767 protein-coding genes, 16 tRNA genes, 3 rRNA genes, 1 other RNA gene, 4 pseudogenes and 2 riboswitches (1 of these 793 running past the window's edge) are annotated in these 922,746 nt (G+C 71.3%); of the genes and pseudogenes, 456 read left to right on the forward strand and 335 right to left on the reverse strand.

Features of this window, described 5'->3' with window-relative positions:
• Window positions 1-12: 12 nt before the first annotated feature.
• Window positions 13-1,203 (reverse strand): thiolase C-terminal domain-containing protein, encoded by a 1,191-nt coding sequence (locus tag OHS81_RS20910; RefSeq protein ID WP_328386201.1) that lies wholly within the window; start codon window positions 1,201-1,203, stop codon window positions 13-15.
• A gap of 704 nt (window positions 1,204-1,907) precedes the next feature.
• Between OHS81_RS20910 and OHS81_RS20915 the strand changes: the two genes are divergently transcribed.
• The 3 genes from OHS81_RS20915 to OHS81_RS20925 all read left to right on the forward strand — a co-directional run bounded on the left by OHS81_RS20915 (window position 1,908) and on the right by OHS81_RS20925 (window position 4,794).
• Window positions 1,908-2,411: an allene oxide cyclase barrel-like domain-containing protein gene (locus tag OHS81_RS20915; protein WP_328386202.1), complete on the forward strand. Its 504-nt coding sequence runs from the start codon at window positions 1,908-1,910 to the stop codon at window positions 2,409-2,411.
• 335 nt (window positions 2,412-2,746) lie between these two features.
• The gene (locus tag OHS81_RS20920; RefSeq protein WP_328386203.1) at window positions 2,747-4,327 is read left to right on the forward strand and encodes an acyl-CoA dehydrogenase family protein; all 1,581 of its coding nucleotides are present in this window, start codon (window positions 2,747-2,749) and stop codon (window positions 4,325-4,327) included.
• The gene (locus tag OHS81_RS20925) at window positions 4,327-4,794 is read left to right on the forward strand and encodes a nitroreductase family deazaflavin-dependent oxidoreductase (RefSeq protein ID WP_328386204.1); all 468 of its coding nucleotides are present in this window, start codon (window positions 4,327-4,329) and stop codon (window positions 4,792-4,794) included. The genes OHS81_RS20920 and OHS81_RS20925 overlap by 1 nt, the downstream gene beginning before the upstream one ends.
• Window positions 4,795-5,187: 393 nt before the next feature.
• Here OHS81_RS20925 and OHS81_RS20930 read toward each other — a convergent pair whose 3' ends face one another.
• Window positions 5,188-5,835, reverse strand: a complete 648-nt coding sequence (locus OHS81_RS20930) for a TetR family transcriptional regulator (RefSeq protein WP_328386205.1) — start codon at window positions 5,833-5,835, stop codon at window positions 5,188-5,190.
• A gap of 969 nt (window positions 5,836-6,804) precedes the next feature.
• Here OHS81_RS20930 and OHS81_RS20935 point away from each other — a divergent pair.
• Window positions 6,805-9,465 carry a serine/threonine-protein kinase gene (locus OHS81_RS20935; RefSeq protein WP_328386206.1) on the forward strand — a complete coding sequence of 887 codons (2,661 nt, stop codon included), beginning with the start codon at window positions 6,805-6,807 and terminating at the stop codon, window positions 9,463-9,465.
• A gap of 19 nt (window positions 9,466-9,484) precedes the next feature.
• Here OHS81_RS20935 and OHS81_RS20940 read toward each other — a convergent pair whose 3' ends face one another.
• From OHS81_RS20940 to OHS81_RS20955, 4 genes are all read right to left on the reverse strand, one after another.
• Window positions 9,485-10,450 (reverse strand): hypothetical protein, encoded by a 966-nt coding sequence (locus OHS81_RS20940; RefSeq protein WP_328386207.1) that lies wholly within the window; start codon window positions 10,448-10,450, stop codon window positions 9,485-9,487.
• Window positions 10,451-10,609: 159 nt separating this feature from the next.
• The gene (locus OHS81_RS20945; protein WP_328386208.1) at window positions 10,610-11,431 is read right to left on the reverse strand and encodes an enoyl-CoA hydratase/isomerase family protein; all 822 of its coding nucleotides are present in this window, start codon (window positions 11,429-11,431) and stop codon (window positions 10,610-10,612) included.
• The gene (locus OHS81_RS20950; protein ID WP_328391304.1) at window positions 11,428-11,910 is read right to left on the reverse strand and encodes a Zn-ribbon domain-containing OB-fold protein; all 483 of its coding nucleotides are present in this window, start codon (window positions 11,908-11,910) and stop codon (window positions 11,428-11,430) included. Before OHS81_RS20950 ends, OHS81_RS20945 begins: the two co-directional genes overlap by 4 nt.
• 162 nt (window positions 11,911-12,072) lie before the next feature.
• On the reverse strand, window positions 12,073-13,224 hold the full coding sequence (locus OHS81_RS20955; RefSeq protein ID WP_328386209.1) for a lipid-transfer protein: 1,152 nt from the start codon (window positions 13,222-13,224) through the stop codon (window positions 12,073-12,075).
• Between the two features lie 105 nt (window positions 13,225-13,329).
• On the opposite strand from OHS81_RS20955, the gene OHS81_RS20960 reads away from it, so the two are divergent.
• Window positions 13,330-15,111, forward strand: coding sequence for a FadD3 family acyl-CoA ligase (locus OHS81_RS20960; protein WP_328386210.1), 1,782 nt, complete (start codon window positions 13,330-13,332; stop codon window positions 15,109-15,111).
• A gap of 138 nt (window positions 15,112-15,249) precedes the next feature.
• Here OHS81_RS20960 and OHS81_RS20965 read toward each other — a convergent pair whose 3' ends face one another.
• The 5 genes from OHS81_RS20965 to OHS81_RS20985 form a co-directional block, all read right to left on the reverse strand.
• A complete protein-coding gene (locus OHS81_RS20965; protein ID WP_328386211.1) occupies window positions 15,250-15,837 on the reverse strand; it encodes a TIGR03086 family metal-binding protein in 588 nt (195 codons plus the stop codon).
• Between the two features lie 174 nt (window positions 15,838-16,011).
• The gene (locus OHS81_RS20970; protein ID WP_328386212.1) at window positions 16,012-17,562 is read right to left on the reverse strand and encodes a class I adenylate-forming enzyme family protein; all 1,551 of its coding nucleotides are present in this window, start codon (window positions 17,560-17,562) and stop codon (window positions 16,012-16,014) included.
• A 243-nt stretch (window positions 17,563-17,805) separates the two neighbouring features.
• On the reverse strand, window positions 17,806-17,985 hold the full coding sequence (locus tag OHS81_RS20975; protein WP_328386213.1) for a hypothetical protein: 180 nt from the start codon (window positions 17,983-17,985) through the stop codon (window positions 17,806-17,808).
• Between the two features lie 262 nt (window positions 17,986-18,247).
• The gene (locus OHS81_RS20980) at window positions 18,248-18,415 is read right to left on the reverse strand and encodes a hypothetical protein (RefSeq protein ID WP_328386214.1); all 168 of its coding nucleotides are present in this window, start codon (window positions 18,413-18,415) and stop codon (window positions 18,248-18,250) included.
• A gap of 211 nt (window positions 18,416-18,626) precedes the next feature.
• On the reverse strand, window positions 18,627-21,563 hold the full coding sequence (locus tag OHS81_RS20985; RefSeq protein ID WP_328386215.1) for an AfsR/SARP family transcriptional regulator: 2,937 nt from the start codon (window positions 21,561-21,563) through the stop codon (window positions 18,627-18,629).
• Between the two features lie 257 nt (window positions 21,564-21,820).
• Here OHS81_RS20985 and OHS81_RS20990 point away from each other — a divergent pair, with 257 nt between their 5' ends.
• Both OHS81_RS20990 and OHS81_RS20995 read left to right on the forward strand, forming a co-directional pair.
• The gene (locus tag OHS81_RS20990) at window positions 21,821-23,053 is read left to right on the forward strand and encodes an amidohydrolase family protein (RefSeq protein WP_328386216.1); all 1,233 of its coding nucleotides are present in this window, start codon (window positions 21,821-21,823) and stop codon (window positions 23,051-23,053) included.
• 158 nt (window positions 23,054-23,211) lie between these two features.
• Window positions 23,212-24,480 (forward strand): helix-turn-helix domain-containing protein, encoded by a 1,269-nt coding sequence (locus OHS81_RS20995; RefSeq protein ID WP_328386217.1) that lies wholly within the window; start codon window positions 23,212-23,214, stop codon window positions 24,478-24,480.
• 178 nt (window positions 24,481-24,658) lie between these two features.
• On the opposite strand, the gene OHS81_RS21000 is transcribed toward OHS81_RS20995, so the two are convergent.
• Window positions 24,659-24,805: a hypothetical protein gene (locus OHS81_RS21000; protein ID WP_328386218.1), complete on the reverse strand. Its 147-nt coding sequence runs from the start codon at window positions 24,803-24,805 to the stop codon at window positions 24,659-24,661.
• A 216-nt stretch (window positions 24,806-25,021) separates the two neighbouring features.
• On the opposite strand from OHS81_RS21000, the gene OHS81_RS21005 reads away from it, so the two are divergent.
• The 5 genes from OHS81_RS21005 (at window position 25,022) to OHS81_RS21025 (ending at window position 31,500) form a co-directional block, all read left to right on the forward strand.
• Window positions 25,022-26,008: a TIGR03619 family F420-dependent LLM class oxidoreductase gene (locus tag OHS81_RS21005; RefSeq protein ID WP_328386219.1), complete on the forward strand. Its 987-nt coding sequence runs from the start codon at window positions 25,022-25,024 to the stop codon at window positions 26,006-26,008.
• A gap of 152 nt (window positions 26,009-26,160) precedes the next feature.
• A complete protein-coding gene (locus OHS81_RS21010) occupies window positions 26,161-26,946 on the forward strand; it encodes an SDR family NAD(P)-dependent oxidoreductase (RefSeq protein ID WP_328386220.1) in 786 nt (261 codons plus the stop codon).
• 119 nt (window positions 26,947-27,065) lie between these two features.
• Complete coding sequence (locus OHS81_RS21015) at window positions 27,066-28,190, forward strand: LLM class flavin-dependent oxidoreductase (RefSeq protein ID WP_328386221.1); 1,125 nt, start codon at window positions 27,066-27,068, stop codon at window positions 28,188-28,190.
• A 41-nt stretch (window positions 28,191-28,231) separates the two neighbouring features.
• Window positions 28,232-29,971: an N-acyl-D-amino-acid deacylase family protein gene (locus OHS81_RS21020; RefSeq protein WP_328386222.1), complete on the forward strand. Its 1,740-nt coding sequence runs from the start codon at window positions 28,232-28,234 to the stop codon at window positions 29,969-29,971.
• Between the two features lie 38 nt (window positions 29,972-30,009).
• Entirely contained in the window at window positions 30,010-31,500 is a 1,491-nt protein-coding gene (locus tag OHS81_RS21025) for an aldehyde dehydrogenase family protein (RefSeq protein ID WP_328386223.1), read from the forward strand.
• Window positions 31,501-31,563: 63 nt separating this feature from the next.
• Here OHS81_RS21025 and OHS81_RS21030 read toward each other — a convergent pair whose 3' ends face one another.
• The 3 genes from OHS81_RS21030 to OHS81_RS21040 form a co-directional block, all read right to left on the reverse strand.
• Window positions 31,564-31,773 carry a hypothetical protein gene (locus OHS81_RS21030; RefSeq protein WP_328386224.1) on the reverse strand — a complete coding sequence of 70 codons (210 nt, stop codon included), beginning with the start codon at window positions 31,771-31,773 and terminating at the stop codon, window positions 31,564-31,566.
• A gap of 413 nt (window positions 31,774-32,186) precedes the next feature.
• Window positions 32,187-32,435 carry a zinc-binding dehydrogenase gene (locus OHS81_RS21035; protein ID WP_328386225.1) on the reverse strand — a complete coding sequence of 83 codons (249 nt, stop codon included), beginning with the start codon at window positions 32,433-32,435 and terminating at the stop codon, window positions 32,187-32,189.
• 37 nt (window positions 32,436-32,472) lie between these two features.
• Complete coding sequence (locus tag OHS81_RS21040; RefSeq protein WP_328386226.1) at window positions 32,473-34,023, reverse strand: CehA/McbA family metallohydrolase; 1,551 nt, start codon at window positions 34,021-34,023, stop codon at window positions 32,473-32,475.
• Between the two features lie 232 nt (window positions 34,024-34,255).
• Here OHS81_RS21040 and OHS81_RS21045 point away from each other — a divergent pair, with 232 nt between their 5' ends.
• The 3 genes from OHS81_RS21045 (at window position 34,256) to OHS81_RS21055 (ending at window position 38,700) form a co-directional block, all read left to right on the forward strand.
• Entirely contained in the window at window positions 34,256-35,080 is an 825-nt protein-coding gene (locus OHS81_RS21045; RefSeq protein WP_328386227.1) for a TIGR03619 family F420-dependent LLM class oxidoreductase, read from the forward strand.
• Window positions 35,081-35,520: 440 nt separating this feature from the next.
• The gene (locus tag OHS81_RS21050; protein ID WP_328386228.1) at window positions 35,521-35,919 is read left to right on the forward strand and encodes a VOC family protein; all 399 of its coding nucleotides are present in this window, start codon (window positions 35,521-35,523) and stop codon (window positions 35,917-35,919) included.
• Between the two features lie 132 nt (window positions 35,920-36,051).
• The gene (locus OHS81_RS21055; protein ID WP_443058737.1) at window positions 36,052-38,700 is read left to right on the forward strand and encodes a bifunctional FO biosynthesis protein CofGH; all 2,649 of its coding nucleotides are present in this window, start codon (window positions 36,052-36,054) and stop codon (window positions 38,698-38,700) included.
• Window positions 38,701-38,719: 19 nt separating this feature from the next.
• Here the strand turns inward: OHS81_RS21055 and OHS81_RS21060 are convergent, their stop codons facing one another.
• Window positions 38,720-39,604 (reverse strand): IS982 family transposase, encoded by an 885-nt coding sequence (locus OHS81_RS21060; RefSeq protein ID WP_328381263.1) that lies wholly within the window; start codon window positions 39,602-39,604, stop codon window positions 38,720-38,722.
• A gap of 189 nt (window positions 39,605-39,793) precedes the next feature.
• Entirely contained in the window at window positions 39,794-40,054 is a 261-nt protein-coding gene (locus OHS81_RS21065; protein WP_328386229.1) for a hypothetical protein, read from the reverse strand.
• 313 nt (window positions 40,055-40,367) lie between these two features.
• Between OHS81_RS21065 and OHS81_RS21070 the strand changes: the two genes are divergently transcribed.
• The gene (locus OHS81_RS21070; RefSeq protein ID WP_328386230.1) at window positions 40,368-41,489 is read left to right on the forward strand and encodes an ADP-ribosylglycohydrolase family protein; all 1,122 of its coding nucleotides are present in this window, start codon (window positions 40,368-40,370) and stop codon (window positions 41,487-41,489) included.
• 141 nt (window positions 41,490-41,630) lie between these two features.
• On the opposite strand, the gene OHS81_RS21075 is transcribed toward OHS81_RS21070, so the two are convergent.
• Together OHS81_RS21075 and OHS81_RS21080 are read right to left on the reverse strand one after the other, a co-directional pair.
• Window positions 41,631-42,416, reverse strand: a complete 786-nt coding sequence (locus OHS81_RS21075) for an SDR family oxidoreductase (protein WP_328386231.1) — start codon at window positions 42,414-42,416, stop codon at window positions 41,631-41,633.
• An 86-nt stretch (window positions 42,417-42,502) separates the two neighbouring features.
• Window positions 42,503-43,732 (reverse strand): aminotransferase-like domain-containing protein, encoded by a 1,230-nt coding sequence (locus OHS81_RS21080; protein WP_328386232.1) that lies wholly within the window; start codon window positions 43,730-43,732, stop codon window positions 42,503-42,505.
• A 235-nt stretch (window positions 43,733-43,967) separates the two neighbouring features.
• Here OHS81_RS21080 and OHS81_RS21085 point away from each other — a divergent pair, with 235 nt between their 5' ends.
• The gene (locus tag OHS81_RS21085; protein ID WP_328386233.1) at window positions 43,968-44,882 is read left to right on the forward strand and encodes a hypothetical protein; all 915 of its coding nucleotides are present in this window, start codon (window positions 43,968-43,970) and stop codon (window positions 44,880-44,882) included.
• A 234-nt stretch (window positions 44,883-45,116) separates the two neighbouring features.
• Here the strand turns inward: OHS81_RS21085 and OHS81_RS21090 are convergent, their stop codons facing one another.
• The 3 genes from OHS81_RS21090 to OHS81_RS21100 all read right to left on the reverse strand — a co-directional run bounded on the left by OHS81_RS21090 (window position 45,117) and on the right by OHS81_RS21100 (window position 47,461).
• The gene (locus tag OHS81_RS21090) at window positions 45,117-45,326 is read right to left on the reverse strand and encodes a DUF397 domain-containing protein (protein WP_328386234.1); all 210 of its coding nucleotides are present in this window, start codon (window positions 45,324-45,326) and stop codon (window positions 45,117-45,119) included.
• 195 nt (window positions 45,327-45,521) lie between these two features.
• On the reverse strand, window positions 45,522-46,388 hold the full coding sequence (locus OHS81_RS21095) for a helix-turn-helix domain-containing protein (RefSeq protein ID WP_328386235.1): 867 nt from the start codon (window positions 46,386-46,388) through the stop codon (window positions 45,522-45,524).
• A 311-nt stretch (window positions 46,389-46,699) separates the two neighbouring features.
• Window positions 46,700-47,461: a GOLPH3/VPS74 family protein gene (locus tag OHS81_RS21100; RefSeq protein ID WP_328386236.1), complete on the reverse strand. Its 762-nt coding sequence runs from the start codon at window positions 47,459-47,461 to the stop codon at window positions 46,700-46,702.
• 669 nt (window positions 47,462-48,130) lie between these two features.
• On the opposite strand from OHS81_RS21100, the gene OHS81_RS21105 reads away from it, so the two are divergent.
• Window positions 48,131-50,719 carry a D-alanyl-D-alanine carboxypeptidase family protein gene (locus OHS81_RS21105; RefSeq protein ID WP_328386237.1) on the forward strand — a complete coding sequence of 863 codons (2,589 nt, stop codon included), beginning with the start codon at window positions 48,131-48,133 and terminating at the stop codon, window positions 50,717-50,719.
• 476 nt (window positions 50,720-51,195) lie between these two features.
• Window positions 51,196-52,617 carry a glycosyltransferase family 39 protein gene (locus tag OHS81_RS21110; RefSeq protein ID WP_328386238.1) on the forward strand — a complete coding sequence of 474 codons (1,422 nt, stop codon included), beginning with the start codon at window positions 51,196-51,198 and terminating at the stop codon, window positions 52,615-52,617.
• 79 nt (window positions 52,618-52,696) lie between these two features.
• Here the strand turns inward: OHS81_RS21110 and OHS81_RS21115 are convergent.
• From OHS81_RS21115 to OHS81_RS21125, 3 genes and pseudogenes are all read right to left on the reverse strand, one after another.
• Window positions 52,697-53,047 (reverse strand): annotated as a pseudogene (locus tag OHS81_RS21115) (ATP-grasp domain-containing protein); the annotation flags it as partial.
• A 168-nt stretch (window positions 53,048-53,215) separates the two neighbouring features.
• Window positions 53,216-53,605, reverse strand: coding sequence for an ADP-ribosylation/crystallin J1 (locus OHS81_RS21120; protein ID WP_328386239.1), 390 nt, complete (start codon window positions 53,603-53,605; stop codon window positions 53,216-53,218).
• A gap of 205 nt (window positions 53,606-53,810) precedes the next feature.
• Window positions 53,811-54,530 (reverse strand): ArsR/SmtB family transcription factor, encoded by a 720-nt coding sequence (locus OHS81_RS21125; protein ID WP_328386240.1) that lies wholly within the window; start codon window positions 54,528-54,530, stop codon window positions 53,811-53,813.
• A gap of 63 nt (window positions 54,531-54,593) precedes the next feature.
• Between OHS81_RS21125 and OHS81_RS21130 the strand changes: the two genes are divergently transcribed.
• Complete coding sequence (locus OHS81_RS21130; protein ID WP_328386241.1) at window positions 54,594-55,439, forward strand: isocitrate lyase/PEP mutase family protein; 846 nt, start codon at window positions 54,594-54,596, stop codon at window positions 55,437-55,439.
• Between the two features lie 26 nt (window positions 55,440-55,465).
• Here the strand turns inward: OHS81_RS21130 and OHS81_RS21135 are convergent, their stop codons facing one another.
• Window positions 55,466-55,753: a hypothetical protein gene (locus OHS81_RS21135; protein ID WP_328386242.1), complete on the reverse strand. Its 288-nt coding sequence runs from the start codon at window positions 55,751-55,753 to the stop codon at window positions 55,466-55,468.
• 365 nt (window positions 55,754-56,118) lie between these two features.
• On the opposite strand from OHS81_RS21135, the gene OHS81_RS21140 reads away from it, so the two are divergent.
• Together OHS81_RS21140 and OHS81_RS21145 are read left to right on the forward strand one after the other, a co-directional pair.
• A complete protein-coding gene (locus tag OHS81_RS21140) occupies window positions 56,119-56,871 on the forward strand; it encodes a hypothetical protein (RefSeq protein WP_328386243.1) in 753 nt (250 codons plus the stop codon).
• Window positions 56,868-58,142, forward strand: a complete 1,275-nt coding sequence (locus OHS81_RS21145; RefSeq protein ID WP_328386244.1) for a sensor histidine kinase — start codon at window positions 56,868-56,870, stop codon at window positions 58,140-58,142. The genes OHS81_RS21140 and OHS81_RS21145 overlap by 4 nt, the downstream gene beginning before the upstream one ends.
• A 158-nt stretch (window positions 58,143-58,300) precedes the next feature.
• Here the strand turns inward: OHS81_RS21145 and recQ are convergent, their stop codons facing one another.
• Entirely contained in the window at window positions 58,301-60,382 is a 2,082-nt protein-coding gene (recQ, locus tag OHS81_RS21150; protein WP_328386245.1) for a DNA helicase RecQ, read from the reverse strand.
• 216 nt (window positions 60,383-60,598) lie between these two features.
• On the opposite strand from recQ, the gene OHS81_RS21155 reads away from it, so the two are divergent.
• On the forward strand, window positions 60,599-62,698 hold the full coding sequence (locus OHS81_RS21155; RefSeq protein ID WP_328386246.1) for a SpoIIE family protein phosphatase: 2,100 nt from the start codon (window positions 60,599-60,601) through the stop codon (window positions 62,696-62,698).
• A 206-nt stretch (window positions 62,699-62,904) separates the two neighbouring features.
• Here the strand turns inward: OHS81_RS21155 and OHS81_RS21160 are convergent, their stop codons facing one another.
• From OHS81_RS21160 to OHS81_RS21170, 3 genes and pseudogenes are all read right to left on the reverse strand, one after another.
• Window positions 62,905-63,201: a hypothetical protein gene (locus tag OHS81_RS21160; RefSeq protein ID WP_328386247.1), complete on the reverse strand. Its 297-nt coding sequence runs from the start codon at window positions 63,199-63,201 to the stop codon at window positions 62,905-62,907.
• Window positions 63,202-63,700: 499 nt separating this feature from the next.
• Window positions 63,701-63,880 (reverse strand): annotated as a pseudogene (locus tag OHS81_RS21165) (aldo/keto reductase); the annotation flags it as partial.
• A gap of 13 nt (window positions 63,881-63,893) precedes the next feature.
• A complete protein-coding gene (locus OHS81_RS21170) occupies window positions 63,894-66,008 on the reverse strand; it encodes a toll/interleukin-1 receptor domain-containing protein (RefSeq protein ID WP_328386248.1) in 2,115 nt (704 codons plus the stop codon).
• 126 nt (window positions 66,009-66,134) lie between these two features.
• On the opposite strand from OHS81_RS21170, the gene OHS81_RS21175 reads away from it, so the two are divergent.
• Window positions 66,135-66,731 (forward strand): hypothetical protein, encoded by a 597-nt coding sequence (locus tag OHS81_RS21175; RefSeq protein WP_328386249.1) that lies wholly within the window; start codon window positions 66,135-66,137, stop codon window positions 66,729-66,731.
• A 180-nt stretch (window positions 66,732-66,911) separates the two neighbouring features.
• On the opposite strand, the gene OHS81_RS21180 is transcribed toward OHS81_RS21175, so the two are convergent.
• From OHS81_RS21180 to OHS81_RS21195, 4 genes are all read right to left on the reverse strand, one after another.
• The gene (locus OHS81_RS21180) at window positions 66,912-67,232 is read right to left on the reverse strand and encodes a GYD domain-containing protein (protein ID WP_328386250.1); all 321 of its coding nucleotides are present in this window, start codon (window positions 67,230-67,232) and stop codon (window positions 66,912-66,914) included.
• Between the two features lie 236 nt (window positions 67,233-67,468).
• A tRNA-Arg gene (locus tag OHS81_RS21185) sits at window positions 67,469-67,541 on the reverse strand.
• A 195-nt stretch (window positions 67,542-67,736) separates the two neighbouring features.
• A complete protein-coding gene (locus OHS81_RS21190) occupies window positions 67,737-68,078 on the reverse strand; it encodes a hypothetical protein (RefSeq protein WP_328386251.1) in 342 nt (113 codons plus the stop codon).
• Complete coding sequence (locus OHS81_RS21195) at window positions 68,075-68,239, reverse strand: hypothetical protein (RefSeq protein WP_328386252.1); 165 nt, start codon at window positions 68,237-68,239, stop codon at window positions 68,075-68,077. Before OHS81_RS21195 ends, OHS81_RS21190 begins: the two co-directional genes overlap by 4 nt.
• A gap of 103 nt (window positions 68,240-68,342) precedes the next feature.
• Here OHS81_RS21195 and OHS81_RS21200 point away from each other — a divergent pair, with 103 nt between their 5' ends.
• Window positions 68,343-68,987: a TetR family transcriptional regulator gene (locus OHS81_RS21200; protein WP_328386253.1), complete on the forward strand. Its 645-nt coding sequence runs from the start codon at window positions 68,343-68,345 to the stop codon at window positions 68,985-68,987.
• Between the two features lie 84 nt (window positions 68,988-69,071).
• Here OHS81_RS21200 and OHS81_RS21205 read toward each other — a convergent pair whose 3' ends face one another.
• Window positions 69,072-70,319 (reverse strand): M6 family metalloprotease domain-containing protein, encoded by a 1,248-nt coding sequence (locus OHS81_RS21205; protein WP_328386254.1) that lies wholly within the window; start codon window positions 70,317-70,319, stop codon window positions 69,072-69,074.
• 532 nt (window positions 70,320-70,851) lie between these two features.
• Between OHS81_RS21205 and OHS81_RS21210 the strand changes: the two genes are divergently transcribed.
• Together OHS81_RS21210 and OHS81_RS21215 are read left to right on the forward strand one after the other, a co-directional pair.
• Window positions 70,852-71,481 carry a TetR/AcrR family transcriptional regulator gene (locus OHS81_RS21210; RefSeq protein ID WP_328391308.1) on the forward strand — a complete coding sequence of 210 codons (630 nt, stop codon included), beginning with the start codon at window positions 70,852-70,854 and terminating at the stop codon, window positions 71,479-71,481.
• Window positions 71,482-71,656: 175 nt separating this feature from the next.
• A complete protein-coding gene (locus OHS81_RS21215) occupies window positions 71,657-73,192 on the forward strand; it encodes an MFS transporter (protein ID WP_328386255.1) in 1,536 nt (511 codons plus the stop codon).
• A gap of 278 nt (window positions 73,193-73,470) precedes the next feature.
• Here the strand turns inward: OHS81_RS21215 and OHS81_RS21220 are convergent, their stop codons facing one another.
• Window positions 73,471-73,968, reverse strand: coding sequence for a MarR family winged helix-turn-helix transcriptional regulator (locus OHS81_RS21220; RefSeq protein ID WP_088798290.1), 498 nt, complete (start codon window positions 73,966-73,968; stop codon window positions 73,471-73,473).
• 174 nt (window positions 73,969-74,142) lie between these two features.
• Between OHS81_RS21220 and OHS81_RS21225 the strand changes: the two genes are divergently transcribed.
• The gene (locus OHS81_RS21225) at window positions 74,143-74,910 is read left to right on the forward strand and encodes a DODA-type extradiol aromatic ring-opening family dioxygenase (RefSeq protein WP_443058862.1); all 768 of its coding nucleotides are present in this window, start codon (window positions 74,143-74,145) and stop codon (window positions 74,908-74,910) included.
• Window positions 74,911-74,940: 30 nt separating this feature from the next.
• Here the strand turns inward: OHS81_RS21225 and OHS81_RS21230 are convergent, their stop codons facing one another.
• Window positions 74,941-75,990 (reverse strand): questin oxidase family protein, encoded by a 1,050-nt coding sequence (locus tag OHS81_RS21230; RefSeq protein WP_328386257.1) that lies wholly within the window; start codon window positions 75,988-75,990, stop codon window positions 74,941-74,943.
• Between the two features lie 358 nt (window positions 75,991-76,348).
• On the opposite strand from OHS81_RS21230, the gene OHS81_RS21235 reads away from it, so the two are divergent.
• A complete protein-coding gene (locus tag OHS81_RS21235; protein WP_328391310.1) occupies window positions 76,349-76,828 on the forward strand; it encodes a pyridoxamine 5'-phosphate oxidase family protein in 480 nt (159 codons plus the stop codon).
• Window positions 76,829-76,872: 44 nt separating this feature from the next.
• Here OHS81_RS21235 and OHS81_RS21240 read toward each other — a convergent pair whose 3' ends face one another.
• Window positions 76,873-77,457, reverse strand: a complete 585-nt coding sequence (locus OHS81_RS21240) for a hypothetical protein (protein WP_328386258.1) — start codon at window positions 77,455-77,457, stop codon at window positions 76,873-76,875.
• A 144-nt stretch (window positions 77,458-77,601) separates the two neighbouring features.
• Window positions 77,602-78,228, reverse strand: coding sequence for a GNAT family N-acetyltransferase (locus OHS81_RS21245; protein ID WP_328386259.1), 627 nt, complete (start codon window positions 78,226-78,228; stop codon window positions 77,602-77,604).
• A gap of 185 nt (window positions 78,229-78,413) precedes the next feature.
• On the opposite strand from OHS81_RS21245, the gene OHS81_RS21250 reads away from it, so the two are divergent.
• The 5 genes from OHS81_RS21250 to OHS81_RS21270 all read left to right on the forward strand — a co-directional run bounded on the left by OHS81_RS21250 (window position 78,414) and on the right by OHS81_RS21270 (window position 84,762).
• Window positions 78,414-79,415, forward strand: a complete 1,002-nt coding sequence (locus tag OHS81_RS21250) for a sigma-70 family RNA polymerase sigma factor (protein ID WP_328386260.1) — start codon at window positions 78,414-78,416, stop codon at window positions 79,413-79,415.
• A 262-nt stretch (window positions 79,416-79,677) separates the two neighbouring features.
• On the forward strand, window positions 79,678-80,460 hold the full coding sequence (locus OHS81_RS21255; protein WP_328391312.1) for a DeoR/GlpR family DNA-binding transcription regulator: 783 nt from the start codon (window positions 79,678-79,680) through the stop codon (window positions 80,458-80,460).
• Window positions 80,457-81,404, forward strand: a complete 948-nt coding sequence (pfkB, locus tag OHS81_RS21260; protein ID WP_328386261.1) for a 1-phosphofructokinase — start codon at window positions 80,457-80,459, stop codon at window positions 81,402-81,404. Before OHS81_RS21255 ends, pfkB begins: the two co-directional genes overlap by 4 nt.
• A 303-nt stretch (window positions 81,405-81,707) precedes the next feature.
• Window positions 81,708-83,840, forward strand: coding sequence for a PTS fructose transporter subunit IIABC (locus OHS81_RS21265; RefSeq protein WP_328386262.1), 2,133 nt, complete (start codon window positions 81,708-81,710; stop codon window positions 83,838-83,840).
• Window positions 83,841-84,132: 292 nt separating this feature from the next.
• Window positions 84,133-84,762: a hypothetical protein gene (locus OHS81_RS21270; protein ID WP_328386263.1), complete on the forward strand. Its 630-nt coding sequence runs from the start codon at window positions 84,133-84,135 to the stop codon at window positions 84,760-84,762.
• Between the two features lie 11 nt (window positions 84,763-84,773).
• On the opposite strand, the gene OHS81_RS21275 is transcribed toward OHS81_RS21270, so the two are convergent.
• Window positions 84,774-85,553, reverse strand: a complete 780-nt coding sequence (locus OHS81_RS21275; protein ID WP_328386264.1) for a TetR/AcrR family transcriptional regulator C-terminal domain-containing protein — start codon at window positions 85,551-85,553, stop codon at window positions 84,774-84,776.
• A 108-nt stretch (window positions 85,554-85,661) separates the two neighbouring features.
• Between OHS81_RS21275 and OHS81_RS21280 the strand changes: the two genes are divergently transcribed.
• The gene (locus OHS81_RS21280) at window positions 85,662-87,353 is read left to right on the forward strand and encodes an MDR family MFS transporter (RefSeq protein ID WP_443058738.1); all 1,692 of its coding nucleotides are present in this window, start codon (window positions 85,662-85,664) and stop codon (window positions 87,351-87,353) included.
• Between the two features lie 89 nt (window positions 87,354-87,442).
• On the opposite strand, the gene OHS81_RS21285 is transcribed toward OHS81_RS21280, so the two are convergent.
• A complete protein-coding gene (locus OHS81_RS21285; protein WP_328386265.1) occupies window positions 87,443-88,774 on the reverse strand; it encodes a L,D-transpeptidase in 1,332 nt (443 codons plus the stop codon).
• An 81-nt stretch (window positions 88,775-88,855) separates the two neighbouring features.
• Window positions 88,856-90,013: a CaiB/BaiF CoA transferase family protein gene (locus OHS81_RS21290; protein WP_328391316.1), complete on the reverse strand. Its 1,158-nt coding sequence runs from the start codon at window positions 90,011-90,013 to the stop codon at window positions 88,856-88,858.
• A 450-nt stretch (window positions 90,014-90,463) separates the two neighbouring features.
• Between OHS81_RS21290 and OHS81_RS21295 the strand changes: the two genes are divergently transcribed.
• Window positions 90,464-90,796, forward strand: coding sequence for a hypothetical protein (locus OHS81_RS21295; RefSeq protein ID WP_328386266.1), 333 nt, complete (start codon window positions 90,464-90,466; stop codon window positions 90,794-90,796).
• Window positions 90,797-90,919: 123 nt separating this feature from the next.
• On the opposite strand, the gene OHS81_RS21300 is transcribed toward OHS81_RS21295, so the two are convergent.
• Complete coding sequence (locus OHS81_RS21300; protein WP_328386267.1) at window positions 90,920-91,543, reverse strand: hypothetical protein; 624 nt, start codon at window positions 91,541-91,543, stop codon at window positions 90,920-90,922.
• A gap of 83 nt (window positions 91,544-91,626) precedes the next feature.
• On the opposite strand from OHS81_RS21300, the gene OHS81_RS21305 reads away from it, so the two are divergent.
• Window positions 91,627-92,343, forward strand: coding sequence for a VIT1/CCC1 transporter family protein (locus tag OHS81_RS21305; protein WP_328386268.1), 717 nt, complete (start codon window positions 91,627-91,629; stop codon window positions 92,341-92,343).
• Between the two features lie 82 nt (window positions 92,344-92,425).
• On the opposite strand, the gene OHS81_RS21310 is transcribed toward OHS81_RS21305, so the two are convergent.
• From OHS81_RS21310 to OHS81_RS21325, 4 genes are all read right to left on the reverse strand, one after another.
• Window positions 92,426-93,538 carry a P1 family peptidase gene (locus OHS81_RS21310; protein WP_328386269.1) on the reverse strand — a complete coding sequence of 371 codons (1,113 nt, stop codon included), beginning with the start codon at window positions 93,536-93,538 and terminating at the stop codon, window positions 92,426-92,428.
• Entirely contained in the window at window positions 93,531-94,382 is an 852-nt protein-coding gene (locus OHS81_RS21315; RefSeq protein WP_328386270.1) for a L,D-transpeptidase family protein, read from the reverse strand. The genes OHS81_RS21310 and OHS81_RS21315 overlap by 8 nt, the downstream gene beginning before the upstream one ends.
• A gap of 440 nt (window positions 94,383-94,822) precedes the next feature.
• Window positions 94,823-95,980 carry a low temperature requirement protein A gene (locus OHS81_RS21320; protein WP_443058739.1) on the reverse strand — a complete coding sequence of 386 codons (1,158 nt, stop codon included), beginning with the start codon at window positions 95,978-95,980 and terminating at the stop codon, window positions 94,823-94,825.
• A 270-nt stretch (window positions 95,981-96,250) separates the two neighbouring features.
• Window positions 96,251-97,282: a methyltransferase gene (locus OHS81_RS21325; protein ID WP_328386271.1), complete on the reverse strand. Its 1,032-nt coding sequence runs from the start codon at window positions 97,280-97,282 to the stop codon at window positions 96,251-96,253.
• Between the two features lie 212 nt (window positions 97,283-97,494).
• Between OHS81_RS21325 and OHS81_RS21330 the strand changes: the two genes are divergently transcribed.
• Complete coding sequence (locus tag OHS81_RS21330; protein ID WP_328386272.1) at window positions 97,495-98,853, forward strand: amidohydrolase; 1,359 nt, start codon at window positions 97,495-97,497, stop codon at window positions 98,851-98,853.
• 136 nt (window positions 98,854-98,989) lie between these two features.
• Window positions 98,990-100,042, forward strand: coding sequence for a MerR family transcriptional regulator (locus OHS81_RS21335; RefSeq protein WP_328391318.1), 1,053 nt, complete (start codon window positions 98,990-98,992; stop codon window positions 100,040-100,042).
• Window positions 100,043-100,266: 224 nt separating this feature from the next.
• Here the strand turns inward: OHS81_RS21335 and OHS81_RS21340 are convergent, their stop codons facing one another.
• The 3 genes from OHS81_RS21340 to OHS81_RS21350 all read right to left on the reverse strand — a co-directional run bounded on the left by OHS81_RS21340 (window position 100,267) and on the right by OHS81_RS21350 (window position 103,447).
• A complete protein-coding gene (locus OHS81_RS21340; protein WP_328386273.1) occupies window positions 100,267-101,481 on the reverse strand; it encodes an NAD(P)/FAD-dependent oxidoreductase in 1,215 nt (404 codons plus the stop codon).
• 71 nt (window positions 101,482-101,552) lie between these two features.
• Window positions 101,553-102,662, reverse strand: a complete 1,110-nt coding sequence (locus tag OHS81_RS21345; protein WP_328386274.1) for a TSUP family transporter — start codon at window positions 102,660-102,662, stop codon at window positions 101,553-101,555.
• Window positions 102,647-103,447 (reverse strand): GntR family transcriptional regulator, encoded by an 801-nt coding sequence (locus tag OHS81_RS21350; RefSeq protein WP_328386275.1) that lies wholly within the window; start codon window positions 103,445-103,447, stop codon window positions 102,647-102,649. Before OHS81_RS21350 ends, OHS81_RS21345 begins: the two co-directional genes overlap by 16 nt.
• Window positions 103,448-103,806: 359 nt before the next feature.
• Here OHS81_RS21350 and OHS81_RS21355 point away from each other — a divergent pair, with 359 nt between their 5' ends.
• From OHS81_RS21355 to OHS81_RS21370, 4 genes are all read left to right on the forward strand, one after another.
• Window positions 103,807-105,210 (forward strand): MBL fold metallo-hydrolase, encoded by a 1,404-nt coding sequence (locus tag OHS81_RS21355; protein WP_328386276.1) that lies wholly within the window; start codon window positions 103,807-103,809, stop codon window positions 105,208-105,210.
• Between the two features lie 189 nt (window positions 105,211-105,399).
• The gene (locus OHS81_RS21360) at window positions 105,400-105,933 is read left to right on the forward strand and encodes an AMP-binding protein (RefSeq protein WP_328386277.1); all 534 of its coding nucleotides are present in this window, start codon (window positions 105,400-105,402) and stop codon (window positions 105,931-105,933) included.
• Between the two features lie 678 nt (window positions 105,934-106,611).
• Window positions 106,612-107,193 (forward strand): MepB family protein, encoded by a 582-nt coding sequence (locus OHS81_RS21365; RefSeq protein ID WP_328386278.1) that lies wholly within the window; start codon window positions 106,612-106,614, stop codon window positions 107,191-107,193.
• A gap of 91 nt (window positions 107,194-107,284) precedes the next feature.
• Window positions 107,285-107,569: a hypothetical protein gene (locus tag OHS81_RS21370; RefSeq protein ID WP_328386279.1), complete on the forward strand. Its 285-nt coding sequence runs from the start codon at window positions 107,285-107,287 to the stop codon at window positions 107,567-107,569.
• Window positions 107,570-107,612: 43 nt separating this feature from the next.
• Here the strand turns inward: OHS81_RS21370 and mscL are convergent, their stop codons facing one another.
• The 5 genes from mscL to OHS81_RS21395 all read right to left on the reverse strand — a co-directional run bounded on the left by mscL (window position 107,613) and on the right by OHS81_RS21395 (window position 113,654).
• Window positions 107,613-108,119, reverse strand: coding sequence for a large conductance mechanosensitive channel protein MscL (gene mscL, locus OHS81_RS21375; protein ID WP_328386280.1), 507 nt, complete (start codon window positions 108,117-108,119; stop codon window positions 107,613-107,615).
• A gap of 797 nt (window positions 108,120-108,916) precedes the next feature.
• Window positions 108,917-109,750, reverse strand: coding sequence for an S-methyl-5'-thioadenosine phosphorylase (locus tag OHS81_RS21380; RefSeq protein WP_328386281.1), 834 nt, complete (start codon window positions 109,748-109,750; stop codon window positions 108,917-108,919).
• 178 nt (window positions 109,751-109,928) lie between these two features.
• Entirely contained in the window at window positions 109,929-110,300 is a 372-nt protein-coding gene (locus OHS81_RS21385) for an FmdB family zinc ribbon protein (protein WP_328386282.1), read from the reverse strand.
• 133 nt (window positions 110,301-110,433) lie between these two features.
• Window positions 110,434-111,735: an MFS transporter gene (locus OHS81_RS21390; protein WP_328386283.1), complete on the reverse strand. Its 1,302-nt coding sequence runs from the start codon at window positions 111,733-111,735 to the stop codon at window positions 110,434-110,436.
• A 398-nt stretch (window positions 111,736-112,133) separates the two neighbouring features.
• Window positions 112,134-113,654, reverse strand: coding sequence for a potassium/proton antiporter (locus OHS81_RS21395; RefSeq protein WP_328391319.1), 1,521 nt, complete (start codon window positions 113,652-113,654; stop codon window positions 112,134-112,136).
• Window positions 113,655-113,836: 182 nt separating this feature from the next.
• On the opposite strand from OHS81_RS21395, the gene OHS81_RS21400 reads away from it, so the two are divergent.
• On the forward strand, window positions 113,837-116,560 hold the full coding sequence (locus OHS81_RS21400; protein ID WP_328386284.1) for a penicillin acylase family protein: 2,724 nt from the start codon (window positions 113,837-113,839) through the stop codon (window positions 116,558-116,560).
• A 146-nt stretch (window positions 116,561-116,706) separates the two neighbouring features.
• Here OHS81_RS21400 and OHS81_RS21405 read toward each other — a convergent pair whose 3' ends face one another.
• Entirely contained in the window at window positions 116,707-117,378 is a 672-nt protein-coding gene (locus OHS81_RS21405; protein ID WP_443058740.1) for a 5-formyltetrahydrofolate cyclo-ligase, read from the reverse strand.
• Between the two features lie 111 nt (window positions 117,379-117,489).
• Here OHS81_RS21405 and galU point away from each other — a divergent pair, with 111 nt between their 5' ends.
• The 7 genes from galU to OHS81_RS21440 all read left to right on the forward strand — a co-directional run bounded on the left by galU (window position 117,490) and on the right by OHS81_RS21440 (window position 122,759).
• Window positions 117,490-118,392 carry a UTP--glucose-1-phosphate uridylyltransferase GalU gene (galU, locus tag OHS81_RS21410; protein WP_088798216.1) on the forward strand — a complete coding sequence of 301 codons (903 nt, stop codon included), beginning with the start codon at window positions 117,490-117,492 and terminating at the stop codon, window positions 118,390-118,392.
• 4 nt (window positions 118,393-118,396) lie between these two features.
• Window positions 118,397-119,737 carry a molybdotransferase-like divisome protein Glp gene (glp, locus tag OHS81_RS21415; protein ID WP_328386285.1) on the forward strand — a complete coding sequence of 447 codons (1,341 nt, stop codon included), beginning with the start codon at window positions 118,397-118,399 and terminating at the stop codon, window positions 119,735-119,737.
• Window positions 119,738-119,798: 61 nt separating this feature from the next.
• Window positions 119,799-120,281 (forward strand): cyclic pyranopterin monophosphate synthase MoaC, encoded by a 483-nt coding sequence (moaC, locus tag OHS81_RS21420; RefSeq protein ID WP_129295901.1) that lies wholly within the window; start codon window positions 119,799-119,801, stop codon window positions 120,279-120,281.
• Complete coding sequence (locus OHS81_RS21425) at window positions 120,278-120,781, forward strand: MogA/MoaB family molybdenum cofactor biosynthesis protein (protein ID WP_328386286.1); 504 nt, start codon at window positions 120,278-120,280, stop codon at window positions 120,779-120,781. The genes moaC and OHS81_RS21425 overlap by 4 nt, the downstream gene beginning before the upstream one ends.
• A gap of 14 nt (window positions 120,782-120,795) precedes the next feature.
• Window positions 120,796-121,410, forward strand: coding sequence for a GNAT family N-acetyltransferase (locus OHS81_RS21430; protein ID WP_328386287.1), 615 nt, complete (start codon window positions 120,796-120,798; stop codon window positions 121,408-121,410).
• A gap of 151 nt (window positions 121,411-121,561) precedes the next feature.
• Window positions 121,562-122,611 carry a divisome protein SepX/GlpR gene (sepX, locus tag OHS81_RS21435; protein WP_328386288.1) on the forward strand — a complete coding sequence of 350 codons (1,050 nt, stop codon included), beginning with the start codon at window positions 121,562-121,564 and terminating at the stop codon, window positions 122,609-122,611.
• Window positions 122,612-122,686: 75 nt separating this feature from the next.
• Window positions 122,687-122,759, forward strand: a tRNA-Ala gene (locus OHS81_RS21440).
• A 73-nt stretch (window positions 122,760-122,832) separates the two neighbouring features.
• Here the strand turns inward: OHS81_RS21440 and OHS81_RS37475 are convergent.
• From OHS81_RS37475 to OHS81_RS21490, 11 genes are all read right to left on the reverse strand, one after another.
• Window positions 122,833-123,399, reverse strand: coding sequence for a transposase (locus OHS81_RS37475; protein WP_443058741.1), 567 nt, complete (start codon window positions 123,397-123,399; stop codon window positions 122,833-122,835).
• Entirely contained in the window at window positions 123,333-126,914 is a 3,582-nt protein-coding gene (locus OHS81_RS21445; RefSeq protein WP_328386289.1) for a HelD family protein, read from the reverse strand. Before OHS81_RS21445 ends, OHS81_RS37475 begins: the two co-directional genes overlap by 67 nt.
• Before the next feature lie 143 nt (window positions 126,915-127,057).
• Window positions 127,058-127,897: an alpha/beta fold hydrolase gene (locus OHS81_RS21450; protein ID WP_328386290.1), complete on the reverse strand. Its 840-nt coding sequence runs from the start codon at window positions 127,895-127,897 to the stop codon at window positions 127,058-127,060.
• Window positions 127,894-128,325 carry a helix-turn-helix domain-containing protein gene (locus tag OHS81_RS21455; RefSeq protein WP_328386291.1) on the reverse strand — a complete coding sequence of 144 codons (432 nt, stop codon included), beginning with the start codon at window positions 128,323-128,325 and terminating at the stop codon, window positions 127,894-127,896. Before OHS81_RS21455 ends, OHS81_RS21450 begins: the two co-directional genes overlap by 4 nt.
• A gap of 91 nt (window positions 128,326-128,416) precedes the next feature.
• Window positions 128,417-128,986 carry a M23 family metallopeptidase gene (locus tag OHS81_RS21460; RefSeq protein ID WP_328386292.1) on the reverse strand — a complete coding sequence of 190 codons (570 nt, stop codon included), beginning with the start codon at window positions 128,984-128,986 and terminating at the stop codon, window positions 128,417-128,419.
• A gap of 151 nt (window positions 128,987-129,137) precedes the next feature.
• Window positions 129,138-130,406 (reverse strand): glycosyltransferase, encoded by a 1,269-nt coding sequence (locus OHS81_RS21465; RefSeq protein WP_328386293.1) that lies wholly within the window; start codon window positions 130,404-130,406, stop codon window positions 129,138-129,140.
• Between the two features lie 192 nt (window positions 130,407-130,598).
• Window positions 130,599-131,378 carry a MerR family transcriptional regulator gene (locus tag OHS81_RS21470; RefSeq protein ID WP_328386294.1) on the reverse strand — a complete coding sequence of 260 codons (780 nt, stop codon included), beginning with the start codon at window positions 131,376-131,378 and terminating at the stop codon, window positions 130,599-130,601.
• Between the two features lie 144 nt (window positions 131,379-131,522).
• A complete protein-coding gene (locus tag OHS81_RS21475; RefSeq protein WP_088798196.1) occupies window positions 131,523-131,918 on the reverse strand; it encodes a GntR family transcriptional regulator in 396 nt (131 codons plus the stop codon).
• 211 nt (window positions 131,919-132,129) lie between these two features.
• The gene (locus tag OHS81_RS21480) at window positions 132,130-133,182 is read right to left on the reverse strand and encodes an ABC transporter permease subunit (RefSeq protein ID WP_328386295.1); all 1,053 of its coding nucleotides are present in this window, start codon (window positions 133,180-133,182) and stop codon (window positions 132,130-132,132) included.
• On the reverse strand, window positions 133,179-134,108 hold the full coding sequence (locus OHS81_RS21485) for an ABC transporter ATP-binding protein (protein WP_328386296.1): 930 nt from the start codon (window positions 134,106-134,108) through the stop codon (window positions 133,179-133,181). Before OHS81_RS21485 ends, OHS81_RS21480 begins: the two co-directional genes overlap by 4 nt.
• A 134-nt stretch (window positions 134,109-134,242) precedes the next feature.
• Window positions 134,243-134,731, reverse strand: coding sequence for a GNAT family N-acetyltransferase (locus OHS81_RS21490; RefSeq protein WP_328386297.1), 489 nt, complete (start codon window positions 134,729-134,731; stop codon window positions 134,243-134,245).
• Between the two features lie 134 nt (window positions 134,732-134,865).
• On the opposite strand from OHS81_RS21490, the gene OHS81_RS21495 reads away from it, so the two are divergent.
• From OHS81_RS21495 to OHS81_RS21505, 3 genes are all read left to right on the forward strand, one after another.
• Window positions 134,866-135,678, forward strand: a complete 813-nt coding sequence (locus OHS81_RS21495) for an exodeoxyribonuclease III (RefSeq protein ID WP_328386298.1) — start codon at window positions 134,866-134,868, stop codon at window positions 135,676-135,678.
• Between the two features lie 623 nt (window positions 135,679-136,301).
• Window positions 136,302-136,375, forward strand: a tRNA-Asp gene (locus tag OHS81_RS21500).
• A gap of 26 nt (window positions 136,376-136,401) precedes the next feature.
• On the forward strand, window positions 136,402-136,653 hold the full coding sequence (locus OHS81_RS21505; protein WP_328386299.1) for an Acb2/Tad1 domain-containing protein: 252 nt from the start codon (window positions 136,402-136,404) through the stop codon (window positions 136,651-136,653).
• Window positions 136,654-137,029: 376 nt separating this feature from the next.
• On the opposite strand, the gene OHS81_RS21510 is transcribed toward OHS81_RS21505, so the two are convergent.
• Window positions 137,030-137,197: a hypothetical protein gene (locus OHS81_RS21510; RefSeq protein ID WP_328386300.1), complete on the reverse strand. Its 168-nt coding sequence runs from the start codon at window positions 137,195-137,197 to the stop codon at window positions 137,030-137,032.
• Between the two features lie 701 nt (window positions 137,198-137,898).
• On the opposite strand from OHS81_RS21510, the gene OHS81_RS21515 reads away from it, so the two are divergent.
• From OHS81_RS21515 to OHS81_RS21655, 29 genes are all read left to right on the forward strand, one after another.
• Window positions 137,899-138,333 carry a phage terminase small subunit gene (locus OHS81_RS21515; RefSeq protein ID WP_328386301.1) on the forward strand — a complete coding sequence of 145 codons (435 nt, stop codon included), beginning with the start codon at window positions 137,899-137,901 and terminating at the stop codon, window positions 138,331-138,333.
• Between the two features lie 46 nt (window positions 138,334-138,379).
• On the forward strand, window positions 138,380-138,640 hold the full coding sequence (locus OHS81_RS21520) for a hypothetical protein (protein WP_328386302.1): 261 nt from the start codon (window positions 138,380-138,382) through the stop codon (window positions 138,638-138,640).
• A gap of 151 nt (window positions 138,641-138,791) precedes the next feature.
• The gene (locus tag OHS81_RS21525; protein ID WP_328386303.1) at window positions 138,792-140,018 is read left to right on the forward strand and encodes a terminase; all 1,227 of its coding nucleotides are present in this window, start codon (window positions 138,792-138,794) and stop codon (window positions 140,016-140,018) included.
• 17 nt (window positions 140,019-140,035) lie between these two features.
• Window positions 140,036-141,475 carry a phage portal protein gene (locus tag OHS81_RS21530; protein WP_328386304.1) on the forward strand — a complete coding sequence of 480 codons (1,440 nt, stop codon included), beginning with the start codon at window positions 140,036-140,038 and terminating at the stop codon, window positions 141,473-141,475.
• Window positions 141,459-142,445, forward strand: a complete 987-nt coding sequence (locus OHS81_RS21535) for a VG15 protein (RefSeq protein WP_328386305.1) — start codon at window positions 141,459-141,461, stop codon at window positions 142,443-142,445. The genes OHS81_RS21530 and OHS81_RS21535 overlap by 17 nt, the downstream gene beginning before the upstream one ends.
• A gap of 157 nt (window positions 142,446-142,602) precedes the next feature.
• Window positions 142,603-143,025, forward strand: a complete 423-nt coding sequence (locus OHS81_RS21540) for a hypothetical protein (protein WP_328386306.1) — start codon at window positions 142,603-142,605, stop codon at window positions 143,023-143,025.
• A 75-nt stretch (window positions 143,026-143,100) separates the two neighbouring features.
• On the forward strand, window positions 143,101-144,072 hold the full coding sequence (locus tag OHS81_RS21545; protein ID WP_328386307.1) for a P22 phage major capsid protein family protein: 972 nt from the start codon (window positions 143,101-143,103) through the stop codon (window positions 144,070-144,072).
• A 9-nt stretch (window positions 144,073-144,081) separates the two neighbouring features.
• Window positions 144,082-144,456 (forward strand): hypothetical protein, encoded by a 375-nt coding sequence (locus OHS81_RS21550; protein ID WP_328386308.1) that lies wholly within the window; start codon window positions 144,082-144,084, stop codon window positions 144,454-144,456.
• Window positions 144,457-144,780: 324 nt separating this feature from the next.
• The gene (locus OHS81_RS21555) at window positions 144,781-145,068 is read left to right on the forward strand and encodes a DUF5403 family protein (RefSeq protein ID WP_328386309.1); all 288 of its coding nucleotides are present in this window, start codon (window positions 144,781-144,783) and stop codon (window positions 145,066-145,068) included.
• The gene (locus OHS81_RS21560) at window positions 145,065-145,478 is read left to right on the forward strand and encodes a hypothetical protein (RefSeq protein ID WP_443058742.1); all 414 of its coding nucleotides are present in this window, start codon (window positions 145,065-145,067) and stop codon (window positions 145,476-145,478) included. The genes OHS81_RS21555 and OHS81_RS21560 overlap by 4 nt, the downstream gene beginning before the upstream one ends.
• Window positions 145,479-145,550: 72 nt before the next feature.
• Window positions 145,551-146,159 carry a phage tail tube protein gene (locus tag OHS81_RS21565; RefSeq protein ID WP_328391323.1) on the forward strand — a complete coding sequence of 203 codons (609 nt, stop codon included), beginning with the start codon at window positions 145,551-145,553 and terminating at the stop codon, window positions 146,157-146,159.
• A 43-nt stretch (window positions 146,160-146,202) separates the two neighbouring features.
• Entirely contained in the window at window positions 146,203-146,550 is a 348-nt protein-coding gene (locus tag OHS81_RS21570) for a phage tail assembly protein (RefSeq protein ID WP_328386311.1), read from the forward strand.
• Between the two features lie 59 nt (window positions 146,551-146,609).
• A complete protein-coding gene (locus tag OHS81_RS21575) occupies window positions 146,610-146,930 on the forward strand; it encodes a hypothetical protein (protein WP_328386312.1) in 321 nt (106 codons plus the stop codon).
• Window positions 146,931-146,933: 3 nt separating this feature from the next.
• Window positions 146,934-149,633: a phage tail protein gene (locus OHS81_RS21580; protein ID WP_328386313.1), complete on the forward strand. Its 2,700-nt coding sequence runs from the start codon at window positions 146,934-146,936 to the stop codon at window positions 149,631-149,633.
• Between the two features lie 52 nt (window positions 149,634-149,685).
• Window positions 149,686-150,507, forward strand: a complete 822-nt coding sequence (locus tag OHS81_RS21585) for a phage distal tail protein (protein ID WP_328386314.1) — start codon at window positions 149,686-149,688, stop codon at window positions 150,505-150,507.
• Window positions 150,508-150,518: 11 nt separating this feature from the next.
• A complete protein-coding gene (locus OHS81_RS21590) occupies window positions 150,519-151,526 on the forward strand; it encodes a hypothetical protein (RefSeq protein ID WP_328386315.1) in 1,008 nt (335 codons plus the stop codon).
• 12 nt (window positions 151,527-151,538) lie between these two features.
• Entirely contained in the window at window positions 151,539-152,705 is a 1,167-nt protein-coding gene (locus OHS81_RS21595; protein ID WP_328386316.1) for a hypothetical protein, read from the forward strand.
• Window positions 152,689-153,438, forward strand: a complete 750-nt coding sequence (locus tag OHS81_RS21600) for a hypothetical protein (RefSeq protein ID WP_328386317.1) — start codon at window positions 152,689-152,691, stop codon at window positions 153,436-153,438. The genes OHS81_RS21595 and OHS81_RS21600 overlap by 17 nt, the downstream gene beginning before the upstream one ends.
• Window positions 153,428-153,679 carry a hypothetical protein gene (locus OHS81_RS21605; protein ID WP_328386318.1) on the forward strand — a complete coding sequence of 84 codons (252 nt, stop codon included), beginning with the start codon at window positions 153,428-153,430 and terminating at the stop codon, window positions 153,677-153,679. The genes OHS81_RS21600 and OHS81_RS21605 overlap by 11 nt, the downstream gene beginning before the upstream one ends.
• Window positions 153,680-153,694: 15 nt before the next feature.
• Window positions 153,695-153,934 carry a hypothetical protein gene (locus OHS81_RS21610; RefSeq protein WP_328386319.1) on the forward strand — a complete coding sequence of 80 codons (240 nt, stop codon included), beginning with the start codon at window positions 153,695-153,697 and terminating at the stop codon, window positions 153,932-153,934.
• Between the two features lie 136 nt (window positions 153,935-154,070).
• Window positions 154,071-154,727 (forward strand): hypothetical protein, encoded by a 657-nt coding sequence (locus OHS81_RS21615; protein WP_328386320.1) that lies wholly within the window; start codon window positions 154,071-154,073, stop codon window positions 154,725-154,727.
• Between the two features lie 133 nt (window positions 154,728-154,860).
• On the forward strand, window positions 154,861-155,895 hold the full coding sequence (locus OHS81_RS21620; protein ID WP_328386321.1) for a hypothetical protein: 1,035 nt from the start codon (window positions 154,861-154,863) through the stop codon (window positions 155,893-155,895).
• 228 nt (window positions 155,896-156,123) lie between these two features.
• Entirely contained in the window at window positions 156,124-156,840 is a 717-nt protein-coding gene (locus tag OHS81_RS21625; protein WP_328386322.1) for a hypothetical protein, read from the forward strand.
• A 121-nt stretch (window positions 156,841-156,961) separates the two neighbouring features.
• Entirely contained in the window at window positions 156,962-157,687 is a 726-nt protein-coding gene (locus OHS81_RS21630) for a recombination directionality factor (RefSeq protein ID WP_328386323.1), read from the forward strand.
• Between the two features lie 72 nt (window positions 157,688-157,759).
• The gene (locus tag OHS81_RS21635; RefSeq protein WP_328386324.1) at window positions 157,760-158,032 is read left to right on the forward strand and encodes a hypothetical protein; all 273 of its coding nucleotides are present in this window, start codon (window positions 157,760-157,762) and stop codon (window positions 158,030-158,032) included.
• 89 nt (window positions 158,033-158,121) lie between these two features.
• Window positions 158,122-158,370, forward strand: a complete 249-nt coding sequence (locus tag OHS81_RS21640; RefSeq protein WP_328386325.1) for a hypothetical protein — start codon at window positions 158,122-158,124, stop codon at window positions 158,368-158,370.
• Entirely contained in the window at window positions 158,367-158,750 is a 384-nt protein-coding gene (locus OHS81_RS21645; protein ID WP_328386326.1) for a hypothetical protein, read from the forward strand. The genes OHS81_RS21640 and OHS81_RS21645 overlap by 4 nt, the downstream gene beginning before the upstream one ends.
• 79 nt (window positions 158,751-158,829) lie before the next feature.
• On the forward strand, window positions 158,830-161,277 hold the full coding sequence (locus OHS81_RS21650) for a phage/plasmid primase, P4 family (RefSeq protein ID WP_328386327.1): 2,448 nt from the start codon (window positions 158,830-158,832) through the stop codon (window positions 161,275-161,277).
• 116 nt (window positions 161,278-161,393) lie between these two features.
• A complete protein-coding gene (locus OHS81_RS21655; protein ID WP_328386328.1) occupies window positions 161,394-163,289 on the forward strand; it encodes a DNA polymerase in 1,896 nt (631 codons plus the stop codon).
• Window positions 163,290-163,335: 46 nt separating this feature from the next.
• Here OHS81_RS21655 and OHS81_RS21660 read toward each other — a convergent pair whose 3' ends face one another.
• Window positions 163,336-163,830 (reverse strand): hypothetical protein, encoded by a 495-nt coding sequence (locus OHS81_RS21660; RefSeq protein WP_328386329.1) that lies wholly within the window; start codon window positions 163,828-163,830, stop codon window positions 163,336-163,338.
• Window positions 163,831-163,958: 128 nt separating this feature from the next.
• Window positions 163,959-164,360, reverse strand: coding sequence for a helix-turn-helix domain-containing protein (locus tag OHS81_RS21665; protein ID WP_328386330.1), 402 nt, complete (start codon window positions 164,358-164,360; stop codon window positions 163,959-163,961).
• A gap of 227 nt (window positions 164,361-164,587) precedes the next feature.
• Here OHS81_RS21665 and OHS81_RS21670 point away from each other — a divergent pair, with 227 nt between their 5' ends.
• The 6 genes from OHS81_RS21670 to OHS81_RS21690 all read left to right on the forward strand — a co-directional run bounded on the left by OHS81_RS21670 (window position 164,588) and on the right by OHS81_RS21690 (window position 167,780).
• The gene (locus OHS81_RS21670) at window positions 164,588-164,890 is read left to right on the forward strand and encodes a hypothetical protein (protein WP_328386331.1); all 303 of its coding nucleotides are present in this window, start codon (window positions 164,588-164,590) and stop codon (window positions 164,888-164,890) included.
• Window positions 164,891-165,385: 495 nt separating this feature from the next.
• Window positions 165,386-166,114 carry a sigma factor gene (locus OHS81_RS21675; protein WP_328386332.1) on the forward strand — a complete coding sequence of 243 codons (729 nt, stop codon included), beginning with the start codon at window positions 165,386-165,388 and terminating at the stop codon, window positions 166,112-166,114.
• A 182-nt stretch (window positions 166,115-166,296) separates the two neighbouring features.
• Window positions 166,297-166,413: an HNH endonuclease gene (locus OHS81_RS37480; RefSeq protein ID WP_371127995.1), complete on the forward strand. Its 117-nt coding sequence runs from the start codon at window positions 166,297-166,299 to the stop codon at window positions 166,411-166,413.
• Window positions 166,414-166,426: 13 nt separating this feature from the next.
• Window positions 166,427-166,594, forward strand: coding sequence for a hypothetical protein (locus tag OHS81_RS21680; protein WP_328386333.1), 168 nt, complete (start codon window positions 166,427-166,429; stop codon window positions 166,592-166,594).
• 649 nt (window positions 166,595-167,243) lie between these two features.
• A complete protein-coding gene (locus OHS81_RS21685; RefSeq protein WP_328386334.1) occupies window positions 167,244-167,417 on the forward strand; it encodes a hypothetical protein in 174 nt (57 codons plus the stop codon).
• 6 nt (window positions 167,418-167,423) lie between these two features.
• Complete coding sequence (locus tag OHS81_RS21690; protein WP_328386335.1) at window positions 167,424-167,780, forward strand: hypothetical protein; 357 nt, start codon at window positions 167,424-167,426, stop codon at window positions 167,778-167,780.
• Window positions 167,781-168,060: 280 nt separating this feature from the next.
• Here OHS81_RS21690 and OHS81_RS21695 read toward each other — a convergent pair whose 3' ends face one another.
• A complete protein-coding gene (locus OHS81_RS21695; protein ID WP_328386336.1) occupies window positions 168,061-168,588 on the reverse strand; it encodes a hypothetical protein in 528 nt (175 codons plus the stop codon).
• A gap of 344 nt (window positions 168,589-168,932) precedes the next feature.
• Here OHS81_RS21695 and OHS81_RS21700 point away from each other — a divergent pair, with 344 nt between their 5' ends.
• Window positions 168,933-169,226 carry a hypothetical protein gene (locus OHS81_RS21700; RefSeq protein ID WP_328386337.1) on the forward strand — a complete coding sequence of 98 codons (294 nt, stop codon included), beginning with the start codon at window positions 168,933-168,935 and terminating at the stop codon, window positions 169,224-169,226.
• 89 nt (window positions 169,227-169,315) lie between these two features.
• Complete coding sequence (locus OHS81_RS21705) at window positions 169,316-169,504, forward strand: hypothetical protein (RefSeq protein WP_328386338.1); 189 nt, start codon at window positions 169,316-169,318, stop codon at window positions 169,502-169,504.
• 243 nt (window positions 169,505-169,747) lie between these two features.
• On the opposite strand, the gene OHS81_RS21710 is transcribed toward OHS81_RS21705, so the two are convergent.
• Together OHS81_RS21710 and OHS81_RS21715 are read right to left on the reverse strand one after the other, a co-directional pair.
• Complete coding sequence (locus OHS81_RS21710; RefSeq protein WP_328386339.1) at window positions 169,748-169,957, reverse strand: DUF397 domain-containing protein; 210 nt, start codon at window positions 169,955-169,957, stop codon at window positions 169,748-169,750.
• Window positions 169,954-170,793, reverse strand: coding sequence for a helix-turn-helix domain-containing protein (locus tag OHS81_RS21715; protein WP_328386340.1), 840 nt, complete (start codon window positions 170,791-170,793; stop codon window positions 169,954-169,956). Before OHS81_RS21715 ends, OHS81_RS21710 begins: the two co-directional genes overlap by 4 nt.
• A gap of 154 nt (window positions 170,794-170,947) precedes the next feature.
• Between OHS81_RS21715 and OHS81_RS21720 the strand changes: the two genes are divergently transcribed.
• The 4 genes from OHS81_RS21720 (at window position 170,948) to OHS81_RS21735 (ending at window position 174,596) form a co-directional block, all read left to right on the forward strand.
• Window positions 170,948-171,340 (forward strand): hypothetical protein, encoded by a 393-nt coding sequence (locus OHS81_RS21720; protein ID WP_328386341.1) that lies wholly within the window; start codon window positions 170,948-170,950, stop codon window positions 171,338-171,340.
• Window positions 171,341-172,107: 767 nt separating this feature from the next.
• A complete protein-coding gene (locus OHS81_RS21725) occupies window positions 172,108-172,347 on the forward strand; it encodes a hypothetical protein (protein ID WP_328386342.1) in 240 nt (79 codons plus the stop codon).
• Window positions 172,348-172,788: 441 nt separating this feature from the next.
• Window positions 172,789-172,947, forward strand: a complete 159-nt coding sequence (locus tag OHS81_RS21730) for a hypothetical protein (RefSeq protein ID WP_328386343.1) — start codon at window positions 172,789-172,791, stop codon at window positions 172,945-172,947.
• A 530-nt stretch (window positions 172,948-173,477) separates the two neighbouring features.
• Window positions 173,478-174,596, forward strand: a complete 1,119-nt coding sequence (locus OHS81_RS21735) for a protein-L-isoaspartate(D-aspartate) O-methyltransferase (protein ID WP_328386344.1) — start codon at window positions 173,478-173,480, stop codon at window positions 174,594-174,596.
• Window positions 174,597-174,660: 64 nt separating this feature from the next.
• Here OHS81_RS21735 and OHS81_RS21740 read toward each other — a convergent pair whose 3' ends face one another.
• On the reverse strand, window positions 174,661-174,912 hold the full coding sequence (locus OHS81_RS21740; protein WP_328386345.1) for a winged helix-turn-helix domain-containing protein: 252 nt from the start codon (window positions 174,910-174,912) through the stop codon (window positions 174,661-174,663).
• A 149-nt stretch (window positions 174,913-175,061) separates the two neighbouring features.
• On the opposite strand from OHS81_RS21740, the gene OHS81_RS21745 reads away from it, so the two are divergent.
• Window positions 175,062-175,496, forward strand: coding sequence for a hypothetical protein (locus tag OHS81_RS21745; RefSeq protein WP_328386346.1), 435 nt, complete (start codon window positions 175,062-175,064; stop codon window positions 175,494-175,496).
• Window positions 175,497-175,744: 248 nt separating this feature from the next.
• Here OHS81_RS21745 and OHS81_RS21750 read toward each other — a convergent pair whose 3' ends face one another.
• Window positions 175,745-177,400: a recombinase family protein gene (locus OHS81_RS21750; RefSeq protein ID WP_328386347.1), complete on the reverse strand. Its 1,656-nt coding sequence runs from the start codon at window positions 177,398-177,400 to the stop codon at window positions 175,745-175,747.
• Between the two features lie 48 nt (window positions 177,401-177,448).
• Between OHS81_RS21750 and OHS81_RS21755 the strand changes: the two are divergent.
• Window positions 177,449-177,583, forward strand: a pseudogene (locus tag OHS81_RS21755) (exodeoxyribonuclease III); the annotation flags it as partial.
• 117 nt (window positions 177,584-177,700) lie between these two features.
• Here the strand turns inward: OHS81_RS21755 and OHS81_RS21760 are convergent.
• Window positions 177,701-178,213 (reverse strand): stress protein, encoded by a 513-nt coding sequence (locus tag OHS81_RS21760; RefSeq protein WP_328386348.1) that lies wholly within the window; start codon window positions 178,211-178,213, stop codon window positions 177,701-177,703.
• A 417-nt stretch (window positions 178,214-178,630) separates the two neighbouring features.
• Here OHS81_RS21760 and OHS81_RS21765 point away from each other — a divergent pair, with 417 nt between their 5' ends.
• Window positions 178,631-180,505, forward strand: coding sequence for an AfsR/SARP family transcriptional regulator (locus tag OHS81_RS21765; protein ID WP_328386349.1), 1,875 nt, complete (start codon window positions 178,631-178,633; stop codon window positions 180,503-180,505).
• A gap of 95 nt (window positions 180,506-180,600) precedes the next feature.
• On the opposite strand, the gene OHS81_RS21770 is transcribed toward OHS81_RS21765, so the two are convergent.
• Entirely contained in the window at window positions 180,601-181,455 is an 855-nt protein-coding gene (locus tag OHS81_RS21770) for a MerR family transcriptional regulator (protein ID WP_443058743.1), read from the reverse strand.
• A 209-nt stretch (window positions 181,456-181,664) separates the two neighbouring features.
• Between OHS81_RS21770 and OHS81_RS21775 the strand changes: the two genes are divergently transcribed.
• The 3 genes from OHS81_RS21775 to OHS81_RS21785 are packed head-to-tail and all read left to right on the forward strand — an operon-like array spanning window position 181,665 to window position 185,103.
• Entirely contained in the window at window positions 181,665-183,197 is a 1,533-nt protein-coding gene (locus OHS81_RS21775; protein WP_328386350.1) for a flavin-containing monooxygenase, read from the forward strand.
• Window positions 183,194-184,189 carry an alpha/beta fold hydrolase gene (locus tag OHS81_RS21780; protein WP_328386351.1) on the forward strand — a complete coding sequence of 332 codons (996 nt, stop codon included), beginning with the start codon at window positions 183,194-183,196 and terminating at the stop codon, window positions 184,187-184,189. Before OHS81_RS21775 ends, OHS81_RS21780 begins: the two co-directional genes overlap by 4 nt.
• On the forward strand, window positions 184,186-185,103 hold the full coding sequence (locus OHS81_RS21785) for an SDR family oxidoreductase (RefSeq protein ID WP_328386352.1): 918 nt from the start codon (window positions 184,186-184,188) through the stop codon (window positions 185,101-185,103). The genes OHS81_RS21780 and OHS81_RS21785 overlap by 4 nt, the downstream gene beginning before the upstream one ends.
• A 199-nt stretch (window positions 185,104-185,302) precedes the next feature.
• Here OHS81_RS21785 and OHS81_RS21790 read toward each other — a convergent pair whose 3' ends face one another.
• From OHS81_RS21790 to OHS81_RS21810, 5 genes are all read right to left on the reverse strand, one after another.
• Window positions 185,303-185,587, reverse strand: a complete 285-nt coding sequence (locus OHS81_RS21790) for a hypothetical protein (RefSeq protein ID WP_328386353.1) — start codon at window positions 185,585-185,587, stop codon at window positions 185,303-185,305.
• A gap of 127 nt (window positions 185,588-185,714) precedes the next feature.
• Window positions 185,715-186,344, reverse strand: coding sequence for a hypothetical protein (locus tag OHS81_RS21795; RefSeq protein WP_328386354.1), 630 nt, complete (start codon window positions 186,342-186,344; stop codon window positions 185,715-185,717).
• Between the two features lie 288 nt (window positions 186,345-186,632).
• A complete protein-coding gene (locus tag OHS81_RS21800) occupies window positions 186,633-189,983 on the reverse strand; it encodes a S41 family peptidase (protein ID WP_328391327.1) in 3,351 nt (1,116 codons plus the stop codon).
• A 225-nt stretch (window positions 189,984-190,208) separates the two neighbouring features.
• Window positions 190,209-190,421: a DUF397 domain-containing protein gene (locus OHS81_RS21805; RefSeq protein WP_328386355.1), complete on the reverse strand. Its 213-nt coding sequence runs from the start codon at window positions 190,419-190,421 to the stop codon at window positions 190,209-190,211.
• The gene (locus OHS81_RS21810; protein ID WP_328386356.1) at window positions 190,414-191,289 is read right to left on the reverse strand and encodes a helix-turn-helix domain-containing protein; all 876 of its coding nucleotides are present in this window, start codon (window positions 191,287-191,289) and stop codon (window positions 190,414-190,416) included. The genes OHS81_RS21805 and OHS81_RS21810 overlap by 8 nt, the downstream gene beginning before the upstream one ends.
• 211 nt (window positions 191,290-191,500) lie before the next feature.
• Here OHS81_RS21810 and OHS81_RS21815 point away from each other — a divergent pair, with 211 nt between their 5' ends.
• The 10 genes and pseudogenes from OHS81_RS21815 to OHS81_RS21860 all read left to right on the forward strand — a co-directional run bounded on the left by OHS81_RS21815 (window position 191,501) and on the right by OHS81_RS21860 (window position 202,409).
• Window positions 191,501-191,809 (forward strand): hypothetical protein, encoded by a 309-nt coding sequence (locus tag OHS81_RS21815; RefSeq protein WP_328386357.1) that lies wholly within the window; start codon window positions 191,501-191,503, stop codon window positions 191,807-191,809.
• Window positions 191,806-192,462, forward strand: coding sequence for an ATP-binding protein (locus OHS81_RS21820; RefSeq protein ID WP_328386358.1), 657 nt, complete (start codon window positions 191,806-191,808; stop codon window positions 192,460-192,462). The genes OHS81_RS21815 and OHS81_RS21820 overlap by 4 nt, the downstream gene beginning before the upstream one ends.
• A 147-nt stretch (window positions 192,463-192,609) precedes the next feature.
• Window positions 192,610-193,185: a TetR/AcrR family transcriptional regulator gene (locus OHS81_RS21825; protein ID WP_328386359.1), complete on the forward strand. Its 576-nt coding sequence runs from the start codon at window positions 192,610-192,612 to the stop codon at window positions 193,183-193,185.
• A 126-nt stretch (window positions 193,186-193,311) separates the two neighbouring features.
• The gene (locus tag OHS81_RS21830) at window positions 193,312-195,660 is read left to right on the forward strand and encodes an MMPL family transporter (protein WP_328386360.1); all 2,349 of its coding nucleotides are present in this window, start codon (window positions 193,312-193,314) and stop codon (window positions 195,658-195,660) included.
• A gap of 210 nt (window positions 195,661-195,870) precedes the next feature.
• Entirely contained in the window at window positions 195,871-197,103 is a 1,233-nt protein-coding gene (locus OHS81_RS21835) for an energy-coupling factor ABC transporter permease (RefSeq protein WP_328386361.1), read from the forward strand.
• A 1-nt stretch (window position 197,104) separates the two neighbouring features.
• Entirely contained in the window at window positions 197,105-197,866 is a 762-nt protein-coding gene (gene cbiQ / locus OHS81_RS21840; protein WP_328386362.1) for a cobalt ECF transporter T component CbiQ, read from the forward strand.
• Window positions 197,854-198,627, forward strand: coding sequence for an energy-coupling factor ABC transporter ATP-binding protein (locus tag OHS81_RS21845; RefSeq protein WP_443058744.1), 774 nt, complete (start codon window positions 197,854-197,856; stop codon window positions 198,625-198,627). The genes cbiQ and OHS81_RS21845 overlap by 13 nt, the downstream gene beginning before the upstream one ends.
• 195 nt (window positions 198,628-198,822) lie before the next feature.
• The gene (locus tag OHS81_RS21850) at window positions 198,823-200,031 is read left to right on the forward strand and encodes a serine hydrolase domain-containing protein (protein ID WP_328386364.1); all 1,209 of its coding nucleotides are present in this window, start codon (window positions 198,823-198,825) and stop codon (window positions 200,029-200,031) included.
• A gap of 611 nt (window positions 200,032-200,642) precedes the next feature.
• Window positions 200,643-201,443: an SDR family NAD(P)-dependent oxidoreductase gene (locus OHS81_RS21855; protein WP_328386365.1), complete on the forward strand. Its 801-nt coding sequence runs from the start codon at window positions 200,643-200,645 to the stop codon at window positions 201,441-201,443.
• A gap of 13 nt (window positions 201,444-201,456) precedes the next feature.
• Window positions 201,457-202,409: pseudogene (locus tag OHS81_RS21860) on the forward strand (TIGR01777 family oxidoreductase).
• A 23-nt stretch (window positions 202,410-202,432) separates the two neighbouring features.
• On the opposite strand, the gene OHS81_RS21865 reads toward OHS81_RS21860, so the two are convergent.
• The 4 genes from OHS81_RS21865 to OHS81_RS21880 all read right to left on the reverse strand — a co-directional run bounded on the left by OHS81_RS21865 (window position 202,433) and on the right by OHS81_RS21880 (window position 207,074).
• Window positions 202,433-203,284 carry a DMT family transporter gene (locus OHS81_RS21865; protein WP_328386366.1) on the reverse strand — a complete coding sequence of 284 codons (852 nt, stop codon included), beginning with the start codon at window positions 203,282-203,284 and terminating at the stop codon, window positions 202,433-202,435.
• The gene (locus OHS81_RS21870) at window positions 203,281-203,409 is read right to left on the reverse strand and encodes a hypothetical protein (protein ID WP_328386367.1); all 129 of its coding nucleotides are present in this window, start codon (window positions 203,407-203,409) and stop codon (window positions 203,281-203,283) included. Before OHS81_RS21870 ends, OHS81_RS21865 begins: the two co-directional genes overlap by 4 nt.
• An 87-nt stretch (window positions 203,410-203,496) precedes the next feature.
• Window positions 203,497-205,146 (reverse strand): penicillin-binding transpeptidase domain-containing protein, encoded by a 1,650-nt coding sequence (locus OHS81_RS21875; protein ID WP_328386368.1) that lies wholly within the window; start codon window positions 205,144-205,146, stop codon window positions 203,497-203,499.
• Between the two features lie 188 nt (window positions 205,147-205,334).
• Window positions 205,335-207,074 carry a dolichyl-phosphate-mannose--protein mannosyltransferase gene (locus OHS81_RS21880; protein ID WP_328386369.1) on the reverse strand — a complete coding sequence of 580 codons (1,740 nt, stop codon included), beginning with the start codon at window positions 207,072-207,074 and terminating at the stop codon, window positions 205,335-205,337.
• A gap of 88 nt (window positions 207,075-207,162) precedes the next feature.
• On the opposite strand from OHS81_RS21880, the gene rsmI reads away from it, so the two are divergent.
• The 6 genes from rsmI (at window position 207,163) to OHS81_RS21910 (ending at window position 213,058) form a co-directional block, all read left to right on the forward strand.
• Entirely contained in the window at window positions 207,163-208,068 is a 906-nt protein-coding gene (rsmI, locus tag OHS81_RS21885) for a 16S rRNA (cytidine(1402)-2'-O)-methyltransferase (protein WP_328386370.1), read from the forward strand.
• A 234-nt stretch (window positions 208,069-208,302) separates the two neighbouring features.
• The gene (locus OHS81_RS21890; protein WP_328386371.1) at window positions 208,303-208,761 is read left to right on the forward strand and encodes a hypothetical protein; all 459 of its coding nucleotides are present in this window, start codon (window positions 208,303-208,305) and stop codon (window positions 208,759-208,761) included.
• 33 nt (window positions 208,762-208,794) lie between these two features.
• A complete protein-coding gene (locus tag OHS81_RS21895; protein WP_328386372.1) occupies window positions 208,795-209,727 on the forward strand; it encodes a TatD family hydrolase in 933 nt (310 codons plus the stop codon).
• A gap of 284 nt (window positions 209,728-210,011) precedes the next feature.
• Window positions 210,012-211,166, forward strand: coding sequence for a ubiquitin-like domain-containing protein (locus OHS81_RS21900; protein ID WP_328386373.1), 1,155 nt, complete (start codon window positions 210,012-210,014; stop codon window positions 211,164-211,166).
• A 22-nt stretch (window positions 211,167-211,188) separates the two neighbouring features.
• Window positions 211,189-212,103: a 16S rRNA (adenine(1518)-N(6)/adenine(1519)-N(6))-dimethyltransferase RsmA gene (gene rsmA / locus OHS81_RS21905; RefSeq protein ID WP_328386374.1), complete on the forward strand. Its 915-nt coding sequence runs from the start codon at window positions 211,189-211,191 to the stop codon at window positions 212,101-212,103.
• Window positions 212,104-212,128: 25 nt separating this feature from the next.
• A complete protein-coding gene (locus OHS81_RS21910) occupies window positions 212,129-213,058 on the forward strand; it encodes a 4-(cytidine 5'-diphospho)-2-C-methyl-D-erythritol kinase (RefSeq protein ID WP_328386375.1) in 930 nt (309 codons plus the stop codon).
• Between the two features lie 4 nt (window positions 213,059-213,062).
• Here the strand turns inward: OHS81_RS21910 and OHS81_RS21915 are convergent, their stop codons facing one another.
• Window positions 213,063-213,812, reverse strand: coding sequence for an SDR family NAD(P)-dependent oxidoreductase (locus OHS81_RS21915; protein WP_328386376.1), 750 nt, complete (start codon window positions 213,810-213,812; stop codon window positions 213,063-213,065).
• On the reverse strand, window positions 213,809-214,843 hold the full coding sequence (locus OHS81_RS21920; RefSeq protein WP_328386377.1) for an amidohydrolase family protein: 1,035 nt from the start codon (window positions 214,841-214,843) through the stop codon (window positions 213,809-213,811). Before OHS81_RS21920 ends, OHS81_RS21915 begins: the two co-directional genes overlap by 4 nt.
• Window positions 214,844-214,941: 98 nt before the next feature.
• Here OHS81_RS21920 and OHS81_RS21925 point away from each other — a divergent pair, with 98 nt between their 5' ends.
• On the forward strand, window positions 214,942-215,490 hold the full coding sequence (locus tag OHS81_RS21925) for a TetR/AcrR family transcriptional regulator (RefSeq protein ID WP_328386378.1): 549 nt from the start codon (window positions 214,942-214,944) through the stop codon (window positions 215,488-215,490).
• A gap of 271 nt (window positions 215,491-215,761) precedes the next feature.
• Here the strand turns inward: OHS81_RS21925 and OHS81_RS21930 are convergent, their stop codons facing one another.
• Both OHS81_RS21930 and OHS81_RS21935 read right to left on the reverse strand, forming a co-directional pair.
• Window positions 215,762-215,980, reverse strand: coding sequence for a DUF397 domain-containing protein (locus tag OHS81_RS21930; RefSeq protein ID WP_328386379.1), 219 nt, complete (start codon window positions 215,978-215,980; stop codon window positions 215,762-215,764).
• The gene (locus OHS81_RS21935) at window positions 215,961-216,818 is read right to left on the reverse strand and encodes a helix-turn-helix domain-containing protein (protein WP_328386380.1); all 858 of its coding nucleotides are present in this window, start codon (window positions 216,816-216,818) and stop codon (window positions 215,961-215,963) included. Before OHS81_RS21935 ends, OHS81_RS21930 begins: the two co-directional genes overlap by 20 nt.
• Before the next feature lie 187 nt (window positions 216,819-217,005).
• Here OHS81_RS21935 and OHS81_RS21940 point away from each other — a divergent pair, with 187 nt between their 5' ends.
• A complete protein-coding gene (locus OHS81_RS21940) occupies window positions 217,006-217,230 on the forward strand; it encodes a hypothetical protein (protein ID WP_328386381.1) in 225 nt (74 codons plus the stop codon).
• A 597-nt stretch (window positions 217,231-217,827) separates the two neighbouring features.
• A complete protein-coding gene (locus OHS81_RS21945; RefSeq protein ID WP_328386382.1) occupies window positions 217,828-218,217 on the forward strand; it encodes a hypothetical protein in 390 nt (129 codons plus the stop codon).
• 85 nt (window positions 218,218-218,302) lie between these two features.
• Here the strand turns inward: OHS81_RS21945 and OHS81_RS21950 are convergent, their stop codons facing one another.
• On the reverse strand, window positions 218,303-219,235 hold the full coding sequence (locus OHS81_RS21950; RefSeq protein WP_328386383.1) for an alpha/beta hydrolase: 933 nt from the start codon (window positions 219,233-219,235) through the stop codon (window positions 218,303-218,305).
• Between the two features lie 31 nt (window positions 219,236-219,266).
• Window positions 219,267-219,632, reverse strand: coding sequence for a hypothetical protein (locus OHS81_RS21955; RefSeq protein ID WP_328386384.1), 366 nt, complete (start codon window positions 219,630-219,632; stop codon window positions 219,267-219,269).
• Window positions 219,633-219,753: 121 nt separating this feature from the next.
• Here OHS81_RS21955 and OHS81_RS21960 point away from each other — a divergent pair, with 121 nt between their 5' ends.
• Entirely contained in the window at window positions 219,754-221,553 is a 1,800-nt protein-coding gene (locus OHS81_RS21960; RefSeq protein ID WP_328386385.1) for an ABC-F family ATP-binding cassette domain-containing protein, read from the forward strand.
• Window positions 221,554-221,936: 383 nt separating this feature from the next.
• Here the strand turns inward: OHS81_RS21960 and OHS81_RS21965 are convergent, their stop codons facing one another.
• Complete coding sequence (locus OHS81_RS21965; protein ID WP_328386386.1) at window positions 221,937-222,299, reverse strand: hypothetical protein; 363 nt, start codon at window positions 222,297-222,299, stop codon at window positions 221,937-221,939.
• Window positions 222,300-223,041: 742 nt separating this feature from the next.
• Between OHS81_RS21965 and OHS81_RS21970 the strand changes: the two genes are divergently transcribed.
• Complete coding sequence (locus OHS81_RS21970) at window positions 223,042-223,215, forward strand: hypothetical protein (RefSeq protein ID WP_328386387.1); 174 nt, start codon at window positions 223,042-223,044, stop codon at window positions 223,213-223,215.
• Window positions 223,216-223,363: 148 nt separating this feature from the next.
• On the opposite strand, the gene OHS81_RS21975 is transcribed toward OHS81_RS21970, so the two are convergent.
• The 3 genes from OHS81_RS21975 to OHS81_RS21985 form a co-directional block, all read right to left on the reverse strand.
• Window positions 223,364-228,199, reverse strand: coding sequence for a putative T7SS-secreted protein (locus OHS81_RS21975; protein ID WP_328386388.1), 4,836 nt, complete (start codon window positions 228,197-228,199; stop codon window positions 223,364-223,366).
• Window positions 228,200-228,305: 106 nt separating this feature from the next.
• Window positions 228,306-228,923, reverse strand: coding sequence for a hypothetical protein (locus OHS81_RS21980; protein ID WP_328386389.1), 618 nt, complete (start codon window positions 228,921-228,923; stop codon window positions 228,306-228,308).
• Window positions 228,920-229,351: an SseB family protein gene (locus OHS81_RS21985; RefSeq protein ID WP_328386390.1), complete on the reverse strand. Its 432-nt coding sequence runs from the start codon at window positions 229,349-229,351 to the stop codon at window positions 228,920-228,922. Before OHS81_RS21985 ends, OHS81_RS21980 begins: the two co-directional genes overlap by 4 nt.
• 355 nt (window positions 229,352-229,706) lie before the next feature.
• Between OHS81_RS21985 and OHS81_RS21990 the strand changes: the two genes are divergently transcribed.
• The gene (locus tag OHS81_RS21990; RefSeq protein WP_328386391.1) at window positions 229,707-230,483 is read left to right on the forward strand and encodes a response regulator transcription factor; all 777 of its coding nucleotides are present in this window, start codon (window positions 229,707-229,709) and stop codon (window positions 230,481-230,483) included.
• 11 nt (window positions 230,484-230,494) lie between these two features.
• On the opposite strand, the gene OHS81_RS21995 is transcribed toward OHS81_RS21990, so the two are convergent.
• Window positions 230,495-230,803, reverse strand: a complete 309-nt coding sequence (locus OHS81_RS21995) for a hypothetical protein (protein ID WP_328386392.1) — start codon at window positions 230,801-230,803, stop codon at window positions 230,495-230,497.
• Between the two features lie 30 nt (window positions 230,804-230,833).
• Window positions 230,834-232,504, reverse strand: coding sequence for a sodium:solute symporter family protein (locus OHS81_RS22000; protein ID WP_328386393.1), 1,671 nt, complete (start codon window positions 232,502-232,504; stop codon window positions 230,834-230,836).
• A 268-nt stretch (window positions 232,505-232,772) separates the two neighbouring features.
• On the opposite strand from OHS81_RS22000, the gene galT reads away from it, so the two are divergent.
• From galT to OHS81_RS22020, 4 genes are all read left to right on the forward strand, one after another.
• Window positions 232,773-233,846 (forward strand): galactose-1-phosphate uridylyltransferase, encoded by a 1,074-nt coding sequence (gene galT / locus OHS81_RS22005; RefSeq protein WP_328386394.1) that lies wholly within the window; start codon window positions 232,773-232,775, stop codon window positions 233,844-233,846.
• Window positions 233,843-234,835 (forward strand): UDP-glucose 4-epimerase GalE, encoded by a 993-nt coding sequence (gene galE, locus OHS81_RS22010; protein WP_328386395.1) that lies wholly within the window; start codon window positions 233,843-233,845, stop codon window positions 234,833-234,835. Before galT ends, galE (OHS81_RS22010) begins: the two co-directional genes overlap by 4 nt.
• Complete coding sequence (gene galK, locus OHS81_RS22015) at window positions 234,835-236,037, forward strand: galactokinase (protein WP_328386396.1); 1,203 nt, start codon at window positions 234,835-234,837, stop codon at window positions 236,035-236,037. The genes galE (OHS81_RS22010) and galK overlap by 1 nt, the downstream gene beginning before the upstream one ends.
• Window positions 236,038-236,307: 270 nt before the next feature.
• A complete protein-coding gene (locus OHS81_RS22020; protein ID WP_328386397.1) occupies window positions 236,308-237,078 on the forward strand; it encodes a response regulator transcription factor in 771 nt (256 codons plus the stop codon).
• A 139-nt stretch (window positions 237,079-237,217) separates the two neighbouring features.
• Here OHS81_RS22020 and OHS81_RS22025 read toward each other — a convergent pair whose 3' ends face one another.
• The 3 genes from OHS81_RS22025 to OHS81_RS22035 all read right to left on the reverse strand — a co-directional run bounded on the left by OHS81_RS22025 (window position 237,218) and on the right by OHS81_RS22035 (window position 240,826).
• A complete protein-coding gene (locus OHS81_RS22025; RefSeq protein ID WP_328386398.1) occupies window positions 237,218-239,287 on the reverse strand; it encodes a beta-galactosidase in 2,070 nt (689 codons plus the stop codon).
• Window positions 239,288-239,370: 83 nt separating this feature from the next.
• Window positions 239,371-240,165 carry an SDR family NAD(P)-dependent oxidoreductase gene (locus tag OHS81_RS22030; RefSeq protein ID WP_328386399.1) on the reverse strand — a complete coding sequence of 265 codons (795 nt, stop codon included), beginning with the start codon at window positions 240,163-240,165 and terminating at the stop codon, window positions 239,371-239,373.
• A gap of 163 nt (window positions 240,166-240,328) precedes the next feature.
• The gene (locus OHS81_RS22035; RefSeq protein WP_328386400.1) at window positions 240,329-240,826 is read right to left on the reverse strand and encodes a MarR family winged helix-turn-helix transcriptional regulator; all 498 of its coding nucleotides are present in this window, start codon (window positions 240,824-240,826) and stop codon (window positions 240,329-240,331) included.
• A gap of 165 nt (window positions 240,827-240,991) precedes the next feature.
• Here OHS81_RS22035 and OHS81_RS22040 point away from each other — a divergent pair, with 165 nt between their 5' ends.
• Both OHS81_RS22040 and OHS81_RS22045 read left to right on the forward strand, forming a co-directional pair.
• On the forward strand, window positions 240,992-241,816 hold the full coding sequence (locus tag OHS81_RS22040; RefSeq protein WP_328386401.1) for a trans-aconitate 2-methyltransferase: 825 nt from the start codon (window positions 240,992-240,994) through the stop codon (window positions 241,814-241,816).
• A gap of 66 nt (window positions 241,817-241,882) precedes the next feature.
• Window positions 241,883-242,272, forward strand: a complete 390-nt coding sequence (locus OHS81_RS22045; RefSeq protein WP_328386402.1) for a VOC family protein — start codon at window positions 241,883-241,885, stop codon at window positions 242,270-242,272.
• Here OHS81_RS22045 and OHS81_RS22050 read toward each other — a convergent pair.
• The 9 genes from OHS81_RS22050 to OHS81_RS22090 form a co-directional block, all read right to left on the reverse strand.
• Entirely contained in the window at window positions 242,247-242,858 is a 612-nt protein-coding gene (locus OHS81_RS22050; protein WP_328386403.1) for a hypothetical protein, read from the reverse strand. The two genes, OHS81_RS22045 and OHS81_RS22050, sit on opposite strands and share 26 nt — an antisense overlap.
• 111 nt (window positions 242,859-242,969) lie before the next feature.
• Window positions 242,970-243,602 (reverse strand): hypothetical protein, encoded by a 633-nt coding sequence (locus OHS81_RS22055; protein WP_328386404.1) that lies wholly within the window; start codon window positions 243,600-243,602, stop codon window positions 242,970-242,972.
• Between the two features lie 16 nt (window positions 243,603-243,618).
• Window positions 243,619-244,665: a hypothetical protein gene (locus OHS81_RS22060; protein ID WP_328386405.1), complete on the reverse strand. Its 1,047-nt coding sequence runs from the start codon at window positions 244,663-244,665 to the stop codon at window positions 243,619-243,621.
• Window positions 244,666-244,775: 110 nt separating this feature from the next.
• Window positions 244,776-246,026 carry a putative T7SS-secreted protein gene (locus tag OHS81_RS22065; RefSeq protein WP_328386406.1) on the reverse strand — a complete coding sequence of 417 codons (1,251 nt, stop codon included), beginning with the start codon at window positions 246,024-246,026 and terminating at the stop codon, window positions 244,776-244,778.
• A gap of 65 nt (window positions 246,027-246,091) precedes the next feature.
• Window positions 246,092-246,382 (reverse strand): WXG100 family type VII secretion target, encoded by a 291-nt coding sequence (locus OHS81_RS22070; RefSeq protein WP_238573352.1) that lies wholly within the window; start codon window positions 246,380-246,382, stop codon window positions 246,092-246,094.
• A 301-nt stretch (window positions 246,383-246,683) separates the two neighbouring features.
• The gene (locus OHS81_RS22075) at window positions 246,684-247,325 is read right to left on the reverse strand and encodes a hypothetical protein (RefSeq protein ID WP_328386407.1); all 642 of its coding nucleotides are present in this window, start codon (window positions 247,323-247,325) and stop codon (window positions 246,684-246,686) included.
• A 200-nt stretch (window positions 247,326-247,525) separates the two neighbouring features.
• Window positions 247,526-248,164, reverse strand: a complete 639-nt coding sequence (locus OHS81_RS22080; RefSeq protein WP_328386408.1) for a hypothetical protein — start codon at window positions 248,162-248,164, stop codon at window positions 247,526-247,528.
• A 236-nt stretch (window positions 248,165-248,400) separates the two neighbouring features.
• Complete coding sequence (locus OHS81_RS22085) at window positions 248,401-249,087, reverse strand: TetR/AcrR family transcriptional regulator (protein WP_328386409.1); 687 nt, start codon at window positions 249,085-249,087, stop codon at window positions 248,401-248,403.
• 22 nt (window positions 249,088-249,109) lie between these two features.
• Window positions 249,110-250,120, reverse strand: coding sequence for an acyl-CoA desaturase (locus OHS81_RS22090; protein ID WP_328386410.1), 1,011 nt, complete (start codon window positions 250,118-250,120; stop codon window positions 249,110-249,112).
• A 350-nt stretch (window positions 250,121-250,470) separates the two neighbouring features.
• On the opposite strand from OHS81_RS22090, the gene ppc reads away from it, so the two are divergent.
• Window positions 250,471-253,194, forward strand: coding sequence for a phosphoenolpyruvate carboxylase (ppc, locus tag OHS81_RS22095; RefSeq protein WP_328391328.1), 2,724 nt, complete (start codon window positions 250,471-250,473; stop codon window positions 253,192-253,194).
• Window positions 253,195-253,323: 129 nt separating this feature from the next.
• On the opposite strand, the gene OHS81_RS22100 is transcribed toward ppc, so the two are convergent.
• The 7 genes from OHS81_RS22100 to OHS81_RS22130 all read right to left on the reverse strand — a co-directional run bounded on the left by OHS81_RS22100 (window position 253,324) and on the right by OHS81_RS22130 (window position 259,054).
• A complete protein-coding gene (locus OHS81_RS22100) occupies window positions 253,324-253,848 on the reverse strand; it encodes a hypothetical protein (protein WP_328386411.1) in 525 nt (174 codons plus the stop codon).
• 79 nt (window positions 253,849-253,927) lie between these two features.
• The gene (gene pth / locus OHS81_RS22105; RefSeq protein WP_328386412.1) at window positions 253,928-254,515 is read right to left on the reverse strand and encodes an aminoacyl-tRNA hydrolase; all 588 of its coding nucleotides are present in this window, start codon (window positions 254,513-254,515) and stop codon (window positions 253,928-253,930) included.
• Between the two features lie 144 nt (window positions 254,516-254,659).
• A complete protein-coding gene (locus tag OHS81_RS22110) occupies window positions 254,660-255,253 on the reverse strand; it encodes a 50S ribosomal protein L25/general stress protein Ctc (protein WP_328386413.1) in 594 nt (197 codons plus the stop codon).
• 207 nt (window positions 255,254-255,460) lie between these two features.
• Window positions 255,461-256,435, reverse strand: coding sequence for a ribose-phosphate diphosphokinase (locus tag OHS81_RS22115; protein WP_328386414.1), 975 nt, complete (start codon window positions 256,433-256,435; stop codon window positions 255,461-255,463).
• Window positions 256,436-256,508: 73 nt separating this feature from the next.
• Window positions 256,509-257,966: a bifunctional UDP-N-acetylglucosamine diphosphorylase/glucosamine-1-phosphate N-acetyltransferase GlmU gene (glmU, locus tag OHS81_RS22120; protein WP_328386415.1), complete on the reverse strand. Its 1,458-nt coding sequence runs from the start codon at window positions 257,964-257,966 to the stop codon at window positions 256,509-256,511.
• A 132-nt stretch (window positions 257,967-258,098) separates the two neighbouring features.
• Window positions 258,099-258,170 (reverse strand) — tRNA-Gln (locus OHS81_RS22125).
• 29 nt (window positions 258,171-258,199) lie between these two features.
• Complete coding sequence (locus OHS81_RS22130) at window positions 258,200-259,054, reverse strand: hypothetical protein (RefSeq protein ID WP_328386416.1); 855 nt, start codon at window positions 259,052-259,054, stop codon at window positions 258,200-258,202.
• A 156-nt stretch (window positions 259,055-259,210) separates the two neighbouring features.
• Between OHS81_RS22130 and OHS81_RS22135 the strand changes: the two genes are divergently transcribed.
• Window positions 259,211-260,713 (forward strand): sensor histidine kinase, encoded by a 1,503-nt coding sequence (locus OHS81_RS22135; RefSeq protein WP_328386417.1) that lies wholly within the window; start codon window positions 259,211-259,213, stop codon window positions 260,711-260,713.
• Window positions 260,714-261,263: 550 nt separating this feature from the next.
• Here OHS81_RS22135 and OHS81_RS22140 read toward each other — a convergent pair.
• Together OHS81_RS22140 and OHS81_RS22145 are read right to left on the reverse strand one after the other, a co-directional pair.
• Window positions 261,264-261,818 (reverse strand): SUKH-3 domain-containing protein, encoded by a 555-nt coding sequence (locus OHS81_RS22140; protein WP_328386418.1) that lies wholly within the window; start codon window positions 261,816-261,818, stop codon window positions 261,264-261,266.
• A gap of 8 nt (window positions 261,819-261,826) precedes the next feature.
• A complete protein-coding gene (locus OHS81_RS22145) occupies window positions 261,827-262,366 on the reverse strand; it encodes a YwqJ-related putative deaminase (protein WP_328386419.1) in 540 nt (179 codons plus the stop codon).
• Window positions 262,367-262,687: 321 nt separating this feature from the next.
• Here OHS81_RS22145 and OHS81_RS22150 point away from each other — a divergent pair, with 321 nt between their 5' ends.
• The 4 genes from OHS81_RS22150 to OHS81_RS22165 all read left to right on the forward strand — a co-directional run bounded on the left by OHS81_RS22150 (window position 262,688) and on the right by OHS81_RS22165 (window position 269,166).
• Window positions 262,688-263,695, forward strand: coding sequence for an SMI1/KNR4 family protein (locus tag OHS81_RS22150; protein WP_328386420.1), 1,008 nt, complete (start codon window positions 262,688-262,690; stop codon window positions 263,693-263,695).
• 5 nt (window positions 263,696-263,700) lie between these two features.
• The gene (locus OHS81_RS22155) at window positions 263,701-266,745 is read left to right on the forward strand and encodes an SUKH-4 family immunity protein (RefSeq protein WP_328386421.1); all 3,045 of its coding nucleotides are present in this window, start codon (window positions 263,701-263,703) and stop codon (window positions 266,743-266,745) included.
• 205 nt (window positions 266,746-266,950) lie between these two features.
• On the forward strand, window positions 266,951-267,946 hold the full coding sequence (locus tag OHS81_RS22160) for an LCP family protein (RefSeq protein WP_328391330.1): 996 nt from the start codon (window positions 266,951-266,953) through the stop codon (window positions 267,944-267,946).
• Window positions 267,947-268,110: 164 nt separating this feature from the next.
• The gene (locus tag OHS81_RS22165) at window positions 268,111-269,166 is read left to right on the forward strand and encodes a cellulose-binding protein (protein WP_328386422.1); all 1,056 of its coding nucleotides are present in this window, start codon (window positions 268,111-268,113) and stop codon (window positions 269,164-269,166) included.
• 66 nt (window positions 269,167-269,232) lie between these two features.
• Here the strand turns inward: OHS81_RS22165 and OHS81_RS22170 are convergent, their stop codons facing one another.
• Window positions 269,233-270,735, reverse strand: coding sequence for an MFS transporter (locus OHS81_RS22170; protein WP_328391332.1), 1,503 nt, complete (start codon window positions 270,733-270,735; stop codon window positions 269,233-269,235).
• A gap of 512 nt (window positions 270,736-271,247) precedes the next feature.
• On the opposite strand from OHS81_RS22170, the gene OHS81_RS22175 reads away from it, so the two are divergent.
• On the forward strand, window positions 271,248-271,832 hold the full coding sequence (locus OHS81_RS22175) for a phospholipase A2 (RefSeq protein ID WP_328386423.1): 585 nt from the start codon (window positions 271,248-271,250) through the stop codon (window positions 271,830-271,832).
• Between the two features lie 191 nt (window positions 271,833-272,023).
• Window positions 272,024-275,569 carry a transcription-repair coupling factor gene (gene mfd / locus OHS81_RS22180; RefSeq protein WP_328386424.1) on the forward strand — a complete coding sequence of 1,182 codons (3,546 nt, stop codon included), beginning with the start codon at window positions 272,024-272,026 and terminating at the stop codon, window positions 275,567-275,569.
• A 501-nt stretch (window positions 275,570-276,070) separates the two neighbouring features.
• On the opposite strand, the gene cpt is transcribed toward mfd, so the two are convergent.
• The 3 genes from cpt to OHS81_RS22195 all read right to left on the reverse strand — a co-directional run bounded on the left by cpt (window position 276,071) and on the right by OHS81_RS22195 (window position 278,926).
• Window positions 276,071-276,607, reverse strand: a complete 537-nt coding sequence (gene cpt, locus OHS81_RS22185) for a chloramphenicol phosphotransferase CPT (RefSeq protein ID WP_328386425.1) — start codon at window positions 276,605-276,607, stop codon at window positions 276,071-276,073.
• 17 nt (window positions 276,608-276,624) lie between these two features.
• Window positions 276,625-278,205 carry a DUF2079 domain-containing protein gene (locus OHS81_RS22190; RefSeq protein WP_328386426.1) on the reverse strand — a complete coding sequence of 527 codons (1,581 nt, stop codon included), beginning with the start codon at window positions 278,203-278,205 and terminating at the stop codon, window positions 276,625-276,627.
• A 214-nt stretch (window positions 278,206-278,419) separates the two neighbouring features.
• Complete coding sequence (locus OHS81_RS22195; protein WP_328386427.1) at window positions 278,420-278,926, reverse strand: amidohydrolase family protein; 507 nt, start codon at window positions 278,924-278,926, stop codon at window positions 278,420-278,422.
• Here OHS81_RS22195 and OHS81_RS22200 point away from each other — a divergent pair.
• The 3 genes from OHS81_RS22200 (at window position 278,910) to OHS81_RS22210 (ending at window position 281,449) form a co-directional block, all read left to right on the forward strand.
• Window positions 278,910-279,290: a MerR family transcriptional regulator gene (locus OHS81_RS22200; protein ID WP_328386428.1), complete on the forward strand. Its 381-nt coding sequence runs from the start codon at window positions 278,910-278,912 to the stop codon at window positions 279,288-279,290. The genes OHS81_RS22195 and OHS81_RS22200 overlap by 17 nt on opposite strands.
• A gap of 356 nt (window positions 279,291-279,646) precedes the next feature.
• Window positions 279,647-280,285 carry a SurA N-terminal domain-containing protein gene (locus OHS81_RS22205; RefSeq protein ID WP_328386429.1) on the forward strand — a complete coding sequence of 213 codons (639 nt, stop codon included), beginning with the start codon at window positions 279,647-279,649 and terminating at the stop codon, window positions 280,283-280,285.
• Window positions 280,286-280,423: 138 nt separating this feature from the next.
• Entirely contained in the window at window positions 280,424-281,449 is a 1,026-nt protein-coding gene (locus OHS81_RS22210) for a nucleoside triphosphate pyrophosphohydrolase (protein ID WP_328386430.1), read from the forward strand.
• 46 nt (window positions 281,450-281,495) lie between these two features.
• On the opposite strand, the gene OHS81_RS22215 is transcribed toward OHS81_RS22210, so the two are convergent.
• Window positions 281,496-282,722 (reverse strand): MFS transporter, encoded by a 1,227-nt coding sequence (locus OHS81_RS22215; protein ID WP_328386431.1) that lies wholly within the window; start codon window positions 282,720-282,722, stop codon window positions 281,496-281,498.
• A gap of 264 nt (window positions 282,723-282,986) precedes the next feature.
• On the opposite strand from OHS81_RS22215, the gene OHS81_RS22220 reads away from it, so the two are divergent.
• The 10 genes from OHS81_RS22220 (at window position 282,987) to OHS81_RS22265 (ending at window position 294,969) form a co-directional block, all read left to right on the forward strand.
• Window positions 282,987-283,862, forward strand: a complete 876-nt coding sequence (locus OHS81_RS22220) for a LysR family transcriptional regulator (protein ID WP_328386432.1) — start codon at window positions 282,987-282,989, stop codon at window positions 283,860-283,862.
• A 228-nt stretch (window positions 283,863-284,090) separates the two neighbouring features.
• Entirely contained in the window at window positions 284,091-285,347 is a 1,257-nt protein-coding gene (locus OHS81_RS22225; protein ID WP_328391334.1) for a cytochrome P450 family protein, read from the forward strand.
• A 297-nt stretch (window positions 285,348-285,644) separates the two neighbouring features.
• On the forward strand, window positions 285,645-286,583 hold the full coding sequence (locus OHS81_RS22230) for a transglycosylase family protein (RefSeq protein WP_328386433.1): 939 nt from the start codon (window positions 285,645-285,647) through the stop codon (window positions 286,581-286,583).
• A 251-nt stretch (window positions 286,584-286,834) separates the two neighbouring features.
• Window positions 286,835-287,006: riboswitch (cyclic di-AMP (ydaO/yuaA leader) on the forward strand.
• Between the two features lie 7 nt (window positions 287,007-287,013).
• Complete coding sequence (locus tag OHS81_RS22235) at window positions 287,014-287,685, forward strand: transglycosylase family protein (protein WP_328386434.1); 672 nt, start codon at window positions 287,014-287,016, stop codon at window positions 287,683-287,685.
• A 331-nt stretch (window positions 287,686-288,016) separates the two neighbouring features.
• Window positions 288,017-289,339: a phosphopyruvate hydratase gene (eno, locus tag OHS81_RS22240; protein WP_328386435.1), complete on the forward strand. Its 1,323-nt coding sequence runs from the start codon at window positions 288,017-288,019 to the stop codon at window positions 289,337-289,339.
• Window positions 289,340-289,495: 156 nt separating this feature from the next.
• Entirely contained in the window at window positions 289,496-289,948 is a 453-nt protein-coding gene (locus tag OHS81_RS22245) for an FtsB family cell division protein (protein ID WP_328386436.1), read from the forward strand.
• A 101-nt stretch (window positions 289,949-290,049) separates the two neighbouring features.
• Window positions 290,050-290,628 carry a DUF501 domain-containing protein gene (locus OHS81_RS22250; RefSeq protein ID WP_328386437.1) on the forward strand — a complete coding sequence of 193 codons (579 nt, stop codon included), beginning with the start codon at window positions 290,050-290,052 and terminating at the stop codon, window positions 290,626-290,628.
• A complete protein-coding gene (locus OHS81_RS22255; RefSeq protein WP_328386438.1) occupies window positions 290,625-291,593 on the forward strand; it encodes a Ppx/GppA phosphatase family protein in 969 nt (322 codons plus the stop codon). The genes OHS81_RS22250 and OHS81_RS22255 overlap by 4 nt, the downstream gene beginning before the upstream one ends.
• A 453-nt stretch (window positions 291,594-292,046) precedes the next feature.
• On the forward strand, window positions 292,047-293,438 hold the full coding sequence (locus tag OHS81_RS22260; protein ID WP_328386439.1) for an NAD(P)/FAD-dependent oxidoreductase: 1,392 nt from the start codon (window positions 292,047-292,049) through the stop codon (window positions 293,436-293,438).
• A gap of 199 nt (window positions 293,439-293,637) precedes the next feature.
• On the forward strand, window positions 293,638-294,969 hold the full coding sequence (locus OHS81_RS22265; protein WP_328386440.1) for a cyclopropane-fatty-acyl-phospholipid synthase family protein: 1,332 nt from the start codon (window positions 293,638-293,640) through the stop codon (window positions 294,967-294,969).
• 61 nt (window positions 294,970-295,030) lie between these two features.
• On the opposite strand, the gene OHS81_RS22270 is transcribed toward OHS81_RS22265, so the two are convergent.
• The gene (locus OHS81_RS22270) at window positions 295,031-297,592 is read right to left on the reverse strand and encodes an ABC transporter permease (RefSeq protein ID WP_328386441.1); all 2,562 of its coding nucleotides are present in this window, start codon (window positions 297,590-297,592) and stop codon (window positions 295,031-295,033) included.
• A gap of 49 nt (window positions 297,593-297,641) precedes the next feature.
• Window positions 297,642-298,424 carry an ABC transporter ATP-binding protein gene (locus OHS81_RS22275; RefSeq protein ID WP_328386442.1) on the reverse strand — a complete coding sequence of 261 codons (783 nt, stop codon included), beginning with the start codon at window positions 298,422-298,424 and terminating at the stop codon, window positions 297,642-297,644.
• A gap of 473 nt (window positions 298,425-298,897) precedes the next feature.
• Between OHS81_RS22275 and OHS81_RS22280 the strand changes: the two genes are divergently transcribed.
• A tRNA-Leu gene (locus tag OHS81_RS22280) sits at window positions 298,898-298,979 on the forward strand.
• A gap of 1,062 nt (window positions 298,980-300,041) precedes the next feature.
• Entirely contained in the window at window positions 300,042-301,256 is a 1,215-nt protein-coding gene (locus tag OHS81_RS22285; protein WP_328386443.1) for a beta-ketoacyl-[acyl-carrier-protein] synthase family protein, read from the forward strand.
• A 170-nt stretch (window positions 301,257-301,426) separates the two neighbouring features.
• On the opposite strand, the gene OHS81_RS22290 is transcribed toward OHS81_RS22285, so the two are convergent.
• Both OHS81_RS22290 and OHS81_RS22295 read right to left on the reverse strand, forming a co-directional pair.
• On the reverse strand, window positions 301,427-302,596 hold the full coding sequence (locus OHS81_RS22290) for a glycosyltransferase (RefSeq protein ID WP_328386444.1): 1,170 nt from the start codon (window positions 302,594-302,596) through the stop codon (window positions 301,427-301,429).
• Entirely contained in the window at window positions 302,596-305,442 is a 2,847-nt protein-coding gene (locus OHS81_RS22295) for a bifunctional glycosyltransferase/CDP-glycerol:glycerophosphate glycerophosphotransferase (RefSeq protein ID WP_328391336.1), read from the reverse strand. Before OHS81_RS22295 ends, OHS81_RS22290 begins: the two co-directional genes overlap by 1 nt.
• Window positions 305,443-306,130: 688 nt before the next feature.
• On the opposite strand from OHS81_RS22295, the gene OHS81_RS22300 reads away from it, so the two are divergent.
• Window positions 306,131-306,991, forward strand: a complete 861-nt coding sequence (locus OHS81_RS22300) for a Bax inhibitor-1/YccA family protein (RefSeq protein ID WP_328386445.1) — start codon at window positions 306,131-306,133, stop codon at window positions 306,989-306,991.
• Window positions 306,992-307,135: 144 nt separating this feature from the next.
• On the opposite strand, the gene OHS81_RS22305 is transcribed toward OHS81_RS22300, so the two are convergent.
• A complete protein-coding gene (locus OHS81_RS22305) occupies window positions 307,136-307,363 on the reverse strand; it encodes a DUF4287 domain-containing protein (protein WP_030088455.1) in 228 nt (75 codons plus the stop codon).
• A 98-nt stretch (window positions 307,364-307,461) separates the two neighbouring features.
• On the opposite strand from OHS81_RS22305, the gene OHS81_RS22310 reads away from it, so the two are divergent.
• Window positions 307,462-307,821 (forward strand): hypothetical protein, encoded by a 360-nt coding sequence (locus tag OHS81_RS22310; RefSeq protein ID WP_328386446.1) that lies wholly within the window; start codon window positions 307,462-307,464, stop codon window positions 307,819-307,821.
• A 19-nt stretch (window positions 307,822-307,840) separates the two neighbouring features.
• Here the strand turns inward: OHS81_RS22310 and OHS81_RS22315 are convergent, their stop codons facing one another.
• From OHS81_RS22315 to OHS81_RS22325, 3 genes are all read right to left on the reverse strand, one after another.
• On the reverse strand, window positions 307,841-308,794 hold the full coding sequence (locus OHS81_RS22315; RefSeq protein WP_328386447.1) for a hypothetical protein: 954 nt from the start codon (window positions 308,792-308,794) through the stop codon (window positions 307,841-307,843).
• Between the two features lie 722 nt (window positions 308,795-309,516).
• Window positions 309,517-310,737 (reverse strand): acetyl-CoA C-acetyltransferase, encoded by a 1,221-nt coding sequence (locus tag OHS81_RS22320; RefSeq protein WP_328386448.1) that lies wholly within the window; start codon window positions 310,735-310,737, stop codon window positions 309,517-309,519.
• A gap of 229 nt (window positions 310,738-310,966) precedes the next feature.
• A complete protein-coding gene (locus tag OHS81_RS22325) occupies window positions 310,967-311,983 on the reverse strand; it encodes an SGNH/GDSL hydrolase family protein (protein ID WP_328386449.1) in 1,017 nt (338 codons plus the stop codon).
• Window positions 311,984-312,180: 197 nt separating this feature from the next.
• On the opposite strand from OHS81_RS22325, the gene OHS81_RS22330 reads away from it, so the two are divergent.
• Window positions 312,181-313,569, forward strand: a complete 1,389-nt coding sequence (locus tag OHS81_RS22330; protein WP_328386450.1) for a cystathionine beta-synthase — start codon at window positions 312,181-312,183, stop codon at window positions 313,567-313,569.
• Window positions 313,570-313,987: 418 nt separating this feature from the next.
• On the opposite strand, the gene OHS81_RS22335 is transcribed toward OHS81_RS22330, so the two are convergent.
• From OHS81_RS22335 to OHS81_RS22350, 4 genes are all read right to left on the reverse strand, one after another.
• Complete coding sequence (locus tag OHS81_RS22335) at window positions 313,988-314,401, reverse strand: hypothetical protein (RefSeq protein ID WP_328386451.1); 414 nt, start codon at window positions 314,399-314,401, stop codon at window positions 313,988-313,990.
• A gap of 40 nt (window positions 314,402-314,441) precedes the next feature.
• Window positions 314,442-315,863, reverse strand: a complete 1,422-nt coding sequence (locus tag OHS81_RS22340; protein WP_328386452.1) for a purine-cytosine permease family protein — start codon at window positions 315,861-315,863, stop codon at window positions 314,442-314,444.
• A gap of 221 nt (window positions 315,864-316,084) precedes the next feature.
• Window positions 316,085-316,642 (reverse strand): cysteine dioxygenase, encoded by a 558-nt coding sequence (locus OHS81_RS22345; protein WP_328386453.1) that lies wholly within the window; start codon window positions 316,640-316,642, stop codon window positions 316,085-316,087.
• Window positions 316,639-317,556, reverse strand: coding sequence for an amidohydrolase (locus tag OHS81_RS22350; RefSeq protein ID WP_328386454.1), 918 nt, complete (start codon window positions 317,554-317,556; stop codon window positions 316,639-316,641). The genes OHS81_RS22345 and OHS81_RS22350 overlap by 4 nt, the downstream gene beginning before the upstream one ends.
• A 262-nt stretch (window positions 317,557-317,818) precedes the next feature.
• On the opposite strand from OHS81_RS22350, the gene OHS81_RS22355 reads away from it, so the two are divergent.
• The 4 genes from OHS81_RS22355 to OHS81_RS22370 all read left to right on the forward strand — a co-directional run bounded on the left by OHS81_RS22355 (window position 317,819) and on the right by OHS81_RS22370 (window position 321,162).
• Window positions 317,819-318,856 (forward strand): LacI family DNA-binding transcriptional regulator, encoded by a 1,038-nt coding sequence (locus tag OHS81_RS22355; protein WP_328386455.1) that lies wholly within the window; start codon window positions 317,819-317,821, stop codon window positions 318,854-318,856.
• Between the two features lie 178 nt (window positions 318,857-319,034).
• On the forward strand, window positions 319,035-319,586 hold the full coding sequence (locus tag OHS81_RS22360; RefSeq protein ID WP_328386456.1) for a hypothetical protein: 552 nt from the start codon (window positions 319,035-319,037) through the stop codon (window positions 319,584-319,586).
• A gap of 13 nt (window positions 319,587-319,599) precedes the next feature.
• Window positions 319,600-319,761: a hypothetical protein gene (locus OHS81_RS22365; protein WP_328386457.1), complete on the forward strand. Its 162-nt coding sequence runs from the start codon at window positions 319,600-319,602 to the stop codon at window positions 319,759-319,761.
• Window positions 319,762-320,049: 288 nt separating this feature from the next.
• On the forward strand, window positions 320,050-321,162 hold the full coding sequence (locus OHS81_RS22370; RefSeq protein WP_328386458.1) for a sigma-70 family RNA polymerase sigma factor: 1,113 nt from the start codon (window positions 320,050-320,052) through the stop codon (window positions 321,160-321,162).
• 22 nt (window positions 321,163-321,184) lie between these two features.
• Here OHS81_RS22370 and OHS81_RS22375 read toward each other — a convergent pair whose 3' ends face one another.
• The 4 genes from OHS81_RS22375 to OHS81_RS22390 all read right to left on the reverse strand — a co-directional run bounded on the left by OHS81_RS22375 (window position 321,185) and on the right by OHS81_RS22390 (window position 324,778).
• On the reverse strand, window positions 321,185-322,111 hold the full coding sequence (locus OHS81_RS22375; protein WP_328386459.1) for an ABC transporter substrate-binding protein: 927 nt from the start codon (window positions 322,109-322,111) through the stop codon (window positions 321,185-321,187).
• A 75-nt stretch (window positions 322,112-322,186) separates the two neighbouring features.
• Window positions 322,187-322,858 (reverse strand): ABC transporter permease, encoded by a 672-nt coding sequence (locus OHS81_RS22380; RefSeq protein WP_328386460.1) that lies wholly within the window; start codon window positions 322,856-322,858, stop codon window positions 322,187-322,189.
• Window positions 322,859-322,865: 7 nt separating this feature from the next.
• Complete coding sequence (locus OHS81_RS22385; RefSeq protein WP_328386461.1) at window positions 322,866-323,540, reverse strand: ABC transporter permease; 675 nt, start codon at window positions 323,538-323,540, stop codon at window positions 322,866-322,868.
• On the reverse strand, window positions 323,537-324,778 hold the full coding sequence (locus tag OHS81_RS22390; protein WP_328386462.1) for an ABC transporter ATP-binding protein: 1,242 nt from the start codon (window positions 324,776-324,778) through the stop codon (window positions 323,537-323,539). Before OHS81_RS22390 ends, OHS81_RS22385 begins: the two co-directional genes overlap by 4 nt.
• A gap of 185 nt (window positions 324,779-324,963) precedes the next feature.
• Here OHS81_RS22390 and OHS81_RS22395 point away from each other — a divergent pair, with 185 nt between their 5' ends.
• Together OHS81_RS22395 and OHS81_RS22400 are read left to right on the forward strand one after the other, a co-directional pair.
• Window positions 324,964-326,448: an aromatic amino acid ammonia-lyase gene (locus OHS81_RS22395; protein WP_328391338.1), complete on the forward strand. Its 1,485-nt coding sequence runs from the start codon at window positions 324,964-324,966 to the stop codon at window positions 326,446-326,448.
• 158 nt (window positions 326,449-326,606) lie between these two features.
• Window positions 326,607-327,647, forward strand: a complete 1,041-nt coding sequence (locus OHS81_RS22400; protein ID WP_328386463.1) for a MurR/RpiR family transcriptional regulator — start codon at window positions 326,607-326,609, stop codon at window positions 327,645-327,647.
• A gap of 303 nt (window positions 327,648-327,950) precedes the next feature.
• Here OHS81_RS22400 and OHS81_RS22405 read toward each other — a convergent pair whose 3' ends face one another.
• The 5 genes from OHS81_RS22405 to OHS81_RS22425 form a co-directional block, all read right to left on the reverse strand.
• Window positions 327,951-329,285: a diaminopimelate decarboxylase gene (locus tag OHS81_RS22405; RefSeq protein ID WP_328386464.1), complete on the reverse strand. Its 1,335-nt coding sequence runs from the start codon at window positions 329,283-329,285 to the stop codon at window positions 327,951-327,953.
• A gap of 279 nt (window positions 329,286-329,564) precedes the next feature.
• On the reverse strand, window positions 329,565-330,389 hold the full coding sequence (locus OHS81_RS22410; protein WP_328391340.1) for an ABC transporter permease: 825 nt from the start codon (window positions 330,387-330,389) through the stop codon (window positions 329,565-329,567).
• A gap of 143 nt (window positions 330,390-330,532) precedes the next feature.
• Window positions 330,533-331,666: an ABC transporter ATP-binding protein gene (locus tag OHS81_RS22415; RefSeq protein WP_443058745.1), complete on the reverse strand. Its 1,134-nt coding sequence runs from the start codon at window positions 331,664-331,666 to the stop codon at window positions 330,533-330,535.
• On the reverse strand, window positions 331,663-332,064 hold the full coding sequence (locus OHS81_RS22420) for a transcriptional regulator (RefSeq protein WP_328386465.1): 402 nt from the start codon (window positions 332,062-332,064) through the stop codon (window positions 331,663-331,665). Before OHS81_RS22420 ends, OHS81_RS22415 begins: the two co-directional genes overlap by 4 nt.
• A complete protein-coding gene (locus tag OHS81_RS22425) occupies window positions 332,061-332,567 on the reverse strand; it encodes a hypothetical protein (protein WP_328386466.1) in 507 nt (168 codons plus the stop codon). The genes OHS81_RS22420 and OHS81_RS22425 overlap by 4 nt, the downstream gene beginning before the upstream one ends.
• Window positions 332,568-332,787: 220 nt before the next feature.
• On the opposite strand from OHS81_RS22425, the gene hutU reads away from it, so the two are divergent.
• Genes hutU through hutI form a run of 4 tightly spaced genes read left to right on the forward strand, consistent with a single transcriptional unit; the run spans window position 332,788 to window position 338,241 of the window.
• A complete protein-coding gene (hutU, locus tag OHS81_RS22430) occupies window positions 332,788-334,458 on the forward strand; it encodes a urocanate hydratase (RefSeq protein ID WP_328386467.1) in 1,671 nt (556 codons plus the stop codon).
• The gene (locus OHS81_RS22435) at window positions 334,455-335,693 is read left to right on the forward strand and encodes an allantoate amidohydrolase (RefSeq protein ID WP_443058746.1); all 1,239 of its coding nucleotides are present in this window, start codon (window positions 334,455-334,457) and stop codon (window positions 335,691-335,693) included. Before hutU ends, OHS81_RS22435 begins: the two co-directional genes overlap by 4 nt.
• A complete protein-coding gene (locus OHS81_RS22440) occupies window positions 335,684-337,039 on the forward strand; it encodes a formimidoylglutamate deiminase (protein ID WP_328386468.1) in 1,356 nt (451 codons plus the stop codon). The genes OHS81_RS22435 and OHS81_RS22440 overlap by 10 nt, the downstream gene beginning before the upstream one ends.
• Window positions 337,040-337,056: 17 nt before the next feature.
• Complete coding sequence (hutI, locus tag OHS81_RS22445; RefSeq protein ID WP_328386469.1) at window positions 337,057-338,241, forward strand: imidazolonepropionase; 1,185 nt, start codon at window positions 337,057-337,059, stop codon at window positions 338,239-338,241.
• Between the two features lie 185 nt (window positions 338,242-338,426).
• Here the strand turns inward: hutI and OHS81_RS22450 are convergent, their stop codons facing one another.
• Window positions 338,427-339,365 (reverse strand): RNA polymerase sigma factor SigF, encoded by a 939-nt coding sequence (locus tag OHS81_RS22450; protein WP_328391346.1) that lies wholly within the window; start codon window positions 339,363-339,365, stop codon window positions 338,427-338,429.
• Window positions 339,366-339,626: 261 nt separating this feature from the next.
• Between OHS81_RS22450 and OHS81_RS22455 the strand changes: the two genes are divergently transcribed.
• The 6 genes from OHS81_RS22455 (at window position 339,627) to OHS81_RS22480 (ending at window position 345,524) form a co-directional block, all read left to right on the forward strand.
• Complete coding sequence (locus OHS81_RS22455) at window positions 339,627-339,995, forward strand: STAS domain-containing protein (RefSeq protein WP_018093152.1); 369 nt, start codon at window positions 339,627-339,629, stop codon at window positions 339,993-339,995.
• 171 nt (window positions 339,996-340,166) lie between these two features.
• Window positions 340,167-340,664 (forward strand): ATP-binding protein, encoded by a 498-nt coding sequence (locus tag OHS81_RS22460; RefSeq protein WP_328386470.1) that lies wholly within the window; start codon window positions 340,167-340,169, stop codon window positions 340,662-340,664.
• A gap of 297 nt (window positions 340,665-340,961) precedes the next feature.
• Window positions 340,962-341,687 (forward strand): LPXTG cell wall anchor domain-containing protein, encoded by a 726-nt coding sequence (locus OHS81_RS22465; protein ID WP_328391348.1) that lies wholly within the window; start codon window positions 340,962-340,964, stop codon window positions 341,685-341,687.
• A gap of 101 nt (window positions 341,688-341,788) precedes the next feature.
• Complete coding sequence (locus tag OHS81_RS22470) at window positions 341,789-342,802, forward strand: COG1470 family protein (protein ID WP_328386471.1); 1,014 nt, start codon at window positions 341,789-341,791, stop codon at window positions 342,800-342,802.
• Window positions 342,799-344,052 carry a hypothetical protein gene (locus OHS81_RS22475; RefSeq protein WP_443058747.1) on the forward strand — a complete coding sequence of 418 codons (1,254 nt, stop codon included), beginning with the start codon at window positions 342,799-342,801 and terminating at the stop codon, window positions 344,050-344,052. Before OHS81_RS22470 ends, OHS81_RS22475 begins: the two co-directional genes overlap by 4 nt.
• Window positions 344,052-345,524 (forward strand): hypothetical protein, encoded by a 1,473-nt coding sequence (locus OHS81_RS22480; RefSeq protein ID WP_328386472.1) that lies wholly within the window; start codon window positions 344,052-344,054, stop codon window positions 345,522-345,524. Before OHS81_RS22475 ends, OHS81_RS22480 begins: the two co-directional genes overlap by 1 nt.
• 112 nt (window positions 345,525-345,636) lie before the next feature.
• On the opposite strand, the gene OHS81_RS22485 is transcribed toward OHS81_RS22480, so the two are convergent.
• A complete protein-coding gene (locus tag OHS81_RS22485; protein ID WP_328386473.1) occupies window positions 345,637-347,142 on the reverse strand; it encodes a peptide MFS transporter in 1,506 nt (501 codons plus the stop codon).
• A 504-nt stretch (window positions 347,143-347,646) separates the two neighbouring features.
• On the opposite strand from OHS81_RS22485, the gene OHS81_RS22490 reads away from it, so the two are divergent.
• Entirely contained in the window at window positions 347,647-348,327 is a 681-nt protein-coding gene (locus OHS81_RS22490; RefSeq protein WP_030086430.1) for a response regulator transcription factor, read from the forward strand.
• A gap of 6 nt (window positions 348,328-348,333) precedes the next feature.
• Window positions 348,334-349,581 (forward strand): ATP-binding protein, encoded by a 1,248-nt coding sequence (locus OHS81_RS22495; protein ID WP_328386474.1) that lies wholly within the window; start codon window positions 348,334-348,336, stop codon window positions 349,579-349,581.
• A gap of 40 nt (window positions 349,582-349,621) precedes the next feature.
• On the opposite strand, the gene OHS81_RS22500 is transcribed toward OHS81_RS22495, so the two are convergent.
• Both OHS81_RS22500 and OHS81_RS22505 read right to left on the reverse strand, forming a co-directional pair.
• Entirely contained in the window at window positions 349,622-350,131 is a 510-nt protein-coding gene (locus tag OHS81_RS22500; protein WP_328386475.1) for a GtrA family protein, read from the reverse strand.
• Between the two features lie 188 nt (window positions 350,132-350,319).
• Window positions 350,320-350,745, reverse strand: a complete 426-nt coding sequence (locus OHS81_RS22505) for a protease inhibitor I42 family protein (RefSeq protein ID WP_328386476.1) — start codon at window positions 350,743-350,745, stop codon at window positions 350,320-350,322.
• A 186-nt stretch (window positions 350,746-350,931) separates the two neighbouring features.
• Between OHS81_RS22505 and OHS81_RS22510 the strand changes: the two genes are divergently transcribed.
• Genes OHS81_RS22510 through OHS81_RS22520 form a run of 3 tightly spaced genes read left to right on the forward strand, consistent with a single transcriptional unit; the run spans window position 350,932 to window position 353,803 of the window.
• On the forward strand, window positions 350,932-352,050 hold the full coding sequence (locus OHS81_RS22510) for a 5-(carboxyamino)imidazole ribonucleotide synthase (RefSeq protein ID WP_443058863.1): 1,119 nt from the start codon (window positions 350,932-350,934) through the stop codon (window positions 352,048-352,050).
• On the forward strand, window positions 352,047-352,619 hold the full coding sequence (purE, locus tag OHS81_RS22515; RefSeq protein ID WP_328386478.1) for a 5-(carboxyamino)imidazole ribonucleotide mutase: 573 nt from the start codon (window positions 352,047-352,049) through the stop codon (window positions 352,617-352,619). Before OHS81_RS22510 ends, purE begins: the two co-directional genes overlap by 4 nt.
• Entirely contained in the window at window positions 352,616-353,803 is a 1,188-nt protein-coding gene (locus OHS81_RS22520; RefSeq protein ID WP_328386479.1) for a dipeptidase, read from the forward strand. The genes purE and OHS81_RS22520 overlap by 4 nt, the downstream gene beginning before the upstream one ends.
• 46 nt (window positions 353,804-353,849) lie before the next feature.
• Here the strand turns inward: OHS81_RS22520 and OHS81_RS22525 are convergent, their stop codons facing one another.
• Both OHS81_RS22525 and OHS81_RS22530 read right to left on the reverse strand, forming a co-directional pair.
• On the reverse strand, window positions 353,850-354,221 hold the full coding sequence (locus tag OHS81_RS22525; protein WP_328386480.1) for a VOC family protein: 372 nt from the start codon (window positions 354,219-354,221) through the stop codon (window positions 353,850-353,852).
• Window positions 354,222-354,688: 467 nt separating this feature from the next.
• Window positions 354,689-356,029: a UDP-glucose dehydrogenase family protein gene (locus OHS81_RS22530; RefSeq protein ID WP_328386481.1), complete on the reverse strand. Its 1,341-nt coding sequence runs from the start codon at window positions 356,027-356,029 to the stop codon at window positions 354,689-354,691.
• A 258-nt stretch (window positions 356,030-356,287) separates the two neighbouring features.
• Here OHS81_RS22530 and OHS81_RS22535 point away from each other — a divergent pair, with 258 nt between their 5' ends.
• Window positions 356,288-357,463 carry an acyl-CoA dehydrogenase family protein gene (locus OHS81_RS22535; RefSeq protein WP_088797970.1) on the forward strand — a complete coding sequence of 392 codons (1,176 nt, stop codon included), beginning with the start codon at window positions 356,288-356,290 and terminating at the stop codon, window positions 357,461-357,463.
• 85 nt (window positions 357,464-357,548) lie between these two features.
• Here OHS81_RS22535 and OHS81_RS22540 read toward each other — a convergent pair whose 3' ends face one another.
• The gene (locus OHS81_RS22540) at window positions 357,549-358,865 is read right to left on the reverse strand and encodes an LCP family protein (RefSeq protein WP_328386482.1); all 1,317 of its coding nucleotides are present in this window, start codon (window positions 358,863-358,865) and stop codon (window positions 357,549-357,551) included.
• Window positions 358,866-359,137: 272 nt separating this feature from the next.
• On the opposite strand from OHS81_RS22540, the gene OHS81_RS22545 reads away from it, so the two are divergent.
• Window positions 359,138-359,692, forward strand: coding sequence for an acyl-CoA thioesterase (locus OHS81_RS22545; RefSeq protein WP_129296038.1), 555 nt, complete (start codon window positions 359,138-359,140; stop codon window positions 359,690-359,692).
• Here the strand turns inward: OHS81_RS22545 and OHS81_RS22550 are convergent.
• From OHS81_RS22550 to OHS81_RS22560, 3 genes are all read right to left on the reverse strand, one after another.
• On the reverse strand, window positions 359,643-360,224 hold the full coding sequence (locus OHS81_RS22550) for a VanZ family protein (RefSeq protein ID WP_328386483.1): 582 nt from the start codon (window positions 360,222-360,224) through the stop codon (window positions 359,643-359,645). The two genes, OHS81_RS22545 and OHS81_RS22550, sit on opposite strands and share 50 nt — an antisense overlap.
• Window positions 360,225-360,253: 29 nt before the next feature.
• Complete coding sequence (locus tag OHS81_RS22555) at window positions 360,254-360,712, reverse strand: hypothetical protein (protein ID WP_328386484.1); 459 nt, start codon at window positions 360,710-360,712, stop codon at window positions 360,254-360,256.
• 73 nt (window positions 360,713-360,785) lie between these two features.
• On the reverse strand, window positions 360,786-362,249 hold the full coding sequence (locus OHS81_RS22560; protein WP_328386485.1) for an LCP family protein: 1,464 nt from the start codon (window positions 362,247-362,249) through the stop codon (window positions 360,786-360,788).
• A gap of 244 nt (window positions 362,250-362,493) precedes the next feature.
• Between OHS81_RS22560 and OHS81_RS22565 the strand changes: the two genes are divergently transcribed.
• Window positions 362,494-363,549 (forward strand): glycosyltransferase family 2 protein, encoded by a 1,056-nt coding sequence (locus OHS81_RS22565; protein ID WP_328386486.1) that lies wholly within the window; start codon window positions 362,494-362,496, stop codon window positions 363,547-363,549.
• A gap of 200 nt (window positions 363,550-363,749) precedes the next feature.
• Here the strand turns inward: OHS81_RS22565 and OHS81_RS22570 are convergent, their stop codons facing one another.
• The 4 genes from OHS81_RS22570 to OHS81_RS22585 all read right to left on the reverse strand — a co-directional run bounded on the left by OHS81_RS22570 (window position 363,750) and on the right by OHS81_RS22585 (window position 369,719).
• Window positions 363,750-365,459, reverse strand: a complete 1,710-nt coding sequence (locus OHS81_RS22570) for an LCP family protein (protein ID WP_328386487.1) — start codon at window positions 365,457-365,459, stop codon at window positions 363,750-363,752.
• A 71-nt stretch (window positions 365,460-365,530) separates the two neighbouring features.
• A complete protein-coding gene (locus OHS81_RS22575) occupies window positions 365,531-367,285 on the reverse strand; it encodes an LCP family protein (RefSeq protein ID WP_328386488.1) in 1,755 nt (584 codons plus the stop codon).
• A 227-nt stretch (window positions 367,286-367,512) separates the two neighbouring features.
• The gene (locus OHS81_RS22580; protein ID WP_443058748.1) at window positions 367,513-368,739 is read right to left on the reverse strand and encodes an LCP family protein; all 1,227 of its coding nucleotides are present in this window, start codon (window positions 368,737-368,739) and stop codon (window positions 367,513-367,515) included.
• Between the two features lie 218 nt (window positions 368,740-368,957).
• Window positions 368,958-369,719, reverse strand: a complete 762-nt coding sequence (locus tag OHS81_RS22585; RefSeq protein ID WP_328386490.1) for a TIGR03089 family protein — start codon at window positions 369,717-369,719, stop codon at window positions 368,958-368,960.
• 128 nt (window positions 369,720-369,847) lie between these two features.
• Between OHS81_RS22585 and OHS81_RS22590 the strand changes: the two genes are divergently transcribed.
• The 3 genes from OHS81_RS22590 to OHS81_RS22600 all read left to right on the forward strand — a co-directional run bounded on the left by OHS81_RS22590 (window position 369,848) and on the right by OHS81_RS22600 (window position 373,701).
• Window positions 369,848-371,212: a peptidoglycan recognition protein family protein gene (locus tag OHS81_RS22590; RefSeq protein WP_328386491.1), complete on the forward strand. Its 1,365-nt coding sequence runs from the start codon at window positions 369,848-369,850 to the stop codon at window positions 371,210-371,212.
• Window positions 371,213-371,559: 347 nt separating this feature from the next.
• Window positions 371,560-372,642 carry an NDP-sugar synthase gene (locus tag OHS81_RS22595; protein WP_328386492.1) on the forward strand — a complete coding sequence of 361 codons (1,083 nt, stop codon included), beginning with the start codon at window positions 371,560-371,562 and terminating at the stop codon, window positions 372,640-372,642.
• Window positions 372,643-372,795: 153 nt separating this feature from the next.
• Window positions 372,796-373,701 carry a DNA-3-methyladenine glycosylase family protein gene (locus tag OHS81_RS22600; protein ID WP_328386493.1) on the forward strand — a complete coding sequence of 302 codons (906 nt, stop codon included), beginning with the start codon at window positions 372,796-372,798 and terminating at the stop codon, window positions 373,699-373,701.
• Between the two features lie 19 nt (window positions 373,702-373,720).
• Here the strand turns inward: OHS81_RS22600 and OHS81_RS22605 are convergent, their stop codons facing one another.
• Genes OHS81_RS22605 through OHS81_RS22615 form a run of 3 tightly spaced genes read right to left on the reverse strand, consistent with a single transcriptional unit; the run spans window position 373,721 to window position 376,548 of the window.
• The gene (locus tag OHS81_RS22605) at window positions 373,721-375,052 is read right to left on the reverse strand and encodes a coenzyme F420-0:L-glutamate ligase (RefSeq protein WP_328386494.1); all 1,332 of its coding nucleotides are present in this window, start codon (window positions 375,050-375,052) and stop codon (window positions 373,721-373,723) included.
• On the reverse strand, window positions 375,049-376,005 hold the full coding sequence (gene cofD, locus OHS81_RS22610; protein WP_328386495.1) for a 2-phospho-L-lactate transferase: 957 nt from the start codon (window positions 376,003-376,005) through the stop codon (window positions 375,049-375,051). Before cofD ends, OHS81_RS22605 begins: the two co-directional genes overlap by 4 nt.
• A 33-nt stretch (window positions 376,006-376,038) precedes the next feature.
• Window positions 376,039-376,548, reverse strand: a complete 510-nt coding sequence (locus tag OHS81_RS22615; RefSeq protein WP_328386496.1) for a cysteine dioxygenase — start codon at window positions 376,546-376,548, stop codon at window positions 376,039-376,041.
• A 702-nt stretch (window positions 376,549-377,250) separates the two neighbouring features.
• Here OHS81_RS22615 and OHS81_RS22620 point away from each other — a divergent pair.
• The 3 genes from OHS81_RS22620 to OHS81_RS22630 all read left to right on the forward strand — a co-directional run bounded on the left by OHS81_RS22620 (window position 377,251) and on the right by OHS81_RS22630 (window position 383,291).
• Entirely contained in the window at window positions 377,251-377,514 is a 264-nt protein-coding gene (locus OHS81_RS22620) for a WhiB family transcriptional regulator (protein WP_003983763.1), read from the forward strand.
• A 327-nt stretch (window positions 377,515-377,841) separates the two neighbouring features.
• Window positions 377,842-381,699 carry a glycosyltransferase family 2 protein gene (locus OHS81_RS22625; protein WP_328386497.1) on the forward strand — a complete coding sequence of 1,286 codons (3,858 nt, stop codon included), beginning with the start codon at window positions 377,842-377,844 and terminating at the stop codon, window positions 381,697-381,699.
• Window positions 381,696-383,291, forward strand: coding sequence for a DUF5719 family protein (locus OHS81_RS22630; protein ID WP_328386498.1), 1,596 nt, complete (start codon window positions 381,696-381,698; stop codon window positions 383,289-383,291). Before OHS81_RS22625 ends, OHS81_RS22630 begins: the two co-directional genes overlap by 4 nt.
• 67 nt (window positions 383,292-383,358) lie before the next feature.
• Here OHS81_RS22630 and OHS81_RS22635 read toward each other — a convergent pair whose 3' ends face one another.
• Window positions 383,359-383,817: a metallopeptidase family protein gene (locus tag OHS81_RS22635; protein ID WP_328386499.1), complete on the reverse strand. Its 459-nt coding sequence runs from the start codon at window positions 383,815-383,817 to the stop codon at window positions 383,359-383,361.
• A gap of 259 nt (window positions 383,818-384,076) precedes the next feature.
• Between OHS81_RS22635 and OHS81_RS22640 the strand changes: the two genes are divergently transcribed.
• From OHS81_RS22640 to OHS81_RS22665, 6 genes are all read left to right on the forward strand, one after another.
• Window positions 384,077-384,523: a DUF3499 domain-containing protein gene (locus OHS81_RS22640; protein ID WP_328386500.1), complete on the forward strand. Its 447-nt coding sequence runs from the start codon at window positions 384,077-384,079 to the stop codon at window positions 384,521-384,523.
• A 142-nt stretch (window positions 384,524-384,665) separates the two neighbouring features.
• A complete protein-coding gene (locus tag OHS81_RS22645) occupies window positions 384,666-386,024 on the forward strand; it encodes a phosphomannomutase/phosphoglucomutase (protein ID WP_328386501.1) in 1,359 nt (452 codons plus the stop codon).
• A 184-nt stretch (window positions 386,025-386,208) separates the two neighbouring features.
• Entirely contained in the window at window positions 386,209-386,415 is a 207-nt protein-coding gene (locus tag OHS81_RS22650) for a Trm112 family protein (protein ID WP_129296057.1), read from the forward strand.
• 76 nt (window positions 386,416-386,491) lie between these two features.
• Entirely contained in the window at window positions 386,492-387,628 is a 1,137-nt protein-coding gene (locus tag OHS81_RS22655) for an SIS domain-containing protein (RefSeq protein WP_328386502.1), read from the forward strand.
• A gap of 79 nt (window positions 387,629-387,707) precedes the next feature.
• Window positions 387,708-388,937, forward strand: coding sequence for a mannose-6-phosphate isomerase, class I (gene manA / locus OHS81_RS22660; protein WP_328386503.1), 1,230 nt, complete (start codon window positions 387,708-387,710; stop codon window positions 388,935-388,937).
• A gap of 154 nt (window positions 388,938-389,091) precedes the next feature.
• Window positions 389,092-390,051 carry a cation diffusion facilitator family transporter gene (locus OHS81_RS22665; RefSeq protein WP_328386504.1) on the forward strand — a complete coding sequence of 320 codons (960 nt, stop codon included), beginning with the start codon at window positions 389,092-389,094 and terminating at the stop codon, window positions 390,049-390,051.
• Between the two features lie 730 nt (window positions 390,052-390,781).
• Here the strand turns inward: OHS81_RS22665 and OHS81_RS22670 are convergent.
• A complete protein-coding gene (locus OHS81_RS22670; protein ID WP_328386505.1) occupies window positions 390,782-393,226 on the reverse strand; it encodes a fructose-specific PTS transporter subunit EIIC in 2,445 nt (814 codons plus the stop codon).
• Window positions 393,227-393,714: 488 nt separating this feature from the next.
• Here OHS81_RS22670 and ahcY point away from each other — a divergent pair, with 488 nt between their 5' ends.
• Together ahcY and OHS81_RS22680 are read left to right on the forward strand one after the other, a co-directional pair.
• A complete protein-coding gene (gene ahcY, locus OHS81_RS22675) occupies window positions 393,715-395,172 on the forward strand; it encodes an adenosylhomocysteinase (protein WP_328386506.1) in 1,458 nt (485 codons plus the stop codon).
• 178 nt (window positions 395,173-395,350) lie between these two features.
• Window positions 395,351-395,965, forward strand: coding sequence for a hypothetical protein (locus OHS81_RS22680; RefSeq protein WP_328386507.1), 615 nt, complete (start codon window positions 395,351-395,353; stop codon window positions 395,963-395,965).
• 270 nt (window positions 395,966-396,235) lie between these two features.
• Here the strand turns inward: OHS81_RS22680 and OHS81_RS22685 are convergent, their stop codons facing one another.
• On the reverse strand, window positions 396,236-397,471 hold the full coding sequence (locus tag OHS81_RS22685; protein ID WP_328386508.1) for an RDD family protein: 1,236 nt from the start codon (window positions 397,469-397,471) through the stop codon (window positions 396,236-396,238).
• Window positions 397,472-397,583: 112 nt separating this feature from the next.
• Here OHS81_RS22685 and OHS81_RS22690 point away from each other — a divergent pair, with 112 nt between their 5' ends.
• The 4 genes from OHS81_RS22690 (at window position 397,584) to rrf (ending at window position 404,470) form a co-directional block, all read left to right on the forward strand.
• Window positions 397,584-398,591, forward strand: coding sequence for a stage II sporulation protein M (locus OHS81_RS22690; protein ID WP_328386509.1), 1,008 nt, complete (start codon window positions 397,584-397,586; stop codon window positions 398,589-398,591).
• 733 nt (window positions 398,592-399,324) lie between these two features.
• Window positions 399,325-400,853, forward strand: a 16S ribosomal RNA gene (locus OHS81_RS22695).
• Window positions 400,854-401,157: 304 nt separating this feature from the next.
• A 23S ribosomal RNA gene (locus OHS81_RS22700) occupies window positions 401,158-404,279 on the forward strand.
• A gap of 74 nt (window positions 404,280-404,353) precedes the next feature.
• A 5S ribosomal RNA gene (gene rrf / locus OHS81_RS22705) occupies window positions 404,354-404,470 on the forward strand.
• Together the 16S, 23S and 5S rRNA genes form the textbook arrangement of a ribosomal RNA operon.
• A gap of 416 nt (window positions 404,471-404,886) precedes the next feature.
• Here rrf and OHS81_RS22710 read toward each other — a convergent pair.
• The 5 genes from OHS81_RS22710 to OHS81_RS22730 are packed head-to-tail and all read right to left on the reverse strand — an operon-like array spanning window position 404,887 to window position 410,728.
• The gene (locus OHS81_RS22710) at window positions 404,887-406,197 is read right to left on the reverse strand and encodes a DUF58 domain-containing protein (RefSeq protein ID WP_328386510.1); all 1,311 of its coding nucleotides are present in this window, start codon (window positions 406,195-406,197) and stop codon (window positions 404,887-404,889) included.
• A gap of 9 nt (window positions 406,198-406,206) precedes the next feature.
• Window positions 406,207-407,172: an AAA family ATPase gene (locus OHS81_RS22715; RefSeq protein WP_328386511.1), complete on the reverse strand. Its 966-nt coding sequence runs from the start codon at window positions 407,170-407,172 to the stop codon at window positions 406,207-406,209.
• Window positions 407,153-408,382: a DUF4350 domain-containing protein gene (locus OHS81_RS22720; RefSeq protein ID WP_328386512.1), complete on the reverse strand. Its 1,230-nt coding sequence runs from the start codon at window positions 408,380-408,382 to the stop codon at window positions 407,153-407,155. The genes OHS81_RS22715 and OHS81_RS22720 overlap by 20 nt, the downstream gene beginning before the upstream one ends.
• Window positions 408,379-409,053, reverse strand: a complete 675-nt coding sequence (locus OHS81_RS22725) for a DUF4129 domain-containing protein (RefSeq protein WP_328386513.1) — start codon at window positions 409,051-409,053, stop codon at window positions 408,379-408,381. The genes OHS81_RS22720 and OHS81_RS22725 overlap by 4 nt, the downstream gene beginning before the upstream one ends.
• A 22-nt stretch (window positions 409,054-409,075) precedes the next feature.
• Window positions 409,076-410,728 carry a DUF7544 domain-containing protein gene (locus OHS81_RS22730; protein ID WP_328386514.1) on the reverse strand — a complete coding sequence of 551 codons (1,653 nt, stop codon included), beginning with the start codon at window positions 410,726-410,728 and terminating at the stop codon, window positions 409,076-409,078.
• 152 nt (window positions 410,729-410,880) lie between these two features.
• On the opposite strand from OHS81_RS22730, the gene mtnA reads away from it, so the two are divergent.
• The 7 genes from mtnA to OHS81_RS22765 all read left to right on the forward strand — a co-directional run bounded on the left by mtnA (window position 410,881) and on the right by OHS81_RS22765 (window position 419,781).
• A complete protein-coding gene (gene mtnA, locus OHS81_RS22735) occupies window positions 410,881-412,047 on the forward strand; it encodes an S-methyl-5-thioribose-1-phosphate isomerase (RefSeq protein ID WP_328386515.1) in 1,167 nt (388 codons plus the stop codon).
• The gene (gene mtrA / locus OHS81_RS22740) at window positions 412,044-412,721 is read left to right on the forward strand and encodes a two-component system response regulator MtrA (RefSeq protein ID WP_088797934.1); all 678 of its coding nucleotides are present in this window, start codon (window positions 412,044-412,046) and stop codon (window positions 412,719-412,721) included. Before mtnA ends, mtrA begins: the two co-directional genes overlap by 4 nt.
• Window positions 412,722-412,785: 64 nt before the next feature.
• A complete protein-coding gene (gene mtrB, locus OHS81_RS22745; protein ID WP_328386516.1) occupies window positions 412,786-414,837 on the forward strand; it encodes an MtrAB system histidine kinase MtrB in 2,052 nt (683 codons plus the stop codon).
• Window positions 414,827-416,710, forward strand: coding sequence for an LpqB family beta-propeller domain-containing protein (locus OHS81_RS22750; RefSeq protein WP_443058749.1), 1,884 nt, complete (start codon window positions 414,827-414,829; stop codon window positions 416,708-416,710). Before mtrB ends, OHS81_RS22750 begins: the two co-directional genes overlap by 11 nt.
• 367 nt (window positions 416,711-417,077) lie before the next feature.
• Window positions 417,078-417,806, forward strand: a complete 729-nt coding sequence (locus tag OHS81_RS22755) for a ComF family protein (protein WP_328386517.1) — start codon at window positions 417,078-417,080, stop codon at window positions 417,804-417,806.
• Window positions 417,807-418,099: 293 nt separating this feature from the next.
• Complete coding sequence (gene hpf / locus OHS81_RS22760) at window positions 418,100-418,789, forward strand: ribosome hibernation-promoting factor, HPF/YfiA family (RefSeq protein ID WP_129296074.1); 690 nt, start codon at window positions 418,100-418,102, stop codon at window positions 418,787-418,789.
• Window positions 418,790-419,019: 230 nt separating this feature from the next.
• Window positions 419,020-419,781 (forward strand): response regulator transcription factor, encoded by a 762-nt coding sequence (locus OHS81_RS22765; protein WP_328386518.1) that lies wholly within the window; start codon window positions 419,020-419,022, stop codon window positions 419,779-419,781.
• 116 nt (window positions 419,782-419,897) lie between these two features.
• On the opposite strand, the gene OHS81_RS22770 is transcribed toward OHS81_RS22765, so the two are convergent.
• Together OHS81_RS22770 and OHS81_RS22775 are read right to left on the reverse strand one after the other, a co-directional pair.
• Complete coding sequence (locus tag OHS81_RS22770; protein ID WP_328386519.1) at window positions 419,898-421,127, reverse strand: winged helix-turn-helix domain-containing protein; 1,230 nt, start codon at window positions 421,125-421,127, stop codon at window positions 419,898-419,900.
• 181 nt (window positions 421,128-421,308) lie between these two features.
• Window positions 421,309-421,950: a GNAT family N-acetyltransferase gene (locus tag OHS81_RS22775; RefSeq protein ID WP_328386520.1), complete on the reverse strand. Its 642-nt coding sequence runs from the start codon at window positions 421,948-421,950 to the stop codon at window positions 421,309-421,311.
• A 252-nt stretch (window positions 421,951-422,202) separates the two neighbouring features.
• Here OHS81_RS22775 and secA point away from each other — a divergent pair, with 252 nt between their 5' ends.
• Complete coding sequence (gene secA / locus OHS81_RS22780; protein WP_328386521.1) at window positions 422,203-425,028, forward strand: preprotein translocase subunit SecA; 2,826 nt, start codon at window positions 422,203-422,205, stop codon at window positions 425,026-425,028.
• Between the two features lie 183 nt (window positions 425,029-425,211).
• Here the strand turns inward: secA and OHS81_RS22785 are convergent, their stop codons facing one another.
• Window positions 425,212-426,105: an Rv3235 family protein gene (locus OHS81_RS22785; RefSeq protein ID WP_328386522.1), complete on the reverse strand. Its 894-nt coding sequence runs from the start codon at window positions 426,103-426,105 to the stop codon at window positions 425,212-425,214.
• A 297-nt stretch (window positions 426,106-426,402) separates the two neighbouring features.
• On the opposite strand from OHS81_RS22785, the gene OHS81_RS22790 reads away from it, so the two are divergent.
• From OHS81_RS22790 to OHS81_RS22800, 3 genes are all read left to right on the forward strand, one after another.
• The gene (locus OHS81_RS22790) at window positions 426,403-426,909 is read left to right on the forward strand and encodes a DUF6912 family protein (RefSeq protein WP_328386523.1); all 507 of its coding nucleotides are present in this window, start codon (window positions 426,403-426,405) and stop codon (window positions 426,907-426,909) included.
• Window positions 426,910-427,015: 106 nt separating this feature from the next.
• Window positions 427,016-427,678 carry an HAD family hydrolase gene (locus OHS81_RS22795; RefSeq protein ID WP_328386524.1) on the forward strand — a complete coding sequence of 221 codons (663 nt, stop codon included), beginning with the start codon at window positions 427,016-427,018 and terminating at the stop codon, window positions 427,676-427,678.
• Window positions 427,679-428,102: 424 nt separating this feature from the next.
• Window positions 428,103-433,058, forward strand: a complete 4,956-nt coding sequence (locus OHS81_RS22800; protein ID WP_328386525.1) for an NAD-glutamate dehydrogenase — start codon at window positions 428,103-428,105, stop codon at window positions 433,056-433,058.
• Between the two features lie 87 nt (window positions 433,059-433,145).
• Here the strand turns inward: OHS81_RS22800 and OHS81_RS22805 are convergent, their stop codons facing one another.
• Window positions 433,146-433,943 (reverse strand): ABC transporter ATP-binding protein, encoded by a 798-nt coding sequence (locus tag OHS81_RS22805; RefSeq protein WP_328386526.1) that lies wholly within the window; start codon window positions 433,941-433,943, stop codon window positions 433,146-433,148.
• Between the two features lie 31 nt (window positions 433,944-433,974).
• The gene (locus OHS81_RS22810; RefSeq protein WP_328386528.1) at window positions 433,975-434,910 is read right to left on the reverse strand and encodes an ABC transporter permease; all 936 of its coding nucleotides are present in this window, start codon (window positions 434,908-434,910) and stop codon (window positions 433,975-433,977) included.
• Between the two features lie 146 nt (window positions 434,911-435,056).
• Between OHS81_RS22810 and OHS81_RS22815 the strand changes: the two genes are divergently transcribed.
• Both OHS81_RS22815 and OHS81_RS22820 read left to right on the forward strand, forming a co-directional pair.
• A complete protein-coding gene (locus tag OHS81_RS22815) occupies window positions 435,057-435,680 on the forward strand; it encodes a TetR/AcrR family transcriptional regulator (RefSeq protein ID WP_328386529.1) in 624 nt (207 codons plus the stop codon).
• A gap of 123 nt (window positions 435,681-435,803) precedes the next feature.
• Window positions 435,804-438,014, forward strand: a complete 2,211-nt coding sequence (locus tag OHS81_RS22820) for a PIG-L family deacetylase (RefSeq protein WP_328386530.1) — start codon at window positions 435,804-435,806, stop codon at window positions 438,012-438,014.
• On the opposite strand, the gene OHS81_RS22825 is transcribed toward OHS81_RS22820, so the two are convergent.
• The 3 genes from OHS81_RS22825 to OHS81_RS22835 are packed head-to-tail and all read right to left on the reverse strand — an operon-like array spanning window position 437,972 to window position 442,277.
• Window positions 437,972-438,547 carry a GtrA family protein gene (locus tag OHS81_RS22825; protein ID WP_443058750.1) on the reverse strand — a complete coding sequence of 192 codons (576 nt, stop codon included), beginning with the start codon at window positions 438,545-438,547 and terminating at the stop codon, window positions 437,972-437,974. The two genes, OHS81_RS22820 and OHS81_RS22825, sit on opposite strands and share 43 nt — an antisense overlap.
• Window positions 438,547-439,569, reverse strand: a complete 1,023-nt coding sequence (locus OHS81_RS22830; protein WP_328386531.1) for a glycosyltransferase family 2 protein — start codon at window positions 439,567-439,569, stop codon at window positions 438,547-438,549. The genes OHS81_RS22825 and OHS81_RS22830 overlap by 1 nt, the downstream gene beginning before the upstream one ends.
• Before the next feature lie 59 nt (window positions 439,570-439,628).
• Window positions 439,629-442,277, reverse strand: a complete 2,649-nt coding sequence (locus tag OHS81_RS22835) for a YfhO family protein (protein ID WP_328386532.1) — start codon at window positions 442,275-442,277, stop codon at window positions 439,629-439,631.
• Between the two features lie 177 nt (window positions 442,278-442,454).
• Between OHS81_RS22835 and OHS81_RS22840 the strand changes: the two genes are divergently transcribed.
• The 3 genes from OHS81_RS22840 to OHS81_RS22850 all read left to right on the forward strand — a co-directional run bounded on the left by OHS81_RS22840 (window position 442,455) and on the right by OHS81_RS22850 (window position 445,372).
• The gene (locus tag OHS81_RS22840) at window positions 442,455-444,407 is read left to right on the forward strand and encodes a glycosyltransferase family 2 protein (protein ID WP_328386533.1); all 1,953 of its coding nucleotides are present in this window, start codon (window positions 442,455-442,457) and stop codon (window positions 444,405-444,407) included.
• A 146-nt stretch (window positions 444,408-444,553) separates the two neighbouring features.
• Window positions 444,554-444,937 carry a hypothetical protein gene (locus tag OHS81_RS22845; protein WP_328386534.1) on the forward strand — a complete coding sequence of 128 codons (384 nt, stop codon included), beginning with the start codon at window positions 444,554-444,556 and terminating at the stop codon, window positions 444,935-444,937.
• A 162-nt stretch (window positions 444,938-445,099) separates the two neighbouring features.
• Window positions 445,100-445,372 (forward strand): DUF1876 domain-containing protein, encoded by a 273-nt coding sequence (locus OHS81_RS22850; RefSeq protein WP_328386535.1) that lies wholly within the window; start codon window positions 445,100-445,102, stop codon window positions 445,370-445,372.
• Between the two features lie 110 nt (window positions 445,373-445,482).
• On the opposite strand, the gene galE (OHS81_RS22855) is transcribed toward OHS81_RS22850, so the two are convergent.
• From galE (OHS81_RS22855) to OHS81_RS22870, 4 genes are all read right to left on the reverse strand, one after another.
• On the reverse strand, window positions 445,483-446,460 hold the full coding sequence (gene galE / locus OHS81_RS22855; RefSeq protein WP_328386536.1) for a UDP-glucose 4-epimerase GalE: 978 nt from the start codon (window positions 446,458-446,460) through the stop codon (window positions 445,483-445,485).
• A 53-nt stretch (window positions 446,461-446,513) separates the two neighbouring features.
• Complete coding sequence (locus tag OHS81_RS22860) at window positions 446,514-448,166, reverse strand: glycosyltransferase family 2 protein (protein WP_328391354.1); 1,653 nt, start codon at window positions 448,164-448,166, stop codon at window positions 446,514-446,516.
• Window positions 448,167-448,430: 264 nt separating this feature from the next.
• Window positions 448,431-451,484 carry a CDP-glycerol glycerophosphotransferase family protein gene (locus OHS81_RS22865; protein ID WP_328386537.1) on the reverse strand — a complete coding sequence of 1,018 codons (3,054 nt, stop codon included), beginning with the start codon at window positions 451,482-451,484 and terminating at the stop codon, window positions 448,431-448,433.
• A gap of 7 nt (window positions 451,485-451,491) precedes the next feature.
• Window positions 451,492-452,097: a glycosyltransferase family 2 protein gene (locus tag OHS81_RS22870; protein WP_328386538.1), complete on the reverse strand. Its 606-nt coding sequence runs from the start codon at window positions 452,095-452,097 to the stop codon at window positions 451,492-451,494.
• A gap of 361 nt (window positions 452,098-452,458) precedes the next feature.
• On the opposite strand from OHS81_RS22870, the gene OHS81_RS22875 reads away from it, so the two are divergent.
• Complete coding sequence (locus OHS81_RS22875; RefSeq protein WP_328386539.1) at window positions 452,459-453,145, forward strand: class I SAM-dependent methyltransferase; 687 nt, start codon at window positions 452,459-452,461, stop codon at window positions 453,143-453,145.
• Window positions 453,146-453,211: 66 nt separating this feature from the next.
• Here OHS81_RS22875 and OHS81_RS22880 read toward each other — a convergent pair whose 3' ends face one another.
• From OHS81_RS22880 to OHS81_RS22900, 5 genes are all read right to left on the reverse strand, one after another.
• Complete coding sequence (locus OHS81_RS22880; RefSeq protein WP_328386540.1) at window positions 453,212-454,165, reverse strand: class I SAM-dependent methyltransferase; 954 nt, start codon at window positions 454,163-454,165, stop codon at window positions 453,212-453,214.
• Between the two features lie 434 nt (window positions 454,166-454,599).
• Window positions 454,600-455,604: a carbohydrate ABC transporter permease gene (locus tag OHS81_RS22885; protein WP_328386541.1), complete on the reverse strand. Its 1,005-nt coding sequence runs from the start codon at window positions 455,602-455,604 to the stop codon at window positions 454,600-454,602.
• Window positions 455,601-456,995, reverse strand: coding sequence for a carbohydrate ABC transporter permease (locus OHS81_RS22890; RefSeq protein WP_328386542.1), 1,395 nt, complete (start codon window positions 456,993-456,995; stop codon window positions 455,601-455,603). The genes OHS81_RS22885 and OHS81_RS22890 overlap by 4 nt, the downstream gene beginning before the upstream one ends.
• Before the next feature lie 153 nt (window positions 456,996-457,148).
• Window positions 457,149-458,528: an ABC transporter substrate-binding protein gene (locus OHS81_RS22895; protein ID WP_328386543.1), complete on the reverse strand. Its 1,380-nt coding sequence runs from the start codon at window positions 458,526-458,528 to the stop codon at window positions 457,149-457,151.
• 413 nt (window positions 458,529-458,941) lie between these two features.
• Window positions 458,942-462,400, reverse strand: coding sequence for an FHA domain-containing protein (locus OHS81_RS22900; protein ID WP_328391356.1), 3,459 nt, complete (start codon window positions 462,398-462,400; stop codon window positions 458,942-458,944).
• Window positions 462,401-462,925: 525 nt separating this feature from the next.
• Here OHS81_RS22900 and OHS81_RS22905 point away from each other — a divergent pair.
• From OHS81_RS22905 to OHS81_RS22920, 4 genes are all read left to right on the forward strand, one after another.
• A complete protein-coding gene (locus tag OHS81_RS22905) occupies window positions 462,926-464,566 on the forward strand; it encodes a serine/threonine-protein kinase (protein ID WP_328386544.1) in 1,641 nt (546 codons plus the stop codon).
• 292 nt (window positions 464,567-464,858) lie between these two features.
• Window positions 464,859-466,166: a serine/threonine-protein kinase gene (locus OHS81_RS22910; RefSeq protein ID WP_328386545.1), complete on the forward strand. Its 1,308-nt coding sequence runs from the start codon at window positions 464,859-464,861 to the stop codon at window positions 466,164-466,166.
• A 168-nt stretch (window positions 466,167-466,334) separates the two neighbouring features.
• Window positions 466,335-467,441, forward strand: a complete 1,107-nt coding sequence (prfB, locus tag OHS81_RS22915) for a peptide chain release factor 2 (protein WP_328386546.1) — start codon at window positions 466,335-466,337, stop codon at window positions 467,439-467,441.
• Between the two features lie 323 nt (window positions 467,442-467,764).
• The gene (locus tag OHS81_RS22920; RefSeq protein WP_328386547.1) at window positions 467,765-468,634 is read left to right on the forward strand and encodes a hypothetical protein; all 870 of its coding nucleotides are present in this window, start codon (window positions 467,765-467,767) and stop codon (window positions 468,632-468,634) included.
• 162 nt (window positions 468,635-468,796) lie between these two features.
• Here the strand turns inward: OHS81_RS22920 and OHS81_RS22925 are convergent, their stop codons facing one another.
• Window positions 468,797-468,991, reverse strand: a complete 195-nt coding sequence (locus tag OHS81_RS22925) for a hypothetical protein (protein ID WP_328386548.1) — start codon at window positions 468,989-468,991, stop codon at window positions 468,797-468,799.
• Window positions 468,992-469,240: 249 nt separating this feature from the next.
• On the opposite strand from OHS81_RS22925, the gene ftsE reads away from it, so the two are divergent.
• From ftsE to ssrA, 5 genes are all read left to right on the forward strand, one after another.
• Window positions 469,241-469,930 carry a cell division ATP-binding protein FtsE gene (gene ftsE, locus OHS81_RS22930; protein ID WP_328386549.1) on the forward strand — a complete coding sequence of 230 codons (690 nt, stop codon included), beginning with the start codon at window positions 469,241-469,243 and terminating at the stop codon, window positions 469,928-469,930.
• A 32-nt stretch (window positions 469,931-469,962) separates the two neighbouring features.
• Complete coding sequence (gene ftsX / locus OHS81_RS22935; RefSeq protein ID WP_088797900.1) at window positions 469,963-470,877, forward strand: permease-like cell division protein FtsX; 915 nt, start codon at window positions 469,963-469,965, stop codon at window positions 470,875-470,877.
• 68 nt (window positions 470,878-470,945) lie between these two features.
• Window positions 470,946-472,166, forward strand: a complete 1,221-nt coding sequence (locus OHS81_RS22940) for a S41 family peptidase (protein ID WP_328386550.1) — start codon at window positions 470,946-470,948, stop codon at window positions 472,164-472,166.
• A gap of 18 nt (window positions 472,167-472,184) precedes the next feature.
• Window positions 472,185-472,682: an SsrA-binding protein SmpB gene (gene smpB, locus OHS81_RS22945; protein WP_328386551.1), complete on the forward strand. Its 498-nt coding sequence runs from the start codon at window positions 472,185-472,187 to the stop codon at window positions 472,680-472,682.
• A gap of 123 nt (window positions 472,683-472,805) precedes the next feature.
• Window positions 472,806-473,175: a transfer-messenger RNA gene (ssrA, locus tag OHS81_RS22950) on the forward strand.
• A 98-nt stretch (window positions 473,176-473,273) separates the two neighbouring features.
• On the opposite strand, the gene OHS81_RS22955 is transcribed toward ssrA, so the two are convergent.
• Window positions 473,274-474,632 (reverse strand): MFS transporter, encoded by a 1,359-nt coding sequence (locus OHS81_RS22955; RefSeq protein ID WP_328386552.1) that lies wholly within the window; start codon window positions 474,630-474,632, stop codon window positions 473,274-473,276.
• A 147-nt stretch (window positions 474,633-474,779) separates the two neighbouring features.
• On the opposite strand from OHS81_RS22955, the gene OHS81_RS22960 reads away from it, so the two are divergent.
• Both OHS81_RS22960 and OHS81_RS22965 read left to right on the forward strand, forming a co-directional pair.
• Window positions 474,780-475,754, forward strand: a complete 975-nt coding sequence (locus OHS81_RS22960; protein ID WP_328386553.1) for a LysR family transcriptional regulator — start codon at window positions 474,780-474,782, stop codon at window positions 475,752-475,754.
• Between the two features lie 112 nt (window positions 475,755-475,866).
• Window positions 475,867-476,406: a DUF4232 domain-containing protein gene (locus OHS81_RS22965; RefSeq protein WP_328386554.1), complete on the forward strand. Its 540-nt coding sequence runs from the start codon at window positions 475,867-475,869 to the stop codon at window positions 476,404-476,406.
• Window positions 476,407-476,439: 33 nt separating this feature from the next.
• Here OHS81_RS22965 and OHS81_RS22970 read toward each other — a convergent pair whose 3' ends face one another.
• Window positions 476,440-476,760 carry a DUF397 domain-containing protein gene (locus OHS81_RS22970; RefSeq protein ID WP_328386555.1) on the reverse strand — a complete coding sequence of 107 codons (321 nt, stop codon included), beginning with the start codon at window positions 476,758-476,760 and terminating at the stop codon, window positions 476,440-476,442.
• A complete protein-coding gene (locus tag OHS81_RS22975; protein WP_328386556.1) occupies window positions 476,757-477,542 on the reverse strand; it encodes a helix-turn-helix domain-containing protein in 786 nt (261 codons plus the stop codon). Before OHS81_RS22975 ends, OHS81_RS22970 begins: the two co-directional genes overlap by 4 nt.
• Before the next feature lie 153 nt (window positions 477,543-477,695).
• Between OHS81_RS22975 and OHS81_RS22980 the strand changes: the two genes are divergently transcribed.
• The 3 genes from OHS81_RS22980 (at window position 477,696) to OHS81_RS22990 (ending at window position 481,229) form a co-directional block, all read left to right on the forward strand.
• Window positions 477,696-478,100, forward strand: a complete 405-nt coding sequence (locus OHS81_RS22980) for an ATP-binding protein (protein ID WP_328386557.1) — start codon at window positions 477,696-477,698, stop codon at window positions 478,098-478,100.
• A gap of 145 nt (window positions 478,101-478,245) precedes the next feature.
• A complete protein-coding gene (locus OHS81_RS22985) occupies window positions 478,246-479,736 on the forward strand; it encodes a nitrate/nitrite transporter (protein WP_328386558.1) in 1,491 nt (496 codons plus the stop codon).
• 248 nt (window positions 479,737-479,984) lie between these two features.
• A complete protein-coding gene (locus tag OHS81_RS22990) occupies window positions 479,985-481,229 on the forward strand; it encodes a uroporphyrinogen-III synthase (RefSeq protein WP_328386559.1) in 1,245 nt (414 codons plus the stop codon).
• A gap of 87 nt (window positions 481,230-481,316) precedes the next feature.
• On the opposite strand, the gene OHS81_RS22995 is transcribed toward OHS81_RS22990, so the two are convergent.
• Window positions 481,317-482,093, reverse strand: coding sequence for a class I SAM-dependent methyltransferase (locus OHS81_RS22995; RefSeq protein WP_328386560.1), 777 nt, complete (start codon window positions 482,091-482,093; stop codon window positions 481,317-481,319).
• 261 nt (window positions 482,094-482,354) lie between these two features.
• Between OHS81_RS22995 and OHS81_RS23000 the strand changes: the two genes are divergently transcribed.
• The 6 genes from OHS81_RS23000 (at window position 482,355) to OHS81_RS23025 (ending at window position 489,745) form a co-directional block, all read left to right on the forward strand.
• Window positions 482,355-483,026 (forward strand): CGNR zinc finger domain-containing protein, encoded by a 672-nt coding sequence (locus OHS81_RS23000; RefSeq protein WP_328386561.1) that lies wholly within the window; start codon window positions 482,355-482,357, stop codon window positions 483,024-483,026.
• 101 nt (window positions 483,027-483,127) lie between these two features.
• Window positions 483,128-483,667: a sigma-70 family RNA polymerase sigma factor gene (locus tag OHS81_RS23005; protein WP_088797889.1), complete on the forward strand. Its 540-nt coding sequence runs from the start codon at window positions 483,128-483,130 to the stop codon at window positions 483,665-483,667.
• Window positions 483,664-484,407, forward strand: a complete 744-nt coding sequence (locus tag OHS81_RS23010) for an anti-sigma factor family protein (protein ID WP_328386562.1) — start codon at window positions 483,664-483,666, stop codon at window positions 484,405-484,407. The genes OHS81_RS23005 and OHS81_RS23010 overlap by 4 nt, the downstream gene beginning before the upstream one ends.
• Window positions 484,408-484,627: 220 nt before the next feature.
• Window positions 484,628-487,213: a HelD family protein gene (locus tag OHS81_RS23015; RefSeq protein ID WP_328386563.1), complete on the forward strand. Its 2,586-nt coding sequence runs from the start codon at window positions 484,628-484,630 to the stop codon at window positions 487,211-487,213.
• A gap of 509 nt (window positions 487,214-487,722) precedes the next feature.
• A complete protein-coding gene (locus OHS81_RS23020; protein ID WP_328386564.1) occupies window positions 487,723-489,156 on the forward strand; it encodes an NAD-dependent malic enzyme in 1,434 nt (477 codons plus the stop codon).
• Window positions 489,157-489,463: 307 nt separating this feature from the next.
• On the forward strand, window positions 489,464-489,745 hold the full coding sequence (locus tag OHS81_RS23025) for an HU family DNA-binding protein (RefSeq protein WP_006605312.1): 282 nt from the start codon (window positions 489,464-489,466) through the stop codon (window positions 489,743-489,745).
• A gap of 126 nt (window positions 489,746-489,871) precedes the next feature.
• On the opposite strand, the gene OHS81_RS23030 is transcribed toward OHS81_RS23025, so the two are convergent.
• The gene (locus OHS81_RS23030) at window positions 489,872-490,549 is read right to left on the reverse strand and encodes an HAD family hydrolase (protein WP_328386565.1); all 678 of its coding nucleotides are present in this window, start codon (window positions 490,547-490,549) and stop codon (window positions 489,872-489,874) included.
• A gap of 101 nt (window positions 490,550-490,650) precedes the next feature.
• Window positions 490,651-491,391, reverse strand: a complete 741-nt coding sequence (locus OHS81_RS23035; protein ID WP_328386566.1) for a GntR family transcriptional regulator — start codon at window positions 491,389-491,391, stop codon at window positions 490,651-490,653.
• 314 nt (window positions 491,392-491,705) lie between these two features.
• Here OHS81_RS23035 and OHS81_RS23040 point away from each other — a divergent pair, with 314 nt between their 5' ends.
• The 4 genes from OHS81_RS23040 to OHS81_RS23055 are packed head-to-tail and all read left to right on the forward strand — an operon-like array spanning window position 491,706 to window position 495,715.
• Entirely contained in the window at window positions 491,706-492,830 is a 1,125-nt protein-coding gene (locus tag OHS81_RS23040; protein WP_443058864.1) for an extracellular solute-binding protein, read from the forward strand.
• A gap of 43 nt (window positions 492,831-492,873) precedes the next feature.
• The gene (locus OHS81_RS23045; RefSeq protein WP_328386567.1) at window positions 492,874-493,767 is read left to right on the forward strand and encodes an ABC transporter permease; all 894 of its coding nucleotides are present in this window, start codon (window positions 492,874-492,876) and stop codon (window positions 493,765-493,767) included.
• Window positions 493,755-494,663 carry an ABC transporter permease gene (locus OHS81_RS23050; RefSeq protein WP_328386568.1) on the forward strand — a complete coding sequence of 303 codons (909 nt, stop codon included), beginning with the start codon at window positions 493,755-493,757 and terminating at the stop codon, window positions 494,661-494,663. The genes OHS81_RS23045 and OHS81_RS23050 overlap by 13 nt, the downstream gene beginning before the upstream one ends.
• Window positions 494,660-495,715 carry an ABC transporter ATP-binding protein gene (locus tag OHS81_RS23055; protein WP_328386569.1) on the forward strand — a complete coding sequence of 352 codons (1,056 nt, stop codon included), beginning with the start codon at window positions 494,660-494,662 and terminating at the stop codon, window positions 495,713-495,715. The genes OHS81_RS23050 and OHS81_RS23055 overlap by 4 nt, the downstream gene beginning before the upstream one ends.
• Window positions 495,716-495,871: 156 nt before the next feature.
• On the opposite strand, the gene murA is transcribed toward OHS81_RS23055, so the two are convergent.
• Entirely contained in the window at window positions 495,872-497,218 is a 1,347-nt protein-coding gene (gene murA, locus OHS81_RS23060; RefSeq protein WP_328386570.1) for a UDP-N-acetylglucosamine 1-carboxyvinyltransferase, read from the reverse strand.
• Window positions 497,219-497,513: 295 nt separating this feature from the next.
• Here murA and OHS81_RS23065 point away from each other — a divergent pair, with 295 nt between their 5' ends.
• The 10 genes from OHS81_RS23065 (at window position 497,514) to OHS81_RS23110 (ending at window position 509,035) form a co-directional block, all read left to right on the forward strand.
• Window positions 497,514-498,185, forward strand: a complete 672-nt coding sequence (locus tag OHS81_RS23065; protein WP_328386571.1) for a YqgE/AlgH family protein — start codon at window positions 497,514-497,516, stop codon at window positions 498,183-498,185.
• A 222-nt stretch (window positions 498,186-498,407) separates the two neighbouring features.
• Window positions 498,408-499,088, forward strand: coding sequence for a hypothetical protein (locus OHS81_RS23070; RefSeq protein WP_328386572.1), 681 nt, complete (start codon window positions 498,408-498,410; stop codon window positions 499,086-499,088).
• A 90-nt stretch (window positions 499,089-499,178) separates the two neighbouring features.
• Window positions 499,179-499,472 (forward strand): DUF3039 domain-containing protein, encoded by a 294-nt coding sequence (locus OHS81_RS23075; RefSeq protein ID WP_078568732.1) that lies wholly within the window; start codon window positions 499,179-499,181, stop codon window positions 499,470-499,472.
• Between the two features lie 338 nt (window positions 499,473-499,810).
• Window positions 499,811-501,466 carry a beta-N-acetylhexosaminidase gene (locus tag OHS81_RS23080; RefSeq protein WP_328386573.1) on the forward strand — a complete coding sequence of 552 codons (1,656 nt, stop codon included), beginning with the start codon at window positions 499,811-499,813 and terminating at the stop codon, window positions 501,464-501,466.
• Between the two features lie 364 nt (window positions 501,467-501,830).
• Window positions 501,831-502,727, forward strand: a complete 897-nt coding sequence (locus OHS81_RS23085) for an FAD binding domain-containing protein (protein WP_328386574.1) — start codon at window positions 501,831-501,833, stop codon at window positions 502,725-502,727.
• Between the two features lie 100 nt (window positions 502,728-502,827).
• Window positions 502,828-505,140, forward strand: a complete 2,313-nt coding sequence (locus tag OHS81_RS23090) for a 2Fe-2S iron-sulfur cluster-binding protein (protein WP_328386575.1) — start codon at window positions 502,828-502,830, stop codon at window positions 505,138-505,140.
• Between the two features lie 100 nt (window positions 505,141-505,240).
• Window positions 505,241-507,583, forward strand: coding sequence for a xanthine dehydrogenase family protein molybdopterin-binding subunit (locus OHS81_RS23095; RefSeq protein ID WP_328386576.1), 2,343 nt, complete (start codon window positions 505,241-505,243; stop codon window positions 507,581-507,583).
• A 310-nt stretch (window positions 507,584-507,893) separates the two neighbouring features.
• Window positions 507,894-508,367 carry a hypothetical protein gene (locus tag OHS81_RS23100; RefSeq protein WP_328386577.1) on the forward strand — a complete coding sequence of 158 codons (474 nt, stop codon included), beginning with the start codon at window positions 507,894-507,896 and terminating at the stop codon, window positions 508,365-508,367.
• 32 nt (window positions 508,368-508,399) lie between these two features.
• The gene (locus tag OHS81_RS23105; RefSeq protein WP_328386578.1) at window positions 508,400-508,609 is read left to right on the forward strand and encodes a hypothetical protein; all 210 of its coding nucleotides are present in this window, start codon (window positions 508,400-508,402) and stop codon (window positions 508,607-508,609) included.
• Between the two features lie 201 nt (window positions 508,610-508,810).
• Window positions 508,811-509,035 (forward strand): hypothetical protein, encoded by a 225-nt coding sequence (locus tag OHS81_RS23110; RefSeq protein ID WP_328386579.1) that lies wholly within the window; start codon window positions 508,811-508,813, stop codon window positions 509,033-509,035.
• Window positions 509,036-509,173: 138 nt separating this feature from the next.
• Here the strand turns inward: OHS81_RS23110 and OHS81_RS23115 are convergent.
• Both OHS81_RS23115 and OHS81_RS23120 read right to left on the reverse strand, forming a co-directional pair.
• A tRNA-Cys gene (locus OHS81_RS23115) sits at window positions 509,174-509,245 on the reverse strand.
• A gap of 177 nt (window positions 509,246-509,422) precedes the next feature.
• Window positions 509,423-510,286, reverse strand: a complete 864-nt coding sequence (locus OHS81_RS23120; protein WP_328386580.1) for an alpha/beta fold hydrolase — start codon at window positions 510,284-510,286, stop codon at window positions 509,423-509,425.
• 177 nt (window positions 510,287-510,463) lie between these two features.
• Here OHS81_RS23120 and OHS81_RS23125 point away from each other — a divergent pair, with 177 nt between their 5' ends.
• The 4 genes from OHS81_RS23125 (at window position 510,464) to OHS81_RS23140 (ending at window position 515,953) form a co-directional block, all read left to right on the forward strand.
• Window positions 510,464-511,933 (forward strand): MFS transporter, encoded by a 1,470-nt coding sequence (locus OHS81_RS23125; protein ID WP_328386581.1) that lies wholly within the window; start codon window positions 510,464-510,466, stop codon window positions 511,931-511,933.
• A gap of 182 nt (window positions 511,934-512,115) precedes the next feature.
• Complete coding sequence (locus OHS81_RS23130; RefSeq protein WP_328386582.1) at window positions 512,116-513,912, forward strand: DEAD/DEAH box helicase; 1,797 nt, start codon at window positions 512,116-512,118, stop codon at window positions 513,910-513,912.
• Between the two features lie 451 nt (window positions 513,913-514,363).
• A complete protein-coding gene (locus OHS81_RS23135) occupies window positions 514,364-515,005 on the forward strand; it encodes an IclR family transcriptional regulator (protein WP_129296128.1) in 642 nt (213 codons plus the stop codon).
• A 168-nt stretch (window positions 515,006-515,173) separates the two neighbouring features.
• Window positions 515,174-515,953, forward strand: coding sequence for a S16 family serine protease (locus tag OHS81_RS23140; protein ID WP_328386583.1), 780 nt, complete (start codon window positions 515,174-515,176; stop codon window positions 515,951-515,953).
• Window positions 515,954-516,040: 87 nt separating this feature from the next.
• Here OHS81_RS23140 and OHS81_RS23145 read toward each other — a convergent pair whose 3' ends face one another.
• From OHS81_RS23145 to OHS81_RS23165, 5 genes are read right to left on the reverse strand one after another with little or no spacing between them, the layout of a single operon-like run.
• Window positions 516,041-517,054, reverse strand: coding sequence for a glycine betaine ABC transporter substrate-binding protein (locus tag OHS81_RS23145; RefSeq protein ID WP_443058751.1), 1,014 nt, complete (start codon window positions 517,052-517,054; stop codon window positions 516,041-516,043).
• On the reverse strand, window positions 517,051-517,935 hold the full coding sequence (locus OHS81_RS23150) for an ABC transporter permease (protein ID WP_328386584.1): 885 nt from the start codon (window positions 517,933-517,935) through the stop codon (window positions 517,051-517,053). The genes OHS81_RS23145 and OHS81_RS23150 overlap by 4 nt, the downstream gene beginning before the upstream one ends.
• Window positions 517,932-519,170 carry an ABC transporter ATP-binding protein gene (locus tag OHS81_RS23155; protein WP_328386585.1) on the reverse strand — a complete coding sequence of 413 codons (1,239 nt, stop codon included), beginning with the start codon at window positions 519,168-519,170 and terminating at the stop codon, window positions 517,932-517,934. Before OHS81_RS23155 ends, OHS81_RS23150 begins: the two co-directional genes overlap by 4 nt.
• Entirely contained in the window at window positions 519,163-519,810 is a 648-nt protein-coding gene (locus OHS81_RS23160; RefSeq protein ID WP_328386586.1) for an ABC transporter permease, read from the reverse strand. The genes OHS81_RS23155 and OHS81_RS23160 overlap by 8 nt, the downstream gene beginning before the upstream one ends.
• Window positions 519,811-519,823: 13 nt before the next feature.
• Window positions 519,824-520,291, reverse strand: a complete 468-nt coding sequence (locus OHS81_RS23165) for an Lrp/AsnC family transcriptional regulator (RefSeq protein WP_086715635.1) — start codon at window positions 520,289-520,291, stop codon at window positions 519,824-519,826.
• Window positions 520,292-520,420: 129 nt separating this feature from the next.
• On the opposite strand from OHS81_RS23165, the gene hppD reads away from it, so the two are divergent.
• The 5 genes from hppD (at window position 520,421) to OHS81_RS23190 (ending at window position 525,457) form a co-directional block, all read left to right on the forward strand.
• Window positions 520,421-521,575 (forward strand): 4-hydroxyphenylpyruvate dioxygenase, encoded by a 1,155-nt coding sequence (hppD, locus tag OHS81_RS23170; protein ID WP_328386587.1) that lies wholly within the window; start codon window positions 520,421-520,423, stop codon window positions 521,573-521,575.
• Between the two features lie 274 nt (window positions 521,576-521,849).
• Window positions 521,850-523,214: an FAD-binding oxidoreductase gene (locus OHS81_RS23175; protein WP_328386588.1), complete on the forward strand. Its 1,365-nt coding sequence runs from the start codon at window positions 521,850-521,852 to the stop codon at window positions 523,212-523,214.
• 72 nt (window positions 523,215-523,286) lie between these two features.
• Window positions 523,287-523,610, forward strand: a complete 324-nt coding sequence (locus OHS81_RS23180; RefSeq protein WP_129296135.1) for a hypothetical protein — start codon at window positions 523,287-523,289, stop codon at window positions 523,608-523,610.
• A 9-nt stretch (window positions 523,611-523,619) separates the two neighbouring features.
• Window positions 523,620-523,913 carry a ribosomal protein L7/L12 gene (locus OHS81_RS23185; protein WP_328386589.1) on the forward strand — a complete coding sequence of 98 codons (294 nt, stop codon included), beginning with the start codon at window positions 523,620-523,622 and terminating at the stop codon, window positions 523,911-523,913.
• 98 nt (window positions 523,914-524,011) lie between these two features.
• Window positions 524,012-525,457, forward strand: a complete 1,446-nt coding sequence (locus OHS81_RS23190) for a dihydrolipoyl dehydrogenase family protein (protein ID WP_328386590.1) — start codon at window positions 524,012-524,014, stop codon at window positions 525,455-525,457.
• 110 nt (window positions 525,458-525,567) lie between these two features.
• Here the strand turns inward: OHS81_RS23190 and OHS81_RS23195 are convergent, their stop codons facing one another.
• Window positions 525,568-526,053, reverse strand: a complete 486-nt coding sequence (locus OHS81_RS23195) for an SsgA family sporulation/cell division regulator (RefSeq protein WP_328386591.1) — start codon at window positions 526,051-526,053, stop codon at window positions 525,568-525,570.
• Window positions 526,054-526,290: 237 nt separating this feature from the next.
• Between OHS81_RS23195 and OHS81_RS23200 the strand changes: the two genes are divergently transcribed.
• The gene (locus OHS81_RS23200; RefSeq protein WP_328386592.1) at window positions 526,291-527,850 is read left to right on the forward strand and encodes an RDD family protein; all 1,560 of its coding nucleotides are present in this window, start codon (window positions 526,291-526,293) and stop codon (window positions 527,848-527,850) included.
• Between the two features lie 117 nt (window positions 527,851-527,967).
• Window positions 527,968-528,810, forward strand: a complete 843-nt coding sequence (locus OHS81_RS23205) for an RDD family protein (RefSeq protein WP_328386593.1) — start codon at window positions 527,968-527,970, stop codon at window positions 528,808-528,810.
• Window positions 528,811-528,890: 80 nt separating this feature from the next.
• Here the strand turns inward: OHS81_RS23205 and OHS81_RS23210 are convergent, their stop codons facing one another.
• Window positions 528,891-529,253, reverse strand: coding sequence for a hypothetical protein (locus OHS81_RS23210; RefSeq protein ID WP_328386594.1), 363 nt, complete (start codon window positions 529,251-529,253; stop codon window positions 528,891-528,893).
• A gap of 398 nt (window positions 529,254-529,651) precedes the next feature.
• Between OHS81_RS23210 and OHS81_RS23215 the strand changes: the two genes are divergently transcribed.
• Window positions 529,652-532,042, forward strand: a complete 2,391-nt coding sequence (locus OHS81_RS23215) for an immune inhibitor A domain-containing protein (protein ID WP_328386595.1) — start codon at window positions 529,652-529,654, stop codon at window positions 532,040-532,042.
• A gap of 123 nt (window positions 532,043-532,165) precedes the next feature.
• On the forward strand, window positions 532,166-532,552 hold the full coding sequence (locus OHS81_RS23220; protein WP_328391362.1) for a hypothetical protein: 387 nt from the start codon (window positions 532,166-532,168) through the stop codon (window positions 532,550-532,552).
• 106 nt (window positions 532,553-532,658) lie between these two features.
• On the opposite strand, the gene OHS81_RS23225 is transcribed toward OHS81_RS23220, so the two are convergent.
• Together OHS81_RS23225 and OHS81_RS23230 are read right to left on the reverse strand one after the other, a co-directional pair.
• Entirely contained in the window at window positions 532,659-533,255 is a 597-nt protein-coding gene (locus tag OHS81_RS23225) for an isochorismatase family protein (protein WP_328386596.1), read from the reverse strand.
• Window positions 533,256-533,490: 235 nt separating this feature from the next.
• Window positions 533,491-534,819: a nicotinate phosphoribosyltransferase gene (locus tag OHS81_RS23230; RefSeq protein ID WP_328386597.1), complete on the reverse strand. Its 1,329-nt coding sequence runs from the start codon at window positions 534,817-534,819 to the stop codon at window positions 533,491-533,493.
• Between the two features lie 152 nt (window positions 534,820-534,971).
• On the opposite strand from OHS81_RS23230, the gene clpS reads away from it, so the two are divergent.
• The 8 genes from clpS (at window position 534,972) to OHS81_RS23270 (ending at window position 541,163) form a co-directional block, all read left to right on the forward strand.
• Window positions 534,972-535,325 carry an ATP-dependent Clp protease adapter ClpS gene (clpS, locus tag OHS81_RS23235; protein WP_088797852.1) on the forward strand — a complete coding sequence of 118 codons (354 nt, stop codon included), beginning with the start codon at window positions 534,972-534,974 and terminating at the stop codon, window positions 535,323-535,325.
• Window positions 535,322-535,915 carry a DUF2017 domain-containing protein gene (locus tag OHS81_RS23240; protein WP_328386598.1) on the forward strand — a complete coding sequence of 198 codons (594 nt, stop codon included), beginning with the start codon at window positions 535,322-535,324 and terminating at the stop codon, window positions 535,913-535,915. The genes clpS and OHS81_RS23240 overlap by 4 nt, the downstream gene beginning before the upstream one ends.
• Window positions 535,916-536,237: 322 nt before the next feature.
• Window positions 536,238-537,704, forward strand: coding sequence for an amino acid permease (locus tag OHS81_RS23245; protein ID WP_328386599.1), 1,467 nt, complete (start codon window positions 536,238-536,240; stop codon window positions 537,702-537,704).
• 104 nt (window positions 537,705-537,808) lie between these two features.
• The gene (locus OHS81_RS23250; RefSeq protein ID WP_088802074.1) at window positions 537,809-538,234 is read left to right on the forward strand and encodes a Mov34/MPN/PAD-1 family protein; all 426 of its coding nucleotides are present in this window, start codon (window positions 537,809-537,811) and stop codon (window positions 538,232-538,234) included.
• Between the two features lie 84 nt (window positions 538,235-538,318).
• Window positions 538,319-538,492, forward strand: coding sequence for a putative leader peptide (locus tag OHS81_RS23255; RefSeq protein WP_328386600.1), 174 nt, complete (start codon window positions 538,319-538,321; stop codon window positions 538,490-538,492).
• 138 nt (window positions 538,493-538,630) lie between these two features.
• Window positions 538,631-538,909: a MoaD/ThiS family protein gene (locus OHS81_RS23260; protein ID WP_328386601.1), complete on the forward strand. Its 279-nt coding sequence runs from the start codon at window positions 538,631-538,633 to the stop codon at window positions 538,907-538,909.
• Window positions 538,909-539,859 (forward strand): PLP-dependent cysteine synthase family protein, encoded by a 951-nt coding sequence (locus OHS81_RS23265; RefSeq protein ID WP_328386602.1) that lies wholly within the window; start codon window positions 538,909-538,911, stop codon window positions 539,857-539,859. Before OHS81_RS23260 ends, OHS81_RS23265 begins: the two co-directional genes overlap by 1 nt.
• Before the next feature lie 551 nt (window positions 539,860-540,410).
• Complete coding sequence (locus OHS81_RS23270; protein WP_328386603.1) at window positions 540,411-541,163, forward strand: MBL fold metallo-hydrolase; 753 nt, start codon at window positions 540,411-540,413, stop codon at window positions 541,161-541,163.
• Window positions 541,164-541,261: 98 nt separating this feature from the next.
• Here OHS81_RS23270 and OHS81_RS23275 read toward each other — a convergent pair whose 3' ends face one another.
• Together OHS81_RS23275 and OHS81_RS23280 are read right to left on the reverse strand one after the other, a co-directional pair.
• Window positions 541,262-542,533, reverse strand: a complete 1,272-nt coding sequence (locus OHS81_RS23275) for a PTS transporter subunit EIIC (protein ID WP_328386604.1) — start codon at window positions 542,531-542,533, stop codon at window positions 541,262-541,264.
• A 227-nt stretch (window positions 542,534-542,760) separates the two neighbouring features.
• Window positions 542,761-544,074 carry a PTS transporter subunit EIIC gene (locus OHS81_RS23280; protein WP_328386605.1) on the reverse strand — a complete coding sequence of 438 codons (1,314 nt, stop codon included), beginning with the start codon at window positions 544,072-544,074 and terminating at the stop codon, window positions 542,761-542,763.
• 215 nt (window positions 544,075-544,289) lie between these two features.
• On the opposite strand from OHS81_RS23280, the gene OHS81_RS23285 reads away from it, so the two are divergent.
• The 5 genes from OHS81_RS23285 to rdgB all read left to right on the forward strand — a co-directional run bounded on the left by OHS81_RS23285 (window position 544,290) and on the right by rdgB (window position 546,986).
• Window positions 544,290-544,529 carry a glucose PTS transporter subunit EIIB gene (locus tag OHS81_RS23285; protein ID WP_208683897.1) on the forward strand — a complete coding sequence of 80 codons (240 nt, stop codon included), beginning with the start codon at window positions 544,290-544,292 and terminating at the stop codon, window positions 544,527-544,529.
• Window positions 544,530-544,627: 98 nt separating this feature from the next.
• Complete coding sequence (rph, locus tag OHS81_RS23290) at window positions 544,628-545,359, forward strand: ribonuclease PH (RefSeq protein ID WP_328386606.1); 732 nt, start codon at window positions 544,628-544,630, stop codon at window positions 545,357-545,359.
• Between the two features lie 239 nt (window positions 545,360-545,598).
• Window positions 545,599-545,742 carry an SCO1431 family membrane protein gene (locus OHS81_RS23295; RefSeq protein ID WP_328386607.1) on the forward strand — a complete coding sequence of 48 codons (144 nt, stop codon included), beginning with the start codon at window positions 545,599-545,601 and terminating at the stop codon, window positions 545,740-545,742.
• A 191-nt stretch (window positions 545,743-545,933) separates the two neighbouring features.
• Window positions 545,934-546,341 carry a hypothetical protein gene (locus OHS81_RS23300; RefSeq protein WP_328386608.1) on the forward strand — a complete coding sequence of 136 codons (408 nt, stop codon included), beginning with the start codon at window positions 545,934-545,936 and terminating at the stop codon, window positions 546,339-546,341.
• A gap of 9 nt (window positions 546,342-546,350) precedes the next feature.
• Window positions 546,351-546,986 (forward strand): RdgB/HAM1 family non-canonical purine NTP pyrophosphatase, encoded by a 636-nt coding sequence (gene rdgB / locus OHS81_RS23305; protein WP_328386609.1) that lies wholly within the window; start codon window positions 546,351-546,353, stop codon window positions 546,984-546,986.
• A gap of 68 nt (window positions 546,987-547,054) precedes the next feature.
• On the opposite strand, the gene OHS81_RS23310 is transcribed toward rdgB, so the two are convergent.
• The 4 genes from OHS81_RS23310 to OHS81_RS23325 all read right to left on the reverse strand — a co-directional run bounded on the left by OHS81_RS23310 (window position 547,055) and on the right by OHS81_RS23325 (window position 550,333).
• Window positions 547,055-547,129, reverse strand: a tRNA-Leu gene (locus OHS81_RS23310).
• An 11-nt stretch (window positions 547,130-547,140) separates the two neighbouring features.
• Window positions 547,141-548,007 (reverse strand): HNH endonuclease, encoded by an 867-nt coding sequence (locus OHS81_RS23315; RefSeq protein WP_328386610.1) that lies wholly within the window; start codon window positions 548,005-548,007, stop codon window positions 547,141-547,143.
• Window positions 548,008-548,017: 10 nt separating this feature from the next.
• Window positions 548,018-548,641, reverse strand: a complete 624-nt coding sequence (locus OHS81_RS23320) for an HNH endonuclease (protein ID WP_328386611.1) — start codon at window positions 548,639-548,641, stop codon at window positions 548,018-548,020.
• 153 nt (window positions 548,642-548,794) lie between these two features.
• Window positions 548,795-550,333, reverse strand: coding sequence for an MFS transporter (locus tag OHS81_RS23325; protein WP_328386612.1), 1,539 nt, complete (start codon window positions 550,331-550,333; stop codon window positions 548,795-548,797).
• A gap of 342 nt (window positions 550,334-550,675) precedes the next feature.
• Between OHS81_RS23325 and OHS81_RS23330 the strand changes: the two genes are divergently transcribed.
• Both OHS81_RS23330 and OHS81_RS23335 read left to right on the forward strand, forming a co-directional pair.
• Entirely contained in the window at window positions 550,676-551,179 is a 504-nt protein-coding gene (locus OHS81_RS23330; protein ID WP_328386613.1) for a hypothetical protein, read from the forward strand.
• On the forward strand, window positions 551,179-552,486 hold the full coding sequence (locus OHS81_RS23335; RefSeq protein ID WP_328386614.1) for a sensor histidine kinase: 1,308 nt from the start codon (window positions 551,179-551,181) through the stop codon (window positions 552,484-552,486). Before OHS81_RS23330 ends, OHS81_RS23335 begins: the two co-directional genes overlap by 1 nt.
• A gap of 31 nt (window positions 552,487-552,517) precedes the next feature.
• Here OHS81_RS23335 and bcp read toward each other — a convergent pair whose 3' ends face one another.
• Window positions 552,518-552,985 (reverse strand): thioredoxin-dependent thiol peroxidase, encoded by a 468-nt coding sequence (bcp, locus tag OHS81_RS23340; protein WP_328386615.1) that lies wholly within the window; start codon window positions 552,983-552,985, stop codon window positions 552,518-552,520.
• A 260-nt stretch (window positions 552,986-553,245) separates the two neighbouring features.
• Here bcp and OHS81_RS23345 point away from each other — a divergent pair, with 260 nt between their 5' ends.
• The 3 genes from OHS81_RS23345 (at window position 553,246) to OHS81_RS23355 (ending at window position 554,537) form a co-directional block, all read left to right on the forward strand.
• On the forward strand, window positions 553,246-553,563 hold the full coding sequence (locus OHS81_RS23345; protein ID WP_088797836.1) for a DUF3618 domain-containing protein: 318 nt from the start codon (window positions 553,246-553,248) through the stop codon (window positions 553,561-553,563).
• A 112-nt stretch (window positions 553,564-553,675) separates the two neighbouring features.
• Window positions 553,676-553,978, forward strand: a complete 303-nt coding sequence (locus tag OHS81_RS23350) for a GroES family chaperonin (protein WP_048828920.1) — start codon at window positions 553,676-553,678, stop codon at window positions 553,976-553,978.
• Window positions 553,979-554,121: 143 nt separating this feature from the next.
• Window positions 554,122-554,183: riboswitch (guanidine-III (ykkC-III) riboswitch) on the forward strand.
• Between the two features lie 33 nt (window positions 554,184-554,216).
• On the forward strand, window positions 554,217-554,537 hold the full coding sequence (locus OHS81_RS23355; RefSeq protein ID WP_328386616.1) for a DMT family transporter: 321 nt from the start codon (window positions 554,217-554,219) through the stop codon (window positions 554,535-554,537).
• A 96-nt stretch (window positions 554,538-554,633) separates the two neighbouring features.
• On the opposite strand, the gene OHS81_RS23360 is transcribed toward OHS81_RS23355, so the two are convergent.
• Window positions 554,634-556,838, reverse strand: coding sequence for a transglycosylase domain-containing protein (locus OHS81_RS23360; RefSeq protein WP_328386617.1), 2,205 nt, complete (start codon window positions 556,836-556,838; stop codon window positions 554,634-554,636).
• A 288-nt stretch (window positions 556,839-557,126) separates the two neighbouring features.
• On the opposite strand from OHS81_RS23360, the gene OHS81_RS23365 reads away from it, so the two are divergent.
• From OHS81_RS23365 to OHS81_RS23380, 4 genes are all read left to right on the forward strand, one after another.
• Window positions 557,127-557,924 carry an ABC transporter permease gene (locus tag OHS81_RS23365; protein WP_328386618.1) on the forward strand — a complete coding sequence of 266 codons (798 nt, stop codon included), beginning with the start codon at window positions 557,127-557,129 and terminating at the stop codon, window positions 557,922-557,924.
• Window positions 557,925-558,015: 91 nt separating this feature from the next.
• The gene (locus OHS81_RS23370) at window positions 558,016-558,780 is read left to right on the forward strand and encodes an ABC transporter permease (protein WP_328391367.1); all 765 of its coding nucleotides are present in this window, start codon (window positions 558,016-558,018) and stop codon (window positions 558,778-558,780) included.
• Between the two features lie 61 nt (window positions 558,781-558,841).
• A complete protein-coding gene (locus tag OHS81_RS23375; RefSeq protein ID WP_328386619.1) occupies window positions 558,842-559,900 on the forward strand; it encodes an ABC transporter ATP-binding protein in 1,059 nt (352 codons plus the stop codon).
• Window positions 559,901-559,909: 9 nt separating this feature from the next.
• Window positions 559,910-560,611, forward strand: coding sequence for a DUF1707 SHOCT-like domain-containing protein (locus tag OHS81_RS23380; protein WP_328386620.1), 702 nt, complete (start codon window positions 559,910-559,912; stop codon window positions 560,609-560,611).
• A gap of 25 nt (window positions 560,612-560,636) precedes the next feature.
• Here the strand turns inward: OHS81_RS23380 and OHS81_RS23385 are convergent, their stop codons facing one another.
• Window positions 560,637-561,947, reverse strand: coding sequence for an SGNH/GDSL hydrolase family protein (locus OHS81_RS23385; RefSeq protein WP_328386621.1), 1,311 nt, complete (start codon window positions 561,945-561,947; stop codon window positions 560,637-560,639).
• Between the two features lie 284 nt (window positions 561,948-562,231).
• Here OHS81_RS23385 and OHS81_RS23390 point away from each other — a divergent pair, with 284 nt between their 5' ends.
• The 4 genes from OHS81_RS23390 to OHS81_RS23405 all read left to right on the forward strand — a co-directional run bounded on the left by OHS81_RS23390 (window position 562,232) and on the right by OHS81_RS23405 (window position 566,271).
• Window positions 562,232-563,581: a DUF445 domain-containing protein gene (locus OHS81_RS23390; protein WP_443058752.1), complete on the forward strand. Its 1,350-nt coding sequence runs from the start codon at window positions 562,232-562,234 to the stop codon at window positions 563,579-563,581.
• Between the two features lie 67 nt (window positions 563,582-563,648).
• Complete coding sequence (locus OHS81_RS23395; protein ID WP_328386623.1) at window positions 563,649-564,434, forward strand: class E sortase; 786 nt, start codon at window positions 563,649-563,651, stop codon at window positions 564,432-564,434.
• 32 nt (window positions 564,435-564,466) lie between these two features.
• Window positions 564,467-564,700 (forward strand): DUF3311 domain-containing protein, encoded by a 234-nt coding sequence (locus tag OHS81_RS23400; RefSeq protein ID WP_328386624.1) that lies wholly within the window; start codon window positions 564,467-564,469, stop codon window positions 564,698-564,700.
• Window positions 564,697-566,271 (forward strand): sodium:solute symporter family protein, encoded by a 1,575-nt coding sequence (locus tag OHS81_RS23405; protein WP_328386625.1) that lies wholly within the window; start codon window positions 564,697-564,699, stop codon window positions 566,269-566,271. Before OHS81_RS23400 ends, OHS81_RS23405 begins: the two co-directional genes overlap by 4 nt.
• Here the strand turns inward: OHS81_RS23405 and OHS81_RS23410 are convergent.
• From OHS81_RS23410 to OHS81_RS23420, 3 genes are all read right to left on the reverse strand, one after another.
• Window positions 566,255-567,211, reverse strand: a complete 957-nt coding sequence (locus tag OHS81_RS23410) for an SCO0930 family lipoprotein (protein WP_328386626.1) — start codon at window positions 567,209-567,211, stop codon at window positions 566,255-566,257. The two genes, OHS81_RS23405 and OHS81_RS23410, sit on opposite strands and share 17 nt — an antisense overlap.
• Window positions 567,212-567,454: 243 nt before the next feature.
• Window positions 567,455-569,008 carry an NADH-ubiquinone oxidoreductase-F iron-sulfur binding region domain-containing protein gene (locus OHS81_RS23415; RefSeq protein ID WP_328386627.1) on the reverse strand — a complete coding sequence of 518 codons (1,554 nt, stop codon included), beginning with the start codon at window positions 569,006-569,008 and terminating at the stop codon, window positions 567,455-567,457.
• Window positions 569,005-569,754, reverse strand: a complete 750-nt coding sequence (locus OHS81_RS23420) for a hypothetical protein (RefSeq protein ID WP_328386628.1) — start codon at window positions 569,752-569,754, stop codon at window positions 569,005-569,007. Before OHS81_RS23420 ends, OHS81_RS23415 begins: the two co-directional genes overlap by 4 nt.
• 564 nt (window positions 569,755-570,318) lie before the next feature.
• On the opposite strand from OHS81_RS23420, the gene OHS81_RS23425 reads away from it, so the two are divergent.
• A complete protein-coding gene (locus OHS81_RS23425; protein ID WP_328386629.1) occupies window positions 570,319-571,131 on the forward strand; it encodes a PucR family transcriptional regulator in 813 nt (270 codons plus the stop codon).
• Between the two features lie 510 nt (window positions 571,132-571,641).
• Here OHS81_RS23425 and OHS81_RS23430 read toward each other — a convergent pair.
• The 3 genes from OHS81_RS23430 to OHS81_RS23440 form a co-directional block, all read right to left on the reverse strand.
• Entirely contained in the window at window positions 571,642-573,114 is a 1,473-nt protein-coding gene (locus OHS81_RS23430) for a DUF1996 domain-containing protein (protein ID WP_328391369.1), read from the reverse strand.
• A gap of 144 nt (window positions 573,115-573,258) precedes the next feature.
• On the reverse strand, window positions 573,259-573,906 hold the full coding sequence (locus OHS81_RS23435) for a DUF4142 domain-containing protein (protein ID WP_328386630.1): 648 nt from the start codon (window positions 573,904-573,906) through the stop codon (window positions 573,259-573,261).
• Between the two features lie 211 nt (window positions 573,907-574,117).
• Window positions 574,118-576,016 (reverse strand): AMP-dependent synthetase/ligase, encoded by a 1,899-nt coding sequence (locus OHS81_RS23440; RefSeq protein WP_328386631.1) that lies wholly within the window; start codon window positions 576,014-576,016, stop codon window positions 574,118-574,120.
• A 160-nt stretch (window positions 576,017-576,176) separates the two neighbouring features.
• Here OHS81_RS23440 and OHS81_RS23445 point away from each other — a divergent pair, with 160 nt between their 5' ends.
• From OHS81_RS23445 to OHS81_RS23455, 3 genes are all read left to right on the forward strand, one after another.
• Window positions 576,177-576,482 (forward strand): DUF6412 domain-containing protein, encoded by a 306-nt coding sequence (locus OHS81_RS23445; protein WP_328386632.1) that lies wholly within the window; start codon window positions 576,177-576,179, stop codon window positions 576,480-576,482.
• 168 nt (window positions 576,483-576,650) lie between these two features.
• Window positions 576,651-577,754, forward strand: coding sequence for a YidC/Oxa1 family membrane protein insertase (locus OHS81_RS23450; RefSeq protein WP_328386633.1), 1,104 nt, complete (start codon window positions 576,651-576,653; stop codon window positions 577,752-577,754).
• Window positions 577,755-577,892: 138 nt separating this feature from the next.
• Complete coding sequence (locus OHS81_RS23455) at window positions 577,893-578,750, forward strand: fumarylacetoacetate hydrolase family protein (protein WP_328386634.1); 858 nt, start codon at window positions 577,893-577,895, stop codon at window positions 578,748-578,750.
• A gap of 269 nt (window positions 578,751-579,019) precedes the next feature.
• Here OHS81_RS23455 and OHS81_RS23460 read toward each other — a convergent pair whose 3' ends face one another.
• The 3 genes from OHS81_RS23460 to OHS81_RS23470 form a co-directional block, all read right to left on the reverse strand.
• Window positions 579,020-579,385, reverse strand: coding sequence for a hypothetical protein (locus OHS81_RS23460; protein WP_328386635.1), 366 nt, complete (start codon window positions 579,383-579,385; stop codon window positions 579,020-579,022).
• 527 nt (window positions 579,386-579,912) lie between these two features.
• Window positions 579,913-580,404: a heme-degrading domain-containing protein gene (locus OHS81_RS23465; RefSeq protein ID WP_328391371.1), complete on the reverse strand. Its 492-nt coding sequence runs from the start codon at window positions 580,402-580,404 to the stop codon at window positions 579,913-579,915.
• Window positions 580,405-580,433: 29 nt separating this feature from the next.
• The gene (locus tag OHS81_RS23470) at window positions 580,434-581,555 is read right to left on the reverse strand and encodes a Gfo/Idh/MocA family oxidoreductase (protein WP_328386636.1); all 1,122 of its coding nucleotides are present in this window, start codon (window positions 581,553-581,555) and stop codon (window positions 580,434-580,436) included.
• A 56-nt stretch (window positions 581,556-581,611) separates the two neighbouring features.
• On the opposite strand from OHS81_RS23470, the gene OHS81_RS23475 reads away from it, so the two are divergent.
• The 8 genes from OHS81_RS23475 to OHS81_RS23510 all read left to right on the forward strand — a co-directional run bounded on the left by OHS81_RS23475 (window position 581,612) and on the right by OHS81_RS23510 (window position 590,019).
• Window positions 581,612-582,826, forward strand: a complete 1,215-nt coding sequence (locus OHS81_RS23475) for an ROK family transcriptional regulator (RefSeq protein ID WP_443058753.1) — start codon at window positions 581,612-581,614, stop codon at window positions 582,824-582,826.
• Between the two features lie 15 nt (window positions 582,827-582,841).
• Window positions 582,842-583,615 carry a GntR family transcriptional regulator gene (locus tag OHS81_RS23480; protein WP_328386637.1) on the forward strand — a complete coding sequence of 258 codons (774 nt, stop codon included), beginning with the start codon at window positions 582,842-582,844 and terminating at the stop codon, window positions 583,613-583,615.
• A gap of 237 nt (window positions 583,616-583,852) precedes the next feature.
• Window positions 583,853-584,974, forward strand: coding sequence for a TIGR03364 family FAD-dependent oxidoreductase (locus OHS81_RS23485; RefSeq protein WP_328386638.1), 1,122 nt, complete (start codon window positions 583,853-583,855; stop codon window positions 584,972-584,974).
• A gap of 173 nt (window positions 584,975-585,147) precedes the next feature.
• Window positions 585,148-585,801, forward strand: a complete 654-nt coding sequence (locus OHS81_RS23490) for an HAD family hydrolase (protein WP_328391375.1) — start codon at window positions 585,148-585,150, stop codon at window positions 585,799-585,801.
• A gap of 1 nt (window position 585,802) precedes the next feature.
• Window positions 585,803-586,963 carry an ABC transporter ATP-binding protein gene (locus tag OHS81_RS23495; RefSeq protein WP_328386639.1) on the forward strand — a complete coding sequence of 387 codons (1,161 nt, stop codon included), beginning with the start codon at window positions 585,803-585,805 and terminating at the stop codon, window positions 586,961-586,963.
• Window positions 586,956-588,026, forward strand: coding sequence for a 2-aminoethylphosphonate ABC transporter permease subunit (locus OHS81_RS23500; protein ID WP_328386640.1), 1,071 nt, complete (start codon window positions 586,956-586,958; stop codon window positions 588,024-588,026). The genes OHS81_RS23495 and OHS81_RS23500 overlap by 8 nt, the downstream gene beginning before the upstream one ends.
• Window positions 588,013-588,810, forward strand: a complete 798-nt coding sequence (locus OHS81_RS23505) for an ABC transporter permease (RefSeq protein ID WP_328386641.1) — start codon at window positions 588,013-588,015, stop codon at window positions 588,808-588,810. The genes OHS81_RS23500 and OHS81_RS23505 overlap by 14 nt, the downstream gene beginning before the upstream one ends.
• 129 nt (window positions 588,811-588,939) lie before the next feature.
• Window positions 588,940-590,019, forward strand: coding sequence for a 2-aminoethylphosphonate ABC transporter substrate-binding protein (locus OHS81_RS23510; protein WP_328386642.1), 1,080 nt, complete (start codon window positions 588,940-588,942; stop codon window positions 590,017-590,019).
• A gap of 12 nt (window positions 590,020-590,031) precedes the next feature.
• Here the strand turns inward: OHS81_RS23510 and OHS81_RS23515 are convergent, their stop codons facing one another.
• Window positions 590,032-590,574, reverse strand: a complete 543-nt coding sequence (locus tag OHS81_RS23515; protein WP_328386643.1) for a GntR family transcriptional regulator — start codon at window positions 590,572-590,574, stop codon at window positions 590,032-590,034.
• Window positions 590,575-590,959: 385 nt separating this feature from the next.
• Here OHS81_RS23515 and OHS81_RS23520 point away from each other — a divergent pair, with 385 nt between their 5' ends.
• The 4 genes from OHS81_RS23520 to OHS81_RS23535 all read left to right on the forward strand — a co-directional run bounded on the left by OHS81_RS23520 (window position 590,960) and on the right by OHS81_RS23535 (window position 594,747).
• A complete protein-coding gene (locus tag OHS81_RS23520; protein WP_328386644.1) occupies window positions 590,960-591,739 on the forward strand; it encodes an HAD-IIA family hydrolase in 780 nt (259 codons plus the stop codon).
• A gap of 393 nt (window positions 591,740-592,132) precedes the next feature.
• Window positions 592,133-592,438: a hypothetical protein gene (locus OHS81_RS23525; RefSeq protein WP_328386645.1), complete on the forward strand. Its 306-nt coding sequence runs from the start codon at window positions 592,133-592,135 to the stop codon at window positions 592,436-592,438.
• The gene (locus OHS81_RS23530) at window positions 592,428-593,528 is read left to right on the forward strand and encodes a sortase domain-containing protein (protein ID WP_328386646.1); all 1,101 of its coding nucleotides are present in this window, start codon (window positions 592,428-592,430) and stop codon (window positions 593,526-593,528) included. The genes OHS81_RS23525 and OHS81_RS23530 overlap by 11 nt, the downstream gene beginning before the upstream one ends.
• A 142-nt stretch (window positions 593,529-593,670) precedes the next feature.
• A complete protein-coding gene (locus OHS81_RS23535; RefSeq protein WP_328386647.1) occupies window positions 593,671-594,747 on the forward strand; it encodes a glycoside hydrolase family 6 protein in 1,077 nt (358 codons plus the stop codon).
• Window positions 594,748-594,813: 66 nt separating this feature from the next.
• On the opposite strand, the gene OHS81_RS23540 is transcribed toward OHS81_RS23535, so the two are convergent.
• From OHS81_RS23540 to OHS81_RS23550, 3 genes are all read right to left on the reverse strand, one after another.
• Window positions 594,814-596,769, reverse strand: coding sequence for a kelch motif-containing protein (locus OHS81_RS23540; RefSeq protein WP_328386648.1), 1,956 nt, complete (start codon window positions 596,767-596,769; stop codon window positions 594,814-594,816).
• On the reverse strand, window positions 596,766-598,871 hold the full coding sequence (locus tag OHS81_RS23545; RefSeq protein ID WP_328386649.1) for a glycosyltransferase family 2 protein: 2,106 nt from the start codon (window positions 598,869-598,871) through the stop codon (window positions 596,766-596,768). The genes OHS81_RS23540 and OHS81_RS23545 overlap by 4 nt, the downstream gene beginning before the upstream one ends.
• Before the next feature lie 1,175 nt (window positions 598,872-600,046).
• Window positions 600,047-600,120 (reverse strand) — tRNA-Lys (locus tag OHS81_RS23550).
• A gap of 457 nt (window positions 600,121-600,577) precedes the next feature.
• Between OHS81_RS23550 and OHS81_RS23555 the strand changes: the two genes are divergently transcribed.
• The 4 genes from OHS81_RS23555 to OHS81_RS23570 all read left to right on the forward strand — a co-directional run bounded on the left by OHS81_RS23555 (window position 600,578) and on the right by OHS81_RS23570 (window position 605,463).
• Complete coding sequence (locus OHS81_RS23555) at window positions 600,578-600,997, forward strand: SsgA family sporulation/cell division regulator (RefSeq protein WP_328386650.1); 420 nt, start codon at window positions 600,578-600,580, stop codon at window positions 600,995-600,997.
• 356 nt (window positions 600,998-601,353) lie between these two features.
• A complete protein-coding gene (locus OHS81_RS23560) occupies window positions 601,354-602,520 on the forward strand; it encodes a hypothetical protein (RefSeq protein WP_328386651.1) in 1,167 nt (388 codons plus the stop codon).
• Window positions 602,521-602,847: 327 nt separating this feature from the next.
• Entirely contained in the window at window positions 602,848-603,441 is a 594-nt protein-coding gene (locus OHS81_RS23565; protein WP_328386652.1) for a lytic polysaccharide monooxygenase auxiliary activity family 9 protein, read from the forward strand.
• A gap of 171 nt (window positions 603,442-603,612) precedes the next feature.
• Entirely contained in the window at window positions 603,613-605,463 is a 1,851-nt protein-coding gene (locus tag OHS81_RS23570; RefSeq protein ID WP_328386653.1) for an AMP-binding protein, read from the forward strand.
• Window positions 605,464-605,642: 179 nt separating this feature from the next.
• Here the strand turns inward: OHS81_RS23570 and OHS81_RS23575 are convergent.
• The 6 genes from OHS81_RS23575 to ehuB form a co-directional block, all read right to left on the reverse strand.
• Window positions 605,643-605,716, reverse strand: a tRNA-Lys gene (locus OHS81_RS23575).
• 73 nt (window positions 605,717-605,789) lie between these two features.
• Complete coding sequence (locus tag OHS81_RS23580; protein ID WP_328386654.1) at window positions 605,790-606,548, reverse strand: IclR family transcriptional regulator; 759 nt, start codon at window positions 606,546-606,548, stop codon at window positions 605,790-605,792.
• Between the two features lie 442 nt (window positions 606,549-606,990).
• On the reverse strand, window positions 606,991-607,842 hold the full coding sequence (gene ehuA / locus OHS81_RS23585) for an ectoine/hydroxyectoine ABC transporter ATP-binding protein EhuA (RefSeq protein WP_443058754.1): 852 nt from the start codon (window positions 607,840-607,842) through the stop codon (window positions 606,991-606,993).
• Window positions 607,832-608,449, reverse strand: coding sequence for an ectoine/hydroxyectoine ABC transporter permease subunit EhuD (ehuD, locus tag OHS81_RS23590; RefSeq protein ID WP_328391379.1), 618 nt, complete (start codon window positions 608,447-608,449; stop codon window positions 607,832-607,834). The genes ehuA and ehuD overlap by 11 nt, the downstream gene beginning before the upstream one ends.
• Before the next feature lie 32 nt (window positions 608,450-608,481).
• Window positions 608,482-609,213 (reverse strand): ectoine/hydroxyectoine ABC transporter permease subunit EhuC, encoded by a 732-nt coding sequence (gene ehuC / locus OHS81_RS23595; protein WP_328386655.1) that lies wholly within the window; start codon window positions 609,211-609,213, stop codon window positions 608,482-608,484.
• On the reverse strand, window positions 609,210-610,148 hold the full coding sequence (ehuB, locus tag OHS81_RS23600) for an ectoine/hydroxyectoine ABC transporter substrate-binding protein EhuB (protein ID WP_328386656.1): 939 nt from the start codon (window positions 610,146-610,148) through the stop codon (window positions 609,210-609,212). The genes ehuC and ehuB overlap by 4 nt, the downstream gene beginning before the upstream one ends.
• A gap of 110 nt (window positions 610,149-610,258) precedes the next feature.
• Here ehuB and OHS81_RS23605 point away from each other — a divergent pair, with 110 nt between their 5' ends.
• Window positions 610,259-610,759, forward strand: coding sequence for a DUF3830 family protein (locus OHS81_RS23605; RefSeq protein WP_328386657.1), 501 nt, complete (start codon window positions 610,259-610,261; stop codon window positions 610,757-610,759).
• 64 nt (window positions 610,760-610,823) lie between these two features.
• Here OHS81_RS23605 and OHS81_RS23610 read toward each other — a convergent pair whose 3' ends face one another.
• The gene (locus OHS81_RS23610) at window positions 610,824-612,245 is read right to left on the reverse strand and encodes an amidase (protein ID WP_328386658.1); all 1,422 of its coding nucleotides are present in this window, start codon (window positions 612,243-612,245) and stop codon (window positions 610,824-610,826) included.
• Between the two features lie 78 nt (window positions 612,246-612,323).
• Window positions 612,324-613,289 carry a D-2-hydroxyacid dehydrogenase gene (locus OHS81_RS23615; protein WP_328386659.1) on the reverse strand — a complete coding sequence of 322 codons (966 nt, stop codon included), beginning with the start codon at window positions 613,287-613,289 and terminating at the stop codon, window positions 612,324-612,326.
• Window positions 613,290-613,497: 208 nt separating this feature from the next.
• Here OHS81_RS23615 and OHS81_RS23620 point away from each other — a divergent pair, with 208 nt between their 5' ends.
• From OHS81_RS23620 to OHS81_RS23630, 3 genes are all read left to right on the forward strand, one after another.
• Window positions 613,498-614,412 carry a maleate cis-trans isomerase family protein gene (locus tag OHS81_RS23620; protein WP_328386660.1) on the forward strand — a complete coding sequence of 305 codons (915 nt, stop codon included), beginning with the start codon at window positions 613,498-613,500 and terminating at the stop codon, window positions 614,410-614,412.
• Window positions 614,413-614,687: 275 nt separating this feature from the next.
• Entirely contained in the window at window positions 614,688-615,413 is a 726-nt protein-coding gene (locus OHS81_RS23625) for a maleate cis-trans isomerase family protein (protein ID WP_328386661.1), read from the forward strand.
• 106 nt (window positions 615,414-615,519) lie between these two features.
• The gene (locus OHS81_RS23630; RefSeq protein WP_328386662.1) at window positions 615,520-616,653 is read left to right on the forward strand and encodes an LLM class flavin-dependent oxidoreductase; all 1,134 of its coding nucleotides are present in this window, start codon (window positions 615,520-615,522) and stop codon (window positions 616,651-616,653) included.
• A 51-nt stretch (window positions 616,654-616,704) separates the two neighbouring features.
• On the opposite strand, the gene OHS81_RS23635 is transcribed toward OHS81_RS23630, so the two are convergent.
• Entirely contained in the window at window positions 616,705-618,519 is a 1,815-nt protein-coding gene (locus OHS81_RS23635; RefSeq protein WP_328386663.1) for a putative bifunctional diguanylate cyclase/phosphodiesterase, read from the reverse strand.
• A gap of 360 nt (window positions 618,520-618,879) precedes the next feature.
• Between OHS81_RS23635 and OHS81_RS23640 the strand changes: the two genes are divergently transcribed.
• Complete coding sequence (locus OHS81_RS23640; RefSeq protein ID WP_328391381.1) at window positions 618,880-620,121, forward strand: M6 family metalloprotease domain-containing protein; 1,242 nt, start codon at window positions 618,880-618,882, stop codon at window positions 620,119-620,121.
• A 100-nt stretch (window positions 620,122-620,221) separates the two neighbouring features.
• Here OHS81_RS23640 and OHS81_RS23645 read toward each other — a convergent pair.
• From OHS81_RS23645 to OHS81_RS23670, 6 genes are all read right to left on the reverse strand, one after another.
• A tRNA-Lys gene (locus OHS81_RS23645) sits at window positions 620,222-620,295 on the reverse strand.
• 56 nt (window positions 620,296-620,351) lie between these two features.
• Window positions 620,352-620,990, reverse strand: coding sequence for a bifunctional DNA primase/polymerase (locus OHS81_RS23650; RefSeq protein ID WP_328386664.1), 639 nt, complete (start codon window positions 620,988-620,990; stop codon window positions 620,352-620,354).
• A gap of 186 nt (window positions 620,991-621,176) precedes the next feature.
• On the reverse strand, window positions 621,177-621,560 hold the full coding sequence (locus OHS81_RS23655) for a hypothetical protein (RefSeq protein WP_328386665.1): 384 nt from the start codon (window positions 621,558-621,560) through the stop codon (window positions 621,177-621,179).
• A gap of 151 nt (window positions 621,561-621,711) precedes the next feature.
• Entirely contained in the window at window positions 621,712-623,109 is a 1,398-nt protein-coding gene (locus OHS81_RS23660) for an AAA domain-containing protein (protein WP_328386666.1), read from the reverse strand.
• Between the two features lie 40 nt (window positions 623,110-623,149).
• The gene (locus OHS81_RS23665) at window positions 623,150-624,709 is read right to left on the reverse strand and encodes a hypothetical protein (RefSeq protein ID WP_328386667.1); all 1,560 of its coding nucleotides are present in this window, start codon (window positions 624,707-624,709) and stop codon (window positions 623,150-623,152) included.
• On the reverse strand, window positions 624,700-626,028 hold the full coding sequence (locus tag OHS81_RS23670) for a hypothetical protein (protein WP_443058755.1): 1,329 nt from the start codon (window positions 626,026-626,028) through the stop codon (window positions 624,700-624,702). Before OHS81_RS23670 ends, OHS81_RS23665 begins: the two co-directional genes overlap by 10 nt.
• Before the next feature lie 300 nt (window positions 626,029-626,328).
• Here OHS81_RS23670 and OHS81_RS23675 point away from each other — a divergent pair, with 300 nt between their 5' ends.
• Complete coding sequence (locus OHS81_RS23675; protein ID WP_328386668.1) at window positions 626,329-626,922, forward strand: histidine phosphatase family protein; 594 nt, start codon at window positions 626,329-626,331, stop codon at window positions 626,920-626,922.
• 107 nt (window positions 626,923-627,029) lie between these two features.
• On the opposite strand, the gene OHS81_RS23680 is transcribed toward OHS81_RS23675, so the two are convergent.
• A complete protein-coding gene (locus OHS81_RS23680; RefSeq protein WP_328386669.1) occupies window positions 627,030-628,481 on the reverse strand; it encodes a tetratricopeptide repeat protein in 1,452 nt (483 codons plus the stop codon).
• Window positions 628,482-628,726: 245 nt separating this feature from the next.
• Between OHS81_RS23680 and OHS81_RS23685 the strand changes: the two genes are divergently transcribed.
• Window positions 628,727-629,173 (forward strand): hypothetical protein, encoded by a 447-nt coding sequence (locus tag OHS81_RS23685; protein WP_311626541.1) that lies wholly within the window; start codon window positions 628,727-628,729, stop codon window positions 629,171-629,173.
• Window positions 629,174-629,197: 24 nt separating this feature from the next.
• On the opposite strand, the gene OHS81_RS23690 is transcribed toward OHS81_RS23685, so the two are convergent.
• The 5 genes from OHS81_RS23690 to OHS81_RS23710 all read right to left on the reverse strand — a co-directional run bounded on the left by OHS81_RS23690 (window position 629,198) and on the right by OHS81_RS23710 (window position 635,093).
• Window positions 629,198-630,454: an NAD(P)-binding domain-containing protein gene (locus tag OHS81_RS23690; protein ID WP_328386670.1), complete on the reverse strand. Its 1,257-nt coding sequence runs from the start codon at window positions 630,452-630,454 to the stop codon at window positions 629,198-629,200.
• A 101-nt stretch (window positions 630,455-630,555) separates the two neighbouring features.
• On the reverse strand, window positions 630,556-631,878 hold the full coding sequence (locus tag OHS81_RS23695) for a glycosyltransferase (RefSeq protein ID WP_328386671.1): 1,323 nt from the start codon (window positions 631,876-631,878) through the stop codon (window positions 630,556-630,558).
• 154 nt (window positions 631,879-632,032) lie between these two features.
• Window positions 632,033-633,529 (reverse strand): sugar transferase, encoded by a 1,497-nt coding sequence (locus tag OHS81_RS23700; RefSeq protein ID WP_328386672.1) that lies wholly within the window; start codon window positions 633,527-633,529, stop codon window positions 632,033-632,035.
• Window positions 633,526-634,713, reverse strand: coding sequence for a glycosyltransferase family 4 protein (locus OHS81_RS23705; protein ID WP_328386673.1), 1,188 nt, complete (start codon window positions 634,711-634,713; stop codon window positions 633,526-633,528). The genes OHS81_RS23700 and OHS81_RS23705 overlap by 4 nt, the downstream gene beginning before the upstream one ends.
• An 83-nt stretch (window positions 634,714-634,796) precedes the next feature.
• Window positions 634,797-635,093, reverse strand: a complete 297-nt coding sequence (locus OHS81_RS23710; protein WP_328386674.1) for a hypothetical protein — start codon at window positions 635,091-635,093, stop codon at window positions 634,797-634,799.
• 264 nt (window positions 635,094-635,357) lie between these two features.
• On the opposite strand from OHS81_RS23710, the gene OHS81_RS23715 reads away from it, so the two are divergent.
• Together OHS81_RS23715 and OHS81_RS23720 are read left to right on the forward strand one after the other, a co-directional pair.
• Window positions 635,358-635,675, forward strand: a complete 318-nt coding sequence (locus OHS81_RS23715) for a chaplin (protein ID WP_328386675.1) — start codon at window positions 635,358-635,360, stop codon at window positions 635,673-635,675.
• A gap of 188 nt (window positions 635,676-635,863) precedes the next feature.
• Complete coding sequence (locus OHS81_RS23720) at window positions 635,864-636,724, forward strand: spermidine synthase (RefSeq protein ID WP_328386676.1); 861 nt, start codon at window positions 635,864-635,866, stop codon at window positions 636,722-636,724.
• Window positions 636,725-636,787: 63 nt separating this feature from the next.
• On the opposite strand, the gene OHS81_RS23725 is transcribed toward OHS81_RS23720, so the two are convergent.
• A complete protein-coding gene (locus tag OHS81_RS23725; RefSeq protein WP_328386677.1) occupies window positions 636,788-637,354 on the reverse strand; it encodes a hypothetical protein in 567 nt (188 codons plus the stop codon).
• Between the two features lie 118 nt (window positions 637,355-637,472).
• On the opposite strand from OHS81_RS23725, the gene OHS81_RS23730 reads away from it, so the two are divergent.
• The 3 genes from OHS81_RS23730 (at window position 637,473) to OHS81_RS23740 (ending at window position 640,836) form a co-directional block, all read left to right on the forward strand.
• Complete coding sequence (locus tag OHS81_RS23730) at window positions 637,473-638,165, forward strand: response regulator transcription factor (RefSeq protein WP_328386678.1); 693 nt, start codon at window positions 637,473-637,475, stop codon at window positions 638,163-638,165.
• Window positions 638,162-639,595, forward strand: a complete 1,434-nt coding sequence (locus tag OHS81_RS23735) for a sensor histidine kinase (RefSeq protein WP_328386679.1) — start codon at window positions 638,162-638,164, stop codon at window positions 639,593-639,595. Before OHS81_RS23730 ends, OHS81_RS23735 begins: the two co-directional genes overlap by 4 nt.
• 182 nt (window positions 639,596-639,777) lie before the next feature.
• Window positions 639,778-640,836 (forward strand): chitinase, encoded by a 1,059-nt coding sequence (locus tag OHS81_RS23740; protein WP_328386680.1) that lies wholly within the window; start codon window positions 639,778-639,780, stop codon window positions 640,834-640,836.
• A gap of 185 nt (window positions 640,837-641,021) precedes the next feature.
• On the opposite strand, the gene OHS81_RS23745 is transcribed toward OHS81_RS23740, so the two are convergent.
• Complete coding sequence (locus tag OHS81_RS23745) at window positions 641,022-641,924, reverse strand: helix-turn-helix domain-containing protein (RefSeq protein WP_328386681.1); 903 nt, start codon at window positions 641,922-641,924, stop codon at window positions 641,022-641,024.
• A gap of 139 nt (window positions 641,925-642,063) precedes the next feature.
• On the opposite strand from OHS81_RS23745, the gene OHS81_RS23750 reads away from it, so the two are divergent.
• Window positions 642,064-642,714: an NAD(P)-dependent oxidoreductase gene (locus OHS81_RS23750; RefSeq protein ID WP_328386682.1), complete on the forward strand. Its 651-nt coding sequence runs from the start codon at window positions 642,064-642,066 to the stop codon at window positions 642,712-642,714.
• A gap of 111 nt (window positions 642,715-642,825) precedes the next feature.
• Here OHS81_RS23750 and OHS81_RS23755 read toward each other — a convergent pair.
• The 4 genes from OHS81_RS23755 to OHS81_RS23770 all read right to left on the reverse strand — a co-directional run bounded on the left by OHS81_RS23755 (window position 642,826) and on the right by OHS81_RS23770 (window position 645,631).
• A tRNA-His gene (locus OHS81_RS23755) sits at window positions 642,826-642,901 on the reverse strand.
• 165 nt (window positions 642,902-643,066) lie between these two features.
• The gene (orn, locus tag OHS81_RS23760; protein ID WP_328386683.1) at window positions 643,067-643,684 is read right to left on the reverse strand and encodes an oligoribonuclease; all 618 of its coding nucleotides are present in this window, start codon (window positions 643,682-643,684) and stop codon (window positions 643,067-643,069) included.
• A gap of 5 nt (window positions 643,685-643,689) precedes the next feature.
• Entirely contained in the window at window positions 643,690-644,976 is a 1,287-nt protein-coding gene (locus OHS81_RS23765) for a GlxA family transcriptional regulator (protein WP_328386684.1), read from the reverse strand.
• A 349-nt stretch (window positions 644,977-645,325) separates the two neighbouring features.
• A complete protein-coding gene (locus OHS81_RS23770; RefSeq protein ID WP_328386685.1) occupies window positions 645,326-645,631 on the reverse strand; it encodes a hypothetical protein in 306 nt (101 codons plus the stop codon).
• A 368-nt stretch (window positions 645,632-645,999) separates the two neighbouring features.
• Here OHS81_RS23770 and OHS81_RS23775 point away from each other — a divergent pair, with 368 nt between their 5' ends.
• Window positions 646,000-646,521 (forward strand): universal stress protein, encoded by a 522-nt coding sequence (locus OHS81_RS23775; RefSeq protein ID WP_018093093.1) that lies wholly within the window; start codon window positions 646,000-646,002, stop codon window positions 646,519-646,521.
• A gap of 515 nt (window positions 646,522-647,036) precedes the next feature.
• On the opposite strand, the gene glmS is transcribed toward OHS81_RS23775, so the two are convergent.
• Both glmS and OHS81_RS23785 read right to left on the reverse strand, forming a co-directional pair.
• Window positions 647,037-648,866, reverse strand: coding sequence for a glutamine--fructose-6-phosphate transaminase (isomerizing) (gene glmS, locus OHS81_RS23780; RefSeq protein WP_328386686.1), 1,830 nt, complete (start codon window positions 648,864-648,866; stop codon window positions 647,037-647,039).
• A gap of 67 nt (window positions 648,867-648,933) precedes the next feature.
• Entirely contained in the window at window positions 648,934-649,224 is a 291-nt protein-coding gene (locus tag OHS81_RS23785) for a hypothetical protein (protein ID WP_328386687.1), read from the reverse strand.
• Window positions 649,225-649,413: 189 nt separating this feature from the next.
• Here OHS81_RS23785 and OHS81_RS23790 point away from each other — a divergent pair, with 189 nt between their 5' ends.
• Window positions 649,414-651,018, forward strand: coding sequence for a beta-N-acetylhexosaminidase (locus tag OHS81_RS23790; protein ID WP_328386688.1), 1,605 nt, complete (start codon window positions 649,414-649,416; stop codon window positions 651,016-651,018).
• A 129-nt stretch (window positions 651,019-651,147) separates the two neighbouring features.
• Here OHS81_RS23790 and OHS81_RS23795 read toward each other — a convergent pair whose 3' ends face one another.
• From OHS81_RS23795 to OHS81_RS23810, 4 genes are read right to left on the reverse strand one after another with little or no spacing between them, the layout of a single operon-like run.
• The gene (locus OHS81_RS23795) at window positions 651,148-652,308 is read right to left on the reverse strand and encodes an acyl-CoA dehydrogenase family protein (protein ID WP_328386689.1); all 1,161 of its coding nucleotides are present in this window, start codon (window positions 652,306-652,308) and stop codon (window positions 651,148-651,150) included.
• A 5-nt stretch (window positions 652,309-652,313) separates the two neighbouring features.
• Complete coding sequence (locus OHS81_RS23800; protein ID WP_328386690.1) at window positions 652,314-653,255, reverse strand: hydroxymethylglutaryl-CoA lyase; 942 nt, start codon at window positions 653,253-653,255, stop codon at window positions 652,314-652,316.
• Entirely contained in the window at window positions 653,252-655,264 is a 2,013-nt protein-coding gene (locus OHS81_RS23805; RefSeq protein WP_328386691.1) for an acetyl-CoA carboxylase biotin carboxylase subunit, read from the reverse strand. The genes OHS81_RS23800 and OHS81_RS23805 overlap by 4 nt, the downstream gene beginning before the upstream one ends.
• A gap of 17 nt (window positions 655,265-655,281) precedes the next feature.
• Window positions 655,282-656,913 carry a carboxyl transferase domain-containing protein gene (locus OHS81_RS23810; protein WP_328386692.1) on the reverse strand — a complete coding sequence of 544 codons (1,632 nt, stop codon included), beginning with the start codon at window positions 656,911-656,913 and terminating at the stop codon, window positions 655,282-655,284.
• Window positions 656,914-657,048: 135 nt separating this feature from the next.
• Between OHS81_RS23810 and OHS81_RS23815 the strand changes: the two genes are divergently transcribed.
• From OHS81_RS23815 to OHS81_RS23825, 3 genes are all read left to right on the forward strand, one after another.
• Window positions 657,049-657,705, forward strand: a complete 657-nt coding sequence (locus tag OHS81_RS23815) for an SACE_7040 family transcriptional regulator (RefSeq protein ID WP_328386693.1) — start codon at window positions 657,049-657,051, stop codon at window positions 657,703-657,705.
• A gap of 205 nt (window positions 657,706-657,910) precedes the next feature.
• Window positions 657,911-659,068 carry an acyl-CoA dehydrogenase family protein gene (locus OHS81_RS23820; RefSeq protein ID WP_328386694.1) on the forward strand — a complete coding sequence of 386 codons (1,158 nt, stop codon included), beginning with the start codon at window positions 657,911-657,913 and terminating at the stop codon, window positions 659,066-659,068.
• Window positions 659,069-659,088: 20 nt separating this feature from the next.
• Window positions 659,089-660,015 (forward strand): acyl-CoA thioesterase, encoded by a 927-nt coding sequence (locus OHS81_RS23825; RefSeq protein WP_328386695.1) that lies wholly within the window; start codon window positions 659,089-659,091, stop codon window positions 660,013-660,015.
• Between the two features lie 121 nt (window positions 660,016-660,136).
• Here OHS81_RS23825 and OHS81_RS23830 read toward each other — a convergent pair whose 3' ends face one another.
• Window positions 660,137-660,685, reverse strand: a complete 549-nt coding sequence (locus tag OHS81_RS23830) for a flavoprotein (protein WP_328386696.1) — start codon at window positions 660,683-660,685, stop codon at window positions 660,137-660,139.
• Window positions 660,686-660,805: 120 nt separating this feature from the next.
• On the opposite strand from OHS81_RS23830, the gene OHS81_RS23835 reads away from it, so the two are divergent.
• The 4 genes from OHS81_RS23835 (at window position 660,806) to OHS81_RS23850 (ending at window position 664,259) form a co-directional block, all read left to right on the forward strand.
• Window positions 660,806-661,990 (forward strand): helix-turn-helix domain-containing protein, encoded by a 1,185-nt coding sequence (locus OHS81_RS23835; RefSeq protein ID WP_328386697.1) that lies wholly within the window; start codon window positions 660,806-660,808, stop codon window positions 661,988-661,990.
• Window positions 661,991-662,575: 585 nt separating this feature from the next.
• Window positions 662,576-662,740, forward strand: a complete 165-nt coding sequence (locus OHS81_RS23840; RefSeq protein ID WP_328386698.1) for a hypothetical protein — start codon at window positions 662,576-662,578, stop codon at window positions 662,738-662,740.
• A gap of 200 nt (window positions 662,741-662,940) precedes the next feature.
• Entirely contained in the window at window positions 662,941-663,090 is a 150-nt protein-coding gene (locus OHS81_RS23845) for a hypothetical protein (protein WP_328386699.1), read from the forward strand.
• Window positions 663,087-664,259 (forward strand): methyltransferase domain-containing protein, encoded by a 1,173-nt coding sequence (locus OHS81_RS23850; protein WP_328386700.1) that lies wholly within the window; start codon window positions 663,087-663,089, stop codon window positions 664,257-664,259. The genes OHS81_RS23845 and OHS81_RS23850 overlap by 4 nt, the downstream gene beginning before the upstream one ends.
• A gap of 85 nt (window positions 664,260-664,344) precedes the next feature.
• Here the strand turns inward: OHS81_RS23850 and OHS81_RS23855 are convergent, their stop codons facing one another.
• On the reverse strand, window positions 664,345-665,142 hold the full coding sequence (locus OHS81_RS23855) for a phosphatase (RefSeq protein ID WP_328386701.1): 798 nt from the start codon (window positions 665,140-665,142) through the stop codon (window positions 664,345-664,347).
• Between the two features lie 232 nt (window positions 665,143-665,374).
• Between OHS81_RS23855 and speB the strand changes: the two genes are divergently transcribed.
• Window positions 665,375-666,361 carry an agmatinase gene (speB, locus tag OHS81_RS23860; protein WP_328386702.1) on the forward strand — a complete coding sequence of 329 codons (987 nt, stop codon included), beginning with the start codon at window positions 665,375-665,377 and terminating at the stop codon, window positions 666,359-666,361.
• Window positions 666,362-666,463: 102 nt separating this feature from the next.
• On the opposite strand, the gene OHS81_RS23865 is transcribed toward speB, so the two are convergent.
• On the reverse strand, window positions 666,464-667,768 hold the full coding sequence (locus tag OHS81_RS23865; protein ID WP_328386703.1) for an MFS transporter: 1,305 nt from the start codon (window positions 667,766-667,768) through the stop codon (window positions 666,464-666,466).
• 117 nt (window positions 667,769-667,885) lie between these two features.
• Here OHS81_RS23865 and OHS81_RS23870 point away from each other — a divergent pair, with 117 nt between their 5' ends.
• Window positions 667,886-668,338 carry a winged helix-turn-helix transcriptional regulator gene (locus tag OHS81_RS23870; RefSeq protein WP_328386704.1) on the forward strand — a complete coding sequence of 151 codons (453 nt, stop codon included), beginning with the start codon at window positions 667,886-667,888 and terminating at the stop codon, window positions 668,336-668,338.
• 19 nt (window positions 668,339-668,357) lie between these two features.
• Here the strand turns inward: OHS81_RS23870 and OHS81_RS23875 are convergent, their stop codons facing one another.
• Complete coding sequence (locus OHS81_RS23875) at window positions 668,358-669,986, reverse strand: PucR family transcriptional regulator (RefSeq protein ID WP_328386705.1); 1,629 nt, start codon at window positions 669,984-669,986, stop codon at window positions 668,358-668,360.
• A 202-nt stretch (window positions 669,987-670,188) separates the two neighbouring features.
• Here OHS81_RS23875 and OHS81_RS23880 point away from each other — a divergent pair, with 202 nt between their 5' ends.
• The 3 genes from OHS81_RS23880 (at window position 670,189) to OHS81_RS23890 (ending at window position 675,519) form a co-directional block, all read left to right on the forward strand.
• Complete coding sequence (locus OHS81_RS23880; RefSeq protein WP_328386706.1) at window positions 670,189-671,817, forward strand: sodium:solute symporter; 1,629 nt, start codon at window positions 670,189-670,191, stop codon at window positions 671,815-671,817.
• Between the two features lie 103 nt (window positions 671,818-671,920).
• Complete coding sequence (locus OHS81_RS23885) at window positions 671,921-673,684, forward strand: thiamine pyrophosphate-binding protein (protein ID WP_328386708.1); 1,764 nt, start codon at window positions 671,921-671,923, stop codon at window positions 673,682-673,684.
• Window positions 673,685-673,950: 266 nt separating this feature from the next.
• Window positions 673,951-675,519 carry an IPT/TIG domain-containing protein gene (locus tag OHS81_RS23890; protein ID WP_328386709.1) on the forward strand — a complete coding sequence of 523 codons (1,569 nt, stop codon included), beginning with the start codon at window positions 673,951-673,953 and terminating at the stop codon, window positions 675,517-675,519.
• 133 nt (window positions 675,520-675,652) lie between these two features.
• Here OHS81_RS23890 and OHS81_RS23895 read toward each other — a convergent pair whose 3' ends face one another.
• From OHS81_RS23895 to OHS81_RS23905, 3 genes are read right to left on the reverse strand one after another with little or no spacing between them, the layout of a single operon-like run.
• On the reverse strand, window positions 675,653-676,312 hold the full coding sequence (locus OHS81_RS23895) for a TetR/AcrR family transcriptional regulator (protein ID WP_328386710.1): 660 nt from the start codon (window positions 676,310-676,312) through the stop codon (window positions 675,653-675,655).
• Between the two features lie 2 nt (window positions 676,313-676,314).
• Complete coding sequence (locus OHS81_RS23900) at window positions 676,315-678,435, reverse strand: YhgE/Pip domain-containing protein (RefSeq protein ID WP_328386711.1); 2,121 nt, start codon at window positions 678,433-678,435, stop codon at window positions 676,315-676,317.
• A complete protein-coding gene (locus OHS81_RS23905) occupies window positions 678,407-679,294 on the reverse strand; it encodes an ATP-binding cassette domain-containing protein (RefSeq protein WP_328386712.1) in 888 nt (295 codons plus the stop codon). The genes OHS81_RS23900 and OHS81_RS23905 overlap by 29 nt, the downstream gene beginning before the upstream one ends.
• 236 nt (window positions 679,295-679,530) lie before the next feature.
• On the opposite strand from OHS81_RS23905, the gene OHS81_RS23910 reads away from it, so the two are divergent.
• From OHS81_RS23910 to OHS81_RS23920, 3 genes are all read left to right on the forward strand, one after another.
• Window positions 679,531-682,452: a discoidin domain-containing protein gene (locus OHS81_RS23910; RefSeq protein WP_328386713.1), complete on the forward strand. Its 2,922-nt coding sequence runs from the start codon at window positions 679,531-679,533 to the stop codon at window positions 682,450-682,452.
• Between the two features lie 185 nt (window positions 682,453-682,637).
• Complete coding sequence (locus OHS81_RS23915) at window positions 682,638-686,696, forward strand: ABC transporter ATP-binding protein (protein ID WP_443058756.1); 4,059 nt, start codon at window positions 682,638-682,640, stop codon at window positions 686,694-686,696.
• A 214-nt stretch (window positions 686,697-686,910) separates the two neighbouring features.
• The gene (locus OHS81_RS23920; protein ID WP_328386715.1) at window positions 686,911-688,329 is read left to right on the forward strand and encodes a S28 family serine protease; all 1,419 of its coding nucleotides are present in this window, start codon (window positions 686,911-686,913) and stop codon (window positions 688,327-688,329) included.
• A 156-nt stretch (window positions 688,330-688,485) separates the two neighbouring features.
• On the opposite strand, the gene OHS81_RS23925 is transcribed toward OHS81_RS23920, so the two are convergent.
• The 6 genes from OHS81_RS23925 to OHS81_RS23950 form a co-directional block, all read right to left on the reverse strand.
• Window positions 688,486-690,330, reverse strand: a complete 1,845-nt coding sequence (locus tag OHS81_RS23925) for a glycoside hydrolase family 3 protein (protein WP_328386716.1) — start codon at window positions 690,328-690,330, stop codon at window positions 688,486-688,488.
• 343 nt (window positions 690,331-690,673) lie between these two features.
• Window positions 690,674-691,537: a sugar phosphate isomerase/epimerase family protein gene (locus OHS81_RS23930; protein WP_328391385.1), complete on the reverse strand. Its 864-nt coding sequence runs from the start codon at window positions 691,535-691,537 to the stop codon at window positions 690,674-690,676.
• Window positions 691,538-691,888: 351 nt separating this feature from the next.
• Window positions 691,889-693,004, reverse strand: coding sequence for a GNAT family N-acetyltransferase (locus tag OHS81_RS23935; protein WP_328386717.1), 1,116 nt, complete (start codon window positions 693,002-693,004; stop codon window positions 691,889-691,891).
• A gap of 142 nt (window positions 693,005-693,146) precedes the next feature.
• On the reverse strand, window positions 693,147-693,332 hold the full coding sequence (locus OHS81_RS23940; protein WP_328386718.1) for a hypothetical protein: 186 nt from the start codon (window positions 693,330-693,332) through the stop codon (window positions 693,147-693,149).
• Window positions 693,329-694,072, reverse strand: coding sequence for a recombinase family protein (locus tag OHS81_RS23945; RefSeq protein WP_328386719.1), 744 nt, complete (start codon window positions 694,070-694,072; stop codon window positions 693,329-693,331). Before OHS81_RS23945 ends, OHS81_RS23940 begins: the two co-directional genes overlap by 4 nt.
• A gap of 809 nt (window positions 694,073-694,881) precedes the next feature.
• On the reverse strand, window positions 694,882-695,466 hold the full coding sequence (locus tag OHS81_RS23950; RefSeq protein WP_328386720.1) for a CGNR zinc finger domain-containing protein: 585 nt from the start codon (window positions 695,464-695,466) through the stop codon (window positions 694,882-694,884).
• A 51-nt stretch (window positions 695,467-695,517) separates the two neighbouring features.
• Between OHS81_RS23950 and OHS81_RS23955 the strand changes: the two genes are divergently transcribed.
• Together OHS81_RS23955 and OHS81_RS23960 are read left to right on the forward strand one after the other, a co-directional pair.
• Window positions 695,518-696,963 carry an MFS transporter gene (locus tag OHS81_RS23955; RefSeq protein ID WP_328386721.1) on the forward strand — a complete coding sequence of 482 codons (1,446 nt, stop codon included), beginning with the start codon at window positions 695,518-695,520 and terminating at the stop codon, window positions 696,961-696,963.
• A gap of 52 nt (window positions 696,964-697,015) precedes the next feature.
• A complete protein-coding gene (locus tag OHS81_RS23960) occupies window positions 697,016-698,137 on the forward strand; it encodes an epoxide hydrolase family protein (RefSeq protein ID WP_328386722.1) in 1,122 nt (373 codons plus the stop codon).
• Window positions 698,138-698,489: 352 nt separating this feature from the next.
• On the opposite strand, the gene OHS81_RS23965 is transcribed toward OHS81_RS23960, so the two are convergent.
• Together OHS81_RS23965 and OHS81_RS23970 are read right to left on the reverse strand one after the other, a co-directional pair.
• Window positions 698,490-700,601: a transposase gene (locus OHS81_RS23965; protein WP_328386723.1), complete on the reverse strand. Its 2,112-nt coding sequence runs from the start codon at window positions 700,599-700,601 to the stop codon at window positions 698,490-698,492.
• 138 nt (window positions 700,602-700,739) lie between these two features.
• Window positions 700,740-701,699 carry a DUF4158 domain-containing protein gene (locus tag OHS81_RS23970; protein ID WP_328386724.1) on the reverse strand — a complete coding sequence of 320 codons (960 nt, stop codon included), beginning with the start codon at window positions 701,697-701,699 and terminating at the stop codon, window positions 700,740-700,742.
• A gap of 328 nt (window positions 701,700-702,027) precedes the next feature.
• On the opposite strand from OHS81_RS23970, the gene OHS81_RS23975 reads away from it, so the two are divergent.
• From OHS81_RS23975 to OHS81_RS23995, 5 genes are all read left to right on the forward strand, one after another.
• Window positions 702,028-703,179: a Gfo/Idh/MocA family protein gene (locus OHS81_RS23975; protein WP_328386725.1), complete on the forward strand. Its 1,152-nt coding sequence runs from the start codon at window positions 702,028-702,030 to the stop codon at window positions 703,177-703,179.
• Window positions 703,176-704,375 carry a dihydrodipicolinate synthase family protein gene (locus tag OHS81_RS23980; RefSeq protein WP_328386726.1) on the forward strand — a complete coding sequence of 400 codons (1,200 nt, stop codon included), beginning with the start codon at window positions 703,176-703,178 and terminating at the stop codon, window positions 704,373-704,375. The genes OHS81_RS23975 and OHS81_RS23980 overlap by 4 nt, the downstream gene beginning before the upstream one ends.
• Window positions 704,372-705,232: a sugar phosphate isomerase/epimerase family protein gene (locus tag OHS81_RS23985; RefSeq protein WP_328386727.1), complete on the forward strand. Its 861-nt coding sequence runs from the start codon at window positions 704,372-704,374 to the stop codon at window positions 705,230-705,232. The genes OHS81_RS23980 and OHS81_RS23985 overlap by 4 nt, the downstream gene beginning before the upstream one ends.
• A 363-nt stretch (window positions 705,233-705,595) precedes the next feature.
• Window positions 705,596-707,809, forward strand: a complete 2,214-nt coding sequence (gene recD2 / locus OHS81_RS23990; protein ID WP_328386728.1) for an SF1B family DNA helicase RecD2 — start codon at window positions 705,596-705,598, stop codon at window positions 707,807-707,809.
• Between the two features lie 178 nt (window positions 707,810-707,987).
• Complete coding sequence (locus OHS81_RS23995) at window positions 707,988-709,277, forward strand: citrate synthase (RefSeq protein ID WP_311628064.1); 1,290 nt, start codon at window positions 707,988-707,990, stop codon at window positions 709,275-709,277.
• Between the two features lie 485 nt (window positions 709,278-709,762).
• Here OHS81_RS23995 and OHS81_RS24000 read toward each other — a convergent pair whose 3' ends face one another.
• Complete coding sequence (locus tag OHS81_RS24000) at window positions 709,763-710,050, reverse strand: heavy-metal-associated domain-containing protein (RefSeq protein WP_328386729.1); 288 nt, start codon at window positions 710,048-710,050, stop codon at window positions 709,763-709,765.
• A gap of 295 nt (window positions 710,051-710,345) precedes the next feature.
• Here OHS81_RS24000 and OHS81_RS24005 point away from each other — a divergent pair, with 295 nt between their 5' ends.
• Window positions 710,346-711,041, forward strand: coding sequence for a DedA family protein (locus OHS81_RS24005; protein WP_328386730.1), 696 nt, complete (start codon window positions 710,346-710,348; stop codon window positions 711,039-711,041).
• Window positions 711,042-711,047: 6 nt separating this feature from the next.
• On the opposite strand, the gene OHS81_RS24010 is transcribed toward OHS81_RS24005, so the two are convergent.
• Window positions 711,048-712,091 carry a Gfo/Idh/MocA family protein gene (locus tag OHS81_RS24010; RefSeq protein ID WP_328386731.1) on the reverse strand — a complete coding sequence of 348 codons (1,044 nt, stop codon included), beginning with the start codon at window positions 712,089-712,091 and terminating at the stop codon, window positions 711,048-711,050.
• A 288-nt stretch (window positions 712,092-712,379) separates the two neighbouring features.
• Between OHS81_RS24010 and OHS81_RS24015 the strand changes: the two genes are divergently transcribed.
• Entirely contained in the window at window positions 712,380-713,633 is a 1,254-nt protein-coding gene (locus tag OHS81_RS24015) for a LacI family DNA-binding transcriptional regulator (protein WP_328386732.1), read from the forward strand.
• Window positions 713,634-713,731: 98 nt separating this feature from the next.
• Here the strand turns inward: OHS81_RS24015 and OHS81_RS24020 are convergent, their stop codons facing one another.
• The 6 genes from OHS81_RS24020 to OHS81_RS24045 all read right to left on the reverse strand — a co-directional run bounded on the left by OHS81_RS24020 (window position 713,732) and on the right by OHS81_RS24045 (window position 719,991).
• A complete protein-coding gene (locus OHS81_RS24020) occupies window positions 713,732-714,655 on the reverse strand; it encodes a 2-dehydropantoate 2-reductase (protein ID WP_328386733.1) in 924 nt (307 codons plus the stop codon).
• Between the two features lie 95 nt (window positions 714,656-714,750).
• Window positions 714,751-714,945: a helix-turn-helix transcriptional regulator gene (locus tag OHS81_RS24025; protein WP_086721239.1), complete on the reverse strand. Its 195-nt coding sequence runs from the start codon at window positions 714,943-714,945 to the stop codon at window positions 714,751-714,753.
• Between the two features lie 495 nt (window positions 714,946-715,440).
• Window positions 715,441-715,806 carry a peptidoglycan-binding domain-containing protein gene (locus OHS81_RS24030; protein WP_328386734.1) on the reverse strand — a complete coding sequence of 122 codons (366 nt, stop codon included), beginning with the start codon at window positions 715,804-715,806 and terminating at the stop codon, window positions 715,441-715,443.
• Window positions 715,807-715,907: 101 nt separating this feature from the next.
• The gene (locus tag OHS81_RS24035) at window positions 715,908-717,407 is read right to left on the reverse strand and encodes a sugar porter family MFS transporter (RefSeq protein ID WP_328386735.1); all 1,500 of its coding nucleotides are present in this window, start codon (window positions 717,405-717,407) and stop codon (window positions 715,908-715,910) included.
• A gap of 247 nt (window positions 717,408-717,654) precedes the next feature.
• Window positions 717,655-718,674 carry a Gfo/Idh/MocA family protein gene (locus OHS81_RS24040; protein ID WP_328386736.1) on the reverse strand — a complete coding sequence of 340 codons (1,020 nt, stop codon included), beginning with the start codon at window positions 718,672-718,674 and terminating at the stop codon, window positions 717,655-717,657.
• 396 nt (window positions 718,675-719,070) lie between these two features.
• On the reverse strand, window positions 719,071-719,991 hold the full coding sequence (locus tag OHS81_RS24045; protein ID WP_328386737.1) for a sugar phosphate isomerase/epimerase family protein: 921 nt from the start codon (window positions 719,989-719,991) through the stop codon (window positions 719,071-719,073).
• A gap of 420 nt (window positions 719,992-720,411) precedes the next feature.
• Between OHS81_RS24045 and iolC the strand changes: the two genes are divergently transcribed.
• From iolC to OHS81_RS24080, 7 genes are all read left to right on the forward strand, one after another.
• A complete protein-coding gene (iolC, locus tag OHS81_RS24050) occupies window positions 720,412-721,404 on the forward strand; it encodes a 5-dehydro-2-deoxygluconokinase (RefSeq protein WP_328386738.1) in 993 nt (330 codons plus the stop codon).
• Between the two features lie 116 nt (window positions 721,405-721,520).
• Window positions 721,521-722,408 (forward strand): Cgl0159 family (beta/alpha)8-fold protein, encoded by an 888-nt coding sequence (locus OHS81_RS24055; protein WP_328386739.1) that lies wholly within the window; start codon window positions 721,521-721,523, stop codon window positions 722,406-722,408.
• Window positions 722,409-722,516: 108 nt separating this feature from the next.
• A complete protein-coding gene (gene iolB, locus OHS81_RS24060; protein WP_328386740.1) occupies window positions 722,517-723,527 on the forward strand; it encodes a 5-deoxy-glucuronate isomerase in 1,011 nt (336 codons plus the stop codon).
• Window positions 723,524-725,407 (forward strand): 3D-(3,5/4)-trihydroxycyclohexane-1,2-dione acylhydrolase (decyclizing), encoded by a 1,884-nt coding sequence (gene iolD, locus OHS81_RS24065; protein ID WP_328386741.1) that lies wholly within the window; start codon window positions 723,524-723,526, stop codon window positions 725,405-725,407. Before iolB ends, iolD begins: the two co-directional genes overlap by 4 nt.
• 38 nt (window positions 725,408-725,445) lie before the next feature.
• Window positions 725,446-726,939 (forward strand): CoA-acylating methylmalonate-semialdehyde dehydrogenase, encoded by a 1,494-nt coding sequence (locus OHS81_RS24070; RefSeq protein ID WP_328386742.1) that lies wholly within the window; start codon window positions 725,446-725,448, stop codon window positions 726,937-726,939.
• Window positions 726,940-727,268: 329 nt separating this feature from the next.
• Window positions 727,269-729,968, forward strand: coding sequence for an alpha/beta fold hydrolase (locus OHS81_RS24075; protein WP_328386743.1), 2,700 nt, complete (start codon window positions 727,269-727,271; stop codon window positions 729,966-729,968).
• Window positions 729,965-730,825: an ABC transporter permease gene (locus OHS81_RS24080; RefSeq protein ID WP_328386744.1), complete on the forward strand. Its 861-nt coding sequence runs from the start codon at window positions 729,965-729,967 to the stop codon at window positions 730,823-730,825. The genes OHS81_RS24075 and OHS81_RS24080 overlap by 4 nt, the downstream gene beginning before the upstream one ends.
• Before the next feature lie 144 nt (window positions 730,826-730,969).
• Here OHS81_RS24080 and OHS81_RS24085 read toward each other — a convergent pair whose 3' ends face one another.
• The gene (locus OHS81_RS24085; RefSeq protein WP_328386745.1) at window positions 730,970-731,989 is read right to left on the reverse strand and encodes an alpha/beta hydrolase; all 1,020 of its coding nucleotides are present in this window, start codon (window positions 731,987-731,989) and stop codon (window positions 730,970-730,972) included.
• A 266-nt stretch (window positions 731,990-732,255) separates the two neighbouring features.
• On the opposite strand from OHS81_RS24085, the gene OHS81_RS24090 reads away from it, so the two are divergent.
• The 3 genes from OHS81_RS24090 to OHS81_RS24100 all read left to right on the forward strand — a co-directional run bounded on the left by OHS81_RS24090 (window position 732,256) and on the right by OHS81_RS24100 (window position 737,000).
• On the forward strand, window positions 732,256-734,382 hold the full coding sequence (locus tag OHS81_RS24090) for an FUSC family protein (RefSeq protein WP_328386746.1): 2,127 nt from the start codon (window positions 732,256-732,258) through the stop codon (window positions 734,380-734,382).
• Between the two features lie 214 nt (window positions 734,383-734,596).
• Window positions 734,597-735,676: a rod shape-determining protein gene (locus OHS81_RS24095; RefSeq protein ID WP_328386747.1), complete on the forward strand. Its 1,080-nt coding sequence runs from the start codon at window positions 734,597-734,599 to the stop codon at window positions 735,674-735,676.
• Window positions 735,677-735,917: 241 nt separating this feature from the next.
• Entirely contained in the window at window positions 735,918-737,000 is a 1,083-nt protein-coding gene (locus OHS81_RS24100) for an alpha/beta fold hydrolase (RefSeq protein WP_328386748.1), read from the forward strand.
• On the opposite strand, the gene OHS81_RS24105 is transcribed toward OHS81_RS24100, so the two are convergent.
• Window positions 736,997-737,782 carry a TetR/AcrR family transcriptional regulator gene (locus OHS81_RS24105; protein ID WP_328386749.1) on the reverse strand — a complete coding sequence of 262 codons (786 nt, stop codon included), beginning with the start codon at window positions 737,780-737,782 and terminating at the stop codon, window positions 736,997-736,999. The genes OHS81_RS24100 and OHS81_RS24105 overlap by 4 nt on opposite strands.
• Before the next feature lie 100 nt (window positions 737,783-737,882).
• Here OHS81_RS24105 and OHS81_RS24110 point away from each other — a divergent pair, with 100 nt between their 5' ends.
• Both OHS81_RS24110 and OHS81_RS24115 read left to right on the forward strand, forming a co-directional pair.
• Window positions 737,883-739,268: an FAD-dependent monooxygenase gene (locus OHS81_RS24110; protein WP_328386750.1), complete on the forward strand. Its 1,386-nt coding sequence runs from the start codon at window positions 737,883-737,885 to the stop codon at window positions 739,266-739,268.
• 336 nt (window positions 739,269-739,604) lie between these two features.
• A complete protein-coding gene (locus OHS81_RS24115) occupies window positions 739,605-740,417 on the forward strand; it encodes an IPT/TIG domain-containing protein (protein WP_328386751.1) in 813 nt (270 codons plus the stop codon).
• A 92-nt stretch (window positions 740,418-740,509) separates the two neighbouring features.
• Here OHS81_RS24115 and OHS81_RS24120 read toward each other — a convergent pair whose 3' ends face one another.
• Window positions 740,510-741,562 (reverse strand): tyrosine-type recombinase/integrase, encoded by a 1,053-nt coding sequence (locus OHS81_RS24120; protein WP_328386752.1) that lies wholly within the window; start codon window positions 741,560-741,562, stop codon window positions 740,510-740,512.
• Window positions 741,563-742,402: 840 nt separating this feature from the next.
• Here OHS81_RS24120 and OHS81_RS24125 point away from each other — a divergent pair.
• From OHS81_RS24125 to OHS81_RS24145, 5 genes are all read left to right on the forward strand, one after another.
• Entirely contained in the window at window positions 742,403-742,816 is a 414-nt protein-coding gene (locus OHS81_RS24125) for a hypothetical protein (protein ID WP_328386753.1), read from the forward strand.
• A 176-nt stretch (window positions 742,817-742,992) separates the two neighbouring features.
• Window positions 742,993-743,199: a DUF5988 family protein gene (locus OHS81_RS24130; RefSeq protein ID WP_371127135.1), complete on the forward strand. Its 207-nt coding sequence runs from the start codon at window positions 742,993-742,995 to the stop codon at window positions 743,197-743,199.
• Window positions 743,200-743,329: 130 nt separating this feature from the next.
• On the forward strand, window positions 743,330-744,613 hold the full coding sequence (locus OHS81_RS24135) for a beta-ketoacyl synthase N-terminal-like domain-containing protein (protein ID WP_328386754.1): 1,284 nt from the start codon (window positions 743,330-743,332) through the stop codon (window positions 744,611-744,613).
• Window positions 744,614-744,649: 36 nt separating this feature from the next.
• A complete protein-coding gene (locus OHS81_RS24140; protein WP_328386755.1) occupies window positions 744,650-751,000 on the forward strand; it encodes a type I polyketide synthase in 6,351 nt (2,116 codons plus the stop codon).
• 601 nt (window positions 751,001-751,601) lie between these two features.
• On the forward strand, window positions 751,602-752,126 hold the full coding sequence (locus OHS81_RS24145; RefSeq protein WP_328386756.1) for an ATP-binding protein: 525 nt from the start codon (window positions 751,602-751,604) through the stop codon (window positions 752,124-752,126).
• Between the two features lie 332 nt (window positions 752,127-752,458).
• On the opposite strand, the gene OHS81_RS24150 is transcribed toward OHS81_RS24145, so the two are convergent.
• The 5 genes from OHS81_RS24150 to OHS81_RS24170 all read right to left on the reverse strand — a co-directional run bounded on the left by OHS81_RS24150 (window position 752,459) and on the right by OHS81_RS24170 (window position 761,404).
• The gene (locus OHS81_RS24150) at window positions 752,459-753,853 is read right to left on the reverse strand and encodes a transcriptional regulator (protein ID WP_328386757.1); all 1,395 of its coding nucleotides are present in this window, start codon (window positions 753,851-753,853) and stop codon (window positions 752,459-752,461) included.
• A gap of 502 nt (window positions 753,854-754,355) precedes the next feature.
• Window positions 754,356-755,780 carry an NAD(P)-binding protein gene (locus OHS81_RS24155; RefSeq protein WP_328386758.1) on the reverse strand — a complete coding sequence of 475 codons (1,425 nt, stop codon included), beginning with the start codon at window positions 755,778-755,780 and terminating at the stop codon, window positions 754,356-754,358.
• Window positions 755,781-755,913: 133 nt separating this feature from the next.
• Window positions 755,914-757,053 carry an epoxide hydrolase family protein gene (locus OHS81_RS24160; RefSeq protein WP_328386759.1) on the reverse strand — a complete coding sequence of 380 codons (1,140 nt, stop codon included), beginning with the start codon at window positions 757,051-757,053 and terminating at the stop codon, window positions 755,914-755,916.
• A 214-nt stretch (window positions 757,054-757,267) separates the two neighbouring features.
• Entirely contained in the window at window positions 757,268-758,113 is an 846-nt protein-coding gene (locus tag OHS81_RS24165; protein WP_328386760.1) for a DUF3159 domain-containing protein, read from the reverse strand.
• A 63-nt stretch (window positions 758,114-758,176) separates the two neighbouring features.
• On the reverse strand, window positions 758,177-761,404 hold the full coding sequence (locus OHS81_RS24170) for a bifunctional cytochrome P450/NADPH--P450 reductase (protein WP_328386761.1): 3,228 nt from the start codon (window positions 761,402-761,404) through the stop codon (window positions 758,177-758,179).
• Between the two features lie 198 nt (window positions 761,405-761,602).
• Between OHS81_RS24170 and OHS81_RS24175 the strand changes: the two genes are divergently transcribed.
• The gene (locus tag OHS81_RS24175; RefSeq protein ID WP_328386762.1) at window positions 761,603-762,304 is read left to right on the forward strand and encodes a LuxR C-terminal-related transcriptional regulator; all 702 of its coding nucleotides are present in this window, start codon (window positions 761,603-761,605) and stop codon (window positions 762,302-762,304) included.
• Window positions 762,305-763,129: 825 nt separating this feature from the next.
• Window positions 763,130-764,038, forward strand: coding sequence for a DUF4231 domain-containing protein (locus OHS81_RS24180; RefSeq protein WP_328386763.1), 909 nt, complete (start codon window positions 763,130-763,132; stop codon window positions 764,036-764,038).
• 164 nt (window positions 764,039-764,202) lie between these two features.
• Here the strand turns inward: OHS81_RS24180 and OHS81_RS24185 are convergent, their stop codons facing one another.
• Window positions 764,203-764,580 carry a hypothetical protein gene (locus OHS81_RS24185; RefSeq protein ID WP_328386764.1) on the reverse strand — a complete coding sequence of 126 codons (378 nt, stop codon included), beginning with the start codon at window positions 764,578-764,580 and terminating at the stop codon, window positions 764,203-764,205.
• A 207-nt stretch (window positions 764,581-764,787) separates the two neighbouring features.
• Between OHS81_RS24185 and OHS81_RS24190 the strand changes: the two genes are divergently transcribed.
• From OHS81_RS24190 to OHS81_RS24210, 5 genes are all read left to right on the forward strand, one after another.
• On the forward strand, window positions 764,788-766,500 hold the full coding sequence (locus OHS81_RS24190) for a sensor histidine kinase (RefSeq protein WP_328386765.1): 1,713 nt from the start codon (window positions 764,788-764,790) through the stop codon (window positions 766,498-766,500).
• Window positions 766,493-767,191 carry a response regulator transcription factor gene (locus OHS81_RS24195; protein WP_328386766.1) on the forward strand — a complete coding sequence of 233 codons (699 nt, stop codon included), beginning with the start codon at window positions 766,493-766,495 and terminating at the stop codon, window positions 767,189-767,191. The genes OHS81_RS24190 and OHS81_RS24195 overlap by 8 nt, the downstream gene beginning before the upstream one ends.
• Window positions 767,192-767,367: 176 nt before the next feature.
• Window positions 767,368-768,150 (forward strand): ABC transporter ATP-binding protein, encoded by a 783-nt coding sequence (locus OHS81_RS24200; RefSeq protein ID WP_328386767.1) that lies wholly within the window; start codon window positions 767,368-767,370, stop codon window positions 768,148-768,150.
• Between the two features lie 142 nt (window positions 768,151-768,292).
• Entirely contained in the window at window positions 768,293-770,869 is a 2,577-nt protein-coding gene (locus OHS81_RS24205) for an ABC transporter permease (RefSeq protein ID WP_328386768.1), read from the forward strand.
• A 259-nt stretch (window positions 770,870-771,128) separates the two neighbouring features.
• The gene (locus OHS81_RS24210) at window positions 771,129-772,088 is read left to right on the forward strand and encodes a tellurite resistance/C4-dicarboxylate transporter family protein (RefSeq protein WP_328386769.1); all 960 of its coding nucleotides are present in this window, start codon (window positions 771,129-771,131) and stop codon (window positions 772,086-772,088) included.
• Between the two features lie 422 nt (window positions 772,089-772,510).
• On the opposite strand, the gene OHS81_RS24215 is transcribed toward OHS81_RS24210, so the two are convergent.
• The 3 genes from OHS81_RS24215 to OHS81_RS24225 form a co-directional block, all read right to left on the reverse strand.
• Complete coding sequence (locus OHS81_RS24215; protein ID WP_328386770.1) at window positions 772,511-773,665, reverse strand: catalase family protein; 1,155 nt, start codon at window positions 773,663-773,665, stop codon at window positions 772,511-772,513.
• Between the two features lie 54 nt (window positions 773,666-773,719).
• On the reverse strand, window positions 773,720-775,075 hold the full coding sequence (locus OHS81_RS24220; RefSeq protein ID WP_328386771.1) for a Dyp-type peroxidase: 1,356 nt from the start codon (window positions 775,073-775,075) through the stop codon (window positions 773,720-773,722).
• 116 nt (window positions 775,076-775,191) lie between these two features.
• Window positions 775,192-775,782 (reverse strand): hypothetical protein, encoded by a 591-nt coding sequence (locus OHS81_RS24225; protein WP_328386772.1) that lies wholly within the window; start codon window positions 775,780-775,782, stop codon window positions 775,192-775,194.
• 612 nt (window positions 775,783-776,394) lie between these two features.
• On the opposite strand from OHS81_RS24225, the gene OHS81_RS24230 reads away from it, so the two are divergent.
• Window positions 776,395-777,072 (forward strand): GAP family protein, encoded by a 678-nt coding sequence (locus OHS81_RS24230; protein ID WP_328386773.1) that lies wholly within the window; start codon window positions 776,395-776,397, stop codon window positions 777,070-777,072.
• A gap of 182 nt (window positions 777,073-777,254) precedes the next feature.
• Here the strand turns inward: OHS81_RS24230 and OHS81_RS24235 are convergent, their stop codons facing one another.
• Window positions 777,255-777,914: a GntR family transcriptional regulator gene (locus OHS81_RS24235; protein WP_328386774.1), complete on the reverse strand. Its 660-nt coding sequence runs from the start codon at window positions 777,912-777,914 to the stop codon at window positions 777,255-777,257.
• A gap of 241 nt (window positions 777,915-778,155) precedes the next feature.
• Between OHS81_RS24235 and OHS81_RS24240 the strand changes: the two genes are divergently transcribed.
• The 3 genes from OHS81_RS24240 (at window position 778,156) to OHS81_RS24250 (ending at window position 782,096) form a co-directional block, all read left to right on the forward strand.
• Window positions 778,156-779,097 (forward strand): ornithine cyclodeaminase family protein, encoded by a 942-nt coding sequence (locus OHS81_RS24240; protein ID WP_328386775.1) that lies wholly within the window; start codon window positions 778,156-778,158, stop codon window positions 779,095-779,097.
• Between the two features lie 244 nt (window positions 779,098-779,341).
• The gene (locus tag OHS81_RS24245; RefSeq protein WP_328386776.1) at window positions 779,342-780,733 is read left to right on the forward strand and encodes an MFS transporter; all 1,392 of its coding nucleotides are present in this window, start codon (window positions 779,342-779,344) and stop codon (window positions 780,731-780,733) included.
• A gap of 82 nt (window positions 780,734-780,815) precedes the next feature.
• A complete protein-coding gene (locus OHS81_RS24250) occupies window positions 780,816-782,096 on the forward strand; it encodes an NAD(P)/FAD-dependent oxidoreductase (RefSeq protein WP_328386777.1) in 1,281 nt (426 codons plus the stop codon).
• A 424-nt stretch (window positions 782,097-782,520) separates the two neighbouring features.
• On the opposite strand, the gene OHS81_RS24255 is transcribed toward OHS81_RS24250, so the two are convergent.
• Window positions 782,521-785,709: a cytochrome P450 gene (locus OHS81_RS24255; RefSeq protein WP_328386778.1), complete on the reverse strand. Its 3,189-nt coding sequence runs from the start codon at window positions 785,707-785,709 to the stop codon at window positions 782,521-782,523.
• 174 nt (window positions 785,710-785,883) lie between these two features.
• On the opposite strand from OHS81_RS24255, the gene OHS81_RS24260 reads away from it, so the two are divergent.
• On the forward strand, window positions 785,884-786,018 hold the full coding sequence (locus OHS81_RS24260) for a hypothetical protein (protein WP_328386779.1): 135 nt from the start codon (window positions 785,884-785,886) through the stop codon (window positions 786,016-786,018).
• Window positions 786,019-786,272: 254 nt separating this feature from the next.
• Window positions 786,273-786,437 carry a hypothetical protein gene (locus tag OHS81_RS24265; RefSeq protein ID WP_328386780.1) on the forward strand — a complete coding sequence of 55 codons (165 nt, stop codon included), beginning with the start codon at window positions 786,273-786,275 and terminating at the stop codon, window positions 786,435-786,437.
• Between the two features lie 649 nt (window positions 786,438-787,086).
• Here OHS81_RS24265 and OHS81_RS24270 read toward each other — a convergent pair.
• Window positions 787,087-788,409 (reverse strand): pentapeptide repeat-containing protein, encoded by a 1,323-nt coding sequence (locus OHS81_RS24270; RefSeq protein ID WP_328386781.1) that lies wholly within the window; start codon window positions 788,407-788,409, stop codon window positions 787,087-787,089.
• A gap of 239 nt (window positions 788,410-788,648) precedes the next feature.
• Here OHS81_RS24270 and OHS81_RS24275 point away from each other — a divergent pair, with 239 nt between their 5' ends.
• Entirely contained in the window at window positions 788,649-789,083 is a 435-nt protein-coding gene (locus tag OHS81_RS24275; protein ID WP_328386782.1) for a GntR family transcriptional regulator, read from the forward strand.
• A 23-nt stretch (window positions 789,084-789,106) separates the two neighbouring features.
• Complete coding sequence (locus OHS81_RS24280; protein ID WP_328386783.1) at window positions 789,107-789,667, forward strand: HD domain-containing protein; 561 nt, start codon at window positions 789,107-789,109, stop codon at window positions 789,665-789,667.
• Here the strand turns inward: OHS81_RS24280 and OHS81_RS24285 are convergent.
• Together OHS81_RS24285 and OHS81_RS24290 are read right to left on the reverse strand one after the other, a co-directional pair.
• A complete protein-coding gene (locus OHS81_RS24285) occupies window positions 789,664-790,137 on the reverse strand; it encodes an NUDIX hydrolase (RefSeq protein WP_328386784.1) in 474 nt (157 codons plus the stop codon). The two genes, OHS81_RS24280 and OHS81_RS24285, sit on opposite strands and share 4 nt — an antisense overlap.
• Entirely contained in the window at window positions 790,134-790,904 is a 771-nt protein-coding gene (locus OHS81_RS24290; protein ID WP_328386785.1) for a helix-turn-helix domain-containing protein, read from the reverse strand. Before OHS81_RS24290 ends, OHS81_RS24285 begins: the two co-directional genes overlap by 4 nt.
• Before the next feature lie 489 nt (window positions 790,905-791,393).
• Here OHS81_RS24290 and OHS81_RS24295 point away from each other — a divergent pair, with 489 nt between their 5' ends.
• The 15 genes from OHS81_RS24295 to OHS81_RS24365 all read left to right on the forward strand — a co-directional run bounded on the left by OHS81_RS24295 (window position 791,394) and on the right by OHS81_RS24365 (window position 802,726).
• Window positions 791,394-791,552 carry a hypothetical protein gene (locus OHS81_RS24295; protein WP_328386786.1) on the forward strand — a complete coding sequence of 53 codons (159 nt, stop codon included), beginning with the start codon at window positions 791,394-791,396 and terminating at the stop codon, window positions 791,550-791,552.
• Between the two features lie 162 nt (window positions 791,553-791,714).
• A complete protein-coding gene (locus OHS81_RS24300; protein ID WP_328386787.1) occupies window positions 791,715-791,897 on the forward strand; it encodes a hypothetical protein in 183 nt (60 codons plus the stop codon).
• A 92-nt stretch (window positions 791,898-791,989) separates the two neighbouring features.
• Entirely contained in the window at window positions 791,990-792,460 is a 471-nt protein-coding gene (locus tag OHS81_RS24305; protein WP_328386788.1) for a transcriptional regulator, read from the forward strand.
• Between the two features lie 92 nt (window positions 792,461-792,552).
• Window positions 792,553-792,867 carry a hypothetical protein gene (locus OHS81_RS24310; protein WP_328386789.1) on the forward strand — a complete coding sequence of 105 codons (315 nt, stop codon included), beginning with the start codon at window positions 792,553-792,555 and terminating at the stop codon, window positions 792,865-792,867.
• Window positions 792,864-793,529, forward strand: a complete 666-nt coding sequence (locus OHS81_RS24315) for a GGDEF domain-containing protein (RefSeq protein WP_328386790.1) — start codon at window positions 792,864-792,866, stop codon at window positions 793,527-793,529. The genes OHS81_RS24310 and OHS81_RS24315 overlap by 4 nt, the downstream gene beginning before the upstream one ends.
• A complete protein-coding gene (locus tag OHS81_RS24320) occupies window positions 793,526-794,842 on the forward strand; it encodes a hypothetical protein (RefSeq protein WP_328386791.1) in 1,317 nt (438 codons plus the stop codon). Before OHS81_RS24315 ends, OHS81_RS24320 begins: the two co-directional genes overlap by 4 nt.
• Before the next feature lie 50 nt (window positions 794,843-794,892).
• Window positions 794,893-795,126, forward strand: a complete 234-nt coding sequence (locus tag OHS81_RS24325) for a hypothetical protein (RefSeq protein ID WP_328386792.1) — start codon at window positions 794,893-794,895, stop codon at window positions 795,124-795,126.
• Window positions 795,127-795,219: 93 nt separating this feature from the next.
• The gene (locus tag OHS81_RS24330) at window positions 795,220-797,424 is read left to right on the forward strand and encodes a cell division protein FtsK (protein WP_328386793.1); all 2,205 of its coding nucleotides are present in this window, start codon (window positions 795,220-795,222) and stop codon (window positions 797,422-797,424) included.
• A 140-nt stretch (window positions 797,425-797,564) separates the two neighbouring features.
• The gene (locus OHS81_RS24335; protein ID WP_328386794.1) at window positions 797,565-797,816 is read left to right on the forward strand and encodes a hypothetical protein; all 252 of its coding nucleotides are present in this window, start codon (window positions 797,565-797,567) and stop codon (window positions 797,814-797,816) included.
• 29 nt (window positions 797,817-797,845) lie between these two features.
• Window positions 797,846-798,034 carry a hypothetical protein gene (locus OHS81_RS24340; protein WP_263270825.1) on the forward strand — a complete coding sequence of 63 codons (189 nt, stop codon included), beginning with the start codon at window positions 797,846-797,848 and terminating at the stop codon, window positions 798,032-798,034.
• 9 nt (window positions 798,035-798,043) lie between these two features.
• On the forward strand, window positions 798,044-798,514 hold the full coding sequence (locus tag OHS81_RS24345) for a hypothetical protein (protein WP_328386795.1): 471 nt from the start codon (window positions 798,044-798,046) through the stop codon (window positions 798,512-798,514).
• 14 nt (window positions 798,515-798,528) lie between these two features.
• Window positions 798,529-798,738 (forward strand): hypothetical protein, encoded by a 210-nt coding sequence (locus tag OHS81_RS24350; protein WP_328386796.1) that lies wholly within the window; start codon window positions 798,529-798,531, stop codon window positions 798,736-798,738.
• 85 nt (window positions 798,739-798,823) lie between these two features.
• Complete coding sequence (locus tag OHS81_RS24355) at window positions 798,824-800,806, forward strand: DUF3987 domain-containing protein (protein ID WP_328386797.1); 1,983 nt, start codon at window positions 798,824-798,826, stop codon at window positions 800,804-800,806.
• Between the two features lie 334 nt (window positions 800,807-801,140).
• Entirely contained in the window at window positions 801,141-801,338 is a 198-nt protein-coding gene (locus OHS81_RS24360; protein ID WP_328386798.1) for a helix-turn-helix transcriptional regulator, read from the forward strand.
• On the forward strand, window positions 801,338-802,726 hold the full coding sequence (locus tag OHS81_RS24365; protein WP_328386799.1) for a tyrosine-type recombinase/integrase: 1,389 nt from the start codon (window positions 801,338-801,340) through the stop codon (window positions 802,724-802,726). The genes OHS81_RS24360 and OHS81_RS24365 overlap by 1 nt, the downstream gene beginning before the upstream one ends.
• Before the next feature lie 175 nt (window positions 802,727-802,901).
• On the opposite strand, the gene OHS81_RS24370 is transcribed toward OHS81_RS24365, so the two are convergent.
• A tRNA-Arg gene (locus OHS81_RS24370) sits at window positions 802,902-802,974 on the reverse strand.
• A gap of 302 nt (window positions 802,975-803,276) precedes the next feature.
• Between OHS81_RS24370 and OHS81_RS24375 the strand changes: the two genes are divergently transcribed.
• The 7 genes from OHS81_RS24375 to OHS81_RS24405 all read left to right on the forward strand — a co-directional run bounded on the left by OHS81_RS24375 (window position 803,277) and on the right by OHS81_RS24405 (window position 814,070).
• Window positions 803,277-805,310, forward strand: a complete 2,034-nt coding sequence (locus tag OHS81_RS24375; protein ID WP_328386800.1) for a GTPase domain-containing protein — start codon at window positions 803,277-803,279, stop codon at window positions 805,308-805,310.
• A 518-nt stretch (window positions 805,311-805,828) separates the two neighbouring features.
• A complete protein-coding gene (locus OHS81_RS24380; protein WP_328386801.1) occupies window positions 805,829-807,727 on the forward strand; it encodes a YfjP family GTPase in 1,899 nt (632 codons plus the stop codon).
• Window positions 807,728-808,108: 381 nt separating this feature from the next.
• Window positions 808,109-809,011 (forward strand): single-stranded DNA-binding protein, encoded by a 903-nt coding sequence (locus tag OHS81_RS37485; RefSeq protein ID WP_443058865.1) that lies wholly within the window; start codon window positions 808,109-808,111, stop codon window positions 809,009-809,011.
• Between the two features lie 226 nt (window positions 809,012-809,237).
• On the forward strand, window positions 809,238-810,635 hold the full coding sequence (locus OHS81_RS24390; RefSeq protein ID WP_328386802.1) for an LAETG motif-containing sortase-dependent surface protein: 1,398 nt from the start codon (window positions 809,238-809,240) through the stop codon (window positions 810,633-810,635).
• 512 nt (window positions 810,636-811,147) lie between these two features.
• Complete coding sequence (ettA, locus tag OHS81_RS24395) at window positions 811,148-812,812, forward strand: energy-dependent translational throttle protein EttA (RefSeq protein WP_328386803.1); 1,665 nt, start codon at window positions 811,148-811,150, stop codon at window positions 812,810-812,812.
• A 5-nt stretch (window positions 812,813-812,817) separates the two neighbouring features.
• Window positions 812,818-813,264, forward strand: coding sequence for an acyl-CoA thioesterase (locus tag OHS81_RS24400; RefSeq protein ID WP_328386804.1), 447 nt, complete (start codon window positions 812,818-812,820; stop codon window positions 813,262-813,264).
• Window positions 813,261-814,070: a hypothetical protein gene (locus OHS81_RS24405; RefSeq protein ID WP_328386805.1), complete on the forward strand. Its 810-nt coding sequence runs from the start codon at window positions 813,261-813,263 to the stop codon at window positions 814,068-814,070. The genes OHS81_RS24400 and OHS81_RS24405 overlap by 4 nt, the downstream gene beginning before the upstream one ends.
• Before the next feature lie 102 nt (window positions 814,071-814,172).
• Here OHS81_RS24405 and OHS81_RS24410 read toward each other — a convergent pair whose 3' ends face one another.
• From OHS81_RS24410 to OHS81_RS24445, 8 genes are all read right to left on the reverse strand, one after another.
• The gene (locus OHS81_RS24410; protein WP_030082224.1) at window positions 814,173-814,577 is read right to left on the reverse strand and encodes a globin; all 405 of its coding nucleotides are present in this window, start codon (window positions 814,575-814,577) and stop codon (window positions 814,173-814,175) included.
• Window positions 814,578-814,752: 175 nt separating this feature from the next.
• Window positions 814,753-816,399, reverse strand: coding sequence for an FHA domain-containing protein (locus OHS81_RS24415; RefSeq protein WP_328386806.1), 1,647 nt, complete (start codon window positions 816,397-816,399; stop codon window positions 814,753-814,755).
• A gap of 60 nt (window positions 816,400-816,459) precedes the next feature.
• Entirely contained in the window at window positions 816,460-817,812 is a 1,353-nt protein-coding gene (locus OHS81_RS24420) for a vWA domain-containing protein (RefSeq protein WP_328386807.1), read from the reverse strand.
• Window positions 817,813-818,002: 190 nt separating this feature from the next.
• Window positions 818,003-819,619 (reverse strand): PP2C family protein-serine/threonine phosphatase, encoded by a 1,617-nt coding sequence (locus OHS81_RS24425; protein WP_328386808.1) that lies wholly within the window; start codon window positions 819,617-819,619, stop codon window positions 818,003-818,005.
• 1 nt (window position 819,620) lies between these two features.
• Window positions 819,621-822,218, reverse strand: coding sequence for a serine/threonine-protein kinase (locus tag OHS81_RS24430; protein WP_328386809.1), 2,598 nt, complete (start codon window positions 822,216-822,218; stop codon window positions 819,621-819,623).
• Window positions 822,215-823,540 (reverse strand): hypothetical protein, encoded by a 1,326-nt coding sequence (locus OHS81_RS24435; protein WP_328386810.1) that lies wholly within the window; start codon window positions 823,538-823,540, stop codon window positions 822,215-822,217. The genes OHS81_RS24430 and OHS81_RS24435 overlap by 4 nt, the downstream gene beginning before the upstream one ends.
• A gap of 147 nt (window positions 823,541-823,687) precedes the next feature.
• The gene (locus OHS81_RS24440; protein ID WP_328386811.1) at window positions 823,688-824,713 is read right to left on the reverse strand and encodes a glutamate ABC transporter substrate-binding protein; all 1,026 of its coding nucleotides are present in this window, start codon (window positions 824,711-824,713) and stop codon (window positions 823,688-823,690) included.
• 20 nt (window positions 824,714-824,733) lie between these two features.
• A complete protein-coding gene (locus tag OHS81_RS24445; protein ID WP_443058757.1) occupies window positions 824,734-826,137 on the reverse strand; it encodes a hypothetical protein in 1,404 nt (467 codons plus the stop codon).
• 283 nt (window positions 826,138-826,420) lie between these two features.
• Here OHS81_RS24445 and OHS81_RS24450 point away from each other — a divergent pair, with 283 nt between their 5' ends.
• A complete protein-coding gene (locus OHS81_RS24450; RefSeq protein WP_328386812.1) occupies window positions 826,421-827,113 on the forward strand; it encodes a FadR/GntR family transcriptional regulator in 693 nt (230 codons plus the stop codon).
• Here OHS81_RS24450 and OHS81_RS24455 read toward each other — a convergent pair.
• The 5 genes from OHS81_RS24455 to OHS81_RS24475 all read right to left on the reverse strand — a co-directional run bounded on the left by OHS81_RS24455 (window position 827,077) and on the right by OHS81_RS24475 (window position 832,357).
• Window positions 827,077-828,111, reverse strand: a complete 1,035-nt coding sequence (locus OHS81_RS24455; protein WP_328386813.1) for an N-acetylglucosamine kinase — start codon at window positions 828,109-828,111, stop codon at window positions 827,077-827,079. The genes OHS81_RS24450 and OHS81_RS24455 overlap by 37 nt on opposite strands.
• Window positions 828,102-829,385, reverse strand: a complete 1,284-nt coding sequence (locus OHS81_RS24460; protein WP_443058866.1) for a 6-phospho-beta-glucosidase — start codon at window positions 829,383-829,385, stop codon at window positions 828,102-828,104. Before OHS81_RS24460 ends, OHS81_RS24455 begins: the two co-directional genes overlap by 10 nt.
• 53 nt (window positions 829,386-829,438) lie before the next feature.
• Entirely contained in the window at window positions 829,439-829,588 is a 150-nt protein-coding gene (locus tag OHS81_RS24465; RefSeq protein WP_328386815.1) for a hypothetical protein, read from the reverse strand.
• Between the two features lie 21 nt (window positions 829,589-829,609).
• Window positions 829,610-830,758 carry an ROK family transcriptional regulator gene (locus OHS81_RS24470; protein WP_328386816.1) on the reverse strand — a complete coding sequence of 383 codons (1,149 nt, stop codon included), beginning with the start codon at window positions 830,756-830,758 and terminating at the stop codon, window positions 829,610-829,612.
• Window positions 830,759-831,268: 510 nt separating this feature from the next.
• Window positions 831,269-832,357, reverse strand: a complete 1,089-nt coding sequence (locus OHS81_RS24475) for a mechanosensitive ion channel family protein (protein ID WP_328386817.1) — start codon at window positions 832,355-832,357, stop codon at window positions 831,269-831,271.
• Between the two features lie 290 nt (window positions 832,358-832,647).
• Here OHS81_RS24475 and OHS81_RS24480 point away from each other — a divergent pair, with 290 nt between their 5' ends.
• On the forward strand, window positions 832,648-833,184 hold the full coding sequence (locus OHS81_RS24480; protein WP_006605595.1) for an HNH endonuclease: 537 nt from the start codon (window positions 832,648-832,650) through the stop codon (window positions 833,182-833,184).
• 243 nt (window positions 833,185-833,427) lie between these two features.
• Here the strand turns inward: OHS81_RS24480 and OHS81_RS24485 are convergent, their stop codons facing one another.
• A complete protein-coding gene (locus OHS81_RS24485; protein ID WP_328386818.1) occupies window positions 833,428-836,418 on the reverse strand; it encodes a beta-N-acetylglucosaminidase domain-containing protein in 2,991 nt (996 codons plus the stop codon).
• A gap of 470 nt (window positions 836,419-836,888) precedes the next feature.
• Between OHS81_RS24485 and OHS81_RS24490 the strand changes: the two genes are divergently transcribed.
• From OHS81_RS24490 to alc, 6 genes are all read left to right on the forward strand, one after another.
• The gene (locus OHS81_RS24490; protein WP_311623753.1) at window positions 836,889-837,158 is read left to right on the forward strand and encodes a hypothetical protein; all 270 of its coding nucleotides are present in this window, start codon (window positions 836,889-836,891) and stop codon (window positions 837,156-837,158) included.
• 6 nt (window positions 837,159-837,164) lie between these two features.
• Complete coding sequence (gene malQ, locus OHS81_RS24495; protein WP_328386819.1) at window positions 837,165-839,354, forward strand: 4-alpha-glucanotransferase; 2,190 nt, start codon at window positions 837,165-837,167, stop codon at window positions 839,352-839,354.
• 110 nt (window positions 839,355-839,464) lie between these two features.
• Window positions 839,465-839,713 (forward strand): hypothetical protein, encoded by a 249-nt coding sequence (locus OHS81_RS24500; protein WP_328386820.1) that lies wholly within the window; start codon window positions 839,465-839,467, stop codon window positions 839,711-839,713.
• A 322-nt stretch (window positions 839,714-840,035) separates the two neighbouring features.
• On the forward strand, window positions 840,036-841,016 hold the full coding sequence (locus OHS81_RS24505) for an acyl-ACP desaturase (RefSeq protein WP_328386821.1): 981 nt from the start codon (window positions 840,036-840,038) through the stop codon (window positions 841,014-841,016).
• A gap of 108 nt (window positions 841,017-841,124) precedes the next feature.
• The gene (locus OHS81_RS24510) at window positions 841,125-842,111 is read left to right on the forward strand and encodes a LysR family transcriptional regulator (protein WP_328386822.1); all 987 of its coding nucleotides are present in this window, start codon (window positions 841,125-841,127) and stop codon (window positions 842,109-842,111) included.
• Between the two features lie 91 nt (window positions 842,112-842,202).
• The gene (gene alc / locus OHS81_RS24515; protein ID WP_328386823.1) at window positions 842,203-843,348 is read left to right on the forward strand and encodes an allantoicase; all 1,146 of its coding nucleotides are present in this window, start codon (window positions 842,203-842,205) and stop codon (window positions 843,346-843,348) included.
• A gap of 160 nt (window positions 843,349-843,508) precedes the next feature.
• Here alc and pepN (OHS81_RS24520) read toward each other — a convergent pair whose 3' ends face one another.
• Window positions 843,509-846,133 carry an aminopeptidase N gene (gene pepN / locus OHS81_RS24520; RefSeq protein WP_328386824.1) on the reverse strand — a complete coding sequence of 875 codons (2,625 nt, stop codon included), beginning with the start codon at window positions 846,131-846,133 and terminating at the stop codon, window positions 843,509-843,511.
• Between the two features lie 504 nt (window positions 846,134-846,637).
• Complete coding sequence (locus OHS81_RS24525) at window positions 846,638-847,669, reverse strand: aspartate-semialdehyde dehydrogenase (RefSeq protein WP_328386825.1); 1,032 nt, start codon at window positions 847,667-847,669, stop codon at window positions 846,638-846,640.
• Between the two features lie 510 nt (window positions 847,670-848,179).
• Here OHS81_RS24525 and OHS81_RS24530 point away from each other — a divergent pair.
• Window positions 848,180-849,925, forward strand: a complete 1,746-nt coding sequence (locus OHS81_RS24530; protein ID WP_328386826.1) for a TIGR03767 family metallophosphoesterase — start codon at window positions 848,180-848,182, stop codon at window positions 849,923-849,925.
• 63 nt (window positions 849,926-849,988) lie between these two features.
• Here OHS81_RS24530 and OHS81_RS24535 read toward each other — a convergent pair whose 3' ends face one another.
• Together OHS81_RS24535 and pepN (OHS81_RS24540) are read right to left on the reverse strand one after the other, a co-directional pair.
• Window positions 849,989-851,011: a hypothetical protein gene (locus OHS81_RS24535; protein ID WP_328386827.1), complete on the reverse strand. Its 1,023-nt coding sequence runs from the start codon at window positions 851,009-851,011 to the stop codon at window positions 849,989-849,991.
• A 124-nt stretch (window positions 851,012-851,135) separates the two neighbouring features.
• The gene (pepN, locus tag OHS81_RS24540; protein WP_328386828.1) at window positions 851,136-853,724 is read right to left on the reverse strand and encodes an aminopeptidase N; all 2,589 of its coding nucleotides are present in this window, start codon (window positions 853,722-853,724) and stop codon (window positions 851,136-851,138) included.
• Between the two features lie 126 nt (window positions 853,725-853,850).
• Between pepN (OHS81_RS24540) and OHS81_RS24545 the strand changes: the two genes are divergently transcribed.
• Entirely contained in the window at window positions 853,851-854,495 is a 645-nt protein-coding gene (locus OHS81_RS24545; protein ID WP_328386829.1) for a mycothiol-dependent nitroreductase Rv2466c family protein, read from the forward strand.
• Window positions 854,496-854,620: 125 nt separating this feature from the next.
• On the opposite strand, the gene OHS81_RS24550 is transcribed toward OHS81_RS24545, so the two are convergent.
• The 3 genes from OHS81_RS24550 to OHS81_RS24560 all read right to left on the reverse strand — a co-directional run bounded on the left by OHS81_RS24550 (window position 854,621) and on the right by OHS81_RS24560 (window position 858,666).
• On the reverse strand, window positions 854,621-855,262 hold the full coding sequence (locus OHS81_RS24550) for a superoxide dismutase (RefSeq protein ID WP_328386830.1): 642 nt from the start codon (window positions 855,260-855,262) through the stop codon (window positions 854,621-854,623).
• A gap of 180 nt (window positions 855,263-855,442) precedes the next feature.
• Window positions 855,443-856,885, reverse strand: a complete 1,443-nt coding sequence (locus OHS81_RS24555; protein ID WP_328386831.1) for an amino acid permease — start codon at window positions 856,883-856,885, stop codon at window positions 855,443-855,445.
• Between the two features lie 296 nt (window positions 856,886-857,181).
• Entirely contained in the window at window positions 857,182-858,666 is a 1,485-nt protein-coding gene (locus tag OHS81_RS24560; protein WP_328386832.1) for an amino acid permease, read from the reverse strand.
• Window positions 858,667-859,004: 338 nt separating this feature from the next.
• On the opposite strand from OHS81_RS24560, the gene OHS81_RS24565 reads away from it, so the two are divergent.
• The gene (locus tag OHS81_RS24565) at window positions 859,005-859,628 is read left to right on the forward strand and encodes a biotin transporter BioY (protein ID WP_328386833.1); all 624 of its coding nucleotides are present in this window, start codon (window positions 859,005-859,007) and stop codon (window positions 859,626-859,628) included.
• 89 nt (window positions 859,629-859,717) lie between these two features.
• Here OHS81_RS24565 and OHS81_RS24570 read toward each other — a convergent pair whose 3' ends face one another.
• Window positions 859,718-861,232 (reverse strand): amino acid permease, encoded by a 1,515-nt coding sequence (locus OHS81_RS24570; protein ID WP_328386834.1) that lies wholly within the window; start codon window positions 861,230-861,232, stop codon window positions 859,718-859,720.
• Between the two features lie 210 nt (window positions 861,233-861,442).
• Between OHS81_RS24570 and OHS81_RS24575 the strand changes: the two genes are divergently transcribed.
• Together OHS81_RS24575 and OHS81_RS24580 are read left to right on the forward strand one after the other, a co-directional pair.
• Window positions 861,443-861,928, forward strand: a complete 486-nt coding sequence (locus OHS81_RS24575; RefSeq protein WP_328386835.1) for a ribose-5-phosphate isomerase — start codon at window positions 861,443-861,445, stop codon at window positions 861,926-861,928.
• A 70-nt stretch (window positions 861,929-861,998) separates the two neighbouring features.
• Window positions 861,999-862,820 (forward strand): Fpg/Nei family DNA glycosylase, encoded by an 822-nt coding sequence (locus tag OHS81_RS24580; protein ID WP_328386836.1) that lies wholly within the window; start codon window positions 861,999-862,001, stop codon window positions 862,818-862,820.
• A 25-nt stretch (window positions 862,821-862,845) separates the two neighbouring features.
• Here the strand turns inward: OHS81_RS24580 and OHS81_RS24585 are convergent, their stop codons facing one another.
• Window positions 862,846-864,075, reverse strand: coding sequence for a GNAT family N-acetyltransferase (locus OHS81_RS24585; RefSeq protein WP_328386837.1), 1,230 nt, complete (start codon window positions 864,073-864,075; stop codon window positions 862,846-862,848).
• A gap of 127 nt (window positions 864,076-864,202) precedes the next feature.
• Here OHS81_RS24585 and OHS81_RS24590 point away from each other — a divergent pair, with 127 nt between their 5' ends.
• Window positions 864,203-865,348, forward strand: a complete 1,146-nt coding sequence (locus OHS81_RS24590) for a PP2C family protein-serine/threonine phosphatase (RefSeq protein ID WP_328386838.1) — start codon at window positions 864,203-864,205, stop codon at window positions 865,346-865,348.
• Between the two features lie 110 nt (window positions 865,349-865,458).
• Here the strand turns inward: OHS81_RS24590 and OHS81_RS24595 are convergent, their stop codons facing one another.
• On the reverse strand, window positions 865,459-866,637 hold the full coding sequence (locus OHS81_RS24595) for an acyltransferase family protein (protein WP_328386839.1): 1,179 nt from the start codon (window positions 866,635-866,637) through the stop codon (window positions 865,459-865,461).
• A gap of 617 nt (window positions 866,638-867,254) precedes the next feature.
• On the opposite strand from OHS81_RS24595, the gene OHS81_RS24600 reads away from it, so the two are divergent.
• A complete protein-coding gene (locus OHS81_RS24600) occupies window positions 867,255-867,449 on the forward strand; it encodes a hypothetical protein (RefSeq protein WP_030082107.1) in 195 nt (64 codons plus the stop codon).
• A 52-nt stretch (window positions 867,450-867,501) separates the two neighbouring features.
• Here the strand turns inward: OHS81_RS24600 and OHS81_RS24605 are convergent, their stop codons facing one another.
• Together OHS81_RS24605 and OHS81_RS24610 are read right to left on the reverse strand one after the other, a co-directional pair.
• Window positions 867,502-867,888, reverse strand: coding sequence for an arsenate reductase family protein (locus OHS81_RS24605; protein ID WP_328386840.1), 387 nt, complete (start codon window positions 867,886-867,888; stop codon window positions 867,502-867,504).
• 114 nt (window positions 867,889-868,002) lie between these two features.
• Window positions 868,003-868,073, reverse strand: a tRNA-Gly gene (locus OHS81_RS24610).
• Window positions 868,074-868,255: 182 nt separating this feature from the next.
• On the opposite strand from OHS81_RS24610, the gene OHS81_RS24615 reads away from it, so the two are divergent.
• The 5 genes from OHS81_RS24615 to clpX all read left to right on the forward strand — a co-directional run bounded on the left by OHS81_RS24615 (window position 868,256) and on the right by clpX (window position 873,050).
• Window positions 868,256-868,332: transfer RNA gene (locus OHS81_RS24615), tRNA-Pro, on the forward strand.
• Window positions 868,333-868,565: 233 nt separating this feature from the next.
• On the forward strand, window positions 868,566-869,954 hold the full coding sequence (tig, locus tag OHS81_RS24620) for a trigger factor (protein WP_328386841.1): 1,389 nt from the start codon (window positions 868,566-868,568) through the stop codon (window positions 869,952-869,954).
• 297 nt (window positions 869,955-870,251) lie between these two features.
• Window positions 870,252-870,854, forward strand: coding sequence for an ATP-dependent Clp protease proteolytic subunit (locus OHS81_RS24625; protein WP_030283915.1), 603 nt, complete (start codon window positions 870,252-870,254; stop codon window positions 870,852-870,854).
• 65 nt (window positions 870,855-870,919) lie between these two features.
• Window positions 870,920-871,597 (forward strand): ATP-dependent Clp protease proteolytic subunit, encoded by a 678-nt coding sequence (locus OHS81_RS24630; RefSeq protein ID WP_328391389.1) that lies wholly within the window; start codon window positions 870,920-870,922, stop codon window positions 871,595-871,597.
• A 169-nt stretch (window positions 871,598-871,766) separates the two neighbouring features.
• Entirely contained in the window at window positions 871,767-873,050 is a 1,284-nt protein-coding gene (gene clpX / locus OHS81_RS24635; protein WP_328386842.1) for an ATP-dependent Clp protease ATP-binding subunit ClpX, read from the forward strand.
• A gap of 105 nt (window positions 873,051-873,155) precedes the next feature.
• Here the strand turns inward: clpX and OHS81_RS24640 are convergent, their stop codons facing one another.
• On the reverse strand, window positions 873,156-874,109 hold the full coding sequence (locus tag OHS81_RS24640) for a hypothetical protein (protein WP_328386843.1): 954 nt from the start codon (window positions 874,107-874,109) through the stop codon (window positions 873,156-873,158).
• Window positions 874,110-874,259: 150 nt separating this feature from the next.
• On the opposite strand from OHS81_RS24640, the gene OHS81_RS24645 reads away from it, so the two are divergent.
• On the forward strand, window positions 874,260-876,908 hold the full coding sequence (locus OHS81_RS24645) for a valine--tRNA ligase (RefSeq protein ID WP_328386844.1): 2,649 nt from the start codon (window positions 874,260-874,262) through the stop codon (window positions 876,906-876,908).
• Here OHS81_RS24645 and OHS81_RS24650 read toward each other — a convergent pair.
• Window positions 876,874-878,088, reverse strand: a complete 1,215-nt coding sequence (locus tag OHS81_RS24650; RefSeq protein WP_328391391.1) for a hypothetical protein — start codon at window positions 878,086-878,088, stop codon at window positions 876,874-876,876. The genes OHS81_RS24645 and OHS81_RS24650 overlap by 35 nt on opposite strands.
• Window positions 878,089-878,343: 255 nt before the next feature.
• On the opposite strand from OHS81_RS24650, the gene OHS81_RS24655 reads away from it, so the two are divergent.
• The 9 genes from OHS81_RS24655 to rodA all read left to right on the forward strand — a co-directional run bounded on the left by OHS81_RS24655 (window position 878,344) and on the right by rodA (window position 889,054).
• Window positions 878,344-879,798 carry a peptidoglycan D,D-transpeptidase FtsI family protein gene (locus OHS81_RS24655; RefSeq protein ID WP_328386845.1) on the forward strand — a complete coding sequence of 485 codons (1,455 nt, stop codon included), beginning with the start codon at window positions 878,344-878,346 and terminating at the stop codon, window positions 879,796-879,798.
• Between the two features lie 183 nt (window positions 879,799-879,981).
• Window positions 879,982-881,535: a bifunctional tetrahydrofolate synthase/dihydrofolate synthase gene (folC, locus tag OHS81_RS24660; RefSeq protein ID WP_328386846.1), complete on the forward strand. Its 1,554-nt coding sequence runs from the start codon at window positions 879,982-879,984 to the stop codon at window positions 881,533-881,535.
• 2 nt (window positions 881,536-881,537) lie between these two features.
• Window positions 881,538-881,891 (forward strand): DUF4233 domain-containing protein, encoded by a 354-nt coding sequence (locus tag OHS81_RS24665; protein ID WP_328386847.1) that lies wholly within the window; start codon window positions 881,538-881,540, stop codon window positions 881,889-881,891.
• 125 nt (window positions 881,892-882,016) lie between these two features.
• Window positions 882,017-882,430: a nucleoside-diphosphate kinase gene (ndk, locus tag OHS81_RS24670; protein ID WP_088797646.1), complete on the forward strand. Its 414-nt coding sequence runs from the start codon at window positions 882,017-882,019 to the stop codon at window positions 882,428-882,430.
• 294 nt (window positions 882,431-882,724) lie between these two features.
• Window positions 882,725-883,744, forward strand: a complete 1,020-nt coding sequence (locus OHS81_RS24675; protein WP_003985182.1) for a rod shape-determining protein — start codon at window positions 882,725-882,727, stop codon at window positions 883,742-883,744.
• A 244-nt stretch (window positions 883,745-883,988) separates the two neighbouring features.
• Window positions 883,989-884,921, forward strand: a complete 933-nt coding sequence (gene mreC, locus OHS81_RS24680) for a rod shape-determining protein MreC (RefSeq protein WP_328386848.1) — start codon at window positions 883,989-883,991, stop codon at window positions 884,919-884,921.
• A 3-nt stretch (window positions 884,922-884,924) separates the two neighbouring features.
• On the forward strand, window positions 884,925-885,644 hold the full coding sequence (gene mreD, locus OHS81_RS24685; RefSeq protein ID WP_328386849.1) for a rod shape-determining protein MreD: 720 nt from the start codon (window positions 884,925-884,927) through the stop codon (window positions 885,642-885,644).
• A gap of 48 nt (window positions 885,645-885,692) precedes the next feature.
• Window positions 885,693-887,843 (forward strand): penicillin-binding protein 2, encoded by a 2,151-nt coding sequence (mrdA, locus tag OHS81_RS24690; RefSeq protein WP_328386850.1) that lies wholly within the window; start codon window positions 885,693-885,695, stop codon window positions 887,841-887,843.
• Window positions 887,840-889,054 carry a rod shape-determining protein RodA gene (rodA, locus tag OHS81_RS24695; RefSeq protein ID WP_328386851.1) on the forward strand — a complete coding sequence of 405 codons (1,215 nt, stop codon included), beginning with the start codon at window positions 887,840-887,842 and terminating at the stop codon, window positions 889,052-889,054. The genes mrdA and rodA overlap by 4 nt, the downstream gene beginning before the upstream one ends.
• Window positions 889,055-889,132: 78 nt before the next feature.
• Here the strand turns inward: rodA and OHS81_RS24700 are convergent, their stop codons facing one another.
• Window positions 889,133-889,573, reverse strand: coding sequence for an ATP-binding protein (locus tag OHS81_RS24700; RefSeq protein WP_328386852.1), 441 nt, complete (start codon window positions 889,571-889,573; stop codon window positions 889,133-889,135).
• A gap of 212 nt (window positions 889,574-889,785) precedes the next feature.
• Between OHS81_RS24700 and OHS81_RS24705 the strand changes: the two genes are divergently transcribed.
• The 9 genes from OHS81_RS24705 (at window position 889,786) to obgE (ending at window position 902,796) form a co-directional block, all read left to right on the forward strand.
• Window positions 889,786-891,438, forward strand: a complete 1,653-nt coding sequence (locus OHS81_RS24705; protein ID WP_328386853.1) for a CYTH and CHAD domain-containing protein — start codon at window positions 889,786-889,788, stop codon at window positions 891,436-891,438.
• 180 nt (window positions 891,439-891,618) lie between these two features.
• Complete coding sequence (locus OHS81_RS24710; RefSeq protein ID WP_328386854.1) at window positions 891,619-893,544, forward strand: TIGR03960 family B12-binding radical SAM protein; 1,926 nt, start codon at window positions 891,619-891,621, stop codon at window positions 893,542-893,544.
• 77 nt (window positions 893,545-893,621) lie between these two features.
• A complete protein-coding gene (locus tag OHS81_RS24715; RefSeq protein ID WP_328386855.1) occupies window positions 893,622-894,194 on the forward strand; it encodes a GNAT family N-acetyltransferase in 573 nt (190 codons plus the stop codon).
• 52 nt (window positions 894,195-894,246) lie between these two features.
• Complete coding sequence (locus OHS81_RS24720) at window positions 894,247-895,395, forward strand: hypothetical protein (protein ID WP_328386856.1); 1,149 nt, start codon at window positions 894,247-894,249, stop codon at window positions 895,393-895,395.
• A 48-nt stretch (window positions 895,396-895,443) separates the two neighbouring features.
• Window positions 895,444-896,244, forward strand: coding sequence for a TIGR03936 family radical SAM-associated protein (locus OHS81_RS24725; RefSeq protein WP_328386857.1), 801 nt, complete (start codon window positions 895,444-895,446; stop codon window positions 896,242-896,244).
• A 220-nt stretch (window positions 896,245-896,464) separates the two neighbouring features.
• On the forward strand, window positions 896,465-900,355 hold the full coding sequence (locus tag OHS81_RS24730; protein WP_328386858.1) for an Rne/Rng family ribonuclease: 3,891 nt from the start codon (window positions 896,465-896,467) through the stop codon (window positions 900,353-900,355).
• Between the two features lie 234 nt (window positions 900,356-900,589).
• The gene (gene rplU, locus OHS81_RS24735) at window positions 900,590-900,910 is read left to right on the forward strand and encodes a 50S ribosomal protein L21 (RefSeq protein WP_006605648.1); all 321 of its coding nucleotides are present in this window, start codon (window positions 900,590-900,592) and stop codon (window positions 900,908-900,910) included.
• A 14-nt stretch (window positions 900,911-900,924) separates the two neighbouring features.
• Window positions 900,925-901,182, forward strand: a complete 258-nt coding sequence (rpmA, locus tag OHS81_RS24740; RefSeq protein ID WP_018088248.1) for a 50S ribosomal protein L27 — start codon at window positions 900,925-900,927, stop codon at window positions 901,180-901,182.
• 177 nt (window positions 901,183-901,359) lie between these two features.
• Window positions 901,360-902,796, forward strand: coding sequence for a GTPase ObgE (gene obgE, locus OHS81_RS24745; RefSeq protein WP_328386859.1), 1,437 nt, complete (start codon window positions 901,360-901,362; stop codon window positions 902,794-902,796).
• A gap of 171 nt (window positions 902,797-902,967) precedes the next feature.
• Here obgE and OHS81_RS24750 read toward each other — a convergent pair whose 3' ends face one another.
• A complete protein-coding gene (locus tag OHS81_RS24750) occupies window positions 902,968-905,055 on the reverse strand; it encodes a hypothetical protein (protein WP_328386860.1) in 2,088 nt (695 codons plus the stop codon).
• Between the two features lie 441 nt (window positions 905,056-905,496).
• On the opposite strand from OHS81_RS24750, the gene proB reads away from it, so the two are divergent.
• The 5 genes from proB (at window position 905,497) to OHS81_RS24775 (ending at window position 910,651) form a co-directional block, all read left to right on the forward strand.
• Window positions 905,497-906,621: a glutamate 5-kinase gene (proB, locus tag OHS81_RS24755; protein WP_328386861.1), complete on the forward strand. Its 1,125-nt coding sequence runs from the start codon at window positions 905,497-905,499 to the stop codon at window positions 906,619-906,621.
• Between the two features lie 246 nt (window positions 906,622-906,867).
• Window positions 906,868-907,362, forward strand: coding sequence for a hypothetical protein (locus tag OHS81_RS24760; protein WP_328386862.1), 495 nt, complete (start codon window positions 906,868-906,870; stop codon window positions 907,360-907,362).
• A gap of 72 nt (window positions 907,363-907,434) precedes the next feature.
• Window positions 907,435-908,703, forward strand: a complete 1,269-nt coding sequence (locus OHS81_RS24765; protein WP_328386863.1) for a glutamate-5-semialdehyde dehydrogenase — start codon at window positions 907,435-907,437, stop codon at window positions 908,701-908,703.
• A gap of 62 nt (window positions 908,704-908,765) precedes the next feature.
• On the forward strand, window positions 908,766-909,419 hold the full coding sequence (locus OHS81_RS24770; protein WP_328386864.1) for an SCO2584 family spore wall biosynthesis protein: 654 nt from the start codon (window positions 908,766-908,768) through the stop codon (window positions 909,417-909,419).
• 107 nt (window positions 909,420-909,526) lie between these two features.
• Window positions 909,527-910,651 (forward strand): SCO2583 family membrane protein, encoded by a 1,125-nt coding sequence (locus OHS81_RS24775; protein WP_328386865.1) that lies wholly within the window; start codon window positions 909,527-909,529, stop codon window positions 910,649-910,651.
• On the opposite strand, the gene OHS81_RS24780 is transcribed toward OHS81_RS24775, so the two are convergent.
• A complete protein-coding gene (locus OHS81_RS24780) occupies window positions 910,648-911,751 on the reverse strand; it encodes a M48 family metallopeptidase (RefSeq protein WP_328386866.1) in 1,104 nt (367 codons plus the stop codon). The genes OHS81_RS24775 and OHS81_RS24780 overlap by 4 nt on opposite strands.
• A gap of 153 nt (window positions 911,752-911,904) precedes the next feature.
• On the opposite strand from OHS81_RS24780, the gene OHS81_RS24785 reads away from it, so the two are divergent.
• The 7 genes from OHS81_RS24785 (at window position 911,905) to OHS81_RS24815 (ending at window position 916,429) form a co-directional block, all read left to right on the forward strand.
• Window positions 911,905-912,054: a hypothetical protein gene (locus tag OHS81_RS24785; RefSeq protein ID WP_164993054.1), complete on the forward strand. Its 150-nt coding sequence runs from the start codon at window positions 911,905-911,907 to the stop codon at window positions 912,052-912,054.
• 118 nt (window positions 912,055-912,172) lie between these two features.
• Window positions 912,173-912,322, forward strand: coding sequence for a hypothetical protein (locus OHS81_RS24790; RefSeq protein ID WP_328386867.1), 150 nt, complete (start codon window positions 912,173-912,175; stop codon window positions 912,320-912,322).
• 51 nt (window positions 912,323-912,373) lie between these two features.
• Window positions 912,374-912,985 (forward strand): nicotinate-nucleotide adenylyltransferase, encoded by a 612-nt coding sequence (gene nadD / locus OHS81_RS24795; protein ID WP_129296438.1) that lies wholly within the window; start codon window positions 912,374-912,376, stop codon window positions 912,983-912,985.
• A 24-nt stretch (window positions 912,986-913,009) separates the two neighbouring features.
• Window positions 913,010-914,854, forward strand: coding sequence for an LCP family protein (locus OHS81_RS24800; protein WP_328386868.1), 1,845 nt, complete (start codon window positions 913,010-913,012; stop codon window positions 914,852-914,854).
• A 305-nt stretch (window positions 914,855-915,159) separates the two neighbouring features.
• Window positions 915,160-915,594 (forward strand): ribosome silencing factor, encoded by a 435-nt coding sequence (rsfS, locus tag OHS81_RS24805; protein ID WP_088797625.1) that lies wholly within the window; start codon window positions 915,160-915,162, stop codon window positions 915,592-915,594.
• A complete protein-coding gene (locus OHS81_RS24810; protein WP_328391393.1) occupies window positions 915,591-916,244 on the forward strand; it encodes a histidine phosphatase family protein in 654 nt (217 codons plus the stop codon). The genes rsfS and OHS81_RS24810 overlap by 4 nt, the downstream gene beginning before the upstream one ends.
• Before the next feature lie 112 nt (window positions 916,245-916,356).
• A tRNA-Ala gene (locus OHS81_RS24815) sits at window positions 916,357-916,429 on the forward strand.
• 131 nt (window positions 916,430-916,560) lie between these two features.
• On the opposite strand, the gene OHS81_RS24820 is transcribed toward OHS81_RS24815, so the two are convergent.
• A complete protein-coding gene (locus OHS81_RS24820) occupies window positions 916,561-917,511 on the reverse strand; it encodes a helix-turn-helix transcriptional regulator (RefSeq protein WP_328391395.1) in 951 nt (316 codons plus the stop codon).
• Between the two features lie 111 nt (window positions 917,512-917,622).
• Between OHS81_RS24820 and OHS81_RS24825 the strand changes: the two genes are divergently transcribed.
• Genes OHS81_RS24825 through OHS81_RS24835 form a run of 3 tightly spaced genes read left to right on the forward strand, consistent with a single transcriptional unit; the run spans window position 917,623 to window position 919,668 of the window.
• A complete protein-coding gene (locus tag OHS81_RS24825) occupies window positions 917,623-919,125 on the forward strand; it encodes an MFS transporter (protein ID WP_328386869.1) in 1,503 nt (500 codons plus the stop codon).
• A 57-nt stretch (window positions 919,126-919,182) separates the two neighbouring features.
• Window positions 919,183-919,431 (forward strand): hypothetical protein, encoded by a 249-nt coding sequence (locus OHS81_RS24830; RefSeq protein ID WP_328386870.1) that lies wholly within the window; start codon window positions 919,183-919,185, stop codon window positions 919,429-919,431.
• A 3-nt stretch (window positions 919,432-919,434) separates the two neighbouring features.
• Complete coding sequence (locus OHS81_RS24835; RefSeq protein ID WP_004571982.1) at window positions 919,435-919,668, forward strand: hypothetical protein; 234 nt, start codon at window positions 919,435-919,437, stop codon at window positions 919,666-919,668.
• A gap of 121 nt (window positions 919,669-919,789) precedes the next feature.
• On the opposite strand, the gene OHS81_RS24840 is transcribed toward OHS81_RS24835, so the two are convergent.
• Window positions 919,790-921,133, reverse strand: a complete 1,344-nt coding sequence (locus OHS81_RS24840) for a glycosyltransferase 87 family protein (RefSeq protein ID WP_328386871.1) — start codon at window positions 921,131-921,133, stop codon at window positions 919,790-919,792.
• 199 nt (window positions 921,134-921,332) lie between these two features.
• Here OHS81_RS24840 and OHS81_RS24845 point away from each other — a divergent pair.
• Both OHS81_RS24845 and OHS81_RS24850 read left to right on the forward strand, forming a co-directional pair.
• Window positions 921,333-921,405, forward strand: a tRNA-Ala gene (locus tag OHS81_RS24845).
• A gap of 362 nt (window positions 921,406-921,767) precedes the next feature.
• Window positions 921,768-922,746, forward strand: the 5' portion of a protein-coding gene (locus OHS81_RS24850) for a S53 family peptidase (RefSeq protein WP_328386872.1). The gene runs 980 nt beyond the window's last position; only the first 979 of its 1,959 coding nucleotides appear in the window; it begins with the start codon at window positions 921,768-921,770; its stop codon lies beyond the right edge, outside the window.

The following is a 922,746-nucleotide window of genomic DNA, read 5'->3' on the forward strand; positions in this document are numbered from 1 at the left end:
ACCGCCCTTGCCCTAGCCCCGCCCCAGCACCACCGTTCCCGACGAACAGAACCAGCCGCCCGTGCCCGAGGCGACCGCAAGCTGGGGCAAGGCGCCGCCGGGTTTGCGTACCTGGCGGTCCGGGCCGGCCTCGCCGCGGAGCTGGCGTACCGCCTCGACCAGCAGGAACAGGCCGCGCATGCCGGGATGGCAGGCGGCCAGCCCACCCCCGTCGGTATTGACCGGCAATTCCCCGTCCCGCAGCAGCCGCCCCTTCCCGACGAAGGCGCCGCCCTCGCCCTTGGCGCAGAAGCCCAGGTCCTCCAGCGTCACCAGGGTCATATAGGTGAAGGCGTCGTAGAGCTCGGCGAGGTCGATCTCGGAGGGGCGGACACCGGCGCGTTCGAAGGCCAGCCGGCCGGAGACCGCCGCGGGCGAGACGGTGAAGTCGTCCCACTCCGACATGGTGGTGTGCGAGACCGAGGTGCCGGAACCGAGCACCCATACCGGGGGCTTGGCGAGGTCCTGGACGTAGTCCTCGGCGACGAGCAGAACCGCGCAGCCGCCATCGGAGCGGATACAGCAGTGCAGTTTGGTGAACGGGTCGGCGATCACCGGGCCGGAAAGGACCTCGTCGACGGTGATCGGGTCGCGGTACATGGCGTCCGGGTTGGCCGCCGCATTGGCGCGCGCCTGGACGGCTATCTGGGCCAACTGCTCCAGGGTGGTGCCGTATTGGTGCATATGGCGGCGTGCCGCCATGGCGTATTTGGCGATCAGGGTGTGCCCGTAGGGGACCTCGAACTGGAGCGGGCCGCGGGACCCGAAGGAGAGGTTCGCGGTACGGCGCCCGGCCCTGATGTCGGCGCGGGCGGTGGAACCGTAGACGAGGAGTACGGCGCCCGCGTGGCCGGCGGCGATCGCGTCGGCGGCATGTGCGGCCAGCACTTCCCAGGTGGATCCGCCCACCGAGGTCGAGTCGACCCAGGTGGGGCGCAGTCCGAGGTATTCGGCGACTTCGACGGGGGCGAGGGTGCCCAGACCGGCCGAGGCGAAGCCGTCGATCAGCGAACGGTCCAGGCCGCTGTCGGCGAGTGCCCGGCGGGCGGCCTGGGCGTGCAGGGCGTACGGGGTGGCCTCGTCCACGCGCCCGCAGTCGGACAGGGCCACTCCGGCGACGGCGACCTTGCGTTTTCCGTAACGGTAACGGGTCCCTGGAGTCATGAATCTGACGGTACATCAGGTTTGGGAGGGCGGGCAGGGTGCGGCGAAGGGCAAGGGTGAGGCGGAGGCGAGGGCGAGGGTGAGGCGCCGGACGTCCCGGTCGGGGCGGCCTGCGGGTCCATCCGGCGGGGTCGGCGGGGGCCGCCAGGGATCGTCAGGGGCCGGCAGCAAGCTGCCCCGGGAAGGTGGCGTGGAGTGATTATCGGAGAATCGGAGATAATCGCTCGGTCTATCCAGGCTTTCCCGGGGCGGGTATTCTCCATTCGCTGTGTGGATTTCACCGGTCCGATTGTGGCCGGCTGACTGCTCGCTGTTGCCCATGCGGTGGAGCAGACATTTCCGTATGCGGGATAAGAGAATCCTGCACGCCTCGGGGAGTGTCATGTTCGCCTTTATCTTCGCCCCCTCCTTCGTTGCCGCCTTTGTCTTCGGCCTCGCCTTTGCGCAGCGAGGGCTGACGCCTGTGCGGGCCTGCGGTGCCGGAATGCCGATCTCCCGGCGCGCACCTTCCTCCTGACCGGCCGGTTGGCGGGCCGCGCGGACGGGTCGGCGGGCCGGGCGGGCCGTCCGGGTCGGCGGAATTTCCTGGGGGTGGGGCGCCGTCGCGCCCTCCAGCCGTCCGCGTGATATCGGACCGGAAGAAGTTATTTCAACTCATGGCAAATGGTCAGTGAATTCCCCTTCCAGTCTCACAGGAGAAAACCGTGCGTCACTTCAAGCATGTCGCCCTGAGTGCGGTCACCGGATTTGCCGCCCTCCTTTTCTGTGCACCTTCGGCATCGGCATCCACCGGCAGTGGCCCCGGGCCCAATCCCCCGGGAGAGGAGGTCTTCCAGCTGGTCGCGAAGCAGACTCAGGGCGGCCTCGTCGATGTGGACGGGTCGGGCGGGCCGAGCCTGGGGGACGAATTCGTCGTCAGCGGCGATCTCCTCCGTGGCAGCAGCGCGGTCGGCACCTACAGCGAGATCTGCACGCTGACCCGATTCGATCCCGTTGATCAGTTCGACCTGCAGTGCGCGGCCGATCTGTCGCTCCCCCAGGGGCAGCTCACCGTGCAAGGACGGTTCAACGTCACCACCGCCGGTCCCGGCAACATCGATCTGGCGATCACCGGGGGTACGGGCCGCTACCGCACGGCTCACGGCTATATCCACGCCGTCAATGTCAGCAACACGGAAACGCACTTCACGGTCCACCTCATCCTCTGACGGGAGGGCGATACCTCGCCTTCGCCCTCGTCCTCGCCTTCGCCCTCGTCCTCGCCTTCGTCCTCGTCCTCGCCCTCGCCCGCGGCTTCGGCCGCACGGCGAGGGCGAGTGCCGTCAGGGGGCGCCGTCACCGGCTCTCGACATGGGCTCCCTGGGCTCTGGCCCTCGTGAGCCGTGAAGAGCGCGCGCACCAGGGGCCCGACGACTTGCGAACTCGCCCTAGGAAAGTGCACCCCCCGTCCCTACTATGACGGCCCGTCAGATCAATAGCGGGAGTGAGCCAGCCAGCCCGTCGGACCGGACGGGGGGTGCCGCACGGCCGGGAGGAGCCCGCGATGGATGCCGCGTTCACCGAGGAGCAGCACGAAATCCGCCGCACCCTGCGCGAACTGCTGCTCAAACACTGTGGTCCGGACCAGGTCAAGGCGGCGGTGCGCACCCCGCCCGGCTATGACGCACAGGTGTGGCACCGGCTCGCCGCCGAGCTCGGCCTGCCCGGTCTGGCGCTGCCCGCTGCCTACGGCGGGGTGGACTGCGGGCCCACCGAACTCGCCCTGGCCTGCGAGGAGACCGGTCGCGCCGTTCTTCCCTCGCCGCTGATCGCCACCGCCGCGCTGGCCGCGCCACTGATCCTCGCGCTGGGCAGCGAACGCCAGTGCAGCGCGCTGCTGCCGGGCCTCGCCACCGGGGAGCTGACCGGAACGCTCGCCGTACCGGCCGGGCAGCTGGCCACCGCACTGGGGCTGGCCGGGCCGAATGACGGCGACTGGGCGGGCGGCGGCCGGGCCGGCGGGGTCCAGGCGCGGAGGCAGGACGGGACGTGGCGGCTGTACGGGGAGGCCGGGCAGGTGCTGAACGGCCACAGCGCGGAAGTGCTGGTGGTGGCCGCACACGCCGGTGGGTTCGCGCGCAGCCGTACCCTGCTCTTTCTCGTGCGGGCGGCGGCACTCGGCCCGGCGGCCCGGCCGCACAGCCGGCCCGCGCCCGCCGAGGGGGCAGGCGCGCCCGGTACGACCGGTCTGCTGCGGATCCGGCAGACCGCGCTGGACGAGACCCGTCCGCTGGCACGCCTCGAACTGCGTGATGTGCCGGCCGAGTTGCTCGGGGACGTGGACGGGGAGGGCTACCCGTACGGGGAGGAGGGCGGCGACGGGACGGCGGTGGCCGCCGCGCTCGCCGCGACCGGGGTGACGGCGGCCGCGGTGCTGGCCGCCGAGGCGGTCGGGGCGGCCGACGTGGCGCTGGCCCGTACCGTCGCCTACGTCCGGGAGCGCGAGCAGTTCGGCCGGCCCATCGGCTCCTTCCAAGCGGTGCAGCACCGGCTCGCCGATCTGTATGTGACGCTGCAGGCGGCGCGCTCGGCGGCGTACTACGCGGCCTGGGCGGCGGGCGGCGGACGGGCCGGGGGCCGGGGCGCCCCGGGGCCGTACGGAGTGGCCGAGCCCGGTGCAGCCGAGCCCGGTGCGGCAGCGTCCGGTATGGCCCGGCCGGGTGGGGATCGGCCGGGTGTGGTCCGGCCCGGTGCGGCCGAGCCCGGTGTGGGGGCGCTGGCGTTGGCGCAGGCGCTGGAGGCGTTGCGTGCGGTGGCGGCCGAGGCCGTGCAACTGCACGGCGGCATCGGCTTCACCTGGGAGCACGAGGCGCATCTGTACTTCAAGCGTGCGGCCGGCGATGAACTGCTGCTGGGGCCCGTACACCGGCTCCGGGCACGGGCCGCCGAGGAGGCGGGGCTGTTCACGGGCGGGGTGGGGGAGGCCGGCGCAAGCGGAGGGGGCAGCGGTGACCGCGGGGCCGGGGGGAGCGGAGGGCAGCTCAGCGGTAGCCGTGGGACGGGTGGAAACGGGGGGACACCCGTGCGCCGGGGTGCCGGAGATGTGCCGGCGGGAGCTGGTACGACAGAGGCGGTGGAGGCCTGATGCCGCGGGGCGAGCGATGGCTCCAGAAAGTCTCCGCGACCCGCACGTTCGCCCGGATCGCGCCGCACGTCATCCCCGCTCTGGACCGTGCGGTGCACCGGCTGACCCGCGGAAAGGTGCTGCTCAGCGCCCGGATGCTGCCCGGTGTGGTGTTGACCGCGACCGGGGCCAGGAGCGGGCTGCCGCGGCGTACTCCGCTGGCGTGCCTGCCGGAGGAGGGCGGCTGGCTGCTGATCGGCAGCAATTTCGGGCGGCCGGGGCATCCGGCCTGGACCGGCAATCTGCTGAAGAACCCGGAGGCCGAGGTGAGTTGGCGCGGCCGGGACATCCCGGTGCGGGCCCGGCTCCTCACCGGTGAGGAACGGGCGCAGGCCTGGCGGGCGGCGCTGGCGTTCTGGCCGCCGTACGCCACGTACCAGGCGCGGGTGGCGCGGGAGATCCGGCTCTTCCGGCTGGAGCGGCGGTGAGCCGGCCGGTGCGCAGCGGGGCTTCCCTCTTGCCTATTTGCCCATCCGTCGGGCCCTTGCCCATCCGTCGGGCCCTTGCCCATCCGTCGGGCCCTTGCCCATCCGCTGAGCCTCGGTCGACCGCTTCGCCGTGCCCGGGCCTCTTCGCCTCGCCCGCCTGCTTCACCTCGCCCCTCCGTTTCCCCATGCACACAGCGGGCGTCGCGGCGGACCCCTGAGGGGCCGCGCGACGCCCGCTGTGTGTGCGGTACAGCTATGGCAGGACGGATACAGGACAGACGGCGAACCACCCGATATCTCCGGGACTTCGAGGCGCGGCAGTCGCGACAGCAGCTTCTGTGGCCGCTTCCTCTTCCTCGGTGCCTTCTCGGTGGCTTCGCTATGCGCTCTTCGCTATTTGGCCGGCTTCTTGCCGGTGACGCCGAGGTGCACCAGCAGCGCCAGATTGGGCTTGAGCTCGGCCTGCTTCACGCCCCAGCTCTGGAAACCCTTCTGGTGCCCGGCGACCGCCGCCAGCATCGCGACAAGTGAGCCGGCCATCGCGGGCGCACTCACGTCCTTGTCGACCTTGCCCTTGCTCTGCAGTTCCTTGATCGAATCCGTAAGGGAGTTGGTGACGGCATTGAGGATCTTCATGCGGATCTTGTAGAACCGCTTGTCGCCTTCGGCCGCGCCCAGGTCGATCACGCGCAAAATCGCGTCGTGCTTCCGCCAGAAGGAGAGGAAGCCCTCGACCAGATCCTCCGCCGCCTGCCATGCGGACTTGCCCACCCAGGAGCGTCCGGCGACAAGATCGGTCAGAGTGGCGCCTTCTTTGGCCATCTCCTCGGCGATTTCCAGGACGGCACCCTCGACGTCCGGGAAGTACTGGTAGAACGTTGCGGGTGAAGTCCCCGCTTTTCGGGCTACATCGATGACCTTGACGTCCCGGTAGGGGGACGAACTGAGCATTTCACTGAGGCAGTCCAGAAGCTTTTGCCGCGTCGCCTGTCCGCGGCGGCCGGCAACTCTGCCGTCGACGGTTCGAACTTGTCCTGTCATGCCGTCAGCTTACCGAGGGGTGATCGGAGCGCGATTTGGCTGCCTGCAAATGGGGATGGGGGAGTTCGGGGTGCGTAGCCCCCGTGAGTGTGCTGGTGGCGGGCCCGCCCGTGGCCGTGTCCCGTGCCGCCCCGCTTGGTCCGAACCGGTGAAGAGTGTTATCAACAGGCTGTGGACAACTTTGGTGGATAAGTGGTCACCGTCCGTGCGGCAAGTGTCCCGCGATGGCCGTCAGTTGAACATTGGCTCTGCCGCTCCCGCGTCCGCGGGCTCCGGCGAAATCGGTCGCGTGTGCGAATTCCCGGCGGGTGAATCGCACAAAACGGCGCTAGCTTGGACATCTGGCCGCCACGGCGGCCGGCTCTCCGGCCTGCCCGGATGCCTGATACGGCGCCACGCCAGGTGTCATGACACCGAAATGACCTTCGAACGCGCAGAATTGAGCCGTGGAGCCGGGAACGACGACGGGGGCGGGCATGACCGGGACGGGGGATGGTGTGACCGGTGGGGGCGGCGTGACTGGTCGGGGACGGGTGTGCGCAGTCAGAGGGGCCGCATGGTTACGGCCGCCGCGGCCACCGGGCGTCCGGGAGGGCGAACCGCTTCTCCGGTGGTCGCGTCAAACGGAGTGGTGAACGTCCGTACTTCGGGCGGTGTCGCGCACGGTGGATCGGTAACTTGCCGGTAACCCGCTCGGTAACCACTCGTCAAGGGACGTATCGCAGCACGTCAGGCGTGGTTGGGTTACATCGGGTAACGGGCACGGTGGGGGCCGCGGAGGGCATGCCGTGACACGGCGGACAGGCCCCGGGTTCGCAACCGTCGGCCCGGCCAGGAACAATCAGCACGCGTACGGCCGTTTCGACAGTCCTCGCCGCAGGCGGGGAGACGCTGCACGGGGCAGTGGCTCTCGGCGGCTCGTGGCTTTGGAGAGTCTCTTTTTACGCCCCACGGGGAGGTGGCAGGCAAGTGGTGGAGCAGCTGAAGCAGCTGACGCAGCACGATCCCCGGCGGATCGGCCCGTTCGAGGTGCTCGGCCGTCTCGGGGCCGGCGGCATGGGACTGGTCTATCTGGCGCGCTCGGCGTCCGGCCGGCGCGTGGCGATCAAGACGGTGCGTACCGAGCTCGCCGAGGACCAGCTGTTCCGGGTCCGCTTCACACGCGAGGTCGAGGCGGCCCGCGTGGTCAGCGGTTTCTACACGGCCGCGGTGGTGGACGCCGATCCGCGCGCGGCGGTGCCCTGGCTCGCGACGGCCTATGTCCCCGCGCCCTCCCTCGAGGAAATAGTCAATGAGTGCGGGCCGCTCCCGGCCCAGGCGGTGCGGTGGCTGGCGGCCGGGATCGCCGAGGCGCTGCAGTCCATCCACGGCGCGGGCCTGGTGCACCGTGACCTGAAACCGTCGAATGTGCTGGTCGTCGAGGACGGCCCCCGGGTGATCGACTTCGGGATCGCCTCCGGGGTGTCCAACACCCGGCTGACGATGACCAACGTCGCCGTGGGCACACCCGCCTATATGTCGCCCGAGCAGGCCCGTGACTCGCGCAGCGTGACGGGCGCGAGCGATGTCTTCTCTCTCGGCTCGACGCTGGTCTTCGCCGCCACCGGGCATGCGCCGTTCCATGGGGCCAACCCCGTCGAGACCGTCTTCATGCTGCTGCGTGAGGGGCCCGACCTGGCCGGGCTGCCGGACGAACTGCGTCCGCTGATGGAGTCCTGTATGCAGATGGAGGCCGGCCAGCGGCCGTCCCCCGCCGATCTGCAGTCCCAGCTCGCACCGCATCTCTTCGGCTCCGGCAGCGATGACAGCGGCACCGCCTCGGCCTGGCTGCCGCCCGGAGCGGTGGCGCTCATCGAAGGCCGCCGCGGCGGCCGCTCCACCGTGGCGAACGGCGGTCAGCGGGCCGGCTCCGGGCGCAGCACCGGCCGTGCGGCGCCGCCCGTACCGTCGTCCCCGCCCGCGGCGCCTCCGGTGCCCGCAGCGCAGCCGGCCCAGGTACCGCCGCGGCCGGAGAGCGCACCGGTCGGCGCGGAGTCCGGCTGGCCCGGCCATATCGGCGCGGGCCCCGGTGCGCACCGGGGCACCGACCCGCGCGGTGGCAACCCCGGCCCGATGCCGCAGCCCGCGGCGCTCGGCCCGGACGTCTCGACGGCCCGGGTGACCCCGGTCTCCGCGGCCCCGCCGTCGTCCGCCGCTTCGCCGTCCCCCGCCGCCGCCCTGTCCGCCCCGCCGCCGGCCGTCTCCGGGGACGGTGCGGCCGGTCCCGTACACCTGGGTGGCTCGCCCGCTCCGATAGGGCCGGGGCCGCGCGCCGACGCCCCGGGCCCGCAGCCGCGTGGGCAGGCCGGCGCCGCGACGAACTGGGTACGGCCGCCCGGTACCGGGCCCGTGACCGGTGTGCCGGCGCAGGGCCCGGCCGGCGGTGCCATGGCCGTGGAGAGCCCGGCCCGTGGCGAGGCCGCGCCGCCCCCGCCGCCCGAGGCGCCGCCCGCCGAGCCCGGCCGCTGGCGCCCCTGGCGGTTCCGGATGTCGAACGATGTGTGGGGCACCCCCGCCGTCGCCGACGACCTGCTGTACGTCACGTCCTTCGAGGTGCATGCGCTCGATGTGGCCAGCGGGCGCCGCAAGTTCAAGACCCGTGACGTCGCCTGGGCGATGGCGGTCGCGGACGGCCGGATCCATGCCTCGGACGGCCCGAGCCTGTACGCGCTGAACGCCGACGACGGCGCCGAGCGCTGGCGGCTGCACACCGAGGGCTGGGTCTACGCCCTCCAGGTCGACCGCGGGACCGTGGTCACCAGCACCCGGGGCGGCGGAGTCCAGGCCTGGGAGGCGGCCACCGGCGAACGGCTGTGGGAGATCGGTGGCGTCCAGACCGACTTCGAGACCGCCGAGGCCGCACCCGTGGTGCACGACGGCACGGTCTTCGTCTGGGCCGACGCACGGCTGAAGGCGCTGGAGGCGCGGACCGGCGCCGAGCGCTGGTCGTACCCGGTGGGCGACGCCGCGTCCTGCGGCGGGGTGCCGGTACGGCTGCTGCCCGCGTCGGACGGCGTGGTCTACGTCGTGGCCGGCACCCGGGTGCTGGCGATCGACATCGCCCGCGGCGATGTGCGCTGGCACTTCGAGGCGCCCGCGGTGTTCCTGAGCCCGCCCGCCTTCGCCCCCGGCCCGGCCGTCACCGGCGGCGGGGTCTACCTGGCGGACTACCTCGGCACGGTCTACGCGCTGGACCCGGCGGACGGCCGCGACCGCTGGCGGATCGCCACCGAGGCGCGGCAGTCCACCGAACCGGTGCTGGTCGCCCATGGCGCGGTCCACCTGGGCAGCGGTAAGGCGCTCTACACACTGGACGCGGTGACCGGCACCCCGCGCTGGCGGTTCCAGGCCGGCGCGGAGGTCGTCGGCGCACCGGTCGTCGCGGAGGGCCGGGTCCACTTCGGCTCGGCCGACCACTGCCTCTACACGCTCGACGCGATGGGCGGCCAGCTGCGCTGGAAGCTGGCGACCGGCGGCGAGATCACCGGCTCGCCGGTGGCGGTCGGCGGTGTGGTGTACGCCTGCAGCAAGGACCGCTGTGTGTACGCGCTGGACGCGGCCAAGGGGACGGGGCTGGCGCGGCGGGCGTGAGTTCGCCGTGTCCGGCCCTCTACTCCCGGTCCTCCGGGGGCTGTTCGGTCCCCTCGGAGGTCCCGGGCTGCCCGGGTTGCCCGGGCTTCCCGTGTTGGGAGGGGCCCGGTGGCTGCCGTTGCTCCTTGCCCCACTCCACGGGAGGCGTGGGGGGCTGCTGATGGGCCGGCATGGTCGGCGGTGGCGCCTGCGGGGGTGGCTGCTGTGGCTGTTGCTGTGATGGTGGCTGAGGCGGGGGCGGCTGCTGGTGCTGCGCGGGCGGTGGTGGCGGAGGTGTGACCGGCAGGGGAGAGGTGGGGGTGTCCTCGTACGGGCCGGGGGCGCCGTGGCCGGGTCGGCCGGGCGCCGCGGGGCCCGCCGGGTGGCCGGCAGGACCGGGGCCGGGGCCGGTCGGGTACGGCTCGGGGTTCCACTCCTCGGCCCCCGGGCGGCCCGCGTCCCATGGCTCGGGTGTCCCCGGGGGGTAGGGCGTGTACGGGTCGTAGGGCGCGCGCCGGCCGTAGGGGTCGTCGTGCGCGGAGGGGCCGTAGCGCCCGTCGTCGTACTGCCGGTCGTCATAGCCGCGGCCACGGACCCGTCGGCCGCGGCCGCGCATGACCAGGGCGCCGAGCAGCAGCAGTGCGCCGCCGCCCAGTGCGCTGGCCACGCCGATCCCGAGGCCACGGGCCCCGGCCGTCAGCTCGCTGGTGGCCTGCCCCTGGCGGACCATCCACAGGATCGTGAAACCGAGTACCACCAGGCCCGCGACGGTGATCAGCGCCCGCGAACACAGGGCAACTCCGATCAGGGTCAGCAGGGCGGCGAACGCCATGGGCAGGAGGACGGAGCCGAAGAGCGCGGCGCCGTTGCGGGTGATGCCGTTGAAGAGGTCTTCGATCCGCACGTCGCTGCCGTGACGGCCGTCGTACCAGGGACGGAAGGGGCTCCATACGGCGGCCGCCGCTCCGGCGAGGGCGATCAGCGACCCCAAAACGTTGCGCACCACGGGCGTCGCCTCGCTTCGAGTCGTCCGGTCATCCTCCGTGACCGACGCTACGCCGGACCCTCTGCGCTCGCGAGAGAAGTACGTCTGAGAGAAGTACGTCTGAGAGAAGTACGCCCGCGAGAAGTCTGTGGAGGGGAAATGCGCCCGTGGGCGTAAGGGTCATCTGACCAGTGGCCCGCTGTCCTGGCCGTCGTCCCGCTCGCCGTCCCTCCCGCCCTCCTGGCCGCCATGGCGCGTGCGGGCGGCGAACAGCGCGGCCTGGCGGTCCTGGGGCAGATTGCCCAGCGCGATCAGCTGGGGGGCGTGCGCCAGGGCCTGTGTCCTGGCCGCCTCCTTGGCCGCCCACAGGGCGCGTACGGTGCCCTGGACCGGCCCGGTCGGCTGGGCGGCGAGCACGGCCGCGCGGCGCAGCGCCACCTCGGCCGCGGCGCCGGGTGCGGTCAGCTCGGAGACCAGCCCGATCTCGTACGCGCGGGCCGCGCCCAGCCGCTCCGCGGTCCCCATCAGGGCCATCCGGGCGATCTCCCCCAGGGGCATCCGCTGCGCCATGAGGATGGCCTCGTACGCGCTGACCATCCCGTAGGTGGTGTGCGGGTCGAAGAAGGTGGAGTTCTCGGAGGCGATGAGGAAATCGGCCTCGCCCAGGAGGTAGAAGGCGCCGCCGCAGGCCATTCCGTCGACGGCGGCGATGACCGGCTTCCACAGGTCGTTGGCCTTCGGGCCGATGTGGAGCAGCGGGTCGTCGATGCAGTAGGGCGAGGGCGGCTGGGGGACGTCGGCGGCGGAGCGGTCGAGGCCGGTGGTGAACGCCCGGCCGCCGGCGCCGGTGACCACCGCGGCCCGTACGGCGTCGTCGAAGCGGAACGCCTGCCAGGTGGCGGCGAGTTCGGCGGCCATGCCGAGGTCGATGGCGTTGTGCCGCTCGGGCCGGTCGAGGGTGACCAGGGCGACCCCGTCCGTGGTCCGGGTGCGGATCGTCATGGGCGCTCCAGGAGCCAGCGGGGGACGGTCACGCCTCCCGGCATGGTGTGGAAGGCGGCCTTCACCGGGGCGCCGATGCGCAGCCGTGCCGGTTCGACGGAGTTGAGGGGGGCGTCGGCGTCGGCGACGAGGTTGCCGACCAGGCGGATGTGCGGGGCGTCGGCCAGCTCCACGACGATCGCGTTGTAGCCCGGCAGGGCGGCGTACGCCGGCAGCAGCGGCGGGTGCGGCAGCACATAGGACCAGATACGGCCGCGGCCGCTCATCCGCTGCCAGTGCGCGGCGAACGACTGGCAGTGCGGACAGCAGGGCCGGGGCGGGAAGCGCAGTTCGTCGCAGCCGGAGCAGGCCTGGATGCGCAGTTCACCCTTGGCGGCGTACTCCCAGAAGGGCGCCCCGTCGTCATCGGCGACGGGAAGCAGCAGGTCGGCGGCGCTGTCGGGCCGGTTGTCAGTGGCGGGTGTCACGATCGGGGACATGGCATCGCGAACGGCCTCGGCGGGCTCGGCGGACTCCGCTGAGGGGGCCGAGGGGGCCGACGCGACGGACTCAGCCGGATGGCCCGGCTCGGCGGAGGGGGCGGACACGGTGGACTCGACGGGCACAGCGGATTCGACGGCGTCACGGGCGCTCATGGCGTATCAACTCCTCAGCAGCAGGGCCGAGGTGGGGACGCCCTCGCCCGCGGTGACCAGGCAGGTGGCGGCGCCGGGGACCTGCGCGGTGCTGGTGCCGCGCAGTTGCCTGACGCCTTCGGTGATGAGGTTGAAACCGTGGACGTACGCCTCGGAGAGGCCGCCGCCGCCGGTGTTGAGGGGGAGCCGGCCGCCGATCTCCAGCGCGCCGCCCTCGGTGAAGGCCGCTCCCTCGCCGCGCCCGCAGAAGCCGTATCCCTCCAGGGAGAGGGGGATCAGGGGGGTGAAGGCGTCATAGATCTGTGCCACGTCGACGTCCTGCGGCCCGAGGTCGGCGCCCTTCCACAGCTGCCGGGCGGCGGTCCAGGCGGGGCCGGTGAGCGGGTCGTCGTTCCAGTAGTTGACCATGCCGTGGTGCTGGGCGGGCAGGCCCTGGGCGGCGGAGTGGACGTAGACGGGCCGCTGCCGGCAGTCGCGGGCCCGCTCGGCACCGACCACGACACAGGCCAGCGCGCCGTCCGTCTCCAGGCAGTTGTCGAAGAGGCAGAGCGGCTCGCTGATCCAGCGGGCGGTCATGTACATCTCGCGGGTCAGCGGGCGCTCGTACATCATCGCGGCCGGGTTCTGGTTGGCGCGGTTGCGGCAGGCGAGCGCGACGTTGAAGAGGTGGTCACGGGTGGCGCCGTATTCGTGCATATAGCGGCGGGCCAGCATGCCGATCTCGTCGGCGGGGCGCAGCAGCCCGAAGGGGCGGGTCCACTGTCCCGGGGTGGGCAGCTGGACCTGGGTGTTCTTCCAGGGGCGCGGTCCCGAACCGCGCTTGCGGGACCGCCAGGCCACGCCGACGCTCGCCTGTCCGGTGGCGATGGCGGCGGCCAGATGGGCCACCGTCGCGCAGGAACCGCCGCCGCCGTAACCGACCTTGGAGAAGTGGGTGACGTCCCCGGCGCCGATGGCCTTGGCTATCTCGACCTCGTCGGTCTCCTCCATGGTGTAGGAGGCGAAGGCGTCCACCTCCGAGGGGGCGATTCCGGCGTCGTCCAGCGCCGCGACGATCGCTTGGCAGGCCAAGGTCTTCTCGGAGGCAGGGAGTTGTTTGGCAAACGGTGTCTGGCCGATGCCGGCTATCGCCGTAGCGTCCTTGAGGGTCGCCCCCATCGCCACCTCCACGGTCGGTCGTCAGTACTGACAGCGGAGGAGGCTACCGCTAATCTGACGGGTAGTCAGCTAGTGGCGCAGGGCTCTTCGGCGGGAGGCGACGCGATGCGCGACGACCTGGAGGCGCGGGCGGGTCGGGAGGCGGGGACGGACCTGGAGACGGGGACGGATGTGAAGGCGCGGGGGGATCTGGAGACGCAGGCGGATCTGGAGCCTCAAGGGGGCCTGGAGGCTCAGGGGGGCCTGGAGACGCGGGCGGGTGGGGAGACGCGGGCGGATCCGGAGTGCGGCACCATCCCCCGGCTGATGCGGGCGGCCGCCCTGCGGTACGCCTCCCGGGAGGCCGTGGTCGAGGGCCGTACCCGGGTGTCGTACGCCGAGCTCGGCAGGCGGGTGGAGGAGGCCGCGGCCGCCTGTATCGCCTCCGGGGTCGCGCCCGGCGACCGCGTCGCCGTATGGGCGCCCAACACCCTCGACTGGATCGTCTCCGCCCTCGGTGCCGTCACCGCCGGAGCCGTCCTCGTCCCCGTCAACACCCGCTTCAAGGGCACCGAGGCCGCCTACCTCCTGCGCCGCACCCGCGCCAAGCTCCTCTTCGTCACCGGCACCTTCCTCGGCACGTCCTACGTCGCCTCGCTCCGCCGCGCCGCCCAGGAAGGCCCCGGCCGCGGCCCGCTGCCCGGACTGCCGCGGCTGGAAAAGGTCGTGGTGCTCTCCGGGGACGCCCCCGCCGACTTCGCCACCTGGCCGGACTTCCTCGCCGGCGGCGCGGCGGTGTCCGCGGAAACGGTCCGCGGCCGGGCCGATGCACTGCACCCCGACGCCCCCTCGGACATCATCTTCACCTCGGGCACCACCGGCCGTCCCAAGGGCGCGGTGATCACGCACGCCCAGACCCTGCGCGCCTACGCCGTGTGGAGCGAACTGGCCGGCCTCCGTGAGGGCGACCGCTATCTGATCGTCAACCCGTTCTTCCACACCTTCGGCTACAAGGCCGGGATCATCGCCTGTCTGCTGCGCGGCGCGACGATGGTGCCGCAGCCGGTCTTCGGCGTGGAGACCGCGCTCGCCAATATCGCCGCCGAGCGGATCTCCGTACTTCCCGGTCCGCCCACCCTCCACCAGCAGCTCCTCGACCACCCCGCCCGCACGCTGCACGACCTCTCCGCGCTGCGCGTGGTGGTCACCGGCGCCGCCGTGGTCCCCCTGGAGCTGGTCGAGCGGCTGCGCAGCGAGCTGAAGATCTCCACCGTTCTGACGGCGTACGGCCTGTCCGAGAGCTCCGGCGTCGTCACGATGTGCCGCCGCGGCGATCCGCCCGAGGTCATCGCCACCACCTCGGGCCGGGCCATACCCGGCACCGAGGTCCGGGTCGTCGACGCCGCGGGCGGCCCGGTGCCGCCCGGTGAACCCGGCGAGGTGCACGTCCGCGGCTACCACGTGATGTCCGGCTACTTCGAGGACCCGGCCGGCACGGCCCAGGTGATCACCCCCGACGGCTGGCTGCGCACCGGCGATGTGGGCGTCCTCGACGCGGCGGGCAACCTCCGGATCACCGACCGCATCAAGGACATGTTCATCGTCGGGGGCTTCAACGCCTATCCCGCCGAAATAGAGCAACTCCTCGGCCGCCACCCGGACATCGCCGAAGTCGCCGTCGTCGGCATACCCGACCCACGCCTCGGCGAGGTCGGCAAGGCCTATGCGGTCCGCCACGCCGGCTCCCTGCTCACCGCCGACGATCTGATCGCCTGGTCCCGCCGGGAGATGGCCAACTACAAGGTCCCGCGGGAGGTCGCCTTCGTCACCGCACTCCCGCGCAACGCCAGCGGCAAGATCCTCAAGACCCTCCTGCGGAATGGAGCCCCGGGGCCGGCTCCGGCGTGAGGAGGCCGCCCGCCGGGCAGGTCCCCTCGACCGTCCCCGTCACACCGTGTCCAGGATGCTCCCGCGCTCGACGCCGCACGTCCGGCGGGGCACACGGGAGGACCACGCACCGCCATGTCGAGCCGTCCGGGCCTGTCCCTATGCCGTCGAGGGTGTCCAGTCCGGCCGACGGCCGCTGAGCGCCACCGCCTGATCGAGGAGCGGTGCGTCCGCTGCCACCGCCACCGGTGGGCCGAACGGCCCGCGCTCCGAGCTCTCGGCGAACTGCGTGAGCAGCGCATACGAGACCCCGAGACTGGCGGTATCGGGCGCGTACTCCTGGCCGGTGGCGCGCGCCAGGTCCCAGCCGTGCAGTACCAGCTCATTGAGCGCGATCCGGCCCGCGACGGCCGCGGGAAGCGTCACGCCGCCCGCCTGGGTCTCGCCCTCCCAGGCCTCCGGGGCGTGCCAGGCCTCCGCCATGCCCTGCAGATTCCGGTCCAGTGCGGTGCGCCAGCCGGGCTCCACATCGGGCTCCGTCGCACCGGGGCTGACGCTCGTCATCGGCCCGAGGTTCTTGCGCGCCGCCTCCTGGAACGCCGCGGCCAGGCCGACGAGGTGGCCCAGCAGATGGCGCACCGCGTACGCCTCGCACGGGGTGGGGGCATCGAGCTGTTCATCGGCGGTCCGGGCCGCGAGCTGCGACACCACCCGGGCCTGCGCCGCGAAGTCGATCGTCTCGGTCATCGTCCGGGTCCTTCCGTCCTGCCGGGGGCGTCCTGCCGGGGCCGGCCCCGGACGCGTACCGCGCACACCTCCGGCGCCACTCCCAGTGAAGACTCCACGGGCCCGCGGAACTCATCGCCACACCGCCGCACGGCTTCGGCTACGCCGCATACCGCTCCCGCAGCACCGCCACGGCTACGCCGTATACCGCTCCCGCAGCACCGTCTTGAGCACCTTGTCCAGCGGCCCGCCGCGCGGCAGCTCACCGACGATCTCCAGCTGCTCCGGCAGCTTCTGCGTCATCAGCCCGGCCGACCGCAGATGCGCGGTCAGCCCGTCCAGGGTCAGTGGCGGCGCGGCCGGATCGGCGGGCGTGACCACCGCGCACACCCGCTCGCCGCGCTCCAGGTCCGGCAGCCCGATCACCGCGGCCTCCGCCACCGCCGGATGGGTGCGCACCAGCTCCTCGATCTCCTGCGCGGAGATGTTCTCGCCCTTGCGGATGATGATGTCCTTGAGCCGCCCGGTCAGTATCAGATGCCCATCGGGACGCAGGTACCCCAGGTCACCGGTGCGGAAGGAGCCGTCGGCGGTGAACGCCTCCGCGGTCAGCGCCGGGTCCGTGTACCCCCGGAAGAGCATCGGCCCCTTGAGCGTGACCTCGCCGGTCTCCCCGGTGCCGGCCGTGGACCCGTCCGGCCGGACGATCCGGACCTCCGCCCCCACCACCGGCTTGCCCACGGTCCGCGACAACTGCTCGTCGCTGTCGTACGGCGTGCCCATCGCGATCATCGGGCACTCGGTCATGCCGTACCCGTGCACGATCGCGCAGTCCAGCTCCCGCCCGGCGGCCGCATACAGCTCCGGGGGCATCGGGGCCCCGCCGCCGGACAGCAGCCGCAGTGACGGAATCAGCCGTCCCGCGTGCGGCAGCCCCCGCCGATAGCGGCGCGACTCGTCCAGGAACGCCTGGTAGAACGCGGTGCTGCCGCCGGCCATGGTGACCCCGCGACGCCGGTAGACGGCGGCCGCGCGCTCCGGCTCGAAGGTGTCCAGGATGACCGCGGGAAACCCGCTGACCAGCATCGCGATGACATAGTCCGGACCGGCGATATGCGCATACGGAAAGGCGATCGAGCCGATGTCGTCCGCGGACATACCGAGCGCGGTGGCCAGCCCGACGCCACCGGCGATGAGGCCGGCATCGGTGTGCTCCACCCCTTTGGGGTCGGAGGTGGTGCCGGAGGTGTAGTAGATCCAGGTGGTGGGCCCGTCGCCGACCGGCGTTGCAGCGGGCAGCCCGGCCGGGTCCGCCGTGGGCAGCCCGTCCCCGACCGGCAGCACCCGCACCCCGTCCCCGGCGAGCTTCCGCACCATCGCGGTGTGGTCGAACCCCCGCCACACGCCCGGTACGAGCACGAACTCCGCCGCCGACTCCGCCAGGATGAAACCGACTTCGCGCTCCCGGTGCAGCGGGATGACCGGCGTCTGTACGGCCCCGAGCCGGGCCAGCGCCAGCGACGCGACCACCGTCTCGACCCGCGTCGGCAACTGCCAGACCACCCGGGTCCCGGCCCCGATCCCCAGCTCCCGGAACCCGGCCGCCACCCGCAGCGCCTCGTCCCGCACCTCGTCGAAGGCGACGCTCCGACCGTCCCCGTCGTAGAACATCGGTGCCCCGCGCGAGACCCGTGCCCGGTACTCGACCAGTTCCCAGAGCGTGTGGATACGGGCGAGTTCGAACACGGCGCGCCTCCTGGCTGTGAGCAGGGCGGAACGTGGCCGGGCCCGGCGGGATCACCGGGGGCGGACGGCGCGACTGTAGCAGCGAAACTGACGGATCGTCAGGACTTGGTGGGGATGGAAGCGGTGTGTATGTACGGGAAGTCCACCGCGCGACCAGGGTGCGCCCGTGAAGTCGGCCCGGGGGCAGAGATGCGTCGGCAGCGGAGCCTCTGTGCGGGGCCCCGCCGCCGAATTGCCCCCGAATCAGGGACGGTGACGGTCCTTGGCGTCAACCGGACCGACGATCGGGACGTGGTGGTCCAGGGTGGTGTAGTGGGCGGCGGGGCGATGGGAATCGGCCACCGCTGGTGTGGCGGTGGCCATCCCGATGGTTATTGCAGCCGCAATGGTGCCAACGGCAAGGGCCTTCTTTGCATGGGTCATGAGTGCCGGGTGAGTCATTCCGGTTCCTTTACAGAGGAGGACATGGTGGTTGACGGAATTGCCTACAGAGCGAAGTTAGCGACCGCATAAGGGCGTCAAGAGCATGCATTCGACCGTGTGGCTGAAAAGCGCTGTAGGACGGCTGAATGGCGAAATGGCGAAATGGCTGCGGACATGCCGCAAGGGCCGGTTCCGATGGCTCCCCTCCTGCCATCAGAACCGGCCCCTGCGATCCCCCGTTGACTCCGGCCGAACTCGGCTATTACCTCGACTCGATGATGGGCGTGTGGTTGTCCGAGGGCAGCAAGTCCCCGGGCTTCCTGACGACCTTCTTCTTGGCGAGCCCAGGAGTGGCTACCGGCGTGTGGTTGTCCAAGGGCTTGATGACATCACGTTCGTTCGGCTCTGGAGCCTGGTTCTCGGTGGTCACACTCATCAACTCCTGTGTGTGGGCGCTTTGTGGTCCCCCGGCCGGCAACTCCCCCGTGGGCTGCCGGACGGGTGAACCTGGGCCGAACACCTTACGGTGGGGCCGCGTCACCGAGCCGCTTGCCCCCCGAGGCGGCGGTTCGATGGGTAAGAGCCTGACGTGCCGCGATGAACGATCGATAAACGTCTCTGATATCGCCTCTGACCAGGGACTATGCGACGGTGGCCAGGCTGATGAGGGTCTGTACCTCAGACGTGTCCGGCGCGCCCAGTCGTTCGTAGATGGAGAGAGCGTCCTGCCAGCAGGCGCGTGCCCGCCCCGTGTGCCCCAGTTCGTTGAGCGTACGGCCCAACAGCGTAAGGACGTTCGCCCGCCACCACTCCCCGCCCACACCGCGCAGCGCGGTAAGTGCCTGCTCGGCGCTGGTGGCCGCCTGGGTGGGACGGTGGTCGGCGAGGTGGATCTCCGCCAGCCTGAAGTGCGTCATGCCCGCCCAGAATCGCTGCCTGCTGTCCTGGAATATGGCCAGGGCCTGGGTGAGCTGGTCGGTTGCCTCGTCCAGTCGACTGGCACGGGTGTACGCAAGTCCCAGCGCGTACATACCGTTTGCCAGCCGCCGCTGCGCACCGAGCTGGCGGTATATCGCAATGCCTTCCTGGGCAAGCCGGATCGCGCTGTCCATACGTCCCGTGTTCAGGTGGACACGCGAGAGATTGCACAGGGCGCTCGCTTCGGACTGCTTGTTGCAGTCGTCGCGGAAAGCGGAGAGCGCCTGGGTGAGATAGGCCTCGGCGTCACCGTAACGCTGCTGGGTGGTGGCGATGATCCCGCGGTCGTTCGGTGCGTAGGACGAGGAGAAGGGGTCCTCGGCCGCCAGCCCGAGGAGCATCGCCGACTGGGCGTGTTCCTCGGCCTCGTCGAGGCGGCCGGCCAGGGTGTGGACGTTGGTGAGGGCGGTATGGATACGCGCCTCGGCGTGCTGGTCCTCGGCCTCCCGGGCGGATACGAGCAGGGCGGCGTTGGCCTGCTCGTACTGCAGCGCATCGGCCCCGGACTCGGCCAGGTCGCGGGTCAGCAGCAGCAGATCCACCGCGCGCCGCAGGGACCCGGCGCCCTTCGACTGCTGAGCGCACGCAAGGATGCAGCCCGCTTCACTGAACAGCCAGCTCAGCGCCGTCGCACGGTCGGTGAAGGTAAGTCCGGGGTGGCGGGTGGGCTCCATGTGGTCGACCAGCCGGTCCCCGGGCCGCTCCAGGGCGTACATCCGGGCGGCGGTGGCCAGGTAGAAGTCCAGCAGCCGCGACAGGGCCGCTGCCTGCTCCGTGGGCGGGTGCTCGTCACGCTCCGCGCAGGCGCGCGCGTACAGCCGGACCAGGTCGTGGAAGCGGTAGCGGCCCGGCGCGGCGGACTCCAGCAGGCTGGCGTCGACAAGGGATTCGACCTGGTCCTCTGCGGACTCGATGTCGAGGTCGAGGAGGGCTGCCGCCGCGGCGAGCGAGATGTCCGGCCCGTCGGCAAGGCCCAACAACCGGAAGGCACGCGCCTGGTGGGGCTCCAGCTGGCCGTATCCCAGTTCGAAGGTGGCCTTGACGGCCAGGTCACCTGCGCGCAGCTCGTCCAGCCTGCGGCGTTCATCCGCGAGCTTGCTGGCCAGAGTGGAGACCGTCCACGTACGGCGCGCGGCAAGCCGGGAGGCGGCGATACGAATGGCCAGCGGAAGGAAGCCGCAGGCGCCGACGACGGCCATGGCGGCCTGCCGTTCCGAGGTGACGCGCTCCACGCCGACGATGCGGGTGAAGAGGGTCAGCGCCTCCTCGGGGCTCATCACATCCAGGTCGATCAGATGGGCGCCGGCCAGGTCGATCAGGCGGGCGCGGCCGGTGATCAGTGCCGCACATCCCTCCGCTCCGGGCAGCAGCGGTCTGACCTGCGCCGCGTCCCGCGCGTTGTCCAGCAGAGCCAGCACCCGCCGGCCGGCCAGGGTCGACCGGTAGAGCGCGGACCGCTCCTCCAGACCGTCGGGGATGGCGGAATCGGGAGTGCCCAGGGCACGCAAGAAGGCCCCGAGCACCGCTTCCGGCTCGGAAGGTGTGTGACCGGCGCCCTGGAGGTCGACATAGAGCTGCCCGTCGGGGAAGTGTTCGCGGGCGGCGTGCGCGACATGCACGGCGAGGGTCGTCTTCCCGACGCCGCCGATGCCGGTGAGCGCGGAGACGGCCATCACGCTGCCCTCGGCGGTTGCCAGCTGTTGGCTGAGTTCGGTGACGAAGGCGTCGCGTCCGGTGAAGTCGGCGACCGTTGCGGGGAGTTGTTGTGGGCGTACTGCCACCTGATCGGGGGCGTCCGGACCGTCGATGACGACCGCCGGCGCGTCCAGATCCGTGTCGGCCTGCAGAATGCGCTGCTGGAGGTCGGAGAGGGAGGCGCAGGGGTCGACGCCCAGTTCGTCGGCGAGCAGCCGGCGGGTGTCCGCGTACACCGCGAGCGCTTCGGCCTGCCGCCCGCTGCGGTACAGCGCCAGCATGAGCAGTTCGCGAAGCCGCTCGCGCAGTGGGTGGGCGGCGGTGAGCGCGGTCAGGTCGGACACCGCATCGGCGTGGCAGCCGGCTTCCAGGACGAGTTCGAGACGGGTCTCCGTGAGGGAGAGCCGCCACTCCTCGAGCCGGGTGCGCTGGGTTTCCGCGTACGGTCCGGCCAGCCCGGCCAGTGGTTCGCCGTCCCACAGGGACAGGGCCCCGTCGAGGAGTTCCCGGGCGCGGATGCGGTCACCGGACGCCTTGGCCTTCTCCGCCTCGGCGGCGTACTGCTCGGCGTGGTCGTGGTCGAGGTCCAGCGGGCGGCCGTCCACCGGACGGATGGCGTAGCCGCCGGACTCGCTGACCAGGGCGTCGGCGTCCGTGCCCAGCGCTTTGCGGAGCCGGGAGGCGTAGGTGCGCAGCGCCGCGAGTGCGGCATGCGGCGGCTCGTCGCCCCACAGAGCGTCGACGAGTTCGGGCGCGGTGGCGGTACGTCCGCCGCGCAGCAGTAGTGCGGCGAGCAGTGCACGCTGCTGCGGGGAGCCCGCTGCCAGCGGCGTTGCGCCACGCCAGGCCCGTACCGGACCGAGCACGGAGAAGCGGAGCCGCTCCCGCCCCGGACCGTCGTCCATGGTGTCCCCCCTGCCGTATGCCGTCTGTTCGCGCTGTGCGCACTACCTCGCTGTGCGCAACGGTCAGTCTGCCTTGTCGCGCCCCCTTACGTCAGTAGGGGTCCGGACCGTGCACAAAGCCTCCTTGGCCGATCGGCGCCGGGGGAGGGATGGCGCAGGCCGGGGGCGCGGAGACGAAACTTCCGTGCGCCCCTCTTGCGGATCCGTTCACTGCGCCATTACTGACGGATCGTCAGATTGCCGCTACCGTATCCGCCATGGAGACCTTCCCCAAGATCATTTCGGTGGACGACCACACGGTGGAACCCCCTGGCGTCTGGCGGGACCGGCTCCCGTCGAAGTACCACGACATCGGCCCGCGCATCGTCCGGGCGCCCGTGAAGGAGATGACCTTCGTGGGCGGCAAGTTCGCCCCGACGATGGGCGCCGCGGGGGACGAAGGGCCGATAGCCGACTGGTGGGTCTACGAAGATCTGCACCGGCCGCTGACCCGCCTCGACACCGCCGTCGGCTGCTCCCGCGACGACATCAAGCTCGAAGGCATCACCTACGAACAGATGCGTCCCGGCTCGTTCAGCGTGCCCGAACGGCTGGCCGACATGGACGTCAACCACGTCCAGTCCGCGCTCTGCTTCCCCACCTTCCCCCGTTTCTGCGGTCAGACCTTCACCGAGGCCAAGGACCGCGAACTGGGGCTGCTGGGCGTGCGCGCGTACAACGACTGGATGGTCGAGGAGTGGTGCGGCCCGCAGGCGCAGGGACGGCTGATCCCGCTGACCCTCATCCCTCTGTGGGACGCGGAGCTGGCCGCGGCGGAGGTGCGGCGCAACGCGGCCCGTGGGGTACGGGCGGTCTGCTTCAGCGAGATCCCGCCGCATCTGGGGCTGCCCAGCATCCACACCGACTACTGGGACCCCTTCCTGCGCGCCTGCGACGAGACCGGCACGGTCGTCGCGATGCACATCGGCTCCTCGTCGAGGATGCCCTCGACGTCGGCCGACGCCCCGCCCGCCGTCGGCTCCACGATCACCTTCGCCAACTGCTGTTTCTCGATGGTGGACTGGCTGATGAGCGGCAAATTCGACCGCTTCCCCGGCCTGAAGGTGATGTACGCGGAGGGCCAGATCGGCTGGATTCCGTACATCCTCGAACGCGCGGACGTGGTCTGGGAGGAGAACCGCGGCTGGGGCGGCGTCGCCGACAAGGTCCTCCGCCCGCCGTCCGAACTCTTCACCGAGCACGTCTACGGCTGCTTCTTCGACGACGCCTTCGGGCTGCGGAATCTCGACGCGATCGGCGTCGGGAATGTGTTGTACGAGACCGACTACCCGCACTCGGATTCGACCTGGCCGAAGTCGCGGGAGGTCGGTGAGTCGCAGATGGGACACCTCGCGCCGGACGTCGTGGAACGGATCGTTCGGGGGAACGCGATTTCGCTGCTGGGGTTGACGGGGGAGGGGCTGTGGGGGCCGTCGGCGGGGGGAGCCTGAAGGCGGGGACGAGGCCCGGCCAGGGGCGGGTTCGGCTGCGGGCCCCTGTGCGCGGTCCGCCCCGCACCCGTCGCGGCAGCGTTTTCCACAGGGGACCAACAAGGTGAGCCCGGCGCCGTACTCTGACAGTGACGAGCTGCACAGAGAGGGGCAAGGCTGTGTCTTCCGATGCCACGCCGTCTTCAGATGCCACGCCGGGCCCGTTCGCCGAGCCGGTTGCCTTTGGTCAGCGCATGCAGATCCTGCGGACCCGTAGAGGGATGAGCCGCAATGTTCTGGCCGGGCTGCTGGGGAAGTCGCCGAGCTGGGTCAAGCAGATCGAGGGCGGGCGCCTGCAGATGCCCAAGCTGCCCATGGTCTTGCGTATCGCGGAAGTCCTCAGGGTCAGGGCTCTCTCCGAACTCACGGGTGACCAGTCGATGGCGATCGCCCTGTTTACCGGGCCCGGACACGTCCGGCTGCCCGCGGTGCGGGCGGCCCTCGATACGTTCCCCTTGACGACGCGACGGGAAGCTCCCCCGCCGGCGCACCTTCAAGAGCGTCTCGTCCGCGCATGGGCTGCCCGGCATTCCGCGCCGAACCATCGCGATGTCATCGGGGCTCTCCTGCCGGAGCTCATCCGGGACGCGCAGCTGGCGGTGGCGCAAGCCGATGCGGCGAGCGAGCGGCGAGTGGCGCAACGGCTGTTGTCCGAGGCGTACAGCCTGAGCCAGTTCTTTCTCGCGTACCAGCCGGACGCGTCGCTGCTGTGGCGGGTGGTGGAGCGCGGAATGATCTCCGCCCAGGAATCCGAGGACCCGCACACCATCGGCATCTCGGCGTGGCTCGCGACGCAGGCGCACCGTGACAGCGGGCACGCGCACTTCGACGCTGCTGACGCGGTGAATCTGGAGACGCTGCGCTACCTGGAGGCGTTCTTGCCCGATGCGAACGACGATGTGCTCGCCATCGCCGGAGCGCTGCAATTCGAGGCGGGATATACCGCGGCCCGTCGGGGGGACACCGGAACCGCCTGGCGCTATTGGGACTCGGCACGTGCCGTGGCGGAGCGGCTGCCCGCCGACTACTACCACCCCGTGACCTCGTTCTCCCGAGGCGTCATAGGGGCCCACGCGGTCACCGTCGCCGTCGAGTTGCACGCGGGCGCGGAGAGCGTGCGCCAGGCAGCCGCTGCGGACACGACGACGATCCCCTCCCGCCCCCGGCGTGCGCGACACCGGATCGAGGAAGCGCGCGGCTACCAACTCGACGGACAGGCGGAGGCCGCCTTGGCGGCCCTGGACAAGGCGTACGAGGCGGCACCGGAAACGGTCCGGTACAACGGCTACGCGCGACGCATCGTTCTGGAGGAAGCGGATTCCAAGAGCCCGGCCCAGCGGTGCCGGGCGACCGAACTCGCGGTCAGAATCGGCACCTTGGCCGCCTGAACATGGGGGGGGCACAAAGTGTGCCTCCTCTTACTCCTCAGGGCTCCTACGGTCAGTCCTCGTATGACTGCCGAGGCCCCCCGTGGCCGCGTCAATCGCGGCCCGGGCATGGCCAATCTGAGGAAAGCAGGTCACTATGCCGCGCTGCATCGCCCGTATCTTCGAGCCGCTGTTGCGGTTACTGCTGCCGCCGCCGGGCCGGCACCGGGTAGTCGGCACTCATCCCGATGAACCCCGCGCCGTCGCGACGGCCGGGCGCCTGGCGCGAGAGCCGGTCGTGCGGGGCGAGGACACTGTCATGGTCCGGCCGTATCTCGTGGTGCACGAGCGGAAGCAGCGGGTACGGCGCAGTTGGTTTCGTCCTTAAGGGACGGGTGCCGCGTGGCGGAAGTCAGAGGATCGCGCCTGGCCGCGCCGGGCTGCGGCTGCGGCTCTTCCAGTGGCTGACCCCGTCGTCCCATCCCTTGGTCCTCCACCCCTTGTCTGATGCCGCCCCAGGCGCGACGATGTCCCGCGCAAGCTATATGACGATCCGTCAGATATGGCTGGAGGGCTTGTGGTGGACGGTGTGCGCGGTGGGGTGTGGCGGCCGGAGGCGGGGCGGCTGGTGTACGGCATGCAGTTGCCGGTGCAGTCGCAGAGCACCCTTTTCGCGGAGAGCTGGGAGGCCGCGGCGGGACCCGTCGAACTGGTCGCGATCGCGCGGGCCGCCGACCGGTACGGGTTCGCGTATATCGCCTGCTGTGAGCACCTGGCGATCCCGCGGCGGCTGGCCGAGGCGATGAGCACCGTCTGGTACGACCCGGTCGCCACGCTTGCGCATCTGGCCGCCGTCACCGAGCGGGTGCGGCTGCTCAGCCATGTGGCGGTGGCCGGGCTGAAGCACCCGCTGGTCACGGCCAAGCAGTACGCGACGCTCGACCGGCTCTCGGATGGGCGGCTGATTCTCGGGGTGGGGGCCGGGCACGTAACGGAGGAGTTCGATGTGCTCGGAGTGGACTTCGAGCGGCGTGGGGCGGTGCTGGACGAGACGATTGACGCGCTGAAGGCGGCGCTGGGGCCGGAGGAGTTCCCCGCGTTCGCGGGGGAGCGGTTCGCGTTCGAGGGGCTGGGGCAGGCACCGCGGCCCGTGCAGACGCCTCGGCCGCCGCTCTGGGTGGGCGGATCCTCGCCCGCCGCCGTACGCCGGGCCGCGGTGCGCGGCGACGGCTGGCTGCCGCAGGGCGACCGGCGGGCGGAGCTGCCCGGGCAGATCGGGAAGCTGCGGAGGCTGCGGGCGGCGGCCGGTGTCGATACGCCGGTCGTGATCGGCGCCATCGCCGAGCCGCTGTACGTCGGCGAGCCGGGGTGGGAGGTCGGCCGGCGGACCCTGTCCGGGGCGCCGGAGCGGATCGCGGAGTCGCTGCGGGAGTACCGGGCGATGGGGGTGGACCAGATCCAGGTGCGGTTCCGCAGCCGGGGATGTGACGAACTGGGGGAGCAGATGGCGGCGTTCGGGACGGATGTCGCCCCGTTGCTGAACGGCTGACCGCCAACCGTTCGCCACGCACCACTCACCACTCACCACTCATTACTCACCACTCACCGTTCACCACTCGCGACTCACCGTTCACCACTCACCGCTCGCGGCCGACGGACCGGAATCGGTGGCGACGTACTCACCAGCAGAGGAGTGCAGGCATGGGCAAGCTCGACGGGCGGGTTGTCATCGTGACGGGTGCGGCGCGCGGGCAGGGTGAGCAGGAGGCGCGGCTGTTCGCGGCGGAGGGCGCGAAGGTGGTGCTCGGGGATGTGCTCGATGCGCAGGGCAAGGCGCTCGCCGAGGAGCTGGGGGAGGGCTGCGCCCGCTTCGTCCATCTGGATGTGACGCAGGAGGCGGACTGGCAGGCCGCGGCGGTCACCGCCAAGGAGGACTTCGGGAAGATCGACGGGCTGGTCAACAACGCGGGGATTCTTCGATTCAACGAGCTGGTGTCGACGCCGTTGGAGGAGTTCCAGCAGGTGGTGCAGGTCAACCAGGTCGGCTGCTTCCTCGGGATCCGTACGGTGGCGCCGGAGATCGAGGCGGCGGGCGGCGGGACGATCGTCAATACCGCCTCGTACACGGCCCTGACGGGTATGGCCTTCGTCGGCGCGTATGCCGCGACCAAGCATGCGGTGCTCGGGCTCACCCGGGTCGCCGCGGTGGAGCTGGCGGCCAGGAAGATCCGGGTCAATGCGGTGTGCCCGGGGGCCGTGGACACCCCGATGACCAACCCCGCGGCTCTCGATCCGGGCGTGGATCCCGCCGAGTCGAAGCGGGCCGTGGACGAGCTCTACCGGAAGCTGGTGCCGCTGGGCCGGATCGGCCGGCCGGAGGAGGTCGCCAAGCTGGCGCTCTTCCTGTCGTGCGAGGACTCGTCGTACATCACGGGGCAGCCGTTCGTCGTGGACGGGGGCTGGCTGGCGGGGGTCAGCATCATCTGACTGAGCGTCAGGTAGTGGGCCGGCGGCTCTTGACGGCCTTCGTGCGCGGTGGAACAGTCGGCACATCTGATCTGACGGTGCGTCAGAAATCGTGAATGGCTCAGGGACGGTGAACCTCCTTGGAATTCGGGCTCTTTGTACAGGGATACGTGGGCAAGCGGGCCGAGACCGACCCGCTCGCGGAGCACAAGGCGCTGATGGAGGAGACCGAGTACGTCATCCAGGCGGACAAGTCCGGCTTCAAATATGCCTGGGCGTCCGAGCACCACTTCCTGGAGGAGTACTCCCACCTCTCCGCCAATGACGTCTTCCTCGGCTATCTGGCCCATGCGACCGAGCGGATCCATCTGGGGTCCGGGATCTTCAACCCCCTCGCCCAGGTCAACCACCCGGTGAAGGTCGCCGAGAAGGTCGCCATGCTCGACCATCTCAGCGAGGGCCGCTTCGAGTTCGGCAGCGGCCGGGGCGCCGGCAGCCACGAGATCCTGGGATTCCTCCCGGGCATCACCGATATGAACCACACCAAGGAGATCTGGGAAGAGACCATCGCCGAGTTCCCGAAGATGTGGCTCCAGGAGGAGTACGTCGGGTTCCAGGGCAAACACTGGCAGCTGCCGCCGCGGAAGATCTTCCCGAAGCCGTACGGGGCCGCGCACCCGGCGATGTGGTACGCGGCCGGCTCCCCGTCCTCGTACGCCATGGCGGCGAAGAAGGGGCTGGGCGTCCTCGGCTTCAGCGTGCAGAAGGTCTCCGATATGGAGTGGGTGCTGGAGCAGTACAAGACGGCGATCCGGGAGGCCGAGCCGGTCGGCGGCTTCGTCAACGACAACGTGATGGTGACCTCGACCGCGATCTGTGCCGAGACGCACGACAAGGCGGTGGAGATCGCAGTGGGCGGAGGGCTCAACTACCTCCAGTCGCTGGTCTTCCGCTACCACGACACCTTCCCGCGGCCCGACGGCATCCCCGAGTGGCCCGAGCTGCTGCCCGACTACACCGCCGAGCTCATCGAGCTGCTGATCGCCGAGGAGCTGATGATCTGCGGCGACCCGGACGAGGTGCTCGGGCAGTGCAAGCGCTGGGAGCAGGCCGGGGCCGACCAGCTGAGCTTCGGGCTGCCGATCGGGATCTCGTACGAGGACACGATGAACACGGTCAAGCTCATCGGCGAGCACGTGATTCCGAAGATCGACACGGATCCGGTGCACCGGACGACCCGGTTCCGTCAGGCCGCAGGCAGCTGAACCCGCGCAATTTCCGCCCAGGGGAAGGGGACGCACCGCCCATGCTCGACCACCTGATCAAGGGCGCGACCGTTGTGGACGGCACGGGAACGCCCTCGTACACCGCCGATGTCGGCATCCGTGACGGCCGTATCGCCGTCGTCGCCCCGCCCGGCACCGTCACCGAGGAGGCGAGGACGCGCGAGGACGCGACCGGTCTCGTCCTCGCCCCCGGTTTCGTCGATCCGCACACCCACTACGACGCGCAGCTGTTCTGGGACCCGTACGCCACCCCCTCGCTCAACCACGGGGTGACGACCGTGGCGGGCGGCAACTGCGGTTTCACCCTGGCGCCGCTGCACCCCGGGCGGCCCGACGACGCCGACTACACCCGCCGGATGATGTCCAAGGTCGAGGGCATGTCCCTGGTGGCGCTCGAAGAGGGCGCCCCCTGGACGTGGAGTTCGTTCGGCGACTACCTGGACGCGCTGGAGGGGCGGATCGCCGTCAACGCGGGCTTCATGGTGGGCCATTGCGCGCTGCGGCGGTACGTCATGGGCGCGGATGCCATCGGCGGGCAGCCGGCCCCCGGGCAGCTGGACGAGATGCTGACGCTCTTCCACGAGGCGATGGAGGCCGGGGCCTGGGGCTTCTCCACCACCCAGTCCACCACCCACTCCGACGGCGACGGGAAGCCGGTCGCCTCCCGGCACGCCGGACCGGAGGAACTGCTTGCGCTGTCGCGGGCCGTCGCCGCGCACGAGGGCACCCAGATCGAGGCGATCGTGACCGGCTGCCTCGACCAGTTCGGCGACGACGAGATCGAGCTGCTGGTCGCGATGAGCGCGGCGGCCGGCCGGCCGCTGAACTGGAACGTGCTGACCATCGACGCGGCGGTGCCCGCACGGGTGCCGCGCCAGCTGATCGCGAGCGAGCGGGCCCGGGAGGCCGGCGGCCGGATCGTGGCCCTGACGATGCCGATCCTCACCCCCATGAACATGTCCCTGGGCACCTTCTGCGCACTGAACCTCATCCCCGGCTGGGGCGAGATCCTGGGCCTGCCGGTACCCGAACGCCTCGCCAAGCTCCGCGACCCCGGCGTACGGGCCGAGATGCTGCGGCGCGCGGAGAGCAAGGAGGCGGGCGTCTTCCGGCGGCTCACCGACTTCGGCCGGTATGTCATCGGGGACACCTACTCCCCGGAGAACGAGGGCCTGACCGGGCGCGTGGTGCGCGATATCGCGGCCGAACGCGGCCTGGAGCCCTTCGCCTGCATGGTCGAGATCTGCGCCAACGACCGGCTGCGGACGGTCCTGTGGCCGATGCCCACCGACAACGACCCGGCCTCATGGGCGCTGCGCGCGGAGACCTGGCAGCACGAGGACGTGCTGCTGGGCGGCTCGGACGCCGGCGCCCATCTGGACCGGATGTGCGGTGCGCCGTACACGACGCGCTTCCTCGGCGACTGCCTGCGCGGCAGGAAACTGGTGGGCCTGGAGCAGGCGGTGAAGATGCTCACCGATGACCCCGCACAGCTCTTCGGCCTGCGGGAGCGCGGACGCATCGAGGAGGGCTGGCACGCCGACCTCGTGCTCTTCGACCCGGAGCGGATCGACGCGGGCAAGGCCACGCTCGTGCACGACCTGCCCGGCGACAGCCCGCGGCTGGACTCCCGGGCGATCGGCATCAACGCGGTGTGGGTCAACGGCGTCGGGACGATCCGCGACGACGTGGTGACCGGCGCGGTGCCGGGGACCGTGCTGCGGTCGGGCCGGGACACGAGGACGGTGAGTACGAAGTGACGGGGGTGCGGCCGGGGCATGGGGGCGGTGAGTGCCATGTGACGGCTGCCTCGGAGCGGCTGTTCATCGGCGGCGAGTGGGTCGAGCCCCACGGCGGTCACTACGAGGTCATCGACCCGGCGACGGAGGCGGTCGTCGGGCTCGCGCCCGAGGCGAGCCGGGCGCAGGTGTACGAGGCGGCCGCCGCGGCGCGCGAGGCCTTCGGGCCCTGGTCGCGCACTTCACCGCAGGAGCGTGCCGCGATCCTCGACCGGGCCGCCGAGGTGATGCAGCGCGACTTCGCGGCGCACGCCGAGCTGGCGCAGGCGGAGAGCGGGGCCACGACCCGGACCGCGCGCGGAATGCAGGTCGCGGTGGGGGTGGCGCGCTTCCGGCGGTATGCGAAGGGGGCACTGGAACCGGTCGAGCAGGGGCTGCCTCCGCAGATCAACGAGGCGGGGCAGGGGGGCACCTCCCCTGCCCTCAAGGGGGAGGGGCGAGGGGCCGTGCTGGGCGCTCTCGCCGTACGCCGGCCCGTCGGCGTCGTCACCTGCATCACCTCGTACAACAACCCGTGGGCGAACCCGGCGGGCAAGATCGCCCCGGCGCTGGCGATGGGCAACACCGTGGTGGTGAAGCCCGCCCCGCAGGACCCGCTGTCGGTGTACCGGATGGCGGCGGCGCTGGCGGAGGCGGGGGCGCCGCCGGGAGTGGTGAATGTGGTGAGCGGCGCTTCCGCGGAGGCCGGCGAGGCGGCCGTGGACTCGCCGGACGTGGACATGGTGAGCTTCACCGGCTCCACGGCCGTCGGGCAGCGCATCGCCGAGGTGTGCGGACGAGGGATGAAACGCCAGCTCATGGAGCTGGGCGGCAAGGGTGCCGCGGTGGTCTTCGACGACGCGGACCTGGACTCGGCGGTGGCCGGTATCGGCACCACCTACGCGTTCTACAGCGGGCAGATCTGTACGGCGCCGACGCGGGTGATCGTGCAGAGAGGGGTGTACGAGGCGCTGGTCGAGCGGCTGACGCGCTACATCGGGCACCTCGAGGTCGGCGATCCCCGTGCGCCGGGGACGGTGGTCGGGCCGGTGATCTCGGCCGCGCACCGCGACCGGGTCGAGTCCTATGTGGAGCTGGGCAGGAAGGAAGGCGCACGGGTCGTGGCGGGTGGCGCACGGCCGTCCGTTCCGGAGCGCGGTTTCTATGTCGCGCCGGCGCTGCTGGCCGACTGCACCCCCGATATGCGGGTCGTGCGGGAGGAGATCTTCGGTCCGGTCGTCGTGGTGCTGCCCTTCGACGAGGAGGACGAGGGGGTGGCCCTCGCCAACGACAGCGACTACGGGCTCATCGACTACGTGTGGTCCGGCGATACCGCCCGCGCCTTCCGGGTGGCCGGGCAGCTGCGGGCCGGCGGGGTCGGTGTGAACACGGTCGGCCGGAACATGGAAGCGCCCTTCGGAGGCTTCAAGCGGAGCGGGGTCGGGCGGGACGTGGGCTCGTACGCGCTGCATGCCTACAGCGAGTGGCAGGCGATGGTCTGGCCGGGGTGAGGGCGGGGCGGTGGGCGGCGCCGGCCACTGTGCCGGCGCCGCCCTCCACCGGCGGGTACCGGGTCAGAGCTCTTTGATCAGCCGTGTGATCACAGGCACCGGGAGGTGCGGGTACAGGTTCCTCAAATGCCGCACGATCGCCGCATCACCCTTCTCGTACCGCACTTGGCGCACCTCCTCGATCACCTCTGCGCGGAAGTTCTCGTACGTGCGGAACGTCCGGTGGAACCAGTCGCGCTGTCGCCTGCGGTGGTTGTAGACCTGGCCCGTCATGAGCGGGACGAAGGAGAGACGAAGGAGATCAGAAAGAGGGCGTTCGGCGCACGGTACCCATGGACCGCGAGCGCATGCGTGAGGGGGGCCTCCGCCCACGCGTTGGCGTGGAGAACTCAATGTGCCGGCCGTCACAACGCCCACCATCAACGCCCACCATCAACGCCCACCATCAACGCCCACCATCAACGCCCACCATCAACGCGCAGCGTCAACCTGCCGCGTAGCCACAAGGTTTCGGCACCTCCCGGGGAAGCTCACGGCACGGTCACATGGCTCGCCGTGCCGGCTGCGTCGCGCCGTCGGCGAGTGAGAACCGGCCCGCCACAGGCTCGCCCGGCAATGTCGGCGATGTGCCGGGCCCACTCGGCGCAGGCGCAGGTCGTCCGGAGAAGGGCACGGAGGTTCAGCCGTCAAGGGCGGAGGACCAATGTGCCCTTCGTGCGGCGGCCGAGCAGATCCTCGTGCGCGTCGCGGGCACGTGCGAGGTCGTACTCCGCGCCGACCAGCGGCCGCAGTCGTCCCCGCGCCGTGAGGTCGAGCAATTCCTCAAGTGCCTCACCGCCGACCCCGTTTCGGGCAAGGAGCGGGATGAGCCAGAAGCCGGCGACGCCGATGTTCTCCACCGCGAGGCGGCTCGGCGCGAGGGGGTTACTGATCATGATTCCCCGTCCGCGGCTGAGCACATTCGCTGCCGCGTCAGCCCCGGCGGCCCAGGAAGACCGGGTTGGTCATGGCCGCCATGGGCCCCGGCAGGCCCGTTGTCGTCGAAGGGTGGCGGACTTCCGCGCGTAGGTAGGCGGCGTGGTCGGGGGTGGTCTGCCAGCTGACGGTGCCGCTGCCCGAGGCGGGCAGCGGGGCGGAGTACAGCTGCCCCTGGTCGGTGAGGAAGGAGACCGTGCAGCCCGGGGCGCCGGAGACCGTCAGCTGAGCCGTGGCCCTTGCCGTACGGGGGACCTCCAAGCGCTCGGCGATCCCGGCGTGTTCGCCGCGCTCACCGGTGACGGAGAAGGCCAGACCGACCTTCGACGACTCGGCGATCCAGACCCGGCCCGCCCGGATGCCGTCCAGCAGCGCACGGCGCGAGAGATCGTCGGCGAGCACCACGGTCTGCGGCAGGCCCACCACATCCGGGCCGCGGTGGGCGTCGCTGTGGCCGACGGCCGGCAGCCAGTCCGCGCGGCCCCGGGTGTGTGCGACGAGGGTGTTGTCCCATTCGGCGAGGGTGATCTCGTCATCGGGGGTGTACGGGCCGTTCCAGACCTCCACCGCATCGGCTTCGTTCAGCCCGAACTTCCAGTGGCAGCCGATGCAGGTGGCATGCGGATGTGCCGGGATGACCAGGCCGCCGGCCCGCCGGATGGCGCGCGCGTACTTCCCGAAGGCGTTGTCACGGGCCCGGTAGCGCCAGTCGATGAAGACTTCGGGGTCGGTGCCCATCGCCACCACGTGCCCATTGCGGGTGGTGACCTCCTCGCCGGTCAGGATCAGCAGGTCATCGCCCCACAGACCGTCCCAGGCGCGGTGTGCGGAGGTGGTGTTGTGCTCGGAGGTGTTGATGAAGTCCAGCCCGGCGGCGCGGGCCAGCGCGGCGATCTCGGCGGGAGTGCGTGTGCCGTCGGAGTGCACGGAGTGCAGATGGCTGTCGCCGCGGTACCAGGCACGGCCCCGGCCCCGGGCACGCTCGGGCGGGTGGACGGGCGCCGGGGTGTGCCCCGCGGGTCCGTACCGCAAGGTGACCGTGACGTCGTAGGACAGGCCTTGCGGCGCGATCGTGTACGGCCCGAGGGCGATATGCCAGGTGCCGGCGTTGACGGGGCCCGGCAGATATCCGGGGGTGGCCTCGTCGGCGCGCAGGAAGAACTCCGTACGCGCCCCGCCCGACCAGCCGCGGAAGCCGGCGCCGCCGAGGCCCGTACCCCGCTCGTCGAAGATGCCGATGTCGCAGGCGTTGCCGGGGGTGCCCTCGGGGACGGTGGGCTTGTCGTAGCGGTAGGCAACGGCGATCTCCCGGACGCCGTGCGGCACCTCGACCGGCAGATACACGAAGTCCGGCGCGCCCGCGGGCAGATGGCCGGCCACCCGGCGCGACTGCTCGCCCGGCCCGCCTCCGTGCTGCCCGCCTCCGTGCTGCCCGCCTCCGGGCTGCCCGGCAGCGGGCGTGGCATCGGCGAAGCTCACACGTCCGAGCGTAAGCGCGCCCGTCGCGCCCGCAACCGCCGAAAGTCTCAGAACGTCGCGTCGTTCCATCTCAGCCCCCCGTCCATCTCCGCCTCCCCGTGCCGCCTCAGGCCCGTCTCCTGCGCCTTTCGTGCCCGCCCGCCCCGCCCGCGGTCGTCTCGTTCCGCTGCGCGGCCGGGTCGTTGCACCGCGTGAAAACTGTTGTACGCGCGTGTGACGGCGAGCGAAAGGCCTGTGGATAACCGTCGGGCGGTGAGGCACCATGCGGTCACTCACCCGCCTGACACGGAGGTGTTCCCGCATGCGGATCGCGACCACGATCTTCCTGACCGACGAGACGATCCGGCCGGACCGGCTGGGCCGCGAGCTGGAGCAGCGCGGTTTCGCCGGCCTCTATCTCCCCGAGCACACCCACATCCCCGCCGGCCGTGAGACCCCCGCCCCCATGGGCGAGCCGCTGCCCCGCGAATACGGCCGTACCCTCGACCCGTTCATCGCGCTCGGCCAGGTCGCCGCGGTCACCGAACGGCTCGCCCTCGGCACCGGCATCACCCTCGTCGCCCAGCACGACCCGGTCGACCTCGCCAAGCAGATCGCGACCCTCGACTTCCTCTCCGGCGGCCGCTTCACCCTCGGCATCGGCTACGGCTGGAACGTCGAGGAGGCCGCCGACCACGGGGTCGAATGGTCGACCCGGCGCGCGCTGACCCGTGACCGGGTGGCGCTGATGCGCGCCCTGTGGGCCGAGGAACCGACCGCGTACCAGGGCGCATTCGGGTCCGTACGGGCCTCCCTCGCCCACCCCAAGCCGCTGCACGGCGCGCCGCGCACCCTCCTCGGCGGCGCGGCCGGCCCCAAGCTCTTCGGGCAGATCGCCGAGTACGCCGACGGGTGGCTGCCGATCGGCGGCCGCGGACTGACGGAGACCGTTCCGGTGCTGCGGCAGGCATGGTCGGACGCCGGGCGCACGGGCGAGCCGGTGGTGGTGCCCTACGCGGTCCAGCCCTCGGCCGGGAAGCTGGCGCGCTTCCGCGAGCTGGGCGTGCAGGAGGTGGTGCTGCAGCTGCCGCCGGCCGGGGAGGCCGAGGTACTGCGGACACTGGACGACTTCGCGCAGTACCTGTGAGGGGTGACGCAGGGGAGTACGGCGTGCGGGACGGGTGACGGGTGGCGGGTGACGGTGACAGGGCGGCGGAGCGGAGGGCGCACGGGCCCCGGGGGAGGTCCATCCGCCGGCCCGCTACCTGGCGGCCCCGGTTCGGCCTAGGACCAGCGGTGTACCGCCTCCTGCCAGGATCGGGACCGGAGAACGATCCGCGACGGCCTCCGCAGTCGTAGCGTCGAAGGTGCAGGGCCGCGGATCTCTCCGCAGACCGGCGGCCCGAGGAGAACGGTGAACGGCCAGGAAGATCAACGGTCCCGGAAGATCAGCGGCTCAACGAGATCAGCGGCCCGAGGCGATCAGCGGTCCATGAAGGCGGTGGGCCGAGAACGCCGACGATCCCCGCTGATTCAGCAGATCAGGGGACACGTGGACCGCTCGGCCAGAGAGATCAAGGAGATCCCATGCCTCGCCTCGACCACACGATCGTGCACAGCAAGGACCGTTTCGCCTCCGCCCGGTTCCTGGCCGGCCTGCTCGGCGCGCCCGAACCCAAGGCCTACGGTCCCTTCGCGGCCCTCAAGCTCGACAACGGAGTGACCCTCGACTACGCCGAGCACGTCGCGGGCGGCGAGTTCGTCCCCACGCACTACGCGTTCCTGGTGTCCGAGGGCGAGTTCGACGCGATCTTCGACCGCATACAGGAGCGGGAGCTCTCCTACTGGGCCGACCCCATGCACACCAGGCCGCAGGAGATCAACACCCGGGACGGCGGCCGCGGTCTCTACCTCGACGACCCCGACGGCCACAACATGGAGTTCCTGACCCGGACGTACTCCGACGAGCTGCTGGCCGGTATGTAGGCGTGGCGGGAGCCGCCGCCGGGCAGTGCCCTGACGCGCCCGGACGGAACCACCGGCCGTAGTGATCAGCGGCACATCAACCACCCGATCTCCGGCGGCGGCGCTGTCGGTGGACGCTCGTATCCTCGGAGGATGACTTCCAGCGTGCAGGGACCTGACCAGGCATCGGACCAAGGGACCGACCACGAAAAGGCCTCCGGGCCCGCCGCCCAGGGACGGCCGACGGCCAACGCGATGCGCCGTGCGCTCAAGCGGGCCCGCGACGGTGTGGCGCTGGACGCCGGCGAGGCCGCGGTGCTGCTGCAGGCGCGCGGCGCGGACCTCACGGACCTGTGCGCCTCCGCGGCCCGGGTGCGGGACGCCGGCCTGGAGGCCGCCGGCCGCCCCGGAGTCATCACGTACTCCCGCGGGGTCTTCATCCCCCTGACGCGCCTGTGCCGGGACAAGTGCCACTACTGCACCTTCGTCACCGTCCCCGGCAAGCTGCGCCGTGACGGCCACGGAATGTTCATGTCGCCCGACGAGGTGCTGGACATCGCCCGCCGCGGTGCCGAACTGGGCTGCAAGGAAGCCCTCTTCACCCTGGGGGACAAGCCGGAGGACCGCTGGCCCGAGGCCCGCGAGTGGCTGGAGGCGCATGGCTACGACGACACGCTCTCGTACGTCCGCGCCATGGCGATCCGCGTCCTGGAGGAGACCGGTCTGCTGCCGCACCTCAACCCCGGGGTGCTGTCCTGGACGGACTTCCAGCGGCTCAAGCCCGTCGCCCCCTCCCTGGGGATGATGCTGGAGACGACCGCCGAGCGGCTGTGGAGCGAGCCCGGCGGTCCCCACTACGGATCGCCCGACAAGGAACCCGCCGTCCGGCTGCGCGTCCTGGAGGACGCCGGACGCTCCAACGTCCCCTTCACCACCGGGCTGCTCATCGGCATCGGCGAGACGTACGAGGAGCGCGCCGAGTCCCTGTTCGCGCTGCGCCGTATCCAGCGCGCCTACCACGGCATCCAAGAGCTGATCATGCAGAACTTCCGCGCCAAGCCGGACACGGCGATGCGTGGCATGCCGGACGCCGAGCTGGAGGAGCTGGCCGCGACCATCGCGGTGGCCCGGCACATCATGGGCCCCCGGACGCGCATCCAGGCGCCGCCCAACCTCGTCGACGGCGAGTACGCGCTGCTCATCGACGCCGGGATCGACGACTGGGGCGGGGTCTCCCCGCTGACCCTCGACCATGTGAATCCCGAGCGCCCCTGGCCGCAGATCGACGAGCTGACCGAGCGCTGCGCCGCCGCGGGCTTCGAGCTGCGGGAACGGCTCCCCATCTACCCGGAGTTCCTGCAGCGCGGTGAGCCCTGGCTCGACCCCCGCCTGCTGCCCCATGTACGGGCGCTCGCCGACCCGGAGACGGGCCTGGCCGTGGAGGACGCCCCTGTGGTGGGCCGCCCCTGGCAGGAGCCCGACGAGGGCTTCACGATGATCTCCTCGGGCCGTACGGACCTGCACCACACCATCGACACCGAAGGCCGCACCGCCGACCGACGCGACGACTTCGACGAGGTCTACGGCGACTGGGAGGCACTGCGGGAGGCCGCCGCCCCCGGGATGGCACCGGAGCGCATCGAAGCCGACGTACGGCAGGCCCTGTCGCAGGCCGCCGACGACCCCACCAAGCTCACCGACGCACAGGCGCTGGCGCTGCTGCACGCCGACGGGCCCGCCCTGGACGCCCTCTGCACCCTCGCCGACCACCTACGGCGCGACACCGTGGGCGACGACGTCACCTACATCGTCACCCGGAACATCAACTTCACCAACGTCTGCTACACCGGCTGCCGCTTCTGCGCGTTCGCCCAGCGCCGCACCGACGCCGACGCCTACACCCTCTCCCTCTCCCAGGTGGCCGACCGCGCCCAACAGGCATGGGACGTAGGGGCGGTGGAGGTGTGCATGCAGGGCGGCATCCACCCCGACCTGCCCGGCACGGCGTACTTCGACATCGCGCGCGCCGTGAAGGAACGCGTCCCCGGTATGCATGTGCACGCCTTCTCGCCCATGGAGGTCGTCAACGGCGCGACGCGTACGGGCCTGTCCATCCGTGAATGGCTCACCGAGGCCAAGGCCGCCGGACTGGACAGCATCCCCGGCACCGCGGCCGAGATCCTGGACGACGAGGTCCGCTGGATCCTCACCAAGGGCAAGCTGCCCACCGCCACCTGGGTCGAGGTCATCAAGACCGCCCATGAGCTGGGCATCGGCTCGTCCTCGACGATGATGTACGGCCATGTCGACCAGCCGCGCCACTGGCTCGGCCATCTGCGCCTGCTGGCACAGATCCAGCAGGAGACGGGCGGCTTCACGGAGTTCGTCACCCTCCCCTTCATCCACACCAACGCCCCCGTCTACCTCGCCGGCATCGCCCGCCCCGGCCCCACCACGCGCGACAACCGCGCGGTGACCGCGATGGCCCGGGTGCTGCTGCACCCCCACATCACCAACATCCAGACCAGCTGGGTCAAGCTCGGAACGGAAGGCGCGGCCGAAATGCTCCGCTCCGGCGCCAACGACCTCGGCGGCACGCTGATGGAGGAGACCATCTCCCGGATGGCGGGCTCGAGTTACGGCTCCTACCGCTCCATCCAGGACCTCATCGCCATCGCCGACCGGGCCGGCCGTCCGGCCCGCCCCCGCACCACGACGTACGCCCCGGTCACCGAAGAGCGCCAGGCCGCCGCCCTCGCTTCGGACGGGCATCTCCCGGAGCTGCTGCCCCTGGCCGACTAGATGAATGAGTCCGATGTTCTCAGTGGTCGTAGGCGGTTAGGGATCGTTTGGCTCGGGCTCCGGTGGTCCAGTTGTGCCAGATGGCGGCTGCCAGGGCGAGAAGGCGTTGGCCGGTGCGGGCGAAGACCCCGGCCGGGGTTCTGGCTCCGTGCTGTTCCAGGCTGAGCTGGCCTTTGAGAGTGTCGAAGACGGCTTCGATCCACTGACGGCTGCGAGCGAGGCGGCCGTGCCGGACGGGTTCGCCCCTGCGGTCCGGCCGGACCAGATGGACGCCGAGCTGTTCGGTCAGGAAATTCTCGAAGTCCTTCCCGGCGAAGCCTTTGTCCGCGAGAACCACCTGCCCGGCGCGGAGGAGGTGGTGGTCGCGTTGGAGAAGCGCGGTCATCACCTCCCGTTCGCCGAGCTTGGGGTGGGCCAGACACCAGGTGACGGGCATGCCCTCGGCGGTGGTGACCAGGTAGAGCCGGAATCCCCAGAAGAAGCGGGAGTGGCTGCGGCAGAAGCCGTATCCGGCGTGGCCGGCCAGCTCGGAGCGTTTGACGGTCTCCCTTGATGCGGCGCAGGGCAGAGGTGTGGAGTCGATCAGCCTGAGGTCGTCGTGCCAGGTCGGCACCTGCCTGGCCAGGGCTTCGATCACCTGGGAGATCAGCGGACCGGCCGCGTTCAAGCGCTTGTTATAGGCGGATTGCTGGGGCAGGTAGCGGAACAGGTGAGGCAGCCGGGCGTGCGCGAAGCGGAGCCAGTGCCGGGCCGAGGGGAAGCCGAGCAGAACCTGCGCGACCGCCAGGCACAGCAGCTCGGCGTCCGTCAGTTTGGGAGGTCGCCCGATCCGGCGACAAGGCGCCACATGGTCGTCGATGAACACGTACAGTGCCGCCAGAAGGGCGTCCAGGTTTGTCGTCACACACGAACCAACGGGCGCCCTTCGCCATGGTCGCGGCCAGCACAAACATCGGACTCATTCATCTAGGACGCGCGGCCGTCCGCCGGAACGGGCTGTCGGGGCAACCCGCCGGAACACGGGCGGCCGCGGCAGTCCGCGGCAGTCCGCGGTGGTCCACACAGCCCGGTACCCGGCCGGTCGGCGGGGCCTTCACTCGCCCTCGCCCTCGTACTCGGCCTCGTGCTGCAGGATGCACTGCTGCCACTGCGACAGCGCCTCCTCGCGGTCGCCTCCGCTGTCCTGGGCGGCGACGATCAGCGCGTCGGCGGCCATGGCGGCGAGCCGTACCGCGATGTGGCAGACATCGCTCTGGGGAAGCGGCCGGAGGAGTTCCACCGCGCCGTCGCTGTCCCCGGAAAGCGCGGAGGCGACAACGGCCATGGTGGTGCGATCCCACTCGTACTCGGACATGGGGAGAGCATGCCCAGCGCGTGCCCCCGCCATCATCGAACGCCTTCTTCAGCCCGGTCGGCGGATCGGGCGGCCCGCCGGGAAGGTCGGGCGGCCCGCCGGGAAGGCAGCGCGCCCCCCGGAGGGGAACGTTTTCAGCCAAAGCCGTTTCGGTCGAGCCCGTGCCCATCGGGACCGTACCGGCCAAAAGCCGCCTTATGAGTGACTGGTCGCAATACGCACCTGGCCGGAAACTGATCAATCCTGGTCGATTACAGTGCTGCGCCAGGGGCCCCGCAAGGCCCCGGGACGCTGTCGGTATCGGGAGGGCGCAGTGAGCGCAACAGGAGGCGGCGGCGCCATCTGGGGCCGCGCGGAACAGCAGGACTTCCGTAGCCGGGTACGCGGCTGTCTGCTCGGCGGCGCCATCGGCGATGCGCTGGGCGCCGGTATCGAATTCGACTCGCTCGACGCGATCCGCACGGCGCACGGCCAGGAGGGCGTGGCTGATTTCGTACCCGCCTTCGGGCGGCGCGGCGCGGTCACCGACGACACCCAGATGACCCTGTTCACCGTGGACGGGCTGATCCGGGCCCAGGTGCGCCGCGACACCGGCGCCTGGCATCCGCCCACCGACGTCCACCGCGCCTATCTGCGCTGGGCCGCGACCCAGCGCGACTGGGGCCCGGACGAGCGCAGGAAGGACGACGGCTGGCTCGCCCGCGAGGAGTGGCTGTACTCCCGCCGGGCGCCCGGCCGGGCCTGCCTGAGCGGCCTCGGCGACGAGGTGATGGGCACGCTCGAAGCGCCCAAGAACCCGGACTCGAAGGGCTGCGGCGCAGTGATGCGCTCCGCGCCGTTCGGGCTGCTGGTCGGCTGGGAAGCACAACTGGTCTTCCAGCTCGCCGCCGAGTGCGGGGCGCAGACGCACGGCCACCCCACCGGCTATCTGGCGGCTGGCGCCTTCGCGGTCATCAGCCACTCGCTGGCCCGCGGCGAGGACCTCGACAGCGCCGTGCAGAAGGCGCTGGCGCACCTGGCCACCCGCCCGGGCCACGAGGAGACCAGCGACGCCCTCAAGCGCGCGCTCGGCGCCGTACGGCAGGGCATGCCGACGCCCGCCCGGGTGGAGTCACTGGGGGAGGGCTGGACAGCCGAGGAGGCGCTGGCGATCGGCGTGTACTGCGCTCTGGTCGCCGAGGACGTCCGGCACGGCCTGCTGCTCGCCGTCAACCACAGCGGGGACAGCGATTCCACCGGCGCCATCTGCGGCAACCTGCTGGGAACCCTGCACGGCGAGACCGCGCTGCCGCCGGTGTGGCTGGTCGAGCTGGAGGGCCGGGAGACCATCCTGCAGCTGGCCGACGACTTCGCGATGGAGATGACGCAGGGGCCCGCGCTGCACGGCCCGGCCGGCTCGTCGCCGGGGTGGCTCGCCCGGTACCCGCGGGCCTGACCGGCCGTACGGAGACGGACCGGCCGTACGGAGACGGACCGGCCGTACGGAGACGGACCGGCCGGGGCGCCGGCAACCGACACCGCCGCCCGGTGGTGCGGCCCACGGAGGGGGCGGCGGCGCCGGTGCGCCCAGGGCCCGCTACCGCATCAGCTCCCCCGCGTTGACCAGCAGCGACTGGCCGGTGATGGCACGCGCCCGGTCGGAGGCCAGGAAGACCGCGCACTCGGCCACGTCCGCGTCCGTCGCCAGCTCGGGCAGCGCCATCCGCTCCGTCAGCCGGCCCAGCACGTCCGCTTCCGGAACGCCCTCAGCGTGCGCCTGGAACGTGACGTACGCCTCCACCGGCGGGCCCCACATCCACCCGGGCTGCACGGTGTTGACCCGTATCCGGTCCGGTCCCAGCTCGCGCGCGAGCGAGTACATCGCCGAGACCAGCCCGCCCTTGGACGCCGCATACGCCGCCTGCTGCACCTGCGAGGGGGCGGCGACCGACGACTGGGTACCGATCATCACCACCGAGCCACCGCCGCGCGCCACCAGGGACGGCAGGCAGGCGCGGGTCATCCGCAGAGTGCCGAAGAGATTGACGTCCACGACGCTGCGCCAGGAGTCGAAGTCGGCGTCCCGCAGGCCCCCGAAGAGCGAGTCCAGCGCCGCGACATGGACCACCGCATCGATCCCGCCGAACCGCTCCACGGCCAGCGCGGCCAGCGCCTCGCACTGCGCCTCGTCGCCGATATCGGTCGCCCGCCAGGCCGTACGCTCGCCCGAAGGGTCGAGCTGCGCAGCCGACGTGGCGAGATTCGCCTCCGTCCGCGCGCCCAGCACCACCGAGGCGCCGTCCCGTACGCAGGCCGCCGCGACCTGACGGCCGAGTCCGGCCCCCACGCCCGAGACGATGACGGTCTTGTTCCGCAGCAGCATGTGTGCCTCCCGGCCGGGCCCTCGGCTCACTCCTGATGGTGCGTCAGGTTAGGGCCGGGGGCCGGGGAAAGCCAGAGCTGTCGCCGTCAGGGACGCCCGTCCCGGCGCGCCCCTTCCAGGGCCTTCTTCAGCCGCCCCAGCCCCTCGCGGATCTCCTCCGGGGAGTGGGTCACGAACGACAGCCGGACGGCGGTCGCATCCGGCGGCCCCGCGAAGAACGGCGCCCCGGGGACGTAGGCGACGTCATGCCGCACCACCTCGGGCAGCAGCGCCGTCGCGTCGTACCCCTCGGGCAGGGTCGCCCACACGAACATGCCGCCGGCCGGCCGGTTCCACCGCGAACCCGCGGGCAGCGCCGCGGACAGCCCGTCGACAAGGGCATCCCGCCGCGCCCGGTAGGCGTCGCGCACCCGCCGCAGATGGGCGTCGAGGTCGGCGACCGCCAGATACCGGGCCGCGGCTGCCTGGTCGACGGTCGAGGTGTGCAGATCGGCGGCCTGTTTGGCGATGACGCAGGCCCGCCGCAAGGCGCCCGGCGCCCGTACCGTCCCCAGCCGCAGACCGGGCGCCATCACCTTGGAGAACGAACCCAGCAGCGCCGTACGGTCCTCGGCCCCGGGGAACGAGGCGACCCACGGCACCGGCTCACTCTCGAACCGCAGCTCGCCGTACGGGTCGTCCTCGGCGATCCACAGCCCGCGCCGGGCGGCGACCCCGGCGACCGCGGCCCGGCGCTCGGCGGACAGGGTGCGGCCGGTGGGGTTCTGGAACGTCGGCACGAGGTAGAGCAGCTTGGGCCGCTCGCGCGCGGTGATCTCGTCCAGCGCGGCCGGGTCGATCCCCTCGTCGTCGGTCGGCACCGGCACCACCCGGGCGCCCGCGAAGGAGAACGTCTGCAGCGCCGCGAGGTAGCAGGGGTCCTCGACCAGCACCACATCGCCCGGCTCCAGCAGGGCCGTGGCCAGCAGCGTCAGGCCCTGCTGTGAGCCGGTGGTCACCAGCACGTCATCGGCCCCGGTGGGCAGTCCGCGCGCGGTCGTACGCGCCGCGACGGCCGCACGCAGCGCCGGATCGCCCTCACTGGTGGAGTACTGCAGGGCACGCATCGGCTCCTCGGCCAGCACGTGCTGGAAGGCCGCCGCTATGCCCGCCGCGTCGAACAGCTCGGGCGCGGGCAGCCCGCCGGCGAACGAGATGACCTCGGGCCGGGCGGTGAGCGCCAGGATCTCGCGTACGGGCGAACTGCCGGTCCGCGCCACACGTGCGGCGAGTCCCGGGACAGCAGTGGCCGCGGAGGCAAGGATCGAGTCCGACATGACGGCTCCCATCGCTCGTGTCTGCGATTAACCGGCGTTAGCTGCAGATGGCAGGCAGCTTAAGGGGGCCGCGGAGCGGTGTGCAGGGCGGACCGCATGGTGGGCGGGCGGAGGAGGCGGAGGGGCGCGCGCCCGCGTGACAGCCGGAGCCCGTGGACCCGGTGCCCGGTAGCTTCGGTACCGCGGATGCGCCGCCCCTCCCCATGTGACTCTTCGTCAGCTACACCTGTCTGCCATGACCGCAGACAGCAAAGGAACGCCGGCCGGTGCGGCCGCCGCCGGCACCGGGATCACCCACGGCAACGGGACCGTTGCCCACGGCACCGGGGCCGCCGCCTACGCCGAGCTGGCCGCCGTCGGCCCCTACGGTGTGCGCCCCGGGCATGCGCTGATCACCATGGTCGAACCGCATCCGGGACACGAACACGCCTACAACCGCTGGTACGAGGACGACCACTACATCGCGGGCGCGATGGCGATGCCGTGGATATTCGCCGGCCGCCGCTGGGTGGCCACCCGCGACCTGCAACTGCTGCGCCGTCCGGAGAAGTCCGCCGTCGCCCAGCCGGTCACGACCGGCTGCTACCTCTCCACCTACTGGCTCACCGAGGGCCGTTACGACGAGCACATGAAGTGGACCGTCGGCATCAACCAGCGCCTCAACCGGGACGGCCGGGTCTACCAGGACCGTACGCACGTCTTCACGGCCTTCCAGGACCATGTGGCGACGGTCTACCGGGACGGCGCCGCCGGCCCCCGTGACTTCCATGCGCTGGACCACCCCTACGCCGGGCTGGTGTTGGAGGTGATCGACGCGGAGGGGCCGGAACAGCGGGCCGGGCTCGTGGAGTGGCTGTGCGCCCGCCACCTTCCGCGGCGGCTGGCGGGTTCACCGGCGGCGATGGTGACGGTCTTCCGGCCGACGCCGCTGCCGGGGGACCGGATGTCCTATGTGAAGCAGGTCGTGGGGGTGGACACCCGGCTGACCCTCCTGTGGTTCCTCCAGCAGGACCCGCGAGACGGCTGGACGGCACACTTCGCGGGCCTGGAGGAGGAGGTCGCGGATTCGGCACTGGGGCGGGTGGAGTTGGTGGCGCCGTTCATCCCGACCGTGCCCGGGACGGACCGGTACGTATCCGAGCTGCGCTGAGCGCGCCAGGGCGGACCTGTACGTATCCGGGCTGCTGCGCTGAGCGGCGGCGGGCCGGTGGCCATCCGCGGCCGCCGGGCAACGGGTGTGGGCGCGGGCATGGGTGGGGCGTGGGTGTGGACATGGGGGTGGGCGTGGGCGTGGGCATGGCCGAGCCCCCTCGGCCGGGACGGCGATCCAGTCGAGAGGGCTCGTATCTGCGGACTGCGGACCCGCGGACGGTGACGGCTCAGGTCACGCCAGGTCGAACGCACCACCGGAGATGTCCGACACAAAGCGGGCCCAGGAGGAGTTGTCGAACGTGAGGCGCGGACCGTCGGGGTCCTTGGAGTCCCGCACGGCAATCGCGGTGACGGCGGGCACGGCGATTTCCACGCAGGCGCCGTTGCCACCGGAGTACGAGGACTTGGTCCAGGAGAATGCGGAATTGGGCTGCACGGCCATGTTCACTCCAGCTCACTCTGAGTTACCGCGGATTCGGTAGTGATGACGCTACGCGCCAACATCACGAGCCGCAGAGGCCGTTCACCCGTCCGAATGGCATATTTCTTGATCCCTATTCACGGGGGCGGGTGCAGGTGTACCGTGCCAGCCTCTCCGCAGGAATGCCGGTTCCGTACTATTTCTCCCCGACGGGCCTCACCCCGCGGCATCCGCATGGGATTTCGCCGCGGCAGCGATGAACTCCCGGCTCTGCTCGGCGCTCAATGCCTGTGCACGCAAATGCTCGTACATGATCGTGTACTTGTGCACATCGTTGGTCTTCTCCAGATAGAGGTCGCTGGTGACGCCCTCGATGTACACCACGCTGGAATCGGCGGCATCGTCGAATTCGAGGATGGAGAACGTTCCCGACATGCCGGCGTGCGCACCGGTGTCGTACGGCAGAATCTGGACCGTCACATGCGGCAATTGGCTCATCTCGACAAGATGGTCCAGTTGCTCGCGCATGATCAGGTGACTGCCGACCACCCTGCGCAGCGCGCTCTCGTCCAGCACCGCCCACAGCCGCAACGGGTGCTCGGAATCATTGATCCGGTCCTGGCGCCGCATCCGCACCTGAATGCGCTTCTCCAAATGGTCGGGTGCCAGCTCGGGGACGGTGCCGGGAATGACCGCCTGGGCATAGCCGGCCGTCTGCAGCAGACCTGGCACCAGCAGGGATTCGTACACCCGCAGCGAGGCGGCCTCGGTCTCCAGGCCGATGTAGACGCTGTACGGGATGTCGCCGAAGGCGTGCCACCACCCCTGTTGGCGTGAATCCTTGGCCATCTGCATCAGCGAATCCACGATGCGGTGGTCTTCGACCTCGTAGACCCCGCACAGATCGCGGACATCGCGCTGGCTGATGCTGCGACGCCCGTTCTCCAATCTGCTGATCTTCGACTGCGAGACGAGCAGCCGGTCCGCCACCTCTTCTGCCGTCATGCCTTTGGCCTCGCGAAGCCTGCGCAGCTCCTGGCCCAATCGGCGTCGCCTGACGGTGGGGTTGACGTTGGACGCCACGCTAAGTGCACCTCCGGCTCCGTACTGCTGTTTTCTGGTCAGCAGACTGCCACCAACGGTCCACGTCGCGCTGGCAAATGGCTGGACAAGGTGGTCACGTTGGAAATTTGGGGCCGGAATCGGGAAAATGCGCCCGCGCAGGTGCGCGGGGTGGCGGGCCGGCCGTCGTCCTGAACGGCCGGCCCGCCACCCCGCGCTTCTTGCTGCGGCTCCCGAACGGGATCGTGGGGACGGTGGTGCGTGATCGGGTGGTGCGGTGGTGCCGTGGGTGTGGCGGTGGCGCGTGAGGCGCCGCCGGGTGTCTTACGGCGTCAGCGGGCGCCCACCCGGGCCATCCGCCCGTGGCCGTGCCGCGACTGGCCCGGCGCACCGGCCGGTTCCGCCGAGGCCCGGGCCGCCGGTTGCCGTACGGCTCCCGCGGCGGCGGCCTGCGGCCGCCGTGGCTGTACCGCGACGCCGTTCTGCACATCCATGACGGCGTGTGCGACCAGGCCGCCCATCGGGTCGTGCCGGATCAGATCCCGGAGACGGGAGCGCGATGAACGCCCTTCGTTCCCTGGATACAGATGCTTGCCGAGACCGACCGCATGGGCCAGCGCGGCGAGCGCAGCGGTCCGCGGGTCCGGGGGTACGCCGGTGCGGATCGCGTTGTCCAGCCGGGCCCTGATTTCCCGGCTGATGGCTGTCTCCGTCGCCTGGTAGCGCGTCGTCGGCAGCACCCCGCACATCTGTCCCGCCACGGCATGCACCATGCCGCACCGTTCCAGGTGCGTGAGGTAGGTCTGGCGCAGCCCCAGCCGGGGCCCGCCGATCCAGTGGACCGCGCGCACCGGACTGCCGCGTCGGCGCAGCAGTTCGAGCGCGGAGTCCAGAGTTGGATCTCCTGTCGGCCGTGCCATCACCACGGCGATACGATCCCCGTCTGGGGCTATCCGTCCTGCCAGAGCCAGCTCTACTAGCTGGGCCCCGGCCAGGCCGAGGTCGAGCGACTGCGGCTGCGCTGTGGTACCCGTCGTCGGGTCCAAAGCGAGCAGCAGAAGCTCCTCCGGAATTGTTCTGCGGCTCCTGCCCATCCATGCCTCCCCGCGTGGATGAATGACAGGGTGACCCCTCTCACATTCATCTGTCGAGGGTGCGTGGGGGGTTCGGTAGGGAACCGGTAGGTATGTCGTTCTCGTCTTGCACGTAGGCGACATCTTTCTGTGGGGTGCGGCGCCTACCGGTACGCGTGGCGGCGAGATGGTGCCATGCGGACACAGGACACTTGGGAACACTGGGCCAAGGCAGCGTGGCGACGTATGAAGGAGACATCGGTGGCGGGCGAGTCCCCCGACAAGTCGGACAAGAAGCAGTCGTCGGGGGAGACGGCGCGGAGCAAACGTGATCCGCGCCTGTCCGCCTTCCGCGGGGAGCCGGCCGAGCCGGCGAAGGAATCGGGGGCCGGGACGGACTCGAATCCTGAGAAGGAGCCGGAGGCTGCGGCGGCGCCGAAGTCTGCGGCGAAGTCGGAATCTGGGGAATCTGGGGCGAAGTCGGGGTCTGGTGTGAAGTCGGAGTCTGCGGCCGAGTCGGAGGCTGCGGCCGGGGCCGAAGCGTCTGAGGGTGCCGAAGCATCTGAGGGGGCTGGCGTGTCCGAGGCGTCCGAGGCGTCTGAGCCGTCTCAGGAGGCCGCTGAGGTCGCTGAGGCCGCTGAGGGCGCCGGTGGCGGTAGCGGGGGTGGCGATGAGCGCCTTCGGGCCGCTGTGGCCGCCTGGGTCGCCGGGGAGGGCGATGAGGACGCCGAGGGCGGCACCGAGGGTGCCGAGGCGGGCGATGGTGGTGACGGCGGCGCTGACGGTGATGCTGAAGGTGCCGTCGCACAGTCGGAAGTGAAGCAGGGGGCGGAGCCGGGAACGGAGCCCGGAGGAGAGCCGGAAGCGGAGCCGGAAGCGGAGTCCGGGAAGGCGTCGTCCAAGGACGAGGCGTCGTCCGAGGCCGAGGCCGAGTCCGCGTCCGACGTCGAGTCCGCGGCCGAGGTTGTCGATCAGCCGACTGCCGTCTTCAAGACCGTCGGGCCGCAGAAGGGCAAGTCCGACGAGAAGGCCGACGAGAAGGCCGATGAGAAGGCCGACGGGAAGACCGGCGCTGAGTCTGAGGGCAAGGGCAAGGGCAAGACTGAGGCCAAGGGCAAGGCTGTCGGCAAGGACAAGGTTGTCGGCAAGGGCAAGGCTGTCGGCAAGGGCGGCGGTGAGGGTGACGCCGATGTCGACGCCGACGCCGACGGGACGGCGGTGGATGAAGCCACCCGAGTGTTTGCTGTCGCGAAGCTGAAGGGTAAGGGTGCGGCGGCCGGTGCCGTCGACCAGGCGACCACGGCGTTCAAGATCAACCCGCCCGCCAGGGGCGAGGACGCGGCCAAGGTCACGCCCCCGGCCAAGGGCAAGGACGCCGCCAAGGGCAAGGCCCAGAGCAACGGCACTACGGAGAGTAAGTCCGAGAGCAAGGGCAAGCCCGGCGCCAAGGACGAAGCGGGTGCCGCGGGCAAGGCAAAGGACAAGGTCAAGAGCGAGGCCAAGGACGGGGCCAAGACCGGCGCCAAGGACGAGGCCAAGGCGACGCGCAGTCCCGAGCGGGACTCCGAGCGGACCAGTCAGTTCGTGGCGCTGAAGTCGGCGGACGACGGTACCGCCGGCAAGTCGCTGGGCAAGACGGCGCCCAAGACGCCCGCCCGTACGTCCGACAAGGCCGTGGAGCAGCCCTCGGACAAGGCGGCGGGCAAGACGTCCGACAAGCCCGCCGATAAGGCTGCGGATAAGGCTGCGGATAAGGCGGCGGACGAGACGGAGGCGAAGCCGGAGGGCAAGGCCGCCGGCGCGCTCCCCGCCGCCAAGCCCGCCAAGCCCGCCGGCAAGGCCGCCGAAACGGCCGCGCCGTCCAAGCCCGCCGGCCGGCCGGGCGCCATGCCGCCCGCCGCCACGGGAGCCACGGCCGCCGCCGCTCCCGCCGCGCTGCCCGAGTCGGAGCGGACCAAGCAGGAGCCCCTGCCGCCACTCGATCTCCTGGCGCAGCTCACCAACACCCCGCCGCCGCCCGAGACCCCGCTGCGCACGGTCGTCCGCCGGTTCAAGATCTGGACCCCGCTGGCGGTGCTGCTGGTGATCGTCTTCGTGGTCGCCCAGGCGGTGCGCCCCCTGCCCGACCCGACGCTCACCGTCGGCGACGCCAAGTCCTCGTTCACCTTCGAGGGCGGCAAGCTCGCCGTCCCGTGGCCCGCGCAGGGGCAGGCAGCAGTCAAGGTGGTGGGCTCCGGGGACGTGGGGACGTTCGGCCCGCAGAAGCCGGTGCCGACCGCGAGCGTGGCCAAGATCATGACGGCCTATGTCGTCCTCCGGGACCACACGCTCAAGAAGGACGACAAGGGCCCGCAGATCGAGGTCGACGCCAAGGCGGTGACCGAGGGCGGCTCCAGGCACGAGTCCCGGATCGAGGGACTCAAGGCGGGGCAGAAGTTCAGCCAGCAGGACATGCTCAAGATGCTGATGATCCCGTCCGGCAACAACATCGCCCGGCTGCTGGCCCGTTGGGACACCAAGTCCGACAACGAGGCAGCGTTCGTCAAGAAGATGAACGCCGCCGCCAAGGACCTGGGCATGAAGAACACCACCTACACCGACCCCAGCGGCCTGGACCCCAAGACCGTCAGCACCGCGGTCGACCAGCTCAAGCTGGCCGAGGCCGTCATGAAGTTCGACGCCTTCCGGCCGATCGTCGCCATGACCAACGCCGACATCCCGGGCCTGCCGGGGCGGATCAACAGCAACATCGACAACCTGCTGCTGGCCGGGCTGAGCATCAAGGGCATCAAAACCGGCTCCAGCACGGCGGCCGGCGGCACGCTGTCCTGGGCGGCCTACAAGACCGTCGACGGCAAGGACCAGCTGATACTGGGCACGATGATGGACCAGCACTTCAAGGGCCTGGACCCCGACGGCGCCAACAGCCTCACCCTGGTCAAGAACAACAGCCAGAAGGTCATCGAGGCCGTACGCAACGCGCTGACCTCGGCCCCGGCGGTGAAGAAGGGCCAGGTCGTCGGCTATGTCGACGACGGCCTGAACGGCCGCACGCCGGTCGTCGCCACCAAGGACCTGAAGGCGGTCGGTGTCCCGGGCCAGAAGCTGAAGTTGAGCGTCGGTGACGGGGGCAAGACCGTCCCGCACACCGCGAAGGCCGGTACCGAGGTCGGTGTGCTGACCGTCGGCAACGGCGAGAGCATGCAGAAGGTGCCGGTCGCCCTGCAGAAGGACCTCGTCGAGCCGTCCTTCGGAGCGAAGCTGATCCGCATCACCTGAGCGGGCCGGGGGTCGCGGGCGTCCGGCCCGCGGCCCCCGGATCACTGCACGCGGCCCTTGGATCGCCGCCCGTGGCCCCTGGTTCACCGGCCCCGCCCGGTTCCGGGGGCCTGATCCATTCCTGCCCCGCGGCCCTCGCGTGCGTTCCTTCCCCGGCCGCCGCCCCTGGTCGGCGCCCGCAGCCGCCGCCCGTGGTCGCCGTCCCGCTCGCCCGTCTGGTCGCCCACCGGCGGCCCGCCTATCGTGAGCCTGCCTTTCTGATCTGACTGTCTGTCCGTCCGTCCCGCACGTGACCGGAGTCCGTCATCGACGTAGCGCAAGCGCAGAAGACGTACGCGTCCGCCGTCGCCGCCCGTGGTGCCTGGGCGGCGCAGAGCGCGGTGGTGCTGTTGCCCTCCGGGCTGATGTTGCTCCTGGGAGCGTGGGGGATCCGCCGGCAGGGCGCCATATGGCGGGACGAAGCGGTCACTTACGACATGGCGCACCGCAGCCTGGCCGACCTGTGGCCCACGCTGCAGCACGTCGATGTCGTGCATGGCCTCTACTACGCGCTGATGCACCTCTGGTTCCGCTTCTACGACGTCGCCCTCGGCGGCGCCTTCGGCGAGGCCGTCGGCCTGCGGCTGCCGTCCGTGGCCGCGATGGCCGCCGCCGCTGCGGGGGTCGCCCTGCTGGGCGAGCGCCTGGTCGGGCGGCGGGCGGGGCTGCTGGCGGGCTGCACCTTCGCACTGATCCCGGTCGTGCAGCAGTACGCGCAGGAGGGCCGCTCGTATGCGATGGTCTGTGCGCTGGTCGTCTGGGCGAGCTATCTGCTGGTGCCGGCCGCGGCCCGCCCGCGCCGAAAGCTGTGGCTCGGCTATGCGGCGCTGATGCTGGTCGCCTGCCTGCTGCACGAGTTCGCCTCGCTGGCACTGCCCGCGCACGGCGCCGCGATGATCCTCGCGCGGCTGCCCCGCCGGACACTGCGCGCCTGGCTGTGCGCCGCAGCCACGGTGCTCGCCGGCCTGGCCCCGCTCGCGGTGTTCAGCACCCGGCAGTCCGCGCAGATCAGCTGGCTCATGTGGCCGGACCCCGTCCAACTGCTGACCTTCGCGGTGCTCGCGGTCCTCGGTCTCGCGTGCGCCCGCGTCCGGGTCCGCTCCCGCGGCCCGATCGGACTGCGCGCCCTCGGCGTCCCCCTGCTCCTCCTGCCCACCCTCCTCCTGCTGCTCCTCTCCCATGTCGAACCGGCCTATGTGGACCGCTATGTCCTCTACTACGTCGTCGGGTTCGCGCTGCTCGCGGGCGCCGCGCTGGCGCGGCTGCTGCGGCCGGCCGGTGAGCTGGGCCAGACCCGTGGCCGGCGGCTGCGGCGGATGACGGCGGTGGCCCTGGTGCCGGCCGCGCTGTTGCCCGTCAACGTCCATCTGCGCAGCCCGGACAGCCGGGTCGACGATGTCACCGCGATTGCGCACGCCGTGCACGAGGTGGCCGAGCCCGGCGACGGCCTGTTGTTCATGCCGTCCCGCAGGCGGATCTGGCGGGCGACCCTGCCGGACGATTTCCGTGGGCTGCGCGATCTCGCACAGGCCGAGAGCCCGTTGGCCTCCCACACTCTCTACGGCACCGAGCGGTCCGGCGAGGCGATCCACGACCGGATGCTGGCCGCCCGCCGGATCATCGTCGCCGGCGACCCCGACGGGCAGCCGGCCGACGACAACGACCAGGAGATCGTCAAACGGTCCACACTGCACACCGCGTTCACGGTCTGCCGCACGCTGGAGGTCAGGGGCGCCCGGATCACGGTGTACGGGCGGGCGGGGGCTTGTGGGGGGCCGGGAGCGGGGCCGGGGCCGGGGCCGCGGGCGGCGGATGTCGGCCGCGAGGCCGTCAAGGCCGTCAAGGCCGTGAGGCCGTGAGGCCGTAGAGGGTCCCTGGGCCCCTGAGGCTCCTGGGTCCTCTCGGCCCCGGCGTCCCAGGTCATCCTGGTCCCCCAGGTCATCCTGGTCCCCCAGGAGCGCGCAGGAAACGACGGTCGCTGTCCTGGACGCGCGCGTACGGACCTGCCGCCCGCAGTACCACGTCCAGCACGGCCGCCGGGTCCGCGGCGTAACAGTGTGCGAAGTACGGCATATTGGCCTCCACCACGGCCCATCCGCCCCCGTCCAGCCGCCCTACATCGACCGCTGCCGCACTCGGCAGCGGAGCGAGCGCCGGCAGTCGGGCGGCGAAGGCGCGGACGTCCGGGGCGTACGGGTCGTCGTCCAGCGGTGCGGGGTCCAGGCGGCCGTGGACGGCGTAGCGGGTGGCCGTGACCAGGGCGTCGTCCAGGAGGAACAGCCGGTACTCGGCAGTGCACCGCCCGCCCGGCCGGCGCGCGCAGGGTGTCCGGCCCGGTCAAGGTCACCGTTTCGAGGCCGCGGCGGGCGGCCGCCCCGTTCAGCAGGCCGGCGGTGCTGGTGCGCTGTGCCGAGGTCAGCAGAACGGGAGCGGCGGGGTCGCAGCGCCGGGACGCGGTCATGATCCTTGCGGTGGGTGGAAGCTGCGGACGAGCTCGATGCGCCCGACGATATGCCGGTTGAACTCCTCCAGCTCCTCCGCGGGGACCCACAGTTCGAGGATCGTCTCGCCGCCCGCTTGCCGCACCGGGTAGCGCTCGGCGAAGTCCGCCTCGATCTCGAAGCGGGTGACATGGCCGACGCCGGAGGCCGGCACATTCCAGTCGCGGGCGATCCGTATTGCGTAGTCCTCGTTGAGTACGGGATAGAAGATCGGCTGGTCGGGCAGGCGCGGCGGCCAGGCGCGCCAGCCGGAGGCCTCGACCAGGGCGAGCTCCTCGGGGCCGGTGGGGCGCCAGAGGGTGCGGGTGGCGGGCGCGGTCTCGTCCGGGCGCGGCGTCTCGATCATGCTCGTACGGTACGGGGGAGGGGAGGGCGGAGCATCGGGATTTCGGGGCTCGGCGCTCGGGGGAGGAGCGGGCTCGGGTGCAGGTACGGGCGTGCGTGCGGGTGCGGGTGCGGGCGGGGGCCGGGGCGCGGGCGGTTCGGGCGGGGCGGCTCGCCCTGCGGGCAGCGAGGTGTATCGGCCCGTAGGGGGTGTTCGGACCGCCCCCTCACATCAGACCGGCCGCCGCCCCGTCGATCCCCAGCAGGTCCCGCAGCGCCGTCGCCCCGTCCGGGGTGAGGCGCACGGCCCGGCCGCTGCCGATCCGGCGGACCCAGCGCCGGTCCAGCAGCCGGTCGCAGAGCCGGGCACCGGCCGTGCCCGCGAGATGGGCCCGGCGCTCGGTCCAGTCCAGGCAGCCGCGGGCCTGGGGCCGTCGCCCCGTGCGCAGCGCGGCCGGCTCGATCCCCAGGCCGTCGGTGAGCCACTGCCGCCCGGCGTCGGTGAGCGCGAACCCGCCGTCCTGGTCGAGCAGCCCCCGCCCGGTCATGGCGTCGGTGATCGTCACGCCGAGCCGGCCCGCCAGGTGGTCGTAACAGGTGCGGCCCCGGGCGAGCGCGGCGGAAGCGCTCACGGCACGCAGCCCGCGGGGCCGCTCGGCCGGCGGGTCGAGCTGTGCGATCAGGGATTCCAGCAGCTCGGCGACGCGCGGACCGGCGAGCTGGACGTAACGGTGGCGGCCCTGGTGGCGCTCCACCAGCAGCCCGCCGTCGGTGAGCCGGGTCAGATGCTCGCTCGCCGTCGAGGGCGCGACCTGCGCATACGCGGCCAGCTCGCCGGCCGTCCAGGCCCGGCCGTCGAGCAGGGCCAGGCAGAAGGACGCCCGGGTGCGGTCCGCGAGCAGCGCGGCCAGCCGTGCGAGCTCGGAGCTGTACGCCGGAGTGGTCATGACTCCATTGTCCGCCGCGAGTCTTCGGCGCCTACCGAAGGGACTCCGTCCTACGGTGCCCATATGAGTACCTCCCCGGAGTACGCCACCTTCCACTTCCATGCGCTGCACCATGCCGACCAGCCGTTGCTGCTGCCCAATGCCTGGGATGTCATTTCGGCCGTCGCGCTCGCCGGGGCCGGATATGCGGCGGTCGGCACCACCAGCCTGGGTGTCGCCGCGGCCCATGGTTATCCGGACGGGCGCGGGCTCGCCGAGGCCCGGGACGCGACACTGGCCCTGGCGGTGCGGCTCAATGGCCGGCTGTCCTGCCCGTACACGGTCGACGTGGAGGGCGGATTCGGCGGCGATGCCGGTCAAGTGGGAGATCTGGCCGCCGAGTTGGCGGAGGCCGGGGCGGCCGGGCTGAACCTGGAGGACGGGCTGCCCGGCGGCGAGGGGCTGCAGGACCCGGTACGCCAGGCCGAATTGCTCAGTGCGGTGAAGGAGCGGGCGCCGGGCCTGTTCCTCAATGCCCGGATCGACACCCACTGGCTGACGGACAGCCCGCCGCCGCTGTCGGCGACGCTCGCACGCGCCGAGAGCTATCTGGCGGCGGGCGCGGACGGCATCTTCGTACCGGGCGTCATCGCCGACGAGGAAGTGTCGGCTCTGGTCGCCGGCATCCCCGCGCCGCTGAACATCCTCTTCGCCCCCGGACGGCACACCGTCAGCCGTCTGGCGGACCTCGGCGTGCGCCGCATCAGCACCGGTTCGCTGCTGTTCCGTACGGCGCTGCAGGCGACCCTCACGGCGGCGGACGCGATCCGTACGGGGCAACGGCCCACGGATGCGGCCGGGGCCGGGGCGGGCGGGGAGGTGCTGGGCTACGAGGAGGTGCAGCGGTTGGTGGTGGGGGAGGAGGAGTAGCCGAACGGGGGACTTCGAAGACAGGCCTAAGCCTCCTGGCGTCCCCGGCTGCCGTGGCGCCGACGGTGCACGGCGATGACCGCGCCGGCCACGCCCAGCGCACCCGCACCGCCTATCACCCCGGCCCTGGGCAGATGGCCGGCCTTCTCGGCCAGTCCGGCCAGCCCGTTGTCGGGCAGCATGATCGATGTCCGGCTCTCCGTGGGCGCGGTGGAGTCGGCGGCGAAGGCGGCGCCCGCGGGAAGCAGCAGGACGGCCAGCGCACCGGTCGCGACGGTGGCGGTACGGATCATGGAGCGGAGCTGGGCCCGCATGGGTACTCCTCGTCGTGGGCGGCTCGTGCCGCCGTAGGGGCGTGGTGACTAAGGAGCACGCTACGGAGCGTCCTTAACGGTAATCCGTACGTTGTGTAACAGTCGCTGTGATCTCTGGGAGCGGTCGTGTGAAGGAACGCCCGCCCGGTGGGGCAAAGGCGCTCAAAGCTGCCGGAATGGCCGATCCAAAGATTCTGTTCCTCATCGTCTTGGATAGCCTGGTGTCAGGTTACGTCCGTATATCTGGCGCTTTCCGTGCGAGTGGTCACATCGAATGATCACGCCGAGTGGCCGGCTCCGCGGGGCGTGAAGGTGCGGAGGCGCAGGGCGTGAAGGTGCGGAGGCGTGAAGGCGGTGGCGACGATATGCGACGGCTGCGACCCGGCACGGCGCGCACCCACCGTTTTGCCCGCTCCCCTTTCATCGCCCGCTCGGCTCACTCCGTCCTCTCCGCTCTCTCTGCCCTCTCCGGCCTCTCCGGCCTCTCCGGCCGCTCCCGCCTCTCCGTCCTCTCCGTCCTCGCCGCCCTCACCTCGCTCGCCCTCCTCGCGACGGGATGCGCGGGCGTGGAGGGGCTGCAGAGCGAGGGGCGAGCCCGGGATGTGGATGCGCCGTTGGTGCTGTGGCCGGACTATTCGCCGGCTCCGCCCAGCCGTGACGAGAATCCGGCGGCCCTGGTGCCCGTACCGCATGTCCCGCGGATCCCCGGCGGCAGCATGGCGGACGCGAACCCGCTCGCCGTCCTCAACGCCGACATCGCCGCGCAGGGCGGGAAGCCGCCCGCCCCGAAGGCGGTACGCCGTCCCGAGCTGCACGACCTCACCGGCGACGGCAAACCGGACCTGCTCATGGCCGTCAACCTCACCCCTCGCAACAGTGAGCTGCGGGTGTACAGCGTCCGGGGCGCGGTGGTGACCCGGGTGCTCGTGCTGCGCGGGGTGCTGGCCGGTGTCGAGCTGGCGGCCGGGCATCTCGCCATCCGCGAGCCCACCAAGGATCCCCGGTACGTCAGCGTCACCGACTATCTCTGGGACGGCGATTCGATGAGTCTGTGGAACCTCACCCTCGATGACGCCCGCACCTCCCAGACCCCACGGGCCGGCGGCGGCAGTCCATGAAACGCCCGGCGGTCTCCCTCCGCTGGAAGATCGCGCTGACCGTGATGGCGGTGAGCTGTGCGGTCGCCGCCGTCCTCGGGGTCCTCGTCCACAATGCGGTGGCCCGCCAGACCGTCGGCCAGGTCCGCAAGGAGACCAGCGAACACCTCAGTACCGCCCTGGACCTCTTCGAGTACGGCACCTCACGCGAAGGCCTCAACTCCCTCCTCGACCCGCCCCAACTACCCGCCGAGCTGCGCCGGCTGGCGCGCTCCGGTCAGCAGGGCACCATGGTGGGTACGTATCGGGGCCGCCTCGTCATGTGGGCGGCGGCGCCGGCCGACGGCCACGTCATGGCCGTCTGGTCGCCCTACGGCAACACGCATCGCTCCCTCGACAAGCTCGACACCGCCATCCTCGGCTCTGCCGTGCTCGCCGCCGCGGCCGTCGCCCTCGCCGGACTGTTCCTGGCCCAGCGCATCAGCCGGCGGCTGGCCACCACGGCGGCGGTCGCGCGCCGTATCACCGCCGGCGACCTGGACGCCCGGGTCGGCAGCGGCGCGGATCAGGCGCCGGGCGGCGGCTCTGCCGGGCAGGACGAGGTGGCGGCGGTGGCCGCGGCGCTGGACTCGGTGGCGGGCTCCCTGCAGAGCCGGCTCCAGGCGGAACAGCGCTTCACCGCTGATGTCGCCCATGAGCTCCGGACGCCGCTCACCGGCATCCTCGCCTCGGCCGAGCTGCTGCCGGAGGGCCGGCCCAAGGAGATGATCAACGACCGGCTGCGGGCGCTGCACCGCCTCACCGAGGACCTGCTGGAGATCTCCCGGCTGGACTCCGGCACCGAGCGCGCCGACATCGACGCCTACGACCTCGGGACGCTGGTCGAAGGCTCCGTACGCGCCACCGGCCTCGACACCGTCGTGCGGATCGCCGCCGACAGGGTGGTCGAGACCGACCGCCGCCGGCTCGACCGCATCCTCGCCAACCTCGTCATCAACGCGCACCGGCACGGCCGGCCCCCGGTCGTCGTCACCGTCGACGCCCCGCCCGGCGGCCCGGCCGCCATCGTGGTACGCGACCACGGTCCCGGCTACTCCGCCGACCTCCAGGATTACGGTCCGCAGCGCTTCCGCACCGACGCCCCGGGCCGCGGAAGGGGCCACGGCCTGGGCCTGACCATCGCCGTCGGCCAGTCCGCCGTCCTGGGCATCGACCTCCGCTTCACCAACGCGCCCGACGGAGGCGCCCGCACGATCCTCCGGCTTCCCGATGCCGCCCCCCGAGTTCCTTGACCCGCTGCCTGACCCGTTCCCCGTGCTCCCCGGCCCGCTCCACCGCACCGGTGCGGTGGAGCGGGCCCGTCAGCCACCCGGCCGTTCAGCCGTTCAGCCACCCGGCCGTCCCAGCGATACCGATCTCTGCCGTCCGGCTACCACTCACCGCCGTCCGGCTACCAGTCAATGTCATCCGGCGGCTCCGGAAACGCCTCCTCGTCGTCAGGCTCCGGCCCCAGGGGAGCACCCCCAGGCGCCCTGCTCGGCCGGGCCGCCCCGGCAGCCCCGGCCGCCGTTGCCGCGCCCGCCGTTGCCGCGCCCGCCGTTGCCGCGCCCGCCGCTGACGCGCCGGCGTCCTCTCCGCCGGCGCCCCCTCCGCCGGGGGTCTCCCGCCCCGCCAGCACATCCAAGATCTGCGCTCCGTACTTCGCGAGCTTGTTCTCGCCGACCCCGCTGACCGCGCCGAGCTCGGCCGTGCTCGTCGGCCGGACCGTGGCGATCTCCCGCAGCGTCGCATCGTGGAAGATCACATACGCGGGTACGCCCTGCTCCTTGGCCGTACGCCCCCGCCAGCCGCGCAGTGCCTCGAAGACCGGCAGGGCCTCTTCCGGCAGGTCCGCCGGTGCTGCCCGCTTGCTCTTCGTCTTCGCCTTGGCCGCCCGCGCCGCCTTCTCCGGCTCCCGCCGCATCGGCACCTCGCGCCGGCCGCCCAGCACCTCGCCGCTCGCCTCCGTGAGCACCAGCGTGCCGTAATCACCTTCGACGGCGAGCAGCCCCTGAGCCAGCAACTGCCGTACGACACCCCGCCATTCGGTGTCCCGGAGGTCGTCCCCCACTCCGAAGACGCTCAGCCCGTCGTGATCGAACTGAATGACCTTGGCGGTCTTCTTCCCCGTCAGGATGTCGATGATCTGGCCCGCGCCGAACTTCTGCCCGCGCTCGCGCTTCAGCCGGACGACCGTGGACAGCAGCTTCTGTGCGGCCACCGTGCCGTCCCAGGTCTCCGGCGGGGCCAGGCACGTATCGCAGTTGCCGCATGTGCTGCTCTCCTGTCCGAAGTAGGCCAGCAGCCGGACCCGCCGGCACTGCACCGTCTCGCACAGCGCCAGCATCGCGTCGAGATGGGCCGACAGCCGCCGCCGGTGCGCCTCGTCCCCCTCCGACCCGTCGATCATCTTCCGCTGCTGCACCACATCCTGCAGCCCGTAGGCCAGCCAGGCCGTCGACGGCTGCCCGTCACGCCCCGCGCGCCCCGTCTCCTGGTAGTAGCCCTCCACCGACTTCGGCAGGTCCAGATGTGCCACGAACCGCACATCCGGCTTGTCGATGCCCATCCCGAACGCGATCGTGGCGACCACCGTCAGCCCGTCCTCACGCAGAAAGCGGGACTGGTGCTCGGCACGCGTCCGCGGGTCGAGCCCCGCGTGATACGGCACCGCCGCAATGCCGTTCTCCACCAGGAACTGTGCGGTCTTCTCGACCGAGGCCCGCGACAGGCAGTAGACGATCCCCGCGTCCCCCGCATGCTCGTTCCGCAGCAGCTCCAGCAGCTGCTTCTTCGGCTCGCTCTTCGCCGCGATCCGGTACTGGATGTTCGGCCGGTCGAAGCTCGCGACGAAATGCCGGGCGTCCGCCATCCGCAGCCGGGAGGTGATCTCGGTATGCGTCGCCTCGGTCGCCGTGGCGGTCAGTGCGATCCGCGGCACCTCGGGCCAGCGCTCGTGCAGCATCGACAGCGCCAGGTAATCCGGCCGGAAGTCATGGCCCCACTGCGCGACACAGTGCGCCTCGTCGATCGCGAAGAGCGAGACCTTCCCCCGGTCCAGCAGGTTCAGCGTCTGCTCGACCCGCAGTCGCTCGGGCGCCAGATACAGCAGATCCAGCTCCCCGGCCAGGAACTCGGCCTCGACAAGCCGCCGCTCCTCCAGATCCTGTGTCGAATTGAGGAACCCGGCCCGCACCCCGAGCGCCCGCAGGGCATCGACCTGGTCCTGCATCAATGCGATCAGGGGTGAGACGACCACCCCCACACCGCCTCTGACCAGCGAGGGAATCTGATAGCACAGCGACTTGCCGCCACCGGTCGGCATCAGGACGACCGCGTCCCCGCCCCCTATGACGTGCTCAATGATCTCCTGCTGACTGCCGCGGAACGACTCGTACCCGAACACCCGGCGCAGTACCTGCACCGCCTCGCTTGCGTCCGAAGCGCCTTCCACATCCATGTCCACGACCATTTCCACGTCCGCCAGAGCCATTCCAGAAGCCTACGAGTTCCGCGGGGGTCGCCGTCGACCCTGTGGATAACTCCCCTCGCTCCGGACACCCGGTCCGTGGCCGCGTGCCGTGCCGGCCCGCCCGCACGCCCTGCGAGGTCGCCCGGGTCCGGGGCACCATGGAGGCACTGCGAGGTGCAGGGGACACAGGCCGCAGCCTGGCGCGTGCCGCGCTCACAGGCGGAGGGAGTGCCTGGGATGAGGACAGCCGGCCCCTTCGGATCCGTGGGCGATCAGCCGGACGCCGGACCGCCGCAGCGCAGCGGGCTGCTGGATCTGCTCGGCGTCGCGGCGGTGGTGCTGGACTCCGACGGGCACATCGTGTTGTGGAGCCCGCAGGCCGAGGAGCTGTTCGGCTACACCGCGAAGGAGGCCCTGGGCCAGTACGCGGGCCGGCTGCTGGTCCATGAACAGCATCTGGACCTGGTGATCAGACTCTTCGCCGAGGTGATGGGCACGGGCAGCAGCTGGGCCGGCGCGTTCCCCATCCGGCACAAGGACGGCAGCACCCGGCTCGTGGAGTTCCGCAACATGCGGCTGATGGACGTCCGGGGTGACCTCTATGCGCTGGGGATCGCCACCGACGAGGCCGTCCTGCGGCAGGTGGAACGGGATGTGGCCCTGTCCACGCGGCTGGTCTCGCAGTCCCCGATCGGCGTGGCCGTCTTCGACACCGACCTGCGCTACCTGGCCGTCAACCCGGCGCTGGAGCGGATGAACGGTGTTCCCGCCGGGGACCATTTCGGCCGGTCGGTCCGCGAGGTGCTGCCCTTGATGGACCTCGACGCGCTCGAGGCCGCGCTGCGGCAGGTGCTGGCGACCGGCAGCCCCCTGGTCGATGCGTACACCTTGGGGCGTACCCCCGCCGATCCCGAGAACGAGCACGCCTGGTCCGTCTCCTGCTACCGGCTCGAGGATCCCGGCGGGCGGATTCTCGGGGTGGCCGGCCTGATCGTGGATGTCACCGACCGGCACCGTGAGGCCACCGAGACGGCACGCGCCCGCCGGCATCTGGCCATCATCGCCGACGGCACCGCCCGTATCGGCACCACGCTGGAGGTGGAACGGACCGCCCGCGAACTGGCCGACGTCACCGTGCCCGAGCTCGCCGACGTGGCGGCGGTGGATGTCCTGGATTCCGTCCTGGACGACCGCCGCCCCACCACACCCGGCGACCACCATGCGCTGTTCCGTGCCCTCGCGGTGCGCGCCGCCCACCCGACCGAGGCGGTCCGCGCCGCCGATCCCCCCGGCCGGCTCGCCAGCTACGGGCCCGACCGGCTGGTCACCCAATGCGTGCGCACGGGCCGTCCCATCCTGGTTTCCCACGTCGACGAGCGGGACCTGACGCGTATCGCGCGGGACCCCGAGGCCGCCGCCCTGCTGGCCCGCGCCGGCATCCACAGCTACCTCACCACGCCACTGATCGCCCGCGGCGAGGTACTCGGCGCGCTGTGTCTCAGCCGCGCCCGCAACCCGCTGCCCTTCGACGAGGACGACCTGACCCTCGCCGCCGAACTGGCCGACCGGGCCGCGGTGTGCATCGACAACGCCCGCCTGTACCAGAGCCTGCGCAATACGGCGGTGACCCTGCAGCGCAGCCTGCTCCCGGGCCGCCCGCCGCACCGGACGGGCCTGGAGATCGCCACCCGCTACCAGCCCGCCGGCACCACCAGCGAAGTCGGCGGCGACTGGTTCGATGTCATCCCCCTGGCCGCGGACAAGACCGCCCTCGTCGTGGGCGATGTGATGGGCAGCGGCATCAACGCCGCCACCGCCATGGGGCGTCTGCGCACCGCCACCTCCACCCTGGCCGACCTCGACATCCCGCCGAGCGACGTACTGCGGCACATCGACAAGATCACCGTCGGGCTGGAGTACTACGCCACCTGTGCGTACGCCGTATACGACCCGCATCGCGCGGTATGCGACATCGCCATCGCCGGCCACCTGCCCCCGGTGCTGATCCGCACCGGCGAGCCCCCTGAACTCCTCAACCTGCCCACCGGCGTACCCCTCGGCGTCGGCGGTGTCCCCTTCGAGGCCACCAGCTTCCCCCTGCACCCCGGTGACCGGCTGGTCCTCTACACCGACGGTCTGGTCGAGACCCGCCACCAGCCCATCGACGCGCGCCTGGATCTCCTCCTCCGCCTCCTCGGTACCCCCGACCGCTCCTTGGAGGACACCTGCGACCGCCTCCTCGACGCCCTCCGCGACCCGGACGACCACGATGACGTCGCCGTCCTCATCGCCCGTCCCCTACGGCTCGAAGGGCCGGTTCCCCCCACCCCGGCCTGAGCGGCGTCACGGCAGGGTCACGCCCGACCAACACCGGAGCCATGGTCGGCCTTCCACGCTGAAGGAGATACCCACGCAGGCCGTCCGCCCTAAGGAGGCATCATGGTGAAGCGCATCCGGAAACACCTACCCAGTGTGATCGGCGCGTCCGTCCTGACAGTGGCGCTCGTTGGCACGGGTGGCGTGATGAGCGTGCAGGCGGCACCTCAGACAGCGAAGACCGCCTCGACATCGTCGAGCGCGGCGCCCAGCCTGCTCTGCAAGTTCCTCAGAGACCCCAATACCGGCAAGCTCATCGTGGTGAACGTACGGAACGGCAGGGTCGTCCAGAACCCGAGGCTCTGCGTCTTCGTCGGTGGCGGGGGCGGCGGCGGTGGCGGCGGCACAGGAGGCGTCACCACGGGTGCCACCACCACGGGTGCCACCACCACGACAACGGGCACCAGCGTGACGACCGGCGCCACCACTACGGGCGCCACCACCACGACGACCGGCGCCAGCACGACGGTAGGCGCTCAGACGACTCAGGGTCAGGCGACCCAGGGTCAGACGACTCAGGGTCAGACGACTCAGGGTCAGGCGACCCAGGGCCAGACCACTCAGGGTCAGGCGACCCAGGGTCAGGCGACCCAGGGTCAGGCGACCCAGGGCGGTGGCGCGGTGACCGGTGTCCCCACGGTTGGCGGTGTCACGGTGGGCGGCACGGTGACCGGTGCCACGCTGGGCGGCATGGTTGGCGGCCTCACGGTAGGCGGTGCCACCACGGCGCCGCCCACCACGGCGGCTCCTACCACAGCTGCTCCTACTACGGCTGCTCCTACTACGGCTGCTCCTACTACGGCAGCTCCCACTACGGCAGCTCCCACCACCGGCGCCATGCAGTAGGACAGGCAAGCAGCATGACGGGCGGCGGCGAACACCACCGTCAACGGGGGCCGTGCGCAGCAGGGGAGGCCTCGGTACCAGCGGGCGCGCACGGCCTCCGGTGGCGGTCGTCGGAGATCAGGCGTAGAAGTTGCGCTGCCACCGGTGCTTGGCCAGAACGGCCAGCTGCTCAGCGGTGAGCGGCCGCCCGTCGCTCACCGCCGTATTGCGCTCGACGTTACGTACGCTGCGCATTCCGGGGATGACGGTGGAAACCGCCGTCGAACTCAGCACGAACCGCAACGCGGTCTCGGCGAGCGGGAAGCCTCCTTCATTCAGCGACCGCGGTGAGCAGATCGGCTCCCGAGAGCTCCCCCAGGCTGACCGTGATGTCGGTAAGGGGCTCGCGCAAGGCGGCCAGGGCGCCGCGCATCTCTGCGGCTCGTTCCCAGTTGCGTTCGTGCTCGATGCTGCTCATGGTGACGGGCCGGGTGGCTTCATGGACTTCCAGCGCCGGGTGCCATGTGCTGAGGAAGGGGCGCAGCAGGTCATTGACGAGGCCGGCGACCAGTTGCGGCAGGCGGGAGGCAGAGGCCTGCGGGCCGAGGCGGTGGAGGCCGTCCCGTGCGGTGGTGAAAACGGAGTGGAGTGAGGTGAGGGCCTCTCGGAGAGAGCCCTGGCCGTCGGCCAGCGGCTGTACTCCGACGCGCAGCGCCAACTCGACCTGAAGGTCGAATGCGACGACCCGCTCCACGTCGTGGGAAGAGGGCGGCGGCTGGGAACGCACGGGAGACTCCTGCGAGGTAGTCGGAGCGCTTCGAGCCTCCAGCATAGGAGCCTTCCACGATTCCACGAGGACGCTGAGCAAAGCCTGACGCAGGTCTTCCTGCCGTGTGATGTCCTCGTCGTGACGCCGCACGGCCCGCGCGACGAGAGGGTGGATGCTCCATGCGTGGTCGCCGGGGCTGGGCGGCCGGACGGTGCCCTCACCGATCAGGTTGTCCGTCCCCTCGGCGACGCGGTGCGCCGCTTCGGCGGGGCGGAGCCCGTCGACGCGGGACAAGGTCTGCTCCATGGGGCCCTCGCCCAGCGCGGTGGGATGCACCACGGCCAGCATGCGCAGCACATCATTGGCCGGGGTGCGCGTCTTGATGCTGCGCGGCAGCAGAGCGGACGGCAGCGGGGGCCGGGTCACCGAGCGGCCGGAGGAGGTCGCACGTTCCCAGCGCAGCAGGGCATCGGTGCTGTTGCTGTGCAGCAGGCGCCGCAAGCGCGCCGCATTCTCATGAGCCATCCGCTCGGCGACCAGGTCCAGGGCGACGGGGTGCCCGCCCAGATCGTCGAGTATGTCCATGGCGACCTCTTGCTCCTTCCGGCTCGTGGGCCGACGGCGCGAGATGAGGAGGTCGTAGGCATCCGGACCGGGCAGCGGGCCCAGGTCCAGCGGCTCCGCGGACCTGCCGTAGTGGCGAGACCGGGTGGTGAGAAGCGTGGCCGCGAGCATGTGCGGTCCGTACAGGAGCGCGAGTTGTTCGTGGGAGAGCCCGTCAGGAATTCCGTCGAGCACCCACAGGAAAGGCAGGTTGCGTTCGCCCAGCACGAGGGCCAGGTGACTGAGCAGAGCCGGCAACGACTCGGTGTCGGTACGGATGCCGAAGGCTGACGCCACGGTGCGCACCTGGCGGAAGTAGCAGTCCAGCGTGTGATCGGCTGCGTCGGGAGCGGTCGTGTGCAGGTCGAACCAGTAGACCCCGCCGGGGAAGGACGAGGCGAATTGCAGGGCGTACTCCTGGGCCAGCAGCGACTTGCCGATACCGGGCATCCCCCGCACGACCGCAGCACGTCCCTGGCCGGCCTGGGAGACGAGCGGCGCACGGTGGCGGTGCAGGGCCGTGTGCAGGTGCCACTGCTCGGCCAGGCGCCCGGTGAACCATCGTGAGCCGGACGGCATGGGGGCGGGCAGCCACGTCGGCTGGGCCGGACCGGGAGCACAGCCCAACGGCCCCGTGAGCTCGTCGACATACGAAGAGACCCGGGCTGCCAGAAGGCCGGCGGCTCCTTCTCCCCGGATGCCGGGCCAGTGGCGGGCGTCGCGCAGTTCCAGTGGATGGACGTGGTCGGCGGTGCGTTCCGGATTGATGATCAGGATGCGCCGGCGGGGGTCCCCTTCGCGTTGCCCGGCCTGGAACGCGTAGGTCAGTTCCCACTGGCAGGCGCGTCGCCGCGGGTACTCCTCCGAATACAGCGCGAGCAGCGCCTTCGAGCGGGCGAGGGCATGGGAGATGGTGGTCGTGATGCCGGCGAAATCCTCGACCGCGGTGTCGTCCACGAAGACGCGCAGCCCCCGGTGGCGCAGGGCACGGGCCAGAGGGACCACGAGGTCCGCGTCGGACCGGCTGTAGCTGACGAAGACATCCCACTCCGCCTCGCGTTGCTGCCGATCCATGCCAGTCCTTTCCCGTTGCCGTGCCCGGACGTAGTGTGCCCGAACGGAGATTCCGTCCAGTATCGTGGCGGCCCGGTCGGTGGGTGCGACACGACGTGGGGGGATGGCGTGCCGAGGCGGAAGCGCATGGGGCGGCCGGCGGAGGTTGCCGTCAAGTTCTCCGTACCGTTCGTCGGGGAGATCAGCGGTACCTGGCGCCCGGACGACGCGGAGCGGAAAGCAGCCTGGGAGCTCTACGTCGAACTGATCACCCGGGTCAGCGTGGTCGAACTCGGCCCGTCCGAAGGCGTCCTGAGAGAGGCGCTGTCGTCGCAGTACACGCTGTTCCACACCACCCGTGACATTCTGCGCCGCTACGGTCCCGATGTCGCACCCCGGAGCAGGCAGGGCGAGATCACCTTCGGCTCGCTCGCGGTCACCGTCCTCAACGCCGTCGTGCGCCCCCTCCTGACCCGCTGGCACCCCGCCCTCGCCGAGCACGAAGCGGCGAGACTGCCCGGAGTCGCCCCGCAGCAGCACGAACAGGAGTGGGAGCAGGAAGCCGAGCTACGGCAACAACTGCGCCTGGCCCGGCACACCTTGACGGACTTGGCCCGCGTCCTCGCAGAAGTAGCGGGAGCCGCCGACCTTTTGGCCCCCGCACAACCCCGCATCCCGAATCAGCCGGGGGGGGGCTTAGAAAGCGGAGGTGCCGGCTCGCCCACGAGCGGCAATCCCACGTAGGCAGCGGTCGTCGCTCACCTGTCGTCGCCGGTAGCCGCCTTCGGCCGGGTCTACGGAGAACCGCTCGGACAACCCCTAGGACAAGCCCTCGGTCAAGGGCGGGAACCTGGAGTGCGGGCACCTGTAGTGGAAGCCTCGTGTGACGTCCTCGGCCTGGCGGGGACGACCCCCACCCTCCCCTTACACGCTGGGGGCGCGGAAGGGGACTTGCCGACGGGCGGCCTCGTCGATCTCCTCGACGGTGAGGAGGGGAGTGGCCCGGGTGTGCAGGGCCCCGCTCGCCTTGACGGTGAGGCTGATGGCGGCCATGGAGACCGGGTCGGGCAGGTCGATGATGAGCACGATGTCGTCCTCTCCGAAGGCGAAGTACACGGACTCGACCTTCCCGCCGAGGGCCGTGACGACCTGGTCGACGGCAGCGCGGCGCCCACTCGCGCCTTCCTTGAGCAGCCCCTTGGTGCCCTCGGACGTATAGGTGGCCTGGATCAGAAACTTCGGCATCGGGACGCTCCCTGCCCATCGCATGTCCGGTGTGCAGAGGGCCTTCCCGCTGTCGCACCGGCCGCCACGCACCGAATGGCCTGATTCACCCGTTAGACGCCAATGCGGTGGGGGCCTGCCGGCGGCAGCCGACTCCACGTCGACGTAGCGGACGCAGCGGCACACGTAGGGCAGACCCCTGACACGACTAAGGGCCGGCCCGGGAGGAAACCCTCCTGGACCGGCCCCTTCTGCTGTGCCCCCGGCAGGATTCGAACCTGCGACACCCGCTTTAGGAGAGCGGTGCTCTATCCCCTGAGCTACGGAGGCAAGGCCTGAGCCCCTGACAGGGTAGCTGATGCGTTCGCTGTAGTTCGCTTCTGTTGGGGATGAGGGGGCGGGCGTGGCCTGGTGGTGGGGTGGAGGGGGCGGGATGTGCTGATGGCGGTGGTCGAGGTGACCACCGCCATCGTGTGGTGCGCTGCTGCCGGGCCGGTTGGCGTAGCGGCGGCCCGGGGCGGGGTGTCAGCCGCCGATGTGCCAGCTGAGGGTGCCGTCCGCGCTGGTGAGGAGGGCCAGGAGGAGCAGGTCGACGGCGCCGAGGGTGATGCCCAGGAGGGCGCGGCCGCGGCGGGTGGTGCCGCGGGCCAGGGACAGGCCGCCGAGGACCAGGGCGCAGGGGCCGAGAAGGATGTTCAGGACCAGGGTGCCGAGCAGGCCGAGGATGAAGGAGGCCACGGCCATGCCGTCCGCTTGGGGGCGGAGGCGGGGACGGGCGGTGGACCGGCGCGGGTCCTTGGCTTCCGTGGCCGTCGCGGGCGAGGTCGTCGTCGGCGAGGTCGTGCCGGCTTCGCTGAGCGTGGTCATCGGGACGTCACCTCGGCGTGGTGGCGGCGTTCGCGGAGGAAGAAGACGAGCAGCCAGCCGGCGATGGCGGCGGCCGCGACGAGGGTGACGGGGACGGGGAGGTGTGCCGCGGTACCCAGCATGATCCCCATCAGGAGAAGGGCTGCGACGAGGAAGAGCATGATCTTCCTTTCCGATTCCAGAGGACAGTTGTTCACTCAGTTCCTCCAGTCTACGACTGCCCACGGGTGGAGTAGTTCGGAGAACGGTTGTTTACTGGATGACATGAGTCACAGTCTTGGAGTCCGGCAGGCCCAGAAACAGAAGACCCGTCAGGCGTTGCTCGATGCGGCGCTCGGCCTGCTGGAGGAGCAGAGCCTGAGCAGCCTGGGGCTGCGCGAGGTGACGCGGGTGGTGGGGATCGCCCCCACCGCGTTCTACCGGCACTTCCGGGATATGGGTGAACTGGGCGTCGCCCTGGTCGAGGAGGCGCTGGGGAGCCTGCACGCGATGGTGCGGGCGATCCTGGCCGAGCAGGACGGGGCCGAGGAGCGGATCGATCGTACGGTCGCGGTCGTGGAGCAGCACGTGCGCCGCTATCCGCTGCACATCAGGTTTGTGGCGCGCGAGCGGCACGGGGGCGTACGGGCCGTACGGCAGGCCATCGCGGATGAGATGGACCGGTTCGCGGAGGAGGTCGCGGCGGCGCTCAAGTCCCAGCCGGTGTCGGAAGGGTGGCGCGATGACGATGTGCGGATGCTGGCGGAGCTGTACGTGGACCGGCTGGTGACGACGGCCGCGGCGCTGCTCGACGCGGATGCGGACGGGGTCGAGGGGGCGGCCGGGCAGGTGGTGCAGGTGGCGCGCAGGCAGTTGCGGCTGATCAGTATCGGGCGGCGGCACTGGCGGGAGGAGGGGCGGGGGGAGTAGCGGGGAGAGGGGGGAGTGGGGCGGGGGCTGCTTGTGCGGTGCGCTTGACTTCGGCGGGCGGGTGGTGGGGTTCGTGGGTCTTCGTCAGGCGCGTGCCGGGGTCACCCGTACGCGATAGGTGCCGTCCGGGTTCTCCGTCAGGACGGTGACGGCGGCGCCGCTGTGACGGTCCGTATAGGTGTCGCCGGGGAGGAAGGTGGCGTCGGTCAGTTCCGGGTCGACGTATTTGTTGTCCTGGTAGCAGCCGTCGCTGTGCGGGGTGGCGTCCACGATGCGCATCGGGCCGCGGCCCGAGGGGACGTCGGTGGCGACGCGGTAGAGGAGGATCCCCGGACGGCAGACCGTGGGGTCGAGCGGGCTGCGGGTGCGGGCCTCGGCGACCAGGGCGGTGTGGGACGAGGTCGGGATGACGATGATCTTGGTGCCGCCGGGGGTGGAGACCGGGGTGAGGGTGTGTTCGCCGGGCGTTCCGCGGCGTGGGGCGCAGTGCACCTGATCGGCGGACAGCCAGCCGAGCTTCCATTTGTGCCAGCCGACGAAGTCGTTGCTCGGCCCCCAGTCCTCGTCCATCGGATCCCAGTGCCCTACCGGGGGCGGGGCGTCGCGGTCGTCGGTGAAGTAGAGGTCGGGCAGCCCGAAGCTGTGGGCGTTCTCGTGGTTGAGCACGCGGAAGGCGCTCACCCCGGTTTGCCGGCTCCAGATGAAGGACGCGTTCCGGAACGGCACCCCGTCGGCGGTCTTCAGCCCCATGTCGCCGCCGCTGAAGGTGACCGACAGGACCGTACGGGTCGCGGGCGGCCCCGCGTTGGGGGTGGCGATGACGTTGATGACGTCGTAGTCACGGAAATCGACGATCGGGTCGACGGCGCGGACGATCTCCCGGGAGAGGGCGTGATAGCCGTCGTCCGAGGCCGGGTCGAAGCTGGCGCCCCGTCCGATGTCGTACGCCGCGAGCGGGCGGGACATGCGGATCCACCGGAACAGCGGCAGGGGGTGGTAGGTCAGCCTGCCGTAGGAGCTGGTGCGGAAGTAGTCCGTCGCGGCCGGGAAGAATTCGGCGAAGCGGGCGCGGGGGGACAGCGTGGCGGGGGCGTCCGGGAAGTCGATGAAGAGGGTGAGCGCCCTGACGACGCCGGACGAGCGGGCGTAGCCGGCGGGGGTGTCCGCGGATTCGGCGACGTCGTCGCTGATGCCGCGCAGGGCGCACGGGCCGCTCGGCGAGGCGCCGGGCGCGGTAGGTATGGCGACGGCGCTGGGCGGTGAGCCCAGCGCTATGGCCGCGGCCGCCGTGGCGGCGCCGACGGCCAGAACCGCGGATACCTTGTGCTTCATATCGATCACCTTGTGTTGACGGGTGATCGCTCGCGCGCGGGGTTACGTCAACTGGAGTCATGGCGGGGCCGGATGGGTCGCGGCTGGACCGGTCGGGGCTGATCGACGGGCTGGGATGCGCTGGGCCGGTCAGGACTGCGCTGGGCCGGCCGGACTTCGCTGGGCCGGGCCGGTCGGGCCTGGCTGCTGACGGTCGGGCGTGTCGGGGGTGGGCGGGGTGAGTGTGCTTCAGGTCACACGGGGTCATGAAATATCCGGGGAGGGGGTCCCCGTTTAAACAGACGTCCGGAGGGACCGGGGAACAATTCCCCGGTTCGCGTGGGTCCCGGTCGGTTGCCCGGCCAGGTGACTGTGGGCCGGCCGGCTTCGTCGGCCGACCGGCCTCGTCGGTAGTCGGTCACCCGGCTGAGCGGGCTGGGCGGGCCGGGCGACGCGCGTCCGGGAATCCGGGCCTTCAGGAAGTGCCGAGAGTGGAGGGGAGTGAGCTGCCGTGACTGCCGTCGCCGCATGCGCGAAGACCGGGAAGGCCGGGATGGAGGGGCAGCAGCCCCGTCTGCGGGCCGATGCGCTGCGCAACCGGGAGCGGATCGTTACGGCCGCCCGCGAGACGATGGTCGAGTTCGGGCCCGAGGTCCCGCTCGACGAAATCGCTCGACGCGCGGGTGTCGGCAATGCGACGCTCTATCGTCACTTTGCGGATCGCCTGGAGTTGATCCACCACGTCACGCTCGCCGTCATGTCCCGTACCGCGGACCGCGCGGAGAGTGCCCTCGCCGAGGAGTCCGATGCTTTCCAAGCGCTGAGGCGCTTCGTCCACGCTGCGGTGGAGGAGCGGATCGGAGCCTTGTGCCCGCTGCTCTCCGACGGCGTCGACCGGGACCACCCCGATCTGCTCGCGGCGCGCGAACGCCTGGAAGCGGCCGTCGAGGCCGTCATGGGTGCCGCGCGCGACAGCGGCCAACTGCGTACCGACCTCGCCGTCGGTGATCTGATGGTCGCGCTCACCCAGCTCACCCGGCCGCTGCCGGGCAGCAAATGTGCGAACTTCGACCAGTTCGTACACCGTCATCTGCAGCTGTTCCTGGACGGTCTGCAGGCGCCCGCCCGTTCCGAACTTCCCGGCTCGGCCGCCACGTTGGACGACCTGAGGCGCCGCTCGTAGACCGGGCCGCGCGCCGTATCCGGCTGACGCGTCCCGCACACCCCGTATCTCCCGCACGTCCCGTACTTCGTCCCGCACGTCTTACCGCGTCCCGTACGTCTTACCGCACGTCTTCGTTCCGCACGTCCCGTACTTCGCTCCTGTTCGCTCACTGCACCACTAGGTGGATCCCGCCATGCCTGAAACCGCCCCGTACGTCGATACCCGGCGCTGGAAAGCGCTGATATTCATCGCTCTCGCCCAGCTGATGGTCGTTCTCGACGCGACCATCGTGAACATCGCGCTGCCCTCCGCACAGCAGGATCTCGGGATCACCGACGCCAACCGGCAGTGGGTGATCACCGCCTACGCGCTGGCCTTCGGCGGGCTGCTGCTCTTCGGCGGGCGCGTCGCCGACCTGTGGGGGCGGAAGCGGACCTTCATCATCGGGCTCGTCGGGTTCGCGGTCGCCTCCGCGCTCGGCGGGGCCGCGGCGGACCAGGAGATGCTGCTGGGCGCGCGTGCGCTGCAGGGTGTCTTCGGTGCGCTGCTGGCGCCGGCCGCGCTGTCGCTGCTGGCCGTGACCTTCACCGAGGCCAAGGAGCGCGCCAAGGCGTTCGGCATCTTCGGCGCGATCGCCGGTGGTGGCGGCGCCGTGGGCCTGATCCTCGGCGGGGTGCTGACCGAGTACATGAACTGGCGCTGGACCTTCTTCGTCAACATCCCGTTCGCCGCGGTGGCCGCGACCGGCGCCTTCCTGGTCATCCGCGAGCCCGCGGGGAGCCGCAACCCCTCCCGGCTGGACGTCCCCGGCGTCATCCTGGCCACGCTCGGCCTGGTCTCGCTGGTCTACGGGTTCACCCGGGCCGAGTCCGACGGCTGGCTGGCCGGCTGGACCCTCGGGCTGTTCGCCGCGGCCGCCGTCCTGCTGCTGGCGTTCGTGCTGGTCGAGTCCAAGGTGAAGGCTCCGCTGCTGCCGCTGCGGGTGGTCGCGGAGCGGAACCGCGCCGGTATCTACGCGTCGCTGGGCCTGGCCGTGATCGGCATGTTCGGTCTCTTCCTCTTCCTGACCTACTACCTGCAGATCGTGAAGGGCTACACGCCGGTCACGACCGGTCTGGCCTTCCTGCCGATGATCGTCGGCATGATCACCGGCTCGACGCAGATCGGCGCCCGGCTGATGACCCGGGTCCGCCCGCGGCTGCTGATGGCGCCGGGCTTCACGGTCGCCGCGCTCGGCATGCTGGTGCTCACCCAGATCGACCTGGACACCTCCTACCCGGCGCTGATCCTGCCCGGCTTCCTGCTGATGGGGCTCGGCATGGGTACGGCGTTCATGCCGGCCATGTCACTGGCCACGCACGGGGTCCAGCCGCGGGACGCCGGTGTCGCCTCCGCGATGGTCAACACCTCGCAGCAGGTGGGCGGCGCGATCGGCACGGCCCTGCTGAACACCATCGCGGCCAGCGCCACCACCGCGTACGCCACCTCGCACGCGGCCGGTGCCCGCTCGCTCGATCTCCTCAAGCTCCAGGCGATGGTGCACGGCTACACCACCGCCATCTGGTGGGCGGTCGGCATCCTGGCCCTGGCGGGCGTGATCGCCTTCACCTTCATCAACACCGGGCGGCCGGGGGGCGGCCGGCCGGTGGCCTCCTCGGCGGACGGCGAGGGCGCGGGCGCGGGTGCGGCTCATGAGGACGAGGTGCCCGTCCCGGTGATGGCGCACTGATCCCGCGGTGGCGGGGCGGCCGCGCGGGCTCGTGGGCCCCGGCTCATGGGCCGGTGGCCCGTGTGCCGGCGGGTCCGTGTGCCGGCGGGTCCGTGTGCCGGCGGGTCCGTGTGCCGGCGGGTCCGACGACACCTACCGCCGCCTCCGCCGCCCCCGCCGCGCGCTCTTACCGCATTCCTACCTGACTCATCGATGCGCCGGGCCTCACTGGCCCGGCGCATCCGCGCGCAGCCCCGGCCGCCCCACGGCGGCCGGCCTTCTCCGGCTCTGCCGGCCGGTCAGCGGAGCCAGGGGAGGTCGGCGCCCTTCGGCTGCAGCCCTTCGGTCATGACCTGGCAGATCTCGGCCAGTTGACCTATCTGCTCCGGGGAGAGCCGGTCGAAGATCGCGGCGCGTACGGCGGCGACATGCCCGGGGGCGGCCTTCTCCAGGACCCGCATGCCCTCGTCCGTGAGGTGGGCGTTCTGGCCCCGCTTGTCGGACGGGCAGTCCTCGCGCCGCACCCAGCCGTTCCGCTCCAGCCGCGCGATCGCATGCGAGAGCCGGGAACGGGTGATCTTGGCGTTCTGGGCCAGCTCGGTCATCCGCATCCGGCGCCGCGGTGCACGGGAGAGCTGGACGAGCAGGCCGTAGTAGACATGCGGCATCCCGGCGTCCCGCTGCAGCTGGCGGTCGAGGTGATCCTCCAGGAGCGTGGTGGCGTGGAGGTAGCACTGCCAGGCGAATTGCTCCTCGTCGCTGAGCCAACGTGGCTCAGTTGCGGGTTCGATGCTCATACCATCCACTCTCTCACCACTCGGAGAGTTATTTAAGATTTAACAACGCCGGGTTGTCGTGCCGGGTTACCCTGGAGCCGACGCTTGAACCTTCAAGCATCGGGGTGTGCCGGCCGAAGCGTCACGCGCACCGACTACTGACCAGTGTGACGCCGTGGGGGCGCGATGTCCGTAATGCCGGCTCTTTATCTCAGTCATGGTGCGCCGCCGCTCGCCGACGACCCGTGGTGGCCGGGCCAGCTCGCCGCCTGGTCCGCACAGCTGCCGCGCCCCCGGGCCGTGCTGATCGTCTCCGCGCACTGGGAGGAGGCGCCGCTCGCGCTCGGCGCCACCACGACCGTGCCGCTGGTCTACGACTTCTGGGGCTTCCCCGAGCACTACTACCAGGTGCGATACCCGGCCCCCGGGGCGCCGCAATTGGCCGAGCGGATACGCACAACACTGCGGACGGCGGGCATGCCCGTGGTGGACATCCCCGACCGGGGGCTCGACCACGGTGCGTATGTGCCGCTCGTGGAGATGTTCCCGGACGCCGACGTCCCCGTGCTCCAGATCTCCCTGCCCTCCCTCGATCCGCGCCGGCTCCACGCGATCGGGCGCAAGCTCGCACCGTTGCGCGAGGAGGGTGTACTGATCATCGGCAGCGGCTTCTTCACGCACAATCTGGCTGCGCTGCGGCACGACGGTGGCGGTCCGCCGGCGTGGTCGGCGGAGTTCGACGACTGGGGGCGCCAGGCCCTGGAGGCCCAGGACCTCGACGCGCTCTTCGACTTCGCGCACAAGGCGCCGGCCGGCCGGCTGGCCCATCCCCGCACCGAGCACTTCGCCCCGCTGTTCGTGACCCTGGGGGCCGCGGATGCCCATGCCCAGCTGGACCGTGGACGCAGTGTGATCGACGGGTTCTGGAAGGGGCTGGCGAAGCGGTCGGTGCAGTTCGGCTGAGGGGGGCGGGGGCGGGTCTCCCGTCGTCCGTCAGTCGTCCTGGTCGATCAGCGCGAGGGCGTTCAGGGCCGCCGACAGGGCGCGGGTGTCGCCCTCCTCGGAGGCCGCGGCCACGTCCAGGGCGGTGTCGGCGAACTTGATCGCATGCTCGTTGCCGTTGGCGACCGCCCGCTCGAAGACCTCTTCGGGCGTGACCGAGCCGGCGTGCGGTGCCGGGAGCGGGGTGTCGGCGGCGTAGATGGCGGTGACCGCCGACGTCGCCGCCCAGGCCACCGCGAACGAGCCGGCCCACAGCTCGCGGGGGAGCGCGGGCAGGGTGCGCAGCACCGCGTTCGGTGCAGTGGCGGCATGCACCAGCATGATGCCGTTCCCATGGCCGTAGTCCGCGTAGTTGAGGGTGGCGGCACGTACGAGTGCGGTCAGGCCCTCGCGTACGGCTTCGGGGTCATCGGGCACGTGCAAGGACTCGGTGGTGCTCAACCAGTCCGCAGTGTCCGGGAGTTGGGCGTAGCCCCGCACCGGCGTCACGTGCTGGTCGGCGACGCGGGGGAGGGCGGCCAGCGCCTCGGACGGAGTGGCGCCGCCCGTGGGGCGCACGGCGGCGGGCAGGGGGAGGTGCCGGGCGGCCCAGTAGCCGAGGGCGTGGGCGAACTCCGCGGTGCGTGCGGCGTCCTCGCCTTCCGTCAGAAGGCTGCGTACGGCGTGGCCCACACGGATCACCGGATGGGTGGCGGCGCCCGCGATGCCGGGCAGCAGGCGCGGCCACCACTCGGCGAGGAGCTCGCGCCAGGGCCGCTCGGCGACCTGGTGGGTGAAGTACGCGGTCCAGTCGGTGACCCGGCTCGAATCGCCCAGCGCCTCCCGCCAGTTGGCCTCGGTGATACGGGCACGGGCACTCGGGACGCTCTCCAGCTTGTCCGTGTAGCCGTCGAGCCAGCGGTGGACGGTGTGGGCCTGGCCGTTGTGGACCAGGGCTTCGACGGCCATCGGTCCGTGGTTGCTCAGATAGCCCCTGAACTCGGGGCCGGAAGTGTGCAGGCGCAGCAGGGCTTCGTCGAGTGTGCCGCTCGTCGTATCCATGGCTGGAGACTAGGTCGGCGCGGCGGCGGGCGTAACGGGCTTCCGGCCTACACCGGTGGTCGTAAGGCCGCAGGTGGGGTGGGTGAGGGCCGGTGCCGGTGGGGCCGGGTGTTCAGCGTTCACCCCAGGTCCGTATCCGTGTCCGTATCCATACCGGACAGAGGGTGTCGGGTATGGGAGGGAAGGTGCTGCCATGACGAGTGAGAGCGCGTGGGCCGGGGGCATTGAGGGCGGCGGAAGCGTCGAGGGCGGCGGAAGCGTCGGAGGTGGTGAGCACGTCGGCGGCGGCGAGAGGGCCGGCGGCGGCAAGAGCGTCGAGGGGTGTGGGGGAGTCGGTGGCGGTGCGGTCGGCTGGTCGGTGGTCGAGGCGGTGGTGCCGGAGTTCGCCGGGCGGGTGCGGAAGCGGTTCGGGGCGTACCGGCACCACGTTCTGGCGACCCTCCGCAAGGACGGCGGGCCGCGGCTGGCCGGCCTGGAGGCGGATTTCCGCTACGGGGAGCTGTGGCTGGGCATGATGGTGGGCTCGCGCAAGGCGCTTGACCTGCGGCGCGACCCCCGTTTCTCACTGCAGGCCAATCCGGGGCCGGGCACCGACCTGTCCGGAGGCGACGTACGGGTTTCCGGGCGGGCGGTGGAAGTGACGAACCCCGAGGTGGTCGCGCGCTATGCGGCGGTGGTGAAGCCGCCGGAGCCGTTTCATCTCTTCCGGGCGGAGCTGACGGAGGTGCTGCACACCTCCGTCGAGGACCCGTATGTGGTGCTGGAGAGCTGGGTACCGGGGCGGCCGCTGCGCACCATCCGGCGGACGTCCGGCGATGCGACGCTACGGATGGCGTGACGAGTGCCGTGACGGCCGGGTTGGCCCGCCGCCGGCAGGCAGCCTCAATGAGTGGCCACGGGGAGGCTGTGGTCCCTGTCGCCCTTGTGGGGCTGGTGGGCCTTGTGGGGCCGGTGTATGCCGTGCGGCTCGCGGACGCGGTGGGTGCGGAAGACGTAGAGGGAGACGACGAACATCACGGCGCCCATGGTGAAACCGAAGGCGGACGACTTGAGGATCGATTCCCCGCCGAGGCTGTAGACCCAGCCCATCGAGCAGCCGAAGAGCGCGCCGTAGGCGAGCGCCCGGGTCTCGGTGATCATGGACGACTCGAAGTGGGCCACCACCAGCCCGAGCGCCCCGGAGACCACGAACGCGGCCAGCCCGTACAGCATGGCCGGGCCGCCCTTGGTGCCGTCGGTGTGGGTGCGGAAGATGGTGAAGAGGCCGAAGGCGAGGGCTGTGATGACCGGTAGCGAGACGGTCGCCGGGAGGTGCTTGGCCCGCTCCGCCATGCCTGCCTTGCCGGCCGGCCGCGGCGCCCGTTGCGGGTCACGGGACCGGGTGTCCGCCGTCGCGCCGTGTTCCACGTCGACGGTGCCGTGTGAGCGGGCGGCCCTTGCGTCGTGCCGGTGAGCGTGCTGGTCCATGACGGGCTCCTCTCGCTGCGCCCTGCTGCCTCGCTGTCCCGCTGACCCTCCTCACCAGGCGACACCCGGGGGCGGTCCGCGTCAACCGGAACGCCGGGTTGCGGAGCCGGGGCGGAGCAGGCTCAGCCCCGGCTCAGTCCACGCTCAGCCCAGGTCCTTCTGGTACCAGGCCACGTCCCAGTAGCGGCCGAATTTGCGGCCCACCTCCGTGTACGTGCCGATGTGCCGGAAGCCGAAACGGGTGTGCAGGCGCGTGGACGCCTCGTTCGGCTGGGTGATCCCGGCGTAGGCGCGGTGGACGTCCTCGCCGGCCAGCGCCTCGAACAGGGAGGTGTAGAGCAGCGTGCCGATGCCGCGGCCGGCGGCGTGCGGGGCGCAGTAGACGGTGACCTCGACGGAGGGGGTGTAGGCCGCCTTCGGGCGGAATGCGCTGCTGGTCGCATAGCCGAGCAGCGCGCCTTCGGGGCTTTCGGGGCTTTCGGGGCCTTCGGGGTGGAAGGTCAGGGGTGCCGCAACCCCGGCCCCCGCCTCGCTCGCCGGTCCGTTATGCGGGTTTTTCGTCTGATCTATCGCTTCCTGGGCAACCAGAAGGCGATGGGGGCCGTCTTGGGGGTGGGAGAGCAGCCACGGGCGGCGCCGGCCGGGAGTGAAAGGCTCCAGGTCAAAGGTGATGCACGTCTCACGGATGTAGTGGTTGTAAAGATCCGTAAGGGCCGGAAGGTCGGCTTCCGTGCCCGCCCTGACCTGCACTTCTCCCTGCTCACGCGGCATGTGACCTCCGTAGTTGGGCGCGCAGGGTACTGCATGATCAGAAAAATAGCGGGGCGGCGTGGGAATTCTGTCCGGATTCCAGCCGTTGTTTCCTTCGGACGGGTCGCTACGTGAGCATCGGTTTCGATGCCCCTTCCGGCCCGCCCACCGTCCCGCGACCGACTCATCGCAAAGGGAGCACACGCATGGCAACCCGTGCCGTCGCCCGTCGTCAGGAAAGCAGCAGCGGTTCTGACGGGGCCCGCAGCGTTCGCGCCGTAGGCGGGGAGATCGCCGACCGCGACCTGGTCGGCATGTACCTCGACGAAATAGCGCGTACGCCACTGCTCGACGCCGCCAAGGAGGTGGAGCTGTCCCAGACCATCGAGGCGGGCGTTTACGCCCAGCAGATCCTGGACGGCGAGGTCACCGACGGCAATGCCGCAGCCGCCAGCCGCGAGGAGCTCGAGGCGCTGGTGGAGGAGAGCGCGAAGGCCAAGGACATCTTCATCCGTTCCAACCTCCGCCTGGTGGTCGCGGTCGCCCGTCGCTACCCCCGTGCCGGACTGCCCCTGCTGGACCTGATCCAGGAGGGCAACGCCGGTCTGGTGCGTGCCGTGGAGAAGTTCGACTACGCCAAGGGCTTCAAGTTCTCGACGTATGCGACGTGGTGGATCCGCCAGGCCATCACCCGCTCCATCGCCGACCAGTCGCGCACGATCCGGCTGCCCGTGCACCTCGTCGAGGAGCTGGGCCGGATCCGCCGGGTGCAGCGCGAGTTCAACCGCGAGAACGGCCGTGATCCGGAGCCGGCGGAGGTCGCCGGTGAGCTGGGCTCCACGCCCGCCCGCGTCACCGACGTACTCGACTGGGCGCGTGACCCGGTCAGCCTCAACATGTCGGTGGACGACGACGGCGACACCCAGTTCGGCGATCTGCTGGAGGACACCTCCGCGGCCTCGCCCGAGCAGTCCGTGCTCACGCTGCTGCGCAGCGAGGAGCTGGAGGATCTGATCGACCGCCTCGACCACCGCACCGCCTCGATCATCAAGGCGCGGTACGGCATAGAGGACGGCCGTGAGCGCACGCTGACCGAGGTCGGCAAGCAGCACGGTCTGACCCGTGAGCGGATCCGGCAGATCGAGAAGCATGCCCTGCTGGAGCTGAAGCGGATGGCGCGTGACACGGGATTCGACGCCGCTGCATAACGGGTGCGCGCTCTCGCGCGTACCGACATCCATGGCAAGGCCTGTGCCTGTAGGGGACGAGCCCCGGTGCCCTTCGTGGGCGTCGGGGCTCTGTTGTGTCCGCCGCAGGGTGGGAGACCCGCGGGCAGGGGGAGGTCTGCTCGGCCGGGTCCCGATGTCTGTTTGAGTCTGCATGAAGTCCATTTGTATTTACTTTGCGGATGCGGCGTCGTAACATCGCGCCGAAACCACAGGTTCGGGCATGGAACGGACAGACACGCTGATGTATGCACCGGAGCGCCAGCAGGAGATTCTGCGGCTCGCCCGTGAGAGCGGCCGGGTCGATGTGCTCTCCCTCGCGGAGGAGTTCCAGGTCACCGCCGAGACCGTGCGGCGTGATCTGAAGGCCCTGGACCGGGCAGGTCTGGTGCGCAGGGTGCACGGCGGGGCCATCCCGGCCGGCCGGCTGGACTTCGAGCCCGACCTCGCCGAGCGGGACGCCGTCGCCGCCGACGAGAAGCAGCGCATCGCGCGGGCCGCGCTCGCCGAGCTCCCCGGTGGCGAAGGCGGCCCGGGCGGTTCCGGGAGCGTCATTCTGGACGCCGGTACGACCGCCGCCCGGCTCGCCACCGAGATCCCGCTGGAGGCCGAGCTGACCGTCGTCACCCACGGCCTGCCGGTCGCCGCGCGGCTGGCCGACCACCCCGGGCTCACCCTCCACCTCGTGGGCGGCCGGATCCGGCGCCGTACGCGGGCCGCGGTCGACGACTGGGCGCTGCGCGCCTACCGCGAGATCAACGCCGATGTGCTGTTCCTCGCGACCAACGGCTTCTCGCTCGACGGCGGCCTGACCACCCCCGACCTCGCGGAGGCCGCCGTCAAGCGGACACTGATCGCCGCCGCCCGCCGCGTCGTCCTCCTCGCCGACTCCGCCAAGTTCGGGCAGCAGCACTTCGCCCGCTTCGGTGAGCTGTCGGACGTGGACCTGCTCATCACCGATACCGGCCTGAGCCCCGACGACGCCCTCGCCATCGAACGCGCGGGCACGGAAGTAGTACGCGCATGATCCTCACCGTCACCCCCAACCCCAGCCTGGACCGTACGTACGAGATCCCGGCGCTGGACCGCGGGGCCGTGCTCCGGGCCACCGCCGACCGGATCGACCCCGGTGGCAAGGGCGTCAATGTCTCGCGGGCGGTCGCCGCCGCCGGACACCGCACCCTGGCCGTGCTGCCCCTGGGCGGTCCGGCCGGGGCGGCGCTGGCCGCTCTGCTGGGCGCCGAGGGCATCGAGGTGGCGGGGGTGGAGGTGGCCGGTCAGACCCGCTCCAACATCTCGGTCGCCGAACCCGACGGCACCCTGACGAAGATCAACGCGACCGGGCCCGAGCTGACAGCGCAGGAGTCGGAGGCGCTGCTCAGCGCGGTCGGCGAGCGTTCGGCGGGGGCCGACTGGATCGCCTGCTGCGGCAGCCTGCCGCGCGGTCTGGCGCCCGAGTGGTACGCGGAGCTGGTGGCCCGCGCCCACCGCGCCGGCGCCCGGATCGCCCTGGACACCTCGGGCCCGTCGCTGACCGCGGCGCTGCGCGAGCGGCCGGACATCGTCAAGCCGAACGCCGAGGAGCTGTCGCAGGCCGTCGGCCGGCCGCTCGCGACCCTCGGCGATGCGGTCAAGGCCGCCGAGGAACTGCGCGCAGGGGGAGCCCGCGCCGTACTGGCCTCCCTGGGGGCGGACGGCCAGCTTCTGGTCGACGACGAGGGCGCCTGCTTCGGCAGCGCCCCGGTCGCCGCCGTCCGCAGCAATGTCGGCGCGGGCGATGCCTCACTGGCGGGCTTCCTCACCGCGGGCGGTACGGGACCGAGGGCACTGGCCGCCGCCCTGGCCCATGGCGCGGCCGCCGTCCAGCTGCCCGGCAGCCTGATGCCGACGCCGGCCGATCTGGAGACCTCGGCGGTCACGATCACCGATGCGGTGCCGCTCCAGCGGGTGCTGACGGAGCCGGTGTCATGACGGGCGCGGCCCTCGTCCCCATGCCTGCTGTCCCCGCGGCCTCCGTCCTCGTGGCTGTCCCCGTGGCTGCCGTCCCCGCGGCCGCCGTCGCCCCGCTCGCTGTCCCCGAGACCTCCTGGCCCCCTGTGGCCTCCTGGTCTCCCGCGGCCTCCGGATCCCCTGTCACCTCCCGGCCCCGTGCGGCCCCCTGGTCCTCCGCGGCCCCTCGTTCCCGCCCTCCGGCCCCTGCCGGGAGGCGTCCGAGCCACCCCCCGTTCCGTCCCCACCGCCCGCACGGCGGTACCGCGTGCAAGGGAGCCCGCGATGAGTGAGCTGATCACCGCGGAACTGGTCGACCTCGACCTGTCCGCAGAAACGAAGGACGCCGCCGCACGGTCCCTGGCCGAGCGGATGGCCGCCCACGGTCGCGTCACCGACCTGGAGGGCTTCCTCGCGGACGTGGCCGCACGGGAGGCCCAGATGCCGACCGGTCTGGACGGCGGGATCGGGATTCCGCACTGCCGCAGCGCGCATGTCACGGAGCCGACGGTGGCCTTCGGACGCAGCGCCTCCGGTATCGACTTCGGCGCGCCGGACGGACCGGCCGACCTGATCTTCCTGATCGCGGCCCCGGCGGGCGGCGACGCGGACCACCTGTCGATCCTCTCGACCCTCGCCCGGCATCTGATGGATGAGACCTTCACCGGCGCGCTGCGGTCCGCCACCGAAGCGGAGCGTACGGCGGCACTGATCCGCGGGGAGGCGCCGGCGGAGGAGCCGTCGGCCCCGGGGCCGGAAGAGGGCGCGCGCCCCGGGACTGCCCCTGGGGCCGCCCCTGAGGCTGTCCCGGGGACCGGCCCTGAGACTTCCTCCGAGGCTGAGGCTGCTCCTGAGGCCGCCCCCGAAGCTGCCCCTGAGAGCACCCCCGAGACCACCCCCGACGCCGCCCCCAAGAGGCCCGCCCCGCCGGCCGCCCCCTTCCGTATCGTCGCCATCACCTCCTGCCCCACCGGCATCGCGCACACCTACATGGCCGCCGAATCGCTGGAGAAGGCCGGGCAGGCCGCCGGCGTCGAGGTGTCTGTCGAGACCCAGGGCTCGGCGGGGTTCAAGCGGCTCGATCCGCAGCTCGTGGCCGACGCGGACGGTGTGATCTTCGCGCATGACGTCGAGGTGCGGGAGAAGGAGCGGTTCGCCGGGAAGCCGACCGTCGACGTCGGGGTGAAGGCAGGCATCAACCGCCCCGCCGAACTCATCGCCGAGGTACGGCAGAAGGCCGAACGCGGTGAGGTGTCCGCCCCCGCGCGGGCCGCCGCGCCCATGGACAAGGACGCCGCCACAGGCGACGGCTTCGCCACCCGCCTGCGCACATGGCTGATGACCGGCGTCAGTTATATGGTCCCGTTCGTCGCCGCGGGCGGTCTGCTCATCGCGCTCGCCTTCGCCATCGGCGGCTACACGATCAACAAGGCGCCGTCCGTCGCCCACCACTTCCTGTGGACCGAGTCCACGAGCTGGGCGGCCCTGTTCTTCCAGGTCGGAAGCGTCGCCTTCGGCTTCCTCGTCCCGGTCCTGGCCGGTTTCATCGCGTACGGCATGGCGGACCGGCCCGGCCTGGTGCCCGGCTTCGTCGGCGGCGCCATCGCGCTCACCATCAGCGCGGGCTTCCTCGGAGGGCTGATCGCCGGTCTGATCGCGGGTGCGGTGGTGATGGCGATTCAGCGGGTCGGCATCCCGCCGGTGCTGCGCGGCATCATGCCGGTCGTGGTCATCCCGCTGATCTCCTCGGCGGTCGTCGGCTTCCTGATGTTCCTCGTGATCGGCAAGCCGGTCGCCGCGCTGCAGAAGGGGCTGACCGACTGGCTGTCCGGCCTCACCGGTGCCAACGCGATCATCCTGGGCGTGATCCTCGGCCTGATGATGTGCTTCGACCTGGGCGGGCCGCTGAACAAGGTCGCTTACGCCTTCGCGGTCGGCGGCCTCGCCAACCCCAACGAGGGGAGCCTGAAGGTCATGGCCGCGGTGATGGCGGCCGGTATGGTGCCGCCGCTGGCGATGGCGCTGGCCACGACCGTCCGCGGGCGGCTCTTCACCAAGGCCGAGCGGGAGAACGGCAAGGCGGCCTGGGTGCTCGGCGCCTCCTTCATCACCGAGGGCGCGATCCCCTTCGCCGCTGCCGATCCGCTGCGCGTCATCCCCGCCGCGATGGCCGGCGGCGCGGTGACCGGTGGCCTGTCGATGGCCTTCGGCTGCACTCTCCGCGCCCCGCACGGCGGCATCTTCGTCGTCCCCCTGATCGGCCAGCCGTTCGTCTATCTGCTCGCCATTGCCGCGGGTACGGGCGTCAGCGCGGCCCTGGTGATCCTCCTCAAGGGCCTCCGCAAGCCCCCGCGGACCCGCGCGGCGGACTCGCCGGCCGACGGTGCGGCCGAGGCCGGGGTGACCGCCGCCGCCTGAGCGCCGACTCCGCCTGGAACCCCGCCCCCTCCAAAGCCCCGACTCCCCTGTACCCGCCCGAACCTCCCGAGGCCTCCGCCGGACACCCGGTGGAGGCCTCGGCGCGCCCGCCCCCTCCACTCGGCCCCGGGGCGGGTTCTGACGGGGCGTGGAGCGAAGTTACTCGTGCGTTAGCAGACCTTTAGCAGCCACGACGAGAGTCCTGGGTGTCACGCCGAAGGGCAGCAGGCACCCGACACCAGGCACCCGGCACCCGTTATCAGGCACCACTCACCACTCGGGGGAAATCTTCATGTCGCTTGCCACCGCCACCCCGCGCCGCGGTCGTCGTCTCGCCGCCGCTTCCCTCGTCGCCGCCGCGGCGCTCTCGCTGACCGCCTGCCAGAACGGGGACGACAAGGCGTCGGCCGAGCCCTCCGCCGCGAGCAGCCAGGCCGCGAACGGCGGCTCGACTGCGGGGGATGACGCGTCGGGTGGTTCGGGCTCCGGTGGTTCGGGCTCCGGCGGTTCCTCCTCCGGTGGTTCCGCCGCGGGGAAGGGCGCGTCGCACACGAGCACCACCGGAGGCCAGGGTTCCGCGACGGGCGGCTCCGGTGGACAGGGCGGTGCCTCCGCCGGCCGTAAGGGCGTCAGCGGCACCTGGGCCGGCAAGCTGAAGTGGCTCACCGAGGACAAGCTCACGGTGGCCCCGGACAGCGGTGCGGAGCAGGCGTTCCACCTCCTCGACGGCACCAAGGTGCTCGGCGCGGCAGTGCTCTGCGAGGCCCCCGACGGCCGCGTCCACACGGACGCCTCCGGCTACGGCAGCACCCACTGCACCCTCGACGACGCGCGCAAGGCGGCCAGGATGGGCAACGTCGACGTCCGGGTGACCGTGACGGACGGCGCCGCCACGAAGATCGCCGAGCTCTACCACCCGTAAGTCCCCGCCGCTCAGATCCCCAGCCGGGCCGCGATGCCGTCGAGGACGCTGTCCAGGCCGGTTTCGAAGCGCCACTGCGGGTCGTCCTTGTGCGTGGCCTCGAGGAGATAGCGGTGGTAGGTGGGGTAGCGCCCGGTGCCGATCAGGTAGCGCATCTGCGGGGCGAGGGCGAGGCGCAGGTCGTCGTTGCTGTCCCAGCCCTGCTCCCGCATCAGGGAATACTGGGCGCACTCCGCCGAAACCGCCCCGTGGACATAGGAGTTGACGGTCCCGAGCACGGCCATCATCGCGTCGACGCCGAGTCCGAGCCCGTCCAGGGAGGCGAGCGCGCGCTCGGCCGCGGCCATCCGGTGGGGGGTGAGCGCGCGCAACGACTGCGGTGAGGAGATCTGGATGAGCCAGGGGTGGCGCAGCACGATCTCCCGGGATCGCAGCGCGTTGGCTTGCATGACGTCGCGCCAGTTCTCGACGTCGTCAGGCAGCGTGAGGTCCGCGTAGACCGCGTCCGTCATCAGGTCCAGGACGTCGGCCTTGCCGGAGACATAGCGGTAGGCCGCCATGGGGGCGACGCTCAGCTCGGTGGCCAGACGCCGCATGGTGACGGCGTCGATGCCGTCGGTGTCGGCGATGCGCACGGCGGCCGCGGCGATCTTCTGCGGGGTCAGGGTGGCCCGCGGTGCGGGCGCCGGGCGGTCCAGACGCTCCCACAGGGAGACCGCCGCCGGGTCCGTGGGCGGCCCGGACGGCAACGACTGCCCGTCCTCGGCTGCGCCGGACTTCTTGCCGGTCATGGCGCTCACTTCCTTCCCGGATCCTGCCGAAGCGTCGCGTACAACGTATCAGTAGTAGACGCTGTACACACCGATGTGTACGTTGTATCTGATCGATACGCCGTACACGTGAGGGGTGCAGCAATGGCGGTCAACGGCACGACGGAAGCGTCCGGCCGGTCGGCAGGGGCGGACCGGCCGGCAGGGGCGGGCGGGGCCGCGGGAACGGGCGGGTCCGGAGCCGCGGCCGAGGAGACGCCCAGCGGGGGACGCCCGCCGAGGTCCTTGTACTTAGGGGTGTTCGGGCTGCTGCTCGGGATGTTCCTGGCGATGGTGGACGGTCTGATCGTGGGCACGGCACTGCCCACGATCGTGGGGGAGCTCGGCGGGCTGGACCAGCTGTCGTGGGTGGTGACGGCCTATCTGCTCACCACCGCCGTGGCGACACCGGTCTGGGGGAAGGCGGGCGATCTCTACGGCCGCAAGGGCACGTTCATGGCCGCGATCGGGCTCTTTCTGGCCGGGTCGATGCTGTCCGGGCTGGCACAGGACATGGGACAGCTCATCGCCTTCCGGGCCCTGCAGGGGCTGGGCGCGGGCGGGTTGATGGTCGGGGCGCTGTCGGTCATCGGAGTGCTGGTGCCGCCGCGGCAGAGCGGCCGGATGCAGTCGATGATCGGTGCCATGATGCCGGTCGCGTTCATCGGCGGGCCGCTGCTGGGCGGTTTTCTCACGGACCATCTGAGCTGGCGGTGGGCGTTCTACGTCAATGTGCCGATCGGGGTGGTGTCGCTGGTGATCGTCGGGGGCTGGATCCGGCTGGGCCGCACGGAGCGGAGCACGGCGCGGATCGACTACCCGGGTGTGGTGCTGCTGTCCGGCGCGATCCTTGCGCTGACCCTGCTGGCCAGTTGGGGTGGCGTCCGGTACGGGTGGGGGTCACCGCAGATCCTCGGGCTGGCGGCCGTGAGCGTCGTGGCGTCGGCCTGGTTCGTACGGGTCGAGCGGCGGGCCGTGGAGCCGGTCATCCCGCCCCGGCTGTTCCGCAGCCGCAACTTCACCCTGGCGCAGATTCTGAGCTTTCTCATCGGCGCGGTGATGCTCGGGGTGACCAGCTATCTGCCGCAGTACCTGCAGTTCGTGCAGGGCCTGTCGCCGACGGCCGGCGGTCTGCTGTTGCTGCCGCTGATGTTCGGAATGCTGGGCGTGCAGCTCGGCACCGGGGCGTTGATCAGCCGTAACGGCCGCTATCGGATCTATCCGATCCTGGGGGGCGGGGTGCTGACCGTGGGCGTACTGGTCCTGCTGCTGCTCGGTATGAAGACCGCGACGGCCCTGGCCTCCGGGCTCACGGTCGTCGCCGGGATGGGCATCGGGTTCGTCATGCAGAGCACCATGCTGATCACCATGAACAGCGCGGAGCCCCGTGACATGGGCGCCGCCAGTGGCACCGTGACGCTGCTGCGTACGGTCGGCGGCTCGCTCGGTGTCGCCCTGCTGGGCGCCGTCTTCACCGGCCGGCTGCACAGCGCGCTCGCCGGCCGGCTGGGGGAGGGCCCCGCGGGCCGGCTGACGGCAAGGGCCGGGCAGTTGACTCCGCAGGTGCTGGACGGGCTCGCCGCACCGGTGCGGGACGCCTACCGGGCGGCGGTCACCAGCGGGCTGCACGGCGTGCTGCTCGGTGCTGCGGTGCCGGCCGTGCTCGGCTTCGCGGCCGCCTGGTTCGTACGGGAGACTCCACTGCGGAGCACGGTGGATCCGGACAGCCCGGATCCGCACGGTCCGGCGCATCCGCGCAGTCCCGTGAAACAGCGCCCCTGAGGCTGCCCGCCCCCTGCGAACGAGGCGGTGGCCGGCCCCACCCGGGACCGGCCACCGCCTCTGTGCAGCTGCTCTGCGGGCGCCGTCCGTCAGGCCTCGCTGCCCGCCTTCCAGTCGGACCAGGACAGGTTCCAGCCGTTGAGGCCGTTGTCGGGCTTGACCGTCTGGTCGTGCGAGTTCTTCACGATGACGACGTCGCCGACCAGCGACTCGTTGAAGAACCACTTGGCCGGGGTGTCGCCACCGCCGCCCTTGTTGTCCCGCAGGCCGACGCAGCCGTGGCTGGTGCCGGAGTTGCCGAAGATCGACGGGCTACCCCAGTAGTTGCCGTGAAGGAAGGTGCCGGACGACGACAGACGCATGGCGTGCGGGACGTCCTTGATGTCGTACTCACCGCCGAAGCCGACCGTCGAGCCGTCCATCCGGGTCTGCTCGAACTTCTCCGAGATCACCATCTGGCCGTTGTAGGTGGGGTGGTCGGCGCTGCCGCCGGAGATCGGGATGGACCTGTAGGTCTTGCCGTCCCGCTTGACCGTCATGGTCTGGGTGTTCATGTCGACGGTGGAGACCTGCGAGCGCCCGATGGTGAAGGAGACCGTCTTGGACTGGACGCCGGTGATGCCCTGGCCGCCCTTGACCCCGTCCAGGTTGATCTTCATGGTGATCTTGGAGCCGGCCTTCCAGTAGTCCTCGGGCCGGAAGTCCAGGCGCTGGGCGCCGAACCAGTGGCCGACGACCTGCTGCCCGCTGCTGGAGCTCACCGTGATGTGGGACTGGACGTCCTTCTTGTTGGTGATCGCCTTGTCGAAGTTGAAGGAGACCGGCATGCCGACGCCGACGGTCTTGCCGTCGTCGGGGGTGTAGCTGCCGATGAAGCTGTTGGCCGAGGAGACCGTGGTGAAGGTGGCGTTCTCGGTGGCGGGCCGGCCCTTGCCGTCCTTCGCGTTCGCCACGATCTTGTACTTGGTGCCGCGCTCCAGCTGGGCGCCGGGCTTCCAGGACGAGCCGTCGGACGATATGGCGCCGGCCACGGCCGTGCCGGAGTCGGCGGCGGTGAGCTTCACATCGGTCAACTTGCCACCGGTGACCTTCACACCGGTGTCGTTGATGCTGGCGTTGGTCGCACCGTCCTTGGACGAGACCTTGATCTTGGCGTCCGAGGCGTCCTTCTTGGCCGCGGCATCCGCACCGGCCTGGCCGTTCTTGCCGTCGTCATTGCCGCCGGCCGAGGCGTCCCCGCCGCAGGCGGACAGGGCCAGCGCACCCGCCGCGAACAGGGCGGTAACGGCCAGGGTGCGGCGCATCCGGCGGTGCGGACGCGGCGCTCCGGACGCCTGCTGCTCGGCTGGCTGGAGCAGCTGGTGCGGGGTGCGGGACCGAGCGGGTGCGGGGTTGTCCGGCGATGTCACGAGCTGCTCCATACAAGGGTGTTGTGATTCCGTGCTGGTAAACAGCACCTACGGGCGGATTTGGTTGCGGGTGGGGCCCGGTTGTGACGAAGGTCACATATGCAAAGGGAGGGGTTGGTCGGCCGGTCCCGATAGCCAGGTTCGCAGTGGCGCGCCGTGTTCGTCCAGGCGGGGTGGAGCGGAGGGTTGGGTCACCGGCGTGGCCGAAAGGCGGAGTGGGCTGGTGACTTGGGGGATGCGGCCCTCGCCGACGGAGGCTACCGGATCGAGGCCCAGACGGTCCGCCAACTCCAGGGCCTCCGAGAGACTGTTGACCGGACCGCAGGGCACCGCGGCCGGGGTCAGCCGCTCGGTCCAGGCCTGCGGGGTGTCGGCGGCCAGGAGGTTTTCCAGTACTTTGATGAGTTCTGGCCGGTTTTGCACCCGGTCCTGATTGCGGGCGAACCGGACGTCCTCGGCGAGCTCCGGTGCACCCAGTACCTGCGCCAGCGACCGGAATTGACGGTCGTTTCCCACGGCCACCGCGAGCGGCTGCCCGTCCCGGCAGGCCAGCGTTTCGTACGGGGCGATGCTCGGATGGCGGTTGCCCATCGAGCCCGGGTCGTGGCCGGTGGCCAGGTAACCGGAGGCCTGGTTCACCAACGAGCCCAGCAGGGAAGAGAGCAGATTCACTTCCACCAGCTGCCCCTGGCCGGTGCGGTCGCGGTGGCGGAGCGCGGCGAGGATGCCGGTGACGGCGTCCTTTGCGGTCAGGACGTCCACCAGGGCGACGCCTGCCTTCAGGGGCGGCCCGCCGGGCTCGCCGGTGATGCTCATCAGCCCTCCGACGGCCTGCACCACGAAGTCGTAGCCGGGCAGCGCGGCACCGGCGCCGGACCCGAAGCCGGTGATGGTGCAGTGCACCAGGCCGGGGTGGGCGGCGCGGGTGGCGGCGTGGTCCAGGCCGTATGCGGCGAGCGAGCCGGGGCGGAAGTTCTCGATCAGCACATCGGCCCGGCGTGCCAGCTCACGGGCCGCGGCCGCGTCGTCCGGGTCGCCGAGGTCCAGGGCCAGGCCGCGCTTGGAGCGGTTCGCGGCGTCGAAGTACGCGGCCGTCCCTTCCGCCGCGAACGGCGGGCCCCAGGAGCGGGTGTCGTCGCCGGTGCCCGGCCGCTCCACCTTGATCACCTCGGCGCCGAGGTCGGCGAGCGTCGCGGCGGCCAGCGGGCCGGCCAGCACCCGGCTGAAGTCCGCGACGAGGATGCCCTCCAGGGCGCGGGCGGGCGGCTCGCCGGCTTTCGCTTCCCCGGATTCCGCGTATCCGGCTTCCGTGCCGGTGGCGTTCGTGGCGTTCGTGGCGTTCGTGGCGTTCAAGACGTTCTTGGTGTTCGTGTCGGCGTCGGTGGACGGCGGGGGCTGCGGCCGGTGCGGCTGCGGCACGTGCGTACTCCTCACGTCGCGGACGAAGTGCCGCCATCCTCCGCGACGGCCGTCGCCGAAGGGAAGCCTCCGAGGTGGCCAACCGGGCGGTGTGCACCCTGCCGTGACGGCCTCTTGGGGGCTTCTTGTGCGGGCGATGTGCCGCGCTGTGACGGGAATGTAGCGAAATGTCATAGGAGATGCGTCACTTCGGGACTTAAGTCCCTAGATCCCCTGTCGGACGGCCTGGCGTGTGGTGTCTACTGGCTCTGCCCCAGCGCCTCATCCGTCCGGGAGGACCGCATGCTCCCCTCCGCTTCGATTCTGCAGCAGATCGGCCTCGGCGTGTTGCTGGCTGTGGCCATCGTCTGGGTCGTCGGGCTGGCCAGACTGCTGCGCCGGGGGCGGTACGAGTCGGCCATGTGGCGTGATCAGCGGGAAATGCGGGCACGGTACGCGCCGCGCGGGCGCTTCGCCCCGCCCTCCCCGGAGGGACTGCCCGCGCAGCCGGGCCTGCTCGGTTCCGTGCCGCGGCAGACCGGGCCGGCCGGGCCGCCGTCGGAGTGCGTGGAGCTGAGCGCCGCCGAGCGTGCGGCGTTCGAGGGCCTCGTACGGCAGCTGACCAGCCGGAGTTGACCGGGTAACCGGCCCCGGCCCCGGGCCCGGCCCCGGTCTCGGTCTCGGCCCCGGTCTCGGTACGCATCGCGGTGCACGGCCTCAGTGCACCGCTCTCAGCGCTCCGCTCTCAGCGCTCCGGTCTCAGTGCACCGGCCCCAGCCGCAGCAGGGCCAGCGCGGCCAGCATCTGCACCGATACCGCCGCCGCCGACTTCCACGTCGACAGATGGTGCTGGCCGCGTATCAGCAGTACGGCAAGGACGTAGCCGAACCCCCAGGTCGTCCAGGTCGCGGCCTGGACGAAGGTGGCATCGGTCGGCAGCCAGGCCGCTATCGCCATCCGCGGCAGATCCGTCACCCAGAAGAGCACGATGAACAGGCTTGCCGTGGGCGCGAAGCGGCCTATGCCGCCGAGCGTCCGGGCGATGGCGTGGGCGACCGAGCCCAGCACGAGGCTGGCGGCCAGTACGCCCGCCTCGCCCAGCCCGAGGAGCTTCAGCGCCGCGGCGTGGTCGACGGCCCACTGGGTGTGGAACGCGTCCACCGACAGCACCCCGATGCCGCCGCTGATCAACGACAGCAGCACCGCGGCGCTCCAGGCACTGCGGTCCCGTGCCTCGTCCAGCACCTCCACCGGGCGGTACCAGAGCCCGAATATCAGCTGGTGCCACCACAGTCGGCGGCGCGGTGCCGGCCCCCGGGGGGCCGGCTGGACGAGCGTGGGCGGTGGCGGCTGGGGAGGCGGGGAGGGGGGTGGTGCGGACATAAGCCGTTTCTACCACCGGCCCGTTCGGGGCGGTGCGGTGGCGTCGGGGGAGGCACAGCCGGTACGGATGCCATGCTCTGCCGATGACTGCGCAGACACCGGAGCACGACGAGGCGCACGGCGGCGGGCTCGGCAGCCGGCTCAACTGGCTGCGGGCGGCGGTACTCGGCGCCAATGACGGCATCGTCTCCACCGCCGGACTCGTCGTCGGAGTGGCCGGAGCCACCGATTCCCGTGGCGCGCTGCTGACCGCGGGGCTGGCCGGGCTGCTGGCCGGGTCCATGTCGATGGCGGCCGGCGAATACGTATCGGTCTCCACCCAGCGGGATTCGGAGAAGGCCGCGCTCGCCCAGGAGAAGCGGGAACTGGCGACCGAGCCGCAGGCCGAACTCATCGAACTGACGGAGATGCTGGAAGGGAAGGGACTGGACGGGCAACTGGCCCGGGAGGTCGCCGAGCAGCTCACCGAGCATGACGCGCTGCGTGCCCATGCGGAGGTGGAGCTGGGGATCGATCCCGACGAGCTCACCAATCCCTGGCATGCGGCGGGGGCGAGTTTCCTCGCGTTCACCGCGGGGGCACTGCTGCCGTTGCTCGCGATCGTGCTGCCGCCGGCCGCTCACCGGTTGTGGATCACGGTGGTCGCGGTGCTGGCGGCGCTGGCGCTGTGCGGCTGGAGCAGCGCCCGGCTGGGGGCCGCGCCGGTGGGGCGGGCGGTCTTGCGGAATGTGGGCGGTGGCGCCGTGGCGATGGGGGTGACGTATGCCGCGGGGTCGGTGCTGGGGGCGGTGGGGGTGTGACCGGTGGGAATGCGACCGGTGGGGTGGGCTCGGTGCCGCCCCGTAGAGGCCCCGTAGAGGTCAGACCGTCCCCGTAGGGGAATCAGACCGTCCCGTAGAGGTCTCGGTATGACAGGAAGAGGCCGCCGGGGCCGTCCACCGTTTCCGCCTCCTGGGCGGCCCGGACCACGGCGCGGGTCAGGACGTCCGCACCCGCGGACAGGATCTGGTTGAGGGCCCCGGCCTCGGCGTGTACGTCGAATGCCGCCTCGGCGTCGGCCTCTTCGGGGGCGAGCGGGCGCGCCGCGGTGGACAGCGCGAAGACCGTGTCGCCGTCGGACAGCAGATGGACGGGGCGGATGGCGCGGGCCAGCCCGTCGTGGGCGGTGCCGGCGAGCTTGAGGGCCTGGGCGCGGGTGAGGGCGGCGTCCGTGGCGACCACGGCGAGGGTGGTGTTCAGCGGCGGGCGGACGGACGCGGCCGAGCGGGCCCGGGATATCTCCCCGGCCTCGGCCAGCCGGCGCGCGGCGGCGGCGTGCACGTCGGGGGAGGGCAGGGCCGCCGCGCCTTCGCCCAGCCGGCCGTAGAGGGCGCCGGTGCGCGGGTCGGCGAAGGAGCCCGCGGCATTGACGGCGGCCAGCGCGGCGACGGTGGCGCCCGAGGGGAGGACCATGCTCGCGGTGCCGATGCCGCCCTTGAGGCCGCCGGCCACCGCGCCCGTGCCGGCGCCCGTATTGCCCTGGGCGACCGGGGCGCCGGGCCCGGTGTCCGCCGCGGCCGCGGCCGCCGCCCGGCCCAGTGCGGCGTCCGGGCGGGCCCGCCAGTCGCCGCCGCGTCCCAGGTCGAAGAGGGCCGCGGCCGGCACGACCGGTACGACCTGCGCGGGGTCGGGGCCGACGCGGAAACCGCGCCCCTGCTCCTCCAGCCAGCCGGCGACACCGGACGCCGCGTCAAGACCGAAGGCACTGCCGCCGGTCAGCACGACCGCCTCGACGCGCTGGACGAGGTTGCGCGGGTCGAGCGCGTCGGTCTCCCGGGTGCCGGGGCCGCCGCCGCGTACGTCGACGGCCGCGACGGCGCCGCCCTCGGGGGCCAGGACGACGGTGGTGCCGGTGAGGTACCCGTCCCCGGTCCGCTGGGCGTGGCCGACCCGGAGGCCGAGGACATCGGTCAGTGCGTCCTGCGGCCCCGCGGGGTGCGGCGGGTGCTCAGTCATCGGCGGGCGGGCGGTAGCCGGCCGGTCCCATCACGATGACCGGGTGCAGGCCGGGGTCGAGGGTGCGCAGCAGTTCCTGCATCACCTTGGGCTTGAGGCTCACACAGCCCTGGGTGGGGCCGTCGTGGTCCACATGCAGCCAGACGCCGCCGCCCTTGGCATCACCCCACGGACGCTGCTGGTCCAGGGGGGAGGTGCCGGGCTCCCGGTTGTAGTTGATGGCGATGACGTAGTCGAAGGCGCCGGCCAGCGGCTCGCCCTCCACTCCGGTGCCGTCGGCGACAAAGCTGGTGTTGTGGTCGTAGGGGAGTTTGGTGTCCCCGGGGGCGTCCAGCAGACCGCCCGCGTCGGTGAGGGAGAAGACACCGATGGGGGAGCGCAGATCGCCGTAGTGGTGGTCGTCCGTCCAGCCGTGCGCAGCGTTGTGCGCGGACCAGGTGGGGCCCGGCTCCCAGTCGTCGGAGCCCTCCTCGCGGGTGTAGAGGACGACACGGGACTCGAAGGAGTCCATGCCCTTGCCCGTGACGACCAGGACCTGCCGGGAGTCGGCCGGTATGCGCTTCCGGGCGGCGTCACTGAGGCCCGGGACGGGCCGGCCCGCGGGAGGATTCGGTGCGGCGTTCGGGGCGGATTTCGCGGCGGACACGGGGACGCGTGGCGTGTCCGGGCCGGAAGCCGTCGAGGACGTGGTGCTCTTGGCGTCGGTCGCGCTGTTGTGGTCGTCGCCCGACGCGGGCCACGCCCACAGGGCGGTGCCGACCAGCGTGGAGAGGGCGAGACCGCCCACGGCCTTGCTGCGCCGGGACAGTCTCGTCCGCGCGCGGGACTGAGCGTGGCGGGCCATGGCTGGCGTCTCCTCAGGTACGGACGGCGGTCGGTCCCCGGGGCTTTTCTGCGGCTCTTTCCCAGGGGCGCCCCTGTCATAAAAAGGGCAATCTGCACCCTACCGCTTCAGAGTCGACGCGCCTCCGCTGACCCCGGTGAACGGTGGGGAACCAGGGCTCCAAGTGGCGGGAAGTGGGATCCATTGGTGGGTAATTGACGGGGTATGGGGCCGGGGGCGGCGCCGAGGGCTCCGCTGGTGAGGGGCCTCTCCGGTGAAGGGGGCGAAGATGGCCGAATCTGATGCGGGATCAGGGCGGTTGCGGAGGTTTGCACGGCCGTTCGGCACGCTTATGGGGGAGCGGAAGAGGGGGCTGCGGGGGCTCGGGAGGCCCGTGCGGGCCCGCACGCCGGAGATCCGTGCCGGGGCGCTCGCCGAGACGGGTGACGTGGCGGGCGCTTCTACTCCACCGGTGCTGCGCCCTGACGGGATGTGAGCAACACGCCGGCCGCCACCGTGCCGGAGGCCACCAGACCGGCCGCTAGCACCGCCCGGTGCCCGGCGAAGGTGCACACCAGGACGAGGAGCGAGGACAGCGGAAGCACCAGCTGCTGCGCCGCGCCGCGCTTGTGGTGGCGGGAGTGGATCAGCCACACCGTCATCATGAACAGGGCGGCCGGCACCGTGACACACGCGGCCGCCGCGAACGCCGACAGATGCGCCCTGCCGAACGCCTCCTCCACCGCGATCTCGATGCCCGCGCCCACCGCGGCCGCCGAACCGAACACCAGGTAGTGGCCGTAGCCCCACAGGAACGACTGCCGGTTCGAGTGCAGGTGACGGTGGATGGGGACCGCGAAGTAGATCCAGTACGCGGCGAAGACCAGCAGCAGTCCGCCGCCCGCGATCGGCAGCAGGACGCTGAGCTCGTCATGCGCGTCCAGCGCCGACTGCACGGCGACGGTGGCCGCCGCGACCGTCTCGCCCAGCACGATGAGGGTGAACAGGCCGTAGCGCTCGGCGATGTGACGGGGATGCCAGGTCGTCTGCCGCTCCCGCTCGGCCAGCGCGGGGACGGCCAGCTCCAGCAGTGCCACGACGGCGAACACCCGGGGGACGTCCTCCCTGGGCAGCGCGAGCAGGCCGAGCCAGCCGACCTGGCACACCGTCACCCCCAGGGCGTAGCGCAGTGCGGTGCGCCGCTCGGCGCCCCGGCAGGCGTGCGCGGCCCGCAGCCACTGGGTGACCATGGCCAGCCGCATCACCAGATACCCGCACCAGATGACCGTGAAGTCGCCGTGGACGAAGGCCCGCGGCACGCCGGCGGCCAGGACCAGCACCCCCGCCATCTGGACGAGGGTCACCACGCGGTAGAGCGGGTCGTCGGTGTCGTATGCCGAGGCGAACCAGCTGAAGTTCATCCAGGCCCACCAGATGGCGAAGAAGAGCATCAGGTAACCGGAGATGCCGTGTCCCGGGTGCCCCTCGGCGAGCGCATGGGCCAGCTGCTGCCCGGCCTGGGCGATCGCCACGACGAAACACAGGTCGAAGAAGAGCTCCAGCGGGGTGGCGGCGCGGTGCTGCTCGTCGCGGCGGCGCGCCCGCATGAGGACCGGCACGTCAGCTCCTCTCCTCGGCCGGTGCGGCCCGGCACGCCCGGCATCAGTACAGCGCGGGCGGGCGATGCCGCCCATGAGGGGAGCGGGGCGGCGTGTCGCGCTGTCCGTGAGGGAGCGGGGGGCGGCGTGTCGCGCTGTCCGTGAGGGAGCGGGGGCGGCGTGTCGTGCCGTCCGTGGCGGGTGCGGGTGCGGCGTGTCGGTCCGTCTCCGAGGAGTGGGGCGCGGCGCGGCGCGGCGTGTCGTGCCGCACCGTGCCGCGTGTGCCCATGGCTACTCGGCGACCGCCTCCACGATCGAAGGGAAGGCCGGCGTGGGCAGTACCCGCGTCAGCCGGAAGCCGCCGGCCGACAGCAGGGTGGCGAACTCCTCCGCGGTCCGCTCCCGCCCGTCGACCACCGCCATGATCGCGACGTCCAGGGTCTTGCCGAAGTGCGGGGCGTTGCCCGGCGGCAGTACGGCATCGATGACCAGCAGCCGGCGGCCCGCCGCCATCGCCCGGCGGCAGGAGCGCAGGATGCGCAGGCAGGCGTCGTCCGCCCAGTCGTGCAGGACGTGCTTGAGGACGTAGACATCGCCGTCCTCGGGCACGGACGCGAAGAAATCGCCCTCCTGGGTGCGCCAGCGGCCCTTCAACTCGTCGCCCTCCAGGAGGTGGTGGGCCAGCGGCGGTGCCTGGTCGAAGAGCACACCGGTCAGTTGCGGGTGGCGGCGCAGCGCGGCGCGCAGCAGCCCGCCGCGGCCACCGCCGACGTCCACGACCGTGCCCACGGCGGGGAACGGGTACACGTCGGCCACCGCCGCGTCGACCGGGGCGGACACGGAGGACATTCCGTCGTCGAAGACCCGCCGGGTGGCCGGATCCGTCGTCAGATGTTCGAAGAGGGGTGCCCCGAAGAGCCGTTCGAAGGACGCGCCCTCGTGCCCTACGGCCTCCGGGAGGGCGGCCGAGGTCCGCAGGAACAGCTCGTCGGTCGCCATCATGACGGCCGGGTGCATCGAGTCGGGGACGTCGGTGCGCAGGGGGACGGCGGCCGGAGTCAGGTGGTAGGCGCCCGCGGCGTCCTCCCGGAAGAAACCGCGGGTGGCGAGGTAGCGCAGGACGCGGTGCAGATGCGGGGCGTGGGTGCCGGTGGCGGCGGCCAGCTGCTCGGGGGTGCGCGGGCCCGCGGCGAGGTGGTCGGCGAGGCGGTGGTGCGCCGCGGTGCGCAGGGCGGCGGAGAAGACATGGCCCATGGCCTGTTCCATCAGATGCGCCGCGAGGTCGCGGGGCTCGCCGGTCGGTGGGGTGGGGGAGCTGGCCAACGTCGGCCTCCAGTCGTCGGCTTGGGCGTGCTGGTCCCGGCCACAGGCAGGGTGATCCACGGTTGCAGTCACGGGCTCCGGTGTCACGATCGGGCGCGGCGGCACCCGCGAAGTCCGGCCAGGGCAGGGCGGCGTGCCCCTACGGGACGGATCCGGGACGGGTGGGGGCCGACGCCCGGGTGCGCCGCGGCGATCCATGGTCGAATGCGTGTATGAGCGACAGCGACACGACAGGCATGACCGGCCCGACCGATGACGCCGAGCACACCGACGGCACCGCCGCCGTCCTGGCCCCGCTCGACGACCGCCTCGCGGACCTCGTGGCCCTTTACGAAGACCTGCACCGCCACCCCGAACTCGGCTTCCAGGAGACCCGTACGGCCGCCGAGGCCGCCCGCCGGCTGACCGGCTGCGGCTATGACGTCACCACCGGCATCGCCGAAACCGGCGTCGTCGGCGTGTTGCGCAACGGCCCGGGCCCCGTGGTCCTGCTGCGCGCCGACATGGACGCGCTGCCCGTCACCGAGAACTCCGGCCTGGACTACGCCTCCACGGTCCCCGGCCGGATGCACGCCTGCGGGCACGACGTCCATGTGACCTGTCTGCTGGGCGCCGCCGACCTGCTCGCGGCGGCCCGCGACCGCTGGTCCGGCACGCTGGTCGTGCTCTTCCAGCCCGCCGAGGAGGTCGGCAGCGGTGCCCGCGCCATGCTCGACGCCGGCCTCTACACCAAGAGCCTGGTCCCCACGCCCGATGTGGTGCTGGCCCAGCATGTCGCCCCCTTCGGCGCCGGGCTGATCGCGTACTGCCCCGGACCCTGTATGGCCGCCGCCGACAGCCTGGAGATCACCTTCCACGGCACCGGCGGCCACGGCTCCCGGCCCGAGACCACCGTCGACCCGATCCTGATGGCGGCGGCCTTTGTGCAGCGGGTGCAGTCCGTGGTGGCCCGCGAGGTCGCGCCGAAGGACCGGGCGGTGGTCAGCATCGGCTCCTTCCAGGCCGGGGACACCGCCAATGTCATTCCCGACCGGGCCGTCGTGCGGCTCAGCGTGCGTACCTTCGACGAGACGGTGCGCACGGCCGTGCTGGCCGCCATCGACCGCATCGCGCGCGCCGAGGCCACCGCCTCCGGCGCGGACCGGGCGCCCGAGACCGAGGTCCTGGACTCCTTCCCCGTCACCGTCAACGACGCCGCGACCCTGCATCAGGTCAATGAGCAGTTCACCGGACTCTTCGGCGAGCAGCGGCTGTTCGCCTACGAGCCGACGACCGGCAGTGAGGACGCCGGACTGCTGGCCACCGCCGCCGGGGCACCGCTCTACTACTGGTGGCTGGGCGGCTGGGACCCGGAGGAGTTCCAAACGGCCCTGGCCGCCGGGCGGCTGGCGCAGGACATCCCCTCCAACCATTCGCCGCACTTCGTCCCGGTGGTCCGGCCGACCCTCACCATGGGCGTCCAGGCGCTGACCGCCGCGGCGCTCAACCAGCTGTCCCGCGCGGGCGCGGGCGCGGACCCGGCGGAGGCGACGGACCGGGCCGGCCGGGGCGGGGCGGCGATACGCGTTTGACCTTGTCCTTGGGGGAAGCCCCAGCATCGGCCGTACCGGGCGAAGTGCCCGGTACGAGGAGGGCGGACGGGTGGACCGAGGGGCGGACCGGCAGGGGACCGGAGGCGCGGGCGACGCGCCTTACGGGGACGGGGCGCTGCTGACCATCGGGGCGTTCGCCCGGGCCTGCCGGCTCTCGCCGAAGGCGCTGCGGCTCTACGACGAGCTCGGCCTGCTGACCCCGGACCGCGTCGACCCGCGAAGCGGCTACCGCCATTACGCCCCGGCCCAGCTGGAGCGGGCCCGGCTGGTGGCCTGGCTGCGCCGGCTCGGTATGCCGCTGGCCCGCATCCGCGAGGTGTGCGAGCTGGCGCCGGACGATGCAGCCGGGGCGGTCGCCGCGTACTGGGCACAGGTCGAGGCCGACACCGCCGCCCGCCGGGACCTGGCCGCCTTCCTCGTCGACCAGCTGTCCAGGAAGGACACCGTCATGACCGAACCGCTCACCCCTGTGACGATGCGCTGCGCCGCCCTGACCGATCAGGGACCGGTGCGCCCGGCCCAGCAGGACGCCGCCTACGCGGGACCGCGGCTGCTGGCCGTGGCCGACGGCTACGGCCCCGGCGGCGGCACCGCCGCGACGGCCGCGATCGATGCGCTCAAGGACCTGGAGCACCGGGACCTGGCCTCGGCGGATCTGCCGGCCGTCCTGGAGGAGGCGGCCCGGCGCGCACACCGCGCCGCCCCACCGGCACACGAGGCCTCCGGCAGCACCCTCACCGCGCTGCTGCGCTCCGGCTCGCAGCTGGCGCTGCTGCACATCGGGGACTCGCGCGCCTATGTCCTGCGTGACTCCGGCCTCTTCCGCATCACCCACGACCACACCATGGTCCAGTCGCTGGTCGACGAGGGCCGGCTCACCCCCGAGGAAGCCTCGTCGCACCCTCAGCGAGCGCTGCTGCTCCGGTCGCTCGACGGATCGTCCGCCGAGTTCGCCCCTGACATGGATCTGCTGGAGGCCCGGCCCGGGGAACGCTATCTGCTGTGCACGGACGGCCTGACCTCGGTGGTGCCGGCCGAGACGATCCAGGCCGTGCTGACCACGGCCGATGCCCCCGACCAGGCCGTACGGGACCTGATCCGACTCGCCCGCGAGGCGGGGGCACCGGACAACGTGGGCTGTGTGGTGGGGGAGACGGCGGCGGCGTAGGGCCGAACGCGGCGCGGCGGCGGGCCTCCCCGGACGGCGCCGCGCTCTCCCTGCGGGCGGGGCCGGGCCCGACGCCGCCCCTGAGCCACCGCCCCTGAGCCACCGCCCCTGAGCCACCGCCCCTGAGCCACCGCCCCTGAGCCACCGCCCCTGAGCAACGGCCACGAAGCCACCGTCCCCTGAGCCCTCACCCGCTGATCCCTGCCCTTAGGGAATCTGTGCCCCTAGGCCAGACCCTTGAGCATCCCCTTGAAGTAGAGCTGCGGCAGCCCGTAGCGCTTGAGGAACCACATGTCGGTGCGCTCCCGGGTGGTGTCGATGAAGGGGATCGAGGGGGTGGGCTGCAGGTCGTAGTCGAACTCGGCGAGCAGCATCTTGTGCCGGGCGGTGACCAGGGGGCAGGAGGTGTAGCCGTCGTAGCGGGCGGTGGCGGGGCGTCCGCGCAGACCGGCGAGGAGGTTGGCGACGACGACCGGCGCCTGCTTGCGGATCGCGGCACCCGTTTTGGACGTCGGAAGGTTGGCGACGTCGCCGAGCACGAACACGTCCGGGAAGTCGGGGTGTTGGAGGGTTTCCCGGTCGGCCTTGACGTACCCGAACGGGGAGTCGGGGTCGGCCAGCGGGCCGTCAGCCAGCCACTCGGGGGCGCGCTGCGGCGGTACGGCATGCAGCAGGTCATAGCGGACGGTCTCGTCCTTGCCGGTGGTGTGGTCGGTGATCACTGCCTCGCGCGCCGCGCCGTCGAGCCGGGTCATCTCGGAGCTCAGCCGCACCTCGATGCCGTACCGCCGGGCCGTCTCCGTCAGTGCCCGGGAGAAGACCGGCACCTTGAACATCGCAGGCTCCGGGAGCACCAGGATGGTGCGGATCGCGCCCAGCACGCCGCGCTTGCGCCAGTGGTCGGCCGCCAGATACGCGATCTTCTGCGGGGCGCCGCCGCACTTCACCGGCCCGGACGGCATGGTGAACACGGCCGTCCCGCTGCGCATCCGGCGGATCAGATCCCAGGTGAGCGGGGCGAGGTCGGGCCGGTAGTTGCTGCTCACCCCGCCGTGTCCGAGGGCCGGGGCCAGGCCGGGCACGCCGTCCCAGTCGAGCTGCAGGCCGGGGGCGAGCACCAGCCGCCCGTAGGAGAGGACCCGGCCGGAGGCGGTGGTGACCGTACGGGCGGCCGGGTCGACGGCGGTGGCGCGCTCCCGCAGCCAGCGCACGCCGGGCGGGATGACCTCCGCCTCGGTGCGCAGCGCGGCGCGCAGCGGAGCCTGGCCGCCGCCGACCAGCGTCCACAGCGGCTGGTACCAGTGCGTTTCGGACGGCTCCAGCAGGGCGATGTCCCGGACACCGGCGCGGCGCAGCCGGGCGGCGACGGTGATGCCTGCGGTGCCGCCGCCGACGATGAGGACCTGGTGGTGGGACGGGGCGGCAGGTGCGGGGGCCATGTGCTTCCTCCTGTGAGTGGGAAGTGGTGAGTGGGTTGCGTGGCGAGTGGCCGGTCCTGGGGCCGAGGTCGTCAGGGAGACCAGAGACGGGGCAGGGCGGTGACCGCCATGGCGACGGCGAGGACGGTGACGAGGCAGGCGAAGGCCGTGGTCAGGGTGTGCGGGCGCAGACGGGTGGTGAGGCGGTTGCCGAGGTGGCTGCCGACCGCTGCGCAGGCCGCGAAGCCCGCCAGCACCGGCCAGTCCAGAGACCCCGTGCCGGCCCTGGTGCCCAGCGCCGTAAGGGAGTTGAGGAGTATGACGAGGAGAGAGGTGCCGATGGCGACCGGCATCTCCACGCCCAGGACCAGGGTGAGCGCCGGTACGACGACAAAGCCGCCGCCGACCCCGAAGAAACCGGTGAGCAGCCCGACGGCGGAGGCGGTCACGGCGAACCGGAGGGGACGGGCGGCGGGCCGGGAGCCTGCGGGGCGGGGGCCGGAGGAATGGGGGCCGACGGGAGGGGTGCCCGTGGGGCGGGCGCCCGTGGGGTGTGTGTCTGTGGGGCGGGTGCCCGCGGGGCCGGTTCCCGTGGGGTCCGCGGGGTGGGAGGGGCCGGCGGTCCGGCCTGCGGAGGGGGCCGGACCCGGGGTGCCCCGTAAGGGCGAGGGCTCCGGGGTGTCCCGTAAGGGCGCGGGGGCCGGAGAGTGGCGAAGGGGCGCGGGCGGCTCCGGAGTATCACGTAAGGGCACGGTCTCGTCCCCCGGATCTCCTGAGGAGGCCGCCTGCGGGGACTCCCGTAAGGGACGGGCACCGTCCGCCGCTCGCCACTCGCGCAGCCCCCGTGACACCAGCATCGCCGCCACCACGAGCAGCAGCCCCGCGAACGCCGCCATCAGCACCGCGGGGTCCAGCGCCGCGCTCCACCGGGAGCCGAGGTAGCTGCCGGCCGTACCCAGCGCCCCGAACGCCGTACCGGCCGCCCACCGGACCCGCCCGGCTCGGGCATGGCAGACCAGCCCGGTCACCGAGCCGACCGTGACGACGATCAGCGCACCCGCGGTCGCCTCGTGCGGCGACTGCCCCAGCAGATAGACCAGCGCGGGCACCGCCAGCACCGAACCCCCGCCGCCCAGCGAGCCCAGCAGCAGACCGATCAGCAGTCCGCACGGCAGCGCCGCGGCGGCTATGAGGACGGACACGAGGCACGCGGCGCAAGGGCGACGGCCGGGTTCCGGTCGGACCACTCCGCGACGAAGGAGTACCGGTCGCCGCGGACCACCGTCTCGCGCCACTCCACCGGCCGTTCCCCGGCCCGCCCCAGCCGCTCGATGGTGAACGCCGCCTCCCGGTCGGCCAGCCCCAGCAGCCACGCCTGCCGGACGTCCGGCAGGAACGGCTGGATCCGCTCCCGGCCGCCGGTGACCTTCACCCCGCAGCGCCGCGTCAGCTCTCCGTAGAGCGAGGTGTGCCCGAAGTCGGCGTCCAGCAGCGGCTCGGCGACCTCGGCGGGCAGATACGCGGTGTCGTGGGCGAGCGGTTCGCCGCCCGCGAGCCGCAGCCGTTCCAGTACGACCAGCGGCGCATCCGGTACCAGCCCCAGATGCCCGGCGACCGTCCCCTCCGCGGTCCGCTCCAGCCGCAGCACCTCGCTGCGCTGCTCCACACCCTGGCCCTCCAGCTCGCGGAAGAGGCTGTAGAGGGAGCCCAGCGGCTGCTGTATGCGACGGGTGTCCAGCCGGCTGGTGCGGCCGCGCTCGGCGATCACCAGACCGTCGGCGCGCAGCTTGCGCAGCGCCTCGCGGACCGTGTGCCGGCTGACCTCGTACTCGCCGGTCAGCCGGTGCTCGGCCGGGAACTCCGCACGGAATGCGCCGGCCTCCATCCGACGGCGCAGATCGGCGAAGAGCTGCGCCCACAGGGGCAGCGGCGAGCGCCGGTCCAGGGGGCGCGGGCCGTGCGCGCCGTCCGGCGGCTCGGTCGTCATGGTGGGTTCCTCCGCGGGCGTACGGGGTGATGTGGGTGGTGCGGGGGGTGTGAGTGGTGCGGTTGCTGATGCCGGGCGAGTCGGTACAGCCGTCCGGCGGACAGGGCGTCGTGCGTCGCGCAGGGAAGCTGATGTGGCGTCACACTCGTCCGCACGCGGTGACTTCGGGCGTGATACCTGCCACGTCGTCACGCAAGTCCGCCTGGTGCGCCGTCACATGGACTGCCGGGAAGGCGGTCGCGGCTTGTCGCCCGCCCTCCGGCTCCCTAATGTACGTACATCCGTGCATCCGCACAACGCACCCTGCCCGGGCGGGCCCAGCCGCCGCGCACGGGCCCCGCGCACCCTGGAGGCCGACCGTGCACTTCGCGCAGTACTACCTCGACTGCCTCTCCCAGGCGTCGTATCTGATCGGCGACGAGAGCACCGGCCGCGCCGTACTCGTCGACCCGCGCCGCGATATCGACGAGTACCTGCACGACGCGGAAGCCGCCGGTCTGCGCATCGAACTCGTCATCGAGACGCACATTCACGCCGACTTCCTCTCCGGCCACCTCGAACTCGCGCGGGCCACCGGTGCCGCCATCGCCTTCGGGGAAGCCGCCGAAACCGGCTTTCCCATACGGCGGTTACGGGACGGCGAGCGCATCTCGCTCGGAGCGGACGACGACGAGGGGGTGGCCCTCACCGTCCTCGCCACCCCCGGCCACACCCTTGAATCCATCTGTCTGGTCATCCGCGAACACCCGGACGACGAGGTGCCGTTCGGCGTGCTCACCGGCGACACCCTCTTCGTCGGCGACGTCGGCCGTCCCGACCTGCTCTCCGCCGCCGGTCACTCCCCGCAGGACATGGCCGCCCGTCTGCACCACTCCCTGCACACCAAACTCATGACCCTCCCGGACGCGACCCGGGTCTTTCCCGCACACGGCGCGGGCTCCGCCTGCGGCCGCAGCCTCTCGACCGAGACCAGCTCCACGATCGGCGACCAGCGCCGCCTCAACTACGCCCTGCAGCCCATGCCGGAGGCCGACTTCGTCCGGCTGGTCACCGCGGGACAGCCCGCCACCCCCGGGTACTTCGCGCACGACGCGGCCCTCAACCGCGACGGCCACGCCCTCCTGGAGCCCGGCCCGCCGCCCGCGCTCACCCTCGACGAGGCGCTTGCGGCCCGCGACCGGCAGGGTGCCGCCTTCCTCGACTGCCGCTCGCCGGCCGCCTACACCCGCGCGCACCTGGCCGGTTCGCTCCATACGAGCCTGGACACCCGGTTCGCGGAGTACGCCGGCAGCGTGGTCGCCCCGGGAACCCCCATCGTGCTGCTCGCCGATCCCGGTACGGAGCAGGAGGCCCGCCTGCGGCTCGCCCGCATCGGCTACGACCACGTCCTCGGTCATCTGCCCGACCCGGCCGCCGTACTGGAGCGCACGCCCGCCCTCGCCCGCCGCAGCCATCGCATCCACTACGACGAGCTGCCCTTGCCGGCAAGCGAGTTGCCCGAAGACCACGCGCCCGGCATCCAGTTGATCGATGTCCGTAATCCGGCCGAGTACGAGGCGGGTGCCCTCCCCGGTGCCCGCAACATCCCGCTGGCCGGCCTTGCCGCCCGCATCACCGAACTGGACCCGGCCCGCCCGGTGGTCCTGTACTGCCGCAGCGGCAACCGGTCGGTGATCGCGGCGGCACTGCTGGAGGCGCACGGGTTCGGGGACGTGTGCGATGTGGCGGGGGGATACGACGCGGTGGCCGCGGGCGTGGGGTGAGCGCGCGCCGGTGGGCCAGAGGAGGGACGGAGTGCGCCGGAAAGGGGCAGCAGTCCTGGGGCGGCGGCCGCGCATGTCCCCGTACGCGGCTGTGCGGGCCCCGTGCACCGGCCCTGCACCGGCCCCGTACAACGGACGTTCAGTGAACGTTGATCGATGATCTACATCCTGGTCCGCATGTTGCGCCGTATGACCTCAGAGCATGCAGATGACGCCCGGGATGTGCAGGAGCCGGAGGCGTCGCGAATCGCCCTCACCTGGAGCGGGGAGCCGGGACGCCATGAGGAGCTGACGCACGGCATGCTCCTCGACCAGGCCGAGCGGGCCGCGGCCGCGCTCACCCGGCTCGGCGTACGGGCCGGCGACCGGGTCGCGGTGCATCTGCCACTGGTGCCGGAGTCGGTGATCGCCACGCTCGCCTGCGGCCGGCTGGATGCGATACGCACCACGCTGCCGGTCTCGTTAACGGTGCCCGAACTGGTCGCACGGACTCGTGAGTCCTCGGCCAGGGTGCTGATCACGGCCGATGCGGCGTTCTGGGACGGGGCCGTACGACCGGTGAAGGCGGTGCTCGACCACGCGCTGGCCCGGGGCGCGGCCTCGGGGGGTGCGCCGGACCGCACCGTGCTGGTGGTGAACCGGTGCTCGCGGCCGGTCTCCTGGAAGCCGGGCCGCGACCTGTGGTGGCACGAGGCACTGGGCGCCGGCGCCGCCACCCGCTGACGGGACGGCCGCCCAGGGGAGAGGCGGCCCGCGCCGGTTCAGGGGCGGCCCGGGGAGGCCCGGACCATATCCATGCCGGTACAGGAGGGAAGGCGCGGCCCACGCCGGTACAGGGGAAGGCGCGGCTCACGCCGGTACAGGGGAAGGCATGGCCCACGTCGGTAAAGCGGCAGGCGCGGCCCACGCCGGCGACGTGGCGCAGCTTCACCCACTGAGCCCATAGAACGGGCCATGCGCCTGACGCGTGCCTAGCGTGGGTCCCGTGGACCAGCCCTCAGGCGCCCACATGCCCCACGCGCCCTACCTGTCCCGGCTGCGGCCCCGGAGGCATCACTCTTCTTCCGGCCGGGCCGTCGTACTCTCCCCCGACCGGAAAGACCCCTCCCCATGGCCCGCCACGAGTACGCTCACCCCCGCCATCCTCTGCCCGGCACCAACCGGAACCGGCTCCTCAGGCGCAGCCTCGCCTCGCAGGGCCCACCGACCCGCCCCCGCGACGGCCACCGCCCGCATCCCATACCGACCCACGACAAGGGCCGGTAAGACGCGAGGCGTTCACGGCCCCGCCTGACCGCCTGGCGCCTGCTGGCCCCGCCCAGACCGGACAGCAGCACCGGCCCACGTCGCCCCGGCCATCCCGCTGACCTGCGCGGCGGCCGGAAATGGCACGATGGCGCAATGGCGACAAATTCCGCGGAGTCCTCTGCGCAGTGCCCCGCAGGTTCCGAGCCCTGGGCGGGTGGGGAATCGCTGCATGAGGAGCTTCTTGCGGCGAAGGCGACGGTGTACGACCCGTGCGGGTTCGTCTGCTCGCGGCCGGTGCCCGAGGCGGAGAGCGCGGAGTACGCGGCCCATGAATTCACTCTCGACGGCTTGGCCGTCAGGTTCCGGGTGGCCAAGACGACCCCGACAAAGGCCGGCCAGTTCGTCACGGTGTGGAAGCGCAGCCCCGGCGGGCCGATTCAGCCGTTCGACTCCGCGGACGCGGTCGGCCTCTTCGTCATCAGCAGCCGCCAGGACGGGCACTTCGGGCACTTCGTCTTCCCGCGGGATGTGCTCGCTGAACGGGGCATCGTCTCCCGGAACGGCACGGGCGGAAAGCGCGCGTTCCGCATTTACCCGCCGTGGGTGGAGACGACCAGTCGCCAGGCCCGCAGCGCCCAGGCGTGGCAGGTGGACCACTTTCTGCCGATCGGCGCTGACGGTGCCCTTGACCAGACCCGTGCCCGAGCGCTCCACCACCCCGGCCACCGCCCCTGAGCGGCAGGGCTCCCGTAACCGGTGGGCGGGGACGTGGGCCCGGACGCCTGCTGAGCGGTGACCGCTCCCGGCGCGCCCGTACCCTGAAGGGGTGAGCACCAGCCCCGAACCCGAGTCGGCCCCCACGCCCCAGGACGCGTCCGAAGGCGTTCCCCAGGGCGCGTCCCAAGAGGCGTCCGAGGCCGCACAGGCCGCTGCGTCTTCGCCGGCGGTGCGCCCGGCCCCCGAGCCCGCCGCGAGGCTGATCTTCGACGACCCGCTGAACCAGCAGTCCTCGGACGACACCGACCGTGGCTGGGGCGAGCGCCCTGACCGCGGTGACAGCGCCGCCGACCTGGCCCGCTTCCTCGACGAAAAGCCGCCCCACCACCTCTGAGCGAGGCGAGGGGGCGGCGTGGGCCGGCCGCCGGTGGCGCCTGCTACTGCTGAGTCTTCTGTGTGCCGATGATCCCGGCGCCGGAGGAAGGCGCGGCCGGCGAGCCGGTGCGCTGCGCGATCAGCGCATCGCGGATCTCGATGAGCAGCTGGATCTCGGTCGGGTCCGCGGGGATGCCCTCGTCCGGCTTCCTGGCGGTCTGGCGCTCCTTCCACTTGTTGATCGGAAGGATCATGAGGAAGTAGACGACCGCGGCGGTGATCAGGAACGTCAGGGCGGCGCTGAGCACCGAGCCCCAGAGGATGTAAATACCGTCGGCGAACGCGCCCGTCTTGGGATCCTTGGCGCAGGTCTCGGTCAGGCAGGACTGGTAGTGATCGAGGTTCTGCGAACCGAGCGCGCCCACGATGGGGTTGATGATGCCCTTGACCACGGCGTTCACGATGTTCGTGAAGGCAGCACCGACGACCACCGCGACCGCGAGTTCGATGACGTTGCCGCGCATCAGGAATTCCTTGAATCCCTGCAGGACGCCCTTGCTCTCGCTCACCTGACAGCCTCTTTCCACGCTCACTACGGATGGTGCACCTACAGACAGCACCGCAACTTACGGCAGGGCAGGGCGGAGGTGTCCAGTCCGGCCCCGTGCACCGGCGATCGGCCGGAGCCCTGGTGTGCGTCCGGCGGAGGGCGTTGGCCCTGCGGATGCCGTGGACGGATACCGCGGTGGTGGTGCGGTGAGCGCGACCCCATCGGCGCGCGGCGGATGCCCCGCCATGCGCAGCAGTGTGGCGTGAGGGGAGTGCGGATGCCACTTGATCTTGGGACATGGTCACCGCCCTCCCGCCGCCGTTGCCGACGGACAGCCGGAGACGGGCGCGGCTCGTACGGCACCGTACGAGGCTCCGCAGGCCAGTGCTGCGGCGGTCAGTGCCAGGCCGGCGGCCAGCATCCGCTGCCGCGCGGTCCGGCTCCATAAGCGTCGGCCGCCGCCCGCCCGTACGGGAGCGAAGTGCGGCACGTCACACGGCGGGGGAGTGGGGAGCGGAGGGGAGAGAAGGGCGGGGTCGGCCCGGGGAGGGAAAGGCCGAGGGGAGCACGGAGGGAGAGGAGCGGAAGGGGCATGGGGCATGGTGGGCACCGCCTGAGGTGAGAGGGCCGGAGGGACCGGGCTCACCACCGTGCCGGAATCCGCTCCCGTCCGCTCCGGGCTGTGGACGACCCGGCGCCTGTGGACAACCCGGCCACCCGCAAGGGGGAGGCCGGGCAGTCCGCAGAAGCCGTAACGGCAGGTCCAAGGGCGCCACGGCAGGCAGGTCCGAGGAGGTTGCGGCGGTTCCGAGGCCGTTACGGCAGGTCGATGCCCAGGTCCCAGCCGGTGTGGACCTCGGTGCACAGGCAGGCGCGGGCGGAGGTGTCCGGGAGGGCGGCGACCGCGTCGAACAGGACCTCCCGCAGTCGGCCCACGTTCTCGGCGAACACCCGGAAGACTTCCTCGTGGGAGACGCCGTCGCCGGTCTCCGTGCCCGCGTCCAGGTCGGTGACCAGCGCCAAGGAGGTGTAGCACAGGCTCAGTTCGCGGGCCAGGACGGCTTCGGGGTGGCCGGTCATGCCGACCACCGACCAGCCCTGGGCGGCATGCCAGCGCGATTCGGCGCGGGTCGAGAAGCGGGGGCCTTCGATCACGACCAGGGTGCCGCCGTCGACCGGCTCCCAGTCCCGGCCGCGGGCCGCCTTGAGGGCGGCCTGCCGCCCCGTGGGGCAGTACGGGTCCGCGAAGGTCAGGTGGACGACATTGGGGATCTGCCCGTCGGGAAGCGGCTCGCCGTCGAAGTAGGTCTGGGGGCGGGCCTTGGTGCGGTCGACGAGCTGGTCGGGGAGCAGGAGTGTGCCGGGGCCGTATTCGGGGCGCAGACCGCCGACCGCGCACGGGGCGAGGACCTGGCGCACACCGAGCGAGCGCAGGGCCCAGAGGTTGGCGCGGTAGTTGATGCGGTGCGGCGGAAGGTGGTGGCCGCGGCCGTGCCGGGGGAGGAATGCGACCCGGCGGCCGGCGATCTCCCCCAGGAACAGCGAGTCGCTGGGCCGTCCGTAGGGGGTGTCCACCGTGACCTCGGTCACGTCGTCGAGGAAGGAGTAGAAACCCGATCCGCCGATTACGCCAATCTCCGCGTCAGCCATGCCGGTCACACTATCGGGGGTACGGCCGCCGGGGTGGGCGGGTGCCGGAGGCGAAAGGAAGCCGTAAGGCGGAGGACGGCATGAGGGGCATGGGGAGGCGGAGCGAGCCGTCAGGTGACGCGTGGCGTAAAGCGACGGGCCCCGCCGTCGGTGACGGCGGGGCCCGGAGAGCTGTGGGTCAGGCTGCGGAGCTGGCGCCCGAGGTGCTGCCGGACGACGACGCGGCAGCCGGGGCCTGGGACTTGCTGTCCGAGCCGCCGGACGAAGAGCTCGAAGAAGAGCTCGACGAGGAGTCGGAGGAGCCCGACGAGTCCGACGAGGACGTGCTGCCCGACGCGGAGGCGTTCTTCCCGGGGCTGCTGCTGGACGACGAGCCGCGGCTGTCGTTGCGGTAGAAGCCGGAGCCCTTGAAGACGATGCCGACCGCGGAGAACACCTTCTTGAGGCGTCCCTGGCAACCGGGGCACTCGGTGAGCGAGTCGTCGGTGAACTTCTGCACCGCCTCGAGGCCCTCGCCGCACTCGGTGCACTGGTACTGGTACGTCGGCACTTGTCTTCCTCCTGGCACTCTCACTCGATGAGTGCTAACGACGCTCCATATTGCAGTATTCCCGCCCGTCAGTCCACCGTGGCCGCCGTACGGTGACCGACTCCACGTTCCGTCAGGCTTCCGTCAGGGGCCGTCAGACGCGCGCCAGCTCTCGTTCCCGGTCGTCGGAAACGGCTGTGACCTGTGCGTTCGCACCGGATGCGGGGGTGCAGGCGGCCTCGGCCGACGAGCGGGGCAGCAGATGGGCGCGGAGCGTCAGCAGCACCGTGAGGGCCAGTGCCGTACCGGCCAGCGGCACCAGGAATCCGGTGCTCGGCCCGAAGCCGTCCGCGAGCTGTCCCGCGGAGGTGGCCGCAGCCGCCTGGCCCAGTGCGACCGCGCCGGTCAGCCAGGTGAAGGCCTCGGTCCGGGCGGCGGCCGGCACCAGCGACTCGACCAGCGTGTAGCCGGTGATCAGAGCCGGTGCGATGCACAGGCCGACGACCAGGCCGACCGCGCCGAGCAGCGGCAGTGCGGTCACCGCCCACAACGGGGTGGTGGCCAGCGCCAGCAGCCCGTAGGCGACCAGCAGCCGGCGCCGCGGGCCGACCTTCCAGGTGATGGCCCCACAGGCGATACCGGCGAGCATGTTGCCGCCCGCGAAGATCCCGTAGAGCACGCCGTTGATGCCGGGCTGGCCGATGTGCTGGGTGAACGCGGTCAGCGAGACCTGCATCCCGCCGAAGACGGCGCCGATGCCGAGGAACGCCACGATCAGGACGCGTACGCCGGGCACCGACAGCGCCGAGACGCGCGGCAGGTCGCCGGCCTGCGGGCGGTGCACCGGGGGCTGGCTGCGCCGCTGGGAGGCGAACAGCAGCCCGCCGGCCAGCGTCAGCGCGGCCTCGGCGACCAGACCGGCCGCCGGGTGGATACCGGTGCACAGCGCGGTCGCCAGCACCGGGCCGACGACGAAGGTGAACTCGTCGGTCACCGACTCGAAGGCGGCGGCGGTCGGCATCAGCGGGCTGCCGCCGAGCCGGGAGGCCCAGCGGGCCCGCACCATCGGGCCGACCTGCGGTGTCGAGGCGCCCGTGGGGACGGCCACCGCGATCAGCGCCCACAGGGGGGCGTGGGCGAGCGCGAGGGTGATCAGTGCGGCGACGCCGGCGACATGCACCAGTACGCCGGGGACCAGCACCGCGCGCTGGCCGAAGCGGTCGGCGAGCTTGCCGCTCTGCGGGGCGAACAGGGCCATGGACACACCGGTGGCGGCGGACACCGCGCCTGCGGTGCCGTACGAGCCGGTGGTCGATTCGACGAGCAGCACGATGCCGATCGTCAGCATGGCGAAGGGCTGCCGGGCCAGAAAGCCGGGCAGCAGGAATGTCCATGCACCAGGGGTGCGGAGCAGTGGTCCGTATCCGGAACGGGAATCCTTGACCGCGGATGCCACGGCCGGGCCTTTCTGCCGCCTGGTAGCGCGCCACCCGCGAGGTCGTCACGGGTACGCGCCGAGAGCTGTCCTCTCGCGCAGGACCGAGTGATACCGCGTGGTCCGCACCGAGAGGGTGGCTGCGTGTGGCAGGAGGACCGCGGCCGCCGAGCGGTCGCGCCAGCTCTGCATCAGGCAGAGTTGGTTCGTCGATGTTGCCTTTTCATACTACAGGCCGTCGCCCGTGAAGCCCTGGCATTGGCCTGGGCTTCAGGTGAATTTCCTTGGGATCCGTGGAGATCTGCAGCACATTTCCCGCACTCCGGGGGCCCGCACTCCGGCGCCCGCACTCCGGGAGCCCCCGGGGCTCGTATCCCAGAGGGCCACCCCCGGGCCCCCGCCCTGCGCCCGTCCGGACCTCAGCGGTGATGGTGCCCCCGCCGCTCCGTGGGCCCGCCCGTCCCCAGCCAGCCGGCCAGCTTGCCGCCCTGGGAGACCGCCTGCAGCCGCCGTTCGGCCGCGTCGCGCACCGGGTCGGTGGCGACCACCAGCAGCTCGTCGCCGCGCCGCAGCACCGTCGAGGGCGACGGCACGAAGCTGGAGCCGTCCCGGACGACGAGGGTGACCGCGGCGCCCGCGGGCATCCGCAGCTCACCGACCTCGACGCCGTGCATACGGGACGCCGGGCCGATGGAGGTGGACAGCAGATGGCCGCGCAGCCGTTCCAGGGGGGCGGACTCGATGCCCAGGTCGGCGGCCTCCTCGTCGTCGCCCAGCTGCAGCCGCTTGGCGAGCCAGGGCAGCGTCGGCCCCTGGATCAGGGTGTAGACGACGACCAGGACGAAGACGATGTTGAAGACCCGGTCGCTGCCGGGAACATCGCTCACCATCGGGATCGTGGCCAGCACGATCGGCACCGCGCCGCGCAGTCCGGCCCACGACAGCAGGGTCTTCTCCGGCCAGGGCACCCGGAACGGCAGCAGCGCCACAAAGACGGACATCGGCCTGGCCACGAGTGTGAGGATCATGCCGATCAGCAGCGCGGGCACGAAGTCGTCCAGCAGGTTGTGCGGGGTGACCAGCAGGCCGAGCAGCACGAACATCCCGATCTGGCCGATCCAGCCGAGGCCTTCGGCGAAGCCGCGGGTGGCCGGGGCGTGCGGCAGCTTGGCGTTGCCGAGGACCACCGCGGCCAGATAGACGGCGAGGAAGCCCGAGCCGTGCGCCAGCGCGCCGGCCGCGTAGGCGGAGACCGCGATGGCCATGACCGCGATCGGGTACAGGCCGGACGCGGGCAGTGCGACGTGCCGCAGGCCGTATGCGCCGAGCCAGCCGATGGCCAGTCCGAGCGCGGCGCCGATCGCCAGTTCCAGGGCGATCTCGCCGAGCAGGAGGTACCAGTGTTCGACCGGCCCCGCGGTGGAGAAGGCGACGACGAGGATGACCACGGGGGCGTCGTTGAGGCCGGATTCGGCTTCGAGCACCCCGGTCAGGCGGGCCGGCAGCGGCACGCTGCGCAGTACGGAGAAGACGGCCGCGGCATCCGTGGACGAGACCACGGCGCCGATCAGCAGCGCCTGCCGCCAGTCGAGCCCGGCCAGGTAGTGCGCTCCGGCGGCGGTGACCCCCACGCTCACCGCGACGCCGACCGTCGACAGCGACACCGCCCGGGGCAGCGCCGGCTTGATCTCTTTCCACTTGGTGCCCAGACCGCCCTCGGCGAGGATCACGACCAGCGCGGTATAGCCGAGGAGTTGGGTCAGCTCGGCATTGTCGAAGACGACACCGCCCAGGCCGTCCTGGCCTATGGCGATGCCTATCCCCAGATAGATGAGCAGGCTGGGGAGCCCGCTGCGCGAGGAGAGCCGTACCGCGGCAACCGCGATGAGCAGTACGAGCGAGCAGAACAGCAGGAGTTCGTTGAGGTGGTCGACAGACAGGAGCTGGTCCTTCCTCGCACGGGTTCCGGAGGGGTCTTTCCTTACCGTATCTAGTTACTGAGGCTAACAATTTACCATTACTTGAAGGTTGGGGGTGCTGGCGGTGACTCCGCGTAGGGGTAGCCGGACCCGTGCGCCTATGGTTGCTCCAGCACTCCCACCCTGCCCCTCGAAGGACCGAGATGCCCGCCAACAAGTCCGGCCCAGTCCCCAGGAAAAAGAAGGGGCGGCGCGGCCGCCTCGTCGCGATCACGGTCGTGCTGCTGCTCGTGGCGGGCATCGGCTTCGGCGCGTTCTGGGGGGTCAGTACCGTCCGTGCCTCCCTCCCGCAGACCACCGGCTCGCTCAAACTCCCGGGCCTGGCCAACCCGGTGGATGTCGTCCGCGACGGCAACGGCATTCCGCAGATCTACGCCGACACCGACGAAGACCTCTTCCGCGCCCAGGGGTACGTCCAGGCCCAGGACCGCTTCTGGGAGATGGACGTACGGCGCCACATGACCTCCGGCCGGCTCTCGGAGATGTTCGGCAAGAGCGAGGTCAAGACCGACTCGTTCCTGCGCACCCTCGGCTGGCACGACGTGGCGCAGAAGGAGTACGACACCAAGCTGTCGCCCAGCACCAAGAAGTACCTCCAGTCCTACTCCGCCGGCGTCAACGCCTACCTCAAGGACCACGAGGGTTCGGCGGTGTCCCTGGAGTACGCGGCGCTGGACTTCGAGAACGACTACAAGCCCCAGAAGTGGACGCCGGTCGACTCGGTGGCCTGGCTCAAGGCGATGGCCTGGGACCTCCGCGGCAATATGCAGGAGGAGATCGACCGCTCCCTGATGACCAGCCGCTTCACCCCGGAGCAGATCGCCCAGCTCTACCCGGCATACCCGTACAAGCGGAACAAGCCGATCGTCGAGGGCGGCGCGGTCGACCCCGCCACCAAGAAGTTCTCGCCCAAGGCTTCGGCGAACGCCACTCCTGCCACCCCCGCCGGCGCGACCGCGGGCCTGCAGTCGCAGCTGTCCTCGCTGTCCAAGACCCTCGACAAGGTCCCGGCGCTGCTCGGCCCCAACGGCAACGGCATCGGCTCCAACTCCTGGGTCGTCTCCGGTGCGCACACCACCACCGGCAAACCGCTGCTCGCCAACGACCCGCACCTGGCGCCGCAGATGCCCTCGCTCTGGTACCAGATGGGCCTGCACTGCCGTAATACCGGCCCCAAGTGCAACTACGACGTCTCCGGCTTCACCTTCTCCGGTATGCCCGGCGTCGTCATCGGCCACAACCAGGACATCTCCTGGGGCATGACCAACCTCGGTGCCGACGTCACCGACCTCTACCTGGAGAAGGTCAACTCCGACGGCTACCTCTACGACAACAAGCAGCAGCCCTTCATAACGCGCAAGGAGACCATCAAGGTCGCCGACGGCGAGAGCCGCGAGATCACCGTCCGGTCCACCAGGAACGGGCCGATCGTCTCCGACCGGGACGGTGAACTGGCCAATGTCGGCAAGGACGCCCCGGTCGGCAATGCCGCACCGGACCGCGGCGACGGCTACGCCGTATCGCTGCGCTGGACCGCGCTGAACCCCGGCAAGTCCATGGACGCCGTCTTCGCACTCGACCGCGCCAAGGACTGGAACGGCTTCCGCAAGGCCGCCGGCGACTTCGAGGTCCCCTCGCAGAACCTGATCTACGCCGACACCAAGGGCAACATCGGCTACCAGGCCCCGGGCCGGATCCCGGTCCGCGGCAAGGGCGACGGCCACTACGACGGCACCCTCCCGGCGCCCGGCTGGGACCCGAAGTACCAGTGGACCGGCTACATCCCGCAGAAGGCGCTGCCGTACGAGTACAACCCCCAGCGCGGCTACATCGTCACCGCCAACCAGGCCGTCACGGACGAGAAGTACCCCTACCTCCTCACCAAGGACTGGGGTTACGGCTCCCGCAGCCAGCGGATCAACGACCTGATCGAGTCGAAGACCAAGGACGGCGGCAAGGTCTCCACCGACGACATGCAGGCCTTCCAGCAGGACAACAGCAGCGAGATCGCCCGGCTGCTGACGCCCTACCTCACGAAGATCGACATCAAGGACAAGTACGTCCGCGACGCCCAGCAGCTGCTGGAGGGCTGGGACTTCACCCAGGAGCCCGATTCCGCCGCGGCCGCCTACTTCAACGCCGTCTGGCGCAACACCCTCAAGCTCGCCTTCGGCAACAAGATGCCCAAGGAGCTGCGCCCCGACGGGCAGTGCCTGACCGTCCGCCCGGCGGACGAGAACGGCCCCGCCGACGAGAACGACAAGTACGTCCGCGAATGCGGCGAGCGGGCCGGTGACACCGCCCAGCCCGACGGCGGCGACCGCTGGTACGAGGTCGTCCGGGGCATCCTCGACGACCCGAACAACGCCTGGTGGAAGACCGAGGACCGGCCCAATCGTCCCGGCGACAAGAACCGTGACCAGCTCCTGGCGCACGCCATGGCGGACGCGCGCTACGAACTGACCTCCAAGCTGGGCAAGAACATCGACAACTGGAGCTGGGGCCGGCTGCACCAGATGTTCCTGAAGAACCAGACCCTGGGCACCGACGGACCCGGCATGCTGCAGGGCCTGTTCAACCGCGGGCCCTGGAACGTCGGCGGCGGTGAGGCCGCGGTCGACGCCACCGGCTGGAACGCCGCGAGCGGCTACAAGGTCACCTGGGTCCCGTCGATGCGGATGGTGGTCAACCTCGCCGACCTCGACAAGTCCCGCTGGATCAACCTCACCGGCGCTTCGGGGCACGCGTACGACGCCCACTACTACGACCAGACCGACAAGTGGGCCAAGGGCGACCTGCTGCCCTGGGCGTACAGCCAGGACGCCGTCAAGAAGGCGGGCAAGGACACGCTGACGCTGTCGCCGTAGGGGCGCTGCCCCTGGGGGCGGGCGGCCTGTCCGCCGCCACCTGGTGATCGCTGCGCCGTCGGGCGGGCCGGAGATTTCCGGCCCGCCCGACGCGTTTGGGGCCCCGCGCCGTCCGCGGCTCCCGGCCCGCCCGTATACGGCCCGCCTCAGCCCTCCGTACGGCCCCCCGGCGCCGTGAACCGGTGCACCGCCGACGGGGTCACCGCAGCATGCACATGCCGGTCGTGCGGCTCGGCGGGCACCTCGGCCAGCACCTCCGCGTCATAGAGCAGCACCACCAGCGACGCCCGCGCACCGGCCCGCTCCAGCCGGGCCAGCACCCGGTCGTAGGAGCCGCCGCCGCGCCCCAGCCGCAGCCCGCCGTGGTCCACCGCGAGCCCCGGCAGCAGCACCACATCCGCCTGTGTGACGGCCTCGGGGCCCAGCCGGGCCCCGTCCGGTTCCCGCAGCCCACGGCCGGCCCGTACGAGCCGTTCGGTGCCCTCGTAGAGCGCCCAGTCCAGATCGTTGTCCGGCAGCAGGACGGGCAGCAGCACCCGCACCCCGGCCGCCCGCAGCCGGTCCAGCAGGGCGCGGGTGGAGGGCTCGCCGCCGATCGACACATAGGCGGCGACGGTGGGCGGGCCGCCGGGGCCGCCGGGGCTTTCGGGGCCGCCCGGGTTGCCAGGGCCGCCGTGGTTGCCGGGGCCGCCGGGGCGCGCGCTGACGGGCGCGGCCAACTCGTCCAGCTCCAGCGTCCTCCGGGCCAGCGCCTCGCCCGTCACGGCGACGACATCCGGCGGCAATGCTCTCCTCACTTCCAGGAGATGCCGCCGCAACCTGCGCTTTCTATCGTCGTCAACGCTCACTGTGTGCCCTTGCTCCCGCTCTCATGCTCTATTCACCAGACCCTCATCATCGTTCCGATAGGGCCGGTTATGGTGGCGCGCATGACCCCATCGCACACACGGATCAGCAAGGCTGTCATCCCCGCGGCCGGCCTCGGCACCCGGTTTCTCCCCGCCACCAAGGCCACACCCAAGGAGATGCTGCCGGTCGTCGACAAGCCCGCCATCCAGTACGTGGTGGAGGAGGCGGCCGCCGCCGGACTCTCCGACGTGCTGATGGTGACCGGACGCAACAAGCGCCCGCTCGAGGACCACTTCGACCGCAATTACGAGCTCGAAGAGGCCCTGCACCGCAAGGGCGACGAATCCCGGCTCGCCAAGGTGCAGGAGTCCAGCGACCTGGCGACCATGCACTACGTACGGCAGGGCGACCCCAGGGGCCTGGGCCACGCGGTGCTGTGTGCCGCACCGCACGTGGGCGACCAGCCCTTCGCGGTCCTCCTCGGCGACGACCTGATCGACCCCCGTGACCCGTTGCTGGCGCGCATGGTCGAGATACAGGAGCAGTACGGCGGCTCCGTGATCGCCCTCATGGAGGTCGACCCGGCGCAGATCCACCTCTACGGCTGCGCCGCCGCCGCGCCCACCGGCGACGACGATGTCGTGGTCGTCTCCGACCTGGTCGAGAAGCCCGACCCGGCCGAGGCGCCCAGCAACCTCGCCATCATCGGCCGTTACGTCCTCGACCCGGCCGTCTTCGAGGTGCTGCGCAAGACCGCCCCGGGCCGCGGTGGTGAGATCCAGCTCACCGACGCCCTCCAGGCGCTGGCCGCCGACCCCGCCCTGGGCGGCCCGGTGCACGGCGTGGTCTTCAAGGGCCGCCGCTATGACACCGGCGACCGCGGCGACTATCTGCGTGCCATTGTCCGACTGGCATGCGAACGTGAAGACCTGGGCCCGGACTTCCGGTCCTGGCTTCGCAGTTACGTCACCGAGGAGATGTGAGACGTTGAACCACGCCACCGGCCGGACCCGCCACCAGGACCGCGTCTGGTCGGTGGCCGAGCATCTCGACGACGTCCTGGCGAAGATCGCCCCGCTGGACCCGATCGAGCTGCAGCTCCTCGAAGCCCAGGGCTGCGTCCTGGTCGAGGACATCACGGTCCCCGTCGCCCTGCCGCCCTTCGACAACAGCTCCATGGACGGCTACGCGGTCCGCGCCGCCGATGTCGCGGCCGCCACGCAAGAGGCACCGGTCACCCTCACCGTCCTCGGCGATGTCGCGGCGGGCAGCGGCGCACTGCCGGAGATCGGCCCCGGCCAGGCCGCCCGCATCATGACCGGCGCCCCGCTGCCGCCCGGCGCCGAGGCCGTCGTCCCCGTCGAATGGACCGACGGCGGCACGGGCGAGGGGCCCGCCGCCACGATGCGCGCCCACAGCGCCGCCCCCCAGGACGCCGCCGGCGAGGTCCGCGTCCACCGCCCGGCCGCCGCCGGCGCCCATATCCGCACCCGCGGCAGCGATGCCGCCGAAGGCGAGCCGGCCCTGCGGGCGGGCACGGTCCTCGGCCCCTCCCAGATCGGCCTGCTCGCCGCCATCGGCCGCGGCACGGTCAAGGTCTGCCCCCGCCCCCGGGTCGTGGTGCTGTCGACCGGCAGCGAACTGGTCCAGCCCGGCGAGGCGTTGGGCCCCGGGCAGATCCACGACTCCAACAGCTTCCAGCTCACCGCCGCCGCCCGCGCCGCCGGTGCCATCCCCTACCGCGTCGGCGCCGTCGCCGACGACGCCGACACCCTCCGCTCCACCCTGGAGGACCAGCTCATCCGGGCCGACCTCGTGGTCACCAGCGGCGGCGTCAGCGTCGGTGCGTACGACGTGGTCAAGGAGACCCTGACCGCCCTGTCCGCCACGGAGTCCGACGGCTCGCCCCTCGCGGGGGGCACGGTCGAGTTCCGCACGCTCGCCATGCAGCCGGGCAAGCCCCAGGGCTTCGGCCTCATCGGCCCCGACCGCACCCCGCTCCTCGCGCTGCCCGGCAACCCCGTCAGCTCATACGTCTCCTTCGAGCTGTTCGTCCGGCCCGCCATCCGGGCCCTGATGGGGCTGCCCGAGGTGCACCGCCCGGTCACCCCCGCCCGGTGCACCGACGCCGTCGCCTCCTCCCCCAAGGGGAAGCGCCAGTTCCTGCGCGGTTCGTACGACGCCGACGCCGGCACGGTCACCCCCGTCGGCGGCGCCGGCTCCCACCTGATCAAGGCCATGGCGCACGCCAATGCGCTGATCATCGTCCCCGAGGACACCACCGAGGTCGCCGCGGGCTCGGACGTGGACGTCGTCCTGCTCGGATAGCCCGCTGCCGCCGGGGGTACGGTGTCGTCCCACAGGCGGCAGTTTGGGTACCGGGAGAACGATGAGCAGCGGCCAGCAACACCTCACCCATCTCGACGCGGCGGGCGCGGCGCGGATGGTCGACGTCTCCGCGAAGGACGTCACCGCCCGCACCGCCGCCGCCCGCGGCCGCGTCCTGGTCTCCTCGCAGGTCATCGAGCTGCTGCGGGGCGAGGGCATGCCCAAGGGCGACGCCCTGGCCACCGCCCGGATCGCCGGCATCATGGGCGCCAAGCGCACCCCCGAGCTGATCCCGCTGTGCCACCCGCTGGCCGTCTCCGGCGTCACGGTGGACCTCTCCCTCACCGACGACGCCGTCGAGATCACGGCCACCGTCAAGACCACCGACCGCACGGGCGTCGAGATGGAGGCCCTGACCGCCGTCTCGGTCGCCGCGCTCACCGTCGTCGACATGGTCAAGGCCGTCGACAAGGCAGCGGTGATCTCCGACATCCGCGTGGAGGAGAAGACCGGCGGCAAGTCCGGCGACTGGAGCCGGTCATGAGCCCCGCCCGTGCCCTGGTCGTCACCGCCTCCAACCGCGCCGCGGCCGGCATCTACCCCGACAAGGGCGGCCCGCTGCTCGCCGAGGGCCTGGCCGCCATGGGCTTCGAGGTCGACGGCCCGCAGGTGGTGCCCGACGGCGAACCGGTGGAAGCCGCCCTGCGCGGCGCCGTCGCCTCCGCCCGCTACGCCGTCGTCCTCACCACCGGCGGTACGGGCCTGTCGCCCACCGACCGCACCCCCGAGGCCACCCGCCAGGTCCTGGACTACGAGGTCCCCGGCATCCCCGAGGCGATCCGCGCCGCCGGCCGTGCGAAGGTCCCCACCGCCGCGCTCTCCCGGGGACTGGCGGGCGTCGCCGGTACGACCCTGATCGTCAATCTCCCCGGCTCGTCCGGCGGGGTCCGCGACGGCCTCGCCGTCCTCACCGGCCTCCTGCCGCACGCCGTCGACCAGATCCGCGGCGGCGACCACCCCAGACCTTCCGGGAGCCCGAGCTGAACGCGCCCTGGCCGGTGGTCCTCACGGACGGAGTGGTGACCCTCCGCCCGATAAAGATGCGCGACCAACGGGCCTGGCGTGAGGTCAACCGCCGGAACCGCGACTGGCTGCGCCCCTGGGAGGCGACCGTCCCGCCGCCCCCGCCCGGCCTCGTCCCGCCGCACCGCCCCACGTACCGTCAGATGGTCCGCCACCTCCGCGCCGAGGCGCACGCGGGCCGGATGCTGCCGTTCGTCGTCGAGTACCGCGGCCGGCTCGTCGGCCAGCTGACGGTCGCGGGCATCACCTGGGGTTCCATGTGCTCCGGCCATATCGGCTACTGGGTCGACCGGGAAGTCGCCGGCCGCGGTGTCATCCCGACCGCCGTGGCGCTCGCCGCCGACCACTGTTTCCGGTCCGTGGGACTGCACCGCATCGAGATCTGCATTCGCCCGGAGAACGTCCCCAGCCGCCGGGTGGTCGAAAAGCTCGGCTTTCGTGAAGAGGGCACCCGCCCGCGCTACCTCCACATCGACGGTGCCTGGCGCGACCACCTGGTCTTCGCGCTCACCGCGGAAGAAGTGCCCGAAGGCCTGCTCAGCCGCTGGCGCAGGGAGAAGCCCAGTACTCCCGGCACACCCCACAAATAAAATAAATGTTCGAATCTATTCCCTGATTGACCGGATCGGCGGAGACACTGATCTCTACCATCACAAAAAAGTTCGAGATATCAGCCAGATCGTGCGACACACCGGCCCAATTGGCGGATGGCCCCCTGCAAACCCCTCTACCGTGTGAGTTGTGAGAAGCAGCGGCCTCATCTACGCAGTCATCGTCGGGGCCTGGGCTGCCTATTTGGTGCCGATGTGGCTCCGTAGGCAGGACGAGCTCAACGAGGCCCGTCCGACCGAGCGCTTCAGCACCGCCATCCGGCTGCTGTCCGGACGGGCGGCGATGCAGCGCCGTTACGACAAGGCACACGGGGAGCACCCCGCCGACGATGCGGGCGACGACGTGGACCCGGACGCCCCGGCCGACGAGGCCGCCGCCCGGGCCTTCGGCGACCCCGCCGCGGCTGACCCGGCCGAGGCTCCCCACACCCGGGTGCAGGCCGCCCCGCCGCGCCCCTCCGCCGCCGAGCGGACCAAGCGCGCCAAGGTTCTCGCCCGCCGCCGGCGCACCACCACCATGCTCTTCCTCACCTTCACCGCGGGCGCCATCGTCGCCGCGGTCGGCGGCCTCCCCTTCCTCTGGGCCCCCGCCCTGCCCGCCCTCCTGCTGACCGCGTACATCATTTACCTGCGCGCCCAGGAGCGGCGGCGCTTCACCTTCACCATGGACCGGCGCAAGGCGGAGGCCGCGGCCCAGCGCCTGCGGGAAGGACGCCGGGCCCGCCCTCAGCAGGCGGCCGAGCAGCCGCCCGCCGCCGACCACCCGGCCGACGTCCGCGCTGAGACCCCGCCCGACGCGGCTTTGGAACCGCCCCGCCCCGCGACCCCCGCCCACACCGCGGGCCGCCGCGCCCTGGTCGAGGAGACCGACCACGCCGAGTGGGTCGACCAGCAGCGCGAACGCGAACGCCCCCGCCCCGCCGCCGGCAGCTGGGACCCGGTCCCGGTCCCCCTCCCCACCTACGTCACCGCGCCGGTCGCCCCCCGCGCCACCAGCCACGTCGACCTCGACGCCGAGGACGCCTGGAGCTCCGCCCGCTCCAGCTCCGCCCCCGACCACCCCCAGGCCGACACCCCCTCCCAGGACCGCCCCACCCACCCCGGCCGCCGCACCCGCGGCCGCACCCCCCTCTTCGACCAGTACGAGAACGAGGACCGCCCGCGCGCGGCGAACGAGTGACGGTCCTCCGCTGACCAGCACCGGAAGCGATTTCCGAGCACCGCGACCGAGATGCTAGAGTTTCACTCGTCGCAAGGGCCTGTGGCGCAGCTGGTAGCGCACCTCGTTCGCAACGAGGGGGTCAGGGGTTCGAATCCCCTCAGGTCCACAGCGCGTCAAAGCCCCCACCGGGATGATCCGGTGGGGGCTTTTTCCTGTCGTGCAGCAGTGAAGGACAGCAACTACGCGGGATCAGCTGAGGACCAAAGATGCTTGCCCGGCTTCCGCAGCGCCTTCCGCGTCGGCTTCGAGGGCATGTGTGTGTGGATCTCCATGGGTACCGCCCGGTGCGGCGGCCGCCACAGCCCCGCCTTCGTCCAGGCCGTGAACCGGCGGTGCGCGGTGGCCGGCGAGACACCGAACGTCGGGGGCACATGCCGCCACGCGCATCCATCGGCCAGGACGTATACCGCCGAGGTGAACAACGCCCGCTCGTCCAGCGGCGCAGTACCGCCGCGCCGCCAGGGCGGCGGTACTGCGCCGCTGGACGAGCGGGCGTTTAAGCGAGGAAGGCCGACCTCCCGGACCTGTCTGATCCTTACCAGCGGCAAGTCCCATTGGCTGCCCCGAGGAACCGCCGTGCCGGACGCGATCAGCAGGGAAATCAGGTCCCTCGCGGGCCGGCTGAGGGCAGGCCGATGCGCCCAACTGCACGGATTGGCTTGGGCGCAGGGCGGCTGTGTTACTTCCGGCCGGGGAGCAGGGCGGACTCCGGGCTGTCGCCGCCCCAGCCGTCCGGGGTGCGCCACAGGACGTGGGCGTGGAAGACGTCGTGGATGGTGTCGGCGGACCAGTCCTCTGTGGGGGGTTCGGAGAGGACCAGGTAGAGGCTGTCGGCCGGGGTGGGCAGGGTGTGGTTGATCTCCAGGAGACGGGTCGCTCCTGAGCGGAGGTCTTCGTAGGTGGAGCGGCCGGCGCCCAGGACCTCGTAGAGGAACAGGCCGTTGTCCGTGCGGCAGCTGACGTCGACGAGCGGGGAGTCGGCCGGCTGGAGGTCTGCCCAGAGCAGGGCGGACTTCAGGGCGTAGCGCACCGACTCGTGTTTCTTGCAGGTGCGGTCGGCGGCGGCCGAGGTCTCCAGGGCGCGCAGGAATCCTTCCTTCGTGGTCACGGCCGGTGCGGTGGGAACTTCTGCGACGGTGGGCACGGGTTCGGTTTCCTTCGGGTCGGGCTGGTGCGCGGGGGTGGCGGGGACGTTCTCGAAGTCTGTTCCGGCGTCGGCGGCGAGGCGGGTCCGGAGCGTCTTCCGGGCTTCGGCCAGGGCCGGGGTCCAGTCGGAGTGCGTGAGGTCGTGCTGCAGCCGGCCGGTGTCCAGGGTGTTGTCCTTGAGCGCGCGGTGGGCGCCCGCCATGAGGTCGCGCAGCACGCCCAGACGGTGTCTGTCCGGGGACCCGAGCACGCGCCGTACGTCCACCCAGTCCGCCTGCTCGCGGCGGAGGACGCGGTGGGCCATGCCCTGCAGATCGGACAGCCGGCTGCGGGCGTCCTGGGGGACGTTTCCGTCGCCGGTCAGCAGCTCGTCGAGCACGTCGAGTGCTGCCACGTAGCGTTCCGCCATCGTGGGGGAGAGGGGCTTGCGGCCGCGCTGGTCGGTGGTGAGCACGCTCTGGTTGGTCTCGTTGGCGAAGACCCAGCAGTCCAGCTTCTCGCCTCGACGCGGGGGAGCGGAGCCGTGCCGGACGGTCAGGACCAGGGGGCGGTCGGTCTCGGGGGCCAGTGCTTTGACCTTGTAGCGGCCGCCCGGGCCGGGGCCGATGACCCGTACGCGGATGTCGGTCCCGATCCGGGGGATGTCGTTTTGAGCTGTGCCGGATTCGGATTCGGATTCGGCTTCGGCTTCGGGGCCGGTGGTTCCGGTGGGTCCGGTGGTCGGTGATTCGGCTGGTTCGGTGGCTTCGGTGGCTTCGGTGGCTTCGGTGGCTTCGGTGGCTTCGGTGGTGCCGGCGGCTTCGGTGGCGGGTGGTTCGGTGGGTTCGGAGGGGACGTCGGTGTCCGCGTCGAGGGTGACGTCGGGGTGCGTCAGGACCGACGGGAGGGCGGAGGTGTGGAGCACCGTCAGGCTCTGGGTGCTGCGGGTGAGGGCGATGTAGAGCTGGCGGGGGCCGGCCGGGCCGCGGTCGGCGATGGTGGCGGGTTCGACGACCAGGACGTGGTCGTACTCCATGCCCTTGGTCTGCGCGGCGGCCAGGACGGAGACGGTCTCGCGGCTTTGTGCGGAGAGGTCGGCGCGCTCGTCCAGATGACGGCTGATCTCGTCGAGCCAGCCCGAGTCGTCGGGGACGATGACGGCCACGGAACGCGGGGTGTTCCCGTCGCTGGTGCCCACCAGGCGGGTGACCTGGGCGGCGGTGTCGTCGAGGAGCTTCCACGGCTCGGTCGCCAGGGTCCGTACGGCGCCGTCGCCCGCCTCGCGCACGGCCTGCGGGTAGGGCAGGGCGGGGGCGACCGCACGGGCGAGGGGCGCCACGAACTCCATGATCTCCGCGGGCACGCGGTAGCTGGTGGTCAGCTCGGCGACGCGCCAGTCCCCGTGGTCGGACAGCAGGGTGCCGAGGCGGTCCCAACTGGTGTGGGTGTGGGGGCCGGTGGCCTGGGCGAGGTCGCCGAGGACCGTCATGGAGCCGTTGACCGCGCAACGGCGGCGCAGTGCGCGGGCCTGCATGGGGGTGAGGTCCTGCGCCTCGTCGACGACGATGTGTCCGTAGCGCCTCGGGATCTCCCCGGAGATGAGGAAACGGAGTTCTTCGAGGCAGACATGGTCGTCGAGGGTCCATGGGTCGGCATCGGCGGTGGCGGCCCGGGGGCGGCGCAGGGCCGCCTGTTCGACGTCGTCGAGGAGGCCGGCGGCGCAGGTGGCGAGGAGGTCGGACGAGTCGTAGAGAGTGCGCAGCGCCTCCCTGGCGCCCGGCGAGGGCCAGAGGCGGTCCACGAGCCGTTCGACCCGGCGGTTGCGTTCCAGGTCGCGGCGGATCGTACCGCCCTGTCCGCGGCGCGGGGCGATGGCGGCGAGTTCCTGCAGCAGGCGGTCGACGAACAGGCTGCGGAAGCGTTCGCGGCGTTCCCGGTAGGCGCCGTCGCCGCCCCGCGCCTCGTCGAGGAGGGCGAGGACTTCGCTTCGCGGGACGCGCAGGGTCGTGCTGCCGGCGGTGACGACGACCGCGGGCTCGTCGCCCTCGAAGGAGGGGGCGGTGGTGAGGTCGTCGAGGACTTCGGGCCGGCAGTCGTTCTCGACCCGGCGCCGCAGGACGGCCGCCATGCGGTCGTCCGACTTCACCAGCCGCGCCCGCGGGGTGTCGGTGCCGCGGATCTCGCCGTCCCACAGGCGGGTCAGCTGGACGGCGTTGACGTCCCGCGTCCCGAGGGTGGGCAGGACCTGTCCGACGTAATCGAGGAACCGCTGGTGGGGGCCGATGACGAGGATGTCCTGGGCCTTGAAGTGCTCGTTGTTGACGAGCCAGGTGACGCGGTGCAGACCGACTGCGGACTTGCCGGTGCCCGGGCCGCCCTGCACCACGAGGATGTCGGAGGGGGAGCCCGTGACCAGGTCCATCTGGTCCCGGCGGATGGTTTCGACGATGTCCCGCATACGGCCGCTGCGTGACCGCTGGAGCTCCCGCAGCAGGAAGTCGTCCGGCTGGAGCGTCTTACGGCGCCGGCGGCGGGCGGCATCGCCGGGTGTACGGGACGGCGGGCGCTCCTTTCCCGGCGCCGCGACGGGAGCCTCGGGCGTGGCCGCCGGCCGGGAGTCGTCCGCGGCCGGTCGCGGCGCCGGGACGGGCGTGGGTGAGGTGGGTGATGCGGGTGAGGTGGGTAATACGGGAGCTGCCCGGGCGATCTCGTCGAAGTAGCCCTCGACCACACGCTGCACACAGCGCAACTGCCGTCGCAGGCTCACCTCTCCGGGTGCCTCGGGCCGCGCCTCCAGCCACTTCTTCGCCAGCGGGCTGGTCCACAGCAGGACCACCGGTTCGTTCACGGCGTCGCGCACGCCTCGTCGCCCGATGTACCAGGGGCGGTGTTCGCCGCCCGGCTCCTCCGGTGCGTCGACGCGCGAGAAGACCAGTGACTCGTCGCCGAGCCCGCCGTACTCCTCCGCCCGCGCCTCCGCCTCGATCCGGTTGGCGATGCTGTCCTTGCCGCTCGCCGATGCCGTGGCGGCCGACGCCCCGCTCATCTGGGCCAGCCGCGCGCGGTAGCAGTCGTAGGCGTGGTCCACCGCCTTCTGCTCGACGGCGATGACCTCGTCGCGTGTGGTGGCGCTCATGTGCATCCTCCCTGCGGCGTCCACGGATGCCGCTACGGGCCTGCGCCCGTACCCCGTTCACATAACTATCAGACAAGGGATGGTGACGCATGGTCATCGCGTCAGTTCCTCCGGCCGGCCCTGCCGGAGGGCCGGCCGGCGGGTCAGCCGCGGAGGAAGGCCAGGACGGAGGCGGTCTGGCCGAGGAGTGCGTGTCCGGCCTCGGGCAGGAGGTTCACGGTCGCGTGCGGGACGCAACGGTGCATGCGCCGGGCGGTCTGAGCGGAGTCGAACAGGGCGTCGCGGGTGCCGGCCGTCACCAGCACCGGCATGGTCAGGCGGCGCAACGCGCTGTCGGGGAACACGGGAAGCCGCTCCGTGCGCGGCTTGAAGTGCCGGAAGGTCAGCATCACGTGGTCGAGGAGGTGCCGGGTCTGGTGCGTGTCCAGGCCCGTTGCGGTGCGCGCCGACCGGAGCGCTCCCCAGCGTCCGAAGGGGCGCAGGAGCAGGAACGTGAACACCAAGCCCATCTTCTGCTTCCCCACGCCGCCGGGGCACAGCAGGCCCAGGCGCGTCACCCGTTGCGGCCGGCGGGTGGCGTAGTCCAGCGCCAGCCAGCCGCCGAGTGACATCCCGACGATCGAGGTGTCCGTGATGCCGAGCCCCTTCAGCACATCGTCCAGCCACAGCGCGGGGGCATCGGAGGCGAGGGGCGGGCGGGACGGTGCGCTCCTGCCGGGCTCGCCGATGACGTCGACGGCGTAGGTACGGAAATGCCGGGACCAGGAGGCGATGTCGTCCTGCCACACCGCCGTGTTCGCCCCGCTGCCGTGCAACAGCAGGAGGGGCGGGGCGTCCTCGGGGCCGGAGGCGATGACGAAGGTCTCGCCCTCGCGGGTCGGTATCCGGATGTGTTCGGCGGCGACCGGCCAGGCTTGCAGCGCCTCCTGATAGCGCCGCTGGATCTCGTTCGCGCCGGCCTCGGACTGGTAAATCGTGCTCATGACGAGAGCACCCCCTCCACGTAGTCGAGCAGCCGGGCGGTGGCTCCCAGGCCGCCCAGCACGATGATCTTCATCCGGGCCCGCTCCTGGTCGTAGGCCGTTTCGATCCGCAGCGGCTCGTCCCCCGGCCGGCCGTTGGTCGCCGAGCCCACCAGGAGGATGGTCAGGCGGTCGGCCGTCTCGGCGCTGACCCCGTCGATCTCCACGATGCTCGACACCTCGGAATGCCGCTGCCGCCCGTCCGTCTCGCCCGGGGGCGCCGGCACCGGACGGCCGGTGAACGCTTCCAGGTCCTCGTGCGCGATCCGGTACTGCTTGCCGATGCGGACCGCGGGGAGCCGTCCGTCCCGTACGTAGCTGCGGATGGTGCGTACGTGCAGGCCGAGGCGTTCGGCGACTTGCTCCACGGAGTAGAAGTGCTCGCTCACGAAAGTACCTTAACGTTCCCTACCGGGGAAGAGAATAGGGAAGGTTAGGGAAGTTTGAGGTCGGTAGGGGAGTGGGGCGGCGGGGAGGAGGTCAGCGGGTGAAGGACCGTGGGGTGAGGCGGATGCCGTGTCTGGCCAGGTAGGTGAGGGGGTTGATGTCCGAGCCGTAGCGGCGGTTCTTGCGGACCTCGAGGTGGAGGTGGGGGCCGGTGACGCGGCCGGTGGCGCCGCTGTAGCCGAGGCGGGTGCGGGCGCGGACTTTCTGGCCGGGGCGGACGGTGATGCGCGAGAGGTGGCCGAAGAGGATGTAGCGGCCGTCGTTCATCCGGATCGTCACGGCCTTGCCGTAGGCGCCCGACCTCCTGGCGAGGACGACGGTGCCCGAACCCACGGATCTGACCCGGGTCCCGGAACGGACGGCGAGGTCGATGCCGGTGTGGTGGCCGGCCTGCCAGTGGCCGCGGGCGCCGTAGGGCGAGCTGATGCGGTAGTGCGCGGTCGTGGGGTGGGTCCACTTGCCGGAGTGGGTGCCGGCGGCGGTGGGCGCGGCGGCGTGGGCCGCCTGGGAGGCCGTCAGCGTGAGGACGCAGCCCATGGCCGCCGTGGCTATGGCGTGCAGCAGCATTCTGCGGAGCGGGCGGCGGATGCGGAATGGGGTCATGTGGCGAGCCCACGCCTTGTGGCGGGTGGTCGCATCCCGGGGCGGGCCGCCGGGCCGCCGAACGGGTGGAGGTTGGCCGGGCGGGTGAGCCTCGTTGGGCCGGGCGGCCGGATGGGGATGCGGGGGGAGTGCGGGGGGCGGGCGGGGCGCCTCAGACGCCCAGGCGTTCGACCGCCTTGAGGACCTGGCCCGCGCCGTCCTCGGCGGCGAGGCGGTGAGCGGCCTCGGTGGCGTGGTTGCGGCGGTCGGGGGCGGCGGTGGCCTGGGTGAGGGCGTGGGCCAGGCGGGCGACGGCGTGGTCGGCGGACAGGCCGGCGAAGGGGATCGGGGCGGTGGCCACGCCCAGCGAGGCCAGGCGGGCGGCCCAGAAGGGCTGGTCGGCGGTGACCGGGACCGGGACGGTGGGGACGCCTGCGCGCAGTCCCGCGGCGGTGGTTCCGGCGCCGCAGTGGTGGACCACGGCGGCCGTCCGGGGGAAGAGAAGGGCGTGCGGGATGTCGCCGATGGTGAGCAGGTCGTCGTGCCCGGGGATGTGCCGGGTGGTCAGCCCGGCCCACCCGGACTGGAGGATGCCGCGGACCTTGGCGCGGCGCAGGGCGGCTGCCGCGAGGGCGCTCAGGCGCTCGCCGTCGCCGCCCGCCATGCTGCCGAAGCCGATGAAGACCGGGGGCGGGCCCGCGGCGAGGAAGTCCTCCACGGCGGGCGGGAGTCGGTCGTCCGGTGCATGCCAGGGCCACCAGTTGCCGACCACGTCCAGGCCGGCACGCCAGTCCGCGGGGCGGGGCACCAGCACCTCGCTGAAGCCGTGCAGGACCGGCCGGCCGGCGGCTTCGGCGCGGCGGCGGGCCGTGCGGGCGGTGGCGGGTGGCAGGCCGAGGCGGGCCCGGAGGTCGCGGGTCGCGTCCGCGTAGAGGCGGTCGATGACGCGGAGCGAAAGGCGGCCGGCGGCGCGGTTGCCCAGGCGGCCCAGTGAGCGGCCGCCGCTGACGACGGGGGCGAAGTCGCCGGTGGGCGTGCCGGGTACGAGGGGCAGGTCCAGGTACGGGATGTTCATCGCCTCGGCGAGATGGTGGCCGAGCGGCGCGGTGGTGGCGGAGAGCAGGAGGAGGCCGGTGTCCGGGTGGGCGGCTTCGGCGATTCCGCCGCCCAGTTCCTCGATGAAGGCGGCGGCCTGGCGCATGAGGGCGCGTTTGCTGACGGGGCCGGCGGGCTGCGCCGGTCCGGCGGTGCCGTGGCGGCGGGTGCGGGGGTCGGCCGGCAAGCGGCGGAACTCCAGGCCGGCGGCTCGTACGAGGCCGGCGTAGGTGTCGTGCGTGGCGAGGGCGACCTCGTGGCCGGCCTCGCGGAGCCGGGCGCCCACGCCGGTGTACGGGGCGACGTCGCCGTACGATCCGGCGGCGGTGATCAGGATGTTCGTCATGGGCGTCTCGGCCTTCTCGGGCAGGGAGGAGGTCAGGGAGGGCGGTCAGGAGAGTGGGGCCGCGGCACGGTGGGGCAGTGCGGCGGCGCAGGCAGGGCGGCGCGGCCCGGGGGCGCGGGGCAGGCGGGGAGTTTGGTGACAGGCCCTGGTGGAGCCCCCGGAGGGGAGCACTAAGGGGCTCCTGGCGAATCCCTAGGAGGCCGGTGACTGGCGTACGGCGTTGGCGTGCACGGCGGTGCGGACATACGCGGCGAGGCCGGGCCGCTGTTCGCTGGGCGGGATGACCAGGGCGAACGCGCGGGGGTCGGCGGCGAAGTCGTCGGCGATCCGGCCGTGCATATCGGTGGGGCAGGGGGTGAACCAGCGGGTGATGTGCCGGCGCTGTTCCTCCGCGAGGTCCATGGCGCGCTCGCCGTCCGCGGGCTCCCCGGCGTCGAAGGCGGCGGTCAGCCGCCGGCGCCAGTCGGCGTGCTCGGCCATGAGCGTCGCCCAGTCCTCCTTGGAGTGCGCGGCGGCCCGTGCCATCGAGCGCTGGTGGCCTTCGAGGTGCTGCCACTTCAGACGGGCCTCGGTGGCGTAGGTGAGGTCGAAGGTCAGCTCGCCGAAGACCTCGAAGCGCTCCTCGGGGGTCAGTTGCACGCCGGTCTCCTGGACCTTCATGGCGTTCTCGGCGACCTCGGCCAGCCGTTGCAGCTTGGCGATCTGGTCGTTGAGGCTGCGGTGCCGGGCGCGGAGGTGATCGAGGACGTTGGCCTGCGGGTCTTCGAGGATGGTGGCGATCTCGTCGAGCGGGAAGCCGAGTTCCCGGTAGAAAAGGATCTGCTGCAGCCGGGCGAGGTCGGCATCGCTGTAGAGGCGGTAGCCGGCGGGGCTGCGGTCGCTGGGGGAGAGCAGGCCGGCCTTGTCGTAGTGGTGCAGGGTCCGCACCGTGATGCCCGCGAATCCGGAGACCTGCCCGACCGAGTAGCTCATCGCAGCGCCTTTCATCCCGTCCGTCCGGCCGGCCCGTCCTTCCCGGTGGGGTGCCACCGGTGGCGGGCCGTGCCGTCCTTCAGGGTGGAACCTGACGTGGGGTGAGGGTCAAGCGGGGCGGGAAGCTCGCCGGGGCCGTCCGGCTCAGCCCTGCGGATACCGGTCCTGCAGCACCGAGTTCATCAGCGCCTGGACGTCCTCCCGGTCCAGCCCCTCCGCGCGGGCCCGGTCCACCCAGGAGCGGAGCTCTTCGCGCAGCAGGGCGTCCGCCGCGGACTCCGGGCGGGCGAGTGTACGGCTGACGAAGGTGCCGAGGCCGGGGCGCGGTTCGACCAGGCCCTCGCGTTCCAGTTCGCGGTAGGCCTTGAGGGTCGTGTTGGGGTTGACCTTGGTCGTGGCGGCGACCTGCGCGGCGGTCGGCAGCCGGTCGCCCTCCACCAGAATGCCCAACCGCAGTGCCTGCTGGACCTGTTGGACGATCTGGAGGTAGGTGGCGACGCCGCTGCGGCGGTCGATGCGGAATTCGACGACGCTCACCACCTCTCTGCTGCTCTCACCGGTGCCGCCCTGCGGGCCGCGGTTGCCACCCTCCGGGCCGCGGGTGCCGTCCTCCGGGCCGCCGGGACCGTGCGGCCCGACCGCTTGATGATCGGCCCGGCCGTGCCGGGTGTCAAAGCGCCGCCCGGGGTGTTCCCCGTACGCGGGGAAACCGCGTGCCGCCGCCCGTACCGTCCGCCGCGCGCCGCGCCGTTCAGAGCGGCCGCCGGTGTGCCCGCCACACGACGCACGCGAGGACCACGGCTGCCAGCGCCAGCAGAATCCCCGCGCCGAGCCACTGCATCCCCGCCATCTGCCCGTAGTCGAAGTACTGGGTCACCCGGCTCACGATGCCCAGCCTGGCCCGGCAGGCCCCGGCGTCGCCGGTGGTGCAGGTGCCGAAGCCGTAGAGCCTGCCGTCCGCGGTGGACACCCAGTCGTCGATCCGTACGGAGGCGGCCGGCAGCGACGGGCCGTCGCCGCCGTACGGGTAGCTGACGCTGCGCAGCGTGCCGAGGAGGGGGCGCACCTTTTCGTCCCAGATCACGGTGGCGATCGCGGAGAGGACGGCGGTGGCCGCCATCGCCGCCGTCACCCGCTTGATCAGCATGCCGAGGGCGATACCGCAGGACGTCAGGAACAGTGCCGTGGCCACCGGAACCGGCCCGGTGCTGTCGAAGGCGCCGCTCGCCAGCCAGTCGCCGTCGGCGACCAGGGCGTGGGCCGGGGACCACAGCCAGGTGAAGGCGGCCGACAGCAGGGTGGTGCACAGCGCGACGAGGGCCAGCGGCAGGCCGAGCGTGGCGGCGATCCAGCGGCCGCGGCTCGCGGACTGGGTGGTGACCAGCTTGAGGGTGCCGCGCTCCTGCTCGCCCGCGATCAGCGGGGCGCCGAGGAACATGCCGGCGAGTACGGGCAGGAGCTGCAGGAACTGGATATCGCGGCTGAACGTCGTGCCGAAGGCGTTCTGGAACTCCGTGGACACCTGGCCCCCGGGGCCCGCCGAGGCACCCTTGGTGTGCAGGAAGTCCATCAGGCCGATGCGCTGGTAGGCGAAGGCTGCACAGCCCACGACGGTGATCAGCAGACCGGTACCCAGCAGCGCGCGGTGCCGGCGCCAGACCAGCCAGGGCAGGCCGTGCAGCAGTCCGCGGCGGACCGCGGCCGCGGAGGCGGGACCGCTGCCCGTGTCCGCGTCCGCGGTCGTGCCCGGGTCGGCAGCCGCGTCCGTCCCGCCCGGTGTGACGGCGGCGCCGGGCCGGCTCACGCGGCGGCCTCGCGCGGCCCGTCGGTGCGGGCCTCGTCCGCGATCAGGGTGGGCGCGTCGGGCGAGCGCAGGTAGGCCAGCAGGACCTCCTCCAGGCTCGGGGCCAGCGAGTCCCAGCTGTCGGAGAGCGGGCCGTGCGGCCGGACCAGGGCGCTGAACTGCCGCCCGGTGACCCGGGATTCGACCACGGTGTGCTGCCGGTGCAGCTCCTCGGGCACCCCGCCGTCGTCACCGGCCACGCCCGTCACCAGCAGGTGCGCGGGCACCAGCTCCTCGGTCTGGCCGGCCATCCGCAGCCGGCCCTCGGCGAGCACCAGGAGGTAGTCACACATGACCTCCATCTCGGCGAGCATGTGGGACGACATCAGGACCGTGGTGCCGTGCTCGGCGGCCTCGGCCATCAGCAGCCCCGACAGTTCGTGCCGGGCGAGCGGGTCGAGGTCGGACATCGGCTCGTCGAGCAGCAGCAGCTCGGGCCGCTTGCCGAAGGCGAGCGCGAAGGCGACGCGGGTGCGCTGGCCGCCGGAGAGGGTGCCGATCCGGGCGCTGAACGGCACCTTCCCTGACCGTACGATCCGCTCGGCCAGCGCCTGGTCCCAGCGCGGGTTCAGCTCACGGCCCAGGCGCAGGGTCTCGGCCACGGTGAAGCGCGGGTAGAGCGGCTTGTCCTGCGCCAGGAAGGCGACCCGCTGCAGGACGGCGGGGTCGGAGACCGGGACACCGAACAGCTTCAGGGTGCCGGTGGTCGGCTGGATCAGCCGGGTCGCGGTGCCCAGGAACGTGCTCTTGCCCGCGCCGTTCGGTCCGACCAGCGCGCAGATGTGGCCGGCGGGAAGCCGGAAGGAGCAGTCCCGCAGCGCCCAGCCGCCACGGTACTTCTTCCCCAGTCCCTCGGCCTCGATGGCCCACGGGCTCGGGTCGCTCACCCGGATCCCCCCTTTAGCTAGTTGATTAGTGGAATGAGTATGGGGAGCGGCCCGGACGCCTGTCAACAAAAGTCAGGACGCCGCCCGTGCGAACGCGCGGGCGGGGAGGCCGGCGCGCGTCGGCCCGGTGTCCCTCAGACGCGCTCCACCAGCGATTTCGTCATGCACCGGCTGTCCTCGTAGGTCCGGTACAGCCCGAACTTCTTCTCGGCCATCACATAGCCGCTGGAGGCGTACAGCTCCAGCGCCTCGGGCTGCTTGGTGCCGGTCTCCAGCACCATCCGGGAGCGCCCCGCGGCCCGCGCGTCCGCTTCCAGGGCGGCCAGGATCCGCCGGGCCAGCCCCCGCCCGCGCGCCTCCTGGAGCACGAACATCCGCTTGATCTCGGCGTCGCCGGTCTCGTACCCCTCCGCCGCGTCCTCCTGCAGCCGCCATCCGCCGGTGGCCAGCGGGCGGGTGCCGTCGTACGCGATCAGATACGTGCCGCGCGGCGGGGTGAACATCTCCGGGGCGAGCGGGGTGATGTCGCCGTCGTCGCCGTAGCGCCGGGCGTACTCCTGCTGCACCAGCGCATCGAGGGTGACCGCGTCGGGGTGGTCATAGCGGACGGGGCGTATCTCCATTCCAGAAATCGTACGGGCGAGCGGGCGCCCGGCGCGATGAGGTCCGGGGATGGGTATCGTGCCGGGATGCTCACCGTGACCACCGTCAGTGTGTGGGGCAGCCTCCTCCCGCCTGCGAAACCAAGGAGCATGTTGTGCTCACCGTGACCACCGTGAATGTGAACGGGCTGCGCGCCGCGGCCAAGAAGGGCTTTGTCCCGTGGCTGGCGGAGACCGCGGCCGATGTGCTCTGCCTGCAGGAGGTGCGGGCCGAGACCGCTCAGCTCCCGGAGGAGGTGCGCGAGCCCGCCGGGTGGCACACCGTGCACGCCCCCGCGGCGGCCAAGGGCCGGGCCGGGGTCTCGCTCTACACCCGGCGGGAGCCGGAGCGGGTCCGGGTGGGGTTCGGATCGGCGGAATTCGACGGCAGCGGGCGGTACGTCGAGGCGGACCTGCCCGGTGTGACCGTCGCCAGCCTCTACCTGCCCTCCGGCGAGGTCGGCACCGAGCGGCAGGACGAGAAGGAGCGCTTCCTGGCGGAGTTCCTGCCCTACCTCGTCGGCCTGCGCAAGCGGGCCGCGGCGGACGGCCGTGAGGTGGTGGTGTGCGGGGACTGGAACATCGCCCACCAGGAGGCCGACCTGAAGAACTGGAAGGCCAACCGGAAGAAGTCCGGCTTCCTCCCGGAGGAGCGCGCCTGGCTGACCGATGTCCTCGACGAGACCCGCGGCGGCTATGTCGACGTCGTCCGCGGCCTGCACCCGGACACCGAGGGCCCGTACTCGTGGTGGTCCTACCGGGGCCGCGCCTTCGACAACGACGCGGGGTGGCGTATTGATCTTATCGTCAGTTCGCCTGGTCTCGCCGAACACTGCGTAAAGGCGTATGTGGAGCGGCCCGCCACCTACGATCAGCGCTGGTCAGACCATGCGCCTGTAACGGCTGTCTTTGATCGCCAGGGCCTCTAGCTACCCCATGTAACCGGAGTGACCTATTCCGCAGGTGGCCCTTTCATCTCCGCCAAATAGGCACTCTCGCCACTCTGGGTGACCGCTTGACGCTCTACGTGATGAGGTAGCGGTAGATGATGCAGAAAAACTGCATCTCCGTACTACTTCCTTGAGAGATCCATATAGGAAGTAGTACGGAGATGCAGTTTTTCTGCATCACCCCTCAGGAGCGAACCGTAGGCACCTCGTTGGGCTGTAACCGTCCCCAGACAACTAAGACGTGAGCGGGAGCCGTTCCACGCGCCAGCGCGTAGACGTGGACGTGAGAGTGAACCCGTTCCGTCCCGTCCGCGGTGGGCCCTCCCAGGACTCCCCTGGTTGAGTTGGCCCCCGGACGGGGCCCTTGTTCTCCTGTGTGCAGTGTGCGGAGTGCACCCGGCCCTAGTACCTGGCCCTGGCGAGGGTCAGGGAACACGGCGGGAGCGTGGGTTCGACCCCCACCACACAGGCCCCCTGACCGGCTTACGCGGCGGCGATGGGGGATTGACTTGCCCGTCCAAAGGCCGACCAATGGCCTGGCCGCAGACGGGCGGTGAGCGTCCCCGCCCTTGGCGACATCGTCCCAGGGGTGGGGATTGCAAGGCCCCGTAGCTCAGTTGGCGAGAGCGCCCGATTGTCGATCGGGAGGACGCCGGTTCAAGTCCGGTCGGGGCCGCTCTCTCCCGCCGGCGGGAGTGTGCGATGACATACGAAGAGATCTGCAAGCGGTTCGACCATCACTCTCCGCGGTGTGAGCAGACCGTGGAGCTTCACGCGCTGGTGCGCGCGGAGGTCAAGCGGCTGGCCGTGGCGCTGAATGAACAGCTCCCGGACGACCGGGAAAAGTCGGTGGTCTTCATGAAGCTGGAGGAGACCCTGATGTGGGCCAACGCCTCCATTGCCCGCGGGTGTTGCCTGTGCGTGCAGCCCACGCTGCCGCCGAACGCCTGCTAGTCGCGCCCGGGTAGCTCAGGACCGGAACATGTTCCGGTCTCACGGACGACATAGGGAGACAGCTTGTCTATGTGGTCTGTGGCCTGGCTGGGATGGCTTGCTGCCTTTGTGGCACTGGAGGCCCCGGCTCTCCTCAATAAGAGGGCGGGCGACACCTTCAGCGAGCACATGTGGAAGTGGGCTGGCATCAGAGGGCGGGGCCCGCTGGTGAAGGTGCGGCGTACTGCACTGTTGCTGGGGCTGGCCTGGCTGGTGACCCACTTCCTGACAGGGGGCTGGGTGTAGCCAGCGGGAGAGGGGAGGCGCTATGGCGTGGGGCACGAGCAACCGTCGGCAGCGTCTGCCCTCGAACTGGTCAGCCCTGCGAGCGCTGGTGCTACAGCGCGATGGCTACCAGTGCGTGGCTGTCTTGGTCGATGGGGTGCGGTGCACTGAGCTGGCCACTGATGTGGATCACATCAAGGCCGGTGATGATCACGACATCATCAACCTTCAGGCCCTGTGCTCTTGGCATCACGCACGCAAGAGCGCGCGTGAAGGTCATGAGGCGAACAGGGCGAAGGCGCGACCGACGCGCCGGCGGGCGGAGGCTTCACACCCTGCGGAGCTGTGACCTGGGGGTATGCCCCCTTGGCCTTGGCTTCCGGATCGCAAGCGTATAGCAGCTCAGATTCTGTACGGGTTCCAAGGTCTTCAGAGCTACACGTAGCGGCGAGCACGCACCTGAACCTCTGCCAGGTTGCCCGACAGCTGGAGGTTGAGGGCCGCCACCTGTTCTCGTTCGCTTTGCGGGACGGGGCAAGTGGCGTACTCGACAACGTGTATTTCCATGAGTGCTTGGAGTTTATGCGCCGCTACCGCCGCTAGTGTCGCGTGGAAAGCTAGAGCGTCCGGCCCTTCCAGGGTGACAGCGGCGGTCCGGCGTTCTAAAGACTGTTGCAAGTCTTGGATCTCGGCCAGGCGGACGCTGAAGTCGAACGCCTCCCTCTGTGTAGGTTCCAGATTCATGAGGGCCCGCGCTTGGCCTAGGCGACTTTCAAGCGAAGCAATGTCTTGAAGGAACCCCGCGTAAGCCTCTCTGCGCGCTTGTCTCTTGTGTAGGCGCTCCGATGACTTTGCAGTGAGGTACGTGCCGCCGCCTGCTGCGACAGCGCCAACTACCGCGCCCAGTACCGCAGCTATGCCCTGATCCATAGTTCCCCGCCCGCGTCTGTTCCGTATCTGCACTCTATGGGAGGTGACACCATGCCGGGCCCCGTCCCGAAGCGCAGTGATCAGCGTCGCCGGCGCAACAAGGGCGACGGCCCCGACGTGGTGAAGGCTCCTGGTGGAGTCGCCCCGGATGTACCGCCGGCGGACGAGGATTGGCACCCGATTGCCGGGCGCTGGTACGCGTCGCTGGTCCAGTCCGGACAGGCGCAGTTCTACGAGGCCAGCGACTGGGCCACTGCCCTGTATCTGGCGGAGGCCATGAGTAGGAATCTCAACTCCGGCAAGTTCTCCGCCCAGTTACTCCAGGCGGTGCTATCCGGCATGACGGATCTCCTGACAACGGAGGGCGCACGGCGACGGGCCCGCGTGGAGTTGGAGCGCGAAAGCGGCGCGGACGACCCGCGAGAGGCTGCCCGCGTGACGCTCATGGATTCCTACCGCAAGGCCGCCGGCTCTTCCGACGGCTGATGCCGGCCGCCCCTGCGAGCGGTGATGTTCGAGGGGAGGTGAGCCCATGACAGCCCTTTCACTGGAGCCAGTCCGCACGTGGCCGGACGCGGTGCCGCCGGAGAATCGCACGTTGGGGTGGGAGGTCCTTGAATGGACCTCCCGCTACCTGTTGCAGCCGGACGGCCCTGATGCCGGCCAGCCCTGGCGATTCACGGACGAACAAGTCCGGATCGTCCTGCGGTGGTTCGAGATCGACAGCGCAGGCGTTTTCGTGCGCCGGCAAGGAACGATCCGCCGATTGAAGGGCTGGGGCTTACCCCGGTAAGGACCCGTTCCTTGCAGCCCTGGCCCTGGTCGAGTTCTGCGGCCCCTCCCGCTTCGGCGGCTGGCGGGCGGACGGGACTCCGTACGCGGTGCCACATCAGGCTCCGTGGGTCCAGGTGGCGGCCGTCTCGCGAGACCAGACCCGCAACACCATGCGCCTCTTTGGGCCCATGTGCTCCCCGGAACTGATCGAGGAGCACGGCCTAGACCTGGGCAAGGAGATCATCTACTCCGCCCGGGGCGGAGTGATCGAGGCGGTTACCTCCTCTCCGCGAACGCTGGAGGGTGGCCGCGCCACCTTCGTGATCTTGAACGAGACGCACCACTGGATTAAGGCGAACTCCGGCCACGAGATGGCCCAGACGATCGCCGGCAACGTCGGCAAGTCCCGCGGTGGCGGCGCGCGAACCATGGAGATCACTAACGCCCCGCTGCCCGGTGAGGACAGCGTGGCGGAACAGACCTGGCACGCCTGGAGCAAAGTGGCCGAAGGCAAGGCCCGGGACTCCGGCGTCTACTACGACAGCGTGGAGGCCCCGCCGGTTGACCTAGCGGACCCGGACCAGCTCCGCGCTGGCATCATCGCGGCCCGCGGGGATGCCACATGGCTGGACGTGGATTGGATCGTCTCCACGATCTACAGCGGCGTAATGCCGCGCGCCCGGTCACAGCGCATGTTCCTCAACCAGCTGGTGACCGCGGAGGACCAGCTCATAGCCCCGGAGGACTGGGACGCCTGCGCGAGTGATGATGCGCTACAGCCCGGGGACGAGATCACGCTTGGATTTGACGGGGGCAAGAGCGACGACGCCACATGTCTCGTAGCTGTTCGCGTACGGGACCGGCTGGTCCAGCCCCTGGGGGTCTGGGAGCGCCCGGACGGCCCGGCTGGCGACGGCTGGGAGGTGGATCGCCACGAAGTGGACGGAGCGGTCCGCAGCGCCTTGGAGCGGTACGCCGTGTCTGCGTTCTTCGCGGACGTGGCCCTGTGGGAATCGACCATCGACGCATGGTCGGAGGACTACCGGGACCGCCTCCTGGTCCGTGCCTCCACGCTCTCCGCGGTGGGACGTGACATGCGCGGCGGCCTCCAGGAGCTGACGGTGGCCAATGAGCGCCTGGTCTCCGCGATTGAGAACGGCCAGGTACGACACGGCGGAGCTTCGTCTCCGCTTGGTCGCACTCTGCGTCGGCACGTTTTGAACGCCCGGCGCCGGCCCAACCGGTTCGGTCTCTCCTTTGGCAAGGAGAGCCGGGAGAGCGGCCGGAAGGTGGACGCCTATGCGGCCACCCTGTTGGCGGATCTTGCCCGCCATCGACTCCTTGAGTCCGGAAAGCAACGGCCCCGTGAACGTTCCGGGGCCGTGTTCTTCTTCTAGCGCCCAGGGGGGTGGCTGTGGCTGTATCGAACGTCACCCCCTTGGAGGCGGCAGAGAAGGGCCTCACCAAGCTGGGGTTTGACCGGGAGCGGCTGGACCGTATCCACCGGTACCTCAATGGCGACCATGACGGCCCGTACATGCCGCGCAACGCGTCGGAGGAGTACAAGCTCCTGGCTGGCCGTGCGGTGTCTAACTGGCTGCCCTTGCTGGTGAAGACGCCGGCCCAGGCCCTGGCTGTTGAGGGCTACCGCCGTGCCGGCCAGGCCGGCGATCCGGCGGCCACGTCGGTGGAGTGGGAGGCATGGCAGACCAACCGCATGGACGGCCGGCAGATGGCCGTACACCGGGCGGCGCTGGCCTACGGACAAGCCTTCGTCACGGTCCTGCCCGATCCGGCGGACCCTTCGCGGGCCATCATCCGCGGGGTATCACCCCGGCTGATGTACGCGGCGTACGAGGACCCTGCCGCTGATGAAACCCCCCTGTGGGCCCTCCAGTTGGAGGACCACCCCCAGGAGGGTGAGGAACAGCGGGCATGGCTGTACGACGCGGAGGGCGTCACAGAGCTGGTGATCGGCGGCAAGGACGGCCCCCAGGTGGCCGGCTTCCGCGCCCACAACCTGGGCGTGTGCCCCGTGATCCGCTTCGCTCCGGACATTGACCTGGAGGGCGTGGTCACGGGCGTGGTGGAGCCCATGATCCCGATCCAGGATCGGGTCAACCAGACCACTTTTGATCTTCTCGTGGCCCAGTCGTTCGGCTCGTTCAAGGTGCGAACCATCAGCGGCATGGCGCCGGAGTTCGAGCGCGACCCGGAAACCGGGGAAATCGTCTACGACCCCCGCACGGGCAAGCCGCGTGTGGTGCCCATTCAGGCGGACGCATCGCGCTTCCTGGTGGCTCCCGACCCGGACACGAAGTTTCAACAGCTAGATGAAACCCCGCTGTCGGGGTTCCTTGAGGCGATTGAGGCTGCCGTCCGCGCGCTGGCCGCCGTGAGCCAGACCCCACCCCACTATCTCCTTGGCTCCCTGATCAACCTGTCCGCGGAGGCACTGGCCGCCGCAGAGGCAGCACTGACCCGGGCCGTGGACGAGTACAAGCACGTGTTCGGCGAATCCTGGGAGTTGACCCTCCGCCTGTGTGGGCGAATTGCCGGCGTGGACGAGGACGACAAGGCACAAGTCCTGTGGAAGGACGCCGAATCCCGCTCGCTGTCTCAGACGGTGGATGCGCTGGGTAAGGCGGTGCAGATGCTGAACGTGCCGGCCCGCGCGCTGTGGTCCCGCATTCCCGGGGCGACTGCCACGGACGTGGAGCAATGGGCGCAGATGCAAGAAGACGATGATCCCGCCCTCCGGCTGGCTGACTCGCTGACCCGCGCCAGTGCCCCGGCCCCAGCGTCTACCCCGTCCGATGGGGAGGAGCCGACCGACGATGCCGCAGCAGCGTGAGCTATCGCGGCTCTACGTTGATCACCAGCGCGTACAGGCCCGCATCGGCGCGGGAGTCTCAGCACAGGCCCTGGCGGCTTGGCAGCGAGTCTCGCCCACGTCGCTGACCGCATCGGCTACCGCGTGGCTGGCCTCCATCCTGACCGTGATCCGCCGGGAGCGGACACGATCGAGGGAGGCCGCCGCATCGGTCTACCGACTGCACCGGGCCCTTGAGACCGGCTACACCCTGCCACCACTGGCCGGCGACGGTGCCAGCGACAGTGTGACGCTGGGAGAGCTGCGGGAGGACTGGGCGCAGTACACCGGTGCCCCTCATGTGGAGCTGCCGGACGATGGGGAGGCCGTCCAGGTCGAGGAGATCGAGTGGCCGGAGGAGGACATCACCGGCCAGGACGCGGCGGCCCAAACGTCGCTGGTCGTCACGGGCCCGATCCGTGCCCATCAGGGCATTGGGCGGGTATCTGGTGGTGATCAGCGCGGCCGGCTGGATGACGCGGATTTCCTGGAGGAGCTGGAGAGCGTCATGGGTGACGCCGGCACCAGTTCGGCGGGAGCCGCGGACCGCGAAGCTCTGCGGGGCGGGCGGGACTTGCTCCGCGACGCTTCCCGCGCGGACCCGCGGGTGATCGGCTGGGCACGCGTCACGGATGGTGACCCGTGCTCCTGGTGCGCGATGTTGGCCAGCCGCGGAGCGGTCTACCGCTCCCGCGAGATCGCCGGCATCCGTGGCCGAACGGGACGCGGAACAGCACCTGTTGAAGACCCGGAAGACCTCCAGAAGTACCACGATCAATGCCATTGCCAAACGGTCCCGGTCTACTCCCGGACCGCCTTCCTTCCGGACGCCTCCGCGCAGTACGCGCAGGACTGGCGCCGGGTGACGCAGGGGCTTGCAGGCGCTGAAGCCCGAGCCGCATGGCGCCGGCACATCGACAGCCAGCGGCGCGAGCGTCGCCGCGCTACCTGACCACTTTGTTCCAGCCCGTCCAGGCGACGGGCTGCCTGGCCCCGGGAGGCTTCCCTTGGATGAGCAGAACACACCCTCTGTCGAGACCGACGAGACGACGCCGGAACATGTTCCGGCCCCCACGCCGGAAGACGCCGGCCAGCCCCAGGAGCCGGCCGTGGAGAGCCCGGCAGGCGACTCCGAGCGGGACGAGACCGGGCTTCCTGATTGGGCACGCACTGAACTGGCCGGCGTCCGCAAGGAGGCCGCCAAGTACCGCGTGGCCGCCAAGGAGCTGCGGGAGTCGCTGGCGAAGGCCAAGAGCCCGGAGGACTTCGCGGCGGCCACAGCGCGGGTGGCGGAGCTGGAGACCGATCTCCACCGGGAGCGCCTGGCCCGTACGTACCGGCTCCCGGACGTGCTGGCGGCCCGCGTAACCGGCGAGACCGAAGAGGCCCGGGAGGCGGACGCCAAGGCGCTGGCAGAGGCATTCCACACGCGTGCCGTTGGGCTGGGCCGTGGCGGTCTGGACCCCAGCGAGAAGACCACACCGAAGGACCCGGCCGCTCTGGCGGGCCTGATCCCGCGCCGCCGGCGCTGAGCGACCCGCGCGCCGCGCTCATACCTGCACAGCCCCTTGACCGGGGCTTTTTCTATGCCCTAGGGGGACGCCGCAATGGCGAATCGTTTTCTTAAGCCTGAAGTCATCGCATCCGCGGCCCTGGGTCTGCTGGAGCGGGATCTTGTCCTGACCAACCTGGTGTGGACGGACGGTGATTTCAACTTTGTCGGTGCCAAGAACGACACCGTAACCATCCGCATCCCGGCCCGGCTGAAGGCTCGCGAATACGGCTGGCGCAATGATCGGTCTGAGGCCATCGTCATGGATGAGCTTCACGAGGACCGGATAGACGTCAGCCTCCACAAGGACATTTACAGCGCGGTCCCAGTGACGGACGAGGAACTGACGCTGGACATCGCGGACTTCGGGGAAAAGATCCTCGCGCCACAGACCCGCGCGATTGCGGAAGCCGTTGACGACAACGTGGCCGCCCTGATCGAGAACGCGCCCTACCGTACGACCCTGCCCCTGGACGGCCGCGATCCGTATGTGTCCGTGGTCGCCGCTCGCAAGGCCCTGAACCGCTCCTTCGTCCCGAAGGGCGGCCGGTACCTCCTGGTGGGTTCCGACGTGGAGGAGAAGATCCTTCTCTCCGAGCGGTTCAACCGGATGGATTCCACCGGTGAGGGCGCGGCGGTCTCCGCCCTCCAGGAGGCCACCGTGGGCCGGATCGCCGGCTTCACGGTCGTCACCAGTGAGGCCATCGACCCGGAGGCCGCTTACGCCTTCGTGCCGTCCGCCTTCGCTGTCGCCACCCGCGCGCCGGCGATCCCGGATGGTGCCGCCTTCGGCGCGTCTCAGGCGTACCAGGGTCTGGCCATGCGCTGGATCAGGGACTACGACTCTGCGCGCCTGCGTGACCGGTCCGTGGTCAACATCTTCGGCGGGTTCAACGTCATGCGCGATCCCGTGGGGGATGAGCGGCCGGACGGGACGCGGGAGAAGGCCCTTGTTCGTGCGGTGAAGCTGGACCTCAACGCCACCGCGCCGGCCCCCTCCCCGGCTCCGCGCCGGACCGCGAAGTAAGGCGGCGCCATGACACAGCCGCTGGCCAGCGTGGAGGAACTGACCGCCCGCTTGGGTTACCGGCTGGATGACGAAGAGCGCGTCATGGCGGAGGCCGCCCTTGCGGATGTCTCCGCCATGGTGCGGGCCTACGGCCTGCCGTGGCCCGACCCGGCCACAGCGCCGGCGGTGGTCGTGGCGGTGGTGTTGGCAGTCGCTGAGCGCCGTGTCCGGAACCCCGAGGGGTACCGGGCGGAGAGCCAGGGCGGCTACCAATACCAGTTGCCGGCCACCGCTCCCACGGGCGTGGAACTGACGCCTGTGGAGGTCCAGCTCATCCGTGCACAGGCCGGCATCGGCGGCCTGTACTCCGTCCAGGTGGAGCGTCATGGGGGTGTCCTGTGAGCCTCCTGGACCGGGGACCGGAGGTGGTCACGGTCTACCCGGCCGCAAGCATCGCTGACGGCTACGGAGGCACCCAGCCAGCCCCGGGGGAGCCCATCCTCCTTCGCGCCCGGGTGATGCCCGCAGGCAACGACGAGGCCACGGAGAACGGCTACCTGACCGACACGACCTACCGCGTCTACGCCCGCACGCTGCCCGCCGGCCCCTGGTCACGGGTGGAGTGGCGCGGTCAGACCTGGGCCGTGGTGGGGGACGTGCAGCGATTCGGTGGAACACGCCGGACCGCCTTTGACGTAGCGACGATCCGAAAGAGAGGGACAGCCCATGGCGAGCGTGGACCCGAATCTTGATCGCATCGTGGCTCACCTGCCCCAGGTCAAGACAGAGGTAAGCCGCGAACTCAGCAAGAGGGCCACACGGGTGCGTGCCGTGGTCAACGCTCACCGGGATACCGGCGAACTGGCCGGCTCCCTGGACGTGGAAACCAACACTGTGGACTCCACGGTGAGCATTGCTGACCCGGCCGTGGTCTCGATCAATTACGGGCATTGGACCCCCGGCGGTGGCACCTACGTGGAGGGCATCCACGCCATTGAGGCGGGCCTGACATGAACGGTGTTCCTGTCCTGCCGGACGTGGATGCCCTGGTGGTCGATGCCCTGCGCGCCGGACTCACGGGCGCCACAGTCCGAGTGCTGTGGCCGGACGACTGGGCGGGGGCTCTTCCCTTGGTGGTGGCCCGCCGGGTTGCCGGCGCGGCCGTCGATCCGGTGGGCCTGGACGCCGCCGTGATCGATGTGCAGTGCGCGGCCTCCGGCCGGCGTGAAGCGTCCGCCCTGGCTCGCACAGCGCGGGCCGTTCTCCTGAATGCCTGCCGTGCTCAATTCGCTGGCTGGGACGGCTACTTGAGCCACGGTGAAGACGTGGCAGGTCCCTTCGAGATCCGCACGGGCAACCCGACGCCGGGCCCGGACTTCTTCCGCTTCCAGGCGACTTACCGCGTGACGGCGCGGCCTCTCTGACACCCCAATTCCCTTGCTTTGGCGCCGCCTTGCGGCTGCCTTGCTGTGCCCTGATGGAGGCTCCTTGTGGCCATGATTGACGACGCCGCCATTGTGGCTGGCTCCGGCTACATCTTTTTCGCTGACCCTGATACGCCTAAGCCCACTCGAATTCTCGACCCGTTGAAGCCGGGCCCGGAGTGGACGAACATTGGCCACACCAGCCGGGAGGATCTCCCGGAATTCGGCCGTGACGGTGACGACCCGGAAGCGCTGGGGTCTTGGCAGAATGCCAAGTTGCGGATGACTACCCCTGACATCACGTACACCGTGACGTTTCAGGCCCTCCAGGCAACCGCGGATACGTACCGGTTCTATTTCGGTGCGGGGGAGGACGCCATCCAGCCGGATGGATCGATCCGTATCCCGGCCACACCGATTCCACAGATTCAGTCCCTGTTGGTCATCCTCGTGGACGGAAAGAAGTTCGTCCCCCTGTGGCACCCGCGGGTGAGCCTTCTGGGCTCCGACTCCATCGAAATGGCCACGGATGAGTTCGTGGTCTTCCCGATCACCGGCACGTTCCTGAGTTCTTCCCTCATCGACAACGCAATTGGCGAGTGGGCCCAGATCCTCCCGAAGCCGGGGACCAAGAGCCCGGCCTCCGCCGATTCCCGGCCGGCACCGTTCATCGCGGACTGAGCCGGCCCGTCTTCAAACCATCATCGACTAGGGGGAGTTCCCAATGAGTGCCATTCTGTCTTGCGCTGACCTCATGGTGGAGGCTCAGAGCGAATACGCCGCGCTTCCGATCCAGACCCGGGCCGGGAACACGGTCCAGCTCCGCAATCTTCTGATGCTGTCCCGAGAGGGCCTGAAGACGGCCCGCGTTCTCCTGGAGGCATTCGAGAAGAATGCCAACAACCTGGAGGAGCTGGAGCCACAGCTCCGGGACCTCTTCCTGGTGATCGCGGACGACCCCAAGGCCATGGCTGACGAAATGAAGGGCTGGCCGCTGGGGATGTACGTCCGCGTTGTGAACCTGTGGCAGGAGGCGACCCAGGCCCCGGAAGCGCCGGACTCGGACAGCTAATTCACGACGGCCACGGCGGGCCCCTGAGAGCTGACCTACAGCGCTATTACGGCCTGGACTTGGCCGATATCTGGCGCGGCACTCTCGCCCCGCGGCGTGTGTGGAATCTGTCCGAGCACCTACCCGAAGACGCCGCGCTTGCGGCCTCACTGGCGGGCGGTCCCGAACACCGGGGCTGGACCCTTCAGACCTATCTCCTGGCGCACTTGCTTAATTCCGTGCGCTTCGCGGATGCCAACAACGTGCGCGTGAACGGCGGAAAGCTGAAAAGCGATCCCAAGCCTGTTCAGACGCCGCAGCCCAAAACCGAGCGTCCGGCGCTGAATCTCTCGCGCCATCCGCTGGCCCAGCCATTGCCAGACAAGTACATACGGGGGTGACTCATGGCCGGACCCGGAGGGCGGGAAGTCGGCCGGCTCGCCATTCGCGTACTGCCGGCCACCGACGGTTTCGCAGCCCGTACACAAACCTTCCTGGATCGGATCGAGGCAAGGGCCCAGGTCAAGGTCAAGGTTCTGCCGGACGTTTCGCGCTTCGCGCCGGAGCTCCGGGCGGACCTGGACCGCACGAAGCGCAGCATCAAGACAGTGCGGATTCCGGTCCAGCCGGATTTGGCCCGCTTCGCTGCGGACCTTCGGCGCGGGCTGGCCATGGTCAAGGCCAAGGTCTTCGTCCGTCTGGCGATAGCCCCGGGCGAGATCGCCCGACTTCGCGCAGAGCTGGCCGGCATCACCCCGCCCCCGGTCGTACGGGTGCGGATCGAGGCGGACCGGTCGGGCATCGATGGCCTGCGTAACTCCCTGTCCGGCCTGAGCGGTTCAGGGGCCGGTCTGGGGTCACTGATGGGCAGCCTGGGCCGGCTCACCTCCGTGGCCTCCGCGGTCCCGGCCGTGGCCAGCCTGGCGTCCTCCCTGGCGCAGATGGCGCCGGCCGCTGCCCTCGCGGCCCCGGCCCTCCTGGCTGTGGGCGCCGCCGGCGCGGCAATCAAGATCGGCATGAGCGGCGTGGCAGAAGCGCTCGCCGGCGACGCGGACGCCATGGCGAAGTTGGCGCCCTCCGCCCGTGCGTTCGTCACAGAGGTGCAGGCCCTGAAGCCGGCTTGGCAGGGCCTCCAGACCTCCGTACAGGGCGCCCTCTTCAAGGGCCTGGGCGACTCCTTGGCCCGGACCGCTTCCTCCGTGCTGCCTGTCCTACGAACTGGCCTCACGGGAGCGGCTGGAGCCCTCAACCAGATGGCCACCGGCGCCATGAGCGCGGTCAAGACGCTGGCCAGTAACGGGACGTTGGGACAGGCCCTAAGCGGGGCCACGGCGGGCCTGCGCAATCTCTCCGGTCTCCCGGCAATCCTCATCAAGGGACTGACCCAGATTGGAGCCGCAGCCGCCCCCGCATTCCAGCGGCTGACAGCATCTGCCGGCACCGCCCTGCAATCGCTGTCCCAGAAAATGACCGGGGCGTTCAACTCCGGCGCCATGCAAGCGACCATCGAACACGCCCTAGCCATGGTGCGAACCCTGTTCGGCACCTTGGCGAATATCGGTACGACACTGGCCAACGTCTTTGGGCCGGCCGCCGCTGCCGGCGCGGGGTTTCTGGGGGTGCTCTCCCAGATAGCCGCAACCGCCGCACGAATAACCGCGACGCCGCAAGCACAGGCAACATTCACGGCCCTTTTCCAGACGCTTTCGGCGCTGGGCGGCGTCATCTCCGGAACGCTCGGGGCTGCCCTCCGGGCCGTCATGCCGCTACTGAATTCACTGGTAACAAACCTGGCCGGACCGATTCAGACTTTGGCCGCGACGGTCGGGCCAATTCTTGCCCGACTGGCCGCGCAATTGGGTAGCGCGCTGGGGCCCGTGGTCTCTTCGCTTTCCTCTGCGCTCGGTTCCATTCTGCCAATTATTGGCCAATTGGTCGGGCAATTGGCGGGAGCGCTGGGGCCCGTCCTTATTCGAGTAGGCGCCTTGATTGGCCAACTCGTGAATACCCTGATGGGTGCGCTAAAGCCAATTCTCGCCCAACTGCCGGCAATTCTCGGGCCAATTCTCACGATCGCCAGCCAACTTCTGGGAATCGTTTTCAAAATCGCCGGGCAGCTCATCGCGGCACTAGCGCCAGCGCTGGCCACCATCGGCGGCGCCCTGGGGCAATTGATGAAGGCCCTTGGCCCGCTGGTCACTGCGCTGGGAACAGCATTGATGGGCGCACTAAAGGCGCTCATGCCCGTGATCACTCCGATCATTGCCATCATCGGCAAACTCGCTGGAATTCTCGCGGGTCTCCTGGCGTCCCAGATCAAGAATATCGTGGTGCCAGCAATTCAGCTGATCACCAGCCTTCTCAAGGGTGACTTTTCCGGGGCGATCAATGCCGCAAAGCGGCTGCTCACTGGAATGATGACGCACTTCGGAACCATCTTCAAGGCGATCGGTCAAATCGTCCTCTTGGGCATCAGTAAAATTCTCCCTCTTTTCGCAAGGTTGGCGGTACAGGCGCCGGCCTACATTCTGAAAATGGCACCCAAGCTAGCCCAGTTTGCTGGAATGGCACTGATGCAGATGGGTGCAGCCCTTCGGGCTCACGCACCTCAAATCATGGCCTTCTTTCGGAGCATTCCGGGTAGGGCCCTGAGTGCCCTGGGGAACCTCGGGGGTTATCTGGTCAACGCTGGGCGGCAGCTCCTGGGCGGTTTCATCAGCGGTATTACCTCCCGAATTTCGGGAGTGAAGAACACCCTCCAGAACCTGACGCACAGCCTGACCTCCTGGAAGGGCCCGCCGGCTGTGGACCGTCGCATCCTGACGCCCAATGGTCGCCTGGTGATGCAGGGCTTCATGACCGGAATCTCCGATCAAGTACCGCTGCTTCGGCGCCAGTTGGGCGGGATTACCGACAACTTTTCCATGTGGGTCGGAGGGTCCGCAGCGATGAAGCCGGAACATGTTCCGGCCCCATCCGGCCTGGGCGTTCTGGGCCCGGCGGGCGGGGGTGCGTCGGTGCAGATCGAGAACTTCCATGCGGGCGGCATCTCGCCCCAGCAAGTGGCCCGCGAACTGGAATGGCGCATGAAGGCCAGGGGGTGACGTGGACGACCTGATAACCCGGGATGGTCAAATGCAGTGGGGTGGCCTCCTGTTGGGAGAGACCACCTCCTACGTGGGGGTGCAGCTCACCGGCTGGGACGACCTGCCGGACTTGGAGAACGGGACCGTGGCCATGCCCACCCAGCACGGGGCATGGCCCGGCCCGCTCCTGGCCGGCACCCGGAGTCTTACGTGGGACTTCCGCATCCTGCCGGCCCGCCACCAGGACTTCCCCCTCCTTCTGGACCAACTCCGCCGGGTCACCGGCATTCGCCAGGAGGAACAACCCCTTGTGATCCAACTCGCCGGCGCTCGCCGGCTGATGTGGGCCCGTGTCACCAAGCGCGCCCTCACTGCGGATCAGACCTACACCCGCGGGGAGCCCACCGGTTCCCTGGTGTGGGAGGCATCCGACCCCCGGCGCTACGAAGTGCCCCAGCGCGTGGCAACAACGAGACTCCCGCGGGCTGAACCTGGCCTTGCCTGGCCGCTGACCTGGCCCCTGGACTGGGACAGCACCAAGGCCCGGGACGGGTGGCTGGAGGCGGAGAACACCGGGGAAGCCCCTTCTCACCCGGTCGTGGTCTTCCACGGCCCCCTCAAGCTCCCCGCCCTCATCGATGAGGAGAGCGGCCGGTCCCTGGAGTACGCCGTGGCTCTGGCCCCGGACGACACGCTCACGGTCGATTGCGCGGCCGGGACGGCTGTCCTCAACGGGAGTGCTTCCCGTCTCGACACCGCTACGGCCCGCAGTGCACCGGAGCGGACATTCACCTTGGAGCCGGGCCTGACCCGGTTCCGGTTCAGCGCGGAGCGCGGTCACGACGACCCCCGCGCCTCAGTCTCGATCTTTTGGCGCTCTGCCTTTTGGTAAGGAGAAACACCTTGACGGTACGTAGTGGCTGGCTGGTCACCCGCTCCGAGTGCGGAGCCGGCCAGAGCCGGGAGGACACACGGCTGGTCCCCGTGGGCACCATGACGCCCACAGGCGAGATGACCACACGCGGCGGCGTGATCCCTGGGGGCGACCCCTTCGCCCTGGCCCGCGTCAGCGATATGCAGGCAGCCATCGGGACGGGTCGGGCGATCGTCCAGGGCCGGGCCGGTCAGGGAGCCTACCCCGTAGCCGTCACAGCCCCGGAGGTCCTGGCCTTTGCGGATGGCGACTACCAGCACCCGCGCATTGACGCCGTGGTGATCCGCGTCCTGGACGCGCAGTACGACGCCGCGGGGTACGACGTGGCCCGTCTGGAGGTCATCCAGGGCACCGCCTCCGCCCACCCCGTTGCGCCAGTCGTGGCCGGCACCGCGGAACTTCTGTATGAGGTGACCATCCCGGCCGGCGCGTCCCAGTGGACCGGCGGCCTGGACTGGGCCACCGCCGTTACCGACCGGCGCCGGACCACAGCCTCCGTTGGCGGCATCAACCCGCCCGGCTGGTCCGATAGCTGGTCCGGCGCCTACGTGGGCCAGTACCGCGACAGCGCCGGCGGCCTGGAGCGCTGGGACGGCTCCGCCTGGACGCCATACCCCTCCCCGGAGGCGGCCGTGGCCTGGGTGCCCGTCGCCCTGGCGGAGGGCTACAACAACGACGGCAACAACGCCGGCCCTCTGCGCTATCGACGCATCACGATCGCCGGCGTCCCTCACATGCAGTGGCGTGGCGGCATCAGCTGGACCAAGAAGGGCCAGCCGCCCAATGACGGCGTAGCCCTGGCAAAGGCCCTTCCGGACGGCTTCCATCCCAAGCGGTACAGCCCAGTTGCTGCGGCTGCCGGCGGCGTCCCGATGAAGATCGATTTCACCACGGCGGGACAGGTCCGGCTGATCGTCCCAGAGGGCGTGACCACCTGGGCGGCCTTCACCGGGATCACGTACCCGCTGGACAAGTAGAGGGGGTGGAGGGTGCCGGAACATGTTCCGGACCCGTTCCGGCTCCTGTTCACGGACCTGGAAACGGACCGGCTCCTGGACGCCTTGCCCGTCAAGGGCCTGAAGTTCGATGACTACATAGGCAAGGCGGGCTCGCTTGCCGGAACCATCCCGATCCCGGACCGCTCCATGTCCGCCCGCGTGCAACAGGCCGTGCGGCCGGGACGTACAGCGGTCTGGGTGGAGCGGGGCCGCGAACTGTGGTGGGGCGGCATCGTGTGGACGCTGACGCCCCAGGTGGACGAACACGGATTCGTGACCGCAGACCTTCAGGCGGCCACCTGGGACAGCTACCTGGACCACCGCATCATCTACGACCGGCAGACCGCCACCCACCTTGATCAACTGGCCATCGCGCGGCAGCTCGTGGAGTACATGCAGATGCAGCCCGGCGGAGACCTGGGGATTCTCATGGACCCGGCGCAGACCTCCGGCGTACTCCGGACCCGGAAGGTGGGCGGGGATGAAGTACCCAAGGTCCGCGAAGCCCTGGACGACCTGGCCAAGGTGGACAACGGCTTTGAATGGCGGATCAGGGTCTCCCGCTCGGAGACCGGCGCACGCACCAAGTCCTTGCAGCTCGGATTCCCGGTGATCCGTACCGGTCAACGTCCGTTGATGCTGACCTACCCGGGCAACGTCCTGGCCTACTCGTGGCCCCAGGACGCCACCCAGGTGGCGACCGTGTGGCAGTCCCGCGGGGCCACCACCAACCGCAACCAGGCCGCTGCCAGCACGCCGCTTCTCTCGGATCGGCTGGAGGCCGCGGAGGAACTGGCGGCCGGCTGGCCCCGGCTGGACGGCAGTAGTGACTACAACACCGTGCGCGACGCCAAGACGCTCAACGAACACGCCCGCGCGGACCTGGACGCCGCGCGGAAGCCGGTCACCATCCCCACCCTGCGTGTGCGGCTGGATTCCCAGATCACCCCCGACTTGATCGGGGCAACCGTGCGCCTGCGCATCGCGGACACCTGGCACTACGAGGGCCTGGACGCCTCGTACCGGGTCGTGGGTTGGCAGGCAACGCCAGCCGAACGCGGAGCCGGCGCCAGCTTGGAACTGTATTTGGAGGCGAACAATGGCCAACGTGCCGCAGGACATAACGGATCGACTCAAGCGGGTGGAGCGGCAGCTTAAAGACCTGACCAGCGCCGCGAACAAGTCGCCCGCCCTGGACGAGATCCAGCGCGGTGACGTGGTGATCGGAGAAGGCGGCCAGCTCCGCGCCGAAACCCCGGACGGCAAGCGCGTTTTCGCAGTTGGCCAGACTCCCCGGGAAGACTGGGGCACCATCCTTGGCCGGCAGGACGGCACACAGGCTCTCGCGGTTGGGGTGGATCGCACCGCACATGACGCCCAGATGATCCGGCTGTTCAGCCGGAGCGGTGAGGCCATCGTCATGGACGATCCGTGGGCGGACGGCTACCTGGGCCGGCCAGCCCTGCCCATCCCGTGGCAGCCGACCCCCGGGTGGACCACCGCGACCAAGGCCAAGGACGGCGCGGTCAGTTGGTACGCGGCCACCCGTGTCCAGTGCCCCGTCCTCCACCTCGTCACGGAGACGTACGCGCCGGCTGGAGCGACGGCAAGTGTGGTCCTGGAGTGCTCCACCGGCGACGGTTACGAGGAGTGGGAGAGCTGGACAGCCACGGGCGGCAGAGCCGGCGCGTGGACCACACACACCGTGACGCGGCCCATGCACGGGATCGGTCACTTCACTCATGGCACCTGGCGTATGCGCCAGCGCGTCAGCAAGGGAAGCGGCCGGATCACCACGCATGTCATCGGCTCCTACCAGCGCAACACCCTGGCCAAGGACGAGGTGCCGAAGGCGCCGGCGGAGAAGGGGGACGGGGGCAGTGACCAGTAGTGAGCGGGACCGTGACGGGGACCGCCTGGAGGTGACGATCTCCGCCCGCGAAATCTATGACCAGGTGATGGGCCTCCGGCACGACTTCCACGACGTGCGTCAGGACCTGGAGGCGGTGATCCGGGCCCAGGAGGACCAAGCCAACCGAGTGGGCCGCGTGGAGCGCTGGGTGGCGGCCTTTCCCCTTGCGGTCCTGGGAACGCTCGGAGCCCTGTACCTGGCAGCAACCAAGGGCGCTTAACAGAACGGAGTAGGAATGTTCGAGACCGTACGGGCCTGGGTGCAGGCCAACCCCGTCCGGGTGCGCGCGGCTATCGCGGCTCTGGTCGGTTGGCTTAGCCACCAGTACCCGCAGATAGAGACCGCGATTGGCAGTAAGAGCCTGGTGGCCGTCTTGATGGGACTGGTCACGCTCGCACTGGGTGAGGCCGCCTCCCGGAAGGTGGCAGCCTCCAAGGCACACGCGACGACCTATGACGGCAAGATCCTGGAATGATCAATGGCCCGGACCGATCGGATTCAACTCCGGTCAGTCCGGGCTATTTTCATGATCAAGCAAAAGCGGAATGCCCCCGTACGGGTCACGTCAGTGGTAATCTGCGTCGGTCTGTATTCAACGGAAGGCACCCCCCATGGGCGACAGCAATGCGGCGATCTTGGCTGCCCTGGAAACGGCATGGGAGGTCATCCAGAGCCGGCATCCTGACCTGCCAGACGTGACGGTCACCACTGGCATGGCTGTCCCACGAGATGGGTTGAATTGGAGCCTGCGCGACAGTGTGGCCGCTCAAGAGGCCACGGCCGTGGTCTCGACGGAGCGGCCGGAGCTTCGACTGTCCGGCGAGACCCTGCAAGCGGGGCCCAAGGCCGTTCTTACGTCCATGCTCCATCAGGCCACCCACGCCCAGTGTGCGCTACGCGGAATTCGGGACTGTACCAACCGGTACAAGTGGCATAACCGCAAGTTCCGCGAAGCGGCATCGGAATTCGGTCTTGCCTGGCCGGAGGGGACGGACCGGGACCTCAAGCGGGGGTTCGCGGACGTTCACCTGACCAAGGAGGCCCAAGGGGTGTACGCACCCCTACTCGATGCCCTGGACGGATCGCTCAAGACGTGGAAGCGCACGGCGAAGAAGGCGGCAGCCGCAGCCCCGAAGGCCGCGGGGCGTACGGACTCCCGGCTGGTCCTGACCTGCGGGTGTGGACGCAAGGCGTACATGGCCAAGACCAGCTATGCCCAGGGTGGCGTCACCTGCGACGTGTGCGGAGAGAAGTTCACGGTTCGCTGAAGTACCTACGCAACACAACCCCGTACGGGTTGTGTCGTGGTACGGTTTCCTTGCTTGGTCACCGGAGAAGGCAAGTCTCCGGTGGCGGCACTCCAGTACGGCACCGAAGACCAGAATCCAGGAGGGGGCCAACATGGCAGCCAAGGAGACAAACACCAGCAAGCAAGCGCCGGCCAAGGGCGCTAAGAAGACCTCGGAGGGTCGCGCGCCGGCCAAGCCCGCCCAACGCAAGGCCACGGCTCGCCCTTCGGTCGACGCGACGAAGAACGCAGAAATGCGTAAGTGGGCACTGGCGCAGGGATTCAAGAACGTAGGCACTGGCCGGGTTCGGGCGGAGATCCGAGAGGCGTTCGAGAAGTCCCACACGATGCCGCCGGCGACGGAACCGACGCTTTCGGCGGACGAGATCACCGCGCGCATGGCGAAGAAGGCAGCGGAGAAGAAGGAAGCTACGGAAAAGGCAGCGGCGCTGTCCCGCCGTGTCCTTGAAGGCAACATTGTTGGCGCTCCGAGCCCGACCGCTCTCGTGGCCTTGGAGGACCCGAAGGTTTCCGAGATCTACAACGCCGCCAAGCCGCTGGTGGCGGAGTACCACCAGGTGGAGGGTCGGGCTACGGAATTGCTCCGGGAGATCTCCCGCAAGCTCATGGACCTGCGGAGCCTCTTCAAGGACGACAACGGCCGCACCGACTGGAACGGCAACTCCGCGCAGTACAAGGCGCTGGCTGATGGGCTCATGCGGGAGGCCGGTATCCCCGCTGACAGTGAGGGCAGTACCCGGCGTGCCATCGGCCACCACATCGAGGACCGCAAGCGCGAGCGCATCCCGGCGAAGGAGCACGACTACTACGGGGTGCAGGCCCTCACGCGGGGACAGCGCCAGGGCCTGGCGCAGAAGCAGGCGAAGGCTCTGGTGGAGGTGGACAAGGTAGTCAAGGACACCAAGAAGGCCAAGGGGTCGGCTGACGGCGCCCAGATGGTGGTCCTTGCCCGCAAGATCGACGCCGGAATTTCGGCCTACCACGAGACACAGCTCGCGGCCCTGAGCCCGGCCCAGCGGAAGACCTTCCGCCAGACGCTGGAGGAGACCCGCGCGAAGACGGACGCTCTCCTGGCCAAGCTTCAGGAACTTGAAGCCCCTGGCCCCGCCGCCGGCGGAACGGCCTGACCGTTCTGCAGAACGCTCAACAAGCCCCCGCTCCGCACCCGGAGCGGGGGCTTTGCGCTGTTTGAAGCCGGTGCCGCGTAACCCCTCCCAGACAACTCCCCCGGAAGCCACAGGCGGCCTGAGAAGGCCCTGTAGTAGGGGAGTTGGGCATTGGGAGCCCTCAGCACCATCACGCGCGGCGGGAGCCGTTTCTATGTCGATAGCGACTCGGGAATTAAGGCCCCGGGCGTGACCTCCATTCTGTCGATGCAGCCGAAGCCTTTCCTCCAGTTCTGGGCGGCCAAGGAAGTGGCTACGGCGGCCGTGGCCAACATCGGCTCCCTGGTGGGTCTGGCCATGCAGGACCCGGCCGGCGCGGTCGATTACCTCAAGGGCGCCCCGCGGCGTATCACCAAGGAGGCCGCGGAAACCGGGACCGCCGCCCATGACCTCTTCGAGCGACTTGCGCGGGGCCAGAATCCGGGCCGTGTCCACCCCGAACTTGAGCCTTTCGTCCGGCACTTCCGGGAGTTCCTGGAGACCGTGAAACCCCGCTTTCTCTACATCGAAGACGCCGTATGGAGTGACACCCACAACTACGCAGGTTCCTTCGATGCAATCTGCGAAATCGCGGGGGAAGTCGTGATGCTGGACTTCAAAACGACCCGTTCCGGCGTGCATGAGGATGTGGCCCTCCAGCTAGCTGCGTACAGCAACGCAGACCGCATCATCCGCGCCGACACCGGCGCTTCTGAGCCCCTGCCAGATATCGACGCGGCGGCCGTCCTCCACGTCCGCCCAGAGGGCTGGAAGCTCGTTCCCGTCCGCCACGCCCCGGAGCTGTTTGACACGTTCTTGCACCTCCGGGCGGTCTTCGACTGGGACCGGGAGATCAAGCGCGGAGTGATCGGCCGTCCGGTCGCCTCCGGCGGTGAGGCAGAGACCGGCAGCCAGCGCCGCAAGTAGCCGGTGCGGGGCTGTAACGGCTCCCAGACAACGACACTGAGCCAAGGCCCCGGGCTGGCTGTTCATACGCCCCCGGGGCCTTGCGCTGCCCACACCGTCAAGCGAATTCAAGTGAGGCCGCGTGTCCCTGCGCATTTTCGAGACCGACCCCAACGCTCTACCGAAGACCTTCAGCTCCGATTTCGTGGGCCGCTTTCGAGCCGGTCAGCTCCTGAACAACCGGCCTGTGGCCCTGCCCGCTTGGCGGATCACTACCGGAGACCCGGAAGTGGCCGATGCCGTGGCCGGCCTGTATGGAGGTACCCCACAGGAGTGGGAGACGACCAAGGAAGACAACCGTGAAGTACTGACCAACGCGGACAGCGTGCGCGTCATCGTGGAGGGGGCGGAGGCAGTCTCCTCCCGCATGGCCCTGTACGGCATGCAGGGCGTCATCCATGCCTGCGATGGCGTCGCGTTCCTGGAGCCGGAGGAGGACCGCGGGAAGCCGTGCGGCTGCCCGAGCGACTTCAAGGAGCGCCGGGCCCTGGCGAAGAGTGGCCGGGGCCCGAAGCCGGATATCCGGATCAGCTACCGCCTGGCTGACGCTCCCTCCCTGGGAGTCTTCCGGCTGGTGACCTCCTCCTGGGACTTCACCCGGTCTCTGCCGGCCACCCTTACCGCGCTGGACAAGGTGCAGGGGCCGGCCCTGTGTGACCTGTACCTGGAGCTGGTGGAGTTCACGACATCCGCCGGCGTGGACGTGACCTATCGCCACCCTCTCCTCAAGGTCCGCGGGCCTGCCCCGGCCGACGTGGAGGCGGCGCTCCCTTCGCTGAAGAAGTCCCTTGAAGAGCCCCCGTTTTAGTCACGGGCCGTCACGTCCACAGCTGGACGACTGCAACACCCCGTAACCGCGCTCAGCATGAGGAGAGTTCGCTTGAGCAAGAGAGGTCATATCCACGACTTCACCGGGGCGCCCATCGTCACGGGGGACACCATCGTCTACGCGACGAGGCAGGCCAATCGAGTCCGCATGACGGAGGCCGTGGTCATCAAGCCCACGTCCGCGATCATCGGCGGGCGGGTCGTGCCCCTGCTCAAGGTGAAGCCCACCGGACAGGAATCTGGGTTCGTCCGCCGGCGGAGTTTCCGGGTAGAGACGATTGCGGCTGAACACGTCGCGGTCACGATCCCTGGTGACGACCTTTAAAACCCCGACCACATCGGCCCCCGTCATGACTGTGACGGGGGCCCTGTCGTGGCCGGAACATGTTCCGGCCTCAAGGAGTGACAGAGCTGATGGCACGCACCATCGCAGTAGACGCGGACCGGGTGTACCGCGCCGTGATCGTGAAGACCTACGCGGCCACCGCTGACCAGCCGGAGCGCACATGCCGGCACGCGGAAGGGCCGTACGACACAGCGGCCGTCGCACGCCGGCGGACCACGCTCTGGAAGAACTTGGCCCAGGAGCAACGAGGTTGGGGCCCTTCCCACGTTGACGCGCATGTGGAGAGCGCCGTTCTCGTCTGGGAGCGGATGGTGTGAGCAACCCGAACAAATCCCGCGGCACAGCCTGGGAGACGGCAATAGTCCGGTACCTCAACGAGGTCTTGGGTATCCCGCTGGCGGAGAGCGGGGCCCCAAAGTTCGGGGCGCGTCACCTGATGCCGATCAGTCGCAAGGTGCAGACCGGTCAGCACGACACAGGCGATATCGACGCGTACCCGTTCGTCCTGGAGGCCAAGGACGAGAAATCGCACCGCTTCTCGGCCTACGTGGAGCAAGCCAACCGAGAGGCCGCTAACGCTGAAGTTCCCTACGGGGCCGCCGTGGTCAAACGCCGCGGGAAGAACGTTCGTCATGGCTACGTCGTGATGGACCTGGAAACCTTCGGCCGGCTCCTCAAGGACGGCCGGCGCGGATAGATCCCCAAACGGGCGTGTAACCGGTCCCAGACAACGGTCTGGACCGGTGCACGCCCGTCTTTTTGCGTTGGAGGGGATCTTGAAAAGTCTCGCGGAGTTCCTGGGCCGCTTCCCACAGGTTGTGGAGGAGCGCGGGGAGTACGGCGTCCAGTGCCCCGCCCACGAGGACAGCCGCCCCTCCCTGTGGTTCCGGCTCAAGGAGGACGGGACCCTCCTGGTCAATTGCTGGGTGTGCCAGGACCGCGCCAAGGTGCTGGCGGCACTGGGCTGGAGCCCGGCAGACCTGTACGACTGGGCGCCGGGGGAGGGCATCACGGTCTCCTCCAAGCCCGTTCCGGGAGACCTCACTCCTGGGCACATTGCGAGCCTGGCCACCTACGTGGACACCACGAACCTGGCCTTCATGGGGGAGAGCGACGAGGCCGCGCAGGCGCGGGCGTATGTCTGGCAGCGATTCGGCCTCGACGCGGAAAAGGCCGCGGACCTGGGCCTGGGCTTGGACGCCCTGGGCGTTGACGAGGTATTCCCGTACCGGTCGCCGGCCTACCAGCGCTATCCCCGTCTCACGGTCCCGCTCGTGGACTTCCACGGCGTCCCCAAAGGACTCCAGGGCCGTGACCTGACGGGCGACTGTCCAGCACGGTGGGTCAGCCTGTCCAACCCGGACGGAGCCGAGTGGGGCAAGTACGGCGTCCTGCGTGCCAGCAACACCGGCCCCGTGTTCATCACGGAAGGCCCCGGCGACGGGCTGACGGCCGTTGCCGCGGACTATGACGCCGTGCCCATCCGGGGCGCCACCCTGGCCGGCAATGAGGCACTGGTGGAGGAGCTGGCGGCCGGCCTGGGGGACAGGGAGGTGATCCTTGCCGGCGACCATGACGCCGGCGGCGCCGGCTTTAACACAACACTCGCTGACGCCCTCACCCGCGCCGGCCTCGTGGTCCGCCTTCTGGAGATAGCCCACCAGGGGGACGACCTGACCGACTGGCGAGCCCGGGACACCGACGCTTTCCCAGTCGTGCTGCGGACGGCCGTCCGGCGCGCCGCTGTGCACGTCGTAGACGTGGCGACCGGGGAGCCGGAACATGTTCCGGACCTCACCACAGAGACAGCAAGCCCCCCGCTGCCCCTCACAGACCTGGGCAACGCAGAGCGCCTGTACCGCCAACTGGGCGGCCACATACGGATGGTGCCGGGAGTCGGGGTGTTGAAGTGGACCGGCCGGCACTGGCGAACTGTTCCGCAAGAGGCCCTGTACGCAGATGTGCGGGCCGTGATCCACGCCATGCCCCAGGAGAAGGGGCAAGACCCAGAGCGGCTGGCAAAGCACGTTCACCAGAGCCAGAACGCGAGCCGGGTCAAGGCCATGGTGGACATGCTGGCGTCCATCCCCGGCGTCTACGCCGACCTGGCCGAATTCGACGCCTTCCCCCACTTGCTGGCGTTCCGCAATGCGGTGGTTGACCTGCGCAACGGCGCAATGCGCGAGCACGCGCCGCAGGACATGAACACCTACTTCGTGAACCTGGACTACGACGCGAACGCCCAGGCGCCGCGCTGGGAGCGCTTCCTTGCGGAGTGCCACCCCACCAGCCCACAGGCACCGGACTTCCTTCGCATGCTGACCGGCTACGGCATCACGGGCCACGCCGTGGAGCGGATCTTTGTGATGCACGTCGGGGAGACCACGAACGGGAAGACGACGTTCACGGACAGCCTGGAGAACGTGTTCCGGGAGCTGATCAAGAGGGCGGACCCTTCGTTGTTCGAACGCCGGCGGGAGAGCGGCGGGCCCCGGGCCGACATTGTGGGCCTTCGCGGAAAGCGGCTGGTCCTCTCCAGTGAGTGGCCGGCCGGCATGAAACTGGACCAAGCCCTGATGAAGTCGCTGACCGGCGACCAGTCAATAACGGCCCGTGGCGTCTACGCCCGGTCGGAGATCACGTTCCGGCCCACGGCTCTGGTCCAGGTGGATACGAATTACCCGCCGGATGTGGATGCGACGGATGCCGCATTGTGGCAGCGCGTTCGCGTCGTGCCGTGGCTGGCCGACTTCCGCGGGCGGGAGGACCGGCACCTCAAGTCGGCACTCGCCCAGGAGAGCGCCGGGATAGCCGCATGGGCTGTGCGGGGGGCCATCGAGTGGTACGCCCAGTACAAGGCCGGCAAGGGCCTGACCTTCCCGAAAGCCGTGGACAAGGCCACTGCCAGATACCGCGACGCCTCCCACCCCCTGAGTGGGTTCATCGAGGCGGGCGGAGACGAATTCGAAGTGGTGGAAGGGGAGTTCACGCCCCGGACGGAGGTCTGGGAGCGCTACCGGATGTGGTGCGAAGACTCCGGCATCCGGCACAGCATGACCAAGCCGCGGGTATACGCGGCGGTGCGTTCCTTTCCCGGCGTGGCAGAAGGGGCCGGCAGCGGCGTGCATAGGGGCGTGAGGGGATTTCGCAACCTGCGCGACTGCCGGGCCGTGAAACCGGCCCCAGACAACACCGGTGCAGACATCTTCGGCCAGCCGAAGTAAGACGCGACACCACCGAAAGAGGGGGTCGGCCTGCGGGCCGGCCCCCTTTTCGCATGCCGCGACACAGGCCGGCGCCTCACGGCTGCCGACGGCTGGCCCCGTACCGGGGAGAGAACTTGCGCACCTACCGCCACCACATAGCCGGCACGGAGACCACCATCCACGCCGTGGAGACCCAGGAGGACGGGCAAGAGGCCGTCCAGTGGCTCAAGCGCCACAACCCGCGGTCCCTGGCGCTGGACACCGAGACCTCTGGGCTGAACATCTACAGCCCAGACCACCAGCTCCGGACAGTCCAGTTCGGCACCGGTGACACAGCCTGGGTCATCCCTGTGGAACGCGGCCCCTACTTCCAGGCCCTGGCGCGTGAAGTCGTCATCAAGGCCCCAGAGCTGTTGATCCACAACGCGGCCTATGACCTCCTGGTACTGGATCGCCACGGCATCGCGCCTCTGGAGGAACTAGCGCCGAAGGTCGTAGACACCAAGATCCTGGCTCACCTGTGTGACTCCCGGCAGGACTATGAGGGCGGCGTGGGAATCAGCCTCAAGCCCCTGGCCGCCCACTACGTGGACCAGACCGCCCCAGACACACAGGCCGGCCTGAAGCGCGCGTTCCGCGCCTACGGCCTCACAGAACACACGGGATGGTCTGGAATCCCGTATGAGGACGAGACCTACCAGCGATACGCGGGGCTGGACGTACTGATCACCTTCCGCCTTCATCCAAAGCTGAATGCGGAGATGCACCGGCTGACCATCCCGGATCGACTCGTGGAGTTCGAACACCGCTTGATGGCGATATGCGCGCGAATGCAGCGCACTGGAATGCGCCTGGACGTGGAGTACACCCGCGGCCTCGTGGACCGCCTGGAGCGGGACGCCGAACACCACGCCCGCCGTGCCGCCCGCTATGGGGTGCAGAACGTCAACAGCACCGCGCAAGTAGCCAGTGCTCTGGTGGGGATGGGGGAGACGCTAACGGAGGTCACGGCATCGGGTGCCCTTCGCGTGGACAAGGCCGTTCTCCTGGACCTGGCGGACCTGGACGACCAATGGAACCCACGCGCTAGCCGGCGGCCAAATCCGTTGGCTGACGCGGTTCTCCACGCCAAGCGGGCTTCGCGCTGGCGCACGTCGTACGCACTGGCCATGCTGGAAGGGCGCGACGCCAACGACCGAGTACACCCCAGTATCAACACGCTCGGAGCCCGCACCGCACGCGCCAGCGTCTCCGGCCCGCCGTTGCAGCAGCTCCCCTCTAGGGACTGGACGATCCGCCGCGCGATCATCGCTGGGTCAGGACATGCGTACTTCTCCGTGGATCAGTCCAGTGTGGAACTCGTGGTGCTGGCGGCCCTGTCTCAGGAGCCGCGTATGTGCGCCGCGATCAAGGAGGGCCGTAACCTCCACGACTTCACAGCGATGCTGATGTTTGGTGATCAATTCACCAAGGCTCAGCGCAATTTGGCCAAGGTGGCAGGTCTCGGCACGAGCTACCAGGGCGGGCCGGCCGCCCTGGCCCGGCAGACCGGCCTAGCGGTGGCCGTCATGCGGGACACACTGGACCGGTACGCGCGGGCCTACCCAGGTATCAAGCGATGGGCTCGCGCCATGCAGCGTCACGCGCTCGCCAATGGATGCGAGGTGCGCACCCCTTCGGGGCGCCGGCTCGTGCTGGACCGGGACAAGGTGTTCCGCGTCGTTGCGTATCTGTGTCAGTCCACCGCCCGGGACACCATGGGGCAGGCTCTTTTGGACCTGGACGACAAGGGGCTGACTGCTCATCTCAACCTCTGGGTGCACGATGAGGTGCTAGGTACAGCGCCGACGGCGGATGCTGCTGGTATCGCAAATGAAGTTGCGGAAACAGTGCGGATGTCGCTGTTCGGTGTCCCGATCGATGCGGGAGCAGACGTGTACGGGCCCACATGGGCGGGTGGGTACGGTCTGCCTGAGGAGTGGCGAGTTCCGGCAGGCAAGACCGATGCGGTCAGCGCCAAGCTCGTCTGAGCTGAGCCAGCGCCGCCAGGGCTCCACCCTTGAGGGTCCGGCCCTTTCAGGGGTCTTCCAGCTCGTCCGGGAAGAAAAAGCGCTCCGTCTCGCCTTCGCCCCGGTTCCATCGCTGCACCCACAGGCCGGCCCGGATGGATTTTTCAAGGTACGCGTTGCATTCGTCGCAAGCCTGTTGGGACATGTGCGGATCACGGATGAACCACACGAACTCCCCCGGCCGGTCCCGAGGGAGGCAGACAAGAACTTCAGGGAAGGCGTCGGCCGGAAGGATCTCAAACCGGACCTTGAGCAACGTATGCTCGCTGGGCTCCGTGCTCTCGTCTGCTCCCCACCGTGTCGCCCAGAGGCCGTTGCGGAAGATGTGCCGACTGACAACGTTCAATTGCTCACAGAGCTTTTCACTGGCGTCACCTGGGCGAAAGGTTGCCACTATGAGGCCGGGCTCTTCAGACACGAACAGCGCCCGACCAGCGGGCACTTTGCCATCCCGGTCGACCTCGTAGCGCACCTCTGCCGCGTATATCTCCGGCTCTGTCATCTCTCTATACCCCCGTACGGCGTGAGTGGGTCATGGATCATCGCATGTGTTTTTGATCTTCGCGACAGGTAACCGCGGCGTGTCGCCATGTGCCGATCCGCTGCTAGGTCGGGTGGGAGGCGAAACGCTCACGGAGCGTCGCGCCTCCCCAGGCTTCCCCACGCTTCGATCATCGCCTGGACTTTGGCTCTGTCCTCTTCGGACAGCTCCCAGTAGTGATGGACGAGGGTGCGCGTCTCGCCATCGTCGCTCCACGCGGTCTCGATGCCCATGTACTGAACGCCGGCAGCCTCCTGAACAAGCCTTAACGGGAGGTCAAGCCCCTTGGCCAGGGCGCGAAGCTTCGGCAGATCGGGCGCCTTGATCGTCTTGGTCTCAAGGTTGCCAAGGGTGGCGTGCGTCCACATCGATCCGGCGTCAGGGTCCTGGGGATCGACGCAGCGCGAGGCGAGTTCGCGCAGGGTCAGGCCCAGCTGTGCCCGCCGCGTACGCACGAGATCGGACAGATCCTTCCTTGATGCCTCAGTCATCGTTCCTCACTTCCGATCACTACGGACGCGAGACCACCTCGCACCCTGGTTTGCCTAACCTTAGTAACGCGTTCTAGACAGCTTGTCTAGGTTTTCTCCAAGCCGGCACCACTCCACCTTGGGTTACTGGCCAAATTTTGACCCACTGTATAAAAACATAGACACGGGTGACGTGACGTGCGACGCTCCAGTCTAAGTTCTTAGACAGATCGGCGAGGAGGTCTGACATGGTGCGTGACTTGGTGCGGTCTGCTGAGCGTGGGAGCCACTCACGCCTGTGGGCAGTCGTGCGGCACTACCGAAGCTCATCCCGTAAGGCCAAGCTCTCCGGCGTCGCTCGGGGGCAAGCGACGAAGGTGTTCGCCTATCTGGCGACGCTGCGCGGAGACTCCGCCACCAAGAAGGCTGCGGACCCCACGGCAGTCCGTAACGCGTCGCTGTGTGACCACGCCACCCTTGAGGGCCGTGACGCCCGGTGCGCGTTGTCGAACCTCTCCGCCAGCCTGGCGGAGTACACCGTCCAGGGTTGAGCCCCGGACGGAATCGTTAGCGTGCGCACGCTAACCAACTAGCCGCTTAGCGGCTTTGAAGCCCCGCCCGGTCTCCATTGACCGGGCGGGGCTTTTCCGTCTCTTGAGGCACCACGGCCCCGCGTTCGCGGCCCCGTGGCACGCGCTTCCTCTCTGACGCCAGTACGGCCCACCACCCCGGGGCCCCGCGTCGATCCCACGCAGTCATGTGCTGTCCGGAACATGTTCCGGACCCCTTAGAAGACGGGATCTTTGCGCCCTTCGATTCGAACGTTTCTTCGAATCACTCGGGATCGGGCTGGCCCGTAACCGCCCCCAGACAACGCCGGCAAGCGCCGCGCGGGGCGGCCCTTTCGCCCAGGAGATCCCACCTTGCTTTCCCACGCCTTGATTTGTGCTGCCCAAAACCAGGACGCGGACGCAGTAGCGGCCGTTCTGGAGGCCGCAGAGCCCTACGTCCGAGAGGCCGCCGCCCGCCATGTGGGGACGGCGGCCGTGTCGTCTGCCGGCCACGCTGACCTCTTCGAGGAGCTGTGCCAGGAGGGCCGGCTTGCAGCCCTGGAAGCGCTGGGCACCTACCGGCCCGACAAGGGCGCGCAGTACACCACGCACGCATACCGCCGCATCCACATGCGCATCTACGAAGCCGCCAACGGAGGCGCGGACAACGGCGCTACCGCCGATCAACGCGCCACTTTCCTGCGTTGCCTGGGTGTGGTCGGGGGCGACTGGGAGGCCGCCGAATACCTGTGCACGGTCCTGCCGGGGGACGGGCACCGCATGTCGGCGGAGACCGCCGGCCACGTTCGCCGTGTCATGCAAGGAACGGACTCGCTGGACGCACCGGCCGGGGTACGCGGAGCGGAAGGAGAAACGATTCCCCTCGTGGAGTCCCTGGCCGACCCCTACCGCCTGGGCCTGCCGGACGACCTGATAGAGGCCCGGGACCTGGACAGGCACCAGCGTGCCCAGCGAATTGCCCTGGCGCATGCCCTGTTGGCCACCGTGGACGACCGCAAGGCGCAAGTCCTCCGCCTCACCTACGGGATAGCCCCGGACCCGCACCTGGCGAACGAGGACGGCAGCCCGGACAACGCGGCGATAGCCGAAGTGATGGGCATCGACCGGGCCAACACGGTGGCCGTGATGCGCACCCGCACTCTTGCCAAGCTCCGGGCCGTGGCCGAACGCGTCTCGGAGGAGCTGGAGGACGAAGCGGCGTGACGCCGGCTGCCCGCCGCCGGCTCACGGCCCAGCGTCGGCCCGTGCGCAGCGTGCCTGACCTGTCCCCGCGAGCCGCGCGCAGGCGGCGCCGGCCCCGGCCTGATCCATACGACCGCGCGGAGATCCTGGCCCGCTGGGGCGGGTGCTGCTACTGCGACGGCCCCGCGGAGGAGCTGGACCACGTGGTCCCCCTTGCTCACGGCGGGCCAGACCTGGCGGCCAACCTCGTGGCCGCCTGCCGTGAATGCAATTCCACCAAACACGCCAAGTCGCTTGCCGAATGGGCGGCAGAGCGTTGAACGGAGTGCCCAAATGCAGCCCCGAAACCTGACCCCGGAAGACGCTGCCCTCATGGGCCTGCCGGTCCTGGACCACGGCGGTACCCGCCAGTGGGATTCCGCAGACCATGAATCGGTATCCCTGGGGGCCCTCTTTCTCACGACGGATGAGGAGGAGGAACACGACCTTGACGAATGGTGATCGGAATCCCGGTCACGCCATCCGCACGCCCACCAAGGAGAACGAACGTGCCTCTTCATGAGACCCGGGAACACCGCGCAGACCTCACCAGCCGCACCGGCCGGGTTCGCGCCTGGACCACTGAGAAGGAAGCCGGCTACATCTCGATAGCCGTTCCCAACGACCGATGCCAGATGACACCCGCCGACGCCCGAGCACTGGCCGCGTGGCTGAGCGCTCGGGCAGCCGAAGCGGAGACCCCGCGGCGGCGCAGCACGGGCCTGACGGAGCCAGCTACCGGCCGCCGGCCCGTGTGGTCGTGACGCTCACCAGGGCGCAGCACGGCGTAGCGAGGAACGTCAACTAGGTCCCCTTCGGGGCCATTTATGCCGGGGGCGTGGCCATGGTGCCAGACGTGCAGGCAGGCCGCCCCTACGGGCCCTAGCGGGCCCTCCGGGGTGAATTGGGGGGCGCCTTCGGCGCGTTCACCCCCAATTCAGTCTGCGCAAGCGCAGACCGCTTTTCCGGGCGCCTTCGGCGCGTTCACCGGAAAAGTCATTAGCCGGGCGCCTGCGGCGCGTTCACCGGCCAATGAGCCAGCCTTTACGCCCGGCCTCATGGACACGCCCCCGGCAACCGCGGGGGCTTAGCCCAGATGAAAGGCCGCACCATGGTCGATCTGACCAAGCACCCTCACGAGACGTGGCGCTTTAGCGATAAGCCGGAATTCCGGCCGCGTGATGGCGTCGTGTCCATCACCGTGTGGCCAAGTGCTGCCATGGCGGAACTGGACGCGGAAGAGGGACGGAAGCAGGGCTACCACACGCAGGTACGGAAGGTCTGAGGAATAATGCGCGTATTCGGAACCTGGCACGGCGGCAGCAACTACGGCTTGGGGGACGTGTTCCTGAACATGGAGTCCTGGCCGACCCTTGAGGCAGCCAAGGCTGCCCTCCAGATCCGCGCCAAGAGTGGTGGACTCCCCGTGGACGATGGCGCCCACGTTGTCGATTTCGACGAAGACGGACGCGCCACGGTCGGTCACGCACAGGGCAACGTGATTTACCCGTGCGTGGACGCGGAGGCGTCCTACCTGGACCTGTTCCCGGCCCGCCGGGACGGGGACGGCTGGACCATCGATGTGGATTACCCCATGGCCCGGATGAAGTTGGGCCCGCGAGGCGGCGTCCAGGTCGAGAACGTCTAGCGAGTGCACGCGAGGCGGGTGGCAAGGCAAGTGCCACCCGCCCCTTTTCGCGCGCCGAAATCGACAGCCCTACGGGCTGGGTCGCCCCTATGTGGCCTGCGGCCACGGCGACCAAAGCGGACGGGCCTTCGGCCCGGGGCGCCTTTCAAGCGGCCTTCGGCCGCGCGGCACCCAAAAGAACCCGCCCTCCGGGCGGGGCGCTTCGCGTCGGGCCCCTTCAAGGCGCTTCGCGCCGGGCCCGCCCCTGCGGGGCAATAGGAACCGGCCTTCGGCCGGGAACTCATTTACCTTCTTCGGGTGGCGGACCGTCTTCCTCAGGTGTCGGAGAAATTGAGAGACCAACTCGCTGTGTCAGGCTTTGTACTTCGCTCTCAGCGTCCTCAAGCTCTCGGCGGGCCCTAAGGTTTTCCGTCTTTGCCTTCCGGCGCGCGGTATCTGACTCCCAGTACTTGCGCTGGATGTTGGGCCAGAAGCCAACAATCCTATGTGGCAACGCTAGTGCCACATAGAAGGCGCCGAACGTCTGGGGGATGGGGTAATCATGGTAGAAGTTCACCAAGTCAACCCACAGGGAGCCAGATTTAACCCTTTCGATGCCAGGTCGTGGAATGTTTTCGAGGACGTTTCTTTCAACTGCGTCAAGGAGCGTGGCATCTGGTTTGTCTGGGTTTTCCACAGACTCTCTGAGTATGACTGCAACGGCGATGTGGAGATATATCGCATCCAAGTCCGCGAAGAATCGCGCCATTTCGCCGAGGTCCCGCGGCGCCGCCCGCGCGGCTACGTGAAAATACTGGATCTCGGTCATGACTTCCCCTAGCCGTGTCCCCTAAAGCGACCATAACAGCGGGCCTTGTTGCATGCTCGGTGACCACTGGCAGGGGGCTGCCTGCCGCTGGCCCCCGCCCTGCACCGGGAGCAACGCCGTCACTGGGCCGTCCTTCAAGGGGGTGACGTTCATGGATCACGCAAGCAACTAGCCCATGTGGCAACCGAGATCCCCGCCGGAGCCCCCGGTGGGGATCTCTTTGCGTCTAGGTCCGGAACATGTTCCGGCTCCACTTCACAACCCCGTACGGGGTGTGTATTGTTCTGGGTGTCGGGAGGGAACGCCTCCCGGCGACACATTGATAAATCAACAGGGGAAACGCCATGTCAGAGATCATTTCCGACCTGGAAGCACGCAAGATCTCAGCGGATTGGCACACCGGGCAGTGGAGCGCGATGTATGCGCTCACCTCCTCCGGCGCCATCACCGGTGAGATTGAGCTTGAGATTCAGGCGGAGGTCACGGAACTGACCACCGAGTCTGAGCGCACCAAGACGGGCCGCATCCGCTCCGCGGAGATCAGGCACGAGGTAGAGCGACTGCAAAACCTCCTGGCCTACCTGAGTCACCACGGAGAGCGCGGCCCGAAAGACGGGTGGTCGGGTCTGACCTGGTAACCGCGAGAGGTCCCGCCGAAGGCAAGCCGGCGGGGCCTCCCGTCCCCCTGTAGCCGGGCATCCCGGCTCTACCCAGGGAGAGGTACCGAATGGCGAAACGCTGCGACGGATTCAACGCGCTCATGCACCAGTGCCCGGAAGGCGCCACATGGATGGTCAAGCGTAGGGACATGGTCTTTGCCTGGTTCTACGCGTGCGCCGAGCACCTTGATCAGATCTGCGATGAGCAGGAGGGCATGACTGGCCAGCGGCTGGAAGTCGTCCGACAGGGCGGCTAACGGCTCCAAAGGGTTGGGCTCCCGCCACAGGCAAGGTGGCGGGAGCCCACGCTCCAGGATCGCACACAGCCAAGATCACTGGTTGACGACCTGAGGGTCAGCCCCACGTAGTCGAGAGCCCCCCGCCGTTGCTGGCGGGGGGCTCATCTGCGTTCTACGGGCCACCAAGATGGAGCTGGCGGCCCAACCCCTCCCGAACGTGCCACGAGGGCCGGGAGAGGCCGGACAGGGCCGCCAGAACGGTCAGGCAGCGCCGAACTCCCCGGCCTTGACGCCCGCCACGAAGGACGAGAACGCATCGGCGGTGAAGTCCAGAACCGGACCGGCCGGGTTCTTGGAGTCACGAACGGGGACCATGCCGCGCGAGGCGACGAGGTTTGCGGCAACCTCCACGCAGGTGCCGCCGTTGTCACTGTGGGAGGACTTGTACCAACGGGGGGATTCGGTCGTCACGGGGTGCCCTTTCGCAACTGCTCGATCATGGCCACTGACACCGCTTGGGAGAGCGCTTCGGCCTGTAATTGATGGTAAGCCGTCAGCATGGGCGTCACGGACGCGTTCTCTCGGTCTAGGTGTCCCTGGGCTTGGGACTCGGCGTAGGCGATCACGGACCGGTCTGACAGCGTCAAGACGTTGACAGGCAGGTTGAGCGTGCGGCGCTCGCCTATCTCGTACGGTGCCACCTGTAGCAGCGTGTTCGGCAGCTCGGCGAACTCAACCAGACGTGCCAACTGGGCATCCATGACGGAGCGTCCGCCAACGGGCCGACGGATGCAGCTCTCATCCATGGTCACAAACACCATGGGTGGCCGGGGCCGGACAAGTGCCGCTTGCCGTTCGGCCACGAGCGAGACGCGTTCATCGGCCTGTTCGGGCGTGATGGCACCCCGCCGCAAGGCGCTGTCCGCCAACACTCGTGCGTACTCCGGTGTCTGCAACAGGCCGGGGATGATCCCAATCTCAAACTGTCGAATCTCTACCGCCCGGCCCTCATACCCGACGTACTCCGGAAAGCCTTCCAGCAGGCTGCCGTGTTTCATCTCGCGGTACTGACGCTCGAACGTGTCCGCTGTCTCCGTGATGCCGAAGGCGCGGTCTGCGGTACGCGAGAAACGCAGGGTTGGCGGTTTCCGAGCAGTTTCAACAGCCGAAATATGCTGGCTGGAATATTCCATGATCCCGGCTAGATCTTCCTGGCCCCAACCGCGATCCTCCCTCAACCTGCGCAGACGAGCCCCGTAGGCCGCTTCCGGGCTACTTTCAGGGTCCAACTCCTTGCGGTTGACCATGACTTCCCCAACTCGTCCTTCGATTCTGATTACTTGAAGGGTTCCCGACTGTAGACCACGCTGAGCCCTCCCGGTAGTGGAAGCACTACGGAGAGGAACCGACGTGTCCCGGAACCACACTCCCAAGCCCCCTACCGCCCGGCACCGTAGTGACGTGGCCGAGCTGGACGTGCGCATGGCGGCAGGCGCAGTCTGGCGGCCCCGCCAGGAGTCGTGCGGCGAGACCTGGCTCAGTCGCTGGGCCCCGTACCCCGCCGGAATCCGACGAGGTCCGTACGCCTACCCCACGCGCACCAACCTGACGAAGGCACAGGCCGGCCTGGAGAAGGTGTTGGCAGTGATCCAACACGAGGACGCGACGAGCACACCGGCCGCCCAGGCGCCACCCGCTGAACCCGTGCCCGTGTCTGAGTGCTTGATCTGCAAGGCGGCGCGGAACCGGCGCACGTTGTGCCGGGCCCGGCAGGACGAGCAAGGCGTCCAGACGTACAACGAGGTGATTGCCAGCCACCCCCACCCCGCGACGGACCAGGGGGTGGGGTGGTGAACGCCAACGTTCCTCAAGACGCCTTTCACCCGCTCCGGTCGGCGCTGTCCGCGGGGCCGAAGTGCACATGCGGACAGCCCGAGTGCCCCGACAAGCAGACCCCCGTTGCCGATGACCCGCCGGAGCACGAGCGTGCTGCCGACGGGGACAGCGAGACCCTGACGCGCCTTCGTGAGCGGGTGCACCAGGACTACGCGCGACGGCAGCAGTACGGACCGCTGGGGAGGTCCCTGTGAGCTGTTCGAGGTGCGCGGAGCTACGCGCCGAACTGGCGGACGCAGCGCGGCGCGGCGACCAGACGAAGGCAACCGATTGTCGGGTGTTGCTTCGGCGGCATCCCAAGCACGACGGAGTTCCTGTTGAGGGGGAGGCGGAGCGATGGGGTCGGCCGTAGAGCCCGCAGACCCGTTCGCGGGCACTCCCTACGAGGGGAGCCCTGATGGGTGGTGGACGGAGTACGGGGGAGCGCTGGACGTGAAATCCGGCGTGGTCTACCTACCGCCCGGCTCGCCTCACGTGCCGTGCAAGTCACAGAAGTGCAAGCAAGGGTGCCGAGATCGAGATAGGGAGAGCACGCCGTGAAAGCCATCTACGACCGCGTTGCCGCCTGCACCGGGCCGCTTCTCATCACGATGATTAGCGGCTCATGCGGATTCGCCATCGGAGCAGCATTCCGCCTATAGACACCTGCCCCTGCCGGATGTGTCGAATGAGGTTCCCCCACCGCCTTTCGGAATCCAGGTAGGGGCGGGGCAGAAAGGAACAAGATGTCAGTTCAGGAACTCCTGAACCTGACCGCGCCTCGCGCTGGGAACGTCGATCCGGACAACTGTATTCAGTGCGCCAAGCTTCGCAAGAAGTCGGGCAAGGCGATCAAAGGTCAGGACTTGGAGGCTGTGTACGCAATCGCCGAAGCGATGACCGTGCACATGAAGTACGGGCACCCCGAGGACCATCGCAAGATCGGAAATGAACTCCCCGGGCCGAGCCCCAGGATTTCGTCTTAACACTTGAGTCAACCACAGGGAAACGCATGAGCGGGCAACAAGCGATCACGACAGCGGTCTATGTCGCGAAGGGTGGCAGCCGGTACCACGCGGTCCAAGGATGCGTGGTACTGGGTCGATGCAACGCCACACGGGTGGTTGTCGTGTCACTCAGGAAAGCCGAGAACGCGAACAGGACGCCGTGTCGCATGTGCTGCAACCGTTCTTGAAGTCTTACCTAGACCCCCGGTTGCCTGTGGCCGGGCGCGCTCCTCACGGAGGGCTACAACATCCCCCGTAATTGCCCCCGTCGCGTATCCACAGCGACGCAGAGGGGAGCGCGATGGCCACCCGAGGCTATGGGCGAACGCCTCGGGTGGCCCCAAAACTCCCGCCCCGCGACTCCTGAAGTTGCGGTCTACCGGGGCGGGTTACCAATTCCCACCGAATAGGACAGGCGCAATGGCTACGAACGAACCGTGCAACGCCAACGGTGAAGACGCCGGCGGACAGCCGCAATGCACGACGCATGATGCAACGCTGATTCGCGCATCCAGCGCCCCGGCCGGCGTCTACAAGTGCGGCACGGAATACGTCGTCAAGGAAGACGAAAGCAAGTAGCCCCAAGACTCCGCTCCTGCCCTTCCATTCCGAAATGTTCTCCCAACATTCCAGAGACGTGGCAGGAGCGGGTACAACCCCGCTCAGAGGCCAGACCGTGAGCCTCGTGACGGGAGCGGGTAGTCCGACGGCACAGGGAAGACTCTGCGCCGACAGCCTCAAGGGGAGGAAGCATGAACGCAGCACTCCAGAACAACGGTGGCGACACAACCCCGGGTGACCCCGGCCCGCAAGCCCCCCCGATCCCGGATGGCGGTCCCGGTATCCCCAACCCGCCCAAGGCCGCCTGACCCGGTGACCACCGACGCACACAAGCACGCCCCAGCCTTGGAAGCTCAAGAGGAGGAATCGTGAACGCAGTTCTTTGGAATGACGGTGGAGACAAGCTCCCCGGGGAGCCGTACCCCGGCCCGCACCCGGCACCGAGTCCCGACGGTGGCCCGGGTCAGCCGAACCCGCCCAAGGCCGTCTGAGTGACGGCCAACGCACACCAGGAGCGCCCCAGCCTTGACGGGCTGGGGCGCGTCCTCATGTCTTCCGGGGCCCTCTCCTCCGACTGGGCCCCCGCGTACGCGGCCGTTCCCCGCTCCACCGTGCTGCCAGACCTCATGTGGCCCTTTGACATGGAGGCCGGCCGGAGCGTGGCCGTGTCCAAGGCGGACGACCCAGCCAAGTGGCAGGAGTTCGCGGACTCTGACGTACCGATCGTCACCCAGTGGGACGACGGGAAGAACCCCGGCCCCGAACCCGGCCAGGTCCCGACGAGTTCCGCGTCCATGCCCTCCGTGGTGTTCCGGATGCTCCAGGACCTGGACCTCCAACCCGGCCACAAGGCCCTAGAAGTCGGCTCCGCCACAGCCTGGAATGCGTTGCTCATGGCTCACCGTGCGGGTCCGCGGTGCGTGACCACGGTCGAGGTGGACCGGACAGTGGCCACAGCCGCCATGGCGACGGTGGAGCGACTGGGAAGCTCCGTCCACGTCGTCCACGGCGACGGCTTCCAGGGCTACCCAGAGGGGGCGCCGTACGACCGCGTCATGGCTACATGCGGGCTCCGCTCCATCCCATTCGCGTGGGTGGAGCAGTGCCGGCCCGGCGGCGTCATCGTGGCCCCGTGGGGGACGAACTACAGCAACGGCGACGCGGTAGCGCGCTTGGTCGTAGCGCCGGATGGAGAGAGCGCATCCGGGAAGTTCACCGGGCCCGTGGAGTTCATGAAGCTGCGGGCGCAGCGGCTTTCGCCGGTGATCCATAAGGATTACGTCACGGGCAGCGTGGCCGACGGTGACGAGTCGTCCACGACCATCACGGAAGGGGAGTTCGTAGGGGGGCAATTCGGCCCGGAGCGGTTCGCCCTGGGCCTTCGCGTCCCGCAGTGCTGGCACTTCGTGGCGGAGAAGAGCGACGGCGCCCGGCCGGTCTGGTTCTACAGCCTCAGTGACCGGTCCTGGGCGTGTTGCATGTTCCGGGACGGGGAGACAGCGCGCGTCTGGCAATTCGGCCCCCGCCGGCTATGGGACAACGTGGAGGCCGCGTTCCGCTGGTGGGATGACCATGGCCGGCCGGACCAATCACGGTTCGGTCTGACCGTGAGCGCCGACGGTGAACGGGTGTGGCTGGACGATCCGGCTGACTCCTGGACCGTGTGACAACGCCCCGTCCGTCTGTCGCCTGTGGCAGAAGGGCGGGGCTCCCTCATGCCCCCTCGGTGGGCTATTCCTGCGGGTGCTCAGCAACGAAGGTGCCCCGACCATGCACAGTGACGATCAGGCCGCGTTCCCGCAACACACTGGTTGCCCGGCGCATCGTGACGTAGGAAGTGCCGTATTCAACGGCTAGGTCTCGTTCGGCCGGCAGGCGCACACCAGGCTTGAGGTCACCCGCAGCGATCCGCGCCGCCACGTGGTCAGCCACGGCGACGTAGAGCACCTGTGACGGCTGCGGGGCGAACTCCGGTACCTGCATAAGCCCAAGTTAGAACACGGCGGAACTCTCAAAAGCTCTGTAGAGCTATACATAGCTCTACAGAGCTATGTACGATCGTGGACACCAAAAACCCCCGCGACCTGGCCGGGTCCGGGGGCATGGCTGACAGCTATCAAGGAGCTGACAACATGCGTGACTTTACCGTGCGCCTAATCGGGCGTCTCGTCCTGGCACTCATCCCCGGACCGAACCCCCGCACAACCCTCAACAAGTGGGCGGAGCGACTGTTCCCCGCCAGGGGGAAACACCGCACCGCCCCCGCGCCGGCGCTGACACCCACTGAGACCCCGCAGCCCGTACGCCCACTGCCGGACCTCAAGAGGCCGCTCCTGGCCCGTGAGGAGGCGGAGACGCTGCCATTCCTCGATACCCTCGGCAAGGTGCGTCCCTACGTGCTCACACGCCTGCCAGCGCGTCAGGACACGGAGGATCGCGCGGCAAGGTCACACCAGTGCTGGGTCACCGCGATGGCGCTACGCGGCTTCGAGGTGGGCCCATCCACCATTCACGGCGTCCACGTCCAGCCCGGCACCCACACCGAGCGGGTAATGGTGGCGGCATGAGCGTGCGGCGCGGCTGACTCGCTGCACCCCGCCCCGTCCGGCGTCCGGACGGGGCTTCGTCGTCTCTCTGCCCTGCGTCCTCTTGCGGCCCCAGGAGATAGAGAACGCCCCCGTCGAGAGTCATCGTCGGGGGCGCGGCGCTGTGCCCATCTGCGGGTTAGCCCCCTGTACGCGCACTGCCGTGAGGGCGTGCCAGAGCCCCCAGACCTTGGAGGCCGAGGGGCTCTGGCACGCCCAGCAGGACGGACTCAGAGATCTTCCTCCCACGCGATACCGGCCAGGACTTCCATGTCCGGTTCCTGGTGCTTACCAATGTCAATACTCAGGCGCTTCAGTGCTCGGTCCTTCATGTCCTGCGGCCGGCCACCGCGCTGCCCCTTCACGCACTCCACCCGCGTCCCTGTTTGAAGGAGTAGCTTCCGACGCTCCCGAGACATACGGCGGACTGCTTTCGCGTACTCGGGGTCCTTCAAAGCCTCCTCTTCTGCCACCTCCTCAGACCTAGGGTCGGCAGGGTCCTTCTTAGGCTTGATCGGTTGAAGAGAGTGCCAGTACCCGGCGAATGTCTGGCCGGTCTCGATCACCTCGGTCCAGCTCTCCGTCTTCGGGGCGTGCTCCAGGGCCTCCGCGCGGCGTTCGAGCGCGTCCACCTGCTCTTGCCAGACCTTGCGCCCCGTGCGTGAGCGCCTGCCCTCTCCTGTGGTGTAGAGGGTCCGTAGTTCGTCCTCTACCTCCGCCAGCTCTGGCCCAGGGTCGTAGCCGGCATGTTCCACATACCTAACGAGCGGAGCTGATCCCATGAGGGAGAGGAACTCTTCCTCCACCCACCCCTCTACCCACTCCTGCTTGATGGCCGCCGCTGAGGCACAGACCAACCCCCGCGCCTGGGCTCGGCACACATACACGGCGTAGCTGTGGGCCGGGACGCGATACATACGCCCCCCACAGCCAGCACAGTGGAGAACGCCAAGGAGGACAGCGTTCGAGTCCTTACGGTCCCCCTTAGGGCCTTCTGGGCGTGCCTCAAGTAGCGCCTTGATCGCGTCGCGTTCCTCGCGCTTAAGGATGGGGTTGTCTGTGATCATCACAGGATTCCCCTTGCGATCACGGACGGTCACCCCATCGTGAACCTGGTGCCCAATCAACGTCTGAGACAAAACGACCCGGGTTACCGACTGACTAACCCACTTCCGCCCCTTGGCCTTTCGACCCATGCGGACATCGTTCCAGTCGCGCGGAGTCGGGACCCCTTCCGCGTTCAGATGGACGGCTATGGCGTTCGGAGAAGAGCCTTCCACGAGCATGCGAATTATGGTCTCGATCACCTCCACACGGTCCGGATCGGGCTCCAGCGTGTAGCCCTCACCTTCCTCACGCGGCACCGGCCTGTAGCCATACGGCGGCAGACCACCCGCATACCGACCGACCGACCGCAACGCGGCGTTTGCTCCCGTGACCCGTTCCCGAATGGCCTGCGCTTCCATCTGTGCAGCGAAGGCCAGGAGCATGACCATGATCTCCGTCATGGGGTCCAACGGGTTGGTGAAGTCCAGCTTCAGCATCCCGCCGGGGCCTTCGGCGAAGACCAGCATCTTGCGGTGCGTCCGTGCCCACGTCGCCAACGCGTGCATGTCGGCCATGGAGCGAACGGCCCGGTCCAGTCGCCACCAAATGACCATGTCGTAGTCATCTGGGCTCTCAAGCCACTTGCTCAGCTCCGGCCGCTCGAACGGTGAAGTCTTGGATGCCGACACGTCCAGATCTTCCGCCCAGCGGTCGCCGATCTCCGCCCCGAGTATTGCCGCCGCCGATTCGTCAGCCTCTCGCTGGCGGGCGGGTGAGGTGGTTTCGTCCGTAAGGACGCTCAGACGGATGGCCCCCACGGCGCGTATCTTCCTGGTCATGGGCATGATCCTCCCCTGGTAGCCGCTATTTGTGCCTCCCGATTAATGGGCTGGCGCATCGACTACGCCATGGCCACGCCCGGGCTGGCGCGGCGTGCGGTGAAGGCATACGTGGAGCGGGCGGCCGGCCATGACCAGCGGTGGTCCGATCATGCGCCGGTGACGGTCGTCTTCGATCGCTAGCGGGCCGGGCAGCCGGGCCGGGACGGCCGGGACGCTTTCGCGCAGCAGAAACGGCCCACCGGAATGCGGCGGGCCGTCATGCAGCGGGAAGGCGTGGTCAGTGCTCCGACCGGTGCCTCAGGCGATGCGGGAGAACTTCACGTAGCCACCGTTGTCGGGACGCTCCCAGATGCCGCGGAAGGCCCAGTTGATGTAGCCGCCGTCGCCCTGGTTCGTGAACTCGCCGTCCTCGAAGATCCAGATGCCGTAGGTGACGCCGTCGTAGGTGGCCGAGCCGTACTGCTTCACGCCGTTCAGCTTGTCCTCGTACGGCTGGCTGAGGTTGTGGACCATGACGTTGTAGTGCTGGCCGCTCTCGTAGAACGCGGTCTCCATCAGGTTTTTGACGAAGCCTTCGCGGTTCTGGGCGGTCTTCACCGCGGCTTCGATCTTGTTGGCGATGCCGAGAACGTCGACGTTGAAGTTCACGTTCGCGTTGGCGCCGACGCTGACCGGCGACTCGCCCGCCGCGGCGGCGGCAGCGGCCGGGGCGGCCGACGCCGTCGCCGGGAAGGCGACAGCCGTGCCGCTGAGTGCTGCGCACAGCGCCGCGGCCGCAAGGCCCTTCTTCACAACAGTCTTGGTAACCATGGTTCTCCTCCATGTGTACGGATGGCAGTCCTCTCCGGTCCCCGATATGGGTCTCGGGGACCGGAGCGGTGGCACGGGCAGCCGCTAGGGGGTGGCCGCTGCGACCGGCACAGGAAGGATGTTCCGCGGCCCCGCTCATGAACTGCTCACACTGTGATCACGCACTTCGCAGGTGGTCCGCACTTTTCACTGACTTTCCGTCAGTCCGCCTTCCGCGTCCACATAGTGAGAGCGATAAGGGAAACGGAACCTGGTCTTCCCGCCGGTGGTCTTTGCAGGCAAAAGGGCGGTTTGCTGTGCGCGCATCGACGGCATGAACTCGAGGGCACAATGGTTCAGTTGCGGCTACTGGGGCCGGTTGAAATCGAAGTGAACAATGGGCGGCTGCTGAGCCTGGGAGCGGGCCGATTGCGCACCGTGGCCGCGATTCTGATCAGCGAGGTCAATCGCGTGATCCCGGTGGGCAGACTGATCGACCTGGCGTGGGACGCGGACCCGCCGGCCAGGGCGAGAGGCGTGGTCCACAACCATGTGCACCGCTTGCGGCAGTTGCTCGCCGGGCAGGCCGAAATCGCCACCCGCGGCGGGGGGTACGTGCTGATCGCCGACCCGTGGGCGGTGGATGTCAACCGGTTCCGGGAGCTGGTGTCCGGCGCCCGTGAGGCCGAGCCGTGGACCGCCGTCGCGCAGCTGCGCCAGGCGCTCGGCCTGTGGCGTGGTGAGGCGCTGGCGGATGTGCCCGGCGACCGGGTCAGACGGACGCTGGGCGTCGGCCTGACCCAGGCCAGGGTGGCGGCACTGCAGGAACTCGGCGGCAAGCTGCTGCTGCTCGGCCGGTACGGGGAAATGGTCACGGAGTTGACCGCCCATCTCGCGGAGCACCCGCTGCACGAGGAGCTGACGGCGCTGCTGATGCGTGCGCTGCAGGCGAGCGGCAGACAGGCCGAAGCCCTCGGGCACTACCACCGGACCAGACGGCACCTGAAGAACCAGCTGGGCATCGATCCCGGCCCGGCCCTCAGCGAGACGTATCTGGCGGTGCTCGACGGGAAGCCGGCGGCCGTGCCGCACTTCGCCCATCGTCCCCTGGCGGCCGGCCCCCGTCCCGCCGTGCCGTACGCCGCCGTGCCGTACGCCGCCGACCGCCCGCCGCCCTCCGCCGGGCAACTCCCGCCCGCTGTACCTCTCTCCGCCCCGCGGCTCCCGCCCGCCGCGCCTCCTCCCATCGCCCAACTCCCGCCCGCCATAGCCGACTTCTGCGGACGCGCGCGGGAGATCGTTGCGCTGGACGAGACCCTGGACCGGGTCCCGGGCCCGGGCTGTGTGGTACTCGCGGGCGGGGGCGGGGCCGGCAAGACCACCCTGGCGGTGCACTGGGCGCACCGGGTCAGGGCCGAATTCCCCGACGGACAGCTCTTCGCCGACCTCCGGGGCTTCGAGCGTCCCCCGATGCGGCCGGGCACCGTTCTGGGGAGGTTCCTGCAGGCCTTGGGGGTGCCGGACGCGACGATCCCCGACTCCGAGACGGAGCGCTCGGCGCTCTACCGTTCGCTGCTCGCCGGGCGGCGGATGCTCGTGGTGCTGGACAACGCCGGGACGGCCGAACAGGTGCGCCCCCTCCTGCCCGCGACGCCGGGCACGCTGGCCGTGGTGACCAGCCGGAGGCGGCTGAGTGGGCTGATGATCCGCGACGGGGCGGCGCTGGTCACAGTGGGCCCGCTGTCCGCGGACGACGCCCTGGAGCTGCTGGGGAGCGCGCTGGGGCGGCAGCGCATCGCGGCGGAGGGAGCCGCGGCCAGGGAACTCGTCGAGCGGTGTGACCGGCTGCCGCTGGCGCTGCGGATCGCCGCCGCACGGCTGATGGCACACGTCGGCTGGTCGCTGGCGGACTGGACGGAGAAGCTGGCCGACGAGCGGCACCGGCTGTGCGAGCTGTCCGCGGCCGATCCGGACCTGTCCGTGGAGGCCGGTCTGTCGCTCAGCCACCGCGCGCTGTCGAGCGGTGCCGCCCGGCTGTTCCGGCTCCTCGGGCTCGTCCCCGGCCCGGACGTGGAGGTCCACGCCGCCGCCGCGCTGGCCGGACAGGATCTGCCGCGTACCCGCCGGCATCTCGCCGAGCTGTGCGAGGCGCACCTCCTAGAGGAGCAGGCCGAGGGCCACTTCGCGCGGACCGGGCTGGTGCGCATCTACGCCGGGAAGCTCGTCGCGTCCGAGGAGCCGCCGGCCGACCGGGACCTCGCCCTGCGGCGCCTGTCCGACCACGCGGCCGGGGTGCGGACGGGACCCGGCTGAGCCGCGGTGGCCGGAGTCCGCCGGCGGCCCGATGAGCCACGGCGGCAGGGGGCGGGCCGTGGTCCGGCGAGCCGCGACCACCCGGCCGGGCGCGCTCATTCCCCGTCCTGCCCCTGCCTGTTGCCCCGTTCCCCCTCCCCGGCCTGCCCCTGCTCCTGCCGGTGTTCCCGCAGCCATGTCGCCAGCTCCGCCCGGACGCGGCGGTCCACGGCCATGGCGAGTTCGGCCTCGACCACACCCTTGGTGAGCGGACGGAGCTTTTCGAAGGTCTCGGCGATCCGGTCGGCCTCATGGGGGCCGGGGGCCTCGCCCGCCGAGGCGCGGGCGAGGACGTCGGACAGGACGTGGGTGCGGATGAGGGCGGCGAAGACGTCGGCGAGGGCGTCGGCGTGGGCGCGCACCTGGCGGCCGGCTTCGAGGACGGCGGCCAACGGGATGCCGTGGCCGACGAGTTCGGTGGAGGCGTCCAGCAGGCGGCGGCTGATGTGGACGAACTCGTCGCCGTCGACGGCCAGGTAGCCGATGTCCAGGGACGTGGTGAGGTTCTCGGGGGTGATGTCCTCGCTGAAGTGGTCGGCGAGTTCTTCGGGGGTGAGGCGGACGGGTGTCTCCTCGGACCAGGGCGCCACCAGGGTGTTGTCCAGGCCCAGCAGTTCGCGCACCTCGCGGCCGGTGTCGAAGGCCGAGAGGAGTTCGGCGATGCCGCCGAGGGTGTGGCCGCGCTCCAGGAGGGCGCCGATGGTGCGCAGGCGGGCGAGGTGGTGCTCGCTGTACCAGGCGATCCGGCCCTCGCGGCGGGGCGGCGGGATGAGCTTGCGCTCGCGGTAGAAGCGCAGCGTACGGACCGTGATGCCGGCTTCCCTGGCCAGGTCGGCCATGCGCAGTTCGCGCGCCGGGGGGTGTGCTGCCGCTTCCGTGCGCGCGTCCTCGGGGTTCTCGTTCGCTGCCACGGGCTCAGCCTATGCCCGGGGGTACGGCGCGGGACCGGGGTGCAACCGGCGGTAACTTCCTGCCGCCCGCCCCCTACCGCTCGGTACGCGGCTGCCCTACGCTCCGACTGTGCCAGTGATTGCTGGCGCGATGGGGTGGGCGGCTGTGGCGTCGGACCTCACGGCACCGAAGATGGCAGTGGAGTACGTCGAACTCGGGAGGCGGCGCAATGGCCGAGCGTGAGCGCAGGCATGTGCGGGTTGCGGTGATCGGATCGGGGTTCGGTGGTCTCGGCGCGGCGGTCCGGCTGCGGCGCGAGGGGATCACCGACTTCGTCATCCTGGAGCGGGCCGGCGCGGTGGGCGGCACCTGGCGGGACAACAGCTATCCGGGATGCGCCTGCGATGTGCCCTCGCATCTGTACTCCTTCTCCTTCGCGCCCAATCCGGAGTGGCCGCGGAACTTCTCCGGGCAGCCGCACATCCGCGCGTACCTGGAGCACGTCACCGACACCTTCGGACTGCGTCCGCACCTCCGCCTCAACTCGGAGGTGCACAGCATGCGCTGGGACACCGAGGCGCTGCACTGGGAGCTGGAGACGGCCGGCGGACCGCTGTCCGCGGACGTGGTGGTCTCGGCGACCGGGCCGCTGTCGGACCCCAAGGTTCCCGACGTACCGGGGCTGGACACCTTCCCCGGCAAGGTCTCGCACTCCGCCCGCTGGGACCACGACTACGACCTGCGGGGCAAGCGCGTCGCCATGATCGGTACGGGGGCCTCGGCGATCCAGATCGTGCCGGCGATCCAGCCGGACGTGGAACGCCTCACGCTCTTCCAGCGCACCCCGCCCTGGGTACTGCCGCGCGCCGACCGCAAGATCAGCGCGGCCGAGAAATGGCTGCACACCAAGGTGCCCGCGACCCGGGCCGCCCGCCGCACTCTGCTCTGGGGCATCAGGGAACTGCAGGTCAGCGCCTTTACCAAGCGCCCCAACGAACTGGGGGTGGTCGAGTTCCTGGCCCGGAACCATATGAAGAAGGCCGTCAAGGACCCGGCGCTGCGGGCCGTACTGACCCCCGACTACCGCATCGGCTGCAAGCGGATCCTGCTCTCCAACACGTACTACCCGGCCCTGGCGCAGCCCAATGTGGACGTGGTCGCCGCGGGGCTGAAGGAGGTGCGCGGCAGCACCCTGGTGGGGGCCGACGGGAGCGAGGCGGAGGCCGACGCGATCGTCTTCGGCACCGGGTTCCATGTGACGGACCTGCCGATCGCCCAGCGGGTGACCGGCGCCCACGGGACGACGCTGGCCGAGGAGTGGAAGGACGGCATGGAGGCGCTGCGCGGCGCCAGCGCGGCCGGCTTCCCCAACCTCCTCACCCTCATCGGGCCCAACACCGGCCTCGGCAACAGCTCGATGATCCTGATGATCGAGGCGCAGCTGAACTACCTGGCCGACTTCATGCGCCAGCTGGACGTCCTCGGCGGAAAGATCGCCCTCGACGCCCGGCCCTCCGCCGTGAAGCAGTGGAACCGCACGATCCAGCAGCGGATGGCGCGCACGGTGTGGAACACCGGCGGCTGCGACAGCTGGTATCTGGACGCGAACGGCCGCAACACCACCGTCTGGCCGGGGACGACCGGGGAGTTCAAGAAGGTCACCCGGCAGGTCGACCTCGCGGAGTACGAGGTGCTGCGGCCACCGGCCGGGCGGCGCGGGGACCGGACCGCCGCCGGCCCGCGCACGGAGGTGGCCGCATGAGCCGCCGGCCCGGACACGTCACCACCGGCCCGTACGCGCCGCCGGTGCCCCGTACGACGCTGACCGTCACCTCGGCCGACGGCGCCCGGCTGTACGCCGAGGTCCACGGCCCCGAGGACGCGCCGGCCGTCGTCCTGGCGCACGGCTGGACCTGCTCGACCGCCTTCTGGGCACCGGTCGTCCGCGACCTGGCCGCCGAGCACAAGGTCGTCGTCTACGACCAGCGCGGTCACGGCCGCAGCTCCGCCGCCGGTCCGGCCGGCCACAGCACCCGTGCGCTCGCCGACGACCTGGTGGCCGTACTGGAAGCCACCCTGCGGCCGGACGAACGCGCCGTGCTGGGCGGCCACTCCATGGGCGGTATGACGATCATGGCCGCCGCCGGACGGCCGCAGCTGCGCGAGCGGGCCGCCGCCGCACTGCTGTGCAGCACCGGAATGGCCGATCTGCCCGCCGCATCACGGGTGTTCCCGCTGCGCAGCCCGCAGGGCCGGCGCCGTGCGCACCGGCTGATGCTGCACTCCCGGACGCCGCTCGGCCCCGTATCGCCGCTCGCCAAACGCGCTCTGAAGTACGCCACCATGGGCCCCGGCGCCACCGCCGAGCAGATCGAGGCCTGTGCGCGCATCGTGCACGCCTGCCCGCCCGGGGTGCGGGCCCGCTGGGGCAGGGTGCTGGCCGGACTCGAACTGACCGGAGACGTCGGCCGGCTGGAGCTGCCGACCGCGGTCATCGCGGGCACCGCCGACCGGCTCACCCCGCTCGTGCACGCCCGTCGGCTGGCCTCCGTCCTCCCCGACTGCCTCGGTCTGACCGAGCTGCCGGGCCGGGGACACATGACGCCGGTCGAGGACCCCGGCGCGGTCGCCGGCCGGCTGCGCGCGCTCGTCGGGGACCACCTGCGGCCGGCGGGCACCGGCACCGAGTCCGCGGAGGACGCGGCCGCCGAGGTCCCCCGCCCCGCACGGCAGAAGAAGGAGAAGACGGCATGAGCGCGAGCAGGACCGGGAGTGGGAGCAGGAGCAGGAGCGGGGCCGGGGACCTGGAGGGCCAGGTCGTCGTCGTCACCGGCGCGGCCCGTGGGGTCGGTGCGCTGCTGGCCCGCAAGCTGTCGGCGCGCGGGGCGACGCTGGCGCTGGTCGGTCTGGAGCCGGACGCACTGCGGGGTGTCGCCGCCTCGCTGCACGGTCCGGCGCACCACTGGCACGCCGATGTCACCGACCACGAGGCGATGGTCCGGGTGGCGGGCGAGGTCAAGGACCGCTTCGGGAAGGTCGATGTGGTCGTCGCCAACGCCGGGGTCGCGACCGGCGGCCCGTTCGCCGACTCCGACCCGGTCTCCTGGCGGCGGGTCATCGAGGTCAACCTCATCGGCGGCGCGGTCACCGGCCGGGCCTTCCTCCCCGCCCTCATGGCGTCCCGCGGTTACTTCCTGCAGATCGCCTCGCTGGCCGCGATCACCCCGGCGCCGATGATGACCGCCTACTGCGCCTCCAAATCGGGCGTCGAGGCCTTCGCGCACAGCCTGCGCGCCGAGGTCGGCCACAAGGGCGTACGGGTCGGGGTCGGCTATCTGAGCTGGACCGACACCGACATGGTGCGCGGCGCGGACCAGGACGACGTGATGCGCGAACTACGCTCCCGGCTGCCGTGGCCGTCGAACAAGACCTATCCGCTGGGCCCCGCCGTCGACCGGATCGTCGCGGGCATCGAGCGCCGTTCCGCGCACGTCTACGGCCAGTGGTGGCTGCGCGGGATGCAGTCGCTCCGCGGATATCTGCCCTCGCTCATCGGGTCGGTGGGCCAGCGGGAGGTGCGGCGGTTCGGTGACCGGCTGGACGGATTGCGGGTCGGCCTGATGGGTGCCGGCGGCGAGGCGGACGAGAAGGCGCGGGCGGACCGGTGAACCGGGCGGTGAACGGCCTGTGGGCCGGCCCTGAGCTGCACCGGAGCTGCCCTTGAGCGGCTGGTTGGTGCCTGCTGAGTGCCGGGTGAGCGGCTGACGAGCGACCCTCGCCCCTCACGGAGCGTAGTCAATCGTGATCGAAATGCGAGCAATGTCCGGGCGTGTCACGCTGAACGGGGCCCAACCCCCCTACACCTCACTAGGAGTGAACAGCATGGGCATCAAGGACCAGTTCCAGGACAAGGCCAACGAGCTCAAGAACCAGGCGCAGAACGCCCGGAGCGACGCTCGCGAGCAGGGTCACGAGCGCGGCGGTCAGCGCCAGGACCGTGAGCACGGCGGTCAGCGCCAGGACCAGGAGCGTGGCGGCCAGCGTCAGGGCGGCCAGGACCGTGGCCAGCAGCCGCGGGAGCGTGGCCAGCAGGGCAGCCGCCCCGCCCAGGACGCGATGGACGCCGCCGAGGGCCGCTTCCAGAGCTGACACGGCTCGTCCTGAACCTCACGCGCGGCGGCGTACGCGCCATGCGTGAAGGGGCGCACCCGGTCGACCGGGTGCGCCCCACCGCATTGTCAGCTGACGGTCAGGCGACCGGCGGTCAGGCGGCCGACGGTCAGGCGACGACCTTGAGCTCCGTCGGCCAGCCGTACTGCCCGGCCTTGTCGAAGAGGTTCCCGATGTCGGCCGGCTTCAGCTTGATGCAGCCCAGCGAGCGGTAGTCATCGGTGCCGTCCCAGCGGTAGGGGTTGTCCTGGCCGGGCTTGGCGGACGCCTGGCTGCCCTCGGGCCACATCTCGCTGTGCACGAACAGCTCGGCGCGCGTGGTCCGGCCGTTCTCGCACACCTTGTCCTGGACGTGTATCACCTTCCCGTTGATCCCTTCGTCCCCGCCGTTGTAATGCGCGTCGTGGGCCAGTACCTGGTAGCTGCCGTTCGGCAGCCAGCCCTGCGAGCTGGCGCATTCGTTCTTGCCGTTGGGGCCGCCGTCGCCGGAGCCCGCGCGGTACTTGGCGAGCACCGTGTCGCGGGCGCCGGGGACGCTCTTCATCAAGGAGAGCGCCGACTTGCTCGGGTCGCTCTGGTTCTTGTCGAAGGAGAGGTACGTACCGTCGGCCGCGGCCTTTCCGGCGGTCTGCTGGGACGCCGGCTGGGCGGCCAGCGCGGGGGCGGCTTGGGTGGCGACCAGGCCGCCGGTCAGGGCCAGCGCGGCGGCCAGCGGGGCGATCCGTCGACGGATTCCCATGGGTGTAACTCCGTTGAGATGGGGGGCGTTGGCGGGGCTCGTGCAGCTGCTGCAGGTGCCCCGGCCGGGAAGAATACGACCCCCATGTAATGGGAACGTGACAGCGATCCGATCCGCTGCGCCAGACCGGGATCCGGCTGTCCGGGCAGGTCGGAGGGGGTGCCGGCCTGGTCAGGGCAGGCGACGGTGAGGCCGTCCGGGAGAGGGGAAGGGGGGCGGTGAGGGCGTTGTGCCGTGCCGGGCTGACCAGCTGTCAGGTAGCCCGGTAGCCCGCGACGTGTGGGGAGTTCAGGCCCCCGCCGCCTCCGCCGCGCCCCCGCTCCGCGGCGGCAACGGCGGCCGCCGCCGGTCCGGCGCGTCCGACAGGTCCGGAGGGGCCGACGCCGGATGCCGCTCCAGCAGCTCCAGCACCGTGCGCACCGCGACGCCCAACTGCGGATGCCGGCCCTCCGCCCAGTGCAGCGGGGAGCGCAGCGCCTCGATGTCGACCTCGACGCCGTGGTTCTCCACGCCCCACCCGTAGAGCCGGAACCACGCGGCATTCATCGGGACGGTGATCGCGGTGCCGTCGGCGAGCCGGTGCCGGCCGGTCATCCCGACCACCCCGCCCCAGGTCCGCATGCCGACCACCGGACCGATGCCCAGGAGCTTGAAGGCCGCGGTGATCATGTCGCCGTCGGACGAGGTCATCTCGTCGGCGACCGCCACGACCGGCCCGCGCGGGGCGTTGCTGGTGTACGAGACGGGCTCGGCGTCGCGGGTCAGGTCCCAGCCCATGATGGTGCGGGTCAGCTTCTCGATCACCAGCTCGGAGATATTGCCGCCCGCGTTGCCCCGTACGTCCACGATCAGCGCGGGCCGGGAGACCTCCATCCGCAGATCGCGGTTGAACTGCGCCCAGCCGGAGCCGCCCATGTCGGGGATGTGCAGATAGCCGCACCGGCCACCGCTCAACTCCCGTACCACGGCGCGGCGTTTGGCCACCCAGTCCTGGTAGCGCAGCGGCCGCTCGTCGACCAGCGGGACCACCGCGACCCGGCGCGACGGGCCCTCGCCCTCCGGCGGGGAGAAGGTCAGCTCCACGGTGGTGCCGCCGGCCGCGGCCAGCAGCGGATACGGGCCGGTCACCGGGTCCACCGCGCGGCCGTCGACATGGGTGAGCGCCGCGCCCTCACGGATGCCCGTACCGGCCAGCGGAGAGCGGGCCTTGGAGTCCGAGGACTCGCCGGGCAGGATCCGGGTCACCACCCAATGGCCGTCGCGGCAGACGAGGTTGGCACCGAGCAGGCCCATGGCGCGCTGGTAGTGCGGCGGCCCCTCGTTGCGCCGGGCGCCCACGACATAGGCGTGCGACGTGCCCAGTTCGCCCATCACCTCGCGCAGCAGATCGGCGAACTCGTCCGGGGAGGCGACCCGTTCGAGCAGCGGCCGGTACTGCGCGAGCACCGCGCCCCAGTCCAGGCCGCACATCTGCGGGTCCCAGAAGTACGTCCGGGTGATCCGGCCCGCCTCGTCGAACGCCTGGCGCCACTCCGCCACCGGATCGACGTCGTGCAGGATGCGCCGCAGGTCCAGGAAGACCGTCGAGTCGCTGTCCGGCGGCTCGGTCGCGGGCACCGCGCGCAGGTCGCCCTCGTCGTTGACGACCAGCCGCGTGCCGTCGCCGCTGAGCGCGAACGCGTCCAGCGAGCTGCTGAGTTCGGTGCGCCGCGCCTTGGTCAGATCGAAGTGTTCGAGGGTGGGCCGGCCCGAGGTGTCGGCCGGGTTGGCGAAGGTCTCGCCCAGCGCGCCGGAGATCGGCCAGCGCAGCCAGACCAGCCCGCCGCCGCTGACCGGCTCCAGGGAGGAGTACTTGGACGCGGCCACCGGGAACGGGGTGACGCGGTTCTCCAGCCCCTCCACCTCGACGAGTACGGGCCCCTCGCCCGTCGGCGGCGGGATCTCGTCCGGGTCGAGTCCGCCCGCGGCGGGCCGTCCCTCCGGGGACAGCGCGAAGGGGGAGGGGGTCGCCGACGACAGCGGTACGAGGTAGGGGCGGCAGCCCAGCGGGAAGGACAGATCGCCGGTGTGCACGTCGTAGACCGGGTCGAAGCCGCGCCAGGACAGGAACGCCAGATAGCGGCCGTCGCGGGTGAACACCGGCTGCTCGTCCTCGAACCGGCCGTTGGTGACGTCCACGATGTGCCGGTCGGCGAGCCGGGCCATCTTGATCTGCCGCAGCGTCCGGCCGATGCCGGGGTGCGACCAGGTCAGCCAGCGTGAGTCGGGGGAGAACGCCAGATCGCGGACCGGGCCGTTGGCGGAACGGATCAACTCGGTGACGCCACCGGGCCCGGCGGTCTCCTCTTCCGCGGACCGGTCCTCCTCGGTCGACCCCTCCTCGGGCCGGGCCACGTCCACCAGCAGCAGCCTGCCGTCATGGGAGGCCACCGCCAGCCGCTCCCCGTCCGGTGCGGAGCTCATCTCGTGGACCCGGCCCAGCTCACCGGCGGCCAGCCGGCGCGGCTCGCCCGGCGCACCGGCCCGCGGCAGGTTGGTGATCTCGATCGCGTCCTCGCCCTCGGCATCGGTGACGTACGCGATCCGGCCGGTGGAGCCCAGCATCTCGGGGAGCCGGACCCGTACGCCCGGGGTGTCGTGAATCGTGCGCGCCGGGCCGTCGCGGTGGGTGAGCCAGTACAGGCTGCCGCGGACGCCGACCGCACTGGCCCGCCCGGTCGTGTCCACCGCGAGCCCGGTGACGTGCGAGGCGGCCGGGACCTGGTAGGTCCGCCGCCCGGCCCGCGGACCGCCCAGCCGCACGGCCAGCTTGCGCGGTACGGCGTCCGGTCCCAGGTCGTCGATCAGCCAGAGGTCACCGGCGCACTGGTAGACGATCCGTGAACCGTCGCTGGAGGCGTGCCGGGCGTAGAAGTCGGCGTGGTCGGTGTGCCGGCGCAGATCGGTGCTGTCGGGGAGGCAGGAGTAGACGTTGGCGATGCCCTCGTGGTCGGAGAGGAACGCGACCCGGCCGCCGACGAACATCACCGAGTCGAGGTGCCCGCACAGATCCGGCAGCAGCCGGGTGCCGTGCAGCCACATCCGGCCCATCGCACCGCCCCGGTAGCGCTTCCAGGAGGCGGGCTCGTGCGGCGGTTTGCCGCTCAGCAGCAGGGTGCGGTGCTCCCCCTCGAAGTCGGCGACCGCGATGTCGGAGACCGGCCCCCAGGGCAGCTTGCCGCCGGGGCTGCCGTCGGTGGGCAGGCTGTAGGCCCACGAGTAGTACGAGAACGGCTGGCCGTGCGAGGAGACCGCGAGGATGTGCGGCTGTCCCTCGTGGTCGGGCGGTGTCCACCCGCAGACCCGGGCATCGGTGCTGCCCCAGAAGGTCAGCCGCCGGGCCGGGCCGCCGTCGACCGGCGCGAGATGGACCTCCGGATCGAGGCTGCGCCAGGTGGTGAAGGCGATATGCGTGCCGTCGGGGGAGAAGCGGGGGTGGCCGACCCGGGTACGGTCCACGGTCAGCCGCCAGGCACGGCCGGGCTCCTCGCCGTCCGGGGCGATCGGGGCGATCCACAGGTCGTCCTCGGCGGCGAAGCAGAGCAGGTCGTCGTGCAGATGCGGATACCGCAGATACGCGCCGCCGGACTTCCCCGGCACACCCGTGGTGGGCGGCTCCCGGCGCAGCCGCCCACGGGCCTTGTCCCGACGCAGCCGCCCGCGGGCCTTGGCGGGTTCCGACTCCGGGCGCGGCCCGACGTCCTCGGGTGCATCGCTCACCTTCCCATGGTTCCGGGACGGGGGAGCGGGGGCAAGTCGGCCTGACGAATTCGCACCGGGGAGGGGCGGCGGAGGCAGGTGGGGGGGCACCTCATAGGGGCAGGGTCAGCCGTTGTGCCGCACCTCGTCGATGAATGCCGCGAACGCTGCCGCCGGGAATGCCAGTGCGGGTCCGTCCGGGGCCTTGGAGTCGCGGACGGCGACCCGCGTCCCGGCATGCGCGATCTCTAGGCATGCGTTGCCTTCGCCGCCGCTGTAGCTGCTCTTGAACCAAGTGGGAGCCGGTACTTCTATGCCGGACAGTGGGCGATCAGTCATGAGACAGCTCCTGTCGTACTTTGGCCAGCAGCCGCAACGACGCCGAGGTGTCGGCTGCTTGTGAGCGAAGGTAGTCGAAGGTGAGCTTATAGCCGGAGACATCTTCGGCTTCATCGAGATACAGCCCGCGTCGGCGCATCTCGATGTAGACCACGGCCATGGAGTTGAGCGGGTTTCGTTCGTCGTTCCTGCCGAGGATGACGAAGTCGCCGGCTCCTGCTGCATGGGCTCCGGCTTTGAACGGCAGGATCTGGATCTCGACTGTAGGGCTCTGCGCCATCTCGTAGAGGTGGTCCAACTGCTGGGCCATCACAGCTGAGTTACCGACCGTCCGGCGAATGACGGCTTCATCCAACACAGCGCACACGTGCAGCGGAGGCTCCCGCCGAAGGATGCCCTGACGCTGAATCCGGGCGTCCACCATCTGCTCGATCACATCGTTCGGGCTGCGAACCTCGCGTGCCTGATGGATGGCGAGGGCGTACTCCCGCGTCTGCAGCAGGCCGGGGATGACGGTGTTGGCGCAGAGGTGCTCGTACTCGGCTTCGTGCTCGAAGGACACCAGCGGGTCCATCCATTCCGGTACTGCGCTGTTTCCGACCCACCAGCCGTCGGTCTGGGTTCGCGCCACTCGCACCAGGGCGTCGCGTTCACTTGCAGAGGCGTCACAGGCGTCGGCGATCGCTTTCACCGTGGCCCACCGGATCCTGGCGCGGTCCTGCCACATCTCGTAACGGCTCACCGTCGCCTTGCTGACCCCAGCCCGCTCGGCGACCTGCGATTGAGTCAAGCCGCATCGCTCGCGCAAGGAGATCAAGCCACGGGCGATCTGCATGCGCCCCGCCGGTCCTGTGAGTGTCGCGGTCATCCCCGCCCCTTCCTTCTCGCCCGCCATTCGCTGTCACGTTCAGCGACGGCCCAACACGGCGAGCGTACGCAGCTATTGGTCGATACGGGCGCCTCCGGTTGCTCGTCACCCACACTGATGAACTCCATTCATGTGTCGGCCATTCATTGGAGTCCAATAGAAGTCTTCTGGTGATGTATCGATCCCGCCTCTGTAAAGGAGAGTTGAGGCTATGCGCCGCCAATACGTGCACGTCATCGAACGACTGCGGTCTCTGATCGCCCCACGTGGCCGACATCGCGCCGGAATGCTGAGCCGCCTTCCCCGTGCGGCCTGTGCTGCCCGGCCGGCGGCCATTGCACTGACGCCCCGCCGCCCCGGCCCGTACGCCACCGATATCCCCATCGACGGCCGGGCGACGGCCATGATCCGCCCCTATCTGCTCACCCGCGAGCAGCGGCAAGAGCGACGGCACCGGCGAAAGCTCCGCACGCTTCAGGTCACTGCATACGGCATGCGCGAGATGGAGGTGGCGCAGTGAACGCCGATGACACGTCGCTGCGGCGGCTGCCCTGGACCGGAGAGGACGGTCGGCCCTGCTATCTGTCCACGGATGGAACCGGCCCGGTATCCCGTCTCGCCAACCGGGTCGAGGTTATGCGGCTCGGCGCGGCAGGCGGGTCGCTCGACCAAGCGCAGGACGTATTCGCCGACTTCGGGCGGGACCCGGAGCCTGAACTCGGTTCTCCGGACGGTCAGTTAGCAGATGCCCTCTGGGGTGCATTGACGCAGTCGTCCACCCCACTACAGGCGTTAGGCCTGCAGTCACTCCCTGGTGGGGAACTTTCCTCCGCGTACGCCGCCCGCCATTACGTGCGGACCATGGCCTGCTGGTGGGGTGTGGTCCCGGAGCAGACGGAAGCGCTGGAACTGATCACCGGGGAGCTCGTCGGCAACGCGCTCAAATGCAGCAACAGTCGTCTCATCGCCGTCGTGATCTCGCGTACCGCCCGGACCGCGTGCATCGGCGTGACCGACGAGGGGAAGGGCTGCGCGCCCGTACCGGCCAGGCCGGGGCCTGAGCAGGAGGGCGGGCGCGGGCTGCTGATCGTGGAGGCGCTGGCCGATCGCTGGGGGCAGCGAAACCTGGAGGGTGGCTTCACCGTGTGGGCCGAGATGGTCCTCAAATGCTGAGGGGCGCCCCGGTGACGCAGGCCACTAGCGAAACGCTTCCGTTTCGATCGGGAGGGGCCTATCTTCGAGGTGTACGAAACCGTTTCGTTCGCAGTTGTCGTCGGTAAGGTGGCCGCGTGCGTACGGTCCGACCAGGAGGTAGGTGTCATGGGGCGCAGCCGGCTGACTCCCGAGCGGGAGGCCGAGCTCTTCAACGCCGTGCTCGATCTGCTCCGCGAGGTCGGCTATGACGCGTTGACCATGGACGCCGTTGCCGCCCGTACGCGCTCCAGCAAGGCCACCCTCTACCGCCAGTGGCAGGGCAAGCCGGAGCTCGTCGCCAGGGCGCTGCGGCACTGCAAGCCGGTCAGCACCGCGGACGTCGACACCGGCAGCCTGCGCGGCGACTTCGCCGAGCTGGTGCGCCGGGCCGACAACGCGGGGCAGGTCGAGAAGGACGCGGCCCTGATGCGGGGGCTGGGGATGGCCATCCACGGCAACCCCGAGCTCCACCGGGCCCTGCACGAAGTCCTCCTCGACCCCGAGGTGACCGGGCTGAACGCGATGCTGCAGCGCGCCATCGACCGCGGCGAGATCGCGGCCGACTGCCCCGCGCTCCAGTTCGCGCCGCACATGCTCGTCGGCGCCCTCATCGCCCAGCAGCTCATCGAGGACCGCAGCGCCGATGCCGCGTTCCTCTCCGCCTATCTCGACGCCGTGGTCTTCCCCGCCCTCGGCGTCTGATCCCGCCCGCTCCACTCCCCTTCATCCCAGCCCTCGTACCCGGCACGCCGCTCTCGTCGCCGGGGTGATGGCGCACGCCTCCGTACGCCCCTGCACGCCCTTCATCCGACGGGAGCACCCGGTCTCATGGCCACTTTCCTCTACAAGCTCGGCCGCTTCGCCTTCCGGCGGCGCCGCTTCGTCGCCCTGATATGGGTGGCCCTGCTGGCAGTTGCCGGCGTCGGGGCCGCCACCGCCGCAGCACCCGCTGCCGACTCCTTCTCGATCCCCGGCACGGAGGCCCAGCGCGCCTTCGACCTTCTCGACCAGCGCTTCCCCGGCACGAACGCCGACGGCGCCACGGCCCGGATGGTCTTCAAAGCCCCCGCGGGCGAGACGATGAAGGACCCGGCGAACAAGGCGGCCGTCGAACGGACCGTCCACGCCCTGCAGTCGGGCTCCTCGCAGGTCGACCGGGTCGCCGACCCGTACGCCGCCAAGGCCCTCAGCAAGGACGGCCGCACCGCCTACGCCCAGGTCTCCTACAAGGTCACCGGTTTTGAACTGAGTGACGCTTCGAAGGACGCCCTTGAGGACGCGGCCAAGGACGGACGGGACGCCGGGCTGACCGTCGAGACCGGCGGCAACGCGCTGCAGGCCATCCCCGAGACCGGCGCGACCGAGGTCATCGGCATCGCGATCTCCGCGGTGGTCCTCGTCATCACCTTCGGCGCGCTGATCGCGGCCGGACTGCCGCTGCTGACCGCGCTGATCGGCGTCGGCATCGGCGTCTCCACCATCACCGCGCTGAGCAGCACGCTCGACCTCTCCAGCACCACCTCGACGCTGGCCACGATGATCGGCCTCGCCGTCGGCATCGACTACGCCCTGTTCATCGTCTCCCGCTACCGCGCCGAGATCACCGAGGGCCGCGAGCGCGAGGAGGCCGCCGGACGCGCGGTGGGCACCGCGGGCTCCGCGGTCGTCTTCGCCGGGCTGACCGTGGTGATCGCCCTGGTCGGCCTCACCGTCGTCAACATCCCGATGCTGACGAAGATGGGCCTGGCCGCGGCCGGCACCGTCGTCATCGCCGTACTGATCGCGCTCACCCTCATCCCGGCGCTGCTGGGCTTCGCGGGGGCACGGGTGCTGCCCCGTAAGGCGCGTAAGGAACGCAAGGCGCGTATGGCGGGTGAGGCGCGTAAGGCGGATGAGGAAGAGGGGGAGGAGAAGGCGGCGGGTGAGGAGCACGGCCGGCCCGCCACCGCCACCGAGCGGCCCAACATGGGCACCCGCTGGGCGCGCTTCGTGCTGCGCCGTCCGGTCTCCGTACTGCTCGCGGGCGTGATCGGCCTCGGTGTTGTCGCGATCCCCGCGGCCTCGCTGGAGCTGGGACTGCCGGACGACGGTTCGCAGCCCACCCACACCACCCAGCGCAAGGCGTACGACCTGCTGTCGGACGGCTTCGGCCCGGGCGTCAACGGTCCGCTGATGCTGGTCGTCGACGGGCGGGACGCGCACGCCGGGCAGACCGCCAAGTCCGCTGCCGCGCGGGTCGCCAAGGAGGTCGGCACGCTGGACGACGTCGCCGTCGTCACCCCGCCCACCTTCAACAAGGCCGGCGACACCGCGATGCTGAACGTCGTCCCGAAGTCGAAGCCCAGCAGCGTCGGGACCGAGGACCTGGTGCACGACATCCGGTCCACGGCGCACGGCATCGCCACGGACACCGGGGCGAAGACCCTGGTCACCGGCACCACCGCGATGAATGTCGATGTCTCGCAGAAGCTGAACGACGCGCTGGTGCCCTATCTGGCGCTGGTCGTCGGCCTGGCCTTCCTGCTGCTGATGGTGGTCTTCCGCTCGGTGCTCGTCCCGCTCAAGGCGGCGCTCGGCTTCCTGCTCTCGGTGGTGGCGGCGCTCGGTGCGGTCGTCGCGGTCTTCCAATGGGGCTGGCTGGGCGACGTGTTCGGGGTCGAGCAGACCGGACCGATCATGAGCATGATGCCGATCTTCATGGTGGGCGTGGTCTTCGGGCTGGCGATGGACTACGAGGTCTTCCTCGTCACGCGGATGCGCGAGGCCTTCGTCCACGGTGAGCGTCCTGGCGAGGCCGTGGTCACCGGCTTCCGGCACGGCGCGCGCGTGGTCACCGCCGCCGCGGTCATCATGATCAGCGTCTTCGCCGGCTTCATCGGCTCCTCCGACTCGATGATCAAGATGATCGGCTTCGGCCTCGCCATCGCCGTCTTCTTCGACGCCTTCCTCGTCCGCATGGCCCTCGTGCCCGCGGTCCTGGCGCTGCTGGGCCGCTCCGCCTGGTGGCTCCCGCGGTGGCTCCAGAAGGTCCTGCCGAATGTGGATGTCGAGGGGGAGGGGCTGCGTACGCAGCTCGGCGGCAGCGACAGCGACAGCGGCGACAGCGGCGGCGGTTCCGGCACCGGCACCACCGAAGGGCCGGACGAGAACGCCGCACGCGAGTCGGTGCGCGTCTGACGGACCGCGCCGGGCCGGAGCGCATCGCGCGGCCCGGCGCGAGCTTCGTGCCCCTCATCCGTGTGCATGTTCCCCTGGGGGAGGGGCGTGCAGGTGGGACCCGCCTTTGCGCGCGCCGTGGCCGTTTCGCATCATGGGCGCTCTTGCAAGTTATTTGCAGGAGACACCACCATTGGTGGGTTGCAGAGCCTGAAGCGGAAGAAGCCTGAGATGCACGTACCCGATGGATTCATCAATGCGCCGGTGTCGGCCGCGACCGGTGTGGTCGCCGCCGCCGCCGTCGCGGTCAGCCTGCGCGGCGCCCGGCGCGAGCTGGCGGGTGCGGGCGCGGGCGGTATCGCGGGCGCGGAGCGTACGGCGCCGCTGGCCGGACTGGTCGCGGCGTTCATCTTTGCCGTGCAGATGCTGAACTTCCCCGTTGCCGCGGGCACCAGCGGGCATCTGCTGGGCGGTGCGCTGGCGGCGATTCTCGTCGGCCCGTACACCGGTGTGCTGTGTGTCTCCGTCGTGCTGCTGATGCAGGGCGTGCTGTTCGCCGACGGCGGGCTGACCGCGCTGGGCGTGAACATCACCGATATGGCGATCGTGACGACGGTGGTCGCCTACGCCCTGTTCCGCGGGCTGGTGAAGGTGCTGCCCCGGCGGCGCCGCTCGGTCACCGTGGCCTCGTTCGTCGCCGCGCTGGTGTCGGTGCCGGCCGCCGCGGTGGCCTTCACCGCCATCTATGCGCTCGGCGGGACCGCCGATGTGTCGATCGGCAAGGTGTTCACCGCCATGGTGGGCGTCCACGTCCTGATCGGGATCGGCGAGGCGGCGATCACCGCCCTGACGGTCGGCGCGGTGATAGCCGTACGCCCCGACCTGGTGTACGGCGCACGTGGCCTGGCCAAGCCGCTGGAGCTGCGGACCTCGCCGCTCGCCGCTCCTGCGAACGGGTCTGCTCCTGCGAACGGGTCTGCTCCTGCCGACGAGTCCGCGCCGGCCGACGAGCCCTCCCGGCCCGCCGCTTCCGCACCCGCCTCCGCCGCCCCCGCTCCCGCAGGCGCCTCCGCGGTCTCCGCAGCCCCGCGCCGCTCCGCCCGCCGGGTCTGGCTGGCCGGGCTCGCCGCCGCCCTGGTGTGCGCGGGCGGCATCAGCTACTACGCCTCCGCCAGCCCCGACGGCCTGGAGAAGGTCGCCCACGACCAGGGCATCGACGCCAAGGCCAGGGACCACGCCGCCAAGGACTCCCCGCTCGCCGACTACAGCGTCAAGGACATCACCGACCCGCGCCTGGCCGGCGGCCTCGCCGGTGTGATCGGGGTCGGCGCGACGCTCGCCGTCGGCACCGGCGTATTCGTCGTCCTGCGGCGCCGCAGGAACACCGGCAGCGGTGAGCAGCCGGGCGCGGGCAGCGGCGAGCAGCAGGCCGCGGGCACCGGGCGCCCCTCGGAGAGTGCCTGAGATGGGCGCCGGCCATGCGCACAAGCTGTACCGGCACGGACCTTCACCGGTCCACGCCCTGCCGGCGCACTGCAAGATCGCCGCGGTCTTCTGCTTCGTCCTCGTCGTCGTCTCCACCCCGCGGGAGGCCGTCTGGGCGTTCGGGCTCTATGCGCTGCTGATCGCGGCCGCCGCCGGGGCCGCCCGGATTCCGGCCGGGTTCCTGCTCAAGCGGCTGCTGATCGAGGTGCCGTTCGTCGCCTTCGCCCTGCTGATGCCGTTCGTCGCGGAGGGGCCGCGCGTCGCGGTCCTCGGGATGAGCCTGAGCGAGTCGGGGCTGTGGGGCGCCTGGAACATCCTCGCCAAGGGGACGCTGGGCGTCGCCGCCTCCGTGCTGCTCGCCGCCACCACCGAACTGCGCGCACTCCTGCTGGGCCTGCAGCGCCTGCGGATGCCGCCGCTGCTCGTCCAGATCGCCTCCTTCATGATCCGCTACGGCGATGTGATCACCGACGAGATGCGGCGGATGCGGATCGCCCGGCTCTCCCGCGGCTTCGAGGCACGCGGCGTGCGCCACTGGGGCGTGCTCGCCAAGTCGGCCGGCGCGCTGTTCATCCGCTCCTACGAGCGCGGGGAGCGGGTCCACCTCGCCATGGTCAGCCGCGGCTACACCGGCACCATGCCCCAGGTCGGCGAGGCCGCCGCCACCCGCGCACAATGGACGGGCGCGGCCGCCCTCCCCCTCGCCGCGCTCGCCGTCTGCCTCCTGGGATGGACCCTTTGAGCACCACCGCCCCCGCCGCCTCCCTCGCCGTCTCCCGGCTCGCCTACGCCTACCCCGACGGCCACCAGGCGCTCTTCGGCGTCGACCTGACCGTCGGCCGCGGTGAGCGGGTCGCGCTGCTCGGCCCCAACGGCGCCGGCAAGACCACCCTCGTCCTGCACCTCAACGGCATCCTCGAAGCGGGCGCCGGCACCGTCGAGGTCGCCGGCCTCCCGGTCGCCAGGGAAAACCTCGCGGAGATCCGCCGCCGGGTCGGCATCGTCTTCCAGGACCCCGACGACCAGCTGTTCATGCCCACCGTCCGCGAGGACGTCGCCTTCGGCCCGGCCTCCTCGGGGCTGCGCGGCGCCGAACTGGAGGAGCGGGTCACCGAAGCGCTCACCCGGGTCGGCATGGCGGACTTCGCCGACCGTCCGCCGCACCACCTCTCCTTCGGGCAGCGCCGCCGCGTCGCCGTCGCGACCGTGCTGGCGATGCGGCCGGAAATCCTGGTCCTCGACGAGCCGTCCTCCAACCTCGACCCGGCCTCCCGCCGTGAACTCGCCGACATCCTGCGGTCGTTGGACGTCACCGTCCTGATGGTCACGCACGACCTGCCCTACGCACTGGAGCTGTGCCCGCGGTCCGTCGTGCTCTCCGACGGGGTGCTCGTGGCCGACGGGACCACCCAGGAGCTGCTGTGCGACGAGGAACTGATGCGCACCCACCGGCTGGAGCTGCCTTTCGGCTTCGATCCGCGGTCGGTCGACGTTCCGCGGTGACCTGCCGCTGACCCGCCGCCGGCCCGCCACCGAGCCGACGGTGCCCCGCCGCTGGGCCGACGACGCCCCTTCGCTGAGCCGGCCCCGGTGAGATCCGGGCCCAGGCGCACCCGTGTGACGAACGCCACGGGGTGCGGTCCTGGTCATCAGCACTGATCCGCGCGTTGCACCATGGATGGGTCACGAAAGCGACGGATGAGTGGGAAGCAGGAATCAGTGGTGGACGTCCAGGGCACGGTCGAGGACGGCTTCGAGCCGGTCCGGGACGCCTTCATGGCCAACTTCGACCGGCGCGGCGAGCGGGGCGCGGCGGTCGCCGTGTACCGGCACGGGCGCAAGGTCGTCGACCTGTGGGGCGGCACCAAGGACGGGGACGCCGGCAAGCACGCGGCGGGCGCGGCCCCCTGGGAGGCCGGCACCGCCCAGGTGATCCGGTCCGCGTCCAAAGGCATCGCCGCCCTCGTCCCGCTGCTCCTGCACCAGCGCGGACAACTCGACCTCGACGCGCCCGTCGGCACCTACTGGCCGGAGTTCAAGGCCGCCGGCAAGGAACGCGTCCTCGTCCGCCACCTGCTCTCGCACCGCGCCGGCCTCCCGGCCCTGGACACCCCGCTCACTCCCGGCCAGGCCATCGACGGCGTCAGCGGCCCCGCCGCACTCGCCGCCCAGGCACCCCTCTGGGAGCCCGGCACCGACCACGGCTACCACGCGCAGACCTACAGCTGGCTGATCGGCGAGCTGGTGCTGCGGGTCACCGGTCGCAGCGTCGGCAGCTGGATCGCCGACGAGATAGCCGGGCCGCTCGGCCTCGACCTGTGGATCGGCCTGCCCGAGGCGGCACAGTCCCGCGTCGGACGACTGGCCGCCGTCGGGGCGCCGGCCCCGCCCGCCGCGACGGGCCTGCGGGTGCGCCCGAAGCCGTCCCTCGCCGACGCCTACGCCGATCCGGACTCGCTCACCAGTCGCGCCTTCGCCGCGATCACTCCGGCGCCCGACGAGAACGACCCCGCCTACCGGGCCGCCGAGCTGCCCGCCTCCGCCGGTATCGCCACCGCCCGTTCGCTGGCCCGCTGTTACGCCGCGCTCATCGGGGCCGTCGACGGCCGGCCCCGGCTCTTCGCGCCCGCGACGCTCACCCTCGCCCGGACCGAGGAGTCCGCGGGGCCCGACCGCACCCTCCTCGTCCCCACCCGCTTCGGGCTGGGCTTCATGCTCCACGGACCGGCCTCGCCGCTCCTGGCACCCGGCTCCTTCGGCCACCCCGGCCGCGGGGGCGCGCTCGCGTGCGCCGACCCGGAGACGGGGCTCGCGTTCGGCTATGTCACCAATGGGATGCAGCGGAATGTTACGGCGGATGCCCGTGCGCAGGCGCTGTTGCGCGCTGTTTCCCACGTTGCCGGGTGATCCGCCGTTTTTCTTTCTGTTGTTCTTTCCCGCCTTCGGCGGGAGCGGGGGTGGTTGTCGTGGGGGTGCCGCCTTCGGCGGGGGTGGTGTTTGGGGTGGGGTCCCGGCTGTTGTGGTGGGTGGCGGGTTCGGGGCCTCCGGGGTGGGTGTTCGGACTGCTTCGCTTTACGTCCGAACACCCACCCCTCCGGCCCCGCCCCCTCCCGACGGTTTGAGGGACCCCACCCCGGTGGGGGTGAAGGAACAGACAAAGACCAGTAGCTGGGCCCGCATCGTGGTGCGGGCTCAGCTACTGGTCTTTGAAACCTTTACCCCCACCGGGCGGGGGCGCCGTCCCGGGCGGGAGGTGGTGGGCCGGAGGGGCCTGTGTGGTGGACGTAAAGCGAAGCAGTCCACCACACAGGCCCCGGAGGCCCGCCACCGGCACCCACCACGAACAGCAAGCGGCCCCCGCCCAAACCACACCACCCCCGCCGGAGGCGAAACGCGGCCCCCGCCCAAACACCACCCCACCCCGCCGGAGGCGAACGGCGGCCCGCCCAAACCCGCCACCCCCGCCGGAGGCGCACGGCACACTGCAAGGTACGCCGACAACATGGGGTGAAAAGACTGTGCGACGGTTCGACGGATACAGCGTGCTGATCACCGGTGCGGGGCGGGGGATCGGGGAGGCGACCGCGCGGCGACTGGCCGGGGAGGGCGCCCGGGTGCTGGTGACGGATCTCGACGGGGCGCGGGCCGAGCGCGCCGCGGAGGGGATCCGCGAGGCCGGCGGGACGGCCGGGGCGATGGCGTGCGACGTGGGGGACCGGGCGGCCGTGGAGGCGGCGGTGGCCCGTGCGGTGGAGCGCTTCGGCGGGCTGGACGTGCTGGTCAACAACGCCTGCCGGTGCCATCCGGACACCCCGTTGTTCGAGGACGAGACGGACGAGGACTGGGCAGCGGATCTCGACATCACGCTCGGCGGCGCCTTCCGGTGTGCACGGGCCGCGCTGCCGCATCTGGCCGCGGCCGGCGGGCGGGGCGCGATCGTCAACATCGGGTCCGTCAACGGCATCCAGGATTTCGGCAATCACGCCTACAGCGCCGCCAAGGCCGGTCTGGCCGGCCTGACCCGTACGCTCTCCGGCCGGGCCGCCCCGCGTGGCGTACGGGTCAACCTCGTCGCCCCGGGGACCGTCGACACCCCCACCTGGGCCGGTCACGAGGACGGGCTGCGGCGCGCGGCCGCGGCGTACCCGCTGGGGCGGGTCGGGCAGCCGGAGGACATCGCGGCGGCGGTGGCCTATCTGGCGTCGTCGGATGCCGCGTGGGTCACCGGGATCACGCTGCCGGTGGACGGTGGGGTGCTGGTCGCCAACGGGGAGCTGGCCAGGGCCTTGCGGGGCGGCGCCGATGGGGATGAGGGATGAGGGGAGGGGCCCGGTGAAGATAGTGATACCCGGTGGGACCGGCCAGGTGGGGACGGTCCTGAAGCGTGCGCTGAGCGCCGCAGGGCACGAGGTCGTGGTGCTGACCAGGCGTCCGGTGCGTGCGGGGGAAGTGCAGTGGGACGGCGTGACGCAGGGCCCCTGGGCAGCGGCGGTCGACGGCAGCGACGTCGTGATCAATCTGGCCGGACGCAGCGTCAGTTGCCGCTACACCCAGGCCAACCTCCAGGCGATGATGGACTCGCGGGTGGACTCGGCCCGCGTCGTGGGGGAGGCGATCGCGGCCGCTTCCCGGCCGCCCCGCGTCTGGCTGCAGATGAGCACCGCCACCCTGTACGCCCACCGCTTCGACGCCCCGCACGACGAGGCGACCGGGGTGGTCGGCGGCTCGGAGCCCGGGGTGCCGGGCTACTGGGCGTACAGCGTCGAGATCGCCAAGGCCTGGGAGCGGGCGCAGGAAGAGGCCGAGACCCCGGGCACCCGTAAGGTCGCGCTGCGCTCCGCGATGGTGATGAGCCCCGATCGCGGCGGCGTGTTCGACGTGCTGCTGCGGCTGGCGCGGCTCGGGCTCGGTGGCCCGGTCGCGGGCGGGGCGCAGTACGTGTCGTGGATCCATGACCGTGACTTCGTCCGCGCGGTCGAGTTCCTGGTCGACCGGGACGAGCTCACCGGGCCGGTGAACCTCGCCGCGCCCGCCCCGCTGCCGCACCCGCGTTCATGCGCGCGCTGCGGGCCGCCTGGGGTGTCCCGGTGGGCTTGCCGGCCACGAAGTGGATGGCGGCTCTGGGGGCGTTCGCGATGCGCTCCGACACCGAACTCCTGCTGAAGAGCCGCCGTGTGGTGCCCGGCCGCCTGCTCGATGCGGGATTCGCCTTTGACCACGGGGAGTGGCGGCACGCCGCGGACGACCTCGTGCGGCGGGTACGCGGCGCACGCGCCGGTACCTGAGCCGTCCGCGGGGCGCCGCTCGCTCAGCCGGTGTGGAGCATCAGGCCGATGCCGAGGACCATCAGGCCGGCCGCGGCGATCCGGGGGGCGCCGAAGCGTTCCTTGAAGAAGAGGGCGCCGATGGCGGCGCCCACGATGATGGACGATTCGCGCAGGGCGGCGATGGGGGCGAGGGGCGCGCGGGTCTGCGCCCACAGCACCAGGCCGTAGGCGAAGACGGAGAGCACCCCGCCGGCCATGCCGCGCAGGGCGATGGGGCGCAGTTCGGTGAGGAGCCGGCGGCGGCGGGTGGCGAGCGCGTAGACGGGGATGACGATGCCTTCGAGGATCATCAGCCAGGCGATATAGCCCAGGGGGGTGCCGGAGGCGCGGACGCCCAGCCCGTCGACGGTGGTGTAGGAGGCGATGGCCAGGCCGGTGGCGAGGGCGGCGAGGAGGGCCGGCCAGTGCGGCTTGGTGCCCGAACCGCGGATGCCCCAGAGGGCGACGCCCACCAGCCCGGCGGAGGCCAGGGCGACACCGGCCAGCCCCCAGCCGTTGGGGACCTCATGGACGAAGACGGCGGCCAGGACCGTGACGACCAGGGGCGCGGTGCCGCGGGCGATGGGGTACATCTGGCCGAAGTCGCCCAGCCGGAACGACTGCATGAGCAGGGCCTGGTAGACGATGTGCAGCACGCTGGAGGCCAGGAGGTAGGGCCAGGCGCCGGCCGCGGGCAGCGGGGTGACGGCGGCCATGGCCAGGCCGCAGAGCGCACCGCCGCCGCCGACCAGGGTGAAGGCGAGGAGCTGGTCGCGTATGCCGTGGGCGATGGCGTTCCAGCTGGCGTGGGTGACGGCGGCCATCAGGACCGCGGCGACGACGAGCGGCGTCATGCGGTGCGCCCGCGGACGTCGGTGACCCGGCTGCCGGCGTACGCGATCAGGGTGGCAGGGGCGAGCGGGAAGACGGCCGTGGAGTGCGGGGTTTCCGGGGTGGTGCCGGACCGGGAATCGCTCATGGCCCGCACGCTAGCGAAGGCGGTGCGGGCCATGCGAACGGAATCCGGTCGATGAGATGCGGGGCCCCGGGCGGGTGCCCCGCCCCGTCAGCCGGCGGTGAGGATGGCGCGGACCAGCGGGCCCGCGTTGGAGCCGCCGTGGCCGCTCGCCGGGACGACCGCCGCCGCGGCGACATCGTCGCGGTAGGCGGAGAACCAGGCATTGGGCTTCTTCTGGTTGTCGACCTCGGCGGAGCCGGTCTTGGCGCCGATGTCACCGCTGACCCCGGCCATCGCCTCGGCGGCCGTACCGGAGGTCGCCGTCAGCTTCATCAGCGACTTCAGGCCGCTGAGGGTGGACGGCTTCATGGTGCGGGCGGCCTTGGCGAGCGTCCGGTGGTCCAGCGACGGCGAGACGATGTACGGCTGGTGGAAGGAGCCGGCCCGGACCGTCGCGGAGAGCGAGGCGACATTGAGCGGGTTCATCCGCACCCCGCCCTGGCCGATCAGCGAGGCCGCCATCTGCGCGTCGTGCTGTACGGGCACCGCACCGTCGAAGGTGGGGATGCCGGTCTGCCAGTTCAGGCCGATGCCGAAGACGTCCCGGGCCTCATTGGTCAGGTCGTCGTCGCCGAGGTCCTTGGCGTGCGCGATGAAGGCGTTGTTGCAGGACGCGGCGAAGCTCTGCGCGAAGGTGCCGTCCTTGATCTCGGACTTGTTGAGGTTCTGGAACTTCCAGCCGCCGACGGTCACGTACTTGGGGCACGGGTTCTTCTTGCCCGGCGAGGTCAGGCCCTTGTCCATCAGCATCGCCGACGTCACGATCTTCATGGTCGAGCCGGGGGCGAGCGACCCCTGGGTGGCCATGTTGAACCCCTTTTCGGGGGAGTTGGCGAGCGCCAGGATCTCGCCGGTGCTGGGCTTGACCGCGGCGGCGGAGGCGGACTTCTTGCCCTTGACCGCCCGCTCGGCCGCCGACTGCAGTTTGGCGTCCAGGGTGGTCTTGAGCGTGCCCGGGGTCCCCTTGGAGAGCACCTTCAGCGTCTTGTCGGGCAACTGGTCCGCGGGCTTGGCGCTCTTGGCGCGGTGGATGAACAGCTCCACCCCAGGCTTGCCGTCGGTCCTGTCGCCGTACTTGTCCCGCAGGCTGTCCAGCACCCCGGCCAGCGCCGGATGCGCCTCGGGCGTCAGCGCGGCGCCGTTGCGGTCCACGGCCTTGATCGGCGGCGCCTCGGCCTCGCCGGTCTGCAGCTGATCGCCCTTGGCCAGACCCGGGTGCAGCATCGCCGGCTGCCAGGCGATCTGCGGCTTCCCGGTGGTCTTGTCGCGCTGCACGGTCGTGGCGGTGCGGTACGAGTAGGCCGCCTTGGCGCCCTTGTAGTCGATCTGCGCGGCGACGGAGTACGGCACCTTGTCGCCCGACGGCGTGCCCGGCGTCAGCGCCACCTTCGAGAACCGGGCCTGCTTGGCCAGGGCCTCCAGGGCGGCCTTGCACTTCTCCGGGTCGTCCGTCATCCCGGCGGCCTTGGCCGCGTCCCCGGACTGCCAGGCGGTCAGGAAGCCCTGTGCCGTCGTGTGGACCTCCTTGGCCGACAGGGGACCGGTCGCCACCTTGGGCTTGTCGCCTGCCTTGGCGTCCGCCGACCTGACCTCCTGCGGAGACTCGTCCGAGCCGCCGAACAGCGCGAAGCCGCCCACGACTCCCGCCACCAGGGCCACCGATCCGCCGATCAGCCCGTACTTCACCTCTCGGCGCATGCCACCGAATCCCTCCCAGAGCCTCGGCCCTGAATACGCACACAAGAACGTGCACCGCACTCTAAGGGACACGGGGAGGCGCTGAGTCTCGATCAGGGCACGGTCCGGTGACGCGCTGTTGTACAGCTGTTACAGAGTTGTCGAACTCCCGCCGGTCCGCCTCCGGTCGGCCGCGGCCGACCGGCCGGCTACACCCAGGTGTCGAACCACATCCGGTGGTGCCAGGCCGACTTGGGAATGGGCATACCCGTATACAGGGGATAGAAGTAGATGAAATTCCACACGATCAGCAGAACCAGGACACCGGCACCGACCGCACCGATCGTGCGGCGCCGCTCGGTTGACCCCGGCTCTCCGATGAGCGCGCCGGTCATCATCGCCAGCGCCAGACACAGGAACGGGACGAACACCACCGCGTAGAAGAGGAAGATGGTCCGCTCCTGGTAGAGGAACCACGGCAGATAGCCGGCCGCGACCCCGCAGGCGATCGCCCCGGCCCGCCAGTCCCGCCGGAACAGCCAGCGGTAGAGGACGTAGAGCAGCGCGAAGCAGGCCGCCCACCACAGCAGCGGGGTGCCCAGCGCCAGCACCTCGCGGGCGCAGCCCTCGGCCGCCGTACAGCCGTCCTGTCCCGCCTTGGGGTCCTCGTAGAAGTACGAGACCGGGCGGCCCAGGACCAGCCAGCTCCACGGGTTGGACTGATAGGTGTGCGGGGTGGTCAGTCCGGTGTGGAAGGCGTAGACCTCGGTCTGGTAGTGCCACAGGCTGCGCAGCCAGTCCGGCAGCCAGGTCCAGCCGGCCGCCCGGCCGTCCGGCGTGGTCGCCCAGTCGCGGTAGTAGCCGCCCTTCGTGGCGATCCAGCCCGACCACGACGCGAGATAGGTGGCGAGGGCGATGACGACGGTGGACCCGAAAGCGGGCAGGACGTCGCGCCGCAGCGTCGAGCGGAACGGCCGCCGGGCGCCCGCCGTACGGCGCGCCGCGACATCCCACAGCACCGACATCAGGGCGAACGCCGCGAGGTAGTAGAGGCCGTTCCACTTCGTCGCGGCGGACAGGCCCAGACACAGCCCGGCCGCGATCCGCCACGGCCGCCACCCCAGCCGCAGCCGGTCGCCGGCCTCCCCGTCCGGGTGCGCCACGCCTTCGGAGTCGAGCGGCAGTGCCGCCGCCAGCCGGGCCCGGGTACGGTCCCGGTCCACCAGCAGACAGCCGAACGCGGCCACCACCCAGAACATCACGATCAGATCGAGCAGCGCGGTCCGGCTCATCACGAAGTGCAGACCGTCCACCGCCAGCAGGGCGCCCGCCAGAGCGCCCAGCGCCGTCGACCGCATCAGCCGGCGGCCGATACGGCACAGCAGCAGCACCGAGAGGGTGCCGAGCAGCGCCACCGTGAACCGCCAGCCGAAGGGGTCCATCCCGAACGCCCACTCGCCGAGCGCGATCAGCCACTTGCCCATCGGCGGGTGGACGACATACGAGTGCTCGGGCGAGAGCAGGATCTGCGGCGAATGCCCGACCAGCGCGTCATTGGCGTTCTTGGCCCAGGTGCCCTCGTAGCCGTACTGCAGCAGCGACCAGGCGTCCTTGGGGTAGTACGTCTCGTCGAATATCACCTTCCGCGGGCTGCCCAGGTTCCAGAACCGCAGCACCCCCGCGAACAGCGTCACCAGCAGCGGACCGGCCCAGCCCGACCACCGTGCCAGCCGGGCCGCGGCGGCCGGGCCCACGCCGAACACCGCCCACAGGCGGCCGCTCGGCTCGGGGAAGGCGGGCACCAGCCGTGCGCGGACATCGCCCTGCGTGCGGACCGGATACCCGAAGCGGCGCAGCCGCCGCTGCCACACGGGGGGCTCTTTGGCCGGCTCCGGGGCGTGCTGCGCGGCGGCGTCGGTCGCGGTGGTGTCACTCGTCACCCGGCCCATCGTAGGGAAGCGGCCTGTGGACCGGTGGGCACGCCACCGGGGGACACCGGCGGATCGGGGCGCGGCGGCCTCCTGGGAGGATGGGAAGGTGACTGGAACGCTGGTACTTGCAGGGACGCCCATCGGGGAGATCGCGGACGCGCCGCCGCGGCTCGCCACCGAGCTGGCCGCCGCCGATGTGATCGCCGCCGAGGACACCCGCCGGCTGCGCCGGCTGACCCAGGCACTGGAGGTCCAGCCCTCGGGGCGGATCGTGTCGTACTTCGAGGGCAACGAGGCGGCCAGGACGCCCGAGCTCGCCGACGCGCTGGCCGGCGGGGCACGGGTGCTGCTGGTCACCGACGCCGGCATGCCCTCCGTCTCCGACCCCGGCTACCGGCTGGTCGCCGCGGCGGTCGAACGGGACATCAAGGTCACCGCCGTACCGGGCCCCAGCGCGGTGCTCACCGCGCTCGCCGTCTCCGGCCTGCCGGTGGACCGCTTCTGCTTCGAGGGGTTCCTGCCCCGCAAGGGCGGCGAGCGGCGCTCCCGGCTGCGCGAGGTCGAAGGCGAGCGGCGCACCCTCGTCTACTTCGAGGCGCCGCACCGCCTGGACGACACCCTCGCCGCCATGTCCGAGATCTTCGGCGCCGACCGGCGCGCCGCGGTGTGCCGTGAGCTGACCAAGACGTACGAGGAGGTCAAGCGCGGGCCGCTGGGCGACCTCGTGCCCTGGGCGGCCGAGGGGGTGCGCGGCGAGATCACCATCGTCGTCGAGGGCGCCCCGGAGAGCGGACCGCAGGAGCTGGACGCCGACGAGCTGGTGCGCCGGGTGCGGGTTCGCGAGGAGGCCGGGGAGCGCCGCAAGGAGGCCATCGCCGCGGTCGCCGCGGACGCCGGGCTGCCCAAGCGGGAGGTCTTCGACGCGGTGGTCGCGGCGAAGAATGCGGAGAAGGGCGCGGCGAAGAACGCGGAGAAGGGCTCTGCCGGGAACGCCGCGAAGGACCCCGCGTAGGACCCCGCGAAGAATTGATGCGCGGCCCCGGGCGAAAAGCGACTCATCAGAAGGTAAACGGCTGACCGGAAAGGTAAAGCGCAGGTCGGCGCGTTGAGGTGATTTTCCTACCGTCGGCCAAATCTGGGCCAATAGCGTCGGCCATGGGCTGCATTGTGCGCGCCGAAGGCGTCCACTGGACGAGGGACGAACGGTTCCCGAAGACCTTGTCCAGCGGACAAGAGGAGCGCGCACATGAGCGAGATCGCGAAGACCACCGGCGTTTCGACCACCGGCCCAGACCACCCCGACGCCCGTCCGGACGCCGCCGCGCACGAGGCCTACTCCTTCGCCTGCATGAGGTGCGGGCACGGCTGGGAGCAGGCGTACGAGATAGTCCACCAGGTCGACGGCAAGGGCGAGACACATGTCGTCTACTACGCGGACGGCGAGCGGGTCCCGTCCCCGTTGACCTGTCCCACCTGCCTGAACTGCGGCAGCAACGTCGTACGCATCATGCGCTCCGGCCAGGTCTCGATGGTCTCCGACGCGATCGCGAGCATGCATCAGCGCCAGCACGGCAGCGAGCGGAAGAAGGCACCGGCGCCCTCCGGGAGCGGCCCGGACCACGCCGGCAGCACCGCCGAGGACTCCGGACGCCACCACTGGCACCTCTCCGACCTGCTGCATCCCTTCCAGCACCACCGCAAGTGAGGCCCGTGCCGCGGCCCTCGTAGGATCGCGGCCATGGCACCGCAGGACAAGAACACCCCGCCGCCGCTGCCCGAACCCCTTCGGGTGGCGGTCGCGGATTCGCACACCCACCTGGACATGCTCCCCCGGCTAACGCCGGGAGGTGCCCCCAAGAGCACCGTCGAGGACGCGCTCGCCAAGGCCGCCTCCGTCGGCGTGACCACCGTCGTCCAGGTGGGCTGCGACCTGGCCGGTTCGCGCTGGGCCGCCGACACCGCGGCCGCGCACGACAGCGTGCACGCCACCGTCGCGCTGCACCCCAATGAAGCGCCGCGGATCGTCTTGGGGGATCCTGGGGGCACCTCCCAGCCCCCCGGGGCTGGGGGAGGCTGGTCGCGGCAGGGGGCGCGGGAGGCCGGTGGCGACAGTGCCCTGGACGCCGCGCTCGCCGAGATCGACGAGCTGGCAGCCCTGCCGCAGGTCCGCGGCGTCGGCGAGACCGGCCTGGACTACTTCCGTACGGGGCCCGAGGGCATGGCCGCCCAGGAGCGGTCCTTCCGCGCGCACATCGAGATCGCCAAGCGCCACGACAAGGTCCTGGTCATCCACGACCGCGAGGCGCACGACGACGTGCTGCGCATCCTGCGCGAGGAGGGTGCCCCCGAACGGGTCGTCTTCCACTGCTACTCCGGTGACGCCGAGATGGCCGAGATCTGCGCCGCGGCCGGTTACTACATGTCCTTCGCCGGCAACGTCACCTTCAAGAACGCCCAGCCGCTGCGCGACGCCCTCGCCGTCGCCCCGTCCGAGCTGGTCCTCGTCGAGACCGACGCCCCCTTCCTGACCCCCGCCCCGTACCGCGGGCGGGCCAACGCCCCGTACCTCATTCCGGTCACGCTGCGGGCGATGGCAGAGGTCAGGGCCGTGACCGAGGACGCACTGGCCACCGCCATCGCGGCGAACACGGCCCGCGCCTTCGGGTACTGACACAAGTCCTCGGGCACGGGCCACACACATCCGGAAGCACCCCCGCGCCCCCCGCGTGCCTTCGGATACTGAACGGACGCCATCGCATTCCGCCGGCCGCCGACGGGCCTTTGCCCGCCCCCCGGCTGCCTCCCGCCCGCCCGCGGACGGCCCTCCGGCGCCACCGCACACCGTCACCGAAGCGCCACCGCGACCACACTCCGTAACGAACCGACTTTGGAGAGTCACCCGCACTCCGCTACATTCCGGCCGTCAACCGCATCCCGTGGCATGTGGAGCGCGCCGTGAGTCATTCGCAGAGCAGCCACCGCGCCGCGCGCGGCCGTCGTAGACGCCGCGCCGAGGGCCCCGAAGCGCTGCGCCGGCTGCTGCCGCAGGCCCTGGTCGTCGCCTTCCTCGCCGGCGGCACCACCGCCTTCGTCGCCCACGACAAGGCGGTCCGGCTCACCGTCGACGGCGCCCCGCGCACCCTGCACACCTTCGCCGGCGACGTCGACGGTCTGCTCGCCGCCGAGCATCTCGACATCGGCACACACGACCTCGTCGCGCCCGCCCCCGGCACCGGGCTCAGCAACGGCGACGAGATCGTCGTCCGGCACGGCCGCCCGGTCGTCCTGACCATCGACGGACAGCGCCGCCAGGTGTGGACCACGGCGGACACCGTCGCCGGCGCGCTCCACCAGCTCGGCGTACGGGCCGAGGGCGCCGTGCTGTCCGCCGACCGCTCCCGGCGCATCGAGCAGCACGGTATGGAGCTCGCGGTCCGCACCGAACGCTCGGTGGTGATCGTCGCCGACGGCCGGGAGCACCGGGTGCGCACCAACGCCGCGACCGTCCGCGAGGCGCTGGCCGAGGCCGGCCTCGTGCTGCGCGACCAGGACACCACCTCGGCCCCGCCGGAGAGTTTCCCGCGCGAGGGCCAGACCATCTCCGTGATGCGGATCACCGGATCCAAGGAGGTCCGCGAGGAGCGCCTGCCCTTCCGTACGATCCTGCGCGCCGACCCGCGGCTGGCCCGCGGCGTCCAGTCGGTCGTCCAGCAGGGGCGGCCCGGGGTGCGGCGCATCACCTACCGGGTGCGCACCGTCAACGGCGTCCGGCAGAAGCCGAAGCAGCTGCACAGCAAGGTCGTGCACGCGCCCCGTCCGCAGATCGTGCACCTCGGCACCATGGTGCTGCCGACCTCCGTGCGCGGCGCCGACCACCTCGCCTGGCATGCGCTGGCGCAGTGCGAGACGGGCGGGCGGCCGCACGCCGTCGACGCGTCGGGCACCTACGGCGGGCTCTACCAGTTCGACGTCCCCACCTGGCGGGCCCTCGGCGGCCGCGGCCGCCCGCAGGACGCCTCCCCCCGGGAACAGACCTTCCGGGCCAAGAAGCTCTACATCAGAAGGGGGGCGAGCCCGTGGCCGGTCTGCGGCCGTAAGCTTCACGGGTGAACGAGCGCAGCGAGGCTTTGGCATGACCAAGAGCACCACCGACGATTCCGGCCCCCTCCTGGGCGCCGCCGACATCCGCGAGCTGGCCGCCGCGCTGGGCGTCCGGCCCACCAAGCAGCGCGGCCAGAACTTCGTCATCGACGCCAACACCGTCCGCCGGATCGTGCGGACCGCCGAGGTCACGACCGACGATGTCGTCGTCGAGATCGGCCCCGGCCTCGGCTCGCTGACCCTGGGGCTGCTGGAGGCCGCAGGCCGGGTCACCGCCGTCGAGATCGACGAGGTGCTGGCGGCCGCGCTGCCGTCCACCGTCGCGGCCCGGATGCCCGAGCGCGCCGACCGCTTCGCGCTGGTGCACAGCGACGCCATGCACGTCACCGAGCTGCCCGGCCCCGCGCCCACCGCGCTGGTCGCCAACCTCCCGTACAACGTCGCCGTGCCGGTGCTGCTGCACATGCTCGCGGCCTTCCCCACCATCGACCGCACCCTGGTCATGGTGCAGTCCGAGGTCGCCGACCGGCTGGCCGCCCGCCCCGGCAACAAGGTCTACGGCGTGCCCTCGGTGAAGGCCAACTGGTACGCCGAGGTCAAGCGGGCCGGCGCCATCGGCCGCAATGTCTTCTGGCCCGCGCCCAACGTCGACTCCGGCCTGGTCTCCCTCGTACGCCGCGACAAGCCGATCGAGACCTCGGCGAGCCGCGACGAGGTCTTCGCCGTCGTCGACGCGGCCTTCGCCCAGCGCCGCAAGACGCTGCGGGCCGCGCTGTCGGGCTGGGCCGGATCGGCCGCCGCCGCGGAGGCCGCGCTGGTCGCCGCGGGCGTCTCCCCGCAGGCCCGGGGCGAGGCACTGACCGTCGAGGAGTTCGCGCGGATCGCCGAGCACAAGGGACCGGGCGGGGCGCCCGGCATCCGGCAGACAGGGGGAGCCACCGCATGACCGCACAGACCGGGGGAGCAGCCACATGACCGACACGACGCACACGACCGACCCGACCGCCGCCTCGGTCACCGTCCGGGTACCGGCCAAGGTCAACGTCCAGCTGGCCGTGGGCGCCGCCCGCGCGGACGGCTTCCACGACCTGGCGAACGTCTTCCTCGCCGTCGGCCTCTACGACGAGGTCACCGCCACCCCCGCCGACACCCTCCGGATCACCGCCGAGGGCCACGACGTCGACCGGATCCCGCTGGACCGCACCAACCTGGCGGCCCGCGCCGCCGAACTCCTCGCGGCCCGCCACGGCATCGAGCCGAACGTCCACCTCCACATCCGCAAGGACATCCCCGTCGCGGGCGGCATGGCGGGCGGCAGCGCGGACGCGGCCGGCGCCTTGCTGGCCTGCGACGCCCTGTGGTCGACGGGCGCCTCGCGCGATGAACTCCTTTCCCTCTGCGCCGAGTTGGGCAGTGATGTGCCGTTCAGCCTGGTGGGTGGCGCAGCGCTGGGCCGCGGCCGCGGCGAACTGCTGACCCCCCTCCCCGTCGGCGGCACCTTCCACTGGGTCTTCGCGGTCGCCGACGGCGGTCTGTCCACCCCGGCCGTCTACAGCGAGTTCGACCGGCTGACGGCGGGGACCGAGGTTCCCGAGCCCGAGGCGGACCCGGCCCTGCTGGCCGCCCTGGAGACAGGTGACGCCACCGCCCTCGCCGCGGCCCTGGCCAACGACCTCCAGCCCGCGGCGCTTTCCCTGTGCCCGCCCCTGACCGCCACCCTGGAGGCGGGCACCGCCGCCGGCGCCCTGGCCGCCCTGGTCTCCGGCTCGGGCCCGACCACCGCCTTCCTGGCCAAGGACGCGGAGGCAGCCGGGCGGGTGGCCCAGGACCTGCTCGCGTCGGGGACCTGCCGCCAGGTGCGGGTGGCGGAGGCTCCGGCGGTGGGGGCGACGGTGCTCTGATTCCTCACCAGGCGACGGTCTGGCCGAGATAGTCGAGAAAATGCAGGCCGGTGCGGCCGCGCTGGGCTTCGATGGCCCTGACGACGCCGGGGACGCTCTCGTCGACGGTGAGGCGGGCGTTGGGGCCGCCGAGTTCGGTCTTGACCCAGCCGGGCGCCATCAACAGCAGCGTGCGGCGGTCGTGGCGATGACGGGCCGCATAGCTGCGCATCAGCTGGTTGAGGGCGGACTTGCTGGCTCGGTAAATCTCGAAGCCGCCGCGTTCGTTGTGGGCGATGCTGCCCTGGCGGGAGGACATGATCGCCATGCTGCCCTCAGGGTGGACGAGGTCGCCGAGCGTTTCGATGGCGCGCATCGGGCTCAGCGCGTTGGTGATCATGAGGCGGGTGAACTCGTCCGTCGTGACGTCGGCGGTCGTCTCTTCCGGGCTGTTGGTGACGCCCGCATTGACGAAGAGCAGATCGAACCTGCGGGCGTCGAGCCGCTCGCGGAGGGCCTGGACCTGCTCCGGAGCGTTGATGTCGACGTGCTCGATCTCCAGCCGCCCGTCGGCGGTGGCCTGCAGCTCGTGCAGGGCGGTGCGGCGAGAGCCGCGGACGGTCGCCACCACGCGAGACCCCCGGTCAAGGTATTCCGCGGCGATCGCATAACCCAGGCCGCGGGAGGCACCGATGAGAAGGACCGTTGCGTTCCCCGAGGCCGCGTTCTGTGAGGCTGAGTTCTCCGAGGCTGCGTTCTCCGAGATCGAGCTCATGATTGCTCCTGGGGTTGCGTGGTCCGGTCGCCTGACGCAGCGGGGGCCTCGCCGAGGCCGTAAAGCGACTCGGCGTTGGCGTACGAGATCTTGTGTTGATCCGCGGGGTCGGGAAGCGTCTGCAGGAACTCGGTGACAGTCTCGGCGTCGAGACGGTGGAAGGGATAGTCCCCGGAGAGCAGGATCCGGTCGACGCTCGTGAAGTCCAGCGCGTGGCGGAGCAGGCGTGGGGTCAGCATGCCGCTCGTCGCTATGTGAATGTTGGTCCGGAAGTACTCGGCGACCCGGCGGTCGAGGTCGGTCGCGACGTGGGAAAGACTGTCGATCCGGTCGAGCGCGAACAACAGCATCTCGCCCCAGTGCCCCAAGACGATCTGCAGCTTCGGGTGACGGTCGAAGGTGCCGCGCAGGATGAGGCGAAGCGCCGCGAGTCCCGCCTCGATATGCCACCCCCAGCCGAAGGTGGCCAGCGCAAGGTCGACCGAGGGGTCGAACCCGCGATAGGACGCCTCGCGAACCGGGTTCGGAGGAATCTGGGGATGAAGGAACACCGGCCGTCCCAAGTCGGCGGCGGCCGCGAGCAGTTCGTCGTAGACGGGGTCATCCAGCGAGCGTTCGCCGCTGCGGCCGTAGGACATGATCCCGACATGACCGGGCGCGCTCGCGGTCCGGTCGAGTTCGGCCACGGCAGCGTCCGGGTCTGACATCGGCAACGTCGTCATGGCCCTCAGGCGAGTCGGATAGCGCTCAACGGCCTCGCTGGCCCGGTCATTCGCGTCGCGGCTCAGCGCAATGGCCTGGCGGGCCGGAAGCCCGTGGGTACCCGGCGGGGCGATCGAGAGGATCTGCAGATCGACACCCGCCGCGTCCATCGCCGCAATCCGTTGCTCGCCGATGTCGAGCAGGCGCTCGGGAATGTCCCCCCTGTCGTTCAAAGCCACGCTCTCGTCTCTGACCCCCGCCGGCTGCGCGCGCAGCGCTCGGTCGATTCCCGCGGTGGTCCAGTGCTCCTCGATGGCGATGACTCTCATCATCACGCTCCTTTGGCTCGCGCTCTGTTCACTCATGCTGTGTTGAGCGAACTTCGGCGAACGTAGCAGGTTCGCTCAACGCCTGTAGAGTGAATTACGTGGACGAACCGACGACACGCGCGGCCAAACGAGCCGCCACCGCGCAACGGATCCTCGAAGCCGCACAGGCCGAGTTCGGCGATCGTGGGCTCGAAGGCACGACCGTGCGCGCCATCGCGCAACGAGCCGGGGTCGACCCCTCCCTCGTCATCCAGCACTACGGCTCGAAGAACGACCTCTTCGCCCTTGCCGCCCGGCTTGACCGCCAAAGCACCGACGACGACGTCGCCGGACACCTCTCCGACGTCCTCGACGTCCGCCTGAACGAGCTCCCGCCCGAAACCCGCGCTCTCGTGCGGTCGATGCTGACCGCGCCGGAAGCGACGAAGGCGATGAAGGACTTCCTCGACGAGCGGGTTCTCAACCTCGCGCGCACCAGTGACGACGGCGACGCCGAGCTGCGCGCGGCCCTGACCGTCAGCAGCATTCTCGGCCTCACCATCGCGCGGCATTTCCTTCAACTCGACGCGCTCGCCGACATCTCCGAGCCACAGATCGAGACGGTCCTTCGGCCGTGGCTCACCAACGCCCTTGGCGGCGATCAGTAGGTAGTGGTGCCGCTTGGGCGGTGATCGAGGCGGTGCTGGCTGCCCGACCGGGTTCGTGACCGAGGGGGAGATCGCCGCCGGGCACGCCGGCCCGGCCAGGCAGGAAGGAACGTCGGGCGTGATGGTCCCTTGGGGGACAGGGGAACAGATCCCGTAGGGGATGGGAGTGCCCCCTACGGGGCCACAACGTGGCGGGGCCGGGCGGCATTCCCGCGGGCGCCCTCTGCCCCGGAGCGTTCAGGCGCGGGGGAGAGGCAAGCGCCCGCGAAGCTCAAGCGCCCTGCAGGCCGGTGGCCTTGACGGCGGTGACGAAGGCTGACCAGGCGGCGGCCGGGAAAGCGATTGCCGGGCCGTGTGGGTCCTTGGAGTCGCGGACGGGGACGATGCCGGGGAGGTCGTCGACCACCTCGACACAGTCCCCGCCGTCGCCGTTGCTGTAGCTACTCTTGCGCCAGACGGCATTGCTCAAGTCAACGTGGCTGTTTGCCATTTCGATAATCCTCAGCCGCTTCCTCGATCATGTCGAGGGACGCCTTCGGCGGCAGCGCGGCGGCCCTGAGCCAATCGTATGCCTTGCGGTACTTCTGCACGATGGCCGGATCATCGATCGTGTCACCGCTGTACTGCGATTCCAAGTAAGCCAGTGGCGGAGCAGCCGCGAAGGTCATGATCTTGGCCAAGCCCACCACCATGAGGGGATGCGGTCCGCAGTTCCACGGAAGGATCTGTGGAACGATCCGGCGGCTCCGTGCCAGCGCTGAGACGTGGTCTAGCTGGTCGGCCGCAGCTTCCGGCGGAAGGATCGGGTGGCGCAGCAACGACTCGTGCAGGATCACCCAATACTCTGGGGTCTTGTGGTCGCCCTCGAACAGGCAGGCGCGGGCCATGGAGGCGTTGACCTTCTCGTCCACCTCTGCGTCGGACGCCAGTGGACGCGCGGCCTGCGCCACTGCTCGTGTGTACGGCTCGGTCCGCAACAAACCAGGGATGACGGTGGGGGACCACTCCTCGATGCTTGCGGCGTACTTCTCCGCCTCCAATACGCGCTCGAAGTACTCGGCATGACCGGTCCGCCTCGCCTTCCGCACGTCCTCGCAGCGCCGCGTGAAGAAGCCGTCCGTCTTCAGCACCTTGTCCACGTGCTCGGCCAGCTCCATCGGCATCCGCCGTTCGCCGCGCTCGATCTCGCTGAGGTGGCTCGGGCCATAGAAGCTGCCCTCGACCAGTTGCGAGAGCGTGAGCCCGGCCAACTCCCTCTGGTAGCGCAGCTCCGCACCATAAAAGGTGGGGACTCCCGCCGAGCCGTCAATGTCCTTGCGTCGTGCCACGGTTCACCGCCGTACGTGTAGCTGATTCCCAGTCGTTGCGGACGGGCCCCAGCGGTTCCCACATTTCCACCACGTCACACCGCGCATTCCCCGGACCGCGACCGGGAGCCCAAACCCCTTTCACGCTACGCCGCGCCACATCACTCTGTAAGCGGTTCGTTGCTATGCGTACAGAAAGGCGGGCTCCATGCCCCTCGACCGCCCCCTCCCCGACCACCCCGACGACGTGCACGAAAGCGCAGAAGAGCTGCGCACCGCGTTGAAGGAGAACGGCATCACGCTGCCGTCGCTCGGCGTCGATCTGCCCGGCTTCGCGAGCGTCTACGGCGCTTCGCTGGTCGCCCTCGGTAACTGCAACGCGGCCACCGCCCGCCAGCTCGCCGAGGTTCTGCGCAAGGCGGCGGCCCGTTGAACGGGGCGCGGGGGCTCGCTCGAGCAGCCCTTGGAGCGCTGCTGAGCGGGTTACTTCCGGGGCGGGGCGGCCATCGAGCGAGGGCCGGTAGCGGTGTGGTCGCCGCCCCGGCCTGGTCACCGGCGGCTCCGGCGCGGCGGCGCCTCGTCCACGTCCGCCGGGTGCCGCCCGGTCTGCTGCCGCCGTGCGGTGACGGCGGTGGCCCCGTCCGGCCGTCTGCCGCCGCCGCCCCTGAGGCGCGGCAGAGTGCGGCGGATCAGAACGCCAGGCGCCGGGAGCTGCGGGAATCCGTGCGGCGGCTTAACACGTGGTCGTCCAGTGGGGGCGGGCGGCGCTGACCGATGTGCTCCGACGCCTAACCCAGACCGTTTGCCGGCGAAGTTGGACGCTGTCCGCCGGTCGAGAGTTGGTGGGCCCGTGACCGGTCCGGAAACGGCTTTGATGGGCACAGATGCATAGACGGCCCACTCGCACAAGAACGGGTCTAAAGCCCTTTCATCTGGGCGAATAGGCCATTCCGTGCCGCGCTCGTTGCCGGCACCAGGCATGGCTGAGTTGGCTGGCAGCCTTCGTTGCCATCCGGAAGGAGTCTTGTCAGTGACTCGCATACGCACCCGACTAGCGACCGTGGCCGCCACCCTTGCGCTCAGCGGCGGAGCAGTTGTCGCTGCTGCCCCGGCGGCGAGCGCGACGAGCGCCAAGTCCGCATGCTGGAGGGCGGTCGTCACCGCCGAGGACTACGCCGGCCAGGCAGCCAGCCACGCAACCGCAGGACACCTCGACGCCGCCCGGGACCTGGCGTACACAGCCATTAGCTACACCTTCGGCGGCGACTGCGAGAGCAACCCCGCCATCACTGACATCGAGGATGCCAGGCGACAGCTGAACAACGGGGTGTACGCACTGGACGGGGGAGACGGGGAAGGGGCCAGCGCCCGCTTCCACAGCGCTGTGTACGAATTGGAGCAGGCCAGCTACGTGGCATAACGGTCGGGTGTCCAGCGAATGGCCTGGTGCCCGACTGTGCTCCCCCTTCCAGGGGAGCGCAGAGTGCAAGAGCCCGGCCGACCGTCTATGGACAGGTCCCGCCCAACTGGGCTGCGCCACCGGCCGCCTCGGCCAGCATCCTGGCCACCAACTGGCCTGCGCGTACGGCGTGTTCGGCGGTCGTCGGGACGCAGCGGTCCGCCGCCGGGTCGTACGCGGTCATGATCACGCCTGCGTGGTCGGTCTCCGGCTCCTGGAGCGTCACCGCCTGGTCCACCCGGTCCGCTTGGCCCGTCCGGCCTGCCGCCCGCAGCGCCTCGGCGAGGTCGCGGGAGCGGTGGGCGTCCACGACGGCATCGCGGCTGCCGTGGACGAGGTGGACCGGGACGCCGCCCGGTTCCCGGCCCGCGGCGAGATCGTCCAGCGGCGCGGTCCCGGTGGTCCGCGCCGGCAGGTCGTAACGGCCTGCCACCCCCACCACCGCCCGCGGCCGCCACCCCTCCACGATCTCGGGCCGCAGCGCGACCCCCAGCGCGGTCCCGGCCCCCGCCGACCACCCGGCCAGCACGAACGACTCCCCGTCGCCGCCCAGCCCGCCCGCTTCCGTGCGCACGAAGGCCAGCGACTCCAGCAGGTGCGCCCGGCCGCCGTCCGCGGCGTCCGAGCGCCAGTCCGGTACGAGCACCAGCAGCCCGCGCGCCGCCGCGGTGCGCGCCAGCGGGTCGAGCACATCCCGCTCGTCCGGACCGATGCCGTGCCACAGCAGCACGGTGGGCGCGGGGGCGGACGGCCCGGCCTCCCCGGTCTTCCCGGAGGTCGAGGCGTCCCCGGACGGCCCGGCCACCCCCGCCGGACGGTAGACGTCCAGCCGCTTCCCGCTCGGGCCGTAGACCAACCCGCGTACCGTCTCCACTGCCGAGCCTGCCGCGCCCGCCCTGCCCACGGCGCCTGCCATGCCCGCCGTACTTGCCGCGCCCGCCATCCCTGCCGTACCCGCCATGCCCATGTCCGGTGCCATGACCGCACGTTACAACGGGGGCCGCGGCGCCTCAGGTGCTCGCAATGGCCATCGACACCACCCAGGCCACGACCAGCAGACACGGGGCCGCCAGAAGGCATCCCCGGCCGGCGCCACCCCTGCTGCCCATGCCCACCACGGCCAGCAGGGCGGCCACGAAGGCGGCGATGACCGGCAGATTGCCGACGACCTGCTGGGCGCCCACGGAGCAGATCGTGCGGACGTCATCCTCGGAGCAGCCGTCGCTCGCCATCACCAGAAACGGCGCGAACAGCCCGGTCACCGCGGCGAACGCCAGCACCAGCAGGCCGGCGACGACGCGGCCCGCGGCGGAGCCGGTCACCGGCGGTGCGGCGTCGGACACGGAAGGGGCGGCCGGAGCCCGGTCGTTGATCATGCTGCTGACGCTAGGGCCGCCGTCCGCGCCCGCCATCGGTACGGATACTCATCTCCCGGCGGTCCTCCTCCCCACGCCGACTAGGCTGGGTAGGTCGATCGATCTGAAGTGCAGGAGCGGAATGGCCACGAACCTCGTCAATCTGGAAGCCGTCGGCAAGGTGTACGGAACCCGTGCCCTGCTCGACGGTGTCTCGCTCGGCGTCAACGAGGGGGACCGGATCGGCGTCGTCGGGCGCAACGGGGACGGCAAGACCACCCTGATCCGGATCCTCGCCAAGCTGGAGAGCGCGGACGACGGCCGGGTCACCCACAACGGCGGGCTGCGCCTCGGTGTCCTCACCCAGCACGACTCGCTCGACCCGGCCGCCACCATCCGGCACGAGGTCATCGGCGACCTCGCCGACCACGAGTGGGCCGGCAACGCCAAGATCCGCGACGTGCTGACCGGCCTCTTCGGCGATCTGCACCTGCCGGGCTTCACCCAGGGCCTGGACACCGTCATCGGCCCGCTCTCCGGCGGTGAGCGCCGCCGCATCGCGCTCGCCAAGCTGCTGATCGCCGAACAGGACCTGATCGTCCTCGACGAGCCCACCAACCACCTCGACGTCGAGGGCATCTCCTGGCTGGCCGGCCACCTCCGCGCCCGCCGCTCCGCCCTCGTCGTCGTCACCCACGACCGGTGGTTCCTCGACCAGGTCTGTACGCGGATGTGGGACGTCCAGCGCGGCGATGTCCACGAGTACGAGGGCGGCTACAGCGACTACGTCTTCGCCCGCGCCGAGCGGGAGCGGATCGCCGCCACCGAAGAGGTCAAGCGGCAGAACCTGATGCGCAAGGAGCTGGCCTGGCTGCGGCGCGGCGCCCCCGCCCGTACGAGCAAGCCCCGCTTCCGCATCGAGGCCGCCAACGAACTGATCGCGGACGTCCCGCCGCCCCGCGACAACGCCGAGCTGATGAAGTTCGCCAGCTCCCGCCTCGGCAAGACCGTCTTCGAGCTGGAGGACGTCAGCATCCAGGCCGGGCCGAAGGTGCTCCTCAAGCACCTGACCTGGCAGCTGGGCCCCGGCGACCGGATCGGCCTGGTCGGCGTCAACGGCGCCGGCAAGACCTCGCTGCTGCGGGCGCTGGAACAGGCGGCCCGTACGCAGGGCGAGGCGCAGCCGGTCGCAGGCCGCGTCGTCGTCGGCAAGACCGTCAAGCTGGCGTACCTCTCCCAGGAGGTCGGCGAACTCCCGCCGACGCTGCGGGTGCTGGAGGCCGTCCAGCAGGTGCGCGAGCGGGTCGACCTGGGCAAGGGCCGCGAGATGACCGCCGGCCAGCTCTGCGAGAAGTTCGGCTTCACCAAGGAGAAGCAGTGGACGCCGGTCGGCGACCTCTCCGGCGGTGAGCGCCGCCGCCTGCAGATCCTGCGCCTCCTCATGGACGAGCCCAACGTCCTCTTCCTCGACGAGCCCACCAACGACCTCGACATCGAGACCCTGACCCAGCTGGAGGACCTCCTCGACGGCTGGCCCGGCTCCCTCATCGTCATCAGCCACGACCGCTACTTCATCGAGCGCACCACCGACCGCGTCCACGCCCTGCTCGGCGACGCCACCCTCCGGATGCTGCCGCGCGGCCTGGACGAGTACCTGGACCGCCGCCGCCAGGTCATCGAGGCCGCCACCCCGGCGCCCGCCCAGCAGACCGCAGCCCCCAAGAAGGCCGCCGCCGTCAACCGCGCCGCCCAGAAGGAACTCCAGAAGATCGAGCGCCAGTTGGACAAGCTCGGCGACAAGGAAACCAAGCTCCACGCCCAGATCGCCGAGAACGCGACGGACTTCGAAAAGGTCGCCGGCCTCGACGCCCAACTCCGCGAACTGAGCGCGGAGAAGGATGAGCTGGAGATGCGGTGGCTGGAGTTGGCTGAGGAGGCGTAAGAAGCGGGTGGCACGGGGGTGCACCCCCGGAGTGACGCCGCCGGTCACCGCGGGACGGAACTCGTGATCACGTGGTGACGGGCGGGGCTCCAGGGGCGGTCCCGGTCCCGTGTGCGGCGGCGGGAAAACACCGCGGGCGAGTGGCAGCCCGATCTCTGCGCCGCTGAAAGACTTCACTGCGAATCTTGTCCGCCTTGTCGGCGAGGTGGACAGCGGCTTCGAGATGGTGGCCGCGGTGGCGATACCACCAAGGCTGCCGCCGACTTCAGTTAGGCGGGCCACCACGCAGGCCCACCACCACGCAGATTTCCGCGTCGGCACCAGCCCTGACAGCGGCGGACTTTGTACTGGTCGAGGCAACAAGTTCAACAGGGCACACCGACTCAGTCGAGGTGCGTCCGACTTACTGAAAGTTGATACCTCTGCGCGATTTCGATGATCCCCTCTACTGCGCTCCTCAACGCGCGTTCCAATTCCTTCAGCTTGGGAAACGATTCTTCGAAGCCGGGTTCAGAATTAACCTCTTCCCACGCTTGAATATAGGCCTCCTCCATCGGCAACACGGCCTCAGCGATATCGGCCATCTGCTCCAGCGGCAGACCGCCGCTCTCCAGCGCGGCCATGCTGAGCTGTGCATCGACTGAGATCAGGTCCCCAACCAGCCGAACATGGCTCGTCCCAACCTTTTTACTCAGGATGATCTCGGCAAGGATTTCATTAGGATTCACTTCGTCCATGCGCACCATACCTCCTAGTCTTTTCAGCATTTTTTGAGAACGAGCATCCCTCTTGTGTCCGGCGGGATATCCACTCCGCCAGATCTCAACGTATCCACAGTAGGGTGACGCAATTGTTGCGCATGAGGCTATAATCGCCAAGTTTTGCGTTAATTGTCCGCAACTGGGCGTCGACCGCAGCGTTCACGTCAGGAACATGGAAGGTGCGCTCGAACACGTTCGGACCGAGACGTTGAGCGCCTGCCCCAGTTGCGGGCCCGGCCTCCTCGTCGACGCCACGCATGCTCCCGCGCGGCCTGGACAAGCACCTGGAACGCCGCCAGAAGGCCATCGAGGCCACCACGCCGGCCCCCGCGCAGCAGACCACGACGTCCCCCAAGAAGGCGGCCGCGGTCAACCGCGCCGCTCAAAAGGAAGCGAGCCGTGCCCGTTCCGCCAGCGATTCGCCGCACCCGGTTGATCCCGACAATCCGGCATGCACCCTGACTGCTGACGCCTGGCCCACGAGCTGGAAATATTCCTCCGCCTCATGGACCAGGGTCCTGTTCCCCCAGTCGTTTCCGGTCTTTACGGCTCTCGGTCCGCCGCACCGACTTCAAGCTGGAGGCGACGACCTAGAACGCAAGCCCCTCGATGGGGGCCTTCGCGTGTTCGCTTCGATCGGTCGTCGACGTGACCCTGAACGCTGCCGTATCAATGGCGCGCGGATGGGTCACGGAGTCCCACGCAGCGGGCCGAATCGCGATGGCGAGTGGTGATCGCCATCGTCTTCGTTCCAGACGCACTGGGCTGCGCATACGAACGCCTCTCCACGGTTCAGGAGATAGAGCTTTCCTCGGTACTCGTCACCGGACTCCGGCAGAAACTTCAGTCGATCGACATCATCCGCTTCGTGGATTTCAAGTGCATCAAAGCTGGGCTTTAGGTGCATCAGGGAAACCGACGGGAAAAGAATATCGACCCGCGAATTGTATCGCTCTGCATGCACGCTTCGAAGGAGTAGGGTCGAGTGGCTGACGGAGTACTGCCAAACCTGGAACCTTCTATTCCAAGTGTGAATCTCTCTCATCTCATTACCTTCCTGGCATGGGCCAATGTCCGGGTTCTGGGATCTGAATTTGTTTCCCGTTTTCGTAGAATTTGATGCTATCCCATGTTCGATCTCCGAGTCTCACGGATTTTCCGATATGGTACATTTCACGTTCCGTTGCCCACCAATTGTCGCCCATCCCTCGAGTGTAAGCCTTCATGAATTTATCCGCGGGATCCCCGAGTCTGCCGACTTTAATTGCCTCGTCGCTGTTTTTGAATCCATCAATTGAGACGTGTAGATTTATATCAGGATTATGGGCGGCGGATCGAACTTCCGACTCCCAGTCCCAATTGTCCAAATAGTGCGTATAATTATTCTTCTCTGCAAATTCCCTCAAGCCTTCATCTCTGATGCCTACAGCCACATTCTTCGGGCATGCCGAGAGGCCGTAGGGGTCAATTGCTGCATGTGGGTTAGCGACGTAGCAGGAAGGGTTGGGGCCTGGGCCTAGGCCGAGTGGATCCGGGGTGAGGTAGCGGGCTGTTGAGGGGTCGTAGTAGCGCTGGAGGTTGTAGTGAAGCTGTGTTTCTGTGTCGAAGTACTGCCCGGGGGAGCGTAGGGGGGTGTAGGCGTCAGCGCTGGCGTTCCAGGCGGTAGTGCCCCAGAGGCTATTTCGAGTGTGCCAGGCGATAGCGCCCGTTTCGTCGATGAGTTCAGTGGGGGCGCCGACCAGGTCGGAGATGATAGAGAAGAATCGTTCATCAATAGCGCGTTGACGGGTGCGAGAAGGATTTGGGTGAGAGATTTTGCGTTCAAGCTGAGTGAGTGATGTTAGGCCCTGGTAATCCCAGGTAAGGACTATTTGCTTCGATGTGCAGGTAGAGTGGGTGGCCTGTTCGGTGAGTGTAGGGCCATCCCATGTGAAGTCCGTTTGTTCAACGACTGTTGACAAGTCGGTAGCAAGCTGCTGCTTGGCTATGCGTCGCCCAGTAGGGTCGTAAAGGTAGCGCCATGTCGTGCCACCGGGGGTGATGGCAGAGGTGAGGCGGTCTTCCGCATTCCAGTGGTAATGCCAGATGTCTGGTTTGCGGGACAGCCGGGGTTTTTGGCGGAGAGTTACGCGGCCGAGGGAGTCGTGTTCGTAGCGGATGGAGCCCGCTTTGGTGATGCGGGTGCCGGCGTAGGTGCGGTCGCCTCGGGCTGAAGGGTTGGGGTGGCGGTCGGGCCAGGTGGCGTGGGTTTGGTTGCCGGCTGAGTCGTAGGCGTAGGTCTCGGTCCAGTCGGTGGCGTGGACGGCGGTGACGCGGCCGGCGCGGTCGAGGTCGAAGGTGCGGCGGCCGGTGTGGGAGTCGTCGATCGAGGTGAGGTTGCCGTCGGGCCGGTAGGTGTAGCCGCGGTGGAGGACCTGTTGGGCTTCGGCGGCGGCAGGGTTCTGTGCCCGGTGCGCCCCGGTGGGGGACGGCACAGTGCCGGTGGCTGCTGCGGTAAGGGACTGGGCGGTGAGGCGGCCGGTGGGGTCCCAGGTATGGGTGAGCTGGAGATGGTCGCCGATGTTGCGAGTGAGTTCCTGGCCGGCGTCGTCGTGGTCGAAGGTGAGGACGTGACCGGCGATGTCCATGGCGGTGCGGTTGCCGGCGGCGTCGTAGGTGTAGGTGGTGGTGTGGCCGGTGGGGGTGGTGCGGGAGGTGCGGCGGCCCAAGGCGTCGTAGGCGAACGCCATGGTGCGGCCGTTGACCGTCTCGGTGGTGACGCGGCCCAGGATGTCGCGGGTGTAGGTGACGGTGGCGTCCGGGTTCGCCGCTTGTTGCAAGTTGCCACTGGTGTCGTGAACGTAGGTGGTGACGAGGCCGGCGGCGTCCTTGTGCGTGATGCGGCCGAGGGTGTCTCGGGTGTAGGCCGTGACTTCGCCAAGAGCGTTGGTACGCATGGCCAGTTGGCCCGCCGCGTCATGGGTGTAGGCCAGGACACGGTCGTCGAAGTCCGTCTCGGATATGAGGCGGCCCGCGCCGTCGTAGGCGTAGTTCCAGGTCAGGCCTTGGGGGTTGGTGACCTGGGTGAGGCGGAGTTCGGTGTCGTGGGTGAACTCGTGGCGGACGCCGTCGGGGTCGGTGCGGGCCACCAAGAGGTCGAAGTGGCTGTATTCGTAGCGGGTGGTCTGGCCGATGGCATCGGTGTGGGCGAGGCGGTTGCCCTCGCCGTCGTAGGTCCACTCCTCGGTGGCGCCGGTGGCGTCTATGCGGGCCGCGAGCTTCCCTTCGACGGTCCACACCATGTGGGTGGTCTCGCCCAGGGGGTCGGTGACGGAGGTGGTGCGGCCGAACGCGTCGCGGCGGTAGCGGGTGGTGGCGCCCAGCGGGTCGGTGACGGTCAGGGGCAGACCGGCCTCGTTGCAGTAGAGGTGCGTGGTGTTGCCGAGGGCATCGGTGACCGAGGAGACGTGGCCGCGGGCGTCGTGGGTGTAGGTGGTGCTGGCGCCGGTGGGGTCGGTGGTGGAGGCCCGGTTGCCGTCGGCGTCGTAGGTGTGGGTCCAGGTGGTGCCGTCCGGACCGGTGCTGGTCAGGGGCAGGCCGAGGTCGTTGTAGCTGGTGGTGGCGGTGGAGCCGTCGGGGAGGGCGACGATGGTCGGGCGGCCCTCATCGTCGTAGGTGAAGCGGGTGGTACGGCCCAACGGGTCGGTGGTGGACAGGACTCGGTGCTTGGCGTCGCGGACCGTGCGGGTGGTGGAGCCGGTGGGGTCGGTCTCCGCGACGATCTGGTGGCGTTCGTTGACCTCGTAGCGGGTGACGCCGCCCTGGGAGTTGTGGAGCAGGTTGGTGCGCAGGCCCGTTACGGGATCCGGCTCGCCCCAGGTGAACTGGGCGCGGAGGTGGCCCGCTATGCCGCCCTGTGAGGTGCAGCGGTCATTGTCGTCGTAGACGTAGGTGTAGCTGCTGTTGTTGGTGTCCGTCCAGGACGTGATCCGGCCGGTGTCGTCATAGGTGAAGCGGAGCGGGAGGCCGGAGGAGTTGGTGGTGGTGATGAGGTTGCCGGCGTCGTCGTAGCCGTATGCCATCAGGAGCTGGTCGCCGCCGTCGGGGGCGGCGCCGGAGAGGTGGAGGGCGGTGATGCGGCCCTCGTCCGTGGTGAGCAGGAGGCGGTAGCCGGCGCTGTGGGTGATGGCGGTGGGGGTGCCGTCTTCGGTGTAGTCGAAGGTGTGGTGGTTCCCGTGGCGGTCGGATATCTCGTCGAGGAGGGCGAGGTCTTCGGTATAGGTGGTGAAGTAGCGGCGGGTGCCGGTGACCGGGTCGGTGAGGAGGTAGTCGCCGTCCGGGGTGCGCTCCAGGGGGTGGCCGTCGCCCTCGGCGGGAAGGGTGGGCACGCCTACGGCCGGGTGTGGGTAGAGGAGGAAGTTGCCCTCCTCGCCGATGAGGATGACGCCCTCGGCGTCGATCTCCAGCCGCTGGTCGACGGTGCTCATCCACGTCGGACCGAACCAGCGGCCGGTGCGGTAGGACGACTCGAAGGTACGGGTGAAGGTGAGGGGGAGGCTGCCGGGGAGGGCGATGTCGGTCTGCGGCAGGATCATCCGGCCGGTGGCCATGTCGATGGGGTCGTTGCCGAAGGTCTTGCACCAGGCGATACGGGCCCGGTCCATGATGGTGCGCTTGCCACCTTCCCTGGCGGCGGCTCGTGCCGAGTCCTTGGCAGCTATCTTGACCGCGTCCTTGGCCCCCGCCTTCACCATGCCCTTGCCGAGGGAGCCGACGCCCTTGCCTCCGACGAGGTTGGCGATGACTTTTCCGAGCGCCTCACCCGGGTCGCTGCCCCAGCCCTCGCCGGTGATCCCCTTGGCCAGCCGGCCGGGGTGGGCGGCGGAACTGGCCAGGCCGAGGCCGGTTTTGGCGACGTTGGCCAGGTACACGTGGGGGTGGGCGAGGTTGTACGGCTCCGCCGGGTTCAGCGTGCGGGCCAGATTGACTGTTTCGACGAAGCCCTTGCCGATGCCACCGACGACATGCATCAGGTTCATGCTGCCGGCCGCGAGGCCGTCCATGGTGTCGAAGGCCGCCTCAGTGGTGAACTTCGGCTCCTGCGGGGCGTGTTCCAGGGCTCCCTTGAGGGCGTGCTGCGCCTTCGCTGCCGCTTCGTTGCGCTGGCTGCGGGCGTTCTTGAGCATTTCCATGGCCGCCTCGCGGCCCTGGTCACCGGGGTCGACGAAGTCGCCGGGATCGTCGGGCTTGGGACCGGGGTCGGAGCCCTGGTCCACCGCGGCGTTGTAGGCCTTGGCCTTCGCCTTGTACGTATCGACCTTGTGGCGGTGGGCGTCGTACGCCTTCTTGCTCTTGGCCTCGGCCGCTTGCCATGCGTCGATGGCCGACTGCGCCTTCTTCTGCGCCCAGGAGACCGTCTCCGCGTAGGAGTCCAGGGCCTTCCACGCCGACTCACAGGCATCCGCAGTGCGCATCCATTGCTTGGGGTGCGCGTCGAACTTCTCGTGGAAGCTGTCGGCCGCCTTCCCCTTCCAGGACCCGGCGTCCAGCTTGCGGATCCCCTGGCCGACGCGTTCGAAGGCCGCGTAGAAGTCCTTCAGGTGCGCGGCGGATTCATTGATCTTCGCGACGTCGCCGTGGACCAGCTCCTTGGGATCGTCACTCTCGCCCAGCTGCCGCTCAGCGACCTGCGCGCCCAGCGCGTCCGCGACATCGTCACCGGCCGAGCGGACGGACTTGGCCGCGTCCTCCGCACCGAAGGAGTCGAGAACGTCGGCGGTCTTGTCCGTGGTGTAGTCGACGGCCTCGCCGGCCGCCTCCTTTGCGCCATCGACGGCGTTGCCGATCTTGTCGGCAGTGGAATTGATGCCGTCCTTGACGTCCCCGAGAATGTCGCCGAGGCCCATCGGTTCTTACCCCCAGTGGTGCTGTGCAGCAGCGGATGTGCAGCAGTCGACGTGCGATGACCGACATGCAGTGGTCGATGTGCAGTAGTGGTTGTGCGACGGAGGTTCAGGATCCGTCGTGGTCGTCGGCCTGCGCCTGGCTGTCGCGGGACCTTTTCAGTGGCCGCAAGGCCCAGTTGTGGTCCACGTCGCCGGCCCACTTGGACGTCCTGAAGTCCTCGCCCGTCTGGTTCGCTGCTTGCTCGACTTCCTGAAACGCCTTGAGGGACCTGGCCGAGGTGGGGTCATAGTCCGCGTCGTCGAACTGGGTGATCGCGTTGTCGTCGCGGACCTGCTTCCACGTCCGATGCTTCAGCTGTTCCTCCGTCATGGTCGGGTCCCCCATCAGCAAGGCATTCGCCCCGACCTTCAGCGTCGTCGAAACGTACTGCTCCTGCTCGTGATAAAGCCCGGCCGTCAGATCAAGACGGCGCGCGAATTCGTTGGCCTCATGGATGAGCAGGCGAACACCCCAGCCCCAGCGTTCACAGTACGAATCGAATACGGAACTCACACCGGCGTGTCCGCTCTCCATACCGGAGAGAGCCAGCTTGTCGAATCCCTGGCCGAGTTGGGCGCTGGTGTCGAAGCCCAGTTCCTTCAGTTCCGCGATCGCGTCATGGATGCCCTTGGTGACCTGCTTCAGGGCAGCCGGATCGAGCTCGTAGCCCTCGGCGGATGTCATGCCGCACCCCCGGCCAGGGGCGCACCGAGTCCGCTTCCGGCTTGGCCCGGCTCGGCGAGATCGACCGCTACGGAGTCCGGGACGATGCCGCTGACCGGCGGAAACACCATCACCTGCGCACTGCCCGCGTCCAGCACCACGCCCGCCGGGCCCTCGATGGCGGGGATGACGACATCCAGAAGACGCGCACCGACCGCGCGGACGTAGGGCAGCTCGGTCTCGGGGCCGGCGCCCCGCGACGCGGCGAAGTGGGCCAGTTCCTCCTCGTCGGAGAAGGCATACAACCAACGGATACCGGTCAACTCGGCCGACATGAGGGAGTCGTTGACAAGCGGCACCAATACCGACGTCCGGCGCAACTCACCCACCAGGGCGGCCGGATTCGGATGTCCTGCATGAGCTGCCGCTACTTCGTCGGCCAATGACATGACGGATTTCTCCCTCCCCCGATTTCCGCTCAACTGCCGAACCTACTTTCGCATACGGCAGTGACAGTGCCGGTGCCGGCAAAGGCACTTCGGTGGAAACCGGCCGCTGGTTCCTTTTGGCTTCAACAAGGTTGAGTGTCTTGCACCCGGTTCCTGTGCCCCGTCCAGCGCGGCGAGCCGACGGCTCGCCCGCCCCCCAACAGCAGCAACCAGCCCAGATTGGCCGGGATTCCAGCATTCCGGGGGCTTCTTCCCGGTAGGGGGCGCGTGATCGCAGCCGAGCGTGTAGCTTCCCGGGGACGAGCGGCCCGGCAGGGGTCGCGCCGGGGCCCGCCGGAGTGGAGGGGGTTGCTCGATGGGCGTGCGGCTCATGGTGGTGGACGATCACCGTCTGCTCGCGGAGGCGCTGGCGTCGGCGCTGAAGCTGCGCGGGCACCGCGTCCTGGCGGCGGCCGCGCCGAGCGCCGGGGCCGCGGAGCTGGTGGTGAGCCGGGCGCCCGAGGTGTGCCTGCTGGGGACCGCCGCCCCGGCCCGTCCCGGCGCCTTCGACCCGGTCGTACGGATCAAGAAGGAGCGGCCGCAGGTCGCGGTGGTGGTGCTGGGGCCGGTTCCCAGTCCGCGCGGGATCGCCGCCGCTTTTGCCGCCGGTGCCTCCGGTTACGTCCGTAACGACGAGCGGATCGAAGGTGTGGAGCGCGCCATGATGAAGGCGCGGGCGGGGGAGGCGGCGGTGGCGCCGCAGTTGCTGCAGCAGGCCTTCGAGGAGTTGCTGCATCCCGCGGCGCAGCCGGACGACGAGGGGGCGCGGCTGCTGGAGCTGCTCACCCCGCGCGAGGTCGAGGTCTTGATGCGGGTCGCGGACGGTGAGGACACCCGGCTGATCGCGGCGGGGATGGACATCGCGCCGAGTACGGCGCGGACGCATGTGCAGCGGGTGCTGATGAAGCTGGAGGTGGGGTCACGGCTGGAGGCCGCGGCCCTGGCGGCGCGCACCGGGCTGCTGGACCGGGCGGCGGGCGGGCGTGCCGCGCGCGCCGCGGCGGAGACGGAGAGCCCTGCGGGGACGGGTGCGGGGGCAGGTGCGGTTACTGCGACGGGCCCGGCTGATTCGCCCCCGGCCCCGCCGCACTAACCCCCGTCCCCTCACCCCTGGTCGTCCCCGTCCTCCCTCCCCGCCACCAGTTCCTCGGCCGTCGGCGGCACGGCCGGCCGCAGCTTCAGCCAGATGAGGAAGAAGAGGCCGAGGGCGAGCATGCCCGCGCCCGTCCACAGGTTGATGTTGATGTCCTGGGCCTTCTTGAGGTCCGCGTCCGAGGCCGTCAGGCCGGCGATGGTGACGATCACCCCGTAGACGACGAACAGGCCGCCGATGATGCGCCGTACGTCGAAGAGCCGCGCGGCGGTCGCCGACTCGCGCTCCAGCTCCTCGACCTCGTGCTGGTAGTCACTCATGGTGGGTCAACTCCGCTGGTTCAGGCAGGTTCAGAACGAGAACGGGATGTAGCAGACGGCGGCGAGGACGAGCGCGCCCCAGCCCAGCAGGGCCGGCTTGCGGTACCACGCGTCGTCGCCCTCGGCCGGCAGTTCCTCCATGCCGGGAGACCGGGAGCCGTAGACCAGGCCCGCCAGCGACTCGGCCGGCTTGGGCTTGGTGACCAGGGTGACGAGCACCATCACCAGCGCGCCGACGACGAACGCCACGATCGAGGAGACGAAGTTGGCGCCCTGCTCGGAGGGGATCGCGATGATGCCCTGCTTGTAGAGCCCGAAGTAGTTGACCATCGCGGCGACCGTGCCGGACAGCAGGCCCCAGAAGCCGGCCGCTGCGCTGGTCCGCTTCCAGAACATGCCGATGATGAAGACGACGAACAGGGGCACGTTGAAGAAGGAGAACAGCGTCTGCAGGTAGTTCATGATGTTGCTGAAGGACGAGGCGATGAAGGCCGTGCCCATGCCGATCAGCACGCCGACCGCGGTGACCACACGTCCGGTCTTCAGGTAGTAGCGGTCCTCGCGGCCCTTCTTGAGGTACGCCGCCCAGATGTCGTTGGTGAAGACCGTGTTGAAGGACGAGACGTTGGCGGCCATGCCCGCCATGAACGCCGCCAGCAGACCGGTCACCGCGATGCCCAGCACGCCGTTGGGCAGCAGGTCCCGCATCAGCACCGGGATCGCGTCGTTGTACTGCAGCCCGTCCTTGGACTTGCCCAGCGTCGGCTCCATGACCAGCGCGATCAGGCCGGGGACGACCACCACCAGCGGTATGAAGATCTTGGGGAAGGCGGCGATCAGCGGGGTGCGCTTGGCGGCGGAGAGGTTCTTCGCGGACAGCGCGCGCTGCACCTCGGCGAAGTTGGTCGTCCAGTAGCCGAAGCTCATGACGAAGCCGAGGCCGAGGACGATGGTGAGCCAGTTCGCGCCGAGCGGGTTGGCCTCGCCGATGCCGGTGCCCTTCCAGGCCGTCAGGAACGCGTCGCCGTGTGAGGAGTCGAGCGAGCTGGTCAGGCCGTCCCAGCCGCCGACCCGCTTGAGGCCGACGATGGTCAGCGGGATCAGCGCGGCGAGGATGACGAAGAACTGCAGCACCTCGTTGTAGATCGCCGAGGACAGGCCGCCGATGGTGATGTACGCCAGGACGAAGACACCGGCGACGACGATCGCGACCCACTGCGGCCAGCCCAGCAGCGCCTGCAGCACGATCGCCATGGCGTAGAGGTTCACGCCGGCGATCAGTACGGACGAGACGGCGAAGATGACCGAACTGAGCAGGTGCGAGGAGGGCCCGAAGCGGTGCAGCAGGAATTCGGGCACCGAGCGGACCTTGGAGCCGTAGTAGAACGGCATCATCACCAGGCCGAGGAAGACCATCGCCGGGATGGCGCCGATCCAGTACCAGTGCACGGTGTAGGCCCCGTACTGCGCACCGTTGGCGGCCATACCGAGGATCTCGGTGGCGCCGAGGTTGGCGGCGACGAAGGCGAGGCCGGTGACCCAGGCAGGCAGCGACCGCCCGGAGAGGAAGAAGTCCAGGCTCGTCTTCACGCTGCGTTTGGCCGCGAATCCGATGCCGAGGACGACGACGAAGTAGATGGCCAGGATCGTGTAATCGAGCCCGTTGGTGGGGAGCCGTAGCCCCTCGGCCAGGGTGATCATGGGCGACTCATTTCGCGGGTCGGGAGCGCGGCCCCCGGAGGACACATCGTTGTGTGAGCGGAACGCACAAAAAGCTACGCGCGGTCCTCGGGAAACTGAATACTTTTGTTTGGTTCAGTTGCGCTTTCGTGATCGGGGTGGCTGGTATGCCCGGAATGTTCGGCCGGGCTTCAGCCCGGATCCGCCCGCAGTCCCCACGTTGACGCAACTGTTTAGTTGTGCTTCATTGTGTTTGTTTGTGTTTGGTCAGAGGGTGAGGAGCGCCCCCGTGAAGAAGACGTCGACCCGGCTGGCGGACGGCAGGGAGCTCATCTACTACGACGCGCGTGACGACGTCGTACGCGATGCGGTCGACCGGCGTCCCCTCGACCCCGTGGCCACCGCCTCCCAGGTCCGTCACGACCGGCTCCTCGGCGACCACGTCGCCATCGCCTCGCACCGCCAGGCCCGCACCTACCACCCCCCGGCCGACGAGTGCCCGCTGTGCCCCTCCCGCGAAGGCCGCTTCTCCGAGATCCCCGCCGCCGACTACGACGTCGCCGTCTTCGAGAACCGCTTCCCGTCCCTCGCCGGCGACAGCGGCCGCTGCGAGGTCGTCTGCTTCACCTCCGACCACGACGCCTCCTTCGCCGACCTCACCGAGGAGCAGGCCGCCCTGGTCCTGGAGGCGTGGACCGACCGCACCGGGGAGCTCTCCCAGCTCCCCGGTGTGGAGCAGGTCTTCTGCTTCGAGAACCGCGGCGCCGAGATCGGCGTCACCCTCGGCCACCCGCACGGCCAGATCTACGCGTACCCCTTCGTCACCCCGCGCACCGAGCGGATGCTCACCTCGCTCGCCGCGCACCGCGCGGCCACCGCGGGCGGCAACCTCTTCGACGAGGTGGTCGCGGGCGAGCTCGCCGACGGCCGCCGGATCGTCCTCGACGGCGAGCACTGGGTGGCGTTCGTCCCGTACGCCGCCCACTGGCCCTACGAGGTGCACCTCTACCCCAAGCGCCGGGTCCCCGACCTGCTCGCCCTCGACGACGCCGCGCGCACCGAGTTCCCACAGGTCTACCTGGAAGTCTTGCGGCGCTTCGACCGGATCTTCGACACGGGGACGAGCCCGGGACCCCGGGCGCCCGGCGCCGCCCGCACGCCGTACATCGCCGCCTGGCACCAGGCGCCGCTGCGTGCCGAGAGCCGGGAGGAATTCGCACTCCACCTCGAGCTTTTCACCATCCGCCGCACTTCCGGCAAGCTGAAGTTTCTCGCGGGTTCCGAATCCGGCATGAATGTGTTCATCAATGATGTGCCGCCGGAGGCCGCGGCCGAGCGACTGCGAGAGGTAGCGAGCAAGTGAGCAAGAAGTACCTGGTCACAGGCGGTGCGGGATACGTCGGAAGCGTCGTTGCGACGCATCTGCTGCAGGCCGGTCACGAGGTGACCGTGCTGGACGACCTGTCCACCGGCCATCGCGAGGGCATCCCCGGCGGTGCCCGCTTCATCGAGGGCCGCATCCAGGACGCCGCCAAGTGGCTCGACCCCTCCTATGACGCGGTGCTGCACTTCGCCGCCTTCTCCCAGGTCGGCGAGTCCGTCGTGGACCCCGAGAAGTACTGGCGCAACAACGTCGGCGGCACCATGGACCTGCTCGCCGCGATGCGCGGCGCCGGTGTCCGTACCCTCGTCTTCTCCTCCACCGCCGCCACCTACGGCGAGCCCGCGTCCACCCCGATCACCGAGTCCGCCGAGACCGCGCCCACCAGCCCGTACGGCGCCAGCAAGCTCGCTGTCGACCACATGATCAGCGGGGAGGCGGCGGCCCACGGCCTGGCCGCGGTCTCGCTGCGCTACTTCAACGTCGCCGGCGCCTACGGCAGCTGCGGTGAGCGCCACGACCCCGAGTCGCACCTCATCCCGCTCGTCCTCCAGGTCGCCCAGGGCAAGCGCGAGGCGATCTCCGTCTTCGGCGACGACTACCCCACCCCCGACGGCACCTGCGTACGCGACTACATCCATGTCGCCGACCTCGCCGAGGCCCACCTCCTCGCCCTCGACGTGGCCGGCCCCGGCGAACACCTGATCTGCAACCTCGGCAACGGCAACGGCTTCTCCGTCCGCGAGGTCATCGAGACCGTCCGCAAGGTCACCGGGCACCCCATCCCCGAGATCGCCGCCCCGCGCCGCGGCGGCGACCCCGCCGTGCTGGTGGCCTCCGCCCACGCCGCCATCGACCGCCTCGGCTGGCGCCCCAGCCGCGCCGACCTCGCCGGAATCGTCACCGACGCCTGGCAGTTCGCCCAGCACCTCGACCGGGAAAACCACCACAACTCACCACAGGGGACCTGATGACCGCTCACGGAGCCGCCGACCCGGCCACCGAGCGCCCGCACGGCGCTCAGCACACCGCGGCGGAATTCGCCGCGGTGTACGGCGCCGCCCCCACGGGCACCTGGGCGGCGCCCGGCCGGGTCAACCTGATCGGTGAACACACCGATTACAACGACGGCTTCGTGATGCCGCTCGCCCTCCCGCACACCACCCTCGCCGCCGCCTCGGCCCGCACCGACGGGGTGCTGCGGCTGCACTCCGGCGGCGCCGACGGCGGCATCGTCGAACTGCGCATCGACGCACTGCGCCCCGAACCCGACCCCCAAGCAGGTTGGGCCGCGTACCCGGCCGGTGTCGTCTGGGCGATGCGGGAGGCCGGCCTGCCGGTCGGGGGCGCGGACCTGCACTACGACAGCACGGTGCCCACCGGCGCCGGGCTCTCCTCCTCCGCCGCCCTGGAGGTCGTCACCGCGCTCGCCCTCAATGGTCTCTACGCGCTCGGCCAGGAGCCGCAGCAACTGGCCCGGCTCGCCCAGCGGGCCGAGAACGCCTTCGTCGGCGTGCCCTGCGGGATCATGGACCAGACCGCCGCGGCCTGCTGCACCGCGGGCCATGCCCTCTTCCTCGACACCCGCGCACTCACCCGCCGCCAGATCCCGTTCGACCTGGCGGGGGAGGGGCTGCGGCTCCTCGTCGTGGACACCCGGGTGAAGCACGAGCTGGGGGACGGCGCATATGCCGAGCGGCGCGCCGGTTGTGAGCGTGGCGCGCGGGCGCTCGGCGTGCGAGCCCTGCGCGATGTGCCGTACGCGCATCTGCCCGAGGCCTTGGCCGGGCTGGCCGACGACCCCGTCACCCAGGCCCTCGTCCGGCACATCGTCACCGAGAACCACCGGGTCGAAGAGGTCGTCGCACTGCTCGATGCGGGCCGCACCCGTGCCATCGGCCCGCTGCTGACGACCGGCCACGCCTCGCTGCGCGACGACTTCAAGATCTCCTGCCGGGAACTCGACCTCGCCGTCGACACCGCCAACGCCGCGGGTGCCCTCGGGGCCCGGATGACCGGCGGCGGCTTCGGCGGCTCGGCGATCGTGCTCGTGGAGGAGGCCGACGCCCCCGCCGTCGGCGCGGCGGTCACCGAGGCCTTCGCGGCGGCCGGCCATGCCGCCCCGCGGATCTTCGAGGCCGTCCCGAGCGCGGGAGCACACCGCGTCGAGTAGGGCGTGCCGGGCGGCGCGCGGCCACCGGGCGGGCGCCGAACGGCCCGGGTGGAGGGGCAGTTTCGTCAATCACCTTCCCTTGCCGCAACCCGTCCGTACGCTGGGACCCTGCACCGGTGGGGGCCGGTGCCGATCAGGGGGCGAGACCGTTCGGGTACGGCGCCCGGGGTGGGGTAGTCCTGTCGGCACGGCGGCGGCCGTGCGGCTGAGGCGATCTTCAATCCGGGCGTCGTGCCCGCTATGGTCCGTTCACCGAGACAGGGGGTCTCTGTGCAACGCATCCGGGTTCTGGTGGTCGACGACCACCGCATCTTCGCCGAATCCCTGGCGGCCGCGCTCGCCGCGGAACAGGACGTGGACGTAGCGGCCGCGGGCAGCGCCCCCGCGGCGCTGCGCAATCTGGACCGGGCGGTCACCGACGGCCGCCGGTTCGACGTGCTGCTCGCCGACGCCGACCTCGCCGCGCCGCTGCTCGCGGTGCCCGCGCAGGGGGCGCCGCGCGACGCGGTGCCGCGCGCCGTGCCGCGGGACGGCATCGCGCTGGTCTCCGGCCTGCGCACCAGCCATCCGTATCTGCGCACCGTCGTCCTCGCCGACCGTGACGACCCGCGCCGCGCGGCCGCCGCGCTGCAGGCCGGCGCCGCCGGCTGGGTCGCCAAGGACTGCTCGCTCTCCCGGCTGCTCGCCGTCATCCGCGGCGTGCTCCGCGACGAGACGCATCTGCCGCCCGCGCTGCTGACCGGTGTGCTGCGGGAGCTGACGGCGGCCCGCAAGCACCGCTCCGAGAGCGAACGGCTGGTGGAGTCGCTGACCCCGCGCGAGCGCGAGGTGCTGCGCTGCATGGTGGCGGGCCTGGGCCGCAAGGCGGTCGCCGAGCGGCTGTTCCTCTCGCCGCACACGGTCCGTACCCATATGCAGAACGTGCTCGGCAAGCTCGGGGTGCACTCCACCCTCGCGGCGGTCGCGCTGGCCCGCCGGGCCGGGGTCGGCCCGGTCGAACTGGAGGCGGCGGCCGCGGCGGCGTCGGTGCCGGTGCCGTGAGGGGCTGAGGGCCCTGGAGCCTCGTGGGCGCAGGGGGCGGGCGGTCGATGGGGTGCGCCGGTCTTGAGGCCCCGCGAGCGCGCCGCGCGCGGGCGCGGGAGCGCCGCTCGCGCGCAGGACCGCCGCCCTGCGCGCCGCCCTACGCGCCGGGCTCGGTCAGCACGGCCACGCCCCGGGGCTCCAGCCTGACCCGGTCGACGGCCCCGGAACCGGCCCCGGCCCCGCCCGCGCCCTCGCCCGCCCCGTCCGCCGCCGCCAGCACCTCCCGCATCGGCCCCGGCAGCACGGCCTCCACGGCCTCGGCCCCGTGGTTGAGCAGGAAGAGATACCGCCCGCCGGCGCCCTCGCGGACGGTGGCCTGGACGCCCCCCGGCAGCCCCGGCAGTACGGGCGTGACCCCGGCCGCCGCCCGTACGCCGTCCAGCAGGGCCCGCATCGGCGCCGCGTCGAGCCGGGTGCCCACGTACCAGACCGTGCCCCGCCCGTAGGCGTGCCGGGTCACCGCGGGCCGCCCGGCGAGGTCCCCGTCCGTGAAGCGGGCGAGCGCCTCGGCCCCTTCGAGGCCGATGGCCTCCGACCACAGATCCGCCCGCCCCGTAAGGGCTCCCCCAAGCTCTCCACTCCGGTCGAGCAGGGAGGTACCCCCACCGCCGACCGCCACCGACCGGCCCTCGTCCAGCGGCCAGAACTCCTCCACCCGCAGCCCCAGCAGCTCCCGCAGCGCCCCCGGATATCCGCCGGGGTGCACCCGGTCGTGCGCGTCGACGATCCCGGAGAAGAACGACACCAGCAGGTGCCCGCCGTCCCGCACATAGGCGGTCAGCCGCGCGGCGTCGTCCGCGGTGAGCAGATACAGATTGGGCGCCACGACCAGCCGGTAGCCGGACAGGTCACGCTGCGGCGGGATCACATCGCAGGCCACGCCCGCCTCGAACAGCGGCCGGTAATGATCCAGCGCGATCCGGGAGTGGTCCAGCGCGGATGACGGCTTGGAGTCCAGCTCCAGCGCCCACCAGCTGTGCCAGTCCGCCAGCAGCGCCACCGAGGCCCGTGACCGGGTCCCCTCGATGCCGGGCAGCGACGCCAGCTCCCGCCCCAGATCCGCCACTTCGCGGAAGATACGGGTGCCGGTCCCGCCGTGCGGCAGCATCGCCGAGTGGAACTTCTCCGCGCCGCCCAGCGACTGCCGCCACTGGAAGTACAGCACCGCGTCCGCGCCCTGCGCGACGGCCTGCCAGCTCCACAGCCGCATCGCGCCGGGCGGCTTGGGGCCGTTGCGGGGCCGCCAGTTGACCGCGCCCGGTGCCTGCTCCAGCAGCATCCAGGGCTGCCCGGAGCGCGCCGAGCGCATCAGGTCGAAGACATAGCCGGCCCGGAGGTGGTCCTCGGGTGCGTACGGGTCCTGGTAGAAGTCCAGCGCCATCGCGTCCATATGGGCGGACCAGGCGAACGCGTCGACGGGCTTGTGCTGCGGCATCAGATTGGTGGTGACCGGAATTGCGGGGGTCAGGCGCTCCAGCACCGCCTTTTCGGCCAGATAGCAGGCGCGCAGGGCCGCGTCGCCGAAGCGCAGGTAGTCCAGCTGCTGGGCGGGGTTGGGGAAGGTGGGCGCGGTGCGGGGCGGCAGCACCTCGTCGAAGTCGCCGTAGGCCTGCGACCAGAAGGCCGTCGACCAGGCGGCGTTGAGCGCGTCGATGTCCCCGTAGCGTGCGCGCAGCCAGCGCCGGAAGTCGTCGGCCGACACCTCGCAGTAGCACTGGCGGGTGTGGCACCCGTATTCGTTGCCGACGTGCCACAGGGCCAGCGCCGGGTGGCCGGCGTAGCGGGCGGCGAGTTGTTCGACCAGGCGCAGGGCGTGTGCCCGGTAGACGGGGCTGGAGGGGCAGTAGTGCTGCCGCGCGCCGGGCCAGCGGCGCCGGCCGTCGGCGTCCTCGGGCAGGATCTCGGGGTGTGCGTGGGAGAGCCACGGCGGGGGCGAGGCGGTCATGGTGGCCAGGCAGACGGCGATCCCGGCGCCCGCCAGCCCGTCCATGACACGGTCGAACCAGCCGAAGTCCCAGGCCCCGGGCCGGGGTTCGACCCTGGCCCAGGAGAAGATCCCCGCGGTGACCATGGTGACACGGGCCGCCTTCATCAGCTTCAGATCCTCGGCCCACACCTCCTCGGGCCACTGCTCGGGGTTGTAGTCGCCGCCGAAATGGATGCCCATGGATCCCCCTACGGGTCGAACGGATCCCCCTACGGATCGACGCCCTGGCGGGGGCGCCGCGGCCCGCCGTCACCGGAACCGGCTCACGAAGAGTTCTTGTACACGCTCCAGCCCCCGTCGACGACGAGGCTCGCGCCCGTGACGAAGGACGCCTCGGGGGAGAGCAGGAAGGCGATGGCGGCGGCGACCTCCTCGGGCCGCCCCAGCCGCCGCGCCGCCGTCTGCGCGGCGCTGGCCCGCCGCTCCTCCTCGCTGACACCGTCCCAGGCCGCCGTCAGCACGGGGCCCGGCAGCACGCTGTTGACCCGGACCTCCGGCCCGTATTCGACGGCCAGTTGACGCCCCAGCCCGGTCAGCCCGGCCTTGGCCGCGGCGTACGCGGGCCGCCCCGGCAGCCCGATCAGCGCATGCACCGACGAGGTCAGCACCACCGCGCCACGGCGCGTCCGCAGATCGTCCAGGGCGGCGCGCACACCGAGGAAGGAGCCGGTGAGATTGACCGCGAGCTGCCGGTCCCAGTCCGTGAGCGGGGTCTGTCCCGCGGACGCCACATACGGCAGAAAGGCGTTGCTGACCAGCGCGTCCACCGGTCCGTAGCGCCGCCGGGCCGCCTCGACCGCCCGCCGCCAGCCGTCCTCGTCCGCCACATCGCAGTGCTCGTACGAGGCATGGCCGCCGGCCGCCCGGATCCGCCGCGCGGTGTGTTCGCCGCGCGCGTCGTCGATGTCCAGCAGCAGCACGCCGGCCCCCTCGGCCGCCAGCCGGTCGGCGGTGGCCGCCCCGATCCCGGCGGCGGCACCGGTCACCAGGACCGTACGGCCCTCGAACCGCTTGCCGTACGGGCCGTTCGCCGGGTGCGGTGCGCGCTGCTGGCTCATGGCGCGATCCAAGCCCACGGGACGAGCGGCGGGCAAGGGGACGGGGGAGGAGAGGGAGGAGCAGAGGGGCGCGTGCAGATTCAGGGGGCGCACGTGAGTCGCATGCGCGCCACCAAAAAATGCGGTGTGCGCCGGGCTCTGTGCACGCGGGTCCCGCCCTGGCCTACCCCGGGATGTTGTCGAACGGTCCGGTCAACCGCCGCAGCAGACCGGCCAGTTCGCCGCGCTGCTGGCGGGAGAGCTCGGCGAGGATCGCGCGCTCCTGTATCAGCAGCCCGGCCAGCGACTGGTCGGCCTTGTCGCGGCCCTCGGCCGTCAGCCTGACCAGCACTCCGCGCCGGTCGTTCGGGTCGGGCAGGCGCTCGACCAGGTTCTTCTTGGCGAGCCGGTCGATGCGGTTGGTCATCGTCCCCGAGGTGACCAGGGTCTGGGTCAGCAGCGCCCCGGGGGAGAGCTGATACGGCGCCCCGGCGCGCCGCAGCGCGGTGAGTACGTCGAATTCCCAGGGCTCCAGACCCACCTCGGAAAAGGCGATACGGCGGGCCCGGTCAAGGTGTCTGGCCAGCCTGGAGACACGGCTGAGGACCTCAAGTGGTTCCACGTCGAGGTCCGGGCGCTCGCGGCGCCAAGCTGCGACCAGTCGATCGACCTCGTCCTCCATGACGATCAGTGTAGAGGGTCTGTCGACATGAAGTCTCTTGACGTCGAGATATATTTCGCTGGACTATGGGGCATCGTCGGCGGGGGCTCGGTTTCCAGCCGAGACGGCCCGAATCCGACCGTGCCAGCCTTGTATCAGCCCTGCATCGGCAAAGGGGTTTCGCTCATGCACGACGCACCCATCTGGGATCCGCAGCAATACCTTCGCCACTCCGGGCACCGTACCCGCCCCTTCCACGACCTTCTCGCCCGGATACCCGGCCTGCCCCGGCAGGACCGCCCCGCCCGCATCGCCGACCTCGGCTGCGGTCCCGGAAACGTCACCGCCGTGCTTGCCGCACGCTGGCCCGACTCCCACATCACCGGATACGACAACTCCCCGGAGATGCTGAAGGAAGCCGAGGCCCACGCCGGCCCCACCGCGGGCGGCGGCCACCTCGACTTCGCCCCCGCCGACGCCGCGGACTGGGCCCCCGAGGAGACCTACGACCTGATCGTGTCCAACGCGGCGCTGCAGTGGGTCCCCAACCACCCGTATTCCTTCGCCCGTTGGATCGATGCCCTCGTCCCCGGCGGCACGTTCGCCTTCCAGGTCCCCGGCAACTTCACCTCGCCCAGCCACGCCCTCCTCGGCGAACTGTGCGACGCCCCCCAATGGCGCGAACGGCTCACCCCGCACGGCCGCCGCTTCGTCCACATCCTCGAACCGGCCGATTACCTGGAGCGCCTTACCGACCTGGGCTGTGCCACCGACGTATGGGAAACCACCTACGTCCAACTCCTGAAGGGCGACGACCCCGTCCTCGACTGGGTCAAGGGCACCGCCCTGCGCCCCGTCCTGACCGCCCTGGAGAACGACCCGCCCGCCCGCGAGGCCTTCCTCGCCGAATACCGCGACGCCCTCCGCAAGGCCTACCCCACCGGCCCGCACGGCACCGTCTTCCCTTTCCGCCGCATCTTCGCCGTCGCCCGGAAGCCGGCGGCCGGCTGATACCGGCGGATGCCCCTGATGTCTGTCTGTCACGCTCCGACTCATCCCCTCAGAGGCGCATACGTCGTGATCACCGGCCTCGACCACATCCAGCTCGCCGCACCCCCCGGTACCGAAGACGCCCTGCGCGCCTACTACGCGGACCTCCTCGGCATGACGGAGGCCCCCAAACCGCCGGCGCTCGCGGCCCGCGGAGGATGCTGGTTCGAGGCCGGTACGGCCCGGCTCCACCTGGGCATCGAGGCGGACTTCCGCCCCTCGAAGAAAGCCCACCCCGGCATCCGCGTCCACGGCATCGACGCCCTCGCCGCCCGCCTCTCCGCCGCCGGAGTCACCGTCACCTGGGACGACCACCTGCCGGGCCACCGGCGTTTCTACTCGGCCGACCCGGTGGGCAACCGGCTGGAATTCCTGGAGCCGGTGGGAGCGGTTACGGAATGGGATCCTTGTGGGTGAGCGTTCCGGGAAACAGCGCCAGGAATTCCTTGTCCTGGGGGACCATCAACGTCCCCCAGGAGCCGTCGGCGAAACCGAACTGGAACTCCTTCCGCCCGCCGGCGCGGTGACGCGTCCAGGCCAGGGCGGTAGGGGGAAAGCAGGCGCCCGACTCGACCGCGCGGCCGGTCTCTGACCGCCGGATGTTCTGCACGTACACAAAACGCAGCTGACGTTCGGTGAGCGCGACAAAGGTGATGACGCCGGTCTCCGCATGCGGCTGACCGGCCGCCAGCCACTGGCCCGCCAGGCTGTCCCAGGTGCCGAAGAAACGCCCGTTCTTCTTCTGCCGCTTCACCCGGGCCGCGGGGTCGCCGGTGGCCTTGACCGGCCCGGGTTTCGGGTCGGTGAGCGTCGCGGTGTCAAAAAGAAAGGAGAGGAAGCCGCGCCGCCGGTCTCCCGGCCTGCTGTGCCCGACCAGCACCTTCGGCTGCCGGTCGGGAGGCACATCGGCATCGTCCTCCCGGCGGTCGGACAGCGCGCGGCCGACCTCGAAGGCCCCCACCAACTGCTCATTCGCGGGCAGCACGGAGGTGATGCTTGCCATCAGGCCGGGCTCCATGACGTGGGCGCTTCCTTTCGGGGGTGGGGTGTGTTGTTTCGGGGCGGCGGGGCGCTGAACGCTGGGTGGCAGTCCCGCGGCTCCGCGATTGCAGGGCTACGGGATGGGATCCCGCTTGCCGAGGGTGTGCGGGAAGTACTTCGCGCATTCGTCTGTGCCGGGGCCGAACAGCGTCCCCCACGAGCCATCGGCGAAACCCAGCTGCACGTCGTGGTCGTGGGCGCCGGTCAGACGGGTCCAGGAAAGGCAGTACCGGCGGAAAACCGGACCCGGTTCGATCGCCTCGTCCAGTTTCCCGTTCCAGCGGTTGTACTGCGCGTACACGAAGTGGAAATTTCCTTCGGTGAGCGCGACCGCGGTAACGACACCCACCTTGGTCCGCGGCTGAGCTGCCGCCAGCCACTGGCCGGCCAAGCTGTCCCAGCCGCCGAAGAACGACTTTTTCCGCTTCTGCGCCTTCGCCCTCTTGGCAGGATCCGTCACCCTGTCGAACTGACCGGGCGACGAAAAATCGGCGGTCAGGAACCGGAAGACGAATTCGCCGAACTTACCCAGGAAATCGCCAGAACTGGACCGGCTGTCGGCCAGTACCCGGGGCCGTCGCTTGTCCGGCACATCGCAGCCGCCCGTACCGGTGGCGCATGGCGAGCGCGACGTGGTGAAACCGCCCAGGTACACCTCGCCCACGGGCAGTACGGCGGGGATTTTCTGCTCCAGATCGGCCCGCAAGTGTTCTCAGCTCCTCTTAGCCGAACAGGGAATCGGCAGGGGCCGAGGCACGGGTGCACGGTGAGGTCACCTCGGCGGTAAACCGGCCGGTGCCGGTGTCCACCGAGGCCGTGAGCGCATGACCCACCGACCGCTCGGGCGCCTCGTCCCCGGCCCGAAGGCTGGCCCGTTCTCCGGTGACCTCGCCGTCCTTCCGCCATCCTTGCGACGCGAAGCACTCGACCACCCGCGGCAGCGCGCGGCTGAGATCGCCGTTCGTCACCTCGCCGATGTACCAACTGTGCCGGGCTGAACAAGCGGACCGCAGACCCTTGTCCCAGCACTCGGGGCAGGTGAGGGAGGCGACGTCTCCGCCGCCCATGCTGCCCTGCAGTGCCACGGCATCCATCAGTCGGCTGGAGTGCCAATACAGCTCCTGCTTCACCCCGTCCGCCGGCTCGACCGTGGCCGGGGCGCTCTGCCGCATGGCCCGATAGTCCTCGACCTCTTGGTCGGTACCCCAGTCGATGGTCTTGAGGATCTCGGCGAAGAGCTCGGAGTGCAGGTCCCAGCCCTCCGGTGACGGGGAAGCGAGCTCAAAGATCAGCATCTCTGCGGTGTCCGGCAACGGTATGAACACCTGTATCTCGGATTGCGAGATCAGCTCTTCCCGGCCCGTGGGTGACGCCTCCGCTGCCATGACGAACCCTGAGCCACCGACTCGGGTGAGAGCGGGGCCGCACGGAAGCTCCACCGTCTGGAATTCGTCGTCGGGGTGCTTGCGCTCCAGCAATTCGCGGGTAGTGCGCAGCACGGACGCCTCGTCCTCGCTGTCGTGCTCGACCTGGCTGACGACGATCGTGGATGCCGTGGGTCGTCCTTCCACTTCCAGGAAGCACATACCCGCGTAGATGACGTTGGCTTCGGCCATCGCCTCCAACTGGGCGCCGATCCCGAGTGCGAAGCGAAACTGATCGTCCGCGGAGTGCTCGGGCATCAGGTCGGTGGCGAGCGCATGAAGGCTATCGGCCACCGCTTCCATATCGGGGGCGTCCACCGGAAGTTCCCGGATGAACTCCGGCATGATCCAGCCGATGCGCAACTGCCCCGCCCGACGGGCCGGTGGCGGTGCCGCTACGGCAGATTCACCGATGCTTGGTTCTGCTTGTGACATTCGTGCGCTTCTCCCGTCGCTCAGGCCGCGAGTGTCTGATGGAACTTGCTTCCCGAGGCGGCCTGGGACTCGCCACCGGGGTGCTGAGCGGTGCCGTGGAGGAACGAGCCTGCCTTCGTGGCGAGCTGAATGCCGTGAATGGTGCCGTCCGAGAGCTCCTTTCCGACCGCCCCCAGCCCCTTGTTCATCCACTTCATGCTGAGTGGCTTCGCAAGACCCTCGCGGATCGCGCCGGGTGTCTCACGTGCGATCGCCTTGACGTTGCCGAGGCCCTTGACGGCACCACCGATCTTTGTCGTCAGCTTTGCCGCGGCGCCGGCCTCCTTGAAGCCCGCTCCCGCCGCCTTGAACACGCCGCCGACTCCGGGGATGACCCCCAAGGCGTCCAGTCCGATCTTCCAGCCCGGCGTGCCGTTGCCGCGCGCCATGCCCATCCAGTGCCCCGCCATGGCACCGGCTGCGCAGACGGCGGAGGCGCCGCCCAGGAGAGCGGATGCCGCCTGGCCGACCACAGGAATCACATTGACCGCCAGGGCGGCGGCCGCGAGACCGGCGGAGATGGTGGAGAGCGTGTCCGCGTGCTCCACCAGCCAGTCCTTGAACCCCCGCCACGCGCCCTTCAGGCCGTCGATCGCCTTGTTCCACCAGTGGAGGTCCGGCGGGTGGTTCTCCGAGGCCTTGAGGATCGCGCGTTCGGCCTCGCCTGCGCGGTCCTTCCACTGGGCGTAGATGCGCTCGGCCTCGCGGACGAGGTCGTCCAGCTTGTCCTGGGAGTTGTCGATCTTGTGCGTGGCCGTGTCGATGTCGGCGATGAGCTGCTTGAACCCGGGGTCCTCCGCATCCACAGTCATCAGGTTGAGGTCGTCGTACCGCTTTTTCAGCCGGTCGTAGTGCTCTCGGTTGGCCGTCACGTCCTTGCGGGTCGCCGCGGCCTCCGTCTCGATCTTTTCGGCCTTGTGCTGGAATCCCTGCAGGTGGGTGTGCCAGCCCCGCAAAGCCTTTGCGCAGTCGTGCATGGATTCGCTGCCCTGGTGAAGGTACTTGGGCAGTTCGCCGAGCTTCTTCGCGAAGTTCTGCGCCGCTTCACCTTCCCATGCGCCGTCGCTCTTACCGATCGACTTGAGCATATGGTCGAGTTCGTCGAGCTGGTCGCCGACGGACTTCACATCCGAAGCGAGTGCCTGGATCTGGTCCAGATCTCCCTTGGCCGGATTGAACTTGACGCCGGGCCAGGCCGAGTCGTCTTCGATGAATATGCTGCGCCAGGACATGCGTCTCCCCGTGTGAACAAACTTTTCTTCGGTATCGCGTAGAGTTGATCAGGCAGCGCCGGTGGTTACTTCTTGCCCATCATCTTGGCGTTCTCTTCTTCGCCTGCCTTGTAGGCGTCCAGCGTCAGTTTGAGCTTCTCGTGGATCTCCTTCGCGGCACCCGAGATCCGCTTGATGCCGTCACCCCACTGATCCTGGAACTCGTCACAGGCATCGTCGAGACCATCGGTGCCCAGAGTCTTCGGGCCCACCTTGTTGAGCCGCTGCTGCGCATCCCGCATGCGGTCGTCCGCATCCGCGAGCTTCTTGAGCATCGCCTGGATGCGCTCGACATCGATTTTGAAGTCTGTCGCCACGGCGCGATTCCCCCATCGCTCGGCTAATTCTTGGGTGCGACGATCCCTGATCGGCACATTTGCTCACCGTACCGTGACCGCCCGACGGGGTGAAAGCGCAGGGCTAAAGGAGGGGTAATGTGCAGCGAGGTGGCATGGCAAAGATGCATGAAGAAATAAACTGTGGGTTATGCCGGATATGTCGCCAGATTTCGAATGCCCGCATGGGGGCGGGCTGCGTGGCGGCACTCCGTGAAAAGCTGCCCGTGGAAAGCCGCATGGCGGCGCTCCGTGAAAGGGAGAGCGGCGCCCGGCCCCGGTACTACGCGCCGTACAGCGCGGCCTGCGCATAGATGAGGTTCACATCCAGTAGTCCGGTATCTGCGCGGTATCGGCCGGACTTGAAGTCGAGGGCGGGCTTCCGCGGCCCGTCGCCGGCTCGCGTGCGCCAGTGGGCGCGGCGGGGCTTGCCCCAAAGCCACCAGCTCGAATGCGTATCGCCGTTGAGGAGATCCAGCAACGCAAGAATGACCCAGAAGGGCGAGAGTGCCCAGTAGGCGATCCAGCCGCGGATATTCCCCTTATAGGCGGTCACGCTGCACTGCCTGCCTGCGTCCTCTATGCGCCACGCCTGACGGATTCCTCGGGGGGAACGTTCGTGGGTCACCTGACCGATGAACCGGCCGTACCCGTCATGCACTGCATAGACGGTCTGCTGGGCAGCAGCGCCGGCCTGAGGGGCGATGGTGCACAGGGTATGTGCAGGCTCTGCCGCGGTCGTCAGCGTGAAGGCCGGCTGTTGCTCGGAACTGGTGAGGTGGTGATGAACCCGGGCCAGCGTCGGACCGGGGGCAATCTTCCCGGTCCGTCCCGGGTGCAGGATCCCCCATGCCGCACACCCCGGCAACGCGGAGAACTCCGTCGCAGCGTCGTTCCGTGTGATGCCGAACGTGACCTCGGACATTGCTCGCTCCGTAATTCCTGCTTCGATTCGCCTCGTCCCGCGGAAGTCTCACCCTCGGGTACCCGGGGGATGGCTGTCCCACGTTTCCTCGTGGGCGCGGCATCTGGCGGCGGCCCACCAGAGTGCCAGACGACGGTCAACGGAGGGAGTTTCGCTGGGCCCAGAGCCGTCGCAGCACGCCCTTCGGTGCTCTATCGGCGCTACGCGCCGTACAGCACGGCCTGCGCATAGAGGAGATGGACATTCAGCAGGCCGGGGTCTGCACGGTATCGGCCCGTGTTGAAGTCGAGAGCGGCCCTCTTCGCTCCGCCGCCGGTCTGCATGCGCCAGCGGGCACGGTGGGGCTTGCTCCACACTGAACGGCCCGGATGCAGGTCGCCGTTGAGAAGGTGGATCAGCGCCAGAACGAGCCAGAACGGCGAGACCGCCCAATAGGCGATCCAGCCGCGGACATTCCCCTTGTAGGCGACCGCGCCGCACTGCTTGACCGTGTCCTCGATGCGCCATGCCTGGCGAATGCCCAGCGGGGAACGCTCACGGACGATCCGGCCGATGAGGTGGCCGGTTCCGTCATGCACCGCATAAGCGGTCCCCGATCCGGCGGCGCCGGCCTCGGGGGCGACGGTGCACAGGGTGTGGGCGGGCTCCGCCGGCGAGGTGAGGGTGAAGGCCGCCTCACGGTCGTCACTGCCGCCCCGGCGGTGCACCCGGGCCAGCGGTGATTCGGCGGCAATCCGTCCATTCCCCGTTTGGAGAGCCCCCCATGCCTCGTGCACGGGTAGCGCGGTGAATTGCTGCGCGAACTCTGCCCGGGAAAGGCAGAAGGTTATTTCGGTCATTCGGCTTGCTGCTCCAGCTCCGGAGCGCCTCGTCCGCAAAGGTCCAACCCTCGCGTACCCGGATGACCGTCTGACGGTTCCTGGTGAGGCGCGGTACGTGACGACGGCCGCCCAGTGTGTCAGACGATGATCACCAGGGGACGCCGCGACCGGCGACTCCCGACCCGCGACTCCCCGCCGGGCGACTCCCGGCCCGAGGAGCCCTGCCCCCGAGCCCCGCCGTCCCCTCCCGCCCCTCAGTTCTTCCGGTGCCCTATCAACCGCGGCTTCGCCTCCAGGTTGCCCAGGCCGTGCCAGGCCAGGTTCACCAGATGGGCCGCCACCTCGGCCTTCTTCGGCTTGCGGGTGTCCACCCACCACTGGCCGGTCAGCGCGACCATGCCGACCAGGGCCTGGGCGTAGAGCGGGGCCAGCTTCGGGTCAAAGCCGCGGGCCTTGAATTCCAGGCCCAGGATGTCCTCGACCTGGGTGGCGATATCGCTGATGAGGGAGGCGAAGGTGCCCGTGGACTGGGCCACCGGGGAATCGCGGACCAGGATGCGGAAGCCGTCGGTGAAGGTCTCGATGTAATCGAGCAGCGCGAACGCCGCCTGTTCGAGGAGTTCGCGGGGGTGGCCGGCGGTCAGTGCGCCGGTCACCATGTCCAGCAGCTGCCGCATCTCGCGGTCCACGACCACCGCGTACAGGCCTTCCTTTCCCCCGAAGTGCTCGTAGACCACCGGCTTGGAGACCCCGGCCTTCGCCGCGATCTCCTCCACCGAGGTGCCCTCGTAGCCCCGCTCGGCAAAGAGCGTGCGACCGATGTCCAGCAGCTGCTCCCGGCGCTCGGCACCGGTCATCCGGACCCGGCGGGCCCGCCGCGTGCCCGCGGCCGGGGAGGGCTTGCCCTTGCTGTTGCTCGCGCTGCTGCTGTCGATCGCCACCCGTCAATCATGCCTTCCCCGCCTACCGCCGGGACGTACCCCCGGCGGCCGGCTCCGCGCGTCGGGCGTCGATACGGGACGCGTCCGGCCACCGGACGTCATACGCCCAGCCCGCCTTCTCGAACCAGCGGATCAGCCGGGCGCTGGAGTCCAGCTGCCCCTTCATCACCCCGTGCCGGGCACAGGTGGGGTCCGCGTGGTGCAGGTTGTGCCAGGACTCACCGCAGGACAGGACGGCCAGCCACCAGACGTTGCCCGACCGGTCGCGGGACTTGAAGGGGCGCTTGCCCACCGCGTGGCAGATGGAGTTGATCGACCAGGTGACGTGGTGCAGCAGCGCGACGCGGACCAGGGAACCCCAGAAGAACGCGGTCAGCGCGCCCTGCCAGGACCAGGTCGCCAGACCGCCCACCAGCGGCGGGACCATCAGCGACACCGTCGTCCACAGGACGAACTGGCGGGAGACCGTACGGATCGCCTCGTCCCTGATCAGGTCCGGTGCGTACTTCTGCTGCGGCGTCTGCTCCTCGTCGAACATCCAGCCGATGTGCGCCCACCACAGGCCCTTCATCAGGGCCGGCACCGTCTCGCCGAAGCGCCACGGGGAGTGCGGGTCGCCCTCGGCGTCGGAGAACTTGTGGTGCTTGCGGTGGTCCGCGACCCAGCGCACCAGCGGCCCCTCGACGGCCAGCGAGCCCATGATCGCGAGCGCGATCCGCAGGGGCCGCTTCGCCTTGAACGAACCGTGCGTGAAGTAGCGGTGGAAGCCGATCGTGATGCCGTGGCAGCCGATGTAGTACATCGCCACCATCAGCCCCAGATCCAGCCAGCTCACCCCCCAGCCCCAGGCCAGCGGGACCGCGGCGACCAGCGCCACGAACGGGACGGTGATGAAGAGCAGCAGCGTGATCTGCTCGATCGACCTGCGCTGCTCGCCACCCAGCGTCGCGGACGACGACGGAGCTGCGGCTGAACCGGCGGAGGAATCGGCAGGAATCGGGGGATCTTCTACGGCTTCAGGACCAGCGGTCATGGTGTCCCTCGTCGGGGGCTCGGGGGCTCGGGGGCACGGCTACGGCTACGGAACCGTAACCTACGGTCTCGTAAGTATGGCAGTGCCACCGTCACGGGCAAGGCCGTGACAGGCGCCACACCTACCCCCTGTGACGCATCTGCCCACCCAGCGGACGGTGTGATCTGCTGACGCTGGGCAGACCTATCCTGGGGACGTCGGACAGCGCGGTCCGCAACCCGCCCGCATCAGACCTGCACACCCGTCGCCCGCCGGCACCTCTCCCATGAGCCGCGGTACGACGCCCCTGATCGCTGCAAGGAGCCGCACCTGTGAGCAGTGCCGACAACACTCCAGCCGAGATCGCGCCCATCGAGAGCCTCGACCCCGGCCCGAGCGACAACATCGCCCTGCGCGCCGACATCCGCCGTCTCGGCGACCTCCTCGGCGAAACCCTTGTCCGCCAGGAAGGCCGGGAGCTCCTCGACCTCGTCGAGCAGGTCCGCGCCCTGACCCGCTCCGACGGCGAAGCCGCCGCCCGGCTCCTGGGCGACACCGACCTGGCCACCGCCGCCAAGCTGGTGCGTGCCTTCTCCACGTACTTCCACCTCGCCAACGTCACCGAGCAGGTGCACCGCGGGCGTGAGCTGGGCGCCAAGCGTGCCGCCGAGGGCAGCATCCTCGCCCGCACCGCCGACATGCTCAAGGACGCCGACCCCGAGCACCTGAAGGCGACCGCCCGCAACCTCGGAGTGCGCCCCGTCTTCACCGCGCACCCCACCGAGGCCGCCCGGCGCTCCGTCCTCACCAAGCTCCGCAAGGTCGCCGAGCTGCTGGACAGCACGGACTCCGAGCGCCGCCGCGCCGACCTCCGCCTCGCCGAGAACATCGACCTCATCTGGCAGACCGACGAGCTGCGCGTCGCCCGCCCGGAGCCCACCGACGAGGCCCGCAACGCCATCTACTACCTCGACGAGCTGGGCCGCGGCGCCGTCGGCGACGTCCTCGAAGACCTCGCCGCCGAGCTGGAGCGGGCCGGCACCGAGCTGCCCGCCGGCACCCGCCCGCTCACCTTCGGTACCTGGATCGGCGGCGACCGCGACGGCAACCCCAACGTCACCCCGCAGGTCACCTGGGACGTCCTGCTCCTCCAGCACGAGCACGGCATCACCGACGCCCTGGAGCACGTCGACGAACTGCGCGGCGCGCTGTCCAACTCCATCCGCAACTGCGGCGCCACCGACGAACTGCTGGAATCCCTCCGGCACGACCTCGACCTCCTCCCCGAGATCAGCCCCCGCTACAAGCGGCTGAACAGCGAGGAGCCCTACCGCCTCAAGGCGACCTGCATCCGCCAGAAGCTCGTCAACACCCGCGAACGTCTCGCCGGCGACACCCCCCACGTCCCCGGCCGCGACTACCTCGGCACCGCGGAACTCCTCGACGACCTGGCCCTCATCCAGACCTCGCTGCGCGAGCACCGCGGCGGCCTGGTCGCCGACGGCCGTCTGGAGCGCACCCTGCGCACCATCGCCGCCTTCGGCCTGCAGCTCGCCACCATGGACGTCCGCGAGCACGCCGACGCCCACCACCACGCCCTCGGCCAGCTCTTCGACCGCCTCGGCGAGGAATCCTGGCGCTACGCGGACATGCCGCGCGACTACCGCCGCAAGCTCCTCGCCAAGGAACTGCGCTCCCGCCGCCCGCTGGCCCCCACCCCGGCCCCGCTCGACGAGGCCGGCGCCAAGACCCTCGGCGTCTTCCGCACCATCGGCAAGGCCAAGGAGACCTTCGGCCCCGAGGTCGTCGAGTCCTACATCATCTCCATGTGCGCCGGCTCCGACGACGTCTTCGCCGCCGCCGTCCTCGCCCGCGAGGCCGGACTGATCGACCTGCACGCCGGCTGGGCCAAGATCGGCATCGTCCCGCTCCTGGAGACCACCGACGAGCTGAAGATCGCCGACCAGCTGCTCGACGAGATGCTCGCCGACCCCTCCTACCGGCGCCTGGTCGCCCTGCGCGGCGACGTCCAGGAGGTCATGCTCGGCTACTCCGACTCCTCCAAGTTCGGCGGCATCACCACCTCCCAGTGGGAGATCCACCGCGCCCAGCGCCTGCTGCGCGACGTCGCCCACCGCCACGGCGTACGGCTGCGCCTCTTCCACGGCCGCGGCGGCACCGTCGGCCGCGGCGGCGGCCCCTCCCACGACGCGATCCTCGCCCAGCCCTACGGCACCCTCGAAGGCGAGATCAAGGTCACCGAACAGGGCGAGGTCATCTCCGACAAGTACCTGGTGCCGTCGCTGGCACGGGAGAACCTGGAACTGACGGTCGCCGCCACCCTCCAGGCCTCCGCCCTGCACACCGCCCCCCGGCAGTCCGACGAGGCCCTGGCCCGCTGGGACGCCGCCATGGAAACCGTCTCCGAGGCGGCCCACGGCTCCTACCGGCGCCTGGTCGAGGACCCCGACCTGCCCGCGTACTTCTTCGCCTCCACCCCCGTCGACCAGCTCGCCGAGCTCCACCTCGGCTCGCGCCCCTCGCGCCGCCCCGACTCCGGCGCCGGCCTCGACGGACTGCGCGCCATCCCGTGGGTCTTCGGCTGGACCCAGTCCCGCCAGATCGTCCCCGGCTGGTACGGCGTCGGCACCGGCCTCAAGGCCGCCCGCGAAGCCGGACTCGACAGCGTCCTGGACGAGATGTCCGAGCACTGGCACTTCTTCCGCAACTTCCTGTCCAACGTCACCATGACGCTGGCCAAGACCGACCTGCGGATCGCCCAGCACTACGTCGACACCCTCGTGCCCGACGAGCTCAAGCACGTCTTCGACGTCATCAAGGCCGAACACGAACTCACCGTCGCCGAGGTCCTGCGGGTCACCGGGGAGAAGACGCTCCTCGACTCCAACCCGGTCCTCAAGCAGACCTTCCACATCCGCGACGCCTACCTGGACCCGATCTCCTACCTCCAGGTCTCGCTGCTGGACCGCCAGCGCAGCGCCGCCGAGCGCGGCGAGGAGCCGGACCCGGTCCTCGCCCGCGCCCTGCTGCTCACCGTCAACGGCGTCGCCGCCGGACTGCGCAACACCGGCTGACACCACCCGGCAAGGCACACGACGGCGGCCCGCCCTCTCCACCGAGAGGGCGGGCCGCCGTCGTACCGTCTGCCGTCGTACCGTCTGCCGTCGTACCGTCTGCCGTCGTACCGTCTGCAGCCGTACCGCCTACAGCGCAGCGAACGCCGCGCCCAGCAATACCGCTCCCAACAACCCCATCACCCACGCCGTCCGCCGCAGCCGCATCCCCCCGGCCACCACCAGCGCCGCCAGCAGCAACGACCCCGCGAACGGCACCCACGCATGCAGGATCCCGGCCGTCCCGGTCCGCACCGCACGCGCCGTCCCCGGCTCGACCGTCACCTCGACCCGCTCGCCCCGGCCCCCCGCCGCCGCCTCCGCGATCGTCACCCGCGACCGCGGCCGGCCGTCGCCCCCCGTCGGCACATACGACCCGGTGCACCGCTCCGCCGCACACGCCGACACCGTCATCATTCCGCGCTCCCGCGCCTTGACGAGCATCGCGTACTGCGCCGTGTGCCACGACGTCCACACCCCCGCCACCAGCAGGAGCAGCGCCAGCAGACCCATCACCCCGGTCCTGGCCAGCAGCAGCGCACCGTAAGCGCTCTCACCGACCCGCCGGGTACGACTCCGTCTGACCGCTTTGGTGCGCGTACTGCTTCTGGGCATGGCGGCGATCCTTGGCCATAACCCGCACCCGGTCAACCTCCGACCACGGTTCGTCAGAGCCTGCCCCCCGCTGTCCCATTCAGGAGTTGTACGTACTCTGCGCCCGTTCCAGACCGTCCACGATCAGCGTCTCCACCGCATCTGCGGCACGGTCCACGAAATAATCCAGCTCGCGCCGCTCCGCCGAGGAAAAATCCTTCAGCACGAAATCCGCGACCTGCATACGGCCCGGCGGACGCCCGATCCCGAACCGCACCCGGTGATACTCCGCACCCAGCGATTTCGTGATCGACTTCAGGCCGTTGTGACCGTTGTCACCACCACCCAGCTTCAGCCGCAACGCACCGTAATCGATATCCAACTCATCATGAATCGCAATGATGTTGCCGACCGGCACCTTGTAGAAATCCCGCAACGCCGTCGTCGGCCCACCCGACAGATTCATGAAAGACAACGGCTTCGCCACCACGACACGACGACTCGTCGGACCGGGCGCACCACAACGCCCCTCCACCACCTGCGCCCGCGCCTTGTGCGCCTTGAAACGGCCCCCCATCCGTTCCGCCAGCAATTCCGCCACCATGAAACCCACATTGTGGCGATTACGCGCATACTCCGGGCCCGGATTACCCAGCCCCACCACCAGCCACGGATCAGCGTCCGCCATCTCAGCCACTCCCACATCCGCCGGCAACCCCGCACCGGCCCCGACCGCAACTGCCCATGAAACAGGCCAACCGCCACCCCGCGCCCCAAGGCGCGCGGCAGCGGCTGGACCACTCGCCGGGGAAACCCCTCAGCGAAGAAAGCCTCAGGCCTCGGCGCCTTCGCCCTCACCCTCGGCGGACTCCTCGGCCGGAGCCTCGACCTGCGCCGCGACAACCTGCAGCACCACCGCGTCGTCCTCGACGGACAGCGCGGAACCCGACGGCAGGGCAATGTCCTTGGCCAGCACCGAAGCGCCCGCCTCCAGGCCCGCCACGGACACCGTGACCGACTCGGGGATGTGGGTGGCCTCGGCCTCGATCGGCAGCGCGTTCAGCACGTGCTCCAGAACGTGCTGGCCCGGCGCCAGGTCGCCCTCGACGTGGATCGGCACCTCGACGGAGACCTTCTCGCCCTTCTTCACGGCCAGGAAGTCCACGTGCACCAGGAACTGGCGGATCGCCTCACGCTGCACGGCCTTGGGGATGACCAGCTCGCTCTTGCCGTCGAAGTCCAGACGGATCAGGGCGTTCGGCGTCTTCAGCGCCATCATCAGCGCGTGGTTGTGGATCGCCACGTGCTGCGGCTCGGCACCGTGACCGTAAATCACCGCGGGAACCAGGTCGGCGCGGCGCGCACGACGCGCGGCACCCTTACCGAAGTCGGTACGAACCTGGGCGGTGAGCTTGACCTCAGCCATAACGGCACTCCTCGTATCGCAGAAAACATCTGGTGGGCGTTACCCGGCCCACGACAGACCTGCTACGAAGAGCGCGTCGATAACGGACAGCCACCACAAAAGGGCGGCCTCCCTCGCCGAGCAACTCGATGAGTCTACCCGGCCGGAAGGCCGCCCCAAAGTCGATCAGCCCCGGACTACCTCACAGGTCCGCCCGGGAGCCGGCGCTCACTGCTCCTCGAAGAGGCTCGTCACCGAGCCGTCCTCGAACACCTCACGGATCGCGCGGGCGATCGTCGGCGCCATCGACAGCACCGTGATCTTGTCCAGCTCCAGCTCCGAAGGCGTCGGCAGCGTATTCGTGAACACGAACTCGCTCACCTTCGAATTCTTCAGCCGGTCCGCCGCCGGACCCGACAGCACACCGTGCGTCGCCGTCACGATCACATCCGACGCACCATTCGCGAACAGCGCATCCGCCGCCGCACAGATCGTGCCACCGGTGTCGATCATGTCGTCGACCAGGACACACACCCGGTCCTTCACATCGCCGACGACCTCGTGCACGGTGACCTGGTTCGCCACGTCCTTGTCACGCCGCTTGTGGACGATCGCCAGCGGCGCACCGAGGCGGTCGCACCAGCGGTCCGCGACCCGCACCCGGCCGGCGTCCGGCGAGACCACCGTCAGCTTGTCGCGGTCGACCTTCGCGCCCACGTAGTCCGCAAGGACCGGCAGCGCAAAGAGATGATCCACCGGGCCGTCGAAGAAGCCCATGATCTGGTCCGTGTGCAGATCCACGGTCACCACACGGTGCGCACCCGCGGTCTTCATCAAATCCGCGATCAGCCGCGCCGAAATCGGCTCACGGCCACGGTGCTTCTTGTCCTGCCGCGCATAACCGTAGAACGGCACGACGACCGTGATGCTCCGCGCCGAAGCCCGCTTCAGCGCATCGATCATGATGAGCTGTTCCATGATCCACTTATTGATCGGAGCCGTGTGGCTCTGAATCAAAAAGCAGTCCGCGCCACGCGCCGACTCCTGATAGCGGACATAGATCTCACCATTGGCGAAGTCGAAAGCCTTGGTCGGGACCAGGCCCACACCCAGCTGGTGCGCGACCTCCTCGGCAAGCTCGGGGTGGGCGCGGCCGGAGAAGAGCATCAGCTTCTTCTCGCCGGTCGTCTTGATCCCGGTCACAGCAAATCTCCTCGAATCACAGTTTGCGTGCGCTCAACAAAGGTACGCCCCGCACGGCGCACCCCTTGCACGGTCACCGCTCGCCCTCGGCATCCTGGCGAGCAGCCGAAGCCGCCTGCGCGGCGGCGCTTCCGGGCCGCTTGCGCGCGACCCAACCCTCGATATTCCGCTGCTGGCCACGCGCGACCGCCAGCGAACCCGGGGGCACATCCTTGGTGATGACCGAGCCCGCCGCCGTATAAGCGCCGTCCCCGACCGTGACCGGAGCCACAAACATGTTGTCCGACCCCGTCTTGCAATGCGACCCGACCGTCGTGTGGTGTTTCGCCTCACCGTCGTAGTTCACAAAGACACTCGCCGCACCGATATTGGTGAACTCACCGATCGTCGCATCTCCCACATACGAAAGATGCGGCACCTTCGTGCCCTCGCCGATCGACGCGTTCTTCATCTCCACATACGTGCCGGCCTTCGCCTTCGGACCCAGATCCGTCCCCGGCCGCAGATAGGCGTAGGGACCGACGCTCGCACCCTCACCGATCCGCGCACCCTCGGCCACCGTGAACGACGCCACCGCGCCCGCACCCACCGACGTATCCGTCAGCCGGGACTGCGGACCCACCTCGGCGCCGGTGGCGATATGCGTGGCCCCCCGCAGCTCCGTACCCGGGTGCACCGTCGCGTCCGGCTCGAACGTCACCGACACATCCACCCACGTCGACGCCGGATCCACCACCGTCACACCGGCCAGCATCGCCCGCTCCAGCAGGCGGTCGTTCAGCAGCCGCCGCGCCTGCGCCAGCTGCACCCGGTTGTTGATCCCCAGGATCTCCCGGTGGTCGGCGGACACCGCCGCACCGACCCGGTGCCCGGCCTCCCGCACGATCCCCAGCACATCGGTGAGGTACTCCTCGCCCTGGCTGTTGTCCGTACGGACCTTGCCGAGCGCATCCACCAGGAGCTGCGCGTCGAAGGCGAAAACCCCCGAGTTGATCTCCCGGATCGCGCGCTGGCCCGCGGTGGCGTCCTTGTGCTCGACGATCGCGGTCACCGCGCCGGTACCCGCCTCGCGCACGATGCGCCCGTAGCCGGTGGAGTCCGGGACCTCGGCGGACAGGACGGTCACGGCATTGCCGTCCGCCGCATGCGTGTCGCCGAGCAGCCGCAGGGTCTCGCCGGTCAGCAGCGGGGTGTCGCCACAGACGACGATGACGGTGCCGTCGAGGGCGACACCGCTGTTGCTCAGCTCTTCCAGGGCGGTACGGACCGCGTGGCCGGTGCCCTTCTGCTCGTGCTGCACGGCGGTGCGGGCGGCGGGGTCGACCTCGGCCAGATGCGCCTGCACCTGCTCACGGGCATGGCCGACGACCACGACGAGATGCTCGGGATCCAGCTCTCGGGAGGCGGCGACGACATGTCCGACGAGGGAGCGGCCGCAGAGTGCGTGCAGGACCTTGGGGGTCGCCGACTTCATGCGGGTGCCCTCACCCGCTGCGAGAACGACGACGGCTGCCGGGCGGTTGGCGCTCACGGGGATGCCCTTCGGCTTCTTGGCTACTTCGGGTGGTGGTCACCCGAAGGATACCGGTGCGTATAGCAGCCGAAACGCGGGCGGGTCCTGACGTGGTGGTCAGGACCCGGAAAATGCCCATTCGATGGAGAGCTCCCCCGAGAGGACTCGAACCTCTAATGGTCGGACCAAAACCGACAGTGTTGCCCATTACACCACGGGGGATAATGAAGAGGGTCAAACCAGACATTCCGTCAGGCTGATCGCTCAGCACCCAACACTATGCCGTACCACCAGCCTTCGATGCGACGGTATAGCTCCGCGCTTTGCGAAACGTGGATCATCAGGCAGCCGTGGTAGTCCTCCCCGACGTTCTTGCGGACCGTCTTGGGGTTGTGTCTCTTGAGTGTGGTTTTGCCGAAGGCTGACGGCTCGGCGCCTGTGATGCCGGCCCAGAAGCGTTCCGCGGCCCCCGTGTCGGCCGACTCGTGGATGTGTACGTAGAACCGCAGCCGCTCATGGTTCACGCCCAGCAGGCGGAGCCATGCGAGGTAGACCCGGATCATGTCGGGGTCGCTGTTGATGAAGACGGCACGTTCGCTGAGGCGGTACGGCTTGCTCTTGCTGCCCTCGGACCAGTACAGGCCGACGCCGATCAGGAAGAGTTCCCGGTCGGTGAGCTCGCCGATCTCGCGCGTCGCGGCCTGTTTCGTCCGCTGCCGCTCCTCGTCGCGCCGCTTGAGTGTCGCCTCCCAGCCGCGGCGGGCGATGGCCGAGGCCTCTTCGGGGGTACGGGGTGGCGGCTTCGGCAGGTCCCGTACCCACAGCGAGATCGAACTCTTCGAGCAGCCGAGTTCGACCTGGATCTCGTCGTAGGTCCTGCCCTCCTTCCGCAGTTCGCGGGCCCGTTCGCGGAGGTCGTCCTTGGCGTTCGGGCGGCGGGTCCGGTCGGGGGCGGGGATGCCGTCGAGGAGGCGGTTGAGGATGTCGTTGTTGTGGACGTGGAGGCGGTCGCGGATCTGGCGGCGGCTGAGGCCGGCGCGGCGCAGGGCGACGGCCTCGGGGCGTAACGCCTCGTAGTCCGGCGGGTTGCGATGGGTGTTCGGCATGGGAACAGGATGCCGTGATCATGTGTGCGGAAGTGGCGAAAATGTGGGCGATTCAACAGTTCGGGCGATAACCGGCGGTAAGGGCTGGTAATGGGCCTGGTCTATGACCGGTAACGGGGCGGGGGATCGGGGACCGGCGCCCGTAGGCTGGGCGGTATGACCGCGACGGGGGCAAGTGAAGGTGTGGGCGCGCGGGGTGCGCCGGTGGAGGGGCCGTGGTGGTGGGCCCGGCGGCGGAGTGCGGCGCTGGACGTGTTTCTGGCGGTGGCTTCCGCGGCGGAGTGCGTGGGGGAGGGCATCAGTTCCGCGCACGAGGCACAGGTGCCCGCGCTGCTGGGGATCGTGCTCGGCCTGCTGGCGGGGCCGGTGCTGCTGGTGCGCCGGCGGTGGCCCGTGGTGGTGGTGCTGGTCTCGATCGCGGTGATGCCTGCGGAGATGGGCGGGCTGCTGAGCGTGGTGGGGCTGTACACGCTGGCCGCGTCGGATGTGCCGCGCCGGATCACGGCCTTGTTGGCGGGTATGACCGTGGCGGGGACGTTGGTGACGACCTTCCTCAGCCTGCGGGAGGACGTCGCGGCGCAGCAGGACTTCCATCCGCCGATGTGGTTCGTGCCGTTGATAGCGCTGGCGGTGGGGCTGGTGCTGACGGCGCCGCCGGTGCTGTGGGGGCTGTATATCGCCGCCCGGCGGCGGCTGGTGGAGAGCTTGCGGGAGCGGGCGGACGGCCTGGAGCGGGAACTGTCGCTGCTGGCGGACCGGGCCGAGGAGCGGGCCGAGTGGGCCCGCAACGAGGAGCGGACCCGGATCGCGCGGGAGATGCACGATGTGGTCGCGCACCGGGTGAGTCTGATGGTGGTGCATGCGGCCGCGCTCCAGGCGGTGGCGTTGAAGGACCCGGAGAAGGCGTCGAAGAACGCGGGGCTGGTCGGCGACATGGGGCGCCAGGCGCTGACGGAGCTGCGGGAGATGCTGGGGGTGTTGCGTACGGCCGAGGGGGCGGCGGGGCGTGGCGCTGCGGCCTCGGGCGCGCCGGAGCGGCTGGCGGCGGTGGCGTCGCAGGCGGGGGCGAAGGCGACGGGACAGGCGCGGGCGTCCGCCCCGTCCGCGGACGGGGCGTCGTCGTCTGCGGTGGCCGGTGGCTCCGGTCCGGGGGCGGCGGCGTCGCCGGTGTCCGGGGCGGGGGACGCGGATGCCGAGGGGCCGTGTCTGACGGAGCTGGCGGATCTGGTGGGCCAGTCCCGGGCGGCCGGGATGGCGGTCGAGCTGACGGTGGACGGGGCTGCGGAGGAGGCGGCCGCGGAGGACGGGTCTGCGGGGGCGGGGGCGCCTGCCGTGGCCGGGCGCCGGTATGCGGCGCGGGTGGAGCGGACCGTGTACCGCGTGGTGCAGGAAGCGCTCACGAATGTGCACAAGCATGCGCCGGGCGCGCGGGCGCGGGTGCGGCTGGCGCACCGGGACGGCGAGCTCGCCGTGCAGGTGGAGAACGGGCCCTGTGAGGGCGGCGCGGCCGATGCGGGGCTGCCGAGCGGCGGCAATGGCCTGGTGGGGATGCGGGAGCGGGTGACGGCGCTGGGCGGTGTGTTCGTCTCGGGTCCGACGGAGGCGGGGGGGTTCCGGGTGTCTGCGGTGCTCCCGGCCGCATGGCCGGCCATCGACTGAGGCCGCCTTCGGCGGGGGGTGGTGTTTGGGGTGGGGTCCCGGCTGTTGTGGTGGGTGCCGGGTTCGGGGCCTCCGGGGTGGGTGTTCGGACTGCTTCGCTTTACGTCCGACAACCCACCCCTCCGGCCCCGCCCCCTCCCGCCGGTTGTGGGGCTCCACCCCGGTGGGGGTGAAGGAAAAGACCAAAGACCCCAAGCATCGGCTACGCCACGACGCGGGCGAGTTTCTGGTTTTTGAAAACCTTCACCCCCACCGGGCGGGGGTCGCCGTCCCGGGCGGGAGGTGGTGGGCCGGAGGGGGTGGGTGTGCGGACGTAAAGCGAAGCAGTCCGCACACCCACCCCCGGAGGCCCGCCACCGGCACCCACCACGAACAGCAAGCGGCCCCCGCCCAAACCACACCACCCCCGCCGGAGGCGAAACGCGGCCCCCGCCCAAACCACACCACCCCCGCCGGAGGCGAAACGCGGCCCCCGCCCAAACCTCACCCCCCGCCGGAGGCGAAACGCGGCCCCCGCCCAAACCTCACCCCCCGCCGGAGGCGAGAGGCGTCAGCCGTACGACGCGACGGCGAGCCGGCTCGGCCTCGTTCCCAGTACCAGGGTTCCGAGGGCGCTGTCGAGGTCGGGGCCCAGGTACCAGTCGCCGGTGTGGTCGAGGCTGTAGACGCGGCCTTCGGCGTCGATGGCGAGGGTGGCCTGGCCGTAGGTGGTGCCGTCGGTGGTGAGTTCTTCGCGGCCGAGGGGGGCCACGTCGGTCTCCAGCGCGCGGCCGAGGTCGCCGAGGGTGCGGGCGAGGTGGAGTCCGTGCAGGGGGTTGATGGCGAACGGGGTGGGGGCGATGTGGCGCCCGGGACCGGGGCCGGCGATGCGCAGGTCGCCGAATTCGGCCCAGGCCTCGACGGCGGCGGGGAAGACGGTGTGGCGGTGGCCGGCGGGGGAGGTGTGGGCGCGGAGGGTGTCGGCCCAGTGTTCGGCCTGCTGTATGTCCCAGCGGCCGGGTTGCCAGCCGGCTTCCTGGAGGGCGACGTCGACGGCGGCGGGGAAGCGGGTCGAGTCGGCGCGGTCGTGGGCCGGGGTGCGGGGGCGGGGGGTGGTGGGCGGCATGGTGGCGGTCAGCTTCCTGTGGGCGTGGTGCCGCTGATGGGCATGACGCCGAAGTGGGCGAGGAGTGCGTCGCAGGAGCGACAGGGCGGGGCGTAGCTGCCGTGCTGGGGGTCGCCGTCCTCGCGGATGTGGCGTGCGGTGATCTTGGAGTGTTTCAGGGAGCGGCGGGCTTCGCCATTGGTGAGGGGTTTGCGGGAGGCGCGTTTGCCGCGGTTGCCCTCGACGGCGGTGAGGTGACGGGAGAGCAGGACGGCTTCGGGGCAGCGTCCGGTGAAACGTTCGCGCTGTGTGGTGGCGAGGGTGTCGAGGAAGTCCTGGACCAGCGGGTGGAGCGCGGGGGGCTGTTCGGCCTTGCTCGCGGTGCAGGTGAGGGTTTGTCCGCGTACGGACAGGGCGGCGCCGATAGTGGGGAGGATGCCGTCGCGGCGGTGGTGGAGGGTGGGCGCGCGATGGTCGTCGGTGGTGCCGCTCCAGCCGATGCGTGGGTCGCCGCCGGCGGTGCGGGGATCGCCTGCGGCTGAGTTGTGGTGGCGTGCGGTGGTGCTCATGGTGGTGCTTTCCCTCCCCGAATCCCCGTGGTGCTGGGGGTCTCCCCGCCAATGGTGGGGGAGGGTCAGCCTGCCAAATGTGCTGGGTGTTGCGGTAGTCGGGCGGCCTGTCGGCGATGTCACGGTGAGCTGACGGGGCGTCGGGCGCGGCGGAACGGGGCTGGTGGGCGGGGTGGTGCGCGGGGGGCTCGGGGGTGGTGTGCCGGTGGGTGACGCCGGTGTGTCGCGGGGCTGACGTGTGGGGGCAGGCGGGCGGGGGCGGGTGTTGCGGTACGGCATAGGCTGTGCCCCAAAGCCAGCTTCAGCCAGGGGGCAACCGCGATGACGACAGGTGGGCAAGGGCTGGGGGCACACCCCGGCCCCCAGGTGGCGGGAGGTACCGCCCCACCGAATGCGGCCTATGCCGGACAGGTCGTACATTTTCCGGACCCGGTCCGCGCCACGCGATACCCCGCCGGGGTGCGGATGGACGCCCGCGGTTTCCCGGAGTTCTCGCCGTATGCGCGCGCCGCGGCGGAGATCGCCGAGCCGCCGGAGGGTTTCGGCGTCGATGAGCTGCGGCTGACGGACTATGTGTCGGCGAATGCGGCCCTGCACGCGCAGGGGCACGAGCTGTGGATAGATGTGCCGGCCGTGGCGACGCCGCACGGCTGGACCTGGCATCACGTGGCCGGTACCCGGCGGATGGAGCTGATCCCGGTCGAGGTGAAGGCGCTGTTGCGTCATCACGGCGGGCTGGCGACGGCCGCGGTGGCACACGACCGGCGTGGCACCCGGCCGCTGCAGGAGACCCGGCCGGTGCATTTCGGGCTGCCGCACCGTGATCTGTCGGTGGGTGAGGAGCAGGTGGCGCAGGCCGAGGAGGCGCTGGGCTATCGGCTGCCGGGCGCCTACCGGTCGTTCCTGAAGGCCGCGGGCGGCTGCGCCCCGGTGGGCGCGGCGCTGGACGCGGAGTTGGGGCTGCTGGTCGACCAGCCGTTCTTCACGGTGCGCGACGACGCGGCGGTCAACGACCTGCTCTATGTGAACAAGTGCCTGCGGGACCACTTCACCAAGGACTACCTGGGCGTGGCGTTCGTCCAGGGCGGTGTGGTCGCGGTGAAGGTGCGCGGCGAGGCGCTCGGTTCGGTGTGGTTCTGCCCGTACGACGATGCGCGGGATCAGGACGGCTGGACGGTGCAGGAGCGGGTGGAGCGGCTGCTGTTGCCGTGCGGCGCGGATTTCGATGACTTTCTGCAGCGGCTGGTGGGCAATCCGCCGGAGCTGGACACCGTGGCGAACCTGATGGTCGACGGCGGTTTTGCGTACGCGGTTGCGGTGGGGGGCTGAGCACGGTGGTGACGTTCGCGCAGGCGCAGGAGCGCGCGGAGCTGTGGGTGAACGGTGACGTCCCGGCGCCCATGCATCGTGAGGTGCGGGTGCGGGAGTTCGATCTGGGCTTCGTGGCCTGGGCCGAGGACCGCGAGGGGGGTCCGTCGACGGATGGCGGACGGGCCCGGATGGTGATCGCACGGGACAGCGGGGAGACGACGCTGTGGCCGGGGCTGCCGGTGGGTGAGGTGATCCGGCGTTACGAGGAGGCGTACGGCGCCCCCGTGGACGGCGGGTACGGCGCGGCCGAGGCGCCGCCGCAGCGGATCGATCTGGAGGCCACGTCGTTTCTGCTGACGCCGCCGGAGTGGCTGCAGCAGGCGGCGGACACGATCGGCGGGCAGGGCCGGCGGGGGGCCGGGGGCACGGGTGCCGGGAGTACGGGCGAGGGGAGTACGGGTGCCGGGGGCGCGGGTGCCGCGGGAGCTGCGGGTGCGGCGCCGGCGGTTTCCCCGGCGGCTTTCCCCGAGGCTTCTCCGTCGGCTGCGCCCGCGCCCGCGCCCGCTGCCGCGCCGTCGGCTTCGGAAGCCTGGGCGGGGGTGAACGTCAACGGCACCGAGGGTGCGGCCGCTCCCGCGGGGGAGGAGGCAGCCGGGGCTTTCGGTGCTGCCGGGGCCCCCGGTGCGCCGACGCCGTGGGCCGGGGCGGACACGACCGACGGCGCGGGCGGCGAGGACCGCTCGGTGGGGCTGCCCGCGACGGTCTTCGCGCCGCCGCTGGCCGGTTTCGGCGAGGAGGACGACACCCCGCAGGTGCCCCGCGCCCGGCCGGAGGCGAAGACCGAACTGCTGCACGGCGGCAGTCAGTTGCCGCGTACGCAGGTGGCGCCCGCGCTGGATCTGCCGGACCGGGCCGGACCCGGGACGGGTCCCGGAGCCGGTCCCGAGGCCGGTCAGGCGCGCCCGGCCGGCGGGCCGGCCGGCGTCCCCTTGCCGCCGCCGATGCCTGCTGCGCCGCCCGCAGCTGCGGGGCTGCCGGACCTGCCGCCGCCGTCCGGCCCGCCGGTCGTCGACGTACCGCCGCCGCCGGGTGCCGCTGCGCCCGGCCCCGGGACGCCGCCCGCGCCGCCCGTGGGCGGTGGGGACGCCGGGGTGCATGCCGCGGCGACGATGCTGGCCGATGGTGCGTCACTGCCCGGTAACGCCGCCGCCGGTCCGCCGCCGCCTCCCGGCGTGCCCGGTCCCGCCGCTGCGGGCGACGCCGAGGCGCGCACGTCCGGCGGGCCCGCGGCGCCCGGCCCCGGCGCCTCTGGCGCATCCGGTGCGTCCGGAGCCCCGGCCGGTGGCTACGTACCGACGCAGATGGTCTCGCAGCTGGATGCGGCGGAGCTGGATCTCAGTGCGGTGGACGGGCCGGGCGGGGCGGGTGCGGCCGGCGGGTCCGGCGCTTCCGGTTCCGGTTCGGGTTCCGGTGGTACGGGGTCCCCCGCCGCGGGTGGTACCGGTGGTGGTGGGGTGCATGCCGCGGCGACGATGCTCGCCGACGGTGCGTCTCTGCAGGCCGGTCTCGCGGGTGCCGGCGGTCCGGGTGCTCACGGGCCCGGCGGCGGTACCGGCGGCGCAACCGGCGGCCCCGGTGTGCCGCCGCCCGCGCCTCCCGGCCCGCCCGGTGCGCCCAGGCCGCCCGGTCCCCCCGGTGCGCCCAAGCCCCCCGGCCCGCCCGGCAGGCCCAGCGCGTCCGCGGGCGGCCGGGGCGCGGGCAGCCCGGACGGTCCGCCTCCGCCGCCCTCCGCGCCACCCGCCCCGCCCGCCGCGGGTGGCGCCGGTGGTGGCGGGGTGCATGCCGCGGCGACGATGCTCGCCGACGGTGCGTCTCTGCAGGCCGGTCTCGCGGGTACCGGCGGTCCGGGTGCCCACGGGCCCGGCGGCGGTACCGGCGGCCCCGTCGCCCCGCCCCAGGCCCCGCCAGGTCAGCCCGCCCCGCCCGCGCCTGTGCAGGGACCGCCCGGAGCGCAGCAGGCCGCCGGTGCCCAGCCCCCGGGCGGCAGCGGCGCGTACGGCTATCCGCAGGCGCCCGGCGGTCAGCCGACCGTCGGCCCGGGCTATATGGCCGTACTGAGCTATCGCGCGCCGGACGGCTCCGAGCAGAAGATCGTGCGTCGTTCGGCGCCCGGTACGCCGCATCCGGAGTGGCAGCTGCTGCACGAGCTGCGCGGGATGAACGTTCCCCCGCAGCAGGTGCTGGAGCTGCACACGGAGCTGGAGTGCTGCGATCTGCCGGGCGGCTACTGCGCCCGGATGATCCGGGACACCTGGCCGCAGGTGCGGATCAGCCATACCGCCGCGTACGGCAGGGACCATGCCTCGCGTCAGCAGGGCGTACGGCATCTCGTCGAGCATCAGGGCGAGTTGCACCAGGTCGCGGACGGTCCGGCGCGGCCGGCGCCGGCGCGGGTGCCGTTGCCGCATCCGTCACAGGTGCAGCCGGTGCCCCCGGTGCCCCCGCAGGCGATCGGACAGGAGCTGGAGCAGGCGTTCGGACCGCAGGGGATCTTCCGTTTCGATCAGCGGGCGGTCTCCCGGCACGGCGTGCCCGAGGTGGTGGCGCAGACGCTGGTGTGGTCCGGGCTGCCGGTCGACTTCGGGCCGTTCTTCTGGGCGCAGGCGCAGCCGCACCGGCCGGTGCCGACGCTGGCGGAGCTGGCGGCGGAACGGATGGTGCAGCCCGCCTCGGATGCCGGGTCGTATCTGGTGATGGGCAATGACTTCGGCCGTCAGCTGTGTGTGCAGTACGGGACCGGGCACATCGTGGCGGTGCCGATGGAGGCCGGTCCTGGCGGTGCGCCCGCGACGCCGCAGTTCGTGAACTCCGGTCTGCCGGAGTTCGTGCGCTGCCTGGCGATGCTGGGGCGGATGTGGCGGCTGCGGTACGGGCTGACGCCCGAGCAGGCGGGCCGCTGGACCGTCGACTTCCAGGCGCAGCTGGTCGCGCTGGACCCGCCGGCGCTGGGTTCGCCGGAGACCTGGTGGTCGGTGCTGCTGGAGCAGATGTGGGACGGGCTGCTGTAGGGCGGTGACGGCGCTCCCCCGGGGGCGGCGGCGGGCTCCGCGGTAGCGGCATGGTCAGGGCGTTCGACGAGCGGGACGGGTCGGGTGCCCTGACCATGCGTATATGGGCCGTCCGATACCCCCGTTGTCGCAGCCGTCGTCGTCGACGCCGGCGACGCTGTACCGGGCGGGGCGCCCGCGCTGGTGGCACCGGCGGCGGACGGCCATGTCGCTGCGCGGTCCTGGCCCGCCCCGGCGCCGCTGGGCGTGGCTGGTCTGGCTCCTGGTGTCGCTGCTGGTGCTGGCCGTGGTGGTGGTCGCGATCGGGGCCTGGCTGTACGTCTCGGCGGGGCGGCAGCTGCGCCACAGGGACGCGCTGGCCGACTATCCGGGACGGCCGCCCGCGGGCAGGGGCACGAACTGGCTGCTGGTCGGCTCGGACAGCCGCAGCGCGCTGACCCCGCGGCAGCGCAAGGAACTGCACGTCGGCAACAACGAGGTGCGGAACACCGACACGATCATGGTGCTGCACTACGGCGATCACGGACCGTCGCTGGTCAGCCTGCCGCGCGACAGCTATGTGCCGATACCCGGCCACGGCAGCCGCAAGATCAACGAGGCCTATGCGGACGGCGGGCCCCAGCTGCTCACCCGAACGGTGGAGCAGGCCACCGGGCTGCGGATGGACCGCTATGCCGAGGTGAACTTCCTGGGGTTCGTGCAGGTCGTGGACGCCCTGGACGGTGTGCGGCTGTGTCTGGACAAGCCGCTGCGGGACGAGAAGTCGGGGGCCGACTTCGCGGCGGGCTGCCGGCGGATGAACGGCGCCCAGGCGCTGGCGTACGTACGGGCCCGGTATACCGACCCCGACGGTGACCTCGGACGGGTGAAGCGCCAGCGGCAATTGCTCGGTGCGGTTGCCGACGAGATGGCTTCCCCGGATGTCCTGCTCGATCCGTCCCGGCTGCAGCGGGTGCTGCACACCTCGCTGGCGGCGCTGACCGTGGACCAGGGGGCCGACATGGCGCGGGTGCTGGATATGGGCTGGTCGATGAAGCAGATCGCCGGGGGCGTCGGGACGGCGACGACGGTTCCGGTGGTACGGCCCGGGGTGATGGTGAGCGGTGTGGGGTCGGTGCTGCAGTGGGACGAAACCGGGGCGAGGCGGTTGTTCCAGGCGCTGCGCGCAGATGATCGGATTCCGACTTCTGGCGATAAATAACGCATCCTGGTGGGTGGGTGGGACGGAATGTCGCGAGGGTGCGGCGTTCGGTGCGATCCACCGGAAGTGCGGGTCACCGCACGGTGCTGCACGGAATCATGCGAGATGAAGCGGAACGCTGCGGGTCGCGCGACTGCTGTGCGCGGCGGAGAGGGGCTTGAGGGATGAGTGCATCGGTTTCGCCTCACGGGTTCGAGGCCGTACGAGGGCGTGGCTACCGGCCGGAGGATGTGGACCGCCGGGTCACGGGGCTCTCGGTGGACCGCGACTCCTGCTGGGAGCGCGCCGCACGGCTCACCGTCCTGTCCAACCAGATGGAGGCCGAACTCGCGGAGCTGCGCGTCTATCTGGCGCAGCAGCCGCCGCAGACGTATGAATCGCTCGGCAGCGAGGCCCGGCTGATCCTGACGACCGCGGAGTCCGAGGCGGCACGGCTGGGGGCCGAGGCGGAAAAGGCGGCCGAGCGGACGCGTGGCGAGGCCGCCGCCCACGCGGACGACGTCCGGGACGCGGCCGAGCGGGCGGCCTACGCGCTGCGGGCCGAGGCGGATACCCGGGCCCGGCGCACGGAGCGGGCGGCGCGCGGGGAGGCCACGGAGCTGGCGGCCGTGGCGGCCGAGGACGCCGAGCGGTTGCGGAGTGAGGCGGCCGAGGGGCTGGCGGAGGTGCGCCGGCGCACCGCGCAGTTGCTCAGCGACCAGGAGAAGCGGCAGACGGAGGAGTGGGAAGCGGCCGGGCGGGAACTCGTGGCGCTGGAGGCGGAGACGGACCGGTGCGTCGTGGAGCTGGACGCCCGCGGGAAGGCCCTCCGCGCCGACGCCCGGCGGCTGTACGCGGAGGCGGAGGAGACCGCCCGGCACCGTCAGGAGGACGGCGAGGACCGTGCCGCCGGACTCCTGGACCGGGCCCGGGCGGAGGAGGAACGCATCGCGCGGGCCACGGAGCGGATCCTGCGCGAACACGACGCGGAGCGCGAAGAGGTACGCGTCCACATGACCCATGTCCGCAACAGCCTGGCGGTGCTCACCGGGAAGGCGCCGGTGGCGGAGGGCGGCGACGAAGGCGCCGGGAGTGCGGAGGGCGGCGGACGGGACGGTGGCGCCGGCACCGCCGCCGGCGGCTTCGGCAACGGCTCCGGATCCGGCAACGGTTCCGGCGCCGACGAGGACGACACCCTGGAGACGCAGCTGCCCCGTCGGCGCGGCGGCCCGGGCGCCTGACCGCACCGCCCGCCCCGCCCGGCCGGCCCCCGCCCGGCTGTTTCCCACCGGCCACGTCCCGCCCGGCTACGTCGTGCCGCCTTCCTCCTCGCCCGTCCCGCGGGCGTCCGAGTGCACCGGGAAGCGCCGCGGTGCCAGCAGCAACAGCGCGGCCAGCGCGAGCCCGGCGGCCGTGGCGGCGCCGAGGTAGACGTGGTCGACCGTGGTGTCGACGGCGCGGCGGAGGTAGTCGGTGGCATGGGCGGTGAGGGCGCCGGGGTGCTGGAGGGCGTGGGAGACCGCGTCCAGGTCGCCGGGCAGGCCGGGGCGGATGTCCGAAGGGGCGTGCGCCAGGCGGTCGTTGAGGGTGGCGTTGGCGAGGGCGCCGAAGAGCGCGGCGCCGAGGGACTGGCCGACCTGACGGCAGAAGAGTATGGAGGCGGTGGCGGTGCCGCGCTCCGCGTAGCCGACCGAGGACTGGACGCCGATGATCAGCGGGAGCTGGAAGAGGCCGAGGGCGGCGCCGAGCGCCAGCATGATCAGGGCGGGCTGCCAGGCGGCGCCGGGGTAGGGCAGCAGGGGGAAGGCGAGCAGGACCAGGCCCGCCGCGCCGATGCCGAGCGCCGAGCAGGTGCGGATGCCGAGGCGGTTGTAGACGTGGCTGCTGAGGGCGGCCGAGACCGGCCAGCTCAGGGTCATGACGGACAGCACGAAGCCGGCGGCCGTCGGGCCCAGGCCCAGCACCGCCTGTGCGTAGGTCGGCAGGAACACGGTCGGCGCGACCATCAGCAGGCCCAGGGCGCCGAGGGCGAGGTTGACGGCCGAGATGGTGCGGCGGCGCCAGACCCAGCCGGGGATGATCGGTTCCGCGGCACGGCGTTCGATGAGGACGGTGACCGCGGCGCACAGCGCACTGCCGGCGAACAGCAGCAGCGACGGCGCGGAGTACCAGGACCAGGCCACCCCGCCCTGGACCAGGGCGGTCAGCAGCAGCCCGCCACAGGCGAAGATCGCCAGCGCACCGGGCCAGTCGACCCGGGGACGGCGGGCCCGCGCAGCGTGCCGGTCCCGCTCCGGCTCGGAGAAGTGCCGCACGATCAGCCAGAGGGCCACCGCACCCACCGGCACATTGACCAGGAAGATCCACCGCCAGTCGGCGTAGGCGGCGAGCAGGCCGCCCAGCGCGGGTCCGGCGACCGCCGAGGCGGCCCAGACGCTGGAGAGCCTGGCCTGGATCTTGGGGCGTTCCTTCATCGGGTAGAGGTCGGCGGCGATGGTCTGGACGGTGCCCTGGAGGGCGCCGCCGCCCAGGCCCTGGAGCACGCGGAAGGCGATCAGCGAGGCCATGTTCCAGGCACCCGCGCAGGCCAGCGAACCGGCGAGGAAGAACACGATGCCGGTGATCAGGATGGGCTTGCGGCCGAAGGTGTCGGAGAGCTTGCCGTAGACGGGCAGGGTGACGGTGACGGCCAGCAGATAGCCGGAGAAGAGCCAGGAGAAGACCGCGAAGCCGCCGAGGTCACCGACGATCTGGGGGATGGCGGTGGCGATGATCGTCGAGTCGAGTGCGGCCAGCGCCATGCCGAGCATGAGGGCGGCGACGACGGGGCGGCGCCGTGGGTCCGCGGGCGCCGGGCCCGCCGTCCGCAGGGCCTCGCGTGCGCTCTGGCCGGCCCCTCGCGCGCTGTTGCTCACCGTTCCCCCTCCGCGGGACCTTCCGCAGGTCCTTGTACGCTGCACCCTTCCATGCTGGGGCGGAGTGCGGAACCGCGCATCCGGGCCGGCGGCGGCTCGACGGGCTCCGGGGCGTGGCACGTTGGCGGTCTCGGCGCCAGGGGTGTTCCAGATCACAGCGGTGCGTGCGCGCGAGGGATTTGTGCGCATCGAATCTCTTTTGCGCATGAGCTTCATTCAGACATAGTGGCTGAAATATGCCTTCATCTCCCATGTCAGGGCTTGCGGAATGCGGGATTCCTTGAGGGGGTGCCCGGGCATTTCCTTTAATTCCCTCTGCGGGGCCGCACTGTCGCGCTATTTTCCTTCCCGAAGCCGATTTCGGATACGGCTTCGCATGCAGCATGAAATCGGGGAAGGGAAAACAAGTGAACACGATACGGACCTCTTTCGGAGGTGTCGTACTGGCCGGTGTCCTCGCTCTGGGGACGGCGGCACCCGCGCTCGCCGCGGCGCCGGCAAAGGAGGCGGTCACGACCGGACCGTCCGCCGTGGCGCAGCAGATCTCCACGGCGGACGTGGCCGGTCCCGCGGTCGGCGGGGCGTACCGGCTGGCGAAGCTCAAGTCGCTGACCAGCAAGGGGCAGGCGTCCCGGGACGCCTGGTTCAAGTACCTCGGGCTGTACCGCTCGGGCTCGAACTACTTCCGGTTCAACTGGAGCACCAACGGCTGCAACAGCTCGCCGGAGAAGCTGCCGGGCGGCTACGACTTCACCTACTCCTGCCACCGCCACGACTTCGGTTACCGCAATTACAAAACAATTGTGGGGAAGACGGCCTGGCGCCGGGACCACAAGAAGCGCATCGACGACGTATTCCTGCAGGACATGCGCCAGGCCTGCCAGTACAAGCCCTGGGCCGACCCGCTCACCCCGGCGATGCGGAAGAAGATGAAGGCCGCCTGCCTCAAGAGCGCGGACAAGTACTACGCCGCGGTCCGGGTCCTCGGCTGACCGGCGCCGCTCCCGGCCGGCGGCTCGCGCCGCGGCCAGGAGCACGGCCCCGGCGCGTGCTGTCCGGCGCGCCGGGGCCCTCCCGGGTTTGCGGCCCGCCCGGGTGGCGGGCGGGCGTACGCTTGGCAGCCCCGGCCCGTGAGACGTGTCGGGCTGCTGCGTTGTTCGCCTCGCTGGGACGGAATCTTCTGATGAGCCTGACTGGTCTGCTCGACGCCGTCGTACGGGACCCGGCGCTCGCCGAAGCGCTGCAGGCCGCGGCCGACGGGAACCGGCCGCATGTGGATCTGGTGGGGCCGCCCGCCGCCCGCCCGCTCGCGGTCGCCGCACTGGCCCGGCAGGCCGGCCGCCCGGTGCTCGCGGTGACCGCCACCGGCCGGGAGGCGGAGGATCTCGCCGCCACGCTGCGCAGCCTGATGCCGGCCGGCGAGGACAACTCCGTCGTGGAGTTCCCGTCCTGGGAGACGCTGCCGCACGAGCGGCTCTCGCCGCGCTCGGACACCGTCGGCCGGCGCCTGGCGGTACTGCGCCGGCTCGCCCACCCGCGCACGGACGACCCGACGGCCGGCCCCGTCTCCGTCGTCGTCGCGCCCATCCGCTCCGTGCTCCAGCCGCAGGTCAAGGGCCTGGGCGACCTGGAGCCGGTGAGCCTGCGCACCGGGCAGAGCGCCGACCTCGAAGAGATCGTCGACGGCCTGGCGGCGGCCGCGTACGCCCGCGTCGAGCTGGTCGAGAAGCGCGGTGAGTTCGCGGTCCGCGGCGGGATCCTGGACGTCTTCCCGCCGACCGAGGAGCACCCCTTGCGGGTGGAGTTCTGGGGCGACGACGTCGAGGAGATCCGCTACTTCAAGGTCGCCGACCAGCGGTCCCTGGAGGTTGCCGAGCACGGCCTGTGGGCGCCGCCGTGCCGTGAACTGCTGCTGACCGACACCGTCCGGGAGCGGGCGGCGGCGCTCGCCGAGAAGCATCCCGAACTGGGCGAACTGCTCGGCAAGATCGCCGAGGGGATCGCCGTCGACGGCATGGAGTCGCTGGCCCCGGTCCTGGTGGACGACATGGAGCTGCTGCTGGACGTGCTGCCGGCCGGGAGCATGACGCTGGTGTGCGACCCGGAGCGGGTGCGTACCCGGGCCGCCGACCTGGTGGCGACCAGCCAGGAGTTCCTGCAGGCGTCCTGGGCGGCCAGCGCCGGCGGGGGAGAGGCGCCGATCGACGTGGGCGCGGCCTCCCTGTGGGGCCTCGCGGACGTCCGGGACCGGGCGCGCGAGCTGGGCATGATGTGGTGGTCGGTCAGCCCCTTCGCGTCCGGCGAGGAGCTGGAGGGCGACGGCGACACCCTCAAGCTGGGCATGCACGCCCCCGACACCTACCGCGGTGACACCCAGCGGGCGCTGGCCGACACCAAGCAGTGGCTGGCGGACGGCTGGCGCACGCTGTTCCTCACCGAGGGACACGGCCCGGCGGCCCGTACGGTCGAGGTCCTCGGCGGCGAGGGCATCCCGGCCCGCCTGGACGCCGACCTCGCGGAGCTCTCCCCGTCCCTCGTCCATGTCTCCTGCAGCACCCTCGACAACGGCTTCATCGACCCGGACCTCCGGATCGCCGTCCTCACCGAGACCGACCTCTCCGGCCAGAAGGCGGCCGGCAAGGACGGCGCCCGGATGCCGGCCCGCCGCCGCAAGACCATCGACCCCCTCACCCTCGAAGCCGGCGACTTCATCGTCCACGAGCAGCACGGCGTCGGCCGCTACATCGAGATGGTGCAGCGCACGGTCCAGGGCGCCACCCGCGAATACCTCCTCGTCGAGTACGCGCCCGCCAAGCGCGGCCAGCCCGGCGACCGCCTCTACATCCCCACCGACCAGCTGGAGCAGGTCACCAAGTACGTGGGCGGCGAGGCCCCCACCCTGCACCGGCTCGGCGGCGCCGACTGGACCAAGACCAAGGCGCGCGCCAAGAAGGCCGTCAAGGAGATCGCCGCCGACCTCATCAAGCTGTACTCCGCGCGGATGGCGGCGCCCGGCCACACCTTCGGCCCGGACACCCCCTGGCAGCGCGAGCTGGAGGACGCCTTCCCGTACGCGGAGACGCCCGACCAGCTCTCCACCATCGCCGAGGTCAAGGAGGACATGGAGAAGTCCGTCCCCATGGACCGCCTGATCTGCGGCGATGTCGGCTACGGCAAGACGGAGATCGCGGTCCGCGCCGCCTTCAAGGCCGTCCAGGACGGCAAGCAGGTGGCGGTCCTGGTCCCGACCACGCTGCTCGTGCAGCAGCACCTCGGCACCTTCACCGAGCGTTACGGCCAGTTCCCGGTCAACGTCCGGGCGCTGTCCCGCTTCCAGAGCGACGGCGAGGCCAAGGCCGTCCTCGAAGGGCTGCGCGACGGCTCCGTCGACCTCGTCATCGGCACCCACCGGCTGTTCTCCTCCGAGACCAAGTTCAAGGACCTGGGCCTGGTCATCGTCGACGAGGAGCAGCGCTTCGGCGTCGAGCACAAGGAGCAGCTGAAGAAGCTCCGCGCCAACGTCGATGTCCTGACCATGTCCGCCACGCCCATCCCCCGCACCCTGGAGATGGCGGTGACGGGCATCCGCGAGATGTCCACGATCACCACCCCGCCCGAGGAGCGCCACCCGGTCCTCACCTTCGTCGGCCCCTACGAGCAGAAGCAGATCGGCGCCGCCATCCGCCGTGAACTCCTGCGCGAGGGCCAGGTCTTCTACATCCACAACCGCGTCGAATCGATCGACCGCGCCGCCGCCCGGCTCCGCGAGATCGTGCCCGAGGCCCGTATCCAGACCGCCCACGGGCAGATGGGCGAGTCCCAACTGGAGCAGGTCGTCGTCGACTTCTGGGAGAAGAAGTTCGACGTCCTGGTCTCCACCACGATCGTCGAATCGGGCATCGACATCTCCAACGCCAACACCCTGATCGTCGAGCGCGGCGACAACTTCGGCCTCTCCCAGCTCCACCAGCTGCGCGGCCGGGTGGGCCGCGGCCGCGAGCGCGGCTACTCCTACTTCCTCTACCCGCCGGAGAAGCCGCTGACCGAGACCGCCCACGAGCGGCTGGCGACCATCGCCCAGCACACCGAGATGGGCGCGGGCATGTACGTCGCCATGAAGGACCTGGAGATCCGCGGTGCGGGCAACCTCCTCGGCGGCGAGCAGTCCGGCCACATCGCCGGCGTCGGCTTCGACCTCTACGTACGGATGGTGGGCGAGGCGGTCGCCGACTACCGGGCCTCCCTGGAAGGCGGCGTGGAGGAGGAGCCCCCGCTCGAGGTCAAGATCGAGCTCCCGGTCGACGCTCATGTCCCGCACGACTACGCGCCCGGCGAGCGGCTGCGCCTGCAGGCCTACCGTGCCATCGCCTCCGCCTCCTCGGAGGAGGACATCGCGGCCGTCCGCGAGGAGCTGGTCGACCGCTACGGCAAGCTGCCCGAGCCCGTCGAGAATCTGCTGCTGGTGGCCGGTCTGCGGATGCTCGCCCGCTCCTGCGGGGTCTGCGACATCACGCTCCAGGGCTCCAACATCCGCTTCGGCCCGGTGGAGTTGCGCGAATCGCAGGAGCTGCGGCTCAAGCGGCTCCACCCCCGTACGGTCCTCAAGCCGGCCACCCGTCAGATCCTGGTGCCGCGCCCGGCCACCGGCAAGATCGGCGGCAAGCCGTTGGTCGGGCGCGCGCTGCTGGCGTGGGTGGGGGAGTTCCTCACCACCGTTTTGGGCTCTTAGCCGTTTTGGGCTCGTAGCCGTTTTGGGCTCGTAGCCCCGCTTCCCACGTTGTCGGGTGCGGCGCCGTGTGTCGTCTGTTTTCGCCTCCGGCGGGGTGGGTGGTGTTTGGGCGGGGGCCGCTTGCTGTTCGTGGTGGGTGCCGGTGGCGGGCCTCCGGGGCCTGTGTGGTGGACTGCTTCGCTTTACGTCCACCACACAGGCCCCTCCGGCCCGCCACCTCCCGCCCGGGACGGCGCCCCCCGCCCGGTGGGGGTGAAGGTTTCAAAGACCAGTAGCTGGGCCCGCACCACGATGCGGGCCCAGCTACTGGTCTTTGTCTGTTCCTTCACCCCCACCGGGGTGGGGCCCCACAACCCACCCCGGAGGCCCCGAACCCGGCACCCACCACAACAGCCGGGACCCCACCCCAAACACCACCCCCCGCCGAAGGCGGCAACCCCACGACAACCACCCCCGCTCCCGCCGAAGGCGGGAAAGAACAACAGAAAGAAAAACGGCGGATCACCCGGCAACGCGCGCGGCAATCCCCCGGGCGCAGACGCCCGGATCCGTGGAGGTCGTGTCGACCTCCAGGTCGTAGCGGACGCCCTCGTGGACCAGCGCGGCCTGGGTGGCGGCCATGCCCACCACCCGGTCCCCGCGGGCGAGTTCGCGGGCGGCGGCGGTGCCGGGGTCACAGTGGACGCCGACCCACAGCACCGTCAGGCCGTCCAGCGCCCGGCGCCAGCGGTCCTGGCCCGCGCCGCCGTCCAGGAAGACCTCGTCGAGGATGATGCCGGTGCCGGCCCGGGCCATCGCCGCGATGCCGTGCAGCCAGCCGGTCTGCAGTGCGCGGAACGCGGGCCCGACGGAGACCGTGCCGTCGGGGGCGAGTACCAGCCCGTCCGGGGAGGCCATCAGGGCGGGCGGCAGGGCAGCGATGAAGGTGTCGACGCCGAAGGTCAGCCAGGGGCGGGGCAGGGTCTCCTGCAGGGCGCGGGCGAGGGTGGAAGTGCCCGCGCTGGAGCCGCCGTTCAGGACGATCACATCGGTGGTCATCGCGGTACCGTACGCGTTCAGCGGGCGGATGTCCGGTGAAATACCAGCAGGTCCCCGGCGCCGCCCAGGACGACGTAGGTGGACTTGGGGTGGCGGGCGGCGGCATCCGCCAGCGCCTGGCGCGGAGTGCGGTTGTCGCGGAGCTGCACGGCGACGTACTCCGGCGACAGACCGCCGGTGTCGCCGATCCAGAAGACCCGGGTCCGGCCGGCCAGGCGGCTCAGCGGCCGGATGTCGGACTCCACGCTCGCGCCGTCGGGTATCCGCGCCAGCAGCTTCTCGGCGGCGGTGACGTCCGGCGGGGTGCGGTAGGTGGCGCCTTCGGTGAGGCGGGCCAGCGGAAGTGTGGTGGTCAGCGCGAGGGCCACGGACACCACGGCGGCCGGCAGATGGTGGGCGTACGAGCGCAGCCAGGGCCGGGCGGAGACCCGGGCCCCGGGCAGGGCGTCGATCAGGGCGAGGAAGACCACCGGCATCAGGACGGCGTTGTAGTGCCAGTCGGTGCCCCAGTAGTGCGGCTCGTGCGACAGGAAGCGCCAGCCCAGCGTGGGCAGCGCGACCAGCAGCAGCGGGGAGCGCAGTGCGAGCAGGCCGGTGGTGGGCAGCAGCACCCACAGCGTGGTGCGCACGGCCGTGACGAGCGGGATGGTGAGGCCGCCGCCGTCCGCGCCGAACTTGCTCCAGTAGTCGTACGAGCCGGAGCCGTTGAACCCCGGTATCAGCACGCCGAGGGTCACGGCGGTGGCGCTGAGGCCGAAGGCGACCAGGCCGATGGCCAGCGGGCTGGCCCGCCGGGTACGGATCAGGGCGAGCGCACCGATGACGGCCGCGGTCACCCCCAGGTCCTCCTTGACCAGCACCAGGGGCGCGGCCCAGCACACCACCGCGGTCCACCGTCCGCGCAGCACCGCTTCGAGCGCGAAGGCGATCAGCGGCAGCGCAAAGGCGATCTCGTGGAAGTCGAAGTCGACGGCCTTCTGCACGCCCCAGGACGTGCCGTAGGCGACGCCGACCGCCAGGCCCGGGACGCGGCCCAGAGCGCGGGTCGCGGCGCGGGTGACCGGTATCGCGGACAGCGCGACGAGCGCGGCCTGCGCGATCAGCAGGGTCAGGGGGGAGGGAAACAGCCGGTAGAACGGGGCGAGCACGACGAGTACGGGACTGAAGTGGTCACCGAGGATGTTGGTGCCGGGGCCCTTGAGGTCGACGATCGGGGCCCGGAAGTGGGCGTAGCCCCGTATGGCCTGCTCGAAGATGCCCAGGTCCCAGGAGGACGTGGACAGCGTGCGGAAACGGTAGAGGGCCAGCAGCGTAAACGCGACGAAGAAGAACCCCGCCGTCCAGTACGGGTCGAAGCGAGGGGCGCGCAGGGGGGCGGTCCGGGTGCGCAGACGGTGCGCGGTGCGCCGCAGCCGGCCGGGCCGGTCCGGTGGCGGTGCGCCGGTGGCCGTGGCCTCGTGGCCGGCCGGGGGCGGGGCGGACCGGGGCGCCGGTATGGACTCGGCCGGGGCAGCGGTCCGGGGCGGCGGCACGGCGCCGATGTCCTCCCCAAGAATCCGTCCGGGGGCGCCCCCAGCCGTTACTGCGGCCGTGTCCATGCGGATCCTCACTCTCAACTGTCGAAAAGATACTCGAAGCGGAGCCCCGGCCGGCCCGGCGACCGCTGCGACCGTGAGGGCGGGGGTGGCACGGGGACAGGCCGTGGCAAGGGAGTGGCAGTGGGTCAGACGCGGGCGCCGGCCGGTCCGTTCCGGGGCGGCCCGCCCCTCGGCTCCGACCGGCTACGGTCACGGACGCTTCGCCGGCCGGCGGTCAGCAGACTCCCAAAAGCTGCCCCACAGTCCCTCCCAGCACCCTGTCACGGACCTCACCGGGAGAGGTGACTCGTTCGACCGTGGTACGAGTGAGCACGGGATCGCCATAGGGGGCGTCCGAGCCGAAGAGGGTGCGCTCGGGGATCTCCTGGACTGCCATCCGCACCGCGAGGATGAGGCTGGCCGTGGAGAGTTCCAGGTACCTGCCCGGGGTGTCCCGCACCAGTTCGATGGCCTCCATCCAGTGCACTCCGTCGAGCTGACTGATCACCAGCGGAACCGCTCGGTACCGGGTGGCGAGCCGGGCGAGGGTACGCAGGTCCTCGGCGGTGGTAGGAGCGAAACCGTGCACCACAACCGGTAGTCCGCCGTGGTCGTGCGCGGCCCGCAGCACGGGTTCGATCCGTGCGGCCTGGCCTGCCGGAGGGGTGAGCTCCCCGATCCCGCGCAGTCCCCGCCCCACCACGTCGCGCTCGACCACGGCCGCGATGTGGACGGTGCTCATCGGACTACTGGCCAAACGGACCGGGACCAGCGAACGCCTCCTGCGCCATGACGAGCGGGCGGGCCTGCTGCGACCCGAGCGTCTGCCCAACGGATACCGCACGTACGACGAGGGAGCCGAGGAAGCGGTACAGCGGATCCGGGCCCTGCTCGCGGCGGGACTGCCGACCCGGGGCATCCGTCAGGTGCTCCCCTGCACCACAGCCGAGGCAACGGTGCTGCCGTGCCCCGGGATCCTGGACGCGCTACGCACCCGGCTGCGGACGCTGGACCGGCGGTCTGCCGAGATCGCTACGGCCCGGAAGATCCTGCAGCGGACCATCACCACCGCTGAGGCCGCGTCCGGCGTGCCCACACCGCCCTGACCGGAACAGGCGCCGGGTGAGCTGGAGGGGCCCGTCAACGGCCGTTCGGCGCGGCGGCGTTGGGGGGGGGACGGCGGCGAGCCGGTCCGGCCGGCGGCCCCGTATCGGTTGTTGCAGGTCAGAGGGCTGTCGTCATCCGACTCTGCCGCGGATTCCGCTGCTTCGATCATGTTGCCGACGCCATGGCCGTCGGTAGCCGTGCAGCACGCCGAGGGCGGTGGCGGCGAACCGGCGCCCGGGAGCAGAACCGTCCCCGTCCCAGATCGTTGGCCGAAGCAGTGGCCTGGGCCACGCCGACTCCATAGCATCGATCCACCAAGGTCGAGACTCCGTCGCACGATCTGCCGGGAGGCCATGTGTTCCGCCGTAGGACAGCGCTCTCCGTATCCGCCACCGCAGGCCTGCTGGCCGCGGCCCCGTTGCTCGCGGCCTGTGGCAGCGATGCCCATCCCGGGGCCGCGGCCCTCGTGGACGGGAAGCGGATCACCGTCGCGCAGCTGCAGGCGAAGGTGAAGGATGTCCGCGCCGCGCAGGCCAAGTCGCCGCAGGGTGATCAGCTCATCATGAACACCGGCCGGCTGAGCCTGGCCACTCTCAACGGCATGATCTTCGACGAGGTGCTGGCCCGCGGCGCGCACGATGCCGGGGTGACGGTCACCCGGCGCGACGTCCAGCGGTGGCGGGCCCAGGCGGAGAAGCAGGCCGGCGGCGCCGACCGGCTGAAGGAGATGTGGCTCCAGCAGGGCATCGCCCCCGACGAGATCGACGCCATGGTCCGCAATCAGCTGCTGCTCGACGGCGTCGCCCAGCGGCTCGGCGCGGACCGCGGCAAGCCGCAGGGCCAGCAGAAGCTCGCCCAGGCCCTGGCCAAGACCTCCCGGTCCATGGGGATCGACGTCAATCCGCGGTTCGGCAAGTGGGACGACCACCAGGTCATCCTCGGCGAGACCAAGGACCCGTGGATCACCAGGGAGCCGGCGAAGCAGCAGGCCTGAGGCCGGCTGTATCCGGGTGGTCGGCCGTATCCGCGGTGGTCGGTCCGTTCGGGGTGAGCGAAGGGGGGTGGGGCGGGGCCGCCCACCGCCCCCCCACCGCCGCCCGGCGCTGTCAGTGCGGTGCGTTACGTTCGAGGCGTGAACGCTGACGCCTCTGCCGCCGACACCGGCGCCGAAGCCCGCCCCGAGGGCACCGGCACCGGACGCCTGGTCCTGCTCACCACCAGCCACCGGGTCGCGCCCGGACTCCTGTCCTGGCCCGCCTGGCAGATCCTGCGCGGGGCGGACCGTGTGCTGTGTGCCGACCCGGACCATCCGCAGCTGCCCTATCTGCGGGAAGCCGGCATCGAGGTGGAGACGGCCGCCCCCGCCGCCCGCGAACTCGTCGACTACTGCGTGCCGGGCGACCGTACGGCCGTCGTCCTGACCTCGGCGGACGGCGAGAGCGCGCTGACCGACGGCCTGGCCCGGCTGGCCGGTTCCGGCCGCGAGACCATGCCGGACCTGGAGCTGCTGCCCGGCTCCTACGACCTGCCCGGTGCCCGGCTGCTCGATCTCGTCCAGGTCATGGACCAGATCCGCGCCGCCTGCCCCTGGAGCAGCATCCGTACCCACCGCGACCTCGCCAAGTACGGCATCGAGGAGGCGTACGAGCTGGTCGAGGCGATTGAGGAGGACGACCGCGAGGCGCTGCGCGAGGAGTTGGGCGATGTCCTCCTCCAGGTCGTCTTCCATGCCCGGATCGCCCAGGACGACCCCGACGAGCCGTTCTCCCTCGACGATGTCGCGGGCGGGATCGTCGAGAAGCTGATCCGCCGCCATCCCCATGTCTTCGGGGAGGCGGACGCGGCGACCCCGGAGGACGTCAGGGCGCAGTGGCTGCGGGTGAAGGCGGAGGAGAAGCAGCGCGATTCGGTGACCGAGGGCGTTCCGCTGGCCCAGCCCGGTCTGGCGCTGGCGGCGAAGCTCGCCTCGCGCGCCCGCACGGCAGGGCTCGATGTGGCGCCCCCGGCCGGACAGGGCGTCGGGTACGAACTGCTGGCGCTGGCGATGCGGGCCGAGGCGGAGGGCGTGGACCCGGAGGCGGCACTGCGGGCGGCGGCGCGTGCCTACCGGGATGCGGTGGTGGCTGCCGAGGCCGAGGCCGGGGCCGGGGCCGTCTGAGGCCGGAGCTGTCCGAGGCCCGGTCCTGAGGCCGGCGCCGCCCCCGTCACGACGTGACCGAAGCCGCCGTTTCGCCGGTGGCCGCCGGTCCCCGCTCCGCGTAGCGGTTCGCCGTCCTGCGACGGCGCCGCAGCCGCTCGGCGAGCCAGAGCCCCGCGGCCGTCACCGCCAGCGCGGCACCCAGCGCGCACACCCCGCTCCAGCCGCCGGCGCCCCACACCACCGACGTCAGCGCCGAACCGACCGCGCCGCCCACGAAATAGCTGGTCATATAGGCCGAGTTGAGGCGGTTGCGGGCCTCGGGGCGGACCGCGTAGACCAGGTTCTGGTTGCTGATGTGGACCGCCTGCGCGGACAGGTCCAGCACGATCACCCCCGCCAGCAGTGCCGCCGGCGACCAGGTGCCGCCCGCTCCACCGGCGGCGAGCAGGCCCCAGGACCCCAGGAGCAGGAAGGCCGCCGCGCCGGTGACATGGTGTGCCAGGCCGCGGTCCGCCAGCCGTCCGGCCACCGAGGCGGACAGCGAACCGGCTGCGCCCACCAGCCCCAGCAGACCGATGGCCGACTCCTGCCAGCCGTAGGCCGGGCCGGACAGCAAGAACGCCAGCGCCGTCCACAGCACGCTGAAGCCCGCAAAGGTCAGGGCGCCCAGCGCGCCGCGCCACCGCAGCACCGGCTCCTGGGCGAACAGCGCCAGCGTGGAGCGCAGCAGCGCCGGATAGCGCAGCCCGGCGGGGGTGCGCAGTGCGGGCAGCCGGAGCCGCAGCAGCACCGCCATCAGCAGCATCAGCGCCGCGTTGACCCAGTACACGGTGCGCCAGCCGCCCAGCTCGGCCAGGAGACCGGCGGCCGTACGGGCCAGCAGGATGCCCAGCAGCAGCCCGGTCATGACGGTGCCGACGGTCCGGCCGCGTTCGGCGGGCGCCGCGAGGGTCGCCGCGTACGGCACCACGACCTGGGCGGCGACCGAGGTCAGTCCGGTCAGTGCGGTGCCGGTCAGCAGGAGGGCGGCGTTCGGCGCGCTCGCGGTGACGGTGAGGAAGGCCGCGGTCGCCGCGGTCAGGGTGACGGCGAGCCGGCGTCGCTCCAGCAGGTCGCCGAGCGGGACGAGCAGCAGCAGGCCGAGGCCGTAGCCGACCTGGGCGACGGTGACGACCAGTGCGGCGGTGGACGAGGAGAGGTGGAGATCGCTGCCGATGACGTCCAGCAGCGGCTGGGCGAAGTAGTTGCCGGCGACGGACAGTCCGGCGGCGACCGACATCAGCAGCAGCATGCCGCGCCCCGGGCCCGGCCGCGGGCCCGCCGTGCCTCCCGTGACCGGCTCCGGTATGTGCCCGGCTTCCCTGTCATGACCTTCCCTGTGTCCTCGTGCCCCGGTACCTCTGCTCTGCTGCACCGCTTCACCCCTTTACTGCCCTGCTGCCGTACCGCGCACGGCCACGTCCCAGCCTGGGGCCCTCTCGATCGATGAGTCCAACACATCGTTGTCATCGCATCCATCGTTAATCGAGATCGCTGCTCCTTAGGATCGGTGGGTATGGAGCTCCAGCAGATGCGTTATGTGGTCGCGGTGGCCGAGACCGGTGGGTTCACCCGGGCCGCCGAGCGCTGCCATGTGGTGCAGTCCGCGCTCAGTCATCAGATCGCCCGGCTGGAGAAGGAGCTCGGGGCCCGGCTCTTCGACCGGACCAGCCGCAGTGTCCGGCTGACGGCCGCCGGTGAGGCCTTCGTTCCGGTCGCCCGGCAGGCGCTGGAGGCGGCCGAACGGGCCCGCGCCGAGGTGGCGGCGGCGACCGGGGAGGTGCGCGGTCGGCTGGCGGTCGGCGCGATCTCCACCGTCGCGGCCGTGGATCTGGCCCGTGAGCTGGGCGCTTTCCGGAGGCGCTGCCCCCGGGTGCGGATCAGCCTGCAGATGGAGATGAGCGACCGGCTCCTCGAGCAGGTGCGGCAGGGCGTCCTGGACGTCGCCTTCGTCGGGCTGGTGCCCGGCGCCCGCACCGTCGGCGTGCGGGAGAAGGAGCTGGCGCGCGGGGAACTGGTCGCGGTGGTGCCGCCGGGGCATCCGCTCGCGGAGCGGGAGTGGACCACGCTGTCGCGGGTGGCGCGGGAGACGTTCGTCGACTTCACGGCGGGGTCCGCGGCCCGCAGGCAGCGCGATGAGGCGTTCCGGGCGGCGGGGCTGACGTCGGAGGTGGCGTTCGAGGTGACCACCGTCGAGTTCCTGGCGAAGCTGGTGCGGGCGGGCCTGGGGGTCGGGATGGTGCCGGAGGCCATCGCCTCCGAGCTGACCGGGCTGCACCTCGTGCGGGTGCGGCCGGCGCCCGAGCGCACCGAGCGGGTGGTGTGGAGCGGTCTCGGCCCGTCGCCGGCGGCCGTGGAGTTCCTGACGGGGCTGGGGGTGGATCCGGCGTAGCGCCGGGGGGCCGGCGTAGCGCAGGGGGTGCGGCAACGGCCGGACGGCGCGCGGGCGCACCACGGTGTGCCCAAAGGTTACGGTCGGAAGGTGCACGACAAGCCCGACGCCCCCGATGCCGACGCCCCCGCCTCCGCGGGCCGCCCAGCCGCCGACGCCCCCGCGGGCCCGTCTCCCGCAGCCGACGCCCCCGCGGGCTGCCCCGTCTCCGACGCCCCCGCGCCCGAGCTGTTCACCTGGGAGTTCGCCGCCGACCCCTACCCCGCGTACGCCTGGCTGCGGGAGCATGCGCCGGTGCACCGGACCCAGCTGCCCAGCGGCGTCGAGGCCTGGCTGGTGACCCGCTACACCGAGGCGCGGCAGGCGCTCGCCGACGGCCGGCTGTCGAAGAACCCGGTGCACCACAGCGAGGCCGCGCACGGCAAGGGCAAGGTCGGCATCCCCGGCGAGCGCAGCGCCAACCTGATGACGCATCTGCTCAATATCGACCCCCCGGACCACACCCGGCTGCGCCGGCTGGTCTCGAAGGCATTCACCCCGCGCCGGGTGGCCGCCTTCGCCCCGCGGGTCCAGGAGCTGACCGACCAGCTCATCGACCGGTTCGCGGCGAAGGGCGAGGCCGACCTCATCCATGAGTTCGCCTTCCCGCTGCCCATCTACGCGATCTGCGACCTGCTGGGCGTGCCGCGCGAGGACCAGGACGACTTCCGCGACTGGGCGGGCATGATGATCCGGCACGGTGGGGGGCCGCGCGGCGGTGTCGCCCGGTCCGTGAAGAAGATGCGCGGCTATCTCGCCGAGCTGATCCACCGCAAGCGCGAAACCCTCGGCGACACCGCGGAGGCGGACGAGGATCTGATCTCCGGCCTGATCCGGGCCTCGGACCACGGCGAGCACCTCACCGAGAACGAGGTTGCCGCGATGGCCTTTATCTTGCTCTTCGCCGGTTTTGAGACGACGGTGAACTTGATCGGCAACGGCCTCTACGCCCTGCTGCGCCACCCGGCCCAGCGCGAGCTGCTGCAGAAGTCGATCACAGCGGGCGACACCGACCTGCTCACCACCGGCATCGAGGAACTGCTGCGTTACGACGGCCCCGTGGAGCTGGCGACCTGGCGGTTCGCAACGCAGGAGCTGACCCTGGGCGGGCAGCGGATCGCGAAGGGCGACCCGGTCCTGGTGGTGCTGGCCGCCGCCGACCGCGATCCGGCACGCTTCACCGAGCCGGATGTCCTGGATCTGACCCGTCGTGACAACCAGCACCTGGGGTACGGGCACGGCATCCACTACTGCCTGGGTGCACCGCTCGCCCGGCTCGAAGGGCAGGCTGCTCTGGCGACGCTGCTGACCCGGCTCCCGGACCTCCGGCTCGCGGCGGAACCGGACGCCTTGCGCTGGCGTGGCGGGCTCATCATGCGCGGACTGCGGTCGCTGCCGGTGGAGTTCTCGCCCGAACGCCCTGACCAGCAACAAGGGCAGAAGTGACAGAGAGTCAGGTGCGTGACCTTCGCGTGATCTGCACTACACCGACTTGTGACTACCCGTGACCCCGGCTACCTTTCCACCGACGATCGACGGGCTTCACCCGATCGGCCGAAGCGGTGATGTGGGGGACCGGTGTAACGGTGCGCCTCGTGCGCGTCGGCCGGGCGGGTGCCCGTCGAGCAGCTCGCAGAGCTCGTCGTACAACTCAACCGCCGCGCGAAAGGCATCCGCATGCGTTCCGGGAACGGCCGACATCGTCGACCCCGCCAGGCACCGGCCATCTTTGTCACGGCGGGAGTGACCGGCGCAGGTTTCGCCCTGCCGCTGCTCGCCGCGAGTGGCGCTCACGCCGCCGACACCGCGACCTGGGACAAGGTCGCCCAGTGTGAGACCGGCGGCGTCTGGAGCGCGGCTTCGGGCAACAGCTACTACGGCGGGCTGCAGCTCACCCAGGAGATGTGGGACAGCTACGGCGGCTCGGCCTACGCCTCGCGTCCCGACCTCGCCAGCCGCTCCCAGCAGATCGCGGTGGCCGAGTCGATCCTCGACCACCGCGGCCCGGACGTCTGGTCGGGCTGTGCGGTGAGCGCCGGTCTGGCCAAGGACGGCCAGGCGCCGGAGGTCGACCCGGGCAGCGTCGCCACCCCCTCGCCCGACCCGTCGGACGACGGCGGCTCCCCGGACCCCTGGGACTCGTCCGGCAGCCCTGACGCGTCCGGCTCCGCCGGGGCACACGACCGGCCCGGCGACGAGCCGTCCGATCCGACGCCGTCGCCCGACGCCTCGGACTCCGCCGGAACGCACGAGCCCGGCGACGAGGCCTCGGGACCGGCGACGCCGGGCGGCCGGGCCGATGACCCGTCCGATGACCCGTCGCGGCCGGCCGACCCGTCCGCCGATCCGTCCGAGGGCGGCAGCCGTACGGACACCTCCGGCACGCCGCGGGAGACGCCCGCGAAGGGCAAGCACCGCGGCGGTGCGGGCGGCGAGGGCGCCGACGACGGCGGCAGGTCCGGCGGCCGGCACGCCTCGCGGGGTGACGCCGAGCGCACCGGCCCGGCGGCCGACGGCGACTACACCGTGCGCCCGGGTGACACGCTGTCAGCCATCGCCTCGGCCCACCGGCTGTCCGGCGGCTGGGCCGCGCTCTACGACCGCAACGAGGGCGTCATCGGCTCCGACGCGGACCTGATCAAGCCGGGCCAACTGCTCGATCTCGGGCACTCCGCGGGGTAATTCGCCGCCGTTCGACCGCTTTTGGGAAAGTGAGACAAGGGTCTCGTTGACTCGGGTGAACCCCGGTATGTGCCGCCTCGGCAAACCGGGGTTCACCTGCGGGTATGTGACCTACTCGTGATCAAAAGCGGTCAACTTGGTCCAGATGATGGGGTTTGAACCCCAAGCCCATTACTGCTTAACGTCAGGACCGCTCGCCAAAGCGGGCCCTTTGATCACACGCCGAATCCTGCCGGTGATCGGAGGCACTTGACGCGCAAGCGCCGAAGGCAGGAGCGGGGGAACCAAGGTAAGTGCCGGCCCCGCCCGTGAAAGCGGGCCAACCGGCTTGGGGTGAAGCCACGTGCGTCACGCGCACGCGGCCGGGCGATTCTCACAGCCCGAACCCGACAGCTCACCTCGTAGGCGTCGGTGAGGAAACGAACCAACCATGCTGATCATCAAGGGCAAGCACCGTCGTCCGTCCAAGGCCGTCCGCGTCGCCACCCTCGCCGGCATCGCCGGTGCTGCCGTGGCCGTCCCGCTGATGGGCGCCACCTCCGCCTCCGCCGCCTCCGTCTCCACCTGGGACAAGGTCGCCCAGTGCGAGTCCGGCGGCAACTGGTCGATCAACACCGGTAACGGCTACTACGGTGGCCTGCAGTTCTCCAACTCCAGCTGGGCCGCCGCCGGTGGCACCCAGTACGCCGCGCGCGCCGACCTGGCCAGCAAGTCCCAGCAGATAGCCGCCGCCGAGAAGCTTCTCGCCATCCAGGGCCCGGGCGCCTGGTCCTGCGCCGGCGCCGGCAACCTGACCTCCGGCGGCCCCGCGGCCGACGTCGACACCTCCGGCTCCGCGCAGACCAAGTCCGCGCCCCAGCAGGACCAGGGCTCCGCCAAGGCCGAGACGAAGAAGGCCCCGGCCGCCCCCGAGCAGCACGCCTCGCGCTCGACCGAGCGCAAGTCCATGGGCCACGGCAACTACACCGTCAAGGCGGGCGACACCCTCGCCAAGATCGCCAAGGCGCACGGCACCGACTGGAAGTCCGTCTACAAGGCCAACAAGTCGGTCATCGGCGGCAACCCGAACCTGATCTTCCCGGGTCAGAAGCTCAACGTCTGAGTCTCCCCTCACCGGAATCAGGCGGGCCCGAGCGGCGAGCCCCCTTCCCGTGTGAGACCTCTGTGAGACCGCTTCCTGTGTGAGTCCGCCCCGCCCGGCGCGCCCTTCCCCCAGCGCGTCGCGGCGGGGCTTCTCTCGTCCGGCGCCGTGACCGGACCGCCGCAGCCGAGGCGGCTGCACGCCCGTGACCGGCGACGTTCCAGGTTTTTTCCCGTTCCGCGAACAATGCCGCTAAATGCCCCGCGAACTGGGCCTTTGGGAAGTTTTCCGGGCTGTTCCGTCCCACGGAGCGGGCCAAGGGCGGGTGGACGCACCCCGGGCCGTTAGGCTCATGCGCAGAACGCCAGACACCCACGAAGGAGACAACGTGCCGTCGATCGACGTCGTCGTAGCCCGCGAAATTCTCGACTCGCGAGGTAATCCCACGGTCGAGGTCGAGGTCGGCCTCGACGACGGCAGCACCGGCCGTGCCGCCGTGCCGTCCGGCGCCTCCACCGGCGCCTTCGAGGCCATCGAGCTTCGTGACGGCGACCCGAACCGCTACCTGGGCAAGGGCGTGGAGAAGGCCGTCCTGGCCGTCATCGAGCAGATCGGCCCGGAGCTCGTCGGCTACGACGCCACCGAGCAGCGGCTGATCGACCAGGCCATGTTCGACCTGGACGCCACCGACAACAAGGGCTCGCTCGGCGCCAACGCCATCCTCGGCGTCTCCCTCGCCGTCGCGCACGCCGCCTCCGAGGCCAGCGACCTCCCGCTGTTCCGCTACCTCGGCGGCCCGAACGCGCACGTCCTGCCCGTCCCGATGATGAACATCCTGAACGGCGGCTCGCACGCCGACTCCAACGTGGACATCCAGGAGTTCATGATTGCCCCGATCGGCGCGGAGTCCTTCTCCGAGGCGCTGCGCTGGGGCGCCGAGGTCTACCACACCCTCAAGAAGGTCCTGAAGGAGCGCGGGCTGTCCACCGGCCTCGGTGACGAGGGCGGCTTCGCCCCGAACCTGGGCTCCAACCGCGAGGCCCTGGACCTCATCCTGGAGGCCGTCAAGCAGGCCGGTTACGCCCCCGGCCAGGACATCGCGCTCGCGCTGGACGTCGCCGCCTCCGAGTTCTACAAGGACGGCAAGTACCAGTTCGAGGGCAAGGACCGCTCGGCCGCCGAGATGACCGAGTACTACGAGGAGCTGGTCGCGGCCTACCCGCTGGTCTCCATCGAGGACCCGCTGTTCGAGGACGACTGGGCCGGCTGGAAGGTCATCACCGACAAGCTCGGCGCCAAGGTCCAGCTCGTCGGCGACGACCTGTTCGTCACCAACCCCGAGCGCCTGGCCCGCGGCATCGAGGAGGGCTCCGCCAACGCGCTGCTGGTGAAGGTCAACCAGATCGGCTCGCTGACCGAGACCCTGGACGCCGTCGAGCTGGCCCAGCGCAACGGCTTCAAGTGCATGATGTCGCACCGCTCCGGTGAGACCGAGGACGTCACCATCGCCGACCTCGCCGTCGCCACCAACTGCGGCCAGATCAAGACCGGCGCCCCGGCCCGCTCCGAGCGCGTCGCCAAGTACAACCAGCTGCTGCGCATCGAGGAGATCCTCGACGACGCCGCGGTCTACGCCGGCCGCTCCGCCTTCCCGCGGTTCCGCCACGGCAGCTGACCGCAGACGGCCCGCTGCCCGCCCCACCGGGGCGGAGGGCCGATCGGGCGAGGCAACCGCCCGGCACCCCGTACGTCCCCGGCGACGGTCCCGTACCGTTGCCGGGGACGTGCCTGCTTGAAGCAGTCAGGCGTCCGTCAGTGAAGGGGAGGCGACGTGCCCGCGGACCGGTTCTCGACCGCGACCCGACTCAAGGCGCTCGGTGAGCAGGCCGCCGCCCGCGTCTACCGCGCCCGCCCGCCCCGCCGTAACCGCCTCACCGGCCGCGCCGCCCTGCTGGCGCTGGTGATGTGCTCCCTGGTGGTCGCCCTCGCGTACCCGATAAGGCAGTACGTCTCCCAGCGCTCCGACATCGCCGACCAGCGCCGCAAGGCCCAGGACGCGGGCGCCGCCCTCGACCGGCTGCGCGAGCAGAAGGCCCGCTGGCAGGACCCCGACTACGTACGCCAGCAGGCCCGTCGGCATCTGCACTACCTCATGCCGGGCGAGACCGGCTATATCGTCCAGGACGGCTCCGCCGCCGGCTTGGCACCGAAGGGGCCGCAAGCGGCGCAGCGCCCCTGGTACGAGAATCTGTGGGACACCGTCGACGCGGCCGACAAGCACTAGCCCCCCGGCTGCCCGTACCGCCGCCGGGCGGCAGCCCGTAGTGTCGGGGCCGGACGGCCCGCCCCGCCGCCACCTCACCACTCACCTCACCGAAAGCGCACATGGACACCCCCCCGCCCCAGACCGAGCCCACCGAGCCCACCGACGCGGACATCGCCGCCTTCCGGGAACAGCTCGGCCGCCCGCCGCGCGGCCTGCGCGCCATCGCGCACCGCTGCCCCTGCGGGCAGCCGGACGTCGTCGAGACGGCGCCGCGCCTGGAGGACGGCACGCCCTTCCCCACGCTCTACTACCTCACCTGCCCGCGCGCGGCCTCCGCGATCGGCACGCTGGAGGCCAACGGCGTGATGAAGGAGATGACCGAGCGGCTGGCAGCCGACCCCGAGCTCGCCGCCGCCTACCGGGCCGCCCACGAGGACTACATCCGCCGGCGGGACGCCATCGAGGTGCTGCAGGGCTTCCCGAGCGCGGGCGGTATGCCGGACCGGGTCAAGTGCCTGCATGTCCTCGTCGGCCATTCGCTGGCCGCCGGGCCGGGCGTCAACCCGCTCGGCGACGAGGCGCTGGCGATGCTGCCGGAGTGGTGGAAGAAGGGGCCGTGCGTGACCCCCTGCCAGGACACCTCCGGCGGCCCGGACGCCCCCGGAGCCCGGGACGCCGCCGAAGGAGACGCCAAGTGAAGCGGGTCGCCGCCATCGACTGCGGTACGAACTCCCTCCGGCTGCTGGTCGCGGACGTCTCCGTGCCCGAGGGCTCCTCCGGGCCCGGGGCGGCAGGAGAGCTCAAGGACCTCGAACGCCGGATGGAGATCGTCCGGCTGGGACAGGACGTGGACCGCACCGGGCGGCTGGCGCCCGAGGCGCTGGAGCGCACCTTCGCGGTCTGCCGCGAGTACGCCGCGGTGATCAAGGACCTGGGCGCCGAGCAGGTCCGCTTCGTGGCGACCTCCGCCTCCCGGGACGCGGAGAACCGCGAGGACTTCGTCCGCGGCGTGCGGGACATCCTGGGCGTGGTGCCCGAGGTGATCACCGGCGACCAGGAGGCGGAGTTCTCCTTCATCGGTGCCACCAAGGAGCTCACCGGCCGCGCGGATCTGGCGCGGCCCTTCCTGATGGTCGACATCGGCGGGGGCTCGACCGAGTTCGTGCTCGGTGCCGACTCCGTCCGCGCCGCCCGCTCGGTCGACGTCGGCTGTGTACGGATGACCGAACGGCATCTGGTGCACGGCGGTGAGATCAGCGACCCGCCGACCCCGGGGCAGATCAGTGCCATGAAGGCCGATATCGCCGCGGCGCTGGACCGGGCCGGGGAGACCGTCCCGCTGGGCGAGGCCGCCACCCTCGTGGGCCTGGCCGGCTCGGTGACCACGGTCGCCGCGATCGCGCGGGGCCTGGAGGGGTACGACTCCGGAGCCATCCACCACTCCGTGATCTCCCTGGCCGAGGTCCGCGAGATCACCGAGCGTCTGCTGACCTCCACCCATGCCGAGCGCGCGGCCATCCCCGTGGTCCACCCGGGCCGGGTCGATGTGATCGGCGCGGGTGCGCTGGTGCTGCTGTCGGTCATGGAGCGGACCGGCGCCGAGAAGGTCATCGCGAGCGAGCACGACATCCTCGACGGCATCGCCTGGAGCCTCGCCGGCTGAGGGGCGCCGACGAAGCGGCAGAGGCCGGCAACGGCCTCTGTCGAGGAGCCTTTTGAGCGGGTGTGATGCCCGTCTGAGCGCACTTCAGGGGGTCTGGGAAGGCTCCGCGGAGGGGCCCGCGAAGAAAGTTCGTGAAATCCTTCACATGAAAAAGCCTCCCGTTGGGCGAACAATCTGATCGTCCGACCCTCATTCGAAGGCTCCAGGGTCTTGCGACCCCGAAAATGCGCGGCGGCCGGTGCGCGGGCGGCGCGCTGACGGAGACGGTGGTTCACCCGCCCGACGGGCGACAATCCCTGATCAACAGGGGTCTCCAACGCCTCGCGTGACACGGTGGTTCCGGTTTGGACTATGGCGTCGGTCACGAAGCCGGCGGAGTGTAGCAGATGCCCCCCGGTTGCTTGTGAAGGGGCTCACGAGCGACCCCCCATGTGGGGGTGGATACTCGATTGCATGAGCACCACGGAGCGTCCCAGGATCCTCGTTGTAGGCGGTGGGTACGTAGGCCTGTACGCGGCACGTCGCATCCTCAAGCAGATGCGGTACGGCGAGGCGACCGTCACGGTCGTCGACCCGCGCTCGTACATGACGTACCAGCCCTTCCTCCCCGAAGCTGCAGCCGGCAGCATCTCCCCCCGCCATGTCGTGGTGCCGCTACGACGCGTGCTTCCCAAGGCGGAGGTTCTCACCGGCCGGGTCACCACCATCGACCAGGACCGCAAGGTCGCCACGATCGCCCCGCTGGTCGGCGAGGCGTACGAGCTGCCCTTCGACTACCTGGTCATCGCGATGGGCGCGGTCTCCCGTACCTTCCCGATCCCCGGCCTGGCCGAGAACGGCATCGGCATGAAGGGCGTGGAAGAGGCCATCGGCCTGCGCAACCACGTGCTGGAGCAGCTGGACAAGGCCGACTCCACGACCGACGAGGACGTCCGCCGCAAGGCGCTGACCTTCGTCTTCGTGGGCGGCGGCTTCGCGGGTGCGGAGACCGTCGGTGAGGTCGAGGACATGGCCCGCGACGCCGCGAAGTACTACAACAACGTGAAGCGCGAGGACATGCGCTTCCTGCTGGTCGACGTCGCCGACAAGATCCTCCCCGAGGTCGGCCCGAAGCTCGGTGCCTACGGCAAGGAGCACCTCGAGGGCCGCGGGGTCGAGGTCTACCTCAAGACCGGCATGGACTCCTGCGTCGACGGCCACGTGAAGCTCAACAACGGCCTCGAGGTCGACTCCAACACCATCGTGTGGACCGCGGGCGTCAAGCCGAACCCGGCGCTGGCCCGCTTCGGTCTGCCGCTCGGCCCGCGCGGCCACGTCGACACCGGCTCCACCCTCCAGGTGCAGGGCACCGACTACATCTGGGCCGCCGGCGACAATGCCCAGGTCCCGGACATGGTCGGCCGCAAGAACGGCAACGAGAACGCCTGGTGCCCGCCGAACGCGCAGCACGCGCTGCGGCAGGCCAAGGTCCTCGGCGACAACGTGCTCTCCGGTATGCGGGGCTTCCCGCAGAAGGAGTACAGCCACGCCAACAAGGGTGCGGTCGCCGGTCTGGGCCTGCACAAGGGCGTCGCGATGATCGTCATGGGCAAGATGAAGATCAAGCTCAAGGGCCGTCTCGCCTGGTACATGCACCGCGCGTACCACGGCATGGCGATGCCGACGTTCAACCGCAAGATCCGGGTCTTCGCGGACTGGACGCTGGCCATGTTCCTCAAGCGCGAGGTCGTCTCGCTCGGCGCCATGGAGAACCCCCGCGAGGAGTTCTACGAGGCCGCCAAGCCGGCGCCGGCCCCGCCGACCGCCGCCGAGGCCGGGGACAAGACGAAGGCCAAGGCTTCCTGAATTCCCGGTCGGGTACTCCGACCAGCCCGAAGGGCGTCCGCCATCCGTGGGGCGGGCGCCCTTTGGCGTGTCCGCTCTGGCGAAAACCGGGCGGTGTGCGGTTCTCTTGCGTGTGAACGGGACTATCCGGGCGCCCCATTGGCGTTTACGTGGTGGGTGAATCTTCTTTGCCCGACTCGTCAACACGGAGGTGTGCGACATGGCCGACGCCGCTGGACGGCTCACCAAGCTCGCCGAGGAGGTGCTGGGAGTCCCGCTCCCGGTGCGTATCCGCGCCTGGGACCGCAGCGAGTCGGGCCCGCCGGGGGCACCCACACTCGTCATCCGCCATCGCCGGGCGCTGCGCCGGCTGATGTTCAAACCGGGCGAGCTGGGCCTGGCCCGCGCCTGGGTGGCCGGCGACCTCGACATCGACGGCGATCTCTACGACGCGCTCGACCGGCTCGCCGGACTGATCTGGGAGCGCACCGACGCCCCCACGCCGCACCGCGCCCGCATGCTGCGCGCCCTGGCCCGTCCGGAGATCCGCGCCGCCGCCCGGGAGCTGCTGACCCTGGCCGGCGCCCCCGTCCCGCCGGCGCCGCCCGCGGAGGAGGTCAGACGCCGCCGCGGGCCGCTGCACACCCTGCGGCGCGACAAGGAAGCCATCAGCCACCACTACGACGTCGGCAACGACTTCTACGCCCTGGTGCTCGGCCCGTCCATGGTCTACTCCTGCGCCTACTGGGGGACCGCCGAGGACGGCGTCGCCACCCTGGAGGACGCCCAGCGCGGCAAGCTGGACCTGATCTGCCGCAAGCTCGGACTGCGGGAGGACCTGCGGCTGCTGGACGTCGGCTGCGGCTGGGGCTCGATGGTGCTGCACGCGGCCCGCGAGTACGGCGTACGGGCGGTCGGCATCACCCTCTCCGAGGAGCAGGCCACCTTCGCCCGTAAGCGCATCGCCGAAGCCGGGCTGGCCGACCGGGTCGAGATCCGGGTGCAGGACTACCGCGAGATCCACGACGAACCGTTCGACGCGATCTCCTCGGTCGGCATGGCCGAGCACGTCGGCCGCACCCAGTACGCGGAGTACGCCGACGCCCTGTACGCGCTGCTCAAGCCCGGCGGGCGGCTGCTCAACCACCAGATCGCCCGGCGGCCGGTCACGGACGAGGAGACGTACCACGTCGACGAGTTCATCGACCGCTATGTGTTCCCTGACGGTGAACTGGCGCCGCTCGGCCGGACCGTCGGCCAGCTGGAGGAGGCCGGATTCGAGGTGCGGGACGTGGAGGCGATCCGGGAGCACTACGCCCTGACGCTGCGGCACTGGGTCGCCAACCTGGAGGAGCACTGGGACGAGGCGGCGCGGCACACCTCGGTCGGCCGGGCCCGGGTGTGGCGGCTGTACATGGCCGCGTCCGCGCTGTCCTTCGAGCGCAACCGGATAGGAGTCAACCAGGTGCTGGCCGTCCGTACACCGGAGTCCGGGACCTCGGACCTGCCGTTGCGGGCGCGTGAGTGGCGCACCGGCACCCACCGCGGCTGAACGCCGCCCGCCCGCTGCCGTGAGGGAGCGGGCGGGCGGGCAACGGGACCGCGCCGGGGCGCTATTCGGCCTTGATGGCGGCCAGCATGTTCAGCCGCGCCGCCCGGAACGCCGGCCACAGGGCGGCCAGTATGCCGACGAGCGCGGCCAGGCCGAGGAAGATGCCCATCCGGGCCCACGGCAGCACCAGTTCGTAGGTGGGCAGGTGGGCACTGATCAGCCGGCCGACCGCCCAGCCCATGAACACGCCGAGCCCGATGCCGAGCACCCCGCCGAACAGCGAGATGACCAGCGACTCCAGCCGCACCATCCGCTTGATGCCGCGCCGGTCCAGGCCGATCGCCCGCAGCATGCCGATCTCCTGTGAGCGTTCGAAGACCGACATCGCCAGGGTGTTGACGACCCCGAGCACCGCGACGATCACGGCCATGGCCAGCAGGCCGTAGAGCATGTTCAGCAGCAGGGTGAACATCGAGGCGATGGCGTTCGAGACGTCCTTCTTGTCCGCGACGGTGACCGCCGGGTTCTTGCCGAGCGCCTTGACCAGGTCGTCCTTGTGCGCGTCGGTGGCGCCGCCGGCCATCTTGACCAGCAACTGCTTGTCGCTGATGTCCTTCTGGTGCGGAGCCAGGGTGCGGTTGTCCAGGTAGACGCCGCTCAGCATCTCGTTGCCCTTGTAGACGCCCGCGACCGTCAGCGTGGACTTCTTGCCGTCCTGGAACGTCACGGGGAGGTGCGAGCCGGCCCGCCAGCCGTTGCGGGCGGCGGTGTCCTCGTCCACCAGGACCCGGTCGCCGCGCAGGGTGCCGAGCGACCCCTCGCTGATGTCGGGCCGGACGAGCGAGCCGAACTGTGCGCCGTCCACACCGGTCAGCCGGGTCGGCTGCCGGGCGGCGGCGTTGGTGCCGATCGCCGCCATGCTCTCGCGCAGCGGGGTGACGGCGGTGACGCCGGGCGCCTCGCGGACCTGCTTCTCCGCGGTGGTGGGCAGCTGTGTGTGGCCCTCCATCGAGATGGTGTAGTCGGCCTTCAGCGCATCGACGGCCAGCTTGTTGATGCCCTGCTGCGTGCTGCCCGCGATCACCGTCATGCCGGTGATCAGGGTCAGCCCGATCATCAGCGCGGAGGCGGTGGTGGCGGTACGGCGCGGATTGCGCAGCGCGTTCTGCCGGGCGAGGAGGCCGGAGATACCGAAGGCACGCAGGACGGGGGCGGCCAGCGCGATCAGCGGACGGGACAGCAGCGGCGTCAGGATGAACACGCCGACCAGCAGCAGCATCCCGCCGCCGCCCAGCATGATCTTGCTGGTGTTGTCGCCGTCGTACACGGAGGTGGCGACGATGACCGAGGCCGTACCGGCGCCCGCGAAGAGCGCCCCGATGGTGTTGCGGACGACCAGGGACTTGGTGGTCGCGGTGGCGTGCACGCTGTTCATTGCGGCGACCGGCGGGACCTTGGCGCCGCGCCGGGCGGGCAGCCAGGCGGCGAGCACCGTGATGACGATGCCGATGCCCAGGGCGGCGACGGTCGCGGAGGGCGAGACCACCAGCGGCCCCTCGGGGAACTTCGTGACGAAGCCGTTCAGCACCTCCCGCAGCAGTGCGGCGAGGCCGATGCCGGCCACCAGGCCCGAGACACCGGCGATCGCACCGACGAAGAAGGCCTCGATCAGCACCGAGCGGGTGACCTGGCGCCGGCTCGCGCCGACCGCCCGCAGCAGCGCCAGCTCCTTGGTGCGCTGGGCGACGAGCATGGTGAAGGTGTTGGCGATGAGGAAGATGCCGACGAAGAGCGCGACGGCAGCGAAGGCCAGCAGCGCGGTCCGCATGCCCTCCATACTCTGGTCGATCGCCTTGGCCTCGGCATCGGCGAGTTCCTTGCCGGTGGCGGTGGTGGCACTGTGCCGGGGCAGCGCCTTGTCGATCGCCTGCTGCAGTGCGGCCTGGGACGTCCCGGCCGTGGCCCGGACGTCGATCTCGCTGTATCCGCCGGACAGTCCGAACAGCTTCTGCGCGGTCTTGGTGTCGAACAGGGCCAGCGAGCCGCCGGCCGCGACCCGGCCGTCGTCGGTGGTGAAGATGCCGGTCAGCTTCTGCTGCCGGACCGGTCCGTCGGCGGATATCCGGACGGTGTCGCCGACGTGGTAGCCGCCCTTCGCCGCGGTGCCCGCGTCCAGCGCGAACTGGTCCGCGCCGGTGGGGGCCGTGCCCTGCTTCAGCGGATAGCGGGCGTCCTTGCCGTCCTTGCCGGGGAAGTAGTTGCTGCCGCGGCTGTTCTCGCCGGACGCGATCAGCTTGCCGTCCTTGTCGCTGACCCCGGTGAAGCCGTTGGCGGTGCCGGTGACGGCGGCGGCGCCGGGGAGACGGGCCAGGGTGCCGAGCGCCTTGCCGTCGAGGCGGGGGTCCTTGGCCGTGGTGGCGCCGGGCTCGTCGGGGGACGCCGGCATCACGGCGACATCGACGTTGTCGAAGCTCTTCTGGGAGCTGGTGCGGAAGGCGTCGGAGAGGGTCGCGGTGAAGACCAGGGTGCCGGAGACGAAGGCCACGCCGAGCATCACGGCGAGGACGGTCATCAGCAGCCGGGCCTTGTGCGCAAGCACATTGCGCAAGGCGGTACGGAACATGAGGGGCAGTCCTGGAGGAGAGGTCCAAAGTTCTGGCGGCGGTTGCCGATCAGGTCGTACGACGCCGGTTGTCGAAGCCCTTCATGCGCTCCAGCACCGTGTCGGCGGTCGGGTCGGCGATGTCGTCGACGATCCGGCCGTCGGCGAGGAAGACCACCCGGTCCGCGTAGGAGGCGGCGACCGGGTCGTGGGTCACCATCACCACGGTCTGGCCCAGTTCGCGCACGGAGTTGCGCAGAAAGCCGAGGACCTCGGCGCCGGAGCGCGAGTCGAGGTTTCCGGTCGGCTCGTCGGCGAAGATGATCTCGGGCCGGGAGGCCAGCGCACGGGCGACCGCGACGCGCTGCTGCTGGCCGCCCGAGAGCTGGCTGGGGCGGTGCTTGAGGCGGCCGGCCAGGCCGACGGTCTCCACGACGCGGTCCAGCCAGGCGCGATCGGGCTTTCGGCCCGCGATGTCCATGGGCAGGGTGATGTTCTCCAGGGCGGTCAGGGTCGGCAGCAGGTTGAACGCCTGGAAGATGAAGCCGATCTTGTCGCGCCGGAGCTGGGTGAGCTTCTTGTCCTTGAGATCCGTGAGTTCGGTGTCGCCGATCCTGGCGGAGCCGCCGGAGATCGCGTCCAGTCCGGCCATGCAGTGCATCAGCGTCGACTTGCCGGACCCGGAGGGGCCCATGATCGCCGTGAACTGGGCCTGCCGGAACTCGACGGAGACCGCGTCCAGGGCGACCACCTGGGTCTCGCCCTGTCCGTAGACCTTGGTGAGGTCCGTGGCACGGGCGGCCGCCGCGGTGGCGCGGGGGGCGGTGGCGACGCCGGAGTGGTGGGTGGTCACGGGAAGGGGCTCCTGTCGGGACGAAGGACCTGGGATCCGCGACGGCCGTGAGAACAGCTGCCGCGGACGGAAGCGGACCTTTCCATCGTGGGACAGAGCGAGGGGCGCGGACGTCAACCCCTGTGCCCGTCCTGGGCCACACCTGGGAGGTAGCCGGGGAGTGCGTGTCATCCCTGGGGAGGAGCGGAACCCTGACGGGCGCTACTGCGCCCGGAGCGGCCGGACGGCCGGTGCCACGGCGGTGCCGGGGCTCGGAGAGGGCGTCGAGTTTCCGTCAATTCGGACAAGAAAATGCGTTGCGGGGTGTCCTGGCGAAGGTGGGCCTCAGGCATGTGCCCAAGGCCTGTACCCGGCACTGATGCTCCCTCAGTTGCCAATAAAATAAGACAACCTCGGGAAGAGCGGCCGATCCGTGTCGTGCGCTGCGGGCTACGCTCGTGCTGCCTCTTTGAGGTGGCATGGGGGGAGCCCAGGCCCGGATGGTGGAATGCAGACACGGCGAGCTTAAACCTCGCTGGCCTACGGGCCGTGCCGGTTCAAGTCCGGCTCCGGGCACCGCTCAACCGCAGCCTTGAGACCTTGAACAAACAACCATATAGATCCGAGGTCCCTGCCGCTCACCGGAACACGCCGGGAACGCAGGGACTTTGACGGTGTGGACGACGAGAGCCGCACGCGGAAAACCGCGCCGGAAATATCCCCGGTTGCCAAGTGAAGTGCCGCCATGGCGGTATCGGGCAAACGCCTCTGCCGCCTGCCTGTTCGTGCCCTGCTCGTACCGTGTTCGTACGGACCGCGCCGCCCGGGAACTGCTGAGAAGCCGTCAACTCGACTGACCGGCGGCGGTTTTCGGGAACGTGGGGCCGGCCGCGCCGGGCTGGGGGCGCCGCGCAGGGGCGGCCGACGGACGGGATGGCTTCCCCGCCTTCGTGGCACGGGCGTTCGTCTCGTACGGGCATCGGGGAACGAGCCCCGACGCATACCCAAGGTAACTTGAATATTGGATTTCCCTGCCGTCGGTGAGTGCGGATACCCGGCGCCGCGCACTTCCTCTCCGGTGTCATCCGACGGCCCGCCCGCTCCGATCCGAAAGTGTCATGCCACTTCTCTTGCCCGGGCCCGTTTTTGCTTCTTCGCGCCGGGGCGTGGACGACGAACGCGCCGTACGCCGGGGCGACCGCCGGGCTTTCGGAAATTTTGCGGCGTGAAAGAAAAAGCACCCCTTCGCCTTCGGATGCGAGGCGATGCGAGGCGAGGCGAGGCGATGCGGTGGCGGCTGCGCGCGAGGACGGGCGTCCCGCTCCGGCGTCCGAGGGCGGTCGGCGGATCCGAAAAGGGTGTGCGGACCGGATCCCCACCAGGCGTGCGTCCGCTTGCCGCGACCGGGCCGGAATGGGCGGGCGGAATGGATGCGGGGAATGGGCGGGCGGAGCGGGCGGGCCGGTCACGGCGGTTTTGCCCGGTGCTGAGAGCGTGCGCGTTGTTGTAGGAGAGTCACAACTTACCGTTGCTGAAATCGGTCCGCTCGGCCCCTGTTTGACCAGCGTATCGCTGAGATGATCTCTACGGGCCCGGCATGGGCTTTGTGCGGTTTCCATGAGGTCAGAGGAGGCGGAGATGACCGAGAACGGTCAGGTGCTGGTGACGGGTGTCGGAGCGATGACTCCGGTCGGCGCCGATGCGTCATCGTCCTGGTCGGGGCTGCTGGCGGGGAAGTCCGGGGTGCGCGCGCTGGAGGAGGAGTGGGCCACGGATCTCCCGGTGAGCGTCGCGGCCTCACTCACCGAGGATCCGGCCGCCGCGCTGCCGCGTACCCAGGCCCGGAAGCTGGACCGCAGCGAGCAGTTGGCGATACGCGCCTCGCGCGAGGCCTGGCAGGACGCCGGCGCGCCCGAGGTCGAGCCCGAACGGCTGGCCGTGGTCATCGGTACCGGCACCGGCGGTGTGCTGACCACCCTCGGCCAGGACGACCTCTTCGAGAAGTCCGGGGCGCGCCGGCTCTCGCCGTTCGCGGTTCCCATGCTCATGCCCAACGGACCGGCCGCCTGGGTGAGCATGGAGCTGGGCGCCAAGGGCGGGGCCAGGACGCCCGTCAGCGCCTGTGCGTCCGGTGCCGAGGCGCTGGCGATGGGTCTCGACCTGCTCCGCGCCGGGCGGGTGGACGTGGTGGTCGCGGGTGGCGTCGAGGCCTGTCTGCACCCGTTCACCCTCGCCGCCTTCGCCCAGATGAAGGCGCTCTCCACGCAGTCGGCGGACCCGGAGTCGGTCTCCCGTCCGTTCGATGCGGCCCGCAGCGGCTTCGTCATGGGCGAGGGCGCGGGAATCATGGTCCTGGAGCGCGCCGGGTTCGCCCGGGCCCGCGGCGCCACGGTGTACGGCACGCTGGCCGGCAGCGCCGTGAGCTCCAGCGCGAACCACATCACGGCCTCCGACGCGGCGGGCCAGGTCCACGCCATCGAACTGGCCCTGCGCGATGCGGACCTGGCCCCGCGGGACATCGGCCATGTGCACGCCCACGCCACCTCCACCGAGTCCGGCGACCTGGCCGAGGCCGAGGCGATCGGCCGCGCGGTGGGCACCCATGCCTCCGTCACCGCCACGAAGTCCATGACCGGCCACATGCTGGGTGCCTCCGGCGCGGTGGGCGCGCTGGCGGCCCTGCTGGCGCTCAGGGACGGCGTGGCCCCCGCCGTCCGCAACCTCGACACCCTCGACCCGAGGATCGACCTGGACGTGGTGCGGGGCGAGAACCGGACCGGCCGCTGGAACGCCGCGCTGGCCAACTCCTTCGGCTTCGGCGGCCACAACGTGAGCCTGGTCTTCACCACGTGACCACGGCAGGCTGCCGGCCGCGGCATGCACCGGCCCCCGAGGGCTGAGGAACAGGCACGCCCGCTACACGGGGAGGGGCCGCCACGGATCACGTGGCGGCCCCTCCCCGCGCGCAGTTGCCGGCTCCGCGCCCACGGGCGTCGGCGCCCTGCGGCGCGGGCGCCCGCGCCTCAGCGCTCCACGAGCGTGAACAGGTTCTCCCAGCGGCCGACGATCTCGTCCGTGGAGAAGCGCTGGATGTTCTCCCGGGCCGCTTCGCCCATGGTGTCGCGCAGGTCCCTGTCGGACATCAGGGTGTCGAGATGCCGGGCGAATTCGGTGATGTTGCCCGGGGGAGCGAGGAGGCCGTCCACGCCGTCCGAGATGATCTCGTGGACGCCCGGTGCCACGTCGAACGCCACACACGGCACGGCCGTCGCCATGGCCTCCATGGGGGCCAGCGGGAAGCCCTCGCCGCGCGAGCTGAGGGCGAAGACCGCGCTCTCCCGCAGCGCGCCCGGCACCTCGGACGTCCGGCCCATCCAGGCGACCGTGGCGGCGACTCCCAGGTCCGCGGCCTGCTTGCGCAGTGCTTCCTCTTCCTCGCCGGAGCCGTAGATCCGCAGCGTCCAGTCGGGGTGCTGCGGTGCGACCTTGGCCCAGGCCTCCAGCAGGAGGTCCACGCCCTTCTCCTCGTGGAGCCGGCCGATGCTGACCACACACTTGCGGGAGCGGTCCGAGGGGACCTCCGGGAAGAACGGCAGCGGGTTCGGCATGAAGCCGACATTGTCCATCCGCTGCCGGATCCAGCGGTCGGCGTCCTCCCGGGTGAGCGTCAACATCCGGTCGACGTTCGCGTAAAACCGCTTGACCCGGCCGAAGCGCGACGACTTACGGCAGGTTTCGAAGGATTCATGGCTCATACCGATCACGCTCAGACCCGCGGTGTCGGCCAGTGCCACCCACTCCATCGCCCACACCTGCGTGACGATCACCACGCCGCCCGGCTTCGCCGCCCGGAACAGCGCGCTCATCTTGTCCGCCTGCTCCTGCATACCGGCCTCGCGGGCGGCGCGGCGGCGCTGCTCGACGAGGTTGAGCCTGCCCTTGAGGCCCCGCGGGGGGCGGACGGAGGGCGGGTGCGCGGAGTAGAGCGTGGTGGTCTTGAACGGCAGGTCGGCCGCCAGCTCGTGGACCCGTCCCTCCGGGGGCGGCACCACGCCGACGAGGTGCACCCGGTGGCCCCGCTCGCTGAACAGGCGCGCCATCTGGTGCGACCAACTGGTGACGCCACCCACCTCGTTGACGCTGTTGGAGACGAAGAAGATGTCCCGCGGCTCGGCTGCGTACGACTCGGTCATCAACGGCTCCACTGCGCGAAAAACTGATCGACGATGCTCTGGGCGGCGTTGCCCTGGTCGTATTCCCCGAACTTGGCGACGAATTCCTTGCGGCTCTCCGCGTATTCCGCGGACTGCGACTCGAAGGCCTTGATCGCCTGGTGGAAATCGTCCTCGGTGCGGACCACCGGGCCCGGTGCGTGCTCCAGCAGATCGAAGTAGGTGCCACGGCCCTCGTGCACATACTCGTCGTAGTCGTAGGTGAAGAACACCAGCGGCCGGTCGAGCAGCGCATAGTCGAACATCACCGAGGAATAGTCGGTGATCAGCCCGTCGGCCAGCTCCAGCACCGGGGTCACATCGTGGTGCGCCGATACGTCGATGACCCGGCCCTGCACGGTCGGCGGCAGCACCACGTGATTGAGGTAGTGCGAACGCACCAGGAGGACATAGCGGTCGCCGAACCGATCGGCGAAACGCTCCACGTCGAAGGGCAATTCGAAGCGCCCGTGCCGGCCGCCGGCCTTACGGAACGTCGGCGCGTAAAGCAGCACGGTCTTGTCGTCGGGAATGCCCAACTTGGCGGCCAGCGGCCCGCGTTCACGCACGCCCCGGTCCGCCTCCCGCTGCCGGGCGCGCACCAGCGCATCATTGCGCGGGTACCCCACCCGCAGCAGGGTCTTCTCCTTGAGCCGGAAGGCCCTGGCGAGGGTGTGCACATCGTGCTCGGAGCGGATCAGGAACCGGTCGAAGCGGTCCAGCGAACGCTGCTGCTCCGCCTGCTGCTGCCGGGTCTGCGCCTTCAGCGCCGGCTGGTCGAAGCCCATGTTCTTCAGCGCCGAGCCGTGCCAGGTCTGGAGATAGGTCGTCTCCGGGCGCTTGGTGAGCTTGAGCGGGTAGCTCTGGTTGTCCACCCAGAACTCGGCCTGGGCCAGCGCCTTGAGGTAGGGCAGCGACCAGCGCTTGACGAGCGTGGCGTCCTTGGGGAAGCCCTTGGGGGACCCCGCGTACGACCAGATCGCCTCGAACTCCAGGCCCTGCCGGCGCATCTCCTCGTAGAGGGCGCGCGGACTGTCGCTGTACTGCTTGCCCAGGTGGCTTTCGAAGACCACCGTGCGCTTCTTGACCGGCAGCCTGCTGAACACCTCGTGATAGGCGCGGATCTTGTTGTCGCCCGAGAGGACCTTGCCGCGCAGCGCCTTCGCCTTGCGGTAGCCGGTCTTGGCCAGCGTCCCCGGCTTGCCGTGCACCCCGAGGCTGATCAGTTCCTGTACGCGCTCGGCCTTCTGGCCCTCGCTGACCAGCCGGAATGCCAGATGCCCCTTGGCCGAGACATGCGGTTCGAGGTGGTCGGCGACCATCCGTGTCAGCCGCGGCCGCACCGGCAGCGCCCCGGACAGCGCGGTGTCGGCGACGGTGAGCCGGCTCGTGGTGCGCACGCCGTCCACCTCCAGGTGCAGCCGTACGTCCCAGATGGTGTCGACGATGCCCAGCGGGCGCAGCTTCGCGGTGAGGTCGGCGACGGCCGCCCAGTGGATGGCGTCCCCCTCGTGGCGCAGCTCCTGCACCGGGAAGTGGAAGGACTGCAGGCTGCGCCGCCGGGCACTGAACTCCAGCTCGCCCTTGAGCCGCGCACCGGGCGGGATGACGCCGAGCGGGTTGGTGATCTCGCCGGTCAGCGAGACGGCCCGGCCGGACTCGCCGAAGCCGGTGAGCTGGTTGCGCAGGAACAGCTGGTTGACCGGCTTCTCGTGGTAGCCGATGTCGGTCACGTCCAGCACGCCGCGCCCGAACGCATCGTCGAAGTGGCCGCCGCACCAGTAGATCCGGCCGTCGTGCTCGGCGAGCGGCGAGGAGAGCTTGGTGCGGTTGATGAGCGTGTCGACCGCCGGGATCAGGCCGGCCCAGTCACCCTGCTGGAGCAGATACGCACAGATGGCCTGTATCGGCTGGACGTGCTCGTACGCCTCGGGAGCCACGCCGGCGAGGTATTCCCGGGAGAGCTCGGCGAACTCCCGGCGGTAGGCCTCGTCGCGGAACGGCAGATCCCGCAGATGCAGCACCAGGTCGTGCTTGAGGAATTTGATGTCCTTGGCGAGCTTCATCTCGGTGAGCCCGCGCTCCGCCAGCATGGCGTCGATCCGCTTGTGGACCTCCAGCCGGTGGACGTAATTCCGCATCTCGTGCCGTCGGTTTGTCACCGACTTCACGGCGCCCTGCGTGTAGACATTCCAGAAATAGACCTGATTGGGGATCAGGGTGATGCGTTCCGCGGCGAGGTAAGCATCGGCGATAAAGAGCAGGTCCTCGTAGAACAATCCCTTGGCGAAGCGGAGATTGTGTGCCATGAGGAATTCACGCCGGTAGCACTTGTTGGTGGAGAGGGTGTCCCACACGAACAGGTCCGGAAATTCCGTTACGGAATCGATGGTCCGGGTGGTGGAGTACAGCCAGGAATACCACTCGTCCCGCTTCTGATTGCGGGTGTCCACATGCAGTCGTACACACTGACCGGAAACGATATCGGAGCCGGTTTTCTCGGCGGCCTCCAGCATATTCCGGCACGCATTGGGTTCCAGGACGTCATCGCTGTCCAGGAACATGACGTAGCGGCCCCGGGTGTGCTGGATGCCGGCGTTGCGCGGCTCGCCGCACCCACCGCTGTTCTCCGGCAGCTGGAAGGCTCTGGCCCGCCCTGGATGATCAGCGGCGAGTCGCTGCGCCACTTCGAAAGAACGGTCGGTGCTGCAGTCGTCGACGATCACCACCTCGACGTCCCGGAGCGTTTGATCCAGCACGGACTGAACCGCGGTCGGCAACCGGTCGGCGTCGTTGTAGACGATGACGACTACTGAGACGTCAGGCACAGGCACCTCAACCCTCTTTCGCTACTGTTTCCCGCCAGAATAGCCCTGTCTGCACCCCCGGATTACAACCGATCGCGTCCATAGCGCTACGGACGGTGAGTCGTGGGAGAACGGTGAGGGGTACTCCGGCGTTCGGATCTTGACCATGCGTCAGCCCTGCAGATCCACCCGCCGGGGCAGGATCCGGCCGCCAGGGAAGACGGGTCCCCCTGTGAATCGGTTGCCTGCCGTGTCATGTGAGGTCCGTTGCGATCAGACATTTATCGGATTCCGCGCGAAGCGGCCCGAGGGGAGTCCCCGGGCCGCAGACGGAAATGGCAGTTCGGGCACGGGCGGTCTCCCGCGATGACAACGGACGGCAACAAGAAGGCAACAAGAGAGCGGCAAGAGCGCGGCAAGAGCGCGACGAGACACGGCAAGAGCACGGCAAGAACACAGCAAGAGATCGAATATCCGGAATGGCGGGGGCGGAGAGAGGCGGCGGTGTAGCGGCAGGGCCGCCCGGCCGGTCGGATGCCGCCTGTCCGGGCCCGCTGCGGGCACCTCTGCGTCCTCTCGAACGTCCTCCTCACGGAGGAGGTGTCCGGGCGGGTTCGGGGAAAGATCCTGCTCAAGAACTAGCGACGCCCCTTTGCCAAGCCATTACGCTTGCCGTCGAGGCCGCGCAGGGCGGCCATGGAGGAGTGAGATGAGGAGCAGCAACCCGGTCTTCTCGCGACGGGGGTTCAGCCGCGCCACCGGCTACGCGGGCTTCAACGCACCGCCGCAGGCCGGGGCCGCCGCGAACCCGTACGCCGGAGCCAACCCCTACGCGCAGGGCGGCAACCCCTACGCCCAGGACCAGCAGCAGGTAACCCAGGCACCGCCGCAGTACAGCCCGCAGACCCGTCCGATGACGATGGACGACGTCGTCATGCGCACGGGCATGACGCTCGGCACGCTCCTCGTGGGCGCCACCGCCGGCTGGCTCTTCCTGACCGGGAGCCTCGGCTTCGCGTTCGGCGCAGGCCTGGTCGCGATGGTGCTGGGCGTCATCCAGTCCTTCAAGCGCACGCCGTCGCCCGCACTGATCCTCGGGTACGCGGGGCTGGAGGGCCTTTTCCTCGGGGCGCTCAGCGGCTTCATCAACGACCTGCCGCAGCTGCACGGCGCCCCCATGCAGGCGGTGCTGGGCACCATGGCGGTGTTCGTCGCCATGCTGGTCGCCTACAAGACGCGGATCGTCCGGGTCACCGCCCGGTTCACCCGCTTCGTGATCATCGCGGGCCTCGGCTTCTTCCTGCTGTCGATGGTCAACGTCCTGTTCATGGTGTTCAGCGGGAACGAGGGTCTCGGCTTCCGCAGCGGCGGCCTGGGCATCGCCTTCGGCGTCGTGGGCGTGGTCCTCGGCGCGCTCTTCCTGGCGCTGGACTTCAAGCAGGTCGAGGACGGTGTCGCCTACGGCGCGCCGCGTGAGGAGTCCTGGCTGGCGGCGTTCGGCCTGACCACGACCCTGGTGTGGATCTACGTGGAGATGCTTCGGCTGATCTCCATCCTCCGGGGCGACTGACCCCGCACGACGCCGCCGCACAAGGCGCCGTACGCGGCCTGCGCGCCGCACGAAGGGCCCGTGGGCATGGTGCCCGCGGGCCCTTCGGCGTGGTGAGCGAGGAGTGTCCTGAGCCGGACCGGGGCCGGGCCCCGTCACCGCGGATCAGAACTTGCGCGCAGCGCGCCTGAGGTCGTGTTCATGGACAATTGCCTTGGCATGGCCGTAGGCGAGATTGTGCTCGCCACGGAGCCAGCTGACCTTTTCGTCGAAGCGGAAGAGAGCGGGGCCTTCCTCAACGGTGCGGAGCCAGTCGGAGATTTCCCGGCCGGTGCAGTGCGGGATACGGGAGAGCATGTTCCGGTGGGTCTCTTCTGAGAAGAGCTGAGACATCGGCGCCTCCGGACGCGGTCGATGCTGGTTCTTCAGCCCACCGTGCCTGAGCGTTCGGGCGTTGGCAACCACCCCGGGGTGGCGCATAGGCTCACGGCGTGCTTGACGTGACCCCCTTGCAGACCGCCGTGGACGCCCTCGCCGACCGGCTCCGATCGCTGCCGCAGAGCAGGCTCCACCAGGGCGCCGCGGCCGAAGGCCTGGCACTGGCGCGGCAGTTGGCGACCCGGGCGCAGCTGATCGAGCGGCCGGGGGAGCCCCCGCGGGAGCTGCCGGACGCCGGGGTGTTCGCGGCCGGCGACCAGCTGGCGGTGGCCGGCCACGATCTTGTCGAGGCGCTGCGCGCCGCCGCGGTGCGGATGGCCGGCGCAGCGGGGGATTCTGACGCGAAAAGGGCCCCCGCCGACGAACTGGCGGAGGCCGTGCGATGCGTCCGGGCGGCGGCGGAACGCTGCTGACGCGGACCGCCGCGCCGGGTCAGAGCGAGGCGATGACGCGGTCGGCGAGGATGTAGACGCTCTCCTCGCGGCTCTCGCCCCAGGAGAAGGTCAGCGCGTACGCGCCGGAGATGCCGGAGCCGCCCAGCAGCACGGGCGTGTGCCCCGCGTGCAGTGCGCCGGCCACGCGCTCCGCGGTCTCGCGCTGCCCGGGGGTCAGGCAGAGCGTGGTGCCGTCGGTGAAGACATAGACGTCCAGGGTGCCCAGCGGGCCGGGGCGGACATCCGCGAGCGGGGTCGCCAGCTGCGCCAGTTCCTCCAGGCGCGCGACGGTGCGCTCGTGATCACTGATCACCGGGGACGGCGAGAAGTCGGGGTGCGAGGGGTGGCGCCGGCGCGCGGCGGCCAGCTCGGCGGACTCGGTCTCCTCGACGGGCTCCAACTCCGGCGCGTCCAGGGCGTCCATGGACTCCAGCGCGTCCATCGCCTCCAGGGCGTCCGGGCCCAGCAGCGGCTCCAGTCCGGCCAGGTCCGCCTGGCGGGGGAGGAACGGCTGGGTGTCGAACCGGTCGGTGTCCTGGCGCTCGGGCAGCTCGCGCTGGTCGGTGCGGCCGTCGAGGAGTTCGTCGCCGAGGCCGGCGAGGCCGCCCAGCAGCGACGGGGCGTCGGCGGCGTCCCTGGCCTCCTGCGCGGCCCAGAAGGCGCGGGCCTCGGCCAGTTCGCGTTCCCGCTCCTCGGCCAGGGCATCGGCGACGGCGGCACGTATGTCGGCGAGCGGGGTCTCGGCGGCAGGGGTGGCGCGAGCGGCCGGGATGGCCGCCGCGGCCGGGTGCACCGCCGCGGTGCTCGCGACGGCGTCCTGCCGGGCCGCGCTGAGCTCGGTGTGCAGCTCGGCGAGCTGGCGGCGCAGGGCGCGGGCGGTGTGCAGGGCGGCGGCGCCCAGCGCCACGGCGACGACCGCGGCCAGCAGCAGGACGAGGGTGGTGACGCTCATGCCGAAACCTCTCTTCGTTCGGTCCCGCACGGGCGAGACGCGCACCCATGGGTGATGCGCCCCCGGCCGGTGGCCGAGGGGATCCCCGGGTGACGCTCGCTCATGCGTCCTCCCCACTTCGCTCGGCGGCCCTCACCTCTTCGCACGGGCCGCGCATCGGTACGTGGACTTCCCCCGGCCTTCGGTCGGGGTGACCCCCTTGATGCGCTCGCTCACGGGATCACTCCTGGTAGCGCCTCGCTCACCGGCGTACTCCCGTTAGCAGAATGTTCTCCGACTTCCTACATCAGGCTGCCGGTGGTCGGCGACCGCTCCGGATGCACTATGTCCCGAAAAGGAGGGGAGCCGGGGGCTCGTTCGCCCGGGCGAACCCCTGTTGACCTGCAAGAACGCCTCTCCCCCAGGGCGTTGGTCACAATCCTGGGGGAGATTGGGTCGCGATCTCGTTAACGAGTGGCGCAGGTCACGCCATGTCGCCGCCCGTGTCCGGACGACAGCGATGGGTGTGCGCCGGGCGGTAGTTGGTCCGTTTTGTCGCGCTCCCTTGTGAGCGGCGCGAGGGCGGGCGCATGCGCTCGCGCGCGGGCCCGGACGCCACCCTCTGTTACGACTCGGGTCAGCTCAGCCGCGCGTGTTCATGGTCGCGCTGAGCTTCGCTTCCGCTGCGGGCAGGTGCCGGGGTACTCGTTCCTCGCGCCCCGACCCCTACCCTCCGCTGCAGCTCAGCTCAGCCGCTCGATGACCATCGCCATGCCCTGGCCGCCGCCGACGCACATCGTCTCCAGGCCGAACTGCTTGTCGTGCCACTGGAGGGAGTTGATGAGGGTGGTGGTGATCCGGGCGCCGGTCATGCCGAAGGGGTGGCCGACGGCGATCGCGCCGCCGTTGACGTTCAGGCGGTCCAGGTCGATGCCCAAGTCGCGGTAGGACGGGATCACCTGGGCGGCGAACGCCTCGTTGATCTCGACCAGGTCGATGTCGGAGACCGAGAGGCCGGCCCGCCGCAGCGCCTGCTTGCTGGCCTCGACCGGGCCGTAACCCATGATCTCGGGGGAGAGGCCGGAGACGCCGGTGGAGACGATCCGGGCCAGCGGGGTCAGGCCCAGCTCGCGCGCCTTGGTGTCGGACATGATGACCAGCGCCGCGGCGCCGTCGTTCAGCGGGCAGCAGTTGCCGGCGGTCACCAGGCCGTCGGGGCGGAAGACCGGCTTGAGGCCGGCGACGCCCTCGACGGTGACGCCGGCGCGGGGGCCGTCGTCCTTGGCGACGACCGTGCCGTCGGGCAGCGTGACCGGGGTGATCTCCCGTTCCCAGAAACCGTCGTTGATCGCCTTCTCGGCGAGGTTCTGGGACCGGACGCCGAACTCGTCCATGTCCTGGCGGGTGACGCCCTTGAGGCGGGCGAGGTTCTCCGCGGTCTGGCCCATCGCGATGTACGCGTCCGGGATCAGGCCGTCCTCGCGCGGGTCGTGCCAGTCGGCGCCCTCCTGCTCGGCGCGCGCCGCGGTACGGGCCTCGGCGTCGGCGAAGAGCGGGTTGTGGGTGTCCGGCAGGCCGTCGGAGCTGCCCTTGACGCTGCGCGAGACGGTCTCGACGCCGGCCGAGAGGAAGACGTCGCCCTCGCCGGCCTTGATGGCGTGCAGCGCCATGCGGGTCGTCTGGAGCGAGGAGGAGCAGTAACGGGTGATGGTGCAGCCCGGGAGGTGGTCCATCCCCATCTGGACGGCCACGATGCGGCCGAGGTTGTGGCCCTGCTCGCCGCCGGGAAGGCCGCAGCCGAGCATCAGGTCGTCGATGTCCCTGGGGTCCAGCTCGGGGACCTTGGCGAGGGCGGTCTCGATGATCTTCGCGGTCAGGTCGTCCGGCCGCAGATCCTTCAGCGAACCCTTGAAGGCGCGGCCGATCGGGGAGCGGGCGGCTGAGACGATCACGGCTTCGGGCATCACACGGCTCCAAGTGCGCGGGAAATGGGCGGACTGTGAGGGAAGTTACCTGCACGTAGTGCTGAGGTCACGGGGTCCGCGCTGTGATGCGGGCCTCTTTTCTAAGCGGGCGCTTATAGGAACGGCCAGGGGCCGCGGGGTATTCCCCCGCGGCCCCTGGCCGGAGGGTGTCCCCCTCGCCGGCCGCTGGTTTCCGACCGCCGCCCGGGGTGTGCCGGACGGCCGCCCGTCACGGGGTGACCGAGGACGGGTCCGTCGGCTCCGGCGCCGGCAGCTGGCGGCGCCTGCGGTGCTTGAGCAGCGCCCAGGGCGCACGACGGGAGGCGGTGACCTCCGTGCCGCCCTCGGCGGCCGCCTCGGCGGCCGCCTGCGCGACCGGCAGCAGACCCTCGCCGCGTGCGGGCTCCGGCTGCTCCTTCTCCGGCCACAGGCCGAGCGAGGCACACAGCGTCGGCAGCAGGGCCATCGCGGCGGTGGCATAGCCCTCGGCCGAAGGGTGGTAGTTGTCCGGCCCGAACAGCTCCCGTGGGCGCGCCTCGAATTCGGGGCCGAGCAGATCGCCGAGCGAGACCGTACGGCCGCCGCTCTCGACCACCCCGATGGTCTGGGCGGCGGCGAGCTGCCGGGAGAGCCGCCGGGCCACCCAGCGCAGCGGCTGGTAGACCGGCTCGATGGTGCCCAGGTCCGGGCAGGTGCCGACGACCACCTCGCAGCCCGCCGCACGCAGTGCACGCACCGCCTCACAGAGATGGCGGACGGACTGTGCGGGCGGCATCCGGTGGGTGACATCGTTCGCGCCGATCATGATGACGCAGACGTCCGGGGTCTCGGTGCCGTCCGCCAGCATCAGCTCCACCTGGCGCGCCAGGTCGTCCGACTGCGCGCCGGGCAGCGCCACATTGCGGAAGTCGACGGGCAGCTCGGAGAGCGCGGCCAGGCCGGAGGCGAGCAGCGCGCCGGGAGTCTGGCGGGCGCGGTGGACGCCCTGGCCCGCGGCGGTGGAGTCGCCGAGGAAGCCGAGCCGCAGCGGCGGGCGGTCGGTGAGGTGGTCGAAGGCGGCGCCGTAACGGCCGTCGGCGCACGGCGGAATGTCGCTGGAGCCGCCGACCGTACGGCGCGCCAGCCGGACCTCGGTCAGCAGCACGCCGACGGTGGCCACCCCGAGCAGGCCGATCCCGCCGCCACCGAAAGCGGCAGCGGTCGCGATCCGCCGGGCCACTCTGGCCCTGGACATCGTCATCGGCATGGGCCGGGCACCTCCCCGCGCACTGCGGGCGCGCCCTGGCCACGGGGGCCGGACGCGCTCTTGAATCGGCAAGAACTCCTACAACAGGGTGTTGCCCGTTCCTGCACGGAACGCAACGCATCCCTCCTCTAACGGACCCGGGCAATAGGCTGGCCGCACGGGCGCAGGAGAGCGTGCCCCTGACCGCGGAGACCACCGTGCAGTTTTACGATTCGATGATTGAGCTGGTGGGCAACACCCCGCTCGTGCGGCTCAACAACGTCACTCGAGGGATCCAGGCCACCGTCCTGGCGAAGGTCGAGTACTTCAACCCCGGCGGGTCGGTCAAGGACCGGATCGCCGTGCGGATGATCGAGGCCGCCGAGCAGTCGGGTGAGCTGCAGCCCGGCGGCACCATCGTCGAGCCGACATCCGGCAACACCGGTGTGGGCCTGGCGATCGTCGCCCAGCAAAAGGGCTACAAGTGCATCTTCGTCTGCCCGGACAAGGTGTCCACGGACAAGATCAATGTGCTGCGTGCCTACGGTGCCGAGGTGGTGGTCTGCCCGACCGCCGTCGACCCCGAGCACCCGGACTCGTACTACAACGTCTCGGACCGGCTGGTGCGCGAGACGCCCGGCGCCTGGAAGCCGGACCAGTACAGCAACCCGAACAACCCGCGCTCCCACTACGAGAGCACCGGTCCCGAGCTGTGGGAGCAGACCGGGGGGCGGATCACCCACTTCGTGGCGGGTGTCGGCACCGGCGGCACGATCAGCGGCACCGGCCGCTATCTGAAGGACGCCAGTGACGGCAAGGTCAAGGTGATCGGCGCCGACCCGGAGGGCTCCGTCTACAGCGGCGGCTCCGGGCGCCCGTATCTGATCGAGGGCGTCGGCGAGGACTTCTGGCCGACCGCCTACGACCGCACCGTCGCGGACGAGATCGTGGCGGTCTCGGACAAGGACGCCTTCCAGATGACCCGGCGGCTCGCCAAGGAGGAGGGCCTGCTGGTCGGCGGCTCCTGCGGGATGGCCGTGGTGGGTGCGCTGGAGGTCGCCGCCAAGCTCGGCCCGGACGACGTGGTGGTCGTGCTGCTGCCGGACAGCGGCCGCGGCTACCTCTCCAAGATCTTCAACGACGAGTGGATGGCCGACTACGGCTTCCTGGAGGAGGGCGGCGCCGCCGCCCGGGTCGGCGAGGTGCTGGAGCACAAGGAGGGCGCGCTGCCCTCGCTGGTGCACATGCACCCGGAGGAGACCGTCGGCGAGGCGATCGAGGTGCTGCGCGAGTACGGCGTCTCGCAGATGCCGATCGTCAAGCCGGGCGCCGGGCACCCGGATGTGATGGCCGCCGAGGTCGTCGGCTCGGTCGTCGAGCGCGAACTGCTCGATGCGCTGTTCACGCAGCGTGCCTCGCTGACCGACCCGCTGGAGAAGCACATGTGCCGGCCGCTGCCGCAGGTCGGCTCCGGCGAGCCGGTCGCCGATCTGATGGCGGTCCTGGAGAACGCGGACGCGGCGATCGTCCTCGTCGAGGGCAAGCCGAAGGGCGTGGTGAGCCGGCAGGACCTGCTGGCCTATCTGGCGCGCGAGGCCGGCAAGTAGCAGCGGGACCCGGCGGCCGGGGCGTGGGGCGGTGACGTCCCGCGCCCCGGCCGCCGTCCCGTTCCGCACCTGTCACGGCGTCAAGCGGACGTCAGGAAACGGGGCGTCGCCGCAAGGTGTACGTATGCGTCATGTGCTCGCAGCACGGGCTTAACACGCGTCGGGCAGATTGATGTCACGGCGACAAGGACCTCCGGAGCGGCTCCCGGACCTCCACCGTCGCCACCGGATGCGACGACCGGCTTCACCCCGGAACGCGTCCCGTGCGGGGACCGCCGTCGTCCCGCCCCCGGCAGTGCCGGGGTGCGGCGGTCCCCGCGCCATCCGGCTCCCGCCGAAGCCTTCGGACCTGGACCTCTGCGGTCTTCGGACGCCTGCGGCTTCAGGCACGTGCGGCCTTCAGCCCCCCCCGCGGTCTTCAGTCCCTTGCGCCGTCGCGGCGGTCCGTGCGTGAGCGCACCAGCCTGTGCAGGCCGCCGCGCTGTACGGCGTTGACGCCGACGATCCCGGCCCAGCACATCAGCAGTCCCGGTTGCCCGGCCTGGCTCGCGGCGATCGCGGACAGCGGCACGGCCAGCACCAGCGAGAGCGCGGCGAGCCCGAACCGCTCCCAGGAGACCGGGCCGCCGCCCCCGGGGCGCGGCGGCCGGGCGCCGCGGGCCACCTGGACCTGCTGTTCGGCGAGTTGCCGCCGCACCCGCTGGTCGACGCTCCGCTCCAGCTTCTCCAGGAAGGACTCCAGGAGTTCGGACTCGTACTCCGGCCCCAGTTCCTTGCGCGTCTGGAGGGTCGCGTCGAGTTCCTTGCGCAGCTCGGGGTCGTGGGTCGCCATACCGCGAGAATACGGACGCCGGGCGGGCGGCGCGGTAGGGCTAGCCCCCCGATCCGGCCGGATTCCGGATGTCCTGGGGCGCTTCCGGCGCTTCCGGCGCTGCCGTGCGGGCGGTGTCGCGGCGGGCGGTCAGCCAGTACAGGACGGCCGGTACGGCGAGCCCGACGAGCCAGGAGATATCGGCGCCGCCGAGCGGTGCCACCAGCGGGCCGGTGTAGAAGTGCGTGGCCAGGAACGGGAGCTGGGCGAGCACCCCGAGGACGTAGACCGCCAGCGCCCGCACGTTCCAGGCGCCGTAGCGTCCTGCGGGGTCGCTGAGCGCCGGGATGTCGTAGCGCTCCTTGGAGATCAGGTAGTAGTCGACGAGATTGATCGCGGACCAGGGCGTGAAGAAGGTCAGCAGGAAGAGCAGGAAGTCCTTGAAGGACGTCAGGAAGGAGTCCTTGCCCAGGAGGGCGACGGCGGTGCCGGCCACCATGATTCCCGCGATGTAGGCGGAGCGGCCGCGCGGGGTGAGGGTGCGCTGCCCGCGGAAGCCGCTGACGCTGGTGACCAGCGACATGAACCCGCCATAGGTGTTGAGGATGTTGATGGTGAGTTTGCCGAGGGCGATGACGAAGTAGAGGAGCGAGGCGATCAGGCCCGCGCCGCCCAGGCCGACGATGTAGCTGACCTCGTGGCCCACGAAGGCCGCGGGCGCCGCGGCGGCGGCCAGCGCGCCGAAGGTCATCGACCACTGCGAGCCGAGCACCGAGCCGGACAGCGTCCACCAGAACGTGGCGCGCGCCGAGGTGTGCCGCGGCAGGTAGCGCGAGTAGTCCGCGACGTACGGGCCGAACGCCAGCTGCCAGGAGGCCGAGAGCGAGACGGCGAGCAGGAAGACCGGCAGCGCGAAGCGGTGGTCGGCGAGGAGCGTGCCGAGGTCGGTGCGCTGCAGCAGCCGGATGCCGAGGTAGACGAAGGCCAGGGCGCAGACCAGGCCGGCGACCTTGCCGAGGGTGTGGATCAGGCGGTAGCCGACGGCCGCGGCCACGGCGGTGACCGCGGCGAAGAGGACGATCCCGGGGGTCTCGCCGAGGTGTGTCAGCTCGCCGACCGCCTGCCCGGCCAGCACGCTGCCGCTGGCGAAGAACCCGATGTACATCACGATGACCAGCGCCAGCGGGACCACCGCGCCGCGCACCCCGAACTGGGCCCGCGAGGTGATCATCTGCGGCAGTCCGAGCCGCGGTCCCTGGGCGGAGTGCAGCGCCATCACCGCACCGCCCAGGAGGTTGCCGAGCAGCAGCCCGATCAGCGACCAGAAGGCGTTCGCCCCGAAGACGACGGCCAGCGCACCGGTGATGACGGCGGTGATCTGGAGGTTGGCGCCCAGCCAGAGCGTGAACTGGCTGACCGCGCTGCCGTGCCGTTCGTCATCGGGGACGACGTCGATGGAGCGCCGTTCGACCACACCTGCCATGAGTCCGCCTCGCGTTGCCGTCTGTATGGATTCATGCAGGATCGATGGCGGTGAATGGAAGGTCAATAGGTGGGAAGTAATTCGTGGTGACGGGCCGGTGCGGGCGGGGCCGGGCGGGTCCGGGCAGGTCCGGGTGGGTCCCGCCGGCGCCGGCCCGCACTCCGGCCGCCGGGCACCGGGCCCCCGGCCGCCGGAGCGCCCGGAGCGCCCGGTCCGGCCGTTCAGGCCGCGGTCGTCCCGTCCGTCGGCCGCAGCTCGTCCGCGTAGGAGACCGAGACCCGTCGCATCAGGCCGTCCTCGGTGATGTCGTACTGGCCCAGCCGCCACAGCGGCGGCGAGTAGGCGTGCACCGACACCGCATCGTCGCTCGCCCCGGTGAGCCGGTGGATGTGGTCCGGGCCGAAGGAGAAGGAGGAGCCCGCGCCGACCGCGGTGGCCAGGTGCTCGCCGCCGATCCGGGGGTTGGACTCGGTCAGTACGCCCTGGACGACACGGACCGCCCCGGAGGAGAGGTCGTGGTCGTGCCAGCCGGTGTCGTTCTGCCGGGTCCAGCACAGCAGCCAGACATCGACGAACTCGTCGCGGTGCAGGGAGGCGTAGTGGCGCTCGGTGTCCGAGAAGGCGACCTGTTCACGCCACAGGTCCGGGCGGGTGGCGAGCGCTTCGACCAGGTCCTGCAGCTCGCGCTTGTCGAGGTTGCGCTCGGGCAGTGCGGTGAACGGCTCCTCGCCGTCGGGGACCTCTCGGGCGGTGGCGGCCGGGGAGGTGCGGTACGTCATGGGCGGGCTCCTTTCGTCGGGCCCAGCAGGCGGGCCGGGTTGGCGGTGCGCAGGGCGTGGACGGCGGCCTCCGCGCCGAGGTCGGGGAGGACGGGGTCGGCATAGGGGCGGTCGCTGCCGCTGACGACGACGTCGATGCCCGCGGCCCGGACGACTGCGTCGACCGCACGGGTCCCGTACGAGGACGTCTCGTAGAACGCCCTGCAGTCCACCCGGCCGCGCTCCCGGCCGCCGCCGCGGGCGACCAGCCGTTCGCCGTGCAGCGGGGCCAGGCCGGCCAGGGCCGCGAAGCAGACCCGCAGGTCCGGGTGGCGCGGCCGGCCGAAGGCGCGGAAGGCGAACCACGAGGCGTGCAGTTGCTGGAGGTAGGGGACCAGGGCGGGCCACCAGGCGGGGGCGTCCTGGTCCGCGGACGGGGCCGGGCCGGGGTGGACGAACAGCGGTGCGTCCCGCTCGGCGGCGGCGTCCAGCAGGGGGGCGCAGCGGGCCCACCCGGCGGCGTCGAGCAGGGCGGTGGCGGGCAGTTGCAGCCCCACGCAGCCGCGGGCCAGCTCGCGCCGCAGTGCGCCGGGGTCCGGCTCGGGTGCGGACAGGCAGGCCGAGGCCCAGACGCCGAAGGGGGCGGGCAGGTCCAGCGCGCCGTCGTGGAAGGCGGCGAGCAGGGGTGCGGCCTCGGCGGGCGGCAGGTATTCGATGCCGAGCGGGCTGGAGAGCGACACCAGGGCCAGATCGAGGCCGTCGGCACGGGCGAGCCGGGCGCGGGCCGCGATGTCGTGGTCGGCGGGGTCGACGGCGTACGGGGGCTCGCCCGGCAGGTGCAGCGTCCAGCCGTCCAGTCGCGGCGGCGCACTGCGGGACCGCAGCAGTGCGAGGAAGCCGGGCGGCCAGAGGTGCTGGTGGACGTCGGTGGGCACGAGCCTCCCTCGGGGTGCGGGGCGGTGGCCGTGGGCGGTGGGGCGGTGGTGCGGGGCGGCGCGCGCGTCGTGACCCGCGCCCCGGACCGCTTGCCCAGCCGTGCACTTAACCGCTTCACTGATGCGTTTAAGTGAAGCGGTTAACCGAGAGTGCTGTCAAGGCCCTGCCGGATCCGGCAGGCCGTTGCCGCCCCCGGGATGCCGCCCGGCGGGCGCCGCATCGTGACCGGCTGCCGCGCCTTCCTTGGGTAGGCTTCCGGACATGGCCAGGCCCAATAAGCGCACCACCCTCCGCGAGGTGGCCGAGGCCACCGGCCTCTCCACCGCGGCCGTCTCCTACGCGTTGCGCGGCAAGCACGTCTCCAAGGAAACCGAGGAGCGGGTGCGCAAGGCCGCCGCCGACCTCGGCTACGAGGCCGATCCGATCGCCCGCGCCCTCGCCAGCGGCCGTACGAGCACGGTCGGTGTGCTCGCGGGCGATCTGCAGGACCTCTGGCAGCAGCAGCTGATGGCGGCGATAGGGCGTGAGCTGCTGGCCGGCGACCGCTATGCGCTGATCCTCGACGCGGGCGGCGACCCCGGACGGGAGCTGTCCCTCGCCAAGCAGCTGCGCGACCAGCGGGTGGACGGCCTGCTGGTCTCGCCCGTCGATCCGTCCGCCGAGGGCTGGTCGGCGATCGCCGACGCCGTGCCGGTGGTCTCCATCGGCGACGCCCTGAGCCGGGCCCGTACGGCGGGCGAGGTGCTTTTCGACAACCGGGCCGGCATCGATGCCGTCCTGGACTACCTCCGGGGGCTGGGGCACCGCAGGGTCACCGTGCTGACCCCCACCGGCCCGTCCACCCCGGACCGCCCCGCCGACGTCTATGTGCGCGAGGCCGCCGACCGGCTCGGCATCGAGGCCGAAGTCCTGCCCTGCCCGCAGGAGTTGGGCGAGGCGACCGCGATGGCCCGCCGGGTCCTGGCCAACAGCCCGGACGGCCGCCGGCCTGCCGGTCCCGTCCCGGTCACCGCCGTCTTCTGCTTCTCCGACTCCATCGCCTACGGCGTCTACGCGGCCGCCGCCGAGGCCTCCCTCACCGTCGGCCGCGACCTCTCGGTCGTCGGCTTCGACGACCACCCCGTCTCCCGGGTCCTCACCCCGCCCCTGACCACCGTCGACTGGGGCCTGAGCGAGATCGCCAAGGAAGCCGCCCGCCTCGCGGTCGCCGCCATCGAGGGCCGCCGGATCCGTCGCAAGCGCATCCTGTGCGCCCCGCGCCTCTCGGAACGGGGCTCGGCGGTGGCGGCGCGGCCGTAGCCGGACACCCGAAGGGCCGTCCTGTGCACCGCCGGTGGCGCCCCGTCAGCTCGCGCGAGGGCCGAACTGCCCCGTAAGCGGCCGGGTTTACCCCGAAATTACTCGCTATGGATCTTGCATTTGCGACGTCACCCGTAGACTGATCAAGGAATCGATCCACACGGGGAAACGGGGATATATGAGGTTCCGTAAGACCGCTGCGACCGCACTCACCGCACTGACCATTGCGGGGGTGGCCGGTCCCGCCTCCGCGCACAGTGCGCCGCATTCCGCGAAATCGGTGAGTTCCGTTAAGGGATTCAAGCTGAAGTCGCTCAGGTCGCCGGACGCCAAAACGCTGACGGCCACCCTCTCCATGCCCGCCGGGTACCACTTCACCGTGGCCGGCAAGAAGCTGGAGCTGGTCGGTCCCGGCCATCGGGCGGTGGGCTCGCTGGGCACCGCCATCAAACTGAAGAACGGCAAGACGGCGCACGTCAGCTACCGCGCCAAGGGCGCCACGGTGACCGTGCGGGCGACCCGCAGCTTCCGGGATCTCGGCGTCACCGCGCGGAGCGTGGCGGCCGAGAGCTACTCGCAGTGCGCCAACGACAAGATCAAGGATTATGTGGTGTCCGGTGGGATAGGCGGCTGTATAGCAGGCGCCGAGACCGGGTGTGCCGCGGGTGCCACGGCGGGGGCTTTCGGAGGCCTGGTCTCCGGCGCGGTGCTTTCGCTTTCCGATTGCTGATGATGGGCAAGAAATGAGAAAGGCGCTGATCGCCGGAGTTCTCGCGGTCGTGGTCGTTTTCGCGCTCACGCACACCGTGTTCTCCGGAATGACGGAACCTGCCCGGCTCGGGCTGAGCATCGTGGCCGGAGCGGTTGTCGGAGGGGTGCTGCGCGGCGTGCAGTTGCGCAGATGATCTGAGAAGCGGGGGCGGGCCGGGCCGTGGTGCCCGGCCCGCCTTTGCGTCGTTCTTCCGTGTCCGGTTCCCGGGGTCTCCCGCGTCCGGTCCCCGGGTCTCACGTGTCAGATCCCGGGGTCTCACGCGTCAGATCCCCGGGTTCTCCTGCGCCCGGTTCCCGGGTTCTCCTGCGCCCGGTTCCCGGCTGCGGAGCCCCGTGCCGGGGAGCAGACTGGTGCCGGATGCTCCGGTAGCGTCGGGCGCGTGTGCCGGCGGTCGGCTGACGGGCGGATGGGTGGGTCCTCGATGAAACGGTCCTCGACGAGCGAAACCACGGCGGACGGCGGGGCCGGGCCGGCGGACGGCGGCACAGGACGCGCGCCCCGGAAGGAGCCCGCGGACCGGAGCGAGCCCGTGGACCGGAGCGAGCCCGTGGACCGGAGCGAGCCCGTGGACCGGAACGAGCCCGTGGACCGGCTGGAGGCCCACCGCACCGAGCTGACCGGCTACTGCTACCGGATGCTGGGCTCGGCGTTCGAGGCCGAGGACGCAGTCCAGGAGACGATGGTGCGGGCCTGGCGGAGCTACGACCGGTTCGAGGGGCGGGCGTCCCTGCGGTCCTGGCTCTACCGGATCGCCACGAATGTGTGCCTCGACCTGCTCAAGGGCGGTCAGCGCCGGGCCCGGCCGATGGATCTCGCCTCCCCGTCGAGCGTGGACACCCCGGTCGGCGCCGGCCTGCCCGAGGCGACCTGGATCGGACCCGTACCGGACCAGCGGGTGCTGGCGTCCGCGGCGGACCCGGCGGAGACCGCCGTCGCCCGGGAGTCGGTCCGCCTGGCGTTCATCGCCGCGCTGCAGCGGCTGGCACCCCGGCAGCGGGCGGTGCTGATCCTCCGGGAAGTGCTCAGCTGGTCGGCGAGCGAGGTCGCCGAGCTGCTGGGAAGCTCGGTCGCCTCGGTCAACAGCGCCCTGCAGCGGGCCCGTGCCACGCTCGCCGCCTCCGGTGACACCGCCGCCGACGTGGCGCGGCAGCCGCTGGACGACGCCCAGCAGGCGCTGCTGCGGCGCTATGTCGACGCTTTCGAACGGTTCGACATGGACGCGCTCACGGCCGTGCTGCACGAGGACTCCACGCTCTCCATGCCGCCGTTCGAGCTGTGGCTGCGCGGCCGCGACGACATCGTGAAGTGGATGCTGGGGCCGGGCTGCGGCTGCGAGGGGTCGCATCTGGTGCCGGTCGCGGCGAACGGCCGGCCGGCGTTCGGGCAGTACCGCGCGGACGGCACGCCCTGGGCGATCCAGGTCATCGAGACGGCGGACGGTCGGATCACCGCACTGCAGTGCTTCCTGGACACCGAGCGGCTGTTCCCGCTGTTCGGCCTGCCGCTCCGCCACGGCGGCCCGCCGCCCGCGTGAGGCGTGCGGCCCCCGCCGGGTCTCAGCTCACCTTGTGCTTCTTCAGCCAGGCGTCGGCCACCCGGTCCGGGTCCTGCTTCTCCTTGTCGACGAGGCGGTTGAGCTCGGTGAGGTCGGCGGTGGTGAGGGTGTTGCCCAGACGGGCCAGGGCCTTGCGGACCTTGGAGTCGGCCTTGCGGGCGGCGATCAGCGGGACGATGTGCTGGGCGGGGATGAGGTGCTTGGGGTCCGCGAGCAGGACCCAGCCGTTCTCCGCGGTGTCGACGTCGGTGGTGAAGACATTGGCGATGTCGATGTCGCCCTTCTTCAGCGCGCCCTTGACCAGCGGCCCGGAGGAGTCCAGCGCCTTGAACTCCTTGAACTCCACCCCGTACTGGTCCTTGAGGCCGACGAGCCCGACGACCCGCTTCTTCATCTCGGCGGCCGCGCCGAACACCAGCTTGCCGTTGACCTTGCGCAGATCGGCGAGTGTCTTGAGGCCGTAGCGGTCGGCGGTCGCGCGGGTCACCGCGAAGCTGTCGCGGTCCTCGGCGGCCGCGTAGGGCAGGATTTCGAGGCCGTCGGGGAGCACCGTGGCCAGCGCGTTCTGCATCGCGCCCGCCTCGGTCTCGGTGGCCTTCTTGTCGAGGTAGAGCAGCAGGCTGCCCTGGTATTCGGGGAGCAGGTCGATATCGCCGGAGCGCAGCGCGGGGACCACGATCTCGCGGGAGCCGAGGTTGGGCTTGACGGTGGCCTTGACCCCGGCGGCGGTCAGCACGCCCGCGTAGAGGTAGCCGAGGATCTGGTTCTCGGTGAAGTTGGCGGTGCCGATGACCAGTCCGCCGGTGCTGCTGCCGCTGTCGCCGCCGGCGCCGTCCCCCTTGAGGGAGGTGATGCCGGAGGAACAGGCGGCCAGCAGCGGGGCCGAGGCGCCGGCGAGGAGAGCGGTCAAGGCGGTACGACGGTTCATGGGCGGGGCTCCTCGGTGCGTACGTAGGGGGCGGGGCGGCAGGTGCTCAGCGTGCGGTGGCCGGGCGGCAGGCGTTCAGCGTGCGGTGGCCGGGCGGCCGCGGAACAGCAGCCGGGTCAGCCCGCCCAGCGCCAGGTCGGCGACGACGGCGAGCACGGCGACCAGGGCCGCACCGCCGAGGACCTGCACCAGGTCGCGCTGCGCCAGCCCGTCGAAGACATAGCGGCCCAGCCCGCCGAAGCTGACGTAGGCGGCGATGGTGGCGGTGGCGACGACCTGCACGGTCGCCAGCCGTACGCCGGTCATGATCAGCGGGAGCGCGAGCGGGAGTTCGACCTGCCACAGGACCTGGCGGCCGCGCAGCCCCACGCCCTTGGCGGCGTCCTTGACCTCGGGGTCGACGGCGGCCATCCCCGCGTACGTATTGGTGATGATCACCGGAACGGCGAGCGCGACCAGCGACACGTACACCGGCCACACGCTCAGCCCGCCCGCGAGGAAGACCAGGGTGACCAGGCCGACGGTGGGCAGCGCCCGGCCGAAGGAGGAGAGGTTGACGGCGAGGAACGCGCCCCGGCCGGTGTGCCCGATGAGCAGGCCGACGGGCAGCGCGATCACGGCCGCGGCCAGGGTGGCGAGCACCGAGTACTCCAGGTGCTCCAGGATGCGCGTGGCGATGCCCTCGGGGCCCGACCACTGGGCCGGACTGGTCAGCCAGGAGGCGAGGTTCTTCAGGAGTTCGAGCATCGGCGCGTCACGCTGCCTTCCGCCACAGAGAGGTGCGCTGCCGGGAGGTGCCGCGCCGCCAGGGGGTGCACAGCCACTGGACGGTCACCAGCAGCGCGTCGGCGACCAGGGCGAGCAGCAGGGTCAGGGCCACGCCGGCGATGACCGGGGTGGGGAAGTTGCGCTGGAATCCGTCGGTGAAGAGCTGGCCGAGGCCGCCGTAGCCGATGTAGCTCGCCACGCTGACCAGGGAGATGGACATGACGGTGGCGACCCGTACACCCGCCATGATCACCGGGAGGGCGAGCGGCAGCTCGACGGTGAGCAGGGTGCGCAGCGGCCCGGTCCCCATCGCCGTCGACGCCTCACGGACCTTGACCGGGACCGCGTCCAGTCCCTCGACGGTGTTCCGTACGAGGACGACCAGGGTGTACGCGGTCAGACCGACGATCGCGGTGGTGCGGGTGAGGCCGGTGACCGGCAGGAGGAGGACGAAGAAGGCGAGGGAGGGGATGGTGTAGAGGATGTTGGACGCGCCCAGGATGACGCCGCGCAGCGGCCGGATCCGGTGGGCGAGGACCGCCAGCGGCAGCGCGATCAGCAGGCCGAGGAGGACGGCGGGCACGGCAGTGGCGAGGTGGTCGGCGGTCAGGCGGGCCATCTCGTCGGCGTGGTCGGGGAACCAGCCCCACTCGATGGTCATGCGGGGCGCTCCGTGGCGGAGGGGGTCTTGGGGGGCCCGGCGTTTGCGGGGGTGTCCTCGGGAGTGTCGTCCGAGTCGGGTGCCTCGGGGGCGGGCGTCCCGGTGGTGGCCTCGGGGGCGGTGGGCCCGGCGGCCGCCGCCCGGCCCGCGTCCGCGTGGCTGCGGCCCGCCCGGTCGTGGATGGCGTCGCGGGAGGTGAGGCCGGTCAGCACCCCGTCGTCGGAGACCCGGACGACGGCGGCGGCGGGGGAGGAGACCGCCTCGTTGAGCGCCGAGAGCAGCGAATCGCTGTCGTGCAGCGGCCGTACGGCCTCCAGCGGGGCCTCGCCGGCCGTCCCGCCGGCGGGCAGCGCGTCGGTGTCCAGCCATCCCAGCGGTTCCCCGCGCGGTGAGGTCACCACTCGCCAGCGGCCGCCGCCGCGGGGTATCCCGCCGACCGGATCGTCGGCGCGTATCGCCCGGCCGGGGGCGTACGGAACGTCCGCGAGGGTGGTGAGCGAGAGCAGCTTGAGCCCGCGCTCGGCGCCCAGGAAGTCGGCGACGAAGTCATCGGCGGGCCGGGCCAGCAGCTTGGCGGGCTCGGCACACTGGACGAGCCGGCCGCCGGTGCGGAAGACCGCGATCCGGTCGCCCAGCCGGACCGCCTCGTCGATGTCGTGGGTCACGAAGACGACGGTCTTGCGCAGCTCCTCCTGGAGCCGCAGCAGCTCGTTCTGCAGCTGGGTGCGCACGACCGGGTCGACGGCGCCGAAGGGCTCGTCCATCAGCAGCACCGGCGGGTCGGCGGCCAGCGCACGGGCGACGCCGACGCGCTGCTGCTGGCCGCCGGAGAGCTGGTGCGGATAGCGCTTGCCGGCGTCGGCGGGCAGGCCGACCAGCTCCAGCAGCTCGGCGGCGCGGGCGCGGGCCTTGCGCTTGCCCCAGCCCAGCAGCAGGGGGACCGTCGCGATGTTGTCCAGGATCGTACGGTGAGGGAAGAGACCGGACTGCTGGATGACATAGCCGATGCCGCGGCGCAGCTCGGCGGCGTCCGCCTCCTGGATGTCGCGGCCGCCGACGCTGATCCTGCCGGAGGTCGGCTCGATCATCCGGTTGACCATCCGCAGGGTGGTGGTCTTGCCGCAGCCCGACGAGCCGACGAGGACGGTGACCCCGCCTTCGGGCAGGTCCAGGGACAGCTCGTCCACGGCGGTGGTGCCATTCGGGTATCGCTTGCTGACTGCGTCGAACTTGATCATCCGCTGCCCCTTGCCCGGCCTGCATAGTGTCATGCAGAGTCATAGGCACGTGAATAGAAGTCAATAGGCGGGAGTGAATCGTCTGATCCCTCGCCTGCTGCTTCGGCTCACCGTACGGAGAGAGGTGTCGGACTTCCGTCCACAAAGCGCGTTATAAGAGGGAGTTGAACCCCTTGGTTTCTCACATGCTGGACACCGGCCGCCCGGCCGGCCGGCGCATCACGCTCGACGGCACCGGCCTGCACAGCGCCGACATCGCCGCCCTCGCGGAGCGCACCGCGCACCCCACGGCGCCCGACCCCAAGGCCTTCGCCCGCGCCGAGGAATCCTGGGAGACCGCACGCCGCCTCGCCGCCACCGGCCGGGTCTACGGGCGCAGCACCGGCGTCGGCGCCAACCGCACGGAGGACGTCGGGGCCGCGGACGCCGAGCACGGACTGCGGCTGCTGCGCAGCCATGCCGGCGCGGTCGGCGACCCGCTGCCCGGCCGCGAGGTCCGCGCCATGCTCGCCGTGCGCGCCAACCAGCTGCTGGCGGGCGGCGCCGGCCTGAACCCCGCCGTCATCACCTCCCTGCTCGCCGCCCTGGACGCCGGCGCGCACCCCGTCGTCAACGAACACGGCGGCGTCGGCACCGGCGACCTGGCCGCGCTCGCCCAGACCGGACTCGCGCTGGCCGGCGAACACCCCTGGCACTGCGCATCCGGCGGCCGGGCCCCCGCCCCCATCGCCCTCGACAACAACGACGCGCTCGCCCTGATCAGCAGCAACGCCCTCACCCTCGGCCAGTCCGCGCTCGCCCTCGACGAACTGCGCCGGCTCCTGGCGGCCTCCCTCCCCGTCGCCGCCCTCTCCCTGCTCGCGGTCGGCGGCTCGTACGAGCCCTTCGCCGAGCCGGTCATGCTCGCCCGCCCGCACCCCGGCTCCGCGGCCGCCGCCACCCGGCTGCGTACCCTCTCCGGCGTCCCGCCCCGCCCGGCCCCGCCCCTCGGCCGTATCCAGGACCCGTACGGCTTCCGCTGCATCCCGCAGATCCACGGCCCGGCGCTGGACGCCGCCGACACCCTGGACGAGGTGCTGACGGTCGAGGTGAACGCCGCCGCCGAGAACCCCCTGATCAGCATCGAGGACCAGGCCGCCTACCACCACGGCAACTTCTACGCCGCCCATACCGCGCTCGCCCTGGACGCCCTCCGGCTGGCCGTGCTGCAGACCGCCCAGCTGTCCACCGCCCGGCTCGCCGCGCTCTCCGAGCCCGACTTCACCCGGCTGCGGCCGTTCCTGGGGGATGCGGCACCGGCCAGCTCCGGCGTGATGATCCTCGAATACGCGGCCGGCGCCGCGCTCGGGGAGATGCGCGCGGTCTCCCAGCCGGCCTCGCTCGGCCATGCCGTCCTCTCCCGCGGCGTCGAGGAACAGGCCAGTTTCGCCTCCCTGGGCGCGCGCCAGAGCCTGCGCGCCGGTACGCACTACCGCCAGGTCCTCGCCTGCGAACTGGTCGCCACCGTACGGGCCCTGCGGATGCGCTCCCTGGAACCCGACCCGGACATCCCGCTCGCCGCCGCCTATGCCTTCGCCGCCGACGCCCTCGACCCGCGGATGGAGGACCGGCCGCTGACGGATGACGTGGCCGTCGCGGCGCGGCTGCTGGACGGGCTGGCGGAGCTGTAGCGGAGCGGGGCTTCGGGCGGGCAGTGACGGGCTCGGGGGCGTGGTGCGCTTACGGCCGGATCGCGGCGCGTAGCGCGGACCGGAGCGGGCCAGGAATTCCGTACAGTCGGTCGACACAGGACAGGACAGGCCCCCGACCGGGCCGGGAAGAAGAGGCGATGAGCGGGGACGGGGACAACGGCGGCGGCATCGGCGACGTGACCGGCGACGTGACCGGCGACGTGACAGGCGACGGGCCGCGGGACAGGAGCAGGGGCACCACCGGGAGGGACGCCACCGGCATCGAGGTCACCGGCATCGAGGCCACCGGCTTGGGGGCCACCGGCAGGGAGGTCACCGGCAGGGAGGCCGGTATCTCCGGTGCGGACACCGGTACGGCCGCCCGCCTCCAGAAGCTCTTCGAGGGCCACCGGCTGACCCCCACCCAGCGGCGGATCGCCCACTGCATGGTGCGCCGGGCCGCCGACGCACCCTTCCTCTCCAGCGTCGAACTGGCCGAACTGGCCGGGGTCAGCCAGCCGTCCGTCACCCGCTTCGCCGTAGCCCTCGGCTTCGACGGCTACCCGGCGCTGCGCCGCCATCTGCGCGAGGTCGCCCCCACGGACAAGCCCGGCGACACCGGCTCCTACAACGAGTACCAGCAGGCCGTCCAGGCGGAGATCGACAACCTCCGCCGGCTCGCCGGCGCCCTCGCCGACCCCGCACCGGTGGTCGAGGCCGGCCGCCTCTTCGCCGCCTCCCGGCCGCTTCCCGTCCTCGGCCTGCGCGCCGCCACCGCCCAGGCCGCCGGTTTCAGCTACTTCGCCCGTAAGGTCCACCCCGACGTCCGGCTGCTGGACGAGGGCGGCACCATGCTCACCGACCGCATCGATGCCGCGGTACGCGCCGGCGCGAGCGCCCTCCTCTGTTTCGCCCTGCCCCGCCACCCCCGCGAGGTCGTCGACGCACTGGAATACGCCCGCACCGCCGGCCTGACCGTCGTCACCGTCGCCGACAGCGCCTTCGCCCCCGTCGCCCACCACACCGACCTCCTGCTCCCGGCCCCCGTCGGCACCGGCCTGGCCTTCGACACGGCCTGCGCGCCCATGCTCCTGGGCCGCGTACTGCTGGAGGCGATGTGCGACGCGCTTCCGGACGCCCAGGCCCGGCTGGAGGAATTCGACGCGGCGGCGGCGGCGCGGGGGCTGTTCGTGGAGTGAGGCGAGGAGGGAGTGAGAGGGCCGCCGGGAGAGACCTGGTGCGGCCCGTGGGCCCCTCCCGCCGCCGGTACAGGTGTGCCGGACAGGCCGGTGCAGGTGTGCCGGACAGGTGGGAACGGAGCGGTCTCGGGGCGAGGAGGTCCCTGACCGGGACGGCCGCGGGCGATGCCCGGCCCGGCGGGGCACGGCGAGCGGGAGCGCGGACCGGCGCGCCCCGGGCCGGGGGAGTACGGGCCGGCCGCTGAGGGGCGCGCGGCGGCGGGCAACCCGGCGGACGGGCTTCCTCTGCCGGGTGCCCGCCGCCTACTGCTTCCCGAGCTCGCCCAGCGACTTCGCGTGCGCACCACCGCTCTCCGCGGTCAGTTCCTCCAGGGTCTGCGGGGTGCGGACGGTCGCGAAGCGGACGCCGCCGTCCGCGTCCGCCGCATAGCCGTAAATCCCGGGGCGGGGGAGGGAGTTGTAGGCGAAGTGGGTGGAGAAATAGTAGGCGCCGGTGTCCAGGAGGGCGGCGTGGTCGCCGGCCTCCAGGCGGGGGAGCGGACGGTTCTCCGCGACCAGGTCACCCGCGAAGCAGCACGGCCCCGCGATGTCCTGGGCGACCGGCGCGCCCGTCTTGGGGCGCCCCTCGGCGTCATAGGCCGCGACCCGGATCGGCCAGGCCTCGGGGACGAAGACCGTACGGGTGGCGACCTGGGCACCGGCGTGGGTGACGGCGATGGGGCGGCCGCCGGCCGACTTGGCGTACTCGACCCGGGCGAGGACCGTGCCGTGCTTGGCCAGCAGTGAGCGGCCGAACTCGGTGACGAGCCCGTAGCGCCCGGACAGCAGGCCGGGGACGGTCGCGTGCAGCAGCGCGGCGTACTCGCGGTAGGTCGGGGTGGTGGCGTCCGAGGAGAAGTTCACCGGCAGGCCGCCGCCGATGTCGAGGGTGTCGATCTGGCGCCGGCCGGCCTTCTCGTTGATCTCCTCGGCGAGGTGGTACAGGGCCGTGACGCCCGCGGCCATCAGCTCCAGGGGCATGCCCTGGGAGCCGACATGACCGTGCAGCCGGGTCAGCCACGGGCGGGCGAGGAAGGCCTGTACGACCCAGTCGCGGGCACCCTCGTCTCGCAGCCCGACGCCGAACTTCGAGGTGTCCGTGGCGGTGCTCATCGCCCCGATGCTGCCGCCGCCGATCTGGGGGTTGACCCGCAGGCCGATGGGCGCGCTGCTCGGCGCCGAGGTCATCAGCGCGTCGATCCGAGCCAGCTCCTCGGGGTTGTCGGCGTTGACGGCGATCCCGAGGGCCAGCGCCTCGCGCAGCTCGGCGAGGGTTTTGGCCGGCGAGTCCAGGACGGTCCGGGCGACCGGTACCCCGGCGGCACGGGCCAGCGCCAGCTCGCCGGGGCTGGCCACCTCGCAGCCGAGCCCTTCCTGCGCGAGCAGCCGCAGTACGGGGACGAGTGAGGCGGCCTTCACCGCGAAGGCGTGCAGGATCGGGGTGCCCGGCGCGGTGAACTCCTCGAAGGCGGCGCGGAGTTCGGCCGCCGACCGGCGGATCCCGGCGATGTCGAGCAGTCCGGCAACGGGCTCGCCGGGGCCTACCAGCCCGCGCGCGATGGCTGCCTGAATGGCACGGTCTCGCTCCGTGAAGTTCATGGCTCAACTCCATCATTGGGTGGGGGTGTGACGCCAACCGGGAGCCGGACCCTGGGCCAACCGGGAGCCGGACCCTGGGCCAACCGGGAGCCGGACCCTGGGCCAACCGGGAGCCGGGCCCTGGACCGTCCGTCTCCGCCCGGACCGTCCTTCTCCGTCTGGACCGTCCGTCTCTGTCTGGACGGTCCCCTCTCCCGCGCAGTCCGCCTCCGTCCGGACGGGCCGCCTCGCTCGGCCCGTCCGTCCCCGACCGGACGGGCCGGAGGGGGCGGCTCCGGCTCAGGCCGTCCGGCTGCCGCTCCACCCCGCCTTGCGGTGGCGTTCGGAGAGGCGGGAGCCGGACTCGCGGCGGGCGGCACGGCGCAGGAGCGGGACGGCGAGCAGGAAGCCGAGAACGGCCCAGGCGGTGAGTATCAGCGCCACGGTCGGCAGCTCCCAGGAGCCGGCCGGTTCCGCGGCGCGCGCGGCGTCCGGCAGGAGGGCCGAGCGCAGGCCCTGGGCCATCCACTTGAGCGGGAAGACCGAGGCGATCTTCTGGACCGGCACGGGCAGCGAGGTGAGCGGGAACATGGCGCCCGAGGTGATCAGCAGACCCATCGAGGGCAGCATGATCAACGCAAGCGCCTCACGGGGGTTCGGCAGCACGGCGCCGATGGCCGCCCCCAGCGGGACGACGGCGAGCAGCCCGAGCGCGCAGACCCACAGCAGCGTCAGCCACCCGCCGGGCCCGTGCGGCAGCGGGCCGTCCACCAGCACCGCGGCCGCTCCCAGCAGGACGACCAGGGTCCCGAACGCCATGGCGACCACCAGCAGGGACTTGGCGACGAGGTAGGCGGGTATGCCGCCGGGGGTGGCGCGCAGCCGCAGCAGAGCGCCTTCCTCGCGCTCGGTCACCAGGATCTGCGGGAGATTGACCAGCCCGATCTGGAACAGCAGGTAGGCGGCGAAGCCCGCGAGCGTCAGATGGGCCATCGGGACCCGGGTGCCGGGGACCTGGTCACTGATATAGCCGGCGAGCAGCAGCGCGACGACGACGTTGACCAGATGGCCGCTCAGCTCCTTGGGGCTGCGGACGAGGTGACGGAGTTCGATGCCGCCGCGCAGGAGGCCGGCGCGCCAGTAGCGACGGCGGCGCCATCCCGTCCCCGCGGTGGCGCCGGCCGTGGCCGCCCGTCCCGCCGTGTCCTCCCCCTGGGGCGTGCCCGTCACCACGGCCGCTTCTGTCGAAGTCGTCACTCCGGTCCCCCTCATGCTTGCTGCTCCCCCTTCTCCCCACCGGAGGTCTCTGCGTCCGAGGCCTCTGCGCCGGAAGCCCCCCTGCCCGGGGCCGGTGCCCCGCTCGGAGTCTTGGCCCCGCCCGAGGCCTCGGCCCCGCCCGCACCCCTGACCCCTGCCCCTGCCCGGGCTCCGTCCCCGCCCCCGGCTCCGTCCTCCCGGTGCACCATGTGCAGGTAGGTGTCCTCCAGCGTCGGGCGGCGGACCTCCAGGTCGGCCACCGGTCCCTGTGTGTCCCGGTGGAGCTCCCAGACCAGCCGGGAGGGGTCCTCGGTGCGTTCCCGGCGTGCCGTGCCGTCGGCCGCCGTCCAGCGGACCTCGGCCTGCGCGGCGGCTCGACGGGCCAGTTCCGCCGGGGTGCCGCCGGCCCGGATCCGGCCGCTGACCAGCACGGCTATCCGGTCGGCCAGCCGCTCGGCCTCCGCCAGATCGTGGGTGGTGAGCAGGACAGTGACGCCCTCGTCGCGGGCGAGCCGTTCGACCAGGTCGTGGAAGTCGCGCCGGGCCTCGGGGTCGAAGCCGGTGGTCGGCTCGTCCAGGAAGAGGAGTTCCGGGCGGCCGACGATCGCCAGTGCCACGTCGAGGCGCCGGCGCTGTCCGCCGGAGAGCCGGTCGACCTGCTGCCCGGCCTGCTCGGTGAGGCCCACCAGGGCCAGCAGCTCCACGGGATCGCGGGGAGCGGGGTAGTACAGGGCGAAGTGCCTCAGCAGCTCGGCCACCTGCCAGCGGCGGTGGTCGCGCCAGGACTGCAGGACCAGGCCGATCCGGGCACGCCAGGCGTCGTCGCCGCGCGTCGGGTCCGTCCCCAGGACGGTGACCTCCCCGGCGGAGCGCTGCCGGAAGCCCTCCAGGATCTCGACGGTGGTGGTCTTTCCCGCACCGTTGGGGCCGAGCAGCGCAAAGATCTCGCCGCGGTGGATGTCCAGATCGATGCCGTGCAGGACGTGCGTGCCGCCGTACGACATCCTCATGTCGCGTACCCGGATGACGGGCCGGCCGGCGGATCCGCCGGGCCCCGCGGCGGACGGAGCGGTCGCGGACCGAGGGACGGCCGGCTCCGGAACGGTCGTGGACGGGGCGACGGCCGGCTGCTCGGTTGTCGTCATCGACCCGCCTCCGCGTGCTGTTGCTGTTGCCCTGTCCCGGTGGCCGCCGCCGTGGTCTCCGCCGACGGCGCGGACTCCGTCGCCGGCGCGGTCGACGCCGCGGGCCCGGCGCCCTCGACGATGGCCCGCAGCGCGGCCACATGTCCCTCGAAGGCGGTCCGGCCGCGGTGCGTCAGCCGCACCTTGGTGCGCCGCTTGCGGCCGCCGCCCTCCTTGCGGATCTCCAGATACTCCGCCTCTTCCAGGGTGTGCAGCTGTTTGGAGAGTGCGGAGTCGCTGAGCGAGAGGCTGTCGCGGATGAAGGGGAAGCCGGCCCACTCCGTGGCGGCGAGCAGTGCCACCACGGACAGCCGGGTGGAGGGGTGGATCAGTTCGTCGAAGCCGCTCGGGGTGCTCATCGGCCTGCTTCCTTCCGGAGGGTTCTCGTACCGCGGTCGCGCAGTGAGCCGACCGCCCAGCGGTTCGCCGGTCCGACGAAGAGGACGAAGACGCCCGCCGAGACGGTGGCCTGGATCAGGCTGCCGAAGGGCAGTGCCAGCCAGTCGACGAGCCGGCCGGAGCCCAGGATGGTCACCAACGTCACCGCCATGCCCGCGAAGAAGATGGCGAACGACCGCCAGCTGTGACGCGAGCGGTGCAGGCGCATCCGGGTCCTGCGGTTGTAGATCACGGCCAGCGAGCCGAGCAGGGCGACATAGGCCGTGAGTACCAGCCAGAACGCCCACCCGGGCAGATCGAGGCCCGAGACGGCGACGAACACCCACATCACCGCAGCCGTGGCGTAGGCCGACCCCGCGTCGTTCCGGGCGGTTCGCTCGATCTCGTCGTACACCCGCTCCTGCGGCACCCGGATGCGCTGCAGATCCTTCCAGGCCTGTTCGGCATCGACTGATGTGCTCATGGCCATCGCCTCCCCAAGGCGGTCCAGGCATTCCCCGTTGACTTGCCTACTGGGAAAGTTAGCTCAGGCTTTCCCAGTAGGCAAGTCAAAAAATGTCCGGCGGGTTGGCCGGTTCGTGCGGCTCGCGGCGAGCGGCCCACCGCGCCCTGTTGACTAGAGCTATTCATCAACCTCAATATGTGAATAGCTCAATCCATTCGACGTCAGGGAGGCACGGCCCATGTCGGGACCGCGACCCGTGCGGGCACCGCGCGGTACGGAGCTGAGTGCTCGGGGATGGCAGCAGGAAGCCGCGCTGCGCATGCTGCAGAACAACCTCGATCCGGAGGTGGCCGAACACCCGGACCAGCTCGTCGTCTACGGCGGCACGGGCAAGGCCGCACGTGACTGGCGCTCCTTCGACGCCATGGTGCGCACGCTCACCACGCTGAAGCAGGACGAGACGATGCTCGTCCAGTCCGGCCGGCCGGTCGGCGTGATGCAGACGCACGAATGGGCGCCGCGGGTGCTCATCGCCAACTCCAACCTCGTCGGCGACTGGGCCAACTGGGAGGAGTTCCGCCGCCTGGAAGCCCTCGGGCTGACCATGTACGGCCAGATGACCGCCGGTTCGTGGATCTACATCGGCACCCAGGGCATCCTCCAGGGCACCTATGAGACCTTCGCGGCCGTCGCGGCGAAGAAGTTCGGCGGCACGCTGGCCGGGACGATCACGCTCACCGCCGGCCTCGGCGGTATGGGCGGCGCCCAGCCGCTCGCCGTCACCATGAACGACGGCGTCGCGATCTGCATCGACGTCGACCCGCGCGCCATCGAGCGCCGGATCGAGCACCGCTACCTGGACGTGAAGGCGGACAGCCTCCAGCACGCCCTCCAGCTCGCCGTCGAGGCCCGCGACCGGCGCAAGCCGCTCTCCATCGGCCTGCTCGGCAACGCCGCGGAGCTGCTGCCGCAGATGCTCGCCGAGGGTGCGCCGATCGACATCGTCACCGACCAGACCAGCGCCCACGACCCGCTGGCCTACCTTCCGGCCGGCATCGACTTCGACGACATGGCCGCCTACGCCGCCGAGAAGCCCGCCGACTTCACCCAGCGGGCCCGCGAGTCGATGGCCCGGCACGTCGAGGCCATGGTCGGCTTCATGGACGCCGGCGCCGAGGTCTTCGACTACGGCAACTCGATCCGCGGCGAGGCCCAGCTCGCCGGATACGAGCGGGCCTTCGCCTTCCCCGGCTTCGTCCCCGCCTATATCCGGCCACTGTTCGCCGAGGGCAAGGGGCCGTTCCGCTGGGCCGCGCTGTCCGGCGACGCCCGCGACATCGCCGCGACCGACAAGGCGATCCTGGACCTCTTCCCGGAGAACGAGTCGCTGGCCCGCTGGATCAAGCTGGCCGGCGAGCGGGTGCACTTCCAGGGGCTGCCCGCCCGGATCTGCTGGCTCGGCTACGGCGAGCGCGACAAGGCCGGCGAGCGGTTCAACGAGATGGTCGCCGACGGGACGCTCCAGGCCCCGCTGGCCATCGGCCGCGACCACCTCGACTGCGGCTCCGTCGCCTCGCCCTACCGCGAGACCGAGGCCATGAAGGACGGCTCGGACGCGATCGCCGACTGGCCGCTGCTCAACGCCATGGTCAATGTCGCCTCCGGTGCCTCCTGGGTCTCGCTGCACCACGGCGGCGGCGTCGGCATGGGCCGCTCGATCCACGCCGGCCAGGTCACCGTCGCCGACGGCACCGCGCTGGCCGGCGAGAAGATCCGCCGGGTGCTCACCAACGACCCCGGCATGGGCGTCATCCGGCATGTAGATGCGGGCTACGAGCGGGCCGACGAGGTGGCCGCCGAGCGCGGCGTCCGCATCCCGATGCGCGAGGGCGAAGGCGAGGGCGCGTGACCGCCTCGTTCCACGAGATGTGGGAGGAGTTGCGGCCGCTGGGCCGCGACTCCTCCTCCGGGGGCTACCGCCGCTACGCCTGGACCGGCGCCGACGCCGACTGCCGGGCGTGGTTCCGGGACCGGGCCGAGAGCCGTGGACTCGCCTACGAACTGGACCGCAACGGCAACCAGTGGGCCTGGCTCGGCGCCACCGGCTACCGGGACGTGGACCCGGGCGACGCCGTCGTCACCGGCTCGCACCTGGACTCCGTGCCCGACGGCGGCGCCTTCGACGGCCCGCTGGGCGTCGTCTCCTCTTTCGCCGCGCTCGATGAACTCCGCCGGAGGGGAGCGGAGTTCGACAAGCCCCTGGCGATCGTCAACTTCGGCGACGAGGAAGGCGCCCGCTTCGGCCTGGCCTGCGCCGGCTCCCGGCTCGCGACCGGAGCGCTGACCCCCGAGGCCGCGCACCGGCTGCGCGACGGCGAGGGCATCACCCTCCCGCAGGCCATGGAGCGCGCCGGATACGACCCGGAGGCCATCGGCCCGGACCCCGAACGGCTCGCCCGGATCGGCGCGTTCGTCGAACTCCACGTCGAGCAGGGCCGTGCCCTGGACCTGTCCGGTGATCCGGTCGGTATCGCCTCCGCCATCTGGCCGCACGGCCGCTGGCGTTACGACTTCCACGGCGAGGCCAACCACGCCGGCACCACCCGCCTGGAGGACCGCCGCGACCCCATGCTCAGCTACGCCGCGACCGTGCTCGCCGCCCGCGAGCAGGCCCGGCTGGCCGGTGCCGTGGCCACCTTCGGGAAGATCAGCGTGGAGCCCAACGGCGTCAACGCCATCCCCTCGCTGGTCCGCGGCTGGCTGGACTCCCGCGCCCCCGACCAGGACACCCTGGACACCGTGATCACCGGGATCGAGCAGGCCGCCGCCGAGCGCGCCGCCCGCGACGGGGTGGAGCTGGCCGTCGTCCGCGAATCCTTCACCCCCGTCGTGGAGTTCCAGCACGCCCTGCGGGACGAGCTGAGTGCGATCCTCGGCAAGTCGGGGGAGCGGACCGTGCCCGTCCTGGGCACCGGCGCCGGGCACGACGCGGGTATTTTGTCCGGAACGGTGCCCACGGCGATGCTGTTCGTCCGCAACCCCACCGGGGTGTCACACTCGCCCGCCGAGGCGGCGGACGAGGACGACTGCGCCGCCGGGGTCACCGCACTCGCCGACGTACTGGAGGGGCTGGCGTGCCGCTGACGACGCAGGCAACACCGACGACGTACTGGCTCGAACACGCCTGGCTCGGCACCCACGCCGAGCCGGGCGTGACGGTGGACACCGCCGACGGCCGGATCACCGCCGTCCGCACCGGTACGGACACTCCACCGCCCGGTGCCACCACGCTGCGCGGCCTGACCCTCCCCGGCCTCGCCAACGCCCACTCGCACGCCTTCCACCGCGCCCTGCGCGGCGTCGTCCAGGTCGGCACCGGCACCTTCTGGACCTGGCGCGAGGTGATGTACAGCGTCGCCGACCGGCTCACCCCCGACACCTACTACGCCCTCGCCCGCGCCGCCTACGCCGAGATGGCGCTGGCCGGCATCACCTGCGTCGGCGAGTTCCACTACCTCCACCACGCGCCGGGCGGTACCCGCTACGACGACCCCAACGCCATGGGCGAGGCGCTGATCACCGCCGCCGCCGACGCCGGTATCCGGATCACCCTCCTGGACACCGCCTATCTCTCGGCCGGTTTCGGTGCCCCGCCCGACCACCACCAGCTGCGCTTCAGCGACGGCACCGCCGAGCGCTGGGCCGAACGCGCCGACGCGCTCAAGGAGCGCGCCCACGCCCGCATCGGCGCCGCCATCCACTCCGTACGCGCCGTCCCCGCAGGCCGGCTCGGCACCGTCGCGGACTGGGCCCGCGAACGGCAGGCCCCGCTGCACGTCCACCTCTCGGAGCAGACCGCCGAGAACGACGCCTGCCGCGAGGCCCACGGCTGCACCCCCACCCGGCTGCTGGCCGACCACGGTGCGTTGGGCAGCCGTACCACCGCCGTGCACGCCACCCACCTCACCACCGAGGACATCGAGCTGCTCGGTGACTCCCACACGGGCGTGTGCATGTGTCCCACCACCGAACGCGATCTGGCCGACGGCATCGGCCCGGCCGCCCGGCTCCAGGGCCGCGGCAGCCCGCTGTCCCTCGGCAGCGACAGCCACGCCGTCATCGACCTGCTCGAAGAGGCCCGCGCCATGGAGCTGGACGAACGGCTGCGCACCCGCACCCGCGGGCACTGGACGGCCGCCGCCCTGCTGCGTGCCGCGACCGCCGACGGTCATGCCGCCCTGGGCTGGGACGACGCCGGCGCCCTGGAGACCGGCGCGCTCGCCGACTTCACCACGATCGCACTGGACTCCGTACGCACCGCCGGACCACCGCCCCGGCTGGCCGCCGAAACGGCTGTATTCGCCGCCTCCGCGGCGGACGTACGGCACACCATCGTCGGCGGCCGGCAGATCGTCCGGGACGGTGTGCACACCCTTGTCCCCGACGTACCCACCGCCCTCGCAGAGTCCATCGCCGCGGTACGCGGCTGAAGGAGAACACCCCCGCGATGACGACGACCTCCACGCCGACCACCACCGCCATCACCCACATCTCCCAGCTCGTCACCAACGACCCCTCCCTGGGTGAAGGCCCCCTCGGCCTGATCCAGGACGCCACGGTCGTCATCGACGGCGACCGCATCGCCTGGGTCGGTGCCTCCAGCAAAGCACCCGCCACTGACAACGCCGTCGACGCGGGCGGCCGGGCGGGTATCCCCGGCTTCGTCGACTCCCACTCCCACCTGGTCTTCGCGGGCGACCGCACCGCGGAGTTCAACGCCCGGATGTCCGGCCGCGCGTACTCCGCCGGCGGCATCCGCACCACCGTTGCCGCCACCCGCGCCGCCACCGACGAGGCCCTGCACGCCAACGTCGCCCGCTACCTCGCCGAGGCGCTGCGCCAGGGCACCACCACCCAGGAGACCAAGTCCGGCTACGGGCTCAGCGTCGAGGACGAGGCCCGCGCGCTGCGCATCGCCGCCGAACACACCGACGAGGTCACCTTCCTCGGGGCGCACATCGTCCCGCCCGACTACGCCGACGACCCGGCCGGCTACGTCGATCTGGTGACCGGTCCGATGCTGGAGGCCTGCGCCCCACACGCCCGTTGGGTGGACGTCTTCTGCGAGCGGGGCGCCTTCGACGGTGACCAGGCCCGTGCCGTGCTCACCGCGGGCAAGGCCAGGGGCCTGGTGCCGCGGGTGCACGCCAACCAGCTCGGCCACGGCCCCGGCGTCCAGCTCGCCGTCGAACTCGGTGCCGCCTCCGCCGACCACTGCACCCACCTCAGCCCGGCCGACATCGACGCCCTCGCGCAGTCCGACACCGTCGCCACCCTCCTGCCGGGCGCCGAGTTCTCCACCCGTGCCCGGTGGCCCGACGCCCGCCCGCTGCTCGACGCCGGCGCCACCGTCGCGCTGTCCACCGACTGCAACCCCGGCTCGTCCTTCACCAGTTCCATGCCGTTCTGCATCGCGCTGGCGGTCCGCGACATGGGGATGACGCCCGACGAGGCGGTGTGGTCGGCGACCGCGGGCGGCGCCCGTGCCCTGCGCCGTACGGACGTCGGACGGATCGCGCCCGGCGCCCGCGCCGACCTCGCCCTCCTGGACGCGCCCTCGCACGTCCACCTCGCCTACCGGCCGGGCGTCCCGCTCGTCTCGGCCGTGTGGCACAAGGGAGTGCGCGTCTGACGCCCGCCCGACCGCAGTGACCTCCGCGCCGGCTCACGCAGCCGGCGCGGACGGCCTTCGGCACCGGCAAGAGAAAGCTCTGCGCACCGGCAAGCAAGAGAGGGCCCGCCCCGAGCAACCCCGGGGCAGGCCCTCCTTTGCGCGGGCGGCTGCCGGCCGCGCGGACCGGCAGGGACCGCGGTCCCTCACTCCTCGACCATCAGCCCCTTGCGGAGCCGCACGAGGGTGCGGGAAAGCAGACGGGAGACGTGCATCTGGGAGATGCCCAGCTCTTCGCCGATCTCGGACTGCGTCATATTGGCGACGAAGCGCAGCGAGAGGATCTTCCGGTCGCGCGGCGGGAGTTCGGCGATCAGCGGCTTGAGGGATTCGACGTACTCGATGCCCTCGAGCCCGTGGTCCTCGTAGCCGATGCGGTCCGCCAGCGCGCCTTCGCTGTCGTCCTCCTCGGGCTGGGCGTCCAGCGAGCTCGCGGTGTACGCGTTGCTCGCGGCCATGCCCTCGACGACCTCGTCACGGCTGATGTCGAGGCGTGCGGCGAGTTCGTGCACCGTGGGGGCGCGGTCCAGCTTCTGCGCCAGTTCGTCGCCCGCCTTGGCGAGGTCCAGACGCAGCTCCTGCAGACGCCGCGGTACCCGCACCGACCAGCTGGTGTCACGGAAGAAGCGCTTGATCTCACCGACGATGGTCGGCATGGCGAACGTCGGGAACTCGACACCACGGCTGATCTCGAAGCGGTCGATCGCCTTGATCAGGCCGATGGTGCCCACCTGGACGATGTCCTCCATGGGCTCGCTGCGGGAGCGGAACCGGGAGGCCGCGAACTTCACCAGCGCGAGGTTGAGCTCGACCAGGGTGTTGCGGACGTACGCGAATTCGTGGGTGCCTTCCTCAAGCGTCTCGAGACGCTCGAAGAGGGTCTTGGACAGAGCCCTCGCGTCCACCGGGCCCACCTCGTCGAACGGCGGGATCTCGGGCAGCCCCTCGATCTCGGTCAATCCCGCCAGATCGGATTCGGCAGGGACCAACTGGGAAGGGATGTGCCCGGTCGGGTCGGACGGGGGTGTCGACGATGCGGGCTGCCGGGTGTCGTCGGTGCGCAATTCGTCGAGCCGGGGTGACATGGTCTCCTCCATCGTTCTCGGCATATGGCTGCCGATGCCTCTACGCGAAGCTGCGGTGTGCGGCGCCTCCAAAGCCGGCCGTTTCGAATGTGTGCTTCTACGCCTACCTGGCTTTGCCTGAAGATGGCAAGTACGCGTTGTCCATATATTGGGCAATACGCGGATTGTTCGGCTACCGAGAGGCGTCGGGAAGGCGTAGGGTTCGGACGAGCGCAGTAGGTAAGCAAACAGTCGTCTAGACAGCAGGAGAGGTGCGCGCGCATGGACCGCGGGACGGTCGGCAGTGCAAGCCGGGGGCGGCTTCATGTCGAGATCCGCCATCACGGCGCCAGCGCGGTCGTGACGGTTTCGGGTGAGCTCGATCACCACACCGCAGATCTGTTGCGTGAGTCACTTGAAGGCTGTGTGGACGACGGATATGCACGCCTGGTGGTGGACTGCTCACCCCTTGAGTTCATGGACTCCACCGGTCTCAATGTGTTGCTCGGCGCCCGCCTGAAGGCGGAAGCCGAGGGGGGCGGAGTCCACTTGGCCGGAATGCAGCCGGTAGTCGCCCGGGTCTTCGAGATCACCGGCGCCGAGGCGGTTTTCACGGTGCACGACTCCCTCGACGCGGCCCTGGCCGACTGACACGGCGACGGTGTCCGGAACGTTGCATTCCGGGCACGTAGTCCGTGTCACAACTTCCGTACCCAAGAAGTGGGTGTTCTCACGGTCCGGTCGGGCAGGAGACATCTGAATCCGTTGAATCAGTCAGTATCTGTTTTCCGTGAACAGGCGAATCGGTGAGGTGAAGCGCTGATGAGCACCACCCGGCCGTATCCGCCGGGCGATCTCGGCCCGGAGCCGGGCGGCGCGGGTGCTTCCGCCGCCCCGGCTGCCCCCCCGGTGGGTCAGATCCGCCGGCTGCGCCTGGCGGGCACCCGAGGGGCCGTGGCGCGCGGCCGTGACTTCGCCCGGCAGGCGCTGCACGACTGGGGCTGGCTGCCGGCCGCGAGCGCCGACCGGCGTGCCGCGGCCGAGGATGTGCTGCTCGTCGTCTCGGAACTGGTCACCAACGCCTGCCTGCACGCCGAAGGGCCCGAGGAGCTGCGGTTGCGCAGCACCGGCAAAGTGCTGCGCCTGGAGGTCAGCGACCTCGGCGCGGGCTCGCCGGCGCCGCGCAGCCCGCACCGCCCGGGCCGCCCCGGCGGTCACGGCATGTTCATCGTGCAGCGCCTGTGCCTGGACTGGGGCGTGGTGCGCAACGCCGACGGCACGGGCAAGACCGTCTGGGCGGAGCTCGCCGCGCCGTCCTGAAGGGCGGGCGGATACCGCCGGGGAAGACAAGAGCTGAGCGCGGGCCCGAGGGCCCGCGCTTTGTCGTGTGGGACGTTCCCCCTGCCCACGGCGCCCCGGATCCCTGCGCACCCCGGGCCCCTTCGTACCTCCGGACCGGTGTGCCGAGGCCGGATTTCCCCGCCGCGCGGCCCCCGGGCCGATCGGGGCTGTGCATTGCCTTCCCTCGGCAAGGTCCCCGGCGTACCTTGAGCGGCCAATCTGATGTGCCGTCAGTAACGTCCGGCGGTGCGCTCACCGGGAGAAGGGGAATCCGAGGTGGCCCGCTTCTACGAACAGCACGGCAGGCGCCCGGGCCGGGCGGCCGGTGTCGCCGCGGCCGTGGCGATGGCGGCGGGGTCCGCGGTGATGCTCACCGCGCCGGCTGCCCATGCCGAGGTCGTTGACGTCAACTACCAGTGCAAAACGCCGATCGGCAGCAAGGGTGCGGTCTCGCCCATCGACATCACGAGCACGCCCAGCGGTGGCGCGTACAAGCTCGTCATGTCCTTCCGCAAGGGGGTCTCCTCCAGTCCCGTCGAGCTGGGCAAGGGCGCCATGAAGCCGAGCGCGCTGATCACGCTGGGCGGCGCGGAGAGCGGTACGGTGCCGGTCGCCGGGCCGCCCAACGACCAGGCCATTCCGGCCAACACCCCGATCAAGATCAGTGACTTGAGCGGTACGTACACCCCCAAGGGCAGCGGCAAGGTGACCTTCACCGCCTCCACGCTCACCATCAAGGCGCTGGGCACCACCACCACGTGCACGCCCGCCAACCACCCCAAGCCCTCGCTGACCCTGGACGTGAAGGGGACCGGCGGCTCGGGCGGTGCCTCGGGAAGCACCGGTGCTGCGGCGGCCGGCGGCGGGGGCTCCTCGGGCGGGCAGCTGCCGCAGACCGGACCCGCGGACTCCGCCCTCGCGCTGGGCACCCTCGGCGGCACCGTGCTGCTGGCCGGCGCGGCCGGGGCGCTCTGGCTGACCCGCCGTCACCAGCGGGTGTGACCCGCCGCGTGGGGCGCCAGGACCCGCGTGGTGCACCGTCGTTCTCCGCCCGCCCCATGCCCGGCCGGCACGGGGCGGCCCCCTTGCACCAGGAGCCGCCGATGCCCTTCCGTCCCCGCACAGCGGTCAGCGGTGTGGTCCTCGCGACCGCCGCCGTGCTGCCGTGCTCCGCCGCTGCCGTGGCCCGGCCGGCCGCCGCCCCGGCGCCACCGGGCTGGTCCGCGGCGCCCGCGCCCGGTGACGGCGCCGCGCCCGGCACACCGGACCGCCCGTACTTCTACCTGGAGGGCGCGCCGGGCACCGTCATGAGCGACCGGCTGTCCCTGAGCAACCCCACCGGCCGCACCGTCACCGTACGGCTGCGCGGCTCCACACCCGGCTCGTGGCTCACGCTCGCCTCGGCGGAGGTGAAGGTTCCGCCGCACACCCGGGCGAGTGTGCCGTTCACGGTGACCGTGCCGCGGGATGCCGCCCCCGGTGAGCGCTCCGGCTCGCTGCTCGCCACCGGCGGCCGGGGGAGCGGCGCGGACGGGCGGGACGCCGTACCGGTCCATCTGCGGGTGACCGGGCGGCCGTTGTCCGCGCTGACCGTCGAGAAGGTGTCGGTGCGCGGCCGGGGCGGTGCGGCGCTCATCCGGTACACGCTGGTCAACCGCGGCAACACGGTGCTCGCGCCGCGCCTCGCGGTCCGCGCCGACGGGCTCTTCGGCCCCGTGTTGCGGCGGGCCCCCCGCGCCCTGCCGACCACGCTGCGGCCCGGCCAGGGTGTCGATCTGACGGAGAAGTGGGCCGATCCGCCCCGCCTGGACGCGGTGGACCTCCGGCTCACGGTGACAGCGGGCGGCGGCGCCCACGGGTCCGCCACCGCCACGTACACCACGGCCCCCTGGGGTGCGGTGGCCGGAGGGATGCTCCTCCTGGTGGCCGGCGTGGGCGGACCGGTTGTCGTACGCCGGCGGCGCCGGGCACGGGGCGCGAGCGAGGTGCCGGGCGCGCGCGGGGCAGAAGGCGCCGGGACCGCGGCGGGGACGGCCGGTGACGCGCCACCGCCCGGCGGCGACCGGGCGGACGCGGCGGGGCAGTTGGCCGGTACCGGACCAGGAGCGCGGTCGTGACCGGCGGCACCGGGCGGTTCCGCACCGGCCCGGCAACCCGCACCGTACGCGCCGCACGCCCCACACTCCCCGTACGGCAGCGGACGGTGGCCCTGCTCCTGCTCTGCCTGGCACTCGTGGCGGCTCCGCTCCCGGCAGCCGCCGCGCCCGCGGCCCCGTATGCCGCCGACGGCGCCCCCACCGTCCACCTCTCCCGGAAGGAAGCCGGCAAGGGCGGCTCGCTCACCGTGACCGGCCGTGGCTGGCGGCCCAGGGCGCTGCTCACGCTGCTGATCTGCGGGCAGAACATGATCGGCGGCACCAATTCCTGTGCCAACGGCGACGGACGGGCGGTCACCACCGACTCCCACGGCACGTTCCGCAGGCGCCTCCCGGTCGCCGAGCCGCCCAAGCCCTGCCCTTGTGTGGTGCATGCGGCAACCGTGACCGGTGAGGCGGCCGATGCGGATGCCGTCTTCACGGTGGCGGGCCACCCGGTGGCGCCGCTGCCCGTGGAGAGCGCCGGCGGCCGGCTGACCGTGCTCGCCCAGCCGCGACTGGCGGGCGGCAGCGGCCTGCTGACCTGGTTCGGCGCCCCCGCACAGCGCCAGTTGACCCTCACGGTCGGCAATCTCGGCTCGGCACCGGCCAAGGACCCCGTCTTCCGGGTCGGCACCGCGCACGGGGTCTTCGCGACGGAGTGGGAGGAGCAGCAGTGGCGGGGGACCGTACCCGCCGGGAAGAAGGCCGAGGTCACGCTGCCGGTCGAGCTGCCGGCCGGCGCGCACGGGGACTATCTGGTCTCGCTCGCATACGGCGGCAAGGTGCTGGCCGAGCAGCCCTGGGGCGTCGGCAGGCCCTGGGGCGTGACGCTCTTCTGGGCGCTGCTCTGCGTGGTGGTCCCGACGGCGGTGTTCCGCATCGGGATGGCACTCGTGGACCGGGTGCGCCCGCGCCGGACGGGCGGCACCCGCAGGCACGGCGCAGAACGTACGCCCACGACCGGGCGTACGCCCACGACCCGACGCACGTCCGAGACCGGACGTACGCCCACGGCCGAAGGCATGCCGGCGGCCGGACGCACCCGCGCGGCCGGCCTCGGACCACGCATCAGGAACCGGACCGCGAGCAAGGGCTCCACGGCCGGCCCCGGTACACCGGGTGGCCGTGCCGCACTGCCGTGGTTCACCCCGGACACCGCACCGTCCACCACCACATCAACCGAACGACCGACATCAACCGAACGACCGACGTCGAAAGGTTCAGCGTGATGAGGCAACGGAGGAGAGCCGCGGTGGCATCGGCGGCCGCGCTGGTGCTCGCGGGTGCGGGCATCATGGCAGCGGCCGGGACCGCCCAGGCCGCAGAGGTGTCGTACAAGACGGAGTGTCTGCCGCCGCCGATATCGGGGCTGCCGCCGGTCGAGGGCACCACGAAGGTGGCGGTCAGCGCGCCGGAGACGGCCAAGGTGGGCGACGAGATCGAGGTGGTCTGGAAGACCGTCGAGGGAGCGTCCAAGAACCCCGACATCCTCGATCTCGGGGAGAACACCGTCCAGCCGACCGGCACGATCAAGGTGGCCGGGGCGCAGACCGGCGATCTGGCCATGCAGGGGCCGCGGCAGAACCCGCCGATCCCCAAGGGCAGTCCGATGAAGCTGTCCGACATGAAGGGCAAGCTGAAACTGTCGAAGCCGGGTGAGGTCACCCTGACGCCCGGTTTCTACAACATCAACGTCAACAAGCCGATCTCGACGGACACCAAGTGCTCGCCCAAGGAGACGGTGAAGCCCGCGGTCACCATCAAGGTGACCGACGGCGGGGCCGGTTCCGGCGGCACCACGAGCGGCACGACCACCGGAACGACCAGCGGCACCACCAGCGGGACCACGAGCGGCACCACTACCGGGACCACCACCGGCACGACCGGCGGCACCACAACGGGCACGACCGGCGGGACCACCGGCGGTTCCACCAGTGGCACCACCACCGGCGGCACCGACGGCGGGGCGACCACCGGCTCGTCCGGCGGTACGACCACCGGAGGCTCCGGCGGCGACCCCGACGGCACCGCGTACAAGGGCAAGGAAGTACTGGTCCCGTACGCCTGCAAGACGCCCATCGGGGACAAGAAGGCGACCTCGCCGGTCCAGATCAACGCCGTGAAGAAGGCCGGCAGTTACGACCTGACGGTGAAGTTCAGCAAGTCCGTGATGGACAGTCCGGCGGACATCCCCAAGGGCTCGGTGAAGCCGTCGATGGACGTCAAGGCCGGTGGCGCGGACAAGGGATCGGTGAAGGTCGAGGGGCCGGCGAACGCCGATCCGATCAAGTCGGGGCAGCCGATAGCGATCCCCGATCTGAAGGGCACCTACAAGCCGGGTGCCACCGGCAAGGCCACGCTCACCCCGGGCGTGCTCACCGTCAACGCCCTCGGGACGACCACCACCTGCACCCCGGAGAAGGACCCGGGAGTCTCGCTCGCCCTGGACACCTCGGCCCAGCAGGGCGGCACGTCCGGCGGCACGTCCAGTGGTGCCACCGGCGGCGCCGCGGCCTCCGGTGGCGGCGCGGCGGGGCCGGCCAGTGTCTCGGGCGGCAGCGGCAGCAGCGGCGGCCTCGCCGAGACCGGAGCGGGCGACCACGGTGCGCTGACCGCGCTCGGCCTCCTCGCCGGGACGGTCATCCTGCTGGGCGGGGCGGTCTTCACCTTCCTGCCCCGGCACCGGGCACGGGTCCGCTGACGCGGCACGTCCCCGGCGCATAGGCGGGGTTCGTCCCCACGGACGCACGAAGGGGGCGTCGCACCGGCGGTGCGACGCCCCCTTCCGCTGTCCGGGGCCGGGCCGGCAGGCGTCAGTTGACGCTGCCCATCAGCTCCTTGATCCGCTTGCGGGACGTCCAGATGCCGAGGCCGGCGATGACGGCGAACACGGCCTCCACGGTGACCGAGGCGGCGGTGTTCAGATTGACGTTCAGCTGCGGCGACGTCAGCAGACCTGACACCGAGTCACCCGCGGTGACCGCGAGGAACCAGACACCCATCATCTGGGAGGTGTACTTGGCGGGCGCCATCTTGGTGGTGACCGACAGTCCGACCGGGGAGAGGCACAGCTCACTGACGGTCTGGATGAAGTAGATCGCCACCAGCCACATCGGGCTGACCTTGCCGCCGCCCGCGGCGGTGTCGATCAGCGGGATGAGGAAGACCGCGAACGAGATGCCGATCAGCGCGAGGCTGGAGGCGAACTTGACCGCGGTGCTGGGCTCCTTGTCGCGCCTGTTCAGCCACAGCCACGCCGACGCGACCACCGGGGCGAGCGCCATGATGAAGAGCGGGTTCAGCGACTGGTACCAGGACGTCGGGAAGTGGAATCCCAGCAGGTCGTTCGTCGTGGAGTTCGCGCCGAAGATCGACAGGGTGGAGCCGTTCTGGTCGTAGATCATCCAGAAGACGGCGGCGACCGCGAAGAACCAGATGTAGCCCGAGAGCTTGGACTGCTCCAGCTCCGTGAGCTCCTTGTCGCGCTTCATGCGGACCAGGACCGCGATCGGGATGACCAGGCCGGCGATGGTGATCGGCATCAGCGCCCAGTCGGCGAAGTTACCGGTCACGCCGAGCAGGGTGTAGAAGACGGCCGCGACGGTCAGCCAGATCAGGCCCTTGCGCAGCACGGACGCCTTCTCCCGGTCCGTCGCGGGCTGGGAGACGACGCTGCTCTCCGGGCTCAAGTGGCGGGTGCCGAGCAGGAACTGGGCGAGGCCGAGCGCCATGCCGACGGCGGCGAGCGTGAACCCGAGGTGCCAGTTGACGCTCTCGCCGACGGTGCCGATGGACAGCGGGGCCAGGAGGGCGCCGATGTTGATGCCGATGTAGAAGAGCGTGAAGCCACCGTCACGGCGCGGGTCTTGCGGGCCGTCGTAGAGGTGGCCGACCATCGTGGAGATGTTCGCCTTCAGCAGGCCGGAGCCGATCGCGACCAGCACGAGGCCCGCGAAGAAGGACGCCGCGGAGGGCAGGGCGAGCGTGATGTGGCCCGCGATGACGACGAGGGCACCGATGGCGACCGTCTTGCGCGGTCCCCAGAAGCGGTCGGCCACCCAGCCGCCCGGCATGGCGAGCAGGTAGACCATCGCCATGTACACCGAGTAGATCGCCGTGGCCGTGGTGGCCTGCATGTGCATGCCGCCGGGCGCGATCAGATACAGCGGGAGCAGAGCCTTCATGCCGTAGAAGCTGTAGCGCTCCCACATCTCGGTCATGAAGAGCGTGGCCAGTCCGCGGGGGTGGCCGAAGAAGGTCTTGCCGCCATCCACAGGGTTCCCCTGCTGGGCCGCGTCCTTCGTCAGGCTGGACGCCATGGATGTTTCCTTGCTGCTACGGGACGCGTTCGCTGGCCGATACGCGCCCGGGTGGGGGGGGTGACCGGCACCGGCGTAGCCCCGCCCGCCCCCACGTCCGGGGGGTTCGGCACCCCCGCGAGGGGCCGTCAGGACGGTCGTACTCCGGATTCCACGCCCCCCGTCTAGCAAGCGCGGCGGACCCGGTCGACAGGTCGATCACTGTCCATCAGGGCTGGCGATTCCAGCCCGGTACACAACGAGGGACCGTTGACGTCAGTGGAGAGTCAAAGGTCCCGGTGGTTGAGCGGTGGACGTCCTGCCACCATACGTCTGGTGGCAGGACTGTTGGGCTGCGTGAGACAACGCTCACACCGGCACGGGGAACTGTGAGCGCCCCTGCGGCTACCACGCGCCCTCGCATGCGCCCGGGGCGTCCCCGGCTCACGCTGCAGGAACGGTCCGTCGTCGGCCATCCGCGCTGGTCCGCCCCTCGGCCCACGGACATCGGACTACCATCGGGCCATGACCCGTGTACTGCTCGCCGAGGATGACGCGTCCATCTCGGAGCCGCTCGCCCGCGCACTGCGCCGCGAGGGTTACGAAGTCGAGGTGCGCGAGGACGGCCCGACCGCCCTCGACGCCGGTCTCCAGGGCAATATCGACCTCGTCGTCCTGGACCTGGGGCTGCCCGGCATGGACGGCCTGGAGGTTGCCCGCCGGCTGCGCAACGAAGGCCATTCCTTCCCCATCCTGGTGCTGACCGCCCGCGCCGATGAGGTGGACACCGTCGTCGGCCTGGACGCCGGCGCCGACGACTACGTCACCAAGCCCTTCCGGCTCGCCGAACTCCTCGCCCGGGTACGGGCCCTGCTGCGCCGCGGCTCCACCGCCGAGCCCCAGCAGCCGCCCGCCACGCATGGCGTACGGATCGACGTCGAGTCGCACCGTGCGTGGATGGGTGATGAGGAACTGCAGCTCACGGCGAAGGAGTTCGACCTGCTGCGGGTCCTGGTGCGGGACGCAGGACGGGTCGTCACCCGCGACCAGCTGATGCGCGAGGTCTGGGACACCACCTGGTGGTCCTCCACGAAGACGCTCGACATGCACATCTCCTGGCTGCGCAAGAAGCTCGGGGACGACGCCGCCAACCCCCGCTACATCGCCACCGTCCGCGGAGTCGGCTTCCGCTTCGAGAAGAGCTAGGGGCCCGTGCGCCGCCGCCTGATCAACTCCACGCTCGCCGTGGTGCTCGTCGTGATCGCCGTCTTCGGTGTCTCGCTCGTCATCGTCGAGACCCGCACCATCCAGGCCGGCGCCCAGGAGAGCGTGGCGTCCGAGGCGGTCCGGCTGGTCGGGATAGTGGAGAGCCGGCTGGGCAGCGGCGAGAAGATCACCCCGGACATCCTCTCCGAGCAGATCACGGCCAAGCGGTACGCGAAGATCAAGGTGCCGGGCAAGGCGCCGATCGAGATCGGGACGCGGCCCTCGGGCGAGGTCATCCAGTCGCAGGTGAGCGGGGACCGCGGTGAGTCGGTCACGGTCCAGGCCTCCCGCTCCATGGTCAGCGCGGAGATCGGGCGGACGCTGCTGGTCATCCTGGCCGTGGCGCTGCTGGCGATCATCGCGGCCGTCATCCTGGCCGTCCGCCAGGGCCGCCGGCTGACCGCGCCGCTCACCGACCTCGCGGAGACCGCCGAACGGCTCGGCTCCGGCGACCCCCGCCCGCGCCACCGCCGCTACGGCGTCCAGGAGCTGGACCGGGTCGCCGATGTGCTGGACGCCAGCGCCGAACGGATCGCACGGATGCTGACCGCCGAACGGCGGCTGGCCGCGGACGCCTCGCACCAGCTGCGGACGCCGCTGACCGCGCTGTCCATGCGGCTGGAGGAGATCACGGTCACCGACGATCCGGACACCGTGAAGGAAGAGGCCACCATCGCGCTGGCGCAGGTGGAGCGGCTGACGGACGTCGTCCAGCGGCTGCTGACCAATTCCCGGGACCCGCGCAGCGGCTCCGCGGTCGCCTTCGACCTGGACGAGGTGGTCAAGCAGCAGATCGAGGAGTGGCGGCCGGCCTACCGCAGTGCGGGGCGGGCCATCGTGCGCTCCGGCAAGAAGGGGCTGCGGGCCGTCGGCACACCGGGCGCGGTCGCCCAGGTGCTGGCCACCCTGATCGAGAACTCGCTGATGCACGGCGACGGGACGGTCGCGCTGCGTACCCGCGTCACCGGCAACCAGGCGGTCGTCGAGGTCACCGACGCCGGGCCCGGGGTGCCGCCGGACCTCGGCTCGCGGGTCTTCGAGCGTACGGTCTCCGGCCGGAACTCCACCGGGCTCGGGCTGGCCGTTGCACGGGACCTGGCGGAGGCGGACGGCGGGCGGCTGGAACTGCTCCAGCAGCATCCGCCGGTCTTCGCGCTGTTCCTGGCACGTGAGGCGGAGCCGGTCGAGGAGTGAGGCCGCGAGCGCCCTTGGGGGTCCCGGCCGGCCCCGGGGGTTACTTCCGGGCGGCGCTGCGCGGGCGCTCCGAGCCGTCGGCGAGGAAGGACTCGGCCCTCTCCACGGCCTCCCGCGCGGGCAGGGCACGGAAGACCCAGGTGCGGTAGGACCAGAAGCGGAAGAGCGTGGCGAAGCCGATGCCGAGGAACTTGAAGACATTGCTCTGCAGCGGGCTGTCCCAGTGGAACCCGTACGTCGCGACGTAGAGCAGACCGTTCTCGATCACCAGGCCGACCGCGCTGAACAGCAGGAAGAGCGTCAGCTCCTTCGTCCGGCCCTGTTTGTCGCGGTCACGGTAGGTGAAGTAGCGGTAGCCGAGGTAGTTGGTGCCGGTCGCCACGACGGTCGCGATGATGCTGGCCCGGACGACGGGGACCTCGGTCAGATGCCGCACGAGGTTGAACACCGCGAAATTGACGACGACCCCCGCGCCGCCGACCGCGCCGAACTTCGCCAGTTCCCGAACGAGCGCCTCCAGCCGCGACCGCAGTGCGCTCCGTTCACTCATGGTGATCGTTCAGCTCCTGTCGTGGGCGGTGTGCGCGGCCGTCGGCCTGTTCTCAAGCTGTTCCGCTTCCTCATGCTAACCAGGGGCCGCGAGCGCTGCCTGCCATCTGTCAGGTCCGTGCGCAACGCCTGGCGGTCCGAACGGGGCAGCACACAGTGACGGCGGACCGGCCCACGGTGACAACGGGATCAGCCGACCGTGACGCGGAAGTTGAGGCTGCGGGCGCCCTTCTCGTCGGCGGCGCCGGTGCCGCAGCGCCGGCAGCGCAGCAGCCGTAAGTCCGTACGTCCCGGACGGACGGCCTCGAAGGCGAGGTAGCGGGCGGTGCCGGCCGGGGGCGGGCCGCCGGTGCCCCCGTGCGCGCCCGCGGCCCTCAGGACGGCCGGGTCGGGGCGGGGCTCGGCGATGATCCAGCGGTAGCCGCCGGCGGGATCGTCGGGGACCTGCACGCTGAAGCGGTCGCCGGCGGAGACGGTGATCTCGGTGTCGTCCGCGTCGTAGACCGTGGGCGCGGATAACTGGCTGAAAACGGAGTGCAGGGCGACCAGCAGCGCGGCGATCGCGACCACGATCACCAGCTTCCTGGAGCCCCCTGATATGCCACTGTTCCCCATCCGGCCTCCCCTTTTGCCGGGCCCGGCCCGGGTGCCGGCCCCGCACCCCGGCCCGAGGGTAACCGCCTGTGCCGATCTTCCACCGGCGATCTTCGAACGTGCGAACTCAGAGGATCATCCAAGCCCGGGTCGGGGCCCGCGCCGCCTTACGGATACCCTGGGGGCGTGACGTTCCCGGTAGTCGGCATGGTCGGCGGCGGTCAGCTCGCCCGTATGACCCACGAGGCGGGTATCCCCCTCGGCATCAAATTCAAGCTCCTCAGCGACACTCCGCAGGATTCGGCGGCTCAGGTGGTCGGTGATGTCGTCATCGGCGACTACCGCGATCTGGACACCCTGCGCGCCTTCGCTCGTGGCTGCGACGTGATCACCTTCGATCACGAGCACGTTCCCACCGAGCATTTGCGGGCACTGGAGGCCGACGGCATCCCCGTACGGCCCGGTCCCGGTGCGCTGGTGCACGCCCAGGACAAGGGGGTGATGCGGGCGAAACTGGACGCCATCGGCGTGCCCTGTCCGCGCCACCGCATCGTCTCCGACCCGGCGGACGTGGAGCGGTTCGCGGCTGAGGGCGAAGGATTCCCCGTGATCCTCAAGACCGTCCGCGGCGGCTATGACGGCAAGGGCGTCTGGGTCGTACGATCCTCCAAGGAGGCCGCCGAGCCATTCCGCGCCGGGGTGCCCGTCCTTGCGGAGGAAAAGGTCGATTTCGCCCGCGAACTGGCCGCCAACATCGTCCGCTCCCCGCACGGCCAGGCCGTCGCCTACCCGGTTGTGGAGTCCCTCCAGGTCGACGGCGTCTGCGACACCGTGATCGCGCCGGCGCCCGGCCTCGATGCGGAGCTCGCGGGCCAGGCCCAGGAGCTGGCGCTGCGCATCGCCCAGGAGCTGGACGTCGTCGGGCATCTGGCCGTCGAGCTCTTCGAGACCGCCGACGGCCGCATCCTGGTCAACGAGCTCGCCATGCGCCCGCACAACTCCGGCCACTGGACCCAGGACGGCGCGATCACCTCGCAGTTCGCCAACCACGTCCGGGCCGTGCTCGACCTCCCGCTCGGCGATCCGCGCCCGCGCGCGCCCTGGACGGTCATGGCCAACGTCCTCGGCGGCGACTACCCCGACATGTATTACGCGTACCTCCATTGCATGGCGCGGGACCCGCAGTTGAAGATCCATATGTACGGGAAGGATGTGAAGCCCGGCCGTAAGGTCGGCCACGTCAACACCTACGGCGACGACCTGGCGGATGTGCGCGAGCGCGCCGCACACGCCGCCGGCTACCTGCGAGGAACGATCACCGAATGACGCCCATGCCGCCCGCACCGAACGCCGACGCCCCCGCCGACCCGTCCCCCGTGGTCGGCATCGTCATGGGCTCCGACTCCGACTGGCCCGTCATGGAGGCCGCCGCGCAGGCCCTCGACGAGTTCGAGATCCCCTACGAGGTCGACGTCGTCTCGGCGCACCGCATGCCCCGCGAGATGATCGCGTACGGCGAGGAGGCGGACGGGCGCGGCCTGAAGGCGATCATCGCCGGCGCCGGCGGCGCGGCCCACCTCCCCGGGATGCTCGCCTCGGTCACCCCGCTCCCGGTCATCGGCGTCCCCGTACCGCTCAAGTACCTGGACGGCATGGACTCCCTCCTCTCCATCGTGCAGATGCCCGCCGGGGTGCCGGTCGCCACCGTCTCGGTCGGCGGCGCCCGCAACGCCGGGCTGCTGGCCGCCCGGATCCTCGCCACCCAGGACCCCGAACTCCTCGCCCGGATGCGGGAGTTCCAGCAGGAGCTGAACGACCAGGCCACCGAGAAGGGCAAGCGGCTGCGCAACAAGGTCGCCTCCCCGGCCGGCTTCGGCTTCGGGGGCGGTAAGTGAGTCCTTCCCTGGACGCCGCCCGGGATCTGCTCGCCCGCTGGCCCGTCGTCGACGGCCACAACGACCTGCCCTGGGCGCTGCGCGAGCAGGTCCGCTACGACCTCGACCGGCGCGACATCGCCGCCGACCAGTCCGCGCACCTCCACACCGACCTGCCGCGGCTGCGGTCCGGCGGCGTCGGCGCACAGTTCTGGTCGGTGTACGTACGCGCCGACTACGCGGGCGACAAGGCCGTCAGCGCGACCCTCGAACAGATCGATGTGGTGCGGGAAATGGTCGCCCGTTACCCCGAGGGACTGCGCCTCGCGCACACCGCCGACGACATGGAGGCGGCCCGCGCCGAGGGCCGGATCGCGTCCCTCATGGGCGCCGAGGGCGGCCACTCCATCCACAATTCGCTGGCCACCCTGCGCGCGCTGCACCAGCTGGGCGTGCGCTATATGACGCTCACCCACAACGACACCATCGACTGGGCGGACTCCGCGACCGACGAGCCGCGCCACCACGGCCTGTCGGCCTTCGGCGAGGAAGTCGTCCGGGAGATGAACCGCTGCGGCATGCTGGTCGACCTCTCCCACGTCTCGGCCGACACCATGCGCGACGCGCTGCGCGTCAGCACCGCACCGGTGATCTTCTCGCACTCCTCCGCCCGCGCCGTCTGCGACCATCCGCGCAACATCCCCGACGACGTACTGGCACAGCTGTCCGCCAACGGCGGCGTCGCGATGGCCACGTTCGTGCCGAAGTTCGTGCTGCCGGCCGCCGTCGCCTGGACGCAGCGCGCCGACGAGAACATGCGGGCCCACGGTCTGCACCACCTCGACACCACCGAGGCGGGCATGAGGGTCCAGCGGGACTTCGAGGCCGCGCACCCCCGCCCGATGGCCACCGCGGCCACCGTCGCCGACCACCTCGACCACATGCGCGAGGTCGCCGGCGTCGACCACATCGGGATCGGCGGCGACTTCGACGGCACCGCCTTCACCCCGGCCGACCTGGCCGATGTCGCCGGCTACCCGAACCTGATCGCCGAACTGCAAGGCCGCAAGTGGTCCGAAGCGGACCTGGCCAAGCTCACCTGGCGAAACGCCGTGCGCACGCTGCGCGCCGCGGAGGACGTGGCGCGCGCCGAGCAGCAGCGGCGCGGCCCGTCCCACGCGACGATCGAGCAGCTGGACGGCTGACGTACCGGGCCGGGGTCCTCACCTCATGCGGTGAGGGCCGGGGCCCTCACTTCATGCAGAGGCAGAACGGGTGCCCGGCCGGGTCGAGATAGACCCGCCAGCTCTGCTTCCCGTCGTCGTGCTGGACGAGCTTGGCGCCCAGCGCGACGATCGTGCGCTCGGCCTCGTCGATCTTCGCGCGCGGGACGTCGAAATCGAGGTGCAGCTGCTGCGGCATGTCCTGGCCGGGCCACTGCGGCGGCCGGTAGCCCTCGGCCACCCGCTGGAAGGCGAGGGTCCGGCCGTCCGGTCCGGCGATCTCGACCCAGTCCTCGTCCTCTTCGGTCACCTGCCAGCCGAGCATGTCCGCGTAGAAATCCGCGAGGGCCCGGGGGTCGGGACAGTCCAGTGCGACAACGCCGAGTGTGATGTGGCTCATGCGGGCCACGATGCCATGCCCAGGGGCACGCCGTGGTGGGATTTCTTGGTCGCTCGCCCACGTTGCCGGCCGTCCCACCGTGGCGCCTGCGGCGGGCCGGTGCCGCCGGCGCGGGGCTGTTCGGCTGCGGGACCGCCCCTCCGGACTCCGTCCTGCGGTGCGGCCCCTCCCCGTTGGGGGTGGGAGAAGACCGGTGGGGGTGCAGGCGGACGGGCAGGCGCGCCCCGTGGACGCACCACAGGGACAGCGGACAGGAGACGCGCGCCCTCCACCTCACCACCCACCCACGGGAGGGGACGGACCGCAGGACGAAGTCCGGAGGGCCGTCACCGCACCCGGCGATCCACGCCCGCCGCAGGCGCAACGGCGGGTCGGCCCGTGGCGGGAAAGCCGGGTACGTGGGGGGCGCCGCAAAGCGCGCAACGGCGAGAAGCCGGCACGGCGGGAAGGCCGAAGACGTGGGGAAACTAGGCGCGGGGGCGCCCCAGCGCCCGGTACGTCCAGCCCGCCTTGCGCCACAGTTCGGGGTCGAGGGCATTGCGGCCGTCCAGGATGCGGCGTTCGGCGACGACGTCGCCCAACGCGGCCGGGTCCAGTTCGCGGAACTCCCGCCACTCCGTGAGGTGAAGCACGACGTCGGCGCCGCGTACGGCGTCCAGGGCGGTGTCGGCGTAGCTCAGCGTCGGGAAGACGCGCCTCGCGTTCTCCATGCCCTTGGGGTCGTACACCGTCACCTGGCCGCCCTGGAGGTGGATCTGGCCGGCGACATTGAGGGCGGGGGAGTCGCGGACGTCGTCCGAGTCCGGCTTGAAGGTCGCGCCCAGGACGGCGACCCGCTTGCCGAGGAAGCCGCCGCCGACCGCATCCCGGGTGAGCTCGACCATGTGGCCGCGGCGCCGCATGTTGATCGAGTCGATCTCGCGGAGGAAGGTCAGGGCCTGGTCGGCGCCCAGTTCGCCGGCGCGCGCCATGAAGGCCCGCAGGTCCTTGGGCAGGCAGCCGCCGCCGAAGCCGATGCCGGCCCGCAGGAACTTCTTGCCGATCCGGTCGTCGTGCCCGATGGCCTCGGCGAGCTTCACCACATCGCCGTCGGCCGCCTCGCAGACCTCCGCCATGGCGTTGATGAAGGAGATCTTCGTCGCCAGGAAGGAGTTGGCCGAGGCCTTCACCAGCTCGGACGTCGGGTAGTCCATGACGATGAACGGCGAGCCCTCGGCGATCGGGGCGGCGTACACCTCGCGCAGCAGCTCCTCGGCCCGTTCACCGGCCACGCCCACGACGATCCGGTCGGGGTGCAGGGTGTCCTTGACGGCGAACCCCTCGCGCAGGAACTCCGGGTTCCAGGCCAGCTCGACGGCGGCGCCCGCCGGGGCGGCCGCGGCCAGCCGCTCGGCGAGCCGGGCCGCGCTGCCCACCGGCACCGTCGACTTGCCGACCACCAGGGCGGACCGGGTCAGATGCGGCGCCAGCGCGTCGAAAGCGCTCTCCACGTACGACATGTCACAGGCGTACTCACCGTGCTTCTGCGGGGTGTTCACGCAGACGAAGTGGACGTCGCCAAAGGCTCCGGCCTCCTCGTAGGAGGTGGTGAAGCGCAGCCGGCCGGTCGAGCCCTCGATGCCGTCGGCATGGCGGCGCAGCAGCTCCTCCAGGCCGGGCTCGTACATCGGGACCTCGCCCCGCTGCAGCATCTCGATCTTCTCGGGCACCACATCGAGTCCCAGCACCTCGAAGCCCAGCTCCGCCATGGCCGCGGCGTGGGTCGCGCCGAGGTAGCCGGTGCCGATCACGGTGATCTTGAGGGCCATGGATGCTCCAAACAGGCAGTGCGGCGCGGGGCGCCTGGCGTCGAGGGGCGGGGTCGGGAGGCGGGGGCTGGGGAAAACGGCGCTGACCGAGCATAGTCGGGCCCGGAAGGGCCATCTCCAGTCGTTGCACGACCAGTCCTGTAACTGTCGGCAACCTCACGTATCCGCAGGCCCGGCCCGGCGCCTAGAATCCGGAGAGGTAAAGGGTTACTTAACGGTAGTTAGCACTGCCGACAGCTCACAGGGGAGTGAGAAAGCGTGGCGGGAACCGCTGATTTCGATCTGTACCGGCCGTCCGAGGAGCACGACATGCTCCGCGAGTCGGTGCGCTCGCTCGCCGAGGCGAAAATCGCGCCGTTCGCCGCCGCGGTGGACGAGGAGGCCCGCTTCCCGCAGGAGGCGCTCGACGCGCTGGTCGCCAACGACCTGCACGCCGTCCACGTACCGGAGGCCTACGGCGGTGCCGGCGCCGATGCGCTGGCGACCGTCATCGTCATCGAGGAGGTGGCCCGCGTCTGCGGTTCGTCCTCCCTCATACCGGCGGTCAACAAGCTCGGTTCGCTCCCGGTGATCCTCTCCGGCTCCGAGGAGCTGAAGGCGAAGTACCTGGGCCCGCTGGCCAAGGGCGACACGATGTTCTCGTACTGCCTGAGCGAGCCGGACGCCGGTTCCGACGCGGCCGGTATGAAGACCAAGGCCGTCCGCGACGGTGACCACTACATCCTCAACGGAGTCAAGCGCTGGATCACCAACGCCGGCGTCAGCGACTCCTACACGGTGATGGCCGTCACCGACCCGGAGAAGCGCTCCAAGGGCATCTCGGCCTTCGTCGTCGAGAAGGGCGACGAGGGGGTCTCGTTCGGCGCCCCGGAGAAGAAGCTCGGCATCAAGGGCTCCCCGACCCGCGAGGTCTACCTCGACAACGTCAGGATCCCCGCCGACCGCATGATCGGCGCCGAGGGCACCGGCTTCGCCACCGCCATGAAGACCCTGGACCACACCCGCATCACCATCGCGGCCCAGGCGCTCGGCATCGCCCAGGGCGCCCTGGACTACGCCAAGGGCTACGTCCAGGAGCGCAAGCAGTTCGGCAAGCCGATCGGCGACTTCCAGGGCGTCCAGTTCATGCTCGCCGACATGGCCATGAAGGTGGAGGCGGCCCGCCAGCTCACCTACGCCGCGGCGGCCCGCTCCGAGCGGATCTCCGCCGGCGGCAAGGGCGAGGACCTGACGTTCTTCGGTGCCGCCGCCAAGTGCTACGCCTCGGACGCCGCCATGGAGATCACCACGGACGCCGTCCAGCTGCTCGGCGGCTACGGCTACACCCGTGACTACCCCGTCGAGCGGATGATGCGGGACGCCAAGATCACGCAGATCTACGAGGGCACCAACCAGGTGCAGCGGATCGTGATGGCCAGGAACCTGCCGCAGTAGGCAGGCCACGGGCACAGGAGAGGGCCCCGGACCGCCGCTGCGGTCCGGGGCCCCTCTCTCTTGTCTTCCTGGTCCGGGCCGCCGGTCAGTTGCCGGAGACCGTGACCTTCTCGTCGTTGTTCAGCTGCTGGACCAGCTGGCGCAGCTTGGCCTTGTCCCAGACCAGGTTGCCGCCGGTGCTGCCGGAGATCGGCATGTTCATCGACTTGCCCTCGCCGCCGGTGACGCCCTTCATCGCGAAGAACATATTGCCCAGGGACCACAGGCTCATGTCCTTGTCGACGATGAGCGTGTCCAGGCCGGCGCTCATGGTCGGGTAGAGCTTGAAGGGGTTGAGGACCGTGCCGGGCGTGGCGGTCTGGCTCGCCAGGGTCGCCAGGAACTTCTGCTGGTTCTTCGTACGGTCCAGGTCCTGGCCGGCGAAGGCGTGCCGGGTGCGGACGAAGGCGAGCGCCTGCTGGCCGTTGAGCGTCTGCTTGCCGGCCGGGAAGTCGGCGCCGGAGTTCTTGTCCTTGAACGCCTTGGGGATGTCCATCTCGACGCCGCCGATGGCGTCCACGATGTTGGCGAAGCCGGCGAAGCCGATCTCGACGTAGTGGTCGATGTGCAGCTTGGTGTTGTACTCGACGGTGCGCACCAGCAGCTCCGGGCCGTCCTCGGCGTAGGCCGCGTTGAGCTTGGTGTGCCGTCCGGTGCCCGGGTACTTCTTGCCGGAGTCCGAGCCGACGTAGGTGGGTATCTCCACGTCCGAGTCGCGCGGCAGGGATATCAGCGTCGGGCCGTTGCTGCCGTCGTGCAGGATCATCATGGAGTCGGTGCGCTTGCCCTCGGCGGAGCCGGTGTGCAGCTTCTGCTTGTCCGCTGCGGACATACCCTCACGGCTGTCCGAGCCGACGATCAGGTAGTTCGTGCCGTCGCCCGTCGCCGGCCGGTCGATGACCTTGCTCAGGTCGACCTTGCGGCGGAGCTTGCCGTCGGCCCAGAAGTAGGTGGCCACCGAGGCGACCGCCAGCACCGCGACCAGGGCGATGACCGTCCACTTGATGCGCCGGCCCCACTGGGGACGCGGCCGGCCGGCGCGGCCCTCGTAGCCGTCACCGCCACCGTGGCCGCCGCCGTAGACCTGGCCGGTGTTGTATCCGTCGTAAGCGTCGTCGTAGCCCTGGGACTGCTGTGGCGGCACGGCCGCGCCCCGGCGCGGGGACATCGACGGCGGCAGCGGAGGCTCGTGCCGCTGATAGCCGGGGCCCGCGTCGCGACGCACCTGTGGCATCGCACGCGCACCCTCCGGCTCGGCACTGCCGCTGCCGTGTCCGTACCGGTTGCCGCTCTGGTCGCCGGACCACCCGCCCCCATTCTCGGCTCCGCTCGAACGGGAGGTGCCCCCTTGCCACTGATTCATAAGAGGAAGTGTGCATGCCCCACGGCGGTCCTCCATAGAGCGGGTGCCGGATCGGGTCAGTGCTGTTGCAGAGCTGATGCAAAGACACGGCGGCAGCCCACCGCATACCGCACGGGCCCATGACCATTCCGACCTGCACGAACGGAAGCAACCATTCCGGATGGTTTCCGGCGCGGGAGAGGAGACCCGTGTCACGGACCTGCGCAAAGGGCGAGACCAGTCTCACGATCCGCGTGGGGCGGGGCCGTACGGGCGCCGCTTAGGCTGGCTGTATGACCGAACTCGTCACCGACAGCGCCGAGGACGAGATCGTGGGCAAGCCCACATCCGTGTCCCGCATCACACTCAGCCACATCATGACGGCCGGCGACACCAACCTCCTCGGGACGGTGCACGGCGGCGTGATCATGAAACTCGTCGACGACGCGGCGGGCGCCGTGGCCGGGCGCCACTCCGGCGGGCCCGCCGTCACCGCCTCGATGGACGAGATGGCCTTCCTCGAACCGGTCAGGATCGGCGACCTCATCCACGTCCGCGCGCAGGTCAACTGGACCGGGCGCTCCTCGATGGAGGTCGGCGTACGGGTGCTGGCCGAGCGCTGGAACGAATCCAGCCCGCCCCAGCAGGTCGGCTCCGCCTACCTGGTCTTCGCCGCCGTCGACGAGCAGGGCAAGCCGCGCCGGGTGCCGCCGGTGCTCCCCGAGACCGAGCGCGACCAGCGCCGCTACCAGGAGGCACAGATCCGCCGGACGCACCGCCTCGCCCGGCGGCGCGCGATCATGGAACTGCGCGAACGGCGCGTCGCGGAAGGACTCGACGACGCATAGCGGCGACCGCCAGCTGCCCGAGCAGCGCCAGTCCCGCACCCGTGACGGTGCCTGCCGCCGCACAGAGCACATCGTCGATATCGGCGATCCGCCCGGCCCGCATCAGCAACTGCCCCGTCTCGATGACCAGGCACAGGCCCACGCCCAGCAGGAAAGCGGCGGCCGCCGAGGTGCGCGGCGCCGCAAAGCGCAGCAGCAGCGACGCGGGCACGAACAGCGCGGCAGTGGCGATCTGCCGCCGCACCAGCATCGCCAGCTCCCCGGGCTCCAGCTGCGCCCCCAGATCGAACAGCCCCTCACCGGGCCGCCACCACACCGTTGCGTCCCCGGAGCCGATCGGCTGGCTCGGCGCGAGCGTCGCCACCAGGAACAGCAGCAGCCAGCCGGCCAGCAGGGTCCGGGCCGTGGTGCGCGGCGCGGTGCTGCCGGGGGTGAGCGCCGTCCACAGGGCGAACGCCACGGCAAGTGCCAGCGCCAGGATCAGGAAGAGCGTCACCGTGGTGGGGGTGACGTCCAGCACAACCTGCCACACGATGCGCCCCTTTCAGGCCGTCCAGGACATCAGCTGCAGCTCCACTTCGTGACATAGACCGTCTCGGCACGCTCCATGACGCCCCGGATGCATTCGTCCGCGAGCATCTCCACCCGGCCGCTCAGCACGACCGCGCCGCCCTGCGTCCGCCGGGTGCCGAACCACCCGGGGAAGGCGGTGATCCGGTCGTTCTTGCGCTGGTAACCGAGCCGCACGATGATCTCGTCCCGGCCGCTCGCCGTCCCGAGCCGCCGGTAGGCCGCGGTGTACGTGCCGTCGGCCCCCACCGGGCCGCGCAGACACAGCTGGCCGCGCACCAGATCCCCGCAGCCGGTCGGTTCCGGCGGCGCCGGCGGCGCGGCGGCGGCGGTGGCCGCGACCAGGCACAGCGCCGCGACGGCCACCACGATCCGGCGCGCATCGCGGCGGGCGTCCGGGCGGCGCGCGGGCGGCCGGGACGCGGTGCGGCGGGGGGCGGGGACGCTCATGCCGAGGCCTCGCTTCGCCCGGTCCCGTCAGCGCGGAGCGGGCACCTTCCGATGCGGAGATCCCTGCGCTCGCTCATGTGCACACCGCCTCGTCACCGGTGATCGCTGCGATGCCGCCCGGCTTCTGCGGCGGCTCCTCGGCCCGTACCCGCTGCACCGCCTGGTGGCCTCGGCCGACCGTCACCTGCATCACCGGCCCCCGCCCGGCCACCGGGCGCAGCTCGGCGCCCGGCAGCGCGGCGGCCAGCGAGCGGGCCGAGCGGTCCCAGCGCGGGTCGTAGGCGATGACCGTGCGGGGCGCCCTGCCGAGGGGGGAGGTGCCGGGCACGCCGGTGGTGGCGAAGCCGGTGGCATGCAGTTCCCTGGCCACCGCGGCGTCCGGTCCTGGCCGGTCGCTGCCGTCGCCGACCTGCACCTGGACCTGCCCCGGCGGTACGTCCACGACCCTGGCCCGCGGCTCCTTGCGGTCCCGGTGCACAGCGAGCGGCCTGTCCTCGCGGATCGCCTGGAAGAGCTTCGGCGCCTGTACCGGATCCCACCGCACGGTCGAGCCGACGCCGGGCACCGGCTGGGCCACATTGCGCAGCGGCACGGACGTGAACTCCGACGACGAGGGGGTGAAGCCGCGCATCGCCTGCCCGAGATCGACCAGGTCGCCCGCCGCGAAGCCCGAGTCGGCACGTACCGATCCCAGCACCGTGTCGGCGACGTTCCGGAAGCGGATCGGGTTCAACAGCACTCCGGAGGAGGTGATCTTGTGGATGAGGGAGGCCAGGAAGCGCTGCTGGCGCTGCATCCGGCCGAGGTCGGCGGAGCCGTCGACATGCCGGGAGCGCACGTACTGCAGGGCCTGGCCACCGCTCAGCCGTGACGTGCCGACGGGGAGATCCAGGCCCGTATAGCTGTCGCGCAGCGGCCGTACGGTGCAGATCTCCACCCCGCCGACCGCGTCCACGCTGCGCATGAAGCTGGTGAAGTCGACCTCCAGATAGTGGTCGATGTGCACTCCCGTCATGTGCTCGACGGTCCGCACGGTGAGGCTGGGGCCGCCCTCGGCGTACGCCGCGTTCAGCTTGATGGCGTGCTGGGGGCGCTGCCGGCCGGTGACCGCGTCCGTGTGCGCGGGGACCTCGGCATAGGAGTCGCGGGGGAGGCTGACCACGCTGGCGCGGTCCCGGTCGGCGGAGAGGTGGACCAGCATCAGGGTGTCGGTGCAGTGGCAGGGCGCGCCGCCGAGGTGGTACTTCCGCTTCTCGCCGGGGGTGAGCTTGTCGCGCCCGTCCGTGCCGACGACCAGGAAGTTCAGCCCGTCGCCGCCCCCGGGCCGGTTGCTCATGCCGGTGAAGGCGTCCACCCGGCCGATGCCGTTCTCCACGCCGGTGACCACGGCGTGCCCGACGCCGCTCGCGGCCAGCAGCAGCACGGACGTGACCGCGCCGATCCGCAGCCCCCAGCGCGTGCCGGGCGGGCGCCGGCGCGGGCCCGGCCGGGCGGCCCGGCGCCTGGCCGGACGGGGGGAGCGGAACGGTGCGGTCACGGGGGACACCTCCGCGGCGGGACGGGCGGCTGGAGCAGAGGGAAAAAGGGGCAAATCCGTCTAGAGCACCGTAGGTCCATATGATCGGATGTACGGCGCCACACGCCGGGCATCCGCCGGCCGGCCACCCGGCTGCGTCCGACGCGGTCCCCCATTCGCGGTAACGTGAGGCGCGATACTGCAGTCTCCCGGCGGGCGCTGCCGTCGCTGGCGGCTCCGCCGCGGGCCGTACCCCTGAGGAACCATGCCGCAGCAGCAGCCCCCGGCCGTCTCCGTGATCATGCCGGTGCTCAATGAGGAACGTCACCTGCGCAATTCGGTCCGGCACATCCTGGAGCAGGAGTACGCCGGTGAGATGGAGGTGGTGATCGCCCTCGGCCCGTCCGCGGACCGTACGGACGAGATCGCCGCCGAGCTCGTCGCCGAGGACGCCCGGGTGCACACGGTGCCGAACCCCACCGGCCGTACCCCCGCCGCGCTGAACGCCGCGATCAAGGCGTCCCGGCACCCCATCGTGGTCCGCGTCGACGGCCACGGCATGCTCTCGCCGGACTACATCGCCACCGCCGTGCGCCTCCTGGAGGAGACCGGCGCCGCGAACGTCGGCGGCATCATGCACGCCGAGGGCGAGAACGCCTGGGAGGACGCCGTCGCCGCCGCGATGACCTCCAAGATCGGCGTGGGCAACGCCGCCTTCCACACGGGCGGGCAGGCCGGCCCCGCCGAGACCGTCTACCTCGGCGTCTTCCGGCGCGAGGCGCTGGAGCAGCAGGGCGGCTACAACGAGGAGTTCATCCGCGCCCAGGACTGGGAGCTGAACTTCCGTATCCGTGAGGCCGGCGGGCAGATCTGGTTCTCACCCGAGCTGCGGGTGCAGTACCGCCCGCGGCCGAGCGTCAAGGCGCTGGCCAAGCAGTACAAGGACTACGGCAAGTGGCGCCATGTCGTCGCCCGTTACCACGCCGGTTCGATCAACCTGCGCTATCTCGCCCCGCCGACCGCGGTGTGCGCCATCGCGGCGGGCCTGGTGGCCGGTGCGACGGTCACGCCCTGGGCGCTGATCGTCCCGGGCGGCTATCTCGCGGCGATCGCCGCGGGGTCGGTGCCCGCCGGCAAGGGGCTCTCGCTCAAGGCGCGTGCCCAGATCCCCCTCGCCCTGGCCACCATGCACATGGCCTGGGGCGTGGGCTTCCTGACCAGCCCCCGCTCCCTCGCCAGGAGGGTCATCGCCAGCCGCCGCCCGGCGGTCATGTCGCCGGCGGCCGGAGCTGCCGGGACGGCCGGGGCGGGGGCGGAGTAGGCCGGGCCCCGGGAAGCTCCACACCCCCGGGGAACTCCACACCCGCCCCCCGGGAAACCTCCCCTCCACACCCGCCCACCCCCCGAAGGGGGGTGGGCGGCGGGGAAAAACCTGGGCAAGGGGGAGGCCCCGGTAGGGAAAGCCCCAGGGCCCGCCGAAACCGGAAGGCCCCGGAAGCCCCGGAAGGCCCCGGAGGACGCCTAGAAGCTGTACTGCGGGTTCACCTTCATGCAGGCCTTGGAGTCCTCGCCGTTGAGCGCATCGGCGCTGTCCGGCGCCTTGTCGGCCCCCTTCTCGTCGCCCGACTGCTTCGGGTACGCCGAGCCGCTGCGCCAGTCGCTGCCGACCACCAGCCGCATCCCGGTGGCCGAACTCGACTCCCGGACCGCGCCCTTGGGCAGTCCCAGCGCCTTCGCCAGCGCCAGCGCGTCGCCCCGCTGCGCCTTGTCCCGGTAGGTGACGGTGGTGTCGGCCTGGGTGGTGAGCGCGGAGTCGGTGCCCGCCGCGGTGTAGCCGAGGCCGGACAGCCGCTGCTGGATGACCGCCGCGCGGCCGGAGACCGGGCCGTTCACCGTGCTGTTGGTGCCGTTCTGCACCACAACCTTCAGCTGCCCCTTGGGAGTTGACGGCTTCGGGTCCGGCGCCGCCTTTTTCTCCTTGTCCTTGCCGTCCAGCCCGGTGTCGTTGCGCAGCAGCGCGAAGGTCGCGTCCGCGTCGCCGGGCTTGGGCATGACATACGACTCGTCGGGGCTGTACTGCCAGGGCATGGTGACCATCGTGAGGCGCTTGGCCGGCACCCGGTTGAGGTCGCTGCCCAGGTCGTAGAGCTTCTTGACGGTGTCGAGGCCGTCGTCGACGGTCAGCGCCTTGGTCGCGGCCTCGGCCAGGTCACGCAGCTGCCCCGGGTCGGTGAGCTTGGTGCCCTTCTTCAGCTGGCGGACCATCGAGTTCATGTACATGTGCTGGGCCTTGGCCCGGCCGATGTCGGTGTTGTCCTCGAAGCCGTAGCGGGTGCGCAGCCACTGCAGGGCCTGGACGCCCTTGACGGAGTGGGTGCCCTTGGTGAGCTTCAGCCCGCTGCCGTGGCCCTTGCTGTCGTGCGAGTAGACGTTGTTGTCGACGCAGACCGGGACGCCGCCGATGGCGTCGGCCATGTCCACCACGCCGGAGAAGTCGACCATCATGAAGTGGTCGATGTAGATGCCGGTCAGCTCCTGCCAGGTGGCGAGGGTGCAGCCCGGACCGCCGTGCTGGAGCGACTGGTTGATGGCCGCGGAGGTCTGCGGATAGACCTTGTGGGTCTTCGGGTCGGTGCACTGCGGGATCGTCACCCGGGTGTCGCGCGGGATGGAGATCACCGACATGTTGCTGCGGTCCGCGGAGACGTGCAGCAGCATCTGCACATCGGCGAGCGGCTTGCGGTCCGCGTCCTGCCGGGCGCCGCCGAGCTCGATGTTCTTCTTGCTGTTCCGGCCGTCCGAGCCCAGCAGCAGGATGTTCAGCGGGCTCTGCCCGAAGGCGTTGGGATCCGGCTTCTTCAGACCGTCCCCGGCCAGGGACCGCGGGGCCTTGCGGAGGTTCGCGTTGAGGTGCTCGTAGTACCAGTACCCGGCGCCCGCGCCGCCCACTATGAGGACGGCGAGGGTCAGCGAGGTCCAGCGCAGCACCTTGCGGCCCTTGCCGCGGCGCGGCCGGCCCCCCTTGCGGTGGCCGTCGCCCTCCGCGGGCCCGTCGCCGTCCCCGTCGCCCAAGGGGGCGTCGCCGCCCGCGGAGGGCGTCCAGCCGGGAGCGTCCGGCGGCAGGCCCTTGTCCTCGTACAGCCCGTCGTCCCAGCCCAGCTCCTGTGCATCCGGTGCATCCGGCCGTCGTCGCCGACGTGATCGGTCACCGCGCACACTGCTCTGCCGCATTGGGCCCTCTCCCCGTTATGAGTCCGATGGTGCGTTCGGCGCCTCGGAGGGGCGGCCGGAGCCCGCTCAGGTCACTTCGCGCAGACGTTCTTGTCATCTGCATTGACGTTCTGCACCCCGTCCGGGGTTTCGGTCGGCGCGTCGATCGGTGTGCCCGGTGCCTTGAAGTCCTTGCCGAGGGTGAGCTTCATCGGCTCCCGGTCACCGGCGTTGTGCGACGACTTCTTCAGCGCGCTCTTGGGCAGCCCCATCCAGTCGGCCAGAGTGGCGGCCTGGTCGGCCTGGTTGGGCGCGTATTCGAGGCGGGTGGTGGCCAGCTTCGCCGGGGCGTTGCCGGCGTTGGTGGAGAGCTTGGCGGCCTTGGTGTTCTGCAGCCAGTCCACGGTCTCCTGCGCCGAACCGATCGGTCCGCCACCGTTGGTGACATCGACCCGCACCTGCCCGGGCGCGGCCTTCTTCACCGGAGCGGACTTCTTGCCCTTGCCCTTCTTGCCCTTGGCCAGGGCGTGGTCCGCCCGGACCATCGCGAACAGCGGGTCCGCGGCGGTCTTGTTGAGGATGACGGTGGCCGGGTCGTCGGGGTTGTCCAGCACCGGCACGGTGGCGAAGGTGACCTTGTCGATGTCGACCTTCTTGAGGTCGGTCCCGAAGTCCAGGAGCTTGTTCGCGGTACCGATACCGGTGTCGACGGTGAGCGCCTTGGTCGCCGCCTGGCTGACGTCGTAGAGCTTGCCGGGGCTGCTGAAGGCGCTGGACTTCAGCTTGCGGATCAGCGAGCTGAGGAACTGCTGCTGCATCTTGATCCGGTCCAGGTCGCTGCCGAACCCGATGGCGTGCCGGGTACGGACGAACGCCAGCGCCTGCTCGCCCTTGACGACGTGCCGGCCGGCCTTCAACTTCAGGTGCGACTTGGGGTCGTTGAGGTCCTTGCCCGCGCACACCTCGACGCCGTCGACCGCGGTGGACAGCTCCTTGACCGCGTTGAAGTCGGCCATCATGAAGTGATTTATCTTCAGCCCGGTCAGCTTCTCGACGGTGCGCCAGGTGCAGCCCGGGTCCCGGCCCTCCTGGCCCAGGCTGGTGTTGAAGCGCACCCCGTGCTCGCCGGGGATGTTCTTCGTCGAGCCGTCCTTCTGCTTCGTCGGGCAGGTCGGGATGTCGGTGATCATGTCGCGCGGAATGCTCAGCGCGGTGGCGTTCGTCCGGTCCTTGGAGATGTGCATCAGGATCGTGGTGTCCGCGTGCCCCACACTGCCGGCGTCGCCGTAGCCGGCGTTGCCCTTCCCGGAGCGGGCGTCCGTCCCGATGATGAGGACGTTGACCGGTCCTTCGGAGACCGCGTCGTTCTCCACGCCGACATCGACCTTGGAGATGTTGCCGTTCAGCTGCTGGTAGAGGTAGAACGCGCCACCGCAGCCGGCGACGAGGACGAAGCCCACCACACCGGCCGTCCAGTACAGCGCCTTCTTCTTCCCGGACGACTTCGGCTTGCGCTTGCGGCGGCTCGCCGGGCCCGCGGCCGCCGCGGACACCGTGCGGCTGCCGGCCGCCCGCCGGGCCGCCCGTCCGCCGCCGGCGCGCTCGTCGCCCTCGGCGTCCTCGTCCCGGCGGCCGCGCTGGGTCGGCAGCGGCCGGGTGTCGGTGTCGCCGCCCGACTTGCGCGCGGCACGTCTGGAGCCGGCCGGCTTGCGGTCGGCGGGCCGAGCGTCGGCTTGACCGGCATGGTCAAGCCGCAGCTCGTAGTTGCCGGTGTTCGGGTCGAACACCCACTGATCGGCGGGATCGACGTTGTTGTCGCCCGCCCGCCCACGGCCTTGCGCGTCCACGGTGCCTTGAGTCCTCCGTCGGTGCCACGCGGCGCCATCCCCTCAAGGCGCTCGGTCGGTCGATCGATCGTTTAGTGCATGGTCATCGGTCAGCTGGTCCTGCGACCGGATCGCTCACACTATCCGCCCAGTTCAGCGCCCCGCGACGCTCGTGACAAATTCCACTTGCCTACAACTGGGCAATCCGCCCAATCCATTCGAGTCACCAGGCGTACTTTGCGGCATCTTTATCCGCAGACCCCGTGTCCCGCTGTCGTCCCGGGAAAGGACGGGTCCGGACCCGCCGACGGCGAGGGAGCTCTGCCCGCCCGGCCTGCCGGCGCCCCGGTTCCCGTGCGCACCGGCTTCTCCCCGGTGTCGGGCGGGGGTTTCACCGTCACCGGACGATCGCTGTGCAGCTGCCCGAAGAGGCGGCCGGCGTCCGGCTGGACCAGTTCATCGCGATTGGGATCGTAGCGGTACTCCCGGCGCGGCACGGTCATGAACTGAACCCGGCCGGCGGGAATGCTGCGGGTACTGCGCACCAATTCGTACAGCCCCTTCAGGGAAGCCAGCGCGGCGTCCGTGGTCAGTGAACTCGTCGCGGCATCCAACACCGGATACAGCCGGGTCGGATTGAGCAGCACACCGTTGCTCTGCACTTTCTTCACGAGAGCGGCAAGAAAGTCTTGTTGTCGCTGCATCCGCTGGGTGTCGCTGCCGTTGCCCAGGCTCTTACGGGCCCGTACGAATCCGAGCGCGGCTTCACCGTGCAGGGTCTGCCGGCCCGCGGGCAGGGTGAGCTGCGCCGCGGGGTCGTGGACCGGCCGGGGCAGGCAGATCTCGACGCCGTCCACCGCATCCACCATCTTCTTGAAGCCCACGAAGTCGATGATCAAGTAGTGGTCGATGCGGATGCCGGTCAGCTTCTCGACCGTACGGATCATGCAGGCCGCGCCGCCGACCGCGAACGCCCCGTTGAACTGGGTCGTCAGCGGTGCGGTCTCCGTGCCGTCCGGGCGCTTGCAGTGCGGCACCTCCACCATCAGATCGCGCGGGATGCTCACCGCGGTGGCGCTCTTCCGGTCCGCCGCCAGGTGCAGCAGCATCGTGGTGTCCGAGCGCTGGCCGGCGTCGTGGCCGTACCGGCCGTTGTCGCCGCTGCGGGTGTCGGAGCCGATCAGCAGCACGTTCACGGCGTTCGGCGGGCCCGCGGGGGGCCGTTCGGACTCCCACTTCCGCAGCTCCTTCTCGGTGGCGCTGTCGGTGCGGATATTGCTGTTGAGCTTGGCGTAGACCGCCCAGCCGCTGCCGGCCCCGGCCAGCATGACACCGGTGACCCCCAGTGCGGCCCAGCCCCGCCAGCTCCGCGGGCGGCGCGGGGTGCGCGAGGGCCCCGGCCGGTGCGACCCCAGCCCCCCGGCCGGGCGTTCGTCCCAGCCGGTGAACCGGGGAGGCTCGGGGGTCTCGGTCACCTGTGCGTCCATCCCTCACGGAGTCGGCGTCGCGCGCGCACGAGGGCCCGGACGGAACAAGAGACGGACGAACCCCGCGCATGGTGCTGCGTACTCAAGATCCTGGACCGAAACGGGCGAACCGGCCCGCCACGGGCGCCACCGGTCCGCCGGACGGGGGAGGACCGCTCGGTGCGGCGACGGCGCCGCGGGTTCGGTGCGGTGACGGTGCCGTGGGCTCAGTGCGGTGACGGCGCCTTGTACGTGATCTTCTCGCTGGTCTCCCGGGCGTCCGCGGCGTCCGCGTCCAGCCGGTCCGGGTGGCGGCACAGCACCACGGAACCGCCGGCCGCCAGCGGGGCGTAGAGCCCGTACGACAGGCCCTGCCAGGTGTCGTACGGCAGCCCCGACAGCACCCGGGGGGCCTGGGGCATCCCGGCCGCCGCCGCGTCGGCCAGGGCGCGCGCCCCGATGCCCGCGCCGGTCAGCTCCTCGCCGCCCACCACCAGGGCCGCGTCCGCCGGGTCCACCGGCGCGAACGGCGCGAACCGGTCGCCCTGGCCCGGCGCCTCGACGGCGAAGTCCGCGAAGCCCGCCGGCGGCTGCGGGAACCGGCCGCCCAGCGGGCGCAGTGCCAGCGCCACCCGCTCCCCGGAGCAGGCCCGTGCCGCCTCCAGCCGGTCGGGCCCGGCGACGACGAGGTCGGCGGCGGCCGGATCGCCCTCCACCTCCGCGACCACGCCCACCGAGGAGCAGGCCAGCAGCCAGACGGCGGTCTGCCAGTGCGCGGGCAGCAGCAGCGCGAGCCGGTCGCCCGGCCCGGCGGCCAGCTCGCCCTGGAGGTAGTTGGCGGTCTTGGCCACCCAATTGGCGAAGGTCGCGACGGACAGTTCCACGCGCTCGCCGGTGGCGTCGTCGTAGAAGGTCACCAGAGGGCGGGCCGGATCCGCGGCGAGCGCGGAACTCAGCAGGTCGGCGGGGGTGCGATCGGTGGCGTTCATCGCGGCCAGGGTACGCGCGGCGGCGGCCGGCGACGGGGCGGGCGCAGCAGTACCGGCCACCGGATCGGCCGATGTCCCGTCAGGTCACCGTTGGCGCGTTCGGTCCGGACATGTCCAGGATTTTCTTCATGCGCCCTTTCCTCGTGACCTGCCTCGGCGCCGTGTGCACCGCCGCCCTCGCCCTGTCCCTCGCGCCGGCGGCCGGTGCGCATGCCGTCCCCGCCCCGGCCCCGGCCCCGGCGCCGCGCGCCACGAGCACCCCCGAGCTGCCCGGCAGCACCCAGTCCCTGCCGGTGCCGACGCCCGGCGCAGCCGCCCCCGACGCCACCGACCGTGACTCCGCCACCGTGCCCGCGCCCGGGACGCTCGGCCTGCCTGCCCGCACCGTGCGGCCGTTCTCCCTCCTCGGGGTGGTCTGGGACGACGACGCCGCCGAACTGCACGGCCGGGTCCAGGTCCGCACCCGCGCCACCGGCACCACCCGGTGGTCCGGCTGGCAGGACGTCCAGGTCCACAACGATGACGCCCCCGACCTCGGCTCCGCCGAACGGCACGGCAGCGACGTGCGGGGCAGCACCTCTCCGCTGTGGGTCGGCGACTCCGACGCCGTCCAACTGCGGATCACCCCCGAGAACAGCGACCGCGCGGCGGCCACCGTCCCGGCCGGGCTGCGGCTGGAACTCGTCGACCCCGGCAGGGCCCCGCGCGGCCTCCGCGGGACGCACGCCGACCCGCCGGCCCCGGTCAGCGCCGGGGCGGCCACGGCCGCGGCCTCCGCCGCCAACGCCCTGCTCACCCCGCTCGGCGCCACCGAGATCCCGGCCCTAGACCAGGTCGCCTCCCTGGCCGATATCGCCGCGGCGGGCCTGCTGTCGCCGCCCCGCGCCTTCCTCGGAGCGCGCCCCCGGATCGTCACCCGGGCAGGCTGGGGCGCCGACGAGGATCTGCGGGAGAAGGCCTTCATCTATACCCACACCGTCCGCGCCGCCTTCGTCCACCACAGCGGCTCCGGCAACGACTACAGCTGCGACGAGGCCCCCGCGATGATCCGCGCCATGTACCGCTTCCACGTCAAGAGCAACGGCTGGCGGGACATCGGCTACAACTTCCTCATCGACAAGTGCGGCACGGTCTACGAGGGCCGGGCGGGCGGCGTCGCCAAGCCCGTCATGGGCGCCCACACCCTCGGCTTCAACGCCGACAGCACCGGCATCGCCGTCCTCGGCACCTTCACCGACACCGAGCCGCCGCGGCCCGCCGTCGACGCCATCGCCCGTCTGACGGCCTGGAAGCTCGGCCTCTACGGCGTCGATCCGCGCAAAATGACGAAGCTGCTGTCCGCCGGCGGCAACCGCTTCCCCAAGGGCTCCAAGGTCCCGCTGCATGTCATTTCCGGCCACCGCGACGGCTTCACCACCGACTGCCCGGGCCTGTACCTCTACAACAAGCTCGGTGCCACGCGGGTCGCCGCGGCCGGGCTCCAGGGCCGCTGACCCGCCGCGGCGAATCGGGTGGTCATGCACAGTTTTGCGGGTATTCGGCACGGTGCGTGGGGGTGCACATGGTGCCGAAGCCACTGAACTGTTCCTGCCGTTGACGCGTCCTTTCGACCACGACGTCTTCGCCCCGGCCCCGTGCCGCCCCGTGGCCTGAACAGCACGGGGCCGGTCGCACCGCCGGGGGCATCCGGATGCCCTCTCTGCCTACACTGGTCCGCCGATCGGCCGACCCCAGCAGGAAGCAGAGAAGACACCGTGAGCGTCGCACGTGCAGCCGCCGGGCTGTGGTCGACGTCGACAGCCGCACCGCTGCGCGGGCGGAGAAGCGAACAGAGGACACAGTGACTGAAGCGATCCTCCTGGTCGGCGGCAAGGGCACGCGGCTGCGGCCGCTGACGGTGCATACGCCCAAGCCCATGGTCCCGGCGGCCGGCGTGCCGTTCCTCACCCACCAGCTGGCCCGCGCCCGGGCCGCCGGCGTCGAGCACATCGTCCTCGCCACCTCCTACCTCGCCGAGGTCTTCGAGCCGTACTTCGGCGACGGGTCGGCGCTGGGCCTGCACCTGGAGTACGTCACCGAGCACGAGCCGCTGGGCACCGGCGGGGCCATCCGCAATGTCGCCGAGCGGCTGCACTCCGCCCCCGACGAGCCGGTTCTGATCTTCAACGGCGACATCCTCACCGGCCTGGACATCCCGGCCCTGGTCGAGACCCACCGCACCGCCGGCGCCGATGTCTCGCTGCACCTCACCCGGGTCGAGGACCCGCGCGCCTTCGGCCTCGTGCCCACCGACGACACCGGTCGGGTCACCGCCTTCCTGGAGAAGCCGCAGACCCCCGAGGAGATCGTCACCGACCAGATCAACGCGGGCGCCTACGTCTTCAACCGGTCGGTCATCGACACCATCCCGGCCGGACGCCCGGTCTCCGTCGAACGCGAGACCTTCCCCGGCCTGCTCGCCGAGGGCGCCCACCTCCAGGGCATGGTCGACTCCACGTACTGGCTCGACCTCGGCACCCCGCAGGCCTTCGTCCGCGGCTCCGCCGACCTGGTCCTGGGCCGCGCCCCGTCCCCGGCGGTGCCCGGCCGCCGCGGGGACCGCCTGGTCCTGGAGACCGCCGAGGTCGCCCCGGACGCCAAACTCACCGGCGGCACCGTCGCCGGCGCCCGCACCGTCATCGGCTCCGGCGCCCGGATCGACGGCAGCGCCGTCCTCGACGGTGCGGTCATCGAGGAGGGCGCCCAGATCCGCGACTCGCTGATCGGCGCCGGCGCGCGCATCGGGGCCCGTACGGTCCTGGACGGTGCGGTCATCGGCGACGGCGCGCGGATCGGCGCCGACAACGAGCTGCGCGGCGGTATCCGCATCTGGTGCGACGCCGACATTCCGGCCGCATCGGTGCGCTTCTCCTCCGATCAGTAGCCGGAGAGCCAGGAGCCGGGGAGCCGGTAACCCGTCGGCCGGCAGGCCGGTGGACCGCTCACCGGGCCCGGCCCGTCGACCGCTCACCGGGCCCGGCCCGTCGTTGTCCACAGGCCCCCGCGCCGCCCCGGCCGTATCGCCTAGCCTGGCCGCATGCCCGCCCGTACCTGGCTTCCGCCCGGCCCGTTCGACCTGCACCGCACGCTGGGTGTGCTGCAGCGCGGCCCCGGTGACCCCGCGTTCGCGGTGCGCGGCGGCGAGCTGTGGCGCGCCTGCCGTACACCGCAGGGCCCCGGCACGCTGCGGCTCGCCGCCCGCCCGTCCGCCGGCGGCATCGAGGCCGAGGCCTGGGGCCCGGGCGCCGACTGGCTGCTGGACCGGCTGCCCGAGCTGCTGGGGGCGGCGGACGACCCGGCGGAACTCACCGCCCGGCACCGCATCGTCCATGAGGCCCGCCGCCGCCACCCCGGCCTCCGGCTCGCGAGGACCGGTCTGGTCCTGGAGTCGCTGATCCCCTCGATCCTGGAGCAGAAGGTCACCAGCGACGAGGCCTACCGCGCCTGGCGGCTCCTGCTGTCGCGGCACGGCGAGGCCGCCCCCGGGCCCTGGGACCGGATGCGGGTGATGCCGGACCCGCGCGGCTGGGCGCTGATCCCCTCCTGGGAGTGGCACCGCGCGGGCGTCGACGGCAAGCGCTCGGCCACGATCCTGCGCGCGGTGCGGGCCGCCCGCCGGATGGAGGAGGCTGCGGGGATGGACCTCGCGGACGCCACCCGGCGGCTGACGGCCCTACCGGGCATCGGCCCCTGGACCGTCGCCGAAACCCTCCAGCGCACCCTCGGCGCACCGGACGCGATCACAGTCGGCGACCTGCATCTGCCGAAGATCATCGGCTATGCCCTCACCGGCCGCCGCGGCACCACCGACGAGCAGATGCTCGAACTCCTCGCCCCCTACGAGGGCCAGCGGCACCGCGCGGCCCGGCTGATCCTGCTGTCCGGCCGCGTCCCGCCGCGCCGCGCCCCGCGCTTCCCCGTGGGGGACATCGCCCGGCTCTGACGCGGGGCGGGCGCGCAGGTCAGCGCACGACCACGAACTCGTCGGCGGTCCGCGCCGGACGGGGCGCCGGTGCCGCCGCCGGATGCCCGATGGCCACCGCCCCCATCGGCTCCCAGTTCCCGGGAAGTTCCAGCACCTCGCGGACCACGTCCCGGCAGAACATCGTCGACGAGATCCAGGCGGAGCCCAGGCGTTCGCCCGCCAGCGCGACCAGGAAGTTCTGGATGCCCGCGCCATGGGCCACCACGAACATCTCGCGCTCCGCGGCGCTCCGCCGCGCGTCGGGGTAGTCGTGCGCCCCGTCCGCCACCATGCACGGCACCGCCAGGTACGGCGCGCTGCGCAGCACCTCACCCCGCCGCACCCGCTTGGCGATGGACTCCTCCGTCTTGCCGTCCGCGCGCAGATCCGCGATCCAGGCGTCCCGCATCGCGTCCAGCAGCCGCACCCGTGCCTGCGGCGACTCCAGGAGGACGAACCGCCACGGCGTGGTGTGATGCGGCGCCGGGGCGGTGAGCGCCGCCGCCACCGCGCGCCGGACCGACCCCGGATCGACCGGCTCGTCGCGGAAGGCGCGGACCGTACGCCGCGCCGTCACCGCTTCGCGTACGGCCTCCGAGGTGCCCAGCCGGAACATGTCGTCCTCGGCGCCGCGCACCATGACGCCTGCCCCGGCGCCGTCGCCCGCCTCCTCGACGACATGGGGGAGTCCGCGCACCACCGCGACCGGCAGCCCGGCGGCCTTGCCCTTCACCAGGTCGCCCGCGGCGGCCAGTTCGTCGGCGGTGGCCACCACCGTCGCGCTGAGCGGATTGCCGTACGCGTCGGTGCCGCCCCGCAGATCGTCCAGCACCCGCACCCCGGCGGCCCCGATGGCGACATCGGTGAGGCCGGTGCGCCACGGCCGCCCGAAGGTGTCGCTGATGACGACGCCGACGTCGACGCCGAGCTCGGTGCGCAGGCCCGCCCGCAGGGCGCGTGCCGAGGCGTCCGGGTCCTGCGGCAGCAACAGCACCGTTCCCGCGGGGGTGTTGGAGGCGTCCACCCCGGCCGCTGCCATCACCAGGCCCTGCCGGTTCTGCACGATCCGCAGGGTGCCGCGCCGGGCCACCACCCGCACCGTCTCCCGGTCGATCGCCGCCTCGCGATCGGTGGCCTCGACCACCCGGCCCTCGGCCTTGCTGACGATCTTCGAGGTCACCAACAGCACGTCGCCGTCGGCGAGTTGCGGCAGGCCGTCGGCGGCAGCCGCCGCGGCGATCAGCTTGACGAGATCATCGCCGGGCTGCACCTCGGGCACTCCCGGCAGCGCCCACACCCGGTATCCGGGCACCCCCTCGGGGCCGTTCACGCCCGGACCTCCTCGGCCATGGCCAGCGCCTCGCGCACCATCGCCGCCGTGGCGTCCAGGTCGGTCATCATCAGCGGTACGGCCCGGCAGCGGATCCCGGCCGCCTCGACCCCGTCCACCGCGTCCGCGTCCACGGAGTCCACCAGCCAGCCGTCCAGCAGCCCGGAGCCGTAGTGGCGGGCGACGGCCGCGGCGGTCGACTCCACGCCCACCGCCGCCAGCACCTTGTCGGCCATCCCGCGCACGGGGGCGTCGCCGACGATCGGGGAGAGCCCGATCACCGGCACCCCGGCGTCCGCGATGGCCTCCCGGATGCCCGGCACCGCCAGGATCGTCCCGATGCTGACCACCGGGTTGGACGGCGGGAACAGCACCACATCCGCGTCGGCGATGGCCTCCAGCACGCCCGGTGCGGGCTTGGCCTGGTCCGCGCCGACCGGCACCACGGCGTGCGCCGGCACCGAGGCGCGCAGCCGCACCCAGTACTCCTGGAAGTGGATCGCCTTGCGCTCGCCGTCTTCGTCGATCGCGACATGGGTCTCGACCCGGTCGTCGGACATCGGCAGCAGCCGTACGCCGGGCTTCCAGCGCGCGCACAGCGCCTCGGTGACGGCGCTGAGCGGATATCCGGCGCCCAGCATCTGGGTCCGCACGATATGGGTGGCGAAGTCCCGGTCACCGAGCCCGAACCACTCCGGGCCGACGTCGTAGGCGGCCAACTCCTCCTTCACCCGGAAGGTTTCGTCGGTGCGGCCCCAGCCCTGCTCCTCGTTGATGCCGCCGCCGAGCGTGTACATCACGGTGTCGAGGTCGGGGCACACCTTGAGTCCGAACAGATGGATGTCGTCGCCGGTGTTGCCGATGACGGTGAGGTCCGCGTCCGGAGCCGCTGCCTTCAGTCCCCGCAGAAAGCGGGCGCCGCCGATACCGCCGGCCAGAACCACGATTCGCATGGCCCCAGCATGGCAGGGGCCGGCGAGTGGGTGTCAGGGGGCCAGTACCTCGGACGGGGCGGCCGCGCCACCGACGGCCGTGGTCTGGCCGGGGTGCATCGGCATATCGGTCAGGCCCGGGGAGTAGAGGTGCAGGCTGACCGCGGGGGTCAGGGCGTCGTTGACGACCTCGTGGACGTAGCCCGGGGCGAACACCCGCTGGGCGCCGGCGGTGAGCGTACGGGCCCCGGTCGCGGTGTGCTCGGTCAACTCGCCTTCCAGGACGGTCAGCACCCCGGAGGACGCCCCGTGGTCGTGCCGGCCGCTGCCCTGCCCCGGCACCCAGCTCAGCAGCCACACCTCGTAGCCAGGGGCCGTGCGCAGCCGGTGGTACCAGCGGGTGGTGGTGTCGTAGCGGACGAGCGGCGCCCAGGCGGCGCGGTCGGCGGCGATCGAGCGGGCCAGCCCCGCGAAGCCGGCGACGGTGGTGGGGTGCGCGGGAACGGGCGGCAGCAGGTGGGGGATGGCGAGCGGGTCGCCGGCGATCTGGACGTCGCTGTTCATGGGATTTCGGGTTCCTCGGCCAAGGTGCTGGGGTCCCAGCCGTAGCTGGGGGAGGGCTGCGGCACGGCGCGGGCTTTCCCTGTGGGGGGCGCGGCGCGGTGACGCGGAGCAGGGGCGCTGCGGGGTGGTGCGAGCGAAAAGCTGGAGCTCAGTGGCTTCGACAGCTGGAACAGCGACAGCGGGCCTGCGCAGCGCAGAGCGACCCGTAGGCACGGGTCAGTCGGAGCGCGGGGGTCGCTGGCATGCGGTCCAGGAGACCGGGTTCACGCGGCGATGTCAACTTGATGACTGGTTTGCCGTAAATCTTTCACCTCATCCGGTTACTCCGCCCGGAGAAAGGTTTGTGCAGTCGTTGGCACGGAGACATCGACCGGCAACCGCACCTTCAAACGCCGCTGCGGCCCCGTGATCCGTCTGTGATCTCCCCCGCTTCGGCGCGCGGGGTGCAACGTGAATGCCGCCTGAACGCGTCTTGGTGAGCGACTGAGGATGCGCCGGGTGGCACGCCCGGGGAAGTGTCCTGGTTTTTACTGATTTGAACACTTTCCGCATACGCTTGGTTCCGCCGAGTGAATAAGAGGCCCAATAGCAGATCTCGGCTTGACTGGCCCGGATCACCACACTTGTAATTTCACTCGTGTCGTTCAGCCGAAATCGATCACGGCTTGATCACGGGGACGTAAAGACAGACGAGGGGCGCACATGACCGAGCTGTTCCAGGAATTGCTGGTCGAGGAGGCGGACGAGGAGCTCGGCTGGCAGGAGCGCGCACTGTGCGCCCAGACCGACCCCGAGTCCTTCTTCCCGGAGAAGGGTGGCTCCACCCGCGAGGCCAAGAAGGTCTGTCTCGCCTGCGAAGTCCGGTCCGAATGCCTGGAGTACGCGCTCGCCAACGACGAGCGCTTCGGCATTTGGGGCGGCCTGTCCGAGCGCGAGCGGCGCCGGCTGAAGAAGGCCGCCGTCTGACGATGACAGCGCAGCCGGCCGGACCGAACGGGCGGGGCCGCACGGACCACGCCGCCGTGCCACCTCAACTCCCCATATCCCCCTATAGCGAACACTCCGCCTCCAGCGACTCGCGCGCCGGAGGCGGACTGCTGTGCGCTGCTTCGTACGGGCCCGGTCGGGGTACCGGCGCGAACCATTAGTGTGGGGCCCCGTCCGAGATGCGCCGCCGCCCTGCCGGGCGCGCGCGTCGCCTCGTAGTCCGTCGCAGTGTCTTCCGGGGGCGGGGCCTTAGCGCGACTTCGCCGCGGGCCTTCGAACTCCCGGGTCCGGAGGGCCCGTACCTCGATGTCCGTGCACAGCCAGCCGGCGGCCCAGGCCGCCTCATACGCAGCCGCCACCCCAGAGTTCCCGAGGCACGTCGTCACCGCCGTGATCGTCTCCCATGACGGTGCCCGCTGGCTGCCCGACGCGCTCACCGGCCTGCTCGGCCAGGAGCGCCCGGTGCAGAACGTCATCGGCGCCGACACCGGCAGCGCGGACCACTCCGCCCAGCTGCTCGCCGAGGCCATCGGGGACCAGCGGGTGCTGCACCTCGCCCGCCGCTCCGGATTCGGCACCGCCGTCGACGAAGCCGTCCGCACGGCCCCCGAACTCACCCCCGACGACCTGCCGTACCTGCGCCGCCCCAGCGGCTGGGACCCGGTCAGCCGCACCTGGCGCGACGAGGCCTACGACATGCCGGAGCTGCCGCACGGCGAACCGGTCCAGTGGCTGTGGCTGCTGCACGACGACTGCGCGCCCGAGCCGGACGCGCTCGCCGAGCTGCTGCGGGTCGCCGACGCCAGCCCCTCCACCGTGATCGTCGGTCCCAAGCTGCGCAGCTGGTACGACCGCCGGCAGCTGCTCGAAGTCGGGGTCAGTATCGCCCGCAGCGGTCGCCGTTGGACCGGCCTGGACCGCCGCGAACAGGACCAGGGCCAGCACGACCAGGTACGCCCCGTGCTGTCCGTCTCCACCGCCGGCATGCTCATCCGCCGTGACGTCTACGAGGAGTTGGGCGGCTTCGACCGCCGGCTGCCGCTGATGCGCGACGACGTCGACCTGTGCTGGCGCGCCCAGGCCGCGGGACACCAGGTCCTGGTCGCACCGGACGCGATCCTGCGGCACGCCGAGGCCGCCGCCCGCGAGCGCCGCCCCATCGACTGCGTCGGCCGGAGCGTCGCCAACCCGCACCGCGTCGACAAGGCCGGCGCCGTCTACACCCTGCTCACCAACACCCGCGGCGCGATCCTCCCGTACGTCCTGCTGCGGCTGCTGATCGGCACCTTCCTGCGGGTCATCGCCTACCTCGTCGGCAAGGTCCCGGGCCAGGCGCTCGACGAACTCGCCGGACTCTTCGGCACCCTGCTGCGGCCCGGCAAGATCCTCGCCGCACGGAAGAAGAGAGGCCGCCCCGCGGTCGACACCGGCGAACTGCGGCCGCTCTTCCCGCCCCCCGGCGCGACCGTGCGGGCCACCGTCGAACAGGTCGCCGGCAACCTCGCCGGACGGGCCGCACCGGATGTGGCCTCGGCCGGCCGGCACGGCGCGGTCGAGTCCGGGCCCGGCGGCGACGACGCCGACTTCCTGGAGGTCGAGCAGTTCGCCCGGCTCAAGCGGATCGCCCGCAAGCCCGCACCGGTGCTCTTCCTCGTCCTGCTGCTGGTCTCACTGACCGCCTGCCGCGGCCTGCTCGGCTCCGGTGCGCTGACCGGCGGAGCGATGCTGCCCGCGCCCGGCAGCGTGTCCGATCTGTGGTCGGCCTACCTCGACAGCTGGCATGCGGTCGGGGTAGGCGGCAGCGCCTCCGCGCCGCCCTACCTGGCCGTCGTCGCCCTGGTGTCGAGCGTCTTCCTCGGCAGCACCGGCTTCGCCGTCACCCTGCTGCTGGTCTGCTCCGTCCCGCTGGCCGGCCTCACCGCCTACTTCGCCTCCCGCCCGCTGGTCGCCTCCCGGCTGCTGCGGGCCTGGGCGAGCATCGCGTACGCCTTCCTGCCCGCGGCCGCCGGTGCGCTGGCCGGCGGCCGGCTGGGCACCGCGGTACTCGCCGTCCTGCTGCCGCTGATGGCGCGCGCCGCCGTCGCGGCGAGCGGACTGCGGCTGCCCGCGGGCACCCGGCCCAGCTGGCGCGCCACCTGGGCGTATGCGCTGCTGATCACCTTCACCATGGCCTTCACCCCGGTCGTCTGGCCGATTGCGGTGCTGCTCGGCACCGGGCTGCTGGTGCTGCGCGTCGCCGGTGGCCACCGCGACCAGCTGGGCGCCCACGGGCTGCGGTTCCTGGTCGTGCTCCTCGCGCCGCTCGTCGTGCTCGCCCCCTGGTCCCTGTCGCTGCTGACCCAGCCGTCCCGCTTCTTCCAGGAGGCCGGCCTCGGCTACGGCGCCGGCTCCGCCTCCGTGCTCGACCTCGTCGGGCTCAGCCCCGGAGGCCCCAAGGCCGTCGGCGGGGTGCTGCTCTTCGGCATCGTGGCGGCCGCGCTCGCCGCGACGCTGCGCGACGAGCGGCAGCGCGCGATCCGCATCGCCTGGGCGGTGGCCCTGGCCGGCCTGCTGTTCGCGGCGCTGGGCAACGGCTCCGGCTGGACCGGGCCCGCGATGCTCGTCTACGGGCTGGCGCTGCTGTGCGCCGCCGCGATCGGCGCCGAGGGCATCCGCACCCGGATGGCCAGCCTCGGCTTCGGCTGGAAGCAGCCGGTCGCCGTGCTGATCGCGCTGGCGTCGGTGCTCGCCCCGCTCTACGCCGCGGTCAGCTGGATGATCACCGGTGCCGCCGGTCCGCTGGAGCGGCGCAACCCGGAGCAGGTCCCGGCCTTCGTCGCCGAGGAGGCCGGCACCTCCGACCGGGCCCGCACCCTGGTCCTCGACGGCACCCCGGGCCATGTCGACTACACCCTCGTCCGCGGCTCCGGAGCCGCGCTCGGTGACGCCGACCTGGCCGCAGCGGCGGGCGAGGACAAGCGGCTCGGCGGCATCGTCTCCCATCTGGTGGCCGGCTCCGGCGCCGACCAGACCAACCAGCTCGGCGGCTACGCGGTCCGCTACGTCCTGGTCAGGGGCGGGGCACCGCGCGAGATGGGCCGGGTGCTGGACTCGACCCCGGGGCTGACCCGGCTCAGCCAGGACGACGGCAGCGCCCTGTGGCGCGTCGACCGCCGGGTCTCGCGGGTCTCGATCGTCGCGGGCGAGGCCAAGGACGGCACCAGCGCCGGCGAGGCCGCCGCGCCCGTCCCCGTACCGTCCGGCCCCGTCGAGGCGCACACCAAGGTGCCCGGCGGTGCCGACGGCCGGGTGCTGCGCCTCGCGGACGCCGCCGACGAGGGCTGGCAGGCCACGCTCAACGGCACCCCGCTCAAGCCGCGGACCGTCGACGGCTGGGCCCAGGGCTTCGCGCTCCCCGCGGGCGGCGGCACCCTCGACCTCACCCACGAGAACCCGGTCGGCCACACCCTCTGGCTGTGGGCGCAGGGCCTGCTCGCCGTCGTCCTGGTGGTCCTGGCGCTGCCGGGCCGCCGCCGGGAGATCGACGACGACCTGCCCGAGGACACGGTCGCCGCGCAGGCCGCCGCGGCGACCGGCGACGGCCGCCGGGCCCGGCGCCTGCGGGCCCAGGCCGAGGCCGCGGGCGCCCCCGAGGGGGCCGGCCCCGGCATCCCCGGGGCCCGGGCGGGGGAGCAGCCGCTCGACCCGGCCGCCGCCGACCCGATGGCCGCTGTTGATCCGATGGCTTCTGCCGACCCGATGGCCGCTGCCGACCCGATGGCCGCTGCCGACCCGATGGCCGCGGCGGCCCCCGCCCAGGACGCGGACGGCATGTACGGCGCCGTGCCGCAGCAGCCGGCGTACGACGCCTGGCAGGCGGCCCAGCAGGGCGAGCCCGGTGCGCCGGGCCACTCCGGCGAACAGCAGCCCTACGTCCCCGGCGACCCCTACCAGGCCGGGCCGTACGGCCAGCCGCCCTACCCGCCGGGCGACCCCTACCAGGCCGCGGGGCCGTACGCCGCGGACCCCTACCAGGCGGGCGCCTACGACCCGTACGGGTACGGGCAGCAGCAGTACGGCGACGGCGGGCCGCAGCACCAGCAGCCCTACGACGACGGCACCGAGTACCCGGGGTACTCCGGCTCCTACCCCGAGCCGCGCCGTGACGGGAGCGACCAGCAGTGAAGCGCACCATGATGTCCCTGATCGGCGTGACCGTGGCGCTGGCCGCGGTCACCGGCGTCGCCGCCGTGGCCGGACCGGGCGGCGGCGCCCCCGACGCACCCCGCGGCGGCAGCCGGCTGCCCGTCCAGCGCTCCGCGCTGCTGTGCCCGGCCCCGACCTCCTCCGAGGTCGGCGAGACCGCCTACACCGCCTTCGCGCCCCAGGGAGCCGCCGCCGGTGCGGACGGCAAGAAGGGCACCGCCCAGCTGCTGCCCGCCGGGACCGTCAAGGACGCCGGCGGCGCGGGCGACGGCAAGGACAAGGGCAAGGGCGGGAAGAACGCCAAGGGGGACAAGGGCGGCGCCGCGGACTCCGCCGCCGGGCAGGCCGTCCCGCCCCGTGACACCAAGCCCGTCGTGCCCCTCCGGCAGGCCGGCCAGCCGGTCACCACGACCACCGACCGCCCCGACGCCCCCGCCCTCGTGGGCACGGCGGACGGCACTCTCGCCCCCGGCTGGACCGTCCAGCAGACCACCTCGGTCGCCGCGGGCTCCGGCCGCGGCCTCCTGGGCCTGGGCTGCACCACCCCCGACACCACGTTCTGGTTCCCCGGCGTCAGCACCGCCACCGACCGCCAGGACTACGTCCACCTCACCAACCCCGACTCGACGCCGGCCGTCGTCGACCTCGAACTGCGCGGCAAGGACGGGGCGTTGGCGGGCTCCGCCGGCGAGGACATCTCCGTCCCGCCGCACACCACGGTCCCCGTCCTGCTCTCCACCCTCACCGACACCCCCACCACCAACGCGACCCTGCATGTCGTCGCCCGCGAGGGCCGGGTCGGCGCCGCCGTTCAGGCGAGCGACAGCAAGCTCGGCAGCGACTGGCTGCCGCCCGCCGCCGACCCGTCGCCGAGCGTGGTGTTGCCCGGTGTCCCCAAGGACGCCACCTCCGTCCGGCTGGTCGCCCTCGCCCCCGGTGAATCCGATGCCGACCTGAAGGTGCAACTGGCCACCCCGACCGGGATGATCACCCCCGCCGGAGTGGAGACCCTGCACCTCAAGAGCGGGATGACCACGGCGGTGGACCTCAAGGACCTGACCAAGGGCGAGGCCGGCTCGCTGGTGCTCACGCCCTCCGACAGCGGCTCCAAGGTCCCGGTCGCGGCCGCGCTGCGGGTGACCCGCGGCAAGGGCGCCAAGCAGGAGATGGCGTTCATCCCCGCGACCCGGCCCATCGAGAAGCGCGCCACCGCCGTCGACAACCGCGGCAAGGACGCCACCCTCTCGCTGGTCGCCCCCGAGAAGGGCAAGGACGCCAAGGTGAAGGTCACCGCGTCGGCCGGCAGCGGCGGCGGGACCCCGGTCACCAAGACGTACACGGTCAAGGGCGGCACCAGCCTCGATGCCGTCCCGCCCCGCCCGACGGGCCTGAAGGGGAGCTATGCCCTGACGGTGGAGCCGGAGCCCGGCAGCGGCCCCGTCTACGCGTCCCGCATGCTCGCCCGGCCCCAGGGCGGGGTGCCCGCCTTCACCGTCCAGCCGATGCCCGACGACCGGGGCTCGGTCCTCGTCCCGACCGCGGGCCAGGACCTGTCGGTCCTCGCCGACTGACGGTCCTCACGGGCTGACGGTCCTCACGAACTGACCGCACCCGCTCCGGCGGACCCGCGCGACGGCCTCAGTCCTGGCCGTAGCGCGGGTCCACCGACTCCGGGGCCAGCCCCAGCAGTTCGGCGACCTGCTCGACCACGACCTCGTGCACCAGCAGCGCCCGCTCGTCACGGCTCTTCGTCCGGATCTCCACCGGCCTGCGGTAGATCACGATCCGGTCGCGATATCCGCCCGCGGCCGGCGCCACCCGCCCCAGCGGCACGGTCTCCTCGTCGGCGGCCGCATCCGGCCCGTCGTCCGGCCCGAACCCGGGCACCTCCAGGACGAGGAAGTCGACCTGGGAGAGCTGCGGCCAGCGCCGCTCCAGCCGGTCCCGGGAGTCATAGACAAGATCCACGAACGCGTCGGCGCGGGTCACCGACAGCGGCACCTGGGGCGGCGCGATCGGGCCGCGCATGCCGCGGCCGTGGCGGTCGCGGCGGCGGATCCGCGGCTGTGCCGGTCGGGGAGGTACAGGACTGTCCATCAGCATCGAGCGTAGCCGTCCGGCACCGCCTCACACCGGGGAGCGCGGCAAGACGGGGCATGTCGTCGGCTGACCGGAGCTGTCCGCATCGCGTTCGTTTGCTTCCCCGCATGAGATCGCGGACCGACCCCGGAATGGCGGGAAATGTATCGAGTCGTCACGGGATTCCTCGCCGCGCGGCGTCCTCGCGGGCGCGCCCGGCCCAGGTCAGGTCGAGCGGGTGCAGGTCAGACGCATCGGACGAAGCGGGACGACACGGTTGGGTGAGCCGGGGGAGAGTCGTCGCGGCCCGCTCAAGAGTGCGGTACCGTCCAACGTCGTGAGCCCTGTACGTCGCTGTTCGCGCACTGCGTGCGGCCGCCCCGCCGTCGCAACGCTGACGTACGTCTATGCGGATTCGACCGCCGTGCTCGGACCGCTCGCCACCTACGCCGAACCGCACTGCTACGACCTGTGCGCCGAGCACTCCGAGCGCCTGACCGCGCCCCGCGGCTGGGAAGTTGTCCGCCTCGCCCTCGACTCCGGCCCGCCCCGCCCCAGCGGCGACGACCTCGAAGCCCTTGCGAACGCCGTACGCGAGGCGGCCCGCCCCCAGGAGCGCGCGGCCGGCGCCGGCGGCTCCCCGGACCCGGGTGCCCGCGACACCCATCCCATGGAAGTCGCCCGCCGGGGCCATCTCCGGGTGCTGCGCTCGCCGGATTCCTGACCCGGCGGCCTTGTTGCGCCTTCCCGCCGGGCCCGCAACGGCAGGACGTACAGCAGGATGTACAGCAGGACGTACCGGCCCGCGTGCCGTGCCGCCGCCCGGTAGGTTGGGAGTCCGTGATGACTCTCCAGGAGGGCTGGCTGTGACTGATCTGTCGCAGATCGTGAAGGCGTATGACGTACGCGGCGTCGTCCCCACCCAGTGGGACGAGACGCTGGCCGAGCTGTTCGGAGCCGCCTTCGCCGAGATCACCGGCGCGGACGCGATCGTGACCGGACACGACATGCGGCCCTCCTCGCCCGGTCTGTCCGGGGCCTTCGCCCGCGGCGCTGCGGCCCGCGGCGCGGACGTCACGGAGATCGGTCTCTGCTCGACCGACGAGCTGTACTTCGCCAGCGGCGCCCTGGGCCTGCCCGGCGCCATGTTCACCGCCTCGCACAACCCCGCCCAGTACAACGGCATCAAGATGTGCCGGGCGGGTGCGGCGCCGGTCGGCCAGGACACCGGCCTCGCCGAGATCCGCGCGCTGGTCGAGCGCTGGTCCGACGAGGGCGCCCCGGAGCCGGCCGCCGCGCCGGGCACCGTCACCCGGCGCGATGTCCTCGGCGACTACGCCGCCCACCTGCGCGGCCTGGTGGACCTCAGCGGCATCCGCCCGCTGAAGGTCGTGGTCGACGCGGGCAACGGCATGGGCGGGCACACCGTCCCCACCGTCTTCGAGGGCCTGCCGCTCGAACTGGACGCGATGTACTTCGAGTTGGACGGCTCGTTCCCCAACCACGAGGCCAATCCGCTGGATCCGAAGAACATCGTCGACCTCCAGGCGCGGGTGCGCGAGAGGGGCGCCGACCTCGGCCTCGCCTTCGACGGCGACGCCGACCGCTGCTTCGTCGTCGACGAGAACGGCGACCCGGTCTCCCCGTCCGCGATCACCGCCCTGGTCGCCGCCCGCGAGCTGGCCAAGCACCCCGGCGGCACGGTCATTCACAACCTGATCACCTCCTGGTCGGTGCCGGAGGTCGTCAAGGAGAACGGCGGCGCACCGGTCCGCACCCGCGTCGGACACTCCTTCATCAAGGAGGAGATGGCCAAGACCGGCGCGATCTTCGGCGGTGAGCACTCCGCGCACTACTACTTCCGCGACTTCTGGAACGCCGACACCGGCATGCTCGCCGCGATGCACGTCCTGGCGGCCCTCGGCGGCCAGCAGGGCCCGCTGTCACAGCTGGTCGCGCAGTACGACCGGTACGCGGCCTCCGGCGAGATCAACAGCACCGTCGACGACCAGACCGGCCGGCTCGCCGCGATCAAGGCGGCCTACGAGGGCCGGGCGGGCGTCACCCTCGACGAGCTGGACGGACTGACCATCACCGCCGACGACTGGTGGTTCAACGTGCGCGCCTCGAACACCGAGCCGCTGCTCCGGCTGAACGTCGAGGCGCGCGACGGGGCGACCGCCGACCGGGTCCGCGACGAGGCCCTGGGGATCATCCGCGCCTGAGACCCCGCGCCGCCGGGGCCGGGGCCGCCCGTGCCCCGGTGCCGGCCCCGGGCGGTGGCGGGCGCTGGCGGGCGGCGAGCGGCACCCTCGCCGCCCGCCACCCCAAAACCCCTCCGAGCACGCCCCCGCCCCCCGCCCGGCGGTAGGCTGGCCACGCCGCAACCGCCCCGAAGGAGCACCCTCCATGCCGGTCGACGCCAGCTTGATCCAGATCCTCGCCTGCCCGGCGTGCCACGCCCCGCTCGACGACCGGACGGCCGACGACCCCGCCGAGCTGCAGTGCACCTCCGGCGACTGCGGCCTCGCCTACCCCGTCCGGGACGGCATCCCCGTACTCCTCGTCGACGAGGCCCGCTCCCAGGGCGCGGGCGGCACCCCCAGCCCCGCCTGACCGGGCGCCGCCGGGCCCGCCCCGGCCCCGCCCCGTGTTCCCCCGCCCGTACCGGCGATCGGAGGCCGCGCCCACCATGCTCGACGAGTCACTCCTCGACACCCCTGACGCACTGGCGGGCGCCGACCGTTTCGGTCTGCTGCGCGGCGTCGCCGAATCCGGCGCCCGGGTCCGCACCGCCGCCCGCAGCGCCGCCGAAGCCGGCATCCTCGACCTCACCCCCGACGGGCGGCCGCGCGCCGTCCTCGTCGCCGGGCCGGGACCCGCCGCGGCCGGCGTCGCGGACCTCCTGCGGGCACTCGGCGGCGGCAGCTGCCCGGTCACCCTGATCCCGCCCACCGGAGTCGCCCCGCTGCCCGGCGCCCTGCGCTGGACGCTGCCCGGCTGGGCCGGGCCCCTGGACCTGCTGCTGCTCCCCGGCCCGGACGCCGCCGACCCCGGCCTCGCCGAGCTGGTCGAGCAGGCCTACCGCCGCGGCTGCGCCGTCGTCGCCGTCACCCCGGCCGGCGGTCCGCTCTCCGACGCCGTCGTCCAGGCCCGCGGCCTGGCCGTCCCGCTGGCGACCACCCCCTACGACGCCGAATTCGACGTCGAGGGCGCCCCGCCGGCCGCCCCCGGCACCCTCTGGTCGGTGCTCATCCCGCTGCTCGCACTCGCCGACCGGATCGGCCTGCTCAGCGCCCCGCCGGAGGACCTGGGCAAGCTCGCCGACCGCCTCGACCAGCTCGCCGAACGCTGCGGCCCGGCCATCCCGACGTACACCAACCCCGGCAAGACCCTCGCCGCCGACCTCGCCGACTCCTTCCCGCTGATCTGGACCGAAGGCACCATCGCCGGCGCCGTCGGCCGGCACTTCGCCACCGAGCTGGCCGGACTCGCCGGCCGCCCCGCGCTCGCCGCCGAGCTGCCCGAAGCGCTCGCCACCCACCGCACCCTGCTCGCCGGTGCGCTGGCCGCCGGCGCCGACCCCGACGACTTCTTCCGGGACCGGGTCGAGCAGCCCGCCGCGATGCACGCCAGAGTCGTGCTGCTGCGCGAACAGGAGCCCGGCCCGCTGTCCGCCACCCGCGCCGCCCAGGCGCTCGCCGAGGAGCGCGACACCGCCGTCAGCGAACTGGAACCGGACGCCGGCAGCGATCTGGAGAAGGCCGCGGAACTACTCGCCATCGTGGATTTCGGCGCCGTTTACCTGGCGCTCGCCGGCACCGAGTGATCTGTGACGGCCGGCCCGCACCCGCAGGCCGGCCGCCTGACTGCGCAGCCACGTACGTCCCTCAGGAAGCAGTAGTCCCATGGATCGCCTCGCCAATACCGTGCGCCCCTACGCCTGGGGTTCCACCACCGCCCTCCCGGAGCTCCTCGGCACCGCACCGACCGGCGAACCCCAGGCCGAGATGTGGATGGGCGCCCACCCCGGCGCCCCCTCCCGCATCGACCGCGGCGCGGGCCCCGTCTCCCTGGCCGAGGTGATCGACGCCGCCCCGGAAACCGAACTGGGCGCCGACACCGTCCGCGCCTTCGGCCCCCGGCTGCCCTTCCTGCTCAAACTGCTCGCGGCCGGCTCCCCGCTCTCCCTCCAGGTCCACCCCGATCTGGCACAGGCCGGGGAGGGCTTCGCCGACGAGGAGCGGCGCGGCGTCCCGGTCGACGCCGCCCACCGCAACTACAAGGACGCCAACCACAAACCCGAACTGATCGTCGCGCTCACCCCCTTCGACGGGCTGTGCGGCTTCCGGCACCCGGCGCAGGCCGCCGACCTCCTCGCGGGCCTGGACCTCGACGACCTCAAGCCGTACGTCGACATCCTGCGCGCCGACCCGGAGGAGGACGCGCTGCGCGAGGTGTTCACCGCCGTCCTGAGCGCCGAGCACCACGCGATCGCCGGCACCGTCGAGCGGGCGGCCCTCGCCGCCGACCGGCTGGCGGACAAGGGCGGCCCGTACGCCGGCGACTACGCCGCCTACGCCGGCATCGCCCACCACTACCCGGGCGACCCCGGCGTGCTGGCCGCCATGCTGCTCAACCACGTCCAACTCCAGCCCGGCGAGGCGCTGTTCCTCGGCGCCGGCATCCCGCACGCCTACCTCAGCGGCCTCGGCGTCGAGCTGATGGCCAACTCGGACAACGTGCTGCGCTGTGGTCTGACCCCCAAGCACGTCGACGTACCGGAACTGCTGCGGGTGGTCCGCTTCGAGGCCGGCGACGCGGGAGTGCTGCGCCCCGAAGCGGTGGACGGGGAGGAGATCTACGACACCCCCATCGACGAGTTCCGCCTCTCCCGCTTCGCCCTGGCCCCCGGCGCCGCCCCGCGCCCGCTCGTCTCCCGTACGCCGCAGATCCTGCTGTGCACGGCGGGGGTGGTCCGGGTGCGGGGTGGTGGTGACGGGGTCGGCGCCGGCGGTTCTGCCGAGGCGGGGGGCGAATGGACCTTGTCGCCCGGTGAATCCGCATTTGTCCCGGCCGGTGAGCACCTCACCATCGCCGGAGAGGGCACGCTCTTCCGCGCGACGGTGGTGGCCTAGACGCCTTCAGGGCGGCCGCTGGGCGAATGCCGGGCGCCGCAAACCGTCCGCCAGGTGGCCTCCTGGCGGACGCCCGCCGCGGGGCTGCAACAATGACCGCCGCAGCATTAAAGCGGCGGTAAAGGCCGGACGACGGAAGGGACATGCGGCACTTATGAGCGCATCAGGCGGGACAAAGGCGATCGTTGCGGCGCTGGGCGCCAACCTGGCGATCGCCGCAGCGAAGTTCGTGGCCTTCGCCTTCAGCGGCTCGTCCTCGATGCTGGCCGAAGGCGTGCACTCCGTCGCGGACTCCGGCAACCAGGGCCTGCTGCTGCTCGGCGGCAAGAAGGCCAAGCGCGCGGCCACCGCCGAGCACCCCTTCGGCTACGGCCGCGAGCGTTACATCTACGGCTTCCTCGTCTCCATCGTCCTGTTCACCATCGGCGGCGTCTTCGCGCTCTACGAGGGCTACGAGAAGATCCACGAGCCGCACGCGCTGGACAACTGGTACTGGCCGGTCGGCGTCCTGGTCTTCGCGGTCATCGCCGAGGGCTTCTCCTTCCGTACGGCGATCAAGGAATCCAACGAGCTGCGCGGCAAGCAGACCTGGGCCCAGTTCGTCCGCCGCGCCAAGGCCCCCGAGCTGCCGGTCGTGCTGCTGGAGGACTTCGGCGCACTGGTCGGTCTGGTCCTCGCGCTGGGCGGCGTCGGCCTCACCCTCGCCACCGGCGACGGCATCTGGGACGGCATCGGCACCATGTGCATCGGTGCGCTGCTGGTGGTGATCGCCCTGGTCCTGGCCGCCGAGACCAAGTCGCTGCTGCTGGGCGAGGCGGCCGGTCCCGAGCAGCTCGCCAAGATCCGCGAGGCGGTCGTCGACGGTGCGGTCGTCACCCGCGTCATCCACATGCGCACGCTCCACCTCGGCCCCGAGGAGCTGCTGGTCGCAGCCAAGATCGCGGTCCAGCACGACGACACCGCCACCCAGATCGCCCAGGCCATCAACGCCGCCGAGGCCCGCATCCGCGAGGCCGTACCGATCGCCCGGGTCATCTACCTGGAGCCGGACATCTACAACGAGGCCACCGCCGCCGCGGGCGCCGACCCGGCCAGGACACCGGGCGGAGCCTGAGCCCGACGGCAGCCACCGGCGGCGGGGCCTGAGCCCCGGGTAGGCACCGGCGCCGAGCCCGGCCCCTGTGAACGAGCGGCCCCCGCACTCCTGGCGAGTGCGGGGGCCTTCTCCGTACGACCCCCGGCCTATCGATCACGGTGATCGCTCACCCTCATCGCTTACGCCCGCCGACCATGGCCCGGAACGTGGCCTGCCGACCACGTCCGGCGACCGCGCCCCGGCGATCGCGGCCCGTCGACCACGGGCCTATTGATCACGCCCATCGGTCGCGCTCATTGCTTACGCATGTTGCCAACGCCCGTCGACCATGCCGTCGACCACGGACCGGCAATCGCGGGCTGTCGGCCGCAGGCCTGTCGACCACGGCCTGACGACCACGGCCCGTCGGTCGCGTCTATCGACCACGGGCCTATCGATCACGCCCGTCGTCCGTGGTCTGACGACTGCGGTCTAATGACCACGGCCTGACGACCAGGGCCCAAAACCAGGGCCTGACGTCCAGGGCCGTTGATCGCTGCCCTACGGCCACGACCCGTCGGCCATCGGGTGAGCCACGGAACCGAGCCACAGAATTGAGCCACGGAATACCGCCCCCGGACCGCCGCGTTCCAGGCCCCGAGGGGGCCCTCGCACCCCCTACGGGATCTGTTCGCCCACGCCCTAGTGGTGCCCCGAAGACGCACCAGGGTGCCCCCAGGGGCGCACAGCGGCGCCGCGCACTGGCGCCCTAATGGATCTCACCGAGGACACACAGAATCGCCGCCTCGTCCTCCGCCCCCTGCAGCCGGGCCCGGAATTCCGCGTCCATCAGCTTCCGTGACAGCAGCGCCAGGATGCGCAGATGCTCGTCGCCGGCCGCTGCCTCCGGCACCGAGATCATGAAGACCAGCCTGGCGGGCGTGCCGTCCGGCGAGCCCCAGTCGATACCGTCCGCCGACCGCGCGAAGGCGACGACCGGAGCGGTCACCGCATCCGTCTTGGCATGCGGAATGGCGATCTCCTCACCGAGCCCGGTGGTGCCCTGCGCCTCACGCGCCAGCGCCACCCGGACCAGCTCGTCGACGTCCGCCACCCTGCCGGTGCCGGCCGCCAGCTCGGCCATCTCCCGGATCGCCGCTTCCTTCCCGTCGGCATCGAGCTGCGTCTTGACGGTCTGCACGGTCAGATAGCCCGAGAGCACCTGGCCGGCGCCGTCGCTGCCGTCGCTGTCACCGTTGGCGCCGCCTTCGGCACCGTCCCCGCTGACACCGTCGTCACCACCGGCCTCGGAGGCATCGCCGTCCGCGGCATCGGCCCCGGCCACCTTCCCAGGGCCGGTGGCCGGCCCTGGGACAGCGGCAACCGCCGCGCCTGTACGGGACGCACCACCCGCCCCGGCAGCAGACCCGGCACCTCCTCCGCCGACAACGACCACGGGCTCCGCCGCCGACTCCACATCCGACACGGCCCTCGCCGACTCCGCCGACGCCACACCGGCAGCCGTCACACCAGCGGCCGTCGCGTCGGCAATCACCACACCGGCAGCCGCCGTGCCGACCGCATCAACGCCGACACGAGCGCCACCGGCCATCCCCCCACCGGCAGCGGTGACACCGGCACCACCCCCGGCTGCCCCCGCGCCCTCGGCTGCCCCCGCGCCCTCGGCCACCCGCGCCCGCACGCCCCCGTCCTTCCTCCGCTCCGAGACATCCACCAGCGTCACCGTCGTCAGCGCCGTGACCACCGTTCCGATCACCACGGCGACGAAGAACACCGGCACCCCGTCGACCGCACCCAGCACCGCGACGATCGGCCCGCCGTGCGGCACCGCGTCCGCCACCCCGGCCATCCCCGCCACGGCTCCGGCCACCGCGCCGCCGAGCATGTTCGCCGGAATGACCTGCGCGGGCCGGGCCGCGGCGAACGGGATCGCGCCCTCCGAGATCCCGAAGAGCCCCATGAACAGCGCCGCCATCCCCGTCTCCCGCTCCTGCTCGGAGTACAGGCGCCGGCGGATCAGCGTGGCCAGCCCCTGCCCGAGCGGCATCACCGGGATCGCGGCGGCGCACATGCCCATGACCGTCTGGTTACCGGAGGCGATCAGGCCGGAACCGAACAGGAACGCCGTCTTGTTGACCGGTCCGCCCATGTCGAAGGCGATCATCAGGCCGAGGACCGCCCCCAGCACGATCGCGCTGGTCCCGGTCATGCCGCTGAGCCACCCGGTGAGATGCGTGAACACCCACGAGATCGGCTTGCCGAGCACAGAGATGAAGAAGAGCCCGAGTGCGGTCGTGGCCACGATCGGGATCACGATGATCGGCATGATCGGCCGGGCGAACTTGGGAACCTCGACCTTCTTGATCCACACGACCAGATACCCGGCCAGGAAGCCCGTGACGATACCGCCGATGAAGCCGGCGCTCGCGTCCTTCATCCCGTACAACTCGCCGTGGGTGGCGATCCACCCGCCGATCATGCCCGGTACCAGCGCGGGCCGGTCACCGATCGCATAGGCGATATAGCCGGAGAGGACCGGCACCATCAGCTGGAAGCCGATGGTGCCGATGTGGTTGACGTCCCCCCAGAACGAACCGGGGGCGATCTTCAGCCCCTCGGGCGTCGGATGACCGCCCACCGCCAGCGAGATCGCGATCAGCAGACCGCCGACCACCACGAACGGAATCATGTAACTGACGCCGTTCATCAGCGCTTTGTACGCAACGCTGCGCTCCCGGCCGCCACCGGTGCCCCCGGAACCCGGCGCCGCACCGCCCTCGGCCCCGTCTCCTGCCCCGCCTCGGGCTCCGGCCCCGTCGCCCTCCGCGCCCCCGTACACCGGCGCGTTCCGCACTCGCTCGATCAGCCGCTCGGGATGGCGGATGCCCTCGGCCACCCCGACGACCAGGACCCTCTTGCCGGCGAACCGGCTGCGGTCCACCTCCTTGTCCGCGGCGATGATGACGCCGTCCGCCTCGCTGACATCGTTGTCAGACAGGACGTTCTCGGCCCCGATGGACCCCTGGGTCTCCACCTTGATCTCGTGCCCGAGGGCCCGGGCGGTCTGGGCCAGCTTCTCCGCGGCCATGTACGTGTGGGCGATCCCGGTCGGGCAGGCGGTCACTGCGAGCAGTTTCAGCACCTGCCCGCTCTTCCCCGCGCCCTCGGGGGGATCAGCTGGAGTGGTGGTCACGCGACTCTCCTTACGAACGTGCGCGCGGGGGTGCATCCGTTCCCGCGCTGCCAGGCATCCTGCATGACGTCGCAGCACGCGCCAACCCCTCCGGGACCGCGGCCCCAGCAGCCGGAACCCGGGTCGCCGGCGCCCCTAAGCCCGGGAGGCAACGTCCGCCCCGGCGCCCCGGAACCCGGGAGGCAACACTCGTCCCGCCGCCCTTCCCCGACCGGCACCGCACCCGCCCCGGCCCCTCCTGGCTGGGGTTCACCGGGCCGATCGGTGTAGATTCGTGACCAGTGCCAGACGTCGCTGCTGATGGCGGTCGGGCGGCCCGCACCGCGGACCGGCCGAGGGAGAGAGGGCCTCCGACGGACTGCGCTGCGGCCAACGGGAGAGGTGCGTCCGCTTCCGCGTACGCTCGTATATGCCCCGGTCACGCTGGGGCCCCGGCCCGCGCCGCAGACTGCCAGCCCATCCACCTCGACGCTCGAGGAGCAGCCCGCATGACGACAGCAGCCACCGGCCAGGACTTCAAGGTCGCCGACCTGTCCCTCGCCGCCTTCGGCCGCAAGGAGATCACCCTCGCCGAGCACGAGATGCCCGGCCTGATGGCGATCCGCAAGGAGTACGCCGCCGCCCAGCCGCTGGCCGGTGCCCGGGTCACCGGTTCCCTGCACATGACCGTGCAGACCGCCGTCCTGATCGAGACCCTGGCCGCCCTGGGCGCCGAGGTCCGCTGGGCGTCCTGCAACATCTTCTCCACCCAGGACCACGCCGCCGCCGCCATCGCGGTCGGCCCGAACGGCACCCCGGACGACCCCCAGGGCATCCCGGTCTTCGCCTGGAAGGGCGAGTCGCTGGAGGAGTACTGGTGGTGCACGGAGCAGGCACTGACCTGGCCGAACTCGCCCACCGGCGGCCCGAACATGATCCTCGACGACGGTGGTGACGCCACCCTCCTCGTCCACAAGGGCGTCGAGTACGAGAAGGCCGGCAAGGTCCCGGCGCTGGAGACCGCGGAGAGTGACGAGCACCGCGCGATCCTGGAGCTGCTGACCCGCACGCTGAACGAGGCCCCGCAGAAGTGGACGAACCTGGCCTCCGAGATCCGCGGGGTCACCGAGGAGACCACGACGGGCGTGCACCGTCTGTACGAGATGCACCGGGACGGCGAACTGCTCTTCCCGGCGATCAATGTGAACGACGCCGTGACGAAGTCGAAGTTCGACAACAAGTACGGCTGCCGCCACTCCCTCATCGACGGCATCAACCGCGCCACCGACGTCCTGATCGGCGGCAAGACGGCCGTGGTCTGCGGCTACGGCGACGTCGGCAAGGGCTGCGCGGAGTCCCTGCGCGGCCAGGGCGCCCGCGTCATCATCACCGAGGTCGACCCGATCTGTGCCCTGCAGGCCGCGATGGACGGATACCAGGTCACCACCCTCGAGGACGTCGTCGAGACCGCCGACATCTTCGTCACCACGACCGGCAACAAGGACATCATCATGGCGTCGCACATGGCGCAGATGAAGCACCAGGCGATCGTGGGCAACATCGGCCACTTCGACAACGAGATCGACATGGCCGGCCTGGCGAAGCTCGAGGGCATCGTCAAGGAAGAGGTCAAGCCCCAGGTCCACACCTGGACCCACCCGGACGGCAAGGTCCTGATCGTGCTGTCCGAGGGCCGCCTGCTCAACCTGGGCAACGCCACCGGTCACCCCTCGTTCGTCATGTCCAACTCGTTCGCGGACCAGACGCTGGCCCAGATCGAGCTGTTCACCAAGCCCGAGGAGTACCCCACCGACGTCTATGTGCTGCCCAAGCACCTGGACGAGAAGGTGGCCCGTCTCCACCTCGACGCGCTGGGCGTCAAGCTCACCGAGCTGCGTCCCGAGCAGGCCGCCTACATTGGCGTCCAGGTCGAGGGCCCGTACAAGCCCGACCACTACCGCTACTGAGCCGGCTCCAGCGGGCGATCACCAACCGGTCGGCCCCGCCGACCGCTGGTGCTCCCCACAGCAGCCGGTGATCCCAGGCCCTCGCCCCTCACGGCGGGGGCCTGGCCCATGAGGACCCCGGACAGACCCGCCGCCCCCGACTCACCGGCACGTCGCCGCCCGAAGGACTCGACCCCCTATGCCCCGCGGCCACTACTCCCTCCACGACCCGCACGATCACACCCCCCTCGGTGAAGAGCACTTCCACTGCGCCACCGGCCCCTCGGGCTGGCGCTATGTCTCCCAGATCGTCAACCCCTCCGGCGACCACACCGGCTCCGTCGACCTCACCCTCGACGAACTCGGCCGGCCCCTCCGCCTCGAACTCCACGCCTCCGCCTGGCAGGTCCGCGGCGCCGCCCTGGAGGGCGTCACCTGGGTACGCACCGACCCGACCGGTGAACACGCCACCGAAGGCAACGTCCCCGCCCACGCCTTCACCGGCGCGTCCCCCGCATTCCTCATCGCCACCGCGCGCCTCCTGCGCCCCGCCCTCGGTGCCGGCGCCGTCCGCACCCGCCTCGTCGCCTTCACACCCCCCGTCCTCGCCCCCCGCACGCTCGACCAGTCCTGGGCCCTGCTGAAAAGCACACCACACGCCACTGACAACGCCCTCCTGATCGCCGACGAATACCAGGTCAACGACCTGGAGACCGGCGAACAGCACACCGTCCACATCGCCGGCGACGTGGTCCTCTCCGCCCCCGGCATCGAACTCGAATCCCTCGAATCCCCACCGTCGACGTTCCCCTGACACGCCTGCTCCGCCGGTCGCCGCCCTTCACCGTCGCGGGCAGGCCCGTCGCGACGCGTCCGCCGCGGCAGCCCCCCGTGACAGCGGGCCTCCTCACGCATGCTCATGGCAGGCCCTGTGCACCACCTGCCACGGCTGGCAACGGCCCGACGCGGAGCGCGCCCCGCCGCGACCACCGAATACGCCAGGTCCGAACCGGCGCATCCACCGCCCGACACCCGCCGGACCTCCCCGCCGGCCGGCTCCCACACCTCACCTCTCACCGGCGCCTCACACCGGCGGCGCAAACCCCGTACGCGGCAGCCCGCCCGCTCCGCCACTCTCCGCATCACCCCGACGCTCCCGCTGCTCCGGCACCCCGAGCACCCCGGCACCGTCCTGGCACGCCGGCTCGTCCCGGGCCGCGGCACCACCCCCGCCCCCGGGAGCCTGGGCCCCGCCCCCGGGCGGCGCCCAGCCCCCAGCCGCAGCCGACGACACCGCTGCCGCGACCGACGACACCGCACTCCCTGCCGTCACCGGGCCCTCTGCTGCCCCCGGATCCCCTGCGCTACCCGACGACGCGGCGCCCTCCGCCACCCCCACAGCCCGGACCAACGCCTCCGGCTCCCCACGCCAAGAGTCCTCACGCCAAGACTCCCCACCATCCGCAGCGCCCGCCGCCCTGCCGACGGCCGTCGTCCCGCCCGCCGCCGTCGCCGTCCCGCCGCCCGCCGTCGTACCGCTGGCCGCTGCCGTCCCGCCCGCCGCCACCGACGCCCCGAACGCCCGCCGCGCTTCCCGCGCCTGCCGTTCCCCGACCACTGCCGCCAGATACGCCGCCGGATGCACCCCCGCCGGCCCCGGCACCCCGGTGAACTCCCGCAGATCCTCCGCCAGCCGCCCCGCCATCGCCCCGCCGACCTCCGGATCGAGCTGCCCCCTCCGCGCCAGGTACTGCCGCACCGCCAGCCACCACCCATCGGGCACCCGCGACAGGTCTAGCGCCCCGAGCTCCGCCACCAGCCACGGAGGCGGAGGCGGCAGCGCCGTCCCCACCTCCGCCACAGGCATCCGCTCCCGTATGACCAACGTCCCCGCGAACACATCCCCCACCCGGCGCCCCCGCGCCGACAACAGGGAGGCGATGGCCGCCACCACCCCCATCGTCATCACGATCTCGATGGCCCCCATCGCCCCGCGCACCAACGCGTGCCGGAACCGGATCGGCCCCCCGTCCTCCCGTACGACCCGGAGCCCGCAGACCAGCTTCCCCAGCGACCGCCCGTGGCTCAGCGTCTCGATGGCGATGGGTATCCCGACCTGGACCAACACGAACGTCGCCACCGACACGGCCGCCACCGCCGCACTGTCCATCGACGACGTGGCGCTCAACAGCAGCAGCGAGGCGCCGAGGTAGACCGCCCAGCCCACCGCCACATCGACGGCCACCGCCAGACCCCGGCTCGGGAGCCTGGCCGGCCGCAGCCCCAGCACCACCGCTTCACCCGTGACGAGTCCACTCACGCCGCGCTCACTCCCTCTCGCTCCCCGATGTCCCGCCCACCCCACGCCGGACACGGCCAGTCTGCCAAGCTGATCCGGCCCCCACCCACGGCGCTGCGAGGAGCGACACCACATGGACCTCGATGTCTTCGTCACGGCCCATGGCGCGGAATGGGACCGCCTCGACACCCTGCTCCACCGCAAACGCCGCCTCACCGGAGCCGAGGCCGACGAACTGGTCGCCCTCTACCAGCGCACCACCACCCACCTCTCCCTCCTCCTCTCCAGCGCCCCGGACCCGGTGCTGACCAGCCGACTCACCTCTCTTGTGGCCCGCGCCCGCAGCACGGTCACCGGCGCCCGCAAGGCCTCCTGGCGCGACACCGCCCACTTCTTCACCACGGCTTTCCCCGCGGCGGTCTACCGCCTGCGCCACTGGTGGATCCCGACCGCGATCCTCTCCACCGCGGTCGCCGCCCTCCTCGGCTGGTGGATCGCCGCCCACCCCGACGTTCAGGCGGCGATCGGCGCCCAGGAAGACCTACGCAATATGACCCGCCCCGGCGGCGAGTACGAGACCTACTACTCCAGTCATCCCGCCGCATCCTTCGCCGCCCAGGTATGGACGAACAATGCCCAGGCCGTCGCCCTGTGCCTCGTCCTCGGAGCCTTCGCCGGACTCCCCGTCCTGTGGATCCTCTTCCAGAACATGCTCAATCTGGGCGTCGGCATCGGCCTGATGTCCTCGGCCGGCCGACTCGACACCTTCCTCGGGCTGATCCTTCCGCATGGCCTCCTCGAACTGACCGCCGTCTTCATCGCGGCCGGCATCGGCCTTCGCCTGGGCTGGACCCTCATCGACCCGGGCCCCCGCACCCGCCGGACCGCCCTGGCCCAGGAAGGCCGCTCCGCCCTCGGCGTCGCCATTGGACTCGCCGGGGTCCTCTTCATATCCGGCGCCCTGGAAGGCTTCGTCACCCCTTCCGGCCTCCCCACCTGGGCCCGCATCGGCATCGGCATCGCCGCCGAACTCGCCTTCCTCCTCTACGTCTACGTCCTGGGCGGCCGCGCCGTACGTGCCGGAGCCACCGGCGACGTGGACCTCACCGACCGCGAAGCCACCGTCCCGACCGCCGCGTGATGTGCATCCAGCCCCGCTGGCCTGCTAATCTCCTCTTCGCCCCAGGAGCCCGTTGACACGAGCGCCAGGGGGAGGTAGATTCGAACGGTTGCAACGAACTGGACAAGTTCATCCGCGACGGTTAGTATCCTCTCCGCTTCGGCCGGAATTTCTCTTCGGCGAGGCGCAACCGACCACTTACCGGAAGACCCCGGTCGATCAATTCGACCGAATCTCTTCTGATAAAGTCGGAAAAGCCAAAAGGCACCCCCCTCCGACGGGGAATCGGAAGCGAATTCGGACCGGCAACGGAACGAAATCGGGTCTGCTAGAGTCGGAAAGGCCGGAAAGCGAAAGCGGAACGGCCGACCCGCTCCAACAGGGAGCCAGAGACGGAAACGGATCTGGTAAGGTTGGAAACGCGAAGAAGCCGAAAGGCGGAAACGCTCCGGCGAAGATCGGGCCCGCAAGGATCTGATAGAGTCGGAAACGCAAGACCGAAGGGAAGCGCCCGGAGAGCCTGGTGAAACAGGCACAAAGGAAGCGTCCGTTCCTTGAGAACTCAACAGCGTGCCAAAAGTCAACGCCAGATATGTTGATACCCCGTCCACTTCGGTGGATGAGGTTCCTTTGAAAGTCCACCACGGCCCAAGCGGTCGGGGTGGCACACACAGCGAGGACGCTGTGAACGACCGGACCTATTCCGTCTGGTTGTTCCGCTCTCGTGTGTGTTTCACCCGATTACGGGTAAACATTCACGGAGAGTTTGATCCTGGCTCAGGACGAACGCTGGCGGCGTGCTTAACACATGCAAGTCGAACGATGAACCTCCTTCGGGAGGGGATTAGTGGCGAACGGGTGAGTAACACGTGGGCAATCTGCCCTTCACTCTGGGACAAGCCCTGGAAACGGGGTCTAATACCGGATACGACTACCGACCGCATGGTCTGGTGGTGGAAAGCTCCGGCGGTGAAGGATGAGCCCGCGGCCTATCAGCTTGTTGGTGGGGTGATGGCCTACCAAGGCGACGACGGGTAGCCGGCCTGAGAGGGCGACCGGCCACACTGGGACTGAGACACGGCCCAGACTCCTACGGGAGGCAGCAGTGGGGAATATTGCACAATGGGCGAAAGCCTGATGCAGCGACGCCGCGTGAGGGATGACGGCCTTCGGGTTGTAAACCTCTTTCAGCAGGGAAGAAGCGAGAGTGACGGTACCTGCAGAAGAAGCGCCGGCTAACTACGTGCCAGCAGCCGCGGTAATACGTAGGGCGCAAGCGTTGTCCGGAATTATTGGGCGTAAAGAGCTCGTAGGCGGCTTGTCACGTCGGATGTGAAAGCCCGGGGCTTAACCCCGGGTCTGCATTCGATACGGGCAGGCTAGAGTTCGGTAGGGGAGATCGGAATTCCTGGTGTAGCGGTGAAATGCGCAGATATCAGGAGGAACACCGGTGGCGAAGGCGGATCTCTGGGCCGATACTGACGCTGAGGAGCGAAAGCGTGGGGAGCGAACAGGATTAGATACCCTGGTAGTCCACGCCGTAAACGTTGGGAACTAGGTGTGGGCGACATTCCACGTCGTCCGTGCCGCAGCTAACGCATTAAGTTCCCCGCCTGGGGAGTACGGCCGCAAGGCTAAAACTCAAAGGAATTGACGGGGGCCCGCACAAGCAGCGGAGCATGTGGCTTAATTCGACGCAACGCGAAGAACCTTACCAAGGCTTGACATACACCGGAAAACCCTGGAGACAGGGTCCCCCTTGTGGTCGGTGTACAGGTGGTGCATGGCTGTCGTCAGCTCGTGTCGTGAGATGTTGGGTTAAGTCCCGCAACGAGCGCAACCCTTGTTCTGTGTTGCCAGCATGCCCTTCGGGGTGATGGGGACTCACAGGAGACTGCCGGGGTCAACTCGGAGGAAGGTGGGGACGACGTCAAGTCATCATGCCCCTTATGTCTTGGGCTGCACACGTGCTACAATGGCCGGTACAATGAGCTGCGATACCGCGAGGTGGAGCGAATCTCAAAAAGCCGGTCTCAGTTCGGATTGGGGTCTGCAACTCGACCCCATGAAGTCGGAGTTGCTAGTAATCGCAGATCAGCATTGCTGCGGTGAATACGTTCCCGGGCCTTGTACACACCGCCCGTCACGTCACGAAAGTCGGTAACACCCGAAGCCGGTGGCCCAACCCCTTGTGGGAGGGAATCGTCGAAGGTGGGACTGGCGATTGGGACGAAGTCGTAACAAGGTAGCCGTACCGGAAGGTGCGGCTGGATCACCTCCTTTCTAAGGAGCACTTCTTACTCGGACTTGTCCGGGTCAGAGGCCAGTACATCAGCGAATGTCTGATGCTGGTTGCTCATGGGTGGAACGTTGACTATTCGGCACACTCGGTTGGTTGTCACTAGTACTGCTTCGGCGTGGAACGTGGGGATTGATGGAGTGGGCCGGGCACGTTGTTGGGTATCTGAGGGTACGGACTGTGAGTCTGGACCTTCGCGATGCCGGCCCCAGTGAACTCAGCCTTCGGGTTGGGGTGGTGGGTGGCTGGTCGTTGCTTGAGAACTGCACAGTGGACGCGAGCATCTGTGGCCAAGTTTTTAAGGGCGCACGGTGGATGCCTTGGCACCAGGAACCGATGAAGGACGTGGGAGGCCGCGATAGGCCCCGGGGAGCTGTCAACCGAGCTTTGATCCGGGGGTGTCCGAATGGGGAAACCCGGCAGTCGTCATGGGCTGTCACCCGCTGCTGAACACATAGGCAGTGTGGAGGGAACGCGGGGAAGTGAAACATCTCAGTACCCGCAGGAAGAGAAAACAACCGTGATTCCGGGAGTAGTGGCGAGCGAAACCGGATGAGGCCAAACCAGTCACGTGTGATACCCGGCAGGGGTTGCGTGGTTGGGGTTGTGGGAGTTCTCTTGATCGGTCTGCCGGCCGGTCGACGAGTCAGAAACCGTTGATGTAGGCGAAGGACATGCGAAAGGTCCGGCGTAGAGGGTAAGACCCCCGTAGCTGAAACATTAGCGGCTCGTTTGAGAACCACCCAAGTAGCACGGGGCCCGAGAAATCCCGTGTGAATCTGGCGGGACCACCCGTTAAGCCTAAATATTCCCTGGTGACCGATAGCGGATAGTACCGTGAGGGAATGGTGAAAAGTACCGCGGGAGCGGAGTGAAATAGTACCTGAAACCGTGTGCCTACAAGCCGTGGGAGCGTCGCGCATCGAGCTTGCTCGGTGCGTCGTGACTGCGTGCCTTTTGAAGAATGAGCCTGCGAGTTTGCGGTATGTTGCGAGGTTAACCCGTGTGGGGAAGCCGTAGCGAAAGCGAGTCCGAATAGGGCGTTGAGTAGCGTGCCCAAGACCCGAAGCGGAGTGATCTAGCCATGGGCAGGTTGAAGCGGAGGTAAGACTTCGTGGAGGACCGAACCCACCAGGGTTGAAAACCTGGGGGATGACCTGTGGTTAGGGGTGAAAGGCCAATCAAACTCCGTGATAGCTGGTTCTCCCCGAAATGCATTTAGGTGCAGCGTCGTGTGTTTCTTGCCGGAGGTAGAGCACTGGATAGGCGATGGGCCCTACCGGGTTACTGACCTTAGCCAAACTCCGAATGCCGGTAAGTGAGAGCGCGGCAGTGAGACTGTGGGGGATAAGCTCCATGGTCGAGAGGGAAACAGCCCAGAGCATCGACTAAGGCCCCTAAGCGTGTGCTAAGTGGGAAAGGATGTGGAGTCGCAGAGACAACCAGGAGGTTGGCTTAGAAGCAGCCACCCTTGAAAGAGTGCGTAATAGCTCACTGGTCAAGTGATTCCGCGCCGACAATGTAGCGGGGCTCAAGCACACCGCCGAAGTCGTGTCATTGCAGCATGAGGACCAACGTCCGTTGTGATGGGTAGGGGAGCGTCGTGTGCCGGGTGAAGCAGCCGTGGAAACGAGTTGTGGACGGTTCACGAGTGAGAATGCAGGCATGAGTAGCGATACACACGTGGGAAACGTGTGCGCCGATTGACTAAGGGTTCCTGGGTCAAGCTGATCTGCCCAGGGTAAGTCGGGACCTAAGGCGAGGCCGACAGGCGTAGTCGATGGACAACCGGTTGATATTCCGGTACCCGCTTTGAAGCGCCCAATATCGAATCCATTAATGCTAAGGCCGTGAAGCCGCCCTGGAGTCTTCGGACAAAGGGGAGTGGTGGAGCCGCTGATCCAAGGTGGTAGTAGGTAAGTGATGGGGTGACGCAGGAAGGTAGTCCAGCCCGGGCGGTGGTTGTCCCGGGGTAAGGGTGTAGCCCGTCATCCAGGCAAATCCGGATGACATGAGGGTGAGACCTGATGCCGAGCCGATTGTGGTGAAGTGGATGATCCTATGCTGTCGAGAAAAGCCTCTAGCGAGTTTCATGGCGGCCCGTACCCTAAACCGACTCAGGTGGTCAGGTAGAGAATACCGAGGCGTTCGGGTGAACTATGGTTAAGGAACTCGGCAAAATGCCCCCGTAACTTCGGGAGAAGGGGGGCCATTGCTGGTGATGGAATTTACTTCCTGAGCTGGTGGTGGCCGCAGAGACCAGCGAGAAGCGACTGTTTACTAAAAACACAGGTCCGTGCGAAGCCGTAAGGCGATGTATACGGACTGACGCCTGCCCGGTGCTGGAACGTTAAGGGGACCGGTTAGTCACATTTCGGTGTGGCGAAGCTGAGAACTTAAGCGCCAGTAAACGGCGGTGGTAACTATAACCATCCTAAGGTAGCGAAATTCCTTGTCGGGTAAGTTCCGACCTGCACGAATGGCGTAACGACTTCTCGACTGTCTCAACCATAGGCCCGGTGAAATTGCATTACGAGTAAAGATGCTCGTTTCGCGCAGCAGGACGGAAAGACCCCGGGACCTTTACTATAGCTTGATATTGGTGTTCGGTTCGGCTTGTGTAGGATAGGTGGGAGACTTTGAAGCCGTGACGCCAGTCATGGTGGAGTCATTGTTGAAATACCACTCTGGTCGTGCTGGATGTCTAACCTGGGTCCGTGATCCGGATCAGGGACAGTGTCTGGTGGGTAGTTTAACTGGGGCGGTTGCCTCCTAAAGAGTAACGGAGGCGCCCAAAGGTTCCCTCAGCCTGGTTGGCAATCAGGTGTTGAGTGTAAGTGCACAAGGGAGCTTGACTGTGAGACTGACGGGTCGAGCAGGTACGAAAGTAGGGACTAGTGATCCGGCGGTGGCTTGTGGAAGCGCCGTCGCTCAACGGATAAAAGGTACCCCGGGGATAACAGGCTGATCTTCCCCAAGAGTCCATATCGACGGGATGGTTTGGCACCTCGATGTCGGCTCGTCGCATCCTGGGGCTGGAGTCGGTCCCAAGGGTTGGGCTGTTCGCCCATTAAAGCGGTACGCGAGCTGGGTTTAGAACGTCGTGAGACAGTTCGGTCCCTATCCGCTGTGCGCGTAGGAGTATTGAGAAGGGCTGTCCCTAGTACGAGAGGACCGGGACGGACGAACCTCTGGTGTGCCAGTTGTCCTGCCAAGGGCATGGCTGGTTGGCTACGTTCGGAAAGGATAACCGCTGAAAGCATCTAAGCGGGAAGCCTGCTTCGAGATGAGTACTCCCACCCCCTTTGAGGGGTTAAGGCTCCCAGTAGACGACTGGGTTGATAGGCCAGATATGGAAGCCTGGTAACGGGTGGAGTTGACTGGTACTAATAGGCCGAGGGCTTGTCCTCAGTTGCTCGCGTCCACTGTGTAGGTTCTGAAGTAACGACCTGTGATTGTGCCGGGTTGGTTAACTTCATAGTGTTTCGGTGGTCATTGCGTTAGGGAAACGCCCGGTTACATTCCGAACCCGGAAGCTAAGCCTTTCAGCGCCGATGGTACTGCAGGGGGGACCCTGTGGGAGAGTAGGACGCCGCCGAACAATTTTTCAGCTCCGGTCCCTGAACCTTGATGGTTCAGGGACCGGAGCTTTTTTGCGTTGGTGACATGCCTCGTTTCCGGCTTCGACTCCGGGGGCGGGGCATTTTTGCGTGGCGAGGTGGAGTGTTGGGCTTATGGGGTGTGGTCAGGGGAGGGGGATGGCGGGGGTTGGGGAAAGAAAGCTGAAGCGGCTGGGTCTTGGCTCTCTGCCGGTGTCCTTCAGCTTGTTTGCCGGCGTTCTCGAGCGCCCTCTGGGCGGAGTGTGCTGCTGAGGTTGGGACGGGTCCACCTGGCGGTGGTGTCGTTCTCCCGTGGGGCTGTTGGGTAGCCCATGCTGCGTAGCCACGCCACATATTTCGTGGTGTGTATCCGCCGCTGTCCAGAGCTTGCATTCCGGAGAGGTGGGGCCAGACGGCTCTACAGGCGGCCGGTGGACTTCAGGGTGAGGTAGGCATCGGCCAGGTCGGGGGCCAGGCGGGCCGGGGTGGAGTCGATGACGGTGATGCCGTGGTGGCGGAGGCGGTCTGCGGTGCGGCGACGGGCGGCGTGGGTCTGTTCCGCTGCGGCGGCTGCGTAGACGGCCTGCGGGGTGTGACGGCCGGCGGCCATTTCCTCGATGCGGGGGTCGGCCACCGCCGCGACGATGAGTTCGTTGCGTTGGGCGAGGCCAGGGAGGACGGGCAGGAGAGCTTCTTCCACAGGGGCTGTGTCCAGGCCGGTGAAGAGCACGATGAGGGACCGTCGCGGGGTGCGGCGGTGGATGGTGGCGGCCAGGCCGCGGGCATCTGCCTCGACCAGTTCGGATTCGAGGGGCGCCAGGGCGTCGGTCAGGGCCGGGAGAAGGTCGCGTGCCGTGCGGCCTTGTACGGAGGCGCGTATGCGGCGGTCGTAGGCGAGCAGGTCCACGCGGTCGCCCGCGCGGGCGGCGAGGGCGCCGAGCAGCAGGGCGGCGTCCATGGAAGCGTCGAGGCGGGGAATGTCGCCGACTCGCCCCGCGGAGGTACGGCCGGTCTCCAGGACGAGCAGGATGCGCCGGTCGCGCTCGGGGCGCCAGGTGCGGACTGCGAGGGTGTGCCGGCGGGCGGTGGCGCGCCAGTCGATGGAGCGGGTGTCGTCGCCGGGGGTGTAGTCGCGGAGGCTGTCGAACTCGGTTCCTTCGCCACGGGTGAGGATGCTGGTGCGGCCGTCGAGTTCGCGGAGCCGGGCGAGCTTGGCGGGGAGATGCTTGCGGCTGGTGAAGGGGGGCAGGACGCGCAACGTCCAGGGGACGTGGCGGCTTCCTTGCCGGGCGGCCAGGCCGAGCGGGCCGTAGGAGCGGACCGTGACGCGGACCGCCTGATGGTCGCCGCGGCGGGTGGGGCGGAGCGTGGTGGTGAGGCGGCGGCGTTCGGCGGCGGGGATGCGGATGCTGTGGCGGGACTCGGAGGCGTCCGCGCCGGGGCGGAAGGAGCTCGGGGGCCAGGCGTCGCGGAGCGTGGCGCGCAGGGTGCGGCGGCTCGGGTTGGTGATGGTGAGGTGCGAGGAGGCTTCGCCCGTCAGTCGAACTGTTGTGTCACCGGTTCGGGTGATATGCAGCTTTCGCACTGGCGCGGCGAGCAGGAGATCGCACAAAATTGCTAGCAGCAAGGCGAGTTGGACGAGGACGACGCCAAGCCAGCTGGGCAGCACGAAGCCGACGAAGAGTGCTCCGAGTGCGGAGATGAGGGCGGTGCGTCCGGTAAGGGCCACGGTGTCGTCTCAGCGGGGGACGGGGAGATGAGCGAGAACGGCGTTGATCACGGAGTCTGCGGTGACTCCTTCCATCTCCGCTTCGGGGCGGAGGTGGACGCGGTGCCGGAGCGTGGGAAGAGCAAGGGCCTTGACGTCGTCAGGGGTGACATAGTCGCGGCCGGTGAGCCAGGCCCAGGCTCGTGACGTGGAGAGCAGGGCGGTGGCGCCTCGGGGGGAGACGCCGAGAGAGAGCGAGGGGGAGTCTCGGGTGGCACGGCAGATATCGACGATATAAGCGGTGACTTCGGGGGAGACGGCGGTCTTGGCGACCGCGGCCCGGGCAGCGTCGAGGTCAGCGGTGGAGGCGACGGGGCGCAGTCCGGCGGCGCCCAGGTCGCGAGGGCTGAAGCCGGCCGCGTGCCGGGTGAGGATGTCTATCTCGTCGTGACGGGCGGGGAGCGGCACCGTCAGTTTCAGCAGGAAACGGTCGAGCTGAGCCTCGGGGAGCGGGTAGGTGCCCTCGTACTCCACGGGGTTCTGTGTGGCCGCCACCAGGAACGGCTCGGGGAGGGGGCGGGCTGCGCCGTCGACGGTCACCTGCCGCTCTTCCATCGCTTCGAGCAAGGACGCCTGGGTCTTGGGAGGCGTGCGGTTGATCTCGTCGGCGAGCAGGAGATTGGTGAAGACGGGGCCTGGCTGGAAGGAGAACTCGGAGCTGCGGGCGTCGTAGACCAGTGAGCCGGTGACATCGCTCGGCATCAGGTCTGGGGTGAACTGGACGCGCTTGGTGTCGAGTTCGAGTGCGGCCGAGAGAGCGCGTACGAGCAGGGTCTTGGCGACGCCGGGGGCGCCTTCGAGGAGCACATGACCGCGGCAGAGCAGGGCGACGACCAGCCCGGTGACGGCGGGGTCCTGGCCTACGACGGCCTTGGCTATCTCGGAGCGCAGGTCCTCCAGGGAGGTTCGGGCGCTGTCAGCGGTCGGGGTGCTCACGGGGGGCGTGCCTCTCTTGGTAAACGATCGAGGATTCGAGTGCGTCGAGTTGGTCGGCCAGGTGCACCAAGGCTCTGTCGTCCGCGGGAGCCGGGCCGAAGAGCAGGGCATGGAGACCTGCTTCGGTGCCGGGGGCGGAGGTCGAGTGGGTGTGGAGAGCGGGCAGGAGGGCGTCGGCAGTGTGGGCGTGCGCCGAGGACACTCCGATAAGAGGGGCGAGCCGGGTGCGGGTTGCGGAGCGCAGCACGGCAGCGGCCCGGTCGCGGGCGTTGGCCTGCTCGTAGAGGCGGGCGTGGCCCTCGGTGGTTTCGGCGGCCGGGACGGTGACGGGGAGCCGTTCCGCAATCAGCGGGCCGAGTCGGCGGGCGCGCCACAGGGCCGCCAACACGGCGGCGAAGGCGAGTTGGAGCAGGGCCCAGCGCCAGCCGGAAGGGATGAGGTCGAGGAAACCGCGCTGATCGCCCTGAACGGATGACGGGTCGCTCACGGAGGGGAGGTACCAGACCAGATGCTTGTGCGTACCGAAGAGTTGAAGGGCAAGCGAGGCGTTGCCGTGCTCGGCGAGATGGTGGTTGTAGAGGAGATCGGCGGAGCCGAGGAGCACGGTGTCGCGGCCGTTGTCCGGGGCCGGAAGCCGCAGCAGGGTGGGGGCGCCGGCGCCGGGGTAGCAGCGATCGGCTCCGTCGGCGGCGGTGGCGTAGCGGAGGCCGCCGAGGAGGGCGCTGCCCGCACGGCGGGCATCCGGCAGGGAACAGGAAGGCCGGCGTACCGAGGTAGGGGCCGGGGGTTCCATTTGGACGCCGGGGGCGAAGGTTTCGAGGGCCGCCGTTCGCGGGGCGAGCAGGACGGTGCGACCGGGAGTGTGCGCAGTGGCGGTGTGCAGGCCCGTCAGCTGATCTTGTGTCAGCAGGTCAGGATTGGTGACGAGCAGCGTGGTGCCGGGGCCGGCCGCGGCAGCGGCCTCCTCGGAACTGGTCGCGACCTGGGTGGAGACGCCGTGGGAGGCCAGGAGTTGGGACAGGGCCCGGCTCCCGGTCCGGTCGGCGGAGCGCGGGTCGAGCCGTCCGTGCTGCTCGCCGGACTGCAGAGCCCCGAGGACCACACCGCTGACGACGAGCAGAAGGAGCGCCAGCAGCGGGCCGCGGAACCGGGTCCACAGACTACGAGCGGTGGGAGTTGGCGCGGGGGCGCCGGTGGCGGCCGTGGTCATCCGCTGCTCCTGGTCGGGGTGGTGGCCAGGGCGGGCTTGGCGTGCTGCAGATCGGTGTCGAGGCCGGCCAGGAGGGCGTACGCCGCCTCCGTGCCGGGACGGCCGCCGTATGTGACGTCGTCGAAGGTGCGGGCCGCGGTGCGGAGTTGGCCGGCGTACTCGGGAAATGCGCGGCCGGCTTCGGTGGCGGCCTCGTCAGCAGTGCGGCCAGGGCCGGGGGTGAGCAGGGTGCGCTCTTCCAGGGCGAGGACGAGGGCGCGCATCCGGTCCTGGACGGCCTGGTTCCAGCGGCTCTCGGCGGCGTGCCGGTCAGCTGCGGACCGGTGTTCGGCGGCAGTGCGAGGCGCTTCGGCGAAGAGTGCGCCGCTCGTGGCCGGAGTGCGGCGTACCGCACCAAGACGCAGCCGGAGGGCGATGAGCAGCAGAACGACGCAGGCGGCAATGGCGAGGAGCCCGATCCAGCCACCCGGTGTGGTGCCGGCGGCCGCGTTGGCGAGTTCGTTGATGCGTGCCCAGAGCCAGTCAAGAGCCTGCTGGATCGGGTTGGGGTCGTGCTGGTGGTACCGGGGGTCGGACAGTTCGCGTTCGGCCGCCTCGCGGGCGGGGACGCGTGGAGTCCGCACCGGTATGTCGTCGTCGGAGCGCGCCACGAGTCGTCCGAGCGCGGCCATGTTCCCCCCTCCGGTCACCGCATCAGCTTCCCGGCGCGGCGTCGTCGGGGCATGGGCCGGGACGGTCGGCGGGCGGAGTGGTGTCCGTGGCCGGGGCGGCCGGGGGCGTGGCGCCGCCGGTGGTCGCGGTGCCCGCCTCGGGGCTGTGCGCGTCGGTGCTTTCCTCTGCTGGGGCGCGTTCCGTGTGGGCGCCTTCCGCGTGGGGGCCGTCCGGCGTGGAGTTGTCCGTCTTCGCCTCGTCCGCAGGGGTGCCGGCGGAGGCCGGGGCGGCAGTTGCCGGTGCGTTGTCGGCGGTCGTGCTCGTGGCTGGGGGAGCGGGCGCGGCCGGGTGGGGGCGGGGAGCGTCGGTGCCGTAGCCGGGGAGGCCCGCGGCGCGGGCGAGTTCGAGGTCGAGTGCCTCGCGGCGGATGCGCTGGTCCATGTACAGGAGCGCGGTGACGCCGGCGGTGATCGGGAAGGTGATGGTGGAGCTGATGACGGCTCCGATGCCCAGCACGATCAGGAAAGGCCAGCTGGTGGTGTTGCTGGTGCCGTTCGCCCAGTCCACGAGGCTCTCGCCGCCGATGACGAAGGCGATGATGGTGGCCGGGATCTGGATGATGAACTCGACGATGCCCACCAGGAGGAAAGCGAGGAGCTGCACCCCCAGCACCCGCCACCAGGTGCCCCGTACGAGCTTCGCGGAGCGGCGCATGGCGCTGACGACGCCCTGCTTCTCCAGCATCAGGGCGGGGGAGGCGAGGCTGTAGCGGACCCCCAGCCAGATGCTCACGATGCCGGCGGCCAGCCCGCCGAACAGGGTGAGGAGCAGCCCGGCTTCCGGGGTGCCGGTGGCGGTGAGGATGAGGCCCGGAGCCACGCCGACTGCGCATATCGCCGTGATGAACAGGGGCAGCAGGACAAGCAGGCCGAGCAGGCGCGGGAGTTGGGTACGTGCATCGCGCCAGGCTTCCCCGGCGGTCGCCGAGCGGCCCAGGACGGCACGGCTCACGACCATGGTCAGGAGCCCCGTGACGACGAGGGTGGCGAGCAGCCCGATCGCCGTGGTGATGCCGCTGGCGGCGAGCGCGGTGCCCATCCGCTGCAGGGTTTCGCGGAGGGGCGGGACATTGTCGTCCGCCAGGGAAGGCGCGCGGCCGGAGCCCTGGAACCAGAGGCCGTTGACCACGGTGATGGCGGTCTGTGCGACGACCGCGACGATCAGCGAGATGCCGAGGACCGTGCGCCAGTGGGCGCGCATGGTGGCGACGGCACCGTCGAGGATCTCGCCGACGGCGAGCGGGCGCAGCGGAATGATGCCGGGCTTGGCGGCCTGCGGCCCGGATGCCCAGGCACCGCCCCAAGGGGGCTGACTGCCGGGGTGGTTGCCCCAGTGGCCGGGATTGCCGCCCCAAGCGGGGCCTCCCGGGCCGGGCGACGAGGCACGGGAGCGCTCGCCGCTCGCGAGGCTACCGCTCCCGTGGGGGCCGCTCTGGCCGGGGATGCCGGTGGGGGCCGACCAGCGGCCGGCGGGGGGCTGTTCCTTGGACCAGTTCGGCGGGGTCGGCTGCTCGCCGGAGCCGGACCGGTCTTTCTGCGGGGGCTGCTCTTCCTGTGGGGGCTGCTCCTGAGTGCCGCGGCCCGGCTCGTCGGAGGGAGTGGATCCGGGCGAGGCCCAGCCCGGAGAGTTGTTCATCGTCGCTCCTTCTTGCTGCCCGTCCGCCGGGGCGGCCGGGGTGCGGGGTCCGCGGTGGCAGTCATCGTGTCATGGCCGTCGGCGTTGTGTACCGGTGCCTGGAGGGAGAGGGGACCTTCTGTTCGAGGGGCGATCGGCGGCAGACTGAACGAATGGGCGATCAGTACGAGGTATCCGAGGCGGGCGCCGAGGCGCTCACCATTCCGTCGTTGCGTTGGGAGGAGCTGCCCGAGGGGCCCGTGGTGGTCCTCCTCGATCAGACCCGGCTGCCGGCGGAGGAGGTCGAGCGAGTCTGCACGGACGTTCCGGCGCTGGTGGAGGCGATCCGGACGCTGGCCGTGCGCGGGGCGCCGCTCCTGGGCATCGCGGGCGCCTATGGCGTCGCGCTGGCCGCAGCGCGGGGCTTTGACGTGGAGGAAGCGGTGGAGGCGCTGGCGCAGGCCCGGCCGACCGCGGTCAACCTGGGCTACGGCGTGCGGCGGGCGGCCGCTGCGTACCGCGCCGCGGCGGCCGGCGGGGCCGATGCGCAGGCGGCCGCGGCGCTGGCCGAGGCGCGGGCCGTGCATGCCGAGGACATCGAGGCCAGCGCCCGGATGGCGGAACACGGGCTGGCGCTGCTGGGCGAGCTGCTGCCGGGCGGCGGCCACCGGATTCTCACGCACTGCAATGCGGGTGCGCTGGTGTCCGGGGGCGAGGGCACCGCCCTCGCAGTGGCGCTGGCGGCGCACCGTGCCGGTGAGCTGCGCCGGCTGTGGGTGGACGAGACGCGGCCGCTGCTGCAGGGGGCGCGGCTGACCGCCTACGAGGCCGCGCGCACGGGTATGGCCTACACGGTGCTCCCGGACGGCGCGGCAGGGTCGCTGTTCGCCGGGGGTGAGGTGGATGCAGTGCTGATCGGCGCGGACCGGATCGCGGCGGACGGTTCGGTGGCCAACAAGATCGGCAGCTATCCACTGGCGGTGCTGGCGCGGTACCACCACGTTCCGTTCGTGGTGGTGGCCCCGACCAGCACGGTGGATCTGGAGACCGAGGAGGGGTCGGACATCGAGGTGGAGCAGCGGCCGGGCCAGGAAGTGACGGAGTTCTCGTTGCCGTACGCACAGGGGCCCGGGGTGGAGGCGGGCACGGGTATACAGGTGGCGCCGTTGGGCGCACAGGCCTACAACCCGGCCTTCGACGTCACTCCGGCGGACCTGGTGACGGCGATCGTCACGGAGGCCGGAGTGGTGTCGCCGGTGACCCGGGACGGGCTGGCAGAGGTGTGTTCCACGTCACGATGGAGTAAGTCACGATCAGGTAATGGGATGATGGCCGAATGAAGGGACGCGTCCTGGTCGTCGACGACGACACCGCACTGGCAGAGATGCTTGGCATCGTGCTGCGCGGCGAAGGTTTTGAACCGTCGTTTGTCTCGGACGGTGACAAGGCCCTTGCGGCCTTCCGCGAGACCAAGCCCGATCTTGTGCTGCTCGACCTGATGCTGCCGGGGCGGGACGGTATCGAGGTGTGCCGGCTGATCCGGGCCGAGTCCGGAGTGCCGATCGTCATGCTGACCGCCAAGAGCGACACGGTGGATGTGGTGGTCGGGCTCGAGTCGGGCGCGGACGACTACATCGTCAAGCCGTTCAAGCCCAAGGAGCTGGTGGCCCGTATCCGGGCGAGGCTGCGGCGTTCGGAGGAGCCGACGCCCGAGCAGCTGGCGATCGGTGACCTGGTTATCGATGTGGCGGGCCACTCGGTGAAGCGCGAGGGGCAGTCGATCGCGCTGACGCCGCTGGAGTTCGATCTGCTGGTGGCACTGGCGCGCAAGCCGTGGCAGGTGTTCACGCGTGAGGTGCTGCTGGAGCAGGTCTGGGGCTATCGGCACGCCGCCGACACCCGGCTGGTCAATGTCCATGTGCAGCGGCTGCGCTCCAAGGTCGAGAAGGATCCGGAGCGGCCGGAGATCGTGGTGACCGTGCGCGGGGTCGGCTACAAGGCCGGGCCCAGCTGAGATGACCCGGGACGGTTCGGCCCCGGAGGGAAAGCGGGGGCGCACCGTCGACCCGTCGGGCGATATGTCCTTTTCGGGGAAGGTGTCTGCCTGGCTGCTGCGCGGGGGGCAGCTGCTGCCCGACGGCGCGGTGAGCGGGCCGGTCCACCCTCTGCTCCGGCTCTTCAGCCGCTGGGTGCGGCGGCCGCTGCTGCCCGCCCTGCGGCTGTGGCGGCGCAATATCCAGCTGCGCGTGGTGGCGACCACGCTCCTGATGTCGCTGGCCGTGGTGCTGCTGCTCGGCGTCGTGGTCGTCGGCCAGGTCCGCAACGGCCTGCTCACGGCCAAGGCGCAGGCCGCGCAGAGTCAGGCCGTGGGCGGCTTCAGCGTCGCCCAGAAGATGGCCGACGGCGCCGACGACACCCGGCCCGACGACACCGCGCGCACCGGAAACCGCGGCACCCAGGACTCCGCGACCTGGCTGACCGGCCTGGTCGAACAGCTCGCCAGCGGCGGGCAGGGCGTCTTCTCCGTCGTGGCGCTCAGCTCGGACTCCGACGAACCGTTCGGTGACTCCAGCCCCGGCACCCGCGGTCCGCGCGCCTCCGGCGATGTCGATCCCGAGCGCAGCGTGCCCCCCGAGCTGCGGCGGAAGCTGGAGACCAAATCCGGGACGTTCCGCCAGTACACCGAGATCAAGCGCATCGGGTCGGACGACGGCGTACCGGCGTTGATCATCGGCAAGCGGCTCAACGATGTGAACAGCAACCAGTACCAGCTCTACTACCTCTTCCCGTTCAGCCAGGAGGAGGAGTCGCTCAAGCTGGTGACGGGGACGCTGGCGACGGCCGGGGTGTTCGTCGTGATCCTGCTCGGCGCGATCGCCTGGCTGGTGGTGCGGCAGGTCGTCACGCCCGTACGGATGGCCGCGGGGATCTCCGAGCGGCTGGCCGCCGGTCTCCTCCAGGAGCGGATGAAGGTCACCGGCGAGGACGACATCGCCCGGCTCGGCGAGTCCTTCAACAAGATGGCGCAGAACCTCCAGGTCAAGATCCAGCAGCTGGAGGAGCTCTCGCGGATGCAGCGCCGCTTCGTCTCCGACGTCTCGCACGAGCTGCGTACGCCGCTGACGACCGTACGGATGGCGGCCGATGTCATCCATGAGGTGCGGGACGAGTTCGACCCCGCCACCGCGCGCTCCGCCGAGCTGCTGCGCGGCCAGCTCGACCGCTTCGAATCCCTGCTCGCGGAGCTGCTGGAGATCAGCCGGTTCGACGCCGGGGCGGCCGCGCTGGAGGCCGAGCCGATCGATCTGCGCGATGTGGTGCACCGCGTCATCGAGGGGGCCGAACCGCTCGCCGAGCGCAAGGGCACCCGGATAGTGGTACGCGGCGCCGAGCAGCCGGTGATCGCCGAGGCGGACACCCGCCGGGTGGAGCGCATACTGCGCAATCTCGTCGTCAACGCCGTCGAGCACGGCGAGGGCCGCGAGGTGGTGGTGCGGCTGGCGTCCGCGGGCAGCCCGAGCGGCGGCGCGGTGGCCGTCGCGGTGCGTGACTACGGTGTCGGCCTCAAGCCCGGCGAGGCCAGCCGGGTCTTCAACCGTTTCTGGCGTGCGGACCCGGCCCGGGCCCGCACGACCGGCGGTACGGGGCTGGGCCTGTCCATCGCCGTCGAGGACGCCAGGCTGCACGGCGGCTGGCTGCAGGCCTGGGGCGAGCCGGGCGGCGGCTCGCAGTTCCGGCTGACGCTGCCCCGTACGGCCGGCGAGACGCTGCGCGGGTCCCCGATCCCCCTGGAGCCGGAGGACTCGCGGCGCAACCGCGGACTGGACGAGACGGGACAGCCGCGGGCCGGGGCGGCGCGCAAGACGTCCACGATCCCGGTGCAGACGCGTGCGGCACAAGCGGCTGACAGCGCAGTCCCCGCCCCGGAGCCGAAGGTGTCCTTGCCGGCGGCCGACCCGACGGCGCTGCCCGGCAACGGTGCCCGTGTGGTGCCGCACAACGGGGGTGCAGGGAGCGACGAGGCGGCGCACGGCGAGAGTGCGTGCGCTGACGAGCCGGTCGACGAGGGCCGGGGCGAGCAGGAAGCCGAACGGGGCGTGGATCGGGAAGGCGGGCTGCGTGGACACTGAGCGCCGAGACGGGCACCAGGCGGGGACCGGACCCCGTACGCGCGCCCGCAGGGGAGCCGGGCCGGCGCGGACATTCCTGCTGCTGGGCTGCGCGGCGGCGTTGCTGGCCGGGTGTGCGTCGATGCCCGACGGCGGGGACGTCACCTCGGTCGACCAGTCGCCGCGCTCCGAAGGCGAGTCGCAGGTGCGGGTCTACGGAGTCCCCCCGCAGGACGGTGCGCAGCCGACCAACATCGTCCGCAGCTTCCTCGATGCCACGACCAGTGACGAGGCGGATTTCCGTACGGCCACCCAGTATCTGGCCAAATCGGCGAAGCGGACCTGGCGGCCGTTCCAGGTCACCAATGTGCTCCAGGAGCGCCCGAAGCCCGAGCCGAAGGCGCTGCCCAACCGGGAGGACTCGAACGGCTACACCGTCACCCTGTCCGGCAGCCAGGTGGCGGCGGTGGACGACAGCCACGCCTACACCCCTGAGGAGAAGCCCTACCGTCAGACGATCCACCTCATCAAGGAGGACGGACAGTGGCGGATCGACCGGCTGCCCAACGGGCTGGTGCTCGGGTTGTCGGACTTCCAGCGCATCTATCGCTCCGTCAACAAGTACTACTTCGCGTCCTACAACTCCGAGTCGGGGGAGCCGAAGGCGAACCGGAACGTGCTGGTCGCGGACCCGGTCTATCTGCGGCAGCGAATAAAGCCGATCACGGCCAGCGTGGAGGCGCTGCTGTCCGGGCCCACCGACTGGCTGAACCACGTGACGACCTCGGCCTTCCCGACCGGCACCCGGCTGGCCGCGCATGACCTGGCGCTGGACGACTCCAACGCGCTGCGGGTCAAGCTCAGCAAGGACGCGGTGAACACCGACACCACCCAGTGCAAGCAGATGGCGGCTCAGCTCTTCTTCACCGTCCAGGACATGACACGGGCTTCGAAGATCAGCGAGGTCGAGCTCCAGGACAACAGCGGCAACTCGCTGTGCTCACTGTCCCAGGAGCAGGCCCAGCAGGACTTCGCCCCGTCCCCGGGCACCGGGCGCTCCGGCAAGGAGTACTTCATCGACGCCGACCACAAGGTCGTCGGAATGTCGGACTCCGCGACCGAACCGACGCCGGTGCGCGGGCCGTTCGGCACCGGCAAGACCCCGCTGCGCTCGGTTGCCATCTCGCGCGGCGAGGACACCGCGGCGGGTGTGTCGGGCGACGGCCGGTCGCTGTATGTGGCGCCGATGGAGGACGGCATCGAGCGCGGTGATCCGCTGCTGACCAGCACGGGTTCGGCCAAGAACCCCGATATGGGGCTGACGGCGCCGAGCTGGGACGGTCTGGGCGATCTGTGGATCGCGGACCGCGATGCGCACGGTTCACGGCTGCTGCGGCTGCGCGAGGGCAAGAGCGCCCCCGAAAAGGTCGCGGTGCCCGGTCTCGGCGACCGCCGGATCAAGGCGATCAAGGTGGCCGCTGACGGCATCCGGATCGCGGTCCTGGTGGAGGACAAGGGCCGTACGACACTCCAGTTGGGCCGGGTCGAGCGCGACGGAAGTTCGGCGCATCCGGAACTTTCGGTGCAGGAACTGCGGCCGATCGCACCCCAGTTGGAGGATGTGGTGGCCGCATCCTGGGCGGGCGGCAGCCGGTTGGTGGTCGTCGGGCGGGAGTCCGGCGGGGTCCAGCAGATGCAGTTCATGGAGACCGACGGCTCGGCGTCCAACGCGCAGACCCTGCCCGGCGTCAACGGCGTCATCGCGGTGGCGGCCTCGGAGGACGAGACCCGGCCGTTGATCGCCGATGCCACGGAGGGCATTGTGCGGCTGCCTCCGGACGCGAACTGGAAGACCGTGGCGAAGGACGGGACGGCGCCGGTCTATCCCGGGTGAGTGGGGGCGGCTGGTGGGCGGTCGCCGCCGGCTGGTGGGTGTGCCCCGTGGGCGGTGGCCGTGAGCGGTGGACGGTGACGGGCGGCCGGGCGATCCGGGTGAGCGGCATCTGCCTGCCCGGTGCCGATGGCGGCTCCGCCGTACCCCCGGGCCGGGACGTGCGGGGGGGGGGAGAGACGGGCTGCCGCGCCGGCCGGTGTCCTGCTGATCCCATCGGTCCCAGGCTGCAGGTCCCAGGCCGCCCGAGCCGCCCGGGCCCCGCGGACGGGCAGGCGGCAGATCCCGCAGATCCCGCGGAGCGGCAGGTCCGCGGCCATGGTTGTCCACAGGGGTGGTGACCGGGCCTGGACGGCGGGACAGTGGAGTCATGCAGGGGGTGTGGCGCGAACTGGCAGGCCTGGTGCTGCCGGTCGACTGCGCGGGATGTGGCCGGCCGCGTACGGAGCTGTGTGCGGAGTGTCGCCGGGGGCTTGCGCGGGACGGACGCGGAGCGCAGCGGGTGCGCCTGTGGCCGAGCCCGGCGGGGCTGCCCCGGGTGTGGGCGGGGGCGCCCTATGCCGACGAGGTGCGGGCGGTGCTGCTGGCCCACAAGGAGCGGGGTGCCCTGCGGCTGGCCGGGCCGCTGGGGGCGGTGCTGGCCGGGGCGGTGCGAGGGCTGGGAAGGGAGGCCGGCCCCCAGCTGCTGGTGCCCGTGCCCTCGGCCCGGAGAGCGGTGGCCGGGCGGGGCCATGATCCGGTGCGCAGGATGGCGCTGAGGGCGGCCGGGGAACTGCGGCGGGCGGGCGTGGGGGCCCGGGTGCTCGATGTGCTGCGGCAGCGTCGCGCGGTGTCCGACCAGGCGGGACTGAGCGCCCGCCAGCGGCTGGCGAATGTCGCCGGTGCACTGGAGGTGCCGGGCCCTGCCGCGAGGCTGCTGGCGGGGCGGCCAGTGGTGCTGGTGGACGATCTGGTGACGACGGGAGCCACCCTCGCCGAGGCGGCCCGGGCGGTCAGGGCGGCCACCGGCCGGGTGAGCGGAGCCGCGGTCGTGGCGGCACCCCGCAGTGCGTTCACCACCGGTTGTGAAGCGAGGGAGTCACTACCACGTGGCAGATAGGCGAGGAGGAAAAGTCACCCAAATGGAGCCGAGGGCTCCGAGGGGGTGCCGACATCCGTCCGGGAGAGCTATGTTCGGTTGTGAGGACTTGGCGAGTGTTTTGCCTCGAATGTCGTGATGAGTGCGTTCAGGGGCGTTTGCGACGACCCTGAAATCGGGGGAGTGGAGAGCCGGTCGCCGGGGGAGGAGGAGGTGAAAGTCGCCAAGTCCGAGGCTTCGGCAACCACCGGAGCCTGGTGCAAGAAGGAATTGCTCCGCCTGATGAGCGGAGCGATCCGGGAACGGAGTTCTGCGTGGACATCGTCGTCAAGGGCCGCAAGACAGAGGTGCCCGAGCGGTTCCGTAAGCACGTGGCCGAGAAGCTGAAGCTGGACAAAGTCCAGAAGCTCGACGCCAAGGTGATCAGCCTGGACGTCGAGGTGTCCAAGGAGCCCAACCCGCGGCAGGCCGACCGTTCCGACCGGGTGGAGATCACGCTCCACTCCCGTGGTCCGGTGGTCCGGGCCGAGGCCGCCGCGGCCGATGCGTACGCCGCACTGGATCTGGCCACCGCGAAGCTCGAGGCGCGTCTGCGGAAGCAGCACGACAAGCGCTACTCGCGTCGCGGCAACGGCCGCATCCCGGCGAGTGAGGTCGCCGTCAGCGTGCCGGACGCCGCGAGCCTGAACACCAACGGCGAACTGGCCGCCGCCGAGGCCGGCCAGACGGTGCCGACCACGAAGATGGGATGTATCGACGTCCAGGGCGAGGGACCCCTGGTCGTCCGCGAGAAGACTCATTCGGCCGCGCCGATGCTGCTCGACCAGGCACTCAACGAAATGGAGTTGGTCGGGCACGACTTCTACCTCTTCGTCGACGCCGACACCAAGCTGCCGAGTGTCGTCTACCGCCGGCACGCCTACGACTACGGAGTCATTCACCTGAACCCCGATTTGTTCGGGGAGGAGGAGCCCGGCGGCGCAGGCGGCGCGCTGGGTGGCTGAACCCCACTCGCTCGGTGCCCCCGGCGCACGCCGGGGGCACCATCGTGCCCGGAGGGGGCAGGAGTTGAAGCCGTATAGTGTTTGTGCCGACCAGGGAGTATGTGGACACGTGACGGCGACGTGCCGGGGAGGCGGTCGTATGGCATCGATCGGGCCGGCAGGGGGCTGTTGTCAACCAGCCTTATTTCCAAGCTCTGGCCTCGCGGCCGAGTAGTTGACGGGGAGGACCCATGGGGGACAGTTTCGGGCCCGTGCGCGACACCGCGGACGATGACCACAGCGGTGCCGGCGGTGACGACGAGGCCGGCCGGGCCGTGAGCATGCCGCGCAAGGAGCCGATCCGGGTCCTGGTCGTGGACGACCATGCGCTCTTCCGGCGGGGTCTGGAGATCGTGCTGGCCCAGGAAGAGGACATCCAGGTCGTCGGTGAGGCGGGGGACGGTGCGGAGGCGGTCGACAAGGCCGCGGACCTGCTGCCCGACATCGTGCTGATGGATGTCCGGATGCCCAGGCGCGGCGGTATCGAGGCGTGCACCTCCCTCAAGGAGGTGGCCCCCAGCGCGAAGATCATCATGCTGACGATCAGCGACGAAGAGGCCGATCTCTACGACGCGATCAAGGCCGGCGCCACCGGCTACCTCCTCAAGGAGATCTCCACCGACGAGGTGGCGACCGCGATCCGCGCCGTGGCGGACGGCCAGTCGCAGATCAGTCCGTCGATGGCGTCCAAGCTCCTGACGGAGTTCAAGTCGATGATCCAGCGTACGGACGAGCGCAGGCTGGTGCCCGCGCCCCGGCTCACCGACCGTGAGCTGGAGGTCCTCAAGCTGGTCGCCACGGGCATGAACAACCGCGATATCGCCAAGGAACTCTTCATCTCCGAGAACACGGTGAAGAACCACGTCCGCAACATCCTGGAGAAGCTGCAGTTGCACTCCCGGATGGAAGCGGTGGTGTACGCGATGCGGGAGAAGATCCTCGAGATCCGGTGAGCCCGTGAGCCCGTGAGCTGGCGGGGGCGGCCGGCCGTGACCGTCGGCCTGGTGAGTGCGGCCCGGCCGCGCCGGGTGAACGGGGGCGGGCGAGCCCCCGCACCCATTGGCCGGTGCTACTCGTCGCCCGTATGGGTGAGTTCCGCGCGCAGTGCGGTGGCAAGCTTCGGATCGTCGCAGCGCTCCACGCGTACCCCGTCGCAGCCGACCCAGGTCGCGGCTTCCCGAAGGGCCCGGGCCATCGGGGCGACGGCCTTGGAGTCCTGCACCGAGACCTGGCGGGCAACGAGGGTGGTGCCCTCACGCGCCGGGTCCACCCGGCCCACCAGCCGGCCGCCCGCCAGCAGGGGCATCGCGAAATAGCCGTGAATCCGACGGGGGCGCGGGACGTACGCCTCCAGCCGGTGCGTGAAGCCGAAGATCCGCTCCGTGCGCGGCCGGTCCCAGATCAGGGAGTCGAAGGGCGAGAGCAGGGTGGTGCGGTGCCGGCCGCGGGGCGGGGCGGCCAGCGCGGCGGGGTCGGCCCAGGCGGGCTTGCCCCAGCCCTCCACCTCCACCGGGACCAGACCGGAGTCGGCGACCACGGCATCGACCTGCTCGGCCTTCAGACGGTGGTAGTCCGCGAGATCGGCGCGCGTGGCCACCCCCATGGCGGCCCCGGCCTGGGCGACCAGGCGGCGCAGGCAGGCGGCGTCGTCCAGATCGTCGTGGAGCAGTGCGTCCGGGACGGCGCGCTCGGCGAGGTCGTAGACGCGCTTCCAGGCACGGCGCCGGGTACAGACCACCTCGCCGGTGTCCAGCAGCCACTCCACCGCGATCTTGGTCTCGGACCAGTCCCACCACTCCCCGCCGTTGCGGCCGCCGCCCAGTTCCGAGGTGGTCAGCGGGCCGTCGGTCTTGAGCCGGTCCAGGACGGCGGCGCAGGAGCGCTCGGAGTCCTCCATGACGTGCCAGCGGTGGCCCTTGGCGCGCCGGGCACGGCGGCGGAAGGCGAAGTGCGGCCACTCCTCGATGGGCAGGATGCAGGCGGCGTGCGACCAGTATTCGAAGCTGTGGGGTCGTGGCGCAGGCGCGCCGGAGGGAGCCGTGGTCCAGTAGGCGGCCTCGACGGCGGGGCGGCCGACGGCGCCGAGGCGGGCGTACGGCACCAGCTCATGGGAGCGGGCCAGCACCGAGATCGTGTCCAGCTGCACCGCGCCCAGATGCCGCAGTACCCCGCGCACCCCGGCCCGGCGGTCCGGGGCGCCCAGCAGCCCCTGGGCCCGCAGCGCCATGCGCCGGGCGTCGTCGCGGGACAGGGCGGTCACAGGCTGCGGCAGAGGCGGTGGCTGCGTCACGGCGGTCATGCGGCACAGCGTAGGGGCGGGCACTGACAACAGCCCCGGGGACGGGAATCGCCGCTGGTGGCGGCGTTGTCCATGCCCGGGCGGAGCGGGATCGTCGTGGCGCGGCGGGCCCCCGGGCCGGTGCGCCACGCCACTGCCCGGCCGGGGCAGGACAGTGGTCGCGCGCATCGTCAGCAGGTCGTCAGCCGGGGTAGGGCAGATACGGGGTCGCATCCGGGCGGCGGGTGCCGGCGCGGCCGGCCGGTGCGCGCTCCCCGGGCTCCCCGGTCTCCCCGGGCAGGTCGGACGGGAGCAGGGAGCCGATCCAGACGTCCCGGCGGGTGCCCCCGTGCACCTTCTTGGCGCGCAGCGTGCCCTCCATACGGAAGCCGAGCTTGCGGGCCACCGCCCGGGAGCCTTCGTTCCCGGCCTCCGCGTGCCACTCCATGCGCTCCACCCCCAGGTCGTCGAAGCCCCAGCGCACCACGGCGCGGGCCGCCTCGACGGTGCAGCCCCGGCCGCGGTGCTCCTTGGCGGTCCAGTAGCCCAGCTCGGCCTGCCGTTCGGGGGTGTGCAGCCGGGCGAGGCGTACCAGGCCCATCGCGCCCACCAGGGAGCCGTCCGCCCGGGAGACGACGGCGAAGTGGTAGGTGGTGTCGTCGCGCCAGCCCTCGGGGACGGCCGTACCGACGAAATGCTCCGCGTCCTCGATGCCGTACGGTGACGGGACACCCGTCCAGCGCGGAATATCGGGCTCCTGGCACGCGGCATGCACCGCGGGCGCGTCGGAGGGCTCGAAGGGACGCAGCACCAGGCGTTCGGTGGCGAGGGTGACGGGCTCCATGACGTGAGTCTGCAAGGTTGCGGAAGGCGTGGCGAAGGGTTTTCCGCGGGATTCCCGGCCCCTGCCCGGCACCTTCTCGCGGCCTCGTGCGTTCACGCTGGGGAGGGGGCAACGGGGTTCGCTGCGGCGTACCTCCCGGCCCGGCAGCGTCCTCCTTTACGATGGCCGTTGCGGCGGGGCCTGCCCCCTTGGAAAAATGCCGCGCCCGCGCACTCGACCGTGCAGGCCCGACCGGCAAGGAGACCAGCCCAAGTGTCCGTCTTGACGAAGATCATGCGTGCAGGCGAAGGAAAGATCCTGCGCAAGCTGCACCGCATCGCGGGCCAGGTCAACTCCATCGAGGAGGATTTCGCAGCGCTCTCCGACGCTGAGCTGCGGGCGCTCACGGATGAGTACAAAGAGCGCTACGCCGACGGCGAGAGCCTCGATGACCTGCTGCCCGAGGCGTTCGCCACGGTCCGTGAGGCCGCCCGGCGGGTGCTCGGCCAGCGCCCCTACGACGTCCAGCTGATGGGTGGCGCGGCCCTTCACATGGGGTACGTCGCCGAGATGAAGACCGGTGAGGGCAAGACCCTGGTCGGTACCCTCCCGACGTATCTCAACGCGCTGTCCGGCAAGGGCGTCCACCTGATCACGGTGAACGACTACCTGGCCGAGCGCGACTCCGAGATGATGGGCCGGGTCCACAAGTTCCTGGGCCTGACCGTCGGTTGCATCCTCGCCGACATGACCCCGGCCCAGCGCCGTGAGCAGTACAACTGCGACATCACCTACGGCACGAACAACGAGTTCGGCTTCGACTATCTGCGTGACAACATGGCCTGGTCGCAGGACGAACTCGTCCAGCGGGGCCATAACTTCGCGGTGGTCGACGAGGTCGACTCGATCCTCGTCGACGAGGCCCGTACGCCGCTGATCATCTCCGGCCCGGCGGACTCGGCCACCAAGTGGTACGGCGACTTCGCCAAGTTGGTGCGCCGCCTGAAGCGCGGCGAGGCCGCCAACCCGCAGCGCGGCGTCGAGGAGACCGGCGACTACGACGTCGACGAGAAGAAGCGCACCGTCGGCATCCACGAGTCCGGTGTCAGCAAGGTCGAGGACTGGCTGGGCATCGACAACCTGTACGAGTCGGTGAACACCCCGCTCGTCGGGTACCTCAACAACGCGATCAAGGCCAAGGAGCTCTTCAAGAACGACAAGGACTACGTCGTCATCGACGGCGAAGTCATGATCGTCGACGAGCACACCGGCCGTATCCTCGCCGGCCGCCGCTACAACGAGGGCATGCACCAGGCCATCGAGGCGAAGGAAGGGGTGGAGATCAAGGACGAGAACCAGACCCTCGCCACGATCACCCTGCAGAACTTCTTCCGCCTCTACGACAAGCTCTCCGGCATGACCGGTACGGCCATGACCGAGGCCGCCGAGTTCCACCAGATCTACAAGCTCGGTGTCGTCCCGATCCCGACGAACCGCCCGATGGTCCGTATGGACCAGGCGGACCTGATCTACCGCACGGAGACCGCGAAGTTCGACGCGGTCGTCGAGGACATCGTCGAGAAGCACGGGAAGGGCCAGCCGATCCTGGTCGGCACCACCTCGGTCGAGAAGTCCGAATACCTCTCCCAGCAGCTCAACAAGCGCGGTGTCGCCCACGAGGTGCTGAACGCCAAGCAGCACGACCGTGAGGCGCCGATCATCGCGCAGGCCGGCCGCAAGGGCGCCGTGACGGTCGCCACGAACATGGCCGGCCGTGGTACGGACATCAAGCTCGGCGGCAACCCCGACGACCTGGCCGAGGCGGAGCTGCGCCAGCGCGGCCTGGACCCGGTCGAGCACGTCGAGGAGTGGGCGTCCGCACTGCCCGCCGCCCTGGAGCGCGCCGAGGCCGCGGTCAAGGCGGAGTTCGAGGAGGTCAAGGAGCTCGGCGGGCTCTACGTCCTGGGCACCGAGCGGCACGAGTCGCGGCGCATCGACAACCAGCTGCGCGGTCGCTCCGGCCGTCAGGGCGACCCGGGCGAGTCGCGGTTCTACCTCTCGCTGGGCGACGACCTGATGCGGCTGTTCAAGGCGCAGATGGTCGAGCGGGTCATGGCGATGGCCAACGTCCCCGACGACGTACCGATCGAGAACAAGATGGTGACGCGGGCGATCGCCTCCGCCCAGTCGCAGGTCGAGCAGCAGAACTTCGAGACGCGGAAGAACGTCCTGAAGTACGACGAGGTGCTGAACCGCCAGCGTGAGGTCATCTACGGCGAGCGCCGCCGCGTCCTGGAGGGCGAGGACCTGCAGGATCAGGTCACGCACTTCATGGAGGACACCATCGACGCCTACATCCAGGCGGAGACGGTCGAGGGCTTCGCCGAGGAGTGGGACCTGGACCGCCTGTGGGGCGCGTTCAAGCAGCTCTACCCGGTCAAGGTGACGGTCGAGGAGCTGGAGGACGAGGCCGGCGACCGCGCGGGCCTCACCGCCGAGTTCATCGGCGACGCCGTCAAGGACGACATCCACGAGCAGTACGCCGCCCGCGAGGAGCAGTTGGGCTCGGACATCATGCGGGAGCTGGAGCGCCGGGTCGTGCTGTCCGTCCTGGACCGCAAGTGGCGTGAGCACCTTTACGAGATGGACTACCTCCAGGAGGGCATCGGCCTGCGGGCGATGGCCCAGAAGGACCCGCTGGTCGAGTACCAGCGCGAGGGCTTCGACATGTTCACCGCGATGATGGAGGGCATCAAGGAGGAGTCCGTCGGCTACCTGTTCAACCTGGAGGTCCAGGTCGAGCAGCAGGTCGAGGAGGTCCCGGTGGAGGAGGCGGCGGAGCCGCCCTCGCTGGACAAGCAGGAGGCGGTGCCCGCGGGTGCCGGGCGTCCGGAGATCCACGCCAAGGGCCTGGAGGCGCCGCAGCGGCCGGACCGGCTGCACTTCTCCGCTCCCAAGGTGGACGGCGACGGCAGTGTCATCGAGGGCGACTTCATCAGCGACGAGGAGGCGGTGCCGGCCCGTTCCGAGGCGGACGGTCTGACCCGTGCCGAGCGGCGCAAGGCCCAGAAGAGCGCCGGGCGTCGTCGCAAGAAGTAGGCGAGGAGGCGGCCCGGGCATCTGCTGCCCCGCGGCCGTGTAGAACGAGGGCGCCCCGGCCGGAGAACGGCCGGGGCGCCCTTGTGCTGCCGGGCGGGTCCGCTGCCGGGCGGGGCGTCATCTGTGTGCCGGGCAGGTCCGTGCCACGCAGCTCCGCTGCCGGGCAGGTGGACTGCGGGGCAGTCAGAAGGCCGGGCCGCTGACGGCCGGGGACGGGCCGATGTCGAGGGCGGCGCAGCGCCACCGGGAGTCGGCGCCCAGCTCCAGCCGGAAGGCCAGGGCCCGCAGCCGCCCGTCCGCCGCGATCCGGGCAAAGGCTTCGATGACGCCGCGGCGCGGCCGGCACAGTCCGCAGTCGCGCACGGTGGGAGCCTCTCCGCGCCGGCCGGACGCCGTGACCGGCCGCAGCGGCGCCTGCGGGGCAAGCTCCGCCAGCCGGTCGTACGCGGCGGGCAGCGCATGCCCCAGCAGGGCGTGGACGGGGCGCTGCCCGCTGAGCGCGAGCACCAGCTGATGCGCGAACCAGTGATGCGGCCGGCTCTCGTGCGCCCGGCGCTGCGCCCCGGCCGTGGGCAGGGGGACGCCGGCCGCGTTCACGGGCGTGGCCGGGGCCGGGGTGCCGGTCCGCCGGCTCGCGGCGGCGGCCAGGGCGGCGGGGCGGCCGGGGCGCGGGGTGCCGCGGGTGGGGCCGCGGCCTGCGGAACCGGGGCCGCGACGCCCCGGACCGGTGCCCCGGCCGGACACGCCGGGGCCGCTCCCGGCGGGGCCGAGGGGGCGGCGGTCGGCGGGAGAGCGGCGGGGCCGGGGGACCGTGGGGGCCGCTCCCGGTGCGCCGGTGGGGCGGGGCCGAGCGCCGCCGTCGTCGCCCGTGCTGCCGGTGGAGGGGGCGGGCGTGATGCCGGCAGAGGGAGCGGGCGTGCTGCCGGCGGACGGAGCAGGTGTGGCTCCTGCAGACGGAGCAGGTGTGGTGCCTGCGGACTGAGCGGACGGAGCGGGTGTCCGGGGCTGCTCCGTGTGCTCGTTGCCGGCGGCTGTGGTGGGTGTGGTGTGCGCCGTGGTGCCGTTCGTGCCGGTCATGCTGCTGATCGCCCCCGTGGTGCCGGGCCCGTGAATTACTGGGCGGTAGCTTTCTTGGTGGGGAACTTCGTATCGGCGCGATCGGGGCGGCAGCAAGGCGCGAAGGGACCGGGACGAAGGGGGCGAAGAGTTCACCCGTCCGTGGTCGGGGCTTGCGGCGAGGCCTCGGGAGCGGGGTGGAAGCCGGGCTCCGGGCGGGCGGTCCGGGGGGTGCCGGGGCGGCACGATGGGGGACTCGCGCCCGTATGCTGGCGGGACAATCTTCGGAGTCGAGCGAATCGAGCGGAAGCGGCTGCCATGCGCGTCTATGTCCCCCTGACCCTTTCCGGTCTCGCAGAGGCGCACAAGAACGGCGAACTGGGCCCCGGCCCCCTGGACGCGTATGCCGTCACGCCCGCGCTGCGCGAGTGGTACGTCTCGGACGACATCGAGGAGCTGGAGTACGCCGCGCTGAACCGCGCCGCGCAGGCCTCGCTGCGGCTGCTCGCCGGGCACCCGGACCTGGCGCGGCGGCGCGTGGTGGTGGCCGTGGACGTGGCGGACGGCGCCGCGGTGGCGGATCCGGACCGGGGGCTCGACCAGTCGGCGCTGGGCGAGGTGCGGGTCGCCGGGCCGGTGCCGTTGTCGAAGGCCGCCGCGGTGCATGTGGACGCCGCCGACGCGGAGGCCGACATCGCGGCGGCCGCCGCGGCGCTCGGCGCGGCCGACCAGGGCGACGACGATGCGCAGTTCACGGTGGACGGCGCGGAGGACCACGATCTGATGTGGTTCGGGGTGCAGGAGATCCCGCATCTGATCGGCTGAGGGCGCCGGTCCACGGCCCCGGCTCGGCGGATCCGGCGCCGTTGTCAGTGGCGGCGGGTACTTTTTCTTCAGGGGGAAACGCACGGAGAACGACGTGGGGGACCACATGGGGAAGCACGCGACACACATCGTCTGGGACTGGAACGGCACCCTGTTCCATGACATCGACGCCGTCATCGGGGCGACGAACTCCGCCTTCGCGGAGATCGGGCTGGAGCCGATCACCCTCGAGACGTACCGGGACCTGTACTGCGTGCCCGTGCCGCGGTTCTACGAGCGGCTGATGGGACGGCTGCCGACGGACACCGAGTGGCTGGTGATGGACGAGGCGTTCCATCGCCACTACAGCACGCATCGCCTGGGCTGTGAGCTCGCCGAGGGCGTGGAAATGCTCCTCGAGGGGTGGCAGACGGCCGGACGCAGCCAGTCGATTCTGAGCATGTACGGGCACGACGAGCTGCTGCCGATCGTGCGCGACTTCGGGATCGAGTCGCGGTTTGTGCTGGTGGAGGGCAGGACCGGGCCGTCCGGGGGTACCAAGAGCGCGCATATGGTGCGGCATCTGGCGGCGATGGAGAGCGTGGATCCGGCGCGTACGGTGGTGATCGGCGACGCCGTGGACGATGCCGTGGCCGCGCGGGACGCGGGGGCACGTGCGGTGCTCTACACGGGCGGATCGCACAGCCGGGGGAGCCTGGCGGCCGCCGGGGTGCCGGTGGTGGACACGCTCGCCGAGGCGGTCGAGCTGGCGGGCGAGATAGCGGTCTAGAGGTCGCCCAGGGGCCTGTTCCCGCGGTCCCGGGACGCGGGGCGGCGCGACACCACGCACATTCCGCCCCGCCGCGCCGTTGTCCAGAAGGTCTAAGTTCGGGCCGCGGATTTGTACGCACACGGCGCATGACGGCACCCGTGTGGGGAGCGATAGCCTTGCACCGTGATCAGCGCGATAACCCGCGGGGGCATCGAGGCCCCTGCCGTGCGCCCGGGGCACCACCGTGACCGGGCGGTCGCTGGTCTTTGCGGCCAACATTCGCCGTCGACTTCGTCAAAAACTGTCGATAACGGCACGGCCCTCTCTCATCGCGGCATAGCGTCGACAGCGACAGGACACCTCGCGTCGCGGCGGCGTTGTGCGGCTTCCATCACGTTCTTCCACAACGTCACGCAACGGCGCGCGACAGGAGCCAGAGGACATGCAGACCAAGCTGGACGAAGCCAAAACCGAGCTGCTCGCCAGGGCCGCCCGGGTCGTAGAGAGCAGCCCTGCCGGGGGTAAGCACCCGGTACGGGGGCTCGACCCGGACACCCTTGCGGGATACCTCCAGCGCTACTACCTGCACACCGCGCCCGAGGACCTGACCGGCCGCGACCCGGTCGACGTCTTCGGCGCCGCACTCTCCCACTACCGCCTCGCGGAGATGCGTCCTCAGGGCACCGCGAACGTCCGGGTGCACACCCCGACGGTCGAGGAGAACGGCTGGACCTGCAGCCACTCCGTCGTCGAGGTCGTCACCGACGACATGCCGTTCCTGGTCGACTCGGTCACCAACGAGCTCTCCCGGCAGGGCCGCGGCATCCATGTCGTGATCCACCCGCAGGTGATCGTCCGCCGCGATGTCACCGGCAAGCTCATCGAGGTCTTCGACTCCAGCTGCGACGCGCACAGCAAGAACGGCAAGGGCGCGAAGCTGCCGCACGACGCGGTCACCGAGTCCTGGATCCACGTCGAGATGGACCGCGAGACCGACCGCGAGGACCTGAAGCAGATCACCGCGGATCTGCTGCGGGTGCTGTCCGACGTCCGCGAGGCCGTCGAGGACTGGGAGAAGATGCGCGCCGCCGCCGGCCGTATCGCCGATGCGCTGCCCGCCGAGCCGATCGCCGACGATCTGCGCGGCGAGGACATCGAGGAGGCCCAGGAGCTGCTGCGGTGGCTGTCCGCCGACCACTTCACCTTCCTCGGCTACCGCGAGTACGAGCTGGCCTCGGTGCCCGGTGAGGGCGGCGTCGACGAGGACGTGCTGACCGCTGTGCCCGGCACGGGCCTGGGCATCCTGCGCGCCGACCCGACGCACCACGAGAGCGCCGACGGCCACCCCGTTTCGCCGTCCTTCAACCGGCTGCCCGCGGACGCCCGCGCCAAGGCCCGTGAGCACAAGCTGCTCATCCTGACCAAGGCCAACAGCCGCGCCACCGTCCACCGCCCCTCCTACCTCGACTACGTCGGCGTCAAGAAGTTCGACGCCGAGGGCAATGTCATCGGTGAGCGGCGCTTCCTGGGCCTGTTCTCCTCGGCCGCGTACACCGAGTCCGTGCGCCGCGTCCCGGTCATCCGCCGCAAGGTCGCCGAGGTGCTGGAGGGCGCCGGGTTCAGCCCCGACAGCCACGACGGCCGCGACCTGCTGCAGATCCTGGAGACCTACCCGCGCGACGAGCTGTTCCAGACGCCCGTCGACGAGCTGCGGTCCATCGCCACCAGCGTCCTCTACCTGCAAGAACGCCGCCGGCTGCGGCTCTACCTCCGCCAGGACGAGTACGGCCGCTACTACTCCGCGCTGGTCTACCTCCCGCGCGACCGCTACACCACCGCGGTGCGGCTGCGCCTGATCGACATCCTCAAGGAAGAGCTCGGCGGCACCAGCGTCGACTTCACCGCCTGGAACACCGAGTCGATCCTCTCCCGGCTGCACTTCGTCATCCGGGTCGAGCCCGGCTCCAGCCTTCCCGAGCTCACCGACGCCGCCGCTGACCGCCTCGAAAGCCGGCTGGTGGAGGCCGCCCGCTCGTGGGCCGACGGCTTCGGCGAGGCGCTGACCGCCGAGGTCGGTGAGGAGCGCGCCGCCGAGCTGCTGCGCCGCTACGGCCACGCCTTCCCCGAGGGCTACAAGGCCGACAACAGCCCGCGCAGCGCCGTCGCCGACCTCCAGCACCTGGAGAAGCTGACCGGTGAGCCCGGCCGTGACTTCTCCGTCAGCCTCTACGAGCCGGTCGGCGCGGGCCCCGGCGAGCGCCGCTTCAAGATCTACCGCAGGGGCGAGCCGGTCTCGCTGTCGCGGGTGCTGCCCGGCCTGAACCGCCTGGGCGTGGAGGTCGTCGACGAGCGCCCGCACGAGCTGCGCTGCGCCGACTCCACCATCGCCTGGGTCTACGACTTCGGGCTGCGGATGCCCGAGCACGTCAAGGGCGACGACGCCCGCGAGCGCTTCCAGGACGCCTTCACGGCGGTGTGGACCGGCGCGGCCGAGAGCGACAACTTCAACACGCTGGTGCTGCGGGCGGGCCTCAACTGGCGCCAGGCGATGGTCCTGCGGGCCTACGCCAAGTACCTGCGGCAGGCCGGTGCGACGTTCAGCCAGACGTACATGGAGGACACCCTCTCCAACAACGTCCACACCACCCGGCTGCTGGTCTCCCTCTTCGAGGCGCGGATGTCCCCCGGCCGGCAGCGGGCCGGCACCGAGCTGACCGACGCCCTGCTGGAGGAACTGGACGCCGCGCTCGACCAGGTCGCCTCCCTGGACGAGGACCGGATCCTGCGCTCCTTCCTCACCGTCATCAAGGCGACCCTGCGCACCAACCACTACCAGAAGGACAGCGAGGGCCGGCCGCACGCCTACCTGTCCATGAAGCTGGACCCGCAGGCCATCCCCGACCTGCCGGCGCCCCGCCCGGCGTACGAGATCTGGGTGTACTCCCCGAAGGTCGAGGGCGTCCACCTCCGGTTCGGCAAGGTCGCGCGCGGTGGTCTGCGCTGGTCGGACCGCCGGGAGGACTTCCGTACGGAGATCCTGGGCCTGGTCAAGGCGCAGATGGTCAAGAACACCGTCATCGTGCCGGTCGGCGCCAAGGGCGGCTTCGTCGGCAAGCAGCTCCCGGACCCCTCACAGGACCGGGACGCCTGGCTGGCCGAAGGCATCGCCAGCTACAAGACCTTCATCTCCGGTCTGCTGGACATCACCGACAACCTCGTCGGCGGCGAGGTCGTCCACCCGCAGAACGTCGTCCGGCACGACGAGGACGACACCTACCTGGTCGTCGCCGCCGACAAGGGCACCGCGACGTTCTCCGACATCGCCAACGAGGTCGCCGAGTCGTACGGCTTCTGGCTCGGTGACGCCTTCGCCTCCGGCGGCAGCGCCGGCTACGACCACAAGGGCATGGGCATCACCGCCCGCGGCGCCTGGGAGTCGGTCAAGCGCCACTTCCGCGAGCTGGACCACGACACCCAGACCGAGGACTTCACCGCGGTCGGCGTCGGCGACATGTCCGGTGACGTCTTCGGCAACGGCATGCTGCTCAGCGAGCACATCCGGCTGGTCGCCGCCTTCGACCACCGGCACATCTTCATCGACCCGAACCCGGACGCGGCGACCTCCTATGCCGAACGCCGCCGGCTCTTCGAGCTGCCCCGCTCCTCCTGGGCGGACTACAACACCGAGCTGCTTTCCCAGGGCGGCGGCATCCACCCGCGCTCGGCCAAGTCCATCCAGATCAACGCGCAGGTGCGGGCGGCTCTCGGCATCGATGCCGGGGTCAAGAAGATGACGCCCGCCGACCTGATGCAGGCGATCCTCAAGGCGCCGGTCGACCTGCTGTGGAACGGCGGCATCGGGACGTATGTGAAGTCCTCGGTGGAGACCGACGCCGATGTGGGCGACAAGTCCAACGACGCCATCCGGGTCAACGGCGAGGACCTGCGGGTCAAGGTCGTCGGCGAGGGCGGCAACCTGGGCCTGACCCAGCTGGGCCGGATCGAGTTCGCCACGGCCGGCGGCAGGATCAACACCGATGCGATCGACAACAGCGCCGGTGTGGACACCTCCGACCACGAGGTGAACATCAAGATCCTGCTCAACGCCGTGGTCGCCGACGGCGATATGACCGTCAAGCAGCGCAACAAGCTGCTGGCCGAGATGACCGACGAGGTCGGCGCGCTGGTGCTGCGCAACAACTACGCGCAGAACACCGCACTGGCCCTGGCCCTCGCCCAGTCGTCCAGCATGCTCAACGCCCAGCAGCGCTTCATGCGCCGCCTGGTGCGCGACGGCGACCTCGACCGGGCGCTGGAGTTCCTGCCCACCGACCGGCAGATCCGTGAGCGGCTGAACGCCGGGCGCGGGCTGACCCAGCCCGAGACCGCGGTGCTCCTGGCGTACACCAAGATCACGGTCGCCGAGGCGCTGATCCAGACCGGGCTGCCGGACGACCCGTACCTCCAGCGGCTGCTGCACGCCTACTTCCCCTCGGCGCTCCACGAACGCTTCGCCGAGCAGGTCGACGGGCATGCGCTGCGCCGCGAGATCGTCACGACGGTGCTGGTCAACGACACCGTCAACACCGGCGGTACGAGCTTCCTGCACCGGATGCAGGAGGAGACCGGGGCCTCCCTCGAGGAGGTCGTGCGGGCGCACACCGCGGCCCGTGCGATCTTCGGGCTGAACCAGGTCTGGGACGACGTCGAAGCGCTCGACAATGTCGTCGCGGCCGATGTCCAGACCCGGATCCGGCTGCACTCGCGGCGGCTGGTCGAGCGCGGCACCCGCTGGCTGCTCAACAACCGCCCGCAGCCGCTGGAGCTGTCGAAGACCATCGACTTCTTCGCCGAGCGGGTCGCCGGGCTCTGGAAGGAGCTGCCGAACCTGCTGCAGGGCAGCGACCTGGAGTGGTTCCAGACGATCCTGGAGGAGCTGACCGCCGCGGGCGTGCCCGAGGCGCTGGCCGTCCAGGTGTCCGGCTTCTCGTCGGTCTTCCCGGCGCTGGACATCGTCGCCGTCGCGGACCGGATGGGCAAGGAGCCGCTGGATGTCGCCGAGGTCTACTACGACCTGGGCGAGCGGCTGCGGATCAACCAGCTCCTCGACCGCATCCTGGAGCTGCCGCGCAACGACCGCTGGCAGTCGATGGCCCGTGCCTCGATCCGCGAGGACCTTTTCGCGGCTCATGCGGCGCTGACCGCGGATGTGCTGTCGGAGGGCAACGGCACCTCGACGCCGGAGCAGCGGTTCAAGGCCTGGGAGCAGGCCAATGCGGCGATCCTCGGCCGCGCGCGGGCGACGCTGGAGGAGATCTACGGCTCGGAGGGGTTCGACCTGGCGAACCTGTCCGTCGCCATGCGGACGATGCGCACGCTGCTGCGCACCCACAGCTGACGCCGCACCACGGCTGACGCCCGTACCACGGCGAACGGCCCCGGAAGCGCATGCTTCCGGGGCCGTTCCCGTTCACGCGGACACCGCCTAGCGGTGGGCCTCGTAAGCCTTGATGACCTCGTCCGTCGGGCCGTCCATCAGCAGCTCGCCGTGCTCCAGCCACAGGGTCCGGTCGCAGGTGTCGCGGATGGACTTGTTGTTGTGGCTGACGAGGAAGACCGTGCCGGCCTCCTTGCGCAGTTCGCGGATGCGGGCCTCGGAGCGCTTCTGGAAGCTGCGGTCGCCGGTGGCCAGCGCCTCGTCGATCATCAGCACATCGTGGTCCTTGGCGGCGGCGATGGAGAACCGCAGGCGGGCGGCCATGCCGGAGGAGTAGGTGCGCATCGGCAGCGAGATGAAGTCGCCCTTCTCGTTGATGCCGGAGAAGTCGACGATGCCGTCGTAGCGCTCGCGGACCTGTTCGCGGCTCATGCCCATGGCCAGGCCGCCCAGGAGGACGTTCTTCTCGCCGGTCAGGTCGTTCATCAGGGCCGCGTTCACGCCCAGCAGCGAGGGCTGGCCGTGGGTGTAGACCTTGCCGCGCTCGGCGGGCAGCAGACCGGCGACCGCCTTGAGCAGCGTCGACTTGCCCGAACCGTTGGAGCCGATCAGGCCGATCGACTCGCCGCGGTAGGCGGTGAACGAGACGCCCTTGACCGCGTGCACCTCGCGTACCCCCGTGGAGGGCTTGCGGCGCACGATCCGGTTCAGCGCCGCGGTGGCGCTGCCCTTGCCCGCGCCGGTGCCGTAGACGCGGTAGACGATGTGCAGATCGTCCGCGATCACCGTCGGGACGCGGGTCCCGTCGGCCTGTGCCGGGCGGGTGCCGTTCGTGCGCTCGGCCATGTCCGTACCGTTCCTCTGTTCCGTCCTGACCTCAGCCACGTCCGTACCGCTCCTCGGCCTTCCAGAAGTACACAAAGCCCGCGACGCCGGCCAGCAGGGCCCAGCCGGCCGCGAACGCCCAGACGTGCGGCGGCAGTTGGTTCGCCTTGAAGCTGTCGATCAGGGCGAAACGCATCAGGTCGATGTAGACCGCGGCGGGGTTGCCGTCCAGCAGCACCACCACGAACTGCGGGAGGTGCTTGCCCTGGAGGATCAGGTTGATGCTGAACATCACGCCGGAGGCGTACATCCAGGTCCGCATGATGAAGGGCATCAGCTGCGCCAGGTCCGGGGTCTTCGCCCCCATCCGTGCCATGACCATCGCCAGGCCGGTGTTGAAGACGAACTGCAGCGTCAGTGCCGGTACGACCAGCAGCCACGACCAGGTCGGGACCTGTCCGAAGCACAGCAGGATGACCCCGAGCACGCCCATGGAGTACAGCAGCTGCTGCAGCTGTGCCAGGCAGAACGAGATCGGCAGGCAGGCCCGCGGGAAGTGCAGCGCCCGCACCAGACCGAGGTTGCCGGAGATCGCCCGCGTACCGGCCATCACCGAGTTCTGCAGGAAGGTGAAGACGAAGACGCCGGTCACCAGGAACGGGACGTAGTCCGGGACGCCTCGCTTGGTGCCGATCAGCACGCCGAAGATCAAGTAGTAGACGGCCGCGTTGAGCAGGGGGGTCAGGACCTGCCAGAGCTGACCGAGCTTGGCGGTGGTGTACATCGCGGTGAGCTTGGCGCTGGCGAACGAGGTGATGAAGTGCCGCCGGTGCCACAGCTGGCGGGTGTACTCCGGCAGCGAGGGGCGGGCGCCGCTGACCGTGAGGCCGTGGCGTTCGGCCAGTGCGCGCAGCTCGGGATCGGGAGAGGTGCCGGGGGTGGGCGCCCGGGCGGGCGTCGGGGCCGGGGGCGCGAGGGTCTGGGGCATGGAGGAGGCCGCTTTCGCTTGCGTACGGGGGCGGGGGAACGAGAACGGGGCCATACGACGGAACGGGGCCGTATCGTCGCGACGTCGACACTAAAGGGTGCTCACGTCGAAACGCAACCGTAGCGTCGTGACGCTATGCTCAAGGCATGGCACAAGACGGCAGCGGGAACCAGTCCGCGGCGGTGCGCCGGACCCCGGCAGGCGCCGCCGTACTACGCGAGGACAAGACCGAGGCGATCCGTGCCGCGGTCTTCGAGGAGCTTGCGGCGGTGGGCTTCGCCCGGATGTCGATCGAGGGCATCGCACGGCGGGCGGGGGTGGGCAAGACCGCCGTCTACCGGCGGTGGCGCTCCAAGCTGCACCTCGTGCTCGATGTGGTCTCCGCGGTGGCCGCGGCGGGGATGCCGACGCCGGACACCGGCTCGCTGTCCGGCGACGTACGGATGCTGCTGGAGGTCGCGGCCCGGGCGCTGCGGCATCCGATGGCCTCGCAGATCGTCCCGGACCTGCTGGCGGAGGCGGCCCGCAGCCCCGAGCTGGCGGGTGCGCTCAAGGCCGCGCTGCACGACAGCCAGGAGGGCGTCGCGACGGCGATGGTGGCGCGCGCCGTCGAACGCGGGGAGATCCCGGCCGGAGCGGACGGCCGGCTGGCCCTGGATCTGCTGACCGGGCCGCTGTACTGGCGGCTGCTGGTCGTCCGCGACGCGGTGCCGCCCGGCTATCTCGACGAGCTGACGGCGGCGGTGGTCAGCGCGCTCGGCGGGCGCTGAGCCGCGGACCCGGCGGGCTGAGCGCCAGGGGGCCGGCCGCCGGGCCCTGCCCCGTTCACCCCTCGCGTCACGACATGCGTCGCAGGGTGCGCGGGATCGTGTGAGCGCCCGAATACTGAGGGTGTGTCAGCTGCGCGCCCGCCCCGCGAGTCCGTTTCCCGCCGATGGCTGCTCCAGGCCACCGGCGCCGGTGTGCTCGCCGCGACGGCGGGCGTGGGCGTCTGGGCCCGGCTGTCGGACGACGGCGCCCTTTCGGCCGGCCCTGCGGGCCCCGGACGGCCGCTGACGGACCCGGCGGAGCAGTCCTTCCTGCAGATCATCGCGCATGCCGATGACGGTCTGTACTTCATGAACCCCGATCTGGAGCAGTCCCTGCGCAGCGGGGCGCGTTCGGTCACCGTCTGCCTCACCGGCGGCGAGGCGGACGGCCGCAACGTCAGCCCGCGTGCCCACGACCCCGCCCGGGTCCCCCAGGACCGGGCCGCCTTCTCCCGGGCGCGGGCCAACGGGCTGCGCGCCGCCCATGCCGTGATGGTCACCGGCGACCCGGCCGCCCGCTGGGACGTCGCGGCGCTCTCCCTGCTCCCGGGCTTCGAGGTGGAGATCCAGACGCTGCGCGACGCCCCGCAGCACCAGCTGATCTTCCTGGGGCTGGTGGAGGCCAGGGCCGTCTGGCAGGCCCGGGCGAGGAGTCTGCGCGGGCTGTGGCTGGGCGCCACCGGCACCCTCCCCACGCTGCGCCCCGCCGGCACCCCCGTGAAACGGCGGTTCCACTACACCCGTGACCAGGTCATCCGGACGCTGGTGGCGGTGCTCGACCGGGCCGGGCCCACGCTCGTGCGCACCCTGGACCCGAACGCGGTGCACTCCCCGAAGCGGCCGCCGGCCGCCGCGGACCACGACCTCCGCCTGGCCGGGCTGCGCTACTACGACCACCAGGACCACACCGCCTCCGCCCACTTCGCCGAGGCCGCGCTGGCCGCGTACGGGGGCCGCGGCCGTCCGGCGATCGTGGAGAACTACCTCGGCTACGAGGACGGGGTGCTGCCCCACGACCTCGACCTCGCCGCCGCCCGCCGCAAGGCCCGGCTGCTGTCGGTCTACGGCTGGGCCGACCACCGCGCCTGCGGCGACCCGGCGGGCTGCGGGGACCGCAAGGTGGGCGGCTCGGCGCTCAACGGCGGCTCCCGCAACTGGACCCGCAGCACCCGGCTGCGCGCACCCGGCTCCAATGCCTGGGTGCGCCCGGCCGCGGACGGCCGGCTCACCGCCTTCGCGGTGCTGGGCGGAACGGCGTACTGCTGGGCGGAGACCCGGCCGGGCAGCGGGAGCTTCGGTACGCCGGTGGCGGTCGGCGGTGCGCTGCTGCAGGGGCAGATCCAGGTGGTGCGCCGCCCCGGCGGAGCGCTCCAGCTGTTCGCCTCCCGCACCGTGCTGCCGGGCCGCAACGCCGCCCACCGCCGCGACCTGCTGAGTGCGCCGCAGACCGGCACCACCGCGGACGGTGTGCCCGTCTTCGCGCGCTGGAAGTCGCTGGGTTCCCCGGACGCTGACCCGGTCCGGTCGCTGGAGACCGGCTTCCCGGCGGCGGTGGCCGGCCCGGACGGCACGGTGCATGTGTTCGTCCGCACCTGGGACGGCAATGTCGCCCACCGCAGCGGCCCCCACGGCGTGCACTGGTCGCCGTGGCAGCGGCTGGAGGGGCCGGTCAGCACGCTGACGGCCTCACCGCGGATCGTCGACGGGCTGGATGCCTGTGTGGACTCCGAGGGGCTGATCCATCTGGCCGCGCCGACCGTCGGGACCGTCCAGCACTGGGTGTCGAAGGAACCGGGGCAGATCCCGCGGCCGGCCGCGGCCACCGGGCTGCCGCAGCCGGGCGGCCCGGTCAGCCTCGTCCCGGTCGCCGACGGCGCGGTGCGGGCCGTCTTCCGGCGGTCGGTCACCGCCCAGGTCCTGATCGCCGAGCGGCAGCGGATGATCGGTGCCTGGCGGGTCTCGGCGCGCTGCGCGGCGGTCGGCGGCTACGGGCGGGTGGCGGCGGCGCAGGTCGGCAGCGGCGACCGGATGGTGCTCGCGGCGCGCGATGACGCGGGCGAGGTACGGATGGCGACGGCCCAGGACGGCGCCGGGCCCTGGCAGCGGGGCCGGGTGGCGCATTCGGCGGCGGCCGGGGTCGCCCAGGACGCCGTGGGGCGGGCGGTGGTGGTCGCGCTGGGCCTCGACGGCAGGCTGTACACGGCGCGTCAGACGTCGGTCGGGCAGTCGGTGCGGTTCGGGGGCTGGCGGGCTCAGGCGGGCCCGCCGGAGCGGGCGGGCGGCGGGCCGGCCTGAACGGAGCGGCCGGCCGGGGTGGTGCGACAGGCCGGAGCGGAGGGGCCGGCCCGATCGCCGGTACCGGCCCGATCGCCGGTACCGGCCCGATCGCCGGTACCGGCCGGGGCGGTGGGACCGGCCGGGGCCGAGCGTCCGGTCCGGGCGGGCGGGCGCAGGATGCGCCGGGAGAGAAGGTAGCTGAACGGGAGCGCGCACAGCGCCGCCACCAGCGGCGCCACCGTGGTGCTCATCCGGCACCAGCCCACCAGCGCCACCAGCCCCGCGCTCTGCACCCCGTAGTTGGTGACCTGGGTCAGCGGGAAGAGCAGGAACTTCGTCCAGGTCGGGCGGGTGCGGTAGGTGACGTAGGTGTGCAGGAAGAACGAGCCGGTCATGCTCACCGCAAAGGCGGCGGTGTAGGCCGCGAAGTACGGCAGCAGGTGGTGCAGTGCCAGATAACAGGCGGAGAACGTCAGGGTGTTGACCCCGCCGACGGCGGCGAAGCGCACGATCCGGCCCCCGGGGCGGCCGGATGCCGGCGAAGCGCGCATCAGCGGGCCCGTGCACCGGCGGTGGCGGCGCCCGCCGGACCGGGGGCGGGCGCCGTGGCGGGCACGGACGCCGTGACGGGGGCCGGTGCCATGGCGGGGACGGTGGCGCTGCTCTCCTTGACCAGGAAGTGCGGCCGCCCCTTGGCCTCGTAGTAGATCCGCCCGATGTACTCGCCGATCAGCCCGAGCATCACCATCTGCAGCCCGCCCAGGCCCACGACGATGGCCACCAGCGTCACATACCCCGGCGCGGTGACGCCGCCGACCAGGGCCGCGCCGACGATCCACAGGGTGTAGACGGCGGCGAGCGAGGCCAGGCCGAGCCCGGCGTAGAGGGCCCGCCGCAGGGGGCGGCAGTTGAAGGAGAGCATGCCGTCGATGCCGTAGTTGACCAGTGAGCCGAGGCGCCACTTCGTCTCGCCGGCCTCCCGGGCGGCATTGCGGTAGTCGAAGGTGACGGTGTCGAAGCCGATCCAGGAGAACAGGCCCTTGGAGAAGCGGTTGTACTCCGGCAGCGAGAGCAGCGCGTCCACGGCCTTGCGCGACAGCAGCCGGAAGTCGCCCACCCCGTCGGTGAGTTCGACATCGACCCACTTGTTGACGGCGCGGTAGTAGAGCCTGCTCAGCGCCGTCCGCAGCCGTTGGTCGCCGGTCCGGCTGCGCTTGGCGACGACCTGGTCGTGGCCGAGCTGGTAGAGGTCGAGCATCGTCTCGATGAGGCCGGGCGGGTGCTGCAGATCGGCGTCCATGAGGATCACCGCGTCGCCGGTCGCCGCCCGCAGGCCGGCCAGTATGGCGGGCTCCTTGCCGAAGTTACGGCTGAAGGAGAGGTAGCGGGTGGTGCCGCGGTGCTGCTGGGCCAGGCCCCGCAGCCGGGCCAGGGTGCCGTCGGCGCTGCCGTCGTCGACGTAACACAGCTCGTACTCGACGGCGAGTCCGGCGAGGACCGCGCGGACCGTCTCGTCGAAACGGCCGAGGACGGCTTCTTCGTTGTAGCAGGGGACGACGATGGAAAGCTTCATGAGCAGGCCTTTTCGCCGGGGTCAGGGGCGGCTCAGGCACCGTCCCCTGAAGGGTAATTCTACAAATCTGTTGGTTTGTCATGATGTGTCCGGCGTGGCGTGGTGAGGCGGAGGCGCCACCGGCCGCGCGTGGTGCCGGACACCGCCACCCCGGCAACCGCCAGCGCCGCCGCGCCGCTCGCCGCAAGCCCCGTGTGCAGGCCCGGCGGCCGGTAGGAGCACGACAGCCGGGTGGCGCCGGGGCCCAGCGGGACGGCCAGCAGACCGCCGAACGCGTGCGGCGCGTGCAACGGTCCGCCGTCCACCGAACACCCCCAGCCCGGGACGGCGGGGAGCGCCAGCACCGCGCTGCCCTTGCTGCCCGGACGCAGCCGGGCCGTCAGCCGGTGGCCGCCGGCGGTCAGTTCCACCGGGCCGCGGGCGCGCAGCGCGTGCACCGCCGCCGTCAGCCTGCGCCCGGACAGGCAGCCGATCGCCCGCCCCGGAAGGTGCTGCCGGCCCCGGCCGGTGAAGCGCACCGCCACCGTGCCGTCCGCGGGCACCCGGCCCAGGATCCGCAGCGGATTCGCGGTGACGTCGTGACTGCCGATCGCCGTGGTGCGCAGGCCCGGGCCGCTGACCTCCCCGGAGAACCAGGGGGCGTACCACAGGGCGGTGCTGCCCGGGGCGCACCGCACGGTGAAGGTGGTCCCGGTGCCGGCCGCGCCCGTGCCGTTCGCGCCCCCGCCGTCCGCGCCCCCGCCGTCCGCGCCCGTGCCCTTCGCGCCGCCGCCGTCCGCGCCCGTGCCCTCCCGCCGCGCGCCGGGCAGCAGCCAGCCGCCACGGTCACGCAGCGGGGCCTCGCCCGCGGTGGGCGTCAGGGCCGGCACCTCGTACACGGCGGCGCCCAGCACCCGCTCCTGGCGGGCGAAGACGGTCTCCTTGCCGGCGGGGCGCGGGAGGGTGTCCCGTACGGTCAGCAGCGGGGCCGGGCGGGCCGGATGCGGGGTGAACAGGGCGCGGTCCCCGGGCACCGGGGACAGATAGCTGCCGACGCCCATGAGCGCCCGGCCCACCGGGTCCTCGAAACTGAGGGTGTGACGGCCCCTCATGTACCAGCCGGCGCCCAGGCCCCGCAGGGTGCGGGCGGTGACCGCGGGCGCGAAGCTGCTGTAGTACGAGCCGCCCTCGCCGCCGATCAGCAGCGGGTCGTTGTTGGCGAACTCGTGCGGGCCCGGGTCGGTGCGGCTGCGCGGCCAGTCGGCGCGGGCCAGCAGCCCGTCCCGCGCGGTCAGCGACGGACCGGCGAACGTGATCTTGGGCTGGAACCAGGCGATCGCACCCCGTGCCGCGGTCACCGACAGCGCCGTGTACGCCGAGCCCAGCAGGACCGTGCCGGCCAGCGCGGCGAGGGCGGCGGCCCGGGTACGGGAGGTGCGCGACCTGCCGAGCGCGGCCAGCCCCAGGAGGGCCGGCACACCGCCGCCGGCCACCAGGATCCAGGTGTCGGTGCCGACCGCGCCCTGGTCGCGGCTGAGCCAGGCGAGCAGCGCGACCGCCGCCGTGCCCGCGGCCAGTTCGCGGGGGCGCGGGCGGTGCGCCAGCGCCAGCCAGGAGATCATCACGAGGATGCCGCTGAGCACGAAGGCGGCGCGGTACGGACTGCCGTTGGGCAGCGCGAAACCGTGCCACAGCAGGATCGTCGGCTCCTGGACGAAGGAGACGGCGACGCCCGCCGCCAGGACGCACCAGCCCGCGCGCACCCGGAGCGGCACGGCCCGCACGAACGGGAAGGCGGCCACCAGCAGCAGCCCGAGGACCCCGATGGAGATGTTGGGGACCGGCGCGCCCGGGTGGCCGCCCGGCAGTAACTGTGCCCACTGGCCGAGCGGCGACGGCCGGTCGTCGTAGGACACCGCGGGCGCGGGCTGGGCGGCCCGGCTGGCCGCCAGGGTGACGGTCAGCACGGGCGCGGCGAGCAGGATGCCGGTCAGCGCCATCGAGGCCGCGCGGACCAGCGCCCGCAGCCTCGCGCGCCACGGCATCGCGGCGGCCGTCAGCAGCCGCACCACCAGCACCAGCGCCATCGCCAGGGTCGCCATCGCGGCCGTGTAGAAGTTGCCCGCCCAGGCGAGGGCGACCAGCAGCGTGCCCGCCACCCAGCGGGTACGGCGCAGGCACCAGTCCGCGGCGATCCCGGTCAGGGGCAGCGCCACCAGGCCCCACATCCACATCGGGTCGGCGAAGCCGTCGTTCAGCACCCAGGCACACAGCCCGTACCCCACCGACAGCAGCGCCCGCAGCGGGCCGGAGCCCTGCCGCAGCCGCCCGAGGAAGACGGTCATCAAGGCGGCGCCCAGGCCGATGCTGAACAGGGTGACCAGGAAGACCGGCAGGTCGGCCAGCGCGCGGGGGAAGAGCCCGACGAGCCAGGAGAAGGGGTTCATCAGGTAGGTGAAGAAGTCGGCGAGGAACGGCACGCCGTAGCCGCTGCTCCAGTTGAAGAACAGATCGCCGCTGGTGGTGCCGTGCAGCAGGTCCCACAGCCGGGCGTGGAACGGGACGAACTGGTTGCCCAGGTCATTGATGGCGCGTGAGCGCGGACCGAAGGGGTAGCTGCCGTAAAGGGTGAGCGCGAGGCAGTACGCCCCCATGGACAGGGCCGCCGCGAGCCAGGGTGCCGTCCGCTGTCCGGGGGCGGTGTGCTCCGCGGCCGGGCGTTCACTCACGGGAAGAGGCCGGGCAACCTCCAGGGGCCGGACCGCCTCTTGTGGGGTGGCGGGCGTCGGAGCCACCGGCACTCCTCCACGATCGGCGAACGTTCACCCCACGTTATATGTCTTAATCACCCCCTTTGCCTGGCTAGGGCGCCGGGCATTTCGGGGATTGCGGAAAGAGTGGAGGGCATGGTGCCCGTTCCTGACGACCTTGTGGCCACGGCCGGCGACGGACCGGATGCCACGGCGACGCCGACCGTCTCCGTGATCGTGCCGGTGCACAACACCCGGCGCTACCTCGACCGCAGCCTCGGCTCGGTCTTCGCGCAGACCCTGGATCGGCACCGGATCGAGGTGATCGCGGTCGACGACGGCTCCACCGACGGCAGCGCCGAGTGGCTGGACGAACAGGCCCGCCGGCGCCCCCACCTGACCGTGCTGCGCCAGGAGGCCTCGGGCGGCCCGGGCAAGCCCCGCAACACCGGGCTGGACCGTGCCACCGGCGACTACGTCTTCTTCCTCGACTCCGACGACCGGCTCGCCCCCGAGGCGCTGGCCCGGCTCGTCCACATGGCCGAACGGTGCGGCTCGGACGTCGTCTACGGCCGGATCGCCGGCGCCGAGGGCCGCGCCGCCCCCGTCGACCTGCGCACCACCAGCGACAAGGTCTCCGTCTTCGACTCCCCGGTCTACTGGTCCCTGGCCGCCTTCAAGCTCTTCCGCCGCTCCTTCCTCGAAGAGCACCGGCTGCGTTTCGTCGAGGGCCGGCTGCTGGCCGAGGACCTGCCGTTCGGCATCGCCGCCCTGCTGCGCGCCAAGACCGTCTCCGTCCTCGCCGACCAGGACTGCTACTACCTGCACGGCCGCGACGACGACAGCAACGCCAGCCGCCAGGACATCGACTGGTGCGAATACCTCGACTACATCGGCACCGTCCTCGACGGCCTCGCGGCCGAGGTCCCGCCCGGCGAACAGCGCGACACACTGATGATCCGGCACTTCCACGGCGAGATACTCATGCCCTTCGGGGCCGCCTACCTCGCCCGCGACGCGGCGGACCGGCAAGCGATGGCCGCGGCCGCCCGCCCGCTCGTCGAGCGCTACCTCACCGACCGCATCCAGGCCGCCCTGCCGCCCCGGCTCCGGCTGCGCGCCCACTGCCTGCGCGCCGGGCTCGACGAGGCACTGACCGCCGTCGTCCGGGCCGACACCGAGCGGCAGCCCGACCCGCCGCGCCTCGCCGACGGCCGCGTCTACGCCGCATACCCCCACTTCCGCGACCCGCAGCACGCCCTCCCCGACGCCTGCTACGACCTCACCGACCGCGTGGTACTGCGCCAGCGCCTGATCCGCTGGGGCTGGGTCGGCGGCGTCCTGCACCTGCGGGGCACCGCCGAGCTGCCCCTGCTCGGCGGCGACACCGTCGAGGTCCAGCTGCAGCGCAGCGGCGCCGTCCACCGCGTCCCGGCGCGGTACGCGGACGGCACCTGGCAGGCCGCCGTCGACCCGGCGACCGCCGCGGACGGCGGGCCGCTGACCGACGGCATCTGGGGTCTCAAGATCGCGGTCACCGCGCACGGCGGCGCGGGCGCGGCGGGGCCCGCCTTCCGCCGCGAGGCCTGGCTGGCCCCGGAAGGCGGGGCGAACGGGCGGGAGTGCGCGCCGCGGATCGCCGGCCGGGGCCCGGCGGGCCCGGCCGTCGCCGCGCTCTTCCTCTCCCAACCGCACGGCCACCTCCACCTCGACCTGGACAGGGAGGGAGCCCGCCGGCCGCTCGGCGGCGACCTGCGCGGCACGGCGCACCGCACCCGCTCGGGGCGGGCCACCCTCGCCGCGCACCTCACCCTGCCCGGCTGCCCCGTGGACGCCGGGCTGCGGCTGGTCCTCCGCGACGCGACCCGCACCGTGGCGCTGCCCACCACGGTCGAACGGGGCGCCGACGACCACTACACCGTGCGCTCCGTGCTGCGCGGCGGCCCCCCGGGCACCTGGCGGGTGTCCCTGCGGGTGACCGCCGGCCCGCTCCGCCGCGACCTGCCGGTCGCGGCGGCCGGCGGCCGGTCCGGCGAGCGGCCGCCGCTGACTCTCACCGTGCCCGGCGCCACCTTCCCCAGGAAGCTGCTGCGCCGCCTGCGCGGCTGACACCAGGGCCGGGCCAATTCGGTCACCGCCGAAAATCCTTGTGCGTGCCGCCCCCGCGGGACGAGGCTGACCCACCATCAGGCACCTGCACAGGTGCACCCGCGACGACCATCTCGCGGGGCCATTTGACCAAGGGGGAACGTCACATGTCCGTATGGAAGCGAGCCGGAATGGCGGCCATGGCCGTCGCGGCGCTGGTCGTCCCGGCGGGCGCGGTCGTCGGCACGGCCGGAACAGCGGCGGCCGCGGCGGGCGGCACCGTCCAGGGCTGCCCCTACGGCGCGGTCTGCATCTATCCGCAGAACGCCGGATGGAACGGCGGCCACCCGTCGCTCTTCTACTACAGCTACGGGGCGCACAACCTCAGCAACCAGGTCGGGACGCACCGCATCTACAACAACCAGTCCGGGGGCGCGACCATGCGGACCTGCACGGGCTACAACGGCACGGGATGCCAGGGCTACCTCTCGCCCGGCTACTACATCGACAAGGACCTCACGCCGATCAACTCGATCACCCTCCAGCCGTAGACGGCCGTGGTCGGCCCACAGGGTGGCCGGGCGGCATGAGCGCGCCCGGGGCGGAGTCCGGTCACGGACCCGCCCCGGGCGCTGATGTGCCGCCACGGGCGCCGTGCGAGGGCCGCCCGCCGGGCGCACGCTGGAAGCAGGGGGGCTCCGGAGGTGATCGTGATGCTGCAGACCGTTGTCGGATGGCATGTCGACATGGAATTCGACGAGGACACCCACCGCACCCGCGCCGCGGCCCTGGTACGGCTTCCCGACGGAACCGAGGTACGGGCCCACGGCTACGCCAGCCGCCACCCCGTCGACTCCCACCAGCCGCGGGTCGGCGAGGAGGTCGCGGGAGCCCGAGCGCTCAACGAACTGGCGATGCAGTTGCTGACCAAGGCGCACGACGAGATCGACGAGGCCTCGGGCCGGACATCGCACCCGCTGACCTGACCCGGGCCCGCTGACCTGACCGGGGCCCGCCGACCCGGCCGGCGCCCGCCCTGGCCCCCTGATCCGCGCACCCCGGGCCCGGCCGGCAGGCCGGCGCCCGCGGTCCGCGCTCAGCCCTGCGGACGGTGGTGCTGCCAGCCGGCCCAGGCCGAGGTGATCATGTCGCGCACATCGTGGCGGGCCTTCCAGCCCAGCTCCGCGGCGATCCGGTCGGCGGCCGCGACCACCCGGGCCGGGTCGCCCGCACGGCGCGGGGTGACCTCGGCGGTGACGCCCCGGTGCCCGGTGATCTCGGTGATCAGATCCACCATCTCGCGCACCGAAACGCCCTCGCCGCGCCCGATGTTCAGCGTCAGATCGCGCACCGGGCCCGGCTCGGCGAGCTTGCGGGCGGCCGACACATGGGCCTCGGCGAGATCGGCGACATGGATGTAGTCGCGGATGCAGGTGCCGTCGGGGGTGTCGTAGTCATCGCCGAAGATGCGCGGCGCCGCGCCCTCGGTGAGCTTCTCGAAGACCATCGGGACGATGTTGAAGACCCCGGTGTCCGCCAGCTCGGGGGTGGCCGCCCCGGCGACGTTGAAGTAGCGCAGACAGGCCGTGCTGATGCCGTGCGCCTTGCCCGCCGCACGGGCCATCCACTCGCCGACGAGCTTGGTCTCGCCGTACGGGTTGATCGGGGTGCAGGGGGTCTCCTCGGTGACCAGATCGACATCCGGCATGCCGTAGACCGCCGCCGAGGACGAGAACACCAGCCGGCCGACACCGCCCGCGGCCATCGCCTCCAGCAGCGTCTGCAGACCGTGCACATTCTCGCGGTAGTAGTGCAGCGGCATCTCGACGGACTCGCCGACCTGCTTCTTGGCGGCCAGATGCACCACATCGGTGATGCCGTGCTCGGCGAGCGTGGCATCGAGCAGCGCGCGGTCGAGCGTGGAGCCGACGACCAGGGGGACGCCCTCCGGGATCCGGGCGGCCACACCCGTCGTCAGATCGTCGAACACGACGACGCTCTCGCCTGCCTCACGCAGGGCCCGTACGACATGGGCGCCGATGTAGCCGGCACCACCCGTGATCAAGTAAGACATAGTGCCCATCCTAGGTCGGGGTAGAGGAGTGCGGGGAAAGAGGCCGGGGCGGCTCAGCCGCGCAGCCGCCGGGCGGCGATCCGCCAGACGCTGCGCAGGCCGGAGGCGACCCGCAGGGACAGGGCCCCGCCGGTCGTCGCATACGGCTGCACCAGCAGCACGGCATGACGGCGGCTGGGCAGCACCTGGCGGCGCAGCCCCGGGCCCAGGGCCCGCAGCGCCGCGCGGAAACCCGCCCCGTCCGCGCAGCTGACCTGCGCCATCAGGTCCCACGGCTCGGGGTCGGCACTGTGCCCGCCGCCCCGTTCGGCCAGCGCCGCGAGATCCAGTACGACCTCGGCGGTCCAGCAGGCCTGGGACCCGCCGACGGCCGGGGCCGGGGTGAGAGCGGCGGTGTGGACCGGGCCGCGCCGGTCGTCCCGGCGCCGCCGCAGCTCGATGTCGATGCTCTCCGGCCCGGACGCGGCCAGCCGCCCGTACAGATCGTGCACCCGCAGCCGCAGCACACCGGGACCGTCGGGGGACGGTTCGGCATCTATGGTCACCGGCAGCCGGTGCATCGGCTTGGTGCCCATCGCGTCCAGCACGACCTCGGGCAGGTCGGCCGACCACACCGCGCGGCCGCCGGCCTCCGCGTACGGCGGCAGCAGCCGCCCGGGCCGGGCCGCCAGCTGCGTCAGCCGCTCCAGGTCCCTGGGGGCCGGCGAGGCCAGCACCACCCGGGCCAGCCAGCGGGCCGGGGCACGCGCCGCGCGCAGATCGGCCTCGTCGAACCCCGCCAGATAGCCGCGGGTCAGCCGCCACCACTCGGCGCGGTAGTCGGCGCCGCGGGTGTGCAGCTCGCGGACGTACATCCGCAGATCGTGGTCGAGGAACTTGGTGCCCGCGGCATGCGCCAGCGCCTTGTGCCCCGCGTCCAGGAAAATCTGCACGCTGGCGCGGTGCGCCGCGATCCGCGCCTGCCAGTTGGCGACGTCGTTGCGGTCCAGCGAGATCGACTGCCGGGCGGCCGAACGGCGCACATGCCAGATGTAGACCCGGTCGGGGATCGTCACCATGCGCGGGGCGGCGGCCAGCACCCGCGCCGTGAACACGAAGTCCTCATAGGTGAAGCGGCCCTCGGGGAACGTGATGGCGTGCTTGTCGAGGAACGCCCGCTCGTAGAGCTTGTTGACGCACAGCGTGTCCCGGACCAGATGCGGGGCCGCATCGGGGGAGCTGTGCACCGCCGTCTCGCGGTAGAGGCCCGGCTGCCAGGGGACATCGCGGTGCGCGGGCAGCTCACGGCGTACGCAGGCGCCGGCCACGACCGGGGCGTCATGCTCACCAGCGGCGGCCAGCAGCGCCCGGGCCGCGCCCGGGGGCAGCACATCGTCGCTGTCGAGGAACATCACGAAGCGCCCGGTGGCGGCCCGCAGACCGTCGTTGCGCGGAGTGCCGCAGCCGCCGCTGTTCGTGTCGCGGTGGATCACCCTCAGCCGCGGTTCGCCGTGGGCGAGGGCGTCCAGGGCGGCGCCGGTGCCATCGGTGGAGGCGTCGTTCACCGCGATCACTTCGGTGACCGTTTCGCCCGGGGGCCCCTGCGCGAGCGCGGAGCGCACCGCATCGCAGACATGACCGGCATCGTTGAAGGCGATGACGACGATGCTGACCTGAGCGGAAGGCGTGATGGTGGGCCCCGTCAGCGGATCGAGGGCTTCTTTCACAGTCACTGAATCTACATTTCGTGTCGACAGCATCTCTTGGCGCGAGCGGGGTCCGAACCTGTTTCCGATGGTTCAGAGGGCGAATCCCGTCGAGCGGTTGCACCCCCCGATCCGCTTTTCCCGTCCTCTTGCCGTCTTCTTAACTGGCGGGAGCCGGGGCCCGGGGGTGTGCAGACCCGTAAGGGCGCCTGCACATGCTGTAACGACGCGGGTGCCGCACGATGTTGATCCGCACGCCACCTCCTTGCGACGGACCGGCCCCGGTCACCGCTCCATCAGATCCGCGACCCGGCCGGCCGCACCCCCGTCGTCCCGGTGACAGAACGCTTCCCGGAAATCCGCGTACGCATCCGCCCCGGCGGCGGCGATCTCCTCCAAGTCGCCCAGTGCGTCGATCAGTTCACCGGTCGAGGTGAGCAGCGGACCCGGCACCCGGGCCTCGAAGTCGAGGGTGAAGCCGCGCAGGGTGTCGCGGTAGTGCGGCAGATCGGGTGTCAGGAAGAGCATCGGACGCCCGGTGTTGGCGAAGTCGGCGGCCAGCGACGAGTAGTCGGTGACCAGGACGTCCGCGGCCAGCAGCAGCTCGGTGGCGTCCGGGTGGGCGGACACGTCGAGGGCGAACGGCGCGTGGTGGGCGGGCAGCCGGTCGGCGACCAGCGGGTGGGAGCGCACCAGCAGCACATGGTCGTCCGCCAGCTCCCGCCGTGCCAGGTCCAGATCGAGCGGCAGATGCAGCCGGTGGTGGCCCGCGTCGTAGGCGAGATCGTCGCGCGGGGTCGGCGCGTACAGCACCACTTTCCTGCCCGGCTCGATGCCCAGGCGCTCGCGGACCGCGGCCGCCCTGAGGTCACGGTCGGCGGCGAAGAAGGCATCGGTGCGCGGCAGCCCGGTCTCCAGCAGCCGCCCGGAGTAGCCGAGCGCCGAGCGCAGCACCGGAGTGCTGTGCGCGTTCGGCGACAGCAGCACGCTCCACTGCCGGCTGACCCGCGGCCGCGGCGCCAGATGCGCCAGCCCCGCGCACAGCGTCCCGGCCAGGTCGGCGCCGATCCGCTTGAGCGGGGTGCCGTGCCAGGTCTGGATGATGCGCTGCCCGCCGCGCCGGGTGAACCACCGGGGCAGATGGGTGTTGGTGACCACCCAGCGGCTGTGCGCCAGCGCCCCGTGCCACTCGGCGCTGCCCACCAGCACCGCACGGGCCGTCTCCGGCACCGCGGTCTGCGCATCGCGCACCGCCCACAGATGCTCCACGTCCATGCCCCGGCGCACCAGCTCCTCGTGCACCGCCCGCGGGGAATCCCCGTACGCCCGGCCGCCGAAGCTGCTGTAGAGGACGGTGTCGCGCAGCGGACGGGAACGGTGCAGCGCATAGTGCTGCTCGCGCAGCATCCGGCGGCGGTAGGGGCCGCGGTCGGTGGCGGGCAGCGCCGGCCCCGCCACCACGAGCGCTTCGTCGTGCCGGTGCCGGTCGAGGGCGAGCGGCTTGCCGCGGACCGTACGGGTCGCCGGCAGCCCGCCCAGGAGGGACGGCAGAGCGCGGACCGGGGCGTCCAGCGCGGAGCCGGGCGCGCCCCGCTCGCGCAGATGCAGCGTCCAGCGGCCCTCGCGCAGCGGCAGCGGACCGGCCAGCGAGGGCAGCGCGCCGAGCGGCAGCGCGGCGTGGAACCGGCCCTCGTCGTGGGTGGTGGGGAACGCCAGCTCCGCGGCGTGCGCCCCGTGCTTGAGGACCAGCTCGGTGGCGAGCGGCGCGGCATCGGGCAGCGCGCCCGCCACCAGCAGGGTGCCGTCCGCCCGCCACAGCGCCCGGTCCAGATACGGCTGCGGGGTCCGGTCGTGCAGGACCAGGTTCCCGGCCGGCCCGGCCGCCACGACCAGCTCGCGGCCGTGCGGCAGCGGATGGGCGGCCGGCGCCAGACCGAGGTCACAGGCGATCGGGTCGGTGCCGCCGCCGGGCAGCACCACCTCGGCCGCCCAGCTCTCGGTGTGGGCCGGCGGGATCGCCCGCGGCGCACCGTCCCGCGGGGGCCGCGCGGCGGCCAGCGCGTCGAGACGGACACGGAAGGTGAGCGGCGGGGAGGCGGTGCGGGGCGCGGCCCCGGGGGCGGTGCGGGGCGCGGTGCAGGGCGCCTCGTCCGCTTGCCCCGGTCCCGGTCCCGGCCCCCTTCCCGTGGGAGGTTCCGCTTCCACCGGGAACGACACCACCGTGCCGGTGCCCTGGTGGGTCAGCCGCAGGGCGGTGGGGGGCGGGCCGGCTGTGGTGACCGTCAGGTCCAGGGCGCCGGCCGCCACCGCCCGGTGGCCGGTCAGCCGCCGGGCCGGACGGACCACCGACAGCCGCAGCCGCCCGTCCGGGTACCGGGGCGTGATCCGCACGGCGCCCGTGCCGTCCCCGGGCAGTTCACGGGCGCACGGGGCGGCGCCGGAGCCGGTCTCGGCGGCGTGCAGCGCCGCGGCCCGCACCACCCCCGCCGACGCCAGCAGCACCCCCACCGACCAGTCGCTCTCCTCCCAGCGCCCGCCCTTGCGCAGCCGGGCCGGATCGAGCCGCAGCTCGAAGCCCGACCAGTCGTAACAGTGCAGCTCCTGGCCGGACTCGGCGGTCGCCTCCGGCATCGCCACCGGCCGCAGCGGCAGCAGGATCCGGCGCCGCCCGCACGACAGCACGGCCGTCCTGAGATAGCTGTGCCGGGTCGCGGCATCCAGATTCCGGATATAGGCGTAGCCGCGCAGCACCAGCACACCGCCGCGCCACTCCGCCTCCCTGACCCGGGCCCGTACGGGGAAGTCGGCGCGGTCCAGCCGGGTCACCCCCGGAGGCAGCTCCAGCGGCGGGGTCAGCGGCAGCACCGCGCGCTTGCGCAGCGGCGGCCCCGCGACGGCGAACCCGGCCGGGTTACGGGCCTCATGGGTGAGCAGGGTGAGCAGATCGGCCAGCCGCCCGGCACGGATCAGATACCAGCGCATCCGCAGCTCGACGGGGAGCGTCGGGAACAGCCGCGGATCGACACCGGAGAGAAAGTCGCGGGCGCAGTCGAGGAACGCGGTCCGGCACTCCGGCGCGGCCGCCGGCAGCGCATCGACCAGATCGAGCAGCCCGTCGGTGAGCTGCGCACGGTCGTAGTCGCGCTGATAGGCACGCAGCCGGGCGTGGGCCGGGTCGGCGAGGAAGCGCCGGATGCCGGCCACCGCCGCGAACCGGTCCCGTACGCCCCGGGCATCGGGCCTGTGGTGGCGGTCGGGCCCTTCCGGCAGCCGCCAGTAACAGACGTGCTCCCGCAGGACGTCGACCGCGTCGGCCAGGAAGAGCGCGGGCAGCGTCACCGCCGCGTCATGGCACAACTCCCCCTCGGGGAAGGCGAATTGGTGCTTGTCCCAGAAGGTGCGGCGGAAGACCTTGTTTGCGCGCGAAGTCGTCGGACAGCAGGGTCAGGTCGTCGCGGAGGCGGGTGCGCAGCACGGTTTCGCGGGTGGCCGGATGACGTGCCGACTGGCTGCGGCCGGCCGCACCGAGCCGGTAGACATTGCCGGTCGCCAGGTCCGCACCGGACCGGTCCAGCAGGCCGACCAGATCCTCGTACGCGCGCGGCAGCAGCACATCGTCGGCGTCGAGGAAGGCCAGATAGCCGGTGTGCGGATAGGCGTGCCGGGCACCGGTGTTGCGGAGCGCGCCGCAGCCGGGGGCCGGCGGGCCCCCGGCGTGGTGGACGATCCGGAACCGTGGGTCCCGCCCGGCGAAACGGCGGGCGGCAGCGGCGGGCCCGCCCCGTGCGGCGGTGGCGTCCCCGCCCCCGCCCGCGGGCGGACCGCCGTCCACCATCACCACATCCAGATCGGTCAGCGTCTGGGCCGCGACGGACTCCAGGCACTCCTCCACATTCCGCTCGGACCCCTCGATGCGATGGACCGGGACGACGACGGTGAGCCGAGGCTTCATACGCGGACCAAGCCTTTCCGGACTGGCGAATGCACAAGACCGGTCCGTTCAACTCGCCCACGGCGGCACGGTCACCGGATCTGCGCTGAAAGGGTGAGAGGACCCGCCGGGCGACCGTGTGTGCGGGACCGGGCGTCCGCGTGTGCAGGGACCGCGCACCACGGCGTGCCGGGCCGCTCGTCCGTGGGCGCGGGCCCGCATCTCACCCTGTGCCGGGCCGCGCGTCCGTGTGCGCGGGATGACGCTCGGTGCGCGCATTCGGCGCGCCGTAGCGCCGGGCCGCGTCCGATGCCGTAGACCCGTTGCACAGCTTTACGGCGTTTTGCGCGCCGTGTTCCCCAGGGAAGGTGACCGCGTCCCGATGCCCGGCAGAACCGACAGCTCCGCCGCCACCGACAGCCCCGACGCCGGGCCGCCCGGCAGCGACATCCGGACCGCCCGGCCCACGCGTCCCACGGGCACCGCGCCGTCCGCCTCCACCGCGCGGCTGCCGGCCGACCGGGGACGCGGCGGCCCGGCACGGCTGCTGCCCGCCCGGTCCCCGTACCGCAGTCAGCTGCGGCGGATCGGCACCGGCCGGGTACTGGAGATCGGCTGCGGGACCGGCGACACGCTCGCCGACTGCGCGCCCGGAAGCGTCGGTGTGGACCACGATCCGCAGTCCGTGGCGCGCTGCCGCGAACGCGGGCTGACCGCCTATACGGCCGACACCTTCCTGGCGAGCCCGCACGCCCGGCCCGGCGCCTTCGACGCGCTGCTGACCGCGAACGTCCTGGAGCATCTGGACGACGAACAGGTCGAGGGGCTGCTGCGGGCCTACGTCCGGTACGTACGGCCGGGCGGCGGAGTACTGCTGATCACCGCGCAGGAGGCCGGGCACCGGGCCGGGCCCACCCCGGTGCGCTTCACCGACTTCGCCCTGCTGCGCGCCTTCGCCGAGTCCGCGGGCCTGACCGTACGGCGTACCTACTCCCATCCGCTGCCGCGCCCGGCCGGGATGCTGCTGCGGTCCAATGTGTTCGTGCTGGTGGGGCAGGTGGCCCGGTAGGGGGGGCACCCCCGAGGGCGTACGAACCCGCTGGTGCGTGTGTGCCGGCCGGCGCGTACGAGCCCGCTAGCGCGTACGAGCCCGCTTACGGGCCCTCACCAGGGCGCGGGTGACGATCGGCGGCAGCACGTCGCGGGCCACCCGGCGCACCGTGCTGCGCGCCGGGACCGGCCGGCGCGGGGCCGGGCGGGCCGCGGAGACCTCCGGCGACCGCGCCGCGGACCGCCGCACAGCGCGGGCGGCGGACGTGTGCCGGGAGGCCGGATGGCGGGGCTCCTCGGCGCCCTTGGCGCTCAGCCGGACCAGCGGGGCACCGTTGACGTACTGCACCTCGTGCCAGATGTCGCCACGGGACGCGATCCACTCCAGCAGCGCCTTCTGCAGCGGCTCGGGGTCGCCCCAGGTCCCGTAGAACTTGGTGCCGGTGAGGCAGACGGGGCGCAACCCCTCGTTCGTGACGGCCTGCCAGGTGGCGGCGGCCACCCCGGGGCAGTGTTCGGCGCGGTAGTCGTCCATCACCACGATGCCGTGGGCGGTGAGCAGCTTGCGCACCGCGAGGATGTCGCCGTGCACATGCTCGTACAGATGCGAGGCGTCGATATGCGCGAAGCGCACCGAACCCTCGTCGACGTGATCGCTGACGAGCGAACTGAGCCCCTGGACGATGGTGGGCAACTCGTCGTGGAAGGCGAGGTAGTTGGCCTCGAAGGCGCGGCGGGTCAGCGTCGCGTAGGACTTCCTCATCTCCTTGGAGTTGGAGGCGTCCTCGGCGGGGGAGTCGAAGAGGTCGCAGACCGTGAAGCGCTCGTCCGGGCGCAGCCGCGCACCGAGGAAGATGGCGCTCTTGCCCATATACGCGCCCAGTTCGAGCAGATCGCCCGGCTCGGAACGGTCCTGCTGGTGCGCCAGGAACCAGTCGAAGAGCAGCTGGTCGGCGGTGAAGAACCAGCCTTTGACCTCGGACAGCCGGGTGGGGCGCGGGAGTTGTTCGGCACTCTGGTCTGCGAGGGGGGCAGTCATGTGCGGTCCGTCTCCAGACGGTCGGGGACATAGGGCTGAGTACGACGCGTGCGTGAGGGAGTACGTGCGGTATGTACCGGCGCTGTCTGCCGTGGATGTGGTGGCGGTATGGCGTTGTGGCGGTATCGCCGCATCGCGTTGTGGAGGTGTGGCGGTATCGCGTTATGGAGGTGTGGCGTTATGGAGGTGTGCGGGGTTACGTCTGCAGTTGTCCTGACCTGTGCGGTCTATGCAGTTTTGGACGCGCCCGGCGTCATGGCCGCTGCGCACGGGCGCGGCCTCGCGGGGGCCGGGGCGCCCTCAGTCACCCCGTGTGCCGACCCGCCATGCGCACCGCCGCACCGTGCACGGCACGGCAGCGGCGTCATCGTAGGCGCAGGAAAATGAACGGGAGGTGGCGTGCGGCCGGGGAGCGGCGGGACGTCGTGCGGAGTTCACTTCACCGCGCCGGCCATCACACCGGAGACGAACTGACGCTGGAAGGCGAAGAAGACGATCAGCGGCACCACCATGGACAGGAACGCGCCGGGCGCCAGCACATCGATGTTGTTGCCGAACTGCCGCACCTCCTGCTGCAGCGCGACCGTGATCGGCGGATGGCCGCTGTCCGCGAAGATCAGCGCGATCAGCATGTCGTTCCACACCCACAGGAACTGGAAGATCCCCAGCGAGGCGATCGCCGGGCCGCCCAGCGGCAGCACGACACGGGTGAACAGCCGCAGCTCGCCCGCCCCGTCCAGGCGGGCCGCTTCCAGCAGCTCTCGCGGGATCTCGGCAAAGAAGTTCCGCAGCAGGAACACCGCGAACGGCAGCCCGAAGGCGGTATGGAAGAGGATCACCCCGGCCGTCGTCTCGAAGAGCCCGACCGCACCGAACAGCTTGGCCACCGGGATCAGCGCCACCTGCACGGGCACCACCAGCAGCCCGACGACGACCAGGAACCAGCCGTCCCGGCCGGGGAAGTCCATCCAGGCGAACGCATAACCGGCCAGCGACCCGATGACGACGACCAGCACCGTCGCCGGCACGGTGATCGCCGCCGTGGTCAGCAGCGAACCCATCACCTTGTCGTTGGCCAGCAACTGGCTGTAGTTGTCCCAGGTGATCTGAGCCGGTTTGCCGAAGACCTGCCACCAGCCGGACTCGGCGATCTGCTGCGGGCTGCGCAGCGAGGACAGCAGCAGTCCCACCGACGGCATCAGCCAGAACAGCGCCACCAGGACCAGGAAGATCCGCAGCGCGCCGCCGCCGGTCCGCGCCGCGATCCGCGCCGCGAGCGGCCGCCCGGCCCGTCCGCCCCGCCCCGCCCGTACGCCGCCGGCCGCCCCGGGACGCCCGTCCGGCAGGACACGCCCGGCCGCCCCCGCACCCCCGGCCGCCCCCGCACCCCCGGCAGCCCCGGCACGCCCGGCCGCCCCGGCACCGTCCACGCTCGTCATCGGCGACGCTCCTTCCGGATGCGCCGGAGATTGACGTACATCACCGGCAGCACGAGCAGCAGCAGGAAGACGGCGATCGCGCTGCCCAGGCCCTCGTCGACATCCGTGCCGAACGAGGACTGGAAGAGCTGGAGCGCCAGGACGTTGGCGGACCGGATGCTGGAGCCCGGGGCGATGATGTAGACCAGGTCGAAGATCTTCAGCACATTGATCATGAGGGTGACCAGTACGACCACCAGGACCGGCGCCAGCAGCGGCACCGTGATCCGGCGGAAGACCTGCCACTCGCCCGCGCCGTCCACCCGCGCCGCCTCCAGCAGCTCACGCGGGACACCCGCCAGCCCCGCCGCGATCAGCACCATCGCGAAACCGGCCCACATCCAGACGTACGAGCCGATGATGGCCGGGGTCACCAGCGCCGGGCCGAGCCAGTCGACACCGTGGTAGGCCTCGGCGAAATTGGCCGCGGGCAGCCGGAGCCGCGCCCCCTCGGCCCGGTCGGCGGGCAGCGCATAGGTGCCGTCGGCCGCCGTCGTCGCCGAGGCGACCACCCGCCCGCCCTTGACCGCCTCGACCGTCAGCCCGGCCAGCGCCTTCTCGTTGCCGTCGATGACACCGGGGCGGCCGCCGCCACCGCGGGTGAAGTCCAGCCACACGGTGCCGGTGACCTTGCCCGGGCGGGGCCCGGCGGCGGCCGCGGGACGGGCCCCGCGCAGATCGCCCGGCTGGACGGCGACCAGCGGAAGATTCACCGGTGACGTGGCCCGCACGGCCGAGCGCGTGGTGAACGCACCGCCGCCGGACGGCGCGAGACCGGACCGGGGCCGCGGTGTGGCGCCGGGGAACGGGGCCGGTTCGGAGAACGTGTCATGGATGCCGACCCACACCGCGTTGGCGACTCCGCGCTCCGGATCCTGGTCGTAGACCAGCCGGAAGATGATGCCCGCCGCCAGCATCGAGATCGCCATCGGCATGAACACGATCAGCTTGAAGGCGGTGCCCCAGCGGATCCGCTCGGTCAGCACCGCAAAGATCAGCCCCAGCACCGTCGACACCGTCGGCGCCACCACGACCCAGACGACGTTGTTCCTCAGCGCGGTACGGATGCCCTCGTCGGAGAACAACGCGCCGTAGTTGCCCAGCCCCACGAACCCCGTGCCGGACGCGTCGAACAGGCTGCGGTAGACGGAGAAGACGATCGGGTAGACGACCAGCGCACCGAGCAGCAGCAGCGCCGGCAACAGGAACACCGCGGCGGTCCAGGGGCGGGCGCCCAGGACGCCGCCGCCCGGACGCTTGCCGCTGTTGCGGAGCCGGCCGCCGTTGCCGCGCGGGCGGCGCCCGCCGCTGTCACTGACCTTGCCGGCCTTGCCGGCCTGTACGGCGCTCATCGTGACGGTCCCCCGGTCCCGGTCGAGGTGGTCGGTGGTCGGTGGTCGGTGGCCGACGACAGGCCCTCGGCGCCCGAACGACTCCGCGTACGGGCTCAGCGCCCGAAAGGCTCCGTGTACGGACTCAGCGCCCGAAAGGCTTCGTGTACGGACTCAGCGCCCGAAAGACTTCGCGGCGTCCTTCTCCAGCCGATCCTGGGTGCCCGCGATGTCCTTGGGGCTCTTCAGGAAGTCCTGCAGGTCCTTCCACTCGCCCTGGCCCGGCTTGCCGCCGAACGAGGCAGGCGCCTGGTCGGACATGTCGAAGCGGAAGTCGTCGCCCGCCGCGATCAGCGCCTTGGCGATCCGGCGCATCACCCCGTCGGCGTACGCCGCCTGGTCGAGCTCCTTGTTGGGCGAGATGAACCCGCCCGCCTGCGCCCAGATCTTGGCCGCATCCGTCGACGCCAGGAACGTCAGCAGGGCCTGTGCGGCCTTGGAGTCCTTGAGGGCCACCGCCACATCGCCGCCGGTCACCACCGGGGACCTGGCGCCCACCGCAGGGAACGGGAAGACCTTGGCGTCCGTGCCGACCTTGGCCTTCGTCTGGGTGATGCTGGCGGCGGCGAAGTCGGCCGAGGAGACCATCGCGGCCTTCGGGGTGCCGCCGCTGAAGGTCTGGGTCACCGACGTCGGGAAGTCCGTCTGCAGCGCACCGGAGTTGCCGCCCGCGAGCAGGTCCTTACGGCCGAAGAGCTGTCCGAGCGTGGTCAGCGCCTGCTTGACGGAGGCATCCGTCCACTTGATCTTGTGCTGCGCCAGCTGGTCGTACTTCTCGGGCCCCGCCTGGGACAGGTAGATGTTCTCGAACCAGTCGGTCAGCGTCCAGCCGTCCGCACCGCCCACCGAGACCGGCTCGATGCCCGATTCGGAGAGAGTCTGCGCCGTCTTGAGGAAGTCCTGCCAGGTCTTCGGCTCCTGGGCGCCCGCGTTGTCGAACGCCTTGGCGTTGTACCAGACCAGCGACTTGTTGCTGGCCTTGAAGTAGACGCCGTACGGCGTGCCCTTGTGCGCGCCGAGATCCTGCCAGCCCTTGCTGTAGTTCTTGGCGAGCTGCGCCTTGGCGGTCGCGCCGAGCGGCTTGAGCCAGCCCTTCCCGGCGAACTCGCCCAGCACGCCGACCTGCTGGAGCATCGCGATGTCCGGCGGCCCGCCACCGGCGATCTTGGAGCCGATGAAGCCGGCCATGTCGTCGCCGCTCGGCACGAAGTCGACCGTGGCGCCCGTGCGCTTTTCGAACTCGTCCAGCACCTTGACGAAATTCTCCCGCTCAGGCCCCGTCCAGACCGCGGTGACCTGCAGCTTCTGCCCCTTGAGCTGGGGGAGTTGCACGGTGGGGGCGGTGCTCCCGTCCTTGCTGCCACCGCTGCCGTTGTCCTTCGAGCCGCCGCTGCTGCCGCCGCTGCCGCACGCGGCCAGCGCCAGGGCGAGCGCCGTGCCCACCGCCACCGCGGTCGTGGCGCGTACAGCCGTGCGGTCGAGTCGTCTGCGCATCCCCGTAGCCCCTTGTCGCCGCGCCTGCCGTGCCGGGTGCAAGGGGAGCCGTGCCCTGCCGTGCCACGGCGCCCCCACCGTGCCGTTCGCTTCGTGCTCGTACGTGCCCGTACGTGCCCAGGTGCCGGTCGCGTCGTGCCGTACGTGACTGGGTGCCGATCGTGCCGTTCGCGTCGTGCCGTACGGGCCTGCGTACCGATCGTGCCGGTCGCGTCGTGCCGTGCCGTGCGATGGTGCGTGGTCGCGCTGCGCCTCGTCGTGCTCTGTTGGTCTGCGGTATGCGTCGCGCTCTGCGGTGTACGTCGTGCTGTGCGGTGTGCGACAGTCCTACGCCCTGGCCACCGGCTCCGCAATACCGCGTTCCCCGCCAACTGGCCTTTCGTGACGCGGCTGTTATGGGCGGCGCACCGGGTTCACAGCAGTGGCGGAGCCGATGCCGCCCCCGAGGACTGGGCGGCCCGCTGCAGTGCGCTGGCCAGCAGGGCCAGGTCCGTCGGGCCGTTGCCCAGCTCGCGCAGCGGGCGCCGGGCCGGCGGGTCGCCCATCCGCTGCCACTCCAGCGGTACGACCGTCGGCCGGAGGGTGGAGGTCCGGGGTATCCGGCCGGTGACCCGGCCTGCCTGGAACGGTGTCGAGGAGCCGTCCGCCGCGCGGTGCAGCCGTCCGCGGCCCGCGGGCACCGGCTCGGACGGATCGTCGAAGGCGCCCAACCGGACCCGCAGACCGGCCCGTTCGCTGGCCGCGGTCTCCGCCGTACGGTCCGGATGACCGGTGGCGGCTATCAGGTGGACCCCGAGCTCCGCCCCGTCCCGGGCCACCGCCTCCAGGGCGCGCACCACGGAGCCGGCGGCGGGCCGGCCGGTGCTGCCCAGCGCCGGGGCCACCAGGGCGTCGAAGTCGTCGACCAGCACGAAGAGCCGGGGCATCGGCGGGGCCGCGCCGGTGGCGCCTTCCGTGGCTGCCGGGCCGGCGGCGGGCGGTGTGCTGCGGGGGCGCAGGCGGAGGGTTCCGGTCGTGGACGGGTCCGCCGCTGTGCCGCCGTCCGTTCCCCTATCACGGCAACGATTACGGAGAGTAGTCAGTTCCTGCTCTCTGTAATCACGATGCTCGCGGCTGTTGCGCTCGCTGTCACCGCTCTCGGCCGACCGTCGCGGGGCGACGATCCGGGGAGCCGGCAGATGCTTGGCGCGCCACTCGGCGAACGGGGTGCCGGCCAGTATTTCCGCCCGCCGCTTCAGCTCGGAGGACAGCGCCTGGGCGAACTCCCGCATCCGGACCGGGTCCGAGGCGGCGAGGTAGGTCGTGACATGCGGCAGGTCCGTACAGACCCGCAGCCCCTCGCCGCGCTCGCTGCCGGCGCCGTCCACCAGCACCAGCGACAGCAGATCCGGGCGGTCGGCGGCCGCCAGCGAGGCGGCCATCGCCCGCAGCAGCTCGGTCTTGCCGGTGGCCGCCGCGCCCTCCAGGACGAGATGCGAGCCATCGGCGGCGAGATCGGCGCACAGCGGGCCGTGCGGTCCGGCGCCGAGCACTGCGGCGGCACCGGTCCGGTCGGCGTCCAGCGCGGCGGCCCAACGGGCCATCAGGGACGCCGGGGTGGCGCGGGCCAGCCCCAACTCGTCCAGCAGCCGCGCGGAGTCGGGCAGCGGGACGGCCGCACGAGGTGCCGTCCGGCCACCGGCCGCGGCCGCCGTATCGCTCTCGCGCAGCGGCGCCAGCGCCCGCGCGAACCGCTCGGCCCAGGCGCCGGAGACCGCGTCCACCGTCGCGACCGTGCCGTTGGGCCCGGAGCCCGGCTGGATGACGCGCAGCGCCGTGGCGACATCGCCGCTGAGCACCGCCACCGCCCCGCACTCGCCGAAGGCGGGCGAGGCCGCCCGGGCCGCTTCGTACGTCGCGGCCAGCGGGAAGGCGGGGGAGGCGGCCGGGGTCTCGGCCAGGCACAGGAGGTGGATACCGGCCGCCGGGCCGCCCGCGGCGAGCCGGGCGGTGGTCTCGCGCAGCGCGGAGGTGCCGGGGTCGCCGTCGACGACCACGAGGGTGTACGGGCCCTGGTGGCGGGCGGCGGCGGAGGCGGTCTCCGCCCGCTCGGCGTCCGCCCAGCCGGGGCCCAGCGGGCCGTCGTCGAGCCGGCGCACCAGCTCGGACGTACGGGCCGCGGCCTGTTCGCTGTCGTACGCCAGCAGCAGCCGGCAGTCCTGGCCACGGTCCGGGCGGACCTGCGGCAGCCAGCCGAGCCAGGACCAGTCCGCCACCCGCTCCTCGGCCGGGCGCGCCCGGTCCGCGCTGATCAGCACGAGCTCCAGGGCGCCGGGGGAGTGCAGGGCCGTGAGCTGGGCGAGGGCGCTGCGGGCCAGCCCGGTCAGCCGCACCCGCGGCCCGGCGAGACCGAGGGAGCCCGCCCGGCGCAGATCGACGGTGACGGGTACGGCGGCCCGGCCGCCGTTCCGGGCCGCGGTCCCCAGCCGGACGGTCAGGGCGTCGGGGTGGTCCGGGCCGCGCTCCCAGAGCCGGGGCCCCGGGCCCAGTGCGGTGAGCAGGACCGCTGCGGCGTCCGGCCAGCGCTCGTCGGCGGCCGGCCCGGAGAGCGCCTCCGGCGCCGGGGCGCCCTCGGCGGTGTCCGCGAAGGCCGCCCTGGAGGCGCCGGCCGGTTCGTACTCCGGTGCGAAGGCGCCGTCCGGCCGCTCCACGGCGGGCCGGCCGCCCGCCAGCCGCCGTGCCCAGGCGCCGATGCCACCCCGCCGCCCGCCTTTACGGGATCCCTCATCGGCCGGTGCCGAAGACTCCGGTGCCAATGACTGCTGGCCGCCGTGCGTCCGGTCCTGGGATCCGGCCGGAAAGGCGTCGCTGCGCTCCCGGACCCCGGGGCCGAAGCCGTCCGCCGGGCCCGCGCCGGTGGTGCGGTCGTAGACATGGCCCGTGGAGGCACCCGGGACGGGAGCCGCGGCGGCGCCGGACGGGGAGTCGTGGCCGGGGGCGGCGTACCGGGCCGGGGTACCGCGCAGGGGAGTGTCCCGCCGTCCTGCCGGATCCGGGGCGTGGGTGCCGGCTCCCCTGTACGCCCCCTCCGCCGCCGAAGTCGCTCCTCGCGGGCCCGGTGGCGTCCCGTACGCCCCTTGTTCCCCGTACTCCCCACGGCGCTCCATCCGGCCCGCCACCGCCGCGGCCTGCCCCGCCGCCGCGTCCGGGCGCGCACCGGCCGTGCCCGGGGCGATCCGCAGATGTCCCTCGCCGTCCGGGGCGGTCGGCAGGGCGGGGTCCGGGGCGCCGGGCGCGGACTGCAGGCGCAGGGCGGACTCCCCGATGCGCAGGAGGGCGCCGGGCCGCAGGGGCGCGGGCCGTTCGTCGAGGTCGGTGCCGTCCACGACCGTGCCGTTCGTGGAGCGCAGATCCGCCACGTACACCGCGCCGTCCGGCTCGACCGTCACGGCGCAGTGCAGCCGGGAGACATCGGGGTCGTCGAGGGGGACATCGGCGTCGGCCGAGCGGCCGATGCGGATCTGGCCGCCGTGCAGCAGATGCACCCCGCCGGCGTCGGGGCCGGAGACGATGCGCAGGCGGGCCGTGCCGTGCGGCAGGCCGTGTGCCGGGGCGGGGCCGGGGCCCTGGAGGGAGAGCACCGCGCCGTCGATCAAAGGCGGCTCGCCGAGCGCCGCGCGCTGCGGATCGAGCCGTTCGTGCCCGGCGTACAGCACGACGGGGCCGCTGCCGCCGCCCGGACCGCCGACATCCGCACCCGAGCCCGCCACGGAGGCCGCGAGCGCGCCCGCCACCGCCGCCAGCGCGGTCCCGGCGGGGGCCGTCACGAGCACGTCGCAGGTCCGTGTGGTGTGGCCGCTGCGCGGCCCGAGGACGGTCAGCCGGATCTGCATCGCCGTCAACGGTCCCTTCTGCCGGGATCCGCCGGGGGACCGCTCACTCCCCCCACCGCACCCGGGCACGTCGGCACGTACAAGTCCCAAGTGCACGTCGCGACAAAGACCGCGCGCCCCCACCGCATCGTGCTGGGTGCATCCTCGCACCTGCCACTGACAACACGCCCGCCGACCGCCATTCAGTGATCTTGATTGGTCTTCTAAGGGCGAAAAAGTGCCTGCTTGCGTGCCGCGCCCGGCCGGATTTCGACCGCCGTGGTCAGCTCGGGACGGTGCGGAACGGTGCGGAACGGTCCTGTGCGGAATGCCGCGGGCGGTGCCGGGTACCAGCCGCACGCGGCAGGCAACCATCCGTTCCCCCACTGCGTCTTTCCCACAAGCCCGTCCCGGGCCGCCGGACCGAAAAGTTTGTACGACGGCATTACAGTGGGCCGGACGGGCCGCGCGGAGTGGATCAGCGGAGTTGATCAACTGACCCGGCGGGCCGGGCAAGAGAACCACCACGACCAGGGAGCGCATGACGTGCGGCCGGTAGGCAGCAAGTACCTGCTCGAGGAGCCGCTGGGACGCGGCGCCACGGGCACCGTCTGGCGTGCCCGCCAGCGGGAGGCGGCGGGCGCCGAGGCCGCCGTGGCAGGAGAGCCCGGCGAGACGGTCGCGATCAAGGTCCTCAAGGAGGAGCTGGCGCACGACCCGGACGTGGTGATGCGCTTCCTGCGGGAGCGCTCCGTCCTGCTGCGCCTCGCCCACCCGAACATCGTCCGCACCCGCGACCTCGTCGTCGAGGGCGATCTGCTCGCCTTGGTCATGGACCTGGTCGACGGCCCCGACCTGCACCGCTATCTGCGCGACAGCGGCCCCTTCAGCCCGGTGGCCGCCGCGCTGCTCACCGCCCAGATCGCCGACGCGCTGGCCGCCAGCCACGCCGACGGCGTGGTGCACCGCGACCTCAAGCCCGCCAACGTCCTGCTCGCCGGGTCGGACGGCAGCGGCGAGATGCACCCGATGCTGACCGACTTCGGCATCGCGCGCCTCGCCGACTCCCCGGGCCTGACCCGCACCCACGAATTCGTCGGCACCCCGGCCTATGTGGCGCCGGAGTCCGCCGAGGGCCGTCCGCAGACCTCCGCCGTGGACATCTACGGCGCCGGCATCCTGCTGTACGAGCTGGTCACCGGCCGTCCGCCGTTCGCCGGGTCGACCGCACTGGAGGTGCTGCACCGCCACCTCAGCGAGGAGCCGCGCCGCCCCGGCACCCTCCCCGAGCCCCTGTGGACGGTCATCGAGCGCTGTCTGCGCAAGCGGCCCGAGGAGCGGCCCAGCGCCGAAAATCTCGCCCGGGGGCTGCGCACCGTGGCGGACGGCATCGGGGTGCACGCCACCCCGGCCGCGGCCGAGGCCGCGCTCGGCGTCGCCGCGCTGCTCGCCCCCGACCCCGCGCCCGCGACCGTCCCCGGAACGGGCGCCGACGGCAGCCAGGGCGCCGGAGGCGAGGCCGACCCCACCCAGGTGCTCCCCTCCGGTGCCGGTTCGTACGACCCGGCCGCGGCGACCAGCGTGCTCCCGTCCACGGGCGGTCCCGGCGGGCCGGGCGCCGACCCGACCCGCGCCATGCCGCCGATGCCCATGGGCGCACCGGCCGGCGGACCGCAGAACCCCGACAACCCCCATCCCTGGGAATCCCAGATGCGGGCCGCGCGCGACCGCAACGAACAGACCCAGGTGCAGTATCTGGACCCCGCCGAGGACCCGCTGCGCCGCCGCCCGCAGCGCCAGGCCGCTCCCCAGCAGCAGCCGCCGCAGCGCCCGCAGCAGCCCCAGTACCGCCAGCCCGCTCCGGCGCCGTACGCCCAGCAGCAGCCGCAGGCCCCCCAGCGACGCCAGGAGCCGCCGCCGCAGCGCTACGAGCCACAGCGGCGGCCCGAGCCGGAGCCCCGGCCCCGGCGCGAGCCCCGTCAGCGCAGCGCCAACCCGATGAAGATCCCGGGTCTGGGCTGCCTCAAGGGCTGCCTGTTCACGCTGATCCTGCTGTTCGTGGCGGCCTGGCTGGTCTGGGAGCTGACCCCGCTCCAGGAGTGGATCGGCACGACCCGGGGCTTCTTCTCGCAGGTCGGGCACGTCTTCCACAGCGTGCAGCAGTTCGTGCAGAAATTCGGCGGCTGACGCCGTCCGCCCGCGGGCTCACCGCCGCGGGCGCCCCGGACCTGTTCCGGACGGTCATCGACGGGCCCGGCCCCGCCTCTTTGCAGGCGGCGCCGGGCCCGCGCCGTTCCTCCGCCCCGTCAGCCTGTCCTGGAACCCACCCAGTGGATTTGTCGACTTCTGACGGTCAATTTCGCTCACAGAAGTGAAGGTTGCCACGTTCCGGGGCACGGAACCCCCTGGCACCCGCGTAGCTTTGACGCCAACCTCAGCCCCCGCAGGACGCTCGGGGGCCCGACACGTCGGAGCAGTCTTGGCACGGAAGATCGGCAGCCGGTACACCGCCCACCAGATCCTGGGGCGCGGCAGTGCCGGCACGGTATGGCTGGGCGAGGGTCCCGAAGGGGCCGTGGCCATCAAGCTGTTGCGTGAGGATCTCGCCTCCGACCAGGAACTCGTCGGCCGCTTCGTACAGGAGCGGGCGGCGCTGCTGAGCCTGGACCACCCGCATGTCGTCGGCGTCCGGGATCTCGTCGTCGACGGCAACGACCTGGCGCTGGTCATGGACCTCGTACGCGGCACCGACCTGCGCACCCGTCTGGAGCGCGAACGCCGGCTGGCCCCGGAGGCCGCCGTCGCGATCGCCGCCGATGTCGCCGACGGGCTCGCCGCGGCGCACGCCGCCCGGATCGTGCACCGCGACGTCAAGCCCGAAAACGTGCTGCTGGACATGCAGGGGCCGCTCGGCCCCGGCGGTGCGCACCCCGCCCTGCTCACCGACTTCGGCATCGCCCGGCTCGTCGACTCGCCGCGCCGCACCCTCCAGCCCCCGGCAGGGGGCAGCTCAGGCTCGCTCCGCTCGGCCAAGGTCATCGGCACCCCCGACTACCTCGCCCCGGAGATCATCGAAGGCCTCCCGCCGCGCGCCTCCGTGGACGTCTATGCGCTGGCGACCGTCCTGTACGAGCTGCTGGCCGGGTTCACGCCGTTCGGCGGCGGGCACCCCGGGGCGGTGCTGCGCCGTCATGTGACCGAGAGTGTGGCGCCGCTGCCCGGCATCCCCGACGAGCTGTGGCTGCTGCTGCTGCAGTGCCTGGCCAAGGCACCGGCCTCCCGGCTGCGCGCCCCCGAGCTCGCCGCCCGGCTGCGCGAGCTGTTGCCCGGCCTGGCCGGTATCCCGCCGCTCGACATCGACGAGCCGGAGGAGGAACAGCCGGAGGACGAGCAGGAGAGCGCCGCCGCCTCCCGCGAGGAGCCGTTCCACCCGTCCCCGCACCCGGGGGAGGCCACCCCGCCGCGCGGCGCCGTCCCGCTGGTCCAGGGCGCGGTCCCCGACTCCAGCCGGGAGACGCACACCAGCATGCGGGTCCCGGGCCCGGACGAGCTGGCGGGCGGCGCCCACGGCACCGCCCGTGCCCCGCGCGCCGCCGGGGAACGCCGGGCGGGCTCGGCCCGGCACCGCTCGTCGCCGGACGCGGTGCGCCGCCGCCGGATCAAGCTCGGCGCGGCCGCCGCCGCGGTGGTCATGGCGGCCGGTCTGGGCGGCTGGCTGGCCTCGGGCGACGACACGGCGGGGGACGCCACACCGGGCGTCCAGCAGCCGGACCCCGGCACCCCGTGAGGGCCCGCCGCGCCGCCGAGGGGCCCGGAAACGACAGCCCGGCCCCGGTACCGGCCGGTGCGCGGGGCGGCGCCCGGCCTGCCGGGCGACCCGCCGCCCGCGGTTTCCGGCAGGTACGACCTGCCGGGGCCGGGTCACGCTGACGGCGGCAGCCGTTAGGCTGGGTGCGTGGCAGTCGTCGATGTATCCGAAGAGCTGAAGTCCCTCTCCTCGACCATGGGGTCGATCGAGGCCGTCCTGGACCTCGACAAGATGAGGGCCGATGTCGCCGTGCTCGAGGAGCAGGCCGCGGCGCCGTCCCTGTGGGACGACCCGGAGAACGCACAGAAGATCACCAGTCGGCTGTCCTACCTCCAGGGCCAGCTGCGCAAGGCCGAGGACCTGCGCGGCCGGGTCGACGACGTCGAGGTGCTCTTCGAGCTCGCCGAGGCCGAGGGCGACGAGGACGCGCGGGCCGAGGCCGAGGCCGAGCTGACCGCCGTCCGCAAGGCGGTCGACGAGCTGGAGGTCCGTACCCTCCTGTCCGGCGAGTACGACTCCCGTGAAGCGGTCGTCAACATCCGTGCCGAGGCCGGTGGCGTGGACGCCGCCGACTTCGCCGAGAAGCTGCAGCGCATGTATCTGCGCTGGGCCGAGCGGCACGGCTACAAGACCGAGCTCTACGAGACCTCGTACGCGGAAGAGGCCGGCATCAAGTCGACCACCTTCGCCGTCCAGGTCCCGTACGCCTACGGCACGCTCTCCGTCGAGCAGGGCACGCACCGCCTGGTGCGCATCTCGCCGTTCGACAACCAGGGCCGGCGCCAGACGTCGTTCGCCGGCGTCGAGGTGCTGCCCGTCGTCGAGCAGACCGACCACATCGAGATCGACGAGTCCGAGCTGCGGGTGGACGTCTACCGTTCCTCCGGCCCCGGCGGCCAGGGCGTCAACACCACCGACTCCGCGGTCCGGCTGACGCACATCCCCACCGGCATCGTCGTCTCCTGCCAGAACGAGCGCTCGCAGATCCAGAACAAGGCGACCGCGATGAACGTCCTCCAGGCCAAGCTCCTCGAGCGCCGCCGCCAGGAGGAGCAGGCCAAGATGGACGCGCTCAAGGGCGACGGCGGCAACTCCTGGGGCAACCAGATGCGTTCCTACGTCCTGCACCCGTACCAGATGGTCAAGGACCTGCGGACCGATTTCGAGGTCGGCAACCCCACCGCGGTGCTGGACGGCGACATCGACGGCTTCCTGGAGGCCGGCATCCGCTGGCGCAAGCAGCAGGAGAAGTAACGGGCCAAGGCCCGTCCGAAAGCGAAACAACTGCTTCCCTCGGGGAGGCAGTTGTTTTTGCTGTGGCGGTTTGGTCACAGTCGTATGTCCATGTACCGCCCACTGCTTGCCAATTCGGGCATCGGGACTTTATTCGACCTTGACGAGGGTGGCCGAACTGGGAAGGCTGAGCGCGGCATGCGTATGTCTGGGGCGCGTGTAAGAACGGGGAATTGAGCGGCCTGCCCGCAGTGCGGGGCCGAAGCTCACGCACCCCGACATCGGCTCGTCGCCCCGTACAGCGGTGCACCCATGACGAGTTCAGCTACTGGGGGTAGCAGTACATGACGAAGAAGACGCGGCTGCGCGTAGCGCGCATTGCGGCCGGCGCAGTGATTGCGGCCGGTGCGTCGCTCACCGCGGCCGGAGCTGCATCCGCGGCCAGCCCGGGTGAGACCGGCGGCCAGAGCAGCGGCATCATCGGTGGGATTCTCGGTGGAGTCCTCGGCGGCGGCAGCGGTGGTGAAGAGACCTCCGGCGGTACGACCGGTGGCGACGAGACCACCGGTGGCACCACCGGCGGCGAGATCGGTGGCAGCACCGGCGGTGACGAGACCATCGGTGGCAGCACGACCGGTGGCGACGAGACCGTCGGTGGCAGCACCGGTGGCGACCAGACCACGGGTGGCACGACCGGTGGCGACCAGACCACCGGCGGCACCACTGGCGGTGACCAGACCACCGGCGGCACGACCGGTGGCGACCAGACCACGGGTGGCAGCACCGGTGGCGACCAGACCACCGGTGGCAGCACCGGCGGTGACCAGACCACCGGTGGCAGCACCGGCGGTGACCAGACCACCGGCGGCAGCACCGGCGGTCACGAGACCACCGGTGGCACCACCGGCGGTCACGAGACCACCGGCGGCAGCACCGGCGGTGACGAGACCACCGGTGGCAACTCCAGCACCGGCACCGGCACCGACAACGAGGGCACCAAGCCGATCGAGCAGCCCGGCCAGGGCAAGGAGCAGATCGCTGACACGCCCGGCCAGGCAAAGCAGCAGGCCAAGGGCGGTGAGCTGGCGGAGACCGGTTCCTCCGGCACCACCTTCCTGCTGATCGGCGCCGCGACGATGATCGCGGGCGGTGTGGGCTTCCGTATGCTGCCCCGTCTGATCAACAAGAACGGCGGCGGCGCCGCAGCGGCCTGACGCTGACGCGGTACAGCTGGAGGGGCCCGGGACGCATCATGCGTCCCGGGCCCCTCGGCGTTTGCGTGACGGCCGCCGGAAAGCCCCGTACGGGTGGTCGGCGGAAAGCCCCGTACGGGTGGTCGGCGGGAAAGCCTCGTACGGGTGTCGGACGGCTCGGTGTCAGACGGTCTGGTGGAGCAGCACACCCAGCGCTATCAGCACGATCATCAGCGCCACCAGCATCGCCGGGCTGAGCTGGGCGAAGAGACCGCCCGCTTGCTGCTGAAGACGTTCTCTGCTGGCCCGGCACACGGGGCAGCGGCCCTCGTTCACAGGGGCCGCGCAATTGGCGCACACCAGTCGGTCGTACGTCATGCGACCTCCTTCTCCACTGCACCAACGCACCGGGAGGCGCATTGGTTCCCTCTCCCACTGTGCCAGCTCATGGCCCAAACGGCGCGCCCCGCAGAATTGTGCGCCTTTTGTCCCGTAGGTGCCGTGAATAACCGCACCAACCGCCTACGCCGACTGGGCCGCCCTGCGAGGTTCGCGTATGGTCACGCACACCGACGGGAGCCGCAACTCGGCAACCGTGCCCCTATTCAGGTCGACCGTGGTGCATCAGTGATCCGATTCGACAACGTCTCCAAGACTTACCCGAAGCAGAACCGTCCTGCACTCAGGGACGTCTCGCTCGAGATCGAGCGCGGCGAGTTCGTCTTCCTGGTGGGCTCCTCGGGCTCCGGTAAGTCCACCTTCCTGAGGCTGCTGCTGCGCGAGGAGCGCGTCAGTCACGGCCATGTGCACGTCCTCGGCAAGGACCTCGGGAAGCTCTCCAACTGGAAGGTCCCGCAGATGCGGCGCCAGGTGGGCACGGTCTTCCAGGACTTCCGGCTGCTCCCCAACAAGACCGTGGGGGAGAATGTCGCCTTTGCCCTTGAGGTGATCGGCAAGCCGCGCGGCCAGATCCGCAAGACGGTTCCCGAGGTCCTCGAACTCGTCGGGCTCGGCGGCAAAGAGGACCGTATGCCGGGTGAGCTCTCCGGTGGTGAGCAGCAGCGCGTCGCCATCGCCCGGGCCTTCGTCAACCGCCCGATGCTGCTCATCGCGGACGAGCCCACCGGCAACCTCGACCCGCAGACCTCGGTCGGCATCATGAAGCTGCTGGACCGGATCAACCGGACCGGTACGACGGTGGTCATGGCCACCCACGACCAGCAGATCGTCGACCAGATGCGCAAGCGGGTCATGGAACTCGAGAAGGGCCGGCTCGTACGCGACCAGTCGCGCGGCGTGTACGGCTACCAGCACTAAGCGTGTACGGCCCCCAGTACTGAAAGGACGCCATGCGCGCCCAGTTCGTCCTGTCGGAGATCGGCGTCGGTCTCCGCCGAAACCTCACGATGACCTTCGCCGTCATCGTCTCCGTAGCCCTCTCGCTGGGCCTGTTCGGCGCCTCGCTGCTGATGCGCGACCAGGTCAGCACGATGAAGGGCTACTGGTACGACAAGGTCAACGTCTCCATCTTCTTCTGCAACAAGAACGATGCCGACACCGGCACCAACTGCGCCAAGGGTGCGGCCACCCAGCAGCAGAAGAACGACATCAAGGCCGAGCTCGACCGGCTGCCGATCGTGCAGAAGCCGGTGGTGTACGAGTCCAGCGACCAGGCGTACAAGCACTACAAGGAGCAGTTCGGCGATACGCCCGTTGCCGGAGTGGTGACGCCCGACCAGCTTCCGGAGTCCTTCCGCGTCAAGCTCAAGGACCCGACGAAGTACGCCGTCATCAAGTCGGCGTTCTCCGAGCGGCCCGGCGTCCAGGAAGTACAGGATCAACGGGACACCGTTGAGCCGCTGTTCAACCTCCTCAACGGCATGAACATCGCCGCGATAGTCGTGATGGCGCTGATGCTCGTCGTTGCGCTGATGCTGATCGTCAACACCGTCCGGGTGTCGGCGTTCAGCCGTCGGCGGGAGACCGGGATCATGCGGCTGGTGGGAGCGTCCAGCTTCTACATCCAGATGCCGTTCATCCTGGAGGCCGCCATTGCGGGGCTGCTGGGCGCGGCCTTCGCCTGTGTGCTGCTGGTCGGCGGCAAGTACGCCCTCATCAACAACTGGCTGGCGAAGAAGATCCAGGTGGTCAACTTCATCGGCTGGGACTCGGTGGCGGCGGTCCTCCCGCTGGTCCTCCTGATCGGGCTGCTGATGCCCGCGCTCGCCGCGTTCTTCGCGTTGCGCAAGTACCTCAAGGTGTGAGCTTTGCCAAGGGGCGCCGTACGGTCAACTTGCCGTACGGCGCCCTTTTGTCCCCTAGACTCACCGGCATGTCGGGCCCGTGTTCGTACGACCGGCCCCGCCGCATTCGCCGCGGGGCGGCCCTGACGTTGTTCCTCGCGGGCGTGCTCGCCACCGGCGCGGCGACCGGCACGTGGAGCGACCGTGACCGGGGTGCGGCCGAGCGGCCCGTACCGGCCCGCGCGGCGTCCGGCGCGCGGGCCGGCGAGGCCGCCACCGCGGACCGCGCGGCCGTCGAGCGCGCCGCTTCCGAGGCCGTCGAGGACGGCAAGTCCGGTGCGCAGGCCGCCGCGGACGTCGTCAGCCGCAGCGGCGACCGCTGGTCGACGATCTACAGCGCGGGCGAGTTCAAGGATTTCCAGGCGCAGTTGGACGGCGGTTATGTCGGCGTCGGGCTCTGGGTGCGCCAGGCGCCCCACGGCCGGATCGAGGTGTCCCGGGTCCAGCCCGGCGGCCCCGCCGCACATGCCGGTATCGCCGTGGGTGACCGGCTGCGCGCCGTCGACGGCCGCCCGTCCCGGGGCGCACCGGTCACCGAGGTCGTCGCCCGGCTGCGGGGCGTTGCCACCGGCGGCTCCCGTCACCCCGCCGCCGCTGCCGGCACCCCCGTGACGCTGGACCTGCAGCGCGGCACCCGCCGCTGGTCGGCCACCTTGCACCGCACCCGGCTCAGATCCCACAACGTCGTCATCGACCGTCCCGCCGGTGCGCACGGCCCGACCCGCGTCAAGATCGCCTCGTTCGGCAAGGGCACCGGTGCGGTGGTCCGCCGGGCGGTGCGCCGGGCCTCCCCGCACGGCGGCATGCTGCTCGATCTGCGCGGCAACACCGGCGGCCTGGTCACGGAGGCGGTGGCCACCGCCTCCGCCTTCCTCGACGGCGGTCTGGTCGCGACGTACGACGTGCGCGGCAGCCAGCGCGCGCTGTACGCCCGGCGCGGTGGCAACACCCGTATCCCCCTGGTCGTCCTCGTCGACGGCGGCACGATGAGCGCCGCCGAGCTGCTGTCCGGCGCGCTCCAGGACCGGGGGCGGGCGCTCGTGGTGGGTTCGAGGACCTTCGGCAAGGGGTCGGTGCAGATGCCCAGCACGCTGGCGGACGGTTCGGTCGCCGAGCTGACCGTCGGCCACTACCGCACGCCGTCCGGCCGCACTGTCGACGGCGACGGCCTCACCCCCGACGTCATGGTCGGATCCGGCGCGGAGAAACGGGCCCGCACAGTATTGAGTGGCCTCGGGGGCGGGGCGTAGTGCGAAAATGGCCGCACTATGGCTAAGGACAAGGGCAAGGACAAGACTCCCGGGCGCAAGCTCGTGGCGCAGCACAAGAAGGCGCGGCACGACTATCACATTCTGGACACCTATGAGTGTGGCCTGGTGCTGACCGGCACCGAGGTGAAGTCGCTGCGGCAGGGCCGGGCGTCGCTGGTGGACGGTTTCATCCAGATCGACCGGGGTGAGGCCTGGCTGCACAACGTACATATCCCCGAATACGCCCAGGGCACCTGGACGAACCACAGCGCCCGGCGCAAGCGGAAGCTGCTGATGCACCGCGTCGAGATCGACAAGCTGGAGTCCAAGAGCCAGGAGTCGGGGCACACGATCGTGCCGCTGGCCCTCTATTTCAAGGACGGCCGGGCCAAGGTCGAGATCGCCCTGGCCAAGGGCAAGAAGGAGTACGACAAGCGGCAGACGCTCCGCGAGCAGCAGGACCGCCGCGAGACGGACCGCGCCGTCTCGGCGGCCCGGCGGCGGCAGCGGGGCTGATCTGCCCGTACGGGCCGCTCCGCCCGGTCCGCCGGGGAATGCGCTGGCAACGGCACGCGTTGTTCCCGTACGATGGGAGCACACCCCACGAGGGGTGTGGGTACCACCTTGATAAATCAACATGGGGATGATCGGTTTCGACAGCGGATGTCGAAGCAGGGGAAGCGAGTCGAGGAAGCGGCAATGATCTCGTTAACCATATGTCGCAACCAATAATCGCCAATACCAAGCGCGATTCCTTCGCCCTCGCTGCCTAAGTAGCGACTTGCGAAGTGTCAGCCCGGGGCTGTTCCCGACCCGGATCCTGGCATCAGCTAGGGGACTAAACTTCTGGACCCGGTCACGGGGTTCAGGAGGAAATCAAACAGTGACTGAGCCCGTCGGAGACTTGTTCGCGTGATCTCCGGGGCCGAGAAAATCGCAGCGAACTGCACTCGGAGAAGCCCTGATTCCGCACCGTTGGACGCGGGTTCGATTCCCGCCATCTCCACTCATCCCATGTGAGGCCCAGGCCCCGCCGTCCCAGGACGGCGGGGCCTGAGTCGTGTGCGGTCCGGGGTCCTGGTCAGCTGACCAGGACCAGGGCCCCGGTCAGCTGACGGGCGCCGGCGGGCGGGCTGGGCGTCGGCGTGCCGTGAGCAGGGTGACGGCCGCCGCGAGGGCGGCCGCCGCCGCGGGCACCCCGTAGGCCGCGCCCGCCCCGGCCAGGTGGTCGACCGCCCAGCCGCCGCCCGCCGAGCCGGCCGCGATCCCGCCCAGCAGTGCGGTCACGGCGAGCGTCATGCCCTCGTTGAGCTGGGCGGGCGGCGTCAGCGACTGGACGAGTCCCATACCGGTGACCATGGCCGGCGCGGTCGCCGTGCCGGCCAGGAGGAGTGCGACGGCCAGCGTCGCCGGGCCCCCTGCCGTGGCCGCGAGCAGCGGGAGCGGCATCAGGGCCGCCATCGCCGCGGTGCAGCCGAGGAAGCGGTGGCCGGCCGTCCCCCGAGCTCGTGAGGAGCGGGGAGGGGCCCCCGTCGCTGTCCCCGTCGTCGGCCGCAGCAGGCCGTAGAGCAGCCCCGCCGCGCAGGAGCCCGCCGCCTGCAGGGCGAGCAGTGCGCCCGCCGCGGACCGCAGGCCGTGCTCGTCGGCGAAGGCGATCGTCACGACCTCCAGGGAGCCGAAGACCGCGCCGGTGGCGAGGAAGGTGACCAGGAGCGGCGGCAGCCCCGGCCGGCGCAGGGGGGAGCGGGGCCTGCCGGTGGCCGGTACCGGGGCCACGGGTGGTTCGGTGCGGCGCTGGGCCGCGAACAGCAGCACCCCGGTCAGCAGCAGTGCCGCGGCCACCGCCGTACCCGCCTCCGGGGCGAGGGTGGTGCACAGCAGCGTGGCGAGCACCGGTCCGAGCAGGAAGCACAGCTCGTCGGCGGCCTGTTCGAAGGAGTTGGCGGTGTGCCGGGCGGCCGGGTCGTCGCGGAAGAGGTGCGCCCAGCGGGCCCGGGACAGCCCGCCGGTGTTGGGGGTGGTGGCGGTGGCCGCGTAGCAGGCGAAGAGGGTCCAGTCGGGCGCGCCGTAGTGGACGCACAGGAGCAGGGAGAGCGAGCCGAGGACGGCGAGCGCGGTGGCCGGGACCGCGATCCGGGCCTGGCCGTGACGGTCGACCAGCCGGGCGGTCCACGGCCCGGCCAGCGCCGTCGCCGCCAGCCCGCTCGCGGTGACCGCTCCGGCGAGCGCGTAGGAGCCGCGCGAGCCGGCGATCATCAGCACCGCGCTGACGCTGAGCATCCCCATCGGCAGCCGGGCGAGCAGATTGGCGGCCGTGAAGGCGCGGGCGCCGGGGACGGCGAAGATCCGGCGGTAGGGGGCGAGGGGACGGAAGCGGGCGCGGCGGCGGAAGGGGGTACGGGCACGCCGCGGGGCCGGGCGAACGGGCGGGGGTGTGACCGGCCGGGCGGCGAGGAAGAGGATCATGCCGCTACGGTCGCTGCCGCCGATGCCGCCCGTCCAACACCTGGTCAGCGCCCATTCACGCACCTGTGTTGTCAGTGTGTACGGGCTCTGTGCAGGGGCGGGCCCTCGGCCTGCGCCGGCAGGGAACGCTGCTGCCAGGATGACCCGGTGCCGTACGACACCGATCCGCGTCTGCTCCGCGCCTTCCTCGCCGTCGCCGAGGAGCTGCACTTCACCCGCGCCGCCGCCCGGCTCTACGTCGCCCAGCAGGCGCTGAGCCGTGACATCCGGCGCCTGGAGCGGGAGTTGGGCGCCGCGCTGTTCGTACGGACCACCCGCCAGGTCTCCCTGACGGCGGACGGGGCGCGGCTGCTGCCGCTCGCCCGGCGGGTGCTGACCGCGCACGGCGAGCTGGCCGACGCGTTCCGGGGCGCCCCCGAGCGGCCGCTGCTGGTGGATGTGGGGGTGCCGATCGGTACCGCCCATGGGGTGCTGGAGGCGGCCAGGGACCGGGTGCCGGACCGCTGTGAGCTGGTCGCCCGCTTCCACAGCGGGCTGACGGGCGCGGCGGCCGAGGTGGCGGCCGGCCGCCTCGATGTCTCCTTCGGCCGGATCGCGGCGCTGCCGTCCGGGATACGGGCCGGTCTCGGCCATCAGCCGGTCCGGCTGGAGCCGATGGCGGTCCTGCTGCGCGAGGACCATCCCCTGGCCGCACGGCCCGCCGTCGCCCTCGCCGAGCTGGCCGGCGAGACGCTTTACGCGGCCGCCGGAAATCCGCAGACCGCGGAGTGGACGGACCTGGCCGAGCGGCTTTTCGCGGGCCGCGGCATTGCGGCCGCCGAGCCGTTCCCGGAGATCGAGGGCTCGCAGGAGTTCGTCCGGGTGGTGCGCAAGCGGGGGTGGTCGGTGCTGGCGAGTGTGGAGTTCATCGAGGTGCCGGGGATGGTGCTGCGGCCGCTCGTCGATCCCGTACCGCTCTCACCGGTCTCGATGGTGTGGCGGCGGGGCCTGCGGCATCCGGGGCTGGACGCGCTGCGCGCTGCTGCCCGCGAACTGGCCGACCGGAACGGCTGGTTGGCGCCGCCGGGGAGTGCGTGGTGGCTCCCGGAGGCGGATGCGCGGGTGATGGGCGTACGGGGGTGACCGCCCGGCGTATGCGGCGTTCGGAAGAAGAGACGGCCGCAGAGGCAACCCCGGGGGCGTGAAGTCTTTCCTTAATGGCGAGGAAATCTGTCCGGAACGAACAGGGGGAACCGTGCGACGGCCTTCACATCTCGCGGTGGTGGCGGCCGCGCTGACCTTGACCGCCGCGGCGGGCCTGGCCCTGACCGGCTGCGGTTCGGCGCGGATGACGCTGCTGCACGCCAACTGCACGACCAAAGGCCTGCGCTGGACGCTCACCGTCCTGAAGAAGAAGCCGCACACCGAACAGCGCGAGGCCCGGCTGTCCATCGCCAACAAGGGCGCGGGCCCCTGTGTGTTCCACGGCTTCCCGGCCTTCGAGGTCCATCTCGGCAAGGGGCCCGAAGCCGATGCCCGAGGGCACGGCAAGACCCTGCCGATAGACCTGGGGCGCGGCGGCACCATCACGGCCCCCCTGCGCTACAGGGACTGCCCCGCCGGAACCCCGCCGAACGCCGCCACGGTCACCAACGACCTCGCCGTGGTCTCCGCGCCGCGCGACTACCCCGGCCGGCAGGCGGTCGTGGCACGGGACGAGAAGGGCAAGCGCCTGTGGATGACCCTCTGCACGGACCGGATATGGATGGGCCCGCCGCGGGAGGCGGCCGAGTAGGCCGGTTACGTAGCCCCGGTTACGTAGCCCCGGTTACGGGGCTGTTGTGGCGGCAGCGGTACGTGCGGCGTACGAGGTGAACGAGGCCCAGGCACCCGGCGAGAAGTCGAGGTGCGGGCCCTGGGGGTCCTTGGAGTCGCGGACGTGGATGGTGGAGGGGTGGGCGGCGACCTCCACGCAGGCGCCGCCTTCGTCGCTGCTGTGGCTGGACTTGTGCCAGGTGTAGGCGACTTCCAGGCAGTTGCCGCCCTCGCTGCCGCTGTGGCTGGACTTGTGCCATTCGTAAGCCACTTCGAGGCAGTTGCCCCCCTCGTCACTGCTGTAGCTGGACTTGAACCACGTCAGATGGGTCATCGCTCTCCTAGCAGCCGGTCCAGCAGGCCCACGGTTTCCTCTGCGTTGAGGGCCTGCATTCGCAGCATTCCATACTTCTGAGCGAGGACGCTGACCTCATCGGCGTCGGAAGTCAGCACGCTGCTGCGTTGCGCCTCGGTATAGGCCAAGTGTTGGTGGTCGGGGGTTTCCAGCAGCACGAACGGTCCGTCGAGCCCGGCGTGAAGCTCGCGCTTCAGTGGCAGGACCTGAATGGATACGCCGGTGACTTCCGTGCAGTGACGCAGGTGGGAGATCTGGCCCCGCATGACCTCGCGGCCCCCGATATTGCTCAGTACGACGGCCTCGGAGATGACGAAGCTCGCGGTGACGGGGTCCTGCTGGTGCAGGATCTGCTGACGATCCAGCCGGTCCGTGACCTTCTGCTCGACCTGCTCCTCATTGAGATGCGGGATTTTGCTGCGGAACGTGGCGAATGCGTAGCCCTGGGTCTGCAGTAGGCCGGGGACGACACCGCTTTCGTAGCCGCAGAGCGAGATCGCCTCCCGCTCGTAGGCGATGAACTCCTCCGCCCAGATCGGATACTTGTCCTTCGGCGGCAGCTTCGCCACCCCCGCCGCCAGCGCTCCGCAGGTTTTGAGGAGCTGGTCGAACTCGGTTGCCAGGTGTGGCATCAGGACCCGCCTGCCCTGTTCGATGGAGGCGATGGTCTCCTCGGAGGCGCTGGACCGTTCGCTGAGGCCGCGCTGGGTGAGCCCGGCGTGGATGCGGAACAGCGCTAACTGGGCGCCGATGACCTCCATGGCTGCGGAGTGTCGCTTCTTGGGCTTGTTTCGCGGCTTCATGGCGTACCACTCCCCGTACTTCGGCGCCGGTGACCGTATGTGCGCCCGTACTCACCGCGAGTACGGGTTCGCGTACTGGGCAGCGTAGTGACGCACTGCGACCGTCATCGTATGAACGGAGAGAGGCAACTCCCCTGTCCACGCGAGCGGTTCTACCGGCGTGAGCGACGATCGGTGCCGAGGGCGCGGGAGTTTGTACGGGCGGCGCTGGCGGAGTGGGGCGTCGGGGAGCCGGCGGACGCGGTGTTGCTGTGTGTGAGCGAGCTGGCGACGAACGCGCTGCGCCACGGGGTGCCGCCGGGGCGCGGCTTCCAGCTGTACGTGTGGCCGCCCGGGGGCGGGGTGCTGCGGCTGGAGGTGCACGACAGTGGGGACGGATGGCCGCGGGTGCGGACGGGCGCCGGGCCGGTGGACGAGGGCGGGCGCGGGCTGCTGCTGGTGGAGGCGCTGGCGGACAAGTGGGGTGTGGGGGAGCGGATGCCCGGCAAGGTCGTCTGGTGTGAGTTCGTCCTGTGACGGCGGGCCGTGCGGGCCGCCCGCCCCTCACCGCCCCCTGCCGTCTTGCGTGAGTGCAAGGTTGCGTCCCCGTCACCGGGCGGCACGGTACGGAAATCCGTCGTCCCTAGCGTCAGGGAGCAGGACCTGACCCCTGGGAGGCGCGATGACGGCCGCGGCAGCAGACACCCGTAGCGAGAAGCCTGACGACACCCCTGCCGACACTCCTGCCGACGGCCGTACCGACGGCCGTACGAGGCGGGGCGGGCGCTGGATCGAGTACTGGGACCCCGAGGACGAGGGGTTCTGGCGGGAGACGGGGGAGCGGGTCGCGCGGCGGAACCTCGCCTTCTCGGTGCTCTGTGAGCACATCGGGTTCTCCGTCTGGAGCCTGTGGTCGGTGATGGTGCTGTTCATGGGGCCGGAGTACGGGATCGATCCGGCCGGGAAGTTCTTCCTGGTGGCGGTGCCGACGCTGGTGGGAGGGGTGCTGCGGGTGCCGTACACCTTCGCGGTGGCGCGGTTCGGCGGGCGCAACTGGACGGTGATGAGCGCCGCGATGCTGCTGGTGCCGACCGCCGTGGCGGCGGTGGTGATGGAGCCGGGCACGTCGTACGGCACGTTCCTGCTGGTCGCGGCGCTGGCCGGGGTCGGGGGCGGGAACTTCGCCTCCTCGATGACCAACATCAACTCCTTCTATCCGCTGCGGAAGAAGGGGTGGGCGCTGGGGCTGAACGCCGGTGGCGGCAACATCGGGGTGCCGGTGGTCCAGTTGCTGGGGCTGCTGGTGATCGGGACGGCGGGGGCCGCGCATCCGCGGATCGTGCCGGCCGTCTATGTGCCGCTGATCGTCCTCGCGGCGGTGCTCGCGGCGCTGTTCATGGACAACCTGGCCCCGGTGACGAACGACACCGGCGCGGCTCTCGACGCCGCCAGGGAGCCGCACACCTGGGTGATGTCGCTGCTGTACATCGGCACGTTCGGGTCGTTCATCGGCTACAGCTTCGCCTTCGGGCTGGTGCTGCAGAACCAGTTCGCACGGACGCCCCTGGAGGCCGCGTCGCTGACGTTCCTCGGGCCGCTGCTGGGCTCACTGATCCGGCCGGTCGGCGGGCGGCTGGCGGACCGGTTCGGCGGCGCCCGGATCACCCTGGGCAACTTTGCGGCGATGGGCCTGGCCACGGGCGTGGTGATCTATGCGTCGGTGGAGCGGTCGCTGCCGGTGTTCCTGGCCGGGTTCATCGCGCTGTTCGTGCTGTCGGGGCTCGGCAACGGCTCCACCTACAAGATGATCCCGGGGATCTTCCAGGCCCAGGCGCTGCGCCGCGGGCTGGCGGGGGAGGAGGCCGCGGTATACGGACGGCGGCTCTCGGGGGCGGCGATGGGGCTGATCGGGGCGGTGGGCGCGCTCGGCGGGCTGGCCATCAATCTGGCTTTCCGGCAGTCGTTCCTGGTGGCCGGCTCGGGTACTCCGGCGTTTGTGTCGTTCCTGGCCTGCTACGTGGTGTGCGGGGCGGTGACCTGGGGCGTCTACCTGCGTCCCGCGGCGCGTGGGCGGCGTACGGGGCAGGGGGCGCAGGCGGTGGGGGAGGCGGACGGGTCGGACGGGTCGGAGGCGGCGGACGGGGAGCGGGGGCCGGTGTACGCGGAGGTGTGAGCAGGGGCGGGAGCGGCGGGGCGGGCGCGGGGGCGGGGGGATCCGGCGCGGCGCCCCGCCTCACGCCGTGGGTGTACCGCCCGTACGGCGTGGGGCAGGGGCGCCCCGCCGTAACCGCGGGGAAATACTGGAGGACCGGGACCGTCACGTGCCGTTGGCACCTTGACACCCTGGCACTTCGTGCCGCCCGAGCCGCGGCGGTACGGCAGCACACAGCAGAACACCACTCTGGGCGGAGCGGGACGACCATGCACGATCAGCAGCAGGAGCACAACGAGCGGGAGCCGGCGGCGCCGGAAGCGGAATCGGGACCGGAATTGGAATCGGGACCGGAAACGGCAGCGGCAGCGGCACCGCCCTCGGCCGTCCGGCCGCTGGACGGGTTCACCGTCGGGGTGACCGCGGCCCGGCGGGCGGAGGAGCTGGGCGCCCTGCTGGAGCGGCGCGGCGCACAGGTCATGCATGCGCCCGCGCTGCGGATCGTCCCGCTGCCGGACGACACCGAACTGCTGGCGGTGACCCGGGACCTGATCGACCGGGCGCCCGATGTCGTCGTGGCCACCACCGCCATCGGCTTCCGCGGCTGGATCGAGGCCGCGGAGGGCTGGGGCCTCGGTGAGGCGCTGCTGGACCGGCTGACCGGGGTGGAGCTGCTGGCGCGCGGGCCCAAGGTGCGCGGTGCGATCCGGGCGGCCGGGCTGACCGAGAAGTGGTCGCCGGCCTCCGAGTCGATGGCCGAGGTGCTGGACCGGCTGCTGGAGGAGGGCGTCTCCGGGCGCCGGGTGGCCCTGCAGCTGCACGGGGAGCCGCTGCCGGGCTTCGTGGAGGCGCTGCGGGCCGGCGGTGCGGAGGTGGTCGGCGTCCCCGTGTACCGGTGGATGCCGCCGGAGGACATCGGGCCGGTCGACCGGCTGCTGGACGCGGTGCTCTCGCGGGCCCTGGACGCGGTGACCTTCACCAGCGCGCCGGCCGCCGCGTCGCTGCTGCGCCGGGCCGGGGAGCGGGGGATCCGCGAGGAGGTGCTGGCGGCACTGCGGCGGGAGGTGCTGCCGGTGTGCGTGGGGCCGGTGACCGCGCTGCCGCTCCAGGCGGAGGACGTCCCCACGCTCCAGCCGGAGCGCTTCCGGCTCGGGCCGCTGGTGCAGTTGCTGTGCCGTGAACTCCCGGGGCGGGTGAAGCCGTTGCCGGTGGCCGGGCGGCGGCTGGAGATCCGCGGGCATGCCGTCGTGGTGGACGGTGCGCTGCGGCCGGTGCCGCCGGCCGGGATGGCGCTGCTGCGTGCGCTGGCGCGTCGCCCTGGCTGGGTGGTCTCCCGTGCGGATCTGCTGCGCGCGCTGCCGGGGACGGGCCGGGACGAGCATGCCGTGGAGACGGCGATGGCCCGGCTGCGGGGGGCGCTGGGCGCGCCCAAGCTGATCCAGACGGTCGTCAAGCGCGGCTACCGGCTGTCGCTCGACCCGCATGCGGACACGGACAAGTACGGCGGGGAGTAGCACGGGCACGTACGGGGAGTGGCACGGACACGTACGGCGGCGGGGAGGTGTCCTCTGCTGTGGCGGGGAGCAGCGGCGGGACGCCCGCTACGCCGGGTTGTTCACCCGGATCTTGGACTGGCCGTGCGGCCGCTTCTCCCAGTCCTCCATGAAGCGCGCCTCCAGGCCGTGCTTGCGGGCCAGGCTCAGCAGGGTCTCGGTCCGGTAGTAGAAGTCCTCGCGCAGCACCTGGTGTTCGGCGCCCTCGGTGCGGTCGAAGGTGAAGTCGAAGAAGCCGCCGGGCGCCAGGATGCGGCCGACATGGGCGAGGCATTCGTCGATGACGCCGAGCGGTGAGTGCGAGAAGACGCTGTGCGCGTGGACGACGTCGAAGTGGGCGGACGGCAGGAAGTCCAGGGTCAGATTCTGGGTGATCGTCAGGTGCGGCAGCTTGGCCTGGAGCTCGTAGGTGGTCAGGGTCTGCTTCGCGGAGACCAGGATGTCCGGCGAGATGTCGATGCCGTAGTAGTTGCCGGCGTCCAGGTGGGCGATGAAGCGCCAGCCGGCGCGCAGATTGCCGCAGCCGATGTCCAGCATCCGGTGGCCGGGCTTCAGACCGTGTTCGGCCAGGTAGTCGAACTGCATCTCGCCCAGCGCCAGCCAGCGTTCATGGCTGCGGCTGCCGACCGCGGCCTCCGGGTTGCGGCCGGTGTCGGAGGCCATCACCGCCCGGTAGTACGCGACGTGGTCGGGGTGCTTGAGGCGGAGCCAGGTGTCGCGGGCGGTGCGCTTGACGTACGGGGTGATCTTGGCCGGGTGGCGGACCGCGTAACCGATCTTGTGGGTCAGGCTGGCGCGGTTCGTGAGCAGGGACGTGCGCGACATGGAGACCTTCCTCCTGGAGGGCAAGGAGCGCTAGGGGAAGCGCTGCGGCAAGCGCGACGGCATGCGGTGGCCGGGGCCCGGGGTCCGGGGCCCGCGAACCGCCGTGCCGCGAACTATACATAAGGCGTATACACCTAGCGTCTACTTGCTGTGTCTACGTGTCATGCCTGCGTGGAGTGGCCGCCTCCGGAGGGTTCCGGCGGGCCCGTGGGCCGGGCACTCTGGAAGCACACACGTTTGGCCCTAAGGAGTGACAGGAACATGGCGGCGCCTTGCGACCTGCGGTTCGACTGCGGGCGGATCTGCCTGGACCTGGCAGCCACGGCCGACCGTGCCCCCGCCGGACGGCTCACCGGCGAACGGCCCACCGCCGAACGGCTCACCGGCCCCGACCAGTTGCGGGCCTGGCTGGTCGGCGCGGGTCTGGTGCCGCGCGGCACCCCGCTGGACGGCGTCGACGGCAGCTGGGTCGGCCGCTTCCGCGTACTGCGCGAGCTGCTGCGCCGGGTGGTGCACGACGAGCTGCGGGGCCGGGCGACCGAGGCCGACCTGGCGCTGCTCAACTGCGCGGCCGCGTCCGGGCAGCCGCCCGCCGCGTCTGCGGTGCGCACCGTCGACGGCGCCCTGGCCCGTGCCCTGGCCGGCCCGCCCGACTGCGCCGGGCTGCTGGCCGCGGTCGCCCGGGACGCGATCGGCCTGCTGACCGACGCGGTGGCCCGGCAGCAACTGCGCCAGTGCGAGGGCGAGAGCTGCACCCTGGTGTATCTGGACACCTCGCGCGGCCGTCGCCGCCGCTGGTGTTCCAGCGAGGTGTGCGGCAACCGGGAGCGGGTGGCCCGGCACCGGCGGCGGACGACCGTGCGCAGGGAGCAGGCCGGAAGCGCTGGTCAGAGCGTCGTGACCGGCGCGGAAAAATTTTCCGCCGAACTCTGAGTAACCCGCCCGTCCCGTCCGTACTCCTCACCGCAAGTCCGATTCATGGCAGGGTCCCCCGGCGATCTTGGGCGATCTGGGCTATCGACCCGGGAGTTGGAGTGCGTAAGGATGCCGTCGTGGCAGACAGGACGACACCTGACGAGGAGCTCATGCGAGCCCTCTATGACGATCATGCGGGCCCGCTTCTCGCCTTCGTCCTGCGATTGGTGGCCGGCGACCGGCACCGCGCGGAGGACGTGGTGCAGGAGACGCTGGTGCGCGCCTGGCGCAACGCCGACCAGTTGCAACGGGCGACCGGCTCGATACGACCCTGGCTGGTGACCGTCGCACGGCGGATCGTGATCGACGGGCACCGCAGTCGCAAGGCGCGGCCCCAAGAGGTCGATCCGACTCCTCTGGAGACGATGCCGGCCGCGGATGTCATCGACCGCGCACTGCGCATGATGACGATCTCCGAGGCGCTGAGCGACCTGAGCCAGGCCCATCGAGAGGCCCTCGTCGAGACGTATTTCAAGGAACGTACCGTCAACGAGGCAGCGGAGGTGCTGCGCGTACCGGCCGGGACCGTGCGGTCCCGGGTGTTCTACGCGCTGCGCTCCCTGAGACTCTCGCTAGAGGAACGAGGAGTAACGGAGTGAACCCGCCCACGCAGCCGGACCGGCACACCGACGTCGGCGCCTATGCGCTGGGCGTCCTGGACGGTGCCGACGCCGACCGGTTCGAGGCGCATCTCGTCGGCTGTCACCGGTGCGCGGCCGAACTCGAAGAACTCATGGGCCTGTCGCCGGTGCTGGCCGAGTTCAAACAGTCCGCCCCGACGCCGCAGACGATCACGGCCGTCCCCGGTCCGGGGCTGCTGAACGGGCTGATGGACGAGGTCGCCGCCACCCGGCGCGGCCGCGCCCGGCGCCGGCTGTTCCTGGTCGCCGCCGCCGTCGTGCTGATCGTCGGCGGCCCGCTCGCCGCCCTGAAGCTGACGCCCCAGGACTCCGGCGAGAAACCGGCGCCGCCGCTGGCGAACGCCGTACGGGCCCAGTACGCGGCGGGCGAGAAGGTGAGCTCCACCGACCCGGACACCAAGGTCTCGGCGGGCGTCTCGATGGCCGCCCGGCCGTGGGGCACCCAGGTGGTCCTGGAACTCGCCAACGTCAAGGGGCCGCTCACCTGCGGCCTGGTGGCCGTCGGCAAGGACGGCAAGCGGCAGACGGTGACCACCTGGGCGGTGCCCAAGGGGGGCTACGGCATCCCGGGCGGCACCGCGAAGTGGAACCGCGAGCCCCTGTACGCGGCGGGCGGCGCGGGCTTCAACCGCGGCGACATCGACCACTTCGAGGTCACCACGACGGAGGGCAAGCGGCTGGCCAAGGTGAACGTCTGAGCGGCGCGGTCCGGCGCCCCGGGCCGGGTACGGCACGGGGCGCCCGTCAAGGACCGCCATGCCGTCGATCGGCAATCCCCTCGACCGGGTCCGCCCGACGTAGAGGCTTGATTCAACATCCGACCAAAATCGCCCGACTTTGTCCCTTTCCCCAGGTGCGCGCGGTGCCTGGTTCGCGTACGGTTGACGGCTGCCCTACGCACAGGAGAAGGGGGCCTGGGTGGCCGCGCACAACGCCACGCACGCACCGGATCACGCTTCGGATTCCGTTCGCGACCGCGAGATCGAAGCCGAGCAGACGCATCTGGACCGTGTCTACCGGCGCCTCGAGGAGAAGATCCACGAGGCAGAGTTCCTGATGGACGACGCCGCCAAGCGCGGCCAGGTCGGCACGCCCGGCGCGTTCGCCGAGCGCGACGCCCAGGTCTTCCAGGCCGGCGTCCATCTCCACCGCCTGAATTCCGAGTACGAGGACTTCCTCTTCGGCCGGATCGACCTGCTCCTCGGCAAGGACGGCAAGAAGGGCCCGGACGGCGCCTTCACCTCCGTCGAGCCCGCCGACGGCGCGATCGAGGACCACCGCGCCGCGATCGCCGAGACGCTGCACATCGGCCGCCTCGGCGTGCTCGACGCGGACTACTCCCCGCTGGTCATCGACTGGCGGGCGCCGGCCGCCGCGCCCTTCTACCGGGCCACCCCGGTCGCCCCTGGCCGGGTCGTCCGGCGGCGGGTGATCCGCTCCAAGGGGCGCCGGGTCCTCGGCGTCGAGGACGACCTGATGCGCCCCGAGGTCACCGCGACGCTGGACGGCGAGGAGCTGCCCGCGATCGGTGACGGTGCGCTGATGGCCGCGCTGGGCCGGGCCCGCAGCCACACCATGCGGGACATCGTGGCCTCCATCCAGGCCGAGCAGGACATGGTGATCCGGGCCCCCGCCGCCTCCGTCACCGAGGTCGAGGGCGGCCCCGGCACGGGCAAGACCGCGGTCGCGCTGCACCGCGCCGCCTACCTCCTCTACCAGGACCGGCGCCGCTATGCGGGCGGCATCCTGATCGTCTCGCCGACGCCGCTGCTGGTCGCGTACACCGAAGGCGTCCTGCCGTCGCTCGGCGAGGAGGGCCAGGTCGCCATCCGGTCGCTCGGCTCGCTCGTGGACGGCGTCGAGGCGACCGCATATGACCCGCCCGCGGTGGCGCGTATCAAGGGTTCGTCGCGGATGCTGAAGCTGCTGCGCAAGGCGGCCCGCGGGGCGCTGGAGCTGGCCGGCCCCGTGGCCGCGGCGCCCAGGCCCAAGGGCGGGGCCGTGGACGAGGACGCCCAGCTCTCCCTGGAGGATCTGTTCACCGCGTCCGCCGGGAACGGTGAACGCGACGGGGAGGGCACCGGCCGCCGCCGCTCCAGACCCTCCCGCCCCGCCCCGGCCGTACCCGCCCGGCTGCGGGTCGTCGCCTTCGGCGGCCGGATCGAGCTGGACGCCGACGAGCTGCACGCCATCCGGCAGTCCGCGCTCGGCGGCACCGCCCCGGTCAATCTGCTGCGCCCGCGCGCCCGCCGGCTGATCCTGGACGCCCTGTGGGCCAAGTCCGGCGCCGCCCGCCGCTACACCGATCCCGAACTGGCCGCCGAGGCCCGTGAGGGCTTCGACGAGGACATCACCACCGAGACCGCATTCCAGGAGTTCCTGGACGCCTGGTGGCCCGAGCTGACCCCGGGCGGGGTGCTCGCCGCGATGGCCGACGAGCGACTGCTGGGCCGCTGGGCGCGCCGGATCCTCAACCCGCGCGAGGTGCGCCAACTGGCCCGCTCCCTGCGGCGGTTGGACGGCGCCGGTGCGCCCCCGGCCGCCGCCGGGGACACCCCCGCCCGGGCCCCCGGGGCGGGGGAGGGGAAGGGCCCGCTGTCGGTGCACGATGTCGCCCTGCTGGACGAGCTGCAGATGATCCTCGGCGCCCCGATGCGCCCGCCCCGGCCGCGCGAGGCCGACCCGCTGGACCATCTGACCGGTCTGGAGGAGCTGTCGACCTACACGGAGCGCAACGGCGGCGGCCGCGGCCGGCGCGAACGGCTGGAGGAGGAGCGCACCGACTACGCCCATGTCATCGTCGACGAGGCGCAGGACCTGACGCCGATGCAGTGGCGGATGGTCGGCCGCCGCGGCCGGCACGCGACCTGGACCGTCGTCGGTGACCCCGCGCAGTCCTCGTGGTCCGACCCGGACGAGGCCGCCGTAGCCCGCGACGAGGCGCTGGGCACCCGCCCGCGCCGCCGCTTCACGCTCACCGTGAACTACCGCAACCCCGCGGAGATCGCCGGACTGGCCGCCAGGGTGCTGGCGCTGGCGATGCCCGGGATGCAGTCGCCGAAGGCGGTCCGCTCCACGGGCCTGGAGCCGCGCTTCGCGCTCGTCGCGGAAGCGGACGCGGACGGGGACAGGGACGGGGGCCGGCCGGACCGGGCCGCCGACGACGCGGCGCTGGCCGAGGCCACGGTCGCCGAGGCAGGGCGGCTGCTGGACGAGGTGGACGGCACGGTCGGCGTCGTGGTGGCCATGAACCGCCGCGCGCAGGCCCGCCGTTGGCTCGCCCCGCTCGGCGACCGGGTGGTGGCGCTGGGCTCCCTGGAGGCCAAGGGGCTGGAGTACGACGCCACCCTGGTGGTCTCGCCCGCCGAGATCGCCGACGAGTCCCCGGCCGGGCTGCGGGTGCTGTACGTGGCACTGACCCGGGCCACCCGGCAGCTGACCGTGCTGTCGGCCGCGCGGGACGAGCCGGACACGGCCGGGGTGCCGGACCTGCTGCGGGACTGAACCCGCTGCGGGACCGGCCCGGGCGGGCCTCGGCCCGGTACCCGCCGGCCCGGCGCGGCACCCCTCGGGCCCGGTCCTGCCCCCCGCCGGGCCTCGGCCCGGCACCCGTACGGCGGGCGCGGCCGGGCGCTGCGCCGCCGCCGTACGAGGGGTCTTGAAATCGGGCCCGCGGGACGGGATTCGCTTCCGGGGATGGTTTGTTAGCCTGGGTGACGGCACCGGCCCGATCCAAGCCCCCGGGCCCAACCATCGTCGCTACGAGCGACCACTTGCCGCGAGGCGAGCATGGCGGGTCGGTGTCATAGACCGGAGAAAGAGGCCCACGTCACCCGGTGACGTGGGCCTCTTTGCCGTGGACGGGTATTCTCGTATGGTGGAAGTTGTTTTCCGGAGTCGCCGGTGCCCGCGAACACAATGTTCGCAATGCGAGGCGGCTACCGCGTACTCCGCGGTAGGTGCGACGATCGGACGGCAATCCAGCAACACGGTGAAAGCAGAGGAAGTCGGCCATGGCAACGGCGCCCAGCGTCTCCTACTCGATGACGGTCCGGCTGGAGGTGCCCGCGAGCGGAACCGCGGTCTCCCAGCTCACCACGGCCGTAGAGTCCAACGGAGGCTCGGTGACCGGCCTCGACGTCACGGCATCCGGACACGAAAAGCTCCGGATCGACGTCACCATCGCGGCCACCTCCACCGCCCACGCCGACGAGATCGTCGAGCAGCTGCGCCACATCGAGGGCGTCTCGCTCGGCAAGGTCTCCGACCGTACGTTCCTGATGCACCTCGGCGGCAAGATCGAGATGTCGTCGAAGCACCCCATCCGTAACCGCGACGACCTGTCGATGATCTACACCCCCGGTGTCGCCCGCGTCTGCCAGGCCATCGCCGACAACCCCGAGGACGCCCGCCGGCTGACCATCAAGCGCAACAGCGTCGCGGTCGTCACGGACGGCTCCGCGGTGCTGGGCCTGGGCAACATCGGCCCCAAGGCCGCGCTGCCCGTCATGGAGGGCAAGGCGGCCCTCTTCAAGCGCTTCGCCGGCATCGACGCCTGGCCGCTGTGCCTGGACACCCAGGACACCGACGCGATCGTGGAGATCGTCAAGGCCATCGCCCCCGGCTTCGCGGGCATCAACCTGGAGGACATCTCCGCGCCCCGCTGCTTCGAGATCGAGGCGCGGCTGCGGGAGGCCCTGGACATCCCGGTCTTCCACGACGACCAGCACGGCACCGCCATCGTGGTGCTCGCCGCGCTCACCAACGCGCTGCGCGTCGTCGGCAAGAAGATCGAGGACGTCCGGGTCGTGATGTCCGGCGCCGGTGCGGCCGGCACCGCCATCCTCAAGCTGCTGCTCGCCGCCGGCGTCCACCACGCCGTCGTCGCCGACATCCACGGTGTGGTGCACGCCGGCCGCCCGGACCTGGTCGACGCCGACCCGGATTCGCCGCTGCGCTGGATCGCCGACAACACCAACCCGGAGGGCGTCACCGGCACCCTCAAGGAGGCCGTGGTCGGCGCGGACGTCTTCATCGGCGTCTCCGCGCCCAACGTCCTGGACGGCGACGACGTCTCGCAGATGGCCGAGGGCGCGATCGTGTTCGCACTCGCCAACCCCGACCCGGAGGTCGACCCGGCCGTCGCCCGGCAGACCGCCGCCGTCGTGGCCACCGGCCGCTCGGACTTCCCGAACCAGATCAACAACGTCCTGGTGTTCCCCGGTGTCTTCCGCGGCCTGCTGGACGCCCACTCCCGTACGGTGAACACCGAGATGATGCTGGCCGCGGCCGGTGCCCTCGCGGATGTCGTCCTGGAGGACGAGGTCAACCCGAACTACATCATCCCCAGCGTCTTCAACGAAAAGGTCGCGGGCGCGGTGGCCGGAGCGGTCCGGGACGCGGCGAAGAGCGGCGACCCGTCTGTGACGGCCACCACGACGGTCTGAGTACGGCGCGTCGCTGGACACGCCGTCGTTGGGGCCCCCATAGGGTGGCGGGCAGCAAGCGACCGCCGCCCTGTGGGGCCGGCCCGGAGCGGGAATGATACGGAGCGTGACCACTAACGAGGCAGTGGCGCTTTTCGTGTGACCCTCCTGGGTGCCGGATTGGCTTTACCGCCGCAGGTGGGGGCAGGATGCGTAATCGGGCGCGAGGGTCTGGCACCAGACCCGGGTCCGGGGACTGTCCGAGGACCCTGGCAGCATCGGCTTCGATCTCACGCCTCATTGGCAAGAAGAACACGGGAGTACAAACATGAACCGCAGTGAGCTGGTGGCCGCTCTGGCCGATCGCGCCGAGGTGACCCGCAAGGACGCCGACGCCGTTCTGGCCGCCCTCGCCGAGGTGACCGGCGAGGTCGTCGCCAAGGGCGACGAGAAGGTCACCATCCCCGGCTTCCTGACCTTCGAGCGCACCCACCGTGCCGCTCGCACCGCGCGCAACCCGCAGACCGGCGACCCGATCCAGATCCCGGCCGGCTACAGCGTGAAGGTCTCCGCGGGCTCCAAGCTCAAGGAAGCCGCCAAGGGTAAGTAACACCCCCTAGCACGGCACAAAGGCGGTCATCCCTCCCAGGGATGACCGCCTTTTCGTGTGTCCCGGGGGCGTTGCGGTCCGGAAAGGGGCGCTGCGCCCGCCCGGGGCGGCCTGTGCCCGCCGTAATCAGGCGGGACGGGCGAACGGGAAGTCCGCCAGGTCCACGTCCTCCAGAGAGGCCACCACGGCCGTACGGGGGCCGGGGACGATGCCCGGCACGCTCGGTACGGCCAGCAGCCGGCAGCCCGCCGCCAGCGCCGCCGCGGCGCCGGTAGGAGTGTCCTCGACGGCCAGGCAGTCGGCGGGGTCGACGCCGAGACCGGCCGCGGCGGCCAGATAGGGGTCCGGGTGCGGCTTGCCGCGCGGCGCCTCGCCCGAGGTGACCGACAGGGCGAAGCGGTGCGCGCCGAGGGTGCGCAGCACCAGATCGGCGACATGCCGTTCGGAGGCGGTGACCAGGGCGGCCGGGACGCCCAGCGCCCGCGCCCGGTCCAGCAGCCGCAGTGCACCCGGCTGGACGGTGACGCCGGCCGCGACCCGGGCGGTGAAGTCCCGGTCCAGCCGGGCGGCCGTCCGGGTGACGTCGCAGCGCACCCCGTACCCGCGCACCAGCCGCCGGGCGGCGTCGTCCACCGGGGCACCGGCGAAGTCCGCCAGCACCTCGTCGGTGGCCGCGAGGCCCTGCTCCCGCAGGAAGCAGGCCACCGCGTCCAGCCACTGGTGCTCGGTGTCGACGAGGGTGCCGTCCATGTCGCACAGCAGGGCCGCGGGGAGCGTGGGGGCGGGCGGGGGGATCACGGGCATGGGCGGGCTCGCAGTTCGGGGGAGAGGGCGTGCGGAGTCGGACGTGGGGGCGGGAGGCCGGCCGGCGCGGTGGCGCCCGGCGTCGTGCGGCGGCCCCGGTGTCAGTCGGCCGGGGTGCGGGCCAGCGGGTTGGCCTGGGTGGAGTTGCGGACGGTGAAGACCACCGCGCCCGGGCGGTAGCGGTCGTCGGAGGTCTCGACGGGGCGGCCCTCCGCGGTGGTCGTGGTGCGGCGGACGCGCAGCAGCGGGCTGCCCCGTCGCACCCCCAGCTCCCGGGCGTCCACGGTGCCGGCCGCCAGGGCGTCCAAGTGGTGCTCACCGTGGGCGAACACCAGCCCGCTGGAGTCCAGGAGCGCCTGGGTGACCGACTCGCAGTCGTCGGGCAGCTCCTCGACCGCACCGGCGATCCAGCCCGCGTAGACCGTGCGTTCCAGCAACACCGCCTCGCCGTCCAGGGTCCGCACCCGCAGCACCCGCAGCACCTCGTCGCCGGGGGCCAGTTGCAGCAGCGCGGCCTCTTCCGCGGTGGCCGTGCCGCGGACGCTCTCCCGTACCCGGCCGCCGGGGGTGTGGCCGCCCGCGTGCGCCCACTGGGCGAAGCTGCGCAGCTCGGTGAAGCTCTGGCTGGGCGCGGTGCTCAGGACGAGGTGCCGGGCGCCCTGGCGGGAGCCGATCATGCCTTCGGAGAGCAGCGCGGCGAGCGCCTGGCGGACCGTGCCGCGCGAGACGCCGTGGGTGGCGGCGAGTTCGGTCTCCGAGGGCAGTGCGCTGCCGACGGGGAGCTGCCCGTCGGTGATCGCCCGGCGCAGCGCCTCGGCGATCTGCTGGTGGCGTCGGGTCAACAGGACTCCTCGCGGCCTGGTGGGGAGGTGGCTGGCAGGACGGCTCCTGGCCCTGCGGACAGGGCCGGAACGATCGGGTCAGCTGTGCACAGATGTAGAGGTCCACGTAGCCACGGGGTATGCGTCTAACCACTGCGCCAAGCTCTAAACCTTTTCCATTATAACGCTTATGACCTGCGGTTTTTCTGCTCCAGGGGTTTGTCTGGGGTTCATCTTCCGGTTATTTTGACGGGGCTTACTGACGGCGGCTTGTCCATACAGGTGGAGGGCCAAAGATCCAGGAGTAACCAGTGAAGCCACCCCGACCGGCGGGTTTGCGCCGGGCGTTCGCCGGCGGCGTCGCGGTCCTCGTGACCGCCACGGCCGCCGGCGGCTGCGGCTACGCCCCGGCCGCCGTCACCAGCAAGGCGGCCACCGCCCGTTCGGCCGCGGACCTCGGCGGCATGCACGCCCTCGTCACGGCAGCCAAGAAGGAAGGCCGGCTCAACGTCTATGCGCTGGCCCCCGATTGGGCGAACTACGGCGAGATGATCAAGACCTTCGAGCGGAAGTACGGCATCGAGGTCAACAACGAGAACCCCGGCGGCACCAGCCAGCTCGCGCTCGGCGCCGCCGACAAGCGCCGGGGCCAGGACCGCGCCGTCGACGCCCTCGACCTGGGCACCGCCTTCATGCGCAACGCCCAGGGCAAGCGGCTGCTCGCGCCCTACAAGGTGACCGGCTGGCGGGACATCCCCCGCACGCAGAAACAGGCCGACGGCTCGTACCTCAACAACTACGGCGGCTATATCTCCATCGGCTGCGACGCCAAGGCCGTCAAGAGGTGCCCCACGACCTTCGCCGAGCTGCTGCAGCCGCAGTACCGGAGCAAGATCGCGCTCAACGGCAACCCGGCGGAGTCGTCCTCGGCGTTCTCCGCGATCTTCGCCGCCGCGCTTGCCAACGGCGGCTCCTTCGGCGACGTCCGGCCCGGCCTCGCCTTCTTCAAGAAGCTCAAGCAGCGCGGCAACTTCGTGCCCGTCGAGTCCTCACCGGCCACCATCCGCAAGGGCGAGACACCGATCTCCCTCGACTGGGACTACCTCAACCTCGGCTACCGCAAGGAACTCCTGGCCAAGGGCGTCGACTGGCGGGTCACCGTGCCGTCCGACGGCCCGTACTCCCAGTACTACAACCAGGGCGTCAACGCCTACGCCCCGCACCCCGCCGCCGCCCGGCTGTGGCTCGAATTCCTCTACAGCCCCCAGGGCCAGAACATCTGGCTGCGGGGCTACTCCCGTCCCGCCCTCCTCGACCGGATGGAGAAGGACGGCACCGCCGACAAGCAGGCCGCAGCGCGCCTCCCCGAGGTCCACGGCACCCCGAAGTTCCCCACACCGGAACAGGAGGACGCGGCCAAGGCGGCCATCAACGAGGGCTGGGGCAAGGCCGTCGGCTGACCACCGCTCACCCCCTCCCCGCCCCCTTGGAGATCTCCCGCGTATGAGTGACCGACCCGCGACGGACGCCGGCCCGCCCGGCCGCCCCCGCCGCAGCACCCGCCGCCTCCACTGGCCGGCCGTCCTGCCCTTCTTCGTCTTCCTCGCGCTCTGCTTCGGCCTGCCGGCCGGCGCCCTGGTGTACGGGGCCTTCACCGCCACCGACCCGGCCACCGGCCACACCCACGCCACCCTCGACAACGTCCGCCAGTCGCTCCAGGGCATCTACGCCACCGGCCTCGGCGGCAGCGTCCAGCTCTCCTTGATCTGCGCCCTGCTGGCGACGCTCTGCGGCACCCTCATCGCGCAGGCCGTCGTGGCCTCCCGGCGCCCCGCCCTGCGCCGCGCCGTGGTCGCCGCCTGCGGGGTGCTCGCCAACTTCTCCGGCGCCCCGCTCGCGTTCGCCTTCGTCGCGACCCTCGGCACCACCGGCACCCTCACCCGGCTGCTCTCCCTCGGCGCCACCGGGTTCAGCCTCTACACCACCGCCGGACTGGTGCTGGCCTACCTGTACTTCATGATCCCGCTGATGGTGGTGACCGTGCTGCCCGCGCTCGACGGGCTGCGCACCCAGTGGCGGGAGGCCGCCGCGTCCTGCGGCGCCACCCGCGGCCAGTTCTGGCGGCACATCGGCCTCCCCGTCCTGCTGCCCTCGCTGCTCGGCGGCGCGGTGCTGCTCTTCGGCACCGCCTTCGCCTCGCACGCCACCGCCGCCGTCATGGTCGGCAGCTCGGTGCCGCTGATCACCGTGCAGATCTCCAACGCACTGGCCGGAAACGTCCTGGCCGGCCAGGAGAACCTGGCCCTCGCCATGAGCCTCAACATGGTTGTCATCGCGCTGCTGGTGATGGCCGTGCAGATACCGCTGCAGCGCAGGAGCGCCCGATGGCTGGGATGACCACCGCCGCGCAGCCGCCCGTGGCGCCGCCCTCGGACCGCGCCCCCGAGCCGCGCCCCGCACCCCCCGCCCGCGGCCGCCGCCCCTACGGACGCCTCGCCGTCCTCCTCCTGGCGTTCCTCTACTTCGCCCTCCCCGTCGCCGCCTCCCTCTGGTTCACCGTCGACGACCCCCTCAAGGGCTTCTCCCTCGACGTCTACACCGGCCATCTGGTCTCCGCCGACATGCTGGGCAGCCTGCTGCTCTCCGTCGAACTGGGGCTGGCCACCGTCGTGCTGGGCCTGCTGCTGGCCGTCCCCGCCATGGTCGTCGTCCACCTCCGGCTGCCCCGGCTGCGCCCGCTCGTCGAGATCCTGTGCATGACGCCGCTGGTCGTCCCGCCGATCGCGCTGGTCGCCGGGGTCAACACGGTGCTGTCGTGGGCACCCGAGCTGGCGCGGACGCCCTTCTACCAGACCCTGATGGCCATCCAGAACGAGAACTTCCCGCTCGTCCTCGTCCTGCTCTACACCGTCATGTCGCTGCCGTTCCTCTACCGCTCGCTGGACGCCGGACTGCGCGCCGTCGACCTCAGGACGCTGGTCGAGGCCTCCCGGAGCCTGGGCGCCGGACGGCTGACCACGCTGGGGCGGGTGGTCGTGCCCAACCTGCGGCCCGCCGTCGTCAGCGGGGCGGTGCTCAGCCTGGCCATGGTGCTCGGCGAATACACCGTCGCCTCCGTGCTCGGCTACCGGCCGTTCGCCGTGTGGATGGTGGAGGTCGGAGGCGAGGAGGCCGAACTCGCCGGTGCCGCCGCCATGCTGAGCCTCTTCCTCACCTGGGGCCTGCTGCTTCTGCTCACCCTCTTGGCGGGCGGCCGGGCCCGCCGTACCCGCCGGCAAAGGACGACGTCATGACCGTACCCGTACACCTCAAGGGGCTGCGCCGGAGCTTCGGCGCGACCACCGCGCTGGACGGCCTCGACCTGGAGATCGCGCCCGGCGAGATGGTCGCCCTGCTCGGCCCGTCCGGCTGCGGCAAGACCACCGCGCTGCGGATCATCGCGGGCTTCGAGACCGCCGACGGCGGCGAGCTCACCATGGACGGCCAGGACGTCACCCACGTCCCCGCGCACCGCCGCGGCATCGGCATGGTCTTCCAGTCCTACAGCCTCTTCCCCAACATGACGGCCGCCCAGAACATCGGCTACGGCCTGCGGGTGCGGGGGTCCGCCGCCGCCGAACGCACCGCCCGCGCGGCGGAGTTGCTGGAGCTGGTCGGCCTGCCCGGCCGCGAGGACCACTATCCGCACCAGCTCTCCGGCGGCCAGCAGCAGCGCGTCGCGCTGGCCCGCGCGCTCGCCGTCCGCCCGCGCGTGCTGCTCCTGGACGAGCCGCTGTCCGCGCTCGACGCCAAGGTGCGGCTCAGCCTGCGCGAGGAGATCCGGCGGATCCAGCTCGAACTCGGCATCACCACCGTCTTCGTCACCCACGACCAGGAGGAGGCGCTGTCGATGGCCGACCGCGTCGCCGTGATGCAGGGCGGGCGGCTCGAACAGTGCGCCGCACCCGCCGAGTTGTACGAGCGCCCGGCGACCCCGTTCGTCGCGGAGTTCGTCGGCACCATGAACCGCCTGCCCGGCACCGTCAGGGACGGCGGGGTGGTGGAGCTGTTCGGCCGCCGCCTGCCGGTCCACGGGGCGGCACCGGGCGGCAGTGAGGGCCGTGCGGTCGAGGTACTGCTGCGGCCGGAAGGTCTCGCCATCCGTACGGCCGCGGGCGCGGAGGGGATGTCCGCGACCGTACGGGTGGCGACCTTCCTGGGCGCCACCACCCGTCTGCATCTGACCACCGAGACCGGCGTCCGGCTCAAGGCCGATGTGCCCAGCTGGGAGGCCGGCGAGCTGACACCGGGCGCACGGTGCACGGTCACACCGCACGAGAAGCCGGTGCTGGTGACGGACTGCTGAGCGGGGCTTCACCGGGGGGAGTCCCGCTCAGCTCCTGCGGGGGCCGGGGGAGCGGCAACAAGCCGCTCTCCCCGGTGCCCGCTCGGCAGGGCGGCGTTCGCCGGCCGGGCAGCGCACCCGCCGGGGGGAGTCCCGGCCGGGCAGGGCGCCGTCCGCTCAGTTGGGCAGGGCGCCGTTCGGCAGTTCGACGTCGGCACCCAGCTCCACGAGCTTCTCCATGAAGTTCTCGTAGCCGCGGTTGATCAGGTCGATGCCGTGCACCCGGGAGGTGCCCTGCGCCGCCAGCGCCGCGATCAGGTACGAGAAGCCGCCGCGCAGGTCGGGAATGACCAGGTCGGAGCCCTGCAGCTTGGTCGGTCCGGAGACGACCGCGGAGTGCAGGAAGTTGCGCTGCCCGAAGCGGCAGGCGCTGCCGCCCAGGCACTCCCGGTAGAGCTGGATGTGCGCGCCCATCTGGTTGAGCGCGGAGGTGAAGCCGAGCCGGGACTCGTAGACCGTCTCGTGCACGATCGACAGGCCCGACGCCTGGGTCAGCGCGACGACCAGCGGCTGCTGCCAGTCGGTCTGGAAACCGGGGTGGACGTCGGTCTCCAGCGCGATGGCGTTGAGCAGGCCGCCCGGGTGCCAGAAGCGGATGCCCTCGTCGCCGATCTCGAAGGCGCCACCGACCTTGCGGAAGGTGTTGAGGAAGGTCATCATCGACCGCTGCTGCGCGCCGCGCACGAAGATGTTGCCCTCGGTGGCCAGCGCCGCGGACGCCCAGGAGGCGGCCTCCAGGCGGTCCGGGAGGGCGCGGTGGGTGTAGCCGTCGAGCTTGTCGACACCGGTGATCCGGATCGTCCGGTCGGTGTCCATGGAGATGATCGCGCCCATCTTCTGCAGCACGCAGATGAGGTCCTCGATCTCCGGCTCCACGGCGGCGTTCGACAGCTCGGTGACGCCCTCGGCCAGGACGGCCGTCAGCAGCACCTGTTCGGTCGAGCCGACCGACGGGTACGGCAGCCGGATCTTGGTGCCGCGCAGCCGCTGCGGGGCCTCCAGATACTGCCCGTCGGCGCGCTTCTCGATCGTCGCGCCGAACTGGCGCAGCACGTCGAAGTGGAAGTCGACCGGCCGGCCGCCGATGTCGCAGCCGCCCAGGCCGGGGATGAAGGCGTGGCCCAGACGGTGCAGCAGCGGGCCGCAGAACAGGATCGGGATCCGTGAGGAGCCCGCGTGCGCATCGATGTCCGCGACGTTGGCGCTCTCCACGTGGGACGGATCGAGGATCAGCTCGCCCGGCTCGTCACCGGGGCGGACCGTGACGCCGTGCAGCTGCAGCAGCCCGCGCACCACACGTACGTCTCGAATATCGGGCACGTTGCGCAGCCGACTGGGGCCGCTGCCGAGGAGGGCGGCGACCATGGCCTTGGGCACAAGGTTCTTCGCGCCGCGAACCCGGATCTCGCCCTCGAGCGGGGTGCCGCCGTGGACAAGCAGTACGTCGTCAGTAGAGACGGTCATGGATCTCGCGTTCCTGGAGACGGGCAGGGGCCAAGCTGAAATGGTAAGGGCGGGCGGGGGTGAGTCCGTAGGCCCGTGCAGCCTTCGAGCATGTAATGGCTTTGTCACAACACGCTCCGCTACGGTCCGCCTTTGATCTGTAATCAACCTTTGACTGAAATTGCCGGGGATGTCGTGAATGGCCGATCCGGTGCCGGGGTGTGCGCCGGTGCTGCCGCCGTACGCCCTGCCCTGCTTTCGCCCGGGTCCGGGCGTTGACTCCCCGCTCCGGGCAGAAGTGCGGGATCATGTGGCCATGACCGAGGTGTCCTCGCTCACAGGGCGGCTTCTTGTCGCGACGCCCGCGCTCGCCGATCCGAACTTCGACCGCGCGGTGGTGCTCCTCCTCGACCACGACGAGGAGGGCTCCCTCGGCGTGGTCCTCAACCGCCCCACGCCGGTCGGTGTCGCGGACATCCTTGCGCCCTGGGCGGCGCTGGCCGGTGAGCCGGGGGTGGTCTTCCAGGGCGGTCCGGTGTCGCTGGACTCGGCGCTCGGGGTGGCCGTGGTGCCCGGCGGGCTGTCCGGCGAGGGCGGCATCCCGTCCGTGGACAGCGGCGCCCGGGCGGGCGGCGACGGCGCGGAGACGGCCGGGGTGCCGGCCGCGGACCGGACGGGCGTGCAGTCGGGTGACGAGCCGCTGGGCTGGCGCAGGGTGCACGGCGCGATCGGGCTGGTCGATCTGGAGGCCCCTCCGGAACTCCTCGCGGCGGTCCTCGGCAGCCTGCGGATCTTCGCCGGGTACGCGGGCTGGGGCCCGGGCCAGCTGGAGGGCGAACTGGTCGAGGGTGCCTGGTACGTCGTCGAGTCCGAGCCCGGCGATGTCTCCTCGCCCGACCCCGAGCAGCTGTGGCGCGCGGTGCTGCGCCGGCAGCGCAACGAGCTGGCGATGGTGGCCACGTATCCGGATGATCCGTCGCTGAACTGACCGTCGCTGAGCCGATCGTCACCGAACCGGCCGTCACCGAACCGGCCCTGGCCGGGCCGGCGGGCGGCGGGCGCGTCGCGGGCCAGATTTTGTTGACGACTTGATTATTGTGACGGCTTCGTCATGGGGAAGTGTCAGACCCCGTCGCTATGGTTCGAGGCGACAGGGGACGGTGCGCGGCCGCGTCGGCAGGGCCGCGCTGGACAAGCGGGGGAGAGCGCCATGCACAGGCCGAGCCTGCCCGAGGACCTGGACCATCCGGAGCACCTGTGGGCGCGGGCCGCGACGCTGGCGGTGGTGGCGGCCGCCATGGACGACTGGGACGAATTCTCCTGGAGCGACCAGGGATTGCAGTGCTGGAACGGCGGCGGAAGCTACTGGTGGCGGCTGAAGCTGTACGAGGACGGCCGGGCCCTGCTCTGCGGCCAGGACTCCGACGGCAGCCACACCCACAGCGGCGGCCGCCAGATCGACTTCCTGGCCGGCGGCCCCGTATGGCTGCCCTGGGAGCAGTTGCGCGAGGATGCCGAGGGCAATCTCTTCGGGTTCGTCTACTGGTGGCAGGACGGCGCCTGGGCGCGCGCACCGTACCCCGAGAAGATGCCGGACGACGGCCTGGAGACGGCCATGAGCTGGGTCGCGCCCGGTGACGGCGCGGTCAGGGAGATCGCCGAGGATCTGGTGGCCCGCACGGAGACCGAGGTCGACGCCGTGGCGGCGGTCCGCGCCTTCCTCGCCGCCGCCGAGGCCCGCAGGGTCGGCGCCCAGGACATCACCACACTCCTGGACGCGGTCTGCGGCCAGGACTGCTGGTACGAGGTCCGCCCGGACGCCGCACTGGCCTTCGCCACACAACTGGGCCTGACGGCCGGGTCCCGGGGCGGGGTGGCGGTGGCTTCGTAGGGGGTGTACACCCGGCGGCGGGTCTTGCGCTCCACCTGGCGGCGGGCCGACGCTCCCGGGCGGTGTCGGGCGTGAGTACCCTTGGCTGTTATGAGCACTGTTGAGCCCGAGCGCGGGGCAGGTACGGGAACCCTCGTAGAGCCGACACCGCAGGTGTCGCACGGCGACGGCGACCACGAGCGCTTCGCCCACTATGTCCAGAAGGACAAGATCATGGCGAGTGCGCTCGACGGCACCCCCGTCGTGGCGCTGTGCGGCAAGGTCTGGGTCCCGGGTCGCGACCCGAAGAAGTACCCGGTCTGCCCCATGTGCAAGGAGATCTTCGAGTCCATGGGCGCCGGCGGCGACAAGGACAAGGGCGGCAAGGACGGCGGCAAGAAGTAGCAGCCGCCGTCCGTGGGGCGCCTCACCGCCCGTGGGGCGCTTCGCCGTCGGTGGCGCGCCTCACCGTCCGTGGGGCGTCCCGCCGTCCGTGGCGCGCCCCGTCCCCGTGAGGCGCCGCGCCGCCGGCCCCCGCCCCGCCCGTCCCCATCCCGCCCCGGCACGGCCGGTCTTCGGCACGTTCACGCCGAACCGCCTCCCGGCCGGGGCGGGATGATGGCAGCATCGGCCGTGCGGGCCGCCCCGCGCCGGGCTTCCCCTCCTCTTCGTGCGCGTACGGGTTCGTACGCGTACAGGCCGGTTCGGTCCCGGGCCGGGCGGCACGGTGAAGGACGGACGGCATGCCCGACACGGACACCATCCCCACGGCACCGGGCGGCGGGCTGGTCCCGGCGCCGCTGAGCATCGACGGGCCCTACCGCTGCGCCGTGCACCTGGGCGAGGGCACCGCGCTGGCCGCAGGGCCCGGCACCGAGGACACCGCGCGCTGGCTGCGCGCCACCCTCGCAGCGGCCTTCGGCCTGCCGCTGCCGCCCGGTTCCGCCGACGCCGGCGACACCCTCGCGCTCGCCCTCGACCCGGCCCTGCCCGCGGAGGGCTATCGCCTGGAGGCCGCCCCGCGCCGGGGCGTACGGATCACCGGCGGCGGTCCGGCAGGCGTCTTCTGGGGCGCGCAGACGCTGCGTCAGCTCCTCGGTCCGCACGCCTTCCGCCGGGCGCCGCTCGCGCCCGGGCGCGCGGCCGTCCTGCCGCAGCAGACCGTCGAGGACGGTCCCCGCTTCGCCTGGCGCGGCATGCTGCTCGACGTCGCCCGGCACTTCCTGCCCAAGGACGGTGTGCTGCGCTACCTCGACCTGCTCGCCGCCCACAAGCTCAACGTCCTCCACCTCCACCTCACCGATGACCAGGGCTGGCGGATCGAGATCGCCCGCTATCCGGAACTGACCGGGACCGGCGGCTGGCGGGAGCGCACCAAAATCGGTCACCGGGCCTCCCCCCTCTGGGACGAGCGCCCGCACGGCGGCTACTACACCCAGGACGACATCCGCGAGATCGTCGCCTACGCCGCCCAGCGGCACATCACCGTCGTCCCCGAGATCGACATCCCCGGACACTCGCAGGCCGCCATCGCCGCGTACCCGGAACTCGGCAACACCGACGTCATCGACACCACCTCCCTGAAGGTCTGGGACACCTGGGGCGTCAACCCCAACGTACTGGCGCCCACCGACCACACCCTGCGGTTCTACGAGCAGGTGCTCGACGAGGTCCTGGCGCTCTTCCCCTCGCCGTTCGTGCACCTCGGGGGCGATGAATGCCCCAAGGACCAGTGGAAGGCGTCCGCCACCGCGCAGGCACGGATCGCCGAGCTGTCACTGGCCGGCGAGGACGAGTTGCAGAGCTGGTTCATCGGGCACTTCGGCCGCTGGCTCGCCGCCCGCGGCCGGCGGCTGATCGGCTGGGACGAAATCCTGGAGGGCGGCCTGGCCGACGGCGCCGCCGTCTCCTCCTGGCGCGGCTACGCGGGCGGTGTCGCCGCCGCGAAATCCGGCCATGACGTCGTGATGTGCCCCGAGCAGCAGGTGTACTTGGACCACCGTCAGCACCACTCCCCCAACGAGCCGGTGCCGATCGGCTTCGTACGGACCCTGGAGGACGTCTACCGCTTCGAGCCGGTGCCGCCGGAGCTGACCGCGGACCAGGCCGCGCACGTCCTGGGCACCCAGGCCAACGCCTGGACCGAGGTCATGGACAGTCAGCAGCGCCTCGACTACCAGGTCTTTCCCCGGCTCGCCGCCTTCGCCGAGGTCGCCTGGTCGCGGCTGCCCGCGCCGGCCGACCGCGACTACCAGGACTTCACCCGGCGGATGACTGTCCACTACGCCCGCCTCGACGCCCTCGGCGTCGGCTACCGCCCGCCGGGTGGCCCCCGCCCCTGGCAGGAACGGCCCGGCGTGCTCGGACGCCCGATCGACGGGGCGCCCCCAAACGTGTGAGCCCCCGTGCAAGGAGGGCGCCCGTACGGCCGGACCCTGGGACGGTGGTCCGGTACGGCGTCACCCCGCACCGCGGCACTTCCGTGGCCGGGTATCGCCGTACCGGGCACTGCTGTACCGGGCATCGCCGTAGCGGCGGTGTGCGCCCGGCCGGACGCCTCCGCCGATGCGCCACACCGCAGTTCCCGCACGGCCTGGCGGCGGACGAAACCGGACCAGCACCTTGTTCGGGGACGGATCGCCGGTTCGCGGACCCTCGCGCCGGGGGCCCGGGAAGATGTGCCAGAGTTGCCACGTCCGGGCCGTGAGCACGTACCGTACGGCGGAGCGGAACTGCCGGGACACCGGGGAAGGGGCAGCTGGCTTGACCACGCACGCACCGCACGCGTCGCACACGGTGACGTTGCCGGCCTCGCTCGACGAGGCGGTGGCGGCGCTGACGGCCATGCCTGCCGCCGTGCCCGTCGCGGGCGGCACGGACCTCATGGCGGCGGTCAACGCCGGACTCCTCAGACCCGCAGGCCTGGTGGGCCTCGGCCGGATCAGCGAGATGCGCGGCTGGCAGTACCTGGACGGCCATGCGCTGCTCGGCGCCGGCCTCACCCTCGCCCGTATGGGACGCCCCGACTTCGCCGCCCTGATCCCGGGGCTCGCCGCCGCCGCCCGCGCGGCCGGCCCGCCGCAGGTCCGCAACGCCGGCACCCTCGGCGGCAACATCGTGACCTCCGCGCCCACGGGCGACACCCTCCCGGTGCTCGCCGCCCTCGAAGCCACGGTGATCATCGCCGGCCCCGGGGGCAGCCGCCGCGAGATCCCGGTCAGCCACCTCCTGGCCGGCCGGGAGATGCTGGGCCCCGGCGAACTCGTCGGCTTCGTGCGGGTGCCGCTGCTGCACGCCCCGCAGACCTTCCTCAAGGCCACCGGCCGCACCGGCCCCGGCCGGGCCACCGCCTCCGTCTCGCTCGTCCTCGACCCGGCCCGGCGCGGGGTGCGCTGCGCGGTGGGCGCGGTCGCCGCCATGCCGCTGCGCCCCCTGGAGGCCGAGCAGTGGGTGGCCTCGCTCATCGACTGGGACGGCGAACGCGGCCTGGTGCCCGAGGCGCTGACGGCCTTCGGTGACTATGTCGCCGCCGCCTGTATCCCGGACCCGGCGCCGCCCGAGGACGGTTCGGAACCGGCCGGCCTGCCGCCGGCCGCACTCCATCTGCGCCGTACGGTGGCAGCCCTGGCCCGCCGCGCACTGGGGAGGGCGCTCTCATGAGCGAGCGCAGCGTGGAGGTCCCCCCGGCCGGAGACCGGGAGATCATCATCGAAAGGTGCGCGCCTCGCGAAGGCGGGGCCGAGCGAAGTGAGGGCTCGGCATGAGCGACGCCGACAACCGCCATCCGTACCAGCCGCACCCCGAACACGGCTGGCAGCCGCTGCCGCAGGGCGGCGAGTACGAGTCGGAGGCGACGGCCTTCGTACAGCTCCCGGAGGGCTTCACCACCGGGGTCTACGGCGGCGGATCGCCCCGGTACGGCACCCCGGGCACCGAACCGCTCGCCGCACCCGGTCACGGCTACACCCCGCCGGCCTCCTTCACCCCGCACGAGCCCACGCCGCCGGTCGCGGGCGCGGGCACCGATCCGTCGGCCACCGGCCAGTGGACGATGCCCTTCGCCGACCCCTCGGCCGGATACGCCGACCCGTCCGCCGGGTACCCGGCCCAGGCGGAGTACGCGGCCCACCACGGTGCCCCGGAGGGCTACCACGGTGACGCCCCCGAGGCGGCCCGGCCGTGGCACGGCGACCCGGTGGACTGGCCCGTCGCGGGCAGCCCGGAGGCGGGTAACCCCGGCGCCTGGTCGGTCCCCGCGGCCGCGGACGACGGCCCGGAGGAATCCGGCGAATACCTGCTCGGCGACGACGGACTGACGGGTCATACGGCACCTTCCGGCGGCCATCCGGGCCACCCCGGTCACCCCGCTCAGCCCGGTCATCCGGGCCACCCCGCCCATACGGGCCATCACGGACACCCCGGTCCTGCGGGGGCCGGTGGCGCCACCGGTTACCAGGGGGGCGGGTACCCGGGCGCCGGTGCGTACGACGGGGCCGGGAACCCGGCGGACACCGGCGAGGCCGCCGGTACCGGGCACTGGAACTTCACCACCGGGCTGACCGCCGCCGGCGGAGCCGAAACGCACCCCACGGCGCCGCACGACGCCTCGCACGGCGGCGCGGTGCCCGCTCACTTCCGCGGCGCCGCGGACGCCCCGTTCGCACACGGACACGGCCTCCCGGACCGCGGCGCCGCGCCCGACGCCGAACGGCCGGGCGGCACCGGCCCGTCGGGCGGCGACCCGTACGGGACGGGCGCGGGTGTCCCGCACGGCGCGGCAGGCGGGGCGGCAGACGGGGCGACCGGGCACTGGTCGCTGCCGGCCGACGCGCTGGCCCAGTGGCCGCCCGCCGGGGACACGGCGCAGCCGCCGCACGACGGGGCGCGGCGGCAGGAGCCGGCGGACCGGCCCGACGGGACGGCGGACGTGCCCGGCGGCGCGGCCGACTGGACGGTCCCGGGGGCGGCAGACGAACTGCCCGAGGATTCCGGCGAGTTCGTGAGCTCCGACGCGGCCGGGCACGTGACGCCCGCCGCCCCGGGCGCCGACGGCCATGCGGACGCCGTGCCGCAGCACGACGAGCACACCGGTCTCACGGACCTCGGCGGCCTCATGGACCTCGATGGTCTGGCGGACCCGCGAGGCGCCGGGCGCGCCGGCGAGAGCTCAGGGGCGGACGACCACCCCGGGGCGCGCGGGAATGCCGGGGCCGACGAGCACCTCGGAACGGGCGAGACCCTTGGGGCGGCCGAGACCCCCGGGGGCGCCGAGAACCCCGGCGAGGACGGCAGCGGCACCGCCGATGCCACCGACGCCGACGCCGACAGTGACAGCGGTAGCGGTAGCGAGAGCGGGATTCCGGCCGGTGACACCGAGGGCCCGTCCGGCGCCGAGGTGGCGGGCGAGGCCGACGTGGCGGGCGCCCCCGACGCCGAAGCCTTCGACGAACACCCCGCCGCCTCCTACGTCCTGCGGGTGAACGGCATCGACCGGCCGGTCACCGATGCCTGGATCGGCGAGTCGCTGCTCTACGTGCTGCGCGAGCGGCTGGGCCTGGCCGGCGCCAAGGACGGCTGCTCGCAGGGCGAGTGCGGGGCCTGCTCCGTCCAGGTGGACGGGCGGCTGGTGGCGTCCTGCCTGGTGCCCGCGGCCACCACGGCGGGCAGCGAGGTCCGTACGGTCGAAGGACTCGCGGAGAACGGTGAGCCCTCCGACGTGCAGCGCGCGCTGACCGCCTCCGGTGCGGTGCAGTGCGGCTTCTGCGTACCGGGGATGGCGATGACCGTCCACGACCTCCTGGAGGGCAATCACGCCCCCAGCGAGCTGGAGACCCGTAAGGCGCTGTGCGGCAACCTCTGCCGCTGCTCGGGCTACCGGGGGGTGCTGGACGCCGTCGACGAGGTCGTCAAGGCCCGTGCGGAGTCGGCGGAGGCCGCCTACGGCCCGGCGGACGACGAGGCCGACGGGACGGCGCCGGCGGACACCGCCCGCATCCCCCACCAGGCAGGCCCCGCAGACCCCATGGGCCACGCCCCGCACGACCAGGATCCGCACACGGGAGGCTCCGCATGAACGAGCGCGGCATGGGCGCCCCCCGGGCCCGCGGCCGGGGCAGAGACATCGATACCTGCGCGCCGATCGAGTGCGAGGCCGGGCGAAGCGAGGTTGCGGCATGAGTGGCACGTCCGACGGCGCGGGCACCGTCACCGCGACCACCCCCGCGGCGGGCGTCCCGGTACCCGCCGAGGAGCCGCTGCGCGGCCTGGGCGTGTCCCTGCCGCCCGCCGACGCACCGGCCAAGGCCGAGGGCACCTTCCCGTACGCCGCCGACCTGTGGGCCGAGGGGCTGCTGTGGGCCGCGGTGCTGCGCTCACCGCACCCGCGGGCACGCATCCTGTCGATCGACACCCGGCAGGCCGTGGAGATGCCCGGCGTGCGCGTCGTCGTCACGCACGAGGACGTCCCCGGCGACGCGGGGCACGGCCGGGGCACCGCCGACCGCCCGGTCTTCGCCAAGGACGAGGTCCGCCACCACGGCGAGCCGATCGCCGCGGTGGCCGCCGAGCACCCCGACACGGCGCGCCTGGCGGCTGCCGCCATCGCCGTCGAGTACGAGATCCAGGACGCGGTCACCGACCCCCAACTGGCCTTCGAGGCCGAGCCGTTGCACCCGGACGGCAACCTCATCCGGCACATCCCGCTCCGCTTCGGCGACCCCGATGTGGTGGGCGAGGTGATGGTCGAGGGGCTGTACCGGATCGGCCGCCAGGACCCGGCGCCCATCGGGGCCGAGGCCGGGCTCGCGGTGCCGCGCCCCGACGGCGGCGTGGAGATCTACACCGCCTCCACGGACCCGCACACCGACCGCGATCTCGCCGCTGCCTCCTTCGGGCTGGAACCGGACCAGGTCAAGGTCGTGGTGACGGGTGTGCCCGGTGCCACCGCCGACCGCGAGGACCCCGGCATCCAACTGCCGCTCGGCCTGCTGGCGCTGCGGACGGGCTGCCCCGTCAAGCTCGCCGCCACCCGCGAGGAGTCCTTCCTCTCGCACGCCCACCGCCACCCCACGCTGCTGCGCTACCGCCACCATGCGGACGCCGACGGCACGCTGGTCAAGGTGGAGGCCCAGATCCTGATGGACGCCGGTGCCTACGCGGACACCTCCGCCGACGCGCTGGCAGCGGCCGTCTCCTTCTCCTGCGGCCCGTACGTCGTCCCGCACGCCGTGGTCGACGGCTGGGCGGTACGCACCAACAACCCCCCGTCCGGCCATATGCGCGGCGAGGGCGCGTTGCAGGTCTGTGCCGCCTACGAGGGCCAGATGGACAAGCTGGCCGCCCGGCTGGGCCTGGAGCCCGACGAGATCCGGCTGCGCAACGCCATGGCCACCGGAGACCTGCTGCCCACGGGGCAGACGGTGACCTGCCCGGCCCCGGTCGCCGAACTCCTGCACGCCGTCAAGGAAGCGCCGCTTCCCGAGCTGCCCAAGGATGCGCCCGAAGCGGAGTGGCTGCTGCCGGGCGGTCCCGAGGGGGCGGGCGAACCGGGCGCGGTGCGCCGCGGTGTCGGCTACGCGCTGGGCATGGTGCACATGCTCGGCGCCGAGGGCACCGACGAGGTCTCCACCGCCACCGTCAAGGTCAGCGGCTCGGTGGCCCACGTCATCTGCGCCGCCGTCGAGACCGGATCGGGCTTCTCCACCCTGGCGCGGCAGATCGTGCAGGAAACGCTCGGCGTCGACGAGGTGCATGTCGCCGGCGTCGACACCGACCAGCCGCCGGCCGGCCCGGCCTGCCACGGGCGGCACACCTGGGTCTCCGGCGGCGCCGTCGAGCGCGCCGCCAAGATGGTCCGTACGCAGCTGCTGCAGCCGCTGGCCCACAAGTTCGGGATGTCCACCGAGCTGCTGCAGATCAACGACGGCAAGATCACCTCCTACGACGGGGTGCTCAGCACCACCGTCGCCGAGGCGCTGGACGGCAAGGAACTGTGGGCCACCGCCCAGTGCCGCCCGCACCCGACCGAGCCGCTGGACGAGAGCGGCCAGGGCGACGCGTTCGTCGGCCTCGCCTTCTGCGCGATCCGCTGCGTCGCCGATGTCGACATCGAGCTCGGCACCATCCGGGTCGTGGAGATGACCGTCGCCCAGGACGTGGGCCGGGTGCTCAACCCCCGCCAGCTGCGGTCCCGTATCGAGGCCGGGGTCACCCAGGGCCTCGGTGCCGCGCTGATGGAGAACCTGCGCACCACCCGCGGCCAGGTCCGCCACCCCGACCTGACCGGCTACGCGCTGCCGACCGCCCTGGACGCCCCGGACATCCGTATCGTCAAGCTCGTCGAGGAACGGGACGTGATCGCCCCCTTCGGCGCCAAGCCCGCCAGCGCGGTCCCGGTCGTCACCTCACCCGCCGCCGTGGCCTCCGCGGTCCGCGCCGCCACCGGCCGCCCCATCGGCCGCCTCCCGATCCGCCCACAGGCGGCGGTGGCGCAGGCGGTGCAGCAGCAGGGGGCTTGAGGCGGCGGGTACGCGGCCCGGCGGCGGCCGTGCGGCGTCGCGGGGCGGACGTACCGGCCGCCCGCCTGAGCGGACACCCGATACGGCAGCCGAGACGAACAGAGCGGGGCCGGGCTCCCTTCGGGGATCCCGGCCCCGCTCTCGCTCCTGGTCGGAGCCTGCGGAGGCCGCGGCGGGATGCGAACCCACGTCACTCGCTCTGCAGGTTTGCTCGGGCCGCCCAGATGACTGACCGTTGTCCGGTACATTTCCGCGTGGCTGTCGTAGTGCTCCATGGGGGAAGTGCTTGCGGACGGCCAGGGGAGCAAACATGAGCGATCCCGTCGATCCGAGGGCGGCGTACGCGATCACCGCGGAGCCCTCGCCGGGCCCCACTCCCGGCCCCACCCCGAGCCCATCGCCGTCCGGACCGGGGGCAGGCGGTGGGAGTCCCAGCCCGGAACCCTCGCCCTCGCCGAACCCGAGACCGATCCCGCCGGCGCCGTGGGGTTCCGATCCGGACCTCGGCGTCACCCCGTCGTTCCTGCGCGAGCGGGCCGACGACTGCGATACGGCGTCCGAGGCCATCCGCAAAACGCGAGACGTGGCGAAGGACGCGAGTACGGGCCTGGCCCGCGCGGCTGACGGCTGGAATTTCGTCGGCAGTCTCGACGAGCTCCAGGGCCGCTGGGAGGCGCTGAACAAGTTCGTCGTGCGGCGGCTCGACCAGGCAGCGACCAACTTTCGCCTCAGTGCGGACGCCTACGACGAGAACGAGACGCGCACCGCCTCGCTGTTCTCCTGATCACCGACCGCGACCGCATACGGAGACAGGACATGCCCGGCTTCAACGCACTGCTGCAGCTCGAGGCCGCGGGACTGGAGACCTTCGCCGATGAGTGGGCGAGAGTCCACCGGAAGCTGAAGGACACCCGGACGGGGTTCCACGCCGACGTGGTGAAACCACTCCATGAGGATCATTGGCAAGGCAAGGGCGGCCGCGCCGCGCCGAGAACCTCCAGCAGGAGGCACTGCAGGAAGGAATGACGATCACCGACTCCGGCACGGTCGAGTGGTCGGTGATTACCACGTCGAGGTCAAGAAGCGTTACGACTGGGGGATCCCCAGCGAGCACCGCGCCACGGTGTCCGGCGGGGGGCCGGGGCCGCTGGGAATGAACCTGGAACAGGCCGACATCGCTCATCTCCACAGCTCCGGAATGGCCCGGGACTTCGACGTGTCCGGCACGTGCGGAACGGAGACGGCCGGTGCGGGCCTGACGCCCCTGAGGACGATGCGGACCCCCGCACCCTTCTGAAGAAACTGGCCCTGTGGGCCGGACTCGCCCTGTGCGTCGCCTTCATCGCCTGGGTGGCCTGGGGATTCCTCCAATTCGACCACGACATCGACCACCCCCGCGAAGGCGGCTTTTCCGGCTGGCAGTGCGACGCCGGCCGCGACTGCGGTTCCTGACGAAGCGCCGCTCCCGGCCGTGCGGCCCTGGAACCGCAGCTGAAGCGCGAACACCGGATTCGCATCAAGCAACTGGACATGCAGGTCAAGAGGGCCGAACGACCCACGCGCGAGGCCCGCGAGATACGGCAGGCAGAGAGGCCGTGGCGGGATTCGAACCCACGTAACTCGCTTTGCAGGCGAGCCCCTGAACCACTCGGGCACACGGCCGGGTTGGTGTGCTGAACCTGACTGTATGCCGCGTGGTGGGGTGTTCGGCAAGAGTGCGGAGCGAAGTGGCGTGAAGCTGCAATACGGGGCAACGCGGGGCAACATGCCGTTCATGAAGTGGGGGCGGTGGCGCCGCAGTTCAAAGCCGCCGGGGCAGGGCTCCGGCGGGGTGGTCGCTCAGGCCGAGTGCAGGAACTCCTCCACCGCCGGCCCGAACAGTTCCGGGGCGTCCACCCATGGGTAGTGGCCCACCTCGTGCAGCGGCCGGACCCGTGCGTCGGGGAACGACTCGGCCACCAGCTCGCCCGCGCGCATGCCCGTGACCCCGTCGCGGTCACCGGTCACCACCAGCACTGGGCAGCTCACCTCACCCAGACCGGACGCCAGTGCCTCTCGCAGCTGTTCGTCCACGCCCTGCCAGAAGCCGGCCCGCGGTACCGGGCCCAACTGCTCGCCCTCCGTGGCGGCATGGGCCTGCTGCGGCTCCTCCCAGCGTCCGTAGGCGAGCGGCGCGGCGGCGAACAGGAGGGCTCGTACCTCGTCCATATCGGATGTCTCGGCCAGTTGCCGCACCGCCGCCGAGGCCTCCGGCCACCACTGCTCGTGCTCGCGTGCGGCGAAGATCTCCCGTGCGTCGTCGGGGAGTTCGCCCTGCAGCCGGGAGCCGGGGCAGACCAGGACCAGCCGGGTCAGCCGCTGCGGGTGCCTCGCCGCGTACGCCTGGGCGACCGCGGCCCCCGCGTCATGCGCGAGCAGGGCGAACCGCTCCAGGCCCAGGTGCGCGCGCAGGGCCTCGACATCCTCGGCGAGCTGCGGGAAGGCGTAACGGGAGGGGTCGGCGGCGGCCGGGGAGGCGCCGGTGCCGCGGCTGTCCGGAAGGATCAGCTGCCGGTGTGCGCTCATCCCGCCGAGGTCGCCCAGATACGCGGCATCCCGTCCGGGGCCGCCGGCCAGACACACCAGGGGCGGCAGGGGCGAGTCGGCCGGGCCGAGCACGCGGTAGTGGAGCTCGGCGTCGTCGTACGTGCGGAAGTGCGGCATAAGGACAGCCTGCCCGACGGCGGGCGATGTACGGCCGGTCCGTGTCGTGTGGTGCCGGATCGCCGGATCGCCGGATCGCCGGATCGCCCCCTGGCCCTGCGGCGTAGGTCCTTTGGACGACCCGGTTCCCGTCTCCGGACAGGGGCGCCACCGTCGTACGGCCCTTACGCTGGCTCGATGACCGCTGATCGAGCCACCGACCTCGCCCCGCCGGCCGACGAACGCGCCGACGCCCCTGCCAACGCCGGCGGCATCCTCGGCCGGGCCCACCGCGCGCTCACCTTCGGCATCATCTCGGTCGTCTCGGTCGTCGCGTTCGAGGCGATCGCCGTGAACACCGCGATGCCGGTCGCCGCCCGCGCCCTGGACGGGATCGGTCTGTACGCCTTCGCGTTCTCCGCCTACTTCACGGCGAGCCTGTTCGCGATGGCGCTCGCGGGGGAGTGGAGCGACCGGCACGGACCGCTCGCACCGCTGTTCGCCGGGATCGCCGCGTTCGGGGCGGGGCTGCTGGTCGCGGGCGGTGCGCAGAGCATGGGGATGTTCGTCGCGGGCCGCGGGGTGCAGGGCATCGGCGGCGGGATGGTGGTGGTCTCGCTGTACGTGGTCGTGGGCCGTGCCTACCCCGACCGGCTGCGCCCGTCGATCATGGCGGCGTTCTCGGCGGCCTGGGTGGTGCCGGTGATCGTGGGGCCGCTGGTCGCCGGGACCCTCACCGAACAGCTCGGCTGGCGCTGGGTCTTCCTCGCCATCCCGGTACTGATACTGCTGCCGCTCGCGGTGATGCTGCCGGCGCTGCGCAAGCTGCCCCGTACGCGGCCGGGCCCGGACGGCGGCGTACGCCAGGTGCTGGGCAGCCGGCGCTGTCTGCTCGCGCTGGCCGTCGCCGTGGGCGCCTGCCTGCTGCAGTACGCGGGCCAGCATCCGGCCTGGTTCGCGCTGCTGCCCGCGGCCGCCGGGCTGGCCCTGCTGGTACCGGGCATCGTCCGGCTGCTGCCGCGCGGCACGTTCCGCGCGGGGCGCGGTCTGCCGAGCGTGGTGCTCATGCGCGGTCTGGCCGCGGGGGCGCTGGTCGGCGCCGAGAGCTTCATCCCGCTGATGCTGGTCACCCAGCGCGGGCTGTCGCCCACCCTCGCCGGTCTCTCCCTCACCGGCGGCGGACTGACCTGGGCGCTGGGCTCGTACGTCCAGAGCCGGCCGCGTCTGGAGCCGTACCGGGAGCGGCTGATGGGCCTGGGCATGGTGCTGCTGGCGGCGGCCATCGTCATGGTGCCGCTGGCGCTGCTCGACACGGTGCCCGTCGCGATCGTCGCGGCGGCCTGGACGGTCGGCGGGTTCGGCATGGGCCTGAACATCTCCAGCGGCGGCGTACTGCTGCTGAAGCTCTCCCGTCCCGAGGAGGCGGGCAGCAACTCCGCGTCCCTGCAGATGTCGGACGCGCTGGGGAACGTCACCTTCGTGGGGGCCGGCGGGGTGCTGTTCGCGGCCTTCGGCGGTGGCTCGATCGCGGCGCACGGGCCCGCGGCCGCGGCCGGGGCCGCCTCGGCGAGCCATCCGGCGGCCTTCGCGGCGGTGTTCGCGGCGATGGCGGTGGTGGCGCTGGCCGGGGCGGGGGTCACAAGCCGGTTGCGACCCGAGCGGGTGTGAGGGCGCCGTGCCGGCACCCGCAACACCGCTCCCACCTGTGGATCCGCCGCCGTCCGGGGCCGGATGGCGAATGTGACCTCGGTCCCACCCCAGGGTGAGCCGGTGCCCTAACCCGGGGGCGTGAACCGCTGCACGGGTAGGCTGACGCGGTTGCCGATCGCCGAGTTCAGCCGACGGAGACCGTGACTACCACCACCAGCGCCACCAATAACCATCACCTGTCCCCGGCCTTCCCGGGACGGGCCCCTTGGGGTACCGCGAACAAGCTGCGTGCCTGGCAGCAGGCGGCCATGGACCGCTACATCCAGGCACAGCCGAGAGACTTCCTCGCCGTCGCCACGCCCGGAGCCGGCAAGACGACCTTCGCGCTCACGCTCGCCTCGTGGATGCTGCACCACCACGTCGTGCAGCAGGTGACGGTCGTGGCACCGACCGAGCATCTGAAGAAGCAGTGGGCCGAGGCGGCGGCACGGCTGGGGATCAAGCTCGACCCGGAGTACAGCGCGGGGCCGCTGGGCCGCGAGTACCACGGCGTCGCGATCACCTATGCCGGTGTGGGCGTACGGCCCATGCTGCACCGCAACCGGATCGAGCAGCGCAAGACGCTGGTGATCCTCGACGAGATCCACCACGCCGGTGACTCGAAGTCCTGGGGCGAGGCGTGCCTGGAGGCGTTCGAGCCCGCCACCCGGCGGCTCGCGCTGACCGGTACGCCCTTCCGGTCCGACACCAACCCGATCCCGTTCGTGACGTACGAGGAGGGCAACGACGGCATCCGGCGCTCCTCCGCCGACTACACCTACGGCTACGGGAACGCGCTCGGCGACGGCGTCGTCCGGCCGGTCATCTTCCTCTCGTACAGCGGCAATATGCGCTGGCGGACCAAGGCGGGCGACGAGATCGCGGCCCGGCTCGGCGAGCCGATGACCAAGGACGCGGTCTCGCAGGCCTGGCGTACCGCGCTGGATCCGCGCGGCGAGTGGATGCCGAATGTGCTGCGCGCCGCCGACCAGCGGCTGAGCGAGGTCCGCAAGTCCATCCCGGACGCCGGGGCACTGGTGATCGCCTCCGACCAGGAGCAGGCACGGGCGTACGCCAAGCTGATCCGGGAGATCACCGGCGAGGGTGCCACCCTCGTCCTGTCCGACGACACCGGGGCCTCGCAGCGCATCGACGACTTCGCGTACTCCCAGGACCGCTGGATGGTCGCGGTCCGGATGGTGTCCGAGGGGGTGGACGTGCCGCGGCTGGCGGTCGGGGTGTACGCCACCACGATCTCGACGCCGCTGTTCTTCGCGCAGGCCGTGGGCCGGTTCGTGCGGTCCCGTAAGCGCGGCGAGACCGCCTCGGTCTTCCTGCCCACCGTCCCGATGCTGCTCGGCTTCGCCAACGAGATGGAGGTCGAGCGCGACCACGTCCTGGACAAGCCGAAGAAGGACGGGGAGGAGGACCCGTACGCCGAATCCGAGAAGGAGATGGAGGAGGCGAACAAGGAGCAGGACGAGGACACCGGCGAGCAGGAGCAGTTCTCGTTCGAGGCGCTGGAGTCGGAGGCGGTCTTCGACCGGGTGCTCTATGACGGTGCCGAGTTCGGGATGCAGGCCCACGCGGGCAGCGAGGAGGAGCAGGACTACCTCGGCATCCCCGGGCTGCTGGAGCCCGACCAGGTGCAGATGCTGCTGCAGAAGCGGCAGGCCCGGCAGATCGCGCACAGCAAGAAGCGGCCGGACGCGGAGGCGGACCTGCTGGAGCTGCCCGCCGAGCGGCGGCCCGTGGTCACGCACAAGGAGCTGCTGGAGCTCAGGAAGCAGCTGAACACGCTGGTGGGGGCGTATGTCCACCAGAGCGGGAAGCCGCACGGCGTGATCCACACCGAGCTGCGGCGGGTGTGCGGCGGGCCGCCGAGCGCGGAGGCCACCGCCGGGCAGCTGGGTGAGCGGATCAAGAAGGTCCGGGAGTGGGCCACGCGGATGAAGTGAGTCCGCCTGGGGCCTGTGGGGCCTGTGGGGCCTGTGGGGCCTGTGGTCTGTGACCCGTGGCCCCGTGGCCCGTGAGCGGGGGCGGTGTGCCGGGTGTAGGCGGCGCGCCGCCCCGCCGTCGTTTCCGGCGCGGCGTGCCGGAGCCGGCGGCGGGGGCGACCGCGCCCGTCGCTTCCCCCCATACCGCCCGAACGGCCCTGTAGCCCTACCTGAAACACCACGGGACGTTCTGGACGGACCTACGGGGATATTCCGGGCGGGAAAGCCCGGATTCTGGACGGACTCTTCCGCTCACCGGACCGGCTCGCTACTGTCCCGGTCACGCACACGCCCCGTGGCAGCGCCGCCGCGGAGCGCAGCCGGTGCCATGCGGCCGGCGGCCTCTAGCGCGCGCTGCTCCGGGACTCGCAGCGCGTCGCGTCCGAGGGCCGCCACTCACCCAGGAGGCGTCGTGACCGCAGAGACCTCCCAGACTCTCGACCGAGGGCTGCGTGTCCTCAAACTGCTTGCCGACACCGACCACGGGCTGACCGTCACCGAGCTCTCCCACAAGCTCGGCGTCAACCGCACGGTGGTCTACCGTCTGCTGGCCACGCTGGAGCAGCACGCTCTGGTCCGCCGCGACCTCGGCGGCCGCGCCCGGGTCGGTCTGGGCGTGCTGCGCCTGGGCCGGCAGGTGCATCCGCTGGTCAGGGAGGCGGCGCTGCCCGCGCTGCGGTCGCTCGCCGAGGACGTGGGGGCCACCGCGCACCTCACCCTCGTCGACGGCACGGAAGCGCTGGCCGTCGCCGTGGTGGAGCCGACCTGGACCGATTACCACGTGGCCTACCGGGCGGGCTTCCGCCATCCGCTGGACCGGGGGGCCGCCGGGCGGGCGATCCTCAAGGCCCGGCAGGGCCGCCTCCAGGACGCCGGACTCGCCCTGACCCACGGGGAGTTGGAGGCCGGGGCGAGCGGCGCGGCGGCACCGCTGCTCGGGGTGAGCGGCATCGAGGGCAGCGTGGGCGTGGTGATGCTCGCGGACACCGTGTCCGAGCGGATCGGGCCGCGGGTGGTCGACGCGGCCCGGGAGGTGTCGGAGGCGCTGCGCTGAGGCCGGGGGCTGCCGCCGAAGCCCCGCCCGTCTCGCGGCGAACGAGGGGACGCCGACCACAGGCCCCCGGGGACGCCGGGGCCACGGGGTGTGAAGGGGCGGTGGCCGTGTGGTGAGGCCGCAGCGCCTTACGGCCCTGGTGGTGCGGGGGTCAATTAGGCTGGCGGGGTGTCCTCACGCACCCGTGCCCTGGCGCTCTGCTCCGTCCTTGTCCTGGCCCTCGTCCTCACGGTGGTCCTCGCCCCGCTGCCGTTCGCTGTCGCCTATCCCGGCATGACGGCGAACGTCCTCGGCAACGACAAGGGCAAACCGGTGATCACCATCACCGGCGCCGGGACCCGTAAGACGAGCGGACAGCTGCGGATGACCTCGATCGTCGCCACCGGGCCCGACGCCTCCGTCCACCTGCCGGACATCGTCGAGGGCTGGTTCCGTACGGACGAGGCCGTGATGCCGCGGGAGGCGGTCTACCCGGTGGGCAACAACACCGAGGAGATCGCCGAGCACAACGCGAAGCAGATGGAGCAGTCGCAGGACACCGCCACCAGCGCCGCACTCGGGCAGCTCGGCAAGTCCGCCAAGGACATCAAGGTCAAGCTGAGCCTCGCGGACGTCGGCGGTCCCAGCGCCGGGCTGATGTTCGCCCTCGGCATCGTCGACAAGCTGGACGGCGACGGCGCGGGCCACGACCTGACCGGCGGGCGCACCATCGCCGGTACGGGGACCATCACCGCCGGCGGGAAGGTCGGCGCGGTGGGCGGGGTCCCGCTGAAGACGCAGGCCGCACACCGGGACGGCGCCTCGGTCTTCCTGGTCCCGCGCAAGGAGTGCACCGACGCGCGGGCGGAGCTGCCGAAGGGGATGCGGCTGATCCCGGTCACGACGCTCGACGGTGCGGTGGACTCCCTGAAGGCCCTGCGGACCGGGGGCAAGCTGCCCAGCTGCTGAGCGGCCTGACCGCTGAGCGGCCTGACTGCTGAGCGGCCTGACCGCTCCCCGGCCGTCCCGCCGCCGCGCGGGCGCCGCCCGTGCCCCTCACCCCTGCTTGATGAACCCCTCCCGGATCAGCCAGTCCTTCGCGACCTCGTGCGGGTCCTCGCCGTTCACGTCGACCTTGCGGTTGAGCTCCTGGGCGACGGTGTTGTTGAGGGCCTTGGTGACCGGGGCCAGGACCTCGGCCATCGCCGGGTACTTCTTCAGGGCCTCGGCATTGATCTCGGGAGCGACGTTGTAGTTGGGGAAGAAGTGCTTGTCGTCGGCGAGGACGTGCAGATGCATCGCCTTGATCCGGCCGTCGGTGGTGAAGACCTCGCCGAACGCGCAGGTGCCCTTCTGCGTCTCGGTGTAGACGACGCCGCCGGTCATCTTGCGGATGTTGCCGGAGGGCACGTTCATGCCGTACGCCCGGGCCATGCCCGGCAGGCCGTCGTTGCGGGTGGCGAACTCGTTCTCCACGCACATCGTGACGGCGCCGGGGTTCTTGTGCGACAGCGCCGCGACCTGCGAGAGGGTGCGCACGCCCAGCTTCTTCTGGTTGGCGGTGTTCAGCGCCAGGGCGTAGGTGTTGTTGAGGGTCGAGGCCGGCAGCCACACGATGCCGTTCTTCCGGTCCTCGTCGCGGACCGCCTTCCACTGCTGCTGCGGGTTGACGATCGGCTTGGTGTGGCCGAGGTAGGTGATCCAGCCGGTGCCGGTGTACTCGTACGCGGCGTCCGCCGTGCCGGACTTGACGGCCTCCCGGGCGCCGATCGAGCCCTGGATGCTGGTCTTGTCGATGACCTTGGCACCGGCCGCCTCGAAGACGATGCCCATCATCTGGCCGAGGATGATCTGTTCGGTGAACTCCTTCGAGGTCACGGTCAGCTGTGCTCCGGTGAGCGGGCGGCCCGGGTAGCCGGCCTTCGGCCCCGGCAGCACGTTGTCGCTCATCGCACTGCCGCTGACCAGGCCGCATGCGCTGAGCACGGTGGCGAGCAGGATGACCAGGAACCGGGCGCCCCGGCGCCTTGGGGGACGGCGGCGGGGGGCCGGACGCGGGGGAATCCTCATGCCGTCGCCTCCAGTCCGCGCGGCCGCAGCAGCAGTTCGGCCAGCGACGCCAGCCATTCGACCAGCAGGGCCAGCGCCACGGTGAGCACCGAACCGAGGATCAGTACGGGCATGCGCTGGGTGACGATGCCCGCCGAGATCAGGTCACCGAGGCCGCCGCCCCCGCCGAAGGTGGCCAGCGTCGCGGTGCCGACGTTCAGCACCAGCGCGGTGCGGACGCCGGCCAGGATCAGCGGTACGGCCAGGGGGAGTTCGACCTTGGTCAGCACAAGGGTGGGGGACATGCCGATGCCGCGGGCGGCCTCGGTCAGCGTCGGCTCGATGCCGCGCAGCCCGGCGATGGTGTTGGCGAGGACCGGCAGCACGGCGTAGATGACCATGCCGACGATCGCCGAACGGGGCCCGATGCCCAGCCAGATGACCAGCAGGATCAGCAGACCCAGCGCCGGGACGGCCTGCCCGAGGTTGGCGAAGGCCATGGCGACCGGGGTGGCCCGGCGCAGCTTGGAGCGGGTCAGTGCGATCCCCAGCGGGATCGCGATGATCAGCACGAAGAAGGTGGAGACGGCGGTGAGATAGATGTGCTGCTGCAGGGCCAGCCACACCTTGCCGTTGTCGACCGCCTGGTGGGCGATGGAGTCCAGGCGGGCGCCGCGGAACCACAGCCAGGTGGCGAGCAGGGCGAGGACCAGGAAGGCCGGCATGAAGGTCCACTTCTGCCAGCTGATCCGGCGCCGGCCCTTGGCGACGGACGGGACCGGCGCCTCACCGGCCGCGTCCTCCCGCTCCTGCATCTCGACGTCGTCGCGGACGGCGAAGCCCTCGTGGTCGCCGGTCGGTCGCCCGCCGCGGTGCGGACTGCTCCCGTCGCGCGGGCTCATGCCTCCAGGCCTTCCTGTTCCAGCTGCGTCTGGCGGGCGCGCAGCTCCCGGAGCTGGTGCTGGTGCTCCAGGGCCTCCATCCGGTCCGCCTCCAGCAGTTCCTGGACGTTGTTCATCAGCGTCTCCATGTCGACCACGCCGATGTACTCGCCGCGCCGCCCGGTGACCGCGACCCGGCCCGCGCTGTCGGTGAGCACCGCCTCCAGCGCGTCGCGCAGCGTCGCGTCCCGGGTCACGGTGTGCTGTACCGGCGTCCCGGCCCGTGCCAGCGACTCCTTGGCCAGGGCCAGATCGCCGCGGCGCAGCCATTTGTACGGGCGGCGGTTGGGGTCCAGCAGCAGCAGTTCGTTGTGGGAGCCGGCGCGCACCCGGTCGAAGATGGACTCCAGCGGGTCATCGGTCGCGGCGGTGGGGAAGTCGACCACGCCCACGTCCCGTACCCGGGTCAGGTTCAGCCGCTTGAGCGCCGCCCCGGCGCCGACGAAGCCGGAGACGAAGTCGTCGGACGGGTTGGTGAGGATGGCCTCGGGGGTGTCGAACTGGGCGATGTGCGAGCGCTCGCGGAGCACCGCGATCCGGTCGCCGATCTTGATGGCCTCGTCGAAGTCGTGGGTGACGAAGCAGATGGTCTTGTGCAGCTCGTGCTGGAGCCGGATCAGCTCGTCCTGGAGGTGGTCGCGGGTGATCGGGTCGACGGCGCCGAACGGCTCGTCCATCAGCAGGACGGGCGGGTCGGCGGCGAGGGCACGGGCCACCCCGACGCGCTGCTGCTGGCCGCCGGAGAGCTGGCGCGGATAGCGGCCGTGGAATTCGCGCGGGTCCAGGCCGACCAGGTCGAGCATTTCCTCGACCCGGTTCCTGGTCTTCGACGGGGACCAGCCGATCATCTTCGGGACCAGGGCGATGTTCTGGGCGACGGTCATGTGCGGGAAGAGGCCGGACGCCTGGATGGCGTAGCCGATCTTGCGGCGCAGCTTGACCGGGTCCATGTCGGTGACGTCCTCGTCGCCGATCCGGATCCGCCCGGAGCTCGGCTCGATCAGCCGGTTGATCATCTTCAGGCAGGTGGACTTGCCGCAGCCCGAGGGCCCCACGAGGATCACGATCTCGCCGGCCTTGATCTCCATGTTGACGCTGTCCACCGCGGGGACGGAGTTCCCCTGATAGATCTTCGTCAGATTCTCCAGCTGGATGCTCGCGCCGGAGGCGGCAGCGGTCTCGGGCGTCTCAGGCACGGATCCCCCTGGAGATGGTCAGGCGTCCGATCAGGACGTAGGCGGCGTCGAAGAGAAGGGCGAGGATGGCGATCCCGAGGGTGCCGGAGAGCACCTGGTTGAGGGAGTTGGCGCTGCCCAGCGAGGCGATCCCGCGGAAGATCTCGTTGCCCAGGCCGGGGCCGGAGGCGAATGCGGCGATGGCGGCGATGCCCATCAGCATCTGGGTGGCGACCCGGATGCCGGTGAGGATGGGCGGCCAGGCCAGTGGCAGTTCGACGCGGAAGAGCCGGGCGGTGCGGGACATCCCGATGCCGTTGGCCGCGTCGACCAGGTCCGGGTCCACCCCGCGCAGTCCGACGATGGCGTTGCGGACCACCGGCAGCAGTCCGTACAGGGTCAGCGCGATCACCGTCGGGGGGACGCCCAGGCCGACGATCGGGATCAGCAGACCGATCATGGCCAGGGACGGGATGGTGAGGATGGTGGCGGTCGAGGTGGTGGCGAGGTTGCCCGCCCATTCGCTGCGGTAGGTCACCACCGCGATGAAGACGCCCAGCAGGGTGGCGAGCACCATGCACTGGAAGACGGCACTGGCGTGCTGATATGTGTCCGTCAGCAGCTGGGCGTGCCGGGTGCCGACGTACTCCCAGAAGCTCACTCGGTCTCCTCGGTCAGTCTGCCGATGCCTGTTTCACCAGCGGGACGATCCGCAACGGAACCGGATTTTCCATGACGATTGCCGTCGATGCCCGCACGATGCCATCAAAGCCCACAACCCGGTCGATCACCCGCTGTAGATCGGCGTTGGACCGGGCGACGAGCCTGCAGAGCATGTCCCCATGTCCGGTCGTTGTATGCAGCTCCAGCACCTCGGGAACGGTCGTCAAGTGGGCGCGTACGTCGTTTCCTTGCCCTTGTTTGATCTCCAGAGTGGCAAATGCGGTCACCGGATAACCGAGGGCCGCCGGGTCCACATCCGGTCCGAAGCCCCGGATCACTCCATTCGACTGAAGCCGGTCGAGCCTGGCCTGGACCGTCCCGCGGGCCACCCCCAGGCGCCGGGACGCCTCCAGCACGCCGATCCGCGGCTCCTCGGCGAGCAGTTCCAGCAGTGCCCCGTCCAAATGATCGATCGCCATTGTTCGCACCGCCCTTGGTGATGGTCATCATGTACAGATAGCCGGGCGACTTCGCCCTTTCGCTATGCATAATGCCCAGAAGATTCGCGAACTATTGCGCACCTTGTGGATCGGGGGGACTCTGCGGGCATGGCAGACACCACGATGCACACCCAGCCCATCGCCCCCGACACGGCCCGGCAGGCGGACCCCTTCCCGGTCAAGGGGATGGACGCGGTCGTCTTCGCCGTCGGGAACGCCAAGCAGGCCGCGCACTACTACTCGACCGCCTTCGGGATGCAGCGCGTCGCCTACTCCGGCCCGGAGAACGGCAGCCGCGAGACCGCGAGTTATGTGCTCGAATCCGGCGGCGCCCGGTTCGTGTTCACCTCCGTCATCAAGCCCACGACCGAGTGGGGCCGCTTCCTCGCCGACCATGTCGCGGCGCACGGCGACGGCGTCATCGACCTCGCCATCGAGGTCCCGGACGCCCGCGCCGCCTACGAGCACGCGGTCGCCCAGGGGGCCACCGGCCTGGAGAAGCCCCACGAGGTCCGTGACGAGCACGGCACCGTCGTCCTGGCGGCCATCGCCACCTACGGCAAGACCCGGCACACCCTCGTCGAGCGTTCCGGCTACGACGGCCCCTACCTGCCCGGCTTCGTCGCCGCCGAGCCGCTGGTGGCGGCCGGCCCGCGGCGCTTCCAGGCCATCGACCACTGCGTCGGCAACGTCGAACTCGGCAGGATGAACGAGTGGGTGGCCTTCTACAACCACGTCATGGGCTTCACCAACATGAAGGAATTCGTGGGCGACGACATCGCCACCGAATACAGCGCCCTGATGTCGAAGGTCGTCGCGGACGGCACGCTCAAGGTCAAGTTCCCGATCAACGAGCCCGCGATCGCGAAGAAGAAGTCGCAGATCGACGAGTACCTGGAGTTCTACGGCGGCCCCGGCGTGCAGCACATCGCGCTGGCCACCAATGACATCGTCGCCAGTGTCCGGGCGATGCGTGCCGCCGGCGTCGAATTCCTCAACACTCCCGACTCCTACTACGACACCCTGGGCGAGTGGGCCGGTGAGACCCGGGTGCCCGTGGAAACGCTCCGGGAGCTGAAGATCCTGGTCGACCGCGACGAGGACGGCTATCTGCTGCAGATCTTCACCAAGCCGGTCCAGGACCGGCCGACCGTGTTCTTCGAGATGATCGAGCGGCACGGCTCCATGGGCTTCGGCAAGGGCAACTTCAAGGCGCTCTTCGAGGCGATCGAGCGGGAGCAGGAGCGGCGCGGCAACCTCTGAGCCCGGCGGCGGGGGGAGGCGCCCTCTGCCGGTGGTGGCTGCCGGGTGCGGACCTCCGGGCCCGGGCGCGGGGACTGCTGCGCTTTACGTCCCCGCACCCGGGCCCTCCGGCCCGCACCCTTCGGTCGGTCGGCGGGTGTCCGCAGCGTCTGGGTGCCCGCTTCGGCGCCGGCGGCATTCCGTTGCGGCTCGGGCCTGCCGCTCGGCTCGATCGGGTGGCGCCCGGCCGTTCGGTGATCTTCCGTGTACGGCCCATGGATGCGAGGCTGAGGGTATGGACCTCATCGCACGTCTGCGCGCCGGGCTCCCGGGGGAAGCGATTCTCACCGACCCCGATGTGACCGGCTCCTACGCCAACGACATGGCGAGCTTCTGCGAGGCCGGGACGCCCGCCGTGGTCGTGCTGCCGCGCACCGTCGAGCAGGTCCAGCACATCATGCGCACGGCCTCCGAGCTGCGGGTCCCGGTCGTCCCGCAGGGCGCGCGCACGGGCCTGTCGGGCGCCGCCAACGCCTCCGACGGCTGCCTCGTGCTCTCGCTGGTCAAGATGGACCGGATCATCGAGATCAACCCCGTCGACCGGATCGCGGTGGTCGAACCCGGTGTCATCAACGCCGTGCTGTCCCGCGCGGTGAACGAGCACGGCCTCTACTACCCGCCCGATCCCTCCAGTTGGGAGCAGTGCTCGATCGGCGGCAACATCGGCACCGCCTCGGGTGGCCTGTGCTGCGTCAAATACGGGGTCACCGCCGAGTACGTCCTCGGCCTGGACGTCGTCCTCGCCGACGGGCGGCTGCTGACGACCGGCCGGCGCACCGCCAAGGGCGTCGCGGGCTACGACCTCACCCGGCTGTTCGTCGGCTCCGAGGGGAGCCTCGGCATCGTCGTACGCGCCGTTCTCGCGCTCAAGCCGGAGCCGCCCGGGCAACTGGCGCTGGCAGCCGAGTTCCCCTCCACCGCGGCCGCCTGCGAGGCGGTCTGCGAGATCATGGCCCGCGGCCACGCCCCGTCGCTGCTGGAGCTGATGGACCGGACGAGCATCCGCGCGGTCAACGACATGGCGCAGATGGGTCTCCCGGACAGCACCGAGGCGCTGCTGCTGGCCGCCTTCGACACCCCCGATCCGGCCGCCGACCTCGCCGCCGTCGGCGCGCTGTGCACCGCCGCGGGCGCCACCGAGGTGGTGCCCGCCGAGACCGCCGCCGAGTCCGACCTGCTGCTGCAGGCCCGCCGGCTGACCCTGACCGCACTGGAGCGGGTCAAGTCCGCCACGATGATCGACGATGTGTGCGTACCGCGCTCCCGGCTCGCCGAACTGCTCGACGGCACCGCCGCCATCGCCGAGAAGTACGACCTGACCATCGGTGTCTGCGCGCACGCGGGGGACGGCAACACCCACCCCACGGTCTGCTTCGACGCCGCGGACCCCGACGAGTCCCGCCGGGCCCGGGAATCCTTCGACGCCATCATGGCGCTCGGCCTGCAACTGGGCGGCACCATCACCGGTGAGCACGGCGTGGGCGTCCTGAAGAAGGAGTGGCTGGCGCGCGAACTGGGGCCGGTGGGCCTGGAGTTGCAGCGCGGCATCAAGGGTGTCTTCGACCCGCTGGGAATCCTCAACCCCGGAAAGCTCTTCTGACGCACCCGGGCCCCGGTGGCCGGCCCGCCACCCCGATGTACACGGCACGGGGAGGGACGGTTGACTGCCCCCATGACGATCAACGATCCGCACAGGTCAGGCGAGGGCATGGTCACCTTCCGGGTGACCGGGAAGGGCGTCGACGACCTCACCTACGCCGTCCAGGCGCTGGGTGACTCCGGGGGCGAACAGCAGGTGGTCCGGCCCGAGTTGCCGTGGTTCGTGGTGACCGACGCGCGGGGCGTGGGCGCGATGCCGATGCTCACCCTCACCCTCGAAGGGCCGGACGCCTACGCCGAATGCGAGATCCTCACGGACGGCGCACCGGCCGTCCGGGGCAGTGTGCACGGCCCCGCCGCGACTGCCGTGTTCATGGCGCGCGCCGCCGCCTCGTAGAGTTCCGTCATGGATTCCGCACCCCTCATAGCAGCAGTTTTCCTCCTCATCGGGGCCTCCGGCTTCGCCAGGGCGAGTGACCTCCGGGCCAAGCGGCAGGACCTGAGGCTCCAGCGGCTGGAACGCAAGGTCGACCTGCTGCTCGCGCAGGCCGGGATCGTCGAGCCGGAGGACCCCAGGATGGCCGAGCTGGACGCCCTGCTGGCGCAGGGGAAGAAGATCCAGGCGATCAAGGTGCACCGCGAGGTGACCGGTTCCGGACTCGCCGAGGCCAAGGAAGCGGTCGAACGCCGGATGCGCTGACGGCCCGTTGGGCAGAGGATGGCCGGAAGGACCCGCCGGGCCCACCGGGCCTCCATGTCCACCGGGCCCCCTCATGCCCACGCAGGAAGCGAGAGCCGATGGCAGCCACCGAAGCGACCAAAGCCGCTGATGAGGCGTATGACGTCATCGTGCTGGGGGCGGGGCCGACCGGGGAGAACGTCGCCGACCGGGCGCACGCCGCCGGGCTGAGCGCGGTGGTCGTGGAGAGCGAACTGGTCGGCGGCGAATGCTCCTACTGGGCGTGTATGCCCAGCAAGGCCCTGCTGCGCCCGGTCGCCTCCCGCGCCGAGGCACGAAGGGTCCCCGGCCTCAAGGAGGCCGCGGACGTGCCCCTGGACGTGCCGGTGGTGCTCGCCCACCGCGACGCGTTCGTCTCCTACTGGAAGGACGACGGACAGGTCCGCTGGCTGGACTCGCTCGGCATCGACCTGGTGCGCGGCCACGGCCGGCTGGCCGGACCCCGGCGGGTGGTCGTCGACGGCGGACCGGTGCTCACCGCGCGGCACGCGGTCGCGGTGTGCACCGGCAGCCGCGCGGTGCTGCCCCCCGTCCCCGGGCTCGCCGAGGCCAGGCCCTGGACCAGCCGCGAGGCCACCAGCGCCAAGGCCGTGCCGGGCCGTCTGGTGGTGGTCGGCGGCGGTGTGGTGGGCGTCGAGATGGCCACCGCCTGGCGGGCCCTGGGCTCCTCCGTGACGCTGCTGGTACGCGGCGACGGGCTGCTGCCCCGTATGGAGCCGTTTGCCGGCCACCTGGTCGCCGAATCGCTCGCCGAGGCCGGGGTCTTCCTGCGGACCGGCGTCGAGGTGCGCGAGGTACGCCGGGAAGCCCCGGGCGGCCCGGTCACCGTCCTGCTGGACTCCGGAGACGAGATCGTCGCCGACGAGCTGCTGGTCGCCACCGGCCGGGCCCCGCGCACCGAGGACATCGGCCTGGACACGGTCGGCCTGACCCCCGGCTCCTGGCTGGACGTCGACGACAGCCTCCGGGTGACGGGCGTGACCGGCGGCTGGCTCTACGGCGTCGGCGACGTCAACCACCGCGCCCTCCTGACCCACCAGGGCAAATACCAGGCCAGGATCGCCGGCGCCGCCATCTCCGCGCGCGCCCGGGGCGTCCCGATCCTGGAGTCCGACCGCTGGGGCGCGCACGCCGCCACCGCCGACCGTCTCGCCGTGCCGCAGGTCGTCTTCACCGACCCCGAAGCCGCCTCGGTGGGCCTGACCGCCGCCGCTGCCGAACGAGCCGGCTACCGCACCCGGGTGATCGACCAGGACCTGGCGGCCGTCGCCGGGGCGTCCCTGTACGCGGACGGCTACCGCGGCCGGGCCCGGATGGTCGTCGACCTGGACCGCGAGGTGCTGCTCGGCGCCACCTTCGTCGGCTCCGGGATCGCGGAGCTGCTGCACTCCGCGACGGTCGCGGTGGCCGGCGAGGTCCCCCTCGAACGGCTGTGGCATGCGGTGCCCTCCTACCCGACGATCAGCGAGGTGTGGCTGCGGCTGCTGGAGGCCTACCGCGGCTGAGCACGGCGCCGCACCCGCCCGGCCGCCGCGCCGGGGTGCGGCCGGGCGCCGCCCGCACCCCGGCCCCGGCGTTTCCCGGCCGGGCCACGCGGCAGCAGCTTCGCCACCCGTTACGCCCCGGGCCCGGGGGGCTCCTCCGAGGGGCGGGGACCGCCCGGCCGCTGGTCATCCGCCGCCTCCGTCGGTGCCATGGCGAGCAGATCGCTCAGTCCTTTGTCGAGGTCCAGGTGCCCCTGCTCGGACCCCGGCGGCACCACCCGCAACGTGCGCTCCAGCCATCCGGAGACCGCGGGGGCCGGAGTCTCCAACAGCGCCCGGCCGTCCGGCGAGTCCAGCTCGATACAGACCAGGCTGCGCCCGTCCAGCTTGGTCGGCCACACCCGTACGTCGCCGTCGCCGCACGGCCGGAACACGCCCTCGACGAGCAGTTCGCGGGCGAAGGTCCACCGGACCGGGGAGTGGGAACCGATATGAAACGCGATATGGACGGCGTACGGGTCGTCCGTCCGGTACGTCAGCCGGGCCGGCACCGGAACACTCCGCTCCGGTGACAACACCAGGCCCAGCTCCAGCTCTCGCTCCACCACGGTGTGCATGACGTCCGCCTCTCCTCGCGCCCCGCGGGCACCCGGTACCGGGCCCGCACAGAGGAGAGAGGCGCCGGGCGCCGGACCATTACACGACTTCGTACAACTTTTTTCCCGCGCCTCTTCCAGGTGGTCGTGGGCGGGCATGGGTATGAGGGCAACCGGGGTCTGATAGATGTGGACGCCGCGTTGCGGCAGACTGCACCCCACACCCACCAGGCCGAGTACAGATACGGGACTTCGGACATGAGCGCCCCTACCTCAGGATCCGCCGGCGGTAGCCCTACGCCAGGCTTCTACCCGGACCCGTCCATCCCCGGCTACATCCGGTACTGGAACGGTGCCGCATGGGTGCCGGGCACCAGCCGGCCCGCCCCCGCCGACGGCGAGGCGATGCCCGCACCGCCGCCCGGCGTGGCCCCGGCGTCAACCCCTGCAGTCGAGGAGACCGGACCGGTCTTCTTCGACGAGGAGGGGGCGGCCGGCGGCTCCGCGGTGCCGGCCGTACGCCAGAGCGGCGAGGTCGAGGCCCGGCCCGCCGCCGGCTGGGACGACCCGGCCCGGCTGCACGGCGCCGGCCCCGGACCGGCGGCCTCCTGGCAGGCCGATGCCTCCCGGCAGGGCGGCTACGGCGCCGAGACCGACCGCCGGATCTCCTGGGGCTCACCGGACCAGGCGCCCGCCGGTACTCCGTCGGGCGCCGCTCCCTGGGGCGGGGTGCCGCCGCAGCGCGAGCAGGGCGGCGACGGGGCCCCGGCCGGCGAGGCGCCCGGCGGGTCCTCGCCCGTGCGCCCCGAGGGCCCGTCCGACGGGACGGTCGCCATCCGGGCCGTGAACCCGGCCGCCCGCCGCGGCAGCAATTCCGCGGACCAGGGCACCACCGCGATCCGTGCGGTACGGCCCGGCGCTGCACAGCCCGCCAAGGGCGGCGAGACCATGGCGATCCGTGTCGCGGGCGGCGGCCGTACCCCGTCCCCGTCCGCCGCGCCCGGTGACGCCTCCCCGCAGTCGCTGCCGTCCGTCGGCGACCGGCAGCAGGGCCGCCCGGCGCCGCAGCAGACCCCGGGCCCCGCCCCGCAGAACCAGGCCGCCCCGCAGGCCCCGCAGAACCAGGCCGCCCCGCAGGCCCCGCAGAACCAGGCCGCCCCGCAGGCCCCGCAGCAGCAGGCGCCCCCGAGCCCCGCGCCGCGTCCCGCCCCGCAGAGCCCGGCGCAGCAGACCCCCGGCGACCCCGGCCCGCAGGGCGCCGACGCCGACGGCGTCGTCCCCTGGAAGCCGCCGGCCGCCGCCGATCCCTTCTCGGCTCTGGCCCAGGCCGCGCAGGGCCACCCGGCCGGACTCGGCCGCCGGCTGGCGGCCCGGCTGATCGACACGCTGGTGCTGGGGGCGCTCACCGCCGCGGTGGCCGTTCCCATGTGGAGCACCGTCACGGACCACATCGACGCCAAGGTCGAGGCGGCCAAGCAGTCCGGCCGCCAGATGACGGTCTATCTGATCGACGGCACCACCATCCCGGTCTTCGCCACGATCCTGGCCGTCCTGCTGCTCGGCGGTGCGCTGTACGAGGCGCTGCCGACCCTCAAATGGGGCCGCACCCTGGGCAAGAAGCTGTGCGGCGTACGGGTCCTCGACATCGAGAGCCATGACAGCCCGGCCCTCGGCGCGGCGCTGCGGCGCTGGTTCGTCTACAGCGTGCTCGGCGTGCTCGTCGTCGGCGTGCTGAACGTTCTCTGGTGCCTGTTCGACCGGCCGTGGCGCCAGTGCTGGCACGACAAGGTCGCGCGGACGTTCGTCGCCTCCGGCTGAGGCTCCCGGGGCCTGTCGTCAAAGTCCCGCCTGCCTCGCCGCCCGCCCGGCCGGTAGCCGTCCCCCGAACGGACTTCGCCGGATGCGGCGGGCCGCGACAAGCGGTCGACTCGGGCCATGAGTACCGACCAGCCCCGGCCCGGTTCCGGTGAGCCGCCGGAGGACGACCCGTTCCTGAAGAAGCCGCAGGAGCCCCCGGCGGGCGGCGCTCCCCGTAACAGCTCGCCCCGCGAGAACGGCGCCCCTCGCAACCACGCTCCGCGCGGCAACGGTACGGGCGGCAACGGTACCGGCGCCGGTGAAGGCGGCGCGCCGCCCCCGGGCGGGGCTCCTCCTCCGGGCGGGACTCCGCCGCCGGGAGGTACCCCGCCCCCGGGCGGCGCCCAGCCCCCCTACGCGGGCGCCCCGTACGGCAGCGGCCCGTATGCCGGTGACCCCTACGGCGGGCAGCCCGGTCCGGCCGACCCGCTGGCCGGTATGCCGCCGTTGGCGAACCGCGGGCGCCGGCTCGTGGCGCGCATCATCGACGCGATCATCATCGGGGTACCGGTATCCGTGATCATGGCGCTGATCGTCGGCGGGGTGGACTACTTCAGCACCGACAGCGTGGAGGCCGGCAGGCAGTCGACGGTAACGGGCGTCACCATGCTGGCGTATCTCATCTACGAAGGGCTGATGCTCTCCAGCCGCGGCCAGACCCTCGGCAAGATGGCGATGAAGATCCGGGTGGCGATGCTCTCGAACGGCTCGATCCCCACCGCGCAGGCGGGCTGGACCCGGGCCGCGGTCTATACGCTGCCGGAGATCGTGCCGTGCTGCGGCTTCATCTTCTGGCTGGTCAACGTCCTGTGGTGTACCTGGGACCAGCCGTATCACCAGTGTCTGCACGACAAGGCGGCAAAAACCGTGGTGGTGTCCACACAGGCACCGGCACAGACGGCTCAAGCCCCTTCGGCGTGAGCGCCCGCTGCGGCGTGAGTGCCCGCTGAGGTGTGAGTGCTCGTCTCAGCGGGAGTGCCCGCCCGGCGTGAGTGCCCGTCTCAGCGGGAGTGCTCGCCGATCCGGGTGTCCGTGGCGGCGGCAGCCGGTGCGGCGAAGCGGCCCCAGGGGGCGCGGGGGGACGATGCGGCCACGGGCCTCAGGTGCTCGGGCGGCGTCGGTACGGCCTGGGACGGGGCGGGCGCGGCGGGTGCCTCGTCCCGTACGAGATGCCGGCGGACCACCCGCGGCACCCCGGGCATCGGGACCGTCATGGCGACCAGCAGTCCGAGCCCGAGCCCGGCGATGGCGATGACCGCGACCCCGATCCCGGTCTGCGTCTGCGAGAGCAGCAGCATCGCGAGGGTGGAGAGAAAGACGGTGGCCGAACCGTAGGCGAGCTGTGCGGGGGTCGGACGAGGCATGACGGAATCCGTCCTCGGAGGGTCGGCAGGGGGTGTCGGTCAAGGGCGCGCCATCAAACGAGGCTACGGTCCTTACTGCCCGAACGGAACGCCAGGTAAGCGTGACCTAACCCACGGTCCCGGTGCACAGGGGGCGCACAACGCCGGCGCCCGTGCGTACGCCCCGCGCTGTCATGGCTGTTGAGGGCGGGGGCGCATGCCCGACGGGCATATACACCGGGTCTCTGCCCGGCGAGGGGGCACCCCGACGACGCTGCCGCACGGTGTCCGATAGCCGCAACTCGCGAGCCGAGTAACGTACTTCGCTGACGTGGCCAAGTCAAGATCTGTCTTTTTCCCCGTACTTCCGGTCGAATGCCGTCGAACAGTGACCGGTTCGAAGGGGAGGACAGCGCCAAGTGAGAGACAACAGAACGGTGTTCAGATCGGCCGCCCTGGCCACGGCAATCGCCGCGATCGGGGCGGCCGCTTTGTCTTCGGGGGTGGCCGCGGCCGACGCGCAGGGACCCTCGCCCGTGGCCAGGCGCCATGACCCGGCCCCCGAGCGGACCGTGGACCACGACCTCAAGGGCCCGTTCAGCGACCGGCAGGCGGCCGAGCGCAAGGAAGCCCTCCAGCAGGTCATCTCCGGCGACGCCAAGGCGACCCTGCGGGGCGGTTCCAAGGTCGTCAAGCTCGGCAAGAGCAAGTACGTCGAGCTCGCCCGGCAGAAGACCGACAAGATCTTCACCATCCTCGTGGACTTCGGCGACAAGGTCGACGACACCACGATGTACGACCCGGACGGCGACGGCCCCAAGCCGCCGGTGAAGAAGTACGGCGGCGACCCCGGCCCGGCGCACAACCGGATAGCCCAGCCGGACCGTGCCAAGGACAACAGCACGGCCTGGCAGAAGGACTTCAACCAGAAGCACTTCCAGGACCTCTACTTCTCGCACGACAAGAAGAAGCAGTCGCTGGCCAAGTACTACGAGAAGCAGTCCTCGGGCCGCTACTCGGTCAACGGCGAGGTCTCGGACTGGGTCAAGGTCGATTCGAACGAGGCCCGCTACGGCTCCAACTACTGCGGCCAGACCAACTGCGCCAGCGCCTGGGACCTGATCCGCGACGGCGTCAACCAGTGGGCCAAGGACCAGAAGGCCAAGGGCCGCACCGACGCCCAGATCAAGGCCGACCTGGCCAAGTACGACCAGTGGGACCGCTACGACCACGACGGCGACGGCAACTTCAACGAGCCCGACGGGTACATCGACCACTTCCAGATCGTGCACGCCGGCGAGGACGAGTCCGCGGGCGGCGGCGTCCAGAAGACCAACGCCATCTGGGCACACCGCTGGTACGCCTACGGCACCGACGCCGGCAAGACCGGTCCGGGCGCCAACAAGGCGGGCGGCACCCAGATCGGCGACACCGGGATCTGGGTCGGCGACTACACCATGCAGCCGGAGAACGGCGGACTCGGCGTCTTCGCCCACGAGTACGGCCATGACCTGGGCCTGCCGGACGAGTACGACACCACCGGCACCGGCGAATCCTCGGTGGACTTCTGGTCGTTGATGTCGGGCGGCTCCTGGCTGGGCACCGGCAAGGACAACATCGGCAACCTGCCCGGCGACATGAGCGCCTGGGACAAGCTGCAGCTGGGCTGGCTCAACTACGGCAAGGCGAAGGCCGCCACGAAGTCCACCCACAAGCTGGGCGTCGCCGAGTACAACACCAAGAACAAGCAGGCGGTGGTCGTCGAACTGCCCGCCAAGAAGGTCAAGACCGATATCGTCGCGCCCGCGGAGGGCTCCCACCAGTGGTGGAGCGACATGGGCAACGACCTCAAGAACACCCTGACCCGGCAGGTGGACCTCACCGGCAAGTCCAAGGCGTCCCTGGGCCTCAAGGGCTGGTGGGACATCGAGAAGGACTACGACTACCTCTACGCCGAGGTCTCCACCGACGGCGGCAGCAACTGGACGGCGCTGGACGGCACCGCGAACGGCAAGGCCATCCCGCGCGACGGCAGCGACAAGCCCGCCCTGACCGGCACCGTCGCCGTCTACCAGGACCTCGCCTACCCGCTGGACGCCTACGCGGGCAAGAAGATCGACCTGCGCTTCCGCTACCAGACCGACGGCGGCGCGGCGCAGAAGGGCTTCGCGGCCGACAGCATCGGCGTCACCGCCGACGGCAAGGCGCTCTTCAGCGACAACGCCGAGAGCGGCGACAACGGCTGGACCAGTAAGGGCTTCTCGCGCATCGGTGCGTCCTTCACCAAGGACTACGCGCAGTACTACCTCGCCGAGAACCGCCAGTACGTGTCGTACGACAAGACCCTCAAGGTCGGCCCGTACAACTTCGGCTGGACCACCGCCAAGCCGAGCTGGGTGGAGCACTTCCCGTACCAGAACGGCGTGCTGATCTGGCTGTGGGACACCTCGCAGCCGGACAACAACGTCGGCCGGCACCCCGGCTACGGGCAGATCCTGCCGGTCGACGCGCACCCCAAGGCCGAGCGCTGGGCCGACGGCAAGCTGATGCGCAACCGCTTCCAGTCCTACGACTCGACCTTCACGCGCTACCGGACCGACGCCCTGACCCTCCACAAGGACGGCAAGCAGGCCACGATCGCGTCCAAGCCGGGCATCGCGCTCTTCGACGACCGGCACGGCGTCTACTACGACAAGGCGAACCCGACCGGTGGTGTGATCGTCCCTGACACCAACACCCGGATCAAGATCGCCAAGGAGGCCCGGGACGGCTCCTCGGTGACGCTTCAGGTCGGCCCTGCCGGTAAGTAAAAGGTAAAACCGCAGCTCACGAGCCATGCGGCCGCCGCCCCCTAGCGGGCGGCGGCCGATTCGCGTTTAGATGCGTTCTACAGTTCCTTGTTGACGCGAAGTCTCACGGGGGGAGATATGACGATGTCCGGTGGCGGTTTCACCAGGCTTCCCGGCGGAAGCGTGGTGGTCGCCCTGTCGCTGCCCAGGCCGCCCCACGGGGCGCGGGGCAGCCTGTACGACTGCGGTTGCCGGGTGCGGGTCCTGGTCCATGCCGTGAACCGCCAGCGCGCCCTGACCAGGCTGCGCAACCTCGGCCTGCGGGCCGTCTACCTGCGCGGCAACACCAAGCCGCCCACACCCGACGAGGTCACGGCCGTCCTGCACCATCCGGACGGCCTGGTCTGGCGCGAGGCCCCGGAGGACGACACCGAGTCGTGGCACCCGATACGGGCGCTGCTGCGGAACCCGGCCCGTCCGCTGCGGGAGGAGGGACCGGACGACGGCGACCGCCCGGCATCGGCCGCCTGACGGGCCCCGCGGGCGGCTGACGGCCCCGCGGCCGCCTGACGGGCCCGGCGGGCGACTGAAGGGCGGGTCTTCCGGGATCCATCCCGGGCCGGTCCGGAAGACCGCCCTAGCCGCGGAGGACCACCGGCTTGCCGGTCAGCTCGGCGCCGGCCGCCCGCAGCTCCTCCAGCGCCCGCTCGGTGGTGTGCGCGGCCACCCCGGCGGTCAGATCCAGCAGGACATGGGTGCGCAGCCCGGCGCGGATCGCGTCCAGTGCGGTGGCCCGTACGCAGTGATCGGTGGCGATGCCGACCACATCGACCTCGCTGACCCGGTGCGCGCGCAGCCAGTCCGCGAGCGACGTGCCGTTCTCGTCCCCGCCCTCGAAACCGCTGTAGGCGCCGGTGTAGGAGCCCTTGTCGAAGACCGCGTCGATGGCGCCGGAGGCGAGCGCCGGGGCGAAATTGGGGTGGAAGCTGCTGCCTTCCGTGCCGGCCACGCAGTGCACCGGCCAGGAGCGCTCGTAGTCGGGAGTGTCGGAGAAGTGGTCGCCGGGATCGATGTGGTGGTCCCGGCTGGCCACGACGTGGCGGTAGCAGCCGCCGGCCGCCTGGCCGATCAGATCGGTGATCGCCGCCGCCACATCCGCACCTCCCGCCACCGCGAGGCTGCCGCCCTCGCAGAAGTCGTTCTGCACATCAACGACGATCAATGCCCGGTGCATGGTGCGTGCCTTCCGGCTGGAATCGGGGAGGGGCGAGGAGCGGTGGTGTGACCGAGGGTAGCCACTGGAGGGGGATTGCGGGAGTGGTGCGGCGCCCGGCAGTGCGGCGGATGCCGGGCGCGGCGCACCCGGGCCGCCGCGCCCGGCACCCCGCACACGAACGGCGGCGTCGGGCCGGACGTAGGCGGTGGACGGGCCGGCCGCAGCCGTCAGCCGCAGTCGTCCGGCGTCCTCGTCAGACGTACTCGGTCGCCAGCACGGGCTCGCCGCGGGAGAGCTGGGTCGCCGACAGCGGCAGCCCGTCGCGGGCGGCGAAATGCCGGGCGCGGGCGGCGTCCAGCGGCTCGCGGGCCACCACCCTGCCGGCGCTCACCAGCGGCACCAGCAGCTGCCGGTCGGCCAGCTCCGCCGGGACCGTGCCGGTGCCGATGACCTCGGCGGTGGCCACACCGTCCTCGTCCAGCCGGCGCGCGGCCCATTTGCGGCCGCCGAGCGAGCTCTTGGCGCCCATCGACTTCTTCGCGACCGGCCGCAGCGGGGCGCCCGGCTCCTCGCTGTCGGCGCGGGCGACCAGCTTGTAGACCATCGAGCAGGTCGGGTGCCCGCTGCCGGTCACCAGCTGGGTGCCGACGCCGTACGCGTCCACCGGCGCGGCGGCCAGCGAGGCGATGGCGTACTCGTCCAGGTCGCTGGTGACCACGATCTTGGTCTTGGTGGCGCCCAGCTCGTCGAGCTGCTGGCGCACCCGGTGGGCGATCAGCAGCAGATCGCCGGAGTCGATCCGGATGGCGCCGAGACCGGGCCCTGCCACCTCCACCGCGGTGCGCACCGCCTCGGCGACGTCGAAGGTGTCCACGAGCAGGGTCGTCCCGCTGCCCAGGCTGTCGACCTGCGCGGTGAAGGCGTCCCGCTCGGTGTCGTGCAGCAGGGTGAAGGCGTGCGCGCTGGTGCCCACGGTGGGGATGCCGTAGCGGAAGCCGGCCGCCAGGTCGGAGGTGGTGTGGAAGCCGCCGACGTAGGCGGCACGGGACGCGGCCACCGCGCCGAGCTCATGGGTGCGCCGGGCGCCCATCTCCATCAGCGGGCGCCTGCCTGCCGCCACCGACATCCGGGAGGCGGCCGCGGCGACCGCGGAGTCGTGGTTGAGGATCGAGAGGATCACCGTCTCCAGGAGGACCGCCTCGGCGAAGGTGCCCTCGACCCGCATGAGGGGGGAGCCGGGGAAGTAGACCTCGCCCTCCGGGTAGCCCCAGATGTCGCCGCGGAAGCGGTAGTCGGCCAGCCAGGCGAGCGTCGGCTCGTCGAGGATGGCGCGCTCGCGCAGGAAGCCGAGGATCGTCTCGTCGAAGCGGAAGTTCTCCACCGCGTCCAGCACCCGGCCGGTGCCGCCCACCACGCCGTAGCGGCGGCCCTCGGGAAGCCGGCGGGTGAAGACCTCGAAGACCGACCGCCGGTCCGCGGTGCCGGACCGCAACGCGGCCTGCAGCATGGTGAGTTCGTACTGGTCGGTGAAGAGCGCAGTCGACGGCACGGCCACCGGCAGCCCCAGGTCTGCTGTGTTCATGGGGACGATGCTACCCCCAATACTCGTCACTTTGACGATAGTGCTCCGGAGGCGACAAAAGACCGCCCGCGGGCGCCGGGTGCGGCCCGCCGACGCGGCCCGCGCGAGGGGCATTTGTGCGTCGCCCGCCCCCGGGTGGCAGCATGGGGCCTGTGAGCGCCCACCCGTCACCCACGATCACGCTCCGGCCGCATCGCTGCACCCTCAGTGTCCCGGTCGAGACCGAGCGCCCCCAGTCGAGCGAGGCTCCCTTCGAGGTCCCCGAACCCGACGTCCCGTGGGTCACGATCGTCCACAATGACCCCGTCAACCTCATGAGCTACGTCTCCTATGTCTTCCAGTCGTACTTCGGCTACTCCAAGGACAAGGCCCATCAGTTGATGCTCGACGTCCATCACAAGGGCCGCGCGGTGGTCTCCAGCGGCAGCCGCGAGGAAATGGAGCGCGACGTGCAGGCCATGCACGGCTACGGCCTGTGGGCGACCCTTCAGCAGGACCGCCGATGACCGGGCACTTCGAGCCGCAGCCCGGGGGCGGCGCCGCCGTCCCCCTCGACGAGGTCGAGATCTCCATCCTGCGCAGCCTCGCCGTCCAGCTGATGGAGCTGATCGGTCCGGGCGAGGAGGCCGGGGAGAGCGAGAGCGACGACCTGCTGGCGTCGATCTTCAACGACGGCCCCAGCGAGCCGCCCGCCGACCCGGTGCTGGCCCGCCTCTTCCCCGATGCCTACGGCGGACCCGACCTCGTCCCCGACGACGATGTGCGCGCCGCCTCCGCCGAATTCCGCCGCTACACCGAGAACGATCTGCGCGCGCGCAAGCGCGAGGACGCCCTGGCGCTGATCCGCGCGCTGGACGGCCTGGCACCCGCCGGTGACAGTGCGCTGCTCCGCCTCGATGCCGGTGAGTGCCGGCAGTGGCTGGGAGCCCTCAACGACCTCAGGCTGGCCATCGGAACCCGGCTTGAAGTCACCGATGAGGAAGATGGCGGAGAACTGCTGCGGCTCCCGGACAGCGATCCGCGCAAGCCGATGGTGATGGCCTACCTCTGGCTCGGCGGGCTCCAGGAGACTCTTGTCGAGTCTCTGATGGGCTGAAAACAGGGCGTTCCACCCCTGCTGTTACCGCTGAGTTCGCTCAGCGGATGCTCAAATCCGGATAACGATCGCATCACCTCAGCCATGTGAATTGCGGCACTTCAGGGTCCTTGTCCCCTTTATCTCGTGGTTTGATTCACGCCATCCCTAGGCGGTCCAAGAGACGCCGTGATACATGTTCACGACCTGCCGTGAGCGACGCCACCCCTGTCGCCGCGGGAGCGCTACTGCCGGCCGACCGTCGGCGTGCAGGAACTCCATCCGGGGGGATCGGGACCCGATCCGGACAGACCGGGTCGGTATGGAGAAAGGCGCACCACACATGACCTCTGTGCAGGTCGACAAGCAGCACGACGGCGATGAGGCAGCTGGGACGGCCCCCGAAGAGGGCTATCAGCGGGGTCTGGGAAACCGTCAGATCCAGATGATCGCCATTGGCGGCGCCATCGGTACCGGACTCTTCCTCGGAGCCGGCAAGGCGATCTCGATGGCAGGGCCGAGCATCATCCTCGCCTACGCCATCGTCGGTCTGGTCATCTTCTTCATCATGCGGGCCCTGGGCGAGCTGCTCATGTACCGCCCCGTCTCCGGTTCGTTCTCGGAGTACGGACGGGAATTCCTCGGCCCGTTCATCGGCTTCGTGACCGGCTGGACGTACTGGCTGTTCTGGGTCGTCACCGGCATCACGGAAGTGACCGCCGCGGCCACGTATGTGCAGTACTGGAACAAGGGCATACCGCAATGGGCTGCGGCGCTCGTCTTCACGTGCGCGCTCTTCGGCATCAACCTGATCTCCGTGAAGATCTTCGGTGAGCTGGAATTCTGGTTCTCGATGGTCAAGGTCACCGCGATCATCGGCATGATCCTGATCGGCCTCGGCGTGATCACCCTCGGCTTCTCCAACGCCGGTGACACCGCCTCCTTCACCAACCTGTGGTCCCACGGCGGCTTCTTCCCCAAGGGCATCGGCGGCACGCTGATGACGCTGCAGATCGTGATGTTCGCCTTCCTGGCCGTCGAGCTCGTCGGCGTCACCGCGGGCGAGGCGAACAACCCCAAGAAGGTCCTGCCCAAGGCGATCAACACCGTGCCGTGGCGGATCGGCCTCTTCTACATCGGTGCGCTGATCATCATCCTGTCCGTCGTCAGCTGGACGGTCTTCGAGCCGGGCGTCAGCCCGTTCGTCCGCGCCTTCCAGGAGATCGGCCTGCCGGCCGGCGCCGGCATCGTCAACTTCGTCGTGCTGACCGCCGCGCTCTCCTCGGCCAACTCCGGCATGTACTCCACCGGCCGGATGCTGCGCGACCTCGCGCTCAACGGCCAGGGCCCGAAGCTCTTCACCAAGCTCAGCAAGAACGGCCTGCCCACCTGGGGCACCGGCGTCTCGGTCGCGATGATGCTGTTCGGCGTCTACATCAACTACCAGTGGCCCGGTGAGGCGTTCAACTACGTCGTCTCCTTCGCCACCATCTCCGGTATGTGGGCGTGGATCGTCATCCTGGCCTCGCAGCTGCGCTACCGCGCCAAGGCGAACCGCGGCGAGCTGCCGCAGTCCGAGTTCAAGGCCCCCGGCAGCCCCTACACCTCGGTCTTCGCGCTGGCCTTCATCGCCATGGTGATCGTGATGATGGGCGTCGACAAGGACGCCCGGATCTCGCTCTACGCGGCTCCCGTGTGGGCGCTCATCCTGGGCGTGGGCTACCTCTGCATCAAGCGGCGGGACGCGGCGAACGGCCTGACGGCCGGCGCGGCGCCGCAGGACGCCTCCACCAAGGACACCAACGGCTGAGGCGCCACCCGGACGGAACGGGGCACATCCCCTCGGCGTCCAGCATGCGGGCCCGCTCGTACCACTCTTCGGTACGCGCGGGCCCGCTGTTTATTCTTGGCGCCATGCTGACCCTCACCAAGGCACTCTTCGACCAGATCGTCGAGCACTCCCGCCAGGACCACCCCGACGAGGCCTGCGGCGTGATCGCCGGCCCGGCGGGCAGCGGCCGCCCCGAGCGGTTCATCCCGATGCTGAACGCCGCCCGGTCGCCCACGTTCTATGAATTCGACTCCGCCGACCTGCTCAAGCTCTACCGCGAGATGGACGACCGGGACGAGGAGCCGGTGATCATCTACCACTCGCACACCGCCACCGAGGCCTACCCCTCGCGCACCGACATCTCCTACGCGAACGAGCCCGGCGCCCACTATGTCCTGGTCTCCACCGCCGACACCGACGACGCCGGACCCTTCCAGTTCCGCTCGTACCGGATCGTGGACGGCGCGGTCACCGAGGAAGAAGTCGAGGTCGTGGCGGCCTATTCCTGAGGCCGTCCCACCTGCTGTACACCAATCGTCCGCATGATGGGACGAGGTTCCAATACCCGGACCGGGAATCGATACGATGCCCACATGGTTGACCACGACATGAGCGAGAAGAGGCCGGGCATGCTGCTGCTCGCTCCGCTCGCCATGCGTCGCTCGGCATCCGCACTGCTGGGCGTGTTCGGCTGCGGAGCCGCACGGCTGCACGTCGATCTGTGCCGCCTTTCCAGCGCCATCTGTCCGCGCTGCGCCGCCGCCTGAGCCGGCCCGTCAGGGCGCGCGGCGCGCGCTGCCCACAGCCCCGCACTTCCGGCGTCACCCGACGCCCTCCCGGCACGCCGTAACGCCGTGCACCCGGGACGCACCGCCCCGCCACCGCATCTGGACAGGAGCACTCCCATGGCCATCGAGGTCCGAATCCCCACCATCCTGCGCACCTACACCGACGGCGAGAAGGCCGTCGAGGGCAGCGGAGAGACCCTTGCCGACCTCTTCGCCGACCTGGAGAGCCGGCACACCGGCATCCGCGAGCGCCTGGTCGACGGCGAGCAGCTGCGCCGCTTCGTGAACGTCTACCTCAACGACGAGGACGTCCGCTTCCTGGAAGGCATCTCCACCAAGCTCGCCGACGGCGACAGCGTGACGATCCTCCCGGCGGTGGCCGGCGGCATGCGCTGATGCGGTACGACTCCCCGCTGGCGGCGGTCGGGAACACCCCTCTCGTCCGCCTCCCGCGCCTGTCACCCTCCGACGACGTCCGCATCTGGGCGAAGCTGGAGGACCGCAACCCCACGGGCTCGGTCAAGGACCGGCCTGCGCTGCACATGATCGAACAGGCCGAGAAGGACGGCCGGCTCACGCCCGGCTGCACCATCCTCGAGCCCACCAGCGGCAACACCGGCATCTCGCTCGCCATGGCGGCCAAGCTCAAGGGCTACCGCATCGTGTGCGTCATGCCGGAGAACACCTCCTCCGAGCGGCGCGAGCTGCTTGCCATGTGGGGCGCCGAGATCATCTCCTCACCCGCGGCGGGCGGCTCCAACACGGCCGTCCGGGTGGCCAAGGAGCTGTCCGCCGAACACCCCGACTGGGTGATGCTCTACCAGTACGGGAACCCCGACAACGCCGGTGCGCACTACGCCACCACCGGCCCCGAGATCCTCGCCGACCTCCCCTCCGTGACCCATTTCGTGGCCGGTCTGGGCACCACCGGCACGCTCATGGGCGTCGGCCGCTTCCTGCGCGAGCACGTTCCCGGCGTCCGGATCGTCGCCGCCGAGCCGCGCTACGACGACGTCGTCTACGGTCTGCGCAACCTCGACGAGGGCTTCATCCCCGAGCTCTACGACGAGTCCGTGCTCACCACCCGCTTCTCGGTGGGCTCCCGGGACGCGGTCCGCCGCACCCGTGAACTCCTCGCCGAGGAGGGCATTTTCGCGGGCATCTCCACCGGCGCGGCGCTGCACGCGGCGATCGGCGTCGGCACGAAGGCCGTCAAGGCGGGGGAGAGCGCCGACATCGTCTTCGTCGTCGCCGACGGCGGCTGGAAGTACCTCTCCACCGGCGTCTACACCGCCGAGTCCACGGAAGCGGCGATCGAAACGCTGCACGGCCAGCTCTGGGCGTAGCCGCCCGCCGGCGGATCAGCCGGATCAGCCGGAGGAGCCGGTGGAGCCGGTGGAGCGGGCCGTGCGTGCGGTGCGCGCCGTGTCCGGTACGTATCCGCCGTCGTGGTTCCCTGCCGCGGCGGCGGAGCTTTCTCCCGGGGGCTCGGCGGCAGGGTTTTCCCGGCGCGCCGCACGATCTCCCGGGGGCGCGTAGGCGGGGGCCGGGCGCCCCTCGGTACGCATTCACCTCGTTGCGGCGCATCGGCCCCCCGCGACCGGGGGCCCGGCGGAACACCAGGCGGTACCGGCCGGGGTGTACGGGCGCAGGGGCGTACGGGCGTACGGGGCGACAGCCCAGACTGGTGATTCCGCCCACAGCTCGCCCCGCCGGAGGAGCCACAGGCCCCTTTGCGCCTTACGCTCGGGGGCACCGCACCGACCGCCGAGGACCCGGCATCACCCGGCAAGGACCCGCCGGGAATCCCGGCATGGACCCTTCCCCGAGCCCTTAGGTGTTCGAGCAGGGAAGACCGCTATACCGCCGCCCCCGCCCACGGAGGTTCACGCCCGCTATGAAGCTCACCGTCGTCGGATGCTCGGGGTCGTTCCCTTCCGTGGAATCGGCCTGTTCGAGCTACCTCCTGGAGGCCGACGGCTTCAGGCTGCTCCTCGACATGGGCAACGGCGCCCTGGGCGAGCTGCAGCGCCACATCGGCCTCTATGACCTGGATGCCGTACTCCTGTCGCATCTGCATGCCGATCACTGCATCGACCTGTGCGGCTACTTCGTGGTGCGCTACTACCGTCCGGACGGCGGACGTTGCGCGCCGATGCCGGTCTACGGGCCGGCCGGCACCGAGCGCCGGCTGACCGTCGCGCACGCCGATCTGCCGTACGACGGCGCCATGAGCGAGGTCTTCGACTTCCGCACCCTGACCCCGGGCACCTTCACCATCGGGCCGTTCACGATCCGCACGGAGCGGGTCAGCCACCCGGTGGAGTCCTTCGCCTTCCGTATCGAACACGGCGGCCGGTCCCTGACGTACTCCGGGGACACCGGCCCGTGCGACGCGCTGGAGAGCCTTGCCGAGGGCGCCGACTTCTTCCTGTGCGAGGCGTCCTTCACCTACGGCAAGGAAGACATCCCGGATCTGCATCTCAACGGCCGGGAAGCCGGCGAGGTCGCCCAGCGGGCCGGCGCGGGCCGGCTGGTGCTGACCCACATCCCGCCGTGGACCGACCCGGCCCTCAGCATCCGCGACGCCCAGAAGTCCTACGACGGACCGGTCGAGGTCGCCAAGGCGGGCGCGGCGTACGAGATCTGAGCCGCGGGTGCGCCCCGCCCGTACGGCGAAGGCCCCCGGAACCGTAGGGATTCCGGGGGCCTTCGCCGTGTTCTCGACCGCCGTCGCGCGGTGGCGGATCAGGCCTTGTACTGGGCCTTGTCCTCCGCGGCGATCTCCTCTTCGGGCTCGCGTCCCGGGGTCGGGAGGTTGAACTTGACGATCGCGAACCGGAATACGGTGTAGTACAGCGCCGCGAAGACCAGCCCGGTGAGGGCGAGCAGCCACGGCTTGGTGGCGATGCCGAGGTTCAGTCCGAAGTCGATCGCGCCGGCCGAGAAGCCGAAGCCGTCCTTCATTCCCAGCGCCCAGGTCAGCGCCATCGAGACACCGGTCAGTACCGCGTGGATGGCGTACAGCACCGGGGCGATGAACATGAAGGTGAACTCGATCGGCTCGGTGACGCCGGTGATGAAGGCGGTCAGCGCGATGGAGAACATCATGCCGCCGACGACCTTGCGGCGCTCGGGCCGCGCACAGTGCACGATCGCCAGGCAGGCGGCCGGGAGGGCGAACATCATGATCGGGAAGAAACCGGTCATGAACTGTCCGGCCGTGGGGTCGTGGGCCAGGAAGCGGGCGATGTCGCCGTGCTTGCCCTGGTAGTCACCGGCCTGGAACCACGGGAAGGAGTTCAGCAGGTGGTGCATGCCGACCGGGATCAGCGCACGGTTGACGACACCGAATATTCCGGCGCCCACCGCACCAGAGCCGACGAGCCAGGCGCCGAAGCTGTGCAGCCCGGCCCCGAGAACGGGCCAGATGTAGCCGAAGACGATGCCGATGACGAGGCCGGCGAAGGCGGAGAGGATCGGCACCAGACGGCGCCCGCCGAAGAAGCCGAGCCAGTCGGGCAGCTTCTTGCGGCTGTAGCGCTGGTAGAGCAGTGCGACCACGATGCCCATCACGACGCCGCCCAGCACGCCCGCGTCCACCGGCGGGGCGACGTTGGCCACCTTGCCGTCGACGACGTCCTGGATCTTGGGCAGGTTGGTGTCCTTGAAGGTGCCCAGTACCTGTTTGAACACCAGGTAGCCGACGACCGCGGCCAGACCGGTGGAGCCGTCGGACTTCTTGGCGAAGCCGATCGCGATGCCCACCGCGAAGAGCAGCGGCATGTTGTCGAGCAGCGCGCCGCCACCGGCCGCCATGAACTCGGCGATCTTGTTCAGGAAGGCGGGGAGTGAATCCCGGCCGAGCATGTCCGGCTGGCCGAGCCGCACCATCAGCGCGGCGGCGGGCAGCGTGGCGATCGGCAGCATGAGACTGCGGCCGATGCGCTGGGCCACGGCCATGGCGCCGGAGCCGCGGCCCTTCTTCTCGGGGGCCGCCGTGGCGGTGGCCGAACTCATCGGATTCCTCCTGGTGAGGCGGGCACTCAAAAGGGGGGACGGCCCGCGTTTGGTCTACACCTTGGTCTACACCACTAGTGGTTTAGACCATTCTTAGCACGTAGACCTGACATAAAGGAATCCATTCTTCCAAGTGGTGTGGACCACATGGCCACCGGCCCCCGGGCAGCGGAAAAGGCAGGCGCTTTCCGCGCCTGCCCTGCCTCGCTCCGCCCCTGCCCGTCCTCCTACTTCACGTTCTCCCGCTCCATGGCGTCCCCCACCTCATCCGGCTCCCGGCCGGGCGTCGACAGATGGAATTTCGTGATCACGAAACGGAAGAGGGCGTAGTAGACCACCGCGAAGCACAGTCCGATGGGAATGATCAGCCAGGGCTTGGTCGCCAGACCCCAGTTGATGACGTAGTCGATCAGGCCCGCCGAGAAGCTGAAGCTGTCGTGCACCCCCAGCGCCCAGCTCACCGCCATCGACACACCCGTCAGCACGGCATGGATCGCGTACAGCACCGGCGCCACGAAGAGGAAGGAGTACTCGATCGGCTCGGTCACGCCCGTGACGAACGACGTCAGGCCGACCGACAGCATCATGCCCGTGATCTCCTTGCGGCGATGGGGCTTGGCGCAGTGCGCGATCGCCAGCGCCGCGGCCGGCAGTGCGAACATCATGATCGGGAAGAACCCCGTGGTGAACTGCCCCGCCGTCGGATCGCCCGCCAGGAACCGGTTGATGTCACCGTGCACGACCGTGCCGTCCGGCTTGGTGAAACTGCCGAACTGGAACCAGACAAAGGTGTTCAGGAACTGGTGCAGGCCGATCACCAGCAGCGCACGGTTGGCGACACCGAAGATCCCCGCACCCCACGCCCCCAGCCCCGTCAGCCATTCGCTGAAGCTCGTCAGCGCATCACCGATGGGCTGCCAGACGAACAGGCACAGCACCGCGAACACCAGGCCCACGAAGGCCATGATGATCGGGACCAGCCGGCGGCCGTTGAAGAACCCCAGCCAGTCCACCAGCCTGACCCGGTGAAAGCGCTGCCACAGCCAGGCGGACAGAAACCCCATGACGATGCCGCCGAACACCCCCGGATTCTGGAAGGACGCCTGCGTCACCGTCAGCTTCCGGTCCACGCACACCCCGCTCCACAGGCCCGCCTGGGTGTACGTCTGGCCCGCGGCGCAGCCCGCCGGGAACGCATGCATGACCGAGAAGTAGACGAGGAACCCGGTCACCGCGGCCAGCGCCGTCGAACCGTCCGCCTTCTTGGCCATGCCGATCGCCACACCGATGCAGAACAGCAGCGGCAACCCGAGCCCCGAATCCAGCAGCGCACCGCCCGCGGCCGCGAACACCTTGCCGACGGCGTCCCAGCCCAGCCCGTCCGCGCCGAACACATCCGGCTGGCCGAGACGGTTGAGAATTCCCGCAGCGGGCAGGACGGCAATCGGCAACTGCAGACTGCGCCCCATCTTCTGCAGACCCTGGAAGAGATTCTGCGCCCAGTCCTTCCCCGGTGCCGCCGCCGCTGCGTCCGAACTCATCCGTGTCCTCCCGGCAGTCGGCCCGTCGGCAACCGGCCTCGTGCTTGCCGCATACTGGTGGTGTAGACCACTCGTGGTGCGGACCGTTCCGGTGCGCACTCCGATGATCGCCATCCTTCGCGAGACCGCGGACAAACGCCCATATTGTTGGGCTGAACGTGCGTTACGGTGTGAAAACCGCACGGCGGAACCGCCGGCGGCCGAGACAAGCAGGAGTGGACATGGCCAGCAAGGCTGAGAAGATCGTCGCCGGGCTCGGCGGACTCGACAACATCGAAGAGGTCGAGGGCTGCATCACCCGCCTCCGCACCGAGGTCGTCGACTCCTCCCTCGTCGACGAGGCCGCCCTCAAGGCCGCCGGCGCCCACGGCGTCGTCAAGATGGGCACCGCGATCCAGGTCGTCATCGGCACCGACGCCGACCCCATCGCCGCCGAGATCGAAGACATGATGTGAGTTGACGAGCCGGCCGCCAGGCCGCTCCCGACGGCCCCGCCCCGGACGATCCACCGCCCCGGAGTGGGGCCCTCGCCATTCCCGATAGGGTCTACGCCATGTCTCGCATCGACGGCCGCACTCCCGAACAGCTCCGCCCGGTCACCATCGAACGCGGCTGGAGCAAGCACGCCGAAGGCTCCGTCCTCATCTCCTTCGGCGACACCAAAGTCTTCTGCACCGCCTCCGTCACCGAGGGCGTACCGCGTTGGCGCAAGGGCACCGGCGAGGGCTGGGTCACCGCCGAGTACTCGATGCTGCCCCGCTCCACCAACACCCGCGGCGACCGCGAATCCGTACGCGGCAAGATCGGCGGCCGCACCCACGAAATCAGCCGCCTCATCGGCCGCTCACTGCGCGCCGTCATCGACTACAAGGCCCTCGGCGAGAACACCATCGTCCTGGACTGCGACGTCCTCCAGGCCGACGGCGGCACCCGCACCGCCGCCATCACCGGCGCCTATGTCGCCCTCGCCGACGCCGTCACCTGGGCCCAGGGCAAGAAGCTCATCAAGCACGGCCGCAAGCCGCTGACCGGCACCGTCTCCGCCGTCAGCGTCGGCATCGTCGGCGGCACCCCCCTCCTCGACCTCTGCTACGAGGAGGACGTCCGCGCCGACACCGACATGAACGTGGTCTGCACCGGCGACGGCCGCTTCGTCGAGGTCCAGGGCACCGCCGAAGCCGAGCCCTTCGCCCGCGAAGAACTCAACTCCCTCCTCGACCTCGCCGTCGCCGGCTGCGCCGAACTCGACGAGGTCCAGCGGGCGGCGCTGGCCCGCACGCTCTGAGGGGGAGCGGCCCACCGCGTAGGCGGCCCACCGCCTGAGCGGACCACCGCGTGAGCGGCCCGCCGTGTGAGCGGCCCGCCGTGTGAGCGGCCCGCCGTGTGAGCGGACCACCGCGTGAGCGGCCCGCCGTGTGAACCACCGCGCCACAGGGGGAGGCCCCGCACCCTCCCCCTGTGAGGCTTTTCTCATGGGACGTCCCTCTCTGGAAAAGGCCCCCGCGGCCGTCGCATGGTGGGTCCATGTCCACAACTGCCGCGACCGCGCCCCGCGTCCGCGCCCGCACCGGCGGGCCGCAGGACGACTCCCGGCTCCTGGAGCACATCCTCGGCTGGACCCTCGTCGTCGTCCTCGCCATGCTGCTCACCCAGACCGGCCTCGTCTGACGGCCGGGACGGCTCCCGGGTCCGGCCCTGCTTTCCGTCCCGCGTCCGGCCCCGCTTCCCGTCCCGTGCCCGGCCCCGCTTCCCGTCCCGGTGTCCGGTCCTGGCCCCGGCGCCGGTGTCCGGGCAACCAAACGGCCCCGCCCCGCGTTTCTTCCTTTGCCCGAGCATGACCCGAGGGAAGGAACCGCACCATGGCCCCGCGCACCCGCCGGCACCGTCGCCCCGCCACCACCGCATGCGCCGCGTTAGTCGCCGCGACCCTCGCGATACCGCTGCTCTCCGCCTGCGGGGCGGTCCAGAAGGCCATGGACTGCGCCAAGACCGCCACCTCCGTCGTCAATGCCGTCGACAAGCTCCAGCAGGCCGCGGACAACTCCCTCACCGACCCGCAGAAGGCTCAGCAGGCCCTCGACAACATCGACACCAACCTGCGGAAGCTGAGCAAGGAAGCGAACGACCCCGAGCTGTCCAAGGCCGTCGACAAGACGAACAACGGCATCAAGGCCGCCCGCAAGGACCTCGACCACAACAAGGCCCCGGACATACAGCCGATCGTCGACGGGGCCCATGACATGACGAGGATCTGCACACCGGGATAATCGCTGCCCATGCAGCCTCACACCGGTGGACACTCCGCAGCCCCCCGTCGCCTCATCCTCGCCACCCGCAACGCCGGCAAGGTCACCGAACTCCGGGCCATCCTGGAGACCGCCGACCTCGATGTGGACCTTGTCGGCGCCGACGCCTATCCCGAGATCCCCGACGTCAAGGAAACCGGCGTCACCTTCGCCGAGAACGCCCTCCTCAAGGCTCATGCCCTTGCCGAGGCCACCGGCCACCCCGCCGTCGCCGACGACTCCGGCCTCTGCGTCGACGTCCTCGGCGGCGCCCCGGGCATCTTCTCCGCGCGCTGGTCGGGCACCCACGGCGACGATCAGGCCAACCTCACCCTGCTCCTCGCCCAGCTGTCCGACATCGCCGACGAACACCGCGCCGCCCACTTCTTCTGCGCCGCGGCCCTCGCCCTCCCCGACGGCACCGAGCGCGTCGTCGAGGGCAGGCTCGAAGGCACCCTCCGCCACACCCCTTCCGGCACCGGCGGCTTCGGCTACGACCCCATCCTCCAGCCCCTCGGCCACACCCGTACCTGCGCCGAACTGCCCCCCGCCGAGAAGAACGCGATCAGCCACCGAGGCCAGGCGTTCCGCGCGCTGACACCGGTGGTGCGGGAGTTGCTGGGCTGAGGCGACAGCCGGCCCATAGGTACGAAAACAGCCTCCCCGTCTCACGACGGGGAGGCTGTACGCGTAAGTGGGCCCGGTGGGACTCGAACCCACGACACACCGGACCTAAACCGGCGCCCTCTGGCCAGCTGGGGTACGGGCCCGCGCGCCTACCTTACTGTGCCCGGGCGCGCGGCTGTACGGGGATGGCCGAGTGCGCCGACCGGGAGGAAAAGGTCCTGGTCTGGCTGTGGCACGAGGGACACAAATAGCGAAGGTTCTCCAGACGGTTGTCCAGCCGGTCACCGTTGATGTGGTCGACCTCCAGGACGAGCCGCTTGCCCTGCCAGGTGTCCCCGAGACCGCACTCCGCGCACTGCCGGGGAACGTTCTTCTCCTCGAGGGCGCGGCGTAAGAACGTCGTCTTCTCGCGTCGGGAACCAGGCTCGCTTCGCCGCAGGATGGTGTCGGCGGACTTGCGGGCCGGGGAAGGGAGCCCTCGTCGGTGGCCCTGACCGGTGAAGTGCTCGGTCGACAGACCGTATGCCTCGATGCTGCGTTTCAGTGCTCTTCGCGATGTGCCGTTGTCGGTCCGGGCGAGGCGGGCGAGGACTCCGGCGAGACTCTGTGAGGAGGCCACGGCGCTTTCCAGGTCTCCGCGTGGAAGCAGGGAGGAGCCAAGCCCGCGAGGGGTGAAGTGGGAGGTTTCGATGCCGAATCGATCCAGCTTCCTGCGGAGGTGGGTGTACGCGCTGTCGTACGGCGGCACCCCCATGTACTCCATCATTTCCCGGATGCTGTGGGATTGCGCGGCGGCTTCTTTGAGCAGCGCCTCGGTGTACGAACGGTGTCGACGGCGGGGGAGCGGCTCGTCGACGAAGTGCGCGGTGTCGATGCCATAGTGCTGCAGCCGGTCGCGTAGGTATCTGCGCGGACCGCTGCCCAAGGGCGCCCCGAGCCGACGCAGCATGTCAATCAGGCTGGTGGAGACGGCGGCCGTGCGGGTCAGCACGTCGCGGGTGTAGGCGATGCGCCGGGCCATGGGCGGGCCGTCACTTCCGCCGCGGCTTGCGGCCGCGATACGTGTCGGTCACCGTATGGCAGTTGGGGCACAGCAAGCGCAAGTTGGCCGGGCGGTTGTCCCACCAGTCACCGTTGAGGTGATCGACTTCCAGGCGCAACGGCTTGCCGTTCCACTGCGCATCCGTGCCGCACATGACACACCGCTCCGGAACCCCCTGGCACAGCAACTCCTTGCGGAGGCGTTCACCCGCGGTGCGGCCGTCGGCCGGCGAGCCCAGTACCAGACGATCGCGCTTGACGACCTTGGTGCGTTCGCGGGGCGGGGCGGTGAAATGCGAGGTGTCGATGCCCAGTTCAGCGATGCGCCGGCTGATGTGTGCCTGATTTCCGCCGACCGGGCTGATGCCGAGGCGGCGTACGACCTCGGCAATGCTGTGCGAGCAGGCCGTCAGCTCGCGAAGTCTGGCCTCGGTGTGCCGTACGCCGGGGGCTGCGAAGTGTGTGGTGTCGACGCCTGCTTCCCGCATCCTTGCGCGCAGGTAGCGTCTGCTGCCCGGCGTCGGTGTCCCGCCGAACCATCGCACGGCGTCGTCGAACGATGATGACGCGCGCGCGGCCTCCGCGAGCCCTTCGGGCGTGTACTTGACCGGCATGCTTTCCCCCCGTCCCGCGCCCAGGCCCCTCCCCGTGCGCCCTCTCGAACAGAACAACGATCGAACGCGGAGTCGGTTACGGCGGAGGGGGTGGAAAGGCGGACGGGCCCTCGGGGAGGTTCCCCGAGGGCCCGTCGGTGCTGTCGCGATGGCTCAGAAGCGCGGTTCCGGTGTCTGGGCCTCGATGAGTTCGACGGCTTCCTTCTTGGTGGCGACGGAGGGCGGGGAGCCGTCGAGGGGCTGCTGGGCGGTTTCCTTCATGCAGGCCACGGCGATGACGCCGACGAGGGCGGCGACCATCGTGTAGTAGGCGGGGACCATCACGTTGCCGTGGAAGGCGCCCATCAGGGCGGTGATCACCAGGGGGGTGGTGCCGCCGAAGAGGGAGACGGCCAGGTTGTAGCCGATGGAGAGGGAGCCGTAGCGGACGTTGGTGGGGAAGAGGGCGGGGAGGGCGGCGGACATGGTGCCCAGCAGGCAGACCAGGGAGATGCCGAGGAGGGCCATGCCGCCGATGACCGCGCCGAGGCTGCCCTGGTTGACCAGGAGGAAGGCGGGGATGGCGGTGATGAAGAAGCCGAGCATGCCGGTCATCAGGAGGGGCTTGCGGCCGTAGCGGTCGTTCAGTTTGCCGACGGTGCTGATGACGCACATCAGGGCGACCATGGTGCCGAGAAGGATCAGCAGGCCGTGGGACTCCTCGTAGTGGAGGGTGTCCGTCAGGTAGGTCGGCATGTACGACAGCAGCATGTAGTCGGTGATGTTGTACGCGCCGACCAGGGCGATGCACAGGATGAGGGTGGGCCACTGCTGGGCGAAAATCTCGCCGATCTTCTTCTTGGGGGCGTTCTCGGACAGGTGCGAGAACTCTGCCTCGGCCTCGACGGCGGAGCCGGTGGCGCTGTGGCTGTGGGCGGCCTCGAACTTCTGGAAGGCGGGGGTCTCGTCGAGCTTGACCCGGAGGTAGAGACCCACCAGGCCGAGGGGGCCGGCGATCAGGAACGGCAGGCGCCAGCCCCAGCTGTTCATCGCGTCGTCGCCCACGGTGGTGTTGAGCACCAGCACGATGCCGGCGGCGCCGGTGTACCCGATCAGGGTGCCCATCTCCAGGAAGCTGCCGTAGTAACCGCGCTTCTTGTCGGGGGCGTACTCGGCGATGAAGGTGGAGGCGCCGCCGTACTCGCCACCGGTGGAGAAGCCCTGGATGAGGCGGAAGAGGATGAGCAGGAACGGGGACCAGAAGCCGATGGTGGCGTAGGACGGGATCAGGCCGATGCAGAAGGTGCCCAGCGCCATCATGATCATGGTGAAGGCGAGGACCTTCTTGCGGCCGATACGGTCGCCGAGCGGGCCGAAGTAGGCGCCGCCCAGGGGACGTACGAGGAACGCCACCGCGAAGGTCGCGAACGACGACAGCAGCTTGGTGGTGTCGCTGCCGCCGGGGAAGAAGACGTTGCCGATGATGACCGCGAGGTAGCTGTAGATCCCGAAGTCGAACCATTCCATGGCGTTGCCGAGCGCGGCGGCCTTCACGGCACGCTTGACCACGCGCTCGTCGGTGACGGTGATGTCGGTGCGCCGCAGTCGGGGGTTCTTGCGCCGGGCGACGGCACGGAAGAGCACCCGGTGGCGCTTGCGCGCATCCCGGTCCTGGTCGGGCGCGGGGTCGGCTTCGGTGCTGCCGGTCGGCACGAGGCGGTCCTCTCGGTCGGTCAGCGCGTGGTGCGCGGGCGGGGATACGACAGGTGCGCCTGCGCAGCCGAGCGCCGATCCAAACCACTCCGGAGGGACGAAGCGAGATTCGTCACGCGGGGCCGGTCCGTCCGGTGCGTGGGGCGGCTTCCGGCAGGGGCGGGGCGGGGGCCGCGCCAGGGGTGCGACAGGGCTTGTTACAGGACTGGTACACAGCCGAGTGGTCACCGCAGCATCCGGGCAATCAGCCTGTGTCCGGGGGGCGGCAGAGTGGAGCGCCGGGCACGGCATTCTTGTGTGCCGGGTGGGGGTACGGGGCGTGGTCCCCGGGAGGAGAACGTGATGACCGACCGCGAGAGGTCTCGCCGGCTTCGGGTGCGTACCGCGCTGGCGGCCTTCGCCGCGGTGACGGTGCTGGCGGCCGGCGGGGTGTGGTTCGGCCAGGCGTCGGACCGTGCATCGGCGGTGGACGCCGCGCCGAAGACGGCGGCGGTGCAGGACGTGAAGGAGGACGGCAAGCCGCCCTCCGGCCTGCCGGGGGTGCGGGACTGCGGCTTCGGCACGCCGGTGTCCAAACCGCATGTCATCACGCTGGCCTGCCGGGACGCGGGGACGGTGGCGACCGGGATCACGTGGAAGTATTACGGTGCCCGGGAGGCGTTCGGCGCCGGCACGGTGCAGGTGGAGAAGACCACGGGGGGCGGTGCGGATTCCGGCTTCCCGGCGACCTTCCGGCTGTTCGCCCCGAAGGCGGTCGACGGGGGGCTGGTGTTCACCGGTCTCGAAGTGCGGTACGAGGGCTCGACGCCGCTCGGTGACACGACGGAGATGTACAACCTCGCGTGATGGGCATTCGAGGCCGGATCGCCCTGGCCATTTCAGGAATGACGGCGCTGGCCGTGGTGGTGCTCGGTTTTTCCGTCCACCACATAGCGGACGACGAGCGGGAGCGGGCGGCGCGGGCCTATCAGGACGACCGGCTGAGTTCGGCGCTGCAGATCTACGAGCGGGACGGCACGCGGGCGCTGGGGGCGCAGGTGGACGATGCGACCCTGCCGTCGCCGTTGCGGGACGCGGTCTTCAAGAACCGGTCGGGGACGTACATCAGCGGTGGTGAGGACCCCCGGGTGTGGGCGGCGACCGGGGTCGGGGGCTCCGGCGAGGGCGCTCCGACACGGACGCTGTCGGTGTCCGCGGCCTATCCGCACGACGATCCGTCGCAGCTGGCGCTGGACCGGGCGCTGCTGATCGCGGGGTGCGGCACGGTCGTGCTGATGGCGGTGGTGTCGTGGTTCGTGGCGCAGCGGCTGTCGCGGCGGCTGCGGCTGAGCGCCGCCGCGGCGCGGCGGATCGCGGCGGGGGAGGCGCCGGACGCGGACGCGCTGGCGAGCAACGGCCGCGACGAGGTGGCCGAGTTGGGCCGGAGCGTGCATCACATGGCGACGTCGCTGGCGGCCCAGGCGCAGGCGGAGCGCGAGTTCACCGCGGATGTGGCGCATGAGCTGCGGACGCCGGTGGCCGGTCTGGTCGCGGCCGCCGAGCTGTTGCCGCAGCCGCGGGCGGTGGAGCTGGTGCGGGACCGGGCGCAGGCGATGCGGCGGCTGGTGGAGGACCTGCTGGAGGTCTCGCGGCTGGACGCGGGGGTGGAGCGGGCGGACCTGGACGCCTGTGAGCTGCCGTCGCTGGTGCGCGGGATCGTGCGGCGGGCGGCGCGCCAGCGCGGGGTGGACGAGGTGTCGGTGTCCGTGGAGGGGGAGCCGCGGATCGTGGAGACGGACCGGCGGCGGGTGGAGCGGGTGCTGGTGAACCTGCTGGCGAACGCGGCCAAGCACGGCAAGCCGCCGATCGAGGTGGTGGTGGCGGGGTCGCGGATCGTGGTGCGCGATCACGGTCCGGGCTATCCGGCGGAGCTGTGTGCGGAGGGGCCGCGGCGGTTCCGTACGGCGGCGCCGGAGCGGGGGACCGGGCACGGTCTGGGGCTGACGATCGCGGCCGGGCAGGCGGAGGTGCTGGGGGCGCGGCTGGACTTCGGCGCCGCCGCGGACGGCGGCGCCGAGGCCGTGCTGGAACTGCCGGACCATGCGGCGCCGGCGCCGGGGACCGGTGTTCCCCTCGCCGGAACCGACAACGGCTCCTGCTCCGGGTCACCCTGACGCGGGGTCCCGGGGTTGCCCTCGCCTGCGGCTACAGCCCCAGATCCTTGATGATCTTGGCGACATGGCCGGTGGCCTTGACGTTGTAGAGGGCGCGCTCGACCGTGCCCTCCTCGTCGAGGATGACGGTGGAGCGGATGACGCCGGTGACGGTCTTGCCGTAGAGCTTCTTCTCGCCGAAGGCGCCGTACGCCTCCAGGACCGTCTTGTCGGGGTCGCCGAGGAGGGTGACCTTCAGGTCTTCCTTCTCCCGGAACTTGGCGAGCTTTTCGGGCTTGTCGGGGGAGATGCCGATGACGTCGTAGCCGTGGCCGGCGAGGAAGTCGAGGTTGTCGGTGAAGTCGCAGGCCTGCTTGGTGCAGCCGGGGGTCAGGGCGGCCGGGTAGAAGTAGACGATGACCTTGCGGCCCCGGTGGCCGGCGAGCGAGACCTGCTTGCCGTCCGCGTCGGGCAGGGTGAAGGCCGGGGCGGTGTCGCCCGGCTGCAGTCGCTCGCTCATGACTCTCCTTGGTGTGGGTCCGTAGCGGCCCCGAAGCGTGGGTCCGTACGCCCCCGACATTAGCCAGCCGGGGCGCAGAGGGGCGGCGGGGGCGTCCCGGGGCGCCTCAGGGGGGCGAAACGGGGGTGCTGTGGGGCGCAGGGGGGCGTGAGCTGACAGACTGTCCATCACGAATCGGCAGTCAGTTGTGTGGCCGGTTCCGTACGGGGCCTCGTGCCCGGTCCCCGTACGCATCGGCGCGAGACGACGGAGGCAGCGCGGTGGCGGAAGCCAGGACCCCGGCGCAGATCGAGGCGGACATCGTCCGCAGGCGGCAGGAGCTCGCCGTCACGCTCGACGAGATCGGTGTGCGGCTGCACCCGAAGACGATCATGGACGATGCCAAGGCGAGGGCGGCGGCTGCCGTGGACCGTACGGCGGGGCGGGCGTATGTGGCCGCCAATCGTGCGGTCTCGGATGTGCGGGCCCAGTTGGTGTCGGAGGACGGGGCGCCGCGGCTGGAGCGGATCGTTCCGGTGGCGATGGTCGGCGTGGCCCTGGTCGGTCTGCTGACGCTGCGCGCCCGGCGGCGCCGCTGAGGGGCTTGTTCCCGGGGGCGGCCGTGGTGCGTGCCGGGTGCCGCCGGGCAGGTACGGTCATGCCGTGAGCCCGAATAACACCAAGGACACCCACGACAAGCTGCCGATCCGGATGCTGCACGACCGTGTGCTGGTCCGGACGGACATCCCCGAGGGCGAGCGCCGCTCGTCCGGGGGCATCGTCATTCCCGCGACCGCGGCGGTCGGCCGCCGCCTGGCCTGGGCCGAGGTGGTGGCGGTCGGGCAGAACGTGCGGACCGTCGAGGTGGGGGACCGGGTGCTGTACGACCCGGAGGACCGGGCCGAGGTCGAGGTGCGCGGGGTGGCGTATGTGCTGATGCGCGAGCGCGATCTGCATGCGGTGGCCGCGGAGCGGCTGGAGGGCGCGGAGGACGCGACCGGGCTGTACCTGTAGGCCTGACCGCCGTTCTTGCCGTCGGTACCTGTCGTCCCGTCGGCGGCTGCCGCCCTGCCGGCACCTGTGGCCCCGGCGGCGCCTGTGGCCCCGTCCGCTCCCCACGGGCGGTGACCGTGGTCACCGCCCGTTTCGCTGCCCTTTGCTAGCCTCGGGACACACCCGACGAGACGCGCCGTACCGGGTCACGACAAGACGACGCACCCCTGGTGAAGCTCTTGTCGCGGAGGTGCCCGTCATGGCATGGATCCTGCTCCTGATCGCCGGACTGCTGGAGGTCGGCTGGTCGGTCGGGATGAAGTTCACGGACGGATTCACCCGGCTGTGGCCCAGTGTGTTCACCGGCGCGGGCATCGTCGCCAGCATGGTCCTGCTCTCGTACGCGGCCCGGAGCCTGCCGATCGGTACCGCCTACGGCGTGTGGGTCGGCATCGGGGCGGCCGGTGCGGCGGTGGTCGGCATGATGATGCTCGGCGAACCGGTCACGGCGGCCCGGATCTTCTTCATCTGCCTGCTGCTGGTGGCGGTGGTCGGGCTCAAGGCGACCTCGGGGCACTGAGGGGCGTACGCCTCCGCTCAGGGCCGCCCCTGCCCGCTGCGGCCCCTACCCGCCCTCGCGCGCCTGCCCCGCCCTCGCCCCTCCCCGCTGCCGCCGCTACCCGCCCTCGCCCCACCGCCACCGCAGCCGCTGCTCCAGGTCGTCGCTCTGGGGCTCGTACGTCGGGGTGTCGTGGGTGGGCTCCGCGGTCGGCGTGGGTTCGGCCGGCGGGCTGGGGGTGGGCGGTTCGCCGGCCGGCCGGGTGGGGGCGCCGGTGGGCGGGGTGGGGAGGGTGGACCCGGTCGGGCCGTCGGACGGCGAGCCCGAGACGTCGGGGGAGGCCGAGTCGCTGCCGGACGGCGAGGGCGACACCGGCTCCGCGCCCTCCTCCAGCTGCAGGTCGAAATCGCGGACCGGACGCCCGTTCAGCGCGGCCGCGGTGTAGTCGGCCCAGATCTGGGCGGGGTAGTCGCCGCCGTTGACCCGCGCCAGCCCTCCGGCGCCGTAGAGGGGTTCCTGGGCGGCGCTCTCCGGGTTCTGGCCGAGCACCGCGACGACGGTGGCGAGATCGGGGGTGTAGCCGGCGAACCACGCGGCCTTGTCGTCCTCCGCGGTGCCGGTCTTGCCCGCCGCGGGCCGCCCGGCGCCCTGGGCCGCGGTGCCGGTGCCGCCGTCGACGACGCTGCGCAGGATCGACGTGGTGGTGTCGGCCGCGGCGCGCGGGATGGCGGTGGTCTCCTCGCGCTCGGGCAGCTCGATCTCCTCCTGCTCGCTCTTGGTGATCTTGTCGACCAGGGTGTACGGCCGGTGGCTGCCGTGCTGGGCGAGGGTGGCGTAGACCTGGGTCATGTCCAGGACGCTGGGGGTGGCGGTGCCCAGCGAGATCGCGCCCTGGGACGAGGCGAGGCTGGGGGTGCCGGCGGGGATGCCCAGGTCGACGGCGGTGGCCTTGACCTTGGCGGGGCCGACGTCGATGCCCATCTGCGCGTAGACGGCGTTGACGGACTTGTCGGTGGCCTCGCTGACGGTGATCGGGCCGTAGGAGCGGTCGTCCTCGTTGGCGGGCGCGAAGCCGGTGCGGGTGCCGTGACTGACCGTCATCCGCTTGTTGGTGCCGTCGTAGACGGTGCGGGGGGTGATCCGCTCGCCGTCCTGGGTGGTGGAGTTGTTCTGTACGGCGGAGGCGAAGACGATCGGCTTGAAGGTGGAGCCGACCTGGTAGTCGCTGCGGGTGGCGCCATTGACGAACTGCTTGGCGTAGTCGATGCCGCCGTAGAGGGCGACGACCCGGCCGCTCGCGGGGTCGATGGAGGCGCCGCCGGCCCGGACGTAGCGGTCGGCCTTCCGGGAGTCGTCGAGGCGGTCCATCACCCGGGTGTTGACCGCCTTGACGAAGGCGTTCTGGCGTTTCTTGCTGATGGTGGTGGTGATGCGGTAGCCGCCGGTCCGCAGGGTGTCCTCGTCGAGGATCTTGTTGTCGGTGAGGTAGTTCTTGACCGCTTCGACGAGGTAGCCGCGCTGACCGGACAGCCCCGCGGAGGGCTTGGCGGGCTTGGGCAGGGGGAACTCCAGCGCGGCCCGGTCGGCCTGGGTGAGCCACTTCTGCTTGACCATGCCGTCCAGGACGTAGTTCCAGCGCGCCAGCACCCGGGCACGGTTGCCGGGGTGGGCGGTGACGTCGTAGGCGCTGGGGGCGTTGAGGAGGGTGGCGAGGTAGGCGCCCTGAGCGGTGGTCAGCTGCTCCGCGTTGCGGCCGTAGTAGGACTGGGCGGCGGCCTGGATGCCGTAGGCGTTGCGGCCGTAGTAGCTGGAGTTGAGGTAGCCCTCCAGGATCCTGTCCTTGCTCACCTCGCGGTCCAGCTTGATGGCGATGAAGAATTCCTTGGCCTTGCGGGTGACGGTCTGTTCCTGGCCGAGGTAGTAGTTCTTCACGTACTGCTGGGTGATGGTGGAGCCCGACTGCTTGCCCTTGCCGGTGACGGTGTTCCAGGCGGCGCGGAGCATCGCGGCGGGGTCGACCGCGGACTCGGCGTAGAAGTCGCGGTCCTCGGCGGCGAGCACGGCCTGCTGGACGGACTTCGGGACCTGGCCGAGGGTGACGTTCTGCCGGTTGATCTCGCCGTCGCGGGCCAGCTCGGAGCCGTCGGAGTAGAGGTAGACGGTGCTCTGGGCCTTCGCGGCGCTGTTGGCCGGCGGGATCCCGACGAGCAGATAGCCGGCGACCAGCCCGCCGACGATGAGCAGCAGGAACAGCAGCACGGTGCCCAGCACCGCGCGCCAGGTGGGGAGGACACGGCGCCAGCCTGTGCGTTGTCCGCTCATGTAGGTATGGACTCCTCGGCCGCCGCCGAAGGTTGTACCGCGGCGGTCGTGTCGTGTCGGGGGATGCGCGCGGGATGCCGCCGGAGCAACTGCCGCCCGTGGGGAAACTCTCGCATCATGTGCCCCGGCACGGCGGGGTGGCGCGCACCGAAGTCCGCCAGCTGACCGGCCGAACGGCGCCCACGGCTCACCCGAAGCGGTGATAATGCGATGGCGGGTTGCCGTGCCCTGGGCCTAGGCTCCGGTGCTTTGGCCGTCCGACGACTACAGGGCTGGGGGAAACGGGTCGTGTGGTACGTCGCGGTGGCGGCCGGCAGCTTCCGGCGGTACGCCACCTACCGCATCGCCACCGTGGCGGGCGTGTTCACCAATACCGTCTTCGGCTTCATCGTCGCCTTCACGTACATCGCGCTGTGGGACGAGCGGCCGCATCTGGGCGGCTACGACCAGGCGCAGGCGCTGGCCTTCGTATGGACCGGGCAGGCGCTGCTGGCCTGTACGGGGCTGATGGGCGGCGGCGGTCTGGAGGAGCTGCAGGAGCGGATCCGCACCGGCGATATCGCCGTGGACCTCTACCGGCCCGCGGATCTGCAGCTGTGGTGGCTCGCCGCGGATCTGGGGCGTGCCGGACTGCAGGTGATCGGCCGCGGGGTGGCGCCGATGGCGGTGGGTGCCCTGGCCTTTCCGCTCGCGCTGCCCGGCGATGCGCTGACCTGGGGCTGTTTCCTGCTGTCGGTGCTGCTCGGGGTGCTGGTCAGTTTCACGCTGCGCTATCTCGTCGCACTGGCCTCGTTCTGGCTCCTCGACGGTACGGGGCTGGCCCTGATCAGCGGTCTGGCCTGCATGTTCTTCTCGGGGATGGTGCTGCCGCTGCGGGTCTTCCCCGGCGCCCTGGGCGAGGTCGCCCAGCTGCTGCCCTGGGCGGCGGTCCTGCAGGTGCCGGCCGATGTGCTGGTGGGCGCGCGCAGCGGCGGTGCGCTGCTGCGGGGGCTGGTCTTCCAGGCCGGGTGGGCGGTGGCGCTGCTGGCGCTGGGACGGCTGGTGCAGTCGGCGGCGACCCGCAAGGTGGTGGTGCACGGTGGATAGGGAGACACCCCCTGGCGGCGGGCCGGGGGAGCGGGCCGGCGGCGGGGGCCGCGTCGCCCAGGGGATCTTCGCGTACGGGCTGATCGTGCGGATGTGGATGCGCTCCGCCCTCGCCTACCGGACCTCGTTCCTGATGATGGCGTTCGGCAACTTCGCAGCCAACGCCCTGGACTTCGTCGCGATCATGCTGATGTTCTCGCGGATCGACGCGCTCGGCGGGTTCTCGCTGCCCGAAGTGGCCTTCCTGTACGGGACGTCCGGAGTGTCGCTGGGCCTGGCGGACCTGCTGCTGGGCAGCATCGAAGGGCTGGGCCGGCGGGTGCGGGACGGCACCCTCGACGTCCTGCTGCTGCGCCCCGCGCCGGTCTTCGCGCAGGTCGCGGCGGACCGTTTCGCGCTGCGCAGGCTGGGCCGGCTCACCCAGGCGGTGCTGGTGCTCGGCTGGTCGCTGCCGCACCTCCCGGTGGAGTGGACGGTGGGCCGGGTGCTGATGGTGCCGCTGATGGCGGTGTGCGGAACGGCCATCTTCGCGGCGGTCTTCACGGCCGGCGCCGCCTTCCAGTTCTGGGCGCAGGACGCTGCCGAGGTGCAGAACTCCTTCACCTACGGCGGCAACGCGATGCTGCAGTACCCGCCGACGGTGTTCGCCAGGGAGCTGGTGCGCGGGGTCACCTTCCTCGTCCCGCTGGCCTTCGTGAACTGGCTGCCCGCGCTGCGGCTGCTGGGCCGCCCCGATCCGCTGGGGCTGCCGGGCTGGGTGGACTTCCTGGGGCCCGTGGTGGCGGCGCTGATGTGTACGGGGGCCGGGCTGGCGTGGCGGCTGGGGCTCCGGGCGTACCGGAGCACGGGCAGTTGACGGGGCATCACGTACAGGACGGGGCGGGGCGGGAACGGGACGAGGGAAGAGGAGGACGCGCGTGGTGAGCGAAACCGCCGGGGCGGCACCGCTGATCGAGGTGGACGGCCTGGAGAAGGTCTTCTCGGTGCGGCGCAAGGCGGGCCGGCTGCGGCGGGTGCGGCAGGAGGTCCGGGCCGTGGACGGCATCTCCTTCGGGGTGCCGCGCGGTGAGATGGTCGGCTTCATCGGCCCGAACGGCGCCGGGAAGTCCACCACGATCAAGATGCTGACCGGCATTCTGGTGCCCAGCGGCGGCCGGCTGCGGATCGCGGGCATCGACCCGTCCCCGGGGTCCGGTCTCCGCGCGGGCCACGACCGCGGGCGGACCCGGCTCGCCCGCCGGATCGGGGTGGTCTTCGGACAGCGCACCACCCTGTGGTGGGACCTGCCGCTCAAGGACTCCTACGAGCTGGTGCGGCGGATGTACCGGGTCCCGGAAGCCGTCTACCGCGCCAACCTCGCGCGCTGTGTCGAGCTGCTGGACCTGGGCCCGCTGCTGTCCGTACCGGTACGGCAGCTGTCGCTGGGGCAGCGGATGCGCGGCGATCTCGCGGCGGCGCTGCTGCACGACCCCGAGGTGCTGTATCTCGACGAGCCGACCATCGGCCTCGACGTGGTCAGCAAGGCGAAGGTGCGCGGGTTCCTGCGCGAGGTGAACGCCGAGCGGGGCACCACGGTCCTGCTGACCACCCATGACCTCACCGACATCGAGCAGTTGTGCCGCCGGGTGATGGTCATCGACCACGGCAGGCTGGTCTACGACGGCGGCCTCGACGGGCTGCGGGCTGCCGGTGACGGCGAGCGGACGCTGGTGGTGGACCTGGAGCGGCAACTGCCGCCGATCGAGGGCGTACCGGGCGCCCGTACGGTCAAGGTGGACGGCCCCCGGCAGTGGCTGGCGTTCCCGGCGTCGCAGAGCGCGGCCCCGCTGGTCGCCGCCGTCGCCGCGCGCTATCCGCTGGTGGATCTGTCGGTGCGGGAGCCGGACATCGAGACCTTGATCGCCGAGCTGTACGCGAGCGGGGGAAAACGACCGGAAACCGGGCGGAGCGGGGGCAACGGGGGCCCGGCGCTCTAATGTGTCCGTATGACTGAAGAACTCCCGGCGCTGCGTGCCTCCGACACCGACAGAGAGCGGGTCGCCGAGATCCTGCAGGACGCCGTCGCCGAAGGGCGGCTGGCGATGGAGGAGTTCGACGAGCGGCTGGACGCGGCGTACAAGGCGCGCACCTACCGGGAGTTGGAACTGCTCACCGCCGACCTGCCGATGGCCGCGACGGCCCCGGCGCCGCTGTCGCTGCGCAAGGAGAGCGCGTCCCCCACGCCGTGGGCGGAGCGGATCGTGGACGGCACGCAGGGCTCGTCGGCCGGCCTGGCCTTCCTGGGCGGTTTCCAGCGCAAGGGCCGGTGGACGGTCGGGCGCCGCTTCACGGCGGCCTGCCTCATGGGCGGCGGCGAGATCGATCTGCGCGAGGCGAACTTCGCCGGTCCCGAGGTCGTCATCACCTGCTGGGTGCTCATGGGCGGGGTGAACGTCGTGGTGCCGCCGGGCGTCGAGGTCGAGGTGCGCGGCGTGGGCATCATGGGCGGTTTCGACTCGCGCGAGGAGGGGGTGCCGGGCGAGCCCGGCGCGCCCCGCGTGATCGTCAAGGGGGTGGCGATGATGGGCGGCGTCGGCGTCGAGCGGAAGCTGCCGAGGGCCGAGCGGCGCCGCCTGAAGGAGGAGCAGCGCCGCCTGAAGGAGGAGCGGCGCCGCCTCGACGGCCACCCGCGCAAGGAGCTGGACTGAGGCGGCGGCCCCTGCTCCGTTCGCGTTACAGCGCGGCGGGCGCGGCCAGCTTGAGGTGGGCGAGGTTCACCGCGTTCGCCATCGCCCTAAAGCCCTCGTCGCTCGGGTGGAGATGGTCACCGGAGTCGTAGGAGGGCCGCAGCCGCCCCGGCGCCGACGGGTCGCGCAGCGCCTTGTCGAAGTCCACGACCTCGTCGTAGACGGTGCCGGAGCGGATGATGTGGTTGACCTGTTCGCGCACCGAATTCAGCAGGTTGGAGTAACCGCGGTGCCCCCCGAACGGGCTAAGGGTGCTGCCGGTGACGCGCAGACCGCGGGCGTGCGCCTGCCGGACGATCTCCCGCATCCCCGCCACGATCTTCTGCGGGTCGAGCTGGCGCGGGGTCTTGAACAGGTCGTTCAGCCCGATCTCGACGATCACTGCCTTCACGCCGGTCCGCGACAGCGCGTCGCGTTCCAGGCGGGACAGCACGCTGGGCCCGTTGTTCGGGGAGAACCTGGAGCCGTTGACCAGCAGGCGGTTGCCGCTGATGCCCTGGTTGAGGACGCCGTAGCGGGGCGCGCCGGGTTCCTTGCGCAGCCTCGCCGCGAGGAAGTCCGTCCAGCGGTGGTTGGCGCCGGCGGTGGAGGTGATGCCGTCGGTGATCGAGTCGCCGATCGCCACGACGGAGCCGCGGGCCTGGGTGCTCCACACGTCCACACCGGTCAGGTAGCGCCAGTACGGGCTCTGCTCGGTGTAGGCCGCGCCGGTGGCGTCCTCGGACCGGTCGCCGCGCGCCAGGTAGGAGGTCTGCCGGGCGTACGGGTGGTAGGTGGCGGGCCCCGAGGGGGACGGGGAGTACGTCGTGACCAGCAGGTCGGTGTCGCCGGGCACCTTCAGCCGGGTCGGGTCGCTGGTGACCGCGCCGCCCGCCGGGATGGTCACCGCGGGCTTGCCGTTGAAGGACAGCCGCCGCATGGTGCCGTCCGCGGCCGTGGGGTTGCTGGGGGCCGCGGCCAGCGCCAGGGTGGCATGGCTCACCACCAGCGGACGGGTGCCGTAGAGGTTGGAGAGCTGGATGCGCACGCCCGCCCCGCCGACGCTGGTGTGCACGACGTTGCGTATCGACATCCCCGCGTAGCCGTTGAGCGTGCCGGGCTCGGCCGCCGCCGCGGCCGCCGACCAGGTGCCGACCCACTGCCCGGAGACCGCCGGTGCGGCAGGGTCGCGCGGCTTGTGGGAGGAATCGTCCGGGCCGCCGTCGTCGCCGCCGAAGCCGACGAATATGGCGGTCGAGATCAGCACCACCACTGCCGCCAGACCGGCGAGCAGGGAGTAACCCACACTTTTCTTCATGCGGGAGGGGTCTCCTGGGTAAAGCGGAGCAGCACGCTCCGGGCGGGCAAGGGCAGCGGATGATCAGCGGCACCGTTGCGGTCCGATCGGTCCATCATGATCCCACGGACCTCCGGGGTGCCGCCCGGCGCCCCGCTCGATGCCTCCCTGGCATGGACGCGGGGAACTCGTGGTGCGTTCCGGGAGTAGGTCACAGTGGGATATATGGCTGGACCGGCGGCCGGGTGTGCGGAGCGGGGCGGTCCTGAGGGATGGCGGGGGGCACGGTGGGAGCGGTGGAGCGGATGGAACGCACAAATGCCGAGACGGCGCCGAGGGCGGAACGGGCGCCGGAGCCGGGAGCGGCGCCGGCGGGCCGGACCGCGCCGGGCGGCTTCGCGTACGGCGCCGCCGACGAGGAGCGCCGGCGCGCCGTACGCCGGATGAAGGCGACGGCCACCGGCCTGCTGCTGGCCGTCGCCCTGGTCTACGTCCTGGCGAAATGGGCCGGGGCCTGGGGTGCGGGCGGCTGGACCGGATTTGTCGCGGCGGCCGCCGAGGCCGGGATGGTCGGTGCGCTGGCCGACTGGTTCGCGGTCACCGCGCTGTTCAAGCGGCCGATGGGACTGCCGATCCCGCACACCGCCATCATCCCCACCAAAAAGGACCAACTGGGTCAGAGTCTGGGTGATTTCGTCGGCGAGAACTTCCTCTCCGGCGAGGTCGTCCGCCGCCGGCTGCGCTCCGTCGGCATCGGCCGCCGGGTCGGCGGCTGGCTCGCCGAGCCGCAGAACGCCGACCGGGTCACCGCCGAGCTGTCCACCGCGCTGCGCGGCGCGCTGACCGTGCTGCGCGACTCCGATGTGCAGGCGGTGGTCGGCGAGGCGATCACCCGCCGCGCCGACGCCTACGAGATCGCGCCCGGGATCGGCGCGATGCTGGAGAAGATCGTCGCCGAGGGCGGCCACCGGCGGGTGGTGGACCTGCTCGTCGCCCGCCTCCACGACTGGCTGGTCGAGCACGGCGACTCCGTGATGAGCGCGGTCTCCGGCGGCGCACCCGGATGGACCCCGCGGTTCGTCGACCGCAGGGTGGGCGACCGGGTCTACAAGGAGCTGATGCGCTTCGTCACCGAGATGCGCGACATGCCCGAGCATCCGGCGCGCGGGGCGATCGACCGCTTCCTGCGGGACTTCGCGGGCGACCTGCAGTCCGACCCGGACACCCGGGCCAAGGTCGAGCGGCTGAAGTCCGAAGTGCTGGGGCGCGGCGAGGTACAGGACCTGATCACCTCGGCCTGGGGCTCGGTGCGCGCCATGATCGTCGCCGCGGCCGAGGACGAGCGCAGCGAACTGCGGCTGCGGGTGCGGGCGGCGCTGCTGTCCCTGGGCCGGCGGCTGGCCGGCGAGAAGCGGCTGCAGGACAAGGTGGACGGCTGGCTGGAGAACGCGGCCGTCTATGTGGTGACGACGTATCAGCGCGAGATCACCTCCCTGATCACCGACACCGTCGCCGGCTGGGACGCCGAGCACACCTCGAAGAAGATCGAGGCGCACATCGGCCGTGACCTGCAGTTCATCCGGATCAACGGCACCGTCGTCGGCGCCCTGGCCGGCCTCGCCATCTACGCCGTCTCGCAGGCCTTCGGCGGCTGACCCCTGCCCGGGGACGGGCCGTGCGCCGTCTCTGGTGACTTCGGCCCGCAGGGCTTACGGTGCCCGCGTGCGGGAGCGGATACCGGTAGTCGTACAGGGGCGGCGCACCCGTCGCTCCCCTGCCGCGCGGGCGCTGTGGACGGGTGCCGAGCTGGCCGTGACGCTGGGCGCCGTACTGCTGCTGCTCGTGGTCCACCAGCTGTGGTGGACGAACCGTCAGGCGCAGGACGCGGCGCACGAGCAGGTGGGCCTGCTGGAGCGGGAGTGGGACGCCCGGCCGCCGTCATCCGCCGCGCCCCCGGCGCCCGGTGCGGGGGACGGGGCGGCGTCGCGGACCGCGCGCGGCGGCCCCTCGTCGCGCACACCCGCCCGCCGCACCGCCGGCCGGCCCCCGCCGCCGCGGAACGCCGCGTACGCCGTCCTGCGCATCCCGCGGATCGGCCTGACCGCCCCCGTCGCCCAGGGCGTCGGCAAGGCCGCGGTCCTCAACAAGGGCTACGTCGGCCACTATCCGCACAGCGCGCAGCCCGGTGAGGCCGGCAATGTCGCACTGGCCGGGCACCGCAACACCCACGGCGAGCCGTTCCGCCGTCTCGACCGGCTGCGGGCCGGCGACACCGTCCTCCTGGACACCGCCGAGGCCCGCTACACCTATGTGGTCCGGCGCACCCTGCCGCGGACCACCCCCGCCGACGGCACGGTCCTCGCCACCGTCCCGCACAGCAGCGTGCACCCCGCCTACCGCTTCACGGCGCCCGGCTCCTATCTGACCCTGACGACCTGTACGCCGGAGTACACCTCCACCTACCGGCTGGTGGTCTGGGGCGTGTTGCGGTCGACACAGTCCCGGTGAGGGCGGCCGCGGGTGGCCTAGGCTCTCGCCCCGTGCGAAACGAGACCTCCGGCGGGCGATCCCCGGGTTCGAGAAGGCGCCCCGCGCTGCTGTGGCTGCTGCTGCCGTATGTGCTGTTCCTGGCGGTGCTGCCGCTGGTGAACCGGGTGACACCGACGGTGCTCGGCCTGCCGTTCCTGTTCTTCTGGATGCTCGTGGCCACGCTGGCGACCCCGCTGTCGGTGGGGCTGGCGCGGCGCGGTGACCTCAAGCGGGGCCGGGGATGAACGCCACGGTGTCCACCGCGATATTCGGCGGTTTCATGGTGCTCACCGTCGCCCTCGGCCTGCTCGCGGTGCGCGGCCGCGGCTCCGAAGGAGGCCTGGCCGAGTGGTCGGTGGGCGGCCGGAGCCTGGGGACCGTCTTCATCTGGGTGCTGATGGCGGGCGAGAGCTATACGAGCTTCAGCTACCTCGGCGCGGCCGGCTGGGGCTACAACTTCGGCGCCCCGGTGCTCTACGTCCTGGCCTACATGTCCTGCGGCTATGCGCTCGGGTACGTCGTCGGGCCGATGCTGTGGGCCTACGCCCGCCGCCACCAGCTGGTCGGCATCACCGACATGGTCGCGCACCGCTACCGGGCGCCCTGGCTCGGCGGTGCCGTCGCCGTCCTGGCCACCGTCTGCCTGCTGCCGTACATCCAGCTGCAGATCACCGGCATGGGGGTGGTCGTCTCCACCATTTCCTACGGCGCCATCAGCCTCAACTGGGCCTATTTCCTGGCCTTCGCCGTCACCACCGGCTTCGTCGTGATCAGCGGGCTGCGTGGCAGCGCCTGGGTGTCGGTGCTCAAGGACATCCTCGTCATCGCCACCCTCGGCTTCCTCGCGGTGTATGTGCCGCTGCACTACTTCGGCGGTTACGGGCCCTTCCTGCACCGGATCGTCGCCGAGAAGCCGCAGTGGCTGACCTTCCCGGGCCATGCGTCGGGCGGACTGGGCCCGGTCTGGTTCGTCACCACCACCGTCGTCAACTCCCTCACGGTGGTGATCTTCCCGACGACCGTGGCGGGCTGTCTGGGGGCCCGCAACGCCGAGGTGCTGCGCCGTAACGCGCTCTATCTCCCCTTCTACAACGTGCTGTTGTTCGTGCCGATGCTGCTCGGTATGGCGGCGCTGTTCGTGGTGCCCGGGCTGGTGGGCGCGGACTCCAATCTCGCGCTGTTCAAGCTGGTGGTGGACTCCCTTCCGGCCTGGGCCGTGGGGCTGACCGGGGTGGCCGCCGCGCTCTCCTCCATCGTGCCGATGGCCGTGTTCATGCTGGTCATCGGCACGATGTGGGGGAGGAGCGTGCTGGGGGCGCGCTCGCATCCGGACGGCGGGGCCGGGGAGGCTTCCGGGGACGGCGGGCGGCGGGCGGACGGCGGGCGGCAGAAGCTGTGGTCGCAGGTGGTCGTGGTGGTGGCCGGGGCGCTGGCGCTGCTGCTGACCTACACCGCCCCCGACACCCTCGTGAGGCTGTCCTTGATTTCGTACGAGGGCATGGCACAGCTCGTGCCGATGCTGCTGCTGGGGCTGGTGTGGCGGCGGCTGACGCTTCGCGCCGCGGTGAGCGGCCTGGTGGCGGGCTTCGCTCTCGTCTGTGTCCTGGTCTTCGGGGGACACGACCCGGTCGGGGGGATGAACGCGGGGATCGTCGCGCTCGCCGTGAATGTGGCGGTGGCGCTCGGGGTCACCTGGCTGGGACCGCGCGATGCGGACGTCAGGCCGGACGCCGAGGTCCTGGCGCTGGACGACGAGTTCCCCCGGGACGGTGCCCGCTCGCGGGACGGGGCGGCCGGCCCTACGGCGTCGTCGTGATCTTCTTGCCCTCCTTGGAGACCGCGAACCACAGGCCCATCTTGCCCTGGCCGTTGATGTCACCGGGCTGCTTGTCGCCGGTGAACCAGTAGACCGGCCAGCAGTCGACGGCCAGCTGGCGGGTGCCGTCGGGGCGGGTGACGGTGGAGATGAGCTTGGGGGCGATGCCGTTGAGCTTGGAGCGGTCGGCCGGCTTGGCGGGCTTCCAGGTGTCCAGGCAGGCGTCGTTGCAGCCGAACTTCATCGGCCAGGCGCTGTCCTTGTTGAAGCGGTAGAGGGTGCGGCCCATGCCGTCGACGAGGATCGAGCCGAGCTGCGGGTGGTCGAACACCGAGACGTCGCCGGGCTTCTGTGCGCCGGCCTTCTTGCCGTCGGCGGCCAGCGCGTTCCAGGTGCCGCCCACGCCCTGGCCCTTGGTGTCGCCGGGCTTGGTGTCCTTGGCATAGCGGTAGGCGGGCCAGCCGCCGATGGTGAGCTGCTTGGTGCCGTCGGCGCGGGTGACCGAGCCCAGCTTGCTCTTGTCGATACCGGCGGGGGCGGTGGCGCCGTCGGCGGGGACCACCGGCCAGGTGGTGGCGCAGGAGCCGGAGCAGTTGGACTTGGACGGGTCCGGGGTGTCCTTGTCGAAGCGGTAGAGGGTCATGCCCTTGGCGTCGGTGACGACCGGGCCGAGCTCGGTGTCCTGGTGCAGGGCCAGCTTGCCGGCGCTGGGGGCGGCCTGCGGGGCCTTGCCGCCGGTGTCGCCGCCCGCCTGACCGCCGGCGCCGCCGGCGCCACCGGAGGAGCCGTAGCCGTAGTCGCTGGTGCCCTGCCCGGCGGGCTGGACGTTGTCGGTGGTGGCGGTGCCGGCGCTCTGGTTGGCGCTGCTGCCGCAGGCGGCGGTCAGGGCCAGGGTGGCGACCGCCGTGGCCGCGAGACCCGCACGACGTCGAGTGCTCATGATGTCTCCTTGGTCGGTTGGTGAGTGTGTCGCTTGCCGAGGTGAGGGCTGGGACGGTGGACCGGGCGCCGATGCGGCCCGGGGCCCCGGCGGGGTGCCGTCGCCGGGGGAATACGCGCTACGGGGTGCCGGGCGTTCAACGGAGCCGAAGAATTTTCTCCCTGGGCAAAAACCGTGCCCGGCACCGCGGTTGACGCCCGAAGGCCCTGCCCGGCACCCCGGTTGACGCCCCGCCCCCGCACCTCAGCTGCCGCCCTGCACCCGCAGTGCGAGCGCCGGGCAGCGGCGCACCGCGAGCTGCGCCCGGCGCCGCATCCGGGCCGGCAACGGCATGCTGGCCTTCTCCGGGTAGCCGTCCGGGCCCAGCTTGATGATGCCGGGCACCACATCCGCGCACAGGCCGTGGCCGCGGCACAGCGTCCAGTCGACCAGCAGCCGCTCCTGCGGCGGCGCGGCCGCCCGGGAGGGGGCGGGCGCCGGCTGGGGGACGGTGGACGGCAGCGGCCGGCTCCCGGTGACCGGCAGCGCACCGGTCACCGGGCGGCCGCATCCGAACCCCTGCGCATGCCGCTCGAACTCCTCGGGGAAGGCGGCCAGAGCCGAGGCGACAAAGCGCGCGGTGCCGTCCGGATGGCTGCAGGCGCCCCGCTTTTCGACCGCCCGCATCCGCGCCTGGACGGCTTCCAGCGCGGCGGCACCGCCGCCCCGTACGGCGCGGTCGAGCTGCTCGGCGAGTGCGGGCAGCCCCAGCACGCAGGGGCCGCACTGGCCGGCCGACTCGGCGCCCATCCACTGCGCGACGCGTACCGTCTCGCCGGCGGGGCAGGTGTCGTAGGGCAGCGGCAGTACCGCTCCCGCACCGAGCACCGCGTTGTACTCGGCCAGCGACTCCTTCGACAGCTTCGCGGTCAGCGCGTCGGTGGGCGAGACGAAGGTGCCGTGGTAGCCGCCGATCAGCACGCCCTGACCCTGGTCCATGCCGCACAGCGCCAGGACCCGGGCCAGCGAGACGCCGTAGGGCACCTCCACCACCCGGCTGCCGGCGACCGTCAGCAGCAGCGTGCCGGGCTCCGTGGGCAGGCCCGTGGTGCGGTAGCCGAGCGCACCGAGCCGGGCGGCCACGGCGAGCTGGGCGTAGGTCTCGGTGTTCGACAGCAGCGTCGGCACACCGTTCAGCCCGCGCTCGCTGGAGCGGATCTTGCGGCCCGAGGGCAGGCCGGCGCCGCCGCCCAGTCCGTTCGTCATCGCGGAGCCCTCGCCGGTGACGAACCGTTCGGTCAGCAGGGTGACCCGTAACGTCGGCCGCACCGGGCCGCGTTCGTCGATGGCGCTCTGCACGGACTTCAGCACGTCCATGCGGGTCACGCCGATCGCGACCTCCTGGGCGCCGAGCGCGTCGGCGGCCAGCAGGGCGCCGTCGAGCATCAGGTGCGGGGCGTGCAGCAGCAGCGCGGTGTCCTTGAGGCAACTGGGCTCGCCCTCACTGCCGTTGACGACCACCGCGCCCTTGCCGTCGGCCTTGCGCATCCCGTCCATGACGGCGGTGAGCTTGCGGGCGAAGGGGAAGCCCGCACCTCCCCGGCCGCGCAGGTCGATGTCCTCGGCGAGCGCCACCAGCTCCGTGGAGCTGAGCTGGGGCAGGCCGCCGTGACGGGCAAGATGCGCCACCCGGCCCATGCGCGGCATCTCGTCGAGCCCCGCCAGCAGGCGGGGCGGGCCGAAGGACGCCAGTGTCGGCACGGGCTCCGCGGGGCCGGGAACGGCCGGGAGCGGGCGGGTGGGGGCGGGGGCGGTCATGGGAGTTCTCCTGTGTTCCTGCGTGAGTCGCGCATCCGCAGCGCGAGCCGTACGGCCACCGCGACAAGGCAGATGGCATAGCCGACAAGGGCATAGCCGGCCGCGGGGCGGCCCGCCCTGAGGCCGTGCACCAGGGCCAGCCCCCAGGCGGCGTACGCGCTCATGTGCAGCCCCCGCCACCACCGGGAGGCCGTGATGCCGGTGAAGGCGCCGCGCACCGCGCCGGTCACCGCGACGGCGATGAACACGTAGGCGGCGAGGGTGCCGAGGCCGATGAGGCCCGGGCGGGCGCCATCGGTGAAGGGCACCGCGGCGGCCATCGCATCGGTGTGGCCCTCGGTGACTTTGACCCAGATGTGCAGGCCGAGGAAGCCGAGGCCGGCGACACCCGTGCCGCGGTGCACGGCCTGGGCGAGCAGCCGGTGGCCGGAGTTCAGCACCATCCGGTCGGTGGCGGCCAGGCCCCACAGCACGGTGACCGACAGGGACACCAGCGCGAGCACCCCGGCGCCGAAGTCGAGGAAGTTCAGCAGGCCGTCCACCGCGCCGGAGCGCAGCATGACGGCGAGGAAGAGCAGCAGTGCGGCCGGAAGCGCCGGGCGGAGCGCGGCGGTTCCGGCGAAGCCGCCGGCCGGTCGGCGGGCCGGCGGCCCGGGTTCGTTCGGGGGACGCCGGGGGCGAGGCACGAAGGGCGAAGGCCGGGCTCGGTGTGCGGCGCGGCGGCTCTGCATACGCGGTGCGGACATCGGACCTCCCGGTGTCAGGGCGCGGGTGCGGGATGCGAATTTCGATGAAATCTCCCGGGGGCGTAATTTGCCCGGGGCTTTTGTTCGGGTGACCCCCGGTAACACTAAACATTCTGTAACCGGTCGGATACACAGGGCCGTAATCCGGATGTGTAAAAGCATCTCCGAACGCGTTCAAGCTTTCGTAAGGTTTATCGCGCTGTGACAAATTCCTGCACTGGCATCGCGGTCCCGCGGGGTGACTCCGGATGATGCCGACTCAGGCGCACGGGGGCGCCAATTCCCAGTAACAGCCGCATCCCCGCCAGGATCGAGGTAGCGATGTGTGATCTCCTGAACCGCATCTGGTCGCGTCCACGAGGCGAGTGGAACCGGGTAGTCAGAAATGAACTTCCGGATCTCGCCGACAAGTTGGTCGCGGAGTTGCAACGCGGATTTCCCGCATTGTCCGCACTTCTCGGGGATACTCCCGTAGAAGAGGCACAATGGGCGCTTGAACAGGCCTTGCTGACAGTTCTTGGGTACCAAAAAGAGTCGGAGAGTAAACCTCGGGCAGTGCCGTCCGTGGTGACTCCGATGCCGGTGGCCCGGGCCCGCCAGGACCTGTTCGACGTACTCGCCGGACAACGGGAGTTGCCCGAGAAGGGGCTGACCGAGCTGTCCCGCGAGGCCGGCTGGCCCATCCCCGACACCCTCCAGGCCGTCGTCCTCGCCACACCCGCCGAGGCCGCCCAGCTCGCCGCGGCGCTCGGACACGCCCTCATCGGCTCCGTCGACGGGTACACCTGTCTGTTCGTCCCCGACCCGGCCACCCAGACCCGGGCCCGCCTGGAGGCGGCGCTCAAGGGGCGGCCGGCCGCGGTCGGGCACGTCGTACCGGCCACCGACACCGCGTCCTCGCTGCGTTGGGCCCGCTATCTGCTGACGCTGGCCCCGGGCCGGGTCGGCCCCGAGTCGCGGCCCGCGTTCGTCGACGACCATCTCTCCGCGCTGCTGCTGCTCCAGGACGAGTCGCTGGCCGACGCGCTGACCTCCCGCTGGCTGGGCCCGCTGGAGGAGCTGACGCCCCGGCAGAGCGAACGGCTCGAAGTCACGCTGCTGGCATGGCTGGAGGGCGGCGGTGCCCCCGAGGCGGCCAAACTGCTGCATGTGCACCCCCAGACGGTCCGATACCGTCTGCGTCAGATCGAAAAGCTCTTCGGCCCGGTGCTGCGTGACCCGCGCACCCGCTTCGAGCTGGAAATGGCGCTGCGCAGCCGCCGCCTGATGGCGCATGTCCGCAGCTACCGCGCACGCGCCGGCCGCCGCGCACGGACCGTCGCCTCGTCCATACGCCCGCTGGGCATGGCCCGTGAGGCCCGCGTCAACGGTCTTTGAGGACCGGCGGATGAACCACCGCGCCCCTTGAGCTGACGGCCGACCGGAACGGTGGGGGCCTTCCGGCACAGCGACAGCCACCCGGCGCCGAGCAGCGGCCCCGACCCCCGGACATCCGGGTCGGGGCCGCTGCTTTGCCGTGGGCCGTGGGTCGTGGGCCGTGGCTGCGGGCTGCGGGCTGCGGGCCAGGGACACGGCCTGGGGCGATGGCCACGGGGGGACGGTCACGGGGTCACGCCACGGGCGACGGCCACCGGGCCACGGGGCACGGCCACGGTCCACGACCAAGGGCCGCGACCGCCGACCACCGCCTCACCGACCACACACGGACCACCGCTCACGGACCACCGCTCACGGACCACCGCTCACCGACCACCGCTCACCGACCACCGCTCACCGACCACCGCTCACCGACCACCGCTCACCGACCACCGCGGCCACCCCGCCAACGGCCCGTGAGTGAGCCCCTTGGGGGATCCCCAAGGGGCTCAGGGCTCACCGGGACCGGTTTCAGGTGCAGTTACGGCCGCTGTTGATGCAGTCGACCGCCTTGCTCATCAGCTGGTCCGGCATCACGTTGATGAAGTCGCCGTGGTCGGTCACCGGTTTGTGCAGCTGCTCGGGGAAGCTGTCCACCGCGAAGCTCTGGCCCTGCGGGACGTCGTAGGTGATCCGCTGGGTGAGCTGCGGGATCGCCTTGAAGCCGTTGGGGCAGACGCCGTTCTGGTCCGAGAACGCCACATGGTCGCGGTGGTTGCCGCTGTCGATGTCCCGGCCGTTCCAGCAGTTCTGGAAGGCGAAGGTCCGTACGACCTGGGAACCCTGGGGGCACAGCGGGTACTTGTCCTTCAGCTGCCGGTCCTCGAAGCCGGTGCAGCTCCAGGAGGCGTTGGCGTTCTTGGTGCCGTTGGTGAACGCCTTGGCATCGCCGGTGATGATCTTCATGAAGCGCGGCATCGCCTCGACCTGGCCGACCTGGCTGCCACGGAACTTCAGGGTCACCGTGGCCGGGGTCAGGGTCGTGCCGACGTTGGCGTCCTGTGCGGCGCCCGGCTTCTGCTCCGCGGCGCCGTCCAGCTTGCGCAGCACGGGCCAGTAGTGGGTGGACTGGTCGCCGTTGTTGCAGGTGGTGTCGGAGGCGGCGAGCTTGTTGTCGTCGGCGAAGGCGTCGGTGGCCTTGTTGCCGACGTAGTCGTGGGTGTGGTGGGCGCCGTTGCTGACACCCGGGGTCACGATGACGTTGTCGGAGTTGAAGTGGCCGTCCTCGTTGCGCCCGCACTCGGTGGTGAAGGTGCCCGTCGAGGCGTTGCCTCCCTTGGGGGCGGCGAACGGCGGGGCGTCCGCGTTCGGCTGGACGGTGGTGATGTCCACGAAGTCGTCGGGGGAGGGCCCGCCGGCCTGGCCCTGCTGGCCGCCGTTCTGGCCCTGCTGGTTCGGGTCCTGGCCCTGCTGCTGGTTCGGGTCCTGGCTCTGCTGTCCTTGCTGCTGCCCCTGCTGGTCGCCCTGGGTCTGGTTCTGGGTCTGCCCCTGGTACCAGCCGTCCTGCACGGACTTCGTGGAGTCGTTGCCGCCCGCGCCGGCGCCCTCGTCCACGGGCTTGGTGGTGCAGCCGCTCATCTTGATCAGATAGCCCGGCCGCTTGGTGTTCTTGGCGATCGCGGTGACCATCATCTTGATGGTCTTCTCCCGCTGCGCCTTGAGCGGGGCCATGACGGCGGTACCGCTGCCGCCCATCATCTTGTGGTACGCGTCGTGCACCTGCTTGTCGAGGGCGGACAGCCCCTTGGAGACCGGGAGCTGGGCGCTGCGCGGAACGGTCCGCAGCCGTTCGCCCACATCGGGGCAGGAGATGGTGATGCCGGACGCGGTGTGCTGATGGCCGGACGCCGTGCCGGGGGTGGTCTGGTTGCCCGCCAGCGCCGTGGTGGCGTAGGCGGCCAGCCCGCCGCCGCCCAGCAGGAGGGCGGTCGCGCCGATGAGCATTCTGTTCGTCAAACGCGAGCGTTTATGGGCCTGTTGCCGTTGCCTCATGAGATCACTTCGCTTCGTCCGATGTGAGGGGTGTCGTCCTGTTTCGGTTCACAGAGGGTCGTGGTGGACGCACCGCGGAGGGGTGCCTGCGACCGGTCAGCTGGTGTGCAGGGTGTTGAAGTCGACGTCGCCGGTCTTCTCCAGGACCGTGATGTGGTCCAGCACGACGCTGTTGGCGCGGTCCGCCAGGGCGCGCACCATCGTGTTCTTGGTCTGGTCGCGGACCAAGGCGATCAGCCCGAAGACCTTGCCGTGGGCCCGGCGCAACAACTCGGCCAACGTCGCGTCGAACTCCTTGCCCTGGGCGGCCTTGAGCTGGCCGAGCCAGCCCTGCTGGGCGACGTTGGGCTCCGTGGGCAGGTCGACACCCAGCGCCCGGCCGGCCTCGTTCGACCGCCGGTCCAGCTCGGTGTGTCCCGCCACGAGGTGGTTGCCGGCCGTACGGACGGCGGCGGTCGTCCCGCGCTGCTGCGCCATCCGGCCCGAGGGCATCTCCCACAGCCCGGCCAGCTTGACCTTGCGTACGAAGTCCCGGTCCATCGCGGTGAGCGGACCGTAGCGGGTCTCGACCGTGCCGCCACCGTCGTCGTCGTACGAGAGGGTGGTGGTCGCCGCGGCCGCGGACTCGCCGAAGAGCTGGACGGGCAGCAGCAGCGCCGCGAGCGTGGCCACGAGCGCGGCAACCACCAGTCCGGTGGCGATGGCCCGCCCGGATGTTGCGGAATTGCTGAGGATGGACCGCACACGGCCTCCCGGTTCGTCACTACTGGAATCCCACCGGACGCTAAGTGCCGCACCGGGCCGGCGGGCCCGGGTCCTCACCCCTGGACAAATAACGGCCGGGTCCGCCGCGGCACTGCTACGGTGCCGCATGCGGGCCCGGCCGGGGGAACGGGTGACGTGCGTCGGATTTCGTATGCCCGGCCGGGCCCGTCCAGCGTGGTGTGTGCCGTGCTCAGCGCGCGTACAGCCCCGCCGCGGCCCAGCGGCGGCGGTCCCGCCGCGTGCCGGGGTCCTCGCGCTTGCCCTCCGCGTACAGGGCGTCGATCTCCGCCGCGTACGTTCTGACGATCGCCGCCCGGCGCAGCTTGAGCGACGGCGTCATCAGCCCGGACTCCTGGCTGAACTGGCCCGGCAGCACCCGGAAGGCGCGGATCGACTCGGCCCGCGACACCGACGCGTTGGCGCGCGCCACCGCCCGCCGCACCTCCGCCTGCAGCTGTTCCTCCGGCGTCGGCGCGCTGCTGTCGGCGCTGGGCTCGTCCCGCAGCTTGCGCCAGTGCTCCAGTGCCTCGGGGTCCAGCGTGAGCAGCGCGGTGACATAGGGCCGGTTGTCGCCGACCACCACGGCCTGCGAGATCAGCGGATGGGAGCACAGCCGCTGCTCCAGCCCCTGCGGGGCCACGCTCTTGCCGTTGCTGGTGATGAGCATGTCCTTCTTGCGGCCGGTGATGACGAGATAGCCGTCCTCGTCCAGATGTCCCAGGTCGCCGGTCGGCAGCCAGCCGTCGTAGAGCCCGCTGTCCGCGGTGCCGTCCTCGTCGAGATAGCCGGCGAACACCACCGGACCGCGCACCCACACCTCGCCGTCCAGCGCCAGATGCACCGCGCTGCCCGGCAGCGGGCGGCCCACCGTCCCGAACCGCACCTTGCCGGGCGGCTGTACGGTGATCGCGCCGCTGGTCTCCGTCAGGCCGTAGCCGTCATAGACGGTGATGCCCATCCCGGCGAAGAGCAGGCCCAGTTCGCGCAGGAGCGGCGAGCCGCCGGAGACCGCGGTGTGCACCCGGCCGCCCAGCGTCTGCCGGATGCGGGAGTACACCAGCCGGTCGTAGAGCGCGTGCCGGGCCCGCAGGAACGGGTCGGGCCCGCGCCCGGTGCCCCGCGCCTCCTCGGCCATCGCCTCCGCGTAGCGCACCGCCACCGTCATCGCCGCGTCGAACGTCCGCCGCCGGCCCGCCGCTTCCGCGGCCAGCCGGGCGCGGGTGCAGATCTTCTCGAAGACGTACGGCACCGCGAACAGGAAGGTCGGACGGAACGAGGCCAGGGCCGTCAGCAACTCCTCCGACGACACATCGGGCTGATGGGCGAGCTTCACCCCGCCGCGCAGACACGCCACCTGCACCATCAGCCCGTAGATCTGCGCGAACGGCAGAAAGGCCAGCAGCGACGGGCGTTCGCCGGGCGCGGCCAGCAGCCCGCCCCAGCCCGCGTAGAGGGTGTCGCACTCGGCGGCGAGATTGGCGTGGGTGATCACACAGCCGCGCGGGCGCCCGGTCGTTCCCGAGGTGTACACGATCGCCGCGATCCCCTCCGGGGAGACCATGTGGCGCAGCCGGTGCACATCCGCCTCGGGCAGCCGGGTGCCCTCCTCCGTCAGCCGCCGGACGCAGTCCAGGTCCAGCTGCCACAGCCGGCGCAGTCTGGCCTGCTCGTTGCAGGCCTCGGCCACGGTCATGGCCTGCGCCTCGTTCTCGACGACGATCGCGGTGACCTTCGCCCCGGCGAGGATGCAGCGCACCTGCTCGGCCGACGCGGTCGGATAGACCGGTACGAGCTGTCCGCCGATCGCCCACAGCGCATAGGTGAACAACGTCCACTCGTAGCGCGTACGGGACATCAGGGCGACCCGGGTGCCGGGCCGTATCCCGTCCGCCAGCAGCCCCCTGGCCAGGGCCATGACTTCGTCCCGGAATTCCGCCGCGGACACCTCCTGCCAGCCGCCGGGCGCTCTGGCGTCGCGGCGGGCGAGCTGAGCGAAATCCGGCTGGTGGGTCGCGGTGTCGAAGACGGAATCGGCAAGACCGCCGGTCCGCAGTCGAGCCGCCACGGCCGGAACGCTGATGTCGCGCACAGCACCTCCTAGGTGTTCCCCCTTGACCCCCTGGTCCTGCCGACGTCCCGACGGCAGGGGGGCAAGTTATCGGCCGGTGTCCCGGCTGCCCAGATCTGTGGCTACTCTTGAGCGGAAGCCGATAAGTCTTGACGACCTGACAACCCGGGGAGGGCGCCGGATGTACCGCATCCTCGACGCCTGGCGCCTGTACACCTCGGCACTCCTCTTCGTCCTGGCCGGCTTCCTGCTCACGCAGACCGGGCTCACCGCCGCCCTGACCGCCGCCGCGACCACCGGTGCGCTGCTGCTCCTGTGCCGCGCCTTCCTGATCGCGGCCTGCGCCCGGCCGCTGCCACCGGGCCGGATCCGTACGGCCCTGCGCGACCGCGAGCGGCGTACGGCCTTCCTGCCACAACGTGATCCCGACGCGGCCGGCCGCCCGCGCCCCCGAGCACCGGGCCGTCCCCTCCCGACGGCCGCGTAGGCGCCCGGTCGCGCTCACCGCACCGCATCCGGTCTGCAGCACTGCACCGCATCCGGTCCGCAGCACTGCACCGCATCCGGTCCGGTCACCGCACCGCATTCCGCGTCCGCGCGGCTCGTCACGCCGAATCCTCATCCCGGCACGACGAGACCCGTGGAGGGCTCACCCATGTCCATGTTCGGCTTTCTCGGCGACGCGCTGGCGCACGGCGCCGAGGCGATCGCCCCGCTCTTCGGCAGCGCGGCCATGGCCGCCACCATCGTGCTGTGCACCCTCGGCGTCCGCGCCGCACTGCACCCGCTCGCCCGCGCCGCGGCCCGCGGCGAGAAGGCCCGTACGGCGCTCGCCCCGCAGCTCGCCGCACTGCAGCGCAAGCACAAGGGCCACCCCGAGCGCCTGCAGAAGGCGACCTCCGAGCTGTACGCCGAGACCGGTTCCTCGCCCCTGGCCGGCTGTCTGCCGGCCCTGCTGCAGCTGCCCGTCTTCTTCGTGATGTACCACCTGTTCTCCACCGGGGGCGGCGGTCTCCTGCACCACACACTGCTGGGGGCGCCGCTCGGCGGCCACTGGAGCCAGGCGCTGGCGGACGGCGGGCCCTTCGGGCCGCAGGGACTGGTCTACCTCGCGCTGTTCGCGCTGATCGCGGCCGTCGCCACCTGGAACTTCCGGCGGGCCCGCACCACGATGGCCAAGGCCCCGCAGCCGGCCGCGGGCGCCGGCGCGGCACTGCCCGGGATGGCCTCCATGGCCAAGGTGATGCCGCTGCTGTCCTTCGGCATGCTGATCACGGTGGCCGTGGTGCCGCTGGCCGCCGGGCTCTACACGGTCACAACGACGATCTGGACGGCCTGCGAGCGGGCGCTGCTGCACCGGGACCGGAAGCGCGGCGAGGGGGACGCGGCCATCGCGGCGGCACCGGCCGAGGCGAAGCCGGCTGAAGGCAAGCCGGCCAAGGGGAATCCGGCCCGTACCGAGGCGAAGGACGTCGCCCCGTCCGGGGACCGGGCGCCCGCCCCGGCTGACGGTGCCTCGGGCACCCGGTCCCCGCAGAAGCGTCCGGCGTCGCCGCGTCCGGAGCCGCAGCGTACGGACCGCAAGGGCGCGCCGAAGACCCGCGCGGCCCGGCAGCGCGCGGCCCGTGCGAGGGCCAACTCCCAGGCCAGGACCGGCCCGGCCGACGGGCCGAAGCCGCAGACCGGCGGGGCTCCCGGGGAGGCCGCCAGGGAGGCCATCGGGAAGACCACCGGGGAAACCGCCACTACCACCCGGTAACGGTCCAGTCCGTGAACGGGGTCTTGCAGACCGGACCCCGTTCTTGGACGATCGGCCACATCGCTCGATGGCCGTCCCCCATCGGCCGGCCCGGAATTCCCTTTCCCGGGCCGACCTTCGACCACGGGAGTGGAACCGATGAAGCTGATGCGTGTCGGAACGGTGGGGGCGGAACGCCCGGCGCTGCTCGATGAGGCCGGGGTCCTGCGGGACCTGTCCGGCCTGGTGCCGGACATCGACGGAGCGCTGCTCGCCGACGACGGAACACTGGCGCGCCTCCGCGCCGCCGCCGCGTCCGGTGAGCTGCCACCGCTCGACGCGGCCGGGCTGCGCACCGGTCCGCCGCTGGCCCGGATCGGCAAGATCGTGTGCATCGGCCTGAACTACCACGACCACGCCCGGGAGACGGGGGCCACGCCCCCCGAGGAGCCGATCCTCTTCATGAAGGCGCCGGACACGGTCGTCGGCCCCGAGGACACCGTGCTGGTCCCGCGGGGCAGCGTGAAGACCGACTGGGAGGTGGAACTGGCGGTCGTCATCGGCCGCCGGGCCCGCTACCTGGAGAGCGACGCACAGGCACTGGCGGCGGTGGCCGGCTACGCCGTGGCACACGACGTCTCCGAGCGCACCTTCCAGATCGAGCGCGGCGGCCAATGGGACAAGGGCAAGAACTGCGAGACGTTCAACCCCCTGGGCCCGTGGCTGGTGACCGCCGACGAGGTCCCCGACCCGCAGGCCCTCGGCCTGCGGCTATGGGTCAACGGCGACCTCAAACAGGACGGCACCACCGCAGATCAGATCTTCCCGGTGGCCGAAGTCGTCCGCTACGTCAGCCAGTTCATGACCCTCCACCCCGGCGACATCATCAACACCGGCACCCCGGCCGGCGTCGCCATGGGCCACCCGGACCCCAAGCCCTATCTACGTGCCGGCGACATCGTGGAACTGGAAATCGACGGCCTGGGGCGGCAGCGACAGCAGCTCAAGGGGGCCTGAGGGGCCCCGGCCCAGCCGGGTCCTGACCACACGTCACGCTGCGGGCGGGTGGCGGCGAGTGGCGGTCGCCGGCGGCAGGTGACGCTGGGAGCGCCAGGTGGCGGCGGGAGCGGCGGAGAGTTCAACCGAGCCTGCTCCGTACAACTCCCCGCCGCGGCCCGGCACCTACACGACCCCCTACGCAACAACATGGCGGCAACACGACAACAACACCGAACGTATCCCGCCCGCCGAGTCCTCTCCCGCCTCCCGGGAACGTCTCCGGGAGATCAGCTCAGCGCCTTCTCGATGGCTTCGAAGATGTCGGCATCGGTCTCCCGCTGCCAGGACGGAAGGTCGGGCCAGTCGGCTACGTACGCGGGCTTCGGATCCTCGAAGTGCCGGAACATCTGGGCCGCCCAGCAGGTCGCGACGAAGCGCCCCTTCTGTTCGCGAGACAGCCTCGACGTGTGACCCCCGCTGACCTCGACGAACTGGCGCACCTGCGCGTAGACGGCCCCTGCGGCCGCGCGCTCCCACTGCGGGGTGTCGTCCCACGGGGTGACGTATCCGGCCTTGGGTACCCCGGGGAAGTGCTGGTGCACCCCTGCGATCCAGGTTTCCCGGAACAGTCGTGCGCCTTCGGTCTGCGACATGCCAACCCCTCTCGTCACGGCGTGCTCAGCGTGGCGATCTCCGCCCCCAGCTCCGCCACGCGGTGGTCGCGGCTCAAAGGACCGAACTCGTCGCACAGGGCTCGGAGTCTACGGGCGATGTAGCCGGACGATGGCGACATTCCGGGACGGGCCTGGATCTCAAGGACGCCTGAGCGGCAGGGTTCCGGCAGGCGGTGCATTCGGGCGGGCCGGCAGGCCCGGCGGCCCGCTCGGGGAACGGACGGCCGGGCCGGAAAGTCACTTTTCCGGGCTCGGCGTCAGTCGGGCGCTCACCTGAACGCCTCCGCAGGAAGCGTCGGCCCGTCATCGGTCGCAATTGAGCGGTCTCGGTGTCATCGGCGATGCGGGAGAGGTACCCGGTGCCGTCCCCGATGAGACAGCACGGTTTGTATCGGGCGATCCGTGCGCCGGCGGGCTCTTCGATGCTCGCCGGCACGATGGACTCCGTTCTGCGGTAGCACTCAGAAACGTACCCCCAAGCGGGAGTTCTGCGCCTCCGCTCCGTGTCAGTCCGCCGCCAGAAACCGCTCCAGTCCCTCCACCACCAGCGCGTGGTCGTCGGCCTGGGGCAGTCCCGACACCGCGACGACGCCGACCACACCCGTGCCGCGCAGCCGGACCGGGAAGGCCCCGCCGTGGGCGGCATAGCGGTCCGGGTCGAGGCGGGAGGAGTCCTCGAAGGTGCGGCCCTTGGCTCGGAATCGGTGGCCGACCAGGTAGGAGGACTCGCCGTAGCGTTCCACGACGGCGGATTTGCGGGCGATCCAGGCGTCGTTGTCGGCGGAGGTGCCCGCCAGAGCGCAGTGGAACAGGTGCTGGGTGCCGCGCCGGATTCCGACCGTCACCGCGGCGCCGCGCTCCCGCGCCAGCTCCACCAGCAGGGAGCCCAGGTGCCAGGCGTCGTCGTTGCTGAAGGCGTCGAGGACCAGGCGGTCTTCCTGCGCCGCCAGTTCGCGGATCTCGTCGTTCGCCGCCGCCGGTGTGCCGGCCGTGTTGATGGGCGTGCCTCGCTCCGGGCCGGCCGCGCTCACGCGGGCGTCCCGAGGTGGACCGTACGGCCTTCGGCGGCGGAGAGCTTCGCGGCCTCCAGGACGCGGAGGGCGGCCGCGGCCTCGGTGGCGGTCACCGGTGGGCGGCCGCCCTCGCGCAGCGCCCGTGCGATCGCGGCGTAGTAGGCGGGGTAGTCGCCCGGCAGCGTCGGGACCCGCTCGCCGCCACCGCTCTGCGGGGAGGACCCGGCACCGAGCCGGCCCCAGCGGGACTCCGGCTCCACGCCCCATTCGCCCTCCTCGTCACCGGGCCGGCGCCCCTCGCGCAGCGCGGCCTCCTGCGGGTCCAGGCCGTGCTTCACATAGCCCGCCCGGCTGCCCAGCACCCGGAAGCGCGGGCCCAGCATGGCCGCGGTGGCGCTCATCCACAGGTGGGAACGGACGCCGTTCGCGTGCGTGAGGGCGATGAAGGAGTCGTCGTCGGCCTCCGCGCCGGGGCGGCGGACCACGGACTCGGCGTAGACGGAGACGGCCGGGCCGAAGAGGACCAGCGCCTGGTCGACGAGGTGGCTGCCGAGGTCGTAGAGCAGTCCGCCGATCTCCGCCGGGTCGCCGGACTCGCGCCAGCCGCCCTTGGGCTGCGGCCGCCAGCGCTCGAAGCGGGACTCGAAGCGGTAGACGTCGCCGAGCTCGCCCTGCTCGATCAGCGTGCGGGCGGTGCGGAAGTCGTTGTCCCAGCGGCGGTTCTGGAAGACGGAGAGCAGCAGGCCGCGGTCCTCGGCGAGCGCCGCCAGCTTCTCGGCCTCGGCGCCGGTCGCGGCCAGCGGCTTGTCGACCACCACCGGCAGACCGGCCTCCAGGGCGGCGGTGGCGAGCGGCACATGCGTCTTGTTCGGTGTCGCCAGCACGATCAGATCGAGGTCCGCGGCGCGGGCGAGCACCGCCTCGGGGGTGTCGGCCGTACGGACCCCGGGATGCTCGGCGCGGGCCTGCGCCTGCCGCTCCGGGCTGGCGGTCGAGACGGTGTCGAGCTGCAGGCCCTCGGTGGCCGCGATCAGCGGGGCGTGGAAGACCGAGCCCGCCAGGCCGTAACCGATGAGGCCGACGCGGAGCGGGTCGTGGAGGGCGGCGGTGCCGGTGGAGTCGCGCTTCTCGCTCATGGCTCCCACTTAAGCAACGCTGTTGCCAAAGTGCAAGCGATGCGGACAATGGGTGGGTGAGCAGCAAGAGCGGCAACGGCAACAACGGCAACAACGGCAGCAATAGCAGCAACGGCAACGATCTCTCCCGCGACGGCTTCGCTGTCGGCCCGCCGGGCGTCAACCTCCCCGCCCTGCGCGGCCACAATGCCGCGCTGGTGCTCGGCCTGCTGCGCGCGGCCGGCGAGGAAGGTGTCAGCCGGCGGGAGCTCGCCGGCCGCACCGGGCTGACCCCGCAGGCCGTCAGCAAGATCACCGCCCGGCTGCGGGCCGACGGCCTGGTCACCGAGGCGGGCCGCCGCGCCTCCACGGGCGGTAAGCCCGCCACCGTCCTGCGGCTGGTCCCCGGCGCCCGGCACGCCGTCGGGCTGCATCTGGACCGCGATGAGCTCACCGCCGTCCTCGCCGACCTCGCGGGCGAAGCGGTCGGCGTACGCCGTGCCCCGCTCGCCTTCGAGGCGGGCGCCGGGCAGGTGCTCGCCACCGCCGAACGGGAGGTCGCCGCCCTGCGTGCCGAGGCCGGCGGGCCGCCGGTGCTGGGCGCCGGGGTGGCCTGCCCCGGCCCGCTGGACCACACCACCGGCGTCCTGCACCGGGTCACCGGCGCGCCCCGGTGGGACGGCTTCCCGCTGCGGGACGCGCTCGCCGAACGCCTCGGCCTGCCCGTCGTCCTGGACAAGGACACCAACGCGGCGGCACTGGGCCTGGCCCAGGGGATACCGTCGGGCGCCGGCTCCTTCGGATACCTCCATCTGGGCACCGGCCTCGGCGCCGGGCTCGTCCTGGGCGGCAGCCTCTACCGCGGTCCGCGCACCGGCGCCGGTGAATTCGGCCACCAGATCGTGCAGTGGGACGGTCCGCGCTGCAGCTGCGGACGGCGCGGCTGCATCGAGGCGCTGTGCCTGGCGGCGGTCGCCCGTGGCGATCTGCCGGGCGCGGCACGGGCGTTGGGTGTGGGCGCCGCCAACCTCGTCGAGCTGCTGGACATCGACCGGGTGCTGCTCGGCGGCCGCACCGTACTGGACCACCCCGACGCGTTCCTCGGGGGCGTGACCACGGCACTCGCCGAGCAGGCGCGCACCCGCGGCAGGGCCGGGGCCGGGGAGGCGGTGCCGGTGGCGCTCGCCCGCGGCGGTGCGCGGGTGGTCGCCGACGGCGCGGCGGAACTGGTGCTGGCGCCGCTGTTCGGGGGCCGTCAGCCCGGCCTGGGACGCACCGCCCCGCGCCCGTAGTGCGAGGATCACCGGGTGGAGTTCCCGTACGGCCAGGATCCTGGCGCACCCATCCGGTCCGGCGTCCCCGAGCACGGACGCATTCCCAAGTACTACGCGGCCAAGGTCGACATCGCCGCGCTGCTGGAGGAGTTGGGCGAGGGCGAGGTGCTGCCCACCGAGCGCGAGCTGGCGCTGCGCTTCGAGGTCTCCCGCGAGACCCTGCGCCAGGCCCTGCGTGAGCTGATCCTGGAGGGGCGGCTGCGGCGGCTGGGGCGGGGCACGGTCGTCGCGGGTCCCAAGATGGAGCAGTCGCTGTCGCTCGCGAGCTATACGGAGGGCGTACGCAGCCAGGGCCGCAAACCGGGCCGGCATCTCGTCAGCCTGGACCGGTTCCCGTGCCCGCCGCAGCTCGCCGGCGACCTGGGGCTCGACGTGGGCGACGCCGTATGGCACATGGAGCGGGTGCTGCTCGCCGACGACGAGCGGGTCGGACTGGAGAGCACCTATGTCGCGGTCGAGCGGGTGCCGGACCTCGCCACCGGCTTCGCACCGGACTCGTCCTTCTACGCCTATCTCCACCAGCAGCTGGGCATCGGCTTCGGCGATGCGGACGAGCGGCTGGAGACCGTCCTCGCCACCCCGCGCGAGGCGCTGCTGATCGGCACGCCGGGCGCACTGCCGATGCTGCTGATCCACCGGCTCTCGCGGGACACCCGGGGCCGCCCGCTGGAGCGGGTGCGCTCGCTCTACCGGGGGGACCGGTTCTCCTTCACCACCCATTTGGGGAAGCCGGCCGCGTCGGAGTGAAGGCGGGCGGCGGTCACCGGCCGAGGGATCGCTGCCCGCCGACGGAGGGGGCGAGGTCCGCCGGTCGAGGGGCGATGATTCCTCGGCCGGGCGAGGTGGCGACGCCCGTCGGCCTTGGCTCGCACCCCTTGAATGTCACGAGAAGATAACGGGTCTAGGCCAACTTTGGGACCCTGTTCACCGTCGCGTCGCCGGTGCGCCCCCGCCGGGTCACCCACCGCCGCGACCGTCTGGGGCATGCGAGTCATAGTTGTCGGAGCCGGCGTCCTGGGAACCCTGCACGCCTGGCACGCAGTCGAGCGGGGCCATGACGTCCTGCACATCGAGCGGGAGGCCGAGGCCCGCGGCGCCTCGGTCCGTAACTTCGGGCAGATCTGGATCAGCGGCCGGGCCGGTGGCGAGGAGCTGTCGACCGCCCTGCGCGCCCGCGAGCTGTGGGAGGGCATCGGCGCCCGCGTCCCCGAGCTCGGCTTCCGGGCCATCGGCTCGCTGACCGTCGTCAAGAACGCCGCCGAGCTGGCCGTCGCCGAGGCCGCCGCCCGCCGCCCCGACGCCGCCGCCCGCGGCTACCGGCTGCTGGACGCCGACGAGGCCCGTGCCCGCAACCCCGCCCTGCGCGGCGAGTTCGCCGGCGCCCTGTGGTGCGAGCGGGACGCCGCCGTCGAGCCCCGGATCGCCCAACGCGCCCTCAAGGCGGCGCTGCTGGAGTCCGGCCGGTACACCTACCTCGGCGGCCGTGAGGTCCGCGAGGTGACCGGCGAGCGCGCCGTACGCGACGACCACGGCGACCTCCACCGCGGCGACGCCGTCATCCTGTGCACCGGTGCCTGGCTCGGCGGCCTGGTGCGTGAGCTGGTCCCCGATCTGCCGGTGCGCCGGGTGCGGCTGCAGATGATGCAGACCGACCCGCTCGGTGAGCCGCTGACCACCTCCGTCGCCGACGCCGACAGCTTCCGCTACTACCCGGCGTACCGGAGCGCGGCCCTGGACGCGCTCAACGCGGGCCAGGCGCAGGCGCCGGCCGCCGCCGCGCACAAGATGCAGCTGCTGATGGTCCAGCGCGCCGACGGCGGACTGACCATCGGCGACACCCACGAATACGCGACGCCGTTCGCCTTTGACACCGTCGAGGAGCCCTACGAGCACCTGACCGGCGTCGTCGAGTCGATCCTGGGCCGCCCGCTGCCCCGTATCCGCCGCCGCTGGGCCGGCGTCTACGCACAGTGCACCGACACCGCTCGGGTGGTGCACCGGCAGCAGGTCCGCGACGGCGTCTGGCTGGTCACCGGGCCGGGCGGGCGCGGCATGACCTGTTCCCCGGCAATCGCCGAGACCACCGCGAACGAACTGGACTGGTGAGTGAGTTGACCGATATCAGCGAGATGACCGACAACGCCGATGACCGGGAGAAGGCCGACAACGCCGACAACGCCGATGACCGGGAGAAGACCGACAGCGCCGATCAGGTCGACCGGAACGCCATCGACCACACCGCCATCGTCCACACCGCCATCGACCTGATCGTCCTCGACATGGCCGGCACCACCGTCGCCGACGGCGGCCTGGTCGAGCAGGCCTTCGACGTCGCCGCCCGCCACCTGGGCGTCGAACCCGGCAGCCCCGGCCATGCCGAAAAGCTCGCCTACGTACGCGCCACCATGGGGGAGTCCAAGATCTCCGTCTTCCGCCATCTCTTCGGCGACGAGGCCGCAGCCCAGCGCGCCAACACCGCCTTCGAGACGGCCTACGGGGAACTGGTCGACGGCGGACGGATCGCGCCGGTCCCCGGCGCCCGCGAGGCCATCGAGGCGCTGCAGGCGGCGGGCCGCACCGTGGCGCTCTCCACCGGCTTCGCCCGGGTCACCCAGGACGCCATCCTCGGCGCCCTCGGCTGGCGGGACCTCGTCGGGCTCACCCTCTGCCCGGCCGACGCGGGCGGTCGCGGCCGCCCCTACCCCGACATGGTCCTCACCGCGCTGCTGCGCACCCACGCCACCGACTCCGTCCAGCGGATCGCGGTGGCCGGCGACACCTCGTACGACATGCTCTCGGGGCGGCGGGCCGGCGCCTCGGTCGTCGCCGGTGTGCTCACCGGTGCGCACGAGCGGGCACAGCTGGAGGCCGCCGGCGCCACCCACGTCCTCGGCTCGGTCGCCGAACTGCCCGCGCTGCTGGGAGTGGTGTGAGATGCCCGCCCCAGCTGCCACGGCGCCCGGCCGGAGCGCCGGCCCGTCCGCCGACCGGGCCGCGCCCCCCTCGGGCATCCGCTTCGACCACGTCTGTGTCGCCTACGGCAAGCACGGGGAGCACACCGTCCTGGACTCCTTCGACCTGACCGTCGAGCCGGGCGAGGTGATGGCCCTGCTCGGCCCGTCCGGCTCCGGGAAGACCACCGCGCTGCGGGCGGTCGCCGGATTCGTCCAGCCGGCCTCGGGACGGGTGCTGATCGGCGGCCGGGACGTGACCGGACTGCCGCCCCACCGGCGCGGCATCGGCATGGTCGTCCAGCAGTACGCGCTGTTCCCGCACATGAAGGTCGCCGAGAACGTCGCCTTCGGACTCAAGGCGCAGAAGACACCGCGCGCCGAGATCCCCGGCCGGGTCGCCGAGGCGCTGGAGATGACCGGGATGGCCGCCTACGCCGACCGGCACCCCAGGGAGCTGTCCGGCGGCCAGCAGCAGCGGGTCGCCATTGCACGGGCCCTGGCCATCCGCCCCGGCGTGCTGCTGCTGGACGAACCGCTCTCCGCGCTCGACGCCCAGCTGCGCTCCGGCATGCTCGCCGAACTCGCCCGGCTGCACCGCGAGTTGCCCGAGGTGTCGATCCTCTACGTCACCCACGACCAGGTCGAGGCGCTGACCCTGGCCGACCGGATCGCGGTGCTGGACAAGGCCCGGCTGCAGGACTGCGGCACCCCGCAGCAGCTCTACCGCCGCCCGCGCACCGAGTTCACCGCCTCCTTCGTCGGCACCGCCAATCTGCTGCCGGTGACGGTGCGCGGCGACGGGGTCGACTTCGCCGGCCGGACGCTGGCCGTGCCCGTCGGCGACGGCGTGGCCGAGGGGGCCACCGCCACCCTCTGTCTGCGCCCGCACCTCGTCGGCCTCGGCGAGAGCCCGCTCGGCGACGGCCGGGGCACCACCCTGCGCGGCACGATCACCGAGGTCCAGTGGCGCGGCTCGACGCACCGTCTGTATGCGGCGGTCGACGGCCACCGCGTCCTCGCCGACGTGCGCGAACTGCGCGAGACACCGGCGCTGGGCGACGAGGTCGCACTGCACTTCGCGCCCGAGGACGCGGTCCTCATCCCGGCGGGGCTCAGCGAGGGTGGTGAGGCGCGTGCCTAGGACGGATACGGCGGTGGTGGCCGGGGCGGACAGGACGGTCGGGACAGACGGGACGCACAGGACGCACAGGACGGGCGGGACGGGCGGGGCGGCAGCGCCGGGCCGGGCCACGGAGAGCGCCGGCCCTGCCGCCGGCGCTGCCGCTCGCCCCCGCCGCCCCGGCCCCGCCCTCTGGGCCCTGCCCCCCGTCGCCGCCCTCGCGCTGGTCTTCCTCTACCCCCTGGCCCTGGTGGTGTGGCAGTCCTTCAGCCCCGAGGACGGCGGCCACTCCACCGCCCCCTACGCCACGGTCCTCGCCGAGGCCTCCTTCCGCGAGGCGCTGACGAACACCGTGCTGATCGCCGTCGGCGCCACCGCCGGCGCCCTGCTCCTCGGGCTGGCGCTCTCCCTCGTGATCGCCTTCGTCCCGCTTCCCGGAGGCAAGGCACTCGGCCGCTTCATCGACATCTTCCTCGCCTTCCCCTCCTTCCTGATCACCCTCGCCCTGCTGTTCCTCTACGGCACCGTCGGCATGGCCAACGGCCTGTGGACGGATATGACCGGCGCCGCCCAGGGGCCGCTGGACTTCCTCCACACCCCCTGGGGCGTCCTGCTGGCCGAGGTCACCTACTTCACCCCGTTCGTGATGCGGCCGCTGCTCGCCGCCTTCTCGCAGGTCGAGACCGGGCAGCTGGAGGCCGCCGCCTCGCTCGGTGCCCGGCCGTGGCGGATCGTACGGAAGGTGATCCTGCCGGAGGCGCTGCCCTCGCTCGCGGCGGGCGGCGCACTCGTCCTCGTCCTCTGCCTCAACGAGTTCGGGATCGTGCTGTTCACCGGCGCCAAGGACGTCGTCACCCTGCCGATGCTCGTCTACACCAAGGCCATCCTCGACGGTGACTACACCGGAGCCTGCGTCGTCGCCGTCGTCAACATCGCGCTGTCCGCCGGGCTCTACGCCCTCTACCGGACCGTGCTCCACCAGGCCGTGCGGCGGCGGACCGTGCCCCCCAGGAGCGTGCGCTCGCGTAAGGGCGGCGGCGCCGGACCGCGTACCGGAGGTGCATCCCACCGTGCTGGTGCCTAGCAGGACCGCCCGCCGGGCCGTCCACATCCTCTTCTTCGCCCTCTTCCTGCCCGTCTTCGCCCTGCCGCTGGTGGTGATCGTCGCCGCGTCCTTCGCGAACAACTGGAGCGGCGCGCTGCCCTCCGGCGCGACGCTGACGCACTATCGGGACATCGCCCGCGGCGATGCGCTCGACGCCCTGCTCACCAGCGTCCTGACCGCACTGGCGGCGAGCGTCGGCGCCCTGACCGCCGGCACCTGGGCGGCCCTGGCCGCCGAACGGCTCGGCCGCCGCGCACGCCGCCTCCTCGACGGGCTGTTCCTGCTGCCCGTCGCCGTCCCCTCCGTGGTCGTGGGCCTCTCCCTCCTCGTGGCCTTCTCCCGTCCCCCCTTCCTCCTCAACGGCACCCCGCAGATCGTGATCATCGCCCACACCGTGCTGGTCACCGCCTTCGCCTACCAGTCCGTGACGGCCGCGCTGGCCCGCCTCGACCCGGCGTACGAACAGAGCGCGGCCGGCCTCGGCGCCCGACCCGCCTACGTCCTGTGGCGGGTCAAGCTCCCCTTGCTGCTGCCGTCCCTCACGGCCGCGGCGGGCCTGTGCTTCGCCCTGTCCATGGGCGAGCTGAGCGCCACGATGATGATCTATCCGCCGGACTGGCTGCCCCTGCCGGTCCAGATCTTCGCCGTCACCGACCGCGGCTCCCTCTTCGCCGGTGCCGCACTGGCGGTCGCCCTGATGGCCACCACCCTGCTCGTCCTCCTGGGCGTCTCCCGCATCCGCACCAAGGCCTCGTACCGCTGACCCTGCCGCCCCTACTGCCCCCCCCACTGACCCCGTATCGGCACGCACCAAGGTCTCTCTCCCACCGCTGATCCCCGCGGCCACACCGGCAACCGCAACATCCCCACCCACCCGAGGAGTTATCGCGTCATGTCCCGCCCCCGCCCCCGCCCCTTCCGCAAGCCGCTCGCCGCCTGCTGCGGCGCCCTCGCCCTCGGCGCCCCGCTCACCGCATGCGGTGGCGCCTCCACCGCCGACCCCCACGCCAAGGAGATCACCGTCTACAGCGCCGACGGCCTCAAGAGCGAGAAGGGCGACGGGTTCTACGACACGGTCTTCAAGGACTTCCGGAAGAAGACCGGCATCAAGGTCAACTACGTCGAGTCCGGCTCCGGCGCGGCCGTCCAGCGCCTCGCCCGCGAACGGGCCAACACCAAGGCGGACGTGATCGTCACCCTCCCGCCGTTCATCCAGCAGGCCGACGGCAAGGGCCTCCTGGACACCTACCGCCCCAAGGGCGCAGACCAGGTCGCCGCCGCGGACAAGGACCCGTCCGGCAAGTGGACCTCGATCGTGAACAACTACTTCTGCTTCATCTACAACAAGAAGGAGCTGAAGCAGCCCCCCGCCACCTGGCAGGACCTGCTGGACGCCAAGTTCAAGAACCACCTCCAGTACTCCACGCCCGGCGTCGCAGGCGACGGCACGGCCGTCCTCATCAAGGCCCTGCACGACTTCGGCGGCAAGGGCCCGGCCCTGTCCTTCCTCAAGAAGCTCCAGGCCAACAACGTCGGCCCGTCCTCCTCCACCGGCCAGCTCGCCCCCAAGACGGACAAGGGCGAACTCCTGGTCGCCAACGGCGACGTCCAGATGAACTACGCCAACATGACGTCGATGCCGCACCAGGGCATCTTCTTCCCCGCCGCCGAACCCGGAGCGAAGCCCACCACCTTCGCCCTGCCGTACGCGGCCGGCCTGGTCAAGAACGCCCCGCACCGCGCCAACGCCCAGAAGTTCCTGGACTACCTGCTCTCCGCCCCCGTCCAGCGCCAGGTCTCCTCGGCGGGCGGCGGCTTCACCTCCCGCAAGGACATCAAGGCCACCGACGCCCACGCCACCGAACTCGCCAAGATCATGAAGAACGTCCAGATCTTCCGGCCGGACTGGAACGACATCGACAAGAACCTGGACGCGTACGTGGAGGGGTGGCGGGAGGCGACGGGGAGCTGACGGGAGCCCCGCTCACCCGGTCTTCATGTCGTAGCGCAGTTGCTGGAGCTGTGCGGGCATGACCATCCGGTCCGCCTGGACCGGGCGGTCCTGGGCATCGAGCGACAGCCGGATCACCTGCAGCACGGGCTGCGTCACGTCCGACTCCAGTGCCTCGGCTTCCTCCTGGCGGGGGAGCCGCGCGCTGACGTCCTCGCGGGCCCGGACCCCGATGTATCCGAGTTCGGCGAGCAGCGTGATCGCCCCGCCCGGGATCTTCGCCGTCCCGGCGAGCCGGGTGCCGCGGGCGATCGGCAGCGGGTAGTAGGTGTCCGTCAGCTCGCACGGCCGGCCGTCGAGGTACATGATGCGCCGCCGTACGACCACCTCGGCACCCGGCTCCAGACCCAGCACCTCCGCGATCCCGGCGGGCGCGACGGTCTCTCCCGCCTGCACGATGCGCTGGCTGCCCCGGCGCCCTTTGGCTGCCGTCTCGGTGCTCCACGCATCACGCTGCCCCGGCTGACGTGCGGTCAGGTACGGCACTGACGTGGTGACCCACTCGATGCTGCTCACGGCATCCTCCGGATACGGATACGGGCGGCCTTGTCCGGCACTTCCCCGGCCAACTGTGCTGCCTTCCGGAACGGGAGACAATCCCCGCATGTCCGGCAGGCCTTGCCGTCCTGTGCGAAGGGCTCACCGAGTCGCCCCGTGACCTGCTGTGGATCGTCGCCGTGAGCGGCGGTGTGCGGGTGCGGGTGCGGCCGGCTGCCGGCCGCCGGAGATCAGGGGTGCGGGCCGGGTCGGGGCGGCGGCCCGCTGACTTAGGGTGGGTGTGTCGGCCGTATGTACGTTCCGTATGTACGTTCCGCGGATCATCCGCCGTGGTCCGCGGCGGGTGACCCACGGACGGAGACGGCCGGCGCCCCTGGTCAACACGCACGGCAGGAGTCCGGCAGTGGCAGAGCGCAAGCCGATCGAGTCATGGCTCACCGACATGGACGGCGTCCTGATGCACGAGGGCGTTCCGGTCCCCGGGGCGGAGGCCTTCATCAAGCGGCTGCGCGAGTCGGGCAAGCCCTTTCTCGTGCTGACCAACAATTCCATCTACACCCCGCGTGACCTGCACGCCCGCCTGAACCGCATCGGGCTGGAGGTGCCGTGGGAGTCCATCTGGACCTCCGCGCTGGCCACCGCCCAGTTCCTGGACGACCAGCGGCCCGGCGGCACCGCGTACGTCATCGGGGAGGCGGGCCTGACCACCGCCCTGCACGACATCGGCTATGTCCTGACCGACCACTCCCCGGACTATGTCGTCCTCGGCGAGACCCGCACCTACAGCTTCGAGGCGCTGACGAAGGCGATCCGGCTGATCAACGAGGGGGCGCGGTTCATCGCCACCAACCCCGACGAGACCGGCCCCTCCCCGCAGGGCGCGCTGCCCGCGACCGGCTCGGTGGCCGCGCTGATCACCAAGGCGACGGGCGTCGATCCGTACTTCGTCGGCAAGCCCAACCCGCTGATGATGCGGCACGGGCTCAACGTCATCGGCGCCCACTCCGAGACCTCCGCGATGATCGGCGACCGGATGGACACCGATGTGCTGGCCGGACTGGAGGCGGGCATGGAGACCTTCCTCGTACTGACCGGACTGACCCGTCCCGAGGAGGTCGACCGGCACCCGTTCCGGCCCTCCCGTGTGGTGGACTCGATCGCGGACCTGATCGACCTGGTGTGAGCGGCGCCGAGGGCGCGTGAGCCGGGGGGATCGGCGCCCGGCGGCCACGAGCGTCCGCGCCGTGGACGGCCGGACCACCCGCGCCCGTGGACGGCCGGACCACCGGCGCCGTGGACGGCCGGACCACCGGTGCCATGGACGTCCGGCGCCCCGTAGTGCCTGGCGCGCCGCGGACGGCCCGGACCTCCGGCGCCGCTGACCCCACCCGAACGGCGCAGCCCCGGACCGCTACCGGATGCGGCCGGGCTCGCACGGGCGGACCTTCGGAGGTATCGGAGGTTCACTATGCGCTCACGGCAACTTGCTCTCTGCGCCGCGGTCGCGGCCTGCGCGGTGATGACGCCGCCCGTGTACGGCGGGGACGCTTGCGCCGCCGGGACCGGAGCGGTCTCCGTGGCCCTTGCCCCGGCGACGCCTGCTTCGGCGGCCCTTGCCCTGGCGAGCCCCGCCTCGGTCGTCCCCGCGTCGGCGCCGGCACCCCATCCCGCGCCGGCCCTCCACCCCGCTCCCGCGGTCCGTCCCGCTCCGGCCCCCCGCACCGGCGTGCCCGCCGAGGCCTCGCCGAGTCGTGAGCTGAGCAGCACCTCGGCCGTCGGCCTGGTGCTGGCCGGCGGCGCCGTCCTGGTCATCGCGGGACAGCTGCTCCGGCTCCGGATGCGACTGCGCCGCGAGCGGCGGGGTGAGGCCGATGAGCACTGAGGAACAGGTGAGCAATGACGGACAGGTGAGCACTGACGGACAGGTGAGCACTGAGGAGCAGGAGAGGACCGAGGCAAGGGCCGGGGCGCCGGCCCTGTCGGGCACACGCGGCGCCTTCTCCTCTTCCGGCGCCCTCCGTGCCCGCGGCCCCCACGCTCCCCATACTCCCTACAGCCCCTACAGCCCCTACAGCCCTTTCGCCCCACCCGGCATCAACTTCGGCCCCACCCCTGGCCACAACCGCCACAGCCACCACCCCGGCCCCGGCCCCAGCCCCAGCCCCAGCCTCAACTCCGGCACCAGCTCCGCCTCCGCCCCCGCCCACAGCCCCGCCCACACCCCCTGCCACACCCGTCGCCCCACCCGCCACCCCGGCCGCCATCCGGCCACCACCCCCGGAAAGCTTCTCGCCGGTGTGGCCTGGGCCGTGCTGCTGCTGGGGCTGTGGCTGTGGGGCCGTGATCTGGCGGACGGGGTGGCCGCGCAGCTCGCCACGACCGGTGATGTCGCCGCCGTCGGGCGCCCGTTGGGCCGTCAGGCCCCTCCACATGCGCATGCGCCGCTGCCCGCCGCCGTGAAGGCAGAGCCCGTTGGCCTCACCATCGACGCCCTCGGTGTACGGGAGGGCGGCATCGTCGCACGGGGCCTCGACGCGCAGGGCATCCTCACCCCGCCCCCGGACACCTCCCCGGCCCTCGTCGGCTGGTACGCCGAAGGGCCGCGACCGGGCGAGGCGGGTGCGGCGCTGCTCGTGGGCCGGGGCGGCGCCGACCGCGACTCACCTGCCCGGCAGACCCTCGTGCACCGTCTGACCGCCCTCAGGCCGGGGGAGCGGGTGGACATCCAGCGCTCCGACGGCAGCACCGCACGCTTCACCGTCGAGGACGTCCAGCTCTACGACCGTGACCGCTTCGACGCACGCAGGGCCTACGCCGCCCGCGACCGGGCCCGTTCCGAACTCCGGCTGATCGTCGACGACGGCGGCAACGGCCACGCCGCCCCGCACGCCCGTGGCAGCGGGGCCTCGAACGTGGTCGTGGTGTCGGCCTACTTGACGTCCCTTCAGGCGGAGGGCACGCGGGGCGGCTGAACCATCACGAGCGCCATTCGTCAAGCGTCTTAGCAGCCTGTGGACAGCCCGTCCACAGGCCGACCCCGGCGGATGGCCGTGTGCCACGATGGTGAGGCCGGCGGTCCCCGCCGGCCCTGTTCGATGTTCCGAGGGGGAGTGGATGTACGGCGATCTGCGACGGACGGCCGGTGCCGGTCCGCCCGTCGGGCCCCGCGGCGGCCGGCGGCGGACCGCGCATGCCGGGGCGGCGTCGACGAGGACGGCGGTGGGGGCACTGGCCCTGCTGCTGCTCGCCGGCTGTTCCTCCGGCGACGGTGACGACAGCGTTCCGGCCAAACCGGGCCAACGCCCCAAGGCCGTCGCCCCGTTCTGGGTCAACCCCGACAGCAAGGCGGCCCGCCAGGTATCCGACTACGGCGACGAGGGCAAGACCGCGGACGCCCGCCTGGCCAACAAGATCGCGGCGCAGCCGGTCGCGGAGTGGATAGGTGTCGACGACCCCCAGGGGGAGGCGCGCGGCTTCACCCAGGCCGCCGCCAAGGCCGACCGCGAGGCGCTGCTCGTTCTCTACAACATCCCGCACCGCGACTGCGGCCGCTACTCCCAGGGCGGTGCCGCCGACGGCAATGCCTACCGGGCCTGGCTGGACGGCGTACTCAAAGGCATCGGTGACCGCGCCACCACCGTCATCCTGGAGCCCGACGCGCTGCCGCACATCGCGGACAAGTGCACCCCGCAGCAGTTCCACGAGGAGCGCTACGCCCTGCTGACGGAAGCGGTCGGCAAGCTCAAGGCGCTGCCCCGCACCAAGGTCTACCTGGACGCCGGCAATCCCCACTGGATCAAGGACCCGGGCCAGATGGTCGAACCCCTCAAGCGGGCCGGCATCGACCGCGCCGACGGCTTCGCGCTGAACATCTCCAACTACCAGACCACCGCGGAGAACACGAAGTACGGCAAGCGGCTGTCCGCCATGGTCGGCGGCAAGCCCTTCGTCATCGACACCAGCCGCAACGGCAACGGTCCGGCCCCCGGCGGGGACGACCCGGAAAACTGGTGCAACCCGCCCGGCCGCGCCCTGGGCACCGCACCGACCACCAAGACCGGCGACCCCCGAATAGCCGCCTACCTGTGGATCAAACGCCCGGGAGAGTCGGACGGCACCTGCAAGGGCGGTCCCAAGGCGGGCACCTGGTGGCCCAAGTACGCCCTGGGACTGGCCCGTAGCGCCGAATAGCGGGGCAGCGGGCGGCAGCGGCTGCCGCAGGCCCGGCCGGACCTGCGGCAGCCGCTGCCGTCACACTCACTGACCCCGTGTCGCGGGCACCTTCACCCACACCGCCTTCGACGGGGTGCCGTGCCCGTCGACCGCGTTCAGCATGTACCACCCGGGCGGCACCAGCGACGGGTCCTTGGGCAGGGTGACCGTCACTCCGTCCCCGCCCTTGGCCACCGTGAAGTCCAGTGCGATCGAGCGCTGTTCGACATTGGTGACATGGGTGAACGAGCCGGGGCGCATCAGCCGCATCTTCTTGATGCCGGCGGCGTGCGGGGAGCCGAAGGTCGCGCTGCCGCCGAGCGAGACCGTCTTCGGCCCCTCGTCGGTCAGCTCGGGACGCGACTTCCGGTAGAGGTACGGCGGGGTGTAGAGGTCGATCTGCTGCTGGAAGACGCCCGGCTTGGTGTTGTCCTTGTCGGCGTAGAGGGAGTCGGAGCCGAAGGTCATCACCCGGCCGTCGGGCAGCAGCAGCGCACCGGAGTGGTAGTTACGGCCCACCAGCGGGTCGGCCACCTGGCGGGCGGAGTTGGCCGCCGGGTCGTACAGCTCCGCCTTGAGGATGTTGGAGTCGCTGCGGCCGCGGTAGTCACCGGAGCCGTTCGTGGTCAGCACGGTGTCGTCCGGCATGATCACGCTGCTCGGGTAGCGGGCCTTCGCATACAGCGGAGGGCCGTCCTTGAAGCGCGGCGACGGGGCGTGCAGATCCACGATGCGGGTCTTGTCCGTGGACTTCGGGTCCTCGCCGACCCCGCCTCCGCCCAGCACCATGTACCGCTGCTCCTGGGCCGGCGGCAGCAGCACCGACATCGAGGTCTCCAGGATCTTCGGATCGCTCATCCCGGGCACGACCTGGAACTTGTTGGACTTCAGGTCCCAGATGCCGGGGGTGCGGCCGATGTTGTCCGGGCCGTAGCCGGCGTTGGAGCCGGTGTAGAAGATCCGGCCCTGGTCGGTGAGGAAGAGCGCCGGGTAGGTCGGGAAGAAGCGCCGCTTGGGCAGGTAGGTCCACTTCTTCGTCTTCGGGTCGTAGACCTCCTGCTTGCCGGGGACGACCTGCCCGATCTCGTCCAGCCCGGAGACGGAGAGGACCTTGCCGTCCTGCAGCGTGGTGAGCGTCGGGTACCAGCGGGCCTCGTTCATCGGGTCGACGGGTATGTAGCGCTCGGCCACCGGGTCGAACTCGAAGGAGTCCTTGATCCCCTGGAAGTCCTTCTTGTCGAAGGACAACTTCTGCGCGATGCCGTAGAAGTTGTGGGCAGCCGCACCGGTCAGGCCGTGGATACGGTAGTTGTCCTGGGCGCCGGTGGAGTAGCTGCGGCCGTCCTTCAGGGCCTCGACATAGACCCGCGCCTCGCTGTGCACCACCGTGACCTTGCCGGTCTTCGGGTCGGTCTTCTTCTTGGCCCGCGGCACCACGACCGGGTCCTTGGAGGCGAAGGTCTTGCCGTTCTTCTTGCCGGTGAAGAGCGTGCCGGCCGGGAAGGTCTTCGGGGCGTCCGGGTCCTCGTTGTAGACGATCATGAGGCCGCCGGCCTTCTTCACATCGCCGTTCAGCTTCTCGTAGCGCTGGGTCCCGCCGGCCACCAGCAGCTTGCCGTCGGGGAGCTGGGTGTGCCCGGAGCAGAAGAGGTCCTTGGGCGTGGGGATGTTCTTGAAGGTGTTCTTCTCCGGATCCCACAGGACCGTACGGAACGATTTGGCCTTGAAGTTGGCCGCGTTGTTGCCGGAGCCGGCGACCAGCAGCACCTTCCCGGTGTGCAGCAGGGCCGCGTGGATGGTGTTGATGCGGTACTTGTCGGGGACGTTGACGACATCCCAGTGGCCGTTCGCCGCCTTGTACTCGGGCTTGTTGATCTTGTACTGGTGGTACTGCTCCGAGGCGAAGCCGTAGAGGGCCGGCCCGTTCATCGCGGCGAGCGCGAGCACCACCGCCGCCGCTATCGCCACTCGGCGGGTGCGACGGTTCGGACGGTACTTCATGTGTGACGTCCCCCAAGGGCGATCTGCAGGGTCTGTTCGGAGCTGACGGCCGGGGCGTCGGCCTGATCAGCGGTCTGACCAGGGCCCTGGTCAGGGGCCTGGTCGGGGGCTTGGTCAGGGCCCACGCGCGGGCCGGCGGAGGGGCCGGCGGAAGGGGCGGCCGGCTGGCCGTCGGCCCGGGCGGCGGCCGGCAGCGCACCATCCGCGACACCGCCCGTGGCACCACCGGCACCACCGGCACTCTCGGCACCACCGGCGGCTCCGTCGGCACCCACACCCTCGGCACCCCCGGCAGCCGCCGCCTCCCTCCGCTTCCGCTCCTCACCCCGTACGGTCAGCCGCCAGGCGATGATCGGCGCGGCGGTGATCAGCATCGCGAGCGTGGCCCAGGTGACCATCGCCGGGTGGCTGTGCCCCAGCACGAACGAGGCGACCAGCGAGCCCCCGAAGACGAGCAGGAAGAACAGGTGCACCCGGAACGTCCCGAAGAGCGTGTCCGGGCTGGACGAGTCGCCCTTCGGCGTGACCACGAACTTGCTCTTGCGGCGCAGCACCGTATCGAACAGCGACCGGGCGTAGATCGGCGCGGAGAGCGCGGACATCACCATGCCGGCGACCCCGCCGGAGCCCTCCGGCTCGTGCGGCGAGACATTGTGCCGCCGGTTCCAGATGTACAGGCCGATCTGCAGCGCCGAGGCATTGCCGTAGAGCATCATCCACACCGCGGGATCGATCTGCACACCCGAGGCCCCCAGGCCCAGGAACAGCGCACAACTGAGCGCTGCCAGGATCCAGTTCAGCGCCGACATCGGGTAGAAGATCACCATCATGGTGTAGTTGAAGAGCCGGCCGGCGGGCAGCGTGAACGGCGCCTTCCAGAACTGCTTGAGGATCGTCTCGTACGTCCCGCGCGACCAGCGCAGCTGCTGGGTGAAGAAGTCGGTCCAGGCCGTGGGCCCCTCGCCGACCGCGAGCACGTCCGGGGTGTAGACCGAGCGCCACTTCTTCCCGGTCTGCGGGTTGCTGTGCCGGTGCATCTCGAAGCCGGTCGCCATGTCCTCGGTGATCGAGTCGTACAGCCCGCCGATCTGCTTCAGCGCGCTGATGCGTACGGCGTTGGACGTACCGACGAACATCGGGGCGCCATAGCGGTTGCCGGCCCGCTGGACCAGCGCATGGAAGAGGAACTGCTGCGACTCGGCGGCCTTGGTGACGAAGGTGTCGTAATTGCCGTACACCTGCGGGCCGATGACGAAGGCGACGTCCGGGTCGCGGAAGAAGCCCAGCATCCGCTCCAGGTAGTTGGGCAGCGGGACGTGGTCGGTGTCGACGGAGGCGAAGTAGTCATAGGCGTCGCCGTGCGCCTGCAGCCAGGCGTTGTAGTTGCCGTGCTTGGTCTTGGCACGGTGCGGGCCCTTGGCCTGGTTCCACTCCGGGACGCCCTTGCGGCTGAAGTGGTGGACGCCCAGGCGCCGGCAGACTTCCTTGACCTCGGGGTCGTCGCCCTCGTCCAGCAGCCAGACGTGCAGCAGACCGCGGTGGCGGATCTTGACCGCCGCCTCCAGCGTCTTCGTCACCATGGCGAGGGGTTCCTTGCCCGGTACGAACGAGGTGAGGAAGGCGACGCGGGTGCCGCTCTCGGGTATGACCGGGACGGGGTCGCGGGCGACCAGGGTGGCATGCGCGTTGGACAGCACATTCATGCACCGGAACAGCTCGATCAGCCCGATCGAGACCAGCATGACGACGTCCAGCGCCGGAAGGAAGTCATAGGCGGGGTAGTCGCGTTCGGTCCAGTGGGTCGGCTGCATCAGCCAGACCAGCAGCCCGAACGAGACCAGCGGCGCGGCGCCGAGCAGCAGGGCCGCCCGTATGCGGTGCGGTTCGTCCGCGAGCAGCGAGCGGTAGCGGACCTTGTAGGGCTTGTCCGGGTCGGGCCGGGTGAGCGGCCCGGCCAGCCGGCTGTAGTGCTCGTAGTCATAGCGCGGCAGCGGCTTGCGCTGGGTCCGCCGCTGCCGGTGCTGGCGTGGCACGCGCAGGCGCGCCGTGGCCGACGGGTCGTACGGGCGCTGCGGCCGGGAGCCGTCAGGCGGCGACGTCATGAGTCCATCCCCCCGCACGCAACCCTGGCTGCGTGCCGTCTGTGCTGATGGCCCGAGTCCGCGGTCCCCCGCGACCGACTCGGGCGCTTTGCTGTCGGCCGCCTGCACCGTCGGACGGTTGGCAGCCGTCCTCCGGTTGCGTATGCAACGCTGCCGCGATCCTGCCAAGCGGCGATTTCCCCGTGTTCACATCACGCCATCCGGCGTGCCCGACTGGTCCCACTCGGCTGGATGCGGCCCTCATTTCGCCGAGTTATCAGGTCAGGTTCCCTAACCGCCGTCGTGATGGCAAGAGTTGTCCAGGGAATTGTGTACAAGAGTGCGCAAGACGGGGCCGGGTGTGGCGCGGGGCACATCACTTTGATACGGAACTGGCGCCAATTCTCCCGCTGTCAACGGATATCGGGGCAATTGTCAAGGCTTCCTCGCTCTGGGTGTCCAGCAGGATCCCGTGCGTAAAGGGGGTGCCCCGCACCAGTAATTCCCCGGTCGATCCGCCGCCAACCGGTAAAGGTGGCCGGCGCGCCAGGGGATTCCCGGGCGGGGTGCGACGGAGGGCGCGGAGGTTGCCATCCCCCGAACAAACAGCCTGTTCAGGGGACTTGAGACGCCGGAGGTGCGGTATGGATCGGCGTCTGCGGGAATGTGTCGGCCGGGCAGCCGGGGAGTGGATCCATGACGCGTTCGACCTGCTTGCCGACCCCGGTGAAGTTACCACTGAGTATGCCGATTTGGCCGAAGGTGTGACCACTTCCCGGGAGGGAGGCAGAGGGAATCCCCGCTCGCCCGGCCTATGGGCGACCGTCGTCGGGGGAGTGCGGGAAGCGCCTTCCGTGGGGGATGGGCCCGCGATTTCCGGAGTCCTGTTGCTATGGCGTCGTCGCCGCTTCGGACGGCTCGGCCGCCTTGGTCGCCTGGATGCCGCCGCCGGTCGAGGGCGGATCCGGAGCGGGGGTGGAAACGCGTGGCGGCGGAGTGGCGTACTTGCGGAGAAAAGGGAGGGCGCCGGGGGTGGGTGAATCTGTGTGCGATCGGATCATTACCGTTTGTGATCGCAAGGGAATCGGCTGCCGCCATCCGGGGGGCAGGCCGAGGGGAGGGGTGCGGGGGTGGTCATCCGTCCGGTCGACCCCATGACTGAGGCCCCCCGCATGGCGAGGGGCCTCAGTCTTACGTGCGCCGCCAGGGACTCGAACCCCGGACCCGCTGATTAAGAGTCAGCTGCTCTAACCAACTGAGCTAGCGGCGCGCGCTGACCTGAAGAACTTTACACGAACGCGAGAGGTGCTCCGTACCCCCGACCGCTGCGCTCACGCGCTCGGCCCATGTGATCCCCGCCACTCGCCGTGGCGTCCGGTGGTTCCGCCCTACTTCACCAGGGAGTCACCTCATAGGGGGCAAAAGACTCTTGGTCCGGGGGCCTTCGTCCCGCGGTCCGCCCGCATTGCTCCACGAAGATCGATTTCATCGGCTCCATGGCGGTCGGACATCAGTTGCCCCGTCAACATGCGATATCTCCTGCCGGTTGAGAGGCTGAAGCGAACGTCGGGACGAAAGAACGGAGCGCGCCCGGAGGGTGTCGGCCATGGCGTCCGTCACTCCTCCTCTCCCCTTTGCAACCCCACCCTCCACAGCAACGTCTGCCAGGACGCGCGCCCCGGACCGGGTCCCCGGGACTCGCCCCTCCGTCGGAAAGGTTGATCGTCGTGGTGTCGACAGCCAAGCGCACCCTTGAGATGCAGCTCCTCCTCGGGCCGGACGAAGCGGTTCCGGTGGCCGGCCGGTTCAGCTATCGCAGCGACCGCCCTTACGAGGTCGAGGTCGCGTTCATCAGCCGTGGCCAGAAGGTGGCCACCTGGCTGTTCGCCCGTGATCTGCTGCTGGCTGGGCTGTACGGCGAAGCAGGCGAGGGGGACGTACGGGTGTGGCCCTTCCGCCGGCCGGGCGCATCACGGCGGGTGCACATCGAGCTGTCCACCGATGACAGCGTGTGTGAGCTGTCGGTGCGCGCGATCGAGCTGACCGCCTGGCTGGAGCAGACCGCGGCGATCGTTCCGCCCGGCCATGAGGACCGCTATCTCGACATGGACACTCACCTGGCCCGGCTGTTCGCCGGGAAGTGCTGAGGGGGGACAGGGCGATCATGATCACGACTACGACTACGACTACGACTACGACTACGACTACGGCCGCGACCACGGCCGGTACTGCGAGGGCCGCCGCGGGCACGGCTGCGGGTACGGCGACGGTGACGGCCGCGACCACGGCCGCGACCACAGCCGCGACTGCGCCGGGGGCCGTGAGCGCGACCGGGGCTGCGGGTGTGCCCGCGGCCCGGTCCGCGGGCACACCCGCAGCCCCGGGCAGGGGCAGGAAGCCGACCGGACCTGCGGACGTGGCGGCGGCCGCCCCCGGCGCCGGTATACCGGCCGCCGGTGTGTCCGGCCCGTCCGCCGCGACACCGGTGAGCTCCGAAACGCCGGTGAGCTCCGGAACGCCGGCCCCGACCCCGGACTCCGCCCCCGGCATACCGTCGGCCACCCAGGCCACCCAGGTGACCCCGGGCGCCTCCGCCTCCTCCGCCTCCTCCGCCGAACCTGCCTCCGCCTCCCCGCACGACCCCTGTGCCCACGGCTTTCTGCCCGAGCGGCCGCCCGTCCGTTCCATGATCGGAACCTGGACCCGGCTGGACGTCATGGCACGTGCGGTCGCGGTCGCGCCCGACCGTGAGGCCGCCATCGCGCTCGTCGAACGCGCGCATCGCGCGGAGGAGTTGTCCGCCCTGCGGCAGCGCGTCTCCCGCCTCTCCCTGCGCAATGCGGAGGCCGCCGCCCTGCGGATCGCGGTGATCGCGGTCTCCTGCGGCTGGGGTGGCCTCGACCCGCAGGCTCCGGCCGCTCGCGAGGTCGCCGACGAGGCGTTTCTCGATCTGTGGGCGGCGATCGCCCACCGTATCGACCACGATCAGTTCGTCGCCCTGCCCACCCTCGCGCTCCACAACTGGGTCCCCGAGCGCAAGCCCCGCCGCCATATCCCCATAGACCAACTGGCCCGCACCGAAGTGCTCGTGCCGATCGTCCGCTGGGCCCCGGAGGGCCAGCCGCTCAGTCGTCTGGACCGGTTGATGCTGGCCGCGACGCGCCTGGAGGCGCACGGGATCTGGCTCTTCCGGCTCGCCGAAACCCTTGCGGGCCGGTCACCCGACGACTCCTCCACCCCGACGGCGCTGCGCCGCCTGGTCCGTGTTCAGCATGCGCTGCGCGCCCAGCTCGTCGCCGAGGCGGCGGAACTGACGGCCGCGCCGGCCACACCGCAGCAGCGTGCGGTGCTCGGTGCGCTCGCCGAACAGGGCGCCCTGGAGCCGCCGGTCCTCCAGGCGGCCGAAGCGGTGCTGGGTATCGGCGGACGCCGTATGGGCGAGGGCAGGCGCCAGTTGCTGCGGCGCCATCTCCCGGCACAGCACCGTGCCTGGCTCAGCGCGATGGACCGCCACTGTGCACCCGTACGGACCCTCGCCCACCGCGGCGGCCCCGACGCCGCCGTCTACCGCGAGGCCCAGGAGTCCCTGATCGCCCTCCGCCGCACCTATACGGCCCTCGTCCAGGCCGCCGCCCGCCCCACCACGGCCCCCCTCACGGCGGCAGCCTGACCTGACCTGCTTCGGCTTGGTCTGGCTTCACCCCGACCCGACCCGACCCGACCCGACCTGACCCGACCTGACCCGACCTGACCTGACCCGACCTGGCTTGGCCTGGCCTGAATGTGGCCGGACCGGACGCGGCCGGGGTCGCTCCGCACCCACGCGAGCCGGCTCCGCACCGGCACGGAACTGCTCCGCACCGATTGCAGTGATTGGTCTGGACATGCCAATGCCGCAGTCCTACTCTGCTGTTTGGTCTAGACCGCAGAGTTCGGCACCGCAGTGCACTGCATTTCTCCCGGCATGGAACTCCCCCACGTTCTTCAGGAGCGAAGCATGCGCAAAAAGATCAGTGCGGCCGTGATCGGCCTCGGCGTCCTCGGTGTCTCCCTCCTCTCCACGGGCAGCGCCTCCAGTCACGGCTACAGCGACGCGCCGCCCAGCCGGCAGGCGCTCTGCGCCAAGGGCACCGTCAAGGATTGCGGCGCGATCCAGTACGAACCCCAGAGTGTCGAGGGCCCCAAGGGCTTCCCGGCCGCCGGCCCGGCGGACGGCAGGATCTGTTCCGGCGGGCAGCAGAACTTCGCCCAGCTGGACGACCCGCGCGGCGGAAAATGGCCCGGCACCAAGCTCTCATCGGGGCAGGGCTACACCTTCACCTGGCGGCTGACGGCGCGACATGCCACCACGGACTTCGAGTACTTCATCACCAAGGACGGCTACGACCCCGGCAAGCCGCTCACCCGCGCCGACCTGGAGCCCCAGCCGTTCATGACGGTCCCGATGGGCGGCGCCCGGCCGGGCGAAACCGTCCAGCACCAGGGCACCGTCCCCACCCAGAAATCCGGCCGCCACCTCATCCTCGGCGTCTGGAACATCGCCGACACAGGCAACGCCTTCTACGCCTGCTCGGACGTCGACCTCTCCTGACGCCCTGACGCCCTGACGCCCTGACGCCCCGACGACCCGGCGGGGGACACCGCGCCGCACCCCCGCCGGGCCTCCCCACTCCCCACTCCCCACTCCCCACTCCGTCTCCCCCCGGGGAAAACCCGGCCCCGCCCTCCCCACCTGACGCCACGTCAGCTACCCTCCGACGCCATGGCAGCCAACGGCACCAGCGGTCAGGAACGTTCCGGCGCCGCCACCGTCGCGGAGCTCGTCCAGGCGCAGTGGGGCGATCACCGGGTGGGAGCGAAGTACGAGGATCTGGTGCTCACCCATCACGAGCTGGCGGGCGGCGCCGCCGCGCGGGCGGCGCTGCTGGGGGAGCTGCTGCCGCGCGGTGCCGAGCCGCACCTCGGGGTGTTGCTGGGCAATGTGCCCGAGTACCCGCTGTGGCTGAGTGCGGCGGCGCTCGCCGGGGCCGCGGTCGCCGGGCTCAACCCCACCCGCCGCGGGCCGGAACTCGCCCGCGACATCAGCCATACCGACTGCGCGCTGCTGATCACCGAACGCGCCCAGCTGCCGCTGCTCGCCGGCCTGGACCTCCCCGTCCCGCCCGAGCGGATCCTCGTCGTGGACGACCCGGCCTACCGGGACCTGCTCGGGCCGTACGAGGGCACGACGCCCGGCGAGATCGCGGCAGGCGGACGCGGACGCGGACACGGCGCCACCGGCACCCCGGCCCCCGCCTCCCGGATGCTGCTCTCTTTCACCTCCGGCTCCACCGGCGCGCCCAAGGCCGCCCTGTGCACCCAGGGCCGGCTGGCCGCCGCCGGACACTCGCTGGCCAGGTACTTCGGGGTGCGCCGGGACGATGTCCACTACCTCTGCATGCCGATGTTCCACGGCAATGCCGTGATCGCCGGCTGGGCCCCGGCGCTGGCCGGAGGGGCCGCCGTGGCGCTGCGCCGCCGCTTCTCGGCCTCCGCCTTCCTCCCCGATGTGCGCCGCCACGGGGCCACCTACTTCACCTACGTCGGCCGGGCCGTGCAGTACCTGCTCGCCACCCCGCCCGCCCCCGACGACCGGGACCATACGCTGCGCAGCGGCTTCGGCACCGAGGCGGGCGCCGTCGACGCCGCCCGCTTCGCCGAACGGTTCGGCGTCCGCCTGACCGAGGGGTACGGCTCCTCCGAGGGCGGCGCGGCGATCCAGCGCACCCCGGACACCCCGCCCGGCGCCATCGGCCGGGCGGCCCCCGGCGACGATCTCGCCGTCGTCGATCCGGAGACCGGCGCCGAGCTGCCGCGCGCCCGCCTCGCCCCGGCGGGCCGGCTGCTGAACGGGGACGAGGCGACAGGGGAGCTGGTCAACCGCGGCCGCAGCTCCTTCGAGGGCTACTGGCGCAACCCCGAGGCGACCGCCGCCCGCACCCGCGGCCGGGGCGAAGGCCGGGTCGGCGCGGGCTGGTACTGGACCGGCGACCTCTTCTTCCGGGACACCGAGGGGTTCTTCCACTTCGCCGGGCGGACGGATGACCGGCTGCGGGTCGACAGCGAGAACCTGGCCGCCGCGATGATCGAGAACATCCTCGCCCGGTACGCCCCGGCCGCCGGTGTGGCCGTGTACGCGGTACCCGACCCGGTCGCGGGGGACCAGGCCATGGCGGCCCTGGCGCTGCGGGACGGCGCCGTGTTCGACCCGGACGGCTTCGTGGCCTTCCTCGCCGCCCAGCCCGATCTCGGGACGAAAATGGCTCCCCGGTTCGTACGGATCCTGGACGCGCTGCCGGTGACCGCCACCCACAAGGTGCACCGGGCCGCCCTGCGCCGGACCGGGTTCCGGTGCCCGGAGCCGGTCTGGTGGTCCCCGGTCTCGCCGGTCTCCCCGGCTGCCCCCGTCTCCCCGGTCTCCGCGGCGGGCCCTTCCGGCCCCGCCGCGCCGGTCGCCCCGGTCGCGCCCGTCGTCCCCGCCGGCAGCGCATACCGCCGCTTCACCGCCGCGGACCGGGCCGCCCTGCTGGCGCTGTACCGCGACCACGACCGGGCCCACCTCCTGGACCGGTGACCCACGACGGAGGGCCCGCCGGTGATCCGGTCCGGTGCTGCGCCTCAGCGATCCGGCCCGGAGTTGCGGGGCCCGGCGATCCGGGGGCCCGCCGTCCCGGGCAGCCCCGTCCCGGGCAGCCCCGTCCCGGCACAACAAAGTGGGCGTCCCCGGAGAACCGGAAACGCCCACTTGGTACGTGCGCCGCCAGGGACTCGAACCCCGGACCCGCTGATTAAGAGTCAGCTGCTCTAACCAACTGAGCTAGCGGCGCGCGCTGACGAAAGAAATACTACCTGGTCGAGAGGGGTGCTCATGACCACGCAAGCGGGTCAGGGCGCAGGGGCTCAGATCGCCAGCGACAGCAGTACCGGCGCGGCCTGGCGGTTCAGGGTGTCGGCAGCCTGGCGCAGGCGGTGGGCGTGCTCCAGCGGCATGGAGAGGGCGAGGCAGCCGACCGTCGCACCGGCGGTGATCGGTACGGCCGCGCAGACCGTGCCGACGGCGTACTCCTGGAGATCGAGGACCGGGACCGTGGGCGGCTGGCTGTCGAGCTTGTGGAACAGGACCTTCTCGTTCGTGATCGTCCGGGAGGTGAGCCGGGCGGTCTTGTGACGGGAGAGATGGTCCTTGCGGCCGTCGTGGTCGAGCTGTGCCAGCAGGCATTTGCCGACCGCGCTGGCGTGTGCCGTGCGGTGGAATTCGGCCCACTCGTTGACCTTGGGAGCCAGTGGTCCGTCGGCGTAGTGGAGGATCTTCACCTCGCCGTCGATGTACCGGCTGATGTAGACCGCCGCGCCGACCGAGTCGCGCAGGTGGTCGAGGGTGAGCTGGAGCTTGTCGCGCAGTGCCTGGTTGCGGTCGCCGCCCGCCCCCAGGAGCAGGAGCGATTCGCCTACGACGTATGCGCCGTCGGTGACCTGCTCGACATAACCCTCGCGCCGGAGCATCGACAGCATGTGGGCGAGCTGGCCCGGGGACAGTCCCGTTTCGCGGGCGATCTGTGCATCGGTCACACCGCTGGTGTGCCTGGAGATCGTTTCGAGCACGCGAAGGGCGTACTGCACCGAATGGAACGGCGCGGTCGGCTCGGGCTTCAGCGCCACGGTGTCCCCCTAGCAGGTTGTTACCGCTTGCGTCATGACGGTCGTTGGCGGTCTCGGCCGGCGCTTGTGCGGCCGGTCCCGGACAACGGCGTTGCCCTCACGATAGCGGTCAACGGCCCTCGAGGGAGGGGGTCTTGACTGAAAAGAAGCGTGCCCGCCGTTTCTGTACTGGGGCTTGAGACTTCGGCATATGCCAAGGTCAAGATGCCCCCGGTGTCCTGGTGCTTTGTGCCCCGCGGCACCCGTATACCCCGGGACGAGGGAGGGGGAAAGCCTCGGAAGGGTACGGAACCGGCCACATCTGTGGCCGGTTCCGCGAGTCGGTCCGAAAGCCGGACGCCCGGTCCCCCGAAACCCGGGGAGCCAAATCCGGCCGTACGACGCCGAGTCACCTCACGACACCGGACCCGGCGCCCAGCGGCTGCCCTTCTGCAGCGCCGCTCTACAGCACCGCGCTCAGGAATTCCCGCGTGCGCTCGTTCTCCGGCTCGCTGAAGATCTTCTCCGGAGACCCGGATTCGATGACCCGGCCGGAGTCGAACATCAGGACATCGTCGGAGATGTCCCGGGCGAAGTTCATCTCGTGGGTGACGCACAGCATGGTGATGTCCGTGGTGTGCGCGATGTCCCGCAGGACGTCCAGCACCCCGGCCACCAGCTCCGGGTCGAGCGCGGAGGTCACCTCGTCCAGCAGCAGCACCTGCGGGCGCATCGCCAGGGCCCGGGCGATGGCGACCCGCTGCTGCTGGCCGCCGGAGAGCTGGGTGGGGTACTTGTCGAGGTGCTCGGTCAGGCCCACCAGTTCGAGGAGGTCGCGGGCCCGCTCCTCGGCGGCGTCCTTGTCCAGCCCGAGGACGTGCACCGGCGCCTCGGTGATGTTCCGCAGCACCTTCATGTTCGGGAAGAGGTTGAACTGCTGGAACACCATGCCGATGTTCTTGCGGACCTCGCGGATGTGCTTCTCGCCGGCCGCGACGAGCTTGCCGCCCTTCTCCTCGTGCGTCAGGTACTTGCCGCCGACCTTGATCGTCCCCTCGTCGGGCTTCAGCAGCGTCATCAGCAGCCGCAGGATCGTGGTCTTGCCGGACCCGGAGGGGCCGATCAGGGTGACGTGCTTGCCCGAGGAGACGGTGAAGTCCAGCGAGTCCAGGACCGTGTGGGCCCCGAACCGCTTGGTGACCTTGTCGAAGCGGATCAGCTCGGTGCCTTCGCCTGACTCCGTCCGGGGGGAGGTCCCGTCCGCCGGGCCGGCCGTGTCTTTCGCGTCTTTCGAGGGGGTGTGGTCAGCGGACAAGGCGACGCTCCAGGGCTCGCAGGAGGAGGGAGGTGGGGTAGGAGATGACCACGAAGAGGATGCCGACGACGGTGATCGGCTCCAGGTAGTCGAAGGTGGTGGCGCTGATGCTGTTCGCCTGGAAGAGCATGTCGGCGACGGTGATACCGGCCAGCAGCGGTGTGTCCTTGAACATCGCGATGACGTAGTTGCCCAGGGCGGGCACCACCCGGCGGAACGCCTGCGGAAGGATCACCGCGGTCCAGGTGCGCCGGCGCGGCAGGCTGAGCGCCGTGGCGGCCTCCCACTGGCCGGGCGGCACCCCGTCGATACCGGCGCGGTAGACCTCGGAGGTGTACGTCGAGTAGTGCAGGCCCAGGCCGATGACACCGGTGGTCAGCGGCGCGAAGGTCAGACCCCAGCCCGGCAGGACGAAGAACAGGAAGAACAGCTGCACCAGCAGCGGGGTGTTGCGGATGAACTCGACGAAGATGCTGACCGGCCAGGTCACCCAGCGGCTCGGTGCGCGCAGGGCCAGCGCCCACACCAGCCCGAGCGCGAAGGACACCAGCGAGCCGTAGACCGTCGCCTGGACGGTGATCCACAGGCCCTTGAGGATGTCGGGCATGATCTCGCCGACGTAGCTCCATGACCAGTTGTTCACGGCTTTCCTCCGGTGGCCAGCGCCTCGGGGCCCTGCTTCTCGACGGGCAGTTTGCGGGAGAACCAGCCCTCGCCCTTGGGCACCGCCCGGCCGACCGAGGCCTTGGCGCGGCGCTCCAGCATCCGCATGATCCGGGTCATCACGAACGCGACCGCGAAGTACAGGACGAGGATGATGCCGTAGATCTGGGCGCTCTGGCCCGTCGACAGCCGGGCGAGCTTGGCCTGGAAGGTGAGTTCGCCGATGGACAGCAGCGAGGCCAGCGCGGTGCCCTTGAGCAGTTCGATCAGCAGGTTGTTGAAGGGCGGCATCATCTCGGGGACGGCCTGCGGCAGTATCACCTTCCGCAGCCGCTGCCAGGGCGTGAAGCTCAGCGCGATGGCCGCCTCGCGCTGGGCGGGGGCCACCGCCTGGACGGCGCCCCGGACGATCTCGGAGCCGTACGCGCCGTACGACAGGCCGAGCGCCAAAGTGCCCGCCCAGATGCCGACCAACTGCCAGCCCAGCAGCGGCAGCGCGAAGAACAGCCAGAACATCAGCACCAGGGCCGAGGTGCCGCGGAAGAACTCCACGTAGACCCCGGACAGGAAGCGGACGATCCAGAACCGTGAGGTGCGGGCCAGGCCGATGCCGAAGGCGACGACCGCGGCCAGGGCGGCGCTGTAGACCATCAGCTGGATGGTGATCCACAGTCCCTCGAAGAAGAGTTCCCACAGAGCGCCGGTCACTTTTTGCAGAGCTCCTTCGCCGTGAGGTCGGTCTGGAACTCCTTGGTGAAGCCGTACGGCCGGGCGATGCGCAGGAGTTCACCGCTCTTCTTCATCTTCTGCAGCTCGCGGTTGAAGGCGTCGCGCAGCTTGGTCTCGCCGATCCGGAAGCCGTAGCCGCCGCCGTCGCGCTGGGGCTTGCCGTCGACCTCCGGTGTGAACGGCGGGGTCATCTCGATCTTGGGGTGGGCGCCGGTCTTCAGCGCCTCGATCATGGTCAGCGCGGTGCCGGCGAAGACGTCGATCCGGCCGGCCTCCAGGGCCTCCATGCCGCCGATCTGGTCGCCGTAGGTCTGGATGGCGCTTTTCTTGACGCCGTTGCCGACCGCGTAGTCGATCTCGGCATAACCGATACCGGAGCCCATCCGGAGGTGCCCCTTGGCGATATCTGCATAGGTATGGATATTTTTCGGGTTGCCCTTGGGCACGAGGAAAGCGTCCTTGTTCTCGTAATCCGGATCGGAGAAGAGAACGGCCGCACAGCGGGCCTTGTTGATGAACATGCCCGCGACGATCACGTCGTACTGGAAGGAGTGCAGACCGGGCACCAATGCGCCGAATTCGACCGGTACCGGCTCGAAGTTCCTGATGCCCAGCCGGCGGAAGATGGTCTTGGCGACCGCGGGTGCCTCACCCGTCAGTTCGCCCTTGCTGTTGATCGACGCATAGGGCGGTTCGCCGGCGATGCCCATGCGGACCGTGCCCTTTTTCCGCAGGTCCTCCAGCTGGTGTCCGCCCCCGGTCGCCCCGGAGACATCCACCCGGGAGCAGCCCGTGCCCGCTCCCATCGCACCCGCCGTGCCGAGCGCCGCCACCCCCGCGAGCAGCGTTCGCCGCCGGATGCCTCCGGCCAATTTTCTCTTGATCATTTTGGTGTTCTCCTGTGGTGGAGCCATGGGCGCGCGGCTACCCGAACGCCTGGCATATATGCCGATCGTTTCCAGCCCTTGATAGAAGCGCCCCGGAGTTGTTCCGTACGCCGGTATTGCCCACCTACGATCGGGGCATGACCGATCGCTTCATCGAAGTCTCCCTGGACAAGCGCGGCGTGAGCTGCACGGCCAAGTTGCTCGACGACCGCGCGCCGATCACCTGCAATGCCGTATGGGACGCGCTCCCACTGGGCGGCGACGTCTATCACGCCAAATACGCCCGCAACGAGATCTACGCCCTGCTCGCGCCGTTCGCCCCGGAGGAGCCGCCGCTGGAGAATCCGACGATCACTCCGATCCCCGGCGATCTGTGCTACTTCACCTTCACCGACACCCAACTGGGGACGAAGTCCTACGGTTACGAGACCCAGGCCACGCACCAGGGCCGCGCCACCGTTGTGGACCTTGCGCTGTTCTACGAGCGCAACAATCTGCTGATCAACGGTGACGCGGGCTGGGTGCCGGGCATCGTGTGGGGCAGTGTCGTCGACGGCCTGGACCGGATGGCCGACGCCTGCCAGGACCTGTGGCGGGCCGGAGCCCTGGGGGAGACCCTCAACTTCCGGCGGGTCTAGAGCCTGTCGTGGTCACCTCCCGTCGCCGTCCCCCTCCCTTGGGGGCGGCGACGGGACCTCGCGGTCAGCCCCTGAGGGCAGGCGGCGCGGGGATCTCCGCGGTCCCCGCTTCGTAGAGGGCGTGTGCGGCGCGCAGGACCAGCGCGTCCGCGTGCCGCGCGCCGACCAGCTGGACGCCGATCGGCATCCCGTCGCCGTCCACCCCGCAGGGCAGCGTCGCAGCCGGCTGCTGGGTGAGGTTGAACGGGTAGGTGAACGGCGTCCAGCCCGTCCAGCGGGTGTGGCCGGATCCGGGCGGTACCTCGACGCCCGCCTCGAAGGCGGTGATCGGCTCGGTCGGGGTCACCAGCAGGTCGTAGGCGCTGTGGAAGCGTCCCATGGCCTGACCGAGCGCCATCCGCGTATCGACCGCGGCCAGGTAGTCCAGCGCGCTGTAGCGGGCGCCCTGCTCGCAGATCTCCTGCAGCCCCGGGTCCAGCAGCGCCCGCCGGTCGTCGTCCAGATGCTGCACCACCCGGGCCGCGCCGCTGAACCACAGCGTGTGGAAGGCCTCCACCGGGTCCGCGATGCCCGGGTCGATCTCCTCGACGGACGCGCCGAGCCCGGCCAGCGTGTCAACGGCCCCCCGGACCGCCGCGGCGACCTCCGGGGCCACCGGCACCTCCCAGCCGAGTGACGGGCTGTAGGCCACCCGCAGCCCGGAGACCGGACCCGCCAGCGCCTCCCGGAACGACCCGCCGGCCGGGCCGAGCTGGGACCAGTCCCGCCAGTCCGCGCCGCAGATCACCTCCATCATCAGCGCCGCGTCCGCCGCGTCCCGGGTCATCGGCCCGACGTGCGCCAGCGTCCCGAACGGGCTGGCCGGATACAGCGGCACCCGCCCGTAGGTCGCCTTGAGGGCGAAGATCCCGCAGAACGACGCCGGGATACGGACCGAACCGCCGCCGTCCGTACCCAGACTCAGCGGCCCGGCGCCCAGCGCCACCGCCGCCGCACTGCCGCCGCTGGAGCCGCCCGCGGTGCGCCCCGGGTCGTACGGATTGCCCGTCACCCCGTGCCGCGGACTGTCGGTGACGCCCTTCCAGCCGAACTCCGGGGTGGTCGTCTTGCCGAGGAACACCGCCCCGGACTCCCGCAGCCGGGCGACCGACGGGGCGTCCTCCTCCCACGGGCCCTCGGCCCGCACCGTCCGCGAACCGCGCAGCGTCGGCACGCCCCGGGTGAGGATCAGGTCCTTGACGGTGACGGGCACCCCGTCCACCGGCCCGGCAGGCGTACCGGCCCGCCAGCGTTCCTCCGCTTCCCCGGCGGCCGACAGCGCCTCGTCCGGGTCGATCCGGGTGAAGCAGTTCGTCGCGGCCTGTGCGGCCTCGGCGCGCTCCAGCGCCGCCCGGGCCGCCTCGACGGGAGAGAACTCGCCGGCCGCGTACCCGGCCGTGAGCCGGGTGGCGGTGAGGTCGGCGAGGTGGGTCGGTTCGGTGGTCATACGTCCTCCGAGCGTTGGCCGCCCCGGGCGGGACGGTGGCGGGGCGGGGTGGCGCGCCCGGTCCGGCAGCCGGCGCCGTCACCGCACCGGTACGTACCCGAGCCTCTTGTCGACGAGGTTGTGCAGCGGCTTGCCGGCCGACCACTGGTCGAAGTTGTCCTGGAACTGCTCGGCGAGGGCGTCCCGCCAGCCCAGGGTGTCGCCACTCATATGGGGCGAGACGATCAGATGCGGGACGTCCCACAGCGGGCTGTCCGACGGCAGCGGCTCCTGCTCGAAGACATCCAGCGCCGCCGCCGCGATCCGCCACTCGCGCAGCGCCGCGACCAGGGCGTCCTCGACGACCAGCGGGCCACGCCCGATGTTGATGAACCGGGCCCGCGGTGGCATCCGGGAGAACGCCGCCTTGTCGAACAGGCCGCGGGTGGCCTCGGTCAGGGGCGCCGCACAGACCACCCAATCCGCCTGGGGCAGGAGGCCGTTCAGCGCCTCACTCGCATGGACCAGGCCGAATTCCGGGTCGTCCCGGCGCTCCCGGCGGCCGACCAGGTCGACCTTGACACCCAGTGCCAGGAGGGTGGTGCCGATGGCCCGGCCGATCGGCCCGGAGCCCACCACCACCGCCCGGCTGCCGGCCAGCCGCAGGGTCTCGCGGTGCTGCCAGCGCCGCTGCCGCTGCAGCTCCCAACTTCCGTAGAAGTCCTTGGCCATGGCGATCACCAGCCCGGCCACATACTCGGCGATCGGCTGCTCGAAGACCCCCCGGGCGTTGGTCACCAGGGTGTCGTCGGCGATCAGCGCCGGGCACAGCAGCTGGTCCACACCCGCGCTCGCGGTGTGCACCCACCGGGGCCTGGGGCCCTTCTCCGGCCAGGCTCTGCGGATCGCATCGGAGGTGAAATCCCAGGCCAACAACACGTCGGCGGTGGGGAGTCGGTCGGCGAGCGAATCCTCATCGGTGAAGATCACCCGAGCCCGGCCGGTGAGCCGGTCGAGCTTCGGCGGCGGGTCGGAACCGAGGACGAGGACGGTGCTTTCGGACATAGCCAGAAACCGTTCTGAAACGTGAGTCCCCTTTCATGGAAAGGGGCGCCGACAGATGCCTGGGATGCGAGGATTGACCACGCTAAGAAGTCGTATCTACCGTGTCAACAACGGCTCTGTTCCGACGTCCCGGCTTGATCCGGCTGCACCTCATCCCCGGCCACTGGCCTGGCCATTCCAGCCCTTCGTTTTTGTTCTAGGGGCCTTCATGGACGTCTCTTTTCTGGGTGGCCCACAGCCGCAGCTCGGCGTGGGCGTCGTCGCTCCCTTCGACTTCGCTCTCGACAGAGAGCTGTGGCGCTGGGTCCCCGACGACGTGTCCCTCCACCTCACCCGCACCCCTTTTGTGCCCGTCGAGGTCAGCCTCGATCTGGCCCGTCTGGTCAGTGAGCACGAAACGCTGCACGCCGCCGTCCAGGCGCTGTGTGCGGTATCACCGCAGGTCATCTCCTATGCCTGCACGTCCGGCAGCTTTGTCGCCGGGGTGGCGGGCGAGCGGGCCATGTGCGCCGCCATGGCCCAGGCGGGGGAGGTTGTCTCCCTCACGACATCGGGCGCACTGATCGAAGCGCTGCGCGAGATCGGCGCACGGCGCATCGCCGTGGTCACGCCCTATACGAAATCGGTCACCGATTCCCTGGAGGACTACCTCGGTGAAGCAGGCATCACGGTCACCGGCCGCGCCTACCTCGGGCTGACCCGGCACATCTGGAAGGTGCCGTACCGCGACGTCGTCGACATGGCCCGCGCGGCCGTCGTCGGCTCCGCCGACGCCCTCTTCATCAGCTGTACGAATCTGCCGACGTACGACGTCATCCCGCAGCTGGAGGCCGAGCTGAGGATGCCGGTGCTGTCCGCCAATCAGGTCACGATGTGGGCGGCGCTGCGTGCCATCGGCGTCCAGGCGGTCGGCCCGTACCAGGCGCTGCTCGATCCGGTGGCGCGCCGCGGCCCGGCCGCGATGACCGGATCGGAGCAGCCAGGACCGGGCGAAGGGCTGACGGGGGCGACCCCCGAGGCCGCCTTCGCCGGATCCGCCGCGGCGCCGGACGGGGAGGCCCTTGACGGTCTGGAACCCCCGGCCTATCCGCCCGAGGACACAGGAGGTCTGCCCCCGGTGTGAGGCGGGTGGGCACCTGCCCGCACCACCACGGATGCTGCCGGTGTGGTCCCGCCCGCCGGCAGCGCCCCTCCGCACCTCGATGCACCATCCCGTGAAGACACCCGCGTCGACGAATGCACCCGCATGGACGAATGCGCCGGTCTCCACGAACCACCCGTCTCCACGAACCACCCGTCTCCACGAACCACCCGTCTCCACGAACCACCCGTCTCCACGAACCACCCGTCTCCACGAACGCCCCTGCACCCGCAGCCGTACACGCAAGGGAGAACTGCATGGCATCGGTCGGCTTCCTCTACCCCGGCTACTCCGCGGAGGATGACTACCCCCGGCTCGAATCGCTCCTGGGCGGCGTGGTCCGTCTGCCGCTCGTCCACACCGACATCGGCGAGGACGCCCACCGGGTCGACGCGCTGCTGGAGATGGGCTCCGCCGGGCGGCTGGCGGCCGGCGTCGACGAGCTCAAGGAGCGCGGCGCCGAGGCGGTCGTCTGGGCCTGTACGAGCGCGAGCTTCGTCTTCGGCTGGGAGGGCGCGCGCGTTCAGGTCCGGGAGCTGTCCGTCACCGCCGGCCTGCCCGCCTCCAGTACCTCCTTCGCCTTCGCCCATGCCGTCCAGGCGCTCGGGGCCCGGCGGGTGGCGATCGCCGCCACCTACCCCGACGACGTGGCCGAGCGCTTCCACGCGTTCTTGAAGTCCGCCGGTACGGAGGTCGTCTCGACCCGCGGGAGCGGCATCATCACCGCCGCCGAGGTCGGCACCTGGGGCAGCGAGGAGGTGCTGGCGCTCGCGCGGGCGGGCGACCATCCCGACGCCGAGGTGGTGCTGCTGCCGGACACGGCACTGCACACCGCCGAACATCTGCCGGCCCTCGAAGCGGAGCTGCGCAAGCCGGTGCTCACCGCCAATCAGGTGACGGTCTGGGAAGGGCTGCGGCTGCTCGACCGCACGGTGGCCTGCCCGGTGCTGGGCACCCTCTTCTCGCGGACGGCGCACGTCTGACCCGGGAACGGGAACCGCCCCAGGCCCGGGAACCGACCCGGGAATAAGTGGAGAACGACTCCGGTTGTCCTCCTCGCAGACCACCGACGCGAGGAGGACCCGCACCGTGAGCGGCGAGCGAGACAAGGCCCGGGGCAGCGACGAGGCGATCCGCGAAAGCGGCGACGGCATACGGGGCGCGGCACCGGGCACCGCACCGGTTCCCCTCTCGGTGCTCGACCTGGTGACGGTCGGCGCCGGGCACACCGCTGCCGACGCGGTCCGTACGGCCGTCGGCATCGCCCGTACGGCCGAACGCCGCGGCTTTCACCGCTACTGGGTCGCCGAGCACCACTCCATGCCCGGCGTCGCCTCGTCCTCACCCGCGGTGCTGCTCGCCCACCTCGCCGCCCACACCGAGCGCATCCGTCTCGGCTCGGGCGGCGTCATGCTCCCCAACCACGCCCCGCTGGTGATCGCCGAGCAGTTCGGCACCCTGGAGGCGATGGCCCCCGGCCGTATCGATCTGGGCCTGGGCCGCGCGCCAGGCACCGACGGAGCCACCGCCGCGGCGCTGCGGAGGACGGAGCGCCTGCATGAGGGGGCGGACGACTTCCCCCAGCAGCTGGCCGAGTTGACCCGCTTCCTCGACGACTCCTTCCCCGACGGCCACCCCTACGCCAGGATCCACGCGGTCCCAGGACCGGTGCAGGCCACCTCGCCCGGCGGCGTCCAGTCCCGGCACCGGCCGCCCCTGTGGCTGCTGGGCTCCTCCGGCTTCAGCGCGCGGCTCGCCGGCTCCCTGGGCCTGCCGTTCGCCTTCGCGCACCACTTCTCCGCGGCCAACACCCTTCCCGCGCTGGACCTCTACCGCGCCTCTTTCCGCCCCTCCGAGGTGCTGTCCGAGCCGTACACCCTGATCGGGGTCGCGGCGCTCGCCGCCGAGGAGGAGCGGGAGGCCCGCCGCCAGGTGCTGACCGGCGCACTGTCCATGGTCCGGCTGCGCACCGGCCGCCCCGGCCTGGTCCCCAGCCCCGAGGAGGCCGAGGCGTACGGCTTCAGCGCCACGGAGCGGGACTTCGTCGACACCTGGCTCGGCAATGTCATCCACGGCACTCCGGACGCCGTCCGCCAGGGCCTGGACGATCTCGCCGAGCGCACCGGCGCCGACGAACTGATGATCACCGCCAATGCCCACGGCGGCCCGGCCCGGCTGCGCTCGTACGAGCTGATCGCGGACGCGTACGGGCTCCCGGGGTAGGGCGCCGGTTCCGGCCGCGCCGGCGAGACCCGTCCGCCTCCGCGCGGGCCCTCAGATACCCGTGTGCCGGCCCGCGTCGAGCAGGGCCTCGACCTGGTCGGGGGCCACGGGGCGGGAGTAGAGCCAGCCCTGCCCGGTGTCGCAGCCGATCCGGCGGAGCCGATCGGCCTGCTCGGCGCTCTCCACGCACTCGGCGGTGACCGTGAGGCCGAGCCGGTGCGCCAGCGCCACCAGCGCCTCCACGATCATCTCGTCCGCCGGGTTGGGGTGCTCCTGCGAGCGGAAGCCGCGGACGAAGGAGCCGTCCAGCTTCAGTACGGACACCGGGAGGCGGCTGAGGTAGGCGAGGTTGGAGTAGCCGGTGCCGAAGTCGTCGATGGCGATCCGTACGCCCATGTCGCTGAGCGCCTGGAGGGCCTGCAGCGGCCGGCCGGCCGAGCCCATCACGGCCGACTCGGTCAGCTCCAGCTGCAGCAGCCGCGGCGGCAGCCCGGTCTCGGCGAGGATCCCGGCGACATCCGCGACCAGGTCGGAGTCCCACACCTGACGTACGGCCACATTGACGCTGACGAACAGCGGCTGGCCGGGGTGCGCCAGCTGCCAGGCCCGTGCCTGGTGGCAGGCCCGCTCCAGGACCCAGCGGCCCAGCTCGACGATCGCGCCGTTCTCCTCCGCCAGGGCGATGAACCGATTCGGCGACAGCGTCCCGAACTGCGGGTGCCGCCAGCGCACCAGCGCCTCCACCCCCTGTGCCCGGCCGTCGTCCAGCCCGACCAGCGGCTGGTACTCCAGGGTGAATTCGCCGCGGTCCACGGCAGGGCGGAGGGTGCTGGAGAGCGCCTGCCGGGTCATCCGGTGGGCATTGCGCTCCGGGTCGAAGAGCGTCCAGCGGGCCTTGCCGTCCTCCTTGGCCCAGTACAGCGTGGTGTCCGCGGCCTGCATCAGGCCGGTCGCGGTGGTGCCGCCTGCGGCCCGCTCCACGACGCCGATGCTCGCCGACACCGACAGCCGCTGCCCGGCCAGGTCGAAGGGGCGCTGCAGCGCGTCCAGGACGCACTGGGCCAGCTCGGCCAGCTGTTCGGTGCCGGTGGAGTCCTCCACCAAAAGAGCGAACTCGTCACCGCCCAGTCGCGCGACGAGGTGCCCCGTCCGGCCCGGCCCGCGGTCCGCCGCGCTCTCCGCGATGCGCGTCAGCCGCTGGGCCACCGCGCTCAGCAGCCGGTCGCCGACGCGGTGCCCGAGGGTGTCGTTGACGGCCTTGAAGCCGTCCAGGTCGAGGTAGCACAGCCCGATCCGTCCGGTGCCGGACGGGGCGAAGGAGGCGGTCTCCAGCGCGGCGGAAAGCCGCTCGAAGAACAGCGCCCGGTTGGGGAGCCGGGTCACCGGATCGTGCATCTGCAGATGCCGCAGCCGGGCCAGCAGATCGTGCCGGTCGCTGATGTCCGCCACCGACAGCAGCATCCGCTCCTCGCCGCTGAGCGGTTCCGGCGTCAGCGGCTCGACGATCACCTCCACCCAGACGGAGTGCCCCTCGGGGTGTTTGAGGCGGCGGGTGCAGCGCATCCGGTCGCTGCGGCCGCACAGCACCTCGCGGTAGGCGGTCCACACCAGCGGGTCGGCGCCGAGGTCGGTGAGGTCCGCCGCGGTGGCGGCGACCAGCTCGGCCGGGTCGGCGCCGACCAGTTCCCCGAAGGCGGCGTTGGCCGCGAGGACCAGGCCGTCGCGGTTGAGGACGGCCATCGCCAGCCGCGCGGCATGGAAGGTGGCGCGGTAGTCGCCGAGCGAGGCCGCGGTGTCGTCGCAGCGGCCGGCGGGGGTGCGCCGGGCACCGGCGGATGCATTGGTCGTACCATTACGCTCCGTCACTGAGGGGAGCGTCGCTCCGGGCGTGCGGCCCGGACTGTCGGGGTGTCCGCTCACTGCTCGCTCCCGCATGGCGCTGTCTCGTGATGGAGGGGGGATCTCGCGCTGGAAAGTGTGGCGATCATAGAGGCTGGCGCAACGGCCGATCCAGCGACGCAGCCGTGATCATCCGCTCGCATGACGGATCTTCGGCCATTTCTGCCCGGGTCTGTTCGTGCCGAATGCCCCATTGGCTGTTTGTGACTTTCCGTTACGAAGCGAGGGAGGCGCGCCGGTCACTCTTCCGGGTCCGCAAAACAGGACGAATAGCATTAAATCGCCACAGGGTAGATGAGGTCTCCGAATCCGTCCCTGGAGGTAGATGTGCCGCGCGCCCGGACACCCGACGGGGTGGATCGCCGCCGTCTGCGGCGCGTCGCGGCCGTCGTCACCTCGCTGAGCGCGCTCATCGCGACCTCCATCGTCGCCGGACCCGCCACCGCCTCCGAGGCCGCCCTCTCCTGTGCCCTGGGGCGCACCGACGCGCACCACTCCGAGGGCCTGGACACCTGGAACGGCGCCTACCCGCGCCCGGACCGTCCGCTCAACGCCGTCATGATCTTCCTTTCCTTCCCGGATGCCCGGCCGTCCGCCGCCCCGCAGGAGCTCTCCCGCGCCTACTTCCCCGCCACCTCCGGCTTCTTCGACCGCGCCTCGTACGGGAAGTTCCGGCTGCGTCCGCACATCCAGCGCCACTGGGTCCGGATGCCCCGCCCGTCCGTCTCCTACGGGATACGGCGCGACTGGGACGCCGGCCGGCGCTCCGACTATCTGCGCGACGCGGTCGCCGCCGCCGACCCTTCCGTGGACTTCGGCCGCTACGACGTGGTCTATTTCGTCGCCGACCCGGACGCCCCCGGCGTCGACTCGGACGCCACCAAGGTCGTCAACCTCGCACAGCCGATGCACGCCGACGACCGCGATCTGCGCCGGTTCGTCACCGTCTTCGAGCAGAGCCCGCCGGACCGCAATGTCCTCGCGCACGAAACCGGGCACGTCTTCGACCTGCCGGACCTCTATCACCGGCCGCAGAGCGGCAAGGGTGACTGGGACACCTACGTCGGTGACTGGGATCTCATGGGCAGCCAGTTCGGTCTGGCGCCCGACCCCTTCGCCTGGCACAAGTGGAAGCTGGGCTGGATCGCCGACAGCCAGGTCGACTGCGTCGACCTGACCAGCCCCGCCCCGCACTCGCTGCGTACGCTGTCCGCCCCCGAGGAGCCCAGGGCCCAGCGCCGGCCGCGGCTCCTGGTGGTCCGTACGGGGCCCGACAGCGCACTGGCCATCGAGGCACGCGGTGCCATGGGCAACGACCGCTCCCTGTGCACCGAAGGTGTCCTGGTCTACCGCGTGCGGAGCGAGACCCCTTCCGGATCGGGGCCCGTGCAGGTCCTCGACGGGCACCCGGGCACCTCGGCCTGCGGGGGCACCTCCGTCTATCCGCCGCTCGCGGACGCACCGCTGGGCGTGGGGGAGAGCATGGACGATGTCCGGGACGGCGTGCGCATCCAGGTCGCGGGGCGGACGACCGACGGGGACTGGGCGGTCAAGGTCGGGCGCGGCTGACGCCCGCCGGCGGACCGGGGTGAGGCATACGGCCGGCGGGGAGCGAGCCGGGCGGTATACGACGAAGGCCCCCACCGGAGTGGAGGCCTTCGACTGTCTGTGCGCCGCCAGGGACTCGAACCCCGGACCCGCTGATTAAGAGTCAGCTGCTCTAACCAACTGAGCTAGCGGCGCCTGCTGACGGGGAAAACATTAGCATCATGGTCGGGGAGGGCAAAAATCGGTTTGTCTCAGCCCGCGGTCAGCGCCGGAATGCGGTCCTGAGCTGTGGTTCCCCGCCCGGGGCCGGCCAGGGAACGGGCGGCGCGCACACAGGCCCACAGCAGCACGTCCGGACCGGGCAGCCAGGGATTGCGGACGTCCGGCGCCACCAGCCAGCGGGAGACGGACGGGCCGGCCACGTCCCCGGCGGCCGGGAAAGGGGTGGCGTCGGCGGGCACGGCCCCGGCGGCTGTCCGGCGGGGGTGCAGGGGCGGGACGGTCACCGCATCGCCGCTGCCGTGGCACAGCAGCGGGGGGACGGCGGCGGCCCACTCCTCCCAGACGAGCAGCGCCGGCAGCCGCTGGGCCGTCCCCGGGGCGGCGAACAGCAGGATGCGGCCGCGGTGTGCCGCCACCGGACCCGAGCCGGGGCCGTCGGACCACAACCGGTCGACCATGCGGCGCCCGAAGAGTGCCGGGGCGTTGATCACGTCGAAAGCGGTGCCGCACGGCAGTGCGCTGGGGGCGGCCGGGCGGGTGGCCCACAGGGTGTGCATCTCGTCCGGACGGGGGCTGGCGGAGGCGAGCCAGTCGGCGCCCGCGAGGGTGACGTACGCCGCGGTGGGAAAGGCCAGGGTGCGGGGGGTCTCAGGCAGCCAGTCGGTCATGGGGGACAGGTCTACCGATGCGGCGGGCGCCCACTGAGCTGATTGGTGGAAAACGGGACGGGGCGCCGCGGGAGCCGGTATCTTGCGCCTCTTGCATATGCCAGCGGCTCATGATCATGGACCATGAGCCGTAGTGAGGCGGGTGGTGCGGAAGTTGCTCCCGGGGCGGCCGACGGGCCGGGGTGCTCAGTCCGTCTCGCCCGGCAGGGTGCTGCTGCTGCGCATCAGGCTGCGGCCGAACTCGATCATTTTCTGTGCGTAGTCCTCGGTCCACTCCGCCTGCTCGGCGAGCGTGGCCAGCGGCATCCGGTCGAACCGGCTGGGGTCGGCGAGCTGGGCGGCGGCCAGCGCCTGGAACTCCGTGGCGCGGTCGGCCGCGGCGCGGAAGGCGAGAGCCAGCTCCGTGGCGCGGCCCAGCAGCTCGCGCGGGTCCTCCATCGACTCCAGGCCGAAGAAGTGCTCGGGGTCGGTGACGGCCTCGGGCGGCTCGAAGAGCAGCTGCGCGGGCTTCATCCGCCGTGGTCCCGGGGCCGTACCACGCGGGTCGGGAGCCGGTCGCGGCTCGGACATGTACCTACCTCCAGATCGTGTGCCGCATTCCATTGTCCCGCCCCGCGCAAGGGGGCAGGCGCGGGTGTCCGCCGCCGTCTCCGTTCCACGGCCGGCGAGGGGACGCCACGCCTCTCGGCACGCCACGCCCCCTGCGGACGTCACGGCCTCCTCAAGGACGCCACGCCACCCGGTGTTCCGCCAGGTGGGCGAGGACGGCGTGGTTGGCCTCCCAGCCGTCCGGGAACTTGACCGTGACGCCGAGGCGCACCGGCTCGGTCGAGGGGTGCTCGTCCAGCAGATCGGCGACGCCCGCCCGGCAGACCACGATGCAGGCGTGCCGGTGCCGGGAGGCCAGCACGCACAGCCGGCCGGTCTCCAGATGGAACGCGGTGGCGTCGGGGCGGCCGGAGAGCGGATGCAGGACGACCGTCACATCGAACTCGCGGCCCTGGAGACGGTTGGCGGTGTCCACCGCGACCCCCGAAACCCCCAGTTCGGCGAGCGCGGCGCGGACGGCCGCCGCCTGGTCGCGATGGGCCGTGCCGACCGCGATCCGGGCCGCCGTGAGCGGCACCGGGACGGCGGCCCCGCCGTCCGGGTCCCGCCGGGCCTCGCTGGTCGCGGCGCCGCCGCGGTCCAGGAGCCGGCGCACGACCTGGGCCACCGCGCGGACCGCCTCCGGGTCCGTACGCGGCGTACGGCGGGCGGGGAGTTCCAGCAGGCCCCAGCCCGACTCCGCGGCCTCGTCCAGGACCCGGTCCACCCCCGAGCCGTCGCCCGGCACCCCGAACGCCAGCCGGCGGTCGCCGTGGCCGGTGCCGCTGCGGAACGGGGTGTACGGGTAGAACGCGGCGGAGACCAGCGGCGCGGCCGAGGCGGGCAGCCGCCAGGAGACCGGCAGCCGGTGCTGCGGCAGATCGGGGTTGTGGGCCAGAAGGGTGGACACCGCGCTCGCGGACGGGTCGTACGCCAGCCCCGCCCACTGCTCCGCGCCGACCACGCTGAACGGGTCCAGCTGGCCGGGGTCGCCGACGAACAGCGCCCGTTCGAAGAGCCCGGCGACGCTCAGCAGCGCGTCGGAGCGCATCTGGTAGGCCTCGTCCACGATGGCGTGCCGCCAGGGTTCGTCGACCTTGGTGTAGGCCCATTTCGCGGCCGTCGACACGACGATGTCCATCCCGGCGAGATCGGCGGCCTTCGCGGACGTACGGACCGCGGGCAGTGCGGCCAGTGCCGGGTCGAACGCGCCGGGCTCGCTGCTGTGCAGCCGGCCGACCGGCAGGTCGGGGTCCTTCTCGGCGAGCCGCAGCACGAGGTCGTCGACCTGGGCGTTGGTCTGCGCGACCACCATCAGCGGGCGTCCGGCGGCGGCCAGTTCGCGGGCCGCCCGCACCACGAGGGTGGACTTGCCGGCGCCGGGCGGGGAGTCGACGACCACACCGCGCCGGGAGCCGTGCAGCGTGTCGTGCAGGATCGCTTCGGTGGCCGCGGCGGCCGCCGCGGCCGGATCGAAGCTCTTGGCGGCGGCGGCGGGCGCGGGCGCGGGGGAGTCCTGAGGGGCCGTCATACGGCAATGCTCTCCGGGGCGGCCGGGTGCCGGGGGCGGTTCACAGGAAGTCCTCCGTGGTCACGGGGTCGGGGGCGTCGTACGGCGCCTGCGCGGGGCCGGCGGGCCCGGGCGGAGGGCCGCCGTGGGTCCACGGCGTGTCCTCGGGGTCCGGGAGCTCCGGGCCGCCGCGCGGGGCGTGTTCGAACAGTGTCCAGCACACCGTGTCGTCCGGCTCCGGCACCGAACCGGGCTCGGGGGTCTTCCCGCGCCCCATCCCGCCCGTCAGCCGCACCACCAGGGCGCCCGGCTCCCCGGCCGCGGGCGCGACGCATTCCGCGGTCTGCGTCCTGCCGTCCGCCAGGGGGCGGTAGAGCTTGCCCCCCTCGGACAGCTGCGGGCGGTCGGCCGTCCACAGCGTCACCAGCGGGCGCGGCATCGGCCGCTTGCCCTCGGAGAAGGCCATTTCGACGGCGGTGACCGTGCCCTGGAACGCCTCGCCGGCCAGCCGCCGCCCCGCCATCACCAGCGGATCGTCCAGGGCCTCCTGGGCGTCCAGTTGCGCCTGGGCGGTCTCCCGCGCGGACAGTTTCTGTGCGGCGGTGACCGCGTCGTCCTGTCGGGGCTGCGGGGGCTCCCCGGCGCGCACCCGGTCGCGGTGCGCCGTGTACGACCAGCGGTCGCGCTTCCAGCGGTCGGCGACCCGGGCGCCCTCGGGGAGCGCCCGCAGCAGGTCGAGACCGTGCCAGACGGCGTCCCAGGCCGGCCGCAACTGCCCCTCGACCAGGGCGCGGAGGGCGTCCTCGGCGCCCGGCAGCCCGGCGTCGTAACGGGCCATCGCGGGAGCCAGCAGCCGGTTGTCGAACGCCGGGTCGGTGGCCGGGCCGGCCGGCGGGCACAGCAGCTGTCCCGCCGCGTCGCGCGCCGACTCCGCACGCTCGGCCGCCTCCCGGCCCGACATCCCCGGCGGCGGGTCGATCCAGGAGAGCAGCGCACCCAGGTGCTGGTCCTCCAGCACGCTCTGGCCGGTCGCCCAGTGGCGGGTCAGCAGGCCCGTCATGGACAGCAGCAGGCTCGCGCCCGGGACCCGCGCCCGCTCGCCGAAATGGGTCAGCCAGCGGCCCAGCAGCGGGACGTGCGGCGGCGCGGGGTACGGCGCCTCCGGCTCCTGCTCGGCCGTGCGCCGGAACCGCATCGAGCGTCCCAGCAGCCGGACGAATTCGATCCCCGCGGCGCTCGGCACGATCAACTGCGGTGCGTCCGCACACAGTTCGACCTGCACCGGGACCTTCTTGCCGGTCTCCGGATCGGTCTCCTTGCGCTCCTCCCACCCGATGGCGTCCGCGTAGCCGTCCACATACGGCAGCACCGTCTCCGCCAGCTCGGCGAGGAACGCGAACCGCAGATCGCGGTCGCGCGGCTGCGGAACGGCCAGCAGCACCGGCTTCTCGCGGTCCGTGCCGACCAGCGCGCCCAGCGGGGCGCCGGCCTCGCCCGCGGTCGTCAGCGGGACGAAGACCAAAGGGCGCCCGGACAGATGGCGGTGCAGGGCCGTGCAGCGCGGCTGCGCCCGGCCCGCGGCGACCGCCTCCATCCGGGCCAGCGTCTCGATCAGCGACATCCCGGTTCCTCCGTCCGCGGCGCCGGCACGACGGCGCCGGCCAGCGCCTCGGCGCGCAGCGCGGCGGCCCGGCGCAGCGCCACCACGGCCGGGTCCGCTTCGCCCGGTCCCTCCCCTTCGCCCGGGTCCGCGGGGTCCGTCCCGTCCGGGCCGGCCGCCGTCAGCACCTCCTCGATGGTGCGCAGGCCGCCCAACTCGCCCCGTACGCCGCGCCCCAGCGCCTCCACCGCGCCGTCCTGACGGGCACGCGTACGGCAGTGGAAGGCCAGCTCGCAGGCGGCCAGGCACTCGGGGGCGTAGGCCGCGCCGACCGCCTCGACGGCCTCGGCCAGCTCCTCGGGCGGGCGGGTCGCCGTCTTCCCGTCGTCCGCGAGCCGCAGGTCGAAGGTGGTCCGTGCGGGCAGATCGGCGGCGATCTCCTCGACCCGGGTCAGGCGGGCCAGCTGCCGCCGGGTGGTGGCCAGTTGCCTGCGGACGTCGACGGCGGCGGCCGTGGGGAGGTTGGAGAAGTCCTTCGGGCACACCAGCAGCACCCGGTCGCGGACCCGGACCGTGCGGCCGGTGCGGGCACCGGCGTGCCGGGCCACCGGCTCCAGGGCCAGGACGTACACCGCCGCCTGCCGTGCCGCGGCGCCCACCTTGGCGGCGTCCGCCGAACCGTCGATCATCGGGAAGGACTTGATCTCGACGACCGTCCAGCTGCCGTCCGGATGCACCACCACCGCGTCCGGCTCCACATAGGCGGGCGAGCCGGCCACCTCGACGGCCAGCATCGGGTGGTCGAGCAGCGCCCAGCCGCCGGCCGCGGTCGCGTCGCGCAGCGCGAGCGCCGTGCGCGCCGCCCGGCCCGCGGGCCCGGCCGCGGACAGCTCCGGGGCGGCGACCTCCTCGGGCACGGGCGCGGGGGTGCCGGGCGCCAGCCGCTCGTGGACCAGCCGCAGCAGTTCCGTGCCGCCGTCGGCCTTCACCCGGGCCTCGAAGGCAGTGCCGCGGACGAGGGCGAACTGGGACTGGCCGTACGCGGCGGGCGAGCCCAGGGCCCGGGCCAGCGCGCCCTTGTCGATGCCCGCGCCGTCCAGCAGCGCACGGCGGTGGCAGCCGGGGTTGGCGGCCAGCGCGGCCAGTGCGCGGGCGTCGAGGGGGCGGGGGTGCACGCCGGGGCCGCGCAGCTCGGTGAGCCTGGCCCGGCCCACGCGGGGAGCTGCCTCCGGCGGCCGGCTCGGTGCCGCCGTCGGCGGCTCGCCCGAGGGGGCGGCCGGCGCGGGGCGGCTGTCGCGGAAAACGTTCACCCGCGGAAGTCTCGCATCCGGCACTGACATGCGGGGGGACCGCCCACGGACCGGCCGTCGGCGGAGACCGCTCCCGGCAGCCGCCCGTACGCCGTACGGCCTCGCTGGCCGGCCGGCCCCGGGCACGTCCCGGGCAGACCCGTGGGCAGACCTCGGCCCCCCGCTCCCGGACCGCACTCCCGGCAGGGAGCGGGACCCCGCCGCCGGTCAGGGGCAGGGCGGCCGCCCCGGCCGGGGACAAATCGACCCGATGCGCGATGATGGAAAGCCCGCGGTCAACGCCGCCCGCACCGAGAACGACCAGCCGGGAACCCGGCGAGAGGTACGACCATGGCACCGCGCATTTTCCTGGCCAGGCACGGGCAGACCGAGTGGTCCCTGTCCGGCAGGCACACCGGCCGCACGGACGTCCCGCTGCTGGACGAGGGCCGGCGCGGCGCCAAGCTGCTGGGCGAGCGGCTGCACCGCGCCCCCTGGGAGGGCCTGCCGGGCGTCGAGGTCCGCACCAGCCCTCTGGTGCGCGCCGAGGAGACCTGCGAGCTGGCCGGTTTCGGCGACCGGGCGCAGCACTGGGACGCGCTGATGGAGTTCGACTACGGCGCGTACGAGGGCCTGACGCCGGCCGAGATCAAGTCGGGGCGGCCGGAGTGGCTGATCTGGCGCGACGGTGTGCCGGAGGGCGAGACGCTCGCCGAGGTCGCCGCGCGGGCGGACGAGGTCGTCGACTGGGCGCGGTCGGCCGGCCGCGATGTGCTGGTCTTCGCGCACGGCCACATCCTGCGTGCCCTCGGCGCCCGCTGGCTGGGCCTGGACATCTCCTTCGCCGCCCGGATCCGGCTGGAGCCGACCTCCCTGTCGGTGCTCGGCTGGGCCTACGGCGAACCGGCGATCGAGCGCTGGAACGACACCGGACACCTCGGCTGAGGGGCGCGGCGGAAGCCGCCGGGGGAGGGCGCGGGGGGAGCTGCATGGCCCGGCGCCCTCAGCCGCCAGCCGCCAGCCGTCAACGGTCAGCCCTCAGCCCGCAGCCCTCAGCCGTCCGAGGCCGGCCCCGGTGTCCCGTCCTCCTCCGATACGGCCGATGCCGCGTGCCGCTCCAGGAAGCCGGCGACCGCGCCGCAGTTGCGGTGCGCCCGCAGCGTCCGGGCCGTGCCGTCGAGCATCGCCCGGATACGGGCCGAGCGGACCTGCTCCAGCAGCGTCAGCACCCGGCCCCCGGCCGCGGCGGCCTCCTCGGGCTGCCCGCTGTCCGCGAGATTGCCCGCGAGCTCCGCGGTGAACAGGGCGATATTGCGGGTGAAGTGAGGGTTCTGCAGCGCCACCGCCCGGCGCGCATGCTCCACCGCACGCCCCGCCTCACCCAAGGCCGACCAGCACTGCGCCTCCAGTCCCGCCAGTTCGGCCTCGCCGTAGAACGACATCCACTCCGGGTCGCCGTCCCGCGGCCCGCCCGCGAAATGCCGCTCCGCCCGGGCCAGCGCCTGCTCGCAGCCGGAGCGGTCCGCCAGCACCGCCCAGCCGCCCGCCTCGCGCAGCGCCAGCAGCGACAGCAGCCGCGGCGAGGCCAGATGCCTGGCGGCCTGCTGGGCCGCCTGCGCGGCGCGCACCGCCTCGCGCGGACGCCCGGCATCGCGGGCGAGGAAGGCCGTATTGCAGAAGGCGTGGGCCTCCAGGGCCGCATCGCCGCAGACCCGGGCGGTGGCCAGCGCCTCCGCGTAGTGCGAGCGGGCGTCGCCGAAGCGGCCCGAGTCATGCGCCAGCCAGCCGACCGTGATGGCGAGTTCACCGGCGCCGGCGTGCAGCCGGTCGGACACCGAGCGGCGCTGTACGCCCGCGTCCAGCAACTCGTAGGCGGCGCGCAGCGGCTGGGTGGCGCGGCGGTAGATGCCCTCCGCGCCGTGCCGGTCGTCCAGCAGCCGGAGCTGCCGGACCGCCTCCTCGACGGCGGTGGCCTCGGCGGCACCGGCGCGGCCGCCGGCCGCGGCGCGCGGGCCCGGCACATGGGCGGATGCGGCGGCGGCAGCGGCCTCGATGGGGTGCAGTGCGGCAAAGCCCAGGGCTGCCGCCGGGCCGCCGGTGATGAACGCGCGACGCAGCACGTCGCTCTCCTCGTGGATCTGGATACAGGTATCGCGGTGGTCGGGGTCGGTTGCCAGGGGCGCGGCGCCGGCCGCCGCGGTACGCGCCCCCCGTCCGCGTACCGCCTCGCGCGGCGCGAAGCCCATGTCGGGCAGCGTGAGCCCGGGGAACATGTGCCGGAACACCCGCTCGTAGGCGTAGTTCGGACACCGGATCTCCCCGGACTCGACGCGGCCCACATAGCGGGCGTCGCACGAGACCTGTTCACCGATCTCACGGGCGGACCGTCGGACCGCCGCCGCGAACTCGCCCGGTGACAGCCGGCCGCGCAGCTGTCGGAAAGCGAGGTTCGGGCGGGCGGGTACGGTGCGGGACGACGCTGAACTTGCTCGTGGCGACGCCATGGCGGACCCTCTCCGTGCCCTCTCCGTGCCATCAGGTGACGATGCCGCCTCCTGGCGGTGCGGCGGGTTGACCGTACCGGCTGTGATGGCTCCGATACGCAGAGTTTGGCCACAAATCGGATATCTCGCGTGCGATCTGCCATGAACTGCCATCCTTTGCAGCGTTACGCCGCCGTAGCTGTTGACACGCCTGACCGTTGAAGTCGGTGTAAAGGGTCGGGTGTGTGCAGGAGGAGGGGTTCTCCGTGTGGGAGACCGGCGTGAGCAGGGGCGGCAACGGGTCCGCGGGCCAGGCCGTCGCAGACGGGGCACCGGCCGTACCGGCGCAGGCGTGCGACCTCGTGACGGTGCCCGCCCGGCAGGGACTGGAGGCCGTGGACATCCTCCGGCTGCGGGACGGTGTCGGCCCGGTCCTGCACGACGGGGTCTGCGACACCCTCGGCTTTCTGGTGCCCGCGGGTACCGCGGCGGGCTGGGACGTGCCGGGCAGCGCGTGTACCCAGACCTCCGGGAGGGGCATCGCGCTGGGTGCGCTGTGCGGGGAAGGGGCCGCGGCGCACCCGCCGGTCACCGGCAGCGGCTGGCTGGTGTCCCCGGAGGGTGCGGGCGCCGCGGCCACCGACCCGGCCGTACTGCGTGCGGCACTCGGCGAAGCGGCCCGCACCATCGAGGCCGTCGACCGCTGTCAGTGAGACCGGCCGCCGGGCGTGCGCGCCTTACGTCTCCTGCACGGCCGGTGCGCTGTCCCTCGCCGGGCGGGGGATGGTGGTCGCGCCGCGCCGGTCGCCGAGCCGGCGCTGTACGCCGCGCAGCAGCCGCGTCGCGGTGAAGGCCGCGCCGTGGACGAAGCGCATCGACGGGCCGAACGACGGGGCGGTCAGCAGCCCCGCGAAGAACAGCCCGGGCCAGGACGACTCGAAGCAGGAGCTCAGTTCGGGCGCCCGGCTGCCGCCCACCGTCCGCAGCGTGGTGCGCACGGAGGGGACGAGCAGCCGCAGCCGCCCGAGGTCGGGGAGGAACCCGGTGGCCGCCACCACGTGCTGGGTGTCCAGGGTCTCGGTACCGCCCTCCGCGTGGGTGAGGTGGAGCCGCACCCCGTCGTGGTGAGCGGCCGCCGCCCGGATCCGGTGGTTCAGCAAGGCCGGTACCGCCTGCTCGAAGCGCTCCCGCAGCCACCAGGCGCCGGCCGGGCCCGGCGCCGTCTCGGCGATCCGTACCCGGGTCGCGGCGGGCAGCCGGCGCACCGCCCAGGGGGCCTGCGACCACAGCCGGTTCGGCCAGCCGGTGCCCAGTGCGGAGTGCGGGGCGCGCAGCGCACGCAGCCGGCCGCGCGCCGGCGGCGGCGGGGAGTTCCAGCGCAGCCGGTCGGCGCGGGCCACGAGGCGGGGCAGGGCGCCCTGTTCGGCGAGCAGGGCCGCGGTCTCCAGCGCGGACTGGCCGGCGCCGAGCACGGTGACGTCCTGACCACAGAAGCGGCGCAGGTCGCGGTGGTCACTGCTGTGCGAGGCGAGGTGCGGGGGGAGTTCGAGCAGGGGCCAGGGGCGGTTGACGAACGGCATCACACCGACGGCGAGCGCAACGGTCCGGGCCGCGATCCGCTCGCCGGTGTCCGTGTCGACGTGGAAGCCGTCGCCGTCCGGGCGTACGGAGGTGACGGTGACCTCCTCGATCTGCGGTACCGCCTGTTCGCCGAACCATCTGCCGTATGCGGTGAAGGTGTCGAGCGGCAGCGGGACGCCGTGCTCGGCGGCCAGGTCGTGGGCGGCGCCGTACGCGGCCGGGGTGTGGCTGCCGTCCGGGTCGGAGAGCGGGGAGGCCCAGGGCTCGGAGGTGAGGAACATGCCGTCGGGCATGTGGTCGCGCCACGTGGCCATCGGCCGGCCCAGGACCCGCAGCCGCAGCCCGGCCGCCGCCGCATGTGCGGCGATCGAGAGTCCGTAGGGGCCGGCGCCCACCACCACGAGGTCGTACATGGAAGCTCCCTGCTCTTTCTCTTGGTGCGGTACGGACGGAAGCGACCGCGGGGGCGGGGCCGGCACACCACCGGGCGGAGGGGGGACCGGTCCGGACGTGCCTATCTGTTCGAGAGCGGGGACGGGTCGGGCGACCGGGACGGATCCGGCAGTGAGACGGCCGCCGCGGACAGCGCCGCCGAGCGGCCCTGCGGCAAAGGCACCGCAGCGGGGCGCCGGCGCCGGGCCGGGGCGGCGGCCACCGCCTGCTCGTACACGGACATCAGCGCCTCGGCGCTGCGGGTGATGTCGTAGCGCCGCACCACCGGCGGAACCGGCAGCCGGCCCGGTCCGTGGCGTCTCAACTCCCTCAGCGCGGTGCCGAGTTCGTGGACGCCGAGGCTGAAGCGGCGGGCGCCGGGGGCCTGGTCGGCGGGCAGTTCGTCGACCGCCGGGCAGCTGCCGTAGAGCACCTGCAGCCCGGACCCGAGCGCTTCCAGGACGGCCAGCCCGAATGCCTCGTCCGGGGAGGGCGAGACGAAGACGTCGATGGCCGAGAGCAGACCGGGGATGTCGGGGCCTTCGGTTCCCTGGCCGTGGGCTGACTGGCCGTGGGGTCTTCCCTGGCCGTGGGCTCCCCACGTGGCGGTGCCCCGCCCGTCGAACGCGGTGTCGAGCGCCCCGTCGCGCTCGCCCAGCAGATGGATCCGGTCGCCCGAGCCGAACTGCTCCGCCATCCGGCGCAGCGTCTCCCGCTCCGGCCCCGCACCCGCCAACAGCAGGTGTACGCCCGGCAGCTGGGTCACCGCCCGGACCAGCACATCGAACCGCTTGCCGGGCACCAGCCGGCCGGCGCCGCCGACCACGAACGCGTCCAGCGGCAGCCCCAGCCGGGTGCGGACCAGGGCCCGGGCCGCCGGATCGAAGGCGAAACGGTGCGCCTCGATGCCGCCCGGCACCACATGGATGCGCTGCTCCGGTACGCCCCAGCGGCGCAGCCGGGCGGCGACGGTGTCCGAGACGGCAACCGTCGCCGTTCCCAGCCGTTCGGTGGCCCGGTAGAGCGTACGGACGCCCCGGGTCAGCCGGCGGCCCTCGATGACCGCGTCGCCCAGCGAGTGCTCGGTGGCGACCACGGCCCGCACGCCGGCCATCCGGGCGGCGATCCGGCCGTAGACGCAGGCCCGGTAGAGGTGGGTGTGCACCAGGTCGTAGCCGCCCTCGCGGATCAGTCCGGCGAGGCGGGGGAGGGCGGTCAGATCCCGGTTGCCGGTCATTCCGAGGTGGGTGACGGGGGTGCCGTCGGCCTCGATGCCCTCGGCGACCGGGCCCGGACGGGTCAGGGTGACGACCTCGCAGTGCGCGGGCAGCCGGCGCAGCAGCAACCGCAGCTGCTGCTCGGCGCCGCCCACGTCGAGGCCCGTAATGACGTGCAGAACCTTCACCGGATGCCTCCTGGGGTAGCGGCCGGGGTGGTGGTCTCGTAGGGGGCAGCACACCGGGGTGCGGCGGGTGCGGCGCGTGTTTGTGGTGTGGCGCCTTTTTGCGGTGCGGCCGCGATCGCCAGGGCACCGGCGGCGCCGGCCGGCGCGCCCGCCCTCATCCGCGCTCCCGACGCACCGCCGAGGCCGCGGTGCGCAGCAGGATCCGGATGTCCTGCCAGGGCGACCAGCTGTCGGTGTAGAGGTTGTCGAAGCGGGCCCGGTCCTCGGCGCAGGCGCCACCGCGCAGCCCGTGCACCTGCGCGAGTCCCGTCAGGCCCGGCCGCATCCGGTGCCGGGCGCCGTACTCCGGGCAGGCCTGGGTGCACTGCTGGACGACGAGGGGGTGCTCCGGTCGGGGGCCCACCAGGCTCATATCGCCGCGCAGCACGTTCCACAGCTGCGGCAGCCCCTCCAGCTTGCTGCGCCGCAGCAGCCGCCCGACCCGGCTCATCCGGCCGTCGCCCGCCCCGCCCGGCCGGCTCGTCTTCTCGTGCGCCGCCGACCCGCGCAGGGTGCGGAACGTCAGCAGGGTGAAACCGCGCCCGTCCCGGCCGGTCCGTTCCTGCCGGCACAGCACGCCGGGTCCGTCGGCCAGCCGTACCGCGAGCGCACAGCCCAGCAGTACCGGGGCCGCGGCCACCAGTGCCGGAGTGGCCAGCGCGAGATCCAGGGCCCGCTTGCGCCGGCCGCCGTGCCGTGGCGGGGAGGTGTCCAGCCGGCGGCAGGCGAAGCCCCACAGCTGGTCGGTGCCCGGATGCGGCGGGCGGCCCTCGCGGGCGGCCGCCGGACCGGCCAGCCAGATCACCGAGCCCTGGTCGATGAAGCGGTGCAGCAGCGCGGCGGTGTGCGGATCGCCGTACGGCGGCAGCGTGAACACCACGTCCCGCACGGTGTGCTGGATGACGGCCCGGGCGAGTTCCGGCACGGAGGTGAGCCGCGGCAGCCCCCCGCGGGCCGGGGGAGCGGCGGGCCCGCCGGGCAGCAGCGGGGCCGGCGGGACCAGGCCCACCGGGCGCATGCCGTACTCGGGGTGGGCGTCCAGCGCGGCGGCCAGCTGCCGGGCGGCCGGGTCGATGCCCACGATCAGGGTCGCGCGCGGCCGGCGGCGGGCGGCGTTGCGGCGCGCCCGGTGGACCGCGGCCCGGCCGCCGCAGGCCAGCAGGGTGTGTGCCGCCACCGCGCCCGACAGCACGAGCGGTGGCAGCGCCCGCCCGGGGTGGACGGCGGCGAGCACCGCGGCCGCCGCGCACCAGAGGACGGCGGCCCGGCCCAGCAGCCTCGGCAGGTCGTTCAGCGCGCTCGGGGCGGGGCCGGGACGGTAGAGACCGGCCCGGCAGTGGAGCAGCAGCGCGGCCGGCACCAGGGCGGTGAGCGCCGCCGGCGCCGCGGCGGTGCCCAGGGCGGGCAGCGCGGCGCCCGCGGTGGCCAGGCAGTCGGCGGCCAGCAGCAAGGCGACGGTCCGCCGCCGCAGGCCGCGGCCGGGCCGGGGCGGTGGCAGGGTCTTCGGGACCGGCCCGCGGGGCGGACGGCCCGCGGCGGCCGCCGGCCGGGGCACCGCCGACGGGGGCAGGACCCGGGCGGAACGGGGGGCGTCCGCGCGATCCGTCGTCATCGGCTGATCCGCTCCCTGCTCTCCGGGCACGCCGCGCCGAGCAGTTCGCGGTACAGCCCGAGGACGGCCGCCGCGGTGTGCCGCACGTCGTACGCCGCCCGCATGTGCTCCAGGGCCCGGAGGCCCAGCGCGGCGCGCAGCTGAGGGCGGGTCAGCAGCCCGCATACGGCCTGTGCCAGGGCGGCCGGGTCCGCGGCCGGCACCAGACAGTGCGGTGCGGACCCGGGCGGCAGGCTCTCGCGGGCCGCGCCGACATCGGTGACCACCACGGGGCGGCCGCAGGCCATCGCCTCCAGAGGGGCCAGCGCCATCCCTTCCCGGTGGGAGGGGAGGACGACCAGATCCGCCGCCCGGTACCAGGGGACGGCGTCCCGTGCCGTGCCCGCGAACCGGACACCGGGGGGTGCGGCGGCATGCAGCAGCTCCCGGTCCGGGCCGTCGCCGACCAGCACCAGCCGGGCGTCCGGGACGACGGCGCGGACCGCGGGCCAGGCCCGCAACAGCGACAGCTGGCCCTTTCGCGGACACAGCCGCCCCACGCACACCACCAGCGGTGCGTCCGGCGGCAGATCGCCGAGTGCGGGCAGGTCCCGGCGCAGCGCACGCCGCACCGCGTCCTCACGGTATGCGGGCGCACAACGGTCCAGGTCCACCCCGTTGCGGATCACCGCCCACCGGGCCGGCACCCCCGCTTCGGCGCCCCGCAGCCGCTCCGCCTCGCTCGCACACAGCACCCGGTCCGCCCAGCGCGCGGTGTACCGCTCACAGCCGAGCGCCGGCCGCGACGCCGTCCCGTCGGACGACTCGAAGGACCAGGTGTGCGGCTGATGGACCGTCGGGATCCGGCCCCGGACGGCCAGGCGGGCGGCGAGCCCGGCCTTGGCGCCGTGCGTATGGACGAGGTCCGGGCCGAGCCGCCGGATCAGCCGGGCCAGCCGTCCCCTCTCCCCGGCGAGTGCCGGGCCCGGGGCGCGGCGGGCCGGCCACGACACCACCTCGGCGCCCGCCGCGGCGGCGTCCCGGTGCAGCACCCCACCGGGCGGTGCGGCGACCACGGCCCGCAGCCCCGCCGCCACCTGGGACCGCACCAGGTCGGTGACGACCCGGGCGACCCCGCCGTCGACGGGACGGGAGACATGGAGAACCGTTGGCCGCTCTTGGCACTGCAGGTCTTGCGGCAGCACGCACTGCTCCCCTGATGACCGAGCTGACAGAACTCTCTACGGGAATTTCCGGACGCTCTACGGGAATTGCCGGGGCACGCCGCTCAGCGCCTGGTATCGGTCCGGAGGAAGCGCGCGCCGGACAGATATCCCCGATTGCGGGTGGTGAAGCGGAGAGTGCGCCGATAGCCGCCGGACCGCAGCACCGGCCTGCTGCCGAATTCGCCGGAATCACATCCGGGAGTGCTGCGGCAGGCGGGCAGCCGCCGCGCCTGCCGGCCGAATCCGGCGACCGCCGGGTTCATGGTGACCGCCGGATTCATGGTGACCGCCGGGTTTCTCAGGTCGGAGGCCGGTGCGCATACGACGCCGCGCGTGGTGCGGTCCATCGATTTCCGCATGTCTTCCTCTCCGACTTCAATCAGTCAAACTGCAGAGCACTCTGACAGAAATCATGCTGGAATCCGAGGCAGGCACGCCGGACCCCCTCGGGGAATCCGATGAACGGAATACCGGACTTCGCCGGGGGGCGCCTTACCTCCGGACGGGCTAATAGGTACTGCCATAAGAGCTAATATCGTCCCGGACGGGGGAACGCCCGTACCCTTGACTCATTTCGTTCGTTGTGACCGGTTGCCCCATTCGCGAACTGAAAGGAGAATGGGATGAAGCGCTTTATCCAGGCCGCCGCGGTGAGTGCGGCCAGCTGCGCCGTAGTGCTGAGTGGCGCAGGCATTGCCTCAGCCAGCGGGGACGGTCACCACGGCGGTCGTGGTCACAACCACTTCCGCAGCGACCACCGTGCCCTCTACAACCACCGCTCCGGTGCCAACGCGGCGGGCTTTGCCGCAGGCTCCCCGGGCATCCTCAGTGGCAACAATGTCCAGGTTCCGATCAACATGCCGATCAACATCTGCGGCAACAGCCTCAGCCACTTCTCGCTGCTGAACCCGGCGTTCGGGAACATCTGCATCAACCGGTGACCCCACGCCGGTCCGCCAGGCATGTCGGGCCGGCACGGGTCGTGATGTGCAGTTGGCGGATCACCCCGGCCTCGGTCGCGGGTGGTCCGCCACTCTGCCCGATGCGGCCGGGCGCCCCGCCGTACCGCTCGGCAGCACCTCGCTGACCAGCGGATACGGCCTCCGGGGCAGGGCCCATACTGGAGGGCATGGCGAAGAGCAGACGCGGGCGCGGCGGACCGGAGTCCGTCACCGAAACGGTGGACGGCGGGCTTGCCGAGCTGCGGCCCGACCGGGACCGGACGCGCGGCTGGACGCTGCTGATCGACGGTGCCCCGCAGTCGCATGTGGACCTCGACGACCCGGCATACCTGGACTTCTCCTATCAGCGGCGGCTCGGGCACGTCGCCGACCTGGCCGGACCCGCGGGCAAACCGCTGCGCGCCGTCCATCTCGGCGGCGGCGCACTGACCCTGGCCCGCTATGTCGCGGCCACCCGCCCGCGGTCCACCCAGCAGGTGGTGGAGATCGACGCACCGCTCGTCGGCCTCGTGCGCCGGCAGCTGCCGTGGGACAGCGGCTGGCGGATACGGGTGCGCGGCGGTGACGCCCGGGCCGGCCTGGCGAAGATCCCGGACGGCTGGGCGGACCTGATCATCGCCGATGTGTTCGGCGGTGCGCGCACGCCCGCGCACCTGACCAGCACCGAATTCCTGACGGAGATCCGCCGGGCGCTGCGGCCGGGCGGGTTCTACGCGGCGAACCTCGCGGACGGGCCGCCGCTGCGGTTTCTGCGCGGCCAGATCGCCACGGCCCATACGGTCTTCCCCGAGCTGTGCCTGACCGCCGACCCGGCCGTACTGCGCGGCAAACGCTTCGGCAACGCGGTCCTGCTGGCCGCCGACGGGCCGCTGCCGGTCGCCGAGCTGACCCGGCGGGCGGCCACCGATCCGCAGGCCGGCCGGGTCGAACACGGCCGGGCGCTGCTGGACTTCACCGGTGGCGCGGCACCGGTCACCGACGGCACGGCCCTCGCCTCGCCCGCCCCGCCGGCCGCGGCCTTCGACTGAGGCCGGCCGCGGCGTCCGGCCGGCACCCGGCAGCGCCGCGCGGTGGTGCCGGGCCGTGGACCGCTAAGCCGTGGGCCCGGTGGTCTGCACGGTCGGCGGATGGCCGTTCCAGGTGCAGAACACGGACGTATGGCCACTGCCGCCGGAGAAGTCGACCCGGATCCACCCGTCCTGCTTCCACACCTGCATCTCCCAGCCCGGGTTCGGCGTCGCCGACACCAACTCGGCCGCCCGGCTGCCCATGTCGAAGACCACCCGCCCGCCCGCCGTGGAATAACTCCGCACCCGGCCGTCGGTGTCCGGTACGGAGCCGCCCGGTGAGGCGGCGTCCGGGTAGCCCGACCGGGGGGTGGCGCCGTGGGACGGGGCGGACGGGCGGGACGGTGTGCCGTCGGCGGGCGCCGGGGTGGGGGCGGGCGAACGGGACGGCTTGGGGCGGTGGGTGGAGGAGACGCGCGGTGCGACGTCGTCCTTCCCCGTCTGCGAGGGCACCTGGTCGGAGATCGTCAGTGCACGCGGTGCGTCATACGCCGTGGCGGACAGCACGGTGTGCACGCCGAACCACGACAGGGTGACCGCGGCGCCGGTCGCCAGCGTCCAGGCCGCCGCATGAACCAGTCCTCGTTGCATCCGGTTCATACTGCCCCACCCGACCGCCCGGTTGCAGCCCGTCCCGCACGCCTCAGTGCGCCGCCCCGTCGTCAACCTCGGGCAAAGGACCCCGCCCGAATGGCGTACGGTGCCGCCCATGGCACGTGTGCTCGTCGTCGAGGACGACCAGTTCGTACGCTCGGCTCTGATCCGGCATCTGACCGAGGCCGCCCACACGGTACGCAGCGTCGGTACCGCCCTGGAGGCGCTTCGTGAGGTGGCGCACGTCGGCTTCGACGTCGTCATCCTCGACCTCGGCCTGCCCGATCTGGACGGGGGCGAGGCGCTGAAGATGCTCCGCGGCATCACCGATGTCCCGGTGATCATCGCCACCGCCCGTGACGACGAGGCCGACATCGTCCGGCTGCTGAACGACGGTGCGGACGACTACCTCACCAAGCCGTTCTCCGTCGAGCACCTGTCGGCCCGGATGACGGCCGTACTGCGCCGCTCCCGGGCCGCCGTGGCCGGTGCGGATGCGCCCTCACGAGCGATCCGGGTCGGCGGCCTGTCCATCGACCCGCTGCGCCGGCAGGCCGAACTGGACGGCGTCACCCTCGATCTGACCCGCAGGGAGTTCGACCTGCTGGCCTTCCTCGCCGGACGTCCCGGCGTCGTCGTCCCCCGCAAGGAACTCCTCGCCGAGGTCTGGCAGCAGTCCTACGGCGACGACCAGACCATCGACGTCCATCTGTCCTGGCTGCGCCGCAAGCTGGGCGAAACCGCGGCGCGGCCCCGGTATCTGCACACCCTGCGGGGCGTCGGCGTGAAGCTGGAGCCGCCGCAGTGAGATGGGCCCTGGTCAAGGTGGCGCTGGCGGTCACCACCATGGTCGTGGTCGCGTTCGCCGTCCCCCTCGGACTGGTCGTCAAGGAGCTGGCCCGCGACCGCGCCTACTCCAATGCCGAACGGCAGGCCGCCACCATCGGCCCGGTCCTCGCCATCACCACCGACCGCACCCAGCTCGAACGCGCCGTCGCCAGCGCCGAGACCGGCCCCGGCGGCCGGATCGGCGTCCATGTCCCGGCGAGCGGCCGGAACGGCAGGCCCGCCGAGATCGGCGCCCGGCGCGCGGCGGAAGCGGATGTGGCGGCCGCCGTCAAGCTCGGGCGGGCGTCCATCTCCCCGGTCCCGGGCGGCTCTTCGCTGCTCCAGCCGACCGCCGTCGCCTCCGGTATCGCCGTCGTCGAGGTCTTCGTCCCCGACGCGGCGCTCACCAAGGGCGTCGCCACCGCCTGGGTGGTGCTCGCCGGGGTCGGCCTCGCGCTGATCATCGGCTCGGTCGCCGTCGCCGACCGGCTCGGCACCCGCATGGTGCGGCCCGCGAAGCGGCTGGCCGGCGCCGCTCACGACCTCGGCACGGGCAAGCTCGGTGTCCGCGTTCCGGAGGACGGCCCCAAGGAACTGCGGTCCGCGGCCAGCGCCTTCAACGCCATGGCCGACCAGGTCGTCCAACTGCTCGCCAACGAGCGCGAACTGGCCGCCGACCTCTCGCACCGGCTGCGTACCCCGCTGACCGTCCTGCGGCTCAACGCCGCCTCGCTCGGCGACACCTCGGCCGCCGAACAGACCCGGGCCGCCGTCGAACAGCTGGAGCACGAGGTCGACCAGATCATCCGCACCGCCCGTGAACAGAAGGCCCAGACCCGGCAGGCCGCCGCCGCGGCCGGCTGCGACGCCGCCGAGGTGATCCGCGAGCGGATGGACTTCTGGTCGGCGCTCGCCGAGGACGAGGGCCGCACCGTCCGCGTCGCCGGCGCGGACCGCCCGGTACGCGTCCCCGTCGCCCGCCCCGAACTCGCCGCCGCCCTGGACGCGATGCTCGGCAACGTCTTCCGCCACACCCCCGAGGGCACCGCCTTCGCGGTCGATGTCCACAACGCCGAGGACGCGGTGATCGTGCTGGTCTCGGATGCCGGCGGCGGCATCGACGACCCGGACGCGGCGCTGCGCCGCGGCTGGTCGGGCGGTGGCGCCCGGGGGAACCGCCCAGCGGTGGCCGAGGGCGGCTCCACGGGCCTGGGCCTGGACATCGTGCGGCGGCTGGCCGAGTCCACCGGCGGCGATGTGCGCATCGGCCGCTCCGTCCTCGGCGGCACCGAGGTCCGGGTCTGGCTGGCGCTGGACGACCGCCGCGCCCGCACCGGCGCCCGCCGCGGCCACCGGCTGCGCCGCACCCTCGGCGTCCGGCGCCGGCGGACCGCGCGCACCGGCTCCTGAACGTCCGCCCGCGGGAGCATCCGCCCCTGCTTCTTAACCACCCCCTTCCGCTTCCTTAAGGCGCTCCTAAGTCCCTCAACCTCCGTACCATTACCGCCATTTGTCCGTTTCCCTGCCGCTAGCGTGCGGGACGCACCACGGTGCACCCCTCCCCCCTCCATGTGACGACAGGCAGGCACGAGATGAGTTCTTCGGCACACCGCCGGCGCAAGAGCCGCACCACCCAGCTGATCGTGAGCGGCGCGGCCGTCCTGGTCGCGGCCGGCGGCGCCTTCGCCGTCGCGGGATCCGCCTTGGCCGCCAAGGCACCGCGGACCGCCGGCACCGGGCAGGCCGCCCCCAAGGCCGTGGCCGGCTTCGCCCCGTACGTCGACACCTCGCTCGCCCCCGCCCACGACCTGGCCGGCACCGCCCGGAAGACCGGGGTCAAGAACGTCAACCTCGCCTTCGTCACCTCCGGCGGCGGCTGCACCCCCAAGTGGGGCGGCTCCGGCGAGCTCGGCAACGACCAGGTGGCCCGGCAGATACCCGCCCTGCGCAAGGCCGGCGGCGATGTCCGGGTCTCCTTCGGCGGCGCCACCGGCACCGAGCTCGGGGCGGCCTGCGGCTCCGCGGACGAACTGGCCGCCGCCTACGGCAAGGTCATCGACCGTTTCAAGCTCACCAAGGCCGACTTCGACATCGAGGGCGGCGCCCTGCCCGACACCGCCGCCAACACCCGCCGCGCCCGGGCCCTCACCCAGCTCCAGAAGAAGCACCCCGGTCTGGACGTCTCCTTCACGCTGCCGGTGATGCCCGAGGGCCTGACCCAGGACGGGGTGAACCTGGTCGCCGACGCCAAGAAGAACGGCGTCAAGATCTCCGCCGTCAACATCATGGCGATGGACTACGGCTCCTCCTACAGCGGCGACATGGGCACCTACGCGACCCAGGCCGCCACCGCCACCCAGGGCCAGCTCAAGAAGGCGCTCGGCCTGAGCGAGGCGGCCGCCTGGAAGACCGTGGCCGTGACCCCGATGATCGGCGTCAACGATGTCCAGAACGAGGTCTTCAAGGCCGACGACGCCACCCAACTGGTGAAGTTCGCCAAGAAGAAGCACCTGGCCTGGCTGTCGATGTGGTCCGCCACCCGCGACCGGGCCTGCCCGGGCGGCGCCGGCACCTCGGCGCAGCCCACCTGCAGCTCCGTCCAGCAGAAGCCGCTGGACTTCACCAAGGCCTTCGCCGCGTACACCGGCTGACCCCCACCGGACCGCTCGCCCGAGAGGCGGGGCGCAGCGGGAATCCCCCCACCGCTGCGCCCCGCCGCCCGCGTGCCCCGGCACGCGCCACCCGCCGCCCGTGCGCCCGCCGTCCGCCGCCGGCTGCCCGTGGGCTCCGCTCCCCGCTGCCCGCCCGCCCCAACTCCCGTACGCCGCCCGCGTCCTCAGACCGCACCGCTGCGTACCGCCGTGCGGAACGCGATCGGGGTGGTGCCCGTCTGCCGCTGGAAGAACTTGCTGAAGTTGGGGGCGTCGGCGAAGCCCAGCCGGTCCGCGATCCGGGCCGCGGAACGGTCGCCGTGCGCCAGCAGCCGCTTGGCCTCCAGCACCACCCGCCGGTCGATGAACTCCTTGGCCCCCACCCCGGCAACGGCCTCGGTGGCCCGGGAGAGGGTGCGCGGCGCGTAGCCCAGCGCGCGGGCGTAGTCGGCGACCCGCCGGCTGCGGGTGAAGTCCCGCTCCACCGCGTCCCGGAAGCGCAGATAGGTGGCGCTCGCCGCACAGGACCCGTCACCGGCCCCGTCCGCCTCCCCGCCCGGATGCGCGGCCCGCAGCACCAGGACGGCCAGCAGATGCCGCAGCACATCGAGATGGATCTCCAGCGGCAGCCCGCCCAGCGATCCGAACTCCCCGTGCAACTGCCGCATCGCCTCGTCCACCCCCCGGGCCGCGGCGCCCTCCGGATGCCGTACGGGCGGCCCGTACCAGTCCTCGACCCGGGCCGCGGCCGCGGTCGCCGGATCCAGGAAGCCGGCCTCGAAGAGCACCAGCCGCCCCTCCGCGCCCGTCAGATCACCGAAGTGCTGGACCTGCCCGGGGCGCGACCACAGCAGATCGCCCGGTGCGAGGACGTGTTCGCGGAAGTCGACGCTGTGCACCAGCCGGCCGCCGTCCAGGACCAGCAGATGGTGGAAGCCGGGGCGGTGCGGGGCGGACAGCTGACAGGCGTCCGCGCGCGCCCGCAGCTCCGCGAGCGTCAGCACCTCCACCCCCGTCGGCCGCCCGGCCGGCGCGGAGAACGCCACCTCCGGGATCTCCGGCGACGGCTCCCGGCGCTCCTGTCGCATTTTCACCCTCACCGGTCCCCTCGCCACCCAGAAATGCACTGCCGGCCCCTCTAGCGTAGAAGACGTCAGTGCAACCGCTGACGGAAAACGGAAGTCCTCACCCGGACGTCCGGACGTACGGAACAGCTGGGAGACCACCATGTCCACGATCGCGCTCTTCGGGGCCAACGGCACCATCGGAAGCCGCATCCTCCACGAGGCCCTGCGGCGCGGCCACCAAGTCACCGCGGTCGTCCGCGACCCCGCGAAGATCACCACCACCCACCCGGACCTGACCGTGACCACCGGCGACGCCCTCGACCCGGCGTCCGTCGCCGCCGCGGCCCGGGGCCGGGACGTCCTGGTCAGCGCGGTCGGCGGCGGCGACGGACCGGGCCACACCGCCACGATCAGGCCCGCCGCCGAGTCCCTTGTCGCCGGGCTGCGCACCCTCGGCGACACGGCACCCCGGCTGATCTCCGTCGGCGGCGCCGGCTCGCTGCGCACGCCGGACGGCGCACGGGTCTGGGACGCGGAGGGCCTTCCCGCCTTCCTGCTGCAGATCATGCATGCCCACGGCGATGCGCTGGACTTCTACCGCTCGGTCTCCGACGTGCGCTGGACCAGCCTCAGCCCGGCCGCCACCATCGAGCCCGGCGAGCGCACCGGGAGCTACCGCACCGCCCTCGACGACCTGATCACCGGTGCCGGGGGCACCAGCCGGATCACCGCCGAGGACTACGCCGTCGCCGTGGTCGACGAAATAGAGCAGCCCCGCCACGTCGGCGAGCGCTTCACCGTCGGCTACTGAGCCGCGGCCCCTCCACCGCGGCACCCGGCCCCTCGACCCGCCGCACCGGCGCCCGCGCACCACACCCGCAGAAACGCCAAGGCCCCCGACCTGAGGTCGGGGGCCTTGATGTGGGGTGAGTAACGGGACTTGAACCCGCGACATCCTGGACCACAACCAGGTGCTCTACCAGCTGAGCTATACCCACCATGACCGGTGCTGTGTGGTTCTTTTTCCCCACCGGCTGAGAAAAAGTGTACAGGGTCCGAAGGGGTGCTCGCGCCCAGGTTTCGTGTCCCGGGGCCGAGGGCGTGTCGTGCGGGTCACGGCGGACCCGCCGGGGCCCGCACCACACGCGCCCTGCCGCGCCGCGCTACGGCGTGGACTGCGGCTCAGCAGGAAGGACGTGCTTGGCGGCAATGGCCTTCGCGGTGTCCGAGTCGGGGCCGGGCTGCGGTACGAAGACCGCCTCCCGGTAGTAGCGCAGTTCCGCGATGGATTCACGGATGTCCGCCAGTGCCCGGTGGTTGCCGCTCTTGTCCGGGCTGTTGAAGTAGGCCCGCGGGTACCAGCGCCGGGCCAGCTCCTTCACGGACGAGACATCGACGATCCGGTAGTGGAGGTACTCCTCCAGCGTCGGCATGTCCCGCAGCAGGAAGCCGCGGTCGGTGCCGACGGAGTTGCCGCACAGCGGCGCCTTCCGCGGCTCCGGCACATGCTGCTTGATGTACGCAAGCACCTGTGCCTCGGCCGCCTCCAGCGTCGTGCCGCCGTCCAGTTCCTCCAGCAGCCCGGAGGAGGTGTGCATCTGGCGCACCACCTCCGGCATGGTGCCGAGTGCTTCGGCCGGGGGGCGGATCACCACATCCACCCCGTCGCCCAGCACATTCAGCTCCGAGTCGGTGACCAGAGCGGCCACCTCGATGAGCGCGTCATTCGCCAGCGAGAGGCCAGTCATCTCGCAGTCGATCCACACCATGCGATCGTTCATACATCTCACCCTACGGGGCGCTCGCGCTGTCCGGGCAGCACGGGGCGGACGGTTCCCCTCCCCACCGCGGTCTCCGGCAGCCGGGAGGCGTACACGTCCGACTGCGGTTTGCCCGCTTCGCCCGCTTCGGCGGAGGCCAGGCCGTGGCCGGCCAGCGCGGCGGCGGAGAACCGCTCCGCGCCCGCCCCCAGGGCCGCCCGCTCACGCTCCGGCCGCTCGGCGCGCTCGGCCCGCTCCGGTCTGAGCGCGGGCTCGGGTGGCCCGTTCTGCGGCCGCCGTGCGCGGTAGGCCGCCCGGTAGGCGGCGGGCGAGGCGCCCAGCTGCCTGCGGAAGTGGCCGCGCAGGGCGACCGGCGAGCGGAAGCCGCAGCGCCCCGCGACCTCGTCCACCGAATAGTCGGAGGTCTCCAGCAGCCGCTGGGCCTGCAGCACCCGCTGAGTGATCAGCCACTGCAGCGGAGCGCTCCCCGTCAGGGACCTGAAGCGCCGGTCGAAGGTGCGGCGGCTCATGTACGCGCGCGCGGCCAGCGTCTCCACGTCGAACTGCTCGTGGAGGTGTTCCAGCGCCCAGGCGACGACCTCGGCGAGCGGGTCGGCGCCGATCTCTTCAGGTAATGACCTGTCGAGGTAGCGCTGGTGCCCCATATCGGAGGCGGTGCGGCGGGGCGGCACGACGAGCCGGCGGGCCAGCGCGTTCGCGGCGTCCGCGCCGTGGTCGGTGCGCACGATGTGCAGACACAGATCGATGCCGGCCGCCGTTCCCGCGGACGTGAGCACATCGCCGTCGTCGACGAAGAGCTCGCGGGGATCCACATGGACGGACGGATAACGCTTGGCGAGCGTCGGCGCGTACATCCAATGGGTCGTGGCCGGACGGCCGTCCAGCAGTCCGGCCGCGGCGAGGACGAACGCCCCCGTGCACAACCCGACGATTCTGGCGCCTTCTTCATGCGCGCGGCGCAGCGCGTCGAGCGCCGCGGGCGGCGGCGCCTGGGTGATGGAGCGCCAGGCCGGTACGACGACCGTCCCGGCACGGGAGATCGCCTCCAGCCCGTAGGGGGCTGACAGTTCGAGCCCCCCGGTCGTGCGCAAAGGCGCATCTTCGCCCGCGCACACAAGTAGCCGGTACCGCGGAACGCCTGCGTCCTGTCGGTCGATGCCGAAGACCGAGAGCGGAATGGAGCTCTCGAAAATGGGGCCGCCGCTGAAGAGGAGCACCGCGACTATTTCGCGGCGTCGTCGGGCGGCGAGCTTGCGTGCGGCATCTGGTACGGCAGCGGAGTCCTGGCTCATGGCACTTAAGCCCCCCTCGGTCGTCTCGCCCTCTCGGTCCTGCACAGTTCCCCCGCCGTTACTACCAAGATCGAATCTACTGTGTTCCGTGAGGATGGAGTGCCAAGTTCACCACCCGCTGGTATGTCGATATGGCAACTTGGCGCGAAGCATTCGATCACGAAGCGTTCCACTCGTCGGGCCTACATGGGAAGTACGCGTCTCGGCTCTGCCCGTTCGCAGTAGGGCACAACCATGCCCAGCGGTCCTTTCCTCCCTGCTCACACCAGGGTTGAGGGGGGTTCGGGGCAAGGTGTGGACCTCGGCCGGAAGTTGGCTGAAAACGGTCGCGCGCAGACTTGCAAGCGCCTCAGTCGACCGGCGTACGCCCTTCGGAGTGCCGACCGCCTCCCTGCGCCGTCGTCCCCATATATGCCCTTTGGTCCCGGTGCCTTCCGGTCTCGCGCACGCGGATCCGCGCCGCGGTCCGTTCGGATTGCCGCAGCAGGGCGCGGCAGGCGCAGGTCACCGCGGCCAGACCGGCGGCGGTGCCGGCCGCGCCGGTCCAGGAAACGCCGCTGATGATCAGTACGAAGGGCACCAGGGCGCAACTGAAGGCGCCCCAGCGCATGACATCGCTCACCGGGTCGGGTGATCTGTCGGACGGCAACGGCACCGTGTGCTCCCCTCGGATCGGGCTGCTACTACAACGCCGGCGGCGATCATGGGTCACCGTGAGGGGTACGTACGGGGGCAGGCCGGGGCATTGCCATCCGGGCCACGCTCCGGCATGCTCCGGGGAACGTTCGAGGCCCCACCCGGCCTCGCGCGGGCGCTCCGCGTCCGCAGCGGGCTCTGGGCAGCGGGGGAGTGGCGCCGTACTCTTGGGGTATCGGGTTGGGAAGATGATTCCCAGTCGTATCGTTCCTCTTTGAACTATGGCTCCCGCACCCTCGGGCGAGCCAGCTCAGTCAACTGCCGGATCAAGTCAATCGCCGTTCCCCGTTCGCCCCTCCGCAAGAGGACGTCCTCGCCGAGACACCAATGGCCGGTCACGAAATCCCCGAACCCGCGGACCGCAAGCAGGTCGCCGATCCGATGGCGGACCTCGAAGCGGCGGAAAAGACGCGCCATTCCTGCGACCCCGCGTTCCGGCACGGCGTCGTGGTCGGCTTCGACGGCTCCATGTCGAGCGAGCGGGCATTGGCGTATGCAATCGGTATGGCCCGGCGCCTCGGCTCCGGGTTGATCATCGTCCATGTGGCCAACCGGCTGCCGACGACCGTCTGGGCGGGCTGTGAGCCCCCGGTCTTCGTGGACGTGCCGGATCACCGCACCGAAGTGCTCGGTCTGGAGCTGGCCTGCGCCGATCACCTCACCGAGGTCCCCTGGATCCTGGTCGAGCGCGGCGGCGACATCTGCCACGAGCTGGAGGAGGTCGGCCGGGAGTACGAGGCCGACGCGATCGTGGTCGGCTCCACTCACGGCATCGTCGGCCGGATCTTCGGTTCGGTGGCCGGCCGGCTCGCCCGCCGGGCGCAGCGCCCGGTGATCGTGATCCCCTGACGCGAGCCGTCTCCTCACCCCGTCGTGCGCCGCCCTGGTGCGGCGCCGCGTTCCGCGCCCCGAGGTGATCAATTCTCCGCGGCTTGCGCACACTTGAGGGGGCATCATGAGGAGGGTGTGCAGCCGCATTTCTTCCGGCCCGCGCAGGTGAATTGTGCGTCGCGGAAGGGTAGAAAACGGTCACGTGGGCGCGCCGCGTCACGGGCCCGGCGGCCGCGCGCACGGCAACTTCGTGCTGCCGGCCGGGAGGTGACGGTTTCCCGGGGCGGCGGCATCCTGTCGGCGTATGGGCGACGCCGGCAAAAGGGGAGGCGGCGGCTCCGCGCGCTGGTGGCACGCGCGGAGCCGCTGCTCCCCCCCTTGCGCCTAAGCCGGCGCCGCCCCTTTTTGCGCCTGAGCCGGCGCCGCTTTCGCGGAGGTGGTGGGGCGCCGTGGGGGTTGCTCAATTGTCGCTTCGGTGGGGTGGGGAGGCTTCACCGTGGCACGGGAGATTCCCCCACCGTCGGCGCGGGGTTCTACTCCACCGTGACGGACTTGGCGAGGTTGCGGGGCTTGTCGATGTCCCGGCCCAGGGCCAACGCCGTGTGGTAGGCGAGCAGTTGCAGCGGGATGCCCATCAGGATCGGGTCCAGCTCGGGCTCGTTCTTCGGCACGATGATGGTGTGGTCGGCCTTCTCCTGCTCCTGGTGCGCGACGGCCAGGATCCGGCCGCTGCGGGCCTTGATCTCCTCCAGCGCGGCGCGGTTCTTCTCCAGCAGGTCGTCGTCGGGGACGATCGCCACGGTCGGCATCGCGGGCTCGATGAGGGCGAGCGGGCCGTGCTTGAGCTCGGAGGCCGGGTAGGCCTCGGCGTGGATGTAGGAGACCTCCTTGAGCTTCAGGGAGGCCTCGCGGGCCACCGGGTAGCCGCGCACCCGGCCGATGAACATCATCGACTTGGCGTCCGCGTAGGCGGCCGACAGCTGCTTGATGTCCTCCTCGCTCTTGAGGATCTCGTCGATCTGCGCGGGCAGCTTGCGCAGGCCCTCGATGATCCGCTTGCCGTCCGCGACGGACAGGTCACGGATCCGGCCGAGGTGCAGGGCGAGCAGGGCGAAGGAGACCACCATGTTGGTGAAGCACTTGGTGGAGACCACGCAGACCTCGGGGCCCGCGTGCACGTAGATGCCGCCGTCGGTCTCCCGGGCGATCGCCGAGCCGACCACGTTGACCAGGCCCAGCACCCGGGCGCCCTTGCGCTTGAGCTCCTGGACGGCCGCCAGCACGTCGTAGGTCTCACCGGACTGGGAGACCGCCACGTACAGCGTGTCGGGGTCCACGACCGGGTCGCGGTAGCGGAACTCGGAGGCCGGCTCGGCGTCCGAGGGGATACGGGCCAGCTCCTCGATCATCTGCGCGCCGATCTGGCCCGCGTGGTACGAGGTGCCGCAGCCCAGGATCTTCACCCGGCGTACCCCGCGCGCCTCACGGGGGTCCAGGTTCAGGCCGCCGAGGCGCACGGTGGAGAAGCGGTCGTCGATCCGCCCGCGCAGCGCGCGGTCCACCGCGTCCGCCTGCTCGGAGATCTCCTTGTGCATGTAGGTGTCGTGGCCGCCCAGGTCGTACGACTCGGCCGCGTACTCGACGGTCTCCGGAGCGGACGTGGTCCGCGAGCCCTCGGTGGTGTACGTGCGGTAGTCGTCGGCCTTGAGGGTGGCCATCTCGCCGTCGTCGAGGGTGACGACCTGGCGGGTGTGCGAGACCAGCGCGGCGACGTCCGAGGAGACGAACATCTCGTGCTCGCCGATGCCGAGCACGACCGGGGAGCCGTTGCGGGCGACGACGATGCGGTCGGGGAAGTCGGCGTGCAGCACGGCGATGCCGTAGGTGCCCTCGATGTGCCGCAGCGCCTCGCGGACCCGCTCCTCCAGCTTCTCGGCCTGCGAGCGGCCGATCAGGTGGGCCAGCACCTCGGTGTCGGTCTCGGAGGCGAATTCGACGCCCTCGGCGGTCAGCCGGGCGCGCAGGTCGGCGGCGTTGTCGATGATGCCGTTGTGGACGACGGCGACCTTGCCCTCGGTGTCGAGGTGCGGGTGGGCGTTCTCGTCGGTGGGCGCGCCGTGGGTGGCCCAGCGGGTGTGCGCGATGCCCGTGGTACCGGCGAACCGCTTCGGCACCCGTGACTCCAGCTCCCGGACCCGGCCCTTGGCCTTGGCGGTCTTCAGGCCGCCCGCGGCCTTGCCGGTGCCCTTGGCGTGGATGGCGATGCCCGCCGAGTCGTAGCCGCGGTACTCCAGGCGCTGCAGGCCCTCCAGGAGCAGCGGAGCAACATCACGTTTGCCGATATAGCCGACGATCCCGCACATACAGTGACCCTCCGAGAAGAACGTTGTGGCAATTGGTTCGTGCCGCCCGGCGCCCCGGGCGTGGCCGTCAGCCGTAGACGAGGCGGCGCAGCTGGCGGGTCGAGAGATCGGGCGGGGCCACGGCGCGGTGCGGCATCTCGTGGCGGATCCGGTCGAAGATCTCCTCGTTGCGCAGCCCGTGGGACTGCAGCTCCCGATGGCGCCGCCGGACGAATTCCTCCGTCGTCTCGTCGAAGTACGCCAGCACATCGAGCACCACCCGGGCGGCCTCACCGCGCTGCAGCGGCGTGCTGCGCACCAGGTGGTCCACCAGGTCATCGTGCGGCGCCTCAGCGCTGCGGTTACGGCGTTCGAGCACCCGTCGATATTGCGGGGCGCCGCGCGGATACGCAAGAAATCTGCCCGATATCGGGCACGTCACTGAATCGGCGGCCGGAAAGTGGTCTACACCTTGACCGGAATCGAGGCTCACGGTACGCATGGTCACCGTTCGGTCGCTCCATGCCATGCACGACGTCATGCACAAGGTTCGCCGAAGGGACCGTCGATGAGACGACGCAGACTGCTGTTCTCGCTGCTGCTGGTCGCGGCGGCGGGGCTGGGAACCGCCGCCGTACCGCCACCGGGCGCCGCGCACGCCGCCGCCCCGGCCGCCACACCGCTGGACCAGGTGATCCCCGCGCCCGCGTCCGTGCACAGCACCGGGGACGCGTACACCCTCGGTGACCGCACCCGGATCCGTGTGCCCGGCGGCTCCGGCGAGGCCAGGAGGGTGGCCGGCTATCTGGCGGGGCTGCTGCGGCCCGCCACCGGCTTCGGCCTGCCGGTGACCACCAAGGACGGCCGGGACGGCATCGTCCTCCGGCTCGGCGGCAGCGGCACCAAGGGGCTGGGGGCCGAGGGCTACCGGCTCACCTCGGGCGCCCGTGCGGTCACGATCAGCGCCGCCCGCCCGGCCGGCCTCTTCCACGGCGTGCAGACGCTCCGGCAGCTGCTGCCGGCCGACGTGGAGCGGGAAGGTGCCCGGCGCGGGACCTGGCGGATCGCCGGGGGCACCATCGCCGACTCCCCGCGCTACGCCTACCGCGGTGCGATGCTCGACGTCTCCCGGCACTTCTTCACGGTCGCGCAGGTCAAGCGGTATATCGACCAGCTCGCCATGTACAAGATCAACAAGCTGCATCTGCACCTCTCCGACGACCAGGGCTGGCGGATCGCCCTCACGTCCTGGCCGCGGCTGGCGACCTACGGCGGCTCCACCCAGGTCGGCGGCGGCCCCGGCGGCTACTACACCAAGGACGACTACCGCGAGATCATCCGCTATGCCGCGGCCCGCTATCTGACCGTCGTCCCCGAGATCGACATGCCGGGCCACACCAACGCCGCGCTGGCCTCCTACGCCCCGCTCAACTGCAACGGCCAGGCGCCGCCGCTCTACACCGGCACCCAGGTCGGCTTCAGCTCGCTGTGCGTCCCCAAGAAGGAGACGTACGACTTCGTGGACGATGTCCTGCGCGAGCTCGCCGCCATGACTCCCGGCCGCTACCTCCACATCGGCGGCGACGAGGCGCACTCCACCAGCCATGCGGACTACGTGACCTTCATGGACAAGGTGCAGCCGGTGGTCGCCAAGTACGGCAAGACCGCGATCGGCTGGCACCAGCTGACCGGAGCGCACCCGGCGAAGGGCGCCGTCGCCCAGTACTGGGGCTACGACAAGACGGGCGCGGCCGAGCGCCAGCAGGTCGCCGACGCCGCCAGGAACGGCACCCGGCTGATCCTCTCGCCCGCCGACCGCGCCTACCTCGACATGAAGTACGACAAGAACACGCCGCTGGGCCTGGCCTGGGCCGGTTACGTCGACACCAGACGCTCCTACGACTGGGACCCCGGCAGCTACCTCAAGGACGCTCCCGCGCAGTCCGTCCTCGGCGTCGAGGCGCCCCTGTGGACCGAGACCCTGTCCACCTCCGCGCACCTCGATTACATGGCCTTCCCCCGGCTGCCGGGCATCGCCGAGCTGGGCTGGTCGCCGGCGTCCACGCATGACTGGGACGACTACAAGGTGCGGCTGGCCGCCCAGGGGCCGCGCTGGGACGCGCTGGGCATCGGTTATTACCGTGCGCCGGAGGTGCCGTGGCCCGCGAAGTGAGCGGGTGAGCGGGGGAGGAACGGCACCCTTCTCGCACGCCTACGGCCGGCCCCGCCGCGCAGGGCCGGCCGTAGGGCCGCGGCTGCAGGACCGGCCGCAGGACCGGCTGCAGGGCCGTAGGGCGCCCGATCAGGCGCTCAGGCCGAGCTCCCGGGCGATCAGCATCCGCTGGACCTCGCTGGTGCCCTCGCCGATCTCCAGGATCTTGGCGTCGCGCCACATCCGGGCGACCGGGTACTCGTTCATGAAGCCGTACCCGCCGTGGATCTGGGTGGCCTCACGGGCGTTGTCGACCGCGATCTCGGAGGAGTAGAGCTTGGCGAGTGCGGCCTCCTTCTTGAAGGGCTCGCCGTGCACCAGCCGGGACGCGGCATCGCGCCAGGCCAGCCGGGAGGTGTGGGCGCGCATCTCCATGTCGGCGAGCTTGAACTGGATGGCCTGGTTGGTGCCGATCGCGCGGCCGAAGGCCTGCCGCTCCTTGGCGTAGCGCACCGACTCGTCCACACAGCCCTGGGCGAGGCCGGTGGCGAGCGCCGCGATGGCGATCCGGCCCTCGTCGAGGATCCGCAGGAACTGGGCGTAGCCCCGGCCCTCCTCACCCAGCAGGTTGGCGGCCGGGACGCGGACGTCGGAGAAGGACAGCTCGCGGGTGTCCGAAGCGCTCCAGCCGACCTTGGAGTACGGGGCGCCGACCGTGAAGCCGGGGGTGCCGGACGGGACGATGATCGAGGAGATCAGCGGGGCGCCATTGTCCTTGCGGCCGGTGACCGCGGTGACCGTGACCAGGCCGGTGATGTCCGTACCGGAGTTGGTGATGAAGCACTTGCTGCCGTTGATCACCCAGCTGTCGCCGTCGCGTACGGCGGTGGTGCGGGTCGCGCCGGCGTCCGAGCCGCCGTCCGGCTCGGTGAGGCCGAAGGCGCCCAGCACCTCACCGCTGCACAGCTTGGGCAGCCACTCGCGCTTCTGCTCCTCCGTGCCGAAGCGGTAGAGGGGCATGGCGCCCAGCGAGACGCCGGCCTCCAGGGTGATGGCCACCGAGGAGTCGACCCGGGCCAGCTCCTCCAGGGCGATGCCGAGCGCGAGGTAGTCGCCGCCCATCCCGCCGTACTCCTCGGGGAACGGCAGGCCGAACAGGCCCATCCGGCCCATCTCCCGCACGATCTCGTACGGGAACGCATGCTGCTCGTAGTACTCGCCGATCTTCGGGGCGACGACGTCGTGCGCGAACGCCTCGACGGTGCGCCGGAGTTCTTCCAGCTCGGCGGACAGACGGTGGTCCAGGGACATGAGGGTCACTCCTTGTGGGAGAGGGCGCGAAGGGTGCGGGAGGGGCTCGGCCGTCCCAGGACGTCCGCCATCCACACGCTGGTGGCGGCCAGTCGGTCCAGGTCGACCCCGGTCTCGATGCCGAGGCCGTGCAGCATCCACACCAGGTCTTCGGTGGCGAGGTTGCCGGTGGCGCTCTTGGCGTAGGGGCAGCCGCCGAGGCCGCCCGCCGAGGCGTCGACGGTGGTGACGCCGTGCTGCAGCGCGGCGAAGGTGTTGGCGAGGGCCTGCCCGTAGGTGTCGTGGAAGTGCACGCCGATACGGGAGGTGGCCACGCCGGCCTCGTTGAGGGAGGCCAGCAGGGTCTGCACATGACCCGGGGTGGCCACGCCGATGGTGTCGCCCAGGCTCAGCTCGTCGCAGCCCAGGTCGAGCAGCGCCCGGCAGACCCGGACGGTCTGCGCGACGGGCACCGGGCCCTCCCAGGGGTCGCCGAAGCACATCGAGAGGTAGCCGCGGACCTGCACCTTGGCGTCCTTGGCACGAGCGACGACCGGTGCGAACATCGCCAGCGCCTCGTCGACCGTGCGGTTGAGGTTGGCCTTGGCGAAGGACTCGGTGGCGCTGCCGAACACCGCGATCCGGCGGGCGCCCAGGGCCAGCGCACGGTCCAGACCGCGTTCGTTGGGCACCAGTACGGGCAGCCGGTGCGGATCGATGCCGTCCAGCTGCGGGAACAGCTGCTCGGCGTCGGCGAGCTGGGGCACCCACTTGGGGTGGACGAAGCTGGTGGCCTCGACGGTGGGCAGGCCCGCGTCGGCGAGCCGGCGGATGAACTCCGCCTTGATCTCCGTGGGCACCACGGTCCGCTCGTTCTGCAGGCCGTCGCGCGCGCCGACCTCATGGATCCGTACGCGGGTGGGCAGCCCCTCCGCGGTGACCTCCATCGGCAGTCCGGGTGCGGTCATCGGGTGCTCCCCTGCTCGTCCCCGGGCGCCGCCGCGGGTGCGTCGGCCCGGCCGGGGTCCTCGTACGGGGTGATCACGGCCAGGATCTGGTCCATGGCGACGGTGCTGCCCGCGGTGACGTCCAGTTCGGTGACGGTGCCGGCGTGCGGCGCGGAGATGACGTGCTCCATCTTCATCGCCTCGACCACCAGCAGGCCCTGGCCCGCGGCCACCTCATCGCCGACGGCCACCTTGACGACGGTGACGGTGCCCGGCATCGGGGCGGCCAGGGTGTCCGCGCCGTGGGCCCCGGCGGCGCCGCGCAGCGCCGCGGCCACCGGGTCGTACGAGGTCACCTGCCAGGAGTCGCCGTCCCGGCCGAGCCAGTCGCCGCTGCGGTGGAAGGTGTGCAGCACCCCGTCGACGGTGACCCGGACGCGGTCCGGTGTGACCTGCCCGGACGGGCCGCCGGGCCGTACGTCGTGGGCGACCGGGTCGTGGCCGGGGACGCGCAGCCAGTGGCGGACCGGGGCGGGCTCACCGCCGAGGCGGAAGCCGTTGGGGGCGGCGAACGGGTCGCGCCAGCCGCCCCCGTCCACCGCAGGCTCCAGGGCGGCCTGCCGCACCGCCGCGGCCGCCGCGTACACCTCGTCCGGCACCGCGCCGTCGACCAGCCCGGCCGCCTCGCGCTCCACCAGCCCGGTGTCCAGCTCGCCGGAGACCACGTCCGGATGGGCCAGCAGCCGCCGCAGGAAACCGGCGTTGGTGGTGACCCCGAGGGTGACGGTCTCCGCCAGCGCGGCCCGCAGCCGGCGCAGCGCACTCGCCCGGTCCGGGCCGTGGGCGATGACCTTGGACAGCATCGGGTCGTAGCGGCTGCCGACCTCCACGCCCTGGGACAGGCCGGAGTCCGTGCGCAGCCCGTCGCCCTGCACCTCGTGCAGCGCCAGCACCGTGCCGCCGGTCGGCAGGAAGTCGCGGGCCGGGTCCTCGGCGCAGATCCGGGCCTCGATGGCGTGCCCGGTGAGGGTGATGTCCTCCTGGGCGTGGCGCAGGTGCTCGCCGGCCGCGACCCGCAGCTGCCACTCGACCAGGTCGAGGCCGGTGACCAGCTCGGTGACCGGGTGCTCGACCTGGAGGCGGGTGTTCATCTCCATGAAGTAGTAGGAGGCCGGGTCCTTGCCCGGGACGATGAACTCGACGGTGCCGGCGCCGCGGTAGCCGCAGGAGCGGGCCGCCTGGACGGCCGCCTCGCCCATCGCGGCGCGGGTCGCCTCGTCCAGCAGGACCGAGGGGGCCTCCTCGACGACCTTCTGGTGGCGGCGCTGGAGGGAGCACTCGCGCTCGCCGAGGTGGATGACGTTGCCGTGGCCGTCCGCCAGCACCTGGATCTCGATGTGCCGGGGCCGGTCGATCCAGCGCTCGACGAGAAGGGTGTCGTCGCCGAAGGAGGAGCGGGCCTCGCGGCGCGCGGACGCGATCTCGTCGGCCAGCAGCGCCTCCTCGCGGACCAGCCGCATGCCCTTGCCGCCGCCGCCCGCGGACGGCTTGAGCAGCACCGGCATGCCGATCTCCCGGGCCGCCGCGGCCAGTTGGCCGTCGTCCAGCCCGCTGCCCGAGGAGCCGGGCACGACCGGGACGCCGGCCTCCCGCACCGTCTCCTTGGCCCGGATCTTGTCGCCCATCAGCTCGATGGCGTCGGCGGACGGGCCGATGAAGACCAGCCCGGCGTCCGCGCAGGCGCGGGCGAAGGCGGCGTTCTCGGCGAGGAAGCCGTAGCCCGGGTGGACGGCCTGCGCGCCCGTCCGGGCGGCCGCGTCCAGCAGCCGTTCCACGGACAGATAGCTCTCGGCGGCCGGGGCCGGGCCGATGCGTACGGCGGTGTCGGCCTCGCGGACATGGCGGGCGTCGGCGTCCGCGTCGCTGAAGACCGCGACCGAGCGGATGCCGAGGGCGCGCAGCGTACGGATGACACGGACCGCGATCTCGCCGCGGTTGGCGATCAGCACGGTGTCGAAATTGGTGGCCATTGCTGGGGACATCCCTCTCACATCCGGAAGACGCCGTAGCCGGGCGCGGTGCGGTCCTTCTCGGGCAGTGGGGCGTTGGCGCAGGCGGTCAGCGCCAGCCCCAGCACCTGCCGGGTCTCCAGCGGGTCGATCACGCCGTCGTCCCACAGCCGCGCGGTCGCGTAAAAGGCGTTGCCCTGGGTCTCGTACTGCTCGCGGACCGGCGCCTTGAAGGCGGCCTCCTCCTCGGCGCTCCACTGTTCGCCGTGCGCCTCCAGCTGGTCGCGCTTGACGGTGGCGAGGACGGAGGCGGCCTGCTCGCCGCCCATCACCGAGATCTTGGCGTTCGGCCACATCCACAGGAAGCGCGGGGAGTAGGCCCGGCCGCACATGGAGTAGTTGCCCGCCCCGTAGGAGCCGCCGATGACGACCGTCAGCTTCGGCACGCGGGTGCAGGCCACCGCCGTCACCATCTTCGCGCCGTGCTTGGCGATGCCGCCGGCCTCGTACGAACGCCCCACCATGAAGCCGGAGATGTTCTGCAGGAACAGCAGCGGGATGCCGCGCTGGTCGCACAGCTCGATGAAGTGGGCGCCCTTCTGGGCGGATTCGGAGAACAGGATGCCGTTGTTGGCGACGATGCCGACCGGGTGGCCGTGGAGATGGGCGAAGCCGGTGACCAGCGTCGTGCCGTACTCCGCCTTGAACTCGGCGAAGCGCGAGCCGTCCACCAGCCGGGCGATCACCTCCCGGACGTCATAGGGCGTACGGGAGTCCGCGGGCACCGCGCCGTACAGCCCGGCCGGATCGGCCTTGGGCTCCTCGACCGTCCGCACGGACCACGGGAGCGGTGCGCGCTCGCCGAGGGTGCCGACGATGCTGCGCACCAGGCGCAGCGCATGGGCGTCGTCCTCGGCGAGATGGTCGGTGACCCCGGAGGTCTTGGCGTGCACCTCGCCGCCGCCCAGCTCCTCGGCGGTGACCACCTCGCCGGTGGCGGCCTTCACCAGCGGCGGACCGCCCAGGAAGATCGTGCCCTGGTTGCGGACGATCACGGCCTCGTCGCTCATCGCGGGGACGTAGGCGCCGCCCGCCGTGCAGGACCCCAGGACCGCGGCGATCTGCGGAATCCCCGCACCCGACATCCGCGCCTGGTTGTAGAAGATCCGCCCGAAGTGCTCCCGGTCGGGGAAGACCTCGTCCTGCATCGGCAGGAAGGCACCGCCGGAGTCCACGAGGTAGAGACAGGGCAGACGGTTCTCCAGGGCGATCTCCTGCGCCCGCAGATGCTTCTTGACCGTCATCGGGTAGTACGTGCCGCCCTTGACCGTGGCGTCATTGGCGACGATCACCGTCTCGCGGCCGGAGACCCGGCCGATGCCGGCGATCACACCCGCGGCCGGCGCGGCCCCGCCGTACATCCCCTCCGCGGCCAGCGGTGCCAGCTCCAGGAACGGCGAGCCGGGGTCCAGCAGGGCGTCCACCCGGTCGCGGGGCAGCAGCTTGCCGCGCGCGGTGTGCCGCGCCCTGGCCTTCTCGCCGCCGCCCAGCCGGGCCGACGCGAGCTTTTCGCGCAGCTCGGCGGCCAGCTCGCGGTGCGCGGCCTCGTTGGCACGCCAGGAGTCGGACGCCGGATCGGCGGTACTCCCCAGCACCGGTGCCTGCTCCATCAGTATGAGCCCCCTTGCTCGGTCGACGCTCCCGGTGCCGCGGTCCGCGGCTGCCGGGCCATCCGGGTTAATGGGCGTTAACCACATCTCTCTTCAGGTTAACGACCACTAACCCGGCTGTCTACAATCGACGGCATGAGTAATGCGCAGTCCTCCGCCCCGACCAGCCGCCGCGAGCAGATCCTCAAGGAGGCGGCCCGGCTCTTCGCGGAGCGCGGCTTCCACGGCGTCGGCGTGGACGAGATAGGGGCGGCCGTGGGCATCTCGGGACCCGGCCTCTACCGGCACTTCGCCGGCAAGGACGCGATGCTCGCCGAGCTGCTGGTCGGCATCAGCGAGCGGCTGCTGGAGGGCGGCCGGATGCGGGTGGCCGAGGGCGGCGAGAGCCCGGAAGCGGTGCTGGACGCGCTGATCGAGGGCCATATCGACTTCGCGCTGGACGACCGGCCGCTGATCACCCTGCACGACCGTGAGCTGGACCGGCTGCGGGAGGCCGACCGCAAGCGGGTCCGCCGGCTCCAGCGGGAGTACGTGGAGCTGTGGGTGGAGGTCGTCCGCCGGGTTCACGCCCTCCCCTCCGAGTCCCGGGCCCGCGCCGCGGTGCACGCCGTCTTCGGCCTGCTCAACTCCACCCCGCACCTCGGCCGGCCGGGCGCCCTCCCGGGCCGTACGGAGATGGCGGAGCTGCTGCACCGGCTGGCGCTGGGGGCGTTCGGTGCGGCGGCCGGGGAGCCGGAGGGCGGGGAGCCGGCGCCGGGGGAGTCGGTCGCGGTGGGTGTGCCGGGGGCGTAGTGCGTACGGGGCGGGGGTGTGGCGCGTGCAGCGCCGGGGCGTGGCGCGTACGGGGGCGGGGTCGTGGCGTGTACGGGGCCGGAGTGTGGCGTCGCCCACCGGTTCCGTTCACCCCTGGACAGCCTTAGTGACTGGCCGGTAGCTTTCGCTGCAGAGAAGCTGAGCAAGCGCTTAGCCAGACGCGGCGGTCTAAGGAGGCCATGGCATGCGCCGTACGGTGTTCAACGAGGATCACGAGGCGTTCCGGGAGACCCTGCGGGCCTTCATCGAGGCCGAGGTCGTGCCGGTGTACGACGAGTGGTTCGCCGCGGGCCAGGCGCCGCGCGACTTCTACTACAAGCTCGCCGAGCTGGGCATATTCGGCATCCGCGTGGACGAGGAGTTCGGCGGCGCGGGCATCGACTCGTACAAGTTCGAGGCCGTGATGTACGAGGAGACCGCCCGCGCGGGTGTCTCCTTCGGCGGCTCCGGCGTGCATGTGCTGCTCGGCCTGCCGTACCTCAAGATGCTCGCCACCGACGAGCAGAAGAAGCGCTTCCTGCCGAAGTTCGTCTCCGGTGAGGAGATGTGGGCCCTCGCGATGACCGAGCCGGGCACCGGCTCCGACCTCGCGGGCATGAAGACCACCGCGAAGCTCTCCGAGGACGGCACGCACTACGTGCTCAACGGCGCCAAGACCTTCATCACCGGCGGCGTGCACGCCGACCGCGTGATCGTCTGCGCCCGTACCGCCGCGCCCAAGGAGGACGACCGCCGCTTCGGCATCTCGCTCTTCGCCGTCGACACCAAGAGCGAGGGCTACTCCGTCGGCCGCAAGCTGGACAAGCTCGGCCTGAAGGTCTCCGACACCGCGGAGCTCGCCTTCGTCGACGTCAAGGTCCCGGTCGAGGACCTGCTCGGCGAGGAGAACAAGGGCTTCTCCTACCTGGGCCTGAACCTCGCCTCCGAGCGCTGGGGCATCGCCTTCGGCGCGTACGCACAGGCCGCGGCGGCCGTCCGGTTCGCCAAGGAGTACGTGCAGGAGCGCACGATCTTCGGCAAGACCGTCGCCTCCTTCCAGAACACCAAGTTCGAGCTGGCCGCCTGCCAGGCCGAGGTGGACGCCGCGCAGGCCGTCGCCGACCGCACCCTGGAGGCCCTGGACGCGGGCGAGCTGTCCCCGGCCGAGGCCGCGAGCGCCAAGCTGTTCTGCACCGAGGTCGCACACCGCGTGATCGACAAGTGCCTCCAGCTGCACGGCGGGTACGGCTACATGAACGAGTACCCGATCGCCCGCCTCTACGCCGACAACCGCGTCAACCGGATCTACGGCGGCACCAGCGAGGTCATGAAGACCATCATCGCCAAGTCCATGGGCCTCTAGGCCGTCAGGGCACCGTGCACGTGAACGACGCACTGAGGTCCCTGCTCGATCTGCTCGCCCTGGAGCGGATCGAGCAGGACATCTTCCGCGGCGAGAGCCGCGCCTCGGTCGTGCCCCGGGTCTTCGGCGGCCAGGTCGCCGCCCAGGCCCTGGTCGCGGCCGGCCGCACGGTCCCCGAGGACCGGCCGCCGCACTCCCTGCACGCGTACTTCCTGCGCCCCGGCGACCCCGGCGCGCCCATCGTCTACACCGTCGACCGGATCCGCGACGGCCGGTCCTTCACCACCCGGCGGGTCGTCGCCGTCCAGTACGGCCAGCCGATCTTCCACCTCTCGGCCTCCTTCCAGGTCCACGAGGAGGGTCTGGAACACCAGGAGCCGATGCCGCCGGCACCGGACCCGCTGACCCTGCCGAGCCCGGCCGAGATCCTGCCGCAGCACGCCGGACGGTTCCTCGCCCCGGCCGTCGCCGACCGCCTGCTGGAGGCCCGGGCAGCGATCGACCTGCGCTACGTCGACGAGCCGCCCTACGCCACCGTCGGCGAGGTGCGCGAGCCCCGCTCCCAGGTCTGGTTCCGCACCAACGGCGACCTGGACAAGGCCCTCGCCGACGGCGCCGACTGCAGCGACACCGTCACCCGCCCCCTGCTGGACATCTGCCTGGTCACCTACGTCTCCGACATGACCCTGCTGGACTCGGTCCTGCTCGCGCACGGCCGCGGCGGCTGGGCGGTCGGCGACGTGGTCGGCGCCAGCCTGGACCACGCGATGTGGTTCCACCGCCCGCTCCGCGCCGACGACTGGCTCCTCTACGACCAGGAGTCCCCGACGGCCCAGGGCGGCCGCGGCCTGGGCAAGGGCCGGATCTTCACGGCGGACGGGCAGCTGGCGGTGTCGGTGATCCAGGAGGGGGTTATCCGGGTGCCGCGGGGGTCGGCGGAGGGGTGATGCTCCGGGGGCATGTCCTCGGGGCCGCCACCCGGGGACGCGGCACGTTCATGGGGCGCAGGGCAGCGGGAGACTGACGACCCCACAGTCGTCGCGACCTGTTCCCTTGAGCGTTGAGACGTTACGGGGTGATGCGGACGACTCGTGTCGCTTCAGTCAGCGCCAGTTGCCACGGATAACCTTCTGGTCGCCCTTTGCCCGGCTCGTTGGGTTCGAAGCCGCCGGGCCCGTACAACACCGACACACCCGCGCCGCGCAGTGTCGCCACTGACCGGTCGAACTGGGGATGGTGCACATATGCGGTGTTCACGCAGGGCATCGCCACCGTGGGAATGCCCTTGCCGATGCCCTCGGCAACCACCCCGACCACGAAGTGGTGCGTCAATCCAAGCGCCCAGGCGTTGAGGGAATTGAAGGTGACCGGTGCGAACACGATGACGTTGGCCGGTGGCCACACATCAGGGTCGGCCGGTTGTTTGTACTCGGACCGGACCGGGTGCCCCGTCAGCTCTTCCAGTAGCGGTATCTCCCCGCCGAGCCACCGGGCCGCTGTGGGTGTCAAACCGATGCACACATCGAATCCAGCTGTGCGGGCGCTGCGTGCCACTTCGGCAAACTGCTGGACGGGCGGGGCTGCGGAACCGAACAGGTAAAGCACGGGACGATTCATCACGCCATCCCACCACAGCCTTCTGCCATGAAGCCGGTGGATCGGGAGCGGAGAGCGCTCACCTGTCCGCCCGCGCCGGTACCGTTCCACATGGCTGCGAGGACAGGACGGGAGAGCGGTATGCCTTCGCTGTACGACGACCACACGGGCGCACGCATCGCGCACACACGCAAGGTCCGACGCCTGACCCAACGCGAGCTGGCCGACCTTGCACACGTCTCGTACAGCACGTTGACCAAAGTAGAGCAGGGAGTCCTGCCCGCAAGCCCTTCGGTGCTCGGGGCGTTGGCCCGTTCCCTCTCGGTGCCGGTGACGGAACTGACGGGCCAGCCCTACCTTGAAGAACTCCGCCAGGACCAGCTGGACGGCCTGATCAACCCCATTCGCGAGGCGCTCAACATCTACGACCTCGGCCCCGACCCGGAGGTATCCCCGCGCACGGTGGAGGAGTTGGCGGCACATGACGATCGGCTGTGCGCCATGGTGCGAGCGACGAACATCAAACAGGTTGCTGCCGAGCTTCCCGGATTGATCCACGAGGCCACCACGACGACGCACCTGAATCCCACGGACAGCAACTGGCGGCTGCTGGCGAGCACGTACCGCACCGCGTATGACGTGACAGCGAAACTGGGTTTCGTCGACCTGGGCATGGTGGCACTTGACCGGATGGGCTGGGCGGCCGAGCGTGCCTCGGATGCGGTGCTCAGCGGAGTGCGTCAGTACATGCGGGGTGTGTCCTATCTGCGGGCGGGCGACTATCGCACCGGGAAGCGGTTGGTCCGGCTCGGCATGACGGAGTTGGAGCAGGCTGTTCCCGGGCGGGTGCTTGACGCGGTAACGGGACAGCTGCACCTGGGAGCCGCCGTTCTGGCGGGTCGCGACAAGGACGGGGACACTGCAGAGGGGCACCTCGGTGAAGCTCAGCGGATCGCGGAGCGGACCGGTCCTGCGGAGGAGGTCCACTGGCTGTCGTTCGGGCCTGCCAACGTCGGTGTGCACCGGGTCAGCGTGCTCGCAGAGCTGGACCTCTACCCCGAGGCCGTGCGGTCCGCACAAGAGGTCACGATTCCGGACGGGTGGCCGCCGTCCCGGCTGGCACACCACCATGCCGAGGTAGCGCGGGCTCTGATGTGGGCGGGACGCACGGATGCGGCATTCAAGAGCCTGCTGAAGGCCCGCAAGGTCGCCCCGCAACAGACGCGATACCACCCCACCGTGCGGGAGACGTACGCCGGTCTGGACTCGGCCAGGCGCAGGATGCCCGACACCTTCAGCAACTATGGCTCATGGCTCCGTATGTGACGTTCTGAGAGCCCTTGGCCGGAGCTATCAGCGATGACTGATAGTTCCGGCCTTCCGCGGTCGGCAGGCTGAGAGGGTCAGAAGACCCCCGCGACCGTGTTGGGACGGCCCGGGGGCATGGCCAACCTGAGGAAAGCAGGTCGACATGCCAAACGGTATCGCCAGGATCTTCGAGTTGCTGCTGCGGCTGTTAGTGCCGGCGCCGGGGCGTCATCGGTCGGAAGGCGCGTACCCGCACCGATCCACGCCGCAGCGTAGGGACCGGCCGCCCGTACGGTCGCGTCTGGTGCGAGTGCCGATGGTGCGGGGTGAGGACACCGTCATGGTGCGCCCGTACCTGGTGGCGTACGAACGACGGCATGCGAACCGGTATCAACTCCACGTACAACATGGACTGTTGTCAGAAGCTCCGGCTCCGGGTACCGGTCCTCGTCCTGCGGGCAGGGCGGAGGCGGCGGCCCGATGAACGAGTCACGGACCACGCGCCTGCTGCCGTGGACGAGTCCTGACGGGAAGACATGCGTGCTCCTGAGTGACGGCAGGGGTGAGAGCGGCTTCTCCCGTGTCGCGGACCGTATGGAGGACATGCAGCTACAGATGGCGGACGCGCTGCTCGATCACGCAGCCGACATGCTCGGGGACGACAAGGCGACGAATCCGCAACTCCGTTTTCTTGGGTCACAGTTGAGTGCGGCCCTACGCGACGTGCATCGCGTCGCGGAGAGCAGAGGTGCACGGCTGAGCCGCTGAGGAGCGGCAACCGACTGCTTCTCGTCGGCGGCACGACGCTCGCCACAGACGGAGGCTGACAGCCCAAACTCCCGCCTCTGGACTGGGTGGACCCGGCCGGGGCGGGGCGCAGCCCCGGACACAAGCTCTGGAGAGCCTGAGCGGTCCAGGTGGGTAGCAAGTACAGGAACCACCAACTGGATGAAGGAGAGGAGCACGGGATGCGCATGCAGATCATCACCGCTGCCGATGGCGGGCAGCAAGGCGGCGGAGACGGCGGGGACGGGCACCCTGGCCAGCCCTGGACGCCTCCTCCACCGCCTCCCCCCGACGGTGACATGCCGCCCGGCGACGGGACGCACCGCAAGTGAGCCTCAACTCTCGGCAGGGGCGCCGCGCCAGTGACGAGCTGGCGCGGTCCCTCCTCGAAACGGGGGCCCTGACCCCGGATTGGGCGGAGACGTTCAGAGCCGTTCCACGAGCGCTGTTCCTGCCGGATCTCGTCTGGGCGCACGACATGGCGACCGGCCGAAGTGTGTCCGTCTCCCGGAGCAACGACCCTGCAGGGTGGGAGCGCGCCGCGTACGCGAACGTCCCGCTCGTCACCCAGTGGGACGATGGACGGCACACGGGCAGCGAGCCCGGGTCCGTGCCGACCAGTTCGGCGAGCATGCCGTCAGTTGTGGCTGCGATGCTGCGCGACCTGGACGTGAGCGAGGGTATGCGGGTGCTCGAAGTCGGCACCGGCACGGGGTGGAACGCCGGACTCCTCGCTCACCGGCTGGGCAGCGGGAACGTGGTCAGCGTCGAGATCGACGAGGCGGTCGCCGATCAAGCCCGGGGAGCGCTGCTGCGCGCCGGGCTCCACCCCGAGACAGTCCACGGGGACGGTGGGGGCGGGTGGCCGGACGGGGCGCCCTATGACCGGGTGATCGTCACGGCAGGGGTACGAGCCGTTCCGCCGCGCTGGTTGGAGCAGTCACGGCCGGGCGGGGTCATCCTTGCCCCCTGGGGCACCCACTACAGCGACCAGGACGCACTTGTCCGGTTGACCGTGCGGGAGGACGGCTCCGCGTCAGGCCCGTTCCTGCGCATGGTCGAGTTCATGAAGCTGCGGGATCAGCGCTTGGACTGGAACCGGTTCAGTGAGCACGTTCCGGAATTCCCGGGCGACGCCGACGTCTCCGGTACGGCGGTCACTTTGACGGACCTGGGGGACCGCTACGAGCCCGCACGGTTCGTCATGGGGCTGTGTGTGCCCGACTGCGCCCATGTCATCAACAGGTCGGACGAGGGGACCGCGAAGGCGTGGTTCTTCGATCTGACGAGCCGGTCTTGGGCCGCCGTCGTGTTCCGCAGTGGCGAACCGGACGCCATGGTCTACCAGTCGGGCCCGCGTCGCCTGTGGGACGAAGTGGAGGCGGCCCACCGTTGGTGGGTCGGCCGGGGGCAGCCGGACCACACCCGGTTCGGTCTCACCATCACCGCGGAGGGGCAGTGGGCGTGGCTGGACGACCCGGCCGACTCCTGGGCCGTGTGACGAACGGAACCGGCCCCGTCCGTGTACGGCGGTCCTCCGGGGCGGGTGGCACGTCCACCTGTGCCGCCCGCCGGCCGGGAGGCTTTCAGCCCAGCCCCGCCGCATCCAGCAGATAAGCCGTCAGCGGGTCGTAGTGGCGGGGGCTCAGGACGTGGTCGTCCAGGGGGATTGTCACCTGGACGGTGCCCTCGGACTCGGCGAGGAACAGGGCCGGGTCGTTGGAGTCCGCGAAGCCCACCGCGTCGATGCCGCGCTGGCCGGCGCAGCCCGCCCAGCCGTGGTCGGCCATCACCAGGTCCGGCAGCGGCCGTCCGTCGCGCTCCAGGCCGTCGAGGATCGCGGCCATCGGCTCGGGGGAGTGGGTGTGCCACAGCGTCGCGCCGCGCTCCAGCATCGCCACGTCGCCGAACTGGAAGACCATGCCGTCATCCGCCCGCAGCCCGTCCGGGATGACGACGATCTCGCAGCCCGCCGCGCGCAGCGCCTCGGCCGTCGCGCGGTGCACATCGAGCAGCCCGCCCGGGTGGCCGGTCGCGAACAGCACCCGCTGCCCGCCGGCCGCCGCCTTGCGCAGCACCGCGGCCGCCCGGTCCAGCGCGTCCACGGTCAGCTCGGGGTCGATGGTGTCCTGCCCCTGCCGGTGGTGCGGGTCGTCGACCACGCCGCAGCGCTCCGCCATCACGGCCAGCACATCCTGCTCGTCCGTCCAGCGGTCGCCGAACTCCAGGCCGAACCAGTAGTGGCGCTCGCCGTTGGCGAGTCTGCGGTAGTGGGAGAGGTTGTTCTCGCGGGGAGTGGCGACGTCACCGGCGATCCGGGTCCGTACGAGATGGTCGACGAGTTCGGCGCGGGCGGGGGCGGCGGCTGCGGAGGCTATCGGCATAGCGCCCATTGTGCCCGTACCCCTGTTCAGGGGCGGCGGAGTTCCGCAGCCCGGACACCGGAGGGCGGATGCCGGAGCGGTGGCACCGGGGTGCGGACAGTGGTGCGGATCCCGGGGAACGCCCTGGCCACCGCCCGCCCCGAGGGCTCCCTGGCCAAAACGTCCAACGCCCCCGGCCCTGTCTCCGCAAATGTCCATGGGCCTTGCGCCCGGTCCTCCCTACTCTCGGCTCATGACCACCGCAGCCAGCGCATCCAACGGGCCCGTGGGCCCCGTCGACTCCTCCCGTATTCCGCGTTACGCCGGGCCCGCGACCTTCGCCCGGCTGCCCCGCCTCGACGAGGTCGGCGGCCGGGCCGATGTGGCCGTCGTCGGTGTCCCCTTCGACACCGGTGTCTCCTACCGCCCCGGGGCCCGCTTCGGCGGCAACGCCATCCGCGAGGCGTCCCGCCTCCTGCGCCCCTACAACCCGGCCCAGGACGCGTCCCCCTTCGCGCTGGCGCAGGTCGCCGACGCCGGTGACATCGCCGCCAACCCCTTCAACATCAACGAGGCGGTGGAGACGGTCGAGGCCGCGGCCGACGACCTGCTGGCCTCCGGCGCCCGCATGATGACCCTCGGCGGCGACCACACCATCGCCCTCCCGCTCCTCCGCTCGGTCGCCAAGAAGCACGGCCCGGTCGCGCTGCTGCACTTCGACGCCCACCTGGACACCTGGGACACCTACTTCGGCGCCGAGTACACCCACGGCACCCCGTTCCGCCGCGCCGTCGAGGAGGGCATCCTCGACACCTCCGCGCTCTCCCACGTCGGCACCCGCGGTCCGCTCTACGGCAAGAAGGACCTCGACGAGGACGAGAAGATGGGCTTCGGCATCGTCACGTCGGCGGATGTCATGCGGCGCGGGGTGGACGAGGTCGCCGACCAGCTGCGCCAGCGCATCGGTGACCGTCCGCTGTACATCTCCATCGACATCGACGTGCTGGACCCGGCGCACGCGCCCGGCACCGGCACCCCCGAGGCCGGCGGGCTCACCTCCCGCGAGCTGCTGGAGATCGTGCGCGGGCTGTCCTCCTGCAACCTGGTCTCGGCGGACGTCGTCGAGGTCGCCCCGGCGTACGACCACGCGGAGATCACCTGCGTGGCCGCCTCCCACACGGCGTACGAGCTGACGACGATCATGTCGCGGCAGATCGCGGCGGGGCGGCAGGGGCAGTAGAGGCACCAGGGGCAGGAGGCGGTGCCGCGGCCCCGCCGTCCCCGGCATCGGCCGATGCCGCCCGGCCCGCCACGGACACCGTGGCGGGCCGGGCGGCGCTGCTCACGTGCGTGAGTGCGGCGCCGCCGTGCACGCCCACAGCACGAGCCCGAGGCAGCTGAAAGCGGCCCCCAGTGCGCAGACGGCGCCCCAGCCGGCCACCGTGTAGAGGGAGGTCGCGGCGAGGGCGCCGGTGGCGCTGCCGGCCGAGTAGAAGACCATGTACCCGCCGATCAGCCGGCTGCCCGCTTCCGGGTGCAGCGCGTAGATCAGGGTCTGGTTGGTGACATGGACCGCCTGCACGGCGAGGTCGAGCAGGATCACCCCGGCCACCAGGGCCCAGAGCGAGCTGCGGGTGAAGGCCAGCGGCAGCCACGAGGCGGCGAGCAGGGCCAGGGCGATGCCGGTGGTCCGCCGGGAGAGTCCGCGGTCGTTCAGGCGGCCCGCCGCGGTCGCGGCCAGGGCGCCGGCGACACCGATCAGCCCCAGCGCCCCGATCGCGCTGTGGGGCAGGAAGTACGGGGCCTCGCTGAGCGGCAGCGCGACGCTGCTCCACAGCGTGCTGAAGGCGGCGAAGACCAGCAGGCCGAACAGTGCCCGGAGCCGCAGCAGCCGTTCCCGTGCGAACAGGGTGAGCGTGGAGCGCAGGAGCTGTCCGTAGCGCAGGGTTGCCGGCGGAGCGGCGCGGTGGCGCGGCAGCACCCGGTACAGGACCAGGGCGAGCAGAGCGGTGAGCGACGCCGAGGCGAGGTAGACGGAGCGCCAGCCCGCGAGATCGGCCAGGAGGCCGGACGCGGTGCGGGCGAGCAGAATTCCGGTGACCACGCCGCTGGTGACCAGTCCGACGACCCGTCCGCGCCCGGCGGGAGGGGCCAGTGAGGCCGCGAAGGCCACCAGCGTCTGGGTGACGACCGCGAGAAGCCCGGTCGCCGCCATGCCCGCCAGCAGGACCGCCGCCGTGCGGGCGGCGGCCACCACGGCCAGCGCCGCCACCAGGAGCAGTAACTGGGCCACGATCAGCCGCCTGCGGTCGGTCACGTCGCCCAGCGGCACGAGGAAGAACAGCCCGAGCCCGTATCCGATGTGCGTGAGGGTGACCACGCTGCCGACGAGTGCCGGGCTCATGGCGAGGTCATGGCCCATGGTCACCAGGAGCGGCTGGGAGAAGTACACGTTGGCCACCGCGGCCCCGCAGGCGACGGCGAACAGGGTGACGACGCCACGGGAGAGGACGGACGGACCCGACTCGGAGCCCTCCCCGGTCCGGGGCCCGGGGCGGGGAAGGCGGCGTCGGTGCCGGCGCCGTGTCACCGCCTCGCCGTTGCCAGGACCATGGCCGGTTCGGTTGCCGGTTCGGTTGCCGGGCATCGGCACCCCTCCGTAAATCTGGTTTCATCTTGCCACCAATGACGACGGGGAGACGGTAGGCCCTTTTGGTAGCATGTTGCAACCGTTGTGCGGGGGGAGGAGAGGGTGAGGGGCGCCATGGTGACCAGGACGCGTTTCGACGACAGTGAATGCCCCGTCGCCCGGTCGGTGGACGCGATCGGCGACTGGTGGTCCCTGCTGATCGTGCGGGACGCCTTCGACGGAAGCCGGCGCTTCGGGGAGTTCCAGCGCAGCCTCGGCGTGGCGAAGAACATCCTCACCGCGCGCCTGCGCACCCTGGTCGCCGGTGGTGTCCTCGCATCCGTCCCCGCCTCGGACGGCAGCGCCTACCGCGAGTACGTACTGACGCCGAAGGGCAAGGCGCTCTTCCCCGTCATCGTGGCGCTGCGGCAGTGGGGCGAAGAGAACTTCTTCGCCCCCGGCGAGGCGCACTCCCGGTTGGTCGACCGCCGGGAGGGGCATCAACTCCGCGCGCTGGAAGTGCTGTCCGCGGACGGGCGGCGGCTGGACCCGGACGACACCACCGTCCACAAGGTCTCCGCCCGGTGAGGTGAGGTGAGGCCGGCCGTCAGGCCGGTGCCGCGCCCCGGTCGAGCGAACGCAGGGCGAACCACAGCTCCATACGGACGTCGGGGTCGTCCAGATCGGTGTCGAGGAGGCCGGCGATACGGGTGATGCGCTGGCGGACGGTGTTGCGGTGGATGCCGAGGGCGGTCGCGGTGCGGTCCCAACTTCCGTGCAGGGAGAGCCAGTTGTGGAGGGTGGAGAGGAGGGCGGGGGAGCCGGCCAGCGGGGCGAGCAGGGCTTGGGCGTGCTGCTGGGCCTCCGTGGGGGCCACGAGCGAGGTGATGCTGTGGGGGCCAGGGGCGCGATGACGCACCAGAGCGGCGCGGCCCGCGCGGGCGCGGCGCAGGGCGGAGGCGGCATGCCGGTCGGCGGCCGGCAGCTCCGCGACCGGGACGGGTTCGCTGACGCCGAGCGTCCAGCCGGGGTGCGCGGTGATCTCCTGGTCGGCGGGGACCAGGGCGCGCAGGGCGGGGGCGGTGACGGCCGCGGCCTTCGCCTCGGGGCCGGTGCCGGGCGCGGCCGCCGCCGTGGGGCCGGTGCCGGGGTGTGCTTCCGGGGCCGTGGCCGGCCCGCTTCCGGAGCCCGGGGCGACGAGCGGGGTGCCCAGAGCGGCGGCCAGCGAGGCCGCCGACTCCCTGGTGTCACGGCGGCGTTCGGCGTGGACGACGGTCCAGAGGGGAGAGCCGAGGAGCGGGGCGACCTCGGCCGGACGGGCGCCGAGGAGCAGTCGGACCAGGGCCGCCGCGTGCCCCGCGGCGGCCGGAGCGTGATCGGTGGGCGGGCCGGTGATCAGTGAGAGGAGCACGGCGGCGACGCCCGCGATGGTGTGCGCGGGCGGGTCGTGCGGATCCGCGGCGACCACCAGCGCGAGCGCCCGGCTGCCCCGGGCGCGTCCCGTCAGGGCGTAGGCGGACAGTGAGCTGCCGGGGACGGTGTCGGTCGCCGAGGACGGACCGCCCGCGCCGACGACCTGCGCGAGACGGCCGGCCGCGGCGCGGACCGAGGCGGTGGGGCGGGGGCCGGCGGAGCCGCCTTCCGTGCCGTCCGGGGCGAACAGCGCGGTCCAGCCGTGCACATGGCGGGCCAGTGCGCGCAGCACGGCGCTTGCCGGATCGGGGCGGGCGGCGGCCGCGGCCAGCGCGCGCTGTGCCTCGCTGAGCCGGGTCAGCTCGCGGTGCCGGGCCTGTGTCACCGCCTGCCACACGGCGCTCTCGACGGCGGTGAACGGGGTGCCCGCCGGGACCTCGACGAGCGGCAGGCCGTGCCGGTCGCAGGCCGCCACCAGGGTGCGGGGGACGGTGTCGTGCACCGGCGCGATCCCGAAGCCGAGGGCGGCGGCACCGGCCGCGACGGTCCGGGCGGCATAACCGTCGAGGTACGCGTCGAGGGCGGCGGCGGACTCCTCGCCCGTGCCCCTCGTCACCTCGGCCAGATGCATGCCCGCCGTCAGCAGCATCTCGCCGCCCAGGAGGTACGGCACCGGGTCGGCCATCTCGGAGGTGTGCACCCAGTGGATCGCGACGCCCTCGCGCGGGCCGGCGATCTGGCGCAGGCCCAGATCCGTACGGGCAAGGAGATCCGCCAGCGGCACCGGTGGGGTGGACGGCGGCGGGAGGCGGTGCGGCGGCATGTGCGAACCATCCACATCGGAGGGTGGTGAATGGAGGAAAACTACACTTCAGCGTTGCCTTCGCGCCTCCTAGGGTCAACCCCCGAGGCGAGGCGCTTGGACGAGACCCCCGCTCGCCGAGCGCCCGCCGCCTCGACGCCACCCCCCGCATCCTCACCTCCCCACACCCCTCTCCCCCCGGCGCAGTTGGAAGGGATGGCCCATGGCTGTCGACTATGCGGTGATCGTGCTCTATTTGGCCGGAATGCTCGCCATGGGCTGGTGGGGCATGCGGCGCGCCACATCCAAGAGCGACTTCCTGGTCGCGGGCCGCCGCCTCGGCCCCGTGATGTATTCGGGAACCATGGCGGCGATCGTCCTCGGCGGCGCCTCCACCATCGGCGGCGTGGGGCTCGGCTACCGGTACGGCCTGTCCGGCGCCTGGATGGTCTTCACCATCGGCCTGGGGCTGCTCGCGCTGAGCGTCTTCTTCTCGGCCCGGATCGCCCGGCTGAAGGTCTACACGGTCTCCGAGATGCTGGATCTGCGCTACGGCGGCTCCGCCGGGATCATCTCCGGCGTCGTGATGTGGGCCTACACGCTGATGCTGGCGGTGACCTCGACCATCGCCTACGCGACCATCTTCGACGTGCTCTTCGGCATGGACCGCACGCTGTCGATCATCCTCGGCGGGGCCATCGTCGTCGCCTACTCGACGCTCGGCGGCATGTGGTCGATCACCCTCACCGACATGGTCCAGTTCGTCGTCAAGACGATCGGTGTGCTGCTGCTCCTGCTGCCCATCGCCGTCATCAAGGCGGGCGGCTTCGCGGCGATGAAGGCGCAGCTGCCGGACGACTACTTCGCCCCGCTCGGCATCGGCGGCCAGACGGTCTTCACCTACGTCCTGATCTACTCCTTCGGCATGCTGATCGGCCAGGACATCTGGCAGCGGGTGTTCACCGCGCGCGGCGACAAGGTGGCGCGCCTCGGCGGCACCGCGGCCGGTACGTACTGTCTGGCCTACGCGCTGGCCGGCGCGGTCATCGGCACCGCGGCCAAGGTGCTCTACCCCCATCTGGGCAGCCCGGATGACGCTTTCGCGACGATCGTCAAGGACGCGCTGCCGGTGGGGGTGCGCGGGCTGGTGCTGGCGGCAGCGCTGTCCGCGGTGATGTCCACGTCCTCGGGCGCGCTGATCGCCTGCGCCACGGTCGCCAACAACGACATCTGGGCGCGGGTGAAGCGCGTTGCCGCGGTGCGGAGCCGGCCGGCCCCGGGGGAGTCCGCCGACGCCGGCCGGGCGCCCGGAGCGGAGCACACCGGGGACGGGAGCGGGACCGAGGCGCACGACGGGGCGCACGACGAGGTGCGGGGCAACCGCGTCTTCATCCTCCTCATGGGCCTCGCGGTCATCGTCATCGCGATCGCGCTGAACAACGTCGTCGAAGCGCTCACCCTCGCCTACAACGTCCTCGTCGGCGGCCTGCTGGTGCCCATCCTCGGCGGACTGCTGTGGAAGCGGGGCAATGCCGCCGGCGCGCTCGCCTCGGTCGCGGTCGGCGGACTGACCGTCATCGGCCTGATGGTCTCGCTCGGCGTCCTCGCCAACGAGCCGATCTACTACGGGCTGATCGCCTCGCTCGTGGCGTATGTGGCGGTCAGCCTGGCCACCGAGCCGACGGACCCACAGGTGCTGACGGCCTGGCGGGCGCGGCTGGCCGGCCGGCCGGACGGTGCCGTGGACGGGGACGATCCGGAGGGCGACGATCCGGAGGAGGACGCGGCCGGCGACACGTCCGTGGCGGTGGCCCGGGTACTGGCCCCCTTCCCTGCCACCCGGCGAGCCTGACCCGCACACCGGCCCGCCCGCACGCCCCCTCGCAGCTCCCGCAGCTCCCGCAGCTCCCGCAGCTCCCGCAGCTCCCCCGCCAAGGAAGGCAGCACGCATCCCCATGAGCACCCCCACCCCCATGCCCCCGCCCGCGCAGCACCGGCGCAACGGCGGTGACCTGGTCGTCGAGTCGCTGGCCGCACTCGGCGCCGACACCGTCTTCGGGCTGCCGGGGCAGCATGCGCTCGGGGTGTTCGACGCGCTGCGCCGCTCCGCGCTGCGCTACGTGGGGCTGCGGGTGGAGAACAACGCGGGCTTCGCCGCCGATGCGTACGCCAGGACCACGCACGGGGTCGCTCCGCTGCTGGTCTCCACCGGCCCGGGCGCGCTGATGACGCTGGCCGCGCTGCAGGAGGCGGCGGCCGGTTCCGCCGCCGTACTGGCCATCGGCAGTCAGGTGCCGCTGGCCGGGATCGGCGGCGGACGCCATGGCTACCTCCATGAACTCACCGATCAGAGCGCTTCGTTCCGCGGCGTGGTCAAGTCCGTCCACACGGCGCGTACGGCCTCGCAGATCCCCTCGGCGGTGGCCGCCGCCTGGGAGTCGGCGCTGAGCACCCCGCACGGACCGGTGTGGCTGGAGATCCCGCAGGATGTGCTGCTGGCGGAGGCCGATGTGCCGCCGGTGGCCGGACTCCGCGCCAGGCCGAAGGAGTTGCTGCCGCGGACCGAGCTGATCACAGAGGCGGCGACCCGGCTGACCCGGGCCCGGCGGCCGGTGATCCTGGCCGGCGGCGGAGTCGTACGGGCCGGGGCCGAGGCGGAACTGCTGGCGCTCGCCGAGCAGTTGCGGGCACCGGTGGCCACCACCTTCGGCGGCAAGGGCGCCTTCCCCTGGGAGCACCCCCTCTCCCTCCAGTCCTGGCTGGAGGACCGCTACACCACGGCCTTCCTGGAGGACGCGGACACCCTCCTGGTCGTCGGCTCGGGGCTGGGCGAACTCTCCTCGAACTACCACACGTTCCGGCCGCTCGGCCGGGTCGTCCAGATCGAGGCGGACCTCGGCAAGCTGGAGTCGAACCACGCCGCGCTGGGCATCCACGCGGACGCGCGGGCGGCGCTGGCCGCGCTGGTCAAGGAGGTGGGGGAGCGGGAGACCGGGGAGGCCGGCCGCACCGAGGACGACGAAGCGTCCACCGCCGGGGAAGCCGGGGCAGCCCCCGGGGCCGGCCGTCCGCCCTCTCCCGGTCCCGGGTCCGGCCATGCGCCCTCCCCCGAGGCCGCCGTGTCCGCCCTCCTGGCCCGCGTCCGCGACCGGATCGCCGGTCAGCATCTCGACCTGGAGCAGCAGGTACTGGCCTCGGTGCGGGCCGCGCTTCCCGACGGCGCGGTCAGCTGCTGGGACATGACGATCCTCGCCTACTGGGCCTGGTCCGCCTTCGACCCCCGGCACACCAACGCGCTGCATTCCGCCCAGGGCGCGGGCGGACTGGGCTACGGCTTCCCGGCGGCGCTGGGCGCGGCCGTCGCCGACCCGGCGCGGCCGGTCCTGGCGGTGTCCGGCGACGGCGGCGCGATGTACTCGATCGCCGAGCTGGCGACCGCCCGGCAGTACGACCTGCCGGTGACCTGGCTCATCGTGGACGACGGCGGATACGGCATCCTGCGCGAATACATGACCGACGCCTTCGGCGCGCCCACCGCCACCGAACTCACCCGGCCGGACTTCGTGGCGCTGGCCGAGTCATTCGGCGTCCCCGCGGTCCGTACGGCCCCGGACCGGCTCCGTACGGACCTGGCGGCGGCGCTCGCCGCCCCCGGCCCCTCGGTCGTCGTCCTCCCGGCCCACCTGCGGATGTTCGCGCCGACGCACCTGGACTCCTGAAGTCTCCGCCGGACTCTGAAGTCTCCACCGGGCCCTGACATCTCCACTGAGCCCCTGGAGGTTTCGCCGCCTTGCCGGGTGGGCATGGAGCCCCTACCGAACCAAACGGGCTGCCCATCCCTCCTCGGGGTGCGCAGCCCGCCGTGTTGTGGTGAACCTGCGGTCTGTCGTGGTGGTTGTGGTGCCCCGGACAGGGACCGACGGACGTGTGCTGCTCCCCGCCCGGGGGTGCCAGGTCCGGGGTGGCCCCCATCGAAGGGGTCCACATGAGTAGTAGCGTTCAGTCACCGCTGCAGGAACTGCTGGCGACAGCTCTCCTCCCCGGCCAGGTGCCGTCGGCCGCCGGGGCGGGAGAGATGAGCCGGGCGGCAGCCCCGGCGCACCTCTTCCTTGCCGTCACGTCGATCCCCGTCGGCAACAACCCGGTCGGGCTGGCGATCGCCCCCAGCAGCGACCTCTACGTCGCCAACTCCGGGTCGGCCAACGTGTCGGCGATCAACACCACCACGGACACCGTCATCGGCGGCCCCATCGGCGTCGGCGGTACGCCGGTCTGGCTGACGGTCGCCCCCAACGGCAACGCCTACGTCCCCAACAGCGGGTCGAACACGGTGTCCGTGATCGACACCACCACCAACACCGTCGTCGGCGCCCCGATCGCCGTCGGCAACCAGCCGGCCGTGGTGGCGGCCGTCCCCGGCGGACGCGTCTACGTCACCAACTTCGCCGCGAACACCGTGACGGTGATCGACACCACCACCAACACCGTCGTCGGCGCCCCGATCGCCGTCGGCGCCCAGCCGGTCGGGATCGCGGTCGCCCCCAACGGCAACGCCTACGTCACCAACCGGGGATCGAACACCGTGACGGTGATCAACACCGCCACCAACACCGTCATCGGCGCCCCGATCCCCGTCGGCGCCCAGCCGAACTTCGTGGCGATCGCCCCCAACGGCAACGCCTACGTCGCCAACATCGGGTCGAACACCGTGACGGTGATCAACACCATCAGCAACACCGTCGTCGGCGCCCCGATCGCCGTCGGCAACCAGCCGTGGGGAATCGCGGTCGGCGCCGACGGGATGGCCTACACCTCCAACCGGGCGGCGAACAACGTGACGGTGTTCGACACCGCCACCAACACCGTCGTCGGCGCCCCGATCCCCGTCGGCGCCGGACCGATCGCCGTGACGGTCGCCCCCAACAACAAGGTCTACGTCAGCAACATCAACGGGAACAACGTCAGCGTCATCCAATTCGACCCGACACTGACCAGCATCGTCCCCAACCAAGGGCCCATCGCGGGCGGCACGATGGTGACGATCACCGGCACCAACCTGACCGGGGCGAGTGTCGACGTCGGCGGCAACCCCGCCACCGGGGTGACCGTCAACGCAACCGGCACCCAGCTCACCTTCGTCACCCCGCCCGGCGCGGCCGGTCCCGCGGACGTCACCGTCACCACGCCCGGTGGCAGCGCCACGCTGGTGGGTGGCTTCACCTACCTGCTCCCCGTCCACGCCACCACGCTGACCGCGACCCCGGCGCTGTCGAAGCTGTTCCCGCCGCACGTGTACTTCCCGTTCCTGACCGCCACGCTGACCGACCAGGCCACCGGTCTGCCCGTGCCCGGCCAGACCATCGTGTTCAGCGTCGGCGGCAACCTCATGGGCACCGCGGTCACCGACGCCCAGGGCGTCGCCCGGTTCAACGAGACGGTCATCCTGGTGTACATCCTCGCCAACGGTGGCTACGACGCCTCCTTCGCCGGAGCGACCACCCCGACAGCCATCCTGTCGCCGTCCAGCGCGCACGCGGGAGTCGTCGAACCCTGACCCCCCGCCCGGTCACCGGCCGGCTGAGCCGCTATGTGTGAGAGCGGTATGCGTGAGGCCGGCCCGGTCGTGGACACCTGTCCACGACCGGGCCGGCCTTCGTGCGGCAGCCGTGCCGCGGGGCGGGAGCGCCCTACCGCGCGCCGGCCCCCACCCGCCCCTGCAGCAGCCGCGACAGCGCCGCATGCACGTCCTCTACGGAGCGGTCCGGCTGGAAGGACTGCCAGTCCAGGGCGGCCACCAGGACCATGCCCAGGAGCGCGGAGGCGGTGAGGGGGATGTCGAGCTCGTCGGAGAGTTCGCCGGTCTCCACGGCGTCGCGCAGGACGGACTCGACGACGGACTGGGCGCGGCCGCGTACCGAGGTGAGGGTGTCGCGCCAGGTGCGGTTGGTGCGCCACAGTTCGGCGACGTAGAGCTGGATGAGGGCGGGGGAGCAGGCGATGAAGTCCAGGCCCGCGCGGATCATGGCGTCCAGGGCGTCGACCCGGGTGCCGCCGCGGGCGGCCGTGGTGTCGGCGGCCCGGCGCAGCGAGTCGGCGAGCAGGTCGATGCCGTCCCGCAGCAGCTCCTCGTAGAGGACGTTCTTGCTGGCGAAGTTGTAGTAGACGGTGCCCTTGGCGACGCCGGCCCGGTCGGCGATCTCGTCGACGGTGGTGGCGGAGAAGCCCTGTTCCGCGATGAGGGTCACGGCGGCGTCGAAGAGCCGGCGGCGCGTCGAGGTGCGGCGGGTGACGGGGGAAGCCCCCGGGGCGGTGCCGTCGACGGCACCGCCCCGGGGCCCCGGGAGCACGCTCACAGGCTGAGCTCCGGGTGCAGGTCCTTCATCCGTACGACCTGCCGGCTGCGCGCCGCGAGGGCGGTGAGCGCCAGCGCGCCGAGGGTGAAGGCCACGAGGACCACACAGCCCTGCTGCACGATGGCGAGGTCACCACCGGTGATCAGCCGGCGCAGGCCGTCGACCACGTAACTCATCGGCAGGAACGGGTGGATGGCGGCGAAGAACCCGGGGCTGGTCTGCACCGGGTAGGTGCCGCCCGCCGAGGTCAGCTGGAGCATCAGCACGACCAGGGTCAGCACCCGGCCGGCCGGACCGAAGAACGCGCCCAGCAGCTGGATGATGGCGGTGAAGCAGGCGGTGGCCAGCAGCAGGAAGCCGACGGTGCCGGCCGAGCGGACCATCTCCAGGCCGAGGCCCCAGTGCAGGACGGCCATCAGGGCCAGTACCTGCACCACGCCGATGGCGTAGGCCGGCAGCCAGGAGCCGAGGGCGATCCGCCAGCCCGGGGCGCCCGCGGCCAGGGCCCGCTTGCCCAGCGCCGGGAGCAGCATGAACGCGACCATCGCGCCGACCCACAGGGAGAGCGGGATGAAGTACGGCGCCAGGCCGGTGCCGTAGTTGGGCGCCTTGTGCATCGACTTGGCGGCCAGCTCGACCGGGTCGGCCATCACCTCGGTGCGGGCGTCGCGGTCCTTCTTGTTGTAGTCCGGGATCTTGGCGACGCCGTCGTGCAGGCCGTCGGCCAGCTGGTTGGTGCCGTCCTTGAGCTTGAAGAGGCCGCCGGTGAGCTTGACGGCGCCGTCCTTGGCGACGCCGACGCCGTTGTGGACCTTGCCTGCGCCGTCGGCGACCTTGCCCGCGCCGTCGGCGAGGGTGCCGATGCCGTTCGCGAACAGGCCCGCGCCCTCGGAGACCTTGTGGGCCCCGGCGTTGAGCGCGTTGATCTGGCGGATCGCGGTGTCCGCGCGCTGCCCGATGCCCGGTGCCTGCTCGGCGACCATCTCCGCGCCCTGGTGGATCTCGCGCAGCTTGCCGCGCATCTGTCCGAAGTCCGCCCCGGCGACGGCGTCGTTGACCTTCTCCGCCGCGTCGGCGGCCACCTTGCTGCCGTCCGCGAGCGCCTTCAGCTTGGTGCAGTCGGCGTCGGTGTCCAGCAGCCCGCCGCAGCGGTCCTGGTAGATCTCCGCGGCGTTGTCGGCGTTCTTGCGGGCCTGCGTGGCGGCCTTGGCGGAGTCGTTCGGCAGGGTGTCGAGGACGTCGCCGATGGTCTCGGTGGCGTCGGCGACGAACTGAGCGCCCCGGCCGATCTCCTTGCCGTGCTCGCGCAGGAAGGGCAGGTCCTTCTTGGCGAGGCCGTGGACCTTCTCGGCGAGCTGCTGGGTGCCGTCGGCGACCTTGCCCGCGCCGGCGCTGAGCTCCCGGGCCTTGGCGACGGCCGCCCCGGCGCCCTTGCTCAGGTCACCAGCGCCCTGACTGACCTTGCCGGCGCCGTCGTTGAGCTTGCCGAGGCCGTTCGCGAGGTCACCGGAGCCCTTCTTGGCCGAGCCGACCCCCTTGTCCACCTTCCCGGCCCCGTCCGCCGCCTCGGCGGTCTTGTCGTGCAGATCGGAGAACGAGATGAAGATCTTGTCGAGCATGGCCCGCGCCGAGGTGGCCGAGGTCTTCGCCCGGACCTCGGAGAAGACCGTCTTGGAGATCGAGCCGACGACGTAGTTGTTGGCGTCGTTCGTACGGACCTTGAGCGCGCCCGTCTGCGGGGTGTCCCCGGAGCTGGAGGCGATCCGCTTGCTGAAGTCCTTCGGGACGGTCAGCGAGAGGTAGTACGTGCCGTTCTCGACGCCCTTGGCGGCGTCCGCGGAGCTGACGTCCTCCCAGTGGAACTTCTTGCTGTCCTTGAGGTTCTCGGACAGGTCGTCGCCCGCGGTGATCTTCTTGCCGCCGGTGGTGGCGCCCTGGTCCTCGTTGACGAGGGCCACCGGGATCTTGTCCAGGCGGCTGTAGGGGTCCCAGAAGGAGCACAGGTACAGGGCCCCGTAGAGCAGCGGGATCAGCATCAGGGCGACCAGGCCCAGGCGGGGAAGCTTTCCCCTGCCGAACCGCTTGAGCTCAAGCGCGGCCAGTCTCGGCGAACGCATGCGCTGCTTCCTCCTCGGTGGTGTGGGGCGCGTCCTGGACGGGAGCCCGGTGCTCGTCCTGCTCGGCGGTGCGGGGTGCGTCCTTGACGGGGGCGGAGGGTTCGTCCTCGACGGGGCTGGAGGGCTCGTCCTTGACGGGGGCGGGGGTGGCGGCTGCGGGCTTGGCCCGCGTGGTGCGGACGGTCAGGGCGTCCGCCGGTGCGTCGCTGCCGGCCGCCACGACGGTGGTGCCCTCCAGCGCGAGGTCCCGCAACATCTGCCAGGCCTGGGCGCGTTCGGCCTCGGAGAGCTTGAGGTCCACATCGTCGACGGCCAGCAACTGCGGGCCGTGCATGATCCCGAGCGCGACGGAGAGCCGCAGCGCCTCGATCCGCTCCAGATCGCGTACGGCCGTCCGCAGCCCCTTGGGCAGGGTGGCGGGGTCGAGCCGGACGGCAGCGAGGGCGGCGTCGACCCGGGCCCGGGTGGCCTCCTTGTGGCGCTTGCCCCAAGGGAGCGAGGCACCGAGGCCCTGGAAGCGGTGGCCCAGCAGGGCCTGCTCCCTGAGGTGTTCGCCGACCGTGAGGGCCGGTTCGAGGTCGACGACGCCCGGTACGTGGGCGATGGCGGTACGGCTGCGCACCGTACCCATCCGCTGGGGCAGCGGGAGCCCGGCGACCGTCGCCGTGCCCTCGGTGATCCGCATCCGGCCGGTGAGGGCCAGCAGCAGACAGGTGCGGCCGGAGCCCGACGAGCCCTCGACCGCGATCAGGGTGCCCGGTTGTGCGGAGATGTCGATGCCCTGGAAGGCCCACCCTCTCGGGCCCTCCACTCCGATCCCCCTGGCGTCGACCGCCGCCCCCTGGCGGGTGGTGTTCACAAACACCCCTCCCCTTTTGATCTGACTGGTCAGTCTAAAAGTGTAGCCGCAGTCAGGGTCCGCGTGATCCATGGGGGTGGTGCTACGGGGGCGTCCGGACAATTTCGTGGCCGGAAGGCCGTGACCCGAACGGGGGAACCGGCCTAGGGTGCCGTGCAGGCGGGGGCCTGATGATGTTCAAGGTGATGTCCGTGCCGCGGTAATGCGGCACGGGCGCGCACATACGACGGAGAACCATGGAACATTCGGCACAGCACCCCGTGGACCCGCCCCCGCAGCCCCCGGCGGAGCACTCTCCCGCGGCCGGGCAACCATCCCGGCCGGTGGCGCCCCGCTCCCGCAGGCTGGTCGCCCCACTGCTCGCCACGGCCCTGGTCGCGATCCTCGCGCCCGTCTCGGCCTCCGCCTCCGCACCCGCACCGGCGCCCGCACCACAGCGGGCCGGCGGCGCCCAGGGCCCCTGCATGAAGGGCGACGGCAGCGACGGCTGGACCGCCACCAGCAGCAAGATCGACCCCAAGGACAGCCATCACGCCTTCGTCGGCAACGGCTACCTCGGACAGCGGGTGCCGCCCAACGGCACCGGCTACGCCGCGCCCGGCGGCACGACCGGCTGGCCGCTGAAGACGCCGGAGTACGACGGTTCCTTCGTCTCCGGCCTGTACGCCGAGGGACCCAAGAGCGTGAAGGGCCGGCAGGCCATCGCCGCCCTCCCCACCTGGACCACCCTCGATGTCAGCGCCGGCGGCGCGCACCCCGACACCTTCTCCTCCGCCACCGCACCCGGCCGGATCTCGCACTACCGCCAGACGCTCTCGCTGCGCTGCGGATTCGTCCGCACCTCGCTGACCTGGACGGCCGCCGACGGCCGTGTCACCGACCTGGTCTACGACGTGCTCACCGACCGCAACGACGCCCACACCGGCGCCGTACGCCTGCGGATGACGCCCCACTGGAGCGGCGACGCCGCCGTCACCGACCGCCTCGACGGCCGTGGCGCCCGCCGGATGACGGCGTCCGGCACCGGGTCCGGCGGCGGCCAGGGCACTGCCGGCAAGGACACCGGTGGCAAGGAATCCGGCGGCCAGGGCACTGTCGGTAAGGAATCCGGCGGCGGCCAGGAGTCCGGCCGCACCATGGACGTCGGGTTCCGCACGGACGGGACGAAGACCGAGGGCGCAGTGGCCTCGACCCTGCGCACCGGCCCCGGGGTGCGCGCGGGCCGCCCCGGACCGGCGCCGCGGGCGGACAAGCTCAGCAACCGGCAGCGGGTCTCCTTCCCGGTCCGCAGCGGCCGCTCGTACGAGCTGACCAAGTACGTCGGCGTGGACACCGCACTCACCTCCCGCTCCCCGCGCGCCGCTGCCGACGCGGCCTCGCGCCGGGCCGCCGGCCGCGGCTGGGACGCCCTCTTCGCCCGGCACACCGCCGCCTGGAAGCGGCTGTGGCGCAGCGACATCGAGGTGAAGGGCAAGCGCGATCTGCAGTCCTGGGTGCGCTCGGCGCAGTACGGACTGCTGTCCTCCACCCGCGCCGGCAGTGACAACAGCATCGGTCCCACCGGCCTGACCAGCGACAACTACGCCGGTGAGGTCTTCTGGGACGCCGAGACCTGGATGTACCCGGGCCTGCTCGCCGCCCACCCCGAACTCGCCAAGTCGATCGTCGACTACCGCTACAAGACCCGGGCCGGGGCCCGCGCCAACGCCGAGAAGCTGGGCTACAAGGGGCTGTTCTACCCCTGGACCAGCGGCAGCAAGGGCGACCTGTGGAACGAGTGCCACAGCTGGGACCCGCCGCACTGCAAGACCCAGAACCACCTCATGGGCGACATCTCCCTCGCCACCTGGCAGTACTACCTCGCCACCAAGGACACCGCCTGGCTGAAGTCCCGTGGCTGGCCGGTCCTCAAGGGCATCGCCGAATTCTGGGCCTCGCGCGCCACCCACAACGCCGACGGCAGCTACTCCGTCAAGAACGTCGCCGGACCGGACGAGTACAGCAACGGCGTCAACGACGGGGTGTTCACCAACGCCGGCGCCGCCACCGCACTGCGCCACGCCACCCGCGTCGCCGCCCTCCTCGGCGAAAAGGCGCCGGCCTCCTGGAAGACCATCGCCGACAAGCTGCGCATCCCCTACGACAGCAAGAAGAAGATCTTCGAGCAGTACGCCGGGTACAAGGGCACGACCATCAAGCAGGCCGACACCGTGCTGCTGATGTACCCGCTGGAATGGCCCATGTCGCAGACCCAGGCGGCCCGCACGCTGGACTTCTACGCCGGGCACACCGACCCGGACGGCCCGGCCATGACGGACTCGGTGCACGCCATCGACGCCGCCGGTATCGGCGAGCCCGGCTGCTCGACCTACACCTACCTGAGGCGGTCCATCCAGCCGTTCGTCCGCGGGCCGTTCGACCAGTTCTCCGAGGCGCGCGGCGACAAGGCCGGAGCCTCGGACCCGCACGCCGGCAAGCCCGCACAGGACTTCCTCACCGGCAAGGGCGGCTTCCTGCAGACCTTCACCCACGGGCTGACGGGGCTGCGGCTGCGCGAGAACGCGGTACACCTCGACCCGATGCTGCCGCCGCAGCTCTCCCAGGGCGTCACCCTGCGCGGCCTGCACTGGCAGGGGCGGACCTACGACATCGCGATCGGCGCCCACCAGACCACCGTGCGGCTGACCGCCGGTGCGCCGATGCGGATCGAGACCCCGGAGGGCGACAAGATCGTCAGCCGCGGGGCGCCGGCCGTCCTGAAGACCCGCCGCCCGGACCTGGCGGCCACCTCGAACGCGGCCCGCTGCACGTCGGCCAAGGCGACCTCCGAGGAGCCCGGCCTGTACGCGGCCGCCGCGGTGGACGGCAACGGCACCACCGCCTGGGTGCCCAACTCCGCGGACGGCACCCTCACCGTCGACCTCGGCCGCACCACCCGCGTCGGGCAGATCACCCCGCACTGGAACACCACCCGGCCCACGTCCTACAACGTCCAGGTCTCCCGGGACGGGAAGCACTGGTCAGGGACCGGATACGCGGGAAAGACGCCGGCCCGGTACGTACGGGTCGTGGTGCACGGTGACCAGGCCAAGGGGAAGGACGGCAAGCCGAAGCCGCATCCGGGGATCTCGGAGCTCACGGTGCAGCGGGTGAAGTAGCCCGCTCGGCGGTTGCCGGGCCTGCTGGAGACGTCTCCGCTGGAGACGGCCCCGCGCTGGAGACGGCCCCCTCCCGGACCACCCGGACGCTGTGGGAACAGTGTCCGGCCCCCCCGGGAGGGGGCCGTCCCGCGTGCGCAGGCGTACGGGATGCCCCGCCCGGCCCGGAGAATTGTTGCGGCGGGATGAAATCCGCCCCCCGCATTGTTGGTGTCAGGCGTCAGGAGTCGAGGCGCGGGAGGCATCGGGTGGCGGGGACGGATTCTCAACGAGCGAGCTGGGCGCGGCGGCTGATCCGCGACTGCTGGCAGTACAAAAAGGACGTGCTGCTCGCCCTCGGCTCCTCGCTCGCGGGGATGGCCGTGCTGGCCCTGGTCCCGCTCGTCCCGAAGCTGATCATCGACGATGTCATCGTCAAGCACGACCGCGCCCTCGGGCCCTGGGCCGCTCTGCTGGTCGTCGCCGCGGTCGCGGTCTACGTCCTCACCTACATCCGCCGCTTCTACGGCGGACGGCTCGCCCTGGACGCCCAGCACGACCTGCGGACCCGGATGTTCGGCGCGATCTCCCGGCTCGACGGCCGGCGGCAGGACGAGCTGAGCACCGGCCAGGTGGTCGGCCGCGCCACCAGCGACCTCCAGCTGATCCAAGGCCTGCTGTTCATGCTCCCGATGATGATCGGGAACGTCCTGCTCTTCCTGATCTCGCTGGTCGTGATGGCGGTGCTCTCGCCGCTGCTCACCGTGATCGCGCTGGCCGTCGCCCCCGCCCTGTGGTTCATCGCCCAGCGCAGCCGCGCCCGCCTCTTCCCCGCCACCTGGTACGCCCAGGGGCAGGCCGCCGCCGTCGCCGGGGTCGTGGACGGCGCGGTCTCCGGCGTGCGGGTCGTCAAGGGCTTCGGGCAGGAGGAGCAGGAGACCGGCAAGCTGCGCGAGGTCAGCCGCCGGCTGTTCGCCGGACGCCTGCGCACGGTCCGGCTCAACGCCCGCTACACCCCCGCCCTGCAGGCCGTACCGGCGCTCGGCCAGGTCGCGATGCTGGCCCTCGGCGGCTGGATGGCCACCCAGGGACAGGTCACCCTCGGCACTTTCGTCGCCTTCTCCACCTACCTCGCCCAGCTGGTCGGACCGGTCCGGATGCTGGCGATGATGCTGACCGTCGGCCAACAGGCGCGGGCCGGTGTGGAGCGGGTCTACGAGCTGATCGACACCGAGCCGTCGATCGAGGAGCGGGCCGATGCACACGAACTGCCCGCCGACGCCCCGGCCACGGTCGTCTTCGACCGGGTGACCTTCGGCTACGCGCGACCGCACGAGGGCGAGGGCGAAGGCGTGAGCGAGGCCGGGCCCCTCCGCCCCGTCCTCGACGACCTCTCGCTGCGCATCGAGGCCGGGGAGACCGTCGCCGTGGTCGGCACGTCCGGCAGCGGCAAATCCACCGTCTCGCTGCTGCTGCCCCGCTTCTACGACGTCTCGGCGGGCCGGGTCCTGGTCGCCGGCCACGATGTGCGCGACCTGACCCTGCCGTCCCTGCGGGCCGCCATCGGCCTGGTGCCCGAGACCAGCTTCCTGTTCTCCGACTCCGTACGCGACAACATCGCCTACGGGCACCCGGACGCCACCGACGAGCAGGTGCGCGCCGCGGCCCGCGCCGCCCAGGCCGACGGCTTCATATCGGAGCTTCCCCAGGGCTATGACACCAAGGTCGGCGAGCAGGGGCTGACCCTGTCCGGCGGCCAGCGGCAGCGCGTCGCCCTGGCCCGCGCCATCCTCACCGACCCCCGGCTGCTGGTGCTGGACGATGCGACCTCGGCGGTCGACGCCCGGGTCGAGCACGAGATCCATGAGGCGCTGCGCGGCGTCATGGCGGGCCGCACCACGCTGCTCATCGCCCACCGCGCCTCCACGCTGGCGCTCGCCGACCGGGTCGCCGTCCTGGACGACGGACGGCTGGTCGACATCGGCACCACCGCGGAGCTGGAAGACCGCTGCCCGCTCTACCGCAGGCTGCTGGCCGACCCGGAGGAGCTGGGCGGCACCGGGTGGGACCCGGAGGGCGAGCCGTCCGGGATTTTCGACGGTGAGTTCGCCGACGGCCGGCTGCCGGCACAGGACCGGGCGGCGGACGCCACCGAGTCCGAGGCAGTGGTCGAAGCCGAGATCGAGGCCGGGATCGAGGCCGGGATCGAGGCCGGGCGGGAGACGGAGACGGAGGCCGAGGGCGACGGTGCGGCAGGCCGGCCCGGGGCGGCCGGCACCATCACCCCCGAGCTGTGGGTGCGCCGTGAGCAGGAGGCCGAGGCGGGCGGCGCCGGGATGGCGGCCCGCGCGGCCGTCGCCGCCGGGCCCGGCATCGGCGCCGCGATGGCCGGACTCCCTGCCACCCCCGACCTCCTCGCCCAGGTGGCGGCGCTGCCGCCCGCCACGGACACCCCGGACGTCGACGAGGACCGGGCCGTGCGCCCCGAGCGCTCCTACGGCCTGCGCCGGCTGCTGCACGGCTTCGGCGGGCCGCTGGCCTTCGCGCTGGGGCTGGTCGCCCTGGACGCACTGGCCGGGCTGCTGCTGCCGGTCCTGATCCGGCAGGGCATCGACGAGGGCGTCCGGCTCGGCGCGCTGGCCGGCGTCTGGACCGCCGCCGGGATCGCCCTGCTCGTCGTCCTGGCGCAGTGGGCCGCGCAGATCGGCGGCAACCGCATGACCGGACGGATCGGCGAGCGGGTCCTCTACTCCCTCCGTCTCAAGATCTTCGCGCAGCTCCAGCGCCTCGGGCTGGACTACTACGAGCGCGAGCTGTCCGGCAAGATCATGACCAGGATGACCACGGACGTGGACGCGTTGTCGACGTTCCTGCAGACCGGCCTGGTCACCGCCCTGGTCTCGATGCTCACCTTCTTCGGCATACTCGTCGCACTGCTGGCCATCGACCTCCAGCTGGCCCTGGTCGTCTTCGCCACCCTGCCACCGCTGATCATCGGCACGTACTTCTTCCGCAAGCAGAGCGTGAAGGCCTACGAGCTGGCCCGTGAGCGGATCAGCGTCGTCAACGGCGACCTCCAGGAGAGCGTGGCCGGGCTGCGGATCGTCCAGGCGTTCCGGCGCGAGGGGCGCGGCGCGGAGCGGTTCGCCGCCCGCAGCGACGCCTACCGCCAGGCGCGGGTCCGCGGCCAGTTCCTGATATCCGTCTACTTCCCGTTCGTCCAGCTGCTGTCGTCCGTGGCGGCGGCGCTGGTGCTGATCGTCGGAGCCGACCGGGTCGGCTCCCACACCCTCAGCGCCGGCGCGCTGGTCGCCTACCTGCTCTACATCGACCTGTTCTTCGCCCCCGTCCAGCAGCTCTCCCAGGTCTTCGACGGCTACCAGCAGGCATCCGTCTCCCTGGGCCGGATACAGGAGCTGCTGCGCGAGCCGACCACCACTCCGGCCCCCGAACGGCCCCGCGAGGTGCCCGCGCTGCGGGGCGACATCGCCTTCGACGCGGTGCACTTCCACTACGGCAAGGGCGACGAGCCGGCGCTGGCCGGCATCGATCTGACCATCCCGGCCGGCCAGACCGTGGCCTTCGTCGGTGAGACCGGCGCCGGCAAGTCCACCCTGGTCAAGCTGGTCGCACGGTTCTACGACCCGTCAGCGGGCGCCGTCCGGATCGACGGCACCGACCTGCGCGAGCTGGACCTGACCGGCTACCGCCGCCGCCTCGGCGTGGTCCCCCAGGAGTCCTACCTCTTCGCCGGCACCGTCCGCGACGCCATCGCCTACGGCCGTCCGGATGCCACCGATGCCGAGGTGGAGGCCGCCGCGCGGGCCGTCGGCGCCCATGCGATGATCGCGACCCTCGACGGCGGCTACCTCCACGAGATCGCCGAGCGCGGCCGTAACCTCTCGGCCGGCCAGCGCCAGCTGCTGGCGCTGGCCCGCGCCGAACTCGTCGACCCGGACGTGCTGTTGCTGGACGAGGCCACGGCCGCCCTGGACCTGGCCACCGAAGCCGTCGTCAACCAGGCCACCGGCCGCCCCCGGGATCTCGGCTCCGCCCGGGCGGACCAGACCCCGTCCGCCCGCCGCCGTACCACCCTCATCGTCGCCCACCGCCTGACCACCGCGGCCCGAGCGGACCGCGTGGTGGTGCTCGACCGCGGACGGATCGCCGAGGACGGCAGCCATGCCCAACTGCTGGCCCGCGACGGCCGCTACGCGGAGCTGTGGCGCACGTTCACGGGCGAGGAGGAGGAACTGGCGGCGTGAGGCCTGGGGGCCCCGGGCGCGGGGCCGCGCCCGGGCCTGAGGCCCTACAGGTGCCGTCCGGAGGCAGGGGAGGTGCCGTCCGGAGGTACCGGCGGCTTCGGCAACACCGGCGGTTCGGCGTTCGGCTGATCCACCGAACGGCGCCAGGGGCTGGTGGCACCCCCGTCGCGCCGATAGGTTCAGCCCGACCTTTGCTATCCCAAGGGGAGGGTGCATGCGCAAGGCCACCAGATGGCTGCTGTCGCTCGCGGTGCTCATAGGCACGGCGGGAGCCGGCAGTGCGACGGCAGGAGCGGCCACCGCCGCCGAGCCGAAGACCGGGGACATCAAGGACCGGATCCTCGCGATCCCGGGAATGAGCCTCATCGAGGAGAAGCCGGTAGACGGCTACCGCTACTTCGTACTGAACTACACCCAGCCGGTTGACCACCGGCACCCCTCCAAGGGGACCTTCCAGCAGCGGCTGACGCTGCTGCACAAGTCGGTGGACCGGCCGACGGTGTTCTTCACCTCCGGGTACAACGTCAGCACCACGCCGTCCCGCAGCGAGCCCACCAAGATCATCGACGGTAATCAGGTCTCCCTGGAGTACCGCTACTTCACCCCGTCGCGGCCCACGCCCACCGACTGGAAGAAGCTGGACATCCGGCAGGCCGCCGATGACCAGCACCGCATCTTCCAGGCGCTGCACCGGATCTACGGCAAGAACTGGATCGACACCGGCGGCAGCAAGGGCGGTATGACGGCGACGTACTACCGCCGCTTCTTCCCGCACGACATGAACGGCACCGTCGCCTACGTCGCGCCCAACGACGTACGCAACGACGAGGACTCGGCGTACGACCGGTTCTTCCAGACCGTCGGCACCGCGCAGTGCCGCAGCGACCTCGCCGCCATCGAGCGCGAGGCCCTGGTGCGCCGCAAGGAGATGGTCGCCCGGTTCCAGGCCTGGGCCGACAAGGAGAAGCAGACCTTCAAGACCGTCGGCGGCGCCGACCGGGCCTATGAAGTCATGGTCACGGACCTGGTGTTCGGGTTCTGGCAGTACCAGCCGGCCGAGACCGCCTGTGCCGAGGTGCCCGAGCCGACCGTCTCCACGGACGGCCTGTGGAAGTGGATGGACACGGTCGGCGGCTTCGGCAGCTACACCGACCAGGGCATGGAGCCGTACACGCCGTACTACTACCAGGCGGGCACCCAGCTCGGTGAGCCCGGCTACCGCTACCCGCAGCTGGCCGGCCTGCTGAAGTACCCCGGGATCAACAACTCCCGGTCGTTCGTGCCGAAGGACATCCCGATGCGCTTCGACAAGCGCGCGATGCCCGACGTCGATCACTGGGTGCGGCACCACGCCAACCGGATGATGTTCGTCAACGGCCAGTACGACCCGTGGAGTTCGGAGCACTTCGAGGTCGGCAAGGGGGCCCGGGACTCGTACGTCTTCACCGTGCCCGGCGGCAACCACGGCTCGAACATCGCGAAGCTGGCGGAGGCCGACCGCACCAAGGCCACCGCCGAGCTGCTCGACTGGGCCGGTGTCCAGGCCCCGGCCGGCGAGGCCGCACCGCTGGCGCCGTACAACAAGCAGCTGGACAAGCAGGAGGTCCGGCGGATGCCGATGCTGAGGCCGTGAGGTTTGGGGCTGTGAGGCCTTGGGGCCGTAAGGCCTGCGGGCCGTGAGGCTCTGAGGCCGCACGCCGTCGCGCCACAGCGGCCGGCGGCCGCGGTGCGATGACCGGAACGGCGCGTTCCCCGGGGACAGGGGGAGCGCGCCGAGTCCGTCTCCCGGTCAGTACGTCAGGCCGTGGCCGATCCGGTAGAGCTCCTGGGCCGGGGCGTCGGCGCGCATTATCGCGACGGGCAGCCGGCCGGCCGGGTCCCGCCGGCCGGCGATCACCCGGGCTGCCGCCCGTAGTTCCACATCCGTCCAGGAGTAGCTCGCCAGGGCCGCCCGGACGCCGTCCAACTGGGCGATGTCATAAGGGTTGCGGACCGCCAGCTGCACCACCGGCTTGCCCGTGGCCAGCAGCGCGGCCACCAGCCTCCGCTGGCGGGAGTCCGCGGTCACGTTGTACGTCGCCACCACCACCGCGTCCCGCTCCCCGAGCGCCGCCACCGCCTCGTCGATCTGCCGCTGGGCCGGTGCCATGCCCGTGGAGAGCGCGGTGGCGGTGAAGCCCAGCTCGGTGAGGGTCCTCGCCAGGACCGTGGTGGGCGGCCCGCCGGTGCCGGACGGCGCGGCCGCGTCGACACCCGCCACCAGCACCCGCCGCTCCCGTCGCCGGGAGAGCGGCAGGATCCCGCCGTCGTTGCGCAGCAGCGTGGTGGTGCGGTCCGCGATCCGGTCCGCGGCGTCGAGATGACTGCGGATGCCGACCACCCGGTCCACCGCGCGGTGGGTGGTGTACGGATCCTTGAACAGCCCGCGTCTCTCCTTGAGCAGCAGGATGCGCATCAGCTTGGCGTCGAGCTCCCGCTCGGTCAGCTCGCCCTCCTGGAGCGCCGTGAGGACGGCGGCATGCGCCACGGCCAGGTCCGGAGGGTTCAGCAGCTGGTCGACACCGGCCTTGAGGGCGAGCACCGGCACCCGGGCGTCGCCGTACTTCTTCCGTACGCCCTCCATGCCGAGCGAGTCCGTCACCACCACACCGTCGTAGCCGAGGCGTTCGCGCAGGATGCCGGTGAGGATCGGACGGGAGAGGGTGGCCGGGTCCTCGCTCGGGTCGAAGGCGGGCACGACGATGTGCGCCGTCATGATCGAATCGATCCCGGCGGCGATCGCGGCCTTGAAGGGCGGCGCGTCCAGCCGCTCCCACTCCTTGGCGGTGTGGTGGATGTAGGGCAGCCCGATATGACTGTCGGTGTCGGTGTCGCCGTGCCCGGGGAAGTGCTTGGCGCAGGAGGCGATCCCGGCGCCCTGGTAGCCCTTCACCTCGGCGGCGACCATACGGGCCACGGCCTGCGGGTCCGCGCCGAAGGACCGTACGCCGATGACCGGGTTGGCGGGGTTGATGTTGACATCGGCGTCCGGTGCGTAGTCCTGCCGGATGCCCATGGCGTACAGCTCCTCGCCGGCGATCCTGGCTGCCGTGTGCGCATCGTCGCGGGAGCCGCCCGCGCCGAGCGCCATCGCCCCGGGGAAGAGCGTCGCGGGTGCGCCGACACGGGCCACTATGCCGTGTTCCTGGTCCGTGGAGATCAGCAGCGGGACGGGGACGCGCTGGGCGGCGGCGGCCTTCTGGATGCCGTTGGACAGGTCGGCGATCTGGTGCGGCTCACGGGTGTTGTGCGCCCAGCCGAAGTAGATGATGCCGCCGACGTGGTACTTGGCGATCAGCTCGGCGGCGTTGGCGACCCCGATCTCCTGCTGGTTCGCGGCGGCATCGGCCGGGTCGGGGTCGGTGGCGGAGTGCCCGTAGACCCGCATGACGAAGAGCTGGCCGGCCTTCTCCTGCGGTGTCATACGGGAGATGAGGCGGCGCAGCCGGGCCCGGGTGGCGGCGGAGGGGACGGGGGCGGATACGGGAGCGGCTGCGGGGGAGGGGGGCTGGTGTCCGATGGAGGGCTTCGCGCCGCCCGCGGCCGCGGCGGCCGCGGCTGCCGCGGTGGTCAGGACGGTACGTCTGGAGTGCATGTGCGCTCCTTCCGGAGGGCTTCCTCGGATCATTGAAGGAAACTTCCAAAAGGCCACGGATAGCCGGAAAACTATTGTCGGTCAATGACTCGATTCGTGATGGCGCCCAGGTATTGCGGGGCGGGCGCGGATATGTGATGGGGCGTCGTCGGGGGAGGAGGAGAGACGAGGACGGGTAGCGGGCAGGCGGGGCCGGCGGACGGGCTGACAGGGCAGGCGGTCAGGCGGGCGGGGCCGGTGGGCGGGTGGAACGGCGGGCAGGAACGAAGGGCAGGACCGGCGGACGGACGGGCTGACCGGGCAGGCGACGGGCAGGACCGGCGGGCAGGCGGACACTCCGGGGTCAGGAGGGGGTGCCTTCGCCGAGGAGCCGCTGGAGGTACGCGCGGCCCGGCGCCAGCAGGGCGGGGAGGTCGGCCGCCTCCGGATACCAGCGCTTCTCGTACTCCCAGCAGAGCCAGCCGCCCGATCCCTGGTCGTAGGTGCCCTCGGGGGCCGGTACGGGACCGTGGGCACCTACGGGCTCCTGGGCGAGGGTGCCGAGGGCGGCCGCCAGCGGGAGGGTGCCGGCGCCGAGCGGGAGGGGGGTGCGTTCCTCGGCCGAGGCGACGTCCTTGACCTGCACATAGCCCAGATGCGGGGCGAGCGCGGCATGGGTGTCGACAGGCTCCTCGCCGCCGAGCCAGCTGTGCTGCACATCCCACAGCGCTCCGATCCGGCGATGCCCCACCAGGCCCAGCACCCGGGCGGCGGCCGCGCCGGTCCGGTGCGAGTCATGGGTCTCCAGCAGGACCCGGACGCCCCGCCCGGCCGCGAGCGGCGCCACCGCGGCGAGCCGGCGGGCGGCATCCGCGTCCGCCTCGGCCGCCGGGCGGCCGCCACCGCCGGGGAAGACCCGGACGTACGGTGCCCCCAGATCGGCGGCGAGGTGAACCAGCCCGGCCAGCTCGTGTGCCAGCTCCTCCTCTCCCGCCGCATCGCGGGCGGCGGCGACCTGGGCGTATCCGGCAACGGCAAGGACCTCCACGCCGGCGTCCGCGAACTGGCCCCGCACCGCGGCCCGTTCCCGTGCCCCGATCAGCGGATGCACCGGCTCCTCCGGATGGGCCCGCAGTTCGACCCCCTGATACCCGGCACCGGTGGCCAGCCGCAGCACCTCGGCCACCGGCATCCCGGGCACACCGAGGGTCGAAAACGCGTAGCGCATCGCAGGGATCCTGCCGCCCGTACGCCCGCCGCCCTCCGTACGCCCGCCGCCCTCCGTGGGCCTGTCGCCCGCGCGCCCGCCATCCGCGCGCCCGCCATCCGTATACCCGCCATCCGTGCGCTTGCCGTCCGTGCGATCCGTGGGGGCCATGTCTGCGCTCCTTCGCGTCGCTTATGCCGCCGTCGCTGTCCTTCCCGTCTTTCCCACCCTCCCCGCTTCCCTCGCCCGCCTGCCCGCTCCGTCACCCGTGGACGCACGGCGTCACTCGTGGACTCATGGCGTCACCGTGGGCTCGCGGCGCCACCTGTGGTCTCACGGCGTCCCCCGTGGACTCGCGGCTTCACCGTGGATTCACAGCATCAGCCGCCAGTCCTGGCCGACCAGGTCCTGCCCGAAGCTGTGGTGCGGCGACTCGGCGACCAGCTCGAATCCGGCCCGCTGGTAGAGGGTGCGGGCCGAGGCGAGGACGGAGTTGGTCCACAGCACCATCTCGCCGTACCCGGCCTCCCGCGCGAACTCGATGCAGGAGTCGACGAGTTGCCGCCCCGTCCCGTGCCCCCGGGCGCCCGGCTCCACGAGCAGCAGCCGCAGCCGGGCGACCCCCGGTCTGCCGTCCCGTACACACATCACCGCGCCCACACGCTCCCCGCCCAGCTCCGCTATCCAGGTGCGGTCCCACCGCGGGTCGAAGTCCTCGGCGTACTCCGCGACGATCCGGGCCACCAGCGCCTCATAGCTCAGATCGAAGCCGTACTCGGCGGCGTAGAGGGCGGCGTTGCGCTCCACCATCCAGCCGAGGTCACCGGGGCGGGAGGTGCGCAGCGCGACCCCGGGCGCGCGGTCCCCACGCGGCTGCCGCGCCCCTTCGCCGGGCTGCTCCGCCCCCTTACCGGGTCGTTCCGTGCCCTCGCCGGGCTGCTCCGGCCCCTCGCCGGACCGTTTCGCGCCCTCGTCGAGCAGGGCGCGGACGGTGCGCATCGCCTCCACCAGGCGGGCGCGGTCCGCGGCCGGCAGCCGCCGCAGCAGCGTCCCCGCGGCATCCTGGGAGCGCTCCTCCAGCAGGCCGGCCGCCTCCCGGCCGTCCTCGGTCAGCGTGATGCGCTGCCGCCGGGAATCCTGCTCGGACCTGCCGCGGGTGATCAGCTCGCGGTCCTCGAACTTGCCGAGCAGCCGGCTGAGATAGCCGGCGTCCAGCGACAGCGAGGCGCGCAGATCCGCGGCGTCCACCCGCGGATGGTTGGCGACCTCGTAGAGCACCCGCGCCTCGGTGAGGGTGAACGGGGTGTACAGATGCCGCCCGTAGTCGAGCGCGCCGATCAGATTCGTATAGAAGCGGTTGAATCTGCGCAGCTCACGGACGTCGGCCGCGGCGCCGGGCCGTGCCCCGCAGAGTGCGTCGGGCGGTGTGTCGGAGGGTGTGTCGGTGGGCGTGTCGGTGGGTGCATCGGATGGCGTCCTGACGGTCATGATCAGCCCCTCACCTTTGACTGAGTCAAGTTTGACTGAGTCAAGAGTAAGCCGCCGGGGCCGCTCCGCACATCCCTCTTTGGGGTGTGACCCAGATACGCCAGAAACCCGCCACGAGATGATCTTGGCCCCGGAAGGCTGGCTATGGTGTGCCACTCGCCAGGGCGCTGACCCGGTTCTCGTACTCACGGCGGGCCTTGCGCTGGGCCGGGACCGCCGGAACGCCCTGGGCGCCGTCGAGCGGCTGGCGGCGGTCGAGGAGCTGGCGGTGCACGGCGGGGACGGCGCTGATGCGCAGGGTGTAGCCCTGGCCGCGCCGTGCGGTCATCCCCTGGTCGAGCGCGGCCCGCTCGGCGGGGTCCAGTTCGGTAGTGCGGAGGAAGTCCGCGACCTTGCCGGGCATGTCGAGGGTGACCGGCAGCTCTGGGGGGGGGGAACCTCCTCAATGGCGGTGTGGTCGGGCAGGAGGCCGGCGACGGCCGTGCGGATCGCGCCGCGGCTGACGCCGTGATCGCGCGCAAGGGCGGCGATCGAACGGCCCTCCAGGTAGGAGGTGCGGACGGTGTCGGTCTTCGCGGCCGGGACGGCCGGGCGGCGACCGCCCTTGTTGCCCTTGGCCTCGGCGGCGCGCAGTCCGTCGTAGGTCAGCTCGCGCTGGAGGTCGTGCTGGAGTTCGCCGGCGGCGGCGAGGGTCTGCACCATGAACTTCACGGTGGACAGCAGCTCTCCGGTGCGCGGGTGGCGGGCGGTGAGGTCCATCGCCGAGAACGCGCCGTCGTGGATGCGCAGCGCCACCTGCTCGCGATGCAGGACGTCGAGCACGTCGAGGATGTGCCCGGTCCCGCGCACCAGGCGGAACATCTCGGAGATGTGCACGGTGTCGCCCGGCCGCGCGTACGTCAGCAGCTCTCGGAACTTCGGGCGCTGAAGAGGGTGGAGGCGGCTGGAGGTGCCCGGGTCCTCCTCGAAGACGACCGGGTCCTCGATCCCAGCCTCGTCCAGGACGAGGTTCTGCCGGGCGGTCGACTGCTGGTCGGTCGACACCCGCTTGTAGACCAGGTTCACCACCGAGGGACCCCTTCCGTATGGAGGATCGGACCCCATCTGTCGTCAAACCCTGTCAGCAATCACCATCGGATCTGATTGGATTCGCGCCGCCGTGAACCCCCGAATTGCACGGGTTCATTGGACGCGCCGGCCACCTGTCGTCAAACGATCGTTTGCCGACAGGGTGAGGAGTGGCAGCCGGGACGGTGAAGAGGCGTTGGCCACCGGTACCGGGCCCGGAGGGCGGCTTCCCGAGCGGCCACTATCCCGGTCGAGGCCCGCCTGGAGCTCCCCTAGAAGGCCCATGCCGTTGCGTAGGGGCTGCGGCCGTGCGGGCATCCGCTGCCCGCACGGCCCACGGTGTGCACGTCATCCCGGCCCCGAGGCTTGGGTCACCCGGATTCCGTGTCAAGTCCTGCTGTGTTGCATGGGTGTCCAGGGCTCGCTTCCGGCACCAGCCCCCATGGCTCGGCTCAACCTTGCTTGAGATCCGCCGTTGCTTGGACGTCGAGGTCGAGAATTGCCCGTCGAATCGCGCGAAGGTCTTGGGCCGAAACGCCGAGCCCGATGTGTTGCTCCTCGCCGTCGTCGCTTTTGTCGGTCCGGCTCGAGATATGCGCGGAGAGCACGCGCCTTGTCGGACTGATACCAGGCTCGCGCTGCGTCCTGGACGATCGGAACGGAGATCTTGCGGTCTCGGGCCTGCATTGCGGCTTTCGCTGCGATGCAGATCGCATCGCGAGGAACGCCCTCGGAGGCCCGAACGAGTTCGTCGAAGGCGGGCTCGGACGAAACCCCGGCGCCGGCCTGGCAGGGTCAGGTGCCAGCGCTCAACGCGGGCTGCGCCGACTCCGGTAGGCCGCGACGCTGGCCCGGTGTGAGCAGGTTCGGGTGCAGTACTGCTTCGAGCCGTTGCGCGAGAGGTCCACGAAAGTGGCCCGGCAGGTCGGCCCGGCACATACGCCGAGACGAGCGGGACCGAGCGTGGCGATCACGGATGCCAGTGCGCTGAGCGTAGTCGCGGCAAGGTGCGCCGAGCAGCGGTCGGTGTCGGAGGTCACCTCGGTCCACCAGCGGTCGTCCTCGTGGCGCAGTACCGGGGTGGCGCGGCTGCGACGCAGACCGTCGTTGATCAGAGCCGCAGCTTCGACCGCGTCCGCGTTCGCCCGTTCGAGCACCTCACGCACCGTCTCGCGCAACGCGCGGACTTCCGCCAGGTCGGCGCGGGTGAGATGCCGCGGACCGGCCCCTTGGTTCGCGGCCGAACTCGGAGGCTCAGCCGCGGGATGGTCGTCAAGGAAGTCCCGGAGCTGCTCCACGGTCTCGAGCGTGTCCTCTCCCTTGATCGGCCTCAAGGTGTTGGCCAGGTCGACGGCCGTCTGGACCACCCATGGGCTGTAACACGCATCCCGCATTTGACGCATCTCCTCATCGCTCCATAATGTTACACGCAAAGGAGCTTTAGCATGTCACAACATACCCGGCAGGGGACGACGCCACAGACGATCCCGTCTGGAGGGGCCCCGGCACCGGAGCGAACGGACGCCCCGGACGGGCGTCGGCTGGGGCTGACTTTGGGGATGCTGGTGCTGCCGATGTACGTGGCACTGGGAGCGCCGTCGGTGGCCCTGCCGGCCATCGGCCGCGCACTCGCGGTGCCGTTCGGGGCCACCGCATGGATTCTCGCCGCGTGGTCGCTGACCTCCGCGCTCGCGATGCCGGTCGCGGGTCGGCTGCTGGTCCGCTGGAGCCCCTTCCAGGTCCTCGTCGCCGGGGTCGTGGCGCTCGCCGCGGGCTCCGCGCTCGCCGGAGCCGGGCCGACACTGTCCGTCGTGATCGTCGGCCGACTGATCGGCGGCGCCGGGGCGGGCGCGACCGTGATCGCCGTCTTTGCCGCGGCCACCGCCCTTCCCAGGCGGCAACGGATCCGCGCCCTGGGAATCATCGCGGCCGCCAGCGCGACGGCGTCGGGGTGCGGGACACTGTTGGGCGGGGCGGTGACCGCATGGCTCGGATGGCGTGCCGTGCTCGCGATCCCGGCCCTCGCGCTGCCCCTCCTGCTGGCCGCATTGCCGAGTAGGCGCGCGCTGACGCGGAGCGGAAGCGGCAAGCGAAACGGCTCGACCGGGCGACTCGATATCGTCGGCGCGGCCGTGCTGTCGGTACTCGCCGGCTCCTTGATCACGTTGCTGCAGGCACACTCGGTCGGCCTGCCCGCTCCGGTCACGCTCGTCGTGGCTGCCGCCGGGGCGCTCGCCGCCGTGGGACTGTGGTGGCGCGTGCGAAGCACGCCCGACGGGTTCGTGCCTCGGCGGGTGATCGCATCCCGCGGCTTCCTGGCGGCCGGGCTCATCGGCGGGACCGTCTTCGCCGGCTACTACGGGGTGCTGTTCCGCGCCCCGTCCCTGATCGAGCAGGCCACGGGCGGTGGCCCCCTGGAAGCCGGCGTGCTCTTGGTCCCGGCCGCCGCCTGCTCGGTGCTGGCCGGGCGGCTGGTCGGCACCTTGACCGACCGATTCACCGGCTGGCAGGTGTCGGCCGGGCTTGCGGCACTCACCGTCGTCGGCGTGCTCGTGGTCGCGATCTTCACCGGGCCGATCCCGATTGTCGTCGGCACGGCGTTGACCGTGTGCGGGTTCGCCGGCGCCCAAGCCGTACTGGTGAGCCTCGCGCCGGACCTGGTCGCCGCGGACGACCGCGACACCGCACAGGGCCTGCTCACCTTCATGAACGCCCTGGGTGGCGGGATCGGTCCGGCCGCTGTCGCGGGTCTGTCCGGCATCGTGCCGGTGCCGGTGGCCCTCGCCGTGCTCGCGGCACTCCCCCTGGCCGGACTCGTCCTCAGCCTGACCCGGCGCCCTACCGCCGACCGCCGCCCCGAACCCGACGCCACCCGTGGGAGCCCGCGATGACGGTCCACCTGCCTCTGATCCGATAACGCCTTGACCAGTAAGGAGCCTTGCCATGTCCGCCGAGCCATTCGAGGTCAGCATCACCGAAGCCGAGATCGCGGACCTGCGTGAACGATTGCGACGGACACGGTGGCCCGAGCGCGAGCCGGTGGACGACTGGTCACAGGGTTTGCCGCTGGCGTATGCGCAGGAGCTGTGCCGCAGCTGGGCCGAGGACTACGACTTCGGGTTCGCCGAGCGGCTGAACGTGTTCCCGCAGTACCGCGACACGATCGACGGGCTGGGCATCCACTTCCTGCACGTCCGCTCGCCGGAGCCGGACGCGTTCCCGCTCGTGCTCACGCACGGGTGGCCGGGTTCGGTGCTCGAGTTCCTGGAGGTCCTCGGCCCGCTGACCGACCCGCGCGCGCACGGTGGTGACCCGGCGGACGCGTTCCACGTGGTCGCGCCGTCGTTGCCCGGGTACGGCTGGAGTGACAAGCCGTCGACGACCGGGTGGAGCATCACTCGCACCGCGCGCGCCTGGGACACGTTGATGGTCTCGCTGGGTTACGAACGGTACGGCGCGCAGGGCGGTGACTGGGGTTCGGCGGTGTCCGCGGTGCTGGGCGAGGTGGCGCCCGAGCGGGTCGCCGGCGTGCACCTGAACCTGGGATCCGTGGCGGCGGGCACGTTCGACGACCCGACGCCCGCGGAGCTGGCGAATCTCGAGGCCGAGAAGGAGATGCAGCGCACCGGCCGGGGGTACTCGGCGATCCAGGCGACCCGGCCGCAGACGCTCGGCTACGGCCTCACCGACTCCCCGGCGGGGCAGGCCGCCTGGATCGCCGAGAAGTTCTGGGCGTGGACGGACAACGACGGCCATCCCGAGGACGCGTTGTCGCGGCAGACGATCCTCGACGAGATCTCGGTCTACTGGTTCACCGCGTCGGCCACGTCGTCGGCGCGCCTGTACTGGGAGAGCTTCGCCAACTTCCGGGACAAGGTGACCTCGCCATCCGGGCTGTCGGTCTACCCGCGCGACATAACCCGCCCGTCGAGGCGGGAGGCCGAGCTGCGGTTCACCGACCTGCGCTGGTTCGAGGAGCTGCCGCATGGTGGCCACTTCGCCGCGCTAGAGCAGCCGGAGTCGCTGGTCAAGCAGGTGCGCGGGTTCTTCCGCCTGTTCCGCTGACTGTCCGTGCCACCCCCTGGGAAGCCCGCGCCCGGGGGACGGTCTTGTCCGTCCCCCGGTTACCAGCAAAACGACGGCCGCGCTCGGCGAGCGGACGCTGGTGATCATCACCCTCGAACGAGGAGTCGGCCTTCGAATAGCGGAATAGCACTACGGTGCGAGACATGTCGGTACTCATAGCGGCCCGTCATGGCGTCAGTGGCGGCGCCAACCAGGGCAAACAGCCACTGGTTCAGCCAGATGGAGTAGAGCCAACGGCCCGGCACTCACGGCGCTGACGGAGGTCAAAGGACAAGCTGAGAAGCTGTCCTACGTTTTAGGGGCGGGCTGTGGGCCCCCGGCAGGGGCGGAGTCAGGCCGCTTGGCCGTATCCGTCCGTGCCGGGGTCGTCGCCGCGCAGCGGGCTGAAGTCGACGTCCAGGTGCGGGTCGTACGCCTCGGGCTGGATGCCGAGTTCGTGGGTGGAGTATTCGCCGAAGCGGCGGATGCGCTCGGTCAGGTACGGCGAGATGTGGGCCAGGTCCTCGGGGTCGATCTCCCAGCCCTCCTCTTGGAGCTGGCGCACGATCTCGGCGATGTCCAGGGCGTTGTGAAAGATCACCGCGTTGGTGAGCAGCGCGTTGAATTTCGCGGTCTTCTCCTGCTCGACGGGATTGTTGTCGGTGATGACGCCGCCGTTGCCGAAGCCGATCCACTGGGAGAAGCCGTTGAATGCCTCGACCTTGTTCGTCGCGGCGGTCACCCGCCGGCGCAGCGGGGCGTCCGAGAGGTAGCGCAGCAGCTGGACGGTGCGGATGACGCGGCCGACCTCGCGGAAGGCGGTGTAGGTCGCGTTCTTGCGTGACCCGGCCCGCAGGCGCCGCAGCAGCAGGGTGGAGGAGATGACGCCCTCGCGCACCGAGATCGCCACCCGCATCAGGTGCCGGAACTGGGACTCGATCAGGTCGAAGTCGATGACGTTGCGGCCGCTCTCCCCGAACGGGGCGTCGATGTGCACGTACTCGGCTCTCTTCGTGGGCCGGTAGAAGGTCAGGTCCTTCCAGTTCCTGATCCTGGGCATCAGGTCGAAGCCCAGCAGGTGCGCGAGCGCGAAGACCGGAAAGGACTGGCCCTGAGTATCGGCGTGCACGGTGGCCGGCTTGACCTCGGAGGTGTTCTTGAGCAGGCCCTCGATGATGTAGACCGCCTCCCACACCCCGCACGGGATGAAGTGCGTGAACAGCGCGATGTAGGTGTCGGAGATGTGGTGGTAGGCGATACCGCCCGGCTTGCCATAGCGCACGGACGTCTCGGAGAGCAGGTTGTTGAGGTAGGTGTCCATGTGGGTGCCGTCCGCGGCGGCCGTGGAGCCGTCGCCCCATGCCTGGGAGATGTCCAGGCGGGCATGCGCGTTGACCAGGTCGGCGATGGCCTCGTTCAGCGTCGGGATGGAGAAGTGCCGGTTTGCGGCCAGCGACAGCTCGTGCCCGCTCACGCCGGGGATGTGGCGAGCGGCCTCGTAGGGGCCCAGGTTGGTGCCCTTCACGAAGGTGGTGATCACGTACCGGCCGAAGGGGTCTTTCAGCTTCGGCTCGTTGCCGGACGCGGGGCCGAAGCGGCGCCACCACTCCACCCAGTACGCGGTGCGGGAGACGACCCCGAGCAGGGAGCGCTCCGGCATCCGGGCTTTGATCTCCTGCTCCGGGGCCTTCGCCGAGGCCCGCTGGCCCTCGGCGCGGTGGGCCTTGAGGGAGGGGATGCCGGTCTCCGAGTCGATGACCAGACCCTCGTTGTCCGGGTACCCGGCATCCGCCGCCGCGGCGGCCGCGGTGAGCTTGTCCTCCAGCTGCCGACGGAACGACACCGCGTCGTACGGCGTATCGTCGCCGGGCTCGGCGAGGCCGACCTCCACCAGGTAGCCGCCCAGCTTCTCCTCGACCGCGTCCCAGGGCAGCAGCTGCTGACTCCAGTCGGCGTACTCCTCGGACCCGGCCACCGCGACATCCCCGGTGCGCAGTTCCTCGGCGAGCGCGGCGAAGACCATCGCCTCGAAGTGCTTGCGGACGAAGGCGCCGGGCCGGTTCTTGTCGCGGACGGCCTTCTGCCAGTTCAGCGTGGCGAACGAGATGTCGACCGGGCGGCCGTCCTCATACCGTCCCGGGATGTAGTCGCGCAGGTGCTTGTGGCGGCGGGCGTGCGCGAGCGCGTCCAGGACCCGGTTGTCCTCCGAGGTGGCGGTCAGTTCCAGACGGCTGGTCAGGTCGTACATCGTGGAGCGGTCCTTGAGCAGGTGCCCGTACAGCAGCACCTCCCAGTAGTTGCCGTGATGGGCGGCGACCTTCTCGATCTGCTCGTACTGCTGCTCGAACCCGCCGAAACCGTCCACCGCCACCGCCGCGGCCCCCAGGGCGCCGGCCTGCACCCGCAGGGCCTTCGCCATCGTGTGCAGGGCGGGCGCGAGCTGGTCGCCGAGCCGCGTGGCCACAGCGCCGGCCTGGCGCGTCCTGGTCGAGCTCGGTGACCACCCCCAGGATCTCCGCCGTCAACGCGGCCGCCTTCTCCCGCGCGGCCTGGACGGGGCCGTCGGCGTCGATGTGCTGGAGCACTGTGCGGTAGTTCCCGATCAACGCCTCAACGATGGCCTGCTGCCGCTCGCGGATGCTCTCCAGCTCCGCCTTGGCCCGCTTGACCTGCAATGCGACCCGCTTGCAGAACATCGTCGCCAGCTCGTCCCGGGCCCGCATCCGCGCCTTGTGCACGAGACACACCAGCAGCGCGAGCCGCTTGACCAGGCCGTAGTCCCGCAGCCCCGGCGCGTCCGCGGCGTCCGCCTCCCCGGCGAAGTCCGTGATCTTCCCCGAGGCCACGCCGGACAGCCACGCCCCGGTCTCGCCCAGCCCGTCCACCCACCCAGGTGCTCGGCCTGGGCACGGAAGTGCGACCACGTCGGGGCCTTCGCCGACTGCTTCAGCCGGTTGTACTTCGTGGTACCCGAGGTGTCCTTCTCCGACAGCAACGCCAGCAGCCGCTCCCGGTGGGCCTCACTGAGCTGCTCGCAAATGCTCGCGCAGATCGAGGCGTTCACCTCGGCGCGGACCTTCGCCGCGAGCGCGTCCAGCGTGGTGAAGCCCGGCAGCTCCAGCCTGGCCTCCACGACCTTCTCCAGCGCGATGTTGATCAGGTCCGCCGGACGGTTCTTCGACACCGCCTCGCTCCGTATCACCGCCTCGGCGATCTTCCGGGCCTTCGCCTTGTCGTACGACAGGCCCGTCCGCTGCCGTACGGCGGTGCGTTGCCGCTCCGCCGTACGGTTCGCGGCCCTCGGCACCGTGCCCTCCGGCAGGTCCGCCGCGCGACGCACGAAATCGACGACCGTGTCCGGGACCTCGTCCAGCTTCGGGAAACACCCCATGCGCTGGTACGACTTCAGCACGAGCAACTGGGCCAGCAGGTGTTCGTCGCAGTCGGTACGGGCGGTGGCCCACTCGACTTCCTCACGGCTAGGCGCGAAGAACAAGTGCAGCTCGTGCGCGGTGATCAGCCGCTTGAACCGCGGATACGCGGTCCTCTCGATCGAGGTCACAGCTCACCCCGCCCCGGACGACATCCAACGTCACCACCAACGACGCTGAGCCGAACAGGTGACGGGCCCGATGCGCTCAACCCTTCAAGATCATCCCGTGGCGGGTTTCTGGCGCATCTGGGTCACGCCCCTCTTTCGTGTCATCCGTTCCTTCGTTCATTCAGCCGTTCGTCCGTGCCTTCTGTGCCGGCACCCGCCCCTTCGTTCGTGCGGCCCTTCGTCCGTGCGGCCCTTCGTCCGTGTCCCGCCAGGCGGTCTGGCGCCCGCCGCCCGGAAGGCGCTTACTGGAGCGGGACTGCCACCTGCTGTGCGCGAGAGGGGCCGGGCCGTGACACGCACGACCGTACGCATCGCCATGAACGGCGTGACCGGACGCATGGGGCAGCGCCAGCACCTGGTGCGCTCCCTCCTCGCCCTGCGGCAACAGGGCGGCCTCGAACTGGCCGACGGCACGGTGATCTGGCCCGAACCGGTGCTCGTCGGCCGCAGTGCGCCCAAGCTGCGGGCTCTGGCCGAGCGGCACGGCCTGGAGCACTGGAGCTGCGACCTCGACGCCGTACTGGACGACGACTCCATCGGCATCTACTTCGACGCCCAGATCACCGCCGCCCGCGAGGAGGCAGTGAAGAAGGCGATCGCCGCCGGAAAACACCTCTACGTCGAAAAGCCCACCGCGAGCAGTCACGCGGGCGCGCTGGAACTCGCCCGGCTGGCGCAGGAGGCGGGCGTCAAGAACGGCGTCGTCCAGGACAAGCTCTTCCTGCCCGGCCTGCGCAAGCTCCGCCGCCTCGTCGAGGGCGGCTTCTTCGGCCGCATCCTGTCCGTACGGGGCGAGTTCGGCTACTGGGTCTTCGAAGGCGACTGGCAGCAGGCGCAGCGCCCCTCCTGGAACTACCGCGCCGAGGACGGCGGCGGTATCGCGGCCGATATGTTCCCGCACTGGGAGTACGTCCTGCACGAGCTGTTCGGGCCGGTCACCACCGTCCAGGCGCAGCTGGCCACCCACCTCCCATGCCGCTGGGACGAGTCGGGCACCCCGTACGAGGCCACCGCAGACGACGCCGCATACGGCATCTTCGGGCTGTCCGGCGGCATCGTCGCCCAGATCAACTCTTCCTGGGCGGTCCGGGTGCACCGCGATGAACTGGTCGAGTTCCAGGTCGACGGCACCGAAGGGTCGGCCGTCGCGGGGCTCCGCCACTGCCGCGTCCAGCACCGCGCCCACACCCCCAAACCGGTCTGGGACCCCGACCTTCCGGCAACCGAGCCGTTCCGCGCGCAGTGGCACGAGGTCCCCGACAACGCCGTCTTCGACAACGCGTTCAAGGCGCAGTGGGAGCTGTTCCTGCGGCATGTCGTCCGCGACGAGCCCTGGCGCTGGGACCTGGCTGCGGGCGCCCGCGGCGTTCAGCTCGCCGAACTGGCGCTGCGGTCCTCGGCGGAGGGCCGCCGCTTGGACGTCCCGGCGCCGGGCCGGTGAACGCGCCCGCGGGGCCGCCCCCGCCCGGGAAGGACTCCGCCACCCGCCCACCGGGGCCGGACTCCGCCGCCCGCCCGTCTTCCGTACGGCCCCCACTCCGCTCCCGTACGGTCTTCGCCGCCGCCCATGTGGTCGCCGATCCCCGCGCCGACACCACCCCGGACGGCCCGGCCGCCGTCGACTGGGACGCCACCCTCGCCTTCCGGCACCACCTGTGGGCGCACGGCCTGGGCGTGGCCGAGGCGATGGACACCGCACAGCGCGGTGCGGGCCTGGACTGGAGCGCCGCCGCCGAGCTGATCCGGCGCACCGCCGCCGAGGCCGCGGCCGTCGGCGGCCTCCTCGCCTGTGGTGTCGGCACCGACCAACTGCCGCCGGAACCCGCCTCCTTGGCCGGCATCCGGTGCGCCTACGAGGAACAGCTCGGCCTCGTCGAGGCCGTCGGCGCCCGCCCGGTCCTGATGGCCTCCCGTCAGCTGGCCGGGGCCGCCACCGGCCCGGACGACTACCGCGAGCTCTACGGCCACCTCCTGCGCCAGGCCACCCGCCCGGTGATCCTGCACTGGCTCGGCCCGATGTTCGACCCGGCGCTGGCGGGCTACTGGGGCAGCGCGGAACTCGACGCGGCCACCGAGACGTTCCTTGCGATCATCACCGACCACCCCGCCGCGGTGGACGGCGTCAAGGTCTCCCTGCTGGACGCCGCCCGGGAGGTGGCGCTGCGCCGCCGGCTGCCGCCGGGGGTGCGCTGCTATACCGGCGACGACTTCCACTACCCGGAGCTGATCGCGGGCGACGACCACGGCGCCAGCGACGCGCTGCTGGGCATCTTCGACCCGCTCGCCGCGCCCGCCGCCGCAGCCGTACGCCTCCTGGACAACGGGGACACCGCGGGGTTCCGGGCCGCCCTGGACCCCACCGTCGCGCTCGCCCGGCACCTTTTCCAGGCACCCACCCGCCACTACAAGACCGGCATCGTCCTGCTGGCCTGGCTGGCGGGCCACCAGTCGCACTTCACCATGCTCGGCGGTCTGCAGTCGGCCCGCTCCCTGCCCCACCTGCGGCGCGCCCACCAACTGGCCGGCGGACTCGGCCTGTTCCCCGACCCGGAGCTCGCCGCCCACCGCATGCGGCAGCTCCTCGCGCTATACGGGACGGAGCTCGCGGTATACGGGACGGAGACGGAGGACGCATGAGCGACAGCCCCCGCTGCCTCCTCGACCGCCTCAGCCTCAACCAGGAGACCGTCCGGCAGTGGTCCCTGCCCGAACTGGCCGACGGCTGTGCGCGGGCCGGTGTACGGGGCGTGGGGCTGTGGCGTGCCCCGGTGCGGGAGTACGGGGTGGCCGCGGCCGCCCGGCTCGTCCGGGACGCCGGACTGCGGGTCACCAGCCTGTGCCGGGGCGGTTTCCTCACCGCGCCGGACCCGGGCGGGCGCGCGGCCGCCCTGGACGACAACCGGGCGGCCGTCGACGAGGCGGCCGCCCTCGGGACGGACACCCTGGTCCTCGTCTCCGGCGGGCTGCCGCCCGGCAGCCGGGACCTGTCCGGCGCCCGGGAGCGGGTCGCCGACGCACTGGGCGAGTTGGGCCCGTACGCCGCACAGCGGGGTGTCCGGCTGGCCCTCGAACCCCTGCACCCGATGTACGCGGCGGACCGCTGCGTGGTCTCCACGCTCGCCCAGGCGCTGGACCTCGCCGAGCGGTTCCCCGCCGGGCAGGTGGGCATCGTCGTGGACACCTACCACCTGTGGTGGGACGACACCGTCGGCACACAGATCGCCCGCGCGGGCGGCACCGGCGAGGAGGCCGCCTCCCGGATCGCCGCCTTCCAGCTCGCCGACTGGGTCACCCCGCTGCCCGAGGGCGCCCTGCTGGGGCGCGGGCAGCTCGGGGACGGAGCGGTGGATCTGCGGTGGTTCCGGGAGCGGGTCGACGCGGCCGGCTACCGCGGGCCGATCGAGGTGGAGATCTTCAACCCGGTGCTGTGGGCTCGCGACGGCGCGGATGTGCTGGCCGAGATCGTGGACCGCTTCCGCACCCACGTCGGATGACGCGCGCTGGCCGGGCGGCGCACCCACGTCGGATGAGACGCGCAGGCCGGGCGGCGCACGCACATCGGATGACGCCCACGTCGGATGACCGGGGAAAGCACACAGCGGGTGCCGGAGAAATAACTCAGCGGATGCGCGCAACCGTTGGCCGTCCACAAAGGTCATAGCTGACGCTGGTCCCGAAAGGGGAGGGGCCCGGGGGGGATCCGGGGACCGGCGTGGAGGGGGAATCGAGGGGCCCGACCATCGGACGGGCCCCTCGATGGTGCACCGGCGGTCCGGAGAGCGGTCCGGAGGGGACCCGGCCCGGTCCGGACCCCCGCCTCCCGGCGCGATGTCAGACCCCGGCGGTACGGTCGGTCCATGGTCAACGCAGCCGTGATCGAAGGGGTCCTGGAGCGGATCACCTACGCCAACGAGGAGAACGGCTATACCGTCGCGCGGGTCGACACCGGCCGTGGCGCGGGCGATCTGCTGACCGTCGTCGGCGCGCTGCTCGGGGCGCAGCCGGGCGAATCGCTGCGCATGGAGGGCCGCTGGGGCTCCCACCCCCAATACGGCAAACAGTTCACCGTCGAGAACTACACCACCGTCCTGCCCGCCACCATCCAGGGCATCCGCCGCTACCTGGGCTCCGGCCTGATCAAGGGCATCGGCCCGCGGATCGCCGACCGCATCGTCGAGCACTTCGGCACGGACACCCTCGACGTCATCGAGACCACCCCCGCACGCCTGGTGGAGGTGCCGGGCCTGGGCCCCAAGCGCACGAAGATGATCGGCGCCGCCTGGGAGGAGCAGAAGGCCATCAAGGAGGTCATGGTCTTCCTCCAGGGCGTCGGCGTGTCCACCTCCATCGCGGTGCGGATCTACAAGAAGTACGGCGACGCCTCCATCTCCGTCGTCCGCAACCAGCCCTACCGCCTGGCCGCCGACGTCTGGGGCATCGGCTTCCTGACCGCCGACCGCATCGCGCAGTCCGTCGGCATTCCGCACGACAGCCCCGACCGCGTCAAGGCGGGCCTGCAGTACGCGCTGTCGCAGTCCACGGACCAGGGCCACTGCTTCCTGCCCGAGGAACAACTGATCGCCGACGCGGTGAAGTTGCTCCAGGTGGACACGGGCCTGGTCATCGACTGCCTGGGCGAGCTGGCCGCGGACCCGGAGGGCGTGGTCCGCGAACAGGTGCCGGGCGACGGGGAGGGCGCGCCGCCGGTCACCGCCGTCTACCTGGTGCCCTTCCACCGCGCCGAGATCTCCCTGGCCGGCCGGCTGGCCCGGCTGCTGCGCACGGACGAGGACCGGATGCCGGCGTTCCGGGACGTCGACTGGGACAAGGCGCTGGCCTGGCTGGCGCGGCGGACGGGCGCCGAGCTGGCCCCCGAGCAGCAGCAGGCGGTGCAGCTGGCGCTGACCCGTAGGGTCGCGGTGCTCACGGGCGGGCCGGGCTGCGGCAAGTCCTTCACGGTCCGGTCCGTCGTGGAGCTGGCCCGCGCCAAGAAAGCCAAGGTGCTGCTGGCGGCGCCCACGGGCCGGGCGGCCAAGCGGCTCTCGGAGCTGACCGGCGCCGAGGCCTCCACGGTCCACCGGCTCCTGGAGCTCAAGCCCGGCGGGGACGCCGCCTATGACGCGGACCGGCCGCTGGACGCCGATCTGGTGGTGGTCGACGAGGCCTCGATGCTGGACTTGCTGCTCGCGAACAAGCTGGTCAAGGCGGTGCCGCCGGGCGCCCATCTGCTGCTGGTCGGGGATGTCGACCAGCTGCCGTCGGTGGGGGCGGGCGAGGTGCTGCGCGATCTCCTCGACGGGGCCGGCCCGGTGCCGGCCGTCCGGCTGACCCGGATCTTCCGGCAGGCCCAGCAGTCCGGGGTGGTCACCAACGCCCACCGCATCAACTCCGGCGTCCCGCCTCTGACCACCGGACTGACGGACTTCTTCCTGTTCGCCGAGGAGGACGCCGAGGAGGCCGGACGGCTGGCGGTGGACGTCGCGGCCCGCCGGATCCCGGCAAAGTTCGGCCTCGACCCGCGCCGGGACGTCCAGGTGCTCACCCCGATGCACCGCGGCCCGGCCGGTGCGGGCGCGCTGAACGGCCTGCTCCAGCAGGCCGTCACCCCCGCCCGCCCCGACCTGCCCGAGCGCCGCTTCGGCGGCCGGGTCTTCCGCGTCGGCGACAAGGTCACCCAGATCAGGAACAACTACGAAAAAGGCCTCAACGGCGTCTTCAACGGCACGGTCGGCGTGGTCACCGCCCTGGACTCCGACGAGCAGCGGCTGACCGTGCGCACCGACGAGGACGAGGAGATTCCCTACGACTTCGACGAACTCGACGAACTCGCCCACGCCTATGCCGTGACGATCCACCGCTCGCAGGGTAGTGAGTATCCAGCGGTGGTGATTCCGGTCACCACCAGTGCCTGGATGATGCTGCAGCGCAATTTGCTGTATACCGCCGTGACCCGGGCAAAGCGCTTGGTGGTGCTCGTCGGCTCCCGCAAGGCCCTGGGGCAGGCCGTCCGCACGGTATCCGCCGGTCGGCGGTGTACGGCGCTCGATCACCGGCTCGCCGGTGCGATATGAGAGGTCCCCCCTCTTTCCCATTCGGGGCGAAGGGGGGCAGGATGGGCACTCGGACGGCACTGAGTGCCGCAGACAGGCCCTATGGCCGACCCCGAGTGCACAACCAAGGCCCAAATGGGGGAAGGTATAGGCAGTCAGGGCACCTCGAAGAAGAGGCACAACGTCGGTGAGGGATGACGTGAGCGACAACTCTGTAGTACTGCGTTACGGGGACGGCGAATACAGCTACCCGGTCGTCGACAGCACCGTTGGCGACAAGGGCTTCGATATCTCGAAGCTTCGCGCCCAGACCGGTCTGGTGACCCTGGATTCCGGTTACGGCAACACCGCGGCGTATAAATCCGCGATCACCTATCTCGACGGTGAGAACGGGATTCTTCGTTACCGCGGCTACCCGATCGAGCAGCTCGCAGAGCGCAGCACGTTCGTCGAGACCGCGTACCTCCTCATCCACGGTGAGCTGCCCACCGTCGATGAGCTGGCGAACTTCAAGCAGGACATCACCTACCACACCCTGCTCCACGAGGACGTCAAGCGCTTCTACGACGGCTTCCCCCGGGACGCCCACCCGATGGCGATGCTGTCCTCGGTCGTCAGCGCGCTGTCGACCTTCTACCAGGACAGCCACAACCCGTTCGACGAGCAGCAGCGCCACATCTCCACGATCCGGCTGCTGGCCAAGCTCCCGACGATCGCGGCCTACGCGTTCAAGAAGTCGGTCGGCCACCCGGTCGTCTACCCGAGCAACGACCTCGGGTACGTCGAGAACTTCCTGCGCATGACCTTCTCGGTGCCCGCCGCGGACTACGACCTCGACCCGGTGGTGGTCAGCGCCCTCGACAAGCTGCTGATCCTGCACGCCGACCACGAGCAGAACTGCTCCACCTCCACGGTCCGCCTGGTCGGCTCCTCGCAGGCGAACCTCTTCGCCTCGATCTCGGCCGGCATCAACGCCCTGTGGGGCCCCCTGCACGGTGGCGCCAACCAGTCCGTGCTGGAGATGCTGGAAGGCATCCAGGCCAGCGGCGGCGACGTCGACTCCTTCATCCGCAAGGTGAAGAACAAGGAAGACGGCGTGAAGCTCATGGGCTTCGGGCACCGCGTCTACAAGAACTTCGACCCCCGCGCGAAGATCATCAAGGCGGCGGCGCACGACGTCCTCTCCGCTCTCGGCAAGTCCGACGAGCTGCTGGACATCGCCCTCAAGCTGGAGGAGCACGCGCTGTCCGACGACTACTTCGTCGAGCGCAAGCTCTACCCGAACGTCGACTTCTACACCGGCCTGATCTACCGGGCCATGGGCTTCCCGACCGAGATGTTCACCGTGCTCTTCGCGCTCGGCCGGCTGCCCGGCTGGATCGCCCAGTGGCACGAGATGATCAAGGAGCCCGGCTCCCGTATCGGCCGCCCGCGGCAGATCTACACCGGTGTCGTCGAGCGCGACTTCGTGCCGGTCCAGGAGCGCTGACCCCTCCGAGGCCGGCTCCCCGCACGCAAAAAAAGAAGCGCCCCGCCTCCGGATCCCCCCACGGGTCCAGAGCGCGGGGCGCTTCCCTTGTCCCGGTTGGATTCCCCCCACGGGATCCGTCCGGGCGTTCCGGGTTGCACCGCGATCTGCCGGGACGCGCACATTCGGGAGGGCCGCTCAAAGCTCCCCGGGCACGTCGCCCCGGCCACGCGTAGCCGGGCACGATCCCCCAAGATCAGCCCGGCTGTTGCAGTGCAAGCCCCGCCGGGGTGCCTGCACTTGCCCGGTTAGACTCGCGACCCCCCTCAATGGTTACGTTCGGATGAGTGTGATCTGGGTCTCTTGCCATATGGGGGCGAATGCGGTCAAGGGCCTCCATCTGGAGATCGAGGCCCTTGGGTATGGGTGTTGTGCCGGTTGTAAGGGCCGTGTGAAATTTCCTGGACGCGGGGCCGTCGGCACCCGCGGAGGCCGGGGGTGGAGCGTCAGGCCGCCTGCTCCACGAGCTCGTAGCCGGCCTCGTCGACGGCCGCCCGCACGGCGTCCTCGTTCAGTGGCGCCTTGGAGGTGACGGTCACCAGGCCGGTGGCCGCGACCGCCTGCACCGAACTCACCCCGGCGAGCTCGCCGATCTCGGACGACACCGCCCCCTCGCAGTGGCCGCAGGTCATGCCGGTGACCCGGTACGTGGTGGTCACCTCGCCGACCTGGACGTCGGTGCCGCCGGAGTGGCAGGAGTCTTCGGGGGTGCAGCAGGAGCTGTTCTCGGCCATGGGGGATTCTCCTTGTGGTGCCGATGTGTTCCGTGTGGCGCTTGGTGCGTTCGGTGTGGTGCTGTGCGTTCCGTGTGGTGCCGCACGCCGGGGAGGTGCGGCGCACCGTGAGTGGCTGACTCCGGCGACTGCCGGCGCCTTCCACCCCTCCGCACTTTATACCCCTAGGGGGTATCAATCCAGCTTCCGGGGGCGCTCGCCGCGTTGCCTCCGCGCCCCACCGCGTTGCCGCACGCCCCGCCACGCGTCAGCCTTGGGATATACGGGCTCGGGGCGGATCCGAGGAGGCGGCCGTATGGACGTACTCGCCCTCTACGGCCTGCTGGTGCTCACCACGCTGCCACCACTGATCCCCAACTCGGCGCTCCTTGTCACGACCGGAGTACTCGCCTCCCGGGGCGAGGTCTTCCTCCCCCTCGTCCTGCTGACCGTCGGGGGCAGCGCACTGCTCGGGGACCTCCTCATGTACGCCGCCGCACGGCGCTTCGGCGAGCCCGTACGGACCTGGATGCGCCGCAACCCTCGCCGCCGGGCACTGCTGGAATGGACCTCCGTCCGCATCCAGCGCTACGGCCTGCCCTTCGTGATCGCCGTACGGTTCCTGCCCAGCGGCCGGATCGTCGGCGCCCTGGCCTCCGGGGTGCTGCGCTACCCGCTGCGCAAATACGCGCTCGGCGCCGCCGTCGCCGAGGCGACCTGGGCGACGTACTCGGTGGGCCTCGGCTACGTGGGCACCGCCACCACCGGCCGCCCGCTCTACGCCGCCGGCGTCGGCTTCGGGGTCTCCTGTGCGGTCGCCGCGGCCGGTGCCGCGATCCAGTGGGCGGCCCGCCGCCGTACCCTGCGCGACCCGCCGGAGGAGAGCGGCGAGGGCGAGGGCGGCGGGGCCTCCGAAGGGGGTGACGGCGGCCGGGGCGAGGGGCGGGGCGGCCGGGCCTCGTCCATGGCGCCGGCGCGATTGTCGGTGGGTGCCCCTACAGTGCAGACATGAGGTTGATTACACAGAGTGACCTTTCGGGCGGGCTGTGCCACCTGCGGCGGCCCGGACATCCGCCACGGCGACCGGCTCACCGGTGCGCCGCGAACGCTCACACGCCTCGGCGATGTACAGCGCCTCCAAGGCCTCCGCGGGCGAGCACGGGCTCGGCGCACGCCCCGCCACGACCTCGGCGAAGACCCCCAGCTCGGTGACGTAGGCGTCGTGGAAGCGCTCCATGAACGTGGCGTACGGGTCGGCCGCCCGCTGCCACGACAGCTTCGGCTCGGCGGACGGCAGTGGCGCACGGTCGTCGAGGCCGACGAAGCGGGCGCCCTCGGAGCCGCAGACCTCCAGCCGGACATCGTGGCCCGCGCCGTTGTAACGGGTCGCCGTGACGGTGGCCAGAGTGTCGTCGTCGAAGCGCAGCAGCGCCGCGCAGGTGTCCACGTCATCGCCGTCGGCAAAGAAGGGTGCGCCGCGGTTGGCACCCTGGGCGTAGACCGAGACCACCTCACGGCCGGTGAGCCAGCGCAGGATGTCGAAGTCATGGATGCTGCAGTCCCGGAACAGCCCGCCGGAGGTGGGGATATAGCCGGCGGGCGGCGGCGTCCGGTCGCTGGTGCAGGCCCGCAGGGTGTGCAGCCAGCCCAGCTCACCGGAGTGCAGTGCCTCGCGGGCGGCGCGGTACCCCGCGTCGAAGCGGCGCTGGAAACCGATCTGTACCGGCACGGAGCCGGCCTGCGCCCGCTCCACCACGCCGACGGTGCCCGGCACGTCCGGCGCGACCGGCTTCTCGCAGAACACCGGCACCCCGGCGTCCAGGGCCTGGTGGATCAGCGTGGCGTGTGCGCTGGTCGCGGCGGTGATCACTACGCCGTCGAGGCCGTCCGCGTACATCTCCTCGATGCTCGCGGCGGACCGTACGCCCAGGGTCTCGGCCAGCGACGCGGCGCGTGCGGTGTCCACATCCGCGACGGCGATGCCGGTGACGCCCGGGACGCTCAGCAGGGTGCGGGCATGGAACGCGCCGATGCGCCCGGTGCCGATCAGACCGATCTTCATGCCTCGGTTCCTTTCCGGGGAGGGGGTGCGGATGAGGGAGAGGGTGAGGGAGAGAGGTGAGGGGGAGCTGAGGGGTGAGGGGTGAGGGGGAGCTGAGGGGGCGGGATAGGTGGGGGCGAGCGGGAGGGAGGAGGGGGCCATGCGCGTCGCGCCGGCGCGTTCCTTGGAACGGTCCAACCGTTGCCGTCACGGGCACCCTGCATGTCCTGATGTCCGCATGTCAACCATTCTGCAGGGGCACTTGGCTGCGCATTGACGCCGATCCGGCCCGATGGGAGGCTTCGTCCTATGGAACGGTCCAACCAGCGCGCCGACGGACGATCCGAAGGGCGGCCCGGCGAGCGGGACGGCGAACGTTCCGGCGTGCGGCCGGGAGCGGACCGGCATCCGACGATCCGCGGTGTCGCCGAGCGTGCGGGCGTCTCCAAGTCGCTGGTTTCGCTCGTGCTGCAGGGCTCACCGCGGGTCAGTGCGGCCAGGCGGCAGGCCGTGCTGGCGGCGATCGAGGAGCTGGGCTACCGGCCGAACGCCGCGGCCCGCAGCCTGGCGGCACGCCGTACCCACACGGTCGGCGTGCTGCTGCACGACATGCGCAACCCCTGGTTCGTCGAGGTGCTGGACGGCCTGAACTCTCTGTTGCAGGCGCACGGTCTGCGGATGCTGATGATCGATGCCCGGCTGGACCGGCGGGCCGGTCAGGACTTCGCCCGTACCTTCCAGGAACTGCGGGTCGACGGCATCGTCATCGTCGGCACGCTCCCGGACACCGACGGCCTCGCCGAGGTCGCGGAGCGGCTGCCGACCGTCATCGCGGGCAACCACGAACCGCGGCTGCCGCGCGTCGACCTCGTCGCCAACGACGATGAGCGCGGCGCCCGGCTCGCCACCGAACACCTCATCGCCCTCGGCCACCGGCGCATCGCCCATATCGCCGGACAGGGACAGGTCGGCGAACTGCGCCGCCGCGGCTTCGAGGCCGCCATACGCTCCCACGGCCTGTCGGCGAGCGCCGTCGTGGAGAGCGGCGACGGAACCGAGGAGGGCGGCTACCGTGCGGCCGTCCGGCTGTTCCACCCCTCGCGTGCCTCCGGACGCCCCGCCCCCGGAGATCCCCCTGCCGGACACTCCATTGACGGGCACCCCGCCGTCGGGCACCCCGCCGTCGGACACCCCGCCGTCGGAGATCCCGCTGCCGAACGTCTCACCGCCGTAGATCCCGCTGCCGAACGTCCCGCCGCCGAACGTCCCACCGCCGTCTTCGCGTTCAATGACATCTCCGGTGTCGGCGCGCTGTCCGCCGCCCAGGAGCTGGGGCTGGACGTCCCCGCCGATCTCTCCCTCGTCGGCTACGACAACACCTACCTCGCCCGCATCCGCCACCTCTGGCTCAACTCGGTGAACAACGCCAGCCACGAGGTCGGCCGACGGGCGGCGCGCTGCCTCCTGGACCGCATGGAGCGCCCGGACGCCCCGGCCGGGCAGCAGCTCGTGCCCCCGGAACTGGAGATCAGGGGCTCAACGGCACCACCCCGGACCGTCTGACCCACGCCCGGGCGGCCTTGGCCGGGCCGTCCGCCCGGAGCCCGCCTGTCACCTTCCCGGCCCGGACCGGCCTGTCCGGCTAGCCCCGCCCCGGCCCCCTACGCCTTCCCGCCCCGCAGTTCGCGGTCCACCGCCCGCAGCAGGGTCAGCAGCATCCTGTTCAGCGGAGTCGCGATGCCGTGCCGTTCGCCGGCTCTGACCACCGCGCCGGTCAGGAACTCATGCTCCAGCGGGCGGCCCGCCAGGCGGTCGTAGAGCATTGAGGAGCCGCCGTCCCGAGGGGCGGTGGCGTACAGCTCAAGCGTCCGGGAGATGTCCGCCTCGCCGATGTCCGCCCCCTCGGCACGCGCGACGACGGCCGCCTCGCGCAGCAGATCACGGGTGAGCGCGGCCATCTCCGGGTCGGCGAAGATCCCTGTCCGCTGCTGGAGAAGAGCGGTGATCGGATTGGCCGCGAGGTTGGTGAACAACTTGCGCCAGGCGGCCGTGGTGAAGTCCGGCACGCGGTGCACCCGCAGTTCGCTGCCGTCCAGCAGGGCGGCGAACCGGTCCGCCAACGGACCCTCGGGCACGTGCAGTTCACTGGCGACGTGATGCAGGACCCGGCCGGGCGCGGTGCGCTCCGCCGAGATGTAGACCACGGTGGGGAGGATGCGGGTGCCCCGGGGCACGAGCGGAGCGACGCGCTCCTTCAGGCCGATGCCGTTCTGCAGCACCGCGACCGCGGTGTCGCGGCCGCACAGCCGCCGCAGCCAGCCCTCGGCGCCCGCGGTGTCCTGTGCCTTGGTGGTCAGCAGCACCCAGTCGACCGGCCCCACCTGCGCCGGATCGGTGACGATACGCACCGCCGCGGGCCGGACCGTGCCGCCGCTCTCGATGCTCAGACCGTCCAGCGGGCTGCGTACGCACAGCGTGACGTCCAGCCCGGCCCACCGTGCAAGGGCCGCGGTGTAGCCACCGATCGCGCCGCCGCCGATCACCGCGATCCGGGCGGGTACCGCTGCTGGGGAGCTCCGGGGCATACCTCGATCGTAGAGCCGGGGAAGCCTGGCGGGTGGGTGCCGCCCGGGCCCCGGCATCGCCCGGGAGCGGGGGCCCGGGGCCGTACCGGTGGCTCTCAGCGCCGGCCGCGCTGGCCCGGCCGCTGCGCCACCCATGCTCTGACCGTGTCGGCGAACCAGTACGGTTTCCCGCCCTCCACCAGATCCGGTTCGGGCAGCAGCCCGTGCTTGCGGTAGGAGCGCACGGTGTCCGGCTGCACCTGGATGTGCGCGGCGATCTCCTTGTACGACCAGAGCTTGCGGTCGGTCATCTCTGCCACCTCCTGAGCGCCGTACGCAGGGTCGGCCCGGAGGAGCCGGCAGGGGGCTGCGTACGGCCTGGTGATCACTCACCCTGTGCCTGGACAACGACACCGAGTAACCATGGGGGAGGGGCTGTTGATCGGCTGTGACGGAAGCCCCGCGTAACGGTGACAGCCGTGACGCGAGCCGGATGGCTGTGACGGGGGCGGGACGGTCCGGAACGGGGGCGGGGGATGGGACGGGTCGGCTCAAAACGGCGGCGGCACGGGGTGGGTCGGTCCGGTACGGGGCGATACGGGGCGGTACGGGAGGCGGGGTTTGATACGGAGACGGGGCGGCTCGGAACGGCGGCGGACGCGTGACCGGCGCCGCGGCCGGACCCGGGGCGGAACAGCATGTGGCGGGCCGGTCCCCCGGCTGGGGAACCGGCCCGCCACACGTACACCAGCGGTCCTGCCGGACGGACAGCCCGCTGTCAGGCCGTCCGGCCCGAGCACAGCGGATCAGGCGTAGAGCGCCCGCCAGGTCTTCTTGTCGACCTTGCCGTTGGCGGTCAGATGATGCCGGGACTGGAACTTCTTCACCGCGGCCAGGGTCTTGGGACCGAAGTACCCGGTCACATCTCCCCACGGGAGATAGCGGCGGTTCGCCAGCAGGCACTGCACCTGCGAGACGCGGTCGCCGCGCTGACCGTAGACGGTGAGAGCGGTTCCGTTGTAGTACGCGCAGGCGGCCAGCGTGCCGGGCCGGCCGGCTGCCGGACTGTCGGCGGACGCCGGACCGGTGAGCAGTCCGGCGGTCAGCAGCCCCGCGGTCGCGGTCAGGACGGCCGTGCGCTTGACGGCTTGGCTGAGAGTGTGGGCATTCACGAATTCCCCGTTTCCCCCGTTGGACGTGATTCCACCCGTTCTGACGCCGGGGGAGCGGGGCGCGGTTCCGGCAATGCCTCAGCACTTGGCGCGCGCCGCCGTCAGCTCCGGCCCGGGTTCCCGCCGGGGCTTCCGTTGGGGCTCCCGCTCGGGCACTCGCTGGGGCTCCCGCTCGGGCTCCCCTTGCTCGGTGCCGCCTTCGTGGCCGCCCTGCGCAGCTCGTGCTCCAGATCCTCCAGGGCCAGCCCCTTCGTCTCCGGCGCGTACCGCTTGCAGAAGAACAGGGACAGCACACACATCACGCCGAAGAACCAGAACGTGGTGCCCGCGCCGACCGCGTCGAGCAGCAGCGGGAAGGCCAGCGCGACCCCGAAGTTGACCATCCACATCATGAACACCGCGGCGCCCATGGCCAGTCCGCGCACCTTGAGCGGGAACATCTCGGCGAGCAGCAGCCAGACACCGGTATTGAGAGTGGCCTGCATGAACGCCATGTAGAGAACCATCAGGCCGAGCACGAGGGCGCTGACGGCGGTGGAGTGCGGCAGGCGGAAGGCGGCACCGAGCAGGGCGAGCGAGACGGCCATACCGGACAGACCCGCAAGCAGCATGGGCCGCCGGCCGACCCGGTCGATCAGGGACATCCCGATCGCCGTGGCCAGGACGGAGATCGCGCCGACGGCGATGGTGGCGGTGATCGAGGCGCCGGTGCCCAGACCGGTCGACGCCAGGATCTTGGGCGCGAAGTAGACCACGGCGTTGACACCGGTGATCTGCTGGACGGCCGCCAGCCCGATCCCGACCAGCAGCAGCCGCCGCACCCACGGTGTACGCAGCTGCTGCCAGGCGCCGCGCCGGGCGTCGGCCTCCAGGGCGCGGGCCTGATCGATACGGGCCAGCTCGGCGGCTACGTCCTCGGCGGGCAGCGTACGGTGCAGCACCCGGCCCGCCTCGTCCGGTCGGCCCTTGCTGATGTACCAGCGTGGAGTGTCGGGCAGGAAGAACAGCCCGACGAACAGGGCCACGGCGGGCAGCGCCGCGAGGCCCAGCATCCAGCGCCAGGCCGCCCAGTGCGCCAGAACGGCATTGATGAGGTAGGCGAGCAGCTGACCGCTGACGATCATCAGCGAATTGAAGGAGACCAGCCGGCCGCGGATGTGCGGGGGCGCGATCTCGGACAGGTACAGCGGGGTGATGACGGAGGCGCTGCCGACGGCGAGCCCGAGGACGAAGCGCGCCACGGTCATGAAGGGGACGCTCGGCGAGAGCGCGACGGCCAGCGCACCGCCGATGAACACGGAGCCCGCCCACAGCAGGGAGTTGCGCCGGCCCAGCGCATCGGCCATCCGTCCGCCGATCAGCGAACCGAAGGCCGCGCCGATCAGCAGCGCGCTGGTGATGATGCCCTCGCCCAGAGAGGTGAGGCCGAAATGGCTCTCCAAGAAGGGGAGGGCGCCGGAGATCACTCCGGTGTCGTAGCCGAACAGGGCGCCGCCGAGGGCGGCAATGGCAGCGATGCCGACGATGAAGCGCTTGGCGCTGCGGGCCCGCACGTTCTCGCGCGGGCCGGCGGGCGCCATCTGGCTGGTCGGAGCGGCCATCCTCAGCTCCGGTACGCCGTGCCGGCCCACCCGGCGGCCGGGGCCGGGGGCGCGGTCGGGGCCAGGGCCGGTGTCGGGGGCAGGGCCGGTGTCGTTGTCAGCGTCGGCCGGCCCGGCGAGGGGCGGGCCGGGGAGGGGCGCAGGGGTATGAGGCCGGTGCGGAGCGGGTCGGCGTCAGGGGCGACGTACATGGTGCGGGGCCTTTCGGTGGTGCGGGGCCTTTCGGTGGGGGCGGGCTTATCGGCCGCTAGCGGTACAGCGACGGCCGCTCGATCAGTTCGACGGTCACCCGCTCGCCGGTGGTCTGGGCCCGTACGCCCGCCTCGCACACGGCGGCCGCGGCGTAGCCGTCCCAGCAGCTGGGGCCCTCGACCTCGCCGCGCCGGGTGGCGTTCACCCAGCGCTGCACCTGCCGGTCGTAGGCCTCCTCGAAGCGCTCCACGAAACCAGGGGGGATGGCGCCACCCCAGTGGCCCGAGGTGTTGCTGAACACTCCGTGGTCGTCGCCGATCCTGGCGGTGCCGCCCTCGCAGACCGCCTCGCAGCTGACCTGGTAGCCGAAACCGCAGTTGACGAAGATTTCGGTGTCCACGACCTGGCCGCCCGCGGTCTCGAAGAGGACCAGCTGCGGGTCACTGAGGCCTTCCGGCGCGTTGCCGGTGGGGGCCGGGCGCAGCACCCGGACCGCGGTGATCTCCTCCCCCAGGAGCCAGCGGGTCACATCGATCTCATGCACCACCGAGTCGTTGATCATCATCGCGTTGGTGAAGCCGGGCGGGGTGTCGGCGTTGCGGTGCTTGTTGTGGAGCATCAGGGGGCGACCGTAAGTGCCCTGCTCCAGAAGGGACTTGAGGGTGCGGTAGCCGGCGTCGTAACGGCGCATGAAGCCGACCTGGACCCGGCGGTGCCCCAGCGCCTGCTCGGCCTCCAGGACGCGCAGCGCGGAGGCGGCGTCCGGCGTCAGCGGCTTCTCGCACAGCACGGGCAGATCCCGCGCGAAGGCATCCAGCAGCGTTGCCTCGTGGGCGGGTCCCGGCGAGGCGATCAGCACGGCGTCCACCGCGGGGTCGTCCATGGCGGCGGCGGGGTCGGTGTAGGGGGTGCACCCGTCGATGCCGTCGGCGAGGTGCTTGACGCGGTCCGCGTCGATGTCGACCACGGCCGCCACCCGGGCACCGCTGATCACCTCATTGATGCGGCGTACGTGGTCGGCGCCCATCCGGCCGGTGCCGATGACCGCCACGCCGAGCGTTTCGTGCGAAGTCATGTCGTCCTCAAGTCCTTACGTTTCCTTACGTGCTACAGAGTGTGATGTACGCTGGGAACTGATTACTCTCCGTAATCGTTGCCGGGGTGTGAGGAGGCGTCGTGAGGCATACGCATGCGAGACGTACCCGTATGAGGCATACCTGCCTGCATGGGGCATACCTGCACAGGGTGCATGCCTCAAGCCGCCTGACCTGGAGGCGCGCGCTGCCTTGAGGCGGTGCCCGACCTGGAGGCAGCGCCCGACCTTGCGCCGGCGTGCGGCCTTGAGGTGGCGCGCGGCCTTGAGGTGCATGGCCTTGAGGTGCATGGCCCTGAGGCGCACGGTCCCCGTGGCCACGGCCTCATGCGCGCGGCCGCACCGCAGCGGACGGCTCAGGCGCCGCAAGCGGACGGCTCAGGCGCCGCAGGAGCGCAGAAAGCGGCGGGTGCGCTCGGCGATGGGGAACGGCTGGTCGGGCGGGCAGGGGTACATGTCCTGCTCGACGATGGCGAAGAGGTCGACATCCAGCTCCTGGGCGGCCTGCAGGACGGGCGGCAGGGCGGGCACGCCGAGCGGCGGCTCGCACATCACGCCCTGCTTGACGGCCGGGCCGAACGGGGTGCCCTTGGCGACGACCTCGCCGAGGATGTCCGGGTCGACCTGCTTGAGGTGGAGGTAGCCGATCCGCTCGCCGTAGGTGCGGATCAGCTTGACGCTGTCGCCGCCGCAGTAGGCGTAATGGCCGGTGTCCAGGCAGAGGCTGACCAGGTCTGAGTCGGTGGCGTGCAGGAATCGCTCGACGTGTTCCTCGGTGTCGATATGGGTGTCGGCGTGCGGGTGGACGACGATGTCCAGCCCGAACTCGTCCCGTACGCGCTTGCCCAGCCGCTCCATGCCGGTGGTCAGGTGCTTCCACTGCTCCACGGTCAGCTCGCGCGGCTCGATCTCCTCGGCGGTCTTGTCGTCCCGCCAGAAGGACGGGATGACGACGAGGTGTCCCGCGCCCATCGCCTGGGTGAGGGTGGCGACCTCGGAGACGTGCGCCCAGGTCTTGTCCCATACGGACGGGCCGTGGTGCAGCGAGGTGAAGATCGTGCCGGCCGAGACCTGCAGGCTGCGGCGGGTGATTTCGTCGCGCAGGACGGCGGGGTCGGTGGGCAGGTAGCCGTACGGGCCGAGCTCGATCCACTCGTAGCCGGCTTCGGCGACCTCGTCCAGGAAGCGCTGCCAGGGCACCTGCTGGTCGTCGTCGGGGAACCAGACTCCCCAGGAGTCGGGTGCGGAACCGACGCGAAGGCGGTCCAGGACGGGCGGGGCGGCATGGGGAACGGACATGCTGCGGCTCTCCTCTCGCCGGTCGGCGGTGACCGGGAGGCGCTGGGGTGGGTCGTGGGGCACAGCCTCTCTGCCGCCCCGGGGAGTGTCAAGACTTCGTCCTGACATTAGGACTTAAGGACTTTGGCGCTCCGCGGCGCCCCGATTGATGCTCCGCGGCGCCCCGATTGGCGCTCCGTGGCGTCCCGGATTGCCTCGGGAGAGTGTTCGGGGTGCGTCGCGCCGCGCCTGCACCCTTCCGGTCCGGCGTCCCCTTCGGCGCCCACGCCCCGGCTCCCCCTCGACGCCCCGGCTCCAGCGCATCCCTCAACGTCAGTATGTAAGGACAAAGTGTTGACAGGGTCTGACTCTCCCCGTTAGACCTTTCCTCAGAGCCGAACCCGCCGAACCCGCCGCGCCGGCCGACCCGAAGGGGCGCACATGACCGAGCCGTACGACCTGATCACCATGGGCCGCATCGGAGTTGACCTCTACCCGCTGCAGACCGGTGTGCCGCTGGCGCAGGTGGAGACGTTCGGGAAGTTCCTCGGCGGCTCGGCCACCAATGTGGCGGTCGCCGCGGCCCGGCTCGGCCGGCGGAGTGCGGTCATCAGCCGTACCGGAAGTGACCCGTTCGGCGACTACGTCCACCAGGCGCTGCGCGACTTCGGTGTGGACGACCGCTGGGTGACCCCTGTCGACGCCCATCCGACGCCGGTCACCTTCTGTGAGATCTTCCCGCCGGACGACTTCCCGCTCTACTTCTACCGCCGCCCCAAGGCCCCCGACCTGGTCATCCACCCCGAGGAACTGGACCGGGACGCGATCGCGGCCGCCCGGATCTTCTGGATCACCGGCACGGGGCTGTGCGAGGAGCCCAGCCGCAGTGCCACTCTTGCCGCGCTGGAGGCCCGCGCCAGGACGGGCACGACCGTCTTCGACCTCGACTGGCGGCCGATGTTCTGGGGCGGCGAGGGCGGCGCCTCCGGGGACGGCGGCGCGAGCGGTGCCGCGGCGATGGCCACCGCCCGCCCGTATTACGAAGCCGCCCTGCGGTACGCCACCGTGGCCGTCGGCAATGTCGACGAGGCCGAGGTCGCCACCGGGCTGCGCGATCCCGAGGCCTGCGCCCGGGCGCTGCTGGACATGGGTGCCGAACTCGCCGTCATCAAGCAGGGCCCCAAGGGCGTGCTCGCCGTGCACCGCGACGGCCGTACCGCCGAGGTCCCGCCGACCCCCGTCGAGGTCGTCAACGGCCTGGGCGCGGGCGACTCCTTCGGCGGCTCGCTCTGCCACGGCCTCCTGGCCGGGTGGGACCTGGAGCCGATGATGCGCTACGCCAACGCCGCCGGCGCGATCGTCGCCTCCCGTCTCGCCTGCTCGTCCGCGATGCCCACGGCCGACGAGGTCGACGCGTTCCTCGCGGGGCGGTGACCCCGTGGCCGCACTCGTCCCTGTCACCCCTGCGGCCGCACCCACCCCCGTCACCCCGGGGCCGTCCCCGCAGCCGTCCCCGCCCCACCTGTGCACTCAAGAAGGTGAGTTGAGCCTTGAACCCTCGGATCAGTGACCTCGCGACGCTGCGGGCCCGGCACCCCGAAGCCGTCGCGGAGGCCGCCGCCCGCCGCACCCGTCGCCCGCTCATCGGCGACAGCGGCCGGCTGATGATCGTCGCGGCCGATCACCCGGCCCGCGGCGCGCTCGCCGTCGGAGACCGGCAGCTCGCCATGGCCAACCGCCTCGATCTGCTGGAACGCCTGGTCCTTGCGCTGTCCCGGCCCGGTGTGGACGGGGTGCTCGCCACTGCCGACATCCTGGAGGACCTGCTGCTGATCGGGGCCCTCGAGGGGAAGGTCGTGATGGGCTCCATGAACCGCGGCGGTATCGCCGGTGCCGCCTTCGAGATGGACGACCGGTTCACCGGGCACCGCCCCCAGGACCTCGCCCGGCTCCGCTTCGACGCCGGCAAACTGCTGCTGCGCATCGACTACAGCGACCCCGGCTCGCTGACCACCCTGGAGAACACCGCCCGTGCCATCGACGCGATGGCCGAGCGGCAACTGCCCGTCTTCGTGGAGCCGTTCCTCTCCTCCCGGAGAGAAGGCGCGGTCCGCAACGACCTCAGCGCCGAGGCCGTCACCCGCTCGGTGGCCATCGCCTCCGGCCTCGGCGGCACCTCCGCCTACACCTGGCTGAAGCTGCCGGTCACCGACGACCCCGACGCCATGGCCCGGGTCTGCGAGACCACCACGCTGCCGACCGTGCTGCTCGGCGGCGACATCGGCAGCACCGTTCAGGACCAGGAAGCCGCCTACGAGAAGTGGCGCAAGGCGCTGCGGCTGCCGACGGTGCAGGGCCTGGTCGTCGGCCGCTCGCTGCTCTACCCGGCCGACGGCGATGTCGCGGCGGCCGTGGACACCGCCGTGGGCTTGCTGTGAACACCCTCGTGGGCCGGATGCGGCCACCGCCGTAGGCCGACGGTGAATACCGTGAACCCCACCGAAGGCCTGCTGTGAACACCGCGATTTCCGCAGGAGACTCGATATATGAGCACTGAATTCCACCTGAAGGCCACAGCGGCGGCCGACGGCCCGTATGCGCTGGACATCGATCCGAAGCGGGCGGGCTGGGGCTACTCCTCGCTGCGCGTCCTCGATCTGCCGCCCGGTGGCCACCACTCCTTCGCCACCGGCGACAGCGAATGGATCGTGCTGCCGCTGTCCGGCGGCTGCACGGTGCTGACCGACAGCGGTGAAACCGGTGAGGCCAGCGGGACCGGTGAGGCCGGCGAGGCCGGTAGGGCTGGTGAGGCCGGTAGGGCTAGTGAGACCAGTGAGACCGATGAGACCAGTGGGACTGGTGGGACCGGTGAGATGTTCGAACTGACCGGCCGGGAGAGCGTGTTCAGCGGGGTCACCGATTTCGCGTACGTACCGCGTGACGCCCATGTGCAGATCGCGAGCGGCGCCGGCGGCCGTTTCGCGCTCACCGGTGCCCGCTGCGAGCGCCGGCTCCCCGCCCGCTACGGTGCCGCCTGCGACGTTCCCGTGGAGCTGCGCGGCACCGGCAACTGCTCCCGCCAGGTCAACAACTTCGGCGCCGCGGGCACCTTCGAGTGCGACAAGCTCATCGCGGTGGAAGTGCTCACCCCCGGCGGCAACTGGTCCTCCTACCCGCCGCACAAGCACGACGAGTGCCGCCCCGGCGAGGAGTCCGAGCTGGAGGAGATCTACTACTTCGAGGTCGAGTCCGCGCACGGCACGGAAGGTGTCGGCTACCAGCGCGTCACTCCCTCGGGGCGCGGCCGCGGCACCGAGGTGCTGGCCGAGGTCCGCAGCGGTGACGCGGTGCTGATCCCGGACGGCTGGCACGGTCCGTCGATCGCGGCGCCCGGCCACGCCCTGTACTACCTCAATGTGATGGCCGGTCCCGGCGAGACCCGTGAGTGGCTGATCTGCGATCACCCCGACCACGGCTGGATCCGCTCCACCTGGCCCTCTCAGCCCGTCGACCCCCGCCTCCCCCTCTACGAAGCGCCCGCAGGAGACGCCCGATGAATGCTCCGACGACCCGCCGGCTGACGGTCGCGCAGGCCCTGGTCGAGTTCCTGGCCCACCAGTACACCGAGCGGGACGGCCGCCGGCACCGCCTGATCAACGCCTGCTGGGGCATCTTCGGCCACGGCAATGTCGCCGGCCTCGGCCAGGCGCTGCTGGAATCCGGGGACGCGATGCCGTACCTCCAGGGCCGTAACGAGCAGGCCATGGTGCATGCCGCGGTCGGCTACGCCCGGCAGCGCGACCGGCTCGGCGCGCAGGCCGTCACCACCTCCATCGGTCCCGGCGCCACCAACCTCGTCACCGGCGCCGCGCTCGCCACCGTCAACCGCCTCCCGGTCCTGCTGCTGCCCGGCGACATCTTCGCCACCCGGCCCGCCGACCCCGTCCTCCAGCAGCTCGAAGTGCCCTTCGCCGGTGATGTCTCGGTCAATGACGCGCTGCGCCCGGTCTCCCGCTACTTCGACCGGGTCACCCGGCCCGAGGCGCTGATCCCCGCGGCCCTGCAGGCCATGCGGGTGCTCGCCGACCCCGTCGACACCGGCGCCGTCACCCTCGCGCTGCCGCAGGACGTGCAGGCCGAGGCGTACGACTGGCCGGAGGAGTTCTTCGCCGACCGCATCTGGCGCGTCCCCCGGCCCGCCCCCGACGCCGACGCCCTCGCCGAGGCCGTACGGGCCCTGCGCGGCGCCCGCCGGCCGCTGGTCGTCGCGGGCGGCGGGGTCCACCACAGCGAGGCCGAGGAGGCGCTGCGCGCGTTCGCCGACGCCACCGGTATCCCGGTCGCGTCCACCCAGGCCGGCAAGGGTTCGCTGCGTCACGACCACCCCGCCGACGTGGGCGGCATCGGCCACACCGGCACCGCCACCGCCGACGCCCTCGCCCGCGAGGCCGACGTGGTCCTCGGCGTCGGCACCCGCTACACCGACTTCACCACCGCCTCGTCGACCCTGTTCGCCGCGCCCGGTGTCCGCTTCGTCAACCTCAACATCGCGTCCTTCGACGCCCACAAGCTCGGCGGGCTCTCCCTGGTCGCCGACGCCCGCGCCGGCCTGGAGGCGCTTGCCGAGGAGCTGTCCGGCGAGCGGGTCGACGCGGAGTACGAGGCCGCCTACCGGGAGGCGAAGGCCGGCTGGGAGCGGCGGGTGGACGCCGCGTACGGGGCCGCCGACCCGTCGGTGCGGCCCTCGCAGACCCAGGTCCTGGGCGCGCTGGACGCCGTGGTCGACGACACCGACGTGATCATCAACGCGGCCGGTTCGCTCCCCGGTGACCTGCACAAACTCTGGCGCGCCCGGTCCCGGAGGCAGTACCACCTCGAATACGGCTACTCCTGCATGGGCTATGAGATCCCGGCCGCGATCGGTGTCCGGCTCGCCGCCCCCGACCGGCCGGTGTGGGCGCTGGTCGGCGACGGTACGTATCTGATGAACCCCACCGAACTGGTCACCGCGGTCCAGGAGGGCATCCACATCAACGTCGTCCTCGTCCAGAACCACGGCTATGCCTCCATCGGCGGGCTGTCCCAGGCCACCGGCGGTGAGCGCTTCGGCACCGACTACCGCTTCCGCGCCGCGGACGGCACGTACACCGGAGCCCCGCTGCCGGTCGATCTCGCGGCCAACGCCGCGTCGCTGGGCATGCACGTGCTGCGGGCGGCCACCGTCGGCGAGCTGCGTGCCGCGCTCGCCGAGGCGCGTGGCGCGAACCGGCCCACATGTGTCTATGTCGAGACCGAAACGGCTGACACTGTGCCGGGCGCGCCCGAGGCTCAGGCCTGGTGGGATGTGCCTGTTGCCGAGACCGCGACACGTCCGGCGGCGGTGGCTGCCAGGGAGGCGTACGACCGGCACACCGCCGGGCGCCGCCGCCACCTCTGACTCCCGCTCGAAGTCGTCACCCCAGAAAGGCCCTCCGCATGAAGACCCTCAGCCACTGGATCGGCGGTAAGCCCGTCGAGGGCGTCTCCGGCAACTTCGGCCCGGTCTACAACCCGGCCACCGGCGCCCAGGAGAAGCAGGTCGCCTTCGCCTCCGCCGACGAGGTCGACGCCGCCGTCGGCGCGGCCAGGGAAGCCTTCCGGACCTGGGGCACCAGCTCCCTGGCCAAGCGCACCTCGGTGCTGTTCAAGTACCGCGAGCTGGTCGACGCGCACCGCGAGGAGCTCGCCCGGCTGATCACCGCCGAGCACGGCAAGGTGCACTCCGACGCGCTCGGCGAGGTCGCCCGCGGTCTGGAGATCATCGAGCTGGCCTGCGGCATCCCCGAGAAGCTCAAGGGCGAGCTGTCCACCCAGGTCTCCACCCGGGTGGATGTGGCGGCGATCCGCCAGTCCCTCGGTGTGGTCGCCGGCATCACGCCGTTCAACTTCCCGGCGATGGTGCCGATGTGGATGTTCCCGCTGGCCATCGCCTGCGGTAACACCTTCGTCCTCAAGCCGAGCGAGAAGGTGCCCAGTGCCGCGTTCAAGCTCGCCGAGCTGGCCGCCGAGGCGGGGCTGCCCGACGGGGTGCTGAATGTCGTCAACGGCGACAAGGTGGCCGTCGACGCCATCCTGGAGCACCCGGACATCGCCGCGGTCTCCTTCGTCGGCTCCACCCCCATCGCCCGCTACATCCACACCACCGGCACCGCCAACGGCAAGCGCGTCCAGGCGCTGGGCGGCGCCAAGAACCACATGCTGGTCCTGCCGGACGCCGACCTCGACCTGGCCGCCGACTCCGCGATCAACGCGGCGTACGGCTCGGCCGGTGAGCGCTGCATGGCGATCTCCGTCGTGGTGGCCGTCGGCGAGACCGCCGACCCGCTGATCGGCAAGATCAAGGAGCGCGCGGACAAGCTGCGGATCGGCCCCGGCGACGACCCGGCCTCCGAGATGGGCCCGCTGATCACCAAGGTCCACCGCGACAAGGTCGCCTCGTATGTCTCCGGCGCCGCGGCCCAGGGCGCGGATGTCGTCATCGACGGCACCGGCTACACCGTCGAGGGCTACGAGGACGGCCACTGGATGGGGGTGTCCCTCCTGGACCACGTCACGCCCGAGATGGACGCCTACCGTGACGAGATCTTCGGCCCGGTGCTGTCCGTGGTCCGCGTCGACACCTACGACGAGGCCATCGCGCTGATGAACAACTCGCCGTGGGGCAACGGCACCGCGATCTTCACCCGGGACGGCGGCGCGGCCCGCCGCTTCCAGATGGAGGTCGAGGCCGGCATGGTCGGCGTGAACGTGCCGATCCCGGTGCCGGTGGGCTACCACTCCTTCGGCGGCTGGAAGGACTCGCTCTTCGGCGACCACCACATCTACGGCAACGACGGGGTGCACTTCTACACCCGCGGCAAGGTCGTCACCACCCGCTGGCCCGACCCGTCGGACGGCGGTATCAACCTGGGCTTCCCCAGCAACCACTGACGGAGTCTTCGACGGACCCCCTGCCGGCGCCCGCCGGCGGGGGGTCCGGCACGTCCGGGAAACGGCGGCCGCCCGGGGCGGGGGAGGGCGGCCGGCCCGGTCCGGCGGCCCGCGGGCGGGCCTTCGGGCCGGCGATCGCGGCGCTGCCCCCGCAGGGCGGGTACCGACCGCCGCAGTACTGACCGGCGGGCGGCGCTCCTGGTCCACGGGGCCGCAGGCCTCCTACGGCCTCCGTGGTGCAAAAGCGCGAACCCTACTCCCCGGGGAGGCCGCGGGGGCCGGCCCGGGGTACCGGCCGCCCGCCGCGGCCCGTACCTAGGATTCACGGTATGGATCTCCGAGGCCTCAGACTGCGCGGCCGGCGTCTGTACGCCGCCGCGGGTGCGCTGGCCGTCCTCATAGGAGGCGGCACCTGGGCGGCCGCCTCCTCGGACGCCGCGCCCGCCGTCCACCGCGCGGACCGGGTGATGACGATGCCCGACCGGCCGGGCAGCACGAAGGAGGTGCGGATCGACACCTCCTTCTTCACGGCGGGGAGCGCCGCGCGGCGGCGGCCCGCCGTCCTGCTCGCCCACGGCTTCGGGGCCACCAAGGACACCCTCCGTCCGCAGGCCGAGAAGCTGGCCCGGGACGGGTACGCCGTCCTGACCTGGTCGGCGCGTGGCTTCGGCAGGTCCACCGGCAAGATCGGGCTCAATGACCCGCACGGCGAGGTCGCCGACGTCCGCCGGCTGATCGACTGGCTGGCCAAGCGCCCCGAAGTCCGGCTCGACAAGGCCGGCGACCCCCGGGTGGGCGTCGCCGGCGGCTCCTACGGAGGCGCGATCTCGCTGCTGGCGGCCGGCTACGACCGGCGCGTCGACGCCATCGCCCCGCAGATCACCTACTGGAACCTCGCCGACGCCCTCTTCCCTCACGGGGTCTTCAAGAAGCTGTGGGCGGGGATCTTCTTCACCACCGGCCCCGCGGGCACCACCGGCTCGCCGGCCGCCGCGCCCTCGGCCCCCGGCGGCTGCGTCCGGTTCGAGCCGGAGCTGTGCCGGACATACGAGCGGGTCGCCGAAAAGGGCAGACCGGACGAGGCGGCCCGCCGGCTCCTGGAGTCCCGCAGCCCGTCCGCCGTCGGCGACCGCATCAAGGTGCCGACGCTGATCATGCAGGGCCAGACCGATTCGCTGTTCCCGCTCGGCCAGGCCGACGCCATGCAGCGGGCGGTCCGCAAGAACGGCGCCCCGGTCGACGTCGACTGGATCGCCGGCGGGCACGACGGCGGCGACCGGGAGCTCGGCCGCCTGGAGGCCCGGACCAAGGACTGGTTCGACCGCTATCTGAAGGGCGACAGGCACGCCGCCACCGGGCCCGCGTTCCGGATCAGCCGCACCGGGGGAGTGGACTCCACCGACGGCGCGGTGCGGCTGCGCGGCGCGAGCGGGGGCAGCTACCCCGGCCTGGACAACGATCCCCGGCGGGTCCGCCTCGCGGGCCGCCCCCAGGTCTTCAGCAACCCGGCCGGTGCCGGACCGCCCGCGATCTCCGCGGTGCCCGGTGTCGGCGCGCTCGGCAACCTCTCCTCGCTGGGCGCCGGCGGCCTGTCCGTGGACTTCCCCGGCCAGTACGCCGCCTTCGCCTCGGCGCCGCTGCGCACCCCCCTCCACCTCACCGGCAGCCCCACCGCCACCGTGCACGTGCGGTCCAGCTCCCGGGACGCGGTGTTCTTCGCCAAGGTCTACGACGTCGCCCCGGACGGCCGCCGCCAGGTCCTGCCGTCCCAGCTCGTCACGCCCTACCGCGTCAAGGACGCCCGTGACGGCAGGACCGTGCGGCTGCACCTGCCCGCCGTCGACCACGAGCTCGCGGCCGGCCACCGGCTGCGGCTGGTGCTCTCCGCCACCGACCTCGGCTATGCCTCGCCGGCCGGACCCGCCACCTACCACGTCTCGCTGCAGGGCGGCGCCCTGAGCGTGCCCACCGCGCCTCAGGTGCGCAGTGCGGCCGCCCCGCTGCCCGCCTGGACCTGGCAGCTGCCCGCCGCGGCCGCCGCGGTGGCCGCGCTGCTGCTGCTCACCGCCCGCCGCAGGGCCGCGGCGCCCGCCCCCGATCCGGCGCTCGCCGAGGTCCCGCTGCAGATCAGCGGCCTGAGCAAGCGCTACGCCAAGTCCGCGCAGGGGTATGCCGTCCAGGACCTCACCTTCCGCGTCGAGAAGGGGCAGGTGCTCGGGCTGCTGGGGCCCAACGGTGCCGGCAAGACCACCACGCTGCGCATGCTGATGGGGCTGATCAGCCCCGACGAGGGGGAGATCAGGGTCTTCGGGCAGGCCGTCCGGCCGGGCGCCGAGGTGCTGTCCCGGGTCGGGGCGTTCGTCGAGGGCGCGGGCTTCCTGCCGCATCTGTCCGGCCGCGCCAACCTGGAGCTGTACTGGCAGGCCACCGGCCGGCCCGCCGCCGATGCGCACCTCGACGAGGCGCTGGAGATCGCCGGCCTCGGCGACGCCCTGCAGCGCGCCGTACGTACCTACTCCCAGGGCATGCGGCAGCGGCTCGCGATCGCCCAGGCCATGCTCGGGCTGCCGGATCTGCTGATCCTCGACGAGCCGACCAACGGGCTCGACCCGCCGCAGATCCGTGCGATGCGCGAGGTGCTGATCCGCTACGCCGCCGCCGGACGCACCGTGATCGTCTCCAGCCATCTGCTGTCCGAGGTCGAACAGAGCTGTACGCACCTGGTCGTGATGGACCGCGGGCGGCTGGTGCGGTCCGGCCCGGTCGCCGAGATCACCGGCTCCGGTGACACCGTGCTGGTCGGTGCCGCGGAAGCGGTCGGCGACGCCGTGGTGGAGAAGGTGGCCGCACTGCCGGGGGTGGTCTCGGCCGTGCGCGCCGAGGGGGGCCTGCTCGTGCAGCTGGGCGGCGGCCTCACCACCACCCAGCTGCTCACCGAACTGCTCCGGCTGGAGGTCGCGGTGGACCGCATCGGCCCGCACCGCCGCCTGGAGGACGCCTTCCTCACCCTGATCGGAGGTGACCGATGACCGCACACGCCACGGCGCGGGCGCCGGGTTACCGTCCGCGCCGCACCCTCCCGCTACGCGTCGAGGCCCGCCGCCAGCTGCGGCGGCGCCGCACCCTGGTGATCGCCGCCGTCCTGACGCTGCTGCCGTTCGTGCTGGTGGCGGCGTTCGCGATCGGCGGCGACCCGCACGGCCGCGGCAATGGCCGGATCGCTCTGATGGACACCGCCACCGCCTCCGGCGCCAACTTCGCCGCCACCGCCCTGTTCGTCTCCGCGGGCTTCGTGCTGGTGGTCCCGGTGGCCCTGTTCTGCGGGGACACGGTCGCCTCCGAGGCGAGCTGGTCCTCGCTGCGCTATCTGCTGGCCGCGCCGGTCCCACGGGCCCGGCTGCTGCTGAGCAAGCTCACCGTCGGGCTGCTGTTCAGCGCCGCCGCGATGCTGCTGCTGCCGCTGGTGGCGCTGGGCGTGGGCACCGCGGCGTACGGCTGGGGCCCGCTGCAACTGCCCGCCGGCGGCACGCTGTCCGCGCCGGAGGCGTTGCCGCATCTGGCGGTCGTGGTCGGCTACCTCTTCGTCAGCCAGCTGGTCACCGCGGCCCTGGCGTTCTGGCTGTCGACGGTGACCGACGCGCCGCTGGGCGCGGTCGGCGGCGCCGTCGGGCTGACCATCGTCGGCAATGTCCTCGACCAGGTCACCGCCCTGGGCACCTGGCGTGAGGTGCTGCCCGCCCACTGGCAGTACTCCTGGGCCAACGCGCTGCAGCCCGGGTGGGAGTGGTCCGGGATGATCCAGGGCTCGGCGGTCTCGGTGGCGTATGCGCTGGTGCTGTGCGCGCTGGCGTTCCGGGGGTTCGCACGCAAGGACGTGGTGTCGTGACGACCGTGTGAGTCGTGACGACGGTGTGTGTCGTGACGACGGTGTGAGGGGGGGACGACGGTGTGAGTCGTGACGGCGTGGCGGGGCGTGACGACGGGCCGGGCGGCGGGGGACGCAGCTCCCTCACCGCCCGTGGCGGCCGCGTCAGGCGGTCGGCCCCTGCATGCGGGCACTGACCCAGCGCATCGTGCCCTCGCCCAGCCCCTGCACATACGTCTCTGCGCTGTGCGTGCCGCCCGGCACGATCTGCAGCCGGGTGTGCACCGGCCCGTGCCCGTAGCGCGCGATGAACTTCCGCACCTTCGGCAGCACCGTGTGCTCCTGGGAGCCGTCCTGGAAGGCGAGGTAGACCGGCGGTCCGCCGCGCGCCATCAGCCGGCGGGCCAGCACCTCCGGGTTGTTCTCCCGCTCCGCCCCGGCGTGGCCGTTCCACAGCGGCGAGTCGGGCACGATGTCCGGCCCGTTGGGTATCGCCACCTTGAAGGTGTCCGGGTGCTGCAGCACGTTCTTCAGGGCCGCGAACCCGCCGGAGGAGGAGCCCATGATGGCCCAGGCGTCGCGGGTCTTGAGGGTGCGGAAGTTCTGCCGTACGAGATCGGGCACGTCCTGGCTGAGCCAGGTGCCGATCTTCGGCTGGCCCGGTATGTCGCTGCCGTCGTAGTACTGCTTGTCATTGGGGTTGAGCACCGGCATGACGACGATGAAGGGCAGGCTGGTGCCGTTCTTGGACCACCGGGCCAGGTTCTCCTCCAGTTTGAGGTCGGAGCCGATCCAGTAGTTGACGGGGAAGCCGTACGCGCCGGGCAGCGCCTCCATCACCGGGAAACCCTTGTGCGCGTTCCGCTTCTCGTAGTACTCCGGCGGCGCCCACACCCATACCTTCCCGGTGAAGCCCGACTTGGGGCCGTGCAGGGTGGTGACGCCGATCGGGGTGTTCTCGCCGGCCCCGCCGACCCGGCTCTCCTCCTCGAAGCTGACCGGACGCGTGGGCCACTGCACCAGCGACCGCTTTCCCGGAGGTGTGGCATGCAGCGCGGCGCCCGACTTGGGGCCGCCGAACCGTAGGGGAGAGGCCTGGGTGGCGCCGCTGCCGCAGCCGGACGTACCGACGAGGACGGTCAGAGTGATCAGTGTGATCACCGCGGGGAACAGGGCTTTGCGCACGGGGCCTTCTCCTTGCCGACATCCGGGAGCTGTCCCCGGCTGGCCAGCAAGAGGGGGCGGCGCGGGCCCGGGTTTCCCTTCGGGGGTGTCGGTTTGCTCGCACCGTCCCGCGGAATCCGGGCATCCCCTTCGTGACCTGGGATGCTTTACGCAGGCAGGGAGGCGGGTTTACCGGGATTTTCCCGGTCGGCGGGCGGCGGGACGCACGGAACCGCACCTGCTCCCCGTGGCCCGGAACGTCCGTCTTCGGCCCGTATCCTCTCGCTATGACCTGGTCGCGTGCGCTCAAGGAAGCGGCTCGTTCGGGGCTGACCATCGAGCGGACCAAGCTCACCCCGCTGATCGCCCTCCGCGGCGCGGCCGGCGTCGCCCTCGTCATCGGCCTGTGCCTGTGGCGCGGCGATGCGACCCTCGCGGTCTCCTCCGCCTTCGGCGCGTACGCCTCCGGGATCGTCACCTTCCAGCGCAGCATGCGGCCGCGCCCGGTGCTCGCGCTCGCCGTCGCCGGCGCGCTGGCCCTCTCCACCTTCCTCGGCTATCTGGCCGCCGCCCGTCTCGTCTCCTTCGTCCTGCTCCTGGCCGGCTGGACCCTGCTGGCCGGGATGGCCTGGGCGATCGGGCCGGTCGCCGGGCTGATCGGCACCCAGACCGTGGCGATCATGCTGGTCACCGTCACCCTGCCGACGTCCGTCCTCGGCGCACTGGAACACGCCGCCCTGATGTTCTTCGGCGGTCTCGTCCAGGCCACTCTCATCGTGGTCCTCCCGGTCCGGCCCTGGGGCGTCCAACGCGATGCGCTCGCCGACGCGCTGGCCGACGAGGCGGACTACGCCCGGCGGCTGCGGCACGACCCGGTCGCCCCGTTCGACCCGTCGCCCCTGATGGACGCCCGGCTCGCCTCCGCCCTCACCCCCCGTCAGGCCCGGCGCCGCCCCGTACAGCTGCACGGTCCCCGGGGGCTTGCCGAACGCGTCCGGCCGGTCCTCGCCTCCCTCGCCGACCCGGTCGTCGGCGCCCCTCTGGAGGGGCCCGAACGCGACCGGGCCCGGGACCTGCTGGGCGCCGCGGCCACCGTCCTGGACGCCGTCGCCCACGCGGTACGGCACGCCCGGCCGGTCCGGCTGCCCCCGGAGGCGATGGCCGTCCTCGAAGTGCCCGCCACCGGCCCGATGCTCCACGGGGCCGCCCGGCGCTCCGCCTACCGCCTGATCTCGTTGCTCGCCGACGCCGTCGAGCTCACCGACGAACCGGTCCGCTCCACCCGCCCCACCACCGAGGCCGAACGCGGCCATCTGCTGCGCCCCAGCGTGCCCCGGCTGGTGCCCGGCGCGCTGCGCTCCCTGCACCGCGAGGCCCGCTGGTCCTCGCACATCCTCCGGCACGCCCTGCGGGTCTGTGCGGTCGCCGCCGCCGGCTATCTGCTGGGCACCGTGCTCCCGTTCGGCCACGGCTACTGGGCGCCGCTGGCCTCCGTCATGGTGATGCGCCCGGACTTCGCCCAGACCTACTCCCGCGGCATCGCCCGCTTCATCGGCACCCTCGTCGGGGTCACCGTCGCGGGCGCGCTGATGGCCGTGGCGCATCCGGGCAGCTATGTCAGCGCCGGGCTCGCCGTGGTGAGCGTGGGGCTGATGTACCTGCTGATGCGCACCGGCGTCTCGGTGACCTCGGCGTGCGGGGCCGCGTATGTCGTCTTCCTGCTCGGCCTCGCCGGGGCGGGCTGGGAGCAGACCGTCCAGGAACGCGTGGTGCTCACCCTCCTGGGCGGACTGCTCGCGATGCTGTCGTACGCGCTGTTCCCCGCCTGGGAGACCCCCAAGCTCCGCGACCGGCTCGCCGCGTGGCTGGAGGCCAACGGGCGCTACGCGCTGGCCGTGTTCGACCTCTACGCCACGCCCGCCGAACGCCGCCCCCGGCAGATCCGCGACGCCCTGCTGGACTCCCGTGCGGCCCGCGCGGCCTGGGAGGAGAGCGAGGCCCGCGCGGAGAAGGAACCCGTGCGCCACCGCGGACTGTCCCAAGCCTCGGTGAAGGCGGCCGGCGCCGCGCTCGCCACGATGGGCCGGGTCACCATGATCCTGGAGGTCCACCTCCCCGAACGCGATGCCGCGGCCTCACCCGGTGCCACCGCCTTCGCCTTCGAACTGCGCGCCTGCCTGGAGGAGGCCACGCGCGCGGTGCGGGAGCGGGGCGAATTGAACTGGAGCGACCTGCGGGCCGTATGGGAGAGGTGGGACGCGGAGGACGAGAGCCGTGGTGTCGCCCTGCGCGTCGCGGACCTGCAGCTCGACGCGCTCGACGACCTGGCGGAGGCGCTGTCGCGGGAGCCGCGCGCGGACGACGGCGCGGACGACGGGACGGACCAGGACGCGCGGGGCAGCGGCAGCCGGTGAGGGCGGGGTGGGAGAAGGGGAAGGGGCAAGCGGTGAGGGCGAGGTGAGGACGGGCGCCGGCGGGGCGGCGCGGAGCCGGTGTGAGGGAACCATTCCGGGCCCCCGGTAGTCTTATTGATTGCCCGCAATGAACGCCATTGCTCGCCCATGGGGTTGTCTGCGGCGCAATGCCCCAGGATCCCCACTCCGTCGCGAGAGAGCACACGAACCCCCCATGGCGTCCAGCACTTCGTCCGGAACGTACGACATAGGCATCGACCTCGGCACGGCCAACACCCTGGTGTACGCCCGCGGCAAGGGCGTGGTGCTGAACGAGCCGTCCGTCGTCGCGGTCAATGCCGCCGGCGAGGTGATCGCCGTGGGTGCGGACGCCAAGCGGACCATCGGCCGTACGCCCTCCGGGATCACCGCGATGCGCCCCCTGCGGGACGGTGTCATCGCCGACTTCGACGCCGCCGAGCGGATGCTGCGCGCCCTGATGAAGAAGGCCCTGCCCAGCCGCCGGTTCTCCCGGCCGCGGGTGGTCATCTGCGTCCCCTCCGGCGTCACGGGCGTCGAACGGCGCGCGGTCATCGACTCCGCCCGGGGTGCCGGCGCCCGCGAAGTGCACCTCATCGAGGAGCCCATGGCCGCCGCGATCGGCGCCGGCCTTCCCGTGGACGAGCCGGTCGGCTGCATGGTGGTGGACATCGGCGGCGGGACGACCGAGGTCGCCGTCATCTCCATGGGCGGCCTGGTCACCGCCCAGTCCGTACGGGTCGCCGGCGATGCCCTGGATGCCGCCGTCGCCGCCCACATCAAGAAGCAGCACTCCCTGGCCATCGGCGAGCGCACCGCCGAGGACATCAAGATCGCGATCGGCTCGGCGGTCTGGACCCCGGTCGACATCGACGAGGACGGCGCACCCGACCGCCCCTTCTCCTACACGGTGCGCGGCCGCGACCACATCAGCGGCCTGCCCCGGGTCCAGGAGATCAGCGAGGAGGAGATCCGCGACGCGCTGGCCGAACCGGTCGAGGCGATCGTCCGGGCCGTCCACCGCACCCTCGACGAATGCCCCCCGGAGCTCTCCGGCGACATCGTCGAGCGCGGGATCGCCCTGACCGGCGGCGGCGCCCTGCTCCGCGGCCTGGACCAGCGGCTGCGCGAGGAGATGGGCGTTCCCGTGACGGTCGCCGACCAGCCCCTGGACTGCGTGGTCAACGGCACCGCTAAGTGCGTCGACGAATTCGCCAACCTGCACGGCCTGTTGACGGGGGCCAAGGAACAACCGCGGCGGACGGTGCGGTTGTAGGGAGTGGCCGAGGGTCTGTCCTCGAAGTCCCGGGACTTCGAGGACAGGCCCGGGGGCGCGGGGCCCGCGTCCGGCCGGTTTGCCGTCCCGGCAAGATTCCTTGCGCGCGGTGGAGCACGGCGATGATCGTGGGGGTGCGGTCGCGGGGACCGCGGGCCGCGCCGGACCGGGCCCGCGCGCCCGTGGCCGCCGCCCGCAGGTGCCGCCACCACCGGCGCCGCCGCACTCCCCGAGGAGGTGCATGCCGCAGTCCGCCAAGACCCCGTCCACGCCGCCCCCTTCCCCGGCCGCCCCGGTACCGCAGCCGCCGGCCGGCCCGCTGCCGGAGGCGACCCACCGTACGGTCGAGGTTCCCGGCGGCCGCATCCACCTCGTGGAACAGGGCAGTGGACCGCTCGTCCTGATGGTCCACGGCTTCCCCGAGTCCTGGTACTCCTGGCGCCACCAGCTCCCCGCGCTCGCCGCGGCGGGCTACCGGGCGGTCGCCATCGACGTGCGGGGCTACGGGCGTTCCTCGAAACCCCGTGACGTGGCCGCCTACCGGATGCTGGCCCATGTCGCCGACAACGTCGCGGTGGTGCGCGCCCTCGGTGAGGAGAGCGCGACCATCGTGGGCCACGACTGGGGCTCACCCATCGCCGCCAACACGGCGCTGCTGCGGCCCGACCTCTTCACCGCCGTGGCGCTGCTGAGCGTGCCGTACGCGCCCCGCGGCGGGATCCGGCCCACCGAGGGCTTCGCGCGGCTCGGCGGCCCCGGGGAGTTCTACGTCAACTACTTCCAGGAGCCGGGCCGGGCCGAGTCGGAGATCGACCCCGATGTCCGCGGCTGGCTCGCCGGGTTCTACGCGGTGGCCTCGGGCGATGCCGAGCCCCCGTCCGGCGGGGACCACGTCGGAGGGTTCTCGGTCCGGCCGGGCGGCAAACTGTCCGACCGCTTCCCCGCCGACAACCTCCTGCCCCTGCCCTGGCTCACCGACGCCGATCTCGACTGCTACGCGGGCGAATTCGAGCGGACCGGCCTGACCGGCGGGCTCAACCGCTACCGCAACGTCGACCGGGACTGGGAGGACCTTGCCGCCTGGGACGGGGCGCCGCTGCGGCAGCCGTCCCTCTTCATCGGCGGGGAGCGCGACGCCTCCACCAACTGGATGGCCGACGCCATCAAGGCCTTCCCGCAGACCCTTCCCGGCCTGTCCGCCTCCCACATCCTGGAAGGCTGCGGTCACTGGGTCCAGCAGGAACGCGCCGAGGAGGTCAACCGACTCCTCCTCGACTGGCTGGGGTCCCTGCCCGCGAAGCCCGCCGCGCGGACGGCTCCCTAAGCGCCGCCCCGCGCCCTGCTCATATAGGCCTCCAGGCCGTCCAGGATCCGCTCCAGGCCGAACTGCCAGGCCTGGTCGCGGGACGTGGTGTCGGTTCCGGTGTCGGCGACGGCCGCGGCGACCGCGGGAAAGCGGTCGGCGCGGCCGGCGAGGAGTTCGTTCAGCGCGGCGCTCATGACTTCTTCCGGTCCCTTGGCCCGCGCGCTGCCCAGCCCCATCGAGGCCGACACCTGGGCGAGGGTCCGGATGTGGCCGTGCACCACGACCACGGCGTCGAGCTGTTCGCCGCCGGTCAGGCCGGTGTCCGCGAGCGCGGCGAGGGCGCGTTCGGTCCAGCCGAGCTCGTGGGGGCCCATGACGCGGGGGCCGACGCCCGCGTCCAGCAGCCAGGGGTGCCGGTGGTAGACCGCCGCAAGCGCCTTTGCCCATGCGCGCAGTGCCACCCGCCACCCCTCGCGGTCGTCCTGGCCGGGGCCTGCGGGCGCACCCGCGCCCGGCGGCTCCCCCATCGCCGTATCGATCATCAGCGCGACCAGCTCGCTCTTCCCCGGCACATAGCGGTACAAGGACATCTTGGTGAAGTCCAGTTCGGCCGCGACCCGTTGCATGGAGACCGCCCCGAGCCCGCCGGCGTCGGCGAGGGCCATCGCCGTATGCGTGATCCGCTCCAGGCTCAGCGCCGGCTTGGGGCCCCGGCTGGGCCGCTCCCGCCCGCCCCACAGCAGCTCGACGCTGCCCGCCTGATCTCCGAACACACTGCGCTTGCCGTCGTCTCCCGCCATGCCCGCATCCTAAAACTGTGTCCGAGGTATACAGAACAGTGTCCGTCGGATACAGTTTCTTTTATCGGTACGACGGATCGGATCGACGGGGGAGTGTGCGATGGCGCACGAGGTGACGTACGCAACGACAACGGGGCGCGAGGATGCGGCCCGGCCGGACCGGGAGTGGGAGCGGCGAACGGCGCCACCGGGGCGCTCCGTTCTGATCTCCGGCGCCAGCGTGGCCGGCCCGGCCCTGGCCTACTGGCTCGGCCGCTACGGCTTCCGTCCCACCGTGGTCGAGCTGGCTCCCGCCCTGCGCGGCGGCGGCTTCGCGGTCGACTTCCGCGGGGCGGCGCAGCTGACGGTCCTGGAACGCATGGGCGTCCTGGACGACATCAGGGCCCACAGCACGGGCGGCGGCGCCCCCCTCACCTTCATCGACGGGCAGGGGCGTCCGCTGGCCGCGATGCCTCCCGAATTCAGCGGCGGCGAGGTCGAGATACTCCGCTCGGAGCTGTCCCGGATCCTTCACCGGCACAGCCTCACCCCTCCCGGCGCCCACCGGGCCTCCGGCAGCCACCCCACCCGCCACACTCCCGGCAGCCCGCCCGGGGGCCCGGCCACGCCCGAGTACCTTTTCGGCGACTCCCTCTCCTCCCTCACCCAGACCGCCGACGGCGTCCATGTCACCTTCGAACGGGGCGCACCGCGCACCTTCGACCTGGTGATCGGCGCCGACGGTCTGCACTCCACCGTGCGCCGGCTCGCCTTCGGCCCCGAACAGGACTTCGTCCGGCACCTCGGCTACTACGTCGCCGCCTGGGACCTGCCCGAAGGCGCCGGAGACCTGGGCGCCCGCCCGGTCGGCTACGGCGAACCCGGCCGCCTCGCAACCGTCGGCCGCATCCCCCGCCGCAGCGGGGAACGGGGCTACGCGGGCGAAGTCTTCTGTGTCTTCGCCTCCGAGGAGGAGCTGATAACCGACCGGCGCGACCCCCGCGCCCGGAAGCAGGCGATCGCCCGGGCCTACGAAGGCGCCGGCTGGCGGACGCCGGAGCTCATCGGCACACTCGGGCAGGCCGGTGACGTCTACTTCGACTCCATCAGCCGTGCCGATGTGCCGAGTTGGTCCACGGGTCGCATCGCGCTCCTCGGAGACGCCGCCCACGGCGCCACGGTCGGTGGCATGGGCACCGGTTCCGCGCTCATCGGCGCCTACGTCCTCGCCGGAGAACTCGCCCTCGCCGAGGGGAACCACGACGCGGCCTTCGCCCGCTATGAACGCACACTGCGCCCCTATGTGACCCGGTGCCAGCAAGGCGGCCGCGGCGCCGGGGAGTTCCTGGCCCCGGCCACCCAGGAAGCCATCGACGCCCGTAACGCCGCGCTGAACTCCCCGGCCGCCGTCGCCGCCATGCTGCAACAGGGCCACGACATCTCTGCAGCCCTCACCCTGGACGACTACCCCGCACTGGTCGCCGCCGCGGTCCGCGCCCGGTGGTGAACTTCCCGGCTTCACGCTGAGCCGAATGGGTGCTCCGGCGTCAACGTGATTGTCCGGCGCCCCCTCTTCTGGGTTACTGGTGGTGCCTGGTCGGTGGGCCGTCCATCCCCCTCGGGCTTCCGCGGCCGGCCCACCCTCCAGCCCTCTTCGCTGTGGGGCCCGAAGGACGGCCGGCAGTACGGCGGCCCCGCCGCGCCGCACGGTGCGACCGGCCGCTGTGCGCCGTGTGCGCCGTCCTCCTTCACGGCCGGCCGCTGCCAGTGCTCGGGTCCCCGCTCGTGAGCCATGTCTGTCACGAACGGGCCCGGCAGCGAGCCCACTCAGCAGGAGGACTCCATGTCCACACCCACCCTCCAGCCGGCCCTGCCGGCGTTGCCTCCCGGACCCGTGCTGCTCGGTGTAGTGCCCAGCTCGGGGCCGACCGCGGGCGGCAACACCGTGCAGCTCGCCGGGCTCGGCCTCGGCGGCGCCACCAGTGTCCTCTTCGGGACGTCGACGGCGACGGTCGTCGGGCAGGACCCGCTGGGGCTGACCGTGACGGTCGTGGCCCCGGCGCACGCCGCGGGTGCCGTGCAGGTCACCGTCACCACCAGTGGCGGTACCAGCAACCCGGCGTCGTACGTGTACCTGGCGCCCGTCCCGCCGACGGCCGCGGTCATCACCCCCAACTCGGGGCCGGTCGCGGGCGGCACCGCATTCGTCATCGCCGGAACCGGCCTGCAGGGCGCCACCGTCACCCTCGGGGGCAATGCCGCAACCGTCGTGGGCACGGACCCCACCGGCAGCGTCCTGTTCGGTGTCACCCCCGCGGGACCCCCCGCAGGAGGCAACGTCCCGGTCGTGGTGACGACCCCGGGCGGCACCACGACCGTCCCCGGCGGCTACACCTACCTGGCGGCGCCTCCCACGGTCACCGGAACGGTGTCGCCGTCCTCGGCGGCGGCGGGCGCCAGCTTCACCATCGTCGGGACCGGCCTCCTCGGAGCGACCGTGCTCTTCGGGGCCGCCCCGGCCACCGGCGTGGCGGTCAACGCGGGCGGCACGTCCCTGACCGGGACCGTCCCGCCGGGCACGGTCGGATCGACCGTGCAGGTGACCGTCCAGACGGCGGCCGGCAGCGCCAACGCCGGTTCGTTCACCTACCTGTGACGGCCCGTCCCACCGGATGACGGTCCGGTACCCGGCCGGGGCCGGCGGGCCGCACCCGGCCCGCCCGGACCCGTCCGGGCGACCCGGCGCCGTCACCCCGCGGGGGGACGCCGGAAAGCGGTTCGGCCCCCGCCCGTCGTACGGGCGGGGGCCGAACTCGCCGGTTGCTCCCCCTGGCTCTCCCCGGACCGCACCGGCCCGTCGGGGGGCAGATAGCGCCGGGCGTCCTGCGGAGGGCGCCCGGCGGCGCCGCACAGCAAGGGCAACGGAAGCCCCGCGTCCGCCATCCATGTCAGCCCGGTGTGGCGCAGATCCTGCCGTCGGAGGTATTCGTGACCGAGTTCGGCCACCACATCGTCCCAGCGGGTGGTGTCCCGCAGCACCGCGGCGGTGAACCGGCGCCGGTGCGGACCGGTGAACAGCCGGGCCGCCGGCGTGTGCCGCGCCGCCTCCAGCCGGCCGGCGGCCAGTTCCCGCGCGGCGGGGCGCAGCGGCACCACCCGGTGGTGCCTGCCCCGGCAGGCGCGGTCGTCCAGGCCCTCCGGCTCGGACACGGTGAAGCGCTGGACCTGCCAGGTCCAGGTGCCCATATCGATGTCCTGGGCCTGCAGGGCGGACACCTCGCTGAAGCGGGTACCGGTCCAGGCGGCGAACCTGACGATGTCGCCCCACCCCTCGTAGCCGTCCGAGGACCGCTGGGCGAGGGTGGCCGCCAGCCGCTCCAGTGCCTGCACATCCGGCAGGGCCAGCGCCCTGGGAGTGGTGCGTTCGCTCTGCGCACGCTGGTACTCCTGCTGCCAGCCGGCCACCCGGGCCGGATTGGCGTCGAGCACCCCGTCCCGCACGGCCTGTTCCAGGACCCGCACGAGCACGGCAAGGCTGTTCTTCACCGTCGACAGGCCGCATTCGTCGGCGATCCAGCAGTGCAGGGCGCGGTTGACGACGCGGCGGGTGACCTTCCGGATCAGGACGTGCCCGATGCTGGGAACGACACGCAACCGCCATCCGGCCTGGTAGGGGGACATGGTCAGGGGCTCCAGGCCGTGCATCGCGGCCGGCCACCGCCGTTCCCCGTAGTCGGCGAGCGACATCGTGTGGGTGTCGGACTCCCAGGGAAACCGGTCCCCGGCGTTATTGTTCATCATCGAATCACCCTTGTCTGCTGGGGAGTTATTCGGCCGCCCGGTACTGATGGCGTGCTGCGCTCTTGAGCGGGAAAGCGGCTCCCGGGGAATCGTGCTGACTCATGCCGGTGGGCGGTGGTGAACTGCGGTCCCCGGCGCGAAGCGCATTGGCGTGCGGTCCGCCGAGGGCGAGGGAACAACAGCCGGCCACGGTCGGAAAAGGGGGCCGGACCCGCCGGTGTGAACGGCCCGTACGGCGGTCTCCCGTGACTCTGCCGCCGCTACGGGAGAATGGTGAACTCCTCTCCAACAGGGCTATGAAGGAGGGGAGTTGTGTGTGCGGGGTGGACGTTTGCCGGGGTCGCGGCGACTTCCGGTGCCTCCCGTCGTCGTCGGCCGGTTTCCTGCTGCCTATGGGCGGCACTTCAGTTGCCGTTGCGCTCCCCATACAAGAATGACAAGCGACGAGCTTGCTGCTGCGCACGGTGTTACTGCGCGACCGGGCAGGAGCAGTGAGCAATCAAACGCTTCATCAGTCATGAGTGGAATAAAGGCACCTCCGCGTGCCATTGCGCAAGTTGGTACGGCTTTGTTCTTTTCGCGCTGCTCCGAACGGGTGGCCTTATCGGTTGACTGTTGTAGCCCGGCGAGCCGCATGGATAACTAGTCGCATCCAACCGGTGGGCCGCCCATCCTCTCCGGGGAGCGGCACCTGGCCTATCCGTTGGCCCGGCCCAGCGCCTGGTTGCGGTCAGACCGAGATGCCGTATGGGCGTCCCCGGTAGAGGGTTTTGGATCCGTCAGCCGGTGCCGATTCGTCGGCACCGGCTGATCGGCCCCCACATTCGGACAGGGGGCTTCATGCGAACCATTTCCCTCCTTCGCTGGGTCAACGGTCTACGCGCCTTGACCCCGGGCCTCGCCGTGACAGCACCGGTATCCGCCCGGTCCGGTACGGCCCTCGCGACCCCCGCTCCCGGCAGGGCGCACGCCGCCCCCGCCCCTCACGGCCGTGCGAGGTCCCTCGGCGTCCCCGTCGGCAAGGGGTCTTCTCCGGTCCGCGGCACGGCCCCCACCACCGGAAACGGCACCGTACCGACGTCCGCGAGCGGCGTCACCGGCCACGCCGCCGGCCCCGTGGGAGACCTCCGCACCGGCACCCGTCCGGCCGTCCCCGTGGACGCAGTGGTCCGGTGCGGCGCCCCGTACCCCGCCGCCGGCCCGGCCGGCGCCCCCCTTCCCGGCTTCCTCCACGAGGCGCAGCCGGCCCTCTGAGGCCGGCCGGCCACCCTTCGGCCGCGCCCCCGGGGCAAAGACCCGGCCCCCTTCCCGTAGCCGTCCGGCCCCGGCCGCCTCGGCCGCACCCCGCAGTGAGCTGCGTCCGGCTCCCCCGACCGCCCATCTGAAGCCTGCCCCCACACACCCACTCCGACAGCACACCGGAGGACAGCATGGCGCAAAGAAGAATGGTGATCCTGGTCGACGGGCCCGAGGGAAATGGCCTGCCGCAGTATGCGCGCGACAATGCGGGCGATCCGATAAGGATCCTGCGCGGCAACGGGTACGAGCGCTTCGAATTCTACGGCGAATACGCGGACTTGGGCGGAGAACCGGTCCCCGTGTACCGCTGGTGTTACCGCACAAGAATCGCCGAATAGGTGCTGTGCGTCCCCGGGAAGCAAGCGATGTGCAGAGGAGAAAGATCATGTTGAACCTCGTGAGGGACGGAGTACTGTCGTGAACCGAGAATCCGGTAAAGACGCAAGCGCAGGTGAAGGACGCAATGTCGTGGTGACCGGTGTCGGGTTCTGTCTGCCCGGTCGTACGGAGCCGGTTTTCACCGCCGACGACATGTGGGACGTCGTCTCCAACGGCCAGTCCTGCCTCAAGCGTGACGAGGTGTATTACGGCTCGGTCGAGCTCACCCAGGCGATGTTCGACGAACGCCTCCCGGACGTTCCGCCGTTCTTCTCCCAGCATTACACCCCGGCGCACCGGTTCGGGCTGGTGTCGATGGCGGAAGCCACCACCGATGCCGGGCTGGCTTTCTGTGGCGGCGCACTGAGCGAAGCCGCCATTCTGGTCGGTCGCGGAGGCGTGGACTCGAACGTCGAAAGCTATCTTTCGGTGCTGAGTGCCGATCCCGGGAAAACCTCCGCACCGGACGCCATGGAATTGTTCGTCGCGGCCCAGCAAGCCGTGACCCCCTCCGATGTCGCCCTCGTGCAAGCGGCGCTGACCCAGTCCAACGGCCCCTGCTACACCGTCTCGTGCGGCTGCGCCTCGTCCGCCGTGCAGATCGGCAACGCCCGGCGGATGATCGCCCAAGGCGAGGTCGATGTCGCGGTGGTGACCGGGGTCGACGTCTTCAACGTCCACCTCATCCAGAACATCCAGCGGCTGCTGAGCGGGGCCCAGCAGACCTACGACGCCCTCCGCACGACCGACATGCCCGAACTGCTGCCGTCCTTCACCTCCCTCATGCGGCCCTACGACCGCCGGGCGGACTGCATCAACCACGGCGAGGGCGCGGCCACCGTGATCATGGAAAGCCGGGAACACGCCGCCCGGCGCGGGGCGCACATCTACGGCCAGGTGCTGGCCACCGCCATGACCCGCGACGGGCTGGCCAACCCCCTGGCGTGCGACGAGACCGGCGCGGAACTCGTCACCGCGGTCCGCCGCTGCCTCGGCGACCGGTGGCAGCTGCGCGATGTGCCGTACGTCCACGGCGGCAGTGACGGCAACGTCGTCGTCACCGCCTTCGAGGCGAACGCCATCAAGGAGCTGTACGGAGCCGACAACGACGTCCTGATGACGTCCCAGGAAGGCTGCTTCGGCCACAACGGCGCACCGGCCGGCTGCCTGGGCGTCGCCATGACGCTGATGATGATGGAGCGAGGGCAGGTCTGCCCCACCGCCAACTGCGAGCAGCCGGCCGACGGACTGCCCTTCGACCCGGTCCCCGGAGTGCGGCCGCGGCCGCTCGACTTCGACTACGCGCTGAGCTTCAACTACCAGGTCGGCGGTGTGAAGAACGCCATTCTCCTCGGCAGTCCGGAAGCCGTGTGACCACGGGCAGATCACCTCCCACGTACGGAGACCCCGATGAGCAATGACATGCACGGCCCGGGCGCCGAGACGCGCCCCACCCCTGAGACAGACCGGATCGCCGTGATCGGCATGGGCTGCCGGCTCCCCGGCGACACCGACTCGCCCGCTGCCCTGTGGCGGCTGCTGGTCGAGGAGCGGGACGCGGTGGGCGAACTGCCCGCGGAGCGCCGGCGCCTCGTCCCGGAGGACTCCCCGGGCCCGGAAGCGGCACCGACACCCCGTCAGGGCGGCTTCCTGCGCGAGGTGGCGGGCTTCGACGCCGCCTTCTTCGGCGTCGCGGGCCGGGAGGCCGACGTCCTGGACCCCCAGCACCGCCTGCTGCTGGAAGTCACCTGGGAGGCCCTGGAACACGCCGGCCTGCCACCGGACCGGATGAACGGCACCCCCACGGCCGTCTTCGCCGGCATCAGCTACAGCGACTACATGGACCGGCTGGCCGGGCAGCCCCAGGAGCTGGAGGGGTCGATCCTGACCAACGGCCATTGCGTGGCCGCCGGCCGGATCTCCTACCTGCTCGGTCTGCAGGGGCCGTGCGTGGCACTGGACACCGCCTGTTCCTCCTCGCTGGTGGCCGTGCACATGGCACGCCGGGCGCTGATGGCCGGCGAGTGCGACCTCGCGCTCGCCGGCGGCGTCACCCTGAGCTTCCAGCCGCGCATCACCCGGTCCTTCGCCAGGATGGGCATGCTGTCGGCCGGCGGTCGCTGCCGGACGTTCGACGCCGGCGCCGACGGGTTCGTACGCGGCGAGGGCTGCGGCGTCGTGGTGCTGAAACGTCTCGCCGACGCTGTACGGGACGGGGACCGGGTCCTGGCGGTGCTGCGCGGCTCGGCCACCAACCAGGACGGCTCCTCCGAAGGACTGGCCGCCCCGTCGGTGACCGCCCAGACGGCCCTCTACCAGGAGGCCCTGGAACAGGCCGGCGTCGACCCGCGGGACGTGGGCATGGTCGAGGCGCACGGCACGGGCACCCCCGTGGGGGACCCGATCGAGTTCGCGAGCCTCGCCGAGGTCTACGGCAACGGGCCCGGCCGCTGCGCCCTGACGTCGGTGAAGACCAACGTGGGGCATCTGGAACCGGCCGCCGGCATCACCGGACTGATCAAAAGCGTGCTGTGCCTGCAACGCGGCACCATCCCCGCGAACCTGCACTTCCGGCGCTGGAACCCGGCCATCTCCGCGGCGGGCACCCGCTTCTTCGTCCCCACCGAGCTGTCCGCCTGGCCCCTGCGGACCCCCACCCGGCTGGCCGCCGTGTCCTCCTTCGGCTTCTCGGGCACCAACGCCCACGTCCTGCTGGAACAGGCTCCCGAACGCCCCTCCGCCCGGCAGCAGGACTCCGGGCGCCCGTCCCGGGGCGCCTGTGATGTCTTCCTGGTGCCGGCCGGCTCTCCCGACGTCCTGCCGGCCGCGGCCACCCGGCTCGCGGACTGGATGGAGGGCGACGGCGCGAACGTCCCGCTGCGCGACCTCGCGCACACCCTGGCCCTGCGGCGCTGCGCGGGCCACGGCCGGCTGGGCGTGGTGGCCTCCGGACGCCAGGAACTCCTCACCGCCCTGCGGTCCTTCGCGGCCGGGCAGCGGCATCCGGCGGTCGTGACCGGCGCCGTGGGCGCCGCCGTGGCGCGGCAGCCGGTGTGGGTGTTCTCCGGCCAGGGCTCCCAGTGGCCCGGCATGGGCCGCCGGCTGCTGAAGACCGAACCGGCCTTCCTCGACGCGCTGACCGAGGTCGACGAGCTCATCAGGGCGCAGAGCGAGGTCGCCGTCCTCGACGTGGTGCAGGGCGGCCGGCCCGTCCACGGATGCGGCACGGTGCAGCCGGTCCTCTTCGCCCTGCAGATCGCCCTCGCCGCGACCTGGCGCTCGTACGGCGTCGAACCCGCCGCGGTGATCGGGCACTCCATGGGCGAGGTCGCGGCGGCGGTGGTGGCCGGCGCGCTGACCCTGGCCGACGGGGTCCGGGTGATCTGCCGGCGCTCCGGCCTGCTGAGCGATATCGCGGGCTCCGGCAGCATGCTGAGCGTCGGCCTGGACGCCGACACGGTGCGGGCCGAACTCGCCGACAGCGCGGCCGGCACCGTGTCGGTCGCCGTCCTGTCCGCACCCGACTCCACCGTCGTGGCCGGAAGAACCACGGAGGTGAGCCGGCTGGCCGCCGCCTGGGAGGCCCGGAAGATCCCGGTGTTCCCGATCGCCGTGGACGTCGCCTCGCACTGCCCGCTGGTGGATCCGGTGCTGCCGGCCCTGCGGTCGGCCCTGGCCGGTCTCGACCCCCGCTCGCCCAAGGTGCCGTTCTACTCGACGGTCGTCGACGCCGGCCGGACGCCGGCCTTCGACGCGGACTACTGGTGCGACAACCTGCGCCGCCCGGTGCGCTTCGCCGAGGCGGTGGCGGCCGCGGCGGCCGACCGGCACCTGGTCTACACCGAGATCTCCCCGCACCCCGTGGTCACCCACTCCATCGAGCGCAGCCTGGCCGGTCTCGTCACCGACCCCGTCGTGCTGCCCACCCTGCGCCGGGAGGAGGACGAGCAGGCCACCTTCCGCACCCAGCTCGCCGCGCTGCACTGCGCCGCGGTGCCGGTGGACTGGCGGCGCCTCTACGACGACGGCAGCCTCGTCGACGCCCCCACCGTCACCTTCGACCGCCGCCACCACTGGGCCGGCACCGCTGCCTTTGCCGCCCCGCCCGCGGAGACCGCCGAAGCGCCGCGGGCCCAACTCCCCGGCCACCACACCGAATTCCCCGGCGACCCCGTACGGCACAGCTGGCGCGCCGACGCCGGCACCGGGGCGCTGCCCTGGCTCGGGGACCACCGGGTGCACGGCAACGCGGTCCTCCCCGGGGCGGCGCACTGCGGGCTGGCGCTCGCGGCCGCCTGCGAGGTCTTCGGCGCGGCACCGCACGAAGTGGAGGTCACCGACGTCCACTTCACCCAGCTGCTGCGGCTGGGCGAGGCCACCGAGGTCTCCACCGCCGTCACCCTGACCGCACCGGACCGGGCCCACTGCGAGATCCTCGCCCGGAACGAGAACGGCGACTGGGAGGTGCAGGCCGACGCGGTGCTGCACCGGCTGACCGTACGGCCCGAGCTGCGGCCGAGATCCGTCGACGCGATGGGCCTGCGCCACCCGGTGCCCCTGGAACCGGCCGCCCTCTACGACAGCCTGCGGCGGCGCGGCCTGGAGCACGGCCCGGCGTTCACCGGTGTCCTCGCACTGCACACCGGCCGCCACAACGACAGCTTCTGGGCCAAGGTCGGGGTGCCGCCCGAGGCCTGCGCCCCCGCGCCCGGCCTGCCGGTGCACCCCGTCCTCCTCGACGTCTGCGCCCAGCTCGCCGTGGCGCCCCTGATCAACGAGGACGACCGGTCGCTGGTGCTGCCGGTGAGCATGCAGGCGGTACGCATCCTCGGCGACCCCGCACAGGCCGTCTACTGCCACGCCCACGTCAGCGAGATCACCGCACAGGCCATCGTGGCCAACGTCCGGCTCCTGGACGACAGCGGCGCCGTGGTCCTCGTCGTCAACGGCCTGCGCTTCGCCCGGCGGGCGGTCCGCGACACCCCGGAGGTCGACGACTGGCTGCTCGGCATCGGCTGGCGGTCGGCACCCCGGGCGGCACCGGACGGCGGCCACGCCCCGGGGAGCTGGGTCGTCGTGGGCGAAGCGGACGGCTCGGCCCAGGCGCTGGCCGCCGCGCTGCGCTCCCGCTGTGCCCGCACGGTGGTCTGGGACCGTCCGCTGGACGACACCTCGCTCGCCGCGTTCCGCGATGCCCTCACCGGCCGCCTGTCCGCCACCCTCGAAACCCCGCGCGGGGTGGTGCTGGTGTGCGGACGCGCCGAGGGCGGGGAGCCGACCGTGCAGTCCCTGTGGCGCACCCGCCGGCTGCTCGGCGCCCTGCAGGCGATCACCGCCACCTCCTCGGCGCCGCGCCTGTACGTCGTCACACGGGGCGCCCGCAGCGTACTGCCCGACGACGAGGTCGACCTCGGACAGAGCGCGCTGCGCGGACTGCTGCGGGTCGGCGCGCTGGAACACCCCGAGATCCGGCCGGTGCTGGTGGACGCCGATCCGCACGAGGCCGATCCCGAGGACGTGGCCCTGGAACTGCTGGCGGACGCGGACGACGACGAGGTCGCGCTGCGTGCGGGCCGCCGGCACGTCGCCCGCCTGGAACACGCCGCGCCGAGCGGCGGGCAGGACCAGGCCGCCACCCCGTGCACCGTGCGGTACGGGGAGGACGGCTTCCGGCTGCGCGCGAGCCGGCTGGGCGATCTGTCGAGTCTGGAGTACGCCGCCACCGGCCGGCGCGCACCGGCACCCGGCGAGGTCGAGGTGCACGTCACCGCCGCCGGCCTGAACTTCCGCGATGTGCTCACGGCCATGGGCCTGCTCCCCGGCGACCTGGACGTCCGCTACCGGATCGGATTCGAATGCTCCGGTGTGGTGAGCGCGGTCGGCGCCGGGGTGGAACGCCCCCAGGTCGGGGACGAGGTGATCGCCGTCGATCTGCGCGGCGGCGCCTTCGGCTCCTTCCTCACCCTCCCCGCCGACGCGGTCGCCCCCATCCCCTTCGGCATCGAACCGGTGGCCGCGGCCGGGCTGCCGATCGCCTTCCTGACCGCCTGGTACGCGCTGCGCAACGTCGGCCGGCTCGCCGCCGGGGAGCGGGTGCTGATCCACTCCGCGACCGGCGGCACCGGCCTGGCGGCGATCGCGGTGGCCCGGCTGCTGGGCGCGGAGGTGCTGGCCACGGCCGGCAGCGAGGACAAGCGCCGCTATCTGCGGAGCATGGGCATCCGCCACGTCATGGACTCCCGCACGCTGGAGTTCGGCGAACGCACCCGCGAGGCGACGGGCGGGGAAGGCGTCGACGTCGTCCTCAACTCACTGTCCGGAGCGGCCATCCGCACCGGCCTGGAGACGCTGCGCCCCTTCGGCCGGTTCGTGGAGCTGGGGGTGCGCGACATCATGGCGGACGCCCCGCTGGGGATGCTGCCGCTGCGGCACAACGTCACCCTGAGCACCGTCGACCTGATCGAGCTGCACCGCAACCGACCCGACACCTTCGCCACGGTGTGGAAGGAGGTGCTCGGCGCGTTCGAGGAGGGCCGGCTCAAGCCCCTGCACTGCACGGAGTATCCGCTCGCGGAGGCCACCACGGCCTTCCGCACCATGGCGGCCGCCGACCACATCGGCAAGCTGGTGCTGACCGTGCCCGGCGAGGGCGACGCCCCCGCGGTGCTGCCCGAAAGGGACCTGCCCGTGGAGGAGGGCGGCGCCTACATCGTCACCGGCGGACTGCGCGGCCTGGGCCTGGCCACGGCCACCTGGCTGGCCGCACACGGCGCAGGGCATGTGGTGCTCAACGGCCGCAGCGCCCCGGAGCCCGAGGTCGTGCGGACGCTCGCCACGGTGATCGGCAGGACCGCCAAGGTTTCGGTGGTCCTGGGCGACATCGCCGATCCGGATGTCGCCCGGCGGCTGGTCTCCACGGCGGTGACCGGGGGATTCCGGCTGCGCGGGGTGGTGCACTGCGCCATGGTGCTGGACGACGCCGTGATCACCAACGTGGCCGACGACCAGCTGGAACGGGTCTGGATGCCGAAGGTCGTCGGCGCCTGGCACCTCCACCACGCCACCCGGGACCACCCGTTGGACTGGTTCGCGGCGTTCTCCTCGATGGTCTCCCTGCTGGGCAACCCCGGCCAGGGCTCCTACGCGGCGGCCAACTCCTGGCTCGACGGGTTCGCGGCCTGGCGCTCCGCCCAGGGACTGCCCACCGTGGCGGTCAACTGGGGCCCGTGGGGCGAGATCGGTGTCGCCACCGACTTCAGCCGCCGCGGCTACCGCACCATTCCCACGGACCACGGCCTGGAGGCCCTGCGGACGCTGCTGGCCCGCCGGTGGGTGCAGACCGGGGTGATCCCCGGCCCGCCGGACACCTGGGTTCCGCCTGCCGGCCGTCATCTCCCGTTCTTCAGCGGGGTGTCCGGCGAGGCACCGGCGGACCGGACCCCGCCGCCGCCCGAGGAGACCGAGGACATGCGGGCCCGGCTCGCCGCCCTGCCGCCCGGCCTGGCCAGGAGAGCCGCACTGGAAGAGCATCTGGCGGGCCACGTCCGTGACGTGCTGCGGCTGGGGGAGAGCTCCCTCGACCCGCAGACCCCGCTGAAGTCGCTGGGATTCGACTCCCTCCTGGCCATGGAGCTGCGCGTCCGCATCGACCGCTCCTTCGCCCTCTCCCTGCCGAGAAACTTCGTCTGGGAACACCCGACCCTCGCCGCCCTCGCCGCCGGTATCGCCGAGCACCTGGGCCTGGAACTGACGGCGAACTAGCCCCCGATGGCCCCGCAGGCCATCGGGGACCGCAGACGCCCGGCGGACCGCACAACGGCCCGCCGGGCGTCGGCGGGCCGGGGCCGGGGGCCGAGCCGGCCGGGGCCGGGGGCACGAAGCCACGAAATCACTCACCTCAACCACCCCTCTCCACCCCTCACCGGCCGCCCTTTCCACCCCTCCGTCCTTCCCCGCCTCACCTCTCTCCTCTCTCTCCTCATTTCACGCAAACGGATGCCGCAATTCCGAACCGCCGCGATTTCTGGTAGATTCTTGCCGCCCGAACTCTGGCATCTCTCCGCGCATTACCGGTAATTCCATTACCGGTAATGCGCAACCGTTTTTTTATGGTGATAGTATTTCGCGTCCCCATATCCCCGCCCCGCTCCCGGCGCTGCACTGCGCGCCTTCCCGGGCGGACTCCCCGAATGCTTGAATTATCGGGAAAGAGCGAGGACGGAAAGCGGCCCGGTACGCACCGGAGGCGACGCGGCGCACTGCGAAGGCCGCCCGCCAGGGCAGATCGAGCGATGGCGCTGGCCGTGTTTCATGAGGCGAAAGCGGCATCGAGGTCCATGAGGCACATACGAAAGGGGTAGTCATGTTACCCACCACAACGCATGCGGCCGAAGTCATGGTGACCGCCCGGCATATCGCGAGCTGGCCCCAGGAAAGGGGAGCTTTGATTCCCTCCGACTGCTGGAGTTCCGTGCGGTGCGTGGTATTTCGTCTGCCGGCGGTGAAGCGGGCGGTGCCGATCTGCCGGAACCTGGTCCGCGCCTGGCTCGACGGGCAGAGCATCCATGACGACGACACACGCTATCCGGTGTTGCTCGTCCTGTCGGAACTCTTCTCCAATGCCATTCAGTATTCCGCCAGCAGGCACGTCACCTGCCGGATATGGAGGTCGGAAAGCCTGCTGCACATCGAGGTGCACGACCGCGGTGGGACCCCGTCGGTCCCCCGGATGCGACGCCCGGGCCAGGCCCAGGAGCACGGCCGCGGCCTGGAACTGGTCGCCAAGTCCTCCTCGCGATGGGGCCGCAGAACCGAGGCCGACAACGGCTGCACCGTATGGGCCGCGATACCGCTGACCACGAGTGTGCGAAGCGGCCTGGCGCCGTAACGCACACGCCCCGAATCCGGCCCGACGGCCGCCCGGGGCCCCCACCCGGCGACGCACCCTTCCGCGGCCGGGCCGGGCCGGGCCGGGCCGGACCGTCACCGGCACCCGGTACGCAACCGCCGCCGCGCCACCCCCTCCGGGGTGGCTCCCTACCGCCGACGGCCAGGCAGGCACCGGCTCCGCACCACCTCCCCGCGGGACGGAACCAGCCGGCCGGCCGTCGGCACCGTACGACGGGCGCCCCGCCTGTCCTGCCCGCCCCTCCGCCCCCTCCCCTCACCGGACGCCTCGCCCCACCACCGGACGCGTGTCACCGCGGCGCCGGACGCGTGTCACCGCGGCACCCGCACACCGCTCTCCTGGACCAGGGCGTCCAATTCGCGCACCGGCTGCGCGTCACCGTACGGCCGCAGCTCGTCCCTGAAGTTCTGCAAGTACCGCTCACCGAGCGCCGACTTCAGCCGGCTGAGCAACGCCACCGCCTGCACGGCTGCCCGGCATGCCTCCTCGACGTCACCGGCCTGTACTAATGCCGAAGCGAGCAGCAGCAGATCGATGGCCCGGCGGCGCACCCGGGTCCGCGGGTGCCGGGCCAGCGCCTCCTCGGCCCGGCGGGCGGCCGGACGCGGCTGCTTCAGATCCCGGTAGCAGTGGGCCAGTTCATCCGCCAGATAGGCCCGGTCGAAGTGCGCGATCCACTCGGGACTGTCCCCCGGAACGACATGCGCCATGGCGTCCGTGGCTTTGTCCACCAGTATTTTGCACATCCGCGCGTCCCCGAGCATGGCGTAGCCGCGGGCCTCGGTCGCGTAGAACATGGCCTGGGCGGCCAGCGGAGCGCGCCCCCGGGTGCCTTCCTGCGCGGCCCGGGCGAGCTGCACCGCTTCCCTGGAGCAGCCGGCGCCGACGGCGAGGTGGCTCAGACCGGCCGCCAGCACATAACCGCCGTAGCAACGGTCATCCGCGGCCTGCGCGAGCCGCAGCGCCTGGATGTAATACCGCTGCGCCAGGCCCGGTTGCCCGGTGTCCAGCGCCGTGTACCCGGCGAACTCCGTCAGCCGGGCCGCCGCGGCGAACAGCTGCCGCCCCGTGGTCTCGCCGTAACTCCCCTCCATCAGCCCGGACAGCACACTGCTGAGGCACGAGACCACCACCGGCCGCACATAGCCGCTGCCGACCCGGTGGTCGAGTTCGGCCAGCGCCTGGGTGGTCGCCCGCACCAGCTCCACATCGGTCATCCCCACCCGCGGCCCCAGCCGCGGGCTACGCGCCACCTGCGGGTCGGGGGAGCTGATCAGCCAGTCCCTGCTGGGTTCCACCAACGCCGAGGCGGTCATGGCGGAACGGGACAAAAGCCCCCGTGATTCGGCGTCCATGTGCCATAGTTCACGGACCTGCTCCAGCGCGTCCTCCACGGTCGCCGCGAAGTGCAGTCCGACCCCACACGTCACGCTGTTGCCGTTGGCCATACCGATCTCTTCCGTCGAGACCGTACGGCCCAGCCGCCCGCTCAGCGCCTCGGCGATGATGGCGGGAACCCGGCCGCGGGGCCGCTGACCGCCCAGCCACCGGCTCACGGAAGTCTTGTCGTACCGCAGATCCAGGCCCTGTGCCTCCCCCAGGACGTTCACCTGGCGGGCCAGAGCGGAGTTGGACAGCGAGGCTTCCTGGATGAGGGACCGCAGTCGCTGGTTGGTCTGACGCGCGACGAGTGGTCGGGCGGCCATGGTTCGCCTCCAAGCACATGCCGCCAACGCTTCACGTTGGCATATCCAGAGAGAACGGGATGGAACAGTCATTACCCAACAAGCGGGACTGAATCGCGATGACCAAAGTCAAGTAGCCACCTGGGCGTTGCGCCCAGTAGCGCAGGCGCACCCGGAGGCTCCAGCCACCCCCCACTCACGCCGGACTGTCCCCCGCGCCCGCACCACCCCCTCCAGCGCCCACCCCTCCACCCGGCGCACAACCCACTCCACCGAGCGCCGGCCGGGTGACCTGCGGCCGGGGCCGACGAGCCTCAACTCCGCCGGTGTCCGAGGGCCGGCCACGGATCGCGAACCACGGATCAGCTGGGTCCCCGCGTCGCGGGACTGCTCGCCGAACCGGGGTCCGGCCCCGACCAGAGATCACACCTGGTCGGGGCCGGACGGCAGCGGACGGTACGGGGCGTCCCTCGCCTGCGTCAGAACGTCCATTTCGGCGCGCAGGCCCGCCCGGTGACGGTTGTCAGTTCGCTGCCACTGCCACGGCCTGGTCCTCCTGTGCCAGCAGTTGCTGCAGCTGCGCCCTCTCGGCCTGCAGGCCCTCGAAGAGCATGGTCCGCAGTTCGTCGGGCAGCGAGCCGATCGAGTATTTCGTCAGACGCGATGCGTCGCACCATTCGAGGAGCCCGCGCTCCGCAGACCACCGCAGGAGCAGGTCATCGAGGTGCGCACTGCTGCGAAGCCAGTCCAGGGCGGTGTGGGGGTGCGGTGCGGCGACGCATATCCGGTTCTTCTCCTCGTCGCCCTCATATGTTGCCTCGACGTGGGCGACGAAGGCGGCGCTGAACACCTGCTGGCAGGGTACGAGTGCCTGCAACGTGATGCGGGAGCCACTGAACATCGGCATCACCGGCCGCGCCTCCAGGCCGTCCGCGGTGCAGTCGATGTAGAGGGTTCCGGGGCGGGCGGGGACGGTCGCCCCGTCGAGTTCCACCGTGTCGGCGCCGACGCGCCGGACCCTGCCGTGGCGGACGATGTCGGTGATCCGCCGGAGCTGTTCGAGTTCGGTCCGGCTGACGGTCGCGCAGCGATACGCCGTCGGCGTGACGTCGGACGACAGCCTCAGCAGGAGGCCGCCGGCTTCCAGCCGCTGAAAAAGCTCCTCGACCGTGCGGGATTCCAGCACCGCGCGGATGCGAGCGGTGAACGACTCGGCGTCGCTCGCGGCGTTCTCCGGTCCGGGCTGGATCTGAGCACGGTCGAGCAGCCACGAGTCGCGCGGCATGATCCAGGTGATGCCGGACGGGTCGACGCCATGCTGCAGAAGCCACAGGCACGCGTCGATGCCCGTCTTTCCCGCTCCCACCACGGTGTAGTGCGGCGCCTGCTGATCCAGGGCCGGCAGCTGGTTGGGGGTGATCAGCCGGACCCCGGAAGCCACCTCGTACTTCGGCGGGCACATCGCAGGAACCGTGACGTTCATATAGGTGGCGTCCACGGTCCGCCGACGCACGCGGATGCCGAACTCGTCACCGGTGACGAGGGAGTGACACCGCTGGACATCCGGTCGCGCCGGATCCGCGCCATCGTAATGGGACATGGGGAAGTACGAGATGCGACCGCTGGGCAGGAGGGTTTTGCGCATCACCTGGTCGAAATAGGTGAGGATCTCATCGGACGACGCCAGCTCGTGAAGTCCTGCATTCCAGCCGTCCTGGTCCACTTCGTCTGTTCCCAGTTCACGGGAATTGACGCCGTAGAACGACGACGGCTGGTGCAGCCGCACGAACGGGTAGGCGACCGTCCAGTGGCCACCGGGCCGACCGTAGCGATCGACGATGGCCACGGTCGCGTCCGTCTCGGTCAACAGTGTGTCGGCGAAGGCCATGCCCATGGCTCCGGCCCCGACGATCAGGTAGTCAACCTCTATTGTTTCCCGCTCTGACATCGTGTTTCCTCTTTCTTGTGTGGGTGTGGAACTCGCCATCGCGCTGGCACAACGAAGATTTCGTCGCCGCTCACCAGTGCGTTTTTCTCCGCTGAATTCCCGTGCCTGTACGGCAGGACAGTGGCCCGTTTCGTCAGGACTCGCGTCCGAAGGCGGCTCGCAGTTCGGAGACGAAGAGGTGCGGAACCTCAAGGGAGGGGAAGTGCCCGCCACGCTCCAGGACATTCCAGTACCGCAGGTCCTCAAAGCGCGCCTCGACCCAGGCGCGGGGCGCTCGGAAAGGCTCCTTCGGGAACCTCGACACCGCCGACGGAACTGTCACCGGACTCCAGTCCCGGGGCGGGAGGCTCTCCCAGTACAACCGCGCCGACGACGTGCCAGACGCGCCGAACCAATAGATCGCGGCATTGTCCAGCAGCCGCTGACGGGACACCGCGTTCTCGGGGTGCCCGTCGCAGTCGGTCCAGCCCTGGAACTTCTCCACGATCCAGGCGAGTTGCCCGGCCGGGGAATCCGCCAGGCCGTACCCGAGTGTCTGGGGGCGCGTCGACTGCACAGCCATATAGCCGCGCTCGGCCGCCAGCACTTCCCTGGCCGCAGCCAGGTCCGCGCGCTCGGCGTCGCCGAGATCGTCCTCGGTGCACCCCGAGGGGGGCTGGACCGGCGGCATCGTCGTGTGCAGCGCCTCGACACGCTCAGGGTGACGGACCCCCAGGGCTGTCGTCACGAATGCACCCCAGTCGCCGCCCTGGGCAAGGAAACGCTCATAGCCGAGCCGGGTCATCAGCTCGGCCCAGGCATCGGCAATATGCTCGATCCCCCAGCCCGTCCCGGCCGGTTTGTCGGAGAAACCGAAACCCGGCAGCGAAGGCGCCACCACGTGAAATGCGGGCTCACCGGCCGGCGGATCGGCCAGCTCGTCGAGAATATCCAGGAACTCCACCACCGATCCGGGCCACCCATGAGTCATCAGCAGGGGCCGCGCATCCGCACGGGAGGAACGGACGTGAAGGAAATGAATCCCCAGCCCGTCGATCACCGTGCGCCACTGGCCGCGATCATTGAGCTCGGCTTCGAGGCGGCGCCAGTCGTACTCTTCGAGCCAGTAACGGCACAACTCCTGGACGTAGGAACGCGGAATCCCCTGTGACCAGTCATCGACCGTCTCCGCCTCGGGCAGCCGGACACGACGCAAACGGTCGCGCACATCCTCCAGTGCTTCGTCGGAAACGCCGAGCACAAAGGGCACGACGGTATCGGAATCAACCACCATTACTCTCTCCCCCGCATCGCAGACACAGCGGCGATGCGGTCGTTGCGTTCTTGCATGATCAGAAGCCGCTTTTGCGTCGATGCGGCACAAAGGAGACCGGAGCGGGTCCGCTCGCGCATAGCTGTAGGCCCGAGCGGGTTCGCTCGCACATACCTGTAGGCCCCGTCCCGACGTCAGGAAGCCGGCGACGTCAGGCCGACCGCTCGGCGACGAGCTACTCCACCGCGGGAGTTGGCGCATCCGGCGCACGGTGAACGAGCCGGTGAGCAGCCGCCGGAACCAGGTGCTCACCGGTGGGACCCGCAAGATGAACTTCCCCGGCGCGGGCGGTGGCGTCGGCGAACCGTGCGCCGCCTCCCCGGCGATCCCCACCGGGCGCCGGTTCGCGCCGAACTGCGGGGTCGGCCACAACCGTCAAGCGGTGGTCGTGCCTGCCGCAGCGGTGCCCGCCAAGGACACGCCGGTAGACGCGCCACCCCAGCAGTGCACTGAGCGCGATGACAATCGGCCCGAGGACATCGACCGCGCCGAGGGCGACGGTCCGGCCGGACAGGAACAGCGGGATCTGGATCGCCAGCATCTTGAGATTCCCGGCGAAGACCACCAAGTTGCCTCTGGTGAAGGCCCGACGGCGCACCCTGCACCGGCGCCAGCCGTTCCCCTCCTTCGTGATCAGCCCCACCACCACGCCCATCGGCGGCCATCCGAGCAACAGCATCACGGCCGACACCACGGCCATCACGGCGTGCAGCAGCAGACTCGGCAGGAAGAAGCTGGTGGCCTGCCCGGTCCCTGCGGCCAGAGCACCCGCGACACACACCAGGCCGAGGGCCCCGAGGGCGCCCCGCACAGGCTCTCTGCGCACCGCCCGGTAGACGCAGACCACGGCCCCGGCCGCGAGGGCGAGCGCCAGCGCGACGGCAAGCCGGTGGGTGAGCGCGAAGCTCAGGGTGAATCCGACAACGGGCACAACATTGATCACTGCATTGCGCAGCCGATGGCGCATGGCCGACCGGATGGCGTCCTCACCACCGGCTTCGCCGTGTACTGCAGGGTCCACAACTGCTCCTGGCTCCTCGACAGTTCGCTGTTCGCTTCTTGGTGGTCCGCGGGCGCGGTGGGGTCAGCCGCTGTAGACGTCCTCGATGTACCGCCCCTGATCCATCAGGGTCCGGAGCCAGTCCTGGGCGTCCGCGCGGTCGGCGCCTTCGGTACGCCGCAGGTACATGGCCTGGAAGGCGTCGCGGACGCCGGGGGCCATGCGGGCGCCGTCGCCGCAGACGTGGACCCGGGCTCCGGTGCTCAGCAGCTCCCACACCTCGTCGGACTCGGCGGTGAGGCGGTCCTGCACGAAGCGCCGGCCGTCGACGGGGGCCTCGCTGAAGGCAGGGCGCAGCGCGACCGCCCCGGCCCGTTCGGCGGCGTGCAGCTCGTCGGCGTGGAGGTAGTCGGCGTCGGGGGCGTCGCAGCCGAAGTAGCACAGCGCCGGGGCGAGGGGGGTGCCGTTGGCCAGGAGTGCGCGGCGGTCGGCGATGACGCCGCGGAAGGGGGCGAGCCCGGTCCCGGCGGCGATCATGATGACGGGGGTACCGGCGTCGTGACCGATGCGGAAGGCCTCGCGGCACGGCTGGAGCCGGGCCAGCACGGTGTCGCCGGGGCGCACGGCGCCGAGGTAGCCGGAGCCGGTGCCGCGGAAGGTGCCGCGGCCGGAGCGCGCGGGGGCTTGCAACACGGAGACCATGAGGTCGGCATGGTGCGGGTCCGCCGCCGGTGAGGAGGAGACGGAGTAGTGGCGGGGCCTGATCGGGGGCAGCAGTTCCAGCAGCGTGGGCCAGGTCAGGGTCTCGCGCAGGGCGGGGTGGTCCTCGATGAGGTCCAGCAGGGTGCGCTGGTCGGCGGCGCGCGCGTCGGGGTTCTCGGCGAGGGCACGGAGCGTGGCCTGTTCGGGCGGGCAGGGGTTGAGGGCGGCCAGGGTGGCGAGGTGTCCGGCGGTCGGGCGGTCCTGCAGCTCGACGTGGTGGGTGAGCAACTGGCGGATGGTCAGTGGCCGGTCGACGGGGATGCCGTCGCGGCGGGGACGGTGGGGGACGATGCTCAGGACGGTGTCGAGGTCGGCCTGGAGCAGCCGGGCGGCGCGCTCGACGAGGTCGGGGGCGTTGGCGGGCAGCACGGTGAGGTGGTCGGCCGTGCGGTAGTCCGTTCCCTCGGGCAGGGCCAGGCGGACCAGGCGTTTGACGCGCGGGTAGTCGGGGTGGGTGAGGCTGCCGGTGTCGGTGACGGTCATCGCCGTCATGCCGTGGCGGGTGGCCAGGGCGTCGAGCGCACCGCCGGTGACCTCGGTGACGGTGTAGGCGGGGCCGTCCTGCTCGCGCCGGGGCGGGTCGCCCGCGGTGGCGGGGTCGCCGTGGTGCTCCAGCAGCGCTGCGCGCAGTGCGGCCGTGAATGCCGTGACGCTGCCGGACAGGTCGCCGGAGGCGTCGGCTTCGGCACGGCCGAGGAGGCGGGTGGCGCCGAGGGCGGCGAGCCGGTCGTCGATGAGGGTGGGGATGCGCTGGTAGGTGGCGGACCAGTTGCGGTCACCGACACCGAGGACGGCGTAGTCGACGCCCTCGGCCGCGCCGGGTTCGGCCTCCTGGAGCCAGCGGACGAATTCTGCCGCGTCGTCGGTGGGCCGGCCGTTGTACGAGGCGGCGGTGATCACGACGGGCCGGTCGGTGGGCAGTGCGCCACGGTGGGCGTCGAGCGGGGCGACGGTGGTGTCGCACCCCAGCTCTCCTGCGGTGTCAGCGAGTTGGGCGGCGAACTCGCGGCAGGTTCCGTAGGCGGAGCCGTGGAGCAGCAGCAGCCCGGTGCCCTGGCGGACCCGGGTGGGCAGGTCGCCGGCCTCGGACGGGGCGTCGCCGGACGGTGCGGCACCGGCGGTCGGCAAAGCGGTGCGGTTGGCGGCCCGGTCGGCGGGGGTACGCGGAACGAGGGTGAGGGTGAACCCGTCGGGCTTGAGGGTGAGCGACTGCTTCACCTTCAGCTGGTAGCGGGCGTGGTCGATCAGCCGGTAGCGGTGGAGGAGCATGGCGAGCACCATGGTCGCCTCGTGCAGCGCGAACTGCCGCCCGATGCAGGCGCGTTCACCGGCTCCGAACGGCTTGTACGCGTGCGGGGAGCGCGCGGCCACCGCTCCGGGTGCGAAGCGGGAGGGGTCGAACTGCTCGGGGTTGTCGCCCCACACCGGGTCGCGGTGGAGCGTCGGGATCACGACGCGGACGCCCTGCCCGGCCCGCAGCGGAATGCGGCCGCCCAGGACGGTGTCGTGGCGCGCCTCGCGCGCGAACGCGGGCGCGGTGGGCCACAGTCGCAGGGCCTCGTTCAGCACCTGGCGGGTGTAGTGCAGGCGGCCGACGTCCTCGAACGTGGGCTCCGGGGTGGGGGCGTCGCCCCACACCTCGTCCACCTCCCGCTGCGCGAGGCGCAGCACGGCCGGGTTCTTGACCAGGTAATACAGGGCGAAGGCCAGCGCTCCTGAGGTGGTCTCGTGCCCGGCGATCAGGAAGGTGATGACCTGCTTGCGGACGTTCTCCAGGTCCAAGGTGGTGCCGTCGGAAGGATGCGTCGCGGTGAGCATCAGCCCCAGCAGGTCCTGCGGCCGGCCGGTGGCGGTGGCCGGCGCGGCCGTGCGGGCGGCGATGACCTCGTCGACCACACCCGCCAGGTAGGCGGCGTCGGCGCGCATCGCCGCGTCGCGCTCGCTGTGGTCGACACCGGGGGTGCGGCCGACACTGGTCATCGCCCACTCCAGGCAGCTCACCATCGAGCTGACGAACGGGTGCGGCTCGTCGCGGTCGAAGGAGCCGAAGTCGAAGCCGAATCCGGCGAGCCCGATGGTGTCCAGCGTCATCCGTGTCATGTCGTCGGCCACCTCCACCGGATGTCCGGTGGCGGCCTGGCGGTCCCAGGATTCGACGAGCCGGTGAGCGACCTTCAGCATCACCGGCTGGTAGGTGCGCATCGACCCCAGGCCGAAGGCGGGCATGAGAATGTCGTGCGCCTTGGCCCAGTTGGGCTCGTGGGTGTACGCGGTGAACAGCCCGTCGCCCAGGAGCCGGCGCAGGTGCTCCACCCCGAGCCCGACGTTCTTGGTGAACCGCTGATCGTCGGCGAGCTCGGTGACGAGGTCCAGCCCGGAGACGAAGAGGTTGTCCTGGCCGTTCGCACGCATGGCGAAGACCGGGCCCAGGTGCCGGGCCGCCTTCATCAGCCCCAGGATGGGCGCGCCGGTCGGACCGTAGGCGGAGAGGTCGATGACGGGCACGTCTGCGCCGCTGATCGTCTGCGGCGGAAGCAAGGTATCGGCCATGGCGGCTGCCCTTCGAAATCGGGGATTACCGGGCTGACGCCGCCAAGGTGCCGGCGCCTGTCTCCACCGTCGCGCCCCCGCAACGCCATGCCCGCCCCTCCTCCTACATAATTTTGTAGTGGCCCCGGGGTGTCCCGGACTTGCGTGCGGCAACTCCGGGGCGTAACGGCACTACGGCGCGAGGGGCGAGAACGCGCGATGGATCCCCAGGAACAGCAGACAGGCTGGCTGCCACCGGACGCCGCGATGTCCGATCGCGAGCGAGCGATCTTCTGGCGCAACCGCGTCCTGACCCTGTTCGACCACGTACCGCTGCCGTCCGCCTTCTGCGAGGCGGACGGCACCATCCGGGTGGTGAACCCCGCGATGGCCACGGAATGGGGCACCCTCCCCGGGCGCCTGACCGGGCGCAACGCCTTGGAGCTCTTCCGCCCGCGGACCAGTACCCCCTTCGATCCGGTCGCCGAAGCGGTACGGCTGCGCCGCAGGTCGCGGATGGTGATCGAGGTGTCCTGGACCAGCGGGAGCGGTGCCGAACGGCAGGGCGAGCTGATCGTCGACGTGGTCAGCGACCTGCCGGACGCACCCCCGAACCTGCTGCTGATGCTGCGCGTACTGGACCGACCCGCCGCTCCGCCGGCCCCCGCCCCGGACGAACGTCCCCAGGTGAGCGCCATGGAAGCGCGGATTCTCGCCCTCACGGCGGACGGCTCCACAACCGCCCGGATCGCCACGGCGCTGGGCCTGACCCCCGACGGGGTCAACTACCACTTCCGAACCCTGTCCCAACGCTGGGGAACGACGAACCGGGCAGCACTGGTGGCCCGCGCCTACACCACAGGAATCCTCGCCCCGCGAACCTGGCCGCCCGCCGCCGACCACCGTGGCGCACAGACCTGACCGTCCGGGCGGGTCGGGAGGAATGGTCGCGCCGACGTCGAAGAGTCGGCCGTCCGGGCCGTCCCCGCGCATCCCGCCCTCGTCGCGACCTTGCGCGATCTGACCGAGGGGGACGGCCTCAAGCCCGGCGATCCGCTCTTCCCCGGGGAGAAGGGCGGGCTGCTCGCCGGATCGGTGTTCCGCCGGGCGGGAAGTTTGCGGGAAAACCAGCTTCCGAGGGGCATTCAAAACCGGCGTCAGCCGGACTGGCGCCCTCGCCGCCGGGAGCCGTTCCGGCCCTGCCGAAGCCGCCGCGCCGCGTCCGCTAAACCACCTCTGACCTGCAAAAAGCCCTCCGCGAGGGAGGGCTGGGTACCGTACGGGCGATGGTGCCCCCGGCAGGACTCGAACCTGCGGCCAAGTGCTGAGAAGAGACTTGTGCAGTTCACCGTTCGCATCCCTCTGACCTGGACCTTTCCTCCGATGGGCGCTGCACGCCGGAGCAACTTCGACACGTATTCGACAGGGAGCGTCCTCACGGCGGCAGTTCGCGACCGTGAGCAGATGGGAAGTCGCCTTCGGCGCCTACGACCTGTCAGGGTCGGCTTCGCCGACGGGCTGCAACATCCAGTGATGTTGCAGCCGCCTGTAACCGGACAGCCCGGACAGCTGCGCGTGGAACTGTCCGGTCAATTTACGCAGGTCACAGGCTCAACCGGACAGCCGGACACGTGGGACACTCCCGCTTGGCCGACCAGCGAGGGGGAAGAGCAAGTTTCCACTGTGGCGGCATCAACTGCTCGGCTAAAGTGGTGCGTTGACCTCCTTCCTACTCAAGGCAGCCCGATGACCGGTCCTGGCACTGACAGCTTCACCTGGCATCAGCTCCCGCCCTTTTTCCAAGATGCCGATTCGGGAGCTATTCGCTCGAAACGCCGCTATTTCGGTCAACTTCGTCTGACTCTCCTTTTATTGTTCTTGGCGGCAGCCGCTGGCGCCACGACGCTCAAGTTCAGCAGTATCGGGATCGACTGGGCGGGTTTTGTTGCCGCTCTGGCATTCATCTCTTCCATCTTGGTTCGGCTCTACATCGTGGAGCAACGAGATGAGCGGCGCTGGTACGAGTGCCGGGCTGCGGCCGAATCGTGTAAGACGCTCGCTTGGCGCTATGCGGTGTGTGGAGATCCGTTCCCTGAATCCATGCCCGCTTCCGAGGCTCGGCGTCTCTTCATCCAAAGGCTTCGAGAGATCAGTCTAGGTCTCGATATCGTTGATGTATCGGCAGGGCTCGACGTCAACGAAACCATGGAACGCTGCCGTGCCACCAGTAGGGGGGAGAGGACCGAGACCTACAAGAACAATCGTCTGATGGAACAGGTCGAGTGGTATGCGCGAATGGCCAAGCTTCGGGATAGGCAGTCCCGTACTTGGCGGAGCGTCGCTCTCGTGGGGGAGATGCTGGGCGTCGTTGCTGGAGCCGTGAAGGCATACGGCGTGGTTTCCATCGACTTACTCGGTGTTGTAAGTGCGGGAGTGGCAGGAATCACCGCATGGTTCCAGGCGCAGCGACTCGAAACAGAAGCATCTGCGTACAGTCTGACGGCCCGGGAGATCAGGCATATTCGTTCTCTCACGGATGAATCTGCGGATGCGGAGTCCTGGGGGAAGTTCGTCGACCAGGCAGAAGCCGCAATTTCACGGGAGCACACCATGTGGGCGTCAGGTCGCACCGGAAATGTGGGGCTGACGGGCTGAACGAGTCTGGTGGGTACGCCCGGACTCGGTCGGGCCTGCGCGCCGGCGTTGGTTGCGCCGCCTGATGCCTTGGATAGAATCTTCAAGTCGTCTGGGTCGCTGCGCCGCAGCACGAAGATTTTCACTAGGGCATAAACGCTGGGCCAGCAAAGAAATGCAGAGAGTCACCGGGTGTCCTTGGTCGCATAGACTCCACCGGCGAGCACGGAAATAGCGATAACGGCACCACCAACGAAACCACTCATGTGCTGAATGTGCTTACGTCGATGCTGTTTATCCTGGGCCTCGCGTGTGGCAACTTCCGCAGCGGCTGCATCGGCACGCTCGGCCGCGGAACGCTGCATCTCTATGCGTGCCATTAATGCCTGGTGATCGCGTTTGAGCTGTGGTTCCAAATCCTTGAAAGCAATCTCTAGCTTTTCTGGCCCCAAGGTGGCGCCCCATTGCATGGCAGTGCTCATACCTGCAGATAGCGCGGGTTCGATGGTTGATTCAGCCGATGGTTGCGGGACGGGCAGTGGCCCGTTGTCTTCTTGATTCATGGTGCGGCGCCCTCATCGCCACTCGTTGTAGGTGCATAGTCGGACCCCGCGAGCCCCAGGGCCGCCCCGCCGGCCGAGCCGCGTCCGGGCCTCACCTCGGGCGTACCCGTTCCCGCCGCCTCCGGCAGGTCCTCTGCCTTTTGGCAGAGGCAGGGTCGCCCTCAAGGACCAGGGAACCCCTGCTGCGGGGCCGTGATAATCGGCGTTATGTCGTTCAGCGCTTCGCCTGTCACCGAGAACCGTTCTGCCCGAAGCCTCTTTGCGGGGTCCGGGGAGCAAGGGCGGTGGGTGCTGTGGCGGGCGGCGGGTGAGGTGGTCCTGGCGGGGGCGCTGGTGCTGCTGATGTGCCGGAGCGACGGGTTGGTGAGCTACCTCGGGCCGGCGGGCGGGGCGGCGGCCCTGGGGCCCATCGGCGTCGCAGTGGTGCTGGTGTTGGTGCGGCGCCGGTTCCCGGTGGCCGGTCTGGTCGGGCTGGCGGCGCTGATGGGGGCGGTGCCCGCCGTGGCGCCGTTGACCGCGGTGGCCGCCTACACCGCGGCCCGGCAGATCAAGACGCCGCGGCGGCGTGCCGGGCTGCTGCTCGCGGCGGCCGCCTCGGCGCTGGTGACCTGCGTGGCGTTCGCGCCGTGGGTGGGCCTGTCCAGATGGGAGATCGGCCCTGCCCTCGCTGCGGTGCTCGCCACCACCACGGTCGTCGTGCCAGGGCTGGTCGGCATCTCCATGGGGCAGCAGGACCGGCTGCTGCGGGCGTTGCGGGAGCGGGCTGCCGCGGCCGAGGAGGCGCGGCGGCTGGCGGACAGCGAGTCGCGTATGCGGGAGCGGTCGCGTATCGCTGCGGAGATGCACGATCTGGTGGGGCACCGGCTGAGCCTGGTCTCCCTGCATGCGGGCGGGCTGGAGATGGCGCTGCTCAAGGAGGCGCCCGCGCTGCAGAACGAGGCCGCGCTGGTGCGGAGTGCCACGCGCGATGCGATGCAGGAGCTGCGGGAGGCGCTGGGGGTCCTCGGCCCGGTGGAGAGGGACACCGGTACGGATGTGCTGACCGATGCGACGGGCACTCGCGCGGATGTCGAGGCGTTGGTCGAGGAGTCGCAGGGCGGTGGTATTCCCGTCGCGTTTTCCTGGGAGGGGCCCGATCTCGACGGTCGGCCGGCGCGGGTGCGGCGGGCGGTCCACCGGGTGGTGCGCGAGTCGCTGACCAACGTTCACCGGTATGCGGCCGGGGCCCATGTGAGCGTCGCCGTCCGCCATACCGAGGAGCGGGTGGTGGTCGAGGTGCGCAACGGCGTGCCGCCCGTCGCGCCCGCCGCCGCGACCGGGCTCGGCTCCGGGCAGGGGCTGATCGGGCTGCGGGAGCGGGTGGCGCTGCTCGGTGGCGCCCTGGAAGCGCACGGGACGCCCGGTGGCGGCTTCGCCGTGGCGGCCGACATCCCCGCCGACCCCGGGCCCGGGGCGGAGACGGCGGACGCGGAGGCGTACGACAACGTGCCGGTGGCCGTCGATGGCCCCGGCAGCGGGCTCTCCGCCCTCCAGCGGCGCCTCGGTGTCGCCGTCTCCGGGCTGCTCGGCCTGGTGGGGGTGGGCGTGCTGATGATGTTCGGGCTCGTGCTGGTGGACCAGGCACAGCACAGTCCCGAACCCCCGAGCGGCGAGGAGCCCCGGTTGGGGATGAGCAGGGAGCAGGTGGAGGGCGCCGTGGGATCGGACAGCGACACGTCGCGTGCGGTTGCCGCCGGGCGCGAGCCGCCGCGGCCGGGTTCCGCCACGGACTGCATGTATACGAACAAGGCAGAGAAGCTGAAGAGTGGTCGGCTGGAAGCCGTCCGTTATTGCTTCCGGTCCGACTCTTTGATCGCGATCGACCGTTTTACCGTTCCGATGGTGACCGAACCGCCCGGTGGGAGCACGCCACATGACTGACCAGGCCAACTCCGTGAACTCCCGGGCGGATTCCGTGATCCGGGTGCTGCTCGCCGACGACGAGCAGATGATCCGGCACGGTGTCCGGGTGATCCTCCAGCACGCCGAGGGCATCGAGGTGGTGGGTGAGGCGGCCAACGGAGCCGAGGCCGTGCGGCTCGCCGCCGAGCACCGGCCCGATGTGGTGCTCCTCGACGTCCGTATGCCGGTTCTCGACGGGCTCGCGGCCGTTGGACCGCTGGTCGCCCTCGACCCCGGGCCGCAGGTGGTCATGCTCACCACCTTCGGTGACGAGGACAACGTCATCCGGGCGCTGCGGGCGGGGGCCACGGGCTTCCTGCTCAAGGACGACGGGCCGCAGGAGCTGATCAGCGCGGTGCGGGCCGCGGCCGTGGGGGACGCGGTGCTCTCGCCCGGCGTCACCGGGTCGGTCATCCGCCGGATGCTGAGCGGCGGCTCGGCGGGTGCCGGGGCCGCCGCTCCGGACAGCAGGGTGGTGGGTCTGACGGGCCGGGAGCGGGAGGTGCTGGTCATGCTGGGGGCGGGGCTGGCGAACCTGGAGATCGGCTCGCGGCTCGGTATCGGGGTGGGGACGGTCAAGTCCCATGTCGGGGCGATCCTGGGGAAGACGGGGTGCGAAAGCCGGGTGCAGGCGGCGTTGCTGGCGCACCAGGCCGGGCTCATGAGCTGAGCCCCGGACGGCCGTCGACTCTGACTTTGGGCAGAGAGGCCGTGCTCCTTGAGGGTGACATGGCCGGGGCAGTCTGACCTTCGGCAGGCGGCACATCCCCGCCCTGAGAGCGACGAGTTGGGGGGTGCGCCGCGGCCACGATGGTCGGGAGTCCCGCACCCCTTCCAGGAGCAGCCATGTCGCAGTCCACCACCCGTACCACCCGCCTGAGGGCCCCCTCCGGTGCCGCCGCCCGCGCCACGGGACTGACCAAGGTCTACGGCGAGGGCGATACCCGCGTCGTCGCCCTCGACTCGGTCTGCGTGGAGTTCGGGCGCGGCCGGTTCACCGCGATCATGGGGCCGTCCGGCTCCGGCAAGTCGACGCTGATGCACTGCATGGCGGGGCTCGACGCGCTCTCCGGGGGCTCTGCCCACGTCGGTGACACCGAGCTGTCCGGCCTGGACGACCGACGGCTCACCAAGCTGCGCCGGGAGAAGATCGGCTTCGTCTTCCAGGCGTTCAACCTGCTGCCCACGCTGAACGCGATGGAGAACATCACGCTGCCGATGGATGTCGCCGGCCGCAAGCCCGACCGGCAGTGGCTGGATCTGATCGTGCGGACCGTCGGCCTCTCCGGGCGGTTGCAGCACCGTCCCTCGCAGCTCTCCGGCGGCCAGCAGCAGCGTGTCGCGGTGGCCCGCGCGCTGGCCGGCCGACCGGAGATCATCTTCGCCGACGAGCCGACCGGCAACCTCGACTCCCGTTCCGGCGCGGAGGTGCTGGGCTTTCTGCAGGAGTCCGTACGCGGGCTGGGGCAGACGGTCGTGATGGTCACCCATGACCCGGTGGCCGCCTCCTACGCGGACCGCGTGGTCTTCCTCGCCGACGGGCAGATCACCGACGAACTGGCCGCCCCCACCGCCGAGTCCGTGCTCGACCGTATGCGGCTCCTCGACACCGGCGGACCGGCGAGCTGACGCACCGTCCCGCACGGCCCGTCCTCCCGCACGGCCCGCTCCGACGCGCCGTCCCGCACGGCCCGTCCTGACGCGCCGACGCACGGCCCGTCCTCCCGCACGGCTCCCTGCCCCCCCGCACCACTCCAGGACTGAAACCGACATGCTGCGAATAGCTCTGCGCAACGTTTTTGCGCACAAAGCCCGATTGGTCATGACCGCGCTCGCGGTCCTCCTGGGCGTCGCCTTCGTCTCCGGCACCCTCATCTTCGGCGACACCACCGCGAACGCCTACCGCACGGCCGCCGGCGCAAGCCTCAAGGGCGTGGCCGTCTCCGTACAGTCCCAGGTACGGCCAAGCGTCGCGGGAGCGGGCGGCCCGGACGGCACGCCGTCCAGCACGCTCGACACCGCGCTGGCAGACAAGATCCGCGCGCTGCCCGGCGTCGCCGCGGTGCGCCCCACCGTCAACGGCATGGTCACCGTGGCCGGCAAGGACGGCCTGCCGGTCAACACCGACAAGGCCCGGCTGAACCTGGCCACCAACTACCTGCCCGGCAAGGACAGCCGCATCTCGCTGAAGGAAGGCCGCGGACCCGCCGCCGAGGGCGAACTGGCGCTGGACGCCAAGACCGCCGAGAAGGCCGGCTACCGGATCGGTGACACCGTCCGTTTCGCCATCGACGGGCCCGGCCTGGCCAAGAAGCTCGTCGGCACCGTCGCCACCGACGATCCGCGGGTCAACGCCGGGGGCACGCTCACGCTCTTCGACACCAGGACCGCACAGAAGCTCTTCCTCCACCCCGGCCAGTTCCACGAGATCGCGGTCGCGGCCAAGCCCGGTACCGATTCCAGCGAGCTGACCGACCGGGTGCGGGCACTGCTCCCCGACAAGGGCGCCAGGGCCACCAGCCGCGAAGACCTGGCCGCCGAGCAGGCCGAGCAGATCGGCGAGCACACCGGGTTTCTCACCAAGACGCTGCTCGGCTTCGCCGGCATCGCGCTGTTCATCGGCGCGTTCATCATCGCCAACACCTTCACCATGCTCATCGCCCAGCGCAGCCGGGAAATCGCGCTGATGCGGGCCGTGGGCGCCTCGCGACGCCAGGTCGTACGCGCCGTTCTCATCGAGGCCGCCCTCCTCGGGCTCGGTGCCTCCGCCGTCGGATTCGTCCTCGGCATCGGCATCGCCACCGTCATGCGCCCGCTCCTCAACGCAAGCGGCGCCGGGCTGCCCGCCGGACCGCTGGTCATCTCCCAAGGGACGGTCATCTGGTCGCTCGTGGTCGGCGTCCTCATCACCGTCCTGGCCGCCTGGCTGCCCTCCCGCAAGGCCGCGAAGATCGCCCCCGTGGCGGCGCTCAGCAGCATCGACCAGGCCCCGCCCGCCCGCGCCCTGGTGGTCCGCAATGTGCTCGGCACCCTGCTCACCGGGTCCGGGGCGCTGCTGATGCTGTACATCTACACGGTCGATTCCACCGACCAGACCTACCTGATGATCGCGATGCTCGGCTCCGCGCTGACCCTCGTCGGCATCATCGTGCAGGCACCGCTGCTCTCCCGCCCGCTGATCACTCTGGCCGGCAAGGCCACCACCCGCCTCTTCGGCGTCACCGGCAAGCTGGCCAAGGAGAACGCGCTGCGCAACCCGCGCCGCACCGCCGCCACCGCATCCGCCCTGATGGTCGGACTCGCCCTGGTCAGCGGCCTGACCGTGGTCGGGCACTCCACCGAGCGCGCCCTGATCGCGGATGCCACCCAGGGCCTGTCCGCCGACTACACGGTCGCCAACACCATCACCACCGGGCTCGAAGTGGACGCGGCCGCCAAGATCGCGCAGGTGCCCGGCGTCGCCGCGGCTGTCCCCACCACCACGGCGGCGGTCAGCACCGGGGGGCTCAACTTCATCGGGATCACCGGCACGGACCCCAAGACCTACGGCAAGGCCGCGCATCTCGACTTCCGCGCCGGCTCGCTGGGCGACATCGGCCCCGGGAAGGTCGCGGTCTCCGACGAGTTCGCCACCAAGGCCGGGCTCAAGGTCGGCAGCACCCTCGACGTCGGATCATCCACCGGCAAGTCCGAGAAGCAACGGAAGATGAAGCTGAAGGTCGTCGGCGTCTACGCCGCGACCCCCACGACGAAGGAGGCACTGGGCACGCTCGCCGACACCCTCCCGTACACCGACACCAAGAAGCTCGAAAAAGTGCTGGTCAAGGCCGAACCCGGCCAGACTGCGGGCCTTGAGCGGAAGATCCGTGCCGCACTCGGCGACAGCCCGCTGTTGGAGGTCCAAAGCCACGAGCAGGCCATCAAGGACGGCGGCGCGGACATCGGCACGGTCCTCAAGATGATGTACGGGCTGCTCGGCATGGCGCTCCTCATCTCGGTCGTCGGCGTCGTCAACACCCTGGCCATGTCGGTCTTCGAGCGCACCCGCGAGATCGGAATGCTGCGGGCCATCGGCCTCGACCGCACCGGGATCAAGCAGATGGTCCGGCTGGAGTCGGTGGTCATCTCGCTGTTCGGCGCGGCGCTCGGCATCGGCACCGGCATCTTCCTGGCCTGGGCCGGCGGCGGCCTGGTGAGTTCGTCGATGGACGCGTACGAGACCGTCCTGCCATGGGGCGAGCTGGGGATATTCCTGGCGCTGGCGCTGGTGATCGGTGTCCTGGCAGCGATCTGGCCGGCCCGCCGGGCGGCCCGCCTGAACATGCTGGAGTCGATTCAGTCGAGCTGAGCCGGGCGGCCCGAGCGGCCCACGACCGGGCCACGGCGCACCACACCGGCTGCACCGTGGCCCGGGACATTGACACCGGCCCCACCTCCCCGGCCCAGCACCTGTGGTCACTCGGCCCGGAAGCCCGTGCCCTGGGGGAAGGGGGCTGACGAGTCCACAAGGGGGCCGTCGCGGTGACGTCCGCTGGAGTCACGCCCGTTCGCCCGTCGGACACCGCGTTGCAGTTGCGGCTCCCCCCACCGCCGCACACTGTCGGGGGATGGGTGATCGTGCGCCGGCCGAGAGCGGGCTGGCCGGCTGGTGGGTGGAGCTGCCCCCGGGAGCAGGAACAGCGGTGATGGCGACCGGGATCGTCTCCATCGGGCTGCACCTGGTCGGACGGGAAGCGCTCTCATGGATCCTGTTCGTCCTCGCCGCCGTCGTGTGGCTCGTGCTCACGGTCGACTTCGCGCGGCGGCTGCTGCGCGATCGGGACCGGTGGGAGGCCGAGGCGGGCACGCCGCCCGCACTGACCGCAGTGGCCGCGACGACCCTCCTCGGGACCTGGGTCGCACTACGGGGGTGGTCGGGTATCGCCGTCGCCGCACTGGTCGTCGCGGTACTGATCTGGCCGGTGCTGCTGACGGCGGTGGTGCGGCACTGGCGGCGGCGCTTGCCGGGGACGGTGTTCCTGGTGTGTGTCGCGACGCAGGGCCTGGCCGTGCTGGCCGGAACGCTGGCCGTCGCGCTGCCGTCCGGGTGGCTCGCCTGGCCGGCACTGGGCTGCTTCCTGCTCGGCCTGGCGCTCTATGCATTCGCCTTCCGGCGCTTCGACCTCGGCCAGCTGCGGACCGGCGCGGGCGACCAGTGGGTGGCGGGCGGGACGCTGGCGATCTGTGCGCTCGCCGGGTCGAAGCTGCTGGCCGTGCCCGCCTGGCGCGGCACCGCTCTGCACGACGCGCTGCGTACGCTCACGCTGGTCACGCTCACCCTGTCCGTGTGTGGGTACGCCGTCCTCGTCTTCGCCGAGGTGCGTTGGCCGCGTCCGCGCTACGACATGGCGCGCTGGGCGACAGTCTTCCCGGCCGGCATGACGGCCGTCGCCACCCTGTCCATCGCCGACGCCGCAGCCGTGGGCTGGCTGTGGACGCTGGGCCAGGTACTGCTCTGGGCCGCTGTCGCCGCCTGGGCGCTCACACTGGTCGGGCTGGTCAGGCACGTGGCCGCGTACTCCCGGTGACCTGCGCCGGGACGGTGGCAGGGGTCTTTCCGGGCACCCCTGGCGCGGCGGTACGCACCAGGTCGGCGGGGAAGACGAGCTGGACTTCGAGTTGTCCGGTGGGGCTGTCAACTCGCCTGTGGCAGACCGGTCCGGTGCCAGCGAGGGGTGCGATTTCGGGTGGGGGCCGCGTTGGGGGGCCAGGAATGGGCTCGGGACCGTCAGACGCTTGGGGGATGGGCATGATGGCACCGGACGGCATCGGCGCCATGCTGAGAGGGAGTCGGGAATCGGCCGGGCTCACGCGCGATGAGCGGGCTCCGGCATGACAAGAAGCCCAGGGTGGAAGGTGGTTCGACCCGGGCACCTGAGGCCACGGGCCGCGTCTGCGTCTGCCAGGAGCTTGAGTCGCGGGGCGGCGCAGGCGCGAGGAGCGCCTTCCCCTACTCGCCCCCGGCGTGGTCGCCATGGCGGGCCGGGCCAAGTACCTCGTCGGCGCTGCGCGGCTCTGTGCGCGGCTGTTGGTTGAGCTGGTGGCGCGCGATGGAGGAGTGCCGGTAGACCTCCTTGCGGACCCGCATGATGTTGCCCAGGGGCGCGTGCTCGGCGGTGACCCGCCAGGGGGTGAAGGACAATGAGTCCATCTGCTCCAGGTTGTCCGGGCCGGAGATGTCCTGCTGCGGCAGCCGCAGCTTGGCCACGGTGACGGACGGCGAGAGCTGCTCGGGCCACTCCACGGTGGTGTCCTCCACCGGCATGCGTGCCAGGTCGGTGCAGAGTTGGACCTGGATGTCGAACGTGTACGGCCGCTCCTGCAGCTCGGCTTGCAGGGCCGGCCGGAAGACCTCCGGCGCGGAGGCCGGGTCGATGGCGCGCCGGACCACCGCGGCGGCGAAGTCCGGATCGGGGGTGATGCGCACCTTGGCGATGTAGTCCCCGTGCCGTACCGCGCCCATCGTCCAGTAGCTCGACAGCAGCACGTTGACCGGGGGGATCTTGGACAGGCGGAGGAAGGCCAGGAACTCGTCCCACGCCCAGTTGTCCTGGTCGAGGGTCCCCTTTCCGGTCACGAACTCGGTGAAGAAGCGATGCGCGCCGGGTCGGCCGTGGGAGAAGTAGGACGGGGCGTCCAGGAACAGTTCCTGGATGAACAGGTAGTGCTCGACCGTGTTGCAGAAGAAGACCGGTGCGTTGATGTTGGCGTAGTCGAAGGTGCCGGTGTCCGGTTCGTCTTCCAGCAGGGTCGGGCCGGCGATGCCGAAGATCTTCAGTGCCAGTCCGGTGGCGGCGCCCAGTCGCGCGTCGGCTCCGGCGTGCGGTGAGCCGTTGGAGAAGCGGATGAGGGCATCGTGGGTTCCCGGAGTCGCGTAGATGCCCTGGGCGTACTCGGGGGGCAGCCCGTCCAGGATCTCCACTTCCCCTCGGACCAGCCCGTAGCCCTTGGCGTGGGCGTCGCGGAGGGCCCGGCCGGTGCCACCGGCCGTCACCGACTCGGTGATGTAGCTCTCGGTCTTTGCGATCACCGTCTGGAGGTGCTGTGCGAAGTGCGGGTCATCGTCTTCGACGTCCGGCGTGTAGCGGACGAACTGTGCTGCCATGACTTCGACCTCTCTTCGAGGACCGTGGTGGGGCCTCAGGTGCAGGAATTGCCGTCAGCCCTCCAGTTCGGCGAGCCAGCGCAGGGCGCGCAGCCCCGGCACGAAGCAGTACTCACCGCCCCGGGTGACCACGAAGCTGGGCAGGTTCTGGAGGCGCCGCCGGATCGGCCTTTCCGGGATGGTGGCGCTGCCGGTTCCGTCGTGATGCCCGGCTACCGGGTCCTTCTCGCCGGGGTGGCCGATGAAGTTGCCGTCGTTGACCCACTCGGCCTTGATGAATTCGAATTGCCGTTCCAGATGGGCTCCGATGAAGACACCGACCAGGCCCCGGTCGGCACCGTCGTCCTCCAGCACCCCCTCCGGCAGCGGTGGGCCGTAGGTGGTGCCGCGGCGGATCAGGCGGTGCATCCGTGCGTCGCCGATGATCGTGGCATCGCGGGGGTTGACGCGCCGGACGTGCGCACCGGCAGGACACCGGAAGCCGCGATCGTCGTTCTCCCGGTACAGGAAGTTGTTGACGCGGTGCGGATCGGCCGCCAGCTCCGGGTCATCGCGCTCCGGCGCCAGCGCCAGCGGCGCCCCGCTGGGCCAGCGCCCGACCATCTTCGCCGCCAGCAGCGCCTCCTCCTCGGCGCTGGAGGTGTTCGCCCGCAGGTAGCGGCGCCAGGCCGCCACATTGGTGTGGATCTTGCGCACGGCCGCGTAGGTCCCGTTGCGCCCCAGCACATCGGGGCTGGGCATGGGCGGCAGACTGCCGGTCTCGTCGGGGTAGCCGAGGAGGAACTCGCCGGCCTTGACGGGGGCTTCCTGCGGGTTGGAGCCGGGCAGGCCGACGCCCTCGATGTTCGGATGGCTGATGCCGTCGCGGAAACCGAAGGTGGTGCGCCCCGTCGGGAGCTGGTGGACCTCCTGCTGCCAGATCACCTGGACACCGGGCGTGTCCTCGTAGGCGACACGGGCCTGTTCCAGCGCTTTGTCCAGCTGCGCAGCCTCGGAGGCGAGGGCGCTCAACGCGATATGGACCTCGCCGGTTCCGAACGGTGCCTCCCAGTGGGCCGGGGCACTCCCGCCCACGTCACCGATCAGCTCCGCCCGGGCGGCCATGCCCTCACGAAACGCCCGCGGAAAGCTGTCCAGCGACTCCTGGGGCACCCCCAGTGCCCTCAGCCCCTGGTAGGTGAACGCCACCGCCACCCAGGCATCCTGGCTCCGGTCCACGCTGGGCAGACCACCCGGGGTCAACGGGAGCAGCCGCCGCAGCAGGGCGCGCCCGGCGTGACGGTCGTCGACGCGCAGGAAGACGAAGCTTCCCTCGTACGGCACCGGCCGTGGACGCAGTGCCCCGCTCTGGACGTCGTCGATCTCCACGTGCACGCCCGCTGCGCTACTGCTGCTGTCCGCCGTGCTCATGATCGCTTGTGCCTCCACATCGGTCTCTGCCCGGCAGCCCGGCAGCGACTGGTCCGCGTTCGCCGACGCGGCCCACAGACGTGGGGTCGGCTCTGAGGGGTGGTTGTGTCCGGGTTCTAGGCCGCGGCTTCCTCCAGCAGCTTCTGGAAGGCAGGCGTGGCCAGCAACTCGGCGTTGGCCGGGTTGTCCAGCGCCGCCCGGAATTCAGGGGTGTCCAGCACCTCCTCGAACGCCTCGTCCACTCGGTGGTCCTTCCAGATCTGCTGAACGGTCAGATCGGGATAGGAGCTGACGAAGCTCTTCGCGGGCGCCTGGTGGGCGACGAACCAGTCCTTCACCCCGGGATCGCTGATGCCGGGGAACCCTTCGCTGTGCGAGAAGATTGTGTCGAAGTGGGACCCGATGACCGTCTTGGCGAAGTCGTCGATGTAGGTGTCCCAGGAGCCGTCGAAGACGCTGGCGAACATGAAGTGGGTGTCGTTGTCGAAGATCACGTGCCGGGCGTCGTGCAGGGTGCCGATCTGGCGTAGCGCCGCACGGGCCGCTACGTCATCCGACCCGCTGGCGAGCGCGGCGAGATCCGCACGCAGCGCATCGGCCTCGCCCGGCTTGATCTTGGTAAAGACGGTGAACTCGCTACAGACCCCATCCGACCTGCCCGGGCGTTCGGGCTGAGCCGACGGGGTGGCACCTGTCGTCGCAGTCATCGTGAGACTCTCCTGCCACGGATCGGTGCGAGGGTCGCCAAGCACCCGAATATGGGGCGCCATCGCCCTCACTTCTTCATCCTGACCGCCCCTGCACGGCCTCGCATCTTCGGCCCTGGGGGACGGAAAGCAGCCTCGGGTGCCGGCCGGCTTCTCCCGTTCCGGGAACGCAGCAATGCGGGTGGCCGGCACGCAACAGAACGGCGCCTCGCGTTCTGAGGAGCTCCCGAGGACAGATCCGCAACGACGCAGGAAGATGAGACGGGATGTCCCGAGTACGGCGTCGTCGCGCTTCCGGGCAGCCGCTTCCGCGTGGCCGAGAGGCCAGCCGCGTAACAGTGCGCCGCTGCGCCCCGGCGCCGTCCCGGCCACACCGTGAGCGGGTTCGGGTCATGCAAGCGCTCAGCAGCCAGGAACGTCCGGACGGCCGCAAGGCGGGTGCTGATCACCGGGGAGTTCGCCGCTCAGATGGGGCGCTTCCGGGGCTGTGGCGAAGGCCCGGGGCACGCACACGACAGACCCGCGGGCGCCCGCCCAGGCGAGCGGAGCACCCACACCCGCCATTTCTGGCCCGACCTGATCACCGCCCGGGCCCACCCCCTGGAGGTAACCATGGGCAAAGTTCTCGGTGACGTGCTGGGGCTTGCGGCCGGCGTGGCGATCAGCCCGCTGCCGATCATCGCCATCATCCTCATTCTCGCCACGCCTCGGGGACGTCTCAACGGACAGCTGTTCGCCGTCGGCTGGATTCTGGGACTCTCGGCACTGGGCGCGGTGATGCTGGCGATCGCTTCCCCCGCAGGTGCCTCCGCCCACCATCACCCGGCCACCTGGGTGGGAGCCCTCAAACTCGCTCTGGGCGTGTTCCTCGTCCTCTTCGGCGCCCGGCAGTGGCACCGGCGCCCGAAGGATCCCTCGCAGGCCCAGCTGCCGAAGTGGATGGGCGCGATCGACCGCCTCACGCCGGTCAAGGTCTTCGGGCTCGGACTGGCCCTGGCCGCGCTCAACGCCAAGAACGCCCCGCTGACCATCGCCGCGGGCGCCTCGATCGGCTCGGCCGGACTGCCGGTCGGGCAGCAGATCGCCTCACTGGCAATCTTCGTGCTGATCGCCACCCTCGGCCTGCTGGCCCCACTGGGCGTCTTCCTGCTGGGAGGAGAGCGAGCCGAAACCACGCTCGGCAGGTGGAAAGACTGGGCAGCCCAGCACAATGTCGCCGTGATGGCGGTCCTGTTCTTCGTCCTCGGGTTGAAACTGCTCGGAGACGGCATCTCCGTCCTCACCTCCTGACAGGCTTGCTCGCGTCGCCGTGCGGCCCGAGCGCACGACCGCGCACTGTGGTCATTCCACGCGGGGGCGCCTGACCGTTTCCACCCGAACGGTCCGGATAACGACGAGGGCCCAGGTCTCCGACCTGGGCCCTCGTCGTGGAGCGGGTGACGGGGATCCGAACCCGCGTTCTGAGCTTGGGACTAGTCCCCGTCCGCCCAGTCGGATCGGACGTGGTGCAGGTGCGCCCGGATGATGCTCTCCAGGCGGGGCATGTCGCCGTCTGCGATCGCCGTCAGGATGTCTCGGTGTTCGTGGACGATGTCGGTGAGTATGCCGTGCTGGGCCAGATACTCCAGCCCGTAGAGCCGGGTTTGGTCGCGCAGAGTCTCCACCGTGTTGACGAGGCGTTTGTTGCCGCAGTGGGCGAGGAGGCCGAGATGGAACTGCCGGTCGGCTTCGAGGACTTGCACCACGTCACCTTTGCCGGCCGCGGCTTCCATGTCGGCCACGGTTGATTCGAGTCGGGCAAGATCGCCTTTGCTCATGTTGCCCGCGGCCTGAAGCGTGCCGTGCACCTCGAGGAGCAGGCGCATCTCGTAGACCTCGTCGAGGTCGTGTTCGCTCATCGGCACGACGCGGTATCCGCGGTTGCGGACGGGTTCCATCAGGCCCTGGTTGACCAGAGTGAGCATGGCCTCGCGTACGGGGCTTCCGGACACTCCGAGCCGCGTGGCCAGTGCCGCCGCGGAGTAGATCTCGCCGGGCTTGATCTCGCCGGATACGAGTGCCTGCCGGATCACCTCCAGTGCCTGGTCACGCAGATTCGTGTGCCGCAAGGGCTGGGATGCCGGCTCGGACACGTCACCTCCTGGTCTCAGACTCTTGACTTTGGATTTCGCCGTAGGCATGGTACTCGCCAACCGGTGACAGGTAACCGGTAACCGATTACCCATGAGTAGTAGGTGGGGAAGAGGCCCGGTATGCCTGCTCCGGCGGTACCCCACGCCGGAGCCCCACCACGCGACGACCCACACGCGCCCGGCAACCCCGGGCCCTGTTGGTCCGGGACTGCCCCTCGACGCCCCTCCCGGAGGCAAGCCAATGCTCACCGTCTCAGCCGAAGACACCGTCCGGGCACTGCCCTTCGATGCACTCATCGACGCGCTGCGCACCGGATTCCGAAACGGCGCCCACACTCCCCAGCGGCACCACCACGTCGTCGACGCCGGGTCCGATGCGAGCGTGCTGCTCATGCCGTCCTGGACCGACGGCGAGTACCTCGGTGTGAAGCTGGTCAACGTCTTCCCCGGCAACAGCTCGCTGGGACGTCCGGCACTGTCCTCCGCCTTCGTCCTGGCCAGTGCCACCACCGGCGAGCATCTCGCCGTGGTGGACGGAAACACGCTCACCCAGCGCAGGACCGTGGCGACCTCGGCGCTCGCGGCCACCTACCTGGCACGCAAGGACAGCAAGGTCCACGTCGTGGTCGGCGCGGGGCACGTCGGCAGCCTGGCTGCCGACGCGTACCGCAGTGCCTTCGACATCCGCAAAGTGATCGTGCACGACCACGTGCCCGCGCACGCGCAACGCCTGGTGGACAGCTTGCGTGAGCAGGGTGTCGACGCCTGCGTCGCCACCGACCTGCGGGATGCGGTGGCCGCCGCCGACATCGTCACCTGCGCCACCCTCGCCACCGAGCCGCTCATCCGCGGGGACTGGCTGCGCAAGGGAACCCACCTCGACCTCATCGGAAGCTTCCGCCCCACCATGCGGGAAGCCGACGACGCGTGCCTACGCCGCGGCACGGTCTACATCGACACCTGGGCCGCGTTGGAGGAGTCCGGCGACCTCATCCAGCCGATCGACGCCGGCGTCCTCGACCGGAACGCGATCGCCGGGACCCTGCCCGGACTGTGCCGCGGTGATATTGCCGCCCGGCGCGACCGCGACCAGATCACCGTCTTCAAGTCCGTCGGCAGCGGTCTCGCCGACCTGGCCGCGGCCGCGCTGGTCTACCGCTCCACCCGAAACCCCGCTCCGTGAACCCGCCCGCACACCAGTCAAGGAGGCCCGCGCCGGAGTGAGTTCCGGGAATTACCAGGCCGCCGGGGTTTCATCGCCGCAGCCCACCGCCCTCACCGCAGTCCTCAGCCCTCCCGCAGTCCTCAGCTGACGTCGCAGGGCCACTTCGAATCCGTAGAGGTATGGGAAGCCCACTTCACCAGGTCGTCCGCTGATCCGAGAAGTCAGGATCGTCGCTGCCGACGACCGGCACCAAGGAGAACACGTGAGTACCTCGCTCATCGATGACGCTCGTTTCAGTCCATTCCACAAGAAGATGTTCGTGCTCACCGCCGGAGGACAGTTCCTCGACGGCTATCTGCTCAGCATCGTCGGCGTAGTCGTACTCGGAATATCCGAAGACCTCGGGATGTCAGCGAGTGCGGCGGGCCTGATCGGCGCGTCGGCACTCATCGGCCTGTTCCTCGGCGGCCTGGTCTTCGGACGCCTCACCGACCGCATCGGCCGTCAACTGCTGTTCACACTCCACTTCATCGTGATCGCGGCGGCCTCCATCGGGTCGATGTTCGTGACCGACCCGGTGCAGTTGATCGCCCTGAGGTTCGTCATCGGAATCGCGCTGGGCGCGGACTACGCCATCGGCAGCGCCTTGCTGTCCGAGTGGCTGCCGACGGCTCAGCGCGGACGTGTCATGGGAATGCTCATCATGATGTGGTTCGTGGGGGCCACGACTGCGTACCTGGTCGGCTACGGCCTGATCAATCTCGCGGGCTCCGGCGCGTGGCGCTGGGCGCTGGGCAGCGCGGCGATCCCGGCCGTCGCGTTCATCATCGCGCGCATCGGGACACCTGAGTCGCCTCGCTGGCTCGTCAGCCGCGGACGCCTGGAGCAGGCGCGTGCCGTACTCACCCGCGTCTACGGTGAGCAGGCCACCCCGGAGGCGGTCGAATCGCTGAGAGCCGACGAGTCCGCGCACGGTCTGGGATTCGCCGAAGTCTTCCGCGGTATCTACCTCAAGCGCACTGTTTTCGTCGGTCTGTTCTGGCTTCTGCAAATCGTTCCGCTGTTCGCGATCTACACTTTCGGCCCGACGATCCTCGGCGCTTTCGGCATGGCCGACAGCAATACCTCGGTAATCGGTTCGGCGCTCATCAGCGTGCTGTTCCTCGTCGGCTGCCTTCCTGCGCTGCGCATCATCGATACCCGGGGCCGACGTCCACTCATCGTCTGGTCGTTCGCACTCATGGTCGTCCCGCTCGCGATGTTGGGACTGGCTCCCGGCGCGCCCATCGCCGTGGTTCTCGCGTGCTTCTGCGCTTACGCGTTCTTCTCCGGCGGTCCGAGCATCCTCGAATTCATCTATCCCACAGAGCTGTTCCCCACGGAGATACGCGCGACGGCGGTCGGCATCGGCACCGCGGTCAGCCGCATCGGTGCGGCCATCGGGACCTACTTGCTGCCGATCGGCCTGGAAAGCATGGGGGTGGGGCCCATCATGCTGATCATGGCCGGCGTCACCGTTCTCGGATTCGTGGTCTGTTTCGCGCTGGCACCGGAGACCCGCGGCCGCCGACTGGCAGACGCCAGTGGCAGTACACCGGCCCAGGCACCGGCTTCGCACCCTGCGCCCTTCACCGGCCACCCCACCCAACCCTGAGTTCACAGCGCCGGGCGCCGGGCGCCGTGCTCGCCCGAGCGTTCACCACACCGGCGAAGACGTCGACCCGAGGAAGTGCAGGATGACAGAGAAAGCAGTGATCGTCGGAGCGGGCATGGTCGGACTCGCCACCGCCTACCGACTGGCCCGGGACGGACTGGATGTCACGGTCGTGGATACGGGCCGGAGCGGGGCCGGCGCCTCAACTCGCAATGCCGGGTGGATCGTTCCGGTCATGTCGACTCCCGTCCCCGCACCCGGGATGCTGGGTAAGGCACTGCGGTGGATGGCCCGAAAGGACAGTCCCCTCCATATCCGACCGTCCTTGCGCCCTGACCATGTGCGCTTCATGGCAAGCATGCTGCGTCACTGCAATAGCAGGGATTACCAGCACGGCATTGAAGCTCTCGTGGCGCTGAATGAACGAACCGTCTCCCTGTTTGACGGGTACCAGCAGGACGGAGTGCACTTCGCATACCACCGCACGGGTCATCTCCTGGTCTTCCGCACTCGCGATGCCATGCACGCGCACCGGGCCGATTTCGCCCCGATGGAGCGGATCGGCCACACCGCCGTCCCGCTCTCCGGAGACGAGGCCCGGGATCTGGAGCCCGCGCTCGGCCCCTACGTGCAGGCAGGTCTCCAGTGCACCCAGGAACGGCATGTGGACCCCGCCACGCTGATCGAGGGCCTTGAGCAGCGCTGTCGGGACCTCGGGGTGCGCTTCCTCCACGGCAGGCACGTCACCGGCATCCGTTCCGAGGGCGCCCTGACGACCTCCGTACTGGCGGGGGACGAGGAGATCAGCGGGGACCTGTTCGTCCTCGCAGCAGGCGTGCACTCCGGCGCGCTGTCGCGGCTGGCCGGATTCCCCCTGCCCATCCAGCCGGGCAAGGGCTACGGGTTCGACGACACCAGTGGCTCGGTGCAGCTGCGGCACTCGGTGTACCTGGGCGAAGCGAAGGTGGCCATCACGCCGCTGTCAGGCCGGCTCCGGTTCGCCGGGACGATGGAGTTCGGCAGCTCCGACTCCACGGTCGCACCACATCGTGTGCGCGGAATCATCCGGTCCGCCGGCGAATACCTGCCGGACTTCCCGCCCGCACCGCAGCAGCACGCCTGGACGGGACTGCGTCCGATGACGCCTGACGGGCTGCCCGTCATCGGGCCGCTGCCAGGCAAGGAGAACGTATTCGTCGCCAGTGGACACGGGATGCTCGGGGTCACCCTGGCGCCGATGACGGCGGAGATCATCGCCGCACAGGTAAAGGGAGAGGAGCGTGATTCGGACATCGCCAACACGGCACGTCCCTTCTCTCCCCAGCGCTTCGCCCGACGAGGCCACGGGAAAACGGTCCGCTGACCGCTGACCTCTGACATGCCGGACCGTCGCCCAGCGTCTCGGCGAGGTCCCGGCAGTCGGCCGGCCGGGTCCTCGCGGCGACGGTGTCGCCGCGTATAGGAGCCGGCCACCCACCGATCCACAGCGCCTTGGCGCGCACGGGGCTGGGCTCCAGGGCTTGTACCAGGGACCGGCCCAGCCAGTGGCGTACCTCCTCCAGTCCGCCCGCGCCGAGCCGGTGGCTCCACAGCGTCGCGGGTGTAGTGGAGTTTGTTGGTGAGCAGGATCGCCCACGGCTCTTCGCCGGCGACATCCACATGCCGGTTCCGGTGAATCCGTAGTGCACACTCCTCCTCATGCGGCTCCAGAGGCCAAAGGACCTTCAGGGCACTGTGTACGGTGTGCCCCCGGCAGGCCGGGAGATGAGCCCGCCGGGGGTTAGGGCTCAGCCCGCCGCGTAGACGTCCTCGATGTAGCGTCCTGAGGCGGTCAGTTCGCGCAGCCAGGCCTCGGACTCCTGGGGCGAGGCGCCGGTGCTCGCGCCGTGCAGGTCGCGGAAGGCGGCCCGTACCCCGGGTGCCATCCGGCTGCCGTCCCCGCAGACGTACACCCGCGCGCCGGCCTGCAGCAGCTCCCACACCTCTGCCCCTTCGGCGGCGATCCGGTGCTGGACGAAGCGGTGGCCGTTCTCGGGGCGTTCGCTGAAGACGGGGCGTACGGAGATGACGCCGGCGGCTTCGGCGGCGGCGAACTCCGCGGCGTGCAGGAAGTCGGCCTCCGGGTCGTCGCAGCCGAAGTAGAGCCGGGCGGGGGCCTGCTGGCCCGCGGCGAGGCGGTCGGCGACGGCGCCGCGGAACGGCGCGAGGCCGGTACCCGCGGCGATGAGGATGACGGGGGTGTCATCGGCCGCGTCGAGGCGGAAGGCCTCGCGGCAGGGCTGGACGCGGGCCAGGACGGTGTCGCCGGGCCGCACACCGTGCAGGTAGGACGAGCCGGTGCCGCCGGGCAGCAGCGAGACCATCAGATCGGCGTGCCGGGCGTCGGCGGCGGGTGAGGACGACAGGGAGTAGTGCCGGGTGCGCAGCGGCGGCAGCAGCTCCAGCAGCACCGGCCAGGGCAGGGCCCCGCGCAGCGCCGGGTGGGCCTCGATCAGGTCGATCAGGGTGCGCGGGTCGTCCTCGGCGAGGTTCTCCAGGGCGTGGCGCTCGGGCGGGCAGGGGTTGTGCGCGGCGAGCACGGCGACCTGGTCAGGCGTCGGCCGTTGCCCCAGTTCAAGGTGGTGGGTGAGCAGTTGCCGCACCGTCAGGGGCCGGTCGACGGGCAGGGTGTCGCGCCCGGCGCGGCGGCCGGAGTGCAGGGCGAGGACGGTGTCCGGGTCGGCGCCCAGGGCGCGGGCGGCCCGCTCGACGGCGGCCGGGGCGTTGGCCGGCAGCACCGCGAGGTGGTCGGCGGTGCGGTAGCCGGCGCCGTCCGGGAGGGCGATGCGCAGGAAGCGCTTGGGCCGCGGCCAGCCCTCGGCGGTGAGGTCGTGGGCCTCGGTGACGGTCATCGGGACGAGGTCGTGGCGGGCGGCGAGCGCGTCCAGCGGGCCGCCGGTGATCTCGGTGACGGTGTAGCCGGTGGCCTCGGCATCCGGTTCGGCGGCGCCGATGCTCGCCGGGTCGCCGTAGCGCGTCAGCAATTGAGTGCGCAGCGCCGCGGTGAACTCCTTGACGGTGCCGCTGAGGTCGCCGGAGGCGTCGGCCTCGGCGCGCGGCAGCAGCCGGTCGCCGCCGAGTGCGTCGAGCCGGTCGTCGATGAGGGTCGGTATGTGCTGGTAGGTGGCGGCCCAGTTGCGGTCGCCGACGCCGAGGACGGCGAACGGGAGACCCGTGGCGGCGCCGTCCTGCGCGGTGTTCAGCCATTCGACGAAGGCGGCCGCGTCGTCGGTGGGCCGGCCGTTGTAGGAGGCGGCGACGATGACGACGGGCCGGTCGGCGGGCAGCGCACCGGCGTGGGCGTCCAGCGGCGCCACATCTGCGGCGAAGCCGAGTCCGGTGGTCTCGTCGGCGAGCCGCTCGGCGAACTCGCGGCAGGTGCCGTAGTTGCTGCCGTGCAAGAGCAGCAAACCGGTGCCCTGGGGGACGCGGGTCGGCAGGCCCTGGTCGGCGGCCGCGTCGTCCCCGGTGGTTTCGGCGCTGCCGGGAAGCACGGCCAGCGCGGCGCGGACCGCGGCCCGGTCAGCGGGCGTACGGGCGGCCAGGGTGAGGGTGAACCCGTCGGGCTTGAGGGTCAGCGTCTCCTTGATGCGCAACTGGTAGTCGTGGTGGTCGATCAGGCGGTAGCGGTGGGCGAGGAGAGCGAGCAGCATGGTCGCCTCGTGGAGCGCGAACTGCCGCCCGATGCAGGCGCGTTCACCGGTTCCGAAGGGCTTGTAGGCATGCGGGGAGCGGGCCGCCTCGGCCTCCGGGCTGAAGCGGGAGGGGTCGAACAGCTCGGGGTTGTCGCCCCAGACGGGGTCGCGGTGCAGCATCGGGGTCAGCACCATGACCGGTTCCCCGGCCTTCAGCGGATAGCGGCCGCCGAGCAGCGTGTCCTCGCGGGCCTGACGGAAGAAGGCGCCGGCGGTGGGCCACAGCCGCAGCGTCTCGTTGAGGACCTGGCGGGTGAACGGCAGCCGGCCGATGTCCTCGAACGAGGGGTCGGGGTCGGCCTGGTCGCCCCACAGCTCGTCGGCCTCGCGCTGGATCATGCGCAGCGCGAGCGGGTCCTTGAGCAGGTAGTAGAGGGCGAAGGAGAGCGCGCCCGAGGTGGTCTCGTGACCGGCGATCAGGAAGGTGATGACCTGGTTGCGGATGTTGGCGAGGTCCAGGGCGGGTCCGTCACCCGCCGCACCGTCCTCCTGCCCCCGGGCGCCGAGCATCAGGCCCAGCAGATCGTCGTCGCCGCTCTCACCGCTCGCCGTGCGGGCGGCGATGACCTCGTCGACGACCGAGGCGAGGTAGTCGGCGTCGGTCCGGAAGGCCGCGTCCGCCGCGGAGTGGTCGGCGTCGGGGTCGCGGGAGATCTTCGTCAGGCTCCATTCGAGGCAGCGCACCATCGCCTCGACGAACGGATGCTCGGTGTCGCCGCGGGAGAAGGACTCGAAGTCGAAGCCGAATCCGGCCAGTCCGATGGTGTCCAGGGTCATCCGGGTCATGTCCTCGGCGACCTGGACGGGCGTGCCGTCGGCCACCCGCCGGTCCCAGGAGGCCGTGACCCGGCGCACGGCCTTGAGCATCGCCGGGTGGTAGGTGCGCATCGAGCCGAGCGCGAAGGCCGGCATCAGGACCTCGTGTGCCTTGGCCCAGTTCGGCTCGTCGTTGTAGGCGGTGAACAGACCGTCACCGGTGAACTCTCTGACGTTCTCCAGGACGACCGACTTGGCCTTGCTGAAGCGGGACTCGTCGGCGAGCTCGGTGACCAGGTCGAGCGAGGCGAGGAACAGCGTCTCGTGGTCGCCGAACTTGCGCTTGAAGACCGGGCCGTGGATCCGGGCCAGGTCCATGAACTGCTGGATGGGCGTGTGGATGGGCCCGGCGTCCGTGAGGTCGGCCACCGGAATGCCGTCATCGGCGGCGCGTTCGTCGCTGTGGAGCGCGATGGTGTCGGTCATGTTTCCAGCGTGAGGGCCCCCACGTGCAGGTCACGCCCGGACAACTGCATGATTGTGCAGTGGTTTTTCGCCGCTCACGGTTGCACGCAAGCCCATGATGGGGCATATGCACAGCGCCTAGCCGACACCTCACCCGCTTTGACACAGTGATTACCCTCTCGATGGCCTTGCGGGGTGCCTGACAACGAGAAGATGCCCCGCCCCAAGCGCCTGACCAGGGCAGAGGCCAAGGCCAGGACCCGTGAACTGCTGCTCGATGCCGCAGCCGAAACGTTCGCGAGGAAGGGCTACAGACGGGGCTTCCGTTGAGGAGATCGCGGATAACGCGGATAACGCGGGATACTCGATCGGCGCGCTCTAATCCAACTTCGCGGCAAAGAGCAACTTGTTCCTGGAGCTCCTGGGCACACGTGCCACCAGTCCCGTCGCCGAGGCAGCGCGCGTAAAACTCCGTTTCACTTGGTGAGTCGGCGGTAGCCGATGTGGGTGGCTGCTATGCCGTTTCACTTGGTGAGTCGGCGGTAGCCGATGTGGGTGGCTGCTATGCCGACGAAGGCGAGGATGTGTTCGGGCGGAAGGGCGGGCTGCTCGCCGGATCGGTCTTCCGCCGCATCTGGCGCAAGGCCCGAAAGGCCGTCCTCGACGAGCACGAGTACAGCTCGCCCGTCGGCAAGCGCGTGTACGACCTGCGCCACACCTGCCTGATGACCTGCGCCACACCTGCCTGACGACCTGGCTCAACAACGGCATCCCGCCGGCCCAGGTCGCCGCCTGGGCGGGCAACAGCGTCCCCGTCCTCTGGCCACCTACACACGCTGCATCACCGGACAGCTGACCGAACTCCAGGGGCGGCTCGAAGGGCCCCAGCGGCTGCCTGCCGTGCCCGCAGCCGTGAAGGGTCCGTCGGAAAACTTCGGGAAGTTTTCGGGAAAACCAGCCGCCGAGAGGCGATCAAAACCGGCGTCAGCCGGACTGGCAGCCTCGCCGCCGGGAGTCGTTCCTGCTCTGCCGAAGCAGTCACGACGCGTCCGTTAAACCGCTTCTGACCTGCAAAAAAGCCCTCCACGAGGGAGGGCTGGGCACCGTACGGGCGATGGCGCCCCCGGCAGGACTCGAACCTGCGGCCAAGTGCTTAGAAGAGAGTTATCCACTCCGGCCTGCTTGGCGTCCTGACCTGCTCCTTAACGATCGGCGAGCGGCACTTCGATGGCGACATCACCGCGCATTTGCCGGAACAGGACGTTCCGGCAGCGCGCAACGAGGGGCGCCGCGACTCGGGCAGCGCCCGTCTGCCGTAAGACCGCAGGGCGTGAGGCAGGTCGAGTCACGCTCGACGCAGCCATCTGTCATGACTGCGGCGCGCTTGCCATCGCCTCGTCACTCTGCCGCGTCGGCCCGTTGCGAACCTTTTGGTGTTTCCGGTGTTGATGCGCGGCGAGCTTCGGTTTTCTCGATGTTGGCTTGTATCGCGGGCTCGTTAGCGAGGCCATGGGGCAGCTTCGTGGTGCCATAGATGAACGCATGCTCCAAATGTTTCACTGTTATACCTTCCGCCTGAGCTAGGGCGGCATCCTCGATGCGCTCATCCGATGGGTCTGACCACCTGGTCTCCTTTTTCGCGAAATTTGTCTCTTCGAGATCCGCGAAAAAGAATTCTGCACCCGCGAGCTTGGCACCCAATAGGTCAGCCCCAGCGAGATCGGCTCCGCTGAGGTCTGCCCCTGTGAGATCCGCTCCTCTAAGGTTCGCCCCTTTGAGATCTGCACCGCTAAGGTTGGCCTTCCTGAGATCCGCCATCCTGAGACGCGCGCGGCGCATTTTTGCACCACTGAGGTTCGCCTCTTTGAATTTTGCTCTCGTGAGGTCTGCTGACTCCAGATTGGCGTACTTCAAATGCGCTCCATTGAACCTCCCGTCCCTGAGGGTCGCCCTGGCTAGTTTTGCACCGCGCACGAATCCTTCGATGTTTTCATCGACATGCAGGTTGATGCTTGGTTCCTCCATGCGTGCTGGACGGCGTCCAAGGACGGTAATGGCTGCTTGGATGTCCTCGGCAAGGGGTGCCGGAAAGTCGACCACGGTCACCCCTTTATTATTCGATTCCTTGGATTCTCTGGGGAGGGGCCGGGCGGCGGGAAGTTGAAAGGCGGGTCGGGCGGGTTTCAACGGCGACGCCGCACTTCGGGTGAATGCCGCAAGAACTTCGACGGTAGTGGCGTGATCTTTCTCGCTGTCCCGCATGATGCGTTCGAGCGAGTAGATTCCTCCGAGGCGTTCAGTGGCATTTTCTGATCCGAGTAGTTTGATCGCTTCGACGTAGCGTTCAGTTACCTGCCCTTCGCGAGACAACTGAGCCTCTTCACGGTCTTTGGCCTGCGTGTGCTGAAACTGATCTTGAGTGTGTTCGAACTGCCGCTGTGCGAGCGTGAACTGTTCTTTCGTCTGCTCGAACTGGCTTTGCGACAATTCATGGTTACGGTGTGTGTACCAAAGGCCGAGCGCGGCTACGGCGCCGGCGCCTAGGGCGACGAGGGTGGTGCGGAATCCGGTGATGACGACGCCATCGGCAGGCTGGAGGTTCTGTTCGCGGAGATGACTGCCGTCGATCCACCAGGGGCCGCGCCAGAGCAGGAGGGCGTAGCCGATGACCAGCAGGGCTAAGGCGGCGGTGACCACGATGCGTTTGGTGCGTGCACTCATGTGCTCAGCCTGACAGTCGCAGGCGAGGCCGGGCGGCGAACGGTTCGGCTAAGAGCCAGATTTGAGGTTGCTGGGCAACTGGCACTGTCAGCGCAGAAGGTGCTCACCCGGGGCCGACCTTGGAACCGAACGGCGTAGCACGGCGAGGCAGGGAAATCGGAGAGGTTTCGTGGCGTGCGAAGCTGGACCTGGCGCACGACGACAGCAGCCAGCGCCGAGGTGGATGGAGGGGAGATCCAGTGCCGCAGGCCAGTCCGCGAGGTACCTACTTGCAGATTTCGGAGTCTCTGCGACAGAAGATCGAGAAAGGCAAGATCAGCGAGGCGCTGCCTTCTGAGGCTGATCTGATGCGCACTTACGGCGTGGGTCGCAGCACCATCGGGCGGGCACTCAAGGCCCTGAAGGCTGACGGTGTGATCGAGTCCGTCCAGGGCGCCGGTTGGTACGTGGCTGGGACGGGCGACCGCCGGCCACTCGTGGACAAGGTTGTCGACCTCCTCCGGGCGGACGGGGTAGAGGTGGGCGACGCCTTCCCCTCAGAGAAGGAGCTGTGTGAGCGGTTCGGGGTGTCTCGTACGGCAGTGCGCTCCGCGATCGCGCAACTGGAGGGACGGGGGCTGGTCGCGATGGGCGCCAACCGCCGACGGCAGGTGCGCGCCCTCCCGTCCGGGTGAGGTGGACCGTAGCCTTGAGCACCATGGATCTCACTGAGCGGGCTTACAGCCTCGCTGAATCGCTGCTGTCCGGTCCGCTGCCGCGCCGCTGGGCGCACTCGCTCGGAGTTGCTGAGCGGGCCCGCTCGCTTGCGCCGATCCTCGACGGGGATGCTGCCCTGATGGAGGCTGCGGCTGTCCTCCATGACATCGGCTACTCGCCGAGCATCGCTTCCACGGGCTTCCATCCGCTGGACGGGGCCCGCTTCCTACGTGATCAGGAGGCCATGGACGACCGAGTCGTCCGTCTCGTGGCGCACCACTCGTGTGCCCTGCTTGAGGCTGAGGAGCGGGGGCTTCGAGAAGAGCTGGAGACGGAGTTCGAGTTGGAGCGGCCGGCACTCGTCGACGCGCTCTTGTTCTGTGACATGACGACGACCCCCGATGGTGGGTGCACATCCTCCAGGGACCGGGTCGCGGAGATCGTTGGGCGGTACGGACCGGACACGATCGTGGGCCGCTTCATCCAGCGAGCTGCCCCCGAGATCCACGCGGCCGTGCAGCGGGTCGAGGGGCGGCTCCGCGGAGCGGGTGCAGTCGGCTAACCGATGTAGGGGGCGGTGCGCGAGTCGTCCAAGCCGTGGTCGATCCGTAGCCGCATCGACGGATGGATGTCTAGCTTGTCGAGGTCCGTTGGGGAGACCCAGCGGACCTCTTTCGATTCGGAGCTGGTGCGCAGCGTGCCACCAATTGGCCGGGCGTGGAAGCAGATAGAGAACTGCTGACGGACCTCGCCGTCGTCGTACGCCATGACGTGCTGCGGATCGGTGTAGAGGCCGATGATGTCTTCCACGGCCACGGAGATGCCGGTTTCCTCTTTCACCTCCCGTATGACCGTCTGCGCGACGCTCTCACCTACGTCGTGGCCGCCGCCAGGCAGCGCCCACAGGTCATTGTCGGTCTTGTGGATGAGCAGGATGTCCCCGCTGTCGTCGCGGACGACGGCAGTAACGGATGGCACAACTGAGTTCGCCTTGGGGGCATTCGGGTCGCGGAAGTAGTCAATGCGGCTCATGTTGCTCCGCCTTCGAAGTCGGTTGGTGATGTGATCGGCCGGGCGCTCTCCCAGACGCGCTCAACGCTCTCTGCATAGGTGTCGAACAACTCGCCACCTGGGATGCGTTGGAGGTGGAGGACCGGCGCCATGTAGGCGCCGACGCCGTAGACATGGCCGTTCGCTAACAGCTCGTTGTCAGCGCGGTAGATCGAGTTGTAGAGCGTCGTGGCATGGAGCCTGAATTCCACGCCCGGCAGCCGGAAGAGCGGCGCGTAGTTGAGTAGCGCATTTCGGATCTTGGCAGCCATGGCCGACCCGATTCCTTCGTCGTTGCCTCGGACGGCTACGGCTGGACTGTTCGGGTCGCCCATCATGAAGCGCACCGGGACGCCGGCGGCCGACTTCTCTCGGACGAGCCGATGGAACCGTGGGTCCTCGGTCAGCCAGAACCCTGAGTACACCAGCACGTCGAAGTGCGTGGTGGCATCGGCGTACAGCTTGGTCCATGTGTCCTGCGGGACGACGGATCGGTGGGGGTAGAGCTTCAGTACCTCCGAGTCGCTGGACGCGGTTACTTCGTCAGAGGTCCGTTCGTCCGGCCAGAGGTACGAGACCTCACGGCGCAGCATCGACGCGACCGCGTACTGAAATCGCCGGTAGGGCTTGCGGTTTGGCTCAGAGGTCCAGCGTTCGACGGTCTTGGGCGACACCCCGAGACGCGCTGCGACCTGCTCAAGCGTGAGGCCGCTCTCCACGATCGCCCCGCGAAGCCTCTCGTTCGCCATACGGCCTCCCCCGTCTAGGACGTCCTGGGACGACTTCGACTCTAGCGAGTCGGGGGGAAGTCGTACATGCACGGAGTCCAACGTCCCGTGCTCAGTTGCCAAGCTGGTCATGTCGCTGATCGAGGGCGGCAGTTCCGGCACCGAGAACCCGAGGGTTGACGACCCGGATCCGATCTGCCACGGTGAGAGACATGTAATACATGCATCGCTTCGGGGCTGCAGGTGTTGCTGTTCCACGCCGCCCGGAGGACCCCGTGAAACGGGCCCGAAGGAAGCGGTCGTTCCTTGACAACTGAATGGGGATCACGCCGCCTCTCCTCGGCCAAGTAGGCGGTCACGCGGTCTCCGCGTGATGAACAGCGCCATCTCATCCTTCGCAGCGCACACGTGTGCTGCGGCCGGTTGCCTCCCTCGCCCGTCCGGCCCTGTGCGGTACGGGCGGGGCTGAGGGGAGCCGGATAGTCCGGCCCTTCCGATGAAGGAGCACACATGTCCCGTCTGGTCATTGGCTTCGGCGATGACGGCGAGTTCCGCAACGACATTCAGGACCAGGCCAGCGAGAGCTACACGGTGACCGCCGGCCCGAACGAGACCGTCACCGTCATCGACGGTCAGATCCAGGTCGCCACGGACGACGACACCAACTGAGCGTCCCCCACCACCGCCGCTGATGCGTTGCCCGATCCGCCCGTCCCGCACGGGCGGTGAGGGGAGCCGAACAGTTCGGTTCCAAAGCCAGGACACGAAGCAGGGCACGCCCTCCGCCTGGCAGCTGTCGGGCGCGCCCTGTGATCCCAGAAAGGATCGAAGGTGAGCATATTCCGCTCCCGCAGCAACGCACAGTCCAGCGAGGTCGAGCAGCTGCACGCTCAGGCCCGCGAGGACTACCGCACCCACAACAGCCCGGAGAACCAGGCAGTCGCCCGCGAGCAGGCCGGGCACGCCCGTTCGCAGGGCAACGCCGCCGCCGGCGCCTGGCGCGGACACAAGTAGCCGTACCCACGCACTTGCCGGGGCGGTCGCCTCTCACCACATCACCGCGACCGCCCCGGCTTCTTAGTCCCTTCGACAACAAGGAGCCACACATGGAATCCGCTACCTTCGCTGCTGTCTTCATCGCCCTGTACGTCGCCCACAGCGTGGGTGACCACTGGGTTCAGACTTCGCACCAGTCGGCCACCAAGGGCCGCCCCGGCTGGGTCGGTCGTCTCGCTGACGCGCGCCACGTAGCCACTCTCACGGCCACAAAGCTGGCCTTACTCCTGCCGGTCGCCGCGCTGCTGGGGCTGCGTCTGTCGGTACTTGGCCTGGTGATCGGCCTGGGCGTGGATGCGGTGACGCACTGGTGGGCCGATCGCCGCAGCACGCTGGCGTGGCTGGCCAAGGTCACCGGCAAGGCCGAGTTCTACGGACTCGGCACCGCCGCCCACCCCGCGCACCCGACCACTGCCGAAGGCAAGCCCGCCGCTCACCTCGGCACGGGTGCCTACGCGCTGGATCAGTCCTTCCACCACCTGTGGCTGCTCATCGCAGCCGTCCTGATCGCCACCGTCTGACCCCGCTACAGCTGCACCCGCTGGGGCGGTCGCCTCTCACCACAAGACCGCGACCGCCCCGGCTCTCCGTCCCTTCGACACAGGAGCAAGCCATGCGTACGTACATCGGCAACCAACAGATCTTGTCCACCGGCGAGTTCGAGGAACTGGCCTTCGGGTTCGAGGAGCGGCCGCTGGGCATCGACCGTGACCTGTTCCTCAGCCCGTTCGAGCCGGAGACCGCTGACGAGCGCGCGGCCCGCCTGGACGCGGCCGCCGACATCCTGGCGGACTTGCGGGAGCAGGGCGAGCACGGCGACGAGATCGCCGCGTGGGACGCCCTCTACGCCGACGCCCTGACCGCCGTTGCGCCGCTGCGGTGCGTGCGCCGCGTCCGTCGATCGGACGGAACGGGGGAGGCGGCATGAGCCAGACTCTGACGATGCTGGCGGCTGTGGCGCCTCTGGCGGCCGGATGGTCCCTGCACTCCCGGCGGCTGCACCGCCGCATCGAGGCAGCCCGCAGGGACCCGTTGACCGGTCTGCTGACCCGGGACCCGTTCCAGGCCCGCGCTCGGAAGATCGCGGCGGCTGGGGCGTTCGCGTTTGTGGTCATCGACCTGGACGGCTTCAAGCAGATCAACGACACCTACGGCCACGCTGCCGGGGATGTTGTGATCGCTGCAAGCGGCCAGCGCCTGGGCGAGTGGAGCCGCAGCCACAGCGGGGCGGCCGGCCGCCTCGGGGGCGATGAATTCGCCGCCGTCATCCGCGTCTCCGAAGCCCGGGAGCTGCGCGCAGCCATGAACGCGCTGACCGCGTCGCTCGCCGCGCCGGTGGAGTTCGAAGAACACCTGATGTGGGTGGGGGCATCGGCCGGAGTCGTCCAGCAGCACACCGGCAACCGCGTCGCGGACCTGTCGCAGTTGATGCGGCGCGCGGACGAGGTCATGTACGGCGCCAAGCAGACCGGTGGCGGCTGGATGGTCGGAGCCGACAATGCGGCTCCCGCCTACCGGACGGTCAATGGCCGCCGGGATGGCCGCCGCGGCACCAGCGCGGACCACAGCCTCGAAGGAGGGTCGCTGTGAGCCAGATCTACAGTGCGCGGGGCGCGCGGCAGATGGACGCGGCTACCGTCGCCAAGGCCAACGCCGAAGCCGACCTGCTGCGGGCCCAGGCCGCCGCCGCGGCCGGCAAGGCCAACATCGACGTCGAACGCGTCCGGCGGGAAACCGCGGCCCAGGCCCGCCGCGAGCGGCGCCAGGAGCGCGAAGAGAACGCGGCGGCCCGCCGGGAGCGGCGCCGTGCCGCATTTGCTCGGCTCGGCGGCCAGATGGGCGCGCACCGCGTGACGCTGGTGACCGTCGTGGTCATCGCGCTTTTCGTGTCGGTGGCGCTGCCCGCGCAGATCGACTTCCTGGGCAGCCGCTGGGCATGGCCGATGGCCGTGGCCGGCGGGGTGTCGCTGGAGTCCCTGACGTGGATGTTCGCCATCCAGGGCCAGCGCCGCGAACAGCGCGGCCTGTCCGCCGGCGTCCACCGCGCCGGAACCTGGTCGGCCGCACTGGTGGCCGCCGGCATCAACCTGGCGCACGGCGCGCAGATGTGGGGTTTCGGCTTCGGCGTGGTCGCCGCGGTCGGCTCGCTGGCCGCGCCGGTGGCGTATGAGACCTACCGCCTGTCGGTCTCCGAGGACGACACCGGCGCCAGCCCGGAGGAGATCCGGCACAACCGGCGCCGGCGGCGCCACCACCGCAAGGTGCACCGCGCGGCAACCCGGCTGCGGTGGGCCACCGTCCCGCCGATGGATGAGGCCCGTGCGTGGGAGACCGCCTGGCGGATGGTCCACGCCGCCGAACCCGGCGTCACCCGCCGGGATCTCAAGCGGCACACCAAGCGAGCCGGGAAGATCGCTCAGCTCGTCGCCGAGCACGCGGATTCTGGGCCGCTGCCCTCGCTGGAGCTGTTCACCGGCCCCCGTACAGACGCTCCCACGCCCGTGCCGGAGCAGGAGCGTACGGACTCTGAAGAGGGGGCCGGGGAGCGTACGCAAGACCGTACGGACGAGACCGCGAACGGCCCGTACGAGCAGGTCAAGCCCCGTACGCCCCAGCCCCCGAAGCCGACACGTACGGCACCCGTACGGCCTGCCCGTACGGGTGGACGGGCCGCCTCGGACAAGGCGTACGAGGAAGCGGAGCTGGAGCGTACGCGCCAGCGCGCCGAAGAGGCGTACGCGCAGTCCCTGGACGCCGGAACGCCGATCGGCCCGGCCGCGCTGGGCCGGGAGTTCGGCTTCTCCGAAGGCTGGGCCCGCAAGCGCATCAAGGCCGTGGACGAACGCCGCGCCACCGCCGCCCGCCAGGGCCTGCACCTGGTGCCCGCAGCTGCGGCCCGCTGAATAGCCGCCCAACAGCCCAACCATCCATCGAACACCTGAGGAGCACCGTTGTGACCAGCCAGACCACCGCCCCCTCCGCCCAGCAGCAGGGTTCGCACCACTGGGTCATGACCCTGGAGCTTCCCGGCCGTGCCATGAACACGCTCTACGGCACCTGGACCCCGCCCGAGGGCGCGACCCGCCATGACGTCTTCATGGCCATCAAGACCGACATCGGCCGGGAGGCCCCGGAGATGACGCGTGCCAACGTCGTCTTCTTCTCGCTGGAGCCCAACCAGCTATGACCCGCTCCCACTTCGCTCAACGGGGCCCGGACGTCTGCCGGCCAAAGCGCCGTCCGGGCCCCTTCCACCTCCCGTTTCCGGAAGGAAGCAGCAGTGAATCACGACGACGACCGCGAACTGTTCAACCGGCTTGAAGCCGACATGGCCGCCGACGCCGCCCGCCAGGAGGGCGCGGAGGTGGTGGACCTGGGCAAGGCCCGCTCCGCCCGCGATGCGGCCGAGGAATCGCCCGCCCCGGAGCCAACCACCGACCGCCCGGCGGAGCCGGATCCGTCCGCTCGCGTGCTGGTGGACGGTCCCGACGTCAAGGGCCCCGGCTACCTGGGCAGGCTGATGGGCGCCAAGCGCCGGGCGATCGTCCCGGAGTGGCTGAAGTCCACCAACGAACTGAAGACCGCCGCCACCTGGGTCGCTGGCCACTACGGCCACATGACCGGCTACCACGCCCTGCGCACACCGGTCTACGCCGCCCGCCTGGCCTTCCAAGCCCCGCGCGGGGCCGCGAAGTTCCTCGGTGGCACGATGCGTTGGGCCTCCGACGCGGAAGGCGACCCGGTGCGCCGCGCCATGGTGACCAAGGAGGACGCGGCCACCTACCTCAAGCTCTCCCGCCAGCGCGACGGCCGCGTCCGGCTGCGCACACTCGTGGTCACTCTCGCCACGTTCATGGGCCTCGGGGCCGCGCTCGCGCTGTATGTGCTGGCCCCGGCCTGGCTCATGGCGGTGTCGGTGAGCGCGGTGGTGCTGGCCCTGGGCTGGGCCGGGGACGCGGCCGATGACCCGGTCATCAACCGGGCCGTGGAGCTGCCCAAGGCCCAGAAGCTCACCTCCGACATCGTCCTTCGGGCGCTGGGCGCGCTCGGTATCCCGGCGATCAACCAGGCCCAGTCCAAGGGCCGCGAAGGGTTCACCTTCACCGCACCCATCACCCGCGACGGCCCCGGATGGCGCGCCGAAGGCGACCTCCCGTACGGCGTGACCGTCACCGACGTCATCGAGCGCCGAGACAAGCTGGCCTCGGGTCTGCGCCGGCCGCTGGGCTGCGTGTGGCCCGAGGCGGTCCCCGACGAGCACACCGGCCGCCTGGTGCTGTGGGTCGGCGATCAGGACATGTCCAAGGCCAAGAAGCCCGCCTGGCCGCTGGCCAAGTCCGGCACGGTGGACCTGTTCAAGCCCGTCCCGTTCGGCACCGACCAGCGCGGACGCTGGATCAACGTCACCCTGATGTACATCGCGGGCATCATCGGCGCCATCCCCCGCATGGGCAAGACCTTCCTGCTGCGGCTGCTGCTGCTCATCGCCGCCCTCGACCCCCGGGCCGAGCTGCACACCTACGACATGAAGGGCACCGGCGACCTCGACCCCGTCGGCAACGCCGTCGCCCACCGCCACGCAGCCGGGGACGATGACGAGGCGATCGAGTACGCCATCCGCGACTTCCGGGAGCTGCGCAACGAGCTGCGGCGCCGCACCAAGATGATCCGCTCCCTGCCGCGCGACATCTGCCCGGAGTCGAAGGTGACGTCCGAGCTGGCCAGCAAGAAGGAACTGGGCCTGCACCCCATCGTGGTCGGGGTGGACGAGTGCCAGGTGCTGTTCGAGCACCCCAAGTACAAGGACGAGTTCGAGGAGATCGCCACCGACCTGGTCAAGCGCGGCCCCGCCACCGGCATCGTGCTGCTGCTGGCCACCCAGCGCCCCGACGCCAAGGCACTGCCCACCGGCATCTCCGCGAACGCCTCGGCCCGCTGGTGCCTGAAGGTCATGGGCCAGCTGGAGAACGACATGGTCTTGGGCACCTCCGCCTACAAGCGGGGCGTCCGGGCCACGATGTTCTCGTGGGGCGACAAGGGCATTCACTACTTCGTCGGCGAAGGAGCCGATGCCCGGATCGTCGGCTCCGTCTACGTCGATGGCGTCGGCGCCGACGCCATCGCGCTGCGCGCCCGCAAGGCCCGCGAGGACGTCGGCCTGCTCTCCGGTCACGCGCTGGGCGAGGAGCCCGAGGCGAACGCCTCCGCCGTCTATGACCTGCTGCGGGACCTGCTCGGCGTGATCCCGGCCGAAGAGGCCAAGGTCTGGAACGAAACCGTCGTGGCCCGCCTGGCCGAGCTGCGGCCCGACGTCTACGGCGAGTGGGCCGCCGAACAGCTCACCGCGGCGCTGAAGCCGCATGGCATCGAGACCGTCCAGATCGGCCGGCGCATCAACGGCAAGGTCGTCAACCGCCGCGGCATCGAACGCGCCCACATCACGGTCGCAGTAGCGGAGCGTGACGGAAAGCGGGACGCCGGATGAGCCTGCGGGGCCGCTATCGCTAGCAGTGACCCTCGCTAACGTTAGCGGCCCCGCTAGCGCCCCACATCACTTCTGATCAGGCTGCTAGCGGATAGCGGCCCACCTGCGGAAACCCTCGAAAACCGCCCTGGAGGCCGTTCATGACCCCCATCAGCTTCGCTATCGCCTGCCTGGCGATAGTCACGCTCTGTTATTTCGCTCTGTGTGCTGTCTCGCCGTTCGGTGACTGCCGCAGGTGCAAGGGCTTCGGCTACGCGCTCAAGAAAGACCGCCGCGGACGGCTCCGCCCCGGCAAGACCTGCCGCCGCTGCCGAGGCGACCGCAAGCGCATCCGCGTCGGCCGCCACCTGTTCAACGTCGCAGCCCGCCTCCACCGCGACGGCACCCGCTGACCCCACCACCTCACGCCAAGGAGGCCCCTGTGGCCATCACCGTCTCGCTTGTCGCCCTGTTCGGCCTGGTCCTGTTCTTCCTGCTCCGCTCCAAGACCCTCGGCTGGGGCTCCGCCTTCATCGCCATGATGTTCGGCTTCTTCCTCGCTTCCACCGGCGCCTCCGGCCCCATCAACCAGCTCACCCACGCCGTCATCGACGCCATCGGCAACCTGTAGGAGCCCGCCATGAACGAGCCCACCGCGCCCCGCCGCCCACCTGGGCATCATCAGGCGGCCGTCACGGTCCACCACCCCACACCGATCACACCCGCACCCACCGCACCGCTCGTCCCCGTCCAGCCGGACAACGTCCCCACGGTGGCGAGCGTGGTTCTACCGGACGGCCGGGTCGTGACCGGCTACGCCATCGAGGCCGCCAAGCCCGAACCGGTCGCGGCCAAGCCGGCCGTCTCCCGGGCAGCAGTGAACATCGCCCTCGGGGGCATCGGATTCGGTGCGGTCTGCGGCGGGCTGTTCCTGCTGACCACGTTCATCGCCGCGCTCGCCGCGCTCATCCACCAGCTCATCGTGCTCGCCGCCGTCATCTTCGGCGGCTGGGTCGCCGTTCAGGTCTTCAGCGCCACCGGCGACCGTGCCGGGGTGACCACGGTCCACATCCGCAAGGCCGTCATCAAGCGCAACCACTTCCACCACTGAGCAGGGGAAACCAGATGGATATCGATCCCGACGAGATCGTGACTGTGGAACTCGACACCTACGACTGGGAGCGCAGTTACTCCCGTCTGCTCACCCTTCGCCAACTCGGCGAACTCCTCCTCCATTTCGACGCCATGGCCGACGAGACCGAGGCCGCCTACGAGCGCAACCGCGCCCAGCCTGTGGCGTCGTCCCTGGGCCACGGTGGAGCCGTCGAGGAGTGAATACGCCCGGGGCGGTCGCCTCTCACCACAAGACCGCGACCGCCCCGGCTCTCCGTCCCTTCGAAGAAACAGGAGAACCCCCAGCATGACACCTGAGCCCGCGCACGCACACCACGCCACCGTGCTGCCGATGCGCGACCGCACCGGCGACGACTTCACCCGCATCCCGCCCAACGACGTGGATGCCGAACAGGCCGTCGTCGGCGCCCTCATGCTCGCCCCCGACGTCATCGCCGAGGTCAGCGCGGTCATGGACCCCGCCGACCACTACCGCCCGGCCCACGAGACCATCCACCGCGCCACTCTCCACCTGCACAGCCAGGGCCAGCGCGCCGACCCGATCACCCTCGGGCACCACCTCGAACAGGTCGGAGACCTCCACCGCGTCGGCGGCCGGTCCTACCTCCACACCCTCATCGACGCAGTCCCCACTGCCGCCAACGCCGTGTACTACGCCGAGATCGTTCACGAGCTGGCACGGCGCCGCCGCAGCATCGAAGCAGGCACCCGCATCGTCCAGGCCGGCATGTCCCCGGACGCCACCCCCGAGGACCTGCGCGAAGCCCTGGCACTTGGCGCCGAGACGCTGCCCGGCGTGTGGGCGGAGCCGATCCCGCTCAACCACCAGCCCAAGCTCCCCACCTTCCCCACCCACACCCTGCCCACCTGGCTGCGGGAATTCGTGGACGCCGTGGCGGAGGAGACCCAGACCCCGCCCGATCTGGCCGGAGCGCTCGCCCTGGCCGTCCTCGCCACGGCCGCCGGCGGCCGGGTCATCGTCCAGCTCCGTGGGCGCTGGCGCGAGCCCACCAACCTGTTCGTCGTTGTCGCCCTGCCGCCCGGCAACCGCAAGTCGGCCGTCTTCTCGGCCATGACCGCGCCGCTGCGCGCCGCTGAGAAGCTGCTCGTCTCCCAGGCCGCAGGGAGCATCGCTGAGGCCGAGGTGACCACCAAGATGGCCCGCGAAGCGGCCGACAAGGCCGCCGCCCAGGCCGCCAAGGCCGAAGGCATGGAGCGCGACGGGCTGACCGCCGAGGCCATCGCGCTCGCCCAGGCCGCTGACAGCCTCGAAGTCCCCGTCTCCCCACGCCTGCTGGCCGACGACTCCACCCCCGAAACCGTCACCACTCTCATGAGCGAACAGGGCGGACGGCTGTCGGTGATGTCCGCTGAAGGCGGCATCTTCGACATCATCGCCGGCCGCTACTCCGGCACCCCCAACATGGAGGTCTTCCTCAAGGGCCACGCCGGAGACTGGCTCCGCGTGGACCGCCGCACCCGTGCCGAGAACATCGAGGCCCCGGCCCTGACCATGGGCCTGGCCGTCCAGCCCGACGTCCTGGAAGACATCGGCAAGAACCGCGGCTTCGACGGCCGCGGACTGCTCGCCCGCTTCCTGTACGCACTGCCCGAATCCCTCGTCGGCTACCGCAAGGCCAACCCCGACCCCGTCCCCGAGCAGGTCGCCGAACGCTATGAGCGCACCATCACCGCGCTCACCCTGTCTCTGGCGGAGTGGACCGACCCCGCCGTACTCCGCCTCACCCCCGAAGCGGACAAGGCCCTCAGCGCCTACGACCAGCGCATCGAACCCCAGCTCCGAGCCCGGGGCGGGCGCCTGGGGCACATCACCAAGTGGGCCAGCAAGCTGGTTGGCGCTACCGCCCGCATCGCCGGGCTCCTGCACCTGGGCCAGCACCTCGAAGACGGCTACACCCGGCCCATCAGCGGCGCCACCATGAACGCCGCCATCGAAGTGGGCGACTACTTCGCGCAGCACGCGCTGACCGTCTTCGACCTGATGGGCGCTGACGCCACCCTCGCCCGTGCCCGCAGCCTCCTGGCGGTCCTGGAGGACAACGGATGGGAGAGCGTCAGCCGCCGCGACCTGTTCGCCAAGCTCTCCCGCTCCGAGTTCCCCACCGTCGCCGACCTGGAGCCGGTTGCCGCGCTCCTGGAAGAGCACGGCTACCTCCGCAGCGAGACCCCGCCCCGCACTGGCAAGCGCGGCCGGCCACCAGCCCCCCGCTACCTCATCCACCCCCAGGTGAGGCAGCCCAAGGCATGAGCCCGCGACCACGCTCCCGCGCACGAGCCCTTACGCAGAAACCGCAGAATCCGCAGAAACCAATGGCCACCTCCGCTGACCAGCGGCAACGCCCAACCGGCTACGCATCCGCAGAAATCCAAGAAATCGCCGCAGAAATCAGCCCGGCCACGCCGCCGCGCCAGAGGCCGATCCCGGCCGGCACTCCTGCCGCTTATTTCTGCGGAGATTCGCGCGATTTTTGCGGCAACTGCCCCCACACCCCCATCGCCGCAGGTCACACCGCACGCCCGCAGGCTTCTGCGGATTCTGCGGTTTCTGCGGCGGCAGTCCTTGGCGACGAGAGGCATGAGGCATGACGACTCCGCTCAGAAGTCGTGGGCTGCTCACGATCCGTGAGGTTTGCGCAGAACTGATGATCTCCCGATCCACCTTCTACGACTGGCGCGCGAAGAGGCGTGCCCCGCGCTGCATCAAGCTGCCCAACGGAGACCTGCGGATTCGCCGTAGCGACTACGAACACTGGCTGGACGGACGGGAGGACTGCGCCTGATGGACACCACGTACAACGTCAAGATCTGGAGCATCAGGGTCTATCGAGGCAAGCGCAAGACCTCGTACAGCGTGCGTTGGGAGCTGGACGGCAGGGAATGGCGCGCGCCGTTCGACACGCGTCCACTCGCGGACGCCTTCCGCTCCGAGCTGGTGAGTGCCACGCGCCGTGGTGAAGCGTTCAGCCTCTCCACGGGACGCCCGGCCTCGTACCGATCGGGGGCGAGCGCGGTGAGTTGGTACGACTTCGCCGTCCAGTTCACGGATGCTCAGTGGGAGCGCACGGCGGGCAACAGCCGCAAGAGCACGGCCAGGGTCCTGATGTCGACGACCATGGCTCTGTTGCGGACGCCGCCGACGGGCTTCAAGCCGGTCGATGTGCGCACGGCGCTGCGGCAGTTCGCGTTCAACACGCGGCGGAGGGAGGAAGCCCGGCCGGAAGTGGTCACGATCCTTAAGTGGGCGGAACGCAACTCCCCGACGATGTCGTTGTGGGAAGACCCGGTCAAGGTCGAGGAAGTCCTGCGGGCGCTGGACAAGAAGTTGGACGGCACACGGGCCGCGGCAAGCTCAGTCAAGCGGACCCGACGTGTGCTGAACGTCGCGATGGAATACGCCGTCAAGCACAAGGTCCTCCGTGCGAACCCGTTGCCGAAGGGAAGGGGGACGGCCCCTAAGACGTCATCTGCGGTAGACAGACGGTCTCTGATCAGTCCGGACCGGATGGCGCGCATGCTGCGCCGGATCCGGTCCCGGACCCGTGGCGGCCGGCGGCTACATGCGTACTTCTCCACGCTGTACTACACCGGACCGCGCCCTGAGGAAGCCGTGGCGATGTGCGTGGAAGACGTGCTGCTCCCCCCTGAGGACGCCGAAGACCAGTGGTGCGACCTGCTCTTCCACACGGCCCAGCCGGAAGTCGGTAAGCACTGGACGGACGACGGGGAGATCCACGAGGAGCGCGGCTTGAAGGGGCGCGCGGAGGACGACACCCGGGTTGTGCCTGGCCCTCCCGCGCTCACAAGGCTGCTTCGTGAGCACATCAGGGCGGAGAACCTGAAGCCCGGCGACCGGCTCTTTCAGGGCGAGAACGGCGGGATACTCGCTGGCTCGGTCGCTCGCAGGGCGTGGGGGAACGCTCGGAAGCTGGAGTTCACCGAGCAGGAGTACGCCTCCCCGATGGGGAAGCGGATCTACGACATTCGACACAGCCGCCTGACCAAGTGGCTCAACGACGGCATCCCGCCCGCCCAGGTCGCCTACTGGGCGGGTAACAGTGTCGCGGTCCTGCTTGCCTTCTACGCAGGGTGCATCTCGGGGCAGCTTCCAGACCTCAAGCGGCGGATGGAGGCTCAGGGAGACCTTCCCGAGCTGCCGGAAGCCGACTGAGCGGCTCGGAAAACTTCGCCGCGTATTTGCCGCAGCCACCCGCAGAAACCCGGTGACAGCCGGACAGCGCCGGACTCTCCCCATGACCGTCGGGGAGGGGCCGGCGCTTTCGCATGTGTGCCCACACCGGCCCTGACCAGCAAAAAGACCCTCCCGAAGGAAGGGTCTTGGAGAGCGCCCCCGGCAGGACTCGAACCTGCGGCCAAGTGCTTAGAAGGCACCTGCTCTATCCACTGAGCTACGGGGGCCGGGTGTGGGCGTGGATCACGGACCGCGGACAAGGATAGAGGTCCGGGTGCCTCGTCCCGGTTGCTTCACCTGCGTGGCACGTTGTGGAGGTTCGGTGAAGCGGTCCCGATAATCGCAGGCAGGTACGAATCCTGCATCGCTTTTGGCGTCCCGTGCGGCGGGTGTTGTGCACTCGTTATGCCTGTGCCTCGCTTGTCGCGAACGTCCCATGCGTCACTCATCCCGTTCTGTGGGGGTTCTGGCGGCGCGCACAAGGGGTTATACGCTTCAAAAACCCAACGAAATTGGGCATTCTGCACATGTGGCGACCTTGGACGTACGACCCCGGCTGATCGACGCACTGTCCGTTCTGCGCAACCGCGTCGACGCCGCACGCTTTCCACTGCCACTTCGGGGTGCTGCCCGGGCCCGGCGCAACCGGGCCGAGCTGCTGGCCCAGCTCGATGACTATGTGATTCCCCGCCTGCGTTCTCCTCAGGCCCCGCTGCTCGCGGTGATCGGCGGGTCGACCGGGGCGGGCAAGTCCACGCTGGTGAATTCGCTGGTGGGGCGGCGGGTCTCGGAGGCGGGGGTGCTGCGGCCGACGACGCGTACGCCGGTGCTGGTCTGTCATCCGGATGATCTCCATTGGTTCGCCGGGCCGCGTGTGCTGCCGCAGCTCGCCCGGGTGTGGGTTCCCGAGCAGGACGACGGCGGTGAGGACGAGTACGCGACGGGTGGTGATGGTCTGGGGCGGGGCGACTACGGGGTGCGTGGTGCGGGCGGGGCCATCGGAGCGGTCGGAGCGACCGGAGTGGCCGGAGTGGCCGGAGTAGCCGGAGGCTATGGCTACGCGGGTGAGGGGCGGGGGGCCGGGGGCGGCGCGGCCGGGGGCGGCGCCGGTGGCCGCTATGGGAGCGGAGGTGGTGGGGCGTACGGGGGCGCGGGGTACGGCGGCGGGGCGTTTGAGGGTGTGGGGAGTGGCAGGGGCGCAGGGCCGGGCGGGGAACCGGGTGCGGGTGCGACAGGGGGCGGGGGTGAGGCGGGGCTGCTCACGGTGCGGATCGAGACGGATCGGGCGCTGCCCAGCGGGCTGGCGTTGCTGGACGCCCCGGACATCGATTCGCTGGTCGCGCGCAACCGGGAGCTGGCCGCGGAGCTGATCTGTGCGGCGGACGTGTGGGTGCTGGTCACCACGGCCGCCCGGTACGCGGATGCGGTGCCCTGGCATCTGTTGCGTACGGCCAAGGAGTACGACGTCACGCTGGTGACCGTGCTGGACCGGGTGCCGCATCAGATCGCCACGGACATCTCCGGGCGGTACGCGGAACTTCTCCAGCGGGCCGGTCTCGGCCATGTCCCGCGGTTCACCATTCCCGAGCTGCCCGAGTCGGCCGGCGGCGGGAGCGGTCTGCTGCCCGCCACGGCCGTGGCGGCGCTGCGGGGCTGGCTGGAGCGGCACGCCCAGGACCCCGTGGCCCGCACCGCCGCGGCGGACCGTACGGCCGCCGGGGTGATCGCGTCGCTGCGCAGCCGGCTGCCCGCGCTGGCCGGGGCCGCCGCCGCTCAGCACGCCGCGGCGCTGCGGCTGGCCGGCCGGGTCGAGGAGGCGTACGAGCGGGCCGCGGAGCGGGTACGGCAGGAGGTCGCGGCCGGTGAGGTGCTGTCCGGGGACGCCCGGGCCCACTGGCGTGATCAGGGGCCGGGCGGCCGGTCGGACGAACTGCTCGACGCGTTGACCGACGGGCTGACCTCGCTGCTGACCTGTGCCGTGGAGGAGGCCGACGAGCGGGCCGCGAGCGCCTGGCGGCAGGATCCCGCGGCCACCGAGGTCTCGATGTCGGCCGTCGCCGGCGCGACGGGCGCGGGCGGACGGCTCGGCGTGATCGTCCGGCGCTGGCGGCGCTGTCTGGAGGAGCTGGCCGAGGAGGAGACCCGTGAGGCGCGTGCCGGGCAGGCCGGTGAACGGGCGGGGTCGGTGGAGCCGGAGGAATCGGCGGCGCTGTTGGCCACCGCCTTGCTCGGCGGCCGGCGGGCCCGTACGGCGGGCGAGAACCTTGCCGACCTCTTGGGAGCCCAGACCGCACTGCGGCTCTGCGAGCGCGGTGCCCGGCTCCTGGCCACGTATGTGGAGCGCGCCCTGGACGGCGAGCGCGAGCGGCGGCTGGCACCACTGGACCAGCTGACCGTGCCGCTGGACCAGCAGGCGGAGCTGATTGCCGCGCTGTCCGTGGTGCAGAGGGAGCGGCAGGAGGAGTCGGAGAGGCGGAGGCGGGCGCGGGACGAGGACGAGCGGGAGAGGGCGAGGGAGAAGGGGATGGAGAGGGAGATGGAGAAGGAGGAGGTGTCGGGGTGAGTGATTCCGAGGCGGCGGTCGGTTCCGGGGAGAGGCCCGGGAAGAGGCGGGAGGCGGGGGAGGGGGAGGCCGAGGAGAGGGCGGGGCAGGGTGTGGCTTCGGGGGAGTGGGTGATGTCGGTGGAGTCGGGGGCTGGAGGGGCTGAAGCGGCTGGAGGGGCTGGAGAGGGCGGTGTGCTCATGGAACCTGTGGAACCTGTGCGAGACCGGGACCGGGACCGGGAGCGGGAGACGGGCGTGGGGGCGGAGCCGGTGGTGCGGGCGGCGGTGGTGGGTGGGGCGTGGGATGACGGGTTGATTGCGCGGCGGGCGCGGGATGTGGGGCTGCCCCGGCTGCTGGGGCGGCAGGTGGGGAATGAGGAGCGGGTGGAGACGCCTGTGGTGGCAGGTGTGGCGTCGTCGGGCGGGAGCCGTGTTGCGTCAGGCATGCGGGCGTATGGCGCGTCGCATGCCGAGTCACGGGCCGCGTACCGTGCCGAGGCCCGTGGTGACCGCTGTGGTGACGACCGTGGTGGCGCGATGGTTCAGCCGCGTTCGCCGGCGGGTGTGGAGGGTGGGGGCGGAGGCGCGTACCGGTGGGTGGCGGGCGGTGGGCGGCGGGCCGTCGGGGGCGGGCTGCGCGGGCGGCTGGATGCCTTGCGGGAGTTGATCGCGCTGTCCCGGTCCCGGCTGGACGGGCGGGCGCTGGAGGGCGCGGGGCGGGTGCTGGAGACGGCGGACGAGCGCTACCGGCTGTCCGGTGAGCACACCGTCGTCGCCATCGCGGGGGCGACCGGCAGCGGTAAGTCGTCGCTGTTCAATGCGCTGGCCGGGGCGAACCGTTCCCAGGCCGGGCCGCGGCGGCCGACGACTGCGGAGCCGGTGGCCTGTGTCTGGCCGGGCAGCCGGTCGGGCGCGGAAGGGCTGCTGCACCGGCTGGGCGTGCCCGTGCACCGGCGGCACGCTCCGGCGGACGGCAGCTCCGAGCTGCACGGACTCATCCTGATCGACCTGCCCGACCACGACTCCTCGGCCACCGAGCACCGCGCTCAGGTGGACCGGATGCTGGAGCTGGTGGACGCGGTGATCTGGGTGGTGGATCCGGAGAAGTACGCGGATGCGGTGCTGCACGAGCGCTATCTGCGGCCGTTGGCGGGCTACGCCGAGGTCATGTTCGTCGTCCTCAACCAGGTGGACCGGCTGCCCGGGGACGCCGCCGACCAGGTGGTGGACGATCTGCGCAGGCTGCTGGACGAGGACGGGCTGGCCCTCGGCGAACACGGGGAGCCCGGGGCGGCGGTGCTCGCACTGTCCGCCGCGACCGGCCGGGGCGTGGGCGAACTGCGGGAGGCGCTGGGCCAGTTCGTCGCGGAGCGGGGAGCGGCGGACCGGCGGCTGGCGGCGGATGTGGATGCGGCCACCGAGCGGTTGCGGTCCGTATATGCGGCACAGAGCCGGGTCGGGCTGACCGAGCAGGCCCGGGCGGAGTTCGACGACCGGCTGGCGGAGGCGGTCGGGGCGGTGGCCACGGGGCGCGCGGCGGAACGGGATTGGCTGCGGTACGCGGAGCGCGCGTGCGGGTCACCGTGGGCGCGGATGCGGGGATGGCGGGGGAGCCGGTGGGGGATCCGGGGCTCCGGGGCCGGGGCAACGGGCGCCGGGGGTATCGGGGGAGGGCTGACGGGCGCCGGGCGGGTGGAGTCGGGGCGCACGCATACGGGGCGGGCCGAGGTAGGCCGGGCCGGTGTCGGTCAGACCGGTGTCGGTCGGGCCGGTGCCCGTCGGGCCGCTGCGTGGCGTACCGGCATGCGGCGGGCCCTGGCGGGGCGGCAGGGGGCGGCCGGTGATCTGCCGGCGGCCGGTGGTGCGGCCGGTGAGGGAGTGGAGTCGGCGGTGGACGGCCGGGCAGCGGCACGGCCCGTGGTGGAGCAGGCCGTCCGCACGGTGGCTGCCGAGGCGGCGTACGGATTGCCGGCGCCCTGGGCCCAGGCGGTGCGGGAGGCGGCGGACCGGGGAGCGTACGGGCTGCCGGAGGCGTTGGACAAGGTGGCGGCGGATGCCGAGGAGTCGCTGCGGGGCGGGCCGGGAGGGAAACCGCGATGGTGGAAGGTTGCCGCCTCGTTGCAGGGGATGCTGTCCGTACTCCAAGCCGTCGGTGTGCTGTGGTTGCTGGGCGCGGTCACGGGGGCGGGTGGGGCGACGGCCTGGGTCTCCGGGCTGCTGCCCGCGCTTCTCGGCTCGGTGGGCGGTCCGGCGCTGGCGTGGCTGTGCCGGGTGGTGGCACGCGGACCGGCCAGGCGTTACGGGCAGGACGCCGAGCGGCGGCTGCGGAGTGCGGCGGCCGGGTGCGGACGGGCGCGCGTCCTGGAGCCGGTCGCCGCCGAGCTGTTGCGCTATCGCGAGGTACGGGAGCAGTACGCGGTGGCGTCGGGCGCCTGATGGTGGGTGTGTGACGGGCGGGTGTCTGCTGGTGGTGCGTGACGGCGGTGCCTGATGCCGGGTGCGTGAGGGGTGTTGCGTTGCCCGGCGACGGTGTCTGGAGGCTGTGGCTGACCGCTGTGCCTGGCGGCTGTTGCCTGGTGGCGGTGCTCGGCGGTGGCGCCTGACGGTTGGCATCGGCACGTGACGGTGGGCGCGGGGCTGTGGGCCGGGGCGGCGGGTTCCCTCTCCCGGGTGGCCGAGTTGTCCACAGCCTGTCGACCGTCCACAGGCCGCCGCGGCGCCCGCCGAATCCGTGCAGCATGAGGTCAACGCAGCGCGAGCGGCACATGACGGGAGCGAGCGCATGACGCGGGGGAGGCGTGTTCCGTGAACGACACGATGGTGACGCTGGTGGGGAATGCCGCAACAGCGGTGGAGCACCGGCAGACGACGGCGGGTGTGACGGTGGCGAGGTTCCGGCTGGCGGCGACATCCCGTCGGTGGGACAGGGCGCAGGAGCGCTGGACCGACGGGGGGACGAGTTTCTACACGGTCCGGTCGTGGCGCGCGCTCGCCGACAATGTCGCGGCGTCGGTGGCGGTGGGGGAACCACTCGTCGTCCAGGGGCGCTTGCGGCTGCGGGAAGGGGAGCAGCCGCCGGAACGGGGCGGGCAGCGCTGGTTCTCGGCGGAGGTCGACGCCGTGGCGATCGGCCACGATCTCGCGCGCGGCACCGCCGCCTTCCGGAGAGTCGTCCGGCCGCCGCGTACGGACGCCGGCCACGGACCGTCCCTGTCATCGCCCCCGCATCTCTCGCCCTCGTTGCGGCAAGAGGCTCCCGGACAACAAGAGCCCGGGGAAGGGATGTTGCCCGCTGACCGGACACCGCCGGGCGCCGCCGGGTCACCGACGGAACCGACCGAACCGACCGAACCGACGGAACCGACGGAACCGACGGAACCGACGGAACCGACGGAATCGGCAGAGGGGGAACCTCCGGCGCCGGGGGAACCTCCGGCGGTCGGAGAGGCGCCGGCGCAGGCCGACGCACAGACGCCCGCCGGGAAACCGGCACTTGCAAAGGAACCCGTCACGAGACCGGCGCTCGCCAGGAGGCCTGCACTCGCAAAGCAACCCGCCAAGAGACCGGCGCCCGCCAAGCGGCAGTCACCTGCCGAGCGGCAGTCACCCGCCAAGAGACGGGCGACCGACGCGATTTCGCCACCGTCCGAACCTCCGGAAGGGGCCGTTCCATCGGCCTCGGACGCAACCCTTTCACCCGAGAAGGTCGGTGTGTCCTGAAAAGTTCTGGGGATTTGTCGATAATGGCAGGTCAGGGTGCCCGTTGTCGGTAACGATTGCGATTCGGATCGCTTATGGGATGCCATTACTGGGGACCCTGATGCACCTGCTCCATAAGATCCGACAAGTACTCACGGGGGCTGACGTGTTCGGCTGTTGAGTTCTTTGGGATCTTTCCGGCGAGGCATCCTCTCCCACTCGACCGCCTCGCCCAGAGGGGAAATTCATGCTTTCGATGAAGAGGCGGGGCGCAGCTCGCCTTGCCGCCGCGGTCGTGGCCTCGGGCCTGGTCGCGGCGGGTGCGATAGCCACCGCGGGCACTGCCGCGGCGGATGACACGACGCCCACGCACGGGGGTGCCACCGCCACGCTCGGCGGTCTGAAGACCTTCGACCAGGCGGTCGTGCACAACGACGGAGGGGACCAGCGCGTAGGCGCGGGCCTCTTCGAGATGGCGGTCGACAACGGCGGCACGCTCCAGACGTACTGCATCGACATCCACAACCCGACGCAGCAGCAGGCGAAGTACCAGGAAGTGCCCTGGAGCGCCTCGTCGCTGCACAACAACGGGGACGCGGGCAAGATCCGCTGGATTCTGCAGAACTCGTACCCGCAGGTGAACGACCTGGCCACGCTCGCCTCCAAGGCCGGCGCCGGGAACCTCACCGAGAAGACCGCCGCGGCCGGCACCCAGGTCGCGATCTGGCGCTTCTCCGACCACGTCAAGGTGGACGCGGTCGACCCGGCGGCCGAGAAGCTCGCCGACTACCTCGAGAAGAACGCACAGAACGTCGGCGAGCCCAAGGCGTCGCTGACCCTGGACCCGCCCGCCGTCTCCGGCAAGTCCGGCAGCAAGCTCGGCCCGGTCACCGTGCACACCAACGCCGACAGCGTCACGATCTCCCCCGCCGCCGGTGTGCCGGCCGGTGTGAAGGTCGTCGGCAAGGACGGCAAGCCGGTCACCAGCGCCGCCGATGGCACCCAGCTGTTCTTCGACGTGCCCAAGGGCGCCGCCGACGGCAGCACCTCGCTGACCGCGCAGGCCGCCACCAAGGTCCCGGTCGGCCGTGCCTTCACCGGCATCGGTGAGCACGCCAAGAGCCAGACCCAGATCCTGGCCGGTTCCAGCGAGTCCACGGTCTCCGCGGCCGCCACGGTCTCCTGGAAGAAGCAGGGCGCCATCCCGGCGATCACCGCCGAGAAGAACTGCGCCAAGGGCGGCGTGGACGTCACGGCGGCCAACAAGGGCGATGAGGCCTTCCGCTTCCAGCTCTCCGGCAAGAACTACGAGATCGCCCCGGGCAAGTCGCAGACCGTGACCGTCCCGGTGTCCGAGGACCAGCCGTACAACATCACGATCAAGGGTGAGGGCGGCTTCAAGAAGTCCTTCTCCGGGGTCCTGGACTGCAAGACCGCCGGCAGCGGCGGCGGCAAGCCCTCCACCCAGCCCAGCCCGGCCTCGGTCGGCGGCAGCACGGGCGGCGACAAGGGCGGCGACCTCGCCGAGACCGGTTCCAGCAACGCCACCCCGATGATCGCGGGCATCGCGGCCGTCCTCGTCGTGGTCGGCGGCGCCGCGGTGTTCTTCCTCCGCAAGAAGAAGACCGGCACCCCGGCTCAGTGACACCCGGCTCGGTGCCCCGGCTCGGTGACCCCCGGGCACTCGGTGGCCCCGGCGTCCGGTGATTCCTGACCGGAACCGGTGAGCGCCGGCGAGCAGTGACCACCGGCGGCCGCTCGGTTACCTCAGGGTGAGCGAGCGGCCGCCGGCCGGTGGGCAAGAAGGCCCCGGAGCGCAACGGCGCTCCGGGGCCCTCCGCGTCCGGCGCCACCGGGCCGCTTCCTCCTGCAGGGAAGCACGGCCCGGGGCGCCGGACGCCGGGCGCAGAAGAAAGCCCGCTGCACAGCGGTCAAAAGCGAGCAACGCCGGCAGAACGCTGACGGAGGGCAACCGGGCGGGCACCGCGTCGTAGCGGGTCGGCGCTGAGCAGGGGCGCTCTGACCTACTCGTTTCCGCCAGAGCACAGGCGTACGGCAAGATGGGTGTATCTGCCCTTCCCATGGTCACGGCGCATGACGGCCCTGGGGCGGTGCCGCACAGACCCTGATCCATCCAAATCTGCCGGACGGTTTCTCTTGGCTGAGTACATCTACACGATGCGCAAGGCGCGCAAGGCGCACGGCGACAAGGTCATCCTCGATGACGTGACGCAGAGCTTCCTGCCGGGCGCAAAGATCGGTGTCGTGGGCCCCAACGGCGCCGGTAAGTCCACGGTACTGAAGATCATGGCCGGTCTTGAGCAGCCGTCGAACGGTGACGCGTTCCTCTCCCCGGGCTACACCGTCGGCATGCTCCTCCAGGAGCCGCCGCTGGACGAGTCCAAGACGGTGCTGCAGAACGTGCAGGACGGCGCCGCCGAGATCATGGGCAAGCTGCACCGCTTCAACGAGGTCGCCGAGCTGATGGCGACCGACTACTCCGACGCGCTGATGGAGGAGATGGGCAAGCTCCAGGAGGACCTCGACCACGCCAACGCGTGGGACCTGGACACCCAGCTGGAGCAGGCCATGGACGCCCTGGGCTGCCCGCCCGGCGACTGGCCGGTCACCAACCTCTCCGGTGGTGAGCGCCGCCGCGTCGCGCTGTGCAAGCTGCTGCTGGAGTCCCCCGACCTGCTGCTGCTCGACGAGCCCACCAACCACCTGGACGCCGAGTCCGTGCAGTGGCTGGAGCAGCACCTCGCGAAGTACCCCGGCACCGTCGTCGCCGTCACCCACGACCGGTACTTCCTCGACCACGTCGCCCAGTGGATCTGCGAGGTCGACCGCGGCCGCCTGCACGGCTACGAGGGCAACTACTCCAAGTACCTGGAGACCAAGCAGACCCGTCTCAAGGTCGAGGGCCAGAAGGACGCCAAGCGCGCCAAGCGTATGAAGGAAGAGTTGGAGTGGGTCCGCTCCAACGCCAAGGGGCGGCAGGCCAAGTCCAAGTCGCGACTGGCCCGTTACGAGGAAATGGCCGCCGAGGCCGACAAGATGCGGAAGCTGGACTTCGAGGAGATCCAGATCCCGCCGGGCCCGCGCCTGGGCAATGTCGTCGTCGAGGTCGACAAGCTCAACAAGGCCTTCGGCGAGAAGGTCCTGATCGACGACCTGAGCTTCACCCTGCCCCGTAACGGCATCGTCGGCGTCATCGGCCCGAACGGCGCCGGCAAGACCACGCTGTTCAAGATGCTCCAGGGCCTGGAGACCCCGGACTCCGGCGACATCAAGGTCGGCGAGACCGTCAAGATCTCCTACGTCGACCAGAGCCGCGAGAACATCGACCCCAAGAAGACCCTGTGGGCCGTGGTCTCCGACGAACTCGACTACATCAACGTCGGCCAGGTCGAGATGCCTTCGCGGGCGTATGTCTCCGCGTTCGGCTTCAAGGGCCCGGACCAGCAGAAGCCGGCCGGGGTGCTCTCCGGCGGTGAGCGCAACCGCCTCAACCTGGCGCTCACCCTCAAGCAGGGCGGCAACCTGCTGCTCCTCGACGAGCCGACCAACGACCTCGACGTCGAGACCCTGTCCTCGCTGGAGAACGCGCTCCTGGAGTTCCCGGGCTGCGCCGTGGTCGTCTCCCACGACCGCTGGTTCCTCGACCGCGTCGCCACGCACATCCTGGCGTACGAGGGCGAGTCCAAGTGGTTCTGGTTCGAGGGCAACTTCGAGTCCTACGAGAAGAACAAGGTCGAGCGCCTCGGTGCGGACGCGGCCCGTCCGCACCGCGCCACGTACAAGAAGCTGACCCGGGGCTGACCGCCGTGCGTCACCTCTACTCCTGCCCTCTGCGCTGGTCGGACATGGACGCGTTCGGCCATGTCAACAACGCGGTGTTCGTCCGCTACCTCGAAGAGGCGCGGATCGACTTCATGCGCCGGCTGGCGCCCGGGGGCGGCAGTCCGTCGTTCACGGGCGGCTCGGTCGTCGCCCGGCACGAGATCGACTATGTGCGGCCGCTGGTGCACCGGCCCGCCCCGGTGACCGTCGAACTGTGGGTGACGAAGATCAGTGCGGCGTCGATGACGGTCGGCTACGAGGTCAAGGACGAGGACGCGCTCTACCTGCGCGCCTCGACCGTCGTCGTCCCGTACAACTTCACCGAGGAGCGCCCGCGCCGCCTCACCGCGGAGGAGAAGGCGATCCTCAAGGAGTATCTGGACGACGCGTCGCACCAGACGTCACAACCGAAGGGGACCGTCGCGGTATGACGGTGCTGCACCTGGCCGACGCGGGGGAGGCGGCGGATCTCGCCGCCTTCCTCGCCCGGCTGATCCACTACGACAAGGCCGCCGCGGTACGCCTCCAGGCCGGCGGCGGGGTGCTTGCCGTCTTCGGCCGCCCGCCGTCCTTCGAGGTGCTGGCGATCCGCACCGCCCGGCTCGCCGGGAAGAGCTCCCGGGAGGCCGGCAGCAGCACTCCGGACGCCGGGAGCAGTACTCCGGGCGACGCTGGGCACACCGCTGTGGACGCCACCGTCTCGGCCGGTGAACTCCTCGAAGGCATCGAGGAGTCGGCGGGCGTGGTGACCGTGCCCGCCGCGGTCACCGGCCCGCCCTGGACCGGGCTGCTGCCGCCGCGCGGCGGCTGGCAGCGGGTGCCGGGGCTGCCCGCGCCCGAGGCGCTGGTGCGTGCGGTGTCCGGTGCGGTCGCCGAATTCCGGGCCCGTGACGAGGCGTTGCCGCCGCAGCACCGTACCCGCAGCGAACGGGACCGTATCGGCCGGGAGATCTGGTCGCGGACCCTCGGCGACACCCACCTTCCGCTGCGTGCCGCCCATGCCGCGCAGTCGCTGGGCTTTCTGCGACCGGTGCGGGCGGGCGCGCTCGTGGGAGGCGGTACGTCTCCCGGAGCCGCTGCCCCCGCCCCCGCCCCCGCACCGCAGCCCCAGCCGCTGAGCCTGCTGTCCGCGGGCGGCTGGCTGCGGCTGAGCACCCCGTACGGGTCGATCGCCGTACGGACCGGGGGCCCGGAAGGGCTGACCGGGCTCTCGGGTCTCACGGTGACGCCTGCCTGACGAGGCGGGGCGGCGGTGCGGACTGACTCGCGCCGACGCCGACTGGCCCGCGCCGGCACGCGTACGGCCGTGTCAGCCCGCGCCGGCGCACGTACGGCCGGGTCAGTCCGCGGCGTTGATCATTGAGGCGGCCGCGTACGTCAGGTAGTTCCACAGTTGCGTGGCGTGGGCCTCGGACAGGTCGAGGGAGTCCACCGCGTCCCGCATGTGGCGCAGCCAGGCGTCGTGGGCGGCCCGGTCGACGGTGAAGGGGGCGTGCCGCATCCGCAGCCGCGGGTGTCCGCGTCCGTCGCTGTACGTCCGGGGGCCGCCCCAGTACTGCATGAGGAAGAGCGCCAGCCGCTCCTCGGCCGGGCCCAGATCCTCCTCCGGGTACATCGGCCGCAGTAGCGGGTCCTCGGCGACTCCCTGGTAGAAGCGGTGTACCAGGCGCCGGAAGGTCTCCTCGCCACCGACCTGTTCGTAGAAGGTCTGCTCCTCGAGCGTGCCGCGTGGAATCTTGTTCACCCGTCCATGGTGGCAGACGCCCCGGCCGAGGACTTCGGTCGTAGGACGGAGAGACCGGTCACGGCCGGAACGGCAACCGGGAGTGCGGCAGGAACTGCGGCCGGAATACGGCCGAATGCGGCCGGGGCGTGATCGGTCGATCACGCCCCGGGGTCGCTCGGTGGTCCGCTGCGGGTCAGCCGCGGCGGACGGTCAGCGTCGTCCAGGCACCGACGTGCACCCGGTCGCCCTCATGGAGCGGCACCGGTACATAGGGCTGGATCGGGTCCTCGGCGAGGTTGATCGTCGTGCCGTTGGTGGAGTTCTGGTCCACCACCGCCCAGCTGCCGTCCTGCTGCTGTACCAGCAGCGCGTGCTGGTGCGAGACGCCCGGGTCCTCCGGTGCGCTGCCCAGATCGATGTCCGGGGCCTCGCCGGTGCTGTTCCGGCGGCGGCCGACCGCGATCTGTCCGTTGGCGAGCGGGAGCACCTGCTCGGGGGAGTACGAGGGCAGATTGAGCCCTGCCGCCTCCGGGCCGCTGCGGCCCATCATCGCCATGAAGTACTCGCGGTCCGGCGCGATCGCCACCACCCAGCCGTTACCGACGACCGGCTGCGGACCCTGCGGCGGTGCCGCGGGCCCCTGGCCGGGGCCGCCGTTCCACTGCTGGTCGGGTCCGGGCTGCTGCGGCGGCATCTGCTGCTGCTCGAACGGCGCGGGCTGCTGCTGCTCGTACGGGCCGGGCTGCTGCTGCTCGTACGGAGCCTGCGGCGGCTGCTGCTGCTCGTACGGGGGCTGCGGCTGCGGCGGGAACGGCGGCGGCTGCTGCTGCTCGAACGGGGCCTGCGGGCCCGGTCCGGGCGGTGCGGGTGCCATCGGCGGGGGTCCGGCCTGCGCGCTCGGTGGATTCAGCGTCCAGTCGTCGCCGCCCTGCTGCTGCGGCGGCGGGCCGGGCTGACCGGCCGGGCCGGGGCCGGGCATGCCGGGGAAGCCGCCGGGGCCGGGCTGGTCGGGGAAGCCGCCGGGGCCGGGCTGGTCAGGAAAACCGCCGGGGGGCATGCCGTGCGGGGGCTGGGGCTGGGGCTGCTGTGGCGGCGGGAAGCCGTAGCCGTCCTGGCCGCCCTGCGGTCCGGGGGCGGGCGGCGGGAAGCCGTAGCCGCCCTGGCCGCCCTGCGGGCCCGGCTGCTGGGCGGGCGGCGCGTAGGACATCGGGGAGTTGGTGAGGAAGTTGTAGCGGCAGCCCTCACAGAACGGCGCCATCGCCTCACGCGGGGTGCCGCACTGCGGGCACGTCTCGGACTGGCCGGGCTGCCCGGGCTGACCGGGGCCGCCCTGGGGGACCGGCGCGGGGGGCGGGAAGCCGTAGCCGCCCTGACCGCCCGGGTTTCCCTGACCGCCCTGGGTGCCGGGGCCGGGAGCCGCGGGGCCGGGCGCCGGCGGCGGGAAGCCGTAGCCGTCCTGGCCGCCCTGGGGGCCGGGGCCGCCGGGACCGGGTGCGGGGGGCGGGAAGCCGTAGCCGCCCTGACCGCCCTGGCCGTCCGGAGCGCCGGGGCCACCGAAGCCGGGGCCACCGAAGCCGGGGCCGGGGCCGGGGCCGCCGGGCGGCGGACCGGGCTGTCCGGGCGGGGGGCCGGGCTGTCCGGGCGGGGGGCCGGGCTGTCCGGGGGGCGGACCGGGCTGTCCGGGCGGGGGACCGGGCTGTCCGGGCGGCGGGCCGGGCGGCGTGTTCAGGAAACCTGCAGGCAAGGAGGGCGGCGGGGGCACAGCGCCCGCCATCCGCTGGCCGCACACCTCGCACCAGTCTTCGGCCACCGACTGGTGGCCGCTCGGGCAGGTCGGCATGTCGGTTCTTCCCCCTCCGTACCGATGTGCTGCGGTGGAACTGCTCGGTACTGATCGTGGCTAATTCTTCATGCGAACGGTTCTCGTCGAGCGCGTCTCGAGAGTCATCTCGTCCGCTTCGGCGACCTTCGCCTTCAGTCGCACAGTACCGGTCGCCGCATCGACGACGTCCACCACCTTCGCAAGGAGTTTCGCAGTCTCCTCGTTCCCCGAGGCGCCTGCCACCTGCACCGCACGGCCCAATTTCGCCGTGGCGCCCTCGGTATCACCCGACTTGCGGGCATCCAGTCCCTGTTGGATGAGATATGCCAGTTCCGCCTGTCCTGTGTAGTGCGCGACCTGTGGATTGATCGATGTGGAAGCGGTCACATCGTCCGTCCACACGGCGCGTACGAGTCCCTGCGCCAGGGGCCGCGGCGGGGGCGCGGACGGGGCAGGGCCGTCCGGGGCGGAGATGATCAACGAGACGCGGCCGGCCAGCATTTCCTGGCCGACGGCGGCTGCGGGGACCCGCAGGCAGAGGTGGTAGTCACGGGACTCGTCGCCCCAGGAGCCGGTCGGATAGTCCCCCGACCGCGGGCCGGAATCCCGGCGCCGGCCGGTCAAGTCCGCCACGGCGGGCGCCACTTGCCGGACGAAGACGGTCTCGGCGCCCAGCGGCGTCCACAGCCGCAGGGCGACCCCGGAGACCTCCTTGCCCATCGCCTTCTCCATCAGCTGGGTGAAGTCGGCGGCGAGGTGCGCCGGATCGGCGACGATATCGGCGGTGCCGAGCAGCGCCGAGGCGATCTGGGTGACCTCCTTGACCTCCCAGTCCGTACCGACACCGCGGGCGTCGCAGGTGAACGAGCCGGCGCAGGCGTCCAGGGCGGCGCGCAGCTCCTGCGGTGACTCGTGTTCGTTGCGGCCGTCGGTGAGCAGAACGGCGTGCCGGACACCCGCCTCGGCACTGGACAGCAGCCGGCCGGTCAGCCGCAGCCAGGTCCCGATCGCCGTACCGCCGCCCGCGCTCAGCTTCCGCAGCGCCTCCTTCGCCCGCGCGCGGGTTGCCGCACCGGCCACGGCCAGCCGGCCGCCGCCGGGGAAGACCTCGGCGGCCCGGTGTGTTCCGGCCACCACGGCGAAGCCGGCACCGTCGCGCACGGTGTCGATGGCGGCGGCCGTCGCCTCACGGGCGCCGCGCATCTTCTCCGGCGGATGGTCCATCGACCCGGAGCAGTCCACCATGATCACCACTCCGGCGTCCGGCCCGCCGGTGCCCGCCGGACGGACCGGCCGGCCCCCGGTCGTGCCGCCCCCGGTCGCGGTGACCGTCACGATGGCGTGCACCTCGCGCCCGCCGTCGGGCAGGTAGGGGTTCTGGTACACCTCGGCACGGAAGCGCGGCACACGGGACTTGGTGAAGTTGGCCATCCGTGCCGCTCCTTGAGACGCCGTAACCGGTCGAACGGGGCTGTCGGGGCCGTGCTGCGTCATGCGTGGTGCGGGGTGCGGGGGCGCACGGTGTTGGACACCGGGCGCGCCGTACCGCGTACGTGGCGCCCTGTGCCGTGCGCCCCACCGGCATCCGAGCCGGCAGCCGACCGGAGCGGGGGTGAGCCGGTCAGGCCGATCCTGCCCGCCCCGCGGGGGCCGGGAACGGCACCAGCGCCACCGTTACGTTGTCGTGCCCGCCGCCGTCGAGGGCGTGGGTGACCAGCGTGCGGGCGCTCTCCAGCGGCCTGCTGGGCGCGTCGTACGGCAGCACCGCGGCCATCTGCTCCGCGGACTCGGCGTAGTTCCACAGCCCGTCGGTGCACACCACCACCACACCGGGCCCGTCCGGCTGGAACGTGGCGGTGTGCGGCTCGACCTCGTATGCGTCCGCACCGAGCCAGCCGGTGATGGCGTGCGCCCGCTCGTCGGCGTTCGCCTCGGCCTCGGACATCAGGTTGTTGGCGACCATCTGGGCGGCCCAGGAGTCGTCCTCGGTGAGCCGGGCGGGCGGCGCCGTACGGTCATCGGGGATCCAGTAGGCGCGGCTGTCGCCGACCCAGCCGACGGTCAGCAGCCCGCCGCCGACCACCGCACCGACGAAGGTGCAGGCCGGGGCGTTCTGCTGGCGGTGTTCGTCATGCGCCGAGGAGGGGTCGGGGGCCAGCGCGTCGACGGCCGAGGAAGCCGCCAGGATGGCCTCGTGCATGGCCTGTTGGGGATGGGTGCCGCGCGGCAGCGACGTCCGCAGCGCCTCGCCGGCGGCCTCGGACGCCGCCGTGGACGCCTCGTCCGGGCGGGTCGCCGAGGAGACGCCGTCACAGACCACCGCGACCACGGCGGGGGTGCCGTCGGGGAGCGCGGCGGCGCGGAGCGCGAAGAAGTCCTCGTTGCGGTGGTGGCGGTGGCCCCGGTCGCTGACCGCCGCGATGCCCGCCAACTCGCGCTCCATGTGGTCGCGTTCACGGGGCTGGGCGTGCCCGCAGTGCTCGCAGTAGCCGTCCGGCCCCACGGCGCCGGAACGGCAGGCGGCGCAGCGGGTGGTGCCGTGGGCGGGGGTGCCGTGGGCGGGGGTGCCGGACGGGGTACCGGCCGCTGCGGGGCCACCCGCGGGGCCACCGGCAGGCGCGGCGGCGGGCGCGACGGGCGGACCGGGTGCGGTGTCCGGCGTACGGGCGGCCGGGCCGGGCGCGCCCCGCTCCGCGGCCGGCGCACCGGGCTCCGCTCCCGCCGCGTCGGCGACCGCCTCGTATCCGGCGACGCGCGGGTCGACGGGCGGGTCGACGGGCGGGGCGGCGTGCGGGTCCACCGGCGGGCCCACGGGCGGCGGCGTGTCGGCCACCGGGGCGGAGCCGGCCGCCGGCCCGGGACCGGCCACCGAGGGCGCATGGCCGGGCAGTGGCGGGGCGTTGCCCGGCACCGGCACCGGCGCGGGCGCCGGTGCCGTGCCCGCGTCCCCGTACGGCAGACGGGCCTGCGGGGCCGGCGGAGGCGGCGGCCCGGCAGCACCCGCACCGTGGGCGGCCGGCGGCCTGGGCACCCCGGGCATCCCGGGCGGCACCCCGGGCGGCGCCGGCGGCAGGGGCGGCACGGGAGGTACGGCGGGGACGCCGTGCGCGGGCCGGGCGCCGTACGCCGGCGCCGCGGCGGGCGCCGGGAGGGCGGCGCCGCACCGCCCGCAGAAGTTGTCTCCCGCAGCGAACGGCTCGTCGCAGCCCGGGCACCGGGACGGCTCAGTCACACCCATGTCACACCCACGTCCTGGGGCGGAAGCGGTTGGCCCGCTCCACCAGTTCGATCCTTTTCTCACCACGCTGCGCCAGCCGCGCGAGCAGGCGGTACGACCGCTCCAGGCCGAACCGCAGACCGCGCTCGTCCAGCGGGCAGCCGAGCAGCGACGGCCGCTCGGCCACGCCCGCCGGACCGTCCGGCCCGGCACCGTGGCTACCGGAGAGTACCCAGTCCAGGGCGCTGCCCAGTACCTCGGTGGTGAGTTGTTCCCTTCGTTCGGCGTCCAGACCGAAGTCCGCCAGCGCCTCGACCTGTTCGGCGGCCGCCCGCAGATCCGCCGTCAGCGGATCGCGCGGCGGGCGCCCCCGCAGCCGGGCGCGGACCGCCGCGATCCGCGCCGCTATGTAGTGGATGGACGACTCCGGGACGGACTCCAGCGCCCCGACCGCGCCCGTGCGGTCGCCCGCCGCCAGGTGCACCCGTGCCAGTCCGAACGCCGCGCCGACATAGCTGCGGTCGGTCGCCCAGACCAGGCGGTAGTACTCCACGGCGTTGTCCAGCTGGCCCAGCAGCTCCGCGCAGATCCCCAGCGCCAGCTTCGGCGCCGGCTCGCCGGGGAAGGCGTCGTAGACCGCGTCGAAGGCCAGTGCGGCGCTCTCGCGGTCACCGGTCGTCAGCGACACCAGGCCGCGATGCCACACCACCCGCCAGTCCGCGCCTCCGGTGCCGGGCTCGGTGCCGGCCCGCCGCGCGGCGGCCCACTGCCCGGCGGGCTCCGCCGCCGCGATCTCCTCCAGCGCCCGCTGTGCCCCGGCGCTGTCCCCTGTCTCCAGACGGGCGCGCAGCGCACGCAGCCGGACCTCCAGGGAGTCGGCGGGCGCCGAGCGCAGGGCGCCCAGCAGTTCGGCGGGCGCGGCGGCCAGCAGCCCGGCCAGCAGCCCGGCGTGCGGATCGTCCGGATCCACCCGCGGCACCGGCAGGGCCAGGGCGGCACCGGCGACGTCCAGGGGGCGCAGCGCCGGGCCGCCGGAGGCCGGCTGTGCGGGGCGCGCCGCCCCCCGCGCGCCCAGCAGCGAACTGTCGCCCTCCGCCGCGGCCATCAGCTCCGTGTCGACCACCCGGAGTTCGGGCCCGAAAAGCGGGGACAGCGCGGGCCGCGGCTCGCCGGACTGGAGCGCCACCACCTCCCGCAGCACGCCCGTCAGCTGCTCGGCCATCTCCTCCGCCGAGGCGAATCTGCGCGCCCGGTCCGGGTCCGTGGCGCGCACCAGCAGCCGGTAGAACGACTCGTAGTTGCGGAACACCTCGATGTGGTCCGGATCGGGCAGGGAGTCCGCGAAGACGTTCGTATAGCCCTGGAAGTCGAAGGTGAGGACGGCGAGGGTGCGGGCGACGGTGTAGAGGTCGGAGGAGACCGACGGGCCCAGCGCGGCGATCTCCGGTGCCTGATAGCCGATCGTGCCGTAGACCGGGCTGTGGTGGTCGTCCATCCTGCGCACCGCGCCCATGTCGATCAGCTTGAGCCGGTCGTGCTGCTGGATGGCGTTGTCGACCTTGAAGTCGCAGTAGAGGTAGCCGCGGCGGTGCAGGTGGCCGAGGGCTTCCAGCGCCTCGATGCCGTACGCACAGGCCTGTCCGACCGGCAGCGGATCGCGCCTGCCCTGGGGCGTGCGCCGGTCGTTGGCGAGCTCCTTGAGCGATTTGCCGCCGACGTACTCCATGACGATGTAGCCGTCGAGGCTGCCGGTCGCCCGGTCGAGGTGTTCCACGAAGTTGTAGATCCGCACGATGTTGGCGTGCTCGATCTCGGCGAGGAAGCGCCGCTCGGACATCGCCACCGCCAGCGCCTCCTCGTCGCCGGTGTCCAGCAGCCCCTTGAGCACCACCCACCGGTCGGAGACCGCATGGTCCGTCGCCAGATAGATCCAGCCGAGCCCGCCGTGCGCCAGGCAGCCCGCGACCTCGTACTGGCCGTGCACCATGTCGCCGGGCCGCAGCTTGGGCACAAAGCTGTACGGGTGGCCGCACTTGATGCAGAAGCCTTCCGTGGTGCCCGGCTGCTCACCGTGCGCCCGGCCCACCGGCGCGCCGCAGTCCGTACGGCTGCAGAACCGCTTCCGCTCCGGGACCTCCGGATGCTCCAGCACCGCCGTACGCGGATCGGGCCGCGGCACCTCCGGCACCGTCACCAGCCCCGCGCCCAGCCGCCCCCGCGCCGCCCCGGACGACGCGCCGCTGCCCGCGCCGCGCACCGACACCGCCGCCATACCGCGCTCCGGCCCCTTGCCGGACACCGACCGCGAGTGCCGCCCGGGCACCGAGCGCCGCGAGGGCGCGGAACGGGCGGTGCGGGTGCCGGCGCCGGAATCCGTGCCGGGGCCGGAACCGGGGGCGGGGGAGGGGACCGTCAGCAACGCCCCCGCCGCCTCGCGGCCCGCCGTGCCGCCCGTGAGCGCCCGGCCCGTCAGGCCCGTGGGCGGCGAGGACAGCAGACCGTCCGGCGAGACCACCGGCGCCAGCCCGCACAGGTCGCAGTACAGCTCACCGCCGCCGACATCCTCGTAACTGCCCGCGCACTCCCGCCGCTGGCAGCGCTCGTCGGCCCGCTCCGTCACGAATCCCCCTTGCCCTCCCGCTGCTGCACAGCCAATGCCTCCGCCGCTGCCTGCTGATAGCGCCACACCGCCTGCTCGGCCGCCCGCAGATCACACGGCGCACTCCACAGCATCCGCCGCGCCAGGTCGTACCGCTCGGTCAGCAGCGGATCCTCCGCCAAACCGTGACGTGCGAGCTTCGCCCGGTAGGCATCCAGCCGGCCGCGCAGCTCGGCCCGCACCGCCAGCGGCGCGGTCACCGCCGTCAACGACTCGCGGGCCCGCAGGAGTTCGTCCTCCGCCCGCTCCTCCAGGCTGTCCAGCAGCGGCGAGAGGCGGTGCCACTGCGCCCGTCTTCGGTAGCCGGCGGCCGTGGCCAGCTGTTCGTGCAGCGCCGTCGAGGGGCCGCTGACCGCCGGTACCTCCGACGCGGCGATCTTCGCCAGCACCTCGCCCCGGGCCTGCCGCGCCTCGGTCAGCGTGCGGTCCGCCCGCGACAGCACGTCCCGCAGCTGCATCAGCCGCCGCTCCGCGTCCTGCCGCACATCCAGCACCGCCGCCACCTCACGCCGGATGTCCTCCAGCGCACGGGCCGCACGGTCGTAGCGCACGGTGTCCGGACGCCCGCCGCCCGGCGCCGAACTCCCCGTCGACGCCGACACCCAGAACGCCAGCGGATCCTCGATCACCCGCTCCCGCAGCCGCAGCAGTTCGTCCGTGATCCGCTCCAGGTCGTCGCCCGCCGGATGCTCGCCGGGGCGTACTCCCACCGAATGCGCCAGGGAACGCGTCCGCTGCAACTCGGCCGACAGCAGGTCTATCCGGGCCGGCAGCGCCGACCAGACCGCATCGGCGGCGACGATGACGTCCAGCGACTGGGCGTACAGCCCGTTCATCCGCTCGACGAGCCGCTCCAGACTGAACCGTTCGCACCGCAGGGCCGGGCCGCCCGGCGTACCGTCACCGGCCGCGGCCGCACCCGGCACCGTCACCCCGTCGCCGTACAGCAGCCCGGTCAGCTGCGCCAGGTCCTCCGGGGACGGCAGGCGGCGCCGCTCCCGCAGCTCACGCGCCTGCTCCAGCGCCGCCGTATACGCATCGAACAGCGTCCACAGGACCGTGATGGACCGCTCCGCCGCGGCCCAGCGCTCCTTGGTGGTGCCGGTCAGACCGGCGCCCTCCAGCAGCCGGCGCCCCGCGTGATCCTGCAACGCGAGCAGCGACGTCTCGATCGCCTCGTACTCGGCACCGAGCCGCGCCAGGGCGCGGTCCACCTCCTCCCGGTCCAGCACCGGGGCATCGGGCTCCCCCGGAGAGCCGGGGAAGGGCCTGGGGACCCCCATCGATCACCTCTCCAATACGCGTACGGTGCACGGCGTTTGCCGCGGCCGGGCGGCCGCTGCGGTCTGCTCCTCCCACGACCTCTTCCATAGTGACGGCATCCGGCCCTCCCGGGGCGGTCAGTGGCACTACTCCGCTCCTTGGAGCGATCAGTCGCGGTACTCCGGCGCGGGCGGCCCCGATATGCCCGGCAGATCGGCCTTCAGCCACTTGCGGTACGCCCGCATCCAGGCGCTGTGTTCGCCGCCGCCCCGGTAGTCGTCCAGGACCTTGTTCACCCGCCGCACCAGGTCCGTGTCGTCCTTGTTCATCGCCACGCCGTACGACTCGTCCGTGAACGGCTTGCCCTTCAGCTCCACCCTCGGGTCCTGCGCCGCCTGCGCCGCCGCCAGCGCACTGTCCGTGACCACCGCATCCGCCCGGCCCAGCTGCAGCCGCACCAGACAGTCGAGCTGGCTGGGCACCGTCAGCACCTGTGCGCCGTGCGGCTGCGCCCGCAGCGCCGTCTCACCCGTCGAACCCGCCGCCGTGCACACCCGCCGGCCCCGCAGCGAAGCGTCGAACGCCTTGATCGTCGAGTCGATCGGGGCCAGCACCTGCTGTCCCGCCTGGAAGTACGAGGTCGAGAACGCCACCTGCTGCTTGCGGGCGCAGTTGATCGTCATCGTCCGCACCACCATGTCCACCGCACGCTTCTGCAGCGCCGGGATCCGCTGGTTGGTCGGCACCGTTTTGAAGACCACAGGGGGATGGGGCCCCAGGATGTCCTCGGCGATCGCCTGTGCCAGATCGATGTCGAAACCCTCCAGCGTGCCGGTGGACGGGTTGCGGTACCCCCACCGGTAGGTGTTCTGGTCCACCCCGACGACCAGCTGGCCCCGCTCCTTGATGCGCTGCACCGCCGCACCGTCGTCCGCCGAAGGGCGCAGGCTCGCCGCGGCGTGGTGCGCCGTGCACGGCGCGGCGGCAGGTGCGGCCGGCGCCGCCCCCGGTCCGTACGCCCGGTGTGCCGCCGCGGACGAGGAGACCCGGCCGCCGCCGTGGACGGCCCGTTCGGCGTCGCCGCCCAGCACCGGCACCAGCACGGCGGCGACCGCGGCCATCACGCCCATCCCGGACGCGACCGGCGCAAGGACGGCACGCAGATTCACCAGCTCTCTCGCGCGCACCCTCATGCCCCTCTCACCAGGCCTCCTCACCGGTACTCCGCCAGCCTGCGGCCGATCCCCAGCACCGCGCCCACCGCCGCCGACGCCGCCAGCACCCCGGCTCCCACCACAAGCCCGTCCAGCGCCCTGCGCCCGGCGTCCGCCGCCGACCGGAACTCCGCCTGCTCGTGCACCAGCGCCTGCTGCAGCCCGGCGGCCACCCGGTCGAAGGACTGGCCGGTGGAACCGTCCGTGCCGATCACCTTGGCCAGCGCCTGCGGGTAATCGCCCTTCTCGTCCGCCGTCCGTGCCTCGCCGTGCCGCGCCTGCCACTGCCGCACGCCGGTCAGCGCCGCGTGCACCGGACGCCGCCCCGCCTCGTCGTCGGCCAGTGCCAGCGCCGCCCCCAGCCTGCTCCTCGCCGAGGCGGCCCCCGGCCCGCCCCCGCCCGCCAGATCCGCCATCCGGGAACGGAACCCGGCCTCGTAGAAATCCTCCTGGCCGTGCGTCAGCACCGCACCGCGTGCCACCAGCGTCAGATTCTCGTCCCCGCGCGCCTGCAGCGCGTCGATCCGCGCCTCGTTGAGCACCCGCAGCGACCGGGCGCCGTGCTCGTACGAACCGGTCAGCCCCGTACGTGCCACGGTATGCGCCGCCACCAGCCACCCCAGCACCACCACGGACGCCGCCGTCGCCGCCAGCAGGCCCCTGTTGAACACCCGGTTGGTGCGCCGGTAGTGCCGCCGCTGCGCCCACCCCAGCGCACCGAGGGCCACCAGCCCCGCCGCCACCGCGTACCACGGCCGCGCCCCGGCCGCGCGGTAGTCCGCCGCCAGCCGGTCCGTCTCCGCGTCGTACAACGCCCGTGCGGCCGGGAGGAGTTCGGTGCGCATCTGCTCATTGGCGTACCGCAGATAGGCGCCGCCCAGCGGCAGCCCCTGCCGGTTGTTCGCCCGCGCCGTCTCCACCAGCCCCGTATAGCGCGGCAGCCCGCTGTTGAGCTTGGCGATCTGCGCGCCGGCGCCGGCCGGACCGCTGCTGTGGGCGGCCGCCTTGACCAGCAGCGCGGACGCGGTGGAGATGTCGGCGGCATACCGGTCGCGGGTCGCCCGGCTCTCCTTGGCACCGGCCAGAAAACCGGCCGCTGCCGTCGTATCGGCATCCGCCAGCGAGCGGTAGATGCTCGCCGCGTCCGCGGTCAGCGGCTGGCTGCGCTCCACCACGTCGTCCGCGGCCGCCGCCCGGTCCGCGACCTGCCAGGCCGTGACCGCGCCGAACAGCACCACCAGCAGGGCCAGTACGGCACCGATCACCCGCAGCCGGCCCGGCTCCGTCGTCGCCGCGGCACGCAGTTCGTCCAGCCCCTCGGCCCAGGCCGTCCGGCGCCCGGCGGCGGGCGGTGACGCGCCGCCGGCCGACCCACTGGTGGCCGGCACGCTGGTGCTCGACACGGAACCTCCCCCCGGTCGCTGACGTCGGGACCGGCCCCCGCGCACGGCGCCCGGGAGCGCTCACGAGAAGAACCGGTGCATGGGCAGCAGTATGTCCGCAGCCACTGACACACACACCGCGATTGCCCCGATCTTGTTCGGAGATCTTGTCCGAGGGGGGTGTTCGGGCCGTGCTCCGGCGGGGCCCGCCGCGCCGCGGGGACCGGCACTACAGTGGGCGGGGAATCGTCAGACATCAGGTGATGCCGGGGCCCGGACACCGCGCCGAAGGGGGAGTGATCCCGTGCAGTCGGTCCGCAAGGGCAGGGTGTCGCTGGTGGAGACCGCGACCGACGAGATCCGCGCCCAGATCGTGAGCGGCACCTGGCCGGTGGGCAGCCGCATCCCGCCCGAGAGCGCTCTGTCCGAAACCCTCGGGGTCAGCCGCGCCTCGGTCCGCGAAGCCGTACGGTCCCTGGTGCACGCCGGCCTCCTGGAGCCCCGGCAGGGCGACGGCACCTTCGTGCTCTCCGATGACGACAGCGCCCTCGCCCTCCGCCGCCGCCTCGAACGCGCCGAGCTCAGCCATGTCACCCAGGTCCGCCAGGGCCTCGACGTGGTCGCCGCCCGCCAGGCGGCCAAGCACCGTACGGACCGCCAGCTCGCCGGCATCGAAGCCGCGCTGGCCCGTCGCAGGGCCGCCCTGGCCGCGCAGGACGGCGAGGCCTTCACCGCCGCCGACGCCGAGTTCCACGTCCTGGTCGCCGAGGCGAGCGACAACCCCGTCCTCGCCGACATCTACCGCTCCCTGAGCGCCGCCCTGCGCGAGGAACTGCGCCGCGCCGCCTGCCTGGACACCGCCACCGCGGCTCCCGACGACCCGCACTCCCGCCTCGCCGACGCCATCCGCGACCGGGACCCCCGGGCCGCCGTGGACGCCGCGGTCCTGCTCCTCGCCGGTCACGTACGGGACCTGGCGCTTCCGGTGGGGGACTGAGGGACGGGCGGCGCCTCCGCCTCCCAAGCCGCCCTCAGCCGTCCGTGGGCGCCCGCCCCCGCGCCCGCCCGGTCCAGCGTGTCCAGGGCCGCCCCCACCACCGGCGGGGCGGTCACCACATGGGGCACCGCCCCGGGAGCACGCTCCGCGAGGAGCCGGGTGACCCGGTCGTGGAGGAGCGGGTGACGGGCGGCCAGGACGCCGCCGCCCAGCACCACGGGGACCGCTTCCCCGAGGAGACCGAGACGCTTCAGGGCGACGGTGGCCAGGAGCACGATCTCCTCCGCCTGGCGGGCCACGAGGGCGCGGGCGACCGGGTCACCGGCCCCCGCCGCGGAGAAGAGCAGCGGCACCAGTTCATGGCGGCGGTGGCCGGGGAGGGCCCGCAGATGGAAAGCCTCGATCAAGTCCGGCATGCCGCGCAGGCCGAAGTGCGCGGGCAGGACGTCGGCCAGCCGGGTCGGGGCGCCGCGGCCGTCCTCGGCCCGGGCCGCGCACCACATGGCCTCCTCGGCGAGGAACGCCCCGCCGCCCCAGTCGCCGGAGAGCCGGCCGAGGGCCGGGAAGCGCGCGGTGGCACCGTCCCGGCCGACCCCCGCGCAGTTGATGCCCGCCCCGCACACCACGGCGACGCCCACCCGCTCCCCGTCGTCCGGCAGCCCGGCCCGCAGCAGCGCGAAGGTGTCGTTGCGGACGCTCACCGTGCGCGCCCATCCCCGGCCCGCGATCTCGGCGGTGAGCGCGGCCTCCTCCACGGGGAGATCGGCGTTGGCGAGGAAGGCCGAGAGGTGGTCGACGGGGCCCGGGTGCCCGGCCCCGGCCAGGACCGAGCGCACCAGCGGCGCCAGGACGTCGACCGCCCGGCCGGCGCCCACCACCGGCGGCTGGAAGCCACCGCCGCGTGCCGTGCCCAGGAGCCTGCCGTCCGCGGCCACCAGTGCCACGTCGGTCTTGCTGTTGCCCGCGTCGACGGCGAGCGCCGTGCCCCTCAGGCCCACGTGAGGTGCTCCCGGTTGTGCGCGAGCAGCTGGTCGGTGAGCCGGTCCGCGGCGTCGGTCTGGCCGATGAGGGGGTGGGCGAGGAGGGCGGAGAAGACGGCATCGCGCCCGCCGGCCCGGTCGGCCCGCCGGCCGTCCCTGCCCCACAGCGCGGCCTGAAGGGCGAGGTGTTCGTAGGCGGTGACGTGTGCGACCAGCCCGGCGTACAGCGGTTCCAGGGGGCGCACGGGAAGGGGCGTGGCGCCCGTCGCGTCCACGGTCGCGGGCACCTCGATCACCGCGTCGTCGGGCAGGAACGGCAGGGTGCCGCGGTTGAGGGTGTTGACGACCTGGGTGTCCCCGGTGTCCCGCAGGAGGGCGGAGGTGAGCGCCACCGCGGCCTCCGAGTAGAAGGCCCCGCCGCGCCGGGACAGCAGCTCGGGTTTCTCGTCGAGCGCCGGATCGCCGTACATGTCCAGGAGCTGCTGCTCGATGGCGGCGACCTCCGCCGCGCGGGAGGGTTTGCTGCGCAACTCCCGTACGACCGCGTCGTGCTGGTAGTAGTAGCGCAGATAGTAGGAGGGGACGACGCCGAGGCGGTCGAGGAGCGGGCGGGGCAGGCGCAGCTGCTCGGCGAGGGTGCCGCCGTGGTCCGCCAGCAGCCGGGGGAGCACGTCCTCGCCCCCGACGCGTACCGCCCGCTCCCAGGTGAGGTGGTTGAGGCCGATGTGCTCCAGCTCGACCTCGTCGGGGGAGACGCCCAGCAGCGCGGCGAATCTGCGCTGGAAGCCGATGGCGACGTTGCACAGGCCGACGGCCCGGTGGCCGTGGGCGAGCAGCGCCCGGGTGACGATGCCGACGGGGTTGGTGAAGTCGACGATCCAGGCCCCGGGGTTGCGGCGGCGCACCCGCTCGGCGAGGTCCAGGACGACGGGGACCGTGCGCAGCGCCTTGGCGAGGCCGCCGGCGCCGGTGGTCTCCTGGCCGACGCAGCCGCACTCCAGCGGCCAGGTCTCGTCCTGGTGGCGGGCGGCCTGGCCGCCCACCCGCAGTTGCAGCAGCACCGCGTCCGCGCCGTCGGCACCGGCGTCCAGGTCGGTGGTCCAGGAGATCCGGCCCGGGTGGCCCTGCCTGGCGAAGATCCGCCGGGCCAGGCCGCCCACCAGCTCCAGCCGGTCCGCGGCCGGGTCGATGAGGACCAGTTCCTCCAGCGGCAGCACCTCGCGCAGGCGCGCGAAACCGTCGATGAGTTCGGGGGTGTAGGTGGAGCCGCCGCCGACCACGGCGAGCTTGATGCGGGGGTGCTCGGTGCGGCGCGGGGTGCGTCCCTGGGGAGACGGCATACGGATCAGCCCTTCACTCCGGTGAGCGTGACGCCTTCGACGAAGGCCTTCTGTGCGAAGCGTGCGAAGAACAGGAAACGTGCGAAGAACAGGAAGCAAGCGAAGAACAGGAAGCAAGCGGAGAACAGGACGGGGACGCCCTGCGCGGCGTGCATCCGCGGGCCGGAGCCCGGCACTCAGCCGGTGTGGAACACCGCATCGCGTGCCGCCGCGAGCGCCGTCCGCAGTGCGCCGATGAGAATCGCCGGGCCGTCGACACGGCTCAGGCGCAAGGCGGGGCGGGGCAGCGGGAGCCCGGTGAACTCCTCCTCGACCAGGGCGCGCAGCGCCTCCCCGCCGGCCCGGGCGACCTCGCCGGAGAGCACCACCAGCCGCGGGTCGACGACCGCGACCACGGCCGCGATCCCGGTCGCCAGCCGCCGCGCGATCTCGGCGCGGACCCCGTCGTGCGCCATCGCCCCTTCGACGGTACGGACGTCCGGGGCCCCGTACTCCCGGGCCAGTGCGAGCACGCTCGGCGAGCCGACCAGCCGCTGGAAGCCGCCGCCGGCGCCCGCCTGCGCGGCGCCGTGGTCACCGCCGTGCTCACCGCCCCGGGACAACGGGGCGCCGGGCAGCGGCAGGTAGCCGATCTCGCCCGCGCCGCCGGTGGCCCCGCGCAGCAGCCGGCCGCCCAGCACGAGGGCGGCGCCGACCCCCTTGTCCGCCCACACCAGCACGAAGTCGTCGACGTCCTGTGCGGCCCCGTCGTACTGCTCGGCGACCGCCGCCAGGTTCACATCGTTCTCAAGGGTGACCGGCGTGCCCAGCACCCCGGCCAGCTCTTCCTTCAGCGCCCGCGCGTGCCACCCCGGCAGATGCGGCGCATAGCGCAGCCGCCCGGTCCCCGGGTCCAGCGCACCGGGTGTGCCGATCACCGCCCCGTGCAGCTGCCCGCGTTCCCGCCCGGCCCTGGCCAGTGCCCCGTCGACGGCCCGCGCGACCAGCTGCGCGGTCCGGTGCGGCGCCTCCTCGGCAACGGCGTCGGTGCCGACCCGTTCCTCCCCGAGCACCTGCCCGGTGATGTCGGCGACCGTGGCGGTGATCCCCAGCGGATCGACGGCCAGCGCGGCAACATGCGCCGCCACCGGGTCGATCTCGTACAGCTGCGCACTGGGCCCCGGCCGCCCGGTCACATTCCCGGTCGTCCGTACCAGCCCCGCGGCCTCCAGCCGCGCCAGCAACTGCGAGGCGGTGGGTTTCGACAGCCCGGTCAGCTCCCCGATCCGCGTACGGGTCAACGGGCCCTGCGACACCAGCAGATCGAGCGCGGCCCGGTCGTTCATGGCCCGCAACACCCGCGGCGTCCCCGGCGTGCCCCGCCTCCCGGGCGTGCCCGGCATCCCCTGCGTGCCCGGCATCCCCTGCGCGCTGTGCCCACCGGCCATGACACCGCCCCTCCCCGTTTTCCCGGCGGCCGGAGCGCCGACGGCCGAGTATCTGTTAAGAAACCTTCCCATCGTTCCCGCAGGAAGCTAAGCGGCGGGCCGTGGCGGCGTCAACGGTGCGGACGGGGCGGGTGCGCCGCCCGCCGTGCCCTCTGCCCGCCCTCTGCTCCCGGATACCGGGCTGCGGGTCCTGTGCTCCCGGATACCGGGCCGCGGGTCTGTGCTGCCGTGCTTTCTGCGGCCTGTCTGAGCGGCGCAGCCGTGGATCCGGTGCCTCAAGGCCGGGCGCAGGATCGGCGCCACGCAGAAGGGGCGCACCCGCGCGGTACGCCCCTTCTGCCGGCAGTCAGGGCCGTCAGGTCCGGACGGCCGGTTCACTTGCCTCTGTTTCCCCCGGCTTCCCCTGCTTCACTTCCCCATCTTCGACGGCGAAGCGATCGGGCTCGTCGCCAGGGACTGCGGGGACGTCGGGTTGTTGAGGGCCGAGGGGGCGGCCATGCCGGCCGAGGGGTCGGCGGCCTCCTCGTTCTCGTCCTCGGGGGCCGGGCGCGGGGCCAGGTGGACGCCGGCGGCGTCCAGGGCGCGCTTGATGCGCCAGCGCAGTTCGCGCTCCACGCCGGGGGCCTTGCCGGGCATCGTCTTGGCCGAAACGCTGATGGTGACGGTGTCCAGGTGGACCTCGCTCAGACCGAGGACCTCCACCGGCTCCCACAGCTGCTCGTTCCAGGGCTCGGCCTTGGACATCTCCTCGCCGGCGCCGGTGATGGTCTCGCGGGCGCGCTCCAGGTCCTGGTCGGCGGCGATCACCACATCGACGGCGGCGGTGGACCAGCCCTGGCTGAGGTTGCCGATCCGCTTGACCTCGCCGTTGCGGATGTACCAGATCGCGCCGTTGGGGCCGCGCAGCTTGGTGACCCGCAGGCCGACCTCGATGACCGTACCGGTGGCCACCCCCGCGTCGATCTCGTCGCCGACGCCGTACTGGTCCTCAAGGATCATGAAGACGCCGGAGAGGAAGTCGGTGACGAGGTTGCGGGCGCCGAAACCGATGGCGACACCGGCCACACCGGCGCTGGCCAGCAGCGGCGCCAGGTTGATCTTCAGGACGGAGAGCACGGTCAGGGCGGCGGTGCCCATGATCACGAAGGAGGCGACGCTGCGCAGCACCGAGCCGATGGCCTCGGAGCGCTGTCTGCGTCTCTCGGCGTTGACGAGCAGACCGCCCAGCGCGGTGCCCTGGGCGGCGGCCACGGTGCGGTTCATCCGCTCGATGAGCTTGGTGATCGTGCGGCGGATCACATGCCGCAGCACCACCGCGATCACGATGATCAGCAAGATCTGCAGGCCGGACGTGAGCCACGTCCCCCAGTTCTCCTGCACCCAGCCGGCGGCGTTGGTGGCCTTGTCCGTGGCGTCGTCGAGCGACGTCGGGCCGGATGAGCCGGGCGTGGCGGCGCGCAGGTGCGCGGCAGCGGCCGGCGAAGCGGACCAGAACACAGTCGAACCTTCCGTGTGGGACAGCAGACCCGGGCCCCGGTGGGACACCGTGAACCGGGCAGACCAACCACACTAACGGGGCAACAGGAGCGGTCCGCGCCCTTGTTCGAGTCGGATAGTTGTGCGCAGGGCCGGAATGAGCCGTATCCGGCCGGACGTGCCGGTGTGTGGTGGAAAACACCTCCGACCCGTTACTCGGTCATGGTGGCGCTCTCACCAGGCACCGGGGGACACTGTGGGGAGATCGTCCCGGCGCGAGCCACGCGCCGCCGGCGTACAAGGAGGCACCCGTGCCGCATGTTCTGGTCCTCAATGCGTCGTACGAGCCGCTCGGCGTCGTACCGCTCCGCCGCGCGCTCATCCTCGTCCTCAACGAGAAGGCTGTCAGCCTCGAGGAATCCGGCGCCCTGATGCACAGTGCGACCCATGTCATACCCGCTCCGAGCGTGGTCCGCTTGAAGCGGTTTGTGCGGGTGCCCTTTCGAGGCCCCGTTCCCCTGACCCGCCGGGCGCTGTTCGCCCGTGACGGCGGGCGCTGTATGTACTGCGGTGGCGTCGCAACCAGCGTCGACCACGTCATCCCGCGCAGCCGCGGAGGTCAGCACACCTGGGAAAACGTCGTCGCCGCGTGCCGGCGCTGCAACCACGTCAAGGCCGACCGCCATGTCGCCGAGATCGGCTGGCGGCTGCGGCATCAGCCCGCCCCGCCGTCAGGACTGGCGTGGCGGATCATCGGCACGGGCCATCGCGACCCGCGCTGGCTGCCGTATTTGCAGCCGTACGGCGCGGATGACGCCCTGGCCCGGATCGACGCCGTATCGGCTTAGGTCCGGGTTTCTGCGTCCTGACGGTGGTGTGGTGCGTCTCGCACGTCCCGCACCTCTCGTGCGGCTCGCACAGGTCGTGCGTCCCGCTCCGGCCGGGGCGGACGCCGCCGGATTCCCGCCCCGTGGCCGCCCGCCGCGGCGACGAGGATCCCGCGGCGTCCACGACGGCCGCCGGCGCACCCGCCCGCACCGCACCCGGTCACCGGGCGCACCGTTCCCCGGGCACCGCTCGCCGGGCGCCGTTCACCGCTTGTCGTTGCCCGGGTGGCGTGCCTCCGCCACCCGATACGCCTCCACCGACCACAGCGAGTAGCCGAAGTGGGTGGCCCGCTTGTCGCCCTGGATGCGGACGAACCGGGCGTTCTCGGCGTCCATCCGGACGGATTCGCGGCCGCCCTTGCCGTCCCGGACCGTGGCCGCCGTGCGCCAGCTGCGGCCGTCCGGCGAGACCTGGATGCGGTAGCGGGCGGCGTAGGCGTCCTGCCAGTTCAGGACGAGCCGGCCGAGGCGGGTCGGATGGGCCAGCGCGAACTGCAGCCAGGCGCCGTCCTCCGGGGCGGAGGACCAGCGGGTTCCGGGGTTGCCGTCGGTGGCCGCAGACGCCGGGAAAGCCGCCGTCTCGTCCCCGGAGGAGGTGGCGACGGTGCCGCGCGCCAGGTCCTTGCCGCCGGTGCGCGGATACGAGCGCACCGTCAGCGTCCGCTGCGCGCCGCCGAACTCCACCGGGATCTCGTACGTCCCCGAGGGGGCGTTCTCGGGGATGCCGACGGTGATGCGGATCGTGGCCGTGCCGCCACGCGGTGCGGTGACCTCCTCGGGGGCGTGCACCGTGAAGCCCCTGGGCGCCTTGACCGCCAGCTTCCCGCGGACGTCGCCGGGGCGGCGGGAGTAGATCAGGGCGTCCACCGTCGCACTGCCGCCGGTCTGGGCGTCCGACTCCTTGCGGGACAGTTCGAGGCCGGCTGCCGGGGTGTCGTCGAACCAGGGCGTGAAGGTGTGCACGGACGGGGCGTGCGCACTCTTCGCCCAGGTCAGCCGTACCGCGTCGGCACGCAGCCGGGGCGTTTTCGCCTCGGTCCAGCCGCTGGCGGAGAGCCGGGCGAGGCGGCGCCAGCCCTCGCCGGGGACATGCGCCTCCATGGAGACGGCGGCCGCGGACGGGCCCGGGTCGGTCAGCGCGGTCACCGCGGCGAGCGGGCGGATCCGCTCGAAGGGCACGGTCAGGGACGTCCGGCCGTCGCGTTCGCCGGCGCCGTCGTCGGGCTCGGGGGTGGTGCGGCGGGCGCCGGTCCAGGCGTCGGCCTCGGTCATCGCCCGCTCCAGGAACGGGGCCAACACCCCCTTGCCGACCGTCGCCGGGCTGTGCGCGCACTCCTTGCGCAGCTGCTGCGCCGTGCGCTGGGCCGACCATGCGGCGTCGCCGTCGTCATGGGCCTGCGCCATGAGCGTGTCGACGGCCTGGGCGCCGGCCTTGCCGTAGCGGGCCAGCTGCTCGGCCCACGGACGGACCTCGGCGGCCAGGTCCGGGCGCAGGTCCCGGGGCGCGGTGCTCATGGTGCCGAACGCGGCCCGCAGCGCCTTGGCGGCCTTGGCGAGATCCACGTCCCGGCCCGGCCGGCCGTGGTTGACCGCGGCCTCGCGGGCCTTCCAGAAGCGGTCGATCAGGGGCTGCAGATAGCCGGACTCGGTCCGCTCCAGCAGCGAGGAGGAGGCGTTGCCGGCCAGCGCACGCAGCGCGGCACGGGACCGTGGATCGCCGCCCGCCAGATCGTCGACGGCCGCGTCCCAGGACCGGTCCGGGTGGTAGTCACGCGGATTCCACGCGTAGTCGGCGGCCGTGAACAGTGGGATGCGCGAGGCGAGCGGCTGCTGCATGGCGTTGGCCAGCAGCGCCGTGGAGCCGGTGGCGACGGCCGGCTCCCGGCCCCGGTAGGGCCCGAGGAAGATCCGGTCCTGGGCATAGTCGTTGACCGGGTAGTTGTCCATGGTCACCAGCGGGTGGCCGAACGCCTGGCGGGCGGTGGACAGCTCGCCGCCGGTGATGGTCCGCGGGACCACACCCACGCCGGTCCAGGCCACCTCGACCCGGTCGCCGAGCGCGTCGGACAGCGCCCGGCGGTACGCCGTCGAGCCGTCCTGGTAGTACTCGGTCGGCATCAGGGAGAGCGCCCCGGCCTGCGGGTGCCGCTGCGCCAGATGCGCGGCGAGCGCATTGGCGACCTTGGCCTGTGCCTGCGCCGCGGCCCGGGGGCCGGTGCCGAAGGCGTCCGCGTCGGCGTCGCAGTGCCATTCGCTGTAGCTGACGTCCTGGAACTGCAGCTGGAAGGAGCGCACGCCCAGCGCCCACATGGCGTCCACCTTGCGCCGCAGCGCCCGCATGTCCTCCTCGGACGACAGGCACATCCCCTGGCCCGGGGCGACGGCCCAGCCCAGCGTGACGTGGTTGGCCCGGGCCCGCTCGGCCAGCGCCCGGAAGCCGGCACGCTGCTCCGCCGGGTAGGGGTCGCGCCACCGGGTCTGGCGGTACGGATCGTCGCCCGGCGCGTACAGGTAGTGGTTCTGCTTGGTGCGGCCCATGAAGTCCAGCTGGGCGAGCCGCTGGGCCTGGCTCCAGGGCTGCCCGAAGAACCCCTCGGTGGTGCCGCGCACCGCCGTGCCGGGCCAGTCGCGTACGGCCACCGAGGCCAGCTGTTTCCGGCCGGCTCCGTGGGTGACCAGCTGCCGCAGGGTCTGCGCGGCGTGGAAGAGGCCGTCGGAGCCGACGCCGTCCAGGGCGACGGTGTCCCGGCCCGCGACCTGGCCCACGGCCAGGCGGTAGCCGCCGGCCGGCAGATCCCCGCGGGCCGGTGCCCGCAGCGCCCGCAGCGCGTCCGCGGCCTGCTTGCCGCCGGCCCGGATCACCGGCCCGGCCGCGGGCAGCCGGTCGCCGGGCGCCTGCTGCCGGACGGTGTGCACCCCGGCGTCCCGCAGCAGGCTGCGCAGCGCGTCCAGGGCGTGGGGGTCGGTGTCCGGGGCGGCCACCAGCACCGCCTCGCGGCCGAGCGGCACAGCGGCGCCCAGCTCCTGCATCGACTGCGGGCGCGGCCAGACGGTGGGTGTGTGCCCGGCACCGGCCGGACGGTCCGGCCGGTCGGGGGCGCCGACGGCGGGGTCCGCGGGCGCCGCCTGGGCGCTGGGCACCCCGCCGAGCAGACCTCCGATGACCGCGGCGGCCAGTGCGGTGGTTCCGGCCACCCGCGCACGGGCGCCCGCGCCGTTCCCCCTGCCGCTCCTACCGATACTTCCGACGCTCCATACGCCCCGGCCTCGCACGGCTGCTCCTCGTCCCCGTCCATCACTCGCCGGTCTGCACCGGCGCCCCGTTTATCCCCGCCGATGCCCGTTCGGGCAGACCTCCGGCCGTGAGCCCACCATTGTGGCGGTTCGGGTGTCAACCAGGCGTGGCCGGGGGGTCCCGGAGGGGCGGCGGGGGACGGGTTCCGGCCGGTGCCGCGGGCGGGATCCGGGGGGCTCGCCGGCCCGCAGAACTTCCGTTCCGGAGCCCGGTTCCTCCGCGTTCTGTGCGCCCTCCGGGGCCCGGTGCAGTGAAATCGCCTGCGTGAGGCATAATGTGACGTGGGTCACGTTTCGTGAGCAGATACGTCTGCGAACGTGTCGAGTGGGTAGGGCCCACGTGTCCCATTACCGATGAACGGGAGGCCCTCGTGGCCGCATCCGCTCAGCTGCTCCTCGACGCTCTGTCCTCCAAACCGGGAGGTGCGACGATGGAGTCCGACATCTTCGACGGGGTGTCCGACCCCGATTCCGGCCTGGACGGCTCCGGCTCCTTCAGCTTCGTCGAGCCGCCCCTGACCAGCGAGCCCCCGCTCGCCGACGCCGCCCCGCTGACCAGCGAGGTCCCGATCTCCGCCGAGCTGCCGCTGACCAGCGAGCCGACGGCCGCCGGCCACGGCACGGAGTCCATGGAGGTCTGAGGACCCATGGGCCGCGCGCGGCTCGCCCGGCTGCACGGCATCGCCACGTCCTACGAGCCCTCGCCGGGCCGGAGCGTCCAGATCACCGGCGACACCGTCGTCGCCGTGCTCGCCGCACTGGGGGTCGATGCCTCGACCCCGCAAGCCGTCCGCAGCGCCCTGGCCGCGTACGAGGACCGCGCGGCCCGCGCCCTGCTCCCTGGCACCGTCGTCGCCCGCCCCGGCCGGCCGCCCGACCTCGCGCATCTCCCCGAAGGCACCGTCCTGCGGGTCGAGACCGAGAGCGGGGCGGCCGCACAGGGCCTGGCGGCGTCCGGTCCGGCGGCCCTCGCCCGGCTGCCCCTGGGTATCCATGTGCTGCACGCCCGGGCCCCCGACGGCCGCGCCGCCGACGCCCGGCTGATCGTGGCGCCCGACCGGGTGCCCGCACCGCCCGGCCGCAGCCACGGCTTCCTGGTGCAGCTCTACTCCCTCCTGTCCCGGCAGTCCTGGGGCATGGGCGACCTGGGGGACCTGGCCGACCTCGCCGCCTGGTCGGGGCGCGCCCTGGGCACGGGCTTCCTCCAGCTCAACCCGCTGCATGCGGCCGTCCCCGGCCCGCCCACCGACCCGTCGCCCTACCGGCCCTCCTCGCGCCGCTTCCCCGACCCGGTCCATCTGCGGATCGAGGACGTCCCGGAGTACGCCCGGCTCACCGGTGCCGCCCGCTTACGGGCCGACGAGCTCGCCGCGCAGGCCCGTGCGCTGCGCGACGGGGTGCTCGACGGGGACGCACTGATCGACCGGGACGCGGTCTGGGCGCTCAAGCGCGAGGCCCTGGAGCTGATGTGTGCGGTCCCGCTCACCCCGGGCCGGCGGGCCGCGTACTGCGACTTCCTCGCCGAGCAGGGCGAGGCGCTGGAGGACCACGCCACCTGGTGCGCGATCGCCGAGCGGCACGGCCCCCACTGGCGCGGCTGGCCCGACGGGCTGAACGATCCGCGCTCCCCGGGCACGGCCCGGCTGCGGCCGCGGTTACTCGACCGGATCGACTTCCACAGCCGGCTCGTCTGGCTCACCGACCAGCAACTGGCCGCCGCGCAGCGGAGCGCGCGCGAGGCCGGGATGGGCATCGGGCTGGTGCACGACCTCGCCGTCGGCGTCCACCCCTCGGGTGCCGACACCTGGGCGCAGCAGGACTCCTTCGCCGCCGGGATGTCCGTCGGGGCGCCGCCGGACGCCTTCAACTCCCGCGGCCAGGACTGGGGGCTGCCGCCCTGGCGCCCGGACGCGCTGGCCGCCGCGGGCTTCGCCTCCTACCGGGAGCTGCTGCGCGGCATGCTGCGGCACGCCGGGGCGCTGCGCATCGACCATGTGATGGGGCTGTTCCGGCTGTGGTGGGTCCCCGAGGGCCGGCCGCCGACGGAGGGCGCCTATGTCCGCTACGACGGTGAGGCGATGCTCTCGGTGCTGGCCCTGGAGGCGCACCGGGCCGGCGCCGCGGTGATCGGCGAGGACCTGGGCACCGTCGGGCCGGGGGTCCGTGCGGCGCTCGCCGAACGGGGCGTCCTGGGGACGTCGGTGCTGTGGTTCGAGCGGGATTACGACGGGGGTGGGGAGGCCGGCGGCCGGGACGGGGAGGCCGGCCCGGAGCCCGCTGCGGAGCCCGCCTCGGAACCTGCTTCGGAACCCACCGCGCAACCCATCCCGGCGGAGCCCGCCCCGCACCCCGCCCCCCTGGCCCGCATCCTGGCGCCCGAGGAGTGGCGCAGCGCCTGTCTGGCCACCGTCACCACCCACGATCTGCCGCCCACCGCGGCCCGGCTGACCGGTGAGGACGTCGCCCTGCGCGAACGGCTCGGGCTGCTCGCCGGGCCGCCGGAGCGGGAGCGCTCCCGCGCCCGCTGTGAACGCACCGAGTGGCTGCGGGAGTTGGTGCGGCGCGGCCTGCTGCCCGAAGGGGCGGGCGACGAGGAGGCGGCCGTCCGGGCCGTCCACCGCTTTCTGCTGCGGACCCCGGCGCGGATGGTGGGCGTCTGGCTGCCCGACGCGGTGGGGGACCGCCGCCCGCAGAACCTCCCCGGGACATGGCAGGAGTACCCGAACTGGCGCCTTCCGATCGCCGGCCCCGACGGCCGTCCGCGCACCCTGGAGGAGCTGGCCGCCTCCCCCCGCCTGCACGCGCTGATGCGTGACGTGTCCGGCGTCCGGCGGTAGTCCCGCCCGCGCTCCGGGCCGCACGCCCCGGAGCCCGCTCCCGCGCACCCGGCCGCCGGTTGTGCCACCCCGCGCGCGCGGGGCGCCGGGGCGTCCGATACGTTGACTTCGTGAGCAACAAGGTCAAGAAGAATGTCCTGCGCGCCGGAACCATCACCGCCGGCACCGCGCTGATGCTGCTGATGTCGTCCCCCGCGTTTGCGCTCACCCGCGACGACGGTGACGACCCGGGTCCGGGCCTGAGCGTGATCGCCACGCTCGGCCTCTATGTCGCTGCACCCATCGTGCTCTTCCTGATCATCGCCGGGCTGGTCGTCGCCGGCGACAAGTCCCGCAAGCAGGCCCAGCCCAAGGGCTGACGCCGGGCACCAGTGACGCCTTGAGGGCGCCCCGCGGTCACAGGACCGCGGGGCGCCCTTCGTCATGCCCGGACCATGCCCGGACCAGGTCCGGACAGGGGCCGGAACCGGGCGCCCAGCGGTGACAGAACCGCGGGGCGCCCTTTGTCGTACCCGGCTATTTCCGCAGGTGGAAAAGGGGTTGCGGGGCGGCTATCGCGCGCTTTTCGGCCGGTTTGAACGGGGGGAGGTGTTTAACCGGCCCTAACCTACGATGACGTAACCTACGGGTCCGTAGGTCAAACCTACGGACCCGTAGGTCATCGTCCCCAGGAGTTCCCCCGTGACCATCGCCCCCGCCCGCCATAACGGAGAGCTCGGCCAGGCCGCCTGGAGCGACGCCCAGTTGCTCTACGCGCTCGAAGAGGTCGTCGAGAAGGAACTCAACCGCCATCTGAAGATCGCCAAGGACTGGATGCCCCACGAGTACGTACCGTGGAGCGACGGGCGCAACTTCCCCGGGCCGCTGGACGGTGACGCCTGGGAGCCCGAGCAGTCCAAGGTCAGCGACATCGGCCGGATCGCCCTCGTGGTCAACCTCCTCACCGAGGACAACCTCCCCAGCTACCACCACGAGATCGCCACCCTCTTCGGCCGCGACGGCGCCTGGGGCACCTGGGTGCACCGCTGGACCGCCGAAGAGGGCCGGCACGGCATCGTGATGCGGGACTACCTGCTCACCAGCCGGGCGGTCGACCCGGACGAGCTGGAGCGGTTCCGCATGGCCCACATGTCGGAGGGCTTCGAGTCCGACAACGCGCACAGCATGCTGCACTCGGTGGCGTACGTCGCCTTCCAGGAGCTGGCCACCCGGATCTCGCACCGCAACACCGGCCACCACTCCGGCGACCCGGTCTGCGACCGGATGCTGGCCCGGATCGCCACCGACGAGAACCTGCACATGGTCTTCTACCGCAACCTCCTCGGCGCGGCCTTCGAGATGGCCCCCGACCAGACCATGTGCGCGGTGCGCGATGTCGTCACCGGCTTCCGGATGCCCGGCCACGGCATGCCCGGCTTCGAGCGGTCGGCCGCCCGGATGGCCATCGGCGGGATCTACAACATGCGGATCCACCACGACGACGTGCTGCAGCCGGTGCTGCGCTACCTGAAGGTGCTGGAGATCGGCGGGCTGGGCCCGGCCGGGCTGGCCGCGCAGGAGGAGCTGGGCCTGTTCATGGACGGCCTGGACGGCCAGGCGCGGAAGTTCGAAGAGCGCCAGGCCGCCATCCTCGCCCGCCGTGAGGCCAACCGCCGCGGCTGACCCGGGCGGCCCGGCACGCCCACGGCCACCGGCCCGCACGCCACCACCGACCGCCCCGGTCACCGTCCGCTCACGGTGACCGGGGCGGTCGGTGCGTACGCTGCCCGCATGGCCGACTGGGACCTCAAGAAGCTGCGTATCCTGCGCACCCTCCACGAGCTGGGCACGGTCACCGCGACCGCCGAGGCGCTGCACATGACGCCCTCGGCGGTCTCCCAGCAGCTGACCGGGCTGGCCAGGGCGCTCGGGGTCACGCTGCTGGAGGCGCACGGCCGGCGGGTCCGGCTGACCGACGCCGCGCAGCTGGTGCTGCGGCACGCCGAGGCGGTCTTCGCCCAGCTGGAGCGCGCGGACGCGGACCTGCTCGGCTACCTCCAGGGGGAGGCGGGCCAGGTGCGGGTCGGCGCGTTCTCCACCGCCATCCCCGCCCTGGTGGTCCCGGCCGTCCAGGAGCTGCGCCGCAGCCACCCGGGCCTGTCGGTGGTCGTACGCGAGGCGGAGGCGGAGGCCGCCTACGAGCTGCTGGCCGAGGGCAGCGTCGATCTGGCGCTGTCCCTGGCCGCGCACGCCCCCACCCCGCGCGACCACAGGTTCAGCCGGGTCTCGCTGCTCGCCGACCCGCTGGACGTGGCGCTGCCGGCCGGCCATCCGCTGGCCGGTGAACCGGGGCTGCGGCTGGCCGACCTGGCGGACGAGCCCTGGATCTTCGGCAGCAGCGGGCCCTGGTCGCAGATCACCACGACCGCCTGCGAGAGCGCCGGCTTCGTGCCCGAGCAGGCGCACGCCGCCGCCGACTGGAACGCGATCTGGGCGATGGTGGCGGCGGGGATGGGGGTGGCGCTGGTGCCCCGGATGGCCATGGCGGGCGGCCTGGGCGCCGCCGGGCGCGGGGCGGAGGATCCCGGCATGCGGGGCGGACGCGGTGGCGGGGGAGTGGCGGTGCGGGTCCTGCACGCCGACCAGCCGCGCCGCCATGTGATCGCCGCCGCCCGCCGCGGCTCCGAGGGGGCGCCGGGCCTCGCCCGGGTGCTGGCCGCGCTCCGGCAGGCGGCCGCCGGCCAGACGCCGGAGGACCCGACCATTCAGTTCAGCTGAACGTATTCCTCAAAAACTTTCGATGGACCTGAGCGGTGGCGCGCTGCGACCGTGGAGTGGTCCGCACCTCTCACCCCGTCGAAAGGCAGCGATGACCGCCCACCCGGCCGCCGACCCCACTGATCCGCACGCCAACGACGCGAACCCGTACGGTGGCGGAGACCCCTACGCCGACTACCGCGGCGGGGACTTCCCCTTCACCTCCCTCGTCGACCTCGCCGACCGCCGCCTCGGCGCCGGGGTGATCGCCGCGAACGACGAGTTCTTCGCCGAGCGCGAGAACCTGCTGAAGCCCACCCCGGCGGTCTTCGACCCCGAGCACTTCGGCCACAAGGGCAAGATCATGGACGGCTGGGAGACCCGCCGCCGCCGCGGCACCGACGGCGACCACCCCTTCCCGGCCGACGACGCGCACGACTGGGCGCTGATCCGCCTCGCCGCCCCCGGTGTGATCCGCGGCATCGTCGTCGACACCGCCCACTTCCGCGGCAACTACCCGCAGCAGGTCAGCGTCGAGGCCACCGCGCTCCCCGGCAGCCCCGGCCCCGGGGAACTGCTCGCCGGCGGGGTGAAGTGGGAGGAGCTGGTCCCGCGCACCCCCGTCCGCGGCCACGCCGCCAACGGCTTCGAGGTCACCGTGGAGCGCCGCTTCACCCACCTCCGCCTCAAGCAGCACCCCGACGGCGGGATAGCGCGCCTGCGGGTCCACGGCGAGGTCGTGCCGGACCCGGAATGGCTCGATGTGCTCGGCACCCTCGACCTGGCCTCGGTGCTGCACGGCGGCACCGTCGAGGACGCGTCCGACCGCTTCTACTCCTCGCCCGCCCAGATCATCCGGCCCGATCTGTCCCGCAAGATGGACGACGGCTGGGAGAACCGCCGCCGCCGGGTCAAGGGCACGAACGACTGGGTCCGCTTCCGGCTCGCCGCACAGGGCGAGATCCGTGCGGTGGAGATCGACACCGCCTACCTCAAGGGCAACTCGGCCGGCTGGGCCGCCCTGTCCGGGTGCGACGGCGACCCGGCCGACGAGGCCTCCTGGTTCGAGATCCTGCCGAAGACCAGGCTCCAGCCCGACACCCCGCACCGCTTCCGGCTGCCGCGGGCCGTGACGGCCACCCACGTACGGCTGGACGTCTTCCCCGACGGCGGTCTGGCACGGCTGCGCCTGCACGGCGGCCTCACCGAGGGCGGCCGCGCCGCCCTCGGCAGCCGCTTCGACGCCCTGGGCGGCTGAGCCGCACCCCGCGTACACCCGGGCCCCGCGGGAGGGGGCGGGGCCCGGCGGGCGCTGTACCCGCCGTGGCGGCGAGGAGAATCCCGCCGCCACGGCGAGCAGCCCCCAGGACGAGGGTCCGGCGGAATCCGCGACGGGCGGACCCCACCGCGTGGGACCGTCAGGCCGCCGCCGCGTCCGCCGCCTGCGCCTTCAGCGCCCGCTCGATCCCCGCCCGCGACTCGGTCATCAGCCGGCGCAGCGCCGCGCTCGGCTCGGCCGACGCCAGCCAGGCGTCCGTGGCGTCCAGCGTCTCCTGCGAGACGTGCAGCGCCGGGTAGAGGCCCACCGCGATCTGCTGCGCCATCTCATGGCTGCGGGAGTTCCAGATGTCCTTCACCGCGGCGAAGTACTTCTCGGTGTAGGACGCCAGCAGCTCCCGCTGGTCGGTCTGGACGAAGCCGCCGATGACGGACTCCTGCGTGGAGTTGGGCAGCCGGTCCGACTCCACCACCGAGGCCCAGGCCTCGGCCTTCGCCTCCGCCGTGGGACGCGCCGCGCGGGCCGAAGCGGCATACCGCTCGCCCGCCGAGGTCTTGTCCCGGTCCAGCTCCGCCGCGATGGCCTTCTCGTCCGCCCGGCCGGTGGCGGCCAGCCGGTGCAGCAGCGACCAGCGCAGTTCGGTGTCCACGGTGAGCCCGGCGACCTCCTGCGTGCCGTCCAGCAGGCCCTGCAGCAGGTCCAGTTGCTCGTCCGTACGGGCCGAGGCGGCGAACGCACGGGCCCAGGCCAGCTGGTGGTCGCTGCCCGGCTCGGCCGCCCGCAGCTGCTCCAGGGCCGCCGCCGTCCAGGTCGCGAGCCCCGTCTCGCGCCACTCCGGAGCCGCGTACAGGTCCAGCGCCAGCTTCACCTGGCGGTGCAGCGACTGGACGACGCCGATGTCCGACTCCTTGCCGATGCCGGACAGCACCAGCGAGAGGTAGTCGCGGGTGGCCAGTTCGCCGTCCCGCGTCATGTCCCAGGCCGACGCCCACGACAGGGCGCGCGGCAGCGACTCGGTGAAGTCGCCGAGGTGCTCGGTGACGGTCTTCAGCGACTCCTCGTCCATCCGGACCTTGGCGTACGACAGATCGTCCTCGTTGAGGAGGATGACGGCCGGCCGGGCGGTGCCCACCAGCTGGGGCACGGGGGTCAGTTCGCCGTCCACGTCCAGCTCGATCCGCTCGGTGCGGACCAGCTTGCCGCCCTGGAGCTCATAGGCGCCGATCGCGATCCGGTGCGGCCGCAGGACGCCACGCGGCGGAGCCGCATCATCGGACACAGTGCCCTTGGCGCCGGCCGGCAGCGCCGGGGCCTCCTGCCGGACCGCGAAGGAGGTGATGACGCCCGCGGCGTCCACCTCGATCTCCGGCCGCAGGATGTTGATCCCCGCGGTCTCCAGCCACTTCTTCGACCAGGTCTTCAGATCCCGCCCGCTGGTCTCCTCCAGCGCGCCGAGCAGGTCCGACAGCCGGGTGTTCCCGTACGCATGGGCCTTGAAGTAGGCCTGGACGCCCTGGAAGAACTCGTCCATGCCGACATAGGCGACCAGCTGCTTGAGGACGCTGGCGCCCTTGGCGTAGGTGATGCCGTCGAAGTTGACCAGGACGTCGTCGAGGTCGTTGATCTCGGCCATGATCGGGTGGGTGGACGGCAGCTGGTCCTGCCGGTAGGCCCAGGTCTTCATGGAGTTGGCGAACGTCGTCCACGAGTGAGGCCACTTCGAGCCCGGGGCGTAGGCCTGGCAGGCGATCGAGGTGTAGGTGGCGAACGACTCGTTCAGCCACAGGTCGTTCCACCACTCCATGGTGACCAGGTCGCCGAACCACATGTGCGCCAGTTCGTGCAGGATCGTCTCCGCGCGCACCTCGTACGCCGCGTCCGTCACCTTCGACCGGAAGACGTACTGGTCGCGGATGGTCACCGCGCCCGCGTTCTCCATCGCGCCGGCGTTGAACTCCGGCACGAAGAGCTGGTCGTACTTCGCGAACGGGTAGGCGTAGTCGAACTTCTCCTGGAACCACTCGAAACCCTGCCGGGTGACCGCGAAGATCTCCTCCGCGTCCAGGTGCTCGGCCAGCGACGGCCGGCAGTAGATGCCCAGCGGCACCGTCCGCCCGTCCTTCTCGTACGAGCTGTGCACGCTGTGGTAAGGACCGACGATCAGCGCCGTGATGTAGGTCGAGATCCGCGGCGTCGGCTCGAAGCGCCAGATGGTGCCGCTCGGCTCGGGCGTCGGCGAATTGGAGATCACCGTCCAGCCCTCCGGGGCCTTCACGGTGAATTGGAAGGTCGCCTTCAGGTCCGGCTGCTCGAAGGAGGCGAACACCCGCCGCGCGTCCGGCACCTCGAACTGCGTGTAGAGGTAGGCCTGTTGGTCCACCGGGTCGACAAAGCGGTGCAGTCCCTCACCGGTGTTGGTGTAGGCGCAGTCCGCCACCACCTTCAGCTCGTTGCGGCCGGCCCGCAGTCCCGGCAGGGCGATCCGCGAGTCCTTGAACACCGCGTCCGGGTCCAGCGCCTCGCCGTTGAGCACGACCTCGTGCACGGCCGGGGCCACCAGGTCGATGAAGGAGTCGGCGCCCGCCTCGGCCACATCGAAGTGCACCGTCGTCTCCGACCGGTACGTGCCACCCCCGTTCCCGTCGTCGCCCGGGGTACCCCCCTCCTGCGCGCCGGAGAGGTCGAGATCGATCTCATACGCGTCCACGGTCAGCAGGCGCGCCCGCTGCTGCGCCTCGTCGCGGGTCAGATTCGTGCCAGGCACCAGGTCATCTCCTCGTAAGCGGCCTCGTAAGCGGCGTTTCCGTCATCCTTCCACGGCAAGGGCCCCTTGATCGTGGGCAGCTCGGGATCGGTCGCTGCCGGGTCCGCGCCCGCCGCACCGCGGCCGGAACCGAAGCCGGAACCGCGGGCGGAACCGCGGGCGGAACCGCGGGCGGAACCGCGGCGTCCGATTCCCGCCGGCACGGCGCGCCCGCGACGCCGACGCTTGAAGCATGACAAACCGCACCGCGCACCGGACCGACCCGCACACCACCGACTGCACCGCTCTCGCCATCCCGGAGACCGCGCTCAGGGAGCTCCGGGTCACCGACGACGCCGGGCGGCCCGCCGAGCCGTTCTGGTGCACGTACGGGCCGTGGAGTACGGCTGCTTCCACTTCGAGGTCCGGCCGGTCCGCTGAGCACCTGTGGTCCTGGAAGCCGGAACGGCGGGTGCCCGTACGGAGACTCCGTACGGGCACCCGCCGTGTTGCGAGCAGCAGACGTCAGCCGCGCAGCTCCGCGGCGACCAGCTCCGCGATCTGGACGGCGTTCAGCGCCGCGCCCTTGCGGAGGTTGTCGTTGGAGACGAACAGCGCCAGGCCGTTCTCGGCGGTCTCGTCCGTACGGATCCGGCCCACGAAGGACGCGTCCTGGCCGGCGGCCTGGAGCGGGGTGGGGACGTCCGAGAGGGTGACGCCGGGGGCGCCGGCCAGCAGCTCCTGGGCGCGCGCCGGGCTGATCGGACGCGCGAAACGGGCGTTGACCTGCAGCGAATGGCCGGTGAAGACCGGGACGCGGACGCAGGTGCCGGACACCTTCAGGTCCGGGATCTCCAGGATCTTGCGGCTCTCGTTGCGGAGCTTCTGCTCCTCGTCGGTCTCGTTCAGACCGTCGTCGACGATCGCGCCGGCCATCGGCAGCACATTGAAGGCGATCGGGCGGACGTACGTGTCCGGCTCGGGGAACTCCACGGACGCGCCGTCGTGCGTCAGCTTGGTGGCGTCCTGCTCGACGGCCTTGCGGACCTGGCCGTCCAGCTCCTCCACACCGGCCAGACCGCTGCCGGAGACCGCCTGGTAGGTGGCGACGACCAGGGAGACCAGACCGGCCTCCTCGTGCAGCGGGCGCAGCACCGGCATCGCGGCCATGGTGGTGCAGTTCGGGTTGGCGATGATGCCCTTGGGCCGGTCGGTGATCGCCGACGGGTTGACCTCGGAGACGACCAGCGGGACCTCGGGGTCACGGCGCCAGGCCGAGGAGTTGTCGATCACGACCGGGCCGGCGTCGGCGACCTTCTCGGCCAGCGCCTTGGACGTGGCACCGCCCGCCGAGAAGATCACGATGTCCAGCGCCGAGTAGTCGGCGGTGGCCGCGTCCTCGACGGTGATCTCGGTGTCCTGCCAGGGCAGCGTCCGTCCGGCGGACCGGGCCGAAGCGAACAGCCGCAGCTGCTCGACCGGGAAGTTCCGCTCGGCGAGGATGCCTCGCACCACGCCGCCGACCTGTCCGGTGGCTCCGACGATTCCGATCCTCATGGGACTCCTTCTTTCTGGCCTGACATGGGTGTCTGCTCGGAACACCTGCTCAGTAGTGCCTCCATCATGTGTGTGATACCCGTCGCGTTGTCCAATCCGTTCCGTTCCGTGGCGGGTCGGGCGGCCGTACCGGCGCGTAGTGCACCGGTGTGCTCACGGTGCGTACGGGGCGGTCCCCTGGTGGGTCGCCGGCGCGGTCCCTGGTGGGGTCCCCGGCGCGGTCCCTGGTGGGGTCCCCGGGGCGAGCGGTCCGGGAGGGAGCCGGGAGGGGCCGGGCGTGGTCCGTGGCGGGTCCGGTTACCCCGGGGAGTGAACAACCGGTGACCGCCGGCCGCACCGCCGGGCAGGGCTCCATGGCCGGAAGGTGACCGGCAGATCCCTGTGCGGTGATGGGTTCTCCGCGTTGCCACGGCGTTCACGCGCAGGTCATCCCCGATGCCAACCATCCCAGGTGACAGGGCAGTTGTGCTGCCCGGCCGCCTTCGCGTTCGCACCCGGGGAGCCTTGCGTATGTCCCGTACACGGTCCGCCGCCACCTTCGACCGCCGCACGTTCCTCACCGCCACCGGAGCGGTCGGCGCCGCCACCGGGCTCGGACTCGCCTTCGGCGTCGGCCCGGGCCGGCAGGCCGAGGCCGCCACCGTCGCCTCCGGCCCGGCCCCGGCCGCGCCGGTCCCGGTCGATGCCCCCGCCGTCCCCCGTACGCCGTACACCCGGGGCACCACCCTCGCCGGGGTCTCCGCCCCGCGCGGCAGCGGAGGCTACCGCCGGCTCGGCGACGGCCCCGCCTGGGACCGGGTCGTCCGCGCCGACCTCGCCACGGCGCACGGCGGGCGCGACAAGCGGCGTACCGCGCTGGCGTCGTTCGTGCAGTTCACCGATCTGCATCTGGTCGATGTGCAGAGCCCGCTGCGCTACGAGTACCTGCGCGCCGAGACCGCCAGCGCCTGGCGGCCCCAGGAGGCGCTGTCGGTCGCCGGGGCCGTCTCGCTGGTCGAGCGGGTCAACGCGCTGCCCGGCGGGCCCGCCACCGGCGCCCCGCTGTCCTTCGTGATGACCACCGGCGACAACACCGACAACAACTCCAAGCTGGAGCTGGAGTGGTTCCTGACCGCGATGAGCGGCGGCAGGATCACCCCGAATTCCGGCGACCCGCGCCGCTACGAGGGCGTCCAGGACAGCGGGCTGCCGCTGTACTGGCAGCCGGACCGCGCCCTGCGCGACGCCGACAAGAAGCGGGGCTTCCCGCAGCTGGACGGGTTCCTGGCGGCCGCGATCCGCACCGTCCACAGCCCGGGTCTGCACCTGCCCTGGTACTCGACGGTCGGTAACCACGACTCGCTGCCCGGCGGGTGCTACGCCCCCGGCGACCCCTTCTGGACCGAGATCGCCACCGGCGGCCGCAAGCTGGAGACGCTGCCCGCCGCCGAGGCCGCGAAGGTCTGGAAGGCGGTCAAGGACGGCCTCGACCCCGAGGGGGCGGACTTCAAGCGGCTGCTGACGGCGCACGCCAAGCAGGCCAGGAGGGTCACCCCCGACGAGCGGCGCGCCCCCTTCACCCGGGCCGAGTATCTGCGCGCCCACCTCGACCCGGCGCACACCGGCCCCGGTCCGCACGGCCACGGCTACACCTCCGCGCATCTCGACGGGAACCGTCTCTACTACACCTTCCGGGTCTCCGACGACGTCCTCGGGATCAGCCTGGACACCACCGACCCCGGCGGCCACTACACCGGCTCGGTCGGTGACGCCCAGCTGCGCTGGCTGGAGCGGACGCTGAAGGAGAACGAGAAGGGGGAGAAGGCCCATGTGCTGGTCTTCAGCCACCACACCAGCAAGACGATGAACAACACCCGGCCCGACCCGGCCCGCCCGCACGAGAAGCGGCACAACGGTGCCGAGCTGGTGGAGCTGCTGGCCGCCCACCCCCGTGTCGTCGGCTGGATCAACGGCCACAGCCACAAGAACGACATCATCGCGCACGGCAGCTTCTGGGAGATCTCCACCGCCTCGCACATCGACTTCCCGCAGCTGGCCCGGGTCATCGAGCTGGTGGACAACCACGACGGCACCCTGTCGCTGTTCACCACCCTGATCGAGTCGGCCGCCCCGCACCGCACGGACTTCGACGACCTCTCGCAGACCGGGCTGGCGGCCCTCTACCGCGAGCTGTCCTTCAACGCCCCCGAGGCCCGCAGCGACCTGGCGGGCACGGCCCGGGACCGCAACGTCGAGCTGCTGCTCAAGCGGAGCTGACGGCGCCGGCGCGCCCCCTGAAAGGGACACCCCTGAAGGGGACACCCCCTGAGGGGGCACCCCCTAACGCGGCAGCACCACCACATACGCGCTCGGCTCCCGGTCGCCCGCCGCCATCAGCGCCGTACGGATCACCGCGGCCTGCTGCTCGGGGGCCGTGCGCAGGGTGCGCGGCAGGCAGCGGACGACGGTGATGCCCAGCCGCTCCAGATGCTCGCGCTTGTGGAAGAACGGCGACTGCAGCGGGTCCTCCTCGGGGCGCGGCGCCCGGGTGTCGATCTCCAGGGCCACCGCGTGCTCCGGCCAGAAGGCGTCCACGCCGCCCAGCTGCGGCCCGCCCGGCAGCCGCAGTTCGACATTCCACAGCGGGTCGGGCAGACCGTGGGCGCGCACCATCGCATAGAGCCGCTGCTCGGCCAGCGCCCGGCCCTCGGCCAGCAGGGTGTCCACCGCGTCCACCACGTGCGGCCGGGTCAGCAGCCGGGCCCGGCTCAGCTCCCGCACCACCGAGGTCGCCTCGCAGTGGCCGCCGCGCACCGCCTCGGTCAGCAGTCGGCGCACCGTCGTGGCGTCGGTGAGCGAGCCGACCGCGTCCGCGACCGCGCGCGGCACCGGCGCGGCCGGCACCCCGGTGATCTCCTGCGCGACGGGCAGCTCCACCGTCCGTACGATCCGGGCGAAACCGGTCGAGCGCAGCCGCCGGGTGCGGGCCACCAGTACCTCGATGCGGTCCAGGGCGAGCAGCGGGGGCGCCTCGGTGAAGCCGTGCAGGGCGAGCGCCGCCAGGCCCGTGATCATGGCTTCGGGGGCGTCCTGGGACTCGGCGCCCTGCCGGGGCACCGCCGGCCCCCGGTGGCTGGCGTACAGCAGGGCCGCATGCAGCCGTTCCTCGCTGGTGGGCGGCCCCGCATGCAGCAGATAGACGCCGGGGAGCAGTTGTTGCCAGGGGCCGCCGGCGCGGCAGCGTTCGGTGGTCTCCGCGGCCGGGACGCCGTGCTCACGCAGCTGACGGGTGGTCATCACCCGGCACTGCGCCTCGGAGAGGTGGCGGAGGGGGAGGGGGGAGAGCGGGGTGTCGTGGTTCATGTCACCTCGATTCCCGCGCCCGCTCCGCCCCCTAACCGCTGTTACACGCCCGTACCACAAACCGGACAACCCTGTACTAAAGTACGGGCGTTCGACTGCCGAAAGGGGCTGGTCGCCCCGGGGGTTACGGCCTCGGCCCGGCCGCCTCGTCACAAGCCTGTGCCCGCAGTGCCCGGGCCAGATCGTCCCGCTTCTCCAGGACCAGCCGGCGCAGCGCGGGCGCCGCCTGCGGATGCCCGTCCAGCCAGCCGTCCGCGGCGTCCAGGGTGTCCTGCTCCACCAGCCAGGCCGGGAACAGCGCGCGCACCACCGTCATCGCGATCTCGATGGAGCGCTCCCGCCACACCCGCTCGATCGCCGCGAAGTAGCGCGGCCGGTACGGGGCCAGCAGCTCCCGCTGCCCGAACTGCGCGAACCCGGCGTTCGTCGCCTCCACCAGGGCGTTGGAGAGCGCATCGGACTCCACGGCCTGGTCCCAGGCCCGGGCCTTGACCTCGGCCGAGGGACGGGCGGCCAGGCAGCGCACCTGGTGGCGCTCGCCGGAGGCGGTGTTGTCGCGGGCCAGTTCGGCGTCGATCACGCTCTCGTCCGCGACGCCGTGGGCGGCCAGCGGCTCCAGGATCGTCCAGCGCAGCTCCTGGTCCACGTCCAGGCCGTCGATCTTCGCGGTGCCGTCCAGCAGGCCCTGGAGCAGTTGGAGATCGGCGGGGGCGGCGGCGAGGGCGATGAAGTGCCGGGCCCAGGCGAGCTGATGGCCGCTGCCGGGCTCGGCCAGCCGCAGCTCGTGCAGCGCGGCCTCGGCAAGCTCCCGCGCGGCCTGCTCCCGGCGGTCCGGCGCGGAGTACAGCTCCAGCGCCGTCTGCGCCTGCCCGTGCAGCGACTGGAGCACGCCGATGCCGGTCTCCCGGCCGGCGAACCGCCGCACCAGATCGAGGTAGTCGCGGGCCGGCACCAGCCCGTCGCGGGTCAGGCCCCACAGCGCGGCCCAGCACACCGCCCGCGCCATCGGGTCGGCCAGATCGCCGAGCCGGGCCCGCAGGGTGGCCAGCGACCCCTCGTCGAAGCGGACCTTGGCGTACGTCAGGTCCTCGTCGTTGACCAGCACCAGTTCGGGGCGTTCGAGGCCGGCCAGCTCGGGGACGGCGGTCCGCGGCCCGTCCACGTCCACCTCGGCACGGGCGTAGCGCACCAGCGACGGGTCCGCGCCCTGGCGCCGGTAGAGGCCGACCGCGACCCGGTGCACCCGCAGCTGCGGGTGCGAGGGCGCCGCCTCCTGGAGGATGCTCAGCTCGGTGATCCGGCCCTGTGCGTCATAGGTGACCTGCGGGGTGAGGGAGTTGACGCCCGCGGTCTCCAGCCAGGCCCGCGACCAGGAGGCCAGGTCCCGGCCCGAGGTCTCCTCCAGCGCCGCCAGCAGGTCCGCGAGCCGGGTGTTGCCGTAGGCGTGCCGCTTGAAGTAGCGCCGCGCGCCCTCCAGGAAGGCGTCCTGCCCCACATACGCCACCAGCTGCTTGAGGACGGCCGCGCCCTTGGCGTAGGTGATGCCGTCGAAGTTGAGCTTGGCGTCCTCCAGGTCACGGATGTCGGCGGTGACCGGGTGGGTGGAGGGCAGCTGGTCGGCGTGGTAGGCCCAGGACTTGCGGCGGTTGGCGAAGGTGATCCAGCCGTCGGCGAAGCGCGTCGACCCCACCAGCGCGAAGGCGCCCATGAAGTCCGCGTAGGACTCCTTGAGCCACAGGTCGTCCCACCACTGCATGGTGACCAGATCGCCGAACCACATGTGCGCCATCTCGTGCAGGATGACGTTGGCCCGGTGCTCGTAGGACGCCTCGGTGACCTTCCCGCGGAAGATGAACTCCTCGCGGAAGGTGACACAGCCCGGGTTCTCCATGGCCCCGAGGTTGTACTCCGGGACGAAGGCGCTGTCGTACTTCCCGAAGGGGTACGGGAAGTCGAAGTGGTCGTGGAAGAAGTCCAGGCCCTGCTTGGTGACGAGGAAGATGTCGTCCGCGTCGAAGTGCTTCGCCAGGCCCTTGCGGCACAGCGCGCCCAGCGGCACCTCCAGCTCCGTGCCGTCCTCGAACGTACGCCGGTAGACATCGGAGACGTAGTGGTACGGGCCGGCGACCACGGCCGTGATGTACGTCGAGATCGGCTCGGTCGTCGCGAAGCGGTGCCGCCCGCCCTCGGCCTCGCCCTCCTGAACACCGTTGCTGAGCACTCGCCAGCCCTCGGGGGCGGTGACCTCGAAGGTGAACGGGGCCTTCAGATCGGGCTGTTCGAAATTGGCGAAAACCCGGCGGGCATCGGCCGGCTCGTACTGGGTGTAGAGGTAGACCTCGCCGTCCTCGGGGTCCACGAAGCGGTGCAGGCCCTGCCCGGTCCGGCTGTAGGCGCACCGGGCGTCGACGACCAGGGTGTTCTCGGCGGCCAGTGCGTCCAGCGTGATCCGGGTGCCGTCGAAGACCGCCGCGGGATCCAGCTCCCGGCCGTTGAGGGTGACGGAGGTGACCGACGGCGCCAGCAGGTCGGCGAAGGCCGGGGCGCCGGGCTCGGCACAGCGGAAGCGCAGCGTCGTCAGGGAGCGGAAGGTCTCCGCTTCCGGACCGGACGCGACCGCTGAGCGGACGTCCAGCGCCACGTGATAGGCGTCGACGCTCAGCAGCCGGCCCCGCTCCTGCGCCTCGTCCCGGGACAGATTCTCACCTGGCACGGCGTGACTCCCTCGTCCTCGTCTCGAATATCGAACAACGGGAATCATGGCACGCCCGCCGTCGGTTGAACCTTCCACGGAACAGCACCGTGAACCGACCCCGCACAGCTTTCATGAGGAGACCCCGTGACCGACGCCGCGAAGACCCCCGCCGACTTCTGGTTCGACCCGCTGTGCCCCTGGGCCTGGATGACCTCCCGCTGGATGCTGGAGGTGGAGAAGGTCCGCCCGGTCGAGGTGCGCTGGCATGTGATGAGCCTGGCGGTGCTCAACGAGAACAGGCTCGACGAGCTCCCCGCGGAGTACGCCGAGAACATGCGGCCCGGCGGCAAGGCCTGGGGCCCGGTCCGGGTGGTGGTCGCCGCCCAGCAGCTGCACGGCGACGAGGTCGTGGGCCCGCTCTACACCGCGCTCGGCACCCGCATCCACAACGAAGGCCTCGGGGTGACCCCCGAGAGCATCGCCGCCGCCCTGGACGACGCGGGCCTGCCCGCCGACCTGATCGCGTACGCCGACAAGGACACCTACGACGCTCAGCTGCGCGCCTCCCACAAGGAGGGCATCGACCTGGTCGGCCAGGAGGTCGGCACTCCCGTCATCGCCGTTCCCGGCCACGACGGTGAGCAGATTGCGTTCTTCGGGCCGGTCGTCACCCCTGCCCCCAAGGGCGAGGAGGCCGCCAAGCTGTGGGACGGGACGCTGATGGTCGCGTCCATCCCCGGCTTCTACGAGATCAAGCGGACCCGGACCCAGGGCCCGGTCTTCGACTGATACCCGGCCCGTGGCCGCACACGGGCGGGGCCCCACGAGTCACGTCCTCGTGGGGCCCCGCCGTTCTTCCGCCCGCCAGGTGAAGGGTGAGAAGACGATCACGAGGCGGGACGTCTCACGCCGTGTTACGGCGCCAGCAGCAGGCTGTGTGCGCGCTCCTTGGCGGTGGCGTACCGCTTGGCGACGTCCTGCCAGTTCACGACCTGCCACATGGCCTCGATGAAGTCCACCTTCTGGTTCTTGTACTGCAGGTAGAAGGCGTGCTCCCAGGCGTCGAAGACCAGGATCGGGACCGAGCCCTGCCCGACGTTGCCCTGGTGGTCGTAGATCTGCTCGACGATCAGCCGCCCGGAGACCGGCTCGTAGGCGAGCACGCCCCAGCCGGAGCCCTGGGTGGTGGCCGAGGCCTTGGTCAGCTGGGCCTTGAACTGCGCGAACGAGCCGAAGGACTCGGCGATCGCGTCGGCCAGCTCGCCCACGCCGTCCTTCTCCAGCGGCTCGCCGCCGCCGTCGCCGGTCATGTTGTGCCAGTAGATGCTGTGCAGGATGTGGCCGGAGAGGTGGAACGCGAGGTTCTTCTCCAGACCGTTGATGGCGCCCCACGCGTCCTTGTCGCGCGCCTCGGCCAGCTGCTCCAGGGTGTCGTTCGCACCCTTCACATAGGCCGCGTGGTGCTTGTCGTGGTGCAGCTCGATGATCTCGGGACTGATGACCGGGGCCAGCGCCGAGTAGTCGTACGGAAGTTCAGGAAGTGTGTAGGTGGCCATGCCGAGCCTCTCCAACTGCTTACGACTTCTTATTGCAATTGATGTGCAAGAGCACGCTACCAGCAGAAGTGATCACCGGCCGGTTACGGAGACCGGCCTGGTCCAAAAGACGCAGGCGGGGCGGGACCTCGGAAGGAGGTCCCGCCCCGCCTGCGGGGAGTGGGGGAGCGCTGGGGAGTGCTACTCCTCGGCCAGGCCGGCGCCCCTGCCCAGCGACCGCTGCCGGATGAGCCCGATCACGGCCAGCACCACCCCGAAGCCACCGGTGAACAGCAGCTGGATCCGCTGGTTCTCGTCGCGCACCATCAGCAGCAGCACGACGACGATGCCCGCCAGCGCCACCCAGGTCAGGACCGGGAAGGCCCACATCTTCACCACGAGCTTCTCGGGTGCCTCGCGCTCCAGCCGGCGCCGCATCCGCAGCTGGGCGGCGGCGATGAAGCCCCACACCACCAGGACGGCCGCGCCGACCATGTTCAGCAGCCACTGGAAGACCGTGGTGGGCCACAGGAAGCTGAAGAGGACCGCGAGGAAGCCGAAGGCGGAGCACAGCAGGACGGCGCGGCGCGGGACGCCGCCGCTCACCTTGCCGAGGAAGGCCGGGCCCTGGCCGCGGGAGATGAGGGAGTAGGCCATCCGCGAGGCGCCGTAGAGGTTGGCGTTCACCGCGGAGAGCAGCGCGACCAGGATGACGACGTTCATGATCTGGCCGGCCGCCGGGATCTTGAGGTAGTCCAGGACCGCCACGTACGGGCCGCTCTTGGCGATGGAGGGGGCGCTCCAGGGGATGACCGTGACGATGATGGCCATCGAGCCGACGTAGAAGAGGGCTATCCGCCACATCGCGGTGCGCACGGCGCGGGCCACACCGCGTACCGGGTCCTTGGACTCGGCGGCCGCGATGGTCACCGTCTCCAGCCCGCCGTAGGCGAACACCGAGGCCAGCAGACCGACCATCAGGCCGTCGACGCCCTTGGGGAGGAAGCCGCCGTCACCGGTGAGGTGTGAGGCGCCCGGGGCCTGGGTGCCGGGGAGCACACCGAAGATGGCCAGCAGGCCCAGGATCAGGAAGAGGGCGATCGCGCCGACCTTCAGGGCGGCGAACCAGAACTCGAACTCACCGAAATTGGAGACCGCGGTCAGGTTCGTTCCCGTGAAGAGCAGCATGAACAGCAGGACCCACACCCAGGGCTGGGTGCCCGGGAACCACTGGTGCATCACGTCCGCGGCGCCCAGCGCCTCGGCGGCCACCGCCACACACAGCAGCGCGGTGAACATCCAGCCCACCGTGAACCCGGCCCAGGAGCCTATGGAGCGCTCGGCGTGCACCGAGAAGGAGCCGGAGGCCGGATTCGCCGCGGCCATCTCGCCGAGCATCCGCATGATCAGCATGACCAGCGCGCCGGAGACGGCATAGGCGACCACGATCGACGGACCGGCCGCCGCGATGCCGGCACGGGAGCCGACGAACAGGCCCGCGCCGATCACCCCGCCGAGGGCGATCATCGAGAGGTGGCGCTGCTTGAGGCCGTTGGACAGCGTGGCGGAGCTGTCGGGGCCGGCGCCCTGGACCGCGTCGCCGTGCTCGCGCGCGGATGCGGCGGACGAGGGTGTCCGATTCATGTCGTACCTGTCCCAGTAGGTGAGAGCGGAGCAAGGCGATACTGCGTTCCCCCGGGCCGCGACCGGTGCGACGGTGCTGCCGGGCCCCCTGGACCCCGCCGGTGCGGGCGGATCGCGCAGGGCCTGCCGACGGCTGTACTCCGGGGTCCTCGGCAAAGCGGGCTCAGTTTGAGCGCCGGTGTCCGCTCAGGGCAACAGTCGTGCAGCGAATGTTCGGTATTCAGACGTGTTCGGCACCGTGTGTGTTCAACGTGTGGTCGATTGTCACGTGGGGTGACCTCCCCGCCTGGCGGGAATCAGCCGCGCCCGCGACGCTCCCGGAGCGCGCGTGCGCCCGCGACGAGCAGCACCAGGCCGGTCGCCCCGGCCGACCACAGAAGCTGCGGCCGGGCCGTGTCATCGGTCAGCATCAGGATCAGCACCCCGCCCATCGCCACCAGCGCCGCCCAGGTCAGATACGGGAAGCCCCACATCCGCAGGGTCAGCTTCCCGGGCGCCTCACGCGCGATCTGCGGACGCAGCCGCAGCTGGGAGACGGCGATCAGGCCCCAGACGAAGAGCAGCACCGCGCCGACCGCATTGAGCATGTAGAGGAAGACCGAATCCGGCCACTTCAGATTCAGCAGCACGGAGACGAACCCGAACGCCACCGAGGCGAGCACCGCGCGGCGCGGCACCCCTCCTCCACTCTCCACTTCTCCCCCACTCTCCACTCCGTTCGAGCGGGGGGACCCCCATGAGCGGCGGGACCCCCCTCCCGACACCTTCAGCAGCGCCCGCGGCGCCTCGCCCCGCTCGGCCAGCGAGAAGATCATCCGTGACGAGCCGTAGAGATTGGCGTTCAGCGCGGAGAGCAGCGCCACGAACACCACGATGTTCATGATCTGGCCGGCGCCCGGCACCCCGATGCTGTCCAGCACCGCGACGTAGGGGCTCTTGCCCGGCTGCATCGACGACCAGGGCAGCAGGGTCACGATGACCAGCATCGAGCCGACGTAGAAGAACAGGATGCGCCAGACCGCGCTGCGCACCGCCCGGCCCACCGCACGCGCCGGATCGTCCGACTCGGCCGCGGCGATGGTGACGACCTCCAGGCCGCCGAAGGCGAACACCACGGCCAGGACCCCGGAGACCACCCCGGACCAGCCGTGCGGCAGGAAGCCGCCGTGCCCGGTGAGGTTCGCCAGCCCGACGGGCTCGGTGTCCGGCAGCACCCCGAAGACCGCCAGCAGGCTCAGCGCGAGGAACAGCACGATCGCGGTGACCTTCAGCGTCGCGAACCAGAACTCGAACTCGCCGAAGTTCTTCACCGCGGCCAGGTTGGCGACGGTGAAGACGATCATGAAGAGCAGCACCCATCCCCACTGCGGCACCGCCGGCACCCAGCCGTTCGCGATCTGCGCCGCACCGGTGGCCTCCACGGCCAGCACCACGACCAGCAGGAACCAGTACAGCCAGCCGACGCTGAAGCCGGCCCAGCGCCCCAGTGCCCGCTCCGCATGCACCGAGAACGCACCGGACGCGGGCATCGCCGCCGACATCTCGCCGAGCATCCGCATGACCAGCATGGCCAGCGCGCCCGCGATCAGATACGACAGCACGATCCCGGGACCGGCCACCGCGATACCCGCGCCGGAGCCCACGAACAGCCCGGCGCCGATCACTCCGCCCAGGCCCAGCATCGTCAGATGGCGCTGCTTGAGGCCCCCGGCCAGCGGTTCTTTCCCGTCGGCGGCCGTCCCCGGGGAGGACTCGACGGCGTGGGTCGGTGCGTCGTGCATGGGCTCGTACTCTCGCAAGGGCCGGGGCGGCGGGGGCCGCCGGCGGGTGGGGGAACTCCACAGGTCACCGCGGGGCGCGCCCAGTGTCGCCGCATGTCGCGCGCTACCACAAAACCGGCGTCCGGAGGGGGCCCGGGCCGTGATGAGCATCACGTGACCTGCAATGACGCCTCACGGCCCGCCGGAGCCCGGCATTCTGGCGGTGGTTCGGAACTCCTGTTCGGAACTCTCCAAGCGGGCCGCTGCGGCTTTGTCGTCGCCACACGATGATCTCCGGCGGTCCGCTGGACTAACGTCAGCGCGTCCCGTCCTGTCCCTCTCACACCCGCGGAGCCCCGATGAGCACTGCCGCTCTCTCCCTCCCCCATGCTGCGCACGGGGGCACCCCCACCGGCGCTGTCCTGGCCGATCTGCTGCCGGCCGCCACCGCCTCCCGCGCCCGCGTCCGTGACGCCGCGCTGGTGCTCGGCGGCGCCGCGCTCACCGGTATCGCGGCCCAGATCGCCGTCCCGGTCCCCGGCTCCCCGGTCCCGGTGACCGGCCAGACCTTCGCCGCCCTCCTGGTCGGCGCCTCGCTGGGCGCGAGCCGCGGTGCGCTGTCGCTGGCGCTGTACGCCCTGGCGGGGCTGGCGGGCCTGCCGTGGTTCGCCGGCGGCACCTCGGGAGCGGGCGGGGCCACCCTCGGCTACATCGTGGGCATGCTGCTCGCCGCCACCGTCGTGGGCGCGCTGGCCCGCCGCGGCGGCGACCGCGGGGTGCTGCGCACCGCCGCCACCATGGCCGCCGGCACGGCCGTGATCTACGCCGTCGGCGTCCCCTACCTGGCGCTGAGCACCGGTATGTCCCTCGGCCAGGCCGTCGCCGCCGGCCTCGTCCCGTTCCTGATCGGCGACGCCCTCAAGGCCGCGCTGGCCATGGGCGCGCTGCCCACGGCCTGGAAGCTGGCCGGGCGCCGCGGCTGAGCGGGCCGCATACCGCACACGAAGAGGCCGGGCCCCGTACGCACCCCTGCGGTGCGTACGGGGCCCGGCCCCTTTGTGCGCTGCCTGCGCTACGCCCGGTCCGTCACCCCGGCGCCGACGCCCGGCGCGCCCGCCCCGTCCGCCACGGCCGTCCGCGGCCGCCGCCGGTCCAGGATCAGTCCGACCGCCAGCACCACCACGGCCGCGACCACCGACAGCACCATCTGCTGGCGCCCGTCCGGGTTGTAGAACATGTAGCCGATGACGAAGACGATCATCCCGATCGTCGCGTAGGTCAGCCCCGGGTACAGCCACATCCGCACCGTCAGCCGCTCCGGCGTCTCCCGCTCGATGACCCGGCGCATCCGCAGCTGCGAGAAGCAGATGACCAGCCACACGAACAGCGCCACCGCGCCCGACGAATTCAGCAGGAACTGGAAGATGGTGTCCTTCGAGGTGTAGCTGAAGATCGTCGCCACGAAGCCGAAGGCGACCGACGCCCAGATCGCGACCGCCGGCACCCCGCCCTTGTTGACGGTGGCGAACGACTTCGGCGCATCGCCGCGCTGACCGAGCGAGAACGCCATCCGGGAGGCGGTGTAGAGCCCGGAGTTCAGACAGGACAGCACCGCGGTCAGCACCACGACGTCCATCACGGTGCCCGCGTACGGGATGTCCAGCGACTCCAGTACGGCCACGTACGGGCTCTTCTCCACCGCCTTGTCGTTCCACGGCAGCAGTGTCACGATCACCGCGATCGAGCCGATGTAGAAGAGCGCGATCCGCCAGATGACGCTGTTGACGGCCTTGCGGACGGCCTGCACCGGGTTCGGCGACTCGCTCGCCGCCAGCGTCACGATCTCGCTGCCCATGAAGGAGAAGACCACCAGCAGCATGCCGGAGAGGATCGCGCCGGGACCGTGCGGCAGGAACCCGCCGTGCCCGGTCAGATTCTCCGTGCCGACCGGGGCACCGCCCGGCGGCAGCCCGCATATCGCCAGCGCGCCCACCACGATGAAGACGACGATCGCGACGACCTTGATCCCGGCGAACCAGAACTCGAACTCGCCGAACGATCCGACCGAGATCAGGTTGGTGCCGGTCAGCACGATCATCACCAGCAGCGCCCAGGCCCACTGCGGGACGGCCGGGACCCAGCCGGTGAGGATCGAGGCGGCCGCGGTCGCCTCGACGGCCAGCACGACCGACCAGAAGAACCAGTACAGCCAGCCGATCGTGAACCCGGCCCAGCGGCCCAGCGCCCGGTCCGCGTACGCGGAGAACGATCCCGAGGTGGGCGAGGCCGCGGCCATCTCACCCAGCATCCGCATGACCAGCACGACCAGCAGGCCGGTCAGCGCGTAGGAGAGCAGGATGCCCGGCCCGGCGGCCGCGATACCGGCGCCGGAGCCGACGAACAGGCCGGCGCCGATGACACCGCCGATGGCGATCATCGACAGATGGCGGTTCTTGAGCCCTGCCTGCAGTCCGTCCTGCGACTGCCCCCCGGTGGGTCCGCCGCCGGGAGTGCCGGGGCCGGGGACCGATGTGGAGGTGGGGGTGCCCCCTGCTCCTGGAGAGCTCGGGGAAGGGTGCGCGCCCATGTGACCGTCCTTCGTGCGTTCGCGGATGGATCCCTCGCATTAGATCTTCGTTAACCGTTGATTGGAAGGTCTGACGACGGATTGTTGTGTGAATCCCTGGATAGTTTCGCGCTGTGCTTGCGTGCGGAAGGCGGAGAGTCGCTTTCTGTGCACACAGCCCGGCAAGACCCAGCGCCGCCTACCCGCCGCCGCTCGTGTCACACTCATCGCATGCGCGTGTACCTCGGCTCCGACCATGCAGGTTTCGAACTCAAGAACCACCTCGTCGAGTGGCTCACGGCCCACGGCCACGAGCCCGTCGACTGCGGTCCCCACCTCTACGACGCCCAGGACGACTACCCGCCGTTCTGCCTGCGCGCCGCGGAGAAGACCGCCGCCGACCCGGACAGCCTCGGCATCGTGATCGGCGGCTCCGGCAACGGCGAGCAGATCGCCGCCAACAAGGTCAAGGGCGTACGGGCCGCGCTGGCCTGGAGCGAGGAGACCGCCAAGCTCGGCCGCGAGCACAACAACGCCAACGTCATCTCCGTGGGCGGCCGGATGCACACCCGGGAAGAGGCGACCCGGTTCATCGAGGTCTTCCTCGGCACGCCCTACTCGGGTGAGGAGCGGCACACCCGCCGGATCGAGATGCTCTCGGCCTACGAGACCACCGGCGAGCTGCCCGCCATCCCTGCCCACCACCCGCAGGGCTGACCCCCGTTCGTCCCGTCGCCCGCCCGCCCCGGCCGCCGGGGCGGGCGGGCGCGCCCACTGGAGGACCCCCGTGCCCGAGGGGCATACGATTCACCGCCTCGCCCTGGACCACCGCGCACGCTTCGAGGGCGCACCGGTACGGGCGAGCAGCCCCCAGGGCAAGTTCGCCGCAGCCGCCGCCCTCGTGGACGGCCAGGTCATGACCACCGCCGAGGCGCACGGCAAACACCTCTTCCTCGGCTTCGGCCTGGACCGCTGGGTCCATGTCCACCTCGGCCTGTTCGGCAAGCTCGGCTTCGGCCCGGCCCCCGCCCCGCCGCCCACCGACACGGTGCGCCTCCGGCTCGCGAACCCGGCCGCCTACGCGGACCTCCGCGGCCCCACCACCTGCGCACTGATCACCGAGGACGAGAAGCGCGCGATACACGACCGGCTGGGCCCCGACCCGCTGCGCCCCGGCGACGACGGCGCCCGCGCCTGGCAGCGGATCTCCCGCAGCCGTACGACGATCGCGGCGCTGCTGCTCGACCAGAAGATCATCGCCGGGGTCGGCAACGTCTACCGCGCCGAGGTCCTTTTCCGCCACCACATCGACCCCTACCGCCCCGGCCGCGACCTCACCCGACCCGAATGGGACGAGATCTGGGCCGACCTGGTGTTCCTGATGGCCGAGGGCGTCCGGGACAACCGGATCGACACCGTCCGCCCGGAACATCTGCCGGAGGCCATGGGCCGCCCGCCGCGGGTCGACGACCACGGCGGCGAGGTCTACGTCTACCGCCGGGCCCACCAGGACTGCCACCTCTGCGGCAGCGAGATCCGCACCGCCGGTCTCGCCGCCCGCAACCTCTTCTGGTGCCCGGGCTGCCAGCCGTCCACCGGCGGCGGCTGACCGCAGGGACGGGCCGGACCGGCCCTCAGAACCCGTGCGGCAGCCAGGGCGCCACCTCCGACCCGAACGCCCGCGAGGCGGCCGCCAGCGCACCGGGCCGCAGCTCGTGCACCCGCCCCGCCGCCGCCAGCGCGAGCAGCGAGAACCCGCCCAGATAGGCCGAGCCCAGCTCCCGTACCGACAGCGCCAGACCGGCCGGGGCCGCGGTCCGCTCGCAGACCGCGCCCTCCGCGTCGCCGGACAGCCGCCAACGCCCCTCGTTCCAGGGGCAGAACGGGTCCGAGACCTCCAGCACCACCTCCACCGGCGTGAGGTACGTCCGCGCCGCCAGCGCCGCGCCCACCTCCACCGGGCGGACGAACAACGACTCCTCCAGGCGGATGCCGCACCGCCGCATGTCCGGTACGAGGTGCAGCAGCGCGTCGTCCACCGGCCGGCCGGGAACCGACACCGACGTCGTCAGGTCGATCCCGAACAGAAAGCGCCACAGCGCCGCGTACCCCACGGGGTCCAGCGCCTCGACGTCCCGGACCAGTACCGTCCCCGTCGGCCCGGCGTGGTCGTGCCCCGGCTTCACCGCGAAACGCGCGTACCCCACCACCTCGCCGGCCGCCTCGGCCACCACGCACTGCAGCACCCCCGCCCCGTCCCGCCTGCCCGGCTCGTCCAGCACGGGCAGCCGTTCCCAGCCGGGCCGCCGGGCCAGCATCCCGGGCCGGCCGGGCACCAGGTGGGCGTAGACCCGCTCGCAGTCGGCCACCGCGGCCGCCGGATCGACCAGCCGCAGTCGTACGTCCTCCACGCCGGGCAGGTCGGGGGCGGGCAGCCGTACGGTGTCCACGGCCAGTTCCATGTCCTGGGTCGCAGGCCCGTAGCCGAACCGGCCGTAGATCGCCGGTTCGGAGGCGGTCAGCACCGCCAGCGGCTCACCGCGCTCGCGGACGTCCTCCAGCTGGTGCCGCATCATCGACCGCAGCAGGCCGCGGCGGCGGTGCGTCGCGCGCACGCTCACCGCCGTGACACCGGCCACCGGCACCTCGGCCCCGCCCGGCACCGTCAGCCCGAAGGAGAAGGCCCCGGCCGTGCCGGCACAGTCGCCGTCGTCCCAGATGGCCACGGCCCGTTCGACCTCGGTGAGGGCACGCCGGAGCGCACGGACCTCCTCGGACGGCGGCACCCCGCCGAACGCCCGCTCCAGCGCGTGTGACCAGTCGTCCCACTCGGCGTCCCGCAATGTCCGCAATTCGCTTGCCATGGCCCATGCCTAGCAGGGCGCCCTCCGGCCGCGCGACCGCATTTCGAACGGCGTTTCCCGGCTATTCTCCGGGGCGACGTGCGGCGAATCGACGCGCCGCCGAACGGGTGGATAAGGTCCCAGAACAATGACAACCGGCCAGGGAACGGAAGCCCTGACGGCCCGGGTGCACAAAGGCCTGCACCGGGCCCGCATCGGCGTGCGCAAGGCGGGGGTCGACTACTTCCGCGGCGACGGCTCCGACCGGTTCGCGCTGGCGGTCCTCCTCCTCGCCATACCCGCCCTCGCCGCGGGCACTCTCGGGTGGCCCGAATGGATCGCCCCGACGGCGCTGGTCCTCCCGGTCATCGCCGGCGGACTGCTGCTGCGGCCGGCCAACCTCCTGATCCTGTACGCCGCTTCCGCGGCCGCGCTGGTGGTCGAGGCCGCGCTGTTCGGCCCGTACGACGAAGGGCCGGAACGGATCACTCCGGGCACGGTCCTGGTCGTCGCCGCGGTCGGGTTCTCCGGCCTGCTGATCGCCCAGTTCCGCAGCCGGGTCGGGGTGCCCTGGCGGCGCGGCGGCACCATGCTCTTTGACCTGCGCGAACGGATCCGGGTCCAGAGCACGCTGCCCGCGCTCCCCGAGGGCTGGCACCACGAGATGGCGCTGCGCCCGGCCGGCGGCCAGTTCTTCTCCGGCGACTTCGTGGTGGCCTCCCGCACCCACGGCGGTCAGATCCTCGAAGTGGTGCTGACCGATGTCTCCGGCAAGGGCATGGACGCGGCCTCCCGCGCGCTGCTGCTGTCCGGTGCCTTCGGCGGCCTGCTCGGCTCGCTGCCGCCGCACGGCTTCCTGGCCGCCGCCAACGGCTATCTGCTGCGCCAGGACTGGGACGAGGGATTCGCCACCTCGATCCATCTCGTCCTCGACCTGGAGTCCGGCGACTACGAACTCCTCTCCGCGGGACATCTGCCGGCCCTCCAGCTCAGCGCCGGCAGTGGCCGCTGGGAGGAGAAGCCGGGGGAGGGGCCGCTGCTCGGCGTCTTCGACGGCGCCCAGTTCGACCCGGTCAAGGGGACGCTGCGGCCGGGCGATGTCCTGATGCTGTTCACCGACGGCCTGGTCGAGGCCGCCGACCGCGATATCGCCGAGGGCATCGACCGGCTGACCGGCGAGGCAGACCGCTATGTCGCCGGCGGTTTCGCCGGGGCCGCCTGGCATCTGATCGAGGCCGTCGCCAAGGATGTCAACGACGACCGCGCGCTGCTGCTGATCTGCCGGGACGCGTAACACGAGGCGGCCTGACACGAGGACGCGTCACACGAGGGAGCCGGCGCCCGGGGCGGACGTCCTGCCGGCCCGGGAAGGACGCCCGGGCCGGCGGCCGGGACGACGCGCGCTCAGGCGCTGACGCGGGCCCGCGCCGTGTCGGCCGGGTCCTTCCGGAACGCCCAGGCCATCGTCGGCTCCATCGCGAAGCGGAACACCCTGCGGACCGGCGGGGTGCACAGGGCCGTCACGATGCCTCCCGCGAGCAGGGTGACCGCGATCTCGCCGAGCGGGGAGTGCAGCCAGGCGTAGTCGTCGAACCAGCCCCAGAACCGCGAGCCCTTGGCCAGGAAACCGTGCAGCAGATAGCCGTACAGCGTCCCGGCGCCCAGCACCGTGAACCACGTCCGCCGGGTCGGCACCCAGGAGAAGAAACACGCCGTCATCACGATCGAGCAGCCGAAGAGCGCCAGCGTCATCACCGCGCCGATCCACCAGGTGGTGCCCAGTTCCTGGGCGCTGTCGCGGTGGTAGAACCACGCCGAGCTCATCCGGGGCGCCGCCCAGTAGGCCATCACCAGCGCACAGGCGAAGACCGGCAGCGAGGCGATCCGCACGGCCCGCCGCTGCACCAGCTTGAAGTGCTCGGGCCGCAGCGCCAGTCCCAGGACGAAGAACGGGAGGAACTGCAGTACCCGCTGGAGGTCCAGATCATCGCCGATGTCCGGGGACACGGACGCGAGGACGGCGATGGCCACCGCGAGCGGAATCGGCCAGCGGACGACCTTCCACAGCGGGGTGGTCAGCCGCCAGATGAACAGGGCCACCAGGAACCACGTCAGGAACCACGGGTCGAGAAGGCTGATGGGGTGCCCGGGATCGTCGTCCGCCCAGCGCTTGAAGAACGCATAGGCGGTCTCGAAGAGGACATAGGGGACCGCGACCCCGGTGACCAGCCGCTGCAGCCGGTCCTTGCGCATGTCGAAGCTGCGCGAGAAGTAGCCGGAAATGATGATGAAGGCCGGCATGTGGAAGGTGTAGACGGTCATGTAAAGCGCCTCGGCGGCGCGGCTGCCGTCGGTCAGCGGCTCCCATGCGTGTCCCATCGCCACGAGCACGATGGCCAGGTACTTCGCGTTGTCGAAGAACGCGTTGCGGCCATCGCTCTTCGGTGCGGGGGGCGCCGCGCCCTCGGCACCCTCGGCGCCGTCCGCGCCGGACGACCGGTCCGTGGGCTCCGGCCGGCCGGAGCCCTCCGCCGCCCGGGCAGGGGGAAGTTCGGTGCGCGGTGTCGGGGCAGCGGGAAACATTGGAGGCACGATAGCGGCGGTCGGCGAATGCGTAAAACCGCCTCGAAGTCATTCCTCTTTTTCCTCGGGTTCCGCCGCGGACGGGGCGCGGATAAAATCCGCTAGCGCCGCGGAGAGCCCACACCGGAGCTGTCCGATTCGTTCCCTATCATCCCCCCAAATCGCCCTGTATCCCCTGCAAACGACTCAAGGGGAATGTCCGATTCCTTGGTCTTATGTCCGAACGCTAATAAGCCTTGATGGCGCCCTTCGCGGCAGTGACGGATACCACGGACGGGAAATTCCCCGGGCCGGAAAATGATCAGAATGCCCCGGGCGGAATAGCCGTGGTGAGCTGTGGCGAATTGCCGACGCCGCGGCAGGCGGAGAAATTTCCGGCGTCGGCCCGGCGCGGCGGGCCTGTTCGCCCGCGGCCGCCGCGCGGGTGCCGCCGCGCCGCCCGCGCGTCACCCTGCCGCAGCGCCGTGGCCACCATCGGCTGGAATCGGGCAAAGCGTTGGCCGATGATTCGTCACCGGCCTGCAGTGGGCATGGAGTTGGTGGCACGATGGGTGCAGGGGGGTGTGCGCGGCATGCCCCCGGGCCGGTGAGGCGTTCCGACCGAGGGTGTGATCAGTGTGGCTCTTTCGCTGTCAGTGGTGCTGCTGTTGGGGATCATTCTGATCGTCCTGATCAGAGGGAAGTCGATCAAGGCGGGTCCGGCGTTCGTCGCCATACTGTTCGGCTTCTTCCTTGCCTCCACGGGCATGGCCCCGTCGATCAACCGGTTCCTCAACTCGATTGCGGACACCATCAACCACATCACCTTCTAGGCGGTCCGCCTCCGGATGTCCGCCGGCCCCGTGCCGGGCGCCGCACGGGGTTTCAGCCCACCGAAGCCTCTCCGCTCCCGGTCCGTGCCACTGCCTCGCGTACGGCTTCCTCGCTCCGCCCCACCAGTGCCGAACCGTCGTCCGCCGTGATGATCGGCCGCTGGATCAGCCGGGGGTGTGCCGCCAGCGCCGCGATCCACCGCTCGCGCGTGGTGTCGGTGCGCTCCCACTGGGCGAGGCCCAGCTCCTTCGCCTCGTCCTCCTGGGTCCGGGTGATGTCCCAGGGCTCCAGGTTCAGCCGCGTCAGCACACCGCGCAGATCACCGGCGTCCGGCGGGTCCTCGAGGTATCTGCGCACGGTGTAGCGGGCGCCCTCTTCGTCCAGGATCTCCACGGCCGAACGGCACTTGGAGCACGCGGGGTTGAGCCAGATCTCCATGCGGGCCACCTTATGGCGGCCGCGGGGGTGGCGCGAAGGGGTGTGCAGGCACCCGGCGGCGCGTTCCGGAAAGCGGAAAACCCCAGGCCGTCCGGCCCGGGGTTTCCTGGTGAGAGCGGGCGACGGGAATCGAACCCGCGTAGCTAGTTTGGAAGACTAGGGCTCTACCATTGAGCTACGCCCGCGAGCGCCGCAGGTCGCAGGACCTCGGCACGCAGTGCATCCTAGCGGGTCGCGGCGGTGCGCCGCACATCCCCTCGCGCGGACGAGGCACACGGCCCGCCCCCGCCCGCACATCGCCCCACGAGGCATCCCGGTAACTGGCAGCCGTACCGCCTGCGGCCATGTACCCTACGTGTCGCACCGACGGGGTGTGGCGCAGCTTGGTAGCGCGTCCGCTTTGGGAGCGGAAGGTCGTCGGTTCGAATCCGGCCACCCCGACCAGCAGCAGGTCAGCCCGACAGCACGGAGTCGGGCGGAGCCTTTGCCCGCCGTGGCGGCGCCGCATCCGAGCGGCCGTTCAAGATCGCGTTGTGGGCGTCATCCTCCTTGCGGTTACTATGCAAGCTGCGTGCCCGTGTGTCTGTGTACCGGGCGCGATCGGCCCGACCCGGATCAGCCGGGCACAGGCAGATCTCACGCAGAACCCCAGAAGTCAGCCCCAAGGAGACCGAACCGTGAAGAGCGCCGTGGAGACCCTGAACCCGACTCGGGTTCGGCTCACTGTCGAGGTGCCCTTCGAGGAGCTCAAGCCCAGCCTCGACGCGGCGTACAAAAAGATCAACCAGCAGGTCACGGTGAAGGGCTTCCGCCAGGGCAAGATCCCGGCCCGGGTCATCGACCAGCGGTTCGGCCGTGGCGCCGTGCTGGAGGAGGCCGTCAACGACGCGCTCCCGAAGTTCTACACCGAAGCGGTCAACGAGGGTGAGCTCAACGTCCTCGGCCAGCCCGAGGTCGACATCACCGAGCTGAAGGACGGCGAGCTGCTGGCCTTCACCGCCGAGGTCGACATCCGCCCCGCCCTCGAGATCCCGGACTACTCCGGCATCGAGGTCGAGGTCGACGCCGTGGAGGTGTCGGACGAGGACATCGACAAGTCCGTCGAGCAGCTGCGTGAGCGCTTCGCGACGACCAGCCCGGTCGAGCGCGCGGCCCAGGACGGCGACGTCCTGACGCTGAACCTCGAGGCCAAGGTGGACGGCGAGGTGCTGGAGGACGGCGTCGCCGAGGGTGTCTCGTACACCGTCGGTTCCGGCGAGCTCCTCGACGGCATCGACGAGGCCGTCACCGGTGTGCAGGCCGGCAACAGCGCCACCTTCACCTCCGAGCTCAAGGGCGGTTCCGCCGAGGGCAAGGAGGCCGAGGTCACGGTCGAGGTCACTGAGGTCAAGTTCCGCGAACTGCCCGAGCTGGACGACGACTTCGCCCAGCTGGCGAGCGAGTTCGACACCCTCGAGGACCTGCGCGCCGACAGCCGCAAGCGCCTGGAGCAGATGAAGAAGTACGACCAGGCCACCCAGGCGCAGGAGAAGGTCCTGGACGAGCTGCTGAAGCTCGTCGAGGTGCCGATGCCGGAGAAGCTGCTCGCGGACGAGATCGAGACCCGCAAGCACAACCTGGTCAACCACCAGCTCGGCCAGATGGGCCTCGACCTCGCGAAGTACCTGGAGATCCAGGGCAAGAGCGAGGAAGAGTTCGACGCCGAGACCAAGGAGCAGGCCGAGAAGGGCATCAAGACCCAGTTCATCCTGGACGAGCTGGTCAACAAGGAGAAGCTGAACGTCAGCCAGGAGGAGCTCACCGAGCACCTCATGCGCCGCGCGCAGTCCTCCGGCATGTCCCCCGACCAGTTCGCCCAGGCCGTCGTCGAGGGCGGCCAGGTGCCGATGCTCGTCGGTGAGGTCGCCCGCGGCAAGGCCCTCGCGGTCGTCGTCGAGGCCGCCACGGTCAAGGACAGCAACGGCGAGGTCATCGAGCTCGACGACGAGGACGAGACCGCCGAGACGGTCGAGGTCACCGAGGCCGACGAGGCCGAGGCGGGCGCGGAGGAGAAGCCCGAGGCCTGAGCCCCGGACACCGCCCTGCGCCTGCGCGCAGTTCTCTGACCACGGGCCCGAACACGCACGTCCGCGTGTTCGGGCCCGTGGTCGTACCGCCCCGTGAGCCTGCGCTCACAGCGAACAGTTATCGATGCGGGATGGCGTTGTCCGACCTGCGCGTTAGGGTCCGTAGATACGAGGGCAGGGGAGTCCCTGAAACCGCGCCGGGGCCACACACGGCGCCGCCTCCCCACGCCCCAGCAGACGACGCTGAGACGGCCTGGAGCCGTCCGACAACGAGCAGGTGGACACGTGACGATCCCGATGCCTTCCGCCGCCGCTGAGCCGACCTTCGGTGGCCTCGGCGACCAGGTCTACAACCGGCTGCTCGGCGAGCGGATCATCTTCCTCGGCCAGCCGGTCGACGACGACATCGCCAACAAGATCACCGCGCAGCTGCTTCTCCTCGCCGCGGACCCGGACAAGGACATCTTCCTCTACATCAACTCCCCGGGCGGCTCGATCTCGGCCGGGTTGGCGATCTACGACACCATGCAGTACATCAAGAACGACGTGGTGACGATCGCGATGGGCCTCGCCGCCTCCATGGGACAGTTCTTGCTGAGCGCCGGCACCCCGGGCAAGCGCTTCGCGCTGCCGAACGCCGAGATCCTCATCCACCAGCCCTCCGCGGGCCTGGCGGGCTCCGCGTCGGACATCAAGATCCACGCCGAGCGGCTGCTGCACACCAAGAAGCGGATGGCGGAGCTGACGGCCTTCCACACCGGTCAGACCGTCGAGCGGATCACCCAGGACTCGGACCGCGACCGTTGGTTCTCCGCCGATGAGGCCAAGGAGTACGGCCTGATCGACGATGTGATGACCTCCGCCGCCGGCGTTCCGGGCGGGGGCGGCACCGGGGCCTGAGCCCCGTACCACTCGCCCTACAGCCCCCAGCCCACTTGATCGCCACCAGGACGGTGAACACCACGATGAACAACTACCCCGGCAGCGGCCTCTCCCAGGGCGCGGAGTCCGAGTTTTCCGGCCCGCGCGCCGAATCCCGCTACATCGTCCCGCGCTTCGTCGAGCGCACCTCGCAGGGCGTGCGCGAGTACGACCCGTACGCGAAGCTGTTCGAGGAGCGCGTGATCTTCCTCGGCGTGCAGATCGACGACGCCTCGGCCAATGACGTCATGGCGCAGCTGCTGTGCCTGGAGTCGATGGACCCGGACCGGGACATCTCGATCTACATCAACAGCCCGGGCGGTTCCTTCACGGCGCTCACGGCCATCTACGACACGATGCAGTTCGTGAAGCCGGACATCCAGACGGTCTGCATGGGCCAGGCGGCCTCCGCCGCGGCCGTGCTGCTCGCCGCCGGTACCCCCGGCAAGCGGATGGCGCTGCCGAACGCCCGGGTGCTGATCCACCAGCCCTACAGCGAGACCGGCCGCGGCCAGGTCTCCGACCTGGAGATCGCCGCCAACGAAATCCTGCGGATGCGTTCGCAGCTGGAGGAGCTGCTGGCCAAGCACTCCACCACCCCGATCGAGAAGATCCGGGACGATATCGAGCGTGACAAGATCCTGACCGCCGAGGAGTCCCTGGCGTACGGTCTGGTCGACCAGATCGTCTCGACGCGGAAGTCGTCCGTCTCCATCGGGTGACGATCTTCGCGAAGTGAGCCGGAACGTTGCCCCCTTGGACCGGAATCGGATCGAGTGAACCGAGTCGGTCCAAGGGGGGCCCGAACGGGGGGCCCGGCAAGGTACCGTCGATAGGCAAGCACCCGGGTCCGTGGAGCAATGCGGATCCCAGGCGAAGGGGAAGCACCTCGTGGCACGCATCGGTGACGGCGGCGACCTGCTCAAGTGCTCATTCTGCGGAAAGAGCCAGAAGCAGGTGAAGAAGCTCATCGCGGGACCTGGTGTGTACATCTGCGACGAGTGCATCGACCTCTGCAACGAAATCATCGAGGAGGAGCTCGCCGAGACCTCCGAGGTGCGGTGGGAGGAACTCCCCAAGCCGCGGGAGATCTACGAGTTCCTGAACGGCTATGTCGTCGGCCAGGAGCCCGCGAAGAAGGCGCTGTCGGTCGCCGTCTACAACCACTACAAGCGGGTGCAGGCGGGCGAGAACGGCCCCGGCCGCGGCGAGGAGGGCATCGAGCTCGCCAAGTCCAACATCCTGCTGCTCGGCCCGACCGGCTCCGGCAAGACCCTGCTCGCGCAGACCCTCGCCCGGATGCTGAACGTCCCCTTCGCGTTCGCCGACGCCACGGCGCTCACGGAGGCCGGCTACGTCGGCGAGGACGTCGAGAACATCCTCCTCAAGCTGATCCAGGCCGCGGACTTCGACATCAAGAAGGCCGAGACCGGCATCATCTACATCGACGAGATCGACAAGGTCGCCCGGAAGAGCGAAAACCCGTCGATCACCCGCGATGTCTCCGGCGAGGGCGTCCAGCAGGCGCTGCTGAAGATCCTGGAGGGCACCACCGCCTCGGTCCCGCCGCAGGGCGGCCGCAAGCACCCGCACCAGGAATTCATCCAGATCGACACCACCAACGTGCTCTTCATCGTCGGCGGTGCCTTCGCCGGCCTGGAGAAGATCATCGAGGCCCGGTCCGGCGCCAAGGGCATCGGCTTCGGCGCCACGATCCGCTCCAAGCGCGAGATCGAGTCCAAGGACCAGCTCCAGGACGTCATGCCGGAGGACATGGTGAAGTTCGGGATGATCCCGGAGTTCATCGGCCGCCTCCCCGTCCTCACCTCGGTCCACAACCTCGACCGCGAGGCCCTGCTGCAGATCCTGGTCGAGCCGCGCAACGCGCTCGTCAAGCAGTACAAGCGCCTCTTCGAACTCGACGGTGTCGAGCTGGACTTCGACCGCCCGGCCCTGGAGGCCATCGCCGACCAGGCCATCCTGCGCGGCACCGGCGCCCGCGGTCTGCGCGCCATCATGGAGGAAGTCCTCCAGGCGGTGATGTACGAAATCCCGTCCCGCAAGGACGTCGCCCGGGTCGTCATCACCGAGGACGTCGTGCACTCGAATGTGAACCCGACCCTGGTGCCGCGCAACCGCGGCGAGTCGGGGGAGCCGCAGGAGAAGAGCGCGTAGGCGTTCCCGCACGCACCACAAGAGCCGCCCGGCAGCGATCGCGCTGCCGGGCGGCTCCGTGCCGTCGCCGGTCGGTGGCGGTGACCGACGACTCGTGGTGAACCGCTACTTCTCCTTGCGGACCTCGGTGCGGATCTTGGCGGTCTTCTCGGAAAGCTCCTCCGCGCCGGGCGTCGTGGCGGTGGTGCCACCGGTGGGGGACGGTGCGGACGCGGCCTGGACGACGCCGATGGCGCTGCTGTCGCCCCAGACACAGGTGGAGACGGTGACGGGCACGGACACCCCGCCCTGCGAGAGCGTGACCTTCTGGGTCCGGCACTTCATCACCGAGCCGTCGAAGTCGCTCGGCGAGTACGTGGTCGTCGGGGTGACGTCCTCGATCTTGGCGCCCTTGCTCTCGAAGGTCTTCTTCTGCCCCTCGTCCACCTTGGCGAACACCTGACCCACGGTTCCGTCAGGGTCGGCGACATTGCCGTACACGCCGCTGACCGTCAGCTGCAGCCCGGCGCTGCTCTTGTAGCCGGCGTTGACGCCCTTGGCGTTGGTGATGCCCATCGCCTTGGCTTCCTTGTCGTTGGTGAAGTCCTCGGCGCCCCCCGAGCTGCCGGGGCTCTGTGCCTTCTCGAACTGCCCGCTCAGCAGCGTGTTCGGCAACGAGATCGTGTACGGCTTCACATCCCCGCCCGACCCGAACGCGAAGTACGCCCCCACGCCGATCGCCGCGACGACCGCGACCGCGCCGACGATCAGGCCGATCTTCTTGCCGTTGCCACCGCTCTCCGGAGCGCCCTGCGGGATCGCGCCGTAGGGGGTCTGCTGGCCGCCGTACGGAGCCTGCTGGCCGTAGCCGGGCTGGCCGCCCTGCTGGGGGTAGCCGTAGCCCTGCTGCGGGGCCTGCTGCGGGTAGCCGTAGCCCTGTTGCTGCCCCGGGACCTGGCCGCCCTGCTGCGGGTAGCCGTAGCCCTGCTGCGGGGCCTGCGGCTGCTGCGGCTGGCCGTACGGGCCGGGCTGCTGGGGCTGCTGGCCGTACGGGCCGGGAGGCGGCTGGTTGAAGCTCATGGAGCGGTTCCCCTCGTGACAACTGAAGCCAGTTGAGTGCTGCGTGATGTTTATACGCTTCCGACATCCTGTATGACGCCGCTGACAGCCGGTGCCCCGGGGGCGAAACCGATTCGAAGCTGCGACATCCGCGCCCGTACACTGTGCGTCGTGACCGAGAACACTCAGCAGAGCAACCACAGCGCCCCCGAACTGCCGACTCAGTACACGCCGGCCGATGTAGAGGGGCCGCTGTACGAGCGCTGGGTAGAGCGGGGTTACTTCGAGGCGGACGAGAAGAGCGACAAGCCGCCGTACACCATCGTCATCCCGCCGCCGAACGTCACCGGCTCCCTGCACCTGGGGCACGCCTTCGAGCACACGCTGATCGACGCCCTCACCCGCCGCAAGCGCATGCAGGGCTACGAGACCCTGTGGCAGCCGGGCATGGACCACGCCGGTATCGCCACCCAGAACGTCGTCGAGCGCGAGCTCGCCAAGGAGGGCGTCTCCCGGCACGACCTGGGCCGTGAGGCGTTCGTCGAGCGGGTCTGGCAGTGGAAGAACGAGTCCGGCGGCCAGATCTCCGGCCAGATGCGCCGGCTCGGCGACGGCGTCGCCTGGTCGCGGGAGCGCTTCACCATGGACGAGGGCCTGTCCAAGGCCGTCCAGACGATCTTCAAGCGGCTCTACGACGACGAGTTGATCTACCGCGCCGAGCGCATCATCAACTGGTGCCCGCGCTGTCTGACCGCCATCTCGGACATCGAGGTGGAGTACCAGGACGACGACGGCGAGCTGGTCTCCATCCGGTACGGCGAGGGCGACGCCTCCATCGTCGTGGCGACGACGCGGGCCGAGACGATGCTCGGGGACACCGCGGTCGCCGTCCACCCGGACGACGAGCGCTACGCCCATCTCGTCGGCACCGAGATCGAGTTGCCGCTGACCGGCCGCCGGATCCCGGTCGTCGCCGACGAGCACGTCGACCCGGAGTTCGGCACCGGCGCGGTCAAGGTCACCCCGGCGCACGACCCCAACGACTTCGAGATCGGGCGCCGGCACGGCCTGACCAACCTCGCCGTCCTCGACGAGCGCGGCGTCATCACGGCGCACGGCCCGTTCCAGGGCCTGGACCGCTTCGAGGCCCGGTCCGCGATCGTCGGTGCGCTGCGCGCCGAGGGCCGGATCGTCTCCGAGAAGCGCCCGTACCCCCACTCCGTCGGCCACTGCTCGCGCTGCAAGACCACCATCGAGCCGCGGCTGTCGATGCAGTGGTGGGTCAAGGTCGGCCCGCTGGCGAAGGCCGCGGGTGACGCGGTCCGTGACGGCAAGGTCGCGATCCACCCCAAGGAGATGGAGTCCCGCTACTTCGGCTGGGTCGACAACCTCCACGACTGGTGCATCTCGCGGCAGCTGTGGTGGGGCCACCGCATCCCCGTCTGGTACGGGCCGAACGGCGAGGTCGTCTGCGTCGGACCGGACGACGAGGCGCCCAGCGGCGAGGGCTGGACGCAGGACACCGACGTCCTGGACACCTGGTTCTCCTCCGGGCTGTGGCCGTTCTCCACGCTCGGCTGGCCCGAGCAGACCCCGGGCGTCGGGAAGTTCTACCCGAACGCCGTCCTGGTCACCGGCTACGACATCCTCTTCTTCTGGGTCGCCCGGATGATGATGTTCGGGCTGTACGCGATGGACGGCACCCCGCCGTTCCACACCATCGCGCTGCACGGCATGGTCCGCGACCAGTTCGGCAAGAAGATGTCCAAGTCCTTCGGGAACGCGGTCAATCCGCTGGACTGGATGGACGCCTACGGTTCCGACGCCGTCCGCTTCACCCTCGCCCGTGGCGCCAACCCCGGTGTCGACGTCCCGATCGGCGAGGACTGGGTCCAGGGCTCCCGGAACTTCGCCAACAAGATCTGGAACGCCACGCGCTTCGCGCTGATGAACGGTGCGACGGTGGAGGGCGAACTCCCGCCCGCCGAGCAGTTGTCGGCGACCGACCGGTGGATCCTCTCGCGGCTGAACTCGGTCGTCGCCGAGGTCGATGCCTACTACGACGACTACCAGTTCGCGAAGCTGTCGGACACCCTCTTCCACTTCGCCTGGGACGAGGTCTTCGACTGGTACGTCGAGCTGTCCAAGACCACGTTCATGGCGGGCGGCCCGGCCGCCGACGCCTCGCGCCGGGTGCTGGGCGAGGTCCTGGACGTCACGCTGCGGCTGCTGCACCCGATCGTCCCGTTCGTCACCGAGACCCTGTGGACGACGCTGACCGGCGGTGAGTCGGTCGTGATCGCCGACTGGCCGAAGGCTGTGCTCGTCGCAGGGGCCGACGCCCCGGGCGGCTTCCGGGACGCGGCGGCGGAGCGGGAGATCGAGACCGTCCAGCAGGTGGTGACCGAGGTCCGCCGCTTCCGCTCGGACCAGGGGCTGCAGCCCGGCCAGAAGGTCCCGGCGCAGCTGGAGCTGTCCGGTACGGCGCTGGCGCCCCACGAGGCCGCGATGCGCTCGCTGCTGCGGCTGCAGCCGGCCGGTGAGGGATTCAGTGCCACCGCCTCGCTGCCGGTCGCGGGCGCGACGGTCACGCTGGACCTGTCCGGCGCGATCGATGTCGAGGCCGAGCGCAAGCGGCTGACGAAGGACCTGGGCGCCGCCGAGAAGGAGAAGGCGCAGGCCACCGCCAAGCTCGGCAACGAGGCGTTCCTCGCCAAGGCGCCGGAGAAGGTCGTGGAGAAGATCCGCGGCCGGCTGGAGGCCGCGGAGGCGGACATCGTCCGGATCACCGCGCAGCTGGCGGCCCTGCCCCAGGCGTAGGCGCGGGCCCCGGCCACGGTCCGGCATCCGGGCCGTGTGGGGGACCGTGATGTGCAGGCCCCTCGTCCGTACGGGCGGGGGGCCTGCGCCGTCCCGGCTCCCGCCGTCCCCGTTCGCGTACCGGCCAGAGCAGGACATACGCCGTCGAGACGGCCACGAACGCCAGACGGATCAGGCCCCGGGCGGCATCGTCGGGGACGGCGAAGACGCTGCCGTAGAGGATCAGCAGGGCCAGCCAGCTCCACCAGGGGACCAGCCGGCGCTGGCCGATCACGTCCCACAGCAGGGTGCCGAGCAGCACCGACGCGGTGTAGTACGTGTAGACGCTGGGGTCGAGCACGATGCGGGCGTTGGCGCCGAGCAGCACCACCGCCGCCCAGCGCCCCCGCCACACGGCGATCGAGCCCAGTGCCAGGCCTAGCGCGGCCTGGGCGGGGCGGTCCCAGCCCGGGGTCTCGGGGTCGCCGACGCCCAGCCAGCGCAGCGCGGACGCCGGATGGTTGGGGATGGCGAACTTCGCCGCGGCGAAGGACTGCGGGTCGCCGACGAAGAACGGCAGCCACGCGAGGGCCACCAGGCCCGCGCACCACACCCCGGTGCGCAGCCACTTCTCCCTCGGCAGGGCGAGCAGCAGCGGGAGAAAGGCCAGCGCGGTGGGCTTGGAATCCATCGCCAGGGCCAGGCAGGCGCCGGTGAGCGCGGCGTTGCCGCGGGTGAGGGCCCGTACCGCGAGGGCGGTGAAGAACAGCGCGAGGACGTCGTCGAGATGCCCGAAGCGGACCGCGACCTCGATCCACATGGGGATGAAGGCCAGCCCGGCGATCAGGACGCGCTGCCGCAGCCGCTGGTGGTTGGTGCCGGTGCCCAGGAAGTGGAAGGCGGCGCTGCGGCCCGCCAGCACCACGATGACCAGGCCGAGCAGCGACATCAGCGCCGCGGCCAGGAACTGCCCGGTGGCCTCGGGGAAGGGGTTGAACAGGCCGGCCGTCAGGAAGCTGAGCGGGCCCATCTGGAGCTCGGGGTGGTGCGCGTAGAGGTTCAGGCCGCCGGAGCCGTCGCCCGCGTCGCCCTGGTAGATCAGTTCGCCGCCGGTGCGCAGATAGTGCCAGGAGAAGCCGCCGTGCGGTTCGACGAGGACGAACCACAGCACCGTCCAGGCGGTGAGCAGTACCAAATGCATCCGCTGACTGATTGCCGGCACCCGTCCTCAGCTCCAGCCTTCCCGTGCGCTGCGTTGTGATGATCTTGATCCCGGGGCGTGGACAGCCCGCCGTGGAAGAGGGCGAAAGGCGGCGGAAAGTTGTCCCTCGGGGGCCGGTCCGGCGGTTCTCATCGCGCTCTCATAAAGCCGGGGCACGGTGGAGCGGAATGCCGGAACGCCGGAATGCCGGAATGCCCGCACCACCGCCCGTCCCCCACCGAGGAGCCGCGCTCCATGAACAAGCCCCTGCGCCGGGCCTCGATCTTCTGCCTGGCCCTCATCGTCGCGCTGATGGGCTGGGCCACCTGGATCCAGGGCGCAAAGGCCGGCGAGTACAAGGAGGACCCGCACAATCCGCGGGTGGCGATCGGCAAGTACGCGGCGCCGCTGGGCAACATCCTCGTCGGCGGGGAGCCCGTGACCGGCTCCGCCGCCACCTCCTCCACGCTCAAGTACAAGCGGACCTACCGGGACGGCCCGCTCTACGCCCCGGTCACCGGCTTCACCTCGCAGATCTTCGGCCACAACCAGCTGGAGAGCCTCTACGGCGACCTCCTCGACGGCTCCGACAGCCGGCTGCAGAGCCCCGCCGACGCGCTGACCCGCACCCGGGCCAAGGGCGGCGACGTGGCCACCACCATCGACCCCGCGGTGCAGAAGGCCGGCTACCGGGCGCTGGACGGCAAGAAGGGCGCCGCCGTCGCCATGGACCCGGCCACGGGGCGGATCCTGGGCATGGTCAGCACCCCCTCGTACGACCCGGGGACGTTCGCGGGGTCCGACGGGTCCGACCAGAAGGCCTGGAAGAAGATGTCCGCCGACCCGGACCACCCCGAGGTCAACCGGGCGCTGCGGCAGCCGCTGCCGCCCGGCTCCACCTTCAAGCTGGTGGTCGCCGCGGCCGCGCTGGAGAACGGTCTGTACTCCTCGGTGGACGAGCCCACCCACAGCCCCGATCCGTACACCCTCCCGCACACCCGCACCAAGCTCACCAACGAGAACGCCTCCGCGCCCTGCAAGAACGCGGACATCCGCACCGCGCTCCAGTACTCCTGCAACACCGTCTTCGCGAAGATGGCCGTCGACCTGGGCAAGGACAAGGTGAAGGCGCAGGCCGAGAAGTTCGGCTTCAACGACGGGAAGGTGGACACCCCGGTGCGGGCCGGCAAGAGCGTCTACCCCTCCGGCATGGACGAGGCACAGACCGCGTTGTCCGGGATCGGACAGTTCGACGACCAGGCGACCCCGCTGCAGATGGCGATGGTCTCCTCGGCCCTCGCGAACGGCGGCGAGCTCAAGAAGCCGCAGATGGCCGACAAGCTGACCGACGGCGGCGGCAACACCGTCCAGGACTTCGGGCCGGCGGCGTACGGCGACGGGAAGGCCGTGTCGGCGCACACGGCCGGGCAGCTGAAGTCGGCGATGCAGACGGTCGTGGACAAGGGCACCGGGTCCGGCGCGAAGATCGGCGGACTGACCGTCGGCGGCAAGACGGGCACCGCCCAGCACGGCGTCGACAACAGCGGTACGCCCTACGCCTGGTTCGTCTCCTACGCCGAGGACGGCAAGGGGCACCGGGTGGCGGTGGCCGTGATGGTCGAGGACGGGCATGCCGCCCGCAACGAGGTCTCCGGCAACGGGCTGGCGGCGCCGACCGCGCGGGCGATGATGAAGGCGGCGCTGAGGTAGGCGGCACGGGCGTAGGCGGGGGCGGCTCCGGCGTACGGAGCCGGGTCCGGGTTCGGGGCCGGGTCCTGGAGCACGGCGGGGCCGGGGCCGGTCGCGCCGGCCGCCCCCCCCGCAGGCGGCGCGGTACCCGGGAGGGGGCAGCGCAGCGCACCGCTGTCACACGTGCCTCGTAGACTGGTCGGCGTGAGCGAGCGCCCCCAGAACGACGACCCCGACCCGAACGAAGCCTTCGACGAACTGGTCGAGGCGGAGACCGACCGTCCCCAAGCTCTCGACTCCGCTCAAGCAGGGGAGACCCCATCCCCGGATCTTGCGGTGATCGAGGCCGGCAGCCGGACCCTGCGCGCCCAGGCCGGGCCGCCGCAGGGGGACGGAATCCCTGCCCGCCCGGCCGACCCCGAGGTCGACCGTGCGCTGCGCGCCGTCGAGGACGAGCTGGCCGGCCGCTGGGGCGAGACCAAGCTCGACCCGTCGGTGCAGCGCATCGCGGCGCTGCTGGACATCCTGGGCGAACCCCAGCGTGCCTACCCGTCCATCCACATCACCGGCACCAACGGCAAGACCAGCACCGCCCGGATGATCGAGGCCCTGCTGTCCGCCTTCGACCTGCGCACCGGCCGCTACACCAGCCCGCACGTCCAGTCGATCACCGAGCGGATCAGCCTGGACGCCGCTCCGATCTCCGCCGAGCAGTTCATCGAGACCTACCGGGACATCGCCCCGTACGTGGAGATGGTCGACTCCCAGCAGGAGTACCGCCTGTCGTTCTTCGAGGTGCTCACGGCCATGGCGTACGCCGCCTTCGCCGACAGCCCCGTGGACGTCGCGGTCGTCGAGGTCGGCATGGGCGGCACCTGGGACGCGACGAACGTCATCGACGGCGATGTCGCCGTGGTCACCCCGATCTCCCTGGACCACACCGACCGGCTGGGGGAGACGCCCGAGCAGATCGCCGGCGAGAAGTCCGGGATCATCAAGAAGGACGCCACGGTCGTGCTGGCGCAGCAGCCGGTGGACGCGGCGTCGGTGATGCTCAAGCGCGCGGTCGAGGTGGACGCCACCGTCGCCCGTGAGGGCATGGAGTTCGGCGTGCTCAGCCGCGAGGTCGCGGTCGGCGGCCAGATGCTGACCCTGCGCGGACTGGGCGGCGAGTACCCCGAGATCTTCCTGCCGCTGTACGGCGCCCACCAGGCCCACAACGCCGCGGTGGCGCTCGCCGCGGTCGAGGCGTTCTTCGGTGTCGGCTCGGACCACGCCCGCACCCTGGACATCGACACCCTCCGCTCCGCGTTCGCCGCGGTCAGCTCGCCCGGCCGGATGGAGGTCGTACGGCGCAGCCCCACGGTCGTGCTGGACGCGGCACACAACCCCGCGGGTGCGCGGGCGGCGGCCGAGGCGGTCACCGAGGCGTTCGGCTTCAGCCGGCTGGTGGGTGTCGTCGGGGCCAGCGGGGACAAGGACGTACGCGGCTTCCTGGAGGCCTTCGAGCCGATCTTCGCCGAGGTCGTGGTGACACGTAATTCCAGCCATCGTGCGATGGATCCCGATGAGCTGGCGGCCGTCGCCGTCGAGGTCTTCGGCGCCGAGCGGGTGCAGGTCGAGCCGCGGCTCGACGACGCCCTGGAGGCGGCGATCACCCTCGCCGAGGAAGAGGGCGAGTTCTCCGGAGCGGGTGTGCTGGTGACCGGCTCGGTGATCACGGTCGGCGAAGCCCGGCTGCTGATGGGAAGGGGCTGATCATGCGCACCCTGTGTGCGAGCACCCTGATAGGTGAATTCTTCGTGATCGGCTTCGCGGGCCTGGTCGCGATGCAGATGACCGACCTGCCGGCGGCCACGGTCTGGACGGTCAGCGGCATCGGGATGCTGCTGAGCCTCCTGCTGTGCGGGATGCTCGGCCGCCCGGGGGGCGTCCAGCTCGGCTGGGTACTGCAGCTCGCCCTGATCGCCGCCGGTTTCGTGGTCCCGACGATGTTCTTCCTGGGCGCGGTCTTCGCGGCCCTGTGGTGGGCGTCGGTCCACTTCGGACGCAAGATCGATGAGGCGAAGGCCCGTTGGGCCGCGCAGGCCGAGGCGTCGGGCGAGCCGGCCTGAGAGAGGGCGCCGGCGCCGCCCCGGGCCCCGGGGAAGGTGGCCGGGGGCGGGGCCGCCCGGGGCCGGGTCACCCATGTAGCCTCAGTTCACCCGCTGACCATTGTTCATATCCAGGGAGTTCCTCCGTGAGCCAGCGCACCCTCGTCCTCCTCAAGCCCGACGCCGTCCAGCGCGGTCTGATCGGCGAGATTCTCGGCCGTATCGAGAAAAAGGCCGGCTGGACGATCAGCGCGCTGGAGCTGCGCAGCCTGGACCGTGCGCTTCTCGAGCAGCACTACGCCGAGCACGTCGGCAAGCCGTTCTATGAGCCCCTGGTCGCCTTTATGTCCTCCGGACCGGTGGTCTCGATGGTCGTCGAGGGTGAGCGGGTGATCGAAGGCGTGCGGACGCTCGCCGGTCCGACTGACCCGATTGCCGCGCCGGGTGGGTCCATTCGTGGGGACTTCGGAACGATCACCCGAGAGAATCTGATCCATGCGTCGGATTCCGAAGAGTCCGCAGAGCGTGAAATCAAGATTTTCTTCCCCGGCATCTCCTGACGAGTCGTCAGCTGTGCACCCCGCGTGACCAGGGGCGACCGAAGAAATCATCGGTCGCCCTTTGGTGTATACGACACGATCGGGGGAACGCATCATCGCGACACGACGTCACCATTAAGGGGGGCGGGTGCCTGTACGGCTGACAATGGCGGAACAGCCTCCCGACGTGTTCGAGTGGGCGCACTACGAACTACGATGGGGGCTTCCGCGCCGCACAGCGCATCACCTCCTGCCGACCTCCAGTAAGCATTCGCTCCAGTTGGGAAGGCCAGACGTATCCTCATGGGGAACAACATGTCGTTCATCGGCCGTGACATGGCTGTCGACCTCGGGACCGCCAACACGCTGGTGTACGTCAGGGGCCGCGGCATCGTCCTCAACGAGCCGTCGGTCGTGGCCATCAACACCAACACCGGCGGGATTCTCGCGGTAGGTGCTGAGGCGAAGAAGATGATCGGGCGCACGCCCGGCAACATCGTCGCCGTAAGGCCCCTGAAAGACGGCGTGATCGCCGATTTCGAGATCACCGAGCGGATGCTCCGCTACTTCATCCTGAAGATCCACAAGCGGCGCTATCTGGCCCGCCCGCGGGTCGTCGTGTGTGTCCCCTCCGGCATCACCGGAGTGGAGCGCCGCGCGGTCATCGAGGCCTCGACCCAGGCCGGCGCGCGCCAGGTCCACATCATCGAGGAGCCGATGGCCGCCGCGATCGGGTCCGGCCTGCCGGTCCACGAGGCCACCGGCAACATGGTCGTGGACATCGGCGGCGGTACGACCGAGGTCGCGGTCATCTCGCTCGGCGGCATCGTCACCGCGCAGTCCATCCGGGTGGCCGGCGACGAACTCGACAACGCGATCATCCAGCACATCAAGAAGGAGTACAGCCTTCTGCTGGGCGAGCGCACCGCCGAGAGCATCAAGATCACCATCGGTTCGGCGTACGACCTCGAACAGGACGAGCACACCGAGATCCGCGGCCGTGACCTGGTCTCCGGCCTGCCGAAGACCGTCGTCATCTCGGCCGCCGAGGTCCGCAAGGCCATCGAGGAGCCGGTCAACTCCATCGTCGACGCGGTCAAGACGACGCTCGACAAGTGCCCGCCGGAGCTGTCCGGTGACGTCATGGACCGCGGCATCGTGCTCACCGGAGGCGGCGCCCTGCTCCGCGGCCTCGACGAGCGGCTGCGCCGTGAGACCGGTATGCCCATCCACATCGCCGAGGACCCGCTCGACTCCGTCGCGCTCGGTTCCGGCAAGTGCGTCGAGGAGTTCGAGGCGCTCCAGCAGGTCCTCGACTCCCAGCCGCGCAGGTAGCACGGCCCGGGTCCCGCTCCGCGCAGCGGCCGTCGAACGGCGTCCGCGGCGGTCGGGACCCCTGGCGACCGCGGCCGGTCAGCCCGGCGGATCGCTGATATACAGGCACAACATCCCGACAGACACGGTGCACTGACGCTTCACCATCCGGCACCGTCATATCAGGCACAACGCTCAACTCCCGAACGAGACCGGCGGGGCCCGCAGCCGGCCGGTCCTACGAGGAAGGACACGGCCGCCGCACGTGAGGGACACACGAGAGAGCCGGCTGCTGCTGGTGCTGCTGGTCGCGATCGCGTTCGCGCTGATCACGGTCGATATCCGCGGCGGCGAACAGTCCCCGCTCGATGGTGCCCGGCAAGCCGCCGCCTCTGCCTTCGGCCCGGTCGAAAGCGGCGTGGCCCGCGTCGTCAATCCGGTCGGCAACGCCGTCGGTGCCGTGCGGGACTCCGGCCGCCGGCACAACCGGATCAGCACGCTGGAGCACGAGAACGAGGCGCTGAAGGCCAGGCTCGGCTCCTCCGACCGGAACCGCAGCCGTGCCGCCGAGCTCGACAAGATCCTCAAGACCGCGGGCACCGGCCAGTACGGCATCAAGGGCGCCCAGGTCATCGCCATCGGCTCGGCCCAGGGCTTCTCCTGGACCGTCACCATCGACGCCGGCCGCCGGGACGGCATCGCCCGCGATATGACCGTCCTCAACGGCGACGGCCTGGTCGGCCGGGTCACCACCGTCGGCGCCGACACCTCCACCGTCCTGCTGGCCGCCGACCCCGACTTCACCGTCGGCACCCGGATGGAGAAGACCAACGAGATCGGCTTCGCCAACGGACAGGGCGTCCGCTCGCTGCGCGTTCAGCTTCTCAATGGCAAGGCCAACATCAAGCGGGGCGACCGCCTGGTCACCTTCGGCTCCAGCAGGGACAAGCCGTTCGTGCCCGGGGTGCCCGTCGGCAGGGTCATGAAGGTCGAGCCGTCCAACGGCGATCTGACCCGCAACCTCCAGGTCCGGCCCTTCGTCTCGTTCTCCCAGCTCGACATCGTCGGCGTGGTCGTCGCACCGCCCCGCCAGGACCCCCGCGACACCGTCCTGCCGCCTGCGCCCGCGAAGCCCAAGCCGACGCCGACGGTCACCGTCACGGCCACCCCCTCCGCGAGCGCTTCTCCCAGGAGCTGACCGATGCGCATCAACCGGATCCTGCTCTCGGCCCCGCTGGTGGTCGTCGCCCTCGTCATCCAGGTCACCATCCTCGCCAGACTCCAACTTCCCGGTGCGGTACCGGATCTGCTGCTGCTCGTCGTGGTCGGCCTCGCGCTGGTCTACGGCCATGTCGGCGGCGCGCTGATCGGCTTCTTCGCCGGGCTGCTGGCCGATCTCGCCCCGCCGTCCGACCACGCCATCGGCCGCTATGCACTGGTGCTCTGCGTCATCGGCTACGCCGCGGGCCTGACCAAGCCGGACTCGGGCCGGCACCGTTCGGCGACGCTCCCGCTGCTCGTCGTCCTCGGTGCCGCCGTCGGCTCGACGCTGATGTACGCCGGCGTCGGCTCGCTGGTCGGTGACACCGCCGCCCGCCATGTCGGCATCGTCGGACTGCTGCTCAGCGCCACCCTCTACGACCTGCTGCTGGCCCCCTTCACGGTGCCTGTGGTGATGGCGCTGGCGCGGAGAACCGAGGGCGATCTGCTGGCCGGCGACAGTTCCGGCAGCCAGAGCGGCGGGGCCGGCAGCCGCGATGCGGGATACGGCTGGCTCACCACCGGTACGGGGCTCAAGGCCAGCCGCGGCGCCATGAAGTCCCTGCGCACGGGCACGGGCATCGGCAGCCAGCGCGGCAGTCTGCTCGGCAAGTCGGCCCGCGACAAGGCGGGCCGCATCAAGGGGGTCAAGCGACTGTGACGCCCGCTCTCCTTCCGATCACCACCCCTCGTGGAGGCGCTGCGCGCCATGAGTAATCTCCCGGAAACCCGGACCTCCCGGGTCAGCGTCCGGCTCATCGCGATCCAGATCCTGGTCTTCTCCCTGCTGCTCACCCTCGGCGGCCGGCTCTGGTATCTGCAGATCCGCAACGGCCAGGAGTACGCCACCGAGGCGAAGAACAACCACGTCCAGCAGGTCATCGAGCCCGCCACCCGCGGCTCGATCCTCGATGCGCGCGGGGTGCCGCTGGCCGACAACCAGACCCGCCTGGTCGTCTCCGCGAGCCGTACCGAGCTGCTGAAGATGAAGGACGACGGCAAGGCCGTGCTCGGCCGGCTGGCCAAGGTGCTCGGGATGTCCGAGAAGGAGATCCGCAACAAGGTCCGGCTGTGCGACGCCAAGACCCCGCAGCCCTGCTGGAACGGTTCGCCCTACCAGCCGATCCCGATCACCGACGAGGCCACCACCCAGCAGGCCCTCCAGATCCGCGAACGCTCCGAGGCGTTCCCCGGCATCAGCGCCGAACCCACCGCCGTGCGCCGCTACGCCGAGCCCGGCAACGCCAACACCGCCCAGGTGCTCGGTTACCTCTCGCCGGTGACCGACGAGGAGATCAACAAGGCCAAGAACACCCGCTCGCCGTTCCTGCGCTCCGACCAGATCGGCCGGTCCGGTCTGGAGCGTACGTACGACCGCTATCTGCGCGGCAAGGCCGCCGTCACCCGCTATGAGGTCGACAACCTCGGCCGGGTCATCGGCCAGGCCAAGAGCGAGAAGGGCCAGGGCGGCGCGAGCGTCGTCACCAGCATCGACGCCCGCGTGCAGGCCATAGCGGAGAAGCAGCTCGAGCAGGCCATGAAGGACGCCCGCAAGGTGCACGACAAGAACACCGGCACCAACTACAAGGCCGATTCGGGTGCCGTGGTCGTGATGGAGGCCAAGACCGGCCGGGTGGTGGCGATGGCCTCCAACCCCAGCTACGACCCCAACGCCTGGGTCGGCGGCATCTCCGGCAAGGACTACGCCCACCTCACCGGCAAGGACTCCAACTACCCGCTGCTGAACCGCGCCATCCAGGGACAGGCCGCCCCCGGCTCGATCTTCAAGGTCATCTCGACCTCGGCCGCGATCAACGCGGGGTATGACTTCAACGGCCACTACCCCTGCACCAGCTCGTACAGCATCGGCGGCCAGACCTTCAAGAACTTCGAGGGCGAGGGCCACGGCGACATCAGCCTGGGCCGGGCGCTGGAGGTCTCCTGCGACACCGTCTTCTACCGGCTCTCGCACGAGGAGTGGAAGAAGGACGGCGGGGACAAGCCCAAGAAGGACCCCAACGACTGGTTCTACAAGACCGCCCACCAGTTCGGTCTCGGCAAGGAGACCGGCATCGACCTCCCCAACGAGGTCACCGGCCGGGTCCCCGACCGCAAGTGGAAGACCGACTTCTGGAAGGCCAACAAGGCCGGCTGGTGCAAGCAGGCCAAGGCCTGGCCCAAGAAGAAGGACTTCGGTACCAAGCTCGCCCGTGAGGGCTGCCTCGAAGGCATGAAGCTGCACGCCTACGACTCCATCAACTACGCCATCGGGCAGGGCGACACCCTGGTCACACCGATCCAGATGGCGACCATCTACGGCGCGATCGCCAACGGCGGCACGCTCTACAACCCGACCGTCGGCAAGGCCGTCGTCAGCCCCGACGGCAAGAAGGTGCAGCAGATCAAGCCCACGTCGCACGGCAAGCTGCCGGACAGCCCCAAGACGCTCCGGCAGATCGATTCCGCGCTGGCGGGTGTGGCCACCCGCGGTACCGCCGCCTGGCGCTTCCAGGGCTGGCCGCAGGACAAGATTCCGATGCACGCCAAGACCGGTACCGCCGAGGTCTACGGGAAGCAGACCACCTCGTGGTTCGCGACGTACACCAAGGACTACACGATCGTCATGACGATCGCCCAGGGTGGTACCGGCTCCGGCGCCTCCGGTCCGGCCGTACGCAACATCTACAACGCCCTGTACGGAGTCGACGAGAAGGGGGGCATCAACCCGAAGGCCGCCCTGCTGCCGAAGCCCCAGGGCTCGCTCCCCAAGATCGAGGGTGACGGGACCATCGAGGCTCAGCCCATCAAGCCGTATGTCCTGCCGTCGCCGTCGCCGTCCGCATCGGAGAGCCCACAGTGACGACCAGCCCTCCCTCCCGGGCGTTCTCGATCCGGCGCTACACCCCCGAGCTCGGCACCTGGGGCAAGCTGACGGCGCGCGATTCGGTGCTGCGCAAACTGGACTGGACGCTGCTGCTGTCCTGCCTGGTGCTGTCGCTGATGGGGGCGCTGCTGGTCTTCTCCGCCACCCGCAACCGCACCGAGCTCAACCACGGCGACGAGTACTACTACTTCCTGCACCATCTGCTGAATCTCGGTATCGGCCTGACGCTGGCCGCCGGCACGATCTGGCTCGGGCACCGCACCCTCCGCGGCGCGGTCCCGATCCTCTACGCCCTGTCGGTCGTGCTGGCGCTGCTGGTCCTGACGCCGCTGGGCGCCACCATCAACGGTTCGCGTTCCTGGCTGGCGATCCCCGGCGGCTTCTCGCTCCAGCCCGCGGAGTTCGCGAAGATCACCATCACGCTCGGCATGGCGATGATCCTGGCGTCCCGGGTCGACGCGGGGGACCGCCCGCACCCCGGCCACCGCACCGTCGTCACGGCCCTCGGCCTGGCGGCCGTCCCGGTCGCCGTGATCATGCTGATGCCCGACCTCGGCTCGGTCATGGTGCTCGGCGCCGTCATCCTGGGCGTCCTGCTCTCCTCCGGCGCCTCCAACCGCTGGATCCTCGGGCTGGTCGGCACCGGCGTCGTGGGCTGTGTCGCCATCTGGCAGCTCGGTCTGCTGGACGCCTATCAGATCGCCCGCTTCGCCGCGTTCGCCAACCCGAGCCTCGATCCGGCCGGCGTCGGCTACAACACCAACCAGGCCCGGATCGCGATCGGCGGCGGCGGACTGACCGGCTCCGGGCTCTTCCACGGCAGCCAGACCACCGGCCAGTTCGTCCCCGAACAGCAGACGGACTTCATCTTCACCGTCGCCGGTGAGGAGCTCGGCTTTCTGGGCGCGGGCCTGATCATCGTGCTGCTCGGTGTCGTCCTGTGGCGCGCCTGCCGGATCGCGCGCGAGTCCACCGAGCTCTACGGCACCATCGTCGCCGCCGGGATCATCGCGTGGTTCGCCTTCCAGTCCTTCGAGAACATCGGGATGACCCTCGGCATCATGCCCGTCACCGGCCTCCCCCTGCCGTTCGTCTCCTACGGCGGCACCTCCATGTTCGCGGTCTGGATCGCGATCGGGCTGCTCCAGTCGATCCGGGTACAGCGCCCCCTGTCGGCCTCGCGCTGACGCCGGCTCACGGCGTGAGGCACGGCTCTGCCCGAGGCGCACCTCACTGCTCGGGGCGCAGCTCTGCCGGGGCGCACCTCACTGCCCCAGGTGCAGCTCGAACCACAGCGAGGTGGGCCGCGGCAGGTCCTCGGGCGGTGTCGTGCCCCAGTCGTCGGCAAGGCGGCCGGTCAGCAGGAGCCCGTAATCGTCCGGCTGCTCGCCGGGCGCCGGCCGGGGAATCCGGACCGGTGACCGGCCGTGCACGCTGACCCGCAGGCCGTGCCCGGCGGTCAGCATCCGCAGCAGGATGTCCGCCGTCCGCGGTGTGTGCAGATGAGCGCGGGTCACCGCCTCCGAGGTGAGCAGCACGGCGGTGTCGAGGAGCGGGGAGAGCGGGGTGCGGCGCAGTACGGCGTGGACGAAATCGCGGGCGGCCTTCGGGGCGGTGGGTGTGCTGGGTGCGGTGAGAACGTACGGGCGGGCGCCTGCCGGGACGCGGAGGCGTGTCCGGGTGACGGGCGCGGTTGAGGGGTGCACGGGTGTCTCCCTCCCCTGGGGGGCGAGTGAGCGTCGATCGGTGGGCACACATGATTCGCACTCTGCGTACTCGAATCGTCACACAGAGTAACGCAGGTGGTGTGGTCGGCGCTACCCGCTGCCGCAGATTCCCCTGCCGCGGATCGTGCGGCGGGGCGGCTCCCCCTGCCGGGTGGGTGGCCCCGGCCGGGGCGGGTGGCTAGCCTCGATGCATGGCGGACACCGTGCGGGAAATCGAACGGAAGTACGAGGTCGACGGCGGTGTGCGGCTGCCCGACCTGGCCGGCGTCGGCCGGGTCGCCACCGTGGCGCAAGCGGGTGTCGAGCATCTTGACGCCTGCTACTACGACACTCCCGACCAGCGCCTCGCCGCCGACGCCATCACGCTGCGCAGACGCACCGGCGGCAGGGACGCGGGCTGGCACCTGAAGCTGCCGGTCGCACCGGGCATCCGGGACGAAGTGCGGGCGCCGCTGTCCGATACGCCGCCCCCGGAGCTGACCGCGCTCCTCCGGTCACGGGTGCTGGAGGGGGAACTGGCACCCCTCGTCCGGCTGCGGACGCGGCGCACGGTCCGGGTGCTGCGGGATGCCGCGGGCGCACCGCTCGCGGAGCTGGCGGTGGACGAGGTGCACGCACAGCGGGCGGGGAAGTCCGCCAAGGGTGGAGCGGGCACGGCCGGGGTCCGGTGGCGCGAGATCGAGGTGGAGCTGGTCGGAGGCGGCGACAGCGGGTTGCTGGACGAGGTCGGCCGGGCGCTGGTCGCGGCCGGGGCCCGCCCCGCCTCATCGGAGTCGAAGCTGGCGCGGGCGCTCACCGAGACGGGCCTGGCGCGCGAGCGCCCCGCGCGCCCCGGCGCGCGACCGGAAACGTCCCGCCCCGAAGACTCCGGCAAGCGCGGAGGCAAGGCCATGACGGCGAAGAGCAAAACCAAAACCATGACCGGGAAGAACAAGGCCACGGCCGGCAGGAAGAAGGAACCCACCGCCGGAGACGTGGTGCTCCGGTACGTCCGCGAGCAGGTACGGGTGATCATCGAGCTGGACCCGGCGGTACGGCGCGATCTGCCCGACTCCGTACACCGGATGAGAGTCGCCACCCGCCGGCTGCGCAGCGCCTTCCGCTCGTACACGAAGGTGCTCGACCGCGCCGCCACCCGGCCCGTCGGCCTGGAGCTCCAGTGGCTGGCGGCGGAGCTGGGGGTGGACCGGGACCGGGAGGTGCTGACCGCGCGGCTGCAGCAGGCGCTGGCCGAGGTGCCCCGCACGCTGCGGCTCGGCCCGGTGGACGCCCGGCTGCGCATCTGGTCCGAGCGGCGCCGGACGGGCGCGCGCAGGGAAGTGCTCTCCGTATTGGACGGGCCGCGCTATATGGCGCTGCTGACGACCCTGCACGCCCTCCTGGAGGAGCCGCCGCTGCGCCCGGCCGCGGGCCGGCCGGCGTCCGAAGTGGTGGCCGGGGCCGTCCTGAAGGACTACCGGCGGCTGGCCCGCCGGGTGGAAGCCGCGCTGGCGGCCCCGGCCGGGCAGGCGCGGGACGAGGCGCTGCACGGCGCCCGCAAGGCCGCCAAGCGGACGCGGTACGCGGCGGAGGCCGCCCGTCCGGCGCTCGGTCGGCCGGCGAAGAAGTTCGCCGGGCGGATCAAGCGGGTGCAGCAGCTGCTGGGCGATCACCAGGACAGCGTGGTGGCGCGCGGCGCGCTGCGCGAGCTGGCCACCCAGGCACAGCAGGCCGGTGAGGGCGGCTTCACCTTCGGTCTGCTCTACGGGCGGGAGGAGGCCCGTGCGGCGGACCGGGAGCGGGAGCTGCCGCGCCGGTGGAAGAAGGCCGCACGGCGCAAGCACCGGGCCGCGCTCCGGCCGTGAGCGCACGGCGGCGGGCCGCCTCACCGGACGACGGCCGGCCGCCCCGCCACGCGCCCCTCGGGCCGGGCCGCTGCCTGCCTGCTCCGCGGGGTGCCGCGGGCTGCCGGATCGCCGTGCGAGGGGGTGGCTTCGAGCAGTTACGCTTGAGAGTCGCCCCCTGCCAGCTCACAAAGGTTCGAGATGTCTGCCGAGTCGGTCTTCCCGCAGCTCGAGGCCCTGCTCCCGCATGTGCAGAAGCCCATTCAGTACGTCGGCGGTGAGCTGAACTCCACCGTCAAGGACTGGGACTCCTGTGATGTGCGGTGGTCGCTCATGTACCCGGACGCCTACGAGGTCGGTCTGCCCAACCAGGGCGTCATGATCCTCTACGAGGTCCTCAACGAACGCGAGGGCGTGCTGGCCGAGCGCACGTACAGCGTGTGGCCGGACCTCGAAGCGCTGATGCGTGAGCACCACGTCCCGCAGTTCACGGTCGACGCGCACCGCCCCGTCGGCGCCTTCGACGTGCTCGGTGTCTCCTTCTCGACCGAACTGGGCTACACCAACCTCCTCACCGCCCTGGACCTCGCCGGTATCCCGATGGAGTCCAAGGACCGCACGGAGGACCACCCGATCGTCCTGGCGGGCGGCCATGCGGCCTTCAACCCCGAGCCGATCGCGGACTTCCTGGACTGCGCGGTCGTGGGCGACGGCGAGCAGGCGGTGCTGGAGATCACCGAGATCATCCGCGCCTGGAAGGCCGAGGACCGGCCCGGCGGCCGCGACGAGCTGCTGTTCCGCCTGGCGAAGACCGGCAGTGTCTACGTCCCCAAGTTCTACGACGTCGAATACCTGGCCGACGGGCGGATCTCCCGCGTCGTGCCGAACCGCTCCGGCGTCCCGTGGCGGGTGTCCAAGCACACCGTCATGGATCTGGACGAGTGGCCCTACCCCAAGCAGCCGCTCGTCCCCCTGGCCGAGACCGTCCACGAGCGGATGTCGGTCGAGATCTTCCGTGGCTGCACCCGCGGCTGCCGTTTCTGCCAGGCCGGCATGATCACGCGTCCCGTACGGGAGCGAAGCATCACCGGCATCGGTGACATGGTGGACAAGGGCCTGAAGGCCACGGGATTCGAGGAGGTCGGCCTGCTGTCGCTGTCCTCCGCGGACCACACCGAGATCGGCGACATCGCCAAGGGGCTCGCCGACCGGTACGAGGAAGACAAGATCGGTCTGTCGCTGCCCTCGACCCGGGTGGACGCCTTCAACGTCGATCTTGCCAACGAGCTGACGCGCAACGGCCGTCGCTCCGGTCTGACCTTTGCGCCCGAGGGCGGCTCCGAGCGGATGCGCAAGGTCATCAACAAGATGGTCTCCGAAGAGGACCTGATCAGGACCGTCTCCACGGCCTACGGCAACGGCTGGCGGCAGGTGAAGCTGTACTTCATGTGCGGTCTGCCGACCGAGACCGATGAGGACGTGCTCCAGATCGGCGACATGGCGGTCAAGGTCATCGCCGAGGGCCGCAAGGTCTCCGGACAGAACGACATCCGCTGCACGGTCTCCATCGGCGGCTTCGTCCCCAAGCCGCACACCCCCTTCCAGTGGGCGCCGCAGCTCTCGGCGGAGGAGACCGACGCCCGTCTCGAAAAGCTCCGGGACAAGATCCGCGGCGACAAGAAGTACGGCCGCTCCATCGGCTTCCGCTACCACGACGGCAAGCCCGGCATCGTCGAGGGCCTGCTCTCGCGCGGCGACCGCCGCGTCGGCTCGGTCATCCGCGCCGTCTACGAGGGCGGCGGCCGCTTCGACGGCTGGCGCGAGCACTTCTCCTACGACCGCTGGATGAAGGCCGCCGAGGAGACGCTGCCCGACTTCGGCGTGGACGTCGCCTGGTACACCACCCGCGAGCGGGAGTACGAAGAGGTCCTGCCCTGGGACCACCTCGACTCCGGTCTGGACAAGGACTGGCTCTGGGAGGACTGGCAGGACGCGCTCGACGAGACCGAGGTCGAGGACTGCCGCTGGACCCCGTGCTTCGACTGCGGCGTCTGCCCGCAGCTCGACCTCGACATCCAGATCGGCCCCACCGGCAAGAAGCTGCTGCCCCTGACCGTCGTCAAGTAGCGCCTCCCGCACGCCTCTTCGGCCCGGCCCCCGCACCCCGGGGGCCGGGCCGCGGTGTGCCTGCGCACAATGAGGTGATGTCACCGCAGCTCATCGTGCCCACCACCCGTGTCCATGCCTCGTTCCTCGCGGCGATGGACGAGTTCCGCGCCGACGGCACCGAGCAGGTACCGCACTCCAGCCTCGCCCGTGAGCTGCGGACTTGGGCCACCCGCTGGCCGAGTGCGGAGGGGTTCGCCGAGTACGTCGACGCGATCGGCGGCGCACCGGACGAGGAACGCGCCGACGGTGTGGTTCCCAAGACCACCCGGTGGTGGGTGGCGGACGACAGCTACCTGGGACGGGTCACCTTCCGCCACCGCCTCACCGACGAACTCCTCCACTACGGCGGCCACCTCGGCTATGCCGTACGCCCCGGCGCCCGCCGCCGCGGCCACGCCACCGCGATGCTGCGCGCCGCACTGCCCCTCGCCCATCACGAGCTGGGCATCGACCCGGTGCTGGTCACCTGCGACCACACCAATACCGGCTCGCGTAAGGTCATCGAGGCCTGCGGCGGGATCTTCGAGGACCAGCGGCGGGAGAAGCTGCGCTACTGGATCCACGCGGCCGCACCCGCCGCCGGACAGCAGCCGCACCGGCACCCCTGAGGGGCCGCGGGACACGCGGTGCGGGGACGGAAGAACAAGGGGGAGGGGCCGGATGGAGCCCACTGACAACGACCGGCGGGTGCCCGCCCGTTACGAGCCGGGCGAGGGCTGTGTGACCCAAGTGGTCCGTATTCCGGTACGGATCGTGGTGCTGGTGCTCGTGGTGCCGGTGCGTCTGGTGTGGGACGCGCTGACGGCCGCCGGCCGGGCCGTCGACCGGAGCGTGCTGCGCCCCCTCGGCCGGGGCCTCGCCCGGCTGTGGCGCACCCTCGTGGTCGTCCCGGTGGTCTGGGCGTGGCGCACCCTCGTCGTGCTCCCGCTCGGGTGGGCCCGGCGCACGCTGGTCGTCGCCCCGCTGGGGTGGCTGTGGCGCGCCGTCCTCGCCCCGGCCGGCCGGGGGGCCGGCAGGGCGGTGGCGTGGCTGGTGCGGCATCTGCTCGTGCTCCCCGTGCAGTGGCTGTACACCCATGTACTGACCCCGGTGGGGCACGGCCTCGCCTGGCTGCTGCGCGGACTGGGCGCGGCCCTGCGGTGGGTGGGACGCGCGTTGTTCGTGTGGCCGTGGGTGATCCTGTGGCGGTATGTGCTGGCGCCCGTCGGCCGGGGGACCGGTGCGGTCCTGGCATGGCTGGTCCGCCGGCTCGTCATCGTCCCCGCCCAGTGGCTGTACGCCCATGTACTGACACCGGCCGGACGGGGCCTCGCCTGGCTGGTACGCGGCCTCGGCACCGTTCTCGCCACCCTCGTGCGAGGGCTCGTGGTCGTGCCGCTGGTCACCCTGTGGCGGTATGTGCTGGTGCCCGCCGGGCGGCTGCTGGCCGCCGTGGTGACGGTGGTGGTGCGCGAGACCGGAGCGGCGCTCGGGCACTGCTGGCGGGCCGCCGGGATCGTCTCCAGGGCCATCGGCCGGTTCCTCGCCGCGGTGCTGCGGCGGCTGCTCGTCGAACCGCTGAGGTGGGTGTACCGCACCGTGCTCACCCCTCTCGGGCACGGCATCCGGGACGGCATCTGGCGACCGGTCCGGCAGGCCCTGCGCACCGCCCGTGCGACCGTGCGGCAGACCCGCAGGGAGATCCGGCGGGCGCTGTTCGGCGCCCCTGCGGAGTCCCGGCAGACCGTCGCTGCCGAGCCCCGGCGGGAACCGGGAGCCCCCGGCACACGTACTCTAGGTAGCAGTACGACCGCACTCACGAAGGACTGAACGACACTGGGCAAGCGACAGCCCGAAGGCCCGCCGCCCGCACCGGCGGTGCAGCGCATCCGACTGCGCTACACCAAGCGCGGCCGCCTCCGGTTCACCAGCCACCGCGACTTCCAGCGCGCTTTCGAGCGGGCGCTGCGCCGCGCCGAGGTCCCCATGGCCTATTCGGCGGGCTTCACCCCGCACCCCAAGGTGTCGTACGCCAACGCCGCCCCCACCGGTACGGGCAGCGAGGCCGAGTATCTGGAGATCCAGCTCACCGAGCACCGCGATCCGGACACGCTGCGCACCCTGCTCGACGGGTCGCTGCCGGACGGCCTCGATGTGACCGATGCGGTCGAGGCCCGCACCAGCGGTCTGGCCGACCGGCTCCAGGCCTCGGTGTGGGAGCTCCGGCTCGACGGGGTCGAGGCAGAGGAGGCCGGGCGCGCGGTCGAGGCGTTCCTCGCCGCGGACGAGGTGCTGGTCGAGCGGCGGACGAAAAACGGCATCCGGACCTTTGACGCGCGGGCCGCGGTGACGCGTCTGGAGGCCACCGGTCACGCCGGCGATAGGCCCGACGGCAAAGCCTGTGCGATACTGCGGCTGGTTGTTCGGCATCTGACACCTGCCGTTCGACCCGACGACGTCCTGTCCGGCCTCCGAGCTACGGCCGACCTGGCGCCGCCGGTCCCCGCAGCGGTGACCAGGCTGGCGCAGGGGCTGCTCGATGAGGAGACCGGCGCGGTGACCGACCCGCTTGCGCCCGACCGCGACGCTGCCACGGCCGCCCCACCCACGGCCGCCGGGCTGAGTGCCGCGAAGGTGACGAGCGGGGCCTCCCCGGCAGCCGGGGACGGTACTGCGTAGGACCGCCGTCGTCGCGTCGCCGATCAGCCAGGGAGCCACCCCGGTCCGGCAGGCGCACTGACCAGGAGACTTTCGCCGGTCCCTGCCCTACGGGGACCGGCGAGCGAGACGACAGCTCCCGTGCGGCGCCCACGCCCCGGACAGCGGGACCGCGCTCATCACGCGGACCGCAGCCGGAATCAGGCGCGGCGCCCGGGAGCGTGACGGGAGAACCGCCCGCATGCTCGAGCCCATTGAGCCCACCCGCGCCACGCAGTCCCAGGACCGTGGTGCCGACGACAACCACTCACCCAGCGACACGCTGCCGCCGCGCCGCCGGCGCCGTGCGGCCTCCCGGCCGGCCGGTCCTCCGGTGGCCGATGGCGCCGCCGGAGCCGAGGTGGTGAGCACCGAAGCCACCGCCGCTCCCGCGGCCGGTCCGGCCCTCGACGAGGAGGCCGCCGCCTCCGCGGTGACCACCGGGGACGAGGCCAAGCCGGCCCGTTCCCGCCGCCGCGCGACCCGTAAGGTCACCTCCCCTGCCGGAGCCCCGCAGCCGGCCGGTGGCGAGCCGGCCGAGGCCCCCGCCGAACCCGCCGCCGAGACGCCCGCGGCCGCCGAGGTGTCCGCCGAGGCGCCGCAGGCCGAGGACGCCGCACCGCGCCGGGGCCGCCGCAGGGCGACCCGCAAGGTGACCGCCCCGGCCGGTTCCCCGCAGCACGAGGCCGGTCAGGAGCCGGCCGCCCAAGAGCCCGCGCCCGCCGCCCCGGCCGCCGTCGAGGAGCCCGCGCCCGCCGCGCAGCCCGCCCCGGCCGCCGCCGAGGAGGCCGAGGACGCCGCGCCGCGCCGTACCCGCCGCCGGGCGACCCGCAAGGTCACCGCTCCGGCCGGAGCTCCGCAGGCGAGCGACGCCGGCGAGGCGGTCGTGGAGACCGCCGCGCCCGCCGCCGAGGCCGAGACCGCAGCACCGGCCGCCCCGGCCGAGAGCGCCGAGGAGGCCCCGGCCGCCGCCGAGGACGCCAAGCCCGCCCGCTCCCGCCGCCGTGCCACCCGTAAGGCCACCGCCCCCGCGGGTGCGCCGCAGGTCGCCGGACAGGCCGCGGAAGCGGAAGCCGAGCAGGCTCCGGCCGCCCAGGCCGAAACCGCCCAGGCCGAAACCGCCCAGGCCGAGAACGCCGAGGCCGAGACCGCCCGGACCGAGGCCGCCGAGGCCCCCCGCCGCCGCGCACGCCGCCGTGGTGAGCGTGCCGCCGAGCCCGCCGCCGAGGCGCCCCGCGCCGAGGAGGAGCCCGCGCAGGAGGCGCCGCAGCGCGGCCGCCGCCGGGCGCAGCGGCCGCCGACGGCCGTCTTCCAGGCACCGGTCTTCACCGAGCCGATGTTCCAGACGCCGGAGACCGCGGCCGCCGCCGCTGCCGCGGCGCGCCAGGAGGAGACCGTGGCCGAGCAGGTGGAGGAGGAGCAGCCCGCCGCCGGTGCGCGCCGCCGTCGCCGCCGTGGCGCCCCGGCCGAGCCCGAGCAGGTCTCTGCCGCCCCCGCCGAGGAGCCGGCGGCCGAAGAAGCCGAAGCAGCGGCCGAACCGGAGACCGAGCAGGCCGTGAGCGGCCAGGGCGAGGACGAGTCCGACGGCCGCCCCTCGCGCCGCCGCCGCCGTGGTGGCCGTCGCCGCCGTCGCGGTGAGTCCGCCGAGGGCGCCGAGGAGCAGCCCGAGGACCGCGGCGCCGAGGAGCGCGAGAGCGACCGGGCCGAGCCCGAGGAGGCCGACGAGCAGCCCGAGGCGGAGGAGGAAGGCGAGGAGCAGCCGGGCGGCGGCTCCAGCAGCAGCCGCCGTCGCCGTCGCCGCCGCCGTCGTACCGGTGACGCCGGCGAGGACGGGGCCACCGGCACCGACGACCCGGAGCGCACGGTCGTCAAGGTCCGCGAGCCCCGCAAGAAGGACGAGAGCACCAGCGCCGACGAGGTGCAGTCGATCAAGGGATCGACGCGCCTGGAGGCCAAGAAGCAGCGCCGCCGGGAGGGCCGCGAGCAGGGCCGCCGCCGGGTGCCGATCATCACCGAGGCGGAGTTCCTGGCCCGCCGCGAGGCCGTCGAGCGGGTGATGGTCGTCCGCCAGAGCGGCGAGCGCACGCAGATCGGCGTCCTCGAGGACAACGTGCTCGTCGAGCACTTCGTCAACAAGGAGCAGGCGACCTCGTACGTCGGCAATGTCTACCTCGGCAAGGTGCAGAACGTCCTGCCGTCGATGGAGGCCGCCTTCGTCGACATCGGCAAGGGCCGCAACGCCGTGCTGTACGCCGGTGAGGTCAACTTCGAGGCGCTGGGCATGGCCAACGGCCCGCGCCGCATCGAGACCGCGCTGAAGTCCGGCCAGTCCGTGCTGGTGCAGGTCACCAAGGACCCGATCGGCCACAAGGGCGCCCGGCTCACCAGCCAGGTCTCGCTCCCCGGCCGCTACCTGGTCTACGTGCCCGAGGGCTCGATGACCGGTATCAGCCGCAAGCTCCCCGACACCGAGCGGGCGCGGCTGAAGCAGATCCTCAAGAAGATCGTCCCCGAGGACGCGGGCGTCATCGTGCGCACCGCCGCCGAGGGGGCGAGCGAGGACGAGCTGGCGCGCGACGTCCAGCGGCTGCAGGCGCAGTGGGAAGAGATCCAGAAGAAGGCGAAGGCCGCTTCCACCAGCTCCCCCTCGCTCCTCTACGGCGAGCCGGACATGACCGTCCGGGTGGTCCGCGACATCTTCAACGAGGACTTCTCCAAGGTCATCGTCAGCGGTGACGACGCGTGGCAGACCATCCACGGCTATGTCGCGCACGTCGCCCCGGACCTCACCGACCGGCTGCAGAAGTGGACTTCGGACGTCGACGTCTTCGCGACGTACCGCATCGACGAGCAGCTGATGAAGGCGCTGGACCGCAAGGTCTGGCTGCCCAGCGGTGGTTCGCTGGTGATCGACAAGACCGAAGCGATGATCGTGATCGACGTCAACACCGGGAAGTTCACCGGTCAGGGCGGCAATCTCGAGGAGACCGTCACCAGGAACAACCTGGAGGCGGCCGAGGAGATCGTGCGCCAGCTGCGGCTGCGCGACCTCGGCGGCATCGTCGTCATCGACTTCATCGACATGGTGCTGGAGTCCAACCGGGACCTGGTGCTGCGGCGGATGCTGGAGTGCCTGGGCCGGGACCGTACGAAGCACCAGGTCGCCGAGGTCACCTCGCTCGGCCTGGTCCAGATGACCCGTAAGCGGGTCGGCCAGGGCCTGCTGGAGTCCTTCTCCGAGTCGTGTGTGCACTGCAACGGCCGTGGCGTCATCGTCCACATGGACCAGCCGACGGCGGCCGGCGGCGGTGGCAAGCGCAAGAAGAAGGGCAAGGGCACCCAGCCCGAGCTGCATGTTCACGAGGCCGAGGCCGTCGAGCCCGCCCCGGAGGGCGCTGCCCCCGAGCTGGAGCCCGCCCCCGTGACGGAGGCCGAGCTGCAGCCCGCGGTGGAGGGCACCGACGAATGGTTCGGCAGCCCGGCCGAGGCCGAGGCGGCCGCCGGACGCGGCCGTGGCCGCCGCCGGGCGAGCCGGAAGGTGTCCGCTCCGGCGGGTGCCCCCAAGGCCGCCGGGGAGGCCGCCGCGATCGTGGTGCCGGCCGAGCCGGCCCCGGCAGCCGAGCCGGAGCAGGCCCCCGAGCCGGTCGCCGAGGCGCCGGCCGCGGAGCCCGCACCCGCCCGTCCGCGACGTCGGGCGACCCGGAAGGTGTCCGCTCCGGCGGGTGCCCCCAAGGCCGCCGGGGAGGCCGCCGCGATCGTGGTGCCGGCCGAGCCGGCCCCGTCGGCCGGGCCGGTCACCGAGCCGGAGCCGGACGGGGCCGCGGAGCCCGCCGAGGGCACCGGGGCTGAGGAGGCGGAGCCCGCGGCCAAGAAGACCGCGAAGAAGACGGCGGCCAAGAAGGCCACCGCCAAGAAGACCGCGGCGAAGAAGACCACGGCCAAGAAGACGGCGGCGAAGAAGACCACCGCCACCGCCAAGAAGGCCACGACGAAGAAGACCACCGCCAAGAAGGCCACGGCCAAGAAGGCGGCGGCCAAGAAGACCGCTGCCGCCGAGGAGTCGTCGGTGGCGCCGGCGGAGGGCGTGGCGTAAGCCGCGGCGCAGCACGGCCGTGCCCCGGACCGTCAGCGGTCCGGGGCCGGTTTGACCCCCTGGTCAAGGCCCCGTAATCTTGACCGTCGGTGTCTGTGACACCGAACCCCTGAGCACACACCTCTCGGTCCGCCGAGGGAGGCCGCTCGTCCACTCGGATTCCACGGGCCCCATCCCGAGCCCGTGTGAGCGGCTGGCATCAGAGGATCCGTTCCTAGCGAAAGAGAGTTCCGCGTGTACGCGATCGTGCGCACCGGCGGACGCCAGCAGAAGGTTGCTGTTGGCGACGTCATCGAGGTTGACCGCATTTCCACCAGCAAGGTCGGCGACACCGTCGAGCTCTCCACGCTGCTGGTTGTCGACGGCGACTCGGTCACCAGCGACCCGTGGGTCCTGGCCGGCGTGAAGGTCCAGGGCGAGGTCGTCGACCACCACAAGGGCGACAAGATCCGGATCCAGAAGTACAAGAACAAGACCGGTTACAAGAAGCGGATCGGCCACCGCCAGCTCCACACGGCGCTGAAGATCACCGGCATCGACGCTCCGGCGAAGTAAGGGACTGAGGAGACATGGCACATAAGAAGGGCGCATCGTCCACTCGGAACGGTCGCGATTCCAATGCTCAGCGGCTCGGCGTGAAGCGCTTCGGCGGTCAGGCCGTCCTCGCCGGTGAGATCCTGGTCCGCCAGCGTGGCACCCACTTCCACCCGGGCACGGGCGTCGGCCGCGGCGGCGACGACACCCTGTTCGCGCTGGCTGCCGGTGCGGTGCAGTTCGGCACCCACCGTGGCCGCAAGGTCGTGAACATCGTTCCGGTCGCCGAGTAATTCCGGCCTGACCGAGCGATAGCTCAGCATCAGCATCACTCAGGGGCGGACCGCCTTCTCCCGCGCGAGCGGGAAGGCCGGTCCGCCCCTGCGTGTTAGTACAGAGACATGCGCGCTGCACCTCGACATGCGCGCAGTACAGCGACATACCCGTAGTTATCTGGAGGCACCCCCACCATGACCACCTTCGTGGACCGCGTCGAGCTGCACGTCGCCGCGGGTAACGGAGGCCACGGCGTGGCCTCCGTGATGCGGGAGAAGTTCAAGCCGCTGGGCGGCCCGGACGGCGGCAACGGCGGCCGTGGCGGTGACGTGATCCTGGTCGTCGACCAGGACGTCACCACCCTTCTCGACTACCACCACCACCCGCACCGCAAGGCCACCAACGGCCAGCCGGGCGCGGGCGACAACCGCTCCGGCAAGAACGGCCAGGACCTGGTCCTGCCGGTCCCCGACGGCACCGTCGTCCTGGACCGCGCGGGCAATGTGCTCGCCGACCTCGTCGGCCAGGGCACCACCTTCGTCGCCGGCCAGGGCGGCCGCGGCGGCCTCGGCAACGCCGCGCTGGCCTCCGCCCGCCGCAAGGCCCCCGGTTTCGCGCTGCTCGGCGAGCCCGGTGAGGCCCGCGACATCGTGCTGGAGCTCAAGACCGTCGCGGACGTCGCGCTGGTGGGCTACCCGAGCGCCGGCAAGTCCTCGCTGATCTCGGTGCTCTCCGCCGCCAAGCCCAAGATCGCCGACTACCCCTTCACCACCCTGGTGCCCAACCTCGGTGTGGTGACGGCCGGTTCGACCGTCTACACCATCGCCGACGTCCCCGGCCTGATCCCCGGCGCGAGCCAGGGCAAGGGCCTGGGCCTGGAGTTCCTGCGGCACGTCGAGCGCTGCGAGGTGCTGGTGCACGTCCTGGACACCGCGACCCTGGAGTCCGACCGCGACCCGGTCTCCGACCTCGACATCATCGAGGAGGAGCTGACGCAGTACGGCGGCCTGGACAACCGGCCCCGGATGGTCGTCCTCAACAAGATCGACGTCCCGGACGGCAAGGACCTCGCCGACCTGGTCCGCCCCGACCTGGAGGAGCGCGGCTACCGCGTGTTCGAGGTCTCCGCGGCCGCCCACACGGGCCTGAAGGAGCTGTCGTTCGCACTCGCCGACGTCGTCTCCAAGGCCCGCGCCGCCAAGCCCGTGCAGGAGGCCACCCGTATCGTCATCCGGCCCCAGGCCGTCGACGACGCCGGCTTCACGGTCACCGAAGAGGGCGAGAACTTCTTCCGCGTGCGCGGTGAGAAGCCCGAACGCTGGGTCCGCCAGACCGACTTCAACAACGACGAGGCCGTCGGCTACCTCGCCGACCGTCTCAACCGTCTCGGTGTCGAGGACGCCCTGCGCAAGGCGGGCGCGCACGCGGGCGACGGCATCGCCATCGGCCCCGAGGACAATGCGGTCGTCTTCGACTGGGAGCCGATGATGGCGGCCGGCGCGGAGATGCTGGGACGGCGCGGCGAGGACCACCGTATGGAAGCGCCCCGGCCCGCTGCACAGCGCCGCAGGGACCGGGACGTGGCACGGGACGAGGCCGACCAGGAGTACGACGGCTTCCGGCCCTTCTGAGGCCGCCGGGCGGACCGCCCTGGCACCACCGCCGGGCGGACCGCCCTGGCGCCGCGGCCACGGCAACGGCCACAGCAACGGGGAAGGCCCCCGGGAGTTCTCCTCCCGGGGGCCTTCCCCGTTGTCCGTGGTCCCGCGCCGCGGCCGAAGCCGTGAGCGGCCCGCTGCGGCCTAGACGGCGGCCGTGGTGTCCGAGGCGCCGCTGGCCTCGTGCCCGGCCGTCTCGGAGGCGTCCACGTCCTCCTGCGAGCGCTGGCCGGGGATACCGGACAGCCGGTTCTCCATCCGGATGCGCCGCTCGTCGGCCTTCGCGGCCAGGTCCAGCGCGGCCTGGTTGAAGCGGACCGACGACGGCGGGTCCGACGGGCCCAGCAGGTGCTCCTTGAGCTCGGCCCGCTCCGCGGCCAGGGTGTCCTGCTCCGGGTCGCGGACCGCGTCGAGGAGGCCGGCCACCTCGTGCGCGCCGGGGGTGAGGATCGTCGCGGCCCGCACCGTCGGGAAGTTCGCCCGGAAGTCGTCCTCGCTCATCCCCGAGGTGTTGGCGACCGCGTACGGCTTCTCGCTGCTCAGGTAGTCGGAGACCACGCTGGAGACATCGCTGATCAGCACATCGGCCTGGTTGAAGCAGCTGAAGATGCCGGGGCGGGCGGTGGTGATGACGCGGTGCTCCCACCGGGGGAAGGAGTTCCAGTACGCCGCCTCCCAGGCGGTGACGGCCGCTTCGACGGCGGCGGCGCGGCCCTCCTCGGGGGTGCCCTGCAGCCCCATCCGCTCCAGCTCGTCCGCGCTCTTGCGGAACGCGGAGGTGGTCAGCGCATTGAGCTCTTCGGCGCGGCGGGCCAGCTCGGCGGCGGCCTCCGGGCCGGGCCGCTCCCCGCTGCGCCGGGTGTTCGCCTCCGTGATCATCGCCTGGATGCGGGTGTTGGCGGCGCCCGCACGCGGGTCCACGGAACCGGTCATCGGGTGCGGCTTGTACAGCAGCTGCACGTTCTCGTCGGCGAGCAGTTCGCGGACGATGTTCTCGCCCGCCAGGATCACCGAGGTGTTGCCCGGGTTGCCGTCCCAGCCCTCCCAGGTCGGGGCGTACAGCACGGTCGTCATCCGGCCGGCCGGGGCGCCCGTGTACGGCTGGATCGGGGCCAGCTGGGGGCGGCCGACCTCGATGACGTCCTTGTCCTCGACGCCGATGTCGGCGAGCTGGTAGCGGTCACGGGCCGCCGGGCCCGCCACCCACACCTCGTCGTACGCCTTGGCGTACGGGTTGCAGGAGGACAGCTTGTCGCTCTCGCCGTGGTTGGTGAAGGCGTGCTTGATGGAGGGGATGCGCAGGATCTGCGAGGTCTTGCCGGAGTTCGCCGGGTGCAGCAGGACCTTGAGCGTGGAGTGCTCCAGACGCATCAGGTTGGCGACCTTGGGGATGCAGACGATCGGTACGTCCGTGGCCTCGATCTTCTGCACCATGAAGCGCTCACGGAGCACGATGATCGGGTTGCCGTCCAGGGAGGCCAGGGTGCTCAGCCACATGTTGGCCTGGTAGGCGGAGGAGGAACCGCCGGAGAAGTACATGCCGACCGTCGGCCGGTACGCGGCCAGCCAGTCGTCCAGCCACGCCAGGGCCTGCTTCTCGCTCGCCACCCGCTTCTTGGGCAGCAGCCAGGTGCCCAGGTAGAGGGTGCCGCCGGCGGACAGGGCCAGGGAGACGGCGAGGCCGATGCCGCCCCAGTACGCGTCGGTGGTGATCGAGGTGAGCATCATGCCGACCGTGGTGGGCACGGAGAAGCGCAGCAGCCGCCGGCCCGTCTGGCGGGAGAGGATGCGCGGCGGGGCGTCGCACAGCCGCAGCGCGCTCGCATCGATGTTGCGGGTCACGAACGGCAGGCTGCGGGTCCTGCGGACCAGCACCGCGACCGCCTGGCACACGAAGTGGGTGCCGTAGAAGAGGAGCAGCGTGATGGTGAGCGGCGCCTGCTCCTCGAGCGGGTTGATGCCGTCGATGTGCAGCAGGCCGACCAGTATCAGCATGTCGCGCAGCAACTGGCGCACCGTGACATCGAACCGGATCCGGCCGAGCACCGCGAGCAGGCCGGGCTGCTTGTGCTGGAGGACCAGGTCGAGACCCAGGTTGACCACGGATGCGGCGATGAACAGCGGGATGACGGGCAGCAGCGCACCGACCAACTGGGCGGTGAACGCGACCATCATCGCGAAGAGTGCCGCGAGCTGGACGGCTCGGCGGGGGGCGATTCCGGCGGAAGGCACGGGGGAGGGCTCCTGGCAGCACGAAAGGTCAAAGGGGAGGCCGAGGGGGGCGGCCGGGTCCCGCGCTGCGACACCGCCGGAGCGGCGAAACGGGACCGATGGACACCCGACCGTATGACCTTGTTGGCCTTGGTGACAATCTGCTGTGGCTCTCATCACCGCGAAAGCGGACCAATCGAACGCAACCTCCTGGCCTCGGCTTCCCTCTTAAGGAAAACCGCGCGGGCGGGGAAAGGCACGGAAGCAAGGCCCGGCATTTCGGCCCCTATTCTGCGCCCTTTGCCGGGCGCCGGGTCCGGCCCCTCCCCGTCCGCAGGGCGTCCGCCAGGCAATATCACGAAGCGCCCGGGGTCCGCTCTGCCGTAGATTGCGCCCGTAGGGCCGTGGTGCGGGTCGGGCAGCAATCCCCCGTACGGCGGTGGGATCGGCGAGCACAGGGGTATGCAGGTGGCAGGCGCAAGGCAGGACGTGAAGGACGCTCGCCGGATTGTGGTGAAGGTCGGCTCGTCCTCGCTGACCACGGCCGCCGGGGGACTGGACGCGGACCGCGTGGACGCGCTGGTGGATGTGCTGGCCAAGCACCAGGACAAGGAGATCGTGCTGGTCTCCTCCGGAGCCATCGCGGCCGGGCTGGCGCCCCTGGGGCTGGAGCGGCGGCCCCGCGACCTGGCCCGGCAGCAGGCCGCCGCCAGCGTCGGCCAGGGCCTGCTGGTCGCCCGCTACACCGCGTCCTTCGCCCGTTACGGCCGCCGGGTCGGCCAGGTCCTGCTGACCTCCGACGACACCAGCCGCCGGGCCCACTACCGCAACGCCTACCGGACCCTCGACCAGTTGCTGGCCATGGGCGCCGTACCGATCGTCAACGAGAACGACACCGTCGCCACCGACGAGATCCGGTTCGGCGACAACGACCGGCTGGCGGCCCTGGTCGCCCATCTCGTCCGCGCCGACCTGCTCATCCTGCTCTCGGACGTGGACGGCCTCTACGACGGCGACCCGTCCGCTCCGGGTACCTCCCGGATAGCGGAGGTCACCGGCCCCGCGGACCTGGAGGGCGTCTCCATCGGCAGCGCGGGCAAGGCCGGGGTCGGCACCGGCGGCATGGTCACCAAGGTCGAGGCGGCCCGGATCGCGGCCGCGGCCGGCATCCCCGTCGTCCTGACCTCCGCCGTGCACGCCGCGGACGCCCTGTCCGGCGGCTCGACCGGCACCCACTTCCTGCGCACCGGCCGCCGCTCCGCCGACCGGCTGCTGTGGCTCGCGCACGCCTCCACACCGCGCGGCGCCCTCGTCCTCGACGACGGCGCCGTACGGGCCGTCGTCGAACGGCGCTCCTCGCTGCTGCCGGCCGGCATCGCCTCCGTGGACGGCGAGTTCTCCGCCGGTGACCCGGTCGAGCTGCGGGACGCCGGGGGCCGCGCGGTCGCCCGCGGGCTCGTCAATTTCGATGCCCGGGAAATCCCCCGTTTGATGGGGCGTTCGACCCGCGATCTCGCCCGCGAGCTGGGCCCCGCCTATGAGCGGGAGGTCGTGCACCGCGACGATCTGGTGCTGCTGCACCCCTGAGGCCGCGCTCCGGCGCCCTCGGCCGAGGGTCGTCACGCTCCGTGAACCCCTCCCACCACGCGGTGCGGAGACCGGCCTTTCCGTGGAGACCTTGGGGAAAACGCCCCCGCGACGGGCCGCGGGCTGGTCAACTTTGTTGCGGGGACGCCGTGGGGGAGCGGCGCCCGCAGCGCGCGAGCGCACCCGCCGACGTACGAGGCTCCGCACCCCCGAGGGCGGAGCGATTCGCATCACAGGAGGCCGCCGGTGAGACGAGGGCGCTCAGGGGCGCTGCCCCGAGGGACGGCGGAGCGCACGCTGACCAGCGTCGGAACCGGCGAGGACACCGGCCGGCCGGACGAGCGGGGTGCACAGCGGGACGGGGCGGCACAGCGTGGACCGGACGCCGGGCAGCGCGAGACGTCCCGGCTGTGGCACATCACCCTCAGCGTCTCGGGCGCCGAGGCCCCGCTGAAGGAGGTCCGGCGGGCACTGGAACAGCTCGCCCACGACCATCCCTTCCTGCTGACCAGCCGCTACGCCAACGACCACGCCGAGATCCGCTACTGGGAGGAGGCGCGGGACCTGCACGACGCCGCGGCGGTCGCGCTGCGGCTGTGGGGCGAGCACCGCTCGACGGCCAAGCTGCCGCCGTGGGAGATCGTCGGCCTGGAGGTCATCGACCGCGAGACCTATCACCAGCGGGTAGCGGAGGGTTACGGTCCGCCCCCGGCCTCCCCGGTCGGTGTCCACCCCTTCTGACCCTCGGTCGTCCGCGTCCCGCGCTGTGAGATACGGCGTGGCCGCGGCCCGCCGCCCCGTTAGGCTGCGGCCATGACCAGCAGCGCATCGCACTCCTCGCCTGTCCTCGAGACCGCCCGCCGCGCGCGGGAGGCCGCCGCCGTCCTGGCGCCGCAGCCGCGTACGGCCCGTGACGCAGCGCTGCTCGCCATCGCCGACGCCCTGGTGGAGCGGACCGACACGATCGTCGCCGCCAACGCCGAGGACATCGCCAAGGCGCGGGCGGCCGGCACCGCCGAGTCGATCGTGGACCGGCTCACCCTCACCCCCGAGCGGATCGCGGCCATCGCCGCGGACGTCCGCCAGGTCGTGGCGCTGCCCGACCCGGTGGGTGAGGTGGTGCGCGGCTCGACCCTGCCCAACGGCCTCGACCTGCGGCAGGTCCGGGTCCCGCTCGGGGTGATCGGCATCATCTACGAGGCCCGGCCCAATGTGACGGTGGACGCCGCCGCCCTGTGCCTGAAGTCCGGCAACGCGGTGCTGCTGCGCGGCTCGTCCTCCGCGTACGCCTCCAACAGCGCCCTGGTGGACGTGCTGCGCGACGCCGTACAGAGCACCGGGCTGCCCGCCGACGCGGTGCAGCTGGTGCCCGGCGAGAGCCGCGACTCGGTGCGCGAGCTGATGCGCGCCCGCGGCCTGGTCGATGTGCTGATCCCGCGCGGCGGCGCCTCCCTGATCCGTACGGTCGTCGAGGAGTCCACGGTCCCGGTGATCGAGACCGGCACCGGCAACTGCCACGTCTACGTCGACGAGGCCGCCGACCTCGACATGGCCCTCGACATCCTGGTCAATTCCAAGGCCCAGCGGCCCAGCGTCTGCAACGCCGCCGAGACGGTGCTGGTGCACGCCGGGATCGCCGAGAAGTTCCTGCCGCGCGCCCTGGAGGCACTGACCCAGGCCGGGGTGATCGTGCACGGCGACGCCGCCTGGCAGCAGGCGGGCCCCGGGCTGGTCGCCCCCGCCACCGACGAGGACTGGGCGACGGAGTACCTGTCGTACGACATCGCGGCCGCCGTGGTGCCCGACCTGGACGCCGCGGTGGCCCACATCCGGCGCTGGACCTCCGGTCACACCGAGGCGATCGTCACCACGTCGCAGGCCGCCGCCCGGCGCTTCACCCAGTTGGTGGATTCCACCACCGTCGCGGTCAACGCCTCGACCCGTTTCACCGACGGCGGCCAGTTCGGCTTCGGCGCGGAGATCGGCATCTCGACGCAGAAGCTGCACGCCCGCGGCCCGATGGGACTGCCCGAGCTGACCTCCACCAAGTACATCCTCACCGGAGACGGCCACACCCGCTGAAGCGTCCCCCGGATTCCCCGTTCTCTCTGCCCAAAATGAGCGCCCGGGGCTAACCTGGACGGGTGCCGGACGACGTGGGGGGCAAGCCGTTCCCGGACGGTGAAGAGCCCGACGAGCACCACCACGGGAGCCACGGAAAAGCGGACGAAGAATTCGCCTCCGTGGTCTTCGACGAGGAATTCGTCCGGTCCGCGCAGATTCACGAACCGTCGGCGGTCGAGCGGATGCTGGCCGCCGCCGAGGCGCGCGCGGAGGCCGAGGCGGCCCGCTCCGGACCGGGCTTCGGCCCCGAGGGCGACGACCCGGACGAGACCGGCCTGCGCAGCCGGCGCCGCGTCCGGGGGAGCGACGACTTCGACGGGTACACCGACTACGCCGAGTACGAGGACGACGGTGAGTTCGGCGACTACCCGCCCTACGGTCCGTACGGCCCCTACGGCGGGGCGCTGCGCCCCTACCGCAGCAGTACCCGCTGGCACCGGCCGGTCGCCTGGGTGCTGGCCGTGGTGATGGGCATCGGACTGGTCGCGCTGGCCTTCAGCGCCGTCTACCGCGGCTCCTCGGGACGGACCCAGAGCCCCGCACCGGCGCCCACGTCCAGCGGCGTGGACGCCCCCGCCACAGGTGTCGTGGACAGCGTCCGCACGGCGCGCCCCGGCCTGCCGTCGGCCGAGCCGCTGCGCCCCTCGTTCCCGGCGGTGCCCAAGCCGCACTGACGCGGTGGCGCCGTGCCCGCAAAACGGGTTTTCGAAACGGAATCCCGTCACGAAGTTGCCCGCCGCCCCGGCGTTTACCTTCGCCCCGGCAGACCTACTCTTGTTGTATGACCGGGCCTGGGGACCCTCCCGAAGGGACGCCCAACGGCGCCCCGGGAGGCGGTGAGGACGAATACCGATCCGTCGTCTTCGACGAATCGTTTGTCCGTGCTGCACGACTGCAGGAATTCTCGGCGGACGAGCGGCTGGGCGAGCACCATTCGCCGGCCGTCAAAACCCGGCACGCCTGGATGCGGCTGGGCGGCTCACGGCAGGCCGTCCTGCTGGTGCTGCTGATCGTCCTCGCCTTCGGCACCGCCGTCTACATGGGCGTACGCCATCCGTACAAAACCCCGGAGACGGTCCGGGCGCAGCCGCTGCGGTCCGCGGTGGTGCCGCTCGCGCCGGCCGGGAAGGTACCCGGAGCGACGCCGGGGGACCTCTTCGCCCACAGCCCCGCGGCCAATTACCGAATCGGCGCAGCAGGCGTCAATCTGCCCGCCGTCACCCGGACCGAGCACTTCTCCGACGGCCAGATCGTCGCCGCCCTGACCGTCGCGAAGGACTACCTCGTCCGGTCCTCGCTGGACCCGCAGACCCTCACCGGCGGGTCCGTACGGCCGGTGCGGCTGCTGCTCGACACCGGACAACTCGACCAGTTCGACCGCAGCCTGGCGCGCCCCGATGACAACGGCCACGACGCGGCGACCGGGTGGCTGATCCGTTTCGACCCCCGGCAGACCCGGCTCGCCGACCGGAACGTCCGGGTCAACGGCACGCTGGCCGCATCGGAGTTGAGCCCGGACGCGCTCGACGTCACCGCCGACTACACCTTCGTCTACGCCGTCCGGCCCGCCCCCGGCGCGCCGGACAACGCCCCGGGCCAGGGCGTCGGCAAGCCCACCCCGGGCGCCGCCTCGCTGGTCACCGTCCGGCGTGAGGTGCACTTCCGGCTGAGCCGGGAGAACCTCAACGACCACCGCCTGGAGGTCGTGCAGAGCAGCCTGCAGGCCGGGCCGCTGGCCTGCTCCTCGCGGCCCGCCGACGCGCTGCGCCCGCTGTTCGCGGGACAGCACGCCGGCCAGGACCGGCCCCGGGGTACCGACCCCTACGCCAGGGACCGCGCCAACCCCTCGCTCTGCGGTGAGCTGGCGCCCTCCGCCCAGCCGAAGCCGAGCCGTCCGCTGCGTTAAGAGGCCTCCGGGCGGTCGGATCCCCCCGAGCCGTTGCTGCCGTTGCCGCCGCCCGGGCCGTCGGAGCGCCCGCCGCCACGGAAGACCGTGTCGCGCAGCTTGCCGCCCAGATCGCCCGCACCGCCCGCGATATCGCGCACCAGGCCCATCAGCGGGTCCTTGCTGTTGCGCACCGAGTCGGCGTAGTGGGCCGCGGAGTCCCGGAACGAGTCGGAGACCGAGGTGTCCTTGTCCTCGTCCCGGCGCGGGTAGTGGCCGTCCATGATCCGCTGGTAGTCGCGGCTGGCCGCCCACTTCTTCAGCTCGGCCGCCCGTACGGTCGTGAACGGGTGGCTGCGCGGCAGCAGGTTGAGGATCTTCAGCACGGAGTCGCGCAGATCGCCACCCGCCTCGTACTCGTCCGCCTGCTTCAGGAAGGCGTCGACGTTCATCTCGTGCAGATGATTGCCGCCGGCCAGCTTCATCAGTCCGCGCATCGAGGCCTGCAGGTCCTGGCCGACCAGCAGCCCGGCGCGGTCGGCGGACAGTTCCGACTTGCGGAACCACTCGCGCAGTGCCGTCACGATCGCCATGATCGCGACATTGCCCAGCGGGATCCAGGCGACCTTCATGGCCAGATTCGTCAGGAACAGCAGAATCGTGCGGTAGACGGCGTGCCCGGACAGCGCATGCCCGACCTCGTGGCCGATGACCGCCCGCATCTCCTCCTCGTCCAGCAGCTCGACCAGACCGGTCGTGACCACGATGATCGGCTCGTCCAGACCGATACACATGGCATTGGGCTGCGGGTCCTGATTGACGTACATCGGCGGGACCTTCTCCAGGTCCAGGATGTAGCAGGCGTCGCGCAGCATGTCGTTGAGGTGCGCGAACTGCTGCTCGCCCACCCGTACCGAGTCCGACAGGAACAGCAGCCGCAGGCTGCGCTCCGGCAACAGGCCGCTGAGCGTCTTGAAGACGGTGTCGAAGCCGCTCAGCTTGCGCAGCGCCACCAGCGCCGAACGGTCCGCCGGGTGCTCGTACGACCGCGACGAGATTCCGGGGAATCGCCGCCGGTCCCGGCTCGGAACGTTCGCGCTGCCGCCTGGGCTCTCCGTCATTGGGGCCTCCCCCTGTTCGACTGCGTGTGTTTCAGACTAGAGGACGCCGCCGACAGGAGAATGGATGCTCGGGCGTACGCTGGCGATCGCACCAATGACCGCACAGGCCCGTACAGATGACCACACGGGCCGTACCCGAGGGAGCGCACCGTCATGCCGTATCCGAGCGTGCTGCTCGCCGCAGCCCAGGAGACCGCCAGGGACGGCGGACCCGGGTGGATCCTGCGCACCGTGATCGTCGTCGGCTTCGTGGGCGCCGGCCTGCTCGCCTGGTTCCTGCTGCGCGGCTACGGCCAGGACTGACCTCCCGCGCACGGCCCGGACGCCTCCGGGCGGAGTCGCCGTGAGCCCGCGGTGAGGCGGCGCTTACGATGTGGTGGAAGTCTCTGCCCGACCCCAGCCCGGATTGGTCCTGCTGACGATGAGCCTGCACACCACCGCACAGCCCCTGGTTTCCCTCGCCGCCGAGGGCGGTCACGCCAGCCTCAGCCCCTTCGTGACCGGCGGCGGCGCCCTGTTTGTCCTGCTCCTCCTGCTCTGGATCACCACCCGCTTCAACCGGGACCGCTGAGCCCGGCACCCGGCCCCCGGCATCGCGCACAGCCCAGTAGGGTCTGCACGCATGGGAGAGCACACAGGGCCCGTGAAGCGGCGACTCGGAGTGATGGGCGGCACGTTCGACCCGATCCATCACGGACACCTGGTCGCCGCCAGCGAGGTGGCCAGCCAGTTCCACCTCGACGAGGTCATCTTCGTGCCGACGGGACAGCCGTGGCAGAAGAGCCACAAGAAGGTGTCCCCGGCCGAGGACCGGTATCTGATGACGGTCATCGCGACCGCGTCGAATCCGCAGTTCTCCGTCAGCCGCATCGACATCGACCGCGGCGGCAAGACGTACACCATAGACACGCTGCGTGACCTGCGGACGGAGCACCGTGACGCGGATCTGTTCTTCATCACCGGCGCCGATGCGCTCAGCCAGATCCTGACCTGGCACGATGCCGCGGAGCTGGTCTCGCTCGCCCACTTCATCGGGGTGACCAGGCCCGGCCATGTCCTCGCGGACCCCGGGCTGCCCGCGGGGGCGGTGTCGCTGGTCGAGGTGCCGGCGCTGTCCATCTCCTCGACCGACTGCCGGGCGCGCGTCGCCCAGGGGGATCCGGTCTGGTACCTGGTGCCGGACGGTGTGGTGCGCTACATCGACAAAAAACAGCTGTACCGCAACGACCGCTGACGGGGCTGACGGAAAGGGGCACCGGTGAGCGACCGACAGGATCCGTACGGGCCGCAGGACCCGTATGCCCACGACCCCTATGGCCAGGAGCAGCAGGGGCATACGAGCTACACCTACGACGCCTACGGGCAGCCGGTGTACCGCGACGCCGCTCAGTCGTCGTACGAGCAGCACTACGACGCTTACGGGCAGCAGCCCGCCCCCTCCGCCTATGAGGGCTATGACCCCTATGGCGGCCACCAGGGCGGCGGCCAGGCCCCGCAGGGGCAGCAGGGCCACCAGGGATACCAGGGATACCAGGGGCACCAGGGGCAGGCGGAGTACGGCTACGACGCGTACGGCCGTCCGCAGGTGCAGGACCGGCCCGGCTATCCGCAGCAGTACGACCCGTACGCCCAGCCCCAGCAACAGCCGCACCAGCAGGAGTGGGTCCCCCAGCAGGCCCAGCAGCCCCCGTACGAGCAGACCTCCTACGCGGACCGGCCCCCCTATGACGAGCCCGCTCCGCAGCGCCAGGACCCGCCGCCCCGGCCGCAGGAGCGGCACCGGGCCCCGGGGGACGACGGCGCCGAGCCGGGCGCCACGGGCGGCGCGCCCGGTTCCCCGGGCGAGGACCCGGAGTACCGCACCGAGCAGTTCTCCTTCATCGAGGAGCCGGACGAGGACTCCGAAGACGTCATCGACTGGCTGAAGTTCACCGAGAGCCGCACCGAGCGGCGCGAGGAGGCCAAACGGCGCGGCCGCAGCCGCATCGTCGCGCTGTCCGTCGTGCTGGCCCTGCTGGCCGCCGGTGGCGTCGGCTATCTGTGGTGGGCGGGCAAGCTCCCCGGCCTGGCCGGTCCCGGCACCGGCCAGGCGGCCGCGGCCGGCGGGCAGAAGCGCGATGTCCTCGTCGTCCATCTGCGGGACACCAAGTCCGGGAACAGCTCGACGGCGCTGCTGGTGGACAACACGACCACCCACAAGGGCACCACCGTCCTCCTGCCCAACAGCCTCGTCGTCCCCAAGGACGACGGCAGCTCCACGACGCTCGGCAAGTCCGTCAAGGACGACGGCACCGAGCCGACCCGGGACTCCCTCAACGGCCTCCTGGGCGCCGACCTCAAGGCCAGCTGGCGGCTGGACACCCCGTATCTGGAGAACCTCGTCGAGACGGTCGGCGGGATCACGCTGGACACTGACGCCACCGTGCCCGGCGCCAAGAAGGGCGACTCCCCGGCCGTCAAACAGGGCAGCGCGCAGGACCTCAATGGCCAGGCCGCCGTCGCCTACGCCACCTACCAGGCGCCGGGCGAGCCCCAGACCCGGCAGCTGCAGCGGTTCGGCCAGGTCATGCAGGCGACCTTGAAGAAGGTCTCCAGCGACGCCGACGGCGCCACGGCCACCGTGAAGTCGCTGCTGCAGGTGCTCGACCCGCCGCTCACCGAGGGCCAGCTGGGCAGCTCGCTGGCGCAGCGGGCGGAGCTGGCGAAGACCGGCGCGTACCGCACGACGCTGCTGCCGGTGCAGGCGAACGGCACGCTCAGCCAGGCCGCAGCGGCGGGTGTGGTCAAGGACGTGCTCGGCGGCACGGTCAAGAAGACCGCCCCCGACGCGGCCGCCCGGGTCGCCGTGCGCAACGCCACCGGCACCACGGGCGCCACCAACAAGGCACAGGTCGCGCTGCTCAACGGCGGCTACAGCTTCGTCGACGCGGGCACCGCGGGCGCGGCCGCCACGTCCCGGGTCACCTACGCGGACACCGCCCAGAAGGCCAAGGCCGCGGAGGTCGCCAAGACCCTGGGCCTGCCGGCGGGCGTGGTCAGGCAGGGCAAGGGCGCCTCGAACGCCGACATCACGGTGGTGCTCGGGCAGGACTACAAGGGCTGACGGGTCACCTGCCCGGTGCCTGCCGGCCTCCACCGGCGGGCACCGGGCGGGCCCCAGCCGCTGTGCCGCCCCTGCCCGGCCACCGTGCTGCCCTGCCCGGACACTGCGCTGACCAGCCCGGACACCGGAACCGACCGACTGGTTCGAAAACCCAGTCGGGAGTGTCGGTGGTCCGTGAGACCCTTGAGGGGTACTTGACCGCCGATCCGGTCGTCCACGGGGACTGCGGCACGCGCCGCGGCTCAGCAGTGAGCCAGCTGCCCCTGCCCGGCCGGAGAGGCTGCCCTCGACCCGGAAAGCCGCTTGTGACCGCCACGGACCGTTCCCTCGAGCTCATCAACGCCGCCGCGCAGGCCGCGGCCGACAAGCTCGCGCACGACATCATCGCGTACGACGTCAGCGACGTCCTCTCGATCACCGACGCCTTCCTGCTGGCCTCGGCGCCCAGCGACCGCCAGGTCAAGTCGATCGTCGACGAGATCGAGGAACGGCTCAACAAGGACCTCGGCGCCAAGCCGGTCCGCCGTGAGGGCGACCGCGAGGCCCGCTGGGTCCTGCTCGACTACGTCGACATCGTGGTGCACGTCCAGCACAGCGAGGAGCGCGTCTTCTACGCGCTCGAGCGCCTGTGGAAGGACTGCCCCGAGATCGACCTCCCCGAGGAGGCCAAGGCCACCCGCGGCAAGGCCGCGGAGCACGCCGAGGCCACGGCGGGCGAGCAGGACGGAGAACTGCTCTGAACGGCACCAAGGGCGGCCGGGGCCGCCGCATCGTCCTCTGGCGCCACGGCCAGACGGCCTGGAACCTGGAGCGCCGCTTCCAGGGATCGACGGACATCGAGCTGACCGAGGAGGGCCGCGGCCAGGCGCGCCGCGCCGCCCGCCTGCTCGCCGCCCTCGGGCCGGACGCCATCATCGCCTCCGACCTGCAGCGGGCCGCGACCACCGCGAGCGAGCTGGCCGCGCTCACCCGGATCGAGGTCACGCACGACGCGGCCCTGCGGGAGACCTACGCGGGCTCCTGGCAGGGGCTGACGCACGACGAGATCCTTGCGCAGTTCCGCGAGCAGTACACCGCGTGGAAGCGTGGTGAGCCGGTGCGGCGCGGTGGCGGCGAACTGGAGACCGAGGTCGCCGACCGGGCCGCCCCCGTCGTGCTCGGCCACGCCGACAAGCTGCCCGACGACGGCACCCTGGTCGTCGTCAGCCACGGCGGCACGATCCGCACCACCATCGGGCGGCTGCTCGGCCTGGAGGCCCACCACTGGGAGGGCCTGGGCGGTCTGTCGAACTGCTGCTGGTCCGTGCTGGGCGAGGGCGCGCGCGGCTGGCGCCTGCTGGAGCACAATGCCGGCACCCTGCCGGAGCCGGTGCTCGGCGACGACGACTGAGCCCGCCGGGCGCCCCCGGCCGACCGGATTTCACATCTGGGCAGGTCGCAGGCTAAAGTTCTTCTTGTTCGCGGCGCCGCCGGGGGAAACCCGGGGGAGCGGAACAAGACCCGGGGCTATAGCTCAGTTGGTAGAGCGCCTGCATGGCATGCAGGAGGTCAGGAGTTCAATTCTCCTTAGCTCCACAGCCCGGAAGATCCCGCCTCCAGACGGAGGCGGGATCTCTGCGTTCTACGGGTTTCTCTGGTGGTGCGGGTTCTCTGGTGGTGCGGGATCTCTGTGTTCTGCGGGTTCTCTGCCCGGCCGGGCCCCGTGGTCAGGGCTCCGTGTGCGCGCTGCCGCTGAGCTCCCACTTCTGCTCCAGCTCCGCGCGGGCCTCCGAAGCGGGCCGCAGATGCTCGGGACAGCCGGTCAACGGGTCGTGGATGCCGCGCAGCACCGCCGTCAGCTCCCGGCTCTCCTCATCGGCCGGCGTGTAGACCACGATCCGGGTCTCCGGGACGCCGCCCACCGCCAGGGACGTCGAGACCAGCCGTATCTCACCGACCGAGGCGTGCCGGATCACCTTCATGCGGTTCCCCGGCGGTGAGACGTCCCCGGCCTCCCACAGGCGCGCGAAATCCGCACTGGTCCGTGAGAGCCGCCCGATCAGCGATTCCCATGCCGGCTCGCCCACATGACGGCCGTACGCCGCACGCAACTGCGCCACGAGGGCGGGGAACTCCTCGTCGCGGTTGACGATCGTGCAGCAGCAGGGCGGCATGGTGAACAGCTGCCAGAGGATGTTGCGCGACGGGCCGCGGGCCGACGCGGTCGTGGGGAAGGCCCCTCGGTAGGCCGCGTTGGCGGCCAGGATGTCGTAGCGGGCGTTGTAGACCACCGCCGGCAGCGGCACCAGCGCCTCGATGATGCCCTGCACCTCCGGGGCGACCGACTGCGCGTCCGCCTCACGGGCGGGGGAGTACGCAACCTCCGCCAGGTGATAGAGATGCTCGCGCTCGGCGTCGTCCAGCCGGAGCGTACGGGCCACGGCGTCCAGTACCTGGCCGCTGGCGTTGATGGGGCGGCCCTGTTCGAGCCAGGTGTACCAGGTCACTCCGACACCGGAGAGCTGGGCGACCTCCTCGCGGCGCAGGCCGGGAGTGCGGCGGCGCAGCCCCGGGGGCATGCCGACGTCCTGAGGGGTCACCCGGGCGCGGCGGCCGCGCAGGAACGCCGCCAGTTCGGGGCGCCGCCGGCCGGCCGGCCGCCGGGACGCGTTCACCATGCTGCTCACACCCCCATCGTCGGGGCAGGCGCGCGGGCCTGCCAGGTGCTGTCGGTACCAGCATCGGCGGGCTCTCGTGAGAGGCATCCGTTCGCCGACAGGCTCACCGGCATGACGGACAACTTCTCCTCGGGGGCGCCGCCGACGCCCGTGCTCACGGTGCCGACTCCACCGGCCATTAAAGAACCCGGCACTGACAACGGCCCCGCGCCCGGGGCCGGAAGCGCCCGTTCGCGGGGTGCGGGACGAACCCTGGCGGTGATCCTCACCGGGCAGTTCATGGCCCTGCTCGATGCCTTCATCGTCACTGTCGCGGCCCCGTCGATCGGCGCCGGCCTGGACGCCTCGGGCGCCGCGCTGCAACTGGTGATCGCCGGTTACACGATCACGTACGCGGCGCTGCTGATCACCGGTGCGCGGATCGGTGAACTGCTGGGCCCGCGGCGGACGTTCCTGGCCGGGCTCGCGGTCTTCACCGCGGCCTCGCTGGCCTGCGGACTGGCCGCGCAAGCCGGCCAGTTGATCGCCTTCCGGGCCGTCCAGGGAGCCGGTGCGGCGGTGATGATCCCGCAGGTGCTGGGGATCATCCAGCGCACCCATACGGGTCCGGCGCGGACGCGGGCACTCGGCGCCTACACCGCGGTGATGGCCGTAGGGGCGGCCTGCGGGCAGATCGCGGGCGGCGTCCTGGTCAGCGCGGACCTCTTCGGCGCGGGCTGGCGGCCGGTGTTCCTGGTGAATGTGCCGATCGGGGCGCTGCTGTTGGCGGCCGGTCCACGCCTGATCCCCCGGGACCGGCCGTCCGGTCCGGCACGTGGCCTGGACCTGCCCGGCCTGGTCCTGCTTGCGGCAGCGCTGGTACTGGTGACGGTGCCGCTGGTGCTCGGCCAGGAGGCGGGCCGGCCGGCGTGGACGTGGTGGTCGCTTGCCGCCGGTGGGGTGCTGCTGGGGGCGTTCGCGGGGTACGAGGCCCGGCGCGCGCGGCGGGGCGGGGCTCCCCTGATCGCGCCGCGGGTGCTCGGCGCGCCGGGGATGCCGCTGTCGGTGATCCGTATTGCCCTGGTGATGGCGGTCAACGCGGGCTATATGTTCGTACTGACGCTGCACTTCCAGGACACGCTCCACTACAGCGCGCTGCGCACCGGGCTGCTGTTCGTTCCGACGGCCCTCGCGTACGGGGCGGTGGGGCTGTGGTGGCGGCGGCTGCCCGCGCGAGTGCACCCCCTGCTGGTCCCCGGCGGGTTCGTGATGCTGTCCGTGGTGCTGGTGGGGATCGGGCTGGCGCTCAAGGACGGCGGAGCCGGAGACGGCATCGGGCTGCTTGCCGCGTATGCCGGCATCGGTGCGGGCCTCGGGTTCGCCCACAGCCCCAATCTTGCCGCCGCGCTGGGAACCGTACGCAAGGAGTACGCGGCGGATGCGAGCGGTCTCGTGGTGACCGTCAACCAGGTCGGACTGCTGCTGGGGACCTCCCTTTTCGGGGCACTCTTCCTCAATCGGCCGGCGGAGGCGGGAGTGGGCGCGGCGTCGCAGGCACTCTGGGGGAGCATGCTCGCTCTGGCGGGCGCGGCTGCGGTGGGCGGGCTCGTGGGGATGGCGAGAAGGCGGACCTGACCCGGTCCGTGGTCCGTGGCAGAATCGGACGGCGCCGGCAGGGGAGGAGAGATCACGATGCCCACGAGCATCCTCGAGGAGGTCAACGACCTGCTCGAAGTGGCCGAGGCGCAGGGATATGACTGGCTTCCGGAGTATGCGCTCCGCTTCACCGGCCCCGTAGATGCTCCTCTCCCCGCAGTCGGCGGCGATGACGGTTCCGCTCTGCAGTGCTCCTCGTGCGGCGCCTCCCATGTGGCGCAGGTGCTGGGTGACGACGGGGGCATTTCCTTCGTTTGTACGGCCTGCGGCCGCAGTTGGAGCTGATGGATGGGCGCCCACAGCAGGAAATGCGACTGGTGCGGCAGCGGTACGCCGATCGTCCGCGACATGGAACCGGTCAACGCCGACTACCAGTACTGGTGCGAGGAATGCGCCCGCGCCCTCGTCATAAAGGGCGACCCCATCGAGACCTACCGGGAGCTCGACGGGGAGCCGATCTACGGACGGCTGCTGGACGAGCACTGCACCCTGAAGCGTTTCTACTCGTTCGCGACGGCCTGAGCGGGGCCCGCCCCGGCGAAGCCGGCGGCAGCCGGGACACGGCGGAACTGCCGTTCCCGCGGGCGGTATTGGTGCGGGGGCACGACGGCCGCCACGTCATTCCGCCGCGCGGGCGACCGGTTCACACCCCATGGCCGGCAGTGGCCGTGGGGTGCCCGCTGTCCCTCCCCGGCCGCCGGCCGCGCCGCCACAGGCGGACCCCGGCCAGCGCCAGCAGTGCAAGACCGGCGAGCGGATAGACGTCGGAGAGCAGCATCTGGACGCCGTTCTGGTGCAGTTCCTCGTGGCGGTGCCAGCGGTGCGGCACCCACCACAGCGCGAACGAGCAGAACAGCAGGCCCAGTGCACTGGTCGCCGCCCACCAGCGGCGGGCGGCGGCGTGGGTCCGGTGCAGCGCCTCGGAGCCGAGCAGGATCACCATCGGTACGCACCACACCCAGTGGTGGGACCAGGAGATCGGGCTGACCAGGAGCGCGGTCGCCGCGCAGGTGACGGCCGCCCAGGCGCGCTGTCCGCGCAGCAGCGACGCGGCCGCCAGTGCCAGGCCGAGGGCCGCGGCCAGACCGGCGGCCACGAGCCAGGCGAGGCCCGGATCGTGGGTGTGCAGCAGCCGGGCGAGGGCGCCGCGCAGGGACTGGTTCGCGGTGATCTCCACCTCACCGACCCGGTCGGCGGCGAAGACGATCTCGGTCCAGAAGCGGTGCGCGTCACGCGGCAGCGCGAGCGCGGAGAGGAGGGCGGTGGCCAGGAAGGCGGCGGTGGCGACGGCGGCCTGCCGCAGCCAGGGGTTGCGGGCGGCGCGCACCCCCGCGCCGGAGCGGAGCAGCTGCCCGGCACGGACGGCGCCGGCCAGTGCGAGGAGTACGGCGAACAGTGCCGGGGTGAGCTTGAGGCCGGCCGCGATACCGATGCCGATACCCGCGAGCCGCTGGGTGTCCTTGCGGGTCAGGTCCCACAGCACGAGCGCGGCGAGCAGCAGGTTGATCTGGCCGTAGCGCAGCGTCGTCCACACCGGCTCGCACCACACCAGCAGCGCCGAGACCGCGAGCGTCGCGGCCGGCTGGGGGAGGTGCCGGGGCCGGCCGGCCAGCCGTAGCGAGAGGTGGACGACGGCGAGGAGCAGCGCGAGGTTGCCGGCCGTGGCGAGGGTGCGCATCGCGGGGACGCCGAGGAGGGTGAGCGGGGTGAACAGCAGCGCCGCGAAGGGCGGGTAGGTGTTGGGCAGGTGCGCCGAGGTCGCCACCATGTCGTAGAGGGACCCGCCGTTGCGGACCGTGAAGCCCTCGGCGCGGTAGACCATGAGGTCGAGCATCGTCACGTGGGCGAGGCGCTGCACGATCCAGAAGAGCGTGAACGAGATCAGGCAGGCGAGGGCCGCCGCACGGGTCGGGTGCCGGCGGAGGAGGCCCCTGCCGGGGCGGGCGCCGCGGGGGTCGGTGGGCGCTTCCAGCTCCAGCGCGGTCACGGCGTTCGGCTCCCCCAGGATGAATCGGGCACGGCGTGCCGACAGTACCGCGCGTCGCGCCGAGGGGCCCCGGGCACAACGGCCCGGGGCCCCGGTACAACGGCCGAGGGGCCCCGGGCAGAACGATTTGGCAGAAGCCGGGGAGGTCCGTGTAATGTAGGCGATGCCGCAGCGGGGAACCGGGCGGGAAACAGAATACGGGGCTATAGCTCAGTTGGTAGAGCGCCTGCATGGCATGCAGGAGGTCAGGAGTTCAATTCTCCTTAGCTCCACAGAGAACGGAGTGGGTCGTCCGATACGGACGGCCCGCTTTGTCGTGTGCGCCCGCGAGGCGGGTGCCCCGGCCGCCCGGCCTCGGCGGCGGTTCCTCCCGGCGTGCCCTGATTTTTGGTCAGGGGGCCGTCCTTTATGGCGAGTTGGATGTTCGCCCCCTGTCCATTCGTGGTCAGTCCTTGCCATTCCTTGGTCTCTTCTTGGTGATCGCATGTCCCTGACATGAACGGTTCACCGAAAGAGTGGCGCATCGCGTGAACGTCACATCCCACGCATTCACCGCTTGTGCGGTGCCGCGCACCTGCGCACCGGCGCAGCGCGGCACCCCGCAGCGCACCGCATCGCCACAGCAGGGGGTTACATGAGATCCAGCCGCACCAGATCACTGCGCGCCCGCGCCGGTCTGGCCTGGGCAGCGACGCTGCCGCTGGTCGCCGGCGCGCTCGCGCTCGGCGCACCCGCCGCCGACGCCGCGGGCCACGACGGCGGTCGGCACGCACTGCAGGGCACCAAGCCCCTGTGGGCCACCCGGCAGGCCGACCAGGGCGACACCTCCGCTTCTGCGGGCGTCACCGCCCGCGTCTACCTGGCGGGCCGTGACGCCAAGGGGCTCGCGGACTACGCCAGGGCCGTGTCCGACCCGCACTCCGCCGCGTACGGGAAGTACCTGAGCCCCGGCCAGGTGCGGGCCCGCTTCGGTGCCACGCACGAGCAGATAGCCAAGGTGACCGACTGGCTGAAGAAGTCCGGCCTGACGGTCACCGGCACCACCAACCGGTATGTGACGGTCAAGGGCGATGCGGCTGCCGCCGAGCGCGCCTTCGCCACCGACCTGCACAATTACCGCAAGAGCGGCCATCTTTACCACGCTCCGTCGACCACCGCCTCCGCGCCCGCCACGCTGGCCGACGCGGTGCTGACGGTCACCGGCCTGGACAACGCGCCGCGGATGGCCCGGCACCACTCCGGTGAACTGCCGCCGCCGGAGGGCGTCTTCCGCAACTCCGGTCCGTTCTCCTCGTACTACGGCTCCACGACGGACAAGAAGCTGCCGTCCGCCTACGGTGGCAAGGCCCCGTACGCGATCAAGGGCTACACCGGCAAGCAGCTGCGCGCCGCCTACGGCGCGAAGAAGTGGACCGGCAAGAACGTCACCGTCGCGATCACCGACGCCTACGCTTCGCCGAGCATCGCGAAGGACGCGGACACGTACGCCGCCCGTAACGGCGACCCCCGCTACCGCCGCGGCCAGCTCTCCCAGGTGCTGCCCAAGGACTACACGCACATCGAGGAGTGCGGCGCGGCCGGCTGGTACGGCGAGGAGACCCTTGACGTCGAGG

The organism is Streptomyces sp. NBC_00400, assembly GCF_036048035.1.
In the GTDB taxonomy this organism is placed as follows: domain Bacteria; phylum Actinomycetota; class Actinomycetes; order Streptomycetales; family Streptomycetaceae; genus Streptomyces.

Coding starts and splice junctions, on each gene's coding strand:
- OHS81_RS20910 (WP_328386201.1), bottom strand. CDS start 1,203: ATGACTCCAGGGACCCGTTACCGTTACGGAAAACGCAAGGTCGCCGTC.
- OHS81_RS20920 (WP_328386203.1), top strand. CDS start 2,747: ATGGATGCCGCGTTCACCGAGGAGCAGCACGAAATCCGCCGCACCCTG.
- OHS81_RS20925 (WP_328386204.1), top strand. CDS start 4,327: ATGCCGCGGGGCGAGCGATGGCTCCAGAAAGTCTCCGCGACCCGCACG.
- OHS81_RS20930 (WP_328386205.1), bottom strand. CDS start 5,835: ATGACAGGACAAGTTCGAACCGTCGACGGCAGAGTTGCCGGCCGCCGC.
- OHS81_RS20945 (WP_328386208.1), bottom strand. CDS start 11,431: ATGACGATCCGCACCCGGACCACGGACGGGGTCGCCCTGGTCACCCTC.
- OHS81_RS20950 (WP_328391304.1), bottom strand. CDS start 11,910: ATGTCCCCGATCGTGACACCCGCCACTGACAACCGGCCCGACAGCGCC.
- OHS81_RS20955 (WP_328386209.1), bottom strand. CDS start 13,224: ATGGGGGCGACCCTCAAGGACGCTACGGCGATAGCCGGCATCGGCCAG.
- OHS81_RS20960 (WP_328386210.1), top strand. CDS start 13,330: ATGCGCGACGACCTGGAGGCGCGGGCGGGTCGGGAGGCGGGGACGGAC.
- OHS81_RS20965 (WP_328386211.1), bottom strand. CDS start 15,837: ATGACCGAGACGATCGACTTCGCGGCGCAGGCCCGGGTGGTGTCGCAG.
- OHS81_RS20975 (WP_328386213.1), bottom strand. CDS start 17,985: ATGACCCATGCAAAGAAGGCCCTTGCCGTTGGCACCATTGCGGCTGCA.
- OHS81_RS20985 (WP_328386215.1), bottom strand. CDS start 21,563: ATGGACGACGGTCCGGGGCGGGAGCGGCTCCGCTTCTCCGTGCTCGGT.
- OHS81_RS20990 (WP_328386216.1), top strand. CDS start 21,821: ATGGAGACCTTCCCCAAGATCATTTCGGTGGACGACCACACGGTGGAA.
- OHS81_RS21005 (WP_328386219.1), top strand. CDS start 25,022: ATGGCTGGAGGGCTTGTGGTGGACGGTGTGCGCGGTGGGGTGTGGCGG.
- OHS81_RS21010 (WP_328386220.1), top strand. CDS start 26,161: ATGGGCAAGCTCGACGGGCGGGTTGTCATCGTGACGGGTGCGGCGCGC.
- OHS81_RS21020 (WP_328386222.1), top strand. CDS start 28,232: ATGCTCGACCACCTGATCAAGGGCGCGACCGTTGTGGACGGCACGGGA.
- OHS81_RS21030 (WP_328386224.1), bottom strand. CDS start 31,773: ATGACGGGCCAGGTCTACAACCACCGCAGGCGACAGCGCGACTGGTTC.
- OHS81_RS21035 (WP_328386225.1), bottom strand. CDS start 32,435: ATGATCAGTAACCCCCTCGCGCCGAGCCGCCTCGCGGTGGAGAACATC.
- OHS81_RS21040 (WP_328386226.1), bottom strand. CDS start 34,023: ATGGAACGACGCGACGTTCTGAGACTTTCGGCGGTTGCGGGCGCGACG.
- OHS81_RS21045 (WP_328386227.1), top strand. CDS start 34,256: ATGCGGATCGCGACCACGATCTTCCTGACCGACGAGACGATCCGGCCG.
- OHS81_RS21050 (WP_328386228.1), top strand. CDS start 35,521: ATGCCTCGCCTCGACCACACGATCGTGCACAGCAAGGACCGTTTCGCC.
- OHS81_RS21055 (WP_443058737.1), top strand. CDS start 36,052: ATGACTTCCAGCGTGCAGGGACCTGACCAGGCATCGGACCAAGGGACC.
- OHS81_RS21065 (WP_328386229.1), bottom strand. CDS start 40,054: ATGTCCGAGTACGAGTGGGATCGCACCACCATGGCCGTTGTCGCCTCC.
- OHS81_RS21075 (WP_328386231.1), bottom strand. CDS start 42,416: ATGCTGCTGCGGAACAAGACCGTCATCGTCTCGGGCGTGGGGGCCGGA.
- OHS81_RS21080 (WP_328386232.1), bottom strand. CDS start 43,732: ATGTCGGACTCGATCCTTGCCTCCGCGGCCACTGCTGTCCCGGGACTC.
- OHS81_RS21085 (WP_328386233.1), top strand. CDS start 43,968: ATGACCGCAGACAGCAAAGGAACGCCGGCCGGTGCGGCCGCCGCCGGC.
- OHS81_RS21090 (WP_328386234.1), bottom strand. CDS start 45,326: ATGGCCGTGCAGCCCAATTCCGCATTCTCCTGGACCAAGTCCTCGTAC.
- OHS81_RS21100 (WP_328386236.1), bottom strand. CDS start 47,461: ATGGGCAGGAGCCGCAGAACAATTCCGGAGGAGCTTCTGCTGCTCGCT.
- OHS81_RS21110 (WP_328386238.1), top strand. CDS start 51,196: ATGGCGCACCGCAGCCTGGCCGACCTGTGGCCCACGCTGCAGCACGTC.
- OHS81_RS21120 (WP_328386239.1), bottom strand. CDS start 53,605: ATGATCGAGACGCCGCGCCCGGACGAGACCGCGCCCGCCACCCGCACC.
- OHS81_RS21125 (WP_328386240.1), bottom strand. CDS start 54,530: ATGACCACTCCGGCGTACAGCTCCGAGCTCGCACGGCTGGCCGCGCTG.
- OHS81_RS21130 (WP_328386241.1), top strand. CDS start 54,594: ATGAGTACCTCCCCGGAGTACGCCACCTTCCACTTCCATGCGCTGCAC.
- OHS81_RS21135 (WP_328386242.1), bottom strand. CDS start 55,753: ATGCGGGCCCAGCTCCGCTCCATGATCCGTACCGCCACCGTCGCGACC.
- OHS81_RS21140 (WP_328386243.1), top strand. CDS start 56,119: ATGCGACGGCTGCGACCCGGCACGGCGCGCACCCACCGTTTTGCCCGC.
- OHS81_RS21145 (WP_328386244.1), top strand. CDS start 56,868: ATGAAACGCCCGGCGGTCTCCCTCCGCTGGAAGATCGCGCTGACCGTG.
- recQ (WP_328386245.1), bottom strand. CDS start 60,382: ATGGCTCTGGCGGACGTGGAAATGGTCGTGGACATGGATGTGGAAGGC.
- OHS81_RS21155 (WP_328386246.1), top strand. CDS start 60,599: ATGAGGACAGCCGGCCCCTTCGGATCCGTGGGCGATCAGCCGGACGCC.
- OHS81_RS21170 (WP_328386248.1), bottom strand. CDS start 66,008: ATGGATCGGCAGCAACGCGAGGCGGAGTGGGATGTCTTCGTCAGCTAC.
- OHS81_RS21175 (WP_328386249.1), top strand. CDS start 66,135: ATGGGGCGGCCGGCGGAGGTTGCCGTCAAGTTCTCCGTACCGTTCGTC.
- OHS81_RS21180 (WP_328386250.1), bottom strand. CDS start 67,232: ATGCCGAAGTTTCTGATCCAGGCCACCTATACGTCCGAGGGCACCAAG.
- OHS81_RS21190 (WP_328386251.1), bottom strand. CDS start 68,078: ATGACCACGCTCAGCGAAGCCGGCACGACCTCGCCGACGACGACCTCG.
- OHS81_RS21195 (WP_328386252.1), bottom strand. CDS start 68,239: ATGCTCTTCCTCGTCGCAGCCCTTCTCCTGATGGGGATCATGCTGGGT.
- OHS81_RS21200 (WP_328386253.1), top strand. CDS start 68,343: ATGAGTCACAGTCTTGGAGTCCGGCAGGCCCAGAAACAGAAGACCCGT.
- OHS81_RS21205 (WP_328386254.1), bottom strand. CDS start 70,319: ATGAAGCACAAGGTATCCGCGGTTCTGGCCGTCGGCGCCGCCACGGCG.
- OHS81_RS21210 (WP_328391308.1), top strand. CDS start 70,852: ATGGAGGGGCAGCAGCCCCGTCTGCGGGCCGATGCGCTGCGCAACCGG.
- OHS81_RS21215 (WP_328386255.1), top strand. CDS start 71,657: ATGCCTGAAACCGCCCCGTACGTCGATACCCGGCGCTGGAAAGCGCTG.
- OHS81_RS21220 (WP_088798290.1), bottom strand. CDS start 73,968: ATGAGCATCGAACCCGCAACTGAGCCACGTTGGCTCAGCGACGAGGAG.
- OHS81_RS21225 (WP_443058862.1), top strand. CDS start 74,143: ATGCCGGCTCTTTATCTCAGTCATGGTGCGCCGCCGCTCGCCGACGAC.
- OHS81_RS21230 (WP_328386257.1), bottom strand. CDS start 75,990: ATGGATACGACGAGCGGCACACTCGACGAAGCCCTGCTGCGCCTGCAC.
- OHS81_RS21240 (WP_328386258.1), bottom strand. CDS start 77,457: ATGGACCAGCACGCTCACCGGCACGACGCAAGGGCCGCCCGCTCACAC.
- OHS81_RS21245 (WP_328386259.1), bottom strand. CDS start 78,228: ATGCCGCGTGAGCAGGGAGAAGTGCAGGTCAGGGCGGGCACGGAAGCC.
- OHS81_RS21250 (WP_328386260.1), top strand. CDS start 78,414: ATGGCAACCCGTGCCGTCGCCCGTCGTCAGGAAAGCAGCAGCGGTTCT.
- OHS81_RS21255 (WP_328391312.1), top strand. CDS start 79,678: ATGTATGCACCGGAGCGCCAGCAGGAGATTCTGCGGCTCGCCCGTGAG.
- pfkB (WP_328386261.1), top strand. CDS start 80,457: ATGATCCTCACCGTCACCCCCAACCCCAGCCTGGACCGTACGTACGAG.
- OHS81_RS21265 (WP_328386262.1), top strand. CDS start 81,708: ATGAGTGAGCTGATCACCGCGGAACTGGTCGACCTCGACCTGTCCGCA.
- OHS81_RS21270 (WP_328386263.1), top strand. CDS start 84,133: ATGTCGCTTGCCACCGCCACCCCGCGCCGCGGTCGTCGTCTCGCCGCC.
- OHS81_RS21275 (WP_328386264.1), bottom strand. CDS start 85,553: ATGACCGGCAAGAAGTCCGGCGCAGCCGAGGACGGGCAGTCGTTGCCG.
- OHS81_RS21285 (WP_328386265.1), bottom strand. CDS start 88,774: ATGGAGCAGCTCGTGACATCGCCGGACAACCCCGCACCCGCTCGGTCC.
- OHS81_RS21295 (WP_328386266.1), top strand. CDS start 90,464: ATGCTCCCCTCCGCTTCGATTCTGCAGCAGATCGGCCTCGGCGTGTTG.
- OHS81_RS21300 (WP_328386267.1), bottom strand. CDS start 91,543: ATGTCCGCACCACCCCCCTCCCCGCCTCCCCAGCCGCCACCGCCCACG.
- OHS81_RS21305 (WP_328386268.1), top strand. CDS start 91,627: ATGACTGCGCAGACACCGGAGCACGACGAGGCGCACGGCGGCGGGCTC.
- OHS81_RS21310 (WP_328386269.1), bottom strand. CDS start 93,538: ATGACTGAGCACCCGCCGCACCCCGCGGGGCCGCAGGACGCACTGACC.
- OHS81_RS21315 (WP_328386270.1), bottom strand. CDS start 94,382: ATGGCCCGCCACGCTCAGTCCCGCGCGCGGACGAGACTGTCCCGGCGC.
- OHS81_RS21330 (WP_328386272.1), top strand. CDS start 97,495: ATGAGCGACAGCGACACGACAGGCATGACCGGCCCGACCGATGACGCC.
- OHS81_RS21340 (WP_328386273.1), bottom strand. CDS start 101,481: ATGGCCCCCGCACCTGCCGCCCCGTCCCACCACCAGGTCCTCATCGTC.
- OHS81_RS21350 (WP_328386275.1), bottom strand. CDS start 103,447: ATGACGACCGAGCCGCCGGACGGCGCGCACGGCCCGCGCCCCCTGGAC.
- OHS81_RS21360 (WP_328386277.1), top strand. CDS start 105,400: ATGACCTCAGAGCATGCAGATGACGCCCGGGATGTGCAGGAGCCGGAG.
- OHS81_RS21365 (WP_328386278.1), top strand. CDS start 106,612: ATGGCGACAAATTCCGCGGAGTCCTCTGCGCAGTGCCCCGCAGGTTCC.
- OHS81_RS21380 (WP_328386281.1), bottom strand. CDS start 109,750: ATGGCTGACGCGGAGATTGGCGTAATCGGCGGATCGGGTTTCTACTCC.
- OHS81_RS21400 (WP_328386284.1), top strand. CDS start 113,837: ATGCCCGCCAACAAGTCCGGCCCAGTCCCCAGGAAAAAGAAGGGGCGG.
- galU (WP_088798216.1), top strand. CDS start 117,490: ATGACCCCATCGCACACACGGATCAGCAAGGCTGTCATCCCCGCGGCC.
- moaC (WP_129295901.1), top strand. CDS start 119,799: ATGAGCAGCGGCCAGCAACACCTCACCCATCTCGACGCGGCGGGCGCG.
- OHS81_RS21425 (WP_328386286.1), top strand. CDS start 120,278: ATGAGCCCCGCCCGTGCCCTGGTCGTCACCGCCTCCAACCGCGCCGCG.
- OHS81_RS21445 (WP_328386289.1), bottom strand. CDS start 126,914: ATGAGCGCCACCACACGCGACGAGGTCATCGCCGTCGAGCAGAAGGCG.
- OHS81_RS21450 (WP_328386290.1), bottom strand. CDS start 127,897: ATGAGCACGATTTACCAGTCCGAGGCCGGCGCGAACGAGATCCAGCGG.
- OHS81_RS21460 (WP_328386292.1), bottom strand. CDS start 128,986: ATGACCCCATTCCGCATCCGCCGCCCGCTCCGCAGAATGCTGCTGCAC.
- OHS81_RS21465 (WP_328386293.1), bottom strand. CDS start 130,406: ATGACGAACATCCTGATCACCGCCGCCGGATCGTACGGCGACGTCGCC.
- OHS81_RS21470 (WP_328386294.1), bottom strand. CDS start 131,378: ATGAGCTACTCGGTCGGGCAGGTCTCCGGATTCGCGGGCATCACGGTG.
- OHS81_RS21490 (WP_328386297.1), bottom strand. CDS start 134,731: ATGGAGATACGCCCCGTCCGCTATGACCACCCCGACGCGGTCACCCTC.
- OHS81_RS21505 (WP_328386299.1), top strand. CDS start 136,402: ATGACATACGAAGAGATCTGCAAGCGGTTCGACCATCACTCTCCGCGG.
- OHS81_RS21510 (WP_328386300.1), bottom strand. CDS start 137,197: ATGACCTTCACGCGCGCTCTTGCGTGCGTGATGCCAAGAGCACAGGGC.
- OHS81_RS21515 (WP_328386301.1), top strand. CDS start 137,899: ATGCCGGGCCCCGTCCCGAAGCGCAGTGATCAGCGTCGCCGGCGCAAC.
- OHS81_RS21520 (WP_328386302.1), top strand. CDS start 138,380: ATGACAGCCCTTTCACTGGAGCCAGTCCGCACGTGGCCGGACGCGGTG.
- OHS81_RS21525 (WP_328386303.1), top strand. CDS start 138,792: ATGCGCCTCTTTGGGCCCATGTGCTCCCCGGAACTGATCGAGGAGCAC.
- OHS81_RS21535 (WP_328386305.1), top strand. CDS start 141,459: ATGCCGCAGCAGCGTGAGCTATCGCGGCTCTACGTTGATCACCAGCGC.
- OHS81_RS21545 (WP_328386307.1), top strand. CDS start 143,101: ATGGCGAATCGTTTTCTTAAGCCTGAAGTCATCGCATCCGCGGCCCTG.
- OHS81_RS21550 (WP_328386308.1), top strand. CDS start 144,082: ATGACACAGCCGCTGGCCAGCGTGGAGGAACTGACCGCCCGCTTGGGT.
- OHS81_RS21555 (WP_328386309.1), top strand. CDS start 144,781: ATGGCGAGCGTGGACCCGAATCTTGATCGCATCGTGGCTCACCTGCCC.
- OHS81_RS21560 (WP_443058742.1), top strand. CDS start 145,065: ATGAACGGTGTTCCTGTCCTGCCGGACGTGGATGCCCTGGTGGTCGAT.
- OHS81_RS21565 (WP_328391323.1), top strand. CDS start 145,551: ATGATTGACGACGCCGCCATTGTGGCTGGCTCCGGCTACATCTTTTTC.
- OHS81_RS21570 (WP_328386311.1), top strand. CDS start 146,203: ATGAGTGCCATTCTGTCTTGCGCTGACCTCATGGTGGAGGCTCAGAGC.
- OHS81_RS21580 (WP_328386313.1), top strand. CDS start 146,934: ATGGCCGGACCCGGAGGGCGGGAAGTCGGCCGGCTCGCCATTCGCGTA.
- OHS81_RS21610 (WP_328386319.1), top strand. CDS start 153,695: ATGTTCGAGACCGTACGGGCCTGGGTGCAGGCCAACCCCGTCCGGGTG.
- OHS81_RS21615 (WP_328386320.1), top strand. CDS start 154,071: ATGGGCGACAGCAATGCGGCGATCTTGGCTGCCCTGGAAACGGCATGG.
- OHS81_RS21620 (WP_328386321.1), top strand. CDS start 154,861: ATGGCAGCCAAGGAGACAAACACCAGCAAGCAAGCGCCGGCCAAGGGC.
- OHS81_RS21640 (WP_328386325.1), top strand. CDS start 158,122: ATGGCACGCACCATCGCAGTAGACGCGGACCGGGTGTACCGCGCCGTG.
- OHS81_RS21660 (WP_328386329.1), bottom strand. CDS start 163,830: ATGACAGAGCCGGAGATATACGCGGCAGAGGTGCGCTACGAGGTCGAC.
- OHS81_RS21665 (WP_328386330.1), bottom strand. CDS start 164,360: ATGACTGAGGCATCAAGGAAGGATCTGTCCGATCTCGTGCGTACGCGG.
- OHS81_RS21670 (WP_328386331.1), top strand. CDS start 164,588: ATGGTGCGTGACTTGGTGCGGTCTGCTGAGCGTGGGAGCCACTCACGC.
- OHS81_RS21680 (WP_328386333.1), top strand. CDS start 166,427: ATGCAGCCCCGAAACCTGACCCCGGAAGACGCTGCCCTCATGGGCCTG.
- OHS81_RS21685 (WP_328386334.1), top strand. CDS start 167,244: ATGGTCGATCTGACCAAGCACCCTCACGAGACGTGGCGCTTTAGCGAT.
- OHS81_RS21690 (WP_328386335.1), top strand. CDS start 167,424: ATGCGCGTATTCGGAACCTGGCACGGCGGCAGCAACTACGGCTTGGGG.
- OHS81_RS21695 (WP_328386336.1), bottom strand. CDS start 168,588: ATGACCGAGATCCAGTATTTTCACGTAGCCGCGCGGGCGGCGCCGCGG.
- OHS81_RS21700 (WP_328386337.1), top strand. CDS start 168,933: ATGTCAGAGATCATTTCCGACCTGGAAGCACGCAAGATCTCAGCGGAT.
- OHS81_RS21705 (WP_328386338.1), top strand. CDS start 169,316: ATGGCGAAACGCTGCGACGGATTCAACGCGCTCATGCACCAGTGCCCG.
- OHS81_RS21715 (WP_328386340.1), bottom strand. CDS start 170,793: ATGGTCAACCGCAAGGAGTTGGACCCTGAAAGTAGCCCGGAAGCGGCC.
- OHS81_RS21725 (WP_328386342.1), top strand. CDS start 172,108: ATGTCAGTTCAGGAACTCCTGAACCTGACCGCGCCTCGCGCTGGGAAC.
- OHS81_RS21730 (WP_328386343.1), top strand. CDS start 172,789: ATGGCTACGAACGAACCGTGCAACGCCAACGGTGAAGACGCCGGCGGA.
- OHS81_RS21735 (WP_328386344.1), top strand. CDS start 173,478: ATGTCTTCCGGGGCCCTCTCCTCCGACTGGGCCCCCGCGTACGCGGCC.
- OHS81_RS21740 (WP_328386345.1), bottom strand. CDS start 174,912: ATGCAGGTACCGGAGTTCGCCCCGCAGCCGTCACAGGTGCTCTACGTC.
- OHS81_RS21745 (WP_328386346.1), top strand. CDS start 175,062: ATGCGTGACTTTACCGTGCGCCTAATCGGGCGTCTCGTCCTGGCACTC.
- OHS81_RS21750 (WP_328386347.1), bottom strand. CDS start 177,400: ATGACCAGGAAGATACGCGCCGTGGGGGCCATCCGTCTGAGCGTCCTT.
- OHS81_RS21760 (WP_328386348.1), bottom strand. CDS start 178,213: ATGGTTACCAAGACTGTTGTGAAGAAGGGCCTTGCGGCCGCGGCGCTG.
- OHS81_RS21775 (WP_328386350.1), top strand. CDS start 181,665: ATGGCCGAGCGTGAGCGCAGGCATGTGCGGGTTGCGGTGATCGGATCG.
- OHS81_RS21780 (WP_328386351.1), top strand. CDS start 183,194: ATGAGCCGCCGGCCCGGACACGTCACCACCGGCCCGTACGCGCCGCCG.
- OHS81_RS21785 (WP_328386352.1), top strand. CDS start 184,186: ATGAGCGCGAGCAGGACCGGGAGTGGGAGCAGGAGCAGGAGCGGGGCC.
- OHS81_RS21795 (WP_328386354.1), bottom strand. CDS start 186,344: ATGGGAATCCGTCGACGGATCGCCCCGCTGGCCGCCGCGCTGGCCCTG.
- OHS81_RS21805 (WP_328386355.1), bottom strand. CDS start 190,421: ATGACTGATCGCCCACTGTCCGGCATAGAAGTACCGGCTCCCACTTGG.
- OHS81_RS21810 (WP_328386356.1), bottom strand. CDS start 191,289: ATGACCGCGACACTCACAGGACCGGCGGGGCGCATGCAGATCGCCCGT.
- OHS81_RS21815 (WP_328386357.1), top strand. CDS start 191,501: ATGCGCCGCCAATACGTGCACGTCATCGAACGACTGCGGTCTCTGATC.
- OHS81_RS21825 (WP_328386359.1), top strand. CDS start 192,610: ATGGGGCGCAGCCGGCTGACTCCCGAGCGGGAGGCCGAGCTCTTCAAC.
- OHS81_RS21830 (WP_328386360.1), top strand. CDS start 193,312: ATGGCCACTTTCCTCTACAAGCTCGGCCGCTTCGCCTTCCGGCGGCGC.
- OHS81_RS21835 (WP_328386361.1), top strand. CDS start 195,871: ATGCACGTACCCGATGGATTCATCAATGCGCCGGTGTCGGCCGCGACC.
- cbiQ (WP_328386362.1), top strand. CDS start 197,105: ATGGGCGCCGGCCATGCGCACAAGCTGTACCGGCACGGACCTTCACCG.
- OHS81_RS21845 (WP_443058744.1), top strand. CDS start 197,854: ATGGACCCTTTGAGCACCACCGCCCCCGCCGCCTCCCTCGCCGTCTCC.
- OHS81_RS21850 (WP_328386364.1), top strand. CDS start 198,823: ATGAGTGGGAAGCAGGAATCAGTGGTGGACGTCCAGGGCACGGTCGAG.
- OHS81_RS21865 (WP_328386366.1), bottom strand. CDS start 203,284: ATGACGCCGCTCGTCGTCGCCGCGGTCCTGATGGCCGCCGTCACCCAC.
- OHS81_RS21870 (WP_328386367.1), bottom strand. CDS start 203,409: ATGAGCGATTCCCGGTCCGGCACCACCCCGGAAACCCCGCACTCCACG.
- OHS81_RS21875 (WP_328386368.1), bottom strand. CDS start 205,146: ATGCGCCGAGAGGTGAAGTACGGGCTGATCGGCGGATCGGTGGCCCTG.
- OHS81_RS21880 (WP_328386369.1), bottom strand. CDS start 207,074: ATGGGCCGGGTGACGAGTGACACCACCGCGACCGACGCCGCCGCGCAG.
- OHS81_RS21890 (WP_328386371.1), top strand. CDS start 208,303: ATGAGCGAGATCGCGAAGACCACCGGCGTTTCGACCACCGGCCCAGAC.
- OHS81_RS21895 (WP_328386372.1), top strand. CDS start 208,795: ATGGCACCGCAGGACAAGAACACCCCGCCGCCGCTGCCCGAACCCCTT.
- rsmA (WP_328386374.1), top strand. CDS start 211,189: ATGACCAAGAGCACCACCGACGATTCCGGCCCCCTCCTGGGCGCCGCC.
- OHS81_RS21910 (WP_328386375.1), top strand. CDS start 212,129: ATGACCGACACGACGCACACGACCGACCCGACCGCCGCCTCGGTCACC.
- OHS81_RS21915 (WP_328386376.1), bottom strand. CDS start 213,812: ATGAGCTCGATCTCGGAGAACGCAGCCTCGGAGAACTCAGCCTCACAG.
- OHS81_RS21920 (WP_328386377.1), bottom strand. CDS start 214,843: ATGAGAGTCATCGCCATCGAGGAGCACTGGACCACCGCGGGAATCGAC.
- OHS81_RS21930 (WP_328386379.1), bottom strand. CDS start 215,980: ATGGCAAACAGCCACGTTGACTTGAGCAATGCCGTCTGGCGCAAGAGT.
- OHS81_RS21940 (WP_328386381.1), top strand. CDS start 217,006: ATGCCCCTCGACCGCCCCCTCCCCGACCACCCCGACGACGTGCACGAA.
- OHS81_RS21950 (WP_328386383.1), bottom strand. CDS start 219,235: ATGGCACCGGACATGGGCATGGCGGGTACGGCAGGGATGGCGGGCGCG.
- OHS81_RS21955 (WP_328386384.1), bottom strand. CDS start 219,632: ATGATCAACGACCGGGCTCCGGCCGCCCCTTCCGTGTCCGACGCCGCA.
- OHS81_RS21960 (WP_328386385.1), top strand. CDS start 219,754: ATGGCCACGAACCTCGTCAATCTGGAAGCCGTCGGCAAGGTGTACGGA.
- OHS81_RS21965 (WP_328386386.1), bottom strand. CDS start 222,299: ATGGTGCGCATGGACGAAGTGAATCCTAATGAAATCCTTGCCGAGATC.
- OHS81_RS21975 (WP_328386388.1), bottom strand. CDS start 228,199: ATGGGCCTCGGCGACATTCTCGGGGACGTCAAGGACGGCATCAATTCC.
- OHS81_RS21980 (WP_328386389.1), bottom strand. CDS start 228,923: ATGACATCCGCCGAGGGCTACGAGCTCGATCCGGCTGCCCTGAAGCAG.
- OHS81_RS21985 (WP_328386390.1), bottom strand. CDS start 229,351: ATGTCATTGGCCGACGAAGTAGCGGCAGCTCATGCAGGACATCCGAAT.
- OHS81_RS21990 (WP_328386391.1), top strand. CDS start 229,707: ATGGGCGTGCGGCTCATGGTGGTGGACGATCACCGTCTGCTCGCGGAG.
- OHS81_RS21995 (WP_328386392.1), bottom strand. CDS start 230,803: ATGAGTGACTACCAGCACGAGGTCGAGGAGCTGGAGCGCGAGTCGGCG.
- OHS81_RS22000 (WP_328386393.1), bottom strand. CDS start 232,504: ATGATCACCCTGGCCGAGGGGCTACGGCTCCCCACCAACGGGCTCGAT.
- galK (WP_328386396.1), top strand. CDS start 234,835: ATGACCGCTCACGGAGCCGCCGACCCGGCCACCGAGCGCCCGCACGGC.
- OHS81_RS22025 (WP_328386398.1), bottom strand. CDS start 239,287: ATGGGCATCCATTTCGGCGGCGACTACAACCCCGAGCAGTGGCCCGAG.
- OHS81_RS22030 (WP_328386399.1), bottom strand. CDS start 240,165: ATGAGCCAGCAGCGCGCACCGCACCCGGCGAACGGCCCGTACGGCAAG.
- OHS81_RS22035 (WP_328386400.1), bottom strand. CDS start 240,826: ATGGAGGACGAGGTCGATCGACTGGTCGCAGCTTGGCGCCGCGAGCGC.
- OHS81_RS22040 (WP_328386401.1), top strand. CDS start 240,992: ATGCACGACGCACCCATCTGGGATCCGCAGCAATACCTTCGCCACTCC.
- OHS81_RS22050 (WP_328386403.1), bottom strand. CDS start 242,858: ATGGCAAGCATCACCTCCGTGCTGCCCGCGAATGAGCAGTTGGTGGGG.
- OHS81_RS22060 (WP_328386405.1), bottom strand. CDS start 244,665: ATGCCGGAGTTCATCCGGGAACTTCCGGTGGACGCCCCCGATATGGAA.
- OHS81_RS22065 (WP_328386406.1), bottom strand. CDS start 246,026: ATGTCCTGGCGCAGCATATTCATCGAAGACGACTCGGCCTGGCCCGGC.
- OHS81_RS22075 (WP_328386407.1), bottom strand. CDS start 247,325: ATGTCCGAGGTCACGTTCGGCATCACACGGAACGACGCTGCGACGGAG.
- OHS81_RS22080 (WP_328386408.1), bottom strand. CDS start 248,164: ATGACCGAAATAACCTTCTGCCTTTCCCGGGCAGAGTTCGCGCAGCAA.
- OHS81_RS22090 (WP_328386410.1), bottom strand. CDS start 250,120: ATGACCGCTGGTCCTGAAGCCGTAGAAGATCCCCCGATTCCTGCCGAT.
- OHS81_RS22100 (WP_328386411.1), bottom strand. CDS start 253,848: ATGCCCAGAAGCAGTACGCGCACCAAAGCGGTCAGACGGAGTCGTACC.
- pth (WP_328386412.1), bottom strand. CDS start 254,515: ATGGCGGACGCTGATCCGTGGCTGGTGGTGGGGCTGGGTAATCCGGGC.
- OHS81_RS22110 (WP_328386413.1), bottom strand. CDS start 255,253: ATGGCTGAGGTCAAGCTCACCGCCCAGGTTCGTACCGACTTCGGTAAG.
- OHS81_RS22130 (WP_328386416.1), bottom strand. CDS start 259,054: ATGCCGAACACCCATCGCAACCCGCCGGACTACGAGGCGTTACGCCCC.
- OHS81_RS22135 (WP_328386417.1), top strand. CDS start 259,211: ATGACCGCGACGGGGGCAAGTGAAGGTGTGGGCGCGCGGGGTGCGCCG.
- OHS81_RS22140 (WP_328386418.1), bottom strand. CDS start 261,818: ATGCCGCCCACCACCCCCCGCCCCCGCACCCCGGCCCACGACCGCGCC.
- OHS81_RS22145 (WP_328386419.1), bottom strand. CDS start 262,366: ATGAGCACCACCGCACGCCACCACAACTCAGCCGCAGGCGATCCCCGC.
- OHS81_RS22150 (WP_328386420.1), top strand. CDS start 262,688: ATGACGACAGGTGGGCAAGGGCTGGGGGCACACCCCGGCCCCCAGGTG.
- OHS81_RS22160 (WP_328391330.1), top strand. CDS start 266,951: ATGTCGCTGCGCGGTCCTGGCCCGCCCCGGCGCCGCTGGGCGTGGCTG.
- OHS81_RS22165 (WP_328386422.1), top strand. CDS start 268,111: ATGAGTGCATCGGTTTCGCCTCACGGGTTCGAGGCCGTACGAGGGCGT.
- OHS81_RS22170 (WP_328391332.1), bottom strand. CDS start 270,735: ATGCTCGGCATGGCGCTGGCCGCACTCGACTCGACGATCATCGCCACC.
- mfd (WP_328386424.1), top strand. CDS start 272,024: ATGAGCCTGACTGGTCTGCTCGACGCCGTCGTACGGGACCCGGCGCTC.
- cpt (WP_328386425.1), bottom strand. CDS start 276,607: ATGACCACCGATGTGATCGTCCTGAACGGCGGCTCCAGCGCGGGCACT.
- OHS81_RS22190 (WP_328386426.1), bottom strand. CDS start 278,205: ATGGACACGGCCGCAGTAACGGCTGGGGGCGCCCCCGGACGGATTCTT.
- OHS81_RS22200 (WP_328386428.1), top strand. CDS start 278,910: ATGTGGACGGTGCTCATCGGACTACTGGCCAAACGGACCGGGACCAGC.
- OHS81_RS22195 (WP_328386427.1), bottom strand. CDS start 278,926: ATGAGCACCGTCCACATCGCGGCCGTGGTCGAGCGCGACGTGGTGGGG.
- OHS81_RS22215 (WP_328386431.1), bottom strand. CDS start 282,722: ATGCTGCTGCTGATGTCGGTCGCCGCCGGACTGTCCGTCGCCGGCAAC.
- OHS81_RS22220 (WP_328386432.1), top strand. CDS start 282,987: ATGGAGCTCCAGCAGATGCGTTATGTGGTCGCGGTGGCCGAGACCGGT.
- OHS81_RS22235 (WP_328386434.1), top strand. CDS start 287,014: ATGCTGATCATCAAGGGCAAGCACCGTCGTCCGTCCAAGGCCGTCCGC.
- eno (WP_328386435.1), top strand. CDS start 288,017: ATGCGCAGAACGCCAGACACCCACGAAGGAGACAACGTGCCGTCGATC.
- OHS81_RS22250 (WP_328386437.1), top strand. CDS start 290,050: ATGGACACCCCCCCGCCCCAGACCGAGCCCACCGAGCCCACCGACGCG.
- OHS81_RS22260 (WP_328386439.1), top strand. CDS start 292,047: ATGAGCACCACGGAGCGTCCCAGGATCCTCGTTGTAGGCGGTGGGTAC.
- OHS81_RS22265 (WP_328386440.1), top strand. CDS start 293,638: ATGGCCGACGCCGCTGGACGGCTCACCAAGCTCGCCGAGGAGGTGCTG.
- OHS81_RS22270 (WP_328386441.1), bottom strand. CDS start 297,592: ATGTTCCGTACCGCCTTGCGCAATGTGCTTGCGCACAAGGCCCGGCTG.
- OHS81_RS22285 (WP_328386443.1), top strand. CDS start 300,042: ATGACCGAGAACGGTCAGGTGCTGGTGACGGGTGTCGGAGCGATGACT.
- OHS81_RS22290 (WP_328386444.1), bottom strand. CDS start 302,596: ATGACCGAGTCGTACGCAGCCGAGCCGCGGGACATCTTCTTCGTCTCC.
- OHS81_RS22300 (WP_328386445.1), top strand. CDS start 306,131: ATGAGGAGCAGCAACCCGGTCTTCTCGCGACGGGGGTTCAGCCGCGCC.
- OHS81_RS22305 (WP_030088455.1), bottom strand. CDS start 307,363: ATGTCTCAGCTCTTCTCAGAAGAGACCCACCGGAACATGCTCTCCCGT.
- OHS81_RS22315 (WP_328386447.1), bottom strand. CDS start 308,794: ATGAGCGTCACCACCCTCGTCCTGCTGCTGGCCGCGGTCGTCGCCGTG.
- OHS81_RS22320 (WP_328386448.1), bottom strand. CDS start 310,737: ATGCCCGAAGCCGTGATCGTCTCAGCCGCCCGCTCCCCGATCGGCCGC.
- OHS81_RS22325 (WP_328386449.1), bottom strand. CDS start 311,983: ATGCCGATGACGATGTCCAGGGCCAGAGTGGCCCGGCGGATCGCGACC.
- OHS81_RS22335 (WP_328386451.1), bottom strand. CDS start 314,401: ATGGCGACCCACGACCCCGAGCTGCGCAAGGAACTCGACGCGACCCTC.
- OHS81_RS22340 (WP_328386452.1), bottom strand. CDS start 315,863: ATGGCAGGTGTGGTCGAACGGCGCTCCATCGACGTCGTCCCCGATGAC.
- OHS81_RS22345 (WP_328386453.1), bottom strand. CDS start 316,642: ATGACGTACCGCACCTCCCCGGCCGCCACCGCCCGAGAGGTCCCCGAC.
- OHS81_RS22355 (WP_328386455.1), top strand. CDS start 317,819: ATGGCCAGGCCCAATAAGCGCACCACCCTCCGCGAGGTGGCCGAGGCC.
- OHS81_RS22360 (WP_328386456.1), top strand. CDS start 319,035: ATGAGGTTCCGTAAGACCGCTGCGACCGCACTCACCGCACTGACCATT.
- OHS81_RS22365 (WP_328386457.1), top strand. CDS start 319,600: ATGAGAAAGGCGCTGATCGCCGGAGTTCTCGCGGTCGTGGTCGTTTTC.
- OHS81_RS22370 (WP_328386458.1), top strand. CDS start 320,050: ATGAAACGGTCCTCGACGAGCGAAACCACGGCGGACGGCGGGGCCGGG.
- OHS81_RS22375 (WP_328386459.1), bottom strand. CDS start 322,111: ATGAACCGTCGTACCGCCTTGACCGCTCTCCTCGCCGGCGCCTCGGCC.
- OHS81_RS22380 (WP_328386460.1), bottom strand. CDS start 322,858: ATGCTCGAACTCCTGAAGAACCTCGCCTCCTGGCTGACCAGTCCGGCC.
- OHS81_RS22385 (WP_328386461.1), bottom strand. CDS start 323,540: ATGACCATCGAGTGGGGCTGGTTCCCCGACCACGCCGACGAGATGGCC.
- OHS81_RS22390 (WP_328386462.1), bottom strand. CDS start 324,778: ATGATCAAGTTCGACGCAGTCAGCAAGCGATACCCGAATGGCACCACC.
- OHS81_RS22395 (WP_328391338.1), top strand. CDS start 324,964: ATGCTGGACACCGGCCGCCCGGCCGGCCGGCGCATCACGCTCGACGGC.
- OHS81_RS22400 (WP_328386463.1), top strand. CDS start 326,607: ATGAGCGGGGACGGGGACAACGGCGGCGGCATCGGCGACGTGACCGGC.
- OHS81_RS22405 (WP_328386464.1), bottom strand. CDS start 329,285: ATGAACTTCACGGAGCGAGACCGTGCCATTCAGGCAGCCATCGCGCGC.
- OHS81_RS22415 (WP_443058745.1), bottom strand. CDS start 331,666: ATGACGACAACCGAGCAGCCGGCCGTCGCCCCGTCCACGACCGTTCCG.
- OHS81_RS22420 (WP_328386465.1), bottom strand. CDS start 332,064: ATGAGCACCCCGAGCGGCTTCGACGAACTGATCCACCCCTCCACCCGG.
- OHS81_RS22425 (WP_328386466.1), bottom strand. CDS start 332,567: ATGAGCACATCAGTCGATGCCGAACAGGCCTGGAAGGATCTGCAGCGC.
- hutU (WP_328386467.1), top strand. CDS start 332,788: ATGTCGGGACCGCGACCCGTGCGGGCACCGCGCGGTACGGAGCTGAGT.
- hutI (WP_328386469.1), top strand. CDS start 337,057: ATGACGACGACCTCCACGCCGACCACCACCGCCATCACCCACATCTCC.
- OHS81_RS22450 (WP_328391346.1), bottom strand. CDS start 339,365: ATGTCACCCCGGCTCGACGAATTGCGCACCGACGACACCCGGCAGCCC.
- OHS81_RS22455 (WP_018093152.1), top strand. CDS start 339,627: ATGGACCGCGGGACGGTCGGCAGTGCAAGCCGGGGGCGGCTTCATGTC.
- OHS81_RS22460 (WP_328386470.1), top strand. CDS start 340,167: ATGAGCACCACCCGGCCGTATCCGCCGGGCGATCTCGGCCCGGAGCCG.
- OHS81_RS22470 (WP_328386471.1), top strand. CDS start 341,789: ATGCCCTTCCGTCCCCGCACAGCGGTCAGCGGTGTGGTCCTCGCGACC.
- OHS81_RS22480 (WP_328386472.1), top strand. CDS start 344,052: ATGAGGCAACGGAGGAGAGCCGCGGTGGCATCGGCGGCCGCGCTGGTG.
- OHS81_RS22485 (WP_328386473.1), bottom strand. CDS start 347,142: ATGGCGTCCAGCCTGACGAAGGACGCGGCCCAGCAGGGGAACCCTGTG.
- OHS81_RS22490 (WP_030086430.1), top strand. CDS start 347,647: ATGACCCGTGTACTGCTCGCCGAGGATGACGCGTCCATCTCGGAGCCG.
- OHS81_RS22500 (WP_328386475.1), bottom strand. CDS start 350,131: ATGAGTGAACGGAGCGCACTGCGGTCGCGGCTGGAGGCGCTCGTTCGG.
- OHS81_RS22505 (WP_328386476.1), bottom strand. CDS start 350,745: ATGGGGAACAGTGGCATATCAGGGGGCTCCAGGAAGCTGGTGATCGTG.
- OHS81_RS22510 (WP_443058863.1), top strand. CDS start 350,932: ATGGTCGGCGGCGGTCAGCTCGCCCGTATGACCCACGAGGCGGGTATC.
- purE (WP_328386478.1), top strand. CDS start 352,047: ATGACGCCCATGCCGCCCGCACCGAACGCCGACGCCCCCGCCGACCCG.
- OHS81_RS22525 (WP_328386480.1), bottom strand. CDS start 354,221: ATGAGCCACATCACACTCGGCGTTGTCGCACTGGACTGTCCCGACCCC.
- OHS81_RS22530 (WP_328386481.1), bottom strand. CDS start 356,029: ATGGCCCTCAAGATCACCGTGATCGGCACCGGCTACCTCGGCGCGACC.
- OHS81_RS22540 (WP_328386482.1), bottom strand. CDS start 358,865: ATGAATCAGTGGCAAGGGGGCACCTCCCGTTCGAGCGGAGCCGAGAAT.
- OHS81_RS22545 (WP_129296038.1), top strand. CDS start 359,138: ATGACCGAACTCGTCACCGACAGCGCCGAGGACGAGATCGTGGGCAAG.
- OHS81_RS22555 (WP_328386484.1), bottom strand. CDS start 360,712: ATGAGCGTCCCCGCCCCCCGCCGCACCGCGTCCCGGCCGCCCGCGCGC.
- OHS81_RS22565 (WP_328386486.1), top strand. CDS start 362,494: ATGCCGCAGCAGCAGCCCCCGGCCGTCTCCGTGATCATGCCGGTGCTC.
- OHS81_RS22570 (WP_328386487.1), bottom strand. CDS start 365,459: ATGCGGCAGAGCAGTGTGCGCGGTGACCGATCACGTCGGCGACGACGG.
- OHS81_RS22585 (WP_328386490.1), bottom strand. CDS start 369,719: ATGAACGCCACCGATCGCACCCCCGCCGACCTGCTGAGTTCCGCGCTC.
- OHS81_RS22590 (WP_328386491.1), top strand. CDS start 369,848: ATGCGCCCTTTCCTCGTGACCTGCCTCGGCGCCGTGTGCACCGCCGCC.
- OHS81_RS22600 (WP_328386493.1), top strand. CDS start 372,796: ATGCCCGCCCGTACCTGGCTTCCGCCCGGCCCGTTCGACCTGCACCGC.
- cofD (WP_328386495.1), bottom strand. CDS start 376,005: ATGCGAATCGTGGTTCTGGCCGGCGGTATCGGCGGCGCCCGCTTTCTG.
- OHS81_RS22615 (WP_328386496.1), bottom strand. CDS start 376,548: ATGAACAGCGACGTCCAGATCGCCGGCGACCCGCTCGCCATCCCCCAC.
- OHS81_RS22620 (WP_003983763.1), top strand. CDS start 377,251: ATGACCGAGCTGTTCCAGGAATTGCTGGTCGAGGAGGCGGACGAGGAG.
- OHS81_RS22625 (WP_328386497.1), top strand. CDS start 377,842: ATGTCCGTGCACAGCCAGCCGGCGGCCCAGGCCGCCTCATACGCAGCC.
- OHS81_RS22635 (WP_328386499.1), bottom strand. CDS start 383,817: ATGGACAGTCCTGTACCTCCCCGACCGGCACAGCCGCGGATCCGCCGC.
- OHS81_RS22650 (WP_129296057.1), top strand. CDS start 386,209: ATGCCGGTCGACGCCAGCTTGATCCAGATCCTCGCCTGCCCGGCGTGC.
- OHS81_RS22655 (WP_328386502.1), top strand. CDS start 386,492: ATGCTCGACGAGTCACTCCTCGACACCCCTGACGCACTGGCGGGCGCC.
- manA (WP_328386503.1), top strand. CDS start 387,708: ATGGATCGCCTCGCCAATACCGTGCGCCCCTACGCCTGGGGTTCCACC.
- OHS81_RS22665 (WP_328386504.1), top strand. CDS start 389,092: ATGAGCGCATCAGGCGGGACAAAGGCGATCGTTGCGGCGCTGGGCGCC.
- ahcY (WP_328386506.1), top strand. CDS start 393,715: ATGACGACAGCAGCCACCGGCCAGGACTTCAAGGTCGCCGACCTGTCC.
- OHS81_RS22680 (WP_328386507.1), top strand. CDS start 395,351: ATGCCCCGCGGCCACTACTCCCTCCACGACCCGCACGATCACACCCCC.
- OHS81_RS22690 (WP_328386509.1), top strand. CDS start 397,584: ATGGACCTCGATGTCTTCGTCACGGCCCATGGCGCGGAATGGGACCGC.
- OHS81_RS22720 (WP_328386512.1), bottom strand. CDS start 408,382: ATGACCACGGCCGCCACCGGCGCCCCCGCGCCAACTCCCACCGCTCGT.
- OHS81_RS22725 (WP_328386513.1), bottom strand. CDS start 409,053: ATGGCCGCGCTCGGACGACTCGTGGCGCGCTCCGACGACGACATACCG.
- OHS81_RS22730 (WP_328386514.1), bottom strand. CDS start 410,728: ATGAACAACTCTCCGGGCTGGGCCTCGCCCGGATCCACTCCCTCCGAC.
- mtnA (WP_328386515.1), top strand. CDS start 410,881: ATGGGCGATCAGTACGAGGTATCCGAGGCGGGCGCCGAGGCGCTCACC.
- mtrA (WP_088797934.1), top strand. CDS start 412,044: ATGAAGGGACGCGTCCTGGTCGTCGACGACGACACCGCACTGGCAGAG.
- mtrB (WP_328386516.1), top strand. CDS start 412,786: ATGTCCTTTTCGGGGAAGGTGTCTGCCTGGCTGCTGCGCGGGGGGCAG.
- OHS81_RS22755 (WP_328386517.1), top strand. CDS start 417,078: ATGCAGGGGGTGTGGCGCGAACTGGCAGGCCTGGTGCTGCCGGTCGAC.
- OHS81_RS22765 (WP_328386518.1), top strand. CDS start 419,020: ATGGGGGACAGTTTCGGGCCCGTGCGCGACACCGCGGACGATGACCAC.
- OHS81_RS22770 (WP_328386519.1), bottom strand. CDS start 421,127: ATGACCGCCGTGACGCAGCCACCGCCTCTGCCGCAGCCTGTGACCGCC.
- OHS81_RS22775 (WP_328386520.1), bottom strand. CDS start 421,950: ATGGAGCCCGTCACCCTCGCCACCGAACGCCTGGTGCTGCGTCCCTTC.
- OHS81_RS22785 (WP_328386522.1), bottom strand. CDS start 426,105: ATGACCGGCACGAACGGCACCACGGCGCACACCACACCCACCACAGCC.
- OHS81_RS22790 (WP_328386523.1), top strand. CDS start 426,403: ATGCGCGTCTATGTCCCCCTGACCCTTTCCGGTCTCGCAGAGGCGCAC.
- OHS81_RS22795 (WP_328386524.1), top strand. CDS start 427,016: ATGGGGAAGCACGCGACACACATCGTCTGGGACTGGAACGGCACCCTG.
- OHS81_RS22800 (WP_328386525.1), top strand. CDS start 428,103: ATGCAGACCAAGCTGGACGAAGCCAAAACCGAGCTGCTCGCCAGGGCC.
- OHS81_RS22805 (WP_328386526.1), bottom strand. CDS start 433,943: ATGGCCGAGCGCACGAACGGCACCCGCCCGGCACAGGCCGACGGGACC.
- OHS81_RS22810 (WP_328386528.1), bottom strand. CDS start 434,910: ATGCCCCAGACCCTCGCGCCCCCGGCCCCGACGCCCGCCCGGGCGCCC.
- OHS81_RS22815 (WP_328386529.1), top strand. CDS start 435,057: ATGGCACAAGACGGCAGCGGGAACCAGTCCGCGGCGGTGCGCCGGACC.
- OHS81_RS22825 (WP_443058750.1), bottom strand. CDS start 438,547: ATGCGCGCTTCGCCGGCATCCGGCCGCCCCGGGGGCCGGATCGTGCGC.
- OHS81_RS22830 (WP_328386531.1), bottom strand. CDS start 439,569: ATGAAGCTTTCCATCGTCGTCCCCTGCTACAACGAAGAAGCCGTCCTC.
- OHS81_RS22840 (WP_328386533.1), top strand. CDS start 442,455: ATGGTGCCCGTTCCTGACGACCTTGTGGCCACGGCCGGCGACGGACCG.
- OHS81_RS22845 (WP_328386534.1), top strand. CDS start 444,554: ATGTCCGTATGGAAGCGAGCCGGAATGGCGGCCATGGCCGTCGCGGCG.
- OHS81_RS22850 (WP_328386535.1), top strand. CDS start 445,100: ATGCTGCAGACCGTTGTCGGATGGCATGTCGACATGGAATTCGACGAG.
- galE (WP_328386536.1), bottom strand. CDS start 446,460: ATGTCTTACTTGATCACGGGTGGTGCCGGCTACATCGGCGCCCATGTC.
- OHS81_RS22870 (WP_328386538.1), bottom strand. CDS start 452,097: ATGAAGCCTCGGCTCACCGTCGTCGTCCCGGTCCATCGCATCGAGGGG.
- OHS81_RS22875 (WP_328386539.1), top strand. CDS start 452,459: ATGCCCGGCAGAACCGACAGCTCCGCCGCCACCGACAGCCCCGACGCC.
- OHS81_RS22880 (WP_328386540.1), bottom strand. CDS start 454,165: ATGACTGCCCCCCTCGCAGACCAGAGTGCCGAACAACTCCCGCGCCCC.
- OHS81_RS22885 (WP_328386541.1), bottom strand. CDS start 455,604: ATGACGAGCGTGGACGGTGCCGGGGCGGCCGGGCGTGCCGGGGCTGCC.
- OHS81_RS22890 (WP_328386542.1), bottom strand. CDS start 456,995: ATGAGCGCCGTACAGGCCGGCAAGGCCGGCAAGGTCAGTGACAGCGGC.
- OHS81_RS22895 (WP_328386543.1), bottom strand. CDS start 458,528: ATGCGCAGACGACTCGACCGCACGGCTGTACGCGCCACGACCGCGGTG.
- OHS81_RS22900 (WP_328391356.1), bottom strand. CDS start 462,400: ATGCAGATCCGGCTGACCGTCCTCGGGCCGCGCAGCGGCCACACCACA.
- OHS81_RS22920 (WP_328386547.1), top strand. CDS start 467,765: ATGACGAAGAAGACGCGGCTGCGCGTAGCGCGCATTGCGGCCGGCGCA.
- OHS81_RS22925 (WP_328386548.1), bottom strand. CDS start 468,991: ATGACGTACGACCGACTGGTGTGCGCCAATTGCGCGGCCCCTGTGAAC.
- ftsX (WP_088797900.1), top strand. CDS start 469,963: ATGCGCGCCCAGTTCGTCCTGTCGGAGATCGGCGTCGGTCTCCGCCGA.
- OHS81_RS22940 (WP_328386550.1), top strand. CDS start 470,946: ATGTCGGGCCCGTGTTCGTACGACCGGCCCCGCCGCATTCGCCGCGGG.
- smpB (WP_328386551.1), top strand. CDS start 472,185: ATGGCTAAGGACAAGGGCAAGGACAAGACTCCCGGGCGCAAGCTCGTG.
- OHS81_RS22955 (WP_328386552.1), bottom strand. CDS start 474,632: ATGATCCTCTTCCTCGCCGCCCGGCCGGTCACACCCCCGCCCGTTCGC.
- OHS81_RS22970 (WP_328386555.1), bottom strand. CDS start 476,760: ATGACCCATCTGACGTGGTTCAAGTCCAGCTACAGCAGTGACGAGGGG.
- OHS81_RS22975 (WP_328386556.1), bottom strand. CDS start 477,542: ATGGAGGTCATCGGCGCCCAGTTAGCGCTGTTCCGCATCCACGCCGGG.
- OHS81_RS22980 (WP_328386557.1), top strand. CDS start 477,696: ATGAACGGAGAGAGGCAACTCCCCTGTCCACGCGAGCGGTTCTACCGG.
- OHS81_RS22985 (WP_328386558.1), top strand. CDS start 478,246: ATGACGGCCGCGGCAGCAGACACCCGTAGCGAGAAGCCTGACGACACC.
- OHS81_RS22990 (WP_328386559.1), top strand. CDS start 479,985: ATGCACGATCAGCAGCAGGAGCACAACGAGCGGGAGCCGGCGGCGCCG.
- OHS81_RS22995 (WP_328386560.1), bottom strand. CDS start 482,093: ATGTCGCGCACGTCCCTGCTCACGAACCGCGCCAGCCTGACCCACAAG.
- OHS81_RS23000 (WP_328386561.1), top strand. CDS start 482,355: ATGGCGGCGCCTTGCGACCTGCGGTTCGACTGCGGGCGGATCTGCCTG.
- OHS81_RS23020 (WP_328386564.1), top strand. CDS start 487,723: ATGGCAACGGCGCCCAGCGTCTCCTACTCGATGACGGTCCGGCTGGAG.
- OHS81_RS23025 (WP_006605312.1), top strand. CDS start 489,464: ATGAACCGCAGTGAGCTGGTGGCCGCTCTGGCCGATCGCGCCGAGGTG.
- OHS81_RS23030 (WP_328386565.1), bottom strand. CDS start 490,549: ATGCCCGTGATCCCCCCGCCCGCCCCCACGCTCCCCGCGGCCCTGCTG.
- OHS81_RS23045 (WP_328386567.1), top strand. CDS start 492,874: ATGAGTGACCGACCCGCGACGGACGCCGGCCCGCCCGGCCGCCCCCGC.
- OHS81_RS23050 (WP_328386568.1), top strand. CDS start 493,755: ATGGCTGGGATGACCACCGCCGCGCAGCCGCCCGTGGCGCCGCCCTCG.
- OHS81_RS23055 (WP_328386569.1), top strand. CDS start 494,660: ATGACCGTACCCGTACACCTCAAGGGGCTGCGCCGGAGCTTCGGCGCG.
- murA (WP_328386570.1), bottom strand. CDS start 497,218: ATGACCGTCTCTACTGACGACGTACTGCTTGTCCACGGCGGCACCCCG.
- OHS81_RS23065 (WP_328386571.1), top strand. CDS start 497,514: ATGACCGAGGTGTCCTCGCTCACAGGGCGGCTTCTTGTCGCGACGCCC.
- OHS81_RS23070 (WP_328386572.1), top strand. CDS start 498,408: ATGCACAGGCCGAGCCTGCCCGAGGACCTGGACCATCCGGAGCACCTG.
- OHS81_RS23075 (WP_078568732.1), top strand. CDS start 499,179: ATGAGCACTGTTGAGCCCGAGCGCGGGGCAGGTACGGGAACCCTCGTA.
- OHS81_RS23080 (WP_328386573.1), top strand. CDS start 499,811: ATGCCCGACACGGACACCATCCCCACGGCACCGGGCGGCGGGCTGGTC.
- OHS81_RS23090 (WP_328386575.1), top strand. CDS start 502,828: ATGAGCGACGCCGACAACCGCCATCCGTACCAGCCGCACCCCGAACAC.
- OHS81_RS23095 (WP_328386576.1), top strand. CDS start 505,241: ATGAGTGGCACGTCCGACGGCGCGGGCACCGTCACCGCGACCACCCCC.
- OHS81_RS23100 (WP_328386577.1), top strand. CDS start 507,894: ATGAGCGATCCCGTCGATCCGAGGGCGGCGTACGCGATCACCGCGGAG.
- OHS81_RS23105 (WP_328386578.1), top strand. CDS start 508,400: ATGCCCGGCTTCAACGCACTGCTGCAGCTCGAGGCCGCGGGACTGGAG.
- OHS81_RS23120 (WP_328386580.1), bottom strand. CDS start 510,286: ATGCCGCACTTCCGCACGTACGACGACGCCGAGCTCCACTACCGCGTG.
- OHS81_RS23125 (WP_328386581.1), top strand. CDS start 510,464: ATGACCGCTGATCGAGCCACCGACCTCGCCCCGCCGGCCGACGAACGC.
- OHS81_RS23145 (WP_443058751.1), bottom strand. CDS start 517,054: ATGAGGATTCCCCCGCGTCCGGCCCCCCGCCGCCGTCCCCCAAGGCGC.
- OHS81_RS23150 (WP_328386584.1), bottom strand. CDS start 517,935: ATGAGCCCGCGCGACGGGAGCAGTCCGCACCGCGGCGGGCGACCGACC.
- OHS81_RS23165 (WP_086715635.1), bottom strand. CDS start 520,291: ATGGCGATCGATCATTTGGACGGGGCACTGCTGGAACTGCTCGCCGAG.
- hppD (WP_328386587.1), top strand. CDS start 520,421: ATGGCAGACACCACGATGCACACCCAGCCCATCGCCCCCGACACGGCC.
- OHS81_RS23175 (WP_328386588.1), top strand. CDS start 521,850: ATGGACCTCATCGCACGTCTGCGCGCCGGGCTCCCGGGGGAAGCGATT.
- OHS81_RS23180 (WP_129296135.1), top strand. CDS start 523,287: ATGACGATCAACGATCCGCACAGGTCAGGCGAGGGCATGGTCACCTTC.
- OHS81_RS23185 (WP_328386589.1), top strand. CDS start 523,620: ATGGATTCCGCACCCCTCATAGCAGCAGTTTTCCTCCTCATCGGGGCC.
- OHS81_RS23190 (WP_328386590.1), top strand. CDS start 524,012: ATGGCAGCCACCGAAGCGACCAAAGCCGCTGATGAGGCGTATGACGTC.
- OHS81_RS23195 (WP_328386591.1), bottom strand. CDS start 526,053: ATGCACACCGTGGTGGAGCGAGAGCTGGAGCTGGGCCTGGTGTTGTCA.
- OHS81_RS23200 (WP_328386592.1), top strand. CDS start 526,291: ATGAGCGCCCCTACCTCAGGATCCGCCGGCGGTAGCCCTACGCCAGGC.
- OHS81_RS23205 (WP_328386593.1), top strand. CDS start 527,968: ATGAGTACCGACCAGCCCCGGCCCGGTTCCGGTGAGCCGCCGGAGGAC.
- OHS81_RS23210 (WP_328386594.1), bottom strand. CDS start 529,253: ATGCCTCGTCCGACCCCCGCACAGCTCGCCTACGGTTCGGCCACCGTC.
- OHS81_RS23220 (WP_328391362.1), top strand. CDS start 532,166: ATGTCCGGTGGCGGTTTCACCAGGCTTCCCGGCGGAAGCGTGGTGGTC.
- OHS81_RS23225 (WP_328386596.1), bottom strand. CDS start 533,255: ATGCACCGGGCATTGATCGTCGTTGATGTGCAGAACGACTTCTGCGAG.
- OHS81_RS23230 (WP_328386597.1), bottom strand. CDS start 534,819: ATGAACACAGCAGACCTGGGGCTGCCGGTGGCCGTGCCGTCGACTGCG.
- OHS81_RS23240 (WP_328386598.1), top strand. CDS start 535,322: ATGACCGGGCACTTCGAGCCGCAGCCCGGGGGCGGCGCCGCCGTCCCC.
- OHS81_RS23245 (WP_328386599.1), top strand. CDS start 536,238: ATGACCTCTGTGCAGGTCGACAAGCAGCACGACGGCGATGAGGCAGCT.
- OHS81_RS23250 (WP_088802074.1), top strand. CDS start 537,809: ATGCTGACCCTCACCAAGGCACTCTTCGACCAGATCGTCGAGCACTCC.
- OHS81_RS23255 (WP_328386600.1), top strand. CDS start 538,319: ATGGTTGACCACGACATGAGCGAGAAGAGGCCGGGCATGCTGCTGCTC.
- OHS81_RS23260 (WP_328386601.1), top strand. CDS start 538,631: ATGGCCATCGAGGTCCGAATCCCCACCATCCTGCGCACCTACACCGAC.
- OHS81_RS23265 (WP_328386602.1), top strand. CDS start 538,909: ATGCGGTACGACTCCCCGCTGGCGGCGGTCGGGAACACCCCTCTCGTC.
- OHS81_RS23270 (WP_328386603.1), top strand. CDS start 540,411: ATGAAGCTCACCGTCGTCGGATGCTCGGGGTCGTTCCCTTCCGTGGAA.
- OHS81_RS23275 (WP_328386604.1), bottom strand. CDS start 542,533: ATGAGTTCGGCCACCGCCACGGCGGCCCCCGAGAAGAAGGGCCGCGGC.
- OHS81_RS23280 (WP_328386605.1), bottom strand. CDS start 544,074: ATGAGTTCGGACGCAGCGGCGGCGGCACCGGGGAAGGACTGGGCGCAG.
- rph (WP_328386606.1), top strand. CDS start 544,628: ATGTCTCGCATCGACGGCCGCACTCCCGAACAGCTCCGCCCGGTCACC.
- OHS81_RS23295 (WP_328386607.1), top strand. CDS start 545,599: ATGTCCACAACTGCCGCGACCGCGCCCCGCGTCCGCGCCCGCACCGGC.
- OHS81_RS23300 (WP_328386608.1), top strand. CDS start 545,934: ATGGCCCCGCGCACCCGCCGGCACCGTCGCCCCGCCACCACCGCATGC.
- rdgB (WP_328386609.1), top strand. CDS start 546,351: ATGCAGCCTCACACCGGTGGACACTCCGCAGCCCCCCGTCGCCTCATC.
- OHS81_RS23315 (WP_328386610.1), bottom strand. CDS start 548,007: ATGGCCCGGCGCATCGCCTACACCCGCGACGTGCTGACCCGCACGGCC.
- OHS81_RS23320 (WP_328386611.1), bottom strand. CDS start 548,641: ATGCCGGTCAAGTACACGCCCGAAGGGCTCGCGGAGGCCGCGCGCGCG.
- OHS81_RS23330 (WP_328386613.1), top strand. CDS start 550,676: ATGACCGACCGCGAGAGGTCTCGCCGGCTTCGGGTGCGTACCGCGCTG.
- OHS81_RS23335 (WP_328386614.1), top strand. CDS start 551,179: ATGGGCATTCGAGGCCGGATCGCCCTGGCCATTTCAGGAATGACGGCG.
- bcp (WP_328386615.1), bottom strand. CDS start 552,985: ATGAGCGAGCGACTGCAGCCGGGCGACACCGCCCCGGCCTTCACCCTG.
- OHS81_RS23350 (WP_048828920.1), top strand. CDS start 553,676: ATGCTGCACGACCGTGTGCTGGTCCGGACGGACATCCCCGAGGGCGAG.
- OHS81_RS23355 (WP_328386616.1), top strand. CDS start 554,217: ATGGCATGGATCCTGCTCCTGATCGCCGGACTGCTGGAGGTCGGCTGG.
- OHS81_RS23360 (WP_328386617.1), bottom strand. CDS start 556,838: ATGAGCGGACAACGCACAGGCTGGCGCCGTGTCCTCCCCACCTGGCGC.
- OHS81_RS23370 (WP_328391367.1), top strand. CDS start 558,016: ATGTGGATGCGCTCCGCCCTCGCCTACCGGACCTCGTTCCTGATGATG.
- OHS81_RS23380 (WP_328386620.1), top strand. CDS start 559,910: ATGACTGAAGAACTCCCGGCGCTGCGTGCCTCCGACACCGACAGAGAG.
- OHS81_RS23385 (WP_328386621.1), bottom strand. CDS start 561,947: ATGAAGAAAAGTGTGGGTTACTCCCTGCTCGCCGGTCTGGCGGCAGTG.
- OHS81_RS23390 (WP_443058752.1), top strand. CDS start 562,232: ATGGAACGCACAAATGCCGAGACGGCGCCGAGGGCGGAACGGGCGCCG.
- OHS81_RS23405 (WP_328386625.1), top strand. CDS start 564,697: ATGAACGCCACGGTGTCCACCGCGATATTCGGCGGTTTCATGGTGCTC.
- OHS81_RS23410 (WP_328386626.1), bottom strand. CDS start 567,211: ATGAGCACTCGACGTCGTGCGGGTCTCGCGGCCACGGCGGTCGCCACC.
- OHS81_RS23415 (WP_328386627.1), bottom strand. CDS start 569,008: ATGACCGCCCCCGCCCCCACCCGCCCGCTCCCGGCCGTTCCCGGCCCC.
- OHS81_RS23420 (WP_328386628.1), bottom strand. CDS start 569,754: ATGTCCGCACCGCGTATGCAGAGCCGCCGCGCCGCACACCGAGCCCGG.
- OHS81_RS23430 (WP_328391369.1), bottom strand. CDS start 573,114: ATGCTCATCGGCGCGACCGCCCTCCTGCTGGGCGGCGGCGGGCTGGCC.
- OHS81_RS23445 (WP_328386632.1), top strand. CDS start 576,177: ATGTACCGCATCCTCGACGCCTGGCGCCTGTACACCTCGGCACTCCTC.
- OHS81_RS23450 (WP_328386633.1), top strand. CDS start 576,651: ATGTCCATGTTCGGCTTTCTCGGCGACGCGCTGGCGCACGGCGCCGAG.
- OHS81_RS23455 (WP_328386634.1), top strand. CDS start 577,893: ATGAAGCTGATGCGTGTCGGAACGGTGGGGGCGGAACGCCCGGCGCTG.
- OHS81_RS23460 (WP_328386635.1), bottom strand. CDS start 579,385: ATGTCGCAGACCGAAGGCGCACGACTGTTCCGGGAAACCTGGATCGCA.
- OHS81_RS23470 (WP_328386636.1), bottom strand. CDS start 581,555: ATGAGCGAGAAGCGCGACTCCACCGGCACCGCCGCCCTCCACGACCCG.
- OHS81_RS23485 (WP_328386638.1), top strand. CDS start 583,853: ATGCGAGTCATAGTTGTCGGAGCCGGCGTCCTGGGAACCCTGCACGCC.
- OHS81_RS23490 (WP_328391375.1), top strand. CDS start 585,148: ATGGCCGGCACCACCGTCGCCGACGGCGGCCTGGTCGAGCAGGCCTTC.
- OHS81_RS23495 (WP_328386639.1), top strand. CDS start 585,803: ATGCCCGCCCCAGCTGCCACGGCGCCCGGCCGGAGCGCCGGCCCGTCC.
- OHS81_RS23510 (WP_328386642.1), top strand. CDS start 588,940: ATGTCCCGCCCCCGCCCCCGCCCCTTCCGCAAGCCGCTCGCCGCCTGC.
- OHS81_RS23530 (WP_328386646.1), top strand. CDS start 592,428: ATGAGCACTGAGGAACAGGTGAGCAATGACGGACAGGTGAGCACTGAC.
- OHS81_RS23535 (WP_328386647.1), top strand. CDS start 593,671: ATGTACGGCGATCTGCGACGGACGGCCGGTGCCGGTCCGCCCGTCGGG.
- OHS81_RS23540 (WP_328386648.1), bottom strand. CDS start 596,769: ATGAAGTACCGTCCGAACCGTCGCACCCGCCGAGTGGCGATAGCGGCG.
- OHS81_RS23545 (WP_328386649.1), bottom strand. CDS start 598,871: ATGACGTCGCCGCCTGACGGCTCCCGGCCGCAGCGCCCGTACGACCCG.
- OHS81_RS23565 (WP_328386652.1), top strand. CDS start 602,848: ATGCGCAAAAAGATCAGTGCGGCCGTGATCGGCCTCGGCGTCCTCGGT.
- OHS81_RS23570 (WP_328386653.1), top strand. CDS start 603,613: ATGGCAGCCAACGGCACCAGCGGTCAGGAACGTTCCGGCGCCGCCACC.
- ehuD (WP_328391379.1), bottom strand. CDS start 608,449: ATGCCCGACATCCTCAAGGGCCTGTGGATCACCGTCCAGGCGACGGTC.
- ehuB (WP_328386656.1), bottom strand. CDS start 610,148: ATGGCTCCACCACAGGAGAACACCAAAATGATCAAGAGAAAATTGGCC.
- OHS81_RS23605 (WP_328386657.1), top strand. CDS start 610,259: ATGACCGATCGCTTCATCGAAGTCTCCCTGGACAAGCGCGGCGTGAGC.
- OHS81_RS23610 (WP_328386658.1), bottom strand. CDS start 612,245: ATGACCACCGAACCGACCCACCTCGCCGACCTCACCGCCACCCGGCTC.
- OHS81_RS23615 (WP_328386659.1), bottom strand. CDS start 613,289: ATGTCCGAAAGCACCGTCCTCGTCCTCGGTTCCGACCCGCCGCCGAAG.
- OHS81_RS23620 (WP_328386660.1), top strand. CDS start 613,498: ATGGACGTCTCTTTTCTGGGTGGCCCACAGCCGCAGCTCGGCGTGGGC.
- OHS81_RS23625 (WP_328386661.1), top strand. CDS start 614,688: ATGGCATCGGTCGGCTTCCTCTACCCCGGCTACTCCGCGGAGGATGAC.
- OHS81_RS23650 (WP_328386664.1), bottom strand. CDS start 620,990: ATGACCGACTGGCTGCCTGAGACCCCCCGCACCCTGGCCTTTCCCACC.
- OHS81_RS23655 (WP_328386665.1), bottom strand. CDS start 621,560: ATGTCCGAGCCGCGACCGGCTCCCGACCCGCGTGGTACGGCCCCGGGA.
- OHS81_RS23660 (WP_328386666.1), bottom strand. CDS start 623,109: ATGACGGCCCCTCAGGACTCCCCCGCGCCCGCGCCCGCCGCCGCCGCC.
- OHS81_RS23665 (WP_328386667.1), bottom strand. CDS start 624,709: ATGTCGCTGATCGAGACGCTGGCCCGGATGGAGGCGGTCGCCGCGGGC.
- OHS81_RS23670 (WP_443058755.1), bottom strand. CDS start 626,028: ATGTCAGTGCCGGATGCGAGACTTCCGCGGGTGAACGTTTTCCGCGAC.
- OHS81_RS23675 (WP_328386668.1), top strand. CDS start 626,329: ATGGCACCGCGCATTTTCCTGGCCAGGCACGGGCAGACCGAGTGGTCC.
- OHS81_RS23680 (WP_328386669.1), bottom strand. CDS start 628,481: ATGGCGTCGCCACGAGCAAGTTCAGCGTCGTCCCGCACCGTACCCGCC.
- OHS81_RS23690 (WP_328386670.1), bottom strand. CDS start 630,454: ATGTACGACCTCGTGGTGGTGGGCGCCGGCCCCTACGGACTCTCGATC.
- OHS81_RS23700 (WP_328386672.1), bottom strand. CDS start 633,529: ATGACGACGGATCGCGCGGACGCCCCCCGTTCCGCCCGGGTCCTGCCC.
- OHS81_RS23710 (WP_328386674.1), bottom strand. CDS start 635,093: ATGCGGAAATCGATGGACCGCACCACGCGCGGCGTCGTATGCGCACCG.
- OHS81_RS23715 (WP_328386675.1), top strand. CDS start 635,358: ATGAAGCGCTTTATCCAGGCCGCCGCGGTGAGTGCGGCCAGCTGCGCC.
- OHS81_RS23720 (WP_328386676.1), top strand. CDS start 635,864: ATGGCGAAGAGCAGACGCGGGCGCGGCGGACCGGAGTCCGTCACCGAA.
- OHS81_RS23725 (WP_328386677.1), bottom strand. CDS start 637,354: ATGCAACGAGGACTGGTTCATGCGGCGGCCTGGACGCTGGCGACCGGC.
- OHS81_RS23730 (WP_328386678.1), top strand. CDS start 637,473: ATGGCACGTGTGCTCGTCGTCGAGGACGACCAGTTCGTACGCTCGGCT.
- OHS81_RS23740 (WP_328386680.1), top strand. CDS start 639,778: ATGAGTTCTTCGGCACACCGCCGGCGCAAGAGCCGCACCACCCAGCTG.
- OHS81_RS23745 (WP_328386681.1), bottom strand. CDS start 641,924: ATGCGACAGGAGCGCCGGGAGCCGTCGCCGGAGATCCCGGAGGTGGCG.
- OHS81_RS23750 (WP_328386682.1), top strand. CDS start 642,064: ATGTCCACGATCGCGCTCTTCGGGGCCAACGGCACCATCGGAAGCCGC.
- orn (WP_328386683.1), bottom strand. CDS start 643,684: ATGAACGATCGCATGGTGTGGATCGACTGCGAGATGACTGGCCTCTCG.
- OHS81_RS23765 (WP_328386684.1), bottom strand. CDS start 644,976: ATGAGCCAGGACTCCGCTGCCGTACCAGATGCCGCACGCAAGCTCGCC.
- OHS81_RS23775 (WP_018093093.1), top strand. CDS start 646,000: ATGGCCGGTCACGAAATCCCCGAACCCGCGGACCGCAAGCAGGTCGCC.
- glmS (WP_328386686.1), bottom strand. CDS start 648,866: ATGTGCGGGATCGTCGGCTATATCGGCAAACGTGATGTTGCTCCGCTG.
- OHS81_RS23790 (WP_328386688.1), top strand. CDS start 649,414: ATGAGACGACGCAGACTGCTGTTCTCGCTGCTGCTGGTCGCGGCGGCG.
- OHS81_RS23795 (WP_328386689.1), bottom strand. CDS start 652,308: ATGTCCCTGGACCACCGTCTGTCCGCCGAGCTGGAAGAACTCCGGCGC.
- OHS81_RS23800 (WP_328386690.1), bottom strand. CDS start 653,255: ATGACCGCACCCGGACTGCCGATGGAGGTCACCGCGGAGGGGCTGCCC.
- OHS81_RS23805 (WP_328386691.1), bottom strand. CDS start 655,264: ATGGCCACCAATTTCGACACCGTGCTGATCGCCAACCGCGGCGAGATC.
- OHS81_RS23810 (WP_328386692.1), bottom strand. CDS start 656,913: ATGGAGCAGGCACCGGTGCTGGGGAGTACCGCCGATCCGGCGTCCGAC.
- OHS81_RS23815 (WP_328386693.1), top strand. CDS start 657,049: ATGAGTAATGCGCAGTCCTCCGCCCCGACCAGCCGCCGCGAGCAGATC.
- OHS81_RS23820 (WP_328386694.1), top strand. CDS start 657,911: ATGCGCCGTACGGTGTTCAACGAGGATCACGAGGCGTTCCGGGAGACC.
- OHS81_RS23830 (WP_328386696.1), bottom strand. CDS start 660,685: ATGAATCGTCCCGTGCTTTACCTGTTCGGTTCCGCAGCCCCGCCCGTC.
- OHS81_RS23835 (WP_328386697.1), top strand. CDS start 660,806: ATGCCTTCGCTGTACGACGACCACACGGGCGCACGCATCGCGCACACA.
- OHS81_RS23840 (WP_328386698.1), top strand. CDS start 662,576: ATGCAGCTACAGATGGCGGACGCGCTGCTCGATCACGCAGCCGACATG.
- OHS81_RS23845 (WP_328386699.1), top strand. CDS start 662,941: ATGCGCATGCAGATCATCACCGCTGCCGATGGCGGGCAGCAAGGCGGC.
- OHS81_RS23855 (WP_328386701.1), bottom strand. CDS start 665,142: ATGCCGATAGCCTCCGCAGCCGCCGCCCCCGCCCGCGCCGAACTCGTC.
- speB (WP_328386702.1), top strand. CDS start 665,375: ATGACCACCGCAGCCAGCGCATCCAACGGGCCCGTGGGCCCCGTCGAC.
- OHS81_RS23865 (WP_328386703.1), bottom strand. CDS start 667,768: ATGCCCGGCAACCGAACCGGCAACCGAACCGGCCATGGTCCTGGCAAC.
- OHS81_RS23870 (WP_328386704.1), top strand. CDS start 667,886: ATGGTGACCAGGACGCGTTTCGACGACAGTGAATGCCCCGTCGCCCGG.
- OHS81_RS23875 (WP_328386705.1), bottom strand. CDS start 669,986: ATGCCGCCGCACCGCCTCCCGCCGCCGTCCACCCCACCGGTGCCGCTG.
- OHS81_RS23880 (WP_328386706.1), top strand. CDS start 670,189: ATGGCTGTCGACTATGCGGTGATCGTGCTCTATTTGGCCGGAATGCTC.
- OHS81_RS23885 (WP_328386708.1), top strand. CDS start 671,921: ATGAGCACCCCCACCCCCATGCCCCCGCCCGCGCAGCACCGGCGCAAC.
- OHS81_RS23890 (WP_328386709.1), top strand. CDS start 673,951: ATGAGTAGTAGCGTTCAGTCACCGCTGCAGGAACTGCTGGCGACAGCT.
- OHS81_RS23900 (WP_328386711.1), bottom strand. CDS start 678,435: ATGCGTTCGCCGAGACTGGCCGCGCTTGAGCTCAAGCGGTTCGGCAGG.
- OHS81_RS23910 (WP_328386713.1), top strand. CDS start 679,531: ATGGAACATTCGGCACAGCACCCCGTGGACCCGCCCCCGCAGCCCCCG.
- OHS81_RS23915 (WP_443058756.1), top strand. CDS start 682,638: ATGAAATCCGCCCCCCGCATTGTTGGTGTCAGGCGTCAGGAGTCGAGG.
- OHS81_RS23920 (WP_328386715.1), top strand. CDS start 686,911: ATGCGCAAGGCCACCAGATGGCTGCTGTCGCTCGCGGTGCTCATAGGC.
- OHS81_RS23925 (WP_328386716.1), bottom strand. CDS start 690,330: ATGCACTCCAGACGTACCGTCCTGACCACCGCGGCAGCCGCGGCCGCC.
- OHS81_RS23930 (WP_328391385.1), bottom strand. CDS start 691,537: ATGCGCTACGCGTTTTCGACCCTCGGTGTGCCCGGGATGCCGGTGGCC.
- OHS81_RS23935 (WP_328386717.1), bottom strand. CDS start 693,004: ATGACCGTCAGGACGCCATCCGATGCACCCACCGACACGCCCACCGAC.
- OHS81_RS23940 (WP_328386718.1), bottom strand. CDS start 693,332: ATGACCGCACGGCGCGGCCAGGGCTACACCCTGCGCATCAGCGCCGTC.
- OHS81_RS23950 (WP_328386720.1), bottom strand. CDS start 695,466: ATGCGGGATGCGTGTTACAGCCCATGGGTGGTCCAGACGGCCGTCGAC.
- OHS81_RS23955 (WP_328386721.1), top strand. CDS start 695,518: ATGTCACAACATACCCGGCAGGGGACGACGCCACAGACGATCCCGTCT.
- OHS81_RS23960 (WP_328386722.1), top strand. CDS start 697,016: ATGTCCGCCGAGCCATTCGAGGTCAGCATCACCGAAGCCGAGATCGCG.
- OHS81_RS23985 (WP_328386727.1), top strand. CDS start 704,372: ATGAGCGACAGCCCCCGCTGCCTCCTCGACCGCCTCAGCCTCAACCAG.
- recD2 (WP_328386728.1), top strand. CDS start 705,596: ATGGTCAACGCAGCCGTGATCGAAGGGGTCCTGGAGCGGATCACCTAC.
- OHS81_RS24000 (WP_328386729.1), bottom strand. CDS start 710,050: ATGGCCGAGAACAGCTCCTGCTGCACCCCCGAAGACTCCTGCCACTCC.
- OHS81_RS24005 (WP_328386730.1), top strand. CDS start 710,346: ATGGACGTACTCGCCCTCTACGGCCTGCTGGTGCTCACCACGCTGCCA.
- OHS81_RS24010 (WP_328386731.1), bottom strand. CDS start 712,091: ATGAAGATCGGTCTGATCGGCACCGGGCGCATCGGCGCGTTCCATGCC.
- OHS81_RS24015 (WP_328386732.1), top strand. CDS start 712,380: ATGGAACGGTCCAACCAGCGCGCCGACGGACGATCCGAAGGGCGGCCC.
- OHS81_RS24020 (WP_328386733.1), bottom strand. CDS start 714,655: ATGCCCCGGAGCTCCCCAGCAGCGGTACCCGCCCGGATCGCGGTGATC.
- OHS81_RS24025 (WP_086721239.1), bottom strand. CDS start 714,945: ATGACCGACCGCAAGCTCTGGTCGTACAAGGAGATCGCCGCGCACATC.
- OHS81_RS24035 (WP_328386735.1), bottom strand. CDS start 717,407: ATGGCCGCTCCGACCAGCCAGATGGCGCCCGCCGGCCCGCGCGAGAAC.
- OHS81_RS24040 (WP_328386736.1), bottom strand. CDS start 718,674: ATGACTTCGCACGAAACGCTCGGCGTGGCGGTCATCGGCACCGGCCGG.
- OHS81_RS24045 (WP_328386737.1), bottom strand. CDS start 719,991: ATGTCCGTTCCCCATGCCGCCCCGCCCGTCCTGGACCGCCTTCGCGTC.
- iolC (WP_328386738.1), top strand. CDS start 720,412: ATGACCGAGCCGTACGACCTGATCACCATGGGCCGCATCGGAGTTGAC.
- iolB (WP_328386740.1), top strand. CDS start 722,517: ATGAGCACTGAATTCCACCTGAAGGCCACAGCGGCGGCCGACGGCCCG.
- iolD (WP_328386741.1), top strand. CDS start 723,524: ATGAATGCTCCGACGACCCGCCGGCTGACGGTCGCGCAGGCCCTGGTC.
- OHS81_RS24070 (WP_328386742.1), top strand. CDS start 725,446: ATGAAGACCCTCAGCCACTGGATCGGCGGTAAGCCCGTCGAGGGCGTC.
- OHS81_RS24075 (WP_328386743.1), top strand. CDS start 727,269: ATGGATCTCCGAGGCCTCAGACTGCGCGGCCGGCGTCTGTACGCCGCC.
- OHS81_RS24080 (WP_328386744.1), top strand. CDS start 729,965: ATGACCGCACACGCCACGGCGCGGGCGCCGGGTTACCGTCCGCGCCGC.
- OHS81_RS24090 (WP_328386746.1), top strand. CDS start 732,256: ATGACCTGGTCGCGTGCGCTCAAGGAAGCGGCTCGTTCGGGGCTGACC.
- OHS81_RS24095 (WP_328386747.1), top strand. CDS start 734,597: ATGGCGTCCAGCACTTCGTCCGGAACGTACGACATAGGCATCGACCTC.
- OHS81_RS24100 (WP_328386748.1), top strand. CDS start 735,918: ATGCCGCAGTCCGCCAAGACCCCGTCCACGCCGCCCCCTTCCCCGGCC.
- OHS81_RS24105 (WP_328386749.1), bottom strand. CDS start 737,782: ATGGCGGGAGACGACGGCAAGCGCAGTGTGTTCGGAGATCAGGCGGGC.
- OHS81_RS24110 (WP_328386750.1), top strand. CDS start 737,883: ATGGCGCACGAGGTGACGTACGCAACGACAACGGGGCGCGAGGATGCG.
- OHS81_RS24115 (WP_328386751.1), top strand. CDS start 739,605: ATGTCCACACCCACCCTCCAGCCGGCCCTGCCGGCGTTGCCTCCCGGA.
- OHS81_RS24120 (WP_328386752.1), bottom strand. CDS start 741,562: ATGATGAACAATAACGCCGGGGACCGGTTTCCCTGGGAGTCCGACACC.
- OHS81_RS24125 (WP_328386753.1), top strand. CDS start 742,403: ATGCGAACCATTTCCCTCCTTCGCTGGGTCAACGGTCTACGCGCCTTG.
- OHS81_RS24130 (WP_371127135.1), top strand. CDS start 742,993: ATGGCGCAAAGAAGAATGGTGATCCTGGTCGACGGGCCCGAGGGAAAT.
- OHS81_RS24140 (WP_328386755.1), top strand. CDS start 744,650: ATGAGCAATGACATGCACGGCCCGGGCGCCGAGACGCGCCCCACCCCT.
- OHS81_RS24145 (WP_328386756.1), top strand. CDS start 751,602: ATGTTACCCACCACAACGCATGCGGCCGAAGTCATGGTGACCGCCCGG.
- OHS81_RS24150 (WP_328386757.1), bottom strand. CDS start 753,853: ATGGCCGCCCGACCACTCGTCGCGCGTCAGACCAACCAGCGACTGCGG.
- OHS81_RS24155 (WP_328386758.1), bottom strand. CDS start 755,780: ATGTCAGAGCGGGAAACAATAGAGGTTGACTACCTGATCGTCGGGGCC.
- OHS81_RS24160 (WP_328386759.1), bottom strand. CDS start 757,053: ATGGTGGTTGATTCCGATACCGTCGTGCCCTTTGTGCTCGGCGTTTCC.
- OHS81_RS24170 (WP_328386761.1), bottom strand. CDS start 761,404: ATGGCCGATACCTTGCTTCCGCCGCAGACGATCAGCGGCGCAGACGTG.
- OHS81_RS24175 (WP_328386762.1), top strand. CDS start 761,603: ATGGATCCCCAGGAACAGCAGACAGGCTGGCTGCCACCGGACGCCGCG.
- OHS81_RS24180 (WP_328386763.1), top strand. CDS start 763,130: ATGACCGGTCCTGGCACTGACAGCTTCACCTGGCATCAGCTCCCGCCC.
- OHS81_RS24185 (WP_328386764.1), bottom strand. CDS start 764,580: ATGAATCAAGAAGACAACGGGCCACTGCCCGTCCCGCAACCATCGGCT.
- OHS81_RS24190 (WP_328386765.1), top strand. CDS start 764,788: ATGTCGTTCAGCGCTTCGCCTGTCACCGAGAACCGTTCTGCCCGAAGC.
- OHS81_RS24195 (WP_328386766.1), top strand. CDS start 766,493: ATGACTGACCAGGCCAACTCCGTGAACTCCCGGGCGGATTCCGTGATC.
- OHS81_RS24200 (WP_328386767.1), top strand. CDS start 767,368: ATGTCGCAGTCCACCACCCGTACCACCCGCCTGAGGGCCCCCTCCGGT.
- OHS81_RS24205 (WP_328386768.1), top strand. CDS start 768,293: ATGCTGCGAATAGCTCTGCGCAACGTTTTTGCGCACAAAGCCCGATTG.
- OHS81_RS24210 (WP_328386769.1), top strand. CDS start 771,129: ATGGGTGATCGTGCGCCGGCCGAGAGCGGGCTGGCCGGCTGGTGGGTG.
- OHS81_RS24215 (WP_328386770.1), bottom strand. CDS start 773,665: ATGGCAGCACAGTTCGTCCGCTACACGCCGGACGTCGAAGACGATGAC.
- OHS81_RS24220 (WP_328386771.1), bottom strand. CDS start 775,075: ATGAGCACGGCGGACAGCAGCAGTAGCGCAGCGGGCGTGCACGTGGAG.
- OHS81_RS24225 (WP_328386772.1), bottom strand. CDS start 775,782: ATGACTGCGACGACAGGTGCCACCCCGTCGGCTCAGCCCGAACGCCCG.
- OHS81_RS24230 (WP_328386773.1), top strand. CDS start 776,395: ATGGGCAAAGTTCTCGGTGACGTGCTGGGGCTTGCGGCCGGCGTGGCG.
- OHS81_RS24240 (WP_328386775.1), top strand. CDS start 778,156: ATGCTCACCGTCTCAGCCGAAGACACCGTCCGGGCACTGCCCTTCGAT.
- OHS81_RS24250 (WP_328386777.1), top strand. CDS start 780,816: ATGACAGAGAAAGCAGTGATCGTCGGAGCGGGCATGGTCGGACTCGCC.
- OHS81_RS24255 (WP_328386778.1), bottom strand. CDS start 785,709: ATGACCGACACCATCGCGCTCCACAGCGACGAACGCGCCGCCGATGAC.
- OHS81_RS24270 (WP_328386781.1), bottom strand. CDS start 788,409: ATGAGTGCACGCACCAAACGCATCGTGGTCACCGCCGCCTTAGCCCTG.
- OHS81_RS24280 (WP_328386783.1), top strand. CDS start 789,107: ATGGATCTCACTGAGCGGGCTTACAGCCTCGCTGAATCGCTGCTGTCC.
- OHS81_RS24285 (WP_328386784.1), bottom strand. CDS start 790,137: ATGAGCCGCATTGACTACTTCCGCGACCCGAATGCCCCCAAGGCGAAC.
- OHS81_RS24290 (WP_328386785.1), bottom strand. CDS start 790,904: ATGGCGAACGAGAGGCTTCGCGGGGCGATCGTGGAGAGCGGCCTCACG.
- OHS81_RS24295 (WP_328386786.1), top strand. CDS start 791,394: ATGTCCCGTCTGGTCATTGGCTTCGGCGATGACGGCGAGTTCCGCAAC.
- OHS81_RS24305 (WP_328386788.1), top strand. CDS start 791,990: ATGGAATCCGCTACCTTCGCTGCTGTCTTCATCGCCCTGTACGTCGCC.
- OHS81_RS24310 (WP_328386789.1), top strand. CDS start 792,553: ATGCGTACGTACATCGGCAACCAACAGATCTTGTCCACCGGCGAGTTC.
- OHS81_RS24315 (WP_328386790.1), top strand. CDS start 792,864: ATGAGCCAGACTCTGACGATGCTGGCGGCTGTGGCGCCTCTGGCGGCC.
- OHS81_RS24335 (WP_328386794.1), top strand. CDS start 797,565: ATGACCCCCATCAGCTTCGCTATCGCCTGCCTGGCGATAGTCACGCTC.
- OHS81_RS24345 (WP_328386795.1), top strand. CDS start 798,044: ATGAACGAGCCCACCGCGCCCCGCCGCCCACCTGGGCATCATCAGGCG.
- OHS81_RS24350 (WP_328386796.1), top strand. CDS start 798,529: ATGGATATCGATCCCGACGAGATCGTGACTGTGGAACTCGACACCTAC.
- OHS81_RS24355 (WP_328386797.1), top strand. CDS start 798,824: ATGACACCTGAGCCCGCGCACGCACACCACGCCACCGTGCTGCCGATG.
- OHS81_RS24360 (WP_328386798.1), top strand. CDS start 801,141: ATGACGACTCCGCTCAGAAGTCGTGGGCTGCTCACGATCCGTGAGGTT.
- OHS81_RS24365 (WP_328386799.1), top strand. CDS start 801,338: ATGGACACCACGTACAACGTCAAGATCTGGAGCATCAGGGTCTATCGA.
- OHS81_RS24380 (WP_328386801.1), top strand. CDS start 805,829: ATGGTTCAGCCGCGTTCGCCGGCGGGTGTGGAGGGTGGGGGCGGAGGC.
- OHS81_RS37485 (WP_443058865.1), top strand. CDS start 808,109: ATGGTGACGCTGGTGGGGAATGCCGCAACAGCGGTGGAGCACCGGCAG.
- OHS81_RS24390 (WP_328386802.1), top strand. CDS start 809,238: ATGCTTTCGATGAAGAGGCGGGGCGCAGCTCGCCTTGCCGCCGCGGTC.
- OHS81_RS24405 (WP_328386805.1), top strand. CDS start 813,261: ATGACGGTGCTGCACCTGGCCGACGCGGGGGAGGCGGCGGATCTCGCC.
- OHS81_RS24415 (WP_328386806.1), bottom strand. CDS start 816,399: ATGCCGACCTGCCCGAGCGGCCACCAGTCGGTGGCCGAAGACTGGTGC.
- OHS81_RS24420 (WP_328386807.1), bottom strand. CDS start 817,812: ATGGCCAACTTCACCAAGTCCCGTGTGCCGCGCTTCCGTGCCGAGGTG.
- OHS81_RS24425 (WP_328386808.1), bottom strand. CDS start 819,619: ATGGGTGTGACTGAGCCGTCCCGGTGCCCGGGCTGCGACGAGCCGTTC.
- OHS81_RS24435 (WP_328386810.1), bottom strand. CDS start 823,540: ATGGGGGTCCCCAGGCCCTTCCCCGGCTCTCCGGGGGAGCCCGATGCC.
- OHS81_RS24440 (WP_328386811.1), bottom strand. CDS start 824,713: ATGAGGGTGCGCGCGAGAGAGCTGGTGAATCTGCGTGCCGTCCTTGCG.
- OHS81_RS24465 (WP_328386815.1), bottom strand. CDS start 829,588: ATGCACGCCGCGCAGGGCGTCCCCGTCCTGTTCTCCGCTTGCTTCCTG.
- OHS81_RS24470 (WP_328386816.1), bottom strand. CDS start 830,758: ATGAACGACCGGGCCGCGCTCGATCTGCTGGTGTCGCAGGGCCCGTTG.
- malQ (WP_328386819.1), top strand. CDS start 837,165: ATGGGCCGCGCGCGGCTCGCCCGGCTGCACGGCATCGCCACGTCCTAC.
- OHS81_RS24510 (WP_328386822.1), top strand. CDS start 841,125: ATGGCCGACTGGGACCTCAAGAAGCTGCGTATCCTGCGCACCCTCCAC.
- alc (WP_328386823.1), top strand. CDS start 842,203: ATGACCGCCCACCCGGCCGCCGACCCCACTGATCCGCACGCCAACGAC.
- OHS81_RS24525 (WP_328386825.1), bottom strand. CDS start 847,669: ATGAGGATCGGAATCGTCGGAGCCACCGGACAGGTCGGCGGCGTGGTG.
- OHS81_RS24530 (WP_328386826.1), top strand. CDS start 848,180: ATGTCCCGTACACGGTCCGCCGCCACCTTCGACCGCCGCACGTTCCTC.
- OHS81_RS24535 (WP_328386827.1), bottom strand. CDS start 851,011: ATGAACCACGACACCCCGCTCTCCCCCCTCCCCCTCCGCCACCTCTCC.
- OHS81_RS24550 (WP_328386830.1), bottom strand. CDS start 855,262: ATGGCCACCTACACACTTCCTGAACTTCCGTACGACTACTCGGCGCTG.
- OHS81_RS24555 (WP_328386831.1), bottom strand. CDS start 856,885: ATGAATCGGACACCCTCGTCCGCCGCATCCGCGCGCGAGCACGGCGAC.
- OHS81_RS24560 (WP_328386832.1), bottom strand. CDS start 858,666: ATGCACGACGCACCGACCCACGCCGTCGAGTCCTCCCCGGGGACGGCC.
- OHS81_RS24565 (WP_328386833.1), top strand. CDS start 859,005: ATGAGCACTGCCGCTCTCTCCCTCCCCCATGCTGCGCACGGGGGCACC.
- OHS81_RS24570 (WP_328386834.1), bottom strand. CDS start 861,232: ATGGGCGCGCACCCTTCCCCGAGCTCTCCAGGAGCAGGGGGCACCCCC.
- OHS81_RS24575 (WP_328386835.1), top strand. CDS start 861,443: ATGCGCGTGTACCTCGGCTCCGACCATGCAGGTTTCGAACTCAAGAAC.
- OHS81_RS24585 (WP_328386837.1), bottom strand. CDS start 864,075: ATGGCAAGCGAATTGCGGACATTGCGGGACGCCGAGTGGGACGACTGG.
- OHS81_RS24590 (WP_328386838.1), top strand. CDS start 864,203: ATGACAACCGGCCAGGGAACGGAAGCCCTGACGGCCCGGGTGCACAAA.
- OHS81_RS24595 (WP_328386839.1), bottom strand. CDS start 866,637: ATGTTTCCCGCTGCCCCGACACCGCGCACCGAACTTCCCCCTGCCCGG.
- OHS81_RS24605 (WP_328386840.1), bottom strand. CDS start 867,888: ATGGAGATCTGGCTCAACCCCGCGTGCTCCAAGTGCCGTTCGGCCGTG.
- OHS81_RS24625 (WP_030283915.1), top strand. CDS start 870,252: ATGCCTTCCGCCGCCGCTGAGCCGACCTTCGGTGGCCTCGGCGACCAG.
- OHS81_RS24630 (WP_328391389.1), top strand. CDS start 870,920: ATGAACAACTACCCCGGCAGCGGCCTCTCCCAGGGCGCGGAGTCCGAG.
- OHS81_RS24640 (WP_328386843.1), bottom strand. CDS start 874,109: ATGAGCTTCAACCAGCCGCCTCCCGGCCCGTACGGCCAGCAGCCCCAG.
- OHS81_RS24650 (WP_328391391.1), bottom strand. CDS start 878,088: ATGCATTTGGTACTGCTCACCGCCTGGACGGTGCTGTGGTTCGTCCTC.
- OHS81_RS24655 (WP_328386845.1), top strand. CDS start 878,344: ATGAACAAGCCCCTGCGCCGGGCCTCGATCTTCTGCCTGGCCCTCATC.
- OHS81_RS24665 (WP_328386847.1), top strand. CDS start 881,538: ATGCGCACCCTGTGTGCGAGCACCCTGATAGGTGAATTCTTCGTGATC.
- OHS81_RS24675 (WP_003985182.1), top strand. CDS start 882,725: ATGTCGTTCATCGGCCGTGACATGGCTGTCGACCTCGGGACCGCCAAC.
- mreD (WP_328386849.1), top strand. CDS start 884,925: ATGCGCATCAACCGGATCCTGCTCTCGGCCCCGCTGGTGGTCGTCGCC.
- mrdA (WP_328386850.1), top strand. CDS start 885,693: ATGAGTAATCTCCCGGAAACCCGGACCTCCCGGGTCAGCGTCCGGCTC.
- OHS81_RS24705 (WP_328386853.1), top strand. CDS start 889,786: ATGGCGGACACCGTGCGGGAAATCGAACGGAAGTACGAGGTCGACGGC.
- OHS81_RS24710 (WP_328386854.1), top strand. CDS start 891,619: ATGTCTGCCGAGTCGGTCTTCCCGCAGCTCGAGGCCCTGCTCCCGCAT.
- OHS81_RS24715 (WP_328386855.1), top strand. CDS start 893,622: ATGTCACCGCAGCTCATCGTGCCCACCACCCGTGTCCATGCCTCGTTC.
- OHS81_RS24720 (WP_328386856.1), top strand. CDS start 894,247: ATGGAGCCCACTGACAACGACCGGCGGGTGCCCGCCCGTTACGAGCCG.
- OHS81_RS24730 (WP_328386858.1), top strand. CDS start 896,465: ATGCTCGAGCCCATTGAGCCCACCCGCGCCACGCAGTCCCAGGACCGT.
- rpmA (WP_018088248.1), top strand. CDS start 900,925: ATGGCACATAAGAAGGGCGCATCGTCCACTCGGAACGGTCGCGATTCC.
- obgE (WP_328386859.1), top strand. CDS start 901,360: ATGACCACCTTCGTGGACCGCGTCGAGCTGCACGTCGCCGCGGGTAAC.
- proB (WP_328386861.1), top strand. CDS start 905,497: ATGCAGGTGGCAGGCGCAAGGCAGGACGTGAAGGACGCTCGCCGGATT.
- OHS81_RS24765 (WP_328386863.1), top strand. CDS start 907,435: ATGACCAGCAGCGCATCGCACTCCTCGCCTGTCCTCGAGACCGCCCGC.
- OHS81_RS24775 (WP_328386865.1), top strand. CDS start 909,527: ATGACCGGGCCTGGGGACCCTCCCGAAGGGACGCCCAACGGCGCCCCG.
- OHS81_RS24780 (WP_328386866.1), bottom strand. CDS start 911,751: ATGACGGAGAGCCCAGGCGGCAGCGCGAACGTTCCGAGCCGGGACCGG.
- OHS81_RS24785 (WP_164993054.1), top strand. CDS start 911,905: ATGCCGTATCCGAGCGTGCTGCTCGCCGCAGCCCAGGAGACCGCCAGG.
- OHS81_RS24790 (WP_328386867.1), top strand. CDS start 912,173: ATGAGCCTGCACACCACCGCACAGCCCCTGGTTTCCCTCGCCGCCGAG.
- nadD (WP_129296438.1), top strand. CDS start 912,374: ATGGGAGAGCACACAGGGCCCGTGAAGCGGCGACTCGGAGTGATGGGC.
- OHS81_RS24820 (WP_328391395.1), bottom strand. CDS start 917,511: ATGGTGAACGCGTCCCGGCGGCCGGCCGGCCGGCGGCGCCCCGAACTG.
- OHS81_RS24825 (WP_328386869.1), top strand. CDS start 917,623: ATGACGGACAACTTCTCCTCGGGGGCGCCGCCGACGCCCGTGCTCACG.
- OHS81_RS24830 (WP_328386870.1), top strand. CDS start 919,183: ATGCCCACGAGCATCCTCGAGGAGGTCAACGACCTGCTCGAAGTGGCC.
- OHS81_RS24835 (WP_004571982.1), top strand. CDS start 919,435: ATGGGCGCCCACAGCAGGAAATGCGACTGGTGCGGCAGCGGTACGCCG.